This is a genomic window from Tahibacter amnicola (genome assembly GCF_025398735.1).
Taxonomy (GTDB): Bacteria; Pseudomonadota; Gammaproteobacteria; order Xanthomonadales; family Rhodanobacteraceae; genus Tahibacter; species Tahibacter amnicola.
On record NZ_CP104694.1, the window covers coordinates 5,239,533 to 6,162,278 of the forward strand.

General features: G+C 65.5%; 764 protein-coding genes, 9 tRNA genes, 1 other RNA gene, 10 pseudogenes, 1 CRISPR repeat array and 3 riboswitches (2 of these 788 running past the window's edge). Of the genes and pseudogenes, 324 read left to right on the forward strand and 460 right to left on the reverse strand.

All coding sequences use genetic code 11. The features are described from left to right. The 6 genes and pseudogenes from hisH to N4264_RS20530 form a co-directional block, all read right to left on the reverse strand. Window positions 1–513, reverse strand: partial view of an imidazole glycerol phosphate synthase subunit HisH gene (gene hisH, locus N4264_RS20505; protein WP_261694083.1) — the 5' portion only. Its footprint begins 84 nt before the window's first position; only the first 513 of its 597 coding nucleotides appear in the window; its start codon is at window positions 511–513; its stop codon lies beyond the left edge, outside the window. Next, window positions 510–1,613, reverse strand: a complete 1,104-nt coding sequence (hisB, locus tag N4264_RS20510; protein WP_261694084.1) for a bifunctional histidinol-phosphatase/imidazoleglycerol-phosphate dehydratase HisB — start codon at window positions 1,611–1,613, stop codon at window positions 510–512. The genes hisH and hisB overlap by 4 nt, the downstream gene beginning before the upstream one ends. A 16-nt stretch (window positions 1,614–1,629) precedes the next feature. After that, window positions 1,630–2,703: a histidinol-phosphate transaminase gene (gene hisC, locus N4264_RS20515; protein WP_261694085.1), complete on the reverse strand. Its 1,074-nt coding sequence runs from the start codon at window positions 2,701–2,703 to the stop codon at window positions 1,630–1,632. Continuing rightward, a complete protein-coding gene (gene hisD, locus N4264_RS20520; RefSeq protein ID WP_261694086.1) occupies window positions 2,700–4,010 on the reverse strand; it encodes a histidinol dehydrogenase in 1,311 nt (436 codons plus the stop codon). The genes hisC and hisD overlap by 4 nt, the downstream gene beginning before the upstream one ends. Continuing rightward, complete coding sequence (gene hisG, locus N4264_RS20525) at window positions 4,007–4,906, reverse strand: ATP phosphoribosyltransferase (protein ID WP_261694087.1); 900 nt, start codon at window positions 4,904–4,906, stop codon at window positions 4,007–4,009. Before hisG ends, hisD begins: the two co-directional genes overlap by 4 nt. 137 nt (window positions 4,907–5,043) lie before the next feature. Continuing rightward, a pseudogene (locus tag N4264_RS20530) lies at window positions 5,044–5,343 on the reverse strand (YerC/YecD family TrpR-related protein); the annotation flags it as partial. 274 nt (window positions 5,344–5,617) lie between these two features. Between N4264_RS20530 and N4264_RS20535 the strand changes: the two are divergent. Beyond that, window positions 5,618–7,444: a sensor domain-containing diguanylate cyclase gene (locus tag N4264_RS20535; protein ID WP_261694088.1), complete on the forward strand. Its 1,827-nt coding sequence runs from the start codon at window positions 5,618–5,620 to the stop codon at window positions 7,442–7,444. A 124-nt stretch (window positions 7,445–7,568) separates the two neighbouring features. After that, window positions 7,569–9,962 carry a M14 family zinc carboxypeptidase gene (locus N4264_RS20540; protein WP_261694089.1) on the forward strand — a complete coding sequence of 798 codons (2,394 nt, stop codon included), beginning with the start codon at window positions 7,569–7,571 and terminating at the stop codon, window positions 9,960–9,962. 72 nt (window positions 9,963–10,034) lie between these two features. Here the strand turns inward: N4264_RS20540 and N4264_RS20545 are convergent, their stop codons facing one another. Both N4264_RS20545 and hisS read right to left on the reverse strand, forming a co-directional pair. Next, window positions 10,035–11,924 carry an HAL/PAL/TAL family ammonia-lyase gene (locus tag N4264_RS20545; protein WP_261694090.1) on the reverse strand — a complete coding sequence of 630 codons (1,890 nt, stop codon included), beginning with the start codon at window positions 11,922–11,924 and terminating at the stop codon, window positions 10,035–10,037. 125 nt (window positions 11,925–12,049) lie between these two features. Next, window positions 12,050–13,426: a histidine--tRNA ligase gene (hisS, locus tag N4264_RS20550; protein WP_261694091.1), complete on the reverse strand. Its 1,377-nt coding sequence runs from the start codon at window positions 13,424–13,426 to the stop codon at window positions 12,050–12,052. Between the two features lie 361 nt (window positions 13,427–13,787). Here hisS and N4264_RS20555 point away from each other — a divergent pair, with 361 nt between their 5' ends. Further along, window positions 13,788–15,113: a DEAD/DEAH box helicase gene (locus tag N4264_RS20555; RefSeq protein WP_261694092.1), complete on the forward strand. Its 1,326-nt coding sequence runs from the start codon at window positions 13,788–13,790 to the stop codon at window positions 15,111–15,113. Between the two features lie 100 nt (window positions 15,114–15,213). Further along, a complete protein-coding gene (locus N4264_RS20560; RefSeq protein WP_261694093.1) occupies window positions 15,214–16,278 on the forward strand; it encodes an acyltransferase family protein in 1,065 nt (354 codons plus the stop codon). Here the strand turns inward: N4264_RS20560 and N4264_RS20565 are convergent, their stop codons facing one another. From N4264_RS20565 to N4264_RS20610, 10 genes are all read right to left on the reverse strand, one after another. After that, window positions 16,279–17,559: a glycosyltransferase gene (locus N4264_RS20565; RefSeq protein WP_261694094.1), complete on the reverse strand. Its 1,281-nt coding sequence runs from the start codon at window positions 17,557–17,559 to the stop codon at window positions 16,279–16,281. Next, window positions 17,556–18,149 carry a hypothetical protein gene (locus N4264_RS20570; RefSeq protein ID WP_261694095.1) on the reverse strand — a complete coding sequence of 198 codons (594 nt, stop codon included), beginning with the start codon at window positions 18,147–18,149 and terminating at the stop codon, window positions 17,556–17,558. Before N4264_RS20570 ends, N4264_RS20565 begins: the two co-directional genes overlap by 4 nt. A 2-nt stretch (window positions 18,150–18,151) precedes the next feature. Then, the gene (locus N4264_RS20575; RefSeq protein WP_261694096.1) at window positions 18,152–18,286 is read right to left on the reverse strand and encodes a hypothetical protein; all 135 of its coding nucleotides are present in this window, start codon (window positions 18,284–18,286) and stop codon (window positions 18,152–18,154) included. Window positions 18,287–18,306: 20 nt separating this feature from the next. After that, the gene (locus tag N4264_RS20580; RefSeq protein WP_261694097.1) at window positions 18,307–19,290 is read right to left on the reverse strand and encodes a glycosyltransferase; all 984 of its coding nucleotides are present in this window, start codon (window positions 19,288–19,290) and stop codon (window positions 18,307–18,309) included. Next, complete coding sequence (locus N4264_RS20585) at window positions 19,281–20,237, reverse strand: NAD-dependent epimerase/dehydratase family protein (RefSeq protein ID WP_261694098.1); 957 nt, start codon at window positions 20,235–20,237, stop codon at window positions 19,281–19,283. The genes N4264_RS20580 and N4264_RS20585 overlap by 10 nt, the downstream gene beginning before the upstream one ends. Next, window positions 20,234–21,142, reverse strand: a complete 909-nt coding sequence (locus N4264_RS20590; RefSeq protein ID WP_261694099.1) for an MBL fold metallo-hydrolase — start codon at window positions 21,140–21,142, stop codon at window positions 20,234–20,236. The genes N4264_RS20585 and N4264_RS20590 overlap by 4 nt, the downstream gene beginning before the upstream one ends. Window positions 21,143–21,185: 43 nt before the next feature. Continuing rightward, complete coding sequence (locus N4264_RS20595) at window positions 21,186–22,196, reverse strand: beta-ketoacyl-ACP synthase 3 (protein ID WP_261694100.1); 1,011 nt, start codon at window positions 22,194–22,196, stop codon at window positions 21,186–21,188. Window positions 22,197–22,402: 206 nt separating this feature from the next. Beyond that, window positions 22,403–25,471, reverse strand: coding sequence for an efflux RND transporter permease subunit (locus N4264_RS20600; protein WP_261694101.1), 3,069 nt, complete (start codon window positions 25,469–25,471; stop codon window positions 22,403–22,405). After that, the gene (locus tag N4264_RS20605) at window positions 25,468–28,863 is read right to left on the reverse strand and encodes an efflux RND transporter permease subunit (protein ID WP_261694102.1); all 3,396 of its coding nucleotides are present in this window, start codon (window positions 28,861–28,863) and stop codon (window positions 25,468–25,470) included. Before N4264_RS20605 ends, N4264_RS20600 begins: the two co-directional genes overlap by 4 nt. Next, window positions 28,860–30,041, reverse strand: coding sequence for an efflux RND transporter periplasmic adaptor subunit (locus N4264_RS20610; RefSeq protein WP_261694103.1), 1,182 nt, complete (start codon window positions 30,039–30,041; stop codon window positions 28,860–28,862). The genes N4264_RS20605 and N4264_RS20610 overlap by 4 nt, the downstream gene beginning before the upstream one ends. Before the next feature lie 417 nt (window positions 30,042–30,458). On the opposite strand from N4264_RS20610, the gene N4264_RS20615 reads away from it, so the two are divergent. Continuing rightward, window positions 30,459–30,785: a c-type cytochrome gene (locus tag N4264_RS20615; protein ID WP_425508355.1), complete on the forward strand. Its 327-nt coding sequence runs from the start codon at window positions 30,459–30,461 to the stop codon at window positions 30,783–30,785. Between the two features lie 17 nt (window positions 30,786–30,802). Beyond that, on the forward strand, window positions 30,803–31,150 hold the full coding sequence (locus N4264_RS20620) for a c-type cytochrome (protein ID WP_261694105.1): 348 nt from the start codon (window positions 30,803–30,805) through the stop codon (window positions 31,148–31,150). 101 nt (window positions 31,151–31,251) lie between these two features. Here the strand turns inward: N4264_RS20620 and N4264_RS20625 are convergent, their stop codons facing one another. Then, window positions 31,252–31,863, reverse strand: a complete 612-nt coding sequence (locus N4264_RS20625; RefSeq protein ID WP_261694106.1) for an NfuA family Fe-S biogenesis protein — start codon at window positions 31,861–31,863, stop codon at window positions 31,252–31,254. 124 nt (window positions 31,864–31,987) lie between these two features. Between N4264_RS20625 and N4264_RS20630 the strand changes: the two genes are divergently transcribed. After that, complete coding sequence (locus N4264_RS20630; protein ID WP_261694107.1) at window positions 31,988–32,329, forward strand: 4a-hydroxytetrahydrobiopterin dehydratase; 342 nt, start codon at window positions 31,988–31,990, stop codon at window positions 32,327–32,329. Window positions 32,330–32,332: 3 nt separating this feature from the next. Next, a complete protein-coding gene (locus N4264_RS20635) occupies window positions 32,333–33,763 on the forward strand; it encodes a CPBP family intramembrane glutamic endopeptidase (protein ID WP_261694108.1) in 1,431 nt (476 codons plus the stop codon). Between the two features lie 3 nt (window positions 33,764–33,766). On the opposite strand, the gene rluC is transcribed toward N4264_RS20635, so the two are convergent. Further along, a complete protein-coding gene (gene rluC, locus N4264_RS20640) occupies window positions 33,767–34,747 on the reverse strand; it encodes a 23S rRNA pseudouridine(955/2504/2580) synthase RluC (protein ID WP_425508356.1) in 981 nt (326 codons plus the stop codon). Between the two features lie 473 nt (window positions 34,748–35,220). On the opposite strand from rluC, the pseudogene N4264_RS25925 reads away from it, so the two are divergent. Beyond that, a pseudogene (locus N4264_RS25925) lies at window positions 35,221–37,128 on the forward strand (Rne/Rng family ribonuclease); the annotation flags it as partial. A 2,255-nt stretch (window positions 37,129–39,383) separates the two neighbouring features. On the opposite strand, the gene N4264_RS20650 reads toward N4264_RS25925, so the two are convergent. After that, the gene (locus tag N4264_RS20650; protein WP_261694111.1) at window positions 39,384–40,088 is read right to left on the reverse strand and encodes a response regulator; all 705 of its coding nucleotides are present in this window, start codon (window positions 40,086–40,088) and stop codon (window positions 39,384–39,386) included. Window positions 40,089–40,277: 189 nt separating this feature from the next. Between N4264_RS20650 and N4264_RS20655 the strand changes: the two genes are divergently transcribed. Continuing rightward, window positions 40,278–40,367 (forward strand) — tRNA-Ser (locus N4264_RS20655). A gap of 50 nt (window positions 40,368–40,417) precedes the next feature. Here the strand turns inward: N4264_RS20655 and N4264_RS20660 are convergent. The 4 genes from N4264_RS20660 to N4264_RS20675 all read right to left on the reverse strand — a co-directional run bounded on the left by N4264_RS20660 (window position 40,418) and on the right by N4264_RS20675 (window position 44,142). Further along, entirely contained in the window at window positions 40,418–41,431 is a 1,014-nt protein-coding gene (locus tag N4264_RS20660) for a glycosyltransferase (RefSeq protein ID WP_261694112.1), read from the reverse strand. A 31-nt stretch (window positions 41,432–41,462) separates the two neighbouring features. Then, window positions 41,463–42,383, reverse strand: a complete 921-nt coding sequence (lgt, locus tag N4264_RS20665) for a prolipoprotein diacylglyceryl transferase (RefSeq protein ID WP_261694113.1) — start codon at window positions 42,381–42,383, stop codon at window positions 41,463–41,465. Window positions 42,384–42,408: 25 nt separating this feature from the next. Further along, on the reverse strand, window positions 42,409–43,614 hold the full coding sequence (locus N4264_RS20670) for a class I SAM-dependent rRNA methyltransferase (protein WP_261694114.1): 1,206 nt from the start codon (window positions 43,612–43,614) through the stop codon (window positions 42,409–42,411). Window positions 43,615–43,767: 153 nt separating this feature from the next. Beyond that, window positions 43,768–44,142: a diacylglycerol kinase gene (locus N4264_RS20675; RefSeq protein ID WP_261694115.1), complete on the reverse strand. Its 375-nt coding sequence runs from the start codon at window positions 44,140–44,142 to the stop codon at window positions 43,768–43,770. A 251-nt stretch (window positions 44,143–44,393) separates the two neighbouring features. Between N4264_RS20675 and N4264_RS20680 the strand changes: the two genes are divergently transcribed. Genes N4264_RS20680 through N4264_RS20695 form a run of 4 tightly spaced genes read left to right on the forward strand, consistent with a single transcriptional unit; the run spans window position 44,394 to window position 48,404 of the window. Beyond that, window positions 44,394–46,454, forward strand: coding sequence for a carbon starvation CstA family protein (locus tag N4264_RS20680; RefSeq protein WP_261694116.1), 2,061 nt, complete (start codon window positions 44,394–44,396; stop codon window positions 46,452–46,454). Continuing rightward, on the forward strand, window positions 46,451–46,669 hold the full coding sequence (locus tag N4264_RS20685) for a YbdD/YjiX family protein (RefSeq protein ID WP_261694117.1): 219 nt from the start codon (window positions 46,451–46,453) through the stop codon (window positions 46,667–46,669). The genes N4264_RS20680 and N4264_RS20685 overlap by 4 nt, the downstream gene beginning before the upstream one ends. A gap of 34 nt (window positions 46,670–46,703) precedes the next feature. Further along, window positions 46,704–47,861, forward strand: a complete 1,158-nt coding sequence (locus tag N4264_RS20690; protein WP_261694118.1) for a glycerophosphodiester phosphodiesterase family protein — start codon at window positions 46,704–46,706, stop codon at window positions 47,859–47,861. Window positions 47,862–47,882: 21 nt separating this feature from the next. Further along, window positions 47,883–48,404 (forward strand): hypothetical protein, encoded by a 522-nt coding sequence (locus tag N4264_RS20695; protein ID WP_261694119.1) that lies wholly within the window; start codon window positions 47,883–47,885, stop codon window positions 48,402–48,404. Window positions 48,405–48,818: 414 nt separating this feature from the next. On the opposite strand, the gene N4264_RS20700 is transcribed toward N4264_RS20695, so the two are convergent. Continuing rightward, window positions 48,819–50,942: a S9 family peptidase gene (locus N4264_RS20700; protein ID WP_261694120.1), complete on the reverse strand. Its 2,124-nt coding sequence runs from the start codon at window positions 50,940–50,942 to the stop codon at window positions 48,819–48,821. A gap of 249 nt (window positions 50,943–51,191) precedes the next feature. Between N4264_RS20700 and N4264_RS20705 the strand changes: the two genes are divergently transcribed. Further along, the gene (locus tag N4264_RS20705; protein WP_261694121.1) at window positions 51,192–52,979 is read left to right on the forward strand and encodes a peptide MFS transporter; all 1,788 of its coding nucleotides are present in this window, start codon (window positions 51,192–51,194) and stop codon (window positions 52,977–52,979) included. A gap of 52 nt (window positions 52,980–53,031) precedes the next feature. Here the strand turns inward: N4264_RS20705 and N4264_RS20710 are convergent, their stop codons facing one another. Together N4264_RS20710 and N4264_RS20715 are read right to left on the reverse strand one after the other, a co-directional pair. Next, window positions 53,032–56,913 carry an EAL domain-containing protein gene (locus N4264_RS20710; RefSeq protein WP_261694122.1) on the reverse strand — a complete coding sequence of 1,294 codons (3,882 nt, stop codon included), beginning with the start codon at window positions 56,911–56,913 and terminating at the stop codon, window positions 53,032–53,034. Window positions 56,914–57,195: 282 nt separating this feature from the next. Further along, a complete protein-coding gene (locus N4264_RS20715) occupies window positions 57,196–59,460 on the reverse strand; it encodes a TonB-dependent receptor (protein ID WP_261694123.1) in 2,265 nt (754 codons plus the stop codon). A 361-nt stretch (window positions 59,461–59,821) separates the two neighbouring features. Here N4264_RS20715 and phnF point away from each other — a divergent pair, with 361 nt between their 5' ends. Beyond that, window positions 59,822–60,559, forward strand: a complete 738-nt coding sequence (phnF, locus tag N4264_RS20720; RefSeq protein ID WP_261694124.1) for a phosphonate metabolism transcriptional regulator PhnF — start codon at window positions 59,822–59,824, stop codon at window positions 60,557–60,559. A gap of 62 nt (window positions 60,560–60,621) precedes the next feature. Here the strand turns inward: phnF and N4264_RS20725 are convergent, their stop codons facing one another. The 6 genes from N4264_RS20725 to rfbB form a co-directional block, all read right to left on the reverse strand. Next, window positions 60,622–62,619: an alpha/beta hydrolase family protein gene (locus N4264_RS20725; protein ID WP_261694125.1), complete on the reverse strand. Its 1,998-nt coding sequence runs from the start codon at window positions 62,617–62,619 to the stop codon at window positions 60,622–60,624. A gap of 711 nt (window positions 62,620–63,330) precedes the next feature. Continuing rightward, the gene (locus N4264_RS20730) at window positions 63,331–64,770 is read right to left on the reverse strand and encodes a mannose-1-phosphate guanylyltransferase/mannose-6-phosphate isomerase (RefSeq protein WP_261694126.1); all 1,440 of its coding nucleotides are present in this window, start codon (window positions 64,768–64,770) and stop codon (window positions 63,331–63,333) included. 135 nt (window positions 64,771–64,905) lie between these two features. Next, complete coding sequence (gene rfbD / locus N4264_RS20735; RefSeq protein ID WP_261694127.1) at window positions 64,906–65,823, reverse strand: dTDP-4-dehydrorhamnose reductase; 918 nt, start codon at window positions 65,821–65,823, stop codon at window positions 64,906–64,908. A 34-nt stretch (window positions 65,824–65,857) separates the two neighbouring features. Further along, window positions 65,858–66,421, reverse strand: a complete 564-nt coding sequence (gene rfbC, locus N4264_RS20740) for a dTDP-4-dehydrorhamnose 3,5-epimerase (protein WP_261694128.1) — start codon at window positions 66,419–66,421, stop codon at window positions 65,858–65,860. Then, complete coding sequence (gene rfbA / locus N4264_RS20745; RefSeq protein WP_425508287.1) at window positions 66,418–67,332, reverse strand: glucose-1-phosphate thymidylyltransferase RfbA; 915 nt, start codon at window positions 67,330–67,332, stop codon at window positions 66,418–66,420. Before rfbA ends, rfbC begins: the two co-directional genes overlap by 4 nt. Before the next feature lie 28 nt (window positions 67,333–67,360). Further along, window positions 67,361–68,416, reverse strand: a complete 1,056-nt coding sequence (gene rfbB / locus N4264_RS20750) for a dTDP-glucose 4,6-dehydratase (protein WP_261697674.1) — start codon at window positions 68,414–68,416, stop codon at window positions 67,361–67,363. A 253-nt stretch (window positions 68,417–68,669) separates the two neighbouring features. Here rfbB and N4264_RS20755 point away from each other — a divergent pair, with 253 nt between their 5' ends. Beyond that, entirely contained in the window at window positions 68,670–69,890 is a 1,221-nt protein-coding gene (locus tag N4264_RS20755) for a GGDEF domain-containing protein (RefSeq protein WP_261694129.1), read from the forward strand. Between the two features lie 121 nt (window positions 69,891–70,011). On the opposite strand, the gene N4264_RS20760 is transcribed toward N4264_RS20755, so the two are convergent. From N4264_RS20760 to ssb, 3 genes are all read right to left on the reverse strand, one after another. Next, the gene (locus tag N4264_RS20760; RefSeq protein ID WP_261694130.1) at window positions 70,012–70,365 is read right to left on the reverse strand and encodes a hypothetical protein; all 354 of its coding nucleotides are present in this window, start codon (window positions 70,363–70,365) and stop codon (window positions 70,012–70,014) included. A gap of 180 nt (window positions 70,366–70,545) precedes the next feature. Beyond that, the gene (locus N4264_RS20765) at window positions 70,546–70,899 is read right to left on the reverse strand and encodes a DUF3887 domain-containing protein (protein ID WP_261694131.1); all 354 of its coding nucleotides are present in this window, start codon (window positions 70,897–70,899) and stop codon (window positions 70,546–70,548) included. A gap of 242 nt (window positions 70,900–71,141) precedes the next feature. After that, window positions 71,142–71,630, reverse strand: a complete 489-nt coding sequence (gene ssb, locus N4264_RS20770) for a single-stranded DNA-binding protein (RefSeq protein ID WP_261694132.1) — start codon at window positions 71,628–71,630, stop codon at window positions 71,142–71,144. Window positions 71,631–71,894: 264 nt separating this feature from the next. On the opposite strand from ssb, the gene N4264_RS20775 reads away from it, so the two are divergent. From N4264_RS20775 to N4264_RS20785, 3 genes are read left to right on the forward strand one after another with little or no spacing between them, the layout of a single operon-like run. Beyond that, window positions 71,895–72,899 carry a polyprenyl synthetase family protein gene (locus N4264_RS20775; RefSeq protein WP_343232012.1) on the forward strand — a complete coding sequence of 335 codons (1,005 nt, stop codon included), beginning with the start codon at window positions 71,895–71,897 and terminating at the stop codon, window positions 72,897–72,899. 38 nt (window positions 72,900–72,937) lie between these two features. After that, complete coding sequence (locus tag N4264_RS20780) at window positions 72,938–73,399, forward strand: SET domain-containing protein (protein ID WP_261694133.1); 462 nt, start codon at window positions 72,938–72,940, stop codon at window positions 73,397–73,399. After that, window positions 73,396–73,989 (forward strand): HutD/Ves family protein, encoded by a 594-nt coding sequence (locus N4264_RS20785; protein ID WP_261694134.1) that lies wholly within the window; start codon window positions 73,396–73,398, stop codon window positions 73,987–73,989. The genes N4264_RS20780 and N4264_RS20785 overlap by 4 nt, the downstream gene beginning before the upstream one ends. 3 nt (window positions 73,990–73,992) lie before the next feature. Here the strand turns inward: N4264_RS20785 and N4264_RS20790 are convergent, their stop codons facing one another. From N4264_RS20790 to N4264_RS20860, 15 genes are all read right to left on the reverse strand, one after another. Then, window positions 73,993–74,679, reverse strand: coding sequence for a Fe2+-dependent dioxygenase (locus N4264_RS20790; protein ID WP_261694135.1), 687 nt, complete (start codon window positions 74,677–74,679; stop codon window positions 73,993–73,995). A 77-nt stretch (window positions 74,680–74,756) separates the two neighbouring features. Beyond that, a complete protein-coding gene (locus N4264_RS20795; protein WP_261694136.1) occupies window positions 74,757–77,219 on the reverse strand; it encodes a TonB-dependent receptor in 2,463 nt (820 codons plus the stop codon). Between the two features lie 187 nt (window positions 77,220–77,406). After that, window positions 77,407–78,993 carry a sulfite reductase subunit alpha gene (locus tag N4264_RS20800; RefSeq protein ID WP_261694137.1) on the reverse strand — a complete coding sequence of 529 codons (1,587 nt, stop codon included), beginning with the start codon at window positions 78,991–78,993 and terminating at the stop codon, window positions 77,407–77,409. Window positions 78,994–79,017: 24 nt separating this feature from the next. Beyond that, complete coding sequence (locus N4264_RS20805) at window positions 79,018–79,821, reverse strand: DUF4198 domain-containing protein (RefSeq protein ID WP_425508288.1); 804 nt, start codon at window positions 79,819–79,821, stop codon at window positions 79,018–79,020. A 26-nt stretch (window positions 79,822–79,847) separates the two neighbouring features. Further along, on the reverse strand, window positions 79,848–80,381 hold the full coding sequence (locus tag N4264_RS20810; protein ID WP_261694138.1) for a DUF2271 domain-containing protein: 534 nt from the start codon (window positions 80,379–80,381) through the stop codon (window positions 79,848–79,850). A 45-nt stretch (window positions 80,382–80,426) separates the two neighbouring features. Next, window positions 80,427–81,044, reverse strand: a complete 618-nt coding sequence (locus N4264_RS20815; RefSeq protein ID WP_261694139.1) for a PepSY-associated TM helix domain-containing protein — start codon at window positions 81,042–81,044, stop codon at window positions 80,427–80,429. A 120-nt stretch (window positions 81,045–81,164) separates the two neighbouring features. Continuing rightward, complete coding sequence (locus N4264_RS20820; protein WP_261694140.1) at window positions 81,165–81,485, reverse strand: non-heme iron oxygenase ferredoxin subunit; 321 nt, start codon at window positions 81,483–81,485, stop codon at window positions 81,165–81,167. A 47-nt stretch (window positions 81,486–81,532) separates the two neighbouring features. Beyond that, window positions 81,533–82,081, reverse strand: a complete 549-nt coding sequence (locus N4264_RS20825) for a GNAT family N-acetyltransferase (RefSeq protein WP_261694141.1) — start codon at window positions 82,079–82,081, stop codon at window positions 81,533–81,535. Then, a complete protein-coding gene (gene sufU, locus N4264_RS20830) occupies window positions 82,078–82,524 on the reverse strand; it encodes a Fe-S cluster assembly sulfur transfer protein SufU (RefSeq protein WP_261694142.1) in 447 nt (148 codons plus the stop codon). Before sufU ends, N4264_RS20825 begins: the two co-directional genes overlap by 4 nt. After that, window positions 82,521–83,765: a cysteine desulfurase gene (locus N4264_RS20835; RefSeq protein WP_261694143.1), complete on the reverse strand. Its 1,245-nt coding sequence runs from the start codon at window positions 83,763–83,765 to the stop codon at window positions 82,521–82,523. Before N4264_RS20835 ends, sufU begins: the two co-directional genes overlap by 4 nt. After that, window positions 83,762–85,075 (reverse strand): Fe-S cluster assembly protein SufD, encoded by a 1,314-nt coding sequence (gene sufD, locus N4264_RS20840; protein WP_261694144.1) that lies wholly within the window; start codon window positions 85,073–85,075, stop codon window positions 83,762–83,764. Before sufD ends, N4264_RS20835 begins: the two co-directional genes overlap by 4 nt. Next, window positions 85,072–85,839 (reverse strand): Fe-S cluster assembly ATPase SufC, encoded by a 768-nt coding sequence (gene sufC, locus N4264_RS20845; protein WP_261694145.1) that lies wholly within the window; start codon window positions 85,837–85,839, stop codon window positions 85,072–85,074. Before sufC ends, sufD begins: the two co-directional genes overlap by 4 nt. 58 nt (window positions 85,840–85,897) lie before the next feature. Then, a complete protein-coding gene (sufB, locus tag N4264_RS20850) occupies window positions 85,898–87,337 on the reverse strand; it encodes a Fe-S cluster assembly protein SufB (protein ID WP_261694146.1) in 1,440 nt (479 codons plus the stop codon). A gap of 21 nt (window positions 87,338–87,358) precedes the next feature. Next, window positions 87,359–87,808: an SUF system Fe-S cluster assembly regulator gene (locus N4264_RS20855; protein WP_261694147.1), complete on the reverse strand. Its 450-nt coding sequence runs from the start codon at window positions 87,806–87,808 to the stop codon at window positions 87,359–87,361. A 140-nt stretch (window positions 87,809–87,948) separates the two neighbouring features. Beyond that, entirely contained in the window at window positions 87,949–89,310 is a 1,362-nt protein-coding gene (locus N4264_RS20860) for a Vgb family protein (RefSeq protein WP_261694148.1), read from the reverse strand. Between the two features lie 121 nt (window positions 89,311–89,431). Between N4264_RS20860 and N4264_RS20865 the strand changes: the two genes are divergently transcribed. Genes N4264_RS20865 through murU form a run of 3 tightly spaced genes read left to right on the forward strand, consistent with a single transcriptional unit; the run spans window position 89,432 to window position 93,434 of the window. Further along, window positions 89,432–91,681, forward strand: a complete 2,250-nt coding sequence (locus tag N4264_RS20865) for a winged helix-turn-helix domain-containing protein (protein WP_261694149.1) — start codon at window positions 89,432–89,434, stop codon at window positions 91,679–91,681. A gap of 14 nt (window positions 91,682–91,695) precedes the next feature. Then, complete coding sequence (locus tag N4264_RS20870) at window positions 91,696–92,721, forward strand: aminoglycoside phosphotransferase family protein (protein WP_261694150.1); 1,026 nt, start codon at window positions 91,696–91,698, stop codon at window positions 92,719–92,721. Further along, the gene (murU, locus tag N4264_RS20875) at window positions 92,718–93,434 is read left to right on the forward strand and encodes an N-acetylmuramate alpha-1-phosphate uridylyltransferase MurU (protein WP_261694151.1); all 717 of its coding nucleotides are present in this window, start codon (window positions 92,718–92,720) and stop codon (window positions 93,432–93,434) included. Before N4264_RS20870 ends, murU begins: the two co-directional genes overlap by 4 nt. On the opposite strand, the gene N4264_RS20880 is transcribed toward murU, so the two are convergent. Beyond that, the gene (locus tag N4264_RS20880; protein ID WP_261694152.1) at window positions 93,431–94,180 is read right to left on the reverse strand and encodes a type 1 glutamine amidotransferase; all 750 of its coding nucleotides are present in this window, start codon (window positions 94,178–94,180) and stop codon (window positions 93,431–93,433) included. The two genes, murU and N4264_RS20880, sit on opposite strands and share 4 nt — an antisense overlap. Before the next feature lie 391 nt (window positions 94,181–94,571). Between N4264_RS20880 and N4264_RS20885 the strand changes: the two genes are divergently transcribed. Next, complete coding sequence (locus N4264_RS20885; protein WP_261694153.1) at window positions 94,572–96,626, forward strand: M13 family metallopeptidase; 2,055 nt, start codon at window positions 94,572–94,574, stop codon at window positions 96,624–96,626. A gap of 84 nt (window positions 96,627–96,710) precedes the next feature. Here N4264_RS20885 and N4264_RS20890 read toward each other — a convergent pair whose 3' ends face one another. The 14 genes from N4264_RS20890 to murJ form a co-directional block, all read right to left on the reverse strand. Continuing rightward, window positions 96,711–97,088, reverse strand: coding sequence for a DUF3060 domain-containing protein (locus N4264_RS20890; protein ID WP_261694154.1), 378 nt, complete (start codon window positions 97,086–97,088; stop codon window positions 96,711–96,713). A 395-nt stretch (window positions 97,089–97,483) separates the two neighbouring features. Then, window positions 97,484–97,558: transfer RNA gene (locus N4264_RS20895), tRNA-Val, on the reverse strand. Between the two features lie 119 nt (window positions 97,559–97,677). Then, window positions 97,678–97,753 (reverse strand) — tRNA-Thr (locus N4264_RS20900). 67 nt (window positions 97,754–97,820) lie between these two features. Continuing rightward, entirely contained in the window at window positions 97,821–98,240 is a 420-nt protein-coding gene (locus N4264_RS20905) for a type IV pilin protein (RefSeq protein ID WP_261694155.1), read from the reverse strand. 157 nt (window positions 98,241–98,397) lie between these two features. Next, complete coding sequence (locus N4264_RS20910; protein WP_261694156.1) at window positions 98,398–102,312, reverse strand: pilus assembly protein; 3,915 nt, start codon at window positions 102,310–102,312, stop codon at window positions 98,398–98,400. Window positions 102,313–102,333: 21 nt separating this feature from the next. Then, window positions 102,334–103,065 carry a pilus assembly PilX family protein gene (locus N4264_RS20915; RefSeq protein ID WP_261694157.1) on the reverse strand — a complete coding sequence of 244 codons (732 nt, stop codon included), beginning with the start codon at window positions 103,063–103,065 and terminating at the stop codon, window positions 102,334–102,336. A gap of 15 nt (window positions 103,066–103,080) precedes the next feature. Next, window positions 103,081–104,421: a PilW family protein gene (locus N4264_RS20920; RefSeq protein ID WP_261694158.1), complete on the reverse strand. Its 1,341-nt coding sequence runs from the start codon at window positions 104,419–104,421 to the stop codon at window positions 103,081–103,083. Further along, the gene (gene pilV / locus N4264_RS20925; RefSeq protein ID WP_261694159.1) at window positions 104,418–104,957 is read right to left on the reverse strand and encodes a type IV pilus modification protein PilV; all 540 of its coding nucleotides are present in this window, start codon (window positions 104,955–104,957) and stop codon (window positions 104,418–104,420) included. The genes N4264_RS20920 and pilV overlap by 4 nt, the downstream gene beginning before the upstream one ends. A gap of 7 nt (window positions 104,958–104,964) precedes the next feature. Beyond that, window positions 104,965–105,588 carry a GspH/FimT family pseudopilin gene (locus N4264_RS20930; RefSeq protein ID WP_261694160.1) on the reverse strand — a complete coding sequence of 208 codons (624 nt, stop codon included), beginning with the start codon at window positions 105,586–105,588 and terminating at the stop codon, window positions 104,965–104,967. Window positions 105,589–105,846: 258 nt separating this feature from the next. Then, window positions 105,847–106,797, reverse strand: a complete 951-nt coding sequence (gene ispH / locus N4264_RS20935) for a 4-hydroxy-3-methylbut-2-enyl diphosphate reductase (RefSeq protein ID WP_261694161.1) — start codon at window positions 106,795–106,797, stop codon at window positions 105,847–105,849. 28 nt (window positions 106,798–106,825) lie between these two features. Next, entirely contained in the window at window positions 106,826–107,344 is a 519-nt protein-coding gene (lspA, locus tag N4264_RS20940) for a signal peptidase II (RefSeq protein ID WP_425508289.1), read from the reverse strand. Continuing rightward, on the reverse strand, window positions 107,344–110,208 hold the full coding sequence (gene ileS / locus N4264_RS20945; RefSeq protein WP_425508357.1) for an isoleucine--tRNA ligase: 2,865 nt from the start codon (window positions 110,206–110,208) through the stop codon (window positions 107,344–107,346). The genes lspA and ileS overlap by 1 nt, the downstream gene beginning before the upstream one ends. A 54-nt stretch (window positions 110,209–110,262) precedes the next feature. Further along, complete coding sequence (locus N4264_RS20950) at window positions 110,263–111,216, reverse strand: bifunctional riboflavin kinase/FAD synthetase (protein WP_261694163.1); 954 nt, start codon at window positions 111,214–111,216, stop codon at window positions 110,263–110,265. A 65-nt stretch (window positions 111,217–111,281) separates the two neighbouring features. Next, window positions 111,282–112,889 (reverse strand): murein biosynthesis integral membrane protein MurJ, encoded by a 1,608-nt coding sequence (murJ, locus tag N4264_RS20955; protein WP_261694164.1) that lies wholly within the window; start codon window positions 112,887–112,889, stop codon window positions 111,282–111,284. Between the two features lie 98 nt (window positions 112,890–112,987). On the opposite strand from murJ, the gene rpsT reads away from it, so the two are divergent. Beyond that, a complete protein-coding gene (rpsT, locus tag N4264_RS20960) occupies window positions 112,988–113,251 on the forward strand; it encodes a 30S ribosomal protein S20 (RefSeq protein ID WP_261694165.1) in 264 nt (87 codons plus the stop codon). Between the two features lie 237 nt (window positions 113,252–113,488). Here rpsT and cgtA read toward each other — a convergent pair whose 3' ends face one another. The 3 genes from cgtA to rplU all read right to left on the reverse strand — a co-directional run bounded on the left by cgtA (window position 113,489) and on the right by rplU (window position 115,309). After that, window positions 113,489–114,535, reverse strand: coding sequence for an Obg family GTPase CgtA (cgtA, locus tag N4264_RS20965; RefSeq protein WP_261694166.1), 1,047 nt, complete (start codon window positions 114,533–114,535; stop codon window positions 113,489–113,491). A gap of 183 nt (window positions 114,536–114,718) precedes the next feature. Continuing rightward, a complete protein-coding gene (gene rpmA, locus N4264_RS20970; protein WP_261694167.1) occupies window positions 114,719–114,976 on the reverse strand; it encodes a 50S ribosomal protein L27 in 258 nt (85 codons plus the stop codon). 18 nt (window positions 114,977–114,994) lie between these two features. Continuing rightward, on the reverse strand, window positions 114,995–115,309 hold the full coding sequence (gene rplU, locus N4264_RS20975) for a 50S ribosomal protein L21 (RefSeq protein ID WP_261694168.1): 315 nt from the start codon (window positions 115,307–115,309) through the stop codon (window positions 114,995–114,997). Between the two features lie 459 nt (window positions 115,310–115,768). Here rplU and uvrA point away from each other — a divergent pair, with 459 nt between their 5' ends. Together uvrA and N4264_RS20985 are read left to right on the forward strand one after the other, a co-directional pair. Continuing rightward, complete coding sequence (gene uvrA / locus N4264_RS20980; RefSeq protein WP_261694169.1) at window positions 115,769–118,672, forward strand: excinuclease ABC subunit UvrA; 2,904 nt, start codon at window positions 115,769–115,771, stop codon at window positions 118,670–118,672. Continuing rightward, entirely contained in the window at window positions 118,669–119,139 is a 471-nt protein-coding gene (locus N4264_RS20985) for an acyl-CoA thioesterase (RefSeq protein WP_261694170.1), read from the forward strand. Before uvrA ends, N4264_RS20985 begins: the two co-directional genes overlap by 4 nt. On the opposite strand, the gene N4264_RS20990 is transcribed toward N4264_RS20985, so the two are convergent. Further along, a complete protein-coding gene (locus N4264_RS20990; RefSeq protein ID WP_261694171.1) occupies window positions 119,127–119,582 on the reverse strand; it encodes a copper chaperone PCu(A)C in 456 nt (151 codons plus the stop codon). The genes N4264_RS20985 and N4264_RS20990 overlap by 13 nt on opposite strands. 171 nt (window positions 119,583–119,753) lie before the next feature. Here N4264_RS20990 and N4264_RS20995 point away from each other — a divergent pair, with 171 nt between their 5' ends. Then, on the forward strand, window positions 119,754–120,509 hold the full coding sequence (locus N4264_RS20995) for an enoyl-CoA hydratase/isomerase family protein (protein ID WP_261694172.1): 756 nt from the start codon (window positions 119,754–119,756) through the stop codon (window positions 120,507–120,509). 47 nt (window positions 120,510–120,556) lie between these two features. On the opposite strand, the gene N4264_RS21000 is transcribed toward N4264_RS20995, so the two are convergent. Continuing rightward, window positions 120,557–121,405: a sulfurtransferase gene (locus N4264_RS21000; protein ID WP_261694173.1), complete on the reverse strand. Its 849-nt coding sequence runs from the start codon at window positions 121,403–121,405 to the stop codon at window positions 120,557–120,559. Further along, a pseudogene (locus N4264_RS21005) lies at window positions 121,353–122,206 on the reverse strand (CoA pyrophosphatase). The gene N4264_RS21000 and the pseudogene N4264_RS21005 overlap by 53 nt, the downstream one beginning before the upstream one ends. A gap of 60 nt (window positions 122,207–122,266) precedes the next feature. On the opposite strand from N4264_RS21005, the gene N4264_RS21010 reads away from it, so the two are divergent. Further along, window positions 122,267–122,644: a hypothetical protein gene (locus N4264_RS21010; RefSeq protein ID WP_261694174.1), complete on the forward strand. Its 378-nt coding sequence runs from the start codon at window positions 122,267–122,269 to the stop codon at window positions 122,642–122,644. A 49-nt stretch (window positions 122,645–122,693) separates the two neighbouring features. On the opposite strand, the gene bamJ is transcribed toward N4264_RS21010, so the two are convergent. Then, a complete protein-coding gene (gene bamJ, locus N4264_RS21015) occupies window positions 122,694–123,374 on the reverse strand; it encodes a BamJ family beta-barrel-assembly machinery protein (RefSeq protein WP_261694175.1) in 681 nt (226 codons plus the stop codon). 214 nt (window positions 123,375–123,588) lie between these two features. Between bamJ and N4264_RS21020 the strand changes: the two genes are divergently transcribed. From N4264_RS21020 to N4264_RS21050, 7 genes are all read left to right on the forward strand, one after another. Then, window positions 123,589–124,371: an enoyl-CoA hydratase-related protein gene (locus tag N4264_RS21020; protein ID WP_261697678.1), complete on the forward strand. Its 783-nt coding sequence runs from the start codon at window positions 123,589–123,591 to the stop codon at window positions 124,369–124,371. A gap of 252 nt (window positions 124,372–124,623) precedes the next feature. After that, window positions 124,624–125,667, forward strand: a complete 1,044-nt coding sequence (gene pstS / locus N4264_RS21025; protein ID WP_425508358.1) for a phosphate ABC transporter substrate-binding protein PstS — start codon at window positions 124,624–124,626, stop codon at window positions 125,665–125,667. Window positions 125,668–125,824: 157 nt separating this feature from the next. Next, window positions 125,825–126,823, forward strand: coding sequence for a phosphate ABC transporter permease subunit PstC (gene pstC, locus N4264_RS21030; protein WP_261694177.1), 999 nt, complete (start codon window positions 125,825–125,827; stop codon window positions 126,821–126,823). Beyond that, window positions 126,820–127,677 (forward strand): phosphate ABC transporter permease PstA, encoded by an 858-nt coding sequence (gene pstA, locus N4264_RS21035; protein WP_261694178.1) that lies wholly within the window; start codon window positions 126,820–126,822, stop codon window positions 127,675–127,677. Before pstC ends, pstA begins: the two co-directional genes overlap by 4 nt. Continuing rightward, a complete protein-coding gene (pstB, locus tag N4264_RS21040; RefSeq protein WP_261694179.1) occupies window positions 127,670–128,515 on the forward strand; it encodes a phosphate ABC transporter ATP-binding protein PstB in 846 nt (281 codons plus the stop codon). Before pstA ends, pstB begins: the two co-directional genes overlap by 8 nt. Before the next feature lie 28 nt (window positions 128,516–128,543). Beyond that, entirely contained in the window at window positions 128,544–129,278 is a 735-nt protein-coding gene (gene phoU / locus N4264_RS21045) for a phosphate signaling complex protein PhoU (protein ID WP_261694180.1), read from the forward strand. A gap of 160 nt (window positions 129,279–129,438) precedes the next feature. Next, on the forward strand, window positions 129,439–131,571 hold the full coding sequence (locus N4264_RS21050) for a prolyl oligopeptidase family serine peptidase (protein WP_261694181.1): 2,133 nt from the start codon (window positions 129,439–129,441) through the stop codon (window positions 131,569–131,571). 103 nt (window positions 131,572–131,674) lie between these two features. On the opposite strand, the gene N4264_RS21055 is transcribed toward N4264_RS21050, so the two are convergent. The 4 genes from N4264_RS21055 to N4264_RS21070 form a co-directional block, all read right to left on the reverse strand. Continuing rightward, on the reverse strand, window positions 131,675–132,418 hold the full coding sequence (locus tag N4264_RS21055; RefSeq protein ID WP_261694182.1) for an NRDE family protein: 744 nt from the start codon (window positions 132,416–132,418) through the stop codon (window positions 131,675–131,677). A 17-nt stretch (window positions 132,419–132,435) separates the two neighbouring features. Further along, a complete protein-coding gene (locus N4264_RS21060) occupies window positions 132,436–134,985 on the reverse strand; it encodes a serine/threonine-protein kinase (protein ID WP_261694183.1) in 2,550 nt (849 codons plus the stop codon). Window positions 134,986–135,076: 91 nt separating this feature from the next. Next, a complete protein-coding gene (locus N4264_RS21065) occupies window positions 135,077–137,197 on the reverse strand; it encodes a RelA/SpoT family protein (protein WP_261694184.1) in 2,121 nt (706 codons plus the stop codon). 308 nt (window positions 137,198–137,505) lie between these two features. Beyond that, complete coding sequence (locus tag N4264_RS21070) at window positions 137,506–139,143, reverse strand: hypothetical protein (RefSeq protein WP_261694185.1); 1,638 nt, start codon at window positions 139,141–139,143, stop codon at window positions 137,506–137,508. Between the two features lie 369 nt (window positions 139,144–139,512). Between N4264_RS21070 and N4264_RS21075 the strand changes: the two genes are divergently transcribed. Then, complete coding sequence (locus N4264_RS21075; RefSeq protein WP_261694186.1) at window positions 139,513–139,989, forward strand: hypothetical protein; 477 nt, start codon at window positions 139,513–139,515, stop codon at window positions 139,987–139,989. 47 nt (window positions 139,990–140,036) lie between these two features. Here the strand turns inward: N4264_RS21075 and hrpA are convergent, their stop codons facing one another. Next, entirely contained in the window at window positions 140,037–143,993 is a 3,957-nt protein-coding gene (gene hrpA, locus N4264_RS21080; RefSeq protein WP_261694187.1) for an ATP-dependent RNA helicase HrpA, read from the reverse strand. Window positions 143,994–144,253: 260 nt separating this feature from the next. On the opposite strand from hrpA, the gene N4264_RS21085 reads away from it, so the two are divergent. The 7 genes from N4264_RS21085 to N4264_RS21115 all read left to right on the forward strand — a co-directional run bounded on the left by N4264_RS21085 (window position 144,254) and on the right by N4264_RS21115 (window position 155,141). Next, window positions 144,254–144,721, forward strand: a complete 468-nt coding sequence (locus N4264_RS21085; protein ID WP_261694188.1) for a Dps family protein — start codon at window positions 144,254–144,256, stop codon at window positions 144,719–144,721. Between the two features lie 463 nt (window positions 144,722–145,184). After that, the gene (locus N4264_RS21090; protein WP_261694189.1) at window positions 145,185–149,060 is read left to right on the forward strand and encodes a Calx-beta domain-containing protein; all 3,876 of its coding nucleotides are present in this window, start codon (window positions 145,185–145,187) and stop codon (window positions 149,058–149,060) included. A gap of 151 nt (window positions 149,061–149,211) precedes the next feature. Continuing rightward, entirely contained in the window at window positions 149,212–149,937 is a 726-nt protein-coding gene (locus N4264_RS21095) for a TVP38/TMEM64 family protein (protein ID WP_261694190.1), read from the forward strand. 156 nt (window positions 149,938–150,093) lie between these two features. Beyond that, a complete protein-coding gene (locus tag N4264_RS21100; protein ID WP_261694191.1) occupies window positions 150,094–152,682 on the forward strand; it encodes a glycosyltransferase in 2,589 nt (862 codons plus the stop codon). A 178-nt stretch (window positions 152,683–152,860) separates the two neighbouring features. Further along, window positions 152,861–153,436 (forward strand): hypothetical protein, encoded by a 576-nt coding sequence (locus N4264_RS21105; protein ID WP_261694192.1) that lies wholly within the window; start codon window positions 152,861–152,863, stop codon window positions 153,434–153,436. Beyond that, window positions 153,406–154,452, forward strand: a complete 1,047-nt coding sequence (locus N4264_RS21110; RefSeq protein WP_261694193.1) for an ATP-binding protein — start codon at window positions 153,406–153,408, stop codon at window positions 154,450–154,452. The genes N4264_RS21105 and N4264_RS21110 overlap by 31 nt, the downstream gene beginning before the upstream one ends. After that, the gene (locus N4264_RS21115; protein ID WP_261694194.1) at window positions 154,452–155,141 is read left to right on the forward strand and encodes a response regulator; all 690 of its coding nucleotides are present in this window, start codon (window positions 154,452–154,454) and stop codon (window positions 155,139–155,141) included. The genes N4264_RS21110 and N4264_RS21115 overlap by 1 nt, the downstream gene beginning before the upstream one ends. A 357-nt stretch (window positions 155,142–155,498) precedes the next feature. On the opposite strand, the gene N4264_RS21120 is transcribed toward N4264_RS21115, so the two are convergent. The 3 genes from N4264_RS21120 to N4264_RS21130 form a co-directional block, all read right to left on the reverse strand. After that, window positions 155,499–156,191, reverse strand: a complete 693-nt coding sequence (locus N4264_RS21120; protein WP_261694195.1) for a transposase — start codon at window positions 156,189–156,191, stop codon at window positions 155,499–155,501. A gap of 224 nt (window positions 156,192–156,415) precedes the next feature. After that, window positions 156,416–159,007 (reverse strand): collagenase, encoded by a 2,592-nt coding sequence (locus N4264_RS21125; protein ID WP_261694196.1) that lies wholly within the window; start codon window positions 159,005–159,007, stop codon window positions 156,416–156,418. An 816-nt stretch (window positions 159,008–159,823) separates the two neighbouring features. Further along, a complete protein-coding gene (locus N4264_RS21130; protein WP_261694197.1) occupies window positions 159,824–160,447 on the reverse strand; it encodes a CDP-alcohol phosphatidyltransferase family protein in 624 nt (207 codons plus the stop codon). 936 nt (window positions 160,448–161,383) lie between these two features. Between N4264_RS21130 and N4264_RS21135 the strand changes: the two genes are divergently transcribed. Continuing rightward, complete coding sequence (locus tag N4264_RS21135) at window positions 161,384–162,019, forward strand: 2OG-Fe(II) oxygenase (protein WP_261694198.1); 636 nt, start codon at window positions 161,384–161,386, stop codon at window positions 162,017–162,019. A 196-nt stretch (window positions 162,020–162,215) separates the two neighbouring features. Here the strand turns inward: N4264_RS21135 and N4264_RS21140 are convergent, their stop codons facing one another. The 6 genes from N4264_RS21140 to N4264_RS21165 form a co-directional block, all read right to left on the reverse strand. Next, the gene (locus N4264_RS21140; protein WP_261694199.1) at window positions 162,216–163,283 is read right to left on the reverse strand and encodes a M35 family metalloendopeptidase; all 1,068 of its coding nucleotides are present in this window, start codon (window positions 163,281–163,283) and stop codon (window positions 162,216–162,218) included. Window positions 163,284–163,602: 319 nt separating this feature from the next. Then, window positions 163,603–164,985 carry a DUF1501 domain-containing protein gene (locus N4264_RS21145; RefSeq protein WP_261694200.1) on the reverse strand — a complete coding sequence of 461 codons (1,383 nt, stop codon included), beginning with the start codon at window positions 164,983–164,985 and terminating at the stop codon, window positions 163,603–163,605. A gap of 16 nt (window positions 164,986–165,001) precedes the next feature. Next, window positions 165,002–166,741 carry a DUF1800 domain-containing protein gene (locus N4264_RS21150; RefSeq protein ID WP_261694201.1) on the reverse strand — a complete coding sequence of 580 codons (1,740 nt, stop codon included), beginning with the start codon at window positions 166,739–166,741 and terminating at the stop codon, window positions 165,002–165,004. 230 nt (window positions 166,742–166,971) lie between these two features. Further along, window positions 166,972–168,375 (reverse strand): DUF1501 domain-containing protein, encoded by a 1,404-nt coding sequence (locus N4264_RS21155; RefSeq protein ID WP_261694202.1) that lies wholly within the window; start codon window positions 168,373–168,375, stop codon window positions 166,972–166,974. A 9-nt stretch (window positions 168,376–168,384) separates the two neighbouring features. Continuing rightward, complete coding sequence (locus tag N4264_RS21160; protein WP_261694203.1) at window positions 168,385–170,169, reverse strand: DUF1800 domain-containing protein; 1,785 nt, start codon at window positions 170,167–170,169, stop codon at window positions 168,385–168,387. A 172-nt stretch (window positions 170,170–170,341) separates the two neighbouring features. Then, window positions 170,342–170,740 carry an MGMT family protein gene (locus tag N4264_RS21165; RefSeq protein ID WP_261694204.1) on the reverse strand — a complete coding sequence of 133 codons (399 nt, stop codon included), beginning with the start codon at window positions 170,738–170,740 and terminating at the stop codon, window positions 170,342–170,344. Window positions 170,741–170,903: 163 nt separating this feature from the next. Between N4264_RS21165 and N4264_RS21170 the strand changes: the two genes are divergently transcribed. After that, window positions 170,904–171,311 (forward strand): hypothetical protein, encoded by a 408-nt coding sequence (locus N4264_RS21170; protein ID WP_261694205.1) that lies wholly within the window; start codon window positions 170,904–170,906, stop codon window positions 171,309–171,311. A 164-nt stretch (window positions 171,312–171,475) separates the two neighbouring features. Here the strand turns inward: N4264_RS21170 and N4264_RS21175 are convergent, their stop codons facing one another. The 6 genes from N4264_RS21175 to N4264_RS21200 form a co-directional block, all read right to left on the reverse strand. After that, window positions 171,476–173,056 (reverse strand): aldehyde dehydrogenase (NADP(+)), encoded by a 1,581-nt coding sequence (locus N4264_RS21175; protein WP_261694206.1) that lies wholly within the window; start codon window positions 173,054–173,056, stop codon window positions 171,476–171,478. A gap of 337 nt (window positions 173,057–173,393) precedes the next feature. Continuing rightward, a complete protein-coding gene (locus N4264_RS21180) occupies window positions 173,394–174,299 on the reverse strand; it encodes a dihydrodipicolinate synthase family protein (protein WP_261694207.1) in 906 nt (301 codons plus the stop codon). Further along, entirely contained in the window at window positions 174,296–175,576 is a 1,281-nt protein-coding gene (locus N4264_RS21185) for an NAD(P)/FAD-dependent oxidoreductase (RefSeq protein WP_261694208.1), read from the reverse strand. The genes N4264_RS21180 and N4264_RS21185 overlap by 4 nt, the downstream gene beginning before the upstream one ends. Continuing rightward, on the reverse strand, window positions 175,569–175,814 hold the full coding sequence (locus N4264_RS21190) for a 2Fe-2S iron-sulfur cluster-binding protein (protein WP_261694209.1): 246 nt from the start codon (window positions 175,812–175,814) through the stop codon (window positions 175,569–175,571). Before N4264_RS21190 ends, N4264_RS21185 begins: the two co-directional genes overlap by 8 nt. Then, a complete protein-coding gene (locus N4264_RS21195) occupies window positions 175,804–176,928 on the reverse strand; it encodes an NAD(P)/FAD-dependent oxidoreductase (protein WP_261694210.1) in 1,125 nt (374 codons plus the stop codon). The genes N4264_RS21190 and N4264_RS21195 overlap by 11 nt, the downstream gene beginning before the upstream one ends. Further along, a complete protein-coding gene (locus tag N4264_RS21200; protein ID WP_261694211.1) occupies window positions 176,925–177,863 on the reverse strand; it encodes a proline racemase family protein in 939 nt (312 codons plus the stop codon). The genes N4264_RS21195 and N4264_RS21200 overlap by 4 nt, the downstream gene beginning before the upstream one ends. A gap of 792 nt (window positions 177,864–178,655) precedes the next feature. Here N4264_RS21200 and N4264_RS21205 point away from each other — a divergent pair. The 3 genes from N4264_RS21205 (at window position 178,656) to N4264_RS21215 (ending at window position 182,383) form a co-directional block, all read left to right on the forward strand. Beyond that, window positions 178,656–179,417 (forward strand): AraC family transcriptional regulator, encoded by a 762-nt coding sequence (locus N4264_RS21205; RefSeq protein ID WP_261694212.1) that lies wholly within the window; start codon window positions 178,656–178,658, stop codon window positions 179,415–179,417. Between the two features lie 101 nt (window positions 179,418–179,518). Continuing rightward, window positions 179,519–181,681 carry a S46 family peptidase gene (locus tag N4264_RS21210; protein ID WP_261694213.1) on the forward strand — a complete coding sequence of 721 codons (2,163 nt, stop codon included), beginning with the start codon at window positions 179,519–179,521 and terminating at the stop codon, window positions 181,679–181,681. Between the two features lie 177 nt (window positions 181,682–181,858). Beyond that, window positions 181,859–182,383: a hypothetical protein gene (locus N4264_RS21215; protein ID WP_261694214.1), complete on the forward strand. Its 525-nt coding sequence runs from the start codon at window positions 181,859–181,861 to the stop codon at window positions 182,381–182,383. Window positions 182,384–182,398: 15 nt separating this feature from the next. Here the strand turns inward: N4264_RS21215 and N4264_RS21220 are convergent, their stop codons facing one another. Continuing rightward, window positions 182,399–183,886 carry a transglutaminase-like domain-containing protein gene (locus N4264_RS21220; protein ID WP_261694215.1) on the reverse strand — a complete coding sequence of 496 codons (1,488 nt, stop codon included), beginning with the start codon at window positions 183,884–183,886 and terminating at the stop codon, window positions 182,399–182,401. Window positions 183,887–183,958: 72 nt separating this feature from the next. On the opposite strand from N4264_RS21220, the gene N4264_RS21225 reads away from it, so the two are divergent. Together N4264_RS21225 and N4264_RS21230 are read left to right on the forward strand one after the other, a co-directional pair. Then, window positions 183,959–184,813 carry a helix-turn-helix transcriptional regulator gene (locus tag N4264_RS21225; protein ID WP_261694216.1) on the forward strand — a complete coding sequence of 285 codons (855 nt, stop codon included), beginning with the start codon at window positions 183,959–183,961 and terminating at the stop codon, window positions 184,811–184,813. 22 nt (window positions 184,814–184,835) lie between these two features. Further along, entirely contained in the window at window positions 184,836–185,198 is a 363-nt protein-coding gene (locus tag N4264_RS21230) for a VOC family protein (protein ID WP_261694217.1), read from the forward strand. Between the two features lie 39 nt (window positions 185,199–185,237). Here the strand turns inward: N4264_RS21230 and N4264_RS21235 are convergent, their stop codons facing one another. Continuing rightward, window positions 185,238–185,603, reverse strand: a complete 366-nt coding sequence (locus N4264_RS21235; protein ID WP_261694218.1) for a DUF6164 family protein — start codon at window positions 185,601–185,603, stop codon at window positions 185,238–185,240. A 103-nt stretch (window positions 185,604–185,706) separates the two neighbouring features. On the opposite strand from N4264_RS21235, the gene N4264_RS21240 reads away from it, so the two are divergent. Together N4264_RS21240 and N4264_RS21245 are read left to right on the forward strand one after the other, a co-directional pair. After that, window positions 185,707–186,345, forward strand: coding sequence for a class I SAM-dependent methyltransferase (locus N4264_RS21240; protein WP_261694219.1), 639 nt, complete (start codon window positions 185,707–185,709; stop codon window positions 186,343–186,345). After that, a complete protein-coding gene (locus N4264_RS21245) occupies window positions 186,342–186,809 on the forward strand; it encodes an SRPBCC family protein (RefSeq protein ID WP_261694220.1) in 468 nt (155 codons plus the stop codon). Before N4264_RS21240 ends, N4264_RS21245 begins: the two co-directional genes overlap by 4 nt. Window positions 186,810–186,825: 16 nt before the next feature. Here the strand turns inward: N4264_RS21245 and N4264_RS21250 are convergent, their stop codons facing one another. Continuing rightward, window positions 186,826–188,031, reverse strand: coding sequence for a cytochrome P450 (locus tag N4264_RS21250; protein ID WP_261694221.1), 1,206 nt, complete (start codon window positions 188,029–188,031; stop codon window positions 186,826–186,828). 186 nt (window positions 188,032–188,217) lie between these two features. Between N4264_RS21250 and N4264_RS21255 the strand changes: the two genes are divergently transcribed. From N4264_RS21255 to N4264_RS21265, 3 genes are all read left to right on the forward strand, one after another. Continuing rightward, window positions 188,218–188,448 carry a hypothetical protein gene (locus tag N4264_RS21255; RefSeq protein ID WP_261694222.1) on the forward strand — a complete coding sequence of 77 codons (231 nt, stop codon included), beginning with the start codon at window positions 188,218–188,220 and terminating at the stop codon, window positions 188,446–188,448. Window positions 188,449–188,728: 280 nt separating this feature from the next. Beyond that, complete coding sequence (locus N4264_RS21260; RefSeq protein WP_261694223.1) at window positions 188,729–190,201, forward strand: hypothetical protein; 1,473 nt, start codon at window positions 188,729–188,731, stop codon at window positions 190,199–190,201. A gap of 156 nt (window positions 190,202–190,357) precedes the next feature. After that, window positions 190,358–190,807, forward strand: a complete 450-nt coding sequence (locus N4264_RS21265; protein ID WP_261694224.1) for a nuclear transport factor 2 family protein — start codon at window positions 190,358–190,360, stop codon at window positions 190,805–190,807. 20 nt (window positions 190,808–190,827) lie between these two features. Here the strand turns inward: N4264_RS21265 and N4264_RS21270 are convergent, their stop codons facing one another. The 4 genes from N4264_RS21270 to N4264_RS21285 all read right to left on the reverse strand — a co-directional run bounded on the left by N4264_RS21270 (window position 190,828) and on the right by N4264_RS21285 (window position 195,227). Beyond that, window positions 190,828–191,745, reverse strand: a complete 918-nt coding sequence (locus N4264_RS21270) for a response regulator (RefSeq protein ID WP_261694225.1) — start codon at window positions 191,743–191,745, stop codon at window positions 190,828–190,830. A gap of 68 nt (window positions 191,746–191,813) precedes the next feature. Continuing rightward, window positions 191,814–193,352, reverse strand: coding sequence for a B12-binding domain-containing radical SAM protein (locus N4264_RS21275; RefSeq protein WP_261694226.1), 1,539 nt, complete (start codon window positions 193,350–193,352; stop codon window positions 191,814–191,816). Window positions 193,353–193,453: 101 nt separating this feature from the next. After that, window positions 193,454–194,587, reverse strand: a complete 1,134-nt coding sequence (locus tag N4264_RS21280; RefSeq protein ID WP_261694227.1) for an inorganic phosphate transporter — start codon at window positions 194,585–194,587, stop codon at window positions 193,454–193,456. Window positions 194,588–194,597: 10 nt separating this feature from the next. Further along, entirely contained in the window at window positions 194,598–195,227 is a 630-nt protein-coding gene (locus N4264_RS21285; RefSeq protein WP_261694228.1) for a DUF47 domain-containing protein, read from the reverse strand. Window positions 195,228–195,516: 289 nt separating this feature from the next. Between N4264_RS21285 and N4264_RS21290 the strand changes: the two genes are divergently transcribed. Both N4264_RS21290 and N4264_RS21295 read left to right on the forward strand, forming a co-directional pair. Further along, window positions 195,517–196,836, forward strand: coding sequence for a hemolysin family protein (locus N4264_RS21290; protein ID WP_261694229.1), 1,320 nt, complete (start codon window positions 195,517–195,519; stop codon window positions 196,834–196,836). An 18-nt stretch (window positions 196,837–196,854) separates the two neighbouring features. Continuing rightward, entirely contained in the window at window positions 196,855–197,460 is a 606-nt protein-coding gene (locus tag N4264_RS21295; RefSeq protein WP_261694230.1) for an exopolysaccharide biosynthesis protein, read from the forward strand. A 25-nt stretch (window positions 197,461–197,485) separates the two neighbouring features. Here N4264_RS21295 and N4264_RS21300 read toward each other — a convergent pair whose 3' ends face one another. Beyond that, on the reverse strand, window positions 197,486–198,283 hold the full coding sequence (locus N4264_RS21300) for an RNA methyltransferase (protein WP_261694231.1): 798 nt from the start codon (window positions 198,281–198,283) through the stop codon (window positions 197,486–197,488). A gap of 180 nt (window positions 198,284–198,463) precedes the next feature. On the opposite strand from N4264_RS21300, the gene N4264_RS21305 reads away from it, so the two are divergent. From N4264_RS21305 to N4264_RS21340, 8 genes are all read left to right on the forward strand, one after another. Next, a complete protein-coding gene (locus N4264_RS21305) occupies window positions 198,464–199,267 on the forward strand; it encodes an inositol monophosphatase family protein (protein ID WP_261694232.1) in 804 nt (267 codons plus the stop codon). Window positions 199,268–199,407: 140 nt separating this feature from the next. Beyond that, entirely contained in the window at window positions 199,408–202,755 is a 3,348-nt protein-coding gene (locus tag N4264_RS21310; RefSeq protein WP_261694233.1) for a two-component regulator propeller domain-containing protein, read from the forward strand. A 268-nt stretch (window positions 202,756–203,023) separates the two neighbouring features. Further along, on the forward strand, window positions 203,024–204,883 hold the full coding sequence (locus tag N4264_RS21315) for a LodA/GoxA family CTQ-dependent oxidase (RefSeq protein ID WP_261694234.1): 1,860 nt from the start codon (window positions 203,024–203,026) through the stop codon (window positions 204,881–204,883). Window positions 204,884–204,897: 14 nt separating this feature from the next. After that, window positions 204,898–206,046, forward strand: a complete 1,149-nt coding sequence (locus N4264_RS21320) for an NAD(P)/FAD-dependent oxidoreductase (RefSeq protein WP_261694235.1) — start codon at window positions 204,898–204,900, stop codon at window positions 206,044–206,046. Window positions 206,047–206,117: 71 nt separating this feature from the next. Beyond that, a complete protein-coding gene (locus N4264_RS21325) occupies window positions 206,118–207,470 on the forward strand; it encodes an ATP-binding protein (protein ID WP_261694236.1) in 1,353 nt (450 codons plus the stop codon). 1 nt (window position 207,471) lies between these two features. Continuing rightward, window positions 207,472–207,945 carry a hypothetical protein gene (locus N4264_RS21330; RefSeq protein ID WP_261694237.1) on the forward strand — a complete coding sequence of 158 codons (474 nt, stop codon included), beginning with the start codon at window positions 207,472–207,474 and terminating at the stop codon, window positions 207,943–207,945. After that, window positions 207,942–208,874 carry a tetratricopeptide repeat protein gene (locus tag N4264_RS21335; RefSeq protein WP_261694238.1) on the forward strand — a complete coding sequence of 311 codons (933 nt, stop codon included), beginning with the start codon at window positions 207,942–207,944 and terminating at the stop codon, window positions 208,872–208,874. Before N4264_RS21330 ends, N4264_RS21335 begins: the two co-directional genes overlap by 4 nt. Before the next feature lie 13 nt (window positions 208,875–208,887). Then, window positions 208,888–209,451, forward strand: coding sequence for an RNA 2'-phosphotransferase (locus N4264_RS21340; RefSeq protein ID WP_261694239.1), 564 nt, complete (start codon window positions 208,888–208,890; stop codon window positions 209,449–209,451). 109 nt (window positions 209,452–209,560) lie between these two features. Here the strand turns inward: N4264_RS21340 and secF are convergent, their stop codons facing one another. The 3 genes from secF to yajC are packed head-to-tail and all read right to left on the reverse strand — an operon-like array spanning window position 209,561 to window position 213,036. Further along, entirely contained in the window at window positions 209,561–210,577 is a 1,017-nt protein-coding gene (gene secF / locus N4264_RS21345) for a protein translocase subunit SecF (RefSeq protein ID WP_261694240.1), read from the reverse strand. Between the two features lie 19 nt (window positions 210,578–210,596). Next, a complete protein-coding gene (gene secD, locus N4264_RS21350; RefSeq protein ID WP_261694241.1) occupies window positions 210,597–212,456 on the reverse strand; it encodes a protein translocase subunit SecD in 1,860 nt (619 codons plus the stop codon). Window positions 212,457–212,514: 58 nt separating this feature from the next. Then, on the reverse strand, window positions 212,515–213,036 hold the full coding sequence (gene yajC, locus N4264_RS25705) for a preprotein translocase subunit YajC (protein WP_343231967.1): 522 nt from the start codon (window positions 213,034–213,036) through the stop codon (window positions 212,515–212,517). On the opposite strand from yajC, the gene rsxC reads away from it, so the two are divergent. From rsxC to N4264_RS21420, 13 genes are all read left to right on the forward strand, one after another. After that, entirely contained in the window at window positions 213,035–214,633 is a 1,599-nt protein-coding gene (rsxC, locus tag N4264_RS21360) for an electron transport complex subunit RsxC (protein WP_261694242.1), read from the forward strand. The genes yajC and rsxC overlap by 2 nt on opposite strands. Further along, window positions 214,630–215,661: an RnfABCDGE type electron transport complex subunit D gene (locus N4264_RS21365; protein ID WP_261694243.1), complete on the forward strand. Its 1,032-nt coding sequence runs from the start codon at window positions 214,630–214,632 to the stop codon at window positions 215,659–215,661. The genes rsxC and N4264_RS21365 overlap by 4 nt, the downstream gene beginning before the upstream one ends. Continuing rightward, entirely contained in the window at window positions 215,654–216,274 is a 621-nt protein-coding gene (gene rsxG, locus N4264_RS21370; protein ID WP_261694244.1) for an electron transport complex subunit RsxG, read from the forward strand. The genes N4264_RS21365 and rsxG overlap by 8 nt, the downstream gene beginning before the upstream one ends. Window positions 216,275–216,332: 58 nt before the next feature. Next, window positions 216,333–216,923, forward strand: a complete 591-nt coding sequence (locus N4264_RS21375; RefSeq protein ID WP_261694245.1) for a hypothetical protein — start codon at window positions 216,333–216,335, stop codon at window positions 216,921–216,923. Continuing rightward, window positions 216,920–217,561: an endonuclease III gene (gene nth / locus N4264_RS21380; RefSeq protein WP_261694246.1), complete on the forward strand. Its 642-nt coding sequence runs from the start codon at window positions 216,920–216,922 to the stop codon at window positions 217,559–217,561. Before N4264_RS21375 ends, nth begins: the two co-directional genes overlap by 4 nt. 150 nt (window positions 217,562–217,711) lie before the next feature. Beyond that, complete coding sequence (locus N4264_RS21385) at window positions 217,712–218,854, forward strand: OprO/OprP family phosphate-selective porin (protein WP_261694247.1); 1,143 nt, start codon at window positions 217,712–217,714, stop codon at window positions 218,852–218,854. Between the two features lie 427 nt (window positions 218,855–219,281). Continuing rightward, window positions 219,282–219,779 carry an HvfA family oxazolone/thioamide-modified RiPP metallophore gene (locus N4264_RS21390; protein ID WP_261694248.1) on the forward strand — a complete coding sequence of 166 codons (498 nt, stop codon included), beginning with the start codon at window positions 219,282–219,284 and terminating at the stop codon, window positions 219,777–219,779. Window positions 219,780–219,787: 8 nt separating this feature from the next. Next, entirely contained in the window at window positions 219,788–220,648 is an 861-nt protein-coding gene (locus N4264_RS21395) for an HvfB family MNIO-type RiPP peptide maturase (protein WP_261694249.1), read from the forward strand. Then, window positions 220,632–221,405, forward strand: coding sequence for an HvfC family RiPP maturation protein (locus N4264_RS21400; RefSeq protein ID WP_261694250.1), 774 nt, complete (start codon window positions 220,632–220,634; stop codon window positions 221,403–221,405). Before N4264_RS21395 ends, N4264_RS21400 begins: the two co-directional genes overlap by 17 nt. A 64-nt stretch (window positions 221,406–221,469) precedes the next feature. Then, entirely contained in the window at window positions 221,470–222,132 is a 663-nt protein-coding gene (locus N4264_RS21405) for an HvfX family Cu-binding RiPP maturation protein (RefSeq protein ID WP_261694251.1), read from the forward strand. 103 nt (window positions 222,133–222,235) lie between these two features. Next, window positions 222,236–222,889, forward strand: a complete 654-nt coding sequence (gene rnt, locus N4264_RS21410; RefSeq protein WP_261694252.1) for a ribonuclease T — start codon at window positions 222,236–222,238, stop codon at window positions 222,887–222,889. Window positions 222,890–222,939: 50 nt separating this feature from the next. Then, window positions 222,940–223,221, forward strand: coding sequence for an FmdB family zinc ribbon protein (locus N4264_RS21415; RefSeq protein WP_261694253.1), 282 nt, complete (start codon window positions 222,940–222,942; stop codon window positions 223,219–223,221). Window positions 223,222–223,429: 208 nt separating this feature from the next. Then, complete coding sequence (locus tag N4264_RS21420; protein WP_261694254.1) at window positions 223,430–225,814, forward strand: VPS10 domain-containing protein; 2,385 nt, start codon at window positions 223,430–223,432, stop codon at window positions 225,812–225,814. A gap of 56 nt (window positions 225,815–225,870) precedes the next feature. On the opposite strand, the gene N4264_RS21425 is transcribed toward N4264_RS21420, so the two are convergent. From N4264_RS21425 to N4264_RS21440, 5 genes and pseudogenes are all read right to left on the reverse strand, one after another. Beyond that, the gene (locus N4264_RS21425; RefSeq protein WP_261694255.1) at window positions 225,871–226,659 is read right to left on the reverse strand and encodes a dienelactone hydrolase family protein; all 789 of its coding nucleotides are present in this window, start codon (window positions 226,657–226,659) and stop codon (window positions 225,871–225,873) included. Between the two features lie 106 nt (window positions 226,660–226,765). After that, window positions 226,766–228,133: a UDP-N-acetylmuramoyl-L-alanine--D-glutamate ligase gene (gene murD, locus N4264_RS21430; RefSeq protein ID WP_261694256.1), complete on the reverse strand. Its 1,368-nt coding sequence runs from the start codon at window positions 228,131–228,133 to the stop codon at window positions 226,766–226,768. Continuing rightward, a complete protein-coding gene (locus tag N4264_RS25975; protein WP_484600527.1) occupies window positions 228,120–228,605 on the reverse strand; it encodes a MurL C-terminal domain-containing protein in 486 nt (161 codons plus the stop codon). The genes murD and N4264_RS25975 overlap by 14 nt, the downstream gene beginning before the upstream one ends. Before the next feature lie 69 nt (window positions 228,606–228,674). Continuing rightward, window positions 228,675–229,456 (reverse strand): annotated as a pseudogene (locus N4264_RS25710) (MurL-like N-terminal domain-containing); the annotation flags it as partial. Window positions 229,457–229,458: 2 nt separating this feature from the next. Further along, complete coding sequence (locus N4264_RS21440) at window positions 229,459–232,059, reverse strand: bifunctional aspartate kinase/diaminopimelate decarboxylase (RefSeq protein ID WP_261694257.1); 2,601 nt, start codon at window positions 232,057–232,059, stop codon at window positions 229,459–229,461. Between the two features lie 194 nt (window positions 232,060–232,253). On the opposite strand from N4264_RS21440, the gene N4264_RS21445 reads away from it, so the two are divergent. Then, on the forward strand, window positions 232,254–233,150 hold the full coding sequence (locus N4264_RS21445) for a PhzF family protein (protein WP_261694258.1): 897 nt from the start codon (window positions 232,254–232,256) through the stop codon (window positions 233,148–233,150). A 2-nt stretch (window positions 233,151–233,152) separates the two neighbouring features. Here the strand turns inward: N4264_RS21445 and N4264_RS21450 are convergent, their stop codons facing one another. After that, complete coding sequence (locus N4264_RS21450) at window positions 233,153–234,883, reverse strand: amidohydrolase (protein ID WP_261694259.1); 1,731 nt, start codon at window positions 234,881–234,883, stop codon at window positions 233,153–233,155. A 133-nt stretch (window positions 234,884–235,016) separates the two neighbouring features. Between N4264_RS21450 and N4264_RS21455 the strand changes: the two genes are divergently transcribed. From N4264_RS21455 to N4264_RS21465, 3 genes are read left to right on the forward strand one after another with little or no spacing between them, the layout of a single operon-like run. Then, window positions 235,017–236,351, forward strand: a complete 1,335-nt coding sequence (locus N4264_RS21455) for an APC family permease (protein ID WP_261694260.1) — start codon at window positions 235,017–235,019, stop codon at window positions 236,349–236,351. A gap of 52 nt (window positions 236,352–236,403) precedes the next feature. Next, entirely contained in the window at window positions 236,404–236,934 is a 531-nt protein-coding gene (locus N4264_RS21460) for a (2Fe-2S)-binding protein (RefSeq protein WP_261694261.1), read from the forward strand. Continuing rightward, on the forward strand, window positions 236,931–239,180 hold the full coding sequence (locus tag N4264_RS21465; protein WP_261694262.1) for a xanthine dehydrogenase family protein molybdopterin-binding subunit: 2,250 nt from the start codon (window positions 236,931–236,933) through the stop codon (window positions 239,178–239,180). The genes N4264_RS21460 and N4264_RS21465 overlap by 4 nt, the downstream gene beginning before the upstream one ends. Before the next feature lie 32 nt (window positions 239,181–239,212). Here N4264_RS21465 and N4264_RS21470 read toward each other — a convergent pair whose 3' ends face one another. The 4 genes from N4264_RS21470 to N4264_RS21485 all read right to left on the reverse strand — a co-directional run bounded on the left by N4264_RS21470 (window position 239,213) and on the right by N4264_RS21485 (window position 242,556). Then, window positions 239,213–240,010: a hypothetical protein gene (locus N4264_RS21470; protein ID WP_261694263.1), complete on the reverse strand. Its 798-nt coding sequence runs from the start codon at window positions 240,008–240,010 to the stop codon at window positions 239,213–239,215. Between the two features lie 67 nt (window positions 240,011–240,077). Beyond that, entirely contained in the window at window positions 240,078–240,935 is an 858-nt protein-coding gene (locus tag N4264_RS21475; RefSeq protein ID WP_261694264.1) for a hypothetical protein, read from the reverse strand. 214 nt (window positions 240,936–241,149) lie between these two features. Further along, window positions 241,150–241,719: a glycine zipper 2TM domain-containing protein gene (locus N4264_RS21480; protein WP_261694265.1), complete on the reverse strand. Its 570-nt coding sequence runs from the start codon at window positions 241,717–241,719 to the stop codon at window positions 241,150–241,152. Between the two features lie 135 nt (window positions 241,720–241,854). Continuing rightward, window positions 241,855–242,556: an alpha/beta hydrolase gene (locus tag N4264_RS21485; protein WP_261694266.1), complete on the reverse strand. Its 702-nt coding sequence runs from the start codon at window positions 242,554–242,556 to the stop codon at window positions 241,855–241,857. 242 nt (window positions 242,557–242,798) lie between these two features. Here N4264_RS21485 and fusA (N4264_RS21490) point away from each other — a divergent pair, with 242 nt between their 5' ends. From fusA (N4264_RS21490) to N4264_RS21505, 4 genes are all read left to right on the forward strand, one after another. Continuing rightward, window positions 242,799–244,841, forward strand: coding sequence for an elongation factor G (gene fusA, locus N4264_RS21490; RefSeq protein ID WP_261694267.1), 2,043 nt, complete (start codon window positions 242,799–242,801; stop codon window positions 244,839–244,841). A 244-nt stretch (window positions 244,842–245,085) separates the two neighbouring features. Next, window positions 245,086–247,011, forward strand: coding sequence for a WD40/YVTN/BNR-like repeat-containing protein (locus N4264_RS21495; protein WP_261694268.1), 1,926 nt, complete (start codon window positions 245,086–245,088; stop codon window positions 247,009–247,011). Window positions 247,012–247,071: 60 nt separating this feature from the next. After that, a complete protein-coding gene (locus N4264_RS21500; RefSeq protein ID WP_261694269.1) occupies window positions 247,072–247,218 on the forward strand; it encodes a DUF3096 domain-containing protein in 147 nt (48 codons plus the stop codon). Window positions 247,219–247,355: 137 nt separating this feature from the next. Continuing rightward, window positions 247,356–248,795 carry a hypothetical protein gene (locus N4264_RS21505; protein ID WP_261694270.1) on the forward strand — a complete coding sequence of 480 codons (1,440 nt, stop codon included), beginning with the start codon at window positions 247,356–247,358 and terminating at the stop codon, window positions 248,793–248,795. 249 nt (window positions 248,796–249,044) lie between these two features. Here the strand turns inward: N4264_RS21505 and N4264_RS21510 are convergent, their stop codons facing one another. Next, entirely contained in the window at window positions 249,045–254,012 is a 4,968-nt protein-coding gene (locus N4264_RS21510) for an RHS repeat-associated core domain-containing protein (protein WP_261694271.1), read from the reverse strand. Window positions 254,013–255,350: 1,338 nt separating this feature from the next. Here N4264_RS21510 and N4264_RS21515 point away from each other — a divergent pair. From N4264_RS21515 to N4264_RS21530, 4 genes are all read left to right on the forward strand, one after another. Continuing rightward, a complete protein-coding gene (locus N4264_RS21515; protein ID WP_261694272.1) occupies window positions 255,351–255,674 on the forward strand; it encodes a hypothetical protein in 324 nt (107 codons plus the stop codon). 1,011 nt (window positions 255,675–256,685) lie between these two features. Then, window positions 256,686–257,099 (forward strand): hypothetical protein, encoded by a 414-nt coding sequence (locus tag N4264_RS21520; protein WP_261694273.1) that lies wholly within the window; start codon window positions 256,686–256,688, stop codon window positions 257,097–257,099. A 75-nt stretch (window positions 257,100–257,174) separates the two neighbouring features. After that, window positions 257,175–258,101, forward strand: coding sequence for a hypothetical protein (locus tag N4264_RS21525; protein ID WP_261694274.1), 927 nt, complete (start codon window positions 257,175–257,177; stop codon window positions 258,099–258,101). A 286-nt stretch (window positions 258,102–258,387) separates the two neighbouring features. Then, entirely contained in the window at window positions 258,388–259,179 is a 792-nt protein-coding gene (locus N4264_RS21530) for a Fic family protein (RefSeq protein WP_261694275.1), read from the forward strand. A 21-nt stretch (window positions 259,180–259,200) separates the two neighbouring features. Here the strand turns inward: N4264_RS21530 and N4264_RS21535 are convergent, their stop codons facing one another. Next, window positions 259,201–260,271, reverse strand: coding sequence for an IS630 family transposase (locus tag N4264_RS21535; protein WP_261692906.1), 1,071 nt, complete (start codon window positions 260,269–260,271; stop codon window positions 259,201–259,203). Between the two features lie 154 nt (window positions 260,272–260,425). Here N4264_RS21535 and N4264_RS21540 point away from each other — a divergent pair, with 154 nt between their 5' ends. Further along, window positions 260,426–261,409, forward strand: coding sequence for an IS5 family transposase (locus N4264_RS21540; RefSeq protein ID WP_261692799.1), 984 nt, complete (start codon window positions 260,426–260,428; stop codon window positions 261,407–261,409). Between the two features lie 708 nt (window positions 261,410–262,117). Then, window positions 262,118–264,468: a CRISPR direct-repeat array (repeat unit 32 nt; unit sequence GTTTCAATCCACGCGCCCGCGCAGGGCGCGAC). A gap of 176 nt (window positions 264,469–264,644) precedes the next feature. On the opposite strand, the gene cas2 is transcribed toward N4264_RS21540, so the two are convergent. The 7 genes from cas2 to N4264_RS21575 all read right to left on the reverse strand — a co-directional run bounded on the left by cas2 (window position 264,645) and on the right by N4264_RS21575 (window position 272,384). Continuing rightward, entirely contained in the window at window positions 264,645–264,935 is a 291-nt protein-coding gene (gene cas2, locus N4264_RS21545; protein WP_261694276.1) for a CRISPR-associated endonuclease Cas2, read from the reverse strand. Between the two features lie 6 nt (window positions 264,936–264,941). After that, a complete protein-coding gene (gene cas1c, locus N4264_RS21550) occupies window positions 264,942–265,982 on the reverse strand; it encodes a type I-C CRISPR-associated endonuclease Cas1c (protein WP_261694277.1) in 1,041 nt (346 codons plus the stop codon). Further along, entirely contained in the window at window positions 265,979–266,614 is a 636-nt protein-coding gene (cas4, locus tag N4264_RS21555) for a CRISPR-associated protein Cas4 (protein ID WP_261694278.1), read from the reverse strand. The genes cas1c and cas4 overlap by 4 nt, the downstream gene beginning before the upstream one ends. Before the next feature lie 16 nt (window positions 266,615–266,630). Beyond that, window positions 266,631–267,500 carry a type I-C CRISPR-associated protein Cas7/Csd2 gene (gene cas7c, locus N4264_RS21560; RefSeq protein WP_261694279.1) on the reverse strand — a complete coding sequence of 290 codons (870 nt, stop codon included), beginning with the start codon at window positions 267,498–267,500 and terminating at the stop codon, window positions 266,631–266,633. After that, on the reverse strand, window positions 267,497–269,305 hold the full coding sequence (gene cas8c / locus N4264_RS21565) for a type I-C CRISPR-associated protein Cas8c/Csd1 (protein ID WP_261694280.1): 1,809 nt from the start codon (window positions 269,303–269,305) through the stop codon (window positions 267,497–267,499). Before cas8c ends, cas7c begins: the two co-directional genes overlap by 4 nt. Continuing rightward, complete coding sequence (gene cas5c, locus N4264_RS21570; protein WP_261694281.1) at window positions 269,302–269,976, reverse strand: type I-C CRISPR-associated protein Cas5c; 675 nt, start codon at window positions 269,974–269,976, stop codon at window positions 269,302–269,304. The genes cas8c and cas5c overlap by 4 nt, the downstream gene beginning before the upstream one ends. Window positions 269,977–270,134: 158 nt before the next feature. Continuing rightward, entirely contained in the window at window positions 270,135–272,384 is a 2,250-nt protein-coding gene (locus tag N4264_RS21575) for a CRISPR-associated endonuclease Cas3'' (protein WP_261694282.1), read from the reverse strand. Window positions 272,385–273,333: 949 nt separating this feature from the next. On the opposite strand from N4264_RS21575, the gene N4264_RS21580 reads away from it, so the two are divergent. Both N4264_RS21580 and N4264_RS21585 read left to right on the forward strand, forming a co-directional pair. Beyond that, window positions 273,334–273,657 carry a hypothetical protein gene (locus N4264_RS21580; protein ID WP_261694283.1) on the forward strand — a complete coding sequence of 108 codons (324 nt, stop codon included), beginning with the start codon at window positions 273,334–273,336 and terminating at the stop codon, window positions 273,655–273,657. A gap of 713 nt (window positions 273,658–274,370) precedes the next feature. Further along, complete coding sequence (locus tag N4264_RS21585; protein ID WP_261694284.1) at window positions 274,371–274,640, forward strand: hypothetical protein; 270 nt, start codon at window positions 274,371–274,373, stop codon at window positions 274,638–274,640. A 13-nt stretch (window positions 274,641–274,653) separates the two neighbouring features. On the opposite strand, the gene N4264_RS21590 is transcribed toward N4264_RS21585, so the two are convergent. Genes N4264_RS21590 through N4264_RS21605 form a run of 4 tightly spaced genes read right to left on the reverse strand, consistent with a single transcriptional unit; the run spans window position 274,654 to window position 278,811 of the window. Then, complete coding sequence (locus tag N4264_RS21590) at window positions 274,654–275,082, reverse strand: Csu type fimbrial protein (protein ID WP_261694285.1); 429 nt, start codon at window positions 275,080–275,082, stop codon at window positions 274,654–274,656. A 9-nt stretch (window positions 275,083–275,091) separates the two neighbouring features. Continuing rightward, complete coding sequence (locus N4264_RS21595) at window positions 275,092–277,620, reverse strand: fimbria/pilus outer membrane usher protein (protein ID WP_261694286.1); 2,529 nt, start codon at window positions 277,618–277,620, stop codon at window positions 275,092–275,094. After that, entirely contained in the window at window positions 277,599–278,312 is a 714-nt protein-coding gene (locus tag N4264_RS21600) for a fimbrial biogenesis chaperone (protein ID WP_261694287.1), read from the reverse strand. Before N4264_RS21600 ends, N4264_RS21595 begins: the two co-directional genes overlap by 22 nt. Window position 278,313: 1 nt before the next feature. Next, window positions 278,314–278,811 carry a Csu type fimbrial protein gene (locus N4264_RS21605; RefSeq protein WP_261694288.1) on the reverse strand — a complete coding sequence of 166 codons (498 nt, stop codon included), beginning with the start codon at window positions 278,809–278,811 and terminating at the stop codon, window positions 278,314–278,316. Here N4264_RS21605 and N4264_RS21610 point away from each other — a divergent pair. Continuing rightward, window positions 278,810–279,058: a hypothetical protein gene (locus tag N4264_RS21610; protein WP_261694289.1), complete on the forward strand. Its 249-nt coding sequence runs from the start codon at window positions 278,810–278,812 to the stop codon at window positions 279,056–279,058. The genes N4264_RS21605 and N4264_RS21610 overlap by 2 nt on opposite strands. A 68-nt stretch (window positions 279,059–279,126) precedes the next feature. On the opposite strand, the gene N4264_RS21615 is transcribed toward N4264_RS21610, so the two are convergent. Further along, window positions 279,127–279,456, reverse strand: a complete 330-nt coding sequence (locus N4264_RS21615) for a hypothetical protein (protein ID WP_261694290.1) — start codon at window positions 279,454–279,456, stop codon at window positions 279,127–279,129. A gap of 452 nt (window positions 279,457–279,908) precedes the next feature. On the opposite strand from N4264_RS21615, the gene N4264_RS21620 reads away from it, so the two are divergent. Next, window positions 279,909–285,890 (forward strand): EAL domain-containing protein, encoded by a 5,982-nt coding sequence (locus tag N4264_RS21620; protein ID WP_261694291.1) that lies wholly within the window; start codon window positions 279,909–279,911, stop codon window positions 285,888–285,890. 91 nt (window positions 285,891–285,981) lie between these two features. Here N4264_RS21620 and N4264_RS21625 read toward each other — a convergent pair whose 3' ends face one another. Both N4264_RS21625 and N4264_RS25715 read right to left on the reverse strand, forming a co-directional pair. Beyond that, a complete protein-coding gene (locus N4264_RS21625; RefSeq protein WP_261694292.1) occupies window positions 285,982–286,512 on the reverse strand; it encodes a response regulator in 531 nt (176 codons plus the stop codon). A gap of 18 nt (window positions 286,513–286,530) precedes the next feature. Next, window positions 286,531–287,871, reverse strand: a complete 1,341-nt coding sequence (locus tag N4264_RS25715; protein WP_343231970.1) for an ATP-binding protein — start codon at window positions 287,869–287,871, stop codon at window positions 286,531–286,533. A gap of 344 nt (window positions 287,872–288,215) precedes the next feature. On the opposite strand from N4264_RS25715, the gene N4264_RS21635 reads away from it, so the two are divergent. The 5 genes from N4264_RS21635 (at window position 288,216) to N4264_RS21655 (ending at window position 293,317) form a co-directional block, all read left to right on the forward strand. Then, the gene (locus N4264_RS21635; protein ID WP_261694293.1) at window positions 288,216–288,869 is read left to right on the forward strand and encodes a response regulator; all 654 of its coding nucleotides are present in this window, start codon (window positions 288,216–288,218) and stop codon (window positions 288,867–288,869) included. 121 nt (window positions 288,870–288,990) lie between these two features. After that, window positions 288,991–290,373, forward strand: coding sequence for an RNA polymerase factor sigma-54 (gene rpoN / locus N4264_RS21640; protein ID WP_261694294.1), 1,383 nt, complete (start codon window positions 288,991–288,993; stop codon window positions 290,371–290,373). Continuing rightward, complete coding sequence (locus N4264_RS21645) at window positions 290,370–290,756, forward strand: response regulator (protein WP_261694295.1); 387 nt, start codon at window positions 290,370–290,372, stop codon at window positions 290,754–290,756. Before rpoN ends, N4264_RS21645 begins: the two co-directional genes overlap by 4 nt. Next, on the forward strand, window positions 290,749–292,242 hold the full coding sequence (locus N4264_RS21650; protein ID WP_261694296.1) for a sigma-54 dependent transcriptional regulator: 1,494 nt from the start codon (window positions 290,749–290,751) through the stop codon (window positions 292,240–292,242). Before N4264_RS21645 ends, N4264_RS21650 begins: the two co-directional genes overlap by 8 nt. A 64-nt stretch (window positions 292,243–292,306) precedes the next feature. Beyond that, window positions 292,307–293,317: a sensor histidine kinase gene (locus tag N4264_RS21655; protein ID WP_261694297.1), complete on the forward strand. Its 1,011-nt coding sequence runs from the start codon at window positions 292,307–292,309 to the stop codon at window positions 293,315–293,317. 24 nt (window positions 293,318–293,341) lie between these two features. Here the strand turns inward: N4264_RS21655 and N4264_RS21660 are convergent, their stop codons facing one another. Next, complete coding sequence (locus N4264_RS21660; protein ID WP_261694298.1) at window positions 293,342–294,517, reverse strand: agmatine deiminase family protein; 1,176 nt, start codon at window positions 294,515–294,517, stop codon at window positions 293,342–293,344. A gap of 227 nt (window positions 294,518–294,744) precedes the next feature. On the opposite strand from N4264_RS21660, the gene kbl reads away from it, so the two are divergent. After that, window positions 294,745–295,938: a glycine C-acetyltransferase gene (gene kbl, locus N4264_RS21665; protein ID WP_261694299.1), complete on the forward strand. Its 1,194-nt coding sequence runs from the start codon at window positions 294,745–294,747 to the stop codon at window positions 295,936–295,938. A 60-nt stretch (window positions 295,939–295,998) separates the two neighbouring features. Here kbl and N4264_RS21670 read toward each other — a convergent pair whose 3' ends face one another. Further along, window positions 295,999–296,766 (reverse strand): pseudouridine synthase, encoded by a 768-nt coding sequence (locus N4264_RS21670; protein WP_261697680.1) that lies wholly within the window; start codon window positions 296,764–296,766, stop codon window positions 295,999–296,001. Window positions 296,767–296,832: 66 nt separating this feature from the next. Between N4264_RS21670 and N4264_RS21675 the strand changes: the two genes are divergently transcribed. The 3 genes and pseudogenes from N4264_RS21675 to N4264_RS21685 form a co-directional block, all read left to right on the forward strand. After that, window positions 296,833–297,279, forward strand: coding sequence for an OsmC family protein (locus tag N4264_RS21675; RefSeq protein ID WP_261694300.1), 447 nt, complete (start codon window positions 296,833–296,835; stop codon window positions 297,277–297,279). 68 nt (window positions 297,280–297,347) lie between these two features. Then, window positions 297,348–298,148 (forward strand): DUF1295 domain-containing protein, encoded by an 801-nt coding sequence (locus tag N4264_RS21680; RefSeq protein ID WP_261694301.1) that lies wholly within the window; start codon window positions 297,348–297,350, stop codon window positions 298,146–298,148. Between the two features lie 129 nt (window positions 298,149–298,277). Then, window positions 298,278–298,901 (forward strand): annotated as a pseudogene (locus N4264_RS21685) (lytic polysaccharide monooxygenase auxiliary activity family 9 protein); the annotation flags it as partial. 86 nt (window positions 298,902–298,987) lie between these two features. Here N4264_RS21685 and N4264_RS21690 read toward each other — a convergent pair. The 8 genes from N4264_RS21690 to N4264_RS21725 all read right to left on the reverse strand — a co-directional run bounded on the left by N4264_RS21690 (window position 298,988) and on the right by N4264_RS21725 (window position 305,534). Beyond that, window positions 298,988–300,148 (reverse strand): glutathionylspermidine synthase family protein, encoded by a 1,161-nt coding sequence (locus N4264_RS21690; protein ID WP_261694302.1) that lies wholly within the window; start codon window positions 300,146–300,148, stop codon window positions 298,988–298,990. 3 nt (window positions 300,149–300,151) lie between these two features. Further along, window positions 300,152–300,685, reverse strand: coding sequence for a DUF1190 domain-containing protein (locus tag N4264_RS21695; protein ID WP_261694303.1), 534 nt, complete (start codon window positions 300,683–300,685; stop codon window positions 300,152–300,154). 10 nt (window positions 300,686–300,695) lie between these two features. Continuing rightward, window positions 300,696–301,109 carry a DUF350 domain-containing protein gene (locus N4264_RS21700; RefSeq protein ID WP_261694304.1) on the reverse strand — a complete coding sequence of 138 codons (414 nt, stop codon included), beginning with the start codon at window positions 301,107–301,109 and terminating at the stop codon, window positions 300,696–300,698. A 14-nt stretch (window positions 301,110–301,123) separates the two neighbouring features. Continuing rightward, window positions 301,124–301,774 (reverse strand): YjfK family protein, encoded by a 651-nt coding sequence (locus N4264_RS21705; RefSeq protein ID WP_261694305.1) that lies wholly within the window; start codon window positions 301,772–301,774, stop codon window positions 301,124–301,126. Continuing rightward, window positions 301,771–302,823, reverse strand: coding sequence for a potassium channel family protein (locus N4264_RS21710; RefSeq protein WP_261694306.1), 1,053 nt, complete (start codon window positions 302,821–302,823; stop codon window positions 301,771–301,773). The genes N4264_RS21705 and N4264_RS21710 overlap by 4 nt, the downstream gene beginning before the upstream one ends. A gap of 92 nt (window positions 302,824–302,915) precedes the next feature. Next, window positions 302,916–303,659, reverse strand: a complete 744-nt coding sequence (locus N4264_RS21715) for a PspA/IM30 family protein (protein WP_261694307.1) — start codon at window positions 303,657–303,659, stop codon at window positions 302,916–302,918. 5 nt (window positions 303,660–303,664) lie between these two features. Beyond that, entirely contained in the window at window positions 303,665–304,090 is a 426-nt protein-coding gene (locus N4264_RS21720) for a YjfI family protein (protein ID WP_261694308.1), read from the reverse strand. Window positions 304,091–304,394: 304 nt separating this feature from the next. Next, on the reverse strand, window positions 304,395–305,534 hold the full coding sequence (locus N4264_RS21725) for an OmpA family protein (protein ID WP_261694309.1): 1,140 nt from the start codon (window positions 305,532–305,534) through the stop codon (window positions 304,395–304,397). 566 nt (window positions 305,535–306,100) lie between these two features. Here N4264_RS21725 and N4264_RS21730 point away from each other — a divergent pair. The 4 genes from N4264_RS21730 to N4264_RS21745 all read left to right on the forward strand — a co-directional run bounded on the left by N4264_RS21730 (window position 306,101) and on the right by N4264_RS21745 (window position 312,106). After that, window positions 306,101–306,883 carry a TerC family protein gene (locus N4264_RS21730; protein ID WP_343231971.1) on the forward strand — a complete coding sequence of 261 codons (783 nt, stop codon included), beginning with the start codon at window positions 306,101–306,103 and terminating at the stop codon, window positions 306,881–306,883. Between the two features lie 109 nt (window positions 306,884–306,992). Continuing rightward, window positions 306,993–309,014 carry an NADPH-dependent 2,4-dienoyl-CoA reductase gene (locus N4264_RS21735; RefSeq protein WP_261694310.1) on the forward strand — a complete coding sequence of 674 codons (2,022 nt, stop codon included), beginning with the start codon at window positions 306,993–306,995 and terminating at the stop codon, window positions 309,012–309,014. Window positions 309,015–309,161: 147 nt separating this feature from the next. After that, window positions 309,162–311,591, forward strand: coding sequence for a serine/threonine-protein kinase (locus N4264_RS21740; protein ID WP_261694311.1), 2,430 nt, complete (start codon window positions 309,162–309,164; stop codon window positions 311,589–311,591). Then, a complete protein-coding gene (locus tag N4264_RS21745) occupies window positions 311,588–312,106 on the forward strand; it encodes an ECF-type sigma factor (protein WP_261694312.1) in 519 nt (172 codons plus the stop codon). The genes N4264_RS21740 and N4264_RS21745 overlap by 4 nt, the downstream gene beginning before the upstream one ends. Before the next feature lie 42 nt (window positions 312,107–312,148). Here N4264_RS21745 and N4264_RS21750 read toward each other — a convergent pair whose 3' ends face one another. From N4264_RS21750 to N4264_RS21780, 7 genes are all read right to left on the reverse strand, one after another. Next, window positions 312,149–315,175 carry a hypothetical protein gene (locus tag N4264_RS21750; protein ID WP_261694313.1) on the reverse strand — a complete coding sequence of 1,009 codons (3,027 nt, stop codon included), beginning with the start codon at window positions 315,173–315,175 and terminating at the stop codon, window positions 312,149–312,151. 323 nt (window positions 315,176–315,498) lie between these two features. Further along, entirely contained in the window at window positions 315,499–316,653 is a 1,155-nt protein-coding gene (gene prpC / locus N4264_RS21755) for a bifunctional 2-methylcitrate synthase/citrate synthase (protein ID WP_261694314.1), read from the reverse strand. Window positions 316,654–316,700: 47 nt separating this feature from the next. Beyond that, the gene (locus N4264_RS21760) at window positions 316,701–317,273 is read right to left on the reverse strand and encodes a hypothetical protein (RefSeq protein ID WP_261694315.1); all 573 of its coding nucleotides are present in this window, start codon (window positions 317,271–317,273) and stop codon (window positions 316,701–316,703) included. Between the two features lie 2 nt (window positions 317,274–317,275). Next, window positions 317,276–318,169 carry a methylisocitrate lyase gene (prpB, locus tag N4264_RS21765; protein ID WP_261694316.1) on the reverse strand — a complete coding sequence of 298 codons (894 nt, stop codon included), beginning with the start codon at window positions 318,167–318,169 and terminating at the stop codon, window positions 317,276–317,278. Window positions 318,170–318,441: 272 nt separating this feature from the next. Continuing rightward, window positions 318,442–319,428, reverse strand: coding sequence for a malate dehydrogenase (locus N4264_RS21770; protein WP_261694317.1), 987 nt, complete (start codon window positions 319,426–319,428; stop codon window positions 318,442–318,444). A gap of 148 nt (window positions 319,429–319,576) precedes the next feature. Continuing rightward, a complete protein-coding gene (locus N4264_RS21775; protein WP_261694318.1) occupies window positions 319,577–319,945 on the reverse strand; it encodes a glutaredoxin family protein in 369 nt (122 codons plus the stop codon). A gap of 9 nt (window positions 319,946–319,954) precedes the next feature. Then, window positions 319,955–321,280: a pyridoxal phosphate-dependent aminotransferase gene (locus N4264_RS21780; protein ID WP_261694319.1), complete on the reverse strand. Its 1,326-nt coding sequence runs from the start codon at window positions 321,278–321,280 to the stop codon at window positions 319,955–319,957. A 63-nt stretch (window positions 321,281–321,343) separates the two neighbouring features. On the opposite strand from N4264_RS21780, the gene N4264_RS21785 reads away from it, so the two are divergent. After that, window positions 321,344–321,595, forward strand: a complete 252-nt coding sequence (locus N4264_RS21785; RefSeq protein WP_343231972.1) for a GlsB/YeaQ/YmgE family stress response membrane protein — start codon at window positions 321,344–321,346, stop codon at window positions 321,593–321,595. A 42-nt stretch (window positions 321,596–321,637) separates the two neighbouring features. On the opposite strand, the gene N4264_RS21790 is transcribed toward N4264_RS21785, so the two are convergent. Beyond that, window positions 321,638–322,165: a peptidylprolyl isomerase gene (locus N4264_RS21790; protein WP_261694320.1), complete on the reverse strand. Its 528-nt coding sequence runs from the start codon at window positions 322,163–322,165 to the stop codon at window positions 321,638–321,640. A gap of 159 nt (window positions 322,166–322,324) precedes the next feature. Between N4264_RS21790 and N4264_RS21795 the strand changes: the two genes are divergently transcribed. Both N4264_RS21795 and N4264_RS21800 read left to right on the forward strand, forming a co-directional pair. Further along, window positions 322,325–325,255, forward strand: coding sequence for a patatin-like phospholipase family protein (locus tag N4264_RS21795; protein WP_261694321.1), 2,931 nt, complete (start codon window positions 322,325–322,327; stop codon window positions 325,253–325,255). A 72-nt stretch (window positions 325,256–325,327) separates the two neighbouring features. Then, a complete protein-coding gene (locus N4264_RS21800) occupies window positions 325,328–326,542 on the forward strand; it encodes an SMP-30/gluconolactonase/LRE family protein (protein ID WP_261694322.1) in 1,215 nt (404 codons plus the stop codon). Between the two features lie 14 nt (window positions 326,543–326,556). Here the strand turns inward: N4264_RS21800 and N4264_RS21805 are convergent, their stop codons facing one another. Next, a complete protein-coding gene (locus N4264_RS21805; protein ID WP_261694323.1) occupies window positions 326,557–327,108 on the reverse strand; it encodes a hypothetical protein in 552 nt (183 codons plus the stop codon). Window positions 327,109–327,207: 99 nt separating this feature from the next. Continuing rightward, window positions 327,208–327,627 carry a styrene oxide isomerase gene (locus N4264_RS21810; protein WP_261694324.1) on the reverse strand — a complete coding sequence of 140 codons (420 nt, stop codon included), beginning with the start codon at window positions 327,625–327,627 and terminating at the stop codon, window positions 327,208–327,210. Window positions 327,628–327,839: 212 nt separating this feature from the next. On the opposite strand from N4264_RS21810, the gene N4264_RS21815 reads away from it, so the two are divergent. After that, a complete protein-coding gene (locus tag N4264_RS21815; RefSeq protein ID WP_261694325.1) occupies window positions 327,840–328,031 on the forward strand; it encodes a hypothetical protein in 192 nt (63 codons plus the stop codon). A gap of 26 nt (window positions 328,032–328,057) precedes the next feature. On the opposite strand, the gene N4264_RS21820 is transcribed toward N4264_RS21815, so the two are convergent. After that, window positions 328,058–329,950: a GMC family oxidoreductase gene (locus N4264_RS21820; RefSeq protein WP_261694326.1), complete on the reverse strand. Its 1,893-nt coding sequence runs from the start codon at window positions 329,948–329,950 to the stop codon at window positions 328,058–328,060. A gap of 12 nt (window positions 329,951–329,962) precedes the next feature. Next, window positions 329,963–332,410: a cytochrome c family protein gene (locus N4264_RS21825; protein ID WP_261694327.1), complete on the reverse strand. Its 2,448-nt coding sequence runs from the start codon at window positions 332,408–332,410 to the stop codon at window positions 329,963–329,965. A gap of 548 nt (window positions 332,411–332,958) precedes the next feature. Here N4264_RS21825 and N4264_RS21830 point away from each other — a divergent pair. The 3 genes from N4264_RS21830 to N4264_RS21840 all read left to right on the forward strand — a co-directional run bounded on the left by N4264_RS21830 (window position 332,959) and on the right by N4264_RS21840 (window position 339,213). Next, window positions 332,959–335,235, forward strand: coding sequence for a pilin (locus tag N4264_RS21830; RefSeq protein WP_261694328.1), 2,277 nt, complete (start codon window positions 332,959–332,961; stop codon window positions 335,233–335,235). Window positions 335,236–335,423: 188 nt separating this feature from the next. Then, a complete protein-coding gene (typA, locus tag N4264_RS21835) occupies window positions 335,424–337,253 on the forward strand; it encodes a translational GTPase TypA (protein ID WP_261694329.1) in 1,830 nt (609 codons plus the stop codon). Window positions 337,254–337,491: 238 nt separating this feature from the next. Then, the gene (locus tag N4264_RS21840) at window positions 337,492–339,213 is read left to right on the forward strand and encodes a tetratricopeptide repeat protein (protein ID WP_261694330.1); all 1,722 of its coding nucleotides are present in this window, start codon (window positions 337,492–337,494) and stop codon (window positions 339,211–339,213) included. A gap of 117 nt (window positions 339,214–339,330) precedes the next feature. Here the strand turns inward: N4264_RS21840 and N4264_RS21845 are convergent, their stop codons facing one another. Beyond that, complete coding sequence (locus tag N4264_RS21845) at window positions 339,331–339,798, reverse strand: plastocyanin/azurin family copper-binding protein (RefSeq protein ID WP_261694331.1); 468 nt, start codon at window positions 339,796–339,798, stop codon at window positions 339,331–339,333. Between the two features lie 71 nt (window positions 339,799–339,869). On the opposite strand from N4264_RS21845, the gene N4264_RS21850 reads away from it, so the two are divergent. Continuing rightward, entirely contained in the window at window positions 339,870–340,616 is a 747-nt protein-coding gene (locus N4264_RS21850; RefSeq protein WP_261694332.1) for a class I SAM-dependent methyltransferase, read from the forward strand. 6 nt (window positions 340,617–340,622) lie between these two features. Here N4264_RS21850 and N4264_RS21855 read toward each other — a convergent pair whose 3' ends face one another. The 50 genes from N4264_RS21855 to N4264_RS22100 all read right to left on the reverse strand — a co-directional run bounded on the left by N4264_RS21855 (window position 340,623) and on the right by N4264_RS22100 (window position 381,969). Then, complete coding sequence (locus N4264_RS21855; protein ID WP_261694333.1) at window positions 340,623–341,906, reverse strand: amidohydrolase family protein; 1,284 nt, start codon at window positions 341,904–341,906, stop codon at window positions 340,623–340,625. After that, the gene (locus tag N4264_RS21860; protein WP_261694334.1) at window positions 341,906–345,010 is read right to left on the reverse strand and encodes an amidohydrolase family protein; all 3,105 of its coding nucleotides are present in this window, start codon (window positions 345,008–345,010) and stop codon (window positions 341,906–341,908) included. The genes N4264_RS21855 and N4264_RS21860 overlap by 1 nt, the downstream gene beginning before the upstream one ends. Window positions 345,011–345,275: 265 nt before the next feature. Continuing rightward, window positions 345,276–346,673 carry a class II 3-deoxy-7-phosphoheptulonate synthase gene (locus N4264_RS21865; protein ID WP_261694335.1) on the reverse strand — a complete coding sequence of 466 codons (1,398 nt, stop codon included), beginning with the start codon at window positions 346,671–346,673 and terminating at the stop codon, window positions 345,276–345,278. A 172-nt stretch (window positions 346,674–346,845) separates the two neighbouring features. Beyond that, complete coding sequence (locus N4264_RS21870) at window positions 346,846–347,358, reverse strand: disulfide bond formation protein B (protein ID WP_343231973.1); 513 nt, start codon at window positions 347,356–347,358, stop codon at window positions 346,846–346,848. A 33-nt stretch (window positions 347,359–347,391) separates the two neighbouring features. Further along, complete coding sequence (locus N4264_RS21875) at window positions 347,392–348,573, reverse strand: Dol-P-Glc:Glc(2)Man(9)GlcNAc(2)-PP-Dol alpha-1,2-glucosyltransferase (protein WP_261694336.1); 1,182 nt, start codon at window positions 348,571–348,573, stop codon at window positions 347,392–347,394. 38 nt (window positions 348,574–348,611) lie between these two features. Beyond that, the gene (locus N4264_RS21880; RefSeq protein WP_261694337.1) at window positions 348,612–349,850 is read right to left on the reverse strand and encodes a Dol-P-Glc:Glc(2)Man(9)GlcNAc(2)-PP-Dol alpha-1,2-glucosyltransferase; all 1,239 of its coding nucleotides are present in this window, start codon (window positions 349,848–349,850) and stop codon (window positions 348,612–348,614) included. Window positions 349,851–349,971: 121 nt separating this feature from the next. Continuing rightward, the gene (gene rplQ / locus N4264_RS21885; protein WP_261694338.1) at window positions 349,972–350,358 is read right to left on the reverse strand and encodes a 50S ribosomal protein L17; all 387 of its coding nucleotides are present in this window, start codon (window positions 350,356–350,358) and stop codon (window positions 349,972–349,974) included. Between the two features lie 31 nt (window positions 350,359–350,389). Next, window positions 350,390–351,385 (reverse strand): DNA-directed RNA polymerase subunit alpha, encoded by a 996-nt coding sequence (locus N4264_RS21890; RefSeq protein ID WP_261694339.1) that lies wholly within the window; start codon window positions 351,383–351,385, stop codon window positions 350,390–350,392. Window positions 351,386–351,403: 18 nt separating this feature from the next. Then, window positions 351,404–352,030, reverse strand: coding sequence for a 30S ribosomal protein S4 (gene rpsD, locus N4264_RS21895; RefSeq protein ID WP_261694340.1), 627 nt, complete (start codon window positions 352,028–352,030; stop codon window positions 351,404–351,406). An 11-nt stretch (window positions 352,031–352,041) separates the two neighbouring features. Next, window positions 352,042–352,434 (reverse strand): 30S ribosomal protein S11, encoded by a 393-nt coding sequence (gene rpsK / locus N4264_RS21900; RefSeq protein WP_257385382.1) that lies wholly within the window; start codon window positions 352,432–352,434, stop codon window positions 352,042–352,044. Window positions 352,435–352,452: 18 nt separating this feature from the next. Next, window positions 352,453–352,809: a 30S ribosomal protein S13 gene (rpsM, locus tag N4264_RS21905; RefSeq protein WP_261694341.1), complete on the reverse strand. Its 357-nt coding sequence runs from the start codon at window positions 352,807–352,809 to the stop codon at window positions 352,453–352,455. Between the two features lie 137 nt (window positions 352,810–352,946). Beyond that, complete coding sequence (gene secY / locus N4264_RS21910; protein WP_261694342.1) at window positions 352,947–354,257, reverse strand: preprotein translocase subunit SecY; 1,311 nt, start codon at window positions 354,255–354,257, stop codon at window positions 352,947–352,949. A 3-nt stretch (window positions 354,258–354,260) separates the two neighbouring features. Continuing rightward, on the reverse strand, window positions 354,261–354,695 hold the full coding sequence (rplO, locus tag N4264_RS21915; RefSeq protein WP_261694343.1) for a 50S ribosomal protein L15: 435 nt from the start codon (window positions 354,693–354,695) through the stop codon (window positions 354,261–354,263). Window positions 354,696–354,720: 25 nt separating this feature from the next. Then, entirely contained in the window at window positions 354,721–354,918 is a 198-nt protein-coding gene (gene rpmD, locus N4264_RS21920) for a 50S ribosomal protein L30 (RefSeq protein ID WP_261694344.1), read from the reverse strand. Continuing rightward, on the reverse strand, window positions 354,908–355,420 hold the full coding sequence (rpsE, locus tag N4264_RS21925; protein ID WP_261694345.1) for a 30S ribosomal protein S5: 513 nt from the start codon (window positions 355,418–355,420) through the stop codon (window positions 354,908–354,910). The genes rpmD and rpsE overlap by 11 nt, the downstream gene beginning before the upstream one ends. Before the next feature lie 76 nt (window positions 355,421–355,496). Continuing rightward, a complete protein-coding gene (rplR, locus tag N4264_RS21930) occupies window positions 355,497–355,856 on the reverse strand; it encodes a 50S ribosomal protein L18 (protein WP_261694346.1) in 360 nt (119 codons plus the stop codon). A 23-nt stretch (window positions 355,857–355,879) separates the two neighbouring features. Beyond that, window positions 355,880–356,407 carry a 50S ribosomal protein L6 gene (gene rplF / locus N4264_RS21935; RefSeq protein ID WP_261694347.1) on the reverse strand — a complete coding sequence of 176 codons (528 nt, stop codon included), beginning with the start codon at window positions 356,405–356,407 and terminating at the stop codon, window positions 355,880–355,882. Window positions 356,408–356,418: 11 nt separating this feature from the next. Next, window positions 356,419–356,814 (reverse strand): 30S ribosomal protein S8, encoded by a 396-nt coding sequence (gene rpsH / locus N4264_RS21940; protein WP_261694348.1) that lies wholly within the window; start codon window positions 356,812–356,814, stop codon window positions 356,419–356,421. Between the two features lie 42 nt (window positions 356,815–356,856). After that, a complete protein-coding gene (gene rpsN, locus N4264_RS21945; protein ID WP_261694349.1) occupies window positions 356,857–357,162 on the reverse strand; it encodes a 30S ribosomal protein S14 in 306 nt (101 codons plus the stop codon). Window positions 357,163–357,180: 18 nt separating this feature from the next. Beyond that, complete coding sequence (gene rplE / locus N4264_RS21950; RefSeq protein WP_261694350.1) at window positions 357,181–357,720, reverse strand: 50S ribosomal protein L5; 540 nt, start codon at window positions 357,718–357,720, stop codon at window positions 357,181–357,183. Between the two features lie 11 nt (window positions 357,721–357,731). After that, window positions 357,732–358,046 carry a 50S ribosomal protein L24 gene (gene rplX / locus N4264_RS21955; protein WP_261694351.1) on the reverse strand — a complete coding sequence of 105 codons (315 nt, stop codon included), beginning with the start codon at window positions 358,044–358,046 and terminating at the stop codon, window positions 357,732–357,734. A 12-nt stretch (window positions 358,047–358,058) separates the two neighbouring features. Further along, entirely contained in the window at window positions 358,059–358,427 is a 369-nt protein-coding gene (rplN, locus tag N4264_RS21960; RefSeq protein WP_255910633.1) for a 50S ribosomal protein L14, read from the reverse strand. Between the two features lie 24 nt (window positions 358,428–358,451). After that, the gene (gene rpsQ, locus N4264_RS21965) at window positions 358,452–358,715 is read right to left on the reverse strand and encodes a 30S ribosomal protein S17 (RefSeq protein WP_261694352.1); all 264 of its coding nucleotides are present in this window, start codon (window positions 358,713–358,715) and stop codon (window positions 358,452–358,454) included. A gap of 12 nt (window positions 358,716–358,727) precedes the next feature. Further along, a complete protein-coding gene (rpmC, locus tag N4264_RS21970; protein ID WP_261694353.1) occupies window positions 358,728–358,913 on the reverse strand; it encodes a 50S ribosomal protein L29 in 186 nt (61 codons plus the stop codon). Continuing rightward, complete coding sequence (gene rplP, locus N4264_RS21975) at window positions 358,913–359,326, reverse strand: 50S ribosomal protein L16 (protein ID WP_261694354.1); 414 nt, start codon at window positions 359,324–359,326, stop codon at window positions 358,913–358,915. The genes rpmC and rplP overlap by 1 nt, the downstream gene beginning before the upstream one ends. Before the next feature lie 2 nt (window positions 359,327–359,328). Next, window positions 359,329–360,036, reverse strand: a complete 708-nt coding sequence (rpsC, locus tag N4264_RS21980) for a 30S ribosomal protein S3 (RefSeq protein WP_261694355.1) — start codon at window positions 360,034–360,036, stop codon at window positions 359,329–359,331. A 16-nt stretch (window positions 360,037–360,052) separates the two neighbouring features. After that, complete coding sequence (rplV, locus tag N4264_RS21985; protein WP_261694356.1) at window positions 360,053–360,388, reverse strand: 50S ribosomal protein L22; 336 nt, start codon at window positions 360,386–360,388, stop codon at window positions 360,053–360,055. 11 nt (window positions 360,389–360,399) lie between these two features. Beyond that, on the reverse strand, window positions 360,400–360,681 hold the full coding sequence (rpsS, locus tag N4264_RS21990; protein ID WP_261694357.1) for a 30S ribosomal protein S19: 282 nt from the start codon (window positions 360,679–360,681) through the stop codon (window positions 360,400–360,402). A gap of 12 nt (window positions 360,682–360,693) precedes the next feature. Beyond that, window positions 360,694–361,521, reverse strand: a complete 828-nt coding sequence (gene rplB / locus N4264_RS21995) for a 50S ribosomal protein L2 (protein ID WP_261694358.1) — start codon at window positions 361,519–361,521, stop codon at window positions 360,694–360,696. A 12-nt stretch (window positions 361,522–361,533) separates the two neighbouring features. Beyond that, the gene (rplW, locus tag N4264_RS22000; RefSeq protein WP_261694359.1) at window positions 361,534–361,824 is read right to left on the reverse strand and encodes a 50S ribosomal protein L23; all 291 of its coding nucleotides are present in this window, start codon (window positions 361,822–361,824) and stop codon (window positions 361,534–361,536) included. Next, on the reverse strand, window positions 361,821–362,426 hold the full coding sequence (gene rplD, locus N4264_RS22005) for a 50S ribosomal protein L4 (RefSeq protein ID WP_261694360.1): 606 nt from the start codon (window positions 362,424–362,426) through the stop codon (window positions 361,821–361,823). The genes rplW and rplD overlap by 4 nt, the downstream gene beginning before the upstream one ends. 11 nt (window positions 362,427–362,437) lie before the next feature. Beyond that, window positions 362,438–363,079 (reverse strand): 50S ribosomal protein L3, encoded by a 642-nt coding sequence (gene rplC / locus N4264_RS22010; protein WP_261694361.1) that lies wholly within the window; start codon window positions 363,077–363,079, stop codon window positions 362,438–362,440. A 37-nt stretch (window positions 363,080–363,116) separates the two neighbouring features. Further along, entirely contained in the window at window positions 363,117–363,428 is a 312-nt protein-coding gene (gene rpsJ, locus N4264_RS22015) for a 30S ribosomal protein S10 (RefSeq protein ID WP_255910649.1), read from the reverse strand. Between the two features lie 245 nt (window positions 363,429–363,673). Further along, window positions 363,674–364,864, reverse strand: a complete 1,191-nt coding sequence (gene tuf, locus N4264_RS22020; protein WP_261694362.1) for an elongation factor Tu — start codon at window positions 364,862–364,864, stop codon at window positions 363,674–363,676. Window positions 364,865–364,903: 39 nt separating this feature from the next. Then, entirely contained in the window at window positions 364,904–366,997 is a 2,094-nt protein-coding gene (gene fusA / locus N4264_RS22025) for an elongation factor G (protein WP_261694363.1), read from the reverse strand. A gap of 16 nt (window positions 366,998–367,013) precedes the next feature. After that, entirely contained in the window at window positions 367,014–367,481 is a 468-nt protein-coding gene (gene rpsG / locus N4264_RS22030) for a 30S ribosomal protein S7 (RefSeq protein WP_261694364.1), read from the reverse strand. A gap of 17 nt (window positions 367,482–367,498) precedes the next feature. Then, complete coding sequence (gene rpsL, locus N4264_RS22035) at window positions 367,499–367,873, reverse strand: 30S ribosomal protein S12 (RefSeq protein WP_261694365.1); 375 nt, start codon at window positions 367,871–367,873, stop codon at window positions 367,499–367,501. A 189-nt stretch (window positions 367,874–368,062) separates the two neighbouring features. Further along, entirely contained in the window at window positions 368,063–372,271 is a 4,209-nt protein-coding gene (rpoC, locus tag N4264_RS22040; RefSeq protein ID WP_261694366.1) for a DNA-directed RNA polymerase subunit beta', read from the reverse strand. A 25-nt stretch (window positions 372,272–372,296) separates the two neighbouring features. After that, entirely contained in the window at window positions 372,297–376,463 is a 4,167-nt protein-coding gene (rpoB, locus tag N4264_RS22045; protein WP_261694367.1) for a DNA-directed RNA polymerase subunit beta, read from the reverse strand. Between the two features lie 204 nt (window positions 376,464–376,667). Then, window positions 376,668–377,042, reverse strand: coding sequence for a 50S ribosomal protein L7/L12 (rplL, locus tag N4264_RS22050; RefSeq protein ID WP_261694368.1), 375 nt, complete (start codon window positions 377,040–377,042; stop codon window positions 376,668–376,670). A 60-nt stretch (window positions 377,043–377,102) separates the two neighbouring features. Next, window positions 377,103–377,627 (reverse strand): 50S ribosomal protein L10, encoded by a 525-nt coding sequence (rplJ, locus tag N4264_RS22055; protein WP_261694369.1) that lies wholly within the window; start codon window positions 377,625–377,627, stop codon window positions 377,103–377,105. 339 nt (window positions 377,628–377,966) lie between these two features. Further along, entirely contained in the window at window positions 377,967–378,671 is a 705-nt protein-coding gene (rplA, locus tag N4264_RS22060; RefSeq protein ID WP_261694370.1) for a 50S ribosomal protein L1, read from the reverse strand. Window positions 378,672–378,675: 4 nt separating this feature from the next. Next, a complete protein-coding gene (rplK, locus tag N4264_RS22065) occupies window positions 378,676–379,104 on the reverse strand; it encodes a 50S ribosomal protein L11 (RefSeq protein WP_255916829.1) in 429 nt (142 codons plus the stop codon). A 98-nt stretch (window positions 379,105–379,202) separates the two neighbouring features. After that, a complete protein-coding gene (gene nusG / locus N4264_RS22070) occupies window positions 379,203–379,763 on the reverse strand; it encodes a transcription termination/antitermination protein NusG (protein ID WP_261694371.1) in 561 nt (186 codons plus the stop codon). Between the two features lie 11 nt (window positions 379,764–379,774). Then, window positions 379,775–380,158, reverse strand: coding sequence for a preprotein translocase subunit SecE (gene secE, locus N4264_RS22075; RefSeq protein WP_261694372.1), 384 nt, complete (start codon window positions 380,156–380,158; stop codon window positions 379,775–379,777). A gap of 66 nt (window positions 380,159–380,224) precedes the next feature. After that, window positions 380,225–380,300: transfer RNA gene (locus N4264_RS22080), tRNA-Trp, on the reverse strand. Window positions 380,301–380,417: 117 nt separating this feature from the next. Beyond that, on the reverse strand, window positions 380,418–381,608 hold the full coding sequence (gene tuf, locus N4264_RS22085) for an elongation factor Tu (RefSeq protein WP_261694362.1): 1,191 nt from the start codon (window positions 381,606–381,608) through the stop codon (window positions 380,418–380,420). 64 nt (window positions 381,609–381,672) lie between these two features. Then, window positions 381,673–381,748, reverse strand: a tRNA-Thr gene (locus N4264_RS22090). 30 nt (window positions 381,749–381,778) lie between these two features. Next, window positions 381,779–381,852, reverse strand: a tRNA-Gly gene (locus tag N4264_RS22095). Between the two features lie 31 nt (window positions 381,853–381,883). Continuing rightward, window positions 381,884–381,969 (reverse strand) — tRNA-Tyr (locus N4264_RS22100). 304 nt (window positions 381,970–382,273) lie between these two features. On the opposite strand from N4264_RS22100, the gene N4264_RS22105 reads away from it, so the two are divergent. From N4264_RS22105 to N4264_RS22125, 5 genes are all read left to right on the forward strand, one after another. Continuing rightward, window positions 382,274–382,960 (forward strand): hypothetical protein, encoded by a 687-nt coding sequence (locus N4264_RS22105; RefSeq protein WP_261694373.1) that lies wholly within the window; start codon window positions 382,274–382,276, stop codon window positions 382,958–382,960. 34 nt (window positions 382,961–382,994) lie between these two features. Continuing rightward, window positions 382,995–383,561, forward strand: coding sequence for a hypothetical protein (locus N4264_RS22110; protein WP_261694374.1), 567 nt, complete (start codon window positions 382,995–382,997; stop codon window positions 383,559–383,561). Continuing rightward, on the forward strand, window positions 383,562–384,383 hold the full coding sequence (locus N4264_RS22115) for a fimbrial biogenesis chaperone (protein WP_261694375.1): 822 nt from the start codon (window positions 383,562–383,564) through the stop codon (window positions 384,381–384,383). A gap of 81 nt (window positions 384,384–384,464) precedes the next feature. Beyond that, window positions 384,465–386,963 (forward strand): carboxypeptidase regulatory-like domain-containing protein, encoded by a 2,499-nt coding sequence (locus tag N4264_RS22120; RefSeq protein WP_261694376.1) that lies wholly within the window; start codon window positions 384,465–384,467, stop codon window positions 386,961–386,963. A 6-nt stretch (window positions 386,964–386,969) separates the two neighbouring features. Next, window positions 386,970–389,054, forward strand: a complete 2,085-nt coding sequence (locus tag N4264_RS22125; RefSeq protein ID WP_261694377.1) for a hypothetical protein — start codon at window positions 386,970–386,972, stop codon at window positions 389,052–389,054. 697 nt (window positions 389,055–389,751) lie between these two features. Here the strand turns inward: N4264_RS22125 and N4264_RS22130 are convergent. After that, window positions 389,752–390,246 carry an acyl-CoA thioesterase gene (locus N4264_RS22130; RefSeq protein ID WP_261694378.1) on the reverse strand — a complete coding sequence of 165 codons (495 nt, stop codon included), beginning with the start codon at window positions 390,244–390,246 and terminating at the stop codon, window positions 389,752–389,754. 140 nt (window positions 390,247–390,386) lie between these two features. Between N4264_RS22130 and N4264_RS22135 the strand changes: the two genes are divergently transcribed. Beyond that, window positions 390,387–391,412 (forward strand): DUF11 domain-containing protein, encoded by a 1,026-nt coding sequence (locus N4264_RS22135; RefSeq protein ID WP_261694379.1) that lies wholly within the window; start codon window positions 390,387–390,389, stop codon window positions 391,410–391,412. A 550-nt stretch (window positions 391,413–391,962) separates the two neighbouring features. Next, a complete protein-coding gene (gene leuA / locus N4264_RS22140) occupies window positions 391,963–393,657 on the forward strand; it encodes a 2-isopropylmalate synthase (RefSeq protein WP_261694380.1) in 1,695 nt (564 codons plus the stop codon). Window positions 393,658–393,725: 68 nt separating this feature from the next. On the opposite strand, the gene ychF is transcribed toward leuA, so the two are convergent. The 8 genes from ychF to N4264_RS22180 all read right to left on the reverse strand — a co-directional run bounded on the left by ychF (window position 393,726) and on the right by N4264_RS22180 (window position 400,605). Continuing rightward, complete coding sequence (gene ychF / locus N4264_RS22145) at window positions 393,726–394,817, reverse strand: redox-regulated ATPase YchF (protein WP_261694381.1); 1,092 nt, start codon at window positions 394,815–394,817, stop codon at window positions 393,726–393,728. A gap of 68 nt (window positions 394,818–394,885) precedes the next feature. Continuing rightward, window positions 394,886–395,467 carry an aminoacyl-tRNA hydrolase gene (gene pth / locus N4264_RS22150; protein WP_261694382.1) on the reverse strand — a complete coding sequence of 194 codons (582 nt, stop codon included), beginning with the start codon at window positions 395,465–395,467 and terminating at the stop codon, window positions 394,886–394,888. 27 nt (window positions 395,468–395,494) lie between these two features. Next, on the reverse strand, window positions 395,495–396,190 hold the full coding sequence (locus N4264_RS22155) for a 50S ribosomal protein L25/general stress protein Ctc (protein WP_261694383.1): 696 nt from the start codon (window positions 396,188–396,190) through the stop codon (window positions 395,495–395,497). A gap of 111 nt (window positions 396,191–396,301) precedes the next feature. Beyond that, the gene (locus tag N4264_RS22160; protein ID WP_261694384.1) at window positions 396,302–397,258 is read right to left on the reverse strand and encodes a ribose-phosphate diphosphokinase; all 957 of its coding nucleotides are present in this window, start codon (window positions 397,256–397,258) and stop codon (window positions 396,302–396,304) included. Window positions 397,259–397,316: 58 nt separating this feature from the next. Further along, window positions 397,317–397,392 (reverse strand) — tRNA-Gln (locus N4264_RS22165). After that, entirely contained in the window at window positions 397,371–398,243 is an 873-nt protein-coding gene (gene ispE / locus N4264_RS22170) for a 4-(cytidine 5'-diphospho)-2-C-methyl-D-erythritol kinase (RefSeq protein ID WP_261694385.1), read from the reverse strand. Before ispE ends, N4264_RS22165 begins: the two co-directional genes overlap by 22 nt. Beyond that, window positions 398,240–398,878 (reverse strand): lipoprotein insertase outer membrane protein LolB, encoded by a 639-nt coding sequence (gene lolB / locus N4264_RS22175; protein WP_261694386.1) that lies wholly within the window; start codon window positions 398,876–398,878, stop codon window positions 398,240–398,242. The genes ispE and lolB overlap by 4 nt, the downstream gene beginning before the upstream one ends. A 5-nt stretch (window positions 398,879–398,883) precedes the next feature. Then, window positions 398,884–400,605 (reverse strand): tetratricopeptide repeat protein, encoded by a 1,722-nt coding sequence (locus tag N4264_RS22180; RefSeq protein WP_261694387.1) that lies wholly within the window; start codon window positions 400,603–400,605, stop codon window positions 398,884–398,886. 335 nt (window positions 400,606–400,940) lie between these two features. On the opposite strand from N4264_RS22180, the gene hemA reads away from it, so the two are divergent. Both hemA and prfA read left to right on the forward strand, forming a co-directional pair. After that, on the forward strand, window positions 400,941–402,215 hold the full coding sequence (hemA, locus tag N4264_RS22185; protein ID WP_261694388.1) for a glutamyl-tRNA reductase: 1,275 nt from the start codon (window positions 400,941–400,943) through the stop codon (window positions 402,213–402,215). Next, a complete protein-coding gene (prfA, locus tag N4264_RS22190; RefSeq protein ID WP_261694389.1) occupies window positions 402,212–403,297 on the forward strand; it encodes a peptide chain release factor 1 in 1,086 nt (361 codons plus the stop codon). The genes hemA and prfA overlap by 4 nt, the downstream gene beginning before the upstream one ends. Window positions 403,298–403,359: 62 nt before the next feature. On the opposite strand, the gene N4264_RS22195 is transcribed toward prfA, so the two are convergent. After that, a complete protein-coding gene (locus N4264_RS22195; protein WP_261694390.1) occupies window positions 403,360–404,544 on the reverse strand; it encodes a UbiH/UbiF/VisC/COQ6 family ubiquinone biosynthesis hydroxylase in 1,185 nt (394 codons plus the stop codon). Next, complete coding sequence (gene ubiH, locus N4264_RS22200; RefSeq protein ID WP_261694391.1) at window positions 404,541–405,761, reverse strand: 2-octaprenyl-6-methoxyphenyl hydroxylase; 1,221 nt, start codon at window positions 405,759–405,761, stop codon at window positions 404,541–404,543. The genes N4264_RS22195 and ubiH overlap by 4 nt, the downstream gene beginning before the upstream one ends. 148 nt (window positions 405,762–405,909) lie before the next feature. Between ubiH and cobS the strand changes: the two genes are divergently transcribed. The 10 genes from cobS to N4264_RS22250 all read left to right on the forward strand — a co-directional run bounded on the left by cobS (window position 405,910) and on the right by N4264_RS22250 (window position 414,558). Beyond that, window positions 405,910–406,665, forward strand: a complete 756-nt coding sequence (gene cobS / locus N4264_RS22205; RefSeq protein WP_261694392.1) for an adenosylcobinamide-GDP ribazoletransferase — start codon at window positions 405,910–405,912, stop codon at window positions 406,663–406,665. Then, entirely contained in the window at window positions 406,656–407,261 is a 606-nt protein-coding gene (locus N4264_RS22210) for a histidine phosphatase family protein (protein ID WP_261694393.1), read from the forward strand. The genes cobS and N4264_RS22210 overlap by 10 nt, the downstream gene beginning before the upstream one ends. Before the next feature lie 42 nt (window positions 407,262–407,303). After that, a complete protein-coding gene (locus N4264_RS22215) occupies window positions 407,304–407,867 on the forward strand; it encodes a cob(I)yrinic acid a,c-diamide adenosyltransferase (protein WP_261694394.1) in 564 nt (187 codons plus the stop codon). A gap of 67 nt (window positions 407,868–407,934) precedes the next feature. Then, window positions 407,935–408,873, forward strand: coding sequence for a histone deacetylase family protein (locus N4264_RS22220; protein WP_261694395.1), 939 nt, complete (start codon window positions 407,935–407,937; stop codon window positions 408,871–408,873). Then, window positions 408,833–410,047, forward strand: coding sequence for a DUF2135 domain-containing protein (locus N4264_RS22225; protein WP_261694396.1), 1,215 nt, complete (start codon window positions 408,833–408,835; stop codon window positions 410,045–410,047). The genes N4264_RS22220 and N4264_RS22225 overlap by 41 nt, the downstream gene beginning before the upstream one ends. Before the next feature lie 532 nt (window positions 410,048–410,579). Continuing rightward, window positions 410,580–411,527 (forward strand): hypothetical protein, encoded by a 948-nt coding sequence (locus N4264_RS22230; RefSeq protein WP_261694397.1) that lies wholly within the window; start codon window positions 410,580–410,582, stop codon window positions 411,525–411,527. Further along, a complete protein-coding gene (locus tag N4264_RS22235) occupies window positions 411,524–412,081 on the forward strand; it encodes a GTP-binding protein (protein WP_261694398.1) in 558 nt (185 codons plus the stop codon). The genes N4264_RS22230 and N4264_RS22235 overlap by 4 nt, the downstream gene beginning before the upstream one ends. Further along, window positions 412,078–412,482: a roadblock/LC7 domain-containing protein gene (locus N4264_RS22240; RefSeq protein ID WP_261694399.1), complete on the forward strand. Its 405-nt coding sequence runs from the start codon at window positions 412,078–412,080 to the stop codon at window positions 412,480–412,482. The genes N4264_RS22235 and N4264_RS22240 overlap by 4 nt, the downstream gene beginning before the upstream one ends. 71 nt (window positions 412,483–412,553) lie before the next feature. Further along, entirely contained in the window at window positions 412,554–412,913 is a 360-nt protein-coding gene (locus N4264_RS22245; protein ID WP_261694400.1) for a hypothetical protein, read from the forward strand. A gap of 244 nt (window positions 412,914–413,157) precedes the next feature. Further along, window positions 413,158–414,558, forward strand: a complete 1,401-nt coding sequence (locus N4264_RS22250; RefSeq protein ID WP_261694401.1) for an RtcB family protein — start codon at window positions 413,158–413,160, stop codon at window positions 414,556–414,558. 162 nt (window positions 414,559–414,720) lie between these two features. On the opposite strand, the gene N4264_RS22255 is transcribed toward N4264_RS22250, so the two are convergent. Beyond that, on the reverse strand, window positions 414,721–416,028 hold the full coding sequence (locus N4264_RS22255) for a delta-60 repeat-containing protein (protein WP_261694402.1): 1,308 nt from the start codon (window positions 416,026–416,028) through the stop codon (window positions 414,721–414,723). 381 nt (window positions 416,029–416,409) lie between these two features. Here N4264_RS22255 and N4264_RS22260 point away from each other — a divergent pair, with 381 nt between their 5' ends. After that, window positions 416,410–416,889 carry a hypothetical protein gene (locus tag N4264_RS22260; protein ID WP_261694403.1) on the forward strand — a complete coding sequence of 160 codons (480 nt, stop codon included), beginning with the start codon at window positions 416,410–416,412 and terminating at the stop codon, window positions 416,887–416,889. A gap of 123 nt (window positions 416,890–417,012) precedes the next feature. Here N4264_RS22260 and N4264_RS22265 read toward each other — a convergent pair whose 3' ends face one another. Further along, window positions 417,013–417,420, reverse strand: a complete 408-nt coding sequence (locus N4264_RS22265; RefSeq protein ID WP_261694404.1) for a cytochrome c oxidase assembly factor Coa1 family protein — start codon at window positions 417,418–417,420, stop codon at window positions 417,013–417,015. Window positions 417,421–417,639: 219 nt separating this feature from the next. On the opposite strand from N4264_RS22265, the gene N4264_RS22270 reads away from it, so the two are divergent. Next, window positions 417,640–418,131, forward strand: a complete 492-nt coding sequence (locus tag N4264_RS22270; protein WP_261694405.1) for a hypothetical protein — start codon at window positions 417,640–417,642, stop codon at window positions 418,129–418,131. Window positions 418,132–418,241: 110 nt separating this feature from the next. Next, entirely contained in the window at window positions 418,242–418,955 is a 714-nt protein-coding gene (locus N4264_RS22275; protein WP_261694406.1) for a hypothetical protein, read from the forward strand. 41 nt (window positions 418,956–418,996) lie between these two features. Here the strand turns inward: N4264_RS22275 and msrB are convergent, their stop codons facing one another. Continuing rightward, entirely contained in the window at window positions 418,997–419,392 is a 396-nt protein-coding gene (gene msrB / locus N4264_RS22280) for a peptide-methionine (R)-S-oxide reductase MsrB (RefSeq protein ID WP_261694407.1), read from the reverse strand. A 160-nt stretch (window positions 419,393–419,552) separates the two neighbouring features. Here msrB and lptD point away from each other — a divergent pair, with 160 nt between their 5' ends. From lptD to pdxA, 3 genes are all read left to right on the forward strand, one after another. Continuing rightward, window positions 419,553–421,844, forward strand: coding sequence for an LPS assembly protein LptD (gene lptD / locus N4264_RS22285; RefSeq protein WP_261694408.1), 2,292 nt, complete (start codon window positions 419,553–419,555; stop codon window positions 421,842–421,844). Between the two features lie 120 nt (window positions 421,845–421,964). Beyond that, window positions 421,965–423,308 (forward strand): peptidylprolyl isomerase, encoded by a 1,344-nt coding sequence (locus tag N4264_RS22290; RefSeq protein WP_261694409.1) that lies wholly within the window; start codon window positions 421,965–421,967, stop codon window positions 423,306–423,308. Between the two features lie 52 nt (window positions 423,309–423,360). Then, entirely contained in the window at window positions 423,361–424,356 is a 996-nt protein-coding gene (gene pdxA / locus N4264_RS22295; protein WP_261694410.1) for a 4-hydroxythreonine-4-phosphate dehydrogenase PdxA, read from the forward strand. A 43-nt stretch (window positions 424,357–424,399) separates the two neighbouring features. On the opposite strand, the gene N4264_RS22300 is transcribed toward pdxA, so the two are convergent. Further along, window positions 424,400–425,326 carry a DMT family transporter gene (locus N4264_RS22300; RefSeq protein WP_261694411.1) on the reverse strand — a complete coding sequence of 309 codons (927 nt, stop codon included), beginning with the start codon at window positions 425,324–425,326 and terminating at the stop codon, window positions 424,400–424,402. A gap of 146 nt (window positions 425,327–425,472) precedes the next feature. Between N4264_RS22300 and gcvA the strand changes: the two genes are divergently transcribed. From gcvA to N4264_RS22320, 4 genes are all read left to right on the forward strand, one after another. Further along, the gene (gene gcvA / locus N4264_RS22305; protein ID WP_261694412.1) at window positions 425,473–426,402 is read left to right on the forward strand and encodes a transcriptional regulator GcvA; all 930 of its coding nucleotides are present in this window, start codon (window positions 425,473–425,475) and stop codon (window positions 426,400–426,402) included. After that, window positions 426,399–427,247: a 16S rRNA (adenine(1518)-N(6)/adenine(1519)-N(6))-dimethyltransferase RsmA gene (gene rsmA, locus N4264_RS22310; RefSeq protein WP_261694413.1), complete on the forward strand. Its 849-nt coding sequence runs from the start codon at window positions 426,399–426,401 to the stop codon at window positions 427,245–427,247. Before gcvA ends, rsmA begins: the two co-directional genes overlap by 4 nt. 110 nt (window positions 427,248–427,357) lie before the next feature. Further along, window positions 427,358–427,741: a Co2+/Mg2+ efflux facilitator ApaG/CorD gene (gene apaG / locus N4264_RS22315; protein ID WP_261694414.1), complete on the forward strand. Its 384-nt coding sequence runs from the start codon at window positions 427,358–427,360 to the stop codon at window positions 427,739–427,741. Beyond that, window positions 427,741–428,589 carry a symmetrical bis(5'-nucleosyl)-tetraphosphatase gene (locus tag N4264_RS22320; RefSeq protein WP_261694415.1) on the forward strand — a complete coding sequence of 283 codons (849 nt, stop codon included), beginning with the start codon at window positions 427,741–427,743 and terminating at the stop codon, window positions 428,587–428,589. Before apaG ends, N4264_RS22320 begins: the two co-directional genes overlap by 1 nt. Window positions 428,590–428,675: 86 nt before the next feature. Here N4264_RS22320 and N4264_RS22325 read toward each other — a convergent pair whose 3' ends face one another. The 3 genes from N4264_RS22325 to N4264_RS22335 are packed head-to-tail and all read right to left on the reverse strand — an operon-like array spanning window position 428,676 to window position 430,386. Beyond that, window positions 428,676–429,158, reverse strand: coding sequence for a dihydrofolate reductase (locus N4264_RS22325; RefSeq protein WP_261694416.1), 483 nt, complete (start codon window positions 429,156–429,158; stop codon window positions 428,676–428,678). Beyond that, the gene (locus tag N4264_RS22330) at window positions 429,152–429,595 is read right to left on the reverse strand and encodes a DoxX family protein (protein WP_261694417.1); all 444 of its coding nucleotides are present in this window, start codon (window positions 429,593–429,595) and stop codon (window positions 429,152–429,154) included. Before N4264_RS22330 ends, N4264_RS22325 begins: the two co-directional genes overlap by 7 nt. After that, complete coding sequence (locus N4264_RS22335; RefSeq protein ID WP_261694418.1) at window positions 429,592–430,386, reverse strand: thymidylate synthase; 795 nt, start codon at window positions 430,384–430,386, stop codon at window positions 429,592–429,594. The genes N4264_RS22330 and N4264_RS22335 overlap by 4 nt, the downstream gene beginning before the upstream one ends. Before the next feature lie 162 nt (window positions 430,387–430,548). Here N4264_RS22335 and N4264_RS22340 point away from each other — a divergent pair, with 162 nt between their 5' ends. The 9 genes from N4264_RS22340 (at window position 430,549) to ppk2 (ending at window position 444,964) form a co-directional block, all read left to right on the forward strand. Next, entirely contained in the window at window positions 430,549–431,559 is a 1,011-nt protein-coding gene (locus tag N4264_RS22340; protein WP_261694419.1) for a TIGR00266 family protein, read from the forward strand. A gap of 55 nt (window positions 431,560–431,614) precedes the next feature. Further along, window positions 431,615–432,880 (forward strand): ATP-binding protein, encoded by a 1,266-nt coding sequence (locus N4264_RS22345; RefSeq protein WP_261694420.1) that lies wholly within the window; start codon window positions 431,615–431,617, stop codon window positions 432,878–432,880. A gap of 21 nt (window positions 432,881–432,901) precedes the next feature. Then, entirely contained in the window at window positions 432,902–433,504 is a 603-nt protein-coding gene (locus N4264_RS22350) for a response regulator transcription factor (protein ID WP_261694421.1), read from the forward strand. A 113-nt stretch (window positions 433,505–433,617) separates the two neighbouring features. Continuing rightward, a complete protein-coding gene (locus N4264_RS22355; RefSeq protein WP_261694422.1) occupies window positions 433,618–434,823 on the forward strand; it encodes an efflux RND transporter periplasmic adaptor subunit in 1,206 nt (401 codons plus the stop codon). Window positions 434,824–434,866: 43 nt separating this feature from the next. Then, window positions 434,867–437,989, forward strand: coding sequence for an efflux RND transporter permease subunit (locus tag N4264_RS22360; protein ID WP_261694423.1), 3,123 nt, complete (start codon window positions 434,867–434,869; stop codon window positions 437,987–437,989). After that, window positions 437,986–441,087, forward strand: coding sequence for an efflux RND transporter permease subunit (locus N4264_RS22365; RefSeq protein WP_261694424.1), 3,102 nt, complete (start codon window positions 437,986–437,988; stop codon window positions 441,085–441,087). The genes N4264_RS22360 and N4264_RS22365 overlap by 4 nt, the downstream gene beginning before the upstream one ends. 65 nt (window positions 441,088–441,152) lie before the next feature. Next, window positions 441,153–443,543, forward strand: a complete 2,391-nt coding sequence (locus N4264_RS22370; protein WP_261694425.1) for a serine/threonine protein kinase — start codon at window positions 441,153–441,155, stop codon at window positions 443,541–443,543. A gap of 88 nt (window positions 443,544–443,631) precedes the next feature. Then, on the forward strand, window positions 443,632–444,150 hold the full coding sequence (gene moaB, locus N4264_RS22375; protein WP_261694426.1) for a molybdenum cofactor biosynthesis protein B: 519 nt from the start codon (window positions 443,632–443,634) through the stop codon (window positions 444,148–444,150). Between the two features lie 37 nt (window positions 444,151–444,187). Continuing rightward, a complete protein-coding gene (gene ppk2, locus N4264_RS22380; protein ID WP_261694427.1) occupies window positions 444,188–444,964 on the forward strand; it encodes a polyphosphate kinase 2 in 777 nt (258 codons plus the stop codon). A gap of 49 nt (window positions 444,965–445,013) precedes the next feature. On the opposite strand, the gene N4264_RS22385 is transcribed toward ppk2, so the two are convergent. Genes N4264_RS22385 through N4264_RS22395 form a run of 3 tightly spaced genes read right to left on the reverse strand, consistent with a single transcriptional unit; the run spans window position 445,014 to window position 447,033 of the window. After that, on the reverse strand, window positions 445,014–445,289 hold the full coding sequence (locus tag N4264_RS22385; RefSeq protein ID WP_261694428.1) for an acylphosphatase: 276 nt from the start codon (window positions 445,287–445,289) through the stop codon (window positions 445,014–445,016). Next, window positions 445,286–445,765 carry a TlpA family protein disulfide reductase gene (locus tag N4264_RS22390; RefSeq protein WP_261694429.1) on the reverse strand — a complete coding sequence of 160 codons (480 nt, stop codon included), beginning with the start codon at window positions 445,763–445,765 and terminating at the stop codon, window positions 445,286–445,288. The genes N4264_RS22385 and N4264_RS22390 overlap by 4 nt, the downstream gene beginning before the upstream one ends. Continuing rightward, the gene (locus tag N4264_RS22395) at window positions 445,762–447,033 is read right to left on the reverse strand and encodes a YihY family inner membrane protein (protein ID WP_261694430.1); all 1,272 of its coding nucleotides are present in this window, start codon (window positions 447,031–447,033) and stop codon (window positions 445,762–445,764) included. The genes N4264_RS22390 and N4264_RS22395 overlap by 4 nt, the downstream gene beginning before the upstream one ends. Window positions 447,034–447,118: 85 nt before the next feature. On the opposite strand from N4264_RS22395, the gene wrbA reads away from it, so the two are divergent. The 4 genes from wrbA to N4264_RS22415 all read left to right on the forward strand — a co-directional run bounded on the left by wrbA (window position 447,119) and on the right by N4264_RS22415 (window position 450,331). Further along, the gene (gene wrbA / locus N4264_RS22400; RefSeq protein ID WP_261694431.1) at window positions 447,119–447,715 is read left to right on the forward strand and encodes an NAD(P)H:quinone oxidoreductase; all 597 of its coding nucleotides are present in this window, start codon (window positions 447,119–447,121) and stop codon (window positions 447,713–447,715) included. After that, window positions 447,712–448,143 (forward strand): DUF2069 domain-containing protein, encoded by a 432-nt coding sequence (locus N4264_RS22405; RefSeq protein WP_261694432.1) that lies wholly within the window; start codon window positions 447,712–447,714, stop codon window positions 448,141–448,143. Before wrbA ends, N4264_RS22405 begins: the two co-directional genes overlap by 4 nt. Next, window positions 448,094–449,767: an acyl-CoA dehydrogenase family protein gene (locus N4264_RS22410; protein ID WP_261694433.1), complete on the forward strand. Its 1,674-nt coding sequence runs from the start codon at window positions 448,094–448,096 to the stop codon at window positions 449,765–449,767. Before N4264_RS22405 ends, N4264_RS22410 begins: the two co-directional genes overlap by 50 nt. A 78-nt stretch (window positions 449,768–449,845) precedes the next feature. Continuing rightward, on the forward strand, window positions 449,846–450,331 hold the full coding sequence (locus N4264_RS22415; RefSeq protein ID WP_261694434.1) for an asparaginase domain-containing protein: 486 nt from the start codon (window positions 449,846–449,848) through the stop codon (window positions 450,329–450,331). A gap of 361 nt (window positions 450,332–450,692) precedes the next feature. Here N4264_RS22415 and N4264_RS22420 read toward each other — a convergent pair whose 3' ends face one another. Both N4264_RS22420 and N4264_RS22425 read right to left on the reverse strand, forming a co-directional pair. Beyond that, the gene (locus N4264_RS22420) at window positions 450,693–453,074 is read right to left on the reverse strand and encodes a S8 family serine peptidase (RefSeq protein WP_425508290.1); all 2,382 of its coding nucleotides are present in this window, start codon (window positions 453,072–453,074) and stop codon (window positions 450,693–450,695) included. 697 nt (window positions 453,075–453,771) lie between these two features. Further along, on the reverse strand, window positions 453,772–454,191 hold the full coding sequence (locus tag N4264_RS22425) for a hypothetical protein (protein ID WP_261694435.1): 420 nt from the start codon (window positions 454,189–454,191) through the stop codon (window positions 453,772–453,774). A 473-nt stretch (window positions 454,192–454,664) separates the two neighbouring features. Between N4264_RS22425 and N4264_RS22430 the strand changes: the two genes are divergently transcribed. Further along, window positions 454,665–457,376, forward strand: coding sequence for an EAL domain-containing protein (locus N4264_RS22430; protein ID WP_261694436.1), 2,712 nt, complete (start codon window positions 454,665–454,667; stop codon window positions 457,374–457,376). 27 nt (window positions 457,377–457,403) lie between these two features. Here N4264_RS22430 and sufT read toward each other — a convergent pair whose 3' ends face one another. After that, window positions 457,404–457,961 (reverse strand): putative Fe-S cluster assembly protein SufT, encoded by a 558-nt coding sequence (gene sufT, locus N4264_RS22435; RefSeq protein WP_261694437.1) that lies wholly within the window; start codon window positions 457,959–457,961, stop codon window positions 457,404–457,406. 104 nt (window positions 457,962–458,065) lie between these two features. Beyond that, on the reverse strand, window positions 458,066–459,535 hold the full coding sequence (pdxR, locus tag N4264_RS22440) for a MocR-like pyridoxine biosynthesis transcription factor PdxR (protein ID WP_261694438.1): 1,470 nt from the start codon (window positions 459,533–459,535) through the stop codon (window positions 458,066–458,068). Window positions 459,536–459,626: 91 nt separating this feature from the next. Between pdxR (N4264_RS22440) and N4264_RS22445 the strand changes: the two genes are divergently transcribed. The 3 genes from N4264_RS22445 to N4264_RS22455 all read left to right on the forward strand — a co-directional run bounded on the left by N4264_RS22445 (window position 459,627) and on the right by N4264_RS22455 (window position 461,253). Further along, window positions 459,627–460,286 (forward strand): pyridoxamine 5'-phosphate oxidase family protein, encoded by a 660-nt coding sequence (locus N4264_RS22445; RefSeq protein ID WP_261694439.1) that lies wholly within the window; start codon window positions 459,627–459,629, stop codon window positions 460,284–460,286. Next, entirely contained in the window at window positions 460,283–460,684 is a 402-nt protein-coding gene (locus N4264_RS22450) for a GNAT family N-acetyltransferase (RefSeq protein WP_261694440.1), read from the forward strand. The genes N4264_RS22445 and N4264_RS22450 overlap by 4 nt, the downstream gene beginning before the upstream one ends. Window positions 460,685–460,776: 92 nt before the next feature. After that, window positions 460,777–461,253, forward strand: a complete 477-nt coding sequence (locus N4264_RS22455; RefSeq protein WP_261694441.1) for a hypothetical protein — start codon at window positions 460,777–460,779, stop codon at window positions 461,251–461,253. Window positions 461,254–461,330: 77 nt separating this feature from the next. Here the strand turns inward: N4264_RS22455 and N4264_RS22460 are convergent, their stop codons facing one another. The 3 genes from N4264_RS22460 to N4264_RS22470 form a co-directional block, all read right to left on the reverse strand. Beyond that, window positions 461,331–462,737, reverse strand: coding sequence for an NAD(P)(+) transhydrogenase (Re/Si-specific) subunit beta (locus tag N4264_RS22460; RefSeq protein WP_261694442.1), 1,407 nt, complete (start codon window positions 462,735–462,737; stop codon window positions 461,331–461,333). 96 nt (window positions 462,738–462,833) lie between these two features. Then, on the reverse strand, window positions 462,834–463,124 hold the full coding sequence (locus N4264_RS22465) for an NAD(P) transhydrogenase subunit alpha part 2 (protein ID WP_261694443.1): 291 nt from the start codon (window positions 463,122–463,124) through the stop codon (window positions 462,834–462,836). A gap of 43 nt (window positions 463,125–463,167) precedes the next feature. Beyond that, entirely contained in the window at window positions 463,168–464,301 is a 1,134-nt protein-coding gene (locus N4264_RS22470; protein WP_261694444.1) for a Re/Si-specific NAD(P)(+) transhydrogenase subunit alpha, read from the reverse strand. 103 nt (window positions 464,302–464,404) lie between these two features. Here N4264_RS22470 and N4264_RS22475 point away from each other — a divergent pair, with 103 nt between their 5' ends. Together N4264_RS22475 and N4264_RS22480 are read left to right on the forward strand one after the other, a co-directional pair. Beyond that, window positions 464,405–464,980 carry a nitroreductase family protein gene (locus tag N4264_RS22475; RefSeq protein ID WP_261694445.1) on the forward strand — a complete coding sequence of 192 codons (576 nt, stop codon included), beginning with the start codon at window positions 464,405–464,407 and terminating at the stop codon, window positions 464,978–464,980. Further along, window positions 464,977–465,864, forward strand: coding sequence for a 5'-3' exonuclease (locus N4264_RS22480; protein ID WP_261694446.1), 888 nt, complete (start codon window positions 464,977–464,979; stop codon window positions 465,862–465,864). Before N4264_RS22475 ends, N4264_RS22480 begins: the two co-directional genes overlap by 4 nt. Before the next feature lie 51 nt (window positions 465,865–465,915). On the opposite strand, the gene N4264_RS22485 is transcribed toward N4264_RS22480, so the two are convergent. After that, complete coding sequence (locus N4264_RS22485; RefSeq protein WP_261694447.1) at window positions 465,916–467,382, reverse strand: SMP-30/gluconolactonase/LRE family protein; 1,467 nt, start codon at window positions 467,380–467,382, stop codon at window positions 465,916–465,918. Between the two features lie 89 nt (window positions 467,383–467,471). On the opposite strand from N4264_RS22485, the gene N4264_RS22490 reads away from it, so the two are divergent. Then, window positions 467,472–468,020, forward strand: a complete 549-nt coding sequence (locus N4264_RS22490; RefSeq protein ID WP_261694448.1) for an NUDIX hydrolase — start codon at window positions 467,472–467,474, stop codon at window positions 468,018–468,020. A gap of 42 nt (window positions 468,021–468,062) precedes the next feature. Here N4264_RS22490 and N4264_RS22495 read toward each other — a convergent pair whose 3' ends face one another. The 8 genes from N4264_RS22495 to rsmD form a co-directional block, all read right to left on the reverse strand. Further along, window positions 468,063–469,250: a TMEM43 family protein gene (locus tag N4264_RS22495; RefSeq protein WP_261694449.1), complete on the reverse strand. Its 1,188-nt coding sequence runs from the start codon at window positions 469,248–469,250 to the stop codon at window positions 468,063–468,065. A gap of 57 nt (window positions 469,251–469,307) precedes the next feature. After that, window positions 469,308–469,790 (reverse strand): DUF4920 domain-containing protein, encoded by a 483-nt coding sequence (locus N4264_RS22500; protein WP_261694450.1) that lies wholly within the window; start codon window positions 469,788–469,790, stop codon window positions 469,308–469,310. Window positions 469,791–469,835: 45 nt separating this feature from the next. Beyond that, window positions 469,836–470,705, reverse strand: coding sequence for an MBL fold metallo-hydrolase (locus N4264_RS22505; protein WP_261694451.1), 870 nt, complete (start codon window positions 470,703–470,705; stop codon window positions 469,836–469,838). A gap of 43 nt (window positions 470,706–470,748) precedes the next feature. Continuing rightward, window positions 470,749–472,422 carry a gamma-glutamyltransferase gene (ggt, locus tag N4264_RS22510; RefSeq protein ID WP_261694452.1) on the reverse strand — a complete coding sequence of 558 codons (1,674 nt, stop codon included), beginning with the start codon at window positions 472,420–472,422 and terminating at the stop codon, window positions 470,749–470,751. A 6-nt stretch (window positions 472,423–472,428) separates the two neighbouring features. Further along, window positions 472,429–472,680, reverse strand: coding sequence for a YfhL family 4Fe-4S dicluster ferredoxin (locus N4264_RS22515; protein ID WP_261694453.1), 252 nt, complete (start codon window positions 472,678–472,680; stop codon window positions 472,429–472,431). Window positions 472,681–472,772: 92 nt separating this feature from the next. Beyond that, complete coding sequence (locus N4264_RS22520; RefSeq protein WP_261694454.1) at window positions 472,773–473,279, reverse strand: hypothetical protein; 507 nt, start codon at window positions 473,277–473,279, stop codon at window positions 472,773–472,775. Between the two features lie 29 nt (window positions 473,280–473,308). Continuing rightward, entirely contained in the window at window positions 473,309–473,794 is a 486-nt protein-coding gene (gene coaD / locus N4264_RS22525) for a pantetheine-phosphate adenylyltransferase (RefSeq protein WP_261694455.1), read from the reverse strand. Window positions 473,795–473,835: 41 nt separating this feature from the next. After that, on the reverse strand, window positions 473,836–474,462 hold the full coding sequence (rsmD, locus tag N4264_RS22530; RefSeq protein ID WP_261694456.1) for a 16S rRNA (guanine(966)-N(2))-methyltransferase RsmD: 627 nt from the start codon (window positions 474,460–474,462) through the stop codon (window positions 473,836–473,838). A gap of 21 nt (window positions 474,463–474,483) precedes the next feature. Between rsmD and ftsY the strand changes: the two genes are divergently transcribed. The 4 genes from ftsY to N4264_RS22550 all read left to right on the forward strand — a co-directional run bounded on the left by ftsY (window position 474,484) and on the right by N4264_RS22550 (window position 478,349). After that, window positions 474,484–475,623: a signal recognition particle-docking protein FtsY gene (gene ftsY / locus N4264_RS22535; RefSeq protein WP_261694457.1), complete on the forward strand. Its 1,140-nt coding sequence runs from the start codon at window positions 474,484–474,486 to the stop codon at window positions 475,621–475,623. A 194-nt stretch (window positions 475,624–475,817) separates the two neighbouring features. Beyond that, complete coding sequence (locus tag N4264_RS22540; protein WP_261694458.1) at window positions 475,818–476,462, forward strand: AsmA family protein; 645 nt, start codon at window positions 475,818–475,820, stop codon at window positions 476,460–476,462. Continuing rightward, complete coding sequence (mutY, locus tag N4264_RS22545) at window positions 476,462–477,550, forward strand: A/G-specific adenine glycosylase (protein ID WP_425508291.1); 1,089 nt, start codon at window positions 476,462–476,464, stop codon at window positions 477,548–477,550. The genes N4264_RS22540 and mutY overlap by 1 nt, the downstream gene beginning before the upstream one ends. 64 nt (window positions 477,551–477,614) lie before the next feature. Continuing rightward, window positions 477,615–478,349: a DUF3108 domain-containing protein gene (locus N4264_RS22550; RefSeq protein ID WP_261694460.1), complete on the forward strand. Its 735-nt coding sequence runs from the start codon at window positions 477,615–477,617 to the stop codon at window positions 478,347–478,349. A 56-nt stretch (window positions 478,350–478,405) separates the two neighbouring features. Here N4264_RS22550 and murA read toward each other — a convergent pair whose 3' ends face one another. Together murA and N4264_RS22560 are read right to left on the reverse strand one after the other, a co-directional pair. Next, complete coding sequence (gene murA / locus N4264_RS22555) at window positions 478,406–479,665, reverse strand: UDP-N-acetylglucosamine 1-carboxyvinyltransferase (RefSeq protein ID WP_261694461.1); 1,260 nt, start codon at window positions 479,663–479,665, stop codon at window positions 478,406–478,408. A 98-nt stretch (window positions 479,666–479,763) separates the two neighbouring features. After that, window positions 479,764–480,003, reverse strand: a complete 240-nt coding sequence (locus N4264_RS22560) for a BolA family protein (protein WP_261694462.1) — start codon at window positions 480,001–480,003, stop codon at window positions 479,764–479,766. Window positions 480,004–480,274: 271 nt separating this feature from the next. On the opposite strand from N4264_RS22560, the gene N4264_RS22565 reads away from it, so the two are divergent. From N4264_RS22565 to N4264_RS22635, 15 genes are all read left to right on the forward strand, one after another. Next, the gene (locus N4264_RS22565; RefSeq protein ID WP_425508359.1) at window positions 480,275–481,279 is read left to right on the forward strand and encodes a KpsF/GutQ family sugar-phosphate isomerase; all 1,005 of its coding nucleotides are present in this window, start codon (window positions 480,275–480,277) and stop codon (window positions 481,277–481,279) included. An 83-nt stretch (window positions 481,280–481,362) separates the two neighbouring features. Then, window positions 481,363–481,911, forward strand: a complete 549-nt coding sequence (locus N4264_RS22570; RefSeq protein WP_261694464.1) for a KdsC family phosphatase — start codon at window positions 481,363–481,365, stop codon at window positions 481,909–481,911. After that, complete coding sequence (gene lptC, locus N4264_RS22575; protein WP_261694465.1) at window positions 481,911–482,483, forward strand: LPS export ABC transporter periplasmic protein LptC; 573 nt, start codon at window positions 481,911–481,913, stop codon at window positions 482,481–482,483. The genes N4264_RS22570 and lptC overlap by 1 nt, the downstream gene beginning before the upstream one ends. Continuing rightward, complete coding sequence (lptA, locus tag N4264_RS22580) at window positions 482,446–482,997, forward strand: lipopolysaccharide transport periplasmic protein LptA (protein ID WP_261694466.1); 552 nt, start codon at window positions 482,446–482,448, stop codon at window positions 482,995–482,997. The genes lptC and lptA overlap by 38 nt, the downstream gene beginning before the upstream one ends. After that, window positions 482,997–483,716 (forward strand): LPS export ABC transporter ATP-binding protein, encoded by a 720-nt coding sequence (lptB, locus tag N4264_RS22585; RefSeq protein WP_261694467.1) that lies wholly within the window; start codon window positions 482,997–482,999, stop codon window positions 483,714–483,716. The genes lptA and lptB overlap by 1 nt, the downstream gene beginning before the upstream one ends. A gap of 306 nt (window positions 483,717–484,022) precedes the next feature. Further along, window positions 484,023–485,480: an RNA polymerase factor sigma-54 gene (locus tag N4264_RS22590; RefSeq protein WP_261694468.1), complete on the forward strand. Its 1,458-nt coding sequence runs from the start codon at window positions 484,023–484,025 to the stop codon at window positions 485,478–485,480. Window positions 485,481–485,617: 137 nt separating this feature from the next. Continuing rightward, window positions 485,618–485,944, forward strand: a complete 327-nt coding sequence (gene hpf / locus N4264_RS22595) for a ribosome hibernation-promoting factor, HPF/YfiA family (protein ID WP_261694469.1) — start codon at window positions 485,618–485,620, stop codon at window positions 485,942–485,944. Window positions 485,945–486,254: 310 nt separating this feature from the next. Further along, window positions 486,255–486,701, forward strand: coding sequence for a PTS sugar transporter subunit IIA (locus N4264_RS22600; protein WP_261694470.1), 447 nt, complete (start codon window positions 486,255–486,257; stop codon window positions 486,699–486,701). Between the two features lie 9 nt (window positions 486,702–486,710). Next, window positions 486,711–487,661, forward strand: a complete 951-nt coding sequence (hprK, locus tag N4264_RS22605; protein WP_261694471.1) for an HPr(Ser) kinase/phosphatase — start codon at window positions 486,711–486,713, stop codon at window positions 487,659–487,661. Then, window positions 487,655–488,548, forward strand: coding sequence for an RNase adapter RapZ (gene rapZ / locus N4264_RS22610; protein ID WP_425508292.1), 894 nt, complete (start codon window positions 487,655–487,657; stop codon window positions 488,546–488,548). Before hprK ends, rapZ begins: the two co-directional genes overlap by 7 nt. 172 nt (window positions 488,549–488,720) lie before the next feature. After that, the gene (locus N4264_RS22615) at window positions 488,721–489,113 is read left to right on the forward strand and encodes a PTS sugar transporter subunit IIA (RefSeq protein ID WP_261694473.1); all 393 of its coding nucleotides are present in this window, start codon (window positions 488,721–488,723) and stop codon (window positions 489,111–489,113) included. Beyond that, window positions 489,106–489,375: an HPr family phosphocarrier protein gene (locus N4264_RS22620; protein ID WP_261694474.1), complete on the forward strand. Its 270-nt coding sequence runs from the start codon at window positions 489,106–489,108 to the stop codon at window positions 489,373–489,375. Before N4264_RS22615 ends, N4264_RS22620 begins: the two co-directional genes overlap by 8 nt. Before the next feature lie 250 nt (window positions 489,376–489,625). Next, the gene (gene ptsP, locus N4264_RS22625; protein WP_261697685.1) at window positions 489,626–491,347 is read left to right on the forward strand and encodes a phosphoenolpyruvate--protein phosphotransferase; all 1,722 of its coding nucleotides are present in this window, start codon (window positions 489,626–489,628) and stop codon (window positions 491,345–491,347) included. Between the two features lie 71 nt (window positions 491,348–491,418). Then, entirely contained in the window at window positions 491,419–492,342 is a 924-nt protein-coding gene (locus N4264_RS22630) for a 2OG-Fe(II) oxygenase (protein WP_261694475.1), read from the forward strand. Between the two features lie 2 nt (window positions 492,343–492,344). Further along, window positions 492,345–493,946 (forward strand): hypothetical protein, encoded by a 1,602-nt coding sequence (locus tag N4264_RS22635; protein WP_261694476.1) that lies wholly within the window; start codon window positions 492,345–492,347, stop codon window positions 493,944–493,946. Window positions 493,947–493,985: 39 nt separating this feature from the next. Here N4264_RS22635 and N4264_RS22640 read toward each other — a convergent pair whose 3' ends face one another. Continuing rightward, complete coding sequence (locus N4264_RS22640; protein WP_261694477.1) at window positions 493,986–494,216, reverse strand: hypothetical protein; 231 nt, start codon at window positions 494,214–494,216, stop codon at window positions 493,986–493,988. A 57-nt stretch (window positions 494,217–494,273) separates the two neighbouring features. Further along, a complete protein-coding gene (locus tag N4264_RS22645) occupies window positions 494,274–496,061 on the reverse strand; it encodes a hypothetical protein (RefSeq protein ID WP_261694478.1) in 1,788 nt (595 codons plus the stop codon). Window positions 496,062–496,194: 133 nt separating this feature from the next. Here N4264_RS22645 and N4264_RS22650 point away from each other — a divergent pair, with 133 nt between their 5' ends. Continuing rightward, entirely contained in the window at window positions 496,195–497,598 is a 1,404-nt protein-coding gene (locus N4264_RS22650; protein ID WP_261694479.1) for an MBOAT family O-acyltransferase, read from the forward strand. A gap of 3 nt (window positions 497,599–497,601) precedes the next feature. Beyond that, window positions 497,602–498,768, forward strand: coding sequence for a hypothetical protein (locus tag N4264_RS22655; protein WP_261694480.1), 1,167 nt, complete (start codon window positions 497,602–497,604; stop codon window positions 498,766–498,768). Here N4264_RS22655 and N4264_RS22660 read toward each other — a convergent pair. The 3 genes from N4264_RS22660 to N4264_RS22670 are packed head-to-tail and all read right to left on the reverse strand — an operon-like array spanning window position 498,734 to window position 501,017. Beyond that, a complete protein-coding gene (locus tag N4264_RS22660) occupies window positions 498,734–499,117 on the reverse strand; it encodes a GtrA family protein (protein WP_261694481.1) in 384 nt (127 codons plus the stop codon). The two genes, N4264_RS22655 and N4264_RS22660, sit on opposite strands and share 35 nt — an antisense overlap. After that, complete coding sequence (locus tag N4264_RS22665; RefSeq protein WP_261694482.1) at window positions 499,114–500,055, reverse strand: WxcM-like domain-containing protein; 942 nt, start codon at window positions 500,053–500,055, stop codon at window positions 499,114–499,116. Before N4264_RS22665 ends, N4264_RS22660 begins: the two co-directional genes overlap by 4 nt. Further along, window positions 500,052–501,017, reverse strand: a complete 966-nt coding sequence (locus N4264_RS22670) for a glycosyltransferase family 2 protein (protein WP_261694483.1) — start codon at window positions 501,015–501,017, stop codon at window positions 500,052–500,054. Before N4264_RS22670 ends, N4264_RS22665 begins: the two co-directional genes overlap by 4 nt. 195 nt (window positions 501,018–501,212) lie before the next feature. Between N4264_RS22670 and N4264_RS22675 the strand changes: the two genes are divergently transcribed. Further along, entirely contained in the window at window positions 501,213–503,006 is a 1,794-nt protein-coding gene (locus N4264_RS22675; RefSeq protein ID WP_261694484.1) for a hypothetical protein, read from the forward strand. Window positions 503,007–503,447: 441 nt separating this feature from the next. After that, window positions 503,448–504,809: a magnesium transporter gene (gene mgtE, locus N4264_RS22680; protein WP_261694485.1), complete on the forward strand. Its 1,362-nt coding sequence runs from the start codon at window positions 503,448–503,450 to the stop codon at window positions 504,807–504,809. A gap of 4 nt (window positions 504,810–504,813) precedes the next feature. On the opposite strand, the gene tsaB is transcribed toward mgtE, so the two are convergent. Together tsaB and creD are read right to left on the reverse strand one after the other, a co-directional pair. After that, window positions 504,814–505,512 carry a tRNA (adenosine(37)-N6)-threonylcarbamoyltransferase complex dimerization subunit type 1 TsaB gene (gene tsaB / locus N4264_RS22685; protein WP_261694486.1) on the reverse strand — a complete coding sequence of 233 codons (699 nt, stop codon included), beginning with the start codon at window positions 505,510–505,512 and terminating at the stop codon, window positions 504,814–504,816. Between the two features lie 26 nt (window positions 505,513–505,538). After that, window positions 505,539–506,912, reverse strand: coding sequence for a cell envelope integrity protein CreD (creD, locus tag N4264_RS22690; protein ID WP_261694487.1), 1,374 nt, complete (start codon window positions 506,910–506,912; stop codon window positions 505,539–505,541). Window positions 506,913–507,115: 203 nt separating this feature from the next. Here creD and N4264_RS22695 point away from each other — a divergent pair, with 203 nt between their 5' ends. After that, window positions 507,116–507,436 (forward strand): hypothetical protein, encoded by a 321-nt coding sequence (locus tag N4264_RS22695; protein WP_261694488.1) that lies wholly within the window; start codon window positions 507,116–507,118, stop codon window positions 507,434–507,436. Between the two features lie 259 nt (window positions 507,437–507,695). Here N4264_RS22695 and yoaA read toward each other — a convergent pair whose 3' ends face one another. Genes yoaA through mrcB form a run of 3 tightly spaced genes read right to left on the reverse strand, consistent with a single transcriptional unit; the run spans window position 507,696 to window position 512,473 of the window. After that, window positions 507,696–509,603 carry a DNA repair helicase YoaA gene (gene yoaA / locus N4264_RS22700; RefSeq protein ID WP_261694489.1) on the reverse strand — a complete coding sequence of 636 codons (1,908 nt, stop codon included), beginning with the start codon at window positions 509,601–509,603 and terminating at the stop codon, window positions 507,696–507,698. A 5-nt stretch (window positions 509,604–509,608) separates the two neighbouring features. Further along, a complete protein-coding gene (locus N4264_RS22705; RefSeq protein ID WP_261694490.1) occupies window positions 509,609–510,133 on the reverse strand; it encodes a tetratricopeptide repeat protein in 525 nt (174 codons plus the stop codon). A 48-nt stretch (window positions 510,134–510,181) separates the two neighbouring features. Beyond that, complete coding sequence (gene mrcB, locus N4264_RS22710) at window positions 510,182–512,473, reverse strand: penicillin-binding protein 1B (protein WP_261694491.1); 2,292 nt, start codon at window positions 512,471–512,473, stop codon at window positions 510,182–510,184. Between the two features lie 1,650 nt (window positions 512,474–514,123). Between mrcB and N4264_RS25930 the strand changes: the two are divergent. Together N4264_RS25930 and N4264_RS25935 are read left to right on the forward strand one after the other, a co-directional pair. Continuing rightward, window positions 514,124–514,561: pseudogene (locus tag N4264_RS25930) on the forward strand (glycosyltransferase); the annotation flags it as partial. A 438-nt stretch (window positions 514,562–514,999) separates the two neighbouring features. After that, entirely contained in the window at window positions 515,000–517,105 is a 2,106-nt protein-coding gene (locus N4264_RS25935) for a glycosyltransferase (RefSeq protein WP_425508360.1), read from the forward strand. A 72-nt stretch (window positions 517,106–517,177) separates the two neighbouring features. Here the strand turns inward: N4264_RS25935 and N4264_RS22720 are convergent, their stop codons facing one another. Next, complete coding sequence (locus N4264_RS22720) at window positions 517,178–517,579, reverse strand: hypothetical protein (protein ID WP_261694493.1); 402 nt, start codon at window positions 517,577–517,579, stop codon at window positions 517,178–517,180. Between the two features lie 256 nt (window positions 517,580–517,835). On the opposite strand from N4264_RS22720, the gene cysK reads away from it, so the two are divergent. After that, on the forward strand, window positions 517,836–518,789 hold the full coding sequence (gene cysK, locus N4264_RS22725) for a cysteine synthase A (protein WP_261694494.1): 954 nt from the start codon (window positions 517,836–517,838) through the stop codon (window positions 518,787–518,789). A gap of 61 nt (window positions 518,790–518,850) precedes the next feature. Here cysK and N4264_RS22730 read toward each other — a convergent pair whose 3' ends face one another. From N4264_RS22730 to N4264_RS22760, 7 genes are all read right to left on the reverse strand, one after another. Continuing rightward, window positions 518,851–520,425, reverse strand: coding sequence for a POT-type proton-dependent oligopeptide transporter (locus N4264_RS22730; RefSeq protein ID WP_261694495.1), 1,575 nt, complete (start codon window positions 520,423–520,425; stop codon window positions 518,851–518,853). Between the two features lie 290 nt (window positions 520,426–520,715). Beyond that, on the reverse strand, window positions 520,716–521,141 hold the full coding sequence (locus N4264_RS22735; protein ID WP_261694496.1) for a hypothetical protein: 426 nt from the start codon (window positions 521,139–521,141) through the stop codon (window positions 520,716–520,718). A 285-nt stretch (window positions 521,142–521,426) separates the two neighbouring features. Next, on the reverse strand, window positions 521,427–521,963 hold the full coding sequence (locus N4264_RS22740; protein WP_261694497.1) for a hypothetical protein: 537 nt from the start codon (window positions 521,961–521,963) through the stop codon (window positions 521,427–521,429). 1 nt (window position 521,964) lies between these two features. Beyond that, window positions 521,965–522,786, reverse strand: coding sequence for a class I SAM-dependent methyltransferase (locus N4264_RS22745; RefSeq protein WP_261694498.1), 822 nt, complete (start codon window positions 522,784–522,786; stop codon window positions 521,965–521,967). Window positions 522,787–522,824: 38 nt separating this feature from the next. After that, the gene (locus N4264_RS22750) at window positions 522,825–523,589 is read right to left on the reverse strand and encodes an NAD kinase (RefSeq protein WP_261694499.1); all 765 of its coding nucleotides are present in this window, start codon (window positions 523,587–523,589) and stop codon (window positions 522,825–522,827) included. A 620-nt stretch (window positions 523,590–524,209) separates the two neighbouring features. After that, complete coding sequence (locus N4264_RS22755) at window positions 524,210–529,168, reverse strand: NAD-glutamate dehydrogenase (RefSeq protein ID WP_261694500.1); 4,959 nt, start codon at window positions 529,166–529,168, stop codon at window positions 524,210–524,212. A 259-nt stretch (window positions 529,169–529,427) separates the two neighbouring features. Further along, window positions 529,428–530,612: an acyl-CoA dehydrogenase family protein gene (locus N4264_RS22760; RefSeq protein ID WP_425508293.1), complete on the reverse strand. Its 1,185-nt coding sequence runs from the start codon at window positions 530,610–530,612 to the stop codon at window positions 529,428–529,430. 348 nt (window positions 530,613–530,960) lie between these two features. Here N4264_RS22760 and N4264_RS22765 point away from each other — a divergent pair, with 348 nt between their 5' ends. The 4 genes from N4264_RS22765 (at window position 530,961) to N4264_RS22780 (ending at window position 537,398) form a co-directional block, all read left to right on the forward strand. Beyond that, window positions 530,961–531,887, forward strand: a complete 927-nt coding sequence (locus N4264_RS22765) for an ArsR/SmtB family transcription factor (protein WP_261694502.1) — start codon at window positions 530,961–530,963, stop codon at window positions 531,885–531,887. Window positions 531,888–531,954: 67 nt separating this feature from the next. Further along, the gene (locus N4264_RS22770; RefSeq protein WP_261697686.1) at window positions 531,955–533,046 is read left to right on the forward strand and encodes a homocysteine S-methyltransferase family protein; all 1,092 of its coding nucleotides are present in this window, start codon (window positions 531,955–531,957) and stop codon (window positions 533,044–533,046) included. An 83-nt stretch (window positions 533,047–533,129) separates the two neighbouring features. After that, window positions 533,130–535,844: a methionine synthase gene (gene metH / locus N4264_RS22775; protein ID WP_261694503.1), complete on the forward strand. Its 2,715-nt coding sequence runs from the start codon at window positions 533,130–533,132 to the stop codon at window positions 535,842–535,844. Window positions 535,845–536,279: 435 nt separating this feature from the next. Further along, window positions 536,280–537,398 carry a DUF1329 domain-containing protein gene (locus N4264_RS22780; protein ID WP_261694504.1) on the forward strand — a complete coding sequence of 373 codons (1,119 nt, stop codon included), beginning with the start codon at window positions 536,280–536,282 and terminating at the stop codon, window positions 537,396–537,398. Window positions 537,399–537,714: 316 nt separating this feature from the next. Here N4264_RS22780 and N4264_RS22785 read toward each other — a convergent pair. Then, window positions 537,715–538,516 (reverse strand): IS5 family transposase gene (locus N4264_RS22785; RefSeq protein ID WP_261694505.1). Its coding sequence is split into 2 segments (ribosomal slippage): window positions 537,715–538,189 and window positions 538,188–538,516, totalling 804 coding nucleotides; the frame shifts between segments, so codons are not numbered across the junction. Window positions 538,517–539,311: 795 nt separating this feature from the next. On the opposite strand from N4264_RS22785, the gene rapA reads away from it, so the two are divergent. Continuing rightward, the gene (rapA, locus tag N4264_RS22790) at window positions 539,312–542,158 is read left to right on the forward strand and encodes an RNA polymerase-associated protein RapA (protein ID WP_261694506.1); all 2,847 of its coding nucleotides are present in this window, start codon (window positions 539,312–539,314) and stop codon (window positions 542,156–542,158) included. Window positions 542,159–542,212: 54 nt separating this feature from the next. Here the strand turns inward: rapA and N4264_RS22795 are convergent, their stop codons facing one another. From N4264_RS22795 to N4264_RS22810, 4 genes are all read right to left on the reverse strand, one after another. Then, window positions 542,213–544,243, reverse strand: a complete 2,031-nt coding sequence (locus tag N4264_RS22795) for a hypothetical protein (protein ID WP_261694507.1) — start codon at window positions 544,241–544,243, stop codon at window positions 542,213–542,215. A 289-nt stretch (window positions 544,244–544,532) separates the two neighbouring features. Beyond that, the gene (locus tag N4264_RS22800; protein ID WP_261694508.1) at window positions 544,533–544,853 is read right to left on the reverse strand and encodes a PilZ domain-containing protein; all 321 of its coding nucleotides are present in this window, start codon (window positions 544,851–544,853) and stop codon (window positions 544,533–544,535) included. Between the two features lie 115 nt (window positions 544,854–544,968). Beyond that, window positions 544,969–547,449: an ABC transporter permease gene (locus tag N4264_RS22805; protein WP_261694509.1), complete on the reverse strand. Its 2,481-nt coding sequence runs from the start codon at window positions 547,447–547,449 to the stop codon at window positions 544,969–544,971. Then, entirely contained in the window at window positions 547,446–548,132 is a 687-nt protein-coding gene (locus tag N4264_RS22810; protein WP_261694510.1) for an ABC transporter ATP-binding protein, read from the reverse strand. The genes N4264_RS22805 and N4264_RS22810 overlap by 4 nt, the downstream gene beginning before the upstream one ends. Between N4264_RS22810 and N4264_RS22815 the strand changes: the two genes are divergently transcribed. The 9 genes and pseudogenes from N4264_RS22815 to N4264_RS22860 all read left to right on the forward strand — a co-directional run bounded on the left by N4264_RS22815 (window position 548,131) and on the right by N4264_RS22860 (window position 558,876). Then, window positions 548,131–548,784, forward strand: a complete 654-nt coding sequence (locus N4264_RS22815; protein WP_261694511.1) for an arylesterase — start codon at window positions 548,131–548,133, stop codon at window positions 548,782–548,784. The genes N4264_RS22810 and N4264_RS22815 overlap by 2 nt on opposite strands. Before the next feature lie 147 nt (window positions 548,785–548,931). Then, window positions 548,932–549,827, forward strand: a pseudogene (locus N4264_RS22820) (DUF6689 family protein). 159 nt (window positions 549,828–549,986) lie between these two features. Next, window positions 549,987–550,883 (forward strand): GAF domain-containing protein, encoded by an 897-nt coding sequence (locus tag N4264_RS22830; RefSeq protein WP_261694514.1) that lies wholly within the window; start codon window positions 549,987–549,989, stop codon window positions 550,881–550,883. A gap of 32 nt (window positions 550,884–550,915) precedes the next feature. Further along, window positions 550,916–554,275 carry a serine/threonine-protein kinase gene (locus tag N4264_RS22835; protein WP_261694515.1) on the forward strand — a complete coding sequence of 1,120 codons (3,360 nt, stop codon included), beginning with the start codon at window positions 550,916–550,918 and terminating at the stop codon, window positions 554,273–554,275. Next, the gene (locus N4264_RS22840) at window positions 554,259–555,044 is read left to right on the forward strand and encodes a sensor histidine kinase (RefSeq protein ID WP_261694516.1); all 786 of its coding nucleotides are present in this window, start codon (window positions 554,259–554,261) and stop codon (window positions 555,042–555,044) included. Before N4264_RS22835 ends, N4264_RS22840 begins: the two co-directional genes overlap by 17 nt. Next, window positions 555,041–555,676 carry a response regulator gene (locus N4264_RS22845; protein ID WP_261694517.1) on the forward strand — a complete coding sequence of 212 codons (636 nt, stop codon included), beginning with the start codon at window positions 555,041–555,043 and terminating at the stop codon, window positions 555,674–555,676. The genes N4264_RS22840 and N4264_RS22845 overlap by 4 nt, the downstream gene beginning before the upstream one ends. Window positions 555,677–555,807: 131 nt before the next feature. Then, window positions 555,808–556,536 (forward strand): response regulator transcription factor, encoded by a 729-nt coding sequence (locus tag N4264_RS22850; RefSeq protein ID WP_261694518.1) that lies wholly within the window; start codon window positions 555,808–555,810, stop codon window positions 556,534–556,536. A gap of 2 nt (window positions 556,537–556,538) precedes the next feature. After that, window positions 556,539–557,846, forward strand: a complete 1,308-nt coding sequence (locus N4264_RS22855) for a sensor histidine kinase (protein ID WP_261694519.1) — start codon at window positions 556,539–556,541, stop codon at window positions 557,844–557,846. A gap of 34 nt (window positions 557,847–557,880) precedes the next feature. Then, window positions 557,881–558,876, forward strand: a complete 996-nt coding sequence (locus N4264_RS22860; RefSeq protein WP_425508294.1) for an isoaspartyl peptidase/L-asparaginase family protein — start codon at window positions 557,881–557,883, stop codon at window positions 558,874–558,876. A gap of 9 nt (window positions 558,877–558,885) precedes the next feature. On the opposite strand, the gene N4264_RS22865 is transcribed toward N4264_RS22860, so the two are convergent. Next, entirely contained in the window at window positions 558,886–562,596 is a 3,711-nt protein-coding gene (locus N4264_RS22865) for a translocation/assembly module TamB domain-containing protein (RefSeq protein ID WP_261694520.1), read from the reverse strand. Beyond that, window positions 562,593–564,344: an autotransporter assembly complex protein TamA gene (locus N4264_RS22870; protein ID WP_261694521.1), complete on the reverse strand. Its 1,752-nt coding sequence runs from the start codon at window positions 564,342–564,344 to the stop codon at window positions 562,593–562,595. The genes N4264_RS22865 and N4264_RS22870 overlap by 4 nt, the downstream gene beginning before the upstream one ends. Before the next feature lie 231 nt (window positions 564,345–564,575). Between N4264_RS22870 and N4264_RS22875 the strand changes: the two genes are divergently transcribed. Together N4264_RS22875 and N4264_RS22880 are read left to right on the forward strand one after the other, a co-directional pair. After that, window positions 564,576–564,914 carry a DMT family protein gene (locus N4264_RS22875; protein ID WP_261694522.1) on the forward strand — a complete coding sequence of 113 codons (339 nt, stop codon included), beginning with the start codon at window positions 564,576–564,578 and terminating at the stop codon, window positions 564,912–564,914. 63 nt (window positions 564,915–564,977) lie between these two features. Next, window positions 564,978–566,525, forward strand: coding sequence for a choice-of-anchor Q domain-containing protein (locus N4264_RS22880; RefSeq protein WP_261694523.1), 1,548 nt, complete (start codon window positions 564,978–564,980; stop codon window positions 566,523–566,525). A 286-nt stretch (window positions 566,526–566,811) separates the two neighbouring features. On the opposite strand, the gene N4264_RS22885 is transcribed toward N4264_RS22880, so the two are convergent. Then, window positions 566,812–569,643 (reverse strand): S8 family serine peptidase, encoded by a 2,832-nt coding sequence (locus N4264_RS22885; protein WP_261694524.1) that lies wholly within the window; start codon window positions 569,641–569,643, stop codon window positions 566,812–566,814. Between the two features lie 337 nt (window positions 569,644–569,980). Next, window positions 569,981–570,286: an Mpo1-like protein gene (locus tag N4264_RS22890; RefSeq protein ID WP_261694525.1), complete on the reverse strand. Its 306-nt coding sequence runs from the start codon at window positions 570,284–570,286 to the stop codon at window positions 569,981–569,983. A gap of 119 nt (window positions 570,287–570,405) precedes the next feature. Here N4264_RS22890 and N4264_RS22895 point away from each other — a divergent pair, with 119 nt between their 5' ends. Continuing rightward, on the forward strand, window positions 570,406–570,858 hold the full coding sequence (locus N4264_RS22895) for a hypothetical protein (protein WP_261694526.1): 453 nt from the start codon (window positions 570,406–570,408) through the stop codon (window positions 570,856–570,858). Window positions 570,859–571,120: 262 nt separating this feature from the next. Here the strand turns inward: N4264_RS22895 and mazG are convergent, their stop codons facing one another. The 12 genes from mazG to gspG (N4264_RS22955) form a co-directional block, all read right to left on the reverse strand. Continuing rightward, entirely contained in the window at window positions 571,121–571,921 is an 801-nt protein-coding gene (gene mazG / locus N4264_RS22900; RefSeq protein ID WP_261694527.1) for a nucleoside triphosphate pyrophosphohydrolase, read from the reverse strand. A gap of 47 nt (window positions 571,922–571,968) precedes the next feature. Continuing rightward, window positions 571,969–572,778: a 3'(2'),5'-bisphosphate nucleotidase CysQ gene (cysQ, locus tag N4264_RS22905; protein ID WP_261694528.1), complete on the reverse strand. Its 810-nt coding sequence runs from the start codon at window positions 572,776–572,778 to the stop codon at window positions 571,969–571,971. Next, on the reverse strand, window positions 572,775–573,335 hold the full coding sequence (nudE, locus tag N4264_RS22910; protein ID WP_261694529.1) for an ADP compounds hydrolase NudE: 561 nt from the start codon (window positions 573,333–573,335) through the stop codon (window positions 572,775–572,777). The genes cysQ and nudE overlap by 4 nt, the downstream gene beginning before the upstream one ends. A gap of 73 nt (window positions 573,336–573,408) precedes the next feature. Next, the gene (locus N4264_RS22915; protein WP_261694530.1) at window positions 573,409–574,218 is read right to left on the reverse strand and encodes an inositol monophosphatase family protein; all 810 of its coding nucleotides are present in this window, start codon (window positions 574,216–574,218) and stop codon (window positions 573,409–573,411) included. A 5-nt stretch (window positions 574,219–574,223) separates the two neighbouring features. Then, a complete protein-coding gene (locus tag N4264_RS22920) occupies window positions 574,224–574,991 on the reverse strand; it encodes a type II secretion system protein N (RefSeq protein WP_261694531.1) in 768 nt (255 codons plus the stop codon). A 27-nt stretch (window positions 574,992–575,018) separates the two neighbouring features. Then, entirely contained in the window at window positions 575,019–575,507 is a 489-nt protein-coding gene (gspM, locus tag N4264_RS22925; protein WP_261694532.1) for a type II secretion system protein M, read from the reverse strand. Then, window positions 575,504–576,688 carry a type II secretion system protein GspL gene (gene gspL / locus N4264_RS22930; RefSeq protein WP_261694533.1) on the reverse strand — a complete coding sequence of 395 codons (1,185 nt, stop codon included), beginning with the start codon at window positions 576,686–576,688 and terminating at the stop codon, window positions 575,504–575,506. The genes gspM (N4264_RS22925) and gspL overlap by 4 nt, the downstream gene beginning before the upstream one ends. A gap of 203 nt (window positions 576,689–576,891) precedes the next feature. Continuing rightward, the gene (gene gspK, locus N4264_RS22935; protein ID WP_261694534.1) at window positions 576,892–577,827 is read right to left on the reverse strand and encodes a type II secretion system minor pseudopilin GspK; all 936 of its coding nucleotides are present in this window, start codon (window positions 577,825–577,827) and stop codon (window positions 576,892–576,894) included. Further along, window positions 577,824–578,444: a type II secretion system minor pseudopilin GspJ gene (gene gspJ, locus N4264_RS22940; RefSeq protein WP_261694535.1), complete on the reverse strand. Its 621-nt coding sequence runs from the start codon at window positions 578,442–578,444 to the stop codon at window positions 577,824–577,826. The genes gspK and gspJ overlap by 4 nt, the downstream gene beginning before the upstream one ends. After that, window positions 578,441–578,857, reverse strand: coding sequence for a type II secretion system minor pseudopilin GspI (gene gspI / locus N4264_RS22945; protein ID WP_261694536.1), 417 nt, complete (start codon window positions 578,855–578,857; stop codon window positions 578,441–578,443). Before gspI ends, gspJ begins: the two co-directional genes overlap by 4 nt. Next, window positions 578,844–579,389, reverse strand: coding sequence for a prepilin-type N-terminal cleavage/methylation domain-containing protein (locus N4264_RS22950; RefSeq protein ID WP_261694537.1), 546 nt, complete (start codon window positions 579,387–579,389; stop codon window positions 578,844–578,846). Before N4264_RS22950 ends, gspI begins: the two co-directional genes overlap by 14 nt. Before the next feature lie 9 nt (window positions 579,390–579,398). After that, entirely contained in the window at window positions 579,399–579,857 is a 459-nt protein-coding gene (gene gspG / locus N4264_RS22955) for a type II secretion system major pseudopilin GspG (protein ID WP_261694538.1), read from the reverse strand. A 52-nt stretch (window positions 579,858–579,909) separates the two neighbouring features. On the opposite strand from gspG (N4264_RS22955), the gene N4264_RS22960 reads away from it, so the two are divergent. From N4264_RS22960 to N4264_RS22980, 5 genes are all read left to right on the forward strand, one after another. Beyond that, window positions 579,910–581,277, forward strand: a complete 1,368-nt coding sequence (locus tag N4264_RS22960; protein ID WP_261694539.1) for an adenosylmethionine--8-amino-7-oxononanoate transaminase — start codon at window positions 579,910–579,912, stop codon at window positions 581,275–581,277. 104 nt (window positions 581,278–581,381) lie between these two features. Then, the gene (locus tag N4264_RS22965) at window positions 581,382–582,134 is read left to right on the forward strand and encodes a hypothetical protein (RefSeq protein ID WP_261694540.1); all 753 of its coding nucleotides are present in this window, start codon (window positions 581,382–581,384) and stop codon (window positions 582,132–582,134) included. After that, complete coding sequence (locus N4264_RS22970; RefSeq protein ID WP_261694541.1) at window positions 582,131–582,541, forward strand: hypothetical protein; 411 nt, start codon at window positions 582,131–582,133, stop codon at window positions 582,539–582,541. Before N4264_RS22965 ends, N4264_RS22970 begins: the two co-directional genes overlap by 4 nt. Window positions 582,542–582,701: 160 nt before the next feature. Then, window positions 582,702–584,945, forward strand: a complete 2,244-nt coding sequence (locus N4264_RS22975; RefSeq protein WP_261694542.1) for a TonB-dependent hemoglobin/transferrin/lactoferrin family receptor — start codon at window positions 582,702–582,704, stop codon at window positions 584,943–584,945. 24 nt (window positions 584,946–584,969) lie between these two features. Continuing rightward, window positions 584,970–586,034, forward strand: coding sequence for a DUF6607 family protein (locus N4264_RS22980; RefSeq protein ID WP_261694543.1), 1,065 nt, complete (start codon window positions 584,970–584,972; stop codon window positions 586,032–586,034). 36 nt (window positions 586,035–586,070) lie between these two features. Here the strand turns inward: N4264_RS22980 and N4264_RS22985 are convergent, their stop codons facing one another. The 5 genes from N4264_RS22985 to N4264_RS23005 form a co-directional block, all read right to left on the reverse strand. After that, window positions 586,071–587,408, reverse strand: a complete 1,338-nt coding sequence (locus tag N4264_RS22985) for a sigma-54-dependent transcriptional regulator (RefSeq protein WP_261694544.1) — start codon at window positions 587,406–587,408, stop codon at window positions 586,071–586,073. Window positions 587,409–587,601: 193 nt separating this feature from the next. Then, on the reverse strand, window positions 587,602–588,837 hold the full coding sequence (locus N4264_RS22990) for an ABC transporter permease (RefSeq protein WP_261694545.1): 1,236 nt from the start codon (window positions 588,835–588,837) through the stop codon (window positions 587,602–587,604). 8 nt (window positions 588,838–588,845) lie between these two features. After that, window positions 588,846–590,156, reverse strand: coding sequence for an ABC transporter permease (locus N4264_RS22995; protein ID WP_261694546.1), 1,311 nt, complete (start codon window positions 590,154–590,156; stop codon window positions 588,846–588,848). Window positions 590,157–590,165: 9 nt separating this feature from the next. Beyond that, entirely contained in the window at window positions 590,166–590,885 is a 720-nt protein-coding gene (locus N4264_RS23000) for an ABC transporter ATP-binding protein (protein ID WP_261694547.1), read from the reverse strand. A gap of 66 nt (window positions 590,886–590,951) precedes the next feature. Beyond that, a complete protein-coding gene (locus N4264_RS23005) occupies window positions 590,952–592,229 on the reverse strand; it encodes an efflux RND transporter periplasmic adaptor subunit (RefSeq protein ID WP_261694548.1) in 1,278 nt (425 codons plus the stop codon). A 250-nt stretch (window positions 592,230–592,479) separates the two neighbouring features. Between N4264_RS23005 and N4264_RS23010 the strand changes: the two genes are divergently transcribed. From N4264_RS23010 to N4264_RS23020, 3 genes are read left to right on the forward strand one after another with little or no spacing between them, the layout of a single operon-like run. Next, on the forward strand, window positions 592,480–593,061 hold the full coding sequence (locus N4264_RS23010; RefSeq protein WP_261694549.1) for an RNA polymerase sigma factor: 582 nt from the start codon (window positions 592,480–592,482) through the stop codon (window positions 593,059–593,061). Beyond that, on the forward strand, window positions 593,031–593,630 hold the full coding sequence (locus N4264_RS23015; RefSeq protein WP_261694550.1) for a hypothetical protein: 600 nt from the start codon (window positions 593,031–593,033) through the stop codon (window positions 593,628–593,630). Before N4264_RS23010 ends, N4264_RS23015 begins: the two co-directional genes overlap by 31 nt. Then, window positions 593,627–594,931 (forward strand): PDZ domain-containing protein, encoded by a 1,305-nt coding sequence (locus N4264_RS23020; protein WP_261694551.1) that lies wholly within the window; start codon window positions 593,627–593,629, stop codon window positions 594,929–594,931. Before N4264_RS23015 ends, N4264_RS23020 begins: the two co-directional genes overlap by 4 nt. A gap of 40 nt (window positions 594,932–594,971) precedes the next feature. Here the strand turns inward: N4264_RS23020 and N4264_RS23025 are convergent, their stop codons facing one another. After that, on the reverse strand, window positions 594,972–595,574 hold the full coding sequence (locus N4264_RS23025) for a hypothetical protein (RefSeq protein WP_261694552.1): 603 nt from the start codon (window positions 595,572–595,574) through the stop codon (window positions 594,972–594,974). A gap of 119 nt (window positions 595,575–595,693) precedes the next feature. Beyond that, complete coding sequence (gene hemP, locus N4264_RS23030) at window positions 595,694–595,891, reverse strand: hemin uptake protein HemP (RefSeq protein ID WP_261694553.1); 198 nt, start codon at window positions 595,889–595,891, stop codon at window positions 595,694–595,696. 291 nt (window positions 595,892–596,182) lie between these two features. Here hemP and N4264_RS23035 point away from each other — a divergent pair, with 291 nt between their 5' ends. From N4264_RS23035 to N4264_RS23045, 3 genes are all read left to right on the forward strand, one after another. Next, window positions 596,183–597,067 (forward strand): alpha/beta hydrolase, encoded by an 885-nt coding sequence (locus N4264_RS23035; protein ID WP_261694554.1) that lies wholly within the window; start codon window positions 596,183–596,185, stop codon window positions 597,065–597,067. A gap of 206 nt (window positions 597,068–597,273) precedes the next feature. Beyond that, entirely contained in the window at window positions 597,274–597,822 is a 549-nt protein-coding gene (locus N4264_RS23040) for a DUF4142 domain-containing protein (protein ID WP_261694555.1), read from the forward strand. Between the two features lie 81 nt (window positions 597,823–597,903). Beyond that, on the forward strand, window positions 597,904–598,260 hold the full coding sequence (locus tag N4264_RS23045) for an EF-hand domain-containing protein (protein WP_261694556.1): 357 nt from the start codon (window positions 597,904–597,906) through the stop codon (window positions 598,258–598,260). 50 nt (window positions 598,261–598,310) lie between these two features. On the opposite strand, the gene N4264_RS23050 is transcribed toward N4264_RS23045, so the two are convergent. The 6 genes and pseudogenes from N4264_RS23050 to N4264_RS23070 all read right to left on the reverse strand — a co-directional run. Then, a complete protein-coding gene (locus N4264_RS23050) occupies window positions 598,311–599,138 on the reverse strand; it encodes a YfaP family protein (RefSeq protein WP_261694557.1) in 828 nt (275 codons plus the stop codon). Continuing rightward, on the reverse strand, window positions 599,125–599,502 hold the full coding sequence (locus N4264_RS23055; RefSeq protein WP_261694558.1) for a DUF2300 domain-containing protein: 378 nt from the start codon (window positions 599,500–599,502) through the stop codon (window positions 599,125–599,127). The genes N4264_RS23050 and N4264_RS23055 overlap by 14 nt, the downstream gene beginning before the upstream one ends. Continuing rightward, on the reverse strand, window positions 599,499–604,019 hold the full coding sequence (locus N4264_RS23060; RefSeq protein WP_261694559.1) for an MG2 domain-containing protein: 4,521 nt from the start codon (window positions 604,017–604,019) through the stop codon (window positions 599,499–599,501). The genes N4264_RS23055 and N4264_RS23060 overlap by 4 nt, the downstream gene beginning before the upstream one ends. Window positions 604,020–604,066: 47 nt before the next feature. Then, window positions 604,067–604,717 (reverse strand): DUF1175 family protein, encoded by a 651-nt coding sequence (locus tag N4264_RS23065; protein WP_261694560.1) that lies wholly within the window; start codon window positions 604,715–604,717, stop codon window positions 604,067–604,069. Beyond that, window positions 604,690–605,205, reverse strand: coding sequence for a DUF2138 family protein (locus N4264_RS25720; protein ID WP_425508295.1), 516 nt, complete (start codon window positions 605,203–605,205; stop codon window positions 604,690–604,692). The genes N4264_RS23065 and N4264_RS25720 overlap by 28 nt, the downstream gene beginning before the upstream one ends. A 53-nt stretch (window positions 605,206–605,258) precedes the next feature. Then, a pseudogene (locus N4264_RS23070) lies at window positions 605,259–606,326 on the reverse strand (DUF2138 family protein); the annotation flags it as partial. Between the two features lie 233 nt (window positions 606,327–606,559). After that, window positions 606,560–606,727, forward strand: a riboswitch (yybP-ykoY riboswitch). Window positions 606,728–606,742: 15 nt separating this feature from the next. Between N4264_RS23070 and N4264_RS23075 the strand changes: the two are divergent. Continuing rightward, window positions 606,743–607,300, forward strand: a complete 558-nt coding sequence (locus tag N4264_RS23075) for a TMEM165/GDT1 family protein (protein WP_261694561.1) — start codon at window positions 606,743–606,745, stop codon at window positions 607,298–607,300. Here the strand turns inward: N4264_RS23075 and N4264_RS23080 are convergent, their stop codons facing one another. Beyond that, a complete protein-coding gene (locus N4264_RS23080; protein ID WP_261694562.1) occupies window positions 607,301–608,692 on the reverse strand; it encodes a GGDEF domain-containing protein in 1,392 nt (463 codons plus the stop codon). A gap of 317 nt (window positions 608,693–609,009) precedes the next feature. Between N4264_RS23080 and N4264_RS23085 the strand changes: the two genes are divergently transcribed. Together N4264_RS23085 and N4264_RS23090 are read left to right on the forward strand one after the other, a co-directional pair. Then, window positions 609,010–610,512, forward strand: a complete 1,503-nt coding sequence (locus N4264_RS23085; RefSeq protein ID WP_261694563.1) for a NupC/NupG family nucleoside CNT transporter — start codon at window positions 609,010–609,012, stop codon at window positions 610,510–610,512. A 5-nt stretch (window positions 610,513–610,517) separates the two neighbouring features. Beyond that, a complete protein-coding gene (locus N4264_RS23090) occupies window positions 610,518–611,531 on the forward strand; it encodes a ribokinase (RefSeq protein ID WP_261694564.1) in 1,014 nt (337 codons plus the stop codon). A gap of 6 nt (window positions 611,532–611,537) precedes the next feature. On the opposite strand, the gene N4264_RS23095 is transcribed toward N4264_RS23090, so the two are convergent. Both N4264_RS23095 and N4264_RS23100 read right to left on the reverse strand, forming a co-directional pair. Next, window positions 611,538–612,479 carry a DUF4394 domain-containing protein gene (locus tag N4264_RS23095; protein ID WP_261694565.1) on the reverse strand — a complete coding sequence of 314 codons (942 nt, stop codon included), beginning with the start codon at window positions 612,477–612,479 and terminating at the stop codon, window positions 611,538–611,540. Then, window positions 612,389–613,729 carry an NIDO-like domain-containing protein gene (locus N4264_RS23100; RefSeq protein ID WP_261694566.1) on the reverse strand — a complete coding sequence of 447 codons (1,341 nt, stop codon included), beginning with the start codon at window positions 613,727–613,729 and terminating at the stop codon, window positions 612,389–612,391. The genes N4264_RS23095 and N4264_RS23100 overlap by 91 nt, the downstream gene beginning before the upstream one ends. 174 nt (window positions 613,730–613,903) lie before the next feature. Here N4264_RS23100 and dusB point away from each other — a divergent pair, with 174 nt between their 5' ends. The 4 genes from dusB (at window position 613,904) to N4264_RS23120 (ending at window position 617,097) form a co-directional block, all read left to right on the forward strand. Then, window positions 613,904–614,890, forward strand: coding sequence for a tRNA dihydrouridine synthase DusB (gene dusB, locus N4264_RS23105; protein ID WP_261694567.1), 987 nt, complete (start codon window positions 613,904–613,906; stop codon window positions 614,888–614,890). A 69-nt stretch (window positions 614,891–614,959) separates the two neighbouring features. Next, window positions 614,960–615,562, forward strand: coding sequence for a DUF4893 domain-containing protein (locus tag N4264_RS23110; protein WP_261694568.1), 603 nt, complete (start codon window positions 614,960–614,962; stop codon window positions 615,560–615,562). An 86-nt stretch (window positions 615,563–615,648) separates the two neighbouring features. Further along, entirely contained in the window at window positions 615,649–616,611 is a 963-nt protein-coding gene (locus tag N4264_RS23115) for an alpha/beta hydrolase family protein (protein ID WP_261694569.1), read from the forward strand. A gap of 276 nt (window positions 616,612–616,887) precedes the next feature. Then, a complete protein-coding gene (locus N4264_RS23120; RefSeq protein ID WP_261694570.1) occupies window positions 616,888–617,097 on the forward strand; it encodes a hypothetical protein in 210 nt (69 codons plus the stop codon). A gap of 26 nt (window positions 617,098–617,123) precedes the next feature. Here N4264_RS23120 and thpR read toward each other — a convergent pair whose 3' ends face one another. Continuing rightward, the gene (gene thpR / locus N4264_RS23125; protein WP_261694571.1) at window positions 617,124–617,678 is read right to left on the reverse strand and encodes an RNA 2',3'-cyclic phosphodiesterase; all 555 of its coding nucleotides are present in this window, start codon (window positions 617,676–617,678) and stop codon (window positions 617,124–617,126) included. Between the two features lie 202 nt (window positions 617,679–617,880). On the opposite strand from thpR, the gene N4264_RS23130 reads away from it, so the two are divergent. Beyond that, a complete protein-coding gene (locus N4264_RS23130; protein ID WP_261694572.1) occupies window positions 617,881–619,326 on the forward strand; it encodes a pectate lyase family protein in 1,446 nt (481 codons plus the stop codon). 46 nt (window positions 619,327–619,372) lie between these two features. Next, window positions 619,373–619,583, forward strand: a riboswitch (cobalamin riboswitch). 181 nt (window positions 619,584–619,764) lie between these two features. Further along, window positions 619,765–622,056 carry a 5-methyltetrahydropteroyltriglutamate--homocysteine S-methyltransferase gene (gene metE / locus N4264_RS23135; protein ID WP_261694573.1) on the forward strand — a complete coding sequence of 764 codons (2,292 nt, stop codon included), beginning with the start codon at window positions 619,765–619,767 and terminating at the stop codon, window positions 622,054–622,056. 41 nt (window positions 622,057–622,097) lie between these two features. Here the strand turns inward: metE and N4264_RS23140 are convergent, their stop codons facing one another. Further along, window positions 622,098–622,325, reverse strand: coding sequence for a glutaredoxin family protein (locus N4264_RS23140; protein ID WP_261694574.1), 228 nt, complete (start codon window positions 622,323–622,325; stop codon window positions 622,098–622,100). A 64-nt stretch (window positions 622,326–622,389) separates the two neighbouring features. On the opposite strand from N4264_RS23140, the gene N4264_RS23145 reads away from it, so the two are divergent. Continuing rightward, window positions 622,390–623,772 (forward strand): L-serine ammonia-lyase, encoded by a 1,383-nt coding sequence (locus tag N4264_RS23145; RefSeq protein ID WP_261694575.1) that lies wholly within the window; start codon window positions 622,390–622,392, stop codon window positions 623,770–623,772. 87 nt (window positions 623,773–623,859) lie between these two features. Here N4264_RS23145 and metL read toward each other — a convergent pair whose 3' ends face one another. Genes metL through metX form a run of 3 tightly spaced genes read right to left on the reverse strand, consistent with a single transcriptional unit; the run spans window position 623,860 to window position 628,554 of the window. Beyond that, window positions 623,860–626,325: a bifunctional aspartate kinase/homoserine dehydrogenase II gene (metL, locus tag N4264_RS23150; protein WP_261694576.1), complete on the reverse strand. Its 2,466-nt coding sequence runs from the start codon at window positions 626,323–626,325 to the stop codon at window positions 623,860–623,862. After that, on the reverse strand, window positions 626,322–627,509 hold the full coding sequence (gene metB, locus N4264_RS23155) for a cystathionine gamma-synthase (protein WP_261694577.1): 1,188 nt from the start codon (window positions 627,507–627,509) through the stop codon (window positions 626,322–626,324). Before metB ends, metL begins: the two co-directional genes overlap by 4 nt. 16 nt (window positions 627,510–627,525) lie before the next feature. Continuing rightward, on the reverse strand, window positions 627,526–628,554 hold the full coding sequence (gene metX, locus N4264_RS23160; protein ID WP_261694578.1) for a homoserine O-succinyltransferase MetX: 1,029 nt from the start codon (window positions 628,552–628,554) through the stop codon (window positions 627,526–627,528). A gap of 86 nt (window positions 628,555–628,640) precedes the next feature. Then, a riboswitch (SAM riboswitch) is annotated at window positions 628,641–628,754 on the reverse strand. A gap of 233 nt (window positions 628,755–628,987) precedes the next feature. Between metX and N4264_RS23165 the strand changes: the two genes are divergently transcribed. Beyond that, window positions 628,988–629,923: a M23 family metallopeptidase gene (locus N4264_RS23165; protein WP_261694579.1), complete on the forward strand. Its 936-nt coding sequence runs from the start codon at window positions 628,988–628,990 to the stop codon at window positions 629,921–629,923. Between the two features lie 214 nt (window positions 629,924–630,137). Next, window positions 630,138–631,739, forward strand: coding sequence for a peptide chain release factor 3 (locus N4264_RS23170; protein ID WP_261694580.1), 1,602 nt, complete (start codon window positions 630,138–630,140; stop codon window positions 631,737–631,739). A 51-nt stretch (window positions 631,740–631,790) separates the two neighbouring features. Here N4264_RS23170 and N4264_RS23175 read toward each other — a convergent pair whose 3' ends face one another. The 8 genes from N4264_RS23175 to N4264_RS23210 form a co-directional block, all read right to left on the reverse strand. Next, on the reverse strand, window positions 631,791–632,096 hold the full coding sequence (locus tag N4264_RS23175; protein WP_261694581.1) for an antibiotic biosynthesis monooxygenase family protein: 306 nt from the start codon (window positions 632,094–632,096) through the stop codon (window positions 631,791–631,793). Between the two features lie 181 nt (window positions 632,097–632,277). Beyond that, window positions 632,278–632,826, reverse strand: coding sequence for a hypothetical protein (locus N4264_RS23180; protein WP_261694582.1), 549 nt, complete (start codon window positions 632,824–632,826; stop codon window positions 632,278–632,280). Beyond that, complete coding sequence (locus tag N4264_RS23185) at window positions 632,819–633,337, reverse strand: RNA polymerase sigma factor (protein ID WP_261694583.1); 519 nt, start codon at window positions 633,335–633,337, stop codon at window positions 632,819–632,821. The genes N4264_RS23180 and N4264_RS23185 overlap by 8 nt, the downstream gene beginning before the upstream one ends. A 159-nt stretch (window positions 633,338–633,496) precedes the next feature. Beyond that, window positions 633,497–633,925, reverse strand: coding sequence for a CBS domain-containing protein (locus tag N4264_RS23190; protein ID WP_261694584.1), 429 nt, complete (start codon window positions 633,923–633,925; stop codon window positions 633,497–633,499). 94 nt (window positions 633,926–634,019) lie between these two features. After that, window positions 634,020–636,695, reverse strand: a complete 2,676-nt coding sequence (locus N4264_RS23195) for a WD40/YVTN/BNR-like repeat-containing protein (protein ID WP_261694585.1) — start codon at window positions 636,693–636,695, stop codon at window positions 634,020–634,022. A 246-nt stretch (window positions 636,696–636,941) separates the two neighbouring features. Beyond that, entirely contained in the window at window positions 636,942–637,886 is a 945-nt protein-coding gene (locus N4264_RS23200; RefSeq protein WP_261694586.1) for a glycosyltransferase family 2 protein, read from the reverse strand. A gap of 83 nt (window positions 637,887–637,969) precedes the next feature. Then, on the reverse strand, window positions 637,970–638,698 hold the full coding sequence (gene mtgA, locus N4264_RS23205) for a monofunctional biosynthetic peptidoglycan transglycosylase (protein ID WP_261694587.1): 729 nt from the start codon (window positions 638,696–638,698) through the stop codon (window positions 637,970–637,972). A gap of 170 nt (window positions 638,699–638,868) precedes the next feature. Beyond that, window positions 638,869–642,420 carry a S8 family serine peptidase gene (locus N4264_RS23210; RefSeq protein ID WP_261694588.1) on the reverse strand — a complete coding sequence of 1,184 codons (3,552 nt, stop codon included), beginning with the start codon at window positions 642,418–642,420 and terminating at the stop codon, window positions 638,869–638,871. A gap of 366 nt (window positions 642,421–642,786) precedes the next feature. Between N4264_RS23210 and hslO the strand changes: the two genes are divergently transcribed. After that, window positions 642,787–643,674 carry an Hsp33 family molecular chaperone HslO gene (gene hslO, locus N4264_RS23215; protein ID WP_261694589.1) on the forward strand — a complete coding sequence of 296 codons (888 nt, stop codon included), beginning with the start codon at window positions 642,787–642,789 and terminating at the stop codon, window positions 643,672–643,674. A gap of 25 nt (window positions 643,675–643,699) precedes the next feature. On the opposite strand, the gene N4264_RS23220 is transcribed toward hslO, so the two are convergent. Beyond that, complete coding sequence (locus N4264_RS23220) at window positions 643,700–646,675, reverse strand: bifunctional diguanylate cyclase/phosphodiesterase (RefSeq protein WP_261694590.1); 2,976 nt, start codon at window positions 646,673–646,675, stop codon at window positions 643,700–643,702. A 212-nt stretch (window positions 646,676–646,887) separates the two neighbouring features. On the opposite strand from N4264_RS23220, the gene N4264_RS23225 reads away from it, so the two are divergent. From N4264_RS23225 to N4264_RS23245, 5 genes are all read left to right on the forward strand, one after another. Then, a complete protein-coding gene (locus tag N4264_RS23225; RefSeq protein WP_261694591.1) occupies window positions 646,888–647,931 on the forward strand; it encodes a hypothetical protein in 1,044 nt (347 codons plus the stop codon). Between the two features lie 338 nt (window positions 647,932–648,269). Beyond that, window positions 648,270–651,122, forward strand: a complete 2,853-nt coding sequence (locus N4264_RS23230) for a TonB-dependent receptor plug domain-containing protein (RefSeq protein ID WP_261694592.1) — start codon at window positions 648,270–648,272, stop codon at window positions 651,120–651,122. Window positions 651,123–651,338: 216 nt separating this feature from the next. Beyond that, complete coding sequence (locus tag N4264_RS23235; protein WP_261694593.1) at window positions 651,339–653,165, forward strand: tetratricopeptide repeat-containing sulfotransferase family protein; 1,827 nt, start codon at window positions 651,339–651,341, stop codon at window positions 653,163–653,165. Then, on the forward strand, window positions 653,155–653,760 hold the full coding sequence (locus N4264_RS23240) for a 2OG-Fe(II) oxygenase (RefSeq protein WP_261694594.1): 606 nt from the start codon (window positions 653,155–653,157) through the stop codon (window positions 653,758–653,760). The genes N4264_RS23235 and N4264_RS23240 overlap by 11 nt, the downstream gene beginning before the upstream one ends. A 6-nt stretch (window positions 653,761–653,766) precedes the next feature. After that, complete coding sequence (locus N4264_RS23245; protein ID WP_261694595.1) at window positions 653,767–655,200, forward strand: tetratricopeptide repeat-containing sulfotransferase family protein; 1,434 nt, start codon at window positions 653,767–653,769, stop codon at window positions 655,198–655,200. A gap of 11 nt (window positions 655,201–655,211) precedes the next feature. On the opposite strand, the gene N4264_RS23250 is transcribed toward N4264_RS23245, so the two are convergent. From N4264_RS23250 to N4264_RS23275, 6 genes are all read right to left on the reverse strand, one after another. Continuing rightward, window positions 655,212–656,114, reverse strand: coding sequence for a DUF4097 family beta strand repeat-containing protein (locus N4264_RS23250; protein WP_261694596.1), 903 nt, complete (start codon window positions 656,112–656,114; stop codon window positions 655,212–655,214). A 17-nt stretch (window positions 656,115–656,131) separates the two neighbouring features. Continuing rightward, a complete protein-coding gene (locus tag N4264_RS23255; RefSeq protein WP_261694597.1) occupies window positions 656,132–656,629 on the reverse strand; it encodes a hypothetical protein in 498 nt (165 codons plus the stop codon). After that, window positions 656,626–657,174 (reverse strand): RNA polymerase sigma factor, encoded by a 549-nt coding sequence (locus N4264_RS23260; protein ID WP_261694598.1) that lies wholly within the window; start codon window positions 657,172–657,174, stop codon window positions 656,626–656,628. The genes N4264_RS23255 and N4264_RS23260 overlap by 4 nt, the downstream gene beginning before the upstream one ends. A gap of 68 nt (window positions 657,175–657,242) precedes the next feature. Further along, window positions 657,243–658,196, reverse strand: a complete 954-nt coding sequence (locus N4264_RS23265; protein ID WP_261694599.1) for a histone deacetylase family protein — start codon at window positions 658,194–658,196, stop codon at window positions 657,243–657,245. 95 nt (window positions 658,197–658,291) lie between these two features. Next, a complete protein-coding gene (locus tag N4264_RS23270; RefSeq protein WP_261694600.1) occupies window positions 658,292–660,070 on the reverse strand; it encodes a phosphoenolpyruvate carboxykinase (GTP) in 1,779 nt (592 codons plus the stop codon). A gap of 214 nt (window positions 660,071–660,284) precedes the next feature. Beyond that, complete coding sequence (locus tag N4264_RS23275; protein WP_261694601.1) at window positions 660,285–660,869, reverse strand: TetR/AcrR family transcriptional regulator; 585 nt, start codon at window positions 660,867–660,869, stop codon at window positions 660,285–660,287. A gap of 144 nt (window positions 660,870–661,013) precedes the next feature. Between N4264_RS23275 and N4264_RS23280 the strand changes: the two genes are divergently transcribed. The 3 genes from N4264_RS23280 to N4264_RS23290 all read left to right on the forward strand — a co-directional run bounded on the left by N4264_RS23280 (window position 661,014) and on the right by N4264_RS23290 (window position 664,932). After that, complete coding sequence (locus N4264_RS23280; RefSeq protein ID WP_261694602.1) at window positions 661,014–661,901, forward strand: alpha/beta fold hydrolase; 888 nt, start codon at window positions 661,014–661,016, stop codon at window positions 661,899–661,901. 18 nt (window positions 661,902–661,919) lie between these two features. Further along, complete coding sequence (locus N4264_RS23285; protein WP_261694603.1) at window positions 661,920–664,388, forward strand: acyl-CoA dehydrogenase; 2,469 nt, start codon at window positions 661,920–661,922, stop codon at window positions 664,386–664,388. Between the two features lie 73 nt (window positions 664,389–664,461). Further along, the gene (locus tag N4264_RS23290; RefSeq protein WP_261694604.1) at window positions 664,462–664,932 is read left to right on the forward strand and encodes a hotdog fold domain-containing protein; all 471 of its coding nucleotides are present in this window, start codon (window positions 664,462–664,464) and stop codon (window positions 664,930–664,932) included. Between the two features lie 4 nt (window positions 664,933–664,936). On the opposite strand, the gene N4264_RS23295 is transcribed toward N4264_RS23290, so the two are convergent. From N4264_RS23295 to N4264_RS23310, 4 genes are all read right to left on the reverse strand, one after another. Next, window positions 664,937–665,494, reverse strand: coding sequence for a Pycsar system effector family protein (locus N4264_RS23295; protein ID WP_261694605.1), 558 nt, complete (start codon window positions 665,492–665,494; stop codon window positions 664,937–664,939). A 92-nt stretch (window positions 665,495–665,586) separates the two neighbouring features. After that, entirely contained in the window at window positions 665,587–668,283 is a 2,697-nt protein-coding gene (locus tag N4264_RS23300; protein ID WP_261694606.1) for a M1 family metallopeptidase, read from the reverse strand. A 123-nt stretch (window positions 668,284–668,406) separates the two neighbouring features. Further along, window positions 668,407–668,934: an alkylhydroperoxidase, AhpD family gene (gene ahpD / locus N4264_RS23305; RefSeq protein ID WP_261694607.1), complete on the reverse strand. Its 528-nt coding sequence runs from the start codon at window positions 668,932–668,934 to the stop codon at window positions 668,407–668,409. 175 nt (window positions 668,935–669,109) lie between these two features. Continuing rightward, entirely contained in the window at window positions 669,110–669,649 is a 540-nt protein-coding gene (locus tag N4264_RS23310) for a peroxiredoxin (protein WP_261694608.1), read from the reverse strand. A gap of 140 nt (window positions 669,650–669,789) precedes the next feature. Between N4264_RS23310 and oxyR the strand changes: the two genes are divergently transcribed. After that, window positions 669,790–670,698: a DNA-binding transcriptional regulator OxyR gene (gene oxyR / locus N4264_RS23315; RefSeq protein ID WP_261694609.1), complete on the forward strand. Its 909-nt coding sequence runs from the start codon at window positions 669,790–669,792 to the stop codon at window positions 670,696–670,698. A gap of 3 nt (window positions 670,699–670,701) precedes the next feature. Here oxyR and pbpC read toward each other — a convergent pair whose 3' ends face one another. The 3 genes and pseudogenes from pbpC to N4264_RS25940 all read right to left on the reverse strand — a co-directional run. After that, window positions 670,702–673,110 (reverse strand): penicillin-binding protein 1C, encoded by a 2,409-nt coding sequence (gene pbpC, locus N4264_RS23320; RefSeq protein ID WP_261694610.1) that lies wholly within the window; start codon window positions 673,108–673,110, stop codon window positions 670,702–670,704. Between the two features lie 47 nt (window positions 673,111–673,157). Further along, window positions 673,158–677,696 carry an alpha-2-macroglobulin family protein gene (locus N4264_RS23325; protein WP_425508361.1) on the reverse strand — a complete coding sequence of 1,513 codons (4,539 nt, stop codon included), beginning with the start codon at window positions 677,694–677,696 and terminating at the stop codon, window positions 673,158–673,160. A 939-nt stretch (window positions 677,697–678,635) separates the two neighbouring features. Continuing rightward, window positions 678,636–679,265 (reverse strand): annotated as a pseudogene (locus N4264_RS25940) (Ig-like domain-containing protein); the annotation flags it as partial. Between the two features lie 244 nt (window positions 679,266–679,509). Here N4264_RS25940 and N4264_RS23330 point away from each other — a divergent pair. Next, window positions 679,510–679,809 (forward strand): hypothetical protein, encoded by a 300-nt coding sequence (locus N4264_RS23330; RefSeq protein WP_261694612.1) that lies wholly within the window; start codon window positions 679,510–679,512, stop codon window positions 679,807–679,809. A 77-nt stretch (window positions 679,810–679,886) separates the two neighbouring features. Then, entirely contained in the window at window positions 679,887–680,501 is a 615-nt protein-coding gene (locus tag N4264_RS23335) for a hypothetical protein (RefSeq protein ID WP_261694613.1), read from the forward strand. Between the two features lie 33 nt (window positions 680,502–680,534). Here N4264_RS23335 and msrA read toward each other — a convergent pair whose 3' ends face one another. The 8 genes from msrA to N4264_RS23375 all read right to left on the reverse strand — a co-directional run bounded on the left by msrA (window position 680,535) and on the right by N4264_RS23375 (window position 686,850). Further along, window positions 680,535–681,197 carry a peptide-methionine (S)-S-oxide reductase MsrA gene (msrA, locus tag N4264_RS23340; RefSeq protein ID WP_261694614.1) on the reverse strand — a complete coding sequence of 221 codons (663 nt, stop codon included), beginning with the start codon at window positions 681,195–681,197 and terminating at the stop codon, window positions 680,535–680,537. Between the two features lie 83 nt (window positions 681,198–681,280). Further along, window positions 681,281–682,165: a DMT family transporter gene (locus N4264_RS23345; protein WP_261694615.1), complete on the reverse strand. Its 885-nt coding sequence runs from the start codon at window positions 682,163–682,165 to the stop codon at window positions 681,281–681,283. After that, entirely contained in the window at window positions 682,162–682,815 is a 654-nt protein-coding gene (locus tag N4264_RS23350) for a glutathione S-transferase family protein (RefSeq protein WP_261694616.1), read from the reverse strand. Before N4264_RS23350 ends, N4264_RS23345 begins: the two co-directional genes overlap by 4 nt. Before the next feature lie 202 nt (window positions 682,816–683,017). Next, window positions 683,018–683,332, reverse strand: a complete 315-nt coding sequence (locus N4264_RS23355; protein WP_261694617.1) for a hypothetical protein — start codon at window positions 683,330–683,332, stop codon at window positions 683,018–683,020. Between the two features lie 96 nt (window positions 683,333–683,428). Further along, window positions 683,429–684,931: an L-aspartate oxidase gene (locus N4264_RS23360; protein WP_261694618.1), complete on the reverse strand. Its 1,503-nt coding sequence runs from the start codon at window positions 684,929–684,931 to the stop codon at window positions 683,429–683,431. 15 nt (window positions 684,932–684,946) lie between these two features. Beyond that, window positions 684,947–685,294 (reverse strand): ADP-ribosylation/crystallin J1, encoded by a 348-nt coding sequence (locus N4264_RS23365; RefSeq protein WP_261694619.1) that lies wholly within the window; start codon window positions 685,292–685,294, stop codon window positions 684,947–684,949. 35 nt (window positions 685,295–685,329) lie between these two features. Then, the gene (nadA, locus tag N4264_RS23370) at window positions 685,330–686,364 is read right to left on the reverse strand and encodes a quinolinate synthase NadA (protein ID WP_261694620.1); all 1,035 of its coding nucleotides are present in this window, start codon (window positions 686,362–686,364) and stop codon (window positions 685,330–685,332) included. A gap of 219 nt (window positions 686,365–686,583) precedes the next feature. Further along, window positions 686,584–686,850 (reverse strand): putative signal transducing protein, encoded by a 267-nt coding sequence (locus N4264_RS23375; protein ID WP_261694621.1) that lies wholly within the window; start codon window positions 686,848–686,850, stop codon window positions 686,584–686,586. Between N4264_RS23375 and N4264_RS23380 the strand changes: the two genes are divergently transcribed. The 7 genes from N4264_RS23380 (at window position 686,849) to rlmM (ending at window position 695,220) form a co-directional block, all read left to right on the forward strand. Beyond that, window positions 686,849–687,466 (forward strand): DinB family protein, encoded by a 618-nt coding sequence (locus tag N4264_RS23380; RefSeq protein WP_261694622.1) that lies wholly within the window; start codon window positions 686,849–686,851, stop codon window positions 687,464–687,466. The genes N4264_RS23375 and N4264_RS23380 overlap by 2 nt on opposite strands. A gap of 191 nt (window positions 687,467–687,657) precedes the next feature. Continuing rightward, window positions 687,658–687,888 carry a DUF3253 domain-containing protein gene (locus N4264_RS23385; RefSeq protein WP_261694623.1) on the forward strand — a complete coding sequence of 77 codons (231 nt, stop codon included), beginning with the start codon at window positions 687,658–687,660 and terminating at the stop codon, window positions 687,886–687,888. A 95-nt stretch (window positions 687,889–687,983) separates the two neighbouring features. Further along, window positions 687,984–689,711, forward strand: a complete 1,728-nt coding sequence (locus N4264_RS23390; protein WP_261694624.1) for a glutamine--tRNA ligase/YqeY domain fusion protein — start codon at window positions 687,984–687,986, stop codon at window positions 689,709–689,711. A 139-nt stretch (window positions 689,712–689,850) separates the two neighbouring features. Continuing rightward, on the forward strand, window positions 689,851–690,201 hold the full coding sequence (locus N4264_RS23395) for a DUF3088 domain-containing protein (protein ID WP_261694625.1): 351 nt from the start codon (window positions 689,851–689,853) through the stop codon (window positions 690,199–690,201). Between the two features lie 430 nt (window positions 690,202–690,631). Next, window positions 690,632–693,310, forward strand: a complete 2,679-nt coding sequence (locus tag N4264_RS23400) for a WD40/YVTN/BNR-like repeat-containing protein (RefSeq protein ID WP_261694626.1) — start codon at window positions 690,632–690,634, stop codon at window positions 693,308–693,310. Between the two features lie 202 nt (window positions 693,311–693,512). Next, complete coding sequence (locus tag N4264_RS23405; RefSeq protein WP_261694627.1) at window positions 693,513–694,073, forward strand: nucleoside deaminase; 561 nt, start codon at window positions 693,513–693,515, stop codon at window positions 694,071–694,073. Window positions 694,074–694,143: 70 nt separating this feature from the next. Continuing rightward, window positions 694,144–695,220: a 23S rRNA (cytidine(2498)-2'-O)-methyltransferase RlmM gene (rlmM, locus tag N4264_RS23410; RefSeq protein ID WP_261694628.1), complete on the forward strand. Its 1,077-nt coding sequence runs from the start codon at window positions 694,144–694,146 to the stop codon at window positions 695,218–695,220. An 84-nt stretch (window positions 695,221–695,304) separates the two neighbouring features. Here the strand turns inward: rlmM and N4264_RS23415 are convergent, their stop codons facing one another. Beyond that, complete coding sequence (locus tag N4264_RS23415) at window positions 695,305–695,739, reverse strand: hypothetical protein (RefSeq protein WP_261694629.1); 435 nt, start codon at window positions 695,737–695,739, stop codon at window positions 695,305–695,307. A 291-nt stretch (window positions 695,740–696,030) separates the two neighbouring features. Here N4264_RS23415 and N4264_RS23420 point away from each other — a divergent pair, with 291 nt between their 5' ends. The 3 genes from N4264_RS23420 to N4264_RS23430 all read left to right on the forward strand — a co-directional run bounded on the left by N4264_RS23420 (window position 696,031) and on the right by N4264_RS23430 (window position 699,216). Then, complete coding sequence (locus tag N4264_RS23420) at window positions 696,031–696,297, forward strand: hypothetical protein (protein ID WP_261694630.1); 267 nt, start codon at window positions 696,031–696,033, stop codon at window positions 696,295–696,297. 269 nt (window positions 696,298–696,566) lie between these two features. Beyond that, window positions 696,567–697,901 (forward strand): FG-GAP repeat domain-containing protein, encoded by a 1,335-nt coding sequence (locus N4264_RS23425; RefSeq protein WP_261694631.1) that lies wholly within the window; start codon window positions 696,567–696,569, stop codon window positions 697,899–697,901. A 61-nt stretch (window positions 697,902–697,962) separates the two neighbouring features. Then, complete coding sequence (locus tag N4264_RS23430) at window positions 697,963–699,216, forward strand: FG-GAP repeat domain-containing protein (RefSeq protein ID WP_261694632.1); 1,254 nt, start codon at window positions 697,963–697,965, stop codon at window positions 699,214–699,216. Window positions 699,217–699,406: 190 nt separating this feature from the next. Here the strand turns inward: N4264_RS23430 and N4264_RS23435 are convergent. The 15 genes from N4264_RS23435 to N4264_RS23505 all read right to left on the reverse strand — a co-directional run bounded on the left by N4264_RS23435 (window position 699,407) and on the right by N4264_RS23505 (window position 711,490). Further along, window positions 699,407–699,482: transfer RNA gene (locus N4264_RS23435), tRNA-Lys, on the reverse strand. Between the two features lie 139 nt (window positions 699,483–699,621). Further along, window positions 699,622–700,290 (reverse strand): 7-cyano-7-deazaguanine synthase QueC, encoded by a 669-nt coding sequence (gene queC / locus N4264_RS23440; protein ID WP_261694633.1) that lies wholly within the window; start codon window positions 700,288–700,290, stop codon window positions 699,622–699,624. Between the two features lie 78 nt (window positions 700,291–700,368). Beyond that, entirely contained in the window at window positions 700,369–701,058 is a 690-nt protein-coding gene (gene queE, locus N4264_RS23445) for a 7-carboxy-7-deazaguanine synthase QueE (protein WP_261694634.1), read from the reverse strand. 33 nt (window positions 701,059–701,091) lie between these two features. Further along, window positions 701,092–702,006, reverse strand: coding sequence for a tol-pal system protein YbgF (ybgF, locus tag N4264_RS23450; protein ID WP_261694635.1), 915 nt, complete (start codon window positions 702,004–702,006; stop codon window positions 701,092–701,094). A 15-nt stretch (window positions 702,007–702,021) separates the two neighbouring features. Continuing rightward, window positions 702,022–702,525, reverse strand: coding sequence for a peptidoglycan-associated lipoprotein Pal (gene pal, locus N4264_RS23455; RefSeq protein ID WP_261694636.1), 504 nt, complete (start codon window positions 702,523–702,525; stop codon window positions 702,022–702,024). A 74-nt stretch (window positions 702,526–702,599) separates the two neighbouring features. Beyond that, entirely contained in the window at window positions 702,600–703,928 is a 1,329-nt protein-coding gene (gene tolB / locus N4264_RS23460; protein ID WP_261694637.1) for a Tol-Pal system beta propeller repeat protein TolB, read from the reverse strand. Between the two features lie 14 nt (window positions 703,929–703,942). Next, window positions 703,943–704,779: a cell envelope integrity TolA family protein gene (locus tag N4264_RS23465; RefSeq protein ID WP_261694638.1), complete on the reverse strand. Its 837-nt coding sequence runs from the start codon at window positions 704,777–704,779 to the stop codon at window positions 703,943–703,945. A 9-nt stretch (window positions 704,780–704,788) separates the two neighbouring features. Beyond that, window positions 704,789–705,229 carry a protein TolR gene (gene tolR / locus N4264_RS23470; RefSeq protein WP_261694639.1) on the reverse strand — a complete coding sequence of 147 codons (441 nt, stop codon included), beginning with the start codon at window positions 705,227–705,229 and terminating at the stop codon, window positions 704,789–704,791. 41 nt (window positions 705,230–705,270) lie between these two features. After that, window positions 705,271–705,951 (reverse strand): protein TolQ, encoded by a 681-nt coding sequence (tolQ, locus tag N4264_RS23475; protein ID WP_261694640.1) that lies wholly within the window; start codon window positions 705,949–705,951, stop codon window positions 705,271–705,273. A gap of 2 nt (window positions 705,952–705,953) precedes the next feature. Further along, entirely contained in the window at window positions 705,954–706,361 is a 408-nt protein-coding gene (gene ybgC, locus N4264_RS23480; RefSeq protein WP_261694641.1) for a tol-pal system-associated acyl-CoA thioesterase, read from the reverse strand. Window positions 706,362–706,482: 121 nt separating this feature from the next. Further along, window positions 706,483–707,523 carry a Holliday junction branch migration DNA helicase RuvB gene (gene ruvB, locus N4264_RS23485; protein ID WP_261694642.1) on the reverse strand — a complete coding sequence of 347 codons (1,041 nt, stop codon included), beginning with the start codon at window positions 707,521–707,523 and terminating at the stop codon, window positions 706,483–706,485. 99 nt (window positions 707,524–707,622) lie between these two features. Further along, the gene (locus tag N4264_RS23490) at window positions 707,623–709,506 is read right to left on the reverse strand and encodes a potassium transporter Kup (RefSeq protein ID WP_261694643.1); all 1,884 of its coding nucleotides are present in this window, start codon (window positions 709,504–709,506) and stop codon (window positions 707,623–707,625) included. A 45-nt stretch (window positions 709,507–709,551) separates the two neighbouring features. Next, window positions 709,552–710,148: a Holliday junction branch migration protein RuvA gene (gene ruvA, locus N4264_RS23495; protein ID WP_261694644.1), complete on the reverse strand. Its 597-nt coding sequence runs from the start codon at window positions 710,146–710,148 to the stop codon at window positions 709,552–709,554. Continuing rightward, window positions 710,145–710,723: a crossover junction endodeoxyribonuclease RuvC gene (gene ruvC, locus N4264_RS23500; RefSeq protein ID WP_261694645.1), complete on the reverse strand. Its 579-nt coding sequence runs from the start codon at window positions 710,721–710,723 to the stop codon at window positions 710,145–710,147. The genes ruvA and ruvC overlap by 4 nt, the downstream gene beginning before the upstream one ends. Before the next feature lie 26 nt (window positions 710,724–710,749). After that, window positions 710,750–711,490 carry a YebC/PmpR family DNA-binding transcriptional regulator gene (locus N4264_RS23505; RefSeq protein WP_261694646.1) on the reverse strand — a complete coding sequence of 247 codons (741 nt, stop codon included), beginning with the start codon at window positions 711,488–711,490 and terminating at the stop codon, window positions 710,750–710,752. A 204-nt stretch (window positions 711,491–711,694) separates the two neighbouring features. Between N4264_RS23505 and N4264_RS23510 the strand changes: the two genes are divergently transcribed. Then, entirely contained in the window at window positions 711,695–712,372 is a 678-nt protein-coding gene (locus N4264_RS23510) for a choice-of-anchor J domain-containing protein (protein WP_261694647.1), read from the forward strand. A gap of 47 nt (window positions 712,373–712,419) precedes the next feature. On the opposite strand, the gene N4264_RS23515 is transcribed toward N4264_RS23510, so the two are convergent. The 5 genes from N4264_RS23515 to clpB form a co-directional block, all read right to left on the reverse strand. Beyond that, on the reverse strand, window positions 712,420–713,043 hold the full coding sequence (locus tag N4264_RS23515) for an esterase/lipase family protein (RefSeq protein ID WP_261694648.1): 624 nt from the start codon (window positions 713,041–713,043) through the stop codon (window positions 712,420–712,422). A 72-nt stretch (window positions 713,044–713,115) separates the two neighbouring features. Further along, the gene (gene aspS, locus N4264_RS23520) at window positions 713,116–714,888 is read right to left on the reverse strand and encodes an aspartate--tRNA ligase (RefSeq protein ID WP_261694649.1); all 1,773 of its coding nucleotides are present in this window, start codon (window positions 714,886–714,888) and stop codon (window positions 713,116–713,118) included. Between the two features lie 134 nt (window positions 714,889–715,022). Then, window positions 715,023–715,577, reverse strand: a complete 555-nt coding sequence (locus tag N4264_RS23525) for a DUF3011 domain-containing protein (RefSeq protein ID WP_261694650.1) — start codon at window positions 715,575–715,577, stop codon at window positions 715,023–715,025. A 47-nt stretch (window positions 715,578–715,624) separates the two neighbouring features. Beyond that, window positions 715,625–715,993 (reverse strand): FmdB family zinc ribbon protein, encoded by a 369-nt coding sequence (locus N4264_RS23530; protein ID WP_261694651.1) that lies wholly within the window; start codon window positions 715,991–715,993, stop codon window positions 715,625–715,627. Between the two features lie 121 nt (window positions 715,994–716,114). Beyond that, entirely contained in the window at window positions 716,115–718,721 is a 2,607-nt protein-coding gene (clpB, locus tag N4264_RS23535) for an ATP-dependent chaperone ClpB (protein ID WP_261697688.1), read from the reverse strand. 169 nt (window positions 718,722–718,890) lie between these two features. Between clpB and N4264_RS23540 the strand changes: the two genes are divergently transcribed. Next, a complete protein-coding gene (locus N4264_RS23540; RefSeq protein WP_261694652.1) occupies window positions 718,891–720,054 on the forward strand; it encodes a saccharopine dehydrogenase family protein in 1,164 nt (387 codons plus the stop codon). Here the strand turns inward: N4264_RS23540 and pgeF are convergent. Beyond that, window positions 720,046–721,377, reverse strand: a complete 1,332-nt coding sequence (gene pgeF / locus N4264_RS25725; protein ID WP_343231976.1) for a peptidoglycan editing factor PgeF — start codon at window positions 721,375–721,377, stop codon at window positions 720,046–720,048. The two genes, N4264_RS23540 and pgeF, sit on opposite strands and share 9 nt — an antisense overlap. After that, complete coding sequence (gene rluD, locus N4264_RS23555; RefSeq protein WP_261694653.1) at window positions 721,374–722,369, reverse strand: 23S rRNA pseudouridine(1911/1915/1917) synthase RluD; 996 nt, start codon at window positions 722,367–722,369, stop codon at window positions 721,374–721,376. The genes pgeF and rluD overlap by 4 nt, the downstream gene beginning before the upstream one ends. Window positions 722,370–722,451: 82 nt before the next feature. Between rluD and N4264_RS23560 the strand changes: the two genes are divergently transcribed. The 4 genes from N4264_RS23560 (at window position 722,452) to N4264_RS23575 (ending at window position 725,392) form a co-directional block, all read left to right on the forward strand. Beyond that, complete coding sequence (locus tag N4264_RS23560; protein ID WP_261694654.1) at window positions 722,452–723,270, forward strand: outer membrane protein assembly factor BamD; 819 nt, start codon at window positions 722,452–722,454, stop codon at window positions 723,268–723,270. Between the two features lie 253 nt (window positions 723,271–723,523). After that, on the forward strand, window positions 723,524–724,018 hold the full coding sequence (locus N4264_RS23565) for a hypothetical protein (protein ID WP_261694655.1): 495 nt from the start codon (window positions 723,524–723,526) through the stop codon (window positions 724,016–724,018). A gap of 151 nt (window positions 724,019–724,169) precedes the next feature. Then, window positions 724,170–725,126: a hypothetical protein gene (locus N4264_RS23570; RefSeq protein WP_261694656.1), complete on the forward strand. Its 957-nt coding sequence runs from the start codon at window positions 724,170–724,172 to the stop codon at window positions 725,124–725,126. Continuing rightward, the gene (locus N4264_RS23575) at window positions 725,096–725,392 is read left to right on the forward strand and encodes a hypothetical protein (protein ID WP_261694657.1); all 297 of its coding nucleotides are present in this window, start codon (window positions 725,096–725,098) and stop codon (window positions 725,390–725,392) included. The genes N4264_RS23570 and N4264_RS23575 overlap by 31 nt, the downstream gene beginning before the upstream one ends. Window positions 725,393–725,419: 27 nt before the next feature. On the opposite strand, the gene N4264_RS23580 is transcribed toward N4264_RS23575, so the two are convergent. The 3 genes from N4264_RS23580 to sucC all read right to left on the reverse strand — a co-directional run bounded on the left by N4264_RS23580 (window position 725,420) and on the right by sucC (window position 729,258). Continuing rightward, the gene (locus N4264_RS23580) at window positions 725,420–727,051 is read right to left on the reverse strand and encodes an NAD+ synthase (RefSeq protein WP_261694658.1); all 1,632 of its coding nucleotides are present in this window, start codon (window positions 727,049–727,051) and stop codon (window positions 725,420–725,422) included. A gap of 163 nt (window positions 727,052–727,214) precedes the next feature. Continuing rightward, on the reverse strand, window positions 727,215–728,087 hold the full coding sequence (sucD, locus tag N4264_RS23585; RefSeq protein WP_261694659.1) for a succinate--CoA ligase subunit alpha: 873 nt from the start codon (window positions 728,085–728,087) through the stop codon (window positions 727,215–727,217). 10 nt (window positions 728,088–728,097) lie between these two features. Next, the gene (gene sucC, locus N4264_RS23590) at window positions 728,098–729,258 is read right to left on the reverse strand and encodes an ADP-forming succinate--CoA ligase subunit beta (protein ID WP_261694660.1); all 1,161 of its coding nucleotides are present in this window, start codon (window positions 729,256–729,258) and stop codon (window positions 728,098–728,100) included. A gap of 287 nt (window positions 729,259–729,545) precedes the next feature. On the opposite strand from sucC, the gene N4264_RS23595 reads away from it, so the two are divergent. From N4264_RS23595 to tfpZ, 3 genes are all read left to right on the forward strand, one after another. Next, entirely contained in the window at window positions 729,546–731,186 is a 1,641-nt protein-coding gene (locus N4264_RS23595) for an ATP-binding protein (RefSeq protein WP_261694661.1), read from the forward strand. 82 nt (window positions 731,187–731,268) lie between these two features. Beyond that, a complete protein-coding gene (locus N4264_RS23600; RefSeq protein ID WP_261694662.1) occupies window positions 731,269–732,705 on the forward strand; it encodes a sigma-54-dependent transcriptional regulator in 1,437 nt (478 codons plus the stop codon). Window positions 732,706–732,737: 32 nt separating this feature from the next. Further along, complete coding sequence (tfpZ, locus tag N4264_RS23605; RefSeq protein WP_261694663.1) at window positions 732,738–733,529, forward strand: TfpX/TfpZ family type IV pilin accessory protein; 792 nt, start codon at window positions 732,738–732,740, stop codon at window positions 733,527–733,529. Between the two features lie 127 nt (window positions 733,530–733,656). On the opposite strand, the gene N4264_RS23610 is transcribed toward tfpZ, so the two are convergent. Continuing rightward, window positions 733,657–735,549 (reverse strand): glycosyltransferase family 39 protein, encoded by a 1,893-nt coding sequence (locus N4264_RS23610; protein ID WP_261694664.1) that lies wholly within the window; start codon window positions 735,547–735,549, stop codon window positions 733,657–733,659. After that, window positions 735,539–738,523, reverse strand: coding sequence for a spermine/spermidine synthase domain-containing protein (locus N4264_RS23615; RefSeq protein ID WP_261694665.1), 2,985 nt, complete (start codon window positions 738,521–738,523; stop codon window positions 735,539–735,541). Before N4264_RS23615 ends, N4264_RS23610 begins: the two co-directional genes overlap by 11 nt. 172 nt (window positions 738,524–738,695) lie before the next feature. Here N4264_RS23615 and N4264_RS23620 point away from each other — a divergent pair, with 172 nt between their 5' ends. From N4264_RS23620 to N4264_RS23630, 3 genes are all read left to right on the forward strand, one after another. Next, window positions 738,696–739,145: a pilin gene (locus tag N4264_RS23620; RefSeq protein WP_261694666.1), complete on the forward strand. Its 450-nt coding sequence runs from the start codon at window positions 738,696–738,698 to the stop codon at window positions 739,143–739,145. Window positions 739,146–739,407: 262 nt separating this feature from the next. Continuing rightward, window positions 739,408–739,851 (forward strand): pilin, encoded by a 444-nt coding sequence (locus N4264_RS23625; protein WP_282563020.1) that lies wholly within the window; start codon window positions 739,408–739,410, stop codon window positions 739,849–739,851. A gap of 50 nt (window positions 739,852–739,901) precedes the next feature. After that, on the forward strand, window positions 739,902–741,872 hold the full coding sequence (locus tag N4264_RS23630) for a tetratricopeptide repeat protein (RefSeq protein WP_261694667.1): 1,971 nt from the start codon (window positions 739,902–739,904) through the stop codon (window positions 741,870–741,872). A gap of 22 nt (window positions 741,873–741,894) precedes the next feature. On the opposite strand, the gene N4264_RS23635 is transcribed toward N4264_RS23630, so the two are convergent. The 5 genes from N4264_RS23635 to N4264_RS23655 all read right to left on the reverse strand — a co-directional run bounded on the left by N4264_RS23635 (window position 741,895) and on the right by N4264_RS23655 (window position 747,671). Beyond that, the gene (locus N4264_RS23635; protein WP_261694668.1) at window positions 741,895–742,812 is read right to left on the reverse strand and encodes a hypothetical protein; all 918 of its coding nucleotides are present in this window, start codon (window positions 742,810–742,812) and stop codon (window positions 741,895–741,897) included. A 3-nt stretch (window positions 742,813–742,815) separates the two neighbouring features. After that, entirely contained in the window at window positions 742,816–743,559 is a 744-nt protein-coding gene (locus N4264_RS23640; RefSeq protein ID WP_261694669.1) for a class I SAM-dependent methyltransferase, read from the reverse strand. Continuing rightward, on the reverse strand, window positions 743,559–745,469 hold the full coding sequence (asnB, locus tag N4264_RS23645; RefSeq protein WP_261694670.1) for an asparagine synthase (glutamine-hydrolyzing): 1,911 nt from the start codon (window positions 745,467–745,469) through the stop codon (window positions 743,559–743,561). Before asnB ends, N4264_RS23640 begins: the two co-directional genes overlap by 1 nt. Before the next feature lie 137 nt (window positions 745,470–745,606). Next, window positions 745,607–746,815 carry a glycosyltransferase gene (locus tag N4264_RS23650; RefSeq protein WP_261694671.1) on the reverse strand — a complete coding sequence of 403 codons (1,209 nt, stop codon included), beginning with the start codon at window positions 746,813–746,815 and terminating at the stop codon, window positions 745,607–745,609. Between the two features lies 1 nt (window position 746,816). Beyond that, a complete protein-coding gene (locus tag N4264_RS23655) occupies window positions 746,817–747,671 on the reverse strand; it encodes a glycosyltransferase family 2 protein (RefSeq protein WP_261694672.1) in 855 nt (284 codons plus the stop codon). A gap of 237 nt (window positions 747,672–747,908) precedes the next feature. Here N4264_RS23655 and pilB point away from each other — a divergent pair, with 237 nt between their 5' ends. Genes pilB through coaE form a run of 4 tightly spaced genes read left to right on the forward strand, consistent with a single transcriptional unit; the run spans window position 747,909 to window position 752,508 of the window. Continuing rightward, complete coding sequence (gene pilB / locus N4264_RS23660) at window positions 747,909–749,642, forward strand: type IV-A pilus assembly ATPase PilB (protein ID WP_261694673.1); 1,734 nt, start codon at window positions 747,909–747,911, stop codon at window positions 749,640–749,642. A gap of 33 nt (window positions 749,643–749,675) precedes the next feature. Next, on the forward strand, window positions 749,676–750,920 hold the full coding sequence (locus N4264_RS23665; protein ID WP_261697691.1) for a type II secretion system F family protein: 1,245 nt from the start codon (window positions 749,676–749,678) through the stop codon (window positions 750,918–750,920). 5 nt (window positions 750,921–750,925) lie between these two features. Beyond that, window positions 750,926–751,864, forward strand: coding sequence for a prepilin peptidase (locus N4264_RS23670; RefSeq protein ID WP_261694674.1), 939 nt, complete (start codon window positions 750,926–750,928; stop codon window positions 751,862–751,864). A gap of 35 nt (window positions 751,865–751,899) precedes the next feature. Next, complete coding sequence (coaE, locus tag N4264_RS23675) at window positions 751,900–752,508, forward strand: dephospho-CoA kinase (RefSeq protein WP_343231978.1); 609 nt, start codon at window positions 751,900–751,902, stop codon at window positions 752,506–752,508. Between the two features lie 12 nt (window positions 752,509–752,520). Here coaE and N4264_RS23680 read toward each other — a convergent pair whose 3' ends face one another. The 3 genes from N4264_RS23680 to N4264_RS23690 form a co-directional block, all read right to left on the reverse strand. Further along, window positions 752,521–753,486, reverse strand: a complete 966-nt coding sequence (locus N4264_RS23680) for a Nudix family hydrolase (RefSeq protein WP_261694676.1) — start codon at window positions 753,484–753,486, stop codon at window positions 752,521–752,523. 111 nt (window positions 753,487–753,597) lie between these two features. After that, window positions 753,598–756,321, reverse strand: coding sequence for a preprotein translocase subunit SecA (gene secA, locus N4264_RS23685; protein WP_261694677.1), 2,724 nt, complete (start codon window positions 756,319–756,321; stop codon window positions 753,598–753,600). Window positions 756,322–756,568: 247 nt separating this feature from the next. Further along, a complete protein-coding gene (locus N4264_RS23690) occupies window positions 756,569–757,507 on the reverse strand; it encodes a M23 family metallopeptidase (protein WP_261694678.1) in 939 nt (312 codons plus the stop codon). Between N4264_RS23690 and N4264_RS23695 the strand changes: the two genes are divergently transcribed. Continuing rightward, window positions 757,506–757,991: a DciA family protein gene (locus N4264_RS23695; protein WP_261694679.1), complete on the forward strand. Its 486-nt coding sequence runs from the start codon at window positions 757,506–757,508 to the stop codon at window positions 757,989–757,991. The two genes, N4264_RS23690 and N4264_RS23695, sit on opposite strands and share 2 nt — an antisense overlap. Before the next feature lie 57 nt (window positions 757,992–758,048). On the opposite strand, the gene lpxC is transcribed toward N4264_RS23695, so the two are convergent. The 18 genes and pseudogenes from lpxC to N4264_RS23785 all read right to left on the reverse strand — a co-directional run bounded on the left by lpxC (window position 758,049) and on the right by N4264_RS23785 (window position 778,015). Continuing rightward, window positions 758,049–758,960 (reverse strand): UDP-3-O-acyl-N-acetylglucosamine deacetylase, encoded by a 912-nt coding sequence (gene lpxC, locus N4264_RS23700; protein WP_261694680.1) that lies wholly within the window; start codon window positions 758,958–758,960, stop codon window positions 758,049–758,051. 321 nt (window positions 758,961–759,281) lie between these two features. Then, window positions 759,282–760,460, reverse strand: coding sequence for a cell division protein FtsZ (gene ftsZ / locus N4264_RS23705; RefSeq protein WP_261694681.1), 1,179 nt, complete (start codon window positions 760,458–760,460; stop codon window positions 759,282–759,284). Window positions 760,461–760,758: 298 nt separating this feature from the next. Further along, complete coding sequence (gene ftsA / locus N4264_RS23710; RefSeq protein WP_261694682.1) at window positions 760,759–761,994, reverse strand: cell division protein FtsA; 1,236 nt, start codon at window positions 761,992–761,994, stop codon at window positions 760,759–760,761. 3 nt (window positions 761,995–761,997) lie between these two features. Then, entirely contained in the window at window positions 761,998–762,744 is a 747-nt protein-coding gene (locus N4264_RS23715; RefSeq protein WP_261694683.1) for a cell division protein FtsQ/DivIB, read from the reverse strand. Further along, the gene (locus N4264_RS23720) at window positions 762,741–763,670 is read right to left on the reverse strand and encodes a D-alanine--D-alanine ligase (RefSeq protein ID WP_282563021.1); all 930 of its coding nucleotides are present in this window, start codon (window positions 763,668–763,670) and stop codon (window positions 762,741–762,743) included. Before N4264_RS23720 ends, N4264_RS23715 begins: the two co-directional genes overlap by 4 nt. Continuing rightward, on the reverse strand, window positions 763,670–765,112 hold the full coding sequence (gene murC, locus N4264_RS23725) for a UDP-N-acetylmuramate--L-alanine ligase (RefSeq protein ID WP_261694684.1): 1,443 nt from the start codon (window positions 765,110–765,112) through the stop codon (window positions 763,670–763,672). The genes N4264_RS23720 and murC overlap by 1 nt, the downstream gene beginning before the upstream one ends. After that, window positions 765,109–766,194, reverse strand: coding sequence for an undecaprenyldiphospho-muramoylpentapeptide beta-N-acetylglucosaminyltransferase (gene murG, locus N4264_RS23730; RefSeq protein WP_261694685.1), 1,086 nt, complete (start codon window positions 766,192–766,194; stop codon window positions 765,109–765,111). Before murG ends, murC begins: the two co-directional genes overlap by 4 nt. Further along, window positions 766,191–767,387 carry a putative lipid II flippase FtsW gene (gene ftsW, locus N4264_RS23735; RefSeq protein WP_261694686.1) on the reverse strand — a complete coding sequence of 399 codons (1,197 nt, stop codon included), beginning with the start codon at window positions 767,385–767,387 and terminating at the stop codon, window positions 766,191–766,193. The genes murG and ftsW overlap by 4 nt, the downstream gene beginning before the upstream one ends. Then, entirely contained in the window at window positions 767,387–768,475 is a 1,089-nt protein-coding gene (mraY, locus tag N4264_RS23740; RefSeq protein ID WP_261697693.1) for a phospho-N-acetylmuramoyl-pentapeptide-transferase, read from the reverse strand. Before mraY ends, ftsW begins: the two co-directional genes overlap by 1 nt. A gap of 21 nt (window positions 768,476–768,496) precedes the next feature. Then, window positions 768,497–769,825, reverse strand: a pseudogene (locus N4264_RS23745) (UDP-N-acetylmuramoyl-tripeptide--D-alanyl-D-alanine ligase); the annotation flags it as partial. Next, on the reverse strand, window positions 769,822–771,294 hold the full coding sequence (locus tag N4264_RS23750) for a UDP-N-acetylmuramoyl-L-alanyl-D-glutamate--2,6-diaminopimelate ligase (RefSeq protein WP_261694687.1): 1,473 nt from the start codon (window positions 771,292–771,294) through the stop codon (window positions 769,822–769,824). The pseudogene N4264_RS23745 and the gene N4264_RS23750, both read right to left, overlap by 4 nt. Then, a complete protein-coding gene (locus tag N4264_RS23755; protein ID WP_261697694.1) occupies window positions 771,291–773,066 on the reverse strand; it encodes a peptidoglycan D,D-transpeptidase FtsI family protein in 1,776 nt (591 codons plus the stop codon). The genes N4264_RS23750 and N4264_RS23755 overlap by 4 nt, the downstream gene beginning before the upstream one ends. Window positions 773,067–773,137: 71 nt before the next feature. Continuing rightward, window positions 773,138–773,410, reverse strand: coding sequence for a cell division protein FtsL (ftsL, locus tag N4264_RS23760; RefSeq protein ID WP_261694688.1), 273 nt, complete (start codon window positions 773,408–773,410; stop codon window positions 773,138–773,140). Then, window positions 773,407–774,333, reverse strand: a complete 927-nt coding sequence (rsmH, locus tag N4264_RS23765; protein ID WP_261694689.1) for a 16S rRNA (cytosine(1402)-N(4))-methyltransferase RsmH — start codon at window positions 774,331–774,333, stop codon at window positions 773,407–773,409. The genes ftsL and rsmH overlap by 4 nt, the downstream gene beginning before the upstream one ends. Before the next feature lie 31 nt (window positions 774,334–774,364). Then, window positions 774,365–774,811, reverse strand: coding sequence for a division/cell wall cluster transcriptional repressor MraZ (mraZ, locus tag N4264_RS23770; protein WP_261694690.1), 447 nt, complete (start codon window positions 774,809–774,811; stop codon window positions 774,365–774,367). 474 nt (window positions 774,812–775,285) lie between these two features. Next, window positions 775,286–776,383 (reverse strand): glycosyltransferase, encoded by a 1,098-nt coding sequence (locus tag N4264_RS23775; protein ID WP_261694691.1) that lies wholly within the window; start codon window positions 776,381–776,383, stop codon window positions 775,286–775,288. 73 nt (window positions 776,384–776,456) lie between these two features. Further along, complete coding sequence (locus N4264_RS23780) at window positions 776,457–777,071, reverse strand: LysE family transporter (RefSeq protein ID WP_261694692.1); 615 nt, start codon at window positions 777,069–777,071, stop codon at window positions 776,457–776,459. Continuing rightward, a complete protein-coding gene (locus N4264_RS23785) occupies window positions 777,068–778,015 on the reverse strand; it encodes an NAD-dependent epimerase/dehydratase family protein (protein ID WP_261694693.1) in 948 nt (315 codons plus the stop codon). The genes N4264_RS23780 and N4264_RS23785 overlap by 4 nt, the downstream gene beginning before the upstream one ends. A 118-nt stretch (window positions 778,016–778,133) precedes the next feature. Between N4264_RS23785 and N4264_RS23790 the strand changes: the two genes are divergently transcribed. Further along, entirely contained in the window at window positions 778,134–779,048 is a 915-nt protein-coding gene (locus tag N4264_RS23790; protein ID WP_261694694.1) for a LysR substrate-binding domain-containing protein, read from the forward strand. Between the two features lie 11 nt (window positions 779,049–779,059). Here N4264_RS23790 and N4264_RS23795 read toward each other — a convergent pair whose 3' ends face one another. Next, window positions 779,060–779,941: a polysaccharide deacetylase family protein gene (locus N4264_RS23795; RefSeq protein ID WP_261694695.1), complete on the reverse strand. Its 882-nt coding sequence runs from the start codon at window positions 779,939–779,941 to the stop codon at window positions 779,060–779,062. A 369-nt stretch (window positions 779,942–780,310) separates the two neighbouring features. Between N4264_RS23795 and N4264_RS23800 the strand changes: the two genes are divergently transcribed. Then, window positions 780,311–783,232 carry a M36 family metallopeptidase gene (locus N4264_RS23800; protein ID WP_261694696.1) on the forward strand — a complete coding sequence of 974 codons (2,922 nt, stop codon included), beginning with the start codon at window positions 780,311–780,313 and terminating at the stop codon, window positions 783,230–783,232. On the opposite strand, the gene N4264_RS23805 is transcribed toward N4264_RS23800, so the two are convergent. From N4264_RS23805 to N4264_RS23815, 3 genes are read right to left on the reverse strand one after another with little or no spacing between them, the layout of a single operon-like run. Continuing rightward, a complete protein-coding gene (locus tag N4264_RS23805) occupies window positions 783,233–783,793 on the reverse strand; it encodes a gamma-glutamylcyclotransferase (RefSeq protein WP_261694697.1) in 561 nt (186 codons plus the stop codon). Continuing rightward, window positions 783,790–784,329: a TfoX/Sxy family protein gene (locus N4264_RS23810; protein ID WP_261694698.1), complete on the reverse strand. Its 540-nt coding sequence runs from the start codon at window positions 784,327–784,329 to the stop codon at window positions 783,790–783,792. The genes N4264_RS23805 and N4264_RS23810 overlap by 4 nt, the downstream gene beginning before the upstream one ends. Window positions 784,330–784,364: 35 nt before the next feature. Then, window positions 784,365–784,904, reverse strand: a complete 540-nt coding sequence (locus N4264_RS23815) for a GNAT family N-acetyltransferase (RefSeq protein ID WP_261694699.1) — start codon at window positions 784,902–784,904, stop codon at window positions 784,365–784,367. Between the two features lie 147 nt (window positions 784,905–785,051). On the opposite strand from N4264_RS23815, the gene aroQ reads away from it, so the two are divergent. Beyond that, window positions 785,052–785,651 carry a gamma subclass chorismate mutase AroQ gene (gene aroQ, locus N4264_RS23820; RefSeq protein ID WP_261694700.1) on the forward strand — a complete coding sequence of 200 codons (600 nt, stop codon included), beginning with the start codon at window positions 785,052–785,054 and terminating at the stop codon, window positions 785,649–785,651. Here the strand turns inward: aroQ and N4264_RS23825 are convergent. Together N4264_RS23825 and N4264_RS23830 are read right to left on the reverse strand one after the other, a co-directional pair. Continuing rightward, window positions 785,587–786,348: an ABC transporter permease gene (locus N4264_RS23825; RefSeq protein WP_261694701.1), complete on the reverse strand. Its 762-nt coding sequence runs from the start codon at window positions 786,346–786,348 to the stop codon at window positions 785,587–785,589. The genes aroQ and N4264_RS23825 overlap by 65 nt on opposite strands. Further along, a complete protein-coding gene (locus N4264_RS23830) occupies window positions 786,345–787,271 on the reverse strand; it encodes an ABC transporter ATP-binding protein (protein WP_261694702.1) in 927 nt (308 codons plus the stop codon). Before N4264_RS23830 ends, N4264_RS23825 begins: the two co-directional genes overlap by 4 nt. A 214-nt stretch (window positions 787,272–787,485) precedes the next feature. Between N4264_RS23830 and N4264_RS23835 the strand changes: the two genes are divergently transcribed. Continuing rightward, window positions 787,486–787,884, forward strand: a complete 399-nt coding sequence (locus N4264_RS23835; protein WP_261694703.1) for a response regulator — start codon at window positions 787,486–787,488, stop codon at window positions 787,882–787,884. Between the two features lie 60 nt (window positions 787,885–787,944). On the opposite strand, the gene N4264_RS23840 is transcribed toward N4264_RS23835, so the two are convergent. Further along, window positions 787,945–788,580, reverse strand: a complete 636-nt coding sequence (locus N4264_RS23840; RefSeq protein WP_261694704.1) for a short chain dehydrogenase — start codon at window positions 788,578–788,580, stop codon at window positions 787,945–787,947. Window positions 788,581–788,678: 98 nt separating this feature from the next. Between N4264_RS23840 and N4264_RS23845 the strand changes: the two genes are divergently transcribed. Then, window positions 788,679–789,599 carry a LysR family transcriptional regulator gene (locus tag N4264_RS23845; protein ID WP_261694705.1) on the forward strand — a complete coding sequence of 307 codons (921 nt, stop codon included), beginning with the start codon at window positions 788,679–788,681 and terminating at the stop codon, window positions 789,597–789,599. Window positions 789,600–789,677: 78 nt separating this feature from the next. Here N4264_RS23845 and N4264_RS23850 read toward each other — a convergent pair whose 3' ends face one another. Then, window positions 789,678–790,145 carry a cupin domain-containing protein gene (locus tag N4264_RS23850; protein ID WP_261694706.1) on the reverse strand — a complete coding sequence of 156 codons (468 nt, stop codon included), beginning with the start codon at window positions 790,143–790,145 and terminating at the stop codon, window positions 789,678–789,680. A gap of 10 nt (window positions 790,146–790,155) precedes the next feature. Continuing rightward, on the reverse strand, window positions 790,156–790,866 hold the full coding sequence (locus N4264_RS23855; protein ID WP_261694707.1) for a glutathione S-transferase N-terminal domain-containing protein: 711 nt from the start codon (window positions 790,864–790,866) through the stop codon (window positions 790,156–790,158). An 84-nt stretch (window positions 790,867–790,950) separates the two neighbouring features. Here N4264_RS23855 and pdxR (N4264_RS23860) point away from each other — a divergent pair, with 84 nt between their 5' ends. After that, complete coding sequence (pdxR, locus tag N4264_RS23860) at window positions 790,951–792,411, forward strand: MocR-like pyridoxine biosynthesis transcription factor PdxR (RefSeq protein WP_261694708.1); 1,461 nt, start codon at window positions 790,951–790,953, stop codon at window positions 792,409–792,411. A 6-nt stretch (window positions 792,412–792,417) separates the two neighbouring features. Here the strand turns inward: pdxR (N4264_RS23860) and N4264_RS23865 are convergent, their stop codons facing one another. Then, the gene (locus N4264_RS23865; RefSeq protein ID WP_261694709.1) at window positions 792,418–793,203 is read right to left on the reverse strand and encodes a thioesterase family protein; all 786 of its coding nucleotides are present in this window, start codon (window positions 793,201–793,203) and stop codon (window positions 792,418–792,420) included. A gap of 239 nt (window positions 793,204–793,442) precedes the next feature. Here N4264_RS23865 and N4264_RS23870 point away from each other — a divergent pair, with 239 nt between their 5' ends. Both N4264_RS23870 and N4264_RS23875 read left to right on the forward strand, forming a co-directional pair. After that, window positions 793,443–794,006, forward strand: coding sequence for an isochorismatase family protein (locus N4264_RS23870; RefSeq protein ID WP_261694710.1), 564 nt, complete (start codon window positions 793,443–793,445; stop codon window positions 794,004–794,006). Beyond that, window positions 794,003–795,004, forward strand: coding sequence for a GlxA family transcriptional regulator (locus N4264_RS23875; RefSeq protein WP_261694711.1), 1,002 nt, complete (start codon window positions 794,003–794,005; stop codon window positions 795,002–795,004). The genes N4264_RS23870 and N4264_RS23875 overlap by 4 nt, the downstream gene beginning before the upstream one ends. A 35-nt stretch (window positions 795,005–795,039) precedes the next feature. Here N4264_RS23875 and N4264_RS23880 read toward each other — a convergent pair whose 3' ends face one another. Next, window positions 795,040–796,239, reverse strand: coding sequence for a DUF3142 domain-containing protein (locus tag N4264_RS23880; protein WP_261694712.1), 1,200 nt, complete (start codon window positions 796,237–796,239; stop codon window positions 795,040–795,042). A gap of 332 nt (window positions 796,240–796,571) precedes the next feature. Between N4264_RS23880 and N4264_RS23885 the strand changes: the two genes are divergently transcribed. Beyond that, window positions 796,572–797,330 (forward strand): hypothetical protein, encoded by a 759-nt coding sequence (locus N4264_RS23885; RefSeq protein ID WP_261694713.1) that lies wholly within the window; start codon window positions 796,572–796,574, stop codon window positions 797,328–797,330. Between the two features lie 56 nt (window positions 797,331–797,386). Here the strand turns inward: N4264_RS23885 and N4264_RS23890 are convergent, their stop codons facing one another. Beyond that, window positions 797,387–797,884 (reverse strand): hypothetical protein, encoded by a 498-nt coding sequence (locus N4264_RS23890; protein WP_261694714.1) that lies wholly within the window; start codon window positions 797,882–797,884, stop codon window positions 797,387–797,389. 120 nt (window positions 797,885–798,004) lie between these two features. Here N4264_RS23890 and N4264_RS25730 point away from each other — a divergent pair, with 120 nt between their 5' ends. The 5 genes from N4264_RS25730 to N4264_RS23920 all read left to right on the forward strand — a co-directional run bounded on the left by N4264_RS25730 (window position 798,005) and on the right by N4264_RS23920 (window position 804,097). Beyond that, window positions 798,005–798,970, forward strand: a complete 966-nt coding sequence (locus N4264_RS25730; RefSeq protein ID WP_343231979.1) for a 2OG-Fe(II) oxygenase — start codon at window positions 798,005–798,007, stop codon at window positions 798,968–798,970. Window positions 798,971–799,034: 64 nt separating this feature from the next. Then, entirely contained in the window at window positions 799,035–801,575 is a 2,541-nt protein-coding gene (locus N4264_RS23905) for a diguanylate cyclase domain-containing protein (protein ID WP_261694715.1), read from the forward strand. Between the two features lie 165 nt (window positions 801,576–801,740). Next, the gene (locus N4264_RS23910; RefSeq protein WP_261694716.1) at window positions 801,741–802,580 is read left to right on the forward strand and encodes a hypothetical protein; all 840 of its coding nucleotides are present in this window, start codon (window positions 801,741–801,743) and stop codon (window positions 802,578–802,580) included. A 120-nt stretch (window positions 802,581–802,700) separates the two neighbouring features. Then, window positions 802,701–802,994, forward strand: a complete 294-nt coding sequence (locus N4264_RS23915) for a MoaD/ThiS family protein (protein WP_261694717.1) — start codon at window positions 802,701–802,703, stop codon at window positions 802,992–802,994. 2 nt (window positions 802,995–802,996) lie between these two features. After that, the gene (locus N4264_RS23920; protein WP_261694718.1) at window positions 802,997–804,097 is read left to right on the forward strand and encodes a WD40/YVTN/BNR-like repeat-containing protein; all 1,101 of its coding nucleotides are present in this window, start codon (window positions 802,997–802,999) and stop codon (window positions 804,095–804,097) included. 57 nt (window positions 804,098–804,154) lie between these two features. On the opposite strand, the gene N4264_RS23925 is transcribed toward N4264_RS23920, so the two are convergent. The 3 genes from N4264_RS23925 to rsmI all read right to left on the reverse strand — a co-directional run bounded on the left by N4264_RS23925 (window position 804,155) and on the right by rsmI (window position 806,129). Beyond that, window positions 804,155–804,721 carry an ECF-type sigma factor gene (locus tag N4264_RS23925; protein WP_261694719.1) on the reverse strand — a complete coding sequence of 189 codons (567 nt, stop codon included), beginning with the start codon at window positions 804,719–804,721 and terminating at the stop codon, window positions 804,155–804,157. A gap of 191 nt (window positions 804,722–804,912) precedes the next feature. Continuing rightward, window positions 804,913–805,275, reverse strand: an RNA gene (rnpB, locus tag N4264_RS23930) — RNase P RNA component class A. Between the two features lie 26 nt (window positions 805,276–805,301). Further along, window positions 805,302–806,129: a 16S rRNA (cytidine(1402)-2'-O)-methyltransferase gene (rsmI, locus tag N4264_RS23935; protein ID WP_261694720.1), complete on the reverse strand. Its 828-nt coding sequence runs from the start codon at window positions 806,127–806,129 to the stop codon at window positions 805,302–805,304. Window positions 806,130–806,200: 71 nt separating this feature from the next. On the opposite strand from rsmI, the gene N4264_RS23940 reads away from it, so the two are divergent. Genes N4264_RS23940 through N4264_RS23965 form a run of 6 tightly spaced genes read left to right on the forward strand, consistent with a single transcriptional unit; the run spans window position 806,201 to window position 811,636 of the window. Continuing rightward, the gene (locus tag N4264_RS23940; RefSeq protein ID WP_261694721.1) at window positions 806,201–807,970 is read left to right on the forward strand and encodes a penicillin-binding protein activator; all 1,770 of its coding nucleotides are present in this window, start codon (window positions 806,201–806,203) and stop codon (window positions 807,968–807,970) included. Window positions 807,971–807,978: 8 nt separating this feature from the next. After that, window positions 807,979–808,335, forward strand: coding sequence for a YraN family protein (locus N4264_RS23945; RefSeq protein ID WP_261694722.1), 357 nt, complete (start codon window positions 807,979–807,981; stop codon window positions 808,333–808,335). A gap of 10 nt (window positions 808,336–808,345) precedes the next feature. After that, window positions 808,346–808,933 carry a BON domain-containing protein gene (locus N4264_RS23950; RefSeq protein ID WP_261694723.1) on the forward strand — a complete coding sequence of 196 codons (588 nt, stop codon included), beginning with the start codon at window positions 808,346–808,348 and terminating at the stop codon, window positions 808,931–808,933. A 38-nt stretch (window positions 808,934–808,971) separates the two neighbouring features. Next, window positions 808,972–810,351 carry an FAD-binding oxidoreductase gene (locus N4264_RS23955; RefSeq protein WP_261694724.1) on the forward strand — a complete coding sequence of 460 codons (1,380 nt, stop codon included), beginning with the start codon at window positions 808,972–808,974 and terminating at the stop codon, window positions 810,349–810,351. A 10-nt stretch (window positions 810,352–810,361) separates the two neighbouring features. Beyond that, the gene (locus N4264_RS23960; protein ID WP_261694725.1) at window positions 810,362–810,802 is read left to right on the forward strand and encodes a DUF4019 domain-containing protein; all 441 of its coding nucleotides are present in this window, start codon (window positions 810,362–810,364) and stop codon (window positions 810,800–810,802) included. A gap of 3 nt (window positions 810,803–810,805) precedes the next feature. After that, entirely contained in the window at window positions 810,806–811,636 is an 831-nt protein-coding gene (locus tag N4264_RS23965) for an SGNH/GDSL hydrolase family protein (protein ID WP_261694726.1), read from the forward strand. 5 nt (window positions 811,637–811,641) lie between these two features. On the opposite strand, the gene N4264_RS23970 is transcribed toward N4264_RS23965, so the two are convergent. The 9 genes from N4264_RS23970 to glyA all read right to left on the reverse strand — a co-directional run bounded on the left by N4264_RS23970 (window position 811,642) and on the right by glyA (window position 818,961). Then, on the reverse strand, window positions 811,642–812,130 hold the full coding sequence (locus N4264_RS23970) for a phosphatidylglycerophosphatase A family protein (protein WP_261694727.1): 489 nt from the start codon (window positions 812,128–812,130) through the stop codon (window positions 811,642–811,644). 48 nt (window positions 812,131–812,178) lie between these two features. After that, the gene (gene thiL, locus N4264_RS23975) at window positions 812,179–813,135 is read right to left on the reverse strand and encodes a thiamine-phosphate kinase (protein WP_261694728.1); all 957 of its coding nucleotides are present in this window, start codon (window positions 813,133–813,135) and stop codon (window positions 812,179–812,181) included. Window positions 813,136–813,158: 23 nt separating this feature from the next. Beyond that, the gene (gene nusB / locus N4264_RS23980) at window positions 813,159–813,614 is read right to left on the reverse strand and encodes a transcription antitermination factor NusB (RefSeq protein ID WP_261694729.1); all 456 of its coding nucleotides are present in this window, start codon (window positions 813,612–813,614) and stop codon (window positions 813,159–813,161) included. Further along, window positions 813,611–814,075 (reverse strand): 6,7-dimethyl-8-ribityllumazine synthase, encoded by a 465-nt coding sequence (gene ribH / locus N4264_RS23985; protein WP_261694730.1) that lies wholly within the window; start codon window positions 814,073–814,075, stop codon window positions 813,611–813,613. Before ribH ends, nusB begins: the two co-directional genes overlap by 4 nt. 75 nt (window positions 814,076–814,150) lie before the next feature. Then, on the reverse strand, window positions 814,151–815,260 hold the full coding sequence (ribB, locus tag N4264_RS23990; RefSeq protein ID WP_261694731.1) for a 3,4-dihydroxy-2-butanone-4-phosphate synthase: 1,110 nt from the start codon (window positions 815,258–815,260) through the stop codon (window positions 814,151–814,153). A 15-nt stretch (window positions 815,261–815,275) separates the two neighbouring features. Then, window positions 815,276–815,884, reverse strand: a complete 609-nt coding sequence (locus N4264_RS23995; RefSeq protein ID WP_261694732.1) for a riboflavin synthase — start codon at window positions 815,882–815,884, stop codon at window positions 815,276–815,278. 30 nt (window positions 815,885–815,914) lie between these two features. Next, the gene (gene ribD / locus N4264_RS24000; protein WP_261694733.1) at window positions 815,915–817,024 is read right to left on the reverse strand and encodes a bifunctional diaminohydroxyphosphoribosylaminopyrimidine deaminase/5-amino-6-(5-phosphoribosylamino)uracil reductase RibD; all 1,110 of its coding nucleotides are present in this window, start codon (window positions 817,022–817,024) and stop codon (window positions 815,915–815,917) included. Window positions 817,025–817,073: 49 nt separating this feature from the next. Continuing rightward, complete coding sequence (gene nrdR, locus N4264_RS24005; RefSeq protein ID WP_261694734.1) at window positions 817,074–817,595, reverse strand: transcriptional regulator NrdR; 522 nt, start codon at window positions 817,593–817,595, stop codon at window positions 817,074–817,076. A gap of 112 nt (window positions 817,596–817,707) precedes the next feature. Next, complete coding sequence (glyA, locus tag N4264_RS24010) at window positions 817,708–818,961, reverse strand: serine hydroxymethyltransferase (protein WP_261694735.1); 1,254 nt, start codon at window positions 818,959–818,961, stop codon at window positions 817,708–817,710. A gap of 205 nt (window positions 818,962–819,166) precedes the next feature. Between glyA and ettA the strand changes: the two genes are divergently transcribed. Beyond that, on the forward strand, window positions 819,167–820,828 hold the full coding sequence (ettA, locus tag N4264_RS24015) for an energy-dependent translational throttle protein EttA (RefSeq protein ID WP_261694736.1): 1,662 nt from the start codon (window positions 819,167–819,169) through the stop codon (window positions 820,826–820,828). 42 nt (window positions 820,829–820,870) lie between these two features. On the opposite strand, the gene N4264_RS24020 is transcribed toward ettA, so the two are convergent. The 3 genes from N4264_RS24020 to N4264_RS24030 form a co-directional block, all read right to left on the reverse strand. After that, window positions 820,871–821,500 (reverse strand): hypothetical protein, encoded by a 630-nt coding sequence (locus tag N4264_RS24020; protein ID WP_261694737.1) that lies wholly within the window; start codon window positions 821,498–821,500, stop codon window positions 820,871–820,873. 544 nt (window positions 821,501–822,044) lie between these two features. Continuing rightward, window positions 822,045–822,846, reverse strand: a protein-coding gene (locus N4264_RS24025) for an IS5 family transposase (protein ID WP_261694505.1) whose coding sequence is annotated in 2 segments (ribosomal slippage) — window positions 822,045–822,519 and window positions 822,518–822,846 — 804 coding nt in all. Because the reading frame shifts where the segments join, the coding sequence is not laid out codon by codon here. Between the two features lie 1,033 nt (window positions 822,847–823,879). Then, on the reverse strand, window positions 823,880–824,302 hold the full coding sequence (locus N4264_RS24030) for an EF-hand domain-containing protein (RefSeq protein ID WP_261694738.1): 423 nt from the start codon (window positions 824,300–824,302) through the stop codon (window positions 823,880–823,882). 309 nt (window positions 824,303–824,611) lie between these two features. On the opposite strand from N4264_RS24030, the gene N4264_RS24035 reads away from it, so the two are divergent. The 3 genes from N4264_RS24035 (at window position 824,612) to N4264_RS24045 (ending at window position 828,180) form a co-directional block, all read left to right on the forward strand. Further along, on the forward strand, window positions 824,612–825,589 hold the full coding sequence (locus N4264_RS24035; RefSeq protein ID WP_261694739.1) for a transposase: 978 nt from the start codon (window positions 824,612–824,614) through the stop codon (window positions 825,587–825,589). A 730-nt stretch (window positions 825,590–826,319) separates the two neighbouring features. After that, complete coding sequence (locus N4264_RS24040) at window positions 826,320–826,673, forward strand: hypothetical protein (protein ID WP_261694740.1); 354 nt, start codon at window positions 826,320–826,322, stop codon at window positions 826,671–826,673. Between the two features lie 586 nt (window positions 826,674–827,259). Beyond that, window positions 827,260–828,180 carry a hypothetical protein gene (locus N4264_RS24045; RefSeq protein ID WP_261694741.1) on the forward strand — a complete coding sequence of 307 codons (921 nt, stop codon included), beginning with the start codon at window positions 827,260–827,262 and terminating at the stop codon, window positions 828,178–828,180. A 708-nt stretch (window positions 828,181–828,888) separates the two neighbouring features. Here N4264_RS24045 and N4264_RS24050 read toward each other — a convergent pair. From N4264_RS24050 to plsY, 28 genes are all read right to left on the reverse strand, one after another. Next, window positions 828,889–829,779, reverse strand: coding sequence for a glycosyltransferase (locus N4264_RS24050; RefSeq protein ID WP_261694742.1), 891 nt, complete (start codon window positions 829,777–829,779; stop codon window positions 828,889–828,891). Between the two features lie 19 nt (window positions 829,780–829,798). Beyond that, window positions 829,799–831,673, reverse strand: coding sequence for a hypothetical protein (locus N4264_RS24055; protein WP_261694743.1), 1,875 nt, complete (start codon window positions 831,671–831,673; stop codon window positions 829,799–829,801). Next, the gene (locus tag N4264_RS24060) at window positions 831,670–832,704 is read right to left on the reverse strand and encodes a class I SAM-dependent methyltransferase (RefSeq protein WP_261694744.1); all 1,035 of its coding nucleotides are present in this window, start codon (window positions 832,702–832,704) and stop codon (window positions 831,670–831,672) included. Before N4264_RS24060 ends, N4264_RS24055 begins: the two co-directional genes overlap by 4 nt. Beyond that, window positions 832,701–833,918: an ABC transporter ATP-binding protein gene (locus N4264_RS24065; protein WP_261694745.1), complete on the reverse strand. Its 1,218-nt coding sequence runs from the start codon at window positions 833,916–833,918 to the stop codon at window positions 832,701–832,703. Before N4264_RS24065 ends, N4264_RS24060 begins: the two co-directional genes overlap by 4 nt. Beyond that, on the reverse strand, window positions 833,915–834,685 hold the full coding sequence (locus N4264_RS24070) for an ABC transporter permease (protein ID WP_261694746.1): 771 nt from the start codon (window positions 834,683–834,685) through the stop codon (window positions 833,915–833,917). The genes N4264_RS24065 and N4264_RS24070 overlap by 4 nt, the downstream gene beginning before the upstream one ends. Window positions 834,686–834,733: 48 nt before the next feature. Further along, window positions 834,734–835,657, reverse strand: a complete 924-nt coding sequence (locus N4264_RS24075; RefSeq protein ID WP_261694747.1) for a peptidylprolyl isomerase — start codon at window positions 835,655–835,657, stop codon at window positions 834,734–834,736. Window positions 835,658–835,718: 61 nt separating this feature from the next. Continuing rightward, window positions 835,719–836,876: a hypothetical protein gene (locus N4264_RS24080; RefSeq protein WP_261694748.1), complete on the reverse strand. Its 1,158-nt coding sequence runs from the start codon at window positions 836,874–836,876 to the stop codon at window positions 835,719–835,721. Between the two features lie 123 nt (window positions 836,877–836,999). Next, window positions 837,000–838,547, reverse strand: coding sequence for a hypothetical protein (locus N4264_RS24085; protein ID WP_261694749.1), 1,548 nt, complete (start codon window positions 838,545–838,547; stop codon window positions 837,000–837,002). A gap of 167 nt (window positions 838,548–838,714) precedes the next feature. After that, window positions 838,715–839,080: a hypothetical protein gene (locus N4264_RS24090; protein ID WP_261694750.1), complete on the reverse strand. Its 366-nt coding sequence runs from the start codon at window positions 839,078–839,080 to the stop codon at window positions 838,715–838,717. Between the two features lie 98 nt (window positions 839,081–839,178). Next, the gene (gene gspD, locus N4264_RS24095; RefSeq protein ID WP_261694751.1) at window positions 839,179–841,449 is read right to left on the reverse strand and encodes a type II secretion system secretin GspD; all 2,271 of its coding nucleotides are present in this window, start codon (window positions 841,447–841,449) and stop codon (window positions 839,179–839,181) included. 5 nt (window positions 841,450–841,454) lie between these two features. Then, the gene (locus N4264_RS24100) at window positions 841,455–842,189 is read right to left on the reverse strand and encodes a type II secretion system protein, XpsN-like (protein WP_261694752.1); all 735 of its coding nucleotides are present in this window, start codon (window positions 842,187–842,189) and stop codon (window positions 841,455–841,457) included. Beyond that, on the reverse strand, window positions 842,186–842,800 hold the full coding sequence (gene gspM, locus N4264_RS24105; RefSeq protein WP_261694753.1) for a type II secretion system protein GspM: 615 nt from the start codon (window positions 842,798–842,800) through the stop codon (window positions 842,186–842,188). Before gspM (N4264_RS24105) ends, N4264_RS24100 begins: the two co-directional genes overlap by 4 nt. Continuing rightward, window positions 842,781–844,034 carry a PilN domain-containing protein gene (locus N4264_RS24110; RefSeq protein WP_261694754.1) on the reverse strand — a complete coding sequence of 418 codons (1,254 nt, stop codon included), beginning with the start codon at window positions 844,032–844,034 and terminating at the stop codon, window positions 842,781–842,783. The genes gspM (N4264_RS24105) and N4264_RS24110 overlap by 20 nt, the downstream gene beginning before the upstream one ends. Further along, window positions 844,034–844,930: a type II secretion system minor pseudopilin gene (locus N4264_RS24115; RefSeq protein ID WP_261694755.1), complete on the reverse strand. Its 897-nt coding sequence runs from the start codon at window positions 844,928–844,930 to the stop codon at window positions 844,034–844,036. The genes N4264_RS24110 and N4264_RS24115 overlap by 1 nt, the downstream gene beginning before the upstream one ends. Continuing rightward, the gene (locus N4264_RS24120; protein WP_261694756.1) at window positions 844,927–845,637 is read right to left on the reverse strand and encodes a type II secretion system protein GspJ; all 711 of its coding nucleotides are present in this window, start codon (window positions 845,635–845,637) and stop codon (window positions 844,927–844,929) included. Before N4264_RS24120 ends, N4264_RS24115 begins: the two co-directional genes overlap by 4 nt. Next, window positions 845,634–846,182, reverse strand: a complete 549-nt coding sequence (locus N4264_RS24125; RefSeq protein ID WP_261694757.1) for a type IV pilus modification PilV family protein — start codon at window positions 846,180–846,182, stop codon at window positions 845,634–845,636. The genes N4264_RS24120 and N4264_RS24125 overlap by 4 nt, the downstream gene beginning before the upstream one ends. Beyond that, window positions 846,179–846,679, reverse strand: coding sequence for a GspH/FimT family pseudopilin (locus tag N4264_RS24130; protein WP_261694758.1), 501 nt, complete (start codon window positions 846,677–846,679; stop codon window positions 846,179–846,181). The genes N4264_RS24125 and N4264_RS24130 overlap by 4 nt, the downstream gene beginning before the upstream one ends. A 33-nt stretch (window positions 846,680–846,712) precedes the next feature. Further along, window positions 846,713–847,144 carry a type II secretion system major pseudopilin GspG gene (gene gspG / locus N4264_RS24135; RefSeq protein ID WP_261694759.1) on the reverse strand — a complete coding sequence of 144 codons (432 nt, stop codon included), beginning with the start codon at window positions 847,142–847,144 and terminating at the stop codon, window positions 846,713–846,715. A gap of 12 nt (window positions 847,145–847,156) precedes the next feature. Continuing rightward, window positions 847,157–848,374 carry a type II secretion system F family protein gene (locus N4264_RS24140; protein WP_261694760.1) on the reverse strand — a complete coding sequence of 406 codons (1,218 nt, stop codon included), beginning with the start codon at window positions 848,372–848,374 and terminating at the stop codon, window positions 847,157–847,159. A 103-nt stretch (window positions 848,375–848,477) separates the two neighbouring features. Next, a complete protein-coding gene (gene gspE / locus N4264_RS24145; protein WP_261694761.1) occupies window positions 848,478–850,217 on the reverse strand; it encodes a type II secretion system ATPase GspE in 1,740 nt (579 codons plus the stop codon). A gap of 10 nt (window positions 850,218–850,227) precedes the next feature. Beyond that, complete coding sequence (locus N4264_RS24150) at window positions 850,228–850,881, reverse strand: exosortase H-associated membrane protein (RefSeq protein ID WP_261694762.1); 654 nt, start codon at window positions 850,879–850,881, stop codon at window positions 850,228–850,230. Next, the gene (gene purL / locus N4264_RS24155; protein WP_261694763.1) at window positions 850,878–854,738 is read right to left on the reverse strand and encodes a phosphoribosylformylglycinamidine synthase; all 3,861 of its coding nucleotides are present in this window, start codon (window positions 854,736–854,738) and stop codon (window positions 850,878–850,880) included. Before purL ends, N4264_RS24150 begins: the two co-directional genes overlap by 4 nt. Before the next feature lie 212 nt (window positions 854,739–854,950). Then, on the reverse strand, window positions 854,951–855,676 hold the full coding sequence (locus N4264_RS24160; protein WP_261694764.1) for a DsbC family protein: 726 nt from the start codon (window positions 855,674–855,676) through the stop codon (window positions 854,951–854,953). A 142-nt stretch (window positions 855,677–855,818) separates the two neighbouring features. After that, window positions 855,819–856,835 carry an NADPH-dependent aldehyde reductase Ahr gene (ahr, locus tag N4264_RS24165; protein ID WP_261694765.1) on the reverse strand — a complete coding sequence of 339 codons (1,017 nt, stop codon included), beginning with the start codon at window positions 856,833–856,835 and terminating at the stop codon, window positions 855,819–855,821. Between the two features lie 81 nt (window positions 856,836–856,916). Further along, window positions 856,917–857,585 carry an SPOR domain-containing protein gene (locus tag N4264_RS24170; protein ID WP_261694766.1) on the reverse strand — a complete coding sequence of 223 codons (669 nt, stop codon included), beginning with the start codon at window positions 857,583–857,585 and terminating at the stop codon, window positions 856,917–856,919. A gap of 37 nt (window positions 857,586–857,622) precedes the next feature. Beyond that, the gene (locus tag N4264_RS24175; protein WP_261694767.1) at window positions 857,623–858,384 is read right to left on the reverse strand and encodes a type III pantothenate kinase; all 762 of its coding nucleotides are present in this window, start codon (window positions 858,382–858,384) and stop codon (window positions 857,623–857,625) included. Beyond that, entirely contained in the window at window positions 858,381–859,349 is a 969-nt protein-coding gene (locus N4264_RS24180) for a biotin--[acetyl-CoA-carboxylase] ligase (RefSeq protein ID WP_261694768.1), read from the reverse strand. Before N4264_RS24180 ends, N4264_RS24175 begins: the two co-directional genes overlap by 4 nt. Further along, window positions 859,349–859,972 carry a glycerol-3-phosphate 1-O-acyltransferase PlsY gene (plsY, locus tag N4264_RS24185; RefSeq protein ID WP_261694769.1) on the reverse strand — a complete coding sequence of 208 codons (624 nt, stop codon included), beginning with the start codon at window positions 859,970–859,972 and terminating at the stop codon, window positions 859,349–859,351. The genes N4264_RS24180 and plsY overlap by 1 nt, the downstream gene beginning before the upstream one ends. A gap of 187 nt (window positions 859,973–860,159) precedes the next feature. On the opposite strand from plsY, the gene N4264_RS24190 reads away from it, so the two are divergent. Next, window positions 860,160–861,335, forward strand: coding sequence for a phosphoglycerate kinase (locus tag N4264_RS24190; RefSeq protein WP_261694770.1), 1,176 nt, complete (start codon window positions 860,160–860,162; stop codon window positions 861,333–861,335). Between the two features lie 175 nt (window positions 861,336–861,510). After that, window positions 861,511–862,911, forward strand: coding sequence for a metallopeptidase domain-containing protein (locus tag N4264_RS24195; RefSeq protein ID WP_261694771.1), 1,401 nt, complete (start codon window positions 861,511–861,513; stop codon window positions 862,909–862,911). Between the two features lie 55 nt (window positions 862,912–862,966). On the opposite strand, the gene N4264_RS24200 is transcribed toward N4264_RS24195, so the two are convergent. Beyond that, on the reverse strand, window positions 862,967–865,891 hold the full coding sequence (locus tag N4264_RS24200) for a TonB-dependent receptor (RefSeq protein ID WP_261694772.1): 2,925 nt from the start codon (window positions 865,889–865,891) through the stop codon (window positions 862,967–862,969). A gap of 256 nt (window positions 865,892–866,147) precedes the next feature. After that, window positions 866,148–867,554, reverse strand: coding sequence for a short-chain fatty acid transporter (locus N4264_RS24205; protein WP_261694773.1), 1,407 nt, complete (start codon window positions 867,552–867,554; stop codon window positions 866,148–866,150). A 289-nt stretch (window positions 867,555–867,843) separates the two neighbouring features. Between N4264_RS24205 and N4264_RS24210 the strand changes: the two genes are divergently transcribed. Beyond that, window positions 867,844–869,928 (forward strand): polysaccharide lyase family 20 protein, encoded by a 2,085-nt coding sequence (locus N4264_RS24210; RefSeq protein ID WP_261694774.1) that lies wholly within the window; start codon window positions 867,844–867,846, stop codon window positions 869,926–869,928. Window positions 869,929–870,101: 173 nt separating this feature from the next. Here the strand turns inward: N4264_RS24210 and N4264_RS24215 are convergent, their stop codons facing one another. The 3 genes from N4264_RS24215 to dtd all read right to left on the reverse strand — a co-directional run bounded on the left by N4264_RS24215 (window position 870,102) and on the right by dtd (window position 873,641). Further along, window positions 870,102–871,103, reverse strand: coding sequence for a dienelactone hydrolase family protein (locus N4264_RS24215; RefSeq protein ID WP_261694775.1), 1,002 nt, complete (start codon window positions 871,101–871,103; stop codon window positions 870,102–870,104). A gap of 126 nt (window positions 871,104–871,229) precedes the next feature. Continuing rightward, the gene (rpoD, locus tag N4264_RS24220; protein ID WP_261694776.1) at window positions 871,230–873,095 is read right to left on the reverse strand and encodes an RNA polymerase sigma factor RpoD; all 1,866 of its coding nucleotides are present in this window, start codon (window positions 873,093–873,095) and stop codon (window positions 871,230–871,232) included. A gap of 105 nt (window positions 873,096–873,200) precedes the next feature. Continuing rightward, window positions 873,201–873,641, reverse strand: coding sequence for a D-aminoacyl-tRNA deacylase (gene dtd, locus N4264_RS24225; RefSeq protein ID WP_261694777.1), 441 nt, complete (start codon window positions 873,639–873,641; stop codon window positions 873,201–873,203). Window positions 873,642–873,724: 83 nt separating this feature from the next. Here dtd and N4264_RS24230 point away from each other — a divergent pair, with 83 nt between their 5' ends. Further along, window positions 873,725–874,621: a lysophospholipid acyltransferase family protein gene (locus N4264_RS24230; protein ID WP_261694778.1), complete on the forward strand. Its 897-nt coding sequence runs from the start codon at window positions 873,725–873,727 to the stop codon at window positions 874,619–874,621. A gap of 175 nt (window positions 874,622–874,796) precedes the next feature. Here N4264_RS24230 and N4264_RS24235 read toward each other — a convergent pair whose 3' ends face one another. Then, window positions 874,797–876,176, reverse strand: coding sequence for a sigma-54-dependent transcriptional regulator (locus N4264_RS24235; protein WP_261694779.1), 1,380 nt, complete (start codon window positions 876,174–876,176; stop codon window positions 874,797–874,799). An 80-nt stretch (window positions 876,177–876,256) separates the two neighbouring features. Continuing rightward, window positions 876,257–877,936, reverse strand: coding sequence for an ArnT family glycosyltransferase (locus N4264_RS24240; protein ID WP_343231980.1), 1,680 nt, complete (start codon window positions 877,934–877,936; stop codon window positions 876,257–876,259). Between the two features lie 104 nt (window positions 877,937–878,040). Here N4264_RS24240 and N4264_RS24245 point away from each other — a divergent pair, with 104 nt between their 5' ends. Then, on the forward strand, window positions 878,041–878,811 hold the full coding sequence (locus N4264_RS24245) for a glycosyltransferase family 2 protein (protein ID WP_261694780.1): 771 nt from the start codon (window positions 878,041–878,043) through the stop codon (window positions 878,809–878,811). Between the two features lie 30 nt (window positions 878,812–878,841). On the opposite strand, the gene N4264_RS24250 is transcribed toward N4264_RS24245, so the two are convergent. From N4264_RS24250 to def, 6 genes are all read right to left on the reverse strand, one after another. Further along, window positions 878,842–880,578: an ArnT family glycosyltransferase gene (locus N4264_RS24250; protein ID WP_261694781.1), complete on the reverse strand. Its 1,737-nt coding sequence runs from the start codon at window positions 880,576–880,578 to the stop codon at window positions 878,842–878,844. 84 nt (window positions 880,579–880,662) lie between these two features. Continuing rightward, window positions 880,663–882,825, reverse strand: a complete 2,163-nt coding sequence (locus N4264_RS24255; RefSeq protein ID WP_261694782.1) for a sensor histidine kinase — start codon at window positions 882,823–882,825, stop codon at window positions 880,663–880,665. Beyond that, on the reverse strand, window positions 882,801–883,439 hold the full coding sequence (locus tag N4264_RS24260) for a DUF4390 domain-containing protein (protein ID WP_261694783.1): 639 nt from the start codon (window positions 883,437–883,439) through the stop codon (window positions 882,801–882,803). Before N4264_RS24260 ends, N4264_RS24255 begins: the two co-directional genes overlap by 25 nt. Further along, entirely contained in the window at window positions 883,414–884,715 is a 1,302-nt protein-coding gene (rsmB, locus tag N4264_RS24265) for a 16S rRNA (cytosine(967)-C(5))-methyltransferase RsmB (protein WP_261694784.1), read from the reverse strand. Before rsmB ends, N4264_RS24260 begins: the two co-directional genes overlap by 26 nt. Beyond that, window positions 884,712–885,656 (reverse strand): methionyl-tRNA formyltransferase, encoded by a 945-nt coding sequence (fmt, locus tag N4264_RS24270; RefSeq protein ID WP_261694785.1) that lies wholly within the window; start codon window positions 885,654–885,656, stop codon window positions 884,712–884,714. The genes rsmB and fmt overlap by 4 nt, the downstream gene beginning before the upstream one ends. A 7-nt stretch (window positions 885,657–885,663) precedes the next feature. Beyond that, a complete protein-coding gene (gene def, locus N4264_RS24275) occupies window positions 885,664–886,173 on the reverse strand; it encodes a peptide deformylase (RefSeq protein ID WP_261694786.1) in 510 nt (169 codons plus the stop codon). A gap of 215 nt (window positions 886,174–886,388) precedes the next feature. Here def and N4264_RS24280 point away from each other — a divergent pair, with 215 nt between their 5' ends. The 6 genes from N4264_RS24280 to purD all read left to right on the forward strand — a co-directional run bounded on the left by N4264_RS24280 (window position 886,389) and on the right by purD (window position 895,037). Next, on the forward strand, window positions 886,389–887,543 hold the full coding sequence (locus tag N4264_RS24280; protein ID WP_261694787.1) for a LysM peptidoglycan-binding domain-containing protein: 1,155 nt from the start codon (window positions 886,389–886,391) through the stop codon (window positions 887,541–887,543). A 179-nt stretch (window positions 887,544–887,722) separates the two neighbouring features. Next, window positions 887,723–888,883: a DNA-processing protein DprA gene (gene dprA, locus N4264_RS24285; RefSeq protein ID WP_261694788.1), complete on the forward strand. Its 1,161-nt coding sequence runs from the start codon at window positions 887,723–887,725 to the stop codon at window positions 888,881–888,883. A gap of 295 nt (window positions 888,884–889,178) precedes the next feature. Continuing rightward, on the forward strand, window positions 889,179–891,689 hold the full coding sequence (locus tag N4264_RS24290) for a DNA topoisomerase I (RefSeq protein ID WP_261694789.1): 2,511 nt from the start codon (window positions 889,179–889,181) through the stop codon (window positions 891,687–891,689). A gap of 52 nt (window positions 891,690–891,741) precedes the next feature. Further along, window positions 891,742–892,308, forward strand: a complete 567-nt coding sequence (tsaC, locus tag N4264_RS24295) for an L-threonylcarbamoyladenylate synthase type 1 TsaC (RefSeq protein WP_261694790.1) — start codon at window positions 891,742–891,744, stop codon at window positions 892,306–892,308. A gap of 18 nt (window positions 892,309–892,326) precedes the next feature. Next, on the forward strand, window positions 892,327–893,682 hold the full coding sequence (locus tag N4264_RS24300; protein WP_425508296.1) for an AMP-binding protein: 1,356 nt from the start codon (window positions 892,327–892,329) through the stop codon (window positions 893,680–893,682). Between the two features lie 74 nt (window positions 893,683–893,756). Next, window positions 893,757–895,037, forward strand: a complete 1,281-nt coding sequence (purD, locus tag N4264_RS24305) for a phosphoribosylamine--glycine ligase (protein WP_261694791.1) — start codon at window positions 893,757–893,759, stop codon at window positions 895,035–895,037. Between the two features lie 58 nt (window positions 895,038–895,095). Here the strand turns inward: purD and N4264_RS24310 are convergent, their stop codons facing one another. Continuing rightward, window positions 895,096–896,721, reverse strand: a complete 1,626-nt coding sequence (locus tag N4264_RS24310) for a tetratricopeptide repeat protein (protein WP_261694792.1) — start codon at window positions 896,719–896,721, stop codon at window positions 895,096–895,098. Between the two features lie 162 nt (window positions 896,722–896,883). On the opposite strand from N4264_RS24310, the gene N4264_RS24315 reads away from it, so the two are divergent. The 9 genes from N4264_RS24315 (at window position 896,884) to N4264_RS24355 (ending at window position 908,606) form a co-directional block, all read left to right on the forward strand. Further along, window positions 896,884–898,773 carry an MFS transporter gene (locus N4264_RS24315; protein WP_261694793.1) on the forward strand — a complete coding sequence of 630 codons (1,890 nt, stop codon included), beginning with the start codon at window positions 896,884–896,886 and terminating at the stop codon, window positions 898,771–898,773. Between the two features lie 69 nt (window positions 898,774–898,842). Further along, window positions 898,843–899,973, forward strand: a complete 1,131-nt coding sequence (locus N4264_RS24320) for an MGDG synthase family glycosyltransferase (RefSeq protein WP_261694794.1) — start codon at window positions 898,843–898,845, stop codon at window positions 899,971–899,973. 22 nt (window positions 899,974–899,995) lie between these two features. Then, window positions 899,996–900,784, forward strand: coding sequence for a gamma-glutamyl-gamma-aminobutyrate hydrolase family protein (locus tag N4264_RS24325; RefSeq protein ID WP_261694795.1), 789 nt, complete (start codon window positions 899,996–899,998; stop codon window positions 900,782–900,784). Window positions 900,785–900,896: 112 nt separating this feature from the next. Then, window positions 900,897–903,209, forward strand: a complete 2,313-nt coding sequence (locus N4264_RS24330) for a PEP-utilizing enzyme (RefSeq protein ID WP_261694796.1) — start codon at window positions 900,897–900,899, stop codon at window positions 903,207–903,209. 11 nt (window positions 903,210–903,220) lie between these two features. Then, window positions 903,221–903,967, forward strand: a complete 747-nt coding sequence (locus N4264_RS24335; RefSeq protein WP_261694797.1) for a class I SAM-dependent methyltransferase — start codon at window positions 903,221–903,223, stop codon at window positions 903,965–903,967. Next, complete coding sequence (locus N4264_RS24340; RefSeq protein WP_261694798.1) at window positions 903,967–904,734, forward strand: phosphocholine cytidylyltransferase family protein; 768 nt, start codon at window positions 903,967–903,969, stop codon at window positions 904,732–904,734. The genes N4264_RS24335 and N4264_RS24340 overlap by 1 nt, the downstream gene beginning before the upstream one ends. Beyond that, a complete protein-coding gene (locus N4264_RS24345; protein ID WP_261694799.1) occupies window positions 904,731–905,234 on the forward strand; it encodes an adenylyl-sulfate kinase in 504 nt (167 codons plus the stop codon). Before N4264_RS24340 ends, N4264_RS24345 begins: the two co-directional genes overlap by 4 nt. Then, window positions 905,227–906,198 carry a sulfotransferase domain-containing protein gene (locus N4264_RS24350; protein WP_261694800.1) on the forward strand — a complete coding sequence of 324 codons (972 nt, stop codon included), beginning with the start codon at window positions 905,227–905,229 and terminating at the stop codon, window positions 906,196–906,198. The genes N4264_RS24345 and N4264_RS24350 overlap by 8 nt, the downstream gene beginning before the upstream one ends. 221 nt (window positions 906,199–906,419) lie before the next feature. Then, complete coding sequence (locus tag N4264_RS24355; protein WP_261694801.1) at window positions 906,420–908,606, forward strand: HzsA-related protein; 2,187 nt, start codon at window positions 906,420–906,422, stop codon at window positions 908,604–908,606. 47 nt (window positions 908,607–908,653) lie between these two features. Here the strand turns inward: N4264_RS24355 and rtcR are convergent, their stop codons facing one another. Beyond that, the gene (rtcR, locus tag N4264_RS24360; RefSeq protein ID WP_261694802.1) at window positions 908,654–910,246 is read right to left on the reverse strand and encodes an RNA repair transcriptional activator RtcR; all 1,593 of its coding nucleotides are present in this window, start codon (window positions 910,244–910,246) and stop codon (window positions 908,654–908,656) included. Window positions 910,247–910,416: 170 nt separating this feature from the next. Between rtcR and N4264_RS24365 the strand changes: the two genes are divergently transcribed. From N4264_RS24365 to rtcA, 3 genes are all read left to right on the forward strand, one after another. Next, entirely contained in the window at window positions 910,417–911,970 is a 1,554-nt protein-coding gene (locus N4264_RS24365) for an RNA-binding protein (RefSeq protein WP_261694803.1), read from the forward strand. Between the two features lie 444 nt (window positions 911,971–912,414). Beyond that, window positions 912,415–913,638 carry an RtcB family protein gene (locus N4264_RS24370; RefSeq protein ID WP_261694804.1) on the forward strand — a complete coding sequence of 408 codons (1,224 nt, stop codon included), beginning with the start codon at window positions 912,415–912,417 and terminating at the stop codon, window positions 913,636–913,638. A gap of 72 nt (window positions 913,639–913,710) precedes the next feature. Next, window positions 913,711–914,727, forward strand: a complete 1,017-nt coding sequence (gene rtcA / locus N4264_RS24375) for an RNA 3'-terminal phosphate cyclase (RefSeq protein ID WP_261694805.1) — start codon at window positions 913,711–913,713, stop codon at window positions 914,725–914,727. Window positions 914,728–914,764: 37 nt separating this feature from the next. Here the strand turns inward: rtcA and N4264_RS25670 are convergent, their stop codons facing one another. Continuing rightward, a complete protein-coding gene (locus tag N4264_RS25670; protein ID WP_282563023.1) occupies window positions 914,765–915,838 on the reverse strand; it encodes a GGDEF domain-containing protein in 1,074 nt (357 codons plus the stop codon). 243 nt (window positions 915,839–916,081) lie between these two features. Then, on the reverse strand, window positions 916,082–916,807 hold the full coding sequence (locus N4264_RS24385) for an alpha/beta fold hydrolase (protein WP_261694806.1): 726 nt from the start codon (window positions 916,805–916,807) through the stop codon (window positions 916,082–916,084). 72 nt (window positions 916,808–916,879) lie between these two features. On the opposite strand from N4264_RS24385, the gene N4264_RS24390 reads away from it, so the two are divergent. From N4264_RS24390 to N4264_RS24405, 4 genes are read left to right on the forward strand one after another with little or no spacing between them, the layout of a single operon-like run. Next, window positions 916,880–917,560 carry a TetR/AcrR family transcriptional regulator gene (locus N4264_RS24390; protein ID WP_261694807.1) on the forward strand — a complete coding sequence of 227 codons (681 nt, stop codon included), beginning with the start codon at window positions 916,880–916,882 and terminating at the stop codon, window positions 917,558–917,560. A gap of 27 nt (window positions 917,561–917,587) precedes the next feature. Continuing rightward, window positions 917,588–918,553 carry an HlyD family secretion protein gene (locus N4264_RS24395; RefSeq protein ID WP_261694808.1) on the forward strand — a complete coding sequence of 322 codons (966 nt, stop codon included), beginning with the start codon at window positions 917,588–917,590 and terminating at the stop codon, window positions 918,551–918,553. A gap of 22 nt (window positions 918,554–918,575) precedes the next feature. Beyond that, window positions 918,576–919,496, forward strand: coding sequence for an ABC transporter ATP-binding protein (locus tag N4264_RS24400; RefSeq protein WP_261697699.1), 921 nt, complete (start codon window positions 918,576–918,578; stop codon window positions 919,494–919,496). After that, the gene (locus N4264_RS24405; RefSeq protein ID WP_261694809.1) at window positions 919,493–920,587 is read left to right on the forward strand and encodes an ABC transporter permease; all 1,095 of its coding nucleotides are present in this window, start codon (window positions 919,493–919,495) and stop codon (window positions 920,585–920,587) included. Before N4264_RS24400 ends, N4264_RS24405 begins: the two co-directional genes overlap by 4 nt. A gap of 1 nt (window position 920,588) precedes the next feature. Here N4264_RS24405 and N4264_RS24410 read toward each other — a convergent pair whose 3' ends face one another. After that, complete coding sequence (locus N4264_RS24410) at window positions 920,589–921,413, reverse strand: penicillin-binding transpeptidase domain-containing protein (protein WP_261694810.1); 825 nt, start codon at window positions 921,411–921,413, stop codon at window positions 920,589–920,591. A 145-nt stretch (window positions 921,414–921,558) separates the two neighbouring features. Between N4264_RS24410 and N4264_RS24415 the strand changes: the two genes are divergently transcribed. Continuing rightward, on the forward strand, window positions 921,559–922,746 hold the start of the coding sequence (locus tag N4264_RS24415) for a molybdopterin oxidoreductase family protein (protein ID WP_261694811.1). It continues 1,599 nt past the right edge of the window; only the first 1,188 of its 2,787 coding nucleotides appear in the window; it begins with the start codon at window positions 921,559–921,561; the stop codon falls past the right edge of the window.

Sequence of the window (922,746 nt, forward strand, 5' to 3'; positions counted from 1 at the left end):
TTTCTGGACAATGGCGGAAAATCCACCCGCGTACAAGCTGCTGGCAACCGTCCACGGCCCCACCGGCGCGGCATAGCTGTGGACGAAATAGGCGTGGGCGTCCGGTTCCAGCCCCTCGGTCAGCGCGCTCGCCTTCTCCGGCCGCAGGCGGTTCCAGCCCATGTGCGGGATGCGCTCGCCGTCCCCGGGGCGCATCTTCTGCACCCGGCCGGGCACCACGCCAAGGCATTCCACATCGCCTTCCGTCGAGCCTTCGAACAACAGCTGCATCCCCAGGCAGACGCCCAGCACCGGCTGGCGCAGCGTGCGCAGGGTCTCGACCAGGCCCAGCTCGCGCAGCCGTTTCATTCCCGGCGCGGCCGCGCCGACGCCAGGCAGGATGACGTGCGTGGCATCGCGGATGCGCGCGGCCTCCGTCACCAGCTGGGCGTCCACGCCCAGGCGTTCCAGGGCGTAGCGGACCGAACCGATGTTCGTGCCACCACCGTCGACGAGCACCACCCGCCGGCTCACAGCACACCCTTCGTGCTGGGCAGCGCATCGCCGTCGCGGCGCAGGGCAGTACGCAGCGCGCGCGCAACGGCCTTGAAACACGCTTCGACCATGTGGTGCGCATTCTCTCCGCGCACGGCCAGATGCAGGTTCGCGCCCAGCGTCTCGCACAGGGAACGGAAGAAGTGCGGCACCATTTCCGTCGGCAGGTCGCCGACGCGGTCGCGCGGAAACTGCCCGTCGAAGACGAAATATGGCCTGCCGGAGAGATCCAGCGCGGCGCGCGCCAGGGTTTCATCCATCGGCAGGGTCAGAACCGATGCCCTTGACGCATCACTGTCGTCGACCGCGGCGTCGCCATATCGCCCGATTCCGCGCTTGTCGCCCAGGGCCTGGCGAAGCGCCTGGCCCAGCGCCAATGCGCAGTCTTCCACGGTGTGGTGTTCGTCGATATGCGTGTCCCCGGCACAGGTCAGCTGCAGGCCAAACCCACCGTGCTTGCCCAACTGCTCAAGCATGTGGTCGAAGAATCCGTTCCCGCTGGCGACGAGCGCGTCGGCGGGCTTGTCCAGGTCGACATGGACACGGATGCGCGTTTCCCGGGTCGTTCGCTCCACCGACGCGGTGCGCGGCGCATCACACAGCACGCGCGCGATCTCGTTCCAGTCCCAGCTGCCGTCACCGAGCTTGAATCCGCGTACCCCGATATTCGCGGCAAAGGCGATATCGGTATCGCGATCACCCACCATCGCCGAGGCGCTGCGGCTCCAGGCGTCGCTGGCGAGATAGCTGCGCATGAGTCCGGTTCCGGGCTTGCGCGTGTCCTTGCCCTCGTGCGGGAAGCTGCGGTCGATCAGCGTATCCACGAAGCGAACGCCCTGCGACTCGAACACCTGAAGCATCAGCTGGTGAGGTCCCCAGAAATCGTCCTCGGGAAAGCTGTCGGTGCCCAGGCCATCCTGGTTGGTCACCATGACCAATTCGTAACCGGCCTGCACGCAGCGGCGCAACGCCGTCACCACGTCCGGCAGCAGGGCCAGCTTGTCGAAGCGGTCGATCTGCTGGTCGGCCGGCTCGACGATCAGCGTGCCGTCACGATCGACAAAGAGATACTTTTTCATTATTCGCAGACACCCATCAGGCGGCAGGCCGGGCGCAGTCCCGCGCCAGCGCATCCAGCACGCGTTCATTCTCTTCCGGCGTACCAATGCTCAGCCGCAGGCAGTTGGCAAGGCCCGGGTATCGCCCGACGTCACGCACGACGATACCGGCCGACAGGAGATTGGCGTAGACCAGCGCAGAATCGGTCCACCGCACCGCCAGGAAGTTGCCCGCCGATGGCAGCACGGCCTGCACGCCCGGCAAATTCGGCAGCGCCTGGCGCAATTTCTCGCGCTCGGTCACCACCAGCGCAATGCGCCGCCGCGTCTCCGCCAGCGCGGGTACCCGCAGCACGGCCAGCGCTGCATCGATGCAGGTCGTCGGCAACGGGTACGGCGCCATGATCCGGCGCAGCAGGCCGATCACCTCCGCCGGTGCCAGCAGCGAACCGATACGCGCGCCGGCCAAACCATAGGCCTTCGACAAGGTGCGCAGCACGGCGACATTGTCGTAGCGCGCCAGCAACGTGGCCGCGCTCGGCGCCGCGGCAAACTCCACATAGGCTTCGTCGACCACCAGGACGGCCCGTCCCGACAACGCCGCTGCCAGCCGTTCGATCGTCTCCAGCGGCACGAGGTTGCCGGTGGGATTGTTGGGTGTGCAGACAAATACGAGCTTGGTCTGCGGCGTGACGCGCGCCAGCAGGGCATCCGCGTCGAGGCTGAAGTCGGCCCGCAGCGGCACGCTGCCGATGCCGGCGCCCTGGATGTTTGCTGCCACGGCGTACATGCCGAAGGTCGGTGGCGAGAGAAGGATCTCGTCAGTGCCGGCACGGCAGAACGCGCGCACCAGCAGGTCGATCGCTTCGTCACTGCCGCGGCCGACGAGGATCTGGTCCTTGCCCACGCCATACAGTGCGGCAAGGCGTTCGAGCAGCAGTGCCGGCTGTGGATCCGGATAGCGGTTGAGTCCACCCGGTGCATCCGCGCAGGGTGACCACGGCAGTTCGTTGGCATTGATCAGCACGCTGCCGCCGCTGGCCTCCATGCGTGCCGAGGAATAGGGCTTGATCGCGCGGATCTCCGGCCGCGCCAGGTCGAGCACGCTCATGGTGCCACCTCGGCCAGGCGCTGCAGGCGCAGCGTCACGGCACGCTCGTGCGCGTGCAGGCGCTCGGTGCGCGCCAGCGTCTCGGCACACGGGCCGACGTGACGCAGCCCGCGTGGCTCCAGCTCCTGGACGGTAATCAGCTTGACGAAACTGGCGACCGACACGCCGCTCCAGGCACGGGCGTGGCCGAACGTCGGCAGGACGTGATTGGTGCCGCTGCAGTAGTCGCCGATGGCTTCCGGCGACCACGGTCCGAGGAATACGGAGCCGGCATTGCGCACCTGCGGCAGCCAACGGCGGGCATCCTCGACGTTGAGGATGAGGTGCTCCGGTGCGTACTGGTTGGCGATCTGCAGGGCCGACTCCAGGTCGTCCACCTGGATCAGGCGGCTGTGCGCCAGGGCGTCCCGCGCCAGGTTGGCGCGCGGCAAGGTCGCCAGCTGCGCATCGACCGCGAGCGCCACGGCCTCGATCAGGCGCTCGCTGGTCGACACGAGGATCACCTGCGAATCGCTGCCATGCTCCGCCTGGGATAGCAGGTCAGCGGCGACGAACTCGGGATCGGCGCTGGCATCGGCGATCACCAGGACTTCGGAGGGCCCCGCGGGCATGTCGATCGGCACGCCAGACGGATCAGCCGCGACCTGGCGCTTGGCCTCGGTCACCCAGGCGTTGCCCGGTCCGAACAGTTTGTCGCAGCGCGGTACGCTTTCCGTACCATACGCCATGGCGGCGATGGCCTGTGCGCCACCAAGCTTGAATACACGCCGCACGCCAAGACGACGCGCGGCATACAGCACCACCGGATCGCAACGGCCGTCGCGGTCGGGCGGCGTGCACAGGATGATGTCATCGCAGCCGGCGATACCGGCGGGCACCGCCAGCATCAGCACCGTCGACGGCAACGGAGCCGTGCCTGCCGGCACGTAGAATCCGACCCGCGACAGCGGCCGCAATATGCGCTCGCACAACACACCGGGCGCGGTTTCCAGGGCGATGTCCTGCGGCGCGGTCTTGCGGTGAAACGTGCTGATGCGCCCGGCCGCCTCGTCGATCGCCTGTTTCAGGTCCACCGGAACCTGCGCCTCGGCGGCGTCGAATTCCGCATCCGATACAGCGAGCGTGGCCAGCTCGCAGCCGTCATAGCGGCGTGTCAGTGCACGAAGCGTCGCGTCGCCATCGGCACGCACCTGCGCCAGAAGACGCGCGACCGCGGCGGTCAGCTCCTCGTTCTGCGATTGGCGCGGCCGCGCCAGTGCCTGGGTCCGCGCAGCGGCATCCAGGGTGTTCCAGCTGATCCGGTTCATGCCAGCATCTTCTCCACCGGCAATACCAGCATGGCGCTGGCCCCGGCGCGCTTCATGTCTTCCAGGTGCTGCCAGGTAATGGTGCCGTGACACACGGCCTGCAGCGCAACTTCGTCGGGGCTGCCTTCGATCGAAGTGATCGTCGGTCGCTGTCCATTGGGTAGCAGACGGGCGATGCCGTCGACCGAGGCACGCGGTGCATGCAGCAGCACCAGCTTGGACTCACGCACCTGGATCACGCCTTCAATCCGGCGCAGCAACAGTTCCATCAGCTCGCCGCGCTCGCCTTTCGGTGCAGTCGTCGAACCGGCCAGCACGGCCTCGCTTTCCAGGATGCCGATCGCCTCACGCAATTGGTTGGCCTGGAGCGTGGCGCCAGTGGAGACCAGGTCGCAGATCGCATCGGCCGTGCCAAGCTTCGGTGCAATTTCGACCGAGCCCGAAAGCACCACGACTTTCGCGTCCACGCCCTCGGACTTGAGCCATTGCGTGGTCAATGCCGGATACGTCGTGGCGATACGCAGGCCGTCGAGCGAGGACGCGCCGTCGTAGTCCAGTTCCTGCGGCAAGGCGATCGACAGGCGGCAGCGCCCGAATCCCAGGGATCGCAGCTCCTCGAACGCCGGTGTCTCGCCGCGCAGCTGCGCCGCGCATTCCTGCTCGGCCAGCACGTTGCGGCCGACGATGCCCAGGTCGCAGACGCCATCGGCGATCAGGCCGGGAATGTCATCGTCGCGCACCAGTAGCAGGTCGATCGCGAGACTCTCGCCGAAACAGAAAAGCTTGTCGCGGCTATGGCGGAAGCGCAGGCCGCAGCGACTGAGGAGATCCTGCGACGCGTCGGACAGACGCCCCGATTTCTGTACGGCGATACGCAGACGGTCACGCGGTTTCACGATTTGACTCCCGAACGCGTCCGGGCGACGTCGGCCGTGGTACGGCCGGCGCCGGCGGCGCTGGTTGAACGTGCACGCGCCGCGGGCGGCGCGATGACGCCGCCGCTGCGACGCGGCGGCTTGGGCAGGGGCGGCAGGGCTTCATGCGCGACGACCGCGAGGTAGCCGCCATTGCCCTGCTGCAGAAAGCGCGCAACACGGCCGATCGTGGTCACGCTGACGGCAGTGCGATCGTGGATATCGCGGTAGGTATATCCGGCCAGCAGGTAGGGCACGACCCGCCAGCGATCGACCAGCGCTTCCAGCTCCGCCGGCGTGCACAGGTCGCGCAGGAACGCCAGCATCTCATCGGGAGTCTTGAGCGACAGGAGTGCCCGGCACAGGCTTTCATCGGCCGGAACGGCAGTGACTTCGGGCTCGAGGAAGCGTCGTTTCATGATCGAATGTAATAACGCGCTAGAACATTGGTTGCATCCTAACCAATGCCCTGGCTGCTGTAAACCGCAGCCTCCGGCCGATCGCCATACGCAACGGAACGTCCGTGGACGTCCGCGGACGTGCCATCCAGGCGCCAGCCGAGCCCTGAAAAGCCGGACAAAACCCGCATCGTGACAAAAATACACACCGCTACGGCGCCCGGGTGCCCTAAATGAACTATTGGCCCTGCACCCGGTGCGCAGTATCGTGGGGCCGTCGAAGCGGGGAAGACACGTGCGGGATAAGGGCTGGTCGCGGGTAGCGCCGATCGTGCTGCTGCTGTGGCTGCTCTCGCTCGCCTTCACGACCACCGCGTCGCCGACACTGGACCTGGCCGCCGGCCAGACCCGCGCGCGGCTGGCCCCTGTCACCACCTACATAGCCGATCCCGACGGCAAGGCCACCGCCGCGGAGATGTTCACGCGCGCCGGCCGCGGCGAATTCGCTCCCTTGCCTGGTGGTAATGCCACGTTCGGGTTCGTCGAGGGCGCCTACTGGTTTCACGCCCGGCTGGCCAATCTCAATCACGCCGAATCGCGCTGGCTGCTGGTGCTCGAATACGCGCTGCTGGACGAGGTCGACCTCTACGTCCGCCACGCCGACGGCCGCGTCGACCATTTCAACTCCGGCGACCTGGTGCCTTTCTCCAAGCGGTCGGTCAGCTACCGCCATCCGAATTTCTGGCTGGATATCGAATCCGGTCGTCCGCTGGACCTTCTGGTCCGCACCTCCAGCAAGAGCTCCATGCAGGTGCCGCTCACGCTCTACACGCCAGGCGCATTCCTGGAACAGGCGCGCGATGCGCAGCTGGGAATGGGCATCTACTACGGCATCCTGCTGGCGCTACTTTTCTACAATCTGACATTGTCGCTGAGCCTGCGCGACCGCTCGCATTTTTTCTACAGCGCACACGTCTTCGGCTTCGGCCTGGTGCAGTTCTGCCTCAACGGGTTCGCCTTCGAATACCTGTGGCCGGACTGGCCCTGGCTGGCCAACGCGGCCGTACCGATGTCGATGTCGCTGGCGATGCTCGCCATGCAACTGTTCTCGCGCGATTTCCTCGAATTACCGCGGCGCTTCCGGCTCGGCAACGCGCTGCTGCTGATCCTGGCGTCGTTCCATGCCTTGCTGACGGTCGCGTCCACGGTGCTCGACTATCGCATCGCCGTGATGATCGGGACGGCCATGGTCTTTCCCGGCGTCGCCGCCATCATTTTCTGCGCCATCGTCGTCGCGCGGCGGAAATTCCCGCCGGCGGCGCTGTTCTTGCTGGCCTGGGCCATGCTCCTGGGCGGCACGATCGTCTATGCAATGGTTTCCTTCGGCGTGCTGCCAAAGACATTCGCGACCGAATACGGCATGCAGATCGGCTCGGCGGCCGAGATGATCTTCCTGTCCTTCGCCCTGGCCTACCGCTGGGCGTCACTGCGGGCGGAGAACGAACGCATCGCGCGCGAGGCCAACGAGCGCCTTGAACAGCGCGTCGAGGAGCGCACCCGCGAGCTGAGCGAAGCACTGCAGCAGCTGGGCGAGGCACACGCCCGCCTGCGCGAGAACAGCGCCCGGGACGGGCTCACCGGCGTGTTCAATCGGCGCCATTTCGACCAGACTTTCGCGCCGCTGCTCCGGCAGTGCCTGGCGGACGGGCGTCCCTTCTCCGTGCTGGCGGCCGACCTGGACCACTTCAAACGCATCAATGACGAGTACGGCCATCTCGTCGGCGACGACTGCCTGCGCGCCGTGGCGTCGACCCTCCAGCAGAACACGCCCGACGGTGCACTGGTGGCGCGCTTCGGCGGCGAGGAATTCATCGTGCTGATGGCCGGCGCCGACGAACCGGCCGCGCGCGAAGCCGCCGAGGTGATCCGTCAGCGGGTCGCCGCACAGCTCCTGCCGGTGGAGAACACTGCGCTGCGCCTGACCATCAGCATTGGTACGGCCACCGCAGCCGCCGGTGCATCCATCGACGCAGCCACGCTGCTCCGCCGTGCCGACGAGGCGCTGTACGAAGCCAAGCGGAGTGGGCGCAACCGTATCGTCCAGGGATCGGTGGCGGCCTGATCAGCGACTGAAAACTTGTGATGCCTGTCACACATTATTGCGACGCAGCATGACGCCTGCCCTCCCGGTTGCGCCCTACCATCGCTGATCTTTGGGGTATCCACGGGGAGAGGTGGGAATGCGCATGCTTTCGCTAGCAGTGGCAACCGTGCTGGCCGGTCTGGCCGCGGTGCCTTCGGTCCGCGCCGAGGAACCGGCGCGCCGGGAGATCGTGATCGTGCGCTACGGCGACGCCGCGAAGATCCCGCAGCTGGCCGAGCGCTTCTCGCATATGCGGGTGGACCGCAAGAAGGGCGTGATCGTCGTCGATGCCAGCGCTGACGACATCGCCTGGATGCGCTCGCTCGATATGCGCGTCGACGTGGACAAGGTCGCCACCGAACAGCTCGACCGCATCCAGTCGGGCGTTTCGCTCAAGAGCATCCCCAATTTCAGCTGCTACCGCACTGTCGAGGAGACGCAGGCCAGCCTGGATGCGATGGTGACGACGTTCCCGACGCTCGCCAGCAAGATCGACATCGGTGACTCGTGGGAAAAGGTCTCGCCCGCCGGCAATGCCGGTTATGACCTCAACGTGCTCAAGCTCACCAACAGCGCCAATACCGCACCGAAGCCGAAGTTCTTCATCATGACGGCGATCCATGCGCGCGAGTACACGACGGCGGAACTGAACACGCGCTTTGCCGAGTGGCTGCTCAACGGCTACGGCAAGGACGCCGACGCAACCTGGCTGCTCGACAACAACGAGTTCCACCTGCTGCTTCATACCAATCCCGATGGCCGCAAGTACGCCGAAGCCGGCCAGATGTGGCGCAAGAACACCAATACGGCCTATTGCGGTGCCACCAGCAGCTCGCGGGGTGCAGACCTCAATCGCAACTACCCGTTCCATTGGGGCGGCGCCGGTGCATCGACCGACCAGTGCTCGGAAACTTACCGCGGCCCGACGCCCGGTTCGGAACCCGAAACGCAGGCGGTCACGAACTACATCCAGACCATTTTCCCGGACAACCGGCCGGACGACACCACCACCGCCGCACCGGATACGACGCAGGGCCTGTTTTTCGACATCCACAGTTTCTCGCAGCTGGTGCTGTGGCCCTGGGGCGATGTGACCGCCGTGGCGCCGAATGGACCGGCGATGGAGATCCTCGGCCGTCGCCTCGCCTACTTCAACAACTACGATCCACAGCAGTCGGTCGGTCTCTACCCGACCACCGGCGCCACCGACGACCATGCCTACGGCACGCTGGGCGTCCCCGCCTACACGATCGAGCTGGGCACCGCGTTCTTCGAGAACTGCAATTCGTTCGATAACACGACGCTGCCGATCAACCTCAAGGCCCTGCAGTACGCCGCCCGCACGCTGCAGGCGCCGTACAAGCTGCCCTACGGTCCGGATGTCACCCAGCTGACGGCCACGCCGGATCTCGCCGTGGCCGGCGACGTGGTGCAGATCCGCGCCACGCTCGACGACGCAGCCTTCAATCGCACACCGCAGCCGCAGGCCGGGGCGCCGCCGGTACCGACCACGCAGAATGTCACGGGCGGCACTGTATACGTTGACATACTCCCCTGGGCCAACGGCGCCACCGGCCAGGCCATGAGCGCGGTCGACGGCGGTTTCAATTCGGGTACCGAGCAAGCCTCGCTGGCGCTGTCAACGGCCGGCATGGCCAGCGGCAAGCATCTGGTCTACGTGCAGGGTACGGATACCGCCGGCTCCAAGGGGCCGCCGCGCGCCGCCTTTGTGGAAGTGGTGCAGGCCAATGAGATTGCAACCTTGCACGGCAGCGTGCGTAACGCGCAGAACCAGCAGCCGCTCGCCGCCACGCTCGAAATCGGCACGACGACGTTCAATGCCGACGCCAATGGCGCCTATTCCCGCCGCCTGCGTGCCGGCATGGTCGACATCGCCGTCAGCGCGCCGGGCTTCATGACCGAGCGCGTCAGCGATGTAAACCTGGCCGGTGGCGCGGATGTCACGCGCGATTTCCAGCTCAGCCCGGCCTGCGTGGTGTTCCAGGACAACGCCGAAGGCACGAATCCGGGATGGACGGCGCAGTCGCCCTGGGGTGTGGCCAACAATGTATCGGGCAACGCGACCAAGGTCTGGACCGACAGTCCGGCCGGCAACTACGCCGACGACCTCAACATCAGCCTTACCTCGCCGGTGATCAATCTCACCAACTACGAGGACGTGACACTGCGCTTCGACCAGAAGTGCTCGACCGAATCGGGCTGGGATTTCGGCAACGTCGAATACGCGCTGGACGGGAATTCCGCAAATCCGACCTGGAACCTGCTGCAGCAGTGCTCGGGCAATACCAGTTGGCAGAACGTCGCCATCAGCCTTCCGCAGGCCACCAACCAGGCCGCTCTACGCCTGCGCTTCCGCCTGACCACCGACGGCAACACCACGCAGGAAGGCTGGTCGATCGACAACGTGCGCGTGGAGGCCGGCGGCATCGCCTGCCGCGGCAATCCGGACGTGTTGTTCCGCAACGGCTTCGAGTAACCGCCTCGCGCCCGGTACACAGGAAAAAGGCCGCCCCGGGGCGGCCTTTTTCATTCGGATACCGGCGACAGTTCAGAGCAGCGCGCCGCTCATCACCAGGTCGCACATCCGCTGCACTTCGCCATCCATCGCGCGGTCGCGCTGCATGAAGGCCACGACGGCGCGGATCTTGTCGAAGGCCACGCGCACGGCGTCGCCGGCCAGGAAGGGCGGCGCATCGGCGAGCGCACGCATCAGTGCGATGACTTCGTCGCGGAACTGGGCAAACTCTGGCGAATCGGCGCTTGGCGCGCCCTGCACCTTTGCGGCCATCGCCTGCCAATCACCGCGCACGGCCAGCGTGCGTGCCGCATTGAGCATGTCCTGGCGGTATTCCAGTGCCTGTGCCGCGGTGTAGAGCTCCATGGCGAGCACGTGCGAGAGGTCGTCCACCATCTCCAGCACATGGCGCGCCTCGTTGGCGCCCATCGACACGTGGTCTTCGGCATTTGCGCTGGTGGGGATCGAATACACCGAAGCCGGGTGCGCACGTGTGGCCAGGTCGTTGACCAGGGCCGCGGCCGTGTACTGGACGATCATGAAGCCCGAGTCGGTGGCGTCTTCATTGCCGATCAGGAAGGCCGGCAGGCCATCGTTGTTGGCCGGATCGACCAGCTTGTTGAGGCGTCGCTCGGAGATCGACGCCAGCACCGGAATGGCCGCCTTGAGGTAGCTCATGGCCAGCGCCAGCGGCATGCCGTGGAAATGGCCTGCGGAGACGACCTGGTCCTCGATGACCTGCGCATTTTCCATATCCGGAAAAATCAGCGGATTATCCGTCACCGCGTTCAGTTCGATATCGATCACGCGGCAGGCCTGCTCCCAGGCATCGCGCACGGCGCCGTGCACCTGCGGCGTACAGCGCAGGCAGTAGGCATCCTGCGGCTGGTGCTTCTTGCCGCCCTTGAACGGCAGGAAGCGGGCGTAGAACTGCTCCTTGCCGTGGCGCTGCGACGGCGGGACGTAGTCCCAGCTGAGGTCGAAACGGTGCGACTGGTCTGCCGGATCCTTCCAGGAACTGGCGAGCCAGGTGCGAAAACGCGGAACGAGGTGGTACGGAATGTCGGCGAGCGTGGAGCCTGACAGCAAGCCGCGCAGATTGGCGGCCGTCTGAACCTGCCCCGGATGCGGACGCAGACCATGCACTTCGGGCTTGAGCGCGCCCGTGCGGCCCGCGAACGCATCGAGCGTCATCGCGGCAGCCAGGTCCGCCGTGGCCAGCAACTGCTCCATCTTGTGCAGCGACAGCGTGGCGGTCGCCAGCATCTGCGTCGTGCCGTTGTTGAGGGCCAGGCCCTCCTTGTACGACAGGCGCAGCGGCGACAAACCGGCGCGACGCAGCGCTTCGGCACCGGGCAGGCGTTCGCCGCGATGGAACGCCTCACCACCACCCAGCAGGACGATCGCCAGATGCGACAACGGCGCCAGGTCGCCGCTGGCGCCGACCGACCCCTTCTCCGGAATCACCGGGATCACGTCGTTGTTCAGCAGCGCGGCCAGCGCTTCAAGCGTTGAAGCGCGAATGCCTGAATGCCCGCGCATCAGCGTATTCACGCGAATCGCCAGCATGGCACGCACGACTTGCGTCGAGAACGGCTTGCCCACGCAGACCGCGTGCGTGACGACGAGGTTGTACTGCAGTTCCTCCATCAGCGTGCCGTCGCGCTGCTCCGGATTTCCACCGGGCAGTTCGTCGCGCGCACGGTGTGCGCCGAGCAGCTTGTCGGCGTTGCTGCCAAAGCCCGTCGTCACGCCGTAGATCGGTTCGCCGCAGCGCACTTTCTCGGAAAGGAAGTCGGCCGTTCGCTGTACCCGCGCAAGCCCGGCGGGATCCAGCGCAATCGTTGCCCCGTTGCAGGCGATCGCAGCAACGTGAGCGCGCGTCAGGGATGAACCGTCAAGGGTAATGGTGTGCTGTGTCATATCGATACCTCCGCGATGGCCGGGAGCGATCGCTAGTTCGTCAATCCCGCAGGGCGGGACCATTCTGGTTCTTGGCGCCGGAGAATCAGGAACGGCCCCCGCGGGATGCGAGGTACCGTGGATGGTCAGGTACGCATGGCGGCGGCCTGTTCCAGTTCCACGCGCAGCGTCTTGACCAGGTCCGCGCGCGTCACTTCGAACTGTTCCTGGCGTGCCAGGTCCTTGATCACCACCACGTCGCGCGCGATCTCGTTGCTGCCCACGAGTACCGCGAACCGGATGCCCGCACGATCGGCGTATTTGAACTGTTTAGCCAACTTGCCCGGCTCGAGTACCACTTCGGTCGCAATACCGGCCTGGCGCAGTTCCGTGGCGATGGCTACATACCGCGGCAATTCCGCTTCATCCATCTGCGTGACCAGCACCTCCACGGTGCTGGCGCCGGTACCGATCAGGCCCGCCTCGCGCAGCTGCCAGAACAGGCGCGTGGCGCCGATGGAGATCCCCACGCCCGGCAGATGCGACTTGGTGTAGTGGCCGGCCAGGTTCTCGTAGCGCCCGCCCGAGCAGATCGAGCCAATCTGCGGGTGCTCGACCAGGTGCGTCTCGTAGACGGTGCCGGTGTAGTAATCCAGGCCACGCGCAATGGAGAAATTCACGGCGTAGTAGCTTTCCGGCACGCCGAACGCACGGATGAGCTCCAGCACGTCGCGCAATTCGGCCACGCCCTGGTTGAAGGTTTCGCTGCCGTGCCCGAGGGCGGCGAGCTTCGCGAGCGCATCGTCATGGCCGGTGGAGCGCGTGCCGACAAAGTCGAGGATACGGTCGGCAACCGATGCATCAAGGCCGAACCCTTCGCCGGTAAGCGTTTCGCGCACGTAGTCGGCGCCGCGCTTGTCCAGCTTGTCGACCTCGCGCAGCACCAGCGTCTGCTTCTCGCCGTCGACCACGCCCAGGTTCTCGAAGAAGCCGCGCATCAGCTTGCGGTTGTTGAGCTGGATGGTGAAGGGGCCGATCTTGAGGTCGCGGAAGACGTTGTAGATGACCGCCGGAAGCTCCGCGTCATAGCGGATCGAGAGGGAGTCCTTGCCGATGACGTCGATGTCGCACTGGTAAAACTCGCGGAAACGACCGCGCTGGGCGCGCTCGCCGCGGTACACGCGCTGCATCTGGTAACGGCGGAACGGGAAATTCAACTGGTGTTCGTGTTCGGCGACGTAGCGCGCCAGCGGCACCGTCAGGTCAAAACGCAGCGCGATTTCCGGCGTGCCACCTTTTTCCATGCTGCCCGTCGACTGCACGAAATAGACCTGGCGCTCGGTCTCGCCGCCTTCCTTGGTCAGCAGGATGTCGGTCAGTTCCATCACCGGCGTCTCCACCGGCAGGAAGCCGAACCGCTCGAAATTGCCACGGATCGTATCGAGCATGCCCTGGAAGGCGATCTGGTCCAGGGGCAGCAGTTCCAGTACGCCAGGCGGTGTACGGGCAGGGGTCAGCGCCATGAATTCCTCTTCGTTTCGCTGGGTTTGCGCGGCCGGCCGCGCGAAGGTCGCATAGCCTAGCAGAAGGCGATGGGACGCCTCGGCCATGGAATAGCGCGTTGTTACAGCGCGACGCCTCGCATTCGGACGCAAATCACGCTAGAATCCGGTTTCTTCGTGCGGCCCAACCGGCCTTCCCTGCTGCGGTGCTCCCCGGAATCATTCCGAAGTGGCCTCAGCCCCTCCTCCAACCGGTTGCCCACGATGGGGCGGATCACGATCCGTCCGGCGAATCGTCGCCATCAATCGAATACCTGTAGCGCGGATGTGTGGCCAGGATGGGCCGTCGGGAACGCTCTGGGTTCACACAGGAGCATTCCTCATGTCTTTCGACACCCTCGGGCTGTCGCCCGCCCTTTTGCGCGCCCTCAATGAACAGGGCTATACAGCGCCGACGCCGGTCCAGGCCGAAGCGATCCCTCTCGTACTCTCCGGCCGCGATGTGATGGCCGGCGCCCAGACGGGTACCGGCAAGACCGCCGCGTTCAGCCTGCCCCTGCTCGAACGGCTCTACCCACGTGGCGAACGCAAGGCCGAGACGCCGCGCCGCGTGCGCGCGCTCGTGCTCACGCCGACGCGCGAGCTGGCCCTGCAGGTGCATGACAGCATGCGCGCCTACGGCAAATACATCCGCTTCAGCAGTGCGGCCATCTTCGGCGGCGTGGGCATGGGCGGCCAGGTCCAGGCGCTGCGCCGTGGCGCGGAAATCATCGTCGCCACCCCGGGCCGCCTGATCGATCATCTCGACCAGCGCACGCTGAGCCTTGCGAACATCGAAGTGCTGGTGCTCGACGAAGCTGACCGCATGCTCGACATGGGCTTCCTGCCGGCGCTGAAGAAGATCCTGGCCCAGCTGCCGAAGACGCGCCAGAACCTGTTCTTCTCGGCCACCTACGCCGACGAGGTCAAGAAGCTGGTGAACGAGCTTCTCACCGACCCGGTGCAGGTGCAGATCGCCCAGCAGAACAGCGTGGCAGCGACCGTCACGCACCGCGTGTATCCGGTCGACATGGAGCGCAAGAAGGACCTCCTGATCCAGATCCTGGCCGAAGACAGCCGTCGCCAGACCCTGGTTTTCGGCCGCACCAAGCACGGCTCCGACCGCCTCGCACGCCAGCTGTGCCAGGCCGGTTTCCGCGCCGATGCCATTCATGGCAACAAGAGCCAGGGCGCTCGCCAGCGCGCGCTGAAAGATTTCAAGGAAGGCCGCATCAACGTGCTGGTTGCCACGGATATCGCCGCGCGCGGCCTGGATATCGACCAGCTGCCGGTGGTCGTCAACTACGACCTGCCGATGGTCGCCGCTGACTACGTGCACCGCATCGGCCGCACCGGCCGCGCGGGCGCCGAGGGCCTGGCGGTTTCGCTGGTCTGTCGCGCCGAGCAGGGCCAGCTCCAGGACATCCTGCGCCTGCTCAAGCGCGAAATCGAAACAGTCACGGTGCCCGGCTTCGAGCCGGCCCAGCCGGTGCGTACTGAACTGGGCGCGCCGCGCGGCGCGGTCAGGCCCAACCACCAGCGTCGCCCGCACGCCGGCCAGCCCAAGGGCAATTCCAGCGGCAAGCACCACCCGGGCAAGGACAAGCGTCGCAGCGGCGCCCCGGGCCAGCGTCGCGATGCACGCGGTCCGGCCGCACCGCGCCGCTGATTCCTGCTGACACCGACCGCAGCAGCCGCTGCGGTCGGTTATTTGCCAGGCTGACATCGGCTGTGCGAAGAGCGGTCAATCACCGTCCCGCCACACACCCATGCCCCTGCCGATCCGCTACCTGTGCGTCGACGCCCTGCGCGGGCTGACCGTAGCCGCCATGCTGCTGGTCAACAATGCCGGCGACTGGAACCACGTCCACCCGCTGCTTTCCCATGCAGCCTGGCACGGCCTGCAGCCGGCAGATCTGATTTTCCCCCTGTTCCTGTTCATCGTCGGCGTCTCGGCGGTGATGAGCCTGCAACCGCGACTGGACGGCGGTACTCCCGCGAACGTGCTCTGGCGCGAAGTGATCCTGCGCGGCCTGCGCATCACAGCCCTGGGCATCGCATTGCACATTCTGGCCGCGACGGTGATCGACGGTCGTGATTTCCGCCTGTTCGGCGTGCTCCAGCGCATCGGGCTGTGCTTCGTGATGGCGGGGCTGTGCATTATCGCGCTGCGGCCGCGTGCGCTCTCCCTGCTCGCCACCGGCCTGCTGATCAGCTACGGTCATCTGCTCACCCTGGGTGATAGCACGCCCACCGAAAACCTCGCCGCACGGGTGGATTCATGGCTGCTCGGCCCCCTCGCCTACCAGTTCGACCCGGCAACCGGCCGGGCCTTCGATCCCGAAGGGCTCATCAGCACGATCGGCGCATTCATCACAACGCTGCTCGGTGCTCGCGCCGGTCATGCACTCCGACAGGGCGACCGGCGCTTCCTCTGGCTGGGAGGGCTGGGCTGCCTTGCTGCCGGATGGATAGCAGCGCAGATCCAGCCGATCAACAAGGCCTTGTGGACACCGACCTTTGTCCTGGTTACAGGCGGGTTTTCCTCGCTGCTCCTGGCGCTGTTCCACGACCTCATGGACCACCGGGGCTGGCCCGCCATCGGCCGCGCGATGGGCCGGAACGCCCTGGCAGCCTATGCCGGCTCCTGGAGCCTGGCATGTCTCCTGACGATCGGATCCACTGACCGACGGCTGTATCAGCTTCTGTTCGGCGCCATCGTCAATCGCTACGGCGATGAAGCCGCCTCGGCCGCCTGGGCCATCGCCGTCACTGCGCTGTGGTGGTTCCTGATGCGCCTGTGCCACGCCCGGCGCTGGTACTGGCGCATGTAGTCACGCCGGGGCGGTCAGCGGAAGATCCGCCGTGCACGGCACGCCGAGCAGATCGTGTACCCAGGCGGCCACCGTCTCCTCCGCGGAAGTCGCGGCCAGCGACTGACCCAGTGCGCTGCACCGCCGACGCAGCGTCTCGTCATCCAGGGCCGTCGCCACGCACTCTGCCAACGCGTCCATGCGATGCAGACGACGCGCCACGCCCGCCCACACCAGTCGCGCCGCGTGATCGAACTGATCGTAGTCGACGGGATGCACCAGTGCCGGCTTGCCATGCCGCAGGCAGTGGTACATCACGCCGGCACCGCCATGGTGCACGACCAGGTCGTAGCGGGCCAGATGCCGCGCATAATCCACATAGCCAATACGGTGGAAATTCCCCTCCGACACAACGGAGCAACTGCCAGCCGATCCGTCGCTGAAATGAAATTCGATATGGGGAAGGCGCCGCGCGGCCTCGGCAACGGCGGCGGCCATGGCCTCCTTCAACCACAGCAGGTGGGTACCGATCGTCACCAGCACATGCCGGCGATCAGCGCGGAACGGCGGCGCCGGGCCCGCTGTCGGCGGCGTGTACAGCACAGGCCCGACCAGCGAGAGTGATTCCGGCCAGCGCCGCGGAAATTCGATGACCTCGCTGCCCAGGGCGAGAATCCGCTGCGGCGAATAGACGATCTCGCTACCGTCCTGTCGATACAGGGAGTCGATGCCCAGCTCGCGTAACGAGGATCGGTACATGCGCCCCATCAGGCGCTTGAAACCACGTACAAGCCTGCGGCCGGCGCCGTCGCGCAGGCGCCCCAGGCGGTCGTCCCGGGGCACCCAGCCGCCCAGGTAGGCCGGAGGGCCGTCCGGGGTCTCGACCACACAGGGCGACGGCAGGCTGGTCCACCAGGGAATACCGCGCCGCTGCGCCACGAATCCGGCCACGGGCAGCGCGAAATCAGCAATCACCAGGCCCGGCGAACACTGCTCGTAGCAGGCCTCCAGCTCACGCCGGAAGCGGCCGAGCAATGCAAGGTTCTGCCGCAACTGGCCATGCAGACGCCACGGGTTGCTGCGCACCGCGTGCGGCGGGTTGACGATGGCGGCGATCGCATCATCTGCACCGTCGAGCAAGGCGATGCCCTCCAGTCCGGCCTGCCTGACCTGGGGCATGGCTGCGGCAGTACTGACCACCCGTACCGGAAAGACCTCGGCAAGCCGACGCCCGATTCCGAGCAGCGGATGCAGGTGCCCGCAGAACGGCGGCGCGACCAGGTCCACCATGCGCGACCTCACGACAGTACCTCCACGCGCAGCGGATCGGCGAGCGCAAAGCCGCCGCGCCAGCGCGCCAGTTGCTGCCGGCACAGATTCAGCACGCTTTCCTGCTCCAGGTAGTTCATGTGATGGCAGGCCACGATGTGGTGGGCATTGGCGAAGTACCACCGCGACAGCCGGTCGCTGTCACCCTGCACCAGACACACCTCGCAGGACGGCAGCTGCCGCGCGACAGGCCCGTAGGCGAACACGCGCACGCGTCGCAGCAGCACTGGCGGCAAGCGCAGACCATTGAGCAGTTCCAGACCGCAGCTGCCCGCCAGCAGGACAGTGCACCGCGCGCGTTCCAGCAGGGCGACAGCCGTGTTGCGATAGCGGATCGCGAAATCCGCCGTGCGCGCCCGGCGGTACTGCATCAGGTTGTTCAGCGCAGCGCGCGCCAGACCCACCGGCCGGTACTCACCGCCGTGTTCAAAGTAGGGAAAATTGCGTCGGACCCTGGCGTGCTCCGGCACCGGCAACGCGTCGAGGAAAGCGCTTTGGGACGGGCTGAGCGCGCAGCACGCCGGGTCACTCTGCCCGGTCAGGAAGGCTACCTGCAGGTCCATGATCATGGCAGCGACACGAACCGGTCGTTGTCGAACACGCGATAGTGCCGGCTGCGCCAGCGAATACGACGGACCACCGCCGCGTGCAGCAGATGCAGCGGTTGCAGCAGTTCCGCCAGCACAGACAACAAAGGCAAATGACGTGATGCGCCGGTGGTCAGGCGCTGCAGCGCGACCAGGCACGCGGCGCGTGCGGCCAGTACGGCGGCAACCGCGCCCCAGGCGGCCGGACTCCCCCTGCACTGCCGATCATCAGCCACAGCAGAAGCGGCGGCAGTCCGTGCAGAATGGCGATCCCCCCGCGCAGGGCCAGCGGTTGACGGCGCAGCAGCAACAGCGCGAAGAGGAACCAGCGGTGCATCAGGGCGATGTAGTGGCGAAGGTCGCGCACGCGGGTCTGCACGAACTGGGGATAAGGTGTCTGCCGGATGCGGCCACCCGCGTCGCGCACCTGACACGCCACAGCCAGATCGTCTGTCAGGTGCGCTTTCAACGGCGCGAACCCCCCGACGCGTTCAAGAACTTCGCTACGAAGTGCATAGCACATGCCATTGATGGACGGCGCGGGTACCAGCCCCGCCAGCGACAGGTAGGTCTGGGCCGCCTGGTTGTTGACGAACTGCGCCAGAAGCCGTGACGGGAATGCACCATCATCCCGATAGCATGGCAGTCCCGTCACCAGCGCATCCGTCCGCAGCCCGTCAATCAATGCGCGCAACCCTTCCGCCGGCAGGCAGGTGTCGTCATCCAGCACCACGAAGATGCCGGGCTCAGCGTGTTGCTGTGCCACCGCCAGTTTGTGCAGCTTGGGGTTTACGCCGTCGGGTGGCGGCGGCACCAGCAATCGCGTGATGGCACGACCAGGGTGACGTCGCGTCAATTCCTCCGTCACCCGCTGCGCCTCCGCATCATCGGTGTCCACGAGCCAGAGAAAGCGCGCGCCGGGCAAGGCACCGAGCGCCGAGTCCAGCACTGACTCCAGCAAAGGATCACCACTGAGAATGGCCTGCGCGACGGTCACCGCACTGTCGTCATCACCCACAGCCGGTGTCGGATACCGCCGGACGTAGCGCCACGCCAGCGTCGCCTTGCTCACCAGCAGGATCAGATAGACCACCCCTGCCACAATACTCAGGCCCATGATTGGCGCTGCCAGTGGACGAACCGCTCAACGCCGTCGGAAAGGCTGACGCTCGGCGCGCCCAGGACCTCGCGCATTTTTGCCACGTTGAAGGTTTTCGAGTACGCAAAGACGCCCACGCCGAACCGCGTCACGGGCGGCTCCCCCAAAAAGGGCAATAGCCGGCATGTGATCTCGCTCAGGCGTGCAGCCACCATGGCCGCACCAACGGACACGCGCCGGCGCGGCCGCGGCAGGCCCAGTCTATCCAGCACATCCAGCAGGAATGGCAGGATCGCCACCGGCTCATCGTTGGTTAGATTGAAAGTGCCGGTGACATCCTCGCGCGTGGCAGCGGCGAAGATGTAGTCCGACAGCGTATCGATGTAGATCAGGTCCCCCAGCACCGGCGCCTCGTCGCGCCGGGCGATGATCGGCAGGCGCCCCTGTCGGGCGGCGGCGAGGATGCGGGGAAAGACCACGGTGTCGCCGGGGCCGAACACGGCGCGCGGACGCAGAATCGCCCACTGCCCCTCGAATCCACGCACGAGCTCTTCGCCGGCATACTTGGTTGCGGCGTATTCGTTGACGAAGTCCGGACCGATCGGCGACGACTCGGTGATGCCGACCTGGTCGACATTCCGGTAGAAGACCGAACTCGACGAGATGTAGACCAGTTTGCGCACCGATCTGCGCCGGCAAAAGGCAATCACCTGTCGCGTCGCTTCGACATTCTGCTGGTGGAACTCACCGCGTCGCCCCCACGGCGACGATCGCGCTGCCGCATGGATCACGACATCCGGATCAAATGGCACATCGAATGGGCGCGACAGATCCGCCGTCGTGTAATTCGCGCACGCGGCACCCCGGCGCGCAACACCATGCACGCGGACATCGTCACGTCCGCCGAACCGGTGCATGAGTGCGCCACCCACGAACCCCGATGCGCCGGTCACAAGAATCTTCATCGTCCATTTTCTCCGCAACTGAGGCGTGGTTCGTCCGGCGGGGCTACCGTCTGCCGATACGCAGCGATGGACTCTCCGCAATGCGAGGGAATGACCGCCAGTTCCGGCAGGGAGCAGCTGACCGCGTGGAGGCCGTGCAAGGTCCGCGCGTATTCGGCCCAGTCGTGCATCAGCAGGCGCGCCAGCACCGAGGGCATGCGCTGCTCGCGGAACGCTCGGGCCGACCAGCAGGCATCGGCGGCCAGCAAGACCAGGCGATCGTTCCGGTCGCGACAGAGCAATCCCATCTGCGACTGGGTGTGCCCGGAGAGTGGAACCCCCAGGAGACTGCCGTCGCCCAGAATGTCGAACGCGTGCTCGAAGGGCCGCCATGCGGCGCCCAGCGTCACCGCACGGCTGTCATCGGCGTAGCGGACACGCGCATCAAAGTCCGGCGGCAGCAAGGCCGGCAAGAAGCCCTTGCGCAGCGCGTTCCACGCATGCTTCCGGCGTAAATGATCCACCTCGCCGCGCAGGGCGATAAAGCGCGCCTGGGGCAAGTCGCGCAGGCCCGCCACATGATCGGCGTGAAAATGGGAAATGACTACGAAACGGATATCGCGCAATCGCACGCCCCGCTGCGACAGCTGCACCTCCAGCCGCTGTTCCGGAGACAGCCCTACAGGCGTGACCCAGCGATAGAGCATTTCGGGGAATCGCGACGTCGCCGCGAGAAAGTGGTCGGCGTAGCCCGTGTCGTACAGAATCGGGCCCAGCTGCGGGTGCACGATCAGCGCACACAGCGATGGAAACGTGCACGAACGCAGCGCGCCGCCGCGCATCGTCACCCATTCCGGATGACGGCAATAGCCCACTGACAGAAGGTGCACATCAACACGGATAGACGGTACCGCTGTCCCGGTCATGGAAACGTCCTTGTGTGCGGAGTGAATGAGCGGACCACCATGATCAATACCTCAACACGGCGCCGCCGAAGGAGAGCCCTGCCCCCGTCCCCAGCAATGCGACCAGATCGCCGCGCGCTATTTTTCCGCTGGAAATGGCGTGATGCAGCGCGATGGGAATCGAGGCCGCCATCTGGTTGCCGCGCGTGGCGAGCACGCGCACGAAGGTTTCTGCGGGCAGTTTCAACGCCGCTTCCATGTGCGCCAGCGCTTTCGCACTGGCCTGGTGCGGAACGATCTGGCGCAGTTGAGCACAGGTCACACCGGCATCGCCGAGTAATCGATCCACGAACGCAGGAAAGCGCTGCGCCGCCAGTCGATACGTGGCGCGGCCATTCATTTCGAAATAGGCGCCTTCCAGAAAATCGTCGCGACCGTCTGACGGTTTCAGACGCGTACCGCCTGCGCGCACCTGGCACAGATCAGCCCCCTCCGAGTAGGTTTCCAGCCGGACGTTCAACACCTGGGACTCGCCGCCGCCATCCCGTCCCAATACCACCGCGGCAGCGCCGTCACCGAACAACATGGCGGTTTCAGGGTCATCCGCACGCAGTCCGGCCGACGCCATCTCGCCACAAACGACCAGTACCCGTCGATAGCGGCCAATCGCGAGCGCGGCGCCAACGGTATCGAGCGCGGCGAGGAATCCCAGGCAGGTGGCATTGATATCGAAAGCGGGAATGCCGCTGCCTTCCAGGCCAAGCCGGCGCTGCACGAGCACCGCGGTGCAGGGAATGGCCTGCTCCATCACGCTGGACGCCGAGACGATGCAGTCCATGTCGCTGGCTGTCAGCCCGGCCGCGGCGAGCGCCGAGCGCGCCGCCAGCGCCGCCATGGAGGAAGTGGTTTCATCCGGACCGGCGTAGTGCCGGTGGCTGATGCCCGAGTGCCGGAACGTCCACCCCTGGGGCCGGCCCCAGCGCGCATCCAGCTCGTGCGACGCAACGCGAACAGCCGGGGTGTACTCGCCGGTACCGAGGATCCGGATCGGCAAGGGCGCAGTGCGGTGAACCATGTGGCTGGGCATCCCTGGAAACATCGAGTTGCCAGCTTGGCGTGGGCTGCCCTGCCCCCACAAGCCATCCGTGCGGCGGCGATACGCAGCGATGCGCCGGGTATCACATTTTGATGCTGCCAGCTGAACCGCCGGCCCCTGATGCAGGTGTTCCCCCCGTCAACCGGTCGCGACGGCGCGTCGAAACGCGCCGCCGCGACGGCGTGTCAGACCGGCGCGGCGTCGCCGATCGGCAGGCCGCGTGCCTGGCGAACGACCCGGCGCGCCCACAAGCGCAGGTCGTCCAGCTGGGCGTAGATCACGGGCAGCGCCAGCAGCGTGACGAGTGTCGAGAACGCAAGACCACCGGCGATTGCACGCGCCATCGGATAGTACGGCGGGCCGCCGCCGCCGACGCCGGTGTTGCCCAGGCACAGGGGAATCATGCCGAGGATCGCGGTGCCCATGGTCATCAGGATCGGCCGCAATCGGTCCCGCGCGCCGTGCACCAGGGCATCGGTCCGGCTGTAGCCCTCGTGTCGCAACTGATTGACATGCACGATCATCACGATGCCGTTGTTCACTACTACGCCCATCAGGATAAGAATGCCGATCGAGGCCATGATGGAGAACGTGGTTCCCGTCAATGCAAACAACCAGAACACACCGAAAACGGAGAACAGGAAGGTGGTGAGGATGGCTGCGGGAAAGACCAGCGATTCGAACATCGCACACATGACCACGTAGACCAGCACCAGCGCCAGTGCGGTGTTCAGCAGCATCTGCAGGCCGGCCTCATCCGCTTCATCGAAGCTGCGGCCGAAAATCCAGCGATAACCCGGCGGCATCGCCACCGACTTCATGGCGACCTCGATCTCCTTGCGCACTTCGTCCTGCGTTGCGCCGTCGGCCAGATTGGCCGTGATCGGCAGCGTGGTCTGGCGCGCCTCGCGCTCAATGGACGAGGCCGACTCCTGCGTACGGACGTCGATCATCGCCATCAGCGGCACCAGCGTACCGTCTGCGCGGCGGAGCTTGTAATCGGACAGGTCATTGACGTTCTGCGTATCCGCATTCTGGAATCGCAGCCAAACCGGAATCTCCGAGTCGCCGTTGCGGAACTGACGCAACGGTGCGCCGCGCAGTGCGATGCCCACGTAGTTGGCCACCTCGGCGGCGCTGAAGCCGTAGGACTTCGCCCGCTCCCGGTCCACGTGCACCGCCACTTCGCGGTCCCCGTTGCGCTGCGCCGTACGCACGTCACGCAGGCCTTTCACCTTGCTCAACACGGCAATGACGCCGTCGGACATCTCGTGCAGCTGATCCATCGAATCGCCGACCAGGGAGATGCTCAGGCCGGAATTGCCGCCGCCGCGATTCTGGTCGAACGTCACGGTGCCGATCGGGATCTTTGGCAGGCCCTTGCGCACTTCCTCCATCACCGCCGCCGGCGTCGACTTCATCTCATCTTCGTCGACAAGCAGGATGTTGGTGAGCGCAAAGCCGCGTTCATTCGCGTAGCTGTAGACCGACTTGATCTCGAACTTCTCCTTGTTGGCCAGGAGATATTCCTCCACCTTGGCGATGGACTTGGTCATCTCTTCCAGGCGATACAGGCCGTTGAGGTCGTACTGCAGGCGCAGTGTTCCGCCGGTGCCAGGCGGGAACATGTCGAACTTGGTCATCGTCATGGGACCGGCAATGCTGATGACACTCATTGCCAGCACCGCTGCTGCGGTGAACTTGCGGTGCTTCAGCGTCCAGGCGATCAGGCGCTCGTAGGCATCCTGGACACGCGTGACCAATGTCTTGCGGCCGAGGAACTTGGGCGGCGGCAGCCGCGCCGACAGCATCGGCACCAGGGTCACCGCCACCAGCCACGACGCCAGGTGCGCGATCGCCATGGCCACGGCCACCTGGGTCAGGAAGATGCTGATCTGGTTCTTCTCGCCGAAGATGTTGGGCAGGAACACCACGATGCTGGCGAAGGTGCCGGCCGCGATGGCAACGCCGACCACCTGCGTTCCCTCGATAGCCGCGTACCAGCCCTTGTCCGGATACTTTTCCCGGTATTGATAAATACTCTCCACCGCGACGACCGCGTTGTCCACCAGCATGCCGACAGCCAGCAACAGCCCCATCATCGACAGGATGTTGAGCGTTATGCCCATGAAGTACATGCAGCCGAGGGTCATCACGAAGCAGATGGGAATCGCCAGCGACACCATCAGCGTCGAACTCCAGTCGCGCAGGAAGTAGAACAACACGGCGATGGAGAGCAAGGTGCCGATGATGCCGGCTTCGGAAAGCTCTGCCAGCGACGCGGTAACGGACTCGGCCTGGTCGTCCAGCACGTAGACATCAATGCCACGCAGCTCGCTCGACTGCTTGATCTGCTCGACTTCCGCCTTCACCGCCGTGCCAACTTCCACCAGGTTCGCGTTGCGCTCCTTGAATACGTCGATGGCAATGGCCGGACGCGTATCCAGGCGACGCATGTAATCAAGACGCGCCGGCCGCAGCACGACGGTCGCGATGTCGCCGAGCTTCAGACCCTGGTCGTTGATGATGATGTTCTTGACGTCTTCCAGGCTTTTCCATTCACCATCGGGCTGGACCCGGTAGCGTGTCTTGCCGTCGTGAATCTGCCCGGCGGAAATCGAGAAATTGGCCTTGCCGAGCTTGTCGTACAACTCATTGAGGCTGATGTTGCTCGCGGCAATGCGGTCGGCACTGAGCTCGATCTGCAACTCCGGCGGCGCCACGCCCTGGATGTCGACGCGTGCGACACCGGGAATGCGCTCAAGGGGGCGTTTGATGCGGCGGTCGAGCAGCTCGTAGGAGTTGGTCAGGTCCATGTCGCTGGATACGCGCAACGCCAGGATCGACTGGTCCGACGTGGAGAACTTGAGCACCTGGTAGCGCTGCAGATCCGCCGGCAGCTCCTTGCGGATGGCGTCGAGTTTCTCGCGCGCCTCCACGGCCTTCACGGCGACGCTATGACCCCACTTGAATTCCATCTCGATGTTGGCGCCGTCGGCGCGCGCCGTCGAATGCATGCGCTTGACGCCGGGGATGGTCGAGAGCGCCTCTTCCATCGGACGGATCAGCACGCGTTCGACCTCGGCCGGCGTGGATCCCGGATACGCCGCCTCGACGACGATGAACGGCGCCTCGATATCCGGGAACTGCTCGAGCGGGAGCTGGCGCGCCGCGATAAGGCCGATGACCATCATCGACACGAAAAACATGATGGTCGTGACGGGGCGCTTGAGACTGAGTTCGGCCAAAGTCATGACGCATGCTCCGGTTCCAGCACGGCCTCGTGTTCACGCCGCGCCTGGCGCTCGGCGCGCTCGCGGTACCACTCGTCACCGCGACGGTCGAGCAGGTCATAGATGATCGGCACCACTACCAGCGTCAGCAGGGTGGACACCGCGAGCCCACCCATCACCGTGATCGCCATCGGCGCGCGGATCTCGGCACCGTCTCCCAGTCCGATCGCCAGCGGCAGGAAGCCGATCAGCGTACACAGGGTGGTCATCACGATCGGACGCAGGCGTGCCTCGGCGCCCTGCACGATCGCATCGCGCTTGGCAACGCCTGCCTCGCGCAGCTGGTTGACGCGATCAATCAACACGATCGCGTTCTTCACCACGATGCCTACCAGCATGATCAGGCCGATAAACACGACCACGCTGACCGCGTTGCCCGTCAGCTTGAGCGCCAGCACCGCGCCCACGGCCGCCAGCGGAATCGAGAACATGATGACGAAGGGATGCAGCAGCGATTCGAACTGCGAGGCCATCACCAGGTAGACCAGGAAGATCGCCAGGCCCAGCGCGAACAGCAGCGACATCACCGAGGAATCCAGCTCCTCGCTCTGGCCGCCGATATGCACCGTCACGCCGGCCGCAAGGGGATTCTTGTGGAGCAGCTCGCGCACTTCGGCGACAGCGGTGCCAAGGTCGCCGTAGTGCAGGTTCGACGAGACGATGGCGACGCGCTCCTGGCTGACGCGATGAATTTCGCTCGGCCCCTTGGTCGCCACCACGTCGGCCACGGCCGAGAGGCGAATCGGCTTTTCCATGCCCGGGTTGACGATCAGGTTGCGGATGTCCTCCACGCCGGTGCGGTCATCCTCCTTGGCGCGCACCAGCACGTCGATCTTGCGGTCGCGGAAGTTGTAGCGCGTGGCCACTTCGCCACGCACCTTGCGCACGACCTGATCAGCGATCGAGCGCGTGGTCAGGCCCAGTGCGGCAGCGCGGTCCTGGTCAAAGCGGATCTGCACTTCCGGATACCCGCCTTCCACCGTCGATTTGACGTCGGCGTAGCGCGGCATTGCCTTGAGCAGGCCGGACAGCTTCTGGCCCGCCTTCTCGAGCGTCGCCAGGTCATAGCCACGGATCTCGATTTCCAGCGGCGTTGCGAAGCTGAAGAGTTGCGGACGCGAGAACTTCACGTCGCCACCGGGATGACCGGCCATGCTGGCGCGCAGCACGTCCATCGCCGCCTTCTCGCCAGCCTCACCGACGCCCGGCTTGAGCGCAATCAGCAGGCGGGCGATGTTCTCGCCAGATTCGGTCGGGTTGGCGTCCAGGCGCGTGCCGACGCCAGCGACGCCGTAGATCGATGCGATATTGGGATCACCCGCGTGCTTGAGCTGCAGGTCACGCGCGAGCCGGTCCGTATCCGCCAGCGGCGTGCCGGGCGGCATCTTTACCGTCATCTCGAAGCGTCCTTGGGCCAGCTGCGGAATGAGATCCAGGCCCAGCGACGGGATCAGCGCCAACGTGCCCAGGAAAGCCGCCAGCGAGAAGCCCAGCACGAGCCAGGGACGCCGCAACGCCCCCGGCAGCGATCGTGTATACATTGCAGCAAGACGGTTGTACGGCAGCAGCACGATCATGCCCACGCGTGACAGCAGGCGCAGGCAGAACAGGCCGACCGGCGCGAGGACGCGAAACACCAGCAGGAACGTCAGGTAAAGGCCCTTCTGGAACAGCACCAGCATCAGCAACAGCGGCAGCGCCAGCAACAACACCGGAAGGCGCAACGGCAGGGTGAGAATCTGCACCAGCCGGCGCGAGCGGATCTGCGACCCCTCGCCCGGCCACACGGCAAAGCGCTTGAGGCCGTCCGCCATCACCTTCCACAGCGGACGCTCGGCCACGGGCTCGTCCTTGTACGCCAGCGGCGAGCGCCCCTTGAGGGAGGAGAGCATCGGAATCAACGTCATCGAGACGACCAGCGAGATGAGCAGCGCGATCGTGATTGTCAGCGCCTGGTCGCGGAACAATTGACCGGCAACGCCCTGCACGAACACCAGCGGGAAGAAGACCGCAACCGTGGTCAAGGTCGACGCCGTCACGGCCATGCCGACTTCGCGCGTGCCTTGCACCGCGGCATCGACGATAGACAGTCCCTTCTCGCGCAGCCGGGCGATGTTTTCGAGCACGACGATCGAGTCGTCGACGACGAGTCCCGTCGCCAGCGCCAATCCGCCGAGCGACATCACATTGAGGCTCAGATCTGCCTGCCCCATGAAGAAGAACGTCGTCACCAGCGATACGGGCAGGGACAGCGAAATGATGAACGTGCTCCAGCCGTCATGCAGGAAGAAGAAGATGATGACGATGGCCAGCAGGCCGCCCAGCAGGGCGTCAAACCGCACTTCATGCAGCGCCGCCTCGATGAAGAGCGACTGGTCGTCGATTACGGTGACCTGCGCGCCGGTCGGCAGCGTATCCTTGAAGCGTTCGATAGCCGCCTTGACACCCGTGGCGACGCTGACGGTGTTGCCGTCGCCTTCCTTGTACACGGCCAGTTCGATCGCTTCGCGACCGTCGATACGCACGATACCCAGGCGCTCCTTGTAGCTCTGGTGAACCTTGGCGACATCCTTCAGGCGGATCGGCACCCCGTTGTCGATCTTGACCAGGAGTTCGCGCATTTCATCCACATTGGCAAACTGGTTGATCGTGCGGACAAGGTAGCGCTGCGAGCCCTCTTCGATGCGGCCGCCGGAAATATTGACGTTTTCGTCTTTCAGACGCTGCACGACGTCCGTGACACTCAGGTTGAGCTGGGCGAGTTTCTGCTGGTCGATGTCGACCGCGACTTCGTCCTCCAGGCCACCACCCACCTTGACGGCAGCGACGCCGGCGATCGGCTCCAGGCGCTTTTTCAGCTCGTCGTCGGCGAATCGGCGCAGTTGCTTGAGCTCGACTTCGTTGAAATCACCCGATTTCGAGGCGCCGCTCAGGCCGTAGCGGATGATGGGATCGGTGGACGGATTGAAGCGCAGCAGCAGCGGCTTTTTCGCCTCCAGCGGCAGGAGCAGCGTTTCAAGCTTGTCGCGCACCTCGAGGCTGGCCATGTCCATGTCCGTGCCCCAGGTGAACTCGAGGATCACGTCGGACTGGCCGGTACGCGAAACCGAATGCAGCTTGCGCACATTCTTGACCACGCCCAGCGATTCCTCGACTGGCTGCGTGATGAGGTTTTCAATTTCCAGCGGCGCCGCGCCTTCGTATTCGGTGCGCACCGTCAGCGTGGGATAGGACAGGTCCGGCAGCAGGTTGACCTTCAGTCCGAACAGCGCGATGGCGCCGAAAAGCACGAAGGTCAAGGTGATCATGCCGATGGTGACGCGTCGGCGGGTTGCCATCTCGACGATATTCATTTCGTGCTCTCCAGGATCTGCACCAGCGTGCCGTCCCGCACCGCCGTGCGGCCAACCGTGATCACACGGTCGCCTGCCTTCAGCCCGTCGCGGATTTCAACGTTCTCGGAATCGCTGTAGCCGATGCCGACGACGCGGCGCTGCGCCTGCAGACGCGGGCCAGCCGGCTGCTCGGGCTTGGCGGCGGCAGCGACGGCGTCGCCGCCACCGCCCTTGGTTTTCTCTTTCTCAGCATCCGGCTTGGCAGCCGGCGGCGGCGCGTCGACTACGACGAACACGGCCGCCTGGCCGTCTTCTTCGATCAAAGCGGCGCGCGGGACCGTCAGCGCATCCTGCTTGCGGTCATAAACCACCTCGATCCGCCCGAACATGCCCGGCTTGAGCGGCTGCAGGCCATCGGCGGCGAAACGACTGGTGACGCGGAACGTGCCGCTGGCCGAATCGATGACGGGGCTGATGCGGTCAATCACGCCCTGGAATGTCTGCGCGGGCAAGGCATCGACCACCATGCTGACCGGCTGTCCCGCCTTGAGCGTGTTCAATTCGCGCTCGGGCACGTTCAGAACACCCAGGAGCGGATCGAGGTCGACGATATGGAACAGGGCCTGGTTGAGCTGGATGAGGTTGCCCTCCTTGACCATGCGCTTGCCGATAACACCGTCGATGGGCGCCACCACGGACGTGTATGAAAGCTCAAGGCGGGCCAGGTCGTACGCCGCGCGGTGGTTATCCAGGTCGAAGCGGATCTTGTCGTGCTCCTCCAGCGATAGCAGCTTCTTGGCGAACATTTCATCGGCGCGACGATAGTCGGCTTCCAGCTTGCGCAGGGTTGCCTCGACCTTCGCCGCCTGGAGGCGCGGACCCGCGTCGTCGAGGCGAGCCAGTACCTGCCCCTGCTTGACCACCGAGCCTTCCTCGACCAGCAGCTTGAGCAGCACGCCGCTGGTTTTCGCCACGACGTCGGCTTCGCGATCGGCTTCCAGCGTGGCAGTACCGGAGTAGCTCGCATCGATCGGTTTGACGGACGCGCTGGCGACCTCGACCGGAATGCTGGCGACGTCGTCCTTCTTTTCCGGGCCGCCGCCGCGCTGGCAGCCGCCCAGCGCGATGAGTAGGAGCCACACCGCAGCGTGGCGGGCGTGGGAGGGGAGGCGGTAGGTGGCCTGGCGCGAGGGCATGGTGATTTACCGTACTGGTTTAATGGTGTGATACTAGACTACATCACTATGAGTGACAAGAAGCCGCAGCGAGACTCAGATGCGGCCGGAAGGAAAAAAGATGCAAGCTGCGGGTCCCAACCGCAGTTAAGCCATAGTCTGAGGGGCCGACCGGACAAATACTTGAGCCGGTAGTCACGTCAACCGTCTCGCCATCCCCGCGTTGCAGGCGACATCGGTGCTTGGTGATCAATGACTTACACCATGCATCGGCCGTGCCGGACGCCCTTCCTGGAGGGCCGTGAGCCCATCCTGCGCCCCGGCCGGGGCGCCCGCGTACGGCCTTGCCGCCACTGGACCGTCTGGAGCGAGGCCTGGGCAGCAGGCTATACTTGCCGCTTTACCAGCCAGGCATCCGCCCCGCGGGAATCCAGAATGATGATCCGACCGCTACTGTCCGCTTCCCTTTTCGCAACCGCCCTGCTCGCCGCGTCCGCTGCACACGCTGCCGGTGACAAGGAAGCCGGACGTATCAAGGCCTATACCTGCGCGGGCTGCCATGGTGTCCCGGGTTACAAGAATGCCTATCCGGCGTATCACGTGCCCCGCATCGGCGGCCAGAATCACGACTACATCGTTGCGGCGCTGACCAGCTACAAGAACGGCGAGCGCCCGCACCCGACGATGCGCGCACAGGGTGGAAGCCTGTCGCAGCAGGATATCGAAGACATCGCGGCCTACCTCTCCAGCTTTGCCGCCCCGTAACGATTGAGGTCAGCCCAATGAAGACGATCCTCTCCTCCATCGCCATCACCGCGGCATGCCTGGTTTCCTCAGCCGCCGTCGCCGCCGGCGCGGACCTGGAAGCCGGCAAGAAGAAATCCGACCAGCAGTGCCTGAGTTGCCATGGCGCCGACGGCAACTCCATCGCCGCGCAGTACCCGCGCCTGGCCGGCCAGTACAAAGATTATCTGGAACACGCGCTGCGTCAGTACCGCAGCGGCGCGCGCGTCAATGCGATCATGAACGAGCAGGCCAAGGCCCTGACGGACCAGGAAATCAAGGACCTGTCCGCCTACTTCGCCAGCCTGCCCACCAAGCTGACGGACCTTTCGCGCAAAAATCCGTAGGACTTTCAGCGCCCTGAACCAAGAAGCCCGGCATAGCCGGGCTTCTTGTTTGAGAACGATCAGCCCGGCAGAGCCGACCGTTCAGGTGCTCGACTGCCCCCTCAGGCAAGTGCGGATTTCCCCGCCTCTTCCCGACTGAAATACGGTTTCTCGCCGCTGGAATGGTCGGTCGCATCACGTACGGCGGTGATCTCGGGAATCCTCTCACGCAGGGTTTTCTCGACACCGTGCTTGAGCGTCACATCAGCCATGCCGCAACCGTGGCAGCCGCCACCGAAACGCAGCATCACGACGCCATCGGCGGTGATTTCCTCCAGGCTAACGCGTCCGCCGTGCGACGCCACGCGCGGATTGATCTCCGTTTCGATCACGTAGCGAACCCGCTCGACCAGGCTGGCGCCCTCACCGGGTGCGGCACCCTTGATCTTGGGTGCCCGGATCGTCAACTGGCCGCCCGTGGGATTGGGTTCGAAATCGATGTCGGCGGCGTCCAGGAATGGCGCGCTGGTGGCGTCGATATACAGGTTGAAGCCGTGGCATTCCACCGTCCACTCGTCGCCGGCCAGGTCGGCCGGTTCGCAGAATTCCAGTTGGCAATCGGCGGCGGGCGTGCCGGCCTTCACGGCGCGGAGCCGGATACCGAGTTGGGGAATGTCCTGCTGCTCGATCAGGCGCAGGAAGTGCTGCTGGGCTCGCTCGGAAATGTTGATCATGGCTGTTCCAATGAATCTGGACCATTATAGTACTGATTTGCCGGTCGGCGAAATCGGCCCTCCCCTGCCGATGGCCCGCTGACGACTTCTATAATCGCCCGCCGAAAAATCCCAAGGACCCGCCATGACCAAGGCCGAACTGATCGCCGCCCATTGCCAGCCCCGCAAGGGCGCCGAACACGCGCTGGATCGCGCGCGCTGCGAAACCCTGTGCAGCCAGGTCGACGGCTGGGCGCTGGCCGACGACGGAAAGTCGTTGCACAAGGCATTCCGCTTTGAGGATTTCCACCGCACCATGGGCTTCGTCAACGCCGTCGCCTACATGGCCAACCGGGAAGACCATCATCCGGACATGGAAGTCGGCTACAACTACTGCCGCATGCGCTGGTCGACGCACGATGTCGGCGGCATTTCGCTCAACGACTTCGTCTGTGCGGCCAAGGTCGACGCGCTGCTCGCCGGCTGATCCGTGAGCCGGCTTCCGCTGCGCACCCGGTTCGGGAGCTGGCTGCTCTACGCGTTCGCGGTTCTGGCAGCGCTGCTTGCTACGCAATGGGTTGCGCACCTCCAGGTGCGCAGCTATCTCCGGGATGAAGCCGCGCGCGCCTGGTTTCTCGCGCGCAGCGGCAGCACGCCTTTCCAGTGGCAGTTCCGGCAGCGCGACGACCTGATCGCCGGTACCGTCTTCGGCGCATCGCGATTCCACGTCGACGACTCCGGCATTCATGTCGACGGTGATCACACGCCCGTGGAAATCGGCCTGCGACTTTCACAACCGCTCGATCTGCGCCAGTTCGACCAGCTGACGATCAGGACGACGCCGGACAAGGCCGCCCGGCAGATCATCATCCGCGAAACGCTGGATGCTCCCCAGGTGAGCGCCATGCTCGACGTACCGCCCACGGCGGTCGGCCCGATTGACCTGTCGGCATTGGCCTGGCGCGATGAAGACGGCCGGCCTGCGTCCGTACCACGCCGCGCCGACATGGTGCGACTGCGCCTGGATCGATCGGCCACCGCGATGCTGGACATCCACAGCGTGCGGTTTGCGCCCTCCGCCGGCGCGACGCGACTACCCGCGGTGACGGAAGTGCCGCACGTGACGAGCGTCGAATCCGCGCTGCTGCTACGCGATGCGTTGCGCCGCCGCGAGCCATCCGCGCTGGTCGTGTACGCCGGGGATATTCCGACCGAATCGACGCACGCCCCGTCACCGGCCGGCGCAGGCTGGCGCTGGTTGCTGACCGGCCTCGCCGCGACGGGAATGGTATTGCTGCGCCTGCGGCCGCCGCACTCGCCCAGCTGGCGCGCAGGCCTGGAAGCCACCGCACTGCTGGCAGGGCCCCTGGCCGTCATTCTCGGCGGACATCTGGGCGACAACCTCGGCGCGTGGACCACGGTTGCCATTGCGTTGACCGTCGCATTCGCCCTGACCCTACGGTGGCCGGCATGGCGCGAATGGATCTCGCCGTCCATGGCCGCCTGGCGAGGCCCGGCACTGGCCATGCTCGTCGCGCTGGTGGTGGGCGCGTGGTTCCTCGCGCAGGCGCCCGACGCGCACTGGCCCACGCCGACGCAATTCGCCCGCTACACCGCCTGGGCGTTCGTCCAGCAATTTCTGTTGTGCGGCCTCGTCGCCACACGCCTGGAACAGGCAGGGCTGTCATCACGCGCCACCGCACTCGCCGTCGCGACGCTGTTCGCCCTGATGCACACCCCGAACGCCGCATTGATGCTGGCAACGTTCGTGGGTGGGCTGATCTGGTCCACGGCGTGGCTGCGCGACCGCAATCTGGCCGGCATTGGGCTGTCCCACGCGGTCGCGGCAACGATCCTGTTCGCCACGGCACCGACCGCACTGCTGCGGTCAGCCGAGGTCAGCGCGCGATTCCTGCTCTGAAATCTATCCCTGGCGTGCGCGACGCGGCGCAGGCAATTTGTCGAGCACGGCCGAAAGGTCGTCGGCCAGGGGCGCCGAAAAACTGCGCGCTTTCCCGCCCAGCTCGAAGCCGAAGTGCTTGGCATGCAGAAACAGGCGCCGCAACCCGAAGCTGCGCATGGCCTTGTTGAAATCCGGATCGCCGTATTTGTCGTCGCCGGCGATGGGATGGCCCATGTGCTGACTATGCACGCGGATCTGATGCGTACGGCCTGTTTCCAGGGTCGCCTCGACCAGGCTGGCGGGCTCGTACAACTCGATGACCTTGAAATGGGTCAGCGAGGGCTTGCCCTCCTCGTCCACACGCACCATGCGCTCGCCGCCCTGCAATACGGACTTGCGCAACGGGGCATTGACGCTGCGGCTGGCCCGCGACAGGTGACCCTGCAGCAGGCAAAGGTACTGCTTGGTCGTGCGGTTCTCGCGGATCAGCTCCTGCAGGCCGGTCAGCGCCGAGCGCTTGCGCGCCAGGACGAGAACGCCACTGGTGTCCCGATCCAGCCGGTGGACCAGCTCCAGGGTGTCCTTGGGGCGCAGGGTGCGCAGCAGCTCGATGGCGCCGTGACTGACGCCGCTTCCCCCGTGCGCCGCAATACCGGCCGGTTTGTTCAGGACCAGGAATTCCTTGTCTTCGAACAGGATCGACTGGCCGATCTTGTCGAGCAATCCGCGCGCTGGCGCACCGGTTTCCTCGCGCTCGGCCACACGAACCGGTGGAATGCGCACCTCATCGGCCGCCACCAGACGGGTATCCGGCTTGGCGCGCTTGCCGTTCACCCGCACCTGCCCGGTCCGCAGGATCCGGTAGATCAGGCTCTTGGGCACCCCTTTGAGCTGCCCGGCCAGGAAGTTGTCGATGCGTTGGCCGTCCCGGTCGTCGGCGACCCGAACGATCCGGACACCGGTACCCGCATCGGAAGAATTGTCCGAAGTTCGCGTCACGATTGGAAAAATCTGCTGTCGACTGATAGACTTGCGTCGCGCTTCGCGCCAACTGAAGGGCGATTTTACCCTCGACTGGCGGCGCACCTGTCTGTTACCTGCCTTGAGGCCCCGTCGGATTTCCTGACCGGAACCGCCGCGGCGTCCTCGGATCATCGTAACGGATCGGGTTGGAGATTGCCCGCGACGCAACAAGCGTCACGAGGGTTTCCGGTCGCGCACGGCAACAAAACATGGCTGGGGAGACTTCGGTCTCTCCGGAAAGTAAAAAACCGCGCTCCCGACATGGTCGTGAGAGTCGCACTGCCAGGACGGCGCCGGACCGGCGCAGTGCGCCACCGTCGTCCGCCGATCGGCCTTGGGCGCCGATCTTCCGCACGATGCCTCCGCGTCGTGCCGCAGGGTCACCTGCGAGGTATGCGCTTTCGCCCCGCCGTGCCGGTGGAGCGCATCATGGAATCACTACAATGAAACGCATGTTGATCAACGCAACTCAGCGTGAGGAGTTGCGTGTGGCCATCGTGGACGGCCAGTCGCTCTTCGACCTCGATATCGAGATCCCCTCCAAGGAACAGAAAAAGGCCAATATCTACAAAGGCCGCATCACGCGGGTCGAGCCCTCGCTGGAAGCCTGCTTCGTCGAATACGGCGGAGAACGCCACGGCTTCCTGCCCCTGAAGGAAATCGCGCGGGAATATTTCACCCCGGGCGTCGACCACAACCGCGCCGGCATCCGCGAGCTCATCAAGGAAGGCCAGGAAATCGTCGTCCAGGTCGAGAAAGAAGAACGGGGCAACAAGGGTGCGGCCCTGACCACCTTCATCTCCCTGGCCGGCCGCTACATGGTCCTGATGCCGAACAATCCGCGCGCAGGCGGGGTTTCCCGGCGGATCGAAGGCGAAGACCGCGCCAACCTCAAAGAGGTGATGGACCAGCTCAACTGCCCGGACGACATGGGGCTGATCATCCGCACCGCCGGCATGGGCCGCGACGCGGAAGAACTGCAGTGGGACCTGGACTACCTCCTGCAGCTGTGGAAGGCGATCTCCGAGGCTGCGATCCTGCGCCCGGCGCCATTCCTGATCTACCAGGAATCCAAGCTGATCATCCGCGCGCTGCGCGACTACCTGCGCAACGACATCGGCGAGATCCTCATCGACAACGAGGAACTCTACGGCGACGCGCGCGACTTCATGCAGCAGGTGATGCCTAACAATCTGCGCAAGCTCAAGCTTTACCGCGACACCACGCCGCTGTTCTCGCGCTTCCAGATCGAAACGCAGATCGAGAACGCGTTCGAGCGCACGGTACGCCTGCCCTCCGGTGGTTCGATCGTCATCGACCAGACCGAGGCGCTGACCGCCATCGATATCAACTCCGCCAAGGCCACCAAGGGCGGCGATATCGAGGAAACTGCCTTCAACACCAACCGTGAAGCCGCGATCGAAATCGCCCGCCAGCTGCGCATCCGTGACGCCGGCGGCCTGATCGTCATCGACTTCATCGACATGGACAGCCCCAAGCACCAGCGCGAAGTCGAGGAGACACTCAAGGACGCGCTCAAGCTCGACAGGGCCCGCGTACAGCTCGCGCGCATCTCGCGCTTCGGCCTGCTGGAAATGTCGCGCCAGCGTCTGCGTCCGAGCCTGGGCGAGTCGACCCAGATCGTCTGCCCGCGCTGCACGGGCCATGGCCGCATCCGCAGCATCGAGTCGCTGTCGCTGTCGGCGCTGCGCCTGGTCGAAGAGCACGCGATGAAGGACAACACCGGCCAGGTGCTGGTGCAGGCTCCATCGACGGTGGCGAACTTCCTGATGAACGAGAAGCGCCGCCAGATCACCGAGATCGAGCAGCGCCACGACGTTGCCGTGATCGTCGTTGCCGACGAGAAGCTCGAAACGCCGCACCTGGAAATCCAGCGCATCAAGACGGCGGACATCTCCGACACGGTGCGTCCCAGCTATGACCGCCTCACGCCCGTGATCGTGGCGCAGCCCCCGCAGGTGGCCCAGCCGAGCGCCGAGGCCGAACGGCCGGCCGTGAGCCGCGTGGTGCCCGCCAGCCCCGCACCACTGCGTCCGGAGGCGGAAGCCGAAGAGGCCGCAGCCACCGCCGCGCCGCGACCGGCGACGCCGCCCGTGGGCTTCTTCAGCCGCATGATGAGCTGGTTCAAGAAGCCGGCCGAGGAACCCACTCCCCCGGCACCCGCCGCCAAGGCGCCGGCCAAGCCGGCGGGCCGCACCGAAGGTCGCGACCAGCGTGACCAGCGCGGACGCCAGGGCCGCGAAGGCCGCGCGGAACAGCGCGACAACCGTGACGCGCAACGCAGCCGTGGCGACCAGCCGCGGGGCACGCGCGCCGATCAGCCTGCCCGCGGCGACCAGCCGCGCGGTGAAGGCCAGGGCAAGCAATCGCGCCAGGAATCCGCACAGCAGCAAGGGGCCAAGCCCCAGCAGCAACAGCAGGCGTCCCAGCAACGGCAGCAGCAACAGCGCCAGCCGAATGAAGCGCGCGCAGAGGGCGCGCCGAAGGCCGACGGCGGCAAGCCGCAGCAGGAGCGCCGCGGCGGCCAGGAATCCAAGCCCCGCCAGCCCCAGGAACGCAGCGAGCAACAGCGCCCCGCCGCGGAAGCTCGTCCAGAGCAGAAACCGGCCGCGCCAAAGCCGGCGGCTGAAACACCGGCAGATGCTACGACTGTCGTAGCAGCAGACGCGGCCGCCACCGCGCCGGCAGCACCTGCTGCGGGCGCCGGCGAAGAAACCACGCGCGAAGGCGGCCGCCGCCGCCGTGGTCGTCGTGGCGGACGTCGCCGCCGCCGTCAGGAAGGTGGCGCCGAGCAGGGCGATCTGGCCGAAAACGCTATCGACGCTGACCTGGACGACGAAGAAGGCGACGGCGATACAGCCGAAGACTCGGACGCGCCCGCTACAGCATCCGAACCGCGGGAACGGAAAGTCGCAGAGCGAGTGACTGCGGCTCCGGCTTCGACGGCTCCGGCTTCGACGGCTCCGGCCTCGACCGCTCCGGCCTCGACCGCTCCGGCCTCGACCGCTCCGGCCTCGACCGCTCCGGCCTCGACCGCTCCGGCCTCGACCGCTCCGGCCTCGACCGCTCCGGCCTCGACCGCTCCGGCCTCGACGGCTCCGGCTTCGACCGCTCCGGCTTCGACCGCTCCGGCTTCGACCGCTCCGGCTTCGACCGCTCCGGCTTCGACGGCTCCGGCTTCGACGGCTCCCGCTTCGACCGCTCCCGCTTCGACCGCTCCGGCTTCGACCGCTCCGGCTTCGACCGCTCCGGCCTCGACCGCTCCGGCCTCGACCGCTCCGGCCTCGACCGCTCCGGCCTCGACCGCTCCGGCCTCGACCGCTCCGGCCTCGACCGCTCCGGCCTCGACCGCTCCGGCCTCGACCGCTCCGGCCTCGACCGCTCCGGCCTCGACCGCTCCGGCCTCGACCGCTCCGGCCTCGACCGCTCCGGCCTCGACCGCTTCGGCCTCGACCGCTCCGGCCTCGACCGCTCCGGCCTCGACCGCTTCGGCCTCGACCGCTCCGGCCTCGACCGCTCCGGCCTCGACCGCTCCGGCCTCGACCGCTCCGGCCTCGACCGCTCCGGCTTCGACCGCTCCGGCTTCGACCGCTCCGGCTTCGACCGCTCCGGCTTCGGCCGCTCCGGCCTCGACCGCTCCGGCCTCGACCGCTCCGGCCTCGACCGCGCCGGCTTCAACCGCTCCGGCTTCGACCGCTCCGGCTTCGACCGCTCCGGCTTCGACCGCTCCGGCTTCGACCGCTCCGGCTTCGACCGCTCCGGCTTCGACCGCTCCGGCTTCGACCGCTCCGGCTTCGACCGCTCCGGCTTCGACCGCTCCGGCTTCGACCGCTCCGGCTTCGACCGCTCCGGCTTCGACCGCTCCGGCTTCGACCGCTCCGGCTTCGACCGCTCCGGCTTCGGCCGCTCCGGCTTCGACCGCTCCGGCTTCGGCCGCTCCGGCTTCGACCGCTCCGGCTTCGACCGCTCCGGCTTCGACCGCTCCGGCCTCGACGGCTCCGGCTCCGACGGCTTCGGCTCCGACGGCTTCGGCTCCGACGGCTTCGGCTCCGACGGCTTCGGCTCCGGCCGCAGCTTCGCCACCCGTTGCCAAGCCGGCCACGCCATCGGCATCGGGTCCGACCGGTGCAGACCCGGCCGGTCGTCCGCGTTCGGAAGCTGCGCAGCTGTCGCTGAGCATGCCCGAGCCACGCCGTGAATCGCCAAAGGCGTCGCCGGATACGTCCTCCGATGATCTTCGCGGGCATCCGGCGGACGCACTGCTCCCACCGACCGCCACCAGTGTCCGCCAGGCCGTCGCATCGGCGCTGCGCACGCCGGCGACGCCGTCCACGGGTGCATCCAGCGCGGATACCCCGTCGGAAAACGCCGCAAAAGAGGATGATGCGTCGAAAGACGCGTGATCGTCGCTGACGGGTCAGGGGCCCGTCAGATCCTGGAAAACAAAGGCCCGCCGGTGATCCCGGCGGGCCTTTGCTTTTCGTGCATCCTTATTGCGTGCGTGCCGCCGGTAAGCGAGGCAACCACCCGCGGCATCACCTCGCAGACAACCGGAACCATCCCCCGGACACTCGCATCTACTGCCTGCTCCGAATCACGACGTGATGGCGCGCGTCGACTTGGGCCGTTTCCGGCCTGTTCCATTGGCGGTTTCGCGGGCGCTGCCGCTATCCAGAATGCCGTGCAGTTGCGCCAGGTGCGCCAGCGCCACGACGTTGTCGATATCGAGCTTTGCGAACACGTTCGACTTGTGGGTCGAAATCGTTTTCTCACTGATGCTCAGCACGCGCGACAGCGTTCGCGCATCGTCGCCCTGCGCCAGCCGGATGGCGATCTCAAGCTCACGCGCACTGAGCGCATCAAACGGCGAACGGCTTCCGCCGGATACGGCCTCCATCGCCAACTGCTGCGCAATGGCCGACGCCAGGTAGCGCCGGCCGTCCGCCACCTGGTGGAGCGCCTGCAGCAGTTCCTGCTCCGGACACGCCTTGGGAACGTAGCCCACCGCCCCCGCCTCGAGCAGGCGGCGCGGGTACGGCGAATCCCCCGCAACGGTCACGATCACGATGCGGGTGCGCAGCGACAACTTGCGCGCGCGCTCTGTCACCTCGATGCCCGTCAGCCTGGGCATGTGCAGGTCGAGCACGGCGATGTCGGGCTGCAGGCGGCGCATCAGCGCCAACCCTTCCTCGCCGTCGCCGGCTTCGCCTACCACGGAAAACTCGGGGTATTTCTCCAATATCGAACGCAAACCATGCCGAACCAGCGCATGGTCGTCGATCAGCACGACAGATATCACGGCGTATCCCTCCTTTCCCGGCGCGCAACGCTACGTGACACATGTGCACAAAACAACCCGGAAGGCCCGAATCCGGCGTACGGAGCGGCGCCGTACGCAATGCCGAGATGGTGGAGCGCCGCCTGATTGGTTATCCTTTGCAGCTTGTACGACCGGGTGTGCGCTGCCGCCCGTCGCTACGCACAATCCGGAGAGGTGGCCGAGCGGTTTAAGGCAGCAGTCTTGAAAACTGCCGTGGGTTTACGCCCACCGTGGGTTCGAATCCCACCCTCTCCGCCATCTTCCAGGAACCGTCGCCCTGTGTTGCGAATTCCCGCGCCGCCAGCCGGTCAGGGCATTACCGATACCGCATCGCGCGACAGGTCGCCCAGCGGCCGCGCCACTGCCGGTACATCCATGTCGCCCAGGCGCGGCGGCGCCGGTTGGGCCAGGTAGGACAGCATCTTCAGCTCGCGCCGGCCGCGTGTCACGGTATCAAGGATCAGGCCGGCGAAGAAACTGAGCGCCGCAAACACCATGATGCCGGTGGCGAGAATCGCTGTCGGGAAACGCGGTACGAGGCCCGTCTGGGCATAGGTGATGAACAGCGGCACTGCCAGCACGATGGCCAGCACAGCCTGCATCGCTGCCAGGATGGAATAGAACACCAGCGGACGCTCGGCCGCGAAAAGCCGCCCCATCGTCGATACGATGCGCAGGCCGTCGCGCACGGTCGACAACTTGCTGTGCGAACCCTCTGGCCGTTCCTTGAATGGCGTGACCACTTCCGACACCGCCATCTTCAGTTCCAGCGCATGCACCGACAGCTCGGTCTCGATTTCGAATCCGGCGCTGAGCACCGGGAATGACTTGGCGAAACGCCGCGAGAACACCCGATATCCGGACAGGATATCGGCGCAGGGTCGCCCGAACAGTCGGCTGAGGAATCCGCTCAGCAGGCGATTGCCGAAGGCGTGTCCAGGACGGTGCACATCGGCGTGGACCGGTTCGCGCACAGCCACGACCATGTCGAGCTGATCCTGCCGCAAGCGCCGCACGAGTGCCGGCGCGCTGGCCGCATCATAGGTATCGTCGCCGTCCACCATGATGTAGATGTCGGCGTCCACGTCCGCGAACATGCGCCGGACCACGTGGCCTTTGCCCTGCAAGCCGACCGAACACACCTGCGCACCGGCCGCCCGCGCAATCGCGGCGCTGCCATCACGCGAATTGTTGTCGAAAACGTGGATCTGCGCCTCGGGCAAGGCAGTTCTGAAATCCGCCACCACACGGGCGATCGCCACGGCCTCGTTGTAGCAGGGAATCAGCACCGCGATCCGGCACGCCTCCTCGCCCGCGATCATTCGAAAGTCGCTTTCTGATCGATAGCCATGCTCATCGCGGGTTCGCCGGCTGCGCGTGCGCCTCGACGGGCGTCGCATCCGCGGCGGCCACCGGATAGGCCACCGGTGCATTGCGCGACTTCACCAGCAGCACGATACCGATGAGGATCAGCGGCAGCGACAGCACCTGCCCCATCGTCACCCAGCCGCCCAGGAGGTAACCCAGCTGCGCATCCGGTTCACGCACGAATTCCACAGCGAAGCGGAACACGCCGTAGAGCAGCGCGAACAGACCAGAAACCGCATAGCGGCGACGCGGCTTCGTAGAAAAAATCCACAACACAACAAACAGTACCACGCCTTCCAGGGCCAGTTCGTAGAGCTGCGACGGGTGGCGCGCCTCGCCGGAGAGTTGTCCGGCTGCAAACATCGCCTTCAACTCGGCAGTGGACTTGCCCAGGTGCGAAAGCGATGAGGGAAACACCACTCCCCAGGGAAGATCGGTGTGCTTGCCCCACAATTCGGCGCCGATGAAATTGCCCAGGCGTCCCAGCCCCAGGCCAATCGGCACCAGCGGCGCGACGAAATCGATTGCGTCGAAGAATCGCAGTTGCTGCTTGCGCGCCCAGAAGAACCCTGCCGTCAGCACGCCCAGCAGGCCGCCATGGAAGGACATGCCCCCTTCCCAGACGCGGTAGATCGTGTGCGGGTTCTCCAGCACCTGATCCATGCCATAGAACAGGATGTAACCGATGCGGCCGCCGAGGATGACACCCAGCATGGCGTAGAACATCAGATCGCCATAGCGCTCCAGGGTGATCGGCAGGCGCCCCTGGGCGAGCCGGCGCTTGCCGAGCAGATAGGCGGCCAGGCCACCCAGGATGTACATCAGGCCGTACCAGTGAATCGATACGTGATGCTCCGCCGTGCCAAGCGTGACCGCGACCGGATTGATGTCGTGGAAAAAAGCCATGCGTACTCCCTGGGGCGCCCGTGCGCTAGGCCGGGAGCACCCGGCAGATGAAGCCCTTGAGATATTCCGTCTCGGCGATCGCCGGATGGACAGGGTGGTCCGGCGATTGCTGCAGCTGTTCGAGCACCTGGACGTTGCGGTCCAGGTGCCGCGCCGCCTGCTGCACGCTGTCGAGCAACGCATTGCGCGGCATGTGGTACGAACACGAGCAGGTGACCAGGATGGCGTCGCGGGTGAGGATCTGCATCGCCATCTCGTTCAGGCGACGATAGGCGATACGGCCTTCGGCGAAATCCTTCTTGCGTTTGACGAAAGCGGGCGGGTCGAGGATCACCACGTCGAAGCGGCTGCGCTCCTCGCGCAGCCGCTTGAGTTCGTCGAACGCATCGGCCTTGACTGCGGTGACGCGGTCGCCCAGGTTGTTGCGGTCGATATTGCGGCGGATCTGTTCCACTGCGTGCGCCGAGACATCCACGCAGACCACCTCGCTCGCGCCCATGGCGGCGGCGCGCAGCCCCCAGCCACCGAGGTAGCTACACACGTCCAGGACGCGCTTGCCGCGGACGTACTGCGCCAGGCGATCGCGATTGGCGTGCTGGTCGTAGAACCAGCCGGTCTTCTGGCCGCCGATCGGATCGCACTCGAATTCCAGCCCGCCCTCGCGCACGATCATTGGCGAACGCAGCTCGCCGTAGCCGATGTCGGCGTATTCGGGCAGGTGTTCGAGCGACCGGATACCGGCATCGTTCTTCCACACCAGCGCCTGTGGCTTGAGCGCCTTGACCACGGCCTCGGTGATCTCGTCCTTGAGGCGTTCCATGCCGGCCGTGGTGGTCTGGCCGACGATGACGTCGCCGAAGCGGTCCAGCGTCAACCCGGGAAGGCCGTCGGACTCGCCGTAGACCAGACGGTAGTACGGCTCGCTGTACAGACGCTCGCGCAGGCTGAGGGCCACGTTCAGGCGATGCACGATCAGCGACCGGTCCAGGGCATGGTCCAGCCCACGGCTGACCAACCGCGCGCAGATCAGGGAATTGGGGTTCACGTAGCCAACCCCGATGGGCTTGGCCGCGGCGTCCAGGATGACCGCGATCTCCCCCGGCTCGAAGGCAGTCAGCGGCGTGCGCTTGACGTCGACTTCGTTGGAGAACACCCAGAGGTGGCCGGCTCGCAGGCGGGCATCTTCACCGCGTTTGAGGACAAGGGCGGGATATTCGGCGGCGTCGGACACGTCAGGCTCCTGTATCGAACCGGGCACCTTAGGCTAAGCCGCCGGGCGGCACAAGCGGGCCGGAGCTGGCCCGTGTCGATCACTTGCCCCCTGCGCGGCGCCGGGATCCGGTGTGGCCGAGGGCGAAAGCCGACGGAATCCCGGGGCCGTCGGTCAAGCCATCCACTGCGAGCCGAGGATGACGCCCCAGCACAGGATCACATTCATCATCAGGAGGAAGACCGACGCCGAACCCATGTCCTTGGCGCGACCGGCCAGCTCGTGAAACTCGGGACTGACCTTGTCCACCACCGCCTCGATCGCGGAATTGAGCAGCTCGGCCGCCAGCACCAGGAACAGGCAACCGACGAGGACGACCTTTTCGATCGGTCCTCGCCCCAGCCACAGGCCCAGCGGGCAGAAGACCGCAAAGAGATAAGCCTCCAGCCGGAATGAGGCTTCGAATGTCCAACCGGCCTTGAGGCCTTTCATGGACCAGAGAAAGGCCTTGTAGATCTGGCGCGGCCCGCGCGGTTCGGTGCTCGGCATTACCCTGTCATGCCCTATTGCCTGGCCGGAGGCGCTCCACGAATGCTGCGTCAGCGGCAACACGTCGCACATTCGACGACGGGAAGCGGTCCGGGGATGGAGAAAAAGTGCGGGCATGATGCCGGGATTCGCCGGCGACGGCCAGGGGAGCGGCGACACGCCGGCGCCCCCTGCCCCGCCATGCCCTTGACCCGGCGGGCAGCCCCGGATGACGCTAGCCCGTTCCAGGATCGCAGCGGAGCGCAGGCAGCATGAGCAGGATGTGGAAGATGGCCGGATGGGCCGCCTTTGCCGCTTTCGGGGCCGTCAGCCTCGGCATGGTGGCACTCAAGCGCGGCGAGTCCATCAATGCGGTGTGGTTGGTGTCGGCAGCGATCGCGGTGCTGGTCATCGGCTACCGTTTCTACAGCCGCTACATCGCCGAGCAGGCCCTGGGGCTGGACCCCACCCGTGCCACGCCGGCGTTGCGGCGTAACGATGGGCTGGACTACGTCCCCACTGACCGCTGGGTGCTGTATGGCCACCATTTCGCCGCCATTGCCGGCGCCGGTCCCCTGGTCGGGCCGGTTCTGGCGGCGCAGATGGGGTATCTGCCGGGCACCTTGTGGATCCTCGCCGGCGTGGTCTTTGCGGGCGCCGTACAGGATTTCATCATTCTCTTTTGCTCCACGCGGCGCGACGGCCGGTCGCTCGGCGACATGATCCGCAGCGAAATGGGTCCGGCAGCGGGCACCGTTGCGATGCTGGGCATCCTCATGATCATGATCATCCTGCTCGCGGTACTTGGCCTGGTGGTGGTCAAGGCATTGGCGATCAGTCCCTGGGGTACCTTCACCGTGGCGATGACGATTCCCATCGCCATTTTCATGGGCCTCTACGTGCGTTACCTGCGCCCCGGGCGCATCCTGGAAATGTCGATCATCGGCGTGGTGCTGCTGCTCGCCTCCGTGGCACTGGGCGACAAAGTGGCCACGCACGCGGAGCTGGCCCCGTTGTTCACGCTGCGCGGCGAAACCCTGGCGTGGTCGCTTATCGTCTATGGTTTCGTTGCCGCCGTGCTGCCGGTATGGCTGCTGCTCGCGCCGCGGGACTACCTTTCCACTTTCCTCAAGATCGGCACGATCGGCCTGCTGGCCGGCGCCATCCTGCTGGTGTGGCCTGACCTGAGCATGCCGGCGGTAACACGGTTTATCGATGGCAGCGGGCCGGTCTGGTCGGGCAGCCTGTTTCCGTTTCTTTTCATCACCATCGCCTGCGGCGCGGTTTCAGGCTTCCATGCCCTGATCTCATCGGGGACAACGCCCAAGATGCTGGCCAACGAAACGGACGCCCGCTTCATCGGCTACGGCGGCATGCTGATGGAAGCCTTCGTCGCCATCATGGCGCTGGTGGCGGCGTGTGTCCTCCAGCCGGGCGTCTACTTCGCGATGAATTCCCCGCCGGCAGTGATCGGCACCACGGTGGAAACCGCAGCCGCCGCCATTACGCAATGGGGCTTCGTGATCACGCCCGAGCAACTCACGCAGTTGTCGCAGAGCATCGGCGAATCGACGCTCCTGTCGCGCACCGGCGGAGCCCCCACACTGGCAGTGGGCATGGCACAGATTCTCAATGGCCTGTTCAGTGGCGACGGCATGATGGCCTTCTGGTACCACTACGCGATCCTGTTCGAGGCGCTGTTCATCCTGACCACGCTCGATGCCGGCACACGCGTCGGCCGTTTCATGATCCAGGACCTCCTGGGCCAGGTGTACGCCCCGCTGCGCCACACCGAATCCTGGACCGGCAATCTCATCGCCACCGCGCTGTGCGTCGGCGGCTGGGGATGGTTCCTGTATCAAGGCGTGGTCGACCCCCTGGGCGGAATCAACACGCTCTGGCCCCTCTTCGGCATCGCCAACCAGATGCTGGCCGCGATGGCACTGATCTTCGCCTGCGTCGTGCTGGTCAAGCTCAAGCGCCAGCGCTGGCTGTGGATCACGGCAATACCTACGGCGTGGCTGATCCTGTGCACGTTGACCGCCAGCTTCCAGAAACTGTTCCATCCGGACTGGAAGATCGGGTTCCTCGCCAATGCGCAGCGTTTCAGTGAAGCGGCGGAAGCCGGGAAAATTCTGGCGCCCGCCGATTCGCTGGCCAAGATGGAGCGCGTGATCTTCAACCTCTACGTCGATGCCGCGTTGTGCGCCTTCTTCATCGGCGTGGTGATCACCGTGGCCATTTTCGGTATCCGCGCCGCCTGGCGTGCACACGGCATCCATCAGCCCACGGCGATGGAAACTCCCTATGTGGCCGTGGCGTCGCTGCGATGAACCCATCGCACCGTGCGGCACTGCGCCACGGGTTCCTTCGCCTGTGGCATACGCTGCGGCAGATGGCACGACTGATCGTCGGCATTCCCGACTACGACACATACGTCGCCCATCTGCGCCGCCACCACCCGGACCGCACTCCGTTGAGCTACGAGGCGTTTTTCGCGGAACGCCAGGTCGCGCGCTATGGCAAGGGGCGATCACGGTGCTGTTGACCAGTGCACCGCGCTTTGCCGCGGGGAAACCCCGATGAGCAGGCCGATTCCCGTCGCACGGCCCCGGGTCATCGCGCACCGCGGCGCCAGCGCGTACCTACCCGAACACACGCTGGCTGCCTACGCGCGTGCAATCGACCAGGGCGCGGACATCATCGAACCCGACCTCGTCGTCACGTCGGATGGCGTGCTGATCGCACGGCACGAAAACGAGCTGGGTGGGACGACTGACGTCGCCACGCGCCCGGAATTCGCCAATCGCCGATGCACCAAGCGCATTGATGGCAGCGACGTCACCGGCTGGTTCGCCGAGGACTTCACGCTGGCGGACATCAAATCGCTGCGCGCCCGCGAACGTATCCCGGAAATCCGCCCCGACAGCGCAGCTCACGACGGCGAGTTTGCGATTCCCACTTTTGCCGAAGTCATCGACCTGGCCCGACGCAGCCGCAGGCCCGTCGCGATCTACCCCGAAACCAAGCACCCCACGTACTTCGCCGAGGAAGGCCGTCATCGTGATGGCCGTCCGATTGCCCGGTCACTGGGTCGCCTGCTGCTGGACGATCTGGCGCGCGCCGATTTTCTGCTGGCGGACCGGGTGCTCATCCAGTCGTTCGAAGTGGCCAACCTGCTGGAACTCCGGCACACGCTGATGCCCTCGTTCGACGTGCAGTTGCCGCTGATGCAGCTGTTCGACAACGTCTGCGCCGCACAGGCACGCATCCAGTCACCGAAGCCGCCTCCGGCTGGGCCGTATGACGTCCGCTTCTACGCCGAATGTGGTGATGACCTGGAAAAACGGTATCCCGGCCTTGCCGCCGCTGTCGGCAAACCGCTCGGCGCAGAAACCGCCTTTGCCGACCTGGCCGCACCCCGTGCACTCGCATGGATGCGCGAGCACTACGCGACCGGAATCGCGCCGTGGAAAAACAATCTTCTTCAGATCGATGCGAACGGCGTCCATCCCACCACGCTGGGCATCGACGCCAGAGCCGCCGGGCTGCAGCTTCACACCTACACACTGCGCGGCGAGCGCCATTTCCTGCGCCAACACGCAGACGGCACCGTCCTTCCCATGGAAGAGGAGATTGCACACCTGCTTGACGCCGGCGTTGACGCGTTCTTTTGCGATCATCCGGATCGCGGGGTGATGGCGCGGGATCGGTGGATGGGGCGCCGTTCCCCCGCGTAAGCCAACCGAATAGGAGGATGGATGTCGCTCGTCGGCGAACTGCTACGCGCATGGCAAAATCTGCGGCGGATGGTGTGGCTATCGGCATCCCTGCACCGCGCCCAAAACCCTCCACCCGCTACCGCTGACACTGCTGCGCCCATATGGTGCGTCGTCGCAAACATCGTGCTTGTGCGCAGCTACGGTCCCGGCGGTATTGAAAAGCGTCCCGGCACGAAATTGTTTGCGCCCGGCGGGAAGGCCTACGTCATCGGATTCTTCTGGGGCGGTGGCGGCGAGACCGTCACGGTGGTCGCGCGGCATCGCAAGTCCAAGCGGTACGTCACCGCGTCCATGCCTTCCGCCCACCTGGCAAACTGGCGCGCCGAGCTCGTATACAGCCCGCATGTCATCCGCCAGATCGAAAAGCACGGCGATATCCCCAAGCACGCGAGGGACAGCGCCGAGGCGAAGGATCGCGCGGAGAAGATCGCCGCAAGCTACATCGCGCACGGCGCCCCGTCGCAGCCGTTTGTGACGCGTGGAACGACGCCGAAAGAATAGCCGCAGGTTACAGGCGCAGGAGTAGTAAGGAACGCATGGCGCACAGCCAAGCCCGCATCCGGGGGAATGATCGGCGTTTCAAGGGTCAATGCGCCCGGCGATGTTGGGCATCGCTGCGCTCAGCGCCAACCTGTAGAAAGACGGGTGGCGTCTGTCTGATGGGTTTCCGCGTTTTGTTCCGCGCCTGCAAAACGGAGCGATGCTTTGCTGCGTCGAGGCAGCGCGACCCCGGGTGAACCCTGCGGGTTAACCCGGGCTACAGGGAGCGTAGCTATCTGCTTAGACGAAACGCTTTGGCCTTTGACGTTCGAATACGCCAATTCGCCCGGCGATGTTGGGCATCGCTGCGCTCAGCGCCAACCTGCAGGAGCAAAGCGGTTCGCCGGAGGACAGGCGAACCGCTTCGGCTCATTGCTATTTGCCGTCAGCCGTCCACCGCGTCAACCAGGCATTCACTGTCTCATGCCACTTCACACTGTTCTGCGGCTTGAGCACCCAGTGATTTTCATCCGGGAAGTAGAGGAACTGGCTTTCGATGCCGCGTCGCTGCAAGGCGGTGAAGGCGCCAAGTCCCTGTTCGAGGGGAATGCGGAAGTCCAGTCCGCCCTGGATCACCAGCATCGGCACTTTCCACTTGGCAACATGATTGACCGGGTTGAACTTCTCGTAGGCTTCCGGTTTGTCGAACGGCGTTCCCTGGTGCTCCCATTCGTCGAACCACAGCTCTTCGGTGGAATACCCCATCATGCGGGAATCGAACACGCCATCGTGATTGACCAGGCACTTCCACGGTTCCTGCCAGTTGCCGGCGATCCAGTTGATCATGTAGCCGCCGTAGGACGCACCCAACGCGCAGGCGCGGTCGCCGTCAAGAAACGGGTACTTGGCCAATGCGGCGGCCCAACCCTTCTGCAGGTCGACCAGCGGCTTGCCGCCCCAGTCGCCGGAGATGGCGTCAGTGAAGGCCTGGCCGTAGCCGGTCGATCCATGGAAATTCACCGCCACCACGGCGAAGCCGAGGCCGGCGTAGGTCTGCGGATTCCAGCGGTAGTGGAAGTCGTTGCCGTAGGCGCCCTGCGGCCCGCCGTGGATCAGGTAGGCAACGGGATATTTCTTGCCTTTTTCATAGTTGTAGGGTTTCACGACAAACCCCTGCACGCGGTCGTCGTTGGCACCCTTGAAGTCGAAGAATTCGTGCGATCCGAAGGCGACGTCCTTCAGGCGCTCGGCGTTGAAGTGCGTCAGACGGGTCGCCTTTCCGCCCTTTGCGCCCATCTGGAACAGGTCGCTGGGCGAGGAAAGCGTGTCGAGCGCGTAAACGAGGCGATCAGCGGCAACTGAAAACGCGCTGACGTGCCCTTCGGCCACGATCTTCTTCACCTTGCCCGTCGCAACGTCGATACCGAACAGCGGATGCTGCCCGTTGTCGTCGGCCGCCGTGTACAGCGTCTTGCCATCCGCCGACAGGGCCATCGCGCTGGCGGAGTTGTCCCAGTCCGGGTTGATTTCGCGTGTCTGGCCGCTGGACAAGTCCAGCGCCATCACACCGAAGCGATCGGCCTCGAAGCCAGGCCGCTTCATCGCCAGGTAGTAGAGCGTCTTGCCGTCGCGCGAAGGCACCGGATACGAATCCCAGGCCGCATTGGCTTCGGTCAGGTTGCGCGGCGGCGCGGATCCATCGGCGGGCACGGCGAAGAGATCGAAATTGGTGGACCAGGCTTCCGTCCTGCCGGCAATACGCGCGCCGAAGTAGACCGTGCTGCCGTCGGGGGAGAACGCGAACTCCGTGTCGTCACCGAACGGCTTGGACGGCACATCGCCGTCGATGCCCTTGCTCAACAGGCGCAGTTTCGGCTTGAGTACTCCCTTTTCGTCCAGTTCGCCCAGGAACAGCTGGTTACGCCGTCCATCCGCCCACGTATCCCAGTGACGCACGAACAGCTTGTCGTACAACTTGCCCGACATCTTGCTGGCGGCAGTGTCGTCCAGGCGCTTCTTGGTGCAATCCAGATCCGCGCAGTCGGGGAACACTTCCAGCGCCAGCAGGACGCGCTTGCCATCCGGCGAGAACTTGAACGCAGCCACATCCAGCGGCAGGCCGCTGGAAACAACCGCTGCCTGCGGCTGCGGTTCAAAGCTGTCGCGCAGCACGGATCTGGACGAATCGGTGGGCTTGAGCCGGTCCGGCGTCAGATCGACCCGCCACAGCTGCGTGGTGCCGTCCTTGGCCGCAGTGAAGTAGACACTGCGGCTGTCCGGGGCCCAACGCGGGCCGGCGCTGCTGCTGCTCTTGGCGGTCAGGCGGACCGGACTGGACTTGCCGTCCAGCCGCAACAGCCAGATGCCGTTGACGCCCTTGTTGGCCTGGTAATCCGTCTCGCGCAACTGGAACGCCACGTAGCGGCCGTCCGGTGAAACCTGCGGGTCGGAGACGCGGTCCAGGTTGACCAGGTCATGGACAGTGAACGGCCGGGGCGCGGCAGCGGCCGAGGCCACACCGGCGAACGCCAGCGTAAGGGCGACAGGCAGGGACTTCATCGTGAACTCCGGCGGGGAAAGGCGCGATGGTAAGGCGCTACGGGGCAGCCGCGAAAGCGGTTGACGCATTGGCGCGTCCTGGTGCGGAAGTGGCGCATCCGGGCAGCGCCGCCGCCGTGGCCGGCCGGAACGGTGGCTATACTCCGCCACCGGCCGCCCCGCAGGGGTCGCGCCGCGCACCGTATCACCACGGGAGGGGGATGCGGGATCTACCCACCGCCGCCAGCTGGCAACGACGGACAAATCCGCATGGCTATTGCATCGACCGCACCACAGGAACTCCTGGGCCATCCCAAGGGGCTCTACGTCTGTTTTCTGACCGAAATGTGGGAGCGCTTCGCCTTCTACGGGATGAAGGCCCTGCTCCTGATGTATCTGACCAAATACCACCTGTTCACGGACGCCAACGGGTACCTGCTGCTGGGCACGTACGCGGGCCTGGCCTACGCCCTGCCCCTGATCGGCGGCATGCTGGCCGACCGCTACCTCGGCATGCGCAAGGCGGTGGTCTTCGGCGGCCTGCTGCTGGTGATCGGCCAGTTCGGCATGGGCTACATCGGCCAGGCGGCCACGGGTACGCCGGATGCGGCCGTCCGCGATGCGCTGGCCGTGCAGATCATGTATGCCTCGCTGGCGTTGATCGGCGTCGGCGTCGGATTTCTCAAACCGAACATTTCCACGATTGTCGGGCGCCTCTACCCGGAGAACGATCCGCGGCGTGACTCGGGCTTCACCATCTTCTATGCCGGCATCAATCTCGGGGCGATGCTGTCGAGCCTCGTCGTCGGCTACATCGGCTTCAACGTCGGCTGGGGCTGGGGCTTCGGTCTTTCCGGCGCGCTGATGCTGGTGGGCCTGATCCAGTTCCTGTGGGGCCAGCGCTACCTGGACGGCCATGCCGAGCCGCCGGACGCACAGGCCTTGCGCAAACCGGTCCTGGCCGGGCTGTCGGCCGAATGGCTGATCTATCTCGGCGGTATCCTCGTCACCGTCGCGATGTGGCAGGTGCTGCAGATCCGCATCGATTTCAGCTTCCTGGGCGGCATGTTCGGCGGCCACGAAGTCACGCTGACCGAGGTGCTGGCGGTCATTCTCGGCATCGGCCTGTTCATCTGGTTCGGCTGGTTCCTGTTCTCCGGCATCACCGCGCAGGAGCGCGGCCGGATGATCGTACTGATGGTGCTGATCGTGGTCAGCGCGCTGTTCTGGGGCCTGTACGAACAGACCTACGGCACCTGGGTGGCCTTCAACGACCGGCTGATGTCGACCGAATTCTTTCCGGGCATGATGACGGTGAAAGACCCGCCGCTGCCCTGGTCCATCCTTTCGCTGATTGTGATTCCGCTGGGTTTCGTCGCGGCCATGAAACTGGATGCCGCGCGCGCGTCGCTTGGCAAGGGCATCATCGCGGCCATCACCGTCGTGATGCTGGTGTGCCTGGTCCACGATGTCTTTATCGTCAAGCAGAACGCCGGGTCCCTCACCTTCCTGGGCTCACTCTTCGTCATCCTGCTAACGCCGGTGTTCACCGCCCTGTGGCCGATCCTCGACAAGTACGGCATCAATCCGTCCTCACCGGCAAAGTTCGGCATTGGTCTGATTTTCGCGGGCCTGGCGACGGGCATCCTGATGTATGCCGCCAAGCAGTCCGACGGCAGCCAGCTCATCTCCGTGTGGTGGCTGGTGGCCGCCTATTTCGTGCTGGAACTGGGCGAGATGGTGCTGTCACCGATCGGGCTGTCGGCGGTGACGCAGCTGTCGGTGTCACGCGTTGTCGGCCTGATGATGGGGGCCTGGTTCCTGTTCTCGGCCTTCGGCGAAATCATCGCCGGGCGCTTCGGCACCTGGGCCGCCATCACGCCGAATCCGGACGGCACCTTCGACAAGGCGAAGGCGCTGGCGGTCTACAGTGACGTGTTCGGCGATCTGATGTGGATCGGTGTCGGTGCCGGTGTGGTCATGCTGGCGCTGGCACCGATCCTGGCGCGCACGATGCGTGCCGCCCCGGCACACGGCGTCGTCGCCAGCGCGTCCTGAGCAGCGCCTTCCGCCTCCGTGGCGCGCAAGCGCTGCGGAGGCGTCGCGATCGTCAAACGGATGTGCGCTGCCGGTAGGTCCGGAACGCTTCGCGCACCTGCTCGCGCAGATGGTCGTCGTTCCAGGGCTTGGTCAGGAAACGGAAGATTCCGCCCCGATTGACCGACTCGGTGACCGCTGCCAGATCCGGATAGCCGGACAGCATGATGCGAACGGTATCCGGGTACAGGTCTTTCGCGGTGTCCAGGAAGGCCGCACCGGACATGCCGCTCATGCGCTGGTCGGAAATGATCACCTGCACCGGATTGACGGCGAGAACTTCCAGCCCCTGCGGACCGCTGGCTGCGGTCAGGATGCGGTAGCCCTCGCGCCGCAGCAACCGCTGCAAGGCGGCACGGATGGCAGCATCGTCGTCGACCACCAGCACGGTCCGCGCACTGTTATTCTCGGGCACCGGCATTGCCAGGCGCTTTCCACTGCGTAGCAGGCTGAGGAAGGCGTCGGCGGCCAGCGCCGGACTGAAATAGTGCCCCTGTATTTCGTCGCACTCGTGGCGGACGAGGAAGTTCAGCTGCGCCTGGGTTTCCACACCCTCGGCGATGACCGTCTGGCGCAGCCGGTGCGCCATGGCAATGATCGCCGCTGCAATCGTCGCGTCTTCGACGTTCTGCGAGATATCGGCGATGAACATGCGATCGAGCTTGAGCGTGGAGAACGGCAGGCGCTTGAGTTGAGCCAGGGACGAATAGCCGGTACCGAAGTCGTCCATCGCCAGCCCGATCCCCAGCTGGCTGATCGCCTGCAGCACGCCGACGGAACGATCGATGTCCTGCATGACCGCGGTTTCGGTCAGCTCCAGCTCAAGAAACTTCGGACTGAGCCCCGAGCGCCCCAGCGCGTCGCGCACCGTTCTGAGAAGGTCGCCACGCAGCAACTGCGTCGCCGAAACATTGATCGTAATCGGCACGATGTGCACGCCCGCCGCCAGCCAGGCCGCCTGCTGCGCGCAGACCGATCGCACGATCCATTCGCCGATCGCCACGATCATGCCGCTCTCTTCGGCGACGTGGATGAAATGCTCCGGCGACAGCAATCCGCGCGTGGGATGGCGCCAGCGGATCAGCGCCTCCGCACCGGAGGTCAGTCCCGTCGTGAGATCCACGCGCGGCTGGAAGTGCATCACGAACTGATCCTGCGCAATACCGGTACGCAGTTCTTCCTCGAGCGCCAGCTTCTCGGCGATACGTTCATTCACTTCACGGGAGAAATACTGGAACCGTTCGGTGGACCGTTTCGCCTGCTTGAGCGCCGCCTCCGCACAGGAGTACAGCGCATCGACAGACTGGCCATCGACCGGAAACAGCGCGATGCCGGCATGGGCCGTCAGGCGGATCGCCCGTCCCTCACTGACGAAGGGCTCGTCCAGGGCGGCGAACACCGTGTCCTGCAACAGCGCCGCCGCATCGTCCTCCCCGATGGGCGTTGCCAGCGCAAACAGGTCCGAACCGACGCGCGCAAAGGTATACGGCTCCTTGAGCGAGGCGTCCAGCCGGCGCGCGACAGCACGCAGCAGTTCATCGGCCGTGCTGCGCCCGAGAAGTTCATTGACCTGGCGGAAATGATCCAGATCGATCAGGACAACGGAAATCCGGTCGTGCCCGGGTGCGCTGGCGTGCAGGAACTGCGCAAGGCGATCGCGGAACAGCATCGCGTTCGGCAGTCCCGTCAGGTCGTCAAAATAGGCCAGGTATTCCAGGCGGGCCTTGTTTTCGATGCGGTCGAGCGCGACGGCAAGGTCGTCCACGATCCACTGCAGCAGTTCCACCTCCTCCGGCTCGAAATAATTCAATGCGTCCGCGTAAAGGACGAGCACGGCCACGACACGCTGGTCGACCACGACCGGGAACGCACCCATCGAGCGATGACCGCGCCGGTGCAGCTCGTCGTGTTCCGAAAGGAGCGTCGGGTCGGTTGATACGTCATTGACGATCACCGGACGCGCCACCAGTACAGCACGGGTCGCCGGGTGCGCGAGCTCGGCGGCCTCGACGCGCGTGGAGAAATAGGCCGGCTGCGAACCGGCGAGGTCACCACCGTGCGACGCCACGACGCGGCCCGTCCCCAAGGCGGTATCCACGACACCGGCCCAGGCCATCGCGAACACACCGGCATCCACCGAAACGCGGCAGGCCTCGCGCAGCAGTTCGTCGCGCTCGCCGCTTTTCATCATCGCCGTCGTCAGGGATGCGACGACGGAACGGAACCGGCCCAGGCGCACGATCTTGTCGTGCTGCTCCTTCCGTTCGGTGATGTCTTCGGCCACGGCGACAATGCGGTAGATATCACCGCCGCTGTTTCTGATCGGAAAGCCGCGTGCACGGATCCAGCGCAACTGGCCGTCCGGCCGGACGATGCGGTACTCGTGCTCGAAGCCCGCGGCACGCCCGCTGTCCGTATCGGTGCGCGCGACGCGGTCGCGGTCATCCGGATGAACCACGTCAAACCATGACGATGGCCGGTCGCGCAACGACTGGCAGCTCTTGCCCCACACCGTCGCGTAGGACGGACTGACGTAGAGCACCTCGTCGGTGCGCGCATCCACCAGGAAAAACACGGCGCTGATGTTCTCCGCCAGCTGGCGGAAACGCATTTCGCTTTCACGCAACTCGGCGATCGCCTGCCGGTGCGCCGTGATGTCTTCGGCGACGCCCGCCACGCGGTACAACACCCCGTGTTCGTCATAGATCGGAAAGCCGCGCGCGGCGATCCAGCGCACCGTGCCGTCGTCGCGGATGATCCGGTACTCGTACGCGAACCGCCCCTCCAGGTGCAGGTGCCGATTGCCCTGGTCAACGACTGCACGGTCGTCCGGATGGATCAACTGCATCCATGAAAGCGGTGTTTCATACAGGCTCTGGCAGCTGCGTTGCCAGATCTCCTCGTAGGCCCTGCTGACATAGAGTATCTGCGTGTTGTCCGGTGTCATCAGGAACAGCACTTCTCCCACATGATCGGTCATCTGGTGGAAGCGCCGCTCAAACTCGCGCGAACGCTCGAACGTTCGGACCAGCACCAGCGACTGGCTGAGCACGGTCGGCAAGACACCGGATGAAACCAGCGCCGGAACGCCCGTTGCGCCGCTTGCGTCGATGCCCACCACCAGCGCACCGACGGTTTCGCCGTGGTAGGCCAACGGAAATACGCGACAGGTCTGTGCCCCCAGCGTCACCGTCCATTCGCCGGACTGGTCATCGTGAGCTGCGGCCATGAGCGAGCTCAGCCACCGGCGCAGCTGCACCAGTGCGTCGGCCGAAAGTCCGATAGCCGGCTCGATCATGACCACGCCGTCACTGCCGGCAAGACACAACGCCGCAGTGGTCAGCCCGGCGTGATTGATCGCATTCAGGAACGCAGCGCGCAGCGCCTCCGCCGGGTTGCCGCCGCGCGACAGCGCATCGGCAACCACACCGAGCACAGAGAAGGCCGCAGAAAACGTCTCCTCTGCGGAAGCGGCGTCTTCCATTGCGCACCCGGCTTCCTCATCGTCACCAGCAGGCCGCGCCACGTAATGCCGCACGGTCTCGAGCAACGAGGCGCTCGATACCGGCTTGACCAGCAAGGCGTCATAGCCGGCTGCGACAGCGTCGGCCTCGGCGATACCGGCAAGCCGGCCTGCAACGGCGACCAGGGGCAGGTCACCGGAATGCGGCAGGCCGCGCACGCTGGCTGCCAGGGCCAGTCCTTCAGCGTCCGCCCGCGTCAGGTCGTGCAGGACCAGATCGAAGTGTGCCAGCAGCAGCGCTTCCAGTGCCGCTGCCGTGTTGGTCGCCAGGGTGACGTGAAGACCATTCAACGGCACGATCGCGCGCATGAGCCCGCTGGACTCGCAATCGCCGTCGACGACGAGGACATGTACGCCTTCCGCCGGCATCATGGCGCAATCCTCCTCACCGACCGGATCGGTCCGCGGGCCCTCGGCGGCAGGGTTCTGGCACTGCCGATGATTCCAGGTCTGTATGCCACAACTACACAACCCCGTCGACTTCGGCCACCGCGTCAATTTGCCGACGCGACCGGCGTGAGATGCCTTGCCCCGACAGTTCCTCGGCCCTGCGTGCGAAAGCGCCGTGGCGGAACTGTTACCGCCAATGAAATCCGTCGCGGCGCGATCCAATCGTCGGACACCTGCAACGCACGTGCCGCCGGGGCGCCGCGACTAGAATCGTGCGTCCACGCTCAGAAAGAGCAGGCGCGGCGCACCCTCCAGCAGGGTGGCAAATGCACCGGCGGGATCGGATTCCGTAAATCCGTTGCTCCCCAGCGTCGCAATATGGCGTTTGTCGAAGACGTTATAGGCATCGAGCGCGATGCGCAGCTGACGGATGGGTCCGACCGTGCTCCGCTGCCAGGCAAGTCCGGCGTTCCACAGCCAGAAGCCGGCAATACGCTGGTCGTTTGTATATGTGTAATAACGTTCCGATGTGTACTTTCCGGCAAGCTGTGCCGTCAGATCGCCAAAGCGATACGTCACGCCGGCCGATGCCAGATGGCGCGGCGAGTCCACCATGGTCTTCCCGGCCACACCCACCAGAGTTCCGGATGACACGTAGTCCGACCGGTAAGTCGAATCGGTGTAGGCGACGCTGGCGAACGCGCTGGCGGACCCGACCGGGTTGATCAGCAGGGCCAGCTCCGCACCGCGGGTGCGCGCCGAACCGACGTTGGCGAACTGGTTGGGGCAGCTGACAACACCCGGGCATGGCACGATGACCAGCTGCCGATCCCGGAATTGCACGCCAAACACGCTGGCCGAGAGCTGGTAGAAATCACTGCGTCGACGGTACCCCAGCTCCACGGTGCGCGACTGTTCCGGTCGCAGCGTCGGCTTGCTCTGGTCGAATGCCGCCTGGTCGAGCGACCACGCGCCGTTGACGCCTGGCCGGAATGCCGCCTGGTTTTCGCTGGTATTGGCGAATACATCACTGCGCGCATCGATACGCCAGCTGAGTCCGGCCTGCGGGAGAAACCCGTCCCTGGTCGTCAATCGGCCGCCGGCGCGTCCGGCAGCGACCACCGTGGCGTCGGTGATCACAGACTGCCCTTTGAAGCCGACGATCAGACGCAGCCGGTCGTCCGCCAGCGACCAGGTGTCCTGCAGGTACCACTGGCGAGTCCGCGTATCGAAACGCTGCCGGAACAGCAGGCCATCGAACTCGGCGGCGGCGAAGAAGCGGCCGTCGTCGATCGGCCCATCGATATGCACGAAGCCGCGTCCGGCACCGTGCACGCTGTCCTCTGCCCACGCGCCCCCTTCCACACTGTGATCGCCAGCGACGAGCGAGAAGCCGGCGATGACGCCGCTGCGCTCGATGTCGTAGCGCGTGATACGCAGGGCGACGGGAACCGTGGGCGAAGCGATGTAAGGCGTGAACCAATGGCCTTCGCCGACATTGCGATGGTAGTAGCCCACGGCATGCACGCCTGAGGCATCGTTCGGCCAGAAGTCGCCGCGCAGATAGACCAGGTCGTCATTGCGCAGCCCGCGTGCATCGTAATAGGCATCATCGCGCGTCGTGACGCAGCCGCTGAAGTGATCCGTGGCAGCAGCGACAGCGCGCTGCCAATCGGGGGCGTAGTTATCCCAGCCATAGCCGCAACGGCGGATCAGGCCGAGCGAGAGGTCCTGGTAGTCGGTTTCGTTGCGGCGTGAAAGGTCCGCATAGGCTGCCACACGCCCGCCATCCCACTCGTAGACCAGCTTGGCATTGATCTGCCGCTGGATTTGTGCGGCATCGTCGCCCTTCCACTTGCCCGCGGCCTGGTGCATCGCAGAGAAGTACCCGCGCATTCCACCCATGGGGCCGGTATCTACACGTGCAAAGCCACGCCGGGTGCCGTATTCGCCGACGGAAATCGCAGTTCGCGCCGCGTACGACGGCAGTGGATCGTCCGAATGCAGCAGGACAGTGCCGCCCAGGTTGCTGGTGGACGCGGTACGCAGGGCGCCGGCGCCCTGGGCCAGCTCCAGCTCGCGCAGGTTTTCCGCCGTAATGGCCCGGTTGGGCGACAGGCCGTTGTGGTTGGCGTAGCTGTTATCGCCCAGGGGCACGCCGTCGAGCGTATAGCCGAGCTGATTCTGGTCGAACCCGCGAATGGCAATCCGGTGCGACCACTCGTAGCTGCCCCAGGGGTCCGCCGCAACGAAATGCACGCCGGGCAGCTGTTCCAGCACCCGCAGCGGATTGATGCCCGGCGGACGGGTCCGAATGGCATCCGCCGCGACCCGCTGGACCTGGCGTGTTTCGCCATGCGCCACGACGGAAATCCCTTCCAGCGTGGTGGCGGAATCGCTTGCGGCACTGTCGCCGGGAGGCGTTGCACTCGCCGGCGCGTCCTCACCGGCGCGCGCTGCGATGCCGGGCGAAGCCGCCAGCACAACCGCGCATAACACGCCGACGCGTCGTCGATTGTTCGTTGCCATCGAACCGGGCTCAACCGCAACGGGCCACACGAAGTTGCCCGATCAGGGCACACGGCGATCCGGGTCGACCGGCACACGCGCATCCATCCGGCAGCAACACGGTCGCCGGTTCGGCCCATCGTCCGATTCTTGCCACTTCCTTCCGCCGTAGAGGCAGGATGCCACAAATCGATCGACCGGGCATGCGGCTGCGCGGCACGCGGACTGCACAGAAAAAGTTTACCAGGGTACTTTTTTACGATGACGCGCCGGCGACAGCCGGCCGCGACATGACCTTCACCGAAGTACGGTCAGCGTCATGTCCGCGCAACACGTCTTGGCGATGCTACCGCGTCTGCCCAGGCACGCCGGAGGACACCGCATGACGTCTGCAATACCGTTCGATCGTCACTCGGCCGAACCCCTTTGGCGGCAAATCGAACGCCACCTGAAACAGCGGATCGACCACACCGAATGGAAAGCCGGTGCACGCCTGCCATCGGCGCTGGCGCTGGCCGACGAATACAACGTCAACCGACATACCGTGCGCAGAGCCCTGGCGGCGCTTGAACATCGCGGCGTCGTGCGTACCCAGCCGGGACACGGGTCTTTTGTGTGCGAACCCGGCTATGACTATCGACTGGGACGGCACGGCATCGTCACGCCCATCCGACACGCCACGGAGCAGGAGGAGACCGCCCAGGTCCTCGGCGCCTGTCTGCGCGAACCCCCTCACAGGGTGGCGGAAGTGCTCGGACTGCTGCGTGGCGAACGCGCCTGGCTGGTGGAATCACGGAGCACGCGCGAAGGACATCTCGTCGAATACACCGAGGCCTGGTTGCCCGCCCCGCGATTTGGCGACCTGGATGTGATCTACCTGCGCACGGCGTCGATCACGCGGACGCTCGCCGCCTTCGGCGTGACGACCTGGTCGCGCCAGTTCACGCGGGTATCGGCCTGCCTGCCGGCCACGCCGATCGCGCGCCTGCTGGACCAATCGCCCCTGCGGCCGGTATTGCAGCTGGAATCACTCACGGTCGATGCGGACGGCCTACCCGTCCAATACGGCCTGACCCGGTTTGTCGGCGACCGCATCCAGGTCGTCGTCACCGGAGAATAGGCAACACCAATCGCGCTCCCGCGTGCGGCTCGCCGGCCGCACGCGGGATCACGCCGGAAGACTTACTCCGGCTTTGCCGGTGCGGCAGCCGCGTCGCTGCCGCTGGCATTGCCGATGTTCTGCGCCAGGAAGGCCAGGATGCGCCGGAAGCGTTCCTCGCGATTCTTCTCGTTGTAGAAACCGTGGCCTTCCGATGCCTCGTACAGCCATTCGTGCGCCACGCCCTTCTTTTCCAGGGCCATGTGCAGGTTCTTGGCATGTACGGGCGGAACGCGCTTGTCCTCGCCACCGGCGATCAGCATCACCTTGGCCTTGATGCGGTCGACATTCGGCAGCGCCGAGCGCTCGGACAGCTCGGCGCGGTCTTCACCGATCATCTCCTTGATCTCGTTCTCGCCATAGGCAGTCTGCTGCACGTCGCCGCGCGAGTACATCATGCGCAGGTCGTAGATGCCGGCATCGCCGATGGTGCAGCGATACAGGTCAGGCTCGCGCACGGCACCCTGCAGCGCCGCGTAGCCGCCGAAGCTCGTGCCCATGATGCAGATGCGCTTGGCATCCGCGACGCCCTGCTCGATGGCCCAGCGCGTTGCATCGGTGATGTCGTCCTGGATCTTCGCGCCCCATTCGCGGTCACCGGCATGCATGAACGCATCGCCATACCCCGTGGAGCCACGGAAATTCACCTGCAACACCGCGTAGCCGCGGTTCGCCAGGACCTGGACTTCCGGATCGTAGGACCACGTGTCACGCCCACGCGGACCACCGTGCACGAGCACCACCATCGGCAGCGACTTGGCGTTTTCCTTGCCCTGCGGCTTGGTCAGGTAGCCGTGGAGCGGCATTCCATCACGTGCCTTGAGCGAGATCGGCTCCATCGTGGCCAGCGATTCGGGCTTGACCCAGCCCGCCCGGTTGGCCAGGAACGTCGCTTTTCCGGCGTCGACGTCGTAGAGGTAGTACTCGCCCGGATTGACGTCGCCGTGGACCAGCACCACCACTTTCTTGCCGTCACGCGTGGCCGAGACGAAGCTCACGTCGTCACCGGCGAACTGCTGCATCAGGGTCGCCAGCACCTTTATCTCCGGCGCCTTCTTGTCGATCGGATGCACCGCGATGCGGCCCGGCATGGAGCGGACAGCCACGATATCCAGGCCGTCGAACGCGGTGACGTAGCCGTAGATGTCGCCTTCGGCGCTGGACCAGATCGGCTTGAGCTCGCGCTCCTTCGGCGACCACAGGCACAGGCCGCTGATCTTGCCTTTCGGCGCGCAGGCGAAGTAGGCGGCGGAATTGTCGCGGTTGAACATGACCGGGTACACACGGCCCTGGTCCTTGCTCTCCTGCATGACCAGTTCCCAGCCGTCCTTGCCGGGTTCCTTGTAGTACACCTGCTGCTTGCCATCGACGGTATCGCCCACGGCGAAGCGCGGGTTTCCGTCGTGGTCTGTCACCACGTCGGCGACGTAGCGGACCGGCAGCGTGATCGATTTGGCATAAGTACCTTTCTCCACATCCATCAGACGCAGCTCGGACATGGCGACTTCTTTCTCGCTCCACGGCTGCGCGCGGATCAGTACACGCTTGTCGTCATTGCGCAGCTCATCGACCAGGTACCCCCAGGCCTCTTCGCTGGTGGCCTTCTGCAGATGCGAACCGGTCTGCATGCCCGCGACGCGAAAGCCGAACAGGACGCTCTGGTTGCCGCCGTCGGCGTCGGTGCCATACAGCTCGCCGTACGACTGCGGCAGGTCGATGCCGCCGCGCTTTTCGCCGACGGAATAGATGAGGCGATCAGGCCCCACCCAGTCGTAATTGACGATCACACTGGAATTGCGGGGGCGGATGTTCACGCCCTTCATATCTTTGAGCGAGATCAGGGACAGCGCTTCACCGCCCTCGATCACCGACGTCACCGCCAGGTGCGTTCCCGTCGGCGAGATCTGCACGCTCGAATACTGCTGGTGGCGCGCGAAATCCGCGAGCGGAATTTCCTCCGCGCCGACCGTCGAAAAACCGCACAGGCCCGCCAGGGCCGGGACCAACATCCGCTTTTGCATGAAATCTCCTCTTGGCACGATGTGCCGCCCCAGCGCCGGCTGCGTTCACCGGCGCATTCTAAATGTGTGGTGTTCAAACGTATTGCAGAATTCCGCGTCGTCGGCACTGCCACGGACTATCGATTCCTCAAACCATCTTCTCCGCCACCGTGCCGCCCCTTCGCGGGCGGAGCACGCAAATTCCAGCCACCGATGACCCGTTTCGCCAAGCAAAGTTCGTCTCTTCGCGCTGTCGCCGTGAACCGCAATACCGCGACCGCATTCGGACCAGCACAGAACCTAGCGCAGTTGCATCCGTGAGCTGAACAAGGCGGCCGACACTCGCATACGGAAACACCCGCCCGCCATTGCCGGTGTACCTTTCCGCGTCCGAATCGTTGTATACCCAAGGAGCCCCCTGGAGCGGAAACCGGCGCGAAAACGCTGGTTTTCAATCCGGACCGTTCCAGGCTTCACGCAGGGACAATCGAAAATGGGTCCGCAGGATGATCATTCGTCTGGCGCGGCAACCTGTACCACTGGCAGCGCCGTACAGCGCCGCACTGCCAGTGCAGACTCACGCGTATCGGAAGGTGACCCAGGCGGGCGACGGCAAGCGTCCGTCGGCGACCGCAATGACACTCACGCGGCAGCGGCGCACACGCTAGCCCAGCGCAATCGCTACTGTCAACAGAACCCCACTACCCGATGCGGCGTCACCGGGACAGCGCTTCAGTCCTTGGCGGCAACGCGGCCGTAGCGGTCTTCCAGGCGCACGATATCGTCCTCGCCGAAGTAACCACCGCATTGCACCTCGATCAGGTGGATGTCTTCGGTCGTGGGGTTCTCCAGCCGGTGCACGGTGTTCATCGGGATATAGGCCGACTCGTTCGCATTGAGCAGGAACTCTTTCTCGCCAATGCGCACTTTTGCAACACCTTTTACCACCGTCCAGTGTTCACTGCGCCGGTGGTGCAGTTGCAGGCTCAGCACATGACCCGGCTTCACGACCAGGCGCTTGACCTTGCAATCTGCCGCATCTTCCAGAACGGTAAAACTGCCCCACGGCCGGTACACCGTCTGGTGGAAGGCCGCTGCGTCGTGCTTGTCGGCACGCAGGCGGTCGACGACCAGCTTGACCTGCTGGGCACGTTCGCGGTCAGCCACCAGGATGGCGTCGTCGGTATCGACGATCACCAGATCCTTGACACCGACAGCCGCCACCATGCGCTTGTCGCTCTGGATGTAACAATTGGAACTTTCCACAAGAATTGCCTGGCCCCGGACACGGTTTCCGTGCTCGTCGGATTCGGGCTCCAGCTCACTGATGGCCTTCCAGGAACCGATGTCGCTCCAGTCAAAACCGGCAGCGATCACGGCGCGACGATCCGCGCGCTCCATGACGGCGTAGTCGATGGAAATATCCGGCTGGGCAAGAAAGCTCTCGCGTGCGAATTCCACCGGGCTTTCGTGCGCCGTGGCATGCGCATGGCAGGCCTCCGCGGCGGCCAGCACATCCGGGCAGGCGGTGCGCGCCGCTTCAATCAAGGCATCCGCGCGGAAGCAGAACATGCCGGAGTTCCACACGTAGTCGCCGGAGGCAAGGTATTGCTCGGCGACCTCGCGCTGCGGCTTCTCGACGAAGGCGTTGACGCGACGACCTTCCAGCCCTTCGACCGCCTCCGCCATGCGGATGTAGCCGAACCCCGTTTCCGCATGCGTCGGCGGAATGCCGAAGGTCGCCAGCCAGCCCTGCTCGGCCAGCGCACGGGCGCGGCCGACGTCGGCGGCGAATGCGTCAAGGTCACGGATCAGGTGGTCCGCCGGCAGGACCAGCAGCACGGCGTCCGGGCTCACTTCGGCACGGGCGTAGAGTGCCGCGAGCAGAATCGCCGGCGCCGTATTGCGACCGGCCGGCTCCAGCAGGAACGGCAGGTGATCCAGATTGGCACGCGGATGCGTGGCGTATTCGTCACGCGTGAGGAAGTAGTAATCGCGACCGGTCACGGTCAGCACGCGCCCCTCGTCGGCCACGCGCAGCGCACGATCCAGCGTCTTGTACAGCAGCGTCTCGCCGTCGCCCATGCGCATGAACGGCTTGGGGTAGGCGCTGCGCGAGACGGGCCACAGTCGCGTACCCGCACCGCCGGACAGAATCACAGGAATCAGCATGACCAGGACTTCCACAGTGTAGGCGACGCCAGTGCGTCACCAGTCAGTTTAGCAATGCCGCCATGGGCGCCATCGTGCCGCCGCGTGTGCAGCACGAAGACGTCGCAGCGCCCCGGCCGGCGGGAACGGTGCAGCCTAGGCCAGCTCGCCCAGGACGTCGCGCAGGCCTTCCTGCCAGGATGGCAAGTGTAGCCCGAAGGTCTCGCGCAGATGGGACGTGTCGAGCACCGAGTAGGCTGGCCGGCGTGCCTTGGTGGGGAATTCGGCAGTCGTGATTGCCGCCACTTCGGGCATGCGCTCGATCAGGCCAGTGGCTGCCGCGCGTTCGAGGATCGCGGTGGCGAAGCCATGCCAGCTGCACTCTCCCTGGGAAACCAGATGGTAGGTGCCCGCAGTGCGGCGCTGCCTCTCCAGATCCCAGTCCAGCCAGCGCGACAGAGCCACCGCAGTGGCGATCGCAATCAGCCGCGCCGGGGTGGGCGCGCCGCGCTGGTCCGCGACGATGGTCAGGCGGTCGCGTTCGCGGGCAAGGCGCAGCATGGTGCGAAGGAAGTTTGCCCCGCGCGAGGCGTACACCCACGCTGTCCGGAAATTCAGGTGCAGGGCGCCGCTGGCGCGCAGTGCCTGCTCGCCGGCGAGCTTGGACGCACCATAGACGCCGAGCGGACCGACCGCGTCGTTGATCTGGTAGGGCCGCGTCGCACTGCCGTCGAACACATAATCGGTCGAATAGTGGACCAGCCCGATCGCGTGGTCGACCGCCCACGCCCCGAGGATGCCGACAGCCTGGGCATTCGCCCGCATGGCAGCTTCGGCCTCGTCTTCGGCGCGATCTACGGCGGTATACGCGGCAGCGTTGACGATCAGGCCCGGATTCACCTCGTCGCACAGGGCGACCAGGGATTGGGGCTGGTCCAGATCAGCGCGCAGGCAGCTGGCACCGCCAGGCAGCTGGCCGGACCGCGTCGTCGGCACGACCTCACCCAGCGCGGCGAGTGCACGCTGCAATTCGAAACCGACCTGACCGTTGGCGCCGAGCAACAGAATCTTCATGGACGCATTCCCTGCGCTGGATTGTGGTCCGCGCTCACGCCGGCGCCGTGTAGCGCGGCAGGCGGTCGACGGGAATTTCTTCCAGGAACGGTGCCTTCTGGTCCTTGGCCGACAGCGACGGCGCACCGACCGGCCAGTCGACAGCGATGGCGGCATCGTCCCAACGCACGCCGGCGTCCGCCTTCGGGTCGTACAGCGCGGTGCACTGGTAGGCGAAGGTGGCCCATTCCGACAGCACGACGAATCCGTGTGCGAATCCTTCCGGCACCCAGAAATGGCGGTGATTGTCGGCCGACAGCATCACACCTGCCCATTGACCGAAGGTCGGCGAACCATGGCGGATATCCACCGCCACGTCGAACACCTCGCCCTCCAGCACGCTGACCAGCTTGCCCTGCGGATTGGGCCACTGGTAGTGCAGGCCGCGCAGCACGCCGCGCGCCGAACGCGAGACATTGGACTGGACGAAGCTCAGGTCCAGGCCCGCATCCTTGAACTTTGCGGCATTGTAGCCTTCGTAGAAAAAACCACGCTCATCCTTGAACACCGCCGGCTCGATCGCCACGCATCCCGGCAGTTTCGTCTGGATAACCTTCACGCCACCACCCCGTGTTCGGCGATCTGCAGCAGATACCGGCCATAACCGTTCTTCGCGAGCGGCCTGGCCAGGGCGCGCAGCTGGTCGGTGTCAATCCAGCCGTTGAGGTAGGCGATCTCCTCCGGGCAGCACACCTTCAGGCCCTGCCGGTTTTCGATCGTCTCGATGTAGTTGGACGCCTGGACCAGGGAGTCGTGCGTGCCGGTATCGAGCCAGGCGTAACCACGGCCGAGCTTCTCCAGCATCAGGCTGCCGTCTTCGAGGTAGCAGCGGTTGAGATCGGTGATCTCCAGCTCGCCGCGCGCCGATGGCTTGAGCGAGGCGGCGTAGTCGCAGGCGCGGCCGTCGTAGAAATACAGCCCGGTCACGGCATAGTTGGATTTGGGCTTGGCCGGTTTCTCCTCCAACCCCACCACCTTGCCGGAGGCATCGAATTCGGCCACGCCGTAGCGTTCCGGGTCGTGCACGTAGTAGCCGAAGACCGTGGCGCCGGCATCACGCGCGGCGGCGCGCTTGAGCAACTCGGTCAGGCCGTGGCCGTAGAAGATGTTGTCGCCCAGGATCAGGCAGGACGGGTCGCCAGCGACGAAGTCACGACCGATGAGATAGGCCTGCGCCAGACCGTCCGGCGAAGGTTGCACGGCATAGGTGATCTGGATGCCCCACTGGGAGCCATCGCCTAGCAGCTGCTTGAACAGTGCCTGCTCGTGCGGCGTGTTGATCACCAGCACTTCGCGGATGCCCGCCAGCATCAGCACGCTGAGCGGGTAATAGATCATCGGCTTGTCGTAGACGGGCAGCAGCTGCTTGCTGACCACCTGGGTCAACGGGTACAGCCGCGTGCCGGACCCGCCGGCCAGAATGATGCCTTTCTTACTTGCCACGATGTCACCTGCCTTGCCGGAGTGCATCCGGATCGTCGTCGTGCCGGGTGCCGCCTCAGGCGCCGCCCAGCCGTTCCATGCGATAGCTGCCGTCGAGCACGCGATTGCACCAGGCCTGGTTGTCCAGATACCAGTCGACCGTGCGCGCGATGCCGCTTTCAAAGGTTTCCGCCGGGCGCCAGCCGAGCTCGCGCTGCAGCTTGGAAGAATCGATCGCGTAGCGGCGGTCGTGGCCGGGACGATCCTTGACGTAGGTAATCAGCGATTCGCGCTTGCGTCCGTCGGCCAGCGGCTGGCGCTGGTCGAGCAGCGCACAGATCGTCTTGACCACGTGGATGTTCTCGCGCTCGGAATCGCCGCCGACGTTGTACACCTCGCCCGTGCGGCCCGCCTCGAGCACGCGCTGGATCGCGCGGCAATGGTCGCGCACGTAGAGCCAGTCGCGCACATTGCGGCCGTCGCCATAGACCGGCAGCGCCTCGCCCCGGAGTGCCTTCTGCACCATCAGCGGAATGAGTTTTTCCGGGAACTGGTAGGGCCCGTAGTTATTGGAGCAATTCGTGGTGAGCGTGGGCAGGCCGTAGGTATGGTGGAACGCCCGCACCAGATGATCGGATGCCGCCTTGGACGCCGAGTACGGCGAATTGGGGGCGTACGGCGTTTCTTCGGTGAACTTGCCGACCGGGCCGAGGGAGCCGTAAACCTCGTCGGTGGAAACGTGCAAAAAGCGGAAAGCGTCCTGGCGATCCAAAGACAGCCCGCGCCAGTAAGCCAGGCAACGCTCCAGCAGGTTCAGCGTACCGACGACGTTGGTCTGCACGAACTCGGCAGGCCCGTCGATGGAACGGTCAACGTGCGATTCGGCGGCGAAATTGACGATCGCGTCGGGCTGGTGTTCCTGGAGCAACGCTTGTACCTGTGCCGCATCGCCGATGTCGCCCTGCACGAAGCGGTGATCCGCATGGCCGCGCAGGGATGCCAGCGTATCGAGATTGCCGGCGTAGGTGAGCTTGTCGAGATTGATGATGCGCCAGCCGCCCTGGGCCAGCATGTCGAGCACGAAATTGCCGCCGATAAAGCCGGCGCCGCCAGTCACAAGCAGGGTCTTCATGCGCTCCGGTCGCTCCGAACGGGTCCAGCCCGGCCAGGGGCGGCCGGGAAAGGCGGGGAGGTTACCAGAAGCACCGCCTGCTTGCCTCAGCAGCCGCGCCCGCCGGGACCGAAGCGCGGGTGGCGCCAGAACTGTGAAGCGCAGCGTGAGTTCACCGTGAAACCCCTGAAAATAGGGGTTTTTCCGGGTACTGGTACGCTGTCCCGGGGAAAAACGCCGCGATATAGTCGATCCAGGCCACGTGGAGGCGAACATGACCACGTCCCTTGACTCCATCTTCACAATGGCAGTCTGGATACCCGCCGCAGGCGCCGCAGTGATCGGCCTGCAGGCCTTCCTGCTGCATCGGGTCACCCGCCAGGCGCCTCTCCGGCTGCTCGCCATCGCCTGGGCCGCGGCGGCCCTCGCTCCTCTTTTCCTCGTGCTGGCCGCGACCGTGCCCGGATTGCGCACGCCTGGCTGGTTGGCCTCACTTGCCGCAACAACGGCGTTCACCGTCGCACAAATGCGCGCTTGTGCACTATTGGCTGGCACGTCCCGTCGCTGGGCCGGGCTGCCGGGCGTCCTGCCCCTGGTGGTCGGCATCGTGCTGATCGCCAGGGACGTGCCCTATTCGCTGCAGACTGGCCTGCTGGTGTACGGCAGTCTCCTTGCCTGCGCCCAGGCATCAGCAGCCTGGCAGCTGTGGCGGCGTGCCATCCAGCCTGCCGGTGTCGGGCTTGCGACGCTGCGCCTGGCCCTGCTGGCGCAGGCCGCGATGGCGTTCTTCGGCGCAGTGGAGCTGGCCCGCACACTGCCCGCGGCGGCGCCTTCGGCTGGCCTGGTGTTTCCGGTGTTCTACGGCCTTTCATTGCTGCTGGTCGCCTGCGGACTGGCCGTCGCCACACTCGAGGACAACACGCGCAGCTGGGCCTTGCGCAATCGCCACCTGCTGGCAGACAACCGCCGGTTCCGGGTCGAGGCCGAACAGGATGCCTTGACCGGCGCGCGCAACCGCCACGCCTTCTTCCACCTCATGGACGAATTCGCCGCTCTCAAGCTGGCGATCAACGGCGTGGTCGCCGTCGTGGACGTGGACAACATGAAGACGCTCAACGACGAATACGGCCACGAGGGTGGCGACGCTGCACTGGTGCGCGTCGCCCAGGCCATGCGCGCGCTCGTGCGCCGCGACGACCACCTGTTCCGCTGGGGCGGCGATGAATTCCTTCTGGTCGCCGTCACGCTCGACCTGACAGAGTTCCGCCAACGCCTGGAGTCGCTCAATGCACGACTGCAGCAGCCGGAGCCGGCGGTACGGGTGTCGTTCGGTTGCGCCGAATTTGGCAAGGCGTCGGAACTGAATGACGCCGTGCATCGCGCGGACATGGCCATGTACGAACAGAAACGCCGCCGCAAGAATCCACCGCGCGATTGCCGCGGCATCTCATCCACACTCAAACCGATGCGGCACGGCCGGAATGTCGTCGCGTGAGCGCTACTTCTTGCGCAGCAACCCGTGACACACCCGCACCATCATCGCCAGCCCGGTCGACCACGACAACACTGGACGCGGCCCGTTCGCGCCGTTGGCGGCAATTGCCTCGCCCCCGTCCCTATGACTTGTCGGGCTCGACCGCTTGCGCAGCTTCCCAGAGGCGCAAGGCTTCTTCCCGCGTCAACATCCAATCGGCCACCGCTTCTTTCGATGCCGTCGTATGGAACGCCCCTTCCAGCACCACCGAATGGCAATACGGGCAACGCGGGGGAGCCGCGAGCGAGATCCGGCCGCCACATTCGCAGGGCGGGCAATCCAGGACCCGATCGGCCTCCGCCGCCATGTTGCGCACGCACTGCTCGACGGCGGCGAGGTCAGTGCCAATGCAGAACGCGGTGCGCGCAGTGGCGATGCGATCGTACAGGTCACCATACTGATAGCCGCAGAGATGTTGCCGGGCTTCCCTGCCCACGCGCGTACTGCGGGTCAGTGTCCAGCTGCGCCTGGTGCCACGCCTGGTGCGCGGGCGAGTTGAAGCAATGGACGTGCAGGTACACGTCCGGGCGAAGTTCATGCGCCGGATGCACCGCATCCGAAAGCGCATCGTGGCTGCCGCCGCAGGCGAGGCAACGTCGGAGCCCATCCGGACGATTCACGGCCTGCCCCACTCCACCAGCCGGATCCGCGGCACGCCCGCGCAGTCGTGCACCACCACCGTCACTGCCTCGGCAAAATCGTCGCCACTGATGGAGACATAGGCCCAGCCCAGGTCGCCCTTGCGGCGGTCAGGCCAGCTTTCCATGGTTGCCATGAGTTCGATGTGGTCGGCCCCACTGTCGGCGTAGGACGTCATCGTTTCGTACTCGGCAGCCAGTGCCTCGGGGCCCAGGTCTTTTTGCACCTCGGCGCTCAGCAGGGAATGCGCGTCGTCAAATCGACCGGCGACCAGGTGCTGGGCGAACGCCAGCGCCGTATGCGCGTAGGGGGCGTCGTGATTGGCTTGCATCGTCGCTCCTTTGCAGCGCGGAAACGCATCACTATCCGGTACGGCGAACCCGCGCCACGCTGTTGATCTCACGCTGATACGCGGCCGGTACGTGCGTGGGCAGGTCTGAAACGGCTGCCTGCCTTGTTCTTTCGCCCCCTGGAGTCAGGGGGTGGCCAAACGCTGGCAATGCCAGCGATTGGCGAGGGTGCAGGGGTGCGTTGGCGCCGCAGCCATTCAATCGGCCGCTTGCTCGGACTTCCTCAGAACGGAATTTCGTCGTCATCAAAGCCGGTGTTCTGCACCGGCATCGGCGCGCTGCGCTGCGGCGCCGACTGCGGGCCACGGGCCGGACCACGCTCGGAGCGCTCGCGGCCGCCGCCACCGCCCATGCCGCCGGAACCACCGCCTTCACCGCCACGACCGCCGAGCATCTGCATTTCGTCGGCGATCACGTCGGTGGAATAGCGCTTGACGCCGTCTTTCTCCCACTCTTCCGTGCGCAGCTTGCCTTCGACATAGACCTGGCTGCCCTTCTTCAGGTACTCGCCGGCGATCTCCGCCAGGCGGCCGAAGAACTTGACGCGGTGCCACTCGGTCCGTTCCTGCTGCTCGCCCGTCTGCTTGTCTTTCCAGGACTCGGAGGTGGCGATGCGGATGGAGGTGATAGCCGAGCCGCCCGGGGTATAGCGGGTTTCCGGATCCGCACCGAGGTTGCCGACGAGAATGACCTTGTTGATGCCACGTGCCATGGGATTTCCTTGCAGAAAGGGGGCGGGCCCGACGGCCCGCATTGGAACGAAACATTACCACGGGGGCCGCCCCCGGCGCCCGCGGCGGTGTCCGGCGCAAGCCTGGGAAAACGCCGTCTCAAAAGCTGGGAAAGTGTCGGAAAAGGCTGCAGGAATCGGCCCGGAACCGGCCAGGGCGCGCGCGCTGGCGCGACGACACGACGCAACAGCACCGCCGCCGGCCCCGCTATAATCGCCGGACGACCCACCGGATCCAGCCACCCGATGTCCACAGCCGCCGCGGCATTGCCTGTCAACCTTCGTGATTTCGCCTCGGTGCAGGCCCTTGCCCGGCCGGGAATGAACGCCGTCGACCAGCTCATCCGCAACCGGCTGGCTTCCGACGTGGTGCTGATCAACCAGATCTCGGCCCATATCATCGGCAGCGGCGGCAAGCGCCTGCGTCCGATGCTGCACCTGCTGGCGGCCGAGGCGGCGGGATACCGGGGCGAGGAACACATCCAGCTGGCGGCCGTCATCGAATTCATTCACACCGCCACCCTGCTGCACGACGACGTGGTCGACGAATCCGACCTGCGCCGCGGCCGCAAGACGGCCAATGCCGTGTGGGGCAACGCGGCCAGCGTGCTGGTCGGCGACTTTCTCTACTCCCGCTCGTTCCAGCTGATGGTGGAGCTGGAGCGCATGCGCGTCATGCAGATCCTCGCCGATACCACCAATGCGATCGCCGAAGGCGAGGTGCTGCAGCTGCTCAACATCGGCAATCCCGACACGAGCGAGGAAGCTTACCTGCGTGTGATCGAGCGCAAGACGGCCGTACTGTTTGGCGCGGCCACGCGGCTGGGCGCCGTGCTCGCCAACCTGCCGGCGGCGCAGGAGCAGGCCCTGTACGACTACGGCATCAACCTCGGCTACGCCTTCCAGATTGCCGACGACCTGCTCGATTACGTCTCCGACGCCAGCACGCTTGGCAAGAACATCGGCGACGACTTGGCCGAAGGCAAGCCGACCCTGCCGCTGATCTACGCCATCGCCCGCAGCGAGCCGGCCCAGGCCGCCAGCCTGCGCCGCGCGATCGAAACGGGCGGCCTGGATTCGCTCGATAACATCATCGGCGCCATCCGCGATTCGGGTGCGCTGGAACTGGCGCGGGAAAAAGCGCTCGGCTACGCACAGGCGGCACGCACGTGCCTGGCGGCACTGCCGGCATCGGTGGCGCGCGACGCGCTCGACTCGCTGGCGGTGTACTCGGTGGACCGGTCGCACTGACGCGCCGCGACCCTGCCATCCCCCAAACCGGGCATCCCATGATTCTTCCGAAATACCACGTCGCCCCCTCCCGCATCGCCGGCGCCGGCAAGGGCCTGTTCCTGGATGAACCCGTGGTGCGCGGGCGCCTGATCACGGCGCCCGACGCTATTGCGCAGGTCTATCGCTTCGACGAAATCAGCCGCATGCCCAACGCGGCGGAGCTGTTGCCGGCGACGGTACGCTGGTTTGAGGATCGCTACACCGTGTCGCCCGAGTGGCCGGACGAGTGCTACATCAATCACGCCTTCGAGCCCACCGGGCTGTGGCACCTGGGTTTCGTGTTTGCCGCCCGCGATCTGGACACCGGCACTGAAATTACGGTGGATTACCGCCACCTCCTTGCTCCCGGCCAGCACGAGGATTTCCACGATGCCAGCACCGGCCATCCGATCATCGGCTTCAGCTGGGAGGAAAGCCTGCGCCAGTCCACCGAGCAGTTGCGCGGCCTGATCGCATGAGCCTGGCCAGCGTCCGCCATCTGCACCCTGCCAGTTACCGCCGCATGGCGTGGAAAAACGGCGGCGGCATCACGACGGAACTGGTCCGCTCACCCGCCGATGCGGAGAACTATGACTGGCGCGTATCGATCGCGGACATTGCCCAAGATGGTGATTTCTCCATCTTTCCCGGAATTGACCGGCAGCTGATGTTGCTCGAAGGTGGCGGCATCGAGCTGGTCATCGGCACCGATGAACCCACGCGGCTGGAGCAACGGTTCCGGAAGGTCGCCTTCCCTGGCGAAGCCCCGGTCAATTGTTATCTGCTCGATGGCCCGACGCGCGACTTCAATGTGATGTGCCGCCGCGGTGCCGTCGATGCGGAATTGCTGGCCCGCACGATCGTCGGCCCGATGCTGCTGTTTCCCGCGGCCGACACGACGTGGCTGCTGTACGTGGTGAACGGCCATGTCCAGGTGAAGGCGCCCGCCGTTGCCGCGGAAGCCGGTGACACACTCATCGTCACCTTCAACGATGCGACCCAGCCGGTTGTTCTCAACGGCGCGGGCGAGCTGGTACTGGTGCGCTTCAAGCCGACGCCGCCGGCCTAGCCGTCAGACGTCGGTCCAGCGTCTGAGCAGGTTGTGGTACACGCCGACCAGCTGCACCATGGCCGGATGTTCGGCCACGTCCTGATTGAGGTTCTGGATCGCGATATCCAGGTCGAACAGCAGCCGGCGCTCACCCTCGTCGCGCACCAGGCTTTGCAGCCAGAAGAAGGAAGCCACGCGCTCACCGCGCGTGATCGGCATCACCTGGTGCAGGCTGCTTGACGGGTACAGGATAAGGTCACCCGCCGGCAGCTTGACGCTGTGCGAGCCGTAGGTGTCCTCGATCACGAGCTCGCCGCCATCGTATTCGTCGGGCGCGCTCAGGAACAGCGTGCAGGAAAGATCGGTCCGTACCGGTTCGCGGTTGTCGCCGGTACGCGGATAGCGCACCGCATTGTCGACGTGAAAACCGAACGACTGCCCTTCGCGGTAGCAGTTGAACAGCGGCGGAAAGATCCGTCGCGGCAAGGCGCCCGCCACGAAGGTGGGATGTCGCTGCAGCCGCTCCAGGATCAACGCGCCCAGTTCGCGCGCCACCGGGTGGTCATCCGGCAGCTGCAGGTTGTTCTTGCTCCTGGCCGACTGGTAGCCCGCCGTCACACGGCCGTCGGACCAATCCGCGACCTGGAGCTTCTCACGGCAGGCCTTCACTTCCGCCGGGGTCAGCACGTTCTCGATATGCAACAACATCACTGCCCCCGGGGGAATACGCCGCGGACCACTCGTCCGCGGCGCAGCCTATCTCATCACTACCGCGATGTCCGTCCTCAGAACGAGTAGGTCGCCGACAGCACCGCCTGGCGCGCATCGCCCGGCGTGGCCCAGCCGTTGGCGTTGGTGCGGATACGGGTGTAATAGGTCTTGTCGAACAGGTTGTTGACGTTGAGCTGCAGACGGAAATCCTGGTTGACGTTCCAGGCCACCATTGCGCGATGCAGCCAGTACGCGTCCGACTTCGGCAGCACGCCGGCGATATTCGTGGCCGAGTGCTGGCCGACGTAGAAATCGCCCTGGTAGCTCGCGCCGTAGCCGAACTGCCAGCTGCCAACGTCCATCGTCGTCCACAGGTTGAACGCGTGTTCCGGCACGCTCAGCAGGTCATCGCCGCGTGTGTAGTCCCGGCCGGCCGAAGCGGCGAAGTCCGAGGCGCCCTGCAGCACTTCGCTGTCGAGGTAGGTGTAGTTGGCGTACACGGCCCACTTGTCGGTCACCATGCCACTGACACCCAGGATCACGCCGTCGACGCGCGCGCGGCCATCCAGCTGCTGCTCGCCCGACGGATTGGCTTCGTTGCCCGGATCATTGACGCGGTAGTTCTTGCGATCATTGCGGAACACCGAGGCGGTGAGCGAGAGGCGATCGTCCAGCAGATCCCACTTGGTGCCGAGTTCCAGGTTGACCGCGGTTTCCGGATCCAGGTTGCAGTTCACGGTGCCGGCGGTGATGTTCGCCTGGATTGCCGGGTTGCAGGTGCCGTTGACCGAACTCTTCGAGGGCGTCTTCGCGTTGCCGTAGGCCAGGTAGATGCTGCCGGCTTCCACCGGCTTGAAAACAACGCCGGCGCGGTAGGAGAACAGGTCATCGCTGTTCTTGGCCGGTACTGCCGCGCCGGTCACCGTGCCGATCGGCCCGGCCGAATTGCCGGCGTTCTGGACGACGTTGTAACCGGTGGTGCTGCCTTCGTTGTGCTCGTAGCGCGCGCCCAGATTGAGCGACCACTGCTCGTTGAACTTGAGGTTGTCGAACACGTACAGGGCGCTGTTATCCAGCTCGCCGTCGGTCTTGCTGGTCAAGGTGCGGTGACGCGGGCCGGTCCAGTAGGTCTGCGGGCGATACGGATCGAGGAACGGATAGTGCGCCGGCGCCGTGTACGGATTGCTGCCGTCGGCATTGCGGAATTCCGCCGTGCCGTCCAGTTCGAAACTTTCATGCATCAGGGAGAATCCGCCAACCAGGGTGTGCTGGATCGCACCGGTGTCGAAATTGGCGGTCAGGTCCGTCTGGTTGACCAGCATGCGGTTGGTCGTATCCCGGCCATTGCCGCGCGGACCACCCGGCAGCCAGCTGCCGGCCGGAACGGTGACATCCGTCGCCACGTTCGGCGGGTTCTGGCGCACCACGCAGCTGGCACCCGTCGGCGTCAGGTTGTTCGGCATGCAGAAGGTGCCGCCCGGCGCGGAGACGATGGTGAATACCGACACCTTCTGCGCGCGGGTGAAGTTGCGCAGCGACAGCTGGTCGTTGAAGGTGTGCTGCAGAATGGCTGTGAAGCTGTCGACCTCAATCTCCTGCGTGTCGACATTGCGATTGCCGTAGTAGGTTTCCGGATCCAGGCCCGGCAGCGGAATCGCCGAATCACCGACATGGAAGAACGGCACGCCGTACTGCGGGATGTTGTCATCCTTCTGATGCAGATAGCTCAGCGTGAAGGTCGTGTCCGAGCCCAGGCCGAAGGCAATCGACGGGGCGAAACCCCAGCGCTTGAAGGTTTCGACGTCACGACCCGGCGCGTCATTGCGGTGCGCCATCAGATTCAGGCGGAACGCTGCCGATTCGCCAATCTTGTGGTTCGTATCGGCCGTAAAGCGACCGTAGCTGTCGGTGCCGGCGGCGCCGGTCACATGGGTGAAATCGTCGTCCCTGGCAGCCTTGCTCACCAGGTTGATCGTGCCACCGACAGAGCCTGCACCCGAATACACCGAGTTCGCGCCGTTCACCACTTCCACCTGCTCCAGGTTGAAGGTGTCAGAACGCGAATACTGCGCGCTGTCACGCACGCCGTCGGCCTGGATGTCGGTGCTGGACGCAAAGCCGCGCAGGTTGATGCTGTCGCCGAAGCCGCCGCCGCCTTCGCCGGCGCCAAAGGTGATGCCCGGCAAGGTCGACAGCACGTCGCGCAGCGACAGCAGGTTCTGCTCGGCAGCGACCTTCTGCGGCACGATGCTCACGGTCTGCGGGGTATCGCGCAGCGGCGCGGTGTACTTGGGCGAGGCGGGTTCGGCGCGCGTGGCGATGCCCTGCACGTCGACGGCGTCCAGCTCGGTTTCCTCGCGACGGCTCGAGCGGCTGGCCGCGTCAGCAGCGTCCGGGGTATCCGGCGTCTGTGCAGCGAGCGACTCGGTTTCGGCAGCGAAGACCGGCGCACCGGAGAGCAGCGCAAGGCCCAGGGCGGTCGCCATCAGGCGCTTGGGGGTACCGGCGGACGAGGTGATGAACGACGAAACAGTCATGAAACTTCCCTGAAAACAATGAATGCGATGGGTGGGCCCTTCGGTGGGCCGCTGCAGGCCGAACCCGCCGCGGCAGGTAGCCGGCGAGGTTTTGGCTCACGGTATCGGCGAACAATAAATTAAATAAGAATGATTCGCAATACGAAGTCTTAACATCGCCGTACGGACGGTGTCCGCGGACTGGTGGTCAATACACGTCGCGCCGGTATCGGCCTTCGGCAATCAGGTTGTCGACGCTGGCCTCACCCAGGATGGCCCGCAGACGCGCGTCGACCGCCGGCGCCATGCCGTGCAGGCTGCCGCAGACATAAATCGCAGCGCCCTCGGAAACCCACCGCGTCAGCGTCGCCGACGCTTCGCCCAGGCGGTCCTGCACGTAGACCGGCGACTGGCCGTCACGGGAAAAGGCCAGGTCGAGGCGATCAAGCCATCCATCCGCCAGCCAGCCCTGCAATTCATCGCCGAACGGGTAGTCGGTACGGCGGCTGCGCTCGCCGTAGAGCAACCAGTTGCGCCGGATACCCGCCGTCTGGCGCGCCTTGAGCAACGCGCGCAGCCCGGCGATACCGGTGCCGTTGCCAATCAGGATCAACGGTGGCCCACCCACGGGCAGATGGAAATTCGTGTTGCGGCGCAGGCGCAACAGCACCGTATCGCCCACCGCGGCGTGTGCGGTCAACCAGCCCGACGCAACCCCCATCCGGCCATCCTCGCCCCGCATCTGGCGAACGACCAGTTCCAATGCCCCATCGGACGGCAGCGATGCAATGGAGTAATCCCGATGCATGAACCGCGGTAGCGTCGACGCGTCCGGCAATAGGTCGAATGCCGGTGCTGGTGACGGTAATTCGGCCGTCGCCAGCACGTGCTCCCAGCTGGCGCGCTGCGAGGGAGTTGCCGTGGCGGGCAGGTGATCGCGCAGCCAGGCGGCGACCTCGTCCGCCGGCCGCTGCGGTAATACCTGTGCGATATCACCCGCCTGCCAGTCCGGTGTCATCCCCGGCGGCGGTGCCAGGACGATCCGGAAACAGGGCGCTCCGACGCCCGCGGGATTCAGGCACTCGCGCGATACCAACCGCCAGGGGTCATCGGAACGATTCGGCGTCGGCGAGTCGGACGCCGTATCGCCGTGCAGTTGTTGCTGCCACTGCGATAGCACGGACGTGTCGGCGTCATCGACCTGCAGACAGTCGAACAGCCGCGTCGCACCCTGCCCGGCCAGCCATGCATCGAGCTGCCGGCCGAAGGCACAGAATTGCGCGTAGTGCCGATCACCCAGCGCCAGCACCCCATAGCGCAGGCCATGCAGTGCGAGCGCCTGCGACATGACGCGGCGACGGAAGCGATCGCCCATGTCCGGCGGCTCGCCCTCGCCGTAGGTGCTGACGACGAAATACACGGTGGAATACCGCGCGAGGAAGGCGGCATCGACGGCCGCGAGCGAAACGACGGGGGCGTCCGTGCCGGCCTGCCGGAATCGTTCCGCCGTCTGCCGGGCGATCTGTTCGGCCGTACCGGTCTGCGTGGCATACACCACTGCCAGCTGGCCGCCCGGTTTCGTGGCGGATCCGGCAGCGCGCAGCCACACAGACCAGGCCGCCCACGCGGCGATGAGTGCGACAATCGCAGCGCCGCGGGCCGGCTCGACGCCACGCCACAGGATCGGCTCGCGCTGCAGCCATAGCAGCGCGACGGCAATTGCCGCCAGGAGCGCCAGCACGGCGTAGCCGGCCAGCGCTCCGGTGCTACGGCGCTCCTTGCGTGAGACAGTCACGGCGCTATTCCGACGATAGCAACCTTACTGCGGCAGTACTTCCAGCGTCGCGGTGTAGCTGGTGCGACGGCCGGCCGCCTTCGCGACCGTGGTCTTCTTGTCTTCCACTTCCGCCTCGAGCCAGTACATTCCCGGCGCCGGCCAGCTGACACTGAACTGGCCCTTGTCGTCAGTCTTGGCACTGATCTCGGCCTGCGTATCCCGATAGCGGCTGCCGCCCGGCACGATCGTGACCGGAAGGTCCGCGGCCGGCTTGCCGTCGAGGAAGAGCTGGAAGGTTGCCTTCTCGCCCGAGAACAGGTCATTCGGGTGCGTCGTCGGCACCATCTCCAGGCCTTTGCCGCTGGTCTTGAAGGTGCTGGTGGTCGGCGCACCCGACGTCACGAAGGTTTCGTTGCGGCTGATGCCTTCGGTGATCTCCACCGCCGTCGCCGTGGCCGGGATCGCGGCCGCAAGGCCTGCTGCATCGCCGCGCCAGCGCTGCTTCTTGCCATCCAGTTCATAGCTGGCGAAAACCCCTTCGTTGGCGACCGCGATACGGTACGTGCCCTTCTGCGTCAGGTGCAGATCGAAGCTCGAACGGAACTTGCCGGTGTGCGGGTTGGCCGGTTCAGCGCGCGAGCCGTCGGGCGCGGTGACGACCAGCTTGTCGAGCTTGACCGGCACGTGGTTGAACACGAACAGGTCGTTCGACACCGCCGCATCGACGGTGATCCACTGGTCCGGCGTCAACACGGTGGCCGACGGCAGCAACCAGGACTTGTGCGCCTGCGCGGCGAACGACGCGCCAGCGAGCAGCGACAGGGCGATGATGCGATTGATACGCATGGCAGACTCCTTGGGATTCGATGGGATCAGGGCGCAAGGTCGAGCGTGACGGCACCCAGCTCGGTCGTGCCGCGGGCTTCGCCGTGGGTAGGCTTCTGCGGTGGCCAGGCAAACGGGATGCGCACGACTTCGTGACCACCGACTTCGCGCGCCACTTCCACCATCAAGGTGTATTCACCGGCAGCAAGGCCGGCCATCGGGCCGCTGCGATCAGTGGCCTTGACCGTGTGTATGCCGGCGGGCCGGGTCGCGCCGCTGACGCCGTCGATCGGCAACTGTGCCTCGCGACCGCTGCGGCGCCACCACTGGCGAAGATCAGCCAGCCATTTCACGCCTTCGTCGGCCTTGGCGGGATCGGTGCCCCCGCCCTTCTTCTGCTGGTACCACACCGCCAGGTTGACCGTCTTGCCAGGCTCCTTGCCCTGGATCCACACGGCCACATAGGGGCGGTGGTACTCGGCCACCTGCAGCGAAGGAATTTCGATGCCGACGGTCAATTCGCCGGCGCCGGCATTCGCGGTGATCGCAAGGAACAGCAAAGGCACAGCTCGAAAACGCACGGTGTCACTCCTTTGGGAGAACCACGGGAAAATACAAAATGCCGGCTAATGCACAAAAGCCAGGACCAGCACCAGCGGTACCAGCAGGCCCAGAGCGACCAGCGGCCAGGTCTGGGGACGTCGGGCCGCATGCAGTTGCAGCAGCAGCAGCCCTGTCACCGCGAAGACGATGCAGGCCAGGGCGAAGAGGTCGATGAACCAGGTCCACGCTGGCCCGGTATTGCGGCCCTTGTGCAGATCGTTGAACCAGGCGATCCAGCCACGATCGGTGCGCTCGTACTCGGCCGTTCCCGCGACAGGATCGATGCTTACCCAGCTGTCGCCACCCGGCCGCGGCAGGGAGATCGTGATGTCATCGGGCGATACGTCGATGCGTGCAGCCGCGAGGTGGACAGGAAACTGTGTCTGCACCCACTCGCGCACTGCGCCTGGCAATTCGCCCCCCTCGGGAATCGCCGCAAGGGCGTCGCGCACAGGAGCGGGAACCTCCGCCTGCAGCCGCGTGACAACGGGCTTGGCGGGAATCTGCGCTGCGTGGTTCAGGGTGACGCCGGTCACCGCAAATGCCAGCAAGCCGATCAGCGAGACAGCCGAACTGATCCAATGCCAACGCAGCAGCGTCTTGAGCCATCCGGAAGGGCGTTGTGGATCGTCGACGGACATCACTGCGGGACCCGCGCGTGGCGATGATTGCAGCCTTCAGTGGCCGCAAGGATCCGGCATTACACCATAGATGAGAATGAGTCGCAATTGCGCATTGGCACCGCGCCAATCGACGAAGCCTCAGTCCCAGCGATCATCCCGCGTAAAGACCGTTCCGCCTTCCACCTTGACCGGGAATTTCGCCGTCGGCTCGTACGCCGGCGGGCACAACACGGCACCGGTACGCACATCGAAGCGGGCGCCATGGCGCGGGCATTCGACTTCAAATCCCTCCACGACGCCGCCGGTCAATTCACCGCCGTCGTGCGTGCACAGGTCTTCAATGGCATAGAGGGTGCCGTCGATATTGAACACGGCGATCGCCACATCGCCATCCCAGGCCACCTTGTACTCGCCCGGCAACAGTTCCGCAGTGGTGCACACGGCAATCCAGTTCGTCATCGGGAAAGATGGCCTCCGGGCCGGATGTTCGGTTGCAGTGCCGGCCTTCAGGCCAGCGGCTTGGACAGGATCTCGAATTCCAGGTCATCGCGCCTGGGCAGGCCGAAGCGCTCGTCGCCGTAGGGAAACGGCTTGCGTACGCCGGTGCGCTGATAGCCGCGCCGCAGATACCAGGCGATCAGGCTCTCGCGAACGGTGATGACCGTCATCTCCATGCGCCGGCATCCCCACAGCTCGCGCGCCACGCGCTCGGCTTCGGCGAGCATGGCCTTGCCCGTGCCGCCGCCCTGCTTGGCGGGATTGACGGCAAACATGCCGAAATAGGCCGCCTCGCCCTGCTTTTCGATGTGCGCGGTGCACAGCAGCTCGCCGTCCCGCTCGGCCAGGATGATGCGGCTGTGGGCGTCGGCGATGATCGCCGCCACGCCGTCGGGATCAGTGCGCTGGCCATCGAGCAGGTCGGCTTCGGTGGTCCAGCCCTGTTTGCTGACGTCGCCGCGATAAGCCGATTCGACCAGGGCGACGATGGCGTTGACATCCTCTTGCGTGGCAAACCGGAAGTGCAGCGCGGCAGCCGGGTCAGCAACAGTCGTCATGGCGTGTCTTTCTCCGTCGTCGTGCGCGGAAGGCCGGCCAGGGCCGCCGCGGTCGTGGCAAAAGGCAACAGCGCGCATTTGCGTCGCGCAGGATAGCGCTGCAGCTCGCCGAACGCGGCGAGATCGCCCAGATCCGTATTCACCGTATCGCCCCGGACATGCGCCGCGAACTGTGCCGAAAGGGATTCGAGCGCAGATGCGTCCAGCCCCTGGACGCGCTCGGAAAGCATCGATGCGGCGGCCATCGTGATGGCACAGCACTCCCCCTGGAAACGCATCGCCTCGATGTGACCCTCGGCGACGCGCAGTTCCACGCGCAGGCTGTCGCCACACATCGCGTTGACGCCGTCGGCCATATGCGTGGGTGCCGCCAGCGTACCGAGGTTGCGCGGTGCGCGGTTGTGATCCAGGACGATGGCGCGATAGAGATCGGCGGCGCTCATGCCAGCAAGCGACGTACTTTTTCCAGTGCGACGATGAACCGGTCCACTTCCTCGCGCGTGTTGTAGAACGACAGGGAGGCGCGCGCCGTCGCCGGTACGCCGAAGAATTGCATCAGTGGGTGCGCACAGTGATGCCCGGAGCGCACGGCAACGCCTTCGTGGTCGAGCAGTGTCGCCAGATCATGCGCATGCACGCCTTCGATCAGGAACGACAGCACGGCAGCCTTCTTCGGCGCTTCGCCGAACAGGCGCAGACCCGGCACCTGCTTGAACGCGGCGGTGGCGTAAGCCAGCAGTTCGGCCTCGTGCGCGGCAATACGTTCGATGCCGATCGCGTTGATGTAGTCGATCGCTGCGCCCAGGCCGATGAACCCGGCAATATTTGGCGTGCCTGCCTCGAACTTGTGCGGCGGATCGGCGAACACCGTGCCTTCGAACGAGACGGTACGGATCATTTCGCCGCCGCCGAAGAACGGCGGCATTTCCTCCAGCCATTCGCGTCGCGCCCAGAGGGCGCCGGTGCCGGTTGGGCCGAACAATTTGTGGCCGGTGAGGGCGTAGAAATCGCAACCCAGCGCCTGCACGTCCACGGGCATGTGCGGGCAGGCCTGCGAACCGTCCACCAGCAGTGGCACGCCGCGGCTGCGACAGGCACGCGCCAGTTCAGCGATCGGATTGACGGTGCCGATCACATTGGAGACGTGGGCCACCGCCGCCAGCTTCACCCGCGGCGTCAGCATTTCGAGGAAACGGTCGACCATCAGCTCGCCCGATGGCGTGATCGGAGCCACCTTGAGTACCGCGCCCGTGCGCTGGCACATCAGCTGCCACGGCACGATGTTGGCGTGGTGTTCCATCTGCGTGACGACGATCTCGTCGCCCGCCGACAGCCGCGGCAGCGCAAAACTGTAGGCGACGAGATTGATCGCCTGGGTAGTACCGCTGGTGAAGACGACCTCGTTGCGCGAACCTGCGTTGATGAAACGCGCGAGGGTGTCGCGGCTGGCCTCGTACGCCGCCGTCGCCTCCTCGCCCAGCGTATGAACGGCACGGGCGACGTTGGCGTTGAACTGCGTGTAGTAGCGCTCGACCGCATCGATCACCGACTGCGGCTTCTGTGCGGTGTTCGCATTGTCGAAATAAATGAGCGGCTTGCCGTGGACCTGGCGCGCCAGCTGCGGAAAATCCGCCCGGTACGACGACCAGTCGCGCGGCGCCGGCGTGGCGAGGGTCGCGCTCATGCGGCCGCTCCTTGTTCCGTAGCGCCCGGAACACGCCGGTTGAGGAGCGCATCCAGGTGCTCGCGCAGGCCGACCGTTTTCACGGCACCCAGCGCAACGCGGCAGAACGCCATCGTCAGCATGGCGCGCGCCTGCGCCTCATCCAGGCCCCGCGAACGCAGGTAGAACAGCGCACGTTCGTCGAGCTGGCCGACGGTGGCGCCGTGGCTGGCCTGCACTTCGTCCGCATGGATCTCCAGCACCGGCTGGGTGTTGATCTCGGCATTGGCCGACAGCAGCAGGTTCTTGTTGGACAGGTGCGCGCTGGTACCGTCGGCGCCGGCACGGATCAGGATGCCACCATGGAAGACGCCACGGCCGCGATCAGCGCCCATGCCGCGCCAGAACAGGTCGCACCGGGTTTCCGGCGCCACATGATCGATCTCCAGGCGCGTCTCGACATGACGCCGACCGTCCGCCAGCAACACACCGTGCGACTGGAACGCCGCGCCCCTGCCCTGCAACGCCACATTGAGCTCGTGTCGCGACAATGCCGCACCCAGCTCCAGGTCCGTACGCCGATAGTCTGTCTCGCCGGCCAGCACCGCGTCGCTGCGACAAAGCACGCTGGCGCCGCTGTCTTCCGCCTGCACGCGGATATGTTCCAGCGCGGCGCCGCGCTGGAGATGAATCTGGACCAGGTCATTGATGAATCCGGTGTGCGCCGCCACGCCGGTGCGGTACTCCACCAGCTGCAGACGCGCGCCATCGCCCAGTTCCACCAGATGACGCAGATGCGTCGCCCGGTCGGCCGCATTCGCAGTGCCGACGAGGACCAGTTGCACCGGCTCGCTGCACTGCACGCCGGAGGCCACGCGAATCACACCGCCTTCGGTTGCCAGTGCCGCGTTGAGACGTGCAAAGGTTTCATCCGCGGCCTCGAACGTGCGCTGCAGATGGGCGAAAGCGCGCGGCTCGCCTCCTGCCAGCAGCGTCGACAGCGGCTGCAACGTCACCCCTTCCGGGAGGTTTTCCAGCCGCGACAGCGCCGCATCGAAATGGCCATTGACGAAAACCAGACGCGGGCCCGGGAGGTCGGGCAACAGCGCGGCATCAACGGTTGCCGGTGCATCGACTGACTCGAAGCGGCGACGCTCCAGCGCGCGCATCGGCATGTAGCGCCAGCGTTCGGCGCGGGCGCCCGGCAGGCCCCCGGAAAGTGCCGCATCCAGTTGGGCGCGCCGCGCGGCGAGCAGCCTGTCATCGCCGGCCAGCGCCGGCGGCAACCGCTCGAAGCTGTCGCGGAAGCCTTCCAGCAGCGGCACGCTCATGCCTGCACCGCATCCGGCACCTGGCGGTCACGCAGCCAGGCATAGCCGTGTTCTTCCAGTTTCAGCGCCAGTGTCTTGTCGCCGCTCTCGACGATACGACCATCGGCCAGCACATGGACGAAATCCGGCACGATGTAGTCCAGCAGGCGCTGGTAGTGCGTCACCATGATGAAAGCACGGTCGGGATTGCGCATGTGGTTGACGCCTTCGGCGACCATCTTGAGCGCGTCGATATCCAGGCCCGAGTCGGTTTCGTCCAGAATCGCCACCCTGGGTTCCAGCAGCGCCATCTGGAAAATCTCGTTGCGCTTTTTCTCGCCGCCGGAAAAACCTTCGTTCACCGCGCGGTGCAGCAGGTCGTCGGAGATGTGCAGGACGCGCAGCTTCTCGCGCACCAGCTTCAGAAACTGCATCGAATCCAGTTCCGGCTCGCCGCGGTGCTTGCGCTGCGCATTGAGCGCCGCCTTGAGGAAATAGGTGTTGTTCACGCCGGGGATTTCCACCGGGTACTGGAACGCCAGGAACACGCCTTCGGCGGCGCGCGCCTCCGGTTCCAGGTCGAGCAGGTCCTTGTCGAAGTAGTCGATCGTACCGGCGGTGACCTCGTAGCCGTCGCGTCCGGCCAGCACATTGCCCAGCGTGGACTTGCCGGCACCGTTCGGGCCCATGATGGCGTGCACCTCGCCCGGCTTCACGGTGAGGTTCAGGCCCTTGAGGATTTCCTTGCCGGCGACGCGGACGTGGAGGTTTTCGATCTTCAGCATAATGGGGTTCCGTAACGTGCGGCGGCCGCACGGCCAGGGCGTTTGCGCCGGCCGTGGATCAGCCGACGGCGCCTTCGAGACTGACTTCCAGGAGTTTCTTGGCTTCCACCGCGAACTCCATCGGCAATTCCTTGAATACCTGCTTGCAGAAACCGTCGACGATCATGGAGACGGCATCTTCCTCGCCCAGTCCTCGCGAGCGACAGTAGAAGAGCTGGTCTTCGGAGATTTTCGAGGTCGTCGCCTCGTGCTCGACGATGGCGCCCGGGTTCTTCACCTCAATGTAGGGGTAGGTGTGGGCGCCACACTTCTTGCCGATCAGGAGCGAATCGCACTGGGTATAGTTGCGTGCGCCTTCGGCGGATTTTTCCACCTTTACCAGGCCACGGTAGCTGTTCTGCCCGTGGCCGGCGCTGATGCCCTTGGAGATGATCTTCGACTTGGTGTTGCGGCCGATATGGATCATCTTGGTGCCGGTGTCGGCCTGCTGGCGGTGATGGGTGAGCGCCACCGAATAGAACTCGCCCGTGGAGTCATCGCCGCGCAGCACGCAGCTGGGGTATTTCCAGGTGATGGCAGAACCAGTTTCGACCTGGGTCCAGGAAATCTTCGAACGCGCACCGCGACAGTCGCCGCGCTTGGTCACGAAGTTGTAGATACCGCCGACGCCATTTTCGTCTCCGGGATACCAGTTCTGCACGGTGGAATATTTGATCTGCGCATCGTCGAGCGCGACCAGCTCCACCACGGCGGCGTGCAACTGGTTTTCATCGCGCTGCGGCGCCGTGCAGCCTTCCAGGTAACTGACGTAGCTGCTGTCTTCGGCAATGATCAGGGTGCGCTCGAACTGCCCCGTATTCACGGCGTTGATGCGGAAATACGTCGACAGTTCCATCGGACAGCGCACGCCGCGCGGAATAAACACGAAGGAGCCGTCGGAGAACACCGCCGAGTTGAGCGCGGCGAAGTAGTTGTCGCCCACCGGCACCACCGAGCCCAGGTACTTCTGCACCAGTTCCGGATGTTCGCGGATCGCCTCGGACATCGAGCAGAAAATCACGCCGGCCTCGGCCAGTTCCTTGCGGAACGTGGTGCCGACGGAAACGGAGTCGAAGACCGCATCCACGGCCACGCCCGCGAGCTTGGCCCGCTCGTGCAGCGGCACGCCGAGCTTGTCATAGGTTTCCAGGAGTTTCGGATCGACCTCGTCCAGCGACGCCGGCTTTTTCTTCGGCGCCGCGTAATAGCTGATCGACTGGAAATCGATCGGACCGATCGACAGCTTGGCCCATTCGGGCGGCGTCATGGTCAGCCAGTGGCGATACGCCTTGACCCGCCACTCGGTCATCCATTCCGGCTCGTGTTTCTTCGCCGACAACGCACGCACGATGTCTTCGGACAAGCCGGGCGGCAGGTATTCGGTTTCGATATCCGTCACGAAACCGGCCTCATAACGCCGGTTCAGCGCGGTTTCGATGTCATTGCGTTCGGTGGCCATGCTTGGCTGCCTATCGGGACTTCAGACCAGTGCGACCCGCAGCGGCGTGGGTATCAGCCGTGCGGAGCCCTGGGGCTTCAACATGTCAGCCAGCGAAACGCTGCGGAGCGCCGTTTCGATGGCCTGGTTAATCTGCTGCCAGTTGCCGCGCACACCGCAGTGCGGCTCGTGCCCGCACAGGCCGCTGTGCGCGCTGCACTCGGTCATGCCGATGGGGCCTTCCATCGCGATGACGATCTCGGCCACCGTGATGGCGTCCGGCGCGCGCGCGATGCGGTAGCCGCCGTTGACGCCCCGGAAAGAGGTGACCAGGCCGGCATGCGTCAGTTGCTTGAGCAGCTTGGCGACCGTGGGAAGCTCCAGGCGGGCCCGTTCGGCCACACCCTGGGCACTGAGCACCTCGCCGGCGGACTCGGCGAGCACAGTCATGACGACGGTGGCGTAGTCGGTGAGTTTGCTGACGCGGAGCATGGCGGCGGACGGGCAAAAGCGTACCGAAATGGTACGATTTTGGTGCCGCGGGCGTCAAACCAGCAGACGGGCAGGACCGCTGGCCCCGCCCGCCCCGTGAAATGCCGCTTCCGTACCGGCGGACGCGGCCTGAAACCGGATTACGGTGTGCGCGGCCGGTGCGTGAACCAGGTCAGGAACACCATGCCGGCGGCATCGGTATCGAGCATCAGGCCCTCGCCGCTGCGCGATTCGCCGCCGTACCAGGATCCGGCCAGCCACAGCTTGTTGGGCGCAGTGGCCACGCCCGTGCGCTCGCACTCGGCCGTCGCCTGGTTGCGCAGGATGCGGATCATCCGGTAGCTGCCGTTGCCAAAATTCGCCGTGCCCGCGCCGGTGGATTCCCAGCTGAAATCCGCCTCCGTGCAGCTGATGAACTGCATGCGGATCTTGCCCCAGGGCAACACCCGCACTTCGGCCGGGTTGAAGGTCGCACCAAAGGAGGTGCCCAGGCTGGCGTAGACGTTGTCGATATCCAGGCGGTTGCCGCTCATCGTGGCCAGGCCCGTTACCCAGTACTGCGAACCGATGGTTGCGGCGTCGGGCGTCGTGACCGAACCGCCCGCCGACAGCACGGCGATATAGGTCGGCGCCGACAAACCGCCACTGGAGTTGCTGACGAGGGTGCCACGGATGGCACCGGTTTCCGGATCCAGCTTGACCACGCTGGCGGTGCCCTGCCCGCCGATGGCGATCAGCAGGCTGCCGTCCGGGTGCCAGGCGATCCCGGTCGGCGTGTCCAGGCCGCTGGCGATGGTCTTGTCGAACTGGCCGCTGGGGAAGCGGTACCGCAGCACATGGCCCGAACGCTCGGAGGTCAGGTACATCGCGCTACCGTCGGCGGACAGCAGCAGGCCACGCGACTTGCGGATGCCGTTGGCGGCAGGAGCCACCCAAGTCGCGTAGGATCGCGACCCCGGATCGAAGCGGACGATGTTGCTGGTGTCATAGCCGGGAATGTAGAGCTGTCCGTCGGGCCCGGCCATCATGCCGTTGTCAGGGCCTTTGAGGGTGGCGGTCGCCGCCGGGAATTCGCCCACCACCAGCTTGCTGGCGAGGGAGTACTTGCGCACCGCGCTGGTGCTGTAGCTGGAGATGTACACATCGTCATCGCCGATGAAGGCGATGCCGGTGGCGCCCCAGTTGGGCGGCAACTGGGCGAAGGTGTCGACGTACTCAAAGGTGTCCGGCCGGTAGCGCAGGATCTTTCCCGCCTCCTCGCTGACCACCCAGAGCAGATTGTCCGGTCCGCGCTTGACGGCCTGGGGGCCGGCGATCCGCCCGGACGTTGTATCCAGCATGCGCAGGAAGGCGCCGGTGCAGGCATCATAGATATGGACATTGCTGTAGTAGCCGCTGACGAGCATGCGATAGGCACACTCGTCAGCCAGCGCCGGCGGCAGGAACAACGCCGATGAGATCACAACGAGCAGACGCGCGAGGCGGGATGAAAGCAGTTTCATGGAGCAGGTCCTTCACGGGTTGGCGTAACGCCGATGTAGCGCGCGCCGCGATCGGACACCTGCGCAAAGCCTCCGCGAACTCTTCGCAATTCCTCCCCCGACCCGACGACGCCGCCGGCACATGATGGCCCTGCAGCAGCCCCCCGCCCCGAAACCCGCCGCACGCCAGCGATTGGGCGAGTGGGACGTCGATGCGGCCGGCCATTCCCTGCACCGGGGCGAGCACCAGGTTCGTCTGCAGCCCCGGTTGATGCAGCTGTTGCTCCGGCTCATGCGCGAGCCCGGCGAAGTGGTCCGCCGCGAGCAGTTGCTGGACGAAGTCTGGGGCGGCCGGGTAGTCAACGACGAGGTCGTGTCGCGGGCGGTCGCCGAACTGCGCCAGGCGCTGGAAGACGACCCGCGATCGCCGCGCTACATCGAGACCCTGCCCAAGATCGGCTATCGCCTCGTCGCCGCCTGCATTCCTGCGAGCGTCGAAACGTCGCCGAAGCCCTCGGCGCCATCCACGCCACCGTCGCGCGCTGCGCCGGCCTTGCTGGACGACCGCGGCCTGCCCCTGGCCGATCCCGCTGCCAAACGACGCCTGACCTTTGCCGCACTGGTCGTGGTGGCGGTCGTGGTACTGGTCGCCATCGGGCTCGCCGGTTGGCTGCCACCGCCTCCCGGCGCCAACCAGACCGCGCCGGACCTGCGCGCCCGCGTCGACCGTGCGCGTCCGTTCGCTACCGACCCGGGCTTCGACCAGAGCGCCCGCTTCTCCCGTGATGGACGCCTGATCGCCTGGTCGGCCAGCGATGCCGAACGCAATCACGCCACGATCTGGGTCGGATCGCGTGACGGCCAGACCCGCCGCCAGTTGTCCCGCGCAGACGCCTGGGACCTGTCACCCGTCTTCGTCGAAGGCGACACCGCCATCCTCTTTGTGCGCTACCACGTTGACGCCTGCGAGATCCGTCGCCAGGAATTGCTGGGCGAACAGTCCACCGTCATCGCCGCCTGCGCGCCACCGCCGGCCACCAGCCGCATCGACGTCTCCAGCGACGGACGCCGCCTGGTGTTCGCCCAGCGCGTGCCCGGCACCAGCCGTGCCGGTCTTGCGCTGATGGACCTTGCCAGCAAGGACATCACCCCGCTGACAGATCCGGGCGAACAGGCCCAGATCGATCTCAATCCGCGCTTCTCCAGCGACGGCGCGCAGGTCGCGTTCTTCCGCGGCCAGCACAGCGAGCAGTGGCTGTGGATCCTGCCCACCACCTCGCCCGCCCGGGCGCGCACGCTGGTGGGTTCCAACGGCCTGCTGTACGGCGTGGCCTGGCTCCCCGGCGACAACGCCCTGGTGCTGGCCGGCGATCTCTTCGGGTATCGCGCGCTGTACCGCGTCGACTCGGGCACCGGCGCGCTGGAGTTCCTCGGCGCGCGCGGTGCACGGTATCCGGATGTCGCCGCCGACGGGGCCCTGCTCTACGAGGTGGCGGACTACCAGGCCAACCTGTGGCACGCGGATCTCACAGCTTCGCCGATCTCGCCCCGACCGATCACGCAGTCGCAGCGCTACAACAACCAGCCGGTGTTCTCGCCGGACGGTCGCCAGCTGGCGTTCGCCTCGAACCGCGACGGCCTGGAAAGTGTTTTCGTCGCCAACCCCGACGGCTCCGGCGTGCGCCGTCTGCACCTGGATCCAAGGCAACGCTGGGTGCGCCCGACCTGGCGGCCGGACGGCAAGCATCTGGTCGTCACGGCCATCCTCAACCGGTCCGACGGCACCGAGTGCCTGCCCTACGCCTGCACCAGCGAGCACAGCGCGCTGTACGACTATGACCTCGCCGCCAACCGGGCCACGCCCCTGGAAGACACCGGCGCCGACGCCCGTTACGCCCGCTACGGCGCCGACGGTACGCTCTACTACCTGCGTAGCGACGATCAGGTCCACACGCTCTGGCGCATCGATCCGAAGGGCGTGCGCCGCCTGGTACTCGATGCCAATGTGGAAAGTTTCGATGTCGGCGAGCGCGAGCTGGTCGTCGCCGTCCAGGGCGAGGCCGGCCTGCGCGTGTGCGAGCTGGACGCGCGCAACTGCCGGACCGTCCTGGACGGGCGCGTCCGCGACGCGCAGATGCTCGATGCCGGCCAGTGGACGCTGCACCAAGGTGCGCTGTACTTCGCAGCACGTCTGCAGGACAAGACGCGCAATGTTCAGCGCCTGGACCTGCGCACCGGCCAGATGACCAAGGTGCTGGACGATGTGCCCAGCACGTTGCCGCCGGCGCTGGCCGTAAGCCCGGACGGAAAATCCCTGGTCTATGCCCGCAACGACCGCATCGTGATCGACCTGTTCGTCGGCGAGCCCGGCGGCACCCCCTCCTCGCCCTGAGCACGCCCCGCCCGATGGACGTCCAATCGCCGCGCTTTGCCGCCCTGCGTGAATTTGCCCGCACCGCCACCGGCGTCGCCGACCTGCCCATCGATGTCGCCTCGGCGGACGCCAGCTTCCGCAGTTACTGGCGCGTGACGACGCCGGACGGTACGCGCATCCTGATGGACTCGCCGCCGGCACTCGAGCCGGTCGCGCCGTGGCTGGCGATCGGGGCGCAACTGGCGCAGGCGGGCCTGCACACGCCGGCGGTGTTCGCGCAGGATCTCGCGCAGGGCTTCCTGCTGATCGAGGATTTCGGCAACCGCCCCTATCTCGCGGCGCTCGATGACGCATCCGCCGATACGCTCTACGGCGATGCCCTGCGCGCCTTGCTGCTGATGCAGACGCACGCCGACAGCGCCACGCTGGAGCCCTACGACGAAGCGCGACTGCTGATGGAAATGCGCCTGCTGCCCGAGTGGTTCCTGCAACGTCACCTGGGTTACCGCGCGTCGGTCGAGGAATCCACCGCGCTCGAAGCCGCGTTCGAAACGCTGCTGCAGGCGATCCGCGAGCAACCGCCGGTTTTCGTGCACCGCGACTTCCACAGTCGCAACCTGATGATCACGGACGGCGCCAATCCCGGCATCATCGATTTCCAGGGCGCACTGCGCGGGCCCTTGGCCTACGACGTCGTTTCACTGCTGCGCGACTGCTATGTCGCCTGGCCCGCCGCACGCGTGGCGCACTGGCGCGAGCAGTATCGCCGCGATGCCGTCGCCGCGGGCCTGACCGACGCGTCACCAGACACCTTCGCCCGCTGGTTCGACCTCACCGGCCTGCAGCGTCACATCAAGGTGCTGGGCCTGTTCTGTCGCCTGTGTTACCGCGATGGCAAGCAGCACTACCTGCGCGATCTGCCCCTGGTGCTGCGCTACACACTGGAAGTGGCGGACATCCATCCCGCGCTTGCGCCACTTGCAGCCGTGCTGCGGCGCGCCGTGGCGCAGCACGATGTCACCCTCGTCCGTCACGATAACAGCGTCGCGACACCATGAAGGCCCTGATCTTTGCCGCCGGCCGCGGCGAGCGCATGCGTCCACTGACGGATCACACGCCCAAGCCGCTGCTGCACGTCGGCGGAAAGCCACTGATCGTGTGGCACCTGGAACGGCTGGCGCAATTGGGCGTCAGAGAGGTCGTGATCAATACGTCCTGGCTGGGTTCGCAATTTCCCGCGGTGCTGGGCGACGGCGCGCGCTGGGACCTGCGCATCCACTACAGCCATGAAGGTACGGAACCACTGGAAACCGGCGGCGGCATGCTGCACGCGCGTCATCTGCTGGGCGAGTCGCCGTTCTACGTGGTCAGTGCGGATATTTTTTGCGACATGGACTTGTCGCTTCTGCCGCAGTCGCCAGGCGGGTTGGCCCATCTGGCCCTGGTCGACAACCCGCCGCACCATCCCACGGGCGATTTCGCGCTCGACGAGGCTGGTGTCGTCCATGTCGACCACAACACTGCGCCACGCCTGACCTATTCCGGCATCGGCGTGTTCCGCGCCGCCCTGCTGGATGACTGGCACACCGTGGCCGCCGCCGAGCCCGGCGCCAGCGCGCATCCGCCACGCTTCAAGCTGGTCACCCTGCTCCGCGCCGCCTGCGCGCGCGGAATGGTCAGCGGGCAGCATCACCGCGGCGAATGGGCCGACGTGGGGACTCCACAGCGTCTGCGCGAACTCGACGACGCCCTGCGCGGAATTTCGCGCTAGCGGCTTGATCCCAGCAGGATGCGCCGGGCCGGCCGGCCGACGAGGTCGAGAAAGTTGTTGAATACGCGCTCGGCAGTGGCCTCCATCACGGCGGCCGCGCTCGCGGTGCGCGCGCGGATGGCCGCTTCGTCGTGCGGTAGCGAGGCCGCCAGCATGTCGTCGCGATAGCTCGGAATCGACAGCCATCGTTCGATCAAGGCGCGGTTGGCCTCCAGGTGAAACTGGAAACCGTACGCGTTCTGACCGTAGCGAAACGCCTGGTTGGCGCAGCTGGCGGTCTCGGCCAGGTGATGCGCATCACGCGGCACCTCAAATGTATAGGAATGCCATTGGAACACCGGATGCACCGCCCCCAGCGGTGCGAGCACCGGATCGCTTCGGCCGGCTTCGGTGGTTTTCACGTCGTACCAGCCGATTTCCGTTTCGCGATGGCGTTGCACCGGTGCGCCCAGGACGTGGGCCAGCAGCTGCGCGCCCAGGCAGATGCCCAGCACGGGCTTGTTCTGGGCCAGGGCGGTTTCGATCGCGCGCAGCTCGGTTTTCAGGTGCGGGCGGCGCTCCTGATCCTCGACGTTCATCGGGCCACCCAGGACGACCAGGCCGCGGTAGCGGTCCAGGCACGGCTGCGCGTCGGGCTCGCGCTCGAAATTGACGAACTTGATGCGATGGCCGCGCTGCCGGATCAGGCGGTCGAGCGTACCCAGCGGCTCGGCGGCGACATGCTGGAATACGAGAAGACGCGGCATGGCAGCTACAGGTGGATCGGAACGGCGTCGACTCTAACCCAGGCCGCTCCGGCCCGCAGCGCATATGGCGAAACAGCCGAAGGCGCCATATTCCCGCCCCGCCGCGGGATCGCGACGCAGGCAATCCTTTGACACTGTTATGATCCCGCGTCCCGCCCCTACCCTGCGCCCAGCCCAGGCACGCCTCGTCCAATGACGATTCGTTAGCTTGTCGACGGACAGGCCGGGCCGGGCCGATCCACGGGTGCGCGCCGCGACGCCGTCAATAAGGGATTGATGGCCACAGGGTGCGTGCGCCGCCCGCGGAAAACCCGCCCAGCCGGCGGGCAGCACTCATAACGACAACCCTGCCGTCCGCCTCACCGGTGGACCGTTTTCCACGAGGTCACCCATGAACCACCGTGCCATCAAACCGCTTGCCCTGGCGCTCGCGCTGACCTGCTTCGGTGCCCATGCCAACGGCATCACGCCGACGCGGGGCATCGACGTGTCGCAGCTCAATGCGTCCGCCAAGCCTTGCGACGACTTCTTCGGCTACGTCAACGCCAACTGGCTCAAGGCGAACGCGATCCCCGGCGACCGCGCCACCTGGGGCAGCTTCGAGATCCTCGACGAGATGTCGATGGCGGCGACGCACGAGCTGGCCCAGTCCGCGGCCAAGAACCTCGCCACCGCCAAGCCGGAGTCGATGGAGTACAAGGTCGGTGCGTTCTACCAGAGCGGCATGGACGCGGATGCCGCCAACAAGGCCGGCATCACCCCGATCGCCGACTACCTCACGCGTATCGATGCGCTCAAGTCGCCCGCCGACATCGCCGCGTTCGTGCGCGACACGCACGTCCAGGGCCTGGGCCTGCTGTTCAATTTCGGCGGCGAAGCGGACTTCAAGAACTCCTCGATGGAAATTGCCTACGCGCTGCAGGGCGGGCTGGGCCTGCCCGAGCGCGCCTATTACCTCGAGGACGGCAAGGACGGCAGCTACAAGAAGATCCGCGAGGCCTATGTCGCCCACATCGCCAGGACACTGGAGCTGGGCGGCGTAGAGAGTGCCGCGGCAAAGGCCCAGGCCGACAAGGTGCTGGCGTTCGAGAAGCGCCTGGCGGGAGTGTCGCTGGCACCGGTGGAAATGCGCTCGCCGGAGAACCAGTACAACTACGTCACCCTCGATGCCGCGGCCGCCGCCAATCCGAACCTGGGCTGGAAGCAGCTGTTCACCGAGCTGAAGCTGGCCGACACGAAGGGTTTCTCCCTGTCGCAGCCGAAGTTCTTCGGTGAAGTCGACAAGATGCTCACCGACGTTCCGGCTGCCGACTGGCAGGCGTATCTGCGCTTCAAGATCATCGACGGCGCCGCTCCCTACCTCACCGACGCATTGGCCGAGGAATCGTTCAACTTCTACGGCCGCACGCTGCGCGGCCAGAAAGAAAACCAGCCGCGCTGGAAGCGCGTGATGGAATCGATCGAGAACGGCATGGGCATGGGCCTGGGCCAGCTCTACGTCGCCAGGAACTTCCCCCCGGAAGCCAAGCAGCGCGCCCAGGCGCTGGTGGACGACCTGCGCCAGGCGACCAAGACGCGCATCGAAAAGCTGGCCTGGATGAGCGAGGACACCAAGAAGAAGGCGCTGGAGAAGTGGAGCACCTTCACGCCGAAGATCGGCTATCCGGAAACCTGGCGCAGCTGGGACGGCCTGGTGATCAAGAGCGACAGCTACTTCGCCAATGTCGCAGCGTCGGCGAAGTTCAACCAGGACTATGCCATGTCCAAGATCAACAAGCCGGTTGATCGCAAGGAATGGGGCATGACGCCGCAGACGGTGAATGCCTACTACAACCCGTTGCAGAACGAGATCGTGTTCCCGGCCGGCATCCTGCAGCCGCCCTTCTTTGACGCCAAGGCCGACGACGCCCTCAACTACGGCGGCATCGGCGCGGTCATCGGCCACGAAATGATGCACGGCTATGACGACGAAGGCAGCAAGTTCGACGCCAAGGGCAACCTTTCGGACTGGTGGACAAAGGAAGATCGGGAAAAATTTGAATCCCGCACCGCCAAGCTGGTGCAGCAGTTCGACGACTACGTCGCGATCGACGGCCTGCACGTGAAAGGGCAGCTGACCCTGGGCGAAAACATCGCCGATCTGGGCGGCCTGAGCGTCGCGCACGATGCCTTCAAGCTGGCCCAGGCGCGCAAGGGCGAGGACGCCGGCAAGAAGATCGACAACCTGACGCCGGACCAGCGCTTCTTCGTCAACTTCGCCCAGGTGTGGCGCCGCGCATTCCGCGACGAAGAGCTCAAGCGTCGTCTCAATGTCGATCCGCACGCCCCGGCGCAGTTCCGCGCCATCGGCGCGCCGTCGAACATGCCGGCCTTCGCACAGGCCTTCGAGTGCAAGACCGGTAGCGCCATGGTGCGTGACGAGCAGAAGCAGGTGAAGATCTGGTAACGGCCAGCTCGACGCAGTAACGAAAAGGGCGCCCGGAGGCGCCCTTTTTTGTGCCGCTGTTTCAGGTGGCAGCAGCGATCGCGATCAGTGCGCTTCCACCGGTTTTTCCTGGGTGACGACATTGTTGCGGCCGGCGACTTTCGACGTGGCCTGGTTTCCCGGGCCAGTACCGTCGACCCAGGAGACCTGGTTGCCGTCGCCGTCGACATTGATCTGCGAGACGCGGTTGATGCGAACCGTGTTGTTACCGCCCTTGATCGCGACGAGCGTGCACTCGCCGGTGACGGTCACTTCGTTCCCGGAGCCTACCAGGGACAGGCTTCCGGCTTCACCACAGTTGTGCGTGACAGCCTTGTTGTTGTTCTGCTCGATCTTGCCATCCGGATTATCGGACTGTGCAACCGAAGCCTGCGCGACCAGCAGACCCGCGAGCGCGAGGACGGAACAGGCGAACGTTTTCATGGGCACCTCACGTGATTTCCCGGCAAGGATTATAGATAGGCCTGACAGACGGCAATGCGGCCTGTGTCGCGCCAGAGGGCCGGGCGGCGCATTTGAACCGCCCGGCGGCGGCACAGCCAGTGTGACCTGCGGTAGCGCTGTCGCACGATCGTGCAGCGCCTGGAGCCGTTCCAGGTACGCTCTGAGGCACGCGGCCTTGCGATTGGAGTGCAGCCAACGCACAGGCTTTGCTCGACAGCACCCGCGCTACGGCGCCAGTCATGTGCTGGCCGGTCCGGCTCGCCATCCGGAAGCCTGGGATAGTTAAGTGGGATAAAACGACCCGATTCACGCGTCTCAGCGCGCCAGAAACGAAAAAGGCAGCCGGTAAGGGCTGCCTAAGTCGTTGTTCTAATTGGTGGGCGGTACAGGGTTTGAACCTGTGACCCCTGCCGTGTGAAAGCAGTGCTCTACCGCTGAGCTAACCGCCCGAAATGGGACGCGGATTCTAGCCAGTGAGGCTTATCGGGTCAACCATGGTTGACGCGAACAACCCGCTTCCCAAACGAAAAACCCGGCCAGGGCCGGGCTCTGCGTGAAACGTCTCCGATGGTGCCGACGAGAGGAGTCGAACCTCCGACCTACTGATTACGAATCAGTTGCTCTACCAACTGAGCTACGTCGGCGTCACGGGAGGGCGCGGAGTATAGAGGGTGTAGCCCCTTCCCGCAACAATCCGCCGATTGGATCAGCTTACCAGCACGAGCCGTTGGTAGACGTCTTTTCGGAAGCCTTGGCGCCCATATTGGTGATCGACAGCCAGCCGCAATCGTCGCTGGCCTGCGCATCCTTCGGCGTCACCGTGACGGTGAAGCTCTGGCCGTCGGCAGCCACTGCGACAGCGCCGTCGTAGTAGTTGCGCTCGGAACTGAGCGCACCGCCGGTGAAGCCCAGGCCGCCGGCGCCCAGCGTCGGCGTGTAGCGATTGAAGTTGGTATAGAACCGTTCTTCGGCCTGCACGATACGCATCGCGAACTCGCGGCCGTCCGCGCGACGCGCACGGAAGCTGTAGCGCCCGTAGGCCGAGATGGCGATAGCGGCGAGGATGCTGATGATCAGCACGACCACCACGACCTCGATCAGGGTGAAGCCTTTGCTCTTCTTTGTATACATCGCACCCACCTGTACCTGTTGCTGATGTCGGATTTCGCCGCGGCGATCCCGTCGACGATTGCCTGTTCGATCTTACCGACCGCCTCTGTCCGCTACACCGAATCCGGTCACAGCAAACGACGAAGGCAGGGCCTGCGCCCTGCCTTCGTCCAGCCGATCAGTCTTCGCCCAGCAGGCTGCGCCATGAGCCGCGATGCCAGGGTTCGGACGGGAACGAGATGGCGCTTTCGTCAACGTCCGGGGTGAGCGGGTCATCGGCAATCAGCTGATCCTTCGGGAAACCCGGGATGAACAGATTGCCGCCGCCGATGTGATCCATGAGCGTCGGAGTGCCGCTGGTCGGAATTGCATTGCCTGCCTTGTCGTCCGCAATGAAGTAACCGACATGGCCGTCGAGCGGGCTGGGTTTGTCGCCAATCAGGATCGGCGAGGTTGCGCCGGCGCCGCCGGTTGACGGGTCCACCACAATCACGCTGCCCGACCGACCCGGGTTGCACGGATCGTCACCTTTGGGCAACAGGGTCGTCAGCAAAGCCTTCTGAAGGCCCTCCAACCGCACCGCATTCACGACCACGCGCTCGCCAGGACGCACATCCAGGGGAATCCGCCAACCGCGCTTCTCCTTCGGTACTGGTTCGGACGTCAGGACCAGACGATCGCCGGCAGACGATGTGAGCTTTTGGTCGACGATCTCGGACGGGACAACCGGGAATTTCGGCGCATTCACGCCCGACGGCGACGACGGTGGATCTTTCACATCAAACCAGGTTTCGCGAATGCCGAAGAACGCCTGGGTCGAAACACCCGCGGTATAGCGATCCTCGTCACCCAGGTATTTGCCGGTACCAAAAACCCATACGCGCTTCGTCCTGTCAGCTTGCGGGTCAGCCATCAGGATCGGCAAGGTCGTGATCGGCATTTTCCCGACGCCACCGCTGGACGGATAGCTGTACGTGGAGAACATGAGCTGGGCGCTCCACTTCGACGGGTCCGCGTCCGAGAAATCGAAGCGCCACAGATTGCCGGCCAGGTCGCCGGCCACCGCATAGTCGTCGAGCTGATCTTTCTCACTGAGTTCATTGGAGCCCGACGATGCAACCGCTGGCGTCGAGAGACCGTAGCTGACGACGCCCGGCGTCGTATGGATTTCCGCGATCTTCGAACCGGTTTCCATATCCACGACATAGAGCGTCGACTGGTTACGCTTGGCACCGTCCGAATTGGACAAGGGATCCTGTACGTCCTTCGGGAAATACCCGCTGGAAATCACCACGACCCATTTGTTCTGGTACTTGATACGCGCGGTATTGGCGGAGGCGTAGGTGTAGCCCAGATACTTGAACTCCTCGGAGTCACCGTTGATTTCCCACAGGACCCGGCTCTTTGCGTCCCCTTCGCCCGTCGAAACCGGATCGGTGACGTCCAGGGCGAAAACGCCACGGCCACCCATGCGCATCGACTGGACAAGCACGGTTCTCCACGCCTTGCTACCGCCGGTCATCGGTGTGCTCACAAAGGCGTCCGCGGTAATCGCCGTGTCATCGACCCCCGGAATCAAGGTCGTGAGATTTCGCTGCGTCGACTTGGTAGCGCGGCCATTGAGCAAGCTCGTGTTCGGCATATAGGCCCACAACTCCTTGCCGGTCGACGCATCGAGCGCGTGCAGCATGCCGCCCTGGTTGGAGCCGACATAGACCGTCGGCAACCGCTTGTCTGCCACTTTGTGGAAGTCACTGAGCCTCTGGCCCGCCTCGGCAGCAGCCAGTTCCGGCGATCCAGCCGGCCACAGCATGTCTTCCAGGTCCGTCTCACCTGCTGCCAGGTAACGCGGCCGCGAATTGATGACCGCACCCATCACCGACGTGCGCTTACGCATCAGGGGATCCGTGTTTTCCTGGACGCGTGAACCGCGCAGATAGTTGAGGCGCGCTTCGCCGGCCGCGTCAGCCAAGCCGGTCGCCGGATCTTTGCCCAACGCCGCGCGCTGCGCCGCATTCAGTTGCGCCCAGCGGAACGGGATGCCGGAGCTAGCCCCGCCCGTTGAGGTGATGATGTTACGGGCATTCGGATCATGCGGAGCGCCGACATTGCTATTGGTTTCCGGGCAGAGGCCGCCCGTCAACAGGCATGCGGCGTCCCATTTCCGCGTGCTGGAAACGGCACCGGAGGTTGGATCGAAGCCCACGCGCAACAGATAACCGGACCAATCCGAACTGTCATACCCGCCGGAGTAACCTTGGGTCGTGGGGGCTGAGATCGACAGCGTCGCCGAGACTGCCGTCGACGAGCTGCGACGGGACAGGATGTTGTTGATGATTTCCGTCAGACGCTCAACCAGCTGGTTCGGATTGGAGGCCGAGAAATAGGAGCCGCGACTGTTGATAGCCGCATGCCACATGTCATCGACGGCCGAGGGCTTGTCACGCACCGGCATCGGCCAGAACTTCGTCCCGCCGGACTTGCGCAGTTCCGAATAGTCTTCCGGGAAGCGCAGCGTGCCGTCGATGCCCAGGGCAATCATGAACTGCACCACGTGCTGCCAGTTCGCCGGATCATTGGCAGGGTTGAAGAAAATCACCTTGTTCTTGAGCGGATCCTGTCCGACGGCCAGCTCGCCCGTGCCGTCCAGGTTGGTCGACTTGTCGCCGATGTAGCGACCGACATTGTTTGCCAGGTCCGGACGCAGATCCTTCGCCCAGTAGTGGAAACCGATGTTTGCCAGGGAGAGCTTTTCGTCGCCGCCGCGCGTATCCCAGTAGACACGGGTTTCCGCATCGGTCGGGCTGTATTCGAACGGCTGCGGCTTGCCTTCCGGATCGAGCGGCAGGCCACCGGGTATGGCCTTGTTCGGCACGACCGTGGGTGCCGGGGTGACGTTGCTATCGGTTCCGTTCCAGTAACCGTCCGTCACCAGAACATGGAAGTTCTGCCTACAGGACAGTTCCTTGCCCGGTACGGTATTCGAACCGGGCTGGTAGAACGGGTTGGTCAGGCCCATCACGCCCTGGCCGCCGGAGAAGAACTCCGACGCGCGCACCGTGGCTTCGCGATCCGGCGTGCCGTTATATACGCCGACGTTGTAGATGAAGTTGAAGAAATTCGTACGCCAGTTGTTAGCCGCCGAATTACCGGTCGTATTGGTATCGGTCAGACTGGTGATGATGCTGGTGTTCTTGGCAATCGACGTTGCCCAGGGGCGGTCATTGGCTTTTGGCCAGATGGTCTGCCAGGCCACGCGCACGTTCGCGCCCATCGCGCCAAACACGCGCGACAGTGCCGAACGCGCCGACAGGCTGCGCGTGCGGTAGTACGCGTACCAGTTTGCAAAGTTCTGGTACTGGTCCGTGGGAACGGCCACCGCCTCCCAGTTGGATTCCTTGTAAAGGATGCTGGTATCGATGCTGCCGTCGGCCTTGATGAAGTTCGGCGCCGATGCCTTGTACTTGTAATAGTAGGGCCCGCCACTCGCAAACGGATTGACCTTGTTGTAATTGTGATTACCGCCAAGGCCGCACTTCCACCGATTGTCGGTATTACCCGGCGGGTCCGTTCCCATCAGGTTGGTACGTCCCAGATCGTTCGCTTCTTTCGGCGTATCCGGGTTATTGGCCCACTCGGCGGCGGTCGGCGTGCCGTGACCAGGCTCGTTGGCGTTGATACCGTCCTGCCAGACCGACTTCAGGGTGGCATCGGCGTCCGGAAAGGCCGTTCCGTCACTGAAGCTCGCCGGCCGGTACGTGATGTTCGGGTTGTAGTACACGCCGTTCATCACACGCGAACGCGGATTGGCCTTGTCCGTCACACCGGGATCGATGACGCCCGCGCACATCCAGGGCCCGTTCCAGCCGGTGCTGGGAGAACCCGGGGGAAGATCGCCCTGGGCGTTCCAGGCCATCGAGCCTGAATCGTCGAAGGAAACGACCAGGTTGGGGTCTACGGAGGCCGTGACATCCAGCGGTGCCGGCGCCAGGTCGACCGTGCCGGACCAGGCCGGTGCCGAGAGGGACGCGAGAAGCGCCAGCGTAGAGGAGCTGCCGATCACGCGCCAATGGAAAAATCGTTTAGTAAGCATAGGAACCCTGCTCCGCTGACGTTACACGGGGTTGCAGCTGGTAATCTTCTTCGCGATAAAGGTCGATTCGACCACCCGCACCGTGGCATCCGAACCGCCCTGGCTGCGCGCGGTGACGCGATAAAGCGTGCGGGCATCCACACCGCCACCGCCACCGCCACCGCTACCGCCTGGACCCACTTGCCGGCCGCGGTCGTTGTCTGCACCGGTCTGTCGATATCCGCCTCCGCCTCCGCCTCCGCCTCCCCCGCCCGGGCTGCCCTCGCTAACCGTCCTGGAGACTGAACCAAGTTCTTCGACGATATATTGGGGCTGGCTTGCGAGGGATGCGGTTGCGTAATCACCACTGAGACCGGTTACATCCGCCACCATTTCACGGCCCATCGGCCCCCAGGTCGCGTCCGTGCGGAATTTCTGCACCGCAGTCACCAGGCGACCTTCTTTGTCCGAGGTGTAGCACGAGTTCGCGCCACCGCCGGCTTCATCGCACTTGAGGGGAACGCAGCCCGTCGTGGGCGAATAGACAGCGCGGTCAATCTGTGTCCAGACGAAGGCTTCACCGGCGCGCAATGCACTCTCCGCGCCCAGTGTGCCCAGCTGACGGTTGCGCATGCCGCCGGTCATGCGCTCCTGCAGCACGGAATTCCAGGAAGCTGTCACGGCGATCAGGCTGATGATGATCAGGAAGATCAGCGATACGAACAGCACTGCGCCATCCTGCGCAGGTATCGGTTTAAAACGGGACATAGTCATGATTCTGCCTCGTTATCAAAGGCTGGTAGCGCGCACGGAAATCGTGGCAATGAATTCGCGACGCAACTTGCTGCCGGCAGGGAGATTCGTCACCGGCATCGGATCGGTCGGCGCGGTGGGTTCCAGTGCGAAATACGGGTCGCCCACGCTGTAGCGATACGCCTTGTCCACATCCGCCAGGTCAAATTGATTCTTGACGGTATTGACCAGCATATGCGCTTCAATCGATTTCACCGAGCGCCAGAGGCAGCCGGGTTCGTACAGCCATTTCTTGGCGGCATCTGTCAGGTCAGCGGGCGGCGGAGAGCACGTGGTGGGGCCGCTGTTCGCCTCAACCTCCGCGGCGGTCAGATAGCGCACCGCGCCATTGAGATCCTGCACGCCGTAGAGGAAATCCAGTCGTTCCACGCCTTCCACCAGTTCGACAGGCGCACCGCCATTGACGCGCCGATAGAGGGAAGAGATCACCGAGCCACCCGGCGAATCGGGGGACGGGTCAGGCTTGGTGGCAAGGAAATACGTCACAGTGCGCAGATCCTTGGTGGCGTTGAATACTCGCGTATCGGTGCCTGGCCCGCCGTTGGCGGGGCAGCTCGGGGTACCATCCAGCAACGCCGCGGGATCGGCTTTCAGCACAGTCCCGCCGTCAAACGTCATCTTCATGATGGTCGGGGAATTGCAGTCGGTGACGTACGCGAAATCACCGTTCTCGAAATTGATCTTGCTGTCGCCGCCATCTGGATGTTCTTCAATCGTCCACTGCGGAGCACCGTCCACAAGGCTGCAGACACCACGCCAGCCGGTGCCGCTCAGGCTACGAACGGTCAAAACATCAGTACCCGGCACTTTATTCGGCAAATCCACGGAAGCCGGCAGATTCGGGGTGCACCCTGTCGTGCAGTCGTAGCCTTGCAGGAAATAGCGCGGGCTCAGCGGATAGGGGCCGTCCGGATCGCGCCAGCCGAGGGGCTCCGACGGAATCAGCGTCGCGCCCGGCGCATCGGCGAACTGTTCGTCCGGCTGGAACTTCGACCACACCATGGGCGCGCGCGCGGGGCTCACGACGCCATTGGACGACTTCGTGGATTGCCCGCTGGTGGCATTGCAGAACTGGCCCATCGAGGAACGGAATTCATCGGTGAGGCGCATCGTGGCGAAACGGCCGTTCTCCTGCAGGCGCGCCAGCGCTTCCTGCACGCGGTTGGTCCGGCTGGTGGTGGTGAAAAGTCCAATCAGGCCGAACGTGATCAACACGCCCAGCGCCAAGGCCACCATCAATTCGATGAGACTCAGGCCCTGCTGCCGTGCAGCGGCAGAACTGCACTTTTGGAAAATGGGATGCGTGGCTTTTTTCATGGCTCGAAAACCCATGCGAATGTCTGGTCCTGCACCGATGCGGCACCCGTGTCCGTGTTGAGGGATTTCTCCGACCACCTCACCCAGACCGAGCACAGGCCGTCATAGGGGGGATTGGAATGGCGGGCTGACGCCGGTATGGCAACACCGGGGTTCAGCGCACAACGAATGTTCGCCGTCGCATTCGGCAGGAAACCGACCAACTGCGCGCTCCACTGGGCCCGATCGCGCAATGCGATTTCCGCTTCGCTGCAGGCCTCAGCGCCCAGGCACGTTTTCGTGGGGGCGGCAGCGGTGGCGGCCGAGTAGTCGCCGTTGTAGCGGTCGTTCCAGAGTGCCATGCGATTGGCCTTGATCCGGTCCGCCATGCCCTCGGCCAGGAAGGACGCCTGCGTACGCAGGTACGAGCTGTGGTTTGTCTTTACCGAGACCACGAGCAATCCGGCCAGGCCCAGCAGACCCAGGCCGAAGATCAGCAGTGCAACCAGCACTTCCAGCAGTGAGAATCCGCGTGTGCGTTTTAGTGACGTGTACATGGTTTCCTCAGCACGACGGCGCATTGGAGCCGGTGGTGGTGCGTTGTGAAGTGACAAGGCCGGTGGTCGACACGCGGATTGAGCGCGAACGGGTAGCGTCGCTATTCGGGGCACAGAGGTTGAAATCGGCGGTATCGCCCATCGTCAGCGCGCCGGTGCCGTTGAAGATCGTCGCTTTGCTGCCCACTGCATCGCCTTCGGCGCCGTCGACCGCCACCTTCAGGGCATAGCCATCGTGAAGGGCCGGTGTTTCGCGCAGGACCAGCTCGTAAGTGCCGTTGCGCTTGACGTCTGCCTTCACCTTCCAGCCGCCGGTCCAGATATTGTTTCCGCTATCGGCGAACACGCCAACGCGCAGACCACGCTTGACCGCCTCCTGCCGCGCCAGGCCCAGGTCGCCAACCAGCCGATTGGTCGCGTCCGTCGCTGCATTGGACACCATCATCTCGCGCATGCTCGGCAGGCCAATGGCCACCGCGATCGCGATGATGGCCACGATGATCATCAGTTCGATCAATGAAAAACCCGATGTCCGGACGACGGCTGGACGTCCGCGGTACCCGCTTAAAGCCATAAGGCCCCCAATGTTCGAATGCGACAAAAAAGTAACCATATGCGTTTCGAGGAGCAACCTGAGCGCACATGCGAGGTAGCAATTGCCTGACGAGTGGATGCAGGCCACTCAATCACTTAGCGCGGGTCCCGGCGCATTTTGTGGACGAAATTCATGTCCTGCAGGCACTGACACCGCGACCCTGTCACGGACAATTGGCAGATGCAATCGGATAGCCGGCGGTAAACGCCGAATGCATCACATTTCGGGCGCGTTTCAGAGACGGAAACGCCGCCCGGTGGGCGGCGTCGGGCTGACTGATGAGCGGCGCGAAGCTCAGTTGATCAGGCTGATCCGCAGTTCCTTGGGCAGGGCGAAGGTGACGCCCTCCGGATCGCCGGGGATTTCGGAGACATTGACCGCCCCGGCCTGCTGCAGGCGGCGGATCACGCCCTGGACCAGATCCTCCGGGGCGGAGGCGCCGGCGGTCACGCCGATGCGCGGCTTTCCGGTCAGCCAGGCGTCCTGGATGTCCTCGGCGCCATCGATCAGGTAGGCGGGGACGCCCTGCTTTTCCGCCAGCTCGCGCAGGCGGTTGGAGTTGGAGCTGTTGACCGAGCCGACGACCAGCACCAGGTCGCAGGACTGGCCCAGCTTGCGCACGGCATCCTGGCGGTTCTGGGTGGCGTAGCAGATATCGTCGTGGCGCGGGCCCAGCATGGCCGGAAAGTGGCTGCGGAGCGCCTCGATGACGGCCTTGGTGTCGTCCACCGAGAGCGTCGTCTGGGTGACGTAGGCGATGTTGTCGGGATTGCGGGGAACCAGGCGCGCCACGTCCTCGGGCGTCTCGACGAGGTAGATCTCGCCGGCGGCGCCGGATTTCGCCCACTGGCCCAGGGTGCCTTCGACTTCCGGATGGCCGGCGTGGCCGACCAGGACGACGTCGCGCCCGGCCTTGCAGTGGCGCGCGACCTCCATATGGACCTTGGTCACCAGCGGGCAGGTCGCATCGAACACGCGCAGGCCGCGGCGGTCGGCCTCGGCGCGGACGGCCTGGCTCACCCCATGGGCGCTGAAAATGACCGTTGCACCGTCGGGCACTTCGTCCAGCTCGTCGACGAAGACCGCGCCGCGCTGGCGCAGGCCGTCAACGACATAGCGGTTGTGCACGACCTCGTGGCGCACGTAGATCGGCGCGCCAAAGACTTCCAGCGCGCGGTCCACGATCTCGATCGCCCGGTCGACGCCGGCACAGAAACCGCGGGGATTGGCCAACAGCACTTCCATAGGAATCACGACTCCGGGGCGAGCCCCATTATTGCCCGCGGGGGTGGTCTTTCCCACTGCGCAGGCTGAACCACGCCAGCAGCGCAGCGCCCACGCAGATGGCCGAGTCGGCCACGTTGAAGGCCGGCCAGGCGAAGGTCTGGTAATAGACCTGGATGAAGTCGACCACGTGACCAAAACGCACGCGGTCGATCAGGTTGCCCAGGGCACCGCCGATGATCAGCGCCAGCGGCAGGGCCGAGCGCCAGTCGTTGCGCTCGGTCCGCGCCAGCACGACGACGAGCACGGTGCTGATCACGATCGCTATGCCGCCCAGCCCCCAGCGCTGCCAGCCGCCGGCGTCGGCAAACAGGCTGAATGCGGCGCCAGGATTGAACGACAGCGTCCAGTTGAGGAAACCGGGCACGACGGGATCCGGCACGCCCTCGACCAGGGACGTGGACGCGATCACCTTGGTCCACTGGTCGAGCGCGATCACGACCAGCGAGACCACCAGCCACAGCAGGGCATTCGGGGCGGACGACGCCTTGGTCACGACGGCGGCCATCAGAAATAGCGCCGGCGCTCGCCCGCGCCGTCCACGTTTTCGGCGCAGCGCGCGCAGGCCTGCGGATGCGCGGCCACCGAACCGACGTCGTCGCGGTAATGCCAGCAGCGCACGCACTTCTGGCCGCTGGCACCCGTGGCAAACACCCAGACGTCGTGTTCCGCCAGATCGCCCTTCAACGCCAGCGTGGTCGGCCTGGCTTCGTCATCCACGAAGGCATCGAAGCCCAGTTCCGGCGCAATGACCGAGAACGCCGGACGATCCCGGTGTGCCTGGATCGAAAGGCCAGAAGTGATGAAGAAGAAACGCAATTCGTCGGCGACGTCGGCGTAGCGGTCGCGCAGGTCGGCGTCCAGGTACAGCGTCACCTGGGCCTCGAGCGAGGCGCCGATGACACCGAGTACGCGCATGCCCTCCAGCACCTTTCCCGTGGAACCGCGGATGGCGAGAAGATCCGCCCACCATTGCCGCTGCTGCGGCGAGCCCTGCGTGGCCGCCAGGCCTTCGTACCAGGTTTCGAACAGCACCGACTCGTCGCGCTGGCCCGGCATCGCGCGCCAGATTTCTTCCGCGGTGAAGGTGAGAATCGGCGCCAGCCAGCGCACCATGGCTTCCAGGATGCGATACATCGCACTCTGGGCCGAACGGCGGCCATGGCTCTCCGTCGGCATCGTGTAGAGGCGGTCCTTGGTGATATCCAGGTACAGCGCGCCCAGCTCATTGGTGCAGAAGTTCTGGATGCGCTGGACGATTTCCGGAAAGTCGTAGCGATCGTAAGCGGCGACGACAGCCTGCTGCAGGTCGTGGGCCTGCTGCACCGCCCACTGGTCGAGCAGCAGCGAATCCTGCACCGGCACCAGGTGCCTGGCCGGATCAAACCCGGCGAGATTGCCCAGCAGGAAGCGCGCCGTATTGCGGATGCGGCGATACGCGTCGGAAACGCGCTTGAGGATCTCGTTGGAAACCGACATCTCGTTGCGGTAGTCGGTCGAAACGACCCACAGGCGCAGCACGTCCGCACCCAGCGTGTTGATCACCTCCTGCGGCGCGACGACGTTCTTGAGCGACTTGGACATCTTGTGACCCTGCGCATCCACGGTGAAGCCGTGGGTCAGCACATGGTCATACGGCGCCTTGGCATACATGCCGATCGAGGTGAGCAATGACGACTGGAACCAGCCGCGGTGCTGGTCCGAGCCTTCCAGGTACATGACCTTGTCGTCGGGGCCGCTCGGGCGCAGGTAGTCGCGGGCCTGCACGACGCAGGCGTGCGTGACGCCCGAGTCGAACCACACGTCGAGAATGTCGGTGACTTTCTCGTAGTCGGCCGCTTCGTCGCCGAGGAACTCGGTGATGTCGATGTCGTACCACGCATCCACACCACCCTGCTCCACGCGCTGCGCCGCCAGTTCCATCAGTTCCGTGGTGCGCGGATGCGGCTCGGAGGTCGACTTGTGCACGAACAGCGCAATCGGTACGCCCCAGGTGCGCTGGCGCGAGATGCACCAGTCCGGGCGGCCGACAATCATGCTGGTGATGCGCTCGCGGCCCCACGCGGGATACCAGTTCACTTCCTTCTCGATCGCTTCCAGCGCACGTGAACGCAGGCCTGCCTGGTCCATGCTGATGAACCACTGGGGCGTGGTGCGGAACGCGACCGGCTTCTTGTGACGCCAGCAGTGCGGATAGCTGTGGTTGATCTTCTCGAAGGCCAGCAGCACGCCGCGCTCGCGCAGCACCTCGGCGATGGAATCGTTCGCCTTCCAGACGTGCTGGCCGGCGAACAGTTCCGTATCCGACAGGTACACGCCATTGCCGCCGACCGGATTGACCACGCCGATGCCGTATTTCTGGCCGACCTGGAAGTCTTCCACGCCGTGGCCGGGCGCCGTATGCACTGCACCGGTGCCATCCTCGGCGGAGACGTGGTCGCCCAGAATCACCGGCACCTTGCGCGCATAGAACGGATGCTGCAGCAGCAGGTTTTCCAGCGCGGCGCCAGCAGTGCGGCCCAGCACGTTGATACTTTCGATCTTGTAGCGGGCCACCAGGCGCGAGACGAGACTGTCGGCTACGGCCAGCAGCACACGGCGGCCATTGCGCGGAACGCCCTCGATCAGCGCGTACTCAAGATCAGCTCCGAGCGTGACGGCCATGCTGGCGGGCAGCGTCCACGGGGTCGTCGTCCAGATGGGCACGGCGACGATGGCATCACCGATCTCGCCCACGCCGAACTTGCCGGCCAGCGCGGCCGGGTCGATGGCGTCGTAGGCCACGTCGATGGCCGGCGAATCTTTGTTGATGTATTCGATCTCGGCTTCGGCCAGGGCCGAACCGCATTCAAAGCACCAGTGCACGGGCTTCACGCCGCGCGCCAGATGACCGTTCGAGACGATCTTCGACAGCGCGCGGATCATGTCCGCTTCGTAGCGGAAATCCATCGTGCGATAGGGATTTTCCCATTCACCCAGCACGCCCAGGCGCTTGAAGTCAGCGCGCTGCAGGTCGATCTGGCGGGCGGCGTATTCGCGGCACTTCTGGCGGAAGGCCTTCGCGTCGATCTTCTCGCCGACCTTGCCGACTTCCTTTTCCACCGCGATCTCGATCGGCAGGCCGTGGCAATCCCAGCCTGGCACGTAGGGCGCGCGGTAGCCGGCCATCAGCTTGGACTTGACCACGACGTCCTTGAGAACCTTGTTCACCGCGTGGCCGATGTGGATCTCGCCGTTGGCATAGGGCGGGCCGTCGTGCAGGACGAAGGTCTTGCTGCGGTTGGCGGTGCGCGCCTGGATGGCACTGTAGCGCGCCTGCTGTTCCCATTCGGCCAGCATGCCGGGTTCGCGCTTGGCCAGGTCCGCCTTCATGGCGAAGGGGGTTTCCGGCAGATTGATGGTTGGCTTGTAGTCGATCGTCACGATTCAGGCTCCGGCGGCCACCAGGCGGGGCGCACCAAGGATGCGCCGCGCGGCGGCGGCGTCATCGTCCATTTGCCGGACCAGGCTGGGCAGGTCCGGGAATTTTTCTTCGTCCCGCAGTTTCTGTACAAATTCCACTTCAATACGACGCCCGTAGAGATCGCCGTCAAAATCGAACAGGTGCGATTCCAGCAAGGGCTCGGTACCGGCAACGGTCGGCCGCACACCCAGGCTGGCGACGGCCGGATGCGGCGCATTGCCGACGCCATGCACCCATACCGCAAAAATGCCCTGCACCGGTGCCACCCGCCGGCCCAATCGCAGATTGGCCGTCGGATAGCCGAGCTTTCGACCTAATTGCTGGCCGCGGACCACATGCCCACCGATGCTGAATCGCCGCCCCAGCTGGTTCGCGGCGGCGTTGAATTCGCCGGCGGCCAGCAGCCGGCGGATCGCCGAGCTGGACACGCGTTCACCCTGCCAGAGGAAGGAATCCAGTTCCGTCGCCCGGAAACCGTGCCGCAGGCCGTGCGCCTTGAGCAAGGCCATATCACCGCGACGGGCATGGCCGAAACGGAAATCGCGGCCGACCACGATCTCGCGCGCACCAACCCGCGCCACCAGGACGTCGGCAATGAAGTCCTCCGCCGACATCGCGGCCAGGGCCGCGTTGAAACGCAGCAGCAGTAGCCGTTGCATGCCGCTGTCGCGTAGCCGGGCGATCTTTTCCCGCGCCGAGGCCAGGCGCGGCAAGGGCTCCCCGCGGGCGAAGAATTCGCGCGGGATCGGCTCGAAACTGATGGCGATGGGCGTCAGGCCCAAGTCGTCGGCGCGCCGGCGTACGTGATCCAGCACGAAGCGATGACCGCGGTGTACGCCGTCGAATGCGCCGATACAGACCACGCTGCCGCGCGGCGCGAGCGATGGCCCGGCGGCGTCCCTAAACAGCGTATGCATTGCCGGGAGTATAGCCGCTGCGTTGCGACGCACAACGCCACGGATTTCCCCGCGCCGCGGCCGCTTCAGACGCCACGCAGGTCACGCAGACGAAAGCCCAGCGCGAACAGGACAACCGCGAAGGTCGCCCCGCCGGCGCCAACCAGGACGCCCAGGCGGAAGATCCGCAGGCTGGTCGGAATGCTTGTCCACTCCGGCCACAGGGCAAGACCCGCCAGCAGTACGCCGCACATCGCCAGGCAGGCGGCGGCCAGGCGGACGAGATGGCGCGTCCATCCGGGCTGGCGCTGGTACACGCCGGCTTTCGCCAGCGCCCGCCACAGCTGCGCCAGGTTGAGATAGCTGGCCAGCGCACTGGCCATGGCCAACGCCACGTGCAGGCCGGGAATGGTCGCCAGCGCCGCGATCCAGCCATCGGCCCGCTGGGCCGGCGTTGACCACAGAACGAACAGGGAGAACAGGAAGACGATATTCAGGGCCATGTTCGCAACCATCGCGACGATGCCCGCCCGCACAGGCGTGCGGGTGTCCTGGCGCGCATAAAACGCGGGCGCGACAACCTTCACCAGGGCGAAGGCCGGCAATCCGAAGCTCAGGGCCGACAGGCTCAGCGCCGCCATGTCGACATCGTGCGGCGTGAACTGGCCGCGCATGAACAGGGTGGCGACCAGGGGCTTGGCGAGAAATACCAGGCCCAGCATCGCCGGAGCGGCAATCAGCAGAGCGGTGCGCAGGCCCCAGTCCAAGGCCCGCGAAAAACCTGCGCTGTCGGTTGCCACGTGATGCCGCGACAGGCTCGGCAAGATCACTGTGCCCAGGGCGACGCCAAACAAGCCGAGCGGAAATTCCAGCAGGCGGTCGCTCTGCGACAACCATGTCTGGGAGCCGGTCACCAGGTAGGACGCAATCATCGTATCCAGGAGCAGGTTGACCTGGGCCACCGAGGAGCCGAACAGGGTCGGCACCATCACCTTGCGGATCTGCTGCACGCGCGGATGGCGCCAGCCCCAGCGCGGCAGCGACAACATGTTCAACGAGCGCAGCGCCGGCAGCTGGAACAGCAGCTGCAGCACGCCGGCGACCAGCACCGACCAGCCCAGCGCCATGATCGGCACTTCCAGGCGCGGCGCCAGCCAGAGGGCACCGGCGATCATGCACAGGTTCATGATCACCGGCGTCAGCGCCGGCAAGGCAAAGCGATGGAAGGCATTCAGAACGCTCCCCGCCATTGCCGTCAGGGAGACGAACAACAGGAACGGGAACATCACCCGCAGGAGGTCGGCCGTCAGCTGGAACTTGGCCGGTTCATCGATCGCACCGGAGCTGAAAAGCCCGGTCACCCATTCGGCACCGATGACGCCCAGCGCGGTGACGACCAGCAGGATGCCGCCCAGCGTGCCGGCGGCACGCGCGACCAGTTCGCGCAGCTCGGCTTCGGAACGGGTTTCTTTCACTTCGGTAAAGACCGGCACGAAGGCCAGGGAGAAGGCGCCCTCGGCGAACAGCCGACGCAGGAAGTTCGGGATACGGAAGGCCACCCAGAAAGCATCCGAGGCCGCGCTGGCGCCAAATGCCGCGGAGATGGCCACGTCCCGGGCCAGTCCAAGGAGGCGGGAGATGAACGTCATGCCGCTGAAAGACACCAGCGAACGCAATAAACTCGGGACTTTCACGCGGCGGGCTCCGTCCGTGGAATGCAAAGGTTGACGTACAAGCATGCCATCTTTAAACTCACGCGTCTTTTTACAAGCTCTCCGCCCGGAGTAATCCCTTGGCTAATATCAAATCCGCGAAGAAGCGTGCGCGTCAGGCTGAAGTGCGCCGTCAGCGCAATGTCAGTGCCCGCTCCATGCTGCGTACGGCGATCAAGAAGGTTGTGAAAGCGATCGAAGCGAAAGACAAGGCTGGCGCCGAAGCCGCCTACAAGATCGCTGAGCCCATCATGGATCGCTACGGCAGCCGCGGCCTGATCCACAAGAACAAGACGGCCCGTCACAAGAGCCGCCTGACCGCTCACATCAAGGCTCTCGCCTGATCGGTCGCCCTGCGTGAAGTACCTGGAAAAGCCGGCGAAAGCCGGCTTTTTCCTTTCCGGCGCCTGCGTTTTTCGATCCGGGTCCCGCCGCACACTGCACTCCGCCCACCACCCGGACTTGCGTGATACGCGTTAGTTGCGGTTATTCACGGCACCTGCGCCGGCGATTTGCGTCCGGAGGCTGCACAAACGGCGACGCCCGGCCTGGGCCGGGCGTCGCGCGCGAATCATCTAAAATCAAGCTTGTTCGCGCGCCGCTTCAGCCGCCTCGCGCCTGGCCTCGTCGAAGTACTTCTGTGCAGCCAGGCAGATCGGCCAGGTACCTTCGCGGCCAATCGCCGAGATCACGTACCACGGCCCCTTCCATTTCAGACGCTTGACGATGGCTTTCGCCGTCTTTTCGCGCTCGTCCGGCGCCAGCAGGTCACCCTTGTTGAGCACCAGCCAGCGCGGGCGTTGCAGCAGTTCCGAGTCGAACTTCTTCAGCTCCGCCTCGATCGCCTTGACCTGTTCGACCGGGTCCGTCTCGCCGTCCAGCGGCGCCATGTCGACCAGATGCAGCAACAGGCTGGTGCGGGCGACATGCTTGAGGAACTGGATGCCCAGGCCGGCACCATCCGCCGCGCCTTCGATCAGGCCAGGAATGTCGGCGATGACAAAGCTCTGGTCCGTATCGATGCGCACGACGCCGAGATTGGGATGCAGCGTCGTGAACGGGTAATCCGCCACGCGCGGCGTCGCCGCGGAAACGGCGCGGATGAAAGTCGACTTGCCGGCATTGGGGAAGCCCAGGAGCCCCACGTCTGCCAGCAGTTTCAGCTCCAGGCGCAGCTCGCGGGAATCGCCTTCGCGGCCGGGCGTCGCCTTGCGCGGCGCGCGATTGGTCGATGACTTGAAGTGAATATTGCCCAGGCCACCATCGCCACCCTGCGCCACCTTCAGGCGCTGGCCGTGCTCGACCAGATCGCCAATGGTTTCGTCGGTGTCGATATTGATGACCATGGTACCGACCGGAACGCGGATTTCGAGATCCGTGCCGTTCTTGCCGTGCATCTGGCGGCTCATGCCATTCTCGCCGCGACCGGCGCGGTAGACGCGCTGGTGACGGAAATCCACCAGGGTGTTGAGGTTTTCGTCGGCCACCAGCCAGACGCTGCCGCCGGCACCGCCGTCGCCACCATCAGGCCCGCCAAACGGGATGAATTTCTCACGCCGGAAGCTGGCGCAACCATTGCCGCCGTTTCCGGCGTGAACGTGGATTTCCGCTTCGTCGACGAATTTCATGAGGCATCACTGGTAAGGGGGAATGCGGGCGCCGCCGGCAGGACCAGCAGGCAGCCTCGACGGCCAGCGCGCGCCAGCCGGGGAATTATCGCCGAGATCGGGCAGTCGTCGGTCGTTCACCCGTTTCCCATAAACGAAAAGCCCCGCCGGAGCGGGGCCTTCGCAAAACGTGCAGCGTACTGATCAGGCCGGAACGACGCTGATGGTACGGCGGTTCTTCGGACCCTTGACCGCGAATTCCACCTTGCCGTCGATCAGGGCAAAGATGGTGTGATCGCGACCCAGGCCGACGCCGGTACCCGGATGGAACTGGGTGCCGCGCTGACGAACGATGATATTGCCGGCGTTGATGGCTTCGCCGCCGTAGACCTTGACGCCGAGATACTTCGGATTCGAATCGCGGCCGTTACGGCTTGAGCCTACGCCCTTCTTATGTGCCATGACTAATACTCCTCAGGCTCAGCCGGCGTTGATGCCGGTGATCTCGACTTCAGTGAAATGCTGGCGGTGGCCGATTTCTTTGCGGTAGTGCTTGCGGCGGCGGAACTTGACGATGCGGATCTTGTCGGCGCGGCCGTGCGACTTGACCGTCGCGGCAACCGTGGCACCCTTGACCGTCGGCGCACCGATGGTGATCTTCTCGCCTTCGCCCACCAGGAGAACCTGGTCGAAGCTGATGGTGGAACCCACGTCGGCGGGCAGCAGTTCGACGCGGAGCGTTTCGCCCTGCATCACGCGGTACTGCTTACCGCCAGTGACGATGACTGCGTACATTGGCAATTCCTCTGTAGTTATTCTGACTTCTGCCCGGCTTCCAGGCACAGCCCGCCCTTGGTAAAAGGCGCGAAAGCATAAACGCGCCGCGCATTCTGGTCAATAACTGATCAACCGGGATTTTCCAAGCACCCACGCGACCAAACCGAGCCCATCAGCAGCCCGCGCCCGTCAAGCATCCACCTCCTATGGGGACGCCCGGGCCATACGCCTCGACAACGGAGCCCGCTTGAGTCAAGGGGGCGGCCAAATCCTTGCACAGCAAGGATTTGGCGGGGATGTGGGTGCGCGCGGAGGATCTAACTGCCCAAGAAATGACGCTGTTTCTTCCTATCGTTAAATAGGACAGATTTTTGACCTTTACCTGTGGTGAGATGCCCCCACCTGTACGGCCTCGACCCTTCCCCGCGCCTGACGCCAATCGGCGCATAATACCCGGCTCATATCTCCTCCATGCCCATGGACACGATCCGCATTCGCGGTGCGCGCACGCACAACCTCAAGAACATCGATCTGGATCTCCCGCGGGACAGCCTGATCGTCATCACCGGGCTTTCCGGCTCGGGCAAGTCCTCGCTGGCCTTCGACACGATCTACGCCGAGGGGCAGCGACGCTATGTCGAATCGCTCTCGGCCTATGCCCGCCAGTTCCTGTCGGTCATGGAGAAACCCGACGTCGACCATATCGAAGGTCTGTCGCCGGCCATTTCGATCGAGCAGAAATCGACCTCGCACAACCCGCGCTCGACGGTCGGCACGATTACCGAAATCTATGACTACCTGCGCCTGCTGTTCGCACGCGTGGGAACACCGCGCTGCCCGGATCACGGTATTCCGCTGGAAGCGCAGACTGTCAGCCAGATGGTCGATGCCGCGCTCGCGCTGCCGGCCGATCATCGCTACATGCTGCTGGCACCGGTGATCCGCGAGCGCAAGGGTGAACATGTGCAGGTGTTCGAGCAGCTGCGAGCGCAGGGCTTCGTCCGCGCGCGCGTGGATGGCGTCGTGCACGAACTCGACGCCGTTCCGCCGCTGGCGTTACGGCAGAAGCACACGATCGAGGTCGTGGTCGACCGCTTCAAGCCCAAGGCTGATATCAAGCAACGCCTGGCCGAATCCTTCGAAACGGCACTGCGCCTGGGCGAAGGGCTGGTCATCCTGGTCGACATGGATGCGCCCAAAGCTGCGGAGATGCTGTTCTCATCGCGCTTCTCCTGCGCCATCTGCGACTACTCGCTGCCGGAACTCGAACCGCGCCTGTTCTCGTTCAATTCGCCCATCGGCGCCTGCCCGAGCTGCGACGGCCTGGGCGTCAGCCAGTTCTTTGATCCCGCACGCGTGGTCGCGCATCCCGAGCACAGCCTTGCCGGTGGCGCCGTACGCGGCTGGGATCGGCGCAATGCGTACTATTTCCAATTGATACTTTCACTGGCGAAGCACTACGGCTTCAGCGTCGACACGCCCTGGAAGGAACTGCCCAAGGCCATCCAGCAGCACGTGCTGCAGGGTTCGGGCGACGAGCAGATCGCGTTCCGCTACCTCACCGAGACGGGCGGCAACGTCACGCGCAAGCACAAGTTCGAGGGCATCATTCCCAACCTCGAACGGCGCTACAAGGAAACCGAGTCGCCGGTCGTGCGCGAAGAGCTGGCGAAGTTCATCAGCGCGCGCCCCTGCCCCGAATGCGAAGGCCAACGCCTCAACCGTTCGGCGCGCAACGTGTTCGTCGCCGAGCGCAATCTCGCCTCGCTCACGGCACTGCCGATCGACCACACCCTGGACTTCTTCCAGGCGCTCAAGCTGGCCGGTTGGCGCGGCGAGATCGCCGCGAAGATCGTCAAGGAAATTCGCGAGCGCCTGCGCTTCCTGGTCGACGTGGGCCTGGACTATCTCACGCTCGATCGCCAGGCGGATTCGCTCTCCGGCGGGGAAGCGCAGCGCATCCGTCTGGCCAGTCAGATCGGCGCTGGCCTGGTCGGGGTGATGTACGTACTGGACGAACCCTCCATCGGCCTGCACCAGCGCGACAACGAGCGCCTGCTCGGCACGCTGACCCGCCTGCGCGACCTGGGCAACACGGTCATCGTCGTCGAGCATGACGAGGACGCGATCCGCCTGGCCGACCACGTCGTCGACATCGGTCCCGGTGCCGGTGTGCACGGCGGCGAGATCGTGGCGCAGGGCACGCTCAAGGATGTGCTCAAGAGTCCGCGTTCGCTGACCGGCCAGTACCTTTCCGGCAAGCGCCACATCGCCGTACCCGCGAAGCGTCGCGTACCGGATCCGGAGCGGATGCTCCGTCTCAAGGGTGCCTGCGGCAACAACCTGAAAAACGTGGATCTGGAAATTCCCGCCGGTCTGTTCGTCTGCGTCACGGGCGTGTCCGGCTCGGGCAAATCCACGCTGATCAACGACACGCTGTTCCGCATCACCGCGGCAGAACTCAACGGCGCCAATGAAAAGCCGGCGCCCTACGGGAAGATCGAAGGCCTTGAGCTGTTCGACAAGGTCGTCGACATCGACCAGTCGCCCATTGGGCGCACGCCACGTTCAAACCCGGCCACCTACACCGGCCTGTTCACGCCGTTGCGCGAACTGTTCGCCCAGGTGCCCGAGTCCCGCGCCCGCGGCTACGGTGCCGGTCGTTTCAGCTTCAACGTGAAGGGCGGCCGCTGTGAAGCCTGCGAGGGCGACGGCATGATCAAGGTGGAAATGCACTTCCTGCCCGACGTCTACGTGCCTTGCGACGCCTGCCACGGCAAGCGCTACAACCGCGAAACGCTGGAGATCACCTACAAGGGTCACACTATCTCCGACGTGCTCGACATGACCGTCGAAGACGCCTTCAAGCTGTTCGAAAAGGTGCCGCAACTGGCGCGCAAACTCGACACGCTGATGCACGTGGGCCTGAGCTACATCAAGCTCGGCCAGAGCGCGACGACGCTGTCCGGTGGCGAAGCGCAGCGCGTGAAGCTGTCGCGCGAGCTGTCCAAGCGCGATACGGGACGCACGCTCTACATCCTGGACGAGCCCACCACCGGACTGCATTTCCACGATATCGAGCAGTTGCTGCAGGTTCTGCATCGCCTGAGCGAAGACGGCAACACGGTGGTCGTGATCGAACACAATCTGGATGTCATCAAGACCGCCGACTGGCTGGTTGACCTCGGTCCCGAGGGTGGTCATCGCGGCGGCGAGATCATTGCCGTCGGCACACCGGAACAGGTGGCTCGCAACAAACGTTCGCACACGGGTCGCTTCCTGGCGCGCCTGCTCGAACCGGCGCCGGCATCCACCGCCAAGGCCAATGGAAAGGCCACTGCCACGAAGAACGGCAACGGCAAGAAGAAGGAAGCGGCATGACGGGGAAACGGCGCAAAGGGACTTCGCCTGACACGACGGTGCAGGAAGTTGCACCGCCCCACGCGCCGTGCCTGCTCGCCAGCGTGCCCATCCGGGTGCGCTGGCGTGACCTGGATGCCTTCAACCACGTCAATAACGCCACGTTCCTCAGTTACCTCGAAGAAGCACGCCTGGTGTGGCTGTCGCAGATCAAGGGGCAATGGTTCACCGAAACCTATATGCCCGTGCTGGCGGCCACGCACGTGAACTATCGCCAGCAGATCGAATGGCCGGGCGAGGTGATCGTGGAACTGTATGCGGAACGCCTGGGCACCGCCTCGCTGACCGTCAGCCACCGCATCGTCGACGCCGCGCAGCCCGAACGCCTCTACTCCGACGGAAACGTCGTCATGGTGTGGATCGAACCCACCTCGGGCCGTTCGATTCCCCTGCCCGAGGCGATCCGCGAGGCCTGTCAGTGCGAGTGAGCGTGGTCCGCCGGTACGGCGTCCGCGTCACGCACGGTAAAGCGGCCGGGAATCGTTTCACCTGACTGCAGCACCAGCTCAATCTCCACGCCTGTTCCCACCGTCATCGGCTGGGACGGCGCCATGAGCATCAGGTGATGACCGCCCGGCGCGAGTGACGCCGACGCCCCGGGAGCGATCGGAAGCGCACCCACCGGCCGCATGCGCGCTACGCCGTCGATCAGGGTCGTCGTGTGCAGGCTTACCTCGCCAAAGGCCGTGCTCCGGGCACCGACGACTGTCACAGGCGTAGCGCCCGTGTTCACGAGCGTGGCATAGCCGGCGAGCATCGTCGCGCCAGGCGGCGCGGCGCGAATCCAGCCGTCGCGGATGCCAAGGCCCTCGCCCGCCATGACAGGCATGCTGAAAGCGGCCGCCAACAGGAATAACGTACGGCACAGCATTGTGAACTCCCGAATGTGGCTATGATACCGGTCGGTCCGCATTGCGCTGCCCGCCCTGTCGCAACGGAACCGGTGATTGCCTATTGTGCGCGTTAGCCTGGCCAGCCACCCGCGGCATCGCGTCGCAATGCTGGCGGCGACAAGGACGTGTACCCCCACCAGGAGAACCCCATGCTCGAGCTGATCCGCCACGACGACACCCTCGAAATCCAGCTGGCGCGTCCGCCGGTCAACGCCCTCGACGCGGACCTGATCCGCGCGCTCAAGCAGGCAGTGGAAGCCGCCCCCGGGCAAGGCGCCCGCGCAATTATCCTGTCTGGCCGCTCGGGCATGTTCTCGGCTGGACTGGACGTACCGTCGCTGCTGCAACACGACCGTGACACCATGACCCACGTCTGGCGCGATTTCTTCGGTCTGTGCGGCGCCATCGCCACCTCGCCGATTCCCATCGTCGCCGCGATCACCGGCCACAGCCCGGCCGGCGGCGCCGTGCTGGCGATCTTCTGCGACTACCGCGTCATGGCACGCGGCCCCTACCGCATCGGACTCAACGAAGTTCAGGTGGGCCTGGCGGTACCCGAAGTGATCCAGTTCGGTCTGCGCCGGCTGGTAGGCCCCTATCGCGCGGAACGCCTCATGGTGTCGGGCGCGATGGTCGATGCCGAACAAGCCCTTTCGCTGGGTTTCGTCGACGAACTGGTCGACGTGGACCACGTGGTGGCCCGATCGCAGGTATGGCTCAACGCGCTGCTGGCTTTGCCGCCGTGCGCCATGCGCGAAACCCGCCGCCTGTCGCGCAAGGATTTGACCGAAGCGTTTTCCGACATCGAGAAACTCGGCATCCAGTCGTTCATCGACCTGTGGTTCGCCGAAGAATCGCAGCGCGTGCTGCGCGAACTTGTCGCCAAGTTGAAAGCAAAAGGGTAGCGCCCGGACAGCAGGCTGGCGCGGTGTCCGCGCCAGCCGCGTCCTGCCTAGTTGCCGGTGGCCACGGGCCGCGAGCGGTCGGCGATCCAGCCGCTCCAGGAGGGGGCAAACACACGCGATCCGGCGAGTCCGGCGTGTTCCATGGCCAGGACGTTGTGGCACGCCGTCACGCCGGAGCCGCAGGAATGCACAACCTGATCGGGCGTGAAACCCTTGGTCAGGCGTTCGAAATCCTCGCGCAATTCGTCGGCGTGACGGAACCGGCCTTCGGCATCGACGTTTTCCACGAAGGGCCGGTTCACGGCGCCGGGAATATGGCCAGCAACCGGATCAATCGGTTCGACCTCGCCGCGAAAACGCGGAGCACCGCGCACATCGATCAGCAGCAGGTTGCGCTCGGCAAGGCCCGCGGAAAGCTCCTCGAAATAGACGACCTGGGTCATGTCGAAAGCCAGATCCACCGGACAGGCCGATTCCAGAGGCGGTTCCGTCGACAGTGGAAGGTCACCGGCCACCCAACCGGCATAGCCGCCGTCGAGCACCGCGACATCCTTGTGACCGATCAGGCGGAACATCCACCACAGACGCGCGGCGACCGATCCGTTGGCGTCGTCATAGACGACGACTTGCCGCCCTTGCGACCATCCCCAGCGGCTCAGGCAAGCCGCGAACTGCGCCGGCGACGGCAGCGGATGACGACCAAGATGACGCTGGGACAGATCGGAAAGATCGCGGTCCAGGTGGGCGTAGTAGGCGCCGGGCAGATGCGATTCGCGCCAGGCGCGCTCGCCCTTGGTGGTATCGGACAATTCGAAACGACAGTCGACCAGCAGGAGTTCCGGGTCATCCAGCAGCGCCGCGAGCTCCCGGGCGCTGATCAAAGTCTGGTAGTTCATCGCAGAGTTCCATTCGCCGCAGAAGATTCACAAGCATAGCGGCGGTCGCGCCCCAGATGCGGCGGCCGTCAAACTCGTATTCGAACATTTCACGCTGGCGCCCGCGCCAATCAACGCGGCTGCGACGCAGGTTGGCGAGGTCCAGCAGGTAATCCAGCGGCACCTCGAACACCTCGGCGACCTCGCGCGGATCCGGCGTCACCGTATAGCCCGGCTCGATCACGGCCACGACTGGCGTGACCCCGAATCCGCTGATCGTCTCGAAACAATCGAGGAACCCCAGCGGGCTGACCAGGCCGCTGGCGATGCCGGTTTCCTCTTCCGTTTCACGGATCGCCGCGGCAATCGCGTCGCGGTCATCACGCTCGATGCGCCCGCCCGGGAAGGCCACCTGCCCACCATGGGTGCGCATGCCTTCGGTGCGGCGCGTAAACAGGACGCCGCTGCCGCTCGTGCGGTGAACGATGGGAACGAGCACCGCAGCGGGCGTGCGCTCGGCGGTGCCGAGCACATCCGCCAGATCCGCGTGATTCCAGCCCGGCAGAGAGGGTGGATCATCCAACCGGCGCAGCGCCTGCACGATGGCCTCGACGGGCGCCGCTTTCCTCATGCGCGGCGGCGCTCCCGCTCGGGCAGCACCTCGTTCATGATGCGCAGCCGTTCGCGGTCCGGCAGGCCGCGCCAGGCGGCGATTTCGGCCCCGGTGCGGTAACACCCTTCGCAATAGCCGTCCGGATCGAGCGAACAGATGCCCACACAGGGGCTTAACACAACGGCGGGCGGCGGGTCTGAGAACATCATCGTAGGAAAGGACGGCCTGGGTTGTTAGATTAACGCATCCGTAATAGCTGGAGCGTGGGCATGCTCGCACTTGCCACTCGCGTCGTCAGCGACTACGGCAAGGTGCTCGCCCGTGTGTCCCCTGGGGTGTATGGCCTGCCGGAATCGCTGTTGCCGTACCCCAAGGCCCGTATCCGAATGGCGCTGCAATACCTGTTGCAGCACGTGGCGGAAGAACATCCGGAACTGCGCGAAGGGCTGGCGCGGGGCTATGTCTATCTGGCCCAGTTCGTCGCCGATGACCAGGCCGAGATCATCGCCCGCGGAACCGCGACCGCTAGCGGCGTGGGGGCGGACGAGGGCGATGCCGAGCCGGCCATGCGCCTGATCAATGGCATCAAGGCCGAGATGGAGCGCGCCCTGGACGAGCTGGCCGGCGTGGTGCCGGTCGCCTCCTGAGCCCGGTGCCCCAAAACGCAGCGCGCCCCTTTCGGGGCGCGCCGGTGAATCACTTCACTTCGATCAGCTTGATTTCGAACACGAGCGCTTCGTTCGGTCCGATGCGCGGCGGCTGGCCGCGTTCGCCGTAGGCCAGTTCCGGCGGAACGAACAGCGTCCAGTGGTCGCCCACGCGCATCAGCGGCAGCGCTTCCTGCCAGCCCTTGATGACCGAGTTCACCTTGAAGTGCACCGGCTCGCCACGGGCGAAGGAGCTGTCAAATTCCAGGCCCGAGGACAGCGAGCCGCGGTAATGCACGGTCACTTCGCTGTTGGCGGTGGCGCGGGCGCCGGTACCTTCCTCGATCACGCGGTACTGCAGGCCCGAGGAGGTGGCGACCACGCCCTTCTTGGCCTTGTTCTCGGCCATGAAGCGCTGGCTCTTGGCCTTGTTTTCGCCGGCCAGCTTGTCGAACTCGGCCTTGGCCTCGGTCATCATCTTCTGCTGCATCTTGCCCAGCACTTCCCGCATCACTTCTTCGGAAACGGCCGGGGATTTCTTGGTGTAACCGTCCTGCATGGCGCGGATGATGGTGTTGATATCCACATCCATCTTGCGCTCGACGAAGTCGTTACCGATCTGGTAACCGATGGCATAGCTGAGCTTGCCCTTTTCGCTCGACGTATCCTGCGCGACGGCGGCACCGGCCGCCAGGAGCGCCGTTGCGGCCACAGACCAACGCAAATTCATGCTTACCTCCCTAGGAAACCGGTCAACACAGCCGTCACGCGCGCGTGGGCCGCAAAGAGTTGGCCATCATAGCGGAAGCGCCTTGTCAGGGGCTACCGCCACGCCCCGACCCTGAATTCGGCCGGGCGACGGGCGCCGGAAGGGTGCCCCCTGGAAGCTGAACGAGGCCCGCATGCGCTACCATTTCGGGCTTTCGCCGTCGCAGGAAGGGGTTATGGACTACCAGAACGTGCTCGTCAGTGACCGCGGCGCCGTCCGCACCCTCACTATCAACCGCCCGGACAAGCTCAATGCACTGAACCGGGCGACCTTGCTGGAGCTCGCCCACGCCTTCGCGGCCGCCCGTGAGGCCGAATCGGTGCGCGTCATCGTGCTGGCAGGTGCCGGCGAGAAAGCCTTTGTCGCCGGCGCGGATATCAGCGAGCTGGCACAGCTGTCGCCGATCCAGGCCCAGGCGTTTTCGCGTCTGGGCCAAACGTTGTTCCGCGACATCGAGCGGCTTGCCAAGCCGGTGATTGCGCGTATCCAGGGTTTTGCACTGGGCGGCGGCATGGAGCTGGCGATGGCCTGCCACCTGCGCATTGCCAGCGAAAAGGCAAAGGTCGGGCAGCCGGAGATCAACCTCGGCGTCATTCCCGGTTTCGGCGGAACCCAGCGCCTGGCACGACTGGCCGGGCGCGGCCTCGCGCTGGAGCTGTGCCTGCTGGGCGCTCCCATTGATGCCGCCCGCGCACTGGCCGCCGGCGTCCTGACCCGTGTCGTGGCACCGGACCAGCTGGATACCGAAGTGGCGGCCGTGGCTGACCAGCTGGCCGCCTCCGCGCCGCTGGCCCTGGCCGGGATCCTCGACGCCGTCTACGTTGGCGATGAATGTCCGCTCGAGCAGGCCCTGGAGTTTGAAACCCAGACCTTCGCCCTGTGCTGCTCCACCGACGACATGCGCGAAGGCACCCAGGCCTTCCTGGAGCGCCGCAAGCCGTCGTTCAAGGGCCGCTGAGCGCAGACGGAACGGGGTGGACACGCGGGGTTCCGGCCGCGTGTCCGCGCTGCGATGTCTCGATCAAGACATCGCACAGACATGTCAGCGCGATGACAACCGCGCCCGTATTCCTCATCCACTTCAAGCAGTTGACGCCTCGTCCGGACACCCACGCCGCACTCAGGCGGCCGGTCTGTCACAGGACTGAAATAAAACTCCCACGCGAGTGAAACATGCCCCGCGTACAAAGCGCGGCACATCGTGTTTCGCATCCCGACGCAAAGGAGTATCTCCGTGTTTACGTCCCTCACGACGCGTATCGCGATCGCCGGCATCGCCGCGCTGGCCGCCGCGACCGCTCCAGCCGCCGAGATCACCGGCGCCGGCGCCACTTTCGTGTATCCAATCCTGTCCAAATGGTCAGCCGACTACGCCACCAAGACCGGCAACAAGATCAACTACCAGTCGATCGGCTCGGGCGGCGGCATTGCGCAGATCAAGGCGGGCACGGTGGATTTCGGCTCGTCCGACAAGCCGCTGGATCCCAAGGAACTGGATGCAGCCGGCCTGGCGCAGTTCCCCTCGGTCATCGGCGGCGTGGTGCCGATCATCAACGTCGCGGGCGTGACCAGCGGCAAGGTGCAATTCACCGGCCCCATCCTCGCCGACATCTTCCTTGGCAAAATCACCAAGTGGAACGATGCACAAATTGCCGCCGTCAACGCCGGCGTGACCCTGCCGGACGCGAACATCACGGTCGTACACCGTTCCGACGGTTCCGGCACCACCTTCAACTGGGTGAACTATCTTTCGAAGGTATCGCCGGAGTGGAAGAGCAAGGTCGGCGAAGGCACCGCGGTGCAGTGGCCGGTCGGCGTCGGTGGCAAGGGCAATGAAGGCGTTGCCGCGTACGTCAAGCAGATTCCCGGCTCGATCGGCTATGTGGAACTGGCCTACGCGCTGCAGAACAAGATGACCTACGGCGCGGTGCAGAACGCCGCGGGCAAATTCGTGCAGCCCAGCCGTGAGTCTTTCCAGGCAGCAGCCGCCAGCGCCGACTGGAAAAACGCCAAGGATTTCCACCTGATCATCACCAACGCTCCGGGCGACGAGGCCTGGCCGATCGCCGCCACCAACTTCATCCTGATGTACAAGACCCCGAAGGACGCGGCGCGCAGCAAGGCAGCGCTGGAGTTCTTCCGCTGGGCGATGGAGAACGGCCGTCCGCAGGCCGAGCAGCTGGACTTCGTGCCGCTGCCGGAAGACCTGGTCAAGCAGATCGAGGCGTACTGGCAGAACGAAATCAAGGCCTGACGCCCGGCTCCGACATGCCCTTGGGCGCACCCGCGCGAACGACGGCCCGTGCCACGGCAGTGGCACCGGCCGTCCTCGTGTCCGGGTGCGCCGGCGTTCCGGCTGATGCCATCACGCCGCGTACCGACTGCGGCCTCGCTCCCCCAAGACATCCCGCATGAGCAACGAACACGCCATCGCACCGCCCACTCCCCTGCCTGCGTCGCACCACGTTGCGAAACGCGCCAGCACCGACCAGCGCGCCGACCGCAGCTTCCGCTGGCTGGTCACCGGCGCAGGTATCTTCGTCCTGGTTGCGCTGGCAGGCGCCGCCTTCTCGATGCTCTGGGGTGGACGCCAGGCATTCTCCACCTTTGGATTTTCCTTCCTGACCTCGCTCGAATGGGACGCGGTCGGACACCGTTTCGGTGCGCTGGTCCCCATCTACGGCACGCTGGTGACGGCGCTGATCGCGATGATCATCGCGGTACCAGTCAGCTTCGGCATCGCCCTGTTCCTGACCGAGGTCGCCCCGCCCTGGCTGCGCACGCCGGTAGCATCGGCGATTGAGCTCCTGGCCGGCATTCCATCGATCATCTACGGCATGTGGGGCCTGTTCGTGTTCGTGCCGGTGATGTCGACCACCGTCATTCCGTTCCTGACCAAATACCTCGGCCCGCTGCCCATTCTCGGCCCCCTCTTCACCGGCCCGCCCCTGGGCATCGGCATGCTGACCGCCGGCATCGTGCTGGCCATCATGGTGATTCCGTTCATCTCGTCGGTCATGCGCGAGGTCTTCCTGACCGTCCCGACCCGACTGAAAGAGTCGGCCTATGCGCTGGGATCTACGACCTGGGAAGTCGTCTGGAACGTCGTGCTGCCTTACACCCGCTCGGCGGTGATCGGCGGCGTCTTCCTGGGACTCGGGCGTGCGCTCGGCGAAACGATGGCAGTCACCTTCGTGCTAGGCAATGCGCACCATCTGAGCGCCTCGCTGCTGATGCCGGGCAATTCGATTGCCGCGACCATCGCGAATGAATTCTCCGAAGCCGATTCGGACATCTATCTGTCGTCGCTGATCGCACTGGGCTTCCTGCTCTTCATCGTCACGTTCGTGGTGCTGGCGATCGCCAAGCTCCTGCTGGCACGCCTGAGCCGCCAGGAGGGCCAGCGATGAGCATGGCGCAGACCCTGTATCGCCGACGCCGCGCACGCAACGCCGTCGCACTCGTCCTGGCCAGCCTTGCCACCGGGTTTGGCCTGTTCTGGCTGGTGTGGATCCTCTGGACCACGCTCGCCCACGGCATCGCCGCCATCACACCGTCGCTCTTCGTGGAGATGACGCCGCCGCCGGGTTCCGAGGGTGGTCTCGCCAACGCCTTCTTCGGCAGCATGGCGATGAGCCTGCTGGCCATTCTGATGGGCACGCCGGTGGGCATTCTCGCCGGCACCTTCCTCGCGGAGTATTCGCGCCGCTCCTGGCTGGGCGAGACGATCCGTTTCGTCAACGACATCCTGCTGTCAGCCCCCTCCATCGTGCTGGGGCTGTTCGTCTACACACTCGTGGTGAAACCCAGCGGCCACTTTTCCGGCTACGCGGGTGCCATCACGCTGGCGTTCATCGTTCTGCCGGTGGTCGTGCGCACCACCGACGAGATGCTCAAGCTGGTGCCCAACCAGATGCGCGAAGCCGCGCTCTCGCTGGGTATTCCACAATGGAAAGTGACGGTCCAGGTGCTCTACCGAGCGGCATTGCCGGGCATCCTGACCGGCGTGCTGCTGGCGCTCGCACGCATCAGCGGTGAAACCGCGCCGCTGCTCTTCACAGCGCTCAACAATCAGTTCTGGAGCCACGACATGAGCGGCCCGATGGCCAGCGTGCCGGTAGTGGTCTTCCAGTACGCCATGAGCCCCTACGAGTCCTGGCACACCCTGGCCTGGGCCGGCGCCTTCATGGTCACCGTCTTCGTTCTCTGCACCAGTCTTATCGCACGCGCCATCATCGCGCGCCGGAAGGTATCCCATGACTGACCTCACCATGCCCCGCCTCAACCTGGCCGCGGCCGCTGCCCTCAACGTCACCGCGCCCGCCGCGAGCGCCACCGCGACGACCGCGCCGGCGAAGATCGTCGCGCGCAACCTGAACTTCTACTATGGAAATTACCAGGCGCTGAACAATATCCACATGGATATTCCGGAAAAACGCGTCACGGCCATCATCGGGCCGTCCGGCTGCGGCAAATCGACACTGCTGCGCATATTCAACCGCATCTATTCGATCTATCCCAAGCTCGATGCGCGCGGCGAAGTGCTGCTGGATGGCGAGAACATCCTCGATCCGCGCTATCCGCTCAACCGGCTGCGTTCGAAAGTCGGCATGGTGTTCCAGAAGCCGGTGCCGTTCCCCATGTCGATCTACGACAACATCGCCTACGGCATCAAGCACTATGAGAAGCTTTCGCGCGCCGACATGGACATGCGTGTCGAACAGGCCCTGCGCCAGGCGGCGTTGTGGGATGAAGTCAAGGACAAGCTGCGCGGCAGCGCACTCGGACTGTCGGGCGGCCAGCAGCAACGCCTGTGCATCGCCCGTGCAATCGCGCTGCGGCCGGAAGTGATCCTGTTCGACGAGCCCACGTCCGCGCTCGACCCTATTGCGACGGGCAAGATCGAACAGCTGGTGGAAGAGCTCAAGCGCGACTTCACCATCGCCATCGTCACGCACAACATGCAGCAGGCGGCGCGCTGCTCGGACTACACCGCCTTCATGTACCTGGGCGAACTGGTGGAATTCGGCGAGACCGAGACGCTGTTCACCCGTCCCGGCAAACAACAGACCGAAGACTACATCACCGGCCGTTTCGGCTGATTCCCACCGACGAGCTGAGATTCCACCGATGACCGATCCGCACGCTGCCGAACACATCATCAAGAGCTACGACACGGAACTGTCGCGGCTCCTGGACGAAATCGCCCGTATGGGCCTCCTTGCCCGCGAACAACTGGCCGATGCGTCTGTTGCCGTCGCCGAACGCGACAGTGAGCTGGCCGCCCGGGTCGTCGAGCGCGACAACGCCATCGACGCACTCGAGCACGAGGTCAGCCACGACGTACTGCGCCTGCTCGCCCTGCGCCAGCCGATCGCACGCGACCTGCGCGAAGTGCTCGCCGCGCTGCGCATCGCGGCTGATATCGAACGGATCGGCGACTACGCCGCCAACGTCGCCAAGCGCGGTATCGCACTGAACCAGTCGGCGCCGGTGACGCCGGCTGCAGCCCTGCCGCGTCTTGCCGAAGTGGCCGGCAGGATGCTGGCCGATGTGCTTGACGCCTATCGCCGCCATGACGCCGCTGCCGCCCTGGAAGTATGGGAGCGCGACGAACAGCTCGACCAGCTCTACACCGCGCTGTTCCGTGAACTGCTCACCTACATGATGGAAGATCCCCGCAACATCACGCCGTGCACGCATCTGCTGTTCATGGCGAAGAACATCGAGCGGATCGGCGACCATGCCACCAACATTGCAGAAAATGTGTACTTTCTCGTCCACGCCAGGCCGTTGGCGGAAGCGCGCCGCAAGGGCGATCTGACGAGCGACGTCACGCCGCCGGTCCAGGGGCATCGTCGTTGACGCTGTCGCAGGACCGGAAGACAAAGCCATTCTGCCGGCACCACCGCTCGCGCCCTCCGTCGTCGGTCGGAGGAGCCCGCCTGCAGTGACCTTTGCCTCTGGACGCTCCTGAGCTTCGGCCCTATTGTGGCGGATTCGTCCGTGCTGCGCCGGAGTCCCCATGCGTTCCAGAATGTTGTTTGCCCTGCCAATGCTCGCCGCATTGGTCGCCTGCCAGCCCACGCGGCCGACCAAACCGGTCGGCGCGCTGACCTATCCCGTCTCCAGGACGGTCGAACAGGTTGATGTCTATCACGGCGAATCGATCGCAGATCCCTATCGCTGGCTGGAAGACATCGACGCCGCCGAGACGGCCAGCTGGGTCGAGGCGCAGAACAAGGTCACGTTCGGCTATCTGGAGAAGATTCCCGGCCGGGCCGAGATCGCCGAGCGCCTGACGCAGATCTGGAACTACGCGCGGTGGACGCCGCCCTTCCGCGAAGGCAAGCGCTGGTTCTACTACAAGAACGACGGCCTGCAGAACCAGTCGGTACTCTACGTCACCGACAAGCCGGAAGTGGAAGGCCAGGTGCTGCTCGATCCGAACACCTTGTCTACCGACGGCACCGTGGCGCTCAAGGACACCGCCTTCAGCAGCGACGGCCGCTACATGGCCTATGGCCTTTCCTCCGGTGGTTCGGACTGGGAAGAGTGGCGAGTGCTCGATACCACGACCGGCAAGCCGACCGACGACGTGCTGCGCTGGGTGAAGTTCTCGACGGTCGACTGGAGCAAGGACGGCAAGGGCTTCTGGTACAGCCGCTACGACGAACCCAAGGGCGAAAACGCCCTCAAGGCGAAAAACGAATTCCACAAACTGTATTTCCACCAACTGGGCACGCCGCAGGAAAAGGACACCCTCGTCTACGAGCGCAAGGACCAGCCCGACTGGTCGTTCGAAGCCGATGTCACGGAAGACGGCCGCTACCTAGTGATCAACGTCAGCCGCGGTACCGAGAACAAGAACCTCGTGCTGTACCGCGACCTGCAGGACCGGTCAGGCAAGATCCGCGAACTCATCAGCAACTGGGAAGCCGAGTACGACCTCGTCGGCAACAAGGGAACGACGTTCTACTTCCGGACTGACCAGGCCGCGCCGCGAAATCGCCTGGTCGCGATCAACCTGGAGAAGCCCCAGCCCAGGCATTGGAAAACACTGGTCGCCGAATCCAAGGACACGCTGCAAAGTGCACATCTGGTGGCCGGCCAGTTCGTGCTGCGCTACCTGGCCGACGCTCACTCGCGCCTGCTGCGCTATGGCCTCGACGGAAAGGCCAAGGACGAGATCAACCTGCCGGGACTGGGCACCGCCGGCGCGTTCACCGGCAAGCCAGACGACAAGATCAGCTTCTACTCCTACACCAGCTACACAACGCCATCAGCTATCTATCGCTACGACTTTGCTAGCGGCCGCAGCACCGTGGTGAGGTCGCCGCAGACCGCGTTCGACAGTTCCGCCTACGAAACCACGCAGGTCTTCTACACCAGCAAAGACGGCACGCGCGTGCCGATGTTCATCACCGCACGCAAGGGCGTGGCCCTGGACGGCACGAATCCGACCATCCTGTACGGCTACGGCGGTTTCAATATCCCGCAGGTGCCGGCTTTCAGCGCATCGGTTGCCGGCTGGCTGGACCTGGGCGGGGTCTACGCGGTCGCCAACCTGCGCGGCGGCGGCGAATACGGTCGCCAGTGGCACGAGGCCGGCACCAAGCTGCAGAAGCAGAACGTGTTCGATGATTTCATCGCCGCCGCGGAATATCTCATCGCGAACAACTACACCTCGCCCAAGCGCCTGGCGATCCGTGGCGGCTCCAACGGTGGCTTGCTCGTAGCGGCGGTCGAGCTGCAGCGGCCGGAGTTGTTTGCCGCGGCGATTCCCGCCGTCGGCGTGCTCGACATGCTGCGCTTCCGCGAATTCACCATCGGCAAGGCCTGGGAATCGGACTACGGCTCGGTGCTCAATCCGAACGAGTTTCTGGCCATCCGTGCCTACTCGCCGTTGCACAACATCAAGCCCGGCATGACCTATCCGCCAACGCTGATCACCACCGGCGATCACGACGATCGGGTGTTCCCGGCGCACAGCTTCAAGTTCGCCGCAGCCATGCAGGCGGCCAATCCCGACGCCAATCCGTTCCTGATCCGCATCGATGTGCGTGCCGGGCATGGCCAGGGCAAGCCCACGTCCAAGCTGATCGCCGAAGCGGCGGACATCTACGCCTTTATCCTGAAGTCCTTCGGCATGCGCTGATCACCGAACGGCTGCCCCCCGTGGCGTGCCGGCAACGGCGCGCCACGGTACTGGCGGATACCCGATTGGACGAAAGCGGCCGCGCAAGGGCGGTGGTCACGCACTACAACGCAACTTCGCCGATCAGTACCCCCTCGGGACCGTAGGAACGCTCGCGCAGACCTGTCGTACCGTCGCCGTTGCGCCAGGCCAGCGTGCTGGCACGGGTTCCATAGCGTTCGCCCCGGATGAAAATGCTGCCGAGGAAGCGCTCCAGTGCGATACCCACGCCCGTGTCGGGAAGCACCGCGTCCGGCGGTTGATAGTCGTCGGCGAGCAGGTCAAGCAAAGCAGCGTCGTCATCGCCTGTCTGCACGGCGGTTTCGAACAGCGCGCGGATGCGCTCCATCTTTGGCCACGGCGCATCCAGTGGACCATTGCTGATCACATGCACGCCCGTTGTCAGTTCGCTGGCGCGCGCACGCGGACTCTCCAGGCACCAGGCCGAGGCCGTATCCGCGACGACCAGGTTGAACGGCGCGAATTCCTCCACACGCAGGGCCAGTTCCGCGATGTAATCCTTCGCGGTCATGCCGCCGGCCACGAAATCCCGCACCAGGTCGCCACGTGATCGCGGTCCGCGGCGCGGCTCGGCCATGCGGATATTGGTGACGGCGGCGAATCGCCCCGAGGTGTGCAGCGCGAGCCAGCTTCCGCCGGCCTCCAGGTCACGTCCGCCGACAACGCCGGGTGCATCGCCCCAGGGTGCTGCGGCGGCACTGGGACGCGGGTGGAACTCGTCGCGATTGGCCAACCAGACGAGCGGCCGCCCCGGAACAACATCGTGCGCGAGCAACAGCAGACACATGCGCTGCCTCCTGCCGGTCAGCTACCGCTGCCGTCGCCGGCCGCCGTCGTCGTGGAGCTGCCCAGAGCGCGCAACTTCTGCTCCAGCACCGTCAGCCGGGGATTGGAGGGACTCAGGCCACGCGCGGCGTCTATCGCACGGCGCGCGTCCTGCGCCCGGTTCTCGCCGACGCGCCGGTCGGCTTCGTCGAGCCAGGCCTCGGCCAGGCGCGAACGCAGAAATGGCAAGCCGGCATCGCCGGGAGACAGCTGGGCCAGCGTCTCGATCATGTCCTTGGCGCGATCGAGCTTTTGTTCACCCACCGCGACGTTGAATTCATCGCGCGCCCGCTGCGGCAGCGACTGCAGACCGGTCATCGCCTGCGCATTGTTGCCGTCGATCGCGAGCGCGGCGCGGTATTTGTCATACGCAGAGGTTCCCGGGGGCACCATCAGGTTGCCGGCTGCCGCGGCCTTCTCTGCGCTGGCAAGCAAGGTGGCCACTTTCTGTACCTGGTCCGGCGTCAGGACCGGCCGCGAGGCGGCGATCTCCACCTCTTCGCGCAGGTCGCGCAGGCGGGACCGCGCGGCGGAGAGCTCGGCCAGGTTTGGCGCAATGCCCTCGGCCTGGCGGATCAGCCGCTCCGCCAGATTGGCATTACTGCTTTCCAGTGCGGCATTGGCCTGCACCATCAGCGCCTGCGCGACCTGGCCCAGTCCCGTGCGGGCCTTGCTGTTATTGGGATCGCGCGCCAGTACTGCCTGGAACTGCGCCAGGGCATTGTCGTCGCCGCTGCCACTGACCTTGCCGGCGCGCAGAAGGTCCTGTGCACGCTTCACCTGCGCGTCCAGTGCAGCCCCGGCGGCCGCGCGCGCATTCTGCAGGTCGGCACGCAGGTTAGGTACGGAAGGGTCATTCGGCAGGGCACGCGCAATGTCGTCAATCCGCGTTGCGGCTTCGTCCAGGCGTCCCTGGCTGAGCAGTTCCCGCGCCTGGGCCGCGAGCGCCGCACCCGCCTTGCGCAGACCGGCCAGCGCCGGCGCGTTCTGCGCATCGGCCTGGAGCATGCGCTCGTAAAGCATGACCGCACCGTCGGTGCCAAGGATCAAGCCGGCTGCCAGGGCCTTCTCGGCCCGGTCGAACAATTCGATGACCTGGGTTTCCTCCGACTCCGCTTTCTTGAGCGCCTGCTCGGCCTGGTCGACGGCCGGCCCACCACCCAGCACCGCCCGCGCGTCGGCAAGGCGCGAATGGGCCGTCGCGTAGTCGTTTTTCTCGCGCGCCTGCTCGGCCTGGACGATCAAAGCCTCACCGACGCGACGCAGGCCCGAGCGGGCGATCTCGTTGTCGGGATCAATCGCCCGGGCCGCTTCGAACAGCTCGCGCGCGCTATCGCCGGCCGTGCCGACCAGCCGGCCGGCCTTCGACGCCGCATCGCCACGCGCGAGCAGGTCGTTGAGTTCCGTGCGCGGCAGCAGCGCACGCAATTTGTCCTGGTTGCGCCAAAGTACAAAACCGCCCATCACCACCAGGAACGCAAATGCGCCGGTGAAGATCCACGCCGCGCGCGAACCACCGGGACGGCGCACGCGATCGCGATCCGGTGGTCGCCGGGCGTCCGTCGCACGCAGCGGACGTTCCGCCGCCGCGACGATGTCGTCCATCCTGCCGAGACTGGGTTCAGCACGCCGGCGCGGTTCGGCGCCCATGCGTGCGGAAGGCGAGGCTCTTTCCGTGCCGCCTCGCGGCGACGCCGAGCGCGGTCGCACCAGGTCGCGCAATTCGCCTCGCGCAATCTGACGTTCGATACCTTCGATCGCGGTGGCGACCGCGACACCATCCTGGTAGCGATCATCGGGCTCTTTGGCCAGCAACCGGTCAAGCACCGGTTGCAGCGCCTTGAACTCCGACGGCAGCTGCGGCACCGGCTCGGTGATGTGCATGATGCCCACCGCGAGCGAGTCTTCCGCATGAAAAGGCACGCGCCCGACCAGCAGCTCGTACAGCACGATGCCGAGGCTGTAGAGATCCGAACGACCGTCGAGCGAGCGCCCCCGCGCCTGCTCGGGGCTCATGTAGTGCGGCGTACCGACGACTGCGCCGGTGCGTGTCATACGCGTGGCCGAATCGTTGGCACGGGCGATGCCGAAGTCCGTGAGCGCGAAAGAACCGTCTTCGCGAATCAGGATGTTGTCGGGCTTGACGTCGCGGTGGACGAATCCCTTGCTGTTGGCGTAGTGCAGCGCCCGCGCGATTTCGCGCACGGCGCGCAGCGCAAAAGGCACCTCGCGCGCACGACCCTCGTCATCGAGGATGGTGCCGCCAGGAATGTACTCCATGGCAATGTAGAAACAGTCGCCACTGCGGCCCACGTCGTGGATGCCGACCACGTTCGGATGATGCAATTTGGCCGCAATGCGCGCTTCGCGCAGAAAACGCTCGCCGAACGTCGGATCAGCCATCAGCGTCGGCGACATGACCTTGAGCGCCACTTCGCGATCGACCGACTCCTGCACGGCCAGGTATACCGTCGCCATGCCGCCCCGCCCGAGTGGGCGCAATACGCGGTATCCAGGAATATCGATCATCGTGGAATCGGCAGCCGACATACCGCGAGGGACGCGGCTTCGCAGCGCAAGCATAGCATGCGGTCCCCGGCCAACCGGGGCCGCGGAGGGCTCAGGCGAGGCGCCGCGCCTCCATGACATTGGGTACGGCCGAGAGTTTGCCGAGCAGGCTCGAAAGCTGGCCGTAGTCGGTCACGCGTAGCGCGAAGTTCATCGTCGCCAGTCCGGATACGGGATCCACTCGCGTATTGACCGCCACGAGGTGGGCATTGGCGGCGGCAATCACGTTGGTGATGTCCTTGTGCAGCCACTTGCGGTCATAGCCCTTGACCAGCACATCAACCTCATAGGCCTGTTCGCGGCGATTGCCCCACTCCACTTCGATGATGCGGCTGGGATCGCGAATACGAAGCCGCGCCAGGCTGGCGCAGTCCGCACGATGCACGCTGACGCCACGCCCGCGCGTGATGAACCCCATCACCGCGTCGCCGGGCAAGGGCTGGCAGCAACGGGCCAACTGGGTCAGCAGGTTGCCGACACCCTCGATGGTCATCGCATCCTTGTTGCCGGGCTTGGGCGGCCGGAGCGGCGCAGGCGCGGGTGGCTTGGGCGGGGCGACCATTTCGTGCAGCGCGCGCGCTACCTGGGCGGCACCGATATCGCCCAGCGCCAGGGCAACCAGCATTTCGTCGAGTGTCTTGAGGTGAAACCGCGGCGGCAGGCTGTCGAGCTCGACATTGGTCAGCGCCAGCCGCTTGAGTTCCCGATCCAGGATGGTGCGCCCGGCCGCCAGATTTGCCGCGTGATCGATGCGCTTGAACCACGCCCGAACCTTCTCGCGCGCCCGGTGCGTGGTGAGGAAACCGTGCTGCGCACTGAGCCAGTCGCGGCGCGGTGCGGTTTCCTTGCCGGTGAGGATTTCAATACGGTCACCGCTGGCGGGCGCGAAGGTCAGTGGCACGATGCGGCCATTGACCTTTGCACCACGACAGCGATGGCCGACATCCGTGTGCACGTGGTATGCAAAATCGAGCACCGTGGCGCCGAGCGGCAGGTCCATCACCTCGCCGCGCGGCGTCAACAGGTATACCCGGTCCTCGTGCAGATCCGTGCGCAAACCGGCCAGCAGCGCGGCATCGTCGTCCTGTTCGTCCTTCGCATCGAGCAGCTGGCGCATCCAGGCCACCTTGCGCTCGAAACTGGCGTCACCGCCACCGCCCTCCTTGTAGCGCCAGTGCGCGGCCACGCCCAGCTCGGCGTGCGCGTGCATTTCGTGGCTGCGGATCTGCACTTCCAGGGTCTTGCCTTCCGGCCCCACCACCGCCGTGTGCAGCGACTGGTAGTGGTTGCCCTTCGGGCGGGCGATGTAGTCATCGAACTCGCCCGGGATATACGGCCAGAGCGAATGCACTACGCCCAGTGCGGCGTAGCAGGCCGGCAGGTCCTTCACCAGCAGGCGCAGTGCGCGGATGTCGTACAGGGCGGTGAAGTCGCCGCCCTTGCGCTGCATCTTTTTCCAGATGGAGTAGATGTGCTTGGGACGACCGGCGATATCGGCTTCGATACCGGCATCAGCCAGGGCACTGCGCAATGTTGCGATGGCCGTCTTGATGAACGCTTCGCGGTCGGCACGCCGCTCGTCGAGCAGCTTCGCGATCCGCTTGTAGGTATCGGGCTGGGCCAGGCGGAAAGCCAGGTCTTCCAGTTCCCATTTCAGCTGCCAGATACCCAGCCGGTTGGCCAGCGGCGCGTGGATATCCGACGTCAGCTTGGCCAGTGCGCGGCGCTCCGCTTCGGCACTGCGATCAGCGGCGCGCAGTCGCGCCAGCTGGCGCGCGAGCAGGATGAAAACCACGCGCAGGTCGCGGACGATCGCCAGCAGCAGCCGGCGCAGCCCTTCTGAGCTGGTAAGGGTTTCGCGCGCGGCATGCAGCTGCCAGACCTTCTCGGCTTCACGCTGGCCTTCGACCAGGGTCCGCACCGTATCCGGCAGCACGGTACCCGGCTCGGCGGTGTAGAACAGGATGGTGGCGGACAGGGTGTCCTGATCCAGCCCGAGCTCTTCCAGGAGGCTGACGGTCGCAACGATCTCCGCCTCGGGCAGGGCACCGGATTCCAGGCGCGCTTGCGCCGCGTCGCAGGCGGCCCGCAGGGTCGCGTTGATGTCACCGCCCCTTGCAGTGCGCTGGAGCAGCCAGTCGGCTAGTGAATCGACGGTCGACCTGGTTTTCACTCGAACACGACGTCCTGGTGGTTCGCGATGCCCCACTGTACGCCGGGCTGGCGCGGCGTGTCCTGCACGCACGGTGATTTCGGCATGCCCTGTTGCGCATCGTCAAGGCATTAACCGCAGCGAGCGGCGTGAACCACCGGGCCGCCCCCGCCGCATCAGCCGCGCCGCCGGAGGGTCTGATGACCGGCGCGACTCCGGGGCGGTGTGCGTGGCTGCCAACCCCTGAAATGAACCGGGGCGCCATAGGGCGCCCCGGTGGTACCGCAGGATGGATCAGGGAACCGCCAGCGCGCGCCCGTTACGTGCCGTCATTCGCGGATGCGGATGCGGAACGAACGCGAGTTCGAGGCATTGGTCTGCGCACCCGGATAGGACAGCGTCGGGGTATCACGCATCACCACCGAACACAGCACGGAGCCCAGCCCGGGCGGATTGTTGAAGGTGTACCGCAGGCTGAAGGCGTTGCCGGACTGGGTCAGCTTCGGGCTCTGACCGAAGGCGAACGTAATCGTGCCAACCTCCGCCACACAGGCAATATTGCCGCCGTTGACCGTCGGCACGATCGGCACCAGCTCGACGCCCTGCGTCCCCAGTTCGTCGATCGAATCAGCCGGCCCTGGGTAGGCGTACGGGATGAAGGTGCTGATGACACCGCCGCAGGCCGCGGTCTTCGGATCGGCCAGGCTGCAGGTCAGCGTAGGGACGCTATCCGTGGCATCAGGCGGGACGTCAGTGCCAAAATCAAACTGCGGTGCATCGTTGTCGACACTGCTGATCGCCAGCGGAATGCTGCGCGCCACCGTATGACCCAGGCCGCCGCGGGAATCGGTCACGGTGATGTTGAACGACGCCCCGACATTGACGCGCGCGTCGGTGGCAGCATTCAGCGGCAGACCGACGCTGAAGGTACATGTGCGTGTCACCGGCGCAACGGTAATCGGCGTGGTCGAGCCGCAATTGACCGGCACGATCATCGTGGCACCACCGACAATAATCTGGATCTGGTCGTTGTTCGCACGCAGCAGGTTGCCGGCAGTCTCGGGGGTGTCGTCGGTGATGGTGAACGCGAGGTTCTGCAGGGTGGCGCCTTCGCTGATGCCCGTCAGAGTCGCCAGCGAGGTGGTGTCGAGCGTGGGCGCCCGGTCGCTGAGCGTGGTGAAGCTGGCGGCAACGTTGTTGTCGAGGCGGTCTTCCATCCCGTTATAGGTGAACAGGCCCGCGACGGCGATCGGTGCGGTGGTCGTCGGAAGGTCACCCAGGCTGGCACGCAGCGTACGCAGCACGATAAAGCGCGTGTTGACCGACGTGTTCGGCTGCAGGGTGATGTTCTTGGACACGTTCCCGGTGATGACCGGCGACGCGCCGCAGGTGGTCGCACCCATCGCCACTTCACAGTAGCGCGAGATATCAAACACGGACGAGTCATAGCCGTCACGCACGACGTAGGGAATCGCCGTCGTCGCCGACATGACCGGGATGGAGACGTCCAGGTAGTACTTGTACAGGTAGTTGTTGTCGACCGTCGGCAGCTCGACCACGGTCGAGGCAATCACGGCGTCAGGCGTATCTTCGAAGGGCGAGACGAAGAGATTGGCCGTCGGCTTGCGCGTACCGTCGGCCTTGAGGCTGTAGCACACCAGCGACGGGTCGGTCTGAATGGCGAAGGTGGTACCCAGCACCATCGAGGCCACGCCCGCGAGCGGTTGCTGCACGCCACCGGCGATGGGGCCGAATACGAAGTTCCCGCCGCCGGGGATGACACCCGGCCAGGTCACATCCAGTTTGTCATTGGCGTTTCCGCCAACCGTACCGACGTTGGCGCAGATGTAAGGGGCTGTCGTCGTGAATTTGGAAACGCCACCGCCGAAGGTCCAGTTATTGACCAGTGCGTGGTCTTCGTCACCCAGGATCAGCGGGATAGTCGTACCTGCCTTTGCTGGCGTCATTGTCGAAAACGCAACCAGCATCACACCGGCCGTAGCCATACCGCGAATCAACACATGCCTCATCATTCACCCACCAGGATTTGTAACAGGATCGCCCTCGTCCAGTCGCACCCTTGACCGGCACACGATGTCCCTGGTCGAGGCAAGCTCGACAGAACATCCCCGGAGGACCCCAGAAGTCGGGCTGCATCTGCACCCCGGCCGGACCGCCGCTATCACGGCCAAGTATAGGCAGAATCTCGGGTTTTGTTGTTAATTCGCAGTTACATTTCGCGTTTTGCCACATTGGTGCTTGGCTGAGTCCGTTCACACGCGGATACAATCGCCGGCTGCGGGCCGCGACCGGTCCGGCATCTAGGGAGCCATCACATGCAAAAACGCGCGATCCGCGCCGTCCTGACCCTTGCCCTGGCGCTGTCGGGCACCGCCACGGCCGCCGAGTTCTCCACGCTCGAAGAGCGCATGAGCCGCAAGGAATTTGACGCGGCAGGCCTCGGACGCCTGTCCGCCGAGGAACTCAAGGCTCTCAACGACTGGCTGCGCGTCAACGGCCTGGCTCCCGGCGCACCGGTCGCCACCGGCAAGAACCGCACGCCGGAGTTCTACCCGGAAGAAGCCGAGCGCGAGGTGGTCGAAGCCCACATTGCCGGAAATCTGACCGGCTGGCTGGGCAAGACCCAGTTCAAGCTCGATAACGGCCAGGTCTGGCAACAGGCCGAGTCGGGCATGCGCACGGACCTGAACCTCGCCAACCCCCAGGTGCGCATCAAGCCCATGCTGCTGGGCAGCTGGCTGATGTCCATCGACGGCTGCAACTGCAGCCTGCGCGTGCGCCGCGTCAAGTAACGCATTGCCCGCCGCCGGCGTCCCGCACGGAGGCGCCGGCGGCTGGATCAACGTCCACCGAGGGCTTCGACAGCCTTCTGCAGGCGCTTGGGTGACACCGGCTCGGGCGTTTTCAGTTCCTGTGCGAACAGCGACACGCGCAACTCCTCGATCAGCCAGCGCAGCTCGTCCAGTCGCTCCGCATCCGCCTGCCCGCTCGCCCTGAGCTTGAGGTAGTCGCGCCAGTAACCTTGCACCGCGAGCATCCGCGCCTGGTCGCGGGTGGCGTCTTCGCGCAGCCGTTCGGCGCGCAGGCGCATCGCCTTGAGATAACGCGGCAGGTGAATCAGGCGCGATTTCGGCGTCTGGCTGACAAACCCGGGATAGATCATCGCCGCCAGCTGTTCGCGCAGATCGTCGTAGTTTGCCCGGCCATATCCCATCAGCGGCGGCGTCAGGAGCGGTCCCGCTTCGGCATAGGCTGTCAGCACGTCTTCGACCAGTCGCAACCACGCCGTCGCCTGGGCGAACAGGGCGCGGCCCAGCTCCGCCTCGACCTGCTGGAAATCCTCGCGCCGACGGATGTCCAGGTCACGCTGCGACAACAGTTCGCGCAGCGCGGCCTCGACCAGGTCCTCCCGCAGGGAGTCGACGCTGGCGATGCCCGCATACTTGAGCGCGAGCGCGTGATTGATCGGCAATTTCCGGCGCGCCTGCTTGATCCGGTCCGCCAGCGCCCGGCGCAGCAGACGTACGACGCCGCCGCGGTGCGATTGCAAAGCCTCGTCGCGCCGCTCGAAGACGCGCAGCGCCACGCTGTCGCCGAGGTCCACCAGTGCCGGAAATGCGGTCAGGCCACCGTCGCTGAGCAGGGTCGCCGGAATCTCGCCGAAATCAAAACCCGCCACGTCTTCACGCGTGAGTTCCGCGTCGGCAACGCGCGAAAACGCGGCCCGGGCGGCACCGCTCCAGTTGGACTGGATCAGCGCCAGGTCACGCCCTTCCGCCAGCGTCCGTCCGTTGTCGTCGTACACGCGCAGATGCATGGACAGATGCGGCGGCAACGCGATGCCATCGAAGTCCGCTGAAGTCACCTCCACGCCCGTGACGCGCTTGAGGTAGGCCGCCAGGGCCACAGCCAGAGGCTGGTCGGACGGCGGCGTCGCCTCGGCAAAGGCGCGTGCGAAATCCGGCGCCGGCACGAAATTGCGCCGCAGCGCCTTTGGCAGGCCACGAATCAGCTCAGCAACCTTTTCCGGCAGCAGCCCCGGTACCAGCCATTCGCACTGCGCCGCGCTGACGGCGTTGACGAAGGCCAGCGGCAACTGGAGGCTGACGCCGTCCGCCGGATCGCCGGGCAGGAACCGGTACTCCACGCGGAGCTTGTGCCCGCCGAAGGTCAGCCGGGCCGGGAAATCCCGCGCGGCAATCCCCGGGACACTGCCCAGCACATCGTCCAGCGACCAGCGCAGAGCCGCCTGTTCGGCGGGCGTCGCGCGCCGGTACCAGGCATCGAGCGCTGCCGTGGTGGAGATATCCGTCGGCATCTTGCCGGCGAACCAGGCGGCGAGCACGGATTCGTCCTTGAGCAGTCCGCTGCGGCGCTGCTTGGCTTCCAGCTCGCGCGCCTCGGCCAGCACGCGCGCGTTGGCGCGCACGAAATCAGCCTTGGCGTCGAGTTCGCACCGCGCCAGCGCCTGATTCACGAATACCTCGTGCGCCTGCTCCGGGTCCTGCGCACCAAATTGCACCAGGCGCTTTTCCACCAGGGTGAGCCCGAACAGGGTCACCTGTTCGTAGGCCATCACCGCACCGCGCTTGGCTGACCAGTGGACATCCCGCCAGCTGCGCTTGACCAGGTGCGCGGCCAGGGTTTCCACCCATTCCGGCTCGATCCGCGCGCAGAGCATTCCGTATACCTTTTGCAGATCCAGCACCTGGCCGGCGAGCAGCCACGGCGGCGGCGCCTTGGCCAGACCCGACCCGGGAAAGATCTGAAAGCGGCGCTCGCGCGTACTGCGGTAGGTGCCACGCTCGTCACGGTGCCCGACCTGCGTCGGCCAGCCGGCCAGCAGGCATTGGTGCACGGACTGGTACGCCACCGCATCGAGCAACGCGCCCCCTGCTGCCGACGTAGGCACGGCGACGTCACGCGGCACTTCGCCACGGCGTGGCGTACGCGGCGCCGGTGAACGCGCAACCGGTGCTTCGGCCAACACGGGTACGTCATCGCGCCAGCCCATTTCGTCGGTGATCAGCAGCAACTGCCGGTGCAACTCGCGCCATTCACGCATGCGCAGGTAGGACAGAAACCGTGCCTGGCACCAGTCGCGCAGTTTCGACTGGGAAAGGTCCTCGTGCGCCTGCGCATGGGCCTGCCACAGCCGCAGCACGGTCACGAAATCCGATTTCGGATCGACAAATTCGGCATGCGCCTGATCCGCCGCCTGGCGCGCGTCGGCGGGACGTTCGCGCGGATCCTGGATGCTCAGGAAAGCCGCCAGGATCAACAGCTCGCGCAGCGCACCGCGTTCGTGCGCCTCGTACAGCATGCGCGCGAGCGCAACATCGACGGGGATTTGCGCCAATGCGCGTCCGACCGGCGTGAGCCGCTTGCGCTCGTCGATCGCCCCCAGTTCGGCCAGGCGCCGGTAACCGTCGCCGATCGCCCGTTCGGGCGGCGCCTCCACGAAGGGAAATTCAGCCACGTCACCCAGCTTCAGGCTGAGCATGCGCAGAATCACCCCGGCCAGCGAGGAACGCAGGATTTCAGGATCCGTGTAGCGCGCCCGCTGGGAGAAATCCGCTTCGCTATACAAGCGATAGCAAATGCCCGGACCGACGCGTCCGCAGCGCCCCTTGCGCTGCTCGGCTGCCGCCTGCGACACCGGCTCGATATGCAGCCGTTCCAGCTGCGAACGCGGCGAATAGCGCTTCACCCGGGCGGTGCCGGTATCGATCACGTAGCGGATCCGCGGCACCGTCAGCGAGGTTTCCGCCACATTGGTGGCCAGCACGATGCGCCGCTCGGCACCCGGTTTGAATACGCGGTCCTGGTCGTTGGCCGACAGACGCGCGTACAGGGGCAGCACCTCGGTCGCGCGGTACTTGCGCCGGGCCAGCGCCAGATGGGCATCGCGGATCTCCCGTTCGCCCGGCAGGAAGAGCAGCACGTCGCCGCGCGGATCATCCTGGGTGATCTCGTCGACGGCGGCGACGATCTGATCCGTCAGGCTGCTCTCGCCACGTTCGGGCGGCGGGCGCCAGCGCACTTCCACCGGATAGCTGCGCCCTTCGACGTTGACCACCGGCGCAGTGTCGAAATGCGCGGCGAAGCGGGCAGTGTCGATCGTCGCGGACGTGACGATCAGCTTGAGATCCCGGCGCTTCTTCAGCAGGCGCTTGAGATAGCCCAGCAGGAAATCGATGTTGAGGCTGCGCTCGTGCGCCTCGTCCAGGATGATCGTGTCATAGGCGTTGAGCCAGCCGTCGGACTGCGTTTCCGCCAGCAGGATGCCGTCGGTCATGAACTTGACCAGGGACTCGTCCGAAACCTGATCATTGAAGCGGACCTGGAATCCGACCAGGTCACCGACCTGGTTCTCCAGTTCCTGCGCCACGCGGCGCGCGACGCTGCGCGCCGCGATGCGGCGCGGCTGGGTGCAGCCGATCATGCCGGCGACGCCGCGGCCAGCCGCCAGACACAACTTCGGCAGCTGGGTAGTCTTGCCCGAACCGGTCTCGCCGGCCAGCACGACCACCTGGTGGCGTCGGATCAGCTCGACGATTTCCTCACTCTTGGCGGCGATCGGCAGGGATTCATCGATCCGGATGGCTGGAACGCGTGCCGCGCGCGCGGCACGCTGCTGGCGCGAACGGGCGATGTCGGCCGCCAGCGCCGCCAGCTGCTCCGGCGTGGCCTTGTCGCCCGCCTCGCTCTGCCGACGCCAGCGCCCCAGCAGGCGGCCGAAGTCGCGCGTCATCGTTCCATCGATTTGTGCACGCAGGGTTTTCAGGTCAGACATGTCAGGACTTTCGGTGAACGGCCCGGTGGGCCGGCCGGAAGGCGGCTTCCGGTCATCATGGAGGTCGGCGGCGTGCCGGTCGGGTCCGCCTGGGCGTTCTGCGCAGGACACGGGCCGCGCCGGACGGGTGGGGAATCGCCCGAATCGTCCGGCAGAGGCGCCATGATAGCGCGAGCCTATCGAAACGATCACAAGTACCGATTTCCTCCCACCCCGCCGCACCGCTAAGGTGCCGGCATCGACCACCACGGAGCGCTCAGATGGGTATTGATATCGGAATTGCCAAGAAGGATCGGGAAGCCATCGCCAAGGCGCTGTCGCGCCAGCTGGCCGATACCTACACCCTGTACCTGAAGACCCACGGCTTCCACTGGAACGTCACCGGGCCGATGTTCAATGCCCTGCACCTGATGTTCGAGACCCAGTACAACGAGATGTGGCTGGCGCTGGACCAGATCGCCGAGCGCATCCGGGCCCTGGACGTGGCCGCGCCCGGCTCCGGCGCCCAGTTTGCCAAGCTTTCCTCCATCCCCGAGGAGACCGGCGTGCCGGACTGGAAGGGCATGGTGCAGCAGCTGGTTTCCGGCCATGAAACGGCGACCCGCACGGCGCGCGAGCTATTCAAGGTCGCGGAGAAGGCCAACGACCAGCCCACCGCGGACCTCGCCACCCAGCGCATGGAAGCCCACGAGAAAACCGCCTGGATGTTGCGCTCGCTGCTGGCCTGAACCGCCGTCGCGCGCGATCCCCTCCCCTGCCGGGCGGCGGCCTCGACCGCCGCTCGGCCTGCTCGAACCGTCCGGCGGCAAACCCCAGCGAATGGCGCATGTAATGCTGCGCTGATACATGAAAACGTCAAAAACCCGTGCTAGCCTCCGCCACCTTTCGGCAGACAGGGCCGGGTGCCCTGTTCGCCCCGCGGCGAAGGATGTGCCGTTCCGCAGCAACCGCTCGTTGCTCGGCCAGGGAAGCGCGCGCGCTGGGGCGCCGCGTATCGAATAGCAGGATCCACACGGAGACCGCCGGTCTCACCCCGAATCGGCCAGCGCCGACCACCGCGTTTTCAAACGCGGACCGGTGACGGCTTGCCCGCGGGTCGCCGACGGCAGCCGCTCGCACATTGGGTTTCCGAAATCGCCCGTCGCGACGGGCGATCCGGTCGTCTTTTGGTTTGGCTCAGGGGAAAATCAGATGCTCCGTAAGCACCGTGCACTCGTTGCCGGAATCGTGCTGTTGGGGGCTGCGACATCCGCCGAATCGGCGGTGGTCATCAGCCAGGTCTATGGTGGCGGCGGCGGTACCAGTGCCACCTACAAGAACGATTTCGTCGAGCTTTTCAACGCTGGATCCACTTCGGTCAACCTGGCCGGCCTGACTGTTCAGTATGCGAGCGCCACCGGCACGGGAAATTTCGCCGTCGCCGCAACGCCCACCGCCACCCTGGCACCGGGCAAGTACTTCCTCATCCAGTTGGCCAGCAGCGGCACGCCTGGCCTGGACCTGCCTACACCAGACGCCACCGGCACGACCAACATGTCGGCCAGCGGCGGCAAGGTTGTCCTCGTCAATGGCACGAGCGCGCTGGCCTGCAATGGCGGCAACAACGTCTGCAGCGCCGCGCAGTTGGCGCAGATCGTCGATCTCGTCGGATTCGGCGGGGCCAACTTCTTCGAAGGTACCGGCGCCGCGCCGGCGCCGAGCAACATCCTCTCGGACCAGCGCAAGGGCGCCGGATGCACCGAGACCAACAACAACGCCAACGACTTCCTGGCCGCCACGCCCAGCCCGCGCAATTCGGCCGCCTCGGCCAACAGCTGCGGCGTGACCCTGTCGATCGCCGACGCCACCGTCGCGGAAGGCAACAGCGGCACGACCGCTCTTAGTTTCACGGTCAGTCTCAGCGGCGCGGCGCCGGCGGGCGGGGTCTCCTTTGTGGCAACGACCGGCGGCGGAACCGCTACGGCCGGCGCCGACTACAGCGCCCTGTCTTCGGCCCCCTTCAGCATCACCGAAGGCACGACGAGCACGACGGTCACCGTGAACGTCGACGGCGACACCCTGTTCGAACTGGATGAAAACCTGACGGTTACCCTCTCCAGCGTCGTCGGCGCCACCGCGCTCGACACGCAGGCGACGGGCCAGATCACCAATGACGACAGCGCACCGGCCATCAGCATCGGCGACGCGACCGTTACCGAGGGCAACGCCGGCCAGGCCATTGCGACCTTTACGGTCTCGCTGTCCGCCGCCTCCGGCCTCGCGACGACTTTCACCGCGGTGACAGCCGACGACACAGCCCTTGCGTCCGAGCTCGACTACGCCAACACGACGGCGGGCGGCGAAATTCCCGCTGGCAGCACCAGCACGACAGTCGAGGTTCTGGTCAACGGCGACACGACGGTCGAGCCCACCGAAACCTTCTTCGTCAACCTGACCAACCTCGCCAACGCCACGGCCGGTGACGCGCAGGGCCTTGGCACCATCACCAATGACGATGAGTCAGTGGTTCCGGTCCTGTCGATCAACAACACCAGCGTCATCGAAGGTAACAGCGGCACGGCCGACGCCACGTTCACCGTGACCTCGTCCATGGCCGCGCCGGCCGGCGGCATCCAGGTCACCGCCACCACCAGCGACGGCACCGCCACGACGGCCGACAACGACTACGCCGCGCGTAGCGCGACGGTCACCATCCTGGAAGGCCAGACCAGCGCGACGTTCGCGGTCAGCGTGAACGGCGACACCAAGATCGAGTCGGGCGAAACCTTCACGGTGGAGCTGAGCAATCCCAGCGGCAGCGCCACGATTTCCGGCGGCCAGGGCACGGCCACCATCACCAATGACGACGTCGCGCCGAACCTGTCCATCGACGACGCCTCGGTTACCGAAGGGCATTCCGGCCAGGCTCAGCTGGTCTTCCCGATCACCCTGAGCGGCCCTGCGCCGCAGGGCGGCGTGGGCTTCACCGTCACCACCACCGATGGCACCGCCACCACGGCCGACGGCGACTACGCCGCGCAGTCGGGCGTCGCCGGCACCATCGCGGAAGGCCAGAACAGCGGCCAGGTCATCGTCGCCGTCAATGGCGACGCGCGTTTCGAACCGAACGAAACCTTCACTGTGACGCTGGCCGCGGCGACCAACGCCACCCTGGCCGACGCCACGGCCACCGGCACGATCAGCAACGATGACTACCTGGAAATCCACGATATCCAGGGCGACAACGCGGCAACGCCGTTCAACAACCAGGTTGTCGCCACCAGCGGCAACATCGTGACGGGTATCGGCCCGGCCGGCTTCACGATGCAGGCACCGGATGCCCGCGCGGACAGCAACATCAACACCTCGGAGGCGATCTACGTCTACACCGTCACGACGCCGGCCGTCGCGATCGGTGACCGCGTCGACGTCAGCGCCACCGCGACGGAATTCAACGGCCTCACCGAGCTGACCTTCGCCACCGTGACCGTCACCGGCAACGCACAGCCGCTGCCCACGCCGGTCGACTTCGACGCCAGCAGGCCGTCTTCCAACCCGGCCCTGCCGAGCTGCCCGACCAGCGGCAGCAACTTCGAATGCTTCGAGTTCATGCGCGTGCGCGTGGCCGACGGCCTGGTCAGCACCGGCAACCAGCGTTTCGCAAACCCGCCGACGGAAACCTTTGCCGAGGTGTTCATCACGGCCAACGGCCGTCGCGGCGTACGTGATCCGGGCCTGCTGTTCCCGCTGCTCACCACGGCGGGCAATACCCTCGCAGGCGAGTGGGACGGCAATCCGGAGCTGTTCGAGCTGGACGCCGACTATTTCGGCGCCGTACCGAACGGCACGCCGATCTACGGCGGCACGCGCTTCAACGCCGTCGGCGTGCTCGGCTACGACTTCGGCGACTACGAGCTGTGGGCGACCGAATTCAACGTCACCGCGGCCAGCACCATTCCGCGCCCGGTGCGCGACAGTGCCGGCGCCGCCGAGCTGCGCATCGGCGCGTTCAACATGCTGCGCTACTGCGACACCACCAACAGCGCGGGCAGCGGTTCGGATCCCTGCGTCTCGCCGACGCCGACCCAGGCCGTCTTCGATGCCAAGGTGGCACGCCTCTCGCGCTACGTCGCCGACGTGCTGAAGCTGCCGGACGTGCTGGGCGTGGAGGAAGTCGAAAACCTGGCCGTGCTGCAGGCGCTGGCGACCCGGCTCACCACCGATACCGGCGTGCCCTACACCGCCCGCCTGGAAGAGGGCAACGACGTCGGCGGTATCGACGTCGGCTTCCTGGTCCGCACCGACCGCGTCACGATCAACACTGTGACCCAGGTCGGCAAGACGACCACCTGGAACGACCCGACCGGCAGCGCCACGGCGCTGCTCAACGACCGTCCGTTGCTGCTCCTGGAAGCCAGCTTCACCGGCAACGGCGGCATGCCGTTCGCGGTGATGGTGGTGCATCCCAAGGCGCGCAGCTGCACCGACCAGACCGGCGGCGCCAGCTGCCAGCAGGGCGATGTCGACCGCAACCGCCTCAAGCGCTTCACCCAGGCACAGTACGCGGCGCAGCAGATCCAGCAGTTCCAGACGGCCCATCCGAACGTGCCGTTTGCCGTGGTCGGCGACTTCAACGCCTACCAGTTCACCGACGGCTGGGCAGACGTGGTGGGCCTGATGGCGGGCACCTACGACGACGCGGCCAACCTGCTGGACCTGGGTGCCAATATCGTCATGCCGAGCCTGTACAACGCCGTGAACTCGCTGCCGGCGAACGAGCAGTACTCGTTCCTCTTCACCGAGAACTTCGGCCAGTTCCAGGGCTTCAACACGCGCGACGTGCCGACCCTGCAGGTGCTGGACATCGCCCTGCTGAACAGCGCCGCCAAGGCGATGTTCACCGGCTTTGAGTTCGGCCGCGCCAACCAGGACGCACCAAACGAAATCGAGCGCCAGTGCGGCCTTGTGCCGACGCCGGCCCCGCCGGCCTGCCCGCATCCGGCGATCGGCGTCTCCGACCATGACGGCTTTGTCTTCACTCTCGCGACGGATCGGATCTTCCGCAACGGGTTCGAAGCAAGCCCTTGATCGGGGTACACTTCGCGAAGGTATCCATTGGGGCCGGAATTCCGGCCCCAATCTTTTTCGGCTCCCGGATCCGGTCATCGCCCCGCCGGACAGCGCTGGCCGGGCGCCGGCCCGCCGCCCGGCCCGAACCGCACCGAGGTTGCACCGCCGCATGAAACGTCTGCGTTCGCTCTTGCCCCTGTTCCTGCTGGTCGGCATCGGCCTGGCCCTGTTCTTCTCCGGCACACTGGACCGACTGCGGCCGGAAACCCTTTCCCAGGAGCAGATGGCACTGCGCCAGCAGATCGCCGAGCACCCGGTGATCGCCTCGCTGATCCACATCGGCGTCATGGCATTGGCGATTTCGACCGGCATCCCCGGTGCGGTGGTGATCATCCTCGCCGGTGGCATGCTTTTCGGTGCGCTGCACGGTGCCGTGCTGTCGTCCATCGGCGTCACCCTGGGCGCCCTGGTGCTCTTCTTTGCCAGCCGCGCCGCCTTCGGCGACCACAGCCACGGCAGCGCGCCGGCCCTGGTCGAGCGGCTTCGCGGCGGTTACCAGGCGCATCCGGTGAGCTACACCTTTTTCCTGCGCCTGGTGCCCTTCTTCCCCTTCGGCGGCGTGACCGTCGCGCTGGCCTGGCTGCGCTGCCCGGTCTGGCTGTTCCTCCTGGCGACCGCCGGCGGCGGCTCGGTCATGACCGCGATCGAAAGCGTGTTGGGCGCGGGCCTGGCCAAGAACATCGCCCAGACCGGCAAGGTCGACCTGTCGCTGATGACCGATCCGATGGTGATCGGCCCGCTGATTGGCGTGGCGGCGTTGTCGCTGCTGCCAATCGCGATCAACCGATGGCGGGCACGCAAGGCGGATGCCGGCGCCACGCCGCCATCGACCTGACTGCCGGCACCGCCCCCAGGCGCCCTCACAAACCGATAACCTGCGAAAAATCAAGCGGAAATCGGGCTCGATACGCGTTGTGACCCGATTCCCCGTTGGGCTATCCTGCGCGCCATTTTCCGTGCGCGTTGCACATCCGCTTTTCCGAGGTTCGACTTGAGCAATCCACAGCCTGCTGTCGCCAAGAAATCGCTGTGGGGTGCGCTTCTCCTCGCCTTGCTGGTGGCTGCGCTCAACGTGGGCCTGTGGGCATGGATCAACCGCCCCGTCCAGATCGCCAACTGGAGCGGCCCGGTCGAAGGCTTCGCCTTCTCGGCCTTCCAGCGCTATCAAAGTCCGCTGCGCGAGAATTATCCCAGCGACGAGGAGCTCGCCTCCGATCTGCGCATCATTGCCAAGCACGGCAAGCGGGTTCGTACCTACTCCTCGCTGCAGAGCCCCGCTATCCCGCGCCTGGCACGCGACCTGGGCCTGGACGTCATGGCCGGTGCCTGGCTTGACCGCCGCATGGAGCACAACGAGGAAGAACTCCAGGCCGTGATCACGGCCGCACGGCGCTGGCCCAACATCGACCGCGTGATGATCGGTAACGAATCGATGCTGCGCGACGACCTCAAGGTCGAGGAACTGATCGATTACCTCGACCGCGCCCGCGCCGCGATCCGCCAGCCGGTTTCCACTGCAGAACCTTTGCACATCTGGATAAAGCACCCCGAGCTGGTCCAGCATGTCGATTTCATCACCGTTCACCTGCTGCCCTACTGGGAAGGCATCCCGCGCAAGGACGCCATTGGCTTCGCCCTGGGTAACTACGAGGAACTCAAGCGTCTGTACCCGGGCAAGAAGGTCGTGATCGGCGAAGTGGGCTGGCCCAGCTACGGCGACCGCAAGAAGTTCGCCGAACCCACGGTCGCCGACGAAGCCCATTTCATCCGCGACTGGCTCAATGTCGCACGCGAACGCGGCATCGATTACTACCTGATGGAAGCCTTCGATCAGCCCTGGAAGGAAGAAGCCGAAGGCCGCGCTGGCGCCTACTGGGGTATCTTCGGCGCCGACCGCCTGCCGAAGTTCTCGATGGAAGGCCCGGTCATCGAAGATCCGAACTGGCCGTGGAAAGCCTTCGCGGCTTCCGCACTGGCGCTGCTGCCGATGATCTGGTTCGCCTGGCAGTTCTGGCGCTTCCGTCTGGCCGGAAAGCTGTTCTTCCTGGGCCTGATCCAGTTGTCCGCCGGCGTCCTGGTCTGGTCGACCACGGTGCCCTACTCGTTCTACCTGGACCCGATCGACTGGGCGATGCTGGTGATCCTCATGCCGGCGCAGCTGGCCATCATCGGCATCCTGCTGATCAACGCCTTCGAGTTCACCGAGGTGATCTGGCGGCGCAGCTGGCTGCGCGAGTTCACCCTCCTGACGCCGGCGCCGGACGAACGCCAGCCGTTCGTATCGGTGCATCTGGCCTGCTGCAACGAGCCGCCGGAGATGGTGATCCTCACGCTCGATTCGCTCGCCGCACTCGACTACGAAAATTTCGAGGTGCTGGTGATCGACAACAACACCAAGAACGAGGAAGTCTGGAAGCCGGTCGAGGAGCACTGCCAGAAGCTGGGTAGCCGATTCCGCTTCTTCCACCTCAATCCGTGGCCGGGCTTCAAGGCAGGTGCGCTCAATTTCGGCCTCAAGGAAACCGACCCGCGCGCCGAAGTCATCGCCGCGGTCGACGCCGACTACGCCGTGCGCCCGGATTGGCTCAAGGCCCTCACCGGCTATTTCCACGACCCGAAGGTGGCCGTCGTCCAGTGCCCCCAGGCGCACCGCGACTGGGAACACAACGAATTCCGCCGCATGACCAACTGGGAATACGACGGTTTCTTCCGCATCGGCATGCACCACCGCAACGAGCGCAACGCCATCATCCAGCACGGCACCATGACGATGGTGCGGCGCGAGGCGCTCGAACGCACCGGCAACTGGTCGGAATGGACGATCTGCGAAGACGCCGAGCTAGGCCTGCGCCTGATGCAGGAAGGCCTGGACCTGGTCTACGTCGACGAAATCATGGGTCGCGGCCTCACCCCGGCCGACTTCACGGCGTACAAGTCGCAGCGCTACCGCTGGGCCTTCGGCGCAATGCAGATCCTCAAGGCACGCTGGGACTGGATGACCCGCAAAGGTCCGTTGAGCGCCGGCCAGCGCTTCCACTTCCTGACCGGCTGGTTCAGCTGGTTCGCCGACGCGCTGCACCTGGTTTTCACCCTGATGGCGCTGGCATGGACCGCGCTGATGCTCGGCCTGCCTGAGTACTTCAGCCTGCCGCTGCAGCTCTTCCTCGTCCCGATCATGGGCTTCTTCATTTCCAAGGCCGTGTTCGGCATCGCGCTCTACCGCGTACGCGTGCCCTGCTCCTGGAAGGACACCATCATGGCGTCGATCGCGAGCATGGCGCTCAGCCACGCCATCGCGCGCGGCATCTTCATGGGCCTTGCCAAGAAGAAGGGCGAATTCGTCCGCACCGCCAAGAGCCGCCGCCTGAGCAAACGCCCCAGCGCCTTCTCCTCGGTGCGCGAGGAGCTGCTGATGTTCTTCGCCCTGTGCGTGGCCATCGTGGGCATGATGAAGATGTACGGCTTGCAGTACACCGAGGGGAAACTCTGGATGGTGATCCTGGGCGCCCAGGCTATTCCCTATGTCTCGGCGTTGATCGGCGCCTGGATCGCGCACAAGTCCGGCGAAAAGGCCGGCTGAGGCAACCGTCGCGGCGCCGCACTGGAAGGCGCCGCACTGCTTCAGGGTTTGCGCGCGCTGCACGATTGGCATCAATCGCGCAGCAATCATGGAAAACCCGTGGAATCTGCCGCGCAAGGGTTCCGTCGCCGTGGGCAGGCGGCTATCGTGATCGCGTCAACACAGCGGCCGGTTTCCGATGTCCCTTCGCCTGTGGCAACGCCTCTTTCTTGCATTTGCCATCCTGAGCGGTGCCGCGCTCGTCAGCTATGTGATCTGGCAGCAGGGCGCGTTCCGGCGCGGCTTCCTCGATTATCTCAATGGCCTGGGGCGCCAGCGCATCGAACAGCAATTGCCGCAGCTGGCGCAGGCGTATGCGCAGCACGGCAGCTGGGATTTCCTGCACAACGATCCGGGCGAGCTGGTTCGCGCGCTCGGGCTGCGTGAAGAGGGCATGGCCGCGGAACCGGGCGTCGGCGCCGCTCGGGAAGGACGGCCGCCGCATCGTCCGCCGCCGGGCCAGGGCCCGGACTACCGCCCTCCCCCGGGGCGGCGGATCGTCACCCCCCACCGCAGGACCCGGCGCGTCGCGGCCCGCCCGACGATCCGGCCTACCGCGGCCCGCACGAAGGCCGGCCGCCGCCCCGCGGTGACGGGGAAGGCCCGCCCGGCCGCCATCGTCCGCGTCCCGGCCCCTTCGACCTGGGTCCCCGTCTGCACCTGTTCGACGCACAGGGTCGCCATGTGCTCGGCAATCCCGCTATCGCGGTGGTAGCAGCGACGTTCGACGTGAAGGTGGAAGGTGCCGTGGTGGGCCGGTTGCTGCTGTCACCACTGCCCGCACCCAGCGGTGACCTTGCCCAGGCATTCGCCGCCACACAGTGGCGCCAGGCACTGGTCGCCGCGCTGGTGATCCTCGTCGGCGCCGTCGTGCTGGCATTTGCCCTCGCCCGCTGGCTGCTCCAACCGATCCGCGCCCTGGCGGAGGGCACGTCCGCCCTGGCCGATGGCGACTACTCGCGACGCCTGCCACAGGTGCGCAATGACGAACTGGGCGCGCTGAGCAATCACTTCAACCACCTGGCTTCGACCCTGGAGCAGCACCAGCAGGCGCGTCGCGACTGGGGAGCCGACATCGCGCATGAACTGCGTACGCCGCTGAGCATCCTGCAGGGCGAAATCCAGGCGATGCAGGACGGTGTCCGCCCGATGAATGCAACGGCCCTGAACTCACTGCACGCCGAATGCGCACGCCTGGCCGCGCTCATCGATGATCTCTATCAGCTGTCACTGGCCGACGCCGGCGCGCTGGACTACCGCTTCGCCCCCATGGACCTGGGCGAGGTGCTCATGGCCACCTGCGCCGCGCAGAGCGCCGCCTGCACCGATGCCGGCCTCACGCTGGAACTGGCGCCGCTGCCGGCGACTGTGCTGCCGGTGCGCGGCGATGAGGGCCGTCTCAACCAGTTGCTGGCCAATCTCATCGGCAACAGCCGGCGGTACACCGACGCCCCCGGCCGCATCCGCATCACGGCGACGCGCCTGCCCACGCACTGGTCTGTCGACATTGATGACACCCCGCCCGGCGTTCCGCCCGAATCCCTGCCGCGCCTGTTCGATCGCCTGTATCGCGTTGACCGGTCACGCAACCGCGCCCACGGCGGCGCGGGCCTGGGGCTGGCCATCTGCCGCGCGATCGTGCAGGCCCATGGCGGCAGCATCGAAGCACACCATTCCCCCCTGGGCGGGCTGCGCGTGCGCCTGCGACTGCCGATTGCGGAGAAGGACTAATGACCGGCCTGCAGACCGTACTGCTCGTCGAAGACGAAGCCAAGATCGCCGCCGTGCTGCGCGACTATCTCGTCGCCGCGGGTTACGCGGTCCACATTCTGGCCAATGGCGGCGTCGCGGCGGACTACGTCCGCGACCATGCGCCTGCCGCTGTCCTGCTGGACCTGATGCTTCCCGGCAAGGACGGTCTGACCGTGTGTCGCGAAATACGCGCATTTTCCAATGTTCCCATTCTCATGGTCACCGCGCGCGTCGAGGAGATCGACCGCCTGCTGGGCCTGGAACTGGGCGCAGACGACTATATCTGCAAACCCTTCTCGCCACGCGAAGTCGTCGCCCGCGTGAAGGTCGTACTGCGTCGATCGCACCCGGAACCCACGCCTGGCGCTGCCGCCGGACTGGAACTGGACGACGCCCGCTTCGAGGCGAAGATCCGCGGTGTCACACTCTCATTGACGCCGGTCGAGTACCGGCTGCTGCGTACCCTGGCCGCGCGCACCGGTTGCGTCTTCTCGCGCCAGCAGCTCATCGACGCGGCCTACCTGGACCATCGCGTCGTCAGCGACAGGACCGTCGACAGCCACATCAAGAACCTTCGCCGCAAGCTCACTGACGCCTGCCCCGGCGAAGAACCGATCGCCTCCGTCTACGGCGTCGGCTACCGTCTCGAGCCCCTCGAAGACCCCTGAGTGCCCTACCGCGCGTTCGGAGCCGCTTGAGTCAAAGGATCAGGCTTGTGAAGACACGCGGCATAGGCAGGCAATCAGCGCGGCCGTTTCGCCGGGCGTCGAAATGATACGGATCCCGCCGGGCGCGACCTTCATCGGAGTGCGCGCGCCGCGCGCCGGGCCGGAGTTGCGCTTTCCGGATGGCACGTGTCGCCGCCTGCGAAGCACCGAATGACTGTCGGCGACACCTCCCGTATGTGCCGCCCTCCCCGATCCCGACGACGGGATCCGTTGCAGGATTGAACCGGCAACGAAACCCAATGTATACCTGTCACTGTTTACAGTATGCTACCGCGTGTCGCTTTATAACATTTCCCGTCACTGCAGGCAGAGCTTGGGGCGCCCCCTCGGACGCCAGGCGGCAGGGCTGCTCAAGGCCGTCGTCACCATGGCCTGGAACTGGGCGCTGCCCAGGGCACGTTCCTGCGCCAGGTGCGCCCGGATCTGCCCCAGTTGCGCCTCATCCTGGGCGACGCCGAGGTATTCCGACCACGCCCTTCCCCGCGTGCGCCGGTCGATACCCAGGCGCAGGTACGCCGGGTGAGGGGTCAGCACGTCATCTTCACCGGCACACACATGGGCAGCGGCGCTGGACCAGGGCCACTGCGGCGCCTCGCCGACCAGGCCCGCCCGTTGCGGCGCCTGCTCTATATAGCGCAGCGCCGACAGCACAACCTGCTCTGGCTCGACCAGACAGGATTTGAATCGACCGTCCCACAATGCCCCGTGGCGTGAGCGCCGGCGATTGAGCCATTGCGCATACTGCTGCGCCGTGTTGCGGATCGCCCGTGACGTCGCACCGACCGCCGCGGCATTGGTCAGCAGCACCACACGGCGCGGGAGCAAGGCGTAGCCATGGATGAGGACGCCGCACTGCAATGTCGTCCGCAGCAGGCAATCGCGGTAATGCGCGTAGTCGGTTTCATCGGAAAAGAGGGAAACCGTTTCCATGCCCCGGTGCGAGATCAGCAAGGGCATGTTGGGAAGTTCCAGCCGTCGACGTCGTGGCATGGTAGCGTCCGCGGCAACAGGGGCTGTCCCTCGTGCAAGGGACCTGCCAGCGGTACGTCCGGTCACAACCTTCGCCCCGCCTCCCCGAAGGAAATGCAGACCGACAGATCTTCACCGTACGCGGTTTGTACGTGCGCGGGGTGCCCGATCCCATCCGGGCACCCCGCGCGATGGAGTGCCCTGCGCGCTTGCAACGCGCAGGGCTGTCATGCGGCTGGGCCGGCTCAGAACGACGTTGACACCTGTACCCCCGAAAACGCCTGATGCGCATGCAGGCTGATATACAGATAGCCGGCTGGCGGGTTGTTCACCGTGATGGATTCGGTGTTGGTCGTGGTGATGGAACGCTGCGTATAGCTGGCCGTGGTGGCCCAGCTGGAAGCGCTGTAGTAGAGATCCGCATCGCCACTGCCACCGGAGGTCGTGATGCGCAGCTGCGCCGTTCCCGCGGGAACGTTCACGAAGAAGTAGGCGTAGTTGCCCAGCGTCGCCGCGATATTGCTGCGTTTGCAGTTGCGACCCAGTTCGTCCGGTCGTTGCAGGGTGCACTCGGGCAAGCTGCTGACGCTGTAGCTGGCAACAAGGCTTGCTCCCGTATAGGCGGAATAGCCCAGGAGTCGCACGTAGTAGGTGCCGGCCTGCGGCGCTGCGACCGTGCAGACTTCGGCGTTGGCGTTGCCGCGCGAGCTGCAGTCGAAGGTCGTACTGGTCGGTGCCGAACCCAGGCGGGTGTAGAGGTCCACATCGCCAGTGCCGCCGCTGGTTTCAAAACGCAGGTTCGACGCGCCCGCCGGCACCTGGATGGTGAAGATGCGCTCCGATCCCTGTGCGCCGGACAGATTGCCCGCGGGCACACCATTCTGCAGCACGGTCGACATGCCGCCACTGGTGACCGTCACGGTCTTGGTCGTACTGGCGGTTGCGCCACGATTATCCGTGACGGTGAGCTTGACCGAGTAGGTTCCCGGGGCCGCATAGGCCTTGGACGGATGGGTCGCCGTCGACGTCGAGCCATCACCGAACTCCCAGCGACGCGATGCGATGCTGCCATCCGGATCGCTGGAGCTGTCGGTGAAATTCACCGTGAGGCCGCTGCTGGTGAAGCCGAAACCCGCCACCGGCGGCTGGTTTCCGGTGGTGCATCCCGGTGCGGTCGGCGTGGCCACGCAGGTCAGCCAGGTGCGGAACTCCGCGTCGTAGCGGCTGCCGATGCCGCTCATGAAGCTGGTGTAGCCGGCGTAGTTGCCGGGACGGAAGTAACCGACGATCGAGGTGACATCAGCGCGATGCTTCTCGAACAGGAAGCGGGATGCCAGGTAGCCCCAGCGATAGACGCGTGTCTGGCCGCTGCTGTAGTCGTTCTGGAACACCGTGCTCAGCGGATAGGTGCCCGCCGCGGCTTCCTCGACGGCGCCGGTATACGTCAGGTTGCGATACGAATAGGACATGTACTCGGCCATGCCCTCGATCCACCACACCGTCTTCTTGTTCTCGGTGCCGTCGGTGAAGTCGCCATACATGTTGAAACGGCCGTCGAGGTAGTGCACGTATTCGTGCGTCAGGTTCCAGATTTCGAAGGCGGGCCGCGCCCACTCGGCTTCATAGGCGATGAAGCGCGCCTGGTTGGTGGTGGACGACGGATCGCCCTCCAGGTACATGCCGCCATTGTTGGTATCAATGCCATACAGCGCGCCGGCATAGGTGCGGTAGTCGCGGCTGGAGTCGAACACCACCATTTCCAGCGCGCTGTTGTTGTCGTTTGCAACGGCAACACGGCCGGTCGCGAGCTGGTTGTGGAAGTAGGTTTCCTGTCCGCCGACCGTGGTGCAGGCCGAGGCGAGCTCGGAGGTGTTCATCGACTGGGCGCGGATACGCAGTGTGGCACTGCAGGTGTAGGAGACCGGCAGCACCGCCGCGGAAAGACGGTTCTTGTAGTCGCAGAGGTTGTAGTAGCTGCAGTTGCTCTTGTCGAACTCGTCGACCATTTCGCCCAGGCCGACCCACAGGGGCGCCGTGGTGCCGGTAATGGTGGTGCGATCGGCCAGTGCCTTCACGCGCCCCTGCACCTTGGTCTTGAGCGCACCGCTGTACTGGAGGAAACGGGCGAGTTCACGGCCGGCATTGGCGGCGAGGTAGTCATCGTCCGTGCCGAACAGGCCGAACTGGCGGTTGGCGAAGTCGTACAGCGTGTCGACGATCGAGCTGTCGGACTGCACCAGCGTTCGGAAATTGTCGAGGTAGTGGCCGCGGAACACCACGATGTAGCAGTTGTTGACCGCCACCTTCATCCAGTACGAGCTGCTGAACGCCGTGGTGTAGCTGTTGAGCAGACGCTTGATCACCGGCAGGTAGCGCGCGTTTTCGCCGGAGCTGTCGAGCAGGGTGACGAACTCGGCGAGGACTTCGCCATGGGCGTCATTGACCAGCGAGAATTTCGGATTCGCCGCAAAGGCATCCAGCGCCGGGCGGACCGCATCACGCAGCGCCGTACCGTAGGCGCCGATCGTCGCCGGATCGTAATACTGCACGTAGTAGCCGGCGCGCATGAACAGGATGAGCTGCAGGATGTTGCCGGCGTTGGTGCCGTCGTAGCTGCTGGCGGCGCTGCGCAGCGCGTTGGCGATGGTGACCATCTGCGCTTCGCGGAACGTGTAGTACGCCGTCGATCCCTTGAGGCTGAACAGCTTGTTGATGCAATCGGACGTCGCGCCTTTCACGGCCGTCACCAGGCCGGCGCCGCTCAGGGAGGAAAACTGTGCGGTGTCGCAGGCCGCTTCCGATGCCACGGAACTGCGTGCCGTGGCACTGGAGGGCATTGATGGGCGCGTCGGCAAGGCGCGCGATGCGGGCAGGTCGTAATCCTGGCGTGACGCCAGCGACGGCACCGACTGGGGGCGCGATCCGCTGCGCGACGAACGACGCCGTGGATATGCGCGCCATCCGCCTCGGCTTCCAGCGATGCGCTGCGTTGAACGGTAGCGGCCCGTGCCGTGTGGCTGGCGACATCCTGCGCCAATGACGGCGCGGCCGCGACCGCACTGGCCATCATGACGGTGCCGAGCAGGCGATGCATCGCCCTCGGCCGATTCTGCGTACTCATATTCCCTCCCACCTCGTCTGAGTATTTTTGGACAAGAGCCTCCCGCGCCGGCGTGTTCGCCGACGTTATTTCCCGTTCGTCGCAGGTCACTCTTGCAGGGCAGGCTAGGAGCCGCGTGGCGCATACGTCTTGGGCAAAAATTCCGTGCGCATACGCCGGAATCGCCAAATAAGACGATTCGGTGACGGCGTGGACACTTTTTCTGCAACGCAATAAAAAAGGGGACGGAGGCGTTATTTTCCGGCGCGGATTTCCGCCACCGCCGGCTTCCCGCCGCACACGGTTGCGCACGTCGGCGCGGCGGCCACCTGCTCGCCGCGTCGGCGGCTGCTACGCAATCGCAGGTGCGTTAGCCGGGGATGTGACAAGGACAGACAGCAACGCGCACGCGTGGCTTCCGAAGCCGGCGGGGCGGCGCGAAATCCAGCCCCCTACGCGCGCAATGCGCACGGGACACCACCGCGGTGGCGCGACGGGTGGGGAGTGCCGGAACGATCCCTGGCGGCGTTCGGCCCGTGGGCGCGGGATTTCCCTACAGCTTGGGAATACGCAGCGTCTTGCTGATCATCAGCGATCCGGACAGGGCGTAGAGCAGGACCAGCGGGTGGAATCCCCAGGGACCCAGCTGGAACCCGCCCAGCCACAGGTCGGCGCCGCTCCTTCCCATCCATACCGCGACGCCGATGACGAGCACAAGGATCAGACTGGTCGGGATGGGCGTGCCTTCGAAGTACTTCACCTTGCCCGAATCCTGCGAAAGTGCCTCGGCCGTGATGTTGTAGCGGGCGAGGCGGCTGACGCCGCAACAGACGAAATAGCCGAGGACGATACAGTCCCAGAATCCATTCATGCCAGCAGCGAAGGCGATCGCGGCCGGAGCCACGCCAAAGGAAATCACGTCGGCGAGCGAATCCAGCTCACGGCCCAGCGCCGACTGCTGCTGGCGCCAGCGTGCGATACGGCCGTCCAGCACATCAAAGACAAAGGCGGCAGGGATAAACGCCACGGCCAGCAGAAGGCTCACCTGCCGACCCGGCGACAGGCTCGCCATCGCCGCAAATACGGCCGCCATGCCGGAACCGGCGTTGGCCAGGGTGAACCAGTCCGCAAGGTGGAAACCGCGAATCATGGAAAAGTGATTTTTTTTCGTCGGCATCCCGTGCCCCCTTTCAGGTGTATCGCCCGATCCAGGCGCTCATCCTACACGCACCGCCGTGCAGGCGGGATGGGCGGCGGTGCCAGCCGCACCTTCCCGGGACACCCCGCGTTGCCGGCACCCACTGCCGGCACCCGCTGTGGCAGCGTCGGTGATCCACGGCGGACACGACCGTCACCCGCGCCCCTCGCCGGCCCGGACAGCCGCCTCGTCGTTCCCCGCATGAACGAACCACATACCCATTTGCAATCAAACGTAACGCCGCTACGCACGCCCGTCCCGCGCATCGCCAGGAGCTTGCCGATACCACATCATTCACCTGTCTCGGCCACGGGCCGGCCGGGCGACAGGAGTACCGTGCAGTCTCGCCATTCCGCGTATGACCGTGCCGACACCGCATTGCGGTGGCCTGCGCCGCGCGCCATCCGACGGCATTGCGATGCAGGGCCCATCCCGGGCAAGCCGGATCGGCCTGCCGTGCTATCGCACCGCAGCAAGCACTTTGCAGACAGCTGTGTCAAAACTATAGGGATTTCGGCATGCCACAGGGCAGCGCTGACGCGCGTCGCGCCCGGTGATCCCGTTGCATCCGGTGACCTGGGGGCACGACCCGCACAGCTTCTCTGCAGCGACGCGGCAGGTAGTCATTCGCGGAACACCTGGCGTAGCACCGACGCGCCACGCAGCGCTGCGAAGGCCCGGCCGGCGCAGGCGCGTCGGCGGGATATGCACGGGTTCGGCCAGACTGCCGCATAGGGTAGGAGGCACGTCCAGACGTTGACGCAAACGCATCGCCGAACCGGCCCGGTGGCCGCCAACCGTAAGAACCAGGTACTTCTCCCTGCAGGCGGCCGGCAGTGACAGGAAACGGCATGACGCTATCGACGCCGCAGCAACCGACAACATGCACAACGATTGCAGTACAGGAGATCTACCGTGTCCGCGGATCAACCGCACATCGACATTTCGCCGCCGATATCCCGCGCGGAAGCCGTCGCCGTCGCCCTGGAGCGCCACGGATGGTGCTGCTACCCGGATTTCATTGATCCCGCGACCGTCATGGCGCTCGCCGCCGAATGCCAGGAGCTGGACCGTCGCGGCAACCTGCGCCCGGCGACGACCGGACGGGCCCCGGGCCGGCATGCCGGCGTCCTGCGCGGCGACCGCACCCATTGGTTTGAAGCGCCCGCGCTCAGCGACGCGCAACGCGTTCTGTGGGGCCGCCTGCAGGCGCTGCGGCATGTACTCAACCGGCGTTTGATGCTGGGCCTGGAAGAGCTGGAAGCCCACTACGCCCTGTACCCGCCGGGAGCCGGCTACGCCCGGCACTTCGACCGCTTCCGCGACGATGACGCGCGGGTAGTCTCCTCGGTCATCTACCTCAATCACGACTGGAAGTCCGACGACGGCGGCGCGCTGCGCCTGCATCTGCCGGACGGTCCGTACGACATCGCCCCGCGCGGGGGCATGCTGGTGATGTTTCTTTCCGCGGAGATCGAGCACGAAGTGCTCCCGGCGCTCCGCAATCGCCTCAGCGTGGCCGGCTGGTTCCGGCGGCGCAGCCTGACCTAGCGATTTCCCGACCACGGCCACGGAACCGTGGGCTACAGCGCCGTTCGTCGCGTTGCCAGCGTTTGGCGGGATCCGTCAGCGGGTTCCGGCGCCCCCGGGGACTACACACGCGAACGGCGCAGGCATGGCCTGCGCCGTTCGTCCGATCGCGCCTCTCCCACGCGATCGGCGGGCAATCCCTCGCCCGCTGCCGGGATCAATTCCGCGGCGGCGTGTTCTCCGCGAAGTACTCGTGGCTGTCGGCGTTGTCCACCGCCCGGCTCGGACTGCTCAGGGCCAGGTTGTGCGCCGCCGTCTGGCCATAGGCGTGGTCATCCGTACCACCCATCACCGTGAAGTGGCTGACTTCGTGCACCAACGTGCCGGCCTTGGAATCCGTGCCGGTATTGGGTGCCGACCAGAACGCGTTGCACAGGTGGATGTTATACGGCTGGTTCGGATACACGTACGCGTAAGCGCTGTCATTGCAGTCGCAGTGGAAGGTGAACGGCTGCGAGCTGAACGCGTTGTAGATGTTGCTAAAGTGCGAGCGCACCGTGGTGTAGCGCGAGCTGTTATAGGTGCCGAACCACCAGGTGTAGCGGCTGCCGACCGTACCGGCATTGAGATAGTTGCGAGAATTGCTGGCGTACGTCGTGCCCGAGTTGCGTGCCGTGATCAGCTGATTCTTGCGCGTCGTGCTGCAGCCAACGAAGCTGTTGGTGGCCGCACGGACACCGACAGTCTGGTCCTTCTGCTCATCCAGCGCGTCCGGCGCGGCATCGACGAAGAACGTGGCTTCGGCGCCACCAACCTTGTCAAACGCCATCACACCGGCCTGCACGCCACCCTTGGACGCCGCCGTCGCCTCAAACACGACGTCGGATGCCTGGCGCGCGTAGCTGACGCTGTACTGGCCGCCGCTACGCATGTCGTAGTACGCGGTCAGATCAACATCGGCAGAGATACTTTCACCAGCCTTGAGCGTGATGTAGTCGGCTGCCACCGGCTTGCCGCGCTTGACCATGCGCCCTACAAATGGCACCGGCTTGCCGTTCTGGGTCACGTTGAACAGATCATTCGTCACACCTTCCAGCGGTGTCTGCCACTTCAGAATGTGAATCTCACCGGCCGTATTATTTGTCAGCGAATAGTGGACCGTACCGCTGCCAAAATCCTTTTGCGATGCTGCACCGAGCCGTAATTCCACACCGGCAGCCGACGCGGTTCCCGCCATACCCATACCCAACACAAACACGGCAAATCCTGCAGTCAGTTTCTGCATGTCATGTCCCCACTATGGATGAATCGCCGCCCCCGCGGCGAACGGTGCGAACGCACCGCCGGTCGAGCGTATGCGGCACCGAACGGGCTAGCAAGTAGTAGATGTTGTGCGCCGCGGCAAATGGATCAGTCAAAATGTACCCAAGGCGACAAACCCACCAGGGCCGACAAACCCGGCAGGCGTGATCCGCTCCGGTGCCAATTACCAGCCGCGTCACGCAATTGCCGGCGATTCAGTAAATAGCTGGCAAAAAAATCCCCTCTCGCGACGAGAGGGGAATCGGGGTTACCACAGGAAAATGGTTCCGTCCGCTAGGCCATTACGGATTGAAAAAACCGAGATTGGACGTCGAGAATCGCCCCACGTTGGGGAAGATGTCGGTGATACCCGTTTCCGACAGACCAAACCAGCGCGCGAGCGTCGCCGAATACTGGTCGACGGCCATGGTGGGAATCAGCTGGCCGTAGCCCGCGTCGTCCGGATTATTGTTCTGCGCCAGCGAGGGCATGCGGCCGTAGAAGCGCTGGCCGCGCACCGCACCGCCCACCACGAACTGGTGGCCACCCCAGCCATGGTCTGTACCGTCGCCATTGATCGACAAGGTGCGGCCAAAGTCAGAAGCCGTGAACGCGGTGACGTTGTTGGCAACGTTCAGCTCGACCGTCGCGTCGTAGAACGCCTTGAGCGCTCCTGACAGCTCTTCCAGCAGCGCCGGATGCTGCGCGGTCTGATCACCGTGCGTGTCATACCCGCCCTGGGCAACGAAGAAGATCTGGCGGCGCATGTCGAATACGTTCCGGGCCTTGATCAATCGCGCCACCATGCGCAACTGGCGTCCGAGGTCGGTATCCGGGAACGCGGTGGTGAGGTTGCCCACCTGGTTGAGCGCGCTGCCGATGACTTCGTAGTTCGCGATCGCGCCGGTGACCTTGTTGGCGTAGGCGCGCTCGAAAACGTGCGCCTGCGTGCCGCTTTGCATCAGTGCATTGAACGCGGTGACGCCATCGTCATTGCCCCAGGAGTCCAGGTATCCGATCGGCTCGACGCCGTAGGAGCTCATGATGTACTGGTTGACCGTCTCGCCCCGCTGGAACAACGCCTCGCCACTGAGCGAGGTGAGCATCGACAGGTTCTGGTTCGGATTGCCGCTGTAGAGCATGTCGGCGACGCGACCGCCCCAGCCATTGGCATTGGGGTTGTCCGCGCGCGCGGTCTGCCAGAAATTGGCCTGGTCGTCGTGCGAGAACAACTGCGGCGGAACCGGTACGGTCTGGGCCTGGTACTGCGGTTTCGTGATCGGATACAGCAGCGGCCCGACGTTGGCCATGACGGCGGCGCGGCCCGTGTTGAACAGGCCGGCCAGCTGCGACATCGACGGATGCAGGCCGTACTGCGCGCCGTCACCCGGCAGGCCGTCGGCGAGCGGATTGAGCGCCAGCAATTGCCCCTGCGGCACGGCCAGGGAACCGCGCGAGGCGGCATAGGTGGCGTAATGCGACGCGTCCCGCGGCACGATGGTATTGAAGCTGTCATTGCCGCCGTAGAGGAAGACGCAGACGAGCGCCTTGTAGTCCGGGAAGATCCCGCCATTGGTGTGCGCCGTCGCGGCACTCACCAGGCGCATCGAACCCAATGCGGAATACAGGCCCACGCCACCCACGGTGGCATGGACGCAACGACGCAGGAAATCGCGACGATTCATGGCCATGTCCGTGTCCTCACTTCTGAATGGAATATTCGGGGGAGTTGATGATCAGGTACAGCGCATGCTGCACGCGGTCACGCCCGCCGTTGGTATTGGTCATCGCATTCAGACGCGTCAGGATCACCTGGCGCATGAAGGGTGACATCTGGTTGGACATCAGCAACAGGTTCAGCCGGTCGAGCAGCGTGGCCGGGTTGGCCGCCAGCGCGTTGAGCGAGGCGTAGTCGATCAGCATCTGATCCGGATCCTGCGCGTAGCTGTAGGTGCTGCCGACGTAGAAATAGAAGATGCGCCAGTCCAGGTCATTGGGCACTGACACCACGGCACTGTCGGTGGCAATCTGGAACTCGGGGCTGACCAGCCCCAGCGTGCGGATCTCGCCCGGATTCTGGAACGTGGGCTTGAAGAAATTGAACACTGTCGGCGAGCGCAGCGGACCCTGGCCGTATTCCTCACCCGGATCCATCAGCAGATTGATGCGGCCATTGGCCGAACGCGCCGTCGTCAGGCGCCACAGCTGCACCAGCTTGAGCATCGGCTCGCGCAGCTTGCCGAACTTGTCCGCGTTGGGGCCGGTATGGCCGAAGCGCGCTTCGCTGTCGAGCAGGATCGCCTTCACGACCGCCTTGAGATCACCGCGGACGCTGGCACCGTTGTTGTTGAACACCGTCGCGACACGTTGCACGTAGCCCGGAGACGGGTTGCTCGTCACCAGGCGCTGGATCAGCTGCTTGGCGATGAACGGGCCGACGTTCGGATGGTTGAACACATTGTTGAGCGCCGCCGCCATTTCCTGCTGCGCCGTACCACCGTGCACCAGCAGACCATTGGGCAGTGCGACGCCCGGATAGTTGAGCAGCTGCTTGTCGGTGGTGTTGTCGTGGTACTGCTCGAACGCCGTCATCGGATTGCGCCAGCTCGGCGAGTCCGAGTCGAACCAGTTATTGGCACAATCGGGATATTCGTTGACCGTGCAGCCGTTGAGATGCCAGCCGGTGAACACGTGCGCGAAGCCGCGCACGACGTTCTGGTTGTAGGTCGGCACGGGCTGGCCGCCGGACAGCACCGGCGTACCGTCGAGATTGAGCTGCTTGAGGCCCACGGAGAACAGCTGCAGGATTTCGCGCGCATAGTTTTCGTCGGGACGAATATTGAGCGCGGCGTCCGGCTTGCGGTTGCCGTACATGTTCAGGTAGACGCCCATCGCCGGATGCAGCGTCACGTCTTCCAGCAAGGTGCGGTAGTTGCCAAAAGCATTGCGTACCAGCATGTCGTAGTAGCTGGCCAACGCCCAGGCCTGGAAGGTCAAACCCGCGTTGCGGTCGGAAACAACCATGATTTCCGACAGCGCCAGCGCCACGCGCTGGCGCAGCTGGTCGTTGTGGATGCGTGGCGGGTTGCTCGGATCGTACAGGCCCGCCGAGTTGATGAACCACGATTCCAGACGCTGCTGCTGGTAGACGCTGTTCTGGCCGTTGGGCTGGGTCGTGACCCAGTCGAGGAACGGCGCCTCGTAGGAGGGTGTTGCCGCAAACTGTTCGTCCAGCCAGGCGTTGTAGCCGATCTGTCGCAGCCGCTGGATATCGGCCAGAGTGGGGCCGTAGCTGGCCTGGGTCAGGAACCGCGCCGCCTCGGCGTCGGTGAAAGGACCGGCCGACACGGGCTCGAAACCCTGCCGCAGGATCTCGTCGGGACGATGGCTCTGCGCGGCAGCAGCGCCGCACAAAATACCCAACGATACAAAACAACTCACCAAAACACGCCGCATCGATGCGGTTCTTGCGGTTCTTTCCGCCATGGCCCTGCCCCCGGGAAACGGTGGCGCGTAGTTTAGCGGCGGGGTACCGTCAAAAACTTGACCGTTCGCGCAAACAAACGTGTGGAGGTCATCACAGATACACCACTTGTCGGCGATTTCGACCGCCTGTGCCGAGTGGTATACACGGCGGCCACCTCGCACACCCCGACGCCCGAACCACCGGGTCAGCGCATGAAGCCGATATCCGCGACCGGGAAATTTCCGATATTTGGAAAAATATCCGACATCAGCGAACTGCCTACGCCAAACCAGCGCGCCAACGTGGCGCCGTATTGATCCACGGAAAGCGTGGGAATCACCTGCCCCCAGCCGGCGTCGTCCTGCCCACCGACGGTGAGCGAAGGCATCGCACCGTAGAAACTGCCGCCACGCACAGCGTCACCAATGACGAAGTGGTGCCCACCCCAGCCGTGATCCGAACCATCGCCATTGGAAGAGAGCGTGCGGCCAAAGTCCGAGGCGGTAAACGTGGTGACGCTTTCGGCAACGCCCAGCTCGACGGTCGCGGCATAGAACGCGGCCAACGAGCGCGCCACATCCGACAACAGACCGGGATGATCTGCCAGCTGCGTATCGTGCGTATCAAAGCCGCCAGCCGATACAAAGAAAATCTGCCGCTGCATGCCCAATGTCTGGCGCGCCGCCACCAGGCGCGCCACCATGCGCAATTGCGCACCCAGGCGCGTATCCGGGAACACCGTGGCGACATTCGGAGCGCCGGCCAGCGCGGTCGCGACCATGCCGTAGTTGTCGATCGCACGGTTCATCGACCGCGCGAAGGCCCGCTCGAGCCGGTGCGCCTGCGCCTCGGGCGCATTCATCTCACGCAGGATGTCGCGACGCGGTGCATTCCAGCTGTTTTCGATCGCACTGATCGGCACCGCACCCTGTGGATGAGGGTTGAGCGCGTACTGGTTCACGACGGCGCCGCGCTGGAGCACATTTTCACCGCCGATGGTCATCGTCATCGGCAACACCGTGTTCGAATTCGTGGCGTACAGAAGATCGGCGATCCGTCCGCCCCATCCCAGGCTGCTGTCCGGGCGCGAGGTCTGCCAGTACGTCTGCTGGTCATCATGGGAGAACAGCTGCGGTGGCAGTGAGAAGCCGGGGGTCTGGTACTGCGGTTTTGTCGTCGGACGCACCAGGGTGCCGACGTTGCAGACCACGGCCGCCTTTCCCGTCGCGAAAAGGTCCCGCAGACCGGACGTCCCGACCGCATCACCCGCACGAATAGCAGACTGCAGGCCGTAGCGGCAGCCGTCCGACGGCGCCGCGCCACCCGCCACAGGCGTCAGCGGCAACAGCGCCGACACCGGCAGCTGCAGGGTGCCGCGCGAGCCCTGGTAGGCGCTGCGCGCCACCCCGTCGATCGGCACGATCGTGTTGACCGAATCATTCCCGCCGTAGAGGAAGAGGCAGACCAGCGCCCTGTAGCCAGCGTCGCCGCGCGGCAGGCTGGCCGTCGTCGCCGCTTCGACCAGGCGCATCTGGCCCAGCATCGAGGTGGCGGCCACGCCGCCCAGGGCGGCGCGGACAGTCCGCGAGAGAAAAGCTCGACGATCCATGGCGCGCTCCTATTTCTGTACCGCGTATTCGGGAGAATTGAGGATCAGGTAGAGGGCCTCGTGCACCCGCTGCCGCCGGTACTCGGGAACCGAATTGGCGGTGATGGTCTGCAGGTAAGCCACCAGGCGCTCGCGCAGCCAGGGCGACATCTGCCCGGAGAGGAACAGCAGGTCATACCGCTCGACGAGTGCGGCGGGATTTTCCGCCAATGCGGTGTCGCGGGTCGAATTGATCAGGATGTTGGTCTCGTCGGCAAACGTCTGCCCGACATACCCCCAGAACACCTGCGAGCCCAGCGCATTCGCCTGCGCGGTGATCTGGCTTTCGGCGTGGATCTGCAGTTCCGGAGCGACCATCCCCTGCCCCGCCAGCTCACCCGGTGGCGAGTAGTCCGGCTTGAAGAAGTTGAACACCGATGGCGACGCCAGCGGTGCCTGCGCGAAATCGAACTCGGGATTCCAGTCGAAGAACCGGCCGTTTCCGGCACGCGCGTCGAGCGCACGCCGCAGATGCGTCAGGCGCAGCAGCGGCTCGCGTACTTTTCCGAAGCGATCCGGTTCGCTATAGAGTCCGTAGCGCGCTTCGCGATCCAGCAGGATGGCGCGCACCACGGCGCCGAGGTCACCGCGCACGCCACTGCCGTTGTTGGCAAAGACGGCCGCCACGCGCCCGACGTAGGCTGGCGTCGGATTGCTGGTCACCAAGCGCTGGATCAGCTGTCGCGCCAGGAACGGCCCGACATTGGGATGGTGGAAGATGTTGTCCAGAGCGGCCTGCAGATCGCTGCGCGCCGTGCCGCCGGCGTACAGGCGACCGGAGGGCAACGCGACGCCGGGGTAGTCGAGCAATTGCTTGTAAGCAAGGCCGGAGCCATCGGTTTCCGGGCCCTGCGTGTCGTGGTAGTCCGCGACCGGTTCCATTGGCTCAAGCCAGTAGGCGCCATTGGGTCCTGGTTCGCAGAACTCCCAGTCCCAGGAATTCCCCTGGTAGCAGTTCTTCCAGTTCCAGCCGGTGAACACGTGGGCAAAACCGCGTACTACGGTCTGGCCATAGGTCGGAAGCGGCTGGCCGCCTGCGAGCTGCGGCGTACCGTCTGCATTAAGCTGCACAAGGCCAATAGAGAACAATTGCAGGATTTCCCGCGCGTAGTTCTCATCGGGCCGGATGTTCGCCACAAGATCGGGCTTGCGGTTCTTGAACATGGACAGGTAGTGGCCCATGGCCGGATGCAGGGTTACCGCTTCGAGCAGGTCACGATAATTGCCGAAGGCGTGCTGGGCGAGCATGTCGTAGTACTGCGACATGGATCGCACCTGGCCGCTTACTGCTCCGCTCAGCTTGGAAATGACGAAGATCTCACTCAGCGCAAATGCCACGCGCTGGCGCAATTGATCGCCGTGCAGCCGTGTCGGTACAGCAGGATCCGGGCCACCCAGCGCACCGAGCCACCACGCTTCCACGCGCGCATTCTGGTACACCGGCTCACCGGTACTGGCGACCCAGTCGAGGTATTCCAGCTCCCGCGTCATCGGCAGCGATTGCTGCTCGGCCAACCATCCGGCGTAGCCCAGCTGGCGCAGACGCTGGATATCCGCCGTCGTCGCACCGAAGCTGGCCTGGGCAAGAAACCGTGCGGCGTCCGCGTCGTTGAAAGGCCCGGCGTCGACCCGCTCGAAGCCCTGGTGGAACATCCGGTCCGGTCGCCGCGAAGGCTCTACCTGAGCAGTAGCGGACACGGCCAGCATCATGCCGAGTGCGGCGACGACACCACGGAAGCTGCCAGACTTTTCCATCGCAAATCCTCCCTGACCGTCCGACCCGGGGACGGCCGGCGCCGATCCAACGCGATTTGCGTTGCGGATGCGAGGAAGTGACGACGAATGGCAGCGATTACATCGACAGGCGGAGCGCGGGGGCATCACGCCGCACCACGGCCCAAGTGGATAATAAAACTATTCCACTTGACTAACGACGCGATCGTTTCGACGAGGATTCGGAGACCGGCGGCGCCCACAGTGCCGCATCGAGGTTGCGGTCCCATCCGTAACGGGCAAGATCGACCTTGCCGGAGAGGACGCGAACGCCCTCCTCGATCAGTCGTGCGCGCTGTTCCCGGAACGGCGCAGTGCGCGGCGCGAACGCAATGCGTCCGTCCGAGCGCAGCACCCGGTGCCACGGCAAGCGGACGCCGTCGGGCGTGTCGCGCAGCACCTTGCCGACCAGGCGGGCCCGCCGCGGCAGACCCGCGCGCTGGGCAATCTCACCGTAGCTGGCGACGCTGCCAGCGGGTATCCGGGCCACCACGGCGCGGATGGCAGCGGCAGGATCTTGCGGCAGTTTGTCTTGCACGACCGTGTGGCTCATGGGCGAAAACCCGATATCGGCGGGCGCCGCGCCGGCGTGCTCTCCACGCCCTGCGCACGGCGGGGACTGCAAAATAGACCCCGGATTCGCTGAAAAAAGCAAGAGCGCCAATGCGCCGTCGCCACGGTAGCATAGGCGCCTTGTCGTTATTCTGGAGTTCGCCATGCACAGCTTCGAGCAAATTCGCTCGCATATCAGCGCGCGCCACCAGCTGCGCATCAACGATCCCTATCTGATCAGCTTCGACATGCTGCTGGCCAACGGCACGCGCCACCAGGGCATTTATCTGTCAGAGCTCGAACACGAGGACGGTCGCAAATACCTGCGCCTGTCCACGCCCATCGGCCCGCTCACCGGCATGGATGCGAAGCGCTGCCTGCGGTTCAACTGGGAGCAGCGCATTGGCTTCCTCGCCGTCAGCGACCTGGACGGCTCGCCGTACCTGCAGTTGTGCGAGAACCGCCCCTACGAGCACCTGTGTGTCGAGGAGATCGATCTTCTGATCGCCGAAATGGGGCCGCTGGGTGATCGCATGGAGCAGGCCATCAGCGCCGGCGGTGACGCGTTCTGATGCAACACGCCTGAGGTTGTCGAACCACCCCAGGTTGTCGAGCGACACCTGGCCAGCGGAACAAGCGGCCTGCACTCTGGCCGGCAGCCAGCAAGACGAAGCCGGCGCTCGCCCCCATCCGGATCGAAAACCGCGCGGCGATGCGCCGCGCGGTCGTCCACGTATTACTGCTTGACCCGCACGCCGTCGACCAGGCGCCAGAGACCGAGGGGATTGGATTCCCGCAGCGATTCGGGCAGCAGGCTGTCGGGAATGTTCTGGTAGCACACGCGACGCGTAAAACGCTCGATGGCCGCCGTTCCAACCGATGTGGTACGCCCATCCGACGTGGCCGGATACGGACCGCCGTGCACCATGGCCGGGCAGACTTCAACACCGGTTGGCACGCCATTCATCAGGACCCGCCCCGCCACGGTGCTGAGCACTTCCAGCAGACGACCGGCGGCCGCCTCATCTTCCGGATCTGCGAAGATCGTCGCCGTGAGCTGGCCGTCCAGCGAACCGGCAATGCTCAGCATCTCGTCGACGTCACCGGTGTGGACCAGCAGAGTCGAGGGCCCGAAGACCTCTTCGTGCAACCGCGCCTCGTCACGGAAACGGGCCGCCTCCACTTGCAGCAGCGACGGAACGGCATGCCGTTCCACCGCGGTGCCACCGGCGAGCAGGTCCACGCCCGGGACGGAGGCCATCTCCTTCACGCCCTCGGCATAGCGGTTGGCAATCGGACCGGTAAGCATCGGCGCGGCGCTGCCCTGGCCGAACAGAGCCTGGAGCTGGTCCCGCAGGTTCGATGAAGCGTCCATCGGCGCGAGGATGACACCGGGACTGGTGCAGAACTGGCCACATCCCTGAATGACCGACCCATGCAGTTGCTGGGCGATGGCCGTACCGCGCGACGTCGCGGCATGCGGCAGCACGAACACCGGGTTGATGCTGCCCATCTCGGCGTATACCGGAATCGGATCCGGGCGGGCGGCCGCCAGGTCCATCAACGCGCGCCCACCGGCCGTGGAGCCGGTGAAGCCGACTGCGCGAACCGCCGGGTGGCGGACGAGCGCCGCACCGACGTCGTGACCGGCATCGAACAGCAGGGAGAATGTGCCCTCGGGCAGTCCGCACTGCTTGACCGCGGCACGTATGGCCAGTGCCGCTCGCTCGCCGGTGGCCGGATGCGCCGGATGTGCCTTGACGATCACCGGACAACCGGCAGCAAACGCACTGGCGGTATCGCCTCCGGCGACCGAGAAGGCCAGCGGAAAATTGCTCGCCCCGAATACGACGACGGGCCCGAGCGGCCGCAGCATCGAACGGACGTCCGGCTTGGGCAGCGGCTGGCGCGCCGCATCGGCGTGGTCGATGCGGGCATCGACCCAGCTGCCCTCCTCCACCAGGGCGGCGAAGGCGCGGAGCTGCCCGATGGTGCGGCCCAGCTCGCCGCTGGCGCGCGCCTGCGGCAGGCCTGTCTCCAGCGGCACCAGCCGCTCGAAGTCGGCACGCCCTGCTTCCATCTGGTCGGCGATCGCGCGCAGGAAGGCGGCACGCTCTCGGCCGCTGAGCGCGGCGATAACAGGCGCCGCGGCGGCGGCCAGTTCGCAGGCGCGCTCGACCTCGGCCGTGCTCGCCACGTGATACGGCGGGCTGAGGGCACCGCCTGTGACCGGATCGACGCCATGGAACGTCGTCCCGCCCGGCTGGCCGCGTTCGGCACCGATCAGCGAGTGCCCTTGAATTTCAAATCCCGACATGTCGACTCTCACTGTTGAAACGTCTGATGGTCTTCCCGGCGGCGACGATCGGTCGCCTTGGCCAGGACCTTCTGCACCGGATCGCGGCCGTCTGCGCGGCGACCACCGGTGGGATGCGGAGCCGGCGCTTCACCTCGGCAAAAACGCGCCGTCGCTCCCCCGACGGGCAGGCCGGCCCGCAACACCCGTGATCAGCCCGGCCAGAAGCGGACCGGCAGCGTCGCGCACTGCGCGACACCGCCAGATTCCGCAGACGTCGAGGCCAGGGCTGGACGAACCGGCTCGCCATCGCGAACAACGGGTCGCCCCCCTGGCCTCGTCCGGGCCTGCAGCAATGTTACGCCGCGAGCTTTTCGCGTTCTTTCAGCGCCGTGCGGATGACGCCCAGGGCGTATTCGCGCTCGGCACCGATCACTTCCAGGCGCGGCGGACGCACCCGCGAGTTGCCCATGCCGACTTCTTCCTGCAGCAGCTTGATGAGCTGGACGAACTTCACCACGGTGTCCAGGCGCAGGAGCGGCAGGTGCCAACGGTAGAGTGCGCGGGCTTCGTCCCAACGACCGGCCTTGGCCAGCTCGAACTGGGCGATCGATTCCTTCGGCAGCGCGTTGACCGTGCCGGCAACCCAGAACTCGGCGCCGGCAGCCACGCCTTCGCACACCATGTCGTCAAGGCCAATACCCACGCGGACGCGATCGCCGAGCAGCGCAACCAGCGCGGTGACGCGACGCGAGTCACCGGACGATTCCTTCACGGCCTGCAGGTTCGGGAATTCGGCCGCGAGTTCGGCAACCTGCTCCGCGACGAAATCGGTCTTGTAGGCCGGCGGGTTGTTGTAGAGCATGCACGGCAGCTTGGTCGCGCCGATCACGGCGGCGACGTGTGCTTTCATTTCCCGCCAGTCGCTGGAATACACATACGGCGGAAGCACCATCAGGCCACCGCATCCGGCCGCTTCGGCGGCCTTGGCCAGGCGCACGGCCTCGTCGGTGGAGAGCGCTGCGATACCCGGGATGACCGGCACCTTTCCTTCGGTGGCGGCGACGCAGGTCTTGATCAGCGCGACCTTTTCCTCGAACGAGAGCGTGGCACTTTCGCCGAGCGAACCGCAGGGAATGATGCCCTTGCAACCGTTGGAGATCAGCCAACGCACGTGCTTGGTCACGAATGCGTGGTCGATGGCCAGCTTTTCGTCGAACGGAGTGGTGATGGCGGGAAGCACGCCTTGCCAGATGGTGGTCATACGGTTCTCTCAAGCGATTGTGAAAAAGAGGAATAATCCAGATTGCCGATCGCAACGGGTGCGAGCGGCGGACGCGGCAGGCTTGGCGACCAGCCAAACAGGTAGGAGGCGGCGCCGCCGCACACGCGCCCCTGGCAATGCCCCATTCCGAGGCGGTGTTGCAGTTTTGCCTCGCGCGCCGATGCGCAACTGCGCACGGCACCGACGCTGACGTTTTCGCACCGGCACAGGACGGTGCTGTCTTCGGCGAGCTGGCGGATCTCGTCGCGCAGCCGGAACGCGGTGCGAAGCTGGCCGGCGAAGCGCATCTCGGCGTTGCGGCGCTGCTGCAGCTCGCGATTGAGGTCGGCACGCCCGGCAGCGGCGTTGCCCGCCATCTGCCCCTGCGTCAGCGCCTGGTCCACACCACCGATTCCAGTGCCTTCACCGGCGCAGTACACGCCGGCAACGCTCGTATGCTGGTTGGCGTCGACCCAGATGGCCCCGTCGCGCCATTCGCACCCGAAGCTGGCGCCGACATCAAGGTTCGGGACCAGGCCGTACCCCGTGGCGACGGCGTCACAGGCGTAGTCGACCAGCCGTCCATTCTGGCGGACGGTGACACCGTCGACCGCGTCCTTGCCGTGCACGCGCGTCACCCAGCTGCTGGTGCGATAGCGGGCGCCGCGCAGACGCCAGCCGAGTCCGAACGCCTGCGCCAGCTTGCCGGGATTACCCGCCAGCCCGACGCCGAAGGACGCTACCGCGGAAAGCGGTGCCTGCTCGGCAATGCACACCACGTTCGCGCCGTGGGCGCGCAAGGTGTCGGCCACCGCGAGGAGCAGTGGTCCCGTGCCGCCGATCACGACGCGGCGGCCCTGCACGGGCCAGCCGTTCTTCACCAGTACCTGGAGTCCGCCGGCACCGAAAACACCCGGGAGCGTCCAGCCGGGGTACGGCAACAGCAGCTCGCGCGCGCCCGTTGCCACGACGACGCGTTCGTACTGGATCGTCAGGGCGCCCTCGGGGCTGTCGAACAAGGCCGTCCCGCGTTCGGGAACGGCGATCAGGCGCGAACCGAACCGGCATTCCGTGGGAGAGCGCTCCAGCGCTTCCATCCATTGGCGCGCGGCAGGGTTCTTGCGCTGGCGCCATTGCCCGCGCCAGATCTGGCCACCGGGCTCCGCCTGCATGTCCACCAGCACGGCGCGCGCGCCGGCACGCTCGGCCGTCACGGCCGCCGCGATACCCGCGGGGCCGGCGCCGATGACCAGGACTTCCGCATGACACCTAGGCATCCGTGGTGATCTCCATGCCCTGGCTCACGCGCGTCAGGCAGCCAAGTTTCTCGGCGCCGTCAATGCGCACGCGACACTCGAAGCACACGCCCATGCCACAACAGGCCGCGCGCGGCGCGCCGGTGAGGTCTCGACGCGTCGCGCCCTGGCCGATGGCCGCGATGGCGGCGGCGACACTGATGTGAGCGGGCACTTCTTCGCGACGCCCGTTGATAAGTATTTGTACCTTATGCGGCATTTTCGTATTCCGCGGCGAAGCGCGCCGGCGCAAACGGCTCGGCGTCAAACGGCGTGGCGGTCTGCAGCAGTTGTGCAGCGATGAGATCGGCCGTGCCCAGTGCCGTGGTGACGCCAAGGCCCTCGTGCCCGCAGGCAAGCCAGGTTCCTGGACGTGACGGCCAGGCGCCGATCAAAGGACGGTGATCCGGCGTGGTCGGGCGGAATCCGGTCCAGGCGCGCAGCGCCGACACGGCCGCCAGGGCGGGCACGAACGCCTTGCCGCGCTCGATCAACCCCGAAACCAGGCGTGGTGTGACGCCAGTGGTGGTGTCATCGAACTGGCGCGTGGACCCGAGCAACCACTGCCCCGTGGGCCGGGGTTGCAGGTTGAAAGCCACCGAATCGCCCTCGGTGCTGTGGGCACTCTTGATGTAACCCAGCTCCACCAGCTGGTGCGTGACGGTCGGTGCGCCGCGCGTGGTGATGAGCAGATGCCCCTTGCGCTTGCGGATGGGCACCGCCGGCAGCAGCTCGGGCGCGGCGCAGCCGTTGGCGATGATCACCTTGTCGGCACGCACCTCGCGGCCATCGGCCAGAACCACGCCGGCGGGATCGAGATTGCGCACCGCGATGCCACTGAGGATGTCGGCGCCTGCCGCGGCCGCTTGGCGCGCAAGCCAGGCAGCCGCCACGGGCGGATAGACCACGGCGTCCGATGGCACCCGCAGGCCACCGGCCAGTCGCTCCGCCAGCGCGGGCTCCAGACGCGCCAGCGTCGCCGCGGAAATCATCTCGCTGGCTATGCCCGCACCCGCCAGGCGCGCCTGCTTGCGTTCGGCTTCTTCCATTTCCTCCCCGTCACGGGCGACCCACAGGGTCCCCGTGGCGCGGTAGTCAGCGCCCGCGGGCAACGCATCGGCGAGGATGCGCCAGCGCTCGCAGGACCACGCTGACAAGGCCAGCTCGGCGGGATCGTCATCCAGCACGACGAGATGCCCCATCGACGCAGCCGTCGCACCACCGCCGATGCAGTCGCGCTCGACCAGGCAGACCGACAGCCCGCCCAGGGCCAATCGCTCCGCGATCGCGCAGCCGACAATGCCGCCGCCGACGATGAGGACGTCGTGGATCACGCAAATCCCCAGGTGAGGGTGTCCGCCGGATCAAATACCAGCACCGATTCGGCCACCACGTGGGCGCGGCCGGTGATCACCGGCTGAATCGCGCCATTGGCGGTACGGGCGTAGCGGCCTTCGAACTCGCTGCCGATCACGCTCTCCTGGCGCCAGGTGTCACCCGGTTGCAGCTTGCCGTCGGCCGCCAGGCACGCCAGCTTGGCGCTGGTGCCGGTGCCACAGGGCGAGCGGTCGTAGGCCAGGCCGGGACAAAGTACAAAGTTGCGCGCATTTACACCGCCGGTCGGCGAAGGACCGACCAGCTCGACGTGGTCGATCTCGGCGCCATCGGTTCCGGTAATGGCCGATTTTTCCAATGCGCGGCGAATTTGCACCGCGCAATCCATCAACTTGCCGATGTTTGCACGATCGATTTCCAGCCCGTGATCATCGACCAGGAAGAACCAGTTGCCTCCCCAGGCGATATCGCCATGAAGGCGGCCGTAGCCGTCGACCTCGACCGGCACCCTGGCCGCGATGCGATAACTCGGCACGTTGGCAATCGATACGCGACCGTCATCGTGCAGCTCGACCTCGACCACGCCGACCGGCGTTTCCAGTTTGAAGCGGCCCGGACCGATGCGCCCCAGGTGGCGCAGCGTTTCGGCGACGCCGATCGTGCCGTGGCCGCACATGCCCAGGTAGCCGACATTATTGAAGAACACCACGCCGGCAATGCAGCCGGGCTGCGTCGGCTCCAGCAGATAGGCACCGACCATGACATCCGAACCACGCGGTTCGCACGCTATGGCGCGTCGCCAGGCGTCGTGTTCGCGCTGCAATTGTTCCCGGGCGGCCTGGGGGTTCAGCCCCTTGAGCGGAGGCCCGCCCTCGACGACGACACGCGTAGGCTCACCGCCGGTATGGGAGTCAATGATGCGGGTTCGGCTCATGGTGTAGGTGCTATGGATGGTTTGTTCATGCTAGACGGCAACCCTCGCCAGGGATTGGCGCATCAGGCTGCCACGACACGGTGATTCGCAAATTGCCATTGGCTACGACAAAGGTCTGCACCCCTCCATTTGGCGTGTTTCCCCGGACTATGCGCGACTTTTTGCCAACTCGCGACAGAGCCCATGTACCTGACAACGGATACCTGCACCCCGCACGTTTGCCACAATCACGCGTCGGCGCGCCTGCATCGGCTTTGCGGCGGTGCTGGCGCCTTCCTTGCAGAAGCGTTCCATTCGGTAGCGAAGCGGGTTCCGCAAGATCGATGTGCACGACGAGCATCAATGCGCGATATCATCCCGGCCGGATTGCCGTTGCCGGCCATTGTCGCGCGCAAGGGCAGGATGCACTCCGTGACGAGGCGGCAATCGCCGGACACGATTGCGCAACGACTGCGCTGGCGCAGTCGCGGGCGAATGTGACGCGCTGTCTCCCTGTCCCGTATGCACCTGACCGTGCGCATGCCCGTGCGGACACGTGCCGTCACGTACGCGTTCGCCGGTGCATGGAACGACGATGCGCGCGTACACGGTGGTGGCCATGCTCGCAGCCCGACGGCGCAGGGACTAGCAAATTCCGGCCATAGCGACGACACAATCGGCACAATGAACGGTTCGCAGTGGTCGCTGTCCCCAGGACGGACCAGTGCGGGAGCGGGGGAGATATGCAGACCAGCAAATCGATAGTGCGGCACACCACAAGCGATGGCGCGATCCTGCGCCCGGGCGTCAGCCATGAACGGTGAACTGGCCCGCTGGCGCGAAGCCTTCATGGCGCGAGTCGCCACTCCCTGGTACGTGGAAGCCTTGTTCGACCGCCTGCCGGACATCGTCTTCTCGATCAAGGACCGCCAGGGGCGCTACGTCGCGATGAGCGAAGCTGCGGTCATCCGATGTGGTCTCAAGCGCAAGCAGGATGCGATCGGCAAGACGGCCTTCGACCTCTTCCCGCGCCCGATGGCCGAGCGCTACACCCGGCAGGACGAGCGCCTGTTCCGCACCGCCAAGCCGATCATCGACAACCTTGATCTCACCGTGTATCGCGATGGCAGCGCCGGCTGGTGCCTTTCGACGAAAGAACCGCTGTACGACGGCTCCGGGCGCGTGATCGGCCTGGCCTGCATCTCCAAGGACCTGATCGAACCCAGTCGCGCGGGGCTGATCGACGCCGGTTTCGCCGACACCGTCGACTACATGCTCGAGAACTATGACCAGCCGCTGCGCATGGAGGAACTGGCGCAGCGCTCCGGCCTGTCGCAGGCGCAGTTCGAGCGCCGCATGAAAAAGATCTTCCACCTCTCGGCCGGCCAGTACCTGATCAAGACCCGTATCGATCACGCGGCGCGCCTGCTGGCGTCCACCGACATGGCCATCGCCGAGGTCGCGCAGCACGCCGGCTTCTCTGATCAGAGCGCCCTGTCGCGGCAGTTCCGCCAGGTCACCGGGTTCGCGCCACGCCAGTACCGCCAGCTGATGCGGCCCGAGCCGCTCGAGTAGGCGTCATCCACACGCCCTGCGACCGCATCCAGACGCGGCCAGGGCATCTCCGGGAGCGTCGTCGACCTGCTAAGGTACGGCGTTTACCACGGAGTCGACCTATGTCCGTAGTGCTGCGTGCCGCCGTCCTGGCGGGTGGTCTTGCCCTGGCGCTGGAGGCCACGGCCGACGAAGGAATGTGGATGGCTTCGCAGCTGCCGGACCTGGCGCCCGCCCTGCGCGCCGCCGGCTTCCAGGCCGATGCCGCTGCACTGGCTGACCTGACCCGCCCGCCCCTCAACGCGGTCGTCAAGGCCGGCGGCGCCACCGGCGCCTTCGTCTCCGCCAATGGCCTGCTGCTGACCAATCATCATGTGGCGTACGGCGCCATCCAGTACAACGCACGCGCCGACCGCAACCTCCTGGAAACGGGCTTCGTGGCAGCCGACCAGGCCGCCGAACTGCCCGCCGGACCCGATTTCCGCGTGCTGGTCACGGTCGGCTTCGACCGGGTGACCGACGAGGTGCTCAAGGCCGCGCAAGGCAAGAAGGGGCGTGCCTACTTCGACGCCGTCGAAGCGGCCAACAAAACCATCGTGGCCGCGTGTGAACGCGAGCCCGGCATGCGTTGCAGTGTCGCCACGATGGACTACGGCGCCGAATTCTTCCGGATCCGCCAGCTTGAGCTGCGCGACGTGCGACTGGTCTACGCGCCGCCCAGTGCGGCCGGAAAGTACGGCGACGAGATCGACAATTTCGTCTGGCCGCGCCATTCCGCCGACTTCACCCTGCTGCGCGCCTACGTCGCGCCCGACGGATCCGTCGCGGATTTCGCGCCCGAAAACCGTCCGTACCAGCCGCCGGCGCATCTCCAGATCACACACGACGGCCCCAAGGACGGCGACTTCGTGATGCTCGCCGGCTACCCCGGCATTACCTATCGCCATCGCCTGTCGTACGAGGTCACCGAGCGCGTCGACTGGGGCCTGCCGACGTCGGTGGAACTTCTCACGGGCCTGATCCGCGTCATCGAAACGCGCAGCGCCGGAAACGCGGAAGCGGCCGTGCGCTACGCCTCGCTGCTGGCCAGCCTGAAGAACGCGAGCAAACGTTTCAGCGGCGAGCGGGAGGGCCTGCTCCGCGGTGACGCCAAGCAACTGCGGGAAACTGCCGAGCAGACCTTTCTCGCCTGGCTGGCGACGTCCCGCCAGCCCGCGGCAATCAAACGCGATATCGACCAGGTTGGCCGTCTCCTGCGCGACGCCAGCGCCACACGCGAGCGGGACCTGATCCTGGGCCTGCTGACCCGGCACATCCAGTTGTTCAACGCAGCCATCACCCTGCAGCGGCGTGCGCTGGAGCACGACAAGCCCGACGCCCGCCGCGAGAGCGGCTACCAGCAGCGGGACGAAACCCTTCTGCTGGCGCAGATGAAGCAGGTGCAGCGCCGCTACGAGCCCGGCATGGAACAGGCACTGCTGCTGTCATTGCTGGCACGCTACCAGGCGCTACCAAAAGAACAGCGCGTGGCCGAGTTCGACGCGGCCTTCGGCAGTACCGGCCCCGAGGCCGAGAAAGCGCTGGCGGCGATCTACGGCACCACGCGACTGGGCGATGAGGAAACACGCCTGGCCTATTTCAATGGCCCGGCGGACGCGCTGCGGCAGTCCAACGATGCCCTGCTGGTTCTCGCCGCACAGCTGCAACCGGCCCTGCTGCGCCTGGAGCACGAGCGCAAGCAGCGCGAGGGCGAGCTGCTGCGTCTGCGTCCGTCCTACATGCGCGCGCTCAAGGCCTGGTACGCGCAGAGCCAGCGTGCGCTCTATCCGGATGCGAACGGCACCCTGCGCGTGAGCTATGGACGCGTCACCGGCTTCCGTCCGCGCGACGGCGTTGAATACACACCGGTCACCACCGTGGCCGGCATCGTGGAAAAGCACTCGGGCAAGGTGCCGTTCGATGCCCCGGCGGCACTGCTGGCAGCCATCGCCAAGGGCGACTTCGGTGCAACCGCCGATCCCACGCTCAAGACCCAGACCGTCAATTTCCTGAGCAACCTCGATAGCACCGGCGGGAATTCCGGATCGCCGGTCCTGAACGCGCGTGGCGAACTGGTGGGCCTGAATTTCGACAGCAACTGGGAATCGGTCAGCGCCAGCTGGCAATACGATCCGCGCTACAAGCGTGCGATCCACGTCGACATGCGGTATCTGCGCTGGCTGATGGAAAAGGTCTGGCCGGCGCCGCACCTGCTGCGCGAGATGCGCCTTCCCGCCGATGGATGAGGGCCGGCTCCGGGTAGCAGCGATCTGCCACCGGACGCCAGGGCGGTTCGTCGGGCCCGGCGTTGCAATGGCTGCGCGTGCGGCGGCCGATGTTGCCGCCGCAGCGATTTCTGCGGAGCCTCACCCCGGAATCGTACATGCCGCGTTACAACGACTTCACAGCCCGTGGAGAGCGTCATGGTGAAGGTTCCGAAGATCGACAGTCCCTGCCCCGTCCAGTGGAAATCCATGCCCACCGGCGAGAAAAACTTCTGCACACTGTGCGAACGCAAGGTGCACAACCTCAGCGGCATGAGCTATTCGGAACGCAAGGCCTTTCTCGCGGCGTGCACCGGCAGTGTCTGCGTCGCCTACTCCGTGCCGCAACGCCGCCCGTCGACGCTGACCACGGCAGGACTGGGGCTCATGGCGGCATTGGCGCTCAGCCCGGTCCATGCCGATACGCAGGCCGAAGGCATGTCAGCCGGACCGCAGCAACAGCGGCTCGTTCCGGGTAAAGAGCCGCAGGTCCGCTGCGACGAGACCGAAAAACAGGCGCCCGAAACGGAAATGGAACTTGTCGTCATGGGCGGTATCCAGGCGCCGCAGTCCGTCGAGTGGATCGATGAGGACAGCGCCGCGGCCCTGCCCGTGGTGTCGACCGATGCCTTCCTGGACGCCGAATTCACGACGGAACCGAAGACGCCAGACGCCGAGCGCTGATCTGGCACACCTGCTTCACTCAGGGGGGCCGGTCGGCCCCTCTGGCTTTTCGGCTACGGCACCTGCTGCGACAAAGCGCAATCCACGGATCGCCTCCAGCACGCCGCTGTACGCCTGCGGCGAGCCGTCACCTATCTGCACCGCGATGTGGGACGCATCAAAATTGCCCAGCGCCGCATCGAAACTGGCCCAGCGCGTACCGGTCCAGGCCTGGACCCACATGTGTGGCACGAAGCTGTCGCGTTTACCCGCCAGCGAGCGGCTGTAGACCAGGCCGCTGACCACCCGCGTCGCGATGCCGTTCGCCCTGGCCAGCGCCGCCAGCAGGATCGCAAATTCCGTGCAGTCGCCGCTGCGCGATTCAAACGCTTCCAGCGCCGTGGCATAGCCGAGCAGGTCCGACGGGCCGGTCATGTGCGCCTGCACCTGCCTGACCAGCATGCGCATCTGCGCCTCGACGGAAATGTTCCGCGGCGCCGCCTTGGCCAGAGACTTTATCCGTGCGTCATCACTCTGCAGCCATTGGCTGGGTTTGCGCAGCGCCACCAGTTCGCCGGCCTGCGGCACTGGTTCCGTCCCGCAGTCGGCGCACACCGTGACGACCGAACGCCGGCCGCGCGCAACGACGGTCTGTTCCCGCGTCGAGGGCAGCACCAGCTCATCGTCCTTGCTTTCAATCACGTAGCGTATCGTCCCCTTCATCGCATCGTCGGACAGCCGGTAGGGAAAGGCCACCGACAGGGAATCCATCATCGCAAACGGGACCACATCGCCTTCGCATTCCTTCGAACACGGCCGCATCCGGAAGACGGTGCCCAGCAGGTTCAGGGACGACACCAGCCGGCGCTGCGAAGGCGACCAGTACATGCGTACGGTCGATCCCGGTCCGGTACTGCGCGTGATCTCCATCATGCCGTCCAGCACGAAGCCGTCGCTGCGCAGGTTCACGCGGCGCAACTGGCCGTCGCGGGGATCGACTTCGTCGTAGTCAAACGTCCAGCGCTGCTCCCGCGGCTGCGCGGCAATCCGACGCTCCAATGCGGCGGGAAACAGCAGTTCCGGCGGCAGAGGCAGGTTGTCACGCTGGGTCCGGGAGCCGCGACGGTGCTCCCACAGCAGGCGATTGCCCTTGACGGTCACGGTCGCATTCACCCCGGCCGTGCCGGCGCGCGATGCGTAGCGCAGACTGACGGGCAAACCCTGCGCTGTCTCGACCGATTGCTCCTCCAGGACCACTGACTGCTGCACAAGTCCTTCGACACGGACGTGAATGTTGCGGCGCATCTGGATGACGCCGTCGCGCTCCGAGCGCTCCACCGTCTCGGTGCCGTGGCGCGTTCCGGCATGCTCGATCGCCGACGAGGCGATCTCCGATCCGAACGCCGGGCATGACAACGCGAGCAACACCGGCGCGGTGGCCAGCAGCCAGAACGTTCCACCCGACCGTGTACCGCGCAACGCCATATCCAGCACCACCAGGAGAGGTGCCTGCCATATTCGCACGCCGCGCCGGCCCCGCCGCACCGGTCAGGATTGGCGCTCGCGCCGGCCGCGCCCGGCGCCTAGACTGCCGGCATGAGCGCGGACACCTTGTTCCAGAACCGGTCGATCCGGGTGATCGACTACCGCTGTGAGGCGGGCCCGGCAGACGCTTCTTTCGAGGAGTGCCACGGCACCCATTCCGTCTCCTACGTTCGCCGGGGAAGCTTTGGCTATCGCTGCGGAATGCACCAGCACGAACTGGTCGCCGGCGCCGTACTGGTCGGCCGCAGCGGCGATACGTACCGCTGTACCCACGACCACCACGAAGCCGGCGACGAATGCCTTTCCTTCCAGTTCCTCGACCCGTCGCTGGTCGATACGCTCGACGGCGACGGCAACGCCTGGCGCATCGGGGCGCTGCCGCCCGCCGCCCCCCTGATGGTGCTGGGCGAGATGGCGCAGGCCGCGGCGCAAGGCGCCAGTGACATCGGACTGGATGAGCTGGGACTGGCGATTGCAGGACGCTTCCTGCGCTTGGCCGGAGACCGTTCCGGCAGTGGCCCGGCCGTTCCCGCGCGTGACCGCCGCCGTGCCGTGGAGGTGGCGCTATGGATCGATGAGCAGTCCCACCTGCCACTGGACCTTGATCAATGCGCCGCCCAGGCCGGGCTGAGCGCCTTTCACTTTCTGCGCCTGTTCAACCGGGTCGTCGGCGTGACGCCGCACCAGTACCTGATCCGTTCGCGCCTGCGTCGCGCTGCCCGGCAGCTGGCCGCGGGTGACCAGCCAGTCACCGACATTGCGCTGGATATCGGGTTTTCCGACCTGTCGAACTTCGTGCGTACGTTCCATCGTGTCGCCGGCGTATCGCCCCGCGGCTTTCGCCAGGCGTCCCTGGGCGACCGCAAGATTTTCCAAGAACGCATCCGTACCGTCGGCGCACCATGAGCGCTCCAACCAGGAGCCCATCATGTTTGACCACATCGGATTGCGCATCACCGACCTGGACGCCAGCGTCCGCTTCTACACCGCCGTGCTGGCACCGCTCGGCTACACCCTTTGCAGCCGCGACGACCACGGCGCGGGATTCGGGCCCGCTGGCCAGCCCGCGCTGTGGCTGCACGCCGGCAAGTATCCAGCCCCGCGCGGCGTGCACCTGGCGTTCCGGGCACCGGACCGGTCGTCGGTAGAGGCGTTTCACACGGCAGGACTGGCCTCAGGCGCGGCGGACAATGGACCGGCCGGATTGCGCGCGGACTACAGCCCGACCTATTTCGCGGCATTCCTGATCGACCCCGACGGCAACAACGTCGAAGCCGTCTGCCTGACGTAGACCACTATCACAGGCGTAGCGGCCCGCCGCGCCGGCGGCTCACCGCCCAATCAGCAGCGATGGCAACAGCAACAGGCCGACCAGCAGCACGATCGCCACCAATGTGACGAGCACGCGAAGCGGATGGCGCCGCAGGAAGGTGAAAAAGCCGACCGCGGTGCCATCGCGCAGCGCCTGCGCGTAGTCGGCGCGCGCTGCCTCGCGACGTCGTGCCTGGTAACCGGCAAGTGCTTCACGTGCCCGCGTCTCGTCGGCATCGTCAGCCAGCCAGATACCGCCAGCCGAAATGCCGAACCGGCTCGGACGCGTCTCGTAGTACGCCACCGGCAGCGCGTCGAGCAATGCACGGACGTCGTCCGCCTCGTCGTCGGGAACATCACGCAGGGAAAGGAGCAATCGGGCCATCGGCGGATGATACGCAGCCTCGACGAGGCGGACCACTGGCTTCCCATGCACTCGACCGGTGCGCGCCCGCGGCCTATGCTGTGGCTTTCACCGTGATGCTGCCATGCCCCGCGCCGCTGATGAGTCGCCCTCCGGTCCTACGTTGGCCCACTACAACCAGAATGCCGACAGCTTTCGCGCCGGCACCATGGATCACGACGTCAGCCAGAACATCGACACGCTGCTTCGGCATCTGCGCGGCACGCCGCCCTTCCGGGTGCTCGATTTCGGCTGCGGACCGGGCCGCGACCTGAAAGCCTTCGTCGAACGCGGCCATGCGCCGGTCGGCCTGGACGGTGCTGAATCCTTTGTCCAGATGGCGCGTGACTACAGCGGCTGCGAGGTGTGGCAGCAGGACTTTCTCGACCTGCACCTGCCGGACCACCATTTCGACGGCATCTTCGCCAATGCCTCGCTTTTCCACGTTCCCGGCCGTGACCTGCCGCGCGTTCTGCGCCAGCTGCACCAGACACTCAAGCCCGACGGCGTGCTGTTCAGTTCCAATCCGCGCGGCGACAACCGCGAAGGGTGGAATGGCGCGCGCTATGGTGCGTACCACGATCTTGCGCAGTGGCGCACCTACCTCACGGCAGCGGGATTTTGTGAACTTGAGTACTATTACAGGCCCGCCGGGCTGCCGCTGGACCAACAGCCATGGCTGGCCAGCGCCTGGCGTCGTATTGAAAGGAACTCTGCCGCATGACCTGTGTCGACCTCGTCGCAACCCACGCCTTTCGCTGCGGACCGGACCCGATCTTCGCCCTCTCCGTCGATGCCGGGCGTTTCCCGCAATGCTTTGCCGGCTTCGGCCCCATCCCGGCCATCCGCGCCATTCAACTGCACGGGAGTCTCGCCGCCGGCACCACGCGCACGATCGACAACAGCGACGGCAGCAGCCTGACCGAGACCATCACGCAGGTCACACCACCCCACGAACACCACTACACACTGCAAGGCTTCCGGCCACCCTTTTCCTGGCTGGTCAGGAAGGCCCAGGCACAGTGGTGTATCGACGGATCAGCCGACCACTCGGCCGTCACCTGGCGCTATCGGTTCGAGCTGACCTCGCCACTGGCCTTTCCGATCGCCGCACCGCTGCTGCGTGTCTTCATGGCGGGCGCGATGCGCCGGTGCCTGCAACGCATGGCGCAGCTGCTACAGGCGTAGCAGCTGCCCTGCCCCGCTACTGCCACCGGGCCGTCAACGACTCCACGCCGCGCAGCGTGTTGCGCTGGTGCCAGCGCAGGTGCTCAAGACCCGTCAGACGCAGGCCCGGCAGGCGGCGCGCCAGCGTATCGAGCGCCACCTCCAGCTCCGCGGTGGCCAGGCGCGCCCCCAGGCAATGGTGGATACCGCCGCCGAAACTCAGCAGCCGGGCGTCCTTCTCGGCGCGTCCGGGCATCAACCGGGCCGGCTCGGAGAACCGCTCTGGATCGCGGTTGGCCGACCCCAGGCACAGGAAGATCATCTCCTCCGGCTGCAGGTGTACGCCGGCGATATCGATCTCCTCCAGCGCCGCCCGGCCGGTCATCTGTACCGACGGATCGTAGCGAAGACACTCGGCGACGGCGTCCGGGACGTGTTCCGGCGCGGCGACAATCCGGTCCCATTCGGCACGGTCCTGGTGCAGGGCGATCAACGCGTTGCCGATCATGTTCGAGGTGGTTTCGTGACCCGCCACGAACATCAGCACGATATTGGCTGCAATCTCCTCATCGCTGAGACGGTCATCGCCATCGGCGGTAGTCAGCAGCATGGAGATCAGATCGTTCCCCGGACATCGGCGGCGCTCCCGCATGATGTCCTGGAAATAGGCCTCCAGTTCCAGTGCCGCCTGGTTGGCTTGGTCGATCTGGTCGTCGCTCATCGGCGCCACTTCCAGCGCGTGCACGATGGCCCCGACAGACCGCGTGAACATCGACTCGTCCGCCAGGCTCACGTCCAGCAACGTACAAATGACCTTGATCGGCAGGGGCGTGGCGAAGTCTGCCATCAGGTCGGCGCTGCCGGTGTGCACGAATCCGTCGATCAAGTGGTCGGCGATGACCTGCGCCATGTGGCGGAACGACTCGGTCTGGCGCGCATTGAACACCTGCATCAGCAGGCGGCGCAGCCGGGTGTGATCCGGCGGGTTCATCAGCAGCATCATCTGCTCGAAGCTGCGGAACACATGAGCCTTTGCGCGTTCCTCGCCGTAGCGCGCCCGCACATTGCGCATGTAGGCACGCCCCATGCGACGATCGCGCAGCAGACTGTCGACGACCGAATAGCGTCCTGTCACCCATATGCCCGAACCCAGCTCGACCAGAGGGCCCGCCGCACGCAGCGCCTCGTAGAAAGGATAGGGGTTCTCGTAGAAAGCCGGACTGGCCAGATCTTTCAGTTGCATGCCGCCTCCTGTCAGCCACACAGTGGATTCCTGCACTTTTGGAATGTCCGAGCACACTTTCAGACGTTCCTGGCGCCACTCGCCTGTTGAACGACGCTTCCCGTATGTATCACAGCCTCCGCGCGACGCGACGGGCGAATTCGGCCCTGGACGGTGTGAGTTCCGCCAGCCCGTCGGGAAGGCCGGGTGAATTTCGACCCGATCAATGGTGTGCTCGGGAAATCTTGTCGGCACGTGCCACGACAGGTGAATGCTGCAGTGCCGCACGTCGACGAAACAGGCGAAGTCCGCCAGACGGATCAGCTACCTGCGCCGCGGATCGAAACTAACGCTCGCGTGTTCGTGCAGGACGCGCCGCTTCGCCAGCCGACAACCGGCACGGAAGCGGGAACGAACGGCGTGGAAGAAAATATATAGTTCTCGCTGTTTAACCGCAGCAGTGAATTACACAAAGCAAACAGACGCGCTGTTCGCTTTTGTTCCAGGCCGACGTTTTCCAGGTCGGAGAAGGTCTGGAAAGGGATTGGTCCTCTACTTCGTCTGGCGCAGGCAGGGCCTGCGCACCTTCTCGCCCGGCGGGCCAGTCATCGGTGGCTCGCCGGGCATGCCGCCGGCACCGGCGGCGGTGCAGTGGCACGGCGGGGGCCGTGCAGGCAGTCGTTCGACGAACTCTACACGTCCATAACGGAGATTCTCCATGAAACCCCTGGTTTTCGGCAGACTCATGCCTTGGTCCAGCCTCGCTCTGGCAGCACCCTTCGCCGCGATGTTCGCACCAATCGCAGTCGCGCAGAATTACGAAACGCACTACGGTGAGGTTCCCACCTACGATAGCGGACAGGACGTCAAAGCCGTCAATTTCTGCCCCAACAGCGGCAACATTGTTGTCGGAACGCGCCGGGCCGCCAACGCGACGGAAGTGCTGGCCACCCGCACGAACAACACCGGCATTGCCATGTGGCAGCGCGCCTATCGGATCGGTGGCAGTGTCAATTCCAGCGCCAATGCAGTGGTCGAATTGCGCGACGGCAGCGGTTTCGTACTCACCGGTTCGGTCAGCATGAACGAAACCATGATGTATGCCATGCGTATCCGTTGCGACGGCAGCGTGATGTGGACGCGGTTGCTCGGCAATCAGGCCGTCGGGAACCGCGCCGTCGGCTATGACGTGATCGAAACGGCGAATCCGACGGCGCCCGCGGCACTGGGCGAACTGGTGGTCGTCGGCGATGAAGCGATCGCGGCATCCGCCGGCGTGACGCATGGCCGTATCGTGCGCCTGAACGCGGGCGGCGGCATGATATGGAATTTCGCCTACACGCTTCCCACGCAGAATCCAGGGCTGCGCTTCCGCGCGGTGACCGAAAACAAGTCTGCCGTGTCTGCCCTCCCGGACATCATCGTCGCCGGCTCGTCGGCCGGCTCTGCCAATTGGGCATCCGATCGTCGCGGCCTGATGTTCCGCGTGCGCTCCACCGGCGCCCCCCTGTGCAACAGCGTCATGGGTAATTTCGATACCAACAACGAGGACTACTTCGGTATCACCGCGCTGCGCGTCGGTAACTTCGCCAATGAAAGCGTACTGGTCGGCTCCAGCGCGCCGAACACCGGCGGCAACGCGACGAACATCTACCTGACCCGGTTCCAGTCCGGTGGTTGCGCGCCGATCGTGCAGTCGATCTGGCGCGATCCACAAGACGGCTCCTCCGCGGCCGACGTCGTCGAATCGCTCGTGACCACGGGCCTGCCGGGCTCGATTCTCGCCACCGGCACGATTCGCGGAACAGTGACCGCGGGCGACGGCTTCCTGCTATCGGCCGCACCGGCCAACCTGGGACCAAACGCGCAACCGTTCCGTTTCAGCACCCAAAGCGCCAAGGCGGAAAATCTCAGCGCCATCGACCTGAAGGGCAACCGCTACGTACTGGCCGGCACCACGTTCACCGACTGGCAGGCCGTGAGCGACCCGCAGGACTTCTACCTGGTGCAGACCGACCCCAATCGTCGCACCCAGTGCGCGGTACCGTGGCAGTTTGCCTGGTGGCCGATCAGCCTGCCGCGGGAACAGTTCACGCCGCCGGTCAAGGTCGTGCAGGCCGCCAGCTACGTCGGAACGCCGATCATCCAGACCACTGGCGAAGGGTACTGCTGCCAGCTCAACCCGCTTTGACCGCCGCGTGATGTGAGAACCTTCGCCCCGGCGTACCGGAGACTCCATCCGGCGCGCCGGGGCGAACTTGCGCCGGGTACCACAGTCGCACGCGCGCCGCTTCGGGATGGATGCGTCCGGATGGCAGCGGCGAATCACTCACTCAAGGGGGTTTTCATGTTCAAGCGCGCGTTCTTCACCCTGCTTACCGTCATACCGTCTGCGGCGAGCCTTGCCGCCACGGTCACGCTGACGGAAGCCGACCAGGCGGCAGTGCGCAAGGCTGCCACGGATTATGCGCAGGGCTGGTACACCGGCGACCGCGACCGCATGGCGTCATCACTGCACGACTCGCTGGCCAAGCGCGCCTACCTGCCGGACAAGACGGGCAAGCGCTCCTTGAACCAGATGGACAAAGCGACGCTGCTGGCGGGAAATCGTCCGGAAAACGCGGCGAAATACGCGAACGCGCCCAAGCGGACCGACATCGAGATTCTCGACGGCTTCGGTAACGCCGCCACCGTGAGACTGCAGATGGACGGCTGGGTCGACTACATGCACGTGGTTCGCTCGGAAACGGGCGAGTGGCGCATCATCAACGTCCTGTGGGAACTCACGCCGAAGTAGCCCGGCGTGCAACGGCAGGATTATCGATGCAGACGCTGCCCGAGACTGCGCACACGCGCCAGGAACGGCTCGGGCACCGTTTCCATGCCATGCATCTCTTCCACGCTGTACTGGCAGCTCAGGCGTGGCTGCGCGTCCAGTTCGCGCGCACGCGTCATTGCTGCCGCGATGGCGGGCTGCAACAGCACCGGGTCGACAGGCTTGCGCAGAACACGAAAAACCTGCGCTTCGTTGATCAGCTCGATGAGCTGACCTGAATCCTGGAACGAGGTCAGCACCACGGTCAGCAGAGTCGGCTCGTGACGCTTGAGCACCTTGAGCGCGCCGGAAATATCGGTGCCATTCAGACGCACATCCGACAGCACGACGCCGATGCGACCGTCCTGCATCACGTCGAGCACGCTGTCGAGGGTGTTGGACCAATGAACGGTACGGCTGTCACCCAGCACGGACACCACCAGGTGATACATCTCTTCGCTGTCGTCGATGACCAGGACATCCGTGCCGGCGGCAGATGATTCCGCCATCGGAATCTGCGCCAGGCCCGACTGCAGCTCGAACAGCTCGCGCGCAATCGTCACGGCGTCAGTGACCTTGCGCCGCAACTCCTCCGAATCCCACGGCTTGCGCACGAACCGGAAGATTTCCCCATCGTTGATGGAACCCATCACGGCGGCGAGGTCGGCGTAGCCGGTGAGCAGCATGCGGATCGTGGCCGGTGAAATGGCACGCACCTGGCGCAACAGGTCCACCCCTTCCATATCCGGCATGCGCTGGTCGCTGACGATGACATGCACGCGTTCGCGCCGGACCAGATCGAGCACGACCTGCGGATCGGTCGTGGCGACGACGTCGAAATCGCCACGGAACAGCCGCGCCAGCGACCGCACCATGCGTTCGTCGTCATCGATGAAAATGATCTTTGCCCGATCAGACATGCGGAAACTCCAGGGAAGGAAGGGCCGTGCCGCACCCCATGGCCGCTATCGTACGACCGTACCGGTTGCTAGTCATGGCCTTGCAGGTGGCGGCGCTGACGCTGCGGTGTCGCGCCGGCCGGGCGGGAGGGCAGTGGCCGGACCGGCGTCGTGACGGCGGTTTCAAATGGCAGGCGCGAACGACCACCGCAGGCGCGGTAGTCCGCTACCACGGCGGTTTCCGCAACGGAAGCGGAATGCATTCGCTGCGTGGTCAGGTAATCGAACAGCAATTGCACCAGCCGCTCGTGCGCCAGGGCGTGGCTCTGGCCGGTGCGATCATGCAACCAGTCTGACAAGGCCAGGAACTGCGCGAACGGTGCATCACCCAGCAGCAGCGCCAGCGTGCGTGGAAAACGCCCGGAATTGGCGATGATGTCCCAGTAGCGCGAAAAACGGACCAGGCGCTGCATGGTCGAGAAATCGATGACGTTGGTCGACAGGATGTTGTAGGGCGGCTGCGGATTGAAGCGCAGGTCGAACGCTTCGGTGTGTCGGGCAATCGGTGCGCCGCGCAGACGCTTGAGGATACCGAACTGGATTTCGTGCGGCGCCAGCGCCACAAGGCGGTCAAAACCGGCGCCAAACTGCTCGACCGATTCGCCGGGAAGTCCGGCGATCAGGTCCACATGCAGGTGCGCCGCGGAATGCTGGCGCAGCCAGGTCAGGTTGGTTGCCGCACGTTCGTTGTCCTGGCGACGCGAGATGCGCGTCTGCACCTGCGGATCAAAGGTCTGGATGCCGATCTCAAATTGCAACGTGCCCGGCGGAAACTTCGCGATCGTCGCTTTCAATCGTTCCGGCAAATGATCCGGTACCAGCTCGAAATGCACGAACGGTGGATCGTCCGGCGCCGCAGCGATGCGCTCGAGGAAGAAGTCGAGGATCGCCAGGGACGTATCCACCTTCAAGTTGAAGGTGCGATCCACAAACTTGAATTGCCGCGCGCCGCGCGCATAGAGCGCCGCCAGCTCTGCGAGGAAGGACTGGAGCGGAAACGGCCAGGCGGTCTTGTCCAGGGCGGAAAGGCAGAACTCGCATTTGAACGGACAACCGCGCGACGCCTCGACATACAGGTAGCGATGCCGCACGTCCTCGTCGGTGTATTCCGCGTAGGGCATCGTGAGCGCCGACAACGGCGGCTGCTCGCCGGTAATCACGCGTGCTTCGGGCGGCTCACCCTGCAACAGCTGCCGCACCAGCCGGGCGAAACTCACCTCGCCCCAGCCGGTGACAACATAATCAGCCAGCGCGCAGACGGGCTGGCGATCGACTTCGTAACTGACCTCCGGACCGCCGAGCACGATCCGGATAGACGGTGCCAGGGTCTTGAGCTGGGCCACCAGCCGCGTGGTTTCCTCCACGTTCCAGATATACACGCCGATGCCGATGACGTGGGGCGTCTCCGCCAGCAGGCGCTCGGCAATGTCTTCGGTTTTCTGACCGATGACGAATTCCCGGATGACGCTCGCATCGCGGAATTCGCCGAGGTTCGCGCGCAGGTAACGCAGCCCCAGGCAGGCATGCGAATAGCGGGCGTTGAGCGTGGTAAGGACGATGTCAACCATCGCGACATTATGCGGCAGGCATGCATCGCCGCGGCGCACCGCGCTGGATCAGGCGGATGCGAAAGACGCCCGGCCGCCGGCGCGGCCGGGCGACCGGGATGTCACACCGGCAGGCCGGCAATACGCGCCAGGCGAACCAGGCCGTAGCCCAGGAGCGCCGCGATTGGAATGGTGAGGATCCACGCCCATACCATGCGCTCGACCACCGTCCACTTGATCGCGTTGAGACGCTTGGCCGAACCCACGCCCATGATGGCCGCGGAGATGTTGTGCGTGGTCGAGACCGGGATACCCAGCGAGGATGCACTGAGAATCATCGTCGCCGACGCCGTTTCCGCGGCAAATCCATGGACCGGATGCAGCTTCACCATCTTGTGGCCCAGCGTCTTGATGATTCGCCAGCCGCCGGCCGCCGTGCCGGCTGCCATCACGATGGCGCAGGTCACCTTGATCCACAACGGAATTTCCAGCTTCTTCGGGTCGCCATCGATTTTCAGGAAGGACAGCCACGCGGGCAGGTTGTCCAGCTGTCCCGCCGCGCCGGCCGACACCAGGGCCAGGGCGATGATGCCCATGGTCTTCTGCGCATCATTGGAGCCGTGCGCCCAGCCCATCGCGCCGGCGGAAACGATCTGCAGCTTGGCGAAGAACGCGTTGGCAAATCGCGGCCGGCCGATCTTCTGCAGGAAGCCCTTGCGGTCGGCCAGGAAATTGAACAGGGCGAACAGCAGCCCCATGATCACGATACCCAGGATGAACCCCGCCAGCGGCGAAACGATCATGGGGATGATCACCTTGGGCACCAGGCCCTTGCCCTGCCACCAGTGGTCGCCACCGGGCACGTTCCAGATGATCGCGTTCCACTTGTCGCCCGCGGCCGCGAGCGCGGCGCCGCACAGGCCACCGACCAGCGCATGCGACGACGAAGACGGCAGGCCCCACCACCAGGTGATGAGGTTCCAGATCACGCCGCCTGACAGCGCACAGATCAGCACCAGCGCCGTGATGTTCACCACGCCCGTGTCGACCAGTCCGGAGGCGATGGTCTTGGCCACCGCAGTGCCCATGAGCGCACCAATGAGGTTCATGCCGGCCGCAAGGAACACGGCCTGGCCGGGGCTCAGCACCTTGGTCGCGACCACGGTTGCAATCGAGTTGGCCGTGTCGTGGAAGCCGTTGATGTACTCGAAGACGAGCGCCACCACGACGACGGTGATTACCAGGGTCAGATCCACGGTTCGACCCTCAGGAGTTCTTCAGCACGATCGCGTACACCACATTGCCGGCGTCGCGGCAGCGATCGATGGCCTTTTCCAGAATCTCGAAGAGGTCCTTGCGCAGCAGGAAGCGCACCGGATCGGTCTCGTTGCGGTACAGGTCGCGGTAGAGCTCCAGGATCAGGCGATCGGCCTCGCTTTCGATGTGCTGCAGGCGGTCATTGAGCTCCTTCATCGAATCAAGCTTCATCGCGCGCAGCTGGCTGACCATCTGTTCCAGCACCTCGCAGGCCTTTTCCAGCATGCCGGCGCGGGAGACGAAATCGACGTCACCCAGCCGGTCGCCGATCAGGCAGTAACGCTCGGCAAACTTCTCGATGACCTTGGGGATCTTGTACAGGGCGCTGGCCAGGGCTTCGATGTCCTCGCGTTCCAGCGCCGTCACGAAGGTGTTGACCAGCGACTGGCTGATTTCAGCGGAGATTTCCTTTTCGCGCTGGCGCGCCAGGCGGAATTCCTCCAGCGACTTTCCCGTTCCGCCGCCGTTGCCCAGGAACTCGCGCAGGGCGATCGCGCTCTTGCGCGCGGCATTGGCGCTGGATTCGAGCAGGCCGTAGAACTTGTCGCCCTTGCCGAAGATGGTCTGTAGAGAAAACATGGTCGTGGGTGTCCCGAATTGGAAAACGGTGGTTGGCGCACTGCCGCCCTGCAGGCGCCGGCGACGCATGTGTCTGCCGAAAATCCTGCAATTTCAACAACCTGGAGCGTGAGCCACGGACGTCGTGTATCGGCAGTGCCAGGCTGGCGGCGCCGAAAATATGTCCGTTGTATGACATTCATGTTACAGCAGCGGTCCGGGTGGCTGCATCCGCATGCGGACCCGTCCTTCGCGCCGGGTGGATACCCGCGGCTGGTACACTGCCCCTCCCTGGGCTACCTGCCACCCGATGCTCACCGAAATACTGGTCGTCTTTGTCCTGATCCTGTTCAACGGCTTCTTCGCCCTGTCGGAGATGTCCGTGGTGACGGCCCGCAAATCGCGCCTCAAGCAGATGGCGGAAACCAGCACGCGCGCCACCAATGCGCTGCGGCTGACCGAAAGTCCGGAGCGGTTTCTTTCCACGGTCCAGGTCGGCATCACGCTGATCAGCCTGCTGACCGGCGTCTACGGCGGCGCCACCATCGGCGCCCGGATCAGCGCCGGGTTCGCCGGGATGGGCGTGGAACCCGATGTGTCGGCCTTTCTCGGCACGGCCCTGAGCGTGGCGGCAATCACCTATGTGTCGATCATCGTCGGTGAGTTGATTCCCAAGCGCGCCGCCCTGGTCGCGCCGGAGAAAATCGCCGTCTGGATCGCCTTTCCGATGCGTCTGTTCGCCACGGTGGCGGCCCCCTTTGTCTGGCTGCTGTCGTACAGCACCCGCATCGTGCTGACACTGCTGCGGCTCAACCGCGGCAGCCGCGACCCGGTGACGGAAGAGGAAATCCGCCTGCTCGTGGCCGAGAGCGCCGAGCAAGGCGTGATCGACAGCGACGAGCACAACATGGTCAATCGCGTGCTGCGGCTGGGCGATCGCTCGGTCGCCAGCCTGATGACCCCGCGCACGCGCATCGCCTGGCTCGACGTCGCCGCGCCGCTCGCCGCAAACCTCGCCGTCATGCGTGACACACCCTACTCCCGCTACCCGGTCTACCGAGGCAATGAACAGGACGTGGTCGGCGTGCTGGAGATCAAGTCCCTGCTCGACACCCTGGGCACACCCAACGTCGATCTCTTCGGACATTTGCGCAAGGCCCTGTTCGTGCCCTCCACGGCACGTGCGCTGGACCTGCTGGAAGAGCTGCGCGAGTCCGAGGCCACCGTGGCGCTGGTGGTGGATGAATACGGCGATATCGAGGGCCTGGTCAGCCTCAACGACATCCTCGGCGCCGTGATGGGCAAGACCGCCCTGGTCACCGAAGCGGTGTCCGATGCGCCCATCGTCAAGCGCGAGGACGGCAGTTACCTCGTCGACGGCGCGCTCGGCACGGACGACCTGCGCGAGCTGCTGGACCTGCGCCAGCTGCCCAATGAAGAAGATCACGATTTCCGCACCGCCGCGGGGATGGTAATGGCGCAATTTGGCCGCATACCGCAGGTCGGCGAGTCGTTCCGCTGGCGCGGTTTCCGCTTCGAGGTGCTCGACCTGGACGGCCCGCGGATCGACAAGCTCCTGATCGCAAGAACCGATGCCCCTCAGTTGCCGGACGCCGACGCTGCGGCGTGACGAGAGAATGGACCACGGATGACCCAACCGCACGACCCGCGTACGACCGAACTGCTCCAGTACTCCCTGGACCAGAACACCGGCGACACCATCACCCTGGAGCAGTTCCTCGCGCCGCTGGAAACGCGCGCCTACGGATTCCTGCTGGTGCTGTTGTCACTGCCCAACTTCATTCCTATCCCGATCGGCATTGGCGGTGTCTCAGGCACCATCCTCGTGCTGGTCGGCGCGCAGATGCTCTACGGGATGGATCGCCCTTGGCTGCCGCGGTTCGCCCGCAACCATGGATTCGGGCGCACCTCGATCGAGCATTTCGTTGCCCGCATGAAGCCGATCTTCGGCTGGCTCGAACGTGTCTGCCGGCCCCGTTTCGAACAGATCACGCGCAAACCCTGCAGCCACGTGTCCGGCTTCCTGCTGATCGTGCTGGGCGTGCTGCTGGCGTTGCCCATTCCCTTCACGAACTATCCGTTCGGCTTCCTCATGCTGCTGTTCGGCGTGGCGCTGATCGAGCGCGACGGCATCCTGCTGGCGGTGGTGTGGACGGCAACAGCCGCATCGGTCGTGATGCTGGCCAGCCTGAGCAACGCGATGGTTTCCATCGCCAAGCATTTCTTCAGCTAGCGCTGCTACGCCATCCGTAGCAAACCTAGCCCTCGCCATCCGGCGTGGGCGTACCAGCCTTGGGGCCGTAACCTGCCAGGCGCGCCATGCGCTGGGCGTCCGACAGAATGCCGCGCAGCACGCGCAGCTCGCGCTCGTCGGGCTGGGCGCGCAGGAACAGCTTGCGCAGGCGCAACAGGATGGTCTCGGGCGAGCGCCCCTTGTGGAAATCGATATCGTCCAGCGTCGTCGCCAGGTGCTGGAAGAAGCCCTCCATCGCGCCGGCGTCGGCCGGCGGATCGGACTTCCGCGGCGGCGGCGCGGTGGGATTGCCCAGGGCCGCCACGCGCAGCTCGTAGGCCAGGACCTGCACGGCCTGGGCGAGATTGAGCGAGCTGTAATCGGGATCGGCCGGAATGTGCACCGCCGCATGGCACAGGGCCAGCTCGTCATTCTCAAGCCCCGTTCGCTCGTTGCCGAAGACCAGTGCCACCTCGCCACCGTCCTGCGCCTCGGCGACCGCCCGGGGGCCCGCTTCCCGCGGCGTGTGCTCGCGCAACGCCACATTGCGCTGCCGTGCCGTGGCGCCCATTACCAACCGGCAATCGCCGATCGCCGCGGCCAGGTCCGGCACGACGATCGCCCGCTCCAGCACGTCGACGGCGCCGGCGGCAAACGCATCGGCCTCCGGATCCGGAAACCGGTAGGGCGCTACCAGCACCAGGCGGCCAAACCCCATCGTCCGGATCGCCCGCGCCGCCGCGCCGATATTGCCGGGGTGCGAGGTTCGCACCAGGACGAAACGGGTACGGCCGGCAGGCGTGCTGGCGGGGTCAACGGTCATCGGCGGAAATCCGGTCACGGCAAGGGCGGCGAAGCGTAGCCGGTCGGGCGTCCGAGCCCAACTGGGGCACCGGCCCCCGGCCCGGATTTTGCCGCCCGCACCCGCTCTGTTATTCTTCGCGGTTCGGTGCCGGCCCCAGATGCCGTGCCCTGTTCTTTTTAAGCCATCATCGGAGCCACCATGCCCAGACCCGCCATCAACGTCGCGGTAAAAGCCGCGCGTGCCGCCGGCAGCCTGATTGTCCGCAACCTCAACCGCGTCGAGGGTCTGGCGGTGGTCGAGAAGGAACGCATGGATTTCGCCTCCGATGTCGACCGGATGGCCGAGCAGCTGATCCTGCGCGAACTCAAGCGCGCCTACCCCACCCACGCCTTCCTGGCAGAGGAATCGGGGCAGATCGGCAAGGCGCGGCAGACCTGGGTCATCGATCCGCTCGACGGCACGCACAATTTCCTGCGCGGATTTCCCCATTTCTGTGTCTCGATCGCCATGCTCGACGGCAACGAACCGGTCTACGGCGTCATCTACGATCCCCTGCGGGACGAAACCTTCACCGCAAGCAAGGGCGACGGCGCTTTTCTCAATGAACGCCGCATCCGGGTGAGTCCGCGCGACGGTCTTTCCGGCGCCCTGCTGTCCACGGGCTTTCCGTACCGCCAGCGCCGCCACTTGCAGGCGCAGATCGACATGACGCATGCGCTGCTGGCCAGCGCCGAAGACATCCGCCGCACCGGCTCGGCGGCGCTGGACCTTGCGTATGTTGCGTGTGGCCGCCTCGATGGTTACTACGAAGTGGGCCTGCGCCCGTGGGACATGGCGGCCGGTGCGCTCCTGGTGCGCGAGGCCGGTGGCCGCTACTGCGATTTCGCCGGCCGCGACGGCCTGCCCGAATCCGGCAATATCGTCGCCGGCAACCACAAGGTCGCCGCCGCGGTCGTCGCGGCGATCGAGCCGACCCTGCCGCCGGCCCTGCTGGCCGGCTGACGGCGCTGCAGCGCCGCGTGCCCAGGACGGCACGTGGCGCAACAGCGGCATTCTCCGGGCGCTGCGCCGCTTGCACCTGTCGACGCCCGACGAGCACACTAAATCCACCGCTTGCGTCGGCACTCCATGGCAGCGTCGGGATGAACCCCTATCTGAGGTTGTTCGCGCTCCTGCTCCTCTGCCTGGCCTGGCCGACCCCTTCCCCGGCGCAGACGCGCCCGCTTGACGAGCTGAACCTGCGGTCCTGGAACGTCGACCAGGGCCTGCCCCACAACAGTGTCCTGACCATCGGCCAGACCCGTGACGGCATGCTGTGGGTAGGCACCTGGGGCGGCCTTTCGCGCTTTGACGGCGCCGAATTCCGCACCTTCAACCGCTCCAACACCTCCGCCATCGGTGACGACGGCGTGCTGGCCATGGCCCCCACGCGCACCGGCGGCCTCTGGGTCGGCACCCACGGCGGCGGCCTCCTGCGCGTGGAAGACAACCGCATCGAAGGCATCGTCGCCGTTGGCACGACCATCAACGGCCACGTCGGCGCGCTGTGGGACGACGGCAGCACCCTGTGGATCGGCTCCGAGAGCGGCGGCGTGTATCGCCTGGACCAGGACAAGGTCACGCCGATCCGCGACGAGAACCTGACCCCCAATCTCTCCGTCTATGCCATCGTCAGCGACCTGCGCCGCGGCCTGTGGATCGGCACGCGCGACGGCGTCTTCCAGATGCCTGCCAGCGGCGGCCCCAGCCGCCGCTTCGACCTGCCCGAGAAGCACCGGGACGCCATCGTCTACGACCTCGTCGCCGCGTCCACCGAAGTGCTGTGGGTGGCCACGTCCCACGGCGTGTTCCGCCACGATCCCGAGCAGGGCTGGCGGCAATATGTGGACAATGTGAGCTATCGCCTGGCGATCGATCCTACCGGCCAGCTGTGGGTCGGCACCCAGGCCGACGGACTGATCCGTATCGCGGGCGAGTCGGTGCAACGCATGCCGCGATTTCCCGGCGTTCCGGACAGTTTCGTCGCCAGCCTGTTTCCCGATCACGCCAACGGCGTCTGGGCCGGCACCAATGGCGGCCTGATCAGCCTGCAGGCGCTGCGTTTCCGAAATCTGTCCAACTTGCAGGGACTGTCCAACAACTTCGTGCGCAGCCTGCTGGAAGCCCCCGACGGCACCATCTGGGCCGCCACCGCGCGCGGGCTGAACCGCATCAAAGCGGGCAAGATCGACCAGCCTTTCGCCGGCACGCCCCTGGGTGCCGCGTCGCTGCTCTCGCTGGCGATCGAGCCGGACGGCACGCTCTGGGCCGGCACCTACGTCGACGGGGTCTGGGTCGTCCGCAACGGCAAGCCGGAGCGACCGAACCTGGGCGACCACCGGCCCCAATCCGTCCGCAGCGTGCTGGTGGCACGCGACGGCACTGTCTGGGTGGGCACCAACGACGGGCCGGTGCATTTCGATCCAGTGCACCAACGCGTGCTGCCGGATCCGCCCGGCCGCTTCGGCAACGTGATGACCCTGCACGAAGACCGCAAGGGACGGATCTGGATCGGCACCAATGAAAGTCTCTCGCGCCTGGACGGCGACCAGGTCACCACGTTCGGCGCTGCCCAGGGATTCCAGGGCAAGGCCGTCTTCGGCATCGTCGAGAGTGAATCGGGTGACCTGTGGGTCGCTACCGACAACGGCCTCGGGCGTCACCGCGACAACCATTTCCATTTTGTCACACCACAGCAGGGGTTGCCGCTCTACACCGTGCTGGGCGTCGTCCGCGACACGACCGCCGCGCTCTGGCTGACCTCCAACGCCGGCATCTACCGCGTCGCCGAAAGCGAGCTGCACGCCGCACTGGCCAATCCCTCGCACCGTTTGCAAGGTCGTCTCTACAACCGCGACGACGGCATGCTGACCAACCAGTGCAACGGCGCATCCAATCCGACGGCACAGCAGGTCCGCTCGGGAGAACTGTGGTTCTCGACCGCTGCTGGCATCGCCATCGTCGATCCGCGCGTGGCCGATTCGGTCGCGCCGGAACCGCCTACCGTGGTGATCGACCGGGCCACCATCGATGGCCACGAAGTCAATCCGGCCCTGACGCCGCAACTGGAGCCGGGCAGTCACACCATCGCGGTGCAGTTCACCGCCGCCGCACTGACCCAGCGCGGCAACATCGACTACGCCTATCGCGTCATTGGCATGGACGAACGCTGGGAGCATATCGGCGCCGAGAAAAGCATCCGCCTGGCGAACCTCGCGCCGGGACAGTACGCGGTGGAAGTTGCCGCACGGATGGGCGATGGCCCGCTGACCCGGTCTCCGCCCCGTTTCTCCTTCACCATTGCACCGCACCTGTGGGAACGCCGCGGATTCCTGCCCGCCGTGATCGCCATCGCGGTGTTGATCAGCTTCGTGGCTTTCAGCCTGCGCAACGCGTCGCTGCGACGGCACAACCGTCTGCTGGAAGAACAGGTGTCCGAACGGACGCGCGAGTTGCGCGAGGCCAACGAACGCCAGACCAAGGCGAACGAACAACTGTTCCAGATGAACAGCCAGCTCAACAGCGAAATCAGCGACCGTCTGCTGGCCGAACGCACGCTGCACCAGCGCAACGAGGAACTGGCGTCGCTCAATGAGAAGCTGGCCGGTGCGCAGAGCCAGCTGCTGCAATCGGACAAGATGGCCTCGGTCGGCCAGTTGGCCGGCGGCGTGGCGCACGAGATCAACACCCCGATCGGATTTGTCGGCGCAAACCTCACCAGCCTGCGCAACTACACGCAGGAACTCTTCGGCATCATCGACGCCTACCAGCGTGTCGAGGCACGCATCGCCGACGACAGCCCCGCCTGGACCGCGCTGCGCAACCTCAAGCGCTCGGTCGACCTGGAATTCCTGCGCCAGGACTGCGGCGACCTGCTGCGCGAATCACAGGAGGGTATCGGACGGGTCGCCAAGATCGTGCGTGACCTGAAGGACTTCTCGCACGTCGACGAAGCCGAATGGCAGTTGGTGGACCTGCACAGCGGACTGGACACGGCGCTCAACCTGCTGGCGCACGAGCTCAAGCACCGGGCCACCATCATCAAGGAATACGGGCGCCTGCCCTTGGTCGAATGCCTGCCGTTCCAGGTCAACCAGGTGTTCCTGGCGTTGCTACGCAATGCGATGCAGGCGATCGACAATCAGGGCACCATCACCATCCGCACCCGTGCCGAGCCGGACTTCGTCACGGTCGAGGTGGCCGATACCGGAAAGGGCATTCCGGAAGCGCATCTTCATCGTATATTCGAACCGTTCTTCACCACGCGCCCGGTGGGATTTGGTACCGGGCTGGGGTTGTCGGTGGCCTACAGCATCGTGCAGACCCACGGCGGAACGATCTCCGTGACCAGCGAAGAGGGCGTCGGCAGCACCTTCGTCGTGCGGCTGCCGCTGGTTGCCAACCGGTTGCTGGGCGGAGTGATCATTCCCGACACGCGGGAATCCACCTGAGGCGCGCGGGAACACGGGCCAGGTGCGGACGCCGATCACCGAGGCAGGCCTGAGCAAGCCGGCGGACTGGATTCCTGCCGCCGCCCACGCCCCCGTCGGCTCGCTGCGGGTCCGAAGGAATGACGCGCGGCATTGCGCAGCCCCCTCCACGCCGGCGCGCGCCAACGCGAAATCACACCCTTTCACCACAACATGACCTTGTGTCATTCACAATATGTACACAATACGGTGTACGATACCGGCCAGTCTCGTCACCGGAGCGCCGGGTATGTCACGCAAGCACAGCGACGACGCACGTATCGCCTACGCCAGGATCCATCCCGCCATCGGCGTGGCCCGCGTCGGCAATTCCACCCAGGACGACGGCTACTACATCGGACCGCAGGTTCCTGATCCACCACCCTCTCCTCCCGGTGCCTATCGCGATGCCAGCGGTGCGCTCAAACGGGAAGTCGCGCAGTTTCGAATTTACGGCTACGACGGCGAGGGCCGGGTCGTGCGCGAGCTCACCATGGCTGACGCGCAGATCACCTGGACCGTGGAGCTGGCCAACCGCAAGGCGGCCTGGTACGACTTCGAGCTGGCCCTGGACATTCCCGAGGCCGCGGCCGCGCCACCGTCGACACGGCGCAATGCGGACGTGATCGACCGCGCGTCGCTGGTCATCCTGCCCGGCCCGCGCCACATCGACGCACCGGCCCGGCAGGGCAGCGCGTACCGGTTCGATGGCGGCACCTTCCTGGGCATCGAGGTTCCGTTGGGCGAGTTGCGTACGGACGATGCCGGCCGGCTGCTGGTCTTCGGCGGCCATGGCAAGTCGGCGTCGATCAACCAGCAGCCCCCAACCACCTTCGCCAACAATGACGGCTGGTACGACGACACCAGCGACGGGCCGGTGACAGCCACGGTACGCCTGGGCGACCGCGAAATCGCCGTTTCCCCGGCCTGGGTCGTGGTGGCGCCGCCCAACTACGGGCCGCAACAGAAATCGGTGCGTACGCTGTACGCGCTGCTCACGGACGTCGCTGTCCAGGCAGGCATGCTCCCGGCCCCGACGACACCCTCGTTCCGGCACGACATCCTCCCGGTCCTGCGCGCGCTGTGCGACCTGCAATGGATGAACGCCGGGTTTTCCGCCGGCTTCGGCTATGGCATGCCGCAGCACTTTCTCGATCCACGCTACCTGTCGCAACTGGCGGATCCGTCCGATACCTACCGGGAACTGCGCCGCACCGTTGCGAACATGTTCCGCAATCCGGCCGACGGGGATATCTCGCTCAAGCCCTGGCCCTGGGTCTATGGCGACGCCATGAACGTGCCGATGCCCGAAGTGAAAAACGCCATGAATGCCCTGACGACCACGCAACTGGCCCTGCTCGATGCCTGGGCCGAAGGGCGGTTCGTGGCCGATCTCGATCCATCCGCGGCGCCACCGGCAACGATTGATGAAGTGCCACTGGAAGCACAGCCGCAGACCCTCGACCGCGCGGCACTGGAATTCTGCCTGGCAGACGCCTTCCATCCGGGCTGCGAGGTCACCTGGCCCGTGCGCCACGCCACGATGTACATGGCGCCGTACCGCTGGCGCCACCGGCAGCCCGGCAATCCCGAACCGGACTACGGCTCGACCCTCACCAGCGCCGAGGCGCTGTCCTACAACGGTCCGCTCTACGCCCAGTTTCCCGGTTCGCTCACGCGCTGGATGGCGATTCCCTGGCAGACCGACACGGCCAGCTGCCGGTCCGGCTACGACCCGCAGTACGACCCCTACCTGCCGACGTTCTGGCCGGCGCGCGTACCCAACCAGGTACTGTCGGCCGAGAACTACGCGAAGGTGATGGATACCTCGCTGCCCCGCGAAGAACGCCTGGCGGCCTACATGGAACGCGCCGACTGGGATCGCACGCTGGGCGCCGGCTACATGAACCAGCTGGCCAACATGATCACGCGCTTTCCGGAGATGGGCGTCGTCGAAGTACGGCCCGGCATCGCCGGGGATCCGGACTTCCCGCCGGTCATGCAGGTGGAAGATCGCGGCGGCGAACACCTGACGCCACAGGAGAAGCAACAGACCGTCTCGGAAATGCGCCATGCCGGAAAGGCGCAGCGCTTCCTGGTTGTGAAATAGGGATTTGTAGCCTCGTGAACACCGCCATCCCTCCCGGCCATTGGGACGTCGCCATCATCGGTGCCGGTCCGGCCGGTTGCGCACTCGCCTGCGCACTGGCGCCTGGGCATCGCGTGCTGGTGGTCGAGCGCCATGTTGAGGCGAGCCGTCTGCGTATCGGCGAATCGCTCCCCGGCGCGGCGCTGCCGATCCTCGCGCGGCTCGGGCTCGATGCGGCATTTCTGCAATCCGGGCACACCCCGCGCGGGGCTACCGTGTCGGCCTGGGATACCGCCGAACCGGTCTGGCGCGACAGTCTGCGCGACCCGGCCGGAACCGGCTGGCACCTGGATCGCGCCCGGTTCGACGCCCAGCTGCGCCAGGCCGCGGCCGCGCGCGGTGCCACGCTCCTGCATGGCGCCGTACAGCACGTCGCCCGGGGCTCGGACCGCACCTGGCAATTCGACGTGGAGTCGGCCGGCCTCGCACGGCGTCACAGCGCCCAGGTTGTGGTCGATGCCGGCGGCCGCAGCAGCCGCCTGGCGCGCCTGCTGGGTGCTACGCGCGAGGAAGCAGAGCCCGTGCTCTGCCTGCATGTTTTTCTGCAACCGCACGATGATGACCGGGACCAGCGCACCGTGATCGAGGCCGCGCCCTACGGCTGGTGGTACAGCGTCCGCACGCCCTCTGGCGGCCGCGTCGTCGCGCTGCATGTAGACGCCCAGGATCCACACCGGCGCCAATGGCGCGACCCCGGCAACTTCTTCGCCGCTGCGCGGCAATGCCCCCTGGTGGCGGGCGTCATCGGCGCGCGCACCGCGCCCACCGTCGAGGTGCGGCCTGCGGGCGCCAGCCGGTTGAGCGAGCCCGCCGGCACCGGCTGGCTCGCGGTGGGCGATGCGGCCGTGGCCTTTGATCCCATCGCCTCGCAGGGGCTCTTCCACGCACTGGCCAGCGGTCATCACGGCGCGCAGGTCATCGCGGATATTCTGGCCGGACGTCCCTCCGCACTGGTGCAGTACGCGCGGGAAACGCAGGCCGTCTGGGAGCGCTACCGCGTGCACGCGGCCCTGACCTACAGCGGTCCGGAACGCTTCCGGCGTCATCCGTTCTGGGCGGCTCGACGGGTCAGCCACGCGACCCTGCCCGCGCAAAGGGCGGCACTGGCGCAGGCCGGCCACTAGCTGAAGTTCGCCGGTCCTTGCCCGGCACGACGGCGCTTGGCAAGCTGCGCTTTTCCCGCGGTACTTCGTTCATGCACGTCGATCAACTGGATGCATTGGAAAGCGCGCTCGCCGCCTCGCCGGACAACCTGCCGCTGCTGACCCTCGCCCTGCAGGCCTGCGCGGACGCGGGCGATGATGCACGCGCGCAACGCCTGCTCGGACTGGCGCAACCGGCGACGCAGGCTGCTCTTCCGGGGTCATTGCAACTGAAGCTGGCGGTACTGGCGCTGGAGAACGAGGACTACGCCCGCGCGCTCGAACAATCGCCGACCGACCAGCCGGAAGGACGACTGTTGCGTGCGCGGGCACTGCTTGCGCTCGGTCGCCGTGAAGAGGCCGGCCAGGAATACCGCGCTGCGGTGAAGGCCAACCCGACGTTGGAAGATGCGCGTATCGCCGCCGAACTGGGTGGAAAGATCGTCTCACTGGACGCCGCCCGCCGGCTTGGCGCCGAGCGCACCGTCGCCAATGACGATACCGACCAGAGCGAAGTGGTGCGCCTGCTCAAACCCGACAACGAGCGGGCCACGTTCGCGGATGTCGGCGGCCTGGATGCCGTCAAACAACATATCCGCCGGCGCATCATCACGCCGTTCCAGAAACCGTCGCTGTTTGACCGGTTCCGCCGGCGTGCCGGCGGCGGCATTCTCATGTACGGCCCTCCCGGCTGCGGCAAGACGCTGCTCGCGCGCGCTACCGCCGGTGAGTGCGGCGCCAGGTTCTTCAACGTCGCGATCGAAGATGTCCTCGACATGTGGCTGGGCGAATCCGAGCGCAAACTGCACGCGGTGTTTGAAGAAGCACGCCGCGCGGCGCCAGCGGTGCTCTTCTTCGACGAGATTGAGGCCATCGGCGGCCGTCGCGAGTACACACGCGAGGCGACCTCGTCAAAGCTGGTCAGCCAGTTCCTGGCCGAGCTGGACGGCTTCTCGCAGAACAATCACGGCGTGCTGATCCTGGGCGCCACCAATGTGCCCTGGGCGATTGATGCGGCGTTCCGGCGCCCCGGCCGCTTTGATCGCGTCCTGTTCGTGCCGCCGCCAGACCAGGCCGCACGCGAAGACATCCTGCGCGGCCTGCTGCGTGACCGCCCGACCTCGGGGACCATCGATGTCGCCTCGCTCGCGCGTGGCACAACCGGCTTCTCGGGCGCCGACCTGCGCCATCTGGTGGAATCGGCGATCGACGAGGCGATCGAAGCGTCGCTGCAAGCGGGCCAGGAAGTGCCGATGACAATGGCGCACCTGAAGACGGCGCTGGCAGAGGTACGCCCGACGACCACCGAATGGCTCACCACGGCGCGCAACTACGCGCGTTATGCCAACGAAGGCGGCCAGTACGACGACGTGCTGGCGTTCATCAAACAACACGGACGCAGCTGAGATGACCACTGCCCGCTATGTGCTGCCGGACGAACCCAGCCCCGGCCCGATGGCGAAACTCGCCGTCAATCCCATCTGGCCACTGCTGGCCTGCATGCTCGTGGGTACCTGGCTGGGTGTCCTGTGGTTTGCCTTCAACAGTTTTGCGATGGGCAGCCCGACCTGGCGGCGCGAGCTGGCCATGCTCGCGCTGGCCTTCCTGGGCGGAACGGTCCTGGTGTTCGGACTGGTCTATGCCTTCTCTGTCGGTTGGCTCGACAAACAGAGCCTGCGTTATGCCTGGCTGAGTGTCACGGCGCTGCGCCTGTGCTGCTTCTACGTCGTCCACCTGGCGCAATCGCGCACATTTGAACTGTTCACCTATTTCGGCGGCAAGCCGGCACAGGGCGCCGTGGTGCTGATCCTCGGCGTGCTGAGCAGATCGGCGGTGTCCGAATTCCTGGGCATGGGCATCCTGGCGGTGATCCTGCTATGAACCCGACGTCGAACGACCGCCTGTTCAACCTGGCCATGCGCCAGATGCAGCACGGCCAGCTCCAGGAAGCGATGGACACGCTGTGCAATGTCCTCGCCCACCAGCCGGACAGCGCCCTCGCCCACGCCCTGCTCGCCCTCTGCCTGCGTGACCGCAAGCGCCTGTCCAGTGCCGAGCAGGAGGCGGGCGCCGCACTCGCCCTGGCGCCGCAGCTGTGGTTCGCCCACATGGCGATGGGCCTGGTGCAGCAAGGTCTGCGCAAGCCCGAGCTGGCCAGGACGCACCTGATGACCGCGATCGAGCTGGCCCCCACGGAAGACTGGCCGCGGCGCGAACTTGGCCGCCACTATCTGATGCTGGACCAGCGCACCAAAGCGCTCGAATGGATCGAAAGCGCCTGCGCCGCCGACCCTACCGACACGGCCAATCTCGCCCTCCTGGCGCAATGGCATCTGGAAGGCCGCGCATTCGACCGCGCCGAGGCCGTCGCCCGAGAGGCGCTGGCCATCGACCCGCAATCGCAGGACGCGCTGGTCGTCCTGGGCTGGGTCGCCTTGCGCCAGAACCGCCTGGAGGAAGCGCAGGAACACGCGGTCTGGGCGGTCCAGCAGAACCCGGAGGACGAAAGCGCCCTGCGCCTTCTGGTGGCGATCAAGACCCGGCGCAGTCCCCTGCTCGGCCTGTGGTTCCGCTTCAACTCCTTCCTGGTGGGTGGCGGCGGCACGCGCATGGTATTGCTCCTGGTCGGCATGTACCTGGCGTATCGGGTGCTCACGCTGCTGCTGCACGATCTGGAGCAGCCCACCGCCGCCACGATGCTCAATTACGTCTGGCTGGCGTTTGTCATCTATACATGGGTGGCACCTGCGCAGTTCCAGCGCATGCTGCGCAAGGAGCTGGAGCAGGTGAAGCTGAAACCGGACTTCTGACATCACCCCGGCCGTGAGCGCCAAAGACGATATCCGAGTCAGCAAATTCCTGAGCTACGTGCTGCGGCACGCGCCCGAGTCGATCGGGCTTGCGCTCGACAGGGAAGGCTGGTCGGCCATCGATGTGCTCGTCGTCCAGGCCTGTGTCCATGGCATGCCGGTCACGCGTGACCAAGTGCTCCGCGTGGTCGCCACGAGCGACAAACAGCGCTTCAGCATCTCGCCGGACGGCCTGCGTATCCGCGCGGCCCAGGGTCATTCGGTGCCTGTGGACCTGGGCCTGCCGCCACTGCCGCCGCCGGTGGTGCTCTATCACGGCACCGCGGTGCATTTCGCGGAGGCGATCCGTCGTGAAGGTCTCACACCCCGGTCGCGCCGGCAGGTGCACCTTTCCTGCGACAAGGAAACCGCCCGTCGCGTCGGTGAGCGCCACGGAACACCCCTGGTCCTGGTGGTGGACTGCCAGCGCATGCACGCCGAAGGGTACGTCTTTTTTCGCGCCGACAACGGCGTCTGGCTGACGGACCGGGTTCCACCCCGGTTCCTGGACGGGGTCGAAGCGGACAGCGACGAATAGCACTGGTCCTGCGCGAGCAGTAAGGGAACGCATCCAACAGCGACAACAACAACAAAAAACCCGGCCAGTTGGCCGGGTTTTTTTGTGCTACCCGATCGACAGCCTTCTGTCAGGGACGACGCGCCAGCTCAGGATCTTCGCGCGTGACCGGCATCAGGTCCTGCTTCGACACGCCCAGCCACAACAGCACCGGGTTGGCGAAGAAGATCGACGACAGCGTACCGACGAAGATACCGATCAGCATGATCAGGCCGAAGTTCTGCAGCGCCGGGCCGCCGACGAAGTACAGCGTTCCAACCGCAAGACTGGTGGTCAGGCCGGTCATGATCGTACGGGACATGGTCGAGTTGATCGACCGGTTGAGAATCTCGTACGGCTCGCCCTTGCGCGAGGAACGGAAGATTTCACGTACGCGGTCGAACACGACGACCTTGTCGTTGATCGAGTAACCCACGACCGACAACACGGCCGCCAGCGCCGGCAGGTCGAATTCGCGACCCGTGAGGGCGAAGATGCCCACCGTCAGCAGCGTGTCGTGGATTTCGCTGGCCACCGCCGCGATAGCGAAGCGCAGTTCGAAGCGGAACCACAGGTAAGCCATGATGCCGAGGATGACGAACAGCACCGCGACCAGACCGTCGCTGCGCAGCTCTTCACCGACCTGCGGTCCCACGAACGAGCTGGAGTGGATGGTGACGTCCTGGCGCGCCGTCTTGAGCGCCTTCAGCACTTCGCCGGCCAGCTTGTCAGCTTCCTTCGAGGCCGCGTCGGCTGGTTTGGCGGCTTCGCCCTCAGCTGGCTTGGCCGCGTCGGTGGTGGCCTTGGCCGCGTCGGCATCGCCTTCGTGCGGCTTGATGCGGATGGCGTATTCCTTGGTGTTGCCGAGCGACTGCACGACGGCGCCCGCAAAGCCGTGATCCTCGACGGCCTTGCGCACCTCGGCGATATCCGCGTCCTTCTCGTAGGTGACCTGGACCAGCGTACCGCCGGTGAAATCCAGGCCGTAGTCGAGACCACGGACAAAGATGATCGCCGCGGCGATCACGCAGAGGATGGCCGACAAGGTCAGGCTGACCTTGCGCAACGCCATGAAGTCGAAATTGGTGTCGGACTTGAACAGTTCCATGATGCGCGTACTCCCCAGCTCAGACCGACAGGGACTTCAGGCGGCGGCCGCCGAAGATCAGGCCAACCAGCACGTGCGTGACGGTGACCGAGGTAAACATCGACGTGATGATGCCGATGAACAGGGTGATGGCGAAGCCGCGGATCGGGCCGGAACCGAAGGCCATCAGGCCCAGCGCCGCGAGCAGGTGGGTCACGTTGGCGTCGAGAATCGTCGCCCAGGCCTTGTTGTAACCCCCACTGATGGCAGCCATCGGGCTCGACCCGTTACGCAGTTCCTCGCGGATGCGCTCGCAGATCAGCACGTTGGCGTCGATCGCCATGCCGAGTGTCAGTACGATACCGGCGATACCCGGAAGGGTCAGGGTGGCCTGGCAGATCGACAGGATAGCCACCAGCAGCACCAGGTTCAGCAGCAGGCCGACGTCGGCGATGAGGCCGAACATCTTGTAATAGAGACCGACAAAGACGACCACGAGGCCGACCGCGATCAGCACGGCGACCAGGCCCTTGCGGATGTTGTCTTCACCGAGGCTGGCACCGATCACGCGTTCTTCGACGATATCGACGGGCGCCGCAAGCGAACCGGCGTTGAGCAGGCGGGCCAGATCGTTGGCTTCCTGCATGCTGTCAAGGCCCGTGGTCTGGAACTGCGAGCTGAAGACGCCGCGAATGTTCGCCACCGAGATCACTTCTTCCTTGACGCGCGAGGACTTCACTTCCTTGCCGTCGACGATCGACACCTCGGGGATACGCTCGGTATAGACCACGGCCATCGGCTTGCCGACGTTCTGCATGGTGAATTCGAGCATGCGGTCGCCGCCGCGGCTGCTCAGGCGCACGCTCACACCCGGCGTGCCGGACTGCGAGTCGAGAATGGCGGTGGCGCCGACGAGGTCGTCGCCCGAGGCGATCACCTTCTTCTTGAGCAGGATCGGCGCGCCACTCTCGCGCAGCTTGTAGAGCTTGGCGTCCGCCGGCGGCGTCGCGCCATTGGCCACGTCCAGGGCATTGCCGGCCTCGTCGACCGCGCGATATTCCAGGCTGGCCGTAGCGCCGAGCAGGCGCTTGGCGGCGGCGGTGTCCTGCACGCCGGGCAGCTCCACCACGATGCGCGAATTGCCTTGCTGCTGGATCACCGGTTCGCCCAGGTCGCCGATACGATTGCGCAGCGTGCTCATGTTCTGGGAGATGGTGTTCTTGGCCACTTCGTCGAGCTTGGCCGGCGAAATACGCAGATTCAGCCCGAACGCATCGCCCGTGGTGGCACCGTTGGTGAGGACCACCTCGCTGCCGAACGAGCGGCTGATTTCCGCGGAGATCTTCTCGCGATCGGCCTCGGAACGGGCGGTGATCACCACGCCCTGCGCACCGCGATTGGCGCTGATGCCGCGGATGCCCTTCTCACGCGCGATGTTCTTCACTTCGTCGACGTAGTGGGCTTCCTGCTTCTCGATCACGCTGGCATGGTCAACTTCCATCAGGAAGTGCACGCCACCCTGCAAGTCCAGGCCGAACGGCATACCGTTGGCGTGGATCGCCGCCAGCCAGCTGGGAACGGTGGAGGCGAGGTTGAGCGCAACCGTGTAGTTGTTGCCCAGCTCCGAACGCAGGTTGTCACCGGCGGCGATCTGCTGGTTCGGGTCAGCAAGGCGGACCAGCAGGCGGTCGTTTGTCAGGTCGATCGAGGTGAACGCGACCTTCTTCGACTCCAGGATGCCCTGCACCTTCTCTTTCAGCGCCACGTCGACCGTGGCGCCGCGATTGGCGGACACCTGCACGGCGCGCTGCTTCGGATAGAGGTTCGGCAGGGCGTAGATGAAGCCGACCAGCAACGCCAGTACGACCAGCGCGTATTTCCAGCGGGGAAACTCGTTCATGCCTTGAATCCCAGGGGTGTGCCGCGGATGGCCGCGGTATCGATGTGCGCGTAACGCCTCAGGCCGACTTCAGCGTGCCCTTGGGCAGGACTGCCGTGATCGCATGCTTCTGCAGCTTCACCGTCACGTTCGGGGCGATCTCGATGCTGACGTACGACTCGCTGATCTCCTCGACCTTGCCCAGGAGGCCCGCGGCCGTGGCCACTTCGTCGCCCTTGGCCAGGGCCGACAGCATGGCCCGCTGTTCCTTGGCGCGCTTCATCTGTGGACGCAGCATCAGGAAATAGATGAAGCCGAACATCACCACCATCATGATGATCGAGCCGAAGCCGCCGCCGGCCGCTCCGGCCGGAGCGCCTGCCGCCTGCGCGGACGCGCTGGAAATAAAGAATTCCATGATTCTCTCGCTGGTTATTGCCCGGACAAGGAAACGCCGAGCATACAAAAGGTCGCGGATTATGCCACGCGTCACCGCCAGGCGCACCGCGGTGCAGGGCATGGGGGCCCGCCGGGGCTGGTTCAAGCGTATGGCCGCCCCGGCCGGCGCAGCCTGCAGGCCGTCCGATACAATCACCAGCATGCCCCTGTACCCGTTTCCCGGTGGCCTTCGCCTCCCTGCCGGCAAGGACACCCTGCCGCCGTTTGCCGTCTGCCCGCTGCCCGAACGCCTGATCGTCCCGCTGGGACCGCCTGGCGGCCCGGCGGCCTTCTGCCGTGTCGCGCCGGGCCAGCCGGTGCGCCGCGGCACGCGGCTGGCCGACCCGCTCGACGCCGCCGGCGCCGCGGTGCACGCGCCGGCCGCGGGGGTCGTGGCCGCCATCGGTCCGCGCGTCCTGGCGGACCCGAAGGCTCCGGTCCGCTGCGTCGAGATCCTCGTCGACGGAACCGACGCCCGCGAAACGCTTCCGCCCGTCGAATCCCCCTTCGACGCCGATCCGGCCGAGCTGCTGCAGCGCATCCGTGACGCCGGCATCGTGGGGCTGGGCGGCGCCGGGTTTCCCACGGCCATCAAGGCCGGTACGCCGTGCCGCCACCTGATCGTCAACGGCGCGGAATGCGAGCCGCTGGTGCAGTCGGACGACACCCTGATGCGCCGGCAGGCAGCGGACGTGATCGCCGGCGCACGCGTACTGGCACGGATCACCGGGGCCAGCGAAGTCACGATTGCACTGGAAGACCGGCTGACGGCCGCCCGCGCCGCCCTCGCCGAGGCCCTGGGCGCGAATACCGACCTGCGCATTGTCACCGTCCCGTCGATCTACCCCTCGGGCGGCGAACGGCAGCTCATCTATTCGTTGACCGGCCAGGAAGTCCCCGGCGGCCAGCCCGCCACCGCGATCGGCATCCTGTGCCAGAACGTGGCGACGGTTGCCGCAGTATGGCGGGCCGTCCGCCATGGCGAACCGCTGACCGCCCGTCTGGTCACGGTGGCCGGTCGCGGCGTGATGCGGCCAACGGTATTCGAAGTACGCCTGGGGACGCCGTTCGAGTGGGTGATCACCCAGGCCGGCGGTTATGCGCCGGACGCTGCGCGGCTGCTGGAAGGCGGGCCCATGATGGGCATCGCGCAGCCGCATGACGCGATACCCGTGACGAAAACGACCACGGCGATCGTGGTGCAGACGACGAGCGAGACAGCCCCCGCGATGGAACAGCCCTGCATCCGCTGCGGCGAATGCGCCCGCGTGTGTCCGGTCCGCCTGATGCCACAGCAGCTGCTGACGGCAGTCCGGCGTGAAGACTGGGCACAGACGCAGGCACTGGCCTTGCGAGACTGCATCGAATGCGGCTGCTGCAGCCATGTGTGTCCGTCGCATATTCCACTGGTGGACTGGTACCGCTTCGGAAAAGCGGAGCTGGACCGCCGCATCGACACCCGGCAGCGCGCCGACCGCTCGCGCGCGCTTTTCCTCGGACGGACGCAACGCCTGGAGCGCGAGCAGGCCGAACGCGTGGCACGGGTCGCCGCGCGCAAGGAGTCACTTGCCCAGGCGGCCGTGGTCGTCACCGTAGAGACGCCATCCGCGCCCGCCGCCGGCGAGCCGTCCCCGGCACCGTCGACTGCACCCAGGACGATGGACAAGGCGGCCGTCCTGGCGGCCATTGCCCGCGGCAAGGCCCGCAAAGCGGCCAACCCGCCGCGCCCCGCCCCGCCCGCGCCCGACGAAGACGCATGAGAACCTTCCCCGTCCACGGCGGCCCGCATCTGTCGCCACCACGCCATGTGCGTCACGTCATGGTCGACGTGCTGCTGGCCCTGGTGCCCGGCATCGCCGCGCACGTCTGGTTCTTCGGCGTGGGCGTGCTGGTCCAGCTGATCCTGGCCGCCGGTTTCGCCATCGCTATTGAGGCGGTAGCACTTCGATGGCGCGGCCTGCCGGTGCGTCGTATCGGCGGCGATCCGTCGGTGCTGGTCACGGCGGCGCTGTTCGCGCTGTGCCTGCCGCCGCTCGCGCCCTGGTGGATCAGTCTGGCTGGCATGCTCGCGGCGGTGGTGCTGGCCCGCCACGCCTACGGCGGCATGGGCTACAACCTGTTCAATCCGGCGATGGTGGGCTACGCCGTCGTGCTCATCAGCTTTCCGCGCGAGGTGTCTGGCTGGATCGCCGCGGGAACCCAGGCGCTGGATCCCCTCGATGTGATCCGGACGATCCTCGCCGGTGACCTGCCCGCCCCCCTGCGCTGGGACACCATCAGCTCGGCCACGCCGCTGGACACCGTCAAGTCGCTGGCCGCCCGCGGCCACATGATCGGCGAGATCCGGCACGACCCGCAGTTCGGCGATTTCGGCGGCAGGGGCTGGGAATGGATTGCCAATGCCTATGCACTGGGCGGGCTGTATCTGCTGTGGCGCGGCGTGATCCGCTGGCAGGTGCCGGTCGCGGTGATCGGCAGCGTGATCGCCGTTTCCGCGCCGCTGTGGCTGTTGGATGCGGATGTCCATCCGATGCCGCTCCAGCACGTTTTCAGCGGCGGGCTGATGCTGGCTGCCTGGTTCATCGCCACCGATCCGGTGACCGGTTGCGCCTCACCGCGCGGGCGGCTGCTGTTCGGCATCGGTGTGGGCGTGCTGACGCTGGTGATCCGTCGCTGGGGCAGCTACCCCGACGGCGTGGCGTTCGCGGTATTGCTGATGAACGGTGCCGCGCCCCTGATCGACCGATACACCCGCCCTCGCGTCTTCGGCACCGGCAGCCATGCCTGAGCCGTCGCCGCTGCTGCGCCGGTTGTTCGCCGTCATGGCGGGCAGTGCGCTGCTGGGACTGTCCGGCTGGCTCGCATCGGGCCGCATCCGCAACCAGGCACACCGCGAGGCACTGTCGGCCCTCGCCGCGGTGCTGCCGCCGGACCGCTACGACAATGACCCGCTGGCCGATCGCATCCGGGTCATCGACGAGGCGGCCCTCGGCAGCGCACAGCCCATGCCCGTGCTGCGCGCACGCAAGGACGGCCAACCGGCCGCGCTGGTGATCGAGGCGATCGTCCCCAAGGCCTACGCCGGCCCCGTCCGCCTGCAGATCGGCGTCGACAGGCGGGGGGCGGTAACCGGCGTACGCGTCCTGGAGCACCACGAAACACCGGGTCTTGGCGACCGCTTCGAAACCGATAGCGGCGAATGGCTGGCGGCCATCCGCGGCAGATCGCTCGACACCACGCCCACGGCCCGCTGGACCGTCCGGAAAGACGGCGGCGATTTCGACCAGTTCAGCGGCGCAACGACGACGCCGCGCGCGATCCTCGAACGCATTGCGCGCGTGCTTGAGTTCGTGAAGGCACATCGCGAAGCACTTTTCGCCGACGAAGCAGACATCCCATGACCCTGCGCGATGACGTGCGTCGTGGCGGCCGCGCGAACGACCGCCGTAAAATCCGCTCATGACCCCGCCACCAACTCCGATCGCCCTGCTGCCTGGCCTGTGCCCGGTACTGTGGGCCGCCACCGATACACGCAGCGCCCTGCTGCTGGCGGCGGCTGCCGTTGCGATACACGTCGCGACGCGTGTTTTCCTGGGGATTTTCGCGCCACCGGGCAACGGTTCCGACCGATGGCTGCTTGCCGCGGCAGTCGTGACCAGTACGGGCATCACGGCCTTCGCGCTGTCGGCGATCGCCCCGGCGTTTTCGGGCGATACCGCCGTCGGCGCGACATTGATCGTCGCGAATGCCGCCTGGCTCCAGTCGCTCAGCCATCAGGCTGTCAACCACGATTGGCATTCTCCCTTTTTCCTGGCAACCATCGTGATCGCCACAGGGCTCTTGCGCGAGTTGCTCGCTGACGGCACCGTGCTGGCCAATGCCAGCGACCTGTTCACGGCCGCGCCGGCCATTCATGGCAGCAATGGCATTGCACTCTTTCATCATCCCGCCGGCGTACTGGCCGGCCTCGCCGTGGCGATCGCGGTAGGTCGCACGGCTCGTGCGCGGCTGCGCCGGGACTCCACGCCGGATACTTCCCGAAACGCATGAACGCCACCAAACGTGCTGAGATCTTCCGCCGGCTGCGCGAGATCAATCCGAACCCGACGACCGAGCTGGAGTACACCACGCCCTTCGAACTGCTGGTGGCGGTGACGCTGTCGGCGCAGGCCACGGATATCGGCGTGAACAAAGCCACACGTAAACTCTTCCCGGTTGCCAATACGCCGCAGGCGATCCTGGCGCTGGGTGAGGACGGGCTCAAGCGCTATATCTCCACGATCGGGCTGTACAACGCCAAGGCGAAGAACGTCATGGCGGCCTGCCGGATCCTCGTCGATCGCTACGACGGTGAAGTACCGACTACGCGTGAGGCGCTGGAGGCGCTGCCCGGCGTGGGCCGGAAGACAGCCAACGTCGTACTCAACACCGCCTTCGGCCAACCCACCATCGCGGTGGATACGCATATCTTCCGCGTCTCCAATCGCACGGGCCTGGCGCCGGGCAAAACGGTGCGCGCCGTGGAGGACAAACTGGAAAAAACCATTCCGGCAGAATTCAAGCAGGATGCACATCACTGGCTGATCCTGCACGGGCGGTACGTCTGCAAGGCGCGCAAGCCGGACTGTCCCTCCTGCGTGATCCGCGACCTGTGCCAATACCGCCAGAAAACCCCCGCTGCGGATTGAAAACGCCCGGTGCCCCGGCCGGAATGGTCATATGATCAGGCGCCGCCGCCATGTCCGCCCGTGCCATCCCGGTGTTTTAATGCCTTCGACGCCAGCGCCCCACCGGCCTGGCCTTCCCGATTTTCTTTAGTCTTGAGAGTGAGTCACCGCATGAAGAAGGCGCTTTCCCTGGCCATCGCGCTCATCGTCGCCGCACCGGCCCAGGCCTATGATTTCCTCAACGAATGGCCGACCAAGGTAAAAACCGGATCCGGCGTGGAATACGGCGTCAAAGGCCTCTACCAACTCGATATCAACCGGTTTTCCGACGACACGCTGCCCAACGGCTCGGCGCGCTTCCAGGACCACGATCGCTGGCGTCGCAAAGAGTTCTACCTGTACGCCAAGCTCAATGGAAAATGGGAGGTTGCCGCGGGCTACGATTTCGCCAATCACGTCTGGGTCGACGCCTACGCCCGTCTGTTCACCCCGAACGCCGGTGATTTCCGCCTGGGCCAGTTCAAGCACGCTGTCGGCTTCGAGGAAGGTGCGATCGGATCGGGCGCCACGACCTTTATCGAACGTTCGCTGCCCATCCAGGCCCTCAACCCGGGGCGTCGCATCGGCCTTGACTGGACCTACGAGAAAATACCGGGCTGGCTGCTCAACGCCGGCGTGCTTTCGGGCGGCGATCTCAACGGTGACAACGATGGTACAGGCTGGGTCGGCCGCGCCGTATTCAACCCGGTCAAGAGCGAGAACCGCGTGGTGCACCTGGGCATCTCGGGCTCGATCGAAGAACGCGACGACGAAATCGCCCGCGTCCGCGCCCGGCCCGAAGCCAACCTGACACCGGTCCGGCTGGTGGACACGGGCAGTCTCGCCGGTGCCGACCAGATCAAGCGCGTCGGGCTGGAAGCCGCCTGGGCCCAGGGACCGGTTTCACTCCAGGCCGAATACCTTACCTATGACGCCTCGCGCCGTACCGCGCGCGACTTCACCGCCGACGGTGCCTACGTTTACGCCAGCTGGGTGGTCACCGGTGAGAGCCGTCCGTACAAAAGTGGCGCTTTCAACAACGTCAAGCCCAAGCGCGACTGGGGCGCGGTGGAACTGGGCCTGCGCTACTCCACGCTCGACCTCAACGACGGCCTCGTCGAAGGCGGCAAGCAGCACGACTGGACCCTGGGCGTGAACTACTACCTGGGACAACACATCAAGTTGCAGGCCAATTACATCCGCGCCTTCAGCGACCGGCGCGGCCTGGCCCTGGATCCGACCATCACCGAACTGCGCGCCCAGGTCAGCTTCTGAGGATGCCCGCGGCGCGATCCAGCGGTCGCGCCGCTACTGCCCGGGTTTTCACCCTGCTCGATCACTTCTCACTACACCTGCCGCAGCGAAGCTCCCACCGCTGCACAACCGGTTGTCGCACTCGCCGCACTCATCGCCGGGCTCCTGCCACCGGTGAGCGGCCTTCGCTTTTCTTTAACAAATTCCCCCGCTGAAAGATTCTTCCGCATCGTCCGGTCTGGTGACGCGTCGAACGCATTGCATTGCAACATCGCATCCGCTTGTTACTGCCATGCGTAAGGCTTACCGTTCACGCGCCGAAGCGTGCGGAGGGGGAAGTATCCGGCGAAACACGGCCGTCTCTCCTTGCGTAACGGAGCGTTCCTGCTGCTGTCGCAGCTGTAACCCTTGCGGGCCCGGGCCCGCCAACTCCATGGAGAAACTTGCAATGTCCACCAAGATCGTGAAACCCCTGACGCTCGCCCTTGGTACTGCTTTCATCGGCACGATGTCGCTGACCCAGCTGGCTCAGGCCGACACGGCGTTCCAGCTGCACCAGCTTTCGGCGGGCTACATGGCTACCGCCGCCGAGGGCAAGTGCGGCGAAGGCAAGTGCGGCATGGCCAAGATGGATGACGACAAGAACGGAAGCGTTTCGAAGGCGGAATTCGAGAAGCACGGCCAGAAGAAGTTCGAAGACATCGACACCGACAAGAACGGTTCGATCAGCCAGGCTGAAATGGACGCTCACAAGAAGGCGCACGAAGGCAAGTGCGGCGAAGGCAAGTGCGGCGGCGACAAGAAGGGCGCCGAGGCCAAGTGCGGCGCCGACAAGAAGGGTGCGGAAGCCAAGTGCGGCGCGGACAAGAAGGGTGCCGAAGCCAAGTGTGGCGGCGACAAGAAGGGCGCAGAAGCCAAGTGCGGCGCCGAGAAGAAGGACCACTGAGGTAATCCATGAGCCCGCGCAATGTTCCCCATGGCGCGGGTCTCGGCTTTCGGCGGGCCCTTCTGGGCCCGCTTGCCGACGCCCCCGACGCGCCCATCGATTTCTTCGAGATCGCCCCGGAAAACTGGATCAATGTCGGCGGGCACCTGGGCCGCCAGCTGCGCCAGTACACCGAGCGGTATCCGTTCGTCTGCCACGGGCTTTCGCTCTCGCTCGGCGGGCCGGAACCGCTGGATGAAACCCTGCTACACAAGATCCGTCGCCTGCTCGACGACCATGGTGTCGCCATCTACAGCGAACATCTGTCCTACTGCTCCGACGACGGCCACCTGTATGACCTGATGCCGATCCCCTTCACGCGCGAAGCGGTGGACTGGGTCGCCGCACGCGTGCGTCGTGCACAGGACATCCTCGGCCGTCGCATCGCGATCGAGAACGTCTCGTACTACGCCGCGCCAGGCCGCGAAATGGACGAGGTGGATTTCGTCCGCGAAGTGCTGGAAGCGGCCGACTGCCTGCTGCTTCTGGACGTGAACAACATCCATGTCAACAGCGTCAATCATGGCTACGACGCCAACGCCTTTCTTGATGCCATGCCCGGCGATCGCATCGCCTATTACCACATCGCCGGTCACTACGACGAGGAACCCGGCCTGAAGGTCGATACCCACGGCAGCGACGTGATCGCGCCGGTGTGGCAGCTGCTGGAGCGTGCCTATCAGCGCTTCGGAGTTCGGCCGACCTTGCTCGAGCGCGACTTCAACATTCCACCGCTGGCAGACCTGGTCACCGAACTGGACCAGATTCGTCGGCTCCAATCCCCCTACGCGTCGCCGCGCGAAGTGATCCGCCATGCCGCCAGTCGCTGAAGCCGGCTACCTGCGCGCACTGCAGTTCCAGTTCGCCCGCGCAATCCGCGAACCGGAGTCCGCGCCGCTCCCGCCAGACGTACCGGCGCGCCGGATGGCGGTCTACCAGGAACTGTTTTTCAACAATGTGGACAGTTTGCTTTCGGCGAATTTCCCCGTCATCCGGACCTTGCATGACGATGCCGCGTGGAAATCGCTGGTGCGCTCGTTCCTGGCGACGCATCGCTGCCAGATTCCGCTTTTTCCCGAGTTCGGGCGCGAGTTCCTGAAGTACCTGGAAGATCGCCAGGCTGCGGGGAGCAATGACCCGCCCTTCCTGCTGGAACTGGCGCACTACGAATGGGCGGAGCTGGCCCTCTCCATCGACGAACACGCGATCGACGCGGTACCGCACGATGCCGGCGGTGACGTCACTCGCGGCATTCCCGTTGTCTCGCCGCTGGCATGGCTGCTGGCCTACCGTTTTCCGGTCCATCGGATCCGCCCGGAATTCCAGCCCGACGCCGCCCCCGCAGAGCCCACGCTGCTGCTCCTGATCCGTGGCCGTGACGACCGGGTCAGCTTCCTGGAAATCAACGCGATCACGGCTGCCCTGTTCGAGCGCCTGCAAGAAAACGCCCGCTGCACCGGTCTTGAAGTGCTCGACACGCTGCTGCACGAAGTGGCGCCCGGCGCGGCTGACGCATTGCGCCAGGGCGGAATCCAGATCCTGCACGATCTGGCCGCACGCCACGCCCTGCTCGGCACGCACTGCTGAGCCGGTGCGTGCGGTGCCGCCGCAGCACCCGCTCACAAAACCACAGATAAACAAGGGGAATGCCATGGCACTCTTTCCGGCGGCCATGATGGATGCCTGGGAATCGGTCAACAGCCGTCTGCGCGCGGCCGGCGAAGTCATACCGCGCCTGGTCATGCGGATCGTGATGGGCTGGGAATTCTTCGAGTCCGGCCTCGAGAAGTACAACGGCGAGAACTGGTTTGCCGACATCCAGGGGAAATTCCCGTTTCCCTTCAACGTGGTTCCGGCAGATCTGTCCTGGACCATGGCAACGTGGTTCGAACTGATCGGCGGTATCATGCTGTGGATCGGCCTGGGTACGCGTTTCTTCGCCTTCTCCCTGCTGTTCCTGACCTTCGTCGCGACGGCCGCCGTCCACTGGCCCGACATGTGGACGATGTGGAGCGACCTGTTGAACGGCTACGCCATCACGAACAAGGGCCAGGGCAACTTCAAGCTGCCGCTCCTGTTCGTTGTCATGCTGCTGCCCTTGATCTTCAACGGCCCGGGCAAGCTCAGCCTGGATCACCTCATCGCGCGCCTTGCCGGCGCGTCGACCCAGCCCGCACCGGTCAGCGACGCGTGGACCTGGTCCCTGACCGCGGCCATCCTCGGCCTTCCGTTCCTGATGCTGATTCCGTCCGTCGGATTTGTCCTGCTGGGCATCGCACTGACGCTGGCCGCAGCGCGGTTCCTGCGCCTGTGACGCGGCGACCGGCCGCCAGCACCGGCGAGCGGCGCCGGGCCGGAGGCCGATCGCGCTTTTTGCAATGCTTTGGCCGTCGCGGCGCATCCGGTATGCTGCCGCCATGTCCGATCCCGCACACCCCAGCCCCAACTACGCGCAACGATTCCGTGGCTTCCTGCCCGTCGTCGTCGATGTCGAAACCGGCGGTTTCGACTGTGAACGCGATGCCTTGCTCGAGATCGCCGCCGTGGTCATCCGGATGGATGCCGACGGCTGGCTGCATCCGGAACCCGTCGTATCCACGCATGTCGTGCCTTTCCCCGGTGCCAACATCGATCCGCGTGCGCTGGAAATCACCGGCATCGATCCCACGCACCCGTTCCGCGCCGCCCTCGATGAGAAGGAAGCGCTTGACCACATCTTCCGTCCGATACGCAGGGCGATGCGCGACGCCGATTGCCAGCGCGCCATCCTGGTGGGACACAATGCCTCGTTCGACCTCAACTTTCTGAACGCGGCGATCCGGCGTACCGGACACAAGCGCAGCCCATTCCATCTGTTCAGCTGCTTTGACACGGCCACCCTCGCGGGCCTGGCGTTCGGCCAGACAGTGCTGAGCAAGGCCGTCGTCGCCGCCGGTTTCGAATGGAATGCCAACGAAGCCCATTCGGCCGTGTATGACACCGAACAGACGGCGCGCCTCTTCTGCACGATCGTCAATCGCTGGAAGTCCATGGAAGACGCCTGGCGGGCCAGTACCAGCGCGGCGGCTTGAATTTTTCCCCGCCGCCCGCAGTCCTTCACCGCCACCGTCTTTGTCCGCCCATGCCGATCTACGAATACATCGCCGTCGCCGAAAGTTGCAGTCATTGCTGCGACGGATTTGACCAGCTGCAGAAGCTGTCCGATCCGCAACTGTCCCAATGCCCCCGCTGTGGCAAGGCGGTGCAGCGCAAGATCTCGGCACCCAGCGTCGCCATCGGCGGAACCCATCTCACCCGCGAAAGCCACATCGAAAAACACGGCTTCACGCAGTACCGGAAGGCCGGCGGCGGCGTCTACGAGAAAACCGCCGGCAAGGGGCCGGACTACATCAGCGGCGATTGACCGCGCCATCTTTGCAAGCCGACGACCGATCGGCATACGCCGCCAGACGGTCAACTTTGGTGCCGTATGGCCGAACTGCGGCGTGAAACGCAGTTAGCAGCGAGCCCGATCCGCTAGCCTCCGCAGCCGTGCGTCGGGCCACGCACGAGTCAGCTGTCTTTGCGCCCCGGCGCAGGCAACTCCTCTCAAGCCATCGGAAATTTTTTCAATGCGTCTGCGCCCGAGCCGACGCGTCTTCGACGCGTCTTTGATGTTTGCCGCCACGCTCCTCGTGGCACTCCCTGCCCTTGCGTCCGAACCCCTGGTTCCCGATTCGCCCCTCCTCCTGGACCGCGAGGAAGGCGAAGAGTGGGCCATCGAACGCCGTCGCGAATGGTTCCGCGAACGCCGCGGCCTGGACCGGATGTCCAACGCCGGCGCCCTGCGCGCCCAGGCCGTCGACGAGCAGCGCCTGATCATGGCCGAGCAGGAATCGGCTGCCGTTCCGCCGTTGCTGCGCGCCAACGTGACCGAAATCTGGACAGCGCTGGGCCCCGGCCCGTCGACCATGCTCGACTGGACCATGGGCAAAGTCTCCGGCCGCGTCACGACACTCGCGGTGCATCCGACCGACGAGAACCGCCTGTTCCTCGGCACGGCCGCGGGCGGACTGTGGAGAACCACCGACGGCGGCCAGAACTGGCAGTCGGTGTCGGACAACTTCGGCACCCAGAGCATTGGCAGCGTAATGATCGACCGGGCCAACCCCAACCGCGTGTGGGTCGGCACGGGCGATCCTGACGCCGGCGGCTGCTCCGATTACTTCGGCCTGGGCCTGTTTCTCAGTGAAAACGCCGGCAGCAGTTTCGCGCCACGCAACGGCAGCGGCGCGAGCACCCTGCAGCTGTCGTTCATCGCCTCGCTCGCGCGCCATCCGACCGACGGCAACCTGCTGCTGGCCGGTGGCCGCGGCCTGTGCAACGCCGACGGCAGCCAGGGCGCAGGCGGCGTCTTCCGCAGTACCGACGGCGGCCAGACCTGGAACCGCGTCCTGACCGGCAATGACGTGCAGGACATCGCCTTCGATACCACCGGCAACGGCAACACCGTATACGCAGCGGTGAACGACGACGGTATCTACAAATCCACCGATGGCGGCGCGACCTGGACACGCCGCAGCAGCGGACTGCCGGGCGGCGACGAAGCGGGCGTGGTGCGCCTGTCGCTGATGGATAGTTCTCCCTGGATCATGTACGCACTGGCTGGTGTGGCTGGCGGCAACGGCGCGGTCGGCCTGTATCGCTCGTCGAACGCGGCCGACAGCTGGACCCTGCTCAACGACGATGTCTGCGAAGGCCAGTGCTGGTACAACCTCGACGTCGATGCCCATCCGGCAGACTGGACGCGCGCGCTGATCGGCAGCATCCGCGCCGCCGAGACGAAAAACAGCGGCAGCACGGTGACGATGCTGACCAACTCCTGGGGCGGTTCGCAGCAGGTCCACCAGGACACCCACGTCGTCCTCTACTCGCGCCAGCAGCCCGACCGCTTCTGGATCGGTAGCGACGGCGGGCTGTGGCGCACGGACAACGGCGGCGCCAGTTTCGTGAACCTGAACAACGGGCTGCAGGCCACCCAGTTCTACGATATCGCCATCGAACCGCGCAATCCGAACCGGGTCTACGGCGGCGCCCAGGACAACTCTTCCCAGGTGCGCAAGAACAGCAACGAATGGAATGTCACTTCGGTGACCGGCGACGGTTTCACCAACGTGGTGGATCCGGGCAATCCGAACATCGTGTTCCAGACCAGCTATCCGAGCAACGGCGGACCGACGGTGCTACGCTCCTCGCAGCGCGGTGAGCCCGGCACGAATGCCTGGCTGCCCAAGACGGGGTTCGGCTCGGGCGAGAACAATCCCTGGGTGACGCCGATGGCGATCACGCGCGGAACGGTCTTCCTCGGCAGCAACTACCTGTATCGCGCCGACACCGCGCAGTCGAGCGGTTCGTTCACCTGGACCAAGATCTCCGGCGATCTCACAGGCGACGGCTGGTCGGCCATCAGCAGCATCGCCCTGTCCGCCGCCAACCGCAGCGGCGTGGTCGCTGGCATGGTCGGTACGGCCAATGGCCGCCTGTTCCGCAGCAGCGACGTCCTGCGCGCAAGCCCCAGCTGGTCGGAAGTGAGCGCGAACTATCCCGGGCAGGCCGTAAATGACCTGGAGATCGATCCGACCAATGACCAGCGCGCCTACGTGGTCAGCAGCAACTTCACTGGCACGAAGCTCTACCGCACCGAAAATGCCGGCGGCAGCTGGCAGGCCATCGGTACGGGGCTGCCCGGCGTACCGGCCAATTCCGTGGCGATCGATCCGATCAAGCCGTCGCGTATTTTCGTGGGTACGGATATCGGCGTTTACCAGAGCAATGACAGCGGCGCGAATTTCACGCCGTTCAACAGCGGGCTGCCGACCGGCATGGTGATTCTCGACCTGGAGATCTCACGGCAGCCGCACGTGCTGGTCGCCGGCACCTACTCCCGCGGTGCCTGGCGCACGCCCCTGTCTGACGACGTGATCTTCGCCAACGACCTGGAAATCGTGCTGCCCTGATGGGCGAAGCCCCCTCGCATCGAGGGGGCCTTCATCTGCGGCGGCGTATCGCGGAATTACTTCGCGAACGCCTCGCTGAAGTGCTGACGCATCAGCGCGTAGCTGCGATTGGCGGCGCGCTCGTTGTACAGGCAACCGGGCACCTCGCCCTTCGCATCGGCCTCGGCGAAACAGTGCACCGCGCCGCCGAAATTGACGAACTGCCAGTCGGCACCACCGTCCCTCATTTCCTTCTCGAACGCTGCGATCTGTTCGGCCGGGACGTACGTATCGTCGGCACCGTTCATCGCCAGTACCTTGGCCTTGATGTTCTTGGCCATGGTCGCGTCGTCCGTGGCCAGGTTCCCGTGGAAAGACACCACCGCGGCGACGTCGGCGCCGCTGCGTGCGAGGTCCAGCACGGTCGCACCGCCGAAACAGAACCCGATCGCGCCGAAGTGAGTGCCATCCAGCGGCGCTTTCTCCGCGTTGTTCTTGAGCGTGGCGAGCGCGGCGTTGATCCGCTTGCGCAGCACGCTGCGGTCGCTGTACATGGACTTGGACGCCTTGCCCGCTTCTTCCGGATTCTTCGGCCGCAGGTCGGCGCCGTATACGTCGGCGATAAGGATCACGTAGTCCTTGCCGGCGATACGCTTGGCTTTTTCCACTTGTCCATCATTGACACCCATCCAGTTGGGCGCCATCACGATGCCAGGACGCTTCGCGCCCGCATCATCGTAGACCAGCACGCTGGCCATTTTCTTGCCGTCGACAGCGTATTCGACTGTTTTGGTCACCATCGCTGCCCAAGTGCCGCCGGATGCCATCATGCTGACCAGCGCCATGCCCAGGATTGCCTGTCTCATCGCGATTCTCCGTGGTGGAAGAAGCCGGAACTGCCGGAGCGGGATGATAGGACATGCAGCGTGCAGCCGGCATCACGCTTCCGCCGGCAGCCGGCGGGACGTTCGCTCAGGCGACGCCAATCCCTTCGATGCTGGCGATAGCCTGCGGGTCGAAGCCGGCCAGCTGGGCGAAGGCACGGCCGCGATCGGCGTAATCCTGGAACTGGTCGAAACTCGGCGCCCCCGGGGACAGCAGGATCACCCCGCCCGCTGGCGTCAGCTGGCGGGCCAGCGCAACAGCGTCAGCAAGACCCGTACGGCGCTCCAGCTGGTACTGCGGCGACGCTTCTGCCAGGAGGGCAGCGATGCGCTGCCCGTTGGCACCCAGGGCAACCACCGCGTGCGGCGGATGCTCACTGACATGTCGCCGGAATTCGCTCCAGTCGACCCCTCGGTCATGTCCGCCCACAAGCACCGTGACGGCCCTGCCGCCCAGGCTGCGCAGCGCCTCGATCGTCGCGTGCGGCGTCGTGGAGATGCTGTCGTTGATCCAGGTGACGCCATCGAGTTCGCCCAGCTGCTGCAATCGATGGGGTAGCGGCTGGAAACTCGCGGCATGGGGCAGCGCCATGTAAGGATTCAGGCCGAAGGCCTCGATGGCAGTCAGCGCGGCGCAGAGGTTGAGCGCATTGTGCTCGCCCGGCAAACGCAGCTGGCGGATATCCAGGGCCTGCTGGCTGCCACGCCAGATCCAGCCGTCGGCGACGTGCCAGCCATCCACCGTACCGAAAAGGCGGCGCGCGGGATGGGTGGTTGTCCGGTCGAGCAGCTCCGGCTGCATACCGTTGGCCACCAGTGTGCGGGCGACGCCCGCGAGCACGAGCTTGTCCGCGACATAGCGTTCGCGGGTGCCGTGCCAGTCCAGGTGTTCTTCGAAGATGTTGTTGATCAGCCCCACATCGACCGGCGCGGCCTCGCCAGTCTGGAAGCTGGACAATTCGATCACCCAGCCGTCGATCGCCAGGTCCGTGTCCAGCAATTCCAGCAACGGCAGGCCGATGTTGCCGGCCAATGCCACGCGCATTCCGCTGTGGCGCAGCAGATGGGCCACGAGCGCGCTGGTGGTGCTCTTGCCCTTGGTGCCCGTCACCGCGATGACGCGCGCGTCCGGGTTCTCGGCGAACCACAGGGCCGTGCCCGAGGTGAAGCGGACCCCCGCCGCGCGGGCATCGACCACGGCCGGCAGATACGCGCTGATGCCGGGCGACTTGACCACGACGTCAAAGGTCCACAGCAGGCCACCGTAGGGTTCGGTGGTTTCGTAGTCGACACCGTCGCCCAGGAACGGGCGTGCCTGCTCAGCCTCGTGCGGACTGCACAGCAAGGTGACGCGCTGCTCGGGCAGGCGACGGCGGATCGCCGCCAGTGCGGCCCGGCCCTCGCGGCCATAGCCCCACACGGCGACCCGCTTGCCGGCCAGGTCAGCCAAACGCATCGATGATTCCCGCAAGGCGCGGCGGAAGGCCATGCTCGGCGGACGGCGCCAGCAAGCTGGCCAGATCCGCATCCAACGGACCGATCTGCGGCAGCACCACGTCCACGAACCGTGCAACCAGGGCGTCCTCGCGCCATTCCGGCCGCTGGCTGAGCGCCAGCATCGCCGCACGGGACTCGCGCCCCTCGCCAACGCATTCGAATGGCTTGTGCGCGGCAAATTCCATCAGCGCGTCAAAACCGGGCGCCTGGCTTTCATCATCGAGCAGGTTGCGGCCGAAGATCGACAGCAACCGTGGCTTGGGTACAAACGGCGCCAGCGCCAGGAACACAAAATGGCATTTTGGGCATTGGCCACACCACCGGTCCGCCGGCCGCGGCCCGAGTATGCGGAAATTGCGGTTGCAGCTGGAGAACACATCGTCATAGCGCGAATGCTGCGCGAACAGGCGCGTCACCGCCAGTTCCGACACGGGGCGCAGCAGCGAGGTGTAGTTCAGGTCCGCGGCGACATGGGTGCGCAGCCAGGCCGCCAGGCGCTGCTCGAACTCCCAGCCCTTGCTCCACTGGTGATTGACCGGCTGCCCGTCGTACTCGAGCGTGGCGCTGGAGGCCGAGCGTTCGTTGGAAAACACGATCGAGTCGAAGTCATACAGCACCGCCGCGACGGCCAGGATGGCGGAATTGATCGCCGTCACCGGGATATGTCCGTTGTAGGCGCCGAGTTTGTTGTATTCGAAGAGCTCCGGCGCCAGCTGTCGCTCGATATTGCGCGTAGGAAGCCCGGTACGCGCCGCGCAGGCGGCGATCAGTGGCGAATTGCCGACCCACACGGCCGTGGCGTCCTCGCCATGGCGCTTGAGCAGTTCCACGCTGACCAGGGAATCCTTGCCGCCGCCGATCGGCACGAGGCTGCGGCGTCCCAGGCCGAGGGTCTCGGGGGCGCGGCCGGTGCAGCCGCGTGCGGAAAGCGGATGCGCGCGGATAGATCCAACCGGTTCTGGTACGCAAATTCGCCCAGGCCGTGGCGATAGAGCGCATCGAGAAATTCCGCCGTCACCGCATCCAGCGGACCGTTCTCCACCGCGATCTGCGCCGGCACGCCTGCCTTGTAGTAGCTCACGCCCGCGACCCAGTGCAGCAGGCGCAGGGCCGCATCCAGCGCCGGCCGGCGCGCGTTCGCCACGGTCGGCGCGCCGGGAAAGCGGATGCGCTCGATGAGTTCGACGTCCTGGTCGTAGGCGTAGACAAGCTCAGCCGTATCGCCGGCGAGCGTGCAGCGTACGAAACGGAAGGCGGTAGCCTGTCGAGGGTCCTTCAACACGCTCAAATCACGATCTCCTGCGCCGGGGCGCGCAGATTGTAGTGCGAAGCCATGGTGGCGCCGTAGGCACCGCCCTGGGCGATCAGGATCACATCACCTTCCTCGCAGGCGGGCAGCTTGCGATTGGCGCCCAGGACGTCGCCCGATTCGCAGATCGGCCCGACCACCTGGTAGAGCGTATCGGCGGGCTGCTCCAGGCGGGTCAGGTTCACGATCTCGTGCCAGGCGTCGTACAGCGCGGGGCGGATCAGGGAATTCATGCCGGCGGTCAGGCCGACGTAGCGGTAGTCGCCCTTGCGCTTGGTCTGCGACACCTGCGTCAGCAGCACGCCGGCTTCCGCGACCAGGTAGCGCCCCGGCTCCATCCACAACTGGAACTGTGGATAGGCGGCCTTGATTTCCGCCAGCGCCGCATCCAGGGCCGCCAGGTCCATCGGCGCCTCGTCCGGCCGCGCGGGCACGCCAAGCCCGCCGCCGATATTGATCGCCTCGATGCGCGTGAATCGCTGCGCCAGGGCAGCCAGCTGGCCGTACACCTCATGCCAGTGCCCCGCATCGAGGATGCCCGATCCCAGGTGCGCATGAAGCCCGACCACGTGGACGTCGTGCTGGCGCGCGAGCGTGCGGAAGGTCTCGATCTCGTCCATGGCCAGGCCGAACTTCGAACCGGCGCCGCCGGTACGCACCTTGTCGTGGTGGCCGCGCCCCACGCCCAGGTCGACACGCAGGATGATGTCGCGGCCGCGGAATGCCTCGCCCCAATGGGCCAGCGGGTGCAGGTTGTCCAGCGTGACCCGCGCGCCCATCTGCAGCGCCGCCTCGTACTCGGCGCGCGGCGCAAAATTCGGCGTGAACAGGAGACGACCGCCCTTGACCAGACGCGAGGCGGCGCCCAGTTCCTCCAGCGACACGCACTCAAGGCCGAAGCCTTCTTCACTGATCGCCTGCAGCACATCCGGATGGCTGTTCGCCTTCAGGGCGTAGAACCAACGGTCGGGTGCCGACAGCGCGCGCAGACGCCGGGCACGCTCACGCACGGTCGACAGGTCGTACACATAGCTCGGCGCAGCCTGTTGCCGCGCCAGTTCGAGAAGGTCGGTGCGGCGCAACTGCCACCAGGGTGTTTCGCGAACATGGTGGCCGACGTAGATGTCGGTCCAGGCCGGCCCGAACACGCTCGGATCTTCAGCGCGCAGGGCATCGGCCTTGATCAGCGCGGCGTGCAGTGTCGGCACCAGGCCGTCGGCTGCCGCCTCGTCGATCACGATGGTCAGGTTCAGATTGTTCGACGACTGCGAGATCAGGTGTACCCGCACCATGTCGAACTCGGCCAGCACCCCTGCCAGGCGCGGCAACAAGGCCCGCATGCCGCGACCGACCATGGTGATCGCCGCACACGGCGCAATCACCTTGACCCGGCACACCTCCGCCAGATCAGCCGCCAAGGCCGACAGAACGTCCGAATTGACCAGGTTCTCCGACGGATCCAGCGACACCGTCACGTTGGTCTCGGCGGAGCTGATCAGGTCGATTGACAGGCCGTGGCGCTTGAAGCGCTCGAACACGTCGGCCAGGAAGCCGACCTGCTGCCACATGCCGATCGACTCCATCGATATCAGGGTGATGCCGCGACGTTCACTGATCGCCTTGACGCTGGGGGCCGCCGAGGAAGCGAGTGCGCCGATTTCGGTGCCCGGCAATTCCGGCCGGTTCGTGTCACGCACGGCGAGCGGCACATGCGCCTCGCGTACCGGATTGATGCAGCGCGGATGCAGGACCTTCGCGCCGGTCGTGGCGATTTCCTGGGCTTCCTCATAGTCCAGGTGCGACAGCAGGCGTGCCGCCGGAACGATGCGCGGATTGGCCGAGAACATGCCGGCCACGTCGGTCCATATCTCCACCTTTTCCGCTTTCAACAAAGCACCAAAATACGAAGCCGACGTATCCGAGCCACCACGCCCAAGGATGACCGTCTCGCCAGCCTCATTGCGGGCCATGAACCCCTGGCTGATGAGGACGTCGCCGTGGGCGGCGAGCGTGGCGGGCAACTGGGCACAGGGCGCCGTCGGGACAGATGCGGACAGATAGCGACCCCAGTCCGTCTGGTTCGGCAAGGCCTTGGCCAGGAGGTGTTCGCGCGCATCGAGCCAACGCGTGGCAAGTCCCTGGCTGGAAAGATAGGCCACGCCCAGCGTACTCGACAGCTGCTCGCCCAACGCCAGCACTTCCGCCTGCCAGGGCAGGTCACCCGTCTCGGCACGCGAATCGCGGCTGAGCGCGGTGAGCCGGTCGAGCCAGTACTGCATCGTCGAACGATCGGTGAGGCCCAGCTCAAGGAACATGGCTTCGTGGCGCGCGTGGATTTCGGCGCACACCGCCACGCGTTTGCTGACGTCGCCGCGCGATTCGGCGATCGATTTGAGTTTGTCTGTGATTCCCGAGAGCGCCGAGACGATGATCAGCACGCGTTTTCCGCGCGCATGCCAGTCGGCGGCGATGCGGCGGATGGTGTCCCAACGGGGACGCGTGGATACGCTGGTGCCGCCAAACTTGACGACAACCCAGCCGGCTTGCGCCAAAGGCGCCGGGGCAACGGGATTCACGGGACTCCTTGCTTGATCGATGGAATGGGCGCCGCTCCACCACGGAACATGGCACGGAACAGCGCCGACGCATTCTTTCTTGCGGTGCAGCAGAACGCAACGCCGGGGCTATGGCATGGCGGAATAAGGCCGCGGAGCGGGCTGGCCGCGCCGATCTCGCTCGTTCGGCATCGCCGCGCGTGGCCGGCTCGGGCATGATCACGCCTTTTGGACGCCAGGCCATGCGCGAGTTTCAGCAGATCGACGTTTTCACCCGTCACGCCGGCGACGGCAATCCGCTCGCGGTCGTACTGGATGCCCACGGGCTCGACGATGCCGCGATGCAACGCTTCGCTGCATGGACGAACCTTTCAGAGACCACGTTTCTGCTACCGCCGACGCAGCCGGGCGCTGATTACCGTGTCCGCATTTTCTCTCCGCGCACGGAAATGCCGTTTGCGGGACATCCCAGCGTCGGCACGGCCTGGGCCGCCTTGCACAGCGGCCGGATCACGCCGCGTGACGGCAGGCTGGTACAGGAATGCGGCGCGGGCTTGTTGCCACTGATAGTCGAAGGCGAAGCCGGCGCCTGGCGGATTCACGTGCGCGCGCCCCGCGCCGTGATCGCGGATCCGACCGCATCGGAATGGCACTGGCTGGCGGACGCGCTGGACCGTTCCCTTCTGGCCTCACCGGATGCGATCCGACGCATCGACAACGGCCCGGTCTGGTGGGTCGCGCACCTGCGCGCGGCCGACGAGGTCCGCCGCCTTTCGCCGCGCCTCCGGGAAATTGCACACATGTGCACAAAAACCGACGCCGCCGGACTGGCGGTGTTCGCACGGACAGACGCCGACGACACCGCCGTCGTCACGCGCGCATTCTGTCCGGCCGATGGCATCGATGAGGATCCGGTCACCGGCAGCGCCAATGCGGCGATCGGCGCCTGGCTGTACGCGCAGGGTCAGCTGGCAGGTACGCAGGGCTACCGTGCCAGCCAGGGCCGCGAAGTCGGGCGCGACGGCGTCGTTCACGTGCGGCCCGACGCAGCCGGCGATATCTGGATCGGCGGCGACTGCGTCGGTGTGATCAGCGGCCAGCTGCGCTGGTAGGCTCACTTTCTGGGTTTTCCGCGCGGCCCCAGGGTTCCCTCGGGCGTTCGCATCGACAGCGCGCCGAACTGCGGCTGGCCGTCCAGATAGGTGGCCACCACGCGGATATCTGCGATCTCCGACGGCGGCACGCGCAGAGGGTCCTTCGCCAGTACGGTAAAATCGGCACGCTTGCCCTTGGCGAAGAAGCCCTGGTCCGCTTCGGCAAATTGCGCATAGGCCGCCGATTGCGTGAAGGCCTCCAGCGCCTGGGCCGGCGTGAGCTTCTGGTCCGGCAGCCAGCCGCCGCCCGGCTTTCCATCCAGGTCCTGGCGTGTCACGGCCGCGTACAGGCCCAGCAGGGGACTGATTTTCTCCACCGGGAAATCCGAGCCGAAGGCGAGCTTCACCTTGGCCTCGCGGAAGCGCTGCCAGGCATAGGCACCTGCCAGGCGCCCCTTGCCCACGCGCGCTTCCGCCCAGGGCATGTCGCTGGTGGCGTGCGTGGGCTGCATCGAGGCGATCACGTTCAATGCCGCAAATTTCGGAATATCCGCGGTGTCGACAACCTGGGCGTGTTCGATGCGCCAGCGGTGATCCCCCTTGGCGTCCTCGCCGAGCACGTCGGCGTAGGTGTCCAGGACCAGTTGATTGCCGCGATCGCCAATGGCGTGGGTGGCGACCTGCACGCCACAGCGCTTTGCTTTCTCGACGGCCACCTTGAAAGCAGCAGGCTCGGTGACGAGCAATCCGCGATTGCCGGCGTCGTCGCTGTAGTCCGCCTTGAGGGCCGCGCCGCGGCTGCCGAGCGCGCCATCGATGTAAAGCTTCACGGCACGCATCGAAAGACGCCCTGCCCGATGGCTGTACAGCCCCTCCGTGCACAGCTGGTCCAGGGCAGGGCCGTTGCCTTCGGCCATGGCGTAGATGCGCAGCGTGATCTGGCCGGAGTCGGCCAGTTCCTTGAGCACTTCCATGTCTTCGCGACTCACGCCCGCATCGTGCACGCCGGTGATGCCCGCCGCGCTGAGCGCACCGAATGCGAGCAGATAGGCACGGCGCTTGAGCGCGGCATCCTGCGGCGGCAGGTGCGACTCGATCAGCCCCATCGCCGTATCCACGAACACACCGGTGGCCTTGCCGTCGCTGCGGATGATGCGGCCGCCGTCCGGTTGCCAGTCACCATCGAGGGACTTCCCGACGCGTTTCATCGCCGCCGAATTCGCCCAGGCCGCATGGCCGTCGACGCGATAGAGCAGCACGGGACGATCCGGGAACGCGGTGTCGAGATCGGCGGCCGTCGGAAATGCCTTGGTTTCCCAGTCGTTCTGGTCCCACCCGCGGCCAACCAGCCACGCTTCCGGCGGCAGCTTCGCCGCGTGGGCATTCAGCCGCTCCAGCACCTGCGCTTTCGACACCGTACCGCTCAGATCCGCATTGAGTAGCGACAACCCCAGGCCAAGCACGTGACCATGGGCATCGACCAGTCCGGGAACGACGGTAGCACCCTCGGCGTCGATGACCAGCGCATCCGGATGGGCCTTCGCCAGTTCGGAACGGCGACCAATGGCGATGATGCGGCCATCCCCGCTCCAGACCATCGCCTCCGCCGGCTTCTTCGCGCCCTCCACGCCGTGGATGGTTGCATTCACCAGCAAGGAATCGGCCAGGGAGGTTCCGACCGGAAGCAGACCCATACCAAGGAACAGGACACAGTGTCCTACCGCACAGCGCCAGCCAGCCAACCGGGACATCGGCTACTCCCTTGCGAAAAATGCGGCAACTGTGGCGGCATCACCGCGATCGCGCAAGCCTGTCGATAGAACCCCGCGTGCATTGCCAAATACGCCGCGGCCGGCCATTCTCGCCCGATCACGGAGGGGCACGATGAGCCAGGCACAGAACGTAGGCTATGCACGGCGTCTGGGGGTGCTCGACGCGACGATGGTCGTCGTCGGCGGCATCATTGGCAGCGGGATTTTTCTCAATCCCTCCATTGTGGCGCAGCGCACGCCCGGCAGCGGCACGACCCTGCTGGTCTGGGCCCTGGGCGGACTGTTCGCCCTGGCCGGCGCCTTCATCTACGCCGAACTGGGCGCGCGGCGTCCCCAGGCGGGTGGTGGCTATGTGTACCTGCGCGAAGCCTACAGCCCGCTGGTCGCCTTCCTGTTCGGCTGGATCATGCTGCTGGTGAACTACTCCGGATCCATCGCCGCGGTGGCGACCACATTTGCCGCATACGCCTGTCGCATGGCGGGCCTGGGCGCCGCATGGACCAAGCCCGTTGCCGTCAGCGCGATCGTGCTGCTGGCCGGCATCAACTATTTCGGCATCCGCGCCGGCGCGATCGTTCAGAACATCCTGACTCTGCTCAAGCTGCTGGCCGTGGCGGCGGTCGTGGCAGCCGGCCTGTTCTTTGCCGGCGGCGCGCCGCCGGAAGCCGTCATCGCACCGGCCGCGCCGATGAGCCTGGGCAGCGCCCTGCTACCGGTGCTTTTTGCCTACAGCGGCTGGTTCTACATCAACAACATCGCCGGCGAGATCCGCGAGCCGCAGCGCAACATCCCGCGGGCGCTGGTGTTCGGCATGATTGTGTGCACCGGTTGCTACCTGCTGGCGAACTACGCCTACCTGCATGTGCTCGGGCATGCGGGCCTGGCCGCGAGCACCGCGCCGGCTGCAGAACTGATGCGGCGCGCCTTCGGCCCAGGTGGCGAAACGGTCATCTCCGCGGGCATTGCCATTTCCACCTTTGGCTTCTGCAACATTGCCATTCTCGGCGGCGCGCGCGTGTTCCAGGTGATGGGGGCGGACGGCGTCTTCTTCCGCGCGGTCGCCCGGATCGAACCGCGTTACCGGTCGCCCGACGTGGCGCTGTTCATCCTGGCCGGCTGGGCGGCCGTGCTCGCCTACGTCGGCGGCTATGGCCAGTTGCTCGACTTTTCCACCGTCGGCGACTGGATCGGCAGCGCCATGGTGGCAGCCGCCCTGTTCTACTACCGCCGGCACGAAGGGTCCGAACCGGTGTTCCGGTCCCCTCTCTATCCGTTCCTGCCGCTGTTCTTCATCGGTGCGGTGGCTTTCGTGGTGATCTCCAGCGCCATCGCCAAGCCCTGGGAAACCTTGGTCGGCCTGGGCCTGATCGCGGCCGGCGTACCGGTCTATTTTGCCTGGCAACGCTTCGGCAACCGCGACGGGGCCACCCCGGGCAGCACCGGCTAGCCCATCTGGCGCCCCTGCTGCGACAATCCGCATCTGCAATGCGGAGAATTTCATGCCCGACACCCCCTCCAAAGGCGCCAAGCCGCCCGCGCCAGGCACCCCGACAGCCCCGTCGGGAACGCTCGAGCTGACCATCAACGGCGAGACCTACCGCCACAAGGGTGCGCCGGACATGCCGCTCCTGTGGTACCTGCGCGACGTCTTGCACCTGACCGGCACGAAGTACGGCTGTGGCGTCGGCCAGTGCGGCGCCTGCACCGTGCACGTGGATGGCAAGGCGCAGCGCGCCTGCCTGTTGCCGGTCAGTGCGGCGGCGGGACAGTCCATTACGACGATCGAAGGCCTGGCCAGCGCCGACGATCTGCACATCGTCCAGCAGGCCTGGATCGATGAAGACGTCGCCCAGTGCGGCTACTGCCAGGCCGGTCAGATCATGGCCGCGGTCGACCTGCTCAAGCGCAAACCCCAGCCGACCGATGCGGATATCGCGCAGCTGACCAACCTGTGCCGCTGCGGCACCTATCCGCGCATCCGCAAGGCGATCAAGCGCGCCGCGCAACGCCTGGGCGAGGTGAAGCCGTGACGGCCGGCCTGTCGCGCCGCCAGTTTCTGACGGTGATGCTGTCGGCCACCGGCGCGCTGGTCGTCGGCGTGGGCCCGGCCCGGGCCGCCGCAACGGCCGCCGTGCCCCCGGAATTGCTGGGCGATGCACTCACCTCGCTGGGCGCCTTCGTGCGGATCGAGCGCAACAACCGCATCGTCATCGGTGCACGCGGCTGCGAGATCGGTCAGGGCGTCATCACCTCGCTCCCCATGCTGATCGCCGAGGAACTCGACGCCGACTGGACCCGCATCCGCGTGGAACAGCTGCCCTACGGCTACGAACTTGGCCCGGACGGCCCGCGCAACCGCTATGGGCCGCAGGGCGCCGGCGGCAGCACCAGCATTCCGACCGGCTGGAAAGACCTCCGCCAGGCCGGCGCCGTGGCGCGCTGGCTGCTGATGGAAGCCGCCGCCCAGCAGTGGCAGCTGCCCCGCGAGCGCCTGACCACCGAGGCCGGCCACGTGGTGCATCCGGACGGCAGCCGCATTCCCTACGCCGAACTGGTGGAAAAGGCGGCCGCGATCCTGCCGCCCTCGGAAGCGGTGCCGACCAAGTCGCCGGACCAGTTCCGGGTGATCGGCAAACCCGTACGGACGGTCGACGCCCACGCGATCGTCACCGGCCAGACCCGCTTCGGAATCGATAGCTATGCCGGCGGCGCACTCACGGCCGTGATCGCCCGGTGCCCGTACCTGGACGGGACGGTCGGCAAGGTCGATGACAGCGCGGCACGCGCCATCGAGGGTGTGGAAGATGTCTTCACCATCGATGGCCCGGTTCCCGGCTCGGCGCTGACGACCAATCTAGCGGCAGGCGTCGTCGTACTGGCACGCAACACCTGGGCCGCGCTCAAGGGACGTAACGCGCTCAAGATCGAATGGAAACAAGGCCCCTGGGCCGAGGAGTCCAGCGCCCGTCTGGAAGCTGCCGCCGAGGAGGCGATGAAGGGCGAAGGCAATGCCATCCGCGCCGATGGCGACATCCCCAAAGCAGCAAAAGGCGCAAAAAGGAACCTTTCCGCAACCTACCAAGTGCCCTTCCTGGCCCATGCCACGATGGAGCCGCCGCACGCACTGGTCAAGCTGGAAGGCGAACGCGCGCTCTTCATCGGTTCGCTGCAGGACCCCAGCGGCGCCTCGGTCGTCATCAGCGACCTGACCGGCATCAACCGCGAGAACATCGAGATCCGCATGACCCGCGCCGGCGGCGGTTTCGGCCGTCGTCTCAAGAACGACTACGTGGCAGAAGCTGTCATGGTGGCGCGTAAGGCCGGCAAGCCGGTCAAGCTGATGTGGTCGCGCGACGACGATCTACGGCACGATTTCTATCGCCCCTACGGCCTGCACAAGCTGGCTGCCACCTTCGACCGGAAGGGACAGCTCACCACCTTCAAGCACCACTGCGCCGCCACGCCCGTCAACTATCGCGCAAAAGACCTGGCCGACGAGCCCGCGCATATCGGGTGCCTGGAAGCCGACGATTTCCCTGCCGGCCTGATGCCTCATTTTGAACGCCGGTTCTTCGCACTGGAATCGGGCCTGCCGCGCGGCTGGTGGCGCGCGCCGGTGCATGCCTTCGGCGCATTCGCGGTGCAATGTTTCCTCGACGAACTGGCCGTGGACACACGCCAGGATGCGGTGGACCTTCGCCTGAAGCTCCTGGGCGAAGCGCGTGACCTGCCCTACTCCGGTCACGGTGGTCCGCAGTTCAACACCGGTCGCCTGGCCGACGTGCTGCGCCGTTGTGCCGATGCCATCGACTGGAAGCGCAAACGCACCGATGGACGCGGTGTAGGCATTGCCTGCCACTTCACCTTTGGCGGCTACGTGGCGCATGCGTTCGAAGTGTCGGTCGAAGGCGGCGAACTGCGCATCCATCGTGCCATCTGCGTGGCAGACGTCGGCCGCGTAGTGAACCCGCTCGGTGTCGACGCCATGATGATGGGCGGCACCATCGACGGCATTTCCACGGCACTGAACCTGGCCATCACGGTGAAGGACGGACAGGTGCAGCAGTCGAGTTTTGCCGACTATCCCATCGGCCGCATGGCGCAGATGCCGGCCGAGGTCGAAGTCATCGTGGTGCCTTCAGAGCATGACCCGAGCGGCGCCGGGGAAATGGGTATTCCCACCGTGGCGCCGGCATTGGCCAATGCGATCTATGCCGCCACCACGGTGCGCATCCGCAAGCTGCCGTTGCTGGCCGAGCTCAAGCGGCTGCTGTGAAAGCTTCCGGCGCGTCCTCGCCGGCGCGCCGATCAATCCTGCCAGTCGCAGCTGGCACTGGCCTCCGACGCCCGCACCGCCGCCTCCTGTGCCGTGTGCGGGTTGTAGAGCCCGACATGCGACAGATATTTCCGAGCGATACCTTCGCCGACACTCTCGTCGGGGGTGTAGGCCTTGGCGAAACGGGTGGATTTGCACCGCACCACGTTATGGCCGCGCTGGCGCAGCTCCTTCGCGGCGGCCAGGCCCTGGCTCAAGGGGTCCATCGGCTTGGCCGATTCCTCGGCCGGCGGCGCGACGCGCAGGCTTCCGTCGGCGTTGTACAGGCGCGTTGTCAGCACCGGCGTCTCGACGATGGCTTCCACCCCGGGTGCCACGGCGCCGGCGGCAGCGGCCTGGCGCGCGCTGCGTTCCTGCCGCGGCGGTGCGGGTGCATTGGCCGCCTGCCCTTGCTGCGGCGCCGTCACCGACAGCGGCGGCATCTCGTGGACCAGTGGCGGCGCAATGCTCGGCGGCGGCTCGCTCCATTCGATCAGCGAAACACTCACCACGCCGGCGCGTGACTCCGGTTCGAAGCGGGGTCGCATGAACTGCTGCATCAGGTAGGCCAGCAGCAGGTGCACCACCACGACAATGACAATGGCGATGCCGATGATGCGCCGGTCATAGGCTGGCCGACGCCACCGCACCTCGTGCAGCAGGGCACGCCGCAACGGCAGCACCTGTGCCGCCGCACGCGCCGGATCGATCCGCGGCGGAACGGGACGCGGGGGCGTCGCCGAAGGCGCAGGCGACGCGGGGTCGCGGTGGACGGGCGGAGCAGTGTTCATGGAAACGGGCACATAGGCGCGCCCAGTTTAACGGCGCGCTCCGCGTCGGGTATTAGAAACGCGTTACTCACTCGGGCTTGTGCTCCCAGGGCGCCGGCTCCCAGGGGGTTTCCTCATCAGCCGGCGGCGTCCGCCGGGGCTTGAAGGGCGGGTTGACCCGCATCTTCTTGAGCCCCTCCGGGTTGGGCGGGGCGAAACCCCATCCGCAACCGCCAATGACCAGGCTCCAGGCGCAACTGATGCGGGATCCCCAGGGGGTGCGAAACGACTTCTTCACCGTCGCGCGCCGGACGAAACGCTCGACGGCCGATTCGTCGCTTGGCGCCCAGGCATCCGCAAACGCAGTCTCACGCGGCTTGTAGGCGTTGCCGTGCTTCATGAACGGGGCGGTTTCCCCGATCACATTGGCCTTGTCGCCCAGGGACTTCCTCGGGGCATCCAGGGAAACCTGCAGGTCACCCTGGGGCGAATACAGGGTCAGGGGCGCGGCGGGCGGGGGTGGCGCGTCCGTCGGGGCTTCCAGCCTCTGCGCCGGACGTGCGGACGGTGCCGCTGCCAACGGCGCCTTGCGGCGCGACGTCGCCGCCGACGGGGGCGCGGTGATCACCGGTTCCGATTCCGGAACCACAGCAGGCGGCGTCACGGGCAGCGCGTCGGGCACTTCAGCCCGCTCGATCAGACGCACCTGCAACACCGGCTCGTCCGGCAACGGCTCGGGCCGCGGCCAGGAGAACAGGGCATACAAGTGCAGCAACAGTGCGACGAGCGCGGCAACTGCCATGCGGCGTCGCTCGGCACGGTCGGTATCCGGCAGGAAGGCGCTGGCACGGCGCCGATCGATCAACACCTGCGCAGCGGCAATGGCCGGATCTTCCGGCGGCGCCACGACCTCTTCGCGAAAAATGGCAGCGGCGTTCGAGGACATAGGCGCTCGCAAAAAAGTCGGGCGAGCTTAGCCGGCGTCCGCTAAATGTCGGCTTAGCCGGGCGGGGCTTGCGCGGTGACGCCCTGTCCGCGCCCAGAAAAAAAGACGGGCACCGAAGTGCCCGTCTGTCCCGATCCCGGCCTCGTCCTGAGGCCGGGCTGGCAGCTGTTGGAGAAGCTGCCTGCCGTTTCCGAAGGAAGCGGCGTGTCACCCTTTACTCGGCAGGAACCACGCTGCCGTTGACGCGAACCCGCAGTCGGTTGCCCGGATGATGATCCATCGTGGTGTGATAGATATCACCGTGGTAGCGGTAGGTCACGCGGTAACCCACTACCTCACGATTGGCCCGATAGTTCGTCTGGCGACGACAACGGGTTTCATAGTCCTGCGTGTAGTAGCCGCGGGTCTCATGGTAGTCACCGCGACGACGGGCGCTCTCATGGCCGATCGAACCACCGATCACGGCGCCGGCGATGGTGGCCGCCTTGCGGCCGTCGCCCTTGCCGACCTGGTTACCCAGTGCGCCGCCGACCACGGCACCCAGGATAGTCGGGCCTGTGGTATCCCGACGCGACACATGACCGGAGTGGTAACGCGTCACGGGTTCGTCATAACAAACTTCCCGACTTACCGGATAGCGCGAACGCTCGATGATCGGATCCACATCCACAACGGTCGCCCAGTCGTAACGCGGACCATAGTAATCGGCGCGCTGGTAGGCGAATGCCGGGCTGGCGAGCGCCAGGCCCGCCGCCAAAACCAAGGTGCTACGAATACTCTTCATACCGCCTCCTAACCGGGCGTCAATTGCCCGTACGTGGCACCACGGTAGGTCTGCGGGACTGAATTCCCTGTTAATTCCGATAGTTAGATTGCGTTCATTCAGGGGGCGTTGGCGCGGGTGAATTGTGCGCATAGATCACCGGCCACGCTGTGCCCACTCCAGCGCCAGGCGTGCCGCCTGGGCCGCATCGTGTCCGAGCAGTGGCGAGACATGGCCGCCTTTTACCATTGTGTATAAATCACACTCCCACGCCGCTGCCAGTGAAACACTCGTGGCGTGGGGGACATCCTTGTCATCACCTGTGGCAATGAGCAGGCAACGGCAATCGGGTCGCGCGACTTCGACGCCCGCATGGGCCTCGCGCAATACGGCTGCCGATTCATCCCGCCAGCGCCGGTAGGCGTACAGGCGCGCGGCCGCATCGGCGTCCGGCATCGCCCGCACCGTCGAGGCGAATTTCCGCCGGCTGGCCCAGGGCACCACGTCCGCAGGTCCTTCGTAGGGTGGCAGGTGCGGTTCGATACCCCAGGGCGGCACGGAATTGACGAGGACCAGCCCGCTCGCCCCGGCCCCGCGCGCAATCTGCGCAGCGACCAATCCGCCGAGACTGGCCCCTGCCAGCAGCAAGCCGGGCCATTGCGCGGCGATCTGCCGCATCTGCCCGACGTAGTCGTCAAGGACGGTATGCCCGAGCCCGCCCGCGGCGGGCTGCCAGTCCGGCGTCAGCACGTGCCACCCGTGTGCCGCAAATACGCGTCGCCAGATGCCCCATTCCCAGCCGCCGCCACCGGCGCCATGGATCATGAGGACGACTGGCCTGTCTCTACCTTCCGACATCGACATCATTTCCGTTGACCTCACCGCGGCCTGTCCACCGCCAGCCTTTCCACGCAGCGACCACCATCCCGCGACGCAGCTTGACGGTTTGGTGACAAGCAGCAACCCTATGCCAGACGCGCCGACCCTGCGGCGCGTCCCCGCCATGACCGCCCGCCCGAGCTGCCGCTCGAAGGGCACGCTCACCTGAGCGGACGACCATGACGGCCCTTCAACCACGCAGTCGCTGGGAGGGTCTGGTCATGTCCTATAGTACCGATGGCATCCGAAACATCGCGCTCGTGGGTCACGCGAGCGCGGGCAAGACGACGTTGTTCGAAGCGCTGCTGCAAGCCGGCGGCGTGATACAGACGCAAGGCAGCGTCGATCGAGGCACCACGGTGTCAGACTTCGACCCGATGGAGAAGGAACGGCAACACTCCATTGCCGCCGCCATCGCCTCCATCGATTCCGGCGACTGCCATATCAACCTCATCGACACGCCGGGCGGGCCCGAATTCCGCGGCCCTACGCTCAGCGCACTCGCTGCCGTGGAAACCTGCGCCATTGTCGTAAATGCCCACAACGGGATCGAATTCAGCACGCACCGCCTGATGGACTATGCCGCCGCCCGCGGCCTGTGCCGGATGCTGATCGTCAACAAGATCGACGGCGGCAACTGCCGCGCGCTGGTCGAACAGCTGCGCGAGACGTTCGGCCCCGAATGCCTGCCGGTAAACCTGCCTGCACAGGATGGCAAGAGCGTCATCGACTGCTTCTTCAAGCCCGAAGGCGTGAGCGACCTTGGACCCGTCGCCGCCGCGCACCAGCGCATCATCGACCAGGTGGTCGAAATCAACGAAACCGTCATGGGTCACTACCTGGATGAAGGCGAAGAAGGCCTCTCCGGGCAGGAACTGCACGATGCCTTTGAACAATGCCTGCGCGAAGGGCATCTGGTACCGATCTGCTTCGTCTCGGCGCGTACCGGCGCCGGAGTCAAGGAACTGCTCACACTGATCGAGAAACTCGCGCCCAATCCGCGCGAAGGCAATCCTCCGCCCTTCGTCAAGGGCATCGGCGCCGATGCCACGCCGATCAGCTGCGCACCCGATCCCGCCGCGCACGTCGTGGCCGACGTGTTCAAGATCGTCAACGATCCCTTCGTCGGCAAGCTCAGTATCTTTCGCGTGTACCAGGGGACCATCCGGAAAGACACGCAGCTGTTCATCGACGACGGCAAGAAGCCGTTCAAGGTAGGGCACCTGTTCAAGCTCAAAGGCAAGGATCACGTCGAGATCGACCAGGCCATCCCCGGTGACATCGCCGCCGTGGCCAAGGTGGAGGAAATCCACTTCGACGCCGTCCTGCACGATTCGCACGACGAAGACCACATTCACCTCAAACCCCTGGATTTCCCCGTCCCGATGTTTGGGCTGGCCGTGGAGCCCGCCCACAAGGGCCAGGAACAGAAGCTCGCCACCGCGCTGCACAAGTTGTGCGAGGAAGACCCCTGCTTCCGTGTCGAGCACAACAAGGAGCTCAACGAGACCGTCATTCGCGGCCTATCGGATCTCCACCTCAAGCTCACGCTCGAGCGCATGCGCGACCGCTACGGCGTCGAGGTGAAATCACGCCCGCCACGCATCGCCTACCGCGAAACCGTCGGCGTGAACGCCGAAGGTCATCATCGTCACAAGAAGCAGACGGGCGGCGCCGGCCAGTTCGGCGAAGTATTCCTGCGCATCGAACCGCTGGAACGCGGAGCCGGCTTCGAGTTCGTCGACGCGGTCAAGGGTGGCACGATTCCCGGCCAGTTCCTCCCCGCCGTGGAGAAAGGCGTGCGCCAGGTGCTCGAGCATGGCGCCATTGCCGGCTACCAGATGCAGGACGTGCGCGTCATCGTCTACGACGGCAAGTCGCATCCGGTCGATTCCAAGGAAGTGGCGTTCGTCTCCGCCGGCAAGAAAGCGTTCCTGGACGCGATCTCCAAGGCACGTCCCACGCTGCTCGAGCCGGTCGTGAACATGGAAGTGTTCGTTCCCGACAACCACATGGGTGATGTGACCGGCGCACTGGCCAGCAAGCGGGCGCGCATCAATGGCACTGATTCCGCCCACGGTGGCGAGATCATCATCAAGGCGCAGGTGCCGCTGGCGGAAGTGTCCGACTACCAGACCGAGCTCAAGTCCATGACCGGCGGCCGTGGCCGCTACGCCATTGAATTCAGCCACTACGAAGCAGTGCCGCCGAACGTCCAGAAGCAACTGATGGACGCCTACAAGCCGCGCGTGGAAGAAGACTGACCTGCCCCAGCGCCTTGCCCGCCGATCCTTCGGCGGGCAAGGCTGTCTCCGCTGTGTCGCGCCGTACTGACGGTGCTCCATTGATACAGACGCAGCGAAACCCGCATCCCCCTACCCTGTCCCCGCCCCCTTCTTTCCGAATTGGGACGGGTCTCGCACTTCCCGCAATTACCACTTTCCACAGATTGCATTCTCCAAATGCGATTCGTATACATCCGCCGCCCCTCCCCCTGATGGAACGCGTATGGATACTCGAATGAACGCATTGCTGGCCGCGCTGTTGCTGGCCAGCTCTACCTCGCATGCCGCCTGGACCGCAAACGGACCTGACGGCGGCTATATCTTCGACTTGGTCACCCACGGCAACGCCGCGCTGGCCGCTACCGGCGACGGCATTTATCGTTCGATTGACGGCGGCCTGCAGTGGGCACGCTTGGGCGACCTGCCACGCGGACTGGAAATGTCCAGCATCACGGCCAGTCACAGCGGAGAACGTCTCTGGGCCACCTCGCAATGGAGCTCTGACGTCTTCCGCAGCACAGACTTCGGACGGACCTGGACCCGCCACGAGGCCAACTTCGCGACGGACGTCGTGATCCACCCGCTGCGTAGTGAGAGCCTGATCGCCTACAACCGCTACAACGATATACCGATGGTTTCCCAGAACGGCGGCGAATCCTGGCGCCGCGTCGTCAGCCCTGCGGACTTCCGGCCGGAAGCCATCGCCGCAGATCACGCCGTCGCGTATGCGTTCTACGCTGCGGTGGACGGCGGACTGATGCGCTCCGTGGACGGCGGCCTGAATTGGACACCACTCCCCAATGCCAGCTACTCCGAAACCACGGACCTCGTAGTCGATCCCTTCGACCCAAACATTCTCCTGACCTCGCACGGGCGGATGGTTGCCGGATCAGTCGGCCGCTACGTCGTCAATAGCCAGTCTTACACGCGCCCCCAATCCGGCAGCAGCAGTGCACTGGGCCTGGTGGCTGATCCGACCACGCCCGGACGCTTCTGGTGGTCGGCGATCTCGCTCAATGGCATCTACAACAGTGATGTCTATGAGTCGACCGATCACGGTAACAGCTGGCACCTCGTCAGTAACTCCTTCGTCCGGCCGCTCGCGGCCAACGCTCAGCTGGCTGGCCATGTGTTTGCCGCGCGCGCCGGCGGCGGACTCGCCCTCTCCGTCGATGCCGGTCGTACCTGGTTGTCGGCCCATCGGGGAATTCCCCTGGCGGCAACCACGCACGTGCTGGTGGATCCCACCAACCCCTATCGGATCACTGTCCTCGCCGACGGGCGCCTGCAACGCAGCAACGACGGCGCCGGGTCCTGGCATGCGCACGGCAACCTGCCAGACGTCCCGGTCACGGCACTGGCTCGCGCACCGTCCAATCCCGCGTACCTGCTGGCAACGGTCTGGGATTCGAGCCTGTATGCCAGCCAGGACAACGGCGCACACTGGCAACGCATCGCGGCGACACCCAATGTGCCGCACAACCTCACTGTCGACGCCACCGACAGCCGCAAATTGGCGCTGACAGACGGCTTCCAGGCAAGCTGGAGCGATAACGGCGGCACCGACTGGCGGCCAGTGATCGTCAGCGGTGGCGACGTCTCCCTGCGCTACCTCGTCACGCGCCCCAATGGCGCCATCCGCTACTACGGCCTCGTCGACTCAAGCGTCGCCAAGTACCACGTAGTGCGCGCCGAACAACACGGCGCCCTCTTCCAGGCGACGAGCGATCGCGAGGTCTCGGCGCTGGCGGTGCATCCCACCAACGATCTGCAGCTGCTGGCACTCGAGATCGACGACGACGGCCAGCACTTTGCGACCTGGCATTCACGCGATGGGGGCGACCATTGGACGCAGCGGGGTTCGATCGTCACGCCATCGCCCGGATTTTCCGCGCAACTGACCTTCGACACCTGCGACACGCAGACCGTTTATGCTCTGGCGGGTGATCGTGCGTGGCGGAGCACTGACCAGGGCCGCACATGGCAAGAGGAGCCCCTAGGCATACCGAGCAGTTCGCACTACGCGCTGGTTTCCGCCTGCCATGAGGGCCGATCGCTGGTCGTCGCGGCCACACGAAATGCGGGCGCACAGGTTCGTACAGCAGAAGCGATCGATCGGGTGTTTACGAACGGCTTCGAGGCCGATTGATACAGCTGGCGGCCGGCCCCCATCCTCGGGTCCGGCCGCCGGCACCGACAAGGAGGATCTATGACCATCCATTTCGCCATCCAGCCGCTCCTGGCCCTCGCTGCCGGCATCCTTATCCTGGTCCGGCCGAAGATGCTGAATCTGATTGTGGCGGTCTACCTGATCGTCATCGGAATTCTCGGCCTGTTCCCGGGCCTTCGCATCTAAACAACGGCCACACGGCGATCGAGCATTCCGGCGGCCTGCCAGCCGCCGCGCCCGTCATGCGCTTTCGCCGGCCCTTTTCCCGCACTAGACTGCGCGCCCCGTGGCGTGGCCGTCCGACGGTTACGCCTGCCTGCCGTGTGACTGCCGTCGTGCCTGTTTACCGCCACCTCCTGATCCTGCTTCTGGGAATCGCTCCGGCCGCCGCCGAAGTCGAGCCCGTGCTCGACAGCGCGGCGATCGTGCAGCCGGCATTGCTCTCGGGCCCCGGCTTCACCGTCAGCCCCACCGCCACGGTGCGCGGCTTCATGGCGCAGTTCGAGATCACCACCGCTTTCGGCCCCCTCGTGGCCGAAAGCGTGGAACTGCTTGCCATCCGCCAGGCGGAAATCCCCGCGATTGAAGCGCTCGAACGCACCAGCCGCACCGAAGCCTTCTCGCAGGCGCTGAAAAATCGCGCCGAGAAAACCGGCAAGGCCGTCTGGCAGGTAGCCACCCATCCGATCGACACGGTGACGGGCTTGCCCGCCGGCGTCGCGCGCTATTTCGTCAAGCAGGTAAATCGCTGGACCAACCGCGCCCAGTCCGTGAGTGATCGCGCCGCGCGCGAGTTCGGCAGCAGCGGTGATCCCTTTTCCGAGCCGCAGGCCCCCATGGGCACCGCACGCGCATCCGGCGGCGACGCATCAGAAAAGAAGGGCAAAGCCTGGTACGAACGCGCCGGCAAGGAAGTCAGCCGCGAAGTCAAACGCCAGCTCGACTTCGGCAAGATGCGACGCGAGCTCGCCAAGCACCTGGGCGTGGATCCCTACTCCAGCAACCCGCTGCTGCGCGAACGCCTCGATCGCCTCGCCTGGGCCGCCGTAGGCGGCAACCTCTCCGCCGGCGCCGCGCTCGACAGCATCGGCGGCGCCGCCGCGCAGGTGCTCAGCGTCACCGGCCAGCTCAACACCCTGGTGTGGGAACTCGACCCGGAAAACCTGCGTGAAGCCAACCGCGTGCGCTTCGCCCGCTGGTGCAGCGACGATTTCGCCGTTCGCCAGTTCCTCCGCCGCGGCGGATTCACCGACACCTTGCGCACATCGCTCGCCGATTCCGTCGAAGCCCTCAAACCTGCCGCCGGCTGCAACGACCTCGTCGAAATCGCCGCGGGCACCCGCACCGAACTCGAAGCCCGCTACCTCGTCAACGCACTGACCCTATTGCGCCACCACGGCGGAAAACCCGGCGGCAAACTCTTCGTCGTCGGCGCCGCCATCGTCTGGCGCAGTACTGATGGCAACCTCATCCTCCCGCTGCCGCTGGATTGGATGAGCTGGACCGACGACATGGCCGCGTTCTTCGACAGCCCCCAATTCGCCAAAGAATCGAACAAAACGCTGCTGCTCACCGGCGAAGCCTCGATGCAGACCCAGCGCGAACTCACGCGTCGCGGGTGGCACCTGATGGCGCGAACACCCTATCCGGGAGCACCGGCGTATGCGGCGGATATTTCACAGGGGCTTCCACAAACGCTCGATATGGAACCGGCGCAGCTTCTGTGTGTGGGGGATGTGGAGGAGACGGCGGCGTGTTTGTGAGGTTCGGCCGGTCGCATCACTCAGAACGTCGAATCAACGCCTCTCATTCTGCGAATCGCGTAACCGCCGAACCTCCTCCACTCCGGCAATCGCGGGATAGCGGCGACGCTTCCGGGGAAGCGTGAAGGTGCCGGCGAAACGCAACGATACTGTCCGCCGCCACGCGAGCCGTTAGCACGAGCTGAAACTCCACCGAATAGAATGGGCGCAAATGCGCCCATTCTTGACCAAAAAACTTTGTGGCGGAATCTACTTCTCGTCGAACGCCTTGGGGTTTTCCCCACAGGTGCTCTTGCAATCGTTGTACGTATCAGCAGCCCAGTCCCAACAATTCTGTACGCCGACTGCTGTCGCGCTGTATTTAGGCCTTGGCCTGGTAATCATCTCCCGCAGGCACTTCTCCTCGCAATCGCCGGGTCCCTGCGGTTGCGCAGTACATTGCTCTTCACTAAATTTTTCATTGGAGTCCGCACCTTCACCATAAGCCGTGTCCCAAAACGTCTTTGGCCCGTGGCCTCCGCAGTCCGGCTGCAAACCCGGCACTGCGGAAGATGCACAGAGGAAATCGTGTGGGACTTGGCGTAGTCCGCGCATGGGACGCGTGCACTTGTATACGGTCAAGCCGAATCTGTCGAACAGCGACTGGGGTCGCTGAAATGCATATCCATAGGTACTCAGCCCACCGCGCAGTCCAATCGGGTCACTTTCAACATAGCGTCCGGTGGAAGCTTCATAGTCGCGGAAGTAGTTGTAGTTCAATCCCGTCGAAGCATCCAAGTACTGGCCCGGGAACCGGAGCGAAACGTCGATGCCCCCTGGAGGAACGACAGCCGCATTTTCGCCGAATGCGCTCGCAAAATAGTCCCACTTCCATTGCTGGGCGTTGTTGCCTGGATTGATTGCAACCCGGGGCGTGCCCAATGGATCAGTTTCCAAATAGCTCGCCAGACCATTCATCGCGACCGCTACCGGCACGTCGTCAACGTACAAATATTCCACCGCACCAGACCCCGGATACTCCGCTAGCAATACGCCGCTTTCGCCGAAGACAAACGTCCGTCGTGTGTCGACGATGTTGGTGCCGGACTCGCTGCGCATTGTCTTTCTGACCCGCTGACCGAGCGCGTTGTACAAGTACAGTGCCGTCATCGTGGAACCAGGTTGGTGGTTGCATGTCTCCGGATCGGTACAGACTAGGCCGCCGGCCGTTTCCTGAATCTTCGCGCTATTCAGCCGATTCCTGGCGCCATAGGTAAACGTCGGAAGCTGATTGTCGGCCCGCGCCAGTGTGTTGCCACTCCCGTCATAGGTGCGTGTTGATGAACCGACCGTGCCCAACCGATGCGTTCCAGGCGCATACCCATAGTTCTCGACCGGCTGACCGGCAATCAGCTTGGACAGACGGTCGCCCGTCTTGTTGTACGAATAATCTTCTCGCGTAACTCCGAGCCTGTCTTTCACCAGCGTCAAACGGTGCAGCGAATCGTATTCGTACTGCCGTTCCGCCGGCGTGGCCACTCCGAGCTCAGCCGCGGCGGTAATCTCGCCCATTACGTTTGTCGTGAACTCGAGATTGAAGCCTTCCGCCCCAGCGGAACTGGTGATACTGTCGATGAGGTAGTCGTTGTCGTAGGTCTTGGTCGAAGTACGTCCATTACCATATGTCACCACGTTTACCGGGCCAAACGGGTAATACGTGATGTTCGAAACAACGGCAGTCGAACTGGCGGACGGGCTCGGCCTCCAACTCAACCCAGTGACACGTCCCAATCCATCACGCGAATAGGTCGCTTCCGCTCCGCTGGGATAGACAATCTGGATGAGGCGGTCCGCCTTGTCGTAGACGTAGGACACAACAGACGTCAACGGCGCGGAAACTCCACCGGCCGTGGCAACATACTGCGTCTTGCGCGTGATGTTGCCACGGCGGTCGTAGCAGTAGGTCGTGGCACCAGACTCGTCACTGACCTGAGTCAGGCGCCCCATTGGATAGGACTCCGTACACCCTGTCACCGCATTCGACTGGTCATAGCGAAACGCCACATTCTGCGTCGAATCCGGGTAGGTCAATGAGACCCGACGATTCAGGCTGTCAAACGTCACAGCGGCGGTAATGCCCCGATTATCCGTCAGGCGTGTGCGATTTCCTGCCCTGTCGTAGACATAGTCAGCGTGCCCCGTATCTGGACTATCCAGTGCGGTCTGGTTCCCAAGGCTGTCAAACGTGTACGTCGTGGAAAGACTATCTGGATCAGTCACCGACTTGACTCTACCTGCCGTGTTGTACACGTAGGTCGTTCTTGACTGTCGTGTTTCCGGATCCGTACCAGTAGCGTCACGCAGCATACTGGTGAGGCGGTTTAGCCCATCATATTCCTGTATGGTTTCCACGCCGAAGGCGTCTTTGGTGCGCGTCAGGTTGCCGTTTCCATCGTAGCCAGGGCTCTCAAAGACCGGCACGGAAAACGCGTTGAGCTGGGCAGTCAAACGATCCAGCGAATCGTATGTACGTGCCATTGCAAACTTGAGCCCGGTGGAGGGCGAATTCGGGTTGTAGCTGGAATCGTAGATGCCTTCGCCCACACGCTTGCCGGACTTGTCCAGAGTGTAGTGCACGCGATTGCCCCCGCTATCGATCACGTCGGTCAAGCGTCCAGCCGAATCGTAAACGTATGTGTTGAAAACGCCATCCGGCAACGTCACCTTGGTCACATTTCCGTGCGTATCGTATTCAAGCCTGGTCGTTGCGTCGGCAAGCCCAATATTGCCTGTACCCAATGCGCGCACATAGCGCCGAATCATTCGCCCTCGCTGGTCGTAAGCGAAGTCGGTGAAGCTGCCATTGGCATCTTTCATGCGCGCGACCTGTCCGTCACGCGTGTAGGCAATCCGTTCTGTAACGTGCCCTAATGCGTTGACGTGTTTACGCAGGTCGCCAACGCGATGACAGGGACCGGCGAAATTTCCGCAACCCGACTCGTCGGACACCGTGAAGTAGCGGAACGTCTCTATGTCATCGATCCCGTTCATACCCTCTTCGGTCGGCAGGCGCGGCCCGTTTACCGACTTCAGATTCCCGAGCACCGGACATTCGACGGAAGCGTTCGCGACATCCGCCGATTCACAGTAGGTGTAAGTCCACCGGCGAACTCCGAGCGGTGCGGCGGAGGCGGAATCGCACGCAAACGCCATAGCTGCCGAACTGGTCGCATCTACATGGCATCGTGCAGTGACTTGTTCGCGCGCATTGTAGGTCCAGCGGGTGACCTGTTCGATGACGCCCTGGCTGTTCTCAACAGTGCGCTGTACGGGCTTTGCAAATGTCGGATGCCACTCCGTTCGCGTCGTGCGGGCTGGCGCGACCGCCGGACGATTTGCCGGAGATGGGCAGCTGAAATATTTCGCGGAAATTCCGAGATGGTCCGCATGCCTGGCGCCGGGGAATGGCTGGTCACTGGTGCAGGTCTTCTTCTCGCAATCCGCCATAGCCGGGCCAACGGTGGTGCCGACCGGGCACCCGCTGGACGCCGTAGCAGCTTGTACGGCTTCTTTCCTGACGATTTCGAGTCCACGGCTGTTGTAGTCACGGTCGGTCGTGTAGCCCCGACCGTCAGTGGTCAGGTCAGCCAGACCGTTTTGGTCGTAGACGGTGGATTTCGTCGTAGTTCCACTGCAGCCGGTGCATCCCAACGTAGCCTCGGAAAGCACGACCTTTCCGTTCCTCACAACGCCTTGGATGGTCTCAGTAGTGAGCTTCGGATGAGTAACAACGGTCGCCGTCCGAGTTTCATTCAGCGTATACGCGAATGTGTATGCGATATCGTCCGCCGGGTCGTTCTTGTTGCCGACCAGATAGGACTTCGTCGCCAGGCTACGCAGGGTTACACCACCGAAGTTCTGCATCTGGTTGTATTCGTAGGCGGTATAGTCGACGCCATTCCGCAGCACCCGCTCCAGAAGGATCTCGCCGGTATCCGTTCTGTAGCGGTACTCGCGTGTCGCCGCGTCCGGATACGACACCAGTCGCAGCACCCCTCGACCGTAGCTGTCCGGCGTGTCGATCGTGTACTGAATGGCTTCCCCATTAGGAAGCGTGACTGAGGCGATAGTCGGCGATGCCGAGGACGCATAGTTGAATACAAGCTTGCGGCCGCTGGTGTCCTGTACTGCCGACAGACGTCCATTGGCATCGTATGTCAGCGTAGTGCCGCGCTGACTACGATCCTTGACACTAACCAGCCGGCCGACGTCGTTGTAAGTTTCGACGCGACCGCTTTGATCAACGATTTCATAGCCGCTCGCTGGCGTTCCGCCGAGAACGGTGAGTGTCAATTGCTCATCAATGAGTGTGCTCTTTCCACCGGAGAAGTCTCCGAATATCGAAAGATAGCCATCGGGTCGGTAGGCGAGCACCGTTCGATAGGCGCCGTCGCCAGAGTCGATGACGTAACTTTCGAAGTTGTGACGCCATGCGTGGCCGACAGGCCAGTCACCGGCACCGTAATTCGGACCGAAGCTGTTGTAGGTACGCTGCAAGGTGAGCGCGCCGGATGACGAGCTATCCTGCCAATCGATCTCGACCAGCCGCTTGTTGCCAACAAGCGCATCGACGGGTTGGCCGCGCCGCGTCGTGCAGTTCGTCCGCCCCTTCTCGTTGAACCATCGCTTGACGCACAGACCTCGCTCCTCGAACGAACCAGGCGGACAGAAAATGAACCGGGTATGCTGCCACTTGTTCAGTCCCCACGGCTCCGGAGGGTTGCATTTGCCCTCGTTGCGCGCGCTTCCGGTGAACGCGTAGTAGGTCGTTCCTTCGACAGGAATCCGGCGCTCGGCAATAGGTTTTCCGTAGATGCAGTCGCTGTCGCTATCGGTTTTCCACGGCTTGTCCATGTTGAAGTCGGTCGAGCAGAACTTGACCGCCAGATCTGTACCATTTTGCGCAGCCATCGCTGCGTCATTGAACCAGAACTTGTTGATGTGGCACGCGTGCCGAAGATCGTGAGGATTTGGCTGCGGAAAGTTCGACGGGTAGACGCACTCGCTCTTCCACGGTGAGAACAGAAGGGCGCTACAGCGCTGGTCCGGCGGGCACGGCGGTGTTTGATAGGCGGGGCATTGATGCGCCGCGTTCACTACGCCCCCGACAAGGAGGAACAGTGACAGCAGCCACCGCCCGCCAGCGGCATGCCTGCCACGAAATATGTGTGGTGCCATTTCCAGATACCTCTCTGCAGAATCGATACGACAATCACGCCGGTTCGGCCCACCATGGTGTCCCGCGCCTCACAGGCGTCAGGCGCATGCGCCGGCCCTTGTTCGCTCCCCCTCAACTGCGGTGGCGCGCCCTTCCAGACCGGGAATGCGGATTTGCCCACCCAAAGTGATCACGCAGCGCACCGAAATCGGTCGTAGCTCGCAGTTCTAGCGTGCAGTTAGTGTCGCGTGGTCGTTCTGAGCGAGATCGTGATCAGGCTCAGCACCGTTTTACGGGGGAGGGGCATCGATCCGATGTTCGGGTGGCTACCCGACACGCGGCCACGGCAGAACGCGACCAGTTCTTTCCAGTACGTCGCAACAGTCGCCCGGGTACCACACATGGCCGACCAGCTATCGCTCAGCAACTGGTTCGCATCAGGCGACATTCACCGAGTATCACCCGAGCAGTCGTCATCTCCAGTCGTCCGCCCCTTCAAAGTCCACCCGACCGCCGGTGCAAGTCACCCACGCGTGATACGCAATCACCCGTCGCCGCCTGATAGTTACCCGGTGGTGTCACTGATTTTTGCTCAGCGCCGCATGATTTCCGTCCAACGCCGCCCGCGCGGCAGGCAAAGGCGGGTGAATTTCAGTGGGCGGTGACCAGTATTCGTCCGCACCCTTGGCTGAAATTTGGTCACACGTGAGTGACGCCCGGTCACGCGCCAGTGACTTTCAGCGGGCGTCCACTGCCCGGCAGGCGCCGAAGCGTGATTGCCAGTGAACGATGCCAATTTTCCGCTCAGACGTGGTCGGCGCCATCCGAGAGGTGCGCGATGCGCATCCAGAGCCTGCTGACCCTATGACGCCCATACCGCGCCGCCTGGAATTTCTGCCACCCTACGGATTGACGCCGTCGCGCTGGGTTCGTAAGAATCACCTCGCTGCCGCCAAATCGGCAGCCCAGGATTGGCCTCCTGGTATCGTTGGCGCTCAAAAGCGCCCATCCGTCGATGCCGGCGCTTTTTTCACGCCCAGTCGTCGGCTGGGCGCCCTATTGCCCCCAGTTTTATGGCGGGCGGCGCTTGGCAGCAGCAATGCTGGCCGGTTCCAACGATCCGGTAGGCCAACCAGGCGTCGTCCGTCACCGTTTCGGGTCCGGTGACGGGTCATCCCCACTCGTCGAGGACACGCAATGTCTCTCCGCATGGAACGCCCGTTCGCCGATCGCGAACGTTTGCCGTCGAGTCGTACCCGCCGCCTGCATCCGGTTTCGCGCCGGTGCAGGCGGTTGCATCGCAAATCCCGGGCCCCGCTGTCGTGCCCTGTCCGCCCCGCTGCATCAAGGAGCGGCGCATGAGCCATTCCCACGATGACGATGATCAGGTCGACACCTCGCCCGAGTACGGCATCCACGATGTGCTCGTACCCGCGCTGGCCGAAGATCACCACGACTTTCCGCGCATCCTCCGCGCCGCACGCCACGTACGCGACACCACGCTTGCCAGCCTGCGCACCGTCGCACAGCTGCTACGCGCGGCCGCCAACGGCGACAACCCACGTCGGTCGGACCTGATGCACGACGCCGGCCACGTCGTCGCCCAGCTCACCGAATTCATCGACGCGATGACAACCCTGGAAAGCCATGCCGACTTTCAACGGCAGCGACTGGCGCGCTGATCTGCCATTCCCTGTAGGTTGGCGGTGAACGCAGCGAACCCCGACATCGGGCCTCTATGGCACCTCGGCCTGTGTATTTTGCGCCCTTGCTGGAGTTCGCTGCACTCACCCCAGCCCACCGTTGTGCACTTTCAGTTTTTGTCGCGTAATTCACCCCGGGTGCGCTGCGCTTACCCAGGCTACAGGGAGCACTGCTTTTATAGCCCGGGTTAACCCGCAGGGTTCACCCGGGGTGGGGCTGCGACCACGATACGAGAACTGCCACGCCTCACGATGTTGCACTGCGAACGTCACAGGAAACACCGTCAACCGCACCGGAGCGGTTGACCCATCCAAACAGCGCGGTGCGTCTTTCCGGAAGACTCACCCGCTGCGCACGATGGAACGGTGTTTCCGGTGACGCTTGCCATGAAAACCACCGGTGACTGCTATCCCTCCGACAGCGCCAATCGCGCGAGCGCTGTCGGGCACGGGGCTGTGCTGACGAGTGCAGCCGTGACAGCCAGGGTAGCGGGCGCCGGTTCCTATTCTTCGTTGCGGCTGCGGCGAAGTCCTGCGCCCCTCGATCCACTCAGCTACCTACCGGTGCTGCGCAGACGCCGCCTTGAACGGTGCCACACGGTCTCTCCGATGGGCGAGGATCCTCCTCATGTTCAATCCTGTCCGAAAGCACGACCGCGCAGGACTGCAATTCATAAGACGAGCGTCCCGTAGATAACTCAAGACGGAACCGACACCAAATCTCAGCATCTGAGACTACCATTTGTATACTGATTACTCAGGGGACGTTTTTCACACCATGGACAAGGAACGAAGACGATGCAAGACGCAGGTCACCCCACCACTGAGAATATGGACTCTGTTGGGCGCGAGATTTCCAATAGCCGCTCACGCGCTGTGCGGACGGCGATTCGCGCTGTTTTCACGCTGATTACGCTCGTCGGCGCCAGCGGCGCTACCGCACAGTCATGCCTTACGGGTTGTGACGATGGTGACGGCCAAGGTCAACCCATGCCAGCCGTACCCGTCATCGGGTTCATTTCGAACTGGGACCCATGTGCAGCAGGGTGGTGCAATTTCGACGGCGGCAACAATGATGAGCCAGATGACGTAGGTAGTGGCGGAGGCAGTGGCTCAAGTGGCAGCAACGACGGAGGCGATTACACCAAAGTTAAGGCCCGCGCGGCCGACAATGACAACGATTGCACATCGCAGGAAGAATGGCGCCTTGCGGCTGCAAATGCTCGCGCCAACCTGGTGGCACCACAGGTGGAAGAAGGTGACTTTATTGAGGTACGGCTCTCCGACGGGATGGTTGAGCGCTGGGAATACGTCTGCGGAGGCAGGTTCTGCGCCGGCACCGTCCTGGCGCCCTATCCCGTAAAATCCATGTGTCGCCAGGAATTCGACTGGTGGGCGCCGTAATCTAGGGCCACGCGCGGTCCGCCCGGCGGTAGTGCGGGCGGATCGCAACGAACAGAACCATTCAGGAATCGTGAAATGTCGGTCAGAAACTTCGCACTTGGTGGTGTCGCGGTAGTCGCGGTGGTTGGTGGAATCGCCGTGTTCCACAATGGCAGAATAGCAGTCGCTCCTGATGTAGCAACACCGGCAGCGTCCGCGGTCACTGGATCGACATCGACCGTGCCTTCCACCGAGTCCAAGCCGCTGAAATTTGCTGACAGACGTGCGGAGGCAATCTCGGCACTTTCAGGCAGCGATTCGGATCGGTGGATCTCGACGTGGCGGAGCACCCTCTCACAGATGACCGCCAGCGAGCTTTGGGATCTGATGACCGATCCCGGTGTATCGGGCCAACGTGAGGCGAAAACACTGCGCGACCAAATGATCAAGGGTTGCACTGTCGCCGTAGGAATAGCCGAAAAGGGCGAAGATCAGAGTAATGCGGTAAGCGAATGGTGCTCCATGTTCGCTCGTCGAGGTGGCATGGACTACCTGCGCGAACAGTCTACCGCGCTGATGCAGGACGCGGACCTTCAATCCGCCCCGCATCAGGTTCTTGGCCCGCAGAAACTTCGTGGAACGCAAGCCGAACGGGCCGAAGAGATTTCAATGCTTGAGTCCGCGCTACGCCAAGCAAAGGATCCCTGGACGGCAAAGGCGAGCCTCCGCTCTCTGTGGGCTTATCGTAGCCAATTTCTGCTGGACGATTGGTCAGCTGTTGAGCAACTTTCGAAATTCCAGCAGGAACGAATCCGTCACGTTGTATCTCTTGACTACGCCTGCCGCATGACTAGCGATTGCGACGCAAACAGCGTGTGGGTGGTAGAGCTCTGCGCACTCAGTCCGGGGTTGATTTGTCCACGGGGCGCCGGAATGGATCAAGTGCTGGCTCAGAATCTCTCTCCGGCAGAGATTGCCTTGATCCAGAAGATCCTGTCGAAGATCACGGCGGTAAAGAGCTGAAGAGCCTTCTATGCATACCGCAGACGGCGTTCGTCGTGGTGATGGCGGCCACGCACCCTATACAGTCTCTGGCTTTGGTCGTGGGTCGCGCTTGTCCGTACCGACGCCGATCTCGGGAAATATCTCGACCTACTTCGTACCATGCCGGGTCTCAGGTATGACAATCGCATCATCCACGCCAAACGCGCCTGCTATCACTGCAAGCAGGTGCAACTTGCTGGGAACGGGGATGTTGGCCGTTGCGCGCGACGGTGATGGTTGCGCTCCCTCCGTACGCATGAACGCAATGCGAGCGTTGGACCTTCTCCGCGCACACGGCTGGACGACGGACTCGCTTTGCCGCGCACATGCCATTTTGCTGGGCAATGACCGATGCGTGCCCTCCCGCTTTCGAGATAGCATCGCGTGGGTGGACGGAGCATCCCCGTCGCTGGCGAAATTGATTCCGCCACCGACGTCAGCCCTCCATGAACTCATGCACGACTTGCTTACCTTCACCGGATCGTCGAGCCCCACCTGGTTTCGGCAAGCGATCGCGTACTACCAGTTCCTCCACATTCATCCGTTCAGTGATGGAAACGGGCGCATGTCGCGGCTTCTGGTCGCCTCGATTGCCGGACACGGCGCGCATGACCAGTCCGAGGCACTTGCAGTTGCCATTGCGTTGACACTGAATCGCGTCGCCATGACGCGCCATTTCGATGCAGTGCGCGACGGTGACATTCAAATCTACCTTGATCTGTGGCACAGGCTCGCAGCATGGGCTGCGGGATTCGTCGGTATCGCCGTCCAGCACGAGCAACGACTGCAAAGTGAACTGATGACGGTGGTCGGCCCCGGCGCCGGGCAACTGCTGACTCATCTGTGCAGCGCTGCCGCAATCCATCTGCATTCAATCGGGAAGCGCCTCAACTGGTCGAGTAAGATTTTGGCGTGTCGCGAGCAGCAGCTTCGGTCAGCGGGGTGGATTACCGGGGCGTCGAATGAGCTTACCTGTCCTCCCATAAATCGGACCAGGGTCGATCTCATGAACTCGCTCCGTACGGATACCGCTCGGATTCTCGCTTCGCAAAGCTAGTGTGGTGTTCCATTAATACGCTTAACTAATTGCGCGCCCCAGCCGACCGACACTCGCGATGATCTGGTCGGCAGTGCGTCGCCAAGTGAACGGCTTTGGATCTTGGTTGTGTTGGTGCAGGTATTCGCGAATGGATCGTTCGAGGTCGGCGACGCTCACGTGTGCGCCACGCTTGAGCCAGCGCGTGGTCAACGTGGAGAAGAAGCGCTCCACGAGGTTGAGCCATGAAGCCGATGTCGGGGTGAAGTGCAGGTGGTAGCGCGGACGCTGAGCGAACCAGCTACGCACCGCCTCGGTCTTGTGCGTGCCGTAGTTGTCGAGGATGAGATGGATGTCGAGACCTTTCGGCGCATCGCGGTCGATGGCATTGAGGAACTCGAGAAACTCGGCACTGCGATGGCGGCGCTTGAGGCGGCCAATCACCTTGCCGGTAGCCACATCCAGGGCAGCGAAGAGCGAAGTGGTGCCGTGGCGCTGGTAGTCATGCGTATGCGTTGCCGGCTTGCCGAAAGTCATCGGCAGGCCAGGCTGCGTGCGGTTGAGCGCCTGAATCTGGCTCTTCTCATCCACACACAGCACCAAAGCCCGGTCAGGTGGCGCCAGATACAAACCCACAATGTCACGCACCTTGGCCACGAAGTGCGGATCGGTCGACAGCTTGAAGGTCTTGGTCAGATGTGGCTTCAAGCCGAACGCACGCCAGATCCGATGCACGGAAGTCGCCGATACGCCGCTGGCCTGGCTCATCGAACGCACGCTCCAATGCGTGGCTTTCGTGGGTTTGGCTTTGCGGGTGCGTTCGATCACTGCCTGCACGCACTCATCGTCGACCGAACGCGGACGACCAGGACGCGGGGCATCGGTAAGCCCGGCAAAACGATACGCCGCGTAGCGACGGCGCCACTTCGATACCGTCTGCTCCGAGACAGCGTACTTCTTCGCAATCGCTTCCCCACCAAGCCCATCTGCGCACGCCAGCACGATTCGAATCCGAAGCTTTTCGTCTTCGGGCGCTTTGCGTACTGCCAGCTGCGCCAGCAATTCGCGCCGCTCATCGGCAGAGATCTCGAGCTTGCTGATCGGTCGACCCATGCGCGCCATCTTCGCAGTCTCCGTCGGGGACTACGAGAGATTACTCCTTTGGCCAATTAATTCAATCTATTAACGGAACACCACACTAGGGAAGGTCTGAACAAGTCCGACCCGATTGTGTTGAGATAGTACCCTCCCACACAAAGGCACGCGCATGGACCAGATGAGCTTCGGCGACTCCGAGTATGCGAGCAAGCGCAAACGGACCCGCCGCGAGGTGTTTCTGGCAGAGATGGAGCAGGTTATTCCCTGGACGATCCTGCTGAACTTGATCGAGCCGGTGTATCCGAAGGCTGGCAATGGGCGGCGACCGTATCCGCTGAAGGTGATGCTGAAGATTCATCTGATGCAGAACTGGTTCGGGCTGAGCGACCCGGCGATGGAAGAAGCGCTGTACGAGATCGCGTCGATGCGCCAGTTCGCGAGCCTATCGTTGACGAAGCCGATCCCGGACGAGACGACGATTCTCAATTTCCGGAGGTTGCTGGAAACCTACGAGCTGGGTGCCGAGATTCTGGCTCGAGTGAACGGCTATCTGTCGCGCAAAGGGCTGATGCTCAAGCGCGGAACGATGGTGGACGCCACGATCATCGCAGCACCGAGCTCGACGAAGAACGCCGGAGGTGAACGAGATCCGGAGATGCATCAGACGAAGAAGGGGAATGAGTGGTTCTTCGGCATGAAGGCGCACATTGGCGTGGATGTCGACTCCGGACTGGTGCACACGGTGACGACAACCGCAGCGAACGAAGCGGATGTGAATGAAGCGGAGTATCTGCTGCACGGCAAGGAAAGCGTGGTCTATGCCGATGCCGGTTACACGGGCGCGGACAAGCATTCGTCGCGCCGAGGATTGGACTGGCAGATTGCTCGTCGACGCAGCAGCGTGAAGGCAATGCCGGAAGGACGCCAGAAGCGTGCGATCGAGAAAGCGGAGAAGCGCAAGGCGAGTATTCGCGCGCGCGTGGAGCACCCGTTCCGTGTCGTGAAGCGTCAGTTCGGCTACGTGAAGGTGCGCTTCAAGGGACTGGCGAAGAACACGGCGCAGATCCTGACGCTGTTCGCGCTATCGAATCTGTGGATGGCGCGAAAGCGATTGCTGGCGATGACGGGCGAGTTGCGTCCGAAGGTGGCATAGCGCGTTAAAAAGGCTGCTATTTGCAGCCTTTGCAAAGCAATCTCGTTCGCTCTGAACCGATTTTCATCACCACCGGCATGCGACCGAGTCTTCAGACAAGCAGTTTTCGAGGCTTGTTCAGACTTTCCCTAGAGGAGAAGAGACGTTGGCAGTTAGCCGACCTATCCATAGTTACAATTTGTGCACACGACGCATAATTCACCTCCGGCACGGCACCCAAGCCGCAGGCGGAAAGGACCTCTCGGCACACATCCGCCTCGAACCTACGAATGCTCTTCACTGTCCTCTCGTCAAATTGCCGGAAGGCTAGCTTTGAAAGCCGATCGAGGGCCCTGCAAGAGCCTCAACTGGGTCTATTAGACCGATCCGCCGGTGGCTCCGTTAGGACGATCCTGGAGCGGCTCCATTGAGACGGTCGGTGCCACCATGTCCGGGTTAGAATCCACGCGCCCGATCAGGGCGCGACGCTTCTCTCCCTGCGCAGGACTCTGCAGTATCATGTTTCAATCCACGCAAACCCCGTGCCCGCAGGGCTCGACCTTTCACCGCCGTCGTGCCAACCGTGATCTTCGAGTTTCAATCCACGCGCCCGCGCAGGGCGCGACTGGCGCGAGCTCATGATTTTCGTTGCCCCCCTGGCGGTTTTAATCCACGCCCCGCGCAGGGCGCGACCGGCGTCCAGGCCGACGCCGGCGACGACGCCGCTATTTCACAATCCACGCGTCCGCGCAGGGCGCGACCACCGCGTCTGCTGCTGCCTGATAGCGTTCGGTGTTTCAATCCACGCGCCCGCGCAGGGCGCGACCTTGATAGTTTCATCAAGCCCCTCAAGTTTGATGTTTCAATCCACGCGCCCGCGCAGGGCGCGACTTGACAGGATTGACCAGCGCCTCAGCGCCGCACGTGTTTCAATCCACGCGCCCGCGCAGGGCGCGACGTCCTACAAGATGATCACCGAGGTGATGGCCTGTTTCAATCCACGCGCCCGCGCAGGGCGCGACGTTTCCTGCAGCGCGGCCTTGAACGTCGTGATCGACCGTTTCAATCCACGCGCCCGCGCAGGGCGCGACTATCGGTCCCGAACCGGTAGCGATTGCATCGCAGTTTCAATCCACGCGCCCGCGCAGGGCGCGACCTTGGATGCGCGGGAATCGCTCGAGGCGATCGCAGTTTCAATCCACGCGCCCGCGCAGGGCGCGACCGTCAGCGCGATCTCATCTTGCTGCAGATGGCGGCGTTTCAATCCACGCGCCCGCGCAGGGCGCGACGTTACGTACCCGCGCTACAACCTCGACGATGGGCAGTTTCAATCCACGCGCCCGCGCAGGGCGCGACGAATTCGCTTTCGACCTCCGCTGCAGGGATCAACGTTTCAATCCACGCGCCCGCGCAGGGCGCGACCTACTGCGCCCTGAGGACTATGCCTACCTGTATATGTTTCAATCCACGCGCCCGCGCAGGGCGCGACCCCGCTGCACCCTGGAAAGTCTTGATAGTATAGTTGTTTCAATCCACGCGCCCGCGCAGGGCGCGACCTTATAAAACCATGGATCAGTTTTAGTTTGATTGTTTCAATCCACGCGCCCGCGCAGGGCGCGACACGTCATCCACGGCCGGTCCACCAGCACCCAGACGTTTCAATCCACGCGCCCGCGCAGGGCGCGACCGGCGTCATGGGGTTCGTGTTGCGCGCCGGCTCCGGTTTCAATCCACGCGCCCGCGCAGGGCGCGACCTTCTTACACCACGCATACACCTGGTCGGCACGGTTTCAATCCACGCGCCCGCGCAGGGCGCGACGCCTCATCCGCCGCCATGTCGGCCGGCGATGCAAACGTTTCAATCCACGCGCCCGCGCAGGGCGCGACCTCGCCAAAGTTGACCGGGGTCACGACCTTGCCGTTTCAATCCACGCGCCCGCGCAGGGCGCGACGCCCGTACGCCGCCGGGCCGCATCGTGCGGTACTGGTTTCAATCCACGCGCCCGCGCAGGGCGCGACGGCTCGCGCGCAGCTGGCGCGCGCCACTGGCAATGTTTCAATCCACGCGCCCGCGCAGGGCGCGACGCGCTTACCGGCTTGCACGTCGACCGAGGCCACCAAGTTTCAATCCACGCGCCCGCGCAGGGCGCGACACACGGCCGCCCAACGCATGCACCTGGCGCAGAACGTTTCAATCCACGCGCCCGCGCAGGGCGCGACCACCTCACGGAGAAGCACCAATGGCTGGCCGTACCGGTTTCAATCCACGCGCCCGCGCAGGGCGCGACTCGGCAACCTGATCCCCGGTACCGGCCTGCTGAAGTTTCAATCCACGCGCCCGCGCAGGGCGCGACCGCCGACGGAGCTGCTGACGCTGACGAGCCTGGGGTTTCAATCCACGCGCCCGCGCAGGGCGCGACCGAGGGCGGCCGGTTTCAGTGGCGTGTCAACGGCGGTTTCAATCCACGCGCCCGCGCAGGGCGCGACACGCCTGCCACGCGGTCGCCGCCTGGGCGCGGACGTTTCAATCCACGCGCCCGCGCAGGGCGCGACACGCCTGCCACGCGGTCGCCGCCTGGGCGCGGACGTTTCAATCCACGCGCCCGCGCAGGGCGCGACACCCATCCACCCAGCGCGGCACGCTGCATGGCACGTTTCAATCCACGCGCCCGCGCAGGGCGCGACATATGGCACCCGCTGCCCGGCGTGCGGGCATTTCGTTTCAATCCACGCGCCCGCGCAGGGCGCGACCGGCAGGGTCGTACCGTCCGGGGCCACGACGCTGTTTCAATCCACGCGCCCGCGCAGGGCGCGACGTGCTGACGGTGTATTTCGTGTCGCATTTCGAGCAGTTTCAATCCACGCGCCCGCGCAGGGCGCGACCCGTCACGCGCGATCGAGGACACGAACGCGGAGGTGTTTCAATCCACGCGCCCGCGCAGGGCGCGACCAGCTGACGCGGTGCTCGCCGCAGCAGGCCTTGTTTCAATCCACGCGCCCGCGCAGGGCGCGACAGCCGATACCGCGGGTGTACTTGCGATCAAGCTTGTTTCAATCCACGCGCCCGCGCAGGGCGCGACGGCCCCAGTCTAACTGACAGATTTTCAAGGAACCAATCGGTCACCAGCGCGAACCTCTTCGTGCACTGGGAAAATCACGCCCTCGAATCAGGGTGGGCGCACAAGTGCGCCAATGAATCAACGTGTTACGCCCGCGCGAACCCTCCGAGGGACGGCAAGTCGCTAGCGGTTCGCACTCAGAAAATCAGCGGCCCCTTCAGATTCACGGGGCGCTTGGCGCCGATATGTTCTACCCGTCGCTCGCCATGGGCGCCGAGTTGATAGAAACGGAGGCTATCGTGGTCACTATCAATGATGTCGACCAATTTCTGCCGGAGCGCCACCCAGGTTGCCGGCTCCACCTCCACTTCGAAAACCGAGTACTGCACACGTTGACCGTAGTTCCTGCAGGCCTTGGCAATTCGACGTAGTCGCTTCTCACCTTCGACGTCCACCGTACTGACGTCATACGTCACCAGAATCAGCATGGCAACTCACTTCCAGAGAAATGGCGGGTACGCGTCGAGATCGCCCCGAAGATGACGTGCCATCAACTGAGCCTGCAACCACGGAAATAGCCCGATTTCGGCAGTCTCGCCGCAGAAAGCATGTTTCAAGGGCTCCCTCTTTCGCTCTTGATACGCCACCAGTACGGTCTTGCGCGCATCATCCTTCAAGGTTACTGCCCCGCTATCGGCAACAATGAAATCCGTAGGCCTGAGCTGCCGACGATTGATCAATGACAGCGCAAGGCGATCGGCGAGTACGGAACGGAATTCCTCTGCGAGATCCAGCGCCAACCCCGGACGGCCCGGACGATCACGGTGAAGAAAGCCAACAGCCGGATCGAGCCCGACCGATTCCAGTGCGGACCGGCAATCGTGCGTGACCAGTGTGTAGAGAAAGGACAACAATGCATTCACGCGATCGCGAGGTGGCCGGCGACTTCTTCCTTCGAACTGAAAGCCCGCGTCGGACACCCGAATCAGATTCCGGAAGACGTCGAAGTACCGTCGCGCTGCGTCTCCTTCCAGCCCGCGCAAGCTGTCTACATCCGGCGTACGGTGCAACCGCTCCACTATGTGTGCCAGGCCACGGTCAGCCTGCACGAGCGCTCCAGATTCAGCCGCCGAACAGCTTGAAGCGTGATCGCGTATCGCGCGACGAATCACCGCGCGCTGATTGTGGATCTTCCCAAGCAGAATATGACATACGACTGCCGCACAGCGGGATGGATCGTCACTGCACCGGTACTGCTCTCTACGCAATAGCACGTTTCCCGACACGGCCCCTTCGACGCGGGCGAGAAATCGGCCGTTCATTGTCAAGAAGGAAACGCAAATTCCCAGCTCACAACAATGCCCCATCAGCGCGGGGGACATCAGCACGTTTCCGAAACACACGATGCCGGACAGCAAATGCAACGGTAAACGCCCACTTTCTGCCTTCTCGACATCAATCACGACGTTCTCGCCATCTTTTCGCAGCCACGCGCCTTCCGTCGTCACGTACAACGTATTGAGAAGCGGTCTCACGACGAATCATCCCCGAGTGCTCGACGCAACCACTCCTTCACGCTTTCCCTGCCTGGCGACCGCCGCGGCCGGCACAAATCCAAAAGAGAACAGGAGTCGCATCGCGATGCCATGTAATCTGCTGTTGGCGTCGTCTGGTTCTGTATCAGCGCGCGGACAAGATTGATTACCTCCAACGTCAGGGCTCGCAGCCCGGCGTCAAACCGGACAACAACACGTCGTCGCGTCTTTCCGTAGAACAAGGCTCCCTCCGGCACCGGAGTTCCCAGCATCTCCTCAAGACACAAGGCTTGCGCGCATAGCTGAACTTCGTCGGCACGGTGTGACTTCGGGCTACCGCGCTTGTACTCGACAGGAAATGGCTGCAATCCGTCGTCGCCCACGAACTCCACAACGTCTGCTACACCGACCAGCCCCAATCCGTCGCTTCCGATTGCCAGCGCAGTAGCAGTACGCACACCGTGTCGCGCCTCGGTGCGAGGGCGGTCGCTGCGATCGTGCAGCAATCGCCCTTCAGCGGTGTGGACATTCTCTGCCCATAGACGCTCGACATGAATCAACGCACATTGACGCGGACAGTACAGATAGTGCTGTAACGCGGAAATCGGAATAATGATCTCTTCACTGTCCACGCGCGCCATCGACCCACTAGAACATTTCGGATACCGTCACACCCGCGGGCACACGCTGCTGATCGACACTGACGCGGTAGTCGGAGAAGCCGCGTGCCGGAGTTGTGGCATCACCGCCGGCGCGACCGATGTGAACCGCATCGAACAGAACATGCGCAGGTGCGTTGCCCATTGGGTTCTCGTGCTCAAAAACAATGAGCTTTCGAGCTGCCATCTCGCCGCGAGCTGCCGACCGGTCGTGTTCGAACAGGTTGCCCAAGGATCGCCAAAACAGCTGCAGGTCGTCTTCGGAGAATCCGGTGCGCTCGGCAAGCTTCGCAGAAATGAAGCCGTGCACCCGATAGAGGCCGTAAGGCAGAATGTGCTTACGTCCCATGGTGCGTTCCTTTTCCAGATCACGCTCGTTGGTGACCGCGACGCGGGTGATTGCCACTTCCAGTGGCAGAACGGGATCAATGGATGTGGCGAATGCCATTTGGACGGGACCGCGAACCTGTCCGGAATTGACTTCCGTCGTCATCACCGCTCCGAAGGTTCGCACGTCAAAGAAGTTCTTGCACATCCAGGCGGTCAATTCCCGCGCCTTGGCCTCGTCCTTTGGTAGCTTCTTCGGTTCGTGCGTGATCCCCAGCGCGGAATAGGCCTGTTTGTGCTGATTATTGAGCACGGACTTCTCTTGCATATAGATCGCAAAACCCGGCTCGCCCTCCTTCTCAAGGGATACATAGTTCCGGATCTTTCGCTTTAGCGCTACGTCTGTCACCAGGCCCTTATTGGTTTCAGGGTCAAGACGCGGAAGGTTTCCCGCATCCGGATCCCCATTGGGGTTGCCATTGGCGACGTCGAACAGGTAGACGAATTCATAGCGGTGAGTGATCACGCTCATGCCGAGACTCCTTCCGATTCATTCACGGTTTCATGCGATTCCGCTTCGTCACCCGCGGCATAGCGCGACTGTGTCTGGTGGTAGTAGCCAATCGCAAACCGTCCTTGCGCGGCGATTGCCAGACTCCGAGGGAACGACGTTTCCAGCGAATCGACAATGGCACCGATTTCCTTCTCAAGCACCACCGCCAGCCCCGCCTTTTCCTTGCGAATCTTACTCAGGTGATTCTGCGCGTTGCGCAGCAGCACCGGGAAGATGCTTGCCGGCGTCGCCGACGCAGCGCCGTAGTAGCGGTCGCGGATGGTGGCGTTGACCTGCCTTCCCAGCGCCGCCTTCTGAACACTCTCCAGGGTCGAGAACAGTCGCCCCAATACATAGCCGGGATCGGCACAGGTCAGATCGAGACTCACGGGTAGTACTCCCTCGTCGGTCTGTCGGTTGCTCAGCCGCGCATCGCGGACCAGGACTGCCTTGCACAGCGCCACACGCGTACCAGTAACTTCGCCGTCTGCCCGAAAACGCATGACGAGCGTGCCCACCACGCTCAAGGGATAACGCGTGCCACAAAGTATGGCGCGCGTCAGCTCACCAGCGAGCAGGGGCGATACGTCTTCGTCTTTGGTCTTGCCACTAATAATCGGAGCGGTTGCCCGTGCTAGCGTCCGGGGTGATGGTGGACGCTGCCAACGGACAGGCTCGATCTTCAGGTCGTCATAGTGGGCAGCGAGCCGCTGTGCAAAGCGCCCAAGGGTGTCTGTCTCCCAGAAGCGGACGGAAAGTCGCGACGCATTCGGTGCAAGTCCCAAGACGAAGATCTGCGTTCCGTCATTTAGATGCCCGCCGAGCTCCCGCAATGGACGCGCATGCCGGATCTGTTGGAGCGCACTTCGCAAGAGTTCCGTCTCACGAGCGTCATCATCGCGATGGTCAAGAAACGCCGCGAGCAAGCTCTCGGCCTCCTCCGCATCTCTCGTGGCTGGCGCCTGGGCCCAGAACACGATCGTCGTGTCGCCGATCTGCAGGCGCTGTCGATTGTGCGCGTCCCGGCGCAGCAGATGATTCAGCGCCGTCGTGTACGCAAATGCGGCTTGCTGCGAAACGGGCGCATTGTCGCCCTGCACTTTTCCAAACGACGAGAATGCGCCCAGATTGAACGAAACAATGGATGCGCCGGAACTTTGTGCGCCATTCACGCCTTTTATTGCCGGGTGCAGACGCGCCAGCGGCGAATACTCGCCCGTAACAAGGCACGTTCCGCGTGATTCGTCTCCGCCTTGCTGCTGTTGCCAAGCGTCACGCGCCGCCCGTCGATCATGCAGGTAGCCCAGGTCGCCATCCAACTGGAACACGACATTGGCATCCAGCATTTCGTCGCCCTGGTCGACGAAATGGACGTTCTCCCGGAACTGCTGCGGCGTCCAGCCATCCAGGAACGCCAGCAGAGCCTGCACGCCCGGGTCGTTGGATACGGCCAGCGCTTCGCAGTGTCTTGCTTTGAACGCGGCATGCTCCTTTTCACATCGCGTGCTGGTCGCACTGACGCCCAGCACGTAACTGGTCTTGTCCCATAGAAAGTTGGAAGCGATACCAGACGCCCGCTTTCCAGGCTGAGGCACGCGGATCAGCCGCGGTGTCGGCTTCTTCCCACTCATATCCCGAAGATCACTGATATCGACGACTTCGCCGTTCTCTGCAAGTCGAATTGCGAAACTGATCTTCTCCTGACTGTAGCCCGGAGGGGCAACACCCGAAGCGCTGTCGTCCAGCAAACGCTGGTAGTAGTCAGCCAGCGCGGAGAGGATCATGCGTGCACCTCCTCGCCGGACCACGCCGGAACTGCGATCAATCCGTTGATCATTCGCGCGCGGAAAAATCGCGGCGTAATGCCGTCGGCGAAATCGATGTCATGAAGCATCCAGCCAAGGTCGCGCTCACCGTTGAGGGCGCAATCTGGCACCGGCACGGAATCGACATCCTCCACGAGCTGAAAGTGGGCGGGAAACTCCCGCGTTCCCAGACACGGCATCTGGAAGCACTGCCCCTTCCGAGCCCGCCGATTGAAGATGTCCAGGTGCTTTCCTTCACTATCGTCGGCGCCGGCATTCTCGGTCAGTTCGAAATGCGCCGAAATCACATAACCGACATTCCGCAGGATGGTCGCGGCCCGCTGCTGCCGGTCCTCCTCGACATAGGTCACCAATCCATCCGTGCGTTTTGCCTTGATGGCCTTGGCAACACTGGCTGCGGAAAGTTTTGCGCCGACCTCGTTGCGTCGAATCGATTCGAAACGAATCGGCTTCAATACCTGGATGCTGTCAATTACCCATCGAATCGCGGGCTTCCAGTGAATGGCATCCAGTATTCCTCTCGCCGCCGACGGCGTTATCACGTCGTAGGAGACGCGTTCGACCTTCATTTCCGGGCGTGTGAACAGCGCCCGGTCGCCCCAGATGTGAAGCTTGATTCCATACGACATTGTCCCTCCCCGCTACCTGGCGTAGATGGCTACGACACCTGACCTCCGTCAACACCGCCTTGTTAGAAAGAACACAGATCAGCCAGAGCTGATGCTTACGCCTACTCCGCCTGCCCCTCCCGAGTCGCCGTACTCGATAGCAATTGTCCACTATTTTCTTAACGCACCAATTGCTCCGCGTCAAGGAACTGTGGGTTGTCCCACCGCAAGCCAAACCGTGCGTCGTACAGCCTCGGATTCACCAGCTCGACAAACTGTTCCCCATACCGTTCCGGCGCCACCGGGGCGATGGCGCTCGCGCACCTTAGCGCGTCGTACGCCTGCCTCGGGACTTGAACGAGGTAGGGCTGCACCCATCGCCCGGCCGTCGCAGCGTATTCGAGAGTTTTCAACGCGTTGGAGATGTAGGGCTCACGGTTCCCGGTACCTGGCACGAACGGCACGATAATCGGCAGCATTGCTGTTTCCACGATTCGGAAGCGGGCTGCCAATGTCTCCAGCGGCAAGTTCTCCGGGCCGGCGCCCTTGAGCAGTCCGAGCAGGTTTTCGTTGTCCAGCCTGTCGCTGCCCAACAGGTGGTAGATCTCTCGGAAGTAGTCATCTACCGCTGCCAACGCAAGCAGATCGTTACTGTGTCGGCGCTCTGTGGCACGGAACGCCTCTGCAAAGCGCTTCAGCTCCGGCGGAGGCGCCCAATGGGGGTTCGCCGTCCGAAACACCAGCACTTCACTCGCTTCCGGCAATGCCAGACCTTCCCGGTTGCAGCGGCCGGCGGCCTGCGCCACCGAGTCCAGGCCCGCCTCGGCGCGCCAGACCGACGGGAACGAAATATCCACGCCTGCCTCAATCAAACTGGTGCTGACCAGCCGGCATGGCAGATTTTCGGCTAACCGGGCGCGCACCTCTTCAAGCACTTGCCGACGGTGGCGCGCATACATCAGCGTGGTCAGGTGGTACGTACCTTCCAGGTCTTCCATCGACTCAAGCAAGTGCCGTGCATGCCGTCGGTTGTTGACGATGCAAAGTACCTGGTTCCGACTACGGAGATTCCCCACCAAAGTTTCATCCTCAAGCACGCCCACATGGCGCACCGTTACGCGACGAAGCCGCTGATAGAGCGATCTCGGCTCCGGTGCCAGCTCGCGCACGTTCTCCAACCCGTCGGGAAAGCCTTGATCCTTCCGAAGCGATGGCTGTGTCGCCGTGCAGATGACCACGCTGGTCCCATAGTTGAGTGCCAGCTCGTCAATCAGCGCCACGCACGGCCGTAGCAGCTTTGGTGGCAAGGTTTGCGCTTCGTCCAGAACAACGACACTGCCGGCAATATTGTGCAGCTTCCGGCAGCGCGACGGCCGGTCTGCGAATAGACTTTCGAAAAACTGAACAGCGGTGGTGACAACGATGGGCGAATCCCAGTTCTCCATTGCCAGTCGACGTTTGTCCTTCGACGCGAACGCGGTGGACGGGTCGTCGACGAAAGCGCTGTGGTGTTCCAGAACGACGTCGTCCGAATCACCGAAGACACCCCGAAAAACAGCCGCTGTCTGCTCGACGATACTAGTGAACGGAATGACATAGATGATCCGCCGCAGGCCGTGCCTGACGGCGTGATCGAGCGCAAAAGCCAGAGACGCCAACGTCTTGCCACCACCGGTTGGCACCGTCAGTGAGAACAGCCCGGGCGTTTCGGTCGCTTTGCTGCGCACGTGAGCAAGGACTTCCGCGCGGATGGGGTTGACGCCGCCGACCGTGGGTAGTCGGGCGAGGTGTTCACTGAGCGTGTCACGCAACAACGCCAACCCGGGCGACATGTTCTGCAGACGCGGAGGCGCGCCCTCGACGCGACGATAGAAGTTGTCTGTATCCAGATAGTCTGCATCGACCAGACACGAGAACAGCATTCGTACCAGCAAAGCCAGCTGGAATGCGCCACGTTTGCTGCAAGGCTTGAAACCGTCCGGCAGACAGATTGCATCCGGAAGGGCGATTTCACTTTCCCAAGCCGACAACAGTGGCGGCAATGTCTGACGATAGTCATCCGACATCCGTTCACGCAGGGAGCTGCGCTTCTCACCCCCGTCACCGTTAGCAAGTCCGGCGTGATGACCCGCGATGGCATAGGCTAGCAATGTCGCCAACCCGTTCTGACGGCCTGAATATCGCTCTCGAACAATGCGGGCGCCCCAGGTCGCATGGTCGACAGCGTAGGGATCCCCCGCCAAACGGCGTTGAAAGCGCTCCGTGTACTTGCCAAGGTCATGCAGCATACCGGCGACCCTCGCCAGCACCTGTGCATTGAACCAGGCCGCATTGGCGGCCGCGCCCTCTCCGACCGCGACAAGATGTTCCCGCAAGAGCTGCCAATCGGATCGATTAGCCTTTTCCGTCGAATGTGCATGGAAAACCATCGTGTCTCCCTGCTCAGACGCGCACCTTCCGTACCGTCTGTCCGAACTCGTGCGCATTGCAATTGCACCACCGGAGTACTGCGCGCACGCCGGGTATGGTCTAAGGAAGCTAAGACGCATCGCACAGGTTGAGACAATCAGCGCCACGCAACGATATATGCCAATTCACCCGTTATTGAAACTTACGGCGCCACGCACCACAGGACCAGACGATGGGAAGATGCCCGTAATACACGCGGTCCAGCATGGCGCGACCATCTTCCATTTTTTTCGGGTGGCACAACGTCGCCACAGAAGTATTGAACGTTACCGTCGTAAATGCACGTCTATAGAACTCGCTACCCGCTATGGCCGCGGACCGCATACCGCCGAGGTACCCGAAGCCGTTTCGCCCCGTTGAAGCGCAGAGTACGGACATCGCACGAGCAGGTCACCGCCGAGCAGATCAGAGGCTTCGCCCCCATACCGCGCCGCCCGGAAAATCTGCCACCCTACGGATTGACGCCGTCGCGCCGGGTCCGTAAGAATCACCTTGCTGCCGCCAAATCGGCAGCCCAGGATTGGTCTCCTGGAGAGTAGGCGCAGCCAAGCGCCCATCCGACGATGCCGGCGCTTTTTTGTGCCCAGTCTTCGGCTGGGCGCCCTATTGATACCATCCGGTTTCAATGGCGGGCGGCGCTTGGCAGCCGCAAGGCTGGCCGGAACCTACTCCCGGTAGACCAACCAGGCGTCGTCCGTCACCGTTTCGGGTCCGGTGACGGGTCACTCCCACTCGTCGAGGACACGCAATGTCTCTCCGCATGGAACGCCCGTTCGCCGATCGCGAACGTTTGCCGTCGAGTCGTACCCGCCGCCTGCATCCGGTTTCGCGCCGGTGCAGGCGGTTGCATCGCAATTCCCGGGCCCCGCTGTCGTGCCTTACCCGCCCCGCTGCATCAAGGAGCGGCGCGTGAGGCATTCCCACGATGACGATGATCAGGTCGACACCTCGCCCGAGTACGGCATCCACGATGTGCTCGTACCCGCGCTGGCCGAAGATCACCACGACTTTCCGCGCATCCTCCGCGCCGCACGCCACGTACGCGACACCACGCTTGCCAGCCTGCGCACCGTCGCACAGCTGCTACGCGCGGCCGCCAACGGCGACAACCCACGTCGGTCGGACCTGATGCACGACGCCGGCCACGTCGTCGCCCAGCTCACCGAATTCATCGACGCGATGACAACCCTGGAAAGCCATGCCGACTTTCAACGGCAGCGACTGGCGCGCTGATCTGCCATTCCCTGTAGGTTGGCGGTGAACGCAGCGAACCCCGACATCGGGCCTCTATGGCACCTCGGCCTGTGTATTTTGCGCCCTTGCTGGAGTTCGCTGCACTCACCCCAGCCCACCGTTGTGCACTTTCAGTTTTTGTCGCGTAATTCACCCCGGGTGCGCTGCGCTTACCCAGGCTACAGGGAGCACTGCTTTTATAGCCCGGGTTAACCCGCAGGGTTCACCCGGGGTGGGGCTGCGACCACGATACGAGAACTGCCACGCCTCACGATGTTGCACTGCGAACGTCACAGGAAACACCGTCAACCGCACCGGAGCGGTTGACCCATCCAAACAGCGCGGTGCGTCTTTCCGGAAGACTCACCCGCTGCGCACGATGGAACGGTGTTTCCGGTGACGCTTGCCATGAAAACCACCGGTGACTGCTATCCCTCCGACAGCGCCAATCGCGCGAGCGCTGTCGGGCACGGGGCTGTGCTGACGAGTGCAGCCGTGACAGCCAGGGTAGCGGGCGCCGGTTCCTATTCTTCGTTGCGGCTGCGGCGAAAGCCACTCGGACCTGCGCGGGAACATTCGGGCTCTGCTCGCAGCGACGGATTCCTCTGCCCGATCACCCCGCGCGGCGCGTTCTCCCACCGCCCAGCCCGTTTCACCCCCAGCCAGCTTCCGGCCACTACCCTGTCTGGGCGCCTGGACAAAGGGAATTCGTCATGTCTTCGGAAAATCCGAAAACCGAGCTGGATCATGTGAATGACACGGTGCTGCAGCTCAAGGAAATGCGCCATTACGCGAAGAACAATGTCGAGCTGCTGACCACGCAGTGGATGTTGTTCGACGGGACGCTGGGCAAGCTCAAGCGCACGGAGCTGGATCTGATGTCACGCCAGAGCCAGTTCTACGACGCGCTGGAGGCGGCGATTGCGGATCTGGAGGAACTGGCGGCGAGTCTGCAGCCGGTGCCCGAGGCTGCATCGGAATAGCGGGTGGGGCCGCTCAGTACGTCACGGTGACGACGAGCGTGTCGGCATACATGCCGGGTATCGCCGTGGGTTGCGCGGGAATGCGGCCGTAGGCGGTGTGCGATACGCCGGCGGCGTCGGCGGTGCCCGAGACGGTGACGGTGGATCCGCTGCCATCGCCCCAGATGGTGCTGCGCGATGCATCGGCGTAAATGTTGTAGGCGAGATTCCCGCTGGTGCCGGTCAGCGTGCGGTCGGCGAAATCGCCGTTGCCGGCGCTCAGGCTGATGCTGTACTCGGTGGGATCCGGGCAGTAGACATCGATGCGGCTGAAGCTGTCGGTGGATGCGGCGTCCAGCGGATTGATCGGCATGAAGGCCATGGGGTCGGCACTGACGGTGCAGGCAACGGCCGGCAATGCTGCCGCATAGACCACAAAACCCGAACACCGCGTTTTCCACATGACAACCTCCTACAGGCAGGTGATGGTGCCCAGCTCGCCCGGCCTGCCGTCACTGGCCTGCGGGATGTCCACGCCCACGGAGCAGCTGCCGTCAGGCCAGCTGACGATGAGATCCTGTCGCCCGGCCATTCCCGCTTCGAAGGCGGCAAGTCCGTTGGCACCCACAATACCGGACACATCGTTGGCGAGGATATCGGATCCCGCCGGAACGGGCGCGCCGTCGCTGCGGACGATCGTTGCGACGAAGCTGCGACGCAGCGTGCCCGCAAAATGCACGCGTACGCCGCTGCGCCGGGCAGGTACCACTTCGGCCCGCGTGCGCTGGAGCGAAACTTCCAGGGGAACATCCTGGTCGTCGATGCCCACGACGTTGCGCTGGTACGGAAGAAGGCCTACGGCCAACCCACGGCCGGATTCGTCGGCGCGGCCGACAACCTGTTCGTTGAGCGTGACCTCCACGTTTTCTGCGCCGCCATCGACCACGGCGAACGGGCCGTCCAGCCAACGGGACATCCACAGGCGGCCGTCTGCCCAGACCACGCCACCACGAAAGGATCCACGCAGGGCGGTTTCCTTCTCCACACGCGCCGCATCCACCTGCGCGACGCCCCAGGGCCCGTTGTGGATGACCGATGCCTGGCTCCGCAGGCGTCCGCCCTGGGCGCCCACCGACGCGCGATAGCCCGCGCCCGTCCCGCGCGGCGGTGCCTTCTGGTAGGAAACGTCCCAGAAGCTGGACTCATCCGACGACGATGCATTCGCGCTGAGATTGCTTTGCGGGCCCAAGGGCAGCACGTAGGAGAGCGAAACCGTCGTGTCCTTGGTTTCATCTTCCCGCGACACCAGGGCCTGGAGATAGCCCAGCCACAGCGGCACTGAACCGCGCACATTCCAGGCGGCGTAGCGCTTTCCATCCAAAGTTTCGCGATCGATGCGGCTGATGCCGAGGTTTACCGGCTTGAGCTCGGCGTTGAGATAGGCCACCAGGCTGCGCCGCGCCGCAAATGCCGAACGATTCGACAGACTGGTGAATCCCGTTTGCGCGACGCGCAGGCGGGCGCCGGCACTGACATGCCGGCCGCGGTGTTCGACACCCGTACTCACGGCGTGACGGTTCGGGCCGTCCGCCGGCATATCCTGTTCGACACCCAGGTTGACGAGCGCGTCATCGAGGATCACCGCAACCAGGCCTGCACCCAGCACGAGGTGATCCGGAAACCATTCCATTCGCCCTTCGAGGGTCAGATGCGGATTCATGCCGCGCCGCCAGCTGGCCGCGGCAAAGGTGTCGCCGTAGCGATCACCCGCGCCACCAAACCCTACGCGCAGCTTGCCGGCGTCGATGCTCCACTCCTGCTTGCCGGGCATCAGCAAGCCAGGATCACCGTAGAAGTCGGACTCGATCACCTGCACCCGGCCGAGCACGTCACGCACGACGGCGCGCACATTGCCCGAGCCCGTCACACCGGGAATAGCGCCGATATCGAATGGCCCAGGATTGATCGGCTGCGTACCCACGAGGCGGCTGTTGATGAAGACATCCAGTACACCAGGCAGCGCCGATTCTCCCTTCACGACGATCGGTACGCTGTGCAGGGCCCAGGGCTGCACCGATCGCTCGGTGCCATAGTGGATGCCACCAAATCGCACCGGCACCCCAAGGGTTCCGCTGCCTCCGATGGCATCGCCTATGCGCAGCTGGCGCCCCGTCTCGGGATAGTCGCGCACGAAACCTGTCTCCAGCCGAACCAGTTCGCCCGAGCCGGGCAACAGCGCGTGCCGGCTGGCCGCCGACCAGGTGCCGCGAAAGACAACGGCTTCGAACAAGCCACCGATGTCCGATTCCGTATCGGCATGCTGCGCCACGAGTTCGTAGTTGAGTGCGGCGCCACCGATCAGGTCGGCAGACACGGCAACCTTCTCGCCACCGGTTGGACGGACGACCGTGGTCTGCAGCAGCGCCGTATCCGCATACAGCGAAAGGACCTGATTCGGTACGTCGATGCTGTAGCGCAGGCCCGGCACGGCGCGCAGCGAAACCGGGCCCTCTGCGATGACCGATGCGCGCAGTCCGACAGCGTGGAGATCTTTCGCGTCCATGACCAGGTCGTTGGCCGGACCGGTTGCGACGACCGGCTCTTCCCTGGCGACGTGATTGAGATTCACCGTCAGCAGCCAGTCGCTCGCACCTTCCGATTCGAGCGGGGTGGCAGCGGTGATCAGTACGACACCAAATTCCGGGCGTACTTCGATCCGCACGTCGGCGACGGACGAGGCGCGATGAAAGCTTTCGCCATCGATGCGTCGCGGTGCGTCTGATGGTACCGGCAGCCCGAGGACATTCAGATCAAGAGCGCGCAGCAACCACTGTGCATCGCGATCCCTGACCATCCGCAGCGTGTAATGCCGGTCTTCCCCGTTGACGATCGCGCCCAGCCACGATTCTTCGTCGGCGCTGGTCGCCAGCGCCGGCATCAGGGCTAGGAGTGCAAGGAAAAGGGCGCGGCAGACGGCGCTCAGCGCGACGCGACCGTACACGTTTGCGCGTCCCTGCCCCCCGCATCAAACGCGAGCGTGTCGCCTGCCCGGATCGTCGTGTTCGAAGGCAGGTTCACGCGACGGCTGGCCCCTGCCAGCACATACACTTGTCCCTCGTGCAGCACACGTTGATCACCACTGCCCACGGAACGAAGGCGCGTGAATCGATAGTGCACCGGTCCGTTGCGTGTAATGTCGAGCGCGCCAGAGCCCGCCACATGACAGCTGAGCGATGGCGGATCGGAGATCGGCTTATCCGGCGCAACGAACACCGGAACGCTCAGCTCCACGATGGTACGCACACCGGTGGAAACGTCCGGCGTTTCCGGGGGGACTTCGCGAAAGCTGACACGGTAGCTTTGTTCGACGGTGGCGCTTTGCGGGTTGCGCAGGGCCACGCGGACCACCTGCCGCCCCTGCGGGGGCAGCTTGATCACCGGCGGGGCAACAATGAGGCCATTGTCGGCGACGACATTGTCGCGTCCGCCATCCTGCGACCACTTGCGCGGCTCGGCCTGCACGACGATCGCCTGATCGGTGGGGTTTTTCAGCTCAAAATTGGTCGTACGCTGGCCGGGCTTCAATTCCGCCCGGACCGGCGTCAATGACAAGGAACCGCACTGCGCCGCACCGCTTGCGAGAAACGATACGGCGAGCGCGACCCAGGGAAGTCGCGCCGCACGTGGAGTCATATCAGTAGGTCACCGTGATCGTCACTGCGTCCGAATAGGTGTCGACCGGCGTTGCGGTCTGCCCGCCAAGGATAGTCCCATAGACCGTGAAGACTTGGTTGCTGCCGGTGCCGTCGCTGGAAACCATTTCCGTGGTGTCGGTGCCATCGCCCCAGATCACGGTGCGGCCGCTGTCGACGAACAACGCGTAGTTGAGGAGTTCACTGGTGTTCGTGCCGGTCATTTTGCGGATGGCCAGAGAAGCACCGTCACCCGTGCCGGCATTGAGCGCGATGGTGTAGTCGGTGCCCACCGTGCACTGCACGGTGAAGTTCTGGTTGCCGGTGAGAGCCGAACCGGTGCGCGGGTCGAACTGACCGAAATTCAGCGTCGCGCCGCCAGCGGTGCACGAGTCGACGACGGTGGCGGCGACGTTCAAGGTGCTGGTGGTGGTGGCGGCGATAGCGGGCGCAGCGGCGATGACGGACACAACGGCAACGAGAGCGAAGGAAAGTTTCATGAGTTTCAGATTCCAGGAATGTGTTGAGAGATTCAATACGGATTTGATTCGGCCGTTCCCGAATACCGGCCAGGGGATTTCGCACGCGGCGATCGGGATGCTGGATTTAGGGCAATACAGTGGCTTCGCGCCGTGGCGCGTTTTCGAATCCTCCATTTGTGATCGTCATTGCCTGCCGGCAGTCCAGGCCCGAGGCGGCGCGGTGGCCGCTGGTCCGGTGGCGGACAATGGTGTTGCGGCGGGGTGAGGTGAAACGATTGCGAACTACATGGGTCGAGCAGTGCCTTGCAGTAAACGGGTGTGCAGCATCGGGGCTTACAGGGAATCGGTCGTCGCCACGCAGGGCGTCTGGTCAGAACAGGTCGCGCTCGCCGCGATGGCCATGGCGCGACGTTCGGCTTCCACACGCTTGGCCGTACGGGCGGCGAGAATCTCGCGAACGCGCGCGTCGGCCACTGCGTCCGGCGGATCAAGGCCGTTGGCACGGCGCCAGGCGCGAATCACTTCCGCGGCGTCTTCGTCCACCTGGATATGAATGCCGACCTTCGTTGTCTGCGCCTGGATCGGGTTGACTGCAAAGAGCGCGACGAGCGTGGTCAGCAGCAGGGCCAGGATCCGGACCAGTGAACGAGGGAAGGTTGTCATCGGGATTCTCCGCAAAGCGTCTGGAGGCTTCGCAGGAACAGCAGTGCAAACCCTGTGCTCAGACACTGCGCCGAAATCCCGACTGCGCCGACTGCACAAATAGTTCAACAAATACAGTCACTTGCATAACCTGGACGAAAGACCCGCCCTCGCGGGATGCCGTTGCGTCGGCGCCAATCCCACGACGGCGGCAGATTGCCGTCGTCCCGTCCGCCAGTGCGTCCGACGACTTGCCGACACCGTCCGGATCGGTGTGCGTTTCGACGCCCCGCACCCGCACGGGGAGCCCTGCGCTAATCTGTCACGGAAGCAGCACATGCCGCGTCAATTCCTATACCCGCCATCGCTTGACACTGTGATGCCAAATCTCCTTGGATAGAACGCAAGGAATGGCCGGACTTCGCCGGCGCAGTTTCCCGGCGCAGCCTCATTGCAGGTTCCAGGGTTTCGACATGCAGATCGATCCGGCGTCCAGGCAGAACGCAGCGAATACCGAGACGGATAGCCGGCGCGCCCTGCGCGGTCCGGTGGCGTGGATCATTCTTGTGATCGGCGCCGTAACGGTGTTCCTGCCCGCACAGCCGCCGCCGGGATATCCGAGCTGGTTTGCGCAATGGATTTTCGCGGCGCTCGTTGCTGTCGCGCTCGCCGTGGCGGGCTTACGTACGGCCGGGCGGCGACTGGGGGCTGTACTGCTGGGTGCGGGCGTTCTCGCGTTGGCCACCGTAGCGGTTGGCGACGTCGACTATTCCGCCGAGCACCAGTACGTACGCGCCGCACGCATTCTGTTCGCGGTCGCCATCGCAGCCCTGGGTGCCGGCCTGCTGCGGCGCAGTCTGCCGGCAGGACGCCAGCTGCCGCGCACCGTGCCAGCCTGGCTGCTCATCGCCTGCGCGCTGTGTGCCGCCGGTTTCTTTGGCAGCCCCTGGGATCCGTTGCTGGGCTGGAGCTTCGTACTGTCGTGCCTGGTTGCCGGGGCGGGGCTCCTGGCCGACCAACGCGGACATGGCCCACGGGAATACACGCAGATCCAGGTGGCCTGTGCAGCGTTCGGCGTGCTCGCATGGCTGATGGGCAGCCCCATCCTCGTGGGCACCGGTGAACCCAGCAAGACGATGCAACTGCAGACGGCGTTGTCGCTGCTGCTCGTGGCGGGCAGCCTGTGGGCGCACCTGTCGGAACGACCGCGCCTGGCGACGGGACTGGCGATCCCCGTGCTGGCCAATGTCCTGCTGATCCTGGTCGGCCAGTACACCGGCCATGACCTCAGCCTGGGCGCGCTGGTATCGCTGCTGTTCGCGGGCTCCAGCGGCTCGCTGGTGCCGCGCTCGATGTCACCCAATTCCACGTTTGCACTTTTGACCGGATGCCTTGCCCTGGTCGGCATGCCCAGGGACGAACGCGACACCTTTCGCGCGGTCCTGGCGTGGACCGGCGGCCTGCTCACGCTGTCGATCGCCACCGCCAGCGCCATCGGGCATGTGACGGGACTGCTTGACCTCACCGCCTGGAGCGGACGCGGCGCGATGGCGCGCCTGACGACGATCGCCCAGCTGTCGTTTGGCGCTGCGGTTCTGTCGCTGGCGAACAGCCGTGTCTGGCAGCGCCGTACGCGACGCGAGTGGATCGCCGTGTTCGGCGGCGTTGTGGTCGTGGGCGTCACCACGTTGATCTGGCATGCCATGCAGCCCGGCGACCAGGAGCGCATCCGCGTTGCCACGAACGAGGCGATGGCTGAAGTACGGCATACGCTGCAACGCGAGATCACCCTGCGCCGGGAGATGATCACGCGGCTTTCGATCCATGTCGCGAACGGTTCGGACCAGTCCCAGTTCGAAGCCGATGCCGCGGCGCATTTTCGCGACTTCCCCGCCCTGCGCGGATTGCGCTGGCGCGATAACCAGGGCAACCGCTGGCGGGCCGATGCGCCGGGAAGCGCGGCAGGCCAGTTGCCCTTCGTCGACGACGCCATTGCCACCGCCACGGCCGAGGGATTGCTCAAACCAGGCATGGCGGGCGCGTTCGTGCACGTTCCGAACGGTCCCTACCTGATGCTCGTGCTGGCCCCCGCGAGCGGCAGCGACAACCGTTCGGGCGACCTGATCGCGGCGTTCGATTTGCCGGCACTCCTCCAGCGCGTCCTGGACCGCCCGCCAGCGGGGTACGCGGTAAAAGTGACGCACCAGGGCAAGTCGCTCTACCAGGCCGGCATGGAAGATGTCGGCGAGAGCAGTCTTGCCGTGCAGGCCAGCGAGGCGCTGCTGGACGGATCAATGCAGGTCGAGGTCACACCCCGCCGCAGCGCAGTGGGATATCCACTGACACGGCTGTCGAGCGTGGTGCTGCTGGGAGGCCTGGCAATGGGCGGGTTCCTGGCCATGACGCTACGCTTTGCGCAGCTGGCCAGCCAGCGCACGCGCCTTGCCGAGGACAACAGCGACGGATTGCAGCGCGAAATCCAGGCGCGCCAGAGTTCCGAGGTGGCACTGGCAGCGGCCCTGGACCGGGCCGAACGACAGTCGCAGCAATTGCGGTCGATCATGCGTGGCGCGCTGCTCGCCAGCTCGAAGCTGGGCGACCCCAAGCTGCAGCAGGTACTGGTGGAGGAAATGCGCGGCGCGCTGTCGGCACATATCGCCGTGCTGCACCTGTTGCCCGAACGGGACGACGCCCACGCCAGGAACCACGTGTCGCTGTCGGACCGCTACGGCGGCTGGCGCACACAGCCGGCGGTCATCGAGGCCCTGGGCAATTTTGCCGCCGCGTTGCAGAGCAAGAAGCCGGTGATGCTGTCCGCGCAGGAGCTCGCGCACCATCCTGCCTGGCAGCAGTTCTGCCGCAGTGTCGCCGATTTCCCCGAAGGAATCAGCGTCATCTGCCTGGCGATCCGCGACCAGGCCGGCGAGCGCCAGGGCGCCCTGCTCGTGGCAGATCAGGATGTCGGTGTCTTCGACAGCGACGACCTCACGGTCGCCATCCAGTTCTCCCAGATCGCCGCCATCTCCATCGGCTGGTCACGTCTGATCGACGATCTGAAAGCCACGCGGGCGCATCTGAACGAACAGGTCGATGCGCTGGACAAGAGCCGCTCGATGCTGGCGCAGGCCGAGCGGGTCGCCCGCCTGGGCAGCTGGGAGATCGATCTGGCCGATCCGGAACACCCGCGCTACCAATGGTCGGAACAGGCCTTGCGCAGCCTGAACCTCCCGCCGATGACGGCGCAGAGCGACAAACTCCTGGGTCAGGACCTGTGGCACCCGGACGAGCGCGAGCAGCTGGCAGCGGCGCATCGCGCGGCCATCAACGAGGGCACGCCGTTCGAAATGGACCACCGCCTGCTGCAAGCCGACGGCAAGTGGCGCTGGATTCATTCCAAGGCCGAGGTGGTCCGCGACAGTGACGGCAAACCCGTCCGGGTCATCGTCACCAGCCAGGATATCCATTCGCGCAAGCGCGCCGAACATTACGACCGCACCCGCGCCGAAATTCTGCGCGGCATCGCGGCAGGACAGCCCTTGGCGGATACCTTCCTGGCCGTCATCGACCTGTACGAACAACGGCACCCGAAGGCCATGTGCAGCATTTTGCTGATCGAAGAGGGAGAACGGGTGCGCACGGCCGCCGCACCGCGCCTGCCTCCGGGCTATTCGACGCTGATCGACAACCAGCGGATCGGCCCCAGCTCCGGGAGCTGCGGCACCGCCGCCTGGCGGCGAGAGCAGGTCGTTGCAACCGACATCGCCACCGACCCGCTGTGGGAAAACTACCGCGAGGCGGCACTGGGCTTCGGCCTGCGCGCTTGCTGGTCGATTCCGATCATCAGCCACAGCGGCGAGGTCGTCGCCACGTTTGCAGTCTATTACACCGAACCGAAGGGGCCGGACGCGGAAGAGCAGCGCAACAGCGACATCGCCGCGTCACTGATCGGCATTGCGATCGACGCGGTGCGTGCCCGCCAGGCGATTGAGGAGAGCGAGAAGCGCTACCGGATGATCTTCGAGCGCAGTCCGCTGCCGATGTGGCTGTTTGACACCCAGACCCTCCAGTTCGTGGCTGTCAACGATGCGGCGATCGACCTCTACGGCTATAGCCGCGAGGAGTTTCTTGCGATGGGCCCGCGCGATATCCGGCCTGCGGATGAACTGACGGCGTTCGAACACCATCTCGCCTCGCGCCACGGCGGGCTGGAATACGCCGGGCTGTGGCGCCACCGCAAGAAGAACGGCGAGGTTATCGATGTCGAGATCGCCGCGCACGACGTGGATTTCGCCGGACGCGAATGCCGCCTGATCACCATCAAGGACGTCACCACGCAGCTGCGTGTGGACGCCACGAACCGGCTCCTGGCCCGCGCGTTCGAGTCGAGCAAGAGCGGGCTGTTGATCGCCGATGCCCGATCCGCCGACTACCCCATCATCTACGTCAACCCCGCGTTCCTGCGCGCCAGCGGCTACAGCGCCCAGGAGGTGATTGGCCGCAATGTGCGCTTTCTGCAGGGCGATGACCGCAACCAGCCCGCCGCAGAAACGATCCGCTCGGCGTTGGACCGCCAGGTGGACTGCGAGGTGATCCTGCGCAACTACCGCAAGGACGGCACGCTGTTCTGGAACCAGCTCGCCATTGCACCGGTGCGTTCCAACCAGGGCGAGGTCACGCACTACATCGGCGTGAGCGTCGACCTGACCGACATCCGGCGCTACGAAACCGAGCTGGCCTACCTGTCGCAGTACGATCCGCTGACCTCGCTGCCGCGGTTCGTCGATGCGGAGGAAAACCTGGGTCATCTGCTGGAGGAGATCGCGCGTGACGGCGACCACGCCGCGATGTTCTATGTCGACCTGGATCGCTTCCACGCGGTGAATGAAAGCCTGGGTCGCAAGACTGGCGATGAGATCCTTCAACGCGTCACCAAGCGTCTGCAGCAGACGCTCGGCGATCGCGCCCACTACTGGCGCGTGGCGGGCGACGAGTTTGCCGTGCTGGTGCGCTACCGGCCCGGCCAGCTCGATCCGCTGGGCCTGGCCGATTCGGTGCGCAGCGCACTGGAAGCGCCGATCACGGTGTCGACCTACAAGCTGTTCATGAGCGCTACGATTGGCGTAGCCCTCTATCCGGACAACGCGGCCACGGCCGCAGACCTTCTCAACAGTGCGGACGCCGCCATGGGCCGCGCCAAGCGGCGTGGACGCAACTCGGTACTGGCGTTCTCCAACGAGCAGGCGGCCCTGCTGCGCGACCGCCTGGAACTGGGCAGCCGCCTGCGCGATGCGATCCGCAACAACGAACTGGTGTTGCACTACCAGCCCCAGGTCAGCCGCCACGACGGACGCATCGTCGCGATGGAAGCGCTGGTGCGCTGGCAGACAACCGACCTTGGCTTGTTGCCGCCGGCACGATTTATCGGCGTGGCCGAGGAACAGGGCATCATCGTCGACCTGGGCCAATGGGTGCTCAACGAAGCCTGCCGGCAGGCGCGCGAGTGGGTCGAGGCCGGTCATACGGATATCCGCGTGGCAGTGAATGTGTCCGCCCTGCAACTGCACCGGCTGTCGTTTGTCGACGAGGTACAGGCAGCGCTCAACGCGGCGCGGATCGACGGTTCCATGCTGGAGCTGGAACTGACCGAAAGCGCGGTGATGGATGACATCCAGCGCTCGCTGTCGATCATGCTCGCACTCAAGGAACTGGGCGTGCGCCTGGCGCTGGATGATTTCGGCGTGGGCTATTCCAGCCTGAGTTATCTCAATCGCCTGCCGCTGGACAAGCTCAAGATCGACCAGAGTTTCGTCGGCGAGGTGACGCACCACAGTGGCGAGGCGGCCATCGCGCGCGCCATCATCGCGATGGGCCACGAGCTGCGCATCGTGGTGATGGCCGAGGGCGTCGAGACCGAACCACAGCTGGGATTCCTGCTGCGCAATCATTGCGACGAATTCCAGGGCAATCTGTTCTCCGAACCGCTGCCGGCCGAGGGTGCGGGCCAGCACCTGCGCCGGCGCTATCTGGAACCGCATGCCTTTGCCGCTTCACGCGCTGCCCAGGGCCTGTTGCTGGTCGACGACGAAGAGAACGTGCTGCGTTCACTGGCGCGCGCACTGCGCCGTGACGGCTATGCGCTGCATACGGCCAACAGCGCCGCCGAGGCGTTCGATATCCTGGCCCGGGAAAATATCCAGGTCATCGTCTCCGACCAGCGCATGCCGGCCATGACGGGTACCGAGTTCCTGAGCAAGGTCAAACAGATGTATCCGGAGACCGTGCGTATGGTGCTGTCGGGATATGTCGACATCACCACCGTCACCGAGGCCATCAACCGCGGCGCCATCTACAAGTTCATCACCAAGCCCTGGGACGATGAAAAGCTGCGCAGCGAAGTGACGGATGCGTTCCGCACTTACGCGCGGCAGCAGGCCGCCCGCGGTACGGCGGGCTGATCCGTGACGTAGCAAAAAGCCCGGCCAGGACCGGGCTCATCAGGGTAGAAGGCAGAACACGGCGGCCACGCAGCATGCGGCCGCCGACGCCTCAATCGTCGTCGTCCAGGGACAGGTAGATGCCGCCGTCCTCGTCGCGCTCGACAAAGGTGATGCCGGGGCATTCCTCTTCCAGGCGCTTCATCGCGCGATCGGCCGGCGCGCGCTGGCGGGCATTCTCGTTGGCGCCGGAACGGCCGCGCTTGAGCAGCGAGACGACCGTGTCACGCAGCTGGTTGTCGCTCCAGGGCTTGTTGATGAAACGCGCGATGTTGGTGTCGTTCACCGCGGAGATGATGGCGTCCTTGTCGGCGTAGCCGGAGACGATCATGCGCGGCACCGTGGGCTGCGCCTCAATCAGGCGCGACAGCAGCTCCACACCGTTCATCAACGGCATCCGGTAGTCGCTGACGATGAGGTCGAAATCCTGCTCCTCGCTGCGCGCGATGGCGTCATCGGGATTGGTGAAGGTTTCGATCGCGAGCGATTCCCCATCCAGCTGCTCGGAATCGATGGCCGAAAGGCACCGTCGCATGGCACTGAGAATATTCGGTTCGTCGTCGATCAAGAGCACGCGATACATGACGCCTCCTAGCCGGCCTCAACGCGGTTGGTTCACCGGCAGCTCGATCCGGAACAGGGTTCCCTGCCCCGGCGTGCTGGTGACACTGATTGTACCGTGGTGTTTCGCCACGATGCCGTAGGAGATTGACAGGCCAAGGCCGGTTCCGGTCCCCACCGGCTTGGTCGTAAAGAAGGGGTCGAAAATCCGCGACAGGACCTCCTCGGACATGCCCACGCCGTCGTCGCCGATCGCGATCCAGATCTTCTCGCCGTCACTGGAGCAGCCGGTGCTGACCGTCACGACGCCGCGGTCGGTGATGGCCTGCCCGGCATTCACCAGGATGTTCATGAACACCTGGTTGAGCTCGGATGGCAGGCATTCGATCAGCGGCAGGTCGCCGAAGCTGCGCACGATCTGGGCCTTATACTTGAGCTCGTTCCAGACGATGTTGAGGGTCGACTCGATACCGCGGTGCAGATCCGCCTTCACCCAGGCCTCGCCGCGATCACTGCGGGAGAAGTCCTTGAGATCCTGCACGATCTTGCAGACCCGCTCGATGCCTTCGCGCGACTCGGTCAGGAGCTGCGGAAGGTCAGCGGCAACGAAATCGATATCGAGCCGCCGCCGGATCTCGTTGACCTCCCGGAAGTGCCCCGGGCTGTCGATGCGTTCCTGCGCCATCGAATACGCCTCGATCACCGTCAGCAGGTGCGAGACGTATTGCTGCAACGTGCTGAGATTGGAGTTGACGTAGCCGATCGGATTGTTGATTTCATGCGCCACGCCGGCCGACAACTGGCCGATCGAGGCCAGCTTCTCGGACTGGACCAGTTGCTCCTGCGCCCCCTTCAGCTTGGCATAGGCGACCTCGAGTTCACCGTTGCGGGCCTGCAGCTCGCTTTCGCGGGCGTAGTCCTCGGTGATGTCGCGCACCTGCATGCCGTAGGGGCCCAGGCCGTCCAGGCCGATGGCCGAGACCTGCACCAGCAACACCAGGCGTTGGCGGGACGATGAACGCAGCACGACTTCGCCCACCCAGCAGCCACAGGAGGCGGCCGTGGCCAAGGCCGAGGCCGGCAGCAATTCCGGATGCCAGTCGGACACCATCACCAGGTCACCCGAGCGGACGCGCAGCGGGTCGAGCAGTTCCACCAGCGCGTCGGCCGCGCGGTTGGAGTAAAGCACGCGTTGCGTGCCGTCGAAGATCAGGATGGGAATGGCGCTGATCTCGGCAAACGCGTGCAAGAATGCGGCTGCCTGCGGATGCTCGGGGCGCGCAAAGCCGGAACCGCGCCGCGGCGCGTCACTGGAGTGGGCGGGTACGCCCACCGATGTGCCTGACTTTGGCTTGATCATGTCGGAGTTGGTTGACAACACAGGGGGTCTCCGTTTCATTGGACGGGTCTCGTCTGGGTGCGAGCCGACGGACCCGACCGGCGCCACAGATCGCTGTACGGCAATGCGTGCGGCGCTCTCGGAGTAGATGAGGCAATTCCCGTGCCGGCCGCACAGGGCGTTCCGCACGACGGGATACGACGCCGGAAAGCGCGTATTTCCCGGGAAATTGTGGCAAAAGTCTCAAGACGATTCGGTAACGCCCTCGCCTGTCGCCATTTTTCCGCCGGAGCCGCGACAAATATCCGCCGCGAACGGTCCAGGCCGTTATCGGGGGCGACGAGGTGCCCATACGCAAGGCCGGTGCAGCGTGGTATACCGTTTCCATGACGAAACCGGCTGCCAGCGAAACTGTCCGCGTGATCGTCGCCGATGACCACACGCTGGTGCGCGCGGGCATCTGCCGCCTGCTCGAGGGCACGCCGGGCGTTGCAGTGGTCGGCGAAGCCAGCAACGCCGATGAGGCTCTCCAGCTGGTCGACCAGCACCATCCGGATGTGGCGTTGATTGATCTGGCGATGCCCGGCCGTAGCGGGCTGGACCTGATCGGTGACCTGCGCGCGCGATTTCCCCGCACGGCGGTGGTGGTGATGTCGATGCATACCGAGCTGGGCTATGTGCGCACGTCGCTCGAACGCGGCGCCAGCGCCTATATCGTGAAAGACGCTGCGCCTGCCGAGCTGGAGCAGGCCCTGCACGCGGCCCGGCACGGCCAGACCTTCGTCAGCCCGCCGATCGCCGCGCAAATGCTCAGCGCCTTCGTAGGACGAAGCAAGAACAGCCTGGATGCCCTTTCGCCGCGTCAGCGCGAGATCCTCCATCACATCGCCAAAGGCGAAGCGACCAAGGAAATCGCTGCCGCACTGGGAATCAGCGTGAAAACCGTTGAGACTCATCGCGCCCGCATGATGGACCTGCTCGGCATCAAGCGGTCGAGCGAACTCCTTCGCTTTGCCCTGCAACACAATTTGAACATGTAGCACCGCATCACTGCAGTGTCTGTCAGGAAAATCCTGACACCGCGTACGGGATCGACCCGATAGCCGTCCGGCGCCGACGAAGCACACAGTTTGCATCGAAGAACAACGATGCGGACCGGCGATGCGTACGGGCACAAATCTCCAACTGGGACAGCATCTGCGGATGACGCCGCAGCTGCTGCAATCGATCCGTCTGCTACAGCTGGATGGTGTCGAGCTCGAGCGGGAAATCCAGCGGTGCCTGGAAGCCAACCCGCTGCTCGAACGCATCGAGGGCGACGGCGAGGCGCCACCACCGGATTTTGACCGCCGCGCCGTGCCGCGCCCCACGCGCGAGGCTGGCGACGAAGACTGGCTGGCGCAGTGCGCCGCACGTGACACGCGGGATATCCGCCAGCAGATTCTCGACGACCTGGCACTGCAGACGCAGGACCTGGATCGGCTAGCCATCGCCGCCTGGCTGCTCGACCGCGTAGCGGACACCGGCTACCTGGAAGCCCCCTGTGCCGAGCTGGTGCATTCGGCGGCAGAGTCACTGGGCGCGGCCGCCACGACGGTGGAATCCGTGCGCCAGCAAATCCTGCACGGCCTTGTCCCGGGTTTTGGCGCACGCGACCTGCGCGAATGCCTGCTGGCTCAGCTGCGGACACAGGCCGCGCTGGACCCTCACGTTCACCTGGCGCAGCTGCTGGTGACGCATTACCTCGAAAGCTTGCGGCGGGAAGCACTGGCCGGAATCGCCGGGGAGATCGGCGCCCGTGTCGCCGACGTGCGCGCAGCCTGGCGCCTCATCCTGACGCTTGACCCCAAGCCGGGCCTGGGCGCTCCCGACAATGCGGGCTCGGCCGTGGTGCCGGACGTCCTGGTGGTGCGGCGTGGCGAGGGCTGGCATGTCAGTCTCAACCGGCGCAGCATGCCGCATATCCGCATCGATCCGGAGATGGCAGCGCTTATGGATCAGGCTGGTGATTCGGCCCACGCACCAATGCGCGAGCTGCTGCACCAGGCGCGTGCCCTGGCACTGGGCCTGTCGGTGCGCAATGACACGCTGCTGCGTGCCTCGCAGGCCATCGTCGACTCGCAGGTGGAATTCCTGCGCCACGGCATCGAGGCCATGCGCCCATTGACGCTGCGCGAGGTCGCTGACACGATCGGCGTGCACGAATCCACTATTTCTCGGATCACCACGGGCAAGTTCATGCAGACTCCGCGTGGCACTTTCGAGCTCAAGCATTTCTTTGCCGCCCGCGTGGACGGAGCCGTCTTCGCCGGCGTGGCAATCCGGGCAATGATCAAACGGCTGATCGATGCCGAAAACCCGGCGACCCCCCTGGACGATGACACGATCGTAGGTCTGCTGGCCCGCAGCGACGTGCGCATCGCCAAGCGGACCGTCGCCAAGTACCGCAGCATTCTAGGCATCGCTACGGCGAAGGAGCGGCAATGTACACAGCGTCACACGTTTCACAGCAACCCCCCACCAAGCCGCGGAGCGTACCGGTGACACCGATTACGGTTCTGTTGGTCGATGATCACCCCGGTTTCGTCAATGCGGCGATGCGTCATTTCCGCGGCATCGAGTGGCTGCGCGTGGTCGGTCAGGCGCAGAACGGCCGCGAGGCGATCGAGCGGACCGAAGCGCTGCGTCCGGACGTGGTGCTGATGGACCTGGCCATGCCCGAGATGGGCGGGTTGCAGGCCACGCGCCTGATCAAGGCGCAGACCGATCCGCCCTACATCGTGATCGCCAGCCACTTCGACGATCCGGAACACCGCGAGCATGCCGCCCGCGCAGGCGCCGACGCATTCATCGGCAAGATCAACTATGCGCAGGACGTGATGGTGATCCTGTCGCAATTGCGCAGCACAGCAGACCGGAATGTCTGAATCCCGCATACTCATCGTCGATGCCGACCGCGAGCGCGGAGATCGGATCGGGGCCATCCTTGATTTCATGGACCTGACGCCGACGGTGCTCGAATGTGCCGGTGACCTGCGCCTGAAACGGCACACGCCGCAAGACTGGCTGGCGATCGTCGTCGGCACGGTCAACGAACGCGATCCGTGGAACACCTTCGCGTCGTGGCTGGCGGATGACCCGATGCATCCGCCGCTCCTGGTCATGAGCGACGACGGAAAAGTCGAGCCAAACGGCCTGGGTGTCAACGGCGCCAGTGTCTGGGCGCTGGACTACCCCATCAAGCAGACGCAGCTCAATGATCTGCTGCGTCGCGCCAGCATCAAGCGCCTGGACGACAGCGCGCGCGCTGAAACGCCACGTGGCGGGCCCAGCGGTTCCAGTGCCGCAGTGCAGCGCCTGCGCCGGATGATCGAGCAGGTCGCCAAATTCGATACCACCGTGCTGATTCTCGGCGAGTCCGGGTCCGGCAAGGAAGTCGTGGCACGCGCCATCTTTGAACACTCGGCGCGGGCCAAGGGCCCCTTCATCGCGATGAATTGCGGCGCCATTCCCTCGGAACTGATGGAAAGCGAACTTTTCGGCCACGAGAAGGGCGCGTTCACCGGCGCTGTCTCGGCGCGCAAGGGCCGCTTCGAACTGGCCGAGGGCGGCACCTTGTTCCTGGACGAGATCGGCGACATGAGTCTGCCGATGCAGGTGAAGCTGCTGCGCGTGCTCCAGGAGCGACGTTTCGAACGCGTCGGCGGCGATACCACGATCCAGTGCAATGTGCGCGTGATCGCGGCAACCCACCGCAACCTCGAAGCCTCGATTGAAAAGGGCACCTTCCGCGAGGATCTCTATTACCGCCTGAACGTCTTCCCGATCGAAGTGCCGTCGCTGCGCGAGCGCACCGATGACCTCGGTGAGCTGGTCAATGTGCTGGCGCACCAGCTCGCTGGTCATGGACGCGCCCGCATCCGCCTGTCACCCGATGCGCTGCGCGTGCTGCGCACCTACGCGTGGCCGGGCAATGTGCGCGAACTGTCGAACCTGGTGGAGCGCCTGTCGGTGCTGCATCCGGGCCAGGTCATCGAGGTCGACGACCTGCCCGTGCGCTACCGGGCCAATGCGGGCAACGCCGCGCCGGTGAATGTCGCAGCCGCCAGCGCGCCGCCGGCAGGAAGCACAGGCACGCCAGCGGCGGTTCTCACTGACGCTGGCGCACGCGCCGCGCCGCCCATGTACGCACCGTCGGTTCTGCCGCCGGACGGCCTGGATCTCAAGGAACACATCGGCAGCATCGAGTCGACGCTGATCCGCGCCGCGCTCGAACGTGCCGACGGTGTCGTCGCGCATGCCGCGCAACTGTTGCGGCTGCGTCGCACGACGCTGGTCGAAAAGCTGCGCAAGTACGGGCTCGGCCGTGAAAGCCTGATCGACGAAGGCGAAAGCGACACTCACGTCAATTGATGCGCCGCGTCGGCCGTCGCTCGCGTATGCTTGGCCCCGGGCATCGCAGCGATGGCAGTGTCGTATGACGTCGACTTCGCCGCACCATCTGATCCTCCGCGTTGACGTGCCGGCCGGCACGCTGCATCGCCTGTCCCCGGCCCACCCTCTGGCGCCCGACAGCGCCACGGCCATCGATGCGCTGCTGATGCAGATTCATCCGCACGATCGCGTGGCGCTGCGCCAGCTGCTGACGGAATCCGCCGTCGACGCGGCACTCGACCCCGTTCGCGGACTTCCGCCCGACACCGGGCCCTGCTACGCCGTGAGTATCACTGCACTGCCGTCCGGGGAGCGCCTGGCGGTGTTCTCCGACAGCAGCGTCGACACCGCGCTGGCCGTCTGTCGCGAGCAAGCTGCGCAACTGCAGCGCCGGCTGGAGGATGTGTCACTGCGCCTGGTGAATGCGCAGGAGGAGGAACGCCGGCACATTGCGCGCGAGTTGCATGACGAGATCGGTCAGACACTCACGGCGGTGGTCCTCAATCTCGAATACCGCCGCGACGAACCCATGCCGCCGGCCGACCGCATGCAGGCGCTGACGGACGTCCGCCGCACCCTGGCCGAAGTGCGCGACATGTCCCTGCTGCTGCGGCCGCCGCTGCTCGACGATATCGGGCTGGAAGCGGCTCTGCGCTGGTATCTGGAACGCCAGGCGGCTGCCGGCAAGATGGATACGCGCCTGTCGGTGCAAGGGCTGGAACGGCGGCCACCGATCGGCATCGAGATCACCGCGTACCGGTTGGTGCAGGAGGCCGTCACGAACATCATGCGGCACGCCCGGGCCCGCCATGTGGACGTCGCCCTCAACGCAACCGGGCACGAGCTGGCCATCCGGATCAGCGACGACGGCATCGGCTTCGACCCGCGCGAAGCCATGAGCGACGCCCAGGCCGGCGGCAGCCTGGGCGTCATCGGCATGGCCGAACGCGCTTCGCTGGTGGGCGGACACTGCGAGATCGTCTCGATGCCCGGTGCGGGCAGCATCGTGCTCGCCCGGCTGCCCCTGGGCTCGCCGGCGGCGCCCCAGGGGTGACGCTGCGACCCGTTCCGGGACTGCTCAGTTTTCCAGATCGCTGCGGAACAGCAGATCGGGCACGTGCATCACGATGCAATGCACGGCACCGGCCAGGTCAATGATGTCCGAACAGTTGATCGGCACCACGGTGCGGTCGGGCAAGGCGCTCTGGAATGTCGCGATGGCCTGGGCGTTCTGCGTGGTGTAGCCGTCGAACTGGCACACCAGAGCCACCTTGTTCACCAGCACGGCGTTGGCATAGGTGTAGTGCGTACCGCCGCTGTTCCAGGCCGGCGTGCGATACACCGTGTAGTTGCGCGACGCCAGCAGGTTGGCAGTGGCCTCGGTCACGGTATAGGGGACACCGTCACTGCTGGCGTGCTGGCTGATCAGCACCTTGTCGTCGGCCAGCGGCAGCATCCACATGTCGATGTGCTGGGTGGAGTCGTAGGACGTGGGGAATGGATCGGTCAGGGTGAGATTCAATCCCTGGTAATCGCGGTAGTAGTCCTTGATCTGCTGCTCGCTGACGCCGGGGTTCTCGTTGACGATCAGGCGCGTCATGAAGGCATCGCGATTTCGGAACAGATGGAAATTTCCACCGCCGTGTGTCAGCGGGATATCGTACTTGGGTTCGCCGGAATAGGTCGCCCATACCGCCGGGAACACATCGTCGACCGGTCGCGGACGGTTGTAGACGTGATCCACCGACGCACGCCGGCCGTTCGCATCGACGATGCGCGGACCGTAGTCGCGCATCCATACGCTGCAACCGCTGCTGCACGGCTGCGTGACGAACTTGATCCGCGACATATTCGCGCCGGCACCGGTCAGCGTGGACGTGGCGCTCGTCTGCTGGCTTTGCCCGGTGACGACGATGTACATCATGGCGTCCGGATCGCCCGTGGTGATCGCCACCGCCATCTGGGTAATCAGGGCGTTGAAGGAGCCCCAGCGCACCAGGATGCCGCTGTTGGCTTCGTATTCGGCCTGGGCACGCACGGGGCCGCCGGGCGGGGCGAACGGAATGTGCGAGGCATCCGGCAAGACGAAATCGCGCAACTCATCGGCACTCAGGCCGCGCGGCAAGGGATAGGGGTTGTCGTCCTGGATGGTGGCAAGCACCTCCGGTGGGACGGCTTTCGGAACCGTCGCCCCGGCGGACGCGGCGTTGAGGGACAGGGCAAGCGAGACGGCGGCGATCAGCTTGAGCGGCATTGACCAATTCTCCCGGATGAGAAAACGCGGACCCGTAACTTTCTAGCCTAGCAGACTGCGTCCACCAGGCTGTCGACCGGTTCTACAAACGCGACAGCCCGGCCGGGGCCCTACCCTTTCCTCGCCAGGCGACGGCCGCCGGGGCCACGCGCACCCGGCCGATTTGGCGCCCGCGGCACCCAGGCGGCACAATGGCGGCTTTCTCTCCGCCACTCTGCGAGCCAGCCATGGACTTCCCCGCCCGCGAGCGCCTCAGCGCCGAACTCGACGCCATCCGCGAACAGGGTCTGTTCAAGACCGAACGCGTCATCACCACGCCGCAGTCGGCCGCCATCCACACCACCGACGGCAAGGACGTCCTGAATTTCTGCGCCAACAACTACCTGGGGCTGGCCGACAACGCCGAAATCATCGCCGCGGCCAAGCAGGCCCTGGACACGCACGGCTTCGGCCTGGCCAGCGTGCGCTTCATCTGTGGCACGCAGGACCTGCACAAGCAGCTGGAACGCCGGATTTCCGAGTTCTTCGGGACCGACGACACCATCCTGTACACCAGCTGCTTTGACGCCAACGGGGGCCTGTTCGAGACCATCCTGTCCGACGAGGACGTGGTCATTTCCGACGCCCTGAACCACGCCTCGATCATCGATGGCATCCGCCTGTGCAAGGCCGAACGGCGCCGCTACGCCAACGGCGACATGGCTGAGCTGGAAAAACACCTGGCCGGGTCCCAGGGCAAGCGCACGCGCCTGATCGCCACCGACGGCGTGTTCTCGATGGACGGCTACATCGCCAAGCTCGACGAAATCGTCCGCCTCAAGGAGAAATACAACGCGCTGCTGATGGTCGACGATTCGCACGCGACGGGCTTTGTCGGCCCCACCGGCCGCGGCTCGGCCGAGCTGCATGGCGTGATGGACAAGGTCGACATCTTCACTTCGACGCTGGGCAAGGCGCTTGGCGGCGGTTCCGGCGGGTTCACCACCGGCCGGCGCGAGATCATCGATCTGCTGCGCCAGCGTTCGCGCCCGTACCTCTTCTCCAACACCCTGCCGCCGCCACTGGTGGCCGCCTCGCTGAAGGTGTTCGAGATTCTCACCCGGTCGACGGAACTGCGTGACCGCGTGGAAAGCAACGCGCGCTACTTCCGCGAAGGCATGACCGCCGCCGGCTTCGACCTCAAGCCCGGCAACCACGCCATCGTGCCGGTGATGCTGTACGACGCCAAGCTGGCGCAGCAGTTTGCCCAGTCGCTGCTGGCTGAAGGCGTCTACGTGATCGGCTTCTTCTATCCCGTGGTGCCGCAGGGCCAGGCGCGCATCCGCACGCAGCTGAGCGCCGCCCATACCCACGAACAGATCGATCGCGCGGTGGCCGCCTTCACCAAGGTGGGCCGGGAACTGGGCGTCCTGAAAGCGTGATCGAGCGCCATTGCCGCCCCGGGGGCGGCAATGGCTGGTTTTTCCAGAGCGCGGCTGGGTTCAGACCAGGCGCGCGATCTCCGCTGCCGTCAGCCGTCGCCACCGTCCCGAAGGCAGGTCGCCCAGCGCCAGGCCGCCGATCGCGATGCGCACCAGTCGCAGGACCTCTACGCCATGCGCGGCCAGCAGGCGGCGGATATGGCGGTTGCGGCCTTCGTCGAGCACGACTTCGAGCCAGGCGTACTTCTCGCCCCTGCGCAGTTCCCGCACATCTTTCGCGGCCAGGTGACCGTCCGCCTCCGTCACCCCTTCGCGCAGGCGAGCCAGCAAATCCTCATCCGGCAGGCAGTCGATCTGGACGTGGTAGGTCTTGTCCACGTGGCTCTCCGGCGCGGTGAGCCGCGCGGCGGACGTGCTGTCATTGGTGAACAGCAGCAGGCCCTCGCTGGCCTTGTCCAGGCGCCCGACCGGTGCGACCCACGGCAGGGTGGAATCGTCGAGCAGGCGGTAGACGGTATCGCGCCCCTGCTCATCGGAGGTCGTGGTGACCAGCCCGCGTGGCTTGTTCATCATCAGCCACACGGCGCTGGCTGCCGCGATGGGGGCGCCATCGACCTCGATCCGGTCGACGGACAGGTCCGTGGCAGCTTCCGGGTCGCGTACGATACGGCCGTTGACGCGGACGCGCCCGGCCGCCACCAGCGACTGGGCCTGGCTCCGTGAGCAGTAACCCCGCTTGGACAGCACCCGGGCAAGCCCGTAGCGAGGCCCGGCCGACGCGCGCGGCTTTGGAGGATTGGGCCGTGGCGGCCGACGGGATGCAGTCATCACGTCACGCTGCCGCAATCGGGCGTTGCCGTCAAACCACGCCACGACGAACTGCCGGAGAACCGTATGGAACACCGCATCACCCTGGATTGGCGCCGCAACGACGGCCCCTTCGAACGCGGCAACTATGCGCGTGAGCACCGCATCCGCTTCGACGGCGGCCAGATGCTGCGCAATTCCGCCGCCCCCGACTACGGCGGCGACGCCGCCGCGGCAAACCCGGAAGAACTGCTGCTGGCGGCGCTGGCGTCCTGTCACATGCTCACCATCCTGGCAGTGCTGGCCAATCGCGGCTATGTCGTGGAGGGTTATGACGACGCGCCGGTGGCCGTGCTGGAAAAGAATGCAGAGGGAAAGATGGCTGTCACGCGGATCACCCTGCGCCCCGCGATCCACTTCAGCGGTGCGAACCAGCCGTCGGCGGACGAGCTCGCCAAGTTCCATGAACGCGCCCACTCGGCGTGTTTTATCGCCAATTCCATCCGCAGCGAGGTGCACATCGTACCGCGCTGACCGCCGTTGACCTTTCCACTACGCAGCACGGATTAGGATCACGCGGCGTTCCACCATCCCTTGCGCGCATGAACGGCAATGCAGTGCTAATCGTCTGGGGAGCTGCGGCCTGCGCGATGCTGGTCGGCTGGCTGCTGCAACGCGCGACGCGCAACGCCGGCATCGCCGACGCGATCTGGGCCGCCTGCCTGAGCGGCGGCGCCCTGTACTACGCGGGCGTTGGCACTGGCAGTGCCCTGTCACGCGGCCTTGTTGCGGTGTTCGGCGGATTCTGGGGCTTCCGCCTGAGCATGCACCTGTTGACGCGCGTGCTCACCGAGGAAGAAGACGGCCGCTACCGGCAGCTGCGCGCGCACTGGCACGGCAGCGAGGTGCGCTTCTTCGCCCTCTTTCAGGTGCAGGCCGCGCTGGTGGCCCTTTTCTCGCTACCGTTTCTGGCGGTCGCGGAGAATCCGGTCACGCGAATCTCCGCCTGGCACGTCATCGGCGTCACCGTGTGGCTGGTCAGTCTGGCCGGGGAGTCGTTCGCCGATCTCGAACTCGCCCGTTTCCGGCGCGATCCCCGCAATTCGGGGCGGACCTGCCGCATCGGCCTGTGGCGCTATTCGCGCCATCCCAACTACTTCTTCGAGTGGTTGCACTGGTTCGCGTATGTGGCGCTCGCGGTAGGCTCACCGATCGCCTGGACGGCATGGCTGGGCCCCTTGCTCATGTACATCGCGCTGCGCTGGGTCAGCGGGGTTCCGTTTGTCGAAGCCCAGGCGCTGCGCTCGCGCGGTGACGACTATCGTGCCTACCAGTCGGAAACCTCCGCGTTCATCCCCTGGGTGCCCAAGCCCGAACGCACGTCGGACCTGCGCAAGGCCTGACCGGCGCCGCCGCGCCCCAGTGGTATTCGACCATAAAGCCCTGCGGACCGGACCTCCCGCACGGATCGGCGAGAGCGGCTTGTCCACACTGTCGGGCCGCCGGAACTGCCGGTGACGGGCGAGAATGCGATGCGTACGGTTGCCTTCCTGCTGGCTGCGGCCGGCGTGACCCTTATTGCGCCGCGCGCCGATGCGCATGGCTCACTGATCGTTCCTGAAAGCCGCGTGTTCCATTGCTACGCGGCGGGCGTGGAGAATCCACAGGACCCTGCCTGCGCCGCAGCCATCGCCGCCGGCGGCCCACAGGCGTTCTACGACTGGATGGGCGTCAACCAGGCCCATGCCAATGGACAGCACCAGGCGGTGGTTCCCGACGGAAAGCTGTGCAGCGGCAACAACCCCACCTTCGAGGCCTTGAACCTGGCGCGCGCCGATTGGTACGCGACACCCATCCGACCCGACGCCACCGGGCACTACCAGTTTGTCTTCCGGGGTACCGCGCCCCATGCCACGCGGGACTGGATCTTCTATGTCACGCGCGACGGCTGGAACCCGCTCCAGCCGCTGGCCTGGGGGCAACTGGATGAATTCTGCCGACTGGGGAACGTGCCCCTGGGCGACGGCGGCGTATACCGGCTGGACTGCCCGCTGCCGGTACGCCGCGGCCGTCATGTGGTCTACAACGTGTGGCAACGGTCCGACAGCGAAGAGGCGTTCTACACCTGTGCGGATGTGGATTTTGGATCATCCGGCGACGCTATTTTCGCCGACGGATTTGGCGACGGCGACTGATCGGAAACGGCCCACGCCGGCCGGGTCACAGCCGGCGTGACAAGCATTCACACGATGACGTGCGGCACGAAGCGCGACGTGTCGCGCGTGATCAGGCCAGCATCTTCGCGGATGCCGATGCCGGCGGCGCGATCGGCAATCACCCAGCTGCCGATGACGGTGTAGCTGTCGCCGAAACGCGGCAGCGGGTGCGCGGCCTGGCGAATCCACGGAGCGTCGTCGTAGGGCCCTTGCGACTCGTGCACGGACCCGTCGCGCAGACGCATGGCGATATTGGCCCCTTCGCGCGAGAACAAGGGCTTGCGTACCCAGCCATCGACGAGCGGGCCCGCGTCGGCGGTCTCGAAATGCGCCTCCAGCAGGTTCGGATGACCGCGATGTTTCTCCCACAGCAGGGGCAGGATGCCCTTGTTGCTGAGGATGGATTTCCATGGCGGTTCGATCAGCTGGATGCCCGAATGCGGCAGAGCCGGTCCGAATTCTTCGGCAAACATGAACTCAAGTGGGTACAGCTTGAACAGGGACTGGATGACGTAGTCGTCCAGATCCGTGAAACGGCCATCTTCGCTCAGGCCGATATCTTCGATGGCGATCGAGCGCGTGGTGATACCGGCCTGCTCGGCGCAATCGCGCAGGTACGCGACGGTGCCCTGGTCTTCCAGCGAATCGCGCACGGCCGAGAAATACAGCGGCTTGGGCAGGTTCGGAGCAATCGTGCCCAGCGCCTCGACGAGCAGATCCTGGATCAGGTTGTACTGGTCGAGGTTTTCACCGAGCTGGCCGCGCGACTGCTGCTGTTCCAGCCACACCCACTGGAAGAATGCCGCCTCGTACAGCGCGGTGGGCGTGTCGTAGTTGAGCTCATAGAGCTTGGCCGGGCTTTTGCCGTCGTAGGCCAGGTCCATGCGGCCGTAGAGGTGCGGATCGCGCCGGCGCCAGGATGCGGCGATCCACTCCCAGTAGGACGCGGGAATCGCCAGCTTCGTCAGCAGTTCCTCGTTGCCGACCACCTCGTCAACCATCGCCATGGCCATGGCGTGCAGTTCGGTGGTCGGGTCTTCCAGGTCGTTCTCGATCTGCGGCAGGGTGAAGGCGTAGTAGGCGCTTTCATCCCAGTAGGGTTCGCCTTCGATCGTGTGGAAGCGGAAGCCGAGCGATGCGGCTGTTTCACGCCAATCCGGGCGCTCGGCAATCGCGATACGTTGCATCGATCAGCTACCTCCCCAGCTGCCACGGGCGCTGGAGGACGAGCCAAAACCCGAACGCGACATGGTGACGGCGCGGGACGGTGTTTCCATCGCGCTGCGCGTCACGCGCGCATCGCCCGTGGTGCGCGCGATGGGCTGCCCGCCCGAATTGAGATAGCCGCCACTGCCGTAGGTAGTGTGCGAATAATATAAAGGTTGCGATTGGTAATAGTTCGGTCGACCGGCGTAATAGCCCAGCGCATAGGCCGCCATCAGCGGAATGTACTGGATGCCCGCGCCATGGTTGACCGTGTGGCAACGGCCGCTGCCGAAGTCCGTCTCGCAATCGGACTGGCTGGAGTAGCGCGGCGCAACGCGCTCGTGTTCCGACTTGGCGTGGTCGAAAGCGGCCTGGCACTGGTCCTGCGTCAGTTTGGCGCCGGCCACGCATTCGGCCACGTCCTTGTACAGCGACACCGGTTCTTCCGGTTCGCATGCCGTGAGGAAGACGGGGGCAGCCCCCATCAGCAGCAGTCGTACGGTCTGGGATCGTTTCATGGCGCGCACCTCAGTAGGTCATGCTGGCGGCGTTGAGCAGTCCCACGGCAATAAAGATGGCAGCGGAGAAGATGCCCGGCGCCAGCTCGTCGCGCGCGATGCGGTCTGGGAAATCCTTGAAGAGTGCGCGCACGGCAAAGAACGCGAGGACTTGCACGATCAACGCCACGACGCCCCACTGGGCGAGGTCCGGCAGGCTGATCGAGTGCGTGATTGCCGCATGCAGCGGCAGCGCAAAGCCGAGGATGGCGCCGCCGAATGCCGTCGCCGCCGCGGGTTTGTTCGCCTTGATCAGGCTGAATTCCGCATGCGGCGTGAGGCGTACATACACGACGCAGAACAGCACCAGCAATGCGACCGCTACGCCAAAGTAGGACAGGAAGGCCGGCAGGCCGCCGAGATAGCGCAGAATCGAATCGGACATGGGAATGCTCCGTGTCAGGTGATGGTGAGATCGGCTTGGGTGACGTCCACGCCAACGGAAAAGGTCACGCAGTACTCGTCGGGACCGTAATCTTCGGCGCTGACCAGAAGGTATTCGTAGCGTTCCAGGCCCGGCACTTCGCGCTGGTAGAGCATGGCGTAGTGGGTGAGGTCGTAGTCAGGCGTGGTCGTGCTCTTCCCGTAGACTTTCTCGTCGAACACGACCGGCGGTGCCCAGGCCGATTCCGGCGTATCGCCCCAGACGCGGTAGTAGCGCTGTCCGGCCACGTCGATGTGCTGCGCACCGATCAGCGAGCCGCGCCGCACCCACTCATTGAAGGCATGCTGGTTGGGTGGGTTGCGCGTTTCATGGAAGACGAACAGTTTCACGTCGTCGATCTGCCCGGCCGTCGTGCTGACCTGCACGAAGGCATCATCGGTGAGGTAGTAGCGATGCAGGCGGGAGTTGCCGCCCAGCGTCACTTCGCCCCAGGCTTCGATGGCCTGATGGCCCTCGGGTGCAGCAAAGACGAGGCGGTCGCCCGCCATGCGGAACGGCAGTGAATCCACCGCCACCGCGCCGCGCAGGCGCAGGCCCAGAGGGCCGGACGGCGCGGGTGCAGGCTCGTCGTTCTTGCTGCCAAACATCTTTCCAAACCAGCTCATGGTCCACAGGCTCCCCAGCCGACGCGCCCCAGTTCCACGCGCTTGTCGGCGATGTAATACAACATGCTGCCGCCCGCTACGGAATCCGTATCGGGCGGGTTCAGACGCGGCGCGCTGCCGTCGGCCAGCATATAGCCCAACAGCGTCGCACCGTGCTGGTGTTTGAATTCGGTGAACAGCTTGCCATAACTGAGTGCTACGCAATCAACGGGAATGCGCAGGCTGAACTGGGTCGCGCCGCCGGCGATCGACAGCAGTTCCGCCGCCACGAAGGCGCTACCCGCGTCCTGGGCGGCGCGCACCATCACTTCCACGTGCAACGGCAGGATGCATTCCACGCGTGGATAGTGCGCACGCAGCACCGCGCAGGTGTCGGCACGATCAAAGGTGGCGACGATATGGCCTTTCGGGTGATTGGCCAGGACAGCGAAGGACGCAGCCAGGGTCTGCTCGTCGGTGGCGGCGTTGACGATGATGCGGGCCGCCTCGGCGATGCCGGCGCGCTGGTAACCGTGGGGATCAGCCAGCGACTCCAGGCGCACGAAACGGATTTCATCCGGCCGCGGGTTTTCGATTTCCTCGGTGGCCGCGAGCAGGATGCCTTCGTCGTCGGTTTCGGTGTCCTGCATGAGCAGGTCAATGGTGCGCAGCGTGTCGCGGCCCATCCAGCCGACGATGACGGTGTGCCCCTTGAGGGTGGGATAGCTCGATTTACCCATGGCGTGCCGCCTCCACGAATCGATTAATCCGGTCGTCGCCTTGCCCAGGAACATGGCGAACAAGGTGATTGCGCCGGGCAACAGCCACAGCGTGGCAATCAGGCGGCCGCCGTCGGTCTGGGGCGAGAAGTCGCCGTAGCCGATCGTCGCCGCGGTCACCATATAGAAATAGAACCAGATCGTCGGCGTGACGAGCTTTTCCTCGCCCGCCATCACCATCAGCTGCCAGCTGATCAGGCAATGGGCGACCACGACCAGCAGCAACACGCTCCAGCTCATGAGAGCCAGGTGTCGCCGGAACAAGCGCATGAGACGGACGAATACCGGCATGCCATCCCTCCCTTTCCGGATCGCCGCGCCGGAGGCCGATTCCCGGCCTCCGGCGCGTCATGCCTCTTTCACGGCCCGTCGGCCGATGGATGTCAGTTGGGCTTTGGCAGAACCGGCGACGGCCCCGCCTCATGCCCCAGCGCCGGGCGCTGTTCGCGCTCGAAGCGGGCCAGGATCGAATCGGCCGAGGACTCGCCCGGCATGATGCCGGCCTGGGCGAGACGCCGGTGCAGGTCGCCATCGCCACTGGTGTCGGCCAGTTCCTGCGCCACTTCCAGCTGCGCCGCGCGTTCTGTCTGCCGCTGCTTGATCCGTTCGAGCGAATCAAGGGCGGTACCCAGTTTCGCGCCGGTGCCCACGTGCGCGGCAGCCAGTGCCGCCTGTGCGCGCTGGACGCTTTCGGTCGCCTTTACCGTATCGATCTGCTGCTTCAGTCGCGAGATCACGGTCTCGGCCTGGCGCGCGGAGGCCTGGAGCTTGGAGATGCTGGCGTCGTACTCGCCGATGATCTTCGTTTCCTGGGCGATATCGGCTTCCAGCTGGGCGAGCTTGGTCGCCACTTCCTGCGCCAGTTCGCGGTTGTTGCGGCTGAGCGCCTCGCGGATGTAGTTGGTGTACTCGGCCTGCTTGGCTTGCTTGTCGCCGACCTTGTCCGCTGTGATCTTGCGCTGCGCCATGATCTTGGCGAGGTCTTCACGCGAACGCACCAGGGCGTTCTGGGCGTCACGCACTTCCTGGTCAAGGATGCGCATCGCGTTGGCGTCGACGACGGCGGTGCCGGCCTCATGAGCGGCGCCGCGGAACAGGGTAATGATCTTGGTCCAGATGCTGGCCATGGCACTCACTTCAGATGTTCGGCAAAGGCCTCGGCGGCCTGGAGGGTGTTGTCGGCGAGGACACGGATTTCCTCGACGACGGCTTGCAGCGGCGAACGCGCCGACAGCTCGCCGAAGACGATGTAGAGATCTTCCCCGTCGATGCTCTGCAGACCGAGGTTGGAGAGCGGATTGAGCGGATTGAGACGCAGGCAGGCCTCGTTGAAGGCCGGACGGTCCTTGACCTGGCTGCCCAGGCACAGCGGCGCGGAGACGAAGATCTGCTCGCCGGACACGGCCATCTGCAGAGCAAGGTCGCCATGCTCGCGCATCAGGATGCTCAACGTCGGATCCACACCGCCGACGAGGGACAGATCGATGCCGGACAAGTCAATGCTCGCGTCTGAGTGGAGCGCCTCGTAAAGGGATTCGGTGGTCCAGGGATTGTTCACGACGATCGTAGCCTCCTGCGCAAGATTCGTGGTCGGTCACCACGGGGTTATGCCAGACGGAAACGCGCCGACGGGAAAGACTCGAACAGCATCCACTGCCCTCCCCCGCCCGCGACCGCCGGCCCGGGCTGATCTTATGGCTGACCTGCGGCCACACAAGACCTATCCAATGGGTCTTGACCTTAGGCGAAATTGCCGTCCGTGACCAGTCTGCAGTACCAGCGCGGATCCTGCCGCCGGCCGGGCGCATACAAAAAAGCCCGGCTTTCGCCGGGCTTTCGAGTACAGATGTATTGCCTGTTGCTTACTGCACGTCAAGTTCGGTGCGGCGGTTACGCGCGCGGCCTTCCTTGGTGTCGTTCGTGTCGATCGGCTTGGACTCACCGAAACCGACCGGGCCGCTCAGGCGGCTGGCGTCGATACCGTGCGAGGTCAGGTAGTCGTACACGATGCGGGCGCGGCGCTCGGACAGGCCCTGGTTGTACTCGTCGGTACCGACGGCGTCGGTGTGGCCGGCGACTTCAACGCGGACGTCCGGGTTACGCTGCAGCGCGTCAACGGCCTGGTCGAGGATCGCGATCGACTCGGCGGTCGGCTCCTGCAGGGTCGGGGCGATGTTCTTCTCACCCTTCTTCGGACGGTCGAACTTGAAGTTCACGCCGCGCAGGTCGATCACGACCTTGAGCGGGCAGCCATCCGGGCCGACGTTGGTGCCGGCCGAGGTGCCCGGGCAACGGTCGTCGCAATTGTTGACGCCGTCCTTGTCATCGTCGAGGTCACGGCACGACGTCGGCGGCTTGCCCGGTTCGTCCTGCTTGATCGGCTTATCCGGCGGAGCGGTTTCACCACCACCGAAGTTGATCACCAGACCACCGGTGACCAGCACGTCGGTAAAGCCCATGCGGTGTTCCGGGGTGTAGTACTGGCGCGAGTTGTTGTCGCGGTCATAGCGGGCGGCGATTTCGCCGCGGAACGCCACGCGCTCACCGAAGTTGTACTGGATGCCGCCGCCGGCGGTGACCATCGGATCCCAGCCATGGGTGCGGCCTTCCGGCAGCTGGCTCTGGGAAATGTTGGCGTGACGCAGCGCGCCGATGCCGCCCATCACGTACGGACGCCACGCGGTGCCGGCTTCGCCGAAGAAGTAGCGGGCCGAGACGCCGAGACCGACGCTTTCCCACTCATGGCCGTTGCGCGCGGAATCGTTCTCGAAATCCGCATCATTCAGGGACCACTCGAAATCCACTGCCAGGTTCGGCGTGGACCACCAGCCAAGGCCAAGACCCGTGAACAGGGACGAATCGGTTTCACGGTCGCTATCGGGGATCACCGCGCCGACGCGGGGCGCAATGTACCAGTTGCTGTAGTCCTCGGCCTGGGCGGCCGTGGCGGTCATGCCACCGAGCGCCAGAGCGATCAGCGCAAACAAGCCATTACGTTTCATTCGGAGTTCTCCTCATTGGTGTTATCGCACGCGTCCACTCCACCCCGTCAGGACGCAAAGCTCGTTCACTTTATCAAGTTTCAACAGGAAAAGTGACGACGGCGCGGCTTAACAATTCTAGCCCGGTCCTCGGGCGGCGGCAGTCTAGCAAAATCAAAGACCTGTAACCAACCGACCCCCAACTCGTTCATCTTCCGCTCAGGGGCATTTAACACTTGCGGACTACACCGCGAATAGCGTCAAGTGCTCGTGAACGGCGCAAATCGGAGTACGAACGGTATCGTCGAAGCGGCCAATTTTCGGGGCCCGGCGGCGGCGGCGGAGGGCATCCGGGGACTTCGCAGACCCGCCCGTGAGCGGCACGGCGGATGATGCGATGCCGCGCCACTGCCCCCCGGAAGGCCCGCAATCGGCCGCGTCCCCGGCCGGGCAGGCTTGACCTTGGACGCTCGCGCCGTTACTTATTCGCGTATCGAAGGGGAGTAGCTCCTCGCGCGCGGATCGTCATCACGGGCTCTACTGCCCCGGTCCCGCGGCTGTCGTCACTGGCCCAGCCCAGTTTCGCAGTGAGCAAGACCTTCGCCGGGCACGGCGAAGTCTTGACTGCGATTTCGTTTCCCCACACCCCCTCCAGACGCCAGCCAGACAGGTTTTTTTCCATGGAATTGTTTTCCACCGCCTTCTTTACCGCACTGCTCGCCATCATCGTCATTGACCTCGTCCTTGCCGGCGACAATGCGATCGTCATTGCACTGGCTGCACGCAGCCTTCCCAAAGACCTGCAGAAGAAGGCGATCCTCTGGGGCACCGTCGGTGCGATCGTGGTGCGCACACTCATGACCCTGGTTGTCGTGTGGCTGCTCAAGCTGCCCGGCCTGCTGCTGGCGGGCGGCCTGTTGCTGATACCGATCGCGCTGAAACTCCTGACCGAGGACAAATCAGACGACGCCCACGAGATCAGCAAGGTGAACGGCTTCTGGGGCGCAATGCGCACGATCATCGTGGCCGACGCGCTGATGGGTCTTGATAACGTCCTGGCCGTCGCCGGCGCGGCACATGGCCAGTTCACCCTGGTGGTGCTGGGGCTTTTGATCTCGGTGCCGATCGTCGTCTGGGGCAGCACGCTGATCCTGCGCCTGGTGGAGCGTTACCCGGTGGTGGTTTATATCGGCGCCGGCGCCCTGCTCTGGACGGCCGCGAAGATGATGCTGCACGAAGGTTTCGTGATCCGGTTTATCGACGGGCGCGTGTGGATGGAGGTCATCGTCTACGCCCTGGTCATCGGTGGCGGCCTCGCCGTGGGCTGGTGGCGCGAGCAGCGCCTGAAAGCCGCGCGGCCGGCGGCGTAAGAACTGCGCCCCCTGACCGGCCGTTCCTGCGGGAACGGCCGGTTTTAGACTTGCCCGCTCCAGGGCATCCGTGCATGGTGCGGCCCTGCTTCCGGCACGGGTCCACCTCATGAGTCAGTACCCTCACCTTCTCGCACCGCTGGATCTGGGATTCGTCACGCTCGCCAACCGCGTGCTGATGGGATCGATGCACACGGGCCTGGAAGACCATGCCCGCGACTTCGACAAGCTCGCCCGCTACTTCGCCGAGAGAGCCCGCGGTGGCGTGGGATTGATCGTGACCGGCGGTATTTCGCCGAGCATCCGCGGCTGGCTCAAGCCGTTTTCCGGGCGGCTGTCGATGCCATGGCACGTGGCGCGGCACCGCAAGATCGCCGACGCCGTGCATGCCGAAGGCGGTCGCGTATGCATGCAGATCCTGCATGCGGGCCGCTACGCCTACCATCCCTTCTCCCTCGCCCCGTCGCGGATCAAGTCGCCGATCTCGCCGTTCACACCGCGCGCGATGTCGTCGCGCCAGGTGGAACGCAGCATCGGCGATTTCGTCAATTCCGCGCGCCTGGCCAAGGAAGCCGGCTACGACGGCGTCGAGGTCATGGGCTCGGAGGGCTACCTGATCAATCAGTTCCTGGTCGAGCGCACCAACCAGCGGCGCGACGGCTGGGGCGGTAGCGTCCAGAACCGCCACCGTTTCCCGCTGGAGATCATCCGGCGTACGCGCGAGGCGGTCGGTCGCGACTTCATCATCATCTACCGCCTGTCCATGCTGGACCTGGTCGAAAAAGGCCAGACCTGGGACGAAGTCGTCACCCTGGCCAAGGCCATCGAAGCGGCCGGCGCCACGTTGATCAATACCGGCATCGGCTGGCACGAGGCGCGCGTGCCGACCATCGTCACCAGCGTGCCCCGCGGCGCGTTCACCTGGGTGACGCGCAAGCTCAAGGGCGAAGTCTCGCTCCCGCTGATCACCACCAACCGGATCAACATGCCGGATGTGGCCGAACGCATCCTCGCCTCCGGCGACGCGGACATGGTTTCGATGGCCCGCCCACTGCTGGCTGATCCCCAATGGGTGGCCAAGGCCCGCGAGGGCCGCAGCGCCGAGATCAATACCTGCATCGCCTGCAACCAGGCCTGCCTGGATCACGTCTTCGAAAACCGTCGCGCCACCTGCATGGTCAATCCGCGCGCCTGCCATGAAACCGAACTGGAGATCCGTCCGGCCACCACGCGCAAGCGCATCGCCGTCGTTGGCGCCGGACCCGCGGGATTGTCCTGCGCAACCACGCTGGCCGAACGTGGCCACGCAGTGGTTCTGTTCGACCAGGCGAGCGAGATCGGCGGCCAGTTCAACATGGCCAAGCGCATTCCCGGCAAAGAAGAGTTCCACGAGACGCTGCGCTACTACGGCGCGCGCATCGCCGCAGTCGGCGTGGAGCTACGCCTTGGTACGCGGGTCGACGCGGCATTGTTGCAATCGGAACGATTCGACGAAGTGGTTTTCGCCACCGGCGTGCACCCGCGCCGACCGCCCATTCCTGGACTGGATCACCCCAAGGTGCTGAGCTATCTCGATGTGCTGCGCCATGGCAAGCCGGTTGGCGCCAAGGTCGCGCTCATCGGCGCCGGCGGTATCGGCTTTGACATGGCCGAGTTCCTGACCCAGCCCCATCCCTCGCCCACGACCGACATCACGCGCTGGTCGCACGAGTGGGGCGTGGACCTTGACTACACCACCCGTGGCGCCGTGACCAAGCCCCAGCCAGAAGCCTCCGAGCGGCAGGTGTGGCTGCTCCAGCGTACCGCTGGCAAGCCCGGCGAACGCCTCAACAAGACCACCGGATGGGTGCACCGCGCCGCGCTCAAGTCCAAGGGCGTGACGATGCTGGCCGGCGTGAGCTACGACCGCATCGACGACGCCGGACTGCACATCAGTCGCGACGGCAAGACCGAAATCCTGCCGGTCGATCACGTCGTGCTGTGCGCCGGCCAGGAGCCCAACCGGGACTGTCACGCCGAAGCCAGCGCGCTGGGCATCAAGACACACCTGATCGGCGGCGCGGACGTGGCGGCGGAACTGGACGCCAAGCGCGCCATTGCCCAGGGAACCCGGCTGGCGGCCAGCCTGTGACGTAGCAATGGTGGCGCATCGCGACCTTGCGGCGCGCCACCATCGGCGAATGTCACAACCGCCACGTATTGGCGCTGCGACCGCTCCTGGCCCCGATACGGCGTGTAGAATCGCGCGAATTTTGCCGATCTGCCGCGCCAGGAGCGCATGTCGACCGATCTTGCCAACGACCGTCTGGCCTTGGCCCTGTTCCGTCAGCTCCTCGAATCGGAGCCGATCCACCCGACGACCGTCGAAGACGTCCTGAAGGACAGCGCGCCGGACGTCGCCGCGCGTGTGCGCCGCATGCTCGATCGGCACCTGAGCGACACGCAGCGGCTGGAAAAGGTCTGGCACGACGCGCCACTTGAGCCAACCTTTCCCTCGCGGCTGGGCCCCTTCGACATCGTACGCCCGCTGGGACGCGGCGGCATGGGCATGGTGGTGCTCGGCCGGCGACAGTCGTCGGATTTCACCCAGAACGTCGCCATCAAGCTGATTCCCGGCTGGATGCTCGATGCCTCGCAGCGCGCCCGTTTCCTGTTCGAACGCGAAGTGGTGGCACGCCTGCGCCATCCGCATATCGCCCATCTCATTGATGGCGGCAATGGCCCCAGTGGGGAGTTGTGGTATGCGATGGAACTGGTCGAGGGCAACACGCTCATCCGCTATTGTGATGAGCGCAAGATGCCGCTGCGCGAACGCCTGCTGCTTCTGCTCGATCTGTGCGACGCACTCAGCCACGCTCACCGTAGCCTGATCGTCCATCGTGACATCAAGCCCGGCAATGTGATGGTCACGAGCGACGGGCAGGTGAAACTGATCGACTTCGGTATCGCCAAGTCCCTCGACTCCGCCGCGTCGACGCATACGCGTGAAGCCGCGCCGATGACGCCGCAATACGCTTCGCCCGAGCAGTTGCGGCACGAACGCATCACGACTGCGTCGGACATCTGGCAGCTGGCGGCACTGGCCTACGAACTCCTCATCGGCGTTACGGCCCGCACAGATACCGCAGCGATCATCGAGCGGCCATCGCTGCGCGCGGCGACTATCGATGACGCCGTAGCAGTCACACGTCGCACCAGTCCCGCTGCACTCGCCGCCCAGCTGCGTGGCGACATCGATTCGATCCTGCAGAAAGCGCTGCGTGACGATCCACAGGAACGCTACGACAGCGTCGCCGCGTTCGCCGCCGATCTGCGCGCCTACCTTGCCGGACGCCCCGTTTCGGCGCGCCAGGGCGAGCAGTGGTACGCACTACGCCGGGCGGTCGCCAAGCATCGCTGGGCGGTGGGCTTCGCCGCGGCTGCCGCGGTGGCACTGGTCAGCGGCACGGTCGTGTCCGTGCTGTTCGCGCATCGCGCGAGCGAAGAAGCGCAGCTGGCCACCGATACCAGCGAACTCTTGTCGAAGGTACTGCTGGCGCGTGACAGCGGCGCTTCACCGACGATGAACCTGTCCGAATATTTCACGCACGCCATCGACACCATCCGCAGGGACACGTCCCTGCCACCGGCACGTCGCTACGGGCTCCTCAACGAGGTCATGATGCGCGGCGTCGAGGTGGGGGCAAAGGACGCGATCCTTCGCGCCGGGCCGGAAATGGTACGTCTGGCTGGACAGTCGTTCCCCGCCGGCGACCACCGCCAGGCCGAAGCCTTGACGATGCACGCGCTCGCGCTGGCCATCCAGGGCGCACAGAATGCCGGGCAGGTGAACTCCCTGCTTGCGCAGAGCGAGGCGATCGTCGCCAAGCTGCCGCGTCGCGAGGCCGACGGGCAGATGCTCCTCGTCTACATGGCGCGACTGTTCCTGGCCAACGCCGCAGGCGACAGCGACGCCCTGATCACCTATTCGCGTCACAACGCCGAGTTGGCGCGTACCAGCACCACGTTGTCGGCGCAGAGCCGGCTCAATGCCCGCATGTCGCTGGTCAACGCGCTGGAGAACACCCAGCAGGTGGATGAAGCGCTGCGGGAAATCGACAGCCTGCTGGCCGACCTGCCGGAATACGCCAGGACCGACCATATTCTCGAAGGCACGCAGGAATGGGTCCGCACTACCGGTTGCCAGATGCGCTCGCGCGTCAAGGTCGCAGACGCGCTGCAGGATTGCAGCCGGCAAGTCGGCGAGCTGGAAAAAGCCGGGCGCATCGACACCATGAATGGCTACTACGCCCTGCTGGGCCTCGGGCGTTCTCTGGCCAAGAGCGATCGCTCAGCAGAGGCCGTCGATGCCTACCGGCGTGCCGAGCAATCGCTGGTTGCAGTACAAGGTGCAAATGCCACTTCCGGACAAATGGCCAATGTGAAGCGCATGCTGGGCACCCGGCTGTACGCCCTCAAGCGGTTCGACGAGGCCGAAATCGCGCAGCGCCGCGCGCTCGACATCGTTGCCCTGTCGTTTGCGGCTACCCATCCCGGCCGCCTGGGCATTCAGCTGGAGCTGGCCGAAAGCATCGCCGCGCAGGACAAGAAAGACGCGCTCGCGCCCCTGTTGCTGGCCGATGAGGTCGTAGCTGGCCTGGACGCCGCGTCCCAGGCGCGCTGGAAAACCCTGCACGCCCTCGTCAACACGTCGAAGAAAACGCCATGAACGCCACTTCCGCGCTCAACACCGCCGTCGACCAGGAACTGTTCGTCCAGATCTACGACGATCTGCGACGCCGCGCCCATGCTTTGCGCTGGAACCAGGGCACAGCCACGCTCGACACCACCGCGCTCGTACACGAGTCCTATCTCAAGCTCATCGAGAACCGCGCCAATTTCAACGACAAGACGCATGTCTTTCGCCTGGCGGCGCTGGCGATGCGCCAGATCCTGATCGACCACCTGCGCGCTCACCAGTCGGCCAAGCGCGGCGGCGGCATGGAGCGGGTTGCCCTGCCGGATATCGAGATTCCCGTTGACGATCCCGCGATCAGCTTGTCGATCGTGGTGGATGCCCTGGATCGCCTGCGCGATGTCGACGCCCGCCTGGCGGATGTCTTTTCGTTGCACGCATTCGCCGGCCTCGCGTTCCACGAGATCGGCGAGATGCTGGAAATTTCGCGCTCGACCGCCCAGCGTGACTTCGAGGCGGCCCGCGCGTTTCTGCTCAGCGTCACCTGAGAGTCGCCGGAATCCGCTATCGCGAATTCCGGCGGGGAATCCTCATTCCTTCGGCGAGCGCAGGATGTCGCCCAAAGCCCGGCGCGCGTCGTCCAGCATCAGTCGTTGCGCCGCGGTGGGAAGCCGTTCGGCGCTTTCCGCATCCACCGCAATGGCGGCCAGGATGTCGGCCCAGGCTTGCAGGCCGCGCGGCTCAATCCCTTCAAGTCGCGCCGTCAGCGCCTCGATCCGGGGTTTGTCCTGCTCCGCCGGCGGCAGCTTCTGCAGCGCGGTACGCTCCTCGCTCAGCTGCTTGACCGCCGCCACCAACGGCTTGAGTACACGCGCAAGATCGAGGTTGAAGGCGAGAATCTGCTGGTAGTCATCCTGTGTCAGCGCAAGGCGCGGATCCGGCTTGAGTGTCAGTGGGCGGGTCAGCTTGCGGCCATCCACGTCCAGCGTCAGCGTGTAGTCGCCCGGAATCGCGAGCGGGCCCTCCGGCAGGGCCGAGGTTTCCACGCCCGATACTGCGGCGATGGAAAACTCATACGCCATTGCCGCCGGTCGCGGGTGGCGCAGATCCCACAGGAAGCGATGCGCTCCGGCGGATGCGGGGAGCGGCATGGCGGGTTTGCGATACTGGTCGTTGAAATACTGGTCGACAACCAGCGCCTCGGGCTTGTCGTCACTGGCGTACCGGCGGATCACGCGCCCCGACGCATCAGTGACCGTGAGCACGACATGCCGGGCCGCGCGCGGCAGGAAGTATTCGATCATGGCGCCCGCCGGCGGGTTTTCGCCCAGCGGCACCTCGGAAGCCAGCGGCGTGTCCTTGTTCTGGTTCTTGCGATAGCGATAGGTCGCCGGCGGCGCGAAGAGTGTCGGCTGGGTGAAGGTCGACGCCTGGGCGAATTCGCGCAGGCGCGAGATGTTGTCCAGGATCCACAACGCTCGCCCTTGCGTGGCGATCGCGACGTCATCACCGATGACCAGCATGTCGCGCACCCAGGCATTGGGCAGGTTGCGCTTGAGCGGATGCCAGTTCTCGCCGTCATCCCAGGAGGTGTAGACGCTGCGGTCTGTCGCCGCGAACAGCAAGCCCGCCTTGACCGAATCGGAACGGATGACACTGGTGAATTCACCCGCCGGAAGGCCATTGCTGATGACGGACCAGGTCGCGCCGCCGTCCGTCGATCGCAGCAACAGCGGCTCGAACACGTTTGCCCGGTGCTGATCCACGGCGAGGTAGATCCGATTGCGATCGACCCGTGAAATGTCGATGCGGGCCACCGTCGCCCACTCGGGTATCTGTCTTGGCGTGACGTCCTGCCAGCTCTTGCCACCGTCCCGCGTGCGCTGCACCAGGCCGCTGTCCGTGCCGACCCAGATCTCATCCGCATCGTGCGGTGATGGCGCAATATGGAAGATGACACCAAATCCACAGGCCTTGGCGCGCTCCTGAGGTATCGTTCCCGGACATTCGGCGGCACTCGCCGTACGCCCGGTGAGGTCAGGACTGATCGGCACCCAGTGGTCGCCGCGGTCGTCGCTGCGGAACAGTACCTGCGAGCCCAGGTAGAGGGCATGTGGCGCCACCGGGGAGATCGTCAACGGCGTGATCCAGCTCCAGCGGTGCTCGATGGTGCGCGGATCCTTGCCGTAGGTATTGATCAGCACGGGCGTGATGTTCTGCACGTCGCCCGTACGCCGGTCGAACCGGCTGATACGGCCGCCCAGACCGCTGCCGTAGACGATGTTCGGATCGGTCGGATCCGGCACATCGCAATCGCGCTCGTCGGCGCCCACGGGATGCCAGTCGCGAAAACTGATCGCACCGTAATCGGAACGACTGGTAATGGCGATGGTGCCGTTGTCCTGCTGGCCCGCGTACAGCCAGTACGGCACGCGCTTGTCGGCGTGCAGGCAGTAGAACTGCCCCGTCGGTTGGTTGTACCAGTCGCTCCAGCTGGCGCCGCCGTTGGTGGTCACCACGGCGCCCTGGTCGCTGCCGGTGATACGACGGTCCGGATTGGCCGGATCGATCCACAGGAAGTGGTAGTCGTCGCCACCGGGCGAGCCGCGGACGATTTCCAGTGTCCTTCCGGCGTCCGTCGAGCGTTTCATCGACCGCCCCATGATGAAGACGGTGTCCGGATCCTTCGGATGAGCGGTGATACGCGAAAAGTAGCGGCTGGCGAGCGAGCCATCCTTGTGGACCAGCTGCCAGTGCTCGCCCGCATCATCGCTGCGATACAGCCCCCCTTCCTTGGCGTGATCGATCACCGCGTACACACGGTCCTTGCCGCGCGCCGACGTCGCGGCAATACCGATGCGGCCCACCACGCCTCCCGGCAATCCGTTCTGCAGACGCTGCCAGTGCTGCCCGCCGTCGGTGGAACGGTAGATACCACCCGTTTCGCTCGACATCGGGGTGAAATAGCTCATCCAGGGATAATTGCGCGCCGTCCAGGCCGCGGCGTACACGAGCTGCGGATTGGCCGGATCGGCGGCCAGGTCGACCACACCGGTCGCGTCATCGATGGCGAGGGTGCGGGTCCAGGTCTTGCCACCGTCGGTGCTGCGGAAAACACCGCGGTCGGCGCTTTCCGCGTAATAGGGCCCGAGGGCGCCGACCAGCAGGGTGTTGGCATCCTTGGGGTCAACCAGTATGGCGCCGATATGGCGCGTCTTGCCCAGGCCCAGGTGCTGCCAGGTCTTGCCGCCGTCGCGGCTGCCGTAGACGCCATCCCCGGCCGCGGTGTCGTAACGGGCCTGTGGCTGGCCGCTGCCCACATAGATGACATTCGAATCGCTCGGTGCCACCGCCAGCGCGCCGATCGAAGGCGCCTGCTGGTCGAAGACGGAGAACCAGTTGTGCCCGCCGTCGGTCGTCTTCCACACACCACCGCCGGCAGCACCGAAGTAGTACACCGAGGCTGCCCGCGGATCGCCCGCTGCCACCGTGCTCCAGCCGGCGCGGAATGGCCCGACCAGGCGCCAGCGCAGGTCATCGAATGCGGATTCCGGAACGGTCGAGGCCGCCGCCCAGCTACTGAAAAGGAAACAACCCACCAGCCATGAAGCGCGCACGATGCATCCCCGTCGTTGACGAACCGTCCGAGCGTAACGCCGGCGGAAAGATGGGGAAACTGCTGGAAGGGGTGTTTGGAGGATTTCGCTGCAAAGGCAGCCGGAGTTGCCGAAGCGGGAATCAGAAATGCCGGCGAATCGACATCGCCGTGCGCAAAGATGGGCGGCGCGGTGCGTCCAGGGCCCTTCTGCGAAGCACGCAGCGCCGGGTTGTTCTGGGCCCTTCTGCGAAGGGCGCAGCGCGGGTTATTCAGGGCCCTTCTGCGAAGGGCGCAGCGCGGGTTATTCAGGGCCCTTCTGCGAAGGGCCCTGGCACACCCTCTTCAGCGCTGGTCGATCGCGACGAAGGAGCGGTCTTCCGGGCCGACGTAGTTTGCACTGGGACGGATGATCTTGCCGTCGATGCGCTGCTCGATGATGTGCGCGCTCCAGCCGGAGGTGCGCGAGATCACGAACAGCGGCGTGAACATCGCCGTGGGGACACCCATCATGTGGTAGCTCGACGCCGAGAACCAGTCGAGGTTGGGGAACATTTTCTTCAGATCCCACATCAGGGTTTCGATGCGTTCGCTCACGTCGAACAACGTGCGATTGCCGCCTTCGGTGCACAGCTCGCGGCTGATCTCCTTGATGATGGGATTGCGCGGATCGCCGATCGTGTAGACCGGATGTCCGAAGCCGATGATGATTTCCTTCTTCTCCATGCGCGCGCGGATATCCGCTTCGGCCTCGTCCGCACTGCGGTAGCGCGCGATGATGTCCATCGCCACTTCGTTGGCGCCGCCGTGCTTGGGTCCACGCAACGCACCGATCGCGCCGGTGATGGCCGAGTAGAAGTCACTGTTCGTGCCGGCGATGACGCGCGCGGTAAAGGTCGAGGCGTTGAACTCGTGCTCGGCGTAGAGGATCAGCGATTTGTCCAGCGCGCGGGTATGCAGTGCGCTGGGCACCTTCCCGTGGAGCAGGTGCAGGAAGTGGCCGGCGATCGACTCGTCGTCGGTTTGCGTTTCGATGCGACGGCCGTTGTGGCTGTAGTGGTACCAGTACAGCAGCATCGAACCGAAACTGGCCATCAGGCGATCGGCGATATCACGCGCCTCGGAAATCGGATGCGATTCCTTTTCCGGCAGCACGGTGCCCAGCACCGAGGCACCGGTGCGCATCACGTCCATCGGATGGGTCGACGCCGGCAACAGCTCCAACGCCGCCTTCACTGGCTGCGGCAGCCCGCGCAGGCGCTTGAGCTTGGTGCGGTACGCCGCCAGTTCAGATGCGGTCGGCAGATGCTCATGAACCAGCAGGTAGGCTACTTCTTCAAACGTAGCCTTTTCGGCGAGCTCGGCGATGTCGTAGCCACGATAGTGCAGGTCATTGCCACTACGGCCGACCGTGCAGACCGCGGTATTGCCGGCCGCAACGCCCGACAGGGCCACGGATTTCTTCGCCTTCGGTAGGACTTGCACGCCCGATTCGCTCATGGTCACTCCTTCAGGGCAGCCCGCTCGGCAGGCGGCCGGTTGTTGATTCAGTCGTGGAACTCGTCGCTGTCGTGGCGTTCACAGCGATCCACTGCCATGTAGGCCTCTTCGCGACGCTTTGCCAGCTGGTCGATCTGCCAGCATTCGTCGAGGGTGGAACAGAAACACACGCGCTGGCGCAGCCGGTTGAGCTGCGGACGCAACCGCTTCCAGGCAGCCGCGTCTTCCAGGTGCAACAGGGGAATTTCCTCGCCGGTGGAAACGACCATGTCCGACAGCGATGACTGTCCGAGTTCCGGCAGATTGTCGGGGCCAAGCAAACTGCCCATCGCGGCACGCCAGTCGCGCTGCGGCACGTCGTCGACGTACACGCGGCGGCTCTTCACGATGGCAGGTCCCACGCCCTTGTTGATGGCGAGCAGTGATTGGCGCGAATTGGAACTGACCAGGCTCAGCCTGGGCCAGACCTGGGCGCGCACCTGCTGGTTCTGCAGGTACGCCGTATACGCCGACACGCACAGCGCCAGCAGACCAATCAGCGCCGCGATGATGGCAGTGACCTCACCGGCACCCCGGGGCATCTTCGGCGGCGGCGAGGCCGTGACCGGTACCTGCGTCACCGTCAGCCCTGCTCGGATCCCTTGGCGAACAGCGCGTCGAGCTTCTGCTCGTAGGCGTGATAGCCGAGGTAGTCGTAGAGCTCCATGCGCGGCTGCATCGTATCCACGACGGCGCGCTGGTGGCCATCACGCCGAATGGCGCCGTAGACCTCCAGTGCGGCCCGCGCCATGGCGCGGAATGCGGACAGCGGATAGAGCACCATGTCGACGCCGACCTCAGCCAGTTCCTGCGTGCTCCACAACGGCGTTTTGCCGAACTCGGTGATGTTGGCCAGGATCGGCACGCCCACGGCGTCCTTGAACTGGCGGTACATGGGCAGGTCCGTCACGGCTTCGGCAAAGATCATGTCGGCGCCGGCGGCAACGCACAGGCGGGCGCGGTCGATGGCCGCGTCCAGACCTTCCACCGCAATGGCGTCGGTGCGGGCCATGATGACGAACTGGCTGTCGTGACGCGCGTCGACGGCTGCTTTCACGCGATCTGCCATCTCCTGCGCCGGCACGATGGCCTTGCCCGGACGATGGCCACAGCGCTTGGCCATCACCTGGTCTTCGATATGCACCGCACCGGCACCGGCGCGTTCCATGGAGCGGATCGTCCGGGCGATATTGAAGGCACTGCCCCAGCCAGTATCGATATCCACCAGGATCGGTTGCTCGACCACGCTGGCGAGGCGTTCGACGTCGATCGCGACATCTTCGGCGGTGGTGATTCCCAGGTCCGGAATGCCACGGCTGGAAGCGGCCACGCCGCCACCGGACACGTACAGCGCCTTGAACCCGGCGGAAGCGGCAAGGATGCCGGCGTAGGCATTGATCGCGCCGACGATCTGCAGCGGCTTTTCAGCCGCGGCGGCGGCACGGAAACGCGCCCCCGGGCTCAGGTTCTGGCTCATGGAAGGTCTCCGGAAAAAACGGGATTTTACGGCGGATTCGCACCGGAGAGCGAATTCCGTCGCCGACAAGCCGTATTCCGTCAAATCACCGCACGGCTACCCGTCACCGCCGCTGCAGCCCTCGTCGCCAACCGCTGCAATCAGCCACCGGCGCTGTCCATCGCACACTGGCCTCGCCCCAGAGCCCGACGGATGCGGCCAAGGCCAAGCGCGCATGAAAAAACCCGCGTTACCGCGGGTTTTTTGCTGCGCAGGAAGTGCGGACTACGGCATTACTTCTTGGCGAACAGGTGTTCCACGCCGGCGCGCTCTTCGCGCAGTTCCTTGTCGGTGGCATCCATGCGGGCGCGCGAGAATTCGTTGATCGCCAGGCCCTGCACGATTTCGTACTGGCCGTTCTTGCACACGCAGGGGTAGCCGTAGATCACGCCCGGGGCGATGCCGTAGCTGCCGTCGGACGGCACGGCCATCGAGGCCCAGTCACCTTCCGCGGTACCCAGCGCCCAGTCACGCATGTGATCGATCGCTGCGGACGCCGCCGAGGCGGCCGACGAGGCGCCACGCGCCTTGATGATGGCCGCGCCGCGCTGCTGCACGGTCGGGATGAAGGTGCCTTCGTACCAGGCCTGGTCGACCTGATCCAGCGCCGGCTTGCCCTTGACCAGCGTGTTGTGGATGTCCGGATACTGGGTCGAGCTGTGGTTGCCCCAGATCAGGACCTTGCTGATATCCGTGTTGAGCGCACCCGTCTTCTCGGCCAGCTGGCTGATGGCGCGGTTATGGTCCAGGCGCACCATCGCGGTGAAGCAGCGCGGATCCAGGTCCGGCGCATTCTGCTGGGCGATCAGTGCATTGGTGTTGGCCGGGTTGCCGACCACGAGCACCTTGACGTTGCGCTTGGCGTGATCGTTCAGGGCCTTGCCCTGCGGCGCGAAGATGGCGCCGTTGGCTTCGAGCAGGTCCTTGCGTTCCATGCCGGGGCCGCGCGGACGCGCGCCGACCAGCAGGGCGAAATCCACGTCCTTGAAGGCGACGTTCGGATCATCCGTCGCGACGACGCCGTGCAGCGTCGGGAACGCGCAGTCATTGAGTTCCATCACCACGCCCTGCAGGGCCGGCAGGGCCGGCGTGATTTCCAGCAGATGCAGGATGACCGGCTGATCCGGGCCGAGCATGTCGCCGGCGGCGATGCGGAACAGCAGGGCGTAACCGATCTGGCCGGCAGCGCCGGTAACGGCAACACGGACGGGGGCTTTCATGATGACTCCTGGTTATTGTCAGGCGGGCAGTCCCGCCGCTTGTACAAGGGCAGGCTGGCCTGCCCCGATCGGTCGCCGGGACGGAAACGGCCCGTCCCGAATTGCGCCGGCCAGGTGACACCTGCCCGGCGCGCTGTCACTGAACGAACTATTTTAGCCGGACCCGGTAGCCCCGGTCGGCCAGCAGACGGGTGATGCGGTCGGCGTCATAGCCGTAGACGACCTCCTGGCCGACGACCGTCACCGGCACGCCGCGGGCGCCAAGGGCGAAATAGGCATCCTCGGCCGCTTCCGATTCCTCGATATCCATCAACGTGTACGGGACGCTTGCCTCATCGAGGCCAGCGCGCAGCTTCGTGCAGTAGCCGCACCATTCGGCACTGAGCATCACGATGCCGTCGTTGCCGGTCTGGCGTCGTGGATCGTGCTGCATGATCTCGCGGTAGCTGCTGTACGACACGCCCAACAGCAGCAGGACCCCTGCCGCGATGAACAGCTGGAGAGGTCCTATGCGCATGGCTGCAGGTCAGGCCAGTTCGGCGAAGAATTCGCGGAACCGCTTCAGTCCTTCGGGCAACTGGGCGGTCGGGCACGTGTAGGAGATCCGCAGCGCCTTGGGTTCGCCGAACGCCGAGCCGGGCACGCAGGCCACGCCCTTGGCATCAAGCAGCGCGTTGCAGAAATCCACGTCGTTCTCGATCTTCTTCCCGCTGTGGCTCTTGCCGAACGCGCAGGAGATATCGGGGAACACATAGAACGCCCCCTGGGGGCGCGGGCATTTCACGCCCGGGATGCTGTCGAGCATCGCCAGCACCTGGTCGCGCTTGGACTGGAACTCGACGTTCTTCTGGGCCGGGACGTCCTGCGGGCCGGTCAGCGCGGCAATGGCCGCGGCGGTGACGATTTCCGGCACGTTGGTGATGTGGTTGGAATTGAGGTTCACCAGCGCCTGCGCCACCGCTTCAGGACCGGCCATGAAGCCGACGCGCCAGCCGGGCATGCCGTAGGTCTTGGAGAGCGAATCGACGAAAATGGTGCGCTCACGCAGTTCCGGGCGGCACTGGATGAAATTCTTGTAGCCGACACCGTCGAACACCATGCGGTGATAGATATCGTCGGTGATGATCCACACGTTCGGGTGGCGCACCAGCACTTCGGCGAGCGCGGCGACTTCATCCGGGGTGTAGACCATGCCCGTCGGGTTCGACGGATTGTTGAACAGGAACACCTTGGCGCCCGGCAGCGCGGCGTCGAGCTGCGCGGGAGTGAGCTTGTAGTTCTGCTCGGCCGGGCACGGCAGCAGGCGGACCTTGGCATCGACGATGTCGGCGATGTCGAGGTAGCTGGTCCAGTACGGCGTCGGGAAGACCAGGGTGTCGCCCGGGTCGAGCAACGCTTCGGCCAGGTTGTACAGCACATGCTTGGCGCCGATGCCGGTGGCGATGTTCTTGCGCGAGAAGCCCGTCAGGCCCGCTTTTTCCAGGTGCGCGAGGAAGGCATCGAGCAGCGCGTCCGCACCGCGATTGGAGCCGTATTGGCCCGAATCCTTGGCCAGGGCGTCCTTGACGGCCGCGTAGACGTGGTCACCGGGCAGGAAATTCGGTACGCCGATCGAGAAGCTGATGATGTCGCGGCCTTCGGCCTTGAGCTTCTTCGCCTTTTCGGCAACCAGCATGATCGCGCTCGGTTTGGCGCGCCCCATGCGCTCGGCTAGCTTGAGCATGTGTCTTCTCGCGGAGTCGGAAAAAATCGGCAAGATCCTAGCACATTGCGCCGCAGCATCCGCTGGACTTATGGCGAAACACCATGCCTGCAACGCCGGTGCACAGCTCGTCGCCGCCGCGAACGTCACGCCCCATCCCGCAGGCCGGATGCGCTACAGTGGCCGCCGCATTCCCGTCACAAGGAGCGGACCATGGGCTGGTTGTGGGCGTTTATCGTGGGCCTGGTCATCGGCGTCATTGCCAAGTGGCTGATGCCGGGGAAAGATCCGGGCGGATTCATCATCACCGGCCTGCTGGGCGTCGCCGGATCACTCACGGCGACCTGGCTGGGCCAGGCCATCGGGCTCTACCGCCCGGGACAGGCCGCCGGCTTCCTCTTCTCGGTCATCGGCGCCATGCTGCTGCTGGGCCTGTACCGCGCCTTCGCGAAGAAGGAAGGGTGAGCCTCGCCCGGGCCGCCCTGATCGGGGCGGCCCGGGAACGTCTTACTTGGCCTTGAAGCCGCTGGCATCCAGGGTGGCGTTCCACTGGTCGACACGCGCCTTCTGGCCGGCCAGGAGGGCGGACGCATCGCCTTCGATCCGGATCGAGCCGATCTTGTCGCCGCCGCGGACGCTGTCGACCACCTTCTGGTCATCGGCCGAGATCACCTCGCCGAAGACGGTGTGCTTGCCGTCAAGCCACGGGGTGGCCACATGGGTGACGAAGAACTGGCTGCCGTTGGTGCCGGGGCCGGCATTGGCCATCGACAGGATGCCCGGCTTGTTGTGCTTGAGGTCTGCACGGCACTCGTCCTCGAAACGGTAGCCCGGGCCGCCCGTGCCGCTGCCGTGAGGGCAACCGCCCTGGATCATGAAATCAGGGATGACGCGGTGGAAATTGAGGTCGTCGTAGTAGCCGCGCTGCGCCAGGTTCACGAAGTTGGCGACGGTGACCGGCGCCTTGTCGGCGAACAGGCGGATACGGATATTGCCGCGACCGGTGGCGATGGTGGCGATCAGGTCATTGCTCATGGGGCTCTCCAGGCTTGGGGGCCGCATGATACCGGACCAGGCCCGCCACGCTCACCTGCGCTGCGGCAGGCGGATCCGGCAGAGCGGCGCCGCTCGCGATTTGAGAGAAATACAAAGCTCCACTAAGATGCCTTCCGTCACGACGGCCGGGGGCGGACCATGAGTGCGAGCGAGACGGGCGGGCAACCGGCCAGCGTCAATGAAGTCCTGCGTGCGGAGCTTCATCGCCTGCGCCCCGCGGCACTGGCACACTTCCGCCCGACACCCCAGGACGGCGACAAGGGCGAACGCGCCGACAACCTGCGCGAGATCTACCGGGCGATCGGCACGCTGGATACCAATACCGCGCTGCCGTCCGAACAACGGCGCGGACTGTCCGCGCTGTGCTTCTCCGGCGGCGGCATCCGCAGCGCCACCTTCAATCTCGGCGTGATCCAGGGGCTGGCCCGCCTGGGTCTGCTGAACCAGTTTGACTATCTTTCCAGCGTTTCCGGCGGTGGCTACATCGCCAGCTGGCTGCGCGCCTGGATGCACCGGGAGGGCGCCAGCGCCGTCGAGGAGCAACTGGGTTCCTACCACAAGCCGCGCAATCCGCTGGCGCCCGAACCCAATGCGGTCGACCGGCTGCGCGAATACAGCAACTACCTGACGCCGCGGCTGGGCATCGCCTCGCCCGATACCTGGACGGCCGCCGCCCTCGTCATCCGCAACCTGGTGCTCAACTGGCTGGTCGTGCTGCCTATCCTGGCAATCCTCACCACCGCGCCGCAGTTCGTCCTCCTGGTCGTGCTCAACCACGAATTCGACGACCGGATCGGTCGTCCGCTGCTGGGGCTGGCCGTCGGCGTGGCCCTGTTCGCCAGCATTGCCACGCACTGGTTGCGACGATTCTCCACGCTGGAAACGCGCCCATCGACCTATGTGGCCCTCTGCGTGATACCGACAGCAGCGGCGGCGTCCCTGCTATCCACGGCGGTGCTGGGCCTGGACCTGCCCTGGCACAGCGAAAATCCGGTCGCCACGCCGATCGACAATGTCAATTTATGGACTTTTTCCCTGCTGTGGTGCGTAGGGATTCCCTTTGCCGGTTGGCTGGCCTCGGAAGTCCACCTGCTCGCGCTGGCCAGGCGCAACGGTCGCAAGAGCGTCTCGCCGCTGATCGAGCTGACCGCCCTCGTCGTATCGGGCGTGATCGCCGCCGGATTGCTGGTCATCGCAGCACATGTGCTGCTGCCGTTCTTCTACAAGTACCCGGCCTTCTTCGTGATCCTGGCGATGCCCTCGCTGCTGGGTGTCTATTTGCTGTCACGGATGCTTTTCGTCGCCTTCGCCAGCCTGAGCGAAAGCGTACGCGGCGCCCCCCGCCTGGACGCCAGCGACGACGCTGACCGCGAATGGTGGGCGCGCCTGTCGGGCTGGATCCTGCTGATTGCCGTGTCCTGGGCCGTCGCCAGCGCCCTGTGCCTGCTCGGCGGGCACGCGCTGGAACTGCTGGAACAACGCTATGCCACGCACGCAACAGCCCTGATGGGCGGCGCCTCGGGCCTTGCCGCTGCGCTGCTGCAGCAGCGCGCCGGCTCGGACGCGCACACGGATGCCCCCAAGGGCAAGCGCAGCATCAAGGACTGGCTGTTCGCCATCGCCGCGCCCTTGTTCGTCGTCTGTGTCTTCATCGTGATCTCGCGCGGCACCGCGGAGCTGGGCGCACTGCTGGTCGGAACCCAGGACCTCCTGGCCATGCCGCGCGACCTGCACCGGGAGGAGAAAGTCCTGCCGATGACCTATGCGCTGCGCTTCCTGACAGTCCCGCTCCTGCTCGCAGCCGTCGTGCTGATCATGGGGCGCGTGGTCAACGTAAACCGGTTTTCGCTGCACGGCCTGTACCGCAACCGCCTCGTCCGCGCCTACCTGGGAGCCTCGAATGCGGCGCGCAAGCCCGACCCCTTCACGGGCTTTTGCACCAGCGACGATTTGCGCCTGCACGAGCTGTCGGCATCGCCGTCTTTCCGGCCCATGCCACTGATCAACACCACCCTGAACCTGGTCAAGTCCGGCGACAAACTGGCCTGGCAACAGCGCAAGGCCGAGTCGTTCTCCATGACGCCGCTGTACTGCGGCAATTTCCACGAAGGCTACCGGCCTTCCAGCGAATACGGCGGCCGCGAGGGCGTCTCGCTCGGCACGGCCGTTTCGATCTCCGGCGCCGCCGCCAATCCCAGCATGGGATCGAGTTCCTCACCGACGGTGGGCTTCCTGCTCGCCCTGTTCAACGTGCGGCTGGGCGCCTGGCTGGGCAATACCAACCAGCACGGCGAGAAAACCTACCGCCTGCCCGGGCCGCGTTTTGCGCCATTTCCCCTGCTCGCCGAACTGTTCGGGCTGACGACGTCCAAGAGCAGCTATGTCAACCTTTCCGACGGCGGCCACTTTGACAATCTCGGTCTCTACGAGGTCGTACTGCGGCGCTGCCGCTACGTTGTTTGTAGCGACGCCGGCCAGGATCCCACGTTTGGTTTTGGCGACCTGGGTAACGCCATCCGCAAGATCCGCATCGATTTCGGCGTGCCGATCGAATTTGACCAGGCGATCAAGATCCTTCCCCGCAGCGGGGCGATGGGCGGTCTCTACTGCGCGACCGCCAGAATCCGCTACAGCGTCGTCGACGGCGCCGACGTCCCCGATGGCATCCTCATTTACCTCAAGCCTACCTTGCGCGCCGGTGGTCGGCCGATTCCCTACGACGTCTACAGCTACGCCGAGTCCGTGGCGCTGTTCCCACACGAATCGACCGCGGACCAGTGGTTCAGCGAATCGCAGTTTGAAAGCTACCGTGCGCTTGGCATGCACGCGGTCGCGGAGATCGGGCAAGGCAAAGACGTCAAGGACCTTGCCGCGCTGATTGAGCTGGCCACGCAGTACGTCGACCAGGCCCAGGAACACGCCAAGGGCAAGGTGGAGACAATTGGCCGCGACGAAGAAGTAAAGCTACTCGGCGACTTCCTGGAATGGCTGTCCGGGCACGTCAAGCTCACACCGGAGCCACCGCAGCCGAGCGAGCCCGTGGCCGCAAAGGTGCCCCCGGTCGGATGACAGGAGCCCACCGCGGTTACCATTCCAGGACCGGCGGCGTACCACCGCCGACTGACTGGAAAGGAGAGACCGTTGCCTGCCGTGACTGCACGCCTGTTGTTGCTGCTGATGCTGGCCGCCCCCGTCATGCACGCCGAGGAAGCGCCCGCCACGCCCAATGCGGCGGCCATTGCCGGCCTGACGCAGCGCTACGCCGAACAGCCGCATTCGCATGACCTTGCGTATTTTCTCGCCCGGTTTGCCGCCGATGACGGTCTGACAGAGCAGTCCGTCCAATGGCTGGCCAAGCTCGGTGAATCCGGCTGGACGCTCGGCATCAATCCACACGATTTCGACACGCTTGCCGGAAAACCCGGCTATGACGACGCTGCCGGCCGACTGCACCGGCAATTCGTCCGTCGCTCATCGGGACAGCGCCACCAGCTCGTGAAGGCACCGGATTTCCTGGCCGAAGGCACAGCCTACGACGCAAAGCGCCAGCGCATCCTTCTCGGCAGCTTCACCACCGCGCAGATCCTCTCCGTCGACGCGCGTGGAAAAACCCGGCGGCTGTGGTCAGCCGCAGGCTCGCACTACGTCCTCGGCATGGCCATCCATCCGGATGGGGAATCCGTGCTGGCCGCGGTCAATCCCAAGGCGGCTCAACGCGCGTCTGGCGAACGTCCCTTCGTCATCCGGCTTCGACTGAGTGACGGAAAAGCGCTGTCGCGCACACCGGCGCCGGAGGGCATGGTGCTCAATGACCTGTGCCTCATGCCGGACGGCAGTCTGTACGCGACCGACAGCGAGCAAAGCCGTCTCTTCAGGGCCGACCCGGCTCTGGAGAACCTGACACCCTGGGAGCAGGCCGGCAACCCGATTGCCGCCAACGGTATTGCGTGCGATGCGACAAGAAGGGCCGTGTATGTTGCCGTCTACAACGGCATCCGCCGCATCGACACGGGCGACGCCAGCACACGCCTGCTGGCGACACCCGCGGGCGAATTCGTCGGCGGCGGCGACGGCTTGTACCTGGATGGCGACCGCATGCTGTCGGTGCAGAATGGCATCGGTGCCGGACGCATCTGGCGTGCACAGCTGGATGCCGCCGGCAACGCGCTGAGCAACGTGCAGACACTCGACGCCGGCGCCGATGACATGGACGAACCCACTACCGGCGCCTTCGTGCCCGGTGGATTCGTGTACATCGCCAATAGCCAGATCTGGAAATGGAACGACGCGGAAGATCGTCTGCGCACGGGGCTCGCGATCCATCCTATCGTGCTGCGGCGGATTGCGTTGGAATAGGTGCCGCACGCGATTCAGCGAGGCGCCAGTTCCATCTTCGGCTTGTCCATAGGCAGGCGCCTTGCGGCAGCTTTCCTCCAGTCGCGGGCCACGGAGAGGCCATTCGCTTCGGTCAGCTCACGCAGCAATGCGACCAGCCCGTCGGGACGGCGCGAGCCGTTGGCACTCCAACGTAGTTGCGCGCACGAGAAGCATATCTCCATGGCGCTGACCCGCCGCCCGCCCTCGAAGAAATCCAGGGTGTGATGCGGTGAAAACAGGCACATCGGCTCCGCACCACCCTCCTCTGGCAATTGCCGCACGTTCGCCAGGAACGCGTCGCGGTGCGCGCCCGTGAATCGACGCACGGCATATACCGGCGGATCTACCCCCTCAAGCCGGCTCATGGGATCGAGATCGAACATGTTGGCATGTTCAGTCAGCTCCAGGTAGTCGGCGGTCGCAACAGCGGCGGCCAAGGCATCGCGAAAGGCCGTCGCGTCGACAGGATCATCCGATGACACGACCACCTCGCTGCCACGCGCCTCGAACGCCTGGACCGTGGCGGGCCCCATCGCGCCGGACATCGCCAGGATGATCGCAACGGAAAGGAAAATACATCATCACGCCCCTTCGCTGCGCGCCATCCGCACCCGCTGAACACGCTGGTCCCGTTCGTTGACTCGTCACCGCCGCCGACGCAACCCGGCAAGCAGCAACCCCACTGCGCCAAGCATCGCAATACCGACACTGACGAAGCCCACCGTGACCGCGATCTCTTGCCAAGGCAACGCCTGTCGCCCCGCCGCGGCGAGTGGCGTCATCGAGCCAGTCCCGAAGACAGCCGCCACCAACGTCACCAGCCAATTGGCGTAGGCGCCATACACCACGAGCCAGCGGGCGAGCGTTTTCCAACGCCGGGGCAACCGGACATCCTCCCACACCAGGCCCACGGCGAGCAGGAACAGGCCATTCAATATCCCTTCCAGGTGCGCCGACAGACCCATGCGCGGATTGACCAGGTTCGCCTGGAACAATCCCGTCACCTGGCCCAGGAAGAACAGCAGCATACCGTGCCAGAGCAGACGCCGACGCTCGTCATTCATGGGACTGCCGTCATGTGGAAGCCGGGTTCCCCGCAAGCTACCGTTCCAACCGGCGCCCGCCAAGTCCGGGCGCGCAGCGCTACTCGCGAGCGCCAGTTCGGCGTTGCTACGGAGTGATCACTTTCCTGCCCCCATTCCGAATACATCGGGCGAGCGATACACCCCTTACGCAGCCTATTACTGTGGCCGCCAGAACAACGGAGTTGCATGACGTGACCGTTACGGACGAGTCCTTTGCCCGCCTGCGGACGTGGTTCGACCACGCCCTGGAATTGGACGACGCGGCACGCGATGTATTCCTGGCCCGATGCGCTGAGCAGGATGCGACCGTCGCCCATCAGCTGGCCTGTATGCTGCGCTCCCATGCGGAACTGGAACGGCTGCGCACTCCCCTCGCCCGGTAATGCCCAAGGCAGCATCAGGCCCCGCGTCACCGCCCCGCCCGCGCATCCGTCGCAATCACATCCGCGGCCTTCTCGCCAATCATGTACACGGCGCTGACGATGAAAAATCCGGGAATGCGCGGAAATACGGAGGCATCCGCCACGCGCAGCCCTTTTACGCCGTAGACCCGGAAACGACTGTCGAGCACACCGCCCTGCTCGCGGGGGCCGATGGCGCAGGTGCACGAGGCGTGATGGCCCCAGGACTGGTTGCGGACGAAGTCGCGCAGATCATTGTCGGTCTGAACGGCTTCACCGGGTAGTTCCTCCTCCGCAATCAGGCCGCGGGTTTTCAGCGGCTTGGTCAGGGTACGAACGAACTTGATGCCGGCCACCACCGATTCGAGGTCTTCGCCGGTGGCGTCGGTCCCTTCCTCGAAGTAGTGGAAGTTGATATCCGGTGGGTCGCGCGGGTCGGTGGTGCGCAGCGTGATTCGCCCGCCGCGATTATTGGTGTGCGCCTTGAGGATGCACCAGGTCAGGTAATTCAGATGCTCGGGGAACAGCTTGGAATAGCCCGGAAAGTAGCCGCGGAAGAGCCCGAGCAGACCAAAGCAGAACAGATCCGGCAGCGGACGATCCGGGTAGGACCGCTTGATCAGTGCCAATACAGCGCCATTGGTGGTGTAGACGCCGGAACGGTCCTTCTCCCACTGCTGGTACTGAGGGTCGCCCTTGGCAAACTTCGCGCCCTCCAGCGCCCACCAGTGGTCGAAATTCATGCGATTGACAACGCCGACCTCGTAGCGGTCCTGCAGATTCCGGCCGACACCAGGAAGATCGACACGGACAGGAATGCCATGCTTCTGCAACTCGTCCGCAGGGCCAATGCCCGACAGCATCAGCAGCTGCGGCGTATTGAACGCGCCGCCGCAGAGAATGACTTCCCGCGCGGCGAAAATCTGACGCATCTCACCGGCGCCGCCGGCATTGCCACCGTGGGCGCGGTAGAGGCGCTCACCCTTGAGGTATTCAACGCCAATGGCCTGCTCGCCGTCGAACAGGACACGCGTGGCCAGGGCGTCGAGTTCGATCCGAAGGCGATCCGGGTGGCGCTGCGCGACGTCGAGCACGCGCTCGCGCGTGCCCATGCGCTGGTGGCCGCGTGTGGCCAGCGGCGTATAGCGAACGCCCTCGGCGTTACCGACCACCAGCCGCCAGTCGTTCGGGTCACCCTTGCTCTGGATGAATGCGCCCAGGCGTTCGATCTCGTTCCCGCTGGTGCGGAAGGCCGTCACGGCCGACTCGGCGATGACCTTGTCGAGGTCTTCGTCTTCCAGCGCCGCCTTGGGAATGGCGACCTCAGTCTGCAACCAGCCGTCAAAGCCGTGCCTGGTGGGATTGACTCCCAGGAGCTTCTTCAACCAGCGGTATAGCGGCCGATGGTGGCAGTTCTCCAGCTTCTGGAAGTACTGCCGCATGCACTGGGAGCTCCAGCTGGAATCGCCCGTCAGCTGCGCGATGCCGTCCCAGTCTTCGTTGTGCGGATACACCATGATCATGGCGTTGTGCGCCGTGCACCCGCCCAGGGTGCCGGCACGCGGATAGAAAATGCCGTCGACCTTGGTGCCGTCCACCGTCTCGACAAACTTCGGATCGCGTCGCTGCTGCGCGTCATCCGCGTAGTGGCGCACGTAGTAGTCCCACTTCATCGCGTTGTTTTCGGTCGAGATGGCGTGGAACACGGGCACGTCGTAGTCGTCGGGCAGGCGGTTGCCCGTCGGGTCGATGGCGTCGCCTCCGTGCAGCCGACGCGGATCGCCGCCGGCTTCAAGCAGGATGACGCGGAACCCTTCCTCGGCGAGGCGCGCCGCTACCGTGCCGCCTCCGGCCCCCGAGCCCACGACGATGTAATCGCAATCTGCGTGACGTTCGTTCATGGGAGCCGGCGCCTAGAAGGTCTTCACAAATTCGATCAGTGCGCGTTTGTCGTCATCCGAAAGGCCGGGTTCTTCGGCGAACTTGTCGGTGCCGAAGTAGTGGCCACGATTGACGATGTAGTCGGGACAGGCGCTCAGTTCCATGAGCGGATCGACCAGATTGGCGAAGACGCGCTTGGCATCGTCGTCACTGGCATTGCGCGGCAGCGCCTTGAGATCTTTCTTGATCTTGAGCAGGAGCTTGAGCACCTTCACCCCGTGTGTGGCCCGCTCCACCGGTTCGCGGCTTTCCGCCACCAGCTGCAGATTCGATAGCAGCGATACTGGCGTGCCAGCCGGAATCGGCCCCAGCTGAATGCCGCCGTCACCGAACAGCCACGGCAGATAGCGGTCCAGCGGCCCCATCAGCGGGCGCAGGAAGTCGGGCAGGTAGCCGGCGGGAACCCGCAGGTAGCTGGTTGTCGTGGTACGGTCCATCAGTCCCGGGATTTTCTCGCCAAGGAGCAGATCCTTGGTGCGTTTCTCCGGCCATAGCATCTGCTCGATCGAGCTCTGGAAACTGCGCATGCGCGCTTCGACCGACGGGCTGGGGTCGAAATCACCCACAGTGTTGTTGAGCAGGAACGGCGCCGTGGACCACAGGCTGATCAGCGACGCCGGGCGCGTATAGCCGCGACCGCCCGCCGGCATCTTGAACGCGCGCGGCTCACCGGTATACGGATGGTAGACGGTGACGGAACCGACCGAGGGGAGATCCTTGTAGGTCTGCGAGCTGAAGTTGTCCCAGATGCTGCCGCCGATGGCATTGCTGGCCAACGGGCTGCAGGCGTTGGTCTCCAGCAGCGTCACCGGCACGCGCAGTTCCGTTGACAGGTAGTTGCCGTCGAGGAAATCGTCCGCGAGCACGATGTCCCGCATCTGCTGCTTGAAGGTGTCGGTCTTGGTCCAGGCCCAGTAGTCGGCCCAGCACTTGGCGTAACCCGAACCGGAACAACCGCCCGGGTCAACACCCGGCGCTGGACTGGGCACTTTGCTGGAGTGGCAACGGGCGCAACGCTCGGCGAACACTTCCTTGCCGCGCGTGAGCTGTTCGGGTGTGGCCGTCAGGTAGGCAGCACCACCGGGCGCATCCTTGAGCTTGTGCGCATCCGTTGTCTTCAGGAAAAACAGGGCCAGGTTCGGTGTCTGCGATTCGGTCGCCTGCCAGTAGACGGAGTTCTTGCGTGCCACCGCAATCTCGATCGGCGTCGTCGGCTTGCCGCCGGTCAGCGCATTGAAATGCAGCAGCCATTCCTCGCTGAACAATCCGATATTGAGGAACACACGGTTGAGTGCACCGAGGGCGCCCACGGAGTCGGCACCATCCTTGAGTACCCGCGGCGAAAAGACGGTGTCGGGCTTGACGAAGAATTCGGTCAGCGGCCCTTCCTTGACGTAGTCGTTGAACTGGGCATTGTTGAGCGAACCGCCGGCCAGCGTTTCCTTGCCCCAGCGCTTGGCGATGTCCAGCCGCGATCCAAGGCCATAGACCGCGTTCATCGTGCGCGGATTGTTGATGTAGTCGGTGGAGACCAGCGAAGTGTCGAGCGCACCCGGACGCGCCGAGTGAAACAACTGGAACGGGAAGCTGGACGTGTCGGCTTCCCACGCGAAGATGCGATCCACCCAGAAATACTGCGCCCCCACGTTCGAGGTGAGGTTTTCCCATTTGGGATTTTCCGGATCAGCCGGCGGGTTGGTCGGGCTGGGCCCGACATGGCAGAAGCCGCAGGACATGCCGACGCGGTAGGGCTTGACCAGCGATTTGGACAGGTAGTAGTCCGGGTCTTCGTAGAAACGCTTTGCGTCCCAGGCTTTGGCAGCCGCCTCGTCGAATTCCGGATTCGGGAACAGCCGCAGCCCCACGATACCCGTGGGCCATCCGTAGAACGAACCGACCGGCATGTTCTTGCCGCGCGCGCCGAGCTTCACGCCCGGGTACTTCTTTTCGTTCTCAAAAGGATCGGGCGGACAGTCGGCCCGGCGTTTGTCCAGCCACAGGCCGAAGCGCTGCGGATCCGGACCGGTGGCTTTTTCAAAGCAGGGCTCGTTGACCAGGCCCAGGTAGTTCCAGCGGTTGTCGCGATTGAACTTCAGGCCTGGATGGGAGGAGATCGTCTTGAGGAAATCCAGCGTACCCACGCTGTTCTTCGAGATCTGGTCCCAGAAGCGATCATTGCCGGCGGTCCAGACGATCCAGGTGTTGCGTCCCTGGACTTCCTCCGTCGTCAGCGTGACGCCGCCGTCCATATCACGGAAGTAGTCCTCGTCAGCCGCGGGGAAGTTCTTCACCGTCAGGCCGACCTGCTTGGCTTCGTCGAGCACCGTGCCAGGCTCGGGCGGTTTCTCGGAACAGCCGGCCAGCGCAACAGCCGCCAGCCACGCGACCAACCCCGTGATTCGTGATGCGACTGCATTCATGACTACGTGCCTCCCCGGCCGTGCTGGCTTTCGCCGGCGCAGCACGCCGACCGGAGCTGCCGATGCGTCGTCGCGCCATGCCTCTAGTGACTGTCGACCTTCGCAAGAGACGACGCGCGGCGCATCAGATGCACCGTTCACATCGCTCTCGCCCGCTTCCCCGAATACCGCACCGACATCGCCCGCTCAGCGCGGGGCGCGCAAGACCACCATATCGACCAACGTATACCTTGGCAACTGTATCGTGTTTGCCATTGATAATGATGACTTTTCCTCAATGCCCGGACGGACGGGTTTCCGCGCTCCGTACCCGGCGCGCGAAGCACCCATCGACCGCTGTCGCGGACGGGACGAACCTCTCACCAGCGAGAACGGCGCCGCAGTCCGTGTCGCAGTCGACACCCGCGCGTGCAGGCATGCCACGGTTCGCCGGCGCACGGATCCGTTAGCATTGGTGGCCTGGTTGCCTACGGGGGTACGCGCGGCCGGCTGGGAATTCCCGCGCTGTCTCCCGTTCTTTCTGGATTTGATCGCTCAAGGAGACCCCGATGACCTTCCCCCGCCGCCTGGCCTTGGCCAGCGCCATTGCCGCTGCAACTCTGCTAGCCGCCTGTGATCGCCAATCGACACCGACCGCGTCCAGCGCCGTGGATATCAGCCGCGCCGCCGAGGCCATCTCGCAGCCCGCCTGGCTGCGCTCGCACCTGCCGGACCACACCGTCGCCTATGCCCGCCTGCCCTCTCCGTGGGGCCTGGCATCAGCGCCGAACGGGCGCGGCCTGGACGCCGCCCTTGCCAGCGAGGCGCACGCAAAGATCGTCAAGGACCTGCGCGACGCCATCCGCAAGGACAAGCTCCTGGCAGACAGCGGCATCGCCCCGGCGCTGATCTTCTTCTTCGACGACCTGGCCGGCCCGGTTGAAATGGCCGTGGTCGATACCAGCGACATCGTCAATCCAGCCAGCAGCATCCTGGTCGCGCTGCCGCTGCGGCTGCGCGAGGTGAAGGACCTCAACGATCGCGTGACGGCACTGGGCGGCGCGGCCCTGCTCAAGGCGCCGTTCAATGACGAAGGCAAGGCGGAACTCACCGGCGGTGGCTTCCTGCGCTTTGACAAGGCCAGCGGCCGCCTCTTCGCGCTCTATGGCATGACGGCCAACGCGCTGGCACTGGAAAACCTGGTCAAGCAGACCGAACAGCCGCGCCCGGCGCACGCGATGGCCGCGACCGAGCAGGCAACGGACGCATCGGGCCAGGGCCTGTTCGTCTGGATGAGCCTCAAGGGCGTGACCGGCATGGCCGCCAGCCAGCTGCCCAAGGATCTCGCCGACGGCATCGTCAAGGATGCGCTGGACCGCAGCCAGAGCGTGTCCATGGGCTGGGGCACCAGCGGCCAGCGCGGTCGCCTCCAGCTGCAGGTACAGGCGCCGGAAGCCCGGCTGTTGTCGTATTTCGCCCCCACCGAGTTCAAGGCGGCCGTGAAAACCGTCGGGACTCCGTCCTGGGCCGCCACCGTGTCGCTGCCCACGGCCGCGCAGCTCACGGCGCTGGAAGCCAACCTCGACAAGGATTTCGGCGCCGGTAGCGCCGACGCCTTCAAGAAGAGCATGGCCGAGATGAAAGCCAAGCTCGGCCTGGACCTGAAAGACATCCTTGGCGTGCTGTCGACGGAAATGGTGGGCTTTGAAGACAAGGCGGGCCTGTACTCCGCCGTGCGCACGACCGACAAAGCCGCGCTCTACAAACTCATCGAACAGCTCGGCACACGCTTTGGCTGGAAGCACGAAACGCTCAAGACCGGTGGCCTGACCGTGCACCACCTGTCGATTGCGGGCATGGATCTTTCCCAGTTCGGCAAGCCCGCCGACGCGACGGCCAGTGATGCCACTGCCTCGGGCGGCGGCAGTGACGATGCTGCCGCGGCAGCGGCGATCAGCCAGGATCCGGCGACGCCCGGCCCGGCCGATACCTGGCTGAAGCTGTACTCACGCTTCGGCACGCACCTGTACTGGGTGGAGGAAGGCGACTATCTCGTGTTCGGCGAAGTGCCCCAGGCCCTGGTGGACCGCCACGCCGGCAAGCCCGATCGCGACCTCGGCGACTGGCTGCGCCAGAACCAGTCGGTGGACCCGGCCACGACCCTGTTCAGCCTCACCGGTACCACCCACCACGCGCAGCGCAAGATCTACTACGCCTATCTGCGCGGCCTGCAGACCTTCGGCGACGCCGTCGGCCACCCGGTTGACCTCAGCCCGCTGCCGAACGCCGCGGCGCTGCAGCTGCCGGCCGAAGGCGCCATCGGCATTTCCCTGGACATGACCAAGGATCGCCTCGGACTGAGCATGGTCTACGAGCAGAACCCGGCCGAGGTGCTGTTCGCGGGCGGCGGATCCATGGCGACCGTGGCGGCCCTGGGCATCATGTCCGCGATTGCCATCCCGGCGTACCAGGACTACACCGTCCGGGCGCAGGTCAGCTCGGTGCTGGCCGAAACCGCCATGGTCAAGCTCACCATCGCCGAGTACTACCAGGACAACAACGCCCTGCCGTCGGGCGATGCGGAAATCGGCGGCTTCACGCTGGATACCGCCGACAAGTACCTGTCCAGCTACTACATCGACGAGGGCGCCATCGTCCTGGAGTTCGGTGACCAGGCCAACAAATCCGTCGCCGGCCAGGCCCTCGTGCTGCGGCCGTACCTGCTGGACGGCCAGATCGTCTGGCAGTGCGGTGACGGCGCCATCGCCGACACCGCCGAACCGCTGAGCTCGTCAGAGGCGGTCACCACCGTACTGGCCAAGCACCTGCCAGGTTCCTGCAAGTAAGCGTCCGCGCCGGGCCGGGCCACCGGCCCGGCGCACCCGCCCATACCGGTTGGCGGCCCAGACCGGGCGCCCGGCGACCCGGATCGCCGATGGCGTGCTGCGTCGCGGCATTGCGCCGCATAACCGGCTATACTGTGCCCCTCTTTTTCCAAAGCCAGAGTCCCTCCGGAAACCGGGGGCGCATCGCCATGTCCATCGAAAAGCTCCGCAATATCGCCATCGTCGCCCACGTCGACCATGGCAAAACGACCCTCGTCGACCAGTTGCTCAAGCAGTCCAACACCCTGGCCGACCGCGCCGTACTGGCCGATCGCGCGATGGACTCCAACGACCTGGAAAAGGAACGCGGCATCACCATCCTGGCCAAGAACACGGCCATCCGCTGGGGTGACTACCGCATCAACATCGTCGATACCCCAGGCCACGCGGACTTCGGTGGCGAAGTCGAGCGCGTGCTGTCGATGGTCGACTCGGTCCTGGTGCTGGTCGACGCCTTCGACGGCCCGATGCCGCAGACGCGCTTCGTTACCCAGAAGGCGTTCCAGATGGGCTTCAAGCCCATCGTCGTGATCAACAAGGTGGACCGCCCGGGCGCCCGCCCGGACTACGTCCTCAACGCCACCTTCGACCTGTTCGACCGTCTCGGTGCGACCGACGAACAGCTCGACTTCCCGGTTGTCTACGCCTCGGGCCTGCAGGGCTACGCCGGCATGGACGAATCGGTCCGCGAAGGCGACATGACGCCGCTGTTCCAGGCCATTGTCGACAAGGTGAAAATCCCCGATGTGGATCCGGAAGGTTCCTTCCAGATGCGCATCAGTCAGCTCGATTACAACAGCTACGTGGGCGTGATCGGCATCGGTCGCATCCAGCGTGGCAAGGTCAAGCCGAACCAGAGCGTGGTCGTGATCGACCGCGAAGGCAAGAAGAAGCAAGGTCGTATCCTGCAGGTGCTCGGCTTCATGGGCCTTGAGCGGCACGAAGTGGCCGAAGCCGTGGCCGGCGATATCGTCGCCATCAGCGGTATCGAAGGACTGGGCATCTCCGACACGGTCTGTGCGCCGGACGCCGTCGAGGCGCTTCCCGCGCTGACCGTGGACGAGCCCACCATCAGCATGACGTTCCAGGTCAACAACTCGCCGTTTGCCGGCAAGAAGGAACACTCCGGCGGCAAGTTCCTCACCAGCCGCCAGATCCGCGATCGCCTGCACCGCGAATTGCTGCACAACGTGGCGCTGAAGGTGGAAGACACGGCCGAGGCGGAAAAATTCAAAGTTTCCGGACGCGGCGAATTGCACTTGTCCATCCTGATCGAGACGATGCGCCGCGAGGGCTATGAACTGGCCGTTTCGCGTCCGGAAGTGATCATCAAGGAAATCGACGGCCAGATGATGGAGCCGTTCGAACAGCTGGTCGTCGACCTGGAAGAACAGTTCCAGGGTGGCGTGATGCAGCGCCTGGGCGAGCGCAAGGCGCAGCTGAAGAACATCGAACCGGATGGTCGCGGCCGTGTCCGCATGGAATACCTGATCCCGGCCCGCGGCCTGATCGGCTTCCAGACGGAATTCCGCACCATCACGGCCGGCACCGGCCTGCTGTTCCATGTGTTCGACCACTACGGCCCGAAGTCCGAAGGCGCCATCGCCGCGCGACCGAATGGCGTGATGATCTCCAACGGCACCGGCCCGTCGCCCGCCTACGCCCAGTTCGCGATGCAGGAACGCGGCCGCCTGCTGATCGAAGCCGGTGAAGAAGTCTATGAAGGCCAGCTGGTCGGTATCCACGCCAAGGACAACGACCTCACCGTCAACGCCCTGCGCGCCAAGCAGCTGACCAACTTCCGCGCCGCTGGCAAGGACGACGCCCTCGCCCTGACCCCGCCGATCAAGATGACGCTCGAACAGGCGCTGGAATTCATCGAAGACGACGAACTGGTCGAAGTGACGCCGCTGGCCATCCGCCTGCGCAAGAAGCACCTGACCGAAAACGACCGCAAGAAGCACTCGCGCGCGGCCTGATTCGGCACATCGGTTCTGACGAAAAACCCCAGGATGCGAGTCCTGGGGTTTTTTTGTTGTTTGCGAATGTCACCGCTGTCGCCGTGCGGCGTGCAGATCGGAACGACAAACAGGGGTTCATCCGTCCACGCTGGACTACCCGCTCGCTCTGTACAACGACACGCCCGTCCGCGCCCATTGGCTCCGGAAAGCACGCTCCGGCTATAGTTGCCCGGGTTTGCCGATGGGATCAGGGGACATGGCACAGCATCCGCATTTCGAATCCTTCAAGGCCGCATGGCAGGCCGGAAACTACGCCCAGGCACTGGGACACATCGACACGGTGATCGTCGATCATCCACAGGTCGCGTCGCTGCATTGGTATCGTGCCAACTGCCTGGAAAAGCTCGACAGCCGCCACGAGGCACTGGCGGCGCTGGCCGATGTGCTGACGCTCAAACCGGACCACGCAGCGGCGCTGGTCAAGCAGGTGGAGCTGGACTGGGGCGATGATGTCGACGACGAAGATGAGGAAGACCACCTCACGCCGGCGCAACTGCAGGCCCGTGAGCGGGAGGCCGCGCAACGGGTGCAGCGTCACACCGCGCAATTGCGGCGCGCGATCGACAGCGATCCTCACTTTGCCGAGGCCTATTTCGCCCTGTCGAACCTGATTCGCCACAGCGCGAACGAGGAAGATCTCAGCCAGGCGTCAAAGGCCGATGCCCTGCTTGAGCGCGCCATCACGCTGGCGCCGGAACGGCTCGAATTTCGCGATGCGCGCGCCAATGTCCACCGCGGGCGCGCACTGCTGGTCCCGGAAGGCACGCCGCCGGAAGACTGCGTCACCACGTTCAGCGGCCTGCAGTATCTGCGGCGGGAACTGGAAGCCGCGCTGCACGAATTCGAGCACTGCGCCCGGCTGGACGGTACGCACCGCTACTACGTGCGGATTGCCTCCATCCTTCACGATCTCGGACGCTTTGACGAGGCGCTGGCACAGTATGACCACGCGCTTGCTCTGCTGCCGTCCGATTCACCGCAGCGGGACTTCATTCTGGAAATGCGCGCCCGCTCGGAAGGCAATGGCGCCGGTGAGCGTGACCAGATGGCACGCATGCTGGAGAACGTCGTGGGAAAAGGCGAGCGTAACCAGGTCGATGACATGGTGGCGACCGCCCTGCTCGGCGCCGCCGGCGCCGTCCGCAAGGGCCGCTCGCTGGGCGATGCGATCGCGGCGAGGATGCCCGAGTCACCCGACGACCTGATGGCCGCCAACATCGCAGAGCAGATCCTCGGGGTAGCGCACGAGCCACAGCCGGGGTTGGTGGAGGCCGATGCGAAATCCTTTCCCGGATACCAGAGGAGCCACGCCGCACAGCAAAAGAAGGCGCTGCTGGCGATCGGTATGCGCCATATCGGCGACGCCGAGGCGACGGGACTGATGCAGACGCTCGGCCAGCGCGTGCTGCTGGGACTGTATGCCGATGCCACGGGTGAAGTGGGGGTCGCCACCTTCGCGCTGAAACCGAAGTGGCCGGGCCTGGTGGGGTTCGTCTTGCTGCTCGTCACGGGCAAATGGAAGGTGCACCGGATGACCGAATGCGTCTCGCACTTTGACGACGGGACGCATATCTCGACGCAATACGAGAGCATTTCGCCCTTCGCGTACGGCGGTCCGATCGATATCGAGCGTATTCCGCGCAACCAGACGGTGCAGGCGCTCGTCGCGCGACACCGTGAGCGGGTGGATGCCTATAAGCAGCAACGCCCGTATTCCCGGCCACTGCTTGCCACCGACCTGGAAGGAGTGGAGGAACGCTGGTGCGCGGGCCAGGACGCCAAGCGCAACTACCGCCGCTCGATTGGCTACGCCACTGATAGCGAACTGCGCGGACTCCTGGGCGCGCACTACGGGCAGCTGGGTGACAAGGTAAAGGCCAAGCTCGTCGAACTCGCGGCGGACCGCGACGGCGACTAATGCCGGCAGAGCCCGCGCAGGATCGCAGCGGCACCGGCTTCGGCGCCGCTGACTGCGGCACGGCACGAGCCGGCGGGGAGCCGTCACCGTTGCGGCACGGCGGATACGTCGTGACGGTCAGTCGACCGAGAAGGATTGCAGGCTGACCGAAACCGGCTCGACCTGGATCTCGCCAATCATCCCGCTGCCGGGCGAGCCGTGCGCGGAACAGTAGTAGCCGATCTTGCCGGGCGTGTTGAAGGTGAGCGTGAAACTCCAGAACGCATTGCTGGGCGCGCCACTGCCACCGTCCCCTTCGCAGCCATTGGCACACCGGAACGAATTGTCGTCCGCAATCACATTGTGGAAACCGCCAACATTGATAAACCGCACGCGATCACCGGCACGAATGGTCAGAACCGGCGGTTCGTAGATCAACTCGCCGCGGGCACCGACCAGCACCGTGTACAGGGCTGACGGTCGCGTTTCGGCCTTGGCGATTCCCGTCTGGGCCGATGCGACCAGCGCGGCGATCCCGCCGACCAGCGCAAGGCCGACCGCGCGGAAAGCGGTAGACTTGTCGTTTGACGCCGTTGCAGTTGCCATACCAGGGATGCGCCGAGAACCAGATGCCTATGCTAACCCGGGATTCGGCGCCCCATCCGTGAGCCCGTGCAATGTCCGCTAGCCGACCACGCCGGTCCGTCGCCGACCGGGCGGCACTGGAGCGTCACGGATCCGGCAGCGAACCGCTGGCATACGATGCCGCGGCCTACGGCGAGCGCTGCGCGCTGTTCTATGACGAGATCTACCCGAAAGCCCCACGCCAGGCGATCGATCGCCTCACGACATTGGCCGGGGACCGCGCGGTCCTGGAGGCTGGCGTAGGCACCGGGCGCTTCGCCATCGCGCTGGCGCAACGCGGGCTGTCCGTCACCGGCGTCGATGCGTCGGCCGCCATGCTGGCCGCACTGCACCAGAAGCCGGGTGCGGCAGGCATTCAGACAGTGCTCGGCGATTTCACGACGTTGCAATGGCCAGCGCGGTTCGGCCTGGTGACGTGCCTGGTCGACACCCTGGCCCTGCTGCCCGATGCCGCGCGCCAGGCGGCTGCCATCAATCGGCTCGCCGCGGCACTGGAGCCAGGGGGCTTCCTGGTCGTGGAAACGATGGTGATCGATTCGCTGGCACCGTCATCGCTTCACGCCGACATTCCCGTAGATAGCCGCCACGGCCGTCATCGCTACCGGGTTGACCTGTGCCCCGTCGCGTACGACGCACTGGATGCGTGGGTGGCCGCAGCTGGTCTGGCGCTTTCAGTGCGTTGGTGCGACTGGAACGGTCGGCCCTGGCAAGGTCAACAGGGTAATCTGATCTCGATCTTCACCAAGCCACAGCGCGACGGCACCGAACCGTCGCGCTGACAGGTTCTATTGCTTGGCCTTGCCTTCGTATTTGCCCCGGTACTTGTCGTACAGGCGCGTCTGCGAATTGGCCATGTCGATCTCGTGCCCGCGAATCCAGGCACGCTCGACCTGGGTGGCGTTTTCCAGCGCATCGCCATTGGCGACGAAGAGCGTGGCGTCCTTGCCCACGTCCAGCGAACCGAGGCGGTCGGCGACACCGAGGATTTCCGCCGGTCCCAGCGTAATGGCGCGCAGCGCCTTCTCCGCCCCAAGCCCGAACGCCGCGTAGGTGGCCGCCTGGAAGGGTAGATTGCGCTCGTTCGAAGCAGAACCGGCGTCGTTGGCGATGGCCAGACGCACACCGGCCTCCGCCAGCTTGCCGGCAGCGGCGAACACGGTGTCGTAGGCCTCCCAGCGACGCATCGGCAGGTTGTGCGACGAACCGAGGATCACCGGTATGTCGCGCGCCTTGAGCGTGGCGGCGAAACGCCACGCATCAAATGCGCCAACCAGCACAATGCGAAGATTCTCTTTCTTTGCAAAATCCAATGCGTCGCGGATCTGCACGGCGTCATCCGCATGAATAAACAACGGACGCGACCCTTCCAGCACCGGCAGCATGGCTTCCCAGCGCACATCGGTGCGAGTCTTCGGATCTGACGCACGCGCCGCCTGGTAGGCACGCGCATCGCGGAACGCCTGCTCGATTGCCGCTAGCTTGGTCTTGACGGCTTCGGCGGCTTTCTCCTGCGCCTGCTGCGGCATCCACGTCGGCATGCGCGACTGCGGCCAGGACAGATGCACGCCGACCGGGTCTTTGATGGTCATCGATTCCCAGGTCCAGCCGTCCAGCTGCACCAGTGACGACTGCCCGCTCAGCAGGCCCTCGTCCGAGGGCTGCGGCACGACCAGTACGCTCAGCACGCCGTTGGAGCGGGCGACGGGGATCAATTTGCTGTCGGCGTCTACCGCGACCAGGGCGCGCGCATTCGGATTGATGGCTCCGGTTTCCGCCAGATCGACCGTGGCGCGCACGGCCTCGACCTCGGTCAGGCCAATCGTGCTGTTGGCCGCGATGTAACCGGGATAGACCCGCTTGCCGGTGACGTCAATCCGTTCGGCACCGGCCGGTGCTTCCACGCGGGCGCCGACCGCCGCGATCTTGCCATCGACGATCAGCAGCTCGCCACGCGGAATCACTCCGTGGCTGACGGTATACACGTCGCCGCCGACCAGTACGACCGGTTTGTCCGCCGCCTGGGCCGCTACGGCACCCAGCAGCACAAGAAGGGGCATCAGGTACTTCATCAATGGGACTCCTGTGCCGAGCAGCTGTTGACCGGCTCACTGTTGTGATACGGACCGCGGATGTTGGCGTGGTGGATCAACGACAGGTCAGCCGATTCATCGTGTGCGTCGCGCGGCGCGGTCGGTGCAACCTTTCCATCCTTCTTGTCGGTGTCTTTCTTGGCCAGTGCCTTGATGCGTTCGGGCAGGGCCTTGCCGATCAAGCGCTGGCGCTCGGCGTCGATGCGCTCGCGTTCCTTGAGGTCATCACGGCGGTCGAAGTATTTGCGTCCATCAATCCAGGTCTGCTCCACCCGCGACAGCGACGAGAGCGGGCTGCCGGACCACAGCACCAGGTCCGCATCCTTTCCTGTTTCGAGCGAGCCGACGCGGTGATCGATACGCAACTGGCGCGCGGCGTTGAGCGTCACCAGGTTGAGTGCGTCGACCTCCGCCATGCCGCCGTACTTCACGGCCTTGGCCGCTTCGGTGTTCAGGCGGCGGCCCATTTCGTCGGAATCGGAATTGAACGTGACGACCACGCCCTGCTGCGCCATCAGGGTACCGTTGTGCGGAATGGCATCGGCGACCTCCATCTTGTACGCCCACCAGTCGCTGAACGTGGACGCGCCAGCTCCCAGCGAGGCCAGTACGTCGGCCACCTTGTAGCCTTCCAGGATGTGCTGGAACACCGGCACGAACTGGAAGCGCTGCGCCGTACGCGCAAACGCGAGGATCTCGTCCTGGCGATAGCTGTGCACGTGTACAAAACGCTTCTTCTGCAGAATTTCCAGCAGTGCTTCCAGGCGAAGGTCGCGCCGCACGGGTTCACGATCCTTGCCGCTCGCGGCGAGCTTCTCGCCGTATTGCTGCGCGGCGAGGAAACTGTCGACGTGCACCTGCTCCACGCCCATGCGGGTCTGCGGATAGCGCTTGTTGAACTGTGGCCCCCAGTTGGCCTGCTTGACGTTTTCGCCCAGCGCGAACTTGATGGAGCGCGGCGCGTCGGTCATCCGCAGAGCCTCGGCGTCCTCGCCCCAACGCAGCTTGATCACCTGGGCCTGGCCGCCGATAGGATTGGCGGAACCATGCAGCAGGTGCGCCGCGGTGACGCCGCCGGCCAGCTGGCGATAGATCGTCATGTCGGTGGGGTCGAGCACGTCACCAATTCGCACTTCGCTGGTGATGGCGTGGGTCCCCTCGTTGACGCCCTTGGCGACCGCCATGTGCGAATGCGGGTCGATAATGCCTGGCGCAATATGCTTGCCGCGCGCGTCGACTTCCTCGGCGTCCCTGGGTGCTTTCAGGTTCTGGCCAACGGCCACGATTCGGCCGCCGGCGATCGCCACGTCGGCGTCGTCCAGGCGACCCTGCGGGCCCTGGGTCCACACCGTGGCGTGCCGGAACACGACGGTGCGCGAGATCGCCGGTTCAGTGCGACCGAATTCGCCGGCCGGGAACCGGCCTTGATCGGCCGGCAGGGCCGGCTTGGCCTTGGGCGCCTCGGCAATACGCGGCTTGGCCGTGGTGAGATCGCCTTCGACCAGGAATTCCGCGCCACCGGCCAGCTGCCCGCGACCTTCGATGTGTTGCCGGCGGAATGTCACGGTCATCGGCAGGCGCTCGTCCTTGAGGCCGAGCAATGCACCTGGCGGGTACAGCGTCATTCGCTGATCGCCGAGCACGACCGGGAAGGTCGTATCGCCCGCCTTGGCCGTGAGTTCATTGAGTTCGCCGCTGATTTCCACGCTGGCCGGGCCGTTGACGCCGTTCCAGCGCAGGGTCCAGGTGCCGCGGGGATCCGGCGTGGCAATGCTTGCGAAGGCGTAGCGCTTGCCGTCGATCCAGGACTCGTAGATGCGCGCCTTGTCCGAACGGAACAGGTCCGCGTCGGCGATGGTGATCTGCGCCAGCTTGCCTGCTTCGAGCGTGCCCAGTTTGTCGGCAACGCCGAACATCGTGGCAGGCTGGATGGTCAGTGCCGCCAGGGCGGCCTGTTCGTCCAGCCCGCTGGAGACGGCCTTGCGCAGGTTGGCCCAGTACTGTTCATCCAACTTCTTGATGCCAGCGCCGGTGAAGGCAAACGGCACGCCGGCCTCGGCCAGCACGCGCGCGTTGAAGGGTGCCCACTCCCAGTGGGAGAGGTCCGACAGCGGCACGTCGAGCGCGCGCTCCGGATCGTCGATCGCGGGCACCTCGACGAAATTCAACGGCACGATCACCGGTACGCCGGCCGCCTTGAGTCGCGCGACTTCGCGGTACTCACGACCGTTACCGCTGATCACGGTGCGCAGCTTGAACTCGTCGGCGATGGCCAGCGCACGGCCGTAGTCAAGTTCATCCTCCGCGACGAACACGACCGGCTGCGCGCCGGACATCGGCCCCTGCAGTGCGTCCAGGGCCAGATTGGCCGCGACACGCTCGGCGTTCCGGTGCTTCGCCTGCCAGGCGATGCGGTCGTGCTGCCAACGGGCGTCGTGGAAGGTCTGCCGGATCAGCGCGATCGCGCCCATCAGGGAGCCAGGGTATTCCGTCGACGGAAAGCTCGAATTTTCGAAGGACAGGTGCTGGCCGACGCGGGGTTTGATCAGTGCGTCATTGACGCGCGGCGTATCGGCCAGCGATATCACAGCGCTCTGTCCGCGGAAAATACCTTTCTCCGGCGTGCTGACCACGGACGTGAAGCCCAGCTTGCGCAGGCTTTCGGCCTTCTTCGCATCCGGCTTGAGTGATTCGCTGAGATCGCGCTCGGGCCGAACCCGGGCATTCCAGTGCCGGGCACCCTGCTGCGGTACGGGTGAATAAGGCATCGCCACGGCGGGCGCGGGTGCAGCGGCGGCCGGATCAGCGACTTGCGCGTAATCCGACTGTGCCTCGATAAAGCCGGCAAAAATGGTTTTCCCGGCCACGTCGAGCTCGAGCGCCCCTTTGGGCGCCGCGCCCCTGCCGGCGGAGACAATGACCCCGTCACGCATGACCAGCGTGCCGTCCTCGACGACCTGCCCTGGGCGGATGACCAGCCGAGCGTGCGTCAGCGCTACCCAGCGCGGTGTGTTGTCACGGATTCCCTCCTGCGGAACCGTGCCAACCTGTGCCGAAACTGGACTGGCCCCCAGCCAGGCCACCGCGAATCCCAATAGCCATGTAGGCCTTTTCGGTCGAAAAGACGACGAGCGCATCCACGGCTCCCCATGCCAGATAAAGAGGAGCAGCATAGCGAGCGCTGGCACAGGCGGGAGTAGACAAAAGTCATGGGCCGTCCACGCTTTGGCGTATCAGGCCCGGACGGCCATGCACGTTACCCGGTATCAGTGTGCGGGCGTGTGAACCACGATGCCGGTGTATCCCGGCCGGGCGCCGCGGCGATCAACCGCCGGGCGCCGGTAGAGATCAGTTCGGCCCTGCAGCCACGGGAGCCGCAGCTGCCTGCTTGCGCACGATCAGCATGGCCAGTTCCAGCGATTGCTCGTAATTCAGGCGCGGATCGACGTTGGTCTTGTAGGCGCGCGACAGGTCCGTCTCGGTGAGGTCGCGGGCACCGCCCAGGCACTCGGTGACGTTCTCGCCGGTCAGCTCCAGATGGACGCCACCCAGACGCGTACCGGCGGCGGCATGGATGTCGAACGCGTGTTCGAGTTCGGCGCAGATGTTTTCGAAACGTCGGGTCTTTACGCCGGTGGAAGTCGATTCCGTATTGCCGTGCATCGGATCGCAGCTCCACAGCACACGGGCACCCTCGGCTTTCACGGCCTCGACCAGGGGCGGCAGGTTCTGGGTGATCTTGTCGCCCATGCGATGCAACAGCGTCAGGCGACCGGGCTCGTTGTCCGGATTGAGTGTCGCGACCAGACGCTTGAGCTGGTCGGGCTTGACCGACGGCCCCACCTTCACGGCAATCGGATTGCGGATACCGCGGAAATATTCCACATGGGCGCCATCCACATCGGCGGTGCGCATTCCGATCCAGGGGAAATGCGTCGACAGGTTGAACCAGCCCCACTGGCGCGGAACCTGGCGCGTCTGCGCCTGCTCGTAGTGCAGCACCAGCGCTTCGTGCGAGGTGTAGAAATCGACGCGGGAGAAGCTGCCGATCGGCGCACCGTGAAGGGTTTCCATGAAGCGCAGGGAATCGCCGATCGATTCCACCATGCGCTGATACTCATTCTGTAGCGGCGAGAGTTTGACCCAGTCCAGATCCCAGTATTCCGGGTGATGGAGGTCGGCAAAGCCACCGTCGATCAGTGCGCGGACGAAGTTCATCGTGAGCGCCGAATGCGAATGTCCGTCGATCAGGCGTTGCGGATCCGGGCGACGGGCCTCGGGGGTGAATTCGACGGCGTTGACGATATCGCCGCGATAGCACGGCAGGGTGACGCCGTCGCGGGTTTCGACATCCGCCGAACGCGGCTTGGCATACTGGCCGGCAAAGCGTCCCACCCGCACGACCGGCAGTTTCAACCCGTGGGTCAGCACCAGGCTCATCTGCAACAACACCTTGAGCCGGTTCGAAATCAGCGCGGAGGAGCAGTCGTCAAAGCTCTCGGCGCAATCACCGCCCTGGAGGAGGAACCGCTTGCCTTCCTGGGCTTCGGCAATCTGGCGGCGCAGGGCCATGACTTCCCAGGAAGTGACCAGGGGCGGCAGCTCACGCAGCTTGGCCAGAGCACGATCGAGTTCGGCCGCGTTCGTATAGTTCGGCTGCTGCACCGCGGGGCGTGACTGCCAGGACGACGGGGTCCAATCCTTGGCTTCGCGGACAGGACCGATACTGCGCTCGCTCAAACTCATGACACACAACCTTGCTGCAATGCGGAAACTGATCTTGCCACAGCAGTCGTCGCACGCAAGCGAATGAGCACGGCATAGCGCGCATATGGCGAATTATCGTATCGCCGCCGCGGTTTGGCGGCGTGCGGCACGCGGCCGCACGCCTGGAATCAACGGTTTCGCGAGAAACTTTTTAGCGGGCTGGACTTTTGCGCGTCGCCGCAACAATGGCCAGCAGCGTAAGAGCGACGTACCAGACCAGGCACCAGGCCGGCATCGACAGGCCGAGGAACTGCCAGTTCACTTCCGCGCATTCGCCCGAGCCGGTGAACACCATCTTGAAGGTGCGGCTGAGCGGGAAGGTTTCGAGCATGTATTCAAGGCCAGGTCCACAGGCGGGCACCTGGTCCTTTGGCAAGTTCTGGAGCCAGATGTGGCGCCAGGCGATCAGCGCGCCGACGATGCCGAAGAGGCTGACCAGTGTCGCGTAGATCCAGCGGCCCCAGCCGCGTGGGCCGTGCAGCGCAGCGACCAGGAAGGCAATGCCCATGCCCAGGAATGCGGCGCGTTGCAGCAGGCACAGCGGGCAAGGATCCTTGCCAAGCTGGTACTGGGCGAACAGGGCATAGCCGAGCAATGCAAAACAGGCCAGTCCCCCAACCAGTGTCTGCAAGCGGAACGGCCAAAGAAACGGATTCAGTCGCATAGGATCATCATCTCCAATACCAGATGGGCCCGGTCACAGATACCAGAGGCCCGACATCATTCCCCAGAATAGAAAGACCGCAAGGCACAGCCAAAGTGTCGCTGTCGCCACCTCCACTTGCGCCGCAAGGGGCTTACGCCACGCCAGGAAGAGTGCGAACGGAATCAGGTAGTAGCGCTGCTCGACCAGCCACGACAGCATCACGAACAGCGTCGATACCGGAAAGATCCACCACCCCGCCCGGTTCACCAGCGGCTGCATCGCAAGACCCACGCCGGCCAGCGACGCAACGATGACGAAAAACGCCTTGAATCCCGGCGAACTCATCGTCAGCTGCAACACGCGGTTGCGCCAGGACGCGGCGTTCTCGATCAGGTTGTACGGGTGATCGACCGCGTACACGGCGTAGAAGATCCCGACCAGCAGCACGGGTGCGACAAGTAGCCACGGTTCGGCGCCCAGTCGGCGTGCAAACCGGATCAATCCGTCCACCACGTGCAGCGGCATCAGGATCGCGGCGCAGAACAGCATGAAATAGAGATTCTCGACATGGACGCTGCCATCCGGATGCATCGCCGCCTGCGTGCCGGAGTACGACACCGATCCGTTCCAGATCCAATAGCCCACGAACGCCAGCGACGGCACCAGGTAGGGCACGCCCTGCAGCGTAGCTTCCTTCCAGCCGTTCCACTGCTTCGATTCCCATATCGGCACTACGACAATGACAGCCAGGAAGGCCAGCCACAGTACGTTGTTCTGGCGCAACGCGATGGCACCAACCAGCAGGCAGGCTGCACGCCAGTGGTGGCCGCGGACGGCGGCGTTGAATGTCCACAACATCGCGGCAAGCGAGGCGATATCCGTGTAGATCAGAAATACGAAGGGCGCCGCCACCGGCAGCCAGGCGAACTGCAGAACCGCGGTTGAATCCGGGCGCTGGTGCAGCGCGCGATAAAGGCGATCGAAACCGAGGACGGCGACGATTGCCCACATGCCAGAGACGGCTCGCGCCGCACCAAGGGAATCCGCGCCCGTCACACGCAGGACGGCAGCGAGCAGGTGGTGATAGCCCGGGATGGTCGTCAGCGCGTCGCGCATGACCCGGTAGTCTCCCCCCAGGAACTGCTTGATCTGCGCAAAGTGGACGTACTCGTCCCCCCGCAACTCACCGGCCACGGCGTAGGCGAGCGCGGCGAGCCACAGCACCCAGAGCATCAGGTTCCGCCACGATACGGACGAAGACGCCACCGCCATCATGGGAAGTGCGCTCCGGCGACGATGCCGGCCATCAGCCAGGCGCTCAGCGCGCACCACCACAGCGCTGTCGCAAACTCGACGCAGTCGGAGCTCAGCTGGCGAAATGCCAGCCAGAATACGGCCGGAATCAGCTGGTAACGAACATCAATCATCCATTGCGTTCCCAGGAACAGCAGTGCGAAAGCCGGCCACACCCAGCGCGCATCGGCGTGAAGGCGATTGAAGGCCAATCCGCAGATGCCCGCGACCGCTATCACCCCAACGCCGCCGCGCACCAGCCAATGTGCGTCCATCGCCTTGAACAGCCGCGCCCGCAGGAACAGTTCGTGCCCTTCCGCGACAGGCGCATTGAGGGGATGGTCCGCACGGAACAGCAACAGGAACGCCACCATAAGCGCCAGCGGCACCAACCACAGCCAGGGCCGGGAACGGGCCTCGCGCGTCATGGCCCTCCACCCCAAAGCCGTATGTAGCGGAAGCAGCAGGGCGCCCGCGGCAGGCAACAGGAAGAGGTTGCCAAAGTCAAAGCGACCTGGAGGCGCCAACGCAGCCAGGGCCGGCGCTGCAGTGACACCGCCGTAGATGACGAACACGGCCACGAACACCGCCACAGGCAGAACATAGGCCCAGAAGCGCGGCAACAGCACAGGAATCCATCGGCCGGCGGGCGTCACCGCCAACGTCGGCCATGCGGCCACGACGGCGATGAACGCGGAAGTGACCACGTTATTCTGGCGCACCACCGTCGCTGCAGCCAGCACGACACCGGCCACGACATGCCATGACCGCAGCGCAGCCCACGCCCCCACCAGAGCGAGGCTGGCCGAAAGCACGTCCGTGTACGCCAGGAAGTAGAACGGAAAGATCAGCGGAAGGATCAGCAACTGCGCCGTCGCCAGCAGCGCCCGGCCATCGCCGTGCTGCCGCCGGATACCAAGGAAGGCCAGCGCACCGACGAGTCCAAAGAACACGCTGACCAGGCGTACGGTCGTCAGTGACTCGCTGCCCGTCACACGCATCACGGACGACGCAAGCACGTGGTAGCCCGGAGGCATCGGTGTGTACTCGGCAAAGACGGTGGAGTCGCCCCGCGCGAAGCCCACCGCGCGCGGATAGTGGGCGTGCTCATCCGTCACGACACCCACGCCGGAAATCCACACCGCAGCCCAGGCAAACAGGGCCAGTGCCAGCACCATGCTGACCCACTGCAGCCGGCTGTCCCGCGCAATGTCCATTCCGATCATCCGGCTGGCGGTTTCGTGGGGATCCGGGACCGCAAAAACTGTCGATCACCGGGACCCATAAGCAAAAACCCCGGCAGAACCGGGGTTTTTGTAGAACGATGCCGCAGACGACTTACTCTTCGTCGGCAACCGGCGCAGCGCGCGGACGATCGACCAGCTCGACATACGCCATCGGGGCGTTGTCACCGGCGCGGAAGCCGCACTTGAGGATACGCAGGTAGCCACCCTTGCGCTCGCGGTAACGGGGGCCGAGGTCGACAAACAGCTTGCCGACGGCCACCTTGTCACGCAGGCGGGCGAACGCCAGACGACGATTGGCAACGCCATCGGTCTTGGCCAGGGTGATCAGCGGTTCAGCGACGCGACGCAGTTCCTTGGCCTTCGGCAAGGTCGTCTTGATCAGCTCATGCTTGAACAGCGAGGAGGCCATGTTCTTGAACATGGCTTCGCGATGGCTGCTGGTGCGGTTGAGCTTGCGTCCGGATTTCATGTGGCGCATGGTCGTGTTTCCTTCGTGTTCTCTGCCGCGCTCAGCCCATCATGCCGTGGGTCAGACCCATCGGCGGCCAGTTTTCGAGCTTCATTCCGAGCGACAAGCCACGCGCGCCAAGCACGTCCTTGATCTCGGTGAGCGACTTTTTGCCCAGGTTCGGCGTCTTGAGCAGCTCGACTTCCGTCTTCTGCACCAGGTCGCCAATGTAGTAGATGCTTTCGGCCTTCAAGCAGTTGGCCGAGCGCACGGTCAGTTCCAGATCGTCGATCGGACGGAGGAGCAGCGGATCGACGCCACCCTTCTCGGCCTTGGTATCGGCGCTCTCACGACGCGTGAAGTCACCGAACACCGACAGCTGATCCTGCACGATTTCGGCGGCCTTGCGGACGGCGTCTTCGGCGTCGATCGTGCCGTTGGTCTCGACATCAAGTACGAGCTTGTCCAGGTCGGTGCGCTGCTCGACGCGGGCGGCGTCCACTTCATACGCCACGCGGCGAACCGGGCAGAACGACGCGTCCAGCTGCAGACGGCCGATCGGACGGGTTTCCTCTTCCGGCAGGCGACGCGCGGTCGCCGGCTGGTAGCCAACACCCCGGACGATCTTGAGCCGCATGTTGACGGCGATGTCCTTGGTCAGGTGGCAGATCACGTGATCGGGATTCACGATCTCGACGTTGTGATCGACCTTGATGTCGCCGGCGAGGACAACGCCCTTGCCTTTCTTGCTCAGGCTCAGCGTCGCCTCGTCCTGGTTGTGCATGCGAATCGCGACGTCCTTGAGGTTCAGCAGGACTTCGATCACGTCCTCCTGCAGACCTTCAAGGGTCGTGTACTCATGCAGCACGCCGTCGATCTCGACTTCCGTGATCGCCGCGCCGGGGATGGACGACAGCAGCACGCGGCGCAGGGCGTTGCCGAGGGTGTGGCCGAAACCGCGTTCCAGCGGCTCGACGATCACCTTGGCGCGATTGGCGCCGATGCGCTCGACACCAATACCGCGTGCGCGCAAGACGGTGGTAGACGATTGGGCCATGTACCCGACTCTCCAGAATTACTTCGAATAAAGTTCGACGATCAGCGCTTCGTTGATGTCGGAGGGCAGATCGGAACGCTCCGGTACCGCCTTGAACATACCGCTGAACTTCTTGGCGTCGACTTCAACCCAGGACGGAGCCAGATCCATCTCCTGCGAGAGGGTCAGGGCTTCCTGGATGCGCAGCTGGCTGCGCGAATTCTCCGTGATGGAGACCTGGTCGCCGGCCTTGACCTGGAACGAAGCCAGGTTGACCTTCTTGCCGTTGACTTCAATCGCCTTGTGCGAGACCAGCTGACGGGCCTGCGTACGGGTCACCGCGAAACCCATGCGGTAGACGACGTTGTCCAGACGCTGTTCGAGCATCTGCAGCAGCGATTCGCCGGTATTGCCCTTCTTGCGCGACGCCTTGGCGTAGTAGCTGCGGAACTGGCGCTCCAGCAGACCGTAGATACGCTTGACCTTCTGCTTCTCACGCAGCTGCACGGCGTAGTCAGACAGCTTGCCCTTGCGGGCGGCGCCGTGCTGGCCGGGCTTCTGCTCAAGCTTGCACTTGGAATCGACCGCGCGGGCCGGGCTCTTGAGGCTCAGGTCAGCGCCTTCACGGCGCGCCAGCTTGCAGGTGGGACCGATATAACGTGCCATGTCGGGACTCCTTACACGCGGCGACGCTTGGGCGGACGGCAGCCGTTATGCGGAATCGGCGTGACGTCAATGATATTGGTGACCTTGTAACCAAGGGCGTTGAGCGAGCGGACGGCCGACTCGCGGCCCGGGCCCGGGCCCTTGATGCGGACTTCGAGGGTCTTCAGACCGTAGTCCAGCGCCGCACGGCCGGCCTTCTCCGCCGCCACCTGGGCAGCGAACGGGGTCGACTTGCGCGAACCGCGGAATCCGGCGCCGCCGGAGGTGGCCCAGGACAGGGCATTACCTTGACGGTCGGTAATCGTGATGACGGTGTTATTGAAGGAAGCCTGCACGTGAACGATACCGTCGGTAACGACGCGCTTGACTTTCTTCTTGGTCTTGGCAGCTGCCGGCTTATTCATGGTTTCTGTCCAGATCCATTACTTCTTGATCGCGCGACGCGGGCCCTTGCGGGTACGTGCATTGGTGCGGGTACGCTGGCCGCGCACCGGCAGACCGCGACGATGACGCAGGCCGCGATAGCAGCCGAGGTCGATCAGGCGCTTGATGCTCATGCCGACTTCGCGGCGCAGGTCGCCTTCGACGGTGAACTTGGCGATCTCATGGCGCAGCTTTTCAACTTCCGCCTCGGTGAGATCCTTGATTTTGTTGGCCGGATTGACGCCTGCGACCTCGCAGACCTTCTTCGACCGCGAGCGGCCGATGCCATAAATGCTCTGCAAACCGACCCACACATGCTTGTGGACCGGCAGGTTGACACCTGCAATGCGCGCCATGTAAATCTCTCCGAAACGGGCTTAAAGCGCAGTGAACTGAAAATTGTACCTTGGTTTGCGGGAAATACCAAATCCCGCCCCGGAGAACCTCCGGAGGTAACCCCAAACCCGGGCCATCCGGCCCGGGGTTGCGCGGCTCAACGGCCGCGCAGATTCGATTTCTTCAACAAGCTGCCGTACTGGTGCGATACCAGGTGGGCCTGGACCTGGGCCGTGAAATCCATCACCACGACCACCACGATCAACAGGGAGGTTCCGCCGAAATAGAAGGGAACACTCCAGGCGTTGCGCAGGATATCCGGAATCAGGCAGACAGCGACCAGATAGATCGCGCCGGCACCGGTCAGCTTGGTCAGGACGTCATCGATGTAGTCTGCGGTGGCCTTGCCCGGGCGGATACCCGGAATCAGCGCGCCGGACTTCTTCAGATTGTCCGCCGTTTCCTGCGAGTTGAACACCAGCGCCGTGTAGAAGAAGGCGAAGATGATGATCAACGCGGCGAAGACAATCATGTACACCGGCTCACCCGGAGTCAGCGCCGTCGTCAGAATCTGCAGCCAACGCATGTCGTTGGACTGGCTGAACCACGTCGCGGCCGTGGCCGGGAACATGATCAGCGACGAAGCGAAGATGGCCGGAATGACGCCCGCCATGTTGAGCTTCAACGGCAGGTGCGAACTCTGGTTCATGTAGGCCTTGGCGCCGCCCATCCGACGAGCGTAGTTCACCGTGATTCGACGCTGGCCACGCTCGACAAAGACCACGAAAGCAGTCACGAAGAGCACGATAGCGACGATGGTGACCACCATCAGCGGATTGAGCTGGCCTTCCACCGCCATGTTCAGCGTCTGCACCACCGCCCCTGGCAAGCCCGCGACAATACCCGCGAAAATCAGGAGCGAAATGCCGTTGCCAATGCCGCGCTCGGTGATCTGCTCACCGAGCCACATCAGAAACATCGTGCCTGCAGTCAAACCGACCACGGAGCAAAAGATGAACCCTGCACCCGGGTTGTAGACCACGCCAGCCTGCGAGGACAGGGCCATCGAGACGCTGAACGCCTGCACCGCCGCAAGCACCACCGCGCCAATGCGAGTGTACTTGGTCAGAGTCCGGCGACCGGACTCACCTTCCTTGCGCAGGGCCTGGAGGCTCGGCACAACGGTGGCAAACAGCTGGACGATGATCGATGCCGAGATGTACGGCACGACATTGAGCGCGAAGATCGAGAAGCGACTAAGGGCACCACCCGAGAACATGTTGAACATGTCAATGATGCCGCCCTGATTCTTCATCAGCTGCGCCATCTGCTCGGGATTCACGCCCGGCACGGGAATGAACGAGCCCAATCGATAAACGATCAACGCACCTACGACAAACAAGATGCGCTGCTTGAGCTCGGTCAACTTCCCGAGCGAGGCGAGCATATTGGCCTGGTTAGCCGCCATGCATTACTCCACGCTGCCGCCAGCTGCCTCGATCGCGGCCTTGGCACCGGCGGTGACCGCCAGTCCCTTCAGCTTGACCGCGCGCGTGATCTCACCCTTCTTCACGATCTTGGCGCGTTCAGCGCGGGCTTCGATCAGACCGGCCGCCTGGAGCGCGGCGAAATCAATGACATCGCCCTGTACAGCGTCAAGCTTGTACAGTAGCACTTCGCTGACTTCGTGCGCTTTCTTGGAACGGAAGCCGACCTTCGGCAGACGGCGCTGCAGCGGCATCTGGCCGCCTTCGAAGCCCGCCTTGACCTTGCCCTTACCAGTACGGGCGTACTGACCCTTGTGGCCACGGCCGGCTGTCTTGCCGAGACCGGAACCAATACCGCGACCGACGCGAACGCGATCCTTGCGGGCGCCGTCAGCGGGCTTGAGCGTATTGAGACGCATGATGTACTCCGAATTCCTTGTGGGCTCAGGCCTGATCTTCAACGGCTACGAGATAGTAGACCGTGTTGATCAGTCCACGCACTTGCGGGCTGTCTTTCAGCTCGCGCACGTCGTTGAGCTTGTTCAGGCCCAGCGCCTTGACGCTGAGACGATGACGGGCCTGCACGCCGCGCAGTCCCTTGACCAGGCGCACGCGCACGGTCTTCGTGGTGTTATTCGCCATGACCAGTCACCTCTTCGACGGTCTTGCCACGCTTGGCCGCAATGCGGTCCGGCGAGGCCATCGCCACCAGGCCCTTGATCGTCGCGCGGACCAGGTTGATCGGGTTGCGCGAACCAACGGCCTTCGCCAGCACGTTCTTCACGCCGACAACTTCCAGCACCGCGCGCATCGCGCCGCCGGCGATGACGCCGGTACCAGCCGAGGCGGGCTGCATGAAGACGCGGGCAGCGCCGTGGTTGGCCTTCACGGCATGCCACAGCGTGCCTTCGTTGAGCTTGACCGACGTCATGTTGCGACGGGCGCGCTCCATGGCCTTCTGGATGGCAACCGGCACTTCGCGCGCCTTGCCATAACCGAAGCCGACCTTGCCATCGCCGTCACCGACGACAGTCAACGCGGTGAAGCTCATCTGCCGACCGCCCTTGACCGTCTTGGCCACGCGGTTCACGGCGATCAGCTTCTCCAGCATGCCATCGCTATTTTCACGTTCGTTAGTGGACATTTCGCACCTTGGGGCCCCGCGGTGCGGGGCACTTTACTTACGGCTGATTGCCGCTTGGAGTTGTTTGGCTTACTGATTAGAACTTCAGGCCAGCCTCACGCGCCGCCTCGGCGAGCGCCTGAATGCGGCCGTGATACTTGAAGCCGGAACGGTCAAAAGCAACCGCTTCGATACCGGCAGCCTTCGCACGCTCGGCAATCGCCTTGCCGACAGCGGCTGCAGCGGCCTTGTTCTTCGTGCCCTTCAGACCGGCAGCTACCGATTCCTGCAGGGTGGAAGCCGCAGCAATCACCTTGTCGCCCGACGGCGCGATGACCTGGGCGTAGATGTGCTGGCCGGTACGGTGCACGGTGAGACGCGCAACCGCGAGCTTGCGGATGTGCGCGCGCGTGGATTTGGCACGGCGCAGGCGGGAAACGTTCTTGTCCATCGTCATTCTCCGAAGCTGAAGCGCCTAGATTAGGCCTTCTTGGCTTCCTTCAAGGTGATCTTCTCGCCCGAGTAACGCACGCCCTTGCCCTTGTAGGGTTCCGGCGGACGGAAACCACGGATCTTGGCGGCAGCCTGGCCGACGACCTGCTTGTCAGCGCCCTTGATCAGGATTTCGGTCTGGCTGGGGGTTTCCAGCGTGACACCTTCCGGCGCCTTGAACACGACCGGATGCGAGAAGCCGAGGGTCAGGCTGAGGTCCTTGCCCTGCATGGCGGCGCGATAACCGACGCCGACCAGTTCCAGCTTGCGCTGATAGCCTTCGCTGACACCCTTGACCATGTTGCTGATCACGGCGCGCGCAGTACCGGCAAGCTTGGTGTTGGCCGCATCAGCAGCGCTGCACTTGAGCTCACCACCTTCCACGGCGACATTGACGCCGGGAAACGCGACGGACTTCAACGTGCCCTTCGGGCCCTTGACGGTGACGCCATCGGCGGCCACCTGGCATTCGACGCCCTTCGGAAGGGCGATTGGCATTTTTGCTACGCGAGACATTGGTTATCTCCTTAGGCGACCAGGCCGATGACTTCGCCGCCCAGACCCTTCGCGCGAGCCTGCGCGTCGGTCATGATGCCGCTCGAGGTCGAGACGATGGAGATACCCAGGCCGCCGAGGACCTTGGGAAGTTCATCCTTGCCGCGGTACACGCGCAGACCCGAGCGCGAGACGCGCTCCAGGCGTTCGATGACCGGCTTGCCTTCGTAGTACTTGAGTGCAATTTCGAGTTCCGCCTTGCCTTCGACCGTGTTGGTCTGGGCATCGCGGATGTAGCCTTCGTCCTTCAGCAGCTTGGCGAGCGCCTGCTTGATTTTGGAGGACGGCATGCGCACCGTCGCTTTGCCCGTGAGTTGGGCATTGCGAATGCGGGTGAACATGTCGGCGATGGGATCAGTCATGCTCATATCAATAAATCCTAGGAGTTAGCACCGATATCCGCTGGTTTCTTACCAGCTGGCCTTGCGAAGGCCCGGTACGTCGCCACGCATCGTGGCTTCACGCAGTTTGTTGCGACCGAGGCCGAACTTCCGGTAGACGCCACGCGAGCGGCCGGTCAGTTCACAACGATTACGCTGGCGCGACGGCGAAGAGTCACGCGGAAGCTTCTGCAGCTTGGCGGATGCTTCCATCTTTTCTTCGTACGAAGCCGTCGGGCTGCTGATGATCTTCTTCAGGTCATCGCGCTTGGCGCTGTGCTTCTTGGCCAGCTTCTCGCGCTTGACTTCGCGATTCACCATGCAGGTCTTAGCCATTTCAGAATTCCTCGCGAATCAATTGCGGAACGGGAAGGCGAAACCTTCCAGCAGGGCGCGGGCTTCTTCGTCGGACCGGGCGGTGGTCGCGATGGAGATGTCCATACCGCGGATCGCATCGACCTGGTCGAAATCGATTTCCGGGAAGATGATCTGCTCCTTGACGCCCATGTTGTAGTTGCCGCGGCCGTCGAACGCACGACCGGACACACCACGGAAGTCACGCACGCGCGGCAGCGCAATGCTGACCAGGCGGTCAAGGAATTCGTACATGTGATGGCGGCGCAGGGTCACCTTGCAGCCAATCGGCCAGCCCTCGCGAATCTTGAAGGTGGCGACCGAGACGCGGGCCTTGGTGGAGACCGGCTTCTGACCGGCGATCTTCGCCATGTCTTCCAGCGCGTTTTCCAGCACCTTCTTGTTGCCGACGGCTTCGCCAACACCCATGTTGAGGGTGATCTTGGTCAGGCGCGGCACCTGCATAACATTGGCGTAACCGAAACGCTGCATCAGCTTCGGCACGACAACTTCTTTATAGTGTTTTTCAAAGCGAGTCATTGCGACGGTCCTCAGATGTCAATCACTTCGCCCGACTTGCGGAACACGCGCACCTTGCGGCCGTCCTGGAGGACCTTGAAGCCGATGCGCTCGCCCTTGCCGGAAGCGGGATTGACCAACTGCACGTTGGAGATGTGAATGGACGCCTCACGCTCGATGATGCCACCCGGCTGGTTGGCCTGGGGGTTCGGCTTGGTGTGGCGCTTGACCAGGTTCATGTTCTGCACGAACACGCGGTCGCCCGCGACGCGCAGCACTTCACCCTTCTGGCCTTTGTTCTTGCCGGTGATCACGGTGACCTGATCACCCTTGCGGATACGGTTCATGACGATACCCCGTTACAGCACTTCGGGCGCCAGCGACACGATCTTCATGAACTTCTCACCGCGCAGTTCGCGGGTGACCGGTCCAAAGATGCGCGTGCCGATCGGCTCGAGCTTGTTGTTGAGCAGCACGGCGGCGTTGCCATCGAAGCGGATCAACGAACCGTCGGCACGACGCACACCCTTCTTGGTGCGCACGACCACGGCGTCATAGACCTCGCCCTTCTTGACCTTGCCACGCGGAATCGCGTCCTTCACCGTGACCTTGATGATGTCGCCAATCGCGGCGTAACGGCGCTTGGAGCCGCCGAGCACCTTGATGCACATCAGTTCGCGAGCGCCCGAGTTGTCGGCAGCGGCGAGATAGGTCTGCATCTGAATCATGGTTTTACTCTCCTCAGACCTGTCTTACTGCGCCGCGCGCGTCACGATCTCGACCACGCGGAAATTCTTGGTCTTCGACAGCGGCGCGCACTCTTGGATACGCACGACGTCGCCTTCCTGGCACTCGCTCTTCTCGTCGTGGGCGTGATATTTGGTGGAACGGCGGATGATCTTGCCGTACAGCTCGTGCTGCACCTGCCGCTCAACCAGCACGGTCACCGTCTTGTTCATCTTGTTGCTGACTACACGCCCTTGGATGGTGCGGACAGTCTTCTCTGTATTGGTCATGGCCGTCGGTCCTTACTTCTTCTCGCCGAGCAGCATCTTGACCTGCGCGATTTCGCGCTTGACGCGACGAATCTGGTGCGTCTGGGTCAGCTGGCCGGAGCCCTTTTGCATGCGCAGCTTGAACTGCTCGTTGTGGAGCTCGCCGAGATGGGCGGTCAGGTCCTGCGCGGACTTGGTACGAAGTTCTTTCAGTTCCATCACAGCACCGTACGGGTCACGAATTGAGTCTTGACCGACAGTTTCGCGGCCGCCAGACGGAAGGCTTCGCGGGCACTGGCTTCGTCGACGCCTTCGATCTCATAAAGCATGCGGCCCGGCTGAATCGGGGCCACCCAGAATTCGACGTTACCCTTACCGCTACCCATACGCACTTCGATCGGCTTCTTGGTGATCGGCTTGTCGGGGAACACGCGGATCCAGAGCTTGCCGCCGCGCTTCACGAAACGGGTGATGCAGCGACGGGCGGCTTCGATCTGGCGGGAAGTCAGCGCACCGAACTCGGTGGCCTTGAGGCCGTACTCGCCGAAGCTGACCTTCGTAGCGACGAAGGAGAGACCTTCATTGCGGCCCTTGAATACCTTTCGGTACTTGGTTCGCTTGGGTTGCAACATGATTAGGCTCCTTGCTTCGGCGCGCGGCGCTGCGGACGCTCTTCGCTGGCCTCGTTCTTGGCAGCTTCAGCCGCCTGGGCCAGATCAAAGATTTCGCCCTTGTACACCCACACCTTGATACCGATGATGCCGTAGGTGGTGGTGGCTTCAGCGAAGCCATAGTCGATGTCCGCACGCAGGGTGTGCAGCGGCACGCGGCCTTCGCGATACCACTCCGAACGCGCGATTTCAGCGCCGTTCAAGCGGCCAGCGACGTTGACCTTGATGCCGAGCGCACCGATGCGCATCGCGTTCTGCACCGCGCGCTTCATCGCGCGACGGAACATGATGCGGCGCTCCAGCTGCTGGGCGATCGATTCAGCGACCAGCTGGGCATCGAGTTCCGGCTTACGCACTTCCGTCACGTTGATGTGGGCGGGAACGCCCATCACCTGCGAGACTTCCTTGCGCAGCTTCTCGATGTCCTCGCCCTTCTTGCCGATCACCACGCCCGGACGGGCGGTGTGGATCGTGACACGGGCAGTCTTCGCAGGACGCTCGATCGAGATCTTGCTGATGCCGGCCTGGGCGAGCTTCTTCTTCAGAAGCTGACGCACCTTGAGATCGGCAGCCAGATAGTCAGCGAATTCGCGCTTGTTGGCATACCACTTGGAGTTCCACTCCTTGGCGATGCCAAGGCGGATACCGGTAGGATGAACTTTGTGACCCATCGTTCCTGTCCTTCGCTTAACGGCCGGTACCGACAACCACGGTGATGTGGCTGGTCCGCTTGATGATGCGCGTACCACGGCCCTTGGCGCGGGCAGCGAAACGCTTGAGAGTCGGGCCCTCGTCGACGAAGATCTTGGCGACCTTCAGTTCGTCGACGTCGGCACCGTCGTTGTTTTCGGCGTTGGCGATAGCCGACAGCAGCACCTTCTTGACCAGGTGTGCGGCCTTCTTGTCGCTGAACGTCAGCAGGTTGGTGGCGCGATCCACAGCCAGGCCACGGACCTGGTCAGCGACCAGGCGAACCTTCTGCGGAGAGATGCGCGCGCTGCGCAGGATTGCTTTGGTTTCCATCGCAGTGCCCCTTACTTCTTCGCGTCGGCTTTCTTGTCGCCAGCGTGACCCTTGAACGTACGGGTCACGGCGAACTCGCCGAGCTTGTGGCCGACCATGTTTTCGTTGACCAGCACCGGGATATGAGCCTTACCGTTGTGAACGGCGATCGTGAGACCGACCATTTCCGGAAGAATCATCGAACGGCGCGACCAAGTCTTGATCGGGCGCTTGTTGTTGGCGGCGACAGCGGCCTCCACCTTCTTTTGGAGGTGCAGGTCGATGAACGGTCCTTTCTTGAGTGAACGAGCCATGATAAGTACCTATCAGCCGCGACGGTCGCGCACGATGAACTGCGTGGTGCGCTTATTCTTACGAGTCTTGTAACCCTTGGTCGGCATGCCCCACGGGCTGACCGGATGCGGGTTACCCTGGCCGGCACGGGCCTCACCACCGCCGTGCGGATGGTCGACCGGGTTCATGGCAGCGCCGCGAACCGTCGGACGAACACCGCGCCAGCGCTGAGCGCCCGCCTTGCCGATGTTTTCCAGGTTGTGTTCCGAGTTGCCAACTTCGCCGAGCGTGGCGGTGCAGTCAGCGGGAACCTTGCGCATTTCGCCGGAGCGCAGGCGCAGCGTGGCATAGCCACCTTCGCGAGCGACCAGCTGCGCCGAACCACCGGCGGCACGCGCAATCTGCGCACCCTTGCCCGGCTTCATCTCGATGCAGTGAACCGTCGAACCGACCGGGATGTTGCGCAGCGGCAGCGCGTTGCCCACCTTGATGGGGGCGTCACGGCCGGCCATCAGCTGGTCGCCTTCCTTCACGCCCTTCGGGGCGATGATGTAGCGGCGCTCGCCGTCGGCGTAGCACAGCAGGGCGATATGCGCCGTGCGGTTAGGATCGTATTCCAGACGTTCGACACGGGCGGGGATGCCTTCCTTGTCACGCTTGAAATCGATGATGCGGTAATGCTGCTTGTGACCGCCGCCCTTGTGACGGGTGGTGATGCGACCGTTGTTATTACGGCCGCCGGTCTTGTTCTGCGCCTCGGTCAGGGCGGCGTAAGGTGCGCCCTTGTGCAGGCCAGGGGTCACCACGCGAACCATTGCGCGGCGGCCAGCAGATGTCGGCTTGTAGTCAATCAGTGCCATGGGTATCCCACCTTAGGCCTTGGCCATCACGTCGATGCTCTGACCTTCGGCCAGGCGAACATACGCCTTGCGCTGGTCAGAACGACGGCCCGAACGGAAACGGAAGGTCTTGGTCTTGCCCTTGGCATTGACCACATTGACCGCCTCGACTTTGACGCTGAAGAGCTGCTCGATCGCGGCCTTCACGTCAGCCTTGGTTGCGGTGGACGCAACTTCGAAGACGTACTGGTTCGATTCGGCCAGACGCGCCGTCTTCTCGGAGATGCGCGGAGCGCGCAACACATTCAGGAGACGCTCGTTCATGCCAGCCACTCCTCAATCTTCTTGATCGCATCGACAGTCACGACGACGTGATCGGCGCGCACCAGGGCGACCGGGTTCAGCGCGTTGGTATCGACGACCTCGAGCACCTTGTGGTTGTTGCGGGCGGCGAGGTACAGGTTTTCGCTGACGGTTTCGCTGACGATGATCGTCTTGCCGTCAAACTTGTGTTCGCCAAGCTTGGCGATAAGGCTCTTGGTCTTCGGGGCGTCGACGTCGAAATCGGCGAACACCTTGAGACGGTCCTGGCGGATCAGCTCCGAGAGAATCGAAGCCAGCGCGCCGCGGAACATCTTCTTGTTGACCTTCTGCGAGAAATCGCGGGGCTTCGCGGCAAACGCGACGCCACCACCGACGAAGATCGGGGCGCGGTAGTCACCGTGACGGGCGCCGCCACCCTTCTGCTTCTTGAACTTCTTGGTCGTACCCGAGACTTCCGAACGGGACAGCTGGGCCTTGGTACCCGCACGACCGGCGTTGCGGTAGGCGGTGACAACCTGGTGCACCAGATCTTCGCGGAATTCCTTGCCAAAAACGGCGTCGGAAACATTCAGCGGCTTGGCGCCAATAACATTCAGTTCCATGTCGTCGCTCCTCAGGCCTTGGCCGCCGCGCGGATCACGACGTCGCCGCCGGTAGCACCCGGAACAGCGCCCTTGATCGCGATCAGATGACGCTCGGTGTCGATCTGCACGACTTCGAGGTTCATCGCCGAACGGGTCACGTTGCCCATGTGGCCGGCCATCTTCTTGCCGGGGAACACACGACCCGGCGTCTGGCGCTGACCGATAGAACCCGGCGCACGATGCGACAGCGAGTTACCGTGGGTAGCGTCGCCCATCGTGAAATGGTGGCGCTTGATCGTGCCCTGGAAGCCCTTGCCCTTGCTGACGCCTTGCACGTCAACCTTCTGACCGATCTTGAAGATCTCGTCAGCCTTCACTTCGCCACCGACGCTGAAGTTACCCACTTCAGCCGCATCGACGCGGAATTCCCACAGGCCGCGGCCCGCTTCGACCTTCGCCTTCGCGTAATGGCCGGCGAGCGGCTTGACCACGAGGGAAGCGCGCTTCGTGCCGGCAGTCACCTGCACGGCGGTGTAACCATCGTTCTCGACCGTCTTGATCTGCGTGACGCGATTCGGCGTCGCTTCGATCAGGGTCACCGGAATCGAGCGTCCGTCTTCGGTGAAGACTCGGCTCATGCCGCACTTGCGGCCAACCAATCCGATACTCATGTTCGTGTCCTGTTGCGTGCCTGGATACGCCGGGGGCTCAGTAGAGCTTGATCTGCACGTCCACGCCGGCGGCGAGGTCGAGCTTCATCAGGGCGTCCACGGTCTTGTCATTGGGGTCGACAATGTCCAGCACGCGCTTGTGGGTGCGCGTCTCGTACTGGTCACGCGCGTCCTTGTCGACGTGCGGCGACACCAGAACGGTGTAGCGTTCGATCTTGGTCGGCAGCGGGATCGGACCGCGCACCTGGGCGCCGGTACGCTTCGCGGTCTCCACGATTTCGCTCGCGGAGCGGTCGATCAGGCGATGATCGAATGCCTTCAGTCGAATACGGATCTTTTGGTCCGCCATGGCCGTACTTCCTCGGTAAAAGAGCGTCGGGACACGGCAACTTCATGTGCCGTTCCCCAGAAAAATCGGGCAGACCAGAGAACTGGTCCGCCCAGACATGAAAGTGTAGTACGCGCACGCGCTCCCGTCAAGCGGGTTCGATACGCGACGACTCCGTGTCTGGCGAACACGAGGCACTTCCTGTGCCTCTTTTCGCTGTAGTTTGGCCGCCCCAACATTGGGGGCGGCCGAAAGCCTAGTTTAGATCAGGCGAAGATCTTGGCGACGACGCCGGCGCCGACGGTGCGGCCACCTTCGCGGATCGCGAAGCGCAGACCTTCTTCCATCGCGATCGGCGCGATCAGGGTGACAACCATCTTGATGTTGTCGCCCGGCATCACCATCTCGACGCCTTCCGGCAGCTCGACGTTGCCCGTCACGTCCGTCGTACGGAAGTAGAACTGCGGGCGGTAACCCTTGAAGAACGGGGTATGACGACCACCCTCTTCCTTCGACAGCACGTACACTTCCGCTTCGAACTTCGTGTGCGGGTTGATCGAACCCGGCTTGCACAGCACCTGGCCGCGCTCCACTTCGTCACGCTTCGTGCCGCGCAGCAGCAGACCCACGTTGTCGCCCGCCTGGCCCTGATCCAGCAGCTTGCGGAACATTTCAACGCCCGTCACCGTCGTCTTCACCGTCGGACGGATACCCACGATTTCGATTTCTTCGCCGACCTTGATGACGCCGCGCTCGACGCGACCCGTCACCACCGTGCCGCGACCCGAGATCGAGAACACGTCTTCCACCGGCATCAGGAACGGCTTGTCCAGCACGCGCACCGGCTCCGGAATGTAGCTGTCCAGCGCTTCCACCAGCTTGATGATCGCCGGCACGCCGATGTCGCTCTGATCACCTTCCAGCGCCTTGAGCGCCGAACCCTTGATGATCGGGGTGTCGTCACCCGGGAATTCGTACTTGCTCAGCAGGTCGCGAACTTCCATCTCGACCAGTTCCAGCAGTTCCGCGTCGTCCACCATGTCCGCCTTGTTCAGGAAGACCACGATGTACGGCACGCCGACCTGGCGCGCCAGCAGGATGTGTTCACGCGTCTGCGGCATCGGACCGTCAGCCGCCGAGCACACCAGGATCGCACCGTCCATCTGCGCCGCACCCGTGATCATGTTCTTCACGTAGTCGGCATGGCCCGGGCAGTCAACGTGCGCGTAGTGACGGTTCGGCGATTCGTATTCCACGTGCGCCGTCGAGATCGTGATTCCGCGCGCCTTTTCTTCCGGCGCCGCGTCGATCTGGTCGTACGCCTTGAACTCGCCGCCAAAACGCTCTGCGCCAATCTTGGTCAGCGCCGCCGTCAGCGTCGTCTTGCCATGGTCCACGTGACCAATCGTGCCGACGTTCACGTGCGGCTTGGTGCGCTCGAATTTACCTTTTGCCATGACTTAAAACCTCAAACTTGTGAATATCTGAACGATGACTTAGCCGGCCTTCTTCATCACTTGCTCGGCGATATTGTTCGGCGCCTCGGCATAGTGATCGAATTCCATCGTGAAGGTGGCACGACCCTGCGACATGGAGCGCATCGAGGTGGCGTAGCCAAACATTTCACCCAGCGGGACCAGCGCGTTGATGACCTTGCCCGACGGGCTGTCATCGGAACCCTGCAGGATGCCGCGACGACGGGAAAGGTCGCCCATCACGTCACCCATGTAGTCTTCCGGCGTCACGACTTCGACCTTCATGATCGGTTCCAGCAGGACCGGATTGGCCTTGTTGAAACCTTCCTTGAAGCCCATCGAGCCGGCGATCTTGAACGCCATTTCGTTGGAGTCGACTTCGTGGTACGAACCGTCGACCAGCTTGACCTTCACGTCGACGACCGGGAAACCCGCCAGGATGCCGTTCTGCATCGCTTCCTTGATGCCCTTGTCGACTGCCGGCACGTATTCCTTCGGAACCGAGCCACCGACGGTGGCGTTCTCGAAGACATAGCCGGCGCCGCGTTCCTGCGGCTCGATCTCGAGCACGACGTGACCGTACTGGCCCTTGCCGCCCGACTGACGCACGAACTTGCCTTCCTGCTTGACCGCCTTGCGGATCGTTTCGCGATACGCCACCTGCGGCTTGCCGACATTGGCCTCCACGTTGAACTCGCGCTTCATGCGGTCAACGATGATTTCCAGGTGCAATTCACCCATGCCGGCGATGATCGTCTGGCCGGATTCCTCGTCGGTGCGCACGCGCAGCGAGGGATCTTCCTGAGCCAGACGCGACAGCGCGAGGCCCATCTTCTCCTGGTCCGACTTCGTCTTCGGCTCGACGGCCATCGCGATGACGGGCTCCGGGAACACCATGCGTTCCAGCGTGATGACATCGCTCGGGGCGCACAGGGTGTCACCCGTGGTGACATCCTTCAGGCCGACCGCAGCAGCGATATCGCCCGCGCGGACTTCCTTGATTTCGTCACGCTGGTTGGCGTGCATCTGCAGGATGCGGCCGACGCGCTCTTTCTTGCTCTTGACCGGATTGAACACGGTGTCGCCGGAATTCAGCGTGCCCGAATAGACACGGAAGAACGACAGCGAGCCGACGAACGGGTCGGTCATGATCTTGAACGCCAGCGCCGAGAACGGCGCGGTGTCGAGCGCCTCGCGCGAAGCTTCCTTCTCGTCTTCGTCGATGCCCTTGACCGGCGGACGGTCGGACGGAGCCGGCAGGTAGCGGATAACCGCGTCCAGCATCGCCTGCACGCCCTTGTTCTTGAATGCCGTGCCACAGAACACCGGAATCAGGGAGGTCGCCAGGGTGCCGGCGCGAATACCCTTCATGATTTCCTCTTCCGAGAGCTCGCCCTCTTCGAGGTACTTGTTCATCAGCTCTTCGGAGGTTTCCGCAGCGGCCTCGACCATGAAGCTGCGCGCCGTGTTGCACGCCTCGACGAGGTTGGCCGGGATGTCGCGGTATTCGAACTTCGTGCCCTGGGCTTCGACGTCCCAGTAGATCGCCTTCATCTTGATGAGGTCGACCACGCCTTCGAAGTTTTCTTCCGCGCCAATCGGCATCTGCATCGGAACCGGGTTCGCACCCAGACGAGCCTTCAGCTGGCCCACGACCTTGTGGAAGTCAGCACCGGTGCGGTCCATCTTGTTGACGAAAGCCAAGCGCGGCACGCCGTACTTGTTGGCCTGACGCCACACGGTCTCGGACTGCGGCTGCACACCACCCACCGCGCACAGCACGAACACGGCGCCATCGAGCACGCGCAGACTGCGTTCGACTTCGATGGTGAAGTCAACGTGTCCCGGGGTATCGATGATGTTGAAGCGATGTTCCGGGAAGGACATGTCCATGCCCTTCCAGAAGCAGGTCGTCGCGGCAGACGTGATGGTGATGCCGCGTTCCTGTTCCTGCTCCATCCAGTCCATCGTCGCGGCACCTTCGTGCACTTCGCCGATCTTGTGGTTGACGCCGGTATAAAAAAGGATGCGTTCGGTCGTCGTCGTCTTGCCGGCATCGATGTGAGCCATGATGCCGAAGTTGCGATAACGCTCGATGGGGGTAGTACGGGCCACGGTCGTTCCTCAGCTCTTACCAGCGGTAGTGCGAGAACGCCTTGTTGGCTTCCGCCATACGATGCGTTTCTTCGCGCTTCTTGACTGCCGAACCACGATTTTCAGCGGCTTCCAGCAGTTCGGCCGCCAGCTTGCGCGGCATGGAGTTTTCGCTGCGCTTGCGCGCGGCGTCGATGACCCAACGCATGGCCAGGGCGGTGCGGCGGGTAGCGCGCACTTCGACCGGAACCTGGTAGGTCGCACCGCCGACGCGGCGGGACTTGACTTCGACCGCCGGGGCGACGTTGTTCAGCGCCTTCTCGACCAGGGTCAGCGAATCGGCGTTCTTCTGACCGATATGGTCGAGAGCGCCATAGACGATGCCTTCGGCGACGGACTTCTTGCCGCTCTTCATCACCATGTTGATGAAGCGGGCAATCAGCTGGCTGCCGTGCTTCGGATCGGAGAGAAGAACGCGGGTGGGGGCGGAACCTTTACGCGACATGATTCAAGCCTTCCTTATCAGGACTTCGGGCGCTTGGCGCCGTACTTCGAGCGACCCTGGCGACGCTTCGCGACGCCGGCGGCATCGAGCGAACCGCGCACCGTGTGGTAGCGCACGCCCGGCAGGTCTTTCACACGGCCGCCGCGGATCAGGACCACCGAGTGCTCCTGAAGATTGTGGCCTTCGCCACCGATGTAGCTGATGACCTCGTAGCCGTTGGTCAGACGAACCTTGGCCACCTTGCGCAGGGCCGAGTTCGGCTTCTTCGGGGTGGTCGTGTACACACGGGTGCAGACGCCGCGACGCTGCGGGCAGCTCTGCAGCGCCGGAGACGCGCTCTTATAGGTCTTCGGGCTACGCGGTTTACGCACCAGCTGGTTGATAGTCGCCATTCGTGGATGCCTTAAGAAACAAAAGACAGGCCGACACAACTCGGCCTGCCAAGACGCAAGAGTTTAACAAGCGGTTGACAGGGGCGTCAACTAAGACACCCCCGCCTCCACGTCCATGTCCTCGAACACGAGACACATCCTGTGTCTCTTTTCGATGTCGGGTTGCGCGCCGCCAGGGGCACGCGAATTTCAGCCGTTGTCGTCGGCAGAGTCGGCAACGAATTCGGTTACACCACCCCGCAGGGTTTCGATATCCGAATCCGACAAGCCACCGGACGCCAGACGGCGACGGGTGCTGTGGTAGGCCAAGCCTGTACCTGCCGGGATGAGACGGCCGACGATAACATTCTCCTTCAGGCCCCGCAAGGTATCGCGGGTTCCGCGGACCGCCGCCTCGGTGAGGACGCGGGTGGTCTCCTGGAACGAAGCCGCCGAAATGAAGGATTCGGTGGCCAGCGACGCCTTGGTGATGCCGAGCAGGACGGGATCGTACTGGGCAGACAGTTCATTACGGGCATCGGCGCGGCGGTTTTCTTCCACCACGCGGACACGGTCCACCTGTTCGCCGCGCAGGAAACGGGTATCGCCGGCGACCGTGATCTCGACCTTGCGCAGCATCTGGCGAATGATCGTCTCGATGTGCTTGTCGTTGATGCGCACGCCCTGCAGACGGTACACGTCCTGGATTTCCTTCACCAGGTAGGCGGCGAGCGGCTCGACACCCAGCAAACGCAGGATGTCATGCGGATTGGGTTCGCCGTCGACGACGGTTTCGCCCTTCTCCACGTGTTCGCCTTCGAACACGATGACGTGACGCCACTTGGGAATCAGTTCCTCGTGCTCGTTGCCGTCGACATCCTTGATGATCAGACGCTGCTTGCCCTTGGTGTCCTTGCCGAAGCTGACGATACCGGAGCGTTCGGCCAGGATGGCCGGTTCCTTCGGCTTGCGGGCTTCGAACAGGTCGGCAACGCGCGGCAGACCACCGGTAATGTCGCGGGTCTTGGAGGTTTCCTGTGGGATACGGGCGACGACGTCACCCACGCCCACTTCGGCACCGTCCTGCAGCGACACGATCGCGCCGGCCGGGAGGAAGTACTGGGCCGGAATATCCGTACCCGGCAGCTTCAGTTCCTTGCCCTTGCGATCTTCAATGCGCACCGTCGGGCGCAGATCCTTGGCCGACGTACCGCGGCGCTTCGGATCGGTCACCACGGCGCTTTCCAGGCCCGTCAGCTCGTCGGTCTGCGCCTGCACGGTGACGCCGTCGACGAAGTCGATGAAGCGCAGCACACCGGCCACTTCCGAGACGATCGGATGGGTGTGCGGATCCCAGTTCGCGACAACCTGGCCAGCCTTGACCGGCGCGCCGTCCTTGACCGAGATGGTCGCACCGTACGGAACCTTGTAGCGCTCGCGCTCACGGCCGTGCGTATCGAGCACCGAGACTTCACCCGAACGGGAGACCGCGACCAGGTGACCCTGGGCGTGTTCCACCGTCTTGAGGTTGTTGAAGCGCAACGCGCCGGTCGTCTTGACCTGCACGTTGTCGACCGCAGCCGCTCGGGACGCCGCACCACCGATGTGGAACGTACGCATCGTCAGCTGGGTACCCGGCTCACCGATCGACTGGGCGGCGATGACACCCACCGCTTCGCCCTGGTTGACCAGGTGACCGCGGGCCAGGTCGCGGCCGTAGCACAGCGCGCACACGCCGAAGCGGGTGTCGCAGGTGATCGGCGAACGGACCTTGATCGACTGCACGCCGGCCTGGTCCATCTTGTCGACCAGGGCTTCGTCGAGCAGGGTGTTGCGGGTCACAATCGGCTCGTCGTCGTTGCCCGGCGCATAGACGTCTTCGGCCACGACGCGACCCAGCACGCGATCGCGCAGCGGTTCCACGACGTCGCCGCCTTCGACGATGGCGGTCATGGTCAGGCCGTTGTAGGTCTCGCAGTCCATGGTCGTGACAACCATGTCCTGGGCCACGTCGACCAGACGACGGGTCAGGTAACCGGAGTTCGCTGTCTTCAGCGCCGTATCCGCCAGACCCTTACGGGCGCCGTGGGTCGAGATGAAGTACTGCAGGACGTCCAGGCCTTCGCGGAAGTTCGCCTTGATGGGCGTTTCGATGATCGAGCCGTCCGGCTTGGCCATCAGGCCGCGCATACCGGCCAGCTGACGGATCTGGGCCGCGCTACCACGCGCGCCGGAGTCGGCCATGATGTAAATGGAGTTCATCGACTTCTGCTCGACGACCTCGCCCTTGGCGTTGGTCACCTTCTCGAAGCCGATGCCGCGCATCATCGCCTGGGCGACCTGCTCGTTGGTACGCGACCAGATGTCGACGACCTTGTTGTAGCGCTCGCCGGCGGTCACCAGACCCGACTGGAACTGTTCCTGGATCTCGACGACTTCCTTCTCGGCGACTTCCAGGATGGCCTTCTTCTCGCCCGGGATCTTCATATCGTCGATGCCGATCGAGATACCCGCGCGCGTGGCGTAGTGGAAGCCGGTGTACATCAGCTGGTCAGCGAACACGACCGTGTCCTTCAGACCCAGCTTGCGGTAGCAGGCGTTGATCAGGCGCGAGATCGCTTTCTTGGTCAGCTCGGTGTTCACCAGGGTGAACGGCAGGCCAGCCGGGATGATCTCGTGCAGCAGGGCGCGGCCGACCGTCGTGTCGACGACAGCCACGCGCTCGGTCTTTTCGCCAGTCTCGTCGTTGAGGTCGATGAGCTTCAGGCGCACCTTGACCTTGGCGTGCAGGTCGACTGCACGGTTCTGGTAGGCGCGGTGAACTTCGGCGACGTTGGCGAAGATCATGCCCTCGCCTTTCGCGTTCACCAGCTCGCGGGTCATGTAGTACAGACCCAGCACCACGTCCTGCGTCGGCACGATGATGGGATCACCGTTGGCGGGCGACAGGATGTTGTTGGTCGACATCATCAGGGCGCGCGCTTCCAGCTGGGCTTCCAGCGAGAGCGGCACGTGCACGGCCATCTGGTCGCCGTCGAAGTCGGCGTTGAACGCGGTACAGACCAGCGGATGCAGCTGGATGGCCTTGCCTTCGATCAGCACCGGCTCGAACGCCTGGATGCCCAGACGGTGCAGCGTCGGCGCACGATTGAGCATGACCGGGTGTTCGCGGATCACCTCTTCGAGGATGTCCCACACCTGGGCTTCTTCACGCTCGACCAGCTTCTTGGCAGCCTTGATGGTCGTGGCCAGGCCACGACGCTGCAGCTTGGAGAAGATGAACGGCTTGAACAGTTCAAGCGCCATCTTCTTCGGCAGGCCGCACTGGTGCAGCTTGAGCGTCGGGCCGACCACGATCACCGAACGGCCGGAGTAGTCGACGCGCTTGCCGAGCAGGTTCTGGCGGAAACGGCCCTGCTTGCCCTTGATCATGTCGGCAAGCGACTTGAGCGGGCGCTTGTTGGTGCCGGTGATGGCGCGGCCACGGCGGCCGTTGTCCATCAGCGCGTCAACCGATTCCTGCAACATGCGCTTTTCGTTGCGCACGATGATGTCCGGCGCATTGAGCTCGAGCAGGCGCTTGAGGCGGTTGTTACGGTTGATGACGCGGCGGTACAGATCGTTCAGGTCGGAGGTCGCGAAGCGGCCGCCGTCCAGCGGGACGAGCGGACGCAGGTCCGGCGGCAGCACCGGCAGGACGGTCATGACCATCCACTCCGGGCGGTTGCCGGACTCGATGAAGCTCTCGACCAGCTTGATGCGCTTGGACAGGCGCTTGAGCTTGGTTTCGGAGTTGGTCGAGGCGATCTCTTCGCGCAGCTTGACCAGTTCCTGGTTCAGGTCGATGGACTTGAGCAGCTCATAGACGGCCTCGGCACCCATGCGGGCGTCGAACTCGTCGCCGTGCTCTTCCACCGACTGCAGGTACTGCTCTTCGGTCAGCAGCTGGCCGCGCTCGAGCGCGGTCAGGCCCGGCTCGACCACCACATAGGCTTCGAAGTACAGGATGCGCTCGATATCGCGCAGCGTCATGTCGAGCATCAGGCCGATGCGCGAGGGCAGCGACTTGAGGAACCAGATGTGCGCCGTCGGCGAAGCCAGCTCGATGTGGCCCATGCGCTCGCGGCGCACCTTGGCCAGCGTCACTTCCGTGCCGCACTTTTCGCAGACCACGCCGCGGTGCTTCATGCGCTTGTACTTGCCGCAGAGGCACTCGTAGTCCTTGATCGGTCCGAAGATGGCGGCGCAGAACAGGCCGTCACGCTCGGGCTTGAAGGTACGGTAGTTGATCGTTTCCGGCTTCTTCACTTCGCCGAACGACCAGGAACGGATCAGGTCCGGCGACGCCAGGCCGATGCGGATCGAGTCGAAGTCCAGCGTCTGTCGCTGCTGGTTGAACAGGTTGAGCAAGTCTTTCATCTCGTAATCTCCTCAATCCGGCCGCTTACTTCGACTCTTCCAGCTCGATGTTGATGGCGAGCGAGCGGATTTCCTTCACGAGCACGTTGAAGGATTCCGGCATGCCCGCAACCATCTCGTGGTTGCCGTCGACGATGTTCTTGTACATCTGGTTGCGGCCCGGCACGTCGTCGGACTTGACCGTCAGCATTTCCTGCAGCGTGTACGCCGCGCCGTAGGCTTCCAGCGCCCACACTTCCATTTCACCGAAGCGCTGGCCACCGAACTGGGCCTTGCCGCCCAGCGGCTGCTGCGTGACGAGCGAGTACGGACCGGTGGAACGCGCGTGCATCTTGTCGTCGACCAGGTGGTTCAGCTTCAGCATGTGCATGTAGCCGACGGTGACCGGACGGTCGAAGGCTTCGCCTGTACGGCCGTCGATCAGGATCGTCTGACCCGACGACGGCAGCCCCGCGAGCTGCAGCATGTGCTTGATTTCTTCTTCGAACGCGCCGTCGAAGACCGGCGTCGCCATCGGCACGCCCTTGGTCAGGTTCTTGGCCATCGCCAGCAATTCGTCGTCGTTGAATTCCTTCAACTTGACGCGCTCGCCACCGAAGGCCTCCTTGTCGTGGTTGTAGATCTGGTCCAGGAACTTGCGCAGTTCCGATGCCTTCTCGTTGGCCGCGATCATCGCCTCGATCTTGTGGCCAAGACCCTTCGCCGCCCACCCGAGGTGAACTTCGAGAATCTGGCCGATGTTCATACGCGACGGCACGCCCAGCGGGTTCAGCACGATGTCGACCGGACGGCCGTCGGCAGAGAACGGCATGTCCTCGACCGGCACGATCATCGACACGACACCCTTGTTACCGTGGCGACCGGCCATCTTGTCGCCCGGCTGGATGCGGCGCTTCACGGCCAGGTAGACCTTGACCATCTTGAGCACGCCCGGAGCGAGATCGTCGCCCTGGGTGATCTTGCCCTGCTTCTCCTTGAAGCGACGGTCGAACTCTTCGCGGTGACGACGGATCTGCTCCGCGGCACGCTCGAGGAAGTCAGCCGCGTCGTCGTCCTTCACGCCGATCTTGAACCACTCGTCCTTCTTCAGCTCATCGAGGTATTCGTTGGTGAGCTCCGAACCCTTCTTGAGATTGTTCGGGCCGTGGTTGGCCACCTTGCCGACCAGGGCCGAACGCAGACGCGCATAGATGGCGCTTTCCAGGATACGGAACTGGTCGTCAAAGTCCTTCTTGACGCGCTTGACTTCCATTTCCTCGATCTGGCGGGCGCGCTTGTCCTTCTCGATACCATCACGCGTGAAGACCTGCACGTCGATGACAGTGCCGTCCATGCCCGGGGGCACGCGCAGCGAGCTGTCCTTCACGTCCGAGGCCTTCTCGCCGAAGATCGCACGGAGGAGCTTTTCTTCCGGAGTCAGCTGCGACTCACCCTTCGGCGTGACCTTACCGACCAGGATGTCTCCGGCCTTCACTTCCGCGCCGATGTACACGACGCCGCTTTCGTCCAGGCGCGACAGCGCCTGTTCGCCGACGTTCGGGATGTCAGCCGTGATTTCTTCCGGACCGAGCTTGGTGTCGCGCGCGACGCAGGTGAGCTCTTCGATATGGATCGTGGTGTAGCGGTCTTCCTCGACGACGCGCTCGGAGATGAGGATCGAGTCTTCGAAGTTGTAGCCGTTCCACGGCATGAACGCGACCAGCATGTTCTGGCCGAGAGCCAGCTCGCCGATGTCGGTCGACGGACCGTCGGCCAGGGCATCGCCCTTGGCGACGACGTCACCCACCTTCACCAGCGGGCGCTGATTCATACACGTGTTCTGGTTCGAACGCGTGTACTTGGTCAGCGTGTAGATATCGACGCCAGCGTCGTTGTCGTCGACTTCCTCTTCGTGCGCACGCACGACGATACGGCCCGCATCGACCTGGTCGATGATGCCGCCGCGACGGGCGAGCACGAGCACGCCCGAGTCACGCGCCACGGCACGCTCGATGCCGGTGCCGACCAGCGGCTTCTCGGCACGCAGCGTCGGGACGGCCTGGCGTTGCATGTTGGCGCCCATGAGCGCGCGGTTCGCGTCGTCGTGCTCCAGGAACGGCACGAGCGCCGCAGCGACCGACACGGTCTGCATCGGCGAGACGTCCATGTAGTGGACGTCGCTGGCAAGGCGTAATTCCGATTCGCCGCGGAAGCGGCAGGCGACGTATTCGTCGACGAAGCGACGGTCTTCGGTCATCGGCGAGTTGGCCTGCGCGATGACGAACTCACCTTCGCCGATTGCCGACAGGTAATCGACTTCGGTGGTGATCTTGCCGTCGGTCACGCGGCGGTACGGCGTCTCGAGGAAGCCGTAGTCATTGGTGCGCGCGTATACGGCGAGCGAGTTGATCAGGCCGATGTTCGGACCTTCCGGCGTTTCGATCGTGCAGACGCGGCCGTAGTGGGTCGGGTGAACGTCTCGGACTTCGAAGCCGGCACGCTCGCGGGTCAGACCACCCGGGCCGAGGGCGGACACACGACGCTTGTGCGTGACTTCCGACAGCGGGTTGTTCTGGTCCATGAACTGCGACAGCTGCGAGGAGCCGAAGAACTCCTTGATCGCGGCCGCGACAGGCTTGGCGTTGATCAGTTCCTGCGGGGTCAGGCCCTCGGATTCGGCCAGGGACAGGCGCTCCTTCACCGCGCGCTCGACGCGCACCAGGCCGATGCGGAAGACGTTCTCGGCCATTTCGCCGACCGAACGCACGCGACGGTTGCCCAGGTGGTCGATATCGTCCACGACGCCGCGACCGTTGCGGATTTCGCAAAGGGTACGAATGACGTCGAGGATGTCGGAGGTCTGGCCCAGTTCCTTGACCAGGCGCTTGGACTCGTCGTCATTGCGCTCGGACAGGTACTTGTGGTCGTACAGGATGCCCGGACCGACGTCGTCCTTGCGGCCGACCCGGCGGTTGAACTTCATGCGACCGACGCGATCGAGGTCGTAGCGCTCGAACGTGAAGAACAGGTTGTAGAAGAGGTTCTGCGCCGCTTCCTTGGTCGGCGGCTCGCCCGGACGCATCATGCGGTAGATTTCGACCAGCGCTTCGAGCGGGGTCTTGGTCGAGTCGATGCGCAGCGTGGTCGAGATGTACGGACCACGATCGAGATCGTTCACCCACAGAGTGGCGATCTTGTCGACGCCGCCCTTGCGGAACTTCTCCAGCGAGGTTTCGTTGAGTTCGTCATTGGCCAGCGCGAGCAGTTCGCCCGTCTTGGTGTCGATGACGTCGTGCGCCAGGATGCGACCGAGCAGGTAGTCGTCCGGCACTTCCAGCGATTCGATCTTTTCCTTCTGCAGCTCACGCACGTGACGGGCGGTAATACGCTTGCCCGCCTCGACGACGACCTTCTCGCCGACGCGCAGATCGAAGTTCAGCGTCTCACCGCGCAGGCGTTCGGCCACCAGCTCGAGCTCGGCGCCGCCCTGCTTGCCCAGGTTGAAGACGTTCTTTTCGAAGAACAGATCGAGCATCTCGGCGTTGCTGTAGCCAAGCGCACGCAGCAGCACCGTCACCGGCAGCTTGCGGCGACGGTCGATACGGGTGAACAGCGCGTCCTTCGGATCGAACTCGAAGTCGAGCCAGGAACCACGGTACGGAATGACGCGCGCCGAGAACAGCAGCTTGCCCGAGCTGTGCGTCTTGCCGCGGTCGTGATCGAAGAACACGCCGGGAGAACGGTGCAGCTGCGAGACGATGACACGCTCGGTGCCGTTGACGATGAAGGTACCGGTCTCGGTCATGAGCGGCAGTTCGCCCATGTAGACTTCCTGTTCCTTCACGTACTTGATGGCCTTGTTGCTGGCCGGGCTCTCGCGATCGTAGATCACCAGGCGCACGGTCACGCGCAGCGGCGCGCCGTAGCTCATGCCGCGCTGGCGGCACTCGCGCTCGTCGAACGGAGGTTCACCGAGGCGATAGCTGACGTACTCGAGCGCCGCGTTGCCGGAATAGCTGACGATCGGGAACACCGACTTCAGCGCGGCATGCAGGCCTTTGTCTTCGCGCGCCGTGATACCGCCGGACTCCAGCTGCAGGAATTCCCGGTAGGAATCCACCTGGATCGCCAGCAGGAAAGGAACGTCAAGCACCGCGGGGCGCTTGCCGAAATCCTTGCGGATACGCTTCTTTTGGGTGAACGAGTAGGTCATGGTCGGGTACCGCCTCGGGTCGTTAAAGCCGCCGCTGCAAACGCAACGGCGTGGAAGGGAAAACGGATATCGGGAAAGAGTGTCAGCGGGTGCACGTCACTGTTTGCCGATAGTCGCAGTCCATGCGAACAACAGTGAAAGCCCGGGGGCTTACGCCCCCAGGCTTCCGACTTGCCTGGTCTAGCAGGCGACGCAATGCGTCGCTTACTTGATCTCGACGGTGGCGCCAGCGGCTTCCAGTTCCTTCTTGAACTTGGCCGAATCGTCCTTGCTGACGGCGTCCTTGACGGTGGCCGGAGCGGATTCGACGAGGTCCTTGGCTTCCTTCAGGCCCAGGCCGGTGATGGCGCGGATGGCCTTGATCACTTCGACCTTCTTCTCGCCGGCCGACTTCAGGACGACGGTGAATTCGGTCTTTTCTTCGGCCGGGGCGGCAGCGGCAGCGGCCGGAGCGGCAGCAGCGACCGGGGCAGCGGCGGAAACGCCAAACTTTTCTTCCATCGCCTTGACCAGCTCCATCACTTCGATGAGGGTCTTGCCGGCGATCGCTTCGATGATCTGCTCGTTGCTGAGAGACATTGTGTTAACTCCTGGAAATTACGGCTAAGGTGTGAATTTCGTGACCGGCTGGCGTGTGGCTCAGGCCGCCTTCGTCTCACCAGCTGCCTTGGTAACGCGCGCGATCTGCGACGCGGGTTCCGAAAGCAGGCGGACGAGCATGGTGGCAGGCTGGACGAGCACGCTGAGGAACATGCTGAGCGCCTGTTCGCGGGTCGGCAGCGAAGCCAGCACGTCAACGTGCGAGCCCGGGTATGCCTTGCCGCCAATGGCGACCAACGCAGGTTTCAGCTTGTCCGCACCCTTGGCGAAATCCTTGATCAGACGGCCGGCAGCGCCGGGATCTTCCTTCGAGAAGGCGTACAGCAGAGGGCCGGTCAACGAGTCCTTGACGCACTCGTATTCGGTACCTTCCACTGCGCGCGCGACCAGCGTGTTCTTCGCTACTTTGAGATACACACCAGACTGACGCGCCTTCTTGCGCAGCTCGGTGAGCTGGGCAACGGTAAGACCCGCGTATTCGGCGGCGACCAGGGAATAAGCCGAGGAAGCCACATTCGCCAGTTCGGCAACGACCTCTTTCTTTTGCGCAAGATTGAGCGCCATTGCGTTCTCCGAACCGGACCGGAAGCACTCCTGCACTTCCTGCATCCATAAGCGAGGCGAGTCCACTGTCCCTAAAGACTCGCTGGTACCTTGCGGTACCGCTTTGGTGGCCGTTCCAGGTAAATCCTGATACGGGCTACACCATCTGCGCAGGCTGGGGATTTAAGGTCTTGGTGATGTCACCGGGAGCTTCCGTCGCATTGCAGCGCTTCCGTGCTCTCCCCGATCGATCATTGTGACCGCCTGCGGTCTTTGACGGCTCCCGGCGAGGCCGGGCGCCCTCAAAAGTGTCGGCGTCCGAAGACGCCACCGCGGCCCGGAGGCCGCGGGGTTGAATCCTTACAGCTTCACGCCCAGTGTCGACTGGTCGACGATGACGCCGAGGCCCATCGTGGTCGACAGTGACACCTTCTGCAGGTACTGGCCCTTGGCGGTGGCCGGCTTGGCCTTGACCAGGTCGGCGAGCAGCGCGTTGAGGTTGTCCTTCAGGGCTTCCGGAGCGAAGTTGGCCTTGCCGATCGTCGCGTGGATGATGCCGGCCTTGTCGTTACGGAACTTGACCTGACCCGCCTTGGCGTTCTTGACCGCCGTGGCGACGTCAGCCGTGACCGAACCGTCCTTCGGGTTCGGCATCAGGCCACGCGGGCCGAGCAGCTGACCGAGCTTACCAACGACGCGCATGGCGTCCGGTGTCGCGATCACGCGACCGAAGTTCAGCTCACCGGCCTGCATGCGCTCGGCCAGATCGTCCATACCGACGGCATCGGCACCGGCCGCCTTGGCGGCTTCGGCCTTCTCGCCGGCCGGGCAGAACACGGCCACGCGGATGGTCTTGCCGGTGCCGTGCGGCAGCAGGCTGGAACCACGGACGCCCTGGTCCGACTTCTTGGCATCGATGCCCAGACGGACGGCCACGTCGACGGACTCGACGAACTTGACCTTGGAGTTGTCCTTCAGGATCTTGAGAGCGGTGTCGACCGCGTAGGCCTTGCCCGGCTCAACCAGACCCTGGAGTGCTTTGAAACGCTTGCTGATCTTTGCCATGACCTTAGATCTCCGTGTTCAGGCCCATGCTGCGCGCGCTGCCGGCGATCGTACGAACGGCGGCTTCGAGATCAGCGGCGGTGAGGTCCGGCATCTTGGTCGTAGCAATCTCTTCGAGCTGCTTGCGGGTGACCTTGCCAACCTTCTCGGTGTTCGGACGCTTGGAGCCCGACTGGATGCCGGCAGCCTTCTTGAGAAGGATCGAGGCCGGCGGGGTCTTGGTGATGAAGGTGAACGAACGGTCCGAGTAGGCCGTGATCACGACCGGAATCGGCAGGCCCGGTTCCAGCTTCTGCGTGGCGGCATTGAACGCCTTGCAGAATTCCATGATGTTCAGACCACGCTGACCGAGCGCCGGACCGACCGGCGGCGACGGGTTGGCCTGGCCGGCCTTCACCTGCAGCTTGATGTAGCCAACAACTTTCTTTGCCATTGATGTGCTCCTCGGGTGCTATCGCCTGATGTCAGGCTCCCCGTAACAGGCAAGGACGACACGGGACGCGACCATCGCGCCCATTGCCGTCCCAGCGATCAGGCTTTCTCGACCTGGCCGAACTCGAGCTCGACCGGGGTGGAACGCCCGAAAATCAGTACCGCCACGCGCAGGCGGCTCTTTTCGTAGTTGACTTCCTCGACCACGCCGTTGAAGTCGTTGAAGGGGCCCTCGGTGACACGGACCATTTCGCCCGGTTCGAACAGCACCTTCGGCTTGGGTTTTTCGACGCCTTCCTGGACACGACGCAGGATGGCATCGGCTTCCGAGTCCTTGATCGGCAGCGGGCGATCCGCCGTACCACCGATAAAGCCCATCACCTTGGACGTTTCCTTGACCAGATGCCAGGATTCGTCGTCGATCTTCGGTGCCTTGTTCTCGGTGTCCGTTTCGATCTGAACCAGGACGTAGCCCGGGAAGAACTTGCGCTCGCTGCGACGCTTCTGGCCGCCGCGCATTTCGATCACTTCTTCGGTCGGAACGAGAACTTCGCCGAATTTGTCCTGCATGCCGGCCCGCGCCACGCGCTCTTTGAGCGCCCGGGCCACCTGATGTTCAAAGCCCGAATAGGCGTGAACCACGTACCAACGCTTGGCCATGTCTACTCCGCTCAGAGCTTCAGCAGCCAGTCGAGCACCACTACCTTCAGCAGCAGATCGATCAGGCCAAGAATGATACTGAGAATCACGACCACGACGGCGATGACGCCGGTCAGTCGGATGGTCTCGTCGTAGGTCGGCCACACCACCTTGCGCAGCTGGATGTGCGACTCGGCCAGGTAATGGCGGAGCGAGCGACCCAGCGCGGTCTGCAGGGTGACGAAGACGCCGGCAGCCAGGGCGGCCAGCAGACCCAGGACGCGAACGATTTTCGCGGCCTCGGAGAAATAGTAGAAGCCCACGATGCCGCCCACCAGGAGAATGGCAGCAATCGCGAGCTTGGCAATATCGCCGGCATTCGAGCCGGAGGAAGCTGATTCGACTTTCGCGTTCATATCCTAGCGGCCGTAGCGGCCCCCGCATCGGCGCATCCGCGCTTGAGCAAAGCCGAAACTGCAGAATGGCACGCCAGGAGGGACTCGAACCCCCAACCTGCGGTTTTGGAGACCGCTGCTCTGCCAATTGAGCTACTGGCGTACCGCGTAAAACCCGGTATTTCTAAACGGCGATGGCGGCCAAGGCCGCCAGCGCCAGACTTTTACCGACGAGCTCCCTTCATGGGGACTCACCGTCGTACCTCAAGTGTCTTCGTGATCAGGCGAAGATCTTGGCGACGACGCCGGCGCCGACGGTGCGGCCACCTTCGCGGATCGCGAAGCGCAGACCTTCTTCCATCGCGATCGGCGCGATCAGGGTGACAACCATCTTGATGTTGTCGCCCGGCATCACCATCTCGACGCCTTCCGGCAGCTCGACGTTGCCCGTCACGTCCGTCGTACGGAAGTAGAACTGCGGGCGGTAACCCTTGAAGAACGGGGTATGACGACCACCCTCTTCCTTCGACAGCACGTACACTTCCGCTTCGAACTTCGTGTGCGGGTTGATCGAACCCGGCTTGCACAGCACCTGGCCGCGCTCCACTTCGTCACGCTTCGTGCCGCGCAGCAGCAGACCCACGTTGTCGCCCGCCTGGCCCTGATCCAGCAGCTTGCGGAACATTTCAACGCCCGTCACCGTCGTCTTCACCGTCGGACGGATACCCACGATTTCGATTTCTTCGCCGACCTTGATGACGCCGCGCTCGACGCGACCCGTCACCACCGTGCCGCGACCCGAGATCGAGAACACGTCTTCCACCGGCATCAGGAACGGCTTGTCCAGCACGCGCACCGGCTCCGGAATGTAGCTGTCCAGCGCTTCCACCAGCTTGATGATCGCCGGCACGCCGATGTCGCTCTGATCACCTTCCAGCGCCTTGAGCGCCGAACCCTTGATGATCGGGGTGTCGTCACCCGGGAATTCGTACTTGCTCAGCAGGTCGCGAACTTCCATCTCGACCAGTTCCAGCAGTTCCGCGTCGTCCACCATGTCCGCCTTGTTCAGGAAGACCACGATGTACGGCACGCCGACCTGGCGCGCCAGCAGGATGTGTTCACGCGTCTGCGGCATCGGACCGTCAGCCGCCGAGCACACCAGGATCGCGCCGTCCATCTGCGCCGCACCCGTGATCATGTTCTTCACGTAGTCGGCATGGCCCGGGCAGTCAACGTGCGCGTAGTGACGGTTCGGCGATTCGTATTCCACGTGCGCCGTCGAGATCGTGATTCCGCGCGCCTTTTCTTCCGGCGCCGCGTCGATCTGGTCGTACGCCTTGAACTCGCCGCCAAAACGCTCTGCGCCAATCTTGGTCAGCGCCGCCGTCAGCGTCGTCTTGCCATGGTCCACGTGACCAATCGTGCCGACGTTCACGTGCGGCTTGGTGCGCTCGAATTTACCCTTGGCCATGCCTGCAAAACCTCGAGAAATCAAAGGAGGTGGACGAGTTCAAAACGTTCTGGCAACTCGTAGATGGTGCTCACGAATGGAATCGAACCATCGACCTCTTCCTTACCAAGGAAGTGCTCTACCGACTGAGCTACGTGAGCGTGCAACTAAATACTGCGGAACTGCTTCAATGGAGCGGGAGACGGGAATCGAACCCGCACAATCAGCTTGGAAGGCTGAGGTTCTACCATTGAACTACTCCCGCATACTAACTCCGAAATACACGGAACCAGTACTGGTGGAGGGAGGTGGATTCGAACCACCGAAGGCGTAAGCCAGCAGATTTACAGTCTGCCCCCGTTGGCCGCTTGGGTATCCCTCCAGCACGGAGCCCGGCATTTTCGTTACCTCGAGGTCGAATGTCAATGCTTGATCCGCATCGGCGAATTCGACGGCACAGGGTGACTGTGGCGGGGGCGCGGAGATTACCGACTTGAAAGGGAAAACACCAGCGTAAGGTTTCCCCCTACCCGGCCGTGCCAAACGTGCCCGCGAAAGACGGTTGATCCTTCAACAATTGTTACGAACCGTGATGAATTCCTCACTCCGGCACGTCGCGTGCTTTTACCTCGGCGCCTGCCTCCGAAGCAGCACGTTCCGTAACCAACCGTTCAAGGGGATTCCAAGTGAGCACGTTCCGTTCTTCCCGCACTCGCCGCCTTCTCGCCGTTTCCGCCCTGACTCTGGCGGCCGCCGGCGCGTTTCCTTCTTCCGTCTTCGCGCAGGCCACGGGTAATGTCGACGTCGACATCAACCTTCAGGGCGGCGTGACGATCCTGTACTACTACTCGGCGGTCGATGTGAACATCAACCTGACCGACGTCGTCGGCTCGCTGGCCGGCTGCTCGGGCTCGGGTGATGTCTCCTGTAGCCAGGGCCCGGCCGCCGCCGCGGTCACCGCTGTTCCGACGCCGGCCGTGTCGCCGACGGAACTGGTCGCCAACTTCAACATCTCGCCGCCCGCACTGGGCTTCAACGCCGCTTCGCTGCCGCTGGTCCTGCAGAATGTGTGGGCCGTGCGCGCGGTCGGCGGTGGTGCAAATACGACAGTGGCTGTCGCGGGTGGCGCAGGCACGACGCTCGCGGGCCCGACGGCGGGCACCTCGATCGGTCTTTCCGGCTTCCAGGTTCAATCCGGCGCAGCCGGCCCGGCCAGCTCGATCCAGTTCCCGGATCCGGGCCTGGTGAACGCCCGCTCGGGCGACGTCCGCATGAGCCTGAACCTGACCAGCGCCACGCAGCTGGGCATGTACAGCACGACGGCGGGTTCCAATACCGACGTCAACTTCACGCTGACCGTCACCAACACCTGATCGATCAACGAGACGGGACGAGACGGACGCAGCCATGTTGGCACTTTCTGCCACCGCACTGGCTATCGGACTGGCGACGGCATCTCCGCAGGGGATGCCGTTGTCAGGCGCCATCGGTGCCGTGAATCACGGCCCGACCATCCTGACTGTCCCACAGCAAGTCGTTCACCTGGAGCCGATCACCGTACAGGAATTGATCGGCAACGCGGCACAGCCCCAGCCGACCGGCGCGATCACGGGCGATTTCGACGGATCAGCCATCGTCGGCCGTGGTCAACTCAATCCGCCGCCGCTTCCCACTGTCATCCGCCGTCCCTTGCGCGGCCTTTGGCGCATGTCGACGCCCGGTGGCGCAATGCGCCAGGAGCGGGTGAAAGTCGAGATCGAAGGTATTGATGGCAGTCCCGGCGTACTGACCGCCGATGACGGTTCCCAATTGAAGGTTCCTGTCGCCGTGACGGAGATGTCGCCGCGCGCGGTTGCGACGGGGCCGAACGAAATGGCGCTGGAAGGTGGAATTGTTCTGGAAATTCCCACCGCGGCACTGACCAACGCGGCACACTATCGGGGACGCCTGGTCATCCGAATCGAGGGTTATTGAGTGCGCACACTCCTATTGCTGCTTCTGCTCCTGCTCGCCGGAAGCGCAGCGGCCCAGGTCGGCATCAGCCCCGCCTACTACGACCTCAGCCAGGAAGACGCTGGCAAGACCCAGACCTTCCGCATCTTCAACTACACCACCGAACCCAAGAAGGTTCGCGTTTCGCTGGTGCCGTGGAAAGCCGACGGTAATAACCAGCCTCAACTGCTGGAACCGGGCCCGACCACGCTGGACCAATGGGTCGTCGTCAATCCCGTGGAGTTCGAGGTGAAGGCGAAGTCATCGCAGGCTGTGCGTTTCAGCGTGCGGCCGGCCACGCCGATGTCCACGGGCGAACACCGCGTCATGTTCATTTTTGACGAAATCGTCACGGCCGAAGAAAACGCCAACATGCGCGCGCGTTTCCAGTTCCGCTCCGCGCTGTATGTACAGGTCGGTGAAGCGACGCGGCGCGGCGAGATCGTCTCCGTCGACGCCGACGCCAACGGCGTACGCCTGAAAGTGAAAAACGTCGGCAGCGCAAACGTGCGTTTCGACGGCCAGGTGAGCATCTGGGAAGCCGCCAGGTTTCCGGGTGTGGCCAAGACCGAACTCGTCCCGGGCCTGGCGAGCATGAAGACGCCGCCGCTGGCTCCTGGCGAACTGCACCTGGATACGATTCCCGCCTCTCCCATCCTCCCCGGTGACACGCATGTGATCCAGGCAGGATTCGGCGCCCTCAAACTCAAACCAGGCCGGTACGTCGCCGACCTGAACGGCAAACTGGGCGAAAGCCCGCTGGATCGTTCGGTCGAGTTTGTCGTCACCGAAACGCCGAAGTAGCGATGGTGCTGCGCGGCCAGCCATCCCTCGCCGCCGTACTGGGAGCTGCACTCTGTGTCGCAGCGGGCTCAGGCATGATCCATGGCGCCCTGGCCGGCCCCGAGTATTCTTTTCTCGGCGGCGGTGCCGCCCCCGTCGCAGAAGCAGGTGTTGCTGGTCGTGCCCAAGCTCAACGGGCGGGAGATGAGCAACAGCCTGGCGTTCTGGCGCGAACCCGACGGTCGCGACTTCGTCGCGCTGGATGCGTTCGCCCAGCTGGCGGCGATCGACATCACGCGCGAAGGTGACGGCAGCGTCACCCTCGCCACGCCGATCGGCGATGCGCCAATTCCCGCCGACGCGCTGCGTACCGACAAAGACGTCCTGTTCGTCGACACGGTCATCCTGTCCAAGGCGCTGGCGGCGGAAGTGGCGTTCGAAGAATCCGAATTCGCGCTCAAGATAAACCTCCCCTGGAAGCCGGGCGCCACCGCCGATCTGCCGGCGCGCACCGCTTCCGACGAACCGGTGGATATTCACGCGCCACGCGCCAGCCTGTCGCGCTGGCGCAGCGAGCTGTTGACCACGCATTCGGACGGAGAGGTGTTTGCTTCGGCCAATCATCGCTTCGCCGGCGCGCTGGGCCCGGGCTACTGGCGCGCCGACCTGAGTCATGGCGTGGTCGGCGCCAGTCGTGATCTGGATTTCCAGGCCCTGTCGTGGGTGGTCGATCGCGGTCCGTCGCGGTTCCTTGTCGGCCAGGAGCGCATCGGGTTGCATCCCCTGCTCGCCTCGTTCGACCTTTCGGGCGTGCAGTACTCCTACAGCAATCGGCCGGATATCGCCTACGCCTCGTCGGTGTCCGGTGATGGCCAGCTGGTGCCGTATCAGGCGCGCCCCACCAGCGTGATCCGCGGCAATGGCCCGCCAGGCGGTACTGCCGAGCTGCGCTTCGGCGGGCAGGTGCTGGCACGCCAGACGATCCGCCTGGACGGACGCTACGAATTCCGGGATGTCCCCGCCTCGCCGGGCGATGCCATTCCGATCGAAGTGGCTGTCTATGCCTTCGGCGAAACCGGCACGCCGCTGCGGGTAGACGAAACCTACTCCCAGGCCGGCAATCTGCAGCTGCCGAAGGGCACAACGGTTCATTTCGCCGGTGCCGGCGTGAATGGCTTCGTGCTGGACGCCAATCGCCAGGGGCATGGCAATGCGGCGTTCTATCAATTCCGCGGCGGCCTCTCCAACCGCATCACTGCCGAGGGCGTGGTGCAGTCGCTGGACGGCCATGTGCAGAGCAGCGTGGGCACTGCGATGAATCTGGGGCCGGTCGGCACCTGGGCCGTGTACGCCGGCCAGAACGATCGCGGCGCGGGTGCGCGGCAGATTCTGGGCGACGGACGGCGCGGCGAATGGTACTGGCGCGCCAACTGGCTTTCCTACGATGCCGGCTACCAGAACGAAAACGCGGAGGAAACCGAGAACCGCCGCGTCGAAGTCGGCCGCAACTTCGGCAGCACACTGCGCGTCTCGCTGATTCACGCCGACGCGCGCGGCCAGTTCGAGCGCGACATCCGCTACACGAAACCGGCAGCGTCCTGGCGTCCGATCCGCCAGCTGCAGTTATCTGCCCGCCCCGAATACGACGGCCGCTACGCGTTTGACGCACAGTGGTATGTACGCCGCGGTACGCGACTCTCCGCGTCACGTTATGGCGATCTTGGTCAATTGGCGCTCGATCAGGACATCAGCAGCAACTCGCGACTCAACGTGAGCGCGCAGCATGACTCGCGCCTGGGCAATCGACTGAACGCCACGTTCAACCAGTACCGCGGCGGGCCGGCGCATCTCGCCTGGGCCGCCGGCATCCTGCGTAGCAAGGGCGGCACGGGTTACCTGGGCGAAGTCAGCCTGGAAATCCGCCCGGGACTCAGTGCCCGTGCGCAGGTGCTACGTGATCCGTTGCGCGAAGGCGACGGCACCGTCGTCGGCGTGTCGCTGGTGGCCGATTTTGCCGTCACGGGGGCCGGCCTCGCGCGCGGTACCTTGTCGGCGACACAGGCGCGCGAGGGCGGCATTTCGGGCGTCGTGGAAAAGCCCGAGGGGGTTCGTAGCGACCTCGACCTTGCGGGAATTCCCATCCTGGTCGACGGCCATGTACGGATTCGCACCGAGCCGGGCGGTCATTTCCATGTCGCCGATCTTGCCCCCGGCGTCTATCGCGTCGAGCTCGACAATGAAGGCCTTCCGATTGAACTGGCCGTGCACCAGCCGCCGCGCCGCGTGGAGGTGCGTGCGGGGAGCCTTACGCGCGTCGACTTCGGCCTGGAATTGCGGCTTGGCCTGGCGGGCAAGGTGACGGACACCAGCGGCAAGCCTCTGGCCGACCACACCATCGAAGTGGTCGATGCCGAAGGACAATCGCGTGGCAAGGCACAGAGCAGCCAGTTCGGTTATTTCCGCGTCGACGGCCTGCCGCCGGGACGTTACAAAGTGCGTGCGGTCGATGCTTCCGGCGCGATTCTTGCGGAGGGAGAGGCTGTACTGGACGACCGTTTCGTGTTCGGCGTCGAACTGAAGGCTGCGGCCGGCTCCGAGTAAATCGCCATGAACCCAATCAACCTGCTATTTGCCCGGCTGTGTGTCCTCGCGACGTCTCTGGCGGGCGTTCCGGCGTTGGCGCAGGTTCCCGCCAATGGGAGCTTCGAGGCCGGCAACCCGATGACCAGCTGGACGATCGGCGGCGATACGCGCGCCGGCGCCGTGCGCACGGCGGATATCAGCGGCGGAACGCTGGTCGTTCCCGACGGAAGCTGGGTCGCGGCCATCTCGACCGGCCCCAACGCGCGTACTAGCGGCCCGGTCGATTTCGACGGTTTCGGCGGCAACAACGACTACGACATCTCCTATATCGAATCGACATTCGCGGTCGGCTTTTCACCGGCCTTCATCGCCTTCGACTGGGGCTTTGCCTCCAACGAACAGGACGAGCAGGATCAGTTCGACGACCTGATGGACGTGAAAGTCGACGGCACGCGCATCTTTTCGCGCTCCAGCTGCAAGAACAACGGATCGAGCTACTCGCCATTCCCCAACGCCAGCTGCCAGAACGCCAATCCCGTCAACCAGGTGATCAACAGCCCTGCCGCGCTGGCAACGGTGGCATTGACGTATGGTCCGCCGGTCTTTCAGCGCGTCTGCCTGCAACTGCCCGATGCGGCCATCGCCGACGGCACGGCGACGCTTCGATTCAGCGTGGCCGATGGCAACGACCGTGCGTTCGATTCCACCCAGTTCGTCGACAACGTGCAGCTGAAAACCTCGTGTAACGAAGTCGGCAGTATCGTGCAGTTGACCAATACCACGGGCAGCTTTGTCGAAATCAAGAATGGCGCGCCCATCTTCCGCGCGGCGTCGGCGCGCCTGATCGCCAGCGACGCCACCGGGACGAATGTCGCCTTCGCCACCAGCCAGAACCTCGGTGCCAATCCGAACCTCCTGGACCAGGTCTACGTCTGGAACGGCACGGCGTTCACGCGCCTGTCCGGCCTTACGGTGCAGAGTGGCGGGCAGATCCAGGGGATCGCCCTGTCGGCACAGCTCGACGGCGCGATCCGTGGCCGCTATCTGGCGATTGCCGCGAAGCTCACTGAAACCGACAACACCGAAATCTATCGCTACGACCGCAACACCAATACGCTGCTGACGATCACCAACACGACCGGCTGCGACAACACCAATCCCACGATCGACGGCGACGGCAATGTCATCGCCTTCGAGTCCACGTGCAGTGCCTTCACCGGTGCTGGAACGACGAAGAAGATCGCGGTCTGGAACGGAACGACGACCAGCACCAACCTTTTCGGCACGACAGCCTGTGAAATGGCGGAGCCGGCACTGACCAAGAACGCCAACGGTCGCTATCTCGCCTTCAAGTCAAAGTGCGTCCATAACGGTGCGAATGCCGACGCCAATTTCGAGATTTACCGTTTTGACCGCGGCAACAGCGGTGGCAACAGCGGCACGACAGCCGGAAACTTCACGCGTATCACCAACACGACCACCAACGGCGGCGCCGGTGCCACGCTCAATATGTCGCCGGTGCTCGACGGCACCACGACCGGTACGAACATCTATTTTCTGTCCGACGGCAATCTCACGCCGACCGCGGCCTTCTTCAACGCCGATTTCTCGCAGGAGATCTTCCGCTACGAAGTCGGCGCCGGCACGCCCCTGACCCAGCGCACGACGAGTTCCGACAGCATTTACGTGGGCGTGGATACGGATATCGACGGCAACGTGAACTATTCGTACGAGCGCATCAGCCTGCTGAACTTCACGTTCTCCGTCGGCCGGCGTCGCGTGAATACACCGCCTACGGCCGATTCGGAGAACAACCTGGCGACCGGCACATCGATTCAATTTGCCCGCATCGGCCGCGATGGCATCGTACCGGTGGTCAATTTCCTCTCCTCGGAAAATTTCCTCACCACCAACGCCGACGGCAATACCGAAGTCTGGCAGGGAGAGTGCAATGACGCGTGCCGCACGCCCCTTCCCTGTCGTCGCGATACTCGCGGGCGTCGCCTTCGTCGCGCAGCCGCTGTCCGCGCGCGATGGGCTGATCCAGCTCGACGGCGCGGGTCACTTCGTCTCGGGCAATCCCGCAACCTGCCCGGCTGTTCCGATTGACCTGGGCGGGGCGGGCGTGACGCTGACGCTCACTGCCGCGTCCGGCACGGCGACAGCGCTGGATGACGGAGGTGCTGTCATTGCGCTGGACGAACCGTTCCCGTTCTACGGCAACAATGCCGAGAGCCTTGTCGTTTCCAGCAACGGCTATGTCGCGTTTGCCGACGCGCTCGGTTCGGAGAACGGCGGCGACTTCAGCAATGACGCCTATCTTCCCGCAGTTCCGGACAATGCACCGGCGGCCTCCGCGCGCATCGCGGTGTACCACGACGAGCTCAACGGCGAAGGTGCTGGCTCCTCGTTGCGCAAAGGCTACTTTGCCAATTGTCCGCGCGCATCCGGCGTCATCGAGGACGAAGCCTGCACCGTCGTCCAGTGGCGCAACTGGGCGCGCGCCGGCAGCACTGGCACGCTCGATGTCGACCTGGTGCTCTACCACGGCAGCGGTGCCATCGCCACACAGTACATCGCCGTGGACTCCAGCGCCGGCGCATCGGCCTGTGTCGGCATCCAGGATGCCACGGCCAGCGACGGCGGCGCCTGGAGCTGCTGTTCCGAGACCCAGGGTGAAAACGGCGCCGCCAGCTGCAGCAACGTCAAGACGATCGTGCCGGCGAGCGCCGTGTGCTTCTACGACCCGGCGAACCCGCCGGTCTTCGATGTCATTTTCGCCGACGGGTTCGATTCGTAGGGCGCTTCAGTCGCCGTCGGTCATTTCGCGTACGCGGCGGATCTCGGCCTCCAGCTGACGCGACAGTTCCATCACGCGCACCGCGTAGGCTTCCAGCGCTTCGTCTTCGGGTGTGCGCGGTTCCCAGCGTGGCACAGCGGTCGGCCGGCCCTCCGGCGCATCCAGGGCGACAAAGCTGATGACGCAATGGGTGGCCAGGCGTTCGGACGCCGTCTTGAGGTCGCGCGCAATCACATCGACGGAGAAATGCATGCTTGATGCGCCCGTGCGAATCAACTTGCAGCGTACGACGACGATGTCGCCGATCAGGATGGGTTTGACGAACTGGATCCCGCCAACAGCCACGGTGACGCAATACTGGCCGCTCCAACCGACGGCCGCCGCATAGCCTGCCTGGTCGATCCATTTCATCACCATGCCGCCGTGCACTTTTCCGCCGAAATTGACATCCGTTGGCTGCGCCAGAAAGCGGAAGGTGGTTTCACGTTGGATGCCTGGCATGGTCGAGCTCGTCAGTCGCGGTGGCGCCATCCTACTCCAACCCCGGGGACAAAGCGGCGCAGCGTGATCGGGTTCAACTATTCGCGCTAATTTCTGTATATTTTTACATCGCCAAGCCGGCAAAACACCGGGAGTGAGACATGAAGCGTAAGGCGATTACGCTAGGGATGGCTCTGCTCTACAGTTCGGCGCAAGGGACCGAGGTAACGGTCAAGAACGATTCTCTCACCGACAACACCAATGCGGTCGTCGTATCCGGATTCGTCGCCGGCGAGGCCGCGGCGTCCTGGCTGACGGCGCCCTGCGCGGGCGACATCCGGGCCATCCAGATGTACTGGCGGTCCGCATCCGGTGGCAGCGGCACGACCATCGGCAACGCGATCGAGATCCTGAGGGGTGGAACCTTCCCCGTTCCGGGAAGTGTCGCCGCAACCATCGGCGGCCCCGTTCTCACTGACAGCGTAATGAACGAATACCGGTATCTCGACGAGAACAACACGATTCCGCTGTCCGTGCCGGTGAGCCAGGGTGAAAACTTCGTCGTCGCCTTCAGCTTTCTGGAGACGCCACCCGCGCCCGGCCCCAGCGTCGTCCGCGACACCGACGGCATTCTCTCCGGGCGCAATGCGTTGCTGGCCAGTGTCGGCGGCTCGTTCATCTGGTTCGACAGCGCGGCCCTGGGCCTGAGCGGGGACTGGGTCATCCGCGCCGTGCTCGATTGCCCGGTCGTCGCGCAGAACGCCGACGTCAGCGTGACGATGAGCGCCAGCGCACCGGGCTACACCGCGGGCGCGAGCCTCAGTTATACCGTGGTCGTCGCCAATGCCGGCCCGTCCGCCGCGGGCAACACGAGCGTCGTGGATATTTTCCCCGGCGCTTTCGGAAGCATCGCATGGACCTGCACCGCGAGCGGCGGCGCCAGCTGCACGTCGGGAGGAACGGGCAATATCACGCAGGTTGTGAGCCTCCCGGCGGGATCTCAGCTGACGTATGCGATCAACGGCAACGTGCTCGCTACAACAACGGGGGTGCTGTCGAATTCGGCCACTGCTGTCGTTGGCGGTCCCGCGGCGGATCCGAACAGCGCCAACAACACCGCGACCCTGGAATTGCTGCCCTTCAGCGACGTGATTTTCCAGTCGGGCTTCGAGTCACCGTCGCAGTGACCTGCCCTGGGCAGGCGCGCGTGATGCGGGAATGTCGTGTCCGGCCCCACGGCCGGACGCGACAGAAGCCGCATTGTCCCAAACGACACAGTGACTACCTGGCGGACACGCACACGTCACCGGAAAGCCGTCTTTGCTGTTTCGCGGCCATGGCGATGACTCCCCACTCGCCGCAGCACGGGCCAGGTTTCCGGCAGCCGCGACAGAAGCGTCTCGTTTCCGGTGAATTTTGACGGTTCACGATTCGATCGCACCCATTTTGATCCAGCCAGCCTGCTGACAGCGGCGCAGGATTGCAGCGACCCGCAACCGCATGGCCGCGCCATTCAGACGCGCACCGGATCTCGCCTGGCGTGGCTGGATTTCTGGAATACGCCGCACCGCGCGCCCGCGCGCAGACGGCGCACCCGGTAGTCCACTGCCCCGCGAATCCGCCGCGATCCGTCGCCACGGCCCTGCACACGGACTGGCACGACGCGCTGTGGCCGGCTCCGCCCGCTGCGAATGCCGCCGGTCAGGCACGGAACCTAGAGAACAGGGAGTTTCCCCGATGATGTCGCCGAACCCCGGGACAAAGTACCGCGCCTTTCCGCCCGTCGCCCTGGCGACGCGCACCTGGCCGGACAAGGTGATCACCAGGCCGCCGATCTGGATGAGCACGGACCTTCGCGACGGCAATCAGTCCCTGATCGAACCGATGAACGTGCAGCGCAAGCTGCGATTGTTCCACCAGCTCGTGCGCATCGGCTTCAAGGAAATCGAAGTCGCCTTCCCTTCCGCGTCGCAGACGGATTTCGACTTCGTGCGCCGCCTGATCGACGAAGACCGCATTCCCGACGATGTGACGATCGAGGTACTGACCCAGTCGCGCGAAGACCTGATCCACCGCACGATGGAGTCGCTCCAGGGCGCGCGCCGCGCCATCGTCCATCTGTACAACCCGGTCGCTCCCGTATTCCGGCGCGTTGTGTTCGGCAAGACACGCGAAGAAGTGAAGGAAATCGCACTCTTCGGCACTCGCCTGATACGGCAGCTGGCGGATGCGCGCCCTGATACCGAGTGGCGCTTCCAGTACTCGCCGGAAGCCTTCAGCATGACCGAGCTCGACTACGCGAAGGAGGTCTGCGACGCGGTGGTGCAAGCGTGGGGAGCAACGCGCGAACAGCCGATGATCCTGAACCTGCCCAGCACGGTGGAGTGCACGACACCCAACGTCTATGCGGACCAGATCGAATGGATGCACCGGCACCTCGCGCAGCGCGAGGCGATTATCCTGAGCGTGCACCCCCACAATGACCGGGGCACCGCGGTCGCCTCGGCCGAGCTGGCCGTCATGGCCGGCGCCGACCGCGTCGAGGGATGCCTGTTTGGCAACGGCGAGCGCACAGGCAATGTGGACCTGGTCACGCTGGCGCTGAACCTCTACACGCAGGGCGTGCATCCGGGTCTGGATTTCTCGGACATCGACGCGGTGCGCCAATGTGCGGAGGCCTGCAACCAGTTGCCGGTCCATCCGCGCCATCCCTACGCGGGCGATCTGGTCTTCACTGCGTTTTCCGGCTCGCACCAGGATGCGATCCGCAAGGGCTTCGCCCGGCAAAAGGCCGGCGCGATCTGGGAAGTTCCCTACCTGCCGATCGATCCGGCAGACCTCGGACGCAACTACGATGCCGTGATCCGTGTGAACAGCCAGTCGGGCAAGGGTGGCGTGACTTTCCTGCTCGAGAACGAGTGCGGCCTCTCGCTGCCCCGCCGCCTGCAGATCGAATTCAGCCGCGTGGTGCAGCAGGCAACGGACGCTACCGGAAAAGAAGCGGACGCCAGGCACATCCGCACCCTGTTCGAGCGCGAATACCTGGATCACCGTATGCCCTACGCCTACAACGGACACGCCGTGACCAGCAGCGCGAGCGACGGCATGACGCGACTGGAGATCGACGTCGACCACCAGGGGCGCCGCATCACCCGCCACGGCCTCGGCAACGGCCCGATCGATGCGTTCGTCGACGCCCTGGGCCTCAATATCCGCGTGATGGACTACCACGAGCATGCGATCGGCAGCGGTGCGGACGCGAAGGCGGCCTGCTATGTCGAGCTGCGCGTGGACGGTGGTCCGACCTTGTTCGGCGTCGGCATTGCCGGGAACATCCTGACGGCCTCGTTCAAGGCGCTGCTCAGCGGCGTGAACCGGCACCTGCTGGCGGTGGCGCAGGAGGTCCAGCGCGCCGAAGCGGTGCCCGCCTAGCGATCGCCGGAAACGACGGTGGCCGCACAGGGCGGCCACCGTCGTTCAGGCAACTGGAATCGCCGGGATCAGACGTTGAAGCGGAAGTGCAGGACGTCGCCTTCCTTCACGATGTATTCCTTGCCTTCCAGACGCAGGCGGCCCGCGTCGCGCGCACCGGATTCGCCCTTGTATTTGATGAAGTCGTCGTAGGCGATGGTTTCGGCGCGGATGAAGCCGCGTTCGAAGTCCGTATGGATCACCCCGGCTGCCTGCGGCGCCGTCGCGCCGATCTTCACCTGCCACGCGCGGACTTCCTTGACGCCCGCGGTGAAGTACGTCTGCAAGCCCAGCAGCTTGTAGCCGGCGCGGATCACGCGATTGAGGCCCGGTTCTTCCAGCCCCATGTCGGCGAGGAAGGCATCACGATCCGCATCGTCGAGCTGGGACAGTTCTTCTTCGATCGCCGCGCAGACAGGCACCACTTCGGCACCTTCGGTCGCCGCGCGGGCCCGTACCTTGTCCAGGTGCGGGTTATTGGTGAACCCGTTCTCCAGCACGTTGGCGATGTACATCAGCGGCTTGAGCGTCAGCAGGAAGAGGTCGCGCACCAGCGCCTTCTCTTCGTCGTCCAGGCCGGCCGAGCGCGCCGATCGGCCCTCGTTGAGCACGGCGGCGAGTTTCTGCAGCACCGGACGCTTGGCCAGGGCTTCCTTGTCATTGGCCTTCGCGGCGCGCTCGACCCGGTTGAGGGCCTTCTCGACCGATTCCAGATCAGCCAGCGCCAGTTCCGTGTCGATGGTTTCGATGTCCGAGATCGGATCGACCTTGCCCGCGACATGGACGATGTCCGAATGCTCGAAACAACGGACGACGTGGGCAATCGCGTCCACCTCGCGGATGTGCGCCAGGAACTTGTTACCCAGGCCCTCGCCCTTGGACGCACCAGCGACGAGGCCGGCAATGTCGACGAACTCCATGGAGGTCGGAATCACCTTCTGGGGTTTGACGATGTCGGCGAGGTCCTGCAGGCGGGGGTCCGGAACCGGCACGACGCCGACATTCGGATCAATCGTGCAGAACGGGAAGTTGGCGGCGGCAATGCCCGCCTTGGTCAGCGCGTTGAACAGGGTGGACTTGCCGACATTGGGCAGTCCGACGATGCCGCATTTGATGCCCATGGTGGTTTCCGAGCGAAGAAGAGACTGGGGCTTGCCGACGCGCAGCGCACATCGGCAAGCCGCAGGCCCTAGGGTTTGGACGTATGAAGCTGTTTCATGGCTTCGTTGATATTGCCGGCAATTGCCAGCGGGAGCACATCGATCGCCCGCCCCACGGCGTCCATGATGGCATCTTCGTCCTGCGCACCCGCGCGGCCGAGCACCCATGGTGTGACACGGTCCTTGTGGCCGGGGTGGCCGATGCCCACGCGCAAGCGGTGAAACTTGCCGTGCCCCAGGTGCGCAATGATGTCGCGCAGGCCATTCTGGCCACCGTGCCCGCCGTCGAACTTCAAGCGCGCCACACCCGGCGCGAGATCGAGTTCGTCGTGTGCGACGAGGCATTCATCCGGCTCGATCTTGAAGTAGCGCAGCGCACTCGTGACCGCGATGCCGCTCTTGTTCATGAACGTCGTCGGTTTGAGCAGGAGCAGCGACTGGCCGGCCAGCGTGATCTTGGCGGTTTCCGCGTGCAGCTTGCTTTCCACGCCGAAACGCGCGCCGTGCGCCATCGCCAGGGCGTCAATAAACCAGAACCCGGCATTGTGCCGGGTTCTGAGATAGTCGGTCCCGGGATTGCCGAGACCGACCAGTAGGCGCAAGCCCGCCATCGGAAGCTGCAGTCGCGTCGCGAGTGCTTACTTCTTCTTGGCCGGAGCCGGGGCAGCCGCCTTGGCCGGAGCCGCAGCCTTCGCACCCTTGGCCGGCGCGGCCGGAGCCGGGGCGGCTTCGACCGGAGCGGCTTCGACTTCTTCCTTGCCGACCTTGGCCAGGACGACGGCGACGTCGTGTTCCTTGCCCAGACGCAGTTCCGGCAGCTCAACGCCAGCCGGCAGCTTCAGATCGGACAAGTGGATGATGTCGCCAACCTTGATGTCGGCCAGGTCGAGCTCGATGAACTCCGGCAGATCCTTCGGCAGGCAGGACACGGTGACTTCGTTGAGCTCGTGCGTGATCAGCACGCCAGCGGTCTTGCCGGCCGGCGACTTTTCCTGGTTCAGGAAGTGCAGCGGCACGCGGGCGCGCAGGGCGGTGTTCTCGTCGACGCGCTGGAAGTCCAGGTGCAGCAGGCGCTGCTTGTACGGATGACGCTGCATGTCACGCAGCAGAACCTTCTGGTTCGTGCCATCGATCTTCAGATCGAGAATGGCCGAGTAGAACCACTCGTTCTGCGACGCCATGAAGACGTCCTTGTGCGCGAACTGGATGCTCTGCGGCGCTTCTTTGCCACCGTACAGGATGGCCGGGACGACGTCCGCGTGACGCAGGCGGCGGCTCGCACCTTTGCCCTGGTCCTTGCGGAGCTGTGCCGGGATTTCGTGAATCGTTGCCATGACTACTACCTCGGTTGATGAGCCGCCCTTCGGCGGCAGACCCCTCGACCGCGACCAGACGAGGGAATGTGGCCGGCACCGGTACGCCGGTGCCGGCCGGATGACGCGTTGTCAGTCGACGTACAGCGAGCTCACCGACTCGCCGAAGGCGACGCGACGGATGGTCTCGGCCAGGAGCTCGGCCACCGACAGCTGCCGGATACGGCTGCAGGCCTGGGCTTCCGGACGCAGCGGGATGGTGTCGGTGACGACCAGTTCATCCAGCTGTGAATTCATGATGTTGGTCAGGGCCGAGCCGGACAGCACCGGATGGGTGCAGTAGGCCACGACCTTGCGCGCGCCCTGCTTCTTCAGCGCGTTGGCGGCTGCGCACAGGGTGCCGGCGGTATCGACGATGTCGTCGACGAGCACGCAGGTCTTGTCTTTCACGTCGCCGATGATGTTCATCACCGTCGATTCATTCGGGCGCGGGCGGCGCTTGTCGATGATCGCGAGGTCCGCGTCATCCAGGCGCTTGGCGATGGCGCGGGCGCGCACCACGCCACCGACGTCCGGACTGACCACGATCAGGTTGTCCGTCCCCTGGTTGCGCCAGATGTCGGCCAGCAGCACCGGCGAGGCATAGACATTGTCGACCGGGATATCGAAGAAGCCCTGGATCTGGTCGGCATGGATGTCGACCGTCAACACGCGGTCGGTGCCAACGGCGCCGATCATGTCGGCGGCCACCTTCGCCGTGATCGGTACGCGCGCCGAGCGCGGGCGACGATCCTGGCGGGCATAGCCGAAATACGGAATCACGGCGGTCACCGAGGCGGCGGAAGCGCGCTTGAGCGCGTCAACCAGCACCAGCAGCTCCATGAAGTTGTCAGCCGTCGGTGCCGAGGTGGGCTGCACCACGAACACGTCCTGGCGACGGACGTTCTCTTCGATCTCGACCTGGACTTCGCCGTCGGAGAATCGACCGCAAAGCGCCTTGCCAAGCGGTACGCCGAGCCGATGCGATACGTTCTCCGCCAGACGCCGGTGCGCGTTGCCGGTGAACAGCATCAAACCTGCGTTATTCATGTGAATCTCCACCAGCGGCCATTCATCGGGCCATCGCCCGACGCTTGGGATGATTCAATGGCTGGGGCGGTAGGACTCGAACCTACGGATGCGGGAATCAAAATCCCGTGCCTTACCAGCTTGGCGACGCCCCAGCAGCAAACTCTTCCAGTGCGGCCTTCAGCGGCGATCGGTTCACACCGCGCGCCACGTGGGCCGTCAACTCCTGCGGACACGCTTTCGCGATAGCCCGTGCGTCGGATTCGTCGGCCACGTCCAGGAAGACGCAACCACCGGAACCCGACAACCGCGACCGACCGAAACCGCCGAGCCAATCCAGCGCCTGCGCCACCCGGGGGTAGCGGGCCCTGACGACGGGCTCGAATGCGTTCGAGGTCTGCGTCCCCGCAAGGAAGCGCGGAATTGTCGTGGCCGGAGCATCCCGTGTCAATTCCGGCGCTTGAAAAAGCGGGCCAGTCGGCACGGAAGTTTGCGGGTCGACGATGACAAACCAGCGTTCGGGCAGATCCAGGGGGCTCAGCTGTTCGCCCACGCCCTCGGCCCAGGCCGTCCGCCCGCGCACAAACACCGGGACATCGGCGCCCAGGCGCAGGCCCAACGCCGCCAGCGCGGGCTCGTCCAGCCCGCAGCGCCAAAGAGCATTGAGAGCCACCAGGGTACTGGCCGCATCCGAGCTGCCGCCCCCCAGTCCGCCACCGGCGGGAATTCGCTTGGTCACCGCGATATCCGCGCCCCGGTCACTGCCGGCGACCCGGCGCAGGGCATGGGCGGCCCGGATGACCAGGTCGTCCTCGGGCGCCACGCCGGGCAGCCCGCCATGCCGGACGATCTGGCCATCGTCACGGGAACGGATTTCGATCAGGTCGCCCCAGTCGAGCAGCTGGAACACCGTCTGCAGGCAGTGATAGCCGTCGGGGCGGCGTCCGGTGATCTGCAGGAAGAGGTTCAGCTTGGCGGGCGCGGGCCAGCGGGTCCACGCGCTCATGGAGCCTGCCATTCCTCGATGAACAGGCGCACCCGGTACTTGCCCCGGGTCGCAAAGACCTTGCGCGGCAGTGGCACGGCCTGCTCGCCAAAGTAGTCCTTGTACTCGATCGTCCAGCCCGACTGGGTCAGCGTGGCCGGCAACTGGTGTTCATTGAAGACCAGCTGCGCGCGACTACCGGGAGCACGCAGCGCGCGCACCCAGTACTCCAGTTCCTGCACCGGCACATGCCAGCCCATTTCCCGGTCCAGCAGCGCCGCGGCGCTGCGGTCGGTCAGCACCTGGTCGCGCGCACCTTCCAGCGTGGCCCGGCTGGCATCGCCGTGCAGGCGCCAGTTCTTTCCGGTCACCGGTGCGCGCAGGGTCAGGTCGAAACGCTCGCCGTCCTGGCGCCATTCCAAGTCGCCGTTGCCGCCGTCCTCGCCGTTGGACACGGCCAGCCGACCGCTCAATTGCCAGCGCTGCGCCTGGGCCAGCGCCGCTTCGCGTTGCTGCTGGATGCGTAGCGTGGCGGCGTCCTCGCGGGTGCGCATCGGCGCGCAGGCGGCCAGGAGCAGGGTCGCGGCCGCCAGCGCGGCGCGAAACAGGAGCACCCCACGTCCGGCGCCCTGGCGCCGGACGGAATCCGCCGTCATGACGCTCATAGCCCGAGTCGCTTCATCGTTTCAAGCAACGATTTGTTCTTGTCGTCCTTTTTGCGTGCCTCGCCCAGGACCTTCCGGGCCTCCTCACGCTTGCCGTTGTGCCACAGCACCTCGCCGTAGTGCGCGGCAATTTCGGCATCCGGCTGCTTGTCGAAGGCGCGCTTGAGCGCTGTTTCGGCTTCCGCCAGCTCGCCGCGCCGGTAGCGCACCCAGCCGAGCGAATCAATCACCGCCGGTTCCTCGGGCTTGGCCTTGAGGGCGCGCTCGATCAGGCTGAGCGCCTCGTCGAGCTTGCGATTGGCATCCGCCAGCGTGTAGCCAAGCGCATTCATTGCGTCGACATCGGACGGCTTGAGTTCGAGTACCCGGCGCAGGTCCCGCTCGGCATCATCGACCCGGCCGATGTTGGCCGCGTGCAGCGCACGGGCGTAAATCAGGCGCGTATCGGTGGGCAGGAGCTTGATCCCGCGCGAATAGGCCTCCTGCACCGCATCATCCTTGCCGGCGTGGATCAGCAGCTCACCCTCGAGCAGAAAGGCGTCGGCCAGGCGCTTGGGGTCGTCTCCGACGCGGGCCTGGAGGTCGTGTGTCAGCGTCAGGGCGGCATCGTGCTTGCCTTGCTGGTCCTCGATCACCGCAATACGCACCTGCGCGTCGAACCAGTTGTCGTCGTCCTCGCTCACCTTCTGGTACCAGGTGAGCGCAATCGCCGGCTGCTCCAGCAACTCGGCGAGCTGGCCGAGCAGGTCCGCGTGGGCCGCGGACTGTTCCTCGGGCAAGGCCTTCATTTCGTCGAACAGGGCCTGGACCAGTTTCTCATCCTCGCTGCGTGCCACATATGCGGCGCGCGCCGCATAGGTGTATTCATCCTGCGGGCCATCGGCCAGCACCTTGGCCGCGCCGCGGTGATCCCCTTCTTCCGACAACAGCAGCGCGTAGCCCGCGCGCATGCGGATGTCCTTGGGCGAGCGCTGGATCGCTTCCTTGTACAACGCGATCGCGCGCCGTTTATCCCCTTCGTCGGCTGCCAGCTGGGCGGACCAGCCAAAGCTCGGGCCACCGGAAAACTTCTGCACGGCCGCGTCGGCGAGGGTGCGCGAATAGGCCTTGCGGTCCAGCTTGAACGCCAGCTGGCTCATCGCGATCCAGATGTCTTCGCTGGCAGCAGCCAGGTTGGCCGGCGTCGCCAGCCGCTCCAGCAGTGCGGCAGCCATCGGTTTGTCGGCGGCACCGAGCAGGGTTTGCCCCAGGTAGCGCCAACCTTGTTCGTTCGGCAGGGGCAGCAGCTTCTGCAGTGCGGCAAACGCGGCCTCGGCGTCGCCACCGCCCATGGCCAGGCCGGCCTCCACCTGCAGCAAACCCGGATCCTCGGGCTTGAGCGTGCGCCAGCGCGCCAGCATCTCGCGGGCCAGGGAGTAGTTGCGGGCGGCCAGCGCCAGGCGGGCCGCCTGCGCCGATACCTGCGGATCCTTGCTCAGGCGCGCCGCATTACCGTAGCGCACGGCCGCCGCCGCGATATCGGACTGGCCGATGGCGAACTCACCGGCCAGCATCTGGGCCAGGAGATCGTCATCACCTGCCTCCGGCTGATTGGCAGCCTGCGACTTGCCGGCCGAGGCCGGTGGGGCATCTTTCTTGACTGGCGTCGCGGTGCAGCCCGCAAAGGCCAACGCCACCACCGCAATCAGCCAGGCACGGGGATCAAAATGGACGTTCATCGTGCTCCTGATGGTCAAACTCCGGGCCCTGTTGCTACGTCAACCGCTGGATCCGGCGCCAGAGCCGCACGCGGCAAACCGGGAACGGACGGCCGGCGGACGGTCATGAACGGGACTTGGTCAGCGCGGCATGGCGCGTGGTTCCCTCACTTCCGCGTTGTCGGATCCTGCGCCTTGCTTGATCTTGGGCAGTCGCGACCGCAAACTAGCCGCGTTTTGCACTGCGGCATCCGCGTCGGGTCAAGGCCGTGGCGGCCGAGCCCGTACAGGGTTTGCGCGCACCGCATCCACGCGCCCAAGCTTAGCCGATTGTTGCCCGCGCGGCCCCATCATCCATGGCATTGCTAGCCCTCGGACTCAATCACCTCACCGCCCCGCTGGACCTGCGCGAACGCGTCGCCTTCGACGCGGCGCGCGCGCGCGAGGCGGTGGCCGAGCTGGTCGCCCAGGCGGGCGTGGAAGAGGCGTTGATCCTCTCCACCTGCAATCGCACCGAGCTCTACTGCAGCGTCGCCGAAGGCGCCGAATCGGTGCCGACGACCTGGCTGCACCACTACCACTCAGTGGCGAACGGTCGGCTGGATGAATTCCTCTACCGGTACGACGACGCGGAAGCCGTACGGCACATGTTCCGCGTCGCCACCGGGCTGGATTCCATGGTCCTTGGCGAACCGCAGATCCTGGGCCAGGTGAAGGATGCCTACCAGGTGGCACGCGATGCCCGCTCCCTGCGTGCCCCGATGGAACGCATGCTGCAGCACACCTTCGCGGTGGCCAAGCGTGTCCGCACGGACACCCGCATCGGCGCGAATCCCGTATCCGTGGCCTACACTGCCGTGCGCCTGGCCGAGCAGCGCTTCGCCGACCTGCGCGACGCCTGCGTACTGCTGATCGGTGCCGGCGAAACGATTGAACTGGCAGCGCGGCACCTCGCCGACGCCAATGTCCGCCGCCTGATCGTCGCCAATCGCACGCTGGATAACGCCCAGTCACTCGCACACCGCTGCGGCGGCTACGCTATCGCCCTGTCGGACCTGCCCCAGCACCTGGCTGAGGCCGACATCGTGATCGCCTCCACCGCAAGCCGCGAACCCATCGTCACGCGCAGCATGACCGAGGCCGCCATCCGCGCGCGCAGGCACAAGCCGATGTTCATGGTCGATATCGCCGTGCCGCGCGACATCGCCGCCGACGTCGCCAAAGTGGAAGATGTATATCTGTACACCATTGACGATCTGAAGGTCGTGATCGACGAAAACCTGCGATCGCGCGAAGCGGCCGCGCGCGAGGCGGAAGCGATCATCGAACTGCAGGTCGACCGCTACATGGCCTGGTTGCGCGCCCTGGACCTGGGAAATCCGGTCCAGGACCTGCGCCGCCGTGCGGAAGCCGATCGCGACGACGTTCTTGCCCGCGCCAGCGCCCTGCTCCAGCGCGGCAAGTCGCCCGAGGAGGCGCTCACCTTCCTGGCCAACACGCTGACCAACAAGCTGCTGCATGCCCCCAGCGCGAATCTCCGCGCAGCGGCGATGCGCGGCGACAGTGAACTGATCCAGGCCGCCGCGAAGCTGTTCGACCCGGCCGCCGCCAACACCGACAAGGACGCATGACTCCCTCGATCCGACGCAAGCTCGAACAGCTGGCCGAGCGCCACGAAGAAGTGGCCGCACTGCTGGCCCAGCCCGACGTGCTGAGCGACCCGGCGCAGTTCCGCAACCTCAACCGCGAATACGCCCAGCTCGAGCCGGTCACCGCCGCCCTGAAGGCCTACGACGCGAACGAGGCGGCCCTGCAGTCGGCCCAGGCCATGCTGCGCGATCCGGAGCTGAAAGAACTCGCCGAGGCGGAGATTCCCGAGCTGGAAGCCACGCGCACCACGCTGGAGCGCGAACTGCAGATCCTGCTCATCCCGAAGGATCCACGCGACGACGCCAACCTGTTCCTGGAAGTGCGCGCCGGCACCGGCGGCGACGAGGCGGCGATCTTCGCCGGCGATCTGTTCCGCATGTACTCGCGTTACGCCGAACGGCAGGGTTGGCACGCGGAGATCCTGTCTTCCAGTCCTGGCGAACATGGCGGCTACAAGGAAGTCATTGCACGCATCGAAGGCAAGGGCGCCTATGCGCGGCTGAAATTCGAATCCGGTACTCATCGCGTGCAGCGCGTACCGGCGACCGAAGCCCAGGGGCGTATTCACACTTCCGCCGCTACGGTAGCGATCCTGCCGGAGATGGACGAAGTCGACGATATCGATATCCGCGATGCCGACGTCAAGGTCGACACCTTCCGCGCGTCCGGTGCGGGCGGCCAGCACGTGAACAAGACCGACTCGGCGATCCGCCTGACTCACCTGCCGACGGGCATCGTGGTCGAGTGCCAGGACGAGCGCAGCCAGCACAAGAATCGCGCGCGCGCCTTTGCCCTGCTCAAGGCCCGCCTGCTCGATGCGGAGCGCTCCAAGCAGCAGGCCGAGCAAGCCGAAAACCGTCGTCTGCAGGTCGGTTCCGGCGATCGCAGCCAGCGTATCCGGACCTACAACTTCCCCCAGGGCCGCATCACCGACCACCGCGTGGAAGGCCTCACGCTGTATCGGCTGCCCGAGATCATCGAGGGCGAGCTGGACGACCTGATCCAGCGCCTGTCGGAAGAGAACCAGGCGGACCTGCTGCAGGCGCTGACCGGGCAGGCGTGATCGCCTGTCGGCCGCCCATGAAACTACTCTTTCGATAGCAGCATCCGTTGATGCGGACGGACTCAGCGCCCGGCCGCGTGCCCTGCCAATAGCCGCTTCAACGGCGACAAGGCGTTCACCAGACGCACACCGGCGCCGCGCAGCACGACCAGCGGTTCAAACTGGCTGCGGAACAGGCGGTTGATTGCATCGAAGCCGAAGGCGGAAAGGGTGTTGTCGCTGCGCCGCCGCCGCTCGTAGCGGCGTAACGTGGTTTCCGCGGCAAAATCACGCCCATCCTGGTGGGCCTGGGCGATGGTTTCGACCAGGCAGGCCACGTCGCGAAACCCCAGGTTCACGCCCTGACCCGCCAGCGGGTGCACCTGGTGCGCGGCATCCCCTACCAGCGCCAGCCGGGGAGCGAGATAGCGGCGTGCCAACTGCAATTGCAACGGGAACGCCGCACGCCGGGTGACGGACGTGATGGGTCCCAGGCGGAAGTCGAATGCGCAACCCAGTTCCGCGCAGAACGCGGCGTCATCCAGCGCCAGGAGCCGGTCGCATTCGGCATCCGGCAACGACCACACGATGGAGCTGCGTCCGTCCCGCAGCGGCAGGAAGGCCAGCGTGCCTCCCGGCAGGAAGCGCTGCCAGGCCGTGGCTTCATGCGGGCGTTCGGTGCCCACATGCGCGACCAGGGCCCGCTGCCCGTAGGAATGCCCGTGCGTATCGATGTCCACCAGCGCGCGCAGCGGCGAAGCCGCACCATCCGCCGCGATAACCAGGCGGGCCGCGATGCGGGAATCGTCATTGAGCTCCAGCCGCCGCACGCCGCCTTCGACGCTGGTCGCGACCACGCGTGCCGGCCAGCGGGTTTCGATTCGTCCATCTGCCTCGATCGCCTGCGCCAGGGCGAGCTGGACCAGGCGATTCTCGACAATCCAGCCAAGCTCGCCCCGCGCGTGCTCCGCGGCGTCAAAATCGATCGCGGCGCCGTTTTCGGCGTCCCACACATGCATATGACGGTAGGCGCAGGAACGGGCCCCGGCGATACGCGGCCATACGCCGATGTCCGCGAGGAAATCCGCCGAGGAAGGCGCGATCGCGACAACCCGCAGATCCACCTCGTCACCCTCGTCCCACGCCGCAGGTGTGCGCTCGTCCAGCGCGACAACGCGAAGGCCGCTGCGCGCCAGCGCCAGCGCGGCCGCGCTGCCCACCATGCCGGCGCCGACCACGGCCACATCAAACACGCTGCGACGATTCACGGCTTGTCTCCCGACGAATAGCGGTTGGGCACCCCGCGATAACCCATGCCCCTGCGCGACAGCCACCGCGCCAGCGGCGGCAGTCCATCGATGGCCAGCAGCGCGACGCTGCGCAACGGCCCCAGCAGCGAAGCCGGATTGCACGCCAGCCGCACCAGCCCGTCGCTCATGTCCAGTGTGCCGTCGCGATCGGCCTGGCGCGCCAGGGCGTAGTCGCGCAGCACAGCCGGAGCGCCGATGTCATCACCGCGGCGCCGGGCGGTAATCAGCTTTTCCGCCAACGTCAGCGCATCGCGCAGGCCCAGGTTGAATCCCTGGGCGCCAATGGGATGCAGCGTCTGCGCCGCATTGCCGACCAGCACGGTTCGCGGCGCCACCAGCTGCTGCGCGCTGACCCGGCGCATCCGGTACGCCGTCCGGCGGCCCGGTCGACGCAGCCGCCCGGCCCGCCAGCCAAACCGCGCCTGCGCCAGGGCAAGAAAGGACTCGTCGTCCAGGGATTCAACCTGCGCCGACTGATCGCCCGACACCGTCAGCACCAATCCCGCCCGGCGCTCCGCCAGGGGTAGCAGCGCTACCGGTCCTTCGTCCGAAAAGCGCTCGTAGGCGGTGCCATCCAGCGGCCGCTCGGGCATTACCGTGCAGACGAAGAGCACCTGGCCGTAGTCGTGCTCTTCCGCAGTCACGCCACTGCGCTGGCGCACCAGCGATTCGGTGCCGTCCGCCCCGATCACCAGGCGCGCGGACAGGGTGGTGACCTCGCCCGCCGATCGAATGGAAAGGGTCTGTACACGATCACCGGGCTGGATATGTTCCACGCTCGCTGGCGCGTAGCGGACCAGCCGGCGGCAGCGCTCCAGCTGCGCCAGCAGGCCGTTGCCCAGCTCGCGCGCGGGCAGTACGGCACCGAAATCAGGCAGCCCCTGGCGCTCGCTGTCGAGCCGGACGGTCCCGAATTCGCCGGCCCGGCTGACGTGAATACGGCGGATCGGCGATGCGCTGGCGCCGACGTGCTGCCACACGCCCAGTGTTCCCAACGCCGCCACGCTGGCGCGCGCCAGCGCCAGGTTGCGCTCGTCATAGCTGGGCTGCGCTGCCGCACGGGGCGCTGCGGCTTCCACCAGGGCGACACGAAGGTCGCTGTCTTCCAGGGCGATCGCCAGGCTGGCGCCGACCAGGCCACCGCCGACCACCACCACATCAAAATCAGTGCTCATCCGGCCATGATACGGGCGGCTACGGGCCTCCGCTATGATGCCCGGCCCAACGCTGCACCGGGCGCCCCTGCCGCCGACGACGGGCCTTGACCGTGAATCCGAACGCCACCCCTGAAATGCCGGTCGTTCACGCCGCGGAGCGCCGGCGGTGACCCATCTGTTGCGACTATTTGCCACGGCGCTGACCTTTTTCACCCGCCTGCCGTTCGCACGCTGGAGCTACGCCGACGCCGCCTGCCTGGCCAGCGCGGCCCCGTTGTTTCCACTGGTGGGGGCGGTTGTCGCGGCCGTGGTGATCGCGGTCGCACTCGTCGCAAACCTCTGCCTGCCCGCCAGCGTGGTTCCCTGGTGCGCGCTGGCTGCCGGCATCGTGGTCACCGGCGCCTTCCACGAGGACGGTCTTTCCGACACGGCCGATGGCCTGGGTGGCGGCTGGACGCTGGAGCGCAAGCTCGAAATCATGAAGGACAGCCGCATCGGCAGTTATGGCGCTGTCGCGCTGTGCATCGTACTGGGCGGCAAATACGTCGCGCTGGCCACCTTGCCACCAGCGGGCCTTCTGGCCGCCCTGTGGACCGGACACGTACTGGCGCGCTGGAGCGTGCTGCCACTGGCAGCGGGGTTGCCCTACGTCCGCGCCGGCACGCCCGCAAACAAGCCAGTTGCCGACGGCATCGGCCTGCGCCACGCTGTCGTCGGATCATTCATCACCGCGGCGCTCGTTCTTCCACTGGGACGCGTAGCATGGTGCGCAGCCGTCGGCAGCGCCCTGGTCGTCGCTCTCGCCGCGCTGTACTACCGACGCCAGCTGGGCGGCATCACGGGCGATACGCTGGGTGCGGCCAACCAGGTCGTGGAACTGGCTTGTTACTTGATCTTTGCGGGAGCAACGCGATGGACGTGATCCTGGTTCGCCATGGAGAGGCCGACTGTGCGCCGGGCTTGTGCATCGGCCGTACCGACGCACCGCTGTCGGCGATCGGCTTTACCGCCATTCAACGGCTGGCGGCCGAATGGCAGGGTAATTCGCCACGATTCCTGTTTTCCAGTGATCTGCGCCGCGCGCAGCAGTCCGCGCAGGTGTTCGCCGCGCGCTTTGCGACAGAGCCTCTGTCGGACCCGCGTTTGCGCGAGGTCGACCTGGGCGAATGGGACGGCCAGCGCTGGGACACGATCGCCGCGAACGACGGCGCCCGCTACCGTCACTGGGCCGACAACTGGGTCATCCAGGAAGCGCCCGGCGGCGAGAGCTTCGCCGACGTGGTTCGACGTACCGGTTCCTGGCTCTCGGCCCTGCTGGGCAACACCAATTCCGACGATTGCGTGCTGGCGGTCGCCCACGCCGGTTCCATCCGCGCCCTGCTGTGCCACGCGTTCGGATTGCCGCCGGCGAAGGCCTTCACGCTGCAGGTGGACTATGCCCGCGCCAGCCGCATCCGGTATCGCAATGGACAGTTTGAAGTAAGCTATTTGAATGCCTCGCGTTTCGAGGCCGACTGAGCGCTGCGCGCCGGTCACCCCGATTTTCCCCTGGAGATTCCCATGGGCAACCGCCTTTCGAAAATTTATACCCGCACCGGCGATGACGGCACCACGGGGCTTGGCGACGGCACGCGTACGCCGAAGGACTCCGCCCGCGTGACCGCCTACGGCACGGTCGATGAACTCAACAGTTCGCTCGGCATGCTGCTGGCGTTGGAAATTCCCGATCCGGTGCGCGAATGCCTGACCCAGGTTCAGCATGACCTCTTCGATCTGGGCGGCGAACTGTGCATCCCGGGCATGGCGATGGTGTTCGACGCCGATATCGAACGGCTGGAACACACGCTCGACAGCTTCAACGAGGACCTTCCGCCCCTGAAGGATTTCATCCTTCCCGCCGGCGGCCTGCCCGCCTCGACCTGCCACCTGGCGCGCACCATCTGCCGGCGCGCCGAGCGTGAGGTCATCACGCTGGGTCGTCACGAAACCGTGCGCGGTGAAGCCACGCGATATCTCAATCGGCTGTCGGACCTGCTCTTCGTCATCGCCCGCGTGCTCGCCCGCGCCGGCGGCCACGGCGAAGTGCTGTGGCAGCACGAGCGGCGCCGACGTCCGGCATCCTGAGCGGCATATTCCACGACGCCGCGCTGTATCCTTTGCGGACCCCTCACCCGATGTCGCGAGACCTGCGATGCCCTGCGCACTCTTCACCCACACCAGCTGCCTGGCGCACGACCCGGGCCCTGGCCATCCCGAATCGCCGCAGCGGCTCAGGGCGGTGCTGGACGCCTTGCGCCACGAGGCATTCGCGTCGCTGGTGCACCACGAGGCACCGCGGGCCGGGCGGGAACAGCTGGCACGCGTACATGCGCCGGAACTGATTGCGCACCTGTTCGAGAATGCGCCGGAAAGCGGCGAACTGCGTGTCGATGCCGATACGGTCATGTCGTCCGGCTCGCTCGACGCCGCGCTGCGGGCAGCCGGTGCGGTCACCGCAGCCGTCAGCGGCGTGCTGGCGGGCGCGTTCGACCGCGCGTTCTGCGCGGTGCGTCCACCCGGCCACCATGCCACGCGCGACCAGGCGATGGGTTTTTGCTTTTTCAACAATGTCGCCGTCGGCGCTGCGCAGGCGCTGGCCCAGGGTATCGAACGCGTCGCGGTGGTCGACTTTGACGTGCATCACGGCAACGGCACGCAGGACATCTTCTGGAACGATTCCCGCGTTCTCTACGCATCGACTCACCAGTGGCCGCTCTATCCGGGGACGGGCGCCCGCAGCGAAACCGGGGCGGGCAACATCGTCAACGCGCCATTGCCCCCCGGCGCCGGCGCCAGCGAATTCCGCACCGCCTACACCGATACCATCGTCCCGGCGCTGGATGCCTTCCAGCCGCAGCTGGTCCTGATCTCGGCCGGATTCGACGCCCACCGGCTCGACCCACTGGCCAACCTCAACCTCGACGACGCCGACTATGACTGGGTAACCACGCAACTGATCGCCGTTGCCCAGCGCCATGCCCGGGGGCGCGTCGTCTCCAGCCTCGAAGGTGGCTACAGCCTCACGGCGTTGCGCCAAGCCAGCGCAGCCCATGTCGCCGCTCTCATGGGCACCAGCCTCACGCCAGACTGATCGCCCTGGCGACGCACTGGCCGTCCCGCTGCTGCAGAAGGTGCTCACACTGCGCGGCGAGGAACCCCAGAGCCGGCGTGACCTCGCGCTGGCCCTGTCGCGCCAGCCGCAACCGGACAATCGCCGCGCCGTGCTACTGCTGTGGGAGCTGGTCACGGGTGAATGGTCGGAACGTTTCCGGGAAGAGCTCGGGAACCTGTCGGCGCCGGTCGTCGCCCGCTATTCCGCCGAATCGCCGGAGCTGGCCGCGAGGACGCCTGCGGTGGTTACTTTGCAACCATGGAATCCGGACCGATCCTATCTGGCACGTCTGCGTGCAGCGTCCGAGCCCTATCAGGCCTATCTCGAGGAGCGCCGCACACACGCAACAGCGCCCGCATTCTTCCTGGAATGCGCCGACTACTTCCGCCACGAGCGCAAAGACCCGCAACTTGCCGTGCGTATTCTGTCGAACCTGGCAGAGATCGACCTCGAGAACGCCGCCCTGTTGCGCGTACTGTCCTACCGCCTGCAGCAAGAGGAGCGCTATGACCTTGCCGTACCGCTGCTGGAGAAGGTGGCGCAACTGCGCGCCGAAGAGCCACAGAGTCTGCGCGACCTGGCGCTGGCATTGTCACGTCAATCAAACCCGGACAATGAGCGTGCGAGCCGGCTGCTATGGCAGATCGTCGACAGCGACTGGCAGGGTCGAGCCCGGGGACTCCTGGCCATTGTCCTGCATGAACTAAACGATCTCCTGGCGCGAATGTCCGATCCGGCGCGCAAGGCCTTGCTGGCGGATCCGGCATTGCTCGGCGCAGTTCCGGTGGACCTGCGCGTGACCCTGACCTGGGACGCTGACAATACGGACATCGACCTCTCCGTCACCGATCCCGCTGGAGAGGTCATGCGTTTTACGCACACCCGTGGAAACACCGGAAGCCACCTCAGCAATGACTTTCTGGGCGGCTATGGACCGGAGGTGTTCACCATCCGCCGCGCGATACCCGGCACCTACATCGTCAAGGCGACCTACTTCAGTGACCGCACCGTCACGCTCACGCACGGAGTGAACGTGCACGTGGAATTCCAGGCGAACTTCGGCAGCGGACACGCGTCGCGCGTCACAGCCACACGCCACCTGACGGACGGCGACGACGACGTCGAGATCGGGCGGTTTACGGTGAAACCGTAGACCGACGCGCCGCGCGACAACGACGCTACGGACGACTCGCCCGCATCATCCTGCGCATTGGCACGCGTGATCGCGGCCAGCTAGCGCAATGCCCATTGTCGTTTCGTGATCCGGTTGGCAACTTCGTTGCAAATTCCACCTGCACGCACTTTCTACATGCCACGCCTGCAAACCTGTCACTTTTTGCAGTCCCGCCGAGTGAGCAGGTCACGGTAATCTGCGCAGACTTCGAACGTGGGAATGCCCGGCGGGCCCGCGCGGCATTGGCGTTTCCTGCAGCCGCGCATTGGCGTATTGCACCGCACCCGCACAGAGCAGTACGGCGCGCAACCGCACGCACAGCAACGACCAGCGCGACATAGCGAAAGTCACTTCGCTACTTCTTTCTTTGTCACTTTTATTTACACGTCGTTTTTCCCTGGTGCTAGACTGAAATCGCCACTGGCATCCCTGAATTGTGTCGTCCTGCGCAGCGCCCGCCGTGCGGTGCGGCACGATCGGGATGGGCGGGGCCGGACTCAGGGGAGCACCGATGCAAAGACGACGTATCGCCGTCGTCGGCCTGACCGACGACGCCACGCATGCGTTTCACTCCATGCTCAAGATCGTCGACGGACGTTCGCGCGCGGAATGGCTGCTCGCCGATCCGGAGCACGCTGACGTACTCATGGCCGGCGACGCAAACCACTCGCCAGTGGTGGAGCGCTGGGCGATGTCGCGCAAGCCCGTCATCGCCGTTCAGGAGCTTGGCCAGTCACCGCCCAATGCGACATTCACCCTGAAACACCCTTTCCGGGTGATGCAGCTGCTGGATGTGCTGGATGAAATCGAGCGCCAGCTCGGCACAACGCCGGCCACGGCACGCAGCCCGGCCGGTCCGATGGATGCCACGCGCTGGGGCTTCCTCACTTCACTGCACGAGCTGGCGACGCGGCCCGATGACGCGCACCGCTACTACGCCGCGCGCACGCCAACAGGCACGCTGGCGGTGCGCGGCGACCTGTCGACCTTCGTCGCGGCCGCCGCCATCCACACCCAGTTGCGGCGTGGTGCACTGGCGCTGCCGCCGCTGGAACTGCAGGCAGACCCTTCACCAACGGATGGCATCGAGGCACCGGGCGTTGTACTCCTGTGGTACGCCGGGCTTGGCGCGCCGGAAGGCATGGCCCCCTGGATCAACCCCACAGGCACGTTTGCATTGCGGCGCTGGCCGGATTTCGGCGTGCTCGGTGCCGCGCGGGAACACCTGCTCCTATCCGCGGCATTGTCGCTGGGCACCTTCGACGTTACGACACTCTGCAGCCTGACCGGCCAATCAGTGACGGCCGTCCAGCGCTACCTGGCGGCGTGCTCACTGTGCCAGCTTCTGGTTGCCTCGGAGGCGGCCACTTCAGCGGATGTGGTGATTCCCCCGCCCGTGTTGTCAGGACTCGCCGGCTTCATGCGCAGTTTGCGGCTGCGCCTGGGTCTGTCCGCATGAACACGGCCGATACCGAGTTCAAGATCGTCTTCACCGGCCCGATGGGAGCCGGCAAAACAACCGCCATCGGCGCCATCAGTGACGATGCACCCGTCTCGACCGAAGTTGCGAACACCGATGAATACGCGTACGACAAGGCCCTGACCACGTGCGGCCTGGATTACGGCTTCATCGCCCTGGACGATGGTCGCGGCGCGCGCCTGTACGGTACACCGGGCCAGGTCCGCTTCCGTTTCATGTGGGACATCCTGTCCCGCAATGCCACCGGCATCGTGCTGCTGCTCGACGCGGCGCAATCCGACGCGTTGTCCCAATTGGAATTTTTCCTGGATCACTTCGGCAGCGACCGGTTGACGCCCATCATCGTCGGCGTGGGACGTACGGGACAATCCGGTGCACATCCCCTGGGCGCCTTCTCCGAACTGCTCGAACGGCGCGGACGCGTCATTCCGGTGTTCAGCGTCGACGTGCGCCAGCGTTCCGACGTGATCCTGTTGATCGATGCACTGCTGTGCGTGATCGAGCTGTCCGAACGGCTCAGGAGGAGCGCATGACTGCCATGCCACGATTCGGCCGCGTCGCAGTCGGCGTCGCGCAGAAGCACCTGGACGCACTGGGTAATGCCACCGTCGGTGTGGTCTCCGCGGTACTGATGAGTGCAGACGGTTTCGAGGTCGCATCACTGCAGGTCGGCAAGGGCGGCGCAGCGCGACTGGCGGCGATGGGCAGCTCCCTGTCGGCGATCGGCTCGGCGATAGCACGCGAAGCCGGCATCGTGGACTGCAATCGCATGATTATCCAGGCTGACACCGGCACGGTGGTCGTCATGAACATCCCTACCGCGAAGCCGCCGATGTCGCTGGCGGTAGTGGCCAATGAAGAAGCCGTTCTGGGCAAGTTGTTGTGGGCGGCGTCCAACTGCTGTGCGGCCGTTGGCCGCGCGTTCGGCGAATAACGCGGAACCGGGCGTCGTCGCACCACGTCCGCTTCCACCCTGCACCGGTGCGTCCCCTCCAGGAGAATTCCATGGGCAACGTCAATGACAGTCTCACGAACCTGATGCAGTGCGATGGCTCCATGTGCGCAGCGCTGGTGGATTCGAACAGCGGCATGACACTGGGCCGCGTCGGCACTGGCATGGATCTGGATCTGGCCGCCGCGGGCAATACGGAAGTGGTTCGCGCCAAGCTCAAGACGATGAAGAGCCTTGGGCTCAACGACAGCATCGAGGACATCCTGATTACCCTGGGTAAGCAATATCACGTGATCCGACCGATTGCGGCCAAGACGGGTCTGTTCATTTACCTTGTGCTCGACAAGGCCAAGGCGAACCTGGCCCTGGCGCGCCGCGCGTGCCAGGAGGCGGAATCCGGCCTGGTGGTCTGAACACGGCGTCTCCGGTGCGCGCACACGGAGGTGCGTCACCGGCGGAGCGCGGCGTGTGCTGGAAAACGCCACAGACTCGCTACGTCAACCGTAGCGTAGCGCGAGAGCGGCATTCCCCGCGCCGATCAGTCACGCTTGCCTTTCGCGAGAGCCGCATGCTCCAATAGGCGACGCCTCGCGGCTGCTGACAACCCATTGGACCACCTCTTTCGAGGTGGCGATGACGCTTGCTCGGCAGCTTCTCATGAAAATCCCCCTTTCCCGGCTTCAGAAAGCCTTCGCGCGGCGCGGCATTGCCGTCGAACGCGTATCCCATTCCTACGTTGTACGCCGCGGCGACGATTCCGCCCGGATCCTTCTTCCACCTGACTTCGAGCTGGAAGGCAGGGCCGTTTCCCAATTGCTGGATTTTGCAGCCGTCGGCTGGCCTGACCGCCCGCGCCCGGTGCGCTGCGCCTGCGCCACACCGGATTTCCACCCGGGCTCGCTGGCGCCAGTTGGCAGCGTCGTGGCCACCGATGCCGATGTGGTGATTCCCGCGGCCATCGGCACCGACATCAATTGCGGCATGCGCCTGATCACCACCGGCCTGACGCTGACCCAGATGGCGTCGCACGAAGCGCGCTGGACCCGGGTGCTCACCGAACGGCTGCTGCACACACGGACGGACGCACCGGTACCAGCGCGCGCGTTCCGGGCCTTGTTCGACGATTCACCATTGGCGTGCCTGCGTGCGCTCGGCCGCTCCGGCGTTTGGGCGGGCACCGATTTCGCCCGTCTCGAACGTGAAGTGCGTGCCTGCGTCGCTCTGGACACGCTTCGCGCAGACAGCGTCCACGCGCCGGATTTCCTCGTGAATGGCCAGGACCAGGTACGTTCGCCGGACCTTGGCACCATCGGTTCCGGCAATCACTTCGTCGAGCTGCAGATCGTCGACGCAATCCTCGACCGCCAGGTGGCCTACACGGCCGGACTGCGTGCCGGTGACGTGGTGGCCATGATTCACAGTGGATCCCGCGGCATTGGCTTCCATGTCGGCCGCCGCTGGATCGACAAGGCCAAATCCGCCTGGCCGGCAGGGACGTCACATCCGACGAGCGGGCTCTACGCGCTGCGCGGCCCCGCCGCAGAAGACTACTTCCAGGCAATGGGAACGGCTGCGCGCTACGCGTGGCTCAATCGCGTCGTCCTCGCGGAATGGGTGCGCGAGGCGCTGGAAGCTACCGTCGGTGCGGGCAGCTCACGCCTCGTGGTCGATGTACCGCACAACATCATCACGAAAGAACACGGACTGCACATCCACCGCAAGGGTTCAACGCCTGCCCACGACGGTCAGTGGGCGTTGCTGCCAGGTTCGATGGGTGATGCGTCGTACCTGGTGACGGGGCTTGGCCATCCGGAATGGCTGTGGTCGTGCAGCCACGGTGCGGGTCGGCGCGTGCGCCGGCACAGCGTACGCCGCCACTCATCACACACCGCAGCAAAGACGACCGAGTGGCACTGCCACACGCTGCGCGAAGAACGGCGCCTGGAGGAGCATCCCGACGCGTACAAACCGATCGGGCCGGTCATCGAATCGCAGGCGGAAGCCGGCCTTATCCGCGCGGCGATCCGCTTTCGTCCCTGGCGCACGTTCAAGGCCTGACTTGCCGCAGTACGGGCCGCATGGGCCCGTACTGCGGCGCCGGCGTCGCCGGTCGTGCCGGGTCAATCGCCACGGTTGCGTGATGGACGGCAACAATCACTCCTCGCCGCGCCACGCGTTGCCGGGCGGGGCGGACCCTCCGGGTTCGCCCCGCCGCGTGGTTCAGTTCTGGTGGCGCGCAACCGTCATCGCGCCCAGCGTCAGCGAGGGATCGGCAAACTTTATGGTCGTTCCCGCCGTGACGATCAGGCCAGGCTTGTACAGCTTCACACCACCGTTGGCATTGGCATCGTAGCCGTAGTGGAGATCGACCCAGCCGCTACCCGATCCGTAGCTTCCGTCAATCCATCCATCGGGTTTCAGGCGCAGCACGAAGGCCGTGGACTTCGCGTCGTCCACCAGGTGCTGGCCGACAATGACCGGACGCTCCGCGTCGTCCAGGATCATGTCGGTGACCGTTACGCCTTTGTCGTAGAGATCCCACTCGATCTTGCCGCCCACGCCGAAGGTGGCGTCAAGCGCGCCGTTCGGTCGCAGTTGCGCCGCACCGGCGCGGCAATAGGTCGTGCCGGCGGCCGGGTCGATGGTCTTGCAGGTGCTGCCACTGATGACGATCTGGCCACTCTTCTTCAGCGCCACGCGACGGCCGAAATCATCGTCGGCAAACCCGATACGGGTGAAGCCGGCGAGGCCGAAGGTGGGATCGGGCGTACCGTTCCACTGGTAGCGGCCGACGACGAAGTCATAGGTATCGCCCGGCTTGGCGGCACGACCGGCCGCAACGATCCGGCCGTCGGGCTGGAACACCAGGCCCGTCAGGCGATTGCGTGCACCAGCACCGCTCCACAGGCGCGAGTAAGCCACGCCGCCCGTCCCGAAACCGCCCAGCGGCGCGCCGGAGAGCGAAAGCCCGACCAGGACGAAGTCGTGATTGCCAGTGGCCGGGTTGCGCGCGCTGGCTGCCATCGCCAGGTTGTTGCCCCACTGGGCGATATCAAACACCGGGTAGATCGCGGTGCCGACCGTGAACGTCGCCACGCCGCCAGCACCGAACCACGCCTGCGGCACGCCGCTTGTATTGAATGCGTAAACGTACAGTTTGTCGTCAGCAGCGATCATCTGGAACAGATAGCCGCGGAAGCGCGTCAGCGCACTGTAGGCCGCGACATTCGGCGGCAATGATGCTGGCGTGACGATGCCGCCTACACCAAAGCTGCCGTCAATGAGGCCATTGGGCTTGTATTTGGCCAGCACCGGCACGACCGTACCGCCGGTCACGCTGGTGCCGGCGGTGTAGACATTGCCGGCTTCATCCACGACAAGATCGTCGGCCGACGAATGGTCGCCGTCGTAGGTAACGGTGTATCCGCCCGTACCGAAGGAAGGGTCGTAGTCACCCGGCGCCGCCAGCGCGGCCGGCGTGCACAGTGCGAAGAGCGAACTCAACAGCAGTGAACTCAGGGATTTCATAGCCGTCTCCATAGGCCCGTCAGGGGCACTGCGTTATTCGCAGCGGGGAAAGTTTGCGTTCATCCCGTCTCAGGGTCTGAGGCACGCCGGGCGGTGGGGGTGTGAAGCAGTTGGCACTGCGTTCCGGACGACGGACCTTCTCGTGATCCCGCCACGAGTTCGTCGCAGCAATGGGCGTTTGTACGTTCGTCCCTGAAACTGTCTCGCTGAATGCACCCCACCGAACACCTCAGCGATTGCAATCGACTCCTCCGATCCGCGGGTTCCCCATCCGTTCGCAGCCGATGCGGACGCACCACACGACGGGGATGACCACATTGCGCGCGGTGAGAGAATCCTGGTGTCAGCGACAGCTACGAGCCTCAACCATGAGGAGAGACGATGAAGATCGATAGCGGAGTGGCAATGGTCCTAGCTTCGCTTTTTGGAATGCTTGGTGGGCTCGGAAGCGCGTACATCACGAGACCCGCGACACCAGAAACCGTACGAACAACAAGCGCCAAACCAGCGTCCACCCCGGTTACGGCACCTGGCACAGAAGGCTGGGTTGAAAAAGGTTACGGCGTAAATGTCGCATATGCCGCGGAAACCGACGGCTTCGTTGCCGCGCTCACAGGCGGCAACAAGCCAGCAGCTGGCGCGGATGTCTTTTCCGGACCTACCGCAAAGGATCTCACGCTCCGTACTCGCGCCGGCGGTTCCTATGCTGGTGCGGTCCTGCCAGTCCGCAAAGGTGAGTATTGGCTCGTCAAGCCCCAAGGGTCCGGCACAGTCACTGTGCAGTGGTTGTCCACACCAAGGCTATACGATGCGCGCCCCGGCCACGATTCGACAGGCGACGAACGGAAATCGACAAAATAGGCAGACCTGCACACGCTGGAATCGCACAGTTTCAAAGGCTGGACGCCACATGCCCGTAAGTGCCGCTTTGAAACGCAAGATGGAGCACCGGTGACTCTGACAAGCGCCCTTCGCACCAGTTAACTATCGCCCTTCCAGCAGATCGATCTCCTGCCCGGTTCCCGCGATCGTCACACGCATCACCGAGTAGCGCCATTGGCCTTCGGATTTCGTCCCGTGCACCGTGAGCGTGGCTTTCTCCTTGCGGCCTTCCAGGCTGATCGACAGTCGCGCGAATCCGCCGCCGGAGCCGGTTCTGATTTGCCCTGTGGGCAGCCAGCCGGCTTTCACAGGCGGCCCGAGCGCCTGGATCACCACCGGATCGTTCAGCGCCTTTGCAACGGAAGTGGTGTAGGCGTCCGACGCCTTCATCGCGCCGGCGACGATGGCAAGGATGCCGGCAACCATTGCCGCCATCAGGACCAATCCGCCGACGATGATCGCGACAACGACACGTCTATTGACGGAAGACTTCGCAGAGGCGGTTGTCATTCAACCCTCCTGGACTAAACGGGATTCGCACACTCGCGCTGAAAACGGCCATGCGCTGTCGTAAATAATTGCAACACTGACAGCCGGTTGTACAGAAAATCACTAGTAGCGTAGCAGCGACACCCCGTCGCTCCGACAACAATTGTGTCGAGGGCGGCGCGGCTCCGGAGCGATGGTAGAGTCCGGCCTTCGTTCGGATCCCCTGAAGATCTCGTCGCAATGATTCGCGCCTATTCCACGCGCCTCGCGGGCACACTCGCCGCCTGCGTGGCAATCGGACTGATCGGGTTTCGGCCCCAGACCGGATTGTTCCTGACCCTGCTCGGTCCCCTGCTCCTGGCCATCATCATCCCGGCACTCTATGTGGCCTGGAACAAGCCGCAGGAGCGTGCAGTGCAATATCTGAAGCTGGTGCTGTGCGTGATCACGCTCGCCACCGGCATCACGCTGCACGTGCACTACGTGCAGGCGGCGCGTTCGTCGGCGCAGGACGTCGTGGCCTTCGTCGAAGCGTTTCGGGAAAGTCACGACCGCTACCCCACGACGGCTGAAGTGGAAGCTGCGCCTTTCTGGTCGGCCACCCGCCTTTGGCGGATCGGCTATGCCCACGCGGACGGCGTGGTGCTCCTGACCTACCCGTCCACGAACAATCCGTTCGATCGCTATTTCTATAACTTCGCCCAGCGGACCTGGAAATTCCTTCCGGCCTGACGGCAGCGAACCAAGGCGGCGACGATTTTTTCGCGGGCGGTGATGGCTTTTGTCCCGCTGTTCCGTCCTCGTGAACAAACCTGCCGTCCGGCGGGTGTTCCGAGGCAATCATGCACCGCATCCTGCTCGCCCTTGTCGTCTGCCTGTCACTGCTGGCCCCTGCGCGCAAGGCCACTGCGCTGACCCTGCCCTGGTACGACGGCGTCTTCAAAAGCATCGGCACGAACACCGCGTGCCTGAGCGATCCGCCCATTTTCCAGGTGCGGGTGCAGGCCTATGCCGGCTATACCCTGCTGCCTCCCAACCGTACCCCGGCCGTCGGCGAGGTGTTCTACACGCACCTGGTGATCAGCCATCCCGGCAATCCCTGCGGCGGCAGCGTGGTAGGCCTGGAACTGATGCTGCCGGAAGGGGTGACGCCCGCGGTGTCCGAAGGCAATCCGGTGTTCTGCTTCGCCCGCGTGCCGAACGGCCCGCGCATCATCAATCTTGGCAACGACAGCGGCTACGGTTGCCCGCAGACCTTCACACAGGGGCTGGAGGGCCTGGCGATCCGCGCGCCGCGCGGCGGATACATGAATTCGTTCGCCTGGGGAATGGCGCAGGGCGTGTGGCTGGAATTCCTGATTCCGCTCACCTCGTCCACGCCGCAGTTCGGTGACAAGCAGATCACGTTCCGCGTCAACCCGGATATCGGCGTCGTGGGCTATCCGTCCGTGCCACTGCTGGTGAACAACGACGTGCTGTTCCGTACCTCGGACGAAGGCAACCACCTGACCCTGGACCTGTGCGCCATTACGCCGGTCGCCCAGGGCTGCCAGTAGGACCGATCGGCAGGGGCGCCATCGGGCGTCCCTGTCCGGCATCACTTCGGCGCGAAGTCCAATGCGGCGGAGTTGATGCAGTAACGCAGGCCCGTGGGTCGCGGCCCGTCGGTGAAGACGTGGCCTAGGTGGGAATCACAGCGGGCGCAGCGCACCTCGACGCGGCGCATGCCGTGGGTGCGGTCCTCGTGCTCGCTGACGGCGTCCGGATTCACCGGCTGCCAGTAGCTGGGCCAGCCGCTGCCAGAGTCGTATTTGGTGGTCGAGTCAAACAGTTCCGACCCGCAGGCGGCACACAGATAGGTGCCGGCCGCGTGGTGGTCCCAGTATTTGCCGGTAAAGGCGCGCTCGGTCGCCGAGCAGCGGCAGATTGCGTACTGCTCGGGCGTCAGTTCCTCGCGCCATTGGGCGTCGGTCTTGGTGACTTTGTCGTTCACAGCCGTTTTCTCCCGGGCGGGGGCGGCACAGGCGCCGCTTGCGTCACCCACACTGCGGCTGAACCGGAACGAAATCAATCCCTTGCGCGAGCGCTGATTGCTGCGGTGTGCGCGTTTGAGGCATCTTACGCGTCTCTGTGGCCGCAAAAGACCGTGCTCCGTGCCGCGTAATGCCCCCCGATTCCCGGCTGTGCGCCTGCTGGCGCTGGCCACCATCGCTTCGCTCCACGGCACCGGCGCTTTCGCCGCCACGCCGAAGGCAGACGATTTCCGCCTCTGCAAGCCCAACGCGCTGCTGTCGTTCTACACCCCCGGCCTGCCGACCACGGGCGACCGCAACGCCGAAGCCGCCGATTTCACCGCCGACCGCTTCCAGTCCAAGGACACGTCCAAATACGTGCTGGAAGGCAAGGCGCGCATCCAGCGCCTGGATCAGCTGCTGCAGGCCGAACGCCTGACCTACTGGACCGAGACGACCGCCTGGCTGGCCGAAGGCGACGTGCGTTACCAGGATCGCGGTCTTCTGCTGTCGGCGACCAGGGGTGAAGGCACGACGACGCCGAGCACCGCCACGCTCGACAACGTGCGCTTCCAGCTGCTGGGCTCGCGCGGCAACGGCAGTGCCGCGCAGGCGAAGCTGATCGATGCCGATCATGCATCCATGACCCAGGTCGGCTTCACCACCTGTGACCCCGAGGCCACCCAATGGGAGATCCGCGCCGACGACCTGTCGCTGGACCAGGCCGAAGGCGTCGGCCGGGGTCACAACGCGACGCTGCGCCTGGGCGACGTGCCGATCCTGTGGCTGCCGTACGTCCGCTTCCCGATCGATGAGCGGCGCCAGAGCGGCTTCCTGTATCCGCGCGTAGGGTTCAACGGCAACAGCGGCTTCGACTACACCCAGCCCTACTACATCAATATCGCGCCCAACTACGATGCGACGCTTTACCCACGCATCGTGACCCAGCGCGGGCTGATGCTGGGCGGTGAATTCCGCTACCTCACGGACAACCATCGCGGCCAGATCGATGGCTCGTGGATGCCGGACGACCGCAAGGCCGACCGCGACCGCGGCGACTTCCACATCGAACACCACGGCGTGCTGTCGCCGCACTGGAATATCGCGGCAAATATCAATCACGTCTCGGATGACCGCTATTTCGAGGATTTCGGCGACAGCCTGTCGACCGTCTCGACCAGCCTGCTGCCGTCCAGCGCGTATCTGCTCGGCCACGGCGCCCATTGGACGGCGAGCTTCGGCGGCGATCGCTACCAGATCACCGACCCGACCCTCAACGACATCTTTGAACCGTATCGCCGCCTGCCGCGCGCCACCTTCGAAGCCGATGTGGGGCTCGTGGGCAGCCTGCGCGGCGGGGTGAAATCGGAATTCGTGTCCTTCTCGAAGGAGTGCCAGAAGTTCGCGCCCGGGGAGACCGGCGTGTGCCCGGCCACGGGCGAGCGCCTGGACCTGTATCCGTACCTGAGCCTGCCGCTGGAAGGCGCATCGTGGTTCCTGCGCCCGGAAGTGGGCGTGCGGCATACGCGTTACGAGGTCGAACAGGACAGCCGCGTCGGTCCGTCCGGCGGCCCGGTGGTGGCATACGAACACCAGTGGTCACCGCGGCGCACCCTGCCGATCAGCAGCGTCGATGCCGGCCTGTTCTTCGAGCGGGAAACGCAGCTGTGGGGCACCCAGTACACCCAGACGCTCGAACCGCGCCTGTACTACTTGAACGTGCCCTATCGCGACCAGTCGGATATCCCGCTGTTCGATACCCAGCCGGTCAGTTTTGACTACCCGCAGCTGTTCACGACCAATCGCTTCACCGGCGCCGACCGCCAGATGGATGCGAAGAACCTGACCGTGGCCCTGACCACGCGCCTGCTCGAAAGCAACGGCGCGGAGCGGCTCTCGGCCAGCTTCGGGCAGATCCGCTACTTCGACGACCAGCGCGTGCAGCTGCCCGGCGTCAACGCCACTGACTTCAGCAGCTCGGCCTATGTGGGCGAGCTCGACCTGCGCATCAGCGACCGCTGGCGCCTGAAGCTCGCCGATCACTGGGATCCGAACAAGGACCGCACCGACCTCTCCGCCGTCTCGGTGCAGCACCGGTTCCTGGGCGACGGCGTGGTGAACCTGTCTTACCGTTACCGCCGCGACTTCCTTGAACAGACCGACCTGTCGGCGCTGGTGCCCATCAACGAGGTCTGGCGCCTGATTGGCCGCTGGAACTACTCGCTGCGCGACGAAAAGACCCTCGAGGGCCTGTTCGGCATCGAGCATGACAGCTGCTGCGTGGCCTGGCGCCTGCTGGCGCGCCGGTATGTGCGCACGGCCGAGGGCAAGGCCAACAACGCCCTGTACTTCGAGCTGGAATTCAAGGGCATCGGCGCCATCGGCCAGAAAACCGAGGACTTTTTGCGCCGTGGTATTCTTGGCTATCAGTAGTTTCCAGCGGGCCCGTTCCATTCAGGCCCGAGTTCGGGTCGCCGTGCACACTCGGCGACCTGATTCGCCATGCCGGACCGCCCCTCGCGCGGCCATCCCGAGACCTTCCACGGACCACCGATGAAAAAGTTCGCGCTCGCCTTTGCCCTGACCGTCTCATTCGCCGCCGGGATGCCGTCCGCCCAGGCGCAGATGCTCGATTCCGAGCCCCTGGACAGCATCGTCGCGGTGGTGGACGAGGACGTCGTGCTCAAGAGCCAGCTGGATCGCGCCGTCGGCCAGATCGTCGCGCAGTACCAGCGCAATCCGCAGCAGCTGCCGCCCCGGAACATTCTCGAGCGCCAGGTGCTCGACCGCCTGATCATGACCCGCCTGCAGGTGGCGCGCGCCGAGCAGACCGGGGTGCGCATCGGTGACGTGGAAATCGACCAGGCCGTGGCCAGCGTCGCCCGCCAGAACAAGATGGACGTCGATCAGCTGCGTTCCGCCCTGGCCCGCGACGGCCTGAGCTACACCGAGTTCCGCAGCAACCTGCACGACGAGCTGGTCACCCAGCGGCTGCGCCAGCGCGTGGCCCAGTCGGCCCAGGCGACCGACGCCGAAGTCGACATCCTGCTCGCCGGCAACAGCCTCAAGACCGGCGAAGTGCGCCTGTCGCACATCCTGATCAACCTGCCGGACGGCGCCAGCGCGCAGCAGATCCAGGCCGCGAAGGAAAAGGCCGACAAGGTCAGGCGCGAGCTGGAATCCGGCGAAGATTTCGCCGCAGTCGCGATCCGCTCTTCCGATGCGCCCGATGCCCTCGACGGCGGCGACCTGGGCTGGCGCCGCTACGACCAGGTGCCGGGCATGTTCGCCGACCTGCTCCAGGGCATGAGCGTGGGCCAGGTGACGCCAGCCGTGCGCGGTCCCAGCGGTTTCCACATTCTCAAGCTGGTTGACCAGCGCGAGCAGGGCAAGCAGGTGGTCACCGAATTCCACGCCCTGCACATGATGATCAAGATCGACGAACTGGTCAGCGCGACCGACGCGGAGAAAAAGATCCGCGACCTGCGCCAGCGCATCGTCGACAAGGGTGAAGACTTCGGCCAGTTGGCCAAGGCGCACTCCCAGGACAACACCACCGCCAACAACAACGGCGACATGGGCTGGTTCCCGATCGACACCTACGGCCAGCAGGTCGGCGAAGTGATTGCCCGCCTGAAAGACGGCGAGGTCAGCGAGCCGTTCCGCAGCAACGTCGGCTATCACTTCGTCAAGCGCCTGGGCATGCGTGAGCTCGACCGCACCGACGACAACCGCCGCCAGCAGGCGCGCGAAGCCATCCAGCAGCGCAAGGCCGAAGATGACTTCGAAAATCTGATGCGCCAGCTGCGCTCCGAGGCGTTCATCGAGTTCCGCCTGCCCGGCTTCGATGCCAAGGGCGAGCCCACGCAGGGCAGCGCCAGCGGTTCCAAGTCCTGAGTTCCTGGGCCCGGTTCGCCGGGCCCTTTCGTTTCTGCCCGCGGTGATACCGATGCCGACGCCCGGACTCCCCCGACTTGTCCTGACGCCCGGCGAACCGGCCGGCGTAGGGCCGGAGCTCGTTGCCGAACTGGCCGCCAGCGATATCGAAGCCGACCTGATCGCCGTAGCCGATCCATCGGTGCTGGCCGATGCGGCGCGCAGCCGCGGCGTGACGCTCGATCTTCGCGCCGACGACGGCCAGCGGCGCACCCGCCGTCTTCCTGGCGAGCTGCGCTACGTGGCGATTCCTGTTGCCAGCCGCGTGGTGCCGGGTGTCCTGGACCCGGCCAATGCCTCTTACGTGCTCGACACCCTGGCGCGCGCCGCCGACGGCTGCCTCGCCGGCGAATTCGACGCGCTGGTGACCGGCCCGGTGCACAAGGGGGTGATCAACGATGCCGGCATCGCCTTCAGCGGCCACACGGAGTTTTTCGCCGCACGCGCCGCCACGGATGTGGTGATGATGCTGGCCACGCCCTCGCTGCGCGTGGCCCTGGTCACCACGCACCTGCCGTTGGCCGCTGTGCCGGCGGCTATCACGGCACTGGCGCTGGAACGTTGCATCCGCATTCTGGATGGCGATCTGCGCCGCCACTTCGCGCTGCCGCAGCCCCGCATCCTCGTGCTCGGCCTCAACCCGCACGCGGGTGAAGGCGGCCATATAGGCCGCGAGGAGATCGATACGATCATCCCCGTGCTGGACAAGCTACGCGGTGAGGGAATGACGCTGGTCGGTCCGCTTCCCGCCGACACGGCTTTCGTGCCGGAACAACTGCAACGGGGCGATGCGGTGCTGGCGATGTACCACGACCAGGGCCTTCCGGTGCTCAAGGCGCAGGGCTTCGGTTCAGCGGTCAATATCACCCTCGGCCTGCCTTTTATCCGTACGTCCGTCGATCACGGCACTGCGCTGGATCTGGCTGGCCGTGGCACGGCCGATGCGGCCAGCCTGGTCACGGCAGCCCGGCTTGCCCGGTCGCTGGCGGTGACCCGTATTCGCGCGTAAGACCGCGCCCGCCGGAATCGCACGGATTCCGGCGGGCAGGCACTCACTTCTTGGCAACACAGGTCGCGAGCGGCAGGGCGGCGGCGACGACCGCCTCGCGCCGGCGCGGCCAGCGCACTTTCTCGAACACCAGCGCGACGGCAAACAGCACCAGCGCCAGCCCGATCAGGCTCGCCCAGGTAATGGCTTCGTCCAGGAACAACGCACCCCAGAGCTGCGCGAACAACGGAACCATGAACGTTACTGTGGTGCCCCGCTCGGCGCCGGCCTCCCGCAGCACGCGGAAATACATGACATAGGCCGTGGCCGTGCAGACCAGGCCAAGGGCGATCAGGGCAAGGCCCGGAACCAGCGCCGGTACCGCGGTCGGCAAATTGATGAACAGCATCGGCACCATCAGGATGGCTGCGCCCAGCTGCGTACCGGTGGCCGCGACGACCGGATCAGTACCCGCAAAACGGCGGCGCAGCTCGCCAGCGCTGAAGGCGTAGAGAAACGCCGCCAGCAGGCCCGCGCCGAAGGCGAGCACGGTCGGCACATCGAGCGTGACGGTGCCAAAGCGCGCCACGGTGATCACACCGGCCATACCGGTCGCCACGCCCGCCAGCTTCGACCAGGACGGCCGTGCGTGCTGCGTGCCCCAGGCCATCAGCACCGCAAACAGCGGTACGGTGGCATTGAGCAGGGCCGAATAACCGGCCGGCAGGTAACGGGCCATCAAGGCAAACATCAGGAAGGGAATCGCGGCGCTGGCGGCGCCGATCCACAGGTAGGCTTTCCAGTGCTTGCGCCATTCCAGCGAAAGCCCCTGCAGCCAGGCAAAGATCACGAGTGCCAGCGCCGACAGGCCCAGGCGGCCTGCGGCGGTAAACCCGGCGCCGAATTCCGGCACGGCCAGGCGCATGAAAAGGAACGACCCACCCCAGATCATGGCCAGGGCGAGCATACGGGACATCAACGACAGGTTCATTGCGACTCCTCGGCCGTCTCCGGTGGTCCGCGATGAACCCCGAGTGTCAGTAGCGTCAACACTTCACGGCGCGGAATGCATGCTAACGCTCGACGTAACGGCACAAAATCGATACTTTCTGCCGACGACTGTTAGCGGAACTAACAATGCGTCCCTGGCACCACCTGCCATCGCTGCGCACGCTGCGCGTCTTCGAATGCGCCGCCCGCCATCTGAACTGGAGCCGTGCCGCCGCGGAGCTGCACCTGACCCACGGCGCCATCAGCGTACAGATCAAGGCACTGGAAGAGGACCTCGACACCAAGCTCTTCGTCCGCGACGGCCGGCGCACGGCACTCACCGAAGCGGGCCAGCAGCTGGCGATCGGCGTGCGGGAGGCCCTGGACCAGCTGGCCCTGACCGTCAGCCGGGTGCGCGAACGCAGCGCCGGTCACGTGCTGACGCTCAGCGTGCTCCCTTCCTTCGCAGCGGCGTGGCTGGTTGGCCGGCTCGGGGGATTCCTGGCGCGACACGCGGACATCGAGCTCAATCTGCAGAGCAGCACAGGGCTGGCCGACTTCCGCAACGACGGGGTCGACGTGGCGATCCGCTGGGGGAACGGGGCGTGGCCTGATCTGCACTGCGACAAGCTGCTCGATGACGAGCTGTTTCCGGTACTCAGCCCGAACCTGGCGACGCCGCCGCTGGAGCATCCGGTCCAGTTGCTGGACCTGCCGCTGGTGCGGGTCAAGCAGCAGGCCCGCCTCAATGACTGGGTGCGCTGGTTCGCCGCGGCGGGCGTGACGGTGATGGAACCGCGCCGCGGACCGGTGTTCGACGACACCGAGCTGGCGCTCCGCGCGGCCGCCCAGGGCCACGGCGTGGTCCTGGGCCGCAGCTCGCTGGTGGCGGCCCGCCTGGCCAGCGGTGAACTCATCGCCCCGTTCGCGCTGCGCATTCCCTCGTTCTACGCGTACTATCTGGTGTGTCCCCAAACGCATCTCGACAAGCCTTCGGTGCGGAAATTCCGCGCCTGGCTGATCGAAGAGCTTGCCCATTCATCGCCGCTCGCGCCCCCGCCCGAGGCTTCCGCTTGAAACCGAACCATTCCCCACGCTCCGCCGACACCGGCGAGCATGTGCACAAGAAACGCTTCGGCCAGCACTTCCTGCACGATCCCGGCCTCATCCGCCGCATCGTCCAGGCTGTCGCGCCCAAGCCGGGTGACCGCCTGGTCGAGATCGGCCCGGGTGAAGGGGCCATCACCCTGCCCCTGCTGGAGCAGCACGGCGAGATCACGGTGATCGAGCTCGACCGCGACCTGATCCCGCGGATCGAGGCGGCCGCCGCGCCGCACGGGCGCATCGAGGTGGTCAATGCCGACGTGCTCACGGTAGATTTCACCGCATTGGCCAAAGGTGGAAAAATACGATTGGTCGGCAACCTGCCCTACAACATCTCCAGCCCCATCCTGTTCCACTGCCTGGAGCACGCCGGGTCGATCATCGACATGCACTTCATGCTGCAGAAAGAAGTCGTCGACCGCATGGCGGCAGACCCGGGCAGCAAGGTGTATGGCCGTCTCTCGGTGATGCTGCAGCTCTACTGCCGGGTCGAACCCCTGTTCAAGGTGCCACCCGGGGCGTTCAACCCACCCCCCAAGGTTGATTCCGCGGTCGTGCGGCTCACGCCACTGCCGCCGGAAAGGCGCCACGATGCGGATCCAAGACTGGTCGAGCGTGTCGTGCGCGAGGCCTTTGGCCAGCGGCGCAAGACACTGTCCAACGCGCTGCACCACGTCGCCACCGCCGAGCAGATCCAGGCGGCCGGCATCGACCCGCGAACGCGCGCAGAGCAACTGGCGCCATCGCAGTTCGTCGCCATCGCCCGGATTGTCGCCGCCGGCCAGGCTGCAGGCACGATCGACACCGCGGCGCAATAGGCGCCCCGCCGGCGCCGCGCCAGGTCACCTGCGCACGCCGGAACGAAGGCAACGCACATTCCGCGACAAGGCGGGTTGCGATGCATCCCGCACTCGCCGAGAATTCCCGCATGAACCGCAAACAGCCCTATGACATGGCGATTTCCGTCGCGACGCGCTTCATCGACGACCAGTCGATGCCCGCCGACAACCGCTACGTCTTCGCCTACACCATCACCATTCAGAACACCGGCGAAGTCGCCGCCCAACTCCTTTCGCGCCACTGGATCATCACCGACGGTAACGGCAAGGTGCAGGAAGTGGTCGGTGACGGCGTGGTCGGCGAAAAGCCCCATATGCGCCCGGGCGAGGAGTTCCGCTACACCTCGGGCGCCATCCTCGAAACCAGCGTCGGCACCATGCGCGGCAGCTATCGCATGGTGGCGGATGACGGCACGGAGTTCGATGCGGAAATCCCGCAGTTCACCCTGTCGATTCCGCGGACGCTGCATTGATGGCGACCTGGGCCATCGGCGACCTGCAGGGCTGCTACGACGAACTCGCCCGCCTGCTCGACAAGATCCAGTACAATGCCGCAAATGATGCTTTGTGGTTTTGTGGCGACCTTGTCAACCGCGGCGGCCAGTCGCTGGAGGTGCTGCGGCTGCTGCGCACCCTGGGCGACCAGACCGTGGTCACGCTGGGCAACCACGACCTGAGCCTCCTGGCGGTGGCCGAGCGCAACGAGGCAGAACAGGCCCGGGTGAATCCGGAACTGGGCGCTATCCTCTTCGCACCTGACCGGGAGGAACTCCTTGGCTGGTTGCGCCGGCAAAGCCTTCTGCACCACGACGAAAAGCTCAACTTCACCATGGTGCATGCCGGCTTCGCGCCGCGCTGGACCCTCGCCCAGGCACAGCGCGCCGCCCGCGAGGTCGAACGCCAGCTGCGCGGGCCGGATCATGCGCGCCTGATGCGCTCGATGTTCGGCAACAAGCCGGCGGTGTGGTCGGGCCGTCTCAAGGGCATCGAACGGATGCGCGCCAGCATCAACGTGCTCACCCGTCTTCGCTACTGCGACGTGCGCGGACGCATTGCCTTCGGCGAGAAAGGTGCGCCGGGTACGCAGCAGCCCGGTCTGTATCCCTGGTACGAAGTACCCGGCATGGTCAAGCGGGAAACGCGCATCGTGTGCGGCCACTGGTCCGCGCTGGGCCGCTTCAGCGGGCTTGGCATCTACGCCATCGATACGGGCTGCGTGTGGGGCGGTTCGCTCACCGCACTGCGCCTGGACGCGGAGGAGCCGTACTTCGTGAGCATCAAGTCCACTCGACCGCCGCCGGCGGCGCGTGACATGGATTAGAAATCGAGTGGCAGCGATTCCGGAACCCCCTCGGGTCAAGGGGGCCGGTGACGCCGTAAGGCGCTATCGCCGCCACGGCTGCGCCATCAGCGGCGCGCGTAGTCGGCAAATTCCATCGCATACGCGTGACGCGCATCGGCATCACGCCGTTCGCGCGACACGACGCGCCAATCCGCCGGATCGAACGGCGGGAACCAGGTATCCGCATCATCGACCGCGGTCTGCACGTGTGTCAGGTACATCCGCTCGGCCAGCGGCATGGCCAGGCGATAGATTTCGCCGCCGCCGATGACCATCAGCTCCTCTCCGGATGTGAGCTCCCGTGCCTGCTCCAGGGAACGCACGGTTTCCTGCGTCGGATACGGCGCCTCGCCGTCACGCGAAAGCACGAGATTGCGCCGGCCGGGCAAGGGCCGGCCGATGGATACGGCCGTCTTGCGGCCCATCAGCACCGGCTTTCCCAGGGTGAGCTGCTTGAAACGCCTGAGGTCATCCGGCAGGTGCCAGGGCATGTCGCCATCCCGGCCGATCGCACGCTGCGCATCCAGGGCGACGATCAGGCTCAGCATGGCACGCGTCGGCGCAGGGCGTGATCGAGCGACCAGCGCCCGGCGCCGGTGAAGGTCAGGCTCAGACAGCCAGCCACCAGGGCCAGCGCGGCGAAGGCCGCCGGATACGGCCGCTGGCTGTCGACCATCACGATCGCGACGACAAAATTGAACGCCAGCACAGCGCCGGCAAAGCGCGTGTAGAGACCGGCGACAAGCGCGCTACCACCCAGGAACTGCGCGGCGACGGAAAGCACGGCGCAAAACAGCGGCCAGGGAAAATCAAAGCGCGCCAGAAAATCGCGGAATTCCAGCATCCGTGCCCAGCTGAACACGTTGTCCTGGGAACTCCAGATCAAATGGCCGCCCAGGACCGCGCGAAGAATCAGGAGCCCCAGATCCGCACGCGCCGCACACCAGCGCTCAGCGGCCGCATGCAGTGCGGAAACAGCATTCATACGGCCACCGGCGCCTTGATCGCCGCATGCGAGACATAGCCCTCGATGGCGATGTCGTCATAGGTGAATCCGAATATCGAATCGACGGCCGGATTGAGTCGCAGCGTCGGCAACGGCAACGGTTCGCGCGCGAGCTGCTCGCGCGCCTGGTCGAGGTGATTGAGATACAGGTGCACGTCCCCGAAGGTATGCACGAAATCGCCGACGGCCAGGCCGCACACCTGCGCCACCATGTGCGTGAGCAGCGCATAGCTGGCGATGTTGAACGGAACCCCCAGGAACACGTCCGCCGAGCGCTGGTACAGCTGGCACGACAGGCGTCCCGCGGCGACATGGAACTGGAACAGGCTATGGCAGGGCATCAGTGCCATCCGGTCGAGCTCGCCGACATTCCAGGCGCTGACGATCAGGCGGCGCGAATCCGGATTACGTCGGATTTCGTCGACGACCCAGGCGATCTGGTCGATCGTGCGACCGTCGGCAGCGGCCCAGGCACGCCATTGCTTGCCATACACGGGGCCGAGGTCGCCGTTTTCGTCGGCCCATTCGTCCCAGATCGAAACCTTGTTCTCCGTCAGATAGGCGATGTTGGTGTCGCCACGCAGGAACCACAGCAGCTCGTGCACGATCGAGCGCAGGTGCAGGCGCTTGGTCGTCACAAGGGGAAACCCCTGCGAGAGGTCGAATCGGATCTGCCGGCCGAACAGGCTCAGGGTGCCAGTGCCGGTGCGGTCGTCCTTGCGTACGCCGTGGTCGAGGAGTTCTTGGACGAGGTCGAGATAGGCGCGCATAGACCGGGCATTGTACGCGCCGGAAGGTCCGGCGACGACGGCACCGGAGCCAACGCGTGAGGACTGCCAAGCCGCTTTCAAGCCTGCCACCTGACCCATGCCCTTCGGCGCGAGGCCCACGTACACTCGGCCTTTGGCAGATCACACCAGGGAGTGCAAGCAATGGCGCAATGGTTCTTCAGTTACAACGGCCAGCAGGTCGGCCCGCTGGATGATGCGGCGGCGCGCGCCCAGGCGGCCAGCAATCCCAATGGCCATTGCTGGCGCCAGGGTTTCACCGATTGGCAGCCGGTCGGCCAGGTCGCCGAGCTGCGCGGCAACGCGGGAGTGCCGGTCCCGGCCGCCGCGATGCCGCCGGTCGCCCCGGGCGGACGCCGCGCCGACGACATCGATTTCAAGATCGTCGGCCAGGACATGCAGTTCGTGGAAATCGAGCTCGATCCGGGCGAAAGCGCCATCGCCGAAGCCGGCGCGATGATGTACAAGGACGCATCGGTCCAGCTCGACACGGTCTTCGGCGACGGCTCCCAGAGCAGCTCGGGCAGCGGCTTCATGGGCAAGCTCCTTTCCGCCGGCAAGCGCCTGGTGACCGGCGAAAGCCTGTTCACGACGGTGTTCACCCACTCGGGCAGCGGCAAGGCGCGTGTCGCCTTCGCGGCACCCTACCCCGGCACCATCCTGGCCATGCACCTGTCCGATGTCGGCGGTCGCCTGATCTGCCAGAAAGACAGCTTTCTCTGCGCCGCACGCGGCGTGTCGATCGGAATCCACTTCCAGCGCAAGATCCTCACCGGCCTGTTCGGCGGCGAAGGCTTCATCATGCAGAAGCTCGAGGGCGACGGACTGGCTTTCGTGCACGCGGGCGGCACGGTGGTCGAACGCGAGCTGGCGCCGGGCGAACGCCTGGATGTGGACACGGGCTGCGTCGTGGCGCTCACCGATACGGTCGGCTTCGACGTCAAGCCGGTCGGCGGCATCAAGAGCATGATGTTTGGTGGCGAAGGCGTCTTCCTGGCCAATCTCACCGGCCCGGGCAAGGTCTGGCTGCAGTCGCTGCCGTTCTCGCGCATGGCCGGCCGCATGCTGGCCGCAGCGCCGCAGCGCGGCGGCTCGAGCGAAGAAGGCTCCGTCCTGGGCGGCCTCGGCGGCCTGATCATGGGCAAGGACAACTGATGACAACGGCGCACGCGCGACCCCGCGCGTGCGCCTGCGCCGGCAAGGCCCTCCCGTGAACGCCCCCATTCCCACCGGCCCCGACGCGCTCGCCCGGACACTCGCCTGGCTGCGTTTCTGCGCCGTCATGGGCCAGACGGTGACCGTGTTCTTCGTCGAGCACTACCTGAACGTGGCGCTCGACAAGTTCGCGCTGTTCGGCGGCATCGGCTTCCTCCTCGGCTTCGGCCTGCTGGTCCAGTGGCGCCTGAGCCGCGCCTGGCCGGTGAGCGCCGCGGAAGTGATGACCCAGATTGGCGTCGACACCGCCGTTTTCGCCTGGCTGCTCTACCACACCGGCGGTGCCAGCAATCCTTTCATCGGCCTGCTCCTGATGCCGATCACGCTGGCCGCCACCACCTTGAGCATGCGCGCGGTCGCCGCTGTGGCGACGATCTGCGTGGCCACTTACATCGCCTTGATGCACTGGCACCTGCCGGTGCCCGGCATCCACGACCACCAGGGCACCGCCTTCGACCTGCACGTGCTGGGCATGGCCACCTCGTTCGGCATCAGTGCCGTGCTGCTGGCCTGGTTCATCGCCCGCCTGGCCCGCGCCCTGCGCGAACGCCAGGCCGAGACCCAGCGCATCCGCGAACGCGCGCTGCGCGACGAAGGCATTCTGGCCATCGCCACGCAGGCCGCAGGCGCGGCACACGAGCTGAACACGCCGCTGTCGACGATGCGCACCTTGCTGGGCGAATTGCAGCGCGAACATCCCGAGGGGCCGCTCGCCCAGGACATCGCGCTGCTCGCCAGCCAGGTGGAACGCTGCCGAACCAGCCTGCGTGACATGGTGGCCGTCGGAAAGAGCCACCTGGACCAGCGCGCCGAGCGCGTCACCGTGGCGCGCCTGGTCGGCGATTGCCGTCACCAGTTCGCGTTGCTGCGGCCGGAAATCGCACTGTCCGTACACCTGCCGGAAGCCTGCGCCGAGCTGACGCTCGCGGTGCCGCCCAGCCTGCGCCACGCCGTCATGAACCTGCTCAACAATGCGGCAGAGGCATCACTGACCGCCGGCGCGAGTGAAGTGGAGCTGGCGGTTGCGCGTGACGGCGACAATCTGGTGCTGCGTATCCGCGACCAGGGCCCGGGCATGGTGCCAGCAGCCGCGGCGACCATGGGCACGCGCTTTGAAACGAGTAAGAGCACCGGCCTGGGCCTGGGACTGGCCCTGGCAAACGCCACCGTGGAACGCCTGGGCGGCGAACTGCGCGCAGTGATGGTGCCGGGCGGGGGCATGGAGACATGTCTCCAGCTGCCGCTCAAGGACTCCGCATAACGTCGAGGAGACGCACAGCTCATGAATACCGAAGACAGCGGCCGGACGGCCGGCACCGGCGCCGAACGCCACGGCCACTTGCTGATCATCGACGACGACACGGTGTTCGCGCAGGTGCTCGCACGGGCGATGACGACGCGCGGCTTCGCCACCAGCGTGGCGCACGACGCCGCAACCGCGCTGGCCGCCACCCGGCGCGACCTGCCGACGCACGCCGTGCTGGATCTCAAACTGGGTGCCGACAACGGCCTGGCACTTATCCCGCAATTGTTGGCACAGGCGCCGAAGCTGCGCATTCTGCTGCTCACCGGCTACGCGTCCATCGCAACCGCTGTCGAGGCGATCAAGCGCGGGGCCCACGACTATCTGGCCAAGCCCGTCGACGCGGACGCCGTATTGCGCGCCCTGCTCGATGAAGGCGGCACGGAGGGCGACCCTTCCGCCGCCGACGAGGCGGATACGCCGCCGCTGCGCCGCCTGGAGTGGGAACACATCCAGCGCGTGCTGGCCGAGTGCGAAGGCAATATCTCCGAGGCAGCCCGCCGGCTGGGCCTCCACCGCCGCACGCTGCAGCGCAAGTTGGCCAAGCACCCGGTGCGCGAGCGTCCGAACCGGTCGACGTGAACGCCGCCTGACCGGCGTTGCCCTCACCCGTCAACGTCCGCTACACATCGCCGTTGCGATCGTGCCGTTGTCGCGCCGGTAATTCCGGCCGTCATTGTTACCAAGGAATGTTCATGTCACGCGGGAAGATTGCAGGGATCCTCATCGCGGTGGCGCTGGTCGGACTGATCGGCTGGCGCGCCTTTTCCGGCAGCAGCACAGGCAACCGGCGCGGCCCCGGCGGCGATCCGAACGCTCCGGTCGCCGTCACCGCCGTGGCGGTTGCTACCGAAGACGTACCACTCACGCTCGACGCACTGGGTACCGTCCAGGCCCTCAACACCGTGACAGTGCGCCCGCAGGTGGGTGGCCAGATCGATTCGATCGCGTTTCGCGAAGGCCAGGAGATCAAGAAGGGCGACGTCATTGCGGTGATCGATCCGCGCACCTTCCAGGCCCAGCTCGACCAGGCGACCGCCAAGAAGAAGCAGGACGAAGCCCTGCTCGGATCCGCCCAGTCCACGCTCAAACGCTACGAAGAGCTGATGCAGAAAAACTTCGTCGCCGCCCAGGACCTGGAAAACCAGCGCCATACCGTGCGCCAGCTGCAGGCGCAGGTCGGCGCAGACGACGCGGCGATCGCCAACGCACGCGTGCAACTGGGCTACACCACGGTGCGCGCGCCAATCGACGGCCTGGCCGGCATCCGACTGGTGGACGAAGGCAATATTGTACAAAGCGGACAATCAGCCGGCATTGTCGTGCTGACCCAGGTGCACCCGATCACGGTCGTCTTCTCCCTGCCCGAGCAACACCTGGCCCTGGTACGCCGCAGCCAGGACGGCGGCCTCGCCGTGAAGGCCCTGGATCGTACGGACAACCGCGTGATCGCCGAAGGCACGCTGCGGGTGATCGACAATCAGATCGACTCCACCACCGGCACCTTCAAGCTCAAGGCCGAATTCGAGAACGCCGACAACGCGCTGTGGCCGGGCCAGTTCGTGAATGTGCGGCTGGGCGTGAGCGATCTGAAGAATGCGCTGGTGGTGCCGCAACAGGCATTGCAGCGCGGCCCCGAAGGCACCTATGTCTATCTGGTCGGTGACGATGACACCGTCCGCATGCAACCAGTCAAGGCCGGCATCGAAGCGCCGGGCGGCAAGGTCGTGATCGCCGACGGCGTCAGCGCTGGCCAGCGTGTGGTGACCGAAGGCCAGTTCCGGCTCAAGCCCGGCGCCCGCGTACAGGCGCTGGCCCCCGGCGAAGTGCGGCTGCCCGAGGCATCGCCGGCTACCAACGACACGAACAAGGCTGCGCCCCGCCGCCGTCGCGACGGCTGAACCGCACCCCCGTCCCGCACGGGCGTGCACACCGGATTGGTCAATGGATATTTCCACCCTTTTCATCCGCCGGCCGGTCGCCACCTCGCTGCTGATGGCGGCGATCGTCCTGCTGGGCATCCTCGGCTACCGCCAGCTGCCCGTCTCGGCGCTGCCCGACATCCAGCCGCCCAACCTGCAGGTATCAACGCTGTATCCGGGCGCCAGCCCCTCGACCATGGCGGCGCTGGTCACCACGCCCCTGGAACGCCAGTTCGGCCAGATCTCGGGCCTGACACTGATGACATCGGACAGCGCCGCCGGGCTGTCCACCATCAACCTGCAATTTGCCATCGGCCGCGACATCGACGCCGCCGCGCAGGACGTGCAGGCGGCAATCAACGCCGCCCGCGGCATGCTGCCCAGCGGCTTGCCGTATCCGCCCGTGTACTACAAGGTCAACCCGGCCGACGCGCCAATCCTGACCCTTGCACTCACCTCCGACAGCGTGGGCCTGCGCGATATCAATCACCTCGCCGACAGCATCCTGGCGCAGAAACTCTCGCAAGTGAGCGGCGTGGGCCTGGTCAGCATCGCCGGAAACGTCAGGCCTGCCGTCCGCGTGCAGGTCAATCCGGCCCAGCTGGCCAATCTCGGGCTGACCCTGGAAGACGTCCGCAGCGCACTCACCCAGGCCAACATCAACGCGCCGAAAGGGTCGCTCAACGGCAGCCAGCAGTCCTTCAGCATCGGCACCAACGACCAGCTGCCCGATGCGCAGGCCTACCGCGAGGTCATCATCAGCTACCGCGACCAGGCGCCGATCCGGCTGCGCGATGTCGCCGCGGTGATCGACGGCGTCGAGAACGACTACGTGTCAGCCTGGGCCAACGGCAAGAGCGCCGTGCTGCTGGACGTGCGGCGCCAACCCTCTGCCAATATCGTGCGTACCGTCGAAGACGTGCGCGCGACACTGCCGCAGTTGCGCGCGGTGCTGCCGGCGGGCGTGGCGCTCGACGTCTTCGCCGACCGCACGGTCACGATCCGCGCCTCGGTGCACGACGTCGAATTCACCCTGGTCATCACGGTCATCCTCGTCGTGGGCGTGATCTTCGTTTTCCTCCGCCGGCTGTGGGCCACCGTCATCCCGGGCGTCGCCGTGCCACTGTCGCTGCTGGGCACGTTCGCGGTGATGAGCTTTGTCGGCTTCTCGCTCGACAACCTGTCACTGATGGCGCTGACCGTCGCCACGGGTTTCGTCGTCGACGACGCGATCGTGATGATCGAGAACATCGTGCGCTACCTGGAAAAGGGCCAGGACGGCCGCAGCGCGGCGGAAACCGGCGCACGCGAGATCGCCTTCACGGTGATATCGCTGACCGTGTCACTGATCGCCGTCTTCCTGCCCCTGCTCCTGATGCCGGGCGTGACCGGGCGGCTGTTCAAGGAATTTGCCTGGGTACTGTCGATCGCGGTGGCGCTGTCAGCGCTCGTCTCGCTGACGCTGACGCCCATGATGTGCGCCTATCTCCTCAAGCGCGGACAGGTCCACGCCGAGAACGACGATACCCTGCCGCAGCACAAGGGATTTTTCGGCCGCATGCTGCGCTGGTACGAGCACAGCCTCGACTGGGTATTCGCCCACCCGCGCTTCACCGTGGGCGTGGCCCTGGCATCGGTGGCGCTGACGGCGCTGTTGTATGTGCTCATTCCCAAGGGCCTGCTGCCCGAGCAGGACACGGGCCTGGTCACCGCCGTGGTCGAAGCAGACGAAAACATTGCCTTCCCACTGATGAAGGCGCGTGTGGAAAATGTCGCGGAAGCCATGCGCCGCGTTCCTGACGTCGCCGGCGTTGCGGCATTTGTCGGCGCCGGATCGATCAATCCGACCCTCAACCAGGGCCAGGTCAGCGTCGTGCTCAAGCCACGCGGTGAGCGTCGCGCAATCGGGCCGGTGATGCAGGCCCTGCACGAGGCGACAGCCGGCATCCCCGCTGTCGCGATCTACGTCAAGCCGGTGCAGGACATCGCCCTGGATACGCGCATCGCCGCAACCGAGTACCAGTACACGCTCACCAGTGTCGACAGCACGCTGCTGGCGGACGCCGCTACGAAAATGACAGCGGCCATGCGCCAGCGGCCAGAGCTGTCGGACGTAGACAACAACCTCGCGGCCCGCGGCCTGCAGTGGAAACTTGACATCGATCGCGAGCAGGCCAGCCGGCTGGGCGTCTCGATCCAGTCCATTGACGACACCCTGTACAGCGCCTTCGGGCAGCGTCAGGTCTCCACCATCTTCACCGAACTCAACCAGTACCGCGTGGTTCTGGAAGTCGCTCCGGATTTCCGCACCGGCGCGGACCTCCTGGACAAACTGACCGTCCGTTCCACCGCCAGCTCCGGCAACACGGACGGCGCTGCACCCACGGTACCCCTGTCAGCCCTGGCACGAGCGTCCGTGACCAACGCACCACTGGTCGTGTCGCACCAGGACCAGCTTCCCGCGGTCACGATCGCGTTCAACACGGCGCCTGGCTACTCGCTGTCGCAGGCGTTGGCGGCTATCGCCCAGGTCGAGCAGGCCGCCGCGCTGCCGCAGCAGGTGCGGGGTCGCTATATCGGCAAGGCGGCGGAATTCTCCGGCTCGCAGAGCAACGAAGTGCTGCTGATTCTCGCCGCCGTGCTGGTGATCTACATCGTGCTGGGCGTGCTGTACGAAAGCTACATCCACCCGCTGACCATCCTCTCCACGCTGCCGCCGGCTGGCGTCGGCGCCCTGCTCGCCCTGTACGTGTGCGGCATGGACCTGTCGGTCGACGGCATCGTCGGCATCATCCTGCTCATCGGCATCGTCAAGAAGAACGCGATCATGATGATCGACTTCGCAATCGAGGCGCAGCGCCGCGGCCAGGGTGTGCACGAAGCCATCCGCCGCGCCTGCCTGCTGCGCTTCCGGCCGATCATGATGACCACCATGGCGGCCCTGCTGGGCGCACTGCCACTGGCACTGGGCACGGGCATCGGCTCGGAGCTGCGCCGGCCGCTGGGTGTATCGATCGTCGGCGGCCTGCTGCTGTCGCAGCTGGTGACTTTGTATACGACACCGGTGATCTACCTGTACTTCGAACGCCTGACGGCGTGGATCGCCCGGCGACGCGCCGCTGAACCGGTGGCCGCCGCGCCATGAGCCTTTCCGCGCCCTTCATCCGCCGGCCGATCGGCACCTCGCTGCTGGCCCTGGGGGTACTCGTCGCGGGCATGATCTGCTACGCGCTGCTGGGCGTGGCGGCACTGCCGAACGTGGAATTCCCGGCGATCTTCGTCAGCGCCAGTCAACCGGGCGCCGATGCGGGCACCATGGCCTCCACCGTCGCTTCACCGCTGGAGCGGCACCTGGGCCGGATCGCCGGCGTGGACGACATGATGTCCAACAGCAGCGAGGGGAACGCGGTCGTCAACATCGTCTTTGATGTCAGCCGTGACCTCGACAGCATCGCCCGCGATGTCCAGGCCGCTATCAATGCGGCAGCACCCGACCTGCCGTCCGGGCTGCGGACGGCTCCCACCTACCGCAAGGCCAATCCGAGCAGCCAGCCGGTACTGATCCTCGCACTCACCTCGCCGACGCGATCGCTTGGTGAGCTCTACAACACCGCCGATTCACTGATCGCACAACGCATCCGGCAATTGCCCGGTGTCGCCGACGCGGATATCGCCGGCGGTGCCACGCCTGCGGTGCGTGTCGATCTGGACCTGCGCGCGCTGGCCGCACGCGGCCTGTCGGCCGCCACGGTCCGCAGTGCACTGGTGGCCGCCAATGTCACGACCGCGCAGGGTTTCCTGAGCAACGGCCAGACGACGATGGCGATCGCCTCCGACAGCGCCATGCGTACGGCCGAGGAATTTGCCGCATTGATCATCGCCAGTCACGACGGCAGGCCGGTCTACCTGCGCGATGTGGCCACCGTCGCCGCGGGCCAGGAAGACCGCTACCAGGCGGCCTGGTTCAACGGCCAGCGCGCCATCCTGATCCTGGTCCGCAAGCAGCCTGACGCGAACGTGATCGCGACGGTCGACGCGATCATGGCCCTGCTGCCGGAACTGAGAACCTGGCTGCCCAGCGGTGCCGAGCTCACGCCGTTCTCGGACCGCACGCCGACGATTCGCGCCTCGGTGCGCGAGGTGCAGGTCGCGCTGTTGATCAGCCTGGGCCTGGTCGTGCTGACGATGGGACTGTTCCTGCGTCGCCTGGCGCCGACGCTGATCGCCGGCATCACGGTGCCGTTGTCGCTGGCGGGCGCGTTTGCCGTGATGTACGCGCTCGGCTTCACGCTGAACAATTTTTCGCTGATGGCGCTGGTGATCGCGATCGGTTTCGTCGTCGATGATGCCATCGTGGTGATCGAAAACATCGCCCGCCACATCGACGCAGGCATGTCGCGAATGGAAGCGACCTTGCTCGGTGCCCGCGAGATCGGCTTCACGATCGTCTCGATCACGCTCTCGCTCCTGGCCGTGTTCATCCCGCTGGTATTCATGGGCGGGTTCCTCGGCATGATGATCCGGGAGTTCGCGATTACCCTGGCGGCAGCCATCGCACTGTCGGCGGTGGTGGCCCTGACGGTGACGCCCTCGCTATGTGCGCAGTTCATGGGCGGCTTGCACGGCCCTTCGCAGCGGTCACTGGGCCGGCGCCTGGATCGGTTCCACGCAGGAATGCAGTCCACCTATGCCCGTGCTCTCGACTGGGCGTTGCGGCATCCGCGCCAGATGGCCTTGCAGCCGGTGTTGCTGCTGGCGATGTCGCTGTGGCTGATGAGCATCGTGCCGAAGGGGTTCCTGCCGCAGCAGGACACCGGTCAGTTGCAGGGCAGTACCGACGCCGGTTCCGATGTCTCGTTCCAGGTACTGGTCGAGCGCCAGCAGCGCATCGCCGACCTCGTGCGTGCCGACCCTGCTGTGGAAAGTGTCGGCGTACGCGTGGGCGGCGGACGATTCGGCGGCGGTGGTGGTTCGGGCAATCTCTTCATCAACCTCAAACCCCTGGGCGAGGGGCGCAATGAATCCACCTTCGCGGTGATGGGACGCTTGTCGCGCAAGGCCGCCGAGGTGGCCGGCATCCGCCTGCGGCTGCGCCCTGTCCAGGACATTGGCGGCGGCGGTGGTGGGGGCGGTGGCGGCGGCGCGCAGTACGAGTTTTCGCTCAAGGGCGCCGATCTGGCCACGCTGCAGGAGTGGACGCCACGGATCGTCGAGGCCCTGCGCAAGCAACCGCAGTTCAAAGACGTCGACTCGAACCTGCAAGGCGCGGGCCTGCGTCAGAACATCCAGATCGATCGCGATGCGGCTGCTCGACTGGGCGTTTCCATCGCGGCGATCGACAGTGCACTGTACGACGCCTTCGGCCAGCGCCAGGTTTCCACGATCTATTCGGACGTCAACCAGTACAAGGTGGTGGTGACGGCGCGGCCCGACCAGGCGGCAACGCCCGCCGCACTGGAACGGCTCTATGTGCGCGCCAGCAATGGCAGCATGATCCCGCTCGCCACGCTCGCTGCGATCCGCCCGGGCATCGCGCCAACGACGGTGCAGCACCGCAATCAGTTCCCGGTGATGGAGGTGTCGTTCAACCTGGCCGACGGCGTGGCCATGAGCGATGCCTCGCGCCTGGTGGAGGAAACGGTGCGCGCCCTGCGCATGCCCGGCGACATCCGTGCCGAGTTTGGCGGCGATTTCCGGCGTTTCCAGCAGCAGACGGGTGACACGCCGCTGCTGCTGATTGCGGCCGTCATCGCGGTGTACCTGATCCTGGGCATGCTCTACGAAAGCCTGATCCATCCGCTCACCATCCTGTCGACCTTGCCCTCGGCGGGTGTCGGTGCCCTGCTGGCACTGCTCGTGACGGGTACCGAGCTGTCCGTGGTGTCGGTGATCGCGATCGTGCTCCTGATCGGCATCGTCAAGAAGAACGCGATCATGATGATCGACTTCGCTCTCGCGGCCGAACGCGAACGCGGCATGGAACCGCTGGCAGCGATCCGCGAAGCCTGTCTGGTCCGTTTCCGGCCGATCATGATGACCTCGATCGTGGCCATCTTCAGCGCCCTGCCGCTGGCGATCGGATTCGGTGCCGGTGCAGAAATGCGGCGGCCGCTGGGCATCGCGATGATCGGGGGGCTGCTCGTCTCCCAGGCTCTCACCCTCCTGACCACGCCCGCGATCTACCTGCTGCTTGCGCGGCGCACGCCGCGGCACCGGCAGCGCGCGCAAGCGGCAGGTGCCTGATACCTGCATCTTTCGCGTTGTCGTCAATTGCGTACACTCCGGATCGACGACGCGGGGGACTGATCGTGGATCTGGAACGTCTGCGCGCTGAACTGCCCACCCATCTGTGTGCCGAGTTCGACCTGGACGTCGCCTGGCGACGCTACCGCGCCTCCGGCGGTGCGGACGACCGCGACGATTTCATCGACTGGCTGCTGCTGCACCATCCGCGTCCACCGCTTGCAGAAGATCCATCCGACTCGGGCGTGCAGCTCTCACAGCATCTTCCCTCGCGCCTGGCAGCCGCACTGGATCCCACCGCGTTCGCCGCACCCGCGGCGGCCCCCACCCTGCCGGCCCCCGCCGCCGCCGACGCGACCGCCGTCGCATCCGAACGACGCCGCCATTTTCACTACGTGCTGCTCGGTGAAGCCGGCAGCGGTGGCATGGGCACGGTGCACATCGCGCGCGACACGGAACTGATGCGCAAGGTAGCGCTCAAGACCCTCAATACCGAGGCCGCGGTCACACCCGGCGGGCAAGCGCGCTTCCTGCGCGAGGCGCAGATCACCGCGCAGCTGAGTCATCCCAATATCGTGGGTGTGTATGCGCTGGAGGTCACACCGGAAGGCCGCCCCGCATACACGATGAAACTGGTGGAAGGGCGCACGTTCCACGCCCTTCTCCACGAGACGCGCGCCTTCTACGAGGCGGGAAAGAAGCCCGACGAAGCGCATTCGCTGTCGACACGTCTGGAGCATTTCCTGAAAGTGTGCGACGCGATGTCCTACGCCCACGACAAAGACGTCATTCACCGGGACCTCAAGCCGGCCAACCTGATGCTGGGCAAGCACAACGAGGTCTACGTCATGGACTGGGGCCTGTGCCGGCTGGTCCACCAGGACGTGGAACCACTGCCCGCCGACGCCTCGCGCGTGGGCTATTCCCCGGAGGTGTCAGGCAGCGCATCCGAAACGCAGGTCGGCGATGTCGTGGGCACGCCCAAGTACATGTCCCCCGAGCAGGCCCAGGGCAGGAACCGCGAGCTCGACGCGAAAAGTGACCAATGCGCGCTGGGATTGATCCTGTTCGAAATGGTGACGCTGACTTCTCCGTATGCCGGCAAGAACGCCTACGAGGTCATGGTCAGCGCAGCGATGGCGCGGCGCCGGCCCATCGTCGCGGCGTACAAGGGCATGCGCATCGCGCGCGAGCTGCGTGCGGTGATCGATCGTGCCACAGCGGCGCTGCCCTCCGAGCGGTATGACAGCGTGGCGGCCTTCGCCGCGGACCTGCGGCGCTACCTGCGTGGCGAGGCCGTGCTGGCGCAACCGGACAATCCCTGGCAGGCCGCGCAACGCTGGATCAGCCGGCACCGGCAGACGGCAGTCACCGTGGCCCTCGCCGGGTTCGCGATCGGCTCGTCGATCATTGGCTGGCTGATCTGGCAGAACGATCGCAGCCTGACCCAGGCGATGGCGCACGAGCAGCACGTGATTGCCCTGCAGAACGTCGCGGCACGCATCGGTGACCGGATCCAGGGCCGCGCCCTGCAGCTGGAAGGCGCCATGAAGAACCTCGCCGATTCGGTCGTGCAGCTCAATCAGCTAGGGTTGGAAAGCAGCAATCGCTACTACACCAGTAGCGATTTTCACCAACCCGGCAAGGCGCCCCCGGACCTGACCGCCAGCCGCCAGCACCAGGGCAAGGTCAGCATGCAATGGCCGGTGTGGTCGGTGCCCAAGGACGCGGCGCGAGCCGATATCGAACCCGCCATCCGTCGCCTGTCGGGATTGCAGGACTATGTGCGCGAAATCTACGGACGAGCAGCAACGATGGCCGTCAGCGCACAGGGAAACTTCTACGCCGAACAGACAATCGACCAGACCGACGACAGCAGCCCGATCGTCGCCATCATCGTGGGACTGGAGAACGGCGTCGGAATGCGCTACCCCGGCTGGGACCAGCTCGCGCCGGACTACGATCCGCGCAGCCGTCCGTGGTACCGGCTGGCCGCGGGCAAAGTCGAACCGCAGTGGGGCGCGCCGTATCTAAGCTCTGTCTCAAACCTCTACGAGTTGCCGCTGAGCGTTTCCCTGCAGGATCGCGACCGGAAATTCCTCGGCGTCGCCACTGCCCTGCTGTTGCCCGAATACCTCGTGCAATCGCTGCTGGACGTGGACGGAACACACGGTCTGCGCGGCCTGTACCTGCTGGCTCCCAACGGCCTGATCATGGCGCAGTCCGGTGTCGCGGTCCGCGCCAGCAGCGCGCCGAGCGATGACAACGCTGCGCCTGTCTTTCCGCTGCAGGCCGTAGTGGACAGCGTGGCCAAGCGTCGCGGCGGCGTCATCTCCGCGCCGCTCCTTGGCAGCGATTGCCTTGTCGCTTTCGACGTCATCGAACCGCTGGGCTGGAGCGTGGTGGCGGTCGCGGCGGATGAACATATCGGGGGATCGCCGCTGACGGTTCACTAGCGAATCGCCGGCCAGTTGACCCCGGACAACCAGCACCGTCGGCATCACCGCTATGATGAGGCCCGCTACCCCCAGGACCACCCTCCCGATGACCGCCCTCGACACCTTTGTCCCGCTGACCCTGTGCGTGCTGACCGTCTCGGATACGCGCACGCTGGAAACCGACACGTCGGGCGCCTATCTCGCCGAGGCCCTGGGTGCCGCCGGGCATGTGCTGCACGAGCGGGTTGTTGCCAAGGACGACAAATACCGTATCCGCGCGATCGTTGCCGGCTGGATCGCCGAACCGCAGGTGCACGGCGTGATCGTCACCGGCGGCACCGGCTTCACCGGTCGCGATACCACGCCCGAGGCGATCGAGCCGCTGCTCGACAAGGCCATGCCCGGTTTCGGCGAGATGTTCCGCCACCTGAGCTACAGCGAAATCGGTACCTCGACCGTGCAGTCGCGGGCCTTCGCCGGGCTGTCCAACCAGACCTTTCTCTTCTGCCTGCCCGGGTCGACCTCGGCCTGCCGCACGGCCTGGGAAAAACTCATCCAGCCGCAGCTGGACGCGCGTACACGGCCGTGCAATCTCGTGGGGCTGATGCCGCGCCTGCGCGAATAGCACATGCCGATTTCCACTCTGGCCAGAAGGAGTGATCGTGAGCAAGCTCAAGCGCAAAGACTACGAAGCCGCCCTGGAATCGCTGCAGCACGAGCTGATCGAGGCACAGCGCTGGCTGATGCAGCAGGGCAAGCGCCTGGTCATCGTTTTTGAAGGGCGCGATGCCGCCGGAAAGGGTGGCGTGATCAAGGCGATCACCGAGCAGCTCAACACGCGCGGCTACCGCGTGGTGGCCCTGTCCAAGCCATCCGAGCGCGAGAAGTCGCAGTGGTATTTCCAACGCTATGTGGCGCACCTGCCCAGCGCCGGTGAGTGCGTGCTGTTTGACCGCAGCTGGTACAACCGGGCGGGCGTGGAGCACGTGATGGGCTTTTGCACCGATACCGAGTACCAACGTTTTCTCGACCAGTGCCCTGGCTTCGAAAAACTACTGGTCGACGACGACATCCTGCTGATCAAGTACTGGCTGACGGTCGACCAGAAGTTCCAGGAAGAACGCTTCGCCGAGCGCGCCAACGACAAGGCCAAGCGCTGGAAGATCTCCGAGATCGACGTTGCCGCCCGCGCGAAGTACGCCCAATACGGCAAGGCACGGGATGCGATGATCGCGCGGACGCACTCGCCACAGGCGCCCTGGTTCCTGGTGGATTTCAACGACCAGCGTCGCGGCCGCCTCAATCTGATTCGCCACCTGCTGGACTGGCTGCCCGATCGCAAGGTACCCGACCAGTACATCAAGCTACCGCCGCTGTCAGGCAATCCGCGCAAGGAAACGTTGCCGCGCAAGGCGCTGCGCGTGAAGGACGTGTATTAGGGACGATGTGTGAACGAGCCGCACATGCCTGCGGCTCTGCCTGGGCCGATCAGCGGGTGACGAATCCGTCGCCCGCTGCGGCTGCATCGGCCGGTTCGCGCCGGACAGATTCCACCTTCGCGGCGGGCGGCCCCCGGTGCAGCCATTGCTCCAGCGTATCCACGGCCGCCGCGTCGCCGCAGGCAAGCACCTCGACACGACCGTCGGCGAGGTTGCGCGCATAGCCGCGAAGACCCAGCCGCGCCGCTTCGTCGCGGGTGGAGGCGCGGAAGAACACCCCTTGCACGCGCCCGCTGACGAGAAAGCGCGCGGCAGTGGTGGTCACGACTTCGTTCCGCCAATGACCTTGGCCAGGTCCGTCTCAGTGATCGGGCCGGTGAATTTCTTGGCCACGGTGCCGTCGGGCGCGATCACATAGGTCATGGGCAGCCCGCGCGGCGTCTCGAACGACTTGGGAGGATCAAACACATCCACCTGCGCCACCGGATAACTCACCGGGTGGGTCTTGAGGAAGGCAAGGACTTCGGCCTTGTCTGTATCCTCGTACGCCAGGCCCACCGCTGCGACGTTGCTGTGTTCCTTCACGAAGCGCGAGATCTCGGGCAGCTCCTTGATGCAGGGCGAGCACCAGGTTGCCCAGAAATTCACAATGACCCATTTCCCTTTTTGAGCGGAAAGATCGAATGTCTTTCCGTCCAGCGTCTGGATCGACAGCTCCGGTTTCGCGGGCGTCTCAGCCGCCTCGACAGAAGCAGAGCCCGCGGCAAGGGCAATCAACAGGGAAGCCAGGAAGCGTTTCATTCGTTCTCCGGGGCGTTGGCGGCAGGCCGGTCAGGGCGTTCATCGGGAAAGAATACACGGGACAATGGCTGCGACAACGCCCCCTGCATGTGGAAGGAAAGCTGTTCGAGCAGATCTGTGAGCGAGACCGGCAACGCCCGGCGTGCCGTTTCGCCGAGGGCCAGCGGCGGCGGCAGGCGGTACAGTCCGGCTTCGTAGAGGTCGAACAACGACGCCGAATCGAGATTCCGTACCAGCGCCCACTCGCCCGTTTCCGTGCGCTGAACCATGCCCGCACGGTTGAGGTCGACCAGGAATCGCTGCAGCAGGTCATCGGTAAGGAAACGCTCGCGCTGGCGGAGATCTTCCGTGCGCAGGCCGATGCCTTTGCGCTGGGCCAGCGCGAAATGCTGCACCACGCACAAGAGGCCGAGAAATTCATGCCCGGGCGGCAGCCGTTCCTCGATACCGCGGTATTCAAACGCGCTGATCGCCGCACTGACCGACGCGCCCAGCAAGACCATCAGCCACGACAGATAGATCCACAGCATGAAGATCGGCACCACTGCCAGCGCGCCGTAGACCTGCTCATAGGACGTGATCGACCCCAGGTACAGCACGAACAGGCGCTTGGCAGCCTCGAACAGCAGCGCCCCGAGCAGCGCGCCGATCGCCGCGTCGCGGATGCGCACGCGACGGTTCGGAATGATCACGTAGCTTGCAACCAGGGAAATCCAGACGATCAGGAATGGCAGGAACCCGAACAGGCGGCTCCTGACGCCCAGCCCCGCCTCCGCGTGCTCAAAGAGCGGCAGGGCAAACAGATAAGAGCTGATTGCCGTCGCGGCGACCAGCAGCAGCGGCCCGAACGACAGCGCCGTCCAGTACATGACGAAGCGCGAGGCGGTGCTGCGCGAGGTCGCTACGCGCCAGATGCGGTTGAAGGCGTCTTCAATGCTCATCATCAACGCGACCGAGCTGATCAGCAGCACCACCACGCCGATCGCGGTCGCCTGGCTGGCCTTGTCGGCGAATTCGGTGACATAGGCCTGCACGGTCTTGCCGGCGGCCGGTACGAAATTGTCGAACACGAAATCCGTGACCGACACGCGCCACTGCTCAAACACCGGGAAGGCGGAGAGGATGCCGAGAATCGCGGCCGTCAGCGGCACCAGCGAGAACAGGGTCGTGTAGGCCAGCGCACCCGCCGCCTGGGGACAGCGGTCATCGCTGAACCGCTGCCAGAGAAAAACCGCGAAGGCGTGCAGCTTGTCGCGCTTGATCCACATGCCAGAGCCGGATTCCCTGCCGCGCGCCCGTTGGCGCCACCGGCGATGATAACCTCCACGCTTGCTTCGCCGCTGTGCGTACCCTATGGAAATATTGGTCCTTTATTACAGTCGCCATGGCGCGACGGCGCAGATGGCGCGCCTGGTCGCCCGGGGCGTGGCCGAAATCGACGGCGTTGGCGCGCGCCTGCGACAGGTGCCGCCGGTGGCCCCGGTGACCCAGGTCGCGGCACCGCCCGAGCCGGACGATGGCGCGCCCTATGCAACGCTGCAGGACCTGCGCGACTGCGCCGGCCTGATCCTCGGCAGCCCGACGCGCTTCGGCAACATGGCAGCGCCGCTCAAGTACTTCCTCGATTCCACCTCGGCCGAGTGGGCCTCCGGCAGCCTGGCGGGCAAGCCAGCCGGCGTCTTCACCTCGACCAGCACCTGGCACGGCGGCCAGGAATCGACCCTGCTGTCGATGCAACTGCCGCTGCTGCACCACGGCATGCTCCTGGTCGGCATTCCCTTCACCGAGCCCGCCCTCAATGCCACCCGGACCGGCGGCACCCCCTATGGCGCCAGCCACACGGCAGGGCTGGACGGCGACCTGCCGATCAGTGAGCACGAGCGGGAACTGGCGCGGGTGCTGGGACGCCGCGTCGCCGATGTTGCCCGCCGGCTGGGAGCCTCCCCGTGAACGCGCAGCGACTGGGCGTGTGGCTCTGGGCAGCCCTGGTGGCGCTGCAATTTGCCTGGTACCTGTGGCTGGCGCCGCCGCCGGTGGCCTCGCCCTGGGTGAGTTCGCTGCTGGCCGCCGGCGTGTTGCTGCTGCCCGTGCTGGCACTGCGCAGCGGCGTGCAGCGGGCACTGCTGTGGGTCGGGCTCATTGCACTGCTGTATTTCATGCACGGGGTGGTGGTGGCCTTCAGCCTGCCCCGCTCGCGCCTGCCAGCCGTGCTCGAGGTTGTCCTGTGCGTGGCGCTGATCGGTGTACTCGGCTATGCGGCCCTGCGTGACAAGCGCACCGCGCGCGCCAGCCAGGCGGTGGCGCCCCCCAACCTCCAGAGGAATAGCGATGTCCTTCGTGCAGCCGGCCGCCGAACTGGGCAATCAGTATCGCGATGACCGCGTGTTGCGCTCGTATCTCAAGCGCACGCTGGCGGCAGACAGCCTGAGAATGATCGAGCAGGACCTGCACTGGCTCGGCGAGCACGCGGCCGTGGCCTGGCAACGCGAACTGCGCCGCTCGCGCAGCGAGCCCGTCCATACGCCCTGGGATCCGACCGGCACGCGTGTCGACCGGATCGAGCTGACGCCGGCATGGCAGGAGTCGCGCACCATCGCCGCCGAGCGCGGACTGGTCGCCGCCGCCTACGGCAGCCCGCTGGGTGACCAGGGCCGCGTACACCAGTTTGCAATGGTCTACCTGCACCACGTCGCGAGCGCGATCTTCACCTGCCCGCTGGCCATGACCGACGGTGCGGCCACCTGCCTGACCGCCTCGGGCAACAAGCGCCTGATCGAACGCGCACTGCCGCATTACCTGTCGCGTGACCCGGCGACGTTCTGGATCTCCGGTCAATGGATGACCGAAACCACGGGCGGCTCCGACGTCTCCGCCACGGAGACCCTGGCGCGTGCGGATGAACACGGCCGTTGGCGCCTGTACGGACGCAAGTGGTTCACCTCGGCCGTCCACGCCGATACCGCCCTGGCGCTGGCCCGCCCGGAGGGCGCAGGGCCCGGCGCCGACGCGCTGGCGCTGTTCTATCTCGAACCGCGCCGGCCCGATGGCCTCTGGCGCGACATCGAGATTCATCGCCTGAAGCCCAAGCTCGGCACCCGCGAACTGCCCAGCGCCGAAACGCAGCTCAAGGGTGCACCGGCCGAGCCGGTGGGCGATCTCGCCCATGGCGTGCGCTCGATCGCGCCGATGCTCAACATCACGCGATGCTGGAACGCTGTCTGCGCGATTGCCACCATGCGCCGCGGCATCGCGCTCGCGCGCGACTACGCCAACCGGCGTGTGGTGTTCGGCCGTCCGCTGGCCGAGCAGCCGCTGCACCAGGAGACCCTGGCCAACCTGCAGGCCGAGTTCGAGGCCGCGTTCCACCTGGTGTTCTACACCGCGGAACGGCTTGGCCAGGTGCAGGCGGGCACCGCGGCCCCGGCCCAGGTGCCGCTGCTGCGGCTGCTGACGCCGCTGGTGAAGCTGTGGACCGGCAAGCTCGCCGTGGCCATCAGCTCCGAGGTGCTCGAATGCTTCGGCGGCGCCGGCTATATCGAGGACACCGGTCTCCCCGCGCTCCTGCGCGATGCGCAGGTGCTGCCGATCTGGGAGGGCACGACGAATGTGCTTTCCCTCGACACACTGCGCGCCCTGCGCGGCGGCGCGGCGCTGGACGCCTGGCAGGAGGCGCAACAGGCGCTGCTGGCCGAGGCCGAGGCATCGCCCGGGCTGGCCGCCGCTGTCCGCGCCGTCCGCGACGACAGCCAGTGGCTGCTGCAATGGCTGCAGAGCCATGCGCCCGATTCGCCGGGCCTGGAGTCAGGTGCCCGCGAGCTGGCCCTGGGACTGGCCCGGTGCCTAGCCGCCAGCGCGTTGCTGCGCCATGCGGCCTGGTCGCTACGGGTGGAAGGCGATCCGCGCGCGGCCGCCGCCGCGCGACGCTTCGTCGCCGGAGGGCTGGTGCGGCTCGTCGAAAAACACGGTGACGACGCCCGTATCCTGGCGCACGATGTCGCGTGAACAAGCGTCATGAGTGCCAGCGCGGCCGATCGGGTAAGCTCCCGGCCCGCCAGCGCCATCGCAGTGAGGAATCCGTCCATGCAGCACCTGACCATCGTTACCACCGGCGGCACCATCGACAAGATCTATTTCGACGACAAGTCGGAATACCAGATCGGTGCGCCGCAAATCGGTGACATCCTCGAGCAGCTGGGTGCTGCCTTCGCCTTCGACGTGATTCCCATCCTGCGCAAGGACAGCCTTCACATCACCGACGATGATCGCGAACTGATCCGCCGCACGATTGCCCAGCAGCCGCACCGGCATGTCCTGGTGACCCACGGCACGGACACGATGGTGGAAACCGCCCAGGTACTCATGACGATCCCGGACAAGGTCATCGTCATGACCGGCGCACTCAATCCCGCGCGCTTCCAGGGCTCGGACGCGGTATTCAACATCGGTTGCGCGGTCGGTGCACTGCAAGCGCTGGACAACGGCGTCTATATCGCCATGAACGGCCGGGTGTGGGATCCGCGCACCGTAAAGAAAAACCGCGCGGCCAACCGCTTCGAAGCCATGTAAGGCCTCCGCGGCGCTGCACACGACCTGCCGCACCATTGCGCGCGCACAACAAATAAGCCCCCGTCCGCCAGGGCGGACAGGGGCCTCTTCCGTTACGGCCGCCGGTCCGCAAGAACCGGCGACAGTCGCGGCGATGGCTGTAACGGAACGCCATGCCGATCCGGTTAGAAACACGACCGGAGTCGTGCTCTGCCCGGGCTCCTCCCCTCCGAGGACGGTCCGGGGTGCCGCCGTTTCCGGCGTCACCCGCGTGTCAGTCAGTCCCTTGAAGCGGAGCGGCGCTTCCTGCGCCGCTCCCAATTACCACATTTCGCGACTGATCAAAATGGCTTGATCAGCTTCCGGCGATCAGCATGGCTTGTCAGAACTGGATCGACCAGTCGTCGATGCGGCCGGCATCACTGGAGTACAGGTCAGTCACGCGCAGCTGCCAGGTGCCGTTCTTCGGCGCGGCCGAGGCGTTGACCGTGTAGGTCGCACGCACGTCGTCCGCGCTGTCGCTGGAGCTGCCGCTCTTCAGACGGGTCGAGGTACCGTTGGGCGCGACCAGGTCGATCTGCACGTCACCGCGCCACGGGTGGACGATGTTCACCGTCACCTTGGTCGTCGTGGACGCGTTGCCGCTCTGGCCCGACACCGTTATGGGGCTGTTGACCGTGCCCGGATCCGGGATGTTGTAGTCCGTCGTGTTGCTGAAGGTGCCGCCGCCACCCGTGGTGTAGCTGCCCTTGAGCGTCACACCCGAGAACGCGCTGTAGGCCCGCAGCTTGACGTAGTACGTACCCGCCTGCGCCGTGGCAATGGTGCAGGTTTCCGTATTGCCGTTGACATACGGACGGCAGTCGTAAGTGGAGGTCGTCGGGGCCGAGCCGAACCTGACATACATGTCGGCGTCACCGGTGCCGCCGGAGCTTTCGAACTTGAGGTTCGTCGCGCCAGCCGGAACGTTCATGGTGTAGGTCAGCTCGACGCCAGCGGCAGCCGACAGGTTCGACACCGCGACACCGTTCTGCAGCACGTTCGGCGGCGTGGTGCCGACGGTGACGGACTGGGTCCTGGTGTTCGTGGCGCCACCGTTGTCGGTCACCGTCAGGGTGACGGTGTAGGTGCCGGCCGAGGCGTAGGTCTTGCTCGGGTTGGTCTGGGTCGAGGTGCTGCCGTCGCCGAAATTCCAGGATCGCGAGGCAATGCTGCCGTCGCTGTCGGTGGACGAATCGGTGAAGTTCACCGTCAGGCCGCTGGTGGCGGCGCTGAAGTTGGCGACCGGCGCCTGGTTGCCGCCGCCGGTGACCGCGGCCAGGGTCTTGGTGGCGTCGATGATGCCCGTGCCGCAACCGCCCGAGCAGCTGCCCGGCAGCGGCTTGGTGTTGTTCTTGAGCAGGGTTTCGATCTGGTCCGGCGTCAACGACGCGTTCTTGGACAGCATCAGCGCGGCCAGGCCCGCCACGTGCGGTGCGGCCATCGAGGTGCCGGCATACGCGGCGTATGACTCGGCGCCCTGACCCTGGGTGCCGGAATTGAGCGTGGACAGGATGTTCGGCGGCGTGGAGCCACCGCCACCCGGCGCCGACACGTCAATCAGTGCGCCATAGTTGGAATAGCTGGCGCGGCTGCCGGACTTGGTGGTCGCGGCCACGGCGACGACGCCGTTACAGTTGCCCGGATCGAAACCCGACACATTGGCGTTGTCGTTGCCGGCCGCGATGATCAGCACTGAATTGCGCGAGCGTGCGGAATTGATAGCCGCCTGCTCGGTCGAGGAGCAGGCGCCTTCGCCACCGAGACTGAGGTTGATGACGCGGGCCGGCGTTGCGTTGGCGGGAACGCCCGGGACGCTGCCGCCCGAAGCCCAGATAATGGCGTCGGCGATATCAGCGATGGAACCGCCGCAACGGCCGAGCACACGGATCGGCTGCACCTTCGAATTGAAGGCCACGCCGGCGACGCCCTTGGCATTGTTGGTCAGCGCAGCCACCGTGCCGGCGACATGGGTACCGTGCCAGCTGGAGTTCGAGGACGGCGGCGCGAGCGGACCGCACGCGGAGTTGGTCCACCAGTCGCCCGGGTCGTTCGGGTTGGAATCGCGGCCGTTACCGTCCTGGGCGGTAGTGGTATCGGAGATGAAGTCGTAGCCGGCCACCGTCTGACCCGCCAGATCGCTGTGCGGGGTGATGCCGGTGTCGATCACGGCAACGACGACGCCGCTGCCGGTGGCCACGTCCCAGGCCGACTGCACGTTCATGCCGCCGACGGAATCAAACATGTCCCACTGTTCGCTGTAGCGCGTGTCGTTGGGGACGAGGAAGGCGCGGACCTTGTGGTTGGGTTCCACCTTGCTGACCGAGGCGTTCTTGGCGAATTCGACCATCACGCCTTCCATCTCGGCGGCCGTGAGGATGCCCTTGGCCACCTTCACCAACTGGCCGCCGGTTCCCAGGGCGCGCGAATAACTCAACCCGACCCCAAGTTCCTTGCCGACGCGGGCAATATCGTTGCGCGCGGCCGATTCCGCAGCAGCTGCTTCCGAAACGCTGCGCTGCATCTGGTTTTCCTGGCCGTTGTAGTAAACGATGAAGCTGTCGAACTGCTCGCCGGCAGCACCCATGTTGAACGCGACGCGGGTCGCGTACTGGGCGCGCTCGGCGCTGGAGATGCCGGCGGCATGCGCCGTCATGACACCCAGGCCGCCAAACAGGGCAAGCGCCAGGGCGCTGCGACGAATGCCATTGTGCGAAGCTTTCACAAGTAAACCCCCACCGGAAAAAAGGAAAGATTGGTCACCCCCGGCGACCGCATGTCTTCCGCTCCGTAAGTCCCGCCGTGCACGTCCGGGCACCCTTCCCGTCCTCCCGTTCCCAACGGCGAAGCGGTGCCACTTTCGTTGTGCAACGCGCCGCGGCGTCAGTCCGACGCCGGTCCCCGGCCCGTGCGAGTCATGCCCCTGTCCCTACCTGAACAAAAAGCGCGCGGAAACTAGCAGTGGCACCGGTAACCGTCAAGGAAAGAGCAAAGCTAAGTGATTGATCCGTCACGCTTTGCGCTGCCATGCAACATATCTGTCCGGACAACTGTTGCTGAATACGAAGAGCGTCGGATGTTGCTCTTCCAAGCACCCTGCTTCGCTTTGCGGGAATTTGGACGGCACGGCGCCCGTGTCGAAATTTGACAGAAACGGACGCGACCGCGTCGCGATCGGGACAAAGCCCCGGACCGCCAAAACGAGTGGTATTCGACGTTAGTGCGACGTCAATCTGACGCCCGGTTTCCTGCCGCCAGAGAACCGACGCGTGCGTATGGACCACTCCGGCCCGCCCACGGACAGAGGCGGCCCCCGCCGCCTGGCTGACCTGCCGGCAATCGGTATAGAAATGAAAAGGTTATCGCGGCTGTGATCCGCCGGGCCACGCCGGCGCCGCTCGTCGGCGCGTTCCGAACGCTGCTTACCGCCGCCCACCCAGCATGCGGACCTGGCGTGGACGACGCAGCCACAGCACCAGGGCAACGATGCCCAGCACCAGGGTCAGATAGACGCCCGACCGCGTCAGCCGGTGCGTTGCATTCCAGGTGTCCTGGAAGATCAGCGCCATGGCGACGTCCGGATCCTGTTTCATGCGCTCAAAGCCGGGGCTGAAGGCCGATTCGGCCCATTGCTGCCCCATGTCGCGCAGGAACGGCACCTGGTCGCCGAGACGTTCGCCCACGAACATGTAGCTGGTTACCAGGGGCGCTTCGCGCGACGCGGACTGCACCAGTATCGGGCCGACCGTGGGCAACGTGGCCGCGCCGCCCCAAAAGATGATCTGCCAGAGGAACGCAAAGACAAACAGCAGTATGGCGATAATATGCAACTTCTTGCCCATTCTCGCTTCTCCACCATTAGCCATTCGCAGGTGCCAGGGCGGCCGCATACGGCAGCGCCACAAGAATCGCCGGACACGTCCGCGTGGTCAACACACTGCAGGGCAACCGGCACCGCCAGTCGCGATCCCCCTGCGCGCGGCGCCTACGCCTGCACGTCGTCTTCACGCCCCCCGCGCGGACTGGGCCGACAGCATCCTTCGCCGGAATCCGTCCTGTTCTGTGACGCAATCAACATGGCCCGGGAACGAACTGTGATCGTAAACACGTCCGACCGACAATTGCCGGCGCATGCTGCGCCAAAAGGCGCATACTTTGCATCGTCCGAGGAAATCGTCGCGGGCCAATCGATGACGGACCATATCCACTTTGCGGTCACGATCCCGTCACGGGATCCTCTGCACCGCCCTTGCCGGCAAGGACCCGCCGGCGTTGACCGCGCGAGGGAATCTGCCAGGTGGTCGGAGGCCGCGTGATGAGCAGCCAGGGCCACGGGCACGCGGACATCCAGACGCGCAACCAGTTGCGCGACCGCTGCCTGGCATTGGTACGCCGCTGGCAGCCCCTGGCCAGTGGCGGCTGGGACCGCAACGCCGCCCGGCAGCTGGCCGAGGAGATCGACCAGGTCGCCGACACCACGGAACGCCTGGGTTTTGATCGCCTGAATGCGGATGCGCTGGAGCTGGCGGCCTACCTGTGTTCATTCATCGACGACGCGCTGGTGCCAACGCCGCGGGACCTGGCCCGCCTGGCCGACATGGTCAACGCGCTCGGCAACGACCTGACCGACCTGTCGGCGACGGAAACGGCCGCCGTCCATACCCTGCCCAGCGCCAGCGCACGCATCAGCACCGAGATTCCCGTCGTCCGTGATCCGGCGCCGCGCGCCGCCATGGAACCGGCACCGGCACCGAAGGCGCCGGATCCAATAGTGGCCGCACCGGAACCTGCCGCGCCGCCAAAGACAGCACCGCCCCCGGTTGAATCCGTCCAGCCGGCGCCCCCGGCGGCTCCGCCTGTGCCGCAGCCCGTTGCGGCGGCGGACGTCCAAGCGGTTCCTGGCGCGCCAGCAGCACGGTCGATGCCGCGCGAACCCGCAGCCGCGCCAACGATCCTGCGCGACAAGCTCACCCGGCTGCCGCGCGCGGTTGCCCTGCTTGGCGTCGACGACACTCTCGCGCCGGGACTGGTCAGCGCGCTCGGCGAACGCGGATTCGACGTGCGCCAGCACGCTGATCCGGAACAGTTGCTCGAATTCCTCACCGGGTCAGTACCCGGCGCCCTGATCCTCGACGCGCGTCGTCTACGGGTCTATTCGCGGGTGCGCGCCATCTATGACCAGCTGGCAGCGTCGGGTGAAGCCCTGCCCAGCCTGATCGTCGTCTCGCCCGACAGCGACCTCGGTCATCGCCTGCTGGCCATGCGCGCCGGTGCTGCCGCCTATTTCCAGACGCCGGTCGACAGCCTGCGCGTGCTGTCCAAACTCGACGAACTACTGGCGCATACGGCCGAGCCCGCCTGGCGGGTGTTGCTGGTGGATCCGGATCGCACCCATGCCGTCGAAGCAGCACGGGCCCTGGCCGAGCGCGGCATGACCGCGCGCCTGGTCCCCAACGGGCAGGCGACGCTCGCCGCCCTGGGCGAATTCCGGCCGGATGTCGTCGTGATCGACCTGGCCCTGCCGGATGTGCGGGGCATCGATCTCACCCAGATGATCCGGCACCAGCCCGAGTACGCGGCCGTTCCCATCATCCTGGCCGCTGACGCAGCCGACGTGAATCTGCGCTTTGACGCCATTGCGGCCGGCGGCGACGAATTCCTGATCAAGCCGCTCAAGACGCGGCACCTGCTCAGTGCCGTCACCTCGCGTGTGCGCCGTGCGCACTGGCTGCGCGAGGTTATCGGCAACCCGGATGGCCGTGACAGTCGTACGGGTCTGTATTCGCGGGCGGTGCTGATCGACAAGCTCAGCGCGGCGTTGGGGGATCGATCGGCGGCACTGCTGACCATCGCGCTGGACAAGGCACAGGACCTGCGCGAGAAGATCGGCCTGGCCGGACTGGCCGCGCTCGATGCCCATGTCGGCAACCTGCTCCGTGCCCAGCTCGATGACCTGGACCTGCCGGCGCAGTACCACGACTTCCACTATCTCGTCATGCTGCATCGGCGTTCGCGCAGCGATATCACCGGCGCCGCCGAACGCATCCGTTACGCGCTGGCAACGCAGCCCTTCTCGTTCCAGGGCCAGAATTTCAACCTGTCCGGCAGCATCGGCATGGCCCTGCTCGGTGGCGAGCATGCCAGCGTCGACGAGGTGGTGACCAATGCGGAAGCCGCGCAACTGGCGGCGGCCCACCTGGGTGGCAACCGCGTGCTGTGGTTTGAGGCGAAGGAGGCAGCGCTGCTGCCGTCCGATCCGATCCTCGCCGTCCGCGCGGTACTCAGCCGGCCGCTGACGCCCGAGCAGACCGTCTTCGAGTTCCAGCCCATCGTCCCCCTTGCGGGCAAGCTGACCGGCCAGTTCCAGCTCGGCTTCAAGGTGAAGAGCACGCAGCAGGCCGGCGCCACGGTTGCCTATGCTGATCTGGCGCCCGTTGCGGCCGAATGCGGACAACTCACCACGCTCGACCGCTGGCTGCTGGAGCGCTCTCTCACGGTGCGTGAAGAACAGCTCAAGCGCGGCCGGCAGCTGCGCCTGTTCGTGCCCCAGTCGGTCGCGACGCTGCTCGACCCGGATATCCCGTACTGGTTGGCGCGCGAGTTCAAGGAACGGCACCTGTCGGGTACCGGACTCACCCTGGAACTGCCGTGCTCGGAGCTCATCGACGCCGGCGCCCGCGCGGGCGAACGGCTGAAATTCCTGCACCAGAACGGCGTGCGCGTCTGCCTGGTGGATTTCGGGCGCGACTGGGCCGCCGTGCATGCGCTGAAGAACCTGACAGTGGATTTCGTGCGCCTGTCGCCCGCCCTGGTGGAAGACCTCGGCACGGCCAAATCCGTGAGCGACACCTTGCTGACCTTGATCCGCAAGGCGCACGCCTCGGGGTGCGCGGTGATTGCGCCGGAGGTCGATTCCATCAACCGTGCCCACCTGCTGCTGCGGCTGGGCGTGGACTACGGCGTCGGCCCGGCCTTCGCGCGGGCGTCTTCGCAGCCGGAATTCGACTTCGGCCGTCCGCTCTGGTGATTGCCTGCGCCGGTCGTGCCCGGCCGGTCAGAACATGCCGGTTTCGAGCTTGGCGACGTCCGACATCATGGCGTGATTCCACGGCGGGTCGAAGGTCAGCTCAACGTCGGCGGCCTCGATGGTGGGAATCGCCTCGATCTTCGCGCGGACATCGTCCACCAGGATGTCGCCCATGCCGCATCCCGGGGCGGTCAGCGTCATCTTCACCTGCACCTGGCGCTCGCCGCTTTCGCCACGTACCAGCACGCACTCGTAGACCAGGCCCAGGTCGACAATATTGACCGGGATTTCCGGATCGAAGCAGGTGCGCAACTGCTGCCAGACGAGCTTCTCCACGGCTTCATCGGAGGCGCCCTCGGCGAGATCGAGCGCCTGCGGTGGCTCCTTGCCGATGGCATCGGCATCCGATCCCTTGATGCGGAACAGGTTGCCTTCGATGTAGACCGTGAAGCTGCCGCCCAGGGCCTGGGTGATATAGCCGATCTGCCCGGCGGGAAGCGTGACCGTCTGGCCCTGCGGCACCATGACGGCCTCGCAGTCGCGCTCGAGCTTGATCGGTTCGGAGGTGTGGCTGTAGCCGGCCATGGGTCGAACGGATTCCTTCGCGCAGACCGCGCGGGTGAAACGCCTATTATGCGGCAGATCCGCGTGCGGACCCACCTCGGGTGCGTTGCGCCCGTCGTGCGGGACTAGGCTGCCGCGGCAGTACCCGGGCGCCGCGCCATGCCCAGGTCGGCCAGGCATGCGCCGAAGACCCGCATCGCCGCCTCGATATCCGCCGGTGGAAGGCTCGCGTAGCCCAGCAGCAAGCCTTCACGCGGTGCACGTCCAAGGAAATAGGGGTGGATCGAATAAAGGCCAAGCCCGCGCTCGGCCGCCAGTGTGATGAGCTTTTCGCACTGGGCGCGCGAAACACCCGGCAACCAGGCCACCAGGTGCATGCCGGCGTGACTGTCGGCCACCTCGACCGCGCCGCCCGCGTACCGGCGCAGACCGGCGAGCATCGCATTGCGCCGCTGCTTGAGTGTCTTGGCCGCATCGCGCAGGTGGCGTTCAAACCCGCCGTCGCCCATGAAGCGCGCCAGCGCCGCCTGCTCGATCGCCGGGCAGCCGCGGTCGCAGAACCACTTGGCCGCGACGAAGGCCTGGCGAAGGCCCGGCGGCAGAACCATGTAGCCCAGACGCAGCGACGGAAACAGGGTCTTGGAGAAACTGCCGATGTAGATCACCCGGCCGTGCCGGTCGAGCGACTGCATCGCCGCCAGGGGATGCGCGTCGTAGCGGAACTCGCCGTCGTAGTCATCTTCCATGATCCAGCAGCGCTGGCGCGCCGCATAGTCCAGAAGTTCCAGACGCCGCGCCAGCGACATCACTGCGCCGGCCGGAAACTGGTGCGACGGCGTCACCACCACCAGGCGCGTGCCGCGTGCCGGCAGCGCATCGGTGATCAGGCCGTCGCCATCCACGCCGGCGACCTCGACCTTGGCCCCATGCGCCTGGAATACCTGGCGCGCACCGCGGTAATGGGGATCTTCCAGCACGACGCTCTCGCCGGGCTCGATGATGACCGTGGCTGCCAGGAAGAACGCCTGCTGCGTGCCCGAGACGATCAGGACGTCTTCCGGCGCCGCCACGATGCCGCGGCGCCGGGCGAGGTAGTCGCACACCTGCGTGCGCAAGGCCAGCAAGCCCTGCGGATCCGGATAATCCAGCTCCGCGTGCGCGGAGGCCTGCGCCAGCGAGCGGCGCCAGGCGCTGGTCAGCGCCGGATTCGTCAGCGGCAGACCGTACTGCAGATTGAACCGTAGCCCCTTGTACTGGCGGCCGGGGATGATGCGGTCGAACACCTCCCGCGCGCGCTTTGCGTAGCGCGCGACTGGTGTGGCCGGCGCCACGCGCGCCACCGGACGGGTGGCGCGGGCCGCCTCGATCGAAGCCACGTAGCTGCCAGAACCTACTTTCCCGAGCAGGAAGCCTTCCGCGTGCAGCTGCTCGTAGGCCGCCAGGACAGTATTTCTGGACAATTCCATTTCGCGCGCCAATACCCGCGTCGCCGGCAGGCGCGAACCCGCGGCTACCCGCCCGGCCAGGATGGCCGCCTTCAGCGCCCGCGTCAGCTGGGCGTAGAGCGGCCCGTTGCCATCAAGTTCCAGGTACACGATTGGCCCCTTCGCTATTACCGAATCCGGATCTATGGGGAGCCAATGTCGACCCTGATACTGCCCACGTCAAGTCCCCGGGGAGACATCCATGCGCGAATACGCCAGGCACGAAGTACGGCGCAGCCGTGAGCGCGCCCGTTACGACGTTGAAACCGTCCACGCGATCCTCGATGCGGGCTTCCTGGCCCACGTCGGATTCGTCGTCGATGGCCAGCCCTTCGTCATTCCCATGCTCTACGTCCGCGACGGCGACGACATCCTCCTGCACGGATCGATCGCCAGCCGGCTGATGAACCAGCTGGGTGAAGGCGTTCCCGTCTCGATCAGTGTCAGTCACATCGACGGCCTGGTGCTGGCGCGATCGCACTTCCACCATTCGGTGAACTATCGCTCCGTGGTGTGCTTCGGCACGGCGCGACGCATCGACGACGGCGAGGCCAAGGCAACGGCGCTGGCCGGATTCGTCGATGCCATCCTGCCGGGACGCGCGGCCGAGTCACGGCCGTCCGACCGCAATGAGCTGGCCGCAACAGCCGTACTGCGCGTGGTGGTAGAGAACGCCAGCGCCAAGATCCGCAGCGGCGGACCGAAGGACGATCCCGCTGACCGCGCCCTGCCCGTCTGGGCCGGCGTCGTTCCGACCCAACTGCGCTACGGCGAACCGGAGAACGGCGAGGACGTAGCCGGGCAGGCGCCGCCCTCGGTGCGCCGCCTGCTGCAACGCCAGAATGAGGTCATCACGGCATGATCACCTACCGTACCGACTGCGTTCCGGACATCGCCACCGCCCGGGCGCTCTATCGTTCCTGCTCCCTCGGTGCGCGTCGTCCCATCGACGACGATGCGCGCTTCGGCGCCATGCTCGCCAACGCGAACCTCACCGTGACAGCCTGGGACGGTGATCAGCTGGTGGGTATTTCGCGCTCCATGACCGACTACGGCTTCACCACCTACCTGGCAGACCTCGCCGTCAGCCAGACGTACCAGCGACTGGGCATCGGCAAGGAGCTGATCCGCCTGACCCAGGCCGCGGCGCCCGAAGCCAAGATCGTGCTGCTCGCCGCGCCCGCCGCGGTCGACTATTACCCACATATCGGATTCGACCACCACGCTTCCGCGTGGCTGCTGAGCGGCCCATTGCGCTGATCCACCGCCGCCCTGCCGGGCATCGGGGGGCACGTGATCCCGGCCCCCCCCGCGGCTATTATCGCCGGCTCCCCACGCAACCCCGGTGCGTCATGCAATCCGCCGTTTCCACCCACGCGCCGGTGAATCCGCCGCCGCGCCCAGAGGGCTTCGTGTCCCGCCTGATGACGGCCCTGACGGCAGTCATGACAGCCCTGGCGGCAGGCGCCGCCTGGTCGGCCGCCGCCCTGTGGACAGGGCGTGAGCTGGGATTTGTCGCCGTCCTCGTGGGCCTGCTGGTCGGCGGGTTGTTGCGGAGCACCGGGCTGGGCCATCGCCTGGTGACGGCGCTGTTCGCCGTGGTGCTGACGCTTGCGGCCTCGCTCTACGCCTGCGCCCTGCTGGCCACGGCCAGCGTCGCCATGGTGCTGGGTCTACCGCTGCAGACCACGATGTCCAACATCGGGCTGGAAATGGCCCTGGCGGTCGCCTGGGTGCGGCTGGACTGGCTGGACGGCCTCTTTATTACGGCCGGCTGCGTGATGGCAGCCCTACTGGTCGCCAGGCGCGGGAAGCAGTCCGCGCAGTAATCGCAACAACACCTAAGGAATCCACTGCGACGCGGCAGGCGCCTTGGCCGCCGCGTCCGTCATGCCTCAGGGGCCGATCAGTGCCCGCCGCTGGCGTCGATCGCCTTCAACTCGGCAATCAGTCGATTGGCCGCTTCCTGGCCATCGGCATAGAGCATCTTGCAGTTGTCCTGGTAGAACAGCGCGTTTTCGATGCCGGCGAAGCCGGTGCCCTTGCCGCGCTTGATCACGATGACCTGGCGCGCGTTGACGACATCCAGGATGGGCATGCCGTAGATCGGCGAGGACTTGTCGGTCTTGGCCACCGGATTCACCACGTCGTTCGCGCCAATCACGATGGCGACGTCGCAGGTGGAGAATTCCGGGTTGATGTCGTCCATGTCGGCGATCAGGTCGTAGGGCACGCCGGCTTCCGCCAGCAGCACATTCATGTGGCCGGGCATGCGGCCAGCCACCGGATGAATCGCGAACTTCACCGTCTTGTCGCGCTTGATCAGTTGCTGCGACAGTTCCCAGATCTTGTGCTGCGCCTGGGCCACGGCCATGCCGTAGCCCGGCACGATGATGACCTTCTCGGCCAGATACAGCAGGGACGCAGCGTCGCTGGCCTCGATCGGCTTCTGCGAGCCGGCGATCTCCTGGCCACCGCCACCGCCGCCGAAGTTCGAGAAGAGCACATTCGAGATGGGCCGGTTCATGGCCTTGGCCATGAGCTGGGTCAACAGCGTGCCGGCGGCGCCCACCACCGTGCCGGCGATGATCAGCGCCTCGTTCTGCATCACGAAGCCTTCGAAACCGACGGCCAGGCCCGTCAGCGCGTTGAACAGTGAGATCACCACCGGCATGTCCGCGCCGCCGATCGGGAGGGTCATCAGCACGCCGAAAATCAGCGCGAGGGCGAAGAAGGCAATGATGATCGTGGTATCGAGCTTCCAGAACACCAGGGCCAGGCCTGCCGCGACCGAGGCGGCAAAGACGAGGAAGTTGAAGACCTGCTGTCCGCCGAAGGTGAAGCGCTTGTCCATCCGGCCGTCGAGCTTGGCCCAGGCGATGATGGAACCCGTCATTGAGATGGCGCCGATCAGCGCGCCGATGACGGCCAGCGTCAGCGTCGGGATCGAAGGCGCGGTGCCGGCATCGACAAACTTGAGCAACTCGCCGGCGCCGATGGCCGCGGCAGAACCGCCGCCCATGCCGTTGAAGAGCGCCACCATCTGCGGCATGTCGGTCATGGCGACCTTCTTGCCCCAGATCCAGGTCGGTGCCACGCCCAGCGCGATGGCCAGCACGATCAGCCCCAGGTTGTGCGTGCCCGTCAGGGCGAACGTCGCGAGCGTCGCGACCACCATGCCGATGCCGGCCTGCACGATGCCCTTGCGCGCCGTGACGGGTGAGGCCATGCGCTTGATGCCGAGAATGAACAGCACGGCGGCGAGGAAATAGCTGGCTTTGGCGACATAGCTGAGCAGGGTCGTGGTATCCATCGACGGTTCCCTTCCACAATCGGATCAATCAGGTGGACATGGCATTCGCCGTCCACAACGTGGTCTTGCGTTTTTTCGCAGCGGCCGCGACGCCCGCTAGCCCTGCTTCTTGCTGGACTTGAACATCTCCAGCATGCGTTCGGTCACCACGTAACCGCCGGCGGCGTTGCCGGCACCCAGCATCACGCCGAGGAAGCCAATCGTCTTGCCCAGGGTGGTGTCGGCATGTGCCAGCGCCACCATGGCGCCCACGAGCACGATGCCGTGCACGAAGTTCGATCCGGACATCAGCGGCGTGTGCAGGATCACCGGTACGCGGCTGATGATTTCGTGGCCGGTGAATGCGGCCAGCATGAAGATGTAGAGAGCCAGAAAGCCGTCGATCATGTCGGTTCCCCGTTGAGCGGTTCCACGATGGGTTCAGCAGGTTTTATTGCGCCGACTCGACGAGCTGGCGGGTGGGTTCGTGGCGGATCTCACCGGCGTGGGTGAGGCAGGTCTTGGCGATGAGTTCGTCATCCCAGTCCAGTGTGATGGCACCGTCCTTGAGGCTTAGCTCAAGAAAGTTGTACAAGTTGCGCGAGTACATCTCGCTGGCATGGATCGGTGCGCTGGCCGCGAGGTTCACCGGGCCGATCAGGCTGACGCCGTTGTCCGTCACGACTGTCTTGCCGGCTTCCGTGCCCTCGACATTGCCGCCCGTCTCTGCCGCGATGTCGACGATGACGGCACCGAGCTTCATGCCGGACACCATCGCCCCGGTGATGATGCGCGGCGCCTTGCGTCCTGGCACCGCTGCGGTGGTGACCACCACGTCGATGCCCTTGAGGTGCTCGGCCAGCGCGCGCTGCTGCTGTTCGCGCTCCTCGGCGGTCAGCTCGCGTGCGTAGCCACCGGAACCGGCGGCGCTGACGCCAAGATCGAGGAATTTTGCCCCCAGCGATTCGATCTGTTCCTTGGTTTCCGGTCGCACATCGAAGCCTTCCACCTGGGCGCCCAGGCGCCGCGCCGTGGCAATGGCCTGCAATCCCGCGACACCGGCGCCGACCACGAGTACCTTTGACGGGCGGATCGTGCCGGCCGCGGTAGTGAGCATCGGAAAAAATTTCGGCGAGGCTTCGGCGGCGATGAGAACGGCCTTGTAGCCCGCCACCGCGGCCTGCGAGGACAGCACGTCCATGGCCTGGGCGCGCGTCGTGCGCGGCAGCAGTTCCATGGCAAACGCCGTGATCTTGCGCTCGCGCAGCAGTCGCGTGCGTTCCGGATCCAGGTGCGGCTGCAGGTAGCCTACGACAATGCTGCCTTCGCGCAAATTGCGGATTTCTTCCAGGCTGGGCGGCTGCACCTTGAGCAGCACGTCGGAGCGCTCCAGCGTAGCACCGGCGCCACTGACGATCTCGGCGTCCCGATACTGGACGTCGCCGAACCCCGCGGAGGTGCCCGCGCCCTGTTCGACCAGGATGCTGGCGCCCCTTCCCTTGAGTTTCTTCGCCACTTCCGGCGTCAGCGCCACGCGCCGTTCGTTGGGACTCGTTTCGCGCAAGACCGCAATGGTGACCGCCATGTGCCCACTCCTTGAGTACCCGAACCTTTCGCATCGTAGCCGATGCCCGCGACGCTGGTAAGCATCCCCGCTACACTGCGGCATTCATATGGCGAATCTCCCTATGCGCGCACTGCAATCTCTCAACGAACGCCGCTCAGTACCCTCGCGTCTCCTGGGTGAGCCCGGCCCTTCCGCGGCCGAACTGGAGTCCCTGATCGCCAGCGCGATCCGCGTTCCCGACCACGGCAAACTCACGCCGTGGCGGCTCATCCTGATCCGCGGCGACCAGCGCCGGCGCCTGGGCGAGTTGCTGGTGGCCACACAGCTGCGGCGCAACCCCGAGACCCCGCCCGCCGTTCTCGACAAGGACCGCCAGCGTTTCAACTTTGCGCCGTTGATCATCGCCGTCGTTGCGCGCGTGGAAGAGAACCATCCGAAGATTCCCGCGCAGGAACAGCTGCTGTCGGCCGGCTGCGTGGCCTACAACCTCCTGCTTGGCGCGCAGGCGCTCGGCTACGGCGCGCAGTGGCTGACCGGCTGGGCCGCCTACGATGCGGATATCGCAGCGGCGTTCGCGCTGGCTCCTGGCGAGCGGATTATTTCCTTTATCCACATCGGAACCGCGTCGGAAACCGCGCCAGAACGACTGCGGCCGGCAGTCGCCGACGTCACCAGCGAGTGGACGGCACCGGAATGAGCCAGCAGACCATTCACCTGGTCGATGCCAGTCTCTACGTCTTCCGCGCCTGGCATTCGGTACCACCGCAGTTCTTCGACCAGGACGGACGCCCGGTCAACGCGGTCTACGGATTTACCCGTTTCCTGCTGGATTTCCTCGACCATACGCGGCCCACGCATTGCGCGGTGGCCTTTGACGAGTCGCTCACCAGCTCATTCCGCAACGCCATATACCCCGAGTACAAGGCCCACCGGGAACTGCCGCCGGACGAACTGCGTTTCCAGTTCGGCTACTGCAAGGAAGTCGCTGCAACGCTGGGGCTGGTGGTACTGACCGACGTCAGCTTCGAGGCCGATGACCTGATCGGCAGCGTCGTGCACGCGCTGCGACCGCAGGCCTTCCGCTCGGTGATCGTGTCGGCGGACAAGGACTTCGGCCAGCTCGTCGGCGAGCATGACGAAATTTGGGATTTCGGGAAAAACCAACGATGGGACGCGCGCGGCGTGAAAGACCGCATGGGAGTACACCCGCATCAGGTGGCTGACTATCTCGCGCTTACCGGCGATGCCGTCGACAATATTCCAGGCGTATCGGGTATCGGACCAAAGACAGCTGCAACCCTGCTGTCGCATTTCGGCTCGCTCGACGCGATCTTCACGCGCATCGAGGAAATCCCGTTCCTGCGCTTTCGTGGCGCGGCCGCCGCGTACGCCAAGCTCAAGGCCGATGTGGCAAAGGCGCGCCTGTCGCGACAACTGACGGAGATCGCCTGCAACGCGCCGGTACCCACCGACGCGACCCGGCTGGTGCGCCAGGCGCCCGACCTGGCCGGCGCCGAATCCCTGTTCGAGCGCTTGCGCTTTGGTCCGCTCACGCGTTCGCGCGTGCGATCGCTCGCGTAGCGCCCCAAACGACAAGGCGGGCACAGGGCCCGCCTCGTTGCACCGGAGAATCTACTGACCGCCAGGCGGCGTAACGCTGCCGTCGCCCTTCTGCACCGGAATCGGTGCCGGACCGCCCGGAATACCCGGCTGGTCCCAGGCGAAGCGCAGATCGTTCTTGAAGATGCGCACGGGCTCCAGCAGCTTCTCGTCGCGAAGCACCCCGTGGCTGTCGTAGAGCGCCTTCTGGCTGTTGGCCACGAAATACAGCGAGTTGCCTGCCACCGTGCCGACGCTGGGCGAGGTGAAGGCTGCATGGTTGGCCTGCAGCGGCATCACGGCGGTGATCTTCTGGCCGTCCGGCGTGAGTTTCAGACGCATCACGCGGCGCGGCACCATGTCGCGCTGAATGATGACCAGGCAGCCGTCGTACCAGTACATGCCGTCGATACCGCCGACGACCAGGCGTTCCGGGCTGTGCACGACGGCAAACGGCTTGCTGCTGGCCAGGTCGATGCCGAAGATGCCAAGGCTCGGGTCCGCGAAATACAGGGTCTTGCCATCATCGGTGACCGCGAGGCCACGAATCCCGCTCAGGCGCTGGTTGCCCGCGATGCGCTTGAGCTTGTCACCCTCGACGGCGTAGATCTCCTTGAGGGAGCCATCGGCCACATAGACGCGCCCGCCCTTGGCCACGGCCAGCGCGGTGAAGATGTGTCCCTTGTTTCCGTCCTCGGGCGCGTAGGTAGCCAGGAGCTTGCCGGTGGACAACTTGTATTTCAGTACTTGTGCACGACCGACCACATCGGCGTTGTAGCCCTTGAACAGGCGCAGGCCCGCGGAAGCAACCCACAGGGCGTCGTTCTCGGCATCCACCTTCAAATCCAGCACGCTCCAGAGTCCGGAAGCAGCGTCAGGCTTGATGAATTCGGTGACCTGGCCCTTGTCATCGGCGATAACCACCGCACCGTCGCGGGCGCTGCCGACCAGGAACTTCTTGCGCACCGGATCCCAGGCAAGCGTTTCGTACAGGTGGTCGCCCTTGGGCAATTCGAAGGCCACGCTACCTTCACCGAACGGCCGGGCATTGGCTTCGAAGTTCTTCACCAGGTAGTCCCACACCTGCGTACCGTGGGCTTTTTCAAATCGCGGATCCTTGGCGAGGTCGTAGGCAAACCCCTGCGCCTGCATGCGGATCAGAATGTCGTAGACCTTGGATTTGTCCTCCAGCGCCGCGTAAAGACCCGCCAGCTGCATGCGCAGCTCGCCCGAGTTCGGCGTGAGCTCGACCAGGCGTTCGAGCGTCCAGATGAAACGTTCGACGTCCTTGCCGTTGTACAGGCCCGCAAGCTGGCCGAGTGCTTCGCGATTGGACGAGGACTTGATTTCCTGCTCGGTCAGCTTGGCCGCCCTGGCCATCGGGTCATCGGCACTGGCCGAGGGCGCGGCGGCGGCCGGCGCGGCAGCCTGGTCGGCCGCCTGCGTGGTTCCGGCGAATCCGCTGATCATGAGGGCAAAGACGAGGGCTTGAACTTTCATGCGCGAAATCCGGAGTATCGTGGGGACGCAGTCAAGACCGCCCCAGGTGGGAAAGGTTCCGACCGGCGGCCAGAAGGGAACACATAACGATGACTCAAAAGGATGTCCTTTTCAACGGCCGGTGGCTGAAATTGTGTTGCCGTGGCCAGTGGGAGTTCGCCGAGCGCACCAATCCCGGCGGCGCTGTCCTGGTGATCGCCGTGACACCTGAAGACAAGGTGTTGTTCGTGGAGCAGTGGCGTGCCGCGATCGATGCCCGGGCCATCGAGATGCCCGCGGGCCTGATCGGCGACGATCCCGGCTCCCACGATGAACCGGCCATCGAAGCCGCGCGGCGCGAATTGCTCGAAGAAACCGGCTATTCCTGCGGCCACATCGACTACTACATCACCGGCCCGACATCGGCCGGGATGAGCAACGAGACCATCACCTTCGTGCGCGCCTGGAACCTCGTCCGTGAACACGCCGGAGGCGGTGTCGAAGGGGAGGACATCGTCATTCACGAGGTGCCCCGCGCGGCCGCGGCGCGCTGGTTGTGCCGCAAGGCCGCCGAGGGGTACTCGATCGATCCGAAAGTCTTCGCCGGTCTTTACCTGCTCGAGCACGGCGAAGTGTTATTCAAGCCCGATTCGATCTGACCACGTGTGCGGTTCCGCAACGGCGGCACCGCAGCGGCCGCCTCAGCGTGGCGGCGGCGGTGGCATGGCCGAAGCGGGCGGTGGCGGTGGCGGCATCGCACGGCGCGCCCGGCCGCGCAGCAGCCACACCGCGCCGCCAGCGACAGCCAGCAAGGCAATGGCGACCAGCGGCCGGTAGAAAAACCAGGCCACGGCGATCGTCACGGCCGACAGTACGACGGACAACAGGCCCGCGACGATGGCCACGCCGTGTCGTACCAGCCCGCCCAGGAACGGGATGAAATCCAGGATCGTGGCGATCCAGCCCAGCGCCGACGACAGGCCGATCCACATCAGCACGACGCCGACGCCGCGCAGGATCCAGGTCAGCATCGACGCGCGCGAGTGGGCAGCGGCGAACATCTTGTCGGCGCTGACCTCACCACTTTCCAGCAGCGCAATCTGGTTTCCATTGCTGGCCACGAAGGGCTCCAGGCGACCGTCGCGCTGCACGCCCACCACACTGACGCGTTGTTCCGGCAGCTGCCTGAAGGTCACGCGGATATCGCCAACCGCCGGCTTGTCCGGATCTGCCGAGGTCACCAGACGGCCGTCGTCGACACGAAAGCTGGCGGCGAGATTCGGTGGGATATTTTCCAGTCTGGCCGGCAAGGCCTGCTCGCCATCCAGCTTGCGTGCATGCTCCGCACCCAGCACCAGCTCGCCCAGTGTGATCGGATCCGCCACCACGCGGCGGCTGTCGAACGGCATGCGGTCGGGATTCTTGTGCCCTTCCGGCTTGGCAAACCGGGTCGAGTCGATCAGGTCGTCATCCCATTTCGTCTCATAGTGGTACGTGGTGACCCGCTGCTCGCTGCCACCGAGGTTCTTCTCGGTGCGCGTCTCCTTGCGCTCCTTCCATTGATACATTTCCACATGGCGCGAAAGGACCAAGCCATCGGTCTGGAGGCCGAAATCCGGATCGGCAAGTACCTGGGGACTCATCGCCACGGCGCTGGCGTGCACGAGCTTGCCGTTGTTGGCCGGGTCCAGCGGCGCGGCAGCGATGGAAACCACCGCATTGGCGCCTTCGTCCAACGCCTTGTGCGCGGCCACGGCGCGGCCTTCGTTCCAGAACTCCAACGGAAACGCGACGACAAACAGGAGCAACCCGAACAGGGCGCCACCAAGGGACGATGTCACCCGGCTGCCGTAGCCAACGGTTTCTTCAGTGCTGAAACTGTCCGACATGGATTCTCCCCTTCATTCCTCCGGACGATCTTCCGCAGCGATGGCGTCACGCCACCCTCAACTGCCGGACAGACGCACTCCGGTCGCTTCGATGGTCAGCTCGGTCGGCTTGACCGCGCTGCGGCCTTCACTCTGCAGGTGCGCTATTTCCTCGGCGGAAAGCGTCTTCACTGTCAGGATGCCATAGACCTCGGCGGCACCGCTGGCATCCTTGGGCACACTGAAACCGTGATCCTTCATGAAGACACGGGCGAACTGGCCGTCGTCCTCCAGCACCATCCAGCACCCCTGCTTCTGGCAGATCTCGGTGATACGGCCGCGAAACGCGCGCGCCTTGCCGGCGAAATCCTGCGGCCTGGCGGCCACCTGCGCCAGTGGAGCGGCTGAGCCGGCGTCGGCAGGCAGTGCCTGGCCGTAGGTCCTGCCAGCGCTGTCGACGACAGCCGCTTCCGCCTTGGCCGGCTGGCCATGGCCGTGATCGTGCGCGGAGGCCGCCATGGCGACAAGCCCGAAGAATGCAACCGTAGCGATCAAACGCATGTGGAACTCCTGGCAGTTCGTGGCGCAGCCGGTGGCCGACGCCGGTTAGCGGGTCTGGAGCGTTTCGCCCGCGAGCGCGCCGCGCTCGTCGGTCGTACCATATTTGCCTTTTTCATCCCGAATCACGCTTGCCATGGCGCATCCGGCATCATGGGTGAAGAACAGGCGTACGCCGCGGGCGAGTTTGTCTTCGAGGAAGCGCCGCTTTTCGTCGATCAGCAGCTCCGGATAGCGGTCGTAACCCATCGTCACCGGAAGGTGGACCCAGGCGCGGCCGGGAATGAGGTCGGCGCAGAACACCACGCCGCCCGGGCCGCCGATCTCTGCCAGCATCAGGCCCGGAGTGTGGCCGTCGCTGTAGCTGAATCGCACGGTATCGCCGAGGAAATCCGAATGGTCGCCATCAACGATCTCCAGGCGGCCCGACGCTTCCAGCAGCGACTGCAATTCCGGGATGAACGAGGCGCGGTCGCGGGGATGCGGCTGTTTCGCGCGCTCCCAGCAGCCACGGCTGACGACATAGCGCGCGTTCGGAAACAGCAGGCGCGGCGGCTGGTTTTCTTCCCACGCGGCAAGCAGGCCGCCGGCGTGATCGAAATGCAGGTGCGAGAGCACGACCGCGTCGATGTCCTCGTGACTGAACCCGGCGTCGGCCAGGGAATCCAGAAGTACATGGTTACCTTCCACGACGCCGAACCGCTCTTTCATGCGCGGCTCGAAGAAGGCGCCGATGCCGGTTTCAAACAGCACGCGCCTGCCGTTGAGACCCTCGACCAGCAGACAGCGGCACGCCAGCGGAATGCGATTCTCCGCGTCCGGCTGGATCCAGCGTTCCCACATGCCCCGCGGCACGTTGCCGAACATGGCACCGCCATCGAGTTTCTGGGAGTTTCCCAGGAGAGACCACAATTTCATCGATCAATGCCCGAATGATTCGCACCGCGACGCGGCGCATCGATTATTTCACCAGCGCCTTGCCCGATACACCACGCGGATCGCTGCCGCCGCGCAGCTCGTTGGTGCCATGGTTCCAGTCCACGGCATTCATGTAACCCCACGGGCGTTCGCCGTCACTGACCACGTGTCCCATGCCTTCGAGGGCCTTGCGCTCGTCTTTGGAGAAGGCCTCGGCCTCGGCGGAGATGACATCCGGCAGATATTGGTGGTGGAACCGCTTGTTGCCCACGAACGTGGCGGGGCTGTCACCATCGAACCACGCCAGAATGCCTTCGAGCACCATCGTGATGATGCGACTGCCGCCCGGCGTGCCAATGACCAGGGTGCGGTCCTTGCCAATCACGAAAGTCGGCGTCATCGACGACAACGGCCGACGCCCCGGCTTGGGTGCATTGGCGTCGCCGCCGACCAGACCATACGCATTGGGTGCGCCGGCCTTGAGGGCGAAGTCATCCATCTGGTTGTTGAGCACGAAGCCGGTACCGGGAACGACGGTCGCTGCGCCAAACGGGAGATTGACCGTCTGGGTCACCGCGGCGAGGTTGCCGTCAGCATCGATGATGGAGAAATGGCTGGTATCAGTGCCCTGGACCGGCGCCATGAAGCCCGGCAGGTTCGCACTGGGCGTGGCTTTTTCCGGATGGATCGACGCGCGCAGGCCCGCGGCATAGAGCGGACTGGTTAGCTCGGCGACGGGCATTTTCACGAAATCCGGATCGCCCAGGTATTCGGCGCGGTCGCGGTAGGCGCGACGCATCGATTCAACGATCAGATGCGTCCGGTGCACGCGATCGAGCTTGGCCAGGTCGTACCCTTGCAGGATGTTGAGCATCTCCGCCAGCGCGATGCCGCCCGAGGACGGCGGCGGCGCCGTGACGACGCGATGGCCGCGGTACTGCAGCACCAGCGGTTCGCGCTCCTTCACGGTGTAGGTTTTCAGATCCTCCAGCGTCCAGGTGCCGCCGGCTTTTTTCACGCCATCCACCAAGCGCTGTGCGGGTTCGCCCTCGTAGAACCCCTTGTTGCCGTCGCGGGCAATCCGTTCCAGGGTGCTGGCCAGGTCCGGGTTTTTCAGCACCCAGCCGGCCGTGGGCAATTGGCCGCCGGGCAGGAACAGCGCGGAAGCACCCGGATCGCGCGCGATCGCATCTTTGCGCAGGCCCAGGAACATCAGGCTGCGCGCGTCGGGCGCAAAGCCTTCGCGGGCGATCCGGATCGCCGGTGCAAGCGATTTTTTCAGCGGCAGCTTGCCGTAGTTTTCCGCCACGAACACCAGCGCGGCGGGCTGGCCTGGAATGCCGGCCGCCAGTGCGCCGTTGACGGACTTGTCGCGATCCAGCTCGCCTTTTGTATCCAGGAATTGCTTCGGGTCGGTCTGTGCCGGCGCGGTTTCGCGCGCATCGACCATCACTTCCTTGCCGTCGGAGACGCGACGCAGCAGGAAAAACCCGCCGCCGCCGATGCCGGAGCTCTGCGGTTCAACGACCGAGAGGGCTGCGCTGACCGCGACTGCGGCGTCAAACGCATTGCCGCCCTGCGCCAGCACTTCGAAGCCGGCCTCCGTCGCAAGGACATGAGCACTGGCAATAGCGGCCTTGCCGGGCCGTTCCGCGGCATCCGCGGCGAAGGTCAGGCACGACAGCGCAAGGATGACGAGTGGGGAACGGACTATCACGGACGGCTACTCCTTTTTCGTCAGCTCGACGTACTTCTCAAGCAGTTTCTCGCGACTTTCCGTGTGGTCCGGATCGACAAAGATGCACTCGACCGGACACACCTCGATGCACTGGGGAACGTCGTAGTGGCCGACGCACTCCGTACAGCGGTTCGGCGCGATTTCGTAGATCTCGGGGCCCATCGAGATCGCAGAGTTTGGACAGACCGGTTCGCAGACGTCGCAGTTGACGCACAGGTCAGTGATTTTGAGGGCCATGGTCCTGCTCGTGCGGATGCCGTTTCATGCCGCGGCATCGCGTGGGGGCGCGCGTCGCGGACGCGGCGCCGTCGCGGGCGGCCCGGGCAAACTTACTTCATTTCCACGAAGCGGAAGGTGGCGCCGCTGGGAGCGACGGCATCCTGCACGCGCTGCTGGTCAGCCGGCGAACCGATGAAGAGCACGATGACGTCCTTGAAAGCGCCCGCCTTGGCGTCCTTGAACGAATCCAGGATCAGGTCGCCGGTGAGCTTGGAGTCCGGGCCGCCGAAAGCCAGCATGTTGCCCGGCAGAACGGTGCGGGCCACGACGCCGCTCACCTGGGTCGTCTGCGCGATGCGCTCGTCCTGCGCGGCCTGGTCTTCGCCTGCGGGAACGAAATACATGTACGGACGACCGGAGGTCACGCCGGCCATGTTGCGCTTGACCACGTCGACCAGATAAGCCTTCCATGCGGCCTTGTCGGTGGCGTCGGTGGGCATCTTCACTTCCACGGCAACCGGCGCCGCCGGCTTCTCAGCTTCCTGCTGTTTGTCGCAACCAACAAGGGCAATGGTGGACAAAACGCCAAGGGCGGCGATCTGGATAAGTTTACGCATGGGTATCACCTGTCGTCGTCGAAGCAGAATCAGGAATTTCGCCAGCGCTGACGCAACGCCTGCTGCACGGCCGGATGCACGAACCCGGACACGTCGCCGCCCAGACGCGCGATCTCGCGCACCAGCGAAGAGGAAATGAAGCTGTATTGCTCAGCCGGGGTCAGAAACAGCGTCTCGGCCGCGGGAATGAGATGGCGGTTCATGCTGGCGAGCTGGAATTCGTATTCGAAATCCGATACTGCGCGCAGGCCACGCAGGATCACCGTCGCGCCGACTTCCCGCACGAAATCGGCCAGCAGCACCGAAAACCCGCGCACCTCGACGTTCGGCAGGCCGGCCAGCGCCAGTCGCGCCAGCGTGATGCGTTCGTCCAGACGGAAGCTGGGACCCTTGCTGGTGCTGTCGGCCACGCCCACGACGATGCGGTCAAACAGCGGCGCCGCGCGGCTGACCAGGTCGATATGACCGTTGGTGATCGGGTCGAAGGTTCCGGGATAGACAGCGATGCGCGACATCGTTTGCGTACCGTCAATGGCTGGGGCAAAACGGGAGAAGCTTACGGCATGGCCGTGCCGCGGCGATAGAGCGCGTAGCGCACCTCCCCCGCTTTGCCTTCGCGATGCAACATCCACCCGGGCGGCACCGCCGGCGTGACGCCGATCGGCGATTCGACGTAGATCAACGCGTGCGGCGCCAGGTACCCGCCGGACTCGAGCCGCTCGATCACCGGATCCCATAGCAAAAGGTCGAATGGCGGGTCGAGAAATACGATGTCGAAGGGTCCGGACTCGCCCGCCAGCGCCCCCAGGGCATCGCCCACGACAACGCGCCCGGCGCTCTGCCGCAGCCGCTCCAGGTTGCCGCGCAAGGCGGCGGCCAGCGCCGGGTCGCGCTCGACAAAGACGACTTCCCGGGCGTGCCGGGAGAGGGCTTCGATCCCCAGCGCACCGGTGCCGGCAAACAGATCCAGGCAGCGCGCACCGCCGACCGGGCCCATCAGCCAGTTGAACAGGGTCTCGCGGACGCGGTCGGTGGTCGGGCGCAGGCCGGGGCGAAGTGGTACATCCAGCCGGGAGTTGCGCAGGGTGCCGCCGATGATCCGGACCTTGCCGGAGGAATTTGGGGGGAGGTCCGCATTGGAAAACAGCGCCGGGTAGCGTCGGTGGTAGCATGCGGGATGCATTTTCGTTGATTCGCGAGCCCGATGTTCAAGTTCTGGAAGAAGAAAACGCCGGTTCCGGAAGTGGCTGCCGAGCCACCCGCGACCGAGAATGCGGCGATCGCACCGGAAACCCCGGCGATCTCCCCGCTTCCCGCCACTCCCGTCGAGCCGGTGCCACCGGTGGTCGAAGCCACCCCGGAGCCCGTGTCGGAGCCGATGCTGCCCGTCGCCGCCGACGAGGTGCCTTCGGCAGGTACCGCGACGGGTAAGAAAAGCTGGCGCGAACGGCTGGCCGGCAGCGCCTTCGCGCGCAACCTCGGCGCACTGTTTTCGCGCAAGCCCAAGCTCGACGAAGCGCTGCTGGAAGAGCTGGAAACGACCCTGATCACCGCCGACGTCGGCATCGCCGCCAGCACTGAACTGGTCGAAAACCTGCGCAAGCGCGTCAATCGGCGTGAGTTCGACGACGCCGGACAGTTGCTGACTGCCCTGCGCGAAGCGCTGCTGGCGCTGCTGGCGCCCGTCGCGCAACCGCTGCAGATCGTCGCGGAGCAGAAACCTTTCGTCCTGCTGATGGTGGGCGTGAACGGCGTCGGCAAGACAACCACCATCGGCAAGCTCGCACGCCGGTTCCAGAAGGAACGGCGCCAGGTCATGCTCGCGGCCGGCGACACCTTCCGCGCGGCGGCGGTGGAGCAGCTCAAGACCTGGGGCGAGCGCAACCAGGTGCCCGTGGTGTCGCAGGGTTCGGGCTCGGATGCGGCCAGCGTGATTTTCGACGCCCTGCAGTCCGCACGCTCCAGGGAACTGGACATCCTGATCGCCGACACCGCCGGTCGCCTGCACACCCAGACCGGATTGATGGACGAGCTGGGCAAGATCCGCCGCGTACTGGGCAAGCTCGACGCCAGTGCGCCGCACGAAGTACTGCTGGTCATCGACGGCACCACCGGACAGAACGCGATCAACCAGGTGCGCCAGTTCCGCGCGGCGATCGGCGTCACCGGGCTCGTGGTCACCAAGCTCGACGGTACCGCGAAGGGCGGCGTGGTGTTTGCGCTGGCGAAGGAATTCGGCCTGCCGATCCGCTATGTGGGCCTGGGCGAAACCCTGGACGACCTGCGCGTCTTCGACGCCGCCGCGTTCGTGGACGGCCTGCTGCCGGAACGGTTCAGTGGCTGAGGCGCCGTGAGCGCCCATGCGGAAAGAGTAAGGTGGGCGTGGCGACGGGACGTCGCCACGCCCGCTCACGCTTTCCGCCAGGGGGGCCAGCTTGGGCGCGAGCATCGCTGCCGGACGCCCCATCCTAGGTTGTCGTGGCAGCTGGGGCATTATGCACCGCCTGTGAATATCCATCAATCCACTTTTAGGCCCTCATGACAATCCGCCGCAGTGTGCGCGTTGTCGTTGCGGTCCTGCTCCTCCTTGCGGGAACCGCGCTGCTGCTGGTCCGGCACTACGCCAATCCGGAAAAGGTCGCGAAACTGCTGGTGGACACGGCCGCCACGCACCTGCGCCTGACGCTCGCGTTCGACGGATTGCCGCGTTATGCATTCTGGCCCGCGCTGACCCTGGAACTGGACCATCCACGACTGTCCGTGCCTGGCCGGCCGGGCAACCTGCTGGAAGCACGATCGATCGGCGTCGTGCTGCCCTGGCGCAGCATGGTCGACTCGCAGCTGGTGATCGAGAAGGTTGTCATCGATTCACCGGCGCTGGCACTGGACCCCCTGGACCATTGGCAGTCCACCGCGCCCTCCGGCGGCGGGTTGCCGGATGCGCAGGCGTTTATCCACATTCGCAACGGCCAGGTGCAGCGCGCCGGCAAGCCGGTGATCAAAGGCCTGGATGTCGAAGGCGAGGTCGACCTGCACGCGATCGATCGCTGGTGGCGATCACTGCCCGCCCCCGCCGCAGATGCGACGCCGTTTCCGCCCGTTCGTGGCCGTGTCGACATCGCCGAGGCGGTCGTCGGCGGCGTCGTGCTCAAAGGGCTGCACCTGGAAGCCACTCCCGACTGATGCGCGCCACACACACCTTGAATCCGCCTGCTCAACTGCCTATTGCGCCACGCCTCCTGAACTGGTTCGACCAGTACGGCCGACACGACCTGCCCTGGCAATCGCCCCGCACGCCGTATCGTGTCTGGTTGTCCGAAATCATGCTGCAGCAGACGCAGGTGGCCACGGTGATCGGCTACTTCACGCGTTTCGTGACCGCACTGCCCGACCTGCCCTCGCTTGCCGCCGCGCCCACCGACACCGTGCTGGCTCTGTGGGCGGGCCTGGGTTACTACAGCCGCGCGCGTAATCTCCAGCGCGCTGCGCAACTGTGCATGGAGCGCCACGGTGGCGAACTGCCCCGGGATGCCGAGGCGCTGGCCGCGCTGCCGGGCATCGGACGTTCCACGGCGGGCGCGATCCTCGCCCAGGCCTGGGGCCTTCCACACGCCATTCTCGACGGCAACGTCAAGCGCGTGCTGGCGCGCTTCCACGCCGTGCATGGCTACCCGGGCACCACCGAAACTGCGCGCGTGCTGTGGGGCCATGCCGAGTCACACCTGCCTGCCCGGCGCCTTGCGGACTACACGCAGGCCCTGATGGATCTCGGCGCCACGGTGTGCCAGCGCGCGCGCCCGCTGTGCACCACCTGCCCGCTGGCTGCTGACTGCGCCGCGTACCGGCAAGGCATCGTGGGCCAGTTGCCCAGCCGCAAGCCGGCGAAGGCCGTGCCTACGCGACAAACCTGCGTGCTGATCCTTCGCGACGAAACCGGACGCACCCTGCTGCACCGGCGACCAGCGACAGGCGTGTGGGCGGAACTATGGAGCCTGCCGGAGACACCATCGGCGTCACAGGCGGCATCGGCCGCGCGCAGCCTCGGCGTCCGCACGGACGGCTTCGAAGTCCTGCCGTCGTTCACGCATGTTTTCAGCCATTACAAACTGGAGATCCAGCCACTGCTGGCGCGGGCGACGCCGGCAAACCAGGCCGGCGAGATGCCGGACCTGCGCTGGTGCGACAGTCAGGCCCTGACGGAGGTGGGGCTACCCGCTCCGATCAAGCGGCTGCTGGGCGACCTGACGGGCACGACACAGTCGCTGTTCTGAGCGCTGCGCGGTCTGTTCAGTGAAGCGATGGCAGACTTCGGCGGCCCTGCCACCGGAGCTTCCCATGACCCGCGCCGTGCTTGCCGCCGTGACCCTTGCCGCCTTCGCGCTCGGCGCCCACGCGGCGCCACCGTCCGCATTCATGGCGACCTATACGGTCAGCCGCGACGGCAAGACCATCGGTTCGACCACCATGACCCTCAAGGCAGGCACGGGCGACGCCTGGTCGTTGACCACCCAGACCAAGGGAACGGCGGGACTGGCGCGCCTGATGGGCCTGGAAGTCATGGAGGAATCGCGTTTCCGCTGGCAGGGTTCCGCCGCGCAGGGCGTTGCCTATGACTACCGCCAGGACGCCGCGATCCGGAAGAAAAAACGCCGCATCGATTTCGACTGGAGCGCAAACGAAGCCCGCGTGGTCGATAACGACGAACTGTTTCGCTACGCGATCAAGCCGGGCACGATCGATCGCCACACGGTCGGTGTCGCGCTGGCCCTGCAGCTGCCGTCCGCCGATGGCGAAACGATCCTGCCGGTTGCGACGAAGGACCACCTGGAGATGCAGCGCTTCAAGCGCGAGGGCGAGGAAAACCTGACGGTTCCGGCAGGCCGCTTCCAGACCACGCGCATCGGCCGTACCGACGTGCAAGGCAAGGGCCGCTCCTGGTACGCGCCGGAAGCGACGTTGGCTCCGATCAAGATTGAACAGAAGCAGGGCGACGGCGCACTGATCGTGATGGAGCTGGCGTCAGTGACGCCAGCGGCCAGCCAGGTCGCCGCAGCGGGCGGAGCAGAGTAAACCGCCTGCAGGGCGGAAGCGCGCAAAACCGCACTCCGCCCTTTCCTGCGTACGAATCAGGAGGGCAGGCGGCGAATCTTCGCGCCGAGCGCACCGAACTTTTCCTCGATGCATTCGTAGCCACGGTCTATATGGTAGACGCGGTCCACCGTCGTATCGCCCTCGGCCACAAGACCGGCAAGCACCAGGCAGGCGGACGCCCGCAGGTCGGTCGCCATCAGCGGCGCGCCGGTCATCTTGCTCACGCCCTTGATGATGGCCGTATTGCCTTCCAGGCGGATATCCGCGCCCAGGCGCTGCAGTTCATGCGCGTGCATGAAGCGGTTCTCGAACACCGTCTCGGTGATGATTCCCACGCCCTCGGCGACGCAATTGAGCGCGGTGAACTGCGCCTGCATGTCGGTCGGAAACGCCGGGTACGGTGCCGTAGTGATGTTGACGGCCTTCGGGCGGTTGCCGCGCATGTCCAGCTCGATCCAGTCGTCGCCGGTGTTGATGTGCGCGCCGGCATCTTCGAGTTTGGCGAGCACGGCGTCCAGGGTCTTCGGACGCGCTTTCTTGGCCAGCACGCGGCCACCGGTGATCGCGCCGGCAACCAGGAAGGTGCCGGTTTCGATACGGTCGGGCAGCACTTCGTAATCGGTACCGTGGAGACGGTCCACGCCTTCGATCACCAATGTGGCAGTGCCGGCCCCCTCGACCTTCGCACCCATCGCATTGAGACAGTTGGCCAGGTCGACGACTTCCGGTTCCTGCGCGGCGTTCTCGATGATCGTCGTGCCCTGCGCGAGGACGGCGGCCATCATGATGTTTTCCGTTCCGGTGACGGTGACGATATCCATGTTGATGCGCGCGCCCTTCAGGCGTTTGGCGCGGGCGCGGATATAGCCATTCTCGACGCTGACGTCAGCGCCCAGCGCCTGCAGTCCCTTGATATGGAGATCAACCGGTCGCGATCCGATCGCGCAGCCGCCCGGCAGCGACACGCTCGCCTCGCCGTAACGCGCCAGGAGCGGCCCGAGCACCAGGATCGACGCGCGCATCGTCTTGACCAGATCGTAGGGCGCCGAGAAGTTGTGCGTGGAGCGCGGATCGACGTGGATCTTCATCCGCTCGTCGAGCACCAGTTGCACGCCCATCTGGCCGAGCAGTTCCATGGTGGTCGTGACGTCGTGCAGATGCGGCACATTGCCGATGCTGACAGGTTCGTCGGCGAGCAGGGTGGAAGCCAGGATGGGCAGCACGGCGTTCTTGGCGCCGGAAATCCACACATCGCCATTCAGGGGCTCACCGCCGGAAATTACAATTTTAGCCATTCGTTAAAATCCAGTAATGTGTATCCGGCCGGGCGCACCGAATCGCCGCGGATCGCGTTGCGGGAAGATTCGGAAAGTCGCTGCCAGCCCCGCGCCGATCAGCCCGATTTCGCCGCTTCTTCCGGCGTCTGCGTCTTCAGGGCCAGGGCGTGGATGGCGCCGCCCATGAGATCACCCAGGGTGGCATAGACCATCCGGTGCCGCGCCAGGGGCAGCTTGCCGGCAAACGCCGATGCCACCACGACGGCCTCGAAATGCACCCCGTCGGCGCCGCTGACATCCGCGCGCGCGCCGGGCAATCCCTGTTCGATCAAAGTCTTGATGGTCTGGCTGTCCATGGGCGGCGCTTCAGAAGGCGAAATGGGGGCAGCCGGAGCTGCGGGCGGGCGACAGCAGGCGGTTTTTCCGCGTCCGCAGCGGACGGGGAGACATAACCGGCTACAATAGGGGACGCGCATGGTACCGAAAAAGCCGCGTGCGTAAAAACGCAGGCCGTCCAGGCAGTCGACGCAGATCGACCGGAAGACGGCGGATTGTTCGACTTCTTGAATCGTGACGCGCCCCTTGCCCTTGCCACCGCAGCCGCCCATGAACGCCCAAATCCTGCCGCTGGCCGGCGCCAGCGCACCCCAACACCCGCTCGACAGCGCCTCGCTGTTCCGCAGCGCCCTGCAGGTTGTCGAAACCGAGGCCCGCGCGATCGCGGTCCTGCAGAGCCGCATCGACGACAGCTTCCTGAAGGCCTGCCAGCTGATGATCGACTGCCCCGGCCGGGTGGTGGTCACTGGCATGGGAAAGTCCGGACATATCGGGCGGAAGATCGCGGCCACGCTCGCGTCGACGGGTACGCCGGCGTTTTTCGTCCATCCGGGCGAAGCCAGCCACGGCGACCTGGGCATGATCACGAAGAAGGACGTCGTCCTGGCCCTGTCGAACTCGGGCGAGACGGATGAGCTCCTGACCATCCTGCCGCTGCTGCGCCGCCAGCACATTCCGCTGATCGCCATGAGCGGCAACGACGGTTCCTCGATGGCGCGCCTGGCGGACGTCCACCTGGACGTGAGCGTGCCGGCCGAAGCCTGCCCCCTGGGCCTGGCGCCGACGGCCAGCACGACAGCCGCCCTGGTGATGGGCGACGCCCTCGCCATCGCATTGCTGGAAGCCCGCGGATTCACCGCCGAAGACTTCGCCCGGTCGCATCCGGCCGGCTCGCTCGGCCGCCGCCTGCTGCTGCACATCAGCGACATCATGCACACCGGCGATCAGGTTCCCCGCGTCGATTCCACCGCCACGGTGGCACAGGCACTGGTGGAAATGTCGCGCAAAGGCCTGGGAATGACGGCTGTCGTGGACGAGAAGGACACCCTCCTGGGCGTCTTCACCGACGGCGACCTGCGCCGCGCCCTGGATGACCACGCCGTCGATCTGCGCGCCACCGCGCTGACCAGTCTGATGACCACGCGCGCCAAGACCATCACGCCGGACAAACTCGCCGTCGAGGCCGCGCGGTTGATGGAGGAATTCACCATCCATGCGCTGCTGGTGGTCGACCATGCGGGCAAGCTGGTCGGCGCGCTCAATATTCATGATCTGTTGCGGGCCCGGGTGGTTTAACCAGCGTCCCCGAACGCCGCACGAACCGAGGGCGGCGCGCCGAGGCGCGCCGCCGCACCGTTGCCCTGACCATCACAGACGCCATGCCCTCGATCACGCCCCCTGACCTGCCGCCGCCTGTCGCCGAACGCGCCGCCCGCATCCGCCTGGCCGTGTTCGACGTCGACGGCGTGCTGACCGACGGCAAGCTCTGGTACGCCGAGGACCAGCGCGAACTGAAGGCTTTCCACGTGCATGACGGGCTCGGTCTCAAGCGGCTGCTGGCCAATGGCATTGAAGTGGCCGTCATCACGGCGCGCATGAGCCACCTTGTCACCGAGCGCATGGCGGAACTGGGCGTAGCCCACGTCTACCAGGGACAGAAGGACAAACTGGCCTGCCTGGGCCAGCTGCTCGAAGCGCTGCACCTGGATGCGGTCCAGGTCTGCTATACCGGCGACGACCTGCCCGATCTTCGCGTCATGCGGGCCTGCGGACTGGCTATTGCGCCGGCCAATGCGCATCCGTGGATTACCGCCCACGCCCACTTCCAGACGCGTCTAGCCGGTGGCAATGGCGCGGTGCGTGAAGTGTGCGACCTGCTCCTGGGGGCGCAGGGCCGGGCCGAGGCGGAGCTGGCGCATTGGTCGTGATGGATCGCCGTCGTCTCGTTACGATCGGCGCCGTGATCCTGGGCGCCATCGCCACCCAGCTGCTGGTGTGGCTGATCCGTCCCGTCGACGAGCCGCCGCCCTTTGTCGGCCCTCCGCGTTCGGACTACACCCTCGCCGATTTCGAGCTCAACGCCCTCGACGAACAAGGACGCCTCGCCTTCACCGTCACCGCGCCCACGCTGGCGCGGCGTAACGACGATGGCTCGCTTTGGGTGGAGACGCCTCAGTTCCGGTTGTCCGGCAAGGATGGCGACAACTGGAAAGGCCGTTCGCAGACCGCCTGGGTGACGAAGGATGGCACGCGCATGCTGCTGGGCGGCGAGGTGGAGATGCACCGCGACACCACCGACGTCGCGCGCTACGCGCGCCTGGAGACACGCGACGTCACGGCCTATCCGAAGGATCGCAAGCTGGAAACCCAGGCGCCCGCCACGATCACCCAGCCCGGATCTATACTCCGCGGGACCGGCATGAAAGCCGACCTCGAAACGCATCAACTGGAGCTGCTCGCCGATGTACATGCCTCGTTCGCGCGCCCGCGCAAGCCTTAGTCTTGTCGCGGTGCTGGCGCTGGCGGCACCCGCCGCATTCGCCAAGAAGTCCGACCAGGAGCAGCCGCTGGATGTCTACGCCAACCACTTCCAGGCTGACCAGGGCAAGCAGACCACGGTGCTCAGCGGCAGCGTCAAGCTGACCCAGGGCACGATCCAGGGCGAAGCCGACAAGGGCACCGTCCATCAGGACAAGAACAACCAGATCCAGCGCGTCGTGCTGGAAGGCAAGCCGGCGCGGTTGCAGCAGCAGCTCGACGACGGCGGCGGCATGATGCGCGCCAGTGCGCACACCATCGACTACGCCGGCGAATCGGCGACCGCCGTGCTTTCCGGCGACGCCGTCGTCGTGCAGGAAGGCCGCGGCGAGTTCCGCGGCGAACGCATTGTATACAACACCGCAAGCGGCGAAGTCACTGGCGGATCCGAAAGCGGCAGCGGGCGCGTGCACCTGAAAATGCTGCCCAAGCCCAAAGATCCCGCCAAGGCGGCCGACGCGGAAACCAAGAAGTAATGCTCAGCGCTACCGGCCTCAAGAAACGCTACAAGCAGCGCGACGTCGTCCGGGATTTCAGCTGCCGCGTCGACCAGGGTGAAGTGGTGGGCCTGCTCGGCCCCAACGGCGCCGGCAAGACGACCTGCTTCTACATGATCGTCGGGCTGGTCGGTGCCGATGCCGGCTCCATCCGCCTGGACAACGTCGATATCACCAGCCAGCCCATGCATGCGCGCGCACGCCTGGGCATTGGCTACCTGCCGCAGGATGCCTCGGTGTTCCGGCGTCTCACAGTGGCCGAGAACATCCTCGCCATTCTCGAGCTGCGTGAGGATCTCAAGCCTTCTGATCGCGCCGGCGAACTGGAAAAACTGCTCGACGAACTGCAGATCGCGCACAAGGCTAATGAGAAGGGCGCCAGCCTTTCCGGTGGCGAACGCCGGCGCACGGAGATTGCCCGTGCCTTGGCCGCACAGCCGCGATTCATGTTGCTGGACGAACCCTTTGCGGGCGTCGATCCTATTTCCGTGGGCGAGATCCAGCGTATCGTGCGCCAGTTAAAAGAGCGTGGAATCGGCGTGTTGATCACCGACCACAACGTGCGCGAGACACTCGGCATCTGTGACCGCGCCTACATCCTCAACGAAGGCGCCGTACTGGCCAAGGGCACGCCGGCGACGGTACTGGCCAACGAGCAGGTGCGGGAAGTGTACCTGGGCAAGGATTTCCGGCTCTGACCGGCAATATCCGGCGGCTACGCCGCCTCGTGGAAATGGCTACAACGCATCAATCCGCCAACGCCCGCGGGCGCTGACCCGTGCCTGGGGCGTTCACAAGCCACCGACGAGGCCGGTAACAAAATGCAACGGACGGCAATGCCCTCGTCCGCGATATCCGGCTGATCGTCCCCCAATCCGGGCCCGCGCGCAAGCGCAAAATCCAAGGTTCCCGCGAGGGCATTTCCGCATTAGGATGGGGCTGTGGGCGAGCCGTCGGGCCAACGGGGGAAAGGACTCGCGGCACGCTCTAGAAAGGGATGATCGATGAAGCCAGCGTTAAACCTCCGGCTCCACCAGCAGCTAGCCCTCACGCCGCAACTGCAACAGGCGATACGGCTGCTGCAACTGTCCAGCGTCGAGCTGGAAATGGAGCTGCGCGAGGCGCTTGAATCCAACCCCCTGCTGGAACTGCCCGACGAGCAGAGCGAATCGGCCCCGGCCGAGGAAGGCGCCGCCCCGGACCCGGTTTCGGAATTCACCCAGTCACACACGTCTTCCGACGAATCGTCGACGCCTGCCGAGGCAGAGCGCGACCGCGACCGCGAGGAAGACCGCTACGAAACCCTCGACAGCGCCTTCGACTCGCCGTCCCGCGGGCCAGCTGCCGATGACGAGTTCGAGCCCCAGGAACCGGAACAGCAGGACCTCCGGGACCATCTTCTCTGGCAGCTCAACCTGACGCCCATGTCGGCGCGCGATGGCGCGATCGCCGTGGCCATCATCGAGGCGATTGACGACGACGGCTACCTGCACGAATCGATTGAATCCATCCAGCAGGGGCTCGCGTCGCTGTACCAGGTCGAAGCCGACGAAATCGAAGCGGTACGTCATCGTGTACAGCGGTTCGACCCGATCGGCGTTGCCAGCCGGAACCTGCGCGAATGCCTGCTCGTCCAGCTCGATGCCTTCGAGCCGACGGTAGAAGCGCTGCCGGTGGCGCGCGCCATCGTCGCCGACCACCTGGAGGCCCTGGCCAAGAACGATCGCGCGCGCCTGGCGCGCACGCTCAAGACCACGCCGGACCAGATCGACCTCGCCGTGCACCTGATCCGCACGCTCGACCCCAAGCCGGGCGCCAGCGTATCGAGCTCGGCGCCCGAATACGTCGCGCCGGATGCCTACGCCTTCCGCAGCCAGGGACGCTGGCATGTCAGCCTCGCGCCGGGCTGCCAGCCGCACCTGGCCATCAACCGCCACTACGAGTCGCTGATCGCCCGCGCGCAGCGCGACGACGCCTCGTACCTGCGTGGCCAGCTGCAGGAGGCGCGCTGGCTGATCAAGAGCCTCAAGACCCGCGCCGACACCATCCTCAAGGTGGCCCAGGCGATCGTCCGCGCACAAAGCGCATTTCTGGATTTTGGCCCAGAAGCCATGAAGCCACTTGTGCTCAAGGACGTCGCCGAAGAGATCGGCATGCACGAATCCACCGTCTCACGCGTGACCACGCGCAAGTTCCTGTACACGCCGCGCGGCACGTTCGAGTTCAAGCATTTCTTCTCCAGTGGCGTGTCCACGGTCGACGGCGGCACCGCCTCGGCCACCGCCATCCAGGCCATGATCAAGAAGCTGATCGAGGGCGAGCCAGCCGGCAAGCCCTTGTCAGACCAGGTTCTGGCCGAGGAACTCAACCGGCGCGGCATCAACGTGGCGCGCCGGACTGTCGCCAAATATCGGGAAGCCATGAATATCGCCGCATCCAATGAGCGCTGCCGCCTCAGCTGAGGGCTTGAAGCGTGTCCGGGGAACCCTCAGTACTTCATCGTGTCCATGCATACGTGTCGTATTTGCGCGAGCTGCTGATCGCTTCGCGCTGTTAAGCGCCCCGCAGATGGGGTGCGCCTTTACCGAGGAGAAGTACCATGCAGATCAATGTCAGCGGACCCAAGGTTGATGTCACGCCGGCGCTGCGAAGCTACGTCGAAAGCAAGTTCGAGCGCATCCTGCGCCATTTCGACCACCTTCACGACGTCGGTGTACAGCTCAGCGTCGAAAAGCTGGTCCACAGGGCCGACGCGACCTTGCACGCAGCCGCCGGCAAGATCATCCACGCCGAAGCGACCGCCGACGACATGTACGCTGCCATCGACGCGCTCGCTGACAAGCTCGACGGGCAGATCCGCAAGCACAAGGAAAAGCTGACCGATCACCGCAAGAGCGAAGCCCAGCGAGCGGACCGCGCGGCATAACCCCTGCCGCAGCACCGCTCACGTCGAGGAGAACGCCAGCATGCAGACCCCGGCGGCGGCCCCAGTGGCCGCCGCCGGCGTTTCGGGCGGTGCCTTCGTACAGGTGGCCGGAGACCTGCCACCACCTTCCCGGATTGGACAAGACCACTCGCCGAATTGCCCGCGACAGCGCTGCAACAACCGCAGCGCTTCACCTTTCGTAACGTTGCGCCGGCCGGGCGCGACACCCTCGCGGCGAAACTAGACAAGCCAACCTAATCCGCCCGCGCTATGATCGCGTGTTTGTTGCGGATACAGCGAGCCGATGCGCTTGACCGAACTCCTGACTCCCGAGAGCGTCGTGGCCGACCTTCGCGTCTCCTCGCGTCACGCTTTGCTGGAGTCCCTGGCCCGCCTGCTGGCGCCCGAGGGCGACGATCTCGCCGTGCTGGAGGCGCTGGCCGAACGTGAATCGCTCGGCTCGACCGCGCTGGGCAACGGAATCGCCCTGCCGCACGGGCGCTGCGCCGGCATCGGACGCCCTTCCGCGGCGTTTGCGCGCCTGCGCAAGCCGATTGCCTTTGGTGCCGCCGACGGCAAGCCCGTCGACCTGGTCGCAGCCATCGTCACACCCAACCACTTCACCACGGCGCACCTGTCCCTGCTGGCCGATATCGCCGCCCGCGCGAGCGATCCGACCTGCGTGGAACGTCTGCGCAAAGCCCCTGATGCCAGCGCGTTGTACGACGAACTGGCAAAATGGGGCGAGCCAGCCTGATTCGACGCCATGGATCGACTCACCGCACGCGAACTGTTCGACAGCCTGAACGAGCGCATGGGCATTCGCTGGATCGCCGGACAACGTGGCGAAGAGCGCGCGGTCGACCAGGGCGACAACCAGACCCGCCGCCCGTCGCTGGTGGGTTACCTGAACGTGATCTACCCCAACAAGGTGCAGATCATCGGCACCGAGGAACTCAACTACCTCGACGGCCTGGATTCCCGCCAGCGCTGGGAAACCATCCAGAAGATCATCAACTACCGGCCTATCGCCCTGCTGGTCACCAAGGACCAGTCCATCCCCAGCGACCTGCGCGACGCCGCCAACGAGTCCAATACACCGCTGTGGAGCAGCCCCAAGCGGGGTCATGAAATCCTTACCTATCTCCAGTACCACCTGGCCCGGGTGCTGGCGCGGCGCCAGACCCTGCACGGCGTGTTCATGGAGGTCTACTCCATCGGCGTGCTGATCACCGGCGAATCCGGTTCGGGCAAGAGCGAGCTGGCGCTGGAACTGCTCACGCGCGGTCACCGGCTCGTCGCCGACGACGCCCCCGAATTCACCCAGATCGCACCGGACGTGATCGACGGCCACTGCCCTGAGCTGTTGCAGGACCTGCTCGAAGTCCGGGGCCTGGGCGTGCTCAATGTGCGCGAAATGTTCGGCCACACCGCCGTGAAGCCCTCGAAATACCTGCGCCTGGTGGTTCACCTGCGGCCACTCAACCCGCTCGACGATGTCGACGGCATGAAGCGGCTGACCGGCGATGTGGGCTACCGCGAAATTCTCGACGTGAAGATTCCCCAGATCGCCATCCCGGTGGCGCCAGGCCGCAACCTCGCGGTACTGGTGGAAGCCGCCGTGCGCTCCCATATGCTCAAGAGCAAGGGAATCGATCCCGCCCAGACCTTCATGGACCGCCAGGCCCACCAGCTGCGTCGTCACGCGCCATGGTAATGCCCCCCACCGACGAACATCCGTCAGCCGACGGCGTGCCGACGCGCCTGGTCGTGCTCACCGGCCTCTCGGGCGCTGGCAAAACCATCGCCCTGCGCACGCTGGAAGACTTCGACTTCTACTGTGTCGACAACCTGCCGGCCGCACTGATGCCGTCCCTGGTCGACGCCGTCAGCGTCGGCGGACACCGACGCATCGCCGTAGGCGTCGATGTGCGCAACCGCGCGGAAGACCTCAACCGGCTGCCGGAAGTGCTGGCATCGCTGGCCACCCGCGGTGTCGACTACCAGCTGATCTTCCTCGATACCCGTGACGAGGTGCTCATCAAGCGGTTCTCCGATACCCGCCGGCGCCACCCGCTGTCGGCTGACGGACTGCCGCTCAATGACGCCATCGCCCTGGAGCGCAAGCTGTTGCGCCCGCTTTCCGCGATCGCTGACCGGGTAGTCGATTCCAGCGAACTCAACGTTCACCAGCTGCGCCGGCTGATCGCGACCGAACTCGGCATGGCCGGTGGCGAGCTGTCCCTGATGTTCGAATCGTTCGCGTTTCGGCACGGACTGCCGCCCAACGCCGATTTCATCTTCGACGCGCGCTGCCTGCCCAATCCGCACTGGGTCTCGCCGCTGCGCCCCCTGTCCGGCAAAGACGGCGCCGTGCGCGCCTGGCTGGAGAACAAACCCGAAGTGGCGCGCTTCCTCGAACAGCTGACGGCATTTCTTGACGAATGGGTGCCGCGCTTTGAGGCCGACAACCGCTCCTACGTCACCATCGGCATCGGCTGCAGCGGCGGCCGGCACCGTTCCGTGTACCTGGCCGAGCGGCTGGCCGAGCATTTCCGCGCCACCCGCGAGCAGGTTCTGACGTTTCATCGTGAACTCGAGTAACCCGGACCGCGCGGGCGTATACGCGGCAACCTTTTTGCAAAGACGAAACATCGATTGACCGAGCAGGTGCAGTGATGGCAACACGATCGACAGGCCTCCGCCCCGTCAGGGACCGCCACCGCGCGGCCGTTCCGGGCCAGCGCCATTCACAAGCGTACGGAAAACGCGTGTCATGAGTGTCGGCGTCCTGCTGTTGACCCACGAAGCCATGGGCGATGCCCTCGTATCCGCCGCACACCACGTGCTGGGGAAATTCCCGCTGCCGCTGGAGGTACTTGAAGTGGCGGCCAGCGCCGACCCCGACCGGGCACTGGGCGACGCGTCCCAGCGGGCGCGAAGCCTCGACCAGGGTGACGGTGTCCTGGTACTTTCCGACCTTTACGGCGCAACTCCGTGCAATATCGCGCAGCGTCTGTCCGGGCTCGGTTTTCGTACCCACTGTGTCAGCGGACTGAACCTGCCAATGCTGCTACGGGTGTTGAACTACCCCGAACAGAACCTCGACCAGCTGGCGCAGACTGCCGCCACTGGCGGGCGCGGCGGAATCTGCATCGACCATGCTTGAACGCGACATCGTCATCAGCAACAAACTCGGACTGCACGCCCGCGCCTCGGCCAAGCTCGTACAGTTGCTACAAAGCTATAAATCCACGGTCTGGCTGCGCTGCCGCGGCCGCGAAGTGAACGCCAAGAGCATCATGGGCGTGATGATGCTGGCCGCGGGTCTCGGCACACCGGTCACGATCAAGGCCGACGGCGCCGACGAAGGCTCCGCCATGGATGCCGTCATCGACCTGTTCACGCGCAAGTTCGACGAAGGCCAGTAGTCTCCACGCCCCGGCCGGCCTGTGCCCCGCTCGCGGGATACCGTTGCCGCCCGGTGACAGGGGCGTCCCGCCGCGTCGGACCACAGACAACGGCCGGAATTGATGGTACTTGTTGGATGGCGCATGCCCGGGCCCTGCCCGCGGCGATTCGCGGTTGCCGGCAAGCACCTCGCCACGGCAGCATGCGATCGGTGACCGGCCTGCCCGCCAGCCCCGGAATGGAACCCAAGGAGAAACGCGGCACGTGAGTATGCGCATCGTCCTGCCCGGAATCGGCGCATCGCGCGGCATGGCCCTGGGCCGGGCCAGGCTGGTCCAGCCCAGCCAGTTCATCGTCGACGAAACGCCGCTGGAACCGGAAGAGATCGATGACGAAGCCGAGCGCCTGCAGGCCGCCCTGGAGACCGCCCGGACCGAGCTGCGCGGTATCCGCGACAAGCTGCACGGCGCCCTGGCGCGCGAGATCGGCGAGTTCATCGACGCGCACAGCTTGCTCCTGAGCGACCCGGATCTGATTTCCGGCCTGTTCGACCTGGTCCGCCGTGGGCGCTACCGCGCCGGTGCCGCGCTCAAGATGCAGCGCGACCGCCTGGCCGCCGTGTTCGAAGCCATGGACGATCCCTACCTGCGCAGCCGGCGCGAAGACATCGACCACGTGATCGGCCGCGTGCAGTCGGCCCTGGCCCGCGAGACCAGCAGCGCCGAACGCCAGATCGCTGCGCGCGTCGGCACGATCCTGGTGAGCGACCAGATCGCCCCCGCCGAAATGACGCACCTGGCGCAACAGGGCGTGCTGGGGGTGGTGTGCACCGGTTCCAGCGCGCTGTCGCACAGCGCCATTCTCGCGCGCAGCATGCGGCTTCCGATGGCGGTGGGTGCGCACGATGCATTGGCGGCCATCCGCGACGACGACCTGGTTCTTCTGGATGGAGAGCACGGCGAGGTGGTCGTTCATCCCACCGCGCAGGACCTGGCCCGCTATCGCCAGGCGCAGCGCGAAGCCCAGCGCGAGGGTCGCCGCCTGGCCCAGCTGGCGCATGCCGAGACGCGCACCCGCGACGGCTCCACTATCCGCCTGTTCGCCAACGCGGAGCTGCCCAACGACGTGGCCCAGGCGCGCGCCAACGGCGCCGACGGCATCGGCCTGTACCGCACCGAATTCCTGTTCCTGCAGCGCCACCATCTTCCCGACGAAGACGAGCAGTTCCAGGCCTACCGCGAGCTCGTGCTGGGCATGGGTGGACTGCCCGTCACCATCCGCACCCTCGACCTGGGCGCCGACAAGGCCGACACCACCGGGCTGGCGCTCACCCGGGAGCCGAATCCGGCGCTCGGCATGCGCGGCGTCCGCCTGTCCATGCACCGCCCGGCGCTGTTCGCCACCCAGATGCGCGCCATCCTGCGCGCGTCGGCCTATGGGCCGATCCGCATCCTCGTGCCGATGGTCACCAGCGCCGAGGAACTGCGTGCGACACGCGCCCTGGTCGATATCTGTGCCCGTGACCTGCGCAGCGAAGGCCATGAAATTGCCGACCATTTCGACCTCGGCGCCATGATCGAGGTGCCGGCCGCGGCCATCGCCCTGCCCTCGATGATCGGCTATGTGGATTTTGTCGCAATCGGCACCAACGATCTGGTGCAGTACACCCTGGCCGCCGACCGCAACAACGACACCCTGTCGCACCTGTACGACCCCTTGCATCCGGCCATCCTGCGGCTGGTCGCCGACACGATCAAATGCGGCCACAAGGCCGGCAAGGCAGTCAGCCTGTGCGGTGAGATGGCCTCGGATACCCGCTACACGGCGCTGCTGCTCGCCCTGGGCCTGACCGAATTCAGCATGCACTCGGGTGCACTGCTGGAGGTACGTGACCGCATCGCCGGCTGCGAACGCCCCGCCCTCCTCAAGCTCGCACCGAAATTGCTGCGTGCCGACCGCGAAGGCATCACCGCGATCCTCGCCAGACTGTAACCATTGTGGCCGCGTTCGCGCCGCCGGGCAGCCGATGGCATCATCCTCCCCTTTGCACCGCGGTAACCGCCATGCTTGCTGACCACGTCGCTGCCGATGCCGACCGCTACGCTGCGCAATTTGCGCGCCGCGAACCGTTTCGCCACGTGGTCATCGAACGCTTCTTCACCGACGCCGTCGCGCAGGCGCTGCTCGAGACCTTTCCCCCTTTCGAGAAGGGCAATGCGCGCAACGAAGCGGGCGTACCGGGCAACAAGTCGACGGTTGAACGCATCCGCAACCTCGGATCCATCTACGCAGCGCTGGACGACCAGATCCGCTCGCCGGGGTTCCTGGCCTTGATTTCGCGCATCACGGGCATCCCGGACCTCCAGTACGACCCCTGGTATTTCGGCGGCGGCACCCACGAAAACCGCAACGGGCAAGACCTCGACCCTCACGTCGATTTCAACCGCCATCCCGTCGAACCCTGGCACCGTCGGCTCAATCTCATCGTTTACCTCAATCCCGAATGGGACGACGCCTGGGGCGGTTCGCTGGAACTGCATTCGGATCCACGCGCCGCGGACAACCGCATCACCACGGTGACGCCACTGTTCAACCGGGCAGTGATTTTCGAGACCACCGAGTGGAGCTGGCACGGGTTCAGCCGCATCACGTTGCCGCCGGAGCGGGCCGGCACCAGCCGGCGTTCCATCGCCCTGTACTTCTATACGAGCGATCGCCCTGCGGACGAGCTGGCGTCGCCGCACGCCACCATCTACGTGGACAGGCCCCTGCCCGCGCGTTTCGCGGAAGGACACACGCTCACGGCACAGGACGTGGCCGAGCTGCGCCAGCTGATCGATCGCCGCGACCAGCACAATCGCCGGCTCTACGACGATATCCGCCGCCTGGGTGACCAGGTCGCGCAGCTCAAACGCGCCGTCGGCGGTGGCCTGCTCGGCGGCATGCGCTACCTCGCCGGGCGCGCACTCGCGCTACTTCGAAAGTAGCTATGAACGCTGACCATGCCAACGTGCCATGGCGACGCTGGGAACGCATCGCGCTCATCGTCTTTGTCGTGGGCTTCGGCCTCTACGCGATGTCACGCGGCCAGAGCGCCAATTTCGACCTGCGCAACTATCATTGGTACAACGGCTGGGCATGGCTGAATGACCGCCATGGCTGGGATCTCGCCGCGGCGCAGACGCAGTCGTGGTTCAACCCGCTGATGCCCGCAGGGCTCTACCTGCTGCTGTCATCGCTCAAGCCCTGGGCCGGCACGTTCCTGCTCGGCTGCCTGCAGGGCCTGAACATCGTTCCGCTGCACCGCATCGCGCTGCGTGTCGCGCCCGGCGACATGCTGGCGCGCCACCGTTGGCTGCCTCTCGTGATCGCCGTTGTTGGAGCCACCGGCGCCGCGCAACGCGGCGAAGCCGGTACCACGTTCGGCGACAACCTCGTCAGCCTGCCGCTGCTGTTCGCCATCGCGCTGCTTCTGCCCGTCGCCGGCAGGTGCGCCACAGACGCCTGGAAACGCATCACCGCCGCCGGCCTCCTGCTTGGCCTCGCGGTCGGGATCAAGCTCACGCTCGCGCCCTGGGCCCTGGGCATTGGTGCTGCACTGGTCTGCATGGGGCCAACCCTGCCCGACGCCCTGAAGCGCGGCATCCTGCTCGCCGGCACGGCCGCGGCCCTGTTCCTGGTCAGCAGCGGCGCGTGGATGTGGCAGCTGTGGCAGGAATTTCACAACCCGCTGTTTCCCCTGTTCGCCAACCTGTTCGGCGGCGAGTTCCAGCCGCCGGCCGATCTGCGGGACCGGCGCTTCCTGCCGGTCAGCGTGATCGAATGGCTGGCCTATCCGCTGGCATGGGTATCGTCGTCGCGGCGCGTGTCCGAGCTGTGGTTCCTCGATCTGCGGGTGCCACTGTGGTTTCTCAGCCTCGTTGCGCTACCGCTGTGGTGGCGCCGCCTCGGCCTGTCGCGGGAGCGGCACGCGCTGGCGTTCGTCCTTGTCCTGGGTGCCGCCAGCTATGCCGGCTGGCTCGTCCTGTTCGGCATCTACCGGTATCTGGTCGTGCTGGAAATGCTGGCGCCCGTTGTCGTTGCTGCCGTCCTGTGGACATTGCCCTTTTCCGGGCGCGGCCGCGCCGCCACCCTTGCCGTCGTCCTGCTCACGGTCGGTGTGACGACCAAGCCGGCGAACTGGGGTCACGCGCGCCACTATGGCGCACAGTATGTCGAGGTCGCAGTCCCGGCGGTGCCCGGGCTCGACCGCGCGATGATCGTGATGGCGGATGGCGAACCGCTGTCGTTCGTGATTCCCCAATTCCCCTGGACGACGCAATTCGTGCGCGTGGGCGGCGGCTTCATCGGTCCGCCGATGCCGCCGTGGGCCCTGGACCGCGTTGCCGCGAAGCGGATCGCCTCGCATACGGGGCCCTTCTACGCGCTGTTCTCGCCGAAAAACCGGACCGCCGCCGAACAGGCACTGGCAGCTGCCGGGATAGCACTGGGCGACGGCGAATGCCGGCCCGTGCCCGCCAACCTCTACGACCGCAACGCTCCTGTCCCGGTGCTATGCCCCGCGCAGCGCGCCGCCGCGCCGATGCCGTAGCACCGGATCAGCGGACGCCGCACGGGGAGTGATGCACGGCTAGACCACACCAAACAGCTTGAGCAGGATGATGCCGGTGAGCGGCACGCCGAGCAGCCACAGGATGATTCCACTTTTCATCGTCCTTCTCCTTGGATAGACGCAATCGCCGGTCGCCTTTGGGCCGGCGAGCGGAAGCCGCAGGGTCCGTGCCAAGGGTTTGATGCGGGAAATACCGCGTGCACAGCGGTTTTCCCCTCGCGCGCTGCAAGGCTGGCGCCACTGGGCCACGCATTCCGCACGACCGGATTCCCCGGGCCACGACGTGAAACAGCCCGTACTTCCGGCTCAATACGTCACTTCAACGCTCGCCAGATACATGGCCTTGGCACCGTGTCCCGGCAGCGCCAGCAGGCGCAGCCGCTGACCGGGCCGGGCGTGGCGCACGTAGCCGTCAAACCCGCGCTTGTGCCCGAATCGCCATTGCAACGGCGAGGTGACGACCGCAACGGCACTCCATTCGGCAAACCCGCGCACCCGGTTCTGGTCGTCGACGAAGACCAGCTCGGCGTCCGCCGGGAGTTGGTTTCCGGCCTGCCATTCGCCGCGCAGATGCAACCCCACCGCCCCGTCACGCACATCGTGCACGGCGTGCTGTTCGAGAATGGACGCTGACCCGCTGGATTCCGAGTCCAGCGTGCCATTCCACACCTGGCCCAATTGCTGCCACGCCGGTCCGCGAAACATCGCCAATCGCCGCTCGCGCAGCAACTCGACCACCCGCAGCCGGGTGGCGCGGCTGGCATCGGCGTTATCCGGGAACAATGCCGCGTCATACACCTGCGAGCGCACCGCCGCCGCCAGCTGCTGGCTGGAGCGGTACATCGCGCTGCCCCAGAAGCCCCAGGCCAGGCCCGTCGGTACCAGCAGCCCCACGCAAAGCGCCACCGCCGGCGCCGCGCCCCATCGTCCCTTGCCGCGGCGCGCCAGGGCCAGCCAGGCCAGACCCAGCCAGAACAGACACGGCCACACCAGGTAGCGCGTGGCGAATATCTGCTCGGGGCTGGCCTGGAAATACGCCAGGCGCGCCGTGCCGACGACCCCCGCCGTGACCGCGGCAAACACCGCCAGCCCCAATCCCACCACTTCCAGGCGGGTGGGGTCGTGCCACCGGCGCCCGCGCGACAGCACCGCCGCCGCCAGGGCAACCAGTCCGAGAAATCCGATGAGCGCCGCCGTGGAAGTGCGCCAGTCGAGTCCCGGCACTGCGTCCACGGCACCGGCGCTCAGACGCAGTGCACGACCGGCGAGGTTGCCGTCGAAGGCAGCGGCGAGATTCGCCGAGAGGGGTGGATCCGCCAGCCCCAGCCAGCCGTTGATCCACGGGGAAGAAAGCCAGCGTGCACCGGCCACGGCATTGTCCAGGGGCCGGATCGCCATCACCTCGCGCACGCCATCCGTTCCCGGCAACACGCCGAGGTAGAGCAGCAGGCAGGCGAGAAACCCGCCCAGCGGCCACAGGAGCGGCCGCCACGGCACACGCAGGAGCACGGCGACGCAGCCGACCGCCAGGAAACTGGCGATACCCGGGCCGAAGCAGAACGTCGCGACCACGCAGGCCAGGGTGGCGCCCGCCATCCAGCGACCCGCCGAACCGCGTGCCGCCTGCCACAGGCACAGCTGTGCCGCCACGACCGCCGCCGTGAGGAGATACGCGTGGACCAGCTCGTGACCATGCAACAGCATCCGGGCATTGCCCATCCACAGCACCAGCGCCACGCCGGCCAAGCCGGCCGCCGCGCGGCGCGCGGGCGTGAGGCCCGGCTGCAGCGCGCCCACCAGGCCCAGCATGCCGGCCGTGAGAAAGGCGGCGCCAGCGCCCACGACAAGCTGCAGGGCCTGCCCGCCGCCGAACCAGCGAATCTCGGCCAGCCGCACCAGGGCGGGCAGAATCGGCCGATGGCCGTTCTCCAGCTGCCAGGCGTTCGCCGGGAACGGCAGGGTCAGGTAGGTCTCGTAGAGGCGGAACTGGTCGAACATCGGCTGGGGCCAGCCGAAGGCGGTGATTTCCAGCAGCGCGTGCAGGGCGAAAAATCCCGCCAGTGCCGCGCAGCCGAGCACGAACCACCGTTCCATCGATTTCACGATCCGACACGCTCCCGAGGGCGCCTGCGGCGCCGGCCAGCCCGACATCCTATACTGCGCCGTTCCGCGCCGCAGTCCCGTCCGCCGGGAAGGCCAATACCGAAACCCGACTCCGTCCAAGCGAATGCTGTTCAACTCGATTCACTTCGTCGTGTTCTTCCTGGCGGTCTTCGCCATGAACAACCTCCTGCGCCCCTGGCCGACGGCGCAGAAGCTCATGCTGCTGGCAGCGAGCTACTACTTCTACGGCCAGTGGAGCTGGATGTACCTGGGCCTGATCCTGTGGTCGACCCTGCTCGACTACGCCATTGGCCTGGGCATGGTCCGCGTCCGGCATCCGCAGCGGCTACTGTGGGTGAGCCTTGCGACAAACCTGGGCCTGCTGGCCTTCTTCAAGTACACCAACTGGCTGATCGAGAACTGGAACGTCGCGGCGGGCGCGGTGGGCTTCACCTGGCAGTTCTCGCCCATGGACATCATCCTGCCGGTGGGAATTTCGTTTTACACATTCCAGAGCCTGTCCTACACCATCGACGTCTACCGCGGAGTCAGCACGCCGCGGCGCAACCTGCTCGACTACGCCCTTTTCGTGGCGTTCTTTCCGCAACTGGCCGCCGGGCCGATCGTCCGCGACTACGAATTCTTCCGCGAGCTGGACGGTGACCGCCGCCTCGACGTGGAGCGCGCGCAGCAGGCCCTGGTGCTGATTGCCTTCGGCTTTGCCAAGAAGATCGTCTTCGCCGACAACCTGGCGCCGATCGTCGACCACGCCTACGCCACGCCGGCCGCCCTCGGATTCTGGGATTCCCTGCTGGCCACCTACGCCTTCGCCTTCCAGATCTACTGCGATTTCTCCGGCTACACCGATATCGCCATCGGCACGGCGCTGCTGCTGGGCTTCCGCTACCCGCAGAACTTCAACTACCCCTACATTGCCACCAGCCTGCAGGACTTCTGGCGACGCTGGCACATCAGCCTGTCGCGCTGGCTGCGCGATTACCTGTACGTATCACTCGGCGGCAACCGCAAGGGGCCCGGGCGCACCTACATCAACCTGATGCTGACCATGCTGCTCGGTGGCCTGTGGCACGGCGCGAGCTGGAACTTCGTCATCTGGGGCGGCGTGCACGGCGGGTATCTGGCGTTCGAGCGCGCCGTGCTGCAGCGTATTCCTCTCTGGAACAGCGAACATGTCGCGGTGCGCTGCCTGCGCTGGTTCGTCACCTTCCATGTCGTGTGCTTCGCCTGGATCTTCTTCCGTGCCAAGACCTTTGCCGACAGCCAGGCGATCATCGCGAACCTCGCCTTCGAATCAGTCCTCGATTTCGACTTTGCACGCCACGGCGGGCTGGCCCTGCTGCTGGGAATCATGCTCGCAGCGCATCTCCTGGGTGGCGGCGTCGGCACCAAGGAACGTGTCATGCGCGACCGCGGCCCCGTCTTTGCAGTGACCCTGGCCGCCATTGCCCTGATGCTGATCTGGTTCACGCCCGCGGCGACCAGTGCATTTATCTACTTCCAGTTCTGACCCATGCGAACGCTGATCAAATTCACCGCACCGCTTGTCCTGGTGCTCCTGGCGGAACTGGCCTTTCGGGCGGGCATCTGGGAACGCTGGGCCCAGCCGGACAGCCACGCGGGTACCTCGATCCGCGTCAAGCGCGCCTTGGCCGAACCGCAGTTCGCGAAGATCGACTTCGTCACCCTGGGCAGCTCACGGCCCGTCTACGGCCTGGATCACGAAGCCATCGCCGCCAGTGCCACCGCGGCCGGCTTCCAGCACGTCAACATGAGCATGCCCGGTTCGCACTGGATGGCGATCGGCGCCGTGACCGAATGGCTGGCGCGTTCGCACCCGGAATTGCGCGGCGGCATCATCGCCGTGGACACCACTTCGTTCAGCGCGCCCGGCAACGGGGCCTACGAAATCGGTATCGCCCGGCCCTTCGTCGGCGTGCACGGCGACGACTGGATGACGCAGCACGTTCCCTTTTCCTGGAGCGATACGAGCACCTGGAGCGTGCATTCGTCCCTGTTCCTGTATCGCGAGGACATGCAGGACCTGCTCAAGGCACCGCGTGCCCGCTACCTCGGGCTGGAATGGCATCGCCAGCGCCCGGGCAGTGCGGTCGTGCTCAGTAACGCCACCGAAGAGCGCAACCTGTGCACCTACGGCCGGCCCGACAGCGCGGTCTGCACCAAGCTGGGTGATGCCGCCGACGACGCGACGCGCCTGCTCGTGCGCCAATGCCAGGATATCGTCGGCGCGAAAACCTACCGCCCGGATTACGGACAGTCACTCCGCCAGGGCACACTGCAGCCGGAAATGATCGCCGTGCGCGACCTCGTCCAGAAACGCCTGCGCGGCCTGCGCTGGAAACAGAAACCCCTGGTGGTGCTGATGCCGGTCACTCCGGCCTGGAAGGAAGCCGCACCCGTCGGCGCGCACGAGTGGGCGCTCTCCGTACTCCAGCCGCTCGTGGCCGAAGGCACGATCGACCTGATCGATACGACCGACACCCTGGACAAGGCCGACGGCAGCGACTGCCAGGACTACTTCGACCTCTATCACCAGAACGCCCACGGCCGCGAACGGCTGATGAGCACCTTGATGCCGCAGATCCGCGAGCGCCTGCACAGCCCGACTGCGAATGACCAGGTGGCTACTGCGGCGACCGGACCAGCACGAGGCGATTGAGCACGTACGACAGCGGCACTGACAGCGCGATCACGATGACCATCGCCCAGCGACGGTCAATGCCGAGCCAGTCCACCAGAGAATGCAGCAGCGCCACGCCGAACAGGAACTGTGCGACGTAGATCAGCGGATATCGCAGGGCGCTGCGCCAACCCAGCGCACGGCGAAAGACGAAACGCGCATTGAGCACGTAGGCAATGCCGATTCCGGCAACGTAGGCCAGCGCGTAGGCCAGGCGGTAATCCACCAGCGCGAGCAGGCCGTAATACAGCGCATACGTGAGCACCGTGTTCAGGCCACCCGCCAGCACGAAGCGCACGCCTTCGCCGATGGCCGGGCGCTCCGTCACCGGGCGCGGCTCAGGCGCAGGAATTCATCGTAGTCGCGGATGTATTCCTGGGTGTCGTAGTACTCCGAGGCGAAGACGAGCAATACCGCATCGGCGCTGTAGCGGTACTGGATGCCCCAGGTCATGGGCGGCAGGTGAAGCCCGAGATTGGGGCGATCCAGCAGCAGTTCCGCACGGCGCGTGCCGTCATCGGCAATGACCGAAACCGACCCCTTCACGCAGACCAGGAACTGGTGACACGTTCGGTGCGCGTGTTCACCGCGCACCTCCGCACTGGGCACGCCAAACACCAGGAAGTAGCGGCGCGGAAGGAACGGCACGCTTCTTTCGAACTCGCCGACGGAAAGGTCGCCGCGCATGTCCTGAATCAGCGGAAGCCGGTGCAGGGCGACGCCGCGAACACTGGTTTCCTCGACGCCGGGACGCTCGTTGCTGTCGCGGGGCCGATCCGCGACCAGCCGCCCGCCGGCGGAATTGTCCACATAGCCCACAATGCGCGCTGGATTGCCGACCACGATGGCATCCGGCGGCACCGACCGCAGCACCACGGCACCGGCGCCGACCATGGCACGGGCACCGATCGTCAGTCCTGGCAGGATGGTCGCATTCGCGCCAATCGACGCCCCCGCGCAGACCCGCGTTTGCGGGAACTGCTCCGGGTACTGCTTGCTGCGCGGAAAAGGGTCGTTGGTGAAGGTGACATTCGGCCCGATGAATACGTCATCTTCCAGCGTGACGCCATCCCAGAGCTGGACACCGCACTTGACGGTTACCCGATCACCGATAACGACATCGTTCTCAATGAAAACGTGGTCGCAGATGTTGCAGTCGCTGCCAAGCCGGGCCTTCGCAAGCACGTGCGCAAATGCCCAGATGCGTGTATTTGCGCCAATATGGCTGCTTTCGCAGATGCCCTGGGGATGAACAAAATAGTTCATACGTCACTTTTTCCAGAAAAGTTCTTGTGATGAAAAACCACTGCCTGCGGACGGCGTTTCGTGTTCTCGTAGGCACGCCAGACGTAGGAACCGACAATGCCAAACCCCAGCAGGTTGAGCGCGCCGAAGAACAGGATCGTCAGGATGGTGGCCGAGTAGCCCGGCACCGCGACCCATCCGGACAGCCGCAGGACCGCCACCAGCAACCCAAACGCGGCGCAAATTACGATGCCGCCCAGACCGGCCAGCGTCAGCAGCCGGATGGGCAGGTCGGTGAATGAAAACACGCTGTTCATGAGGTAGTGCAATTTGCGCGAGAACGTCCAGGCGCTTTTTCCGTGGCGCCGGGCAACGCGGTGGTAGGGCACTTCCGCACGGCGGAATCCCAGCCAGATCACCTGCCCCACCAGCGAGCTGTTGCTTTCCTCAAAACGCAGCAGCTGATCGCGAAAGGCCTGGTTGCAACCAAACATGTCGACACCGCCGGCCGGCAGCTCCGGCTGCACAAGTCGGCGATAGGTGCTCCAGAACAATCGGGACGCGATCCGGTCGATGAAGGGATCATCACGACCCGTCCGTGTGCCGAGCGTGACATCCGCTGCATCCGAAGCGAGCAGGCGAAAGAACTCCCGGACGAGCTGCGGCGGTTCCTGAAGATCGGCCGCCATGACGGCAAAGTACTTGCCGCGGGCGTGACTCAGGCCCTCGCGAATAGCCGCGAACGATCCGAAATTGCGTGAAAGCAGGATGAGCTGCGATGCAAAGGGCGCGGCAGGCAGCCGCTCCGCCAGGTGCGCATGGCTGCGATCGGGGCTGCCGTCCACCACGAAGACGACCTCAAGCGGCCTATCCAGTCCTTGTGCGAGCTGTGCCAGCTCCACGAGGAGGTCCGGCAAGGACTCTTCGTTGCGATAGACCGGGATAATCAGCGAATACTCGGGCGCGTCGGGGGTTTCGGGCATCGTCGGATTCCGCCGGGAAAATGAGCGTGTACGCGGCGCCGGCGACTATTTTCCGGCGATTCAGGCAATGGCCACCGGATTCGGGCACCTGCTGGACGAGACGAGGCGCCAGATCTCGCCGGTCACGGAGCCACGGGTTCAACCTGCAAGCCGGGGATATTACCATTCCCTTTCACGCCAACCACGAGAGCCCGGATGTCCAACCCCTTGCCAGCGGTCAAATCCGTGGCCAAATCGCGCTCCCCGGCGTCAACCCTCTTGCTCGCTGCCACCCTGCTGGCGACTTACGCCTACGCCCACACGGCGTTGGTGGCGGTTGCAAATTTCGGGCTTCGCTTCCCCTACTCGGACCACTATCGCATCTACGCCAATTTTTTCAGCCGGCCCCTCGTCGATGCGCTGTTCGGTATCGAGAATGCCCATCGGCCGGTTGTCGCCGCACTGGTCCGCTTTGCGGAAATGCGCTGGTTTGCTGCGGATCAATCGCTGCAACTGGTGCTTGGCGTCGTGCTGGCAAGTGGCACGGCGATGGTGATGATGGTGACTGCGCTACGCGAACGGGGACTCTCACCGCTTGCCCGCGCAGCCGCAATGCTGGTCGCCGTGATGACCGTATTGTGGCTAGGCAACGTCAGAATGTTCTTCCACGGCGGCGAAGCCCTCCATGTCTACCCTGTCACACTTTCCGCCGCTCTGGCCAGCCTCGCCGCTTTTGCGGCGCGCGAACGACGATCGGCAGCCTGGATGACAGCAGGAGCACTGGCGTGCACCGTTGCAACCTTCAGCTTCGGATCGGGTGTCGCCGCATTTGCCGCACTTTTCGCCGTCGCGTTGTGCGTCCGAGTCCCATGGAAGGCCTGGCTCCCTGCACTCGCCATCCTGGTAATGGACGTCATTCTGTATACGACCCTCCTGCCCGGCAACGACGGCGTGAAAGGTTCGCTGCAGTTCTCCCCGGCGGTGATGGCCATGACAGTGCTGCGTGTCCTCGGCTCGCCATTTATCAACGCAGCGCAACGTCTGGAATTGTCAGGCTCTTCCGCGTTGAGCGCTGGATTGTTGGCCGGCTCCTTCGTTGCCGCATCGTATGTCGCTGCAATGCTGCACGCGCTACGCCATCGAAAGCCATTGTCGCGACTCGGCGCGCTCGGTCTGGGCGTGGCCTCGCTCGGTGTGGCGTCCGCAGGATTGATCGGGCTGTCCCGTGTCGAACTGATGCTGACGGTACCTGCAGAAGCATTTGCCGATCGGTATCTGGTGTGGTCTACGCAGGTGTGGGGTGGACTGGCGCTGTTCGGCATCAGCCTGGCTCGCCGGTCCGGCTCCGCCCGGAACGGCGTTGCACCCGCCATAGGGGCGTTGACTGCCGCCGCGTTGCTTTCAGTATCACACCGCGACAATGCCGGCTGGGCATCGGCCGTTCACCGGAACAACCAGATATCTGCGGTTGCAGCACGCCTGCAGATCTGGGATCCGCTTTACCTTCCGGACGACGACGCTTCGCGCCGGGCACATACCATGGCGGCTATCGAAGCGTTCCGGGAGCGTCGCTGGAGCATGTTCATCCAGTCCCCGCCGTCCAACCCGCTCGCATTGGTCGAACCGGTTCCGGCCGCGCCTGCCACTAGCCTTGTCGTCCTGGGAGATGTCTTTGACGATACCTGGGGCCAACGCCAGGTCATTCGCGTCTCAGGCCGCTACGCGAAAGATGCACCCATTCCAGACAAACCTCTTCTGATCATCGTCGACGAATCCGGTCACGTGCACGGAGAAGCGATCCTGAGCCACCTTCCGTACGCACAGCGGGCGCTGCGTTTCAACACGCCCGTCGCGCGCGGCTTTGACGGCTACGTCATCGCACCAAAGAAGGATACGAAGTACCGGCTGCTGCTCATCGATGCGGATCAACAGTTGCCCGTCACTGCGCTGGCATTCACTCTGCCATCACAGGTCGGACCGCAAGTGGCAGAATCACACGCCGTCCACTGACCAGTGCGGGCAGGCCGCTCACGGGATGCCAGCGCCGGGTTTCCAGCCAATGCACTGGCGGAATGCCATGCAGGAGGCGCGCGCTCCAACGCAGTGCAATCCATCTGCACTAGTTCGCGCCACCCCACCACGGCCAGGAGCAGCGCCCATGCCCAGCGCGCAAGCCAAGCCGTCGCTAATCTGCAGCCACTGGCTCGCGGCTAACCAGTCTATCCCGGCCATACGGATCTGAGCATCCAGCTGCGCACGTTCTGCGGGAATGGCCCGCTCAGATAGACCTCGTGCAGGCGGAACTGGTCGGCCATCGGTTGCCGCCACGCGAACCTGGCGATCGCGCACGCTGCCCTCAGCGCAATTATGGCGGCCATCGCAAGCCGCACGGCTAGGCGCCACCCTGCCTCGCCGCCGATAATCACGCCATTCCCGTCTGATAGCGCACCGATGGCCGAGACCGCCCTCCAGGACCGCACCGCCAAGCAACTGCGTCTGCTCGAGCAGGCGCTCGACAGCGGCCGCCTGGGACCGGTCAAGCGGCTGGTCAATACGCTCTCGCCCGCGGAGATCGGCAACCTGCTCGAATCGCTGCCGCCGCACAAGCGCCAGATCGTGTGGGGACTGGTCGACCCGGAAGACGACGGCGAAGTGCTCGTGCATGTGGGCGACGAGGTTCGCGAGGACCTGCTCAAGGCGATGGACCCGGACGAAATCGTCGCGGCCGCCGAATCGCTGGATATCGACGACCTGGCAGACCTGCTGGAAGACCTGCCCGATACCGTTATCGACGAAGTGCTCAAGTCGATGGACCGCGAGAACCGCGAACGGCTCGAGCAGATGCTCACCTACGAGGAAGACACCGCCGGGCGACTGATGAACCCGGACGTGGTCACCGTGCGGGCCGACGTCTCGGTGGACGTGGTGCTGCGCTACCTGCGGCTGCGCGGCGAATTGCCGGAAGCGACCGATCGCCTCTACATCGTCAGCCGGCGGCGGCAGTACCTGGGCGGCATTTCGCTGGCGCAGCTGCTGACCGCCGACCCGGCCGTCGCGGTGAACCGCCTGATCGACTCGGAACAGCCCGCGATCGACGCCGACACCCCCGTGGCCGAGGTTGCCGAGCGCTTCGCCAACCACGACTGGCTCAGCGCTCCGGTCGTCGACGAAAACAACGTCCTGCTCGGCCGTATCACCATCGACGACGTCGTCGACATCATCCGCGCCCAGGCCGAGCACCAGGCTCTCGGTGCAGCCGGTCTGGACGAAGACGAAGATCTGTTCGCCCCGGTACCGCGCACTACGCGCCGGCGTGCGGTCTGGCTGGGCATCAACCTGCTGACGGCGTTTCTCGCCTCGTGGGTGATCGGCAATTTCGAGGGTGTACTGCAGAAAGTGGTCGCCTGCGCCGTGCTGATGCCCATCGTGGCCAGCATGGGCGGCGTGGCGGGTACGCAGGTGCTGACGCTGATGGTCCGCGCCCAGGCGCTAGGCCAGGTCAGCCCCGCCAACGCGCTGTCGCTGCTACGCAAGGAAGTGCTGGTCGCGCTCGCCAACGGACTGGTGTGGGCGCTGGCTGTCGGCAGCGTCGCGCTGGCGATCTACCGCGACGCCTGGCTCGCGCTGGCGTTCGGCGCGGCCATGGTAATCAACCTCATCGCTGCGGCGCTGTCCGGCGTATTCCTGCCCCTGGTGCTGCGGCGCGTGGGAATCGATCCGGCGTTGGCCGGCGGCGTGATTCTCACCACGGTTACCGATTGCTGCGGATTCGCTTCCTTCCTGGGTCTTTCGACGCTGCTGCTGATGCAGTAGCACATCAGCGATTGCCGCGCGCTTCCCGCTGCTCGGTCAAGGTGAGGGCGACCTTGTCGCGCAGGTAGACCGGCAGGGCCAATTCCGGTGCGACCGCATGTCCGGCGCCGAACTCCGCCACGGCCAGGCGCGCCACCGCCCGTGCCTGGGGATGACGGGATCCGTCGACCCAGGCCGGTTCCGCCGCCAGGCGCGGCGCCAATGCAGCGGAGTAACTGGTCCAGCCACTGCCAATGACATTCCAGCGGGCGGCGGGCGGCACGACGAGCTGGTCCGCCGGCCCCACCGACTCATCCCCCCACGCGACCACCGAGCCGTCCACGTGGCGGAATGCGCCGGCGTAGACCTCTCCCATCCGCGCGTCAATGACGGCCAGGACGGGATTCCCGTCGTCCGGCGCGTCCAGCGCGAGCGCCGCCAGGGACGAAATCGGAACGACCGGCAGGCCCAGCCCCAGGGCCATCCCCTGGGCTACGGAGACAGCCAGCCGCACACCGGTGAACGCACCAGGGCCGCGCCCTACCGCGACGGCGTCGAGCTGCCGTCGCGACAGGCCCGCCTCGGCCAGGAGCGAATCGGCCATCGGCAGCACCAGCTCCGCGTGGCGGCGTGGCGCCAGTTCACTGCGCTCGATCACGCGACCGTTGTACGACAACGCGACGGAGCAGCATTCGGTGGAGGTTTCGATGGCGATCAGGTTCATGGACGACTCTTTATCTTTCTATACGTTTATCGGCGCGAGCCGTTCGGCGGCAGGTCGGGCATGACGAAGGCGTCAAAATCCGTCTTCGCCGCCGCCGGCGCCGCCGCCGGGCGGGATTCACCGTACCAGTCGATGCGCCGGGTCAGGTACATCAGGACAGACACGACCGCCAGCAGCGTGATGGCGCCGATCAAGAGCGAGTATTGCTCGCTGATGACCAGTCCGTACAGCAGCAGGTAGGCCACCGCGAGGCAACCGGCGAGAAGTCCGCCAGCCCGTCGCGTCGCCAGCACTGCCGCCGCATAGCCGCCGATGATGAGCACGACGGCGGTGGCGGCCACCGCATAGGCGCCGCCGAAGCCGATCTGTTCGGACAGTGCCAACAGCAGGATATAGAACGTGCACAGCGCCAGTCCCACCAGGACATACTGCACCGGGTGCACGCGCAGCTTCTTGAGCACTTCGAACAGGAAGAAGGCGACAAACGACAGGCCGATGAAGAGCAGGCCGTATTTGCCGGCCCGCTGCAGCTGCTGGTACACATCGACGGGGCGGTACAAGGTCACGCCAAAGGACCATTCGTGCAGATTCACCGCGTTATGCGGCGTCTCTTCCCAATGCTGCGCAAAGCCGCGATTGAGTTCCAGCACCTGCCAGCGTGCGGAGAATTGCTTGTCGTCAATGTCGCGTTCGGCCGGGAGAAACGCACCGGTGAAACTCGGATCCGCCCACGGCGCATCGACCTTCACCGTTGTTGTCCGCGCCATCGGCAGGAACTGCAGCGATTCGGTGCCCGCCACCACGTACTGCACCTCGACCGTCAGCGCCCCGGCCAGGAGCGAAGGGTCCAGCGCCACGCTCACCGCGGCGATATTGCCGATGGCGTCGCCCGGTTGCAGCCGCTGCGGCGTGCCATTGACCTTTACCGACTTCACCTCGCGCAGGCCACGCACGTCGCTGAGCAGGAAGCGCAGCTTCACCTGGTCAGTCAGGTAATTCGCCGCGTCGGTCGAAAGCGGCGCAAAATCGTCAGATTCGTACCGGGCGCTGATAGTCACGTCAGCCGTATAGACGGCCGTATCGTAGATCCCGTAGGCGCGGATAGAAGGGGTCAGCGTTGCGGAGATATCGCCGCGCTCGGGCAGCAGATACAGCATCTGTTGCGAGGGCTTGTAGCCGTCCTTGGTTTCAAGCATGACCCGGTGCGGCACGGAAATGACCGGACCACCAACGGTCTGCGCCGCGCCCCAGCGCGACGCGATCTGTGCAACGGCGTGTTGCCGATAACCGCTGCGCTCGGCGATCAGGTCGCGCACCTGCGCCAGGGGAATCAACATCAGCAGCGCCATCAGCGCGATACCCAGCGCCTTGGTCGTCACGGAAGAGTATCGGGAGAGCATTGGGGGCGATCCATCAGGGAAGATGGCGCTAGTTCAGTGCACGGCCTGGGAACTCGCCGGTGCGATACGGGGCAAAACGCTGACCAGCCGGGGCGGTCGTCGGGCACTGACCGGCCGCCGCCGTCGCGTTCGTCTGGCATCATTCCTGCTTGTATCCGCCTCGAAACCCGCCAGTCCGGCGACTGCAACCACGGTACACGACGATGGCCGCCTCCACCCAGAAGATGTTGCTCGCGCTTCGCGGTTCCCAGGCTCACTGGCTCGCCGCGATCGTCAACGCCCTGGATGAAGCCCTGCGTGATCCGGATTTTGGCCCGGAACAACGCGCCATCGTGCGGCATCTGCTAGACGCGGGCATGGTCCCGGCCAGCGTCGCCCGTGCCGCCGAAGCCCGCTTCCAGCGTTTCGAACAGAGTTTTGCCGACGCACTGCCCGAGCCGTCCGAATCTGACTGGCCGGCAGTGACTCCGCCCACGCCGCCGTCACGTCCAAAACTGACGCTGGTGGGCAACGAAGCCGCCTGATTGTTTCCTCCCCTCCCCCGAGGGTAAGAGCCCGGCCCTGGTGCCGGGCTTTTTCTATGCGCCACTAGCACCCACGCCCGATGCCGGTACGCCGTCGCGCACGACGGATTGCCGACGAGCGGCGCCGGCAAGTCGACAGAAGCTGTTTCTATACAAAGCAACAGTCCCGGCGAATGGAGGCGTGCACCCAAGGCCGGGCATCCTTTTTGCCGTCGGCGACGCCACAGCGCACCGATGACACATGCCCTGATTCCGTCGGTCAGGAACGGAAGAAGTCCTGCACGTCCGCCAGTTCGCGGGTCATCGGCATCGGCGGCAGGCTTTTGAGGAACAGCTTGCCGTAGGGGCGGGTGACCAGGCGCGGGTCGCACAGCACCAGCACGCCACGGTCGTGCACGTCGCGAATCAATCGGCCCACGCCCTGCTTGAGGGCGATGACAGCCGACGGAATCTGCCATTGAACGAACGGGTTTCCGCCCGCTTCGCGCATCGCATTCAGACGCGCCTCCAGTACCGGATCGTCCGGCGCGGCAAACGGCAGTTTGTCGATGATCACGCAGCTGAGTGCTTCGCCGGCGACGTCGACGCCTTCCCAGAAGCTCGCCGCTCCCAGCAGCACGCCATTGCCCGATGCGCGGAAATCGGTGAGCAGCTGGTGGCGCGGCGCCGTGCCCTGCACGAACAGGGGAAATGGTGCACCGGCGAGCAGCTCGGCGGCGCGTCGCAGGGCCCGGTGCGAGGTGAACAACAGGAACGCTCGACCACGCGAGGCATCGAGCACCGGCCGCGCCACTGCGATCACGCGCTCGGTGTAGTCCGGCGCATTCGGATCGGGCAGTCCTTTGGGCAGGTAGGTCAGTGCCTGGCGCGTGTAATCGAAGGGGCTGGGCAAGCCCAGCGTCACCGGATCATCCAGGCCCAGCTGGCGCGAGTAGTGCCCGAAATCACCGGCCACCGACAGGGTTGCCGAGGTGAAGATCCAGGCGGCCTGGCTCTGTTGGCGCAGCGCGCGCAACGGCGGCGCCAGGTCCAACGGCGTGGCATGCAGGCTGAACCCCTGCGATGTCAATTCGTACCAATGTATCCAATTGTGACCGGTACCATCGAGCACCTGATCCAGCCGCTGAACCAGGCCCTGCGAGCGCTCGTGCATGTTTTCCAGCCCGCGCGAACGTTCGGCCTGGCCACCGAGCGCGGCGTCGAGCGTGACCAGCGCCTCCTGCAGCACACGCAGTTCCGCCATGGCGAAGCGGTCTTCCTCGATCGCCGCGAAGGCGCCGCGCTGGGGCAACTTGTCCAGCGCCAGCCGCACCCGTCGCAGCGCGGGCACGACGGCTGCGATGGGCTCGCGCAGGATCGCGAACGCACCGGTCACCGACGCGCATTCGGCCTCGGTATCCGAACACAATTCCTGCAGCTGGCGCGCCGAGAACGACACGGAGAAAAACTGCCCGGCCAGCTCCGGAATCTGGTGCGCCTCGTCCAGCACGAAGGCATGTGCGCCGGGGAGGATTTCGCCGAATCCTTCCTGCTTGATGGCAAGGTCAGCGAACAGCAGGTGATGGTTGACCACCACGACGTCCGCTTCCTGGGCGGCGCGGCGCGCCTTCACCACGAAGCAGTCGTTGAACATCGGACAATCAGCACCGAGGCAATTCTCGGTCGTGGAAGTGACCTTCGGCCAGATTGGCGAATCCTCGGGCACCTCGATCACTTCCGCGCGATCGCCGCTGGCCGTACGCGTGGACCAGCCACGCAGGTGGTTGAGGTGCGCCACTTCGTCACGCGACACCATCCGGCCGTCCCGGCTGGTCTGGTCGAGCCGGTACAGGCACAAGTAGTTGGCGCGGCCCTTGAGCAGGCTGGTCTTGAGCCGCGCGCCGGTGACCTGGCGCACACGCGGCAGGTCGCGATGAAACAGCTGGTCCTGCAGCGTCTTCGTACCGGTGGAAACGATGATGCGCTTGCCGGAGGTCAAGGCCGGCACCAGATAGGCAAAGGTCTTGCCGGTGCCGGTGCCCGCTTCGGCGATCAGGACATGCCGGTCGTCAATCGCCTCGGCCACGGCAGCGGCCATGACCTGTTGCGATTCGCGCGGGGCGAATCCGGGAACTTCACGTGCAAAGGGGCCGTCCGCGCCGAGCAGCTGCCGAGGGTCGCTACGCACGCGTCCTACATCCGCACGCGCGGCGCAATGCGGCACGAGGCCAGCTGCGCCTTGGCGCTCTCGACGCTGACCGAATCGTTGGCCATGCGCCGCACTTCCACCACCGTCTGCCAGTTGCGCGCACAGAGGCTGCCCAGCTTGGGTCCCAGCTCAAACGACTTGCGCGCCAGCGTTTCGGCATGATCGTACTGGCGCAGCGCGATGAAGAGCTCGGCCTTCTGCTGCAGCAGTTCCGGCGCGTCCGGCGCCACCTTGAGGGCGCGATCGAGCGCGCCGATGGCGTCGTTGTACTTGCCGGCGGCTTCCAGTTCACCGGCCTGCTTGACGAAGCCGTCCACGGCCGGGTCGCGCAGCGGCTGCACCTCGATGGCCGAACCGGTCGCGCTTCCCGCGGCGCGGATCTCACCGACCAGGTCGCGGTCCGGCCGCGTCGGCTGCGGCGCCGGCGGTGCCGGCGTGGAACACGCGCCGAGTGCGACCAGCGCCAAAGCGAGCACGCACAGCTGGAAACTCGTTCTTGCAGAATTCATTTCTACCTCTTTCTCATCTGTCGCACCGGGTGCCGGAGACCGACGCCATCAGTTTGCGCCGCCGAACCAATCGCGCAACTGGTCCATGGCGCAGCTTTTCTCCTCGCTCGGCGCGTAGCCGGCAAGGAAGGGCAGCTGGCGCGCCTGGTCGCAGTCCTGCTGCGTGCGCTGCCCGGACGCCGGATCGATCCAGACCAGTTCGATCCCCTGGTCCATCGGAATATCCAGCGGACGCGTCGGCAACTTCTGGAACAGCGCCATCCAGATGCGCAACGCACCGGTCGAGCCGTACAGCCCGGTCGGCTTGTTGTCGTCCCGGCCGACCCAGGCCACCGCCAGGTGGTCGCCGGTGTAGCCGGCGAACCAGCTGTCGCGCGAGTCATCGCTGGTGCCCGTCTTGCCCGCGGCGTTGAGCGAGGCCAGCTCGCTGCTGCCCACGACACTGGCCGTACCGCTGGTCATCACCTGCTGCAGCGCGTAGCTTACCAGCCTGGCTGCTTCCACATAATCGCCCGCACCGGGTTTGACGCTGTAGCGGTGCAGCGCGCGGCCATCCTTGTCGAGCACGCCGCGCACCGCGATCACCGGCAGCGCGTGGCCGTCCGCGGCGAAATATTGATACAACTGCGCAACTTCCACCGGCGCGTATTCCTGCGCACCCAGCAGCAGCGACGGATTGGGGTTGACATCGGCGTTGATGCCGAATGAAGCAAGCAGCGTGCGCACGCGGTCGACGCCAACCATCATGCCCAGGCGCACCGTGGAGAGATTCCACGAATTGGCCAGGGCATCGACCAGGGCGACACGGCCGTGGGCGATCTTGTCCGAGTTCTGCGGCATCCAGGTCTTGCCGTTGGGCTGCGGCAGCGAAATCGGCGCGTCTTCGATGATGGTGGCGAGCGAATAGCGTTGCGGCTGCGCCAGCGCCACCAGATACACGAACGGCTTGACCAGGGATCCGATCGGCCGGCGTGCATCGATCGCGCGGTTGAACCCCGGTTCGTCCGGATCCCGATCCCCCACCACCGCCTGGACTTCCCCATTTCTCGCGCCGGTGACCACCATGGCCGCCTGCGTTTCTTTTTGCGCCTTGCCCAGTGCCGCCAGCGTGTCGCGCACGGCCTTCTCGGCAAGCATCTGCGTGGATGGCGCAAGCGACGTCAGCACTGTCAGGCCAGCCCCGCGCAGGGCTTTGTCGTCGTACTCGCGCTTGAGCTGGGCGCGGACCAGGTCGAGGAAGGCCGGAAACCGATTGCGCGCCAGTCCGGCGCCTTCAGCCACGCCCAGTGGAGCGGCCTTGGCCCGCGCCAGCTCGTCCTCGTTGAGAAGACCGGTGTCGTAGAACATCTGCAGCACGAGGTTGCGCCGGCCCAGAGCACGCTCGGGATACCGCCGGGGGTCGTAGTAGCTCGGCCCCTGGACCAACCCGACCAGCAGCGCCACGTCATGCGCCCGCAGCGTGTTGAGCTCGCGGCCGAAATAGAACTCGCTGGCCGCCGCGAATCCATGCACGGCCTGGCCACCCTGCTGGCCCAGGAAAATCTCGTTCACATAGGCTTCGAGGATGCGCTGCTTGTCGTAGCGGGCCTCGATGATCAGCGCCAGCAGCGCCTCGTTGCCCTTGCGCATCAGGTTCTGCGTGCGGTCCAGGAAGAGATTCTTGACCAACTGCTGGGTGAGCGTCGAACCGCCCTGCACGACGTGTCCGGCCATCGCATTGGCCCACATGGCGCGGATGATCGCTTTGAGCGCCACGCCGTGGTGATGCTTGAAATCGCGATCCTCGACGGCCTGCAGTCCCGACACCAGCAGCGGTGGCATCTGACCCAGCTTGGCGACACGCCGTTCCTGCTGCTCCGCCCCGTACAGCGTGGCGATGCGCGCCGGATCCAGGCGCACCCGGTCGAGCGACTTGCCGGTGTCCAGATCTTTGATCGTGGCCACGCGCGACCGGCTGAGGACCACGTCGATCCGGCGCGCCGGCTCGAATCCGTCCAGGCCCGCGAAGGCGCGCCGGGCGATGACGAAATGGTCGCCGTCGCGCATGAAGCTGCCGGGATTACGCGCGCCGGTCACTTCGTCGTAGCGCGCGGCTTCCAGTTCGAGGATCAGGGTCGCCGCGTCCAGCGGCAGGCCGGGGCTGAGCTCGAGCGGCCGGGCGTAGACGCGGCTGGGCGTCTCCCAGGACAGGTCGTCGAATCGCGTCCGGACCTGTGTATCCAGGTACAGCGTGTAGGGCACGCCGAACGCAACGATGAACCCGAAACCCAACCAGAACGGGGCGCGCAGCCAGCGCCAGGCAAAGCGCGCGACGGCGGCACTGCGGACGAGGAATGACAAGGGACTGGCAGACTCAGCGGATGACCCCGGAAGTGTACCCGAAAGCCCCCGCCTGACCGGGACGCCCCGCCCGGCCCGCTGCGGTTCAATCTTCAGTCGCGATTCGGGATAATCGCGCGCTTGGCCCGACGTCCGGAAAGACGCCGAGTCGCGGCGGCCCACCGATGGCCCCCTCCGCGACCGGCCCAGGCTGCGGACCGGCCGGGTCCGCCGGGGACGGCCCGTTTCATTCAGCCGCGTACGTTTTCGTATGCGCACCAAGGAACTGTCGAATCCGTGCCCCTGACCGCTAGCGACCGAACTTCCGCCTGTCTCGTCGTCCATGGCCTCCCGGCCGATCCGGGCTGGTGGCAGACCCTTGCGCGCTCCGTCGCGCCGCAAACCGTGCTGCTGGCCACGCAGACGGCACCGGCTCCCTTCCTGCCGCTGAGCGGCAATGCCGAAACGCCCGCCGACCTGCTGGCCGCCGCCCGCGCGATCCAGCCGGGGTTCGATGTCGTACTGCTGCGCGCCGGCACGACGCTGCCGGAGGCGTGGCTGCCGCGCCTGATCCGCGCCCTGGACGCCGGTGATGACATCGTTGCCGCCACCCCGCTGGACGACGTGACACCCGGCTGCACGCCAGGCATCGATATCCCGGCCACGGTCGAGCGCATCGATGCGCTGTGCCATGCCTACTCCCGCCGCGCGGTGGTCGAAGCCAGCGCCCTTTCGCCGCTAATCAGCGCCTGGAAAGGACGCTGGCTGGCCACTGCTGACCTGGCCCCGATCAGCGACCGGCTGGCGCCGCAGGCGCTGGCCCCCGCGCGCTGTGTCCTGGTCGATGGACTGTACGTCGCCGATTCCGCGCAACGGCTCAAGCCGGCGGATGGAGCGCCGGCCGGGCCGCTGGGCGAGCTGCGGGAACGGGTCTCCCATGCCCTGGCAACCCCGGCGTTCCTGCCCGCCAAGGCCGGACTGGACAGCCGCCCGGTCATCCTCCATGTGCTGCACGGCTGGGGCGGCGGCGCGGAACGCTTCGTCCGCGACATGGCGGCAGCAGACACGCAGCGCATCCATCTGGTCATGGTCGCGCGCGGCAGCTTTGCGCGCCGCGAGTACGGCGCCACGCTGGAGCTGCTGGACGGCAGCTTCTGCCAGCCACCGCTGCGCCACCTGCGCCTGCCGCGGCCAATCGCGGATACCGACCTCACCCACCGCGACTGGAACCGCTTCTTCCGCACGGTGCTGCGCGACTACGCGGTGGATGCCGTGGTGGTTTCCTCCCTGATCGGTCACAGCCTGGATGCCTTGCGCTCGGGGCTGCCGACGTTTGTCGTCACGCACGACTGTTATCCGCTGTGGCCGCTGCTGCACCGCGACTTTGGCGATACCACCCTGCCCTTCGACGACGCACAGCGCGTCGCCGACCTGGCGGCCGCTGACGCTGACTTCGAGTTTGCACAGCGGGCACCGGCCTATTGGCAGTCGCTGCGGCAGTCCTACGAGACAGCTGTGCACGATGCCAAGGCCACCCTGATCGCCCCCAGCCGCGCAGCGCTCGCCAACGTGCTGCGGCTGGCGCCGGGGCTGGCGTCGCGGCCAGCACATGTGGTCGGGCACGGCATCGCGCCGTGGAAATCATCGGTTGCTACGACTTCCGCAGCGCCGATGCGCCCTGCCGGAAACCGCCTGCGCCTAGTGATCCCGGGCCGGATCCGCCGGGGCAAGGGCGCAGAGCTGCTTCACGCTGCCTTTCCGCGACTGCGCCAGTACGCCGATATCTGGCTGCTGGGCGCCGGCGCCGAAGCCCAGGCCTTCTTCGGACAGGCCGGCCTGCATATCGTGCTGGACTATCGCCGTGAACGACTGCCGGAACTGATCCGAGCGATTGCTCCCGACGCCGCGCTGCTGCTGCCGACGGTGGCCGAAACCTTCAGCTACACGCTGTCCGAATGCTGGAGCCTGGGCCTGCCGGTCATCGCGACAGGCGTCGGCGCACTGGCGGAACGGATCGAATCAGACACTACCGGCATCCTGGTATCGCCTGACGCCAACGCCATCGTCACCGCCGTCGCCGCACTGCATGACGATCGCGCCCGTTTGCAACGGCTGCGTGACGCCGTCGCTGCGCTTCCCGCGCGTGACCTCGATGCCATGATGCGCGACTACGCCGCGATCCTTCCGTCCGCTGCCGCCGCCGCCCCGCGGACGCTGCTGCTGCCGGACACCCAGGAGCAGCTGGAGATCGCCGACCTGCAGCACCGGTTGACGCAGAGCGAGCATCGTCTGCGCGGCATGGCCGAGCGCCTGGTCGAACAGGCGCGCGAACTGGATCGCCGCGCCGAATGGGCCACCGAACTGGAGCGCGACCACAAACGTGCCGCCACCGCCCTGCAGAAACTGCAGGTCGAACACACCACCACGGTGAACAAGCTGCGCGCCGAGTTCGAAGACCGCACGCGCTGGGCCCTAAGCCTGCGCGACGAGCTCGAACTGGCCTACGGCAGCCTGTCCTGGCGACTGACCAGGCCGCTGCGTTTCGGCATGCGCAAGCTGCGCGGCCTGCGCGCACGGCTGTCGTTCCATGTGTCGCGACTGATCAATGCCTGGCGCCGCACCCAGGGCAGCCTGCGGCGGCGCGGCATCATCGGTACCGTGCGTCGCATCGGAACGGAGTTCCGTCGCGGACAAGTACCCATCACCCCCGTGGCCGATCTGCCCCAGGATGACGGGCTGCCGTTTTCCGTACCGGGCGTCGACTCACCCGTGGTGTCGATCGTCATTCCGGTATACAACAAGATCGAGTATACGGTCGCCTGCCTGCGCTCACTGGCGCAACACGCAGGCCCCACCCCTTTCGAGGTGATACTCGTCGACGACTGCTCCAGCGACGACACGCCGCGCCGGCTGGCCAGCGTGTCTGGCGTGCGTGTGCACCGCAACGCGGAAAACCTCGGCTTCGTCGGATCGTGCAATGCCGGCGCCGCCCTGTCGCGCGGCGACTACGTGCTGTTCCTCAATAACGACACCGTCGTCACGCCGAACTGGCTCGAAGCGCTCATGGCCTGTTTCCGCGATGAACCCGAGGCGGGCCTGGTCGGCGCCAAGCTGGTCTATCCCGACGGCCGCCTGCAGGAAGCCGGCGGCATCGTCTTTCGCGACGGATCAGGCTGGAACTACGGTCGCTTCGACAATCCCGCCGACCCGGCCTACAACTTCCGGCGCGAAGCCGACTACTGCTCCGGCGCGGCGATCATGCTGCGGCGCGAACTGTTCGAGCGCCTGGGCGGCTTCGACCGCCGCTATGCGCCAGCCTATTACGAAGATACCGACCTGGCCTTCGCCGTGCGCGCAGCGGGACTCAAGGTGTTCTACGAACCCGCTTCGACCGTCATCCACTTCGAAGGCATCACCGCCGGCACGGATACCGGTTCCGGCATCAAGCGCTACCAGGTCGTCAATCGCGAGAAATTCCTGGACAAATGGAAAGACGCGCTGGCGCTGCAACCCGCCCCGATCGACGATCCGGCCGATGCGCGTCGCGCGGCCACCTTCCGTCACTCCCGGCGGATCCTCATCATCGACGCCTGCACGCCAACGCCCGACCAGGATTCCGGCTCGCTGCGCATGGTGAACCTGATGCGCCTGCTCAAGGCGCTGGGCTGGCATGTCAGCTTCTTCTCCGAGAACCGTCTGTACCTGGATCGCTACACACCTGCGCTGCAGTCCCTGGGCGTGGAAGTGCTCTACCACCCCTTCCTGAGCGATCCGATCCGCTTCTTCCGGGAGCGCGGCCGGGAATACGACGCCATCGTGCTGTCGCGCCATTACGTCGCGATCAACTACCTGGGGCTCGCACGCCTGTACGCACGCCAGGCCCGGTTGATCTTCGACACGGTCGACCTGCACTACCTGCGCGAACGCCGCGCGGCCGAGCTGGAAGGCAGCGGCGATCTCCTGCGCAAGGCCGAGCTGACGCGCGCGCAGGAGCAGAAACTGATTCGCGAATGCGATGTGACCCTGGTCGTCAGTCCGGTGGAGAAAGACATCCTCGCCACCGAGGTGCCGAATACGCGCGTGGAAATACTGTCCAACGTGCACGAGGTGTTCGGCTGCCGCCGACCGTTCGACGAGCGCAGCGACCTCGTCTTCGTCGGCAGCTTCCAGCACCCGCCCAACGAAGACGCCGTGCTGTGGTTCGCGCGCGAGGTCTTCCCGCGCGTGCGGCTGGCTTTGCCGGAGGTGCGTTTCCACGTTATCGGTCACCCGCCCCCGCCGGACATCCAGGCACTGGCGGACGACCGGCTCATCGTCCACGGCTTCGTGGAAGATCTCGAACCCTTCATGGACGGCTGCCGCATTTCCGTGGCGCCGCTGCGCTACGGCGCCGGCGTAAAGGGCAAGGTGAACATGGCCATGAGCTATGGCTTGCCCGTCGTTGCCACGGGTTGTGCGGTGGAGGGCATGCATATCGCCGCCGGCAGCGACGTACTGGTGGCGGAAGATGCCGCGGCATTTGCCGACGCGATCGTCCGCCTGTACCACGACAAGGCGTTGTGGAAGACGCTGTCCGCCAACGGCCTGGCCAACGTGCAGCGCCACTTCTCCTTCGATGCCGCCAAGCGGGCGCTGGAGAACATCCTGACCTGATGACCCGCGGCACCGGCGCGCCGGTGCCGCGGCAGGTTCAAACCGACGGCCGCGCGCCAGCCGTCGCGGATCTCAGCGACAACTGATACTGAGACTGACCACGGCGTTCTGCGTACCGGTGTTGACGGCAATGGCCTTGTAGTAGCCCGGCCCCGGATAGTTCAGGCCACTCACATACTGCTGGTGGAAACCGCCGCCGCGCGTATAGACGTATTCGTCGAGATTGGACTTCGGCTCCACGTTCACGCCGTAGCGCACGCGGAAGGTTACCGAGCCGTTCGTGGTGCCGGCTACGTCGACGAATCCATTCGGGTTGTACTGCGCGGCGTAGCAATCGGGCAAGGCGACACGTGCTCCCGGCGAAATCGTGATGCCGCTGACCGAGCTGCCATCGGCCATTGCAACGCTGCTGGCCAGCATCGCCAGCGCACCCGGGATCCAGCGCCTCAGGGCGCCGTATTCGATACGTTTCATGGTGTCCTCACAGGGATTGGGATAGGCCTGGCTGTGCGGGGCCCATCGCCGCCAGGCACAGGAAAAGTACGCAGCCCCAGTCCGGGCCGGATGCACATGTACCCAGGTATATTTCCGGATCTCGCCGCAAAGTGCCTTACCCGGCGCCACACCGGCATCGTACGGGACGTCGCCGCAGCCCGATGAGCGCGCGCCTGCCCTGGCAGGGCGCCGGCAATAGGACGATACTGCGCGGACCTTCGCCCGGAGACCCGCCATGATCCACGCGAGCATCCTCGACACTGTCGGCCGTACGCCCATCGTGAAGATCAACCGGCTTGCACCGGCCGGCGTGGAACTCTATGTAAAGCTCGAGGCCTTCAACCCGATGTCCTCGGTGAAAGACCGGCTGGCACTGGCCATCGTGCTCGATGCGGAGGCAAAGGGGTTGCTCAAGCCTGGCCAGATGATCGTCGAGGCGACATCGGGCAACACCGGCATTGCGCTGGCGATGGTGTGCGCGGCCAAGGGCTACCAGTTCGTCGCGTTCATGGTGGAGACCTTCTCGGTCGAGCGGCGCAAGATCATGCGTGCCCTGGGTGCCCGGGTGATTCTCACACCCGCCGCGGAACGCGGCAGCGGCATGGTCAAGCGGGCCGAAGAGTTTGCCCAGCGCCATGGCGCCTTCCTCGCCCGCCAGTTCGAGAACGAAGCCAATCCCGCCTACCACCGCAGCACGACCGGCCCCGAGATCCTGCAGGATTTCGCTGGCCGCCGTCTGGACACCTTCGTCACCGGCTGGGGCACCGGCGGCACGCTCACCGGTGCCGGTGAAATGATTCGCCTCGCCCGTCCGGACGTCGAGATCGTCGTGACTGAACCCGCGGGCGCCTCACTCCTTTCGGGCGCCGAGTGGAAGCCGCACAAGATCCAGGGCTGGACACCGGATTTCATACCGGCCGTCCTCAGGCGCGACGTCGCGCACCGCGTCATTCCGATCGACGACGTGCTGGCGCGCGATACCGCGCGCAATCTTGCGGCCTACGAAGGCATCTTCTGCGGGATCTCCGCCGGTGGAACTTTCGCGGCGGCACTGGAAGTCGCGCGCAATGCGCCCGCTGGCAACGTCATCCTGGCCATGCTGCCGGATACGGGCGAACGCTACCTGTCGACCTTCCTGTTCGAGGGTATGAACGAAGGATCGGATGACGAATGGTTGGCGACACTCTGAAAACCACCGCTGCGCGCCGGTGCGTGACACGAACGTGTGTCGCGCACCAGCAGGCGTCCGGTCAGTCCGTCGGACGGTAATTGTCCACTTCGCGGTAAGTTCGGGCGTAGAGGCCGAAAATCAACGCTGCAACGGCCGCGAAAGCCGCAAAGAAGAACATCTGAAATGCCGTCACGCTCAGGCCCGTGGAAGCGATCGACTGGGTCACCGCTTCGTTGCGCACGCCGCTGTTGACCAGCAGCACCCACAGGTTGCCCACGGTCACGGCGAGGTACCAGAAGCTCATCAGCACGCCCTTCATCGACGAAGGCGCCTGGCTGTAGGCGAACTCGATGCCCGTCGCCGATACCAGTACTTCACCCATGGTCAGCAGCACATAGGGCAGGATCTGCCAGACGATGGACACCGCGCTTCCGCCGTCGATCGCCAGCTGCAATCCGCCCGCCGCCACCCAGGCCAGGCTGCTGAACGCGATGCCGAAGGTCATCCGGCGCAACGCCGTCGGCTCGTAGCCGAAATACCGGCGCAGCGCCGGGTACAGCACGAGGTTATTGAACGGAATCAGGATCATTACCAGCAGGGGATTGAGCGCCTGCATCTGCGAGGGCTGGAACCATTCCGGCGTGGTCATCGCGCTGGCCTGCAACACCCACGTCGATGCCTTCTGGTCAAACAGCGACCAGAACGGCGTCACCAGCGCGAAGACGATCAGCATGCGCAGGACGACCCGCACGCCGTCCACCGCGATTTCCGGATGCCGGCCGCGCGCGCGGTCCAGCTGGATCCACGTCCCGCCGCCGGCGAATCCGAGGAAGATCACCACGGCCAGGCACAGCGCCGCGACGATGCCCAGCTGCGGCGCGAACACCAGCGATCCCAACCCCAGTGCAACGCCCATCATCGCAAGCACGTACCCCCAGCGCGCACCGCCGTCGCGGCTGACCAGCGCCGTCATGGCCACGCGGACGAAGGAATCGGGACTCGGTGGTGCCGGCGGGATGATCACGTAGTGCTTGCGCGCCAGCCAGAAGATGAAAGTAGCGACAAACATCAGCGCACCCGGAATACCGAACGCGACCGATGCGCCGTACTTCTTCAGGAACACCGGCATCAGCAGCGATGCGAACAGGGACCCGAAGTTGATACTCCAGTAGAAGGCGTCGAAGACGATCTTGGCCAGGTGCTTGGTGGACTTGTCGAACTGGTCGCCGCAGAACGCCGCCACGCAGGGCTTGATGCCACCGGACCCGAAGGCGATCAGGCCCAGGCCGAACAGGAAGCCGGTGCGGTCGTGCTCGAATACCGCCAGCATGACGTGCCCGACGCAATAGATCAGGCTGAAGCTCATGATCGTCCAGTACTTGCCCATCAGGCGGTCGGCCAGCCAGCCGCCGAGCAGAGGGAAGAAGTACACGCCGATCAGGAACGTGTGAAAAATGTGTTTGGCCTCGGTAGGCCGGTCGGCCTCGGGCAGGTAGGTCAGCAGGGACGAAACCAGGAATACGGTCAGGATGTTGCGCATCCCGTAGAAGCTGAAACGCTCGCACGCCTCGTTGCCGATGATGTTCGGGATCTGGCGCGGCATGCGCGCGGCCGGTGCGGGCGTCGAGGGCGCCGCGAGAGTCGCTTCGGTCATGGAAACTCCGGATGTCAGTCGGCAATCCGCCTCAAGCCAGTCCGGGAAAATCCGCGCCCTGCACTGCCTCGCTTTCGCTGCCGCGGCGGAAGGTACCGCACTCCGGCGCCCGGGTCATGTGTCGGAGGCTTCCCACCGCCCCTCCGGCTGTCGCCGGACGGGGAGCCCGGCCGTGGGAGCAGGGCGAACAGCCGGCTCGACCGTGACGACCGGTTCGCCGGCCTCTCCGGCGCCGCACGGCGCGCGGGAGGCCGACCGGGACGCCGCCCGGGCAGGGCGGCGCCGAGTGATCAGTACTGCGGATACAGCTCGGTGTTGTTGATCACGATGGGATAGTTCGACCCCGCGCCCGACGATGCGGCAAACGCGGCAAACATCGTGTAGCCGACCAGCTTGTAGTACACCTGGGCATTGTTGCACGCGGTGGTGATGTCGTTGGTGCTGGCGGTCGAGAAGAACTTCTGCAACTTGGTGTAAGTGGTCGTCTGGTACTGACCCGGCAGCTGGTACCACTCGGAGTTGGAGGTCAGCCCCCACTCGTACTTGATGTCCGTTCCCTTCTGGAAGTAGCAGGCCAGGGAAGTGGTACCGCTTGCGGCGGGCGGAGACACCTTGGCGGCGGTGTCCGCAGGGCTGGCCGGGCCGTTGCCGGCGGCGCATGCCAACTGCGGAATCGAGGCTGCCAGGGCAAACGCCAACGCGTAGTGCACTTTCATCGAACGTACTCCTGTCTGATGGCCGATACAGGCCGGCCGGCGGCCGGCCACGGTCCACGAACGCGATTCGGCGACGCCAGCGGCCGCCCAATGTATCGAAATGCGTCGGGCACTTTTGTGAAAGCACCTATACATTTCCCTATCGTCTTTTCGTGTCCGAATTGACAAAGCGCACATGGAGACCCCTGCCTATCACACGGCAACCGCCACCCTTGCTACGCATTGTGATCGACACGCCGCGCCCGGCAGTGCGAACGTCCCGCACCGGAGCCCGGGCCCGCTGCCTCAGCGGAACGCTTCGGGCACGTTCTGCAACTGCGCCTGGCAATCCCATTCCGGCGGTCGACACGCACGATCAAACCAGACCGCGCCGGCATCGAGCCAACGCTGCCGGTTCACCCGGGCCGCTTCCGGCAGGCAATCCTCGTATCCGGCTTCCGATCCGCAACAGACGCAGATGTCATGCGAGGGATTGCACCCGTCCGCGCCCCAGGGCGGAACCTCGTCCAGCAGGCCGCAGACGCGACAGGGGTAGAGAACGACGTCGGTGGCGAGCAGAAACTGCTCGGGGATGTTCTTCACCTGCGCCTGCCACTGCCAATCCGGTGGACAGCGTTCGGGAAAGCGCCATCGGGCACCCCGCGCAATCCAGGTTTCACGAAAGTGTCGCGCCGCGACCGGAGAACAATCGTGGTACCCGACCTGGTAGCCGCAACACACGCACACTTCCCAGCTCGGCGTCTTGTCATCCTGGCCCCACAGCGGCTGTTCGTGCAGCAATCCGCACACCCGGCAGGGATAGACCGTCGGAGGCGCGTTCACTTCATCGCTCCGTGGGAGGCCATTGGCCAGAAATGACCGGTACATGCCAGACGGCGTAACCCGCCGGATCGCGGATGGACGCGATGATAGCGTCGAAATCAGCGCGCACCTCATCCGGCGGCCGACCACTGGCCTGCGCCAGCACATCGACATAGCCATCGCGCCAGGCGCTGATGATTCCGGCAAACGGGTCGCGGGCACGCAGGGTGTCGACCGTCACGTAGTCGATCGCGACCGCGCTGAACCCGTGTTGCAGCAGCAACGGTACCGAATGCCGGCCGATGCGGCCGTCGCAGCCAAGGCTTTCCAGGTACGGCAATACCGTGCCCTGCCAGAAGGCATCCGGATCACGCGCCTGCCTGGGCATGTGGAGCATGCCGTAGTCTTCCGACAGCAAATGCAGCCAGCCGCCGGGCTTGAGAACACGGCAAATCTGTTCGAGGACCAGGGCGAAGCGCGGTACTGCCTGCGACATGTGCCGGCAGACGACGAGGTCGAACGGCGCCTCGGGCACGTCCAGCGCAAACGCATCGGCGACGCGATACTGGATACGACCGTCCGCGTCACCGCCGCGCCGGGCGATCTGAAGATTGCTGTCGAGGATGTCCACGCCAAGCAGCTGCGCCCCCGCGTACCTCAGTGCCAGCCGCCGGGTGATCTCGCCCGTGCCGCAGCCCAGGTCCAGGATGCGAATCGGCCCCGACAACCGGTAACGGTCGAACAGGGCTTCTTCCTGCGGCCAGATGGCCTGCGCCTGGTATCCGAGGTTGCGCGCCATGGACTCATCGCCCATCTGCTCCGCCTGCGGATTGTGCTCGCTCATTGCCGTCTCCCGGAACCGCCACGCGGGGCGCGCAGCGGTCAATTCTCGAACTGCTCGTTGAGGATGCGATCTTCGAGGTTGTGCTCCGGATCGAAGAGCAGGTTCATGGTCTGCTCCCGCGATTCCCGCACGGTGACCTCGACGATGTCGCGCACTTCGTAGGAATCGGCCGTGGCACTGACCGGGCGCTTGTACGGATCCAGCACCTCCAGTTTCACCTCCGTCGCCGCGGGCAGGATGGCCCCGCGCCAGCGCCGCGGGCGGAACGGACTGATGGGTGTCATCGCCAGGACGTTCGACCCCAGGGGCAGGATCGGGCCATGCGCCGAGAGGTTGTAGGCCGTGGAGCCGGCCGGCGTTGAAACCAGGATGCCGTCGCAGACGAGTTCATCGAGTTTCATCGCACCATTGAGGTAGACCCGCACATGCGCTGCCTGCTTGGTCTGGCGCAGCAGCGAAACCTCGTTGAAGGCCGTCGCCGTCACCGCGGAGCCTGACTCCGTCTGCACGTCCATGCACAGGGGATGCAAGGTGGTTGGAACGGCCCGCGCCAACCGGTCGCGCAGGACGTCGGGCTGGTACTGGTTCATCAGGAACCCGACGGACCCCAGCTTCATGCCATAGACCGGCAGCCCCCGGGCGTGATGGCGGTGCAAGGTCTGCAGCATGAAGCCATCGCCGCCCAACGCCACGATCACTTCCGCTTCGTCGATCGGCACTTCGCCGTACTGGGTACGCAGCGTTGCCAGCGCCGCCTGGGCGTCCTCGGTCTTGCTGGCAACGAAATGAATGCGCTGGCTCATTGCGGTATCGGGTTCCCAGGGAAGCCCGAGTGTAACCGCACTGCCGTGTCGTGGGTGCGTAGATTTTGCCAAGTGGATACAGCGATTTGACATGAACACGCAGGGCCGGTTTCGACGCCCGGGCGCGGATCTGGCGAGCTTCCAGGGGCCCGGAACGGCCCGGCCGACGCGCAGCCGGCCTCATCACCCTGCGCTGTCGCCGGTTGGCGCTGAGGGAGGCGGTGCCGACACTGCCAGGGGGCCTCTCCGCGTTGGCGCTCGAAGAACCAAAGCGTTCGCCTGCCCTTCAGCCAGCCGACCTATCGCTCTTTGCCCATGTGGCTACGCTTTCTGTAGCTGAGTCAACCCGCAGGGATCACCCGGGGTTGGCCTTCGATGATGATGAAAGGCGACTGATGGCGTCGACCTGACGGCAACGCATCATTCACCCCGAGTGCGCCACGCATACCCGGGCTACAGTAAGCGTAGCTGACGCACTGGAGCGACCGATCGCATTGCGCGTCGGCACCTAACCGGTGTCGGGCATCGCCAGCGCTCAGCCCAACCTCCAAAACCACCCTCACAAGACACGAGGGGCGGGTCGCCCTGTGGCGCACCCGCCCAAGCCAACGGGCTTAGCGTCAGCGCGCCCCTGCCTGCACCAGCTGTGCCAGGCGCCGCACGGCAACCGACACGATCGGGTAGTCCGTCACGACCTGCGTGCGCATGTCCGCGAACATGCCCAGGGTGAACTTGAGCGAGGCATCGTCGCGATTGAGCCACTGCTCGACCAGCTCCGCACCACCGCCCTTGCCACCCTTGTTGAGCACCTGCGCGGCGAGGGCGCGGTGCTGCACGTACAGCTCGTCGCGCAGGCTGCCGCGCGCGTGGGCATGCCAGCGGCTTTCCACGGGCAATTCTTCGATCTTCTGCATCAGCCACTTCAGATGCAGCGCCTCGCCCAGGGCGTAGTACACCTCGGCAACAGGGCCAACGGCGCTCTTCTGGGTTTCGGTGACGCTGATGACATCCAGCGCCGAACCCAGTGCCGGGATCGCGGCCAGCTGGTCGGCGAGGTCCGCCGGGAAGCCCTGTGCCAGCCAGCGTTCGCGGGCAGACGCATAGGCCTGCTTCTCGCTCGGCGCGATGACGCGCAGGAGGTCCTGCCTGAGCGCCAGCATGCCGGGCTCGTAGCGGGCCACGGCCCTGGCGATATCCAGCGATTCACCCGGCTGGTTGAGCAGCCAGCGCGTCATGTTGCGCAGCAGCTGCCAGATCACCAGCAGCGCATCGATCTGCGCGTTGCCGTTGACCTTGCCGTCCAGCGCCTCGATCGAGGCCCACAGGCCGCGCGCGTCCAGCACTTCGCGGGCAATGGTGAAGGCCTTGGCGATCGGCGCCGGCGCCTGGCCGGTGTCTTCCTGCATGCGCAGCACGAAGGTGGCGCCCATGCGGTTGATCATCGAGTTGGTCACGGCCGTGGCGATGATTTCGCGCTTCAGACGGTGACGTTCCATATGATCGGCGTACTTCTCGCGCAGCGGCTCGGGGAAGTAACGCTTGAGTTCACGCGACAGATAGGCGTCTTCGGGGACGTCCGAATCGAGCAGTTGCTGGAACAGCACGATCTTGGAGTACGACAGCAGGATCGACAGTTCAGGGCGCGTCAGGCCCAGACCACGTGACTTGCGCTCGGCAAACTCCGCGTCACTGGGCAGGAATTCCAGCTGGCGGTCGAGCAGCCCCTGCGATTCGAGCGTACGCACGAAATGCTGCTTGGCGCCCAGGCGGCTGACGGACATGCGCTCCATCACGCTGATCGCCTGGTTCTGGCGATAGTTGTCGATCAGCACCAGCCGCTCGACTTCGTCGGTCATGTCGGCGAGCAGCACATTGCGCGCCTCGATGGTCAGCTCGTCGCGCAGCACGGCATCCCCGAGCAGGATCTTGATGTTGACCTCGTGGTCGGAGGTATCAACGCCCGCCGAGTTGTCGATGAAGTCGGTGTTGAGCAGGACGCCGGCGCTGAGCGCAGCCTCGATGCGGCCGCGCTGGGTCATGCCCAGGTTGCCGCCCTCGCCCACCAGGCGGCAGCGCAGTTCCTTGCCATTGATGCGGATCGCATTGTTGGCGCGGTCACCGACATCAGCGTTGGTTTCGGACTCGGCCTTCACATAGGTACCGATGCCGCCGTTCCAGAGCAGGTCGACCGGTGCCTTGAGAATGGCGCGCATCAGGTCATTAGGCGCCAGTGCATCGACGGCCGCGTCGATACCGAGCGCCTCGCGCACTTCCGGGCTCACCGGAATCGTCTTGGCGGTACGCGGGAAAATGCCGCCGCCCTTGGAAATGAGCGAGGCATCGTAGTCGGCCCAGGACGAACGCGGCAGCGCGAACATGCGCGTGCGCTCGCGGAAGGACACCGCGGCATTGGGGTTGGGATCCAGGAAGATGTGGCGGTGGTCGAAGGCGGCCACCAGGCGGATGTGCTTGGACAGCAGCATGCCGTTGCCGAACACGTCACCGGACATGTCGCCGATGCCCACGCAGGTGAAGTCTTCACTCTGCGAATCACGGCCCATCGCACGGAAGTGGCGTTTGACCGATTCCCAGCCGCCCTTGGCGGTGATGCCCATGCCCTTGTGGTCATAGCCCACCGAACCACCGGAGGCGAACGCATCGCCCAGCCAGAAGCCATGGTCGGCCGAGATCGAGTTGGCGATATCCGAGAAGGTGGCCGTGCCCTTGTCGGCGGCAACGACGAGATAGGGATCATCGTTATCGTGACGGACGACGCGCTGCGGGTGCACGACCTTGCCGTCGACGAGGTTGTCGGTGATGTCCAGCAGGCCGTTGATGAACATACGGTAGCAGGCGATGCCTTCGGCGAGCACGGCGTCGCGGTCGCCGCCGGCCGGCAGGCGCTTCACGAAGAAGCCGCCCTTCGCGCCAACCGGCACGATGACGGTGTTCTTCACCATCTGCGCCTTCACCAGGCCCAGCACTTCGGTACGGAAGTCTTCCCGGCGATCCGACCAGCGCAGGCCGCCGCGGGCGACCGGGCCGAAGCGCAGGTGCACGCCTTCCACGCGCGGCGAGTACACGAAGATTTCGCGGTACGGGCGCGGCTTGGGGAGATCGGGCACCTGGGCCGGATCAAACTTGAAGCTGATGTAGTCTTTCGGCTTGCCGCCCACGGTCTGGTAGAAGCCGGTACGCAGGGTGGCACGGATGACGCTGGCGAAGCTGCGCAGGATGCGGTCTTCGTCGAGGCTGGCGACGCGATCAAGCAGCACGCGGATGACCGCAATGACAGCGTCGGCCTGGGTCTCGCGCGATTCGGTGCGCGAGGCGTAGAGCGCTTCGAAGGCCGCGGCGTTGGTCGTGCGCACGTCTTCGGGAACCAGCGCCTCGAGCTCCTTCATCAGGCGCTTCTTCGCCTGCTCCACGGACGCCTTGGATGCGCCGTCGCGGTCCGGATCGAACTTGATCTCGAACAGCTCGACCAGCAGGCCGGCGATTGCCGGATAGTGGTTGAGCGTTTCTTCCATGTAGCTCTGCGAGAACGGCACGCCGGTCTGCAGCAGGTATTTGCAGTAGCCGCGCAGCATTGCGACCTGGCGCCAGTCCATGTTGGCGCCGAGGATCAGCTTGTTGAAGCCGTCGTTCTCGGCCTGGCCGCGCCAGATGCGCTCGAAGGCATTCTGGAAGGCCTCGCGCACTTCGTCGATGTCGAACTCGAAGCGCATGGCCGGCTGCACGTCGAAATCCTGGATCGAGATGATCGATTCACCCAGGTCCATTTCATACGGATGCTCGGAGAGAATCTTCAGGCCCATGTTCTCGAGCATGGGCAGGGCTTCCGACAGCGTGATCGGCGCACCATAGCGGAACAGCTTGAAGCGCAGTCCACCGCCCTTCTTGCGCGAGCGGTACAGCGACAGGCGGATGTCCTCGGAGGTCTTGAGCGCGGCAGCGGCATCGACATCGGCCACGGCCAGCAGCGGCGTGACTTCCTCGATGTAGCTGGCGGGCAGCGCCTTGCCGAAGCGATGGGCGAGTTTCAGCCCCTTGTCTTCGCCGTGTTTCTGGATCAACGCATCGCGCAGTTCGTCGGACCAGTTGCGCACCAGCTGCCCGAGCTTCTGTTCCAGCTCGGCCACGTCGTATTCCGGACGCTCGCCGGACTTGGGACGAATGATCAGGTGCAGGCGCGCCAGTGCCGACTCGCCGACCTGCACCGTCGAATCGACGCGGTCGCCGTGGAGCGCGCGCTTGAACATGGCCTCGATGCGCTCGCGCGTGGCGTGGTCGAAGCGATCGCGCGGGATGAACACCAGGCACGAGAAGAAACGCCCGTACTTGTCACGACGGACGAAAACGCGCGAACGGGTGCGTTCCTGCAGCGCCAGGATACCCGTGGCCGTGCCGAAGAGTTCTTCCTCGGTCGCCTGGAACAGTTCATCGCGCGGGAGCGTCTCGAGGATGTGGCGCATGGCCTTGCCCGAGTGCGACTCGCGCTTGAGCCCCGAGCGCGCCATCACGCCTTCGTACTTGTGACGCACGAGCGGAACGTCCTGCGGGCGACGCATGTACGCACCCGAGGTGAACAGGCCGAGGAAGCGCTGCTCGGTCACCGGCACGCCGGCGTCGTTGAAGCCGAGCACGCTGATGTAGTCCATGTACGCGGGACGATGCACTGTCGCGCGGGAGTTGGTCTTGGTCAGGATGATCGCGTCGATCGAACCGGACTGGGGCAGGTCGCGCGCAACGAGCGTGCGCAGTGGACGCGGAGCCGGGCTGTCGTCATTGCGCAGGATGCCAAGGCCCGAGGAAGGCACCGTGGCGAGCACGTCTTCGTCGCCGACCTTGTCGACCTTGTATTCACGATAACCGAGGAACGTGAAGTGGTCATCGGCCACGAACCGCAGGAACTCCTGCGCTTCGGCAACGCCCGCGGCATCGATCGGCAGCTTGCGCTGCGGCAGGTCGCTGGCGAGCGAGAGCATCTTGTCGCGCATCGCCTTCCAGTCGACGACGGCACTGCGCACGTCGGCGAGTACGGCCGCGATCTTGTCCTTGAGCCGGGCCATCTCCTCGGCTTCCGCCACGCGGCTGATCTCAAAGTGCATGATCGATTCAAGACGTCCCTTGCCGCCGTCCGAATCGGCGCTCAGGTGCAGCACATGGCCGCCGGCGTCGCGCTCGATGCTGAAGACCGGATGCGCGATGGCGTGGACCAGCAGGCCCGCACCGCTGACCGCCATGCTGACCGAATCCACCAGGAACGGCGAATCGTCGGTGACGACTTCCAGCACGCTGTGGGTCGATTCGTAGCCCTGTTCCTCGAGCGTGGGATTGATCACCCGCACGCTCGGGACGCCGGCCTTGCGCACGCGGACAAACTCCAGGAGATCCAGGGCCATGGCGGCCCACTGGCTGGCCGGGCGGACGGCAAGGTCGTCGGCCGGGATGCGCCGCAAGAGCTGCGCTGCGAACGTCTGGGCTTCCTTGAGCCGGGCGGCGGTCAGCTTGCTTTTGAGTTCGGTAAGAACGGCCTCGACGGCCGGCGTCTGCGCGATCTCGCTCTTGGCGGACATGGGCTTCCCTGGAAGCAGATAATGAGGCGCGGAAGGATACGCCTGCGCCGCCGCCGAATCCAGCAGAAAACCTCGTCAAAACGGGTGTTTAAGTACGGTTTTGGCAAGCAGAGGCAGGCGCCTGCCCACCCGGGCTGCGACCTGTGTCACGCCATCTGCCCGCCAGCCCGCCAGCGACGCGGACCCCTGCCATCCGGCCAGCCGTCGCCAGGCAGGCGGGGGCGGAACGCAGTGGCGTTCCGGCCCCGCCAACGCGCAATCAGCGCAAACCGGTTTCGTTACGCGCAATCACCATGCGCTGGATCTCGCTGGTGCCTTCGTAGATCTCGGTGATCTTGGCATCGCGGAAGTAGCGTTCCAGCGGCATTTCCTTGGAATACCCCATGCCACCGTGTATTTGTACGGCCTGGTGCGTAATCCACATTGCCGATTCTGACGCCGTCAGCTTGGCCACCGCCGCCTCGGTCGAGAAGCGACCACCGTTCTCCTGCGCCTGCTGCTTGGCCCAGGCGGCGCGCAGGGTCAGAAGGTGCGAGGCGTCGAGCTTGCACTTCATGTCGGCGATCTTGGCCTGGGTCATCTGGAAACTGCCGATCGACTGACCGAAGGCCTTGCGCTCCTGCGAGTAGGCGATAGTGGCCTCATAGGCAGCGCGGGCCAGGCCCACGGCCTGCGAGGCAATGCCAATGCGGCCGGCGTCCAGCACGCCCATGGCGATCTTGAAACCTTCGCCTTCGGTGCCGATGACCTCGTCCGCCGTGCAGCGGTAATCGGTGAATTCGATCTCGCAGGTGGCCGAGGCACGGATGCCCAGCTTGGGTTCGGTCTTGCCGCGGTGGAAACCGGCGCGGTCGGTGTCGACGATGAAGGCCGTGATGCCCCGGGCGCCCTTCTCCGGCTCGCTCATGGCGAAGAGCAGGATGTACTTGGCCACCGGGCCGGACGTGATCCAGCTCTTCTTGCCGTTGATGACGTAGCTGCCATCCGCCTGGCGCACGGCGCGGCAGCGCATGGCAGTGGCGTCCGAGCCCGACTGGGGCTCGGTCAGCGCAAAAGCGCCAATGGCCTGGCCCGAGGCGATCGGCGCGACGTACTTGAGCTTCTGCTCGTGCGTGCCGAACTTCAGCAAGCCGTTGCAATACAGGGTGTTGTTGACCGACATGATGGTCGAGTGGGCGCAGTCGGCCGCGGCAATCTCGATCATGGCCAGCACGTAGGAAATCGAATCCATGCCCGCACCGCCGTACTCGACGGGCACTTCGATGCCCATCAGCCCGAGCTGGCCCATTTCGCGGATATTGTCGAGCGGAAACTCACCCTTGTGATCGAACTCGGCCGCGACCGGCGCAATACGCTTCTGCGCGAAATCACGCGCGATGGACTGGATCGAAAGCTGGTCGTCGGTAAAGCGGAAATCCATGGCAGCTCCTGGCCGGAAAGACATGACGATGCCGGCGCACACAGCGCCGGCGTGAACGCGCAGTGAAAGACCGCGTATTTTACCGGTTCCCACGCGAACTTGGGGTTGGGCGCCAAATCTTCCGGACGGCAGCGTGCGGTGCACTCCGTCGTGCCAGCGCCGAGCGCCCTGATTATCCCGCTGATTTGAAACATCTTTTCCCCGAGACCAGCCGCAACAACCGGCGACGCAGGGGATTCGACACCGGGCGCCAAGGCGACCGGGGCCATGGCGCGCGCCCCCGGGAACGGGCTTGCCAGCGCTTGATTGACGCTTGGGAGCGCGGCGACTACCCTTCCACTCCATCTCTCGATCAAGATGAAAGGATAGATAGTGGATCTGGCCGCCACCTCGGCACTCTTGCGCCTGCTTTCGGATCCGACGCGGGTTCGCCTGCTGGCCCTGCTCGAGCGCGAAGAACTCACCGTGGCGGAACTGTCTGCCGTGCTGCGCCTGGCGCAGCCGCGCGTATCCACGCATCTGGCCAAGCTCAAGGAAGCCGATCTCGTGCGCGACCGTCGCGCCGGGGTTTCCGCCTATTACCGCTTCAACGCCGAGCTGCCTGGCCGCGAAGAAGCCCTGCTGCGCGCGCTCAAGGAAAGCGTCGACGACGCCCTCCTGCGCGAGGACGACGAACGCCTGCCGGGCGTGCTGGCCCAGCGTGCGCATGCCGAAGGCTGGGCCGACACGGTGGCCGGCGACATGGAACGCCACTATTCGCCGGGACGCACCTGGGAAGCGATGGCACGCGCCATGACCCAGCTGGTGGACACCGGCGATGTGCTCGACATTGCCTCCGGGGACGGAGTCCTTGCCGAACTCCTGGCGCCCAGCGCGCGCTCCATCGTGTGCCTGGATGCCAGCGAGCGCGTGGTGAGCGCCGCACGTACGCGCCTGAAACCGCTGCGCAACGTGGAGGTCCGCCTGGGCGACATGCACGCGCTCGACCTGGGCGAACGCCAGTTCGACCTGGTCCTGCTGATGCACGCGCTGACCTACACCGACCGGCCCGCCACCGTCGTCGCCGAGGCGGCGCGGGTGTTGCGTCCCGGCGGAAGGCTCCTGGCCGCAACACTCGGCAAGCACGCGCACCGCAATGCGGTCGAACCGTTCGACCACCGCAATCTGGGCTTCAAACCCGAGGAACTGCGCGAATTTGCGCACGCCGCCGGCCTGGACGTCCTGGCCTGCGAACGCGCGACGCGCGAACGAAGACCACCGCATTTCGAGGTGCTGACGCTACTGGCGAGAAAGCGCTGAGCGTCCGCCCACCACCGTTTGCCCGCCGCCCCGACGCGGCCCCCATTGCCAAAGAATCCGCATGACCATGAAAACCCTGCCCTGGATCAACCCCACCCGCGCGCAGAGCCTGCAGCAGGCGCTGGCAAACCGAATCCTGATCATCGATGGCGCCATGGGTACGATGATCCAGGGCTACAAACTCGACGAAGCCGGCTACCGCGGTGATCGTTTCGCGCAGGGCTATGATGCGCGGCACGCCCACGTGCACGACAACTGCCACCACGTCGGCGACCTGAAGGGCAACAACGATCTGCTCCTGCTGACCCAGCCGCACATCATCGCGGCGGTACACACGGACTATCTCGAAGCCGGCGCGGACCTGGTCGAAACCAACACCTTCAACGCCACCTCAATCAGCCAGGCGGATTACCACCTCGAACACATCGTGTACGAACTCAACCGCGAAGGCGCCCGCATCGCCCGCGAATGCTGCGATGCGATCGAGGCGAAAACGCCCGACAAACCCCGCTTCGTGATCGGCGTGCTCGGTCCGACCAGCCGCACGGCATCGATCAGCCCCGACGTGAACGACCCGGGCTTCCGCAATGTCACCTTCGACGAGCTGGCGGCAACCTACCGTGAAGCGGTCAAGGGACTGATCGACGGCGGCGCGGACATCATCATGGTCGAGACCATCTTCGACACGCTCAACGCCAAGGCAGCGCTGTTCGCCGTCGAGCAGGTCTTCGACGAGCGCGGCGCGCGCCTGCCCGTGATGATCTCGGGCACCATCACGGACCGCTCCGGACGCACGCTCTCGGGCCAGACCGCCGAAGCTTTCTTCTATTCCATGCGCCACACGCAACCGCTCTCGATCGGGCTCAACTGCGCGCTGGGCGCCAAAGATCTGCGCCCGCATGTGGAGACGCTGGCCACCATCGCCGACTGCTACGTGAGCACACACCCCAACGCCGGCCTTCCCAACGCCTTCGGCGAATACGACGAGTCGCCCGAGGAGATGGCCGCGACGGTGCAGGAGTTTGCCCAGGCAGGCTTGCTGAACCTGGTCGGCGGCTGCTGCGGAACCACCCCGGCGCACATCAAAGCGATTGCCGAGGCGGTGCGCGGCATCACGCCACGCCAGCCGGTGGTCTACCCGGTCGACAAAGTCGCCTGACAAGGCAACACGCCCGGCACGAACGACATCCCGCCTTCGCGCGGAACGCATCCTGAATTCACCCGCCCCGGCGGGACACGGCAATGACTAACAACGACACTTCCACGCTTCCCCGCTACACGCGACTGTCCGGCCTCGAACCGCTGGTGCTGACGCCGGAACTCAACTTCGTCAACGTGGGCGAGCGCACCAACGTCACCGGTTCGGCCCAGTTCAAGAAGCTCATCAAGGAAGGCCGCTTCGACGAGGCGGTCGAGGTCGCGCGCCAGCAGGTTGCCAATGGCGCGCAGATCATCGACGTCAACATGGACGAAGGCCTGATCGACTCGGAACAGGCCATGGTGCGTTTTCTGAACCTGATCGCCTCCGAGCCGGATATCGCCCGCGTGCCGGTCATGGTCGATTCCTCCAAGTGGTCCGTGATCGAAGCCGGCCTGCAGTGCCTGCAGGGCAAGGGCGTGGTCAATTCGATCTCGATGAAGGAAGGCGTCGAAACCTTCATCGAACACGCGCGCAAGGTGCGACGCTACGGCGCCGCCGTCGTGGTGATGGCATTTGACGAAGTCGGACAGGCCGACACCTGCGCCCGCAAGGTGGAGATCTGTACGCGCGCCTATCGCATCCTGGTCGACGAGCTCGATTTCCCGCCGGAAGACATCATCTTCGACCCGAACATCTTCGCCGTCGCCACCGGCATCGAAGAGCACAACAACTACGCGGTCGACTTCATCGAGGCCACGCGCATCATCAAGGCGACCTTGCCGCATTGCCATGTCTCCGGCGGTGTCTCCAATGTCTCGTTCTCGTTCCGCGGTAACGAAACCGTCCGCCAGGCGATCCATGCCGTGTTCCTGTTCCACGCCATCGCGGCAGGCATGGACATGGGCATCGTCAACGCCGGCGGCCTGCCTATCGTCGACGATATCGACCCGCTGCTGCGCGAGCGCGTCGAGGACGTGGTGCTCAACCGCCGCCCGGATGCCACCGAACGGCTGCTGGAGATCGCCGACCGCTACAAGGCGAAGAAGGGCGAAGTGGTCACCGAGTCGCTGGCGTGGCGTGACGCGCCCGTGCGCGAACGCCTCAAGCACGCGCTGGTCCACGGCATTGACCAATACATCGAAGGTGATACGGAAGAGGTGCGTGCGCAATCGCGCCGACCGCTCGACGTGATCGAAGGCCCCCTGATGGACGGCATGAACGTCGTCGGCGACCTGTTCGGCGCCGGCAAGATGTTCCTGCCGCAGGTGGTGAAGTCCGCGCGCGTGATGAAGCGCGCCGTGGCGTATCTGCTGCCATACATCGAGGAAGAAAAGCTGCGCAGCGGTGATGCGGGCAAGTCCAACGGCAAGATCGTGCTGGCGACCGTCAAGGGCGACGTGCACGACATCGGCAAGAACATCGTCGCCGTGGTGCTGCGCTGTAACAACTTCGACGTGGTGGATCTGGGCGTGATGGTGCCCACGCAGAAGATTCTCGACACGGCACGCGAAGAGCGCGCCGACATGATCGGTCTTTCCGGTCTCATCACGCCGTCGCTGGAAGAAATGAGCCACGTCGCCAAGGAAATGCAGCGCCAGGGCCTGGAAATGCCGCTGCTGATCGGCGGTGCGACGACGTCCCGCGCGCACACGGCACTGAAGATCGAACCGCACTACAAGGCGCCCACGGTATGGGTCAAGGACGCCTCCCGCGCTGTCGGCGTGGCGCAATCGCTCATCTCCCGGGAACTGGTCGACGAGTTCATGGCGAAGATCCGCCGCGAGTACGCCGACATCCGCGAACGCCACAAGGACCGCGGCCCTGGCAAGAAGCTGGTGCCACTGGCCGCCGCCCGCGCGCAGCGCTTCCAGGGCGACTGGGCGAACTACACACCGCCGGCGCCGAAACAGCCCGGCATCACTGTGTTCGCCGATTACCCGCTGGCCGAACTGGTCGACTACATCGACTGGACGCCGTTTTTCTCCACCTGGGAACTGGCCGGGCACTATCCAGCCATCCTCGACGACGAGATCGTCGGTGCGCAGGCGCGCGAACTGTTCCGCGACGCGCAGGCGATGCTCAAGAAGATTCTCGCCGAGAAGTGGATCAGCGCGCGTGCGGTCATCGGCCTGTGGCGCGCCAACGCCACCGACGATGACGTGCTCGTCTACGGCGGCGACGACACCAGCAAGCCGATCGCCACGCTGCGTTTCCTGCGCCAGCAGGTCGACAAGCCGGTGGATCGCCCGGATTTCTGCCTGGCCGATTTCATCGCGCCCAAGGCCAGCGGGGTTGCTGACTGGATCGGCGGATTCGCCGTGACGGCGGGCATCGGCATCGAACCGCACCTGGCGCGTTTCGAAGCCGACCACGATGACTATTCGTCGATCCTGCTAAAAGCGCTGGCCGATCGCTTCGCGGAAGCCTTTGCCGAGCGCATGCACGAGCGAGTCCGCCGCGAATTCTGGGGCTACGCCGCCGACGAGGCACTGCCCAACGACGCGCTGATCGCCGAGAAGTACCGCGGTATCCGTCCTGCGCCGGGCTATCCCGCCTGTCCGGAACACAGCGAGAAAGCCACGCTGTTCGACCTGCTCGACGCACCGGCGAACGCGGGCATCGAACTGACGGACAGCTTCGCGATGTATCCGGCGGCGGCGGTGTCCGGCTGGTATTTCTCGCACCCGCAGAGCCAGTATTTCGTCGTCGGCCGCGTCAGCAAGGAACAGGTGGAAGACTACGCGCGTCGCAAAGGCTGGACGCTGGAAGTCGCCGAACGCTGGCTGGCGCCCATCCTCGATTACGATCCGGAATGACAACAACGGTCGCCGGACGGGCCTTGCAGTCCGTCCGGCAACATTTCCGTCACACCTGTTGACACACCTGAATCGCCGGCAAATCCAGCATACGCCGGCTGATGGTTTGCTCTAGATCCCGTTCGGACACTGCGCGCCCCTTAGGGTTTATCTGCGGCCACGTCCTCGCCCGGCCGCGCATCTGGAGTCACTTCATGTTCGCTACCGGCTGGCGGCGCCTGCCGCTCGTTTGCGTCTGCGTGGGCCTTTCCCTCGCCGCTTCTGCTGCCGCCCCCGCAGGACGCCGCTCGACTCGACAAGGACCTCACCCCGCTCGGCGCCGAACGCGCCGCGAACGCCGCGGGCACGATTCCCGCCTGGGAAGGCGGCCTGACCTCGCCGCCCGCGGACTACAAGCTGAGCGGCTATCACACCGACCCCTACGGCAAGGACCCGGTGTCGTTCAGCATCGACGCCAACAACGTGGCGCGCTTTGCCGACAGCCTCTCGCCCGGCCAGGTCGCGCTGCTCAAGAAGCATCCGACACTCAAGCTCAACGTTTATCCGACGCGCCGCAGCGCGGCCTTCCCGGCGCGGACGTACGAGATGACCAAGAAGAACGCCATGTCGGCCAATCTCGCCGACGGCAGCGACATTCTCACCGATGCCGCTGAAGGCTTCCCCTTCCCGCTGCCCAAGACGGGCCAGGAAGTGATGTGGAACCACAAGCTCAAGTACCGCGGCATCGCGGTGTCGCGCTGGTGGAACCAGGCGGCGCCGACGCCGAGCGGCCAGTTCGTGCTGGCCCGCGTGCGCGAGGAGTTCCTGTTCCCGTATTTCCGCCAGGGCGCCACGCTGGCCTCCATCGGCAACGTGTTCTCGTACTACTTCCAGAGCGTCGAGAGCCCTGCCCGCCTGGCCGGCAACATGCAGGTCATTCACGAAACGCTGAATCCGACGGTCGCCCCACGTGACGTGTGGCTGTACAACGCCGGCCAGCGCCGCGTGCGCCGCGCGCCGAACGTGGCCTACGACAACCCGGGCACCGCCTCCGAAGGCCTGCGCACCAACGACATGCTCGACATGTTCAACGGCGCGCTGGACCTGTACGACTGGAAGCTGGTCGGCAAGAAGGAAATGTACGTTCCCTACAACGCCTACCGCCTGGATTCGGGCGACCTCAAGCCGGAAGACCTGGTCCGCCCGGGCCACCTCGAGACCAAGCAGCTGCGCTACGAATTGCACCGCGTGTGGGTGGTGGAAGCGACGATCAAGGCGGGCAAGCGCCATATCCACCCGCGCCGGACGTTCTACCTGGACGAGGACAGCTGGCAGATCCTCCTGACCGACCACTACGACACCAAGGGCAAGCTCTGGCGCCTGTCGGAAGCCCACACCATCAATTACTACGAAGTGCCGATGGTATCGCCGACGCTGGAAGTGCACTACGACCTGCTGAGCGGCCGTTACCTGGTCAGCGGCCTGGACAACCAGGAAGAGCAGATGAACTTCGCGCTGCAGCGCACGCCGACTGACTTCGCACCGAATGCGTTGCGGACGCGCGGCATTCAGTAAGCGGGGCAATTCGCGATGAACAAAAAAGCGGCCGCAGGGCCGCTTTTTTTGTGGTCAAGCACAACGAACAGGTAGTCACGCATGGCGCCCCGTCGTTACCCGCTTGCGGCCTTCTCAAGCGTTGACACAGGTTCACCCCGGGTGAACCCTGCGGGTTGACCATCGCTACTGATAGCGTAGCTTTTGCTTCTGCGCGCAGGATGCGCGCCGCTCTTACCGGGGCCCCATGCGGGTCGGCAATCCATTCTTTATACAAGTAAGAAAAGCAAGTCGGATACCCGGAGAGCAGACGAAATGCTCTGGCTCTTAAGAGTGCCTAACAAAACCGTTCAATCGCACGCCAGCAGATCAATGAGCAAGCGAGCAATCCGAAGGCCAGATAGATTTCAGGGCGGCGCTCATACCGGATGCGAAGGCGTTTGAATCGGTTGAGCCAAGCAAACGTTCTTTCGACGACCCAACGATGCTTGCCCAGTCGCTGGCTAGATTCGACGCCTCGCCGAGCGATACGCTGGACGATTCCACGGTGCCGTAACGCGTGTCGGCAATGTTCGTAGTCGTATCCCTTGTCAGCATGAACCTTGTCTGGCCATCGCCGAGGACGCCCTCGAAGACCACCAACCGCAGGTAACGCATTGACTACGGCTTCGAAGCACTTGCTGTCGTGCGTGTTCGCGCCGCTGATGAGGAACGAGAGCGGCGTGCCCCTGGCATCGACCGCAACGTGCCTTTTGCACCCCAACTTTCCTCGATCGGTAGGATTTGGACCGGTTTCCTCCCCGCCCGGGGGAAGGAACACTCGCTGCATCCACACTCACTCGCGACATGTCGATCTGATCGTAGCTACGCAACCGCCGCAACAGTTCCTTGTGCAATCGATCCCAAACACCGCTCTGCTGCCAGTCTCGCAGCCGTCGCCAGCAGGTCATGCCGGATCCATAGCCTAGCCGGAGCGGCAAATGCTCCCATGGAATCCCCGTCCTCAGGACAAACACGATGCCGTTGATGGCAGCACGATCCGGCACTCTTGGCCGACCACCTTTCGGGCGATCTGGCTCCGGCGGAAGTAGCCGCCGAATCACGTCCCACAGATCGTCCTTGATCTCAAGCTTACTCATCCGTCAGCACTCAACTCTTTGTGGCTGACGCATTGTAGACTACGCGGCGTTTTGTTAGGAACTCTAAGCCTCCTAACACACCAATGAGCCCACCAATGTTGGGCTTCGCTTCGCTCAGCACCAACCTACAAAAGCCGAAGGCGCACACTCGCGCCAGCGAAACAGGAACCCGCCGAAGCGGCAAAAGCCCCCCAGTCAGCATGGCCTGGCAGAATGCCCGGGGAGGGGCGGCGAACGCATTCGGGGGAAGGCGGTCGCAACGTGCAGTGGCCATGCTGCGGGTGAAGCTTGTCGCGACACGCTAGTGGGGAGCGTGCCTGACTCCGCTTCGGCGGGTAATCGACAGACACGCAGTCTCGCAAGGAGACATCCATGTCCAGGAAAACCGCCGTTCTTACCTGCGGGAAACGGGTGGCGCGTCTCGCGCCGGCATCGCCGTTTCTCTGCCGCGCGATCCTGACGCGACATTGCTGAAAGGCCTCGTTCCAGAACCGTGTTCGAAACGCGGCCCGCCAGCGGGGGCGCACTTTAGCGACAACGCGCACTACAGTCAAAATATATTTTTATGCGCGACCAGACGGCGCCGACTGGTCGCGGAAGGATGACTATCCTGCCAGCAGGACCCAAAGCCCGCGCTTCCTTCGCGGAACACCCCTCGCCGTCGGAATACCGGGTCTGGACCAGGCAAACCGCCCTTCCCGGCGGTCTGCCACCCTTCCGGACGCACCCGCCGGTTCCCTCCGGGCCCGGCGGAGCGGATAATTCGCGCCCCCCTTCCGAAGGACGCTGCAGCTGATGGTTTTCGCTCCCGGACAACGCTGGATTTCCAACGCCGAACCCGAGCTGGGTCTTGGCACGGTACTACGGCTGGAGGGCCGCAGCGTCCAGGTATTGTTCGCCAAGTCCGGCGTCCTGCGGCATTACGCCGCACATGCCGCGCCCCTGGTGCGCGCAGAGTTCCGGGTCGGCCAGAAGATCAGCGGTAACGGTCATAGTTTCACGATCGAGCGGATCGAGACGCACCAGGGCCTGCTGCACTACTACAGCGGCAGCCATACCCTCACCGAAGGTGAGCTCGACGACGTCCAGAGCCTTTCCCAAGCCGACGAGCGCCTGCTCTCGGGCCGCCTGGACCGCGCTGATCGCTTCGATTTCCGCATGGAAGCCCTGCTGCGCCGGGCCGCCGCGCGTCGGTCGCCCGACTACGGCCTGGCCGCCGCCCGCATCGACCTCATCCCCCACCAGCTGCGCGTGGCGGAAATCGCCGCGTCCCGGCGCCCGCCCCGGGTGCTGCTGGCGGACGAAGTCGGCCTGGGCAAGACGATCGAGGCCGGCATGGTGCTGGCGCGCCTGCTGGCCGCCGGCCGGGTCGAGCGCGTGCTGGTGCTGTTGCCGGAGCCCCTGGTCTACCAGTGGTTCGTCGAACTGCTGCGGCGCTTCAACCTGCAGTTCTCGATTTTCGACGAAGAACGCTGCGAGTCGATCGAGCTGGGCGGCGACGGCCGCAATCCGTTCGAGGATGAACAGCTGGTCATCACCGACATCGGCTTCCTGGCCGGCAACGCCAAGCGTGCCGACCAGGTGAGCGCCGCCGGCTGGGACCTCATCATCGTCGACGAGGCCCACCACCTGGCCTGGACGCCCGAGGGCGCCAGCCGCGAGTACGCACTGGTCGAGCGCCTGGCCGAGGTGACGCCGGGTGTCATCCTGCTGACCGCCACGCCGGAGCAGCTGGGCCGTACCGGCCACTTCGCGCGCCTTCGACTGCTCGATCCGGCGCGCTACCACGATCTGGCCCGCTATGTGGCGGAAGCCGATGGCTACCTGGCGCTGTCGGCCATTGCCGCCAAGCTGGGCGACGGTATCGCGCTGGACGCGGCGGAGAAAGACGCGCTGCGCGAGCGCCTGGGCGATGACGCCAGCAGTCGCGTGCTCCTCGACCGGCTCGACGGCAATCCCGAGATTGCCTCGGCCCTGCTGGACGCACTGATCGACCGTCACGGCACCGGCCGCGTGATGTTCCGCAACCGGCGCGCGGTCGTGGGCGGATTCCCGCAGCGCGTGGCCGATATCCGCACGCTGGATGCCGCCGACCTGAGTGAAGACGAACGCCAGCGCCTGCTCACCGAATTCCTGTCGGATATCCAGCAGCCGCCGACCCTGCACGAATACGACTACACCACTGATCCGCGCCTTCCCTGGCTGACGGGACTGCTGGAGCAATACCCCCGCGACAAGTTCCTGCTGATCTGCCGCAGCCAGGCCAAGGTGCTGGCGCTGGAAGAGGCGGTGCGGACGAAGACGGGCATCAACCTCGCTCGCTTCCACGAGGGGCTGTCCATCGTCCATCGCGATCGCAATGCCGCGTATTTTGCTGATCCGGAAGGCGCACGCCTGCTCATATGCTCCGAGATCGGATCGGAAGGCCGCAACTTCCAGTTCGCGCACCACCTGATTCTCTGGGACATCCCGCTCGATCCGGACCTGCTCGAACAGCGCATCGGCCGCCTCGACCGTATCGGCCAGAAGCACGACATCCAGCTGCACGCCGCCGCGTTTGCCGGTTCGGCGCAGCAGGTGCTGTTGCGCTGGTACCAGGAAGGGCTCGATGCCCTGCACGTGAGCCCGGCCGACGGCCGCGAACTGTACAAGCGCTTCGGGCCTGACCTCGCCGAGCGCGCTGCCACCCACGCGATCGAAGGCACCGATCCGGATCAGGAAATCGATTCGCTGATCGCCGAGACGCGCGCCGCGCACGAGGAACTCTCGCGCCTGGTCCACTCCGGCCGCGACCGCCTGCTGGAACTGGCCAGCGCCCGCGAAGCCCGTGACGAACACCTGCGCCATGCACTGGCCGCCGGCGACGCGGACCTGGAATGGGAAGACTTCATCCTCCGCCTGTTCGAGCAGTTCGGCGTCGAACACGAGGAAACCGGGCCGCGCACCTGCGTGCTCAATCCGGAGTACCTGAGCACCGAAGGTTTTCCCGGCCTCAAGGACGGCCCGCAGCAGGTCACCTTTGACCGCGCCACCGCGCTGGCCCGGGAAGACCTGCCGCTGCTGCGCGCGGATCACCCCATGGTGGTCGGTGCACTGGACCTCCTGCTCGAAGGCGAGCAGGGCAACGCCGCCTTCCTGGTCGACGATTTCTTGCCGCCGCGGACCGTGCTGCTCGAAGCCGTCTATGTGCTCGAATGCATCGCCCAGCGGAGCCTGGGTGTCGAGCGCTTCCTGCCGGCACTGCCGCTGCGTACAGTGGTCGACACCAAGCTGCAGTCACGAGACGCCTTCCGTGCCAACCCGGTATCGGTGCAGAAGGCCGCCGATCGCGCCGTTGATTTCAACCGCTATCGCAAGTTCCTCGCGCAGCTGGTGCCGCCCATGCTGGAACGCAGCGAAACGGTGGCGCAGGCGCTCGCCGACCGGGAGATTGCCGCGGCCATGGCGCAGGTGTCGACGGTCCTCGGTAACGAGATTGCGCGCCTGACCGCCCTGCGTGCCGTCAATCCCGGTGTGCGCGAGGATGAGATCACCGCACTGGAAACCGAACTGGCGGCGCTGCGCGACGCCATCCCGCGGGCCCGCCCGCGCCTGGATGCCGTGCGTTTTGTCTGCAGCCAGGACTTCCTCAGCATGCGCTGACGCTATGCCCCGACGAAGGCGGCGCCGCCTTCGTCGGGGCAAACAGGCAAAGGTTTAAGGCTCGCGCGCGATCACCGCGTAGATACCCCATTCACGAATGTCGGCGTACAGACTGTAGTGCGCGGCATCCGCCGTCGTGGACAGCGCCTGCCATTCCTGGCCGTCGAAGCGCACCAGCCGCAATCCGTCGGCACTGATGGGCTGTGCCGGGTCGATCGGGCAAACATCAGGGGGGCAGACCTTGGTCGGTTCATACCGTAGACGCAGCAGGGCGATGTCGTGCAAAGGCTGGTCTGCCGCAATCGAAACGATAGCACTGACGGCATGCCAGCCTCCGGGGAAAGCGACGGGCGCCACGGTCGTTGCCGTCGTTACCACCGCGCCTTGCTCCAGCGAATGGCGATCAACCTGCAGCCCGACCTCACCGCCCGGCGCGAACAGATTGAACAATCCGTCCACCGCGTCCACCGGCGGCGTCATGCCGCCAACGCCGGTTCCGGGCCCTTGCGGGTGGAACATGGCCGCCTGGATCCGGCTGGAACGCACTTGCGGCGGGCTGTCCGGCTGCTCGACCCGAACCGTCATCTCTAGCAGGTCGCCCCGCGCCATGTCGATGGCAGCCCGCCCGACAAAACGCCTGTTCTGCTCATCCGCCAGCATCTCGACGCGGTGTTTTTCGATACCCGGCTGGCCGACCAGCACCTCCAGCTGCGTGCGATCGATCGGGCTCTCCCCAAGCGGGAATTCGAGCCGGATAAGCTTGTCGACAAGGTCCAGCTTCGGAATCCAGTAGGGAACGTGCCAGCGGTACGGTTTCAGCGCGACAACCTCGCCTTCGCAGGCCTCCACGATGGTGCTGCCGACCAGGTTCTCAAAGTGGCTCGGCCCGCCCGCCAGCGTCTTGGTGAAGTCGATCTGGTCGCCCGGCGAGACGTCGAACGCCGCGGTCGACGGCAGGTTGCCATACTTGTTCGTTATTCCCAGGTGGTGACGCTCACCGCCCTTGATCAGCGCGGCTTCCACACCGGCTTCGCGGGCACCGTTGTAGGTGGTCGTGACGGTATAGCGCGGGCAGGAAACGGTCGATGATTCTTCGATGCGGAACTGCGTGCGGAACATGCACGGGATGGTCGTCGGTCCCGGATTGACCGTGCCGCGGCTCATCGGCGTGCGCAGGTCGAGAGTGTGGTCATCCCAGTTGGCAACCAGCGTGCCCCACACCGAGGTGTGGAAACGGCCGCCATGCGTCGTATCCATGCTGTGGTTGCCGTCGTGGCAGAACTCCGTACCGTCGCCGTCCATGATGCTGGCGCGCGACTGCAGCGGGAATTTCTCGCGATCGACTGTACATTTCGCCGCGCGCCCACTCGGGCCGACGCCATACTCGTCTTCCGCGCCGATGGCGTAGTGCCCCAGCTCGTGCACGAGCGCGAGGTTGGTGGTGTAGGAATTCCAGGGCTGACCAACGAAATGTGGCCCCGGCATGAATATGTGTGACGCGGGATCCTGCAGGCCGGCCTTGCCTCCCACGTGCGCCCGCGGCCACTGCTCCGCAAAGATCTGCACGTCAGCACTGGCCAGGCCGAAGCCCTCTTCGTGAATCGAGACGCGTTCCAGCACCATCTGTCCGTCCGTCACGTCAAACAGCAACCGCGACGAACCATCGAAACCGTCACGGATCTGCCGGACATTCCGCGGGCTGGCGTTATAGGCAATGCTGGCCATCAGATTGAGGCCAATGATGCCGTTGTGGCGGCTGATCACGATCTGCTGCTGGGCGGCCGGATCAGTCACGGTCCAGTCGGTCCACGTACCATCGTTGTTCTGAACCACGTTGGTGTGCCAGACGTTCCAGGCCCAGCCGTAGTCGTGCAACCCTTTGGTGCTCGGCACCGAGATGACGCGCTTGCGCACCACGATGCGGTCCCCGGCGGCCAGCGCGACCTCCGCTTTGCCAGCGCGATCGGTTGTCGCCCGGAGCTCGCAATTGACCCACACTTCCGCCTCATGCACCGCGTTGGCGGTTCCATCCAGGACCCATACCGACGCGGCTGCCGCGTCGAGCGAAACCCATCCCCCGATCATCGCGAGGCACCCTGCTCCCTTTTTCAGCCAAGCATTTCCCATACCGCATCTCTCCGTGCAGTGATCATCGTCTGGACTGCTTTCAACGAAGCGGGAACAGCCCGGCTCCCGCCACCGCGGCGCGCTCCACGACACGCGTCGTACTGGAGAGACGTACAAAGCAACTTGTTACCCTACTTTCCGGCAAGAGAAGCGCGCGCGGCGCAACGGCCGGGCCTGCCAGCGTTCTACACCTTGATATTTGGGGAACATGCGGCATCTGGCCACGCCCGTGGGCGCGGCGGCGGCGCTACTCGTTTTCCACGAAGCGCGATTCATAGAGCACCGAGGCGACGCGCGCCTCCTGCCCCGGCATGAACTCAAGGCCCAGGTCATCGCCGCCCACGCGCACCACGCGGATGCGCAGGCCGATCACCGTTTCCTGGTCGAAGATGAGAAACAGCTGGCACTCGGTACCGACGGGCAGGCCCCAGTTGCACGGCAGCGCCACGCGGGCGCCGCCCTGGGAGAGATCCTTCACCTCGCTCAGATAACCGTCGTCACCGAAGACGAGCATCGCCGCCGAGAAGACGGACAGACGCGGATGACGGCGTTTTTCGGCGTAGTTCATGGGGCCTCCGTGGCAACGCAGCCGCACGAAACAGCGCCGCGGGCCACGGTAGGCACCATAGGCACGGCGCTGCCCATTGGCAAGGCTTTGGCGGCGGGATGTGCGCCGTGTCCCATTACTCCCGGCGCAGCACCAGCAGCGGCGACGCCTGCGCGATGCGGCGCGTGCCCAGCCAGCCGGCCAGGGTCACCAGTGCGACGGCGGCGGCCAGTCCGCCGAGGAAGGGCCAGGCCGGTGGCGTCCAGGCGATGCGGAACACACCGCGACTGAGCGACAGGCCCGCTGCGATCGCACCACCGGCCCCCATCAGCCCCGCAATACAGCCCAACAGGGCGAATTCGCCCAGTACGGCCGACGCCAGCTGGGCTCGCCGCGCGCCGAGCGTGCGCAGCAAGGCGGTCTCGAAACGCCGTTCCTCGGCGCTGACGTTGAGCGCCGCCACCAGCACCAGCAGTCCGGCGGCCAGGCTGAAACCCAGTACCGCGGTTACCGCCTGGCTGACCCGGTCGATCAGGTCGCGCACCCGGTCAAGGATGGCGTTGATATCGATGACGGAGAGATTCGGGAAAGCGCGGGTGAGATCGCGCATCGCCAGGCGGGATTCCGGCGGCAGCCAGAAGCTCGCCAGCAGGCTGTGTGGAACATCCTGCACCGCCGCCGGATTGAGCAGCACGAAGAAGTTCACCCGGAACGACGTCCAGTCGACGTCACGGACGTTGACGACGCGCGCGGTGATGGTGCGCTCGCCGATCGACAGCGTGATGCTGTCGCCCAGGCGCAGCTTGAACATGTCCACCCACATGCGGTCGATCGATGCTTCCGGTTCGGTAGCACCGGCTTCGAACCAGCGCCCCTCGACGACGCTGTTGGATGGCGGCAACTCCGCGCTCCAGGACAATCGCGTTTCCCCGTTGATCCAGCCAGCGGCGCGGCGGTCCTCGTAGTCTTCGGCGCGCGGCGTCTTGCCGTTGATCGCCACGAGCTTGCCCACGGCCAGCGGCATGAGGTTGAGGTTCTCGACCTTCGCTGCCGTCAGGCGCTCGGCGATCGCCGGCCGCTGTGCCGGCTGAAGATTGAGCAGGAAATGATCCGGCGTTTTTGCCGGAAGGTCCGCACGCCAGGCCGCCAGGAGGCCCGGGCCGACCACCGCGAGCAGCAGCAACGCCGAGAAGCTCAGCGCGAGCGCGCTCGCCTGGATCAGGCTCAGACCACGCCGCCGCGAGAGGTTTGCCAGCCCGAATCGCAGGGCACCTGGCGCGCGCGCCGCCAGGCGCCGCAGCAGGGCCAGCAGCGCAGTGCCCAGCACCAGGGTCAGCAGCACCACGGCGGCCAGGCAGATGGCCATGGTCGTGGCGATACGGGCATTGCCGCTCTGACTGGCGATCAATCCGAGTGCGACCGCTATTGGCAACGCATACAGCACATCCACCCGGCGCGGCCGTAGCCCGACGGCGCGCTGAAAAACGCGAATGGGCGGCACATCGCGCAAACGCGCCAACGGCGGCAAGGCGAATCCGACCAGCACGGCAAGACCCACCGACACCGCCCCCAGCGCCGGCAACAGGCTGAGCGGCGGCGCGGCTCCCGGCAGCACGTCACCGGCGTAGCGCAGCACCCCTTCCTGAAGAACCAGCCCGGCCGCGGCGCCTCCCACGCAGGCGGGCACGCCCAGCATCAGGAGCGTGAGGATGAGGATCGCCAGCACGCGTCGCTTGCCCACGCCCAGTGCGCGCAGCAGTGCCACCTCGTCCGTCTTGCGCCGGGCGTAGCGCTGCGCGGCCAATGCCACGGCAATGCCCGCCAGCAGCGCCGAGAGCAATGCCGCCAGGCGCAGGAACGCCTCGGCGCGCTCGAAGGCGGTGCGCAGGCTCTGCTGCGCCTCGCCCACGGTCACCAGCTGCGCGCCGCCGTCGGCCAGCTGCGGCTTCACCCAGGACTGGAAACCCTGCAGCGCAGCCGCCTCGCCGGAGAGCATCAGCTTGTGTCTCACGCGACTGCCCGGACCGAGCAGGCCCGATGACTCCGCATCGGCCATCGCCACCACCAGGCGCGGAGCCAGCGCGAACAGCTGGCCCCCATCGGGCTGGCGCAGGATTTCACCGCCAATACGCAGCGCCCTGCCCGCCAGCTCCAGCGAACCGCCCACGTCCACGTCGAGCGCCGCCAGCACCAGGCGGTCGGCATAGACCTCGCCGGACGGCGGACTCCCCACCGTGTGCTCCAGGCCGTCCGCGCCCCGTACGACCAGCGTCCCGCGCAGGGGATACGTCGCATCCACCGCCAGGATCTGCGCCAGCTGGCTCTTGCCGGCCGCGAAGACGACGCTGGGGAATTCCGCGCTGCGTTGCGTGCGCAATCCCCGGCGTAGCGCCTCGTCGCGCCATGCGGGCGGCAGTGCGCGGCGCGCCGCAACGCCCAGGTCGCCGCCGATCAGCTCGGCCGCACTCGAAAGAATGGCGCGTTCGACGCGCACGCCCAGCGTGGATACCGCCGCCAGCGCGGCGACAGCCAGCACCAGTGCCGCGGCCAGGGTGCGCAGCTCGCCGTGGCGGAATTCCCGCACCAGCGCACGCCAGGAATAGGCCAGGAGCTTCATGCCGCATCCACGCGGCGACCGCCCGCCAGGCGCAGCACCGTGCCACACCGCTCGGCAAGCACCAGGTCATGCGTCACCAGCACGAGCGTGGTGGCCTTGGCGGCATTGAGTTCGAACAGCAGGTCACTCACGGCCTGGCCGGTGCGCTGGTCGAGGTTGCCGGTGGGTTCGTCGGCAAACAGCAGGCTGGGGCCGTGCACGAACGCACGCGCGATGGCCACGCGCTGTTGCTCACCGCCCGACAGCTGGTGCGGAAAATGGTGCGTGCGCTGTGCCAGTCCGACTGCCTCAAGCGCCCGCAGCGCCTGGCTGCGTGCATCGGCCACGCCGTCCAGCTCGAGCGGCAGCATCACGTTCTCCTCGGCTGACAGCGCCGGCAGGAGATGAAAGCTCTGGAACACGAAGCCCACCTGGCGCCGCCGCAGGCTGGCGCGGCCTTCTTCGTCGAGGCCGCCCAGGTGCTGGCCGGCCAGGTGGATCTCGCCGCGGGTGGGCAGGTCCAGCCCCGCCAGCAAGCCGAGCAAGGTGGTCTTGCCCGATCCGGATGCGCCGACGATGGCCAGGCTCTCGCCGCGGCGCACGCTCACGTCGACGCGGTCGAGGATCTGCAGCGAGCCGTCGGGCCCATCCACCACTTTGCTAACATCCCTGGCACTGAGAATGATGTCACCGAGTTCCCGCATGCGTCGCTTCCTGGCTGCCCTGTTATTTATTGTTTCATTTATTGCTTTTGCCGCACCGCAACCCGCTCCGGCGGATAACGGGCCGGTACTGGTTCTTGGCGATTCCCTGTCCGCCGCCTACAACATTCCGCGTGAAGCCGGCTGGGTGAGCCTGCTGGAAACCCGCCTGCGCGGCCACACGCCACCGCGCCAGGTGGTCAACGCCGCCATCAGCGGAGAAACCACTGCCGGCGGACTGGCCCGATTGCCGGAGCTGATCGCCACCCATAAACCCGCCGTGGTCGTGCTCGAGCTGGGCGCCAACGACGGCCTGCGCGGACTGCCGCTGGCGGAAGTCCGCGCCAATCTCGCGCAGATGCTCGAAACGGTCCGCCAGGCCAAGGCCCGGGCGGTACTGGTGGGAATCGAACTGCCGGTCAACTACGGGCCGCAATACCGCGACGGCCTGCGCGCGATGTATCGGGACTTGGCGCGCGAATTCAATGTGCCACTGGTCCCGTTTCTGCTCGAAGGCATCGCCACCGAACCGGACCTGATGCAGGACGACGGTCTCCACCCCGTTGCGAAGGCGCAGGAGCGGATCCTCCAGACCGTATGGCCGACCCTCGCCGGCGCGCTGGGCGCACCCGGCAGCGCAGCGCCACGCCGCTGAGGGAAATCCCCCAGACGAACGGCGGTAGATCCCCCAAACGGGCGTTCCGCAGCGATCGTCACATTTCACCGCTAGGCCGCGGACGCCAGCGCGGGTAGATTGGCTCCAGCGGCCGGATACGCCGGGTCCGCATCAGGGTTCCGCATGATGGTCCAGCTCCGTCGACACCTGTTCCGGATCGCCTTCGCGCTGATCCTGGCCAGCGGCTGCGCCTGGGGCCAGGTGGTGGTGGTGATCAACGGCAATGTGGCGAACGCGACCGTGCACGTTCCCGATGGCGGCGCCGGATTCGATGCGGACGTCACCATCACCTTTGATACGCCGCAAAACCTGACACCCCAGAGCCTCAATCTCACGGCACAGCTGGTCAACCCGACAGATCCGGCACTGCAGTCGCGCCTGCCGCTGGGCACGTTCGTCGAATCGGCGTTTCCCGTGATGATCACGGTGGAGCCGGTCAATCTGCCGCGCCTGTTCGCCAGCAGCTTCGATGGCGCTGAAAGCGGCAGCGGCAATCTCGCATTTCGCAACGCCTATACGCTGGAGATCCATACCCATCACCTGACCTACGCCGCCGGCACGCCATACCGCCTGTACAAGGCCCCCTCGCTGGCGCGTTCGCGGACGTCAGCTCCGAGATCCTCAATGGCAGCGTCCGCTCCCGCGGGCGCAGCGGTGGCTTCTCGCAGTTCCTCGTGGTCAATGATCCGCGGCCCGAGTACGTGGGCCTTCCCGGCCTGGGCGTCGCGGTGATCGCCACCGCCAAGCTGGCCGCGCTGGAAACCCGCATCCTGGCTGCCTCACTTGACGACGTGCTGCGGCTGGAGCTCCTGGCCATCATCGACGACATCGGCCTGCAACTGGCCCTGCTCAACTACACCGCGGCCATCGCCGGCGTCGACGACCTGCTCGATACCGTACACGCCGAGGCAGGCCTGGGCATGGACAACCTCTGGCGCGCCGAACGCGACCTGGTCAATGACGCCGGCGATATCGACGGGCAGGCCAATTCGCTGCGTTTCAGCCTGCTGCGCCTGCAATAGCCGCAAGGTGGCGATGGTCGCGATCGCCAGCGGCGGTTCGCGACAAATGTCCATGTCCGGGCGCCTCCCAAGGGGCCATTCCACCAGTACACTCCGGCACAGGGAATGCCCAGGGCGGCCCGGTGGGTTGCGCGTTCCACGCCATTGACGGGAGCTTCGATGCAGGCGCAATTCAGTGCCTATCCCCCCGACCATGCGGTCATCATCCGGCTGCTGGATGCCGGACGGATCTACCGCGTAGGCCGCGCCACCGAGTGCGAACTGTGCATTGACCATTTTTCCGTTTCGCGCTTTCACGCCGAAATCCAGTTCACCGAGAATCAGTGGCGGATCGCCGATACCGGCAGCCGCAACGGCCTGCGCGCCGGCGGACACCTGGTGCTGCAGGCGGGGCTGGACGGACCAACCTGGTTTGCGATCGGCGATGTCTACTGCTGGTTCGAGCCGCTGAGCCAGAACGAAGCGGCGTCGTTCCAGGCGCACCTGCAGGGCCGGCGTGTCACATCGCAGTCGCTGGTGCAGCAATTGCGCCGCGCCAGCGATATCGAGACCCTGCTGCGCCAGACCCTCCAGGCGGCACTGGAACTGTCGGGCATGGAACGCGGTTTCGTCGTGTATCGGGGCGATGACGCCGTGCTTCGCGTCCGGGTGTGCCAGGGCATCGGTCCGACTGAACTGGCACGCCCGAATTTCGGCGGCAGCGCCGGCGCCGTGGAGCGCTGCCTGGAAAGCCGGCGCAGCGTGATCTGCTGCGACACGAGCGACTCGCCCTGGCTGGGCGCACGACCCAGCGTGCAGTTCGGCGGGATCCGCGCGATCGCCTGCGTGCCGCTGACCATCAATACCGAATGCCTGGGTGCGATCTACGTCGACAGCCGCCGCGCCGGCCCCCTCCTGACGGAACTGGACCTGGAACTGTTCGAGAACCTGGCGCAACAGGCGGCGGCGACCCTGGCTGCCGCCCGCTTGCGCGGCGCGGTGGACGCGGTGCTGCAGGCCGCCGGTGACGCCGGCGTGCCGGCGCCCCGGTGGGATGACGTGCGCAGCGCGCGCTGAGGCCTCCTGATGCACAGCAGCCGGTTTCCGCCATGAACGACGCCGCATCCGGCGTCCAGCGTCCTTCCGCGCAGGCGGCCACCATCACCGGCGTGCTCGCGGCCTACGACGTGCGTATCGGCGAAGTGCTGGCCGGCCGGTTCCGCATCGACGCCCTGCTGGGCGTGGGCGGCATGGGCATGGTCTATCGCGCCCGTGATCTCTCGCTGGATATCGATGTCGCCGTGAAACTGCTGCGCCCGGAACTGGTGCGCCGCGGCGACGCCTTCGAACGCTTCCGCCAGGAGTTGCTGCTCGCGCGCCAGGTATCCAGTCCGCATGTGGTACGCATCCACGACATCACCCAGCACGGCGACCGCTGGCTGATCACCATGGACTTCATCGAGGGCGAGTCGCTGGAAGACCGTCTGGTGCGCCAGGGGCGGCTCGAACCCGAGACCGCACTGGCGATCGCCCAGGGCCTGCTCGAAGGCCTGGCCGCAGCGCACGAGCGCCAGGTCGTCCATCGGGATCTGAAACCCGCCAACATCCTGCTCGACGCAGCCGGCAAACCTTTCATCACCGATTTCGGCGTGGCGCGCAGCCTGGGCACCAGCGGCATGACCGGCAGCGGCCTGATCATGGGCACGCCCGGCTACCTGTCTCCCGAGCAGGCGCGCGGCGACACCATCGACACGCGCAGCGACCTCTACACCACAGGCCTGATCCTCTACGAAATGCTCTGCGGCCAACCGCCCTTCTGCGAAGGAACGCCGGCAGAGAGCATGGTCCAGCGGCTGGTGCGTCCACCGCCATCGCTGGCGCGGCAGCGGCCCGACCTGCCCGCCTGGGTTCATCGGTTCGTGGACCGCCTGCTGCGGCTCAACCCCGCGCATCGGTTCAGCAGCGCCCGCGAAGCGCTGGCGGCCTTGCAGACGCGCCACGTTCCACGCCCGCGGCCTTCCCGACGTGTCTTGTTAAGCCTGCTGCTGGCAGTGGTCGCGCTGGGGGGCGCGGTCTTTTTCGTCGCGCGGCTGCGCGTATCTTCCACCGTCGTCGCGGCACCTGCGGTCGCGACACCGCCGCAGTGGGCAGTGGTTCCCTTCGACGCGCCGGCCGACGAGGATGACCTGCGCGCCACCGCGCGCTTTCTCGACGAACACCTGCGGCAGTGGCTGCGGCAGGACGCGGCCATCACGGTGGTGCCCCGCGCACGGGTGAAAGCGGCGATCGCGCGCGCCGCACCCGGTGCGACCGGCGAGCGTCTGGCGCGACGCTGGGACACGGTCGCGCGCGCGGCGAATGCCGACAACCTGGTCTACGCGGAACTCCGCCGCGGCGGTGAGGGCCTGCTGCTATCGCTGGAGCAGCGCCGTGCAGACGGGAGCATCGCCGCCACGCTCGCGATCACCGGCACGACACCCGCAGCCCTTTACACGCGGTACCTGGCGACGATCCCTCAGCTGCTGCCGACTATTGCCTCGCAGCCCCCCGCGGCGCCCGCCGAATCTGTCCGCGACCTGGGGCGCCTGCTCCAGGCAGTGGATGCCGGGCCTGCCGCGGGTGCGTCCCTGCCCGTCGTGTCCGGCGCCGCTCCCGGGGCTGCCGCGCTAGATACCTTCATCCGCCTCCAGGCGCTCGAGCGCGCTCGCGACGAACTGGGAATCCAGGAGCAGCGGCGCATCGCACTGGAACGCGGCGAGGATGCCTCGCTGCTGGGACTGCAGCTGCGCGCCACCGCATTGCGCGGCAATGGCGACGCCGAGGCCGCGATCGCCCTGATCGAGCCGGCGCTGGCGCGCTACGCCAACGATACCGAGTTGGCCCTGCTGGCGGCGGAGATCCTCGCCGAGAACGGCCAGGCCGGGCGGGCCAGTTCCCTGCTGCACCGGCTGACCGAACGCGATGAACATGACGCACGCAGCTGGTTTCTGCTGGGGCGCACGGCGATCCAGGCGGGCGATGCCCAGCGTGCCGTCGACGAATACCTGGTGCGCGCCCTGGTGCTGGCCACGCGCGCCGGCGATTCGCGCGCCGAAGCCGACGCGCGCAACGCCCTGGGCGTGGGCTACGAACGGCTCGGCCAGCTGGATGCGGCCGCGGACGAATACACGCGGGCCGCCCGCCTGCGCCAACAGGATCAGGACCTCCGCGGCGAGGCCACCAGCCTGCGCAACCTGGCCATCGTGCGCGCCGTGCAGGGCGACCGCGCGGCCGCGCAGGAAAGCGTGGACAAGGCCGCGCGTCTGCTCGAAGCGCTGGGTGACCGCGCCAGCCTGGCTGATCTCTACAACGATCGCGGCGTGATCGCCGAGGAGCGCGGCGACTACACCGCCGCCCTGTCCGACTACCGCCAGGCACTCGCCCTGCGGCAGGCGCTCACCCTCGCCGACGCGGTTGCGGAAAGTTTTACGAATGTCGGTTTTTGCTATTTCCAGCTGGGCCAGATGGACAATGCCCAGGTCTACTGGCGGCAAGCCCAGGCGCAGTACGAGGCGCTGGGCGACCGCACCGGCATGCTGCACGTCGCCCAGAGCCTGGGCATGCTGGAAATGGCCCAGGGCGAGTTCGCAGCCGCCGGCGCGCGACTGGCCGCATCGCTGCGCCAGGCCGAAGACCTGCAGCTGCCCGAGGAAACCGCCGTCGCGCACACCTACCTGGGCGAGCTGGCGCTGGCTGAAGGTCGCCTGGGCGACGCGCTCTCTGCGATGGCGCGGGCGCGCGACGATTTCCAGCGACGCGACGACCAGCGCGGCCTCGCGGAAACGGCGCTGCTGTCCGCCCGGGTGCAGCTGGCGTACGGCGACGCGGATGCGGCGCTGCAAACCCTGCAGGCCCTGTCGACAGCGGAACGGAGCCCGGAGCAATCGGCGCTGGCGACGCTGATCCAGGCGCGGGCGCAACAGGAAAAGGGGGCCGCAGAGGCAGGCGACACGCTGACGACGGCCGAGAAAGCGGCGACCCACCACCCGTCGCTGGCTGTCCAGGTCCGCATCGAACGGGTGCGCGCGGCGCTGCGCCAGGGCGACCGGTCGACGACAGCCAGAACGCTGAACGCCCTGCTCACTGATACCACCGCCATGGGTCAACCGCCCGTGCGGCTGGCCGTGCTGCAGCTGGCCCTGGCCGCAGCGGCCCGCGGTTGGCCGCCGCCGGCGCAGACGTCCTACCGGGAAGGTCTGGAGCTGCTGCGCAAGCTCGGCCGATGGAATGACGACACCGTGTTTCACGCCAGCGCCATGGGTGCGTTCCAACGTGCGGGCGCTACTGCCGAGGCAGCGCGCGCGCAGAAGAGCGCCCAGGATGCGCTTTCGCGCTGGCTGGCCGGCTTGCCGGCCGACCAGCGTGCCACCGCCGAGGCGGCGCTGCGCCGGCGCATCACTGCGGAGGCCGGCCATGACCTCTCCTTCTGACGCGCAGTCCCTCGCCCAGCTGCGCGAGCACATCACGGAACTGATGGGCCAGCACGAACGCCTGCTGGAACAGATCGCCGGCGGTGCGCAGGATTTCAAGCGCCTGGCCCGCTCGGTCTGGCGCGTGCAGGAAGAAGAACGCCGGCGTCTGGCGCGTGAGCTGCACGACGGCATCGGCCAGAACCTGGCCGTTCTGACCCATCAGATCGCCGCAGTGATCGGAAGCCTTCCGCCCGGCGCCAGCGACATCCGCGGGGCCCTGGAAGCCTCCGCACGCCTGGTGCGCAGCACGCTCGATGACACGCGCGCGCTGTCCCGCCTGCTGCGTCCGCAGGTGCTGGACGACCTGGGCCTTGCCGCCGCCCTGAAGTGGCTGGCGCGCACATTGGCGGTGGATGGCGAATTGACCATCGACATCGTCGCCGACACGCCCGAGCAACGGCTGGACCCGGACGTCGAGATCCTGGTGTTCCGCGTCGCTCAGGAGGCGCTGACCAACGTCACCCGGCACGCCCATGCCCGGCGTGCCCTGGTGGCGTTATCCACCGGGCCGCGCCAGCTGCAACTGGTGATCAGCGACGACGGCCGCGGCTGTGATCCGGATGCGGCGCAGCGTCTGGGGAGCAACGGCCTCGCTGCGGGCCTCGGGGGCATGCGCGACCGCGCGCGCGCAATGGACGGAAAATTCTATTTTGATGCCGCACCCGGTCGTGGCTGCCGGGTTACCCTTGTGCTGCCCTTGCCGGCCGAGCCCCGGGAATCCGCATGATCCGCGTCCTGATCGCCGATGACCACACGCTGGTGCGCGAAAGCCTGGCCTCGGCGATTGATGCCAGCCCCGGTTGCCACATCGTGGCGCAGTGCGCCGACGGCATCAGCGCGATCGAGCAGGCCCATGCGCTGCGCCCTGACCTGGCCATCGTCGACATTTCCATGCCACGACTCTCGGGCATGGAAGTGGTGCGCCGGCTGCATGCGGAGCTGCCGCGAACACGCGTGCTCGTGCTGACGATGCACGAGGAAGAGGAATACGTCGTGCCGATGGTGCGGGCAGGCGCATCCGGTTACCTGGTCAAGCACGCAGCTGTGGCGGAACTGCTGGAGGCCATCCGGGCGATCGCGGCCGGGGGCGTGTACTTCGGCAGCTATGCCAGCAAGGCCCTGGCCGAGCACGTGCGGCAGCCGGATGCGGACAGCGATCCCTACGGCACGCTGTCGCCGCGCGAGCGCGAGGTGTTCCATCTGATCGTCGATGGCCTCACCACCAAGGAAATCGCCCGACGGCTGGATATCAGCACGAAAACGGCGGAGAACCACCGGCTGCGCATCCTGGCCAAGCTCGATGTGCGCAACGCCGCCGAGCTGGTGCGCTACGCCGCGCGCAAGCGCCTGATCGACTGACGGAATCTGCCGCCGCGCCCGCCAGTTTTCACGGCCGTGACCGGCTTCACGTCGCTGTCACGGGCTTGTCCTGATCCTTCACAAATGTGAAAAATGACCGGCGTTCCCAGCGAATGCCGGGGGAGAGGATCATGAAGCAGCGCGACGAACAAACCGGCCTGATCCTGCTGATCGAGGACAACCGCGGCATTGCCGAGATGGTCGGCGAATACCTTGAGCGGCGCGGTTATGGCATCGACTACGCCACCGACGGGGTAACCGGCTTGCGGCTGGCGATCAACAACAGTTACGACGTGATTGTGCTCGACCTGATGTTGCCGGGCATGGATGGCATCGACCTGTGCCGCAAGTTGCGCGGCGAGGCGAAGAAGTCGACGCCGGTCCTCATGCTCACGGCCCGCGACACGCTCGATGACAAGCTCGTGGGACTGGAAGCCGGCGCAGACGATTACCTCGTCAAGCCCTTCGAGATCCGCGAGCTGGAAGCGCGCCTGCGTGCCCTGATCCGGCGCGACCGGCGACTGGTCAGCGCCGAGGTGCTCAAGGTGGCCGACCTGGTGCTCGATACGGCAACCCTGCGGCTCACCCGCGAAGGCAACGAACTGGTGGTATCGCCCATCGGGGTGAAGCTCCTGACTATCCTGATGCGCGAATCTCCGCGCGTCGTGAGCCGGCGCGATATCGAGCGCGAAATCTGGGGCGAAAGCCTGCCGGACTCCGATACGCTGCGCTCGCACTTGTACAACTTGCGCAAAATTATCGACAAACCGTTCCAGCGCCCGCTGTTGCACACCATCCACAGCGCCGGCTACCGCCTGGCCGATCTCGACGCGGAAATCGCCGCAACCAGCCGGGCCTGATCATGCGGCGGCCGGCCGGCATTCGCCGCAAGATCTGGGTTGTCTTCGTGCTCCAGCTGGCGGCGATCAGCTTTGCCACGGTAGTGAGCGTCTTTGGCGCCGCGACCATACTCGAAGACGTGCTGGTCAAGCGCACCCTGGCCAACGAAGCGGCGCACTTTTTCGAGCAACGCCACCGCCAGACGCTGCCGCCACCCAACACCTATACGCTGCGTGGCTACTTCGTGGATGGCTCGCGCAACACCGACAGCCTGCCGGCGTCGCTGCGCCAGCTGCAGGAGGGCTACCACCATGTCCGCGCCGACGGACTGGACGACCTGGTCCATGTCCAGCGCGGCGCGGGTGGCACCCTGTACCTGCTGTTCCAGCGCGGACCGGTGCATCGCCTGGCGCTGACCTTCGGCGTGATCCCGCTGGCTGTCGTTTTGGTGATCATCGCCATCAGCACCTGGGTCACCTACCGGGCTTCGCGTCGCGCGCTGTCGCCCATCGTGGCGCTCGCGGCGAATGTGCGGGAATGGGATCCGAAACGTCCCGAGCTCAACCGGCTGGAACCCGAGCAGCTTCCCGGCGAGGTGGATCACGATGTGGAGGTGCTGTCGCGCGCGCTGCACCGTTTCGCCACGCGCATCGAGGAATTCGTCGAACGCGAGCGCAATTTCACGCGCGACGCCAGCCACGAGCTGCGCAGTCCGCTGACCGTCATCAAAGTCGCCGCCGATGTGCTCGCGGATGATCCGCGCCTGGACGAGTTCGCGCGTCGCGTGGTGGCCCGCATCCAGACGGCCGGGCGTGACATGGAAGCGCTGATCGAAACCTTCCTGATCCTCGCCCGCGAGGCCGATACGGGGTTGCCGGAGGAGGACTTCGACGTCAATACCATCGCCCGCGAGGAAGTCGAGCGGGCGCGGCCCTACGTCGAGCAGAAACCCGTGACACTCACGCTCGTCGAGCACGGCCAGTTCGCCCTGCATGCCTCCTCGCGCGTGGTGTCGGTCATGCTGGGCAACCTCGTCCGCAACGCCTGTCTTTTCACCGACCACGGCAGTGTGACGGTCACCGTCGGCAGCGACTACGTCAAGGTGGAGGACACCGGCGGCGGCATGAGCCAGGCCGAGCTGGCCCAGGTGTTCAGGCCGGCCATGATCACTGGCCCCGCCCTGCGCGGCCGCCATGGCGTTGGTCTCACCATCGTCAAGCGCCTGTCGGACCGTTTTGGCTGGCCGATCACCATCGACAGCGAACTGGGGCGCGGCACGATCGCTATCATCGGATTTCCCCAGGCACGCCCGACCGCGGCAGCCGCCTGACACCTTCTTCGCCCCGCCTATGGAGCCCGAGCGCATGCCGCCGTACATTTGTCGCCTGATCACCGTGATTGCGGGAGCGTTCTGCATGGCCGCCGGTGCCGCCGAGGTGAAGCCCGTCCTCGTCATCCATGGCGGGGCCGGCGTGATGAAGAAGTCGCTCGCCCCCGAGCGGCGCAAGGCGATCGAAACGGCGCTGCACGAAGCACTGTCAGCCGGCTATGGCGTCCTCAAGGACGGCGGCAGCAGCCTGGAAGCGGCCACCGCCGCTGTCGTCGTGCTGGAAGATTCGCCCTACTTCAACGCCGGCAAGGGCGCAGTATTCAACCACGACGGCAAGAATGAGCTCGATGCCTCCGTCATGGACGGCGCGACGCGACGTGCCGGCAGCGTAGCGGGCCTGCACCGGGTGAAGAATCCCGTTCGTCTGGCCCGCGCCGTGATGGAGAAATCCGCTCACGTGATGCTGGTCGGCGACGGCGCGGAAGCCTTCGCCAAGGACGCCGGCATCGAGCTGGTGGATCCCTCGTATTTTCGAACCGAGGAACGCTGGAACCAGCTGCAGGAAGCCCTCAAGGCCGAAGCTGCGAACAAGATTGCCGAACTGCCGGCCGCGTTGCGGCACGGGACCGTCGGCGCCGTCGCGCTGGACAAGGACGGCCACCTCGCCGCTGCCACCTCGACCGGCGGCATGACCAACAAGCGCTGGGGGCGCATCGGCGATTCGCCGGTGATCGGCGCCGGCACTTATGCCAATGCCGATTGCGCCGCCTCCGGCACCGGCTGGGGCGAGTACTTCATCCGCACGGTCGCGACGCATTCGATCTGCTCGCGCGTTGCCGCAGGGAGCGACAGCGTCGGGAGCGCCGCAACTGCCGTACTCAAGGACATCGAAACCCTGGGCGGCGACGGCGGCGTGATCGTGCTCGACGCAAAGGGCAATTTCGCGACGCCGTTCAACACCGAAGGCATGTTCCGCGGCTGGGTGGACCGCGACGGGAAATTCCACGTCGCGATACTTCCCGGCGAATAGCCCGTCGCTCTATTTTTCGTAGCGGTAGTTGAGTCCCGCGCGGTTCTCCACGGTGGCGTTCTGCGCCTCCAGTTCCCAGCGCTTGCTGAGCTTGTAGCGCAAGGTGATCACCTCGCCCGGCTGGAAGATGCCGACGCCGTAGCCGATGTAGAGCTTCGGCGAGAGGTACTTGCCGACCGTGAAGGCAGTGCCGCCGACACCCGCGTTGTCGCGTACTTCAGCCTCGATGCCCAGCCGCGCGCCGATGCTCTTGGCCAAAAGGTCGCCCGTAGCCGAACCCAACGCCTGGGCGGCCGTGCGCACCAGATCCGTGTCGCCGCCCTTGAGCCCCGACAACGGTTTGCCGGTGATGAGGTAGGAGAGCGCCTCGGACTGTTCCATCGCCGGTTCGGCAAATACGGTGAGCACAGGTACCTGCGCGGTACCCTGGACCCGCAAGCCTGGCTTGACGTCCTTGAGGTCGCGCACCGCACGCAGATCAAGGCCAGGGTTGTCGATTGCCGTGCCGGCGAACAGCAGGCGGCCCGTCTCGATGCGCAGATCCTGCCCGTAGGCGCGGTAGGTACCGCCTACCCGCACTTCACCACGCCCCACGGTCTGGCGCCCGGGCCGCTCGACAATGGCCAGCTGGCCGTCCAGCTTGCCATCGAGGCCAAATCCCTTCAGCCGCACGTCATCGCCCAGGCGCAGCGTGACATCGGCCACCACGGGCAACGCCGCTTTCACCGCAGCCGCTTCTTCATCGGTCACCACGACGTCCGGAGACGTCTTGGCGACCCCACCGCCGGGCAATTTGGACAGATCCACATTGGCCGACGGCATGTCAACCTGCCCGCTGACACGGAACTCCGCCTGGCTGTATTCCAGTTTCAGGTGCGGACCGACGACCACGCGCGCACCGGGAATGTCGGCCGCGAGAAAGTCCTTGCCTTCGATCGACACCAGAATCGGCGTGGTCGCTCGCGTATCGCCGCTGCCCGTGAAGGTGATCTGTCCGGTGCCGGAACGGATGCCGCCTTCGATCCGCACCTGCTGCGACGGATCGACGGTGACGCTGGCCGTGCCGTCCTGGAGCGTGATGCCGGCGGCGGGCACTTCGGCCCCGAGTTCGAGCAGGCGCAGCGTACCGTCCACCTGCGGCTGGGCCAGCGTGCCGCCGACGTGAAGGCTGCCATTGGCGCGCCCCTTCACCGCGGCGAGGTCAGTAGTAAACAATTCCACCAGTGAAAGATTGGCAATTGCCAGGGTTATGGTTCCGTCCAGCACCTGCGATGCGCCACGTGCCTGCACCCGGCCCTCGACGCGGCCGCCATCAGCGAAGGCCGCCCGCAAGGTGAGGTCCTGCCCTTCCGGTGACAGTGCGGCTTCGATCGCGACATCGCGGTAGTCCAGCACCGGCTTGGCGGCATCCGGATACCCGATCTGCCCGCGCGCCGAACCGATACGCGCGCTGCCACGCCACTGGCCCTGCGCCGAACCGGCCACATCGCCACTGCCATCGATCTCGCCCTGCAGCGTGAACGGCGCGTCCGGTGCGGCCAGCACCATCACCATCGCCAGGGGCAATCGTTCGATGCGGTAGCGCGCCGTGGTGGCGCCATCGGCAGTGCGGTCGCCGGCCAGGCACAGGCGGGGCCCGGACGCGGTCAGGCACAGCTCGCCCAGGTGCAGCGCCTGCTCCCGCCAGCTCAGCGTCACCGGCTGCTGCAAGGTCCATTGCGGCTGGTCGCGCAGCGAGAGATTCAGCGTCTCCAGCATGCCGTTCCAGTTGGCGTCGGTGTTGGCGCCACGCACGGTCACCTGGCCTGACAGCGGGTCGCCGTTGAGCGCGAGCGTCAGGGTGTGCGCATTCCGGTCACCCTTGCCGTCGATACTGACCCGCTCGAAATGCAGATTGCCCTGCGCCACGCCGGTTGCCAGCACGCTGACGTTGCCGCGCGGTGCGCTGGCGTCGGCGATATCGGCCGTCAGTTCCACCGAGCCGGCTTTCGTTCCGTCATAGGACACGCTCTGGCCGTCCAGACGGCCGTTGAGCGCCAGGGCAGGCCACGCCCCCTTGACCTGCCACTCACCCTTGACGCGTCCCTGGGCACCCGGCAGCAGGTCGCCGAGCGACTGGATCGTGAATCCGACCGTGGCATCGGTCTGGTGACCACCGCGGCCGCGGATCGCGACGGTGCTCTCTCCCGATGCCAGCGCCAGCGTTCCATCGATGACCAGGCCCGGGGACACACGGATATCCGCTGTGCCGGTGACAGGCCGCTGCCGCAATGTACCGTCGAGCTTGTCGAGCTTCACGCTGGCAGTGACGCCGGCGTCGGCCAGGCTGCCCTCGCTGTGCAGAGTCAGGCCGAGCGAGCCCGGCCAGCCGGCGACCAGGGCGCCGGGGTCGAACCGTTCCGCCCGGACCTCGCCTTTCCACGCCACGGACGGTGCCAGGGTGACGGTGCCCTGCGCCTGGAGGTAACCCCGTGGTTGCTGCAGCGCCAGGCGGTTGACCAGCACCTGCTTCGCGGTACCGGCCACGTCCAGGCTGATCTCTGCAATCTTCCCCGGCGGGCCGAGCTTCACGGTGCCCTTCGCGCCGTATTCCTGCAGCGTGCCGGCAACATCCAGGCGCCCGTCGCTGTGCAATACCTGCCCGGCAAGATCCTCGGGCAGCACGACGCCGCTCCAGGTCAGGCCGAGAATGGTCGCGACGGACCCGCCCGTCAGATCCACCGATCCGGTTACGTCCAGGCGGCCGCTGGCCTCCGGCGAACGCAAGGTCAGTGCCTGGACGGAAAGGACCTGATTTTCCCAGCCGAACTGGAGCGGGTCGACCAGCACAGTGTGGCCGTTGACGCCGACCTGGCCACTGATCGATCCCCCCTTGCCCGATCCGTTGCCCTTGAGGGTCAATGCTACGGACTGCAGAGCTGTGTCTTTCACGATGACGGACGGCGAAAAGGCGGGCACGGCGAGATCAAAATCCCATGCCTGGCTGCCGGTGGTATCGACAGCAGCGCGCAGATCGGCAGCGGCCGGCTGCGTCAGCACCGCGTGCGCGGTCGCCTTTCCGGCGGTACTGGTCGCATCGAGTGTACCCGCGTAGCGAATATCGCCCAGGCGCCAGTCGAATTGCCCTTTTGCACCGCCCGCGTACGGGGCGAGCGAAAGGAGGTTGGCTTCCAGGTCCACGCTTCCTTCCGGCGCGCGCACGGCCAGCCGCTTCAGGCGCATGCCTTCCAGGGTCCAGCCGGCCTCGGCCTCGATGGAATCGACCGCCAGCGTGGGCTGGCCGTCGGTAGTAAGGGCCAGTCGCGTGACCATCAGACGGTCGAGCGTGATATCCAGCGGCGGCACCAGCGAAAACGGCTCGGACGGCGACGCGGCCGGCTCGGCGGGGAGCGTGGTCAGCTTGACCGTCAGCCCGTCGATTTCCACGTTCTCCACGTGCGCGTGGCGCTTGAGCACCGCCCACGGCGCCACGTCGAGCAGCACGCGCTCGGCGTGGACGATCACGGCCTTGTCGTGCCAGCGCACGTTGTGCAGGACCAGTGGTCCGGCGATGGCACCTTCGCTGCGCTCCACCGTCAGCAGGCCGCCGCTCCCGGCGACGATCCGCGCCAGCACCATGCGCGCACCGACGCCCGAATAGAGCAGGCCGAGCAGCGCCGCCGCCAGGATGACCAGGAGGGCGGCCAGCGCGCCAGCGATACGTCTGGTCCAGCGTTTCATAGGTCAGGCCCGATCACGAGGTGGATCTGGTACGCACTGCGGTCCTCGCGGTCGCGCAGCGGCACGCCGATGTCCAGACGCACCATGCCCACGGGCGAGCGCCAGCGCACGCCGGCGCCGGCGCCGACTTTCAGGCGGTAGTCCGTACCGGAGAAGGCATCGCCCGCGTCGACGAATGCCGCGACACCCCATTTGCGGTGGAAATAGAACTCGTATTCCGCGCTGCCGGCCAGGAGATGTTTGCCGCCGACCACGACCGGGTGCAGCTCCGGCGGCGCACCCGGAACCTGCGAGGTGACCTCCACGTTCTGCACCGGACCGATCGTCTGGTAGCCATAGCCGCGCACGGAACGGTCGCCGCCGGCGAAGAAGCGCAGGTCAGGCGGAAGGTCGTTGAATTCGCCCACCCGCATGGTGCCGGCACTGCCGCGGACAATCAGGCGGTTGCGCCAGTTGAAGGCGCGAATCCATTTCAGGTCGGCCCGCAACTGCAGGAAGCTGGTATCCGACAACGCCCCCTTCTGCGCGGCGCGCGCCAGCAGGTTGAGCGAGTAGCCGCGGCGCACGAAGAGCGGATCATCCGCACGCTTTCGCGTCAGCGCCAATTGCGGGTACAGCATGGTGGAGTTGCCGCGGACCGCGAAATCGTCGTTCGTGCGGTCGCGGATCTCGAAATCGCCGGTCTGCAGATGCAGGCCCATCGTGCGCGTGAAGCCCATCCACTGGCGCGTTTCGTTCGCCACCACCGACGTGACGCGCGAGCGCGTGGCGTCTGACGCTTCGTCCTTGTAATTGATACCGAAGTTGAAGCTGCGGCTGTCCGGACCGGGCAACGGAATCTGGTACTGGGCCGACGCCGTCTTGAGGCGCTGGGCGACAATGGCTTCGGTCTTGAGCTTGTGACCACGCTGGTTCATCCAGCGCCGCTCCAACCCGCCGCGAACGCCAAAGCCGGTGTCCGTCCCGACGAACAGTCCGCCGGTGTAGATGCTGCGCTTGGCCGGGGCCAGTGCGATGACGATCGGCACCACACCCCCCTTGGCATGCTCGATGTCGGGGTTCACGTCGACGACGCTGAAATAGTCCGCATCCACCAGGCGCTGCTGCAAAGACAGCAGCGACTCCTGGGTGTAGTAGTCACCTTCGCTCCACGGCACGTAGCGCTGCAGGAAGTCGGTCGGAAACTGCCCACCTTCGAAGCGGACTGCGCCCATGCGGAAGCGTTCGCCGGGTTCCCAGGTCAGGGTGATGCGCGCCTTGCGCGTGGCCCGGGTGACCTCGGCGCGGTGCGCCGACAGCCGGGCATCCAGGTAACCGTTGGCGAACAGCGCCGCCTGGATGGCGGCCTTGCCACGCTCGTAGGCGTCATGATTCATGGGCTGGCCGACCTGCGGCGCAAAGGCGCGCACGGCACGGCGCACGGCTTGCATTTTCCCGGCCTCGCCCGGCACGGAAAGCGCGAGGTCCTCGACCACCACCGGTTCACCGGGCTTGACCGTGAAGAGCGCCTCCCAGCCACCGGGCACCTCCTTGAGGCTGCCATCGACGGTCGCGTCGTAGTACCCGTAAGGTTCCAGCGCCTCCGCCACCTGGGCGGGGACCGCCTCGTACAGGCGGCGGACCTGCGCCGCGCTGACATCCCGGCCGACGTAGTGTTCGATCTCCATGGCCGCCAGCACGGCCAGTTTCAGGTCGCCGTCGACGCCACCCACGGTGGTGGTGACCTTGGCAGCGTGGACCGGCGTCACGATCAGTAGGCCCAGCCAGGCCACGGCCGACCATCGCGGGCCCCGCCGCGATACCGTCGGCGAGTGCGGCCTTGGCGGCCGTCGAGTGTTGCGGATCATTCCATCAATCCTTGGGCGCGAAGGCGCGTTATAGCAGGGGCCGCGTGGTTTGGGCATCAAATAGCCGCCCCGGGCGATTGCGCCGGCCGCCGGCGCAGACAAGACTGTGCGCTGTTCGACGGATCCGCGCCCATGTCCAGCTACCTCACCCCGATCCTGCTGCTGATCGCCTCCAACGTGTTCATGACCTTCGCCTGGTATGGGCACCTAAAGCACACCCACCGCCCCCTGCTGCTGGTGATCCTGGCGAGCTGGGGCATCGCCTTCTTCGAATACTGCCTGCAGGTACCCGCCAATCGGCTGGGGGCTGCCGTCTACCACCCGGCCCAGTTGAAGGTGATCCAGGAAGTGATCACCCTGGTGGTGTTCGCTGTGTTCTCGGTCACCTACCTCGATGTGCCGATCCGCTGGAATCATGCGGTGGCCTTCGCCCTGGTCGTCGTGGCGAGCTTCTTCGTCTTCATGGACTGAACGCGGTCACGGACCGGCGCGGCGGATCAGTCCATCCTGCCGTGCCGACCAGGAGTGAGTGCAATGCGTGTCCGACGCCTGCTGTGGCTTGCCATCCTTTTTGCCAGCCTCGATGCAGCGGCGCAGAGCACCTTCGACTGCGCAGCGCCCGCGGCACCGTCGACCGCTGGCGCCGTGGTGCTGGGCAATGGCAGCTCCGGCAGCGTCAGCGGTGCGCAACTCCAGGCGGCGCTCAACGCCGGCGGCGTGATCAGACTGAACATCGGCACCTCGACGCTGACCTTGACACAGGAGCTGTCGATCACCCGCGAGACCGTCCTTGACGCCGGCGGCGCTACGCTTTCCGGTGCAAACGCGGTGCGTGTGTTGCGCGTTTCCAATCCGGGCAATCTCACCTATACCTTCAGCCTGCTCAACGCGGTCGTGATCAATGGCAGCACGCCGACCGGTTCCGGCGCGGGCCTCTACAAAGCGACCGGAGGGCCATGGCAAGCCGTCACCATCCGCATCTTCCATTCGCGCTTTGCCGGCAACCAGGCCATCACCACGGCGCAGGACGACGGCGGCGGCGCCATCTACGTGGTCGGCGCCCAGGAGATCGCACTGGTCAACACGGTGCTGGAAAACAATCGCGGTGCGAATGGCGGCGGCCTCTACTCGCTGGGCTCCCGGCGCGTGAATCTCTTTGACAGCCGCCTGTCCGGCAACAGCGCCACCGGTACCGGCGGCAATCCCGGCAACGGGGGCAACGCCGGCGCCATCGGTGTGGATGGCGCCGACCGCTACGTCAACCTCTGCCGCGTCGCGCTGATCGACAACACTGCCAACGCCTACGGCGCCGGCCTCTTTACCACGGTGTACGACACCACGAGTTTCACGCGGATCGAGAACTCGACCCTGCAGGGCAACAACAGCACCGGCAGCAGCAATGCGCACACCGGCGGCGCCTATATCCAGGGCGGGCCAGTTGCGATCCGCGGCAGCACCTTCCGCGCCAACCAGGCGGCCGGCTACGGCGGTTTGTCGCTGTTTGACCACCAGACCGGCAACGGACTGGTCCGCACCTCGGGCGACATCACCAACTGCACCTTCCAGGGAAACATCGCGCGCACCGGCCTGGGCGGCGCGATGAACATCACGGCTACTGGCAATCTGCTGCTGCAGAACCTGACCATCGCCAACAACCGCGCCCTGTGCGACGTGTGTTTCGCCGGCGGCATCTCTAACGCGGCGGGTCTGCCGATCACCCTGCGAAACTCCGTATTCCTGGATAACACCGGCGGCAATGCCTTCAATCCCTGGGCCCTGCTCAATCCGGTCAGCGGCAGCAACAACCTGCAGTGGCCGCAGGTGCGGCCCAATTCCTTCGGCCAGACGGAGAATCCGGTCACGCCGGGCGCGATCTTCGCCGACGCGCTGTTGTCGCCACCGGCAATGAACGGCGGCCTGACCGAGACGATGGCGCTGCCTGCCGCCTCGCCCGCCATCAATGCGGGAACGGCAACGGGCGCACCCGCGACGGATCAGCGCGGGGTCGGTCGCGTCGGGGCCGTCGATGCGGGCGCTTACGAGTTCCAGGGGGACATCATCTTCCGCAACGGCTTCCAGTAGCTGGCCGCAGGGGACTACAGGGTTTCCGGAGCCGGAAAAGAAAACGCCGCCGCAGGTTCAGGGGTGGCCGGCGGCGGCGCGATGAGACAATTGCTTGCCTCGATGAAAGATACACGTAACGGGAACCGCAAAGGGATCAGCCAGTGCGAAAATATTTTGCGCCGAATGGAAAATCGGGCATCTGGTCACAAATTGCGCGTCCGGCATTTCCCTTTTCATCCACTGCCGAGTTCGCTCGCAGCCATCTCGCCGGGCGCCGTATGGCGCCCGGCGAGGGGTAGTGCACTTACGGCGTCGAGATCTGCACGTAGAACGACGCGGCGTCGTTGTAGGTCTTGTTGAAGACCGCCAGACCCAGATAGTCCGAGGTCGCACCGTCATAGGTGTAGGAGATCTGCTCCGATCCGCCCGCGCCCGTCGCGTCCGCCGACTTCACCGCCTGGCTGCGCCGCTGGGCCAGGCTGGCCGAATCGGCGGCGTTTGAACGATACAGCGCCACACCGAAGTCCGCAGCCTCGTTGCCGGCGGCCGGGATGATCTTGATCGTGCGGGTGCTGTTGGCGGCGAACTGGATGTCGAACACCTCCAGTGCGCGGATCGAATTGAGCGAGTACGGGCCGTAGGTGCCGTTGCCCAGCGCCGAGAACGTGACGCCCGGATGCGACGCGCCCAGCTGCACCGAACCGCTGCCGCTGAAGCGGGTCATGCGGTAATGCTCCGTCTCGCCGGCCGGCCAGTGATTGCCGTCCACGACGATGAAGTCGACCCCCGTGCCGCCGTAGGACGATGCCGCGATCTGCTGGCGGCCATTAGGATCGGCAAACCACGAGCTGGAGTACAGGCGCAGGTCGTAGTCGCCCGAGTTCGGGCGGATCGCCACGCCACGCCAGTTCGTGGAGACACCCATCTCGGCCGGATGCAAATCGAAGTGATCGCCCAGCGGCGTCGGCGTGGAGCGCGTGTACCAGGAGCCGTCCGTGATGCGGTTGACGCCGCTCCACCAGGCCGCCGCCATGTGCGTCGACACGCCCTCCCATTCACCGAACAGCGTGCCCTTGACGACGTAGATGTCCGTCTCCGGCGCGGTGAATTCCACAATCTCGAACGGGTTCGGCGTACTCGTCGAACTGGCGACCAGGGTGGTGCCGTCGCCGCGATAGGCGCGAAGGTCGAGGTCTCCCGGCAGCGAATCGGCAATGAAGGGCAGCAAGGGGCTCGACTGCCAGTGCATCACGAAGCGCACGCGCTCGCCCTTCTTGGCCAGGACGTACCAGGTACGCGGGAAGCTGTCGCCGTTGACGGTTTCGTGCGACCAATGGCCGCGTTCGACAATCGCCGCCGATGCAGTACCGGTGATGCCACCCGCACCATCCACGCCCGACAGGCGCGAACTGCCTTCGATGTTGTGCAGCGCGCCGGCCATCAGGATCGCCTTGAGCGCAGCGGGCTTGTCGTCCAGGTCCGGATCCGCCTCAATCAGTGCCGCAGCCAGGCCGCTGACCATGGGGGCGGCGAAACTCGTGCCGCTGCCGATGCCGCCAACCGCGCTCGCCGCATCGCTGCTGACCAGTGTGCTGGTGATGGTTGTGCCGACTGCGGCCACTTCGGGCTTCTCGTGATTGCCGGTCGCACCGTCGCCCCGTGGATTACCGAAACTGGAGCAGTTGCTCATCATGTCGCTGGTCCAGGTCAGGTTGTTGTTGTCGTCGTAGTTGCCGACGGTCAACGTGTTGTAGCCCTTGCCCGGCGAGGTGACGAAGTCGCTGGTGAATCCATTGTTGCTGCAGCCGTTGCCCACATTGCCGGCGGATTTGACGGCCAGGTCATTGAGGAAGCGCGAGATGTAGTCCAGGCGCCGGTCGCCGGAATTGAACGACTGGGTGGAATCATCGTCGGCGAAAAAGCTGTGGTTGAGCACGCGGGCGTTGTCCGAACCCCAGTCGAGGCGATCCGGATAGTCGCCATTGGCGCTCACGATGGCAGCGTCCGGCGCGATACCGCGGTGCGTGCCATGGCGCGAGGCGATGATGCCGGCGACGCCCGTCGCGTGGCCGCTGGCGGTCTCATCGTCATCCTGCGTCTGCGCGACGGTCAGGAAGGGGTTGTCATCGAACACGCGGCCGCCTTCGGTGACCGACACGGTCACACCATTGCCGGTGTAGCCGACATCAGCAATGGGCGTGATGTTCTGACTGGGGCGCGCGTTGCCCAGGTCGTCGCCGAAGCGCGTGGGCATGACGTCGATGGAATCAATTTCGGTCCAGCGCGACAAGCGCGCCAGGGCTGCCGCGTCAACTTCCACGACGACGGACGGCACCAGGTCGCTTGCGTGCTTGATCGTGAGCTTCTCGGCGCGCAGGCGGGCCAGCAGGCGTTCACGGGTCGGTGCGAGCAAGGCACGCAAGGTGGCGCGGTGATCGCGGTCAGCCTGGGCAGCGGCGGCCAGCGCCGTACGGCTGTAATCCTGTTGCGCTGCGTCGATGGCGAACTCGGCGACACTGCCCTTCTCTTTTTCCACAACCAGGTTGGCCGATGCCTTGCCGGTCATCAGGTCCGATGGCACGGTCGCCAGCGCAACCGCTTCGACCTTGCCACGACTGGCGGCCACCGCGGTGCGCACTTTCTCGCTCTCGCGCAGTTCCGAAAGACTGGCCAGCTGCTTCTCGCTGGGCGAGGTGGCCTGCGCAAGGACCGCCCATTCCTTCGGTACGTCGGCCAGGTACCACACATCCACCGCGATGCGTTCGCCCTTCTTCAGACTGGCGGCGCGCTTGACGGTGTTGGGGGTCTGCGCGCCATGCACCGAACGCCAGAACTGCGCCGCTTCGCGCTTGGCCTGGCGCGCATCAACCGGCATGCCGTTGCGGAACGCGGCGTAGACGGTGCTGCCGTCGCGCCGGTTCACGCCCTTTATTTCCTGCAGCTGGCTGCCGTCGAGAAGCCGCGCCTCGTTGGATTCGGCGTCGACGATATCGCTGGCGTCGATACCTGTCCGCTGCGCCAGGATACCGGCCGGGCCACCGGCGGCGACAGCCATCGAGGATGCTACGCAAAGCGTCGCAGACAGGGCGGCGCAGAGCGGGTTGATACGAAGGAACTTCTTGCCACGTGTATTCATGTCAGTCTCCCTTACGCTGCAGAAGGAAGGTGCAGCGCCTCGGACATGGAGAACGCCGCAGTTTCGACAAAGCGAACACACTTTCGGATAGCGCGGGGTTTCATGAAATGGCGCACAGACCAACTGCGCAGGCGCTCGCGGAAATCCCGCGACCGGGCTGCAAGGGCCAAGTCCGCACGCCCCGGGGCCACACCCGGATGCATCACGGCGGTGAGCGAAGAAGGCAGGAACGACGGGGAAGGGGCAAGCCGAACACGAGGCGGCCCACGCCCTTCCGGCGCAGGGCCGGTCAACCGCCCGCTATCGAATCAGCAGCTGGCTACGGGCCGCGGAAGACTCAGAAGCGAATGCGCCCGGTCAGCATGTCGCGCAACATGACCCAGTCGCCGATGAAACTGTAGAACGGATGCTTGAAGGTGGCCGGCCGGTTCTTCTCGAAAAAGAAGTGTCCGACCCAGGCGAAGGCGTAGCCGCTGAGCAACGCCCCCAGCAGCCACCAGCCCACGCCGGTGAACAGTGCCGTTGTGATGAAGCCCAGGGCGACGAAACTGCCGACGTAGTGCAGCCGGCGGCAGGTCGGGTTGGCATGCTCGCCGAGGTAATACGGGTAGAACTCGCGAAAACTGGCGAATGCCTTGGGCATGATGCACTCCGCGAATAGTCGGCAACGGCCCGGGAAATGTACCACCGCGCCGGCACGGACAAGTCAACCAGCGCTCCGCCGGGCCGTTCTTACGGGCAATACCAGCCGCGGAGTCCGCCATGAAAAACCAGCCCTTGTTCCTGCTGTTCGCTGCCACGCTGGGCGTTGCCGTCGCCGGCGCCCTGGTCGTCGACCGCCCGGCCACGGCCGCCGCCACCGTGCCGGTGGAAGCCGCCGCCGCTGACAGCCCGTCCGCCGGACGCGACCTGCGCCGAGGCGATCGGCCAGGCCGTTTCGCCGAGCGGGCTCGCAGCCGCGGCCGGCACTTGGCCGAACCCGTGCGGGCCGTGGTGCGCGATCTGCGCACCCTGGAGCATCTGTATCTCCTCGACGGCCGCGCCAAGGAGATACCGGATCTCTACCGCGACCTGCTCAAGCGCACTGAGCACCCGATGCTGCGCCAGTTCGCCTATCGTCGCCTGACCCGGCTGGAACTGCGCCCGACCAATACCGACGGCGCCATCGCCCTGGCCCGCCAGAGCCTGGAGGAGGATCTCAAGCGCATTCAGTGATCTCCGGGCGCAGCGAAAACCGGCGGCTGTCAGCTGGCACGATTGGCCATTCAGGCACGATTTACTCCCGGCGACGAAATCGCCATCAGTCGCACCGCCGCGTAATCTTTCGGCACTGCAACCGTTCGGGGTTCTGCTGCATCCTTGTTCCCGGACGCGGATCTCCTACCGCGTCCCACCCCACGGAGTCGCCGCCCCCATCGGCACTCCGTACCCCAAGCGGGCACCAAACCCCTGGTGCCCGCTTTCTTTTCCGGGCGCGTCAGATTTCCGTCGCGGCGGATTTCTCTTCGGCCTTTGCCCGGTCCCACAGGGCATCCTGCTGGGCCAGGGTCATTCCCTTCAGACCCCCGGCATCCACCGCGAGCTGTTCCATGCGGCGGAAACGGCGCTCGAACTTGGCGTTAGCCGATCGCAGCGCGCGTGAAACGTCCACCTTGGCGTGCCGCGCAATATTCACGCTGACGAACAGCAGGTCGCCGATCTCGTCATTCAGGCGTTCGGCGTCACCGCCGGCGAATTCAGCGCGCACTTCGTCGATTTCCTCGTGCAACTTGTCGAAAACCGGTGCCACGTCCGGCCAGTCGAACCCGACTGTCGCCGCACGCGCCTGCAGCTTCCGCGCACGCTGCCACTCGGGCATGCCGCGGGAAATCCCGGCGAGCAGGCTGTTGTCGCTCTCGCCCCGGGCCTCGCGCTCGGCGCGCTTGTGCGATTCCCAGGCCCGCGTCTGGGCCTGGGCGTCGGCCACTTCCGCGCCGGCGAACACATGCGGGTGGCGCCGCACCATCTTCGTACAGATTGCCTCGACGACATCGGCGAAACGGAAGTGTCCGGCCTCTTCAGCCATGCGCGCGTGGAACACCACCTGGAACAACAGGTCGCCCAGTTCATCGCAGAGCTGGCTGTAGTCACGGCGATCGATCGCGTCGGCGACTTCATACGCCTCTTCGATCGTGTAGGGAGCGATGGTGTCGAAATCCTGCTGCACATCCCAGGGGCAGCCGCCATCGGGATTGCGCAGCGTCGCCATGATGCGCAGGAGGTCGTCGATCGTATGCATGTGTCGCCCTTGCGGTGATGCCAACGCACCAGTGCCGGCGCGGCCGGCTAGCCCGTACCCAGGCGTTCCGGCCAGGCGACGGAGCGGTCGCCATAGGCCACGAAGTCGCCGTTGAGCAATGTGCTACGCGCGTTGTAGCGGAATGATTCGCCGGCCAGGGTCGTTACGGCACCGCCGGCCTGCTCCAGAACGCATTGGGCGGCGGCCGTATCCCACTCGGACGTCGGCCCCAGACGCAGGTACAGGTCGGCCGCGCCTTCCGCGATACGGCAGAACTTGAGCGAAGAGCCCAGGGCGAACTTCTCGATATCGCCCAGGCGCGCGAGCAATTCCGCCTCACGCTCGCCGCCGTGCGAGCGGCTGCCGGCTACCCGCAGCGGCTGCGCACAGGCACGCGTGCGCAACGGGACCGTTTTTCCACCCGGCGTGGCCTGCCCGAAGGCACCACCGCTGTCCCATGCGAACCACAGTTCACCGGTGACGGGCGCCTGCACGATGCCGATGACCGGGCGATGTGCTTCGATCAGCGCGATATTGACGGTGAACTCCCCGTTGCGCTTGATGAATTCGCGGGTTCCGTCCAGCGGATCGACCAGCCAGTAACGCGACCAGCGGGCGCGCTCTTCGAACGCGATCTCGGCCGATTCTTCCGAGAGCACCGGCAAATCGGGTGTCAGCGCCGACAAGCCGTCCACGATCACGCGGTGCGAGGCGAGGTCGGCCGCTGTCAGCGGGGAGCGGTCATCCTTGTGCGTGACCGCGAACTCGCTATGGTAGACCTCCAGGATGGCCGCACCGGCCGTTCGCGCCAGATCACAGGCGGCGCGACAGAGTGACTCACGATCCGCCGCACTCATGCGCCGGGCCTGTAGCGGCCACTGAGGTATTCCCGCGCGATAAAGAGTGCAGCGATGGAGCGCCCCTCACTCACTTCTTCATGTTGCAGCAAAGTGTGCAATTCCGACAATTTCCACGGCACGACTTCGAGCTCCTCCGGCTCATCCCCCTGCAGCCGTTCCGGATATAGTTCCTGCGCCAGCACCACGTGGGTCATGCTGGTCATGTAGGCCGGCGAGAGGGAGAGCGTCGTCAGGATGCGCAGGTGGCGCGCGCCGAAGCCGATCTCTTCCTTCAGCTCGCGGTTGGCGCCCTGCTCCACGGTTTCATCCTGGTCGAGGCGCCCTTTCGGCAGGCCCAGCTCATAGCGGTCGACGCCGACGCCGTATTCGCGCACCAGCAGGACGGTATCGTCATCGCGCATGGGCACGATGATCACCGCGCCCAGGCCGGAACCCTTGAGGCGTTCGTAGGTGCGGCGCTGACCGTTGGAGAACTCCAGGTCAACCTGTTCGACGCGGAGGAATCCGCTGGACTGGGCAAGGCGGGTGGCGTGGATCTTCGGGCGTTCGCGCATAGCCCCGATTGTACGCAGGCACGGGGCCAATCGCGTAGCCGCGCTTATGCCGATCCGTCCGCACGACCGGCGTTCAGGCCGGCGACTTGCCCAGCGCCGCGGTGAACTCGGCCAGTGCGCGCGCGTGCAGGCCCGGCGGGCCGGCAAGAATGCCGGTGGTTGCCAGGGAGGGCTCGCCGCCCTCCAGGTCGGTGAACACGGCGCCGGCTTCGCGCAGGATCACCACCAACGGCGCGAAGTCCAGGATGTTGACGTCGGATTCGACCACCAGGTCGATACAGCCGCGCGCCAGCAGGTGGTAATGAACGAAGTCGCCATAGCCGCGGGTGCGGCCGCTGCGCTGGATCATGCTCGCAAACGCCTGCCAGCGCGGGTCGCGTGACAGCGTCTTGATATTGCCGAAGGAAATGGCGGTCTGGGCGGTGAAATCCGTGGCCGCCGAAACCTGCACGCGCTCGCCGTTGAGATAAGCGCCGCCACCGCGGCGCGCCCACGCCAGCTCGCCGTACTCGCTCGCCGAGGATACGCCGGCCACCAGCTCGCCACGGTACATCAGGGCGATCTGCGTGGAGAAAAACGGATAGCGCCGGACGAAGCTCTTGGTACCGTCGATCGGATCGATCAGCCAGAGCCAGTCGCTGTCGCCCTCGCGTCCCTCTTCCTCGCCGTAGTAAGCGTGGTCGGGAAAGGCCGCGCGCAGCACGCGCTTGATCGCCGCTTCTGCCTCCCGGTCAGCGACCGTGACCGGCGTTTCGTCGGCCTTGATTTCCACGTCGAATCCGGCGCGGTAGTAGTGGCGGATCACCTCGGCCGCGGCGGCGGCGGCCTGGCGCGCCACGTCCAGCGCGTGATCGAGGAAGGCGTCGTCGGGTGCGATGGTCATGGCGCTCACAGCAGCTTGAACAGCTGGCCATGGATCTTGAGCAGCGACGAGCCGTCCGGCTGCAGCTGCCCGATATAACGCAATGCTTCCTGCACCTGCGGATCGCCATTGCGCGCCGACAGGCGGGCCGTCACATCGAACTGGCCACCCTGCACGACAAACTGGCCGTCCACGATCAACCCACTGGTGCCGTCGTCCTTCACGGTGCCGGCAATGCTGTGATCACCCTTCGAGGCGAATTCGACGGTCAGGTCACCAAAGCGGGCCTCGGCCTCGCCGGTGACACCGGCATCACGCCAACGCGCCTTGCCACGCGCGCCATGGACCCAGCCACCGGCCAGGCGCGCCTCGTCGATGTGTCCGTCCACGCGGCCGAGCAGCTTGAGCGAGGGGATATCCAGCGCGGGCGCGGCCAGTTCGGCCGGGAAGGCGAAATCGACGTTGTCGGCGGCAATGCTGCCATCCGGGTCGCGCATCACTTCGCCCTTGGCGGTGATCGACCCGCCGCTCAGATTCAGCCGGGCCACGATCTGGCGCAGCAGGACGGGGGCTTTGTCCACCTGCCAGTCCAATGCCCCTACCGGGGTGCCGAACACCGTGACGCTGGCGGCACGGCCGTGCCAGAGCGTGCCGGAAACACCGGCAACCTGCACCGGCCCGAGGTTGGGCTTGAACCAGCGAAGGGCGAGATCGGCCGGCAGCGTGAAGGCCACGATCAGCCCGGCAACGCCCAGGAAAAGAATGAGCAGGATCAGTCGACGCAGGAATCGCATGCGTTCATTTCCACAAAGAAAGAAAAATCAGGGTTCTTCGAGCGTGACGCGCGCATTGACGCGTCCGGCGCCCTCGCCGCGGTCGGCCGAAAAGCCGGTCACCACGACGCCGAAATCCCGCGAGAGGCCTTCCATCCAGTCGGCGATGGCATCGAAGGACGCGCCCTCGAAGCTGACGCGGACGGTACGCGGTCCGACCGGCTCGACGCGTTTCATCTCGTTGGCCAGCTGCGCGCCGCGCGCCGTGGCGTCGGCCAGCGCCAGGAGCGACTTGCCCTGGCGATCGACCTTGGCCCGTGCACCCTGCCCGCGCAGCTGCGCCACACGGGCCGCCTGGCTGCGCATCTGTTCGAAATCGGCTTCCTGCGCAGCCACCCGCACTTTCAATTCGCCCACTGAGCGGGAAAGCGGGTGCCAGATCATCGCCCAGCCCAGGAGCACTGCGGTGGCGACACCGCCAACCAGGAGAACACGCTGCTCGCGCAGATCACGCTGGGACCACCACTGGCGGATCATTTCGTTCCCCCGGTCAGGCGCAGTCGGCCGTCGACACCGCCCTGGCTCTGATTCACCGCCGTCAGTTCCACCTGGACGCCAGGCACGGTGGCCAGGCGTTCGCGGATGGAGTCGAGAGTGGGAACATCGGGTGCGGAAATCGCCAGCTCCAGCGTGCCGTTGCGGAACTCCACGCTGCGCGTGGTCAGGCGCGTGGTCGATCCGATGATCGGTGCGATCTGCCCCAGGATATGCAAAAGGCCACCCGTGCCGGCGCCATCTCCGAGGCGCTGCATCGCGCTTTTCATCAGTGCCGCCGGATCACCGGCGACTTTTTCCATTTCAGGAAAACTCTGCAGCAGCACGGCGCGCATCGCGTCGTCCAGTCGCTGCGACTGGCGCGACAGGCTGTAGCGCTCCACCGCCATCTGGGCGAATGTGAGCAGGATGGCCGCACCGGCGAGCACGGCCGCCAGGCGCCACCAGCGCGCGACGGGGGCGGTGCGATGGCGCGGGGCGTACTCGCCCTGCAACAGGTTCAATACGGGCTCGGCACCGATGCGCTCAGCCAACAGGCCCAGCACGTCGCGCTGGCGCTCGTGGTACGCCGTCACCGGCACCGGCAGGTGCAGGCGGGCAGCCAGCCGGGAATCAAACACTTCCAGAGGCGGAAGACTGCCGTCGTTGGCCATCTCCAGCCATTCGAGCAGGAAATCCGGTTCCAGTGCCGCGGCACGCCAGCTTGCCAGGCGAAGCAAGGCGCCGTCGCCCTCGACCAGGAGGCCGCCGACCGGCAGCGCGAGGGATTCGGGAATCAGCACGTCGGGCCGGATACCCGCCTCGGACAGCTGTGTCAGCCAGGCCTTGAGCGTCGCGTGCGCCACCGCGCCTACGCCGACCCGGCCCTGCTCCACTTTACCGGCCAGGGCAAAGTGCAATTCTTCCACCGGCTGCGCGAGCTGATCTTCCAGCGCATAAGGCACGGCCTTGATCAGCTGCGCGCGCTGCCTGGTGACCGCCGCCGCCTCCAGCAGCAGCACCTGCGCCGCCGGCACCAGCACGACGATCTCGCGGGCCTGGGCGATGGTGTGCTCGGGCGGCGCGCCGTAGACCGTCGCGCCCAGCGCTTTGCCGTCAGCGCCCTGGGCCAGCCAGGACCAGCGGTCCTCGGCCTGCCAACGGACCAGCAGTCGATGCGACATGGGCCCGCCCGTCAGCGACCGCGGCCTGGGGTCTTCCACGCCACCGGGCAGGCGGCGGGCGTCCGGACAGGCGACGCATTTACTCCAAGACTCATGGCAGGGGCTCTGGGGCGGCAGGGAGACCGGCGGATTGTAGCAGCAGGCCGGCCGGGCTCCGCGGCAGGCGCCCACAGACGTGACGCAGGTGGCAATCCCGCCGGGGGCTATTGCGAACCGCGCGAACGCTGCAGCACGCGCACGCCGTTGAAGCGCGTCAGCACGCTGACGGGATGAAACTCCAGGCCATCGAGCACGACATCACCCCTCACCTGGAAGTAGTCGCTGTAGGTGACCAGCCCCAGGTGGAACTCCGGTCCCAGGCCCACGTTGGCGCGCTGCAGTTCCTGCTGCAGTTCCAGCACGTCCTTGAACGTCGCTTTCCCGTCGTTCCACAAGCGCCGCGCCAGCTCCTCGGTGATATCCGGATCGAGCGACTGCAGCACGGGAATCGTGGCGGTATTGATGTTCAACGTACTGTTGCGCGGCAACGCGCACACGTGCGGCGCCAGGGCCGCGTACACGCGGGCATCCACGCCCTGCAGCAGGCGCAGCTCCGAGACGTGTTCGAAGAGACGGTTGGCCGTCTTGTAGGCCGGCGTGACGCCGGCGTAGTAGGCGTCCTCGGCACCCACGCCGCGGCTGATGCCGCCGGGCTCCAGGTCACCATCGAGCCAGTCGACCACCACGTCCAGCAAGGTGGGATCCAGGCGCAGCGCCTTGAGCAGGGCGGCGAAACGCTGCTGCCAGACGGCGGCGTGCCGCGAGCCCCACACATTGTTCACATTGAAACAGCCGTCCAGGTCGCGCACGGTAGCGCTGATGGTTCCGCCCGGCACATCCTGGGGAGGCATCGGGACCGACCAGATATCGTCGCGGAAGTCGCTGCGGCCTTCATCCAGGTCCTTGAGCAGGAGACGCGCGGCATACTGCTCCAGTCCACGTGCGTAGGCGTCGGCTTGCGAGGTACGCAGCGCATTGCGCGTACGCGCCGCCACCAGCTCGCCGCGATCGGTGAGACCGGCGATCAGCACCGTGGCCAGCGCCACGACCAGCAAGGCAATGATCAGCGCGACGCCGCGCTGCGGCGCGATACGTCTCACGGCGACACCCGCGGCGGCACATCCGGCCCGAGCAGTTCGATCAGCCGCGTGACCTCGCCCAGGCCATCGATATCCAGGCGAAATTCGATGGCGCGGGGCAGATCCGTATCCTTCGCGTCGCGTGGTGGCCACGCATCGACCCACTGGTTGCTGCCGCCGTTGAGATACCGGAGCTGGAATCGCGTCACGCCGTCGCGCAACGTCTGCATGACCGGGGTGGTGCTGGCCGCGCGATCGAGCACGACATAGCGGGCGCGGCGGAGGGTCTTGCCGTCCAGCAGATACCCCACCCGCTCGATGCTCGAACGCGCTTCCGAATCGGGGCTGCCCCAGCCCAGGTGGCTGAACTCGATGCGGTCACCGTCGCCCTTTAGGGCAGGCAGTGCAGCGCCGTAATTGTCACGCACCGGCCGCCGTACCACCGAAAGCAGGTCGCGCTCCAGGACACTGACCGAACGCAGTGTCCGGGTGAAGTCCTGCTGCTCGGCCGCCAGGGCCTCGCGCGAGCGGATGACGGCGCTCAGGCCGCCCCAGGCGAGGGCCGACATGATCGCGAAAACGGCCGTGGCGACCAGCGCCTCGACCAGGGTGAAGCCGTGCGCACGAAACGCCTTCATGGGCCCAGGCTCTCCCCGGTGAACCCCGTCATCTGCACGACGGGATCGGTGCGTGCCTCGTCGGTGAAGACCTGCAGCTCCAGGCGACGGATGGTCGGGTCCGGCGTTGCGGCCACGGTCATGTCCCAGTACCAGTCGCGGCCGGCGTAGCTTACCTGCCCGTCACGCCGCCCTTCCGCCGGCGTGGTTTCGGTCAGGCGCACGCGGGTCAGCACATTGGCGGCCACCCACCCGGCCAGGGTGCGTTCGCGCATCGCGCCGAAGTCGCGCGTCGACACACCTGCCGCGTGGACCAGCGCGGTGAGCGCCACGCCCAGCACGACCAGGGCGATGAGCACCTCCAGCAAGGTGAACCCCTGCATTTGTTGCCAACGCAGCAAAGGCAAGCGCGCGATCCGGTCAGCGTGACGCATCGACGCGCTCCCGCTTCAGGTCACCGGCGATATCGCCCTCCAGGCGCCAGCGCTGGGACAGGTCTGCGATGCCCAGCTCAAGGCGGAATGGGGTGAGTTCGCCACTGGCGTGGCAGGCCACGGCGGGGCTGGCCGGCGGTTCGGTCGTGACTTCCACGAGGATTCCGTCACGGCTCAGTTCCGCACGAATCGGCCCCGGCCAACTGCGTTGCCGAAGCTCCCCCTCGCTGAACGGCTTCCAGCCGCCTTCCTTGAATTCGCTGAAGCCGTAACCGCCCGGCAACACGAAGAAGGCCACCGCGTGCCCGCCGATCTCCGCGCGTTCGCAGGCATAGCCCAGCAGCGCCTGCAGACGCTCGGACTCCCGCTCGAGCTGACGCTCGCCCCCTCCGCCGGAAAGACTCATGCTGACAGCAGCCGCCAGCACCGCCAGGATGACCACGATGACGAGAATTTCGATCAGCGTGAAGCCTGCGGCGCGCGTGGCGACACCGGCAGCGGCCGTTTGAGCGATGGACGTGCGCGTGCTCACGCCGCGGAATCATTCCACCCAGTTGCCGATATCGGCGTTCTCGCCCTCGCCGCCCGGACGGCCATCCGCGCCGAGCGTGTAGACATCGATATCGCCGTGCGAACCGGGCGAGAGGTAGAGGTAGTCGCGACCCCATGGGTCTTTCGGGCGCTGGTCCAGGTAGCCGTCCTTGCGCCAGTTCGGCGCCTCGGGCGCGCCGGTGGGACGGGCGATCAGCGCCTGCAGGCCCTGCTCGGTGCTGGGGTAATTGAAATTGTCGAGCTTGTAGGTGCGCAGCGCCGTGACCAGCGCCTGGATATCGGCCTTGGCGCGCGCCGCGCGCGCTTCGCCGGGATGTTCCATCACCTTGGGCACCACCACCGCCGCGAGGATGGCCAGGATGACCACCACGACGAGCACTTCGATCAGGGTGAAGCCAGAGGAGACAGACGGGTGGAGAGCGCGTGGCGACACGGGAGTGCGGTTCATTCCAGACCTTGGCTTGCGGCAACGGGAAACCGTCGCCGATCATAGCAAAGCCATGTCGAACTCCCTTGCCTCCTCCAACGCGGCCCTGGCCGCGCGTGATCTCGCCGTGGTCTGGCATCCCTGCACGCAGATGCACGACCACGAATCCCTGCCCATGCTGCCGATCGTGCACGCCGAGGGCGTCTGGCTGCAGGATGCGGACGGGCGTCGCTACCTGGACGCCGTCAGCTCCTGGTGGACGAATGTCTTCGGCCACCGCCATCCCCATATCGTCGCCGCGCTCAAGGACCAGCTCGACCGCCTCGACCACGTGATGCTGGCCGGTTTCACCCACCAACCGGCGCTGCACCTGGCCGAGGAGCTGGTACGCATCGCGCCGCCGGGCCTGAGCCGGGTCTTCTATGCGGACAACGGATCCAGCGCGGTTGAAGTGGCGCTGAAGATGAGCTTTCACTACTGGCGCAATAGCGGCCGCAGCGACAAGACCCGCTTCATTGCCCTGACCGGCAGTTATCACGGCGAAACGCTGGGCGCGCTTTCCGTGACGGACGTCGCACTGTATCGCAACACCTATGCACCGCTGCTGCTCGAACCGATACTGACCCCCTCACCCGACGCCTATGAGGGCGAGCCCGGCGCAACGCCCGCCGAAACGGCAACGCGGCGCCTGTCAGACCTTCGCCGCATCCTCGAACGCCACGCCGACGAAACTTGCGCCGTCATCATCGAGCCGCTGGTGCAGTGCGCCGCCGGCATGCGGATGTACGACGCCAGCTACCTGACCGGCCTGCGCGCACTGTGCGATGAGTTCGGCGTCCACCTGATCGCCGACGAGATCGCCGTCGGCTTCGGACGCACCGGCACCTTGTTCGCTTGTGAACAAGGCGGCATCACACCGGATTTCCTCTGCCTGTCAAAGGGACTGACCGGCGGCACCCTGCCCCTGTCCGCCGTCGTGACGAACGAAACGATCTACCACGCCTTCTACGCCGAATACCGCGCGGGCAAGGCATTCCTGCATTCGCACAGCTACACCGGCAATCCGCTGGCCTGCCGCGCGGCACTGGCAACCCTTGAGCTGTTTCGCGACGGCACCACGCTGGAGCGCAACCGCGGGCTCTCGGCCCACCTGGCTCGGGCGCTGGAGGTATTCCGGGATCACCCCAACGTGGCGGACGTGCGCCAGACCGGCCTGATTGCCGCCGTCGAGCTGGTGCGCGACCGCCGCACGCGCGAGCCGTTCCCAGCTGCAGAACGCCGCGGGCTGCGCGTGTACCGCGCCGGCCTCGAGCGAGGCATGGTGCTGCGTCCGCTAGGAAACATCGTGTATTTCATGCCACCGTATGTGATTACGCCCGCGGAAATCTCGCAGATGGTGGACGCCGCCGTCGCCGGGATCGCCTCCGCAGTGCGCGAGTGACCGGTGCCGGTCGCGCCCCACCACTCGGGTGATCAGGTTCGCTGCGTCTATCCGATAGGAATAGATGGCCTCTGTCGGCCCGTAGACTCCCACGACGAATCACCATGAAACGAACGTTACAGCACCCCCTGCAGCGACGCGCGCTGGGCACAGCCTTCGCCGCATCCCAGCTGCTGGCCGGTGTCGCCCTGGCACAGGACTGCACCCGACCCGAAGGATTGGGTCCCGCCGTGTCATTCGGCGGTGGGTCCGCCGCCTGGATCGGGCCGGCCGGATCACCCTGCGACCTCAGCGCCGTGCTCGATGGCGCCTACAACTATCGCATGGGCGGGTTTGCGGCTGGCCAACTCCCGTCGGCGCAATCGCATTTCCGGGCGCGATTCCGCGTGGACACCAGTGGCTTGACCCAGCTGACCCAGGTGACCGACTCCACTGCACTGTTCACCCTGGTCGGCGCGGAAAACCAGCCGGCCGAGTGGAATGCGCGCTCCAGGCACCTGGCCTGGATCGGACTGGTGGGTCGTTTCTCGGCGACTGACCTCACCGTGTTCCTCGGTGATTCCAGCGGTTTGGCGAAACAGGTGCCTGTCAGCGGGCCTTTCGATCTCGCCGTCGAAGTCGCGGCCATTGAATCGGGCTATCTGAAGTTCTGGGTAAATGGCACCTATTCGGATCCACCGACCGCCCGGCTGCCCGAGCAGGGCTTTGTCGACCTGAGCGCATATGAGGGCATTGCCGGCTATGCGATCGGCAACATGGCGCCGGGAACGGGTTTCCTGCCGTCCCACGCGGGACAGCCGATCGTCATGCGCAACATCGACTTCAGCGAGCACCTGTTTGGAGACGGCTTCGAATGAGCACCTACGCAACGTTCGCGGCAGCCATCGCACTGCTGGCAGCGTCTATGACCGCCACCACCGCGGCCAACGCGGAAACAATCTCCGGCGACCTGTGCGTGAACGCCGACTCTGTCCACCATCTGGAGGGGGGCGCCATTCCGCTGCCGGGCAAAGACGTCGTCGTGGCCATCGACCTCGTCCCGGGCGAACCGGTGTCCATCACGTTCTCCGCCCCCACGGGGCCCGACCCCATTCTTGCGGTCTGCCCGACGACATCGCCCGCGGTGGGGTGCATCGCCATCCAGGACGCCGTCCATGACACGGGAGCGGAAACCATCACCAATCTCGCTGGCAACGGCCATTATTTTATTATTGCAGAAAGCGGCTTTTGCGGCCCTTTCCAGCTGACGATCGACCGGCAGTGAGCCCGCACGCATCGGGCGCATCCGCTTGACTCACCAATAAGAACGATTATCATTACCACTTCGTGAAGACGGGCGCCCGGCGCCCGCTTCCAGCCAGCCGGTACCGCCTGCGGTCCTGCGCCAGCGAACGTCGTCCACTACGTCCCGCTGCCAGGATTCCATGCACTTTCGCCGTCTCGCTGTCGCCGTTGCCACGGCCTTGCCCTCACCCCTTGTCGTTGCGGTTACGGATGCGCCCACCGCGGCCGTGACGGAACTGGAGCGGATCGTCGTTTCCGCCACGCTGTACGGCCAGGCCGTGCGCGATATCGCGACGACCACCAGTGCGGTGTTGCGCGAGGAGATGGACCGGCGCCTGGTGCAGGATCTGCGTGATGCGCTGCGCTACGAAGCCGGCGTTTCGGTCATCGGCGGCGGTCGCTTCGGGATCGGTAGCGTTGCCGTGCGCGGACTGGACGGCAACCGCGTCCGCCTGGAAATTGACGGCGTGCGCCTGCCGGATGCGTTCGCCATTGGCAGCTTTTCCAGTGCCGGAAAGGATTTTGTCGACCCCGATACGCTCAAGCGTATCGAGGTTGTACGTGGCAGCGCCTCGGCACTGCACGGATCCGATGCCCTTGGCGGCATCGTCAGTTTTGTGACAAAGGATCCCGGTGACTATGTCGCCGGTGCCACGGACGGCACTCATTCTCACGTCAAGGCCAGCTACGACAGCGCCGACCGGCAAACCGTCGAAAGCGCGACCGTGGCACACCGCAGCGGCCGTCACGGATGGCTTGCGACAGTCAGTCATCGGCAGGGCCATGAACTGGACAATCGCGGCGAGACCGACACGGCAGGTACCTCGCGAACGCGGGCCAATCCGCAGGACACCGACGGCGCCAGCGTTCTGGGCAAGTACGTATACGAAGGCAACCGGCATCGCGATCGCATCACGTTCGAAGGCGTGCAGCACACCGCGCGCACCGCGCTGCTCAACCAGCTCGGCGAACGTAGCGTCGGCCCCTCGCGTGTCGACATTACCCGCCTGGATGGCGACGACCGGAAGCAGCGCGCACGCCTTTCCTGGCAGCAGGAGTGGCACTGGGACGCCACCTGGATCGACCGCCTCGACGCCCAGGTGTATTCGCAGATCAGTCGCACGCGCCAGGACACCTTTGAAGATCGCACCACCGTGGCAGGGCAGGACCGCGTGCGTCCGGTGCACCGTTTTCGCCGCTTTGATTTCGAGCAGCGCGAGCTGGGACTCACCCTCACGGCGTTCACGCAGATTCAGTCAGCGTCCGTGACGCACGCTCTGGCCTGGGGCGTGGACCTGGGCCAGGAGCGCATTCGCGAGCAGCGCGACGGGTTCCAGCTGGACCGCACCAGCGGCGTGGTCAGTCCCGTCGTGATGCCCGACATTTTTCCGGTACGCGATTTCCCGCTGAGTGATGTGCGACGGCGTGCGGCATTCGTGCAGGATGACATCGCCTTCGGCGATGGCCGCGTCCACCTGACGCCGGCGCTGCGCTATGACCACTACGCGATCTCGCCGCGGGCCGATGCGGTTTTCGCCCAGGACAACCCGGGCATCACGCCGGTCGGCCTCGACGCCGGCCGCGCCTCGCCGAAACTGGGCGCGCTGGTGTCACTGTCGCCGGCCTGGAAGATCTTCGGCCAGTATGCGGAAGGCTTCCGCGCACCGCCCTACAACGACATCAATATCGGGTTCACCAACCTGGCGATGGGCTACATCGCCCTGCCCAACCGCGCACTCAAGCCCGAGTCCAGCCGCGGCATGGAAGTGGGTATCCGCGGTGATTTCACCTACGGCTACGCGGACCTGGCCACCTATCGCAATCGTTACCGCGACTTCATCGAATCGTTGCGCTATGTCGGAAACGACCCGGCCACCGGCCTGATGCAGTTCCAGTCGCAGAACCGTGGCCGCGTCGACATCCACGGCACCGAACTGCGCGCCGGTCTTTCACTCGACGCGTTCACCCCGGCGCTACGAAACTGGGAGCTGCGCAGCGCGCTGGCCTGGTCGCGCGGCAAGGATCGCCTGACGCGCGAACCACTCCTCAGCATCGAACCCGCCAAGGCCGTGATCGGACTGGTCTACGGCGGCGATCGCTGGGAATGGGAAACCAGTGCGACCCTCGCCGCCGCCAAGCGGCGTGTCGCTCCCACCGCCGCGTCGCCGACGCCGTTCCGTACACCGGGATGGTCGACCATCGACAGTTACGTCCGATACACACCGGTTGAGCGTCTGAGCCTGCACGCGGGTATCACGAATCTGGCCGACCGGCGCTACTGGTCGTGGAACGACGTTCGCGGCCTGCCCGCACACGCCACGATCGACCGCCTGAGTGCGCCCGGCCGCGCCTTCGCCGTGGGCGCGATGCTCACGCTGGATTGATCACGACAACTCCGGAAACCGCCCATGCTGCCGACTGTCCGCCTCCTGACCCTCCTTGCCGCGCCGATGCTCGCCGTCGGCTGTGCCACGACGGGCCACCGCTCCACCGGCGCCGCAAAGCAGAATGTCGCTGCCGCGGCGCCGACGGACTACGTCCGCCCCTGCCCCGTTCCGCCAGTCGATGCCACATCGGCCTTCGAATGCGATCGGCGCAGCATCCTTGCCATGGCCGGCGAGTTTCGCGTCACCTTCGCCTTCGATGAATCACAGGCCCTGGCACCGGGCTACGTCCCGCACGCCGCGCAACGCTCAGGCGGCACCGAGTGGGTGTTTGTCGTCGAAGACCAGGGCACGTCGATCGCGCTGCAGCACATTCTCGTGGTCGGTCCGGAACACACCGTCGTGAAGCATTGGCGGCAGGACTGGCGTTACCAGCCGGCGGATATCCTGCTGTTCCGCGGGCATGATCGTTTCGAGCGCGTAGCGGTCGATCCGGATCGCGCCAACGGCGCCTGGTCCCAGACGGTGTTCGAAGTCGACGACGCGCCGCGCTACGCTGGCATCGGCCGCTGGAGCCACGCAAACGGCGTGGACGCCTGGACGTCCGATTTCACCTGGCGTCCGCTGCCGCGTCGCGAGTACACCAAGCGCTCGGACTATCACGTGCTGGGCGCCATCAACCGCCACACGCTGACGCCACAGGGCTGGATGCACGAGCAGGACAACCTCAAACTGGTGCTGGCGGACGATGGCAGCACGCACGCACTGGTGCGCGAGGTGGGCGTGAACACCTATTCGCGGGTGGACGACGTCGATTTCAGTGCCGGCAAAGCCTACTGGGAACGCACGGGTGAATTCTGGCGCACCGTGCGCCACTCCTGGCAGCGCGCTCTGGCGGCACCGGCCAGCGACATCGTCACCTCACTGGACGGCAAGCCACGATTCGAAGCACTGTTCGCGCTTGCGGAAAAGGTTGGTCCAGGCACGGCGGTATCCCAGGGCGACGTGGAACAGATCCTCGCACGCGCCATTCGTCCCTTGACTGCCGCTACCTCTGGTGCAGCAAGCGGTACGTCCGGCGGGAACTAGCCGCTGCGCCTTGCACAGGCCGATGCGGCGTCGCGACTACGACGCCGCCGAAATTCCCAGCTTCTCCAGACGCCGGTACAGCGCCTGTCGTGACAACCCCAGCTCCGCTGCTGCCTGGCTGATCACGCCGCGCGCGCGTCCAAGCGCCGCCTCGATGGCGGCGCGATCCGGTTCATCGACCGTGCGCTGCACAGGGCGCGCCGGACCGATACCCAGGTCAGCCGGTTGTACAATCCCCTCGCGGCACAGAATGCGGGCGCGCTGGATCGCATTCTTCAACTCGCGGACGTTGCCGGGCCAGCTGTGCGCCATCAGCGCATGACGGGACTCCTCCGACAGCCGCGCCTGCCCTTCCAGGAAATGCAGGGCCAGCGGGACGATGTCGTCCGGTCGTTCCTTGAGCGGCGGCAAGGACAGCTCGATGACATTGAGGCGATAGTAGAGGTCTTCCCGGAATCGCCCTTCGCGGATCATTGTGGACAGATCTGCATTTGTTGCACTGAGCACACGCACCTTCACGGTGCGCGTGCGCCCGGAGCCCAGTCGCTCGAACTGGCCTGTTTCCAGTACGCGCAGCAACTTGATCTGGCCCGACAACGGCAGATTGCCGATCTCGTCCAGGAACAGCGTGCCACCGTCGGCCATCTCGAACCGTCCTTCGCGCGCCTTGGTAGCACCGGTGTAGGCGCCCGCGTCGGCGCCGAAGAGCTCGGCTTCGATCAGCTCGTTGGGCAGCGCGCCGCAGTTCACCGCCACGAAAGGCCCACCCTTGACGCTGGAATTGGCGTGCACGATTTCCGCGATGCGTTCCTTGCCGGCGCCGTTGGGGCCGGTGATGAGTACGGGAAGATCGGCGCGGGCCACCTGGCAGGCGAGCTCGACGACACGCTCGGTGGCGCTGTCGGCGAAAACCAGATGACGCAGATCGAAACGCTGGCGCAGCGCCTCCTGGCTCTTGCTCCGGGCCCGCTTCAACCGCGTCACTTCACGCGTGGATTCGGCCAGCTCCAGAAGGTTTTCCACCGTGGCGACGAGCTTCTGGTCATCCCAGGGTTTGGCGAGGTAGTCAGCCGCGCCCGCCTTGACCAGCTCGACGGCGGTTTCCAGCCGCGTCCACGCGGTGAGCAGGATGACAGGCAGATCCGGGAAACGGGCGCGTATCGCACGGAACAGCACCACGCCCTCCTCGCCGGAGGTGGTGTCCTGGTGGAAGTTCATGTCGGCGATGACCAGATCCACGCTTTCGTGCTCAAGCAGTGCCAGGCCTTCGTCGGGTGACACGGCCGAAACGGTCCGGATTTCGTTCAAGGACAGCAGGATTTCCAGGGCCGTAGCCACGGACGGATTGTCGTCAATCACCAGGACGGTGCGCATGGACTCGCGATCGGTCAGAGGAGGTGGCTGGCGCATAGGCTGCATTGGATGCAGCGATGCGCAGTTTGGTTGCGCGGGAGAGTAGCGGTTATTGCCGATGACGGAAACCTGTGCCGGCAACCGTTGCAGCCCGGACACGCGCAGGGTCCGGGCCGCGGAAGTGGCGCTCCGGCGGATGCCGGAGCGCGGTCAATCACACGCTGCGGGTAGCTACCGCCGGCGGCACGCGGGACGCGCGCGTGGCCGGACCGAGCACGGCCAGCTGCCCCAGCACCCACATCGACAACACGCCGACCAGCAAATACGCCATCGGCAGCACCTGGCCTTCGTTGGTGGTCATCAACCAGTAGTTGAAGCCGTAGGTCAGCAGGGATCCCAGGATCAGGCCCAGGGTGGTGATGATGAAGTTCTCGGTCAGGAAGTAGCGCAGGATGGCGCCGCGGGTTGCGCCCAGGGCGCGGCGCGTGCCGATCTGCTTGGTGCGCTGCGTGACCCAGAAGCTCGCCATGCCGACGATGCCCAGCGCGGTGATGGTCAGCAGCGAGGTGATGACGCCCAGCAGGATGATGGTCATGGAGCGATCTTCCCGGTAGCCGTCACCGCGGATCTCTTCCATTGTCTTGGCATCGCGCACGATACGGCTCTTGTTGCTCTCGATCATCTTGGCCTCGACCAGCTTCAGCACTTCGTTGCGGCGGCCCGGCTCGGCGCGGATCATGTAGCGCGACATGTTGCCGAAGGGCGCCAGCTGCGGAACGATCAGCGAGTACTCCACGCGATTGGAATCGTTCAGGCGTCCCGGGCCGATGTTCGGCCACGGCACCTGCAGCCGTTCGACGATGCCGATCACCGTCATCGGCGGCTGGTTTTCATCCAGCCACAACTGCTTGCCGACCGGGTCCTGCCCCGGCCACAGCTTCTCGGCCTGCGCCTTGGTCATGAGAACACTGGACGGCCAGGTCACTGAACGCTCGCCGCGGAAGGTGATTTCCTCCGGGCGGAAGTTACGGCCGGCGACCAGTTTCGTACCAAACGCGGATACTGCGTGCTCGTCACCGAAGTAGATCGCGGTGAAACCCACGGACTGCTTCTGCTCCGGCGACGTGCGCACGCCCTCGGACCAGCCACTGTTGGACAACGGTGCGGTATTCGTCGGCGCCGCGGCGGCGACGCCCGGCAGGTTGCGAAGCATGGCCACGTCGTCCTTGATGGCAGTTTCCACATTGTAGGCTGTGCCGAAGCCCATGCTGGTGATCATGAACGTGTCGGTTTCGTTCATGCCGGAGGGACGGCCCATCTTCTCCAGGCGCTGGTTGATGATGAACAGCGAGTTGCAGACGATCGCCAGGGTCAGCGCGATCTGCACGCCGATCAGGATCAAAGCGACCTTGCTGCGCATCAGGGCGGAAAGAATCGGACGGATTTCCATGACGTTCCTCACTGCGTTTTCAGCTGGGCGGCCGGCGCTATCTGGCACGCCCGCCATGTCGGATACAGTCCGGCGACAATTGCCGCGGCAACGGACAGGAGGATCGTGGTGATCACCATGACCCAGTCCAGCCGCGCAACCTGCTCGAAACCTTCGTTGAGCGCGCGCACGGCGGTCAGACCCAGGAAGGTCAGCAACAGGCCGAGCAACCCGCCGCTGACGCCAATCACACCCGACTCCACGATGTACTGGGTAAACAGTTGCGACTTCTTCGCACCCAGCGCACGCCGCAGCCCGATCTCGCCGGACTTGCGCAGGAACTTCGCCAGCAGCAGGCCAATGGTGTTCACCAGGCACACCGCGAGGAAGGCGAAGGACAGGCCGACCTGGATACGCACGTCCTGCGGCACCACTTTCTGTACTTCCATCCACTCCGTCACGTTGTGCAGGCGATTGTTGAGCGGACGCGGGAACCGGCCCAGCTTCTTCTGCTCGTTGACGTAGTTGTCGAGATAGCTCCTGTACTCGGCCACGCGCGATGCGCTGGACAATTCGACCCAATACTGGATCCAGATGCACTCGGACTGCAGGTAACCTTCCCAGCCTTCCGCCGTATTGTTGTTCCAGCAATTGTTGTTGCCGGCCGAATTCGTCTTCAGCTCGATCGAGGTGGTGAACGGCACGTAGAAGTCTTCGGAATCGTTGAGCGTGCCATTGGTGAGGTCGTAGTACTTGACGCGCGGCTCCCAGGTATCGAGCACGCCGGCGACGGTGAACTCGACATCGTTGAGCTTGACGCGCTTGCCGACGCTGTTCTGGCCGCCGAACAACTTCTCGTTGGTTTCACGGCTGAGCACCACGACGCGCGCATGCTCCTTGTCACCGCCCCGATCCCAGCCGTTGCCGTAGAGGAAAGGCGTATCGAACATCGGGAAGAAGTCGCCATAGGTCGCGCGGCCCAACCCCATGAACGGCTTGATCTCGGGATTTTCCGGCTGCACCGGCCAGGCGATCTTGTACATCGCGGTCTGGCGATCGGCCTTGCCGTCTTCCACCAGGGTGGATGCATCGCGGTATGTCATCTGGTCGGGCGGCAGATTGGGTTCGTCAAACGCCTGGAGCGGATCCCAACTGTCGACCTGGGCGATGAACAGCTTGTCACTCTTCCAGGGAATCGGATCGCTGCCCATGAGGTAGAACACGGTGAGGCTGGTCATGCTGGTGCCGATACCCAGCGCGATGCCGAACACCATCAGCAGCGTGAGAATCGGATTGCGCTTCAAGCTGCGCAGTCCCAGTTGCAGGTAGTAGGCAAACATGGTCGCTCCTTACGCCGCCACCGGGGAGCCGGAAGCAGACGGCACGCGCAGGCGCGGCTCGTCGTCGAAATCCGTCACCTGGCCGTCGATCACATGGACGTTGCGCTGCGCGCGGGCGGCCAGTTCCGGATCGTGGGTGACCATGATGATGGTCGTGCCCTGCCGGTTGATGTCTTCCAGCAGCTCCATCACGCCCCGCGCCATCAGCGAATCGAGGTTGCCGGTCGGTTCATCGGCGAGCAGCAGGCGCGGCGAGCCGGCAAGCGCGCGGGCGATCGCAACGCGTTGCTGCTGGCCGCCCGACAGTTCCGCCGGATAGTGCTTCATGCGCGAAGCGAGGCCGACGCGACCCAGGTTTTCCTCGATGCGGCGCTTGCGCTCGGCAGCGTTGTAGCCGCGGTAGCGCAGCGGCACATCGACGTTGTCGTACAGGTTCAGGTCCGGAATCAGATTGAAACCCTGGAAAATGAAGCCGATCTTTTCATTGCGCAGGCGCGAGCGCTGGTCGTCGTTCATGCCGCGCACGTCGACACCGTCGATCCAGAACTCGCCGCCGCTGAATTCTTCGAGCAGGCCGGCGATGTTGAGGAAGGTCGTCTTGCCCGAACCAGACGGACCGGTCACCGCCACGAACTCGCCTTCGCGCACATGGATGGAGAAGTCGCGCAGGGCGTGAGTTTCGATCAGGTGGGTGCGGTACACCTTCGAAAGATGGTTCATTTTCAGCATGTCGTACTCCAGTTCGGGACCACGTCAAAGAGGTGCTGCGATCGTCGGGATCGCGCGGATGAAGAATCAGCGGGACAGGGCGACGCGTTCGGCGCCCTTGAAATCGTCAGTGCCGGAGATGATCAGGCGATCGCCTTCCTTCACGCCGGACACCAGTTCGACGGCGTTGAGGCTGGTGGCGCCCACCTCGATCGCCAGGCGCTCGGCCATGCCGTCGCGCACCACGTAGGCCACGCGGCCGGCGCCCGAATCGACGAAGGGCCCGCGCTCCACCATCAGCACGTTCGGGTGTTCGTCGATCAGGATGCGGGTGGACAGGCGCTGGTTCTGGCGCAGGCCGTCCGGCTTCTTGTCGGTGAAACGCACGCGGGCATTCACCTGGCCGTTCACCACTTCCGGGCTCACCGCAGAGAGCTCGCCCACGTAGCGGTCGGCGCCATTGACGATCTCGGCCGGCATGCCGATGGCCAGGTCGCGTGCAAAGGTCTCGGACACCGGCACTTCCACTTCCAGCGCCGTCAGGTCGATCACGGTCATCAGCGGGGCGTTCGCCGCGACGTTGGCCTTCTGCTGCACCAGCAGTTGACCAATCTGGCCGGACACTGGCGCGCGCAGCTTCAGCTCGTCGACCTGGCGCTGCAGGTCGGCCACCAGCAGGCGCTGGCGATCGCGTGTCAGGCGCTTGCTCTTGAGTTCGAAATCCAGGCTTTCGCGTTCCAGCTGCGCGTCCTTGTTGGCGTGTGCCAGCGTGACTTCGGCCTTCTGCAGGGCATCGGTGGCGCGCATGACGTCCAGCTTGGGAAGCGCACCCAGCGTGAAGGCCTTCTCCGTGCGCTCGACTTCACGTGCCGCGGTCTGCCGGTCGATCTGGGCCTGGTCGACCGCCTTCTGGGTCGCCAGCTGCTGCTTGCGATTGGTGATGCTGGCGCGCTCGGTTTCCAGTTCGAGGCTCTGCAGCGACGCCTGTTCCTGCGCCAGGCGGTTGGTCAGTTCGGGGCTCACGACCTCGGCGATGATTTGCCCTTTTTCCACTTTGTCGCCAGCCTGGACTGCCAGGGTCACCGTGCCTGCCGCCTGGGCGTACAGCGTCGGGCTGACCGCCGCGACCACGCGCCCCTGCGCCGAGATATCGCGCACCAGGTTGCCGCGCTTGACCTCGGCCACGCGCAGACGCTCCAGGCTGAAGGAGGCACCCGAACCCAGGGTCCGCAGCATGCCTGGTGCCACCCAGCCGCCCAGCAGCAGCACGCCTGCCGCAATGGCGATGAACTTCCAGTGGCGGCGCGCCGGCGCGGTGGCCGGCTGGGTCATCGGTCTGTCCTGGGCCGAGGTATCGCGGATCATGGTCGAGCTCCGTTCGGGTGTCCGCCTCCAACCAGTCGGGGCGGGTTCGGACGGTATTTAGCAATCGGCGTGCCAATCAATAAAGCCATGATTGTAAAGAAATTTACTGGAATCTCTCGCCCGTATGCCCGTCCGCGGACACGGGTGCGGACAGGCGACCGCGACTGCTGTCCGGTGTCCGGACGCTCCGCCGCGACGTCCTTGCGCGCCCCCTTGCGACCGATCCGGTATCCGGCGCATCTATGTCGCCGTGGAACGATCATCCTTCGCCATTGATGTCCCCCAATCCCTGCTCGAACGCGCGCAGCGTGGCGAGTTGCGGGCCTTCGAGCAGATCTACCGGCTGTTCGAGCGGCCGGTCTATTCGATGGCCTTTCGCCTGCTCAACGACGCGGACGTGGCCAGGGAGATCCTTCACGATGCCATGCTCAAGCTGTTCCAGCGCCTGAGCCAGTTCCGCGGCGACGCGCCCTTCTGGGGCTGGTTGCGGCAGATCGCGCTCAACGAGGCACTGATGCGGCTGCGCAAGGACAAGCGGCTGGAATTCGACGCGGTCTATGACGAGGTCGAATCGGAAACCGCCGCGCCCTGGGTGCATGCCGATGCGATCGTGCTCGAACAGGCGATGGCGAAGCTGCCGGCAGTCACACGCAGTGTGTTGTGGCTGTTCCATGTCGAGGGTTACTCCCATCCGGAGATCGCCGAAGCCCTCAGCAAGACCACCAGTTTTTCAAAGTCGCAAGTAGCGCGCGGCACTGCCCGTCTGCGCACGCTGCTTGCCGACGTAACGGAGTCCGCACCATGTCTGATCGCAGCGACACAACCGGGTTGACCGACGAGGCCGTCGGCGCGGCGCTGCGCGAGCTGCCGCTGGTCGCCCCTGCCTCCCCTGTCTGGACCCAACTGGAGCAATCCCTGCGCGCACAGGGCCTGGTCCGCGAGGCGCAGCCGCGTCGCCGGGACTGGCGCATTGCCGCCATTGCCGCGGGGCTTGCGGCCGTCGCGGTGACATTCCTCGTCCTGCGCCCTACCCCGCCGGCGACGCCCGTCGTCGCCACCGCCGCACCGGTTGCCGGGGCTACCGAAATCGACCAGTTGCGGCGTGACTCGCAGCGTCTGGAAACGTGGCTGCGTGATGTGGCCAGCCAGGGCGCGCCGCTCGACGGCGCCGACCTGATGGCCGCCACCGAGATTGAAGACCTGATCGCACTGGTCGACCTGCAACTGGCCGGCGGCAATGAAAGCAGCACGGAGACCGCGGCGCTGTGGCGCCAGCGGGTGGAACTGCTGCGGGATCTGGCCGTCGTGCGTACGTCCTACAGCCTGGCTGACAACCGCGTTGCCGCGAACGGAGCTGCTGCAACGCCCTCCTCCTGGAATACCGAAAGAGGTCTGCAATGAAACTCACGCGACTGTGGGCCGGTATCACGCTGGCCATCGCCAGCGTCGCCGCCGGCGCCGCTGAACCTTCGACCGCTCCGAAAGCCACTGCGTCCCCTGCGCCCTCGGCGCCGGTGGCGACGACGGATAAGGCAGCTGTTTCTTCCTCCGCAACACCGGCGGCGGTGGCCGCCGCCCGCGCCGGCGCAACCGAAGCACGTGCGTCGGCGCAGGTCGCCGCGGACGCAGCCGCCCAGGCCCAGGCCGACGCGCGTGCCGAACTGGCCGAACTGCGCGCGCAAATGCGCCAGATCAGCCGCAAGATGGCCGATCTGTCGGGGCAACTGGGCGACGCCGGACCGCGCGGCTACGCCCTGCGCTACCTCGGTGATAGCGAACGCGCCATCCTCGGCATCGTCTTGCGCGAACACAAGAAGGGCGTGGCGATCGCCGCGGTCACTCCGGGCGGCCCCGCCGACAAGGCTGGCATCAAGAATGGCGATGTACTGGTGTCCGTCGACGGAAAGAACCTGGACGGCGGCGATGCATCCGTCAGTGCAGCCAGCAAGGCACTGTCGGACCTGAAGATCGATCAGGAGCTAAAGCTGGGTCTGCTGCGCGATGGCAAGAACTCCACTGTCACGGTCAAGGCCGCTCGCCGGGAAGCCTGGAGCTGGCCGCGCATGATCGCGCACGACCACATGCTGTCCGAGGACGACACGATCAAGATCGTCCACCACCCGGACATTCAACGTATCCACGAGATGGTGAAGCATCGCAGCCCGGAAGTCGTGGTCGATCGCGAGACGACGCGGCGCATCGCCGGCCACGCCCTGCGCTCGGTGCAGATGCGCATGCCCTGGTGGGGTATGCACCTGGTATCGCTGAACAAGGATCTGTCGCCGTATTTCGGCACGGATGACGGCGTGCTGGTACTGGCAGTCGATCCGGAAACGGCGCCGACGCTCAAGAGTGGCGACATCGTGCAGGCTATCGACGGCAAGTCCGTGTCGTCCCCCGAGGACGCCATGCGGCAGCTGCGCGATGCGCCCTCGGGCAGCGAGCTCAGACTGAAGGTACTGCGTCAGCGCAAGAGCCTGGACCTGGCGATGAAGGCACCGACGTTCAAGAATCTCTTCCCCGCCCTGCCGCCGCCACCGCCGGAGGCGCCCGAGCCGCCTGAAGCACCGGAACCTCCGGAGGCGCCCGAGCCACCGGAACCGCCGGAGATCGGGCGCATGGCCAGGCCGGCAACGCCGCCCGCACCACCGTCGGTACCCACACCGCCGACACCGCCACGCGCGGATGGCGTCGAGGTTTGACGGGTTCCGCGACGCGGCAGGACACGTCCGGCCGCGTCGGTCAGCTCAGGCAATGCGACCGTACGACGGGCGCCGCCGCGTCCAGCGTGCGGCAAATCGCGACAACGCGGCGCCAGCCGGATTCGGAAAGGGTTTTGACCGGCGCGACCAGCAGGTAATCGTCCTGTTCGTCCATCGCCAACGGCTGGAATCGTACCGGCGCTGCCTGCCAGCGGCGGCCGCTGCGAATCCAGGCCAGTTCGCGCAGGCAGCGGTGGATATCCGCCGCACGGGTCGAATCCGGCGCGGACGCCGATTCGAGCAGCCGCTCCCAGCCGAGATAGTCGCTGTCGGGAAGCAGGCAGAGACGGGCGACCTCGCGCCCGTCGTGCGCGACGAGGCTCACGCCCTCGTGGACACCGTCCGGACCGACGTGATGCAAGGCGTGCCAGGCATGGACCTTTGCGAAGTCGAACGCCTTGGCGTCGCCGCCGCGCCATAGCCACAGCACCGGTCCCAACGCTGGCAGGCGACGCAGAAATTCAGCCAGGCGCGAACCCGCCAGAAGGGGCACCGCCTGCGAAACAGGTGTTGCGGACACGCCCTTGCCCGACCGGGGTATGAAACGTTCGACACGGCGTCGCAGAAAGAGAGGAGCAGGCATGGTCACCTCCGTCGGGCACAGGAAGTGGCTGGCTTAGGAACCGGGATGGCAGTCGGTTCCAGGCTGGCTTGCGCGCTGTGGCGGCCGCCGTCACCCGGGAGTGATCGCCGCCAGATGTACTATTTTGTAAGAATCAACTTATCATTGCGCGTGCGGCGCAGGCGGTATTCCTGGCCCATGTGTTCGATGACCAGCTCTTTGGATTCGCGCAGCAGCAGCCGGCTGTCGATCCGGCGCTGCGCCGGCGGTGCCGGAGCACGGGCAGCCGCGCTGACAGGGGCGGTGTGAAGCGCAAGGGTGGACGTGGTCGCCGGCATGGTCTACTCCCGATCCCAGATTGAATGTGAATGATAACCATTCTCATCCGAGAGTCAATGCTCGGACGGCTATTCGTTAGCGCGGACCACATACGGACCACGCGCGCGGCTGGCGCGCTCCGCCTTGGTTCCGCATGTCATCCGTCCGCTCTCGCACGTTGAACGCGACCGCGCAGTCCGACCGCGCCGCTTGTGTAGACTGCGCTGCTTTGCTGCAGGACGGGCGCCAGCATTGCTAGCAGATCCGTCCAGCGCGAGGCGCCCCGTCGTCCTTCTTCCGGGAGAACTCCGATGTCGTTGTTCCAGCGCGCCGCGCGCCTGCTTTTCGCAGGACTCGCCCTGACCCTCAGCACCGCGGGCATTGCCGGGGAAGCGCTCCCGCCGGCAACGCAGCTGCAGCAGTTCACCGTCGAATCCAGGGCGGTGGCAGAGACGCGCCGCATCAATGTATACATTCCCGACACCTATGCCGCCGACACCACGCTGCGCCTGCCGGTGCTCTACATGCCGGACGGCGGTTTGCAGGAGGATTTCCCGCACGTCGCCAGCACACTTCACACGGCGATCGGTTCCGGCGCGATGCGTCCGTTCCTTCTGGTGGGTATCGAAAACACCCAGCGCCGCCGCGACCTGACACCGCCGACGCAGGTCGAAGCCGACCGGAAGATCGCCCCGCAGGTCGGAGGATCCGCGGCCTTCCGCCAGTTCATCCGTGACGAGCTGATGCCCCAGGTATCCACCCGATACCGGACGACGCCGGAAACCGCCATCATCGGTGAATCGCTCGCGGGCCTTTTCATCGTCGAGACTCTGCTGCACGAACCCCGCCTGTTCGACACCTACATCGCGCTCGACCCCAGCCTCTGGTGGAATGCCAAAGCCTTGCCGCTGCAAGCCAAGGAGGCGCTGGCCCGGCATGCACTCACCGGCCGGACGGTCTATCTCACCACGTCGCAGGAGCCGGGTATCGTCGAGGGAACAGCGATGCTGGCAGAGGTACTGGGGCACCTGGACACCGCGGGATTGCGCAGCACCTACCGGCCGCGAACCGATCTGCGCCATGACAACATCTATCGCACCATGGCCCCGGTCATCCTGCGCGCCGTGTTTCCGCCCATGAGCACGCCGGCGCCAACCCAGGCACCCGAACTGGCGCGGCCCATGCACGCGCCCTGATCAGGACATCGTGTCCGGCCACCCCCGGATCACTGTCGCATGCCCCGGCCGTGCATCGTGACGGACACGGCCGGTGTTCCCGCGTGAAATGCAAGATCCTTCCCGGCGGATTGCCGCCGGCGTGTGTCTGTGCGGGCTGGCCCTTCCCTTGCGTCACACAGGCTGGCGGTCAATCCGCCATCCTCTGACTCGCAAGGAGTTCGACAATGGCACACATCCACAAACTCGCCGCTGTGATCGCCGGTGTCCTCGCCCTGGCAGGCACGTCCGGATACCTCAGCGCTGCCGGCAACACGGACGAAAAGGCCGGCAAGGAAATGAGCTATCCCGGTGACCAGGCATTCGTGGACAAGGCAGCCAAGAGCGGCCTGAAAGAAGTACGTATTTCCACAATGGCAGAACAGAAGACCGAAGCCGGCGACGTTCGCGACATTGCCAAGACCATGGTGACGGATCACACAGCCGTGAACGAGAAGCTCAAGTCCATCGCCTCGGCCAAGGGACTGCAGGTGCCCGAGAAGATGTCCGACGACGCGGAGAAGGTGAAACAGGAACTGGATCAGAAGAAGGGCGCCGACTTTGACGCGGCCTACGCCAAAGACCTGGTGCACAGCCACGAAAAGTCCGTCGCATTGTTCCGCGCGGCCTCCGAAAAGGCCGATGCGCCCGAGCTGCGCAACTTCGCCAAGGAAACCTTGCCGAAGATCGAGCATCACCTCCAGATGGCCAAGAATCTCGACGCCAAGAAGCGCTGACCGCCATCGCCCGTTTCAAGCTGCTGCCCCGTCTTCCCGGACCCATCGCGTCCCCGCTATTTCATTGCAAGGAGCACCCTCATGCGCAAGTCCATCGCTCTCATCATGGCTGGCCTGTGCATTGCCGGCGCCAGCACGCTGTCCGCGCAGACCTCGCCACCCGAACAGCTCAATCAGACCGATCCGTCCGAACAGCGTCCCAACCGGCCGCGCGGCTCCGACCAGAACCCCGTCGGTAGTAATGTCGGCGCGGAATTCAGCGTGCTGGACCAGAACAACGACGGATTCATCACCCGCGACGAACTCAATCGCGATTCGCTGCGCGCGCGCCAGTTCGCCAGCCTCGACCGCGACCGCAACGGCAAGATCACCCGTGACGAATTTCCGAAAGCACCGATCGAGCAACGGCACGACGAAGATCGCGCCAAGGATTTCTGATCCTGCCCAGGCGAGCCACGCCCGGCGTCGATCTCGACGCCGGGCGCTAGCTAGCGCGCGGCGTAGACAAAGCTGCCGACCAGCGTGATTTCGCCTTCGCGCCGCATCGGCACGACAAACGACTGGCGCTTCTCGTGAATCGTGTTCTCGTCGGTGATCATGGTCACCGTGGCCACCGTGATGGTCGCCGGCGAACCGGGTGAATCCGTCCCGGAGCCACCGTAGTAGTTGACGTAAACGTAGTACATGCCCGGTGTGATGGCGGGCGTGGCGAAGATTTCCGGGCCATAGCCGTCGGTGACATCCACATCCAGCGCACCGCCGTTGGGAATCACGCGCTCGCCGTACCAGCAGTGCTGTCCGTCCGGGGTGAGGACGTGCAGGTCCAGGTCACTGTTGTCGCTATCCCAGGACAGAACAACGCGCACTTTGGCGGGAATCTTGTTGTCCTGCGCCTCGTAGAACTGCACGCGGCTACGTTCAGCGCCGTCGGGACTGGCTATTTCCACATTGTTGGAGCCGGGACCGAACGAATACGGCCGCGAGAAATTGCCCGCGTCGTCGATCCGGATCGGCATCGGCACGCCATTGACCACCAGGGTGTACGGGCCGGAAGCAGGTCCGCCCCCGGCATCCTTCGCGTTCGCCTTTACGGAGCCTGCGATCAGAGCGAAGCGGCTCTGCCCTTCCGGTGTGTTCACATCGGAAGCCGGGTAGTGCACCGATTGCTGGAAGGTTTGCGTGGCGTTATCCAGCGTGGAATTGCGCCAGCCGGCCTGTGGCGCGTCGAAGCGAATCGACGCGTCGTCCGCTGCGCCCGCGGCGGACGACGCCAGGACGCCCGCCAGGCCGATCAGCACGCCTCTACTGCGCCCCATGGGCCAACTCCCGCGCCAGCGTTTCAATGTAGTTTTCGTCGCCGCTGCGCGGATGATCGCGCAGCGCCAGATGCAGGTATTCATGGATGAAAGCCACCTCGTCATTCTCGGTGCGCAGCGCATTGGCAAAGATCCGGCCACGCGCGATATCGGTATAGGGACGGCGGGCCCGCAGCCGGCATACGCTGACCTGTGCGGGGTGTGCATAGCCCGGTTCGCGCGCGAGCCGCGACACCCAGCGCGATTGCTGGTGCGCCAGCCACTGCTCCAGCTGAGGCTCGCGAACACACGGCGCATCGGCCGGCACACCGTGGCCGCCGGCCATTCCCAGGAACGCCACCCAGGCTGACAGCCATGCGCTCATCGGATCACCCACGGGCCAGGACTTTCCGACTCGACGGCGCGGGTGGCCGGCGTGTACATCGGCACAAACCTGACCTTTGGCACTGCGTACTGCCCTTTCCCGCCCAGGCGCAGAAGATGCCGTACGACGTGCTTGCCGGACAGCTGCTCGACCGGCACCGCGTAGTAGGTGTCGAACACCTGAGCGCGGTTCGGGCTGAGCACTGCCGCGGCGTTGAGCACCGGTTCGCCGTTCACATCCAGTGGTTCCTCGCCCTCGCCCGGCTCGACCAGGTCGCTCAAACCACCAATCGCAAAGCCGAACCGCTGGGGCTCCAGCTGCGTACCCGGCGGGATAGGCACTTCGATCAGACCATAGGGCACTGCGGCACCGTCGCGTTTGAGCACGATTTCATCCACGTACAGGGCGTTGGCCTCGAGCTCGCCCATGACCGGTTCAATCTCGAATTCACCGGACGTGCCGGTTCCGCCCACCTTGTAAAGGTGACGCTCGATGCTCACCGACAGCGGCATTCCGGCGGGCTCCGCGGCGTCGTAGCTCACCCGCAGCGATACCGACTGTGCCGGCGCCTGGGTGAATTGCAGCGCCTGAGGCACATCCGGTCCACGGTAAATCCACACTGGCCCGGTCGCGCTGTCTTCCCGTTGCCAGTTCTCGCCGAGTGTCCAGGTGGGCTGCTCGCTGGAGGCGGCGCGCTGCACCGCCCGGTGCAACCACGCCAAGACCAGCGCGCGCTCCATGGTCGGCGCATCGGGGCCGAGCTGCTGCAGGGTATCGCGCACGCGCTCGACGCTGGGCGTCGCCGCCAATGCCCCCGCGATGGCCTGCGACAGGGCGCTGCCGCCGGAGAGATCCGCCTCGGCCTGCTTTGCCTGCGCAATCAGCACCGCATCGACCGAGTTCGCGGCAACGGCACGCCAGAGCAACACAGCCACGCGTGCAGACCATGGCTGGCGGTCCGCGGCAGGATCGACCAGCATGAACCGCTCCGGCGCGCCGGCGGCGGCACTCCAGGCCGGCAGCTCGGTGTTCTTGCGTAGCGCGGATTCAAGGCCTTCCAGCAGTGTGGCCGTCGGCAGGCCCATCTCGCGCATCATCCAGATCGCCAGTGCGCGATGCAGAACCGGCGCATCCGCCGCCGATGCCTGGTAGACCTCAACCAGGCGTTTCCAATGCGCGTCCGGCAGTGCCAGCGACAAGCTGCGGCTGGCGTGCCAGTCGGCAAAGTAGGCGTAGCTGTTGAGCAGCAGATCCGGCTTGCCGTCCGGCCCGGCGGTCTGGTCGCCCCACCAGGTAAATCGCGCGTCGGGACCCGCCATCGCCGCCAGGCGACCGCGCGAGGTCTGGATTCGCTGCGCAAGACGTAGCGCCATGGCGCTGCCGGCCGCTTCCCGGGGTACCATCTGAAGGCTCATCGCCAGTGGAATCAACCGGCTGGCGGTCTGTTCCACACAGCCGTAGGGGTAGCTGACCAGTTCGTCGGCGACCGCGCCGAATACGTCCTGCACGGTGGACGCACTTCGTATCTGTATCTGCCGTGCGTCGGCGGGCAGCGAAAGTGCTTCGTCTGACTTCACCACCAGTGCCTGCGTTGACGACCAGGTTGCCGTGTCGACGCGGATCGGCACTTCCAGCCGGTCGGCTACCGCATCCCCCTGTTTCAGGGTCAATGTGGCGGTCGTCGATTGCGCCGGCGACAGCGACAGCGTCTGGACATTCGCGCCTGGCGCCAGCGTGATCGTTCGCAGGGGATCAACCGAGTCGATTCCGTCGACGGCGAGCTGCGCCGTCACCGGTTCTGCGGTTTCATTGAACACCGCGACGCCAACCACGGGTTTGTCGCCGCCGCGGAAGCGCGTCGGACCGGTCCAGCGTAGCGAGACGGGCTTGCTGGAGCGCAGGTGCGCCGTTCCCTGCCCGGCGACGGCATCGCTGCTGAGCGCCCGCGCCGTGATGCGCCAGCGCGACAGGGAATCGGGCATCACGAAGCGGAAGCTCACCTTGCCCTGGTCGTTCGTGCGCAGCGTCGGCTCCCAGGCGGCCGTGTCGATGTTTTCGCGGCGCGAGCGCAGCGGCATCTTGGTGTCGCGCTGGCGATAGGCAAATCCACCGAGCTGGCTGCCTTCCGGCGTCCAGGCCAGATCGTAGCCATAGAAATTGAGGCTGGAGGTGGTGCGCACGCTGTTGCGACGCGGGTGATAGAAGAAGTCGAAGATGCCCGGCGCCACTTCCGGCTGCAGGACGTACACCATCTCGTCCACCACGGAAGCGGTCAGCACCGTTGACACCGGCTTGCCAGAAACGCTCGCGGCGATGGTTACTTCGACCGTTTCGCCGGGACGGTAGACCGGTTTGTCCGATGTAATCGCCAGGTCAATGGACGGCTGCGCGACGAGCAGGCCCAGGTTCTGGAATTCGTAGGTTCCCGCACCAACGGCCAGCACCGAGAAACTCATGTTCGGGCTGTAGTCTGACTTCACCGGTACGCTGACCTTCCACTGGCGTGCACTGTCGCGCTTTACTGACAGCCAGCCCTCGGCCGCCGTCCCCAGTGCGAACAGATCGATCTGGTCGCGCTCGAGGGTCAGCAGGGCGTCTTTGACATCCTGCGGGAATGTGATCTCGATCTGCGCCGTGTCACCGATCTGGTAGCGGGCCTTGTCGCTGCGCAGGCGGATACCCTGGAGGGTTGCCGCTGCCGCTCCCGTACGCGTGTAAGCCGTCTGCGCGATGACTTTTCCGTCGTTGTCGCGGACGAACACGCTGTAGCCGCCGGGTTTGTCGAAGGCGACGGTGAACTCGCCCTTCACAGCGTCCACCTTGCCGCTCAGCGTGCTGCGGTCCTCCAGGCGGATCGCCTCCCAGGTCTTCGCCGCGCCGGCACCTTTGCCATCCGAGATCCGGAACGTCACCGGGGCGTCCGGATCTGCAGACGCTGATGGCGTGATGGTGTGGCTGGCGGCACCCGCCTGCAACACGATCTCCGCCTCGGCCACGACGGGAAAAGTACCGCGCTCCGCCGCATGTGCCTGCAGCACGTAGCGGCTTGGCACGCTGGCCGCCGGCAGGCTGAACGTGGCAGTGCCGTCCTTGCCGACACTGATTTCCTGGTCGTCCAGCTTGATCGGGAAACGCCCGGAACCTGCCGCCTCGCCGGCCACCATCGACAGCGCCTGGGACTTCAGGCCGAGGGTCACGGTGGCCTCGCGCACGGGTGTGCCGTCGGCATAGCGCAGCGCGACGCGACCGGTGACCGCTTCACCCGGACGGAAATCCGGGCGATCGAACAAAATATCTGCCTGGAAATGCGGCCTGGCGTAGTTGGCAACACGGAACGCGCCGCCGTACACGGAACGCCCGTGGCGCAGGCGCAATTCGTATCCGCCGAGCACGGCATTGTCCGGCAAAGGCATGGCGAGGTCGCCACCATCACCGGGCGCGACCCGCAGTGGCCGGCTCATCACCACCTGGCCCATCGCATCGACCATCTCCAGCTGCCCGTCGATGGGTTCGATCGGCCGTGACTCGCGCGCGCCCGTGAAATGCCGCGCATACGCCTTGATGCGCACCGTATCGCCCGGCTTGTACAGTGGACGATCGGTAAAAAGATACACTTTCGTATCGTATATTTCGCTGTCGTAGTAGAAATTCTCCGACACGAAGACGCCGCCGGCACGGTCACGCCCGATGACATAACTCTTCTGGGGGGCATCGTGCTCCAAGTGCAGCAGTCCCCGGCGATCCGTGACACCGCTCTTGAGCACACCGCTGCCGTCAGTCCAGACGACATCCGCATTACCGACGGCTTCGCCGGAGGTCTTGTCGGCCGTCCATACCAGGAGCGAACGGCTGGCAGTCTTGGTCACCGCAATGGTGTCGGAAACGAACACCAGCGTCGTGGCCCGGTGATCTGCCAGATAGGCCTCGACGAAATACAGGCCCGGCGTGAGCTTGCCCAGCGGCACGTACACATTGCCGGCGCTGGCTTCGACGAAGTTCGAGCTGCTGCCTTCCAGCTTTGTGTCGTCGGGCGGCTTGATCGGACGGGCCTGCTGTACCGGATAGCGGAAGCGCGAGACAAACTCGAACTGCTTGAGCGGGCGATAGCGCGGCAAGGACTGGTACTGCGGCCCGAAGGTGCGGTAGTCATCCTGCTTGAGCGTGGGCACTGTCTCCACCACCGCCCGCCGCGACTGCACGGTGAACAGCTGCTGCCAGCTCATCCGCGACTGCTTGAACCAGCGGTCCCACAGATAGGCCAGCACATTGGCAAGGCCCTCCCCGGTGTACTCCCCGGCGACGCTGACCCGGTGCAGGTCTTTCTGCGCCTTGAGGAAGGTCATCGGATTGGGCACGCGGTAGAGGACGATGTCGATGCCGGCGTAGTCTTCCATCGACCACGGGTCGCCTTCCAGGCGGACGCGCGCCTCGTCCCGGGTCGTGAACCCACTGTCGGCGAGCACGAAGAACGGCGCGCCGGCCACGGACCGGTAGCCGCTCGACAGGTTGGCCGGCACGTGCGCGACGGCCTCCGCGGCTCGCGAGGGCGCGCCAAGGACCAGGCTCAGCGCGACAAGAAACGCAGCCGGAATATGCCGACGAAATTGGGATTGTCGCTTCGCGGTTGCCAACGCACATCTCTCCAGGTGAATAGCTGGTGCGCGCTCACGGCGCGCAATCCGGAATCGTGTTTGGTGTTCTTGCCGGTGTGGTAGGCGATGTAGTCGCCCATCCAGATCATCAGGTGCTGGTCATCACCCTGGTCGAAATAGAGCAGGTCGCCGGGCTGTGCCTGGTGGAGGTCCCGGGACACGAAGGTGCTGTTTTCCTGCACCAGCGCGAACGCCGCCGCGTACGCGCCCCGCGACCCGTCGGCGCGCCGCCAGTTCTGACGCCAGGCGCGCTGCTCGGGCGATAGCACCAGCTCAGGCGGCAGGCGTCGCTGCAAAAGACCGTTCTGCTGCCGCCACTGGGTATCGTGCGTCCGCAGCGCTTCGTCCACTGCAAAACGCACAAGACCCGCGCAGTCACGGTGCGACCAGCGTGGGTTGGGCCCCTGGCGCAGTTGCTCGGCGACCAGCACCGTGAACCAGGCGCGGAAGCGTTGCGACTGCTCGGTATCGAACGGCGCTGCCTCGCGTGGCGCTGCCGGGACGGCCAGGGCTATCCCGAGCAACAAGGCCAGCATCAGCGCGCGGCGGGCAAGCTTTGCCATAGCAGCGGCTGCCACGAACGGGTCTCGGTCGCCAATGGATCCGGCAGGGAAACCGCCACGGGTGCGAACTGACCGACCGCTTCCAGGCGCGGCAACAGCAGGCGTTGTGCAGCGTTCTGGAACAGCGGTTCCGATTCGGCCGGCAGGTCACCCTGCACCTGCTCGCCCAGCAGGGCGGTCAAGGTCTGGGGGGTGATGACCGCGGCGGTGTAGCGGTGATCCTTGGGCAAGGTATCGGCGATGGCCGGACGGCGCTTTTCCTGCACGGCGAGCGCGTTCTGCACCAGCGCCTGGTCGGGAGAGAACAGCAGCCAGTCGCCGTGCAGAGAGAGCTGCGGCGTCAGTGCCGCGAAGTCGTTCTCGATGCTGCGGGACCAGGAATACGTTTTTTCTTCCTCGCTCGATTCCACCGCGCCCCCGCCGTCATCCTGGTAAACATTCCCGATGCTGGCGCGGAACAGTGCGGCCCACTGTTCCTTCCGGGCCATCGCGCCCGAGGTCGGCACGAGAACCAGCGGGCTGTAGAGCCCCCCTCGGGATACCAGCAAATGGCGGCGGGCGACCGCAGGGTATCGAGCAATGCCGGATCGACACGGCTGTCGCTGGCGTGCAGCGCCTCGAAGGTGGGCTTGAGCGTCGTCCAGTCCACCGGAGCAGCGGCACACAGGCTGGCATCCGCCGGCGCGCTGGCCCACAGTGCGCGGGTGTCGAACTGGCGCGGAAGGTCCGGCTTGCCGGCCAGGCGCACGTAGCTGCCCCAGTTCGTGCCGTCGAAATCGAAACGCAGCGCCTCGAGCGCGGGAAACACGTGCTGGTAGTTGAAGGTCATGGCCGCCGCGTTGATGACCAGTGCGTGCTTTCCGGCAAACGCATCGAGGCCGAAGTGGCGGCGCAGGGGATTGGCTTTCCAGCGGCCATCAAGAAGTGCCTTCCAGACCGGAGCCTTCTCGGCGGCCGTGCCGAAGCCATCCTCGAGAAAGGCCGCGTCGGAGAACACCAGCACCTTGTCGCGGAATCCCGCGAAGTACAGTTCCCGGTGCGCGTACTCGAAGCGGAACAGCGGCGTCTGGCCACCTTCGGCAGTTGGCAAGCTCCCCGCCTGGGATACGCCGCTGTCGCCGCCGGACATTCGCGCGGCCGTCTCCATCACGGCGATCCAGTCCGAACGTGTGGCGTTGATCATCCAGTGGCGCAGCCGGCCATCAGGGCCGCGCCAGAGGGCCACGTCACCGGGCTGGTCAAGAATCAGTCCGATCACCTCGTCCCGCGTGGTCAGCTGGTTCTCATAGGCCAGTCGGCGCAGGCTGCCTTTGAGTCCGAGCAGCGCCTCGTTTTCTTCGTAGTAGAAGACGAGATCCTCGGTGAGGGCTGTCTTGAGCAGGGGAACGGCGAGCAGGTCGCGGGGGAGATCGCGCAGCCTGGTCGATACGACCAGCGCATCCGGCCGGGCCAGCTTTACCGGCGCGATATCCAGCAATTCGGCCGGAATCGGTTGCGCAAGCCGGTTTTCACGCGCCCAGTGCCGTACCCCGTAGGCCGCCGCCAGCAGGGCGGCCATTCCACCCAGGACGGCCACTACGCGGACCAGGCGGGAACGGGTGGTACCCATGGACACCTTGCAGATGAGGAGTGAGGGGGGAACGGGCCGCGGGGCACGTCACGCGTGCGGCGGACCCGGCGCAAGTGTTCCAGAGATTCAGGCAGTTGATAAGGCGGGCTGGCAAAAGTCATTGTCCCGCCAGAAAACCTGCCGGTTTCGGCCCGGATCCGAGGGAACCCGTGCGACAGCTTGTCCGGACCTGCGGTGTTTCCCGTTGCGCCGGCGTCACCTAGAATCCGCGCACTCCATCGGGGAGTAGCCGGCCGCGGCTTCGTCGCGGAATCTGCGTCAACACACTTGATCGGAACGGATCATGGCGCAGGGCACGCTCAGCGTGCGGCGAGACCTTTGGCATGCGGGCGCACCCGGTCGGGGCGACGCCGGCGTGTCATTGCGTCCCTTCGCCCCGCCCCCAAAGGTTCAACATGCCGGCACTGCTGGTCGCCCTGTTCGCCGTCGCCATCGCCGAGATCGGTGATAAGACCCAACTGCTCTCGCTGATTCTCGCCGCCCGCTACCGGAAGCCGTGGGCGATCTGCGGAGGCATCCTCATTGCCACCCTCGCCAACCATGCGCTGGCGGGCTGGGCCGGCGCGATCGTGGCCCAGTGGTTCACGCCACCGGTGCTGCGCTGGCTGGTGGCCCTCAGTTTTCTCGGCGTGGCGGCCTGGGCGCTCGTGCCGGACAAAGCGGACGACCAGGCCGATTCCAGCAGCCGCCACGGCGTGCTGGTGGCGACCACCATCGCGTTCTTCCTCGCCGAGATGGGTGACAAGACGCAGGTCGCCACGGTCGTGCTGGCGGCACAGTACCCGCCACTCTGGCAGGTGATCGTGGGAACAACATTCGGCATGCTCGCGGCCAATGTGCCGGTGGTGTTCCTGGGCGCCCGTCTGGCCGAGCGGCTGCCGCTGCGCGCCGCACGCATCGCGACGGCAGCAATTTTTTGCGTTCTTGCCTTGTGGATAATTGCGCGCGGCTGATCAGGACATCGTCGCAAAGAGATTGCCGCGCGCCGCCACGACCGTGTTGCGCCCGGCGTCCTTGGCCCGGTAGAGCGCCTGGTCGCAGCGACGCAGGCAATCTTCCAGCGGTTCGCCCGACTGCAGCTCGGCGACGCCGACACTGATGGTGACGCGCAGGCCAGGCGCCGCGGGCACGGTCATCTTCTCCACCCTGCTGCGCAACTCCTCCGCGCGGCGGCAGGCGTCGGTCAATGCTGTTCCGGGCAGGACCAGGAAGAACTCCTCGCCGCCCCAGCGCGCCGCATGACGACTGTCGCCCTGCAACGCGTCGAGCTGCTGCGCGACGGCGACGAGCGCCTTGTCGCCAACATTGTGCCCATAGTTGTCATTGATACGTTTGAAATGATCGATATCGGCCAGCAGCATGCAGAAACCGCCCTGGCCCCGGCTGTCGCTGCTGGCCTGCGCCAGCATTTCGATCATGGCGCGACGATTGAGCAGGCTGGTCAAGGGATCGGTCAACGCCGCTTCGGCCAGGAGCGCCTCGACCTGGAGGCGATTTTCGATTTCCGCCTTGAGCTGCCCGCTGGCAGCTTCGATCTCACGCGTGCGCTCGGCAACACGTGACTCCAGCCGCGCGTTGGACTCGGTCAGCGCATGCAAGGCGCTTTCACGCTCGGCAGCGGTCTGGCGCAGCCGCTGCGCGACCAGGTCGAATTCCTCGATGACCCGGTCAAACTCGTCGCCGATCGCCGGGAGCCCACGCGGCATTTCCTGTCCGCTGGCCAGCGCATGGCAGCGCTGGCCCAGCGCTTCAATGCGTCGCTGCATGCGTTCGGCCATCAGCCGGGAGGTGACCAGCGCCAGCAGGATGCCGAACAGGAATGCCAGCAACCCCGACAGGCGCAGAAACCGCAGGCTGGCCTGGAGGCTGGCGGCATCCAGGCGGAGCACCCCGACATAACGCAGCTCGCCAGATCCAAAATTCACGACCGCGGACAATTCGGTGCGTTCCCGCGCGGCCTCGCCGACATTGCCCAGCACGCCGCGCTGGGCGCCACTGCGCCACAAGTCGCGCTCTTCCGGGGAAAGCCCTTCGGCCGGCTCATTACCCAGCCCGGCCAGGCGGCGCGGCTGTCCGCCACGCACATCCACGAGGGTGGCACTCGCCCAGTCACCGCTGACATCCATGAGCCTGCGCAGTTGCTGCTCGACGCGCGTCTTTGCTGTCGCGTCCGTGTTGTCGGCCAGGGCGTCAAGGTCGGCGCTGACGAGTGTCAGCGGCATCAGGCGCACATTGTCGAGAACCCGGTGACCGACGCTTTCGAGCAACTGCGCGACCGCAGCGAAATACAGATAGAGACCGAGCGTGCCGGCCCCGACGAGGATAACCGCCAGGTGGCTCAGCAACAGCCTTTTCTTGATTGTCAGCACACTTCCCCCGTTGACCGGCTCGATGACGCCAGCCTCGTCCCGGCACGAGTATACGGCCGCCGCGACCAGGGCGGCGGCTCTGCTGCGGCAGGACCGGTGCTGCCGCGGCCCGTGGATTTCGTATCTCTTTCCGCAAAAGTGCCACGGATTGCCGCACCGCACCGGTGGCCGCCGCGCCGGCAGCGGCCACCGCCCGGGTGCAGCGCGCCTTGCCTCGCCATTCGCGCTTGAACTACGCTCCCGCCACTTTGCGGCATGGGTTTCCCCGGCCGCCACCTTGGTTTGGGGGATACATGCAGGCTGCCCTTTGGCATATCTCGTTCGGCCTTTTCGGTCTTTTCGTCCTCGTGATGATCGCCTTCGCGTTTTCCAACAACCGCCGCCAGGTGGACTGGAAACTGGTCATCACCGGCATCTCGCTACAAATCCTGTTTGCCGCTTTCGTCCTCAAGTCCAGCGTCGGTGCCACGATCTTCAAGAGCCTGGGCGATGGCTTCGTGAAGCTGCTGGAGTTCAACAAGGTGGGCTCCGAATTCATCTTCGGCAAGCTGCTGGACATCGGTTCCTTCGGCTTCATCTTCGCCTTCCAGGTACTGCCCACCATCATCTTCTTCGCTGCACTGATGGGCGTGCTGTACCACCTGGGCGTGATGCAGATGGTGGTAAAGGCCATGTCCTGGGCGATCACCAAGGTGATGAATGTTTCCGGCGCCGAGACCACCTCCGTCTGCGCGAGCGTGTTTATCGGCCAGACCGAAGCGCCCCTGACGATCAAGCCCTACCTGGAGAAAATGACCGAGTCGGAACTGATGACGGTCATGATCGGCGGCATGGCGCACATCGCCGGCGGTGTCCTGGCGGCCTACGTGGGCCTGCTGGGCGGCGGCGACCCGGTGGAATCCTCTAAGTATGCGCAACACCTGCTGGCCGCCAGCATCATGGCGGCGCCGGCGACCCTGGTACTGGCCAAGATCCTCATCCCCGAATCCGGCGAACCGCTCACCCGCGGCACGGTCCGCCTGGAAGTGGAACGCCACAGCGCGAACGTGGTGGATGCCGCCGCCTCCGGCGCCGGCGACGGCCTGCGGCTGGCACTCAACGTCGGCGCGATGCTGCTGGCCTTCGTCTCCCTGATCGCGGTGCTCAACGCGCCGCTGCAGTGGCTGGGCACGCTCACCTGGCACGACTCGGCGCGCCTGCCGCTGATTCTGGCCGCGGGCCTTTTCGCCCTGCTCGCCGCCGGCCTGATCGGCACGCGGATGGGCTTGGTCAACCAGCCGTTGCTCGGCCGCGCTGCCGGCTCGAAGTCCCTGATCGCGCTTGTCGTGGTACTGCTGCTCATCGCCCTGGGTGGCGTGCTGATGTTCGACACCCTGCACGGCGGCACGATCAACAGCTGGCTTTCCGCCGGCAAGAGCGCCGAAGTGAAGCTGAGCCTGCAGACTATCCTGGGCTACGGCCTTGCCCCGATCGCCTGGCTGATCGGCGTGCCCCGCGAAGACGCCGTGCTGGTGGGCAGCTTCATCGGCCAGAAAGTGGTACTGAATGAATTTGTGGCGTATGTGGACTTGTCCAAGAACATGAGCCTGCTGCAGGAACACAGCCGTGTGATCGCGGCCTATGCCCTGTGTGGCTTCGCGAACTTCTCCTCGATCGCCATCCAGATCGGCGGCATCGGCGGCCTGGCTCCCAGCCGGCGCGGCGATCTGGCCCGCCTGGGCATGCGCGCCGTGCTGGGCGGGTCGCTGGCCACTTTCATGACGGCCACGATCGCCGGCGTGCTGACCCAACTCTGATCGCCATGGGAACGGATCGAAACGAGGCTTCGGACGCCGCCGTGCAATCGGGCGGCGTCGTGGTCGTGGGTTCCTACGTGCAGGACCACGCCTGGCAGGTCGAGCAGTTTCCGCGCCCTGGTGAAACCTGCCGGGCGCGCGGTTTTGCGACCGGACCCGGCGGCAAGGGCTTCAACCAGGCCGTGGCCTGCGTGCGCCAGGGCGTGCCCACCGCGTTCATCGGCGCCATCGGCCAGGACGCGCTGGGCGATGTCGCGCAGGGCTTTGCGACGGCGGAAAACCTGCCATGCCGGTGGCTGCGCCTGGCAGACATGCCGACCGCCGCCTCCAGCATCCTGGTGGACGCCAGCGGCCAGAATCAGATCGCGGTCAATCTTTCCGCCAACGAACGCCTGAATCCGGATTTCATCGCCGCCCAGGCCGACTGGTTCGACGCAGCGCGCGTCGTGCTGTGCCAGATGGAGAACAACCTGGAGGCGATCGCCGCCAGCTTCCGCCTGGCAAGCCAACGCCCCTGCCTGCGTATCCTCAATCCCGCTCCGGTACACGCCGGACTGGACCGGTCGCTGCTGGCCCTGGTGGATATCCTCACGCCGAACGAAACCGAGTTCAGCCTGGTCCACCAGCGGCTGGGCACGGCAGCGGTGGATCCGCAGGCACTCGCCGACATGGATGACGCGACACTTCACGCCCTGGCGCGCAAGCTGGACGTGCCGACGGTCATCATCACGCTCGGCCGCCACGGCTGCTTCGTCTCGCACGCCGAAGGCGCGCCCCTCGCGGATGCGCCCTGCTACCGCCTGGCGCCCGAAGCGGTCCAGACCGTCGATACGACCGGTGCGGGCGATGCGTTCTCCGGCGCGCTCGCGGCGGCGCTGGTGCTGCTGCGCGATCAGCCGTTCCGCAACGTCGTCAGGCACGCCAACCGGGTGGCTGCACTGAGCACGGAGAAGATGGGCACGGCGCCCGCGATGCCGAGGCTCGACGAGGTTATCGCGCGGTTCGGTCGCAGCTTCTGACGGAAGCTATTCGAAGCCGTCGCGAAACACGTTGTCGCCGACATGCAGGTAGACCGGAATCGGGGTCAGGCCCCGGCCGGCATCGCTCGTGCGCAGGCAGAGCGTCGCCGCATGACCGCCGTCGGCCAGCCCCGCGCTATCGACCTGCACGGTCACGCTGTCGCTGTCACCGGGCCCGACGACGCCAGCGGTCGCACTGATCGATAACCAGGGCACGTCGATATCCTGCGTGCAGACACCCGCGCGGGCGATGGCAAACGCGTCGTACTGGCCGCTCGTCCCGATGCGACCGATCGTCGTGGCGTGGCCTGTCCCCAGATCCACGCGGCGCAGCGTGCCGTCGCCATTACCGGCGTGCGATGCCATGTAGAGCACATTGTCCCGCTCGTCGAAATCCAGGTCCTGCGCGAAGTTGGCGTCAAAGCCCAGTGGCCCGATTACGGTGGCGAAACCCGAACGCTTGTCGATGCGGATCAGCGAGTCGTTGTCGATATCCACGCCATACAGGTCGCCCGTCGCGCTGGCCGCGATATCGATCACCAACGTCGCCGGCGAAACGATCCCGATGACGCTGGCTGCGCCAGTCGCCGGATCGATTGTCGCGAGCGTCGTGGTCTCGCCGCTTTCATCAATCAGCGTTACATAGACCCTTCCGCTCACGGCATCGGCCGCCATTCCCGTCCATAGGGCCGTTCCCGGTGGGCGCGTGAGCGCGGCGACAAGGGATTCGGCACCCGTCGTCGTATCCAGCGTCATCAGCTGGCTGGTCGCGTTGTCGATGACATGCAGGCGGGAAAAGTCGCCGCCGAAAAAGTCACCCGCGTAAATGTCGCGCGCCTGGGGTGCAATCGTGGTTGTCAACGCGGGCGTGGCCAGGTCGAACGACACGAGATTGCGGCTGCGCAGATTGACAGCGTAGGCGATGATCGGGTCGGCGCTCCGCGCCATCGGCACTGCAGTGGATGGCGCCTCTCTTTTTCCGGCACGTCGCGTACCGCCCTGGCCAGGACCGGCGACCGATGGCCCGGCGGCGTGACGGGAGTGGCCGCCGACACCGTTTCCGACAGATTCCACGAGAAGCTGGCATCGCCGACGTTGCCGATCGTCAGGGTCTTCTGCGCCGCTTGCCCTGGCAGCAGGCCGAAATCCACGCGTTGCGCGTTGAGCGTCATCTTTGGCGACTGCGCCACCACGGCCGCGGCGTCGGTGGATACGGCCTGATCGGGCGTGATCGGCGTGAAGCGGATGGCCAGGCCACTGCCGACCACGGGCTGATTGAACGCAAAGGGTACGGCGACCGGTCCGAAACTCAGTCCCACCGTCGCCGAGGCGCCGTTGTTCCAGGCGGCATTGCCGAAATCCACATCGGCGTACTGGAACACGATGCTGCCGTCCTCCTCGGACAGGATCACCTGGAAGGTCACGCCATTGGGCGAGGCCGGCGGCGGATCCTCGAAATGCGGACGCTGGTGCCACTGGATGATGGCCTTGCGCTGCGGCGCCGCGCCACGCACTTCGTAGTAGACATTGCCCGCCTGGTCAGACAGGTCATCCCAGAAGGGCAGCAGCGCATTGCCGATGGCGGGTGCCGGCAAGGCGAGGTTTTCGTAGTCGGCGTCGCCCTGGGTCACGCCGAACAGCACCGCGCCATTGTTGGCCACGCGCAGCTGGTCGGAGACCACGCCGTTGAAGGAAAACAGGAACGGCAGCGCGACGTTGAACTCGGCATCGTCGAACAGCGACAAAGGGGTTCCAGTCGCCGCGATGTCGACGAACGCGTAGGCCGGGCCTCCCGGCTGCGCGCTCGTGGCGACGGCATAGGGCAGGCTGGCGCGCGAGGACCAGGTGGCCGGGTTGACGACGGCGCTGAAGATCACGCGGCGCGCCGTCGCCCGCGTACTTTCACCAGGCGCCAGCTCCAGTGTCTGGTTGACCAGAACCGGGCCGAAACTGTCGGAAAGGTCGTGGTAACGCAGCAACTGGCTGCCGGTATTGGTGACCGTGTAGCAGAACTGCACCTGCGTGCCGGCTTCGACGGCGATCGCGCTGGCCGTCGCGCAAACCGCCGGGTCGAGCACGGTACCGACCGTGGTGTCGAGCTGGATCTGCGCCGCACCCACTGCGAGGCCGGGCAGCAGGAGCATCAGGGCAGATGCGCGGCGGGCCGCAAATACGGATGTGGCGGAACTGTGGACCACGTTGCACACCTTGCAGGGCAGGATCGGGCGCAGCCCCCCGAAGGAGGCCACGCCGCAGCGTAGCGGCGCCCGCAGGCATGATCAACGCGCAGGGCGGCGCCCCGGCGCGGTTTGTCGACATCTGTTGACAGGCCTGCCGGGGCGCCGGACGGAAAGGTCTACTACAATGGCCGGATGCGCATTGGTTCCCATGACATCTCGCCGCCACTAATCCTGGCCCCTATGGCCGGGGTCACGGACAAACCCTTCCGTCAGCTGTGCAAGCGCATGGGCGCGGGACTGGCCGTTTCCGAGATGACCACGAGCGACCCGCGCTTGTGGAATACGCGTAAATCGCTGCACCGTATGGACCACGTCGGCGAACCGGCGCCGATCAGCGTGCAGATTGCCGGCTATGACCCGGCGATGCTCGCCGATGCGGCGCGCTACAACGTCGAGCACGGCGCCCAGATCATCGATATCAACATGGGCTGCCCGGCCAAAAAAGTGTGCAATGTATACGCCGGCAGTGCGCTGCTGCAGGATGAGCCCCTGGTCGAGCGCATCGTGACGGCCGTCGTCAAGGCAGTCGACGTACCGGTGACGCTGAAGATCCGCACCGGCTGGAACCGCGCCAACCGCAACGGCGTCACGATTGCGCGGATCGCCGAGAACGCCGGCATTGCAGCCCTGGCCGTACACGGTCGCACCCGCGCCGATCTGTACGAGGGTGACGCCGAATACGAAACGATTGCCGCGATCAAGCAGGCCGTACGCATCCCGGTGCTTGCCAATGGTGATATCGATTCCCCCGCCAAGGCGCGCGAGGTGCTGCGACTCACGGGCGCCGATGGCCTGCTGATCGGCCGCGCGGCGCAGGGCCGACCGTGGATTTTCCGCGAAGTCGCCCATTACCTGCAGACCGGCCAGATACTCGCCACGCCCCCGCCGGACGAGGTCTGTCGCATCCTCCTGGGCCATCTGGACGCGCTGCACGCCTTCTACGGCGAAGTGCAAGGCGTGCGCATCGCGCGCAAACACCTGGGCTGGTACGCAAAGGACCGCCCCGAGAACGCTGCGTTCCGGACAGTCGTCAACCGCGCCGAATCGGCTGCGGAACAGATCCGGCTCACCCGCGAGTACTTCGCCTCGCTCCAGGCACCGGGCGCGCTGGCCGCGTGAATTCCGTCCTGCTGGCACCGGCGCGGTTCGGGTAAGCTCGCCGGCAGCCGCCGCAAGGAAGACCTGCCGATGCGCCCGTTCCACCAGATCGTTCTTTCGCTCCTTCTTCCGGTCGTCATGGCACCGGCCCTGGCGCAATCGCCGGATGCGGCATATCCGGTGAGAGACGAACACCGCGAACGGATTACCCACTGGCGCATCGTGGTCGACCAGGTGAACGCGGACCCGGGTATTCCCAGGTCCGACGGAGAAGGCAAGGCCGTGGTCGAGGAACTGCTGGCCGCGAAAGCCGAAAAGCCGTCCCGTGCCGATCTCCTCGGCGACTGGCGGGTCCGTTCGATCCAGGGCACCCGCTACGGCATCTTCACCTACCCGTATTTCAAGGCGCGCATCGCCGAGCGAGACGGCCGCCTGTTTTTCGAAAAGACCAGCGGCTCGCAGCGCCGCAGCGGCTACCTGCACGCGCCGGAACACGGCGGGCCGGAATGGATCTTCACCGGCGGCGCCAGCGTCAACGACGACCCTCAGGTCAGCTACAGTCTCGATAGCGGCGCGACGTCGGCCCAGGACAGCGATTCCGTCGGCGTCCTTTGGAAGGTGGACGACCAGCTCATCATGGTGCTGGATGCGCGCGGCGACGACTACGAGATCTACCAGCTCAAGCGCCCCTGAAACGGATCGACTGACGCGCAAGCATCGTCACCTCCGGCACAGGGCGCCGCGCTAGTATCGCGCCCTCTTCCGCTGGGGATGCTTCCGTGTCTCGTCGTGTTTCCGCCATCACCCTGGCGCTGTTGCTGCTCGCCGGTTGCCATTCTCCGTCACCCTCGCCGCCCACGCCGTCGGATGCGCCGGCGTCCAGCGCACAGGCCCCTGCGACGCTGGCGCAGGCGCGCCGCGGGTTTGCGACAGCGCTGACGCAACGCACGTCCGCGCAACGTCCGGCACCAACGCCGCCGGCCGGAATCTTCACCACAATCCGGTATCCCTCGCCCGCCGGCAACCTGGTCGGCTACCTCACGCCCGATCCCGGCGACGGCCAGCGCCACCCGGCCATCATCTGGATCACCGGCGGTGACAACAACACGATCGGCGACGTGTGGAGCGAGGCCGCGCCCGACAATGACCAGACCGCCGCCGCCTACCGGAAGGCCGGAATTGTCATGCTGTTTCCCTCCCAGCGCGGCGGCAATGACCATGCAGGGCCGAAGGAAGGCTTCCTGGGCGAAGTCGACGATGTGATCGCTGCGGCCGAATTTCTCGCCGCGCAACCGTGGGTCGATCCGGCACGCATCTACCTGGGCGGCCACAGCACGGGCGGCACGCTGGCCCTGCTGACGGCAGAGACGACAGACCGTTTTCGCGCCGTTTTCGCCTTCGGTCCGGTGGCGGACATCGTCGAGTACGGCGCGCGCCATGTGCCGGCGGATCTCGGACAGGCTCGGGAGCGGGCCTTGCGTTCACCGCTGTACTGGCTTGACTCGATTCGCTCGCCCACGTTCGTGATCGAAGGCGAGGAAGGCAATCGCGACGCGCTCGACCAGATGACGGCGCGCAACCGCAATCTAAACAATCGTTTCCTCCTGGTGAAAGGTACCGACCATTTCGCGACGCTGGCGCCGATCAATGCGCTGATTGCGCAGAAGATTCTGGCCGACACCGGGGCCCGGTCCACGCTCACGCTCAGCCAGGCGGAAGTTGCCGCGCCGTTCGCCCGATAGGCATGGACGGCACCGCTGTCCGGACATCCCCCACTTGATTGGCAAAAACGGCCATGAGGCGTCACGGGCTGGCCGCTTGGACGCCCCGATCTGACGTGTCCGATCTCTTCCTGTCCGCTCCGGCTGACGTCGGGCCGTCGCCGGTGACAAAAACCCGGCACCCCGCCGCGCCGATTCGCGCGCCGTGACACACATACCCCGTGGCATGGAAGCTGCTATGACCCCCGTTGAGGTATCAGGGGCCGCGTCATGCAACCACAAACAAAAACACGCCGGATGGGCAAGGTTTTTCTTTCGGGCAGCGGCGACGCGCCGCTCGACGGCGAAACCATCGTGGCGATCGTGCGCGAGAAAAACGGCGAGCTCGTTCCGATCATCGCCGAGTTCCATGCCCACGATGCCGTGTTCGTCGCCGTCGACGAGCACGATGGCCAGCAGTTCAAGTGGCCCGAGGAAGTCTATTCCTGGTCGCTGCCCCGCAGCTGATCAGTTGTCGCACCAACTCGCACGCGTCAGCGCGGCCAACGCGCGATCTCCACATAGGCAGTGTCCTGCGCGAGCTGGCTATCGATGAGAACGAAATGATCGACCGGCCAGGTCACGGGTGCCACTGGCACGGCCGGCGGATCACCGGGCGGATCGCGCCGGATCGTAAGGTGCGGCACATAGGGCCCGCATTCCACGCGCAGACCGCGCTGGCGCAGAGCAGCGCCCAGGTCGGTCCATAAGCGATTGAGCGGTTCCGGTGTCTGCGTGACACCTAGCCACCACGGCGCGCGGTGCCTGGAAAACCGCGCCACATGATCGAACGACAACGCGAACGGCATCATGGTCACGGCATCGCCTGCGGCCACTGCGTCGCTCAGGGCGCGCTCGCTGCAATCGGCCGCAAAATCGCCGAGGAATTGCAACGTGACATGGAAGCGCGCCGGCCTCACCCAGCGACCACCACCGGTGCAACGACGACGCAGGTCGTCGACCACCTCGGCCAGCGCGACGCGCACCGGCGGCGTCGGCCACAACGCAAAAAACAGTCGACGCGCGGCAGATGACGATGGCCTGGACATGATGCGCTCCGGTTGGGCCAATGCATCCTAGGATCACGCTGCCGGAGGCTCAATGGTCCACGCCGGTGGCATCGCGACGTGGCGCGCACCCGGCCGCTTCTTCGGTTATGCGACCGGCGTGGCATTTCCACGGTGCAGCCCGCACAGTTCCACCGCGAGCGCTGTGCTATTGCTACCGCCATCCTGTCGGGGAGCTAACGGCATGCGGGCGCGTCCGCTTTCACTCATCCTGGGATTGGCCCTGGCCCATGCGGGCGCGGCGGTGGCGCTGCCGGCCTTTCCCGGCGCGCAAGGTTTTGGCGCCGTGGCAACCGGTGGTCGCGGCGGCCAGGTGATCAAGGTCACCACACTCAATCCGAGTGGACCTGGCAGCCTGCAGGCTGCACTCAATACACCCGGCCCGCGCATCATCGTGTTTGCCGTCTCGGGCGTCATTGACGGACGCAGCCTGCCGGACGCGACGTTCTGGATTCCCCACGGCGATGTCACCATCGCCGGCCAGACCGCCAGCGCGCTGGGACGCGGCATCACGCTGTATGGCCACCTCTACACCGAGTGGCCGGAAACAACCGGCAACATCATCCTGCGGCACGTCCGCGTACGCCCACCCACGCCGGCCGGGGGCGGCCAGAGCCCCTCGAACCAGCACGACGCCATCCAGTTTTCCGCCGCGCGCCGCGTGATGATCGATCATGTCGACGTCACCCACGGCGCCGACGAACAGATGGACTTTTTCACCGGCGCACAGGAAGTGACCGTGCAGTGGTCCATGATCGGCTTCGGGCTTATCGACGTGGGCGACGGCCAGCACAATTTCGGCATCATCAACGGCCCGGGCGGCGGCCGTTTCTCGGTGCACCACAATTTCTTCGTGCACAACCGCAACCGGAGCCCCGCCATCGCCGATGGCCCGGCCGAGTCGATCAACAACCTCGTGTACAACTTCCGCGAGGGTTTCGTACACAACAATCCCGCATCGGGACAGTTCAACCTCATCGGCAACCACTTCCGCACCGGCCCCAATGCGACGACCACTCCGTTGTGGTTCGATCCGGAAGAGAATTCCCTGCCTTCCGGATATCACGTCGCCGACAACTATCTCGATCGCCCCGGCAATTTCGTGGGCCGCATCGACAACCCGTTTGCCGACAACTTCGGCAGCAACGGCAGCACGCTTGTCAACTTCCGCGAGGAGTACACGTTTTATTGCTGCGGCATCCATGCCGGCCTGGCCGCCAACCCCGCACCATTCAACTACAGCGGCAACACCGGCTACGTCCCGGTGGCCACGCAGGCGAATGCGACCGCCGCGGGCGCCGTGTTTGACCGTGCCGGTGCGTATCCGCGCGATCAGGTCGCGACGGCGGCACGGACCGAATACACCGCGCGCTCGGGCAGCTGGGGCAATCGCTTCCTGGACAGCAGCCAATGGATGACCGGCCTGCCCGCGCCGTCGGCGCCGCCGGTGGATACGGATAACGACGGCATGCCTAACGCCTGGGAGACCGCCCACGGCCTGAACCCCTCGGTCAACGACGCGGCCCTCGTCCGCCCGTCGGGCTATACCGCCATCGAGGAATACATCAATGAACTGGCCGATTCCCTGACTGGACCGGTCGACGCCATCTTCGCCAACGGTTTCCAGTAAACGGGCAGTACGCCGCAGCCGATTGACTCGGACGTCTATACGTCTTAACGTCCGCGGCGTTGATGGTTCCGGGAGTCACGCCCCGGATGAAAAGGGAATCCGGTTGGAATCCGGAGCTGCCCCGCAGCGGTAATTGGAAACGACCTTCGCCAATGGCACTGGCTCCCCTGCCGGGAAGCGGCGAACAGTAGGCAAGCGGTGATCAAGACACCGCCACGTCCATAAGCCCGAAGACCTGCCTCGACCGAAAGCAACCGCTTTCGTACGACCTGGAGCTCCGCGGGGAGACATCCGGACACCGGCGCATGCCGGTCTTCGGCGTTTGTCCGCGATTCCGGTTCGCCCGCGGGGGCGAAGGGTCAGGCCATGCCGGCAGACGCTGCGGCGTGTCGTGCCTTCGTTCCTCTCGGCGTACTCACAAACGCTGGAGGAATTGCAATGTCTTTGGTTACTTATCTCGGTTTTCCCCGCATCGGTTTGAAGCGCGAGCTCAAGCGGGCGCTGGAAAGCTTCTGGCGCGGCGAGTCCGACGCCGCGGCCCTGCAGCAGGCTGCGTCGGAATTGCGCCTGCGTCACTGGCGCCTGGCCCAGGATGCCGGGGCAGATGTCGTGCCCGTCAACGACTTCTCGCTCTACGACCATGTCCTCGATCACGCCGTCATGTTCGACGCCGTGCCCGATTCCCACCGAGCCGTGCTCGATGCGGATTTTCTCACCGGCTATTTCGCCCTCGCCCGCGGCCTGCAGAAGGACGGACACGATCTGCGCGCGCTGGAAATGACCAAGTGGTTCGACACCAACTATCACTACCTGGTACCGGAACTGCGACGCGGCCAAACGTTCCGCCTGCGCGATGACAAGCCCGTACGGGAATTCATCCAGGCACGCGACGCCGGGCTTCGTCCCCGGCCCGTGCTGCTGGGCCCCGTGAGCTTCCTGCTGCTGGCCAAGACCACCGACGGCAGCGCGCGACTGGCCCTGCTCGACGCCCTGCTGCCCTGCTACGTGCAGCTGCTGGCGGCACTCAAGCAGGCGGGCGCGGAATGGGTGCAGATCGACGAGCCGTTCCTGGTGCTCGATCTGGACGAGGACACGCGCCACGCGTACGAGCACGCGTGGGAAGTGCTGTCCAGGGCAGACGGACCGAAGCGGTTGCTGACCACGTACTTTGGCGCATTGGGTGACAACGCGGCATTTGCCGCACGGTTGCCGGCCAACGGCCTGCACATCGACCTGGTCCGCGGGCCCGACCAGCTCGACGACGTGCTCAGGGTACTGCCGTCCGACCGCACGCTCAGCCTGGGCCTGGCCGATGGCCGGAACGTATGGCGCGCGGACCTGGACAAGGCCTTGCTGGCCTCGCAGCGCGCACATGCGCAGCTGCCGTCCCGGCAGATCTGGCTGTCCAGCTCGTGCTCGCTGCTGCATGTACCAATCGACCTGGCGCCGGAGACGGCACTGCCCGGCGCGATTCGTCCCTGGCTGTCGTTCGCGCGGCAGAAGATCGAGGAGCTGCGCACCATCGCCGACGCTCAGCGCAACGATGCAGGGGCTCTGGCAGCCCTTGCCGCGGCACGTGCGGCACGCGCGGCGCGCCTGCTGTCGCCGCTGGTGACCCGCCCGGGGCTGCGGCGCCGGCTGGAAGCGCTCACCGCGGACCAGGGCACGCGCAAAAGTCCCTACGCCGTGCGTGCGGAACGCCAGCGCGAAGCCCTGCGGCTGCCGCTGTTTCCGACCACCACGATTGGGTCCTTTCCCCAGACCAGGGCAGTGCGAGAGGCACGCGCCCGCAACCGCGCGGGCCTGCTGAGCGATGCGGACTACCAGGCGTACCTGGAGAAGGAAACGGCCGCCGCCGTGCAGACGCAGGAGCAGTTGGGCATCGACGTGCTGGTGCACGGGGAGTTCGAGCGCAACGACATGGTGGAGTACTTCGGCGAGCAGCTCGACGGCTACGCCTTCACCCGGCTCGGCTGGGTGCAGAGCTACGGATCGCGCTGTGTCAAACCGCCGATCATCTACGGCGATGTCACGCGTCCTGCCGCGATGACGGTGCAGTGGTCGCGCTATGCCCAGTCACTGACGATACTGCCGATGAAAGGCATGCTGACCGGCCCGGTGACCATGCTCAACTGGTCGTTTGTCCGCGATGACCAACCCCGCGCGGACACCTGTCGGCAAATCGCCCTGGCCCTGCGCGACGAGGTGCTCGACCTGGAAGCCGCTGGGATCCGCATCATCCAGATCGACGAGCCCGCTCTGCGCGAAGGCTTGCCGCTGCGTCGCACGGACTGGGCCGCCTACCTGCAGTGGGCAGTGGAGTGCTTCCGCCTGACGGCTAACGGCGTGGCGGACGAAACCCAGATCCACACGCACATGTGCTATTCGGAGTTCAACGACATCATCGACGCGGTGGCGGCGATGGATGCCGACGTGGTGTCGATCGAGACCTCCCGTTCGCGCATGGAACTGCTCGATGCCTTCGTGCGGTTCCGCTATCCCAACGGTATCGGCCCCGGCGTCTACGACATTCACTCGCCCCGCGTGCCCGGCAAGGCGGAGATGCTGGGCCTGCTGCGCAAGGCGTTGGATGTCCTGCCGGCCGAACAGTTGTGGGTGAACCCGGACTGCGGCCTGAAGACCCGTGACTGGCCGGAGGTCCGCACGGCCCTGGCGGCAATGGTGTCCGCGGCACGTGAACTGCGCCTGGGCGTCGAAGCCGCCGCCTGACGCACCCCGGCGACGGCAGGCGCCACACCTGCCGTCGCTGCTCAAGGGCCGGCCAGAAAGCGGGCCAGGGACGGGCTGTCGAAGGGCCAGTCGAGCTCGCGCCCCGATGCGGTATCGCGCAATACGGGAATGCGTACGCCGTAGCGTTCGTCGAGTGCGGCATCGTCACCGATATCGACCGATTCGAACGCGATACCGGCCGCCGCAGCCAGGGCCGCGGCTTCCTCGCACAGATGGCAGTCGTCAAGCGAATAGAGAATGTAGGCCATATACCGTGTACCCCTGGAGCGGGTCGTAGAATAATCGCGGCCCTTCCCCGCCGGAATCCCGCCCATGGCCGTCAGCGTTTTCGACATCTTCAAGATCGGCATCGGGCCGTCCTCCTCGCACACGGTGGGCCCGATGCGGGCGGCGGCGCGCTTTGTCAATCGCTGGGTCGACGAACGCGGGCTGCTCGACCGCGTGGTGCGGATCCGCGGCGAACTGTTCGGCTCGCTCGCCCATACCGGCCGCGGCCACGGCACGGACAAGGCGGTGCTCTGCGGGTTCGAAGGCGAATTTCCGGACCAGATCGATCCGGACATCATCGACAACAAGCTGGCCCGTATCCGTAGCGAAAAGCGTATCCGCCTGCTCGGACGCCACGACATCGCGTTCGACGAAAAGGGTGACCTGGTTTTCAACAAGCGCCAGAAGCTGCCCTACCACACCAATGGCATGCGGTTTACCGCCTACGGTGCCAATGACGAAGTACTCGCGACGCGCGACTACTACTCGGTGGGCGGCGGCTTCGTAGTCAATCACGACGAAGCTGCGGAAGACCGTATCGTCCCCGATACGACGCCCGTGGCGCACCCGTTCCACAGCGGTGACGAACTTCTGCAGCGTTGCCAGGAATCGGGCAAGACCATCGCCGGGGTGATGCTCGATAACGAGCTGTCCTGGCGCAGCGCCGATGAGGTGCGCAGCGGCCTGCTCACAATCTGGCGCGCCATGCAGAGCTGCGTAGCGCGCGGCGTGCGCGAAGCGGGCGTACTGCCGGGCGGTCTCAAAGTCGTGCGGCGCGCGCCGAGCATGCAGGCGGAGCTGCTGGCCCGGCCGGAGGCCGCACTGAAGGATCCGCTGACGATCCTGGACTGGGTCAACCTCTATGCGCTGGCGGTCAACGAGGAAAACGCCGCCGGCGGACGCGTCGTCACCGCGCCGACCAACGGCGCGGCGGGCATCATTCCCGCGGTGCTGCACTACTTTGACCGCTTTTGCCCGAGTGCGAGCGAAGACGGCATCATCGACTTCCTGCTCACCGCCGGCGCCATCGGCATCCTGTACAAGGAAAACGCGTCGATCTCCGGCGCCGAGGTGGGTTGCCAGGGCGAAGTCGGCGTCGCCTGCTCAATGGCCGCTGGCGGCCTGACGGCGGCACTCGGCGGCACCATCTACCAGGTGGAGAACGCCGCCGAAATCGGGATGGAGCACAACCTCGGCCTGACCTGCGACCCGATCGGGGGGCTGGTGCAGATCCCCTGCATCGAGCGCAACGCCATGGGCGCGGTAAAGGCGATCAATGCCTCACGCATGGCGCTGCGCGGCGACGGCAAGCACCGAGTTTCGCTCGACAAGGTCATCAAGACCATGCGCGACACCGGCAAGGACATGCAGGACAAGTACAAGGAAACCAGCCGCGGCGGGCTCGCCGTCAACGTGATCGAGTGCTGATCAGGACGACGTGTTTCGCCAGAAGTGGACGCCCACCCGGGGAGGGCCGTATCGCGGCCATCCCCAGGTGACGGCAGAACACCTGATTCACACCGTCGTGGCGATCTCCAGCGCATCAGCCAGCAATGCCTGCGCCGTCACTTCGGCGCCGGCGCCAGGACCACTGATTACCAGCGGACGCTCGTGGTAGCGCGCAGTGGTCAGCACGAAGAGGTTGTCCGCGCCCGACAGCGTGGCGCAGGGGTGATCGCGACGCACGGCCTGCGGGCCAACCTGGGCTTTGCCGGTGCGGTCGAGCGTGGCGATGTAGCGCAACACCTTGCCCTGCGCAGCCGCTTCCGCGTACTGGCGCGCGATCTGCGCATCCACCTCGTCGATACGGGCGAAGAAGTCCTCGGCCGGCAACGCCGTGAGTTCGGCGGGAACCAGTCCCTGCACGACGACGTCGGTCTCTTCGATGGCAATGCCGGCCGCGCGGGCGAGGATCAGCAGCTTGCGCGCCACGTCGCCGCCGGAGAGGTCAGCCCGTGGATCGGGCTCGGTGTAGCCGCGTTCGCGCGCCTCGGCCAGCAACTCGGAGAACGGCCGGCTGCCGTCGTAGGCGTTGAAGAGGAACGACAGCGAACCGGAGAACACGCCCTCCAGCGCCAGCAGGCCGTCGCCGGCACCTTGCAGGCGGCGCAGGGTCTTGAGCACCGGCAGGCCGGCACCGACCGTGGCGGCGTCGCCGTATTGGGTCTTGCCCGCGCGGCAACCGGAGCGCACCTCGCGCCAACGCGCGAGGCTGGTTCCCTGCGCGATCTTGTTGGCGCTGACCACATGAACACCCGCAGCCAGCCACTCGGCGTGGCGTCGCGCGACAGATTCGGCCGGCGTGGCGTCGATCAGAATCTTCACATGGGCGTCGCTGTCCTGCAGCGCCGCCACGGCCGCCTCCACGCCCAGGGGCTTGCCTTCCCAGTTCAGGCGCGCCGTGGCGGTATCCGGCGTGATGCCTTCGGCATCGATCAGCACGGAACGGGAATTGGCCACGGCCACGAGGCGCAGGTCATCGCCACAGGCCGGATGCTGCTGCAACTGGCGTAGCAAGGCTCCGCCGACGAGACCGGTACCAACGACGGCAACCGCCAGTTTCGCCGTGCCGTGGCACAGGCGCGCATGCACCGCGTTGAGCGCGGCATGGGCGTGATCACCGGCAATCAGCACCGACAGGCCATGGTCGTGGCTGTCCTGGAAACTGCCGAGGATCGGCACGCGCAGGTCTGCCAGCGCGGTGTACAGGGCCGCCATGCGGCGCGCATCACCGCCGAATCCGGCTCGCACGGCGCGCAGCAGCGCCAGGCCGGCGCGCCACTCAACCTGGGCGAACGGCCCCAGGCTGCCCGCAAATGCCGGCTCCGCGCGGGAGCGATCAGCGGCGGTGATGACCAGATCGAGACTGCGTCGCGCATTGCATTGCACCAGCGCACGCGGCTGGACGCCGGCGCGTTCGAGCGCGCTGAGCACCAGCGAACCGGCAACGCCGCGCACGGATACGGATACGGTGTCTTCTTCCAGCGTCACCGCACGCGCGGCGCCGCATCCCGTCGGCACGCCGACGATGCGGCTGCCCGGCTGACGGGCGTCGCGGCTGGACCGCACCAGCACCGGCACGTTGGCGCGGCGCAGCGGACGCAGTGTGTCCGGATGCAGCACGCGCGCACCGGCCGCGGCCAGTTCCTCTGCTTCCGCATAGGACAATTCCGGCGCCGTTCGGGCGCGGCGGATAAGGCGCGGATCGGCGCTGAGCACGCCGGCGACGTCCTTCCAAACCGTCAGCGATTCGGCATCAAGCAGGCGTGCAAATGCCGCGGCGGACAAATCGCTGCCATTGCGACCCAGCGTGGCTGCACCCCCGTCACGACTGCGCGCGACAAAGCCCGGCGCAACGATCAGTGCCTCCGGCCAGCGCGCGGACGCCGCAGCAACCAGGCGCGCACTTTCATCCCAGGCAATCGCGTCAGCACCGCGCTGGGTGGCTTCCACGAGCAGCAGCTCGCGTGCATCCACGTCCTGCGCCTCGACGCCGCGCTGGCGCAGAGCCGCGACCAGCAGGCGCGACGACCAGTATTCGCCGATGCCCGCGATGCGATCAACCAGTCCGTAGCCACCGCGCGGCGCGGTGCGCACCTGCGCCAGCAGCCAGGCAAGTTCTTCGCCGTCACGCTGGAATCCGGCAGCCAGCGTCCGCGCCTCGTCGGGCGCCAACGCGTGGGCCAGCGCCGTGTGCTGAGAGATCAGCAGCTCGACGCCGGCGCGATCGGGCTCACCGGCCCGGGCCCGTTCGAACAGGCCGAGCAGCGCATCGGTCACCCCGCGGACAGCCGAGACGACCACAAAGCACCGGACCGGCGCTTCTGATTGGAGAATGTCCAGCACGCGCCGGAAGCCTTCCAGGTCTTCCAGGCAGCTGCCGCCGAACTTGTGCACCCGCCACCGCAATTCCCCCTGACGCGCAATTTCGTCCAGCCACGGCGCCGCAGCACCCCGCGCGTCGACCACCACTGCGTTCATGCCGAGGCTCTCCGCGCGGTTTTCTCCACGTCGAGCGCGCGCTGCAGGCCGGCGGACAGATCCGCCACCAGGTCGGCCGAATCTTCGATACCGATCGACAGGCGCAGGAGGTTGTCCGCGATGCCCGCGGCGCGACGGGCCTCGGGCGCCATGGCCGCATGCGTCATCGACGCCGGATGCGCCACCAGGCTTTCAACACCACCGAGGGATTCGGCCAGCGAGAAGCAGTTCAGACCGTCGAGGAAAGCGGCGATGCCCGCGGTATCGGCATTGAGTTCGAAGCTGAGCATGGCGCCGAAGCCCGACTGCTGGCGCGCCGCGAGTGCGTGCCCGGGGTGATCTGCCAATCCCGGGTAGTATACTTTTTCAACCGCATCGTGCCCGTTCAGCAGATGCGCCACGTGCAGGGCGTTCTCCTGGTGCGCGCGCAGGCGCGGACCCAGCGTGCGCAGGCCGCGCAGGGTGAGGAAGCTGTCGAAGGGCGCACCGGTGACGCCGGTGCAGTTGGCCCACCAGGTCAGCTGCTGCGCAACCGCGGCATCCTTGGCCACCACCGCGCCACCGACCACATCGCTGTGGCCATTGATGTACTTGGTCGTGGAGTGCACGACGATATCGGCGCCCAGGGTGAGCGGCTGCTGCAGCGCCGGTGACAGGAAGGTGTTGTCCACGACCACGAGCGCGCCGACGGTATGGGCAGCGGCCGAGACGTGGCGCACGTCGGTGATGCGCAGCAGCGGATTGGACGGGGTTTCCACCCAGAAGACGTCCGGCTTCCAGGTCAGGGCTTCGGCCAGCGCCAGCGGATCGGTCAGGTTGACGAAGCGGACGCGGAAACGCCCCTTCTTCTGCCATGCATCGAGCAGGCGCCAGGTGCCGCCATAGCAGTCGTGCGCCGCGATGACGAGGCCACCGGCCGGTACCAGTTCCAGCACGAGCGCCACGGCGGCCATGCCGCTGGCGGTGATCACCGCGCCGGCACCGTGTTCCAGTTCCGCCAGCGCACCACCGAGCAGGTCGCGTGTGGGATTGCCGCTGCGCGAATAGTCGTAGGGGCGCTTCTTGCCGAAGCCTTCGAAGGTGTAGTTGGTCGACAGGTGCAGGGCCGGGACGACCGCGCCGTGCTGGGTGTCGGATTCGATGCCGGCGCGGACAGCGCGGGTGGTGGCGGAGAACTCGGTCATGGCAGGTCCTTGGTAATCAGCAACACAGGGCGCGGGCGACGAGCGTGCCGATACGCTCGGGTTCCTTGAGGAAGGCGTCGTGGCCATAGCGCGAATCGATTTCCCGATACGCCGACGGCGCGGCGATGGCGGCAGCCAGGTCGCGCAGGTCCTGCGCGGGTACGAGGCGGTCGCTGGAGACAGCGACCACGTCGGTGGGCACCTTCACCGTGGCCGGATCAATGCGATGCAGATCGATCGATTCACTCAGCGAGAGGTAGCGCTGCGCATCGAACCGCGCGACGAATTTGCGGCCAGCGGCGCAGAGGTAGTCCTCGACCGGAAAATGGAATCGACCGTCGCGGAATTCGGGCTCGGCGTCGAAGCGTTCGGCGAACTCCTCGGCGCCACGGTAGGTGGTCATCGCCAGCTGGCGCGCCAGCCCCAGGGCCGCGTCGACAGTGCCGGCGGCCAGTCCGTTGCGCACGATCTCACGCTGGATGGCACGCAATGCCGTGGCCAGCGGGTGCGCGCGGTGCGCGCCACTGATGGCCACCAGCTTGCCGGCGCGCGCCGGGTGGCGGCTGGCGAAGGCCAGGCCCACCATCGCGCCATAGGATGCCCCGATGAAGGCGTGGACTTTGGCGACCTGCAGGGTATCGAGCAGCGCGGCCAGCGCGTCGGCCTGGTCCTCGCTGGACACAGCGCTGGCGGGGCCAAGATCCGACTGGGCCAGCCATTCGATCGAGAGCACGCGCCAGCGTGTCAGGTCGACCGGACGGGCTGCGCCGACGAGGTCGTCCCAGTAGCCGTTGCCCTCGGCATGCGTGCACACGTCGCGGCTCGCGGAGATCCCGCCCTGCACGATGACCGTCGGCGCGCCTTCGGCGCCAATCCACAGGTAGCGCACGGCGACATCGACCGGGCCGTTGCCGTAGCGGGGCGAAAGGCGGATCACCGTCTCGGCACGCTCCATCCGCTGCGGCCGCGCAATGGCCGGTTGGCTGTCGAACGCGACGAATGCGTCGTCGGCGTAGGCAAGCGCGGGAAGGATGCTGAGGCTCATGGTGGTTCTCCGGCAGTGGGTGAGTCTCCTGCGAAGAACCGTCGACGGTCGCTGCAGACACGACGGCGAAACCGTCGTGCTGCTGCCACCCATCTGTCGGCATGACGCTCGCGCGTCTCCGTAGGAGTTGGCACCGTGCGGCATTGCCGTCGGTTGCCCCGGCTTCCAAGGGCCTGTCCCTCAGCCGGTCTCGATGGATCGTGGAGCGCACTGTATCGGCGCATATGGTTATCGTCAATAGACGTTTAGACGTCTAAACGGCCAAACCTGGCACATATAACGGATTGCCACATCCTGGCGGATTTTGGTTGGGCAATCAGGCGCCTGCGGCGAATGGATCCGCCAAAATCCCGCGAATGAGCCGCCCGATGGGCCGGCTGTCCAGGCCGCGGACATCCCGCTATCCTAGGCGCGCACTTCCGGACCCTTCCGTATGGCCACGCTTATCCGCCCCCTGATCCTGGCCCTGTGCCTGTTCGGCACGACCGGCACGCAGGCAAAAAAGATATACAAGTACACCGACGCCAACGGCGTCACCCATTTCACCGACCAGAAGCCCGCCACCGACGCCAAGGTCGAGGAGACCGTGGTCAAGATCGAGCAACAGCGCATGGTGGAGCTGCGGGTCGAGGGCCATGCGGACGAACGGCGCGCGCGGGCGTTCAACCGCCTGGCGGGCCCCACCGAGGTGGAGCTGAGCGTGGGGGACATCCGCAACGTATCGGCCAATCCGACCCTGCCGCTGACGGTGGTGATGGGGCCGATGGAAGAGCGGGTCCTGGTCGCCCTCAAGCAGGAAGACCTCTATCAGCCGGCCGGTTTCGCGCTGTCCATGCGCGCGGTTCCCGGCGACCCCAAGGCCAGCCCGGAGGACGTCGAGTACCGCTGGCCCCTGGGCGACGCGAGCGCATCCATCGGCCAGGGCTTCAACGGTTCGTTCAGTCATACGGACGAGCAATCACGCTATGCGATCGACATCGGCAGCGCCGAGGGAACGCCCGTGCTGGCCGCCCGCGACGGGGTGGTGATGGAGGTCCAGGACGACTACTACGGCGTCGGCCTGGACCGCGAGAAGTTTGCCACGCGCGCCAATGTGGTGCGGGTGGTTCATCGGGACGGCTCGATGGCGGTCTACGCCCATCTCAAGCCCGAAAGCGTCCAGGTCCAGGCGGGACGCCACGTCTACCCGGGCCAGAAGCTGGGGGAGTCGGGCAATACCGGCTTTTCCACCGGCCCGCACCTGCATTTCGCGGTTCAGGTCAATCGCGGCATGCGGCTGGTGTCGATCCCCTTCCGGTTGACCGGCCCGAACGGGCCGATCGAGATCCCGACGGACGGGACGGCCACGATCAGTGACCAACCCCGGTAAACCCGGGATTTTCCAAGGAACACCGGTCTAGCCGCTATAATCGCGTCCGGTCCGCCGCCCGTCGTTCCCGTCAGGCGGCGGACCGGCCTGCCCGGCCGGCCAAACCGGCGCAGGGCGGCGCCCCCGGCCCGTCGCTGCGCCACCGCACGGCCAAGGCCGCCGCGGTATTCCGCCGTAGTCCGTGCCGTCACCGGCACCCTTACCCAGACCGAACATGTCCGAGCACCTGAGCCAAACCCGGCGGCGCCGCACTTTCGCCATCATTTCCCACCCCGACGCGGGCAAGACGACCCTGACCGAAAAGCTGCTGCTGTTCGGCGGCGCCATCCAGATGGCCGGCAGCGTCAAGTCGCGCAAGGCCGCCAAGCACGCGACATCCGACTGGATGGCGCTGGAAAAGGAGCGCGGCATCTCGGTCACCTCGTCGGTGATGCAGTTCCCCTACGAGGGGCACATCGTCAACCTGCTCGACACGCCGGGCCACGCGGACTTCTCCGAAGACACCTACCGCGTGCTCACGGCCGTCGACTCGGCGCTGATGGTGATCGACTGCGCCAAGGGCGTGGAAGAGCGCACGATCAAGCTGATGGACGTGTGCCGGCTGCGCGACACGCCGATCATGAGCTTCATCAACAAGCTCGACCGCGAGGGCCGTTCACCGATCGAGCTGCTCGACGAGGTCGAATCGGTGCTCAAGATCCAGTGCGCGCCCATCACCTGGCCGATCGGCATGGGCTCGCGCCTGAAAGGCGTGTACCACCTGATCAGCGGCGAGGTGCACCTGTACGAGCAAGGGCGCAACTTCACGCGCCAGGATTCCACCATCTTCGCCTCGCTGGACGACCCGGAGCTGCAGGCGCGTATCGGATCGGACATGCTGCGCGAACTGCGCGACGAACTGGAGCTGGTGGAAGGTGCATCGCACCCGTTCGACAAGGACGAATACCTCGCCGGTCGCCAGGCACCGGTATTCTTCGGCTCAGCAGTCAACAACTTCGGCGTGCAGCCGCTGCTCGACTTCTTCGTCGAGCACGCGCCGGCGCCCAAGCCGCGCAGCACGCTCACGCGCGAAGTCGACGCAGTCGAACCGAAAATGACCGGCTTCGTATTCAAGATCCAGGCGAACATGGACCCGATGCATCGCGACCGCGTCGCCTTCATGCGCGTGTGTTCGGGCCGCTTCGAAGCCGGCATGAAGGCATTCCATGTCCGCAGCGGCAAGGAAATGAAACTGGCCAACGCGCTCACGTTCATGGCGTCAGACCGCGAAATCGTCAGCGAGGCCTATCCCGGCGATGTGATCGGCATCCATAACCACGGCACGATCTCCATCGGCGACACCTTCAGCGAAGGCGAGGCGCTGAGCTTTACGGGCATTCCCAATTTCGCACCGGAACTGTTCCGCCGCGCGCGCCTGCGCGATCCGCTGAAGATGAAGCAGCTGCAGAAGGGCCTGGCACAGCTGTCAGAGGAAGGCGCAACGCAATTCTTCCGGCCGATCATGTCCAACGACCTGATCCTAGGCGCGGTGGGTGTGCTGCAGTTCGATGTCGTGGCCTACCGCCTGAAGGACGAATACGGCGTGGACTGCACCTTCGAGCAGATCACCGTCAGCACCGCGCGCTGGGTACATGCGAAGGATGCGAAGAAGCTGGAAGAATTCCGCGACAAGGCCGCCATGAACCTGGCGATCGATGCGGCGGGCGAACTGGTGTATCTCGCGCCCAGCCGCGTGAATCTCCAGCTCACCGAGGAACGCTGGCCGGATATCCGTTTCGCCGCCACGCGCGAACACGCCAGCGCCATCGAAGTCTGACCGGCAGGTCACACAGCGCGGCGGCAACAGCCGCGCTGTTACCGGACACGCTCACCCCTGCCCCACCACGGTGTAATGCACGACCGTGGGCTCGAACTCCAGCAGGAAATCGCGATCCTCCGGATAGTATTTCGCGCGCTCGATGTCATCGCCGGCAAATCGTCGGATGGCATCCGTATCCGGCCAGAACGTCAGCGTCATGAAGTGCACGATGTCGTCCTCGGCGCGCTCCAGCACGTGCACGCCGAGATTGCCTTCGGTACCCCGGTAGTCGGCAATGGCACGCTGGTTCAGGAACTCCCGATAAGCTTTGGCTTTCCCGGCCGGCACCCGGCCATGCCACAGGCGCGCAATCATGTCTTTCTCCGGACGGCGTGAAAATGCGGACAGAGCGATTCCCCACGGACGTCAACATACCGCACAAACTCCAATCCGCACGGCGCGCGACCCCACGGATGGAAGAACGATACTGCGCGATCTGTCCAACAAAAAACCCGGCATTGCCGGGTTTTTTGGGTTTGAAGCGGGGATCGGCCGGTCAGATGCCGCTGCCGTTGCTGGCGAAGATGCGGTCTGTCACGCCTTCGCCGTCCGTGAAACGGTAAATCACGTCGGCCTGTGCGAAGCGGGACTCGGCGCCACCGGAGAAGATCTCGTCGGCGGACTTGTCCTGCATCCTGGCCAGTACGGACTGGTTGCCCAGCTCTGGCTGGCCACTGCGGGCGGCGAACAGGGCGACGGCGGCGACCAGGCTGGCCGCAATGGCACCCCATTGCCAGCCACGTTCTTCACCGCGGCGACCGCGGGCGGAACGGGTGTGACGTTCACGAACCTCATGCACCGGCGCGGCGTGCGCCAGCGAGCGCGCGAGGTCGGTCGAGGCTGGTTCCAGGGCGCGTAACAGACGGGTCAGGTCCGCATGAGCCGCTGAACCGGCCAGGGCGGCTGCCACGGCATCGCGTTCATGCGGAACGACGCGCCCGGCAGACGCGCGGACGGCCGTTTCGGCATCGATCAACGCCCGGGCACTCAGCGTCGGCGCCGCGGTCATTTCGCGATAGAGCTGGGAAAGGCTTGGCTTAGTCATCGTAGTCTCCGGCTCCAAGCTCACGCAGGCGTTCTTTGAGTTCATCCAACCCGCGCGAGACCAATTTTCGTGCCGCTTCCGCCGAAGTGCCGATCAGATCTGCAATCTCCTGCAGGGCAAACCCTTGCAGGTGCAGGGAAATCGGCAGGCGCCGTCGTTCCGGCAGCGCGTCGAGACAAGCTTTGAGCTTCTCGACATGCTGGGTACCGCTGGCGCTTTGCTCCGGGCCGGCGGTCTCATCGGGAAGGCTGATGCCCTCTTCCGACTCCTCCGGCAGCGGCTCGGCAGCCCTTACCTGGGCCCGACGCAGGGCGTCGATCACGGTACTGGCTACCACTCGCTGGATATAAGACGCATGAAAGGCCGCAGACCGGTCACGCTCGACGGCACGCCATAGCCGGATACGGACTTCCTGCTCCACATCCTCCGGGTCGATGCCGTGTTGCCCCAGGCCGTGGGAGATCACCAGCGCCCGGACTTTGGCGCCGTAATCGGCCAGCAGGCGCTGCAATCGCGCGTGGTTGGGGTCGGCACTATGGCCCACGGGGCACCGGCATTCGGGAGAAAAGCGCGCATCCTGCGGTAAACGGCCAGCCCGTGGCAATCCAGAGGGCCGGGGACATCCGGCCTGTCCCGCATGGCCGGCCGGCAGGTTGCCGGCCGGTGATATTCAACCGGCGATGTAGCGTTGCAGTTGCGCCAGCTCTTCGGCCTGCTCGTCGATCACGGCCTTGACCAGGTCGCCGATGGACACGACGCCGACGACCTTGCCGGCGTCCATCACCGGCAGATGCCGGATGCGGCGGTCGGTGCACAGGCGCATGCAGGCGTCCACGGTGTGCTGGCCGGAAACCGTTTCCACCGGCGACGACATGATCTGCCATACCGGCGTTTCCGCGGAAGAACGGCCCAGCAGGATGACTTTCCGCGCGTAGTCGCGCTCGGAAATGATACCGACCAGCTCGCCGGCCTGCATGACCAGGAGCGCGCCGACGTGGTGGTCGGCCATGGCCTGGATCGCCGCCAGGACCGGCTGGTCCGGGTCGACCGAAAACACTTCCCGCCCCTTTCCCTGCAGCAAATCTTTGACTTGACGCATGGCGCCACCTCCATCACGGCCTGCCGCCAGTGTACTGCGCACGGACAGGGCATTGGGGGCCGGCCCGCCCGCCCTGCAGGCGGGCCGGAGCGAATCATTCGAAGCCGTTGGCGAAAATCGTGTCGGTGATCGGAGCGATGGGCAGCGGCCAGGCCCAGGCACCGCGCGAACGCGTGAACACGGCAAGCGTGGTCAGTCCGCGGTCGACGACCAGATCCCAGATCATGGCGTGAGGCAGGGTTTCAAAACGTTGCCAGACTGGAGCCGCGACACTGATGTCATTGGTGAAATACAGACCCCAGTCGGTTCCCGCGAAGACCTGCCCGGGCACATTCGGATTGACCATGATGGCGTTGACCGGAATGTTCGGCAGGTTGCCGGACTTGTTTTCCCAGGTGAAGCTGGCGCACTGGGCGGTGCAGGTGACGCGGTATACATGTCCCGGTGTAGACGGGGTATTCTGGTCGAAGCCCCCGAGCGCGGCAAACGCGACGAGCGGATTCTGGCCATCGGTGACGACGTCCATCACCGGCCGGTTGGGCAGCACCGCATTCGCGGCTGTCACATTCACCGCCAGCGCATTGTTCGCACCCGCGACGCCGAGATTGAAGACGTACTGCACATTGCCGTCGCTGGTTCCCACCACGGCAATGGTCGGATCGGTGAACGAGTACGCCATCTGGTTGATGAAGGAACGGTTGTCCGAGCCGAGGATGAGGGTGTTCTTGGTCAGGTCGCCGGTCTTGGCCTGCCAGCTGGACGTCGGCTGCGCGCCGGACAGGGTTTCCCACAAACGATAGGTGCCGGCCAGCATGCGGCCGCAACCAACCGTCCCCGTCACGCAGCCGGAATTGGCGACTGCAGTGTCGCCGTGCTTGTAGATTTCCAGCGGCATCAGGAAGCTCTTGCGGTCGCTGGACCATGCGCCGGACGCACTCACGATGCCGCCGAAGGGGCCGGTGGTCGACATCACCAGTGCGCCGTTCTGCGCCTGGTAGTACCAGCGCTGGGCATTGACCGGCTCGATGCGCGTGAAGGTCCCGTCGCCGCTGTAGGTCGACTCCCACTGGCGCACGCCCGGATCGCCGCCGAACAGCACGGCGGAACTGCCGTTGTCCTGCGCGCCGCCGCTGGCGCCCGGCGTTGCCGAGTTTGCAAAGTTGGCGGTGATGTCACCCGAGTAGAACTCGATCGTGGAGAGCGAATCGTTGATCGGCGTCAGCGTCGGTGTCGGCGCCTGCGCATTCGCGGTGTAGTAGACGCCGCCGTCCGAGCCCACCAGCATGCGGTTGTGGTCGTTGCCGACGAAGGCGCGCGCGTGATGGTCGACATGTGTACTTCCGCCATTGTATCCGCATGTCACATTGGTAAACGTATCACCCCCGTTGGTCGAACGGAACAGATCCACTGCGCTGGCAAAGACGATGTTCGGATCCGTCGGTGACACGCTCAGGCCGGCGTCGTACCACATCTGCTGGCCCGACGCCGAACAACCGGTGAATTCGGCGTCGGCGTCGACAGTACGCGTCCAGGTCAGGCCGGCATCGGTCGATTTCCACACACCGAAGACGTTGCGGTTGGTCGAATGCGCAGCCATCGCGTAGACGATCTGCGGATTGCTCGGCGCCGAGGCCAGCTCGATGCGGCCCAGGGTCGTGGTCGGCGTACCGTTGCCGGTGCCCGCCGGCCAGTTATTGTTGGACAAGGTCCAGTCGCCCACGGCCGGGCAGCCACTGCTCGGCATAGCGGTGCGGTAGACGCCATTGGCACCGTTCTTCGCCAGATCCGGCTGCACGGGTGTCGCAAGGCCGCGCGTTCCGACAGCGGCGAGCAGCGTGGTCGATCCGGCGTTATTGATGGCAAGAAGACCCGTGATGTCCTGGCGTTGCGCCGTTCCGCCGCTGGTGAAGGCATTGGTGAAACACGGTCCGGACCAATTGGCGCCCGCATCGTAGGAAAAGTAGACGCCCGTCTTGGTGCCAACGGCCAGTTTCTGCGAATTGTTCGGATCGACGGCAACCTTGCCGATGGCCTGGTACTGGGGATGGCCGCCGGCGGAAGGCGTGTAGAACGGCGTGAAGACGTCCGCGCCCAGGACGGACCAGGTCTCGCCTGCGTCCGTGCTCTTGAGCACGCCTGCGGTGCCGAACGAGAACGATCCGAAACGCAGGTCGCCGGTGCCGGCATAGACGGTGTTGTGGTTATTCGGGTCGATCGTCAGGTCGCCGATGGCGGTACTGGCGATTTCCGGAAGATCGGTCTTGATCGTCCAGGTGGTCGCGGCGGAACAGCAATTGGTCGACTTCCAGACGCCGCCACCATCGCTGCCAAGGTAGGCGATCGTGGTATCTACCGGGTCGACCACCAGCACATTGGTACGACCAGCCACATGGCCCCAGCCCCATTCGGAATCGTTCAACGGCTTGGGACCGAGCAGCGTGAACGCATGGGGATTGAGCGCCAGCGGCGATACGCCGGCCCGGCGCTGCGCAAACTCGCCGGCCGGAATGCCCGACACCAGCTGTTTTTCCTGTTGCGCCGCCTCGGCCAGCCAGGTGTGTTCGAAGCGGCCGGTGGGATACGCCACGCGCATCGCCCAGAAATCGCCCTTTGGCGGCGTCGTCGCCTTGCTACCCGATTCGTTCGCTTCCTCCTCGTGCTCCTGTCGCGCGAGCGACCGGGTCTGGGTCGACTGGCATCCGGCCAGACTGAGGCTACCGAGGGAAAGGGCCAGCCAGATCAGGCGGCTCAGGGGAACAGGTCGGGACATGCAGCGAATCTCCAGGCGAGGAGTGCCTTGCGCCTGCCTCCCTGCTGTACGCACCGACACGCGAGCGGAATGGCCCATGGGCCGCAATGCCCCCAGGCGTCTGGCCGACCTTCCCCATCTGCCAGCTGGTCAACCGCAGGTCAACCAGCGAATGAGCATGCATCAGCCCGAAACCTCCGTCCATAGCCGGAATAGTCGGCACCGTATTGCCGGACTGCAGAAGGATCAGAAAACCCTCGACCCCGGTTAGTCCACTCGCACCGTTTGCGCCGGATGAAACCGGTCAATCAGGTACAGCGGGCGCTGTTTCGCTTCGACGTAGGTGCGGCCGAGGTACTCGCCGATCATCCCCAGGGCCATCAGTTGCAATCCGCCCAGAAACAGCACCACGACCATCAGCGACGGATAGCCGCGCACCGGATCGCCGAACAGCAGCGCCTTGGCGAACACCCAGATGGCGAACACGAACGCGATCACGGCGGAAAAAATGCCGACATAGGTTGCCAGCCGCAGCGGAATGGACGAGAACGACGTGATGCCTTCCAGGGCAAAATTCCACAATCGCCAGTAATTCCATTTGCTATCACCCGCGAAACGCGGATCGCGGTCATACACGATGGAGGTCTGCGGAAAACCAACCCAGGTGAAAAGCCCCTTCATGAACCGCTGGCGCTCGCGCAGCAGTTTCAGCGCGTCGATCGCGCGCCGGCTCATCAGGCGGAAGTCGCCGGTGTCGCGCGGAATCGGCAGGTCTGTCATGCGTTCCATCACGCGATAGAAGGCGGTCGAAGTCCACTTCTTGATCCACGTCTCGCCGGCGCGGCTGGCGCGGGTGCCGTAGACGACGTCGAACCCTTCGCGCCACTTCTGCACGAACTGGCCGATCAGCTCAGGCGGGTCCTGCAGGTCGGCGTCGATCACCACGACGGCGTCAGCATCCGCGTGGTCAAGGCCGGCCGTCAACGCCAGTTCCTTGCCGAAATTGCGGCTGAGCCTGAGGGTGGAGACACGCGGGTCGGCCGCGCGCAGCGATTCCATCACGGCATAGGTATCGTCGCGGCTGCCGTCATCGACGTAGAGCACGCGGCAGTCCAGATCCAGACCGTCAAACACGGCGGCGATGCGTCGCTGGAACTCACGCAATCCATCGCTTTCGTTGTATGCGGGCACGACGACGGTGAGGCTGGTCATGGGCAAGCACCGGGAGAAATCGCGGGAGACTAGCCCGTCATTGTGACAGACATCCGGTGATCGCGCCGCGAAATGTCCCTGGCCTACTGGCGCAGGTAGGCCGCACCGCCCAGCTGGCGCGCCTGGCGTTCGATCCAGGCGGCCCGGCGCAGCACGTAGGCCGACGGGCGATCCACCCGGAACCGCTTCGGATTGGGCAGCACGGCCGCCAGCAACGCCGATTCACGCGCCGTCAGCGCACCGGGGGTTTTGTGGAAGAAGTGCTGGCTTGCCGCGGCAACACCGTAGATGCCGTCACCGAACTCGGCGACGTTGAGGTAGACCTCGAGAATGCGCTGCTTGGACCATAGCAGCTCCAGCAGGACCGTGTAGTACGCCTCGACGCCCTTGCGCACGAAACTGCGGCCGTTCCAGAGGAACAGGTTCTTTGCCGTCTGCTGCGTGATCGTGCTTGCACCACGCATGCGTTCGCCGTCTTCCGCGTCTTCGATCGCCTCGCGGATTGCTTCGACGTCAAAGCCGTGGTGGTCGGGAAACTTCTGGTCCTCGGCCGCCACCAGGGCGATCGGCAGCTCGCGCGACACCTGGGCGATCGGCACCCAGCGCTGCCGCAGCGTGAAGCCCTTTTCCCCGGCACTCCAGGCCTGCCACTGGCGCTGCAGCATGAAGGCCGAATACGGCACCGGCACGACGCGCAGCAGCAGCACCGTCAGGATGCTGCCGACGACGAACACGCCGGCAACCACCAGCACCCAGCGGAGCAGGCGGCGGTACCAGCGGACGCGGACAGCGGGCGATTTGCGGCGGGGCATGGTCGACGCAGGCGGACCGGTGGCAGCGGACGAGCGGGCGAGTATAGAGCGAGCGGGCCGGTACCCGTTTGCGACGCGGGCCAAGGAAAAACCGCGCGACCAGGGGCCGCGCGGCGGGTCCTGCAGGGCCGGGTGCCCGCAGTCGAGCAACCGGCCGTTACCACATGGGCTTAGTGGCACATGTAGGCGTTGGGCTCCAGGCCATCCTTGAACAGAATGTCCACGTTGCCGATGCGCACTTCATCGAGGAAGAAGCCCTCGAATTCGGTAGCCGGGTCGGACGAGCTGCGCCAGCGGATCTTCACCGTCTGGCCGGCCAGGCTGGCCAGGTCACGCGAGAATGGCTTGAACACGGCGGCGCCGGCGGCGTTGTTCGCCGCGTTGTTGGACGAAGCTGTCGTCTTGCCGCTGAACGCCCCGTGGCTGGCCGCGTAACTGCAGGCATTCACCGGCGGCGACCCGGTTTCCGAGAAGTCGCTGGGATAGCCGCCATCGGGCGGCAGGTCGGTCCAGGTGGTGCCGCCGTCGGTGGAGTACTCCATCACGACACCGTCCCAGTTCGTCTCAAGGTTGTAACGGGCCTTGAAGGTCAGGCGTGCGCCGGCCGGAATGGTCAGCGCCGGCGTCTCGATGCCGCCGCAGGTGCTGGCCGTGTAGTTGGCGCCGTCCGCCGCCGTGGCATAGCTATGAGTCGGCGTGGTCGAGCTGGTCGCAGTGATACGCCACGGCTGCTGCAGCGTCATATAGGCGTGAGTGTCCACGTCGTCCAGGAAGGTCAGCGGATCCGGCCCATTCGCACCAGCCGGGGTGGCCTGCAGCGTACGCGCGGTCGGCGAGGCATTGCCGAAGCTGTCCTTGGCGATCACACGGTAGTAGTACGGGCGACCGTTCTCCACCGTGGTGTCGTCAAACTGGGTATTCGGCGTGGCCGTGGCCACCTGCACCGGCGAGGTGAACTCCGGCGAGGTGGAGCGGAAAATGTCGTACTTCATGCCGGACGAGGTCGGGCAGCCGGTCTGGGCAGCAATCCAGTCCAGGCGAACGCGGCAGCTGGCGCTGTTGGCATTGGCCGTAATCGTCGACTGGTTGAACGTCGGCACCAGTGTGCAGGTGTCGGTGGAGACCACGTCGACGCATTCAGAGACGTCACCTTCGACATCGCCACTCACGCCACGAACCTTGTATGCGTAGGCGAATCCGCCCTGCGTGCGATCGTCAACGAGCGGGCTTGAAGCACCGTGGGCGACCAGGCGGAAGTCGCCCGGCGCGGCGTTGGTGCAGCCACCATCGGCGCGGTAGAGCTGGAAGCTCTGCGCCCCGGCCGGGGCCGCGAACTCCACCTGCACCGCAGTGGCGGTGTTGGAGGCTTCCAGCAGGGTCGGCGCGGCGTAAGCCGGCGTGACATTCGGCAGGCCGAAAGCTCCCGAAACAGCCAGGGCGTAGCCCTGCGAATCGGTCAGCGTCCGACCATTGCCCGGCACTGCCGCACCAATCACGCGGAAGGTATAAGCGCCCGCGGCCGGCGCTGTGAAACGCACCTGCTCCACCGTGTTTTTCGCATCCGCGGTACCGCCGCTGACGGAGACGCCGGCGTTGAACACATTGCCGCGGTAAACCGTGCTGTCCGGGCCGACGACCTCGAGGTTGAGGTTGTTGACCAGCGTCGCAGCGACACCGGAAGCGGCTTCGGGATCAAACCAGGTCAGCGTGGCGCGCAGTTCCTGGCCCGCGGCGACGGCACTGATGGTGTAGGTGTCCGTCTGGCCCGTCTTGAGACCGGTCGCCGTGGTGCGTTCAAACAGGCGCAGGCGGCGCGCATCGTTGCCATTGCCAAGGGTGTTGGCAAACCAGAGATTGCTGTCCAGCCATGCGCGGCCCCAGCCGTAGGTCGCCTTGCCGAACTCGCTGCCCTGGATCGCATTGGTGCCGTTGAGAAGAATGGCCTTCATGGCCATGCCGCTCGGGTTGTAGGCATCCGCGGCCGTCTTCACGCCGCGCGGATAGAAGCCTTCCATGAAGTACTGGCGCACCAGCGCGGCGTTGCCCGCGATGGTCGGCGTCGCCATGGAGGTGCCCGACATGCCCTTGGTCGCCGGTGCCTCGGCGGCCGCGCCGTTGTTGGTATCACCCGCGGCGGAAATGGTCGAGGAACCCGGCGCCATGATATCCGGCTTGATGCGACCGTCCGCAGTCAGGCCGCGCGAGGAATAGCCCGCAACCGTCGTGCTGCCGGCGTGACCCAGCGCGCCGACGGTCAGGCCGTTCTTGGCGTTACCGGGCGACCCCACGGACTGCGTGCAAATACCGTTGATGAAGAGCGGCGTCGGGCAGACGTTACCCTGGAAATCCGGTTCCAGCGTCAGGTCGCCTTCATTGCCGGCAGCGATGATGACGAGGTTGTCCGGCAGCATCCACGACTGGTAGTCGACGTCATTGTCGTTGCTGCTGTACTCACCGAACGTCGGGGCACCCCAGCTGTCGCTGTGCAGGCGCGCACCGCCGTAGTAGGCCTGCTCGAGCGTGGCGCGAACGTCGTTCAGGCCGGTCAGGCCGTCGGCACTGCCGATATCCTGGAACAGCAGCTGCGCATTCGGCGCCATGCCGTCGGCCAGCTCATGGTTGGCCGCGGTCGGCGTCGAGGCAACGTAGGTGGTCGCATTGAACGTGCCGGCGGCATCGCCCAGCACGGTGCCACTCACGTGCGTCCCGTGGAAGACACCTTCGTCATACGCGGTCGCACCGGGCTGCACCCAATAGGCGTAAACCTTGCGATCCGGATAGATCGGTCCCCCCGTCGGCGGCATGGAATTGTTCGCGTCGGTGATCGCGACGACCGGCCCGCTGCCCTTGTTGAGCGTGGTGAAGAACGCTTCGTTGCGATCCAGACCCGAGTCGGCGACGGCGACGATCTGGCCGGAACCGAACAGGTTGTGATCCCACATCGGTAGCGGCGCGCCCACCGCGCCGCTGCCCGACAGTGCCGCGGTGGCGTTGCCCTGGATCGCGGCTACGGCACCGGCGTTGCTGGTCTTGGGCTTCACGTAGCGTTCGATCCAGGCCACACCGTCAACCCGCGCGGCAGCATCGATAAGGGTGGCGACCTCGTGCCTGGCCACGCGCACGCGCAGGCGTGGCGCATCGGCGCGCTCGAGACGGTTGGTGAACTGCACCGCCGGGATAACCTTGCTCAGGGCAGCGGCGATCGCATCGACGTTCTCGCCGGCAAACGCGCTGATCTCCAGTTCCACACCGCCGCTGGCATCCGGACGCAGAGCGCCCAGCTCGGCCGACCACAGGCGCGGATCGATCTTCATGCCCGGCTGCCAGCTGCCGGCCCAGCGCACGCCCGCCGTCCCGCGGGCCTGGTCGAGGCTGACGCCGTTGAGGCGCACCAGATAGGCATTGTTCGGAATGTAGCCGACGACTTCCGCGCCGCTGGTCTTCAGGTGCTTCGCTGCATCCATGCGACCGGCAGTGAACTGCACGATCGCGTAGTTGGAGGTCGTCACATCCGCCGCTCCCGTGGAGCGAAGGTCGAGCGACTGGCTGACCGGATCGAAGATGCCCGAACGCAGCAGGAGCGCACCGGGTTCGCGCGTCGCGCGATCCAGTGCATCGACACCGGGAACCGAAGCCGGAACCGGCGTCGCCGCGTAGGAAATGGAATGCAAAGCAAACAACAAAGCCGCGCTAAGCGCAGTGCGACGGTACGACAACGACATGCTCCCTCCCTCGGGGGTTTTTTACAGGCAAGCCGTCGAGTGTCTACGGTGTCACACCATCGCGCAATGACCTACGACAGGTGGCGTACGCGCCCCACGACGCAGCCAGCCCCCGTCGGGAGACGGAAGTGAAGGAGAGCATGCGCGGCCGAATGTTCGCCAAATCCTTGAACGCGTTGCAATCGCGGAGATCCTTTGTCGACAAAGCGGACCAAAGCGGCCACACGCTTTGACACCGCAACCCATTCCACACAGTGCCGCTTCCTTCTCATCGGGACATGCGCGATCCTGTCACCGACCGCCCGCCCCGTGCCGGCGCGCTGCCCGCCCAGGACCCGGCTTCGGCCTCTGCCTCAGGGATTGTCCGTGAACAAGAAAACCGATCTGCTGCAACGATTCCTCCTTGAGCGCGCTGGTGTCAGTGGCGTCCTGGTCAAACTCGAGGAAAGCTGGCAAGAAGTCGCCGAGCGCGGCGAATACGCCCCGGCGGTGCACGAGTTGCTGGGTGAAGCCCTCGCGGCCACGGCGCTGTTGACCGGTAACATCAAGCTCAACGGCAGCCTGTCGATCCAGCTCAAGAGCGATGGCCCGGTCCGCCTGCTGTTCACCGAATGCACGGATGCCGGACGCCTTCGCGGCCTGGCCCAGACCGACACGGAGCTGCCCGATCGACTGAGTCTTTTCCAGCTCAAGTCGCCGCTGATGGCCATCACCATCGAGAACGCCAGCTCCGGCCAGCGTTACCAGGGCATGGTGCCGGTCGAGCAGGGGACACTGTCGCACCTGATCGAAGGGTATTTCATCCGCTCGGAACAGTTGCCCACGCACATCCAGCTGGTCTGCGAAGGCGGCAAGGCCGCCGGCCTCCTGCTGCAGCCGCTCGCCCAGGGCGGCGGCATCGGTGATGCCGATCCGGATGGCTGGAACCGCGTGAAGCACCTGGCGGCGACGCTCACGCGCGAGGAGCTGACCCAGCTGCCGGTCGAGGAGATCCTGCGCCGCCTGTTCCACGAAGAGAACGCCGTACTGACGGATTCACGGCCGCTGGCATTCGGCTGCCAGTGCAGCCGCGAACGCGTCGCGGCGGTACTGCGCAATCTGGGCCGCGAGGAAGCAGAGGCCGCCATCCAGATCGACGGCCGCGTCGAGGTCACCTGCGAATTCTGCAACTCGCGCTACCACTTTGATCGCGTCGACCTGGCCCAGCTGTTCCGCGACGAACCGGAAACGCCGGGCTCGACCGCGACGCATTAGCCGCTATCGCTGCGAAAGCAGCCGATCAACCCGTAACCTGGCCCAGCCAGTATTCGGCCGGCTGCGGCCGGCCGAACAGGAAGCCCTGGCCAAATTCGCAACCGAGTGCACGCAGCGCTTCCTGCTGGGCCTCGGTTTCGATGCCTTCGGCGATGACCTGCATGCCCAGCGAACCGGCCAGGGCCTGGATCGCGCGGACGACCGCACTGGAGCTGGCATCGTCACGGGGACGCAGTTCGGCGACGAAGGAGCGGTCGATCTTCAACGCCTGCAGCGGGTACTGGTGCAGGTAACTCAGGGACGAATAGCCCGTACCGAAGTCATCCAGCGCCACGCTGATGCCGCCGCGGCGCAGGCCCACGAGGATCTGCTTGACCTGGGCAGGGTTCTCCAGCAGCGCCCGCTCGGTCACCTCGATGCGGATCCGCGTCGGCAGAACGCCATTGCGGTCCAGGATCGCCAGCAGCTCGCGGTCCAGGTCACTCTGGCGGAAATGCCGCGCCGTGAGGTTGATGCTGATGAATCCACCCTGCGCCGTCAGCGCCGGCGCGATGGCACAGACCCGCTCGAACATGTGCCAGTCGATCTGTTCGGCCGAGCCGTTCTCTTCGGCCACGCCCAGGAACTCGCCCGGCAACAGCACGCCCCGCTCCGGATGCCGCCAGCGCACCAGGGCTTCGTAGCCGACCAGACTGCGGTCACTCAGGCGCACGATCGGCTGGAAATAGGGCTCGAGTTCGCCGCGCCCGATCGCGCGACGCAGGTCGTTCTCGATTTCGAGCAACCGCAACGCCTCCTGGTGCAGGCGTTCGTCAAACAGTGCAAACCGATGACGACCTTCGGCCTTCGCGCGGTACATCGCCACGTCGGCATCGCGCAGCAATTCTTCCGCCTTGGCGTAGCGCGGCGATACCAGGGCGATGCCGATGGAGGTCGAGGTGAAAACCTCCTTGGGCCCCAGCCGGATCGGCGCATTCAGTGCGTCAATGATGCGCGCGGCAAACTCGCTGGCCGCTTCGGCCGTGGTGGCGTCGTGCAGCAGGATGGCGAATTCGTCGCCGCCGAGCCGGGCAGCGACGTCACCCTGGTCCAGGCACCGGGCGACACGGCCGCCCACTTCGTACAACAGGTCGTCGCCGACCAGGTGACCGACCGAGTCGTTGATCACCTTGAAGCGATCCAGGTCCAGGAACAGCACGGCGAACAGTCGCTGCGGGTCGCGCCGGTAACGCTCGAGCGCCAGCTCCAGGCGCTCGAGGAACAAGGTGCGGTTGGGCAATCCCGTCAGGGAATCGTGCAAGGTCTCGTGCTTGAGCTGCCGCTCAATGCTTTCGCGATAGGCGATCTGCTCGCGCAGGTCGCGATTGGCCGCCGCCAGTTCGCTGGTTCGCTCGGCCACACGCTGCTCGAGTTCGGCATAGGCCGACTTGAGCGACTCGGCGCTGCGCTTGCGTTCGAGCGCATTGGCAATGTGATAGGAGACGAAGGTCAGCAGTTCCTGGTCGCGTGGCGAATAGCTGTATTCGTCCGAATAGCTTTGCACGGCCAGCACGCCGACGGGCTTGTCTTCGCAGATCAGGGGCACGCCCAGCCAGCATACCGATTGCGCACCAAAGCTCAGCACGTCGCCGCTGGCACGCAGCCGCTCGATGCCAGGACGATCCGCCAGCAGCGCGGTGCCGTGATTGAGCACGTATTCGGTCAGGCCGCGGCCGAACTTGCGCGGCTTGCGCTGGTGGTCGAACTCATCCACCGAGTAGGGAAAGTACAACTCGCTGCGGTCGTCCGAGGCGAGTGCGATATAGAAGTTGCGCGCGTTGAGCAGGCCACCTACCACGCGGTGCACGGCGGCGTAGAACTCTTCCAGGCTGTCGGTCGTGTTGGCGAGCTCCGCGATGCGGAACAGTGCCGCCTGCAGACGTTCGCCACGCTGCCGTTCCAGCACCTGCTGCTGCAGCACGCGATTGGCTTCGCGCAGCGCGTCAGTGCGCTCCTCGACGCGACGTTCCAGTTCCTCGTGGACGCGCCGGCGCTCCAGCGCCGTCAGGATGTGCTGCGCCACATAGGCCAGCAGCGCCTGATCCTGCTCCGAGAACCGCTCGGCCTCTTTATAACTTTGCACAACAATACCGCCGACCACCTGGTTGCCGCGCAGGAGCGGCACGCCCAGCCAGTCGACGCATTCGGGCCCCATGGATTGAATCGCGCCCTCCACCTGGGTGGCCAGCGCCTCCGGCGTGCCGCGCAGCGCCTTGCCGCCGGTGATCAGGTGCCAGGTCATGCTCCGATACAGTTCCTGCATCGTGAAAGACCGGCTCGGGTCCGGCAGGTCGGTATCGGCAACGTCGACAAAATACGGGAACCGGATGCAGCGCTCCTGCGGGTCGTACAGGGCGATAAAGAAGTTCTCCGCATACATCAGGCTGCCAACGATGCGATGCAGCGCCGCCATCACCTCGGGCATCTCGCGATCGGCATTGGCCTGGTCGGCGATGGCGAACAGCGCCCGCTGCAGACGTTCGGCCCGCTCCAGGCGCTCGACCGCGCGCTGCAGGCTGTCGGCCGCCCACACGCTGACCAGCTTGGCGTCCAGCAGGTGCACGCAGCGCGACCAGGCGTCCTGCCAGTCCGCGTTGGACCAGGAGTCCGTGGGCACGGAAGCGTCGAGGAGGCCGGTCGTCGAATCGGGCGTGCCAAGGGGCTGCAGCAGGCGCACGACCTGGGAATCGGCCTGGACCAGGACAATGGGCGGTGCGAGGACGCTCGGCTCGCCCGAGCTGCCGTCGCGCCCGCTGCGGTGATGCCCCATCAGCACGGCGGCGGCGGCGCTGTCGACCAGACGGTACTGCCCTTTACCGAGCAGAGCCGTGCAGAGGGCGACGCCCGCCTGCCCTACGTCCTGCCAGCCGACAGCCTTCAGCAGGCGCAGGACGGCCGCGTCGACCGCATCCGCACCCGACGGAACGACGGCTTTCCCGTCGGCGGATCTTGAAATAGTCATGCGGGCGCTGACCTCGGCACTCGCCTAGCTGGTTGGCGAAGAAGTGTAGCCGCAGTGTACGTTTCTGCGCGCGAGCGAAAAATTCGACCGGAGACACGCTTTCGGTGTTATTTTTTTGTAAACTGCGTGCAGGATCCTGGCCATCCCCTGGAACTTTGGCCCGTATCCGCCATCCATACCCCTGGTCACACGTAAAATCTGCTCGCCGATCAATGAGTAAGCGTCTTGCCAGCCTGATCTTCAGCGCCCTGGTGCCCGTTGCGGCATCGGCGCAGTCGATCGTGCCCGAGTCGACGCAGCTCGCACGGCAGCAGCTGCTGGACAGCCTGCTGTCCAGCCAGCCGCAGCGTACCAGCGCCGAAAATCTGCGCTACGTACCGGTGTGGAGTGCCCCCGATGGACGGATCCTCATCGCTGTCGCCGGGTCCAGCCCCGCCCTGTCACCGCTGGAGCCTGCCGCTCCGACAGTCGGCGGCGCCCTGGACTGGCGCCTGGTCGATGCAACCTCTCTGTTCCAGGCGCGGCTTGAGCTCGATCCGGCTTCGCAATGGCGCACAGGCGCCGGTATCGGCGTCATGCCGATGACCCTGAGCGATCCGGCCGCCACGGATTTCAGCCAGTGCGGCGCCAACGCGCTGGCCACCAATAGCTGTGTGTCGCCCTCCGCCAGCCCCTGGTATTTCGGCAACGCCGATGCCCGCTGGACGGCAGGCCGCTTCAACCTGGACGTCGGCATGACGCTGAGCTGGCTCAGCCAGCCCGCCACTCCGAACCAGGCATCAACCGCAACGCTGGCGCTGCCCACCATCGTGCCTGGAAACACGGGCCTCCCCAGCCTGGTCATTCCCGGCACCTCGCTGGGCCGGTTCAGCGATAGCGCGATGCTCGGCGCACGCGGCCAGTGGGCGCTCAATCCCAGCCAGAACTTCGACATTGGCGCGAGCATCGGCCGCATTCGCCTGGCCGCCGATTCCCTGGGCGCCCGCACGATCTGGCAGCAGACGGCGCTCAGCCTCGGCCTGGGTTCCAGCGCCTTGAGCACGAGCATTACCGGCCGCCTGTATTCACCCCTGTCCACCAAGGACATCGGCGGCCAGCGCTGGACCGGCATTGATGTCGGCGTCACCTGGCACACGCCCTGGCAGGCCGATCTCAGCATCGGTGCCCAGAACCTTTGGACCAATCCCCCTCTGCGCGGCGACGAAGCCGACAGTCAGGCCCGCGTCCCGTACATCCAGTACCACCAGGACCTCTGATCCACCCGGTCGCATCGCGACCAGGGGCAATCTCGTCCGGACAATCCCCACTTTGCTTGCTCAGAAATCGCGCAATTTCCGCATCTTTTGCACGCGTGTATACATTCGCAAAACTTCGCAAAATATAGCAAATTTCTGTTCAAAAACAGACGCTTCCATTCAGGTAGCGCACCCTTGAAAACAGGGCTGTTGCACAAAAGCAACAGGGATTCCCACGCGTTGCGAATGTTGCTAGTATCGGCCGCTGCCGAGGCATAGGAAGGTATTTCCTTGGCCATTTCCAGGAAGGAAAAGTACTAGTCCCGATCTGTGTCACAACTCTGACGTTGGAGAGTGTAATGAGACAAAACAGCAACGAGCTTCTGCGCGCCGTGCGCTACGCCCTTTATGTGGGCACGACGGCCGCCGTTGGCCTCAGCGCCACGGCCACGCCGGTCTTCGCGCAGGAAGGCGAGAACACCGAAAAGCTGGAAACCATCGTCGTTACCGGTTCGCGCATTCGCCGCGTTGACCTCGAAACGGCTAGCCCGGTGGTCTCGATCGACAAAGCCACCATCGAAAAGAGCGGTAAGCTGACCGTCGGCGACCTGGTGCAGGAACTTCCCTCCGTAGCCGGTGCGGCGACCAACCCGCGCGTGAACAACGGCGGCGGCGCGGGTGCGTCCACCATCGAACTGCGCGGCCTCGGCGTCAACCGTACGCTGGTGCTGCTGAACGGCAAGCGCGCCGTTTCCCCGCCGTTCGACGTGAACTCGATCCCGGCCAACATGATCGAGCGCATCGAAGTCCTGAAGGACGGCGCCTCGGCCGTGTACGGTTCGGACGCCATCGCGGGCGTCGTGAACTTCATCCTGCGTAGCGACTACCAGGGTGCGGAGTTCATGGCCGACTACGGCGTTTCCGACCGTGACGACGGTGAGCGCGAAGGCGCCAGCTTCACGTTCGGCCACAGCTCCGACCGTGGCAGCATCATGGGCGGCATCAACTACAACAAGTACGATTCGGTTTCCTCGGCTGACCGCGAGTTCGCCAAGGACGCGACGTACCTGTCCAGCGCCAGCATCATCCGCGCCGGTTCCAGCCGCAACCCGCAGGGCCGCATCTTCCTGCCGGCCGGCAACAGCTTCGGTTGCGGCTCGGTCAGCCGTACCCCGGGCACCTCCGGCGCCTCGCTGTCGGATTACCGCTGCTACTCGGGCGCGCGCGACGCGTACAACTACCAGTCGGTCAACCTCGTCATGACCCCGCAGGAACGCGCCAACGCGTTCGTCATCGGCAACTACAAGCTGAGCGACAGCGTCGAGGTCTACGCGAACTATTTCCACAACGAGACGACCTCGAACTTCGCGATCGCTCCGCTGCCGTTCGACGCGATCGGCGACGGCGTCACGATCTCGCGGGACAACTACTACAACCCGTTCGGCATCGACCTGGGCGCCGGCAACGCGGACGGCCTCAACATGCTGACCCGCTTCACGGGTCTCGGCCAGCGTCGCGGTAACTTCTCGACCTCGACCGACCAGGCGCTGATCGGCTTCAAGGGTTCGATCGGCGACACCAGCTGGACCTGGGACGCCAGCTACAACTACGGTCACTACAGCCAGATGCGCAAGAGCCTCGGCTACGTGTACTACGAAGGCCTGCGCAGCGCGCTCGGCCCGTCGTTCCGTGACCCGGTCACCGGCGTGATCACCTGCGGTACCCCGGACGAGCCGATCGCCGGCTGCGTGCCGTTCAACATCTTCGCGCAGAACGATCCCGCCCAGGTTGCCCTGCTGAGCAACTACAGCGCGACGCCGTACTACAACACTCTGTACCTGCTGCGCCAGGGCGAAGTGAACGTTGCCGGCGAACTGTTCGAGATGCCGGCCGGCGTCGCCAGCCTGGCCGTCGGTGTGTCGCACCGCAAGGAATACCAGGACTTCGACGTCGACTACATCGCCATCACCCGCGGTGAAGACGGTACCTGCTTCATCTCGCAGGAAGCTTGCTCCACCCCGCTGAACGGCGGTTACACGGTGAAGGAAGCCTACGCCGAACTGTTCCTGCCGATCCTCAAGGACGTGACGTTCGCCCAGTCGCTGAACCTGATCGTCGGTTCGCGTTACTCGGACTACAACACCTTCGGTGACACCACCAACAGCAAGGTGGCCGTCGAATGGCGTCCGATCGAAGACGTCCTGCTGCGCGGTACCGTGCAGGAAGTCTTCCGCGCTCCGAACATCTCGGAACTGTACGCCGGTGCGACGGGCTCGGCCCCGAGCTTCGCCGATCCGTGCCGTTTCCTGAGCGCCTCCGAACTGGCTTCCCACAGCAACGCCTGCCAGAACGTGCCGGTCAACTACCAGGGTACGGGCCTGAGCCAGACGTCGGCCGTCGTGTCGGGCGCCGTCGCTGCCGGCATCGACCTCGTTCCGGAAGAAGGCAAGACCTTCGACTTCGGCGTGGTGTATGACCCGAGCTGGCTGGAAGGCCTGTCGGTCAACGTCGACGTGTGGCGTATCTACCTGAACGACACGATCACCCCGCTCGGCGCGCAGACCATCGTGAACTCCTGCTTCCAGGACAACACGAGCTTCTGCAACCTGATCCACCGTACGGCTGCTGGCGACATCCAGTTCATCTCGTCGCCGACGGCTAACCTGGGTCGCCTTGACACCAAGGGTGTCGACTTCGGCTTCAAGTACCGTCTGCCGGAGACCTCGATCGGTAACTTCGGTATCTCGTTCGAGAGCACCTACATCGCCCAGTACGACAACGACAAGCTGCCGGAACGCAGCGATGACGCCGTCGTCCACGTCAATGGCACGTATAACCGTGACTACGGTAACTACGCCCGCTGGCGCGCTCTGGCCGGCTTGAGCTGGGGTCTGGGTTCGTGGGACGCCAACTGGCGCGTCCGTTACATCGGCGGCGTGAACGTCGGTAACGAAGACGAGCGTCAGGGTACGTCGGCCGACGGCTCGATCCCGGGCGTCGAGCTGCACTACGGTGCGCACGTCGAGCACAACCTGGCGGTCGGCTACAACATCGAGCCGATCAACACCCGTCTCGACATCGGTATCGACAACGTGTTCGACAAGCAGCCGCCGCTGTTCTTCCAGAACAACGTCATCAATGCCAACACCGACGTCAACACGTACGACACCGTGGGCCGCTACTTCTGGGGCCGCGTGACGGTGAAGTTCTAAGCGTCACGACCACCTCGGTGGTTCAGAAAACCGCGCGGCGCAAGCCGCGCGGTTTTTTTATGTCCGCCCACAGGGGCGACCCGCGCACTGCGGCGGCACCGGGCCGCCCGCGCGCCGCCCCCGCGATGCGCCGCGCGGTTGTTCCCCGGCCCCATTCGCTCTACATTGGGCGTTTCTGCGGACCAGCCCGCACATTCCGGAGCGCAGCACGTCGCCATGCCCAGCGTTGCCCTGCCCGACATCCTCAACCTCATTCATGCCGGTCGTCACGCAGAGGCCGAGCGCCATGCGCGCGCGCACCTGGCCGCCGGCAGCAACCGGGAAGAGGCACTGTTCCTGCTGGCAGTCGCCCAGCACCAGCAAGGCCAGCTCGACGACGCGATCGACAGCTACCGGACATTGACCGAACTCAGGCCCGGTTCCGCCGAGCACTGGTCCAACTACGCCACTGCCTTGCGCGAGTCCCGGCGTTTCGACGAGGCACACGCCGCCTACGAAAAAGCACTCGCGCTCTCCCCGCGCGACGCAGCCCTGCGTGTCAACGTTGGCCTGCTGCACATGGAGCAGTGCCATTACGCGCGGGCACGCGAGCTGTTCCTGGAGGCGATGCGCCTCGATCCGCGACTGCCGGACGCACGCATCTTCGGCGCGATGATGTGCTACGAGTTCGGCGATACCGTTGGTACCGAACAACTGATTCACGGCTGGCAGCAATGGCCGCCGCTCGACGGCGAACTCGCCGTGGATCTGGCCAGCATCCTGGCCAGTTCGGCTGACACTGACTCCGCCGAGAAGATCCTGCAGCGTTGCCTGGGCAATACCGCGACACGAACGCGCGCGCTGGTGCAGATGGCGCTGTTGCAGGAACGACTGAACCGGCTGGATCAAGCGCGCGCCACCCTCGCGCAGCTCCCCTCGCCCGCCGACGTTGCGGATACCAGCCTGCGCGACGATATCCTCCACGTACATTCGGTCATCGCCGCCCGCAGCGACGACCTGTCGGCCGCCCGGAGCCTGCTCGAAGCACTCGCCGAAAAGATCCACATTGAGCAGAAGCGCACGTCGACCTATTTCGAACTGGGCCGGATCTGCGACAAGCTGGGCGACTACGATGCCGCCATGCAGTACCTCGGCCGGGCCCACGCCGGACAGATGCTCACCGTGCGGGAAGTCGACCCGAAGCTCGCCGACCCGGACGCACAACCGCTAAAGACATCCCTCTATTGGGTCAGTCCGGAGCAGTTCGCCGCCTGGCCCGCCGACAGCGCGCCGCCCGCCGCCGCGTCACCCATTTTCGTCGTTGGCTTTCCTCGCTCGGGCACGACCATGCTCGAACAGATGCTCGACGCCCATCCGTCCATGCAGTCGATGGACGAACGCCCCTTCATCCAGATGCTGGTCGAAAGCATGCAGGACACCGGCCTGGTCTATCCGGACCAGTTGGGTGCACTCACGCAGACACAGTGCGATGCGCTCCGCGCCCGCTACGACCGGCTCGTTGCCAGCGTCACGCCGCTCAAGCCGGGCCAGCGCATCGTCGACAAGAACCCGCTCAACCTGCTGCGGCTGCCGATGATCCGGCGTGTTTTTCCAAGCGCCAAGATCATTCTGGCGTTGCGACATCCCTGCGACGTGCTGACCAGCTGCTACATGCAGACGTTCCGCGCCCCGTCCTTCGGCGCGCTGTGTTCGTCGCTGGAACGACTGGCGCAGGGGTACGTGAACGCGATGCGCTTCTGGCTGCACCACGCCGCCTTGCTGCAACCGGACGTCATGGTGCTGCGCTATGAAGATCTGATCGACCAGTTCGATACGCACGTTGCCCGCCTGGGCCAGTTCCTGGAGCTGGACGATCCCACGCCGCTCACGCAATTCCACCAGCACGCGCGCAGCAAGGGCTACATCAGCACGCCAAGCTATTCGCAAGTGGTCAATCCACCCAATCGAAAGGCGATCGGTCGCTGGCGTCGCTACGAGAAATACTTCGAGCCGGTGTTGCCGGTGCTCGATCCCATCATGAGGGAATGGGGTTATGACGTCTGAAAGCCGTTATCCCGTCGACGACCTGCGTCGCTACATACAGGTTTTCGACAACGCCCTGCCGGACGACTTCTGCGACCAGATGGTGCAGTCGTTCAACCACATGGCGCGCTTTCACGTGCGCAATGGCCGCGGATACCGCCAGGGGCTGGAAGAGAGCGGATGGACGGAGCTGGACATCACGCCCCTCACCGACGCCGGCTTCCAGGGGTTTTTCTTCAAGCAGATCGACGATTACCTGGCGCGCTACAACCAGGCGCTCGGGCTGACCATCCCCGTACCGCCCACCTCGCGCTTTGCCGAGCTGCGCATCAAACGCTACGCCAGTGATGGCACCGACGGTTTCCAGCCGCATTTCGATTCCATCAACCAGGTCGCCAACCGCTATCTGGTGTTTCTCTGGTATCTCAACGATGTCGAAGAGGGCGGCGAAACCCAGTTCGTCGACCTCGACGTGAAAGTACCGGCCCGCAAGGGTCGCCTGCTGGTGTTTCCGCCGTACTGGATGTACCAGCACGCCGGCCTGCCACCGCGCAGCAGCGACAAATACATCATCTCTACCTACCTGCTGTTCCCGGACCAGAGCGTCAACCGGTAATTCTTCGTGTCCGATCTCCGCTCTCCCCAGGCCATGGTCGATCGGCTCGCGCAGCTCCAGCGACTATGGCAGTCGGGCGACGCGGGCGGTGCCGAGGCGGAATTGATCCCGCTGCTGTCTGCGCAACCCGGCCACCTTCCCACCGCGCGGCTCCTGGCGCAGATCCGCCGTAGCCAGGGACGCCTGCTCGGCGCGACGGCCGCGTTTGCCGGTATCGACGCCCGGACACTGCCGCCGGACCAGGTCGTCGACGTGGCGCAGTTCATGAAGCAGAGCCAGCAGGAAGGCGCGGCGCTGGCCTTCTGCGAACGGCACCTGCAGGCGACACGATCAGCCGATGTCCACGCACAGGCAGGCATGCTGGCCTTGTCGCTGGGACGCTTCGACGCGGCGCGGGAACATCTCCTGCGTGCCCTGGAGAGTGGTGTCGATCTCAACCGATGGTTTGTCCTGCAAGGTCTGGCCAGCTGCCAGCGCTACACCGCGGCGGACCATCCCGACATCCCTCGTTTCCGTGAAGCCGTCTCCGCCGGATCGCTGCAGCCCCGCGCCAGGGCGTCGGCATTGTTCGCGCTCGGCAAAGCCCTCGACGAAGCGGGTGACGTCGCCGATGCGGTCGCCGCCTATCGCCAGGGCAACGCCCTCCTGCACGCGCTGCAACCGTGGCAGCGATCGCCGTGGGAGGCCTTTGTCCAGCAGCGCCTTGCCGGCTCGACACCAATGCCGGCGCTGACACCCGATCCGGACTTCTGCCCCGTGTTCGTGGTGGGGTTGCCCCGCACCGGCACGACGCTGGTCGCCGAATTTCTCAGCCGTCACGACGCAGTCTGCAATCGGGGCGAACTGCCGTTCGTGGATTTCATCGCGCGGACCATCCGGTCGACGCCGGCCAGCGCCCTGCCGACGGCGCTAGCCCAGGGCCGTGCGCTCTACCGCGCGCACGTGGTGCAGGACGAACCGGCTCGCCGCTGGTACGTGGACAAGAATCCGCTCAATTTCCGCCACCTGGATGTACTGGCGGCGTTGTTCCCACAGGCCCGGGTGATCTACTGCCGGCGCGATCCCCGCGACACGGCCATCTCCCTCTGGACCCAGTTTTTCGCCCACGACGACTACGCGTTCTCCAACTGCCTGGAGGACATCGCGGTGTTCGAATCCGGCTGTCGCCGCCTCATGGACGGCTGGCTGGCCCGGCCTGCACTGCCCACGCGCGTGATCGATTACGAAACGCTGGTCGAGCGTCCCGATGACATCCGCCATGCATTGTCGCAGTGGGTCGGTGTGACGCCGCTGGCTGATGCTGCTGCGGCTGCCGGCGGCGACCGGGCCATCCAGTCCGCGAGCCTGTGGCAGGCCCGCCAACCCGTCTATCGCCATTCCGTGGAACGCTGGCGGCGCTATGCCGCCTTCCTGCCTGAGCTGTCGCTATTTGATCGATAGCATCGCGCCGGTCATTCCCGCGTGATGCTGACGTCACCGCTGAAAGCGTCGATCTCAACGCGCCCGCTACCGCCACCGACCGTCGCTTCCAGCGACGAACCGGGACCATGCTCGGGTTTTTCCACCGTGCCGAAATCACTGCGCAGGGTACCGCTGAACGTCTCGGCCTCGATTTTCGCTGCGAGGTCGCCGCGCAGGCCCAGCTTGACGTCCCCGCTCATCGTCTCGACGTGAATGCGCCCGGCGCCCGCGAGCGATCCGCGCAATTCAATGTCGCCGGAAACACTGCCTGCCGTGACATCGTCCATCGGCGCATTCGCCAGTATGTCGAGCGTGCCCGACACGGTCTCCACCCGGACATGCCCTCCGACGCCCCGAGCCACGACGTCGCCGCTGACGGTTTCCACCTCCGTCTCGCCCGCTTTGCCGTCGAACGACACATCGCCGCTCACGCTTTCGATCCGCAGCCGGGATGCATCGGCCTGGGTGCGAATGCGGCCGGATACCGAGTCGATCTGCAGTTCACCGCCGGAAAGGTCCGACACCACCACCGCGGCGCTGACCACACCGATCTCCACCGACGCTTTGCGTGGCACCTTGATGTTCAGAATGGTGTCACCCATCGCCGTGTCGGCACCCCAGCCGAACCAGCTGGAGGACTTGTCCGGCCCTTCCACGCGGATCTCCAGATGACTGCCGCTGCCGTCCACGCCCAGCCGCTTGGCGCCGTCGCCCAGCGTGCCGGTGATTGCGACTTCGGGCTTGTCCCAGCCGGTGACGTTGACCTCGCCCTTGATGTTGTGGATTTCGATGCGCGCTGCGGCATCGACGGCGCGCGTCTCGTTGATCGGCGTTCCGGCCTGTGCCAGTGCCGGTGCGAGCAACGCGAGCATGGGTATAAAGATGAATTTCATGATTTCTCCAGCATTGGTCAGGTCGACGCGAGCCCCATGCGCGCGAGTTTCAGACGCCGTTCGTTGGTGCGATTGAGAAGGCCGACGAGGAATACTGCATCGGGTCGTTGGGCGAGCATCTGCTGCAGTTCGGCGGCCGCACTGTCCAGCTCAGCCATCGGGCCGGCCAGGCGTGGATCCTGCGTACGCAATCCGTCCAGCTGACGATCTGCCGCAGCCAGCGCGGATGCCGGGTTGTCGTCGTGGACTGCCACCCGCGGCGGCGCCACGCCCGAATCCTGGCGAATCCACAGACCGCCGATCACCACGCCCAGCATCAGGCTGGCGGCCGCAGCCAGGGGAATGATCCAGGAGCGGCGCCGTGCCGGTTCGGGTGCCGGGTTCGTCGTCGCACCGGCTGGATCCGCGGATGCTTCGATCCGCTGCGCAATGTCGAGCCACAAGTCGCGCTGCGGCTGTACCGGACCGCCGAGGTCACGCATCCGGCGACGCCATTCGAATTCATGTTCGCTCATGCTGCATCTCCCAGCACCCGGCGCATCAAGCCCCGCGCCCGGTGCAGCTGTGCCTTGGAGGAACCCACGGCCATGCCCAGCTCGCGGGCGATCTCCTCGTGTTTCCACCCTTCCACATCGTGCAATACCAGCACGGCGCGTGCCCGCGGCGGCAACTTGGCCACGGCCTGCTCCAGGTCCGAGCGCTCGGCCGCGCAGAAGGGCACTTCGCCACCGGCGGCCAGCTCGAGGACGTCGTCCTCGACATTCTGCTCGCTGCCGCTGCCACGCAGGTCCATCAGCGCCGTATTGACGCCGAGGCGGTAAAGCCAGGTCGAGAAGGCGCTTTCAAAACGGAAGCCGCCGATTTTCTGCCAGGCCCGCACGAAGGCGTCCTGAGTCAGCTCTTCGGCACGTGCGTGGTTCATGCCGACGATGCGCAGGATGGCACCGTAAACGCGGCCGACGTGCTTGCGGTAGAGCAACTCGAAAGCGCGCATGTCGCCAGCAATCGAGCGCTGGACCAGCGCGCTGTCGTCTGGCAGCGGCGCCGCGGCGTCAGACATCGCAAAACTCATGGGAAGGCAGGCGGTATTCATGGTACCGGCTTGGATGCCCGGCGCCGCCGAAGGGTTTAAGCCCGCCGCTGGCCCGTACCGGTGTCCTTGCGTCCCGATCGGCCGAACGCCGCCGCGGCGGCCGCGGCCTCGGCCACCGTGGCGTAATGGATATCCACGATGTCGTCGACGTCGGCTGCATAGCCGCCTGCCATGCTGACCGCAACGGGAAGATGATGCCGCACGCAGGCATCGAAGACCATGCGGTCGCGCTGCCGCAGGCCGTCCTTGCTCAGCGCCAGCCGGCCGAGGCGGTCGCCTTCGAAGGGGTCAGCGCCGGCCAGGTAGATGACGGCCTCGGCGCACGATCGCGCGATCGCCGTCGGCAGGGCGTCGGCCAGGGACGCCAGATAGGTGACGTCGTCGCACCCATCCGGCAGGGCGACATCCAGGTCGCTGCACTCCTTGAGCGCCGGGTAGTTGCGTTCGCCATGCATGGAGAAGGTGAAGATCGACGGATCGTCGCGAGCGATGGACGCCGTGCCGTTGCCCTGGTGGACGTCCAGATCCACGACCAGGATCCGCTGCGCCAGCCCCTGCGCCTGCACATGACGTGCAGCGACGACGCTGTCATTGAAGACGCAGTACCCGGCCCCGTGATCGGCGAACGCATGGTGTGTGCCGCCGGCCAGGTTCAGTCCGACGCCACGCGCCACGACGGCGCTCTGCAGTGCAGCCATCGTGCCGCCGGAAGAACGGCGCGAACGCTCAATCATCCATTCAGACCAGGGAAAACCGATCTTGCGCAGCTCGCTGGCGGACAGCTCGCCACGACTGGCACGCTGCACGTAGGACGGATCGTGCGCCCGGCACAGCGCCGTGTCATCCGCCGGCGCCGGTTCCCGCAGCGTGATGCCCCAGTCCGCCGCGGTCTTGGCCACCCGTTCGTACAGGCGCGCGTACTTGGCCATCGGAAAGCGGTGCTCCGGCGGCAGCGGCAGCACGAAGTGGTGACAGTAGTAGGCGTTCATCGGACCCGCCAGAAAAAGGCCCGCCGCGGCAATGCCGACGACGGGCCGGTGCTGCGCTCGCAACGGCGCCGACCAGCAGCGCCGTGCGGGGTTGGTCAGCCGGCGGCGACCTTGGCCGGCGGCATTTCCGGCTGGGTCAGCGCGCTGAGGGTACGTGCGTGTTCGCGACGCAATGCCTCCGGTGTGCGCTGGCCGAACGAGTCCAGGTACTCGCCGATGCCGGTGTACTCGCGCGCCCAGCCATCACGATCGACGGTCAGGAGCTGGTCCATGTCGGCAGCCGGGATTTCCAGGCCGGCCAGGTTCAGGTCGCTGCGGCGCGGCAGATTGCCGATCGGGGTTTCCTGGGCGCCGGCGCGGCCACGGCAGCGCTCGATGATCCACTCGAGCACGCGCATGTTGTCGCCGAAGCCCGGCCACATGAACTTGCCGTCCTGGCCCTTGCGGAACCAGTTGACGTGGAAGATTTTCGGCAACTGGGTACCCGGACGGTCGAAACTGAGCCAGTGCTTGAAGTAGTCGCCGAAGTTGTAGCCGCAGAACGGCTTCATCGCCATCGAATCGCGGCGCAGCACGCCGACGGCGCCGGTCGCCGCCGCCGTCGTCTCCGAGCCCATTGCGGCACCGACCAGGACGCCGTGGGTCCAGTCGCGCGACTCGAACACCAGCGGTACCAGTGATTCGCGGCGTCCGCCGAAAATGATGGCGGAAATGGGCACGCCCTGCGGGTCTTCGGCGCGCGGCGTCCAGCTCGCACACTGCCGGGCGCTGACGGTGAAACGCGAATTCGGATGCGCGGCCGGGCCGTTGGCGGGGTCGAAATCGCGGCCCTGCCAGTCGGTGACCGGCTTGCCTTCGCCCTTGCCTTCCCACCACGGCTGCAGGTCCGCAGTGACCGCGACATTGGTGAAGATGGTGTCGTGGTCGAGCATGGCCAGCGCATTGGGGTTGGTCTTGGCGCCGGTGCCCGGGGCCACGCCAAAGAAGCCCGCCTCGGGGTTGATCGCCCACAGCCGGCCGTCGGCGCCCGGCTGCATCCAGCAGATGTCGTCGCCCACCGTCCACACCTTCCAGCCGGGATAGGCTTTGGGCGGAATCAGCATGGCCAGGTTGGTCTTGCCGCAGGCCGACGGGAACGCAGCCGCCACATAGAACACTTCACCCTGCGGGTTCTCGATACCCAGGATCAGCATATGCTCGGCCAGCCAGCCCTCCTGGCGCGCCTGCCACGAGGCAATGCGCAGCGCATGGCACTTCTTGCCGAGCAGGGCGTTGCCACCGTAACCCGAGCCGATCGACTTGATCGTGAGTTCCTCGGGGAAATGCATGATGAAGCGCCTGGCCGGATCGAGGTCGCCCGTGGAATGCAGGCCCTTCACGAAGCTGCCGTCGCGTTCGATGCGTTCCAGAGCCTTCTGGCCCATGCGCGTCATGATGCGCATGTTGGCCACGACGTAGGGGCTGTCGGTGATCTCGACGCCACAGCGGGCGATCGGCGAATCGATCGGACCCATGCAGTAAGGAATCACATACAGGGTGCGGCCACGCATGCAGCCGGCGAACAGCGCATCAATCTTGGCGTGGGCCTCGTCCGGCGCCATCCAATGGTTGTTGGGGCCGGCGTCTTCCGCATCCTGACTGCAGACGAAGGTCAGGTGCTCCACGCGCGCCACGTCGGATGGGCTGGAACGGTGCAGGTAACAGTTGGGATGGGTCGACGGATTCAGTTCGATCAGGTCGCCGGTATCGAGCATCAATTCCAGCAGCGCCTGGTATTCCGCGTCCGATCCGTCGCACCAGTGAACCCGGTCGGGCTGGGTGAGTCGGGTGACTTCATCCACCCATCGGTTCAACGCGTCTAGCTTGCTTGCCATGTCTTTTATCCTGGGCCCGCCAGGGCCCTGCCAGAAAGTCAGGCGAACGACGTTAGCGGCCGGCAGCCGTCAATGCAACAAAGACCCCGAAGGGCCCTTGTCAAATCAACAAGTTGGCGCGAGACCGCAAGGGTTTCAGCCAAAACGCCGGCCGCCCTTCACGTCGCCGGAGCGTGGCCCTCCACTCCGGCCGGCGGTCGCCGGGAGCGTGCGATCAGCCCGGAATCAAGGTCGCGATAGCGTGGTCGACGTAGCCGTCGAACTCCGCGTGCGACAGGCGCGGCAGGCCCAGCTGCAGCGACAGCTGCAGGAATCCGGCATAGGCGGCATACGCCAGGCGGGCGCGATAGGACGCGGCGCTGCGGTCCAGCCCGGATTGCCGGTAGGCAATGGTGAGGAAATCGATACGGCGCTGCGAAACCCGCGACATCACCGGCTGCACGATCGGATTGTCGAGCGCGCGGAGCAGCGCGGAATAGACCACATGCGACTGCATCTCGCGGCTGGTGCGGCGGAACAGCTCGCGCAGGCGCTCCTTGGGGTCGCTGATGGGCTGGACCTGGACGAACTCCTCCTCGTCCTGGTGCTCCCACCGTTCCAGCGCCGACTTCAACAGTGCCTCACGCGTCGGGAAGTGCCAGTAAAAGCTGCCCTTGGTGACGCCGAGGCGCCGGGCGAGGGGTTCCACGGCAACCGCGGAGACGCCCTGATCGGCGATGGCGTCGAGGGCGGCCTGTTCCCAGTCGGCGGCGGAGAGCCGGCCACGTTGTTCAATGCGGGTGAGAACTGCGCTACTCATGGTGTTCGCGACCGAAGTAATACGGACAAGTGTCGCACTCTAGCGCGCGAATCGACCGGAATTTAAATCATTTTAGAAAGAATTGAGCTCACGCTAGCCCAATTCCGGATTGACCACTCTAATTGCTACAACATACTGTAGCGTATGTCCGCACATTTACAGTCCCGCTTGCCAGATCCCGCCAGCCCGCCCCCCGTCACGCTCGTCGCCGGCGACGGCCTGCCGCTCTCCCTGCAGCAGTACGGTCGCACCGGTCATCCGCCGTTGTTGTTCGCCCACGGGTTTGGCCAGACGCGCCTGGCCTGGCGCGGCAGCGCCATGCGCCTGGCCGAGGCGGGTTTTCACTGCCTCGCCGCCGACGCGCGCGGTCACGGCGACAGTGGATGGTGCGGCGAGGGCGAGTACGACATTGATCATTTCGTCGGCGACATGGTGCAGGCCGCCCGCTTCGCCGGCCCGGGCTGCGTCCTGGTCGGCGCTTCGTTCGGCGGCCTGATCGGGCTGTTGTCGGAAGCCGACCACGCACCGCTCTTCCGTGCCCTGGTCCTGGTCGATATCACGCCGCGCTGGGAAGCAGCGGGCGTCGAACGCATCCTTACATTCATGCGTGCGCACCCGGAGGGGTTCGCCTCCCTGCGCGAAGCATCCCAGGCGATCGCCACCTACCTGCCGCACCGCGCGGATAGCCGCTCGCCCGAGCGCCTGCGCTCGCTGCTGGTTCAGCAGGAGAACGGTCGCTTCCGCTGGCATTGGGACCCGAAGCTCCTGGAACGCATCGCGGACGACAGCGAGAAGCACCAGGCGCGACTGCTTCAGGCCGCGGCGCGAATTCGAGTACCGACTCTTCTGTTGTCGGGTAGTGATAGCGACGTTGTCTCGCAGTCGACCATCGCCGAGTTCCGCGCCCTGGTCCCGCATGCCGAACACGTTGTCGTTCCCCGCGCCACCCACATGGTTGTGGGTGACCGCAATGAAGCCTTCACCGACGCAGTACTGTCCTTCGTACGTTCCCTCGGCCGCGGCCGAGACTGATTCATCGAGGAGTTCACCATGCAACATTGGATGCCTCTCATCGCGGCGATCGTCGTGTCACTGGCCTGCTCGTACCGGCGCTTCGGCCTGCGGACCTGGACGGCCGCGACCGCGGCGGCCATCGTCCTGGCCGGCTACGCCGCCTCGGCGCACTGGGCCGCGACGCTCGGAACCCTGGCGCTGTTCGCGCTGGTGGCCGTGCCGCTGAACCTGGAGCAGTTCCGCCGGAGCAAGATCACCGCACCGCTGCTGGCGATCTACCAGAAGATCACGCCGCAGCTGTCCGATACGGAAAAGGTGGCACTGGAGGCCGGCACGGTCGGCTTCGAAGGCCAGCTCTTCAGCGGCAAGCCCGACTGGAACCAGCTGCTGCGCGAACCCGTGCCGACGCTGTCGGCCGATGAGCGCGCCTTCCTCGAAGGCCCGGTCGAAGAGCTCTGCCGCATGCTCAATGACTGGGAAATCACCCACGAACTGGCGGACCTGCCGCCGAACGTCTGGGATTTCCTCAAGAAGCACAAGTTCTTCGGCATGATCATTCCGAAGGAATACGGCGGCCTGCAGTTCTCTGCCCTGGCCCACTCGGTCGTGCTGCAGAAGATCGCCAGCATGTCGACCACGGTCGGCTCGACCGTCGCCGTGCCCAACTCGCTCGGGCCGGCCGAGCTGCTGCTGCACTACGGCACCAAGGAACAGAAGGACTATTACCTGCCGCGACTGGCCGACGGCCGGGAGATTCCCTGCTTTGCCCTGACCGGCCCTTACGCCGGTTCGGATGCCACGTCCATTCCTGACTACGGCATTGTCTGCAAGGGCGAATGGAACGGCGCCAATGTGCTCGGCATCCGCCTGACCTTCGACAAGCGCTACATCACGCTCGCCCCGGTCGCCACCGTGATCGGCCTGGCCTTCCGCATGTACGACCCGGACAAGCTCCTGGGCGAGAAGGAAGATCTCGGCATCACCCTGGCGCTGCTGCCGCGCGAGACCAAGGGTATCGAGGTCGGGCGCCGCCATTTCCCGCTGAATGTGCCGTTCCAGAACGGACCGGTGCGCGGCAAGGAAGTCTTCGTACCACTATCGCAGCTCATCGGCGGCCCGGAAATGGCCGGCGAAGGCTGGCGCATGCTGGTCGAATGCCTGTCGGTCGGCCGCTCGATCTCGCTGCCGTCCAACGCCACCGGCGCGGCGCGCATCGGCGCGATCGCGACCGGCGCCTATGCACGCATCCGCAAGCAGTTCGGCATGGCCATCGGCCGGTTCGAAGGCATCGAAGAGGCGCTGGCACGCATCGGTGGCTATACCTACGCCATCAGTGCGCTGTCGCGCGCGACGGCCGCGGCGGTCGACCGGGGCGAAAAACCGTCGGTGCCGTCGGCCATCGCCAAGTACCACGCCACCGAGCTGGGCCGCGAGATCGCCAAGGACGTGATGGACGTCCACGGCGGCAAGGCGGTCATCCTGGGACCGAAGAACTATGCCGGCCGCGCCTGGCAAGGTTCGCCGATCGCGATCACGGTCGAAGGCGCCAATATCCTCACCCGCAGCATGATGATCTTCGGCCAGGGTGCGATCCGCTGCCATCCCTATGTGCTGAAGGAACTGCAGGCCACCCAGATCGCCGACTATTCGCAGCGGCTGAAGGCCTTTGACCGCGCGCTCTTCGGCCACATCGGCTTTGCGGTGTCCAACGCGGTGCGCAGCTTCGTGCTGGGTCTGACCCATGCGCGCATCGGTTCGGCGCCGGGCGACAAATACACCCGCCGCTTCTACCGCAAGCTCAACCGCTACGCGGCAGCGCTCGCGCTGGTCGCCGACACCTCGATGCTCACACTGGGCGGCAAGCTCAAGTTCAAGGAAAAGATCTCCGCGCGCCTGGGGGATGTGCTGTCCAATCTCTACATCGCCTCGTCCATGCTCAAGCGCTACGAAGACCAGGGCCGTCCGGTGGCCGACCAGGCGCTCCTGGCCTGGGCCTTCCACGACTGCGTCTGGCGCATGCAGATGGCACTCGACGGCGTCCTGCGCAACTTCCCCGTGCGCCCTGTCGCCTGGCTGCTGCGCGCGCTGGTATTCCCGCTGGGCCGCCGCGAAGTGCCGCCGTCGGATCGCCTGGGACGTCGCGTCGCCGCCATCCTGTGCACGCCGAGCGAAACGCGCGACCGCCTGGGCGAAAACGCCTATCTCACGCCGAGCACGAACAACCAGATCGGCCGCATGAACGCCTTGCTGCCCGATGTCATCGCCGCCGAGCCGGTGGAGCGCAAGTTCCTCAAGGCGCTCAAGAGCGGCGGCGTGAAGTCGCATGACTACCTGGGCCAGCTGGCCGAGGTGGAAGCCCAGGGAGGTATCACGACCGAGGAACGCAAGCTGCTCGAGCGCGTGCGCAATGCGACGTTTGAGTTCATCAGCGTCGATGACTTCGACCCTCGCGATCTCGAGGCCGCGGTCAAGCACGGGAAAACCGTACTGCGCTCCGTCGCCTGATCCCCTCGCCGTACACCGACGCGCCCCGCTCCGGGGCGCGTCGCGTTTCAGGCCCTGCCCTTCAAGGAATCCCATGGCATCCGAAGCCCTGCGCCTCTACCGTCGGCTGGGACACTCCCGCCTCGGCCGCTGGTTGTACTCCCGCCTGATCTGCTGGCGCGCACCGTATTTCGGCAGCATCTCGCCCCGGGTGGAGTCGCTCGAGCCCGGCCGCTGCGTCGTTCGCATCCGCCAGCGGCGGCGTCTGCAGAACCATATCGGCACGGTCCACGCGATCGCCTTGTGCAACATGGCGGAGATGGCCGGCGGCATCGGCACGGACGTCTCGATTCCCGCTTCGATGCGCTGGATCCCCAAGGGAATGAGCGTGCGCTATCTGAAACGAGCCACGGGCGTGCTGACCGCCACGGCCACGATCGCGCCGATCACCGACGAAACGGTTGGCCAGGATCTGCATGCCATCGTGGAAGTGCGCAATACCGCGGGCGAGGTGGTCTTCGATGCGGACATCACGATGTGGGTGTCGCCGCGCAAGGCGGCCTGAGGCCTCAGCCGCGCAGGATCGCCATCCGCACGACCTGTTCGGCACAGGCCAGCACGAAGCCGGTCAGGAAAGACAGATAGCTCCAGCGCAGATAGCGGTATTTATGCCGGGCCAGATACAGGCCGAGGGAATACAGGTCCTTGGCCTGCGCTTCGTAGACCGAGCCGTCCGGCTGCAGCAGCTTCGCCACCTCGGCGATGAAACGGTCGCGCGGCAATTCCGAGAAATGGCCGAAGAACAGCAGGTTGAAATGGGGCGGCAGCTCGCTACTGGTCAACCGCAAGGGCCGGTATTTTGGCAATACGGCCAGAATGGCAAGGAGCAACGCCGTCAGCGTGAAGACCGTCAGGATCGCCACGCCCAGGCGCAGCGACGGCTCGGTCAGCTTTCCCATCGATAGCGTCAGAACAATGGACGATACCGTGATGATGATGTTGGCCTTGGTATCGGCCATCGCAGACAGCTGCACGTGATGCTGCTGCGCCGTTCGCAGGATGTTGTCTGACGTATTGCGTTCCGGCACATGGGCGAACAGGCCCGACTGGCCCTGGGTGTCGTTCATGGGCGTCTCCGCTTGTCCCGCCCCATGATAGGAGTTTGGCGGCGCCCGGCCTACCGGCGGCCATCGCCACCGGCAGGCCGCCAAGGCCCTTTTCAGCCGCGCGCGGCCTTGTCGCGGGTCTGCTCGGCGACCCAGGGCGTCAGCGCGTTGTCGCCATGGCGGGTGCGCAGAGCCGAGCACAGCTCCACCCCTTCGCGGGCCCGTTCCAGCCCCTGCGCGCCGCCGACTATGGTCTTCAACCGCGGCGAGAAGAAATCCGCCAGCTCCTTCGTCTTGGCCGTCTGGCACCAGCCATCGCTGGCCAGCTCCGGCAGATCACCCTGCACGGAGGCGGACGACTTCGCCAGCAGGTCGGAGAAGCGCCGCTGCATCCAGCCCCAGAACGCTTCGCGATTGGCCGGATCCGACTGGTGGACATACATCAGGCGCATGATCTCGCCCAGGCGCACGTCCCCGGACAGCGCGAACTCGCGCACACGCTCGCCCAGGGCCGGATCACGCGTCGCGCCGAGCGCGGCGATCATCGAAGCGCGCAGGGTGGAGTCGGCGTTGCGCTTGATCTCGGCAACCAGCCCGTCAATGGCGGCGGCACCGACCTCCTGCACCGTCACGGCAAGCGTGATGCCCAGGAAGTCATAGTTGGCGGCCGAGAATGTCAGATGGCCGTCGGCGCCGCGCTTGAGCACGCCCTTGCCGTGCTCGACCAGCGTGTCGCGCACTTCACGCACTTCCGCGTTTCGGGCGAGGAAGTCGACCAGGTCCATGCGGTACATCGACACCGTTTCCGACTCGCCCGCCTGGCGGCGGTAACCCAGCTCGCGCAACCGTGGCAGGTAGAGACGGGCTGCAAAGGCATCAAGCGTGATGCGGGTTTCCGGCGTAGCGAGGTTGTGGCGGATCCAGCGGAAGGTTTCGAACAGGGAGGTGGCGACTTCACGCGTCCTGGAGGTGGAAAGCTTTTCCATCGCCGCGAGTACGGTCGGGGCATCGACCTCGCCGCGCTCGAACCCGGCGCGGATCATGTCGGCATAGGCCAGCTGCTCGGCATCCGGCAGGCTGGCGACCACGGCCGTCAGCTTGGACTGATCGGCCTTCGCCATGCTGATGCGATAGTAACCCTGGCCATTGGCATTGGCGTGGTACCAGTCGGGACAGCCGCCCTCGATGGCGATATCCGCCGTCGCCGATTCCACCAGGTGGCACTGCTCGGCGACAACGTCGCCACGCCCGCTGCGGATGCAGACGGGAATACCCCATTGCTGCTTCGGATTCCCCTTCGAACCGGCTGGCAGGAACCGCTCCTGGCGGACGGAAAGCACACTCTTGTCACCTTCGCAACGTAGCTGCGTACTGACCAGGGGAACACCCGCCTGATCGAGGAAGCTCTTCATGGCCCGGGCGAACGGTTCCCCCTTGCCCGAGGCGCGGGTGAGACTGGCGATCAGGTCATCCGAGGTGGCGGTGCCGAAGGCATGCGTGCGGGTGTATTCCCGAATGCCCGTGCGGAATTTCTCCTCGCCGATCCAGGACTCGAACATGCCCAGGACCGCCGCGCCCTTCTGGTAGGTGATCGCGTCGAAGGCGCCCTCGATATCACCGTCGGTACGGATCGGCTGGCGCACCCGGCGCGCACTGGCCTGGCTGTCGACAGTCATGGCACGGTGTGCGCTCTGGATGCGGCTGAGGTCCGCACGGTTTTCCGGTCGCAGCTTGCCGGTGACCTTGCCTTCCAGCCACGTGGCGAAGGCTTCGTTGAGCCAGATGTCGTCCCACCAGGCCATCGTGACCGTATCGCCGAACCACTGGTGAGCGAGCTCGTGCGTATTGATCTCGAACGACATGCGCCGTACGCGCGTCGGCGAATTGGCATCGAGCAGCAGCAACGAATCGCGATAAATCACAAGGCCCGGGTTTTCCATCGCGCCGGCCTGGAAATCCGGGGCACCGAGGAGGTCGAGCTTGCCGAAGCTGTACGGGAACGCAAAGTAGTTTTCCAGCTCTGTAATGATGGAAGGCGTTGCTTCCAGTACTTCCTGCAGGCGCTTGCCCTGCCCCGCCGGCGCCACCGCGCGCAGCGGCAGGGGCTCGTTGCGCCACTGGGTCGGCGCGATGGCCTTGCCGTCGACGACATCCCAGGGGCCGACTGCAAAAGCCACAAGATACGTCGGCAGTTTCTGCGTGGTCTTAAACGTGAGTTTTTTCCAGCCCGCGGCGGTCTTCTCTTCACTCACCTGCGGCGCGTTGGACAGGCCGGTCTGGTCGGCAGGAACCTCCAGGCGGATGTCATAGGGCGTCTTGAAGCGGGGTTCGTCAAAGCTCGGGAAGACGTACCGCGCACTGCTGGCTTCCATCTGCGAAACCGCATAGGGCGTATCCAGCTGGCGGGCAATGTACAGGCCTTCGAGCCGCGGGTTGAACGAGGCGTGATAGCGGAAACGCAGCTGGATTTCCTGCGGTTCCAGAACCTTTCCGAACGCAACGCGCAGGAGTGTCTTGCCTTCTTCGCGCACGCTGGCCGGGTGCGTCTTCTGCTGTGCATCCTCCCATTCGGACTGCTCCAGCTTCAGCCCTTTGCCGTGCAGCCAGAGATGATCGACCGGTTCGCGCAGGCGGACGCGGATGGCCGCGACACCGTCAAACCCTTCCTGGCGCGGATCGACCTTGAGGTCGAGGCTGTAGTGCAGCGGCTCGGCGAAACCGGGCAGCTGGCCGGTCGGAACCGTTTCGGAGCAGGCGACGCAACCCCACAGGGCCAACGCCAGAAAGGCAAAAAGTCGCGTCGGCAGCATCGGCGAATCTCCGCTGGGCAATCGGCGTAGCGTACGCGAACGGCCGCCGGTTGCCGATAGGAAAGTTGCGGTTTCGCCGATGCTGAGCCGATGGACGCCGCGGAAAACGGCGTTGCAGCGGTACTACTTCTGTTCGAGCGTGACCGCAACCGCATGGACCACTGCCGCGATGCGCACCGCACTCTGCACGGCCTGGGCAGTCAGCTCGTGCTTGCGCAGAGTCTTCTCGTGCGAGTCCATGCACATGCCGCAGCCGTTGATGGCCGATACCGCCATCGAGCACAGCTCAAAATCCACTTTGTCGCAGCCGGGATTGGCCATCGCATTCATGCGCAGGCCGGCACGCAGGGTGCCGTACTCCGGGTCGCTCACCAGATGCGTGAACCGGTAGTACACATTGTTCATGGCCATGATGGCCGCCGCCGTGCGCGCGCCATTCGCTTCGGCTTCCGTAGCATGCGCGGCAGCCTCCTCGGCCAGGGCAGCCACCAGCGGTTCGTGGCGCGAGGCGATCGCGGAAGCCAGCGCGACCAGCGCGATCTGCTTGCGCGAAAGGCCGGGCGCGCCACCTTCGCTCAGGACCGAATCCAGATTCAGGCGGAGGTCCTTGGCGTAGTCGGGAATGGCGGCTTTGAGGTCAGCAACACTCATGGAAAATCTCCTGTGAACGCCGGGCAGCCTCCCGCAGCGCGCTGGACGCGCACGTCATGGGCCCGGAGGGATGGGGAATGTGCGCCGGCAGAAAGGCGACGGCGCAGGTCAACCAGTGCGGCCGGCAGCGACCGGCAATGCGCGGCGGCCGGCCGGCCGCCGCGCGGGGTCATGCTCAGGCCACCTTGAGGGTGTCTTCGCCCTTGTGCCAGTTGCACGGGCACAGTTCGTCCGTCTGCAGCGCGTCCAGTACACGCAGCACTTCTTCCGGGCTGCGGCCGACCGACAGGTCGGTCACGTAGACAAAGCGGATGATGCCCTGCGGATCGACGATGAACGTCGCGCGCTGCGCCACGCCCGCTTCCTTGTCCAGGATGCCCAGCGCCGAGGTCAGCTCGCGCTTGATGTCGGCCAGCATCGGGAACGGCAGGCTGTTGAGATCCTTGTGGTGCGTGCGCCAGGCGTGGTGCACGAATTCCGAATCGGTCGAACCGGTCAGCAGCTGCGCGTCGCGGTCCAGGAAGGCCTGGTTGAACTTGGCAAAGCCGGTGATCTCGGTGGGGCAGACGAAAGTGAAGTCTTTCGGGTAGAAGAAGACGACCAGCCACTTGCCCTTGTAGGTGTCGTTATTGATGTCGACGAAGGCGGACTTCAGGTCCGTCGAGACAGTGGCCTTGAGGTTGAACTGGGGGAACTTCTCACCAACGCTCAGCATGGGTTTCTCTCCTTTGGTTTACGACGAATCCCTTCGAGGGGAAGGGGAACTGCGGAACGAGGCGCAGATTACGGCCATCGTTCCCATGCGTCCAATCAATTGATAGCATCGCCACGATAGCTTTTGTCGATGGTGCCGGCATGAACCTGCGCGACCTTCGCTACCTGGTGGCCCTGGCCGAACACAAACACTTCGGCCGGGCGGCCGACGCCAGCTTCGTCAGCCAGCCCACCCTGTCCACCCAGATCAAGAAGCTCGAAGACGAGCTCGACGTGGCCCTGGTCGAAAGGACGCCGCGCAAGATACTGCTCACGGAGGTCGGGCGCGAGATCGCCGCCCGCGCCCGTGGCGTGCTCGACGAAATCGAGCAGATCCGCGCCATTGCCCGCCGCACGCGCGATCCGGAGGCCGGCACGCTGCGATTGGGCATCTTCCCGACCCTCGGCCCCTATTTCCTGCCGCACGTCGTGCCGGCGCTGCGCAAGCGCTTCCCGCGACTGGAAATGCTGCTGGTGGAAGAAAAGACCGAGGTCCTGCTCGAAAGCCTGCGCGCCGGCCGCCTGGATGCCGCCATCCTCGCCCTGCCTGTGCCGGACGACCAGCTGCATGCCGAGGAATTGTTCGACGAACCCTTTCTGCTCGCCGTGCCCAGCGGCCATCCGCTGGCCGGCCGCAAGTCCCTGAAGGTGTCCGAGCTGGCCGACCAGAGCCTGCTGCTGCTCGAGGACGGCCACTGTCTACGCGACCAGGCGCTGGATGTCTGCCACCTGGCCGGCGCCAGCGAGCGCGACGGTTTTCGCGCCACGAGCCTTGAGACGCTGCGCCAGATGGTGGCCGCCAACGTCGGCATCACCCTGCTGCCGCTCCTGGCCGTGAAGCCGCCGGTCGCGCAGTCGGACGCCATCCGGCTGCTGCCGTTCCAGGGTGAAGCCCCCAGCCGGCGCATCGCGCTGGTCTGGCGCCGGAGCTCGGCCAAGAACGCGTTCCTGTCCGCCTTCGCCGCGCAGCTGCGCGCACTGCCGGAGGAGCTGGGCGTCAGCCTGCGCTGAAGCCTACTGCGTCGCCTCGATGCGCAGTTCGCGCGAATCGGCCCGGCCGCGATCATCCACCACGCGCGCCACGTGCGAACCGGGACTTCCCGGTTGCCAGAAGAAGGTCTCGCCGGCGCGCGCACTGCCGAGGAAGGCATCGTCGAGGAACCAGTAGACCTCGCGCACGCCGGCGTCCACCGTCGCGTGAAAGGCAATGCGGTCGTCGTCCACGTGCCGCGTCCGCAGGCTGTAGCTGGCGCCGCGCACGGGCGAGGTGATCCGCGGTGGATCACCGGCCATGGCCGAGTCCACATCACAGCTGGCCGGTGCCGGCGGCTGGCGGCGCGGGATACCAGCCTGGGCAAACACCCGGGCCAGGTCCGACGGCCAGTACTCGAAGACCTCGCTCCGCGTGTGGGCCGGATCAAACGGAGGACACGCGGCGCGCCCGGTCCGCGTATCGATCGTCACACGCCGATGCACCGTGCTGACCCGGATCGGCGACTTCCCGGGGATGAACCATGTCGTGCCGCGCTGAGGGCAATCGGTGTTGGGCAGGTCGCCGCTGGCCAGGCAGACCTCGACGCGCTTGACGTGGGCCGGCACGGTCCAGGCCGGTTCGGCGAGAGAGCGGTCCTGTGCCAGGATCGCATCGGCTATCCGGAAGAACAGCGGCGCCGCCGCCTCGACGCCGATCAGGGCCGGGTTGCCGGCACCGTCGAAATTTCCCATCCACACCACTAGCACGTACGGACCGAAGACGCCGGCGGTCCACGCGTCACGGAATCCCCAGGACGTGCCGGTCTTCCAGTAGATCGGCAGGCGCGCGGGCTCCGCGCTGGTCGCCTCGTCCGGGCGCGGATTCTGGCGCAGCATGTCCATCGTCATGAAACTGGCTTCTTCGGATAGAAGACGCACGCCGCTTGCTACCGGTTCGGAAGCACGCAGCCGCAACGGACGCAGCACGCCCCGGTTGGCCAACAGGGCGTAGAGCCCGGCCAGTTCCTGCATCGTGACCTCGCCGCCGCCCAGCACGAGTGCGAGGCCGTAGTGCCGTTCGCTGGCCATGCGCGAAATGCCGGCTTGCCTGAGGAAATCGTAGAGTGTGGGCGACGCCAGCTGCGAGGCGACCCAGACGGCCGGAATATTGCGGCTGCGGACCAGGGCCTCGGTCGCCGTCACCGGCCCCAGGAAGCGCCCGTCATAGTTCTCCGGCGTAAACGGGCCGAAGGAACTGGGTACATCGCGCAATACCGTGCGCGGATGCAACACGCCCTGGTCCATGCCCAACGCATAGATGAATGGCTTGAGCGTGGAACCGGGGGAACGTTTCGCGAGCGTGCCGTTCACCTGTCCGCCGATGCGGGCGTCGGCGTAGTCCGCCGATCCGACCAGGGCGCGAACGCCCATGTCGCGCGTGTCCACCAGCAGCGCGGCTGCATTGGTCACACCGCGTTGTTCGTAGCGGCCCAGCGTGTCGGCGACAGCACGCTCCACCGTCGCCTGGAGAAAGGGATCGAGCGTCATGTCGATCCGACTGCCACCCGGGCCCGGATCCAGGGACGATTCCCGCAACGCCTGCTCGACCGCGTGCGGCGCCACGAACGGCAGCGCGGAGGGGGCACGCACGCGCAGCGGCAGGCGGAACACGGCGTCGGTCCCCTCGCTGCCGCCGTGCACCAGGCGCCATCGCGCATACAGGCGGTCGCGCGCCGCGCGCAGGCCACGGCCGAGCGTGTCGGCCGTCTGCGCTCCGCTGTCGATAGCGGCAAACTCGCGCATGCGCCGGGTGGGGTCCTGCGGAATCACCGCCAGCGTGAGCATTTCGGGAAGGCTCAGGTCCTGCGCCGGTTTGCCGAAATACACCAGGCTCGCCGCCGCCACGCCCTCGACGTTGCGGCCATAGGGGGCATAGTTGAGATAAGCCTCCAGGATGTCGTCCTTGGCGTAGCGCATCTCCAGCCACACCGCGAGCCCGACCTGGCGCAGCTTGCCCATCGGCGTGCGTGTATTGAGCCCGTACATCAGGCGGGCCAGCTGCATGGTCAAGGTCGAGCCGCCCTGGCGGTTACCACCCTGCACATAGGTGACGAAAGCACCGCGCGCGAGGCTGATCGGATTGACACCCGGATGCCAGCGGAACCACGCGTCTTCCTGCAGCAACACGGCGTCGACCAGCGGCGCCGGCATCTGCGCGAGCGGCAGCCATTGGCGGTACTTGTCGTCCCTGGACAAGGTGAGTCGCAACAACTCGCCGCCGCGGCCGTGTACCGCAATTGAGGAAGACGCGTGCGCCGAGAGCGGCGGCCGCGGCCAGTAGCGGATCGCGGCCAAGGTCGCCACAACCAGCATGACTCCGACCAGCGTGTTCTGCCAACGCCAGATCAGCCGGCCAAGCCACCACAACGGTCGGAACTTGTGCATCTTCATACGGTGGCACCGTCGCCGGCCCAGGCCGGCGACAGTGACTTCTCGCCCTACGGTTTCTCGACCACGATACGACCGGCCTTGGATTGGGCCTGCACGGTGCGGTCATACATCGACTCGCCAAAGGCCGGCGGCACGACGAAGCTGCCCACGTTGATGGCCTTGATGCGGTACACGAACTCGCGGACGTCGGTCGTGGCAGTACCGTAGATCACGATGCGGTCGTCGCGCACATCGATGTATTCCGGCTGCCAGGTGGAACTGGACAGGCCCACCGAACCACGCCAGACCGGCGCGACCGCTGCTTCGCCTGCCTCACCCTCTTCCGACGGCGTCGGCGCCGCCGGGATCTCCTGCACCGGCTCGAAACCGCCAGGCAACAAATCCACAATAGCGGTATTTCCCACACCGTCCGCGCGCGTGGAGCGGATCTTCAGGTGCACGGTCAACTCTTCACCGAGCACGGCCTTGTCGACCACGCGGCCGTCCTTGTCGTGGAATTCCCGCACCACTTCGAGGCCCTCCTTGCGTTCGACATCCGGTGGCTGGCGATCAAAACCGGTCTGGCTGACGCTGTACCAGGTCGCCAGATCCGCCGGATTTTCCACCCGCACCGCGGTGGCCGCGCCACTGAACGTACCGCGCGACACCAGGCCTTCGGACTTGCCGATGACCTTGGCCGTGCCATCGGCGAGCACTTCCGACAAGGTGATCGGCGCACCTTCCGCTCCGATCTGCGTGGCATAGGCATCGAGCGCCAGGATCGTCGTCGCCGACGACAGCGTGTTGAACCAGCCTTTCTGCAGGACCCGGACGATGTTCTGCAGTCCCTGCGCCGGCAGGGCCTTGGCGCGTTCGGGGAAGTGCCTGGATATCACGTACAGCGTGCCCGCGTCGCGGATCAGCGGATCGTGGTAGCGCTCGTAGCGCCACTCTGCTTCCTCGGCGCTGCGCAGCAGGCGTTTCTCGGGGCCTTCGATCAGCTTGTTGGCTTCCTTGTCTTCCTTGAGCAACTTGAGCGCCGCCGCCAGATGGGAGGCGGCGATGTCGTGGGTCCAGACCTTGTCGAAACGTTCCTCCAGGCGCTGGCGAACCGACGCCAACGCATTCGTGGTGACCTGACCCTGGCGCGTAAGCACATACACCGCGAAGGCACGCTCGCGCAGACCGTGCAGCGATCCGTCGCTTTCATTGGTGGCCAGTTGCTGCAGGTAGCCGTTGGCCCGGTCGAGCAGGTCTGCCGGCACGGCCCAGCCCCGCTCCTTGGCCTCGACCAGGAACAAGGTTGCGTAGACCGACACGTAGCGCTCCGCCGTGGGACTGGACGTCCACAACCCGAAGCCGCCTTCGGCGTTCTGGCGCGACCGCAACACCGACAGGGCCTCCTTGAAGCCATCGGCGTTGGTCTTGGCCGAATCGTCACGACCCACCGCACCGAACTCCGGATGCTTGGCAAACACCAGCGCCGGCACGGCCCGGCTGAGCAACTGCTCCGTGCACTGGTGCGGGAAGCTGCCCAGGTAGCTGCCCAGGCCCTTGGCCAGCACCAGCGGCACGTGGGACGCCGCGGCATCGCGCTTGGCAAATGCATCGAACATCGATCGCAATGGCTTGACGTCGACCTGGCCGCGATCGATGTTACCGACGGCCACTTCCGTGCGGTAAGCCACGGCTGGACGTACCGAGAAATCGACCGACTGGCGTGCCGCCTTGTCGGTGCTGGAAGCCGTGAACTTCAGGGTCGCCGCACCCGGCTCGCCCTTGGCGCGCAACCGGAACACCACCACGCCTTCGCGCAACTCGCCCAGGGCCAGATCCTGCGCGCCGTCACCGACGACTTCCACCTGTTCCGACGGCTCCAGTTTCACGCTGACCGGTACGGCCTTGCCACCCAGCCCGGTGAGATTGTTCGCAACACCCACGCTGACATCGAACTCATCGCCCGGCGCCACCATTGCCGGCACGTTCGGCGACAGCACGAAATCGCCGCGAACCGTGGTGGATCCGGTGAACGTGCCGATCTTGTCCGGCGACGCCGCCACGGCCATCACGCGCAGCTTGCCGTTGAAATCATCAGGCACCGTCCATTTGAATTCCTTCTCGCCATTGACGTCGACAAGGCCGGACCAGTACGCCACCGGCGGCTTGCGCTTCTTCTTGAACGGATTGAGGTGCTTGCCGAGCAGCCCGTCCGCATCACCACCCGGTGCGGCCATGCCCGCGAGCTTGGCAAATTCCGGGAGGATCAGATCCAGGATCTGGCTGGTGGATACTTCCAGCATGCGTTTCTGGAAAAAGTGATCCAGCGGGTCGCCGAGCGAATAGCGCGCGACCTGCAGAATACCTTCGTCAACGGCGAACACCGTCACGCGCGAAGCAGGACCGGCGCCGACCTTCATCGTCAGCACCTCACCCGGCTTGATCAGCGCAGGCGTGACCACCTCCAGCGGATTCTTGCGCGCCGCGCGATTGACCGAGAACGGCGCAATGCCGTAGCTGAGCGGGCTCATGAATATTTCGTCGGAAGCCGGATCGCGCACGTATTGCACGTTCACGTAACCGTTGCCCTCGAAATCCGCTGGCACGCGGATGCGCTGCACCGAACCGGTGGTGGACGACTTGAACCAGGCGTGCGCATAGACCTTCTCGCGCTCGAGCGTGATCAGGCCCGCGCCGGCGTAGGGCGCGCGCACGGCGATCTCGATCTCCTCGCCCGGCGCGTAGTCCTTCTTCGACAGCGCCAGCTGCAGCTCCGCATTCCGTTCGAGCGAGCGCGCCACGTTGGCCTCGCCGGCAACGGAGTAGCTCACCTGGTTGAGGGTCTCGCCACGGGCATTCTTGATCAGCAGGGCGAACTCGCCCGGCGTCTGGGTCGGCAGGCGATAATCGATGCCAGCCGCCGGAATCTTGAACGCCTCTTCCTTGAGCGGCACTTCGCGAAGGCGCGATTGGTACTTGTACACGCCTGAGTCCTGTTTGGTCAGCACGGATACGTAACGTCGCTCGACCATCACCGCCTTGAGCCCTTCCACCGCGGTCCGCTTGGCCTGCGGGTCGATGGCGATCAGGTTCACCGAGCGCTCGGCATCCCGCGTGACGTAGCTCAGATCGTCGGCTGCCTTTACGCCAACCAGGTAGTCGAGCGACGACACCAGGCTGGTCGTCTCGGTACTGACGCCGCGGCCGCCCTCGGCCTCGTAGGCGCGGGCCAGAAAGTGCAACCGGTAGGTGGCCGTACCGTACTTGGTCAGGTCCAGCGGGAAGATCGCGTCGCCCTTGTCGTCGGTCGCCTGCTCGCCCAACTGCTCGCTGTAGCCCTCTTTCGCCTTCTGCGGGTCGTGGAACACGTGCTGCGGAAAACTGCGGAACACGGGCAGGACAGGCGAGAGATTCAGTACCGCCTCGACGCGACGATCCTGCGCCGGCGTGCCGAAGAGGTTCTGGACGTTGACGCGCGCCGACAGGTCGACCGGCTTGATCCAGCCTTCCACCACCTCCTGCGACAAGCGCACGGTTGCTTTCATGCGGTCGGGCAGGAATTCCTTCACCTGCACGGTGGTCGAGCCCAGCAACAGTGTCGTGCCGTTCTCTTTCACTAGCGACAAGTTGACCGTCCACGCACCCGTCGGCGACGTTTCCTGCGTGGTGTAGGCCAGTTCCTCGAAGCCCGCCTCGCCCATGCGCACCTTGCGGCGGTCCACGGACAGGCCACGCGCGTCGAGAATCTCCACTTCCAGCGGCACGCCGACGAGCGATTTCGTCCAGTCCGCGGCGCGCACGATCATGCCGACATGGAAGGTATCGCCCGGGCGGTACAGGCCGCGGTCGGAGAAGAGATAGGCCGTCAACTGGCCTGCGTCACGCGCGTTGCGGATGCCGCCGACATCAAAGCGCGAGAAGTCCAGGCGCCGATCCTGCGTACCATAGGGCAGGAACGACAGGTCATCGCCTTTCTTCACCACGAACAGCGCCGGCTGCTTCTCGCGGGTGAACGCATCCAGGGCCGCGAAGTGCGCCTTGCCGCCGGCGTCGCTCGACTCCTGCGCCAGCGCCTGGCCGTTGCGGCCCAGGATCTGGATCGACGCACCATCCACCGGCGTTCCATCAGCGATGGACTGGACGAACACATCCAGGCTGCCGTCCATCGACTTCTTCACCACCAGCCCGAGATCGGTAACGACGATGAAGCGTGCGTCGGTCAGTTCCGAGGTGTCCTCGGAGTAACCGTCACCTTCGTACTCGCCTTCGTATTCACCCTCATACTCGCCCTCATCGCTCACGGCGGCTTCGGCGGGCGCGGTGAATTCGTCCTTCTTCGTTTCGGCGGGCGTGTCGGTACTCGGATCGTAGTTCTTGAGCTTGACCAGGAACACGCCACGGCGGCCGTCGCCCAGGTACTTGGCCAGGTCAACGCCCTCGTAGTGCGCCTTCTTCGGATCATCCATCTGGAAGGCCAGCTTTTGCTCAAAGCGTTCGGTGATCTGGTCCGGCGACATCGCGCCCAGCTGCGGCTGCGCGAAGGTGCCGTGATTGAAGGTCACCAGGTGCTGCAACTGATCGGGTAGCACGCGGGCGATCTCCAGCGCCATGCCGGGAACGTTGCGCGACACCACCGCGATGCGCTTCTCGCCCGACATCGACAGCAGCGCGCCTTCGGCCATGAACTTGAGCATGCGCGGGTACTCCGGCACGCGGACGACGTTGTGCGCCGTGTCGCCCAGCACGTAGCCGCCGAAGGAACGCATTCCCTTGGCGACCTGCACGTAGACGTAGCGGCCAGGATCGGCGTGGTACTTGAAGCTGTGCGTGGTGGAATATTCCAGCTCCGCCGCGACAGGCTCCAGGTCCAGCGGCTGGGCGACCTTGAGCACCTTCATGTCGACATCGCCGTAGGACCAGTCCCAGGTCTCCTCACGCCGGTCTTCGGGCGCGAACGGGTTGGTGACGGGCAACAGCCACGCCTTGGTGCTGCTCACCATGGGTTTTTCGCCCACGGCGTGCGACAGGTTGAACATCAATACCTGTTCGGGCTCGAACTGGGAGTTATCCACCAGGGTGGCGTCGATACCGGACAGGCCCAGGCTGTAGAGGCCCGGCACGGAAATCTTGGCGCTGAGTGCCTTGTCCAGGGGCTTGCCGCCCTGCGCAGCGGCAAGATCCTTGTCGATGGTGATTTCCAGGGTGGTCGAATCCTTGGGCAGTGCGAGCGGTTCAGAGTGCACCCAGGCCGCCAGTTTGTACTTGTCGTAATTGACCACCGCCTTGCGCGGCTCGGCCTTGGGATTGGGCTTGGCCTTCGCGTCGTAGGTCAAAAGCGTCAGCGTGATGTGCTTTTCGAATTCGGCGGGATCCACCGGATGCGAGAACGTCACGTGGGCGATGGTCTTCTTCATCGCCGCGTCTTCCGGGTCCTGGTAGAACTCGGTGTTGGCAATCTTGGCGACGAAGGGCGCCGTGCGGAACTCGAACTGGTCCTCGCCGATGCGCACCTGCGGTGGGAACAGCACGGCCTTGTCGAAATGGACGGTGTAGCTGGCGCCGATCGGCCAGTCGTTCTTCGGCCGGAACGTCAGGAAGCGGTCGTTGTTCCAGTGCCAGGTGCCTTCCACCGGCGGTTCGATGCGCACGCCCTCGGTGACATCCTTGGAAACCTGTTCGATCCGCGCCACGGACGCCGAAAACTGCACATTCAACGGGCTCGTCACGACGGTGCCGTCGTCCTGGAAGCGCGTGACCGGCGGCGCCATCACCTTGAAGGTGGCCGGTACCGGCTCCGGCGGCCGTGGACGGTCACGCCAGGCGACGTAGCCGAACCAGCCTGCGGCTGCCACGACCGCGACGCCGCCCAGCACGCCCAAAGTCGTCCCCGGCCGCGCCCGCACCCCGTTGTAGGCCGCCAGCCCGCCGCGCTCGGCGGCCAGCATCCATCCGGGCGCCTGCCACGACACGCGTCCGACAAAAACGGACAGCAGGCGTCCGAGCAGCAGCAACACAAACGACAACAGGCGCCACAGCCCGACCACGAGCAGCAGCGGCAGACGCGCGATCGCGCGAAGCAGATCCATCGAATTTCCCCAATGAGGTGCGGCGAGGTCACGCCGCTGGCTCCGCGGCGTGTCAGGCAATGGTTCCCGACTGCGCCGGTCCAGGCAAGCCATCTTGCCGGACGGCGCTATTGGCGCACCGGCCTGTGGCCGTTTCGGGGCAGATTCGTGCCGAACCCTGTCGGCCGAGGGAAAAGCCCGTTGCCGGTTATCCGGCCGCTCCCGTTCGTCAGCCGGCCACTGCCGTCCAGCGAAAACTTTTCTTACACCCGGGGTCGCCAACGCGCGTTATTGTCCCCTTTGCCGGAAAATCCCAACCGGGATGGTCGAATCGCCGCGGGCGGTTCCGGGGGGCGTCATGCACACATCCGACGTCGCGATCGCGTGGTTTTCGCGCGACGACTACGACCAGATCCGGTCACTGGTGCCGGACCGGACCTGGCGCGGCACCTACGACGACTGGCTCGACGATGCGGAGCAGGCCATCCGCGGCCTCGAGGCCAAGGGCATGCACGCCGTGAAGGCCCATATCCACGCCGACACCTTTGCCACCTGGTGCCGCCTGACCGCCCGGGCGGCCAACAATGCGGCGCTGGACGACTTCGCCAACAACCTCGCGGGCAAGACTGCCATCCAGACGCATATCACGCTGGGTTGATGCTGCCGGGCGCCGGGCACTGCACCGGGCCAACTGGCACGGGTACGGCCACCGCGCATTGCCGATAATGCCGGTTGATGCGAACTCATCAGAAGTGGTTGGTCGCCGCTCTGTGCATCGGCGTAGCCGGTGCCCTGCTTTCCGGTCGGGGCACGCACGACCGCGGCCCCGGTGTACTGGCGCCTGACATCCCGCACCAGTCCGAACTTGCCGGACCCGCTCCGGTCTTGCCCGATATCGCCGGGATGCAGCTCACGCCCAAAGCCCGATTTGCCATCACCGCGCGCGTGCTCTCCAGCGAAACCTATCGTTTCGATCCGTTGGCCAGCCTGGTGCCGGTCGATCTTGCGCTAGGCTGGGGACGTATGTCGGATTCGGACGTCCTCAAGGACGTCGCGATCTCCCAGTCCAACCGTTTCTACTGGTGGAAGGTGAAGGAGTTCCCGATTCCGCAGCGCGAGATCATCGAATCGAGCGCCAATATGCATCTCATCCCTGCCGACGCGGGCGTGGACCGGCTGATCCGCCGGGCGCGCACCGGCGACGTGGTGCGCTTCGAGGGATTCCTCGTCAGCGTCACGGACGGCAAAGGCGGCCACTGGACCAGCTCGATGACCCGCGCCGACAGCGGCGCCGGCGCCTGCGAACTGATCTATGTCGAATCGTTTTCGATCGAGCCGCCGGGCGCCTGACCACAATGCTGCATTGCGTACACCTGGACAGTTTTACAGCACCTGTGACGCGGTCGGGACGCCGACCGGGCAGCTGACGCCCGTGCCACCAAGCCCGCAGTAACCGTCGGGATTTTTCGCCAGGTACTGCTGGTGGTAGTCCTCGGCGTAGTAAAACGAAACGTCCTGGCGGATCTCCGTCGTGATCGCGCCGTACCCGGCGACGCCCAGCGCACGCTGGAAGGCGTCACGCGAACGCAGCGCGCGCGCATGCTGGTCAGCGTCGCTGCAGTAGATTGCCGAACGGTACTGGGTGCCACGATCGTTGCCCTGGCGCATGCCCTGGGTCGGATCGTGGTTCTCCCAGAATACGGCCAGGAGGTGTTCCAGCGAGACGACACTTTCGTCATAGACCACCAGCACGACTTCCGTGTGGCCGGTCTGTCCGGAGCAGACTTCCTCGTAGGTCGGATTCGGCGTGTAGCCGCCCGCGTAGCCCACGGCCGTGCTGTAGACACCGGGCAGGCTCCAGAACTTGCGTTCGGCGCCCCAGAAGCAGCCCATGCCGACCTGCAGCCGTGCCATCCCCTCGAACGAGCCGCGCAGGGGATGGCCATTGACGTAGTGATGATTCACCAGGGGCATCGGGGTATCGCGGCCGGCGAGGGCGGCAGCGGGCTCAACCATGCGTTGCTTGAAGGCTCCGATTCCGAGCATGTGTTTCTCTCCTCTTCGGCCACAGGACCGGCACGGACGCCAGGATATTGCACCACGTCGCCGGCGTGCCGGGCGTCAATAGCTCAGGCGCGCCGCGCGGTGAATGCGCTGGCCACGAAGATGCCAGCCAGGGAGACGACCAGGCCGATCCAGTCCCATTGGACGGTCGGCCGCGCGAACAGGATCACATCGAGGACGAAGGAAAGTCCGGGCTGCAGCAGCAGGAGCAGGCCCACCAGGGAAGCCGGCAGCTGGGGCATGGCGCGGGCGATCAGCAGCCAGCCCAGCACCTGGCCGAACAGGGCCAGCGCCAGCAGTGCGCCGAGCGATTGCAGGTCGGGAATCGCGAAACTGTTCCCCTCCACGCCGATCGCCACGGCGAGCACACCGGCACACAGCAACGAGTTCAGGCACAGCAGAAAGGCCGGCGAGGCGCCCAGCTTCTCCTTCTGCGCATGGCGGAAGCTGAGCATGTAGGCGGCATAGGCAATGCCCGTGAGAATCCCGTAGATCACTCCCAGGCGGTATTGCGCGTCGACCATCGACCAGTTGCGGCCGATCAGCATCCACAAGCCGGCGAAGGCCAACGCAAGACCAGCCAGGAATGGCGACCCCAGGCGCTCGCGATACAGCCACACCCCGCCCAGGGCCATTACGAAGACCTGGAAATTGCCCAGCAGGGTCGCAAGACCCGGGCCCACGTCGCGGATGCTCCGATGCCACAGCAGCAGGTCGACGGCAAAGGCAACTGCCGGAAAGGCCATCCAGGCAAGATCACGCCGCGTCGGGCTGCGCCACTGTCCCTGCGCCAGCAGGATGCCCAGCAGCATCACACCACCAAAACCCATGCGGTAGAACGCCGATACGCTCGGCGCAACGTGCGCGTATTTGACGAAGATCCCGGTGGTGGAGATCAGCGCGGCGCCCGCGACCATGGCCAGCAGCGCCGGCCGCGGCACCGGGTTCATCGGGTGGCCTTGTGGGCGTTGCGCTGCTCGGCCTCGGCGTCGGCCAGCCAGGATTTGAGCGCCGGCAGGCCAAGCAGCGCACCGACATACTCGCGTTCGATCGGCCCCACATCGATACCGTAGCTGGTAATGCGCAGCGCGACCGGCGCGTACATCGCATCGGCAATGCTGAATCCGCCGAACAGGAACGGCCCGCCGTAACGGTTACGGCAGTCACGCCAGAGCGTGGCGATGCGGTCAACGTCCCGGCGCGCCTCCGCGCTGATCGGGTCGCGCGTGCGCCGCACGCAATCCATCGGGCATTCGCTGCGCAGGGCCTGGAATCCTGAATGCATTTCGGCACTGACGGCCCGCGCATGCGCCCGCGTCGCGCGGTCGGCCGGCCAGCCGGCACCCTCGAGCCAGCGTTCGTTGCTGTACTCCAGGATCGCCAGCGAATCCCACACGACCAGCTCGCCATCCTGCAGGACCGGCACGCGGCCCGTGGGCGAATAGCGGCCGATGGTGGCGTAGAACTCCGGCGTATCCAGCGGCAGCCGGATTTCGGCGAAGTCGACGTCAAAATGCTTGAGCAGCAGCCAGGGCCGCAGCGACCAGGAAGAAAAATTCTTGTTGCCGATGACGAGTGTCGGCCGGGTTGATGACGTCATGTCGTACTCCGCGCGAACGCACCAGGGAAGGCACGGCGGAAAGGCATCGGAACGGCCGGCTGCGAGTGCCGGCGTTCCGCCACACCGGCAACGTGTGCCGGCCTGCGCCATGCGGATCCGCGAGCGTAACAGAGGGGGTACGGCGACGCGCATGCGACTTTGGCAGGTCCCGGCCGGAGCCGGGACGATGCCTGCAGCCGGTTCAACGCCGGGTCTGGCGATCGTGCTTCTGGCGGTAAATCGAGCGGCTGGCGCGATCCTGCATCTGTTCCAGGCGGATGCGCTCCGCCGGCCCCAGATACCCGTCGGCGCGGGCATTGCGTTCGAACGCACGGATGTGGCGCTGCTGGCTGCGCAGCGCGTGCGATTCCCGGGCGGTGAGCTGGCCCGAGTGTTCGCCGGCCACGATGCGGTGGTGCTGATGCGCCTGGCGGGCATCCACCCGCGGGCACCCGGCGGCCTGCGCGACGGAGCTGGCGGCAAGCAGCACGGCCAGGGCGAAAAGGACACGTTTCATGGTGAGGTTCCCGGTTGACCAGCGGTTGCTGGTACTTCCGGAAAACGCCACTCCCGCTAGCCTGTTGACGGTGTGGCCGCCCGTGTTGCCCCTCGTTCAGCCGGCGGCGACCTGTACGGCGTCGCGACGAAAGTGGCCTCCGATGGAATACGTGCGCCGCTGCGCGGCTACGATGATCTCCTGCGCCACGCGGATGCGGCCCAGCGCCGCCGGGTGGCGGGTTGTGTCGGCAAGGCGAACCAGGCTGGCCGAGGCCAGGGCCAGGCCCGCCGCGTCACGGACCAGGCCCGCATGGCGCCACATCAGGTCACGAATCGCGGTGTCGATCTGCGCCGGGACGGGTTCCAGGTGCGCCGCATCGAGATCCGCTGACGACTCGCCGGATGGCGCAGCGGCGTCCGACAGCGCCAGCCGCTGTCCCAGTGCGCGGCCGAAGACAAGCCCTTCGAGCAGCGAATTGCTGGCCAGGCGATTGGCACCGTGCACACCCGTGCACGCCACCTCGCCGACTGCGTAGAGTCCGGGCACGGTCGTCGCACCGTCGGCATCTACGCGCACGCCGCCCATGTGGTAATGCTGCGCGGGTACCACCGGAATCGGTTCGCGCCGCGGATCAATGCCGCGCGCCTGGCAGCTGGCGAACACCGTCGGGAACTTCTCCGGAAAAGCCGCACCGACGGCACGCGTTGCATCGAGTACGACGCGTTCGCCGCGTTCAAGCTCGGCCCACACGGCACGCGACACCACGTCGCGCGGCGCCAGCTCCGCATCAGGCGAATGCGCCAGCATGAAGCGCCGGCCACTGCGATTGAGCAAAACGGCGCCCGCGCCACGCAGGGCCTCGGTGAGCAGCGGCAACTGGCCGCTGTGATCGCCGACCGGCGCCAGTGCCGTGGGATGGAACTGCACGAACTCCATATCCGCCACCGCGGCGCCGGCGGCCAATGCCAGGGCCAGTCCGGACGCATCCGCTGTGGCCGGATTGGTGGTGTAGCGGTACAACGCCCCGACGCCGCCGGTGGCCAGGATAACAGCGGGCGCGTGCAGCGTCGCGACTTCCGTGCGGTGCTGCACACGCAGGCCGACGGTCTGTCCGTCGCGTTGCAGCAGCGCCATCGCCTGGCAGTACTCAAAAAGGTGGACATGTGCCGCCGAACGCGCGGCGGCCGCAAGACCGCGCATCACCTCGGCGCCACTGGCATCGCCGCAGGCATGCACGATGCGCGCGCGCGAGTGCGCCGCCTCGCGTCCGAGCGCGTAGCCGGTGCCGGCGCGGTCGAAGTCCACGCCCAGTGCGTCCAGCCAGGCAATCGCGGCCGGCGCCGCTTCGACGAGGCGCCGCACACTGGCGGTGTTGTTGAGGTGCGCGCCGGCAGCCATCGTGTCACGCGCGTGCAATGCCGGGCTGTCGTCTGCCGCGAGCGCGGCGGCGATTCCACCCTGGGCCCAGGTGCTCGCGCCGTCGCGTGCCAGTTCGCCACGGGTCACTACGGCTACACGGCGCGGCGCGGCGGCCAGCGCGGCGCTGAGGCCGGCAATACCCGAACCGACGACGATGACGTCGAATTCCCTACCACGATCACGCAAGTTGCTGCTCATGGAATAGCGCCGCCATTACTCGGGGAACGAACGGATCACGTCGATGGTGCCGACGATGTTGTCGTTGAGGGCATCCAGATCTTCCGCCGGAACCCACCATTCCGTATGGCTGCTGCCGCCCACGCACCGCAACGGATAGCGCGCCATGAAACTGGCACGCACGTGGAAACGCGTGACGTAGCCCGAGCCGCTGGCGGGTACGTTCCAGTCGCGGGCGATCTGCACGGCGTATTCCTCGTTGGTCACCGGGTAGAAGATGGGCTGGTCCGGCAGTCGCGGCGGCCAGCACCGGAAGCCGCTCTGGCGGACCAGTTCCAGCTCGTGCGGACCAGTCGGGCGGTAGAGAACGACGGTGTCTTCCATAGGTGCTCCGCAGGACAACTCAGGCGTGCTGCGGCTCAGGCCGCTTCCTTGCGCCCGATCGCCAGCATGCGTTCCACCGCCTGGCGCGCCCGCACGGCGATGGCCGGGTCCACCACGACTTCGTGCTGGAGATGCAACAGCGCGTCATGGATGCGCGGCAAGGTGATGCGCTTCATATGCGGGCACAGGTTGCAGGGACGCGTGAATTCGATATCCGGGAACTCGACGGCGACGTTGTCGCTCATCGAACACTCGGTGATCATCACGACCCGGCGCGGACGACGCTCGTTGAGGTGCGTGATCATGGCCGCCGTCGAACCGACGAAATCGGCTTCGCGCAGCACGTCCTGCGGGCATTCGGGGTGCGCCAGGATGCGCACAGCGCCATGCATGCGGCGGTAGGCGCGCAGCTCCTCGCCGGTGAACCGCTCGTGCACCTCGCAGGAGCCTTCCCAAAGGATGACTTTCACGTCGGTCTTGGAAGCCACGTACTGGCCGAGGTATTTGTCCGGCAGGAAGATCACGCGATCCACGCCAAGCGACTCGACGATGTGCACCGCGTTGGCCGAGGTGCAGCAGACATCAGATTCGGCCTTCACGTCCGCCGAGGTGTTGACGTAGGTGACGACCGGAACGCCCGGATACTTCGCCTTGAGCAGGCGCACATCCTCGGCGGTGATCGATTCGGCCAGCGAGCAACCCGCGCCGGGGTCCGGAATCAGGACGGTCTTGTCCGGATTGAGCACCTTCGCGGTCTCGGCCATGAAGTGCACGCCGCACTGGACGATCACATCGGCCTCGGTGCGCGCCGCCTGCTGCGCCAGGGCCAGCGAATCGCCGGTGATGTCGGCAACCGTGTGAAAGATCTCCGGTGTCTGGTAGTTGTGCGCCAGGATCACCGCGTTGCGCTGCTTCTTCAGGCGCTGGATGGCGTCGATCCACGGCAGGTGGGTGTGCCATTCCAGCTCGGGGATCACGTCCCGGACGCGGGCATACAGGGGCGCGTAACGATCAAGCAGCGCCGACGACAGTTCCGGCAGCACGCCGGGCAGCAGGGAAAGCGTAGCCATTACGACCTCTTATGCTCAGGATGAGCATATCTGGGCGGCTTATGCTACGGATGAGCATAAGCGTCGTCAAATGACCGTCATGAGGCGGCCCGCCCTGGACATTTCGTTCGATTGCCCTGCCTGACACCGTTTGCAGTGTCAGAAGAACAGTTTCCGCATTCCTGGCACATGGGCCGCACCGTCAGCGTGGTGCGCCGCGACACAGACGTTTACCTGTCGTCACAGCGCCTCGCCGGCCCAGCCCGGATCCATCGCTGCCTGTTCGCGACTTTCGGCAAGCGCCTCGTCGATGCGCTGCACAACGTCCTGCGCCTGCGCTTCGTGGTGATCGGCGACCATCACGTTGACCAGCCCCAGCAGCGGCAGATCGCCCAGTGCACCGACCAGGTATTCGCCGCCCACGTGCGCCGGGATTCCCGCGTCTTCCAGTGCGTGTTTCACCAGGTGCGCGTCGATGATGTTCTCGGCCCGGTAGACGATCCGCATGGCGCTGTCTCCTGCTTTCAACGCCACCGTACCCCCCTCTTCGCATCGCGGTCAAAACGCGTATGCTCAGCACTTTGACCACGGGCTTGACCGGATGGATCTGCACCAGCACCTGCGGCTGATGGCCGATTACCATTACTGGGCGCTGCAACGGCTCTACGCCGAGGTGGACGAACTGTCCGACGACGACTACCGCGCTGACTGCGGACAGTTCTTCAAAAGCATACATGGCACGCTAAACCACATTTTGCTGGCCGAGCAGATCTGGCAAGCAAGAATGGCCGGCACGCCCCATTCCTTCACGCGGCTGGACCAGGAAATCGAGTCCGATCGCGACAAATTGCGCGACCATATGCTGGCATTTTGTCGCGGATGGCGCCCGTTTGTGGACAAATTGACACCGGAACAAGTCGCCGGCGATCTTGACTACCTCAATCTGAAGGGCGAACCCTTCACGATGCCTTTCGCATCGCTCGTGTTACATGTGTTCAACCACGCGACGCATCACCGTGGACAGGCCTCGATTGGCCTGATGCACTTCGGCCGCCCTGCACCGGTAATGGATCTGCCCTATTTCCTGATCGGACTACCGCGCGAACGACTGCATGCCCCCTGACCCGCACGCCACGACCACCGTCCCTGCCGCCGCGACGCTCGCACCGTCGACGCACACGGCGTTCGCGCGTTCGTGCGGCCCCGTCCTTCGAAGAAACCAACGACGACCATGATGTCGACTCTTCTGGTCCGCCCCCTGAGGCGGCCAAGTACCGCTACGAGGATCCGCTCGCCATCGGCACGCGCGAGTGCATGCTGGAACTGCTGGCCGCCGGTGGAGATGGCGCCAGCATCTGCCCCAGCGACGCCGCCAAGGCCCTGGCCGCCCGGTTTGGCGGTGAATGGCGCGATCTGATGCGACCGGTGCGCCTGGTCGCGGCCGAACTGGTGCGCGAAGGACTGCTGGAAATCACCCAGAACGGCAAGGCCGTCAACATTCTCGACGCGCGCGGGCCTGTGCGCCTGCGTCGCCGCCTGGGCTGAATCGCCGGACCGGCGGAGCCGGCCCGGTTCGTGTTTTTGGCGCTGCGGCCGTAAACTCGCGGGTCTGCCTTTGCGACCGTTACGGCCCGCGATCCATGAATAACGAAGCCCCACTGCACAATCATTTCATCCGCCAGATCGTCATCGACGATCGCGCCGCCGGCAAGCATGCCGGCCAGGTCGCCACGCGTTTTCCGCCCGAACCCAACGGCTACCTGCACATCGGGCACGCCAAGTCGATCTGCCTGAATTTCGGCATCGCCGGCGAGTTCGGCGGCCGCTGCAACCTGCGTTTTGACGACACCAACCCCACCAAGGAAGACGTGGAGTTTGTCGAATCCATCAAGGAAGACGTGCGCTGGCTCGGCTTCTCCTGGAACGAGCTGCGCCATGCCTCCGACTATTTCGAGGTGTTCTACCAGTGCGCGGAGAAACTCATCCGCGACGGCAAGGCCTTCGTCTGCGACCTGACGGCCGAGCAGGTGCGCGAGTACCGCGGCACGCTGACTGAACCGGGCCGCAACTCGCCCTTCCGCGACCGCAGCGTCGAGGAAAACCTGGATCTGTTCCGCCGCATGCGCGCCGGCGAGTTCCCGGACGGCGCCCGTACCCTGCGCGTCAAGATCGACATGAGCTCGGGCAACATCAACCTGCGCGACCCGGCGATCTATCGCATCCGCCATGTGGAGCACCAGAACACTGGCAATGCGTGGTGCATCTACCCGATGTACGACTACGCTCACTGTATCTCCGACGCCGTGGAAGGCATCACGCACTCGCTGTGCACGCTGGAATTTGAAGATCACCGTCCGTTGTACGACTGGTGCCTGCGCGAAATCGACCTGCCGGGCCATCCGGAACTGGTGCAGTCGCTGGTCGACCGGGGGTTGCCCACGCCAGTGCGTACGCCCCAGCAGATCGAATTCTCGCGGCTCAATCTCGATTTCACCGTGATGTCCAAGCGCAAGCTCATGGCGCTGGTGCAGGAAGGCCTCGTCGACGGCTGGAACGATCCGCGCATGCCCACCCTCTCGGGCGTGCGTCGGCGCGGATTCCCGGCCGCGGCGCTGCGGGCACTGTGCGAACGCGTGGGCGTGACCAAGCAGAACAGCGTCATTGAGTTCTCGGTGCTGGAAGGTTGCGTGCGCGAGGAACTCGATGCCAATGCGGCACGCCGCCTCGCCGTGATCGATCCGCTCAAGCTGGTCATCACCAACCTGCAGGCGGACCACGAAGAGACGCTGACGTTTCCGAATCACCCGAAGAACGAAGCCTTCGGCAACCGCAGCGTGCCGTTCTCGCCCGAGCTGTGGATCGAGCGCGAGGACTTCATGGAAGTGCCGCCCAAGGGCTTCCACCGCCTGGTGCCCGGCGGCGAAGTGCGACTGCGCGGCGTTGGCATCGTCAAATGCGAGAAACTGGAAAAAGATGCATCGGGCGCTGTGATCGAAGTGCACTGCACGCTTGATCCGGAAACCCGGCCCGGCCATTCCGGCGCCGATCGCAAGGTGAAGGGCACGATCCACTGGGTCAGCGCGCGCCACGCGATTGCCGCCGAGATCCGCCTGTATGACCGCCTGTTCAATGTCGCGGACCCCGACGATGACAGCGACGGCAAGACCTACCGCGATCACCTCAACCCGGACTCCAAGCGCGTGGTACAGGGCTGGATCGAACCGGCCGCGGCCCGGGCCGACGCAGAAACGGCATTCCAGTTTGAACGCCTCGGCTATTTCGTCGCAGACCGCTACGACCACCGTAGCGACAAGCCCGTGTTCAATCGTGCCGTGACTCTGCGCGACTCGTGGGCGAAGGTGAAGTAAGCCACTGTGCTGATGCGGCTGCCGCGGGCGGCCGCACCCTCCCGGCGGACCGGCAGGTGGTCCGGCATGTGGTCCGCGTACGCCGGATTTTACGAATGCTGGTTTGAATGCGTGCGCCGCACGCTGGCCGAGGTAAGCCATGAGCAAAGACCAACTGTTTCTGCTGCGCGCCGATTTCAGCGACGCCCGCCTCGGCGACACCGCGTTCTACTGCCCCAGCTGCGCGCAGATCGAAGGCCTGCTGAGCTTCTATTCCCGGCTGCGCCAGGATCTGGATATCCGCTATGTCGACTTCCCCAAGCCCCGCGCACCCATCGTGGCGCTGATCGGCGAGGACCACCAATCCTGCCCCGTCCTGGTACTCGGCGAAGCGCATACGGCCGAGGGCGCCCGCGTCAGCACCGCTACCGGCCGCCACTTCATCGCCGGATCGCAGGCCATCGCCGCCTACCTTGCGGCGCGGTACGGGATTGGCGTGCCGCATCCCTGACAGACCCTCCCGGGCTTGCCGCCGGCACTATTCCAGCCGGTCGACGACTACCGCGATGTAGCAGTGCCACCAGCCGGACAGCGGCCTGGCTGGACCGCCATCCGAGGCGCCCCATTCGGGAAAACATCCGCATCGGGACGGGCATCTTTTGGTGGATGCCATCCTCCTATTTGATGGATTCCACGTACCGAATGCGGGCAGCGGCCGACGGCACTGCGATGTGATCAACGGCGGCGAAGCATTTGTCGTATCTGTCGCGCTTCGCATGCCGATTTGTCAAGTATATCCAACATCTGGTGAAAAATTCGCCCGAAAACGTGAAGCACATTTACTTTTTGCCGGCCTGTGGTATGACTCACATTCCGCCGATCGACCGATACTGTGCTCCGCAGGGGGCGGGTACGGCGGTCCTTTTCTGGAGGGTGTACCGATGTCTACCAAGCTGTTGCTGGGTCTCAGTTCGTTATCGGCTGTACTGCTCGCGGGATGTGCCTCTACTTCATCATCGTTGCGGGCCGATCACGACGCCCATTCCCACGCCGGTAACAAGGCGCTGCTGATCGCCGCCCAGCGCGGCAAGGAACGGGAAGGACCGAAACAACGTTTTGACGCGCCGCGCGAAGCGCAGCGCTTCTTCGTCGAGCAGCGTCTGCCGCCCGACGCTACCGAGCTGGACCCGAAGCTGTACGAGGCGGCGCGCCGCCAGGCCGACCAGCTGGCGTGGTATTCCTCGGCACGCAACTCGATCGTGCAGGGCGCCGACTACGGCATCCTCAACGAGCTGTCCTCCTGGCAGTCGCTTGGACCGGGCAATATCGGCGGCCGCACCCGCGTGCTGCGATTCCACCCGTCCAATCCCAACATCATGTACGCCGCGGCCGTCGCCGGCGGTGTCTGGAAGTCCACGAACGCCGGCACCACCTGGACGCCGCTGAGCGATCTCGCCGGCAACCTGGCCGTGGTGTCGATGGCCATCGATACGACCAACCCGAACCGCATGTGGGTCGGTACCGGTGAAGGCGTATTCAACGGCGATGCGGCACGCGGCGCCGGTATCTTCGTCAGTAACGACTCGGGCAACAGCTGGAACCAGCTGCCGGCCACCGACAACTCGGACTTCTTCTTCGTCAACGACCTGATCCAGAGCCCGAACTCGGCCAACACGCTGTATGCCGCCACGCAGACCGGCATCCTGCGCTCGCTCGACAGTGGCGCCACCTGGACCAAGGTCGTCGACAGCAGTGCCTCGGGCATCAACGTCTTCGGCGGTTGCTTCGACCTCTCAGCCATTCCCGGCGGTCCGCAGGACACCATCCTGGGCACCTGCGGCACGTTCGGCGGCAATGCCACCTTCTCGGCCCTGGCCAACGGCGTGATCCTGCGCAACACGGACGCCGCGGGCGCCGGCACCTGGACCTCCGTCCTGTCGTCCGGCACGCCGGGCACGCAGGGCCGTTCCATGGTCGCCGTGGCGCCGTCCAATCCGCAGATTGTCTACGCCCTCGTGGCCGGCGGCGACGGTGCCCCGGGCACGGTCGTGGACGGCCTGCTGGGCGTCTGGCGTTCGGCCGACGGCGGTGCCACCTGGACGCCGAAAGTCCAGAACGACGGCACCAATGCCAACAAGAACCTGCTGCTGACCAATCCGGTCTACGGCCGCCTGCTCGAGTGCGAGTACGGCGCGGCCAGCGAGTACTACAACCAGGGCTGGTACGACCTGATCCTCGCGGTCGACCCGGTCAATCCGGACCGCGTGTGGGCCGGTGGTATCGACCTGTGGCGTTCCGACGACCAGGGCGACAACTGGGGCATTGCCTCCTACTGGTGGTTCAACAGCACCGATCCGAACTACGCCCACGCGGACAACCACGGGCTGTTCTTCCACCCGAACTACAACGGCACCACGAACCGCATCCTGTATGCGACCAGCGACGGCGGCATCTTCCGCACCGATGACGCCACCGCGGCGGTCGGCACGGACGCCAGCGCCGGCACCTCCAACTCGATCTGCGGCAACGAAAACCTGCCGGCCCTGACCTGGACCAACCTCAACAACGGCTACAACGTGTCGCAGTTCTACAACGGCACCGTGTATCCGAGCAGCCAGACCTACTTTGGCGGCACCCAGGACAACGGCACCCTGCGCGGTTCCGACGGCGGTCCCAATGCCTGGGACATGATCAACGGCGGCGACGGCGGCTATACGGCGGTCGATTCGACCAACACCCAGGTGCTCTATGCCGAATTCACCGGCATCAGCATCGTGAAGTCGACCGACGGCGGCGCCAACTTCAACGATGCCGTCACGGGAATCGCCGACGCCGGCATGTTCATCAATCCGTTCACCATGGATCCGAACAACTCCAGCCGCCTGTGGACCAGCGGACGCCGCCTGTGGCGCACCGACAACGCCGCCGGCAACTGGACCCAGGCCTCCAGCAACCAGCTGTCGATCAGCTCGCCGTTCACCAGCTCACACCGGTTCAGCGCCCACGCGGTTGCCCCGGGCCTGTCGGATCTCGTCGTTGCCGGCACCAGCCAGGGCCAGCTCTATCGCACCACCACGGCAACCACCGCGACGTCCGCCACCACGTGGACCTCGACCACGACCGGCGCGAACGGTCGTCCGCGCAGCGGCCTGGTCGGCATGATCGCGTTCGATCCGACCCAGAACGAGACCAACCCCAATGAGCGCACGGTGGTTGCGGTCTATGCCTCGTTCAACAGCGCAGCCACGTTCGGCGGCGGCCTGACGGCTCCGCACGTGTGGAAGAGCACGGACGGCGGCCAGACCTGGACCGGCATCGACGGTACGGCCGGCGCATCCATCCCGAACGTTCCGGTGCACAGCGTCGTCATCGATCCGACCACGGCCAATGCGCAGCGCATCTTCGTCGGTACCGACATCGGCGTGTTCGTCACGACCGACGGTGGCCAGACCTGGCTGCGTGAGAACGCCGGTGGTGCCAACACCATCATCGAATGGCTGATCGCGAAGAAGAACCCGACCACGAGCCTGTGGGAACTGTTCGCCTTCACCCATGGCCGCAGCGCGTACAAGACCACGTTTGCCGCCGGCGACTACCTGTTCGCCAACGGCTTTGATTGATCGACTGTAGGGGCTTCCTGCCGGCCCGGGCGCCACGCCCGGGCCGGTGAATCCCGATGCTCACGCAGGGGGAGCCGCCGTCCGCCAGGTGTCGTGACAGGCACCTGGCGGCACGTTGAACTCATACGCCTCCCGCACCGCCCGGTACGTGCCGCCAGCGAGTCCGCTAAACTCGCCGTCCATCCCCTGATGCCGGCGCCGCATGCTCTACGCCCAGATCCATCTCACCCTGCCCGCCTGGGTGCACGACACCATCGACCAGTCTCGCCGCTACCTCTCCGATGAGGAGCGGGTTGGCGTGGCAATCGCGCTATCGCGCCGCAATGTGGAAATGAATACCGGCGGCCCGTTCGGCGCCGCGGTGTTCGACCAGGATGGCGCCATCGTCGCCGTCGGCGTGAATCGCGTCGTGGAGCACAATTGCTCGGTGGCCCACGCGGAAATGATGGCCTACATGACCGCCCAGGGCCGCACCCAGCGCTTCCGCCTGAACGACGACGGCCGCCGCTATGCGCTGGCGACCAGCGCACAGCCCTGCTGCCAGTGCTACGGTGCGACGGTATGGGCTGGCGTGGACGAACTGCTCATCGGCGCACGCAGTGAAGACGTCGAAGAACTCACCGAATTTGACGAGGGCCCGCTGCCCGCCGACTGGATCGGCGAGCTGGAACGCCGCGGCATTGCCGTGCGTCGCGACATCTGCCGCGACGACGCACGTGCCGTGCTGTCGCTCTACAGCGCGCGCGGCGGCCTGATGTATTGACCAGCGCCGCGACCGGAGACTTCCGGCCACGGCACGCGGTGCGCAAAGAATCCGTCCCAAGGACCCGACAATGTCCCACCCCCTTGCCAGCGGCGTACTGGTCTATTGCCGCAGCGGCTTCGAAGGCGAGGCGGCGCAGGAACTCGACACCGTTGCCGCGCACGCCGGCGTCGCCGGGTTTGCACGCACGGAACGTGGTGCGGGCTTCGCCGAATTCGTGCTGGTGGAACCCATGCCGGCGGAAGCACTGCTGCAGGCCATCGGCTGGCCCCGGCTCGTGTTCGCCCGTCAGGCCGTGGCCGTACTCGACCAGCTCAAGGGACTGCCGCGCGAGGACCGCCTCACGCCGCTCCTGGCTGAACTGCCGACGGACTTCGCCGTCGCCGACGCCTGGGTGGAATCGCCCGATACGGATGACGGCAAGGCGCTCACCGCGTTCTGCCGCAGCTTCGGCAATGCCCTGGTGCAGGCCCTCAAGCGCGACGCGCGCCTGGTGCGCGACAGCCCGTGGCGGCTGCATGCGCTGTTCCCCCATGGCGATCGCTGCTTCCTGGCGGTTGCCCATACCGCCTTGTGCGCGCCCTGGCCACTGGGAATTCCCCGGCTGAAGTTCCCGCGCAATGCGCCCAGCCGGTCGACGCTGAAGCTCGATGAAGCCATCCAGGTGCTGCTCACGCCCGGGGAACGCGAGCGCTGGTTCAAGTCCGGCATGACTGCCGTCGACCTGGGTGCGGCGCCGGGCGGATGGACCTGGCAGCTGGTCCGTCGCGCATTGCATGTCACCGCCGTGGACAACGGGCCGATGCAGGAAGAATTGATGGCCGGCGGCCACGTCACCCACCTGCGCGAGGACGGATTTCGTTACCAGCCCAAGCGCCGCGTCGACTGGATGGTCTGCGACATGGTCGAGCAGCCGCGTCGCGTGGCCGAGCGGATGGGCGAATGGCTGGCCGAAGGCTGGTGCCAGCGTTCCATTTTCAACCTCAAGCTACCCATGAAGAAGCGCTACACCGAAGTCCAGCAGGCGTTCGAGCGCATCCATGCCCTGGTGCACCGCCGCGGTGGCCAGGTGGAACTGCGCGCCAAGCAGCTCTACCACGACCGTGAAGAAATCACGGTATTCGCCCGCGTTCTGGCGGAGAAGTAGTCCGCAACACGCCGTGCCGGAAAGCACGGGCCGCCGGGGCGGCCCGTCCCCTCCCCTCCCGTCAGTGGTGAGGCGTACGGGCGGTCAGCGATCGCCCGGTTCCTGTGTGCAGACGACGCAGACGCCCGCGGCGCCCTGCGACAAGTGGTAGTTCTGGTGATGGCCCTGGTCGTAAAAGGTGGCCGGCACCTCGACGACCGGCGCACCGGTGCCCAGGTCCGTGTTCATGTTCCCACCGGACTCCTTGCAGAAGGAGTAAGCCATGCGCGCGGCGACCGACCAGTCGTCGCCGAACTGTCCGCAGGTCTGTGTCACGCAGGGCGTCTCGCTGGCACAGGTGCCGTCACGCAGGCAGCGGCGGTATTCCCGAAGTTCCGCCGTGGAAAAGCTGAATTGCTTGACCACCACCGCCGTGCCCGCCGAGCACCAGTCCATATGGCCGAGCAGGCCGTGACCGGACGCCGTGCCCATGGCCAGCGTGAAAGCAGCAGCAAGTCCAAGACGTATCCAGCGATGCATGAGTGAGCTCCGGTCAGCGGTTGCGATGACCGGCGATCCTACTGGCCAACCCCTTCCATTCGCAGCTGGATTGGCGGGACCAACCCGGGAACGAATCCGCGTAAGACCTTGAACAATAACGAAGTGGAACTGGGAACATTCTGTGGTCCGCCGCATCGGCGCAAGCGCGGCGAACCCGACCATGGCGCACGGGACAGCCATGCCGCCTGGGGGTTTTGCCGAATACCACCGGTAGCAATCGCTTCGTAGACTGGACTCGTCAATACGGCGGCGCACTGCGAGGGGGCGGCGATGCCATTCTCGATCATCCGCATCACACCCAAGGGATCGCTCTGGACGGTGGATCACGGTGCCGGCGGCACCGGCGTCCACTACAGTCGCGATCGCGCGTTCTCGGCCGCAATGGCCGACGCGACCCGACGTGCGCAGGGCGGCGAGCCGGTTATCGTGGAATTGTCGGTCGGCGGCCGGCCGCTGGATCGCTGGCGCGTCGACCCGGACGGACGCGTAAGCCCGCAGGACCTCTCAGACAGCGCTCCCCGGGCCGGTCTGCACTGAGAACGCTTCGCTTCCCGTTCGACCGGCGTCGCCGCCCTGTGTTAGCACCAGGCAAAACCTCGGCCCCGATCACCGGTCGCTGCAAACGCGGCTTCGCCGCAGGAATCCAGACCGGCTTTCCCGCGCGACGAACGGCAACCGTCGACGACGGATAATTTATTCCGTTGATTTCGTTCGAGAATATTTTCGTCGACCTTTCGTCGGGACAAGCCGTCCCGAGGGGGGCACGCTTCCGGCGCTGCATAACGCCAGCGTCGCCCCTTTACACCATGTCACTGCCCCGGATCTTCCTGTTGTCCACCGCCAGCATCTCGCTGATGCTCGCATCGCCGTTGCGCGCGGATGAGCTGCCCTACCGGCTGGCCTACCAGTCCAACGTCGCACCGGATACCGACCACCCCGGCAGGGACGGCGCCCTTGCCAGCGGCCTGGACCTGGACGGCGACGGGCGCGTGGATCTGGTATCTGCCGTGCGCTATGCCCAGAACGCCGAGAAGGGACCGATGCGGCTCTTTCTGAGTCTGGGCAACGGCCGGTTCCGTCGCAGCAGCATGTCCTTCTGGGATTCGGGCAGTCGTGTGTTCAGCGGCGGCTTTCTGGCCGGTGCCGACTTCAACGCCGACGGACGTACGGATCTGGTCTTTGCCGACAATGACGACAGCTTCAACGGTAGCCGGGTGTTGCGCGTCATTGGCAACCTGGGCGCCGGAAACTTTCGCCAGCGGCAGGTCATCGTTCCGCCCAACCAGACCGCCGACACCTGGATCAACGCCGCCGTCATCGCCGACTTCAATGGCGACACCCGCCCCGACCTCGCTGCGCTGGATCGCTATTTCGAGGCCGGGCAGACGATGGACGGCGCTGCGCCGAGTGGCCTGGTCGCCTGGGGACAGCCCAATAGCGCCACGACGCCCTTCGACGCCGGGCAGACGCGCTTTCCAACCATCCCCAATGCGTTCCTCTTCACCGCGGCCGACTTTACGCGCGACGGCAGGGCGGACCTGCTGGTCGTCAACCGCGAGGGGCGGGCAGGCCTGACCAGTTGCACCAGCAATGGCGCCTGCAGTCTGCAGAGCGCGTTCAACTACGACACTACCAGCCGTCCCGACCGCGGATTTGCCACCGGCATCACGCCGGGCGACCTGAACGGTGACGGGTTTACGGACGCACTGGTTGTGTACGTGCACCGCGCGTCAGTCACGGATCCCGGCGTTTTCAGCCTGCGAGTACTACGCAACAGTGGCGGTTCCGGCGCATTGGCGGTCGACCCACAGGTGCTGGAAATGGACCGGGATTGCGGCGACCAGCTGATCTCCACGCCACGCATCGGCGACTACAACGGCGACGGCAACAACGACATCCTGATGCATTGCCGAAAGTACGGATTTCCGTTCTTCATATCCTACGGTCGTGGCAACTTCAGTTTTGATCCGCCAGTACTTTTTGATTTTTACATTTCGGATCCCTTCATCCGCGCAACAGGCCTGGTCCGCGGCGACTACAACGGTGACGGCAAAACCGACATCGCGGTCCAGACCGACAGAGGCGTGCGCGTGTTTGTCCACTATCCACTCGACCGGCTGTTTGCCAATGGCTTTGACTGAAGCGCGGCCGTACCCGGACCGGCATCACCGCACCCCCACCTTCACTATCCGTGTTCCCGCCATGCATATCCGCCGATCACCCTTTGCACTCCTCACTCTGCTGCTCGCGTCCAGCGCATACGCGCAGCAGGCTGCGTACGAATTCAAGGAATTCCTGCCGATGGGCGGCTATACCCGGCAATCCTTCGCCGGCAGTGATACGCGCTTGCTGTATGGAACCGATTTCAACCGCGATGGCCGTGCTGACCTTGTGACCAGGAGCAGAAGTGCCGTAGCCGTCTACGTCAACCAGCACGATGGAAGCTTTATCCACTATTGGAGTATTCCAACGGAAGGCTCCTCCACCGCCGTCGGTGGCGGAGACATCGATGGCGACAATTGGCCGGATCTGCTGGTGAGCTCGCCGCCGAGTGCCGTGCAACGCTTCATCAACAACCGGGGCAACGGATTCACCCCCGACTCCCAGACCCTATCGCTGCAACCCACCGGCCGGCACCCGATGATCAATGACCTTCTGCTGGCTGACTTCAACCGCGACAATAAGCTGGACATTGTGGCGCTGGACAGCGACCCGGCGAATCCGGATCGCGCCTATACAATCGGCGGCAGCACCTTCCTTCATCGCACCAGTGCTGCCCTGCTGTGGGGGCAGGGCGGCGGCGCATTCGCCGCCGACAGCGCCAGACCACGCGTTCCGGTCGCCGAGTATCCCCTTCGCGCACGCGTCATCGATCTCAACGACGACGGCAACCTGGATGTGGTCACCAACAGCGGCACCAGCCTGCACCTGCTGCAGAACCACTATCAGTCCGGCGGGCTGTTGCCGGCGCTTTCCTTGGCTCCCGTGTCTGCGAACGCGTCGGTGCACGGCGATATCCTGGGTGTGAGCACTGGCGACCTCAACGCCGATGACCGCAAGGATCTGGCCATCACGTACTACACGAACGCACCGCCCACCGGCCGTGCGTACCGACTCAAGTTCTATCGCAACGCCACGCCACATCCACAACTGCGCTTCGTGCTGGAAGCAGATCCGGCGGAAATCACCCTGCCCGCTCCCGGAAATGGCCTGGCCGTTGCGAACTTCAACGATGATGCCCACAACGACATCATCGTTGGACTCGAATCCGCAGGTGCGGCCAGCATCGCGCTTTACGCCGGGCGCGGCGGTTTCAGTTTCGATCCTCCGGTGACTATCAACGGCGGATTCAGTGCCGGCGAACTGGTGACAGGCGACTTCAATTCGGACAATCGCCCCGACATCGCGGTCGTGGATATCGACAACAATCGCGTCGCCATCTATCTGCACCGGTGAGGGTGACGTCAAGGCGACTCCGACAAAGGCCCGCCATAGCGGGCCTTTCCTTTTCGCAGCATCGATGACGCGAAGCGGCGCGCAGGAAACGTTGCAATGCAGGGGACCGGATAGGTGTCGATCGAGGGGGGTCTGCCCAGGCTACGAAGACAGAGGTCCGCCAGTGCTTTCGGGAGAAGGTTTGAAGAAGTGGTGGGCCGTGAAGGATTCGAACCTTCGACCAACGGATTAAAAGTCCGCTGCTCTACCGACTGAGCTAACGGCCCACGGGGAAGCAAGACACGGCGCCGGAAGGGCCAGCGCGCGAGGGACGCGAAGTGTAGGGCCTGATCTGCCGGCAGACAAGCGGATGAGGCGGGATGCGCCAGGATTGTTCAGACACGAGCCGACAGGCGGCCAGTGCGGTCAGCGGTACCGCGTCGGGTCGGCGAGCCCGGCTTCCCGAAAGCCTTCCGCACGCAGGCGGCAGGCGTCGCAGTGGGCACAGGCACGGCCGTCCGCGTCGGCCTGGTAGCACGATACAGTGGCGGAGAAGTCCACGCCCAGGCGGACGCCCTCGCGGGCGATGTCCGCCTTGCTCAGCCGCATCAGCGGCGCATGAACACGCAGCCCGGCCCCTTCGACCCCGGCCTTCGTCGCCACGTTCGCCAGTTGCTGGAAGCTGTCGATAAAGGCAGGGCGGCAATCGGGGTACCCGGAATAGTCCACTGCATTCACGCCGCAGAAGATGTCACTCGCACCGAGCACCTCGGCCCACCCCAGCGCGATCGACAGCATGATGGTGTTGCGCGCCGGTACGTAGGTGACGGGGATGCCGGCGCCCCCCTGTTCGGGCACGTCGATGTCAGCAGTCAGGGCCGAGCCGCCGATGCTGCGCAGGTCGACGGTCACCGTCTTGTGGGCGACGGCACCGAGCTGGGCGCAGACGCGGTCTGACGCCGCCAGCTCGGACGCATGGCGCTGCCCGTAGGCGACGCTCAGCGCGTAGCACGCATAGCCCTGGGCCTTGGCAATGGCGAGGACGACGGCGGAGTCCATGCCGCCGGAGACAAGTACGACTGCGCGTTTCTGCATAGGTCTGCCCGTGGTCGGCGCGCGGCGCGCAGCCGGGTTGATGGTGAAGCCGATTCCTGCGCACGGCGTGCAGGGCGGTCAGTGGCCGGGTTCGTCGCCCCACAGCAACTTGTGCAACTGCAGCTGCATGCGGACAGGCAGGTGGTCCGCGAGGATCCACTCGGCCAGCTCGCGCGGCTTGAGCGACGCGTGCACCGGCGAGAACAGCACCTGGCAACGATCGGAAAGCCGATGCTCTGCGGTAACCGCACGCGCCCATTCGTAGTCGGCGCGATCGGCCAGGACAAATTTGACCTGATCGTGCGGACGCAGGTGATCGATATTGGACCAGCGGTTCCGCTTGAGTTCGCCCGATGCGGGTGCCTTCAGATCCACCACCTTGCGCACGCGCGGGTCGACGGCAGAGACATCCAGCGCACCGGAGGTCTCCAGCGACACCTCGTGGCCCGCGTCGCACAGGCGCTGCAGCAGGATCAGGCAACGTTTCTGCGACAGGGGCTCGCCGCCGGTGACGCACACGTGCCGGGCGCCATGGCGGGCCACCTCGGCCACGATCTCGTCGATCGTCCGCCATTGCCCGCCATGAAACGAATACGTCGTATCGCACCAGACGCAGCGCAACGGGCATCCGGTCAGGCGAACAAAGACAGTCGGCCACCCGACGGCGTCGGCTTCGCCCTGGATCGAATGGAAGATCTCGGTGATCCGCAGCCGCTCGGGATGCCGGGCGGCCAGGTTCACGGGGTTCTGTACGGCTTCAGCCGACATGGCCGTAGCCGCCGGAATCTCGGAAGGACGCGCTTAGCGCGCGCCCTCGAGCTTGAGCGCACGCAGCCGGCCCTGGGCCAGGCGCGCGACGGTGGTATCCGGATACTTCTGCACGACCTTGGTCAAAGTCTTCTCGGCCGAGTCCCATTGCTTCAGCTCGTACAGGCAGTAGCCCGTCTTGAGCATGGCATCGGGCGCCTTCTGGCTGTCCGGATAGACCTTGAGCAGCGTCTGGAAGGTTTCCAGCGACACGCGGTAGTTCTGCGTGACGTAATAGGACTCGCCCAGCCAGTAGTAGGCATTGGCGGTCAGATCACTGTTCGGGTAGGTGTCGATGAAGGCCTGGAACTTTTTCGCCGATTCGGCGTAGCGGCCTTCCTTCAGGGCACCGAAGGCTTCGTCGTACGTGGCCTTTTCGCCGGCCGGATCGATACGGCGCGTGGGCGGCTCGGGTGGCACGTCGGCGTTGATCGGCTCGCGCGTGACGGGACGGTCGACCGGGCGGTCGAGTGCGGCATCGTCGCGGTCCAGCATGGGGTCGGCGGCACGCGCCGGTTCCGGGCTGGCGCCATTGGGGTTGCCGAGCTGAATGTCTTCGAGCTGGCCGGAATTTTCCGCGGCCGGACGTCCCGTGCCACCGCCTTCGAGGCGGCCGAGACGGGAATCCAAATCGATATATTGCTGCTTGTTGCGCTCTTTCAGCTCATCGAGCTGATGGCGCAGTTGCTCGACCTGGCCGGTGAGCTGCTGCAGTTCAGTCTGCAGCGACTGGATCTGGTTGATCAGATCCACATTGCCTTTGCCCGCCTGGGCGTCGGCTTCCAGCTTGGCCACGCGCTCGGCCAGGCTGAGGCGTTGGGCGGCGACCGGCATGGAAACAGTCGCGGCGGCCATGGCCGCCGCGACTGCAATGCTGGCACCGAGCTTGGTCTTGAGGAACGTTCGCATCGGTGTCAAAGAGGCTTACTGCGCGTAGACGATTTCGACGCGACGGTTCTTCGACCAGCAACCTTCGTTGTGGTCCTTGCAGGTCGGACGCTCTTCGCCGTAGGACACGACGTTGAGGGACGCGCGCGAACCAGCGGACGACAGGGCCGACTGCACAGCGTTGCCGCGGCGCTCGCCCAGACCCAGGTTGTATTCACGCGAGCCGCGCTCGTCGGCGTTGCCTTCCAGGGTCACCTTGTAGTCCGGGAACTGGGCCTGGAATTCGGCGTGGCAGGAGATCTGCTGACGGAACTCGTCCTTGATCTCGGTCTTGTCCAGATCGAAGTAGATCACGCGGCTGCGCAGGCAGGCGTCGGTTTCCAGGCTTTCGCGGGTGTACTTGCCGGTGTTGTCCTTCGGCTGGGTGATTTCCTTGCGGTCGCCGCCATCGGACGGCGGGGTCGGCTTGGCAGCTTTCTTACAACCAACGGCGGTAACGCAGAGCAGCGCAGCAATTGCAATCCGAATCGAGTTATTCATGACTTTTGTCCTTCGAAGGTCAGGTCTTAATTTACTAAGGTCAGTAGCACGCGCCGGTCACCCGGCGTCTTCATTTATCGTTGCCGGAACGGACCCCACGACGGCTCACGCACATCGCCATCGGCCAGGACAAGCCGCTGGCGCACCCGACCGTCGGCCGATACGGCGTACAAAACGCCGCGCGGTCCGTCGGTTGCGGCATACAGCAGCATGCTCCCGTTCGGTGCGAAGCTGGGCGATTCGTCGACACTGCCGGGCGACACCATGGTCACCTGACTGCCCTTGCTCCGGTTCAAAACCGCAATACGATACACATTTCCGGCCCCCTGTGCCATAGCGATCTTGCTGCCGTCATAGGCGATGGAGGCTTTTGCGTTGTATTCGCCGGCGAAGGTAACACGGCTGGCGTCGCCACCGGTGGCCGGTACCTGGTAGAGCTGAGGCTTGCCGGCCCGGTCGGACGTGAATATCAGATTCTGGCCGTCCGGGGTCCATACGGCCTCGGTGTCGATGGACATCTGGCTGGTGATCCGGGTGATCTCGCGGGAGCCCAGGTCCATCACGAAGATGTCCGGGTTGCCCAGGTAGGAGAGGGTCAGGGCCAGCCGGTTGCCGTCCGGCGAGAAGGACGGGGCGCCATTGATGCCCTTGCGGTTGGAGATGACCTGGCGCGAGCCGGTGGCGATTTCCTGGATATAGATCGCCGAATCGCCCCGCTCGAACGACACATAGGCCAGCTTGCGCCCATCCGGCGACCACGACGGCGACAGCAGTGGCTCACGCGACTTGACGACCACTTGCGGGTTGTAGCCGTCCGAATCGGCGACCATCAGCGCGTACTGGATGTTCGGTTGCACACCGGCGGCGGTGACGTAGGCGATGCGGGTCCAGAAAGCACCGCGGACGTTGGTGATCTTTTCGTAGACCAGGTCCGCCACCTGGTGGGCGACGCCGCGCAGGTCCGACCGCTGGCCGGTGATCGCCAGGCCCAGCATGCTGCGCCCGCTGGCCACCTCGAACAGCTCGAACTCGACGCGCAGTGCGCCACCTTCGGCGTCCATCACGCGGCCGACCGTGATGTACTGCTGGTCCAGAATTTTCCAGGTCGGGAACTTGATCTCATTGCCACGCGTGGGGAATTCCACGACGCGGTCTTTTTCCAGCGTGCGGAACTGGCCGGAGCGGGCCAGGTCCATGCGGACCACTTCGGAGACGTCCGTCTCCGGCGGGACGCCGGCGCCTTCGAAGGCGAACGGCACGATCGCGATCCGGTGGGCGGTTTCCGTGCCGTCCCTGATGACGATCGTGGGCACATCACCACTCAGGCCCTGGGCATGCGCCACGGCACCGAGCATCGTCAGCAGCAGGAACGCGCCCCATCGGGCAAAGGTTGTCACTCGCATGTCGGTTCGGCCTTTCATCCGTCGTAAGTAAATTCGAATCGAATCTTGCGCTTGAAGACTGTTTCATAGCCCGCGTAGGGAAGCGGTGATGCCGCCATCGGCGCCTGCTCCAGCGAGCGCCGGGTCAGCTCGTCGGCATTGCACGGACTCACCACGACGGCCTGGGTCACCTCGCCGCCAATGATCTGGATGATTTCCAGTGTGCAGCGGATGCCCGGCGGTGTCCCTTCGGGGCGCATCCACTTGAGCGTCACGGCGCTCTGGATCGCGGCGTAGTACTCCGCTTCCAGGCTTTCATCCTGGCCTTCCTGGCCCGAGCGCGCCTCCTCGCCCTGCATCAGCTGCTCCATGTAGCGGGCCTCGTCCTTCTTGGCCTTGGCCAGCTCACGCGCCTTCATTTCCTTTTGCTGCTTGAGCTTCTCTTCCTCCAGCTTGCGCTTCTTCTCGGCCTCGGCCTTGGCCAGCTTTTCGGTCAGCTCGAATTGCTCCTTCTTGCGCAGTTCGTCCTGCACCTTGGCGTCGGCCGCGGCTTTCTCCAGCGCGATCTTGTCGGTGATCTTTTCCTGATCCTTCCGATCTTCCTTGCGCGGCTCCGGCGTCGGCTCGTCGACCTTGGGCTTTTCTTCGACGGGCTTGGGCTCGACCGGCTTGGGTGCGGGCTTGGTGGGCTTGGGCGGCGGCGCGGAGCGCGGCGCCCCCACCAGCGTGGCCTCGATGATCGGGCCAGGAATCGCGACCTGGATCTCTTTGCGGGTCCACCACACGCTGAGCGTCAGCAACCCGAAAACGCCCGCATGCAGCAGCGTCGAGAAGACGAAGGAACGCAGATTGTCGCTGTTGGAAGTCTGCATTGCGGACGCTTAGCGCTTGGGTTCCTGCGGCGGCTGGCCCATCAGACCGACTTTCGGCACGCCGGCGCGCTGCAGCAGCGCCATGGCGTCGTACACCTTCGAGTACTGCACCTGGCCGTCGCCGGCCACGTACACCGTCAACTTCGGATTCTGCTTCGCGAAGGCTGAAAACTTGTTCAACAGACCGGCCTCGTCGATTTCTTCGCGCGGCGCATTCGGGATGGTCAGGTACAGCTTGCCCTGGGCATCGATGCTGACGACGAAGGGATCCTTCTGCACGTTGAGGGTCTTGGCCACTTCCGATTCGGGCAGCTCGATGTCCACGCCCAGGTTCAACAGCGGCGCCGTCACCATGAAAATGATGAGCAGCACCAGCATGACGTCAATGTACGGGACGACGTTGATGTCGGCCTTGAGCTTCTTGCGTTTGCGACGGTGATTGGAATGCATTCAGGACCTCCAACGCAGGGCGGACGGGCGCAGGGTTGCGCTCATTCGTCGATATGCGCCTGGCGCTGCAGGATCGAGGAGAACTCCTCGGTGAAGGTGTCGAAGCGGTTGGCAACGCGGTCGACCTTGTTCGAGTAGCGGTTGTACGCCCACGAAGCCGGGATAGCCGCCACCAGACCCATCGCCGTGGCGACCAGGGCTTCGGAAATACCCGGCGCCACCATGGCGATCGTTGCTTCCTTGACCGTCGCCAGGCCCTGGAAGGCCGACATGATGCCCCACACGGTGCCCAGCAGGCCCACGTAGGGGCTGATCGAACCAACGTTGGCGAGGAATTCGAGGTTGGCTTCCAGGCGGTCCAGTTCGCGCGCCTGGGCCACGCGCATGGCACGCTGGGCGCCTTCGAGCATGGTGCGCGGATCCAGGCCGCGCCGCTGGCGCAGACGGGCGAATTCGCGGAAACCGGACTCGAAAATGCTCTCGATCCCGCTGATCTGGTCGCCGCGGCCGGTCACTTCCCGGAACAGGGCCGCCAGGTCCGCGCCGGACCAGAAACGTTCCTCGAACTCGTTCGCGCTGCCGAGCGCACCTTTGAGCATCGTGTGCTTGCGGAAGATGATCATCCACGAGAGGAAGGAAAACAGCAGCAGCGCGATCATCACGAGCTTGACGAACCAGCTCGCGTGGATAACCAGGTTCAACAGATCGATTTCGCCGGTCATGCTCAGGGTGTCTCCACAAACAAATCGTCAGGAATGGGGCGCGGCCGGAAACGGATCGCATCGAGGCAGGCAGCGCGCACGCGCGCCTGGACCAGCAGACTGGCGTCGGCCTCTCGCAGGATCTGTTGCTGGAACACCAGGCTGGCGCCCCGGCGCTCGGTCAATGCCACGGTGACACGCAGCACATCATCGAGCCGGGCCGGCTTGAGAAAGCCGATCGTCAGGTCGCGCACCACGAAAACCACGCTATTGTCGGCGCGCAGGCGCTCCTGCTCAATCCCTCGTGCGCGCAGGAATTCGCTGCGGGCGCGCTCCAGGAAACGCAGGTAGCTGGCGTGGTAGGTGACGCCGCCGGCATCGGTGTCTTCCCAGTAAACCCTTATGGGCCAAGAAAATTCCGTCACGGACACGCTGCCACCCTCCTGGCTGGTGCTGCTTCCCGGTCGGGGAGGCTACCTGCCCGGGGCTGAACGAGAATCAACACGGATTTCCGGCGCGTCCCGGCGCCGCCGGACCAGCCCTGTTCCGCGCTCATGGGACCGGGTCGAACAGATCGCCGGGCGCATCGGGGCGACGCGGCGGCTTCAGGCCGAAATGCTGGTAGGCCTTGGACGTCACCATGCGCCCGCGCGCGGTGCGGATCAGGAAGCCCTGCTGGATCAGGTAAGGCTCGAGCACGTCTTCGATCGTGCCCCGCTCTTCCGAGAGCGCGGCAGCCAGTGACTCGGCACCGACGGGGCCGCCATCGAAACTCTCCATGATCGTGCGCAGGAGCCGCCGGTCGAGGGCATCAAAACCTTCCGGGTCCACCTTGAGCATTTCCATCGCGGCCTGGGCGGTCGCCAGCGTGATCATGCCGTCGCCCCGCACCTGGGCGTAGTCGCGCGCACGGCGCAGGAGCCGATTGGCGATACGTGGCGTACCGCGCGAACGCCGGGCGATCTCCGCCGCACCGGCGGGATCACAGGCAATGTCGAGAATTCGCGCCGAGCGGCGCACGATCGCCGTCAGCTCCTCCGGCGTATAAAATTCCAGTCGTTGCACAATACCGAAGCGGTCGCGCAGAGGGCTGGTCAGCAGACCCGCACGCGTCGTCGCACCGATCAACGTGAAGGGCGGCAGATCCAGCTTGATCGAGCGTGCGGCGGGCCCCTCGCCGATCATGATGTCGATCTGGAAGTCTTCCATCGCCGGGTAGAGCACTTCCTCGACCACCGGCGACAGGCGGTGGATTTCATCCACGAACAGCACGTCGCGCGGCTGCAGATTGGTCAGCAATGCCGCCAGGTCGCCGGCGCGCTCGATCACCGGGCCCGAGGTGGTGCGCAGGTTCACGCCCATTTCGTTGGCGATCACGTGCGAGAGCGTCGTCTTGCCAAGACCGGGCGGCCCGAAGATCAGCACGTGATCGAGCGCTTCGCCGCGCCGCGTCGCTGCCTCGATATAGATGCCCAGCTGCTCGCGTGCCGCCTGCTGGCCGAGATAGTCATGCAGGCGTTGCGGCCGGATGCTGGCTTCCAGCGCATCGTCTTCGCGACTGGCAGCTGGCGTGACTACGCGATGTTCGTTCATGGGCGGACCCGGCGGTACAGGCGAACTATTATGGCCCGGAAGTCACCTCGACGACCGGACCCATGGCACGCCGCCGGCGCGCAGCGCACGGGACAGCACTCAGATTTCGATTTGCGTACCCAGCTCGACCAGGCGGTTGCCCGGAATCTGGAAGAACGCCGTGGCTGACATGGCATTGCGTTGCAGGAACGCGAACAGCTTGTCGCGCCACAGCGGCATGCCGGGGCGGTCGGTCGCGACGATGCTTTCACGACTCAGGAAGAAGGTCGTGTCCATCATGTCGAACTCCAGCCCCGCGGAACCGCAGCGCGACAGCATGTCCGGCACGTCGGGATCTTCGGCAAAGCCGTAGCGCAGGGTCAGCTGATAGAAGCCGTTATCCATCGGCACCATCTCGATACGCTCCTCCGGTTCGGCGGTAGGCGTCTCCAGCCACTCGACGGTAAGCATGACGTTGCGCTCGTGCAGCACCTTGTTGTGCTTGAGGTTGTGCAGCAACGCATGCGGCACGGCGTCCAGCTGGGCGGTAAGGAATACCGCGGTGCCTGGCACGCGCAGCGGCGGGTGGTCGGTGATGGTCTCGACGAACGGCTTGAGGGCGAGGCCACCCTGCCTGAGCTCGCGCAGGACGAGGTCGCGGCCGCGCCGCCAGGTCGTCATGACGGTGAACACGACCACGCCCAGCACCAGCGGGAACCAGCCGCCGTGTTCGATCTTGTCGGCATTGGCACCCAGGAAGGCGAAATCCACCGCGAGGAACAGCGCGCCCAGCAGGGCCACGTTGTGCCGCTGCCAGCCCCAGATGCGCCGCGCAACGATCACCACCAGCACGGTATCGATCGCCATCGTTCCGATCACGGCGATGCCATAGGCCGCGGCCAGCTGCGTCGACGAACGGAAGCCGATCACCACCGCCAGCGTCAGCACCAGCAACAGCCGGTTGATCCAGGGCAGGTAGATCTGGCCGATCGTCTCGCGCGAGGTATGCGTGATCTCCATGCGCGGCAGGTAGCCCAGCTGGATCGCCTGGCGCGTGACCGAGAACGCGCCGGAAATCACAGCCTGCGACGCAATCACCGCCGACACCGTAGCCAGAGCGATCATCGGATACAGCAGCGGTGCCGGGACCAGCAGGTAGAACGGATTGGTGGCGGCCTCCGGATCGGCCAGCAACAGCGCGCCCTGCCCCATGTAGTTGATCGTCAGTGCCGGCAGCACGAAGGCGAACCAGGCACGGCGGATCGGCTTCTTGCCGAAATGCCCCATGTCGGCATACAGGGCCTCGGCGCCGGTCAGCGCAAGGATTACCGTACTCAGCGCGAAAAAGGCCGCTTTTCCGTTGTCCAGGAAAAACTGCACGGCGTACATCGGGTTGAGCGCCATCACGACCTGCGGCGTCTTGAAAACCTGCAGCAGGCCCAGCACCGCGATCGTCACGAACCAGAGCGCCATGATCGGCCCGAAGACGGTGCCGACCTTGGCCGTCCCTCGGCGCTGGAACGAAAACAGGATCAGCAGCACGACCACCGAGACCGGCACCACGTAGTGCCCCAGTGCAGGAGCGGCCACCTTGAGGCCTTCCACCGCACTGAGCACCGAGATGGCGGGCGTGATCACGCTGTCGCCGAAGAAAAGCGCGGCGCCGAACAAGCCCAGTACGACAATCCACCAGCGCGCCCGGGCACTCGACTGAACGCCGCGATGCGCCAGGGCCGTCAGCGCCATGATGCCGCCCTCGCCCTTGTTGTCGGCTGCCATGATGAAGGTGGCGTACTTGACCGACACGACGAGAATCTGCGCCCAGAAAATCAGCGACAGGACGCCCAGCACGTTGCCCGGCGTCACGGCGACGCCGTGCGCACCGAAGGTTTCCTTCATCGTGTAGAGCGGGCTGGTGCCGATGTCACCGTAGACCACGCCCACTGCGCCGAGGGCGACAGCAATGAGTTTCTTGGAATGGTCGTTCGAATCGCCAGTGGTCATGGTCGTCACAAGGTTGCGCGATAGTCGCGGCGAGGGAAGGAAAGATCAGCGCAAGGCAGCGCGGAGCGCCTTGCGGATGATGGCTTCGGACGTATCGCCGGGCGCCGCGGCGTCTTTTACCAGTCGGGTCACTTCGGCCGGCTTGTAGCCCAGTTGCTGCAGCGCGACCGTCGCCTCGGCCACGGGGTCGTGCGCAACCGCGCCACCGACCGGCAGACCGATCGCCACGGGGCCGCCGATGCCGTCGACCCGGTCACGCAGCTCAACCACCATGCGTTCGGCGGTTTTCTTGCCGATACCCGGGATGCGCGTGAGCGCGGCGATATCGCCGGTCTGCACCAGTCGGGCAAACTCCTCGACCGTCACGCCGCTGAGCACGGCCAGGGCGATCTTCGCACCGATGCCGCTCACCTTCTGTACCGTGCGGAACAGGCTGCGCTCGGCTTCGCGCAGGAAACCGTAGAGGTTCACGGCATCTTCCTTGACGGCGTAGTGCACGCACAGCGTCACCTCCCGGCCGGTTTCGGGAAGATCGTAAAAAGTGGACATCGGTGCCTCCAGCTCGTAGCCGACGCCGTTCACATCCACCAGCAACCAGGGCGGCTGCTTGGAAACCAGTACGCCCTTGAGTCTGCCGATCATCGCCTGCGCCTCCATGCGGTACGCGGTATGCCGATTCGATGCATGGTCGAGCGGGTGTGCGCATGAGCCAGGGCTATGGCCAGCGCGTCCGCCGCGTCGGCCTGGATCTTACCCGGCAATTGCAGCAATACACCCACCATGTGCTGGATCTGGGTCTTGTCCGCGCCGCCACCGCCCACGACCGCCTGTTTGATTTCCTTGGCGGCGTACTCGTTGACCGCCAGCCCGCGGTGAACGACCGCACAGATCGCGGCCCCGCGCGCCTGGCCGAGCTTGAGCGCCGAGTCGGCGTTCTTGGCCATGAACACCCGCTCGATCGCCACCTCCTGCGGCTGGTGCATCTGGATGATCTCACCCAGCTCATCGAAGATCTGCTTGAGGCGCAGGGCAAAATTCTCGTTCGCCGTCAGACTCAGGGTGGCATGAAAGACATGACGGGAGCGCCCTGTCGCGTCGACATCAATGATGCCCACGCCAGTTCGCTGCGAACCGGGGTCGATACCCAGAACACGCACCGGCTCGGCCAGCGGCGCCGCCGGCGCCCTGCCCCGGATACCCGGAATGACGATACTCATCGGGCCAGGCTCATCGCGGCGCACGCTCATTCATAGGCGTCGGCCGGCAGATCCGCATTGGTGCAGACATTCTGGACATCGTCGAGATCTTCCAGCCAGTCGAGCATTTTCGCGACCGCCCGCGCCGCGTCGCCAGTCACCTGGATGACGGTATCGGCGCGAAACACGATCTCGGCGTGGTCAGGGGCGAGGCCGCCGTCGAGCATGGCCTGCCTCACCGCCTCGAAGGCCTCGGGCGCGGTGATGATCTCGATCGAGGCATCGTCCGGATGGACGAGGACATCATCCGCCCCTGCATCGAGGGCCAGTTCCATCGCGCGGTCTTCCGAAACGCCAGGGGCGTAGGAAAGCACGCCGCGCTTGTGAAACAGGAAACTGACCGAGCCATCTGTCCCGAGATTGCCGCCGAACTTGGCAAAGGCATGACGCACGTCAGCGACGGTGCGATTGCGGTTGTCGGTCATGCAATCGACGATGACCGCGACGCCGCCGGGCGCGTAGCCCTCGTAGCGCACCTCGTCGTAGGCGGCACCTTCAAGTTCACCGATGGCCTTCTTGATCGCGCGTTCGATGGAGTCCTTGGTCATGTTGACGGCAAGACCCTTGTCGATCGCCATGCGCAGCCGGGGATTGCCGGACGGATCTCCGCCGCCGGCGCGGGCAGCCGTGGTGATCTCGCGGATCACCTTGGTGAAGATCTTGCCGCGCTTGGCGTCCTGAGCGCCCTTGCGGTGCTGGATGTTCGCCCACTTGGAATGTCCGGCCATAGCGCAGCAGTGGAACGCCAACCCCGAAAAGCGCGGATCGTACCAGAGTAGCTGTTACGCGCCGCAGGAATTCCCTGCTACCAGCCGGCTCGCTAGCACACCTGGAATCAATTTTCCCAGGAAACGTCCGCATTATTTCAATCCCAGTCAGGTTCGGTTATGTTTCGCGCCCTTTCCGTGCCAAACGACCACCTGGGAGCTTGAATGAAATTCCGTTTCATGGCGTCTGCCGTGTTTTCACTGTGCGTTTCGGGACCGCTGCTCGCGCAGCAACTGACCGAAGGCTTTGACGCCGAAGGCCTGCCGGAAGGCTGGCAGGCCCGCAACCAGAGCACCACAGTGGGCGACAACGCCAATTGCTGGAACCAGGCGGGTGACATCGAACTGTTCGCGTCCCAGGCGGGCAGCGGGCAGATGCTGGCCAACTTCCGCTGCGAGGCCGCCGATGGCGATATCAGCGGCTGGCTGCTGACGCCACAGCTGACCGGCCTGCAGAACGGCAACGTGCTGACGTTCTACACGACCAAGGCCGAAGGCTCGGAATACGCCGATCGCCTGGAAGTGCGGCTGTGCGTGGGCGAAGGCTGCACCGCCACGGGCAGCACCGGCAGCGGCGCGGGCGACGTGGGTCAGTTCACCACGCTGCTGCTCACGGTCAACCCCACGCTCGGCGTGGGCGCGGCAAACTATCCGGAAAGCTACACCCAGTTCTCGGCCACGCTGACGGGCCTGCCGGCCGGCACCAACACCGGCGCCATCGCATTCCGCTACTGGGTCACCAGCGGCGGCCCTACGGGCGCCAACTCCGACATCATCGGCCTGGACACAGTCAACCTGACCGACACCACGCCAGTGTCACTGCAATCGTTCTCGGTGGAATGACCGCGAGCTGCTGATGTTCCCGCCGCTCCGGCCTTGCGCCGGGGGCGTCAGGCCGGCCCGAAGTTGGCGTCGCGCAGGAAGTGCGCCGTCATGCGTGCGACGGCCGAGGAGAACAGCATGCCCGTGTGGGTCACCGGCAGCTCGCGGTGATCGGCGATACCAGCCAGGCGCGTCTCCTCCACGCTGACGGTACCGTCGTTCGGCTTGGGCAGGCCGATGACGACGCCAAGCCCGAACGGCAGCGACCCGGCGATCACGCCGACAGCCCGCTCGCCGCGCCATTCGTCCAGCCCCTCCCGCAACAGGTCGAGGCTGCGGCCGAGCAATTGCGATCCGCCCGGCCAACGGGAGACCCCCCGCGCAGCCGCACTGCCCTTGAGCGGTGATCCCAGGCAGACCACCCGCCCCGGTGGAAGCTCACCACCCTGCCGCACCGCCTGCAAAGCCATCAGGCCGCCCAGGCTGTGCCCGACCAGATGGACAGCGGCCGCGTCATGCCGGCGCATGCGATCGGCCAGGCGCGCCGCGCTGGACGTGGCGCGGCCCGTCACGCTGGCATATTCAAAAAGTTCTGTTGTATACCCCGATGCCTCCAGGCGGCGACGCAACGCGGACAAGGTAAATCCGCGCATCCATACGCCGTGGATCAGGATCACGTGCTCAGCGGCCATGACAAACTCCGCGCCGGGATGTGCGTTGGGCAAGGGCCCGCACATCCCGGTCGCCATTCATGCGACGACGGATCAGCCCTTGACCGGCTTTACCACGCGCACGTGCAGTTCCTGCAGCTGTGGCTCGGGCACCGTCGACGGCGCGGAGGTCATCAGGCACTGGGCACTGGCCGTCTTCGGGAAGGCGATGACGTCGCGGATGGATTCGGTACCTGCCATCAACGCCGAGATGCGGTCGATGCCGAACGCAATGCCACCGTGCGGCGGCGCGCCGAACTTGAGCGCATCGAGCAGGAAGCCGAATTTCTGCTCGGCCTCTTCCGCGCCGATGCCCAGGAGGTCAAACACGCGGCTCTGCATCTCCGGGCGATGGATACGGATCGAACCACCGCCGATCTCATTGCCGTTGAGCACCATGTCGTAGCCGCGCGACACCGCGTTCGCAGCGTTGGCGGTGAGGTCGGACACATCGTCGACCTTCGGCGCCGTGAAAGGGTGATGCAGCGCGACGTAGCGCTTGGCGTCGAAGTCGTATTCGAACATGGGGAAATCGACCACCCACAGCGGGCGCCAGCCTTCCTGCACCAGGCCCATGTCACGACCGACCTTCAGGCGCAGCGCGCCCAGGACATCCGCCACCACCTTGGCCGGGCCGGCGCCGAAGAACAGCACGTCGCCGGTCTGCGCGCCAACCGCCTTGAAGATGCCGTCGATCGCCTGGTCGTCGAGGTACTTCACGATCGGACCGGTGAGGCCGTCGCGCCCCTTGGCCAGGTCATCCACGCGGATCCATGCCAGGCCCTTGGCGCCGTACTTCTGCACGTAGATGCCGTAGTCGTCGAGCTGCTTGCGCGTGAGCTCCGCGCCCTTGGGCAGGCGCAGCGCCGCGACGCGGCCGCCCGGATCGTTGGCCGGGCCGGAAAACACCTTGAACTCGGCATTGCGTACCGCATCGGCAACGTCGACCAGTTCCAGGTCGATACGCAGATCAGGCTTGTCGGAACCGTAGCGGCGCATCGCCTCTTCGTAGGTCATGCGCGGGAACGGATCAGCCAGGTCGACGCCGACGACTTCCTTGAACACGTGACGGATCATGCCTTCGACGAAATCCTGCACGTCACGCTCGCCGACGAAGGCGAATTCCATATCCAGCTGGGTGAATTCCGGCTGGCGGTCGGCGCGGAGGTCTTCATCGCGGAAGCAGCGGGCGATCTGGTAGTAGCGGTCCATGCCCGCCATCATCAGCAGCTGCTTGAACAGCTGGGGGGACTGCGGCAGGGCGAAGAACTCGCCCGGATGCACGCGGCTGGGCACCAGGTAGTCACGCGCGCCTTCGGGCGTCGCCTTGGTGAGAATCGGGGTTTCGATATCCTGAAAGCCGCGCGCGTCCAGGTAATGCCGCAGCGCCGACACCAGGCGCGTGCGCATACGCAGCTTGCGCTGCATGTCCGGCCGGCGGATATCCAGATAGCGATAGCGCAGGCGCGCGTCTTCGCCGACGTTGTCGTCCAGCATGAAGGGCAGCGGCGCAGACGCGTTCAGCACCTCGATCGATTCGGCCACCACCTCGATCCGGCCCGACCGCAACTTGTCGTTGATCTGCGAGGCCGGGCGCCCACGCACCTTGCCGACGATACGCAGGCAGAATTCATAACGGACACTTTGCGCAGTCTTGAACGAATCGGCGTTGTCGCATTCGATCACGGCCTGGACCACGCCTTCGTGGTCGCGAAGGTCGATGAAGACGACGTTGCCGTGGTCCCGGACCGTGTCGGCCCAGCCACAAAGGGTAACGGTTTGTCCGGTCAGGGCCTCATCCACGAGGCCGCAGTAGTGGCTGCGCATGCGTACAACTCCGAAAGGGGCGTGAATCCGCGTTGCCGCGGCGAGAAACGCCGAATCCTACGGAGGAAATTGGTGCGCTGCAAACAAGAAGCCCGCCTATGCGGCGGGCTTCAGGGATACCGTGGCGGTATTGATCAGTCGCGCCAGCGACGTTCGATCTTGAAAATGGCGGCACAACCGCCGTCCACCCAGACACCGGCGCGGTGGTAGCCCCAGTTGCGGCCCTCTACACAACGCGTGTTGGAAATCTGCTGCTCGATATAGACCCGGCCGCCCCGACCGACGTCCACCTGGCACAGCTGGTAGCGGAAGTCGTTACTGTCACAGCGCAGGCGGATGTCCTGGTCCCAGCCGTGGCCCGGACGCCAGCCGCCGCCATGATGATCGCCGCGGTCGTCGTCGTAGTCGCGACGGCGGCGACGCCCGGCTTCCTCGAACAGGCCGGCGCAACCCTGGTCGACCCAGAGGCCGCGCTCGTTGATGCCCCAGGTTTCGCCGCGGACGCAGCGGCTGCCGGAAAGCTGCCGGACCAGTCGCGCATCGCGCCAGTCCACCTCACAACGGTTGTAACGGTAATCCCGGCTGTAGCACTCGATGGAATCCGGAGCATAGCCCTGGGCCTTGACCTGGCCCGGACTGAACGCCGATCCCACTACCAGTGCTGCCAGGGCAAGCGTACGCGCGATCATGTCACCTCTCCTTTGGCCGAACGGTCGTAGTGTACGTATCGCTATCCTTAACGAAATACGACCCCGTGGCCAATAGGCGGGTGACGCGCGTCGCAGCGGGCTCCGCCGGAATCAGTTCGTGCTCGCGCAGGCGGGTTTGTCGCACCCGGCGGGCGAGCAAGCACCCCGCCCGAATCGCCGGTGCTGGCCGGGCTCCCGCCGTCATTGCTGGCGAGGTTGCGCTTCTTGTCGCCGTCCTTCTTGAAGTCAGTTTCGTACCAGCCGCCACCAGCCAGCCGGAAGGCCGGCGCCGTCACGCGGCGCTGAACCGACGGCCGGGTGCAGCTGGGGCAGTCCGTCGGATCGGGGTCCGACAGCTTCTGGAGGCGGTCAAAGCGGTTGCCGCAGTCGGCACATTCAAATTCGTAGATAGGCATGGCAACAAAACCCTGAAGTTCATCCCGGGCCGGCCGCAGCCGACCCCGTCCGGCGCGCATTGTGAGGCCACCGCCGCGCATTTCAAGCGCGGCGGTCGGCCAGGGGCGGCCGCCGGACCGCTCAGGCCGCCGCCGCGGCCGGTCCGGAGCGCCGGAATTCCAGCTGCCCGGCCACCACATCCACCCGGATGACGTCCCCGGCGTGGAACCGTCCCTCCAGAATCTGGCGGGCCAGCGGGTTCTCCAGCTGGTGCTGGATCGCCCGCTTGAGCGGCCGGGCGCCATAGACCGGATCGAAACCGACCGTGCCCAGGAGGTCCAGCGCGGCGTCCGAGATTTCCAGCCGCAGCTGCCGTTCGGCCAGCCGCTTGGCCAGGCCGGCGGTCTGGATCCGGGCAATGGCGCGGATCTGCGCCTGCTCCAGCGGACGGAACACGACGATCTCATCCAGCCGGTTGATGAATTCGGGCCGGAACTGCGCCTGCACGACGCCCATCACCGCGGCCTTGATCTGAAGATAGCCCTCTTCCCCGCCGATGCCGGCCGCCTCCTGGATGAGCTGCGAGCCGAGGTTGGAGGTCAGCACGATCACCGTGTTGCGGAAGTCCACCGTGCGCCCCTGGCCGTCCGTCAGGCGGCCGTCGTCCAGCACCTGGAGCAGCACGTTGAACACGTCCGGGTGGGCTTTTTCCACTTCGTCGAGCAGGATGACGCTGTAGGGCCGGCGGCGTACCGCCTCGGTGAGGTAGCCGCCTTCCTCGTAGCCCACATAGCCCGGCGGCGCACCGATCAGGCGCGAAACCGCGTGTTTCTCCATGAATTCGGACATGTCGATACGCACCATTGCGTCGGTGGAATCGAACAGGAAGTCGGCCAGTGCCTTGCACAGTTCGGTCTTGCCGACACCAGTGGGCCCCAGGAACAGGAACGAGCCGGAAGGACGATTCGGGTCCGACAACCCCGCCCGGGCGCGACGGATCGCATCGCTCACCGCGCGCACCGCTTCCCCCTGACCAACCACGCGCCGATGCAGCTCGTCCTCCATGCGTAGCAGCTTGTCGCGCTCACCTTCGAGCATCTTGGACACGGGAATGCCGGTCCAGCGCGCGACGACCTGGGCGATTTCCTCCGCCGTGACGCGGTCCTGCAGCAGCTTGAAGCCGCGGGTCTCCGCCTCCTGCGCCGCCTTGAGGTGCTTTTCCAGCTCCGGCAACTGGCCGTACTGGATTTCGCTCATGCGCGCGAAATCCTGCCGGCGCTGCGCGGCCTCCAGCTCCAGACGCGCCTGTTCGATCTGCTCCTTGATACGGGTGGCGCCCTGCAATGTGGCTTTTTCCGATTTCCATACTTCTTCCAGATCGGAGTACTCGCGCTCCAGCACGGCGATCTCCGATTCCAGGTCCGCCAGGCGCTTCTTCGATTCGGAATCCTTTTCCTTCTTGAGCGCCTCGCGCTGGATCTTCAGCTGGATCAGGCGCCGTTCGCGCCGATCCATCTCCTCGGGCTTGGAATCAATTTCCATGCGGATGCGCGACGCGGCCTCGTCCATCAGGTCGATGGCCTTGTCGGGAAGCTGGCGGTCGGCGATATAGCGGTGCGACAGCGTCGCGGCGGCAACGACCGCCGGATCGGTGATTTCCACACCGTGATGCACGGCGTAGCGCTCCTTCAGGCCACGCAGGATGGCGATGGTGTCTTCCACCGAGGGCTCGCCGACCAGTACTTTCTGGAAGCGGCGTTCCAGCGCCGCATCCTTCTCGACGTATTTGCGGTATTCATCCAGCGTGGTCGCGCCGATGCAGTGCAGCTCGCCGCGCGCCAGCGCCGGCTTGAGCATGTTGCCCGCATCCATGGCACCTTCGGCCTTGCCGGCACCGACCATCGTGTGCAATTCGTCGATGAAGAGGATGACGCGGCCTTCCTGCTTGGAAAGATCCTTGAGCACGGCCTTGAGCCGTTCCTCGAATTCACCGCGGAACTTCGCGCCGGCGATCAGGGCGCCCATGTCCAGAGCAAGGACGCGACGGTCGCGCAGCCCTTCCGGCACTTCGTTGTTGATGATGCGCTGGGCGAGCCCTTCGACGATGGCGGTCTTGCCCACGCCCGGCTCGCCGATCAGCACGGGATTGTTCTTGGTCCGGCGCTGCAGTACCTGGATCGTGCGGCGGATTTCCTCGTCGCGGCCGATGACCGGATCGAGCTTGCCGGCCTCGGCGCGCGCCGTGAGGTCGACGCAGTACTTCTCCAGGGCCTGCCGCTGTTCCTCCGCACCCTCGGACTGCACGCGCTCGCCGCCGCGCATCGCGTCGATTGCGGCCTCCAGCGCCGCCTTGCTCGCGCCGGCCGCCTTCAGCGCCGCGCCGAGGCTGCCCTTGTCTTCCAGCGCCGCGAGGACGAACAGCTCGCTGGCGATGAACTGGTCGCCGCGCTGCTGGGCCAGTTTGTCGGTCAGGTTGAGAATGCGGTTGAGCTCGGAGGAAATGTTGACGTGACCTTCCTGGCCCTTCACCTGCGGCAGGGCCTGCAGGGCCTCGGCAATGCGCGTGCGGAAGGCGGGCACGTTCACCTTCGCCTGGGCCAGGAGGGGTGCGGTCGAGCCGCCCTGCTGATCGAGCAGCGCGACCATCACGTGGACCGGTTCGAGAATATTGTTGTCGCGGCCGACAGCCAGGCTCTGCGCGTCCGCCAAAGCCTGCTGGAAACGCGATGTGAGCTTGTCCATGCGCATGAGTTCACCTTCAAACAGGGAAAGGTCCGAACGGACCGGAGTTGCCGCCGATGTGCGGTCCGCCGCGTCCGTTTCAACCGGCACATTCAACGGCATGCGTTGACGCACGCCGATGTCCGCAGCCATCTGCCCTCATACTGCGTCCCCGGTCCGAGTGGAAACTTGATCTGTGGCAAATCCGACGCAACCGGCGTTCCGCGTCATGATCCTGGGCGGCTACGGGCTGTTCGGCAGCCATATCGCCGGCCGGCTGGCCCGTCATCCGGACTGGGAGCTGGTCATCGTCGGACGCGATGCCGCCAGGGCCGAGGCCCTTTGCCAGCTGCTCAGGGAACGCACGCCATCGTGCGCATTGCTGACGGCCGCGCGCTGCGATATCCAGTCGGATACGTTTCCACTTCTGCTTCAGCAACATCGTCCGCACGTCGTGATCCATACGGGCGGCCCGTTCCAGGGACAGGATCACACGGTCGCTGAAACCGTCATCACGGCCGGTGCGCACTACATCGACCTGGCCGACGCGCGCGACTACGTCGCCCATTTCGATGCGCTCGACGCCTTGGCGCGTGACCAGGGCAAGCTGGCCGTCACCGGCGCCAGCAGCGTTCCAGCGCTCAGTGGCGTCGTCGTCGATGCGGCCGCATGCCGCCTTGCCCGCATTGATGAGGTCCATATCGGCATCAGCCCGGGCAACCAGACCCCCCGCGGGTTGGCCACGGTGGCGGCGATCCTCAGTTACGTCGGCCGGCCGCTGCCCTGGCTGCGGCAAGGACGTCGGCATGTCGTACGCGGCTGGCAGTCGCAGCAGCGCTGGCGCTATCCGGCACCCGTCGGCCCGCGCTGGATGGGCGCCTGCGACGTGCCAGACCTTGCCTTATTTCCCCTGCGCTACCCCACGCTCAGGGTCTTGAGTTTCCGCGCCGGACTCGAGCTGCGGCGGCTCCATTTCGGTCTGTGGGCGCTGTCCTGGCTGGTTCGCTCCGGCCTGGTTCGTCATCTGGAACGGCACGCGCTGGCTCTCAAACGCGCGAGCGAGTGGTTTCTGGGCGCTGGCAGCGCGGACGGCGCCATGCATGTGGAAGTGGTCGGCCAGGACGCGCACGGTGCCCGGGCACGGCTTTGCTGGCAAATCGTCGCCTGCGCCGGCGATGGTCCCCAGATCCCGGCAACGCCGGCCGTGGTCATCACCGAGAAGCTGGCGCGCGGCGCCGCCCTGCCGGTCGGCGCGCGCGCCTGCCTGGACCTGTTCGATCTGGCCGAATGCGAAGCATCCCTGGCGGGATTCGCCGTGACATCGACCTGGTCGCAATCCGATCCGGCCAGCTCAGACTGAAGGCACCGTGAGCCAGCCCTGGTAGTGCACCAGCTCGCCGGCCAGCGGCAGTGCTGCCGCGACTTCGAACCGATAGCGGCCGTCCTGCTCACATTCGCGCGCCCATACACCGCGAAACCACGCCGCCGGAAGCGGCACGCCCAGGGCGCGCACACCGACCACCGTCCAGGTGATGCTTCCCGCGTCCACGGCCAGATGAAACCGGAAATGCACCAATCCCAGGCGCTCGCCCAGCAGTCCGCCGGCATTGCGCAAACGTGACTGCATCCGGTGCGGGCCAAACCAGCGCGTCCACGTCTCGCGCCCGGCCGAAGCGTCGATCTCCACCTCCAGCGGCGCGTCGGCCAGTGCCGGTGGCAGCCCCGTGGCCCAGGCGCACAGGCGGGACAGCAGGCTGCGCCCCCGTCGAATCGTGGCCTGACCGCGGTACCGCTGCGGGCCGGTGCGGGTATGGAGGGTGCGCACGGTGCCGGGCAATGATTCGAATGCCGGACCGATCAAACGGGGAAACAGGAGCGGCGCGTCGCCCGGTGCCGCAGAAGATGCCGTCGCCGATGCGGCCGGATCGATCCAGATCAGCGTGGCGAACCGCCCCGTCGGACGCCCCCGCCGGTGCGAATAGAAACGGTCATCGGTGAAGGTATCCAGACCGCCGCCCGCAATGGCTTCGACGCCCCGTCGCACGAGGCGCCGCCGGGCAAGCTGGTAGAGATCGCAGAGCCAGTGGCCGGGCCGGGTGGGCTCGAACGCGGCACCGGCACCGGCGTCCTCGGCCAGAAACGCCTGGCGCACCTCGTCGCCCACTTCGTAGCTGGCGGCGGCAATGGCCGGCCCCAGCCATACTCGAAGGCGCGACGGCGGCACGGAGAACCGCGCGACGGTCGCCTCGATGACGCCGGCCGCCAATCCCCGCCACCCCGCGTGCACCGCGGCCACTTCGCGGCCGTCGTCACTGGCAATCAGGAGCGGCAGGCAATCGGCCGTCTGGATCGCGCAGACGACGCCGGGCTGGCGCGTAAACACGGCATCGGCCACGGGATCTTCGGTATGCGGCCGGCCCGCGACGCCGGGCTCCTCGGCCACGAACACGTCGACCCCATGAACCTGGCGCAGCCAGACCGGATGCGAGGCCAATCCGAGCCAGGGCAGCAGGCGGTCGCGATTGGCTGCGACGTCCTCGGGATTGTCACCGCAGCGCGTACCCAGGTTGAAATGCTCGTGGGGCGCCCGCGAAACCCCCGGCAACAGGCGCGTGGTGACCGCCGCGCGGACACCGGGCGGCGCGCCCCAGACGGGAACCAGGAAGCCATCAGGTGGTGTCATCGACGAGATCGCGCCGAATCGGCCGGTGCGTTGGCGCGGGTGTCCTCGCGCAGCGCGGCGATCAGGCGGGCCATGTCCTCCGGCCGCTCGGCCTCGACGGCCACCGGCTTGCCGGACTTCGGATGGGCAAACTCCAGCCGTTCGGCATGCAGGGCCTGGCGCTTGAAGCCGCGCAGGGCCTCGGCCAGTTCCGGCGTCGCGGCCTTGGGCAGCTTCACGCCACCGCCATAGAGCGTGTCACCCACCAGCGGATGCCGGATATGGGACATGTGCACGCGGATCTGGTGGGTACGCCCGGTTTCCAGGTTGCACTGCACCAGGGTGTGCGCGCGAAAGCGTTCGCGGACCCGGTAGTGGGTTACCGCCGGGCGCCCCGCGGGTTCCTCGACGATGGCCTGCTTTACGCGGTCCTTCGGATGGCGCCCGATCGGCGCATCGACGCTGCCACCGGCAATCATGGGCCCCATGACCAGGGCCTCGTACTGTCGGTGCATGGCCCGCTCCGACAGCTGCTCCACGAGCGAGGTATGGGCGCGCAGGGTGCGGGCAATCACCATCAGTCCCGAGGTGTCCTTGTCCAGGCGGTGCACGATGCCGGCGCGGGGGATCTCGACGAGGGCCGGATCGAAGTGCAGCAGCGCGTTCTGCAGCGTTCCAGCGGGGTTGCCGGCGCCGGGATGCACCACCAGCCCCACCGGTTTGTTGATGACCAGTACGTCCTTGTCCTGGAAGCGGATGTCCAGTTCGATCGCCTCGGGTGCCATCGGCACCTCCTGCGAGGCGACCGCCGTGAGGGTGATGTGCTCGCCCCCTTTGACCAGGTGTCGCGGCGCGACCACCTCGCCGTCGAGCAGGGCGTCGCCGGACTTGATCCAGGCGGACAGGCGGGAGCGGGAATAGTCGGGAAACAGCTCGGCCAGTACCTGGTCGAAGCGGCGGCCGGCCAGGTTCAGCGGGATATTCTGGGTCAATGCGGGGTTCTGGTCATTCATGCGGGATTAGGGCTCGCCGGGGCGGGGCGCAATACTTTCGGCTATGATCGCGGCCCGCATTTTCGCAGAGCGTGGCCGTACCATGCGAGTTTCCGCCCTGATCCGCTTGATTTTCCTGGCCCTGGTGCTGGCCACCGCTGCCTGCTCCCGCACGAAGAAGGGCGATCCTGTCGAAACGCTGCCGGTGGACGAGGTCTACGCGCTGGCCAAGAAATCCCTCCAGAACAACAACCTCGACCGCGCCATCAAGACCTATGAGCGCCTGATCGCGCGCTTCCCGTTCGGTGCGTACACCGAGCAGTCCCAACTGGAACTGGCCTACGCCCAGTACAAGGACCACAAGGAAGAAGAGGCCTATTCCTCGGTCAACCGCTTCATCAAGACCTACCCGACCCACAAGCACATCGATTACGCCTATTACCTGCGCGGGCTGATCAATTTCGACCGTTCCGCCGGGCTGCTCGAGCGCTACGTCACCCGCGACCAGGCGCGGCGCGACCAGGGTTTCTCGCTGCAATCGTTCGAAGATTTCGGCGAATTGATCAAGCGCTATCCGGATAGCCGCTACGTGCCCGATTCCCGCCAGCGCATGATCTACCTGCGCAACAACATGGCCCGGGCCGAGATCGGCATCGCCCTGTTCTACCTGCGCCACCGCGCCTATGTGGCGGCTGCCAATCGCGCCGAGAAGATCGTCGAGGTGTACCAGCGCACTCCGCAGGCCGGCGACGCCCTCGCGGTGATGGCCGAAGCCTATGGCAAGCTGGGCCAGGACAAGCTCAGCGCCGACGCCCGTCGCGTGCTGGAACTGAACTACCCGGAACACCCCTACCTCAAGGGCGACTTCCCGCCCAAGCGCCACAAGTGGAAGCGCCTGATTCCGTTCACCGATCGCGGCTGATCGCGGACGGGCCCGAAACCTGCAGCAGCAACGAAAAACCGGTCGCACAACGACCGGTTTTTTTTGCCCGGTGCCAGCCAGAGCCCGCCGACGCGGGCGTGTTCACCGTCGTCCTCGTCTGCTGGCGGGTGGGGGGGACACCACGCCAATACGTTGGAACGGTCACCGGCCTGCGCGCGCCGGGTGCCGCGTCAGCGGCGTCGCCGTGCGGGCTGGCCGATGATCCCGCCTTTCCACCTGACAGGACGTTTCCATGAAATGCATTGCCCCTGTTCTGCTGGCCGCCCTGATGGGCGTCATGACCACCGGTCTCGCTCAGGCCCAGTCGTGCGCCTCGCCGCTGACGGTGCCCGCCATCGGCCCCCAACAGCACATCGCCACTGGCAATACGTGCACCGAATCCAATCAGCTGGGCACCCTGTGCGGCTCGTTCAATTCGCCCGAGAACGACGTGGTCTACCGTGCAACGATCGAAAATGTCCCGACCTCGGCGATTACCCTGACGACCACCACGCCTACCTGGGATCCGGCGATTCTCTACATGACGGGAAGCTGCGGTGGTGGCGTCACGTGCACGGACGTTGCCGCCAGCAACGGCGCAGGCGCCAATGAAACCATGGCGGCCCCCACCGCTGCCGGCACCTATTACGTCGTGATCACCAGCAGTCCCGGCACCGGCGGTTGCGGCCAGTACACCATCGACTTCGGCCGCGTGCCTGTCACACTGCAGGCGTTCTCGGTGGAATAGTCGTCGTGCGGTTCCGCACTCGCGCCGAGGGAGCCATCACGCGGTGACCGAACAGTGCCGGCGCAGGCCGGCACGGTTCAGGACGGGGGATACTGGCACCCGGAAACGTCGTTGCCCGATACACCGTTGTCCCTGCCGGAAGTGGTAACCCGTGCGTTCTGTCATTCCGTTCCTCGCATACCGGCAGCGGCTGGCCACCGTGCTCCTGTGTGGCATCGCTGTCGCGCCGGCCCTGGCGCGGGCATCCGACGCCGGAATGCACGCCGGGCACCTGCGCACCGACTACGAAGCCGGACGCGGCACCGCTGTGCTGCCCCTGTCACTGCCCTATGACCAGGCCGGCATCGAGGGCTGCCTGTTTGACGCGGCCAGCAGCTTCGCCGCCTGCCCCGGCCGGCGCGGCGACGCCTGGAGCGGTGCGCTGCAGACACGCGCGGCCTGTGGCGGCGACGCGACGCCCAGCGCGCTTTCCTGGCGGGGATGCCGCGAATTCGCCGACAGCCCTGCACTCGCCTCGCCGGGTGCGGGCGCAACCTACTGGGTGATCCACGCCAATGACGATCCGTCCTTCGACCAGTGCAACGAAGGCCCGCCGGGCCTTTCCCACCGGGTGTACTCGCTGGCCGACCCGACGTCCAGCGCGGTGTTTCGCGCAGGCACGGAACCGCTTTTTGGCACGACGGGACGGGTAGCCAAGATCAGCGTCGACCTGGGCGCGCGCCAGATCGCCTGTGCCGCCATCGGCGGCAACCGGTTCAGCGTACCCTTCCTGTCACTGGGCTCCCAGGCCGGCCGCGGTGACGCAATGCCCATGGGAACCCTCCGCGCCGGCCAGTCCGGCCGTGCCACCGTGCACTTCGATGCGGCAATTACCCACTATGCACCCCCGGGTGCCGTCCCGGCAGCAGCGATATCTGCACGGCGGCGACGCCGGGCTTACACGCCGGTGTGTTTGCACTCGCGTCCTGGAACGGCATGCCGCACATGCTTTTCATCGACCTGTTCGGCGTGGGCTCACTGGATGCCGGGCAGCGCGCGCCCGGCGCGGCGCGCTGGAACTGGCCGGTTGCCGACAGCATGTTCTATCCAGGCGCCGAGCTGGCACTGATGTCCGCCGGACTTGCCCTGGTGCAGGCCTGTGGCATCACGCTGGCGGCACTGACACCCTCTCAGCCGCCGCGGCACTACGCCATCCCACTGGACCGCTATTTCACCTGTGCGATCAGCCTGGGGCTTTTCAGCAGCCCTTTGCCTGCCCAGGACATCCAGATCCAGGGCGTCCACTGGTTCGTCGAGGGCGTGGGCACCAGCGGACGGGCCATGCTGACGATTTCACAACCGGAAGTGTCCCTTTTTTCAAGCAGCATGGAGTGACATGCCGTTGCGTGCCCCTGCGATCTGTCAGCGCCAGCCGGAAGTGATCGGATAGCGACGCTCGCGACCGAATGCGCGACGCGACACCTTCGGTCCCGGTGCGGACTGCTGGCGCTTCCATTCGGCGATACGCACCAGGCGCAGCACGCGATCCACCGTGGCGGCGTCGAATCCGGCATTCACGATCTCGTCGCGGGACTGCTCCTGGTCGACGTGGCGCAACAGGATCGCATCGAGCACGTCGTAGGGCGGCAGGGAATCCTGGTCGGTCTGGTTTTCGCGCAGTTCCGCCGAGGGCGGACGCGTGATGACGGCCGGCGGTATCACCGGCGAACCAGCCATCGCGTTGCGCCAGCGCGCCAGTGCAAACACTTCTGTTTTATACAAATCCTTGATCGGCGCGTAGCCACCGCACATGTCGCCGTAAATCGTCGCGTAGCCGACGGCATACTCACTCTTGTTGCCCGTGGTGAGCAGCAGACCGCCGAATTTGTTGCTGAGCGCCATCAGGATCACGCCGCGGCAGCGCGACTGGAGGTTCTCCTCGGTCGTGTCGACAGCCGCACCTGCGAACTGCGGGGCAAGCGCATCGAGAAAACCCAGGAACGGGGCCTCGATCGGCACGCCGATGATCTTTACGCCAAGCGCACGCGCCTGCTCGTCGGCCAGATCGTTGCTCAGGTCCGAGGTATAGCGCGAAGGCAGGCGCACGCCGGTGACCTTGTCGGCACCGAGTGCGTCCACGGCAATGCACAGCACCAGCGCCGAATCGATGCCCCCCGAAAGTCCGATCCACACACGCTCAAAGCCGTTTTTCAGGCAATAGTCGCGAGTGCCGCGCACGATGGCGCGCCACGCCAGCGCGTCGCGGCTCTCGTCGGTTTCGCACGGCCAGTCCCGTGGCGTGAAGCGCCGTGTCGCGACATCGTAATCGGCCACCAGCCAGTGATCTTCAAAGGCCGCGGCGGCCGGATGGACATGACCATCCGCATCGGCCAGCACGGAGGCACCGTCGAAGACGAGCGCATCCTGGCCGCCAACCACGTTGAGATAGGCCAGCGCCACGTTCGATTCGGCCACGCGCGCGGCCAGCAGAGCGTCGCGCTGGGCGTGCTTGTCGCGCTCGAAAGGCGAGGCATTGGGCACCAGCACCACCTGCGCTCCGGCACGCACGCAATCGGCCAGGGGCTCGGCAAACCAGAGGTCTTCGCAGATCACCACGCCCACCTGCACGCCGCTCACCTCGAATACGCAGGGTTCGCCGTCGGGGTCCACTTCGAAATAGCGCCGTTCGTCAAACACTGCGTAGTTCGGCAGCTCGCGCTTGCGGTAGGTGCGTTCGACCACCCCTTCACGCAGCACGCTGACGGCGTTGTAGACCACGGAGCCAGCCGCCTCGGGCCAGCCCACCACGGCAACGATGCCCTGCACCGTCGCCGCAACGCGCTGCAGCGCCGCGGTGCATTCGGCCAGGAAGCCGGGACGGTACAGCAGGTCTTCCGGCGGATAGCCGCTCAGCGCCAGCTCGGGGAACAGCACCACCTCGGCGCCGTGGCTGTCGCGCGCCTGGGCGATCAGCTCGATGATGCGTTGCTCGTTGCGATGAACCGCGCCGACAGGGAAATCAAACTGCGCCAGGGCAATGCGGAGAGCGGGCATGACCGGCCTTTTCCAGGATCAGGCCGGAAATGATAGGCGCTGCGCCCCCGCGGTTGAAGTGCAGGCCATGGAATGCGGTGCCTGGCAACCCGGACAGAAAAAAGGCCGCGGATTGCGCCGCGGCCTCGGATGCATCTGGCCAGTCCAGCCGGCCGATGCGCAATTACGACATGCGCGCGACCAGGGTCTTGCCCAGGTCAGCCGGCGATTTCACCGTGGTGACGCCCGCCTTTTCCAGCGCCGCAAACTTCGCGGCCGCCGTGCCCTTGCCACCGGAGATGATCGCACCGGCATGACCCATGCGCTTGCCCGCCGGGGCCGAGGCGCCGGCGATGAACGCGACGACCGGCTTGGTGACGTACTCGGCGATGAATTCCGCGGCTTCCTCTTCGGCGCTGCCGCCGATCTCGCCGACCATGATGATGCCCTCGGTCTGCGGATCGTCCTGGAACAGGCGCAGGCAGTCGATGAAGTTCAGGCCGTTGATCGGATCGCCGCCGATGCCGATGCAGGTGGACTGGCCCAGGCCCGCGTTGGTCGTCTGGAACACGGCTTCATAGGTCAAGGTGCCCGAACGGGACACGATGCCGACCTTGCCCGGCTTGTGGATGTGGCCCGGCATGATGCCGATCTTGCACTCGCCCGGCGTGATCACGCCCGGGCAGTTCGGCCCGATCAGCACCGTATCCGGATAGGCCTTGAGCGCGTTCTTCACGCGCAGCATGTCCAGCACCGGAATACCCTCGGTGATCGCCACGATGACCTTGATGCCGGCATCGGCGGCTTCCAGGATGGCATCGGCCGCGAACGGCGGCGGCACGAAGATCATCGACGCATCGGCGCCGGTTTCGTCGACCGCGTCCTGCACGGTATTGAAGACTGGCAGCCCGATGTGCTGCGTGCCGCCCTTGCCGGGAGTCACGCCGCCGACCAGACGCGTGCCGTAGTCGACGGCCTGTTCGGAGTGGAAGGTGCCCTGCTGGCCGGTGAAGCCCTGGCAGATGACCTTGGTGTTCTTGTTGATCAAAACGCTCATGGTCGATTCCTTACGCTACGGCCGCGACGGCTTTCTGCGCCGCATCGTTGAGGTCAGTCGCCGGGGTGATCTTCAGGCCGCTGTTGGAAAGCAGTTCGCGACCCTTTTCCACATTGGTGCCTTCCAGGCGGACGACGACCGGGATCTTCACGCCCACTTCCTTCACCGCGGCGATGATGCCTTCGGCGATCATGTCGCAGCGGACGATGCCACCGAAGATGTTGACCAGGATGGCCTGCACCTTGTCGGAGGAGAGGATCAGCTTGAACGCTTCGGCGACGCGCTCCTTGGTGGCGCCGCCGCCGACGTCGAGGAAGTTCGCCGGCTCACCGCCGGCCAGCTTGATCACGTCCATCGTGGCCATGGCCAGGCCCGCGCCGTTGACCATGCAGCCGATGTTGCCGTCCATGGTGACGTAGTTGAGGTTGTGCTTCACCGCGACCGCTTCGGCGGCGTCTTCCTGCGACTCGTCGCGCATGGCGGCGAGCCTGGGATGACGGAACTCGGCGTTGTCGTCGGAATTGACCTTGCCGTCCAGCGCCATCAGGTCGCCCGAGCCGACGATGGCCAGCGGATTGAGCTCGACGAGGGCCAGATCCTGCTCGTTGAAGAGCTTGTACAGGCCCATCATCATCTTGGTGAGCTGGGTGACGTGCTTGGCCGACAGGCCCAGCGCGAAACCGAGCTTGCGGCACTGGTACGGCTGCAGGCCCTGGACGAAGTTGACGTCGAGGGTCTGGATGGCTTCCGGGGTTTCTTCGGCGACCTTTTCGATCTCGACGCCGCCCTCGGACGAGGCGATGAAGGTGACCGACTTGGTCGAGCGGTCCACCAGCACCGACAGGTAGAGTTCCTTGACGATGTCGTTGGCCTCGGAGACCAGCACCAGGTTCACCGGCAGCGCGCGACCGGCGGACTGGTAGGTCTCCATGTTGCGGCCGAGCATGCCGGCGGCCGCGGCCTTGACCTCGTCCAGCGACTTGCAGAATTTGACGCCACCGGCCTTGCCGCGGCCACCGGCGTGGATCTGAGCCTTGACCATCCATTGTTCGCCACCCAATGCCTTGGCGGCTTCGACAGCAGCGTCCGGCGTAGCGGCAACACGGCCGGCCGGGACGGCAATGCCGTACTCGGCGAACAATTCTTTGGCCTGGTACTCGTGGAAGTTCATGCGAACACCTTGCGGGAATGAAAACGGATCTTTGGGGCGGAGAGCCCGCCGCCGGCGCGGATGCGTCAGCCTTGGCGGCACTTTCCTTGACAGTTGGCGGCGCACGCGAACGGCGCCCCGGAGGCAGAATCGGCGCGTATTCTGGAGAAAGGGCCGGGCAAAGGAAAGTCTAGAATCGACGCGCCGGCGTCAGGGGCTGCATCTATTGACAGGATTCCAGCGAGGTCGTAAAGCATGATCAAGGGGCTATGCCGGGCAGCTGCCCACCATCAGGCGAGGCTTACTGCATGAGCACCGTCGCGCGACCGCGGGCACTGCTGTTTGCAGGCCAGGAAGGTACCGGGGAGACCGCCCGGCGCGAGCTGTACTTCTTCAATCTCTTCCGCATCCTCCAGGCCTGCGTCTACGCCGGACTGGCCTACAGCCCCCTGGCCGTCACCTGGGTCGACCTGCGCTACCCCGCCCTGGCACGCGCCAGCTCCCTGGCGTACCTGATCTTCGCGCTGGTGGCGTTCATGCAGACCGACACCTGGCTGCGCCGGGTGACCGTCAACGTGGCCCTGGCGCTGGTGCTGGATATCCTTGCCGCGGTCTGTGCGATCGCGAGCCTGCGCGAGACCCAGAGCGGCATCGCGATCCTGCTGATGTTCAATATCGGCGCCGGTGCCCTGCTCCTGCCAGCGCGGCTCGCCGGGTCGCTGGCCGTCTTCGGCGCCGTGGCACTGACGGTGCAGGCCTTCATCGTGGGCATGCTCGATCCCAAGTACGAGATCGGCCTGCTCGAATCCGCCCTCTTCGGAATGGCCTACCTGGCCTCGTACGGCATGTTCAGCGTGCTGGGCAAGCAGATGCGCGCCACCGAGGCGCTCGCCGAGCAGCGCGGAACGGACCTGGCCAACCTGTCCCAGGTCAACGACATGATCATCCGACGGATGAAGACCGGCGTCCTGGTGGTGGACGATGCCAACCGCATCCACCAGATCAACGAATCGGCCTGGATGCTGATCGGCAGCCCCCGCCCCGACCTGCGCGACCTGGGAACCGTGGCGCCGGAACTGTCGCGTCGCCTGTATCACTGGCGCACCACCGGCAAGTCCGACAGCAAATCCGTAGCGCTGGCCGAGGATGCCCCCGAAGTGGTTCCCCGCTTCACCCGGCTCTCGCCCAACGAGGCCACCAATGTGCTGATCTTCCTGGACGACACCTCGCTGGTGTCGCGGCGCGCCGAGGAGCTGACGCTGAGCTCGCTGGGGCGGCTCTCGGCCTCGATCGCCCACGAGATCCGCAATCCGCTGGCAGCCATCAGCTACTCGGCCCAGTTGCTGGCGGAGTCGGAGGAACTGGCCGAAGCCGATCAGCGCATGGTCGAGATCATCAACAACCACTGCGCCCGCGCCAATGATGTCGTGGAGAACATCCTCCAGCTGTCACGGCGCGAGCGTTCCCGACCGGAACTGGTCGACGTGAACGCCTGGGTCACCAGCTTCGTCGAGGAATACAAGGCCAGCAACGACCTGGGCATCGACCAGCTGCGCGCGGTGACGCAGCCGCGCCTCATCGATGGCCTGGTGGATCCGCAGCAGCTGCAGCAGGTGGTATGGAACCTGGTCCAGAACGCCATCCGCTATGGGCGGCTGCCCGGCGAACCAGCCCGCGTGGCGGTGATCGCGCGGATGCTCGGCGAGAAGGGTCCGCCAGTGGTGGAAGTGGTCGACCGCGGCCCCGGAATTCCGCAGAAAGTGGCCGCACAGATCTTCGAACCATTCTTCACGACACACGAGTACGGCACCGGTCTCGGCCTTTACCTGGCAAGGCAGCTGTGCGAGGCCAATCAGGCCGCGCTGGAGTACGTTCCGGTCGCCGGTGGCGGCAGCTGTTTCCGCATCACGCTGGTCACCCAGATAGCGCCAACCCCGTCAAGGACCTGATCCCGTACGCCTTTACCGTCTTGCGCCACGGGATTACCCTGGGCGCCGTACGGCGAGGGCCCAACGCAGGAATGTACCGACGATGAGCAAACAGACCGCCCTGGTGATCGATGACGAGCGCGACATCCGCGAGCTGCTCACGATCACACTGGGGCGAATGAACCTTGACGTCGATACGGTCGGCAGCGTCGGTGAAGCGCGCGAAATGCTCGCCCAGCGCAAATACGACCTGTGCTTCACTGATATGCGCCTGCCCGACGGTTCCGGGCAGGAAGTCATCGAGCTGATTGCGCGCCAGTATCCGGACACGCCGGTCGCGATGATCACGGCCTACGGCAATGTCGATGCCGCCGTCACCGCGCTCAAGGCCGGCGCCTTCGATTTCGTCTCCAAGCCCGTGGACCTGGCCATGCTGCGGCGCCTGGTCCAGACCGCCCTGCGGTTGTCGGAAGAACGTCGCGCCGGCGCTGTAGCCGTCGACGGCAAGCTCGTGGGCGACTCACCCGCGATGCAGCAGGTCCGCGCCACGATCTCCAAGCTGGCCCGAAGCCAGGCCCCCGTCTACATCAGCGGCGAGTCGGGCGTGGGCAAGGAACTGGTGGCCCGCCAGATCCATGAGCAAGGGCCGCGCGCCAGCGGGCCGTTCGTACCCGTGAACTGTGGTGCTATTCCGTCGGAATTGATGGAAAGCGAGTTCTTCGGCCACAAGAAGGGCAGCTTCACCGGCGCCCATGCCGACAAGGACGGCCTGTTCCAGGCCGCGCACGGCGGCACGCTGTTCCTGGACGAAGTGGCCGAACTGCCGTTGCACATGCAGGTAAAACTGTTGCGCGTGATCCAGGAAAAATCCGTCCGTGCCATCGGCGGACGCACCGAACTGGCGATTGATGTCCGCATTCTCTCGGCGACGCACAAGAACCTCGCCAAGCTCGTCGAACAGGGCTATTTCCGCCAGGATCTCTACTACCGCATCAACGTGATCGAGCTGCGCGTTCCGCCACTGCGCGAGCGCAAGGAAGACGTCCCCAAGCTGGTTGGTCGCGTGCTCGAACGGCTCGCCGCCGACTCCGGATCCGCCCCCGCGCGCCTGAAGCCCGAAGCGCTCAAGTGCCTCCTCGAGTACGACTTTCCCGGCAATGTGCGCGAACTGGAAAATGTGCTCGAGCGCGCCGTGGCCCTGTGCGAGGGCAACAACGTTGATGTGGACGACCTGGGATTGAGCCGCCCCGCTCCGGGCGAGCCCATGACCCAGCGCGCCGATCACGGACGCGAGACCCGCAGCCCGGATGTCCCCCGGACCGCCGAGCCGGTGCCGGCCTACGCGGAAACGGCGATTCCCCCGCCGACGCCCGGTATCGGAATGCCCGCCGACCTTGCAAAGGCCATTGCAGACACCGAGCGCGCCGCCATCATGAAGGCGCTTGAAGCGACGCGGTGGAATCGCACGGCGGCCGCCAAGCAGCTCGGCCTGACCCTGCGCCAGTTGCGGTACCGACTGGAGCGCCTGGGAATCGAATAGTCCACCCCGTCTGCTCGATCGCTGGGATGCCCGTGACTACACCCAAACCGGTTTCACGCTGGAAAGCGGCGTCGATTCACCTGTTGCTGAGCGCCATGCTCGCCCTGTCAGCATGGCTGCTGATCTTCAAGCTCTGGTTTCCACCGCCCTATTTTCATGCCTCGGGCGGAGACCGGCTCATTGTCCTTCTGGTCGGCATTGACCTGGTGGTCGGCCCGCTTCTGACCTTGATCATCTTCGTCCAGGGCAAGCGCGGCCTGAAATTCGACCTCGCCTTCATCGGCGTCGTACAGGTGGCCGCGCTGATCTACGGTGTTTCGGTAATTACGCAGTCCCGGCCGGTGTTCATCGTGTTCGTGGTGGATCGCTTCAACGTCGTCCCGGCCCATTACCTGGACGAGGAGGATCTGGCGCGCGGAAAGGCACCGGAGTTCCGCTCAGCCTCATGGACCGGCCCGCGCCTGGTCGCAGCGCCTATGCCCACGGATCCAAAACTGCGCACGGCCGTGCTCGATTCCTCGCTGCGGGGCAAGGACCTGGAACAGATGCCCGAGTACTACGTCGATATCGCACGCGAACGGAACACCATCATCGATCGCAGCAAGCCGCTGGACGAACTGGTGGCGCGCAATCCGGCACGCAACGCCCCCATCGTCGACGAAGCGGTACGCCAGTCCGGACTGGAACGATCGGATGTGGGATGGCTGCCGCTGGTGGCCATGCGCAGCGACATGGCCATGCTCATCAATCGCCGCACCGGCGAAACGATCGGTGCGATCGACGTGGACCCCTGGGAGAAACCGCCCGCGGCGCCGGAAAAGTAGGCGGGCTCGCCGCCGCCGGCGGAGTAATCCGGCCCCGCGAACTCCGGCGCGAAGCGCCAACCGGCGCCGGTATGCCCCTTCCGGAATCCGCTGTCACTGGCGCTCCCCCGCCGAGGAATGCGCGCACCTAGGGATCCTGTCCCAGCGTGACAGACTTGGCCGCAAGCCTCGCGCGCGCGCCCTGTGCATCGGCCGACTGCGCCGTCAACGCCGACCATCGGGCATAAACGGACGCGGCCCGTTCCGGCTCGCTATTGGCCACCAGCAGATCGGCCCAGAGCAATACCGGGTCCGGCAGTCCCGATTGCGCGGCACGCTCGGCACTCGCAACCGCGTCAGACAAGCGCCCGGTGCGTGCCAGCGCCAGCGCCAGGTTGTAATGGATCACGTAGCGGCCGGCGGGTTGCCGGGCGACCGCTTCCTGGTAGTGCGTCACGGCGAGCGCCGGCGAGTCCTGCAGGAGAGCGATATAGCCCAGCAGTTCGTGCGCGTCCCCGGGCTGGTGCTCCAGGCCGCGGCTCGCCCAGTCCCGTGCCAACTGCACCTGGCCAATGGTCGCGTAGCCCCAGGCAATCCGATGCCAATCGACCACCGGACGCGGTGCAAAGGCCGCCAGGTACCAGGACGAAGCGCCGAGAAGCGCGGCAGCGGCGCCCAGGGTCACCGTCACACCGACGCGCGCCGACGCGAAGGCCTGCCACATCGCGTTCACCCAGACGCCTGCGCCAATGCACAGCACCGGCACGGCGAGGAACCGGAAGCGGGATTCGGCGTAGAACACCACGAATGTGGCCAGGCTGAATCCGAACCAGAACAGCAGGGGCCAGGCCCGCGCATCGCGCCATGCCAGCAGCAGGCCAGGCAGTCCCAACGCGATCAGTACACCAAATGGCAGGGGCAGCACGCGCAGCAAGGGGGAGAACAGCTGCTCGTCGACAATCGAGCGGTTGTTGCCGAATTCCGGGTACGCGAGGAACTCCCCCGTTTTCCGCAGCAGATTCCGCGCCGTCAGGCCCGGATGCGCCTGTACGTAATCCAGCGCCTGCGCGCTCCAGTACCGGCTCACCGCGACCGGGGTCAGTTCGTGCCCCACGCGCCGGACCGCCTCATCCCGATAGCCGCGCCACATATCGGATGGACTGGCGTATGCCACGAAATCCGGCAACACCGAATGGCCCTGCGGATTTTCCGCATTGTAGGCGTGGTGCAGCACGGCGCCGCCGTTGGTCGGCAAGGGCGTCCACTCGCCCGAGGTCACGCCGTTGCGCGAGGCCAGCAGGAATATCGACACCGCAAACCCCGCCGCGATCGACGTGGCCAAGCGGGCGCTGGCCCGCCACCGGCCACTGCCGGGTGACTGGCGCCATTGCAGCAATGGCAGCAGCACGACTGCCATGATTCCTGCCAGCACAAGATTGCTGCGCAGCGCCACTCCCAAACCGCAATAGAGGCCAAAGGCGACACCCCGCCCGATGGAAGGGGTCGCCCATACGCGCCGCCCCCACCACAGCCAGATCACGATGTAGAGCACCACCCATACTTCGCGCAGCAGCGTCGCGCTGTAGAAGATCGCTGTCGCACACAGGCCGTACAGGACTACCGCGACAATCCCGGTGGTCCGGTTTCCAAGGTCCCGCGCGATCGCGAAGAGAACGCCCGCCGTGGCGGTATCCGCCACGACCTGCGCCAGCAGCAGGGGAAAGATACCGCCGGACAGCGCCACCGACGCGGCGATCAGGTAGGCGTACAGCGGGTCCATGAACAAGTACTCGCCGGCGAGCACGTTGCCGCCGGCAAGCAGCTGTTGCGCATACTCCAGGTAATACGACTCGTCGCTGCCCAGGCGGAACATCGTCGGACTGCGCACGGCGAATGACAGGTGCACCAGCCGAAGCACAAACACGCCCGCCAGCAGCAGGCGCAGCAACGCCCCGTCAGAAAGCCGGGGCGTTGCGGGACGCGGTGCCGTCACCGCCGGATCGCCGCCCGACGGCAGCGGACCGTCGATCTCACCTGGCATCCGACGGACGCTGCGCGTCGGCGAATGCACGCATGTGAATCATCTGCAGGGAGTCATCGCGCCTGGGCAACGGCACCGAGTGGAACTGGGCAGCAATCTCGCCCGCATTGGCGTACTTGCCTTGCGCAATGGCACTGAGCACGGCAGCCCGCAGGAGATATCCGGCGGAGCGCGCCGACAGGACCTTCTGCGAATCCGTCAGGAGCGCGATGGCCCTGTCGCTGGTCGTCACCCAGTCGCGGGCGCCCAGTGCTTCTGCAAATTCCAGCACCTGGACAATTTCCGGTTTCAATGCAGCACAGCGCGGCAAGGTCGCTTCGGTCCACAGACCTGCAAGCTGGTCGCGTCGCTGCAGCGACACCGTGCGCGCGGCCAGGCCAAGGATTGCATCAATCGAGGCCGCTGTCGGAATACCCTCGGCGCAACGCGAGATTGAATCGCGCAGCAGCGAAATATAGACCATGTCCTCGGGCGCCAGCTCCACCGACGGCTTGTTGCGCAAGGCCTGAACGACGCCCCCCGCACGTTCGACGGCCTGGCCAGCGGCGAACGTCACCGCGGAAGTCACCACACTGGGATTGCGTTCCGTGTCGCCAAACACTTCCAGCAGCGGCAGGTCGGCTGTCGGCAGCTCATGCAGGTAGGAGGCCGAAGCATGCAGGAAGCGCGCACGCGGCGCCTGCAGCGAGACCACCGGGTAGAAATCTGAATTGCGCGTCCGATTGATTGCCTTGAAAAGCGGATCGAGCGTCGCCTTGGTGCCGATGCGGCGCATGACCACATCTTCCTTTTTCCAGATTGCGATGTTTTCCAGACGTTCCTTCAGCAGCGGATCGTCGATGGATGCCTCTCCGAGCGGTCCGAGCTTGTGGTCCGCGGCGGCAGCAATGACCAGGTCGCCGGTTCCGCTCAGGTAGACGACGTAATCCATGAACGAATCGGACAATGCATTGACCATTGTCGCAATCAACGTTTCATCGATTTCGTACAACTGGATCCACTGTACGAACAATCCGCCCTTCTTCAGGTGGCGCGGCACGAAGCGGTAGAACTCTGTACTGAACAGGTTCGCCACACCGGCCACCCACGGATTGGAGGGCTCCGACACGATGATGTCGTACTGGCTCCGATGGGAGGCAAAAAACGTCTTCGCATCTTCGATGTAGATCGTCGAGCGCTTGTCGGTGTAGGCGCGCGCGTTCACGGCGCCGTAGGCCTTGGCGCCCTCCACCATCGCCGGCTCGATCTCGATCGTGTCCACCCGCTGGACGCGCGTATCGCCCAGCAAAGTATGGATCGTGTAGCCCGAACCAAAGCCGATGTTCGCGATTTCCTTCGGATCCGGGTGCATCCGCAAAGGCAGCAGGGCGACGATGGCCATGGTGGCTTCGTCCAGCGTCGGCTGGCCACCCGGCTTCACCTGAATCGCGGCGTCAGGCTTGCCGTTGGTCACGATGCTGCGCGAGCCGCTGGGAAACTGCAGCACGCCAATGCTGGCGGACTTGCCGTCCTTATAGAAGAGAACTTCCGATTCCGCGTCGTGCCGGGCCTTGCCGGTGCGGAACACGCCGGCTGTCATCGCGGCGGGGTCGAACCGCGCCAGCTGCAGCGTCAATGCCACGGGAATCAGCAGCAACGCCGCCTGCAGCAGGGGATAGCGCGCGGGTCCTGTCCGCGCGTGATAGAGCAACGCAGCGCCCAGCAGCAGATCCAGCGCAGCGGCCAGAACCATCATCAACTTCAGACCCATGAGCGGCAGCGCCACGTGCACGCAGAAGAACACGCCCGCGATCGCGCCCAGCGTATTCCAGGCATACACGCGCCCCACGACCGGTTCCCCGCCACCGCGGCGGATCAGTGCCAGCGTGAAGAGCGGCAGCGTCATACCGGCAAAGAACGCCGCCGGCGCCATCAGCAGGATGGCCACGGCCGCGCTGGTGAGGTTGTACAGCGTGTACGCCTCGCCGGTGCGCGCGATCGCTGCCATCGCCCATTCCATCCAGTTGAAGGAGCGGTCGTAAAGCAACAGGCTGACCAGGGCAGCCAACCCCATGCCGACCTGCACGATTCCGCCCACACGCACCGGATTGGCGTAGCCGTCGATGCGACGACGGATCCACAGCCCACCAAACGCCAGGCCGCCAATGAAACTGGCAAGCATCAGTTCGAAGGCGTGCACCGTCGAACCCAAGGCCAGGGCGAGCATGCGCACCCAGCCGATCTCGTACATGAAGGAACTCGCGCCGGTCACCGCAGCGGCGATGAGCAGCAGGCGTTCGCCGGTGACCGGCGCCGACGTGGTCGTCGAGTGTTCACTGCGATCGGCCACTGGTTCGTGTTGCTTTGAGAGGATGAAGGCAAGCAGGCCCACGATCACGTTGATGATCGCGCCTACGCGCATCGCACCTGGCAGCCCCACGGCGGGCACCAGCACGAAGGTGGCCAGCAGCGCGCCGACGGCTGCGCCGATGCTGTTGGCGAAATACAGCCCACTCAGGATAGAGCCGCTGCCCCCGCCGCCACGGCGAATCACCGCGTTGCTCATCAGGGGGAATGTCGTACCCAGCAGGGCCGCTTGCGGCAGGATCAACAGGGCGCCGGACAACCACTTGAAGCCGATCGTGCCCCACCCGATCGGAAGATTCGGCAGCGCAACATCCTGCGCAAACTCCGTGACACTGCCGAACACGAAATGAAACACCGCGGCCGCTACACCGATAATGATCTCGATGATCGCGTACGCACGCAGGAGATTGGTCCATTGGCGGGGATTGCGGCTGACGTACCACGCGCCCAACGCCATGCCGCCCATGAAAATGGCCAGGACCAGACTCTGCGCGTAGGCCGCGTGGCCCAGATAGAGCCCCAGGTACTGCGACCACACGGACTGGTAAATCAGCCCGGAGCAACCTGACAAAGTAAACAAAACCAGGGCGAACAAGGCCGTCGCGTGGTTGTACCGATTGTCTCGCATGAATTTCCCCAACCCCCTCTATAAACGCACTGTAATGCGGCTATTTTGCGTAGCCGGCGTGGCCGCACTGCGCCTGTCGCCGCAAATACACCGTACGGCGCCATTGCCGCACCCCCGCTCCCCCATGGCACGAATTCTGCTCCGTGGGGGCAAGTCTCGGATGGGGGCAGTCATGAAACGCCGCAGCAACGAAGGATTCACCCTGATCGAATTGATGATCGTCGTCGCGATCATCGCCATCCTGGCCGCTATCGCTATTCCAGCGTACACCGACTATACGATTCGCGCCCAGATCTCCGACGGCATCAGTTTGTCCACGGGCGCGAAGGCCGCAGTCTGGGATTACATGTCCAACCGTGGAACGCTGCCCCCTGATAATCCTGCAGCAGGCCTTCCCGCTGCTGCTGACATCAAGAGCAAATACGTCAGCAGCGTCGAAGTCAGCAACGGGACGATCGAGGTGACGTTTTCGGCGACAGGCGGATTCAAGGCCAACGCCGCGATCGACGCCGAGGTGCTCGCACTCTCTCCGGTAACTGCGCCCGGTAGCATTTCCTGGTCCTGCGACGCGGCCGCCGGCACGACGATTCCAGCACGGTATTTGCCTGCAGGGTGCCGGTGACCGTGACACAACTGGTCACGATCTGACACGCAATGAGTGCCTGGAACAGTGCCTGTAAATGGCGTCCAGGCAGCCCCGTCCGCACTGCAACGTACGTCACATTTTCACTTCGCCCCGGAACCGAATTCGTGGCATGGAACGTGCTAACCTGTATTCGGGTTCTGGAATTGTCCGCCAACCGACCTGTTCGGCGGATGCCTTGATAGCCAGGATCCTCGGGGCAAACCGCGTCTGGTCATTGATTCAAATCTGAGGAAACTTTATGAACATCAAGCAGACCCAAGGCTTCACGTTGATCGAACTGATGATCGTCGTCGCGATCATCGCCATTCTGGCGGCCATCGCTATTCCGGCCTACCAGGACTACACCATCCGCTCGCAGGTTTCCGAAGGTTCCAGCCTGGCTGACGGCGCCAAGACCGCCGTTGCCGAATACAAGGCCAACACCGGCACGTGGCCGGCCAACAACGTTGCTGCCGGTATGGCCGCCGCTGGCGACATCAAGGGCAAGTACGTTTCCTCGGTCGACGCTTCGGGCGGCAAGATCGTTGCCCTGTTCTCCGGCACCAAGGCTCACGCCAACATCACCGGCAAGAACCTCACCTTCTCGCCGATCAGCAACGTGGGCTCCATCGACTGGCGCTGCTACCCCGCCGCCGGTACCGACGTTGATCCGAAGTACCTCCCGGCCAGCTGCCGTCCGTAATACGGTCTGAGCACTGCTGAAAGGCTGCCGATTCGTCGGCAGCCTTTTTTATGCGCCGATTTCTACCGTCATTCGCCTATCTCGCACTCCTGATCCCGCTTGCCTGGGCCGCCTATGCGCCCGGACTGAGCGGCGACTTCCTGTTTGACGATTTCGTCAACCTGTCGGCCCTGTCCGCCAACGGGCGTGTCGACAACTGGCCCGCGTTCTGGCGCTACATCACGTCGGGGATTGCCGATCCGACAGGTCGTCCGCTGTCGTTGCTGAGCTTCCTCATCGACGCGCAAACCTGGCCTGCCGATCCTTACCCGTTCAAGCGCACGAATCTCCTTCTGCACCTCTTCAATGGTGCGCTGCTGTTTGCGCTGCTGTCCCGGATCGGCGCGATTCGCGGCATGCCCGCCGGCCGCCACCGGACCGCGGCGGCGATTGCCGCGGGATGCTGGCTGCTGCACCCGCTGCTGGTGTCGACGACGCTCTACGTGGTGCAGCGCGAAGCCATGCTGCCGGCCACCTTTACCCTGCTCGGGCTGCTGGCCTACGTGCACGGCGATCATCAGGTCAGTCTCGGGCACGTGCGCCGGGGCCTGCTGTGGATTGCCGGCGGCATCGGCCTTGGCACGTTCCTCGCGGTGCTATGCAAGGCCAACGGCGCGCTGTTGCCACTCCTGGCGCTTGCCCTTCGCTTCACCCTGCTGGAGCACCGCGAAGCGGTTTCCAATCCCGTCGCACGCCGGCGTGCGGACTGGATTTTCCTCATCCTGCCGTCGCTGGGACTTGTGGCGCTGCTGCTTGCACAAATTCCCTCGGCAATACGCATCGCCGAATCGGTTCGCCCGTGGTCGATGGATGAGCGCCTGCTCACCGAATGTCGCATCCTGTTTGATTACCTGGCAAAGCTCGTGGTGCCGCGGCCGTTCACGGCCGGTCTCTACAACGACGACATCCTCGTATCCACCGGCTGGACAACACCGTGGCAGACGTTACCCGCGGTTGCCGGCATCGTCGGCCTGATCGGCGGGGCCATCTACGCGCGAAAGACGTATCCGGCACTTGCTGGCGCCGTGCTCTTCTTCTTTGCCGGTCACGCGATGGAATCGTCGGTGCTGGCCCTGGAGCTGTATTTCGAGCACCGCAACTATCTCTCGGCGCTGCTGCTGTTCTGGCCATTGGCCTGCCTGCTCACCGAACCGTCCCGCTGGTGGGGCCGCGGCGCCTGGTTCGCACTACCCCTGCTGGCGATGCTGGCGTGGATGACGCACGAACGGGCGACGCTGTGGGGTAATCCCCGCGAGCAGGTGCTGGTCTGGGCCAGGCTCAATCCGGATTCGCCACGCGCCCAGGTGACAGCCGCCATCGTCGAGATGAAACGTCATCGCTATGAGCTCGCCGAAGCGCGCCTTTCGAAGGTGATGCAGAAATATCCCGACGATCCGCAGATCCTGTTCAATCTGGTGGGCGCGCGGTGTGGACTGGGTACGGTGGCACCTTCGGATATCGACGCCGCCGCGCGCGCCGTTGCACGCACCAAGACCAGCACCATGATGACGTTCCATTGGATCGAAAGCATGGTTTCCGTGGCGACATCCGGACAATGCGCCGGCCTCGACCTGGCGGTCCTCACGCGACTGGTCGAGGCCTCGCGCCAGAACCCGCGCGTGATGGCGGTAGCGGGACGCCGCCAGGAGCTCCACTATCTCGACGCACGCATCGCCCTGGGCAATGGCGACGGCGACGCCGCGCTGGCCTCGTTCAATGCCGCACTCGACGAGGATTTTCGCCTGGAGGTCGCCATCAAGCAGGCCGCCCTGCTGGGCGAAGCCGGTTTTCCCGACCAGGGCCTGGCGCACCTCGCCCACTACGACAAAGGGCCCCGAACGCCACCCAGGCAGCGAATGCTCATGGCGCGCATCCATGCATGGGTGCTGGAACGCCAGGGCTATCTCACCGGCGAGCTGGCACGTATTCGCGCCACGCTTGAGCAGGACAGCATCGCCAAAGCGAAACATCCTGCCACCTGATCGATCGCTTCGGTCGAAGAACTCAGGCCGTAGGCGGGCGGTGCGCGAGGCGGTGCCGCAGCGCCATCCACACGCCATAGCCCATCAGATCGCCCGCCATCGAACTCAGGCGGAAAAGCAGGAAAACCGCCAGTACCGCGTGTAACGGCATGTCCCGGCAATTGATCAGGTTGAACGATGCCTCGGCAACGCCCCAGCCCTGGGGCGCAAAGACGGCGAGGTTGCCGAGCACCGCGGAGATCAGATACACCGCTCCCAGATCACCGGGGCCGCAGGCCCTGGCTGTACCGAGCACGGCAACCGCCTCGCCACACCACTGGAAGATCACCGCCGCGCTGCTCCAGACCAGCACGTAACCGCAACCTGCCAGCAGCACCTGCTGGCGCTGCGGCCGCGCAAGCCGTCCCAGCAGAAGGACGGCGCTTCCGACACCGGCAACCCCCATCGCCAGTGCAGCGCGATGCGCCAGACTGCCCGCCGGCAGCAGCAACGCACCGAAGAGGCAGGCGCACATGCCCGCCGTCGCAACGAGCAGGACCTCGGCAACGAACAGCTTTCGCACATCCTGCAACTGGGCGTTACCCTGGACGGTGAGATCAGCGAAGCGGGCCGCGGTGTGCCAGATACCACCCGGAATAAAACGGGCCGGAATCCGGCGCATATACACCGCCAGGCTATCCACCAGCGGCATTTGCAGCCCGAGTGCACGGTGAAGCCGGAACAGCGACAGCCCGACCACGACGTGGATCAACGCAAATCCCACGCTCGCCAGCACGCCGATCCCGACCGTGGTTGGTGTCAGCAGCGCTCCCAGCGCCACACGATGGCGGTACAAGTACACCGCAATGACGACCAGCGCGGTCAGCAGGAAGAGCCGTTGCGCACGCGCCAGGATCACCGGCCCGTGCTGTTTGATCCGGTCGATCAGGGAATGGTCCATGCGTCAGCCGCGCCATTGCGCGTGCAGGACATAGCCGTCGCCCACATCCGCGCCAAAGGTGGCGCGCTGGAGGACGAAGAATGGCCACAGCATCCAGGGGCGCATGAAGCGGCTCAGGCGAACGACGGTCGCCGATTGTTGAGTGCCGCTGTCGATGCTGCGCTCGACACTGTCGGATGTGGAAGGCGCCGTCCCGCCCTCCAGCCAGTCACCGACAATGCGGCCTATGTTCCCCAGGGGGAAGCCATAGCACTGGATATTGACGCGATCGAAACCGCAGGACTGTGCCAGTTCGCGCAACTGCGCGCGCTCGTAGCGACGCACGTGCCCTACGCGGTGGTCGCCCGGGCCGAACTTGCGCTGATGTGCCGGCACCGTGGCAAGCAGACGGCCGTCCGGCTTCAGCTTTCGTGTCCAGGACGCCAGCGCGCCGCGATCATCCACGATGTGCTCGAGCACCTCGAAAGCTATCAGATAGTCGACCGACGCGTCGGCAATGTCGTCCAGCGAATCGACCACCGTGACGCAGGGATTGTCCGCAAAACGCACGCGCAACGCCGCACGCGTGTCGTCACCCAGGTCATAGAGGATGCCTCTGTGCCCGGCCTGCAGGAAGCGCTGCGTCATTTCGCCGGTGCCTGCGCCGACTTCCAGGAACGTGCCCTGTGGCCATTGGCGGATCACCGGCGCAATGGCGTCGGCGCGCAGGTGAAATTTTGGCGACCTGCCCCACTTTTCCGTTTGCATCAGGCGCGATTTCCACTGAGATACGGCGCCGGGACCGGCTCGGCCTGTGCCGCTGCTGTCTCCTGCAACCCGGTCTGCCAGATCGCACAGGTCCACAGGAGCCACAAACGCTGCCCGTGGTCGACATCCCCTTTGCGGTGCTCTTCGACAAGACGGGTGACGTGCGCCGGATCGAGCAGCCACTGCTCCGCACGGCGACTTTCGCGCAATAACGCATCACCCATCTCACCGCGGAACCAGGTGCCCAACGGCACGGCGAAGCCCTGCTTGCGCCGGCGCCACAACCAGGACGGCGCCAGCGCGCGTACCGATTCCCGCAACAGCGCCTTGCCGCGAAGACCGCGAAAATGGCGGCCCGAATCCTGCGACAAGGCGAGCTCCACCAACCGGTAGTCCAGGAACGGCGAACGCTGTTCCAGCGAGTACGCCATTGACGCCCGGTCGGTTTTCACGAGGATGTCCTGCGGCAGGTATACCAGCGCGTCGCGCATCATCATCTGCAGCAGATCGTCGCCATTGGCCCGCTCCGGCAGCGCGGGGGTGCGGTGGCCGCGTCCGGCGACATCGGGCGCCAGTCGCGCAATTTCCGCGTCACTGAAGATGCGCGGCGCAACATAGCCCGTCTCTCCCTCGTGCCGCGACAGCGCCGCCGAGCGCGCAAAAAGTTTTGCTTTTTTTAGATAACTGGAACTGTGGTGATGTAGCGGTTCCGGCAAGGCGCCCAGCAGCCTCTCCGCTGTTTTCTGCAGGCCAATGGGCAAGCGCGAGTACCAGCGCAACAACAGACGCCCCAGGTAGCGCTGATAACCGGCAAAGAGTTCATCGGCGCCATCCCCTGACAGCGCCACCTTCACGCGCCCGGCGGCCAACGCCGACACGGCCGCCGTGGGCAACAGCGATGCGTCACCGAAGGGCATGCCGATGTGCCCCACGACCAGCCGCGCCATGTGCGCGACTTCCGGCGCGGCGAACACCTGGCTTTCGTGCCGCGTACCCAGGTATTCGGCCATGCGGCGGGCATGCGCGGTTTCGTCGAAACTCGCCTCGGAAAACCCGATGGAAAACGTCCGCAACGGATGATCGCAATGTCGCGCGGCGATCGCACTGACCAGGGATGAATCGATGCCGCCGGAAAGAAATGCGCCGACCTCCACGTCTGCGACCAGGCGGTACTTCACGGCGCTGGTCAGCAGCTCCAGCACGTCGTGCCCGGTAGCGGGTGCCGCGACCAGCGTTGAAAGCGACCAGTACGATGCCTGCTCGACCGCTCTTCCCGGCGACCAGTGCAGAACATGTCCCGGCAGCACTTCCCCGACGTCTTCCTGGACGGTGCGTCCCGGCATGGCAAATCCGTAACGGAGGATGTCGGCCATGCTGTCGCGATCGACACGGCGTTGCCGTGCCGGCAGGAGTTTCTGCAATGCAGGCAGTTCCGAGGCGCACGCAAACTGCGTTGGGCCGGCCTGGAAATAGAGGGGTTTCTTGCCGAGGCGGTCACGCGCCAGCAACAGCGTACGTTCGCAAGTGTCCCAGAGCGCCAGCGCCCACATGCCGTTCAACCGGCGCAAAAACGAAGCCCCCTCGAGAATCAAGCCGGCGAGGACAACCTCGGTGTCGCTTTGGGTGCGGAAGGTCCAGCGCGCCCCGAGCTCTGCGCGAACTTCCTTGTAGTTGTAGACCTCGCCGTTGTAGGTCAGCCACCAGCGGCCGGAGGGATCCGCCATGGGTTGCTGGCCGTCGACCAGGCCGATGATCGCCAGGCGCGCCTGCCCCATGTACCAGGTGTCGCCGTCGTGGAACCCGATTTCGTCCGGTCCGCGGTAAGCCATTGCCGCTATCGCGGAACGCGACCGGACACTGCCGCGCTCGGGAACAGGGGATGGGTCGTAGAGGAAACTGATGCCACACACGATGTTGTCGCCCTTCGTTCAACCGGCGCCCGGGCCACCGACCGGTGCCGTCCAGTCTAGCAGGCTGCCGGGGTGCGGCCTGCGCAGCTATCCCGGTAATTCGGGCGACGGAACAGCAACGCGGCGACCGAAACCGGCTAGGGATCTCGCGCCGCAGCGACCTCACGCATTACACGATCGAACAGACCGGCATAGACCTCCGCCGTCGCCGCCCAGGTCCACCCCCGGTGCCCGACTTCCCGACGCGCCGCCTCTGCGCGCCGCTGGCGCTCGCCCGGTTCCGCCAGTGCCTGCGCCAGCGCCCGGGCCAGCGCATCGGCATCCCCCGCCGGAAACAACCAGGCATGCGTGCCGTCGCGCACGGTGTCGATGACGCCCGGAATTGCCGTGGCAATGATCGCCCGGCCCGCTGCCATGGCCTCCAGCAGCACATTCGGTCGCCCTTCACTGTAACTGGGGAGGACAAAGATATCGCTGGCCGCCAGCCATCGCGGAACCTCGTCGGGAGCGACCGCTCCCTGGAACACTACCTGTTCCGATAGACCCAACGCATTCGCCAGCACCTGCAATCGACCACGCTCAGGCCCTTCACCAACCAGACGGACACGAAGGTCCTGCCGATTCAGCTGCGCCACTGCACGCAACAGGACATCGACGCCTTTGCGCGCAATCAGGCTGCCCACGCAGATCAGCTCGATGTTCGCATCCGCTGGACGCGCTGCAGCCGCTGCCTCGACACTGTCCACGCCATTGAGTGCGACGTGGATCTTGTGACTGATTTCGGGCATGCGTTCGCGCAACGCGACGGCCATGGTTTCCGCCACGCAGACCACGCGCGATGCACGGGTGACGGCCAGACGCAACAGCATCCGGTGGAGCGAAGATCGCGCCGCCAAGGTCACGTCATCGCCACGCAGCGTAACCACGATCGGCTTGCGGTGCGCGAATCGAAGCACGCCCGCCAGTGCGCCACAGATCGCCCAGTTCGCATGAATGAGATCCGCCCGCCGTGCCAGGCGTACCAACGACCAGGCCAGGCTGCCGAGAAAGAACGGCACCAGGGCCAGCAGCGCCGGCATGGCCTTGATGGACGGAATCACACCGCCGGGCGTCTGCGCCAGCAACTGCCACCGGCGCGGTGCATAGCGATACGCGTGCAGTGCTACGCCTGGCGTCGTAGACGGTGCCTGCGTTGCCGCGTCCGCCGGGCAGAGCACGGCCATGTCGAATCGTTCGCGCAGGGCGTCGACCAGTCTTCGCACGAAGATGCCGGACGAGGCGTCAGCGCCCAGGGGATACGAGGTGCTCAATACAAGAACACGCCGCCGCACCTGCGTTGCCTGCACGTCAATCCTGGCCTGGGCGGTAGGTCAGCGACGTGATCTGCTCGGAGATCAGGCCGATGAGAAAGACAATGACCGCCGCGCTGAGCAGCAGCGCGCTCATGTTGGTGAATCGGTGGTACTCGTAGAACGTGTACCCGTAGTAGCCGAGGCCGGTAAACAGGAACAGCATCGATATCGGCATGAACAGCTTGAGCGGCGAGTACAACGTCGCGATCTTGAAAATGATCAGGAGGAAGCGCAGCCCGTCGCGGATCGGCCGGATATGGCTCTTGCCGACACGCCGCGCCACCGGGATAGGCACGTAGGCCACCGGGTAGGCGCTGCGGAAAAACGCCATGGTTATCGTCGTCGGATAGGAAAACCCGTTCGGCAGCAGGTGCAGGAACTCGCGGAATTTATCCGCGCGCACGACACGAAAGCCCGAGGTGAGGTCGTGAATGGTGTGCTCGGTCATCCACGAGGACAGCCGGTTGTAGACGGTATTGGCGATGCCGCGTCCGACTCCCGCCTGCCCGGACCAGTCACGGGCACCCACGACCATGTCAAACCCGTCGTCCAGCCGGGCGAGCAGCCGCTCGATCAGGGCCGGGTCGTGCTGGCCATCGCCATCCATGAAGACCAGGATATCGCCACTTGCCGCGCGGGCGCCGCGCTTGATCGCCGCGCCATTGCCCATCGAATAGGGACTGCTGATGACCTTCACGGCACTCGCCTGGCAGACCTCGCGAGTATCGTCGGTGGACCCGTCGTCGACAACGATGATTTCGTCGTCCGGTCGTGCCTGGCGCAACTTCGGCAGCAAATGGCGAAGTGCGGCCGCCTCATTCTTCGCGGGAAGGACTATGCTGATGGACATGAGGTGGTGGTATCCGGACCAGATGCGATCATACGCGAAGGCCAGCCCCCGCTGCCGTCGACTCCGCCACGCCACGGCGCGGCGGCGGCCGCGCGCGGAGCCTCCGCCGGGTCGAGCTTCAACAGTTTGATTCGAAAGGGTTCTTGCAACTGCGTCACAGATTCGTTCAGCCGGTTTTGAGCCCTGCCGGATTTGGAGTACATTCTCCGTAGTTTCGGGGGTTTACGCGGAATTCCTATGGCCACGATCAACGCTGCATCGCTCGCCGGACTGACAGGCGTCGCACGACGCCTGGTCACCGAAGGGTCGCTGTCGGAAGCCGACGCGCGTCGCGCGACGGAAACCTCGAGCAAGCAGAAGATTCCACTGGGAACCTTCCTGATCGAAAACGGACTGGTCGACAGCCGCACCGTCGCCATTGCCGCTTCCGCCGAGTTCGGCGTTCCGCTGTATGACGCTGGCGCAATCGATTTCGCGCAGCTGCCGACCAAGCTGGTCAGCGAGGAGCTGATCACCAAGCATCGCGCGCTGCCCTTGTTCAAGCGCGGCAACCGGCTGTTCGTCGGCGTTTCCGACCCCACCAACCTGCGCGCCCTCGACGATATCAAGTTCGCCTCCAATCACACGGTGGAGCCGATCCTGCTCGACGAACAGGGCCTCGCACGTGCGATCGACCAGGCGCTGAGCCAGGGCGGGACCGTCGCCGACATGGAGGCCGACGCCGGACTGGAATCGCTGGACATGAATGCCGGCGATGAAGTCGACGATTCCGCCAGCAGCGGTGGTGGCGGTGTCGATGCTTCCGGCACTGACGACACGCCCATCGTCCGTTTCGTCAACAAGGTGCTCGTCGACGCGATCAAGCGCGGCGCCTCGGACATCCATTTCGAACCCTACGAATTCGAGTACCGGGTGCGTCTGCGCATGGACGGCATCCTGCGCAAGGTGGCCTCGCCGCCGGCCAAGCTGAGCCCGCGTATTTCTTCCCGACTGAAAGTCATGTCGGGACTGGATATCGCCGAGCGGCGCGTTCCGCAGGACGGCCGCATCAAGCTCAACCTGTCAAAGGGCAAAGCAATCGACTTCCGCGTCAGCACCTGCCCGACGCTGTTCGGCGAAAAGGTGGTGCTGCGTATTCTCGACGCATCGGCCGCCAAGCTGGGCATCGAAAAGCTCGGTTACGAGGAAGACCAGAAAAAGCTCTTCCTCGACGCTATCGAGAAACCCTACGGCATGGTCCTGGTCACCGGCCCCACGGGCTCGGGCAAGACAGTATCACTGTATACAGCGCTCAATATTCTCAACACCGAAGGACGCAATATCTCCACTGTCGAAGATCCGGTGGAAATCCGCGTCCCCGGCATCAACCAGGTCCAGCAGAACCAGAAGCGCGGCATGACCTTCGCCGCCGCGTTGCGCTCGTTCCTCCGCCAGGATCCGGACGTCATCATGGTGGGCGAGATCCGCGACCTGGAAACCGCCGAGATCGCGGTGAAAGCGGCGCAGACCGGCCACATGGTGCTCTCGACGCTGCACACCAATGATGCCCCGCAGACGATTTCGCGCCTGATGAACATGGGCATTGCGCCCTACAACATCACCTCGTCGGTCACCCTGGTGATCGCCCAGCGTCTGGCGCGGCGCCTGCACGACTGCAAGGCACCGCTGGTTCTGCCCCCCGCGGCACTGCTGGCGGAAGGTTTTACCCAGGAAGAACTTACCGGATTGCAGATCTTTGATGCAGTCGGTTGTTCTGGCTGCAACGATGGGTATAAAGGCCGGGTCGGCGTGTACCAGGTCATGCCGCTGGCCGAGGAGATCACCCGAATCATCCTGGCCGGGGGAAATGCCATGCAGATCGCCGACGCGGCCCGCGCGGCGGGCATCCGGGACTTGCGCGCATCCGCAATGCTCAAGGTGAAGCAGGGCGTCACCAGCCTTGCCGAGATCAACCGCGTCACCAAGGACTAAGCAGCTATGGCTACCGCAACGGCAACCAGCAAGATGACGGCAGCGCAGAAGGGTCGCGCGCGCGCCGAGGTCAGCCAACTGCAGACATTTGTCTGGGTCGGTGTGGACAAGCGTGGCTCGAAGATCAAGGGCGAGTACGCGGCCAAGAACGCCAGCATGGTCAAGGCCGAGCTGCGCCGCCAGGGCATCAATCCGCAGTCGGTCAAGACCAAGCCCAAGGCGCTTTTCGGCTCCAGTGGCCGCACCATCTCGGCGCGCGAAATCGCCGTGTTCAGCCGCCAGATCGCCGTCATGATGACCGCCGGTGTTCCGCTGGTGCAGGGCTTCGACATCATCGCGGGCGGCCAGTCGAACCCGCGCATGAAAAACATGCTGCTGGCCATCAAGACCGATATCGAAGGCGGTTCCACGTTGTATGAAGCACTCGGCAAGTTCCCGGTGCAGTTCGATGAACTCTATTGCAACCTGGTCAAGGCGGGCGAGTCGGCCGGTGTGCTCGACACGGTGCTCGACACCGTCGCCAACTACAAAGAGAACATCGAAGCCCTGAAGGGCAAGATCAAGAAAGCCCTGTTCTATCCGGCACTGGTTATCGCAGTCGCCATTCTCGTGTCGTCGATCCTGCTGATCTTCGTGGTTCCGCAGTTTGAAGCGGTCTTCGCCAATTTCGGCGCGGAACTGCCGGCATTCACGCAGATGATCGTCAACGCGTCGAAATTCATGACGACCTATTGGTGGGCCGCCCTGCTCATAGCAGGCGGCACCGTCGGCGGCCTGATCATGCTGTACAAGCGCTCCAAGCCGTTCTCCCGCTTCATGGCGCGCGCCGTGCTCAAGCTGCCGGTCATCGGACAGATCCTGCACCAGTCCGCGGTGGCCCGCTTCGCCCGCACCCTGGGCGTCACCTTCCGCGCCGGCGTGCCACTGGTCGAAGCACTGGACTCCGTCGCTGGCGCCACCGGCAGTCCGGTCTACAACGAAGCGGTCAAGCGGATCCGCGAGGACGTTGCCATCGGCCACCAGCTGCAGCTGGCGATGCGCCAGGTCAACCTGTTCCCGAACATGGTCGTGCAGATGGTCGCGATCGGCGAGGAATCCGGTGCCCTCGACACAATGCTCTTCAAGGTCGCCGACTTCTACGAACAGGAAGTCAACAACGCCGTCGACGCACTGTCCAGTCTGCTCGAACCGTTCATCATGGTGATCATCGGCACACTCGTCGGCGGCATGGTCGTCGGCATGTACCTGCCGATTTTCAAACTCGCCTCCGTCGTCTGATCGACGTGGGGGATCTGTATCTGGAAGGCTGGCCACTGCTTGCGGTGGCCAGCTTGTTCGGGCTTATCGTCGGCAGCTTCCTCAACGTCGTGATCCTGCGGCTGCCGCCGCGGCTGATGCACGAATGGCGTGCCCAGAGTCGCGAATTCCTGGGGCTGGGCACCGCCCCTGCCGAAGCGCAGCCATCGTCCGAGGCGACCACCACCCCGGATCCGTCGGCAAGCGATAACAGCCCGGCACCGGCGGAAACGCCACCGCCAGACATCGTGTTCGTCTCGTCGCATTGCCCGGTCTGCAAGCACGCGCTGTCGCCGCTGGACAATATCCCCCTGGTCAGCTGGCTGGTGCTGGGCGGGCGATGCCGCTACTGCAAGACGCCGATCTCCATTCAATACCCGCTGATCGAAGCGCTGAGTGCATTCGCTGCCTTCGTCGTCGTGTGGCAGTTCGGCTTCACGCTGCAGGCCGCTGCCGCGCTAGCGCTGACCTTCTGCCTCATTGCGCTGGCCGGGATCGACTTCCACACCCAGCTATTGCCGGACAACATCACCGTTCCCCTGCTGTGGGTCGGCCTGCTGCTCTCGCTCATTCCCGTCTTTGCGACGCCTTCCAGCGCCATCCTGGGCGCGGTGATCGGCTATCTGAGCCTGTGGTCCGTGTATTGGGCGTTCAAGCTCCTGACCGGCAAGGAAGGGATGGGCTATGGCGACTTCAAGCTGCTCGCGGCCCTGGGCGCCTGGCTGGGGCCGGTAAGCCTGCTGCCAATCATCCTGATCTCCTCGCTGGTCGGTGCCATCCTGGGCATGCTCATCCTCTACTTCCGGGGCCAGGACCGCTCGACGCCGATTCCCTTCGGGCCCTTCATTGCCATCGCCGGATGGATCTACCTGGTCGCCGGCCAGCGGCTGACGGCAACGTTCCTGCAGTACGGCCCGACATGGTGAATGGTGGCGCAGCCACTGCGCCACGCCGGTTCGTCGTGGCGGTGACCGGTGGCATTGCCTGCGGCAAAACAGCCGTCACCGATGCCTTTGTGCGTCGCGGGGTGAACTGCTACGACGCCGATGCGGCTGCACGCGCGGTCGTCGCACCGGGGCAGGCGGCCCTGGCGCAGATCGCGGAGCGCTTCGGCCCCCTGATGCTCGCAGCCGATGGCACGCTCGATCGGGCGGCGCTGCGTCGGCACGTGTTCTCCGACACCGATGCCCGGCGCGATCTGGAGGCCATCATCCATCCGCAAGTGCGCCGTTGGCTGCGTGAGCATGTTGACCGCGACGGCGGGCTTTACAGTCTGCTCGCCATTCCGCTCCTCGCCGAAACCTGGCCGGCCTATGCCTGGGCCGACCGGGTGCTGGTCGTCGACGCCGACCCCCAGCTCCAGCTGGCGCGGCTGCTGGCGCGTGACGCCATCACGCCGGAACTCGCGCGCCAGATGATTAAAGCCCAGGCGACACGCGAGCAAAGGCTGGCCATCGCCAACGATGTCATCGAGAACAGCGGCTCTCTGGAGCAGCTCGACGAGGCGGTCGCAGCACTGCACCAGCGGTACTGCGAGCTGGCGGTTACGAAGCAGAAGACGGCGCCCTGAGGGCGGCAGGGATCAGAAACCGGAAATACCGGCGATGCCCTGGCCACCGTACCGGCGGGCGGATTCCAGGTCGTCCAGATGCATTCCGCCCAGGGCGTAGACCGGCATCAGGCTCTGCGCGCACAGCGCCTCGAACTGCGCCCACCCGAGGGGAGCGGCATCCGGATGGCTGGGCGTGTATCGCACCGGTCCAAGCACCGCGAAGTCGACGCCTAGTTCCCGGGCCGCTGTCAGTTCGGCAGTATCGTGGCACGAGGCGCCTACCAGGAAGCGCGACGGCAGCGGTCGCTCCTTGCAGGATTTCAGCTGGGCCGAAGTCAGGTGGACGCCATCGAGCCCCAGCGATTCGGCCAGATCGATGCGGCTGTTGATCAACAGCCTTCCCCCCGCCGCACGCACATGGCGCTGGGCGACCTCGGCCAGCGCCGCCAGGGCGCTTTCATCATAGCCCTTGGCGCGAAGCTGGATCAGGCGGATGCCGCGCTCCAGCGCAGCGTCGATCTGGGCGACAGCCGCTTCGATGTCCGCGGCCGGCTGTGGGGTGATCCAGTAACGATCCGGCAGGCGCAGGGCGTTGATGACCGGGTGATCCGCGGGCGGCATCTCGTGAATGTCCAGCGCGGCCGTCGGTACCCATTTCAGCGGCTGGCCCTCGCAGGAGCGGGGTTCGCCGTGGAATTCCCGGACCCGGTAGACATCGAGCAGGATGGATTTTCCGGGGTAATGCCAGGGGATGCGGATCAGGGATTCCGCCGTTCCGATTTCCACCCCGATCTCTTCGAGAATCTCGCGACGGAGCGCCTGCAGGGGCGGCTCGTCGGGCTCCACCTTGCCGCCCGGAAACTCCCAATAGCCAGCCAGGTGCTTGCCGACAGGTCGCTGAGCCAGCAACACGCGCCCCTCGGCGTCCACCAGGGCGGCGGCGACCACATGAATCATCGGCGTCGTCATCGTGAGCGCTGGATCCTGTGCAGTCATCAGACGACCCGCCGGGACGGCCGGGCACCAATGCCGCCATCGCACCGCGGCCCCGGCGCGGCGGACGCCGCGCGGGGCATGGGCAACCGGGAACTCAAGCCAGGTCGACCGTCAGACCAGCCGGCCGTGGCACTGCTTGTATTTCTTGCCGGACCCGCAGGGACACGGATCATTGCGGCCGACCTTCGGGCCATCGGTCAATTCGGCCGGTGGTGTCGCCGCAGCGGCCGTCGCAGCCAGCACTTCCTCTTCGCTGGCGAAGCCGGAGGTTTCCGCGTGGGCGAAATTGAGCGGCGCCTGCGCGGCCATGCGCATCTGGCGCTCTTCCTCGGCGCGCATTTCCTCGTCGCTGCGGATGCGCACGCGCGCCAGCAGCGTCGTCGTCTCCAGCTTGATGCGCTCGAGCATCGACTGGAACAGCTCGAACGATTCGCGCTTGAATTCCTGCTTGGGCTGCTTCTGCGCGTACCCGCGCAGATGAATGCCCTGGCGCAGGTAATCCATGCTGGCCAGGTGTTCCTTCCAGCAATTGTCGAGCGTATTGAGCATGACGTGCTTCTCGAGCGCACGCATGACCTCGGAACCGATCATCGCCTCGCGCTCTCGGAAGAAGCGGTCGACCACGTCACGCACGTACTTGGCGATGCCGTCGGCGTCCACTTCCGACTGCGACTCCACCCAGCGCTTGATGTCGATTTCGATGCCGAAGTCTTCGGTGAGTTTTTTCTGCAGGCCGGCCAGGTCCCACTGTTCGTCGACGCTGTGCTCCGGCACGTAGCTGCGTGTGAGGCTGTCGAAGACGTCCTGACGGATCAGCACGGCCGTCTCGGCGAAATCCGCCTGGTCGAGCAGCTCATTGCGCTGTTCGTAGATGACCTTGCGCTGGTCATTGGCGACGTCGTCGAATTCGAGCAGGTTCTTGCGGATGTCGAAGTTGTGCTGTTCGACCTTGCGCTGCACCTTCTCGATCTGCCGGCTGACCATGCGATCTTCCAGTGCGTCGTTCTCCTTCATGCCGAAGATCTGCATCCACTTGGCGACCCAGTCGCGCGAGAAGATGCGCATGAGGTTGTCTTCCAGCGACAGATAGAAGCGGCTGGAACCCGGGTCGCCCTGGCGACCGGAGCGGCCACGCAGCTGGTTGTCGATACGGCGGGATTCGTGCCGCTCCGTGCCGACGATGTGCAGACCGCCCGCGGCCAGCACTTCGTCGTGACGCTTTTTCCATTCGGCCTTCACGCGATCGCGCTCGGCCTGCGGAGCGTCTTCCGGCAGCAGCGCCAGCTCCGCTTCCAGGCTTCCGCCCAGAACGATGTCGGTACCGCGACCGGCCATGTTGGTGGCAATCGTCACCGCGCCCGGACGGCCGGCCTGGGCCACGATGTGCGCCTCGCGCTCGTGCTGCTTGGCGTTGAGCACCTCGTGCGGCACGCCTTCCTTCTGCAGCATCTTGGAGAGGAATTCAGACGCTTCGATCGAGGCCGTACCGACCAGGACCGGCTGCTTGCGCTTCTGGCACTCGCGGATGTCTTCGACGATCGCCTGCCACTTCGGCGCCTGCTTGAGGAACACCAGATCCGGGGAGTCCTTGCGGACCATCGGGCGGTGCGTCGGGATCACGACGCACTCCAGGCCGTAGACCTGCTGGAATTCGTAGGCTTCCGTGTCCGCCGTGCCGGTCATGCCGGACAGCTTCTTGTACATGCGGAAGTAGTTCTGGAAGGTAATCGTGGCGAGCGTCTGGTTCTCGCGCTGGATCGGCACGCCTTCCTTGGCTTCGACCGCCTGGTGCAGGCCATCGGACCAGCGCCGGCCGGCCAGCGTACGCCCGGTGAACTCATCGACGATGATCACCTCGCCGTCGCGCACGATGTAGTCAACATCGCGCTGGTACAGCGCGTTGGCACGCAGCGCGGCATTGAGGTGGTGCACCACGATCAGGTGCTTGGAGTCGTAGAGGGCTTCGTCTTCCCCGACGATGCCTTCCTTGCGCAGCAGCTGTTCGGCGTGCTCCATGCCATCTTCCGACAGGTGCACCTGCTTCTGCTTTTCGTCAACCCAGTAGTCGCCTTCGCCGTCTTCCTTTTCCTGGCGCGTCAGCTTGGGAACGATGCGGTTGATCCGCACGTACAGCTGCGGCGACTCCTCCGACGGGCCGGAGATGATCAGCGGCGTACGGGCCTCGTCGATCAGGATGGAGTCGACTTCGTCGACGATGGCGTAGTTGAGGCCGCGCTGGTAGCGCTGCTCCTTCGACGTGGCCATGTTGTCGCGCAGGTAGTCGAAGCCGAACTCATTGTTCGTGCCGTAGGTGATGTCGCACTGGTACGCAGCCGCCTTGTCCTCGTAGGGCATCCCCGGATACACCACGCCGGTGCTCAGGCCGAGGAAGGTATACAGCTTGCCCATCCAGCCCGAGTCGCGCTTGGCGAGGTAGTCGTTCACCGTGACGACGTGGACGCCCTTGCCGTCCAGCGCATTGAGATACACCGCCAGCGTACCGACCAGGGTCTTGCCTTCGCCGGTGCGCATTTCCGCGATGCGGCCGGAGTGCAGCACCATGCCGCCAATCAGCTGGACGTCGTAGTGGCGCAGGCCGAGCACGCGGGTCGAGGCCTCGCGGCAGACGGCGAAGGCTTCCGGCAGGAGCTGGTCGAGCGTCTGTCCTTCCTGCAAGCGCTTCTTGAACTCGTCGGTCTTGCCCTTGAGCTCGGCATCGGAAAGGGCCTTCATCGCCGGCTCAAGCGCGTTGATCTGCGCCACGTTCTTATTGAGCTGGCGCAGAACGCGTTCGTTTCGGCTGCCGAAAAGGCTCGTCATCAGACGGTTGAACATGGAAATCCAGTCGCTCAGAAAAGGTGAAAGCACCCGCGCGGTCGCATGAGACCCCGCCGGGACGCTCGGGAAGACCGACGATGATAAGCCGCCAGCCGTGTTCGGAAAAGGATGGTGGGTCGCCGGTGGGCCGATTCAAGTGGCCGGGGCGTCGCGCGTGCCAGGACGGCAGAGGCAGGATGGGCCGCGGCTCGACCGGCCGGCGGCCAGACCGGACCGTCTGTCGACGGCCCGGCCGGAACGTGGATCAACCTTTGCGCTGGCTACGCACGTACGCGATGGGATTGACCGCGCGACCGTTGAGCCAGACTTCAAAATGCACATGAGAACCGGTGGACCGGCCCGTCGAACCGACCTTGGCAATCACGTCGCCTACGCGGACGCGCTGGCCGACTGCGGCGATATTGCGCGAATTGTGGGCATAACGCGTCATGTAGCCGTTGCCGTGGTCGACCTCGACCACATTGCCGTAGCCCGGGCGCTGGCCGGACCAGCTCACTACACCCTCGGCGACCGAGTGGATGTCCGCCCCGGCGGCGGCGTCGAAGTCGATACCGGAATGGAAGGCACTGGCGCCGCTGAACGGGTCGGGGCGGCCACCAAAATACGAGGAGATATAGCCGGATTCGACCGGCATGCCGCTGGGCAGGAGATCCGACTCGACCTTGCGGTCCAGCAACAGGTTTTCGAGGACTTCCAGCTGGGCCTGCTGACGCGAGAAGCGGTCACGCAGTTCGTCGATGGAGCCTTCCAGGGCGGGTGCGCTGGCGTGGCCGATCGGCAGGTTTTCTTCCGGGCCACCGACGCTGGGCGCTTCGGCGAAATTGAACTCTCCGTCGTCGAGCTTGCCGGCACGGGTAAGGCGTTCGCCCAGGGCGTTGAGCCGGGTCGCGTGGGCCTGCAGCTCGCCCAGCTTGACCGCCAGCGCATCGAGATCGCGCTGCGTCTTGATCTTGACCTGCTCGAGTTCCTTGAGCTGCGTGGCCGTGGCGTCACGCAGATCCTGCACTTCTGCCAGGGCGCGGCTCTTCGGGCCGGCGATGGTATAGGCCACGCTCACGCCGAGCAGGGCACAGGCAATCGCGGCGGTGCCGAGTGCCGCGGCACACTTGATTCGGGTCCGCCAGCAGCCGAGATCGATAGATTTCGGTACGGCGTGCGGCTTCGCGACGATTATGATGTTCATGCCCAATTCGTTCTGCCTGGTTTCCGTGATGCAAGCAAAAAAACCCGCTTCCGCACGACGCTCCACGGATGGCCTGAAAGCCATCGGGGAGACGTCCCCTGTCGCTGCCCTCATCGAGCGCGCGCGAGCACTGGAAGCGCTGGATCTTCGATTGCGCCTGACACTTCCCCCGGCCATCCGCCCGCATTGCTGCCTGGCCGACGCCCGTTCCGGTCGTGTTGTTTTTCTGGCGAACACCTCGACGTGGGCGGCGAAGCTTCGGCTTCACCAGGCGCCCATCCTTGCCGAGGCGCAAAAAGCGCTGGGCAAGCCGTTCAAGACATTCACCGTCAAAGTGGCACCCTTGCCGTCCGTTCCCCCGGAACCGTCAAGGCGGAAGCCGCTTTCCCGCACCACTGCCGAGCATCTGAGCAAGGCGGCGGTCACACTGGCAGACCCGGAATTACGGGCCCTATTTCTACGTATGGCATCCCTTGCCGAGTAGTTTTTGTTTCCTTTACGTACCAGAACCCTGCGGCGTGGCTGCCGCCGCAGGTGACTCCTACAGCGCCTGGGCAGGGTGGGCGTAGGAAATCGGCGCTGTGGCAGGATCGTCGAAGCAGACTTCCTCCCACGCCGATACATCGGCAAGCAGCGTACGAAGCAGCTGGTTGTTCAATTGGTGTCCCGACTTGTGGCCGTAGAACGCGCCAATAAGGCTGTGTCCGAGCAGATACAGGTCGCCGATCGCGTCGAGGATCTTGTGTTTGACGAATTCGTCCTCGTAGCGCAGACCGTCTTCGTTGAGCACCCGATAATCGTCGAGGACGATGGCGTTGTCCATCGACCCACCGAGAACCAGGTTCCGTTCCCGCAACATTTCGATGTCGCGCATAAACCCGAAGGTACGGGCACGCGAGACTTCCTTCACAAAAGAGGTGGTCGAGAAGTCGATCTCGGCGACCGACGTCTTCTTGGTGAAGATCGGATGGTTGAAATCGATGGAGAAGCCGACCTTGAAGCCGTCGAACGGCTCGAAGCGGGCCCACTTGTCGCCATCCTGGACCTTGACCGGCTTCTTGATGCGGATGAACCGCTTGGCCTTGGACTGTTCTTCAATCCCTGCCGACTGGAGCAGGAAGACGAACGGACCGGCACTGCCGTCCATGATGGGCACTTCCGACGCCGACAGATCGACATAGGCGTTGTCGATGCCCAGTCCCGCCATCGCGGACAGCAGATGTTCGACTGTCGATACGCGTGTCGTTCCCTTGGTCAGGGTGCTGGACAGGCTGGTGTCACCGACATTCTCGGCACGGGCATGGATTTCCACGGGATCGGTCAGGTCGACCCGGCGGAAAACAATGCCGGTGTCCACCGCCGCCGGACGAAGGGTCATGTAGACCTTTTCGCCGGTGTGGATGCCTACGCCCGTCGCTCGAATGACGTTCTTGAGCGTGCGTTGTCTGATCATTCTTTAGAGGTCCCCTGGGGCAGGAGCCAACAAAACGGTCCGGATGCTAGCACAGGGCTTTATGACAGAAAAGCAAAACGACGCGCCAGGCCCACAATCTGTTGCGTCAACGCAACACTACCTGTGACTTAGGGCACAAAAAAGGCGGTGTGCAGACCGCACACCGCCCACCAAAGGACAGAGTCAGGACGATGACGGCGCCTGTCGCCATCGCCGCGTTTTTGCGTTTTCCACGCCCGGCCGTCACGGACACGGTGCCGGCCGCATCCGGGAGGATGCGGGTCGGGGCACTCGCCGCCGGCGGCTGGAGCCGTGGTTCGATCAGTCCGCCTGGCGACGCAGGAAGGCCGGGATATCCAGGTAGTCCATGGCCGGTTCCGCAGCCGTCTGCGTTTCCGCCATCGTCACGTGGCGGGCCGCGGGACCGGCCACACGTGTCGCGGGCTGCTGCGCGTAGTCGACCACTTCGTTGCCGGTGCCGGTACGCAGCACCAGGCGCGGACGCACCGCCGCTTCTTCCTTGCGCACCACCTGCCGGGCGGCCGCACGGTTGAGGCCCGTCGCCACGACCGTCACGCGCACTTCGTCCTGGAGTTCCGGATCAAGCGCGGTGCCGATGACGACCGTGGCGTCCTCGCTGGCAAATCCGTGGATGACCTGGCCAATCTCGTCGAACTCGCGCATCGTGAGGTTCGGGCCGGCCGTGACGTTCACCAGGATGCCGCAGGCCCCGGCGAGGTTGACGTCTTCCAGCAGGGGGTTGTTGATCGCTGCTTCCGCGGCCGCGACCGCACGGTCGTCACCGCGCGCCGCGCCAGTGCCCATCATCGCCATGCCCATCTCGGACATGACCGTGCGCACGTCGGCGAAGTCGACGTTGATCAGGCCCGGGCGCGTAATCAGATCCGCAATGCCCTGCACCGCGCCCAGCAGCACGTCGTTGGCCTGCTTGAACGCTGACAGCAAGGTCACGTCGCGCCCGAGCACCGTCAGCAGCTTTTCGTTCGGCACGGTGATCAGCGAGTCGACGTGCTGACTCAGATCCTCGATGCCCTTGAGCGCCACCTGCATGCGCCGGCGGCCTTCGAACGGGAAGGGCTTGGTCACCACCGCGACCGTCAGGATGCCCATTTCCTTGGCCAGCTGCGCCACCACGGGCGCGGCGCCCGTGCCAGTACCACCGCCCATGCCGGCGGTGATGAAGACCATGTCCGCACCCTGCAGCATCTCCACGATGCGCTCGCGGTCTTCCAGGGCGGCCTGGCGGCCGACTTCCGGATTCGCGCCGGCCCCCAGGCCCTTGGTCACGTTGCCGCCCAGCTGCAGCGCCAGCTTCGCGCCGCTGTTCTTGATCGCCTGGGCGTCCGTGTTGGCACAGACAAAATCCACGCCCTCGACGTGCTGTTGAACCATGTGCGCCACGGCATTGCCACCGCCGCCGCCCACGCCGATCACCTTGATCACCGCATTGGGTGCCAGTCGTTCTACGAGTTCAAACATGTCTCCCATCCTCCGGTGTTATTACGAGCTAATGGTTCGCGCCGCGCGGAACACGTGTTCCACCGACGCCACGGAGAACAGGCGCGTTCTCCGGTTGCCGGACGTCTCATCCGGCTCCACGGCCTCCTGCCGTGGCCTTTCCGACCCTTGCCGGCCCAGCCGGCTCCTTCCGCTCGTTCAGGGGCGAACGGAAGCGACGTCCCTGCCTGGTCCCACACTTCACCGGCTCCCTGCCCTTTCCGGTCGTCCTGACCCTGCTCTTCCAGCGCCGCGCTGATGCGCGTCGCCGATAACGTCTTCAGAAATTGCCCTTGAACCAGTTCATCACCTTGCCCCACAGGCCACCGACCCGCGCCACTCCCGCGCCCGCCGGCCGACGCACGGCTTCGCGGCCCGCGCCGTACAGCAGCAAGCCGACGCCACTGGCGTGAATCTGGTTGGAAACGACATCAGCCAGGCCGCTGACGTGCTGCGGCACGCCCAGGCGTACCGGCATGTGGAACAGCTCTTCGGCGAGCTCGACGACGCCTTCCATCTTGGCGCCGCCGCCGGTCAGCACGATGCCGGCGCGGGTCAGCTCCTCCAGGCCCGAGCGGCGCAGCTCCGCCTGGGCCATCTCGAAGATTTCCTCGTAGCGCGGCTGCACGGCTTCGGCCAGGGTCTGGCGCGCGAGCCGCCGCGGCGGACGGTCGCCCACGCTGGGCACCTGGATGGTTTCCTCCGCCGTCGCCAGCTGCGCGAGGGCGCACGCGTAGCGGATCTTGATCTCTTCGGCATTCGCCGTCGGCGTGCGCACGAACTGGGCGATATCGTTGGTGACCTGGTCGCCACCGATCGGCAGCACCGCCGTGTGACGGATCGCGCCCTGGGTGTAGATCGCCATGTCGGTGGTGCCCGCGCCGATGTCGACCAGGCATACGCCCAGCTCGCGCTCGTCGGAAGTGAGCACCGCACGCGCGGAGGCAATGGCCGAGGGCACCAGCTCGTCGACGGTCAGCCCGCAGCGCTGGATCGACTTCATGATGTTCTGCGCCGCGCTCGCCGCACCGGTGACCAGGTGCACATTGGCCTCCAGGCGCACGCCGGACATGCCGACGGGACGACGGATCCCTTCCTGGCCGTCGATCAGATACTCCTGCGGCTCCTTGTAGAGCACCCACCGGTCGCCCGGTATCGCCAGCGCGCTGGCCGCGTTGAGTACGGCATCCAGGTCGGCCGGGGTGACCTCCTTGTCACGGATCGGCGCCGTGCCGTGCGAGTTCTCATCTTTTATATGGCTGCCGGAAATCGACGCGTAGACCGAGCGAATCTCGCAGCCGGCCATCAGCTCGGCTTCCTCGATCGCGCGCTGGATCGACTGCACCGTCGATTCGATATCCACCACCACGCCGCGCTTGAGCCCGCGCGAGGCATGCGAGCCGACGCCAATGATCTCCACCGGCTCGCCCGGCTGGAATTCGCCGACGATGGCCACCGTCTTGGACGTGCCGATGTCCAGGCCGACGATCAACGATTTCTCGCTCTTGCGATTCATGGGTCAGGCGTCTCCCGCGGGGCTGAGCGTCACCGCCGGCGGCGGTGCGGCATCGGGCCACTTCATGGCGAAACCATTGCTGTAGCGAAGGTCGGCGTACTCGAACGCGCCGGGATTGAGCGCAGCCACGCGTGGATAGATGTCAACGAAACGGCTGAGGCGCTCCTGCACCTGCTCGCGACCGACCACCACGCGCGCGCCGCTGTCGAGCACCAGCGTCCAGCTGCCGCGGGCACTGAGCTCCACGCCGGTGATCGTCAGTCCCGAGCCGGTCAGGCGCGATGCGGCGTCGGTGTAAAACCGCACCACATCCGGCATGCGTTCGTCGGGGCCAGACAGCTTGGGCAGGCCCTGGATGTCGGCCGAACCCGGTACTTCAAACAGACGGCCGTCGCGACTGATCAGGCGGTTCTCGCCCCAATGGGCGAAGGGATGCTGTTCGAACACCCTCAGCACCAGGGTATCGGGCCAGCGCTTGCGCGCCTCGACCCGCTCCACCCACGGCAATTGCGCCACGTTGCGCTGCACGCTCGCAAGATCGACCGCGAAAAAGCCGGTGCCAATGGCCGGCGACGCCGCGGCACGGATCTGCTCGGCGCTCACATTGGCGAACTCGGCATGCAGCTCCAGCTGGCGCACCGGCCAGCGGTCGGCGGCGTACCAGCCATTGAGCAACCCGACCACGGGGAGCGCGACCAGCGTCAGCGCAATACCCCAGGCCAGCAGCCGTTGCAGCGCCTGTCCGCTCATGCATCCTCCGCCAGGCTGGTTTCGAGGATGCGCCAGCACAGGGTTTCGAAATCCACGCCGGCAGCACGCGCTGCCTTGGGAACCAGCGAATGGCTGGTCATGCCGGGCGTGGTGTTGACCTCCAGCAGCCAGTTGCGGCCATCGCGGTCGCGCATGATGTCCACGCGTCCCCAGCCCGACGCCCCCACCGCGCGGAAGGCATCAAGCGCCAGCGCACGGATCTGCGTTTCCGCAGCGCCTTCCAGGCCCGGGCACAGGTACTGCGTGTCCTCCGCAATATACTTTGCGTGGTAATCGTAGAATTCGCCTTTGGGAACAATCTGAATTGACGGCAGCGCCGAGTCGTCAAGGATACCCACGGTGAATTCGCCGCCCTCGATCAGCTGCTCGATCACCAGCTCGCCGTCGTAGCGCGTGGCCAGCTCGATCGCAGCGGGCAGGTCGGCCTCGGCGCGCACGCGCGTGATGCCGACACTCGATCCTTCATGCGAGGGCTTGACGATTACCGGATAACCCAGCGCGGTGATCGCGGCCGCGAGGTCGTCGCCACGGCGGTAGGCGCGGAACGCCGGCGTGGGCAAGCCGCGCGCGATCCACACCTCCTTGGTGCGTACCTTATCCATCGTCAGCGCCGATCCCAGCACGCCTGATCCGGTGAACGGCACGCCCAATGCGCGCAGCGCGCCCTGCAGCATGCCGTCCTCACCACCGCGGCCATGCAGGATGTTGAACACGCGCGCGAAATGGCCTGCGCGCAGTGCATCCAGCAAGGCCGGAATTCCGTCGACCGGGTGCGCATCCACCCCGCGGGCACGCAGGGCTTCGAGCACATTGCGGCCCGAATCCAGCGACACCTCGCGCTCGGCCGAATTGCCGCCCAGGGCAACCGCAACGCGGCCGAACAGTTTGGGATCCTTGATACGCATCAGCCCACCTTTGTCTTCAGTTCACCCAGGCCCGCCAGCTCCACTGCCGCGGCGCCAATGTCACCCGCGCCCATCAGGAGCAGCAGGTCGCCGTCGCGCAGCAGCGCCGGCAGCGCATTTTTCAGATCCCGCGGATGGGCGATCAGTACCGGATCGACCTTGCCGCGCGCGCGTACCGCCCGCGCCAGGGCGCGCGCATCCGCGTTGGGGATCGGCGCTTCGCCGGCCGGATACACCTCGGTCAGGATCAGCACATCCGCATCGGCCAGCACGTGCGCGAAATCGTCGAGCAGGTCGCGCGTGCGCGAGTAGCGGTGCGGCTGGAACGCCACCACCAGCCGCCGCTGCGGCCAGCCGCCGCGTGCCGCCGCAAATACTGCCGCCAGCTCGCGCGGGTGATGGCCGTAGTCATCCACCAGCATCGCGCTGCCAGCGTCCAGCGCGATCTCGCCGCGTTTCTGGAAACGCCGTCCGACCCCCTGAAACTGGGCCAGCGCGCGCCCGATGGCGTCACCGCTGATGCCGAGCTGCCAGGCCACGGAGGCCGCCGCCAGCGCGTTGAGGACGTTGTGCCGTCCCGGCAGGTTCAGTGTCACCGGCAGCGGACCGTCCGCGCCCGGCAGGTTCAGGTCAAACCGCATCTGCCCGCCGTCCTGGCGCACGTTGCTGGCACGCACGTCGGCGGAATCGTTCTCGATCGCATAGGTGATCGTCGTGCGCAGGGTGCGCCGCGCCAGTTCTGCCACTTCAGGATCATCGATGCACAGCACCGCCAGGCCATAGAACGGCAAACGGTGCAGGAAGGCGTCAAAGGCACGCTTGACCTTGGCGAAATCGCCTTCGTAGTTCTCCAGGTGATCGGCATCGATATTGGTGACGATGGCGATCATCGGCGACAGCATCAGGAACGAGCCGTCCGATTCGTCCGCTTCGGCCACCAGGTACTCGCCGGTTCCCAGGCGCGCATTGGCGCCAGCGGCAGTGAGCTGGCCGCCTATGACAAAGGTCGGGTCCATGCCGGCTTCGGCCAGGACGCTGGCCATCAGGCTGGTCGTCGTGGTCTTGCCATGCGTGCCGGCGATGGCGATGCCGCGCCGGAAACGCATCAGCTCGCCCAGCATCTCGGCACGGGGTACCACCGGAATACGACGCTCGCGTGCGGCGAGGAGCTCCGGATTGTCGGGCCTGATCGCGCTGGAAACCACGATCGCATCGGCATCCGCCACATTCTGCGCCGCGTGCTCGCGGTCGATGCGAATACCCAGTGCCGCCAGACGCCGCGTCGTGCCCGAGTCGGCCTTGTCCGAGCCGGAAATGTCGTAGCCGAGGTTGTGCAGCACCTCGGCAATGCCGCTCATGCCCACGCCGCCGATGCCGACGAAATGGACGCGACGGAACGCCTGCATGACGTCCTCATGGGGAGCAAGACGACGCGGCGTCATGCGGCCACCTCCAGGCAATGGTCGGCGATGGTGGCGGCCGCATCCGGCTTGGCCAGGGAGCGCGCAGCCACCGCCATGGCGATGAGCTGCTGGCGACTGCGTAGCAGGTCACCGAGCGTGCCGGCGAGCACCTGTGCGGAAGCCTGCGACTCCGGCAGCAGAACAGCGGCACCCGCGGCGACAAAGGACTCCGCGTTACGCGTCTGGTGATCGTCCACCGCGTGCGGAAACGGAACCAGGACGGAACCGACGCCGGCAGCCGCGATCTCGGCCAGGGTCAACGCGCCGGCACGGCAGACCACCAGGTCCGCCCACGCGTAGGCCTCCGCCATGTCTTCGATGAAGGAATCCACCTGCGCGGACACACCGGCGGCGGCGTAGGCTTCACGCGCCGCGTCCAGATGCCGCGCACCGCACTGGTGGCGAACCTGAGGACAAATGTCCGCATCCAACGCGGCCAGCGCCTGCGGCAGCCGCGTGTTCAGCGCCTGCGCGCCGAGACTGCCGCCCAGCACCAGCAGGCGCAGGCTCCCCGTGCGCTGTGCCAGACGCTCCTGTGGCGGAGCCAGCGCGCTGATCGCCGCACGCACCGGATTTCCGACCCAGCGCAGTTTTCCACTTTGCGCGAAAGCGTCCGAAAAACCGCTCAGGGTCAGGCGCGCCAGGCGCGACAACACCCGATTGGTCATGCCGGGAACACGATTCTGCTCGTGCACGAGCAAGGGGCGGCGCAGCATCCAGGCGGCAAGCCCACCGGGGCCGGCGGCAAATCCGCCCATCGACAGGACACTGCGCGGATCCACGCGCCGCAGGATGGCGCGCGCGGCCAGCACCGCCTTGATGATGCGCAGGACACTGGTGAGCTTGACCATCAGTCCCTTGCCGCGCACGCCGCCGATATCCAGGGTTTCCAGTGCAATCCCGGCCTTGGGCACGATCTGCGTCTCCAGTCCGCCCTGCGATCCCAGCCATACGACCGGTATACCGCGACGGCGCAGTTCGTCGGCCACGGCGACGCCGGGGAAGATGTGACCGCCGGTTCCACCGGCCATGATCAGCACGGGCTGTGCGCTGCCACTCATGCCCACACCCCCGCTTCCGTGCGCTCGCGCGACGCCGACTGTGCTTCCTCGCGCGTGAGCTCGTAGCTCACCCGCAGCAGCACGCCGACCATGGCGCAGGTCATCAGTACCGACGAGCCGCCCGAGCTGATCAGCGGCAGGGTCAGGCCCTTCGTCGGCAGCACGCCCAGATTCACGCCCACGGAAACCAGCGCCTGCAACGCAATGAACAGCGAGATGCCGAAGGCGACGTAACCCTGGTAGTACAGGCCAGCCTGCACGGCGCGGGCGCCAATCATGAGACCACGGCCGCACAGCCAGGCGAACAGGCCGAGCACGAGTACGACGCCGAACAGGCCCAGCTCTTCGGCGATCACGGCCAGGATGAAATCGGTATGCGCTTCGGGCAGGTAGAACAGCTTCTGTACCGATCCGCCCAGGCCCACCCCAAACCATTCGCCGCGACCGATGGCGATCAGCGCCTGGGTCAGCTGGAAGCCGTCATTGAACGGATCAGCCCAGGGATCCAGGAACGAGGTCAGGCGCTTGACGCGGTAGTCCTCGGTCATCGCCGCCCATGCCAGCGCCGGCATCAAGGGCAGGGCCAGGGCGAAGAGGTTGCGCATGCGGGCGCCGCCGAGCCAGATCATGCCGATCGTGGTCGCCACGATCAGCGCGGCGGAACCGAAATCCGGTTGCAGCAGAAGCAGGCCCACGATCAGGCCGGATACCAGCACCGGCTTGATCACGCCCAGCAGTTGGCGCTGTACGCCTTCGCGGTGTCGCACCAGGTAACTGGAGAGATAGGCCACCAGCATCAGCTTGACCGCTTCGACCGGCTGGAATCCGGAAATGCCCAGGTGAATCCAGCGCCGCGCACCGTTGATGCGCATGCCGAGCCCCGGCACGAAAACCGACAGCAGCAGGACGATCGCCAGCATCAGCAACACGAAGCTGTAGCGCTCGACATGCTCCAGCTCGACGCGGGTGGCGATGAACGCGATCAGCAGGCCGCCCGCCAGGAACATCAGGTGGCGGGTCATGTAGTAGAACGGACCGATGTGCTGGTTGTCCGCCACCGGGATGGAACTGGATGCCACCATCACCACCCCGAGACCGGCCAGTCCGAGCGCGGCCAGCAGCAGGCCGCGGTCGAAACGACCGGGCAGCTCGCTGCGGCGCGTGGCCTGGCTGGTGGCGTCGGTGTGGGCCATCAACGCACCTTCAGGGTCGCAAGACCGATCAGCACCAGCACCACGCTGATGATCCAGAAACGCACGATCACACGCGGCTCGGGCCAACCCTTCAGTTCAAAGTGATGGTGGATCGGCGCCATGCGGAACAAGCGCTTGCCCGTGAGCTTGAAGCTGGCGACCTGCAGCATCACCGAGGCCGTTTCCATCACGAACACGCCGCCCATGATCAGCAGCGCCACTTCCTGGCGCACGATCACGGCAATCAGGCCCAGTGCGGCGCCGATGGCGAGGGCCCCGATATCGCCCATGAATACCTGGGCCGGATAGGTGTTGAACCACAGGAAGCCCAGGCCCGCGCCGGCCAGTGCGCCGCAATAGATCGTCAGTTCGCCCGCGCCGGGAATGGCCGGAATCTGCAGGTAACTGGAGAAGACCGCGTTGCCCGACAGATAGGCAAAGACGCCCAGGGCGCAGGCGACCAGCACGCTCGGCATGATCGCCAGGCCGTCCAGGCCGTCCGTGAGATTCACCGCGTTGGAGAAGCCCACGATCATCAGGTAACCCAGGAGCACGAACCCGATGCCCAGCGGCAGTGCCACCTGCTTGAAGAACGGCAGGTACAGCGCGGTAGCGGCGGGAAGTTCCGGATACGAGGTATAGAACAGGAACAGCGCCGCGCCGATGCCGCCGACCGACTGCCAGAAGTACTTCCAGCGCGCGGCCAGGCCGCGGCTGTCCTTGAGCACGAGCTTCTTGTAGTCATCGTAGAAGCCGATGCCACCGAAGCCCGCGGTGACCGCAAGAACGAGCCAGACGTAGCGGTTCTGCAGATCCGCCCAGAGCAGGGTCGACAGAATGATCGCCGCCAGGATCAGTGCGCCGCCCATGGTCGGCGTACCCGCCTTGGACAGGTGGGTTTGCGGCCCGTCCTGGCGGATTACCTGCCCCGCCTTGAGCGCCGCCAGGCGCCGGATCATTCCCGGCCCGAGCAGCAGCGACACGGCCAGCGCCGTGAGCGTGGCCATGATTGCGCGGAACGTCAGGTATTGGAAAAGGTGGAAACCGCTGAACAGCTTTTCCAGCCATTGGCCCAGTTCAAGAAACATGCGTGCCCCCTGCATGTCGCGCAGCGCCGCGACGACGCGATCCATCGCGGACGAACGCGAGCCCTTCACGAGGCAGCACACGCCGGCCGCAAGATCGCGGCGCAGCGCGTCGATCAAGGATGATTGTTGGTCGAAATGGTGAGCGCCTTCGCCGAAGGCACGCGCGGCGGCCTGGCTGAGCGGGCCGACGGTGTACAGGCGGCGGATGCCGCTGTCGCGCGCCAGCGTGCCAATCCCGGCGTGCAGCTCGGCCGCCTCGGAACCGAGTTCCTTCATGTCCCCCAGCACGAGCCAGGTTTCACCCGGCTGCAGCGCGAGCGTGGCGATGGCCGCGGCCGTGGAACCGGGATTGGCGTTGTAGCTGTCGTCGATCAGTACCCAGCCCTGGGCCGATTCATGACGGACCAGACGACCGGCTACCCCGGGCGCGTTTTCCAGACCGGCGCGGATCGTGTCCAGCGGCACATCCAGCGCGTGGGCGATCGCGGCCGCCGCCAGGGCATTGGCCACGTTGTGGCGTCCGGCCAGCGGCAGGTCGATCGTCGTTTCACCCGCGGGAGTCACCAGCACGAAGCGCGAGCGTTGGCCCAGTTCAATGTCCCGGGCGAAGATGTCAGCGGCGTTGTCGATGCCGAAGTGCACGACGCGGCGCGTTCCGGCCAGGCCGGCGAAGAAGCGGGCAAAGGCGTCATCGGCGTTGATGACCGCCACGCCATCCGCCGGCAGGTTGGCGTAGATGGCGCCCTTGGTTTCGGCCACGCCCTCCAGGCTCAGCATACGTTCGAGGTGGGCTGGGGCGATGTTGTTGACCAGGCCGATATCCGGCCGCGCAATCGCCGCCAGGTAGTCGATATCACCCGGCTTGCCCGCGCCCATCTCCAGCACGGCGTACTGCGTGTCAGCCGGCATCGCCAGGAGGGTCAGCGGCAGGCCGATCTCGTTGTTGAGATTGCCCGGATTGACGTGCGTACGGCCGTGTCGCCCGAGAATCGCGGCGGTCAGCGTCTTCACCGTCGTCTTGCCGTTGGAACCGGTGATGCCCACCACGCGGGCCGCGCTCGGCGCCCGCACGGCGCTGGCGAGGTCACCCAGGGCAGCCAGCGTGTCCGTGACGACAATCTGCGCAATGTCCGCTGTCACGCGACGGCTCACCATCACCGCGGCGGCACCGGCCGCCTGGGCGGCATCGACGAAATCGTGGCCGTCGTGCTGCTCGCCGACCAGGGCGACGAAGAGCGCGCCCGGCGCGAGCTTGCGTGAGTCGGTCACTACGGTATCAATAGCGGCATCGCTGCCGACCAGACGTCCGCGGGTCCACAGCGCGATTTCCGACAGGCGCAGCGGCGTCATGCGGTCGCCTCCAGGATCTGGCGTGCGACGATGAGATCGTCGAACGGATACTTCTGCCCGCCGACTTCCTGGTAGGGCTCGTGGCCTTTGCCGGCAATCAGAACGATATCGCCCGGCCGTGCCTGCGCGATGGCCAGGCGGATCGCCCGGGCGCGGTCGCGCTCGACCAGGGCGCGCGCCGGCTCGGCGAACCCTTCGCGCACTGCCGCGACGATGGCATCGCCATCTTCGCCGCGGGGATTGTCGTCGGTCACGATCGCCACATCCGCCAGGCGTTCGGCAATCGCGCCCATCACGGGGCGCTTGCCCGCGTCCCGCTCGCCACCGCAACCGAACACGCAGATCAGGCGGCCGTCGCAGTGCGCGCGGAGTGTCGCAAGCGCCTGCTCCAGCGCATCGGGCGTATGGGCGTAGTCGACCACCACGAGTGGCTCGCCCGACTCGCCGCCCAGTCGATTCATGCGTCCGTTGACCGGAGTGAGGTCGCGCACGGTGCGGATGATGGCGTCGAAATTCATGCCCTGGACGCCCAGCACCGCGATCACACCCAGCAGGTTCGCCACGTTGAAACGTCCCAGCAACGGCGTCGCGACGACGGCGCGACCCCACGGTGTCACCAGGCGGAAACGGATACCGGCCGCATCCAGGACCAGATCGGACGCGACCACGTCGGCGGCCGGATTGTCGATGCCGGTGCGGACGCAGGCGATCGTACCCGCGATGCGCGCTGCCAGTTCGCGGCCGAAGGCATCGTCGATATTGACGACGGCATGGCGCAGTGCCGGCCAACGGAACAGCCGCTCCTTGGCCGCGGCGTAGGCGTCCATCGTGCCGTGATAATCGAGGTGATCGCGCGTCAGGTTGGTGAAGACGGCCGTATCGAAATGCACGGCGTTCACGCGTCCCTGTTCCAACGCATGCGACGACACTTCCATCGCCACGTGCGTCGCGCCCGCTCGGCGGAATTCGTCGAACAGACGCTGCAGGCTGATCGCATCCGGCGTGGTGCGCTCACCCGCCGTGATGTGCCCGTGCAGGCCGGCACCCAGCGTTCCGATGCTCGCGGCCGGGTGCCCCAGCGCGGTCAGCGCCTGGGCCAGCAGCTGCACGGTGGAGGTTTTTCCATTGGTGCCGGTGACGCCGACGACCTGCAGGGCCGCCGTCGGTTCACCGTGGAATCGGGCGGCGATGGAGCCGATCTGCGTGCGCAGGTCGTCGATCCAGAGGGTCGGAACACCCTGCGTCACGGCCGGCCCCGCTGTGCCTTCGGCAAGGATGGCCACCGCGCCGCGCTCGATGGCCACGGCCGCGAAGTCGATACCGTGCGAGCGGCCGCCCTGGAGCGCGACAAACGCATCGCCCCGCGCAACCGCGCGCGAATCGAGGGTGAGCCCACTCACGAGCACGTCGCCGTGCGGACCGGCCACGGGGCCCAGGAGCTCGGACAGGCGCATCGCGCGGGACGTCATTGCGGGACGCCCTCCTCATAGTTGGTCTGGCCCGGCGCGTAGTCCGGCGCGGCATTGCCGGCCTGGATCGGCGCCCAGTTGCCGGCGCCGTCGGCGTACCACTTCTGCACGTTGTCCGGCGCCACATCGAGCAGGCGCAACGCGCCGTCCATCACCTTGCTGAAGACCGGCGCGGAAACCAGGCCGCCGTAATAGACGCCCTTGGGGTCATGGATCACCACGACGCCCACCAGCCGCGGATTCGATGCGGGCACGAAACCGGCGAACGTAGAGATGTAGCGGCTTTCGTAGCCACCGGCGACGGCCTTGCGCGAGGTGCCGGTCTTGCCGGCGACGCGATAGTTGCGGACAGCGGCCTTGAGCGCCGAGCCCTGCGGCGTCACCACCGTTTCGAGCATGCCGGTGATGGTGCGGGCCAGGGTCGGATCCAGCACGGCTGATTCCGGATTCTGTGCACCCTTCACGAAGGTCGGCGCGCGCAACCGGCCGCCGTTGGCCAGGCCGCCGTAGGCCTGGGCCAGTTGCAACGGCGTGACGGACAGCCCGTAGCCATAGGACATGGTGGCCTTCTCCACCGGGCCCCACTTGTTCGGCGGCGCCAGCACACCGGCGGCCTCGCCGGGAAATCCGCTGCCGGTGCTCTCGCCGAAGCCAAACCGCTTGAACAGATCGTAGAGATGGTCGTTGGGCAGGGTCAGGGCAATCTTGGCCGCACCGATGTTGCTCGAGTGCGTGATCACGCCGGTGACGTCGAGCAGCCCCTTGTTCGTGGTGTCGCGGATCAGGTGACCGGCCAGGGTCATCGTTCCGGGGTTGGCGTCAACCGGTGTTTCCGGCTTCCACTTGCCGCTCTCCAGCGCGGCCGCCACGGTGAAGGCCTTCATCGTCGAGCCGGGCTCGATCAGGTCCGTCATCGCTCGGTTGCGGCGGCTCGATGTATCCACGCCGTTGAGCGCGTTGGAGTTGTACGAAGGCAGGTTCACCATCGCCAGCACTTCGCCTGTCGGCGCATCGAGCACCACCATCGAACCTGAGCTCGCACCGTGCTCGAGCAAGCCTTCCTTGAGCTCGCGATAGGCCAGGTACTGGATGCGTCGATCGATCGAGAGCATGAGGTCGCGGCCCTGCTGCGGTTCACTGAGCAGTTCCACGTCTTCCACGATATGCCCGAGCCGGTCGCGGATAACGCGCTTGGCGCCGGGCTTGCCGGCCAGCCACTCGTCGAAGGCCAGCTCCAGGCCTTCCTGGCCGCGATCGTCGATGTTGGTGAATCCCAGGACGTGCGCCGTCACCTCGCCACTGGGGTAGTAGCGGCGGAACTCGCGCTGCGAATTCACGCCCGGAATCTTCAGCGCGAGGATCGAGGCCGCGTCATCCGGGTTCAGGTGACGCTTCAGATAGATGAATTCCTTGTCCGCCCGTTGCCGCAGGCGGTCCTTGAGCGCGTCGCCTTCCATGCCCAGCGCACGGGCGAGGTCGGGCACGCGCTCGGGGTGCTGCAGCAGTTCCTGCGGATTCGCCCAGATCGACTCCACGGGCGTCGACACCGCCAGCGGCTCTCCGTTGCGATCCAGGACGCTGCCACGCGAGACGGGAATCGGTACTTCGCGCAGGTACCGGGCGTCGCCCTGGCCCTGGTAGAACTCCTTGCGGACGACCTGCAGGTCGACCGCGCGCACGACCAGGCCGGTTGACGCCAGCGTCAGCAGCATCAGCACCACGGACAGGCGCGACTTGAGGTTTACCGGCCGCACGCGCGTGGCGACACGCATCGCGGCCGCAGTGGAACTGCGGCCCTGCGATTCGTTCGACATGCGTGGTGTAACCGGTAGCAACATCGCCGTCAGCGCCGAATGATGACAACCGCCGCGGGCGGCGCGGCGTCCATGCCGAGCTGGCCGCGGGCGACCTGCTCGATGCGGTTGGGTTCGGCCAGCGTGGATTGCTCCAGCTGCAGCCGGCCATATTCGAAATTCATTTCGTCCCGTTCGCGCGTCAGCCGCGTCAGCTCGGCAAACAGCACGCGCCCCTGATGGCGTTCGTAGACGACGCCAATGCCGCTGGCGATGACCGCCAGGGTGAGGAGAGCGAACAGGAAATAGCCGACCTGGGTCATCCCAATTTCTCCGCCACGCGAAGCACGGCGCTGCGGGCGCGCGGATTGGCTTCCACTTCGGCATCGCTCGGGAACCGGGCCGAGCCGACAGCGCGCAGGCTCAGCGGCGCATCGACTGGCGGCGGCAGGCCGCGCCGCGCCGGGGCTTGCTGGGAATGGGTGCGGATGTACTGCTTGACGATGCGGTCTTCGAGCGAGTGGAAGCTGATCACCGCCAGGCGTCCGCCGGGCTTCAGGCGGCGACGTGCGCCTTCCAGCCCCTGCTCCAGCGCGTCGAGTTCACCGTTGACAGCGATCCGCAGCGCCTGGAACGTGCGCGTTGCCGGATGCTTGCCTGGTTCGCGCCGGCCGATCGCACGGGCAACGAGGTCAGCCAGCTCCGCGGTGGTGCGCACCGGTTCAGTCGCGCGGCGTTCGACGATCTGGCGGGCAATGCGGCGGCTCATGCGTTCTTCGCCGTACTGGAAAAGCACATCGGCGATCCGCGTCTCGTCGGCGCGGGCCAGGAATTCGGCGGCGCTTTCGCCCTGGGTGGTGTCCATGCGCATGTCCAGCGGCGCATCGGCCTGAAAGCTGAAGCCGCGCTGCGGATCATCCAGCTGCGGCGAGGACACGCCGAGGTCGAGCAGTACACCGTCCACGCCTTTCTCCGTCTCCACCCAATCGCCGAGCGCGGCAAAGCTGCCATGGCACACGGCGACGCGAGGGTCATTTCCGAATTCCGCGCGGGCGGCAGCGATCGCAAGAGGGTCGCGATCCATCAGCAGCAGGCGCCCCTCCGGGCCCAGCCGCCTGAGCACCTCCCGCGCGTGCCCGCCACGCCCGAAGGTGCCATCGAGATAGGTTCCATCCTGCTTTACGGCGAGCGCATCCACTGCCTCTGCCAGCATTACCGGGACGTGCTTGAGCGTGTCTTGCTTCACCCTTGGCCCCACCCCGTTTCCTTGCGTCTTGCTATAACTTCAGATCCAGCATCGCATCAGTGATCTCGTCTTCGCCGATGGTCTGGCGGATCTTCGCCAGGTGTGCCTGCTCGCTCCACAACTCGAATTTCGAGCCCATACCGAGCAGCACTGCTTTTTTCTCGATCCCGGCCGCCGTGCGTTGACTCGCCGGCACCAGGACCCGCCCGGCTCCATCGGGCTCGACGTGGGCGGCCGCGCCCACCAGTTTCATCTGCAACGCCCGGTGCACCGCCTTGACGCTTGGCAGCGCGTTGACCTGGTCGCGCACCTTCTCCCATTCGTCCAAGGGGAACAGCCAGAGGCAGCCATGCTCGAACGGGTTGTACGTGAAAACCATTCGCCCGCCCGACGCCGCCGCGATCAACTCGCGATAAGCCGTGGGCACCGCAAGCCGGCCCTTGTCGTCAATCGAGATGGCGGTTTCGCCTTGGAACATGACGTGCCGGGCTTCCCACGTTTTCCCACGATTTCACACCGGCGCCCACACTAGTCTCACCCCCTGAGACTGTCAAGGAAATTTTCCGTTACGGATCAATGGGGTTGTGTCATTCCGAGGGCATTTTTCAGGTTCTTTCGAGAAAACTGGCGACAGCCCGTTGAAGTGGAAGCCTTTTTTGGCATTTGGCTTTGCCAAGAGCGCGTGAAATCGCCCAACGGAGGGAATGAGACGGCCGCCACGAAACCCGAAAAGAGGGGCGGCGGTGTCAGTCCGGGGCTCACCTTCAGCCCCCGCTTTTCCCACTCGGGCACACTGGAATGTCTATCGGTTTCCGGATTACCGGCAAACCACGCCATTGAGTCATTCAATGATGGCGAATTGCCACCACTGCTATGGCATTCAAATGGAAAGGACAACCACCGAGCAGGCGACGGCGTCCTGCGGGTGAGCCAGGCATTGCCGGCGGATGGCTCAGCCGCACACTGCCAGGTTTCCGGCCACCCGCGGCCGCTCCGCCATCGGTAGCAAGGGACTTTGCAGCAAACCCCGGCAGATCCGTGCGCATTCGTCGCGATGCCCCAGGTGCCAGGCCGCCAGCGCCTGTTCGTCCCACGCGCGCCAGCGATAGACGGATTGATCGACGAACAGCAGGTCTGGCGGAGCTGGCGTCGACGCGGCCTGTGCGGCCGCCCGGTGTGCATCCACGAATTCGCAGCGCATGCGCAGGTATCGCGCCAGCTCGCACAGCGGTTCCGCACGACAGATCCGCGCGGCGTAGGCCGCTCGATACGCCGCAACCACCTCCGGGCCTGGTGCATCCAGCCGTTCCAGCAGCACGGCGACCTGGAACGCGGCGTACCAGGCCTCCTCGTCCCAGCCGCCACCGGCGGCACGCGTCCGATACGTTTCCAGCGCGCCGACGGTATCGCCGGCATCGCGCAGGCTTTGCGCGAGGTAAAAGCGGTAACGCAGATTGTGCGGATCCCGCGCCAGTGCGCGCTCGAGCACGCGGGCGTCGTCGCGGTATTTTTCACGCGCCGGTCGCCGGCTCCGCGCGCCGTCGGCATAGCTGCGCACGGAAAGTCCGTCGAGCGGGTACAAGGCCGCGTCACCCGCGACCGGATATTCGTGGAGGACCCCGTGCCAGCGCCAACCGGCATCGCACCGCAACAGCCGCGCGGCGCGGTATTCCAACTCACTGCCATCCGGGCGCTGCCGCAGGAAATAGCCGGGCGCCTGCAGGCGTCGCGGGAACCGGACAGAGGGCTCCGTCTCCAGCACCTCGTCGGCATCCAGAATCAACGCATAAGGTGCCTGACGACCCGCCAGATCCAGTGCCTGGTTGCGATTGGTGGAAAAATCCACCCATGGCCGCTGCACCAGCTGGCCGGGAAGCGCTCGCAATGCATGGCGGATCAACGAAGGCGTCGCATCGCTCGACCCGGTGTCGACGACCGCCCAGGCCGCTATGTGGCCGCGAACCGACGCAAGGCATCGTTCGATGACCGCCGCTTCGTCCCTGACGATCATGCACAGGCAGATCTGTGTGGCGAACGGCAAGGACGTCATGCTGATGCGCCCCAGCGGCAACCGGCACGCGTGTTGTAGCGCGCCGCTGCCCGCGCGTCCACGCCTTTGGTGGCTAGCGGATGGCGGCGGCCAGCAGCAAGGCGCTGCACGCCAGCAAACCTGCACCACTGAACCGGTCGAGCTGTGCCACCGACCACGTTGCCGCCGAACGCCGCAGCATGACCACCACCCCGATGACGCCCAGGAAATACAGCAGGTTGAAGACCTCGAAAAGCGCAGCCAGAGTGGTCCATGTCAGCACCCAGGAGGGCGCCGAGCTGCTGATGAACGAGGGAAAGAACACGGCGAAGAAGAGCAGCGGCTTGGGATTGGTCAGGGTGATACCCAGGGCTTTCCAGAAGCCGCCACGCGCTGTCGATGCGCCTGCAGCCGCGGCGCCATCCCGCGGGCGCCGCAGCAGGCCGATACCCAGCCAGCCGATGTATGCGGCACCGGCGAACTTCATCACCACCAGCAACGTCGGCCAGCGCGCCAGCACGGCCGCCATGCCCACGGCGGACGCCACCATCAGCACCACATCGCCCAGAACGATGCCGGCGACGGCACGCAGCGCAGTTGCCGTCGATCGCGGCGCAAGCCCTGCAACGTAGACGGTCGCCGGTCCCGGCGACAGGATCACGAGCGTGGCAGCCGTCACGAAGGCCACCCAGTTCTCCACGCCGTTCATTGCAGGACTTCCTCCTGAATAGCGGCCCCGGATGCGGCAATGGACTGCCGGACCAGATCGTCCAGACACTCAAATCCGCTATCGAATCGATAGCCAAGCGCCATGGCACGGCTGCCATCCATGACGTAGGACTGGGCGTAATCGAACGGGCTCCACCGCCCCGGTTCGTCGGCGGGGCACGGCAGGCGATGACCTGTCGCCCCCAGCACCCGCGCAATGCGGGCGAACAGTTGCTCAGCCGACATCGCACCGGCCGTGACATTGACCGGACCGAGGAAATCCCTGTCACCCGACCACGCGAGGAAGGCGGCGATATCGTCCGCATCGATGAACGATGTCGGCGAGGCCGGGCACGAATGCCGCAATGCGCGCCCCTCGCGCGCCAGCTCGACGTAGTACGCCAAGCGCCCCGTGAAATCATCGGCGCCCAGCACATGCGCGATTCGCGCACTGACGAAGGGCAACTGCGGCTGCCGCGTGAATACAGCTTCCGCCATGCGCTTGCCCAGACCATAGTGATCGTCAGCCCAGGCCGGATCGTCCCAGGGCGCACCGGTATCCACCGCGACGTTGTCCAGGTCGAGATCCGATTCCTTGAAGGGCGTCTGCTGCCGGCCGTAAAGATCGCGATACACCTCGATCGTCGACGCCATCACATAGCGCCCGACGCGACCGGCAAACAGATCAGCCGCGACGGCCGCGTCACGCGGGCTGTAGCACATCTGGTCGAACACCACGTCCAGATCGCCGGCGCCGGCGAAGGCGCGTCGCATGGCGGCGGCGTCACGCCGGTCGACCCGGATACGCGACACCCGGGTTCCGAACGCATCCGGCGCGAGCCCCCGCGTCGCCACAGTGACGCGGTGCCCCGCCCCCAGCAGTTGAAGCACCAGTCGGCGGCCGAAATAGCGGGTGCCACCGATGACCAAGATCTTCTTTCCCATGTCGCCCTCGCTCATTGGCCCGTGATCGTGCGGCGGCCGGGCCGGACGGACAAACGAGGATCCGTTGGCCTATGGCCAATAAATCGTTACGCTTCCGGCGCCACCCTGAGGAACCACCATGGCGGGCGCGCTACGAACCCTTTCCGGCCTTATCGACTTCGAATGCGCGGCGCGCTGGAAGAGTTTCCGCCTGGCGGCGCGTGAGCTGCACAAGACTGCGGCCGGCGTCAGCCAGCAGATCAAGCAACTGGAAACCGCCCTGGGCTTTGCCTTGTTCACCCGCAAGGCGCGCGGCGTCGTCCTGACCGAGAAAGGCCGCGCACTGGCCCAGACGCTCACGCCGCTCCTGGCCAGCCTGCAGGAAACCGTCAGCCGGCTCCAGCGCGATGACGACGCCCAGGTGCTGCGCATCAGCACCACCCATTCCTTCGCCATGAAGTGGCTGGTCCCGCGGCTGCACCGCTTCACGCAGCAGTTTCCACAACTGGATATCCGGATTGAATCGACCGACCGCGCAGCCAACCTCGACGATGGCAGCTGCGATGTCGCGCTGCGTTACGCGCCGGCCGCATCGCTGCCACCGGCGGATCTGATCCATCCTGAAATGGCCGTGGTCGTCTACAGTCCGACCCTGCCCGGCCTCCCGCGGCGGAAATCCCGCCCCGAGCTGGCCGACCTGGCGCGACACCCGCTCCTGTTCGAAGGCACGCCGCAGCGCTGGCAGTCGCTGCTGGCTGCCCAGGGCGTCCGGCGCAGTCACCTGGACTTCTCGCGCAGCTACAGTCATTCCGGCCTCCTGGTACAGGCCGCCGTGGCGGGGCATGGCGTTGCCCTGGTGCCGTACTCGCTGGCTTTCGAAGACCTGGCGCAGGGGCGCCTGCTCCGGGCCGCCGCGGCCCCCGTGCCGATGACGTACGCCTATTTCCTGCTCTGCGGAACAGGTCGGCGCGGGCTACCAAAAGTGCAGCAATTCAGCCAGTGGATCCGTCACGAGATTGCCCTGATGACGCACCAGTTCGACGCCGGCCTGTAGCTGGAGGCACCTCACGTCGTCGGCGTTCCCGTGACAGTGCCCTCGTGTGCACTGGATGCCTTCGCGTCTGCGGTCGCGGCAGATTCCGGCAGCACACAGCGATAGCCCTTTGCCGACAGGTGATCCAGCACCGCCGCAATCGCCTCGACACTGCGCCCGTGGGGTGAACGCTCGTGCATCAGGAGGATGGCGCCAGGAGCCAGCCGGCGGTCGAGGCGGACGATGACTTCCTGCGGGTCGGCGCAGCGGGTGTCGAACGCGCGAGCGGACCAGGCCACACGCGCCAGTCCGTGTCGGCGCAACACGGCGGCGACAAACGGATTGGCCATGCCGACGACGGCGCGAAACCAACGCGGACGCTGTCCCGTCAGGTGCGCCAGGGTGTCCTGCGCCAGGCCGATCTGGTGGGCAATCGCCCAGGGTGGCAAGGCCCAGAAAACCCGCTCCGGGTGGTCGTAGCTGTGATTGCCAACGAGGTGGCCGCGGTGGACTATTTCACGCAACACGTCCGGTCGCGCCGCGGCGCGCTCGCCCACGACGAAGAATCCCGCCTTGGCGGCGTGGCGATCGAGCAGGTCGAGAATGGCCAGCGTGTCGTCGGAGGGACCATCGTCGATCGTCAGCCATACCACCCGCTCGTCCGTGGGCAACCGGCACAGGACCGGACTGAGCATGCGCGACGTCGGCCACAGCGTGCCCCAGAACAGCAACCCCTGTGCGGACAGCAGGACCGCGGTGCCTGCCAGCCACTGCCCGACGACGATCATGCATATGCCAGCCAGGTGCGTCGCCGCGAGGAACGCCAGCCAGGCATGCGGAAACCGCGGAACGCGGTGCAGACTCACCGCCTTGTCCCGGTGGACGGTATCAGCGGCGTGGCCAGATTGTTCCATTGCATCAGCGGTCAGCCTGCTCGCGTTTCCAGGCCTGCCATCGTATCGCAAGGAACGGTCCGCGGTCCGTGAGCAACGCCCGGCCAGTCTCGGGACGTAGTGACGGCACGACCTTGTTGCGGCCTCTCCAATGCTATCTATAGCGTAGCTGACCGACGGGCAGCACCGACACCGCCGGCGAACGAACGGACCTGGAAAGTGGTCCAGCCGGCACGTCGAACCACGCGGACCAATATACGAAGAATGGCGTACGTAATGGTTAGTTGATACGCTCGAACCTCCCTGGATCGGAGTCCACCTATGCGGTATGCGGCGTTGTGGCTTCTTGCAGTCCCTTTTGTCGTCCTTCCGACCGCCGGCGCGGGCGAGATGGCACCCGCCCTGCAACGCCGCCTGACCTGGCTGGATCCCGCTGCCAATGCCGCCGCGGCGCCGGCCAGCGGCACGGCGGCACGGAAGGCGGCGCCGTCCGCCGGACTGGCGAAGGTTCACCGGCGCCCGCAGGAAATCGCGGGCATCGAAGTCGTCGACGCGACGACCAGCATCCTGGTCGACGCCAGGCACCAGCAGCGCGCCGTGTTCGCCAGCCTGGGCGCCGGCCCGGTCACCACCGGGCTGCCGGCGTTTGTCTTGGACAGCGAGGCGGCCGCGCAGAAGGCCCTGGACGCCGTCGCGCCGGGCAGCCAGGCCCGCGTCGGCGGACGGGTCGCAACCACCGCGCCGCGCTATGCGCGGTTCACCCTGGCCGATACACCGACGTTCCAGGCGCTGCGTCCACTGCGTATCAAACCCGTCTGGTTTCCCACTTCTACAGGGCTGGAGCCGGCCTACTATGCGGAGGTGACCGGCGTCGGCCGATCGCAGCAACGGCCGTTGGCAGCCGGCGTGATCGTCTCCGCCCAGGACGGGCGGGTACTGCGCAAACGCAACCTGATCCACGACGCGGTGGCATTCCAGTACCGCGTCCTCGCCGACGAGAGCGGCACGCCGTACCACGATCCCTACGGATTCGTGAACCCGCATCCGACCGGGGTCCCCGACGCCTGGGCCCCCGCCACGCCGGCACCCATGCGACTGTTGACCCGGCCCGTCGGCGCGCCGGCGGATCCTTGGCTGCCCGACAGCGCAACGCAGACCGTCGGCAACAACGTCGATGCGTTCTTCAACGCCGATGCGCCCGGTGCCGACTGCGGATCCGGCTGGGGGCCGGCATTCAACGCGGCTGAAGGGGATTTCCGCGCCAGCGTGAGCAGCGCGGGCGTGTTCGACTACACCTACAACGTGGCCAATGCGCGCACCGACTACTTCCAGTGCCTGAATCCGGACGCGCCCATCCCTACCAGTTCGGCGCAGCTCAATGCCAAGATCGTACAGAGCTTCTACACCGCCAACTGGTTGCATGACCTGCTCTACCGTGCCGGCTACGACGAAGCCAGCGGTAATGCACAAATGGATAACTACGGGCGCGGCGGCATCGGCGGCGATCCGCTGCTGGTACACGTTGCCCAGCTGGGTACCTTCGCCTACGGCCCCGAAGACGGCGAAAGCGCCTCGCTGACCCTGGGCGTGAACACGTCGAGCACATCCAACCGCGACGTATCCGGTTTCGACTTCCCGGTCTTCGCGCACGAATGGATGCATACGGTGTTCGCCCGCCTGGCCGACATGGACCACGCCGGGCAGCAAAGCGCCCTCAACGAAGGCACGGCGGACTTTCTGGGCTTCTTCCTCACGGTGCGCGAACAGGACCGCTTCGCCACCCCGCGCACGCCCGCCTTCGGCGGCGCGTACGCCGTAGGCGCGTACATGAACCGCGACTACGATTTCCGCGCGGACATGCTGCCGGCCGCCGGCAGCCCGGGGCATCCGGACAACACCTACTACCACGGCATCCGCCGGTTCCCGACGACGATCGACCTGCGCAAGAACCCCCTGACCTTCAAGCACATCAGCCTGGACCACCCGCTGCCCGCCGAATGGCAGGCCTTCGACTGGAAGGCCCGCTCGCGCCAGAACGCGGAAGTGCATTCCGCCGGCGAAATCTGGACGGCTTCCCTGTGGCAGTGCGCGCGCAACATTCTCGCGGCGGCCCCCTCTGCGCAATTCCAGTCGACACGCGACCGCTTCCTGCACCAGTTGGTGCAGGGTCTGAAACTGATGCCGCCCGACGCGACCTTCACCGAGGCGCGCACCGCGCTGCTCCTGACGATCCGTGCCGACAGCGAAACCGACTACGCCCTGTGCCGGAACGGGTTCGCCGCGCGCGGCATGGGCGCCGGCGCGGTTTCGCCGGCCCGGTATTCCGATGCGCTGCGCGGCGTCCGCGAAAGCTTCCGCATCAGCGACGCTGCTCTCTCCCTGATCGCCATTACGCTGCGTGAAATCGGTGGCGATGGTGACGGCGTCCTCGACCAGGGCGAATCGGGCGAACTGGTCATCACACTCCAGAACAGCGGCTACGTGCCGCTGGCGAACATCACCGTCACTGCACCCAATGTGCCCGGCATCTATAACTACCCTTCAGGTAGCACGCGAACCGGCGTTGCGCTGCAGCCCGCCGAAGACATGGACATCGTCTTCCCGGTACGGCTCCTGACAAACCTCGGTCCGATCCCCCTGCCCTTCCCGGTGGTGGCCGCCGATCAGACCCAGCGTGACGCCGTCACAGCCACCATCGCCACGACCTTGGTCAACAGCGATATCAGGACCGATGCCCACGCCGATCGCCTCAGCGCGTCGCAGACTTTCGCGGCGGACTGGCAAGCCGACTACACGGGCAACCACGGCTGCGTACAGTTCCTGTGCCTGGGCCGCGAGACACCCGACTATGCGGAGATCTTCCCCTGGCGCCGCCTGGTTCACCGCGGTGAAATGGCCTACTACCTCGGCGACAGCGACATGACGCTGGAGTCCACGCTCGCCACGCGTCCGTTCCCGGTCAGCGCCGGTGCGAACCTGCAGCTCACGCTGCGCCACGACTACGACTTTGCGCGTGTCGGCGCCGGGCCCGGCCGGGCCGTCATCGAGATCCAGCGCGACGGCGGCGAGTGGGAGGCTGCAGCGCCGTATGTCACATCCGGCCAGGCGCAGTTCAGCGGTGTTTCCAATGGCTGGCAGACGACGACGCTGCGGTTCACCGAATCCCTGGGCGGGCGGACCGTGCGCCTGCGCCTGTCGGTGGTCAGCGACAGCGGCCGCGCGACTGACGCTGCGCACTGGGCGATATCGCAGGTACAGATTACCGGTGCGGCCGCACCGATGTTCAGTACCTTGCGTGCGGATACGCCCTGATCAGGTGAGTGCCAGCAGGTGCCGCTCGATCGCGTACACGTGCGGATCGTCGGCGCCGAGCTGGCGCAGGGCATCGGCAAGGCCAATGAGATAGTCGCGGTTCGGACCGCTCGGGCCGCAGGCCCGGGCGATGTGACGCGCGATGGCTTCTTCGGTGTCCGGGCCCAGGTAGGCCTCGTTGTCCTCGGCGGCAATGTAGACCAGCCCCTCCGACGCGCTGCCGTCGTCGAAATGCAGCGCTGTTTCGACGCGCACGTAGCCGTTCTTCTCGCGATGGTCGAGGTGCGCGAAGACGTCCGGACGGACGTGATAAGCCATGCCGACACAGACGGCTCCGGCCTCCGCGACCAGCGTGACCACGCGCCCCGGCGCCTCCGGCGTGCCGCGGTGATCGTGCGACCCTTGCCAGAAGCGGCGATGCCAGCCGCTGATATGCGCCGGACGCCGTTCCAGATAGGGAAAGTCCACCTTGTAGATGAGCGAGCCGTAGCCGAATACCCACACCGGCGTATCGGTTTCGCTGCCCGTCGACAGTCCGTGCGATGACAGCGGGGCGTTCATGGCTTGCGGCGCGTGCGTCCGGCTGCCGGTCGGGCTGCGGTGCTCGTGCGGGATGCAGCGCCAGTGGAAGGCGGGGCTGCGCGCCTGGTCGCTTCTGGCTTTTCCGTCGTGGACTTTCCCGCGGCGGGCTTGCGTGCCGGGGCCTTCTTCGTCGCCGCTTTCTTCACCGCGGCGCCGGTGACTTTCTTGCGCCCCGCCGCTCGCGCCTTGAGCGGTTTTCGCAGCGCCGCTTCGTAGGCCAGGCGCGCCCACGGGGTCATTTCCTCGGTGCTGTCCATGGCCTCGTCCGGAACCGACCAGTAGTTGGTCTGAATCGGCGGTTCGCGGCCGGTGTAGATCCAGCGCTGGCCGCCGGCCGCGGCGAAACGGTCCCGGGTGAGGTCGTCGACCTTGAAATACAGGCGATCGTCGACGAGCACCGCAATCAGCACGCCGTCGTAGTAGGCGCCATGACCGCCGAAATACTTGCGGAAAACCGTCCTGCCCAGGCCGCTGAGCAGGTCGCGCAGGTATTCCAGGTAATCATCATCTGCCATGGTGGTCGTTCGGGTTTGGCGTGAGGTGTCGAACGCTACTGCGTGGGCGACTGGGCCACAAGCGTCTGCGGATCGCGCAGCGGCAGGTGATAGTGCGTCGCCGCGTGGTGTACGAAACCCATGCGGGAGAACAGCCGGATTGAACGCCTATTCGGTGCGTCGATGTCGGCGATGAGGGTGTCCAGGGGCCATTGCCGGGCGAACGCCAGGACCGCACCCAGCGCCTCGCTCATCAGGCCACGTCCCCAGTGGCCACGGGCCAGCAAGCAGCCGACCTCCGCGGCACGACGGGGCCAATCGAAGGAATGCAGTCCGCAGGTGCCGATGACCACGCCCGAATCATTGGCGACGACGGCCCACTCCAACGACACACCCTCGCACCGACACCGTTCCACGCTCTCAAGCAATGTGCCTACGTCCGAACGCCTGGCCATCGGCGGGTCGCTCGCGTATCGCATCACCTCCGCGTCACTGTAGATGGCGAAGAGGTCGTCGACATCCGTCGCGGCCATGGACCGCAGCGTTATGCGCGGCGTCGTGAGTTGCGGTGGCTGTGGAAGTGGGATTGCCTTCAAATCAATGTCCTCCGAGAGCAGGCATCAGGATGGAAGCCGTGCACCTTAACGTCAATCCGACGTAGTGGTGGACAATGGTGAGGTGATTCCCCTTCCAAACACCAGGAGCTGATCATGACCCGCTGGATGATGCCTGCGTCGTTGTTCTTGTTGCTGGCCGGCGGCCTGGCTGCCGACCCGGGCGACTTCGACGCCCTGGTCCGTACGACCGCCGAACGCCTGGACCTCGCCGACGACGTCGCACGCAGCAAGTTCGTCCGCGGGCAACCCGTACTGGACGCCGCCCGCGAGGCAATCGTCCTTGACGACGCAGTGCGCAAGGCCGGCACGAAAGCCCTTTCAGCCGATGACGTCCGCCGCGTGATGACCGACCAGATGGAGGCCAGCAAATGGATCCAATATGCGCTGATCGCCCGCTGGCGGGTCGAAAATGCGCAGAGCATCATCGCGCCGGACCTTGCGAAGGAGGTCCGGCCGCGTCTGGACGCCCTGCAGGGCGATCTGCTACAGAATCTGGAGCAGGCGCGCACCGCGCGCGCCACCCCGATTGCGCACCGCGACTCGACCGCGCGGCCTTCCGCTATGCCGACGAGCACCGCTGGGATGAACTTCACCGCACCGCCCTCGTTCGAGCACTGGCCAGCGTGTGCACCGTCGGGGCCGCACCGCGGTAATGCCGTGATCAACTCTTCAGGCGGTATCCGGTACGGAACACGTAGGCGATGGCGCCGATACAGGCCAGCATGAACAGCGCGGTCATGCCAAAGCTCAGCACCACGCCGACATCGGCGATGCCATAGAAGCTCCAGCGGAAGCCGCTGACCAGGTAGACGACCGGATTGAACAACGCGATCTTCTGCCACACCGGCGGCAGCATCGCAATCGAATAGAAGCTGCCGCCGAGGAAGGTCAGCGGCGTGACCACCATCAACGGAACCACCTGCAGCTTCTCGAAGCTGTCCGCCCAGATGCCCAGGAGAAATCCGAACAGACTGAAGGTGACTGCGGTCAGCACGAGGAAACCGGCCATCCAGAACGGATGCACGATCTCGTAGTCGACGAAACAGCGCGCCGTGATGAGGATCAGCACACCGAGCATCACTGACTTGGTCGCCGCCGCCCCGACGTAGCCCAGGATCACTTCCACGAACGAAACCGGTGCCGACAGCAGTTCGAAGATCGTGCCCGACCATTTCGGCAGGTAGATGCCGAACGAGGCATTGGAGATGCTCTCGGTCAGCAGCGTGAGCATGATCAGGCCCGGAATGATGAAGGCACCATAGGTGACGCCGTCGACATCGCCCATGCGCCCGCCGATCGCGGCGCCGAAAACGACGAAGTACAGCGAGGTGGAAAGTACCGGCGATGCGATGCTCTGCATCAGCGTGCGGAAGGTGCGCGCCATCTCGAACCGGTAGATAGCGCGAACGGCGTGGAAATTCATGCGCGCGTCCTCAGCAGGCCGACGAAGATGTCTTCCAGCGAGCTCTCGCTGGAATGCAGGTCCTTGAAGTCGATGCCCAGTTCATTGATCCGGCGCAGCAGCGTGGCGATGCCCGTGCCCTCGCCCTGGGTCTGGAACGTGTAGACGAGGGCGTGGCCATCGGCCGTCAGTTCGAGCGGATAGTCGGCCAGCTCGGGCGGCACCTGCGCCAGCGGGGCCTGCAGGTGCACGGTGAGCTGCTTCTTGCCGAGCTTGCGCATCAAGGTGTGCTTGTCCTCCACCACGATCAGCTCGCCACCGTGAATGACGCCAATGCGATCGGCCATCTCCTCGGCTTCCTCGATATAGTGGGTGGTCAGGATGATCGTCACGCCGCGCTCGCGCAGCGCGCGGACCTTTTCCCACATGTCCAGCCGCAGCTCCACGTCGACGCCGGCGGTCGGCTCGTCCAGGAACAGGATCTGCGGTTCGTGCGCCAGCGCCTTGGCGATCAGCACGCGCCGCTTCATGCCGCCCGACAGCGTCATGATCTTGCTGTCGCGCTTGTCCCACAGCGAAAGATCGCGCAGCACCTGTTCGATGTAGCCGGGATTGGGCGGTTTGCCGAATAGCCCGCGGCTGAAACTGACCGTTGCCCAGACGGTTTCGAACGCATCCGTGGACAGCTCCTGCGGTACCAGGCCGATCTTGGCCCGCGCGGCGCGGTAGTCCGCGACGGTGTCATGACCGTCGGCAACTACACGCCCCGAAGTGGCGTTGACGATGCCGCAGACGATGCTGATCAGCGTGGTCTTGCCGGCCCCGTTGGGCCCGAGCAGGGCGAAGATTTCACCGCGCCGGATATCCAGGTCGATGTTGCGCAGGGCGTGCAGGCCCGACGCGTAGGTCTTGCTGAGCTGCCGGATCGAAAGCACGGACTCCACGTAGGGGCTTCCTTGTATACAAGATCAGGCATCGTACCCCGACCCCGGTGTCGGCCCGCAAGGTCAGGATCCGACAGTCACGACAGCCCGGCAGAGGCGCGCCGGCCAGGCCCGTGCCTCGCCGTCGCAGTGCGTATCGTTTGTTTACACGCACCGCGACAGCGCTGCGCACAGACCTTGCAGTAGCGCCACCAGGCACTACAGGGGGAACACCATGAAGATTCTGTTGGCAGACGACCATCGTGCGGTGGCCGACATGTTGGCCGAGGCGCTGAGCGCCGTCGGCTACGAGGTGGCGGTGGCGTACGACGGGGGCCAGGCGCTCAAGAAGGCAGCCGAATTCCAGCCGGATGCGGCGATCCTGGATATCGACATGCCGGTCATGAACGGCCACGCGGTCGCCCGCAAGCTCAAGGAAAACAAGGACCAGCATGCCATCAGCACGCTGATTGCCATTACCGGCCGCGACACGGAAGCCGACCGTCGCGCGTCCGCCGACGCCGGGTTCGATCTGCATCTGGTCAAGCCGGTGCCGCTGGCGATCGTGCTGCGCCTGATGGCCAAGGCCAAGGCCCAATTGCCGAACACAGCCTCCGAAAGCCACGCCGCCTAGGACGCCGACTGACGAGGGCGGTACCACCCTCGCCGCAGGACATCCGACAGAACCTTCCGCTCAGAGCACCTTGTACACCTGCCCGGTCTGGGCACCTTCCACGCTACGGCCGTACGCCAACGCGACACGCGCCGCCGGCACTGCTTCATATCCCCTGAAATACGGCCCGTAATCCGGCATCGATTCCTGCAGCACGCTCGGGCTGACCACATTGATGCGAAGACCGCGTGGCAATTCGATCGCAGCGGCGCGCACGAACGATTCCAGGGCCCCGTTGACCAGCGAGGCGCTGCTGCCGCCACGAACCGGCTGCTCGGCCAGGCTGCCGGCACTGAGCGTGATCGAGCCACCGTCGCGAAGGTGTCCGGCACCGATCATCGCCAGGGTCACCTGCCCCATCAGCTTGCTCTGCAGGCCGACCTGCCACTGCGCGGGCGTCATTTCCGCCAGCGGCCCGAAGTGGACATTGCCGGCGGTCGAAACGATGGCGTCGAGCGTTCCGGCGCGCGCGAGGCCGGCGCGAATGCTGGCCTCCTCGCCCATATCGATGACGATATCGCCGCTCGTACGACCTGCCGTGATCACCTCGTAACGCGGTGACAGCTCGGCGGCGACCGCACGACCGATAGTGCCGGCCGCACCGACCAGGAGCAGACGGGGACGCCGGGTGGAAGTAAGAGACGCGGTCTGGTTCATGGTGATTCCAATGGGTACCGCCCATCTGGCGGCGTGGCGATACAATGCCGCTACCCGGCGCCGCGAAAAATGCCGTTCTGCGGATTCTTTGTTTCCTGATGAAAACAATCCTGGGCCGCACTGACCAGACGCTCTGCTTCGTTGCCGTGGCCGACAATGGCAGCTTCACAGCCGCCGCCGAGCAGCTGGGCTGCTCCAAGGCGCATGTCAGCAAACAGGTCGCCGCGCTGGAACGCGCACTGGGCGCGCATCTGATTCACCGGACCACGCGGCGCCTGACGCTCACCGAATCCGGCCGCCTCTACCTGGCGTGCTGCCGGCCGCTGGCGGAGATCCTGGACGAAGCCAACCGCGCCGTTTCCGCCCTGCGATCGGACGTCAGCGGCTGCCTGCGGATCAGCGCGCCGACATCCTTCGGGGATTCCTTCCTGGCGGAGCTGGTCATCCGCTTCCGGGAGCGCTATCCGGCGGTCCAGGTCGACCTCGACATGAGCGTGCTGCGTCGTGACCTGGTTGCCGACGGCTACGACTTCGCCATCCGTTCGGTCCGCACGCTGGAAGAACATCTGGTCGCGCGTCCGCTCGGCGTGATCCGCGAGGTGGCGGCGGCGGCGCCCGCATTTCTCGCCACGGTGACCGAACCGGCGCATCCGCAGGACCTGGCCCGGCTGCCCTGCGTCATCAACAGCCATTTCAGCGACGACCGCCTATGGGTATTCGGCCACGGCGACCGCACCGAAACCGTCACGGTCGACGGCCCGGTGCGGGTGAACAACTACCCGACCATCCGGCGCCTGGGCCTGGCCGGCGCGGGCGTGATCCGGCTGCCGCTGTACCTGATCGGCGAAGACATCCAGGCCGGCCGGCTGCGCCACCTGTGCGCACCCTGGCAACTGCTTCCCGCACCGCTGCACCTGGTGTATCCGGCACGGCGCCACCAGCCCCTGCGAACGCGTGTTTTCATGGATTTCCTGCTCGACTGGTTTGCCCAACCGGCGCAAGCAGCCCTGTTTCGTTAACACCTGACAGCAACGGTTGCGGCCGGCTCAACGCCGACCTCGTTTGACGATAACCGTCGCTATGGCGCATCAATTGACCTATTCGCTCTCCAAATTCAGCGGTCGCCGACCATGAAGCCGGCAGTCCTCCAGGTACGCCGCCCGCTGCGTCGCCGCACTGATCCGACGCGTGACGCGCCCCTCGACATCCAGGTAGTGCACCTCACCCGTCACCACGAGGAAAATCGTCACGGGCTCGTCGCCGTAGGTGGCCCAACTGTCCGTATTGCCCACCGGTTCGTGGACGTAGTGGCCAGGACCAATCACCTCGCCCGTGCCCAGCTGGCGCCGGCCGGAAAGGGTGAAGGCATGCACCTCGCCGGTATGCCGGTGCAAGGGAATCCGGATACCGGGGTCCAGTCGCATCAACTCCACGAAACCGCGGTCGCCGGCGAGGAATCGCAGCGGCTTGAACGCGTTGCCCGGCGCACTCTGCACCCAGGGATTGGCGTCATGACCGGACATCGCGCCCAGTGCGGGCGCCAGGTGATCGGGCAGGGTATTCATGCGGTCTCCCTCAGGCGGTTGCGACAACGGAGCGGGCGGGCGTTCCGAACAGCACGCGGCGCGCTTCGTCCGTCAGGGCATCGCTGCGGCTGGAATAGGGATCGAGGCTGCCGGCGTAAGTGCGTTGCGTGGCGGGACGGGCGCGGATGGCCTCGAACCAGCGCTGCAGGTGCGGGAAAAGCGCCAGATCCTGCCCATGCGCCGCATGGGGCACGATCCACGGATAGCAGGCCATGTCGGCAATGCTGTACTGCCCGGCGATGAATTCACGACCCGCCAGCTGCTTGTCGAGTACGCCGTAAAGGCGCGCCGTCTCACGCTGGTAGCGCTCGATTGCATAGGGCACCTTTTCCGGCGCGTAGACGGCGAAATGCCCCATCTGCCCGGCCATCGGCCCAAGTCCGCCAACCTGCCAGAACAGCCACTTCAGCACTTCCTGGCGGCCCCGGAAATCGTCAGGAATGAATTGTCCGATCTTGTCGGCCAGGTACAGCAGCATCGCGCCCGATTCGAACAGGCTGACCGGCTCGCCACCATCCGCCGGATCGTGGTCGACCAGGGCCGGAATCCGGTTGTTCGGCGAGATGGCCAGGAACTCCGGCGCAAATTGTTCACCTTTTCCGATGTTCACCGGAACCAGCCGGTAGGCCAGCTCCGCTTCCTCCAGGAACAGGCGCAGCTTCTGTCCGTTCGGCGTCGCCCAGTAGTACAGCTCGATCATGACATCGTCCCTTGTGAAAGCCGCCGGATGCTGGCGTCGACAGGCAGGATACGGTCATCATCTGGCTCCTGAAGAGCACCAGCCATGGCGAATTTCATGGATCCAGTCCTGCAGCTTTCGCTTGATCTTCCGCCACCGCATTCGCGCCGACTGCTGCACAGCCTGCATACGCAGCTGCGCTGCGCGATACTCGAAGGCCGCCTGAAAACCGGCGTGCGCCTGCCGTCCACGCGCGCGCTGGCGGCCAGCCTGGGGATTTCACGCAACACCGCGATCGCAGCCTATGACCGGCTCTTGAGTGAGGGCTACCTGCGTACACGCCCGGCTGCCGGCGTGTTTGTCTGCCACGTGCCGGCCCGCTCGCCGCGGTCGCGCAAGGCCTCCACCGCCAGCGGCGACCGGCGCCTCCATGCCACGTGGCGCCAGCTGCCGCCACTGGATGCCCCGCACTATCAGCCGCGCCCGCGGCTGGATTTCCGCCTCGGCGAACCCGATGGGTCCGCGCTGCCGCAGGCCATCTGGCAACGCCTGTCGGCGCGCGCGCTGCGCCAGCAGATGCGCGAAGGGCTGGTGCCGCTGCAACCCCGCGGACGACCGGCGTTGCGCAACGCCATCGCCGGGCATGTGTCATTCACCCGCGCAGTGGCGTGCACCGCCGATGACGTCTTCGTGACCAGTGGCGCCCAGCAGGCGTTCTACCTGCTGGCGCGCATCCTGGTCACACCCGGGCGCAGCGTAGTGGCGATGGAAGATCCCGGCTATGCTCCCGCCCGTGCCGCCTTCCTCGCCGCCGGTGCGCGCATTGCGCCGGTTCCGGTCGATGACGAGGGGCTCATCGTCGAGCGGCTGCCGCGGCGGGTGGACGCGATCTATGTCACGCCTTCGCACCAGTTTCCCCTTGGCCAGGCGATGTCGCTCGCGCGCCGGACCGCCCTGATCGAATATGCCCGGCGCACCGGCGCCGTCATCCTGGAGGACGACTACGACGGAGAGTTCCGCTTCGGTGACCGCCCGCTCGATGCCCTGCAGACGCTGGACGACGGCGACAGCGTTTTCTACATCGGCACATTTTCCAAAAGCCTATTCACCTCGCTGCGACTGGGATTCATCGTCGCGCCGGCCTGGGCCCACCAGACGCTGGAAACCGCCAAACGCTTCATGGACGCCCAGTGCAACGTCCACGTCCAGGAAACCCTCGCCGCCTTTATCCGCGAGGGCCATCTGGCGCGTCACGTCCGGCGCGTGCGCGGCGTTTACCAGGAGCGGCGCAATGCCCTGCTCGAGGGACTGGGCCGGCTCGGCTGGCTGCACGCGGTGCCGGCCAGCGCCGGCCTGCACCTGTGCGCACGGCTGGATCCGACCATCGACCGGGAACGGCTGCTGGCCCGCGCCCGCGAAAAGGAAGTCGGGCTGTATGCCGGCGACAGCTACTTCATCAAACGCCCCGTACTGCCGTCGCTGCTTTTCGGCTATGGCGTGATTGATCGTGCCGGCGTCGACGAAGCGATGCAGCGGCTGCGCAAGATCCAGCCACCGCGCCGCTGACCCCGTTCAGGCGAACACCACCATCGACTGCCGGCTCAGCGCCACGGCTTCACCACCGGGTGCATACAGGATGGTCGACTGGCTGGTGTAGCCGTCCCGCGCCGCCACCATGTCCGACTCCGCCTGCCAGCCTTCCAGCGGAAGGCCGTCGAGCGTATCGACCAGCAATTCCAGCATCCAGGTCAGCGAACTGCCCGGCGACGGCGATGCCAGCAGGGACAGCGCCACCGGCGGCACGAAATCGGCCAGCGCCAGCACGTGTGCCTCGGTGCTTGCGCCCTGGTCGCGCAGCGCGAGGGTGTAGGCCTGTCGCGGCTCCCGGCTGCCGCTGAAGGGAAAACCGCCCTGGCGCAGGCGCGCCTGGAAATGCTGCATGAAGCGCGGCGTCAGTCCTTCAATATAGGGAAACAGCCGCCCTTCGCCATTGACTGCCGATACCGGCGCGACGTCGCGCCGCACGCTCGAGGCACGAGCCTGGCCGAACACGCCGATCACATGAGCCAGCACTTCGCCGTCGCGCTCCAGCCGCGCTTCGACATGCGTAGCACTCTTGCCCTGCCGCAGTACTGTCGCGCTGGCTGACACGGCACCCGCCGGCACCGGCGCGATGAAGGTCATCTGCAGCGTGCGCAGCGGTACCGGATCCGGCAGGGCCCGGCGCATCGCGGCGACAGCCACCGCAGCCTGCAATCCGCCGAAGACGCTGCGGCCCTGCAGCCAGGTATCCGGCACGTCGATGGTCACGCCCGTGGCATCGCCCTGCGCTGCCGCCATCAGTTCACTCAATTGCATGGATGTCTTTCCCGTTCTGGAGTTCGCAGCTTAGGGCCGTGGAGTACGGCAGAACGGAGCCAGAACCGCCACTGCGGCAGGTGGCGGCGCCAGGACGTCCGAACTCGCCGTGTCGGCCCCCGAGGCGTGATCCGCCAGCAGATGGCATAAACTGTCCGCTGTTGGTCCATCACTGGCCTATCGGGGTTCACGCATGCGGCGGAAGATAGTCACACCCTCCACCCGCAAGGACTGATGCAATGAGTACCGATACCGCCCTGGTCGTCATCGATGTGCAGGAATCCTTCCGCCACCGCCCGTACTGGTCGGACGCCGACGTCCCGGCGTTTATTGACCGCTTGCAGCGCCTCGTCGACGCCGCGAAAACCGCCGGCGTACCCATCTTGCAGGTCTTTCACGTGGATCCGGAAGGGGCGTTCTCGCTCGAATCCGGCCACGTGCGCACGCTGGCGCCGCTGGTCATCACACCGCGGGCGGTCTTTCACAAGAGCCGCCACAGCGCGCTCGTCGGGAGCGGCCTGGGCGTGTGGCTGACCGAGCACGGCATCCGCAACCTGCTCATCACCGGCATCCGCGCCGAGCAATGCTGCGAGACCACGACACGACACGCCTCCGACAGTGGCTATGCAGTCGACTTCGTCAGCGACGCGACGCTCACCTTTGCCATGACGGACCGCACCGGACGCGAATGGTCGGCCGCCGAGATCAAGGCACGCACCGAGCTGGTGCTGGAAGGTCGCTTCGCGCGCATCATCGACGCCGACACCGCCATCGCGTCCCTGTCCCTGCGCAAGGCGGCATGACGGCACCTTCACCGCGCGTCGTCACTGTGTGCGTGGTGCTGCCACCCCGCGCACTGCTGCTGGATATTGCCGGGCCTGTCGAGGTGCTGCGACAGGCCAATCGCGAACAGTCCGCGGTACGGTTCGACGTGAGCTACGCCGGCCCGCAGGCGACGGTAATGAGCTCGATTGCACTGCCGTTGGCCGGCATCGGCCCGCTGCCGTCGCAGTTGCCCGTCGATGCCGTGATCCTGGTGACCGGAAATGTCAGTCAGCTGGGTTTTGATGCCACCAGTGACCGCGCCCAGGATCTGCGCGACGAGTCCGTGATCGTCGAATGGCTGCGCAGGAATGCGACCGGATCGCGCCGTGTGATCTGCATTTGCTCCGGAGCCTTGCTCGCCGCGCGCGCCGGGCTCATGGACGGCCGCAGCTGCACCACGCATTTCAGTTGCCAGGACCAGCTGGCCGCGCTCGCGCCGGCGTCGCGACCGCAGGCCAATCGCCTGTTCGTCGAGGACGGTCCGATCTGGAGCAGCGCCGGGGTCACCGCCGGTATTGACCTCATGCTGCACTTCGTCACGCGCGAGGCCGGGTCGGCGTGCGCGCAGGCCGTCGCGCGGGAGCTGGTGGTGTATCTGCGCCGTGCTGGCGCCGATCCCCAGTTCTCACCCTGGCTCACCGGCCGCAATCACATACACCCGGTCATCCATCGCGTGCAGGACGCCATCGCCCAGGCACCGCAGCGGCGCTGGACGCTCGGCGAGCTGGCCCGCCACGGCCGCACCAGCGCACGCCATCTGTCGCGCCTGTTCAACGAACACGCCGGCATGGGACTGCCCGAGTACATCAATCGCCTGCGTGTCGGCGTCGCCAAGGAATTGCTGGCCAATACGCGACTGGACATCGATCGCGTCGCCGAGCACAGCGGATTTGCGTCCGCCCGGCAACTGCGCCGCGCGTGGTCGCTGAGCGAGTCCGGTTCGCCGCGAAGCGCGCGGGGCAATTCGTCGCCATAGCGCCCTGCTGGCGTGCAGCCGGATTGGCCGTGGCACTACGGCTCGATGTGCAGCGTTGCCGGTGCGTCGCAGCGAATCCAGCCGATCGTACGCCGGTGTCCCGCGCGCAGGACGGGCGGCGGCGTCATCCGGAGGTGGAATCGTTCCGGCGTGAACTGGTAGCCATTGACCCCGTCGCCGCCTGCACAGCGGCCGTTGATGACGACCACGCCGGGCATCACGCCATCCCGGTTGCCGTTGTTGGTCACGACGACATCGCCGGCGCCGTTGGCCACCGGATGCAACGCGACGTCCAGCCGGATGGCCAGTGGCTTCCGCTCGATCACCGCGCGCAAAGTACGCAGCGACCAGGCGCGCTGATCCGTGCGCCGGGGCAGACGGAACCACACGATTTCCCGCAGGGCCTGGACGGGTCGTCGCTGCAGCGTTTCCAGCAGCCGGGCGACCGCAACGGGGTCGGCAACCAGTTCTCTGCCCTGCGCCGTGCGTGGAAGATCCTGCTCGCCGTCGACGCGGATCGGCTTGCCGGTGTCGTCCACTTCGACGCGTACGCCATAGGCCGGCAGCGCGACATCGAAGGGGCGTGAACCGGTGCGCACAGCCCATTCGTCAATCCATTGCCGCGCCAGCTCCGCATCGAACAAGCCTTCTTCGGGGCGACGCACGGCGTGGACCTGCAGCACCGAGTAGTCAACCGCCTGCAGCACGCCATCCAGTTCCGTCGCAGTGCGCCAGGTCGGCAATGCGGTGATGCCGATCGGCATCGCCTCCGGCAGGGATGCGCGCACCGTGCGCAGCCATTGGGCATAGACCGTCAGTTGCGACGTGGCGCAGTCATGGTCGAACTCGATGCCACTGACCCGGATCCCGGCAATGCGCCATTCGGCCAGGAGCGCGCGGAGCTGGCCGGCGGCGTCTGCCGCGATGGCGAGGGGCGCCGTCCCTTCGATGCGCATGACAACAGCGACCGCCCGTTTCGACGCCGCCAAGGTGGCCAGATCTGCGCGCGATTTCACCCATCGCCCGTCGGAGCCCCACTGCAGGCCCAGAACACGGTACTGGTGAAACAGGTCCCGCGAAGGGGCAACGGCCGCGGTCGTTTCCGCATCCCATTGGCGTTGCCAGACGTAGACCGCCTGGGGCAAGGGCGGCCCTGCCATCGTCCAGTGACGCGCCAGGGCCAGCGCAGCGAGCAGGCCAGCCAACGCAAACGCGGCAAAACCAATACGACGCATGAGGTCCCGCTGATGGAGGAAGCGGCCGGCACTCTAGCGAAGTCGGTCACCGCGGGAAATGCGCGCGGACCACGCAAAGTACGACACACTTCGTTGCAGAAATGATCAGCTACATGCAAATCGTTGCGCCTGCCAATCCTTTCCTAACATCGCTGCCCCCGGCGCGGCCTATGCTTGGCTCACCCTGACGACAAAGGCCAGGGCCAGCCATTCACGGCCCAGCTGCGGGCGCGACGGAGCACCGCCCGCCATCGTCCGGTAGAGGCCGTGGATTCCGGCACGGGCCGGCTATTCACTAACCGCAGCTTGGCATTGGTGCAAGGGCTGACCGAGTGAGTTTCTATCAGCGTTGTCGTGAAGCGTGGACAGGTATCTGGTCGCTGCCAGCTGGCGAGGCGACCGTCGAACTGACAGCGCCGGCGACCACCGACGGCGCGCTCGGTCGCGCGTGGCTGCGCGACGGCATTGTGGATCTTGCCAGTATCGCGGCTTTTTCCCGTTTGTCGATGCAGCTGATGCGACACGGCGCTCCCCCGCATCTGATCGAGGGCTGCCATCGCGCAGCGCTGGACGAAGTGCGCCACGCCCAGCACTGCTTCGCACTGGCCCGCCGCCACGGCACCGGAACCATCGAGGCAGGCGTTTTTCCGGCACTCGACGGTACGCGTGTACCGCGCATCTCCAAGGCGGATCTTGCCGTTGATTCCTTTGTCGAAGGCGGACTTTGGGAATCGTTTGCCGCCACGCTGCACGCCGCCGGCGCGCGCGCGGCGGAGGAACCGGAGCTTGCCGCACTGCTGGCCCAGATTTCCACGGCCGAACGCGCCCATGTCGAACTGGCATGGGACATCGTGGCCTGGAGTCTTTCCAGTGATACCGATTCCGTAGCACCGAAGCTTCGCGCTGCCGCGGCGAAGCTGCCGCTGGAACCCGACATAGACATGCGCCACGCCCCGGACAGCTGGCTGCGCCACGGCAGGCCGGGCGCCAGCGCGCAGCGCGAGCTGTTCACGAAAGTGCGCGAAACCGCGCGGCGCCGCGTCGAGCAGATCCTGCGCAGCCAGGGCGTCCCGGCCGAGCGGTCGGCGTAGCACCCGCCCGGAAGCGCCGCGCCCGGCGCACTCGGCCACGTCATAGCGCGTGACAGCTATTGCCACGGCCGCGCACCGGTTGCCGCTTCCAGGTACTTGGTCGCCGTTTCAATATTCAGCTCCACTGTCGATACACCCGCGCTCGGGCGAAAGGGCACCGGCGCCCCCAGGCCGGTCAGCCCGAACAGCAGCTGCGACACCGCCCTGTGGTGGACCAGCAGTTCGCGCAGGTGCTCGCCCAACCACGCAGTCAACAGTGGCACAAGCCGCGGATCGGCCAGGCGGGTGAGCGCGTAGACCACCGTAGGCACCTGCGCTGTCGTGCACAGGCCGCATTCCACGAGGCGGACCATGGCGCAGCGCACGTCGTTGAGCGTATCTTCCGTGATGGTTTCACAGGCCATCGCCTCGCCGAGGCCGAAGATCTCCGCCAACTCCAGCGACCCTCGCCGCGCGTGCTCGATGTAGGCCACGGCAAGGCGCAAGGCCTGGTCACTCACCGGCCCCTCGCCCGCCAGTGATGCCATCAGTTCGTCGTAGATCACGGAAGGCATGGTGGATGTCCCTGTTGCCCCTGGTACTTGCCGGAACCTAGCGATGCCTGCGCAAGTTCCGGAGTGCCGTCCGTCACTGGTCCACCTATCGTGGCGCGAAACCCGCTGGAGACTTTACCGATGAGCGACACGATGATTCCGGGCGCCGCCGACGATGACCGGCGCTGGCAGGCGGTCCACTCGCGCGACGCCACGCAGGACGGCCAATTTGTCTACGCGGTCCGTACGACAGGCGTGTACTGCCGCCCATCGTGCGCGGCACGCCCGCAGCGCGAGAACGTCCAGTATTTCGATTCGGCCGAGCTGGCACGTCAGGCCGGATTCCGCGCCTGCCTGCGCTGCCGCCCGGACGAGGACGCAACGCTAATGGTCGACACCAGCGTCTTGGCCGCACGCATCGCCGGTGCGGACTGGACGACCCTCCTGACAACCCTCAATGACGAAGGCCACGCCCTGCTGCCCGGGCTCCTCGATGCCCGCCACTGCCACGAGCTGCGCGCCGGCTACGCAGACGCCACGCAGTTTCGCAGCCGCGTGATCATGCAGCGCCACGGTTTCGGACGCGGCGAGTACCAGTATTTCAAGTATCCGCTGCCGCCCCTTGTGCAGTACTTGCGCACCACCTTGTATCGCCCGCTGGTCGCCGTGGCCAATCATTGGAGCGCGGCCATGGGCAGCGACGTGCGCTACCCCGATGAGCACGATGCGTTCACCGCCCGCTGCCATGCGGCCGGCCAGACCCAGCCCACCCCACTGCAACTGCGTTACGGCGTGGGCGACTACAACTGCCTGCACCAGGATCTCTACGGCGAACACGTCTTTCCACTGCAGGTCGCAGTGTTGCTGTCGCAGCCCGGCGAGGATTTCACCGGAGGCGAATTCGTCCTGACCGAGCAGCGGCCGCGCGGCCAATCACGCCCCGAAGTCGTGCCCTTGCAGCGGGGAGACGCGGTGGTATTCGCGGTCAACCAGCGCCCGGCTTCCGGCAGCCGAGGGATCTATCGCGTAGCCTTGAGGCACGGCGTCAGCCGCGTTCGGACGGGACGCCGGCAGACACTGGGCATCCTCTTCCACGACGCTCCGTAACCGCCCCGCGCCGCTGCGTATACTTCGTTCCGACCAGACCAACTGCCGGCGGGCGGAGGGCGGCATGCGCGAGGGACCGAGGGATCACTGCGGCACCTGGCGCCCGTGGGCCGCCGGGTGGCTCGTGATCGCGGCGGGCATCGCAGCAGCCGTGGAACCGGTTCCCCTGCGCCATCCGCTGGAGGCGCGCGCCCTGACCCAGCCCGAGTCGGTGCTTTCTGCACTTCCGGCAGAAATCGACCAGGCCAAGGAGCGTGGTGACCTCGCGACGGTTGCACTGCTCTACCTGAGCCAGGCCAACGCCTGCCGCGTCGTCGCCAACTGGACCTGCCAGCGCGACGCCGGCCTTGCAGCCCGCGAAGCGGCCAATGCGGCGAGCCAGCCGCTGCTCTCCGTCCGTGGCCTGATCGCGGAAAGTCGCGGCCGCATCGCGCTGCAGGATTTCATCACCGGCGAACACCTCCTCGCCGACGCAGAAACGCTGCTGCGCGCCAATCCCCACCCCGAGCTCCTTGCGGACGTCTACCTGGCGTATTCGTCGCTGAGCTATTCGCTGGGAAAGCACAAGACGGCGGCCGAATACGCCGAGCGCGGCCTGAACGCCATCGCGACGCGAACCGCCCCGGCGATGCAGGCGCGCCTTCTGCGAAACCGGGCCCGCGCGCAGGCACAGCTGGGCCAGACGGCCCAGGCCGAGCAGACCCTCCAGGAAGCACTGCCGATCGCCGAGCATGTGGACGATCCCAAGTTGAACGCGGAAATCGCCCTGGAACTGGCGCGCATCGCACACCTGCGTGGCGATATACCGACCCAGCGGGAACAGGGCCGGCGCGTGCTGGAACTGGCCCAGATGCTGCGCAACACCCAGTTGAATGGCCAGGGGCATGAAGTGCTGGGCATCGCCGCGCGCGCGGCCGGCGACGGCGCAACGGCACTGGCGGAGCTTCGCACGGCGCACGCGTCGTTCCACCAGCTCAACATGGGCCGCGACGAACTGCGCGTGCTACGCGAACTGGTGCAGACCAGCATCGATCAGTCCGTGCCGCTGGCGGAACTGAAGTCGCTGATGACGCACTACCTGCAATTGCAGAGCACGGTCGACCAGACCGAACGCGCAAAAGCCGCGGACGACTTCGAGGCGCGCCTGCGCTACATCGAGCAGGACATGGATCTGATGCGCCTGCGCAGCGAAGCCGACCTTGCGCGTCAACGCGAAGAAGCGCTGATCGAACGGCAACGCTTCGTGCTCATCGGCAGCCTGCTCTCGTTGATGCTCGTGCTCGTGCTGGCCGCGACCTACCTGCTGCAGCGGCGCTCGAACCGCCGCCTGCGTTCGGCGTTGACGCGCCTGGGTGAAAGCGAGTCGCGCTACCGCATCCTGGCCGACAACTCGCGCGACCTGGTCGTGCGCATGCGCCTGGACGGCCAGCGGCTGTACATCTCGCCGTCCGCGCAGGACATGCTCGGCTGGAAACCATCCGAACTGATGCAGCCGCGCTGGGAACTGGTGCATCCGGATGACGTACCGCGCCTGACCCAGACGCTCAGTGCGCTCGCAGCCGACGGGGGCTCGGCGACAGTGAGTTACCGGGTGCGCCACAAGAACGGTGACTACATCTGGATCGAGGCCATCGCCCAGGTACTGCCCAGCCCGTCGGGCGACGGCACCCGGGAAATCATCTATTCCGGACGCGACATCAGCAAGCGGGTCGTCGCCGAAGAGGCGCGCGACCGCAGCGAAGCCCGGCTGCGTGCCGTCAGCGACAATATTCCCGCGCTGATCTCGCACCTGGATGCCGATGAACGCTACACGTTCGCCAATGCCTTCATCGAGCGCTTGTTCGGTATTCGCCCGGAAGCCATCGTCGGGCGCACGCTGCGCGAGGTCATCGGCGAAACGACCTATGCGGACATCAAGCCGCACGTGGACGCCGCGCTCCAGGGCGAGCCGCAGCTGTTCGACGGCAGCGCGACAATCCGGGGCCGCCTGTTCCACTACCAGTCCAGCTACGTGCCGGACGTGGGCGTCGATGGCGCGGTGCGCGGCTTCTTCTCCCTCACGTTCGACATCACGCCACTCAAGCGCGCGGAACAGGAACTGGAGAGACTGGCGCGTTTCGATGCCCTGACCGGCATCGCCAATCGGCGGTATTTCGAGGAGCGTCTCACGATCGCCATCGCCCGCGCCCAACGACACGCCATGGACCTGGCCTTGCTGTACCTGGACATCGACCGCTTCAAGGCGATCAACGATTCCCGCGGCCACCTGACCGGCGATGCGGTGATCCGCGAATTCGCCATTCGACTGCAGTCCTGCCTGCGCACCGACGATCTCGTTGCACGCCTTGGCGGCGACGAGTTCGTGGTCCTGATTGAAAACCCTTCCAGCGCAGACGATATCGAAAGCGTAGCGAAGAAGATTGTCTGCGCCATGCGGGTTCCGCTGGTGATCGATGGATCATCGCTGCAAGTGACCACCAGCGTCGGCATCGCGTACCTGCACGCCCCCGAATCGGCCGAGACGCTGCTCGCCGTCGCCGACAAGGCCTTGTATGCGGCCAAGGATGCAGGCCGCAACGACTACCGGCTGCTGGGTCAAAGCTGACCCGCCCCACCAAAAAAGGGACTATAAAATACTTCCACCTTGATGATCCCTGCGCGGTGTGTACTGCGTACGTCTGGATGCCGATGTGATTGGCGCGCCGGACGGGTCGATACCGGGCCGGAGTGATGATCCGGCAATCCCAAACTCTTCCAAAGGTATACGACCATGATTTCCCGTATTCTCTCTTCGGCCCTGACCCTGGCGATGATGGCGATCGGTACGGCCCAGGCCGGCAATGTCGACTACCGCGTGTGGTACTTCGACGACGACGGCTTCCATCAGGAAGGCGATATTTCCTACGGGCCGGGACCGGCACTGGTGCGGCCGAGCTGGGCCTGCGGCCGGCGCGTCGGCAGCCCGGACTACTACCGCTGGGTGGATGGATACGGCAATACGATGTCGAGCGCGAACCTGAGCCAGGACGTACACGTCTGGCTGCCCGGCAAGGGCTGTCCCTACAACGCGCTGACGATCAAGTACCGCGACGGCAGCCAGACCTTCGCACACCAGCCTGGCGCCAGCTATATGGAAATCTCCACCAGTTCCGGCGGCGGCTGGATCGATGCCCAGGGCAAGATTCCTGCCTGCAACTGCCTGCCGAATTTTCCGATCAAGGTTTCGGCCAACTGGAAGCTCGTGCCGTCGATCAGCAGCAGCCTGAAGGCCGACCTGGCCGATCCGCGCCGTCAGACGCGCGTGTTGGCGGCGCTGCGTGACCTGCAGTACCGCATGGACGAGCTCGGGACTAGCCTGGGCGAGCGCATCGCGCAACGTCGCCGCTCGCCGCTGGGTGATCGCGAGCAGTCCGTGCAATCGGTTGAAAATGCCGCGACGGATGCACTGGCGCTGGCCGCACGCGAAGCCTCCCTGTGCACCGATGCGGCCGGAAGCCGCCAGTACACCCTCGCCTACGCCGCGTGTGGGCGGGCCGAGGCTGCGGTGGCCGTCGCCGATCGGCTGGCCGAAGAAGTTCAGTCGGTGATCGCGCCGCAACCGGGTGAGTGATCGGCAGCAGTTCGGTGACGACGACGGAAACGAGCGGTTCGCCCGGAGCGGCGGATCGCTCGTGACGGCATGCGCTACACTGGCCGCCGGTTTGCCGGCGGTTCCGTGTGCGGAGTTACCATGCCCCGAATCGTTCTTGCCTCAGGATTGTCACGCTGGCTGCGCAGCGCCGCGGCCAGCGGACCGGCGGAGTTCCAGACGATCGTCACCAGCCAGCGGCTCGATCAGGCCCTGGACGCCTTGTTCCAGCAGCATCCCCAGCTGCGCGGCTATGTCGTCGACGAACACGGCACTGTGCGCCGTCATGTCGCGATATTTATCGACGGCCAGTCCATCACGGATAAGTCGGCGCTCGCCGTCCCGCTGCGCGAATCCTCGGAAATATACATTTTGCAGGCTCTCTCGGGAGGTTGATCATGTCCGACCGGCTGCTTGTCAGCACACGCAAGGGCTTGTTCGCGCTGGCGCGCGAGCCGGCCGGCTGGGTGATCGAACGCGTCAGCTTCCTGGGCGACAACGTCACGCTGGCGATGGCAGATCCGCGCGACGGCAGCTGGTATGCCGCGCTGAACCTGGGGCACTTCGGGGTGAAGCTGCACCGCTCGGTCGATGGCGGACGCGAATGGCAGGAAATCGCGGTTCCTGCCTACGCCGAAGGCGACGAAGCCAGGACCGGCGACGGCAAGCCACCGCGGCCGGCCACGCTGTCGCTGCTGTGGTCGCTCGCGGCCGGCGGCGCGGATCAACCCGGGCGCCTGTGGGCCGGGACGATTCCGGGCGGCCTGTTCCGCTCCGACGACCACGGGGCCACCTGGGAGCTGGTGCGCCCGCTCTGGGACAAACCCGAGCGCGCGGGCTGGTTCGGCGGCGGCTACGACGATCCGGGCATCCATTCGGTGTGCGTGGATCCCCGCGACGCACGCACCGTGCGTATCGCTATCTCCTGCGGCGGGGTGTGGCAGACCGCCGACGACGGCGTCACCTGGAAGCTGACGGCAAAGGGGCTGCGTGCCGCCTACATGCCGCCCGAATCGCAGTTTGAGGAAAACGTGCAGGACGCCCATCGCATGGTCCAGTGCACCAGCGCACCGGACCACCTGTGGATCCAGCACCATAACGGCGTGTTCCGCTCCACCGACGGTGCCAACACCTGGGAGGAGATCGAGAACGTGCCGCCGTCGGTCTTCGGCTTTGCCGTGGCAGTGCATCCTACGGATCCGGCCACCGCCTGGTTCGTGCCGGCAGTGAAGGACGAACGTCGCGTGCCAGTCGACGCGCGCCTGGTCGTGGCGCGCACGCGCGACGGCGGCCGGCGTTTCGAGGTGCTCGACCAGGGCCTGCCCACAGCCGCCAGCTATGACCTGGTGTACCGCCATGGCCTGGCGATCAGTGCGGATGGCGACCGGCTGGCCTTCGGCTCCACCACCGGCGGCCTCTGGACCAGCGACGACCAGGGCGACAACTGGCAGCAACTCGCCGCGCGACTGCCGCCGATTTACGGCGTGACGTTTGCCTGAAACGCGTGGTTGTCTGCAACCGGCGAGACCGCAGGACTGACTCGCCAGTGTCAGCCGCTAGTCCGCCGCCACCATGTGCTGCTTGAGCCAGGTGCGGGCGTAGGTCCATTCGCGACTGACGCGCTGCGGGCTGATATCCAGCGCGGCGGCCGTGTCTTCGATGGTCAATCCCGCGAAAACGCGCAGCTCGACGATGCGCGCGGCTTCCGGATCGTGCACCGCGAGGCCGTTGAGCGCGGTATCCAGCGCGATCAGGCCGACCGGGTCATCCGTGGCCAGCTGGACGTCGTCGAGCGAGACCGGACGCGCGCCGCCGCCGCGCTTGTCGCACAGGCGGGCGCGGGCCCGGTCGATCAGGATCTGGCGCATCTTGGTGGCGACAATGCCGACGAAATGGCCGCGATTTTCCAGTTCCTTCGGAACGGCATCGAGCAGCTTCAGCAAAGCATCGTTGAGCAGGGCCGTCGGCTGCAGCGTGTCGTGGTCGCGGTGCGAACGCATCACGCCGCGTGCCAGGCGCCGCAGTTCGGCGTACATGCGATCAAACACCTGATCGCGGGCGGTGTCGCTGCCGTGCTGCCATTCGTGCAGCAGGGACGTGATGTCGTTGACTTCGCTTTCCATGCACTTTCACCCTCGGACAAAGCGGCCGCGCGATGGCCCGGCACCGCGCGTCACACCAGCGTATGACGCTCCGCGTAATCGATGCAAACCAGCCACCGTATGCGCACCCGCAATACGGGTGCGACAGGAAAGTCGATCGGGAAGGGGCGCACGCCGGCTATACAAGCGCCGGCGCCGCACAAAAGGAAAAATGGGGGAGTCGGCCTGTAAGCCGGGTCCTGTACCCCTTGCGGGGTGACAGTCATTCCTCTCGGCCTGCCGTCACCGGCAGGCTCCAGCAACCAACCCGGGAGCGACGCGGGCCGCGCCATAGCTCCCCTATTCGGTCTTGCTCCAGGTGGGGTTTGCCGTGCCGTGCGGCGTTGTCCCCGCACGCGGTGCGCTCTTACCGCACCGTTTCACCATCACCTGATCCCCTTGCGGGGCCATCGGCTGTCTATTCTCTGTTGCACTTTCCGTCGGCTCACGCCGCCCAGGCGTTACCTGGCACCTTGCCCTGCGGAGCCCGGACTTTCCTCGGCGCCTTTCGGCGACGCGACTGTCCGGCCGACTCCCCCGGCGAGTATAGCAGGCCAGCCGGTCAGCCTTCGTAGAGTTGCTTGCGCGGGGCACCGGTGATGGCGGCCGCCATCTTGGCCGCCCGCGCCGGCGGCAGTTCCTCGCGCAGCAGCGCGAAGACCCGGCGCCCCTCGGCCAGCCGCGCGTCCTCGTCCTCGGGTCGGCCGGCCACGATCAGCACGAACTCGCCGCGCTCCTGGTTGGGATCGGCGGCAACCCGCGCCACGACGTCGGCCAGGGTGCCGTCGAGCACCGTTTCGAACAGTTTGGTCAGCTCGCGCGCCAGCACGGCGGGCCGCTCGGCACCAAAGGCCTGGACCATGTCCTCCAGGCACTCCCGCACGCGGTGGCTCGATTCATAGAACACCAGTGTCCGCGGCTCATCGGCCAATGTGGAAAGCCGCTCGCGCCGTGCTCCCGACTTGGCTGGCAGGAACCCCTCGAACACGAACCGGTCGCTGGGCAGCCCGGCCACCGACAGCGCCGCGACCGCGGCACACGGCCCCGGCACGACGGATACGGTGAGGCCGGCGGCGCGGGCCGCCCGCACCAGACGGAATCCCGGATCGCTGATCAGCGGCGTGCCCGCATCGGAAATCAGGGCGACATCCACCCCTTCCCGCATGCGCTGGACCAGCCGCTCGGCCTCGTCGCGCTCGTTGTGCTCGTGCAACGCGACCAGGCGCGTGCCGATGCCAAAGCGCGCCAGCAAGGGGCCGCTGTGACGGGTGTCCTCCGCCGCGATTACATCGACCTTCTTCAGGGTTTCCTGGGCGCGCGGGGAGAAATCGTCCAGGTTGCCGATCGGCGTGGCGACGACCCAAAGGCGTCCGTGTGTCTGACTGGTCATGCTGCTTCCCGCTGGGCTGATGCGTCGATCCGCTATGATCGCAGTATTGCCTTGGGTTACGGATGCCTTCCATGCGCACTAGCGCGCGTCGATCTTTGCTTGTCGGGGTTTTGTTCGTGCTGAGCCTGCTGGCTGGCTGCGCCACGATGGAATCGGGGACGCCCGCGGCCAATCCCCAGGCCACGGCGGCCGAAGAATTGTTCCAGCGGGGCGAGTTCCGCGCTGCGGCCGATGCCTTCCTGGCGCTGGCCAAGTCCAGCTCGGCCACCCGCGGCCACTACCGCCTGCGCGCTGCCGAGGCCCTGCGCGAAGAGGGCGACCTGGGTGGCGCCGCCGCGAACCTCGAAGACGTCAAGCGCAAGCGCCTGACCCCCGACGACGCCTTCCGCTACGACCTCCTCCAGGCGGAACTGGCGCTGGAACAGCGCCAGCCCGAGCAGGCGCTGGCCCTGCTGGCCATGCCCGATTCGTCATTGTCGCCCGCCCTGGCCCTGCGCCGCATTGAGCTGACCGCGCGCGCCCAGGAAGCTACCGGCGACCGCTACGGCGCCGCGCGGACGCGCGCCGTGCTCGACCGCAGCCTGAGCGGTGCTGATCGGGAACACAATCGCCAGCAGATCGTGGATACGCTGGCGGCACTGGAAACCGCCGTGCTCAAGCAGCGCGGCAACGAATTGCCCGCCGATGACGCACTCCGCCCGTGGATCGAGCGCGCGCTGCGCAAGCAGGGCCAGATGCTGCCGCTGACGGTGCTCAAGCCCAGCCGTCCGGTCGGCACGCTCAGCGCCGAAGGCACCACCCGCGAGGGCTATTCGGCCAGTCGCCACGTCGCCTTGCTGCTGCCGGCCACTGGCGCGCTGAAGGGCGCCGCGGCGGCGATCCGCGACGGGTTTTTCGCCGCCTGGTTCAACGACCGCGCGCCCGGTGCCGAACGCGGCGAAGTGCGCGTCTACGACAGCGGACTGAGCGCCCAGGACGCCTACGATGCCTACCACAAAGCGGTGCAGGCCGGCGCCGACCGCGTGGTCGGGCCGCTCAGCCGCGAAGCGGTGGGCGCACTGTTCGAGCAGGGCCGCCTGCCCGTGCCGGTACTGGCGCTCAACCAGGCCGACTCGGGCGCGACGCCGCCGCCGGGCAGCATCGCCTTCGGCCTGGTGCCCGATGGGGAGGGCGCCCAGGTCGCCGAACGAATGGCGGCAATGGGCATCAAGGAAGCCGCCGTGATTGCGGCTACCGACGACTGGGCCGAGCGCGCCGCGCTGGCCTTCCGGGCGCAGTTCGAAAGCCTGGGCGGCGCCGTGGTCGGCGAATCGCGACTGCGCGAGGGCGAAATCAACTACTCGGCGCTGATCCAGCAGTCGGTCGGCGCCTTCGCCACGGCATCCAATGCCGGCGTCTTCATCAGCATGCGACCGCAGCAGGCGCGCCTGCTCATGCCGCAGCTGCGCCTGGCGGGCGTCACGCTGCCGGTGCTGGCCACCTCGCACGTCTACGCCGGCACGCCGAACCCGGGGCTGGACCGCGATCTCGACGGCCTGGAATTCTGCGATTCGCCCTGGCTGCTCGATGCCGCCGCCGGCCTGCCGCCGCGCGACGAAATCGCACGCGGGATCGACTCGGCCCGGGGCACCGGCGCGCGCCTGTTCGCACTGGGCTACGACGCCTACGCCCTGCTGCCCTACATGAGCTGGCTGGGCACGCATCCGGACAGCTACCTGCCCGGCGCAACGGGCCAGCTCGCCGCCGACAGTTTCGGCCGCGTCCACCGGCTGATGACCTGGGCGCGCTTCGAGAACGGTGTTGCGCGTGCCGCGGGACTGAGCGTCGGCGGCGCGCTGTAGCGCCCGTCATGACGACACGCGACAAGGGCGCCGCCTTCGAAACGGCGGCGCTGACCACGCTCGAAAAAGCCGGACTGACCCTGATCGCCCGCAACTGGCAGTGCCGCTACGGCGAAATCGACCTCGTCATGCGGGAGGCCGATACCGTCGTGTTCGTGGAAGTGCGCTACCGGGTCCGGACAGGTGATGGACTGTCATCCATCGGTCCGCAAAAACAGGCGAAACTCGTGCGCGCCGCGCAGATGTTCCTCGCCGAACGACCGGCCCTCGCGCGCCAGCCCTGCCGCTTCGATACGGTCGCGTTCAGTCGCACCGACGACAATGCGGGCTGCGACTGGCAACGTGCCGCCTTCGATGCCTTCTGACGGAGTGCCCATGATCAAGTCCCTGCGCCTGCCCGCTCTCTTGCTTCTTGCCGCGCCGCTGCTCGGCGGCTGCTTTGCCGCCGTGGTCGGCGGCGCCGCCGCCGGCGCCAGCGCGGCGCACGACCGGCGCAGCTTCGCCCAGGTGATCGACGACAAGAACATCCAGCTGTCCGCGTACGACAACTTCAACAAGGACAAAGAACTGGCTCTCAAGAACAACGTCTCGATCACCGTGTACAACGGCGTGATGCTGCTGGCCGGCGAAGTGCGGACACCGGAACTCAAGGAGCGCGCCGAACGCCGCGTCGAAGGTTTCGAGGGCGTGCGCAAGCTGGTCAACGACATCCAGGTGCGCGAGCCGGAAGGCTTCTGGTCGCAGCGCCGCGACAACACCATCACCGCGCATACGAAGACGGCGCTGCTTGATATTGTCGACCTGCCGGGATTTGACCCGACGCGGGTCAACATCACGACCGTGCACCGTACGGTGTACCTGATGGGCCTGCTCACGCGCGAGGAAGCCGACCGCGTGGCCGAGGTCGCGCGCAATGTCGCGGGTGTCGAACGCGTCGTGCGCGTGCTGGAATACAAGGACTGAGCGCAGTCAAGGCACCACGCCCGGGAGTTCGGCACCACATGCCCCTTCCATCCCCCCTGCCGGAACGGCTCCAGGCCCTGCTCGGTCCCGATGGATTCACGACCGACGCGGCCGAGTGCCTGGTCTACGGCTATGACAACTCGCGCCAGCAGGCGCAGGCCGATGCGGTCGCCTTTCCGGCGACGCATGAGCATGTCGAAGCGCTGGTGCGACTGTGCCGCGAATTCCGCGTACCCATCGTCGCCCGCGGTCGCGGAACGAATACCACCGGCGCCACGGTGCCGGTCGCCGGGGGCGTCGTCGTGTCCTTCGAGCGGATGAACCGCATCGTGCGGATCGACCCGGACAACCGCCTCGCCGTCGTCGAACCGGGAGTGCTCAACGGCGAGCTGCAACAGGTGCTGCGTCCCCTGGGCTTCTTCTGGGCACCGGACCCGACCTCCAGCCCCTTCTGTACCATCGGCGGCAACCTGGCCTGCAACGCCGCCGGCCCCCGCACGGTGAAATACGGCTCGCCGCGAGAGAACACGCTAGGCCTGCGCGCGGTCGATGGCACCGGCGCTTCCTTCCGCAGCGGTTTCTGGACCAGCAAGGCAGCGACCGGCTACGACCTCACGCGCCTGCTCGTCGGTTCCGAAGGCACCCTGGCGCTGATTACCGAGGCGACGCTCAAACTCACGCCGCTGCCCGCCGCCAAGCGCACCCTGCGCGCCACGTATGCGGATATCCGCAGCGCCGCTGCCGCGGTGTCGCGCATCATGGCCCAGCCGGTCACCCCCTGCGCGCTGGAATTCCTGGATGACGAGGCACTGCGCCTGGCGCGCCAGCATGGCGGCGACGCCATTCCCGTCGCCGGCGCGCTGTTGATGATCGAAGTCGACGGCGAGGAAGCGACGCTGGATACGGCCGTCGCCGCCGTGTCACGCGCGGCCGAAGGCGCTGGCCTGGTCGAGCTGCGCGCGGCGGCCGACGCGGCCGAAGTCGATACGCTCTGGGCCGCGCGCAAGGCCCTGTCGCCGGCACTGCGTGCCATCGCGCCGATGAAGATCAACGAGGACGTCGTGGTGCCGGTCAGCCGCCTGCCAGAGCTGATCAGCGGACTCAAGGCCATTTCCGCAAAGTACACGATTCCCATTGTCAACTTTGGCCACGCCGGCAACGGCAACATCCACGTCAACCTGCTCTATCGCCCTGACGATCCGCAGCAGGCCGCCGCAGCGCCGGACTGTCTGGCCGCGGTTTTCGACCTGGTGCTGTCGCTCGACGGTACGCTATCGGGCGAACACGGCATCGGATTGGCAAAGCGCGAGTGGATGTCCCGCGCGATTGACCCGGTTTCTGTTGCCCTGATGCGCAGGATCAAGGCGGGTTTTGACCCCGATGGCATACTCAATCCCGGCAAATTGCTGCCGGACTGAGGGTCCCGCGATGCGACGCACTGCTGCCTTCCTCCTGATTGCCGCGCTGTCTGCCGGCGCCGCTGCGGCCGAGCCGATCGCCGAAGCCACCATGCCGCAGATGAAAATCGCGCAGCAGTGGCTGGAAAAACTCGATGCCGGTGACTACGCAACCGCCTGGCGCGACGCCGACGAGAAGCTGCGCAAGAAGGCCGATATGGAGAAGTGGAAATCCGGCATCCTCAGGAGCCGGCAGTCCGCACAGGCGATCAACTGCCGGCGCGCCCTCGATTTCGAGCTGCTGCCCGACGGCGATGGCATCAACGGGCTGTTCCTGACCGAATTCGAAGACGGCCACAGCGCCAGCGAACGCGTGACCGTGGTGGACGACGCCCAGGGCATCGCCCGTGTCAGCGGCTACCGCGTTGGTCCGCCGCTCTCGGATCGCGGCCCTGCCTGCGCGGGGAAGTAAAGGGTGAAGCGATGCAGGGCGGTGCTGGTGCAGATGCTTGCGGCGGTGCTGATTGTCGCCGGCACCCTGCACGCCGCGCCGTCCCGGCGCGACGCTGCCCGGCACATCCTGATCGTCGGCAATAGCCTGAGTTATACGAACAACCTGCCGGGCGTCTACACGGCGCTGGCACGTGCCAGCGGCCGCGCCCCCGCCTCCGTCGACATGATCGCCACCAGCGGAGGCACCCTCGCCGACCGCTGGCGTGACGGCGTAGCCCTGCGACTACTGGACGAAAAACCCTGGGACCTGCTCATCCTGCAGGAGCGCGGCGGGCGCATGGCCTGCCTGTCGCAGAAGGTGACCGTCTCGCTCGACGCCTGCCGTGATTCGCGCCTCGCCCATGCGGCGTTTGCCCGCGCCGCCAATGAGCGCAACACCCGCGTGCTGCTGCTGGGCGCGTGGGGACGCCAGGCCCAATGGCAACGGCAACTCGGCGCGGGGCTGCAACAGGTGGGCCGCGACATCCGGGCGGAGGTGCTCGACGCCGGCCCAGTGCTGCTGAAGTTTGACCAGGCATATCCGTCGCGCGGTGTCTTCATCGACGAGCAACTGCATCCGTCCATCGAAGGCACAGTGCTGATCGCAACCCTGCTTTACCGTCAGATCCACGGTGAATGGCCCGCTGCGCGCGGCTTCGAGGCTACCCTGACCTTGCCACCGCCTGAGGCATATGTGTCGCCGTGGCAGACCTTCCTGGCCCAGTCCGCGCAGCTGCCGCCGCCCGAAACACTTCGCGTCAGCGCCCAGCAGATGCGCGACATTCTCTCCGTGGCGGAATCCGCGACGCGCTGAACCGCTCAGGCCAGCAGCAACGCGCCGGCGGCCACGACGATTCCCGCCATCACGCCGGCCAGGGCATCGTCGAGCATCACACCCAGGCCGCCGTGCACATGGCGATCGGCCCAGGATACGGGCCAGGGCTTCCAGACATCGAACAGCCGGAAGAGAAGGAAACCGGCCAGCATCCACGGCCAGCCCGCCGGGGCGAGCGCCAGTGCCAGCCACTGCCCGACAAATTCATCGACGACCACGAAGCCCGGATCTTCCACGCGCAGCCGACGCACCACGACGGCGGACGCGGCGACGCCGGCAAGGAACACTGCAACCACGATCGCGAGGTACAGCGGCAGTGGCAGCGTGCGCATCCACAGGTAGGGCAACAGCGCGACGGCGCTGCCCACCGTGCCGGGCGCCAGCGGGCTCAATCCCGCACCAAAACCGCTGGCCAGCCAGCCGGCGGGGTGCGACAGCAGCACACGGCGTTGCGCCGCGCTCAACGCGGGCATGGCAAACCCGTCATTGCTACCCTTTCGATAGTCATCAGACGCCGATCCTCATGCAAAGTGATCCCATCCCTTTGCCATCGCTGGAATGCATTGACCATCCGCACGAATCACGCGCACGCCCGGTTCCGCCTCGATCACACCGATCGCGCAGACGGGTACGCCCGCCGCAGCGGCACGCGCCTGTGCCTCGGGCCAGTGCGCCGGCGCGACGGTGAAACACAGCTCGTAGTCGTCACCGCCCGACAGCTGCCAGCCACGGGCTGTCGGCAGGTCGATGTAGTCCGTCAGCGCCGCTGACAGAGGCAGGTCATTCATCGCAATACAGGCACCGACTCCGCTCGCCTTGCACAGATGACCGAGGTCAGCAGTCAGTCCGTCGGAGACATCGATGCAGGCCGTCGCAATGCCGCGCAACGCGCCCCCCAACGCAACACGCGGTGTCGGCCGGTTCAGACGCACGCAGAGCCAGGATGCGGATTCGCCGCTCACGCGGTTTTCCACCACGTCCAGCCCCGCGGCGCCGTCGCCCAGCGTGCCGCTCACGGCGACGATATCGCCCACGCGTGCCCCGTCGCGCCGCATTGCCTGCCCATGCGGCACGTAGCCGTGGGCGGCAACGGTGATGCTCAAGGGCCCACGCGTGGTGTCACCACCGACCAGCGCGACGTCATGCTGCTGCGCCAGGGCCAGCCAACCGTCGACGAAATCGCCGATCCAGCGTGCATCGGCAACGGGAAGCGTCAGCGCGAGGGTTGCGAATGCCGGGGTGGCTCCCATGGCCGCGAGATCCGACAGGTTCACCGCCAGCGACTTCCACCCCAGCTCCCGGGGCGCCGTGCCCGCGGGAAAATGTACGCCGGCAACCATCGTATCGACGCAGACGGCCAGCGACTGCCCTTCCGGCACGCGCAACAGCGCGGCGTCATCACCAATGCCCAGGTCGACGTCGCCGCGCGGCAGACCGGTGCGGGCGCGGATGTGGTCAATCAGGTCGAATTCGCGCATGCGCGGTGACCCGGTGCCGGGCGTCAGCGGCCGCGGTATTCCGCCGCGCGCCACTCACCGGCGAGCTTGTCCAGCACGCCATTGACGTAGGTGTGGCCGTGATCGGCGCCGAAACGCTTGGTGGTTTCGATCGCTTCGTTGATGACGACGCGGTACGGCACGTCGACGCGGTATTTCAGCTCGTAGGCGCCCAGGCGCAACGCCGCGCGCTCGATCGGATCGACTTGCGCGACTTCACGGCCGAGGAACGGCGTGAGGCCCGCATCGAGCTCGGCGCAATGGCGTTCCACGCCGCGCACCAGATCTTCGAAATATTCCGTATCCGCCACTTCCATGTCCTGCTCGTGGCGGAACTGCTCGATCACCGAGCCAATGGCGCTGCCGGAGAGCTGCCATGCATAAAGAGCCTGCAGGGCGCGGCGACGGGCGCGCGAACGGGCTGCCAGATCCACACCTTCGGGGCGACGCGTCGTATTCACAGCTTGCTCCACAAATCAACCATTTCCACTGCGGCCAGAGCCACTTCCTCGCCCTTGTTGCCGTGCGCGCCACCGGCGCGCGCCTGGGCGTCCTCGTGCCGTTCGACGGCCAGGACGCCATTGAGCACCGGCAGGCGGTGATCCAGCGCCACCCGCATCAGGCCCTGCGCGCATCCATCGGCGACGTGTTCATAGTGCCGCGTGTCGCCGCGCACGACGCAGCCGAGCGCGAGAATTGCCGCATGCTTGCCCCCGGCCGCCAGGTGCGCGGCAGCGATCGGAATCTCCCAGGCGCCGGGGACGCGGATCACGTCGATGGCCGATGCGGCGACGCCATTGGCCGTCAGCGCGCGCTCGGCGCCCTCGACGAGCACGTCGACGATGCGCGGATTCCAGCGACTGGCGACGATGGCAAATCGCGCGTCGGCCGCGGCACGCAGGTCGCCGGCAAACTGGGCCATGGGCAGGTCCATCGGTACAAAAGGGCAGGCATTCTACCGTAGCCCCCGCCCCCGCGCCCGGTCGGGCGCGCACCTTCAGCTGCCGGGCTTGTCCTCGTGGCCCACGACCTCCAGTCCGAAGCCGGCCAGGCCGACCAGTCGGCGGGCCGTGCCAAGCACGCGCAGGCGGCGCAGGCCCAGATCCATCAGGATCTGCGCGCCGAGGCCATGGCGGCGCCATTCGTGCACCTGGGCATCCTTGTCCTTGGCGTCCTGGCGTGCGCGCCCGGTCAGGCGATCGAGCACGCTGTCGTTGTCTTCGCGCTCGGACAACACCAGCACCACGCCACGGCCTTCGTCCGCAATGCGGCGCAGCGCGGCGGTCACGGTCAGACCCAGGTCATCGCGGGTGAGATGGAGCACGTCCGACAGGGTGTTCTTCACGTGCACGCGGGTCAGCACAGGCTCGCCGTCGTCGACGGTGCCGCGCACCAGGGCGTAATGCAGCGACTTTTGCAGCACGTCGCGGTAGATCACGAGTCGGAAGGGGCCGAACTCCGTATCGACGTTTTCGTCGTGGATCCGATCGACCGTTTTTTCGGTCTCGAGGCGATAGCGGATCAGGTCCGCAATCGTGCCGATGCGCAGGCCGTGCTTGCGCGCGAATGCTTCCAGCTCAGGCCGGCGCGCCATGGTGCCGTCGTCGTGCAGCACTTCGACCAGCACGCCGGCCGGTTCCAGGCCAGCCAGGCCGGCCAGGTCGCTGGCGGCCTCGGTATGACCGGCGCGGGTCAGCACGCCTCCCGGCTGCGAAGTGAGCGGAAAGATGTGCCCCGGCTGGGTCAGGTGGTGTGGACGGGCGTCCGGCCGGACGGCCGTCAGCACCGTGTGTGCGCGATCGTAGGCAGAGATGCCCGTGGTGACGCCTTCGGCCGCCTCGATCGAGACGGTGAAATTCGTATGGTGGGGCGAGGTGTTGTCGCTGACCATGGGCTTCAAACCCAGCTGGCGGCAGCGCGCCTGCGTGACCGACAGGCAGACCAGCCCACGCGCCTCGCGCACCATGAAATTGATGTCCTCGGGTCGCACCTTTTCGGCGGCCATGATGACGTCGCCCTCGTTCTCGCGGTCCTCGTCGTCGAGGATCACGACCATGCGGCCGGCGCGGATGTCGTCGAGGATGTCGGGAATGCTGTCGAAGCTCATCGGAAGTCCGCGCTGTCAGGCGTTGGGGGAGAGGTCGGGCTGGGTCAGGCGCTCGATGTAACGCGCCATCATGTCGACCTCGAGATTGACCGGGGCACCGGGGCCCAGGTCGCCAAAGGTGGTCATAGCCACCGTGTGGGGAATCAGGTTCACACCGAACCGCAGGCCGTCGACGGCGTTGACCGTCAGGCTGACACCGTTGATCGCGATCGAGCCCTTGGCCGCGATGTAGCGCGCCAGGGCGCGCGGGGCCTCGAAGTCCCAGCGCTGTGAACGGGCATCGTCGCTGACGGCCACCACACTGCCGACCCCGTCGACATGACCGGAAACCAGATGGCCACCCAGGCGATCCGCCAGGCGCAGCGCCTTCTCCAGGTTCACGCGGCTGCCCACCTGCCAGCGCTCCAGCGTGGTGCACGAGAGCGTCTCGCGCGAAACGTCCGCCGCAAAACCACCGGAATCGAGCGCAACGACCGTCAGGCAGACACCCGACACGGCAATGCTGTCGCCCAGGGCCACATCCGCCAGATCCAGCGTGCCGGCGTCGATGGTCAGCCGGGTATCGCCGCCGACAGGCTCGATGGCGCGAACATGGCCCAGGGCCTGGATGATGCCGGTGAACATGAGACGGAAACTCCGAAGGAAACAGGGTGGCTAGGCGACGCCCCGGTCGGCCGGGCGCAGCAGCAGCCGCATATCATCGCCGACCTGGCGCTGTTCGACGAGGCGCAGGTGCCAGCGCCCGGTCATATCGGTCAGCGTAGGCAACGCCAGGAGCGGCCGGGCCGCGTCGCCCAGGAATACCGGCGCGACATAGAGCAAGATCTCGTCCACCAGGCCTGCCGCAAACAGCGCTCCGCACAGGACCGGCCCGGCCTCCACCTGCACCTCGTTCGCGCCGCGCGCCGCCAGCGCACCGAGCACGGCGGGCAGGTCGACGCCGGGCCGCGGTCCATCCGGCACGACGCACTCCACCGCCGTGTAGCCCGGATGGGCCGGAGTCATTCCCGCCCGATGGAAAACCACGGTCGGCACGCTGCCATCCAGCAAATGGCAACCGGGAGCCAGTGCATCGAGACGGCTGTCGACCACCGCCCGCAACGGCGGCGCGACATCCGTACCGGCCAGGCGGACAGTGAGGCGAGGGTTGTCGGCGCGGGCCGTACCGGCGCCCGTCAGGATCACGCTGCTGCGGGCGCGCCAGTGCTGCACGTCCTCGCGCGCGGCCTCGCCGGTGATCCATTTCGATTCGCCATTGGCCAGGCCGGTGCGCCCATCCAGGCTCTGCGCCAGCTTCAGGCGGACCCAGGGACGATGCAGGCGGGTACGGGTCAGGAAACCTCGATTGAGCTCCCAGGCTGCGTCGGTCATCAGCCCGACGTCGACCGTCACGCCCGCCTGGCGCAACCGGCGCAGACCAGCGCCATCGACCTGGGCGAAGCTGTCCTCGATCGCCACGACGACCCGCGCCACGCCCGCCGTCACCAGCGCGTCGGCACAGGGCGGGGTCCGCCCGAAGTGGGCGCAGGGTTCCAGCGTCACATAGGCGGTGGCGCCCCGGGCCGCCGCGCCGGCCTGGCGCAATGCAAACACCTCGGCGTGCGGTTCGCCGGCACGCTGGTGCCAGCCCTCGCCGACCACCCGCTCGCCATGGGCGATGACGCAGCCGACCCGCGGATTGGGCGCCGTGGTGTACGTGCCGAGGGCAGCCAGCTGCAGCGCCCGGGCCATCAGGCGGTGATCGGTCGCGGAAAACGCCGTCATGGCATGCGGAAGGGGGTACCGGCGGAAGCGCCGCCGCCAGGAAGAATCATCATGCTTTCTTGCGGCCTGTCGGCACGGCATCCCCCAGGAGAGGCAGCTGCAGGCCTTCCAGGACCGGCAGATCCCGCTCCAGCCGCTCGATTTCCTCGCGGAAGGCCTGTACGTCCTCGAACCGGCGATAGACGGAGGCAAAACGCACATACGCGACGGAGTCGACCCGCCGCAGTTCGTCCATCACCCACTCGCCGATGCGCCGCGACGGCACTTCCCGCTCATTGACCTGGCGAAGGTGGCGCAGGACGTTGCGCAGCACCTCGTCGACGGCGTCGCTGGAAACCGGCCGCTTCTGCAGCGAGCGCTCCACGCCGGTACGCAGCTTGTGTTCGTCAAAGGCCTCGCGCCGGCCATCGCTCTTGACGATGGCCGGCAGCTTGATTTCGGCGGTTTCGAAGGTATTGAAGCGCTCGCCGCAGGACGGGCACTCGCGGCGGCGCCGCACCGTGGCGCCGTCCTCGGCCAGGCGGGAATCAATGACGCGGGTGTCTTCGTGCTGGCAAAAGGGACAATGCATCGCTGTCGGAGGGCCTGGGAAGTCGATGCGATGCGGCCTCAGGGCCGCACCGAATGCCTCACGGTCGATCCGTCAGCAAGCTCCTGCCCGCGCGGCCCGTGGCGCAATGGTGTCAACCATACACCGGGAAAGCGCGACATTGTGCAGTCACGGCATCGCGCACGCGGCCCAGGACCGCCTCGTCGGACGGCGCATCGAGCACGTCGCACATCCATCCGGCGAGATCGCGGCATTCCTTTTCGCCGTAGCCACGCGTGGTGACGGCCGGCGTGCCGATGCGCAGGCCCGAGGTGACGAAGGGCGAACGCGGATCATTCGGGACAGCGTTCTTGTTGACCGTGATGTGGGCCTTGCCCAGCGCAGCTTCGGCGTCCTTGCCGGTAACGTCGCGGCCGATCAGGTCGATCAGCATCAGGTGATTCTCGGTGCCGCCCGAGACGATGCGGTAGCCACGCTCAATCAGGGTCGCCGCCATCGCCTTGGCGTTCTTGACGACCTGCTGCTGGTAGGTCTTGAACTCCGGCTCCAGCGCTTCCTTGAAGGCCACGGCCTTGGCCGCGATCACGTGCATCAGCGGACCGCCCTGGATGCCCGGGAACACCATCGACTGGATTTTCTTCTCCAGCTCTTCGTTGGCCTTGGCCAGGATGATGCCGCCGCGCGGGCCGCGCAGGGTCTTGTGGGTGGTGGAGGTGACGACGTCGGCGTGCGGCACCGGGCTCGGGTACACGCCGGCGGCCACCAGGCCCGCCACGTGAGCCATGTCGACGAAGAACAGCGCGCCCACCGACTTGGCGATCTCGGCCATGCGCGCCCAGTCGACCACCTGGGAGTAGGCGGAGAAGCCGCCGACCAGCATCTTCGGCTTGTGTTCGTTGGCCAGGCGCTGGATCTCGTCGTAGTCGAGCAGGCCGGTATCCGGATTGATGCCGTACTGGACAGCGTTGTAGACCTTGCCCGAGAAATTGACCTTGGCGCCATGGGTCAGGTGACCACCGTGGGCCAGGCTCATGCCGAGGATGGTATCGCCCGGTTGCAGCAGGGCCATGTAGACGCCGGCGTTGGCCTGCGAGCCCGAATGCGGCTGTACGTTGGCGTAGTCAGCGCCGAACAGCTGCTTGACGCGCTCGATCGCCAGTTTCTCGGCAATATCCACATGTTCGCAGCCGCCGTAGTACCGCTTGCCCGGGTACCCTTCCGCGTACTTGTTGGTCAGGACGGTGCCCTGGGCCTCCATCACGCGCGGACTGGCGTAGTTCTCCGAGGCAATCAGTTCGACGTGGTCTTCCTGGCGGCGTCGCTCCGCGGCGATGGCTTCGGCCAGGGCGTCGTCGTAACCGGCAATGCGCAGATCCTTGGAAAACATGGGCGGCGTGCTCCAGAGCGGGGAATCCGCCGATTGTAGCGGCTCGCGCCACCCCTCTCCCACTGAATAAGCCGGGGCCCGACCGCCTGGGCGCCGGCCTGCCGGTCGCCAGGCGGAAATCTCCGCGGCCACCGCGGCTCATCGCCCTATCGTCGAAGCCCCCCTGACGGATAATCGACGACTTTCCGCCTCCGGACGAAGATCCATGCAGTACATCTACACCATGATCGGGGTCAGCAAGGTCGTGCCCCCGAAGCGCGAGATCATCAAGGACATCTCCCTGTCCTTCTTCCCGGGCGCCAAGATCGGCCTGCTGGGCCTGAACGGCTCGGGCAAGTCGACGGTGCTGCGCATCATGGCCGGCGTCGATACCGACTTCAACGGCGAAGCGCGCCCGCAGCCGGATATCAAGGTCGGCTACCTGCCGCAGGAACCGGCGCTCGATCCCACCAAGACAGTGCGTGAATCGGTCGAGGAAGGCGTATCGGAAATTCTCCACGCGCAGCAGCGCCTGGACGAGGTCTACGCCGCCTACGCCGAAGAAGGTGCGGATTTCGACAAGCTCGCCGCGGAACAGCAGCGCCTGGAGAACATTCTCGCCGTCACCGATGCGCACACGCTGGAGCGCCAGCTCGAAGTCGCCGCCGATGCCCTGCGCCTGCCCGACTGGGACGCCAAGATCGCCAACCTCTCGGGCGGTGAAAAGCGCCGCGTGGCCCTGTGCCGCCTGCTGCTGTCCAAGCCCGACATGCTGCTGCTCGACGAACCGACCAACCATCTGGACGCCGAATCGGTCGAATGGCTCGAACAGTTCCTGGCCGACTTCCCGGGCACCGTCGTCGCGGTGACCCACGACCGCTACTTCCTCGATAACGCCGCCGAATGGATTCTCGAACTCGACCGCGGCCGCGGCATTCCCTGGAAGGGCAACTATTCCTCCTGGCTGGAGCAGAAAGACGCCCGCCTCAAGCAGGAAGAAGCATCCGAGAAGTCGCGCCAGAAGGCGATCCAGCGCGAACTGGAATGGGTACGCCAGGGCGCCAAGGGCCGCCAGTCCAAGGGCAAGGCGCGCCTGAACCGCTTCGAGGAACTGAACTCGGTCGAGTACCAGCAGCGCAATGAAACGAACGAGATCTACATTCCGCCCGGCGAGCGCCTGGGCGACATGGTGATCGAGTTCAAGAACGTCTCGAAGGCCTTCAACGATCGCCTGCTGATCGACGACCTCTCCTTCCGCGTCCCGCCCGGCGCCATCGTCGGCATCATCGGCCCGAACGGCGCCGGCAAGTCGACCTTCTTCAAGATGGTCACCGGCCAGGAAAAGCCCGACAAGGGCGAGATCATCATCGGCCAGACCGTGCAGCTGGCCTATGTCGACCAGTCGCGCGACAAGCTCGAAGGCAGCAACAACGTGTGGCAGGAAGTCTCCGGCGGCGCCGACATGATCACCGTCGGCAAGTACCAGACCCCGTCGCGCGCCTACATCGGCCGCTTCAACTTCAAGGGTGCCGACCAGCAGAAACTCGTCGGGCAGCTCTCCGGTGGTGAACGCGGCCGCCTGCACCTGGCCAAGACCCTGATGCAGGGCGGCAACGTGCTGCTGCTCGACGAACCGTCCAACGACCTCGACGTCGAAACCCTGCGCGCCCTGGAAGAAGCCCTGCTCGAATTCCCGGGCTGCGCCATGGTCATCTCGCACGATCGCTGGTTCCTCGACCGCATCGCCACCCACATCCTCGCCTTCGAGGGCGATTCCCATGTGGAATTCTTCACCGGCAACTACCGCGAGTACGAGGAAGACAAGAAGCGCCGTCTCGGCGACGAGGCCGCCAAGCCGCACCGCGTGCGCTACAAGAAGCTGGCCTGATACACGCAAGAAAAATCCCCGCTCCGGCGGGGATTTTTTTGTTCAGTGTGGCAAGGTGATCAATGCAATCCCCGCGACAGACCGGTTCGGTTCCGCATAAGTCCACTGTTTGAACGCCTGGTAGCGGCCCGTTTCGATCACCAGGTCATCGCCATCTCGGCGAACAAAGTAGCGCACCGCCGGCGAAGCCGGCCCGTCCAGCCCCGCCAACGGCTCGGATCGTTCCAGCACAAGCCGGGCCCCACGCCGCGACAACCGACCCAATTCGCACCGAACGACGCCGGAGCCGTTGCAGTCGACGAAATACATCGCGCCGTTGTGCACGACCGCGGATGTCAGTCCGACGTCGCCGCAGTTGCGTGACAGCCGGCGCATCCGGGCACCGTCGGTGTAGACAGGGAATCGGTGAGTGATGCCAGAGTCCGCGGATCGGCTGCCATCCGGTGAGTCCACGAGGCGGACCTCGACATCAAGCACCCGGCTGCGCAGCGTTTCCCTCAGCATCGGCACGGCGCGCTCGGACGCACTGACCGCAAATGGTGCATGGTCGGGTGATTCCGCCAGAACGAAATGGCGCCACTGCTGCTGGTCCAGCACACCACCGGCGGTGGCATCACTGCCATGGGCACCCAGCACGGCAACCACAAACGCCAGAAGCCGGTCCGGTTGCACCTCACACTCCTTTACCGAGGCGATTTCGCCGCTGACGGCAGCAATCGGACAGAGGGGACAGCGCGGGCCACGGACGGCGGGACGTCGTGGCAACCGGAGCAGGATCCCTCAGTCTTCCGGGCCACCATCATCGATCTCGACTGAACCCCTGTCAGAGGGCCAGTCGACTGGCCCCACGCATTCAATGAGCTGCCGTGACACTTCGGCACAGCGCCTGCCTCTGAGCACGGCTTTTGTCTCGACATTTCGCAACAACCAACACTTCAAGGAGGGATCGAAAATCCGGCCGTCCACGCGTTCGACAACATCACTGCTTCCGACGCTGTCGCGCTGACTCCTGCACTCGAACTCAGAAGGATCGCAGCACCCGACAAAAAAGGATCGCAGCACCCAACAAACGCTTGAGAGCTCACCCATGCAATTCTCCTCAATGTGGACGATGCCAATCGGGAAAGCGATCAATTCAGGCCAACCATCTTTCAGTGAATTCCGACAGGCCAGCGACGCGAAGGACTACCCGCTGTTCGGAGTTTTCTTAGAGTGCCTAACAAAACCGTTCAATCGCACGCCAGCAGATCAATGAGCAAGCGAGCAATCCGAAGGCCAGATAGATTTCAGGGCGGCGCTCATACCGGATGCGAAGGCGTTTGAATCGGTTGAGCCAAGCAAACGTTCTTTCGACGACCCAACGATGCTTGCCCAGTCGCTGGCTAGATTCGACGCCTCGCCGAGCGATACGCTGGACGATTCCACGGTGCCGTAACGCGTGTCGGCAATGTTCGTAGTCGTATCCCTTGTCAGCATGAACCTTGTCTGGCCATCGCCGAGGACGCCCTCGAAGACCACCAACCGCAGGTAACGCATTGACTACGGCTTCGAAGCACTTGCTGTCGTGCGTGTTCGCGCCGCTGATGAGGAACGAGAGCGGCGTGCCCCTGGCATCGACCGCAACGTGCCTTTTGCACCCCAACTTTCCTCGATCGGTAGGATTTGGACCGGTTTCCTCCCCGCCCGGGGGAAGGAACACTCGCTGCATCCACACTCACTCGCGACATGTCGATCTGATCGTAGCTACGCAACCGCCGCAACAGTTCCTTGTGCAATCGATCCCAAACACCGCTCTGCTGCCAGTCTCGCAGCCGTCGCCAGCAGGTCATGCCGGATCCATAGCCTAGCCGGAGCGGCAAATGCTCCCATGGAATCCCCGTCCTCAGGACAAACACGATGCCGTTGATGGCAGCACGATCCGGCACTCTTGGCCGACCACCTTTCGGGCGATCTGGCTCCGGCGGAAGTAGCCGCCGAATCACGTCCCACAGATCGTCCTTGATCTCAAGCTTACTCATCCGTCAGCACTCAACTCTTTGTGGCTGACGCATTGTAGACTACGCGGCGTTTTGTTAGGAACTCTTAGTTGCGAATCGATTTGCGCAGTCGGCTACGCACTGTGTGGTCCGCGTAACGGACAGATTGGTGGGTGTCCTGGAGTCTGGCAGTTCAGGCCAGCCACTATTGGGCGAACTCCAGCGCCATTCGTGTGAAGGACCAGCCATCTTTCGGAAACTCCGCGATCAATTCAGGCCAACCATCTTTCAGTGAGTTCCGACATGCCGGCGACGAGAGGGACTACCCGCTGTTCGGAGTCTTCTTAGTTGCGAATTGATTTGACCAGTCGGCTACGCACTGTGTGGTCCGCGTAACGGACGGATTGGTGGGTGTCCTGGAGTCTGCTGTGTGGTCCGCGTAACGGACGGATTGGTGGGTGTCCTGGAGTCTGGCAGTTCAGGCCAGCCACTATTGGGCGAACTCCAGCGCCAATCGGTGTGAAGGACCAGCCGTCTTTCGGAAACTCCGCGATCAATTCAGGCCCGATCAATTCAGGCCAACCATCTTTCAGCGAATTCCGACAGGCCGGCGACGAGAGGGACTACCCGCTGTTCGGAGTCTTCTTAGTTGCGAATTGATTTGGCCAGTCGGCTACGCACTGTGTGGTCCGCGTAACGGACGGATTGGTGGGTGTCCTGGAGTCTGGCAGTTCAGGCCAGCCACTATTGGGCGAACTCCAGCGCCAATCGGTGTGAAGGACCAGCCGTCTTTCGGAAACTCCGCGGCGGCATCGCCTAAGCAGGGGCGATGCCGACTCAGCCTGATGCGCGTCGATCCAGGAAGGCCGCCACGATGGATTCCGGCGGCCAGGGACGAAGGGCCAATCTGGCCACGGAGACGACCTGTCAGCTGCGCGTGGCGTAGGTATCGGAACGGCCCGCTTGCTGGGCGTCCTGGAATGGAATTGAAGCGACTACGCGGCGCCCATCGTGCGTAACGATGGGCGCTTTTCAGGAAACGCTCTACCTGGCTCCAGTCGGCACTGCTGCTCGGTTACCGCCGCTGCTCGCGCTGATTCTGGGTGTTGTTGGTGTCGCGGTAGCCGGTCCACTCGTCGCGGGAAATGCGGCCGTCGCCATTCTTGTCGACCTGGGCCAGCGTCATCGTTCGCATGCCAGCCTTGTTGAACTCGGTGTTGCTGAGGTTGCCGTCACTGTCACTGTCAAATCGCTGGAACGACTGCACATCCATGGTGTTCGCCATGTTCGAATCGCCGCTCTTTGCCGCCGTGGCGGACGTATCCGTTCCGGTCGTTGAACCACTCTGGGGATTGGTGGACGACCGGTTCGCAGGCGGCGTATTGGGGGAGGTACCGGCGGGCGGCTGGTTCTGCGGGGTGTTTCCCGAGGTTTGCGCCACAACACCAAACGACATCAGGCACAGCGCTGCGGCGAGTCCAACAGTATACGCTTTCATTATTATCTCCTTGTGGTTTTTGTGATCACTATGGCGCAGCACGCGCCACGCCACCCGCCACGTATACGAAGCCACATGTCGCAACGAAGTGAAGCAACGTTGTCTCCCGGTGATCGTCGCGTCCGCCATCGGTGGCATTGTTGTCGCTGCGCTGGCTCGTCCACGAACCAGACAGCGTTTGCGGAACGATTGGCGGACAGATCACCTGGGCCTCGGGGCACTTCAGACGCTGCAGGATCAGAAAATTCCGACGCCAGCGCGAGGAATCCACTGATTCTGTTGCCGCCGATACCGTGAAATAGTGCCCTGATGAGCGCCCCACGCCACCAGATGGTTCCACCCGGTGAAGCCGGATACTTCCACTGCATTTCCCGCTGCGTTCGGCGCGCATTCCTCTGCGGCCAGGACACCTACACCGGACAATCCTTTGACCATCGCAAGCAATGGATCGAGGACCGGCTGTACCAGCTGGCGAACATCTTCGCGGTAGGCGTCTACGCCTATGCCGTGATGAGCAACCATGTCCATGTCGTTGCCCACGTCAATCCAGGCGTGGCGGCAAGCTGGTCGGCAGATGAAGTTGCGGAACGCTGGTTGCGGCTGTGTCCGGTACGATCCGGTAGCGAGATCGATCTCGCGGCGTCAGCGATCAAGGCCAGCCATATTGCCGCCGATCCAGCGAAGGTGGCGATCTATCGTGAACGGCTCGCCTCGTTGCCCTGGTTCATGCGCTGCTTGAATGAACCGATCGCGCGACGCGCCAACCGCGAAGATGCGTGTACCGGGCGATTCTGGGAAGGTCGGTATCGCTGCCAGGCCTTGCTCGACGAAACGGCGCTGCTTGCCTGCATGACGTATGTCGATCTCAACCCGATCCGTGCTGGTATCGCGTCGGATCTTCCTTCGTCGAGGCACACCTCGATCTGCCGGCGCCTGCAGCACGTCGGAAGCAGGGCACTTCTTGAGCCCATAGCGGGCCACCCCACTCACGCGTTGTCCATGTCAGTAACCGACTACGTGAAACTCGTGGAGTGGACAGGCGCCCGGCGACGAATGGACTGCCGTGCCCCCCACTTTGGTGACCCGCCGACTGTGCTTCGATCCCTCGGAATGACACCCGAGTCCTGGCACGCCGAGGTGTTCACGATCGAATCACGCTACTGGAGAGCCGTCGGCTCCGTGGAAGCGCTGATCAACAAGGCACGGGATCTCGGTCAGCGTTGGCTTAAGGGCGGAGGCTTGAAACGCCTTTGTCGATCGCGCGTTCGGTCAACCGTCGCAGCATAGATCGGTTGCTACGGCTTGTGGCCACGAGCTACGCGTCATATCGGTGCCTCTGGCGAGATATCTCAGGCCGCTCCGAATCCCGGAAAATTCCGAAACATTGATGGCCTGAAAAACGCGCTGCATGCGGCCGATCTACACGTCATATCAGTGCGTCTGGCACGTATCTCAAACGGTCGATCCGATTCTCGGAAATTTCCGAATGATGGATGGCCTGGAATGGAACGCGCCGCCTGGAACGTGCCGCGGATGGCCGCAGCTGACGGAGCACCGCCTCCGCGGCCCCATACCGCACCGCCCGGAATATCTGTCACCATACGGATTGACGCCGTCGCATCGCGTTCGCAAGAATCACCCCGCTGCCGCCAAATCGGCAGCCCAGGATTGGTCTCCTGGATCACTCGGCGCACAAAGCGCCCATCCGACGATGACGGCGCTATTTTTTCGCCCAGTTGTCGGCTGGGCGCCCTATTGCCCCCATTTTTATGGCGGGCGGCGCTTGGCAGCCGCGAGGCTGGCCGGACCGAGTGGCCGGTAGACCAACCATGCGCCGTCCGTCACCGTTTCGGGTCCGGTGACGGGTTACTCCCACTCGTCGAGGACACGCAATGTCTCTCCGCATGGAACGCCCGTTCGCCACCGGCGAACGTTTGCCGTCGAGTCGTACCCGCCGCCTGCGCGCGCCCCTGGGGCGCGGCAGGCAGTTGCCCGCACTGAACCGGAGGCCAGTCGCATGAAGACCTCCTCCCGCAACACCGAGCGATCTCATTTGCCAGAAGCGCCCGAGTACAGCATCCAGGATGTGCTCGTCTCGCCGCTCGCTGTTGACCACGCCGATTTCCCGCGCCTGCTCGGCGCCGCGCGCTACGAACGCGATAGCGCATTGGCCAGCCTGCGCACGCTCGCCCAGGTGATTCGTACCATCTCGTCCCGGGACGAGCCGCCAGATGGCGATATGGTTCACGACGTTGGCAAGCTGGTGGCGCACTTCGCCAACTACGCGGATGCGATGACCACGCTGGAAAGCCACGCGGACTACCAATGGCAACGCCTCGGCCACGAAGACACCTCACAGGTGGAAGCGTAGCGCCGGGACACGCGAGCACGACGGGTGTACCCGCAAACGGATGCGCCCGATCGTGCACTCACCTCCGGCGGTGTGCGCATGGTCGCGAATGCGGCCGCACACCGGAGGACACCCCGGTTGTGAGGCGTGATTGTGAGAGTGGCACAGGAAACACCGCACGACCGCCCCGGAACGGTCGAATTGCCGCGCGTGACGTTGTGGATCTCTCCGGAAGTCCGCAACGATTCGCATGGCATCACGGTGTTTCCGGTGACGTTTTCCTGCCATAGACGACCGGACGGACGGCCTTTGGGTAGCGCAGCCCTTTCGCGAAGGGTTGCCGGAGGCATCGTGCTGACGAGCACGGCGCCGCCATCCCGATAGTCGGCTCGTACCGGTTCGATCGCTCCGTCGCCGCGGCCGCGGCGACCGGCCCTCTCCTCCTGACCTGCGCAGTCACTCTGATGATCCTGGCCCATGCGCGCCTGTCTGGCGCGTCATGTCACCGACGGTCGCCGCTGGCCCGGCGACGCCGGCCATTCTTGAACGAATGTCGCAGCTGCCGCTGTGGCGGTTGCGGAACGCATCTATTGATCAAGGAACGACGATGAAATTCTCTTCATGGCTCGGCGCCTTCGCGCTGGTGCCGGCAATTTCGGTCCCGGCCTCCGCGGCCGTACCAGCTTTTGAATGTCGCGCCTGCACACCCGCGCAGGAACAGGGCATGGCGTTGGCAAAGCCCGGACAAGGCCTGCGATTCGTCTACGACTTCGCCAGTCACAGCATCCGCAAGTTCGATGTCGTCTATCACACGGGCGGCGGTAACAAAGCCATCCGCGAGGCATTGGAAATGCCGGTGGACGCAGACGTGCAGCGACTCTTCGCCCTGTACGACGCATTGCATACCCGTAGTCCGGTGCTGGTGGAACAGGGCCAGATTCGGGTGGACGTCGCGAGCCTTGGCGTGACCGAGGGCTCCAGCGGCGTGCGATTTTTCGACCTGGCACGCGTCGCCTGGCATGCATCCACCGGGCAGGAGTACCAGCGCTTCATGGGACGTCTGTCCGCCATGCTGGCCAGCCCGCCGGATACGCGCATGCTCAGCGGCGAACTGGCCGACCTTCTCCACGGTATCAACCTGGGCTTCAAGAGCACGTATGTCGAAGGCGGCACAGGCGGCGCGACGGTGGGCGTGAGCCTCGAGAAGGGCGCCACGATCACCATGGAGGTCTGCGATGGGGACGGGATATGCAGCGTCGTGCACATCAATACGACAGCGGACAACGCATTGACCTACGAGAAGACGATCGACACGCGGTCGGACAACGTACTGCCCTCACAGCAGATGAGCTTTCCCCACGCCTGGAATTTCTACGATCGTAACGACGCACGGGAATTCGGCGAACGCATCGCGCGCAGCACAGGTGGGCACTTCTCCATGGGTATCCTCAGTTGCACGGAGGTGGTGCTTACCTGCGCACGCCAGGGAAGTACGACGTTTATCGGGTGCAGGGTCGATTGCATGTGACGGTGCGAGAAGCACCATGGACCACCGCCGATGTCCCGAGAAGCCAATAGATCGCACGGGCACATCGCGGCCATTTTGTGCCGAAGGACAAGGTACAGACCGCAGTTGATGGTGCGCGTGCAGTGGCCAAAGGCACGAAGCCCAGCGAACGCTGGGCTTCCGTGGTCCGCGTGTCTGCGATGTTCCCGCTTTGGCGTAGGAATTGTCCGAATCGTAGTTGCCCGGGATTCGCGCGCGCAGATTCGCGCGCGGATTCGTGGATGCCCCGGACTGACTCGCCCCTGGACGCGTGGATCTCCCCGATTCGCGCGGCTGACTCGTGGATGTCCCGGATTCGTATGCGTGGATTCGTGGATGTCCCGAACTCGCCGGACTGACTCGCCCCTGGACGCGTGGATCTCCCCGATTCGCGCGGCTGACTCGTGGATGTCCCGGATTCGTATGCGTGGATTCGTGGATGTCCCGAACTCGCCGTGGATGTCCCGAACTCGCGTGCGTGGATTCGTGGATGTCCCGAACTCGCATGCCGAACTCGCATGGATGTCCCGGACTCGCGGCCCCAGATTCGCACCCAAGTTGTCGCGCGATCGATGCGCCAGGCAGGCGTCGTGACGAAATGATGGCTGCAAACATGAGTCACGCGTGTCCGGCAAATCCGCTGGTCGGGTGCCGGTATCAGGCGGCGTGACAGCCGGCGTTGACGCGGACTCAGGAACGCGCCCAACGGCGCAGAATCAGCCGCGGCAGCTGCGCGGCAAATCGCGCCCACAAGCCCACGCCGACCAGCACGGCGACGAGCGGGTTGCGCGCCGCCGGATCGAATCGCCGGAACCAGCGCCACATGCCACGATGTTTGTGCCACGCGACGAAGACCGGCCGGCCATGACTGGATCCGCCCTTGCCATGCTCGAGACGGATCTCGCCCGCGTAAAGCACGCGATGCCCGCTGTCACGCAGGCGGCGGCAAAGATCCAGATCCTCACAATGCAAGAAGTAGCCTTCGTCAAAACCACCCACTGCGTCAAATGCCCGGCGAGGCAGGTACATGAAGGCGCCGGAGATGGCCTCGACTTCAAATGTGGCGTTCGCGCGGGCACTGTCGACAACGGCATTGACGCCTTCGTAGCGCGCAGATTCCGATTCCCGGCGCGACAGGCCGGTGAGGGTCATCAGGCTGCGCCGCAGGGTGGGGTCGCGACGGATCGAAGCCGGTTCATCGTTGCCCAGGGCATCGACGATACGGACGCCGACGATGCCCGCATTGGCGTGCGCCGAAGCAACACGCCGCACCGCTGCGAACGTAGGCGGATCGACATAGCAATCGGGATTGAGAATGACCAGGGCGTCGCCCTGCGCCTGGGCAGCAGCGCGGTTGGCGCCCGCGCCGAAGCCGAGATTGGCGCCATTGTCGAGGATCCGCACGCGGGCATCGCCGGCCCATTGGCGACGCAGGGCGTCGACGCTGCCGTCGCGCGAGGCGTTGTCGCTGATCAGCAGCTCCACCGGCGTGTCGCTGTCGAGCGCACGCCGTACGCAATCCAGAAGGCCGGGGCCGCTGTTGGCGGCCACGACGATGACGCTGGTCAGGCCGGGCCGCATTCGCTGTGCCGCGCGGCCGTCAGATGCCGGCCAGGAGACGCTCGCCCTGCCCCTGCGCGTACCGCCACAGGGCCGGCCAGGCGCTGTAGGCGTCGGCCAGCTGGTTGAGCTCTGTTCGCAGCAGCGTGGCGCAACCGGCGGTGTCGACGTCGTCAGCCCAGTCACCCAGGCGCGGCGACGTGCCCTTGGCCGTCAGTGCGCGGCCATTGGCATCGATGATGCTGCGCACATCGGCCTGCCAGAAGACCGGGGCGTTTGCAGCAGCCTCGAACTGCTGCTGCAGGCGCTCGATCGACTCGGAGCGGACGTAGTTGAGATATTCGCGCAGGTGCGCCACGCGGCGTGTCTCGCTGGCGCCGCCCAGATCGCGGAAGATGTCGGCGAGGAGTGCCAGACGCTGCGCCGGATCATTGGACAGGAACACGCCGAACTGGCGCTGGATGTAGTCCGTCGCAAAGTGATTCACGCGCGGCGTGCTGGCCTGGACGGAACGGTTCGAGCGCGTGCGCGCCTGCTCCTGCACGTGGCCGATCGCGATGGGCAGCTCCAGCACCAGCGCATCCGGATGGCAGAAATGCGCGGCGGCAGAGAAGAGCGCGTCTTCACCGCGGCCGATCGGATTCGTACAGGGCAGCAGCGCGCTGTTGTCGAACGCGAATGGAGTGAACCACGCGACGCTGGAGAGTCGGGCCTGGGCCGTGCCCTGCCAGACGTATTGCGCCTCGATATTGGTCAGGTAGGCGTCGCGGCTGCTGCACAGGTCGGCGCGGCCGGCCTGGTCCAGATGGTAGATCCATGCGGCGCTTTCCGAACGGGCGCTGCCGACCGTGCCCTGCTGGGTCGCCAGGATGCGCGTATCCGGGTTCATGTAGCCCAGGCGCGCCATGTTGAGCCCGCGCAGGGATTCCCGGCTGAAGCGATACGGCTCGCGCGCGAACAGCTCGCCGATGCCGATGCCGCAGGCGTCCAGGTGCATTTCCAGGGGATCCTGGGTGACTTCCTCGCCGGCGCCCAGTGCCTCTTCCATATTGCGATAGAAGCGCGCAAACGGATTCTGCACCGGGTTGAGGTCGACACCGCTCCTGGCCAGTTCGTGGCGACGCGTCGGCAGGCACTGGTCGTCGTCGAACATCACGAAGCGGTTGCCGGCGGACAGCAGCAAAGCGAGGTTCCAGCTGCGACCGCCGCCGAAGCGGCCCCGCGCGTCACGCACCAGCAGCAGGCGCTCGATCGTCTCGCGGTGCTCAGGTACAGCAGCGATCAGGCGTTCGACCAGGCGCTTGCACTGCGCCGGGCCGATATAGGTGAGCTTGCAGCCCGTCGTACGGGCGAATTCCCGGACCAGATCGCGGTGGCGATCGAGGCTGGCGTCCTGGGTGGAGTCATCGAGGACGACATAGTGGCGGCCGGCCTTGAACTGCCGTTCGTAGTCGGCCAGGGACAGCAGGAGCCGTTCCAGCTGGGCCGGGCGGTCGCAGGCACGGATGAACACGGCCCGCAGCGGCGCCGGATTGGCCGCGGGAGCCTCGGCCAGGCGCGCCATCAGGGCGGTGTCGGAAACCAGGAGCTCGCGCTGCACCAGGCTGGCGACCACGCGCTTGACGGCGTCGCGCTGCTGGTCGAGCCCCGGAATCGTGCTCTGGATGCGGGAGACGTGCTCGTCAAGGGTACGGAATTCGCGGCACTGGTCGAGCGCCTGCAGCACCTGGAAGGTCATCACATGGGCTTCGCCGGTGCGCTTGACCTGGAAAATGCACTCGTTGTTCGAGAGCGACGCCACGACGGCGTCCTCGGAGGCGAACAGCGGCGCATTCGGGTCGATCCGCAATGCCGGCGCCGCCGGCGGCGTCGGGGTGGCGTCGAAGGTGTACTGGAACTGCACGTTGCTACTCATGGCAATGACCCGATGCGCGACACCAGGGCGCCGCATGCGAAAACTGATTGTCTGGGTGGTTCATCCCGGCGCGTGTGGCCTGGCAATCCGTGGCCGCGCCGGCAAACCCTATCGCTGCGACGTCCAACGCCGCCACCACGGCATCTGCCGGCCCTCACCAATGGGGGCGCTGCCGCTTTCTCAAGCGCATCCAATGCGGTGCGTAGGCGGTCGACCTCGGCTTCGAGTTCGGCGATGCGCCCGCCGGCCGCCATGTTCTTGCGAATCTCGTGATTGTAATGCTGATAGACCGACTCGTCGCGGTCGCCGAACCAGGAATCGCCCGGAAGGCCCGCCGGAAGGGGCGAACGGGAGCACACGGCGATGTAGTAGACCGGCGGGTACTGCGGGCCGGCGACGACCCGGCCGTCGGCCTCCGCGGTCCAGATCCGGCTGTGGCCGATGTCAGAAGGCTCCATCGGCCATATCGCCGACTGGAACAGCAGGCGTTGCCCGTAGAGGCGCACATGGCCGAAATGCCGGGCCAGCAGGGCGAGGAATTCGTCGCGATACAGCTCGCGCACGTGGAATTCGTTCTGGAACCCGGCGGCGTCGCTGTAGGTGGCCTTGTCCGGCGAGGAAATCACCAGCAGGCCGGTGTCGGTCAGGGCCCGCGCAAGCCCCTGGAGCAGTTCGTCCTGGCGCTCGACGTGTTCGAGCGTCTCGAACGATACGGCCAGGTCCATGCTGCCGGGCGGCAGCTCGAGCCGGGTGGCGTCGGCCTGGCCGAACTGCAGGTTGGGCCGGTCGCCGTAGCGCGCGCGGGCATGCGCGACGGCCTGTTCGGCGATATCCAGCCCCTGCACCGAGGCAGCCACCTCGGCCATCAGGGCGCTGCCGTAACCCTCGCCGCAGGCAGCATCGAGAACGCGCTTGCCCACCGCCAGCGGGCGGACGAAGGCATAGCGATGCCAGTGTTCATACCAGATCTCGCGCACGCATTCGGGCGTGAAGCGCTCTCCGGTGAACTCCAGGGCCTGGGACGGTTTCATTCTGCGGGTGTTGCCGGCAAGGGGGCGGCATGTTCCCAGACATGAGCCAGCCGCACCAGTCCCGCCTCCCGGCTGCGCCCTTTGATGGTGACGGCACGCTCGACGGTATCGAACAGACGCATGCCCTCGGTATCCATGGGGTGGACCCGCACTGAATAGCTGCCGGGCAGCAGGGCGAGGTCGGTGAGGTGCAGACGAATGCGGTAGTCCCCCTCGCCGGCCGGGGCGGGCTGCACGCCATCCATGTCGGAGCTGATGCCGTAGACCGGCGTTCCGTCCGCACGGACGATGCCGACGTGGACCACGGGTACGCGGCCATCGCGGGAAGCGATGGTCGCCTCCACGCAGAGACTGCCCCCCTGCTCCACGACCTGCGGCTGTTCGCCCTCGTGACCGTTCATGCGCACCTGGCGGACATGAAACTCGAGCCGACGCACCGCTTCGACATCCCGTTCCGGAACCGTTTCGGCGGTTTTGCGCTCGTGGTGCGCGAGGTAGGCCTGCGTCACGTCGAATACTTCGCCGGAAGCGCGCACCTGCCCCTGGTGCAGCCAGAGCGCCTGCCGGCAAAGTTTCTGGATGTGGTACATGCTGTGCGACACCAGGATCAGCGTCCCGCCGCCGTCGAGGTAGTCCTCGATCCAGCGGATGCACTTCTTCTGGAACGACTCGTCGCCGACCGCCAGCACCTCGTCGGTGATCAGGAGGTCCGGCCGGGTCGCCGCGATGATGGCGAAGCCCAGGCGCACCACCATGCCGGACGAATAGTGCTTCACCGGTTCGTCGATGTAGCGGCCGATATCGGCGAAGGCGACGATTTCCGGCAGCTTCGCCGCAAGTTCCTCGCGGTCAAAACCCTGCAGCGCGGCCGACATCGCGATGTTGTCGCGGCCGGAATACTCGGGGTGGAAGCCGGCGCCCAGCTCCAGCAAGGCACCGACACGCCCGTTGACCGTCACGTCGCCGTGGCTGGGCGTCAACACGCCGGTGAGGAGCTTCAACAGGGTGGATTTGCCAGCGCCGTTCTCGCCAATCAATCCCAGCGACTGCCCCCGGACGACGCGCAGGTTGACGTCCCGCAGGACCGGCGTCACGGCCGCTGGCGTCCGGCCGGCAAGAAGGCGCAGCAGCGCGCGGAAGCGATCAGCGCGACGGAAGACGTGCGGATAGTCCTTGCCCAGCCCACGCGCTTCGACGAGGAGATCGGCGCTCACAGGAAATCCTCGAAATGACGCTCCAGGCGGCGAAACGCGGCGTATCCGGTCACCACGGCGAGCAGGACGGCAGCCACGCCGACCACCACGCCCCGCGCGCCGGGCGGCGGCATGCCCAGCAGAGCAAATCGGAAATATTCCACAAATACCGAATAGGGATTGAAGTCCATCCAGCTGCGGTATTCCTCCGGCAGGATGTCGCGGGCATAGAACACTGGCGAGATGAACATCCACAGCATCAGGATCTGCGGCAGCGCGGGCGCGATATCCCGCACGAACACCTGCATCGCCGACAGCAGCAGCGAAATGCCCAGCGCCAGCGCAAACAGAAGCAACAGTGCAGGAAGGGCAAGCAGCAGGCCACTCAGGTGCACGCCCGTGCCCGCCGCCGCGAGCACCAGTAGCAGGGCCACGAAGCCGGCGCCGTGCAGCGCGAAACTGGCCAGTACGGGCGCCAGGACCAGCGCCGGGCGCGGCAGGGACACTTTGCCGATCAGGCTGGCGTTGTCCTGGATGGCCGTCGTCGCGCGCGTGACGGCTTCGGAAAACGCCACCCACGGCCACATCGCCACGACCAGAAACGGTACGTAGCCCGGCGCATCAGCACCGGGCACGCGCGCCTTGAAAAGGTATCCAAATACAAAGGCATACACCGCGAGCTGCACCAGCGGCTGGACCAACGCCCACGCGCCGCCGCTGAAGCTGCCCAGATAACGGTTCTTCAGGTCGCGGCGTGCGAGGTGCAGCGCGAGGGCCAATGCCTGCATGGTGGTGCCGATTCAGGGCCGCACGAGCGCGCAGCCCTGGAGACGGAATCAGGGCTGCCTGGCGGATTCAGCCGGTGCGTCCGGCATCTTTCCGTCGTAGCGCGAGCGCAACGCGCCGATCGTTTCCGGCTCCGCTTCGATCTTGTTGTTGCGCAGCTTGTCCATGTACTCGCGCTTGCGCTCTTTCAGATAGGTTTCGCGCAAATCGGTGACCAGACCGTCCTTCACCTCATCGAAGCTGCGCTGGCGCGCGGGGCTCAGTCGCTCCAGCTTGATGATGTGGTATCCCCACGGCGTTTTTACCGGCTCGGAGATGTCACCCACCTTGGCCAGCTTGCGAACAGCGCCGGCAAAGGTGGGGTCGAACTGAGGCGACGTGGCGTCCGGCATCGCGCCGTCGTTCTGCGTCTTGCTGGGATCGTCGGAATTCGCCTTGACCAGGTCGATGAATTTGTCCGGCGCCGCAACGGCTTCCGCGTGGATTTTCCTGGCCAGCGCCTCGGCTTCGGCGTCGCTGCGGCCGTCCTTGGTGCCGATCAGGATATGGCGGACGTCTCGCACTTCCTTGGTGGCAAAGGCGGCCTTGTCGGCCATGTATTTTTCCTTGGCCAGGGCCTGCATATCAGGTACTGATTGCTCGATCTCCCGCGAGATCTGTTCCGATCGCGCAGCCGCCAGTTTTTCTTCGGTGAGCCAGCGCATTTCGGCAATGAAGGCCGGATCTTTGTCCAGGCCGTTCGCGCGTGCTTCGTCCGCCAGCTGGCGCGCCAGAAGCATATTGTTCAACGTGCGCTCCAGCGTCTTCGGATCGCCCATTGTTTTGGCCCGTTCCGCTTCCGGGAGTCGGCGAATGACAGTGTCTACATCGGCGTGCGTCAGCGTGGCAGAGCCTTGTTTCACAACGACGTCGTGAGGCCCACCGGCAGCCAGAACCATGACGGGGAACATTCCCAGCAGCAGAAAGCGTTTCATCGGAGCTCCACAAAAAAGAGGGGGCGGCAATGCGCCCCCTCTAGACAACAGGAATGAGAAATTATTCCTCGGCCTTCGCACTATCCTGCGACGTCCTCATGCTGAACTTGCACTGGCCGGTGCAATTCGACGTACCCGGAGTCGACGTGTCGGCAAAGACGATATTGACGTAGTAGCGCTCGCCCCTCGTCAGAATGCAGCGCGAGGTGTATGCCGAATTCACTGCGATACCGAGCACATCACCCTGCGGCGACATGTTCAAGGCGCAATTGGCCCCGACGGTACCTGCAACGACGTTGTTATTGAACGCACCCGGACATTTCGAGATGGCGACGGCGATCGGCGTCGCGCCCGATCCGACGGCCGGCTGCCAGCTCGTGTCGTACGTCATGAACGAATAGCGGAAGGTGTTGGTCACCGTCTGCGGCACCGTGAATTCGATCGCGTAGTACTGATTTGCACTCAGCGGCACGTTGATCTGGACGCCGTTGGTCAGCTGCGGGAACGCATTCGGTGTGTTGTTGTTGGCGTTCCAGCCGAAAACCTGATCCCAGACGCGCGTGTCGGCGTTGGCGTGCGACTGGTTGGTCGCGCCAAAATGCCAGATCGTCGCGGTACCGACGCGGGTTCCGGCGGGCGCCGGGCAGTTTTCCGTCGGCGTGGTGGAAACGGTGGTCGTCGCCGTTGCCGACGACACCGGGCTGTTGGAGGCGGTCGCCTTGTAGCACCTGACGCCAAAGACGTGCGAGCCGGCAACCGAGGCAGTCACCGAGCGGGTCACCGTGGTGGTGCAGGTCGCGCCCGAGCACAGCTGCGTGGACTGGCTGACCGGCCACCAGTTGGTCACCGAGCCCGGCAGGGTGGAGCCCTCTGTCGTGCAGTAGTCCGGGTTGCCGGACGGCGTGAAGCTCACGTTGAACGCCGTGCCTACCTGGGCGGTACCCGGGGCAGAGACTGCGCTGACGGAAATGGTGTCGGGCGCTGCAGTGGGACAACCCGCACCCGAAAAGGGATTAGCTTCGTTGCTGACAACCCGGATGCGACCGGCGTTGGAGCCGTCGGTAGAAAGGCTGACCGCGGGATCGACGTTACTCGTGAACGTGCAGACCTTGCTGCCGTTAGCGTAGACGAGATCAACCTTGGTTTCGGCGGCGGTCAGGACCCCGACGGGGGCAAGAAGGAGCGCCGCAACTGCAAGATAGCGGGGTAGCATAAACATAAAGACCCGACATAGGGAAGGCGGGCCGATTTTACCCCCAGAAACCATTGAAGTTGCTAGGAGTTAGTTAAAAAAGAGGGGGGCTTTCGCCCCCTCTTCGATTTCCCTACTCCAGATCGGAGATTAGGAGCAAGCGCCCGGCGTGTTGCCGTCGTTGAGGACGCAGGTGCGCGTCGCACGGTGACGGTACAGAGCGGCATAGTTGGACAGAATGCCGGTGGCGCCGTTGTTGGCGTTGATGTAGTTCACAGCCAGGAAGCCGGTGACCGGCAGACCGAGGAAGGTGTTGCCTTCGACGGCCGGCGCGATCGGGTTCGACTCACGCAGCATGTGACGTTCGATCGTGGAGCCCGTTTCCGGATCCAGGTCGATGTTCAGCCAGCCCGACTCGAAGCCCGAGGAACGCGGGTCGATGTTGGCGGTCAGCGATGAGCCGAGGATCTTCGACTTGTTGCCGTTGGCGGTGAAATCGGCCGAGCGCTGGAAGCTCAGGACCTGCGATTCGAAGCACAGGTTGGTGCCCGGGACTTCATCCGGCGGCGAGAATTCGTCGACGGACTGGACAGTCTGCTCTTCGCGGTTGAAGTACGACACGCCGATGGCGACGCACGAACGGCCCGGAGCGCGGAAGTTCTCGACGAACGGACGGATGGCCGCAGCGGTCGGCGCACCGGTGTTCACGTAGAAACGCTTGGTCGGGAAGGTGATGACCCATTCCGACTCGGCGCCAGCAGCGGCTTCGAGCACGTATTCGTTGTGGATCGCCGAAGCCGTGAAGATCGAGGAAACGGCGTCGATCGGGGCAACGAAGTCCGAGACGATCAGCTGGCCGGTACCGGCAGCGGTCGACACGAAGTTGTACGAACGGGCAACACCGGCAACGGCTTCAACCGAGCGGGCGCTGGCCAGGTTCGGGGTCACGTCGGTCGGCTGCGAGTAGATGTGCTGCAGCGGGTCGGTCGTGGTGTAGAAGCCGTCGATCGCGTCGGCGTTGTAGCCAGCAATCGTACCGATCGCCGGATTGACGATCGAGCCCGAACCGAACAGGCCACCCGTCGGGGAGCGCAGTTCGTCGAGGTTGGCGTTGACCAGCGACGACAGGCCCGCGCCGCAGCCCGGCGGAACGCCGTCTTCGTGGGTGATCGCGGTGGCGATGGCGCCCGGAGCGAGCGTCGCCATTTCGATCAGTTCGGCGTGACCTTCACGCGTACGCGTGATGGCGTCCGGACCCGGGTCCGGCAGGTAGGCCGAAGCCTTGAAACGGGCGTACTTGCGGCCGTCCGGCAGGGTGCCGAGGGAGCTGGAGGTGCCACCCTTGATCTGCGGGATCGTGCAGGACTCGTCGTCGGTCAGCAGGTTGCCGCCTTCGGCGTCGCCCAGCGTGAAGATCGAGGCCGTCCACACGTCGTACTGCGAGAGGAACAGGTTGAAGTCGAGGACTTCAGCGCTGTTGTAGCCTTCAAGGAAACGGACCTTGACGGCCTTCGGCACGGCGGTGGTGTTGACCACGGAGATCAGCGTGGTGTTGCCGGCGTTGACGGTGTAGTACGGGTAGATGAGGACCTGGCCCAGACCGTCCGCATTCAGTTCGACGGCGTTCGCGACGCTGGCAATACCGGCAAGGCCGGCGATACCGGCGACGACCGCGGTCGTCAGGTTGTTTCTTTTCATCACAACACTCCTAAGTGAACCACAGGGCTTTTGCTTACGGCTAACGCGGTTTCATTAGCGGTTTTGGCCCGCCTTTCAAGAACCGAGTCAGGCAACAGCGCACGCATGCTATGACAAAGGCCAAACCAACGCAATCCCTTGCCAAACGCCGCGAACACCAATGCTTATCACTGTTTACGTGAATTATCTATGGCAGTGGAGCCCAATTTTTCAGGCAGGTGGAGCCACTCGCCGTCAATTTTCATCCACTTCTCGTGCATCACGGAAAAGCCCGGCGTATTGCCGGCGCCGTGCACGGGAATGGTGAATTCCATCGTCACGGAAACGTCACAGACGTCCTCGGTCTCGCACTTCTTCTCCAGGACGCTCGCCTTCTTCCACTGCACCGGCCGGGTGTTCATCTCCATCGAGTACTGCTCGCGGGTCTTGGTCTGGCGGAAACCGGGGGTCAGGTACTCGTAGGCGTCAATCGCCTGGCGACTGATCAGCAGGTCCCAGCGCTTGACCACGCGCTCTTCCAGCGATTTGGGCATGGCCGGCTTTTTCGGGCCACTGGCAACGCACCCCCCAGTGACACCACGGAAGCGGCCGCGAGGACGGCAAAGACAGTACGACGCATGGATTTCTCCTTTTATTTCTTTTTGCCGCCGAACGCGCTTTCGAGCGTGTCGCCGCCGGCATTCTTGATCGGCGCCAGGGACTGCAGGCGACGCTGGTATTCGTCAGTGATATCGCGCGCTTCCGAGGCACTGCTGACGACCCGGGGCGTGATCATGATGATCAGCTCGGTACGGTCGCGGCGCTTGTTCGTGGTGCCGAAAAGATTGCCGATCAGGGGGATCTTGCTCAGGCCCGGCACACCGTTCTTGCCGGCGATCTCGCTTTCACCGATCAGGCCGCCCAGGAGCACGGTCTGGCCGCTCTGCACGGCGATTTCCGTCTCGATCTCACGCTTGGCCACGGTGTAGTTACCGGTGGTGTCCTGCTCGCCCTTGGCGCTGACTTCCTGGCTGACTTCCATATAGACCAGGCCACCCGGATTGACGCGCGGCGTCACGGTGAGGATCACGCCGACGTCGCGGAACTGGACGGCGCCATAGCTGGTGGTGCTGACGGAGTTCCCGCTGGAGTTGAGCGTCGAGCCGAAGCCGGAATTGAGGTAGTTCTGCACCACCGGAATCTGATCGCCGACGTTGATCCGGGCTTCCTTGTTGTTGAGGACAACCAGCGAAGGCGCCGACAGGGTCTTGGTGTTCGAATCGGACTGCAGCGCGTTGATGGCGACTTCGATCTCATTATTAATGAATGAGTAGAAGACGTTCGAGCTGCCTGCCGTCGGGATGGCATTGGCGCCGAACAGGCCTCGTTGCTGGTTGCCCGGCTGCGAGTGCGTATAGCGGCTTTCGCCGGTGCCGCTGGTGCCGATCAGGCCTTCCAGGTACCAGCGCACGCCGTACTGCAGGTTCCCGACCAGCTTCACTTCGAGGATCTTGGTTTCGATCTGCACCTGCAGCGGTTCGACATCCAGTCGCTTGATCGCGCTCTGGATGATGCCCCACTGGCTCTGGTTCGCCATCACCAGGATCTGGTTGTTTTCCTCGACAGCCGTGATGCGGACTTCGGATTCATCATCGCCGATGGTGAACGAGGCCGCAGCCTGGGCCGGCGCGTTGGCGCTGGCGGCCTGCTTCTCGCGCGCCTGCTCGGCACGGCGGCTGTTGTCGTTCATGCCGCGCACTTCGACCGCCTGCAGACCCGGCGCCACCGAGCCGCTGCGGCTGGTCTTGCGCGAGGAACCGCCACTGCTCTGGCCGGTGAACACCTCATTGAGGCGATCGGCAAGATCGACGGATTTCACGTTCTTCACGTCATAGACGTACAGCTGCGTGCCGCTTTCACTGCCACCCTGATCCAGGCGACGCAGCCATTCCTCGGCCTGCGCCAGGTAATCCGGATTGGGCGTGATCACGATAACCGAGTTGGTGCGCTCGATCGGCACGAAACGGAACATGCCGGCCATCGGCGATTCACCGGTGGCGCCAAAGAGCTTGTCCAGCTCCGGCATGATTTTCGCCACTTCAACATTGACAATCGTATACACGCCGATGGACATGCCCTTGAGCCAGTCCACGTCGAAGATGTCGATGGTGCGCTGGTAGTTTTCCAGTTCGGTCGCCGTGCCGGCCAGCACCAGCATGCTGCGCGAGGTGTCGACCGAGACGAAGGCGTCGCTCTTGGCGTACGGCTTGAGGAGCTTCTCCATCTCCTTCGGCGACACGAAACGCAGGGGGAATACCCGCACTTCGTAACCCTTGGCGGCAGACGGCGCGGCGATGCGCGGCGTCAGCTTGCCCGGCAGGGCGTCCTTGGTCGGCAGCACGGTGTAGCGGCCTTCGCTGAAGACCAGGGAGTTGTTCGTCCAGGACAGCAGCATTTCCAGGATCGACATCGCCTGGTCGGCCTTGATCGGCTTGGACGTCGAAAAACTCACGTTGCCCTGGACGCCCGGCGCAATCACGTAGTTGAGCTGGAGCAGGTCGCCCAGGATGGCCTTGGCCACCGCCTGGATCGGCTGGTTCTCGAAATTGAAGGTGAGCTGGCCATCTTCGGCCGGGGCGCTGCGAATCGCCGCCTTGGCGGCCTCGTCATTGATGAACTGGCCGGTGCCCTTCTCGATTTCCGGCGGCGGTGCCTTGGCCTGGTCCGAGCGGGAGCTGAGGGAGATCGGCCCCTGGTCGCCCGCAGCGCGGGATTCGGCCAGTTTGTCGACCTCGGTCTTGACCTGGGGCTGTTCCAGCAGTTCTTGTTCGACTCGCGTGTCGCGTGGCGCAGGCGTCGTCGCACAGCCGGACAGCGCAACCAGCGCCGCGGCAAGGCAAAGGGTGGTAAGGCGTAGGCGCACTGGCGTCACTCCGTGTTCTTGTCCATTTCTTGCTGCTCACGCAGCTTCTCGGCCTGCTCGCGCATTTCGCGACGGCGCTCTTCGATGCGGCGTTGCAGCTCAGCGGCCCGGTCGGGCGGCTGACTGGGTACAGTGGTCGTATTGGTGGCGGCGGTCCCCGCGGGCGGGGCGCCCGGCGGCGGCGGCGCGCTGGCACTGGCCGGCGAGGGCGCCTTGGCGCTGGGTGGTACTGTGAGTCCGGGAGCGACCTCAAGTTCCACTTCGGAGGTCTTGTTGTCGGCACTCTTGAACACGGCGGCGCGCGGACGGATCTCGGCCAGCGTCCAGCCCTGCTGCTCGCCCGGCAAAGGCATGCCGATCTTGAGCGACAGCGCTTCGTTCTTGGCGTTGTCGCGCACCATGGCCAGTTGCACGTCGGGAGTGAGAATCACACCGGTGAGGGTGATGTTGAGCGGGTTGATCTCGACCGGCGGCTTGACCTCGTCCTCGACGAGCGGCGTCGGCTTGCGGTCTTCGTTGAAGATCGGCCGCTGCTTGACCTGGTCAAACTGCAGCTCCGGCGGCAGGGTGAAGGTCTCGGCGTTGATCCGGCCCACACCCGTCAGGGGGGCGACCTCGCCTTCCGGCGCCCAGCTGTAGCCACGTCCGGCCCCCATCCAGGCCAGCACGCCAGCCAGGGAGAGCACGCCGCAACTGCCCGCCAGGACCATCGTCATCATTTGTGCGGTACGCGCGTTCATGCCTTGTCAGCCCCTCGCTTGCGCAGATATCCCGACAGGTTGAAGCGGATATCCAGGGCGCTCTGCTGCGGTTGCTTCTGGCCCGGCGGCACATAGCCGTAGTTCTGCTTGTAGACCATCAGCTGGTCGACGAAGAGGTAGGGTTTGCCCGATTCCAGCTGGTAGACGATGGCCGAGAACGGCTCGAGGTCGCAGCGCATGCGCACCTGGATCGTCACCCGCTCATAGAGCTCGGGCTTGCCGCCGGTCAGGGTCTGGTTAGTCAGCACCTGGCAACGGTTCTGGTCGCCGCCCCGGTCATTGACGGCCTGTTTCAGGCGCTGGATGAGGTCGGCCGCCGCCGCGTTGGCGTCGGTCTGGTTGAGGAAGGCCTGGCTGCTCTGCTCGAACTCGCGCACTTCGCCGAGCCGTTTTTCGATTTCCGCACGCTGGGCGCTGGTTTCGCGGAACCGCTGCTGTTGCTCGCGCAGGTCGGCCATCTGGCCGCGCAGGGCCAGGTGCGGCGACACGAACCACCAGTGCACGCCCAGCAGGTAGACCAGCAGGGCGACGATCAAGGTGAGGACGACGGCGAGCAGGCGGCCGTTGTTCTTATCCGGCAGCAGACGCATTCATGCCCTCCTGTTTGGCCTCGTCCGGCGCCTTCGTATCCTTGCCACCGGTGTCGCCGCCGGCCGGCTTTTCCGCATCCGGCTTGGAGACGGCGTCCTTGGGCGCCTCTTTGCGCTTGAGCTGGGCCACCAGGTTGAAGCGGTCCTTCTTCAGGCGCGGGTCGGGCTGGATCACGCCCTGGAACGCGGGCTCTGCCAGCACGTTCGATTTCTGCAGCTCGGCGATCAGGCTTTCGACGTTTTCGCCCAGGCCCTGCAGCTCGACGCGTCCGTCTTCGGTGATATTCAGGCGCTCCAGGTAGGTGTTGTCCGGGAGGCGCTTGGTGAGATCGTCCAGCAGCTCGATGGTAGGGACGACGGAAGCCTTCTTCTGGGCCAGGAAGTTGGCCGAATCGATGGTTTCCTCCAGCGTCTTCCTCAGGGCGGCGACCTGCTTGGCATCGTTCTGGGCCTTGGCCACCTCTTCGGTCATCGCATTGACCGCGTCTTCGCGGTTGCTGACCGTACGCGCCATCACCGCCAAGGCCATGATCACCGCAACGCTGGCCAGGCCCAGGTTGAGCAGCAGGCGGGTATTACGACGACGCGCGCGGCGCTCATTCGGCAACAGGTTTACCCCGAGGCGCCGGCCGTCGTCGGCGTCCTGCCAGCAATCCACGCCGTCCAGGGCGATGCCCAGCTGGGTCACCGGCGCGAGATCCTGGTCGAACTGGGAGCGCGGCATGACCAGGAGGTCGACGTGGAGTTGCCGCCCGGCGGCATCACGCCCGAGTTCGCGGAAGTCGAAATAGACCTGGTCGGCCTTGAACGGCGTCTGGCGGTCCATTTCAAAGCTGAGCACCTGGCGCAGATTGCCCTCGGTCGCGGCCGGCAGGCTCATCGACCGGCGCAGCACCCGCTTGGGGGAGACGCAGTAAAACTGGCGCAGCTGAGGTTCGTCGATCGTCTGGCGCAGCCGGGCGAATTCGGCGCGCTGCGTTTCCGGTTCGGACTGCAGGGAAATGGTTCCGAGGTCAGCGACGCCGGTCGCCGTCTCGCGGCGGACGATCAGCTGGTCGCCATCGGTGTGCAGCAACAGCGCCTCGCGCCCTTCGGCCAGCGCGGCGCGCCACTTTGCCGGCAACAGCGAGACGAGTTCGCCCGCCCACCACGCAAAAAAGCGCGGCAGCGGTGTTTTCGCATAGCGCGCCCGCAAGCGGACGAGCTGAGGTTCGAGCACGTCAAGAATGGCCATTACGAATTTTCGCCGTCGCGCCAGCGTAGAACCACGAAGGGCTTTCCACCGATCCCGGTTCCGCCCAGCCGGATGGTCGCGTCCAGGCGGGCACTGGCGCCGTTCGGAAGAGTGGCGCGGGACTCAATACTATACGTCAGCCCCCCACCCTCCGCCACGACAGGCGTTCCGTCGGGAAGCATCAAGCCGGTGGGTGGGCTGCCCGGCTGGGCGGCCTGCCGCTGGGTCACGATCATCTGGGCGTATTCCTCGGTCATTCCCGGCAGGGCCCGCAGGACCTCGATCGGGGCGTACCCCGGGCTGGGCTGGCTGCGGCCGGAGTACAGCGTTATGGAGTTCTCGATCTGGTGATAGATGTCGTAATCCATCCCCAGGACTTGCTGAATTTCAGACACCGTTTCAAACGGCGCGTTCCGCGGCAGGTACTTCAGATCGGCGGATTTGTACTCGGAATCTTCCGCACCCTTGGGGCTCGCCAGCTCGTCCGGATCGCGCCAGTCGACGATCGCATCCGCCAGTTCCTCGGCCCTCGCGTCCTCGATGCCGGCCGAGACGAACAAGGCCTTCAGAAGGATGTTATCGGCAACATTGATATCGATCTTGCCGCTGTCGTCGGTGATCTTGACCTCGACCTTGGTGCCGTCGAAGTCGAACTCGTAGGGGCGGCCGTCGGCCACCCAGCGCGTCATGATGTCCGGATTGCGCAGCTCGAAGGCCGCCCGGTGGATGCCTGCTTCGGCGGCGTAGCGCGCCGTCGTGGCGTCGAAGAGATGACGCGCCTGCAGCCCCTCGGTGCGCGCGATCACCGCGAAACTGCCCAGGATGATCGCAATCAGCGCGATCACCCACAGCACGATGATGAAGGCAACGCCGGTTTGGCGCGGATGCCGGATCATCGGGTTGCCTCGCCCGGCTCCGGCGCCGCAACCGGCTGGCCCTGGCCATTGCGCTGCTGGAACAGGCGGATGCCGCCACTGGTATCGAGCAGCAGCGGAATATCCATCGTCGGCCACACCAGACCGGATTCCGGAGTCATCTCCAGGTCGATGCGTACCATCACGGGCAGCATGGACGGGTTTTCCCATTCGTCAGTCCAGTCTTCCAGCTCGCCCTGGTCATCGAACTTGCGGAACTGGATAGAGCCACGACGGATGCCGTCGAGCAGGAGCACCGGCTCGACGTCCTTGGTGGAGAGTTTTTCCAGGTCGAAGCCGTTGAGCATCTGGTGCGTAAACAGCAGCTGCAGGCCCTTCCGGCCGCGCGCCAGCTCCAGGCTCTGGACATAGGGGCCGCCACGGCTGAGATGGCCGGGCATTGGCGCGACGAAGCGGATGAAATCCTTCTCGCCCTGGAAGACGAAATTGGTGCCGGTCCCGTTCTCCTGGCCGAACGCCAGCGGCAGGGCGCGACTGAGCTCGCGCCGGATGAATTCCTGGGCGACGCGCAGCCGGTTGTTGCGGTCGATGACAGCTTCGCCCGAATGCATGGCCTTGGTGGCGGCACGGATGCCGCTCATCGCGCCCGCCATCAGGATGGCGAGCAGGGTCAGCGCCAGCAGCACTTCCAGCAGGCTGAATCCCTGTGATCGGCCGGGACGGCTCATCGGGTGGGATCCTTGGTCGAACGGTTGCCCGCCTGCGTTGCGCCGCGCGAGGTCGATCCGGTGCCTGCCGGCGTCACCGCGCCACCGACGCCGCCGCCCGGGTTACCGCTCATGTCGGCCTGCGCCGAGCGCAGCGTGACGAAGTGCGCGCTGCGCGGATGGCGCATCGAACCCCACAGCACTTCCAGGTCGATCCGGTAGAGCTCAATGGCGGTGACGGACTGCAGATCCGGCGGTGAATCCGGCGCTTCGTAACGGGTGATGTCCAGCTCCCAGCGGAACTGGTCGTCGAATCGGCCGCTTTCGTGTCCCGGTTGCAGCTTTTCGCCAATACCGATGACATCGAGCTTCGACTGGGCCATCAGTGCCGCCTGGGTGTAATCGGCGGCCTGGTAGGTATTACGGATCGATCCGGACAGGATCTGCATCAGCACGCCGAATCCCAGCGCGAAAACGACAAAGGCCGCCACCAGCTCGATCAGGCTGAAGCCCCGCTGGGCGAGCGGCAGGTGAAGGCGGACATGCCGGGAAGGCGTCGGTTTCATCGGGAACGCAACTCTTCCATGCTGACCTCGCCCGTCAGCCAGCCGACGTTGACGCGCCATTCGCGTTCGCCGGAAATGACCGAAATGTGCCCGCCCGTCGAACTGCCGTCGGGATAGAAGCGGATGCGTCCCGCGCGCGCGGCGATCAGCTCGTTCTGCGCCGTGTGCAGTTTGATCTCGACCTTGTCCGGAAACTTCACCGCCTCCTTGCCGGGGGCGGTGTAGCTCATGGCTTCCAGGTCGACGTCGAGGGTTTTCTGCTCGCCCTTGACGATGGCCTGGCCGCGCGTGTGACGCAGCGCCGCCACCAGGTCACGACTGACGGCGTGGATCTTGGCGCTGCCGAGGCTGCGCGTGACCGACAGCGAAGCCACGGTCACCGCGATGGCGATCAGCACCATCACGGCGATAAGTTCGAGCAGGCTGAAGCCCGCCTGCGCGCGCGGGTGACGCGGCAGCGCCACGGTCGCGGGGCGATGGACGGGAGTCAGAGGCACGTGGCATTCCTGGCGCGAGCGGATGCGCTGCGCTTACTGCCAGTTGCCGTGGTCGGCGCTCGTGCCTTCGCCGCCCTGCTTGCCGTCCTTGCCGTAGAACACCACGTCGAAATCACCGTGCTCGCCGGGCGACTTGTAGCCGAACGCCTTGCCGAACGGATCCTTCAGGTCCGATTCCTTGCCATACGGCCCTTTCCAGCCGGACGCATTGCCGGGGCGGGTCACCAGGTCTTCGAGCTTGGCTGGCGGGCTGCCGTTGTCCATGGCATAGGACTCGACGTTCATGGCGATCTTGGCCACCTGGGCCTTGCCGGCCGCCCACTTGCCGCGCTCGACATTGCCCAGCACGTTGTTGACCACAAGGCCCGCCACGATGCCGATCAGCACGATCACGGCAAGCATTTCCAGCAAGCTGAAGCCGGCTGCCGCGCGGGGCAGCGTATGGCGTTGCGAAGTATATTTCATAACATTCTCCAATTACTGGACGGAACCTGCGAGGCTCATGATCGGCAAGATGATTGCCAGCATGATCATGGCCACCATGACTGTCATTACGATCGTGACCACCGGCACCAGCGCGGCGAGCAACCGGTCCAGCGTGTTCTTGACTTCGACGTCGAAGGTGTCGGCGGTCTTGAGCAGCATCGTGTCAAGCTCGCCCGATTCCTCGCCCACCGACACCATCTGCAGCGCCAGCTTCGGAAAGCGCTTGCTGTGGCTGAGCGAATAGCCCAGGCCATTGCCGCGCTTGACCTCTTCCGTTGCCGCGGCAACGGCTTCCGACAGCGCCGCGTTGCCCATCACATTGCGCGCGATCGTCATCGCACCCAGCAAGGGAACGCCGTTCTTGAGCAAAGTTCCGAGCGTGCGCGTCAATCGCGCGGTTTCCAGTTTGAGGATGACGTCGCCGATGATCTTTACCGAGAGCAGTCGCGTATCCAGCGACAGCCGCGTATCGGGTTGCGCGTACTGCTTGCGCAGCCACAGGAAGCCGAACACGCCGCCGACGATGATCAGCCACCAGAAGTTCTGGAAAATCGCACCGACGCCGAACACAACGCGGGTGATCAGTGGCAGTTCGATGCCCATGTCGTTGAACATCGGCACGAACTGCGGCACGACGTAGATGAGAAGGATCATCAGCGACATCAGCACCATGCCGACCAGGAAGGCCGGATAGATCATGGCGTTGATGACGTTACCGCGCAGCGCGCGCGTGCGTTCGAGGTAGTCGGCGAGGCGGCGCAGGGTTTCGTCCATGGAGCCGCCGGCTTCACCGGCACGCACCATGTTCACGTACAGGCGCGAAAACACGCCGTGTTCGGCTTCCAGCGCATCCGACAGGGGGGCACCACCGCGCACGGTGTCGCGGATGCGCTCGAGCATGCGCTTGGCTTTCTCACCCTCGGGCAGCTCGAGCACGATCTGCAGGGCGCGATCCAGCGGCTGCCCGGCGCCGAGCAGGGTGGCCATCTGCTGGGTGAACTGCACGATCTGCGCGGCGGAGAAGCTCGACTTGCGGGTCAGCGCAGCGAGCAGGCTGCCCGACTCACCGGCGTCGGCCGCCCGCGCATCGAGCGGGATGTTGCCCGCGTCCTGCAGCTTGGCGATGACTTCGTCGGTGGAGGCGGCCTCCATCTGGCCTTCGAGCGTCTCGCCGGCGGGAGTCACTGCTTTGTAGCGAAATAGGGCCATTGGCTGAGCTAAGGGAGTCCGGGTCGGAGTGGAATGGTTCACGTCTTCGCGCCACGCAGCCGCCTTCCGCACGGCAGGGACACGGGATTGCGGGAGCGGCGCGCTATCCTTCCTGCGTAACGCGCAGCACCTCTTCGATCGTGGTCACGCCCATCAGCGACTTGACCAGGCCGTCTTCGTACATCGTGCGCATACCCTCGGCGCGCGCCTGCTGTTCCAGCTCGCCCATGCCGGCGTGCTGCATGACCAGGCGGCGCAACGGATCGGACATGACCATGAATTCCATGATCGTCGTCCGCCCGTAGTAGCCGCTCGGGTTGGCCGGGCTCGGCACGGGCTTGTATAGTTTTATCGGACGATCCGTTGTGAACTTGTCCAGGTTGAACTCGCGAACCACCTCCGGCAGCGCATCATGCGGCTCGGCATGCGCCAGATCCAGGCGCCGCACCAGACGCTGCGCGAGGATGCCGTTGACCGTCGAGGTGAGGAGGTAATCTTCCACGCCCATGTCGAGCAGGCGCGTGATGCCGCCGGCGGCATTGTTCGTGTGCAGGGTGGACAGCACCAGGTGGCCCGTCAGCGCCGACTGGATCGCGATGCGGCAGGTTTCCAGGTCGCGCATTTCGCCGATCATGATGATGTCCGGGTCCTGGCGGACGATCGAGCGCAGCGCGTGACTGAAGTCCAGGCCGATCTGCGGCTTGGCCTGGATCTGGTTGATACCTTCGATCTGGTATTCGACCGGGTCTTCGACGGTGATGATCTTGACGTCCGGCGTATTGAGCTTGGCCAGCGCGGTGTAGAGCGTCGTCGTCTTGCCCGAGCCGGTCGGACCGGTCACCAGCATGATGCCGTGCGGCAGCTCCAGCACCTTCATGAACTGCGGCAGGAACTCGTCGGTAAAGCCGAGTGTGTGGAAATCAAACACCACGCTTTCGCGGTCGAGGATACGCATGACGACCGATTCGCCCCAGGACGTGGGCACGGTCGAAACGCGAAGGTCCAGCTCCTTGCCCTGCACGCGCAGCATGATGCGGCCGTCCTGGGGCAGGCGGCGCTCGGCGATGTTGAGCTTGGCCATGATCTTCACGCGCGAGATCACGGCGGCGGTGGATGCGGCCGGCGGCGATTCCACCTCGTGCAGCACGCCATCGATGCGATAGCGCACCTTCAGGCGGCTTTCAAAGGGCTCGATATGGATATCCGAGGCGCGCTGCTCGACCGCGCGCTGGACGATCAGGTTGACCAGACGGATGACCGGCGCCTCGGAGGCGAGGTCACGCAGGTGCTCGATGTCGTCTTCGCCGCGCGCGCTGTCATCGCTCAGGGTTTCGACGATGGTACCCATGGCCGAACGACCCTGGCCGTAGTAGCGCTCGATCAGGTCGTCGATTTCCGAGCGCAGGCCGACCTGGATGCTGGTGCGCCGGCCTGTCGCCAGCTCGACGGCCTGGGTGGCGAAGGTATCGGCCGGGTCCGCGACCAGCAGGCTCACCTCGGTTTCGGTCTCGCTGACCGGCACCACGTGGTACTGCTTGAGGAAGCGCACTGACAGCTGCACGCTCGGCGGCGGCGCTTCGGGGAAATCCTTGGCGGTCAGCAGCGGCAGCTTCAGCAACTCGGCCATCGACTCGGCCATGTCCCGCTCGGACACCAGGCCCAGCCGGGTCAGCAGGTTGACCAGGCTGTCGCTGTCCGATTCCTCGTGAACGCGCCGGGCGCGGGCGAGATCGGCGTCCTTCAGACGCCCTTTGCGCACCAGGAAGGTACAGATGCGCTCGTCCAGGCTGTCTTCGGCGGCGGCAGGGCTGGCCGCGACGGCCGGCGTTTCAAGGGCGGACATGACTTCTTTCCTATGGGGCTGCGCTTCGACCGGCATTGTCGCCCGGGGGTTCCCCAAAACGTCGACCCGTCAATGCTTCGATGAAAGGGCGGTTCAAACCGAGCCAGAGCGCGGCCGGAACCACCGTCGGCAGGATCAGATAGCCGAACTGGTAACAAAGGGCAACCAGCTCGACGCTTATCCCGGCCGCCTGGGCCGCTGCGGTCGCCTGCGGGCCGGAGCCCATCACAATTGTCTTGAGCGCATCGGCGACCAGTCCGAACGCCTGCGCCAGCCAGATCACCAGGCAACCGATGACCACATGGCCCCAGCGACGCTCCTCATCCTGTGGCGTGGCCAGGCACAACCCCAGGTACAGGGGCAGCGAGTATCCGTAGATCAGCGGATAGACCGAAGGTTCCATGAAGCCGGACATCGACCGGCCGTCGGGCCCCGGCTGGGTGACGAGGATGCTGGTGAGGACATCCATGGTCGGCTTGCCGGCTACGTCCAACCCGCGGCTGACCGAGGTGATCACCTCCGGCCAGCCCCAGGTCAGCACCTTGCCCGCCAGGAATACGGGCAGCATGACAAACAGGTTCGACGCCCACCACCAGATGAAGAAACACAGCGGCAGCCAGGCGAGCGCCGCCAGCATGAACTTCTTGAGCGGGCTGAGCGTCATCCCACCCATACGCGCGCGTTACGGAACATGCGCATCCAGGGGGAATCTTCGGTCCAGCTTTCCGGGCGCCAGCTCATCTGGGCAGCACGGAACACGCGCTCGGGGTGCGGCATCATGATCGTCACGCGGCCGTCCGCCGCGGTGATACCGGTGATGCCGGCGACCGAACCGTTGGAGTTGAGCGGGAAGGTCTCGGTCGCCCTGCCCCGGTTGTCGACAAAACGCAGGCAGGTTTGCACGCGCTTGTGGTCGCCGGCCTGGGCGAACTCCGCATGGCCTTCGCCGTGGGCGACCACCACCGGAATGCGCGAACCGGCCATGTCGCGGAAGAAGACCGACGGGGACTCCTGCACTTCGAGCGTCACGAAGCGGGCCTCGTACTGCTCGGAGGCATTGCGCCGGAAGCGCGGCCAGGCCTCGGCGCCAGGGATGATGTCCTTCAACGTCGAGAGCATCTGGCATCCATTGCAGACCCCCAGGGCGAAGTTGCCCGGATTGGCGAAGAACGCAGCAAACTGGTCGCGCAATACATTATTGAAAAGTATCGACGTTGCCCAGCCGCGCCCTGCCCCCAGCACGTCGCCATAGGAGAACCCGCCGCAGGCCGCAAGGCCCACGAAATCGGCCAGGTGGCGACGGCCGTTCTGCAGATCCGACATATGCACGTCGACCGCATCGAAGCCGGCGCGCGTAAACGCGGCCGCCATCTCGATCTGGCCGTTGACGCCCTGGTCGCGCAGCACCGCCACGCGCGGGCGGATGCCCTTGGCGATATACGGGGCAGCAATGTCTTCGGACGGATTGAACACGAGCTTGGGCGAGATGCCCGGATCCTCCGGGTCACAGCGCCAGTTGAGCTCGCTGTCGGCGCACTGCGGATTGTCGCGCAGGCGCTGCATCGCATGGCTGGTTTCCGACCAGGCATGCATCAGCTCCGACCATTCCCAACGGCCCAGGCTGTCGTCACCCAGGCGCAGGCTGATCTGCAGTTTCTCTTTCGGGCGCGCGACCATGTGCGCAAGGCCGGCAAGGCCATGCTTCTCCAGCAGTGCCTTGAACGCGGGCACGTCGTCGCGGCGCACCTGTACCACCGCGCCAAGCTCTTCGCAGAAGAGCGCACGCAGGGTGTGCTCGGCCCAGCCGTCCAGGCCGATCGACAACCCGCAATGGCCGGCAAAGGCCATTTCGAACAGAGTCACCAGCACGCCGCCGTCCGAGCGGTCGTGATAGGCCAGCAGCAGTCCTGCGGCATTGGCTTCCTGGATGCACTGGAAGAAGGCCTTGAACTGGGCCGGGTCGTCCAGGTCCGGCGGCACGCCGCCGGTGCGGTTGAAGGCCTGCATCAGGGCCGATCCGCCCAGGCGGTTACGACCGGCGCCCAGGTCGATCAGCCACAGTTCCGTTTCGCCCTTGTCCAGGCGCAGCTGCGGCGTCAGTGCACGGCGCACGTCGCCCACGCGGGCAAAAGCGGTAACGATCAGGGATACCGGCGCAACGGTCTTCTGCTCGCGCTGTCCGTCGTTCCACACCGTTTGCATGGACAGGGAGTCCTTGCCGACCGGGATGGAGATATCCAGGGCCGGACACAGCTCCATGCCGACGGCGCGCACGGCATCGAACAGGGCGGCATCCTCGTGCGGATGGTTGACGGCCGCCATCCAGTTGGCGGACAGGCGCACCTCGCCGAGGCTGGCCACGGGTGCGGCTGCTAGGTTGGTCAGGGCCTCGCCTACCGCCATGCGCGCGGCGTCGGCGCTGGAGAGCACCGCCACCGGCGTGCGCTCACCCATGGACATCGCTTCGCCGGCGTAACCGTCGAAATCGGCCAGGGTCACGGCGCAGTCGGCCACGGGAACCTGCCAGGGACCGACCATCTGGTCGCGCGAACACAGGCCGCCAACGCTGCGGTCGCCGATGGTCACCAGGAACGACTTCGAGCCGACGGCCGGGAACCGCAGCACGCGCTGTACGGCGTCGGCGATGGTCAGGCCGGAACAATCGGAGACCAGGTCAACGCGTGGCACCTTGCGCTTGGCATTGCGGTGCATGCGCGGCGCCTTGCCGAACAGCACGTCCATCGGCAGATCGATGACGGTGAGGTCGCGGCGCGAGTCGCGAACGGTCAGGCGTTCTTCCGCCGTTGCCTCGCCCACGACGGCGTAGGGACAGCGTTCCCGCGCGCAGATCGATTCGAATTCGGCCAGCCGCCCGCGCGGCAGGCCGAGCACGTAGCGCTCCTGCGATTCGTTGCACCACAGCTGCATCGGCGTGAGCTGCGGGTCATCGCAGGGGATCGCGGCCATGTCGATCTGGCCACCGACGTGTGAGTCGTGCAGCAGTTCGGGAATGGCATTGGACAGGCCACCCGCACCCACGTCATGCACGCTGACAATCGGATTGCCCTCGCCCAGCGCCCAGCACGCATCGATAACTTCCTGGCAGCGGCGCTCCATCTCCGGGTTGTCGCGCTGCACGGAGGCGAAATCCAGCTCTTCCGAACTCGTGCCCGAAGCCACCGATGAAGCCGCGCCGCCGCCCAGGCCGATCAGCATGGCCGGGCCACCCAGAACGATCACGGCGTCGCCCGGCGAAAGGTTCCGCTTCTGCACGTGGCCACGGCGCAGGTTGGCCAGGCCACCGGCGATCATGATCGGCTTGTCGTAGCCGCGCCGCACGCCCGGCACGCCCGTTTCCTGCTCAAAGCAGCGGAAATACCCGCCGAGCGCGGGACGACCGAATTCATTGTTGAAGGACGCGGCACCAATCGGGCCGTCGCGCATGATTTCGAAGGCCGAGGCCATGCGCGGTGGCAGGGCGCGGTCGTTCTCCCACGGCCGCTGCAGGTCGGGGATACGCAGGTGCGACACCGAGAAGCCGGTCAGGCCGGCCTTTGGCTTGCCACCGCGGCCAGTCGCACCTTCATCGCGGATCTCGCCACCCGAACCGGTCGATGCGCCTGGGAACGGCGCAATCGCCGTCGGGTGGTTATGGGTTTCCACCTTGATCGCATAGTCGATCAGTTCGGCATGCGGCCGGTAGACGCCGTCGGCGTCGGCGAAGAAACGCTGCCCTTCGCTGCCGGCGATCACGGCAGCGTTATCGGAATAGGCCGACAGGGTGTGCGCAGGAGAAGTCTGGTGGGTGTGCTTGATCATCGCGAACAGGGACTTTTCCTGGTCCTGGCCGTCGATGGTCCAGCTGGCGTTGAACACCTTGTGCCGGCAATGCTCGGAGTTGGCCTGCGCGAACATCATGAGTTCGGCATCGGACGGATCGCGCTGCAATTCCCCGTAGCGCGCCGCGAGGTATTCGATCTCGTCCGCGGCCAAGGCCAGTCCGAGGCGCTGGTTGGCTTCGTTAAGCGCGGCGATGCCGTCGCTGCCCAGGGCCACGTGCGCCAGCGGACCGGGATTTCCGGCCAGGAACAGCCCGTTGGCATCGGCCAGGTCCGTCAGGACCGAGTGCACCATCGGGTCATGCAGCACGCGGACCAGCGCCTTCCACTCGGCGGTGCCCTTGGCCGGAATGCCGTCGATCTGGAACGCCTGGCCGCGCTCCACGCGCGTCACGGGGAAACCGCAGCCGCGCAGGATATCGGTGGCCTTGGTCGACCACGGCGAGATCGTTCCCACGCGCGGCACCACCCACAGAGTGGCTGCGCCGGCGGGCCCGGGCCGGGCCTCGAGCACGTCGCCGATACGCTGGCGCACCTCGTCGGTCAAGCCATCGGGCGCATCGAGGAAGTAGACAAAGCGGGCGCTGACAAGGCGCGTCGCACGGACGATCTCGGCCAGTTGACGATTGAGGCGGTCGAGACGGAAGGCGGACAGGGCAGGTTGCCCGTCAAGGACGATCATGGATTGCCGTTCCGGAGAGGGGTTCTCAGAAGGGCGCGCATGATAACCGCTGGGGTCGGGCGCTCGCCATCTTTGGGACTGAACCGGACTCGCCCGCCGGGACGTTGTTTACATCCGGAGCCCTCGCCAACCCGCCCGGCGACGGCCCGCATCCCGCCATACAGAAAAACGGCCCCGTTTCCGGGGCCGCTTTCGATCATGCAATGGCGTGCTTACTTGGACGCCGTGGCGAGGGCGTCCAGGCGCTGGCGCATGGCTTCAGGCGGGAGGTATCCGCCGATCTGGGTGCCGTCCGGCGCAATGATCGTCGGGGTGCCGTTGATGCCAACCCGCTGGCCCAGTTCAAACTGTTCGGCGATCGGGTTGTCACACTTGGCCGATTTCGGATCCTTGCCGGCCTTGGCGTCGGTGAAGGCACGATTGCGGTCGGACGCGCACCAGACGGATACGGCCTTGTCATAGGACGGCGTGCCGACGCCCGAACGCGGGAACCACAGGTATTCGAGCGCGATGCCCTGCTGGTTGTACTGGGCGATGTTCTCGTGCAGCTTGCGGCAGTAGCCGCAGTCGATGTCCGTGTACACCGTCACGGTGTATTTCGGGTCCTTCGGTGCGAAAACGATGCGCTTGGACTTGGGTACCTGGTCGATCAGCTCCTTGCGGATGCCGGCCAGGCGCGACTCGGTGAGATCTTTCTTGTTGGCGATGTCGAACAGGCTGCCCTGGAGCAGGTACTTGCCGTCGGAGCTGACATAGACAACCTGGCCGCCGGTCACCACTTCGGAGAAACCCGGCAGGGCGGACTTGGAGATCGAGTCGATCTTCGCATTCGGCACCAGGGAGTGGATGGCGTCGGTAATGGCCTTGTTGTCCTCGGCCGCGAAGGCGGTGGTGGTCGCCGCCGCGAAGGCGAGGGCCAGGCTGAGCTTGGTGAACATCGCAACATCCTCTGGTGGTATGCGTAGGCAAACTCCGGACAGCGCGGCAAACCAATAGTTCCCGCGCCCGATCGGACTTCCGGACAGGCGGTAGAGAGTGCCCTTTGTGAACGGCGGCCGCAAGCGCGCCGGCCGTCGCCAATCAGTCGAAATCCGCTTTCAGCACCACGCGGTAGCGCGCCTTGCCGGCCGCCAGGTGCGCCAGCGCGTCGTTGACCCGGGACATGGGAAATACCTCGATCTGCGGCGCGATCGCGTGCCGCGCACAGAAGCCAAGCATGGTCTCAACGGTAGCGGGACTGCCGACCGGCGAGCCGCCCACCGACTTCTGCCCGCCGATCAGACTGAAGGCCGGCAGCTGGATCGGCTCCAGCACCGCGCCGACAAAATGCAGCCGGCCGCGCGGTGCCAGTGCCGCCGTGAACGCGGGCCATTCCAGCGCCACGTTGACGGTGACGAGGATGAAGTCGAAATAGCCTGCCCAGCGCTTGATCGCGGACTTGTCGTTGCTCGGTACGACCTGGTGCGCACCGAGCGCCATCGCTTCGTCGCGCTTGGCTTCGCTGGAGGTAAAAGCGGTGACCTCACAGCCCCAGCGGCGCAGAAACTGGATGGCGAGATGCCCCAGCCCGCCGATGCCGACCACCCCGACCCGGTCTGTCGGCTTCACGCCGGCCAGCAGGATCGGGTTGAACACCGTGATGCCGCCGCAGAAGAGCGGGCCGCAGGCCTCCGACGCCAGGCTTTCCGGCAGCGGCGTGACCCAGAGCCAATGGCTGCGCACACGCTCGGCGAATCCCCCGTGGCGACCGACAATCGTTTCCTGGCTGCTACCGCACAGGTGCTGGTCGCCGCGCAGGCAGGAATGGCAATACTGGCAACTGCCGGAAAACCACCCCAGCCCCACGCGCTGCCCCACCTCCCGCCCTTTCACCGCCGCACCACAGGCCACGATGCGGCCGACGATCTCGTGGCCGGGAACGAACGGATACGTGGTGCGGCCCCACTCGTTGTCGCGCATGGAGAGATCGGAGTGGCACAGGCCGCAGTAGTCGACGGCGATCTCCACCTCGTCGGCGCCCAGCGGGCCCGTCGTGTAGGTGAATGGTTCCAGCGGCGCTCCCGCGGCCGGCGCGGCCCAGGCTCGTATCGTCGACATGGCGGTGCCTCCTGAGAGATGGACCCGGCAAGAGTAATCCACGACCGGCATCGGCGACGGCGTCTGTTCCGCCACCCTCACTCAGAAGCAGGTGACCGGCTGTTCCTTCAGCTCCGTCAGTTCGCTCAGGTGCGCATGCCAGTTGACCGGCCGGGCGGGGTCTTCGGCGAAGTCGATCCAGTAGACCGGCAGGTCCTCCGTGCGCTGGATCAACTGCGGGGTGAATCCCAGGCCGGCGATTTCGGTGCGCCGGCGCTCGGCGTTGTTCTGGTCGCGGAACAGGCCGAGCGAAATGGTGTTCTGCTGGTCGCCTGCCGTGACGACGTAGTAATCGCGGACACCCTTGGTGGACAGCTGCCGCGCGACGCCCAGCGCCTGTTCACGGCTGGCGAGTGCCGGAATGTAGACCCAGTAGCCCCGCGGCTGGGTGGTGCGGGCCTCGCGCGACTGGATCCGCCGCACCAGCGGCGCCAGCTTGTTCATCACGTTGCGCACATCCGCCTGCGAAGGCAATGGACCAATGCTGCGGCACACTTCCGTGCCGGCCACGGCACGGGTCACCGGCGCTTCGGCCAGCTCGGAATTGGCGGCATCGCCGGCCGGTTCGCGCTCGGCCAGGAGTTCCAGCCGCGTGATACCCGCATCGGTGGCCTCGAAATCCGCCTGCCTCGCCTTGGGCATGAAGTACAGCCAGCTGGCAGCCCCGAGATTCAGGGCCAGCAGAAGCATGAACAGGGCGCGCAGGAACATCCGATCGGGGCAGCCTGGAGTCGGGGGTCGGCGGATTCTACCGGTTCGGCAATGGCTTGGCGCAGCCGGAGCGCGCCATGACGGCCAGACCGCGCAGCACCAGGTCCGGCTCGATCCGCGACGGCACCCGCACCAGTGGCGCCAGCTCGGCGGCCGCGCCACCGGCGATCACCAACACCGGCGGATGCGCCATCCGGGCAGCGGCAGTGGCATAGAAGCGCTCGACCAGGGCGGCCGCCGCCAGCCAGCAACCGGAGCGGACAGCATCTTCCGTATCGGCGGCCATCTCCACGGTCAGCGCGGTCGAGGAGGCGCTGACCCGCGCCGTGGCCCCCAGCAGGGCCTCCTGCATCAGCATCGGGCTAGGCGCGATCAGACCGCCGCCATGCCGGCCGTCGGCGTCGAGCGCATCCAGCACCAGGGCCGTGCCGACACTGGCCAGCACAACGGGCACGGCTGCCCTGGCATGCAGCGCGATCATCGCGACGAAGCGGTCGACGCCCAGCTTTTCCGGCGTGGCGTACGCCGAGTGCACACCGCAGGCCGATGCCGCACTGGCGATGAACTCCGGCTCCACGCCGACGCAGGCGTGGATCGCCTGCGCCAGCTCCGCCTCCAGGCGCGGCCGCGCGACCGATGCCACCAGCGCGCGCCCGATCGGTGGCGCCTGCCGCCACAGCACTTCCAGCTGCGGTTGCAGCGGCCGCGAGTGATCGACCGGCTCGCCGACAGTCAGCGTGTCGCCCTCCGCCCAGGCCCATTTCAGGCGCGAATTGCCCAGGTCAACCAGAAGATTCATGTCCTGCGTACCGTGACTTCGGCGCTGTCGAAACGCACGATCGTAGCGCCCTGGCGTAGACAAAGCGCGCCGCGGTCGTCCACGCCGGCGCCGATGCCCGACTGCACACCGCGTGGATCGGCCACGGCCAGAGCCTGGTCACGCAGCACATCCAGCGCTTCGAAACGCGACTGGAATGCCGCGAATCCATCCCGTTCAAAGGTATCCAGGTCCTCCACGAGCCGGTCGAGCAGCGCGGCGATGACCGTGTTGCGCGAGGGCACGGCCCGACACACCGTGGCCAGATCGATGGCGGGCTGGTCGATCGAAGCACGCGCGGCATCGGGCAGCTGCACATTCACTCCGATGCCGATCACCGCATGGCAGGGGCCGAGGAACTCGCCGCCGAGTTCCACCAGGATGCCCGCCAGCTTCGCCCCGTCCGCCAGGACGTCATTGGGCCATTTCAGGCCGACGCCGCTGGCACCCACGGCACGGACCGCCTCGGCGACCGCAACGCCGACGACAAGACTCAGGCCGGACAACGCCCCCATGCCGGCATCAAAACGCCGCAACAGGGACAGATATACATTGGAACACGCCGGCGACTGCCAAGCCCGCCCGCGGCGCCCACGCCCCGCGCTCTGCCGTTCCGCAGTGCAGACAGACAGATCCGGCAACGTCGCTGCACGCCGCATCCACTCGCTGTTGGTGGAATCGATCTCCCAGTGCACGTCGATCACACCCAACCGCGCCCGCCCGTGAGCGCTCATCGCCCCGCGGATGCGGTCTGGATCCAGCAACTCCACCGGTGCCGCAAGGTGATACCCCTGCCCCGCGGCTCCTTCGACGGGAAGGCCAGCCGCGCGCAATTCCTCGATGCGTTTCCAGACCGCGGCCCGCGTCACGCCGAAGCGCGCGGCAAGGGCGCTGCCTGAGCAGGCTTTGCCGTCTGACAATGCCAAGACCAGTTCTTTTGGCTGCATCAGCGCCATTTCCTGAATAGGCGCCGGAACAGACGCGCGCGCTCGAAGCGGTACTCCACGCCACGGCGCAGGCGGACCAGGTTCCCGCGATGCGTCCACACCAGGAGCGCCGCCGAGGCCAGCGCAAAGAGCAGCTGCGTGCGATCAGCCGGTACCAGGAGGGCCACGGCAACCGGATACACGACGGACGCCGTCACGGTCGCCAGTCCGACGTAGCCGGTGCCCGTCAGCACCAGCAACCACGCCCCCAGGAGCGGCAGCACCATTACCGGGTGCAGGGCCAGCACCACGCCGACGAGCGTCGCCGCGCCCTTGCCGCCGCGGAATCCGAAAAACACCGGGAAGACATGCCCGAGCACGGCCGCGAATCCGCAGGACCAGGCAACGGCGGGATTCTGGGCCGCAGCGTACAGGCCCACTGCCGCCGCCAGGGCTCCCTTGCCGATATCGATGATCACCACGCCCAGCGCGAAACGCCAGCCGCGCGTCCGCAGCGCATTGGTGCCGCCGGCGTTGCCGCTGCCCTGCGTGCGAATGTCCACGCCCTGGCGCCGGCCGAGGACCAGGCTGCCGGAAACGGAGCCGAGCAGGTAGGCGATCACGAGCTTGAATAGGAAGATCATGCCGCGTCCGCAGCCCAGGCCGAACGCGAAGCCTAAGCGATCGGCCCGCCAGCGGGATAGCCGCGCCCGCCGGTTGCGACACCCCGTTGTTTGCATTGCGCACGGCGCCCCGCTGTAATTCGCGGCTTGGCCAAGCGCCCTTCCCGGCCGCCCTTTTCCGCCCGCCCCTTCCGAATGGAGTCCTTCGATGCCCATCCTGCGCATGACCGAACTTGATCTGGCCGACAAGCGCGTCCTGATCCGTGAAGACCTCAACGTGCCGCTCAAGGACGGTCGCATCACCGCGACGCAGCGCCTGGATGCCGCGCTGCCGACCATCCTGCGCGCCCGCGACGCCGGCGCCCGCGTGATGGTGATGTCGCATCTGGGGCGCCCGAAAGAAGGCGTGTTCGAGGAAAGCGAATCGCTCGCACCGGTCGCCGCCTGGTTGAGCGAGGCGCTGGGCAGCCAGGTGCGCCTGGTGCGTGACTATCTTGATGGCGTCGAAGTCAACAAAGGCGAAGTGGTACTTCTGGAAAATTGCCGCATGAATCCCGGCGAGAACAAGGACGACGAAGCCCTTTCCCGGCGCTACGCCGCACTTTGCGACATCTTCGTCATGGATGCTTTCGGCACCGCGCATCGCGCGCAGGCCTCCACGCACGGCGTGATCCGCCAGGCCAAGGTCGCCTGCGGCGGCCCACTGCTGATGGCCGAGCTGGATGCACTGGCCAAGGCCCTGGAACAACCGGCGCGCCCGCTGCTGGCGATCGTCGCGGGCTCCAAGGTGTCGACCAAGCTCCTGCTGCTGGAAACGCTGATCCAGAAGGTCGACCAGCTCATCGTCGGCGGCGGCATCGCCAACACCTTTATCGCCGCCAGCGGTCACCCGGTCGGAAAATCGCTGGTCGAACTCGACCTGCTCGATGCGGCACGCAAGATCATGGCCGATGCGAAATCGCGTGGCGGTGAAGTGCCTGTGCCGACCGACGTGGTCGTCGCGCCCGCGTTCGCGGCCGATGCACCGGCGACCGTCAAGCGCGTCGAAGACGTCAGCGCCGACGACATGATCCTGGATATTGGCCCCGAGACCGCCGGCCGCTATGCCCAGATGATCGCCAAGGCCGGCTCGGTGGTGTGGAACGGCCCGGTCGGCGTGTTCGAGTTCGACGCGTTCGGCAAGGGCACGCAGCGCCTGGCGGATGCGATCGCCAACTCGAAGGCCTTCTCCATCGCCGGCGGCGGCGACACGCTCGCCGCCGTCGAAAAGTACGGCGTGGAAGACAAGATCAGCTACATCTCCACCGGCGGCGGCGCCTTCCTGGAATTCCTGGAAGGCAAGGAACTGCCCGCCGTGGCCGCGCTGCGCGCCCGCGCCGGCTAGGGCCGCCGCAAGCGGGCTCTACCGCCGTCGCGGACCCCATTGGCCCCGGTTTCCGGGGCCAATGGTGTGAACGGTCGTAAACAGTGTTACCGGTGGTCAAAAGACGCCGACCAGCACGCAGAATCGGCGCAATTCCGGGCCTAGGATGCCCCTACTCTCCCTGCGTCGTCGTGTCATGGCGTTCACTCGTTTTGCCCTGCTGTTGGCCCTGCTTCCCGCGGCTGCGTCCGTCGCCGCGCCCGTCGAAGGCTCTCTGGAACTGCTGTGGGGGGATGCGGACCCCGGCTCGGAGGCCGCCACCCAGTTCCGGGTGAACCTGGTCGATGACGCCGGCCACCGCTACGCGCTCGACCCCGACCAGGCACTGGCAGCCGCCGGCGATCTCTACAGCCTGGTAGGCCAGCGCGTCGCCGTCGAGCTCAACGAAGCGGCCGCGTTGCCGTCCGGACTCAAGGCCGAGGCCATTGTTCCGGCGTCGCTGGAATTCTCGCCGAGGGCCGCGCCGCAACCGTTGATCAGCGGCACGACGGTGTGGATCACCATCCTGTGCAAGTTCAACGACATCGCCACCGAACAGAAGCCGGTGTCGTACTTCGCCGGGCAGTACGGCAATGCCACCGGGCAGCTCGATCACTACTGGCGCGAAGTGTCGTACAACAAGATCAATCTCACCGGCAGCAGCGCCTATGGATGGTTCACGCTGCCGCAACCGCGTTCGTTCTACGTGCCTTCCGGCGGCAGCGCCAACCTCGGCCAGCTGTTCACCGACTGCACCAACGCGGCGAATGCGACGGTCAATTTCGCCGTGAACGGCGGCGCCCAGGGCATCAACATGATGTTCAACGGCGACCTGGATGGCTTTGCCTGGGGCGGCAGCCGCTGCGCGACGCTCGACGGCGTGAACAAATGCTGGAGCTCGACCTGGAACCCGCCGTGGTCGTTCAACAACTCCGCACCGCTCAGTCATGAAATGGGCCATGGCTACGGCCTGCCCCACGCGAACAATTCCGACGGCGATTCCGATCCCTACGACAACCCCTGGGATGTGATGAGCAGCGCCTGGAACAATGCGACCAGCGATGCCACCTACGGCGTGCTGGCCAAGCACCTGAACATGTACTCGCGTGAACGCCTGGGCTTCGTCGACGCGGCGCGCAAGCAGACGATTTCGACCGACGGCGTGTACGCGCTGGAACTTGATCGCGCCAGCCTCATCGGCTCGACCAAGCTGCAGGTGGTGCAGGTCATGCTGGCCGGCCAGCCCAACTCCCACTACTACATCATCGAAGCGCGCAAGCGCGTGGGCAACTACGACGGCAACCTCGCCGGCGACGCGGTGATCATCCATGAGGTGAACACTACGCGCGGCGAACCCTCATGGAGCGTCGACGCGCAAACCCCGCCGGCCAATGTGGCCAACAATGAAGGTTCGATGTTCAAGGTCGGCGAAACCTACACGGCACCCAACAACGCCTTCAGCGTGCGCGTCGACACGGCAACGACCAACGGTTTCACGATCACCGTGACCCGCGGCAACGTCGCCAACGACACGATCTTCAAGAACGGTTTCCAGTAAGCCGCGTCATCCCAGGTGAAAGACGGCCCGCGCATCGCTGCGCGGGCCGTTTTGCTTACAGCGAGAAGTCGTAGCGGGCCGAGAACCGCACGTAGCGCGGGTCCTGGAAACGCTCCGGCAGACCGTAGGTCTTGAGCGGCGTGCGCTCGCCGGTTTCGAAATCTTCGCTCAGCTCCGTCGGGCGCTTCCAGTTGAAGACATTGAAGACGTCCACGCCCAACGTGAGATTGTCAGCCCACTGCGGCGTGTAACCCACCGACAGATCCAGATTGCTGATCCACTTCGTGTTGCCGGCGCTGCCGCGCGGCTTGAGGACGCCGCCACAGTAGAACGACGCGGCACCGTATTCCGCCGCCTCGGTGTCCGGGCCGTTTTCGGGATAAACGCCGATGCAATTGAGCGGCCGTCCCGACGTGGTGCGGAAGCTCGCGCCGAACATCCATTCGTCCGTCGCCTGCACGTAACCGAAGACCTTGAGCGCGTGGCGATGATCGTTCGGCAGATTGCCGCTGCCGCCGTCGGTGAGGCCCGGTCGGTCGAAGGCGGTGGTATTGCCAGCGTCGACCTGCCCGTTGTCCGTGCGCACGAAGCCTTCGGTGTTGCCGAAGCTCTTGGACCACGTATAGGAGCCCTGCAGGAACCATTTGTCGTCGAAGCCGTGCTCGAAGAAGAACTCCAGCGCGCGATAGGTACGCTCGGCCCGCGGCAGGCCGAAATACGCGGCGGGCACGGTCGCCAGGGACAGGTTGCCGTCGCCCTGCAGATCCAGGTACAGCGCGGCATCGCGACCTGGATTGAGCATCACACAGGCTGGCAGGGAATTGGCGTTGAAGTTCGTGTAGCCATTCTCCTGCGCCCAACGGGTGATGCCCGCCTTCTGACAGGTATCCTCGATCGCCGACTTGAGCTGGCGCTGCACGCCGCGCAGGCCGATCGACCAGTTGTCCGCCAGTTGCTTCTGGAAGCCCAGGATCCACTCGTCCTGGTACATCGGACGCAGCTCCTGGTCGGCCAGCGTCAGCGGATTGGGGGCACGGCCATCGCTGTAGGTGTAGCGCCCGCCGATCTGCGGACCCAGGTTGGTCGGCAGCGCCGTGCGCGGATCGAAACCGGAGTTCGGCCCGAACTGGAACCACTCGTAGTAGTCGGTCAGGCCCGCCGATACGCGCACGTTCACATTGGTCGGGATGGGCAGGAAATAGCGACCGGCGTTGGCGAACACCTTCATCGAGCCATCACCGTTGACATCCCAGCTCAGGCCCAGGCGCGGCGCCAGTTGCTGGTCGGCCTTGATGAAGCTCTGGCCAAAGCCATTGCGGTTCTCGAACGTCTCGTTGCGCAGGCCCAGGTAGGCGACCAGCTTGTCGTTGATCTGCCAGTTGTCTTCCAGGTATTGGGCGGTGTTCTCCACTTCGAAACTGCCGCCTTCGTTGCGGACGCGCGAACGCGCCGCCTGTGTCACGCCGTCCGGCACTGTCGCCCCATTGGGCAACCGTGCGCCCGGCACCACCGTGATATAGCGCCAGTACACACCACCGGACAGCTTCGAGATGTGATTGGTGGTGATGCGCTCGCTGTCAAATCCACCGCGGAGGCGGTGATCGCCGAGCTGCCATTCCAGGTCGATGCGGCCAGCCTTGCGTTCGTCCTGGTTGTCCTTGCTCGGCACGGTGCTGTCGACCCAGCAGCCGATGCTGATCGCCGTACCCGTACGGGCGTCATGCGCGTACGGGCAATCGGCGTTGGAGTTGGACTCGGCGCGACTGAACGTGCCCTCGCCGTACAGCGCGGAGAGGTTGAAGCTCTCGCCGAAATAGCCGGTATAGCGAAGAATCGTGTTCTCGCCACCTTCCTGGTAGCTGCCCTCGCCAACCCGGGCGAGCTTGCGATCAGTGCCCGGTGTCGTGGTGTACTTGGTGTAGTCGTTGTTGCGCTTGTCGGTGAGCGCCGTGAGCTCAACGATATGGTTGTCGGTGATGTTCCAGTCGACTTTCAGCAAGCCCAGCGGATCGTTGCGCTTCTCCGGCGAAACGGTGCTCAGGCCATAGTTGGTCTCGGAACCGTCGGTGCCCTGGTAAAGGGCGTAGACGAAGAGCTTGTCCTTGACCACGGGACCACTGACGAAGGCGTTGTAGATCAGCTCCTCGCGCGTGTCCTTGCTATAGAAGTAGTAGAGGTCGCCGTCTGGATCGTAGACGTCCGGCGAATGATCACGCAGCTCACCGGGGCTCCAGTACGCGTTGCCGCCAAAGTTCCAGTTGTTGGTGCCGCGCTTGGTCACCAGATTGACCACGCCGCCCGTGGAGCGGCCAAATTCGGCGCCATAGCCACCCGTCTTGACCTGCTGCTCCTGCACCGCCTCGAACGGCAGCTGCGTATAGGACAGCCCCTGGTAGATGTTGGTGACGTTGAACCCGTTGATGTAGTAGACGTTCTCGGCGACCGACGATCCGCCGAACGAGGCCAGGTTTCCGAAGGCCGTGTCGCCCTTTACCGTACCGGGCGCCAGCAGCGCCACGTCCGTGACGTTGCGCGCCACCGGCAGCCGGGCGATCTGGTCGGCCGTAATGACGGTGGTCGATTCCACCGACGCCACGTCAATGGGCGAAACCGAACGTGTGGCCTGCACAGACACGGCAGCGAGCGTCGCGGCATCTTGCGCGACGAGCCCGACTTCCGTGCCGACACCCGCATTGACGGTGACCTGCTCGCGCACCGCCTCGCCGCTATGGACGCGATAGGTTCCGATCGGCAACGATGCGAAGCGATAACGCCCTTCGGCATCGGCGACTGCTTCGCGCTTCAAGCCGGTGTCCACATTCTCCACCACGACCGTGGCGCCGGCAGCCGCCGATCCGTAGATCGAACCGCCGGTGTTCTGCGCGAGCGCAGCACCGCTGGCCAATACGGCCAGCAGTGCCAACGCCAGTCCGCGACGGCGCAGCGTCCCTTGCGCCGGTGACACATAACCCTGATACATGGCCCCTCTCCATCCTGCTTGGTTGCGAGAATCCACCGTGGCGGGAAGGGCCCGAACAGCCGCGACGATGAAGCGGGCGACGCCCCGGCCAGCCGCGTACCGCGGCGGCAGCCAGCAGGCTCGCCAGGAGAGATCCTCGCCGCTACGAAAGATTTCGTCTTGATGGCTTGCGGTTTCGCGAAGGAGCGAAATGCCAAAATTGGCGCGCAATCCGGCAACACCCCGGTCATGTTGCCGCGATTGCGGCAACCGCCCGCTACGGGATTTGTGGCGGGATATACGTGAGCGTGGTGGCCAGCAGCGCCAGCAATCCGAGAACGACGGGAACGTGGATCAGCAGCTGCAAGGCGGTGAAGCCGACTATGTCACGCGCCTTGAGCCCCACGACGCCCAGCAGGGGCAGCATCCAGAACGGATTGACCAGGTTGGGCAGGGCTTCGGCCGCGTTATAGACCTGTACCGCCCAGCCCAGGTGCACCTTCAGATCGACCGCCGCCTGCATGACATACGGTGCCTCGATCAGCCATTTGCCGCCGCCCGAGGGAATGAACAGGCCCAGCACCGCCGAGTAGGCGCCCATCAGCAGGGGAAACGTATCGGCGTTGGCGATGGTCACGAATCCGTGCGCGACAGCCGTCGACACCGTGCTGCCGTCAAGCGCGGCGGCGCCCGTGAGCACGCCCGCCAGGCCCGCGAAAAATGGGTACTGGATCAGGACGCCGCCGGTGGTCGGCACGGCACGGGTCACCGCCTCGACGAAGCGGCGCGGACGGCCGTGCAGCGCCATGCCGACAATCAGAAAGAGAAAATTATACGTGTTCAAGCCGGAGATCGCCGTCAGGGGATCTTTCTGGCCGAACTCCTGCCACAGCCAGCCGAGCCCCAGTGCGACGACGAGCAGCGTCAGCAGCGGCGAGTACTCGAGCCATTCGCCCGGTCGCGCGGGGGGCGCATCGACGGTCTGCGGCTCGGTGACGTCAATTCCCAGCGCCTGCGCCGTTCGCGCCGATTCCGCGCCCGGCGCCGATCCGTACGCGATGATCACGGAAACGACGACAAGTACCGCTGTCAGCAGCAGCGATTGCCACAGGAACAGCGTCTGCGAGAACGGAATGACGCCCGTCACTGACAGCAAGGCGGGCGGTAGGCTGGCGGGATTCGCCTGCAGTTGCGCCGCCGACGAGGAAAGCCCCATCGCCCAGGTCGCGCCGAGGCCGAGATAGGCCGCCGCCGAAGCCGCGCGGTAGTCCATCGCCAGGGACTCGCGGCGCGCCAGCGCGCGGACCAGCAGTCCGCTGAAAATCAGACTCAGTGCCCAGTTGAGCAGGGAGCTGAGCATGCTCAGCGCCGCCACCAGCGCGACCGCGCCGCGGCCGGTGCGCGGTAATCCGGCGAATGACTCGATCACGTGCGCGGCCGGCCGCGATACGGCCACCACATAGCCACTCACAGCAACCATCACCATCTGCATGGTGAAGGGAATCAGCGACCAGAAGCCGTCGCCGAAAGCCTTGCTCACGCGCATCAGCGGGGCGCCATTGACGACCGCAGCCGCACATACCAGCACCAGGGCCACCAGGGCGAAGACAAAGGCGTCCGGAAACCACCGCTCGGCCCAGGTGGTGAAACGCGATGCCATCCGCTGCAGAGTCATCATTCCCATGGCGGTCCCATCGTGGAAACGTCAACAAGTGCACGCCATCACCCGCCGGGCCGGCGCCTCGACCGCACTATCCACGGGAGAGTACCCAAGGGCGCCGGCCTGCTCAATGGTCGGCCCTTTCGCCACGGCTATCGGCAATCGTGCACTCGGTCACACCTGCGCTGGCACCAGGCCGCGCGCTCCTGCGAGCGCCCAGGAGAGCGTTCTGGTCAATCATCGCGGAGGATCCCATGCCCGACGCACGCCCCTGTCCTGCGGCCCCCCCGCGGCGGTCCGATACCTGCTGTCGTTGTCGTTCCTGTTCGCGCTGATGCTTTCGCCCGCCATGGCGACGGTCCTGTGGCGCGGTGATTTCCAGACGGGAAATCTCAGCCAGTACGACACGCAGCACATAGTCAGTCCCGACCGTTTCACCGTCGTCGAACGGCCCGGCCTGCCCGGCGGCCTGCGCTACGCCGCGCAGGTGACAGTGCGCCAGGGCGATGATCCGATCAACGCCAGCGGCAACCGCAACGAACTGGTGAAATTTGACGGCGCCTCGGAGGGCACCGAGTTCTATTACGGCTGGAGCACGCTGTGGCCGTCGAATTATCCGATGGTTCCGGCCTGGCAGGTGTTCATGCAGTGGCACCACCCCGGCTCGAACGGCGCGCCGCCGGTGCGCTTCGTGCTGGGCTGCAGCAGCGGTGATTGCGGCGCACCGCTGCCCGATACGCTGTTCTTCATCGTCAATGGCCAGAACGTCTGGACGATGCGTCCGGTCACGGCGGGCCAGTGGCACCGCTTCGTGCTGCATATCAAGTGGTCCGCCAACGCATCGGTCGGCTTTGTGGAATTGTGGTACGACGGTGTGAAGGTGGTGCCCAAGCGGTTCATCCGCACGCTGTACAACGCCGCCGACACCAACTACCTGAAGATGGGCCTGTATCGCGATGAATCGATCGCCCAGGAACAGATGCTGTTCCACACCGGGCTGGTGCAAGCCACGACCTACGAGGAAGCCGCCACACCGGGAACGCCCGACAACGGCAACTGCCAGCAGGCCACCTCCGGCAACTGGAAGTCCGTGGCACTGCCGCAGCCGGCGACCGGCCAGGTGACACTGGAAGCCGACGTCACGCCACCGACAGTGCCCACATCCGGCGCACTCGGACTGGCCAACGGCGCGCCTGCCTCCGGCGCGTGGGACCAGCTGGCCGTCGCTGTGCTGTTTGATGACGAGACCGGACGCATTCTGGCGCGCAACGGCGACAACTACGTCGCTGACAGCGCGCTCGCCTACGAGGCGCAGCGCAGCTACCACATCCGGCTGGTGGTCGACGTGATCAATCATCGTTTCAGCGCCTACGTCACACCCGCGGGTGGCACCGAGGTGCGCATCGCCAACAACTACGCGTTCCGAACCACGCAGCAGACAGTCAGCCAGTTGAGCCATTGGGTCGTCGCCGCGGGCACCGGTAACTTCAGTTTCCTCGGTTGCAACCTGGCCGTGGCGGATACGCTGTTCGCCAACGGCTTTGAAGGCGCCGTCACGGGTGGCACCGACCCCAACGGCGTTCACCAGATCTATCCGTCACGCGCCGGCCGCGCCAAGGACTGGACGCTGGGCTTTGACGACTGGCAGACCCGCATCCGCCAGTTCGGTACCGTGAGCGGCACCGGCAAGAACACCGTGGTGCGCCAGTCCGGACAGGTGCGCATGACCGTATCGGCCGAAGTGAGCAGCTGCGAAGGCATTACCGACCAGGCCCTGGCGCTGCAACGCGGCTACATGTGTTCGACCAACGACTGGAAGAACTACGAGATGACCGGGTATTTCAAGCTCAATACCCCAGCCGGCGACGAAGACGACATGGACTGGACGATGTACGGCAACGGCGGCCGCCACCCGGGCAGCGGCAACGGCTGTACCGGCAGCGCCTACAAGGCTTCGTACCACTACCGTGACGCGGATGTGCGTTTCGCCAAGGAATCCTGGCACGTCAACTACGATTTCCATCCGGACAACGGCTGGCATCCCGTCAACGGGGGCGTCAATTTCGTCGAGCAGCGTGATCGCTGGCTGGGCATCAAGTTCGTACGCTACGAGTTCACGCGCAACGGCCAGCCCGGTGTGCGCCTGGAACAATACCTCGATCTGGATGGCATCGACGCCAACGGCAATCCCATGAACCACTGGGGCACGCAACCGGTGTGGGTCCGCGAAGACCATCCGCAGACGCGCTGGGGTTCCAACGGCGCGACCTGCGGGGTCGCCGACCAGCAGATCATCTTCTGGGGCGGCCCCTGGGTGACCTGGCGCTGGGATAACACCGATTCGTCCCTGCGCCTGATGTCGGTGCGAGAGATTCAGCCGCCCGCGGTCGTGCCGTAGGCGGCACGGGCCGGGCGTCCGCCATGCGGGTGCCCGGCCCGTGCCGGTCGACGGCAGCCGCATCAAACGAAAGCCGTCGCTACGTGTTGAATGGGCTTGATGCTTACGCCTTATCCCTGCGCCACGCAAATCCAGGCAAGGTTCGAACGGAAATCCACACTGACTCAATGGGCTTACTGCGATTGTTGCTGCAGAAACGCCAGCGATTCGATATCCGCCGTGCGCATCGCACAATCATCCGTGGGGTCGTTGCAGGTCGACACCGGCCACTGCGTGTTGCCGGTGTGATCGAAAGAATGCTCGGCGCCGGGAAACATCACGTATTGCGCCCAGTGCGTGGACTGCGGGGTGGAGCCGTATTCGCTGGCGGCGCGATTCATCCGCGTGGCGCAATTGGGCTCGAAGGGATCGAGCGCCGCGTGATTCATCCGCAGCGGGACGTGCGGGCGCCAGTAGCTGGTACTGATGCTCGATGTCGCGAGAAAGCCCATGTTCTGCCCGCAGCCGGGATAGAAGATGGCCGCCGCCGCGGGCACGTAGCGATCGCTGCCGGGTGCCGTGAACTGGGAGGTATTGGCGAAACGTCCGGTTTCGGCCGTGGCCACCATCAGGCTTTGCGCGCCCTGCGACCAGCCTACCGCCACCGCGTTCGCGGCACGGGCACCGAACCGGTATTTGAGCCAGCCGACCGCGCGGACGATGTCATCGGCGCGCGTTGTATACGAATCCACAGCGCCGGCCCAGGTGGTTCCGGAACACTGCAGCTGGAATTCGTCGTTGCTGACGCCATCCGGCTGGCGGCCGGAATAGCTGTCGATGGCTACCGTGATGACGCCCAGGCTGGCGAGCTTGCGCCCCCAGCGTTCCACATGTGTCTGGCCGATGCTGTCGACGACGCCGTTCGACCACAGGCCACTGCACCCATGCGCCAGCACGGCCGCCCCGGTGGCTGCAACGCCGGCGGGCGGAAGGTACAGCCGTCCGTGCAGTTGCCAACCTTCCGGCAGCGCTACCGGGGTGTTGGCGTTACCGGTCGGCAGTGGCTCGAAGGAGTCGGTAATGATGCCTTCCGGCAGGACGGCCATCGTCGGCATGCAGGTGGCCGCCAGCAGGCCACCGAGCAGCGCACTGGCCAGAGGTTTCAGGCGGGTGTGTCGAACGGTGGTTTCAGACATGGCTACCTTCCTTCCCGCAGAACAGGGCCCGCGGAGGCCAGGCAGGATAGCAGCGGGAGGGGCGGCGCCGGCGGATACACGGCCCGCATCCGACCGGCGGCGAACGCCGCCGGTCGGAACCAGCAATCAATCCAGGTCGAGGAACGAGCGCAGCTGTTCCGAACGGCTCGGATGGCGCAGCTTGCGCAGGGCCTTGGCTTCGATCTGGCGGATACGCTCGCGGGTCACGTCGAACTGCTTGCCGACTTCTTCCAGCGTGTGATCGGTGTTCATGTCGATGCCAAAGCGCATGCGCAGCACCTTGGCTTCGCGCGGCGTCAGGCCGGCGAGCACGTCGCGCACGGTTTCGGACAGGCCCGTGGACGTGGCCGAATCCACCGGCGAGTCGACGTTGGTGTCTTCGATGAAGTCGCCCAGGTGCGAGTCTTCGTCGTCACCGATCGGCGTTTCCATGGAGATCGGCTCCTTGGCGATCTTCATCACCTTGCGGATCTTGTCTTCCGGCATCTCCATCTTCTTGGCCAGCTCTTCCGGCGTGGGCTCGCGCCCCATTTCCTGGAGCATCTGGCGACTGATGCGGTTGAGCTTGTTGATCGTCTCGATCATGTGCACCGGAATGCGGATGGTGCGGGCCTGGTCGGCGATCGAGCGGGTGATGGCCTGGCGGATCCACCACGTCGCATAGGTGGAGAACTTGTAGCCGCGACGATATTCGAACTTGTCCACGGCCTTCATCAGGCCGATGTTGCCTTCCTGGATGAGGTCGAGGAACTGCAGGCCGCGATTGGTATACTTTTTAGCGATGGAGATCACCAGGCGCAGGTTGGCCTCGACCATCTCCTTCTTCGCGCGGCGGGCCTTGGCCTCGCCGATGGACATCGCGCGGTTGATCTCCTTGATGTCGGTGAGCGAGAGGAACAGGCCCTTCTCGATACCGACGAGCTTGTCCTGCTCGGAGACGATTTCATCCTTGTGCGCGCGGATGCCCGAAGACCATTTCTGCTTCTTGCGGATGAGTTCTTCGGTCCACTCCAGGTCGATCTCGTGGCCCGGGAAGGCGCGCAGGAAATCCTTGCGCGGCATCTTCGCGAACTTGACGCACAGGTCCATGATGATGCGTTCGTGGTTGCGGATGTTGCCGACCACGTCGCGCAGCTTCTTGACGAAGCTGTCGATCATCACGGCCGGCAGCTTGAGCTTGAGGAAGGACTCGGCCATCTGCTCGCGCAGCTTCTGGGCCTTCTTGTCGGCCAGGCCGTATTTTTCGGCCGTCTTCTGGAACTTGCCGTAGAGCTGGCGCAGCTCGTCCATGCGGCGCGCCACTTCCTGCGGATCCGGACCGGTTTCGCCCGGGGCGGCTTCTTCGCCGTCGCCGTTGTTTTCGTCTTCGTCATCCTTGGCTGCGACGGCCGGGCCGTCCTCGGCTTCCAGCATGGCCTCGGTGATGGCCGACTCGGGTTCTTCGATATCGGCAAAACCGGCGACCACCTCGGACAGGCGACGCTTGCCCTCGATGTGCTGGTCGTATTCCTCGATCAGCAGCTGGATCGACCAGGGGAAGCTGGCCAGGGCGGTCTGCACCGCGGTCAGGCCTTCCTCTATGCGCTTGGCGATGGCGATTTCGCCTTCGCGGGTGAGCAGTTCCACCGTGCCCATCTCGCGCATGTACATGCGGACCGGGTCAGTGGTGCGGCCCACTTCGGCGTCGACGGCCGCCAGCATGGCCACCGCTTCTTCGGTGGCGGTTTCATCGTCGGTCACGGCCGAGGGCGCATCGGGGGTCAGCAGCTCGGTATCCGGTGCGATCTCATGCACCTCGATGCCCATGCCGTTGATCATGCCGATGATGTCCTCGATCTGCTCCGGATCGACGATGTCGTCGGGGAGGTGATCGTTGACTTCGGCGTAGGTCAGATAGCCTTGCTCACGCCCCTTTACAATCAAGAGCTTAAGATCGGACTGCTGATCCTGTGTGGTGTTTTCGATGGCCATGTGTTTATCGGCTGGAGGCAAAGACTGTGGATTATAGGAAGGCTGTCAAGGGCAGCCGGCGGGGGTATTCCGTTACAGCGAAACGCGTTTTCGGGCCAGATCCGGTCAACGCACTTCCAGGCGGAAGGTCACCGGCCCGTCGTTGACGAGGTGCACTTGCATATGGGACCGGAATCGCCCGGTTTCCACCCGTGGGTGTGCCTGCCGTGCCATTTCGACCAGTCGGTTGAACCAGAATTCGCCCTCCGCGGGTGTTGCCGCTGTCGAGAAGCTGGGCCGCATGCCCGAGTTGGTGTCCGCGGCCAGGGTGAACTGGGATACCAGCAGCAATCCGCCGCCCGTGTCGGCGAGCGAACGGTTCATCTTGCCCTCCGCATCCGAAAAGACGCGATAGCCCAGAATTCGTTGCAGCATCCGCTGTGTCTGTGGTTCTGCGTCTTCTGGTTGCACCGCCACCAGTGCCAGAAGACCTGGTCCAATGGCCCCCACCGTCTCTCCGTCCACGTCGACGCGCGCGCTGGTGACGCGCTGGATCAGGGCGATCATCGCTGTCCTTTTCAATCGGGATCCGCCGATGGTGCGAAAGCATGGTCACAGGGTCAATCCGGCCGTTACCATGTGAGGTTCCCATGCGCTGGAATATCGCCATCCTCTATTTCCTGCTGCAGCTGGCAGGCCGCCTGCCGCTGCGGTTCCTGCACGCCTGCGGCGCGGGGCTGGGCCGGCTGCTGTGGTGGAGTCGTGGCCGGCTGCGCCGCCACACCGAAATCAACTTCTCGCTCGTACTTACGCAATTGGGCACCGAACAACGTCACCGGCTGGCGCAACGGACCATGCAGGAAACGGGCAAGTCCATCGTCGAGGTGGCGAAGGTATGGGGCGGCGGCGCCCGCAACGCCCTGGAGCTGGTCCGCGAAGTGGACGGCGAGGCGCTGTTCCAGGCTGCGCTCGACGGCGGCAAGGGACTGATCATTGCCGCGCCACACCTGGGCTGCTGGGAGCTTCTGAACATCTGGCTGTGCAGCCGCACGCCGATCGCCATCGTCTATCGGCCGCCGCGGCATGCGCAGATCGAGCCGCTGCTGCTGCGCGCGCGCGGCGAACTCAAGCCGGAGCAGGTGCGGGCGGAAGGCGCCGGCGTGCGCACGCTCTACAAGCGGCTGCAGTCGGGAGGCGTGGTGGGCATCCTGCCGGACCAGTCGCCCAAGCAGGGCGATGGCGAGTTTGCCCCGTTTTTCGGCGTCGAAGCGTTGACGATGGTGCTGGTTTCACGCCTGGCGCACCGCACCGGCGCCACCGTGCTGTTCGCCTTCGCCGAGCGCCTGCCGAAGGGCGCCGGCTATCGCATCCGTTTTCGCCCGGCGCCCGCGGGCATCGACGCGGCGGACCTGCGCGCCGCCACCACCGCCCTCAACCACGGCGTGGAAGCATGCGTGAACCTCGCCTTCGAGCAGTACCAGTGGCACTACAAGCGGTTTCAGTACCGGCCGAGCCCGGACGAGCACAACCCCTATTGGCGCGGTTGATCACGCCGTGACGGGCCCGACTGCGAGTGGCCTGTAACCGAAGAATCGGGAGTGACCTGGTCGTGCTGGGCGTCGCTTCGGTGTGAGGGGCCGTAGCAGCGCTACAGCCCGAATGAGAAGCAGGTACAGCGCGGCAGAACGAGTCAGTCACTTCCGATGCGAGTGTGACAGGCCACTAGTCCTCGCGGGCGACCGCTTTGACGTCCACGCCGAGGTCGCGCAGTTTGCGGTAGAGGTGCGTGCGCTCCATCCCGACGACTTTCGCCAGTTTTCCGACGCTGCCGCCGGCTTCGTGGAGCTGGCGGAGCAGGTAGACACGCTCGAACTGCTCGCGGGCTTCGCGCAAGGGCAGCCCGTAGTCGATGTCGAATCCCTCGCCGCGGGGCGCGCGAGTGCCGGCGCCATGTCCCAGGGCCTGTTCGACTTCGATCAGATCCACCTCGGGCACGCTGCCCAGGATCAGCAGCCGCTGCACCAGGTTGCGCAGCTCGCGCAGGTTGCCAGGCCAGCCATAGTTGCGCAGGCGGTTCTGCACGGCGACCGGGAAAAGGCGATAAGGCAACTTGTCGCGGTTGGCGAAAAAGTCAGCGTAGTACTGCAGGAGCTCGGGAACGTCCTCCACGCGCTCGCGCAGCGCAGGCACGGCCAGCGGGACGACCTTGAGCTGATAGTAGAGCTCCTCGCGGAAGCGGCCGGCGGCGACCAGATTGTCCAGATCCTGCGCGGTGGCCGCGACGACGCGGATATCGAGGTTCACCGGCTCGCGCCCGCCGCAACGGATCAGCTCACGGCGTTCGAGCGTGGAGGAAAGACGCAGCTGCAGCTCCGGATCGAGCTCGGCGACCTCGTCCAGAAACAGGGTACCGCCATTGGCCTGCTCCAGCAGGCCCTGCTGAACGCCACCGCTGTCTTCCAGACCGAACAGCGCCTGCGTGGCGTGCTCGCGTGCCAGCGAGCCCGGCGCGACAGTCACGAAGGGCCCGATGCGCCGCGCGCTCTTCTCGTGCAGCCAGCGCGCCAGCGACTCCTTGCCACTGCCCGGCTCGCCCATCATCAGCAGCCACGTATCGTGGCCCGCCAGGCGTTCGAGCTGGCCGCGCAGGGCCTGCATCGGCCGCGACGAGCCCACCGGCTCCAGTGGTACCGGCACCTGGCGTTTGAGCCCTTCGTTCTCGCGCTTGAGCTGGCCGGCCTCGAACGCCCGCTCGACCGTCAGCAGCAGCTTGGCAAGCGAAATGGGTTTTTCCACAAAGTCATACGCGCCCAGGCGCGTGGCTTCGACCGCTGTTTCCACGGTGCCGTGACCGGAGATCATGATGACCGGGCACGGCAGTCCGCCCCGCTCCGCCCACTCGCGCAGGAGGCTGATGCCGTCCGTGTCGGGCATCCAGATGTCGAGCAGAATCACGTCGGGCCGCGACTGGCGACGCACCTCGCGCGCGGCTTCGGCATTCTCGGCGGTGCTGACCTGGTACCCCTCGTCCTCGAGGATCTCCTTGATCAGGCTGCGAATATCGGGTTCGTCATCGACGACGAGAATCTGACCGGATGCCATGCCCGCCCCCTGTTGCAAAAAAACGACGGTGCAGCATAGCGCATCGGCGGGCACCGGTCAGGTCGACTGCCTTGCCGCGCCTACTCGCGTGACGGCGGCGGACCGAAGCGCCAGTAATCCGGCGGATGCAGGGCGGTGGTGCGGGGTGGATCGGCGGGGGTCCGGCCGGCCTCGACGGCCGCGAGGGCATCAGCCTGCCAGATCTCCAGCCAGCGGTTCCGGAACGGCTGGATCAGGTCGGCATAGCGGCGCGCCTGGGGACGGATCTTGGCCGGGTACTGCACGATCAGCCCGCGCGGATGCGTGCGCGCCCACTCGCCGATCTGGTGCACGGTGATGTCTTCGATGTGGATGCGCAGCCGGGCGCGAAAATGGAACTGCCCCTCGTAGGGGCCGACGTTGGCGATGGGACGCCCCTCTGCCGCCGCGCGCGCCAGGCGGTCCGCTGCCGGGTTCAGGTTGAAATTGTGGAACAGCGTATGGGCGAACAGGGCATGTGCCAGTCCGACCCCCAGCAGCGTCGCCCCGGCAATGCGGTGCAATTCGGTCTCCCCTTCGCCGGGCAGCAGCAGTACGCCGCCCAGCACGCCAAAGCCCACGGCGAACCAGGGGCTGTACCGCGCCACATCGTGCAGCCAGTGCGAATGCAGATGGCCGCTGTCGCGCAGGAACGGCAACGCGGCCAGATAGAGCGCAAACAGCAGCGCCGTCACCGCGAGCGGCCAGGCGGACCAGCGCCAGCCGTGCCCGCCGTCCGTCTGCTGCTGGCGGCTGACGGCGCGCGCCATCGCCATGGCCACGCCTGGCAGCAGCGGCAGCAGGTAGTACACCTGCTTGCCGGAGATCAGGCAGAACACCGCGAACGTGGGAACCAGCCAGGCGATCAGGAACCGTTCGCCGTCGCCGAGCGGGCGGCGCCAGGTCGCCACGGCCCGCCACAGGCGCGGCCAGCCAATCCACGGAAACAGCAGCGCGCCAAGCATCGGCAGGTACCACCACAGCGGCCGTGCATGATCGAAACTCTGCACCACGCGGCCGGCGGTCTGCGAAAAGAACAGCTGGTTCCGGTATTCCTCGCCGCCGGCAAACCCCGCCGGCACAGCCCACGCCACCAACAGTGCAAACGCGGCCAGGAGCGCCAGGCCACCGCGCAGGTACCAGCCGCGCCGGTCGGCACGGGCGTGTTCACTCCACCAGGGACCGAGCAGGAAGGGAAACGCCACATGCAACAGTGCCACCGGCCCCTTGGTCATCAGGCCGGCACCGACCGCCAGGGCAAACCAGGTCCAGCGGGGACGCCCGGTGAGGGCAAGCATCGCGCCGGCGACGCAGGCCGCCAGCAGCACCTCGTACATGATCTGCAGGCCGAACAGGAACGAATAGGCCAGCGCGATCAGGAACCACGGCGCCATGCGCCCGACCGCAGGACGCAACGCGAAAACCCGCCGCGCCAGCGCCGCCGCGGCCACCAGCCAGGTAGCGCCAATCAGCACCTGCAGCACGCGCGGCCAGACATCGTTCACACCTGTCGCCGCCCAGCCGGCGTGGATCAGCCAGAACAGCAGCGGCACCTTGTGGCTGTACGGCTCGCCGTTGATATGCGGCACGAGGAACTGGCCGCGATCCCACATTTCCCAGGCCACGGCAAGCGTGCGCGTCGAATACAACGGCATCGGGCCGTGCTGGAAAATGGCAAAGAACGCTACGCACAACCACAGCATCAACCAGGCGGGCGGCACGGGAAGTCGGCGGCTGGACAACGGTCGCTCTCACGGATTCCGGGGGCGCGCAGTGTAGCCCAGAGGGGGCCGGACCGGGCCGCGGCCGGCTATGCTTGCCGGATCGCTTCCCGAGCCTTCCGCGCATGACCACCCGCCCCCGCCTCAGCGCCTGCATCATCACGTTCAACGAAGCCGACCGCATCGACGAATGCCTGGCATCACTGGCCTTCTGCGACGACATCGTCGTGGTCGATTCCGGTTCGACGGACGACACGCGCGAGCGCGCCGAGGCCCGGGGCGCACGCGTGCTGCAACGCCCGTTCGACGGTTACCGCACGCAGAAGGATTTCGCCGTCCGGCAGGCCGCCGCCGACTGGGTGCTATGCCTGGACGCCGATGAGCGGGTCACTCCGGAACTGCGCGCGGCGATCGAGCGTGAGCGCGAGGCCGGATTCCCCGTACCGGGCTACCGCTTCGCCCGCGCCACCGAGTACTTCGGCGCCTTCCTGCGCCATGGCAACGCCTATCCGGATCGCGTGCTGCGCCTGTTCGACCGGCGCCACGGCGGCTGGCGCGGCGATCGCGAGATCCACGAGCACGTCAGCGTCGACGGGGCCGTGAAGACCCTGGACGGCGACCTGGAACACCGCGCCTATCGCTCGCTCGCCGACCAGATCAACCGGCTGGAGAAATATGCCCGCCTGATGGCCCGGCACGACCACGCCCGCGGTCGTCGCGCCTCCATGGCCAATATCGTGCTCAATCCGTTCTGGCGGTTCTTTCGCGGCATCGTGCTGCGCGCCGGCTTCCGCGACGGCTGGCGCGGGCTGGTGTATGCCTGGGTGGAATCCAACTACGTGCGGCAGAAGTTCATCAAGCTGTGGCTGCTCGAGCGGGGATTGCGCATCGACTGACCACCGTCGACGCGTACCTCACACGCGGGATCAGGTGTTCGGATTGTCGTCGTCTTCGCCCGCTATCGCCTTCGCCGGATCGCAGCCTTCGCGCAGCGCATCGCTACGGATGAGGTACCACTCGCGCCGGTTGGCGTGGCCGACGTAGGTGGCCTTCGCCGGATCGACGCATTCACCGAAGGCCCCGCGCAGGATGAACACCCAGCGCTTCTGCGGGTTCTCCTGCAGCCAGCGGGCGGCGTCCTGCAGTTGCGAATGCCAGGGGCGAACGAACCCGAAATCGCGCGTGGGGCGATCCGCGTGCAGCAGGTTCTGCTCTTTCCACGCCACCAGGGCGAGCTCGGCATCGGGACCGATCATCTCGCCGGCGCGGCGCATGACGCCGACCGCTGAGGTGGAATCGTTGAGCACCGGATAGGCCCAGAAGCTCCAGCCCAGCCAGAGCGCGGCCAGGCTCGCGGCCAGTGCCTGCAAGGGACGTCTGGTACGGCCGGCCAGCGCAGCCACCACGCAGATCACGCCCACCACGACCACGAAACCCCACAGCACCGCACCGCCTGCTTCCAGGCCGCGTTGCTCGACCATGCGATTGGCCCTCTCCAGGTGCCCGCCCCAGGCCAGTGCGCCGACGACGGTGAACAGCAAGCCCAGTGCCCCGACAAATCCCGCCACCAGCCGCCGGAAATTCAGCGACTGGACGATCGATTCGATCTGCGAGCCCACCAGCAGGGCGAGCAGCGGCAGGGCCGGCATGATGTAGACGTCACGCTTGCCTTTGGGAAAGGTGAAAAACAGCACGACCAGGCATACCCACACCAGGGGCAGCAGGATGCGTGCGTCGCGCGCCTTGAGAGCCCGCCACCAGCGTGGGATAGCCCAGGGATACGTCAGTGACAGCGGCAGCCAGGCAAACAGGACCACGCCGAGGTAGTACCAGGGCGGCTGGTGGTGATCCCAGGACTCCGTGTACCGGCCGGCCGTCTGCCGGAACAGGATATCGTTCATGTACGCCGCGTACTCGGGCGCGGTCTGCGTCTTCACCGCGTACAACATCGGTGCCAGCCACAGCGCCGTCGCGGCCATGAAAAACAGGCCGCCCGCCAGCCAGCGCCAGTTGCCGCCGGGATTGCGCGCCACGCCGTTCCACTCCTGCCACAGCGCCAGCAGGTACGGCGCGAACATCAGCAGCGCGAGTACGCCCACCCCCTTGGTGATGACGCCCAGCCCCGCGGCAAAGCAGCCGAACCAGTAGGCGCGCCAGTCGGGGCCTAGCAGGAAATGGCGCAGCAGCCCGTAGTTTGCGGCCGTGATGAAGAAACTGACGGTGGGATCGATCTGCGCGCGCTTGGCCTGGTAGACAAACTGAAACGTGCACAACAGCGCAGAAGCCGCATACAGGCCGACCCGGTGATTCCACAGGCGCCGCCCGAGATCGTAGGTCAACCCGAGCATGCCCAGCCCGGCCAGTAGCGACGGCAGCAGGAAGGCAACGCGCCACTGGCCGGTCAGCGTGTAGAAGAACGACTGCAGCGCCATGAACAGCGGCGGCTTGTCCGAGTACAGCTCGCTACCGCGATGCGGGATCAGCCAGTTGCCGCTTTCCACCATCTGCTTGGCGACCAGCGCAAAGCGCGGCTCGTCGGCCGGCCACGGGTCACGCAGGCCGAGGCCGGCAAACAGGATGACAAAGGCGATGGCGAAGAACAGCCACACCTCCTGGCGCGGCGTCAGCGACCAGGACACGGCAGAGCGCACAGTGGTAGACATGAAGGCTTGGTAGTTCGCAACGGTCGGCGGCCGGTGCCGGATCGCCAAGTATAACGGCAGCCACGGACGCTACCGTGCGGCCGCTCAATCCAGCGGCAGGCGCAGGCGGAAACTGGCGCCCCCGCCCTCACGACCTTCTGCGCGGATACTGCCGCCGTGCTCTTCGACGATCTTCTTCACGACCGCAAGACCCAGGCCCGTACCGCGTGCCTTGCTGCTGGTGTAGGGCTCGAACCAGCGTTCGTCGAAGCCTTCGGGAAGGCCGGGGCCGTTATCCGCGACCGTCAACTCCGCAAACGCTCGGTCGCCCTCCTCCACCCGCGACGTGCTCACCTCGATACGCGGCTTGACGGTCTCACCGATGGCCTCAAGCGCGTTCTTCATCAGGTTGTGCAACAGCTGGCGAAGCCGGCCGGCATCGGCGCGTACCAGTAGTTCCTCGGCGGCAAAGCGGCGCACCAGTTGCAGGCGCTGGTCGTTTTCATAGAGGTCGAGCACCTCGCCGACCAGTGCGTGCAGCGCCAGCGGCCGCGTCGACAACTGCGGCGGACGCGCATAGTCACCGAACGAATTGACCATCGCCTTGAGTGCTTCGACCTGGTTGACGATGGTGCGCGTGGCGCGGTCCATCAGGTCGGTGTCATCGACGGGCAGGCGCCCGATAAAGCGCCGGCGCAGGCGTTCGGCGGCCAGCTGGATCGGCGTGAGCGGGTTCTTCACCTCATGGGCCAGGCGCCGCGCGACTTCCGCCCAGGCCGCGTCGCGCTGGGCCCGGTTGAGCAGGGTCAGGTCGTCGAACACCGCCACGTAACCGGCATCGTCGGCGCCGCCGGCGACCAGCTCGGTGCCGTGCAGCAGCAGGATGCGGCGTTCGTTGTCGCGCTCGACCACCACTTCTTCACGCCACTCACGCGCGTTTTCGCGCAGGTGCCGCAGCAGCGGATCGATCAGCGGCGCCAGCTCCGGCTGGTGGGCGCGCACGGTCGCCAGCGGCTGGCCCTGCAGGCGCGACAGTGCCACGCCGAGAATGCTGTCGGCCGCACGGTTGACCGTGCGCAGCACGCCGTCGCGATCGATGCCCAGCACGCCGGCCGACAGGTGCTCAAGCACGGTGCGCAGATAGGCCCGTTGCGCCTCGGTTTCCTGGGTGCTGCGCTGGGCCCGCGCACTGGCACGTTCCAGTTCGCGCTGCATCTGGTTGAACGAATCGAGCAGAAAACCCAGCTCATCGTGACTGGCCACCGGCAGCGGCGTGTCATAGCGGCCCGCGCCCACCGCGCGCGTCGCGGCGGCCAGGCGGCCGATCGGCGCCACCAGCCGGCGCGCCACGCCGAAGGCCGTGAGCAGGGCGAACAACACCGACAGCAGCAGCACGAACGTCAGCACCAGGGTGAAGGTGAGCTTGAGCGAGCCGCGCAGGAATTTGAGGCGCTGGAAGTCAAAACTGGCCGCTTCAATGTGCTGGGTCAGCGGGCGCAGCTTCTCCGGCAGCGGAAACAGGGCCTGCAGCAACCGCGGCTTGCCGCTGGCCTCGCCCACACGCGCCAGCACGCGCAGCACCAGGGTTTCGCCGATCGGTTCGGCCGAGGCGTAGCGACCACCGCCGGACAGGCGCATGAGGGTGGCGGCATCCGGGTACGCGGGATTGAGAAATCGCGGATCCGAGCTCGCGGTGGCAATCACCGTCGCGTTGTCGCCGAACACGGTGAGCTCCGTCGCCGCGAGCGCGTCGATCACCTCGTCGAGTTTCGCCTGGGTGTCGCCTTCCGGCACATCGGCCAGGGCCGTCGCTAGCCGGGCGCTGGCTTCCTCGGTGACGCGCAGGCGTTCGTCGATGTACAGCCGCCCGACTTCCAGTGCGTCGTCCAGCGATTGCTCCAGGCGCACGTTGAACCAGGCATCGACCGTGGCATTGAGGAAATTGATCGCAAATCCGTACACCACCACGACCGGCGGCAGTGCCAGCACCATCAGCATGGCCAGGAGCCGGCGCGTGAGCCGCGCACCGGGCACTTCGCGGCGCACGTCCTGGAACAGGCGCACCAGGCGGACGGCGATCACCGCAATCAGTACCAGCAAGGCGAGACTGGCGAAGCCGAGCATCCATGGATACAGACGCCCCAGGCGATTGCTGCCACTGGCCGCATCGCCGGCCAGCAGCAACGCGCAGCCCAGCAGGGCCAGCACCGCCAGCGCGGGCAGGACCCGTCGGGTCAGCCACGTCAGCCCGCGCCGGTAGCGGACCATTTGAGCTCCACGTCATCCTGGCGCCAGGCGGGACTGATCAGGGCCGGCAGGCGCAATGCCCCGGGCAGCGCCGAGGTATCCAGCTCGATGCGCAGCCGATGACGTTCACCGGCCTGCGCGGCCATCGCACCGCCGCGCAGAGGCAGTTCCAGCCGGCTGAGTGCGGCCAGTGCCGCGGCGCGAACGCCGAAGCTCTGAACAGTGCCGATATCCAGGTCACGCAACTGGTAGCGGCGCGTCAGCGGGTAGTAGCGGAGGTCCACGTGGCGCTCGATGCTGGCGACGCGGCGCCAGCCGATCAGGCCGGGCTGCTCGCGATACAGGCGCAGGCGCAGGCCCAGCGCGATGCCATGGTCCAGCGCCTCGAGCATGGCCTCGCTGGGCTTCCAGTCGCAGTCGACCACCAGGGCCGTTGCGCCGCCGCGCGGCTCGATGCGCGCCGAGGCGACGGCCAGGTGTGCCTGGTTGGACGAGCACCCGCAGAGCAGCAGCAGCGCCGCCGCACCGAGTGCGCGAAGTGCTACCAGGAGGGGAGCAGAAAACGCGCTGCCCCGCGACACACCGTCGCGGGAGGCAAGGGCCTGGCGTTCAGCCGGCTTTGCGCAGGACCGCATAGAAAAACCCGTCCATGCCATTCTCCCCCGGAAGGTTCTGGCGCCCGGCGCCGCTGGCACGCCCGAACCATTCTGGAATGACGGTTTCGGCGACCGCGTCCGGATGACGGGCCAGGAAGGTATCGACCTGGTCCGCGTTCTCGGCGCGCAGTATCGAACAGGTGGCATAGACCAGGCGACCATCCGGTGCCAGCAGGGGCCACAGGGCCTCGAGCAGGCGCGCCTGCTCGGCGACCAGCGGCGCGATATCAGCCGCACGGCGGTGCAGACGGATATCCGGTTGGCGCCGGATGACGCCAGTGGCGCTGCACGGGGCATCGAGCAGGATGCGGTGGAAAGGTTGGCCGTCCCACCAGGTATCCGGCGTGGCCGCGTCGGCGGCGACGCAGCGGCCGCTCAATCCCAGCCGCTGCAGCGTGTCGGTCACCGACTCAAGACGGCGTGCATCACGATCCAGCGCAAGCAGCTTTACATCGGCCTGTTCCAGGCATTGCGCGGCCTTGCCGCCGGGCGCCGCGCAGGCATCGAGCACGCGCTGGCCGGCGGCCAGGGCCAGCAGCGGCGCCGTCAGCTGGGCCGCGCCGTCCTGCACGGAAAACAGGCCTTCGGCGAAACCCGGCAGCTGGGTGACGTCGGTGCTCTCGGCGAGAACCACGGCGTCCGCCAGATGCGCGTGCTTCTGCGCCTCGATGCCGGCCGCCAGAAGACGCGCCAGGAGCGCATCAACGGTGGCACGCCGGCGATTGACGCGCAAAACCAACGGAGCCGCCGCGTTGCCGGCCGCGATGATCGCCGGCCACTGCCCGGGCCAGTCGGACTGCAGGCGTTCCATCAACCAGCGCGGATGTGCCGATGCCGCAACCGGATCGGCCTGGATCATGGCCTCGATATCGTCACGGTCACGCAGGAAGCGGCGCAGCACCGCGTTGATCAATCCGGCGAAGTGCGGACGGTTCAGGCGACGCGCGGCTTCCACCGTCGCGGCGACAGCGGCGTATTCGGCCATGCCCATCGCAGCCACCTGGACCAGGCCAAGCACCATCAGCGCATGCACCAGCGGTTCGCGCGTGCGCAGCGGTTTCTGCACGAGGCGGTCCAGCACGGCGTCGTAGCGTGGCCACCAGCGCGCGCCGTCGTGCAGCAGTGCAGACAGCAGCGCGCGGTCGCGCGGCTCTTTGATACGAGGGGAAAGTTCCGCAAACGCAGCGCGCAGCGAGACGCCACCGCGCACGATGCGATCGAGGCCTTGGGCGGCCAAAGCCCGCGCGTCGTTCATGTGATGGCCTTGCGCAGCTCGGGACGCGCATTGAGGTAGTCCACGGCCTGCACACGGCGCCCACCGGCGCGCTGCAGTTCGCGGATCCGCAGCACGCCGTCGCCAGTGGCAACGTCGATGCCATCGCGACCGGCCGCCACGATGTCTCCGGGCTGACCGCGCCCGCCGTCGCCGACGGCAACGGCAGACCACACGCGCAGGCGCTCGCCCGCCACGTCACCCTCGGCGACGGGCCACGGGTCAAACGCGCGCACCTTGCGTTCGATCGCCTGTGCGCTGTCGCGCCAGTCGATCACCGCTTCAGCCTTGTCGAGCTTGTGTGCGTAGGTGACGCCATCCACCGGCTGCGGGTCGCAGGGCGGTGCCTGCCGCGCAGCCGCGAGCGTCAACAATGCAGGCGCCAGTACCTCGGCACCCATCACACTCAGGCGATCGTGCAGCGAACCGCCCGTCTCCGCAGGTGACAGCGCCGTAACGGTGCGCGCGATGACCGGGCCCGTATCCAGGCCCTTCTCCATGCGCATCAGGCACACGCCACTTTCCGCATCACCGGCGAGGACCGCGCGCTGGATCGGCGCGGCACCCCGCCAGCGCGGCAGCAGCGAGGCATGCACGTTCCAGCAACCGAAGGCCGGGATGTCCAGCACGGACTGCGGCAGGATCAGGCCATAGGCCACGACGACCATCAGATCCGGCCGGTACGCCGCCAGCACCGCCCGGGCGGCCGGATTGCGCAGCGTTTCGGGTTGTTCCACCGGCAGGCCGGCGGCTTCGGCCGCCTGCTTGACGGGGCTGGGCGTGAGCTTGCGCCCGCGGCCGGCCGGGCGATCCGGCTGGGTGTAGACAGCCACCACCTCGACCCCTGCCTGACGGCAGGCGGCGAGGCAAGGCACGGCAAACTCCGGTGTTCCGGCGAACACCACGCGCAGAGCCTGGCTCATGCCAACCTCAGCCGCTGGCCGCGTTGCGGCGCTGCTTTTCGAGCTTCTTGCGCACCATCTCGCGCTTGAGCGGCGAGAGGTAGTCGACGAACAGGCGTCCGGCCAGGTGATCCATCTCGTGCTGGATGCAGACGGCGAGGAGGCCGTCGGCGTCGAGGCGGAAGGTCTTGCCGTCCGCGTCCTCGGCTTCGACCGTGATCAGGTTGGCCCGCTCGACATCTGCGTAGATGCCGGGTACGGACAGGCAGCCTTCCTGGTAGGTCTGGATGCCGTCCTTGGCCACCACGCGCGGATTGGCGAACACGCGCGGCTGGTTTTTCTCCTCGGAGACATCCAGCACCAGCAACTGCCGGTGCACGTTGACCTGCGTGGCGGCCAGGCCAATGCCCGGCGCCTCGTACATGGTCTCGAACATGTCGGCCACCAGACGTTTGAGGTCCGGTCCGAATTCAGTCACCGGTTGCGCCTTGGTGCGCAGCCGGGGATCGGGAAATTCCAGGATGGTCAGCTTTGCCACGACGGATACCTCGAAAGCGATTTGCGCGGAAGTTGGCGGAAGCCATACCCGCCCTGCGCATAACATGCCGAAATTCTACGCGGAATCGACCGCTTAGGGGGTGCCGCGGCGATTTTTGCGGCCGGCGGCCTTAACCGCCCGGCGACTATCGCTTGCGTGCGATTTTTCTTAGGCTACACTCACAAGGCCCTTGGGGAATCAGGTAATTGGCAGCCATGCTTAAAAAACTACCTGCACTTTTTGCTGGACTGCTGCTCACCGTCGCTGCCGCCGCCGTCAGCGAAGCCGAGTTGCGCACCGACCACCCTGATACCTACACGGTAAAACGCGGGGATACGCTGTGGGACATTTCCGCGCGTTTCCTGAAGAAACCGTGGCTCTGGCCTGAGATCTGGCAGGCCAATCCGCAGGTGGAGAACCCCCACCTGATCTATCCGGGTGATGTGCTCAATCTCTCCTATCTCAACGGGCGCTATCGCCTGAGTGGCACCGGGCCGCGCGTGCGCTCCTCGCCACTGGATGAGGCCATCCAGCCGATTCCGCTCAAGGACATCGAGCATTTCCTGAAGAACATGCGGGTCGTGGACGAGAAAACGTTCAAGGGCCTGCCGCATGTCCTGGCCATCGAAGAAAACAAGCTGCGCGGGACCAGCGGCAACCTGATCTACGTGCGCAACAGCGACGGCAAGGCAGGCGACCGTTTCGTCGTGGTACGGCCGACCAACCTGTACTACTCGCTGCCGCCCAAGGAAAAAGGCGGTGCGCCGACGACCCACGTGCGCGAGGTCGATCCGCTGCACGGCCAGTCCAAGGTGCTGTGGGTGCACAGTCCGATGGAGCACACCTTCTCCGGCGACGTGAAGGTGCTCGGCTACGAGGTGCAGGTCATCGGCAACGCCCAGGTTACCCGCGAGGGCAGCCCGAGCTCGATGCTGGTCACCTACTCCGACATGGAAGTTCGCCCCGGCGACCTGATCATGCCGGTCGAAGACAAGCCCTACGATTCCCAGTACCTGCCGCACCCGCCGGAAGAAGTGCCGAGCGACTTCAAGGTCCTGGCCTTCACCGATGCGGTGAACGCGATCGGCCCGCGTCAGGTCGTGGCACTGTCGCGCGGCGCCGCCGACGGCGTCGAGAACGGCGAGACGTACTCGATCTATACGCCGGGCGAGACGATCAACGACGACTACGCCTATACCGAGGGCACGGCCAAGCACCTGTTCCACCCGAAGGACGCCAAGGTCACCCTGCCGGAGGAATACATCGGCCACGTGATGATCTTCCGCACCTTCGACCGGGTCAGCTACGGCCTGGTGATGGACGGCCTGCGTCCGGTGCACCGCCAGGACGTCCTGCGCGCACCCGACTGACGGTATCGATCAGCGACTCACAACGGCGCGGCTTGTCCGCGCCGTTTTACTTTCAGGTTCGCGAAACCGTGCGCCAACGGATTGAACGCCAGCGGTTTTGAGCGCGTTTCGCAGTGTCTTACGCGGCGAGACACCTTCACGGCAGCCTGGACGCTGCACCCACGTGGCCCAAGGATGGTATGACTACCCCGCCCGATACCCCTGCCCCGGCACCGACGCGCAGCAACGCGGAAACCCGTGCCTGGCTGGCCTTGCTGCGTGCCCCTGGGCTGGGCGGCGTCAGCATCCGTTCGCTGGTCGAGCGCGCCGGCAGTGCCACTGCCGCGGTGGACACGATCGACCTGCTGCGCCGCGAATTCGCCATTGACGAGGCCTCGCTGGCCTGGCTGCGGCAGCCGGACGAAGGCCGTCTGGACGAGGACGAAGCCTGGCTTGCCCTGCCGCGGCATCACCTGCTCACCTGGCACGATGCGGATTACCCGCCGTTGCTGCGCGATACGGCTCAGCCGCCGGCAGCCCTGTTCGTGATCGGCGAGCCAGGCCTGCTGTGGGTTCCGCAGATCGGCGTGGTCGGTGCGCGCAGTGCAACCGCCGGTGGCCTCGCCAATGCCCGCAGTTTCGCCCGCAGCCTCGCCCAGGGCGGCTTTGCCATCACCAGCGGGCTCGCCGACGGGGTCGACGGTGCCGCGCACCTGGGCGCCCTGGAGGCGCCAGGAACGACGATCGCGGTGATGGGTACCGGGCCCGACCTGGTCTATCCGCGCAAGCATGCGGAACTGGCCGGGCGAATCGGCGCGAGCGGCGTCATCGTCACGGAATTTCCGCCGGGCACCGATGCCCGCCCGGGCCACTTTCCACGCCGCAACCGCCTGATTGCCGGCCTGTCCCTCGGGGTGCTGGTGATCGAGGCGGGGCTCAAGTCCGGCTCGCTCATCACGGCACGCCTGGCGGCCGAGCAGGGGCGCGAGGTGTTCGCCCTCCCCGGCTCGATCCACAATCCGCTCGCGCGCGGCTGTCACCAGCTGATCCGCCAGGGCGCCAAGCTCGTCGAAGCCAGCGAGGAAATCGTCGCCGAGCTGGCACCGATGGCCCTCATCCTGGGCGAGCGGCTGCGGGCCCGGCTGGCGCCGGCAGCCGCCTCCCCTGTCGAGGCGGCCGGAGTCGAGCGCGACGCCGATTATGTGCGCCTTCTCGCCGCGCTGGGCCACGATCCACTCAGCCTGGACGAACTCGCCGACCGCGCGGCCATGAGTATTTCGGCGCTTTCCTCGATGTTGCTGGTGCTGGAACTGCAGGGAGAGGTTGTTTCCGCCGGGGGCGGCCGCTATATGCGCAGCTGATGGCGCCGAGATTTGCCGCCAGAAACCCGTGTCACGACCTCAATGCGCTGATTTTGCAATTGTTTTTCCAACAGGCCATTCGGTCGCGGCGATGTCCTGCCGGACCGGCCGGACGATGGTCGATCGCCCGTGTCGCACCGCACAACTTCCCGAAGTCCGGCTTGACAGCACGCTGCGGCGTGTGTGCACGATGAAAAAAGACGAGGGCAGTCCGCAGCGCCCGGCCCTTTCCAAACCCTGACCAGAGCGGTCGGCGGCTCGCCCGCCGGCATGCGCAGAGGACGCGCCAGACCCGATGGCCAAGAATCTTCTCATCGTCGAATCGCCCGCAAAGGCGAAGACGATCAACAAATACCTGGGCAAGGACTTCACCGTCCTTGCCTCCTACGGGCATGTGCGCGACCTGGTCCCCAAGGAAGGCGCGGTGCAGCCCGAGCGCGAGTTCGCCATGAACTACGCGGTGATTGACAAGAACGAACGTCACGTCGACGCCATCGCCAAGGCGGCGGCCAAGGCCGAAGCCCTGTATCTGGCAACCGACTTGGATCGCGAAGGCGAAGCCATCAGCTGGCACATCAGCGAGATCCTGCGTGAACGCGGCCTGCTCGACGGCAAGGACGTCCACCGCGTGGTGTTCTCGGAAATTACCCCCAAGGCCATCAAGGACGCGGTCGAGCACCCGCGCGAGCTCTCGCTCGACCTGGTCAACGCGCAACAGGCGCGGCGCGCCCTGGATTACCTGGTTGGCTTCAATCTCTCGCCGGTGCTCTGGCGCAAGGTGCAGCGCGGCCTTTCGGCAGGCCGGGTGCAGTCGCCCGCGCTGCGCATGATTGTCGAGCGCGAAGACGAAATCGAACGTTTCGTCCCGCGCGAATACTGGAGCATGGACGCCGACGTCGCCCATGCCACGCAGCCGTTCCGCGCGCGTCTGCTGCGCCTGAACGGCAAGAAGTTCGAACAGTTCGACCTGACCAACGCCCGCGATGCGCACGCCGCCCGCGATGCGTTGCTGGCCGCCGCCAAGGGCGAGCTGGTGGTCAGCGACGTACAGTCCAAGGAACGCAAGCGTCGCCCGGCGGCGCCGTTCACGACCTCCACGCTGCAACAGGAAGCTGCGCGCAAGCTCGGGTATTCCACCAGCCGCACCATGCGCCTGGCGCAGCAGCTGTATGAAGGCATTGCGCTGGGTGACGAGGGCGTCGTCGGCCTCATCACCTATATGCGTACCGACTCCACCCACCTGTCGGAAGACGCCGTCACCGAGCTGCGCGATGTGATCCGCCGCGATTTCGGCGCGGGCTCCGTGCCGCCGGCGCCGAACGTCTACAAGACCAAATCCAAGAATGCGCAGGAAGCGCACGAGGCGATCCGCCCCACGTCGGCCATGCGCCGCCCGGCGAGCGTCGCCAGCGCGCTATCGGACGAGCAGCGCAAGCTCTACGAGCTGATCTGGAAACGCACCGTGGCCTCGCAGATGCAGCACGCCACGATGAATACCGTCTCGGTCGACATGGCCTGCGGCGACGCGTCGGCGTTCCGCGCCAGCGGCACGACGGTGGTCGATCCGGGCTTTCTTGCCGTCTACGAGGAAGGCCGCGACCAGAAATCCGCCGAGGACGAAGACGAAGGCCGCAAACTGCCGGTGCTCAAGATCGGCGACCGCCTGCCGCTGCGTGACATCCTGGCCGAACAGCACTTCACCGAGCCGCCGCCGCGCTACTCCGAAGCCAGCCTGGTCAAGGCGCTGGAGGAATACGGTATCGGCCGTCCGTCGACCTACGCCAGCATCATCCAGACGCTACTGGCGCGCGAGTACGTGACGCTCGACAGCCGGCGCTTCCGTCCGACGGACGTCGGCCGCGCGGTGAGCAAATTCCTTTCGGGCCATTTCACCCGCTACGTCGACTACGACTTCACCGCCAAGCTCGAAGACGAGCTCGACGCGGTCAGTCGCGGCGAGGAAGACTGGGTGCCGCTGATGCATCGCTTCTGGTCACCGTTCAAGTCGCTGGTGGACGAGAAGATCGAAACCGTCGACAAGTCCGAAGCCACCGGCTCGCGCCTGCTCGGCGACGATCCGGCCAGCGGCAAGCCGGTTTCCGTGCGCCTGGGGCGCTACGGGCCGTTCGCCCAGATCGGTACCAAGGAAGACGAGGACAAGCCGCGGTTCGCGAGTCTGCGCACCGGCCAGAGCATGCACACGATCACGCTCGAGGAAGCACTGGAGCTGTTCAAGCTGCCGCGCAACCTCGGCCCGCATCCCGACGGCGAGGACATCACCGTCGGCGTCGGCCGCTTCGGACCGTTCGTCAAGCACGGCAAGGTCTACGCTTCGCTCAAAGCCGAGGACGATCCGTACACGATCGAACTGCCCCGCGCCCTGCAGCTGCTGCAGGAGAAGGCCGAAGCCGCCGCCAATCGCGTGATTGCCAGCTTCCGCGACGGCGCCATCCAGGTTCTGCGTGGCCGGTTTGGTCCGTACATCACCGACGGTGCGAAGAATGCGCGTATCCCGAAAGATCGCGAACCCGAATCGCTGACCGAAGCCGAATGCGCGGACTTGCTGGCGGCCGCACCGGATAAACCCAAGCGCGGATCGCGCTTTGCCAAGGGCAAGGCGAAGTCCGACGCGGCGGCGCCGGCGGCGAAGAAGGCCACGGCCAAGAAGGCCGCCGCCAAGGCGCCGGCGAAGAAGGCCGCGTCCGACCAGGCTCCGGCCAAGAAGGCGGCGACCAAGAAATCCGCGGCGAAAAAGGTACCCGCCAAGAAGGCAGCGGCGAAGAAGGCCGCGGCCAAGCGCGCCTGACTGCAGACATGTCCTGCTGCACTCTGCGTAGCACGCAACGCGGGGATCGCGCATGACGCCCGCAGCGACCGACATCGACGCTGCCGTCGCGGCCCTGCGCCGCGGCGGCGTCGTCGCTTATCCGACCGAAGCGGTCTACGGCCTGGGCTGCGACCCGGCCAACGCCGCGGCGCTGGACCGCATCTTCGCGCTCAAGGAGCGACCGGCCGCCCAGGGCGTGCTGCTGATCGCCGCCGACTACGCCCAGCTCGCACCGTACCTGGACCTGCGCCAGGTGCCCGGCGAATGCCTGGCCACGGCCATGGCCTCGTGGCCGGGCCCGAATACCTGGATTTTCCCCCGTTCTGACAAAGTGCCCGAATGGATCGCGCGCGATCATCCGGGCATCGCAGTGCGGGTCACGGACCATCCCCTGGCAGCCGCACTTTGCCGCGCCTTCGGCGGACCGCTGGTCTCCACCAGCGCCAACCGGCATGGCGAACCGCCCGCACGAAACGCCGCCGAAGTTCGTATGACATTCGGTGAGCGCCTCGACGTCCTGCTCGACGGGCCGGTCGGGGGGCTTGAGCGTCCGACGCCGATCCGCGACGCTATCACCGGAGAGTTCGTGCGGCGCTAACCTGTTTTGGGGGACACGTTGTCAGCCGTCATTCAACCGATTCCGAATCCGGCCGGTCGTGCCGTGGTCGTCGGTGACATCGGGCGCGTGGTCGCCTGGCGCCACGGCGAAGCCGTCACCGCAGGCCGTTTCCTGGCCGAGGTCGCTGCGGTCGCGCGGCAACTGCCGGCCGGGTCCGCCGCGGTCAACCTGTGCGAAGACCGCTACCACTTTCTCGTCGCCTTCGCCGCCATCGCCTTCGCCGGCCAGACCAACCTGCTGCCGCCCTGCCGCGCTCCGCAGGCGGTTGCAGAAGTGCTGGCGGCCCATCCGGGCAGCTACGCACTGGGCGACTGCGACGTGGGCGCCGAGCAGGACTGTTTTCACCGGCTGCCAGAGATCTCCACGCTGGCACTGGATCCCGTCGAACCGTCCACGCTCACGATCCCCGGCGATCACATCGTCGCCATCGGCTATACCTCGGGCTCCACTGGCACGCCCAAGGCCAATCCCAAAACCTGGCGCTCCTTCTGTGAAAGCACCCGGCGCAATGTCGAGGCCATCGTCCAGGCACTGGCGGCCGAACCGCTGAACATCGTGGCGACGGTACCGCCACAGCACATGTACGGCATGGAAACCTCCGTGTTGCTGCCCCTGCAGGGACCGTTCGCCGTCCATGCCGGGCGCCCGCTGTTGCCCGCGGACATCGGCTGCGCGCTAGCCGAAGTACCGGAGCCGCGGCTGCTGGTGACCACGCCGGTTCACCTGCGCGTCGTGGCGCAGGACGATGGCACCATCTTGCCGCCGATCCGCGGCCTCCTGAGCGCCACGGCGCCACTCGCCGCGGACCTGGCCCGCCAGGCCGAATCCCGCTTCTCAGCCCCCGTACTGGAAGTCTTCGGCTCCACCGAGACCTGCGTGATCGGTTATCGCCGGACCGCCCGGGAAGACGCCTGGCGTCGGCACGAGGGCGTGCTGCTGCGCCCCCAACCGGACGGCACCACGGTCGACGCCCCCTGGTTCGAGGCGCCCGTGCTGTTGCAGGACATCATCGAGCTGCTGCCGGAAAGCCGCTTCCGGCTCTGCGGGCGCAACGCTGACCTGCTGGAGATCGCCGGCAAGCGCGCCTCGCTGGGCGACCTCACCCGGCGCCTCCTGGCCATTCCGGGCGTTGTCGACGGGGTAGTCTTCCAGGGCGACGCCGATGCGGCCGGGGTACAACGCGTGGCGGCACTGGCCGTGGCACCCGGCCTGACCGAAGCCGATCTCCTGGCCGCGCTGCGGCAATCGATCGATCCGGCCTTCCTGCCAAGACCATTGCGCCTGGTGTCCGCGCTACCGCGTAACGAGACGGGCAAACTCCCCCGTACGGACCTGCTCGCGGCTCTGCGCTGACCGTCCTGGCGGTCACACCAGCTACAATGCGCGCCCTTCGCCGCGGGGGCGCGGCAGACTCGGATGGGCAAGGCATGAGAATTCTTGTTATCGGTTCCGGCGGCCGCGAACACGCCCTGGCGTGGAAGCTCAAGCAGTCCCCGCGCGTCACGGAAGTGCTGGTTGCCCCGGGCAATGCCGGTACCGCCGCCGAGCCTGGCGTGCGCAATGTTGCCGTGCCGATGACCGATCTCGACGGCCTCATCGATCTTGCCAAGCGCGAGCGGGTCGACCTCACCGTCGTCGGCCCGGAAGGCCCGCTGGTGGCCGGCATCGTCGACCGATTCCGCAGCGCCGGGCTGCGTTGCTTCGGCCCGCGCCGCATCGCCGCTCAGCTGGAAGGCTCCAAATCCTTCGCCAAGGACTTCCTCGCCCGGCGCAACATCCCGACTGCCCGTTACGCCACCTTTACCGATCTGGCGCCGGCCCTGGCCTATGTCCGCCAGCACGGCGCACCGATCGTGATCAAGGCCGACGGTCTGGCCGCCGGCAAGGGCGTGGTGGTGGCACTGACCCTGCCCGACGCCGAGCAGGCCCTGCGCGACATGCTGGGTGCCAAGTCGCTGGGTGATGCGTCCTCGCGCGTGGTCATCGAGGAGTTCCTGGAAGGGGAAGAAGCCAGCTATATCGTGATCAGCGACGGCCGCCGCGCCCTGCCGATGGCGACCAGCCAGGACCACAAGCGCCGCGACGAGGGCGACATGGGTCCGAATACCGGCGGCATGGGCGCCTACTCGCCAGCCCCGGTCGTCACCCCCGACGTCGAGAAACGCATCCTCAAGGAAGTGATCGAACCTACCCTCGCCGGCATGGCCGCCGAAGGCGCGCCCTTCATCGGGTTCCTCTACGCCGGCCTGATGATCGACAAGACCGGCGCACCCAGGGTGATCGAATTCAACGTGCGCTTCGGTGATCCGGAAACCCAGCCGATCATGATGCGCCTGCGCTCGGACCTGCTCGAACTGATCGAAGCCGCGCTCGACGGCCGCATCGATCGCGTGCAGGCCGAGTGGGACCCGCGCCCCGCGCTGGGCATCGTGGCGGCGGCGCAGGGTTATCCGGGCACTGTCCGCCTGGGCGATGCGATCAGCGGCCTGGACAAGTACACCGGCGCCGACACCAAGGTGTTCCAGGCCGGCACGCGCCTGGATGACAAAGGCCGCGCGGTCAGCGCCGGTGGACGCGTGCTGACGATCTGCGCGCTGGGCGAGGACATCGGCAAGGCACGTGACCGCGCCTACGATGTCGCACGGCAGGTGCAGTTCGAAGGCATGTTCTATCGGCGCGACATCGGCCACCGCGCCCTGTCGCGCTGAACCGCCCCTTCAGCCGAACAACCGGAGCCCCGGACGGGGCCCCGGCATCTTGCATTGATTACTTCGCAGGCTCGGCGTCGGCCGCCGGAATCGGGCGCAGCGGCTCGGGCTTGTAGTACGCGATCGTGGCTGGCCAGGGGCGTTCCGGCAGCTGCCTGGCCTGGAACCGCTGGAAATAGTCGCGATAGTGGTCGGCGGCCGCATTGCCGCCATCGCGCACCGCGGCGAAGATCGCAGCACCCTGCAGCTGCACCGCTTCGTCGAAATGACCGTTGGCCGCCTGGGCCAGGGCCAGCGCCTCGGTGATCTGCGGGCTGGGGACCTGGTTATACAGACGCTTGCCCAGGTCCAGCGCCATGCCCCGCTCCGCATCGCCTGCCTGGCGACAGGTGCTGGCCAGGCGGACGAACAATTGCACCAGCAGCGCATTGCGCGGATGTGCCCGCAGGCCCGCGTCCACATCCTTGAGCGCGTCCGCACACTTTCCGGCGAGTACCTGAGCAGCCGCGAGCCGGTTGTAATTCTCCAGACGCTCGGCATCAATGACGGTCAGCTGCCGGTACTGCTCGATTGCCTGGGCGTACTGCCCCTTGCGCATCCAGTGGTTGCCCAGGAGCAGCCGCGGTTCGGCGAGCTTGGGATCGGCCTTGATGACCTTCTCGTAGTCGGCACGGGCAGCGTCCTCGTTACCGGCGGTCTCGGCAATCACGCCGCGGGTCAGCACCGGCAGTGCGTCATCCGGCGCGGCCTTGATCGCCGCGTCCGCCCGTGCGCGGGCGGCATCGAGGTTCCCGGCCATGGCTTCGATCCGGGCGTACATGCCCAGAATGCCGACGTTGCCCGGCTTCTCTTGCAGGGCGCGATCCAGGTGCTGGCGCGCGACGGCGTACTGGCCGGCATTGGCGAAGAACGTTGCCAGGGCAATCGGATCTTCCGTGGGCTTGGGGCCGGTACGCGAAAAGCCGACCGCGAGCGGATCGGCCAGGCGCGGCGGCGTCTGCCCGGCCTTCTGACGCGCGGCGGCCGCGCCCGCAGCGTCGCCCTTGGCCTGCAGCGCGTCGGCGAGCGGGCCGTACAGCTTGTTCGCATTCGGATCGAGCTTGAGCGCCTCGGTGTACGCGACCACGGCGTCGGCCGGACGGTTCTGTTTGAGGGCCACTTCGCCGCGCAGGGCGTAGAGCTTGGGCTCGGTCTTGGCGATGCCGATGCCCTCGTCGACGAGCTGGCCGGCCCGGGCCACCTCGCCCTGCGCCAACAAGGCCGTGACCAACGCGACGCGGATCGGAAGGTACTTCTTGTCGACGGCGAAGGCTTTCTCGAAATAGTCCCTGGCAACGGCGGCCTGATTGCGCTGGCTGGCCAGCACGCCCTGCACGTAGATCCAGCGGCCGTCTTCCGGCGCCACGGCGTTGGCATTGAACAGCGCCACCTCGGCGATCTCCGGGTACCCCGCCCGGGCATAGTCGCCGGCAATCAGGGCATAGGCCTCGGCCAGCGGCGGGCCGATCAGGGTCTTGCGGGCCGTCTCGAACGCCTCGCGTGTCTTCTGGAGCGTCTCGGCCTGGGCCTTGTCCAGCCGGGACAGATCCGGTTGCGGCAACGGCTTGATGACGCCGGCCGCAAACGCCGAGGCAGCACAGCCCAGCGCCAGGGCACAGGCAAGGGCAAGTCGGATGCGATTCATGGGACTCCGGTACCGCCGCGCGGTGATGGCAGAAAAGGCGAAGTGTAAGGGCTGGGCCTGAACGATGGCGTGCGCCGGCCGCCGGGGCGAAAAGTTCGCCGCGCCGGCCCAGTGCGCCATCGGGCTCTGGTAGATTCCGGCACGTCCTCCCAGGTATCGCCTATGTCCGGCAAGAATCAATTCTCCCTGCTGCGGTCGCGTCGTTTCGGCCCGTTCTTCTGGACCCAGGCACTCGGGGCCTTCAACGACAACGTCTTCAAGAACGCGCTGGTCAGCCTGATCGTTTTCCAGGTGGCCACCACGTCATCGGCGCAGAGCAACATCTACACGAACGTCGCCGCCGCGCTCTTCATCCTGCCCTTCCTGCTGTTCTCGGCCACCAGCGGCCAGCTTTCCGACAAATTCGACAAGGCACGCATCGCCCAGCTGGTCAAGGTGATGGAGCTGGCGATCATGCTCGTCGGCCTGGTCGGCTTCGTCCTGCACAGCATTCCGCTGCTCCTGGCAATGCTTTTCATGATGGGCCTGCATTCGACCCTGTTCGGCCCGCTCAAATACGGATTGCTGCCGCAGGTTCTGCAGAAGGATGAACTGGTCGGCGGCAATGGTCTGATCGAGATGGCCACGTTCATGGCCATCCTGGTCGGGCAGATCCTGGGCAATGTGTTGATCGATACACCCGTCTACGGGCCGTGGCTCGTCGGCGCGGCAACGATTGCGATCGCCCTCGTCGGCGTGGCCACTTCGCGCGCCATGCCGAAGGTCGACGCCCCGGATCCGGGCCTGGTCATCAACTGGAATCCCTTCACCGAAACCTGGCGCAACCTCGGGCAGATCCGCGGCAATCGCGCGGTGTTCCTGTCCTGCCTGGGGATCTCCTGGTTCTGGTTTTTCGGTTCCGTGTTCATCACCCAGCTGCCCAACTACGCCAAGTTCGTGCTCGGCGGAACGAACACCGTCTACACCTTCCTGCTCACGCTTTTCTCGCTGGGCATCGCGACCGGCTCGCTGCTGTGCGAACGCATGTCGGGCCACAAGGTGGAAATCGGACTCGTCCCGTTCGGCTCGATCGGCATGACGCTGTTCGGCGCCGACCTGTACTTTGCGCACCCGACCCTGGCCACCACGCAGGGCCTTGGCATCGCGGCGGTGCTGGCGACGCCGGGTATCTGGCGCGTCATCGTCGACCTGGTGCTGATGGCCGTATTTGCGGGTTTCTTCATCGTGCCGCTGTTCGCGCTGATCCAGACGCGCTCGGATCCGGCGCGCCGCTCGCGCGTCATCGCCGCCAATAACATCCTCAATGCGCTGTTCATGGTGGTGGCGGCCGGCCTCTCGGCCGTGCTGCTCAACGTGGCCGGCCTGAGCATCCCGCAATTGCTCCTGGCTACTGCGCTGATGAACGCCGTGGTCGCCATCTATATCTACACCCTGGTGCCCGAGTTCCTGATGCGTTTCCTGACCTGGATCCTGGTCAACACGCTCTACCGCATCAAACTGGAAGGCCTGCAGCGCATTCCCGACGAAGGACCGGCGCTGCTGGTCTGCAACCACGTCAGCTACATGGACGCGCTGATCATTGGCGGCAGCGTGCGCCGGCCGGTACGTTTCGTGATGTACTATAAAATATTCAATATTCCACTTCTCAGCTTCATCTTCCGCACGGCCAAGGCGATTCCGATTGCCGGTGCCAGGGAGAATCCGGACTTGCTGGAGAAAGCATTCGACGCCGTCGACCAGGCGCTCGCCGAAGGCGAGGTGGTGTGCATCTTCCCCGAGGGAGCGCTGACCAAAGATGGCGAGATAGCCCCGTTCCGCGGCGGCGTGGAACGCATCCTGGCGCGCCGCCCGGTGCCGGTCGTCCCGCTGGCGCTGCGCGGCCTGTGGGGCTCGGTATTCAGCCGTCGCGATACACGGCTGGGCCGCTCGCGCCTGCCGCGCCGGTTCTGGTCACGCATTGGCCTGGCCGCGGACGAACCCGTGCCGGCGGATGCGGCCAACGCGGCGCACCTGGAGCAGCGTGTTCGCGCCCTGCGCGGCAGCTGGGCCTGAGGGTGAGGGTCACCCTGTCTACCACCTTGGCCGGCCGCGCAGACCGGGTCGGCGCCGATTGGAAACGCCATGCCGCCTGAGTCATCCCGCATCCTGTTTCTGAGTGTTTCGGCCGGCGCCGGTCACGGCCGTGCGGCCGAGGCGCTGCGCGTGGTCGCCGAGAAACGACACGGTGCCCAGACCCGGCACTGGGACGTGATGGATCACGTGCCGTCCACGTTCAAGAAGCTGTATACGGAATACTATCTTCGCCTTGTGGATAAGTTCCCGGCGATCTGGGCGCAGATCTACCGCATCACCGACCAGACGCCGCCCGATGCCACGATGGCACGCCTGCGCCGCGCCATCGAGCGCCTCAACGCCCGCTCGCTGCGTCTGGCGATCGAGGAATTCGCGCCGCACGCGATCGTCTGCACGCACTTCCTTCCGGCCGAACTGCTCCAGCGCGAGCGGCGCCGCGGCCGTCTGGCCACGCCCACCTTCGTGCAGGTCACGGATTTCGACCTCCATTCGCTGTGGGTCGTGCCGGAACTGGACGGCTACTTCGCGGCCAGCGACGAGGTCGCCTACCGCATGCGGGCCCGCGGTCTGCCGGCCGATCGCGTGCACGTGACCGGCATTCCAATCATGCCCGTGTTCTCGCAGCCGCATCTGCGCGCCGAATGCGCACGCGAGTACCGGCTCAATCCGGATCTTCCCACCCTGCTGCTCATGGGCGGCGGCGCCGGCGTGGGCGCGCTCGACGAGGCCGCGGAAAAACTGCTGCATATCGAGCGCGATTTCCAGCTCGTGGCCCTGGCGGGAAAGAACGCGGCGATGCTCGACCGCCTGTCGCAACTGGCCGGCCGGTATCCGGGCAAGCTCATTCCCCAGGGCTACACGAACCGGATCGAGCGGCTGATGGGCGCTGCGGATCTTGCGATCAGCAAGCCGGGGGGACTCACCACGTCCGAGTGCCTGGCGATGGGATTGCCGATGATCGTGTTCTCGCCCATTCCGGGGCAGGAGGAGCGCAACTGCGACTACCTGCTCGAACACGGCGCCGCACTCAAGGCTGTCGACGCCGTCGCCCTGGAATACCGTGTGCGCAAGCTGCTGGAGAACCGTGCGGCGCTCACGCGTATGCGCGACCGGGCCAAGACACTGGGCAAGCCCGCCGCCGCAGTCGCGGTGATGGAACAGGTCGTCGCGGGCCTGTGATCGTTTTCGCCCGGACCATGACGTGAGTTCGCCTGGACACCCACTGCGCGTCGGCATCACGGCGCGACTGGTGACCGGCGACCCGGCGGCGGGCGGCGCCCGGCGCAAGGATATGCTCGCCGCCGAACGCGACCTCATTGACGCGATTGCCCGCGCCGGCGCCTTGCCGCTGATCCTGCCGTGGACGCGCGAAGGCCAGTTGCCCATCGCCGCGATCGTCGAGGGCATCGATGCGCTGGTCCTGCAGGGTGGCGCCGATGTTGCGCCGGAATCCTATGCCCAGGCCCCACTGCGATCCGAATGGACGGGCGATGCGACACGCGATGCGTTCGAGCTGCAGCTGCTGCGCGGCGCCGTCGCGCACGGCCTGCCCGTGCTCGGCATCTGCCGCGGATGCCAGCTCATCAACGTCGCCTACGGCGGTACCCTGTTCCAGGATCTGGCGCAGTTGCGCGCGCGCAGCCGCTGTCACTCGCAGCCATTGATCTACGAGCGTCATCACCACGCGGTTGCACTGGCCGCTGGCGGCTTGCTGGAATCGCTGTACGGCCGGCAACAGGGCGGCGTCGTGTCCGCGCATCACCAGGGCATCGACCGTCTTGGCGATGGTTTGAAGCCGGAAGCGTGGTGCGCCGAGGATGGCCTGGTGGAAGCGGTTCGTGCCGAATCGGGCTGGGTGCTGGGTCTGCAATGGCATCCGGAATTCCGTGCACCGGTCGCCGATGCACTCGATTTCGCGCCGTTAATGGACACTTTTTTAGCCGCGGCAATGGGGAAGTGGTCTTTGACCCCGGCTGCATCCGCGCCGTAAGCTCCAGCGCCGGAAACCTTACCGATTTATCCATTTTCTGCGGCACAGGGGCATGCCGCTGTACCAACCCGGTGCGTCCCGACCACAGGGAACGCCGTAGCCATCGACGCTTATGTCCCCGCCCGTTGTACTCGTCGACACCTGCCCTGCCCTGTCACTACCGCGCGATATCACGTGGTCGGGAAAGGGGCGTACGCTGCTCCAGCTGGCGCCACGTCTGCGCGCCAGTCGTGTACCACCCAGCCTGTGCGTGGGATGGCAAACCTGGCGCGAGCACCGCAGTGCCACGATCGCGCGCATTGCCCGTCATTTCGGCCGGGGCGCCCTGGCGATCCGCAGTTCCTCTGCGGCAGAAGACCTGGCAAGCGCCTCCCAGGCCGGGCGCTACACCTCCCGCCTCGGCGTATGCGCCGGCGACGCGTCCGCGCTTGGGGCCGCCATCGACGCAGTCTTTGGCAGCTACGATTCGCGCAGCACCAATGACGAGGTCCTGATCCAGCCGCTGGTCACCTCACGCCTGGCGGCCGTTGTCGCCAGTCACGCGATCGAGGACGGCGCGTCCTACTACGTTTTCAGCCTGGTCGAAGGGCCACGGACTGATTCGGTCACCCGCGGCGATGTTCCGGTGCGAACCGTGTATCTTGCCCGGGAAGCACCGACCGCCGACGATCCGGATATCGCGCGTCTGCACGCGGCCATCGGGGAGCTGGAACGTCTTTGCCCCGCAGGTCCGATCGAGGCGGAGATGGTGATCGACGGCGACGCCGTCGTCCTCCTGCAGGTGCGCCCCGTCATCGCGCCGCCGTTGCCGGACCCGACGGCCGCGCGGCGCCGCCGGCGCCAGCTCAATCTGGCGCGCAAGTCGCTGTGCGAGCCCGATCCCCATTGCCTGGGTGAAAGGCGCGTGCTGGCGCTGATGCCGGACTGGAATCCGGCCGAGCTGCTGGGCGCGCATCCACGCCCACTGGCATTGGGACTGTTTGGCGAGCTGATCGGCCGCTCCGCCTGGCGTAGCGCCCGTGCCGCGTTCGGCTACCGGATGCTGGCGGATACTCCGTTGCTGCTGCCTTTTGGCGGCCGCCCGTATGTCGACGTCAGGGCCAGCGCCAATTCGCTGCTTCCGGCCAGCATCGATACGGTTACCGCCGCCGCGCTGGTTGATGCATGGCAGGAACGCCTGCTGCGGCGCCCCGAACTGCACGACAAATACGAATTCACCGTCGCACAGACCTGTGTCGACTTCCAGTTCGATGCCGATCATGCGATCCGCTACGCCGGACTGCTCGGCCGCGAGCGCCTGGCCCGCTACCGCGCGGCGCTTGCCACGGTCAGCGCCCGCTGTGTGGACGCCACCGCGCTACAGCATTCTGATCACCGCTTTGCGCAGCTGCGCCGCGCCGTTTCTGCGCCGGAAATGCATCCACTGGCGCTGATCCGCGCTGCCACGGCGCTGGGCGCGCTGCCGTTCGCGTCGGTTGCCCGCCAGGCGTTTGTGTTCGAGGCGCTGATGCGCTCGGCGGTGGCGCGCGGCGCATTGAGCGAATCGCGACTGCTGATGCTGCAGCAATCCTGCGCCACGGCCACGCGCGATTTCCTGACGGCTGGCCGCGACGAGCAGATGGCCCAATTCGGGTTTCTGCGTGCCGGCACTTTCGAGATCACCACGCCGCCACTGGCCGAGCTGGGCGTGGAAGCGCCTGCTGCCGGGCTGCATCAGGCACCGCCTTTTGAACTGACGGGCAACGAGGCGGGTGCACTTCAGAAATTGCTGCGCGAAGCGGGCTATCACCTGTCGGCCGGCGAGCTGATCAAACGCTATCAACAGGCGCGGCAAGGTCGCGAACGCGGCAAATACGCCTTGTCGCACGCGGTCTCGGTGTTGCTCGAAGCAATCGTGCGGGCGGGCGCACGGATCGGCCTGGATCGCGAATCCCTCAGCTGGCTCACACCGCATGCCTTCGCGCATGCCCTCGCCGGCGTGGACTGCACCGCGCAGATCACCCACGCGCGCGAGCAGCATCGCGTGGACGCTCTGCTGCGGCTGCCACCGGTACTTGACCCCACCCGCTCGCTCGACAGCGTCACCGTGGATGCGGGCGCGCCCAGCTTCGTCGGCAACGGCCGCGGTACCGGGCGTGTGGTGCGGGTTGCCGCATCCGCGTCGCCGGCCAGCATACCCTCGCGTGCGGTGCTGGCCATCGAAAGCGCCGATCCGGGTTTCGACTGGATCTTCTCGCGCGCGCCCGCCGCGCTGATCACCGCCTTCGGCGGGCCGAATTCGCACATGGCCATTCGCTGCGCGGAACTGGGCGTACCCGCCGTCCTGGGCCTGGGGCTTGAACGCTGGCGTCGCCTGGCCACTACCCGTCATTTGTGCGTCGACGCGGCGACCCAGTCGCTCACGCCTCTTCACCATTGCCGCTGACAACTGACCGGATGAATGCACTGAACTGGGACTACTCCGCCCTCGCGACGCACTACGACAAACGCGCGCCCTACGCCACCGACGCCATCGATGCACTGGTCGCGGCACTGCAGCTGGACGCCACCTGCGCCGTGGCCGACATCGGCGCGGGCACCGGTCGCCTGAGCCTTCCCCTGGCCGAACGCGGACTCACGGTCACCGCGGTCGAGCCCAATCCGCAGATGCGCGCCATCGGCGAGCAGATCCGGCATCCACGGCTGCGCTTCGTCGATGGCTGCGGTGAAACGACGGGCCTGCCCGCCGGCGCATTCGGACTGGTGAGCTATGGGTCATCGTTCAACGTGCTCGATACCACCGCCGCGCTGGACGAGTCCTGCCGGCTGTTGCAGAACAACGGCGCCATTGCCCTGCTGTTCAATCATCGCGACCTGGAGGATCCGCTCCAGCGCGAGGTCGAAGCCGTGATCCGCCACCACGTGCCGGACTACGCCTATGGCAGCCGTCGCGACGATCCGACACCACGCATCGCGCAGCACGGCGGGTTCGGCACGGTGCAGTCGCTGTCGACGCGCTTCATCCACCGCACCAGTCGTGCCGACTTCATCGATGGTTTCCGCGCCCATGCAACGCTGCTGCGCCAGGCCGGAGCAGCCCGCGCCGCCGTATTTGCCGGGCTGGAAGCGCTGCTGGCGGACCAGCCGGTTATCGACGTGCCATTCACTACACGCGCCTGGTACGCGCACCGTCGGCCCTGCTGATGCAGGCGGTCATCCTCGCGGCCGGACGCGGTTCGCGCCTGGGCCAGCTCACGCGCAGGCGGCCCAAGGCCGCCCTGCGACTGGCTGGCCGGCGCCTCATCGACTGGCAATGCGCGGCATTGGAGGCCGCGGGTATCGACGCGATCCGCGCCGTCGCCGGACATGCCGGTGAGGCGTTGCACGCACCGACCGGCGTGCACGTTTTCCACAACGCCGACTGGTCCACTTCCGGACCCGTGGCTTCGCTCCTGTGCGGCCTGCCTGATACCCCGCGCCAGCCGGTACTGATGGCCTATGGCGACGGCGTGTTTCATCCGGACCTGGCGCGGGCGCTGCGCCACTCGGATGCCGACATCGCCATCACGGTGGACCTGCGCTGGCACGCCCTGTGGAGTCGGCGTTTCACCGACGTGCTGGCCGATGCGGAAACGCTGAAGGTCGACGCTGGGCAGCTGGTTGCCATCGGCGCACGTCCGGCGCACGTGGACGACGTGCAGGCGCAGTTCACCGGCCTGCTGCGGCTTTCCCCTTCCGGATGGAAGATCGTACAGGACTTCGTCGGCGGCCTCTGCGTCGTCCGCCGCGCCAGCCTCGACACAACCTCGCTGCTGTCGGCACTGCTTGCCGAAGGCGTTGCCATCGAGGCGATTCCCGTCGAAGGACGCTGGTGCGAGGTCGACAGCGCCCGCGACCTGGCTCTGTACCGTCTCCTCGCCCGTCGCACGCCCGGCTGGAGCCACGACTGGCGCTGGCGGCATCCGTCATGAGCGTCATCTGGATCACCGGGCTTGCCGGTGCCGGCAAGAGCACCCTGGCTGCCGCACTGGCTCTGCGTCTGCGCTCCGAAGGCCACGTCGTGCAGCTGATCGACGGGGACCTCGTGCGACAGTCGCTGGGCCCACTCGGCAACGGCTACTCGCGCGAGGATCGGCTCGCCGTCGCCGGTCATATTGCCGCTCTTGCCCATGCGTCCAGTCGCGCCGGCCAGGTCGCGGTGGTCGCCACGGTCTCGCTGTTCCAGGCCATCCATGCGCAGAACCGGGCTCGCAATGCCGACTATTTCGAAGTGCTGGTCAATGGTGCGCCGGGACGGCTGGCCCGCCGGGCGGCCGAACTGGCCGGCCGCGGCCCGCGCGTCGGTGCGGACATCCCGCCCGAGTTCCCCCTGAATCCGCACCTGGTGCTGGACAACCACGGCGATGGCGACGACGCCGTCGCGATGCTGGCCGACACCCTCCTGGACGAATGGAAGCGACGCCATGTTTGATACACGTACACAGTTTCACGAATACCCGGACGTGGAGGGCTTCGCGCGCTACGACGTCGAGATCGCCTCCTCGGAAATGCCCAGTGGTGCTTCATGGCTGGCCAACTGCCTGCTGGAACTGGACGTGGCACTGTGGAAACCCTGGGGCGCCGACCTGCGCGAGGATTGGCAATCCCTGGGCGAACGCCGCTTCCGCTACGTGCGCAGCGACGAAGCCTGGCGGCGCCTGCTGCCCAGCCTGGAGGCGGGCCGTGAGTTCCAGTTCCGCGCCACGCCGGTGCCGCGCATGACGCACGCCTGGCCCGGCACCTATGGCCCGGTCGCCCGGACGATCCTGTTCGTCCGCGATCCACGCGATGCGCTGCACTCCCTGTGGCACCGTGCGCGCCGCATCAAGCTGGTGCCGGCCGACGAATCCTTCGAGCGCTTCCTTGCGGATCCGTGGTTCCACTATCCGGTGAGCCGCGCGGACTACCTGGCGTTCTGGCTGCGCGTATGGCGCGTTGCGCTGGCCGGGCGCGAGCACCTCATCGTGCGCTACGAGGACTACCGGCGCGACGCGCTGGGCACACTGCAACGCGCCACCGCCTTCCTGGGGCTCACCGCCACACCCGCGCAGCTGCAGGCGGCCGTCGCGGCGTCGGACTACCAGGTCGCCCGCGAGGCCGAGGCCCGGCTGATCGACGCCGGCACCGTCGATGCGGTGTTCAATCGCGCCGGATGTGCCGAGGAATGGCGGAGGGCTTTCGATCCCGACATGCACCGGGCCGTCGGCTCGCGCTTCGCGGCGCTCTACGACTGGCTCGGCTATGCGCCGGACGCGAGCGGGCAGGCGCGTCCCGGGAAGGTCGTCGATCCGGCCTGGATCGATTCGATGCTCGTGGCGGCACAGGCCGATCAATGGCCCGACGATCAGCGGGCGCGGTTGAGGTGCTACTTCACGGCAGCCTGCACCGGACCGTAGGCGCGCCACGGCCCGGCTACTGGCGTGGCGGCCCAGTCGGCGTAGGATGGGCGAGTCGTGCGGACCGGCTGGGGACGGGCCTCCAGCAGTGCGACCGTTTGCACCGCCGGTCGGCCGGGTTAGCACATTTGTGAACCCGGTCGCTTCCCGTCTCCAACCGCGTCACAGTACGTGCGGCCCCGTGTGGGCGACGCTGGACGGGTTTCGGGGAGGAACCAATCATGCGTAAGTGGACCAGGCAGATCGTTGCCGCGGCGTCAGTGGTGCTGGGCTATTCAGCCGTCGCGCCGGCACAGCAATTGCCGCATCCCATTCTGTTTGTCACGCAGTACCCGCTGCCCTACGACTTTGCAGCGATCGGCTCGGTATTCGCCAATCACCGCGGGACGGTCAACGTCGTGGGGCGCGGCGGCGACCTCTACATCCGTTATCCGAACGGAACCTTGCGCAACCTGACCCAGGAAGCCGGCTTCGGCAATGCCGGCCAGCAGGGCGCGACATCCATCGCGGTGCGCGACCCCGCCGTATCGTGGGACGGCACGAAAGCCGTATTTTCGATGGTCATCGGCGCGCCCACGCAGCAGTACCAGCTGATGGAGTCGTACTTCCAGCTGTACGAGGTCACAGGACTGGGTTCCGGCCAGACAGCCACTATCACAAAGGTAGCGAACCAGCCGCTCAACCGGAACAACGTCATGCCGGCCTACCTGTCGGACGGCAGCATCGTTTTCGCCAGCGACCGCACCCGCAACGGCGCGGCCCATCTGTATCCACAGCTGGACGAATACGAATCCACGCCCACCCCCACGGGCCTGTGGCGCCTGTATCCGGCAACGGGACGGCTGGACCTGCTGGAGTATTCGGTGTCCGGCTCGTTCAACCCCATCGTCGACAGCTATGGCCGGATTGTCTTCACGCGTTGGGATCATCTCCAGCGCGACCAGCAGAACGATGCCACGGACAACCCCTACGGCGCCTTCAACTGGACGTCCGAGGCGCTCAATGCCGTCGCGACAACCGACCGCACGGAAGTCTATCCCGAGCAGCGCTACGCCGTTTCGAATCTCAACGGCCACACGATCAATCACTTTTTCCCCTGGACGATCAACCAGGACGGCACGGAAGAGGAAACACTCAACCACGTCGGCCGGCACGAGCTGCACAGCTATTTCGATCGCAGCTTCAACAATGATCCGGCGCTGACCGAGTTCATTCCGCCGCAGAGCCGCCTGAACATGCTCAACATGCTGCAGATGCGCGAAGACCCGACCACGCCGGGCCGCTACATCGGCATCGACGCGCCGGAGTTCTACACGCACGCCGCCGGCCAGATCATCCGCATCGACGCCGCGCCCACGGTCAATCCGGCCACGATGACCGTGGCCTATCTCAATCCACGCAGCAGCACGCGGTTCTACGATTCGCCGGATGTACCGCCGGCTGACTTCACCGGCCATTACCGCAATCCACTGCCCCTGTCGGATGGCCGCATGATCGCCGCGCATACCAGCGAGTCGCGCAGCGCCGGCAATGACGGTACGCGCGCCAATCCGATCCCCCGCTACCAGTTCCGCCTGAAGCGCCTGGCGGCGGGCGCCGGCGGCTTCCTGGAACCGGTCGAGAATCTGACCGGCGGCATCACCAAGAATGTCAGCTATTGGGACCCGGATGTCCTGGTCAGCTACAACGGTCCCTTCTGGGAGCTGTCGCCAGTGGAAGTGCGCGCGCGCACCGCGCCGCCGTCCACCGCCACCGCGCTCAAGGCACCGGAGCAACAGGCATTCACCCTGGAGAACGTGGATGTGAATGCGTTCCGCGACTACCTGCGCGCCAACCAGCTCGCCCTGATCGTGATGCGCAACGTCACCACGCGGGACAAGGCGGACAAGCAGCAACCCTTCAACCTGCGCGTCCCGGGCGGTACGCAGACCACCGCCAGCGGCGGCGGCCAGTTGTACGACATCGCGCATATGCAGTTCTTCCAGGGTGACCAGATTCGCGGCATGGGCGGCTCGGCCTCGCCGGCGGCGGGACGGCGCGTATTGGCGCAGGTGATGCACGATCTGCCGACCCTGAAAGCCAATGCGGACCATGTCGCCGGGCCAGCCGGCAGCGTGCCGATCGCCAGCGATGGCTCGGTTGCCCTGTTCGTACCGGCGCAGCGCGCGATGGCCTGGCAGTCGACGGCGCCCAACGGAACGCCGGTCGTGCGGGAACGCTACTGGATCAATTTCCAGCCCGGCGAGATCCGCGCCTGCGACGGATGCCACGGCGTGAACCAGGTCAACCAGGCGACACCCGGCGGCACCGCCGCACAGAACACCGCGCTGGCCCTGCGCGAGCTCCTGGCACGGTGGCGCAACAAACAGGTCGACCTGATTTTCCACAACAGCATGGAAATGCGCTGATCACGCGTCCGCCGGCGGCAGCCTACCAAGGCTCCGCCGGCCGCGTGCTACGTCTTTTGTACCGATTCCCAGCTCAGGCCGAAACGCGCAAGGTATTTGCGCAGGCGATCCGCATCGTTCGTGCTGGTACGCTGACGGCGCGAGGCGGCAAAAAGCTCGCGCCCGGCTTCGGACAAGGTGCGTGAACGCCGGCAGACGTCGATCACGTCGCGCAGCTGCACCGCATCGAAGCGGTCGACATCCCCGGCCTTTTCCCCCAGGCAGTCGGCAAGAATGTCCGCCGCCGCGCCGGGCGTGCGCCACAGGCGCTTGAGCCGGACAATCTCGTCATCCACCGTCTCGGCCTGGATACGCCCGCCAAGCGCGAAGGTGGCCATGCGCATCACGGACGCGCCCAGGTCGCGGAAATTTCCCAGCCACAGGGCCTGCGGCGACGTGGCGAACCGGAGGTAGCGATCCCGCGCTTCGCGGTTGAAGGTCACGCGCTGGTTGTTCTGCCGGGCGTAGCGGTCCAGTTCGTGGTCCAGGTTCGGATCGATGTCTTCGCGGCGTTCGGCCAGCCCGGGCAGGCAGAATGTCCACAAGTTCAGACGCGCGAAGAGATCGTCGCGGAAACGCCCATCCTGCACGCGCAGGGCGAGATCGCGGTTGGTGCCGGCGATCAGCTGGAAGTCGCTTTCCACTTCACGGTCGCTGCCCACCGGCAGGAAGCGCTTTTCCTCCAGTGCGCGCAACAGCATGGCCTGCTCGTCGATGCCCAGCTCACCGATTTCGTCGAGGAAAAGCAGGCCACGGTGCGCCGAACGCAACAAACCTGCGCGATCCGCACCCGCTCCGGTGTACGCGCCCTTGATGTGGCCGAACAGCGCGCTCATGGCGCCGTCGCCGCGCAGCGTCGCGCAGTTGACCTCGACGAAACCGCCCGGGAGCTGGTGCTTGAGCTTCTTCAGTTCGAACACGCGACGCGCAAGCTGGCTCTTGCCGGCGCCGGTCGGCCCCATCAGCAGGATGGGCGCGCTGGAACGGATCGCGACGGTCTCGATCTCGTCGATCAGCCGGTTGAACGCGGCGCTGCGGGTGGCGATGCCGCTCTTGAGGAAGGTCCGGTCTTCCTGGCGCTCACGCTGGAAGCGCTGGGCGATGCGGTCGTAGCGCGACAGGTCGAGGTCGATGACGCTGAACGTGCCTGGCAGCCCCTTGCCCTGCTGCGCGGGGGGCGAGGTCTGCAGCAGGCATCCGGGAAAATGCCGGCTCTCGGCCAGCAGGAACCAGCAGATCTGCGCCACGTGCGTACCCGTCGTGATATGGACGAAGTACTCCTCCTGGTCCAGATCGAAGGGGTAGCTGGCGCAGAAGTCATGCAGCGCCGCGTAGACCGTTTCGAAATCCCAGGGGTCGACCAGGGCGAGGTTGTTCGCGCGCACCTGGATTTCCGGTGCCACCTGGCGCAGATCCGCACAAACGACCTCGGCCAGGCGCGCGTACTTGCGCTGGTCGATGAGCAGCTCCAGCCGGTAGGGGAGGAAATCCTCGTGCATGCCCAGCGAGATCGTGGGCCGCCACTTGTCCCAGCGCCCGGGGCCGTTGCCGCCGTCGAGCTGGGTGCCGATGAATCCGATGATGACGGTGCGCTTGGCCATATACAGAATGATAAACAGGCTATCTCATGGGCGCCAAATTTCCGCAGAACACTGGTCGACGCATCCACGAATTTCAATAATAAAATCTTTACCATCAATACGTTACGAATACTCCCGCCCGGTTGGCACGACTGCTGCTCTATGTCAGCCGTCGAAAGGGAGAACGTATCATGGCAAATCAGCAGCTCTTCGCCAGCCGGCGTGGCGCCTTTGTTCCGGCTGCTAACACCACCAACGAGGCCGGTGGCGCCGCCTACCAGCGTGACGCCGTGGCCGCCCTCGCGGTCTATGCCGCAACCGGATGCCTGAACGGCGTGTTCTACGCCGATGCCCAGACCCAGCTGGCGCAGGTATTGCGGCTCTGCGAGGCGGTGCCGACTGAGTTCGTGGCCAGGACCGCGCTGTATGCGCGTCAGAACGCCTATATGAAGGACATGCCGGCCTTGCTGCTGGCACACCTGGCCCAGCGTGACGGCGCCCTGTGCGAGAAGATTTTTGACCGGGTGGTCGACAACGGACGGATGTTGCGTAACTTCGTGCAGATCGTGCGCAGCGGCGTGACGGGACGGAAGTCCCTCGGAACGCGGCCCAAGCGGCTGGTGCGCCAATGGCTGGAACGGGCGTCGGTGGACCAGATTCTCGCCGCGGCGGTCGGCCAGAGCCCGTCGCTGGCGGACGTGATCCGGATGGTCCATCCCAGGCCGCAGGACGCGGAGCGGGAAGCACTATACGCCTGGCTGATCGACCGGCCGTACAAAGCGGAAGCGTTGCCGGCGAAGGTGCAGGCTTACGAGACGTTCAAGCAGAACCACGAGGGCGACGTTCCGGATGTTCCGTTCCTGTTCCTGACCAACCTGCCGTTGACGGATGCCCACTGGACAGCAATCGCCCGGCGCGCCTCCTGGCAGACCGCGCGGATGAACCTCAACACGTTCCAGCGTCACGGCGTGTTTGCCAAGCCTGACGATGTCGGGCACCTGGCGGCGAAACTGCGTGATCCGGCCCATGTGGCCCGGGCCCGCGCATTTCCCTACCAGCTGTTCGCCGCCTGGAACGCGATCACCGGCGATATGCCGCAACCGCTACGCGATGCGTTGCAGGATGCGATGGAGCTGGCGACGCAGAACGTGCCGGTCCTGGCGGGCAATGTGGTGGTCGCGGTGGACGTGTCTGGATCGATGTCTTCGCCCGTGACGGGTAACCGGCCGGGCTCGACGACGAAGATGCGGTGTGTCGACGTCGCAGCGCTCATCGCGGCGTGCGTGAAGCGGAAGAACCCGTCGGCGCGGGTGATCCCGTTCAACACGCAGGTGGTGTCTGTCACGCTCAATCCGCGCGACAGCATCACCACGCAGGCCACGACATTGGCGAACGCGCTCGGCGGCGGCACCACGGTCAGTGCGCCGCTGGCCCGGCTCAACGCCGAGAAGGCGATGGTGGATACGCTCATCATCGTCTCGGATAACCAGAGCTGGGCGGATACATGCAAGGTCGCTGCGACGGCAACGATGAAGGAATGGAGCACGATCAAGCACCGCTGCCCCGGCGCGAAGCTGGTCTGTATCGACCTGCAGCCGTACATGACGAGCCAGACCGTGGAATCGGCTGACGTGCTGCATGTCGGTGGATTCAGCGACGCGGTGTTCGATGTACTGGGCACCGTGGCGTCCAATGGACTGGACATGGCCAGCTGGAAGCAGCGGATCGAACGCATCTCGTTGTAAGCGGGCCCTGCCCGCAACAGGTACCGCGACGGGAGAGCCCGTCGCGGCGGAGGAACAAGACGTTTTCGCGGTGAATGCCGGTGGAACTACAGACTATGAATCTCCAGGTCGCGGGTTCGACTCCCGTCGCCGCCGGGCAACCGGCGCGTAGCTCAGTGGCAGAGCAGGAAGTTTCACCCCTTTTTGTCACCGCACTTTTTTTGATGTAGGGCAACACACTTTTTCGCGGCGAATGCCGGTGGAACTACAGCCTTGATGCTCCTGGTCGCGGGTTCGAGTCCCGCCACCCTCGCAGCCGCGCGGGTGTAGCTCAGTCGGTAGAGTAGGATGTTTCACCTAAACCTTGTCGCCGCACTCTTCGGGTCGATGGGCATGACAGGCACGACGGATACAGAACATCCGGTCTCGCACGCCACATCGGCCAGCACGAAAGGATGAAATCAGATGACGACCAACGCCAACTACAACGTCATTCAGGAAGGCGGCGCGCCCATCAAGGCCTGGACGCAGGGAGTACCCCTGGAAGAGGCCGCCCGGCAGCAGCTGATCAACATGTCGCGCCTGCCGTTTATTCACCGATGGATCGCCGTGATGCCGGACGTACACCTGGGCAAGGGCGCGACGGTCGGTTCCGTGGTGCCGACCGTGGGCGCGATCGTTCCGGCGGCCGTCGGCGTGGATATCGGCTGCGGCATGATGGCCTACCAGACCACGCTGACAGCGGCACAGCTGCCGGACAATCTCGGCGCGATCCGCAGTGCGATCGAGCGCGCGGTTCCGCACGGTTTCGTCACCGTGCAGGGCCGCAGCAATAACGGTGCATGGATCGCGCCGCCCAACTCGGCCGTGACGCGCTGGCGCAATCTGCAGGAGCGCTACGACCTGCTGGTCGAGAAGCATCCGAAAGTCGCACACAAGTCGCCGCTGAACCAGCTCGGCTCGCTCGGTGGTGGCAACCACTTCATCGAGCTGTGCCTGGACGAGAAGGACCAGGTCTGGATCATGCTGCACTCGGGTTCGCGCGGTGCGGGTAATGCGATCGGATGCTACTTCATCGAGAAGGCGCGCGAGGAAATGCGGCGTCACTATGTCAACCTGCCCGACCGTGACCTGGCTTACCTCGCCGAAGGCAGCACGCTGTTCGAGGACTACGTCAACGCCGTCGACTGGGCGCAGGAGTACGCCGCCGAAAACCGGCAGCAGATGATGGACACGATCGTCCGCGTACTGCGCGAGCACCTGCCCGCCTTCACGCTGACGCGCATGGCGATCAACTGCCACCACAACTACATCAGCCGCGAGCATCACTTCGGCAAGGATGTCTTTGTGACCCGCAAGGGTGCGGTCAGCGCCAAGGAAGGCCAGTACGGCATCATTCCCGGCAGCATGGGTGCCAAGAGCTTCATCGTGCGCGGCCGCGGTAACGCCGAGAGCTTCCATAGCTGCAGCCACGGGGCCGGACGCGTGATGAGCCGTACGGCGGCAAAGAAGCTGATCAGCCTGCAGGATCACGTCCGCGCCACCGCGCACGTGGAATGCCGCAAGGACGCCGCGGTGGTCGACGAATCGCCCGCCGCCTACAAGCCGATCGAAGCGGTGATGAAGGCCCAGGAAGATCTCGTCGAGATCATCCATACGCTTCGCCAGGTGGTGTGCGTGAAGGGCTGAGGCACCAGGAAACAGGGAAGGCCGGGCGCCACGCGCCCGGCCGCGTCATCGTTTACACGTAGAAAAATAGCCATGTCCATGATTGAACTTGACGGCTCCGCCGGCGGTGGCCAGTTGCTCCGCACGGCCTTGAGCCTGAGCCTGTGCACCTCTACCCCGTTCCGCATGTCCGGAATCCGGGCAGGCCGCTCACGGCCTGGCCTGATGCGGCAACACCTCACGGCCGTGGAGGCTGCGCGGCGCATCGGCAATGCACACGTCCTCAATGCCGCACCCGGCTCCACGGAACTGGTCTTCGAGCCCGGCGTCATCGTGGCCGGTGACTTTCACTTTGCCGTCGGCACCGCCGGCTCGACCATGCTCGTCCTGCAGACGGCGCTGCCGGCCTTGTTGCAGGCGGATGCCGCCTCGACGCTGCGCGTCGAAGGCGGTACGCACAATCCGCTGGCCCCGCCAGCCGATTTCCTGCAGCACGCGTTCCTGCCGCAGCTGGCACGCATGGGCGGCTCGGCATCGGTCAATGTCGTCAGGCACGGTTTTGCACCGGCCGGCGGCGGCCTCGTCGAATTGGCCGTGACGCCTTCGAGCCTGCAGCAGATCACCCTGTGCGAGCGTGGTGCTGTTCGGCAGATCCGGGCGACCGCCTTGCTGTCAGGCCTTGATTCGAGCATTGGCGAGCGCGAGGTGCGCGCGGCAGCCAGACGGCTGCCGATGGCCGAATCCGACCTGGAAGTGCGGCAGGTCCGGCCTGCGCTGGGTCCGGGCAATGCCTTGCTCATCACCGTGCACTGTGAGCACGTCAGCGTGGTGTTCACCGGATTCGGCGAACGCGGCAAGACAGCCGAGCAGGTAGCCGCCGACCTGTGCGCCGATGTGCAACGCTACCTCGACAGCGGCGCGGCCACCGACACACACCTGGGTGACCAGTTGCTGCTGCCGATGGCCCTCGCCGGCGGCGGTCGCTTCACCACGACGGAATCGAGCGACCATCTGCGCACCAACGCCGCGATGATCGAAAAGTTCCTGCCGGTGGAAGTGACGATCCTCGATCGCGGTCCGCAGCACTTCGAAGTGTCCATCCAGTCCTGAGTGAGGGCGGTTGCGCGCAAGCGCGCGGCCGCCCTGATCAGCTGACGACCTGGTTGCGACCTTTTTCCTTGGCCTTGTAGAGGCATTCGTCCGCCGCCTTGAGCACCTCGTCGGGGCTGCGCCGACGCGCGTCACGCTGCGCCACGCCGATACTGGCGGTGACCTTTACGGTGCGCTGCTTGTCCTTGGCGCGCGGCGCCTTCCGGGATTTCGCCGACGGTTTGCGCGGCAACGCAACCGGGGTGTTTTCGATATTCATCCGGGCTGTCTCGCAGGCATCCGCCGCGCCGTCCGGACGCCGGAACAGCAGGCAGAACTCCTCGCCGCCAAAGCGGAAGGCGCGCCCGCCGGGTGTCTTCGCCAATTGCCGCGCGACTTCGATCAGCACCCGGTCACCGGCATCGTGGCCGTGCTTGTCGTTGAACTGCTTGAAGTGATCGACATCCACCATGGCCAACGCGTAGGTGCCGGACAGTCGCGCCAGCGTCTCGTCCAGCGCGCGACGGTTCGGCAGTCCGGTCAAGGCATCCAGGAAGGCCAGGCGCCAGGAGGAATAGAGGACGCCGGCGCCGGCCACGAGCGCGCCGATCAAGAGCCACAGCTGCAGACCGATACCGGCCAGCTCGATCAACCCGAAGGCCAGGCTCAGCGCGCCAAAGGCGATCGCCAGATCCAGCGCGTTGCGCCGGTGATACCCGTGCATCGCCATGACGAGCGCGGCGAAGACACTCAGCGCAACCGCCACGCGGCGGGGCCGTGCATCGACGAATCCCAGTGGCAACAGGCCTTCAAGGGCGCGCCAGACGTGCGGTGGCGCCACACTGACCAACCAGGTGATCGTGGCCAGCAACAGCGCGGTGACAAGCATCCGGCGGGATCGGAATGGCGGCTCGGGCATGACCGCGGCCAGCACCATCAGCCAAGGGCCGAACATCGTCGTGGCCGCTGCCGCGCGACCGCCCCATTCGGACACGGCCGGATCCGTTGCCAGCGCCGCGACCGCCAGGGCGAGCGTCGCCAGCACCAGCGCGGCGCGGTGGCGTCGGAACGCCAGCGCGAGCGCCAGGGCCAACAGGCATAGCAATGGGGCAAATGACGATATCGAGCTCATACGGCGGTCAGGCTGGCGACCTGCCGGCGTCTGGACCCGTCGGCAGCAACGCCACGGAGCAGGCCAGAAATCCCGGCAGGACGATGTCGACGAACGGACCACCACCACGGTCATCCGCACGGGGAAGCGTCGCGCCGAGTGATCGGCGAAACCCCGTGGAACGCGCGTTCGGCGCCGGTGAACGGCAAGCTTGGCAGATCTGCCTGCCGCCGTGAACCGCCGACGTGATACGCCGGGAAGATCTCATCCGCTGCGACGCGCCAGATCGGGGTCCGCGGCCAGCACGCCGCAGCATCGCAGGAATGCCGCGGTTTCATCGATACAGGCCTGGCTGCGGAACTGCGCCAGGAAATGCGGGCCATCGATGTCGCGGATGCGCAGGTCCTGCACCAGCTGCGCCAGCACCGACCCTGCCCGGCGCGGCACGACCCGGTCTCGCCCCGCGCGCAGATACAGGACCGGCAGCCGCAGCGAACGCGCCTGCTCCCGCACATCCACGCGCAACGCCGAACGCGCGCGCGCCGCCATCACCGCGGGAGCGACTCCGGACAGCACGCCGGCCAGACGACGCGACCACGCCGCATCACCGTCACGGCCGAACAACCCCTGTGCCAGCACCGGCATCGGCAGGGCCCACGCCGGCAAGACCGGCACGAACGAGGCCATGACACGGGTCCACGGCGGCGGCAGGTGCGCGAAGGTCGCGCACAGAATCAGCGCTCGCAAGCCGGGCGGCCGTCGCGCGGCCGTCAGTATCGCCAGCGGCCCCGCAAAGGATTCGGCGAACAGCACCCAGTCGCCCCGCGGCAGTTGCGGAGCCAGCCAGTCCGCCAGTTCGTCATAGCCGAGTGGGCGATCCGGCGGGTAGGACGCGATCTGCGTCGTCCCCAGAGGAGCCAGCCGCGCGGCGAAGTCGTCATAGAACGCGCCACTGCCGTCCATACCCGGCAGCAAAAGGAAGTGAGTCATCCGGACCATTCTAGGCCACCGCCCGGCGGGGCGGCAGTTGAAATTAAATTCACTGTTAATTAAATTCTATCCATGAACCGGAAGAAGCCCTCACCCACCACAGCCCCGGCCGCCGCGCGCGGGCGCGGCCGGCCCGCCAGCGCCGCCGTCGACCGCGAGGCGCGTGAACGCCTGATCGACGCCGCAGTCACCCTGTTTTCCGAGCGCGGCATCGCGGCGACGCCGCTCTCGGCCGTGGCCCGCGCCGCGCACGTGACACCGGCGCTGCTGCACTACTACTTCGGCAATAAGGAAAACCTGGTCGACGCCATCGTCGAGGAGCGCTTCGTACCCATCGTCAGCCAGGTGGTGCACAAGCTCTCCGGCATCGAAGCCACGCCGCGCGCCGCCTTCACCACGTTCGTGCAGGAAGTCACCGCGACGCTTTCCACACACCCGTGGCTGCCGCCCCTGTGGCTGCGCGAAGTCGTGACCGAAGGCGGGCAACTGCGCGAGCGCATCGTCGGCCACATGGCGCCCCGGCTCGCCCAGCCGCTGGTCGGACTGGTGCGCCAGGCGCAGGCCGAAGGACGGCTCAATCCCGCCATCGAACCGCGCCTGATCATGGTCTCGCTGATCGGCCTGACCGTGTTCCCGTTTGCGGCACAAGGCATCTGGCGCCCGCTGTTTGAAGCCGGCGACGTGACCGCCGAGTCCCTCGCCCGCCATGTGCTGGCGCTGCTGCTCGACGGCCTTCTGCTACCCGATAAGTAGCTTTTCCTCTCCCCCAGGACCAACGCCATGCGCTGCCTGCCCGCCCTCCTCCCGCTGATCGCCCTCCTGGCCGCCACCGGTTGCGCGCCGCAGGCGCCGCCGCTGCTGGGCACCCTCGAATGGGACCGTATCGGCGTCGCCGCCGAAGCCTCGGAGCCGATCACTGCCATCGCGGTGAATGAAGGCGATACGGTCGCGGCGGGCCAGCTGCTGCTCGAACTCGACGGATCGCGTGCGCAGGCGCAGCTGGAGCAGGCCGAGGCGGAACGCCAGCGCGCGCAGGCGCTGCTCGACGAGCGATTGCACGGTGCCCGCGCGGAAAACGTCGCCACCTTGCGCGCCGAGTGGCGGCGGGCGGACGCGCAACGCGCCAACGAGCGGCGCGAACGCGATCGCGCCGCCGAGATGCGCGGCCGTGGGCTCATTGCCCAGGCCGAACTCGATCGGCGCGAGGCCAGCTTCAGGTCGGCACGCGCGGAAGTGGATGCCGTCACGGCACGCCTGGCCGAACTGACCAATGGCACGCGTCCTGAACAGGTCGAGCAGGCACAGGCCGCGCTGGCGTTCGCCGAGGCGCGCGTGAAGGAACTGAGCCTGGCGCGCGAACGCCTGCGCGTCCACGCGCCGGCCGACGGCCGCGTCGATGCGCTGCCCTTCAAGCGGGGCGACCAGCCACCGCGCGGCGCCACCGTCGTGTCGCTGCTCACGGGTGATCGCCCCTATGCGCGCGTCTACGTGCCAGCACCGCGCCGCGCCGCGATCCAGCCCGGCGCGGAATTCACCATCCACGTGCAGGGCGCTGCAGCGCCGTTCCACGCCGCGCTGGCGCGCATCCGCAGCGAACCGGCGTTCACGCCGTACTACGCGCTAAGTGGGGACGACGCATCGCAACTGGTGTATCGCGCGGAGCTCGTCCTGGACGGCACCGACGAGACCCGGAAACTGCCCGCCGGGCTCACCCTCACCGCCGAGCCGCGCGACCATGGCCGCTGACAGCACACGCCACGGTGCCGCCATCGTCGCCCGCGGCCTCACCCGCCGATTCGGCAGCCTGGTCGCGGTCGACAACGTCGAACTGACGGTCGGGAAGGCCCAGGTCTATGGATTCCTCGGGCCGAACGGATCGGGCAAATCCACCACCATCCGCATGCTGTGCGGACTGCTGCTGCCCAGTGCCGGCGACATCCAGGTGCTGGGGCTCTCCATTCCGCGGGACGCCGAGGCCCTCAAGCGCCGCATCGGCTACATGACGCAGAAGTTCTCCCTGTACGAAGACCTCACCGTACAGGAGAACCTCGAATTCCTCGCCGCCGTGCACGATATTCCGCGCGCACACAGCAAGACGCGCATTGACGAGCTGCTGGCGCGCTACTGGCTCCACGACCGCCGGCACCAGCTGGCCGGCACGATGTCGGGCGGGCAGAAGCAGCGTCTGGCGCTGGCCGGCTCCGTGGTGCATCGGCCCGAACTGTTGTTCCTGGATGAACCCACCAGCGCCGTCGATCCGCAGTCGCGCCGCGAATTCTGGGATTCCCTTTTCGAACTGGCCGATGCGGGCACGACCATCCTCGTCTCGACGCACTACATGGATGAAGCCGAGCGCTGCCACCGCCTGGCAATCCTCGACGAGGGTCGTCTCGTCGCGGACGGTGCACCGGCACACCTGTGCGCGGCGCTGCCGCACAGCGTATGGCTGATCCAGTGCGACGCACCGCGCCGCGCGCAGCAGGCGCTGGAACACAGCACAGGCATCGTGGCGATGGCGCAGATTGGCGCGCAACTGCGCGTACTCGCCGAGCGTGACAGCGTCAGCGCCCGAACGCTTGAGCAGCGCCTGTCGCAGGCAGGAATTCAGGCCCACGTGGAGGCCGGCGCACCCAATCTGGAGGATGTCTTCGTCGCCGCTACCCACGATCCGTCAGAGGACGCCGCATGAGCCTGCGCCGCCTCCTCTCGATCGTGGTGAAAGAGCTGCGCCAGCTCCGGCGCGACCGTCTCACCTTTGCCATGATCATCGGCATCCCCACGATGCAGCTGCTGCTGTTCGGGTTTGCGATCAACCTGGATATCCGCCACCTGGACGCTGCGTTGCTGGACGCGGCCAACACGGCGCGAAGCCGGGAGCTGGTTGCGGAACTGGCATCCACGCGCGTGGTGGCAATCCGCTATCGCGTCAATCATCCACAGGAGCTGGACGCGCTGTTGCGCCAGGGCCGGATCAGCGTCGGCATCGTCATTCCGGCCGATTTCGAGGCCAGGCTCGAACGCGGCGACCGCGCGCCGCTGCAGATGGTAGTCGACGGATCCGAGCAGGTGGTGCAGCAGGCAGCGCGGCAACTGGCGGCCTTTCCGCTCGAACGCCTGCGCGATCCCGGCGCGCGCCCGGCGCACACGGCAGAAATTGTCAATTTCTATAATCCGGAGCGGCGGGCCGCGGTCAATACGGTACCCGGGCTCGTCGGCGTGATCCTCACCATGACGATGGTGATGTTCACCGCAATGGCGCTGGTCCGCGAACGCGAACGCGGCAACCTGGAGATGCTGATCGCCACGCCCGTATCGCCATGGGAACTGACCATCGGCAAGGTGCTGCCTTTCGTCGCGATCGGCCTGGTGCAGGTGACGGTCGTGCTGATTCTCGGCAAGCTGATCTTCGCGGTACCCATCCGCGGCCTGCTGATCGAGGTCTATGCTGCTGCACTGCTCTTCATCCTGGCGTCGCTGTCGCTTGGCGTATTTCTCTCCACGCTCGCGCGCAGCCAGTTTCAGGCGATGCAGCTGGCGTTCTTCACGTTCCTGCCGCAAATCCTGCTTTCGGGCTTCATGTTTCCGTTCGCCGGCATGCCACGCGTGGCGCAATGGATTGCCGAGATCCTTCCGATGACGCATTTCCTGCGCCTGATCCGCGGCATTGCGCTGCGCGGTGCCGGACTGGCCGACCTGTGGCAGGAACTGGTGGCGCTGACCGCGTTCACGGCAATCGTGTTGAGCATCGCGGTGATGCGCGTGAGCAAACGCCTGGACTGAGTCACTGCGTACGGCCGGCAGCCGCGGGCTGCCGGCGTCGCGTCAATTCGCCGGCGCCGGCTTCGGCAGCACGCCCGACTGTTCCAGCACTTCGCGCACGATGGCCTGCCGCTTGGGGGCATCCTCGATGCCCTTGGGCAGGTCCGCGTTGAGCGCGAAGAACCAGTTTTTGCCGTCGCGCGTCACCCAGGCCGGTCTTGCCGTGCACCACGTACGCCGGCGCCTCCTCGACGACCGTGATGCGCCGGGCGATCTCCTGGCTGCGGGCGGAGAACGGCAGGCTGCCGTCGGCCAGCTTGCGCAGGAATTCGATCTGGCCGACCGCGCTGATGCGCAGCTTGCCGCCGCCCCCGAGCCAGAAAGAATCGATGTCTCCACCGATATCCCGGTTGCCGTAGCCGGCCGCGTCGATCCAATGCTGCATGCGCTCACGCCCGATGCGACGCGCCAGTTCCTGGTAGTACCAGACCACCGAGAATTTCATGCCGCTGGCAAGATCGTGGTCGCGGTTCCAGTTGTCGACCCAGCGCTTCTGCCCATCCCAGGGAAACACGACGTGCTCGTCGCGGATCACGCCGGTTTCCAGGGCCACCATGGCATTGAAGACTTTGTACGTGGACGCCGGCGGCAGCGGCGTCTGCGCGCGCTGGCGGTCAAACACGCGGTAGCGATCGGCGGCAGCGTCGTACAGCAGCAAGGTGCCGGTGAGGCCGCGGCTGGAAAAGGCCTTCTCCCATTCGGGATGCACCTCCCAGTCGGTCGCGTGCGCGGCGGGGGCTGCCAGCAGGGCCAGGAGGAAAAACGCAAGGGGACGCCAGCGTGTCATCGGCACTCTCCGGGGTGGGTGCGGGAGGCCGGAAGGTAGTGCCGCGGGGTGGCAATTCGCGGGCGGCGGGAGGGCACAAGGGCGTCGGATGGCCGCAACGCGGTACCATTCGCGTTCCTGCTCGCCAACCGGGTGCCCGCGCCGGATGTCCCACGCCAACCTGAATCTCCACCAGCCCGTCGGCGACGAGGTCAAGACCACCACCTGTTACATGTGCGCCTGCCGCTGCGGCATCAAAGTGCACCTGAAGGACGGCAAGGTCCGCTATATCCAGGGCAATCCGGATCATCCCGTCAATCGTGGCGTGATCTGCGCCAAGGGATCGGCCGGCATCATGCAGCACTACTCGCCTGCACGGCTCTCCAAGCCGCTGCTGCGCGTGGGCGAACGCGGTGCCGGTGAATTCCGTGAGATCGAATGGGATGAGGCGCTCGCGCTGGCAACGCAGTGGCTGGGTGATATCCGTGGGCGCAATCCCGACGAACTGGCCTTCTTCACGGGTCGTGACCAGTCACAGGCGCTGACCGGCTGGTGGGCGCAGCAGTTCGGCACTATCAACTACGCCGCGCACGGCGGGTTCTGCTCGGTGAACATGGCCGCGGCCGGCATGTACACGCTGGGCGGCTCGTTCTGGGAATTCGGCGAGCCGGATTGGGAACACACGCGTTACCTCCTGATGTTCGGCGTGGCCGAGGACCACGATTCCAATCCGATCAAACTGGGCCTGGGAAAGCTGAAAGGACGCGGCGCCAAGGTCGTTGCGATCAACCCGGTGCGTACCGGCTACGCCGCCATCGCCGATGAATGGCTCGGCATCCGTCCCGGCACCGACGGGCTCTTCGTCGGCGCGCTCATCCAGGAACTGCTGCGCAACGACTGGGTGGACCTGGATTACCTCGTCCGATACACCAACGCGCACTACCTCGTGCTGCGCCAGCCCGGCGGCGCCGATGACGGGCTCTTTGCGCGCAATGCCGACGGGGCGGTCCTGTGCTGGGATCGCTCACAGGCCGGACCGGCACCCGCCGACGCATCCGGCATTCAACCGGCGGTGGTCGGTGAATTCACGCTGTCCGACGGCCGTCGTGCGACACCCGCGCTGGCGTTGTTCGTCGAGCGCTTCCTGGGCGAGACCTACAGCCCGGAGAACGCGGCACGCCAGTGCGGCATCCCGGCCGATACGATCCGTCGCCTCGCCGCCGAGATCGCCCATGCCGCGTTCCGCGAGGAGATCCGTCTGCCGGTGGCGTGGACGGATGCCTGGGGACGCGCGCACAGCGAAATGGTCGGACGTCCAGTGTCGCTGCACGCGATGCGCGGCATCTCCGCGCAT

Coding starts and splice junctions, on each gene's coding strand:
- hisB (WP_261694084.1), bottom strand. CDS start 1,613: ATGAAAAAGTATCTCTTTGTCGATCGTGACGGCACGCTGATCGTCGAG.
- hisC (WP_261694085.1), bottom strand. CDS start 2,703: ATGAGCGTGCTCGACCTGGCGCGGCCGGAGATCCGCGCGATCAAGCCC.
- hisD (WP_261694086.1), bottom strand. CDS start 4,010: ATGAACCGGATCAGCTGGAACACCCTGGATGCCGCTGCGCGGACCCAG.
- N4264_RS20540 (WP_261694089.1), top strand. CDS start 7,569: ATGCTTTCGCTAGCAGTGGCAACCGTGCTGGCCGGTCTGGCCGCGGTG.
- N4264_RS20545 (WP_261694090.1), bottom strand. CDS start 11,924: ATGACACAGCACACCATTACCCTTGACGGTTCATCCCTGACGCGCGCT.
- hisS (WP_261694091.1), bottom strand. CDS start 13,426: ATGGCGCTGACCCCTGCCCGTACACCGCCTGGCGTACTGGAACTGCTG.
- N4264_RS20555 (WP_261694092.1), top strand. CDS start 13,788: ATGTCTTTCGACACCCTCGGGCTGTCGCCCGCCCTTTTGCGCGCCCTC.
- N4264_RS20560 (WP_261694093.1), top strand. CDS start 15,214: ATGCCCCTGCCGATCCGCTACCTGTGCGTCGACGCCCTGCGCGGGCTG.
- N4264_RS20570 (WP_261694095.1), bottom strand. CDS start 18,149: ATGGACCTGCAGGTAGCCTTCCTGACCGGGCAGAGTGACCCGGCGTGC.
- N4264_RS20580 (WP_261694097.1), bottom strand. CDS start 19,290: ATGGGCCTGAGTATTGTGGCAGGGGTGGTCTATCTGATCCTGCTGGTG.
- N4264_RS20585 (WP_261694098.1), bottom strand. CDS start 20,237: ATGAAGATTCTTGTGACCGGCGCATCGGGGTTCGTGGGTGGCGCACTC.
- N4264_RS20590 (WP_261694099.1), bottom strand. CDS start 21,142: ATGACCGGGACAGCGGTACCGTCTATCCGTGTTGATGTGCACCTTCTG.
- N4264_RS20595 (WP_261694100.1), bottom strand. CDS start 22,196: ATGGTTCACCGCACTGCGCCCTTGCCGATCCGGATCCTCGGTACCGGC.
- N4264_RS20600 (WP_261694101.1), bottom strand. CDS start 25,471: ATGACTTTGGCCGAACTCAGTCTCAAGCGCCCCGTCACGACCATCATG.
- N4264_RS20605 (WP_261694102.1), bottom strand. CDS start 28,863: ATGAATATCGTCGAGATGGCAACCCGCCGACGCGTCACCATCGGCATG.
- N4264_RS20610 (WP_261694103.1), bottom strand. CDS start 30,041: ATGCCCTCGCGCCAGGCCACCTACCGCCTCCCCTCCCACGCCCGCCAC.
- N4264_RS20615 (WP_425508355.1), top strand. CDS start 30,459: ATGATCCGACCGCTACTGTCCGCTTCCCTTTTCGCAACCGCCCTGCTC.
- N4264_RS20620 (WP_261694105.1), top strand. CDS start 30,803: ATGAAGACGATCCTCTCCTCCATCGCCATCACCGCGGCATGCCTGGTT.
- N4264_RS20625 (WP_261694106.1), bottom strand. CDS start 31,863: ATGATCAACATTTCCGAGCGAGCCCAGCAGCACTTCCTGCGCCTGATC.
- N4264_RS20630 (WP_261694107.1), top strand. CDS start 31,988: ATGACCAAGGCCGAACTGATCGCCGCCCATTGCCAGCCCCGCAAGGGC.
- N4264_RS20660 (WP_261694112.1), bottom strand. CDS start 41,431: ATGATCGCGGGCGAGGAGGCGTGCCGGATCGCGGTGCTGATTCCCTGC.
- lgt (WP_261694113.1), bottom strand. CDS start 42,383: ATGGCTTTTTTCCACGACATCAATCCGGTCGCGGTCACGCTTGGCACG.
- N4264_RS20675 (WP_261694115.1), bottom strand. CDS start 44,142: ATGCCGAGCACCGAACCGCGCGGGCCGCGCCAGATCTACAAGGCCTTT.
- N4264_RS20680 (WP_261694116.1), top strand. CDS start 44,394: ATGAGCAGGATGTGGAAGATGGCCGGATGGGCCGCCTTTGCCGCTTTC.
- N4264_RS20685 (WP_261694117.1), top strand. CDS start 46,451: ATGAACCCATCGCACCGTGCGGCACTGCGCCACGGGTTCCTTCGCCTG.
- N4264_RS20690 (WP_261694118.1), top strand. CDS start 46,704: ATGAGCAGGCCGATTCCCGTCGCACGGCCCCGGGTCATCGCGCACCGC.
- N4264_RS20695 (WP_261694119.1), top strand. CDS start 47,883: ATGTCGCTCGTCGGCGAACTGCTACGCGCATGGCAAAATCTGCGGCGG.
- N4264_RS20700 (WP_261694120.1), bottom strand. CDS start 50,942: ATGAAGTCCCTGCCTGTCGCCCTTACGCTGGCGTTCGCCGGTGTGGCC.
- N4264_RS20705 (WP_261694121.1), top strand. CDS start 51,192: ATGGCTATTGCATCGACCGCACCACAGGAACTCCTGGGCCATCCCAAG.
- N4264_RS20710 (WP_261694122.1), bottom strand. CDS start 56,913: ATGATGCCGGCGGAAGGCGTACATGTCCTCGTCGTCGACGGCGATTGC.
- N4264_RS20715 (WP_261694123.1), bottom strand. CDS start 59,460: ATGGCAACGAACAATCGACGACGCGTCGGCGTGTTATGCGCGGTTGTG.
- phnF (WP_261694124.1), top strand. CDS start 59,822: ATGACGTCTGCAATACCGTTCGATCGTCACTCGGCCGAACCCCTTTGG.
- N4264_RS20725 (WP_261694125.1), bottom strand. CDS start 62,619: ATGCAAAAGCGGATGTTGGTCCCGGCCCTGGCGGGCCTGTGCGGTTTT.
- N4264_RS20730 (WP_261694126.1), bottom strand. CDS start 64,770: ATGCTGATTCCTGTGATTCTGTCCGGCGGTGCGGGTACGCGACTGTGG.
- rfbD (WP_261694127.1), bottom strand. CDS start 65,823: ATGAAGATTCTGTTGCTCGGCGCCAACGGTCAGGTCGGTTTCGAATTG.
- rfbA (WP_425508287.1), bottom strand. CDS start 67,332: ATGCACTCCGGCAAGGCAGGTGACATCGTGGCAAGTAAGAAAGGCATC.
- rfbB (WP_261697674.1), bottom strand. CDS start 68,416: ATGAAGACCCTGCTTGTGACTGGCGGCGCCGGCTTTATCGGCGGCAAT.
- N4264_RS20755 (WP_261694129.1), top strand. CDS start 68,670: ATGACCACGTCCCTTGACTCCATCTTCACAATGGCAGTCTGGATACCC.
- N4264_RS20765 (WP_261694131.1), bottom strand. CDS start 70,899: ATGCAAGCCAATCACGACGCCCCCTACGCGCATACGGCGCTGGCGTTC.
- ssb (WP_261694132.1), bottom strand. CDS start 71,630: ATGGCACGTGGCATCAACAAGGTCATTCTCGTCGGCAACCTCGGTGCG.
- N4264_RS20775 (WP_343232012.1), top strand. CDS start 71,895: ATGTCCACAGCCGCCGCGGCATTGCCTGTCAACCTTCGTGATTTCGCC.
- N4264_RS20780 (WP_261694133.1), top strand. CDS start 72,938: ATGATTCTTCCGAAATACCACGTCGCCCCCTCCCGCATCGCCGGCGCC.
- N4264_RS20785 (WP_261694134.1), top strand. CDS start 73,396: ATGAGCCTGGCCAGCGTCCGCCATCTGCACCCTGCCAGTTACCGCCGC.
- N4264_RS20790 (WP_261694135.1), bottom strand. CDS start 74,679: ATGTTGTTGCATATCGAGAACGTGCTGACCCCGGCGGAAGTGAAGGCC.
- N4264_RS20795 (WP_261694136.1), bottom strand. CDS start 77,219: ATGACTGTTTCGTCGTTCATCACCTCGTCCGCCGGTACCCCCAAGCGC.
- N4264_RS20805 (WP_425508288.1), bottom strand. CDS start 79,821: ATGCGTATCAATCGCATCATCGCCCTGTCGCTGCTCGCTGGCGCGTCG.
- N4264_RS20815 (WP_261694139.1), bottom strand. CDS start 81,044: ATGTCCGTCGACGATCCACAACGCCCTTCCGGATGGCTCAAGACGCTG.
- N4264_RS20820 (WP_261694140.1), bottom strand. CDS start 81,485: ATGACGAACTGGATTGCCGTGTGCACCACTGCGGAACTGTTGCCGGGC.
- N4264_RS20825 (WP_261694141.1), bottom strand. CDS start 82,081: ATGACGACTGTTGCTGACCCGGCTGCCGCGCTGCACTTCCGGTTTGCC.
- sufU (WP_261694142.1), bottom strand. CDS start 82,524: ATGAGCGCCGCCGATCTCTATCGCGCCATCGTCCTGGATCACAACCGC.
- N4264_RS20835 (WP_261694143.1), bottom strand. CDS start 83,765: ATGAGCGCGACCCTCGCCACGCCGGCGCCGCGCGACTGGTCGTCGTAC.
- sufD (WP_261694144.1), bottom strand. CDS start 85,075: ATGAGCGTGCCGCTGCTGGAAGGCTTCCGCGACAGCTTCGAGCGGTTG.
- sufC (WP_261694145.1), bottom strand. CDS start 85,839: ATGCTGAAGATCGAAAACCTCCACGTCCGCGTCGCCGGCAAGGAAATC.
- sufB (WP_261694146.1), bottom strand. CDS start 87,337: ATGGCCACCGAACGCAATGACATCGAAACCGCGCTGAACCGGCGTTAT.
- N4264_RS20855 (WP_261694147.1), bottom strand. CDS start 87,808: ATGCTCCGCGTCAGCAAACTCACCGACTACGCCACCGTCGTCATGACT.
- N4264_RS20860 (WP_261694148.1), bottom strand. CDS start 89,310: ATGAAACTGCTTTCATCCCGCCTCGCGCGTCTGCTCGTTGTGATCTCA.
- N4264_RS20865 (WP_261694149.1), top strand. CDS start 89,432: ATGATGGCCCTGCAGCAGCCCCCCGCCCCGAAACCCGCCGCACGCCAG.
- N4264_RS20870 (WP_261694150.1), top strand. CDS start 91,696: ATGGACGTCCAATCGCCGCGCTTTGCCGCCCTGCGTGAATTTGCCCGC.
- murU (WP_261694151.1), top strand. CDS start 92,718: ATGAAGGCCCTGATCTTTGCCGCCGGCCGCGGCGAGCGCATGCGTCCA.
- N4264_RS20880 (WP_261694152.1), bottom strand. CDS start 94,180: ATGCCGCGTCTTCTCGTATTCCAGCATGTCGCCGCCGAGCCGCTGGGT.
- N4264_RS20885 (WP_261694153.1), top strand. CDS start 94,572: ATGAACCACCGTGCCATCAAACCGCTTGCCCTGGCGCTCGCGCTGACC.
- N4264_RS20890 (WP_261694154.1), bottom strand. CDS start 97,088: ATGAAAACGTTCGCCTGTTCCGTCCTCGCGCTCGCGGGTCTGCTGGTC.
- N4264_RS20905 (WP_261694155.1), bottom strand. CDS start 98,240: ATGTATACAAAGAAGAGCAAAGGCTTCACCCTGATCGAGGTCGTGGTG.
- N4264_RS20910 (WP_261694156.1), bottom strand. CDS start 102,312: ATGCTTACTAAACGATTTTTCCATTGGCGCGTGATCGGCAGCTCCTCT.
- N4264_RS20915 (WP_261694157.1), bottom strand. CDS start 103,065: ATGACTATGTCCCGTTTTAAACCGATACCTGCGCAGGATGGCGCAGTG.
- N4264_RS20920 (WP_261694158.1), bottom strand. CDS start 104,421: ATGAAAAAAGCCACGCATCCCATTTTCCAAAAGTGCAGTTCTGCCGCT.
- pilV (WP_261694159.1), bottom strand. CDS start 104,957: ATGTACACGTCACTAAAACGCACACGCGGATTCTCACTGCTGGAAGTG.
- ispH (WP_261694161.1), bottom strand. CDS start 106,797: ATGGAAGTGCTGTTGGCCAATCCCCGCGGTTTCTGTGCCGGCGTCGAC.
- lspA (WP_425508289.1), bottom strand. CDS start 107,344: ATGGCCGCCGTCGTGACCAAGGCGTCGTCCGCCCCGAATGCCCTGCTG.
- ileS (WP_425508357.1), bottom strand. CDS start 110,208: ATGAAGGCGGACCTGGCCAAGCGCGAACCCGGCATGCTGGCCGAATGG.
- N4264_RS20950 (WP_261694163.1), bottom strand. CDS start 111,216: ATGCATACGCTGTTTAGGGACGCCGCCGGGCCATCGCTCGCGCCGCGC.
- cgtA (WP_261694166.1), bottom strand. CDS start 114,535: ATGAAATTCGTCGACGAAGCGGAAATCCACGTTCACGCCGGAAACGGC.
- rpmA (WP_261694167.1), bottom strand. CDS start 114,976: ATGGCACATAAGAAGGGCGTAGGCTCAAGCCGTAACGGCCGCGATTCG.
- rplU (WP_261694168.1), bottom strand. CDS start 115,309: ATGTACGCAGTCATCGTCACTGGCGGTAAGCAGTACCGCGTGATGCAG.
- uvrA (WP_261694169.1), top strand. CDS start 115,769: ATGGACACGATCCGCATTCGCGGTGCGCGCACGCACAACCTCAAGAAC.
- N4264_RS20985 (WP_261694170.1), top strand. CDS start 118,669: ATGACGGGGAAACGGCGCAAAGGGACTTCGCCTGACACGACGGTGCAG.
- N4264_RS20990 (WP_261694171.1), bottom strand. CDS start 119,582: ATGCTGTGCCGTACGTTATTCCTGTTGGCGGCCGCTTTCAGCATGCCT.
- N4264_RS20995 (WP_261694172.1), top strand. CDS start 119,754: ATGCTCGAGCTGATCCGCCACGACGACACCCTCGAAATCCAGCTGGCG.
- N4264_RS21000 (WP_261694173.1), bottom strand. CDS start 121,405: ATGAACTACCAGACTTTGATCAGCGCCCGGGAGCTCGCGGCGCTGCTG.
- N4264_RS21010 (WP_261694174.1), top strand. CDS start 122,267: ATGCTCGCACTTGCCACTCGCGTCGTCAGCGACTACGGCAAGGTGCTC.
- bamJ (WP_261694175.1), bottom strand. CDS start 123,374: ATGAATTTGCGTTGGTCTGTGGCCGCAACGGCGCTCCTGGCGGCCGGT.
- N4264_RS21020 (WP_261697678.1), top strand. CDS start 123,589: ATGGACTACCAGAACGTGCTCGTCAGTGACCGCGGCGCCGTCCGCACC.
- pstC (WP_261694177.1), top strand. CDS start 125,825: ATGAGCAACGAACACGCCATCGCACCGCCCACTCCCCTGCCTGCGTCG.
- pstA (WP_261694178.1), top strand. CDS start 126,820: ATGAGCATGGCGCAGACCCTGTATCGCCGACGCCGCGCACGCAACGCC.
- pstB (WP_261694179.1), top strand. CDS start 127,670: ATGACTGACCTCACCATGCCCCGCCTCAACCTGGCCGCGGCCGCTGCC.
- phoU (WP_261694180.1), top strand. CDS start 128,544: ATGACCGATCCGCACGCTGCCGAACACATCATCAAGAGCTACGACACG.
- N4264_RS21050 (WP_261694181.1), top strand. CDS start 129,439: ATGCGTTCCAGAATGTTGTTTGCCCTGCCAATGCTCGCCGCATTGGTC.
- N4264_RS21055 (WP_261694182.1), bottom strand. CDS start 132,418: ATGTGTCTGCTGTTGCTCGCGCACGATGTTGTTCCGGGGCGGCCGCTC.
- N4264_RS21060 (WP_261694183.1), bottom strand. CDS start 134,985: ATGATCGATATTCCTGGATACCGCGTATTGCGCCCACTCGGGCGGGGC.
- N4264_RS21070 (WP_261694185.1), bottom strand. CDS start 139,143: ATGACGCCAGCAAAGGCAGGTACGACTATCCCGCTGATCCTGGGTGAC.
- N4264_RS21075 (WP_261694186.1), top strand. CDS start 139,513: ATGCAAAAACGCGCGATCCGCGCCGTCCTGACCCTTGCCCTGGCGCTG.
- hrpA (WP_261694187.1), bottom strand. CDS start 143,993: ATGTCTGACCTGAAAACCCTGCGTGCACAAATCGATGGAACGATGACG.
- N4264_RS21085 (WP_261694188.1), top strand. CDS start 144,254: ATGGGTATTGATATCGGAATTGCCAAGAAGGATCGGGAAGCCATCGCC.
- N4264_RS21090 (WP_261694189.1), top strand. CDS start 145,185: ATGCTCCGTAAGCACCGTGCACTCGTTGCCGGAATCGTGCTGTTGGGG.
- N4264_RS21095 (WP_261694190.1), top strand. CDS start 149,212: ATGAAACGTCTGCGTTCGCTCTTGCCCCTGTTCCTGCTGGTCGGCATC.
- N4264_RS21105 (WP_261694192.1), top strand. CDS start 152,861: ATGTCCCTTCGCCTGTGGCAACGCCTCTTTCTTGCATTTGCCATCCTG.
- N4264_RS21115 (WP_261694194.1), top strand. CDS start 154,452: ATGACCGGCCTGCAGACCGTACTGCTCGTCGAAGACGAAGCCAAGATC.
- N4264_RS21120 (WP_261694195.1), bottom strand. CDS start 156,191: ATGCCACGACGTCGACGGCTGGAACTTCCCAACATGCCCTTGCTGATC.
- N4264_RS21125 (WP_261694196.1), bottom strand. CDS start 159,007: ATGCCCTCCAGTGCCACGGCACGCAGTTCCGTGGCATCGGAAGCGGCC.
- N4264_RS21130 (WP_261694197.1), bottom strand. CDS start 160,447: ATGCCGACGAAAAAAAATCACTTTTCCATGATTCGCGGTTTCCACCTT.
- N4264_RS21140 (WP_261694199.1), bottom strand. CDS start 163,283: ATGCAGAAACTGACTGCAGGATTTGCCGTGTTTGTGTTGGGTATGGGT.
- N4264_RS21145 (WP_261694200.1), bottom strand. CDS start 164,985: ATGAATCGTCGCGATTTCCTGCGTCGTTGCGTCCATGCCACCGTGGGT.
- N4264_RS21155 (WP_261694202.1), bottom strand. CDS start 168,375: ATGGATCGTCGAGCTTTTCTCTCGCGGACTGTCCGCGCCGCCCTGGGC.
- N4264_RS21160 (WP_261694203.1), bottom strand. CDS start 170,169: ATGGAAAAGTCTGGCAGCTTCCGTGGTGTCGTCGCCGCACTCGGCATG.
- N4264_RS21165 (WP_261694204.1), bottom strand. CDS start 170,740: ATGAGCCACACGGTCGTGCAAGACAAACTGCCGCAAGATCCTGCCGCT.
- N4264_RS21170 (WP_261694205.1), top strand. CDS start 170,904: ATGCACAGCTTCGAGCAAATTCGCTCGCATATCAGCGCGCGCCACCAG.
- N4264_RS21175 (WP_261694206.1), bottom strand. CDS start 173,056: ATGTCGGGATTTGAAATTCAAGGGCACTCGCTGATCGGTGCCGAACGC.
- N4264_RS21180 (WP_261694207.1), bottom strand. CDS start 174,299: ATGACCACCATCTGGCAAGGCGTGCTTCCCGCCATCACCACTCCGTTC.
- N4264_RS21185 (WP_261694208.1), bottom strand. CDS start 175,576: ATGCCTAGGTGTCATGCGGAAGTCCTGGTCATCGGCGCCGGCCCCGCG.
- N4264_RS21190 (WP_261694209.1), bottom strand. CDS start 175,814: ATGCCGCATAAGGTACAAATACTTATCAACGGGCGTCGCGAAGAAGTG.
- N4264_RS21200 (WP_261694211.1), bottom strand. CDS start 177,863: ATGAGCCGAACCCGCATCATTGACTCCCATACCGGCGGTGAGCCTACG.
- N4264_RS21205 (WP_261694212.1), top strand. CDS start 178,656: ATGAACGGTGAACTGGCCCGCTGGCGCGAAGCCTTCATGGCGCGAGTC.
- N4264_RS21210 (WP_261694213.1), top strand. CDS start 179,519: ATGTCCGTAGTGCTGCGTGCCGCCGTCCTGGCGGGTGGTCTTGCCCTG.
- N4264_RS21215 (WP_261694214.1), top strand. CDS start 181,859: ATGGTGAAGGTTCCGAAGATCGACAGTCCCTGCCCCGTCCAGTGGAAA.
- N4264_RS21225 (WP_261694216.1), top strand. CDS start 183,959: ATGAGCGCGGACACCTTGTTCCAGAACCGGTCGATCCGGGTGATCGAC.
- N4264_RS21230 (WP_261694217.1), top strand. CDS start 184,836: ATGTTTGACCACATCGGATTGCGCATCACCGACCTGGACGCCAGCGTC.
- N4264_RS21235 (WP_261694218.1), bottom strand. CDS start 185,603: ATGGCCCGATTGCTCCTTTCCCTGCGTGATGTTCCCGACGACGAGGCG.
- N4264_RS21240 (WP_261694219.1), top strand. CDS start 185,707: ATGCCCCGCGCCGCTGATGAGTCGCCCTCCGGTCCTACGTTGGCCCAC.
- N4264_RS21245 (WP_261694220.1), top strand. CDS start 186,342: ATGACCTGTGTCGACCTCGTCGCAACCCACGCCTTTCGCTGCGGACCG.
- N4264_RS21250 (WP_261694221.1), bottom strand. CDS start 188,031: ATGCAACTGAAAGATCTGGCCAGTCCGGCTTTCTACGAGAACCCCTAT.
- N4264_RS21260 (WP_261694223.1), top strand. CDS start 188,729: ATGAAACCCCTGGTTTTCGGCAGACTCATGCCTTGGTCCAGCCTCGCT.
- N4264_RS21265 (WP_261694224.1), top strand. CDS start 190,358: ATGTTCAAGCGCGCGTTCTTCACCCTGCTTACCGTCATACCGTCTGCG.
- N4264_RS21270 (WP_261694225.1), bottom strand. CDS start 191,745: ATGTCTGATCGGGCAAAGATCATTTTCATCGATGACGACGAACGCATG.
- N4264_RS21275 (WP_261694226.1), bottom strand. CDS start 193,352: ATGGTTGACATCGTCCTTACCACGCTCAACGCCCGCTATTCGCATGCC.
- N4264_RS21285 (WP_261694228.1), bottom strand. CDS start 195,227: ATGTTTTCTCTACAGACCATCTTCGGCAAGGGCGACAAGTTCTACGGC.
- N4264_RS21290 (WP_261694229.1), top strand. CDS start 195,517: ATGCTCACCGAAATACTGGTCGTCTTTGTCCTGATCCTGTTCAACGGC.
- N4264_RS21295 (WP_261694230.1), top strand. CDS start 196,855: ATGACCCAACCGCACGACCCGCGTACGACCGAACTGCTCCAGTACTCC.
- N4264_RS21300 (WP_261694231.1), bottom strand. CDS start 198,283: ATGACCGTTGACCCCGCCAGCACGCCTGCCGGCCGTACCCGTTTCGTC.
- N4264_RS21305 (WP_261694232.1), top strand. CDS start 198,464: ATGCCCAGACCCGCCATCAACGTCGCGGTAAAAGCCGCGCGTGCCGCC.
- N4264_RS21310 (WP_261694233.1), top strand. CDS start 199,408: ATGAACCCCTATCTGAGGTTGTTCGCGCTCCTGCTCCTCTGCCTGGCC.
- N4264_RS21315 (WP_261694234.1), top strand. CDS start 203,024: ATGTCACGCAAGCACAGCGACGACGCACGTATCGCCTACGCCAGGATC.
- N4264_RS21325 (WP_261694236.1), top strand. CDS start 206,118: ATGCACGTCGATCAACTGGATGCATTGGAAAGCGCGCTCGCCGCCTCG.
- N4264_RS21330 (WP_261694237.1), top strand. CDS start 207,472: ATGACCACTGCCCGCTATGTGCTGCCGGACGAACCCAGCCCCGGCCCG.
- N4264_RS21335 (WP_261694238.1), top strand. CDS start 207,942: ATGAACCCGACGTCGAACGACCGCCTGTTCAACCTGGCCATGCGCCAG.
- secF (WP_261694240.1), bottom strand. CDS start 210,577: ATGGAACTGTTCAAGTCCGACACCAATTTCGACTTCATGGCGTTGCGC.
- secD (WP_261694241.1), bottom strand. CDS start 212,456: ATGAACGAGTTTCCCCGCTGGAAATACGCGCTGGTCGTACTGGCGTTG.
- rsxC (WP_261694242.1), top strand. CDS start 213,035: ATGCCCCTGTACCCGTTTCCCGGTGGCCTTCGCCTCCCTGCCGGCAAG.
- yajC (WP_343231967.1), bottom strand. CDS start 213,036: ATGCTGGTGATTGTATCGGACGGCCTGCAGGCTGCGCCGGCCGGGGCG.
- N4264_RS21365 (WP_261694243.1), top strand. CDS start 214,630: ATGAGAACCTTCCCCGTCCACGGCGGCCCGCATCTGTCGCCACCACGC.
- rsxG (WP_261694244.1), top strand. CDS start 215,654: ATGCCTGAGCCGTCGCCGCTGCTGCGCCGGTTGTTCGCCGTCATGGCG.
- N4264_RS21375 (WP_261694245.1), top strand. CDS start 216,333: ATGACCCCGCCACCAACTCCGATCGCCCTGCTGCCTGGCCTGTGCCCG.
- nth (WP_261694246.1), top strand. CDS start 216,920: ATGAACGCCACCAAACGTGCTGAGATCTTCCGCCGGCTGCGCGAGATC.
- N4264_RS21385 (WP_261694247.1), top strand. CDS start 217,712: ATGAAGAAGGCGCTTTCCCTGGCCATCGCGCTCATCGTCGCCGCACCG.
- N4264_RS21390 (WP_261694248.1), top strand. CDS start 219,282: ATGTCCACCAAGATCGTGAAACCCCTGACGCTCGCCCTTGGTACTGCT.
- N4264_RS21395 (WP_261694249.1), top strand. CDS start 219,788: ATGAGCCCGCGCAATGTTCCCCATGGCGCGGGTCTCGGCTTTCGGCGG.
- N4264_RS21400 (WP_261694250.1), top strand. CDS start 220,632: ATGCCGCCAGTCGCTGAAGCCGGCTACCTGCGCGCACTGCAGTTCCAG.
- N4264_RS21405 (WP_261694251.1), top strand. CDS start 221,470: ATGGCACTCTTTCCGGCGGCCATGATGGATGCCTGGGAATCGGTCAAC.
- rnt (WP_261694252.1), top strand. CDS start 222,236: ATGTCCGATCCCGCACACCCCAGCCCCAACTACGCGCAACGATTCCGT.
- N4264_RS21415 (WP_261694253.1), top strand. CDS start 222,940: ATGCCGATCTACGAATACATCGCCGTCGCCGAAAGTTGCAGTCATTGC.
- N4264_RS21420 (WP_261694254.1), top strand. CDS start 223,430: ATGCGTCTGCGCCCGAGCCGACGCGTCTTCGACGCGTCTTTGATGTTT.
- N4264_RS21425 (WP_261694255.1), bottom strand. CDS start 226,659: ATGAGACAGGCAATCCTGGGCATGGCGCTGGTCAGCATGATGGCATCC.
- murD (WP_261694256.1), bottom strand. CDS start 228,133: ATGCGTTTGGCTGACCTGGCCGGCAAGCGGGTCGCCGTGTGGGGCTAT.
- N4264_RS21445 (WP_261694258.1), top strand. CDS start 232,254: ATGATCACGCCTTTTGGACGCCAGGCCATGCGCGAGTTTCAGCAGATC.
- N4264_RS21450 (WP_261694259.1), bottom strand. CDS start 234,883: ATGTCCCGGTTGGCTGGCTGGCGCTGTGCGGTAGGACACTGTGTCCTG.
- N4264_RS21455 (WP_261694260.1), top strand. CDS start 235,017: ATGAGCCAGGCACAGAACGTAGGCTATGCACGGCGTCTGGGGGTGCTC.
- N4264_RS21460 (WP_261694261.1), top strand. CDS start 236,404: ATGCCCGACACCCCCTCCAAAGGCGCCAAGCCGCCCGCGCCAGGCACC.
- N4264_RS21470 (WP_261694263.1), bottom strand. CDS start 240,010: ATGAACACTGCTCCGCCCGTCCACCGCGACCCCGCGTCGCCTGCGCCT.
- N4264_RS21475 (WP_261694264.1), bottom strand. CDS start 240,935: ATGTCCTCGAACGCCGCTGCCATTTTTCGCGAAGAGGTCGTGGCGCCG.
- N4264_RS21480 (WP_261694265.1), bottom strand. CDS start 241,719: ATGAAGAGTATTCGTAGCACCTTGGTTTTGGCGGCGGGCCTGGCGCTC.
- N4264_RS21485 (WP_261694266.1), bottom strand. CDS start 242,556: ATGTCGGAAGGTAGAGACAGGCCAGTCGTCCTCATGATCCATGGCGCC.
- fusA (WP_261694267.1), top strand. CDS start 242,799: ATGTCCTATAGTACCGATGGCATCCGAAACATCGCGCTCGTGGGTCAC.
- N4264_RS21495 (WP_261694268.1), top strand. CDS start 245,086: ATGGATACTCGAATGAACGCATTGCTGGCCGCGCTGTTGCTGGCCAGC.
- N4264_RS21500 (WP_261694269.1), top strand. CDS start 247,072: ATGACCATCCATTTCGCCATCCAGCCGCTCCTGGCCCTCGCTGCCGGC.
- N4264_RS21510 (WP_261694271.1), bottom strand. CDS start 254,012: ATGGCACCACACATATTTCGTGGCAGGCATGCCGCTGGCGGGCGGTGG.
- N4264_RS21515 (WP_261694272.1), top strand. CDS start 255,351: ATGAGCCATTCCCACGATGACGATGATCAGGTCGACACCTCGCCCGAG.
- N4264_RS21520 (WP_261694273.1), top strand. CDS start 256,686: ATGCCAGCCGTACCCGTCATCGGGTTCATTTCGAACTGGGACCCATGT.
- N4264_RS21525 (WP_261694274.1), top strand. CDS start 257,175: ATGTCGGTCAGAAACTTCGCACTTGGTGGTGTCGCGGTAGTCGCGGTG.
- N4264_RS21530 (WP_261694275.1), top strand. CDS start 258,388: ATGCGAGCGTTGGACCTTCTCCGCGCACACGGCTGGACGACGGACTCG.
- N4264_RS21535 (WP_261692906.1), bottom strand. CDS start 260,271: ATGGGTCGACCGATCAGCAAGCTCGAGATCTCTGCCGATGAGCGGCGC.
- N4264_RS21540 (WP_261692799.1), top strand. CDS start 260,426: ATGGACCAGATGAGCTTCGGCGACTCCGAGTATGCGAGCAAGCGCAAA.
- cas2 (WP_261694276.1), bottom strand. CDS start 264,935: ATGCTGATTCTGGTGACGTATGACGTCAGTACGGTGGACGTCGAAGGT.
- cas7c (WP_261694279.1), bottom strand. CDS start 267,500: ATGAGCGTGATCACTCACCGCTATGAATTCGTCTACCTGTTCGACGTC.
- cas8c (WP_261694280.1), bottom strand. CDS start 269,305: ATGATCCTCTCCGCGCTGGCTGACTACTACCAGCGTTTGCTGGACGAC.
- cas5c (WP_261694281.1), bottom strand. CDS start 269,976: ATGTCGTATGGAATCAAGCTTCACATCTGGGGCGACCGGGCGCTGTTC.
- N4264_RS21575 (WP_261694282.1), bottom strand. CDS start 272,384: ATGGTTTTCCATGCACATTCGACGGAAAAGGCTAATCGATCCGATTGG.
- N4264_RS21585 (WP_261694284.1), top strand. CDS start 274,371: ATGTCTTCGGAAAATCCGAAAACCGAGCTGGATCATGTGAATGACACG.
- N4264_RS21590 (WP_261694285.1), bottom strand. CDS start 275,082: ATGTGGAAAACGCGGTGTTCGGGTTTTGTGGTCTATGCGGCAGCATTG.
- N4264_RS21600 (WP_261694287.1), bottom strand. CDS start 278,312: ATGACTCCACGTGCGGCGCGACTTCCCTGGGTCGCGCTCGCCGTATCG.
- N4264_RS21610 (WP_261694289.1), top strand. CDS start 278,810: ATGAGTTTCAGATTCCAGGAATGTGTTGAGAGATTCAATACGGATTTG.
- N4264_RS21605 (WP_261694288.1), bottom strand. CDS start 278,811: ATGAAACTTTCCTTCGCTCTCGTTGCCGTTGTGTCCGTCATCGCCGCT.
- N4264_RS21615 (WP_261694290.1), bottom strand. CDS start 279,456: ATGACAACCTTCCCTCGTTCACTGGTCCGGATCCTGGCCCTGCTGCTG.
- N4264_RS21620 (WP_261694291.1), top strand. CDS start 279,909: ATGCAGATCGATCCGGCGTCCAGGCAGAACGCAGCGAATACCGAGACG.
- N4264_RS21625 (WP_261694292.1), bottom strand. CDS start 286,512: ATGTATCGCGTGCTCTTGATCGACGACGAACCGAATATTCTCAGTGCC.
- N4264_RS21635 (WP_261694293.1), top strand. CDS start 288,216: ATGACGAAACCGGCTGCCAGCGAAACTGTCCGCGTGATCGTCGCCGAT.
- rpoN (WP_261694294.1), top strand. CDS start 288,991: ATGCGTACGGGCACAAATCTCCAACTGGGACAGCATCTGCGGATGACG.
- N4264_RS21650 (WP_261694296.1), top strand. CDS start 290,749: ATGTCTGAATCCCGCATACTCATCGTCGATGCCGACCGCGAGCGCGGA.
- N4264_RS21655 (WP_261694297.1), top strand. CDS start 292,307: ATGACGTCGACTTCGCCGCACCATCTGATCCTCCGCGTTGACGTGCCG.
- N4264_RS21660 (WP_261694298.1), bottom strand. CDS start 294,517: ATGCCGCTCAAGCTGATCGCCGCCGTCTCGCTTGCCCTGTCCCTCAAC.
- kbl (WP_261694299.1), top strand. CDS start 294,745: ATGGACTTCCCCGCCCGCGAGCGCCTCAGCGCCGAACTCGACGCCATC.
- N4264_RS21670 (WP_261697680.1), bottom strand. CDS start 296,766: ATGACTGCATCCCGTCGGCCGCCACGGCCCAATCCTCCAAAGCCGCGC.
- N4264_RS21675 (WP_261694300.1), top strand. CDS start 296,833: ATGGAACACCGCATCACCCTGGATTGGCGCCGCAACGACGGCCCCTTC.
- N4264_RS21680 (WP_261694301.1), top strand. CDS start 297,348: ATGAACGGCAATGCAGTGCTAATCGTCTGGGGAGCTGCGGCCTGCGCG.
- N4264_RS21690 (WP_261694302.1), bottom strand. CDS start 300,148: ATGCAACGTATCGCGATTGCCGAGCGCCCGGATTGGCGTGAAACAGCC.
- N4264_RS21695 (WP_261694303.1), bottom strand. CDS start 300,685: ATGAAACGATCCCAGACCGTACGACTGCTGCTGATGGGGGCTGCCCCC.
- N4264_RS21700 (WP_261694304.1), bottom strand. CDS start 301,109: ATGTCCGATTCGATTCTGCGCTATCTCGGCGGCCTGCCGGCCTTCCTG.
- N4264_RS21705 (WP_261694305.1), bottom strand. CDS start 301,774: ATGAGCTGGTTTGGAAAGATGTTTGGCAGCAAGAACGACGAGCCTGCA.
- N4264_RS21710 (WP_261694306.1), bottom strand. CDS start 302,823: ATGCCGGTATTCGTCCGTCTCATGCGCTTGTTCCGGCGACACCTGGCT.
- N4264_RS21715 (WP_261694307.1), bottom strand. CDS start 303,659: ATGGCCAGCATCTGGACCAAGATCATTACCCTGTTCCGCGGCGCCGCT.
- N4264_RS21725 (WP_261694309.1), bottom strand. CDS start 305,534: ATGAAACGTAATGGCTTGTTTGCGCTGATCGCTCTGGCGCTCGGTGGC.
- N4264_RS21735 (WP_261694310.1), top strand. CDS start 306,993: ATGAGTCAGTACCCTCACCTTCTCGCACCGCTGGATCTGGGATTCGTC.
- N4264_RS21740 (WP_261694311.1), top strand. CDS start 309,162: ATGTCGACCGATCTTGCCAACGACCGTCTGGCCTTGGCCCTGTTCCGT.
- N4264_RS21745 (WP_261694312.1), top strand. CDS start 311,588: ATGAACGCCACTTCCGCGCTCAACACCGCCGTCGACCAGGAACTGTTC.
- prpC (WP_261694314.1), bottom strand. CDS start 316,653: ATGAGCGAATCGGGCGTGCAAGTCCTACCGAAGGCGAAGAAATCCGTG.
- prpB (WP_261694316.1), bottom strand. CDS start 318,169: ATGAGCCAGAACCTGAGCCCGGGGGCGCGTTTCCGTGCCGCCGCCGCG.
- N4264_RS21770 (WP_261694317.1), bottom strand. CDS start 319,428: ATGAAAGCCCCCGTCCGTGTTGCCGTTACCGGCGCTGCCGGCCAGATC.
- N4264_RS21775 (WP_261694318.1), bottom strand. CDS start 319,945: ATGCGCATAGGACCTCTCCAGCTGTTCATCGCGGCAGGGGTCCTGCTG.
- N4264_RS21785 (WP_343231972.1), top strand. CDS start 321,344: ATGGGCTGGTTGTGGGCGTTTATCGTGGGCCTGGTCATCGGCGTCATT.
- N4264_RS21790 (WP_261694320.1), bottom strand. CDS start 322,165: ATGAGCAATGACCTGATCGCCACCATCGCCACCGGTCGCGGCAATATC.
- N4264_RS21795 (WP_261694321.1), top strand. CDS start 322,325: ATGAGTGCGAGCGAGACGGGCGGGCAACCGGCCAGCGTCAATGAAGTC.
- N4264_RS21805 (WP_261694323.1), bottom strand. CDS start 327,108: ATGTCCGGCGCGATGGGGCCCGCCACGGTCCAGGCGTTCGAGGCGCGT.
- N4264_RS21810 (WP_261694324.1), bottom strand. CDS start 327,627: ATGAATGACGAGCGTCGGCGTCTGCTCTGGCACGGTATGCTGCTGTTC.
- N4264_RS21820 (WP_261694326.1), bottom strand. CDS start 329,950: ATGAACGAACGTCACGCAGATTGCGATTACATCGTCGTGGGCTCGGGG.
- N4264_RS21825 (WP_261694327.1), bottom strand. CDS start 332,410: ATGAATGCAGTCGCATCACGAATCACGGGGTTGGTCGCGTGGCTGGCG.
- N4264_RS21830 (WP_261694328.1), top strand. CDS start 332,959: ATGACCTTCCCCCGCCGCCTGGCCTTGGCCAGCGCCATTGCCGCTGCA.
- typA (WP_261694329.1), top strand. CDS start 335,424: ATGTCCATCGAAAAGCTCCGCAATATCGCCATCGTCGCCCACGTCGAC.
- N4264_RS21840 (WP_261694330.1), top strand. CDS start 337,492: ATGGCACAGCATCCGCATTTCGAATCCTTCAAGGCCGCATGGCAGGCC.
- N4264_RS21845 (WP_261694331.1), bottom strand. CDS start 339,798: ATGGCAACTGCAACGGCGTCAAACGACAAGTCTACCGCTTTCCGCGCG.
- N4264_RS21850 (WP_261694332.1), top strand. CDS start 339,870: ATGTCCGCTAGCCGACCACGCCGGTCCGTCGCCGACCGGGCGGCACTG.
- N4264_RS21855 (WP_261694333.1), bottom strand. CDS start 341,906: ATGAAGTACCTGATGCCCCTTCTTGTGCTGCTGGGTGCCGTAGCGGCC.
- N4264_RS21865 (WP_261694335.1), bottom strand. CDS start 346,673: ATGAGTTTGAGCGAGCGCAGTATCGGTCCTGTCCGCGAAGCCAAGGAT.
- N4264_RS21870 (WP_343231973.1), bottom strand. CDS start 347,358: ATGCGACTGAATCCGTTTCTTTGGCCGTTCCGCTTGCAGACACTGGTT.
- N4264_RS21875 (WP_261694336.1), bottom strand. CDS start 348,573: ATGCTCTGGGTGCTGTGGCTCGCCGCGCTCGCCTACGCCGTGGCCGGT.
- N4264_RS21880 (WP_261694337.1), bottom strand. CDS start 349,850: ATGGACATTGCGCGGGACAGCCGGCTGCAGTGGGTCAGCATGGTGCTG.
- rplQ (WP_261694338.1), bottom strand. CDS start 350,358: ATGCGCCACATGAAATCCGGACGCAAGCTCAACCGCACCAGCAGCCAT.
- N4264_RS21890 (WP_261694339.1), bottom strand. CDS start 351,385: ATGGCCCAATCGTCTACCACCGTCTTGCGCGCACGCGGTATTGGTGTC.
- rpsD (WP_261694340.1), bottom strand. CDS start 352,030: ATGGCACGTTATATCGGTCCCACCTGCAAGCTGGCGCGCCGTGAAGGC.
- rpsK (WP_257385382.1), bottom strand. CDS start 352,434: ATGAATAAGCCGGCAGCTGCCAAGACCAAGAAGAAAGTCAAGCGCGTC.
- rpsM (WP_261694341.1), bottom strand. CDS start 352,809: ATGGCGCGCATTGCAGGTGTCAACCTGCCGGTCCACAAGCATGTGTGG.
- secY (WP_261694342.1), bottom strand. CDS start 354,257: ATGGCGGCTAACCAGGCCAATATGCTCGCCTCGCTCGGGAAGTTGACC.
- rplO (WP_261694343.1), bottom strand. CDS start 354,695: ATGCGTCTCAATACGCTCAAGCCCGCTGACGGCGCCCGCAAGGATCGC.
- rpmD (WP_261694344.1), bottom strand. CDS start 354,918: ATGGCGAATAACACCACGAAGACCGTGCGCGTGCGCCTGGTCAAGGGA.
- rpsE (WP_261694345.1), bottom strand. CDS start 355,420: ATGTCCACTAACGAACGTGAAAATAGCGATGGCATGCTGGAGAAGCTG.
- rplR (WP_261694346.1), bottom strand. CDS start 355,856: ATGACGATGGACAAGAACGTTTCCCGCCTGCGCCGTGCCAAATCCACG.
- rplF (WP_261694347.1), bottom strand. CDS start 356,407: ATGTCTCGCGTAGCAAAAATGCCAATCGCCCTTCCGAAGGGCGTCGAA.
- rpsH (WP_261694348.1), bottom strand. CDS start 356,814: ATGAGCATGACTGATCCCATCGCCGACATGTTCACCCGCATTCGCAAT.
- rpsN (WP_261694349.1), bottom strand. CDS start 357,162: ATGGCTAAGACCTGCATGGTGAATCGCGAAGTCAAGCGCGAGAAGCTG.
- rplE (WP_261694350.1), bottom strand. CDS start 357,720: ATGACTCGCTTTGAAAAACACTATAAAGAAGTTGTCGTGCCGAAGCTG.
- rplX (WP_261694351.1), bottom strand. CDS start 358,046: ATGAACCGTATCCGCAAGGGTGATCAGGTCACCGTGATCACCGGCAAG.
- rplN (WP_255910633.1), bottom strand. CDS start 358,427: ATGATTCAGATGCAGACCTATCTCGCCGCTGCCGACAACTCGGGCGCT.
- rpsQ (WP_261694352.1), bottom strand. CDS start 358,715: ATGACCAATACAGAGAAGACTGTCCGCACCATCCAAGGGCGTGTAGTC.
- rpmC (WP_261694353.1), bottom strand. CDS start 358,913: ATGGAACTGAAAGAACTTCGTACCAAGTCCGCGCAGGACCTGACCGCC.
- rplP (WP_261694354.1), bottom strand. CDS start 359,326: ATGTTGCAACCCAAGCGAACCAAGTACCGAAAGGTATTCAAGGGCCGC.
- rpsC (WP_261694355.1), bottom strand. CDS start 360,036: ATGGGTCACAAAGTTCATCCTACCGGTATCCGCCTTGGCATCGCCAAG.
- rplV (WP_261694356.1), bottom strand. CDS start 360,388: ATGGAAACCAAAGCAATCCTGCGCAGCGCGCGCATCTCTCCGCAGAAG.
- rpsS (WP_261694357.1), bottom strand. CDS start 360,681: ATGGCTCGTTCACTCAAGAAAGGACCGTTCATCGACCTGCACCTCCAA.
- rplB (WP_261694358.1), bottom strand. CDS start 361,521: ATGGCACTGATTGACTACAAGCCGACATCTGCTGGCCGCCGCGCAATG.
- rplW (WP_261694359.1), bottom strand. CDS start 361,824: ATGAACGAGCGTCTCCTGAATGTGTTGCGCGCTCCGCGCATCTCCGAG.
- rplD (WP_261694360.1), bottom strand. CDS start 362,426: ATGGAACTGAATGTTATTGGCGCCAAGCCGCTGAATGTTTCCGACGCC.
- rplC (WP_261694361.1), bottom strand. CDS start 363,079: ATGAGTATCGGATTGGTTGGCCGCAAGTGCGGCATGAGCCGAGTCTTC.
- rpsJ (WP_255910649.1), bottom strand. CDS start 363,428: ATGGCGGACCAAAAGATCCGTATTCGACTGAAGGCATTCGATCATCGC.
- tuf (WP_261694362.1), bottom strand. CDS start 364,864: ATGGCAAAAGGTAAATTCGAGCGCACCAAGCCGCACGTGAACGTCGGC.
- rpsG (WP_261694364.1), bottom strand. CDS start 367,481: ATGTCGCGTAAAGGTTCCGCCCCCACCCGCGTTCTTCTCTCCGATCCG.
- rpsL (WP_261694365.1), bottom strand. CDS start 367,873: ATGGCGACTATCAACCAGCTGGTGCGTAAACCGCGTAGCCCGAAGACC.
- rpoC (WP_261694366.1), bottom strand. CDS start 372,271: ATGAAAGACTTGCTCAACCTGTTCAACCAGCAGCGACAGACGCTGGAC.
- rpoB (WP_261694367.1), bottom strand. CDS start 376,463: ATGACCTACTCGTTCACCCAAAAGAAGCGTATCCGCAAGGATTTCGGC.
- rplL (WP_261694368.1), bottom strand. CDS start 377,042: ATGTCTCTCAGCAACGAGCAGATCATCGAAGCGATCGCCGGCAAGACC.
- rplJ (WP_261694369.1), bottom strand. CDS start 377,627: ATGGCGCTCAATCTTGCGCAAAAGAAAGAGGTCGTTGCCGAACTGGCG.
- rplA (WP_261694370.1), bottom strand. CDS start 378,671: ATGGCAAAGATCAGCAAGCGTTTCAAAGCACTCCAGGGTCTGGTTGAG.
- rplK (WP_255916829.1), bottom strand. CDS start 379,104: ATGGCAAAGAAAGTTGTTGGCTACATCAAGCTGCAGGTGAAGGCCGGC.
- nusG (WP_261694371.1), bottom strand. CDS start 379,763: ATGGCCAAGCGTTGGTACGTGGTTCACGCCTATTCGGGCTTTGAACAT.
- secE (WP_261694372.1), bottom strand. CDS start 380,158: ATGAACGCGAAAGTCGAATCAGCTTCCTCCGGCTCGAATGCCGGCGAT.
- tuf (WP_261694362.1), bottom strand. CDS start 381,608: ATGGCCAAGGGTAAATTCGAGCGCACCAAGCCGCACGTGAACGTCGGC.
- N4264_RS22110 (WP_261694374.1), top strand. CDS start 382,995: ATGTTGGCACTTTCTGCCACCGCACTGGCTATCGGACTGGCGACGGCA.
- N4264_RS22120 (WP_261694376.1), top strand. CDS start 384,465: ATGGCGCCCTGGCCGGCCCCGAGTATTCTTTTCTCGGCGGCGGTGCCG.
- N4264_RS22125 (WP_261694377.1), top strand. CDS start 386,970: ATGAACCCAATCAACCTGCTATTTGCCCGGCTGTGTGTCCTCGCGACG.
- N4264_RS22130 (WP_261694378.1), bottom strand. CDS start 390,246: ATGCCAGGCATCCAACGTGAAACCACCTTCCGCTTTCTGGCGCAGCCA.
- N4264_RS22135 (WP_261694379.1), top strand. CDS start 390,387: ATGAAGCGTAAGGCGATTACGCTAGGGATGGCTCTGCTCTACAGTTCG.
- leuA (WP_261694380.1), top strand. CDS start 391,963: ATGATGTCGCCGAACCCCGGGACAAAGTACCGCGCCTTTCCGCCCGTC.
- ychF (WP_261694381.1), bottom strand. CDS start 394,817: ATGGGCATCAAATGCGGCATCGTCGGACTGCCCAATGTCGGCAAGTCC.
- pth (WP_261694382.1), bottom strand. CDS start 395,467: ATGGCGGGCTTGCGCCTACTGGTCGGTCTCGGCAATCCCGGGACCGAC.
- N4264_RS22155 (WP_261694383.1), bottom strand. CDS start 396,190: ATGGCAACGATTCACGAAATCCCGGCACAGCTCCGCAAGGACCAGGGC.
- N4264_RS22160 (WP_261694384.1), bottom strand. CDS start 397,258: ATGAATAACGCAGGTTTGATGCTGTTCACCGGCAACGCGCACCGGCGT.
- ispE (WP_261694385.1), bottom strand. CDS start 398,243: ATGAGCGCGTGGACCCGCTGGCCCGCGCCCGCCAAGCTGAACCTCTTC.
- lolB (WP_261694386.1), bottom strand. CDS start 398,878: ATGACGGCGGATTCCGTCCGGCGCCAGGGCGCCGGACGTGGGGTGCTC.
- N4264_RS22180 (WP_261694387.1), bottom strand. CDS start 400,605: ATGAACGTCCATTTTGATCCCCGTGCCTGGCTGATTGCGGTGGTGGCG.
- hemA (WP_261694388.1), top strand. CDS start 400,941: ATGGCATTGCTAGCCCTCGGACTCAATCACCTCACCGCCCCGCTGGAC.
- prfA (WP_261694389.1), top strand. CDS start 402,212: ATGACTCCCTCGATCCGACGCAAGCTCGAACAGCTGGCCGAGCGCCAC.
- ubiH (WP_261694391.1), bottom strand. CDS start 405,761: ATGAGCACTGATTTTGATGTGGTGGTGGTCGGCGGTGGCCTGGTCGGC.
- N4264_RS22210 (WP_261694393.1), top strand. CDS start 406,656: ATGGACGTGATCCTGGTTCGCCATGGAGAGGCCGACTGTGCGCCGGGC.
- N4264_RS22215 (WP_261694394.1), top strand. CDS start 407,304: ATGGGCAACCGCCTTTCGAAAATTTATACCCGCACCGGCGATGACGGC.
- N4264_RS22220 (WP_261694395.1), top strand. CDS start 407,935: ATGCCCTGCGCACTCTTCACCCACACCAGCTGCCTGGCGCACGACCCG.
- N4264_RS22225 (WP_261694396.1), top strand. CDS start 408,833: ATGTCGCCGCTCTCATGGGCACCAGCCTCACGCCAGACTGATCGCCCT.
- N4264_RS22230 (WP_261694397.1), top strand. CDS start 410,580: ATGCAAAGACGACGTATCGCCGTCGTCGGCCTGACCGACGACGCCACG.
- N4264_RS22235 (WP_261694398.1), top strand. CDS start 411,524: ATGAACACGGCCGATACCGAGTTCAAGATCGTCTTCACCGGCCCGATG.
- N4264_RS22240 (WP_261694399.1), top strand. CDS start 412,078: ATGACTGCCATGCCACGATTCGGCCGCGTCGCAGTCGGCGTCGCGCAG.
- N4264_RS22245 (WP_261694400.1), top strand. CDS start 412,554: ATGGGCAACGTCAATGACAGTCTCACGAACCTGATGCAGTGCGATGGC.
- N4264_RS22250 (WP_261694401.1), top strand. CDS start 413,158: ATGAAAATCCCCCTTTCCCGGCTTCAGAAAGCCTTCGCGCGGCGCGGC.
- N4264_RS22255 (WP_261694402.1), bottom strand. CDS start 416,028: ATGAAATCCCTGAGTTCACTGCTGTTGAGTTCGCTCTTCGCACTGTGC.
- N4264_RS22260 (WP_261694403.1), top strand. CDS start 416,410: ATGAAGATCGATAGCGGAGTGGCAATGGTCCTAGCTTCGCTTTTTGGA.
- N4264_RS22265 (WP_261694404.1), bottom strand. CDS start 417,420: ATGACAACCGCCTCTGCGAAGTCTTCCGTCAATAGACGTGTCGTTGTC.
- N4264_RS22270 (WP_261694405.1), top strand. CDS start 417,640: ATGATTCGCGCCTATTCCACGCGCCTCGCGGGCACACTCGCCGCCTGC.
- N4264_RS22275 (WP_261694406.1), top strand. CDS start 418,242: ATGCACCGCATCCTGCTCGCCCTTGTCGTCTGCCTGTCACTGCTGGCC.
- N4264_RS22290 (WP_261694409.1), top strand. CDS start 421,965: ATGAAAAAGTTCGCGCTCGCCTTTGCCCTGACCGTCTCATTCGCCGCC.
- pdxA (WP_261694410.1), top strand. CDS start 423,361: ATGCCGACGCCCGGACTCCCCCGACTTGTCCTGACGCCCGGCGAACCG.
- N4264_RS22300 (WP_261694411.1), bottom strand. CDS start 425,326: ATGAACCTGTCGTTGATGTCCCGTATGCTCGCCCTGGCCATGATCTGG.
- gcvA (WP_261694412.1), top strand. CDS start 425,473: ATGCGTCCCTGGCACCACCTGCCATCGCTGCGCACGCTGCGCGTCTTC.
- apaG (WP_261694414.1), top strand. CDS start 427,358: ATGAACCGCAAACAGCCCTATGACATGGCGATTTCCGTCGCGACGCGC.
- N4264_RS22320 (WP_261694415.1), top strand. CDS start 427,741: ATGGCGACCTGGGCCATCGGCGACCTGCAGGGCTGCTACGACGAACTC.
- N4264_RS22325 (WP_261694416.1), bottom strand. CDS start 429,158: ATGCTGAGCCTGATCGTCGCCCTGGATGCGCAGCGTGCGATCGGCCGG.
- N4264_RS22330 (WP_261694417.1), bottom strand. CDS start 429,595: ATGAATGCTGTTTCCGCACTGCATGCGGCCGCTGAGCGCTGGTGTGCG.
- N4264_RS22335 (WP_261694418.1), bottom strand. CDS start 430,386: ATGCGCGCCTATCTCGACCTCGTCCAAGAACTCCTCGACCACGGCGTA.
- N4264_RS22340 (WP_261694419.1), top strand. CDS start 430,549: ATGGCGCAATGGTTCTTCAGTTACAACGGCCAGCAGGTCGGCCCGCTG.
- N4264_RS22350 (WP_261694421.1), top strand. CDS start 432,902: ATGAATACCGAAGACAGCGGCCGGACGGCCGGCACCGGCGCCGAACGC.
- N4264_RS22355 (WP_261694422.1), top strand. CDS start 433,618: ATGTCACGCGGGAAGATTGCAGGGATCCTCATCGCGGTGGCGCTGGTC.
- N4264_RS22360 (WP_261694423.1), top strand. CDS start 434,867: ATGGATATTTCCACCCTTTTCATCCGCCGGCCGGTCGCCACCTCGCTG.
- N4264_RS22365 (WP_261694424.1), top strand. CDS start 437,986: ATGAGCCTTTCCGCGCCCTTCATCCGCCGGCCGATCGGCACCTCGCTG.
- moaB (WP_261694426.1), top strand. CDS start 443,632: ATGACCGCCCTCGACACCTTTGTCCCGCTGACCCTGTGCGTGCTGACC.
- N4264_RS22390 (WP_261694429.1), bottom strand. CDS start 445,765: ATGAAACGCTTCCTGGCTTCCCTGTTGATTGCCCTTGCCGCGGGCTCT.
- N4264_RS22395 (WP_261694430.1), bottom strand. CDS start 447,033: ATGTGGATCAAGCGCGACAAGCTGCACGCCTTCGCGGTTTTTCTCTGG.
- wrbA (WP_261694431.1), top strand. CDS start 447,119: ATGGAAATATTGGTCCTTTATTACAGTCGCCATGGCGCGACGGCGCAG.
- N4264_RS22410 (WP_261694433.1), top strand. CDS start 448,094: ATGTCCTTCGTGCAGCCGGCCGCCGAACTGGGCAATCAGTATCGCGAT.
- N4264_RS22415 (WP_261694434.1), top strand. CDS start 449,846: ATGCAGCACCTGACCATCGTTACCACCGGCGGCACCATCGACAAGATC.
- N4264_RS22425 (WP_261694435.1), bottom strand. CDS start 454,191: ATGGGCAAGAAGTTGCATATTATCGCCATACTGCTGTTTGTCTTTGCG.
- N4264_RS22430 (WP_261694436.1), top strand. CDS start 454,665: ATGAGCAGCCAGGGCCACGGGCACGCGGACATCCAGACGCGCAACCAG.
- sufT (WP_261694437.1), bottom strand. CDS start 457,961: ATGGCCGGCTACAGCCACACCTCCGAACCGATCAAGCTCGAGCGCGAC.
- N4264_RS22445 (WP_261694439.1), top strand. CDS start 459,627: ATGCGCGAATACGCCAGGCACGAAGTACGGCGCAGCCGTGAGCGCGCC.
- N4264_RS22450 (WP_261694440.1), top strand. CDS start 460,283: ATGATCACCTACCGTACCGACTGCGTTCCGGACATCGCCACCGCCCGG.
- N4264_RS22455 (WP_261694441.1), top strand. CDS start 460,777: ATGCAATCCGCCGTTTCCACCCACGCGCCGGTGAATCCGCCGCCGCGC.
- N4264_RS22460 (WP_261694442.1), bottom strand. CDS start 462,737: ATGGATACCACGACCCTGCTCAGCTATGTCGCCAAAGCCAGCTATTTC.
- N4264_RS22465 (WP_261694443.1), bottom strand. CDS start 463,124: ATGATCGACGGCTTTCTGGCTCTCTACATCTTCATGCTGGCCGCATTC.
- N4264_RS22470 (WP_261694444.1), bottom strand. CDS start 464,301: ATGGCGGTCACCATTGCGGTCTTGCGCGAAACGAGTCCCAACGAACGG.
- N4264_RS22475 (WP_261694445.1), top strand. CDS start 464,405: ATGCGCGCACTGCAATCTCTCAACGAACGCCGCTCAGTACCCTCGCGT.
- N4264_RS22480 (WP_261694446.1), top strand. CDS start 464,977: ATGAGCCAGCAGACCATTCACCTGGTCGATGCCAGTCTCTACGTCTTC.
- N4264_RS22485 (WP_261694447.1), bottom strand. CDS start 467,382: ATGAAAGTTCAAGCCCTCGTCTTTGCCCTCATGATCAGCGGATTCGCC.
- N4264_RS22490 (WP_261694448.1), top strand. CDS start 467,472: ATGACTCAAAAGGATGTCCTTTTCAACGGCCGGTGGCTGAAATTGTGT.
- N4264_RS22495 (WP_261694449.1), bottom strand. CDS start 469,250: ATGTCGGACAGTTTCAGCACTGAAGAAACCGTTGGCTACGGCAGCCGG.
- N4264_RS22500 (WP_261694450.1), bottom strand. CDS start 469,790: ATGCGTTTGATCGCTACGGTTGCATTCTTCGGGCTTGTCGCCATGGCG.
- N4264_RS22505 (WP_261694451.1), bottom strand. CDS start 470,705: ATGAAATTGTGGTCTCTCCTGGGAAACTCCCAGAAACTCGATGGCGGT.
- N4264_RS22515 (WP_261694453.1), bottom strand. CDS start 472,680: ATGGCCCTCAAAATCACTGACCTGTGCGTCAACTGCGACGTCTGCGAA.
- N4264_RS22520 (WP_261694454.1), bottom strand. CDS start 473,279: ATGCGTAAACTTATCCAGATCGCCGCCCTTGGCGTTTTGTCCACCATT.
- coaD (WP_261694455.1), bottom strand. CDS start 473,794: ATGTCGCGCATCGCTGTCTATCCCGGAACCTTCGACCCGATCACCAAC.
- rsmD (WP_261694456.1), bottom strand. CDS start 474,462: ATGCATCCCGCATGCTACCACCGACGCTACCCGGCGCTGTTTTCCAAT.
- ftsY (WP_261694457.1), top strand. CDS start 474,484: ATGTTCAAGTTCTGGAAGAAGAAAACGCCGGTTCCGGAAGTGGCTGCC.
- N4264_RS22540 (WP_261694458.1), top strand. CDS start 475,818: ATGACAATCCGCCGCAGTGTGCGCGTTGTCGTTGCGGTCCTGCTCCTC.
- mutY (WP_425508291.1), top strand. CDS start 476,462: ATGCGCGCCACACACACCTTGAATCCGCCTGCTCAACTGCCTATTGCG.
- N4264_RS22550 (WP_261694460.1), top strand. CDS start 477,615: ATGACCCGCGCCGTGCTTGCCGCCGTGACCCTTGCCGCCTTCGCGCTC.
- murA (WP_261694461.1), bottom strand. CDS start 479,665: ATGGCTAAAATTGTAATTTCCGGCGGTGAGCCCCTGAATGGCGATGTG.
- N4264_RS22560 (WP_261694462.1), bottom strand. CDS start 480,003: ATGGACAGCCAGACCATCAAGACTTTGATCGAACAGGGATTGCCCGGC.
- N4264_RS22570 (WP_261694464.1), top strand. CDS start 481,363: ATGCCCTCGATCACGCCCCCTGACCTGCCGCCGCCTGTCGCCGAACGC.
- lptC (WP_261694465.1), top strand. CDS start 481,911: ATGGATCGCCGTCGTCTCGTTACGATCGGCGCCGTGATCCTGGGCGCC.
- lptA (WP_261694466.1), top strand. CDS start 482,446: ATGTACATGCCTCGTTCGCGCGCCCGCGCAAGCCTTAGTCTTGTCGCG.
- lptB (WP_261694467.1), top strand. CDS start 482,997: ATGCTCAGCGCTACCGGCCTCAAGAAACGCTACAAGCAGCGCGACGTC.
- N4264_RS22590 (WP_261694468.1), top strand. CDS start 484,023: ATGAAGCCAGCGTTAAACCTCCGGCTCCACCAGCAGCTAGCCCTCACG.
- hpf (WP_261694469.1), top strand. CDS start 485,618: ATGCAGATCAATGTCAGCGGACCCAAGGTTGATGTCACGCCGGCGCTG.
- hprK (WP_261694471.1), top strand. CDS start 486,711: ATGGATCGACTCACCGCACGCGAACTGTTCGACAGCCTGAACGAGCGC.
- rapZ (WP_425508292.1), top strand. CDS start 487,655: ATGGTAATGCCCCCCACCGACGAACATCCGTCAGCCGACGGCGTGCCG.
- N4264_RS22615 (WP_261694473.1), top strand. CDS start 488,721: ATGAGTGTCGGCGTCCTGCTGTTGACCCACGAAGCCATGGGCGATGCC.
- N4264_RS22620 (WP_261694474.1), top strand. CDS start 489,106: ATGCTTGAACGCGACATCGTCATCAGCAACAAACTCGGACTGCACGCC.
- ptsP (WP_261697685.1), top strand. CDS start 489,626: ATGCGCATCGTCCTGCCCGGAATCGGCGCATCGCGCGGCATGGCCCTG.
- N4264_RS22630 (WP_261694475.1), top strand. CDS start 491,419: ATGCTTGCTGACCACGTCGCTGCCGATGCCGACCGCTACGCTGCGCAA.
- N4264_RS22635 (WP_261694476.1), top strand. CDS start 492,345: ATGAACGCTGACCATGCCAACGTGCCATGGCGACGCTGGGAACGCATC.
- N4264_RS22645 (WP_261694478.1), bottom strand. CDS start 496,061: ATGGAACGGTGGTTCGTGCTCGGCTGCGCGGCACTGGCGGGATTTTTC.
- N4264_RS22650 (WP_261694479.1), top strand. CDS start 496,195: ATGCTGTTCAACTCGATTCACTTCGTCGTGTTCTTCCTGGCGGTCTTC.
- N4264_RS22655 (WP_261694480.1), top strand. CDS start 497,602: ATGCGAACGCTGATCAAATTCACCGCACCGCTTGTCCTGGTGCTCCTG.
- N4264_RS22665 (WP_261694482.1), bottom strand. CDS start 500,055: ATGAACTATTTTGTTCATCCCCAGGGCATCTGCGAAAGCAGCCATATT.
- N4264_RS22670 (WP_261694483.1), bottom strand. CDS start 501,017: ATGCCCGAAACCCCCGACGCGCCCGAGTATTCGCTGATTATCCCGGTC.
- N4264_RS22675 (WP_261694484.1), top strand. CDS start 501,213: ATGTCCAACCCCTTGCCAGCGGTCAAATCCGTGGCCAAATCGCGCTCC.
- mgtE (WP_261694485.1), top strand. CDS start 503,448: ATGGCCGAGACCGCCCTCCAGGACCGCACCGCCAAGCAACTGCGTCTG.
- tsaB (WP_261694486.1), bottom strand. CDS start 505,512: ATGAACCTGATCGCCATCGAAACCTCCACCGAATGCTGCTCCGTCGCG.
- creD (WP_261694487.1), bottom strand. CDS start 506,912: ATGCTCTCCCGATACTCTTCCGTGACGACCAAGGCGCTGGGTATCGCG.
- N4264_RS22695 (WP_261694488.1), top strand. CDS start 507,116: ATGGCCGCCTCCACCCAGAAGATGTTGCTCGCGCTTCGCGGTTCCCAG.
- N4264_RS22705 (WP_261694490.1), bottom strand. CDS start 510,133: ATGAATTCTGCAAGAACGAGTTTCCAGCTGTGCGTGCTCGCTTTGGCG.
- N4264_RS25935 (WP_425508360.1), top strand. CDS start 515,000: ATGCGCAAGCTGCGCGGCCTGCGCGCACGGCTGTCGTTCCATGTGTCG.
- N4264_RS22720 (WP_261694493.1), bottom strand. CDS start 517,579: ATGAAACGTATCGAATACGGCGCCCTGAGGCGCTGGATCCCGGGTGCG.
- cysK (WP_261694494.1), top strand. CDS start 517,836: ATGATCCACGCGAGCATCCTCGACACTGTCGGCCGTACGCCCATCGTG.
- N4264_RS22730 (WP_261694495.1), bottom strand. CDS start 520,425: ATGACCGAAGCGACTCTCGCGGCGCCCTCGACGCCCGCACCGGCCGCG.
- N4264_RS22735 (WP_261694496.1), bottom strand. CDS start 521,141: ATGAAAGTGCACTACGCGTTGGCGTTTGCCCTGGCAGCCTCGATTCCG.
- N4264_RS22745 (WP_261694498.1), bottom strand. CDS start 522,786: ATGAGCGAGCACAATCCGCAGGCGGAGCAGATGGGCGATGAGTCCATG.
- N4264_RS22750 (WP_261694499.1), bottom strand. CDS start 523,589: ATGAGCCAGCGCATTCATTTCGTTGCCAGCAAGACCGAGGACGCCCAG.
- N4264_RS22755 (WP_261694500.1), bottom strand. CDS start 529,168: ATGTCCGCCAAGAGCGAGATCGCGCAGACGCCGGCCGTCGAGGCCGTT.
- N4264_RS22760 (WP_425508293.1), bottom strand. CDS start 530,612: ATGTCTTTCCGGCCAGGAGCTGCCATGGATTTCCGCTTTACCGACGAC.
- N4264_RS22770 (WP_261697686.1), top strand. CDS start 531,955: ATGAAAACCCTGCCCTGGATCAACCCCACCCGCGCGCAGAGCCTGCAG.
- metH (WP_261694503.1), top strand. CDS start 533,130: ATGACTAACAACGACACTTCCACGCTTCCCCGCTACACGCGACTGTCC.
- rapA (WP_261694506.1), top strand. CDS start 539,312: ATGGTTTTCGCTCCCGGACAACGCTGGATTTCCAACGCCGAACCCGAG.
- N4264_RS22795 (WP_261694507.1), bottom strand. CDS start 544,243: ATGATCGGGGGATGGGTTTCGCTCGACGCGGCAGCCGCGTCGGTATGG.
- N4264_RS22800 (WP_261694508.1), bottom strand. CDS start 544,853: ATGAACTACGCCGAAAAACGCCGTCATCCGCGTCTGTCCGTCTTCTCG.
- N4264_RS22805 (WP_261694509.1), bottom strand. CDS start 547,449: ATGAAGCTCCTGGCCTATTCCTGGCGTGCGCTGGTGCGGGAATTCCGC.
- N4264_RS22815 (WP_261694511.1), top strand. CDS start 548,131: ATGCGTCGCTTCCTGGCTGCCCTGTTATTTATTGTTTCATTTATTGCT.
- N4264_RS22810 (WP_261694510.1), bottom strand. CDS start 548,132: ATGCGGGAACTCGGTGACATCATTCTCAGTGCCAGGGATGTTAGCAAA.
- N4264_RS22830 (WP_261694514.1), top strand. CDS start 549,987: ATGCAGGCGCAATTCAGTGCCTATCCCCCCGACCATGCGGTCATCATC.
- N4264_RS22835 (WP_261694515.1), top strand. CDS start 550,916: ATGAACGACGCCGCATCCGGCGTCCAGCGTCCTTCCGCGCAGGCGGCC.
- N4264_RS22840 (WP_261694516.1), top strand. CDS start 554,259: ATGACCTCTCCTTCTGACGCGCAGTCCCTCGCCCAGCTGCGCGAGCAC.
- N4264_RS22845 (WP_261694517.1), top strand. CDS start 555,041: ATGATCCGCGTCCTGATCGCCGATGACCACACGCTGGTGCGCGAAAGC.
- N4264_RS22850 (WP_261694518.1), top strand. CDS start 555,808: ATGAAGCAGCGCGACGAACAAACCGGCCTGATCCTGCTGATCGAGGAC.
- N4264_RS22855 (WP_261694519.1), top strand. CDS start 556,539: ATGCGGCGGCCGGCCGGCATTCGCCGCAAGATCTGGGTTGTCTTCGTG.
- N4264_RS22860 (WP_425508294.1), top strand. CDS start 557,881: ATGCCGCCGTACATTTGTCGCCTGATCACCGTGATTGCGGGAGCGTTC.
- N4264_RS22865 (WP_261694520.1), bottom strand. CDS start 562,596: ATGAAACGCTGGACCAGACGTATCGCTGGCGCGCTGGCCGCCCTCCTG.
- N4264_RS22875 (WP_261694522.1), top strand. CDS start 564,576: ATGTCCAGCTACCTCACCCCGATCCTGCTGCTGATCGCCTCCAACGTG.
- N4264_RS22880 (WP_261694523.1), top strand. CDS start 564,978: ATGCGTGTCCGACGCCTGCTGTGGCTTGCCATCCTTTTTGCCAGCCTC.
- N4264_RS22885 (WP_261694524.1), bottom strand. CDS start 569,643: ATGAATACACGTGGCAAGAAGTTCCTTCGTATCAACCCGCTCTGCGCC.
- N4264_RS22890 (WP_261694525.1), bottom strand. CDS start 570,286: ATGCCCAAGGCATTCGCCAGTTTTCGCGAGTTCTACCCGTATTACCTC.
- N4264_RS22895 (WP_261694526.1), top strand. CDS start 570,406: ATGAAAAACCAGCCCTTGTTCCTGCTGTTCGCTGCCACGCTGGGCGTT.
- mazG (WP_261694527.1), bottom strand. CDS start 571,921: ATGCATACGATCGACGACCTCCTGCGCATCATGGCGACGCTGCGCAAT.
- cysQ (WP_261694528.1), bottom strand. CDS start 572,778: ATGAGTGCGGCGGATCGTGAGTCACTCTGTCGCGCCGCCTGTGATCTG.
- nudE (WP_261694529.1), bottom strand. CDS start 573,335: ATGCGCGAACGCCCGAAGATCCACGCCACCCGCCTTGCCCAGTCCAGC.
- N4264_RS22915 (WP_261694530.1), bottom strand. CDS start 574,218: ATGACCATCGCACCCGACGACGCCTTCCTCGATCACGCGCTGGACGTG.
- N4264_RS22920 (WP_261694531.1), bottom strand. CDS start 574,991: ATGCGATTCCTGCGTCGACTGATCCTGCTCATTCTTTTCCTGGGCGTT.
- gspM (WP_261694532.1), bottom strand. CDS start 575,507: ATGATCCGCCAGTGGTGGTCCCAGCGTGATCTGCGCGAGCAGCGTGTT.
- gspL (WP_261694533.1), bottom strand. CDS start 576,688: ATGTCGCATCGACTGCTGGTCCGTTGGCAGGCCGAGGACCGCTGGTCC.
- gspJ (WP_261694535.1), bottom strand. CDS start 578,444: ATGAAGGCGTTTCGTGCGCACGGCTTCACCCTGGTCGAGGCGCTGGTC.
- gspI (WP_261694536.1), bottom strand. CDS start 578,857: ATGCGTCACGCTGACCGGATCGCGCGCTTGCCTTTGCTGCGTTGGCAA.
- gspG (WP_261694538.1), bottom strand. CDS start 579,857: ATGAACCGCACTCCCGTGTCGCCACGCGCTCTCCACCCGTCTGTCTCC.
- N4264_RS22960 (WP_261694539.1), top strand. CDS start 579,910: ATGTCGAACTCCCTTGCCTCCTCCAACGCGGCCCTGGCCGCGCGTGAT.
- N4264_RS22965 (WP_261694540.1), top strand. CDS start 581,382: ATGAAACGAACGTTACAGCACCCCCTGCAGCGACGCGCGCTGGGCACA.
- N4264_RS22970 (WP_261694541.1), top strand. CDS start 582,131: ATGAGCACCTACGCAACGTTCGCGGCAGCCATCGCACTGCTGGCAGCG.
- N4264_RS22975 (WP_261694542.1), top strand. CDS start 582,702: ATGCACTTTCGCCGTCTCGCTGTCGCCGTTGCCACGGCCTTGCCCTCA.
- N4264_RS22980 (WP_261694543.1), top strand. CDS start 584,970: ATGCTGCCGACTGTCCGCCTCCTGACCCTCCTTGCCGCGCCGATGCTC.
- N4264_RS22985 (WP_261694544.1), bottom strand. CDS start 587,408: ATGCGCACCGTCCTGGTGATTGACGACAATCCGTCCGTGGCTACGGCC.
- N4264_RS22990 (WP_261694545.1), bottom strand. CDS start 588,837: ATGGAAATCCGTCCGATTCTTTCCGCCCTGATGCGCAGCAAGGTCGCT.
- N4264_RS22995 (WP_261694546.1), bottom strand. CDS start 590,156: ATGTTTGCCTACTACCTGCAACTGGGACTGCGCAGCTTGAAGCGCAAT.
- N4264_RS23000 (WP_261694547.1), bottom strand. CDS start 590,885: ATGCTGAAAATGAACCATCTTTCGAAGGTGTACCGCACCCACCTGATC.
- N4264_RS23005 (WP_261694548.1), bottom strand. CDS start 592,229: ATGATCCGCGATACCTCGGCCCAGGACAGACCGATGACCCAGCCGGCC.
- N4264_RS23015 (WP_261694550.1), top strand. CDS start 593,031: ATGTCTGATCGCAGCGACACAACCGGGTTGACCGACGAGGCCGTCGGC.
- N4264_RS23020 (WP_261694551.1), top strand. CDS start 593,627: ATGAAACTCACGCGACTGTGGGCCGGTATCACGCTGGCCATCGCCAGC.
- N4264_RS23025 (WP_261694552.1), bottom strand. CDS start 595,574: ATGCCTGCTCCTCTCTTTCTGCGACGCCGTGTCGAACGTTTCATACCC.
- hemP (WP_261694553.1), bottom strand. CDS start 595,891: ATGCCGGCGACCACGTCCACCCTTGCGCTTCACACCGCCCCTGTCAGC.
- N4264_RS23035 (WP_261694554.1), top strand. CDS start 596,183: ATGTCGTTGTTCCAGCGCGCCGCGCGCCTGCTTTTCGCAGGACTCGCC.
- N4264_RS23040 (WP_261694555.1), top strand. CDS start 597,274: ATGGCACACATCCACAAACTCGCCGCTGTGATCGCCGGTGTCCTCGCC.
- N4264_RS23045 (WP_261694556.1), top strand. CDS start 597,904: ATGCGCAAGTCCATCGCTCTCATCATGGCTGGCCTGTGCATTGCCGGC.
- N4264_RS23050 (WP_261694557.1), bottom strand. CDS start 599,138: ATGGGGCGCAGTAGAGGCGTGCTGATCGGCCTGGCGGGCGTCCTGGCG.
- N4264_RS23055 (WP_261694558.1), bottom strand. CDS start 599,502: ATGAGCGCATGGCTGTCAGCCTGGGTGGCGTTCCTGGGAATGGCCGGC.
- N4264_RS23065 (WP_261694560.1), bottom strand. CDS start 604,717: ATGGCAAAGCTTGCCCGCCGCGCGCTGATGCTGGCCTTGTTGCTCGGG.
- N4264_RS25720 (WP_425508295.1), bottom strand. CDS start 605,205: ATGGCCCGGAAGGAACAGTGGGCCGCACTGTTCCGCGCCAGCATCGGG.
- N4264_RS23075 (WP_261694561.1), top strand. CDS start 606,743: ATGCCGGCACTGCTGGTCGCCCTGTTCGCCGTCGCCATCGCCGAGATC.
- N4264_RS23085 (WP_261694563.1), top strand. CDS start 609,010: ATGCAGGCTGCCCTTTGGCATATCTCGTTCGGCCTTTTCGGTCTTTTC.
- N4264_RS23090 (WP_261694564.1), top strand. CDS start 610,518: ATGGGAACGGATCGAAACGAGGCTTCGGACGCCGCCGTGCAATCGGGC.
- N4264_RS23095 (WP_261694565.1), bottom strand. CDS start 612,479: ATGGCGCGGAGCGCCGACCCGATCATCGCCTACGCTGTCAATCTGCGC.
- dusB (WP_261694567.1), top strand. CDS start 613,904: ATGCGCATTGGTTCCCATGACATCTCGCCGCCACTAATCCTGGCCCCT.
- N4264_RS23110 (WP_261694568.1), top strand. CDS start 614,960: ATGCGCCCGTTCCACCAGATCGTTCTTTCGCTCCTTCTTCCGGTCGTC.
- N4264_RS23120 (WP_261694570.1), top strand. CDS start 616,888: ATGGGCAAGGTTTTTCTTTCGGGCAGCGGCGACGCGCCGCTCGACGGC.
- thpR (WP_261694571.1), bottom strand. CDS start 617,678: ATGTCCAGGCCATCGTCATCTGCCGCGCGTCGACTGTTTTTTGCGTTG.
- N4264_RS23130 (WP_261694572.1), top strand. CDS start 617,881: ATGCGGGCGCGTCCGCTTTCACTCATCCTGGGATTGGCCCTGGCCCAT.
- metE (WP_261694573.1), top strand. CDS start 619,765: ATGTCTTTGGTTACTTATCTCGGTTTTCCCCGCATCGGTTTGAAGCGC.
- N4264_RS23140 (WP_261694574.1), bottom strand. CDS start 622,325: ATGGCCTACATTCTCTATTCGCTTGACGACTGCCATCTGTGCGAGGAA.
- N4264_RS23145 (WP_261694575.1), top strand. CDS start 622,390: ATGGCCGTCAGCGTTTTCGACATCTTCAAGATCGGCATCGGGCCGTCC.
- metL (WP_261694576.1), bottom strand. CDS start 626,325: ATGAACGCAGTGGTGGTCGACGCGCGGGGTGCTGCGGCGCCGTGGCTG.
- metB (WP_261694577.1), bottom strand. CDS start 627,509: ATGACCGAGTTCTCCGCCACCACCCGCGCTGTCCGCGCCGGCATCGAA.
- metX (WP_261694578.1), bottom strand. CDS start 628,554: ATGAGCCTCAGCATCCTTCCCGCGCTTGCCTACGCCGACGACGCATTC.
- N4264_RS23165 (WP_261694579.1), top strand. CDS start 628,988: ATGGCCACGCTTATCCGCCCCCTGATCCTGGCCCTGTGCCTGTTCGGC.
- N4264_RS23170 (WP_261694580.1), top strand. CDS start 630,138: ATGTCCGAGCACCTGAGCCAAACCCGGCGGCGCCGCACTTTCGCCATC.
- N4264_RS23175 (WP_261694581.1), bottom strand. CDS start 632,096: ATGATTGCGCGCCTGTGGCATGGCCGGGTGCCGGCCGGGAAAGCCAAA.
- N4264_RS23180 (WP_261694582.1), bottom strand. CDS start 632,826: ATGACTAAGCCAAGCCTTTCCCAGCTCTATCGCGAAATGACCGCGGCG.
- N4264_RS23190 (WP_261694584.1), bottom strand. CDS start 633,925: ATGCGTCAAGTCAAAGATTTGCTGCAGGGAAAGGGGCGGGAAGTGTTT.
- N4264_RS23195 (WP_261694585.1), bottom strand. CDS start 636,695: ATGTCCCGACCTGTTCCCCTGAGCCGCCTGATCTGGCTGGCCCTTTCC.
- N4264_RS23200 (WP_261694586.1), bottom strand. CDS start 637,886: ATGACCAGCCTCACCGTCGTCGTGCCCGCATACAACGAAAGCGATGGA.
- mtgA (WP_261694587.1), bottom strand. CDS start 638,698: ATGCCCCGCCGCAAATCGCCCGCTGTCCGCGTCCGCTGGTACCGCCGC.
- N4264_RS23210 (WP_261694588.1), bottom strand. CDS start 642,420: ATGTCGTTGTCGTACCGTCGCACTGCGCTTAGCGCGGCTTTGTTGTTT.
- N4264_RS23220 (WP_261694590.1), bottom strand. CDS start 646,675: ATGACTATTTCAAGATCCGCCGACGGGAAAGCCGTCGTTCCGTCGGGT.
- N4264_RS23225 (WP_261694591.1), top strand. CDS start 646,888: ATGAGTAAGCGTCTTGCCAGCCTGATCTTCAGCGCCCTGGTGCCCGTT.
- N4264_RS23230 (WP_261694592.1), top strand. CDS start 648,270: ATGAGACAAAACAGCAACGAGCTTCTGCGCGCCGTGCGCTACGCCCTT.
- N4264_RS23235 (WP_261694593.1), top strand. CDS start 651,339: ATGCCCAGCGTTGCCCTGCCCGACATCCTCAACCTCATTCATGCCGGT.
- N4264_RS23240 (WP_261694594.1), top strand. CDS start 653,155: ATGACGTCTGAAAGCCGTTATCCCGTCGACGACCTGCGTCGCTACATA.
- N4264_RS23250 (WP_261694596.1), bottom strand. CDS start 656,114: ATGAAATTCATCTTTATACCCATGCTCGCGTTGCTCGCACCGGCACTG.
- N4264_RS23255 (WP_261694597.1), bottom strand. CDS start 656,629: ATGAGCGAACATGAATTCGAATGGCGTCGCCGGATGCGTGACCTCGGC.
- N4264_RS23260 (WP_261694598.1), bottom strand. CDS start 657,174: ATGTCTGACGCCGCGGCGCCGCTGCCAGACGACAGCGCGCTGGTCCAG.
- N4264_RS23265 (WP_261694599.1), bottom strand. CDS start 658,196: ATGAACGCCTACTACTGTCACCACTTCGTGCTGCCGCTGCCGCCGGAG.
- N4264_RS23270 (WP_261694600.1), bottom strand. CDS start 660,070: ATGGCAAGCAAGCTAGACGCGTTGAACCGATGGGTGGATGAAGTCACC.
- N4264_RS23275 (WP_261694601.1), bottom strand. CDS start 660,869: ATGAGTAGCGCAGTTCTCACCCGCATTGAACAACGTGGCCGGCTCTCC.
- N4264_RS23280 (WP_261694602.1), top strand. CDS start 661,014: ATGTCCGCACATTTACAGTCCCGCTTGCCAGATCCCGCCAGCCCGCCC.
- N4264_RS23285 (WP_261694603.1), top strand. CDS start 661,920: ATGCAACATTGGATGCCTCTCATCGCGGCGATCGTCGTGTCACTGGCC.
- N4264_RS23290 (WP_261694604.1), top strand. CDS start 664,462: ATGGCATCCGAAGCCCTGCGCCTCTACCGTCGGCTGGGACACTCCCGC.
- N4264_RS23295 (WP_261694605.1), bottom strand. CDS start 665,494: ATGAACGACACCCAGGGCCAGTCGGGCCTGTTCGCCCATGTGCCGGAA.
- N4264_RS23300 (WP_261694606.1), bottom strand. CDS start 668,283: ATGCTGCCGACGCGACTTTTTGCCTTTCTGGCGTTGGCCCTGTGGGGT.
- ahpD (WP_261694607.1), bottom strand. CDS start 668,934: ATGAGTGTTGCTGACCTCAAAGCCGCCATTCCCGACTACGCCAAGGAC.
- N4264_RS23310 (WP_261694608.1), bottom strand. CDS start 669,649: ATGCTGAGCGTTGGTGAGAAGTTCCCCCAGTTCAACCTCAAGGCCACT.
- oxyR (WP_261694609.1), top strand. CDS start 669,790: ATGAACCTGCGCGACCTTCGCTACCTGGTGGCCCTGGCCGAACACAAA.
- pbpC (WP_261694610.1), bottom strand. CDS start 673,110: ATGAAGATGCACAAGTTCCGACCGTTGTGGTGGCTTGGCCGGCTGATC.
- N4264_RS23325 (WP_425508361.1), bottom strand. CDS start 677,696: ATGGCGCTGGAGATCGCCCGCGTGCTACCCGATCAGTTGCAGCACCTG.
- N4264_RS23330 (WP_261694612.1), top strand. CDS start 679,510: ATGCACACATCCGACGTCGCGATCGCGTGGTTTTCGCGCGACGACTAC.
- N4264_RS23335 (WP_261694613.1), top strand. CDS start 679,887: ATGCGAACTCATCAGAAGTGGTTGGTCGCCGCTCTGTGCATCGGCGTA.
- msrA (WP_261694614.1), bottom strand. CDS start 681,197: ATGCTCGGAATCGGAGCCTTCAAGCAACGCATGGTTGAGCCCGCTGCC.
- N4264_RS23345 (WP_261694615.1), bottom strand. CDS start 682,165: ATGAACCCGGTGCCGCGGCCGGCGCTGCTGGCCATGGTCGCGGGCGCC.
- N4264_RS23350 (WP_261694616.1), bottom strand. CDS start 682,815: ATGACGTCATCAACCCGGCCGACACTCGTCATCGGCAACAAGAATTTT.
- N4264_RS23355 (WP_261694617.1), bottom strand. CDS start 683,332: ATGAAACGTGTCCTTTTCGCCCTGGCCGTGCTGCTTGCCGCCAGCTCC.
- N4264_RS23360 (WP_261694618.1), bottom strand. CDS start 684,931: ATGAGCAGCAACTTGCGTGATCGTGGTAGGGAATTCGACGTCATCGTC.
- N4264_RS23365 (WP_261694619.1), bottom strand. CDS start 685,294: ATGGAAGACACCGTCGTTCTCTACCGCCCGACTGGTCCGCACGAGCTG.
- nadA (WP_261694620.1), bottom strand. CDS start 686,364: ATGGCTACGCTTTCCCTGCTGCCCGGCGTGCTGCCGGAACTGTCGTCG.
- N4264_RS23380 (WP_261694622.1), top strand. CDS start 686,849: ATGGCGCTGTCTCCTGCTTTCAACGCCACCGTACCCCCCTCTTCGCAT.
- N4264_RS23375 (WP_261694621.1), bottom strand. CDS start 686,850: ATGCGGATCGTCTACCGGGCCGAGAACATCATCGACGCGCACCTGGTG.
- N4264_RS23385 (WP_261694623.1), top strand. CDS start 687,658: ATGCTGGAACTGCTGGCCGCCGGTGGAGATGGCGCCAGCATCTGCCCC.
- N4264_RS23390 (WP_261694624.1), top strand. CDS start 687,984: ATGAATAACGAAGCCCCACTGCACAATCATTTCATCCGCCAGATCGTC.
- N4264_RS23395 (WP_261694625.1), top strand. CDS start 689,851: ATGAGCAAAGACCAACTGTTTCTGCTGCGCGCCGATTTCAGCGACGCC.
- N4264_RS23400 (WP_261694626.1), top strand. CDS start 690,632: ATGTCTACCAAGCTGTTGCTGGGTCTCAGTTCGTTATCGGCTGTACTG.
- N4264_RS23405 (WP_261694627.1), top strand. CDS start 693,513: ATGCTCTACGCCCAGATCCATCTCACCCTGCCCGCCTGGGTGCACGAC.
- rlmM (WP_261694628.1), top strand. CDS start 694,144: ATGTCCCACCCCCTTGCCAGCGGCGTACTGGTCTATTGCCGCAGCGGC.
- N4264_RS23415 (WP_261694629.1), bottom strand. CDS start 695,739: ATGCATCGCTGGATACGTCTTGGACTTGCTGCTGCTTTCACGCTGGCC.
- N4264_RS23420 (WP_261694630.1), top strand. CDS start 696,031: ATGCCATTCTCGATCATCCGCATCACACCCAAGGGATCGCTCTGGACG.
- N4264_RS23425 (WP_261694631.1), top strand. CDS start 696,567: ATGTCACTGCCCCGGATCTTCCTGTTGTCCACCGCCAGCATCTCGCTG.
- N4264_RS23430 (WP_261694632.1), top strand. CDS start 697,963: ATGCATATCCGCCGATCACCCTTTGCACTCCTCACTCTGCTGCTCGCG.
- queC (WP_261694633.1), bottom strand. CDS start 700,290: ATGCAGAAACGCGCAGTCGTACTTGTCTCCGGCGGCATGGACTCCGCC.
- queE (WP_261694634.1), bottom strand. CDS start 701,058: ATGTCGGCTGAAGCCGTACAGAACCCCGTGAACCTGGCCGCCCGGCAT.
- ybgF (WP_261694635.1), bottom strand. CDS start 702,006: ATGCGAACGTTCCTCAAGACCAAGCTCGGTGCCAGCATTGCAGTCGCG.
- pal (WP_261694636.1), bottom strand. CDS start 702,525: ATGAATAACTCGATTCGGATTGCAATTGCTGCGCTGCTCTGCGTTACC.
- tolB (WP_261694637.1), bottom strand. CDS start 703,928: ATGCGAGTGACAACCTTTGCCCGATGGGGCGCGTTCCTGCTGCTGACG.
- N4264_RS23465 (WP_261694638.1), bottom strand. CDS start 704,779: ATGCAGACTTCCAACAGCGACAATCTGCGTTCCTTCGTCTTCTCGACG.
- tolR (WP_261694639.1), bottom strand. CDS start 705,229: ATGCATTCCAATCACCGTCGCAAACGCAAGAAGCTCAAGGCCGACATC.
- tolQ (WP_261694640.1), bottom strand. CDS start 705,951: ATGACCGGCGAAATCGATCTGTTGAACCTGGTTATCCACGCGAGCTGG.
- ruvB (WP_261694642.1), bottom strand. CDS start 707,523: ATGAACGAACATCGCGTAGTCACGCCAGCTGCCAGTCGCGAAGACGAT.
- N4264_RS23490 (WP_261694643.1), bottom strand. CDS start 709,506: ATGACCACTGGCGATTCGAACGACCATTCCAAGAAACTCATTGCTGTC.
- ruvA (WP_261694644.1), bottom strand. CDS start 710,148: ATGATCGGCAGACTCAAGGGCGTACTGGTTTCCAAGCAGCCGCCCTGG.
- ruvC (WP_261694645.1), bottom strand. CDS start 710,723: ATGAGTATCGTCATTCCGGGTATCCGGGGCAGGGCGCCGGCGGCGCCG.
- N4264_RS23505 (WP_261694646.1), bottom strand. CDS start 711,490: ATGGCCGGACATTCCAAGTGGGCGAACATCCAGCACCGCAAGGGCGCT.
- N4264_RS23510 (WP_261694647.1), top strand. CDS start 711,695: ATGAAATTCCGTTTCATGGCGTCTGCCGTGTTTTCACTGTGCGTTTCG.
- N4264_RS23515 (WP_261694648.1), bottom strand. CDS start 713,043: ATGGCCGCTGAGCACGTGATCCTGATCCACGGCGTATGGATGCGCGGA.
- aspS (WP_261694649.1), bottom strand. CDS start 714,888: ATGCGCAGCCACTACTGCGGCCTCGTGGATGAGGCCCTGACCGGACAA.
- N4264_RS23525 (WP_261694650.1), bottom strand. CDS start 715,577: ATGATCGCGCGTACGCTTGCCCTGGCAGCACTGGTAGTGGGATCGGCG.
- N4264_RS23530 (WP_261694651.1), bottom strand. CDS start 715,993: ATGCCTATCTACGAATTTGAATGTGCCGACTGCGGCAACCGCTTTGAC.
- clpB (WP_261697688.1), bottom strand. CDS start 718,721: ATGCGCATGGACAAGCTCACATCGCGTTTCCAGCAGGCTTTGGCGGAC.
- pgeF (WP_343231976.1), bottom strand. CDS start 721,377: ATGACACCACCTGATGGCTTCCTGGTTCCCGTCTGGGGCGCGCCGCCC.
- rluD (WP_261694653.1), bottom strand. CDS start 722,369: ATGAATGACCAGAACCCCGCATTGACCCAGAATATCCCGCTGAACCTG.
- N4264_RS23560 (WP_261694654.1), top strand. CDS start 722,452: ATGCGAGTTTCCGCCCTGATCCGCTTGATTTTCCTGGCCCTGGTGCTG.
- N4264_RS23565 (WP_261694655.1), top strand. CDS start 723,524: ATGAAATGCATTGCCCCTGTTCTGCTGGCCGCCCTGATGGGCGTCATG.
- N4264_RS23575 (WP_261694657.1), top strand. CDS start 725,096: ATGTTCTATCCAGGCGCCGAGCTGGCACTGATGTCCGCCGGACTTGCC.
- N4264_RS23580 (WP_261694658.1), bottom strand. CDS start 727,051: ATGCCCGCTCTCCGCATTGCCCTGGCGCAGTTTGATTTCCCTGTCGGC.
- sucD (WP_261694659.1), bottom strand. CDS start 728,087: ATGAGCGTTTTGATCAACAAGAACACCAAGGTCATCTGCCAGGGCTTC.
- sucC (WP_261694660.1), bottom strand. CDS start 729,258: ATGAACTTCCACGAGTACCAGGCCAAAGAATTGTTCGCCGAGTACGGC.
- N4264_RS23595 (WP_261694661.1), top strand. CDS start 729,546: ATGAGCACCGTCGCGCGACCGCGGGCACTGCTGTTTGCAGGCCAGGAA.
- N4264_RS23600 (WP_261694662.1), top strand. CDS start 731,269: ATGAGCAAACAGACCGCCCTGGTGATCGATGACGAGCGCGACATCCGC.
- N4264_RS23610 (WP_261694664.1), bottom strand. CDS start 735,549: ATGCCAGGTGAGATCGACGGTCCGCTGCCGTCGGGCGGCGATCCGGCG.
- N4264_RS23615 (WP_261694665.1), bottom strand. CDS start 738,523: ATGCGAGACAATCGGTACAACCACGCGACGGCCTTGTTCGCCCTGGTT.
- N4264_RS23620 (WP_261694666.1), top strand. CDS start 738,696: ATGAAACGCCGCAGCAACGAAGGATTCACCCTGATCGAATTGATGATC.
- N4264_RS23625 (WP_282563020.1), top strand. CDS start 739,408: ATGAACATCAAGCAGACCCAAGGCTTCACGTTGATCGAACTGATGATC.
- N4264_RS23630 (WP_261694667.1), top strand. CDS start 739,902: ATGCGCCGATTTCTACCGTCATTCGCCTATCTCGCACTCCTGATCCCG.
- N4264_RS23635 (WP_261694668.1), bottom strand. CDS start 742,812: ATGGACCATTCCCTGATCGACCGGATCAAACAGCACGGGCCGGTGATC.
- N4264_RS23640 (WP_261694669.1), bottom strand. CDS start 743,559: ATGCAAACGGAAAAGTGGGGCAGGTCGCCAAAATTTCACCTGCGCGCC.
- N4264_RS23655 (WP_261694672.1), bottom strand. CDS start 747,671: ATGTCCATCAGCATAGTCCTTCCCGCGAAGAATGAGGCGGCCGCACTT.
- pilB (WP_261694673.1), top strand. CDS start 747,909: ATGGCCACGATCAACGCTGCATCGCTCGCCGGACTGACAGGCGTCGCA.
- N4264_RS23665 (WP_261697691.1), top strand. CDS start 749,676: ATGACGGCAGCGCAGAAGGGTCGCGCGCGCGCCGAGGTCAGCCAACTG.
- N4264_RS23680 (WP_261694676.1), bottom strand. CDS start 753,486: ATGACTGCACAGGATCCAGCGCTCACGATGACGACGCCGATGATTCAT.
- secA (WP_261694677.1), bottom strand. CDS start 756,321: ATGTTCAACCGTCTGATGACGAGCCTTTTCGGCAGCCGAAACGAACGC.
- N4264_RS23695 (WP_261694679.1), top strand. CDS start 757,506: ATGCCCAATTCGTTCTGCCTGGTTTCCGTGATGCAAGCAAAAAAACCC.
- N4264_RS23690 (WP_261694678.1), bottom strand. CDS start 757,507: ATGAACATCATAATCGTCGCGAAGCCGCACGCCGTACCGAAATCTATC.
- lpxC (WP_261694680.1), bottom strand. CDS start 758,960: ATGATCAGACAACGCACGCTCAAGAACGTCATTCGAGCGACGGGCGTA.
- ftsZ (WP_261694681.1), bottom strand. CDS start 760,460: ATGTTTGAACTCGTAGAACGACTGGCACCCAATGCGGTGATCAAGGTG.
- ftsA (WP_261694682.1), bottom strand. CDS start 761,994: ATGAATCGCAAGAGCGAGAAATCGTTGATCGTCGGCCTGGACATCGGC.
- N4264_RS23715 (WP_261694683.1), bottom strand. CDS start 762,744: ATGAGCGGACAGGCGCTGCAACGGCTGCTGGCCTGGGGTATTGCGCTG.
- N4264_RS23720 (WP_282563021.1), bottom strand. CDS start 763,670: ATGCGTATCAAGGATCCCAAACTGTTCGGCCGCGTTGCGGTTGCCCTG.
- murC (WP_261694684.1), bottom strand. CDS start 765,112: ATGACGCCGCGTCGTCTTGCTCCCCATGAGGACGTCATGCAGGCGTTC.
- murG (WP_261694685.1), bottom strand. CDS start 766,194: ATGAGTGGCAGCGCACAGCCCGTGCTGATCATGGCCGGTGGAACCGGC.
- ftsW (WP_261694686.1), bottom strand. CDS start 767,387: ATGGCCCACACCGACGCCACCAGCCAGGCCACGCGCCGCAGCGAGCTG.
- mraY (WP_261697693.1), bottom strand. CDS start 768,475: ATGTTTCTTGAACTGGGCCAATGGCTGGAAAAGCTGTTCAGCGGTTTC.
- N4264_RS23750 (WP_261694687.1), bottom strand. CDS start 771,294: ATGACGTCCCGCGCGATGCGCCTGTCCGAGCTCCTGGGCCCCGTGGCC.
- N4264_RS23755 (WP_261697694.1), bottom strand. CDS start 773,066: ATGCGTGTCGCCACGCGCGTGCGGCCGGTAAACCTCAAGTCGCGCCTG.
- ftsL (WP_261694688.1), bottom strand. CDS start 773,410: ATGACCCAGGTCGGCTATTTCCTGTTCGCTCTCCTCACCCTGGCGGTC.
- mraZ (WP_261694690.1), bottom strand. CDS start 774,811: ATGTTCCAAGGCGAAACCGCCATCTCGATTGACGACAAGGGCCGGCTT.
- N4264_RS23775 (WP_261694691.1), bottom strand. CDS start 776,383: ATGACGTCCTTGCCGTTCGCCACACAGATCTGCCTGTGCATGATCGTC.
- N4264_RS23780 (WP_261694692.1), bottom strand. CDS start 777,071: ATGAACGGCGTGGAGAACTGGGTGGCCTTCGTGACGGCTGCCACGCTC.
- N4264_RS23785 (WP_261694693.1), bottom strand. CDS start 778,015: ATGGGAAAGAAGATCTTGGTCATCGGTGGCACCCGCTATTTCGGCCGC.
- N4264_RS23790 (WP_261694694.1), top strand. CDS start 778,134: ATGGCGGGCGCGCTACGAACCCTTTCCGGCCTTATCGACTTCGAATGC.
- N4264_RS23795 (WP_261694695.1), bottom strand. CDS start 779,941: ATGGAACAATCTGGCCACGCCGCTGATACCGTCCACCGGGACAAGGCG.
- N4264_RS23800 (WP_261694696.1), top strand. CDS start 780,311: ATGGCACCCGCCCTGCAACGCCGCCTGACCTGGCTGGATCCCGCTGCC.
- N4264_RS23805 (WP_261694697.1), bottom strand. CDS start 783,793: ATGAACGCCCCGCTGTCATCGCACGGACTGTCGACGGGCAGCGAAACC.
- N4264_RS23810 (WP_261694698.1), bottom strand. CDS start 784,329: ATGGCAGATGATGATTACCTGGAATACCTGCGCGACCTGCTCAGCGGC.
- N4264_RS23825 (WP_261694701.1), bottom strand. CDS start 786,348: ATGAATTTCCACGCCGTTCGCGCTATCTACCGGTTCGAGATGGCGCGC.
- N4264_RS23835 (WP_261694703.1), top strand. CDS start 787,486: ATGAAGATTCTGTTGGCAGACGACCATCGTGCGGTGGCCGACATGTTG.
- N4264_RS23840 (WP_261694704.1), bottom strand. CDS start 788,580: ATGAACCAGACCGCGTCTCTTACTTCCACCCGGCGTCCCCGTCTGCTC.
- N4264_RS23845 (WP_261694705.1), top strand. CDS start 788,679: ATGAAAACAATCCTGGGCCGCACTGACCAGACGCTCTGCTTCGTTGCC.
- N4264_RS23850 (WP_261694706.1), bottom strand. CDS start 790,145: ATGAATACCCTGCCCGATCACCTGGCGCCCGCACTGGGCGCGATGTCC.
- N4264_RS23855 (WP_261694707.1), bottom strand. CDS start 790,866: ATGATCGAGCTGTACTACTGGGCGACGCCGAACGGACAGAAGCTGCGC.
- pdxR (WP_261694708.1), top strand. CDS start 790,951: ATGGCGAATTTCATGGATCCAGTCCTGCAGCTTTCGCTTGATCTTCCG.
- N4264_RS23865 (WP_261694709.1), bottom strand. CDS start 793,203: ATGCAATTGAGTGAACTGATGGCGGCAGCGCAGGGCGATGCCACGGGC.
- N4264_RS23870 (WP_261694710.1), top strand. CDS start 793,443: ATGAGTACCGATACCGCCCTGGTCGTCATCGATGTGCAGGAATCCTTC.
- N4264_RS23875 (WP_261694711.1), top strand. CDS start 794,003: ATGACGGCACCTTCACCGCGCGTCGTCACTGTGTGCGTGGTGCTGCCA.
- N4264_RS23880 (WP_261694712.1), bottom strand. CDS start 796,239: ATGCGTCGTATTGGTTTTGCCGCGTTTGCGTTGGCTGGCCTGCTCGCT.
- N4264_RS23890 (WP_261694714.1), bottom strand. CDS start 797,884: ATGCCTTCCGTGATCTACGACGAACTGATGGCATCACTGGCGGGCGAG.
- N4264_RS25730 (WP_343231979.1), top strand. CDS start 798,005: ATGAGCGACACGATGATTCCGGGCGCCGCCGACGATGACCGGCGCTGG.
- N4264_RS23905 (WP_261694715.1), top strand. CDS start 799,035: ATGCGCGAGGGACCGAGGGATCACTGCGGCACCTGGCGCCCGTGGGCC.
- N4264_RS23910 (WP_261694716.1), top strand. CDS start 801,741: ATGATTTCCCGTATTCTCTCTTCGGCCCTGACCCTGGCGATGATGGCG.
- N4264_RS23915 (WP_261694717.1), top strand. CDS start 802,701: ATGCCCCGAATCGTTCTTGCCTCAGGATTGTCACGCTGGCTGCGCAGC.
- N4264_RS23920 (WP_261694718.1), top strand. CDS start 802,997: ATGTCCGACCGGCTGCTTGTCAGCACACGCAAGGGCTTGTTCGCGCTG.
- N4264_RS23925 (WP_261694719.1), bottom strand. CDS start 804,721: ATGGAAAGCGAAGTCAACGACATCACGTCCCTGCTGCACGAATGGCAG.
- rsmI (WP_261694720.1), bottom strand. CDS start 806,129: ATGACCAGTCAGACACACGGACGCCTTTGGGTCGTCGCCACGCCGATC.
- N4264_RS23940 (WP_261694721.1), top strand. CDS start 806,201: ATGCGCACTAGCGCGCGTCGATCTTTGCTTGTCGGGGTTTTGTTCGTG.
- N4264_RS23945 (WP_261694722.1), top strand. CDS start 807,979: ATGACGACACGCGACAAGGGCGCCGCCTTCGAAACGGCGGCGCTGACC.
- N4264_RS23950 (WP_261694723.1), top strand. CDS start 808,346: ATGATCAAGTCCCTGCGCCTGCCCGCTCTCTTGCTTCTTGCCGCGCCG.
- N4264_RS23955 (WP_261694724.1), top strand. CDS start 808,972: ATGCCCCTTCCATCCCCCCTGCCGGAACGGCTCCAGGCCCTGCTCGGT.
- N4264_RS23960 (WP_261694725.1), top strand. CDS start 810,362: ATGCGACGCACTGCTGCCTTCCTCCTGATTGCCGCGCTGTCTGCCGGC.
- N4264_RS23970 (WP_261694727.1), bottom strand. CDS start 812,130: ATGCCCGCGTTGAGCGCGGCGCAACGCCGTGTGCTGCTGTCGCACCCC.
- thiL (WP_261694728.1), bottom strand. CDS start 813,135: ATGCGCGAATTCGACCTGATTGACCACATCCGCGCCCGCACCGGTCTG.
- ribH (WP_261694730.1), bottom strand. CDS start 814,075: ATGGCCCAGTTTGCCGGCGACCTGCGTGCCGCGGCCGACGCGCGATTT.
- ribB (WP_261694731.1), bottom strand. CDS start 815,260: ATGAGCTTCGACAGCATTCCCGACATCCTCGACGACATCCGCGCCGGC.
- N4264_RS23995 (WP_261694732.1), bottom strand. CDS start 815,884: ATGTTCACCGGCATCATCCAGGCCCTGGGCCATGTTCGCGCCATCGAG.
- ribD (WP_261694733.1), bottom strand. CDS start 817,024: ATGACGGCGTTTTCCGCGACCGATCACCGCCTGATGGCCCGGGCGCTG.
- nrdR (WP_261694734.1), bottom strand. CDS start 817,595: ATGCATTGTCCCTTTTGCCAGCACGAAGACACCCGCGTCATTGATTCC.
- glyA (WP_261694735.1), bottom strand. CDS start 818,961: ATGTTTTCCAAGGATCTGCGCATTGCCGGTTACGACGACGCCCTGGCC.
- ettA (WP_261694736.1), top strand. CDS start 819,167: ATGCAGTACATCTACACCATGATCGGGGTCAGCAAGGTCGTGCCCCCG.
- N4264_RS24030 (WP_261694738.1), bottom strand. CDS start 824,302: ATGAAAGCGTATACTGTTGGACTCGCCGCAGCGCTGTGCCTGATGTCG.
- N4264_RS24035 (WP_261694739.1), top strand. CDS start 824,612: ATGAGCGCCCCACGCCACCAGATGGTTCCACCCGGTGAAGCCGGATAC.
- N4264_RS24040 (WP_261694740.1), top strand. CDS start 826,320: ATGAAGACCTCCTCCCGCAACACCGAGCGATCTCATTTGCCAGAAGCG.
- N4264_RS24045 (WP_261694741.1), top strand. CDS start 827,260: ATGAAATTCTCTTCATGGCTCGGCGCCTTCGCGCTGGTGCCGGCAATT.
- N4264_RS24050 (WP_261694742.1), bottom strand. CDS start 829,779: ATGCGGCCCGGCCTGACCAGCGTCATCGTCGTGGCCGCCAACAGCGGC.
- N4264_RS24055 (WP_261694743.1), bottom strand. CDS start 831,673: ATGAGTAGCAACGTGCAGTTCCAGTACACCTTCGACGCCACCCCGACG.
- N4264_RS24060 (WP_261694744.1), bottom strand. CDS start 832,704: ATGAAACCGTCCCAGGCCCTGGAGTTCACCGGAGAGCGCTTCACGCCC.
- N4264_RS24070 (WP_261694746.1), bottom strand. CDS start 834,685: ATGCAGGCATTGGCCCTCGCGCTGCACCTCGCACGCCGCGACCTGAAG.
- N4264_RS24075 (WP_261694747.1), bottom strand. CDS start 835,657: ATGAAACGCTTTCTGCTGCTGGGAATGTTCCCCGTCATGGTTCTGGCT.
- N4264_RS24080 (WP_261694748.1), bottom strand. CDS start 836,876: ATGTTTATGCTACCCCGCTATCTTGCAGTTGCGGCGCTCCTTCTTGCC.
- N4264_RS24085 (WP_261694749.1), bottom strand. CDS start 838,547: ATGAAAAGAAACAACCTGACGACCGCGGTCGTCGCCGGTATCGCCGGC.
- N4264_RS24090 (WP_261694750.1), bottom strand. CDS start 839,080: ATGCCCAAATCGCTGGAAGAGCGCGTGGTCAAGCGCTGGGACCTGCTG.
- N4264_RS24100 (WP_261694752.1), bottom strand. CDS start 842,189: ATGAACGCGCGTACCGCACAAATGATGACGATGGTCCTGGCGGGCAGT.
- gspM (WP_261694753.1), bottom strand. CDS start 842,800: ATGCGTCTGCTGCCGGATAAGAACAACGGCCGCCTGCTCGCCGTCGTC.
- N4264_RS24110 (WP_261694754.1), bottom strand. CDS start 844,034: ATGGCCATTCTTGACGTGCTCGAACCTCAGCTCGTCCGCTTGCGGGCG.
- N4264_RS24115 (WP_261694755.1), bottom strand. CDS start 844,930: ATGATCCGGCATCCGCGCCAAACCGGCGTTGCCTTCATCATCGTGCTG.
- N4264_RS24120 (WP_261694756.1), bottom strand. CDS start 845,637: ATGAGCCGTCCCGGCCGATCACAGGGATTCAGCCTGCTGGAAGTGCTG.
- N4264_RS24125 (WP_261694757.1), bottom strand. CDS start 846,182: ATGAAACCGACGCCTTCCCGGCATGTCCGCCTTCACCTGCCGCTCGCC.
- gspG (WP_261694759.1), bottom strand. CDS start 847,144: ATGAAATATACTTCGCAACGCCATACGCTGCCCCGCGCGGCAGCCGGC.
- N4264_RS24140 (WP_261694760.1), bottom strand. CDS start 848,374: ATGGCCCTATTTCGCTACAAAGCAGTGACTCCCGCCGGCGAGACGCTC.
- gspE (WP_261694761.1), bottom strand. CDS start 850,217: ATGTCCGCCCTTGAAACGCCGGCCGTCGCGGCCAGCCCTGCCGCCGCC.
- N4264_RS24150 (WP_261694762.1), bottom strand. CDS start 850,881: ATGACGCTCAGCCCGCTCAAGAAGTTCATGCTGGCGGCGCTCGCCTGG.
- purL (WP_261694763.1), bottom strand. CDS start 854,738: ATGATCGTCCTTGACGGGCAACCTGCCCTGTCCGCCTTCCGTCTCGAC.
- N4264_RS24160 (WP_261694764.1), bottom strand. CDS start 855,676: ATGTTCACCAAGCTCAGCCTGGCCCTCGCCTTCGCGGCGGCGACCACC.
- ahr (WP_261694765.1), bottom strand. CDS start 856,835: ATGTCGACGATACGAGCCTGGGCCGCGCCGGCCGCGGGAGCGCCGCTG.
- N4264_RS24170 (WP_261694766.1), bottom strand. CDS start 857,585: ATGTTCCTGCGCGCCCTGTTCATGCTTCTGCTGGCCCTGAATCTCGGG.
- N4264_RS24175 (WP_261694767.1), bottom strand. CDS start 858,384: ATGAATCTTCTGGTTGACCTGGGCAATTCGCGCCTGAAATGGGCCTGG.
- N4264_RS24180 (WP_261694768.1), bottom strand. CDS start 859,349: ATGCAGCCAAAAGAACTGGTCTTGGCATTGTCAGACGGCAAAGCCTGC.
- plsY (WP_261694769.1), bottom strand. CDS start 859,972: ATGATCTTCCTATTCAAGCTCGTGATCGCCTACCTGCTCGGCTCCGTT.
- N4264_RS24190 (WP_261694770.1), top strand. CDS start 860,160: ATGCCCATCCTGCGCATGACCGAACTTGATCTGGCCGACAAGCGCGTC.
- N4264_RS24195 (WP_261694771.1), top strand. CDS start 861,511: ATGGCGTTCACTCGTTTTGCCCTGCTGTTGGCCCTGCTTCCCGCGGCT.
- N4264_RS24200 (WP_261694772.1), bottom strand. CDS start 865,891: ATGTATCAGGGTTATGTGTCACCGGCGCAAGGGACGCTGCGCCGTCGC.
- N4264_RS24205 (WP_261694773.1), bottom strand. CDS start 867,554: ATGGGAATGATGACTCTGCAGCGGATGGCATCGCGTTTCACCACCTGG.
- N4264_RS24215 (WP_261694775.1), bottom strand. CDS start 871,103: ATGTCTGAAACCACCGTTCGACACACCCGCCTGAAACCTCTGGCCAGT.
- rpoD (WP_261694776.1), bottom strand. CDS start 873,095: ATGGCCATCGAAAACACCACACAGGATCAGCAGTCCGATCTTAAGCTC.
- dtd (WP_261694777.1), bottom strand. CDS start 873,641: ATGATCGCCCTGATCCAGCGCGTCACCAGCGCGCGCGTCGACGTGGAC.
- N4264_RS24230 (WP_261694778.1), top strand. CDS start 873,725: ATGCGCTGGAATATCGCCATCCTCTATTTCCTGCTGCAGCTGGCAGGC.
- N4264_RS24235 (WP_261694779.1), bottom strand. CDS start 876,176: ATGGCATCCGGTCAGATTCTCGTCGTCGATGACGAACCCGATATTCGC.
- N4264_RS24245 (WP_261694780.1), top strand. CDS start 878,041: ATGACCACCCGCCCCCGCCTCAGCGCCTGCATCATCACGTTCAACGAA.
- N4264_RS24250 (WP_261694781.1), bottom strand. CDS start 880,578: ATGTCTACCACTGTGCGCTCTGCCGTGTCCTGGTCGCTGACGCCGCGC.
- N4264_RS24255 (WP_261694782.1), bottom strand. CDS start 882,825: ATGGTCCGCTACCGGCGCGGGCTGACGTGGCTGACCCGACGGGTCCTG.
- N4264_RS24260 (WP_261694783.1), bottom strand. CDS start 883,439: ATGCGGTCCTGCGCAAAGCCGGCTGAACGCCAGGCCCTTGCCTCCCGC.
- rsmB (WP_261694784.1), bottom strand. CDS start 884,715: ATGAACGACGCGCGGGCTTTGGCCGCCCAAGGCCTCGATCGCATCGTG.
- fmt (WP_261694785.1), bottom strand. CDS start 885,656: ATGAGCCAGGCTCTGCGCGTGGTGTTCGCCGGAACACCGGAGTTTGCC.
- N4264_RS24280 (WP_261694787.1), top strand. CDS start 886,389: ATGCTTAAAAAACTACCTGCACTTTTTGCTGGACTGCTGCTCACCGTC.
- dprA (WP_261694788.1), top strand. CDS start 887,723: ATGACTACCCCGCCCGATACCCCTGCCCCGGCACCGACGCGCAGCAAC.
- N4264_RS24290 (WP_261694789.1), top strand. CDS start 889,179: ATGGCCAAGAATCTTCTCATCGTCGAATCGCCCGCAAAGGCGAAGACG.
- tsaC (WP_261694790.1), top strand. CDS start 891,742: ATGACGCCCGCAGCGACCGACATCGACGCTGCCGTCGCGGCCCTGCGC.
- purD (WP_261694791.1), top strand. CDS start 893,757: ATGAGAATTCTTGTTATCGGTTCCGGCGGCCGCGAACACGCCCTGGCG.
- N4264_RS24310 (WP_261694792.1), bottom strand. CDS start 896,721: ATGAATCGCATCCGACTTGCCCTTGCCTGTGCCCTGGCGCTGGGCTGT.
- N4264_RS24315 (WP_261694793.1), top strand. CDS start 896,884: ATGTCCGGCAAGAATCAATTCTCCCTGCTGCGGTCGCGTCGTTTCGGC.
- N4264_RS24320 (WP_261694794.1), top strand. CDS start 898,843: ATGCCGCCTGAGTCATCCCGCATCCTGTTTCTGAGTGTTTCGGCCGGC.
- N4264_RS24330 (WP_261694796.1), top strand. CDS start 900,897: ATGTCCCCGCCCGTTGTACTCGTCGACACCTGCCCTGCCCTGTCACTA.
- N4264_RS24335 (WP_261694797.1), top strand. CDS start 903,221: ATGAATGCACTGAACTGGGACTACTCCGCCCTCGCGACGCACTACGAC.
- N4264_RS24340 (WP_261694798.1), top strand. CDS start 903,967: ATGCAGGCGGTCATCCTCGCGGCCGGACGCGGTTCGCGCCTGGGCCAG.
- N4264_RS24345 (WP_261694799.1), top strand. CDS start 904,731: ATGAGCGTCATCTGGATCACCGGGCTTGCCGGTGCCGGCAAGAGCACC.
- N4264_RS24350 (WP_261694800.1), top strand. CDS start 905,227: ATGTTTGATACACGTACACAGTTTCACGAATACCCGGACGTGGAGGGC.
- N4264_RS24355 (WP_261694801.1), top strand. CDS start 906,420: ATGCGTAAGTGGACCAGGCAGATCGTTGCCGCGGCGTCAGTGGTGCTG.
- rtcR (WP_261694802.1), bottom strand. CDS start 910,246: ATGGCCAAGCGCACCGTCATCATCGGATTCATCGGCACCCAGCTCGAC.
- N4264_RS24365 (WP_261694803.1), top strand. CDS start 910,417: ATGGCAAATCAGCAGCTCTTCGCCAGCCGGCGTGGCGCCTTTGTTCCG.
- N4264_RS24370 (WP_261694804.1), top strand. CDS start 912,415: ATGACGACCAACGCCAACTACAACGTCATTCAGGAAGGCGGCGCGCCC.
- rtcA (WP_261694805.1), top strand. CDS start 913,711: ATGTCCATGATTGAACTTGACGGCTCCGCCGGCGGTGGCCAGTTGCTC.
- N4264_RS25670 (WP_282563023.1), bottom strand. CDS start 915,838: ATGAGCTCGATATCGTCATTTGCCCCATTGCTATGCCTGTTGGCCCTG.
- N4264_RS24385 (WP_261694806.1), bottom strand. CDS start 916,807: ATGACTCACTTCCTTTTGCTGCCGGGTATGGACGGCAGTGGCGCGTTC.
- N4264_RS24390 (WP_261694807.1), top strand. CDS start 916,880: ATGAACCGGAAGAAGCCCTCACCCACCACAGCCCCGGCCGCCGCGCGC.
- N4264_RS24395 (WP_261694808.1), top strand. CDS start 917,588: ATGCGCTGCCTGCCCGCCCTCCTCCCGCTGATCGCCCTCCTGGCCGCC.
- N4264_RS24405 (WP_261694809.1), top strand. CDS start 919,493: ATGAGCCTGCGCCGCCTCCTCTCGATCGTGGTGAAAGAGCTGCGCCAG.
- N4264_RS24410 (WP_261694810.1), bottom strand. CDS start 921,413: ATGACACGCTGGCGTCCCCTTGCGTTTTTCCTCCTGGCCCTGCTGGCA.